The sequence below is a fragment of the Moritella sp. 5 genome (genome assembly GCF_018219455.1).
In the GTDB taxonomy this organism is placed as follows: domain Bacteria; phylum Pseudomonadota; class Gammaproteobacteria; order Enterobacterales; family Moritellaceae; genus Moritella.
In genome coordinates this window covers 749,729-1,672,474 of the sequence record NZ_CP056122.1, presented here as the reverse complement: position 1 = coordinate 1,672,474, position 922,746 = coordinate 749,729, and the positions used below count along the sequence as shown (strand labels likewise).

The 922,746-nt window shown below is 40.2% G+C and carries 765 protein-coding genes, 47 tRNA genes, 1 other RNA gene, 4 pseudogenes and 2 riboswitches (2 of these 819 only partly in view); of the genes and pseudogenes, 323 read left to right on the top strand and 494 right to left on the bottom strand.

Going from position 1 to position 922,746, the window contains the following annotated elements; genetic code table 11:
* The 5 genes from HWV01_RS07570 to uvrB form a co-directional block, all read right to left on the bottom strand.
* Positions 1-76, bottom strand: the start of a protein-coding gene (locus HWV01_RS07570; RefSeq protein ID WP_211674795.1) for a hypothetical protein. The gene continues 1,055 nt to the left of window position 1, outside the view; only the first 76 of its 1,131 coding nucleotides appear in the window; it begins with the start codon at positions 74-76; its stop codon lies beyond the left edge, outside the window.
* 540 nt (positions 77-616) lie between these two features.
* A complete protein-coding gene (locus HWV01_RS07565) occupies positions 617-1,750 on the bottom strand; it encodes a hypothetical protein (protein ID WP_211674794.1) in 1,134 nt (377 codons plus the stop codon).
* A gap of 57 nt (positions 1,751-1,807) precedes the next feature.
* On the bottom strand, positions 1,808-3,538 hold the full coding sequence (locus tag HWV01_RS07560) for a hypothetical protein (RefSeq protein ID WP_211674793.1): 1,731 nt from the start codon (positions 3,536-3,538) through the stop codon (positions 1,808-1,810).
* A 204-nt stretch (positions 3,539-3,742) separates the two neighbouring features.
* Positions 3,743-24,772, bottom strand: coding sequence for an Ig-like domain-containing protein (locus HWV01_RS07555; protein WP_211674792.1), 21,030 nt, complete (start codon positions 24,770-24,772; stop codon positions 3,743-3,745).
* 356 nt (positions 24,773-25,128) lie between these two features.
* Positions 25,129-27,123, bottom strand: a complete 1,995-nt coding sequence (gene uvrB / locus HWV01_RS07550; protein WP_211674791.1) for an excinuclease ABC subunit UvrB — start codon at positions 27,121-27,123, stop codon at positions 25,129-25,131.
* Between the two features lie 765 nt (positions 27,124-27,888).
* Between uvrB and HWV01_RS07545 the strand changes: the two genes are divergently transcribed.
* From HWV01_RS07545 to HWV01_RS07445, 21 genes are all read left to right on the top strand, one after another.
* A tRNA-Asn gene (locus HWV01_RS07545) sits at positions 27,889-27,964 on the top strand.
* A gap of 132 nt (positions 27,965-28,096) precedes the next feature.
* Positions 28,097-28,172: transfer RNA gene (locus tag HWV01_RS07540), tRNA-Asn, on the top strand.
* Between the two features lie 132 nt (positions 28,173-28,304).
* Positions 28,305-28,380, top strand: a tRNA-Asn gene (locus HWV01_RS07535).
* A 47-nt stretch (positions 28,381-28,427) separates the two neighbouring features.
* Positions 28,428-28,503 (top strand) — tRNA-Asn (locus tag HWV01_RS07530).
* 47 nt (positions 28,504-28,550) lie between these two features.
* Positions 28,551-28,626 (top strand) — tRNA-Asn (locus HWV01_RS07525).
* Between the two features lie 47 nt (positions 28,627-28,673).
* A tRNA-Asn gene (locus HWV01_RS07520) sits at positions 28,674-28,749 on the top strand.
* 47 nt (positions 28,750-28,796) lie between these two features.
* Positions 28,797-28,872 (top strand) — tRNA-Asn (locus HWV01_RS07515).
* Between the two features lie 47 nt (positions 28,873-28,919).
* Positions 28,920-28,995: transfer RNA gene (locus tag HWV01_RS07510), tRNA-Asn, on the top strand.
* Positions 28,996-29,042: 47 nt separating this feature from the next.
* Positions 29,043-29,118, top strand: a tRNA-Asn gene (locus HWV01_RS07505).
* 46 nt (positions 29,119-29,164) lie between these two features.
* Positions 29,165-29,240, top strand: a tRNA-Asn gene (locus HWV01_RS07500).
* An 85-nt stretch (positions 29,241-29,325) separates the two neighbouring features.
* Positions 29,326-29,401: transfer RNA gene (locus HWV01_RS07495), tRNA-Asn, on the top strand.
* Positions 29,402-29,632: 231 nt separating this feature from the next.
* Complete coding sequence (locus tag HWV01_RS07490) at positions 29,633-31,492, top strand: EAL domain-containing protein (RefSeq protein ID WP_211674790.1); 1,860 nt, start codon at positions 29,633-29,635, stop codon at positions 31,490-31,492.
* A gap of 137 nt (positions 31,493-31,629) precedes the next feature.
* The gene (gene rsxA / locus HWV01_RS07485; RefSeq protein ID WP_211674789.1) at positions 31,630-32,211 is read left to right on the top strand and encodes an electron transport complex subunit RsxA; all 582 of its coding nucleotides are present in this window, start codon (positions 31,630-31,632) and stop codon (positions 32,209-32,211) included.
* A gap of 12 nt (positions 32,212-32,223) precedes the next feature.
* Positions 32,224-32,772 carry an electron transport complex subunit RsxB gene (gene rsxB / locus HWV01_RS07480; RefSeq protein WP_211674788.1) on the top strand — a complete coding sequence of 183 codons (549 nt, stop codon included), beginning with the start codon at positions 32,224-32,226 and terminating at the stop codon, positions 32,770-32,772.
* 5 nt (positions 32,773-32,777) lie between these two features.
* Positions 32,778-35,237 carry an electron transport complex subunit RsxC gene (rsxC, locus tag HWV01_RS07475; protein ID WP_211674787.1) on the top strand — a complete coding sequence of 820 codons (2,460 nt, stop codon included), beginning with the start codon at positions 32,778-32,780 and terminating at the stop codon, positions 35,235-35,237.
* 1 nt (position 35,238) lies between these two features.
* Positions 35,239-36,288, top strand: a complete 1,050-nt coding sequence (gene rsxD / locus HWV01_RS07470; RefSeq protein ID WP_211674786.1) for an electron transport complex subunit RsxD — start codon at positions 35,239-35,241, stop codon at positions 36,286-36,288.
* A gap of 9 nt (positions 36,289-36,297) precedes the next feature.
* Positions 36,298-36,933 (top strand): electron transport complex subunit RsxG, encoded by a 636-nt coding sequence (gene rsxG / locus HWV01_RS07465; RefSeq protein ID WP_211674785.1) that lies wholly within the window; start codon positions 36,298-36,300, stop codon positions 36,931-36,933.
* Positions 36,930-37,637 carry an electron transport complex subunit E gene (locus HWV01_RS07460; RefSeq protein ID WP_211674784.1) on the top strand — a complete coding sequence of 236 codons (708 nt, stop codon included), beginning with the start codon at positions 36,930-36,932 and terminating at the stop codon, positions 37,635-37,637. The genes rsxG and HWV01_RS07460 overlap by 4 nt, the downstream gene beginning before the upstream one ends.
* Positions 37,638-37,716: 79 nt before the next feature.
* Positions 37,717-38,358 (top strand): endonuclease III, encoded by a 642-nt coding sequence (gene nth / locus HWV01_RS07455; RefSeq protein ID WP_211674783.1) that lies wholly within the window; start codon positions 37,717-37,719, stop codon positions 38,356-38,358.
* Between the two features lie 607 nt (positions 38,359-38,965).
* The gene (locus tag HWV01_RS07450; RefSeq protein WP_211674782.1) at positions 38,966-40,261 is read left to right on the top strand and encodes a magnesium transporter; all 1,296 of its coding nucleotides are present in this window, start codon (positions 38,966-38,968) and stop codon (positions 40,259-40,261) included.
* Positions 40,262-40,303: 42 nt separating this feature from the next.
* Complete coding sequence (locus tag HWV01_RS07445) at positions 40,304-41,371, top strand: FAD:protein FMN transferase (RefSeq protein WP_211674781.1); 1,068 nt, start codon at positions 40,304-40,306, stop codon at positions 41,369-41,371.
* 124 nt (positions 41,372-41,495) lie between these two features.
* Here HWV01_RS07445 and HWV01_RS07440 read toward each other — a convergent pair whose 3' ends face one another.
* The 4 genes from HWV01_RS07440 to HWV01_RS07425 form a co-directional block, all read right to left on the bottom strand.
* Positions 41,496-42,062, bottom strand: a complete 567-nt coding sequence (locus tag HWV01_RS07440; protein WP_211674780.1) for an acetate uptake transporter — start codon at positions 42,060-42,062, stop codon at positions 41,496-41,498.
* Between the two features lie 531 nt (positions 42,063-42,593).
* Complete coding sequence (gene gloA / locus HWV01_RS07435) at positions 42,594-43,034, bottom strand: lactoylglutathione lyase (RefSeq protein WP_211674779.1); 441 nt, start codon at positions 43,032-43,034, stop codon at positions 42,594-42,596.
* Positions 43,035-43,175: 141 nt separating this feature from the next.
* Positions 43,176-45,125 carry an LTA synthase family protein gene (locus tag HWV01_RS07430; RefSeq protein ID WP_211674778.1) on the bottom strand — a complete coding sequence of 650 codons (1,950 nt, stop codon included), beginning with the start codon at positions 45,123-45,125 and terminating at the stop codon, positions 43,176-43,178.
* A 264-nt stretch (positions 45,126-45,389) separates the two neighbouring features.
* Complete coding sequence (locus HWV01_RS07425) at positions 45,390-46,271, bottom strand: OmpA family protein (RefSeq protein ID WP_211674777.1); 882 nt, start codon at positions 46,269-46,271, stop codon at positions 45,390-45,392.
* 221 nt (positions 46,272-46,492) lie between these two features.
* Between HWV01_RS07425 and rnt the strand changes: the two genes are divergently transcribed.
* The gene (gene rnt, locus HWV01_RS07420; protein ID WP_211674776.1) at positions 46,493-47,185 is read left to right on the top strand and encodes a ribonuclease T; all 693 of its coding nucleotides are present in this window, start codon (positions 46,493-46,495) and stop codon (positions 47,183-47,185) included.
* 98 nt (positions 47,186-47,283) lie between these two features.
* Here rnt and HWV01_RS07415 read toward each other — a convergent pair whose 3' ends face one another.
* Positions 47,284-47,787, bottom strand: coding sequence for a hypothetical protein (locus HWV01_RS07415; protein ID WP_211674775.1), 504 nt, complete (start codon positions 47,785-47,787; stop codon positions 47,284-47,286).
* Between the two features lie 411 nt (positions 47,788-48,198).
* Here HWV01_RS07415 and HWV01_RS07410 point away from each other — a divergent pair, with 411 nt between their 5' ends.
* Positions 48,199-49,524: a Na+/H+ antiporter family protein gene (locus HWV01_RS07410; RefSeq protein WP_211674774.1), complete on the top strand. Its 1,326-nt coding sequence runs from the start codon at positions 48,199-48,201 to the stop codon at positions 49,522-49,524.
* Between the two features lie 192 nt (positions 49,525-49,716).
* Here the strand turns inward: HWV01_RS07410 and grxD are convergent, their stop codons facing one another.
* The gene (gene grxD / locus HWV01_RS07405) at positions 49,717-50,046 is read right to left on the bottom strand and encodes a Grx4 family monothiol glutaredoxin (protein ID WP_211674773.1); all 330 of its coding nucleotides are present in this window, start codon (positions 50,044-50,046) and stop codon (positions 49,717-49,719) included.
* Positions 50,047-50,384: 338 nt separating this feature from the next.
* Here grxD and HWV01_RS07400 point away from each other — a divergent pair, with 338 nt between their 5' ends.
* A complete protein-coding gene (locus HWV01_RS07400; RefSeq protein ID WP_211674772.1) occupies positions 50,385-50,969 on the top strand; it encodes a superoxide dismutase in 585 nt (194 codons plus the stop codon).
* A 292-nt stretch (positions 50,970-51,261) separates the two neighbouring features.
* On the opposite strand, the gene recR is transcribed toward HWV01_RS07400, so the two are convergent.
* A complete protein-coding gene (recR, locus tag HWV01_RS07395; RefSeq protein ID WP_211674771.1) occupies positions 51,262-51,864 on the bottom strand; it encodes a recombination mediator RecR in 603 nt (200 codons plus the stop codon).
* Positions 51,865-52,197: 333 nt separating this feature from the next.
* Between recR and HWV01_RS07390 the strand changes: the two genes are divergently transcribed.
* The 5 genes from HWV01_RS07390 (at position 52,198) to HWV01_RS07370 (ending at position 55,611) form a co-directional block, all read left to right on the top strand.
* The gene (locus tag HWV01_RS07390) at positions 52,198-52,488 is read left to right on the top strand and encodes a J domain-containing protein (RefSeq protein ID WP_211674770.1); all 291 of its coding nucleotides are present in this window, start codon (positions 52,198-52,200) and stop codon (positions 52,486-52,488) included.
* Positions 52,489-52,501: 13 nt separating this feature from the next.
* Positions 52,502-52,981 (top strand): hypothetical protein, encoded by a 480-nt coding sequence (locus HWV01_RS07385; RefSeq protein WP_211674769.1) that lies wholly within the window; start codon positions 52,502-52,504, stop codon positions 52,979-52,981.
* Positions 52,981-53,742: a hypothetical protein gene (locus tag HWV01_RS07380; RefSeq protein WP_211674768.1), complete on the top strand. Its 762-nt coding sequence runs from the start codon at positions 52,981-52,983 to the stop codon at positions 53,740-53,742. Before HWV01_RS07385 ends, HWV01_RS07380 begins: the two co-directional genes overlap by 1 nt.
* Before the next feature lie 9 nt (positions 53,743-53,751).
* Positions 53,752-54,645 carry a hypothetical protein gene (locus HWV01_RS07375; RefSeq protein ID WP_211674767.1) on the top strand — a complete coding sequence of 298 codons (894 nt, stop codon included), beginning with the start codon at positions 53,752-53,754 and terminating at the stop codon, positions 54,643-54,645.
* Between the two features lie 177 nt (positions 54,646-54,822).
* Positions 54,823-55,611, top strand: coding sequence for a trans-aconitate 2-methyltransferase (locus HWV01_RS07370; protein ID WP_211674766.1), 789 nt, complete (start codon positions 54,823-54,825; stop codon positions 55,609-55,611).
* Positions 55,612-55,741: 130 nt separating this feature from the next.
* Here HWV01_RS07370 and HWV01_RS07365 read toward each other — a convergent pair whose 3' ends face one another.
* From HWV01_RS07365 to apt, 3 genes are all read right to left on the bottom strand, one after another.
* On the bottom strand, positions 55,742-56,071 hold the full coding sequence (locus HWV01_RS07365; RefSeq protein ID WP_017220587.1) for a YbaB/EbfC family nucleoid-associated protein: 330 nt from the start codon (positions 56,069-56,071) through the stop codon (positions 55,742-55,744).
* A 117-nt stretch (positions 56,072-56,188) separates the two neighbouring features.
* Positions 56,189-58,642 carry a DNA polymerase III subunit gamma/tau gene (dnaX, locus tag HWV01_RS07360; RefSeq protein WP_211674765.1) on the bottom strand — a complete coding sequence of 818 codons (2,454 nt, stop codon included), beginning with the start codon at positions 58,640-58,642 and terminating at the stop codon, positions 56,189-56,191.
* A 123-nt stretch (positions 58,643-58,765) separates the two neighbouring features.
* The gene (gene apt / locus HWV01_RS07355) at positions 58,766-59,311 is read right to left on the bottom strand and encodes an adenine phosphoribosyltransferase (protein WP_045110962.1); all 546 of its coding nucleotides are present in this window, start codon (positions 59,309-59,311) and stop codon (positions 58,766-58,768) included.
* A 230-nt stretch (positions 59,312-59,541) separates the two neighbouring features.
* Here apt and dusC point away from each other — a divergent pair, with 230 nt between their 5' ends.
* Both dusC and HWV01_RS07345 read left to right on the top strand, forming a co-directional pair.
* On the top strand, positions 59,542-60,480 hold the full coding sequence (dusC, locus tag HWV01_RS07350; RefSeq protein ID WP_211674764.1) for a tRNA dihydrouridine(16) synthase DusC: 939 nt from the start codon (positions 59,542-59,544) through the stop codon (positions 60,478-60,480).
* Between the two features lie 90 nt (positions 60,481-60,570).
* Complete coding sequence (locus tag HWV01_RS07345) at positions 60,571-62,481, top strand: HD domain-containing phosphohydrolase (RefSeq protein ID WP_211674763.1); 1,911 nt, start codon at positions 60,571-60,573, stop codon at positions 62,479-62,481.
* A gap of 22 nt (positions 62,482-62,503) precedes the next feature.
* Here HWV01_RS07345 and HWV01_RS07340 read toward each other — a convergent pair whose 3' ends face one another.
* The 6 genes from HWV01_RS07340 to HWV01_RS07310 form a co-directional block, all read right to left on the bottom strand.
* Positions 62,504-63,247, bottom strand: a complete 744-nt coding sequence (locus HWV01_RS07340) for a DUF3726 domain-containing protein (protein ID WP_211674762.1) — start codon at positions 63,245-63,247, stop codon at positions 62,504-62,506.
* The gene (locus HWV01_RS07335) at positions 63,244-64,953 is read right to left on the bottom strand and encodes a hypothetical protein (protein WP_249185472.1); all 1,710 of its coding nucleotides are present in this window, start codon (positions 64,951-64,953) and stop codon (positions 63,244-63,246) included. The genes HWV01_RS07340 and HWV01_RS07335 overlap by 4 nt, the downstream gene beginning before the upstream one ends.
* An 86-nt stretch (positions 64,954-65,039) precedes the next feature.
* Positions 65,040-66,659, bottom strand: a complete 1,620-nt coding sequence (locus HWV01_RS07325) for a BCCT family transporter (protein WP_211674759.1) — start codon at positions 66,657-66,659, stop codon at positions 65,040-65,042.
* 97 nt (positions 66,660-66,756) lie between these two features.
* Entirely contained in the window at positions 66,757-67,746 is a 990-nt protein-coding gene (locus tag HWV01_RS07320) for a membrane dipeptidase (RefSeq protein ID WP_211674758.1), read from the bottom strand.
* Between the two features lie 57 nt (positions 67,747-67,803).
* On the bottom strand, positions 67,804-69,267 hold the full coding sequence (locus HWV01_RS07315; RefSeq protein WP_211674757.1) for an aldehyde dehydrogenase family protein: 1,464 nt from the start codon (positions 69,265-69,267) through the stop codon (positions 67,804-67,806).
* Positions 69,268-69,333: 66 nt separating this feature from the next.
* Positions 69,334-69,726 carry a RidA family protein gene (locus HWV01_RS07310; protein WP_370629420.1) on the bottom strand — a complete coding sequence of 131 codons (393 nt, stop codon included), beginning with the start codon at positions 69,724-69,726 and terminating at the stop codon, positions 69,334-69,336.
* A gap of 154 nt (positions 69,727-69,880) precedes the next feature.
* On the opposite strand from HWV01_RS07310, the gene HWV01_RS07305 reads away from it, so the two are divergent.
* Positions 69,881-70,774 (top strand): LysR family transcriptional regulator, encoded by an 894-nt coding sequence (locus tag HWV01_RS07305; RefSeq protein ID WP_211674756.1) that lies wholly within the window; start codon positions 69,881-69,883, stop codon positions 70,772-70,774.
* Between the two features lie 524 nt (positions 70,775-71,298).
* Here the strand turns inward: HWV01_RS07305 and HWV01_RS07300 are convergent.
* Together HWV01_RS07300 and HWV01_RS07295 are read right to left on the bottom strand one after the other, a co-directional pair.
* Positions 71,299-71,763 (bottom strand): NfeD family protein, encoded by a 465-nt coding sequence (locus tag HWV01_RS07300; RefSeq protein ID WP_211674755.1) that lies wholly within the window; start codon positions 71,761-71,763, stop codon positions 71,299-71,301.
* A 34-nt stretch (positions 71,764-71,797) separates the two neighbouring features.
* The gene (locus HWV01_RS07295) at positions 71,798-72,772 is read right to left on the bottom strand and encodes an SPFH domain-containing protein (protein WP_211674754.1); all 975 of its coding nucleotides are present in this window, start codon (positions 72,770-72,772) and stop codon (positions 71,798-71,800) included.
* A 418-nt stretch (positions 72,773-73,190) separates the two neighbouring features.
* Between HWV01_RS07295 and HWV01_RS07290 the strand changes: the two genes are divergently transcribed.
* The 4 genes from HWV01_RS07290 to HWV01_RS07275 all read left to right on the top strand — a co-directional run bounded on the left by HWV01_RS07290 (position 73,191) and on the right by HWV01_RS07275 (position 77,507).
* Positions 73,191-74,117 (top strand): acyltransferase, encoded by a 927-nt coding sequence (locus HWV01_RS07290; RefSeq protein WP_211674753.1) that lies wholly within the window; start codon positions 73,191-73,193, stop codon positions 74,115-74,117.
* Positions 74,118-74,401: 284 nt separating this feature from the next.
* Positions 74,402-75,382 carry a tripartite tricarboxylate transporter substrate binding protein gene (locus HWV01_RS07285; RefSeq protein ID WP_211674752.1) on the top strand — a complete coding sequence of 327 codons (981 nt, stop codon included), beginning with the start codon at positions 74,402-74,404 and terminating at the stop codon, positions 75,380-75,382.
* Positions 75,383-75,457: 75 nt separating this feature from the next.
* Positions 75,458-75,961: a tripartite tricarboxylate transporter TctB family protein gene (locus HWV01_RS07280; protein WP_211674751.1), complete on the top strand. Its 504-nt coding sequence runs from the start codon at positions 75,458-75,460 to the stop codon at positions 75,959-75,961.
* 10 nt (positions 75,962-75,971) lie between these two features.
* Positions 75,972-77,507 carry a tripartite tricarboxylate transporter permease gene (locus tag HWV01_RS07275; RefSeq protein WP_211675726.1) on the top strand — a complete coding sequence of 512 codons (1,536 nt, stop codon included), beginning with the start codon at positions 75,972-75,974 and terminating at the stop codon, positions 77,505-77,507.
* Between the two features lie 79 nt (positions 77,508-77,586).
* On the opposite strand, the gene HWV01_RS07270 is transcribed toward HWV01_RS07275, so the two are convergent.
* Positions 77,587-78,276 carry a response regulator gene (locus HWV01_RS07270; protein ID WP_045110978.1) on the bottom strand — a complete coding sequence of 230 codons (690 nt, stop codon included), beginning with the start codon at positions 78,274-78,276 and terminating at the stop codon, positions 77,587-77,589.
* Positions 78,263-79,921 (bottom strand): sensor histidine kinase, encoded by a 1,659-nt coding sequence (locus HWV01_RS07265; protein ID WP_249185471.1) that lies wholly within the window; start codon positions 79,919-79,921, stop codon positions 78,263-78,265. Before HWV01_RS07265 ends, HWV01_RS07270 begins: the two co-directional genes overlap by 14 nt.
* A 298-nt stretch (positions 79,922-80,219) precedes the next feature.
* Here HWV01_RS07265 and tpx point away from each other — a divergent pair, with 298 nt between their 5' ends.
* A complete protein-coding gene (tpx, locus tag HWV01_RS07260) occupies positions 80,220-80,717 on the top strand; it encodes a thiol peroxidase (protein ID WP_211674750.1) in 498 nt (165 codons plus the stop codon).
* 304 nt (positions 80,718-81,021) lie between these two features.
* Complete coding sequence (locus HWV01_RS07255; protein WP_211674749.1) at positions 81,022-82,551, top strand: methyl-accepting chemotaxis protein; 1,530 nt, start codon at positions 81,022-81,024, stop codon at positions 82,549-82,551.
* A gap of 17 nt (positions 82,552-82,568) precedes the next feature.
* On the opposite strand, the gene HWV01_RS07250 is transcribed toward HWV01_RS07255, so the two are convergent.
* Positions 82,569-83,768 carry a sodium:proton antiporter gene (locus HWV01_RS07250; protein WP_211674748.1) on the bottom strand — a complete coding sequence of 400 codons (1,200 nt, stop codon included), beginning with the start codon at positions 83,766-83,768 and terminating at the stop codon, positions 82,569-82,571.
* 15 nt (positions 83,769-83,783) lie between these two features.
* Complete coding sequence (locus tag HWV01_RS07245) at positions 83,784-84,125, bottom strand: DUF4144 family protein (protein WP_211674747.1); 342 nt, start codon at positions 84,123-84,125, stop codon at positions 83,784-83,786.
* Between the two features lie 148 nt (positions 84,126-84,273).
* Here HWV01_RS07245 and HWV01_RS07240 point away from each other — a divergent pair, with 148 nt between their 5' ends.
* Positions 84,274-84,954, top strand: coding sequence for a 2OG-Fe(II) oxygenase (locus tag HWV01_RS07240; protein WP_211674746.1), 681 nt, complete (start codon positions 84,274-84,276; stop codon positions 84,952-84,954).
* 73 nt (positions 84,955-85,027) lie between these two features.
* Here the strand turns inward: HWV01_RS07240 and HWV01_RS07235 are convergent, their stop codons facing one another.
* Positions 85,028-85,402: a nuclear transport factor 2 family protein gene (locus HWV01_RS07235; protein ID WP_211675722.1), complete on the bottom strand. Its 375-nt coding sequence runs from the start codon at positions 85,400-85,402 to the stop codon at positions 85,028-85,030.
* Positions 85,403-85,523: 121 nt separating this feature from the next.
* Here HWV01_RS07235 and HWV01_RS07230 point away from each other — a divergent pair, with 121 nt between their 5' ends.
* Positions 85,524-86,477, top strand: a complete 954-nt coding sequence (locus tag HWV01_RS07230) for a LysR family transcriptional regulator (protein WP_211674745.1) — start codon at positions 85,524-85,526, stop codon at positions 86,475-86,477.
* 191 nt (positions 86,478-86,668) lie between these two features.
* The gene (locus HWV01_RS07225; RefSeq protein ID WP_211674744.1) at positions 86,669-87,622 is read left to right on the top strand and encodes a LysR family transcriptional regulator; all 954 of its coding nucleotides are present in this window, start codon (positions 86,669-86,671) and stop codon (positions 87,620-87,622) included.
* Positions 87,623-87,631: 9 nt separating this feature from the next.
* On the opposite strand, the gene HWV01_RS07220 is transcribed toward HWV01_RS07225, so the two are convergent.
* Positions 87,632-87,838, bottom strand: a complete 207-nt coding sequence (locus HWV01_RS07220; protein WP_211674743.1) for a 2-hydroxymuconate tautomerase family protein — start codon at positions 87,836-87,838, stop codon at positions 87,632-87,634.
* A 481-nt stretch (positions 87,839-88,319) separates the two neighbouring features.
* Between HWV01_RS07220 and HWV01_RS07215 the strand changes: the two genes are divergently transcribed.
* The 3 genes from HWV01_RS07215 to HWV01_RS07205 all read left to right on the top strand — a co-directional run bounded on the left by HWV01_RS07215 (position 88,320) and on the right by HWV01_RS07205 (position 90,833).
* Entirely contained in the window at positions 88,320-88,490 is a 171-nt protein-coding gene (locus tag HWV01_RS07215) for a hypothetical protein (RefSeq protein ID WP_211674742.1), read from the top strand.
* A 470-nt stretch (positions 88,491-88,960) separates the two neighbouring features.
* On the top strand, positions 88,961-89,656 hold the full coding sequence (locus tag HWV01_RS07210; RefSeq protein WP_211674741.1) for a hypothetical protein: 696 nt from the start codon (positions 88,961-88,963) through the stop codon (positions 89,654-89,656).
* Between the two features lie 280 nt (positions 89,657-89,936).
* Positions 89,937-90,833 (top strand): hemolysin E, encoded by an 897-nt coding sequence (locus tag HWV01_RS07205; protein WP_211674740.1) that lies wholly within the window; start codon positions 89,937-89,939, stop codon positions 90,831-90,833.
* Positions 90,834-91,547: 714 nt separating this feature from the next.
* On the opposite strand, the gene HWV01_RS07200 is transcribed toward HWV01_RS07205, so the two are convergent.
* The gene (locus tag HWV01_RS07200) at positions 91,548-92,468 is read right to left on the bottom strand and encodes a DMT family transporter (RefSeq protein WP_211674739.1); all 921 of its coding nucleotides are present in this window, start codon (positions 92,466-92,468) and stop codon (positions 91,548-91,550) included.
* A 127-nt stretch (positions 92,469-92,595) separates the two neighbouring features.
* Between HWV01_RS07200 and HWV01_RS07195 the strand changes: the two genes are divergently transcribed.
* Together HWV01_RS07195 and HWV01_RS07190 are read left to right on the top strand one after the other, a co-directional pair.
* Positions 92,596-93,462: a LysR family transcriptional regulator gene (locus tag HWV01_RS07195; RefSeq protein ID WP_211674738.1), complete on the top strand. Its 867-nt coding sequence runs from the start codon at positions 92,596-92,598 to the stop codon at positions 93,460-93,462.
* A 122-nt stretch (positions 93,463-93,584) separates the two neighbouring features.
* The gene (locus tag HWV01_RS07190) at positions 93,585-94,340 is read left to right on the top strand and encodes a YdcF family protein (protein WP_211674737.1); all 756 of its coding nucleotides are present in this window, start codon (positions 93,585-93,587) and stop codon (positions 94,338-94,340) included.
* A gap of 76 nt (positions 94,341-94,416) precedes the next feature.
* Here the strand turns inward: HWV01_RS07190 and HWV01_RS07185 are convergent, their stop codons facing one another.
* Positions 94,417-96,024, bottom strand: a complete 1,608-nt coding sequence (locus tag HWV01_RS07185) for a cation:proton antiporter (RefSeq protein WP_211674736.1) — start codon at positions 96,022-96,024, stop codon at positions 94,417-94,419.
* Between the two features lie 302 nt (positions 96,025-96,326).
* Here HWV01_RS07185 and HWV01_RS07180 point away from each other — a divergent pair, with 302 nt between their 5' ends.
* From HWV01_RS07180 to arsJ, 4 genes are all read left to right on the top strand, one after another.
* Positions 96,327-96,674, top strand: coding sequence for a metalloregulator ArsR/SmtB family transcription factor (locus tag HWV01_RS07180; protein WP_211674735.1), 348 nt, complete (start codon positions 96,327-96,329; stop codon positions 96,672-96,674).
* An 8-nt stretch (positions 96,675-96,682) separates the two neighbouring features.
* Positions 96,683-97,711 carry an ACR3 family arsenite efflux transporter gene (gene arsB, locus HWV01_RS07175; protein WP_211674734.1) on the top strand — a complete coding sequence of 343 codons (1,029 nt, stop codon included), beginning with the start codon at positions 96,683-96,685 and terminating at the stop codon, positions 97,709-97,711.
* An 85-nt stretch (positions 97,712-97,796) separates the two neighbouring features.
* Positions 97,797-98,804, top strand: coding sequence for an ArsJ-associated glyceraldehyde-3-phosphate dehydrogenase (locus HWV01_RS07170; RefSeq protein WP_211674733.1), 1,008 nt, complete (start codon positions 97,797-97,799; stop codon positions 98,802-98,804).
* A complete protein-coding gene (arsJ, locus tag HWV01_RS07165) occupies positions 98,801-100,021 on the top strand; it encodes an organoarsenical effux MFS transporter ArsJ (RefSeq protein WP_211674732.1) in 1,221 nt (406 codons plus the stop codon). Before HWV01_RS07170 ends, arsJ begins: the two co-directional genes overlap by 4 nt.
* Positions 100,022-100,130: 109 nt before the next feature.
* Here arsJ and HWV01_RS07160 read toward each other — a convergent pair whose 3' ends face one another.
* The 7 genes from HWV01_RS07160 to HWV01_RS07130 form a co-directional block, all read right to left on the bottom strand.
* The gene (locus HWV01_RS07160; RefSeq protein WP_211675720.1) at positions 100,131-100,829 is read right to left on the bottom strand and encodes an ABC transporter ATP-binding protein; all 699 of its coding nucleotides are present in this window, start codon (positions 100,827-100,829) and stop codon (positions 100,131-100,133) included.
* 7 nt (positions 100,830-100,836) lie between these two features.
* On the bottom strand, positions 100,837-102,072 hold the full coding sequence (locus tag HWV01_RS07155) for an ABC transporter permease (protein WP_249185470.1): 1,236 nt from the start codon (positions 102,070-102,072) through the stop codon (positions 100,837-100,839).
* A 50-nt stretch (positions 102,073-102,122) separates the two neighbouring features.
* Positions 102,123-103,340 carry an ABC transporter permease gene (locus tag HWV01_RS07150; protein ID WP_211674731.1) on the bottom strand — a complete coding sequence of 406 codons (1,218 nt, stop codon included), beginning with the start codon at positions 103,338-103,340 and terminating at the stop codon, positions 102,123-102,125.
* A complete protein-coding gene (locus HWV01_RS07145; protein ID WP_249185469.1) occupies positions 103,337-104,563 on the bottom strand; it encodes a TolC family protein in 1,227 nt (408 codons plus the stop codon). Before HWV01_RS07145 ends, HWV01_RS07150 begins: the two co-directional genes overlap by 4 nt.
* Before the next feature lie 49 nt (positions 104,564-104,612).
* A complete protein-coding gene (locus HWV01_RS07140) occupies positions 104,613-105,749 on the bottom strand; it encodes an efflux RND transporter periplasmic adaptor subunit (RefSeq protein WP_211674729.1) in 1,137 nt (378 codons plus the stop codon).
* A gap of 162 nt (positions 105,750-105,911) precedes the next feature.
* Positions 105,912-106,862 carry an alpha/beta fold hydrolase gene (locus HWV01_RS07135; protein WP_249185468.1) on the bottom strand — a complete coding sequence of 317 codons (951 nt, stop codon included), beginning with the start codon at positions 106,860-106,862 and terminating at the stop codon, positions 105,912-105,914.
* Positions 106,863-106,941: 79 nt separating this feature from the next.
* Positions 106,942-107,415 (bottom strand): ASCH domain-containing protein, encoded by a 474-nt coding sequence (locus HWV01_RS07130; protein WP_211674728.1) that lies wholly within the window; start codon positions 107,413-107,415, stop codon positions 106,942-106,944.
* A 312-nt stretch (positions 107,416-107,727) separates the two neighbouring features.
* Here HWV01_RS07130 and HWV01_RS07125 point away from each other — a divergent pair, with 312 nt between their 5' ends.
* Positions 107,728-109,017, top strand: coding sequence for a serine hydrolase (locus tag HWV01_RS07125; RefSeq protein ID WP_211674727.1), 1,290 nt, complete (start codon positions 107,728-107,730; stop codon positions 109,015-109,017).
* Between the two features lie 56 nt (positions 109,018-109,073).
* Here the strand turns inward: HWV01_RS07125 and HWV01_RS07120 are convergent, their stop codons facing one another.
* On the bottom strand, positions 109,074-110,042 hold the full coding sequence (locus HWV01_RS07120; RefSeq protein ID WP_211674726.1) for a YheT family hydrolase: 969 nt from the start codon (positions 110,040-110,042) through the stop codon (positions 109,074-109,076).
* 191 nt (positions 110,043-110,233) lie between these two features.
* Between HWV01_RS07120 and HWV01_RS07115 the strand changes: the two genes are divergently transcribed.
* The 4 genes from HWV01_RS07115 to HWV01_RS07100 are packed head-to-tail and all read left to right on the top strand — an operon-like array spanning position 110,234 to position 114,366.
* Positions 110,234-111,379, top strand: a complete 1,146-nt coding sequence (locus HWV01_RS07115; protein ID WP_211674725.1) for an ABC transporter substrate-binding protein — start codon at positions 110,234-110,236, stop codon at positions 111,377-111,379.
* A complete protein-coding gene (locus HWV01_RS07110; protein WP_211674724.1) occupies positions 111,380-113,149 on the top strand; it encodes an ABC transporter permease in 1,770 nt (589 codons plus the stop codon).
* A complete protein-coding gene (locus HWV01_RS07105; RefSeq protein ID WP_211674723.1) occupies positions 113,115-113,768 on the top strand; it encodes an ATP-binding cassette domain-containing protein in 654 nt (217 codons plus the stop codon). The genes HWV01_RS07110 and HWV01_RS07105 overlap by 35 nt, the downstream gene beginning before the upstream one ends.
* A complete protein-coding gene (locus HWV01_RS07100; RefSeq protein WP_211674722.1) occupies positions 113,761-114,366 on the top strand; it encodes a CDP-alcohol phosphatidyltransferase family protein in 606 nt (201 codons plus the stop codon). The genes HWV01_RS07105 and HWV01_RS07100 overlap by 8 nt, the downstream gene beginning before the upstream one ends.
* A gap of 58 nt (positions 114,367-114,424) precedes the next feature.
* On the opposite strand, the gene HWV01_RS07095 is transcribed toward HWV01_RS07100, so the two are convergent.
* Entirely contained in the window at positions 114,425-114,853 is a 429-nt protein-coding gene (locus tag HWV01_RS07095; protein WP_211674721.1) for a MarR family winged helix-turn-helix transcriptional regulator, read from the bottom strand.
* A 16-nt stretch (positions 114,854-114,869) separates the two neighbouring features.
* Positions 114,870-115,490 carry a cytochrome b/b6 domain-containing protein gene (locus HWV01_RS07090; protein ID WP_211674720.1) on the bottom strand — a complete coding sequence of 207 codons (621 nt, stop codon included), beginning with the start codon at positions 115,488-115,490 and terminating at the stop codon, positions 114,870-114,872.
* A gap of 128 nt (positions 115,491-115,618) precedes the next feature.
* Between HWV01_RS07090 and HWV01_RS07085 the strand changes: the two genes are divergently transcribed.
* Positions 115,619-116,095, top strand: coding sequence for a cytochrome c (locus HWV01_RS07085; RefSeq protein WP_211674719.1), 477 nt, complete (start codon positions 115,619-115,621; stop codon positions 116,093-116,095).
* A 56-nt stretch (positions 116,096-116,151) separates the two neighbouring features.
* Positions 116,152-116,613 carry a hypothetical protein gene (locus HWV01_RS07080; RefSeq protein ID WP_211674718.1) on the top strand — a complete coding sequence of 154 codons (462 nt, stop codon included), beginning with the start codon at positions 116,152-116,154 and terminating at the stop codon, positions 116,611-116,613.
* A gap of 76 nt (positions 116,614-116,689) precedes the next feature.
* Here HWV01_RS07080 and HWV01_RS07075 read toward each other — a convergent pair whose 3' ends face one another.
* From HWV01_RS07075 to HWV01_RS07050, 6 genes are all read right to left on the bottom strand, one after another.
* A complete protein-coding gene (locus HWV01_RS07075; protein WP_211674717.1) occupies positions 116,690-116,866 on the bottom strand; it encodes a hypothetical protein in 177 nt (58 codons plus the stop codon).
* Positions 116,867-116,944: 78 nt separating this feature from the next.
* Complete coding sequence (locus HWV01_RS07070) at positions 116,945-117,379, bottom strand: bifunctional diaminohydroxyphosphoribosylaminopyrimidine deaminase/5-amino-6-(5-phosphoribosylamino)uracil reductase RibD (RefSeq protein WP_211674716.1); 435 nt, start codon at positions 117,377-117,379, stop codon at positions 116,945-116,947.
* A 223-nt stretch (positions 117,380-117,602) separates the two neighbouring features.
* Positions 117,603-118,526, bottom strand: coding sequence for a M14 family metallocarboxypeptidase (locus HWV01_RS07065; RefSeq protein ID WP_211674715.1), 924 nt, complete (start codon positions 118,524-118,526; stop codon positions 117,603-117,605).
* A gap of 172 nt (positions 118,527-118,698) precedes the next feature.
* Entirely contained in the window at positions 118,699-120,567 is a 1,869-nt protein-coding gene (locus tag HWV01_RS07060; protein ID WP_211674714.1) for a M4 family metallopeptidase, read from the bottom strand.
* Between the two features lie 279 nt (positions 120,568-120,846).
* Positions 120,847-122,727 (bottom strand): hypothetical protein, encoded by a 1,881-nt coding sequence (locus HWV01_RS07055; RefSeq protein WP_211674713.1) that lies wholly within the window; start codon positions 122,725-122,727, stop codon positions 120,847-120,849.
* A gap of 344 nt (positions 122,728-123,071) precedes the next feature.
* Positions 123,072-124,262, bottom strand: a complete 1,191-nt coding sequence (locus HWV01_RS07050) for an acetate/propionate family kinase (protein ID WP_211674712.1) — start codon at positions 124,260-124,262, stop codon at positions 123,072-123,074.
* A gap of 406 nt (positions 124,263-124,668) precedes the next feature.
* On the opposite strand from HWV01_RS07050, the gene HWV01_RS07045 reads away from it, so the two are divergent.
* Entirely contained in the window at positions 124,669-126,048 is a 1,380-nt protein-coding gene (locus HWV01_RS07045) for an L-cystine transporter (protein ID WP_211674711.1), read from the top strand.
* Positions 126,049-126,143: 95 nt separating this feature from the next.
* Here the strand turns inward: HWV01_RS07045 and HWV01_RS07040 are convergent, their stop codons facing one another.
* On the bottom strand, positions 126,144-128,018 hold the full coding sequence (locus HWV01_RS07040) for an EAL domain-containing protein (protein WP_249185467.1): 1,875 nt from the start codon (positions 128,016-128,018) through the stop codon (positions 126,144-126,146).
* 291 nt (positions 128,019-128,309) lie between these two features.
* Between HWV01_RS07040 and HWV01_RS07035 the strand changes: the two genes are divergently transcribed.
* Entirely contained in the window at positions 128,310-130,067 is a 1,758-nt protein-coding gene (locus tag HWV01_RS07035; RefSeq protein WP_211674710.1) for a hypothetical protein, read from the top strand.
* A 222-nt stretch (positions 130,068-130,289) separates the two neighbouring features.
* Positions 130,290-130,559 carry a hypothetical protein gene (locus HWV01_RS07030; RefSeq protein ID WP_211674709.1) on the top strand — a complete coding sequence of 90 codons (270 nt, stop codon included), beginning with the start codon at positions 130,290-130,292 and terminating at the stop codon, positions 130,557-130,559.
* A 30-nt stretch (positions 130,560-130,589) separates the two neighbouring features.
* Here the strand turns inward: HWV01_RS07030 and HWV01_RS07025 are convergent, their stop codons facing one another.
* Complete coding sequence (locus HWV01_RS07025) at positions 130,590-131,324, bottom strand: hypothetical protein (RefSeq protein WP_211674708.1); 735 nt, start codon at positions 131,322-131,324, stop codon at positions 130,590-130,592.
* Positions 131,325-131,613: 289 nt separating this feature from the next.
* Positions 131,614-132,444, bottom strand: coding sequence for a TOBE domain-containing protein (locus HWV01_RS07020; protein ID WP_211674707.1), 831 nt, complete (start codon positions 132,442-132,444; stop codon positions 131,614-131,616).
* A 367-nt stretch (positions 132,445-132,811) separates the two neighbouring features.
* Here HWV01_RS07020 and HWV01_RS07015 point away from each other — a divergent pair, with 367 nt between their 5' ends.
* The 8 genes from HWV01_RS07015 (at position 132,812) to HWV01_RS06980 (ending at position 141,303) form a co-directional block, all read left to right on the top strand.
* Positions 132,812-134,086: a serine dehydratase subunit alpha family protein gene (locus HWV01_RS07015; protein ID WP_211674706.1), complete on the top strand. Its 1,275-nt coding sequence runs from the start codon at positions 132,812-132,814 to the stop codon at positions 134,084-134,086.
* Positions 134,087-134,370: 284 nt separating this feature from the next.
* A complete protein-coding gene (locus tag HWV01_RS07010) occupies positions 134,371-135,468 on the top strand; it encodes a diguanylate cyclase (RefSeq protein WP_211675713.1) in 1,098 nt (365 codons plus the stop codon).
* A gap of 123 nt (positions 135,469-135,591) precedes the next feature.
* Positions 135,592-136,752 carry a diguanylate cyclase gene (locus HWV01_RS07005; protein WP_211674705.1) on the top strand — a complete coding sequence of 387 codons (1,161 nt, stop codon included), beginning with the start codon at positions 135,592-135,594 and terminating at the stop codon, positions 136,750-136,752.
* Between the two features lie 136 nt (positions 136,753-136,888).
* Positions 136,889-137,686, top strand: a complete 798-nt coding sequence (modA, locus tag HWV01_RS07000; protein ID WP_211674704.1) for a molybdate ABC transporter substrate-binding protein — start codon at positions 136,889-136,891, stop codon at positions 137,684-137,686.
* Between the two features lie 17 nt (positions 137,687-137,703).
* On the top strand, positions 137,704-138,390 hold the full coding sequence (gene modB / locus HWV01_RS06995; protein WP_211675709.1) for a molybdate ABC transporter permease subunit: 687 nt from the start codon (positions 137,704-137,706) through the stop codon (positions 138,388-138,390).
* Complete coding sequence (gene modC / locus HWV01_RS06990; protein WP_211675711.1) at positions 138,390-139,478, top strand: molybdenum ABC transporter ATP-binding protein ModC; 1,089 nt, start codon at positions 138,390-138,392, stop codon at positions 139,476-139,478. The genes modB and modC overlap by 1 nt, the downstream gene beginning before the upstream one ends.
* A gap of 108 nt (positions 139,479-139,586) precedes the next feature.
* Positions 139,587-140,294 (top strand): AraC family transcriptional regulator, encoded by a 708-nt coding sequence (locus HWV01_RS06985; protein WP_211674703.1) that lies wholly within the window; start codon positions 139,587-139,589, stop codon positions 140,292-140,294.
* Between the two features lie 145 nt (positions 140,295-140,439).
* Positions 140,440-141,303 (top strand): DMT family transporter, encoded by an 864-nt coding sequence (locus HWV01_RS06980; RefSeq protein WP_211674702.1) that lies wholly within the window; start codon positions 140,440-140,442, stop codon positions 141,301-141,303.
* Between the two features lie 130 nt (positions 141,304-141,433).
* Here HWV01_RS06980 and HWV01_RS06975 read toward each other — a convergent pair whose 3' ends face one another.
* Positions 141,434-143,833 carry a glycosyl hydrolase family 18 protein gene (locus HWV01_RS06975; protein ID WP_211674701.1) on the bottom strand — a complete coding sequence of 800 codons (2,400 nt, stop codon included), beginning with the start codon at positions 143,831-143,833 and terminating at the stop codon, positions 141,434-141,436.
* A 523-nt stretch (positions 143,834-144,356) separates the two neighbouring features.
* A riboswitch (purine riboswitch) is annotated at positions 144,357-144,456 on the top strand.
* Between the two features lie 29 nt (positions 144,457-144,485).
* Here HWV01_RS06975 and add point away from each other — a divergent pair.
* Entirely contained in the window at positions 144,486-145,481 is a 996-nt protein-coding gene (gene add, locus HWV01_RS06970) for an adenosine deaminase (protein WP_211674700.1), read from the top strand.
* 100 nt (positions 145,482-145,581) lie between these two features.
* Here the strand turns inward: add and HWV01_RS06965 are convergent.
* The 3 genes and pseudogenes from HWV01_RS06965 to HWV01_RS06955 all read right to left on the bottom strand — a co-directional run bounded on the left by HWV01_RS06965 (position 145,582) and on the right by HWV01_RS06955 (position 148,679).
* Positions 145,582-146,355 (bottom strand): annotated as a pseudogene (locus tag HWV01_RS06965) (carbon-nitrogen hydrolase family protein).
* A gap of 168 nt (positions 146,356-146,523) precedes the next feature.
* Entirely contained in the window at positions 146,524-147,468 is a 945-nt protein-coding gene (locus tag HWV01_RS06960) for an ornithine cyclodeaminase family protein (protein WP_211674699.1), read from the bottom strand.
* A gap of 32 nt (positions 147,469-147,500) precedes the next feature.
* Positions 147,501-148,679 carry a DSD1 family PLP-dependent enzyme gene (locus HWV01_RS06955; RefSeq protein WP_211675707.1) on the bottom strand — a complete coding sequence of 393 codons (1,179 nt, stop codon included), beginning with the start codon at positions 148,677-148,679 and terminating at the stop codon, positions 147,501-147,503.
* A gap of 137 nt (positions 148,680-148,816) precedes the next feature.
* Between HWV01_RS06955 and HWV01_RS06950 the strand changes: the two genes are divergently transcribed.
* Entirely contained in the window at positions 148,817-149,731 is a 915-nt protein-coding gene (locus HWV01_RS06950) for a LysR family transcriptional regulator (protein ID WP_211674698.1), read from the top strand.
* Positions 149,732-149,770: 39 nt separating this feature from the next.
* Positions 149,771-150,745: a ribonuclease Z gene (locus tag HWV01_RS06945; protein ID WP_211674697.1), complete on the top strand. Its 975-nt coding sequence runs from the start codon at positions 149,771-149,773 to the stop codon at positions 150,743-150,745.
* On the opposite strand, the gene HWV01_RS06940 is transcribed toward HWV01_RS06945, so the two are convergent.
* Complete coding sequence (locus tag HWV01_RS06940) at positions 150,742-152,142, bottom strand: MATE family efflux transporter (RefSeq protein WP_211674696.1); 1,401 nt, start codon at positions 152,140-152,142, stop codon at positions 150,742-150,744. The two genes, HWV01_RS06945 and HWV01_RS06940, sit on opposite strands and share 4 nt — an antisense overlap.
* 148 nt (positions 152,143-152,290) lie before the next feature.
* Between HWV01_RS06940 and HWV01_RS06935 the strand changes: the two genes are divergently transcribed.
* From HWV01_RS06935 to HWV01_RS06915, 5 genes are all read left to right on the top strand, one after another.
* Positions 152,291-153,169 carry a LysR family transcriptional regulator gene (locus tag HWV01_RS06935; RefSeq protein WP_211674695.1) on the top strand — a complete coding sequence of 293 codons (879 nt, stop codon included), beginning with the start codon at positions 152,291-152,293 and terminating at the stop codon, positions 153,167-153,169.
* A gap of 266 nt (positions 153,170-153,435) precedes the next feature.
* Entirely contained in the window at positions 153,436-155,148 is a 1,713-nt protein-coding gene (locus HWV01_RS06930; RefSeq protein ID WP_211674694.1) for an ABC transporter ATP-binding protein, read from the top strand.
* A gap of 95 nt (positions 155,149-155,243) precedes the next feature.
* A complete protein-coding gene (locus HWV01_RS06925) occupies positions 155,244-156,794 on the top strand; it encodes an ABC transporter substrate-binding protein (RefSeq protein WP_211674693.1) in 1,551 nt (516 codons plus the stop codon).
* A gap of 117 nt (positions 156,795-156,911) precedes the next feature.
* A complete protein-coding gene (locus HWV01_RS06920; protein ID WP_211674692.1) occupies positions 156,912-157,886 on the top strand; it encodes an ABC transporter permease in 975 nt (324 codons plus the stop codon).
* Between the two features lie 5 nt (positions 157,887-157,891).
* On the top strand, positions 157,892-158,836 hold the full coding sequence (locus HWV01_RS06915; protein ID WP_211674691.1) for an ABC transporter permease: 945 nt from the start codon (positions 157,892-157,894) through the stop codon (positions 158,834-158,836).
* Between the two features lie 306 nt (positions 158,837-159,142).
* On the opposite strand, the gene HWV01_RS06910 is transcribed toward HWV01_RS06915, so the two are convergent.
* Positions 159,143-159,616: an Hsp20 family protein gene (locus HWV01_RS06910; protein WP_211674690.1), complete on the bottom strand. Its 474-nt coding sequence runs from the start codon at positions 159,614-159,616 to the stop codon at positions 159,143-159,145.
* 627 nt (positions 159,617-160,243) lie between these two features.
* On the opposite strand from HWV01_RS06910, the gene HWV01_RS06905 reads away from it, so the two are divergent.
* Positions 160,244-160,975, top strand: a complete 732-nt coding sequence (locus HWV01_RS06905; RefSeq protein ID WP_211674689.1) for a hypothetical protein — start codon at positions 160,244-160,246, stop codon at positions 160,973-160,975.
* A 311-nt stretch (positions 160,976-161,286) separates the two neighbouring features.
* Here the strand turns inward: HWV01_RS06905 and HWV01_RS06900 are convergent, their stop codons facing one another.
* Positions 161,287-162,756, bottom strand: a complete 1,470-nt coding sequence (locus HWV01_RS06900; RefSeq protein WP_211674688.1) for a peptide MFS transporter — start codon at positions 162,754-162,756, stop codon at positions 161,287-161,289.
* 310 nt (positions 162,757-163,066) lie between these two features.
* Here HWV01_RS06900 and HWV01_RS06895 point away from each other — a divergent pair, with 310 nt between their 5' ends.
* Positions 163,067-163,648 (top strand): Tfp pilus assembly protein FimT/FimU, encoded by a 582-nt coding sequence (locus HWV01_RS06895; RefSeq protein ID WP_067050301.1) that lies wholly within the window; start codon positions 163,067-163,069, stop codon positions 163,646-163,648.
* Positions 163,649-164,059: 411 nt separating this feature from the next.
* The gene (locus HWV01_RS06890) at positions 164,060-166,375 is read left to right on the top strand and encodes a TonB-dependent siderophore receptor (RefSeq protein ID WP_211674687.1); all 2,316 of its coding nucleotides are present in this window, start codon (positions 164,060-164,062) and stop codon (positions 166,373-166,375) included.
* A gap of 77 nt (positions 166,376-166,452) precedes the next feature.
* Here the strand turns inward: HWV01_RS06890 and HWV01_RS06885 are convergent, their stop codons facing one another.
* Genes HWV01_RS06885 through HWV01_RS06860 form a run of 6 tightly spaced genes read right to left on the bottom strand, consistent with a single transcriptional unit; the run spans position 166,453 to position 174,148 of the window.
* Positions 166,453-167,049: a nitroreductase gene (locus tag HWV01_RS06885; protein WP_211674686.1), complete on the bottom strand. Its 597-nt coding sequence runs from the start codon at positions 167,047-167,049 to the stop codon at positions 166,453-166,455.
* Positions 167,024-168,592, bottom strand: coding sequence for an ABC transporter ATP-binding protein (locus HWV01_RS06880; RefSeq protein WP_211674685.1), 1,569 nt, complete (start codon positions 168,590-168,592; stop codon positions 167,024-167,026). The genes HWV01_RS06885 and HWV01_RS06880 overlap by 26 nt, the downstream gene beginning before the upstream one ends.
* Positions 168,579-169,634 carry an ABC transporter permease gene (locus HWV01_RS06875; protein ID WP_249185465.1) on the bottom strand — a complete coding sequence of 352 codons (1,056 nt, stop codon included), beginning with the start codon at positions 169,632-169,634 and terminating at the stop codon, positions 168,579-168,581. The genes HWV01_RS06880 and HWV01_RS06875 overlap by 14 nt, the downstream gene beginning before the upstream one ends.
* Entirely contained in the window at positions 169,631-170,683 is a 1,053-nt protein-coding gene (locus HWV01_RS06870) for an ABC transporter permease subunit (protein ID WP_249185464.1), read from the bottom strand. Before HWV01_RS06870 ends, HWV01_RS06875 begins: the two co-directional genes overlap by 4 nt.
* A 1-nt stretch (position 170,684) precedes the next feature.
* Positions 170,685-172,496: an extracellular solute-binding protein gene (locus tag HWV01_RS06865; protein WP_211674683.1), complete on the bottom strand. Its 1,812-nt coding sequence runs from the start codon at positions 172,494-172,496 to the stop codon at positions 170,685-170,687.
* Positions 172,496-174,148 carry a cyclic peptide export ABC transporter gene (locus HWV01_RS06860; protein WP_211674682.1) on the bottom strand — a complete coding sequence of 551 codons (1,653 nt, stop codon included), beginning with the start codon at positions 174,146-174,148 and terminating at the stop codon, positions 172,496-172,498. Before HWV01_RS06860 ends, HWV01_RS06865 begins: the two co-directional genes overlap by 1 nt.
* Positions 174,149-174,409: 261 nt before the next feature.
* Here HWV01_RS06860 and HWV01_RS06855 point away from each other — a divergent pair, with 261 nt between their 5' ends.
* Positions 174,410-174,589 carry a hypothetical protein gene (locus HWV01_RS06855; protein ID WP_211674681.1) on the top strand — a complete coding sequence of 60 codons (180 nt, stop codon included), beginning with the start codon at positions 174,410-174,412 and terminating at the stop codon, positions 174,587-174,589.
* 587 nt (positions 174,590-175,176) lie between these two features.
* Here the strand turns inward: HWV01_RS06855 and ribA are convergent.
* The 4 genes from ribA to HWV01_RS06835 form a co-directional block, all read right to left on the bottom strand.
* On the bottom strand, positions 175,177-175,770 hold the full coding sequence (ribA, locus tag HWV01_RS06850) for a GTP cyclohydrolase II (RefSeq protein WP_211674680.1): 594 nt from the start codon (positions 175,768-175,770) through the stop codon (positions 175,177-175,179).
* 117 nt (positions 175,771-175,887) lie between these two features.
* Complete coding sequence (locus tag HWV01_RS06845; protein ID WP_211674679.1) at positions 175,888-177,486, bottom strand: sulfite reductase flavoprotein subunit alpha; 1,599 nt, start codon at positions 177,484-177,486, stop codon at positions 175,888-175,890.
* Positions 177,486-177,908 carry a PAS domain S-box protein gene (locus HWV01_RS06840; RefSeq protein ID WP_157534178.1) on the bottom strand — a complete coding sequence of 141 codons (423 nt, stop codon included), beginning with the start codon at positions 177,906-177,908 and terminating at the stop codon, positions 177,486-177,488. Before HWV01_RS06840 ends, HWV01_RS06845 begins: the two co-directional genes overlap by 1 nt.
* 257 nt (positions 177,909-178,165) lie before the next feature.
* Complete coding sequence (locus tag HWV01_RS06835) at positions 178,166-178,420, bottom strand: hypothetical protein (RefSeq protein WP_211674678.1); 255 nt, start codon at positions 178,418-178,420, stop codon at positions 178,166-178,168.
* 277 nt (positions 178,421-178,697) lie between these two features.
* Between HWV01_RS06835 and HWV01_RS06830 the strand changes: the two genes are divergently transcribed.
* Both HWV01_RS06830 and HWV01_RS06825 read left to right on the top strand, forming a co-directional pair.
* Positions 178,698-178,964 (top strand): hypothetical protein, encoded by a 267-nt coding sequence (locus HWV01_RS06830; RefSeq protein WP_211674677.1) that lies wholly within the window; start codon positions 178,698-178,700, stop codon positions 178,962-178,964.
* A 366-nt stretch (positions 178,965-179,330) separates the two neighbouring features.
* Positions 179,331-179,987: a hypothetical protein gene (locus tag HWV01_RS06825; protein WP_211674676.1), complete on the top strand. Its 657-nt coding sequence runs from the start codon at positions 179,331-179,333 to the stop codon at positions 179,985-179,987.
* 94 nt (positions 179,988-180,081) lie between these two features.
* Here HWV01_RS06825 and HWV01_RS06820 read toward each other — a convergent pair whose 3' ends face one another.
* From HWV01_RS06820 to HWV01_RS06740, 17 genes are all read right to left on the bottom strand, one after another.
* Entirely contained in the window at positions 180,082-181,317 is a 1,236-nt protein-coding gene (locus HWV01_RS06820; protein ID WP_211674675.1) for a glycine betaine/L-proline ABC transporter ATP-binding protein, read from the bottom strand.
* 1 nt (position 181,318) lies between these two features.
* Positions 181,319-182,209, bottom strand: a complete 891-nt coding sequence (locus tag HWV01_RS06815; protein WP_211674674.1) for a proline/glycine betaine ABC transporter permease — start codon at positions 182,207-182,209, stop codon at positions 181,319-181,321.
* Between the two features lie 111 nt (positions 182,210-182,320).
* A complete protein-coding gene (locus tag HWV01_RS06810; protein ID WP_211674673.1) occupies positions 182,321-183,325 on the bottom strand; it encodes an ABC transporter substrate-binding protein in 1,005 nt (334 codons plus the stop codon).
* Positions 183,326-183,489: 164 nt separating this feature from the next.
* Positions 183,490-183,966 (bottom strand): MarR family winged helix-turn-helix transcriptional regulator, encoded by a 477-nt coding sequence (locus HWV01_RS06805; protein WP_211674672.1) that lies wholly within the window; start codon positions 183,964-183,966, stop codon positions 183,490-183,492.
* A gap of 171 nt (positions 183,967-184,137) precedes the next feature.
* Positions 184,138-185,355 carry a BCCT family transporter gene (locus HWV01_RS06800; protein ID WP_211675704.1) on the bottom strand — a complete coding sequence of 406 codons (1,218 nt, stop codon included), beginning with the start codon at positions 185,353-185,355 and terminating at the stop codon, positions 184,138-184,140.
* Positions 185,356-185,662: 307 nt separating this feature from the next.
* Positions 185,663-187,354 (bottom strand): choline dehydrogenase, encoded by a 1,692-nt coding sequence (betA, locus tag HWV01_RS06795; RefSeq protein ID WP_211674671.1) that lies wholly within the window; start codon positions 187,352-187,354, stop codon positions 185,663-185,665.
* Between the two features lie 9 nt (positions 187,355-187,363).
* Positions 187,364-188,827 carry a betaine-aldehyde dehydrogenase gene (gene betB / locus HWV01_RS06790; RefSeq protein ID WP_211674670.1) on the bottom strand — a complete coding sequence of 488 codons (1,464 nt, stop codon included), beginning with the start codon at positions 188,825-188,827 and terminating at the stop codon, positions 187,364-187,366.
* Positions 188,818-189,423: a transcriptional regulator BetI gene (betI, locus tag HWV01_RS06785; RefSeq protein ID WP_211674669.1), complete on the bottom strand. Its 606-nt coding sequence runs from the start codon at positions 189,421-189,423 to the stop codon at positions 188,818-188,820. The genes betB and betI overlap by 10 nt, the downstream gene beginning before the upstream one ends.
* A 483-nt stretch (positions 189,424-189,906) precedes the next feature.
* Positions 189,907-191,382, bottom strand: a complete 1,476-nt coding sequence (locus HWV01_RS06780; protein ID WP_211674668.1) for a PepSY domain-containing protein — start codon at positions 191,380-191,382, stop codon at positions 189,907-189,909.
* A gap of 166 nt (positions 191,383-191,548) precedes the next feature.
* On the bottom strand, positions 191,549-191,899 hold the full coding sequence (locus HWV01_RS06775; RefSeq protein WP_211674667.1) for a hypothetical protein: 351 nt from the start codon (positions 191,897-191,899) through the stop codon (positions 191,549-191,551).
* 157 nt (positions 191,900-192,056) lie between these two features.
* Positions 192,057-194,372: an FdhF/YdeP family oxidoreductase gene (locus HWV01_RS06770; RefSeq protein ID WP_211674666.1), complete on the bottom strand. Its 2,316-nt coding sequence runs from the start codon at positions 194,370-194,372 to the stop codon at positions 192,057-192,059.
* The gene (gene fdhD / locus HWV01_RS06765) at positions 194,362-195,366 is read right to left on the bottom strand and encodes a formate dehydrogenase accessory sulfurtransferase FdhD (RefSeq protein ID WP_211674665.1); all 1,005 of its coding nucleotides are present in this window, start codon (positions 195,364-195,366) and stop codon (positions 194,362-194,364) included. Before fdhD ends, HWV01_RS06770 begins: the two co-directional genes overlap by 11 nt.
* A 271-nt stretch (positions 195,367-195,637) precedes the next feature.
* Positions 195,638-196,399, bottom strand: a complete 762-nt coding sequence (locus HWV01_RS06760) for a carbohydrate deacetylase (protein WP_211674664.1) — start codon at positions 196,397-196,399, stop codon at positions 195,638-195,640.
* Between the two features lie 11 nt (positions 196,400-196,410).
* Positions 196,411-197,712, bottom strand: a complete 1,302-nt coding sequence (locus HWV01_RS06755) for a 6-phospho-beta-glucosidase (RefSeq protein WP_211674663.1) — start codon at positions 197,710-197,712, stop codon at positions 196,411-196,413.
* Between the two features lie 3 nt (positions 197,713-197,715).
* Positions 197,716-198,036 (bottom strand): PTS lactose/cellobiose transporter subunit IIA, encoded by a 321-nt coding sequence (locus HWV01_RS06750; RefSeq protein WP_228140377.1) that lies wholly within the window; start codon positions 198,034-198,036, stop codon positions 197,716-197,718.
* Between the two features lie 138 nt (positions 198,037-198,174).
* Positions 198,175-199,515 carry a PTS sugar transporter subunit IIC gene (locus HWV01_RS06745; protein WP_211674662.1) on the bottom strand — a complete coding sequence of 447 codons (1,341 nt, stop codon included), beginning with the start codon at positions 199,513-199,515 and terminating at the stop codon, positions 198,175-198,177.
* A gap of 133 nt (positions 199,516-199,648) precedes the next feature.
* On the bottom strand, positions 199,649-199,954 hold the full coding sequence (locus HWV01_RS06740; protein WP_211674661.1) for a PTS sugar transporter subunit IIB: 306 nt from the start codon (positions 199,952-199,954) through the stop codon (positions 199,649-199,651).
* A gap of 669 nt (positions 199,955-200,623) precedes the next feature.
* Here HWV01_RS06740 and HWV01_RS06735 point away from each other — a divergent pair.
* A pseudogene (locus tag HWV01_RS06735) lies at positions 200,624-200,747 on the top strand (transposase); the annotation flags it as partial.
* A gap of 240 nt (positions 200,748-200,987) precedes the next feature.
* On the opposite strand, the gene HWV01_RS06730 reads toward HWV01_RS06735, so the two are convergent.
* The 8 genes from HWV01_RS06730 to HWV01_RS06695 form a co-directional block, all read right to left on the bottom strand.
* Positions 200,988-201,323, bottom strand: a complete 336-nt coding sequence (locus HWV01_RS06730) for a hypothetical protein (protein ID WP_211674660.1) — start codon at positions 201,321-201,323, stop codon at positions 200,988-200,990.
* Between the two features lie 160 nt (positions 201,324-201,483).
* A tRNA-Pro gene (locus tag HWV01_RS06725) sits at positions 201,484-201,560 on the bottom strand.
* Positions 201,561-201,564: 4 nt separating this feature from the next.
* Positions 201,565-201,649, bottom strand: a tRNA-Leu gene (locus HWV01_RS06720).
* Between the two features lie 71 nt (positions 201,650-201,720).
* Positions 201,721-201,796 (bottom strand) — tRNA-His (locus tag HWV01_RS06715).
* A 63-nt stretch (positions 201,797-201,859) separates the two neighbouring features.
* Positions 201,860-201,936: transfer RNA gene (locus HWV01_RS06710), tRNA-Arg, on the bottom strand.
* A 1-nt stretch (position 201,937) separates the two neighbouring features.
* Positions 201,938-202,014: transfer RNA gene (locus HWV01_RS06705), tRNA-Pro, on the bottom strand.
* A 232-nt stretch (positions 202,015-202,246) separates the two neighbouring features.
* On the bottom strand, positions 202,247-202,840 hold the full coding sequence (locus tag HWV01_RS06700) for an NUDIX domain-containing protein (RefSeq protein ID WP_211674659.1): 594 nt from the start codon (positions 202,838-202,840) through the stop codon (positions 202,247-202,249).
* Between the two features lie 163 nt (positions 202,841-203,003).
* The gene (locus HWV01_RS06695; protein WP_211674658.1) at positions 203,004-204,131 is read right to left on the bottom strand and encodes an RNA-guided endonuclease TnpB family protein; all 1,128 of its coding nucleotides are present in this window, start codon (positions 204,129-204,131) and stop codon (positions 203,004-203,006) included.
* A 191-nt stretch (positions 204,132-204,322) separates the two neighbouring features.
* On the opposite strand from HWV01_RS06695, the gene folD reads away from it, so the two are divergent.
* Positions 204,323-205,180 carry a bifunctional methylenetetrahydrofolate dehydrogenase/methenyltetrahydrofolate cyclohydrolase FolD gene (folD, locus tag HWV01_RS06690; RefSeq protein ID WP_211674657.1) on the top strand — a complete coding sequence of 286 codons (858 nt, stop codon included), beginning with the start codon at positions 204,323-204,325 and terminating at the stop codon, positions 205,178-205,180.
* Between the two features lie 131 nt (positions 205,181-205,311).
* On the opposite strand, the gene HWV01_RS06685 is transcribed toward folD, so the two are convergent.
* Together HWV01_RS06685 and cysS are read right to left on the bottom strand one after the other, a co-directional pair.
* A complete protein-coding gene (locus tag HWV01_RS06685; RefSeq protein WP_370629429.1) occupies positions 205,312-205,734 on the bottom strand; it encodes an FKBP-type peptidyl-prolyl cis-trans isomerase in 423 nt (140 codons plus the stop codon).
* 144 nt (positions 205,735-205,878) lie between these two features.
* Positions 205,879-207,270, bottom strand: a complete 1,392-nt coding sequence (gene cysS / locus HWV01_RS06680; protein WP_211674655.1) for a cysteine--tRNA ligase — start codon at positions 207,268-207,270, stop codon at positions 205,879-205,881.
* A 247-nt stretch (positions 207,271-207,517) separates the two neighbouring features.
* On the opposite strand from cysS, the gene HWV01_RS06675 reads away from it, so the two are divergent.
* Complete coding sequence (locus HWV01_RS06675; RefSeq protein ID WP_211674654.1) at positions 207,518-208,015, top strand: peptidylprolyl isomerase; 498 nt, start codon at positions 207,518-207,520, stop codon at positions 208,013-208,015.
* Between the two features lie 79 nt (positions 208,016-208,094).
* Positions 208,095-208,832, top strand: a complete 738-nt coding sequence (gene lpxH / locus HWV01_RS06670) for a UDP-2,3-diacylglucosamine diphosphatase (protein ID WP_211674653.1) — start codon at positions 208,095-208,097, stop codon at positions 208,830-208,832.
* Positions 208,833-208,926: 94 nt separating this feature from the next.
* Here the strand turns inward: lpxH and purF are convergent, their stop codons facing one another.
* The 10 genes from purF to fabB form a co-directional block, all read right to left on the bottom strand.
* Positions 208,927-210,444 (bottom strand): amidophosphoribosyltransferase, encoded by a 1,518-nt coding sequence (purF, locus tag HWV01_RS06665; RefSeq protein ID WP_211674652.1) that lies wholly within the window; start codon positions 210,442-210,444, stop codon positions 208,927-208,929.
* Between the two features lie 59 nt (positions 210,445-210,503).
* Complete coding sequence (locus HWV01_RS06660) at positions 210,504-211,013, bottom strand: CvpA family protein (protein WP_211674651.1); 510 nt, start codon at positions 211,011-211,013, stop codon at positions 210,504-210,506.
* A 103-nt stretch (positions 211,014-211,116) separates the two neighbouring features.
* Complete coding sequence (locus HWV01_RS06655) at positions 211,117-211,707, bottom strand: SPOR domain-containing protein (RefSeq protein WP_211674650.1); 591 nt, start codon at positions 211,705-211,707, stop codon at positions 211,117-211,119.
* A gap of 6 nt (positions 211,708-211,713) precedes the next feature.
* The gene (folC, locus tag HWV01_RS06650; protein ID WP_211674649.1) at positions 211,714-213,039 is read right to left on the bottom strand and encodes a bifunctional tetrahydrofolate synthase/dihydrofolate synthase; all 1,326 of its coding nucleotides are present in this window, start codon (positions 213,037-213,039) and stop codon (positions 211,714-211,716) included.
* Positions 213,040-213,062: 23 nt separating this feature from the next.
* On the bottom strand, positions 213,063-214,019 hold the full coding sequence (gene accD / locus HWV01_RS06645; protein WP_211674648.1) for an acetyl-CoA carboxylase, carboxyltransferase subunit beta: 957 nt from the start codon (positions 214,017-214,019) through the stop codon (positions 213,063-213,065).
* Between the two features lie 347 nt (positions 214,020-214,366).
* Entirely contained in the window at positions 214,367-215,158 is a 792-nt protein-coding gene (gene truA, locus HWV01_RS06640) for a tRNA pseudouridine(38-40) synthase TruA (RefSeq protein ID WP_211674647.1), read from the bottom strand.
* 185 nt (positions 215,159-215,343) lie between these two features.
* On the bottom strand, positions 215,344-217,458 hold the full coding sequence (locus tag HWV01_RS06635; protein ID WP_211674646.1) for a FimV/HubP family polar landmark protein: 2,115 nt from the start codon (positions 217,456-217,458) through the stop codon (positions 215,344-215,346).
* Positions 217,459-217,711: 253 nt separating this feature from the next.
* A complete protein-coding gene (locus HWV01_RS06630) occupies positions 217,712-218,728 on the bottom strand; it encodes an aspartate-semialdehyde dehydrogenase (RefSeq protein ID WP_211674645.1) in 1,017 nt (338 codons plus the stop codon).
* A 17-nt stretch (positions 218,729-218,745) separates the two neighbouring features.
* Positions 218,746-219,864, bottom strand: coding sequence for a 4-phosphoerythronate dehydrogenase (locus tag HWV01_RS06625; RefSeq protein ID WP_211674644.1), 1,119 nt, complete (start codon positions 219,862-219,864; stop codon positions 218,746-218,748).
* Positions 219,865-220,025: 161 nt separating this feature from the next.
* Positions 220,026-221,243: a beta-ketoacyl-ACP synthase I gene (gene fabB / locus HWV01_RS06620; protein ID WP_211674643.1), complete on the bottom strand. Its 1,218-nt coding sequence runs from the start codon at positions 221,241-221,243 to the stop codon at positions 220,026-220,028.
* A gap of 454 nt (positions 221,244-221,697) precedes the next feature.
* On the opposite strand from fabB, the gene HWV01_RS06615 reads away from it, so the two are divergent.
* Positions 221,698-222,597, top strand: a complete 900-nt coding sequence (locus HWV01_RS06615; protein ID WP_211674642.1) for a PhnD/SsuA/transferrin family substrate-binding protein — start codon at positions 221,698-221,700, stop codon at positions 222,595-222,597.
* Complete coding sequence (locus tag HWV01_RS06610; protein ID WP_211674641.1) at positions 222,594-224,426, top strand: response regulator; 1,833 nt, start codon at positions 222,594-222,596, stop codon at positions 224,424-224,426. Before HWV01_RS06615 ends, HWV01_RS06610 begins: the two co-directional genes overlap by 4 nt.
* A gap of 31 nt (positions 224,427-224,457) precedes the next feature.
* Here HWV01_RS06610 and nagZ read toward each other — a convergent pair whose 3' ends face one another.
* The 10 genes from nagZ to seqA form a co-directional block, all read right to left on the bottom strand.
* Complete coding sequence (nagZ, locus tag HWV01_RS06605; protein WP_211674640.1) at positions 224,458-225,471, bottom strand: beta-N-acetylhexosaminidase; 1,014 nt, start codon at positions 225,469-225,471, stop codon at positions 224,458-224,460.
* Entirely contained in the window at positions 225,459-226,343 is an 885-nt protein-coding gene (locus HWV01_RS06600; RefSeq protein ID WP_211674639.1) for a phosphotransferase, read from the bottom strand. The genes nagZ and HWV01_RS06600 overlap by 13 nt, the downstream gene beginning before the upstream one ends.
* Positions 226,340-226,831: a penicillin-binding protein activator LpoB gene (locus HWV01_RS06595; RefSeq protein ID WP_211674638.1), complete on the bottom strand. Its 492-nt coding sequence runs from the start codon at positions 226,829-226,831 to the stop codon at positions 226,340-226,342. Before HWV01_RS06595 ends, HWV01_RS06600 begins: the two co-directional genes overlap by 4 nt.
* Positions 226,832-226,880: 49 nt before the next feature.
* Complete coding sequence (locus tag HWV01_RS06590) at positions 226,881-227,234, bottom strand: HIT domain-containing protein (protein WP_211674637.1); 354 nt, start codon at positions 227,232-227,234, stop codon at positions 226,881-226,883.
* Between the two features lie 228 nt (positions 227,235-227,462).
* Positions 227,463-228,335 (bottom strand): 6-carboxytetrahydropterin synthase, encoded by an 873-nt coding sequence (locus tag HWV01_RS06585; RefSeq protein ID WP_211674636.1) that lies wholly within the window; start codon positions 228,333-228,335, stop codon positions 227,463-227,465.
* Between the two features lie 53 nt (positions 228,336-228,388).
* Complete coding sequence (locus tag HWV01_RS06580) at positions 228,389-228,781, bottom strand: DUF2750 domain-containing protein (RefSeq protein WP_045111118.1); 393 nt, start codon at positions 228,779-228,781, stop codon at positions 228,389-228,391.
* A 132-nt stretch (positions 228,782-228,913) separates the two neighbouring features.
* Positions 228,914-229,858, bottom strand: coding sequence for a 1-aminocyclopropane-1-carboxylate deaminase/D-cysteine desulfhydrase (locus tag HWV01_RS06575; RefSeq protein ID WP_211674635.1), 945 nt, complete (start codon positions 229,856-229,858; stop codon positions 228,914-228,916).
* Positions 229,859-229,899: 41 nt separating this feature from the next.
* Positions 229,900-230,715, bottom strand: a complete 816-nt coding sequence (locus HWV01_RS06570) for an ABC transporter ATP-binding protein (protein ID WP_249185463.1) — start codon at positions 230,713-230,715, stop codon at positions 229,900-229,902.
* 12 nt (positions 230,716-230,727) lie between these two features.
* On the bottom strand, positions 230,728-231,747 hold the full coding sequence (btuC, locus tag HWV01_RS06565; protein WP_211674634.1) for a vitamin B12 ABC transporter permease BtuC: 1,020 nt from the start codon (positions 231,745-231,747) through the stop codon (positions 230,728-230,730).
* 102 nt (positions 231,748-231,849) lie between these two features.
* Positions 231,850-232,464, bottom strand: a complete 615-nt coding sequence (seqA, locus tag HWV01_RS06560; protein ID WP_211674633.1) for a replication initiation negative regulator SeqA — start codon at positions 232,462-232,464, stop codon at positions 231,850-231,852.
* Positions 232,465-232,634: 170 nt separating this feature from the next.
* Here seqA and HWV01_RS06555 point away from each other — a divergent pair, with 170 nt between their 5' ends.
* The 5 genes from HWV01_RS06555 to fur all read left to right on the top strand — a co-directional run bounded on the left by HWV01_RS06555 (position 232,635) and on the right by fur (position 235,351).
* On the top strand, positions 232,635-233,402 hold the full coding sequence (locus HWV01_RS06555) for an alpha/beta fold hydrolase (protein WP_211674632.1): 768 nt from the start codon (positions 232,635-232,637) through the stop codon (positions 233,400-233,402).
* Between the two features lie 70 nt (positions 233,403-233,472).
* On the top strand, positions 233,473-233,688 hold the full coding sequence (locus tag HWV01_RS06550; RefSeq protein ID WP_211674631.1) for a DUF2788 domain-containing protein: 216 nt from the start codon (positions 233,473-233,475) through the stop codon (positions 233,686-233,688).
* 36 nt (positions 233,689-233,724) lie between these two features.
* Positions 233,725-233,997, top strand: coding sequence for a LexA regulated protein (gene ybfE, locus HWV01_RS06545; RefSeq protein WP_211674630.1), 273 nt, complete (start codon positions 233,725-233,727; stop codon positions 233,995-233,997).
* A gap of 32 nt (positions 233,998-234,029) precedes the next feature.
* On the top strand, positions 234,030-234,557 hold the full coding sequence (gene fldA, locus HWV01_RS06540) for a flavodoxin FldA (RefSeq protein ID WP_211674629.1): 528 nt from the start codon (positions 234,030-234,032) through the stop codon (positions 234,555-234,557).
* 368 nt (positions 234,558-234,925) lie between these two features.
* Positions 234,926-235,351 carry a ferric iron uptake transcriptional regulator gene (gene fur / locus HWV01_RS06535; RefSeq protein ID WP_211674628.1) on the top strand — a complete coding sequence of 142 codons (426 nt, stop codon included), beginning with the start codon at positions 234,926-234,928 and terminating at the stop codon, positions 235,349-235,351.
* A 128-nt stretch (positions 235,352-235,479) separates the two neighbouring features.
* Here fur and glnS read toward each other — a convergent pair whose 3' ends face one another.
* Positions 235,480-237,126: a glutamine--tRNA ligase gene (glnS, locus tag HWV01_RS06530; RefSeq protein WP_211674627.1), complete on the bottom strand. Its 1,647-nt coding sequence runs from the start codon at positions 237,124-237,126 to the stop codon at positions 235,480-235,482.
* A gap of 220 nt (positions 237,127-237,346) precedes the next feature.
* Between glnS and HWV01_RS06525 the strand changes: the two genes are divergently transcribed.
* On the top strand, positions 237,347-237,727 hold the full coding sequence (locus HWV01_RS06525) for a type IV pilin protein (protein ID WP_211674626.1): 381 nt from the start codon (positions 237,347-237,349) through the stop codon (positions 237,725-237,727).
* Between the two features lie 100 nt (positions 237,728-237,827).
* Here the strand turns inward: HWV01_RS06525 and rfaH are convergent, their stop codons facing one another.
* On the bottom strand, positions 237,828-238,337 hold the full coding sequence (gene rfaH / locus HWV01_RS06520; protein WP_211674625.1) for a transcription/translation regulatory transformer protein RfaH: 510 nt from the start codon (positions 238,335-238,337) through the stop codon (positions 237,828-237,830).
* A 324-nt stretch (positions 238,338-238,661) separates the two neighbouring features.
* On the opposite strand from rfaH, the gene HWV01_RS06515 reads away from it, so the two are divergent.
* The 3 genes from HWV01_RS06515 (at position 238,662) to HWV01_RS06505 (ending at position 241,417) form a co-directional block, all read left to right on the top strand.
* Positions 238,662-240,110, top strand: coding sequence for a peptide MFS transporter (locus HWV01_RS06515; RefSeq protein WP_211674624.1), 1,449 nt, complete (start codon positions 238,662-238,664; stop codon positions 240,108-240,110).
* Positions 240,111-240,226: 116 nt separating this feature from the next.
* Positions 240,227-240,772, top strand: a complete 546-nt coding sequence (locus HWV01_RS06510) for a septation protein A (RefSeq protein ID WP_211674623.1) — start codon at positions 240,227-240,229, stop codon at positions 240,770-240,772.
* A gap of 258 nt (positions 240,773-241,030) precedes the next feature.
* Positions 241,031-241,417, top strand: a complete 387-nt coding sequence (locus HWV01_RS06505) for a helix-hairpin-helix domain-containing protein (protein WP_211674622.1) — start codon at positions 241,031-241,033, stop codon at positions 241,415-241,417.
* A gap of 85 nt (positions 241,418-241,502) precedes the next feature.
* Here HWV01_RS06505 and nadA read toward each other — a convergent pair whose 3' ends face one another.
* From nadA to ruvC, 28 genes are all read right to left on the bottom strand, one after another.
* Entirely contained in the window at positions 241,503-242,510 is a 1,008-nt protein-coding gene (nadA, locus tag HWV01_RS06500; RefSeq protein WP_211675700.1) for a quinolinate synthase NadA, read from the bottom strand.
* A 192-nt stretch (positions 242,511-242,702) separates the two neighbouring features.
* Positions 242,703-242,778: transfer RNA gene (locus tag HWV01_RS06495), tRNA-Lys, on the bottom strand.
* 81 nt (positions 242,779-242,859) lie between these two features.
* Positions 242,860-242,935: transfer RNA gene (locus tag HWV01_RS06490), tRNA-Val, on the bottom strand.
* A 40-nt stretch (positions 242,936-242,975) separates the two neighbouring features.
* Positions 242,976-243,052: transfer RNA gene (locus tag HWV01_RS06485), tRNA-Met, on the bottom strand.
* A gap of 36 nt (positions 243,053-243,088) precedes the next feature.
* A tRNA-Lys gene (locus tag HWV01_RS06480) sits at positions 243,089-243,164 on the bottom strand.
* Positions 243,165-243,186: 22 nt separating this feature from the next.
* Positions 243,187-243,262, bottom strand: a tRNA-Val gene (locus HWV01_RS06475).
* Positions 243,263-243,302: 40 nt separating this feature from the next.
* Positions 243,303-243,379 (bottom strand) — tRNA-Met (locus tag HWV01_RS06470).
* Positions 243,380-243,415: 36 nt separating this feature from the next.
* Positions 243,416-243,491 (bottom strand) — tRNA-Lys (locus HWV01_RS06465).
* Positions 243,492-243,513: 22 nt separating this feature from the next.
* Positions 243,514-243,589: transfer RNA gene (locus tag HWV01_RS06460), tRNA-Val, on the bottom strand.
* A 40-nt stretch (positions 243,590-243,629) separates the two neighbouring features.
* Positions 243,630-243,706: transfer RNA gene (locus HWV01_RS06455), tRNA-Met, on the bottom strand.
* A gap of 36 nt (positions 243,707-243,742) precedes the next feature.
* A tRNA-Lys gene (locus tag HWV01_RS06450) sits at positions 243,743-243,818 on the bottom strand.
* Positions 243,819-243,840: 22 nt separating this feature from the next.
* A tRNA-Val gene (locus tag HWV01_RS06445) sits at positions 243,841-243,916 on the bottom strand.
* Positions 243,917-243,956: 40 nt separating this feature from the next.
* A tRNA-Met gene (locus HWV01_RS06440) sits at positions 243,957-244,033 on the bottom strand.
* Positions 244,034-244,070: 37 nt separating this feature from the next.
* Positions 244,071-244,146 (bottom strand) — tRNA-Lys (locus HWV01_RS06435).
* A 65-nt stretch (positions 244,147-244,211) separates the two neighbouring features.
* Positions 244,212-244,287: transfer RNA gene (locus tag HWV01_RS06430), tRNA-Val, on the bottom strand.
* 31 nt (positions 244,288-244,318) lie between these two features.
* Positions 244,319-244,395 (bottom strand) — tRNA-Met (locus HWV01_RS06425).
* A 44-nt stretch (positions 244,396-244,439) separates the two neighbouring features.
* Positions 244,440-244,515 (bottom strand) — tRNA-Val (locus tag HWV01_RS06420).
* Positions 244,516-244,544: 29 nt separating this feature from the next.
* Positions 244,545-244,621 (bottom strand) — tRNA-Met (locus tag HWV01_RS06415).
* 223 nt (positions 244,622-244,844) lie between these two features.
* On the bottom strand, positions 244,845-245,630 hold the full coding sequence (gene ybgF, locus HWV01_RS06410) for a tol-pal system protein YbgF (RefSeq protein ID WP_249185462.1): 786 nt from the start codon (positions 245,628-245,630) through the stop codon (positions 244,845-244,847).
* A 12-nt stretch (positions 245,631-245,642) separates the two neighbouring features.
* Entirely contained in the window at positions 245,643-246,221 is a 579-nt protein-coding gene (gene pal / locus HWV01_RS06405) for a peptidoglycan-associated lipoprotein Pal (protein ID WP_211674621.1), read from the bottom strand.
* Between the two features lie 20 nt (positions 246,222-246,241).
* Positions 246,242-247,567: a Tol-Pal system beta propeller repeat protein TolB gene (tolB, locus tag HWV01_RS06400; RefSeq protein ID WP_249185461.1), complete on the bottom strand. Its 1,326-nt coding sequence runs from the start codon at positions 247,565-247,567 to the stop codon at positions 246,242-246,244.
* A gap of 46 nt (positions 247,568-247,613) precedes the next feature.
* Positions 247,614-248,711: a cell envelope integrity protein TolA gene (tolA, locus tag HWV01_RS06395; protein WP_211674619.1), complete on the bottom strand. Its 1,098-nt coding sequence runs from the start codon at positions 248,709-248,711 to the stop codon at positions 247,614-247,616.
* A gap of 49 nt (positions 248,712-248,760) precedes the next feature.
* A complete protein-coding gene (gene tolR / locus HWV01_RS06390; protein WP_045111140.1) occupies positions 248,761-249,186 on the bottom strand; it encodes a protein TolR in 426 nt (141 codons plus the stop codon).
* Between the two features lie 3 nt (positions 249,187-249,189).
* Complete coding sequence (gene tolQ / locus HWV01_RS06385) at positions 249,190-249,882, bottom strand: protein TolQ (RefSeq protein ID WP_211674618.1); 693 nt, start codon at positions 249,880-249,882, stop codon at positions 249,190-249,192.
* Positions 249,869-250,147 (bottom strand): hotdog domain-containing protein, encoded by a 279-nt coding sequence (locus HWV01_RS06380; RefSeq protein ID WP_249185541.1) that lies wholly within the window; start codon positions 250,145-250,147, stop codon positions 249,869-249,871. The genes tolQ and HWV01_RS06380 overlap by 14 nt, the downstream gene beginning before the upstream one ends.
* Positions 250,148-250,324: 177 nt before the next feature.
* On the bottom strand, positions 250,325-251,332 hold the full coding sequence (gene ruvB / locus HWV01_RS06375) for a Holliday junction branch migration DNA helicase RuvB (RefSeq protein WP_211674617.1): 1,008 nt from the start codon (positions 251,330-251,332) through the stop codon (positions 250,325-250,327).
* Positions 251,333-251,349: 17 nt separating this feature from the next.
* A complete protein-coding gene (gene ruvA / locus HWV01_RS06370) occupies positions 251,350-251,970 on the bottom strand; it encodes a Holliday junction branch migration protein RuvA (protein WP_211674616.1) in 621 nt (206 codons plus the stop codon).
* 100 nt (positions 251,971-252,070) lie between these two features.
* Positions 252,071-252,592: a crossover junction endodeoxyribonuclease RuvC gene (gene ruvC, locus HWV01_RS06365; RefSeq protein WP_211674615.1), complete on the bottom strand. Its 522-nt coding sequence runs from the start codon at positions 252,590-252,592 to the stop codon at positions 252,071-252,073.
* Between the two features lie 258 nt (positions 252,593-252,850).
* Here ruvC and HWV01_RS06360 point away from each other — a divergent pair, with 258 nt between their 5' ends.
* The 6 genes from HWV01_RS06360 (at position 252,851) to HWV01_RS06335 (ending at position 257,218) form a co-directional block, all read left to right on the top strand.
* The gene (locus HWV01_RS06360; protein ID WP_006032893.1) at positions 252,851-253,078 is read left to right on the top strand and encodes a glutaredoxin family protein; all 228 of its coding nucleotides are present in this window, start codon (positions 252,851-252,853) and stop codon (positions 253,076-253,078) included.
* A gap of 92 nt (positions 253,079-253,170) precedes the next feature.
* Positions 253,171-253,578 carry a cytochrome b562 gene (locus HWV01_RS06355; RefSeq protein ID WP_211674614.1) on the top strand — a complete coding sequence of 136 codons (408 nt, stop codon included), beginning with the start codon at positions 253,171-253,173 and terminating at the stop codon, positions 253,576-253,578.
* A 63-nt stretch (positions 253,579-253,641) separates the two neighbouring features.
* Positions 253,642-254,034 (top strand): DUF2750 domain-containing protein, encoded by a 393-nt coding sequence (locus HWV01_RS06350; protein ID WP_211674613.1) that lies wholly within the window; start codon positions 253,642-253,644, stop codon positions 254,032-254,034.
* A 337-nt stretch (positions 254,035-254,371) separates the two neighbouring features.
* A complete protein-coding gene (locus tag HWV01_RS06345; protein WP_249185460.1) occupies positions 254,372-255,178 on the top strand; it encodes an alpha/beta fold hydrolase in 807 nt (268 codons plus the stop codon).
* 112 nt (positions 255,179-255,290) lie between these two features.
* A complete protein-coding gene (locus tag HWV01_RS06340; RefSeq protein ID WP_211674611.1) occupies positions 255,291-256,085 on the top strand; it encodes a ribonuclease H family protein in 795 nt (264 codons plus the stop codon).
* Between the two features lie 215 nt (positions 256,086-256,300).
* A complete protein-coding gene (locus tag HWV01_RS06335) occupies positions 256,301-257,218 on the top strand; it encodes a M15 family metallopeptidase (protein ID WP_211674610.1) in 918 nt (305 codons plus the stop codon).
* A gap of 37 nt (positions 257,219-257,255) precedes the next feature.
* On the opposite strand, the gene HWV01_RS06330 is transcribed toward HWV01_RS06335, so the two are convergent.
* From HWV01_RS06330 to fruB, 4 genes are all read right to left on the bottom strand, one after another.
* Positions 257,256-257,669: a phosphate-starvation-inducible protein PsiE gene (locus HWV01_RS06330; protein ID WP_211674609.1), complete on the bottom strand. Its 414-nt coding sequence runs from the start codon at positions 257,667-257,669 to the stop codon at positions 257,256-257,258.
* 156 nt (positions 257,670-257,825) lie between these two features.
* Positions 257,826-259,559 (bottom strand): PTS fructose transporter subunit IIBC, encoded by a 1,734-nt coding sequence (fruA, locus tag HWV01_RS06325; protein WP_211674608.1) that lies wholly within the window; start codon positions 259,557-259,559, stop codon positions 257,826-257,828.
* A gap of 16 nt (positions 259,560-259,575) precedes the next feature.
* Positions 259,576-260,520, bottom strand: coding sequence for a 1-phosphofructokinase (pfkB, locus tag HWV01_RS06320; RefSeq protein ID WP_211674607.1), 945 nt, complete (start codon positions 260,518-260,520; stop codon positions 259,576-259,578).
* Positions 260,520-261,632 carry a fused PTS fructose transporter subunit IIA/HPr protein gene (gene fruB / locus HWV01_RS06315; protein WP_211674606.1) on the bottom strand — a complete coding sequence of 371 codons (1,113 nt, stop codon included), beginning with the start codon at positions 261,630-261,632 and terminating at the stop codon, positions 260,520-260,522. The genes pfkB and fruB overlap by 1 nt, the downstream gene beginning before the upstream one ends.
* A 236-nt stretch (positions 261,633-261,868) precedes the next feature.
* On the opposite strand from fruB, the gene cra reads away from it, so the two are divergent.
* Positions 261,869-262,852 (top strand): catabolite repressor/activator, encoded by a 984-nt coding sequence (gene cra / locus HWV01_RS06310; RefSeq protein WP_211674605.1) that lies wholly within the window; start codon positions 261,869-261,871, stop codon positions 262,850-262,852.
* Between the two features lie 26 nt (positions 262,853-262,878).
* On the opposite strand, the gene HWV01_RS06305 is transcribed toward cra, so the two are convergent.
* A complete protein-coding gene (locus tag HWV01_RS06305; protein WP_211674604.1) occupies positions 262,879-263,763 on the bottom strand; it encodes a LysR substrate-binding domain-containing protein in 885 nt (294 codons plus the stop codon).
* Between the two features lie 163 nt (positions 263,764-263,926).
* Here HWV01_RS06305 and HWV01_RS06300 point away from each other — a divergent pair, with 163 nt between their 5' ends.
* Entirely contained in the window at positions 263,927-264,682 is a 756-nt protein-coding gene (locus HWV01_RS06300) for a TSUP family transporter (protein ID WP_211674603.1), read from the top strand.
* A gap of 18 nt (positions 264,683-264,700) precedes the next feature.
* On the opposite strand, the gene HWV01_RS06295 is transcribed toward HWV01_RS06300, so the two are convergent.
* The 6 genes and pseudogenes from HWV01_RS06295 to HWV01_RS06270 form a co-directional block, all read right to left on the bottom strand.
* Entirely contained in the window at positions 264,701-265,012 is a 312-nt protein-coding gene (locus HWV01_RS06295) for an S-adenosylmethionine decarboxylase family protein (protein WP_211674602.1), read from the bottom strand.
* 69 nt (positions 265,013-265,081) lie between these two features.
* Positions 265,082-266,830 (bottom strand): polyamine aminopropyltransferase, encoded by a 1,749-nt coding sequence (locus HWV01_RS06290; protein WP_211674601.1) that lies wholly within the window; start codon positions 266,828-266,830, stop codon positions 265,082-265,084.
* Between the two features lie 169 nt (positions 266,831-266,999).
* Positions 267,000-267,890: a DUF350 domain-containing protein gene (locus HWV01_RS06285; RefSeq protein ID WP_211674600.1), complete on the bottom strand. Its 891-nt coding sequence runs from the start codon at positions 267,888-267,890 to the stop codon at positions 267,000-267,002.
* Between the two features lie 90 nt (positions 267,891-267,980).
* Positions 267,981-268,955 (bottom strand): CHAD domain-containing protein, encoded by a 975-nt coding sequence (locus HWV01_RS06280; RefSeq protein ID WP_211674599.1) that lies wholly within the window; start codon positions 268,953-268,955, stop codon positions 267,981-267,983.
* A gap of 148 nt (positions 268,956-269,103) precedes the next feature.
* Positions 269,104-271,485: a fatty acid cis/trans isomerase gene (locus tag HWV01_RS06275; RefSeq protein ID WP_211674598.1), complete on the bottom strand. Its 2,382-nt coding sequence runs from the start codon at positions 271,483-271,485 to the stop codon at positions 269,104-269,106.
* A 220-nt stretch (positions 271,486-271,705) separates the two neighbouring features.
* A pseudogene (locus tag HWV01_RS06270) lies at positions 271,706-271,834 on the bottom strand (AbgT family transporter); the annotation flags it as partial.
* Between the two features lie 553 nt (positions 271,835-272,387).
* Here HWV01_RS06270 and HWV01_RS06265 point away from each other — a divergent pair.
* On the top strand, positions 272,388-273,077 hold the full coding sequence (locus tag HWV01_RS06265; RefSeq protein WP_211674597.1) for a response regulator transcription factor: 690 nt from the start codon (positions 272,388-272,390) through the stop codon (positions 273,075-273,077).
* Between the two features lie 82 nt (positions 273,078-273,159).
* Entirely contained in the window at positions 273,160-274,413 is a 1,254-nt protein-coding gene (locus HWV01_RS06260) for an ATP-binding protein (RefSeq protein ID WP_211674596.1), read from the top strand.
* A 17-nt stretch (positions 274,414-274,430) separates the two neighbouring features.
* On the opposite strand, the gene HWV01_RS06255 is transcribed toward HWV01_RS06260, so the two are convergent.
* Positions 274,431-275,051 (bottom strand): PolC-type DNA polymerase III, encoded by a 621-nt coding sequence (locus HWV01_RS06255; RefSeq protein ID WP_211674595.1) that lies wholly within the window; start codon positions 275,049-275,051, stop codon positions 274,431-274,433.
* 117 nt (positions 275,052-275,168) lie between these two features.
* Here HWV01_RS06255 and HWV01_RS06250 point away from each other — a divergent pair, with 117 nt between their 5' ends.
* Entirely contained in the window at positions 275,169-277,586 is a 2,418-nt protein-coding gene (locus HWV01_RS06250; RefSeq protein ID WP_211674594.1) for a Lon protease family protein, read from the top strand.
* Between the two features lie 298 nt (positions 277,587-277,884).
* On the opposite strand, the gene aspS is transcribed toward HWV01_RS06250, so the two are convergent.
* Positions 277,885-279,669 (bottom strand): aspartate--tRNA ligase, encoded by a 1,785-nt coding sequence (gene aspS, locus HWV01_RS06245; protein ID WP_211674593.1) that lies wholly within the window; start codon positions 279,667-279,669, stop codon positions 277,885-277,887.
* Between the two features lie 374 nt (positions 279,670-280,043).
* Between aspS and cmoA the strand changes: the two genes are divergently transcribed.
* From cmoA to HWV01_RS06215, 6 genes are all read left to right on the top strand, one after another.
* Positions 280,044-280,772 (top strand): carboxy-S-adenosyl-L-methionine synthase CmoA, encoded by a 729-nt coding sequence (gene cmoA, locus HWV01_RS06240; protein WP_211674592.1) that lies wholly within the window; start codon positions 280,044-280,046, stop codon positions 280,770-280,772.
* An 81-nt stretch (positions 280,773-280,853) separates the two neighbouring features.
* Positions 280,854-281,846 carry a tRNA 5-methoxyuridine(34)/uridine 5-oxyacetic acid(34) synthase CmoB gene (gene cmoB / locus HWV01_RS06235; RefSeq protein ID WP_211674591.1) on the top strand — a complete coding sequence of 331 codons (993 nt, stop codon included), beginning with the start codon at positions 280,854-280,856 and terminating at the stop codon, positions 281,844-281,846.
* Positions 281,847-281,897: 51 nt separating this feature from the next.
* Positions 281,898-282,758 (top strand): ATP-dependent zinc protease, encoded by an 861-nt coding sequence (locus tag HWV01_RS06230; protein ID WP_249185459.1) that lies wholly within the window; start codon positions 281,898-281,900, stop codon positions 282,756-282,758.
* 425 nt (positions 282,759-283,183) lie between these two features.
* Positions 283,184-283,867 carry an ATP-dependent zinc protease gene (locus tag HWV01_RS06225; RefSeq protein ID WP_249185458.1) on the top strand — a complete coding sequence of 228 codons (684 nt, stop codon included), beginning with the start codon at positions 283,184-283,186 and terminating at the stop codon, positions 283,865-283,867.
* Positions 283,868-283,869: 2 nt separating this feature from the next.
* Positions 283,870-285,366 (top strand): inactive transglutaminase family protein, encoded by a 1,497-nt coding sequence (locus HWV01_RS06220; RefSeq protein WP_211674589.1) that lies wholly within the window; start codon positions 283,870-283,872, stop codon positions 285,364-285,366.
* Between the two features lie 2 nt (positions 285,367-285,368).
* Positions 285,369-286,328, top strand: a complete 960-nt coding sequence (locus HWV01_RS06215) for an alpha-L-glutamate ligase-like protein (RefSeq protein WP_211674588.1) — start codon at positions 285,369-285,371, stop codon at positions 286,326-286,328.
* 99 nt (positions 286,329-286,427) lie between these two features.
* Here HWV01_RS06215 and HWV01_RS06210 read toward each other — a convergent pair whose 3' ends face one another.
* Positions 286,428-286,721: a DUF406 family protein gene (locus HWV01_RS06210; RefSeq protein ID WP_211674587.1), complete on the bottom strand. Its 294-nt coding sequence runs from the start codon at positions 286,719-286,721 to the stop codon at positions 286,428-286,430.
* 160 nt (positions 286,722-286,881) lie between these two features.
* Positions 286,882-287,409, bottom strand: a complete 528-nt coding sequence (locus tag HWV01_RS06205; protein WP_211674586.1) for a ferritin — start codon at positions 287,407-287,409, stop codon at positions 286,882-286,884.
* A 340-nt stretch (positions 287,410-287,749) separates the two neighbouring features.
* On the opposite strand from HWV01_RS06205, the gene adhE reads away from it, so the two are divergent.
* Complete coding sequence (gene adhE / locus HWV01_RS06200) at positions 287,750-290,407, top strand: bifunctional acetaldehyde-CoA/alcohol dehydrogenase (RefSeq protein WP_211674585.1); 2,658 nt, start codon at positions 287,750-287,752, stop codon at positions 290,405-290,407.
* A gap of 51 nt (positions 290,408-290,458) precedes the next feature.
* Here the strand turns inward: adhE and HWV01_RS06195 are convergent, their stop codons facing one another.
* Both HWV01_RS06195 and HWV01_RS06190 read right to left on the bottom strand, forming a co-directional pair.
* Complete coding sequence (locus HWV01_RS06195; protein WP_157534166.1) at positions 290,459-290,629, bottom strand: DUF1315 family protein; 171 nt, start codon at positions 290,627-290,629, stop codon at positions 290,459-290,461.
* Position 290,630: 1 nt separating this feature from the next.
* Entirely contained in the window at positions 290,631-291,800 is a 1,170-nt protein-coding gene (locus HWV01_RS06190; protein ID WP_211674584.1) for a quinone-dependent dihydroorotate dehydrogenase, read from the bottom strand.
* 454 nt (positions 291,801-292,254) lie between these two features.
* Between HWV01_RS06190 and HWV01_RS06185 the strand changes: the two genes are divergently transcribed.
* The 4 genes from HWV01_RS06185 (at position 292,255) to ggt (ending at position 296,983) form a co-directional block, all read left to right on the top strand.
* Entirely contained in the window at positions 292,255-293,541 is a 1,287-nt protein-coding gene (locus HWV01_RS06185) for an HD-GYP domain-containing protein (protein ID WP_211674583.1), read from the top strand.
* Positions 293,542-293,621: 80 nt separating this feature from the next.
* Positions 293,622-294,389: a DeoR/GlpR family DNA-binding transcription regulator gene (locus HWV01_RS06180; RefSeq protein WP_211674582.1), complete on the top strand. Its 768-nt coding sequence runs from the start codon at positions 293,622-293,624 to the stop codon at positions 294,387-294,389.
* A 145-nt stretch (positions 294,390-294,534) separates the two neighbouring features.
* Positions 294,535-295,083 (top strand): thioesterase family protein, encoded by a 549-nt coding sequence (locus HWV01_RS06175; protein WP_211674581.1) that lies wholly within the window; start codon positions 294,535-294,537, stop codon positions 295,081-295,083.
* Between the two features lie 118 nt (positions 295,084-295,201).
* Entirely contained in the window at positions 295,202-296,983 is a 1,782-nt protein-coding gene (gene ggt, locus HWV01_RS06170; protein ID WP_211674580.1) for a gamma-glutamyltransferase, read from the top strand.
* 81 nt (positions 296,984-297,064) lie between these two features.
* Here the strand turns inward: ggt and HWV01_RS06165 are convergent, their stop codons facing one another.
* Complete coding sequence (locus tag HWV01_RS06165; RefSeq protein WP_211674579.1) at positions 297,065-298,063, bottom strand: DUF2860 family protein; 999 nt, start codon at positions 298,061-298,063, stop codon at positions 297,065-297,067.
* A gap of 337 nt (positions 298,064-298,400) precedes the next feature.
* Here HWV01_RS06165 and HWV01_RS06160 point away from each other — a divergent pair, with 337 nt between their 5' ends.
* Entirely contained in the window at positions 298,401-298,973 is a 573-nt protein-coding gene (locus HWV01_RS06160; RefSeq protein WP_211674578.1) for an NAD(P)H-dependent oxidoreductase, read from the top strand.
* A 2-nt stretch (positions 298,974-298,975) separates the two neighbouring features.
* Positions 298,976-300,898, top strand: coding sequence for a monovalent cation:proton antiporter-2 (CPA2) family protein (locus tag HWV01_RS06155; RefSeq protein WP_211674577.1), 1,923 nt, complete (start codon positions 298,976-298,978; stop codon positions 300,896-300,898).
* A 120-nt stretch (positions 300,899-301,018) separates the two neighbouring features.
* Here HWV01_RS06155 and HWV01_RS06150 read toward each other — a convergent pair whose 3' ends face one another.
* The 3 genes from HWV01_RS06150 to HWV01_RS06140 form a co-directional block, all read right to left on the bottom strand.
* On the bottom strand, positions 301,019-302,419 hold the full coding sequence (locus HWV01_RS06150) for a MipA/OmpV family protein (protein WP_211674576.1): 1,401 nt from the start codon (positions 302,417-302,419) through the stop codon (positions 301,019-301,021).
* Between the two features lie 113 nt (positions 302,420-302,532).
* Positions 302,533-303,111 (bottom strand): DUF1566 domain-containing protein, encoded by a 579-nt coding sequence (locus HWV01_RS06145; RefSeq protein WP_211674575.1) that lies wholly within the window; start codon positions 303,109-303,111, stop codon positions 302,533-302,535.
* A 55-nt stretch (positions 303,112-303,166) separates the two neighbouring features.
* Positions 303,167-303,886 (bottom strand): DUF1566 domain-containing protein, encoded by a 720-nt coding sequence (locus tag HWV01_RS06140; protein WP_211674574.1) that lies wholly within the window; start codon positions 303,884-303,886, stop codon positions 303,167-303,169.
* A gap of 212 nt (positions 303,887-304,098) precedes the next feature.
* Between HWV01_RS06140 and HWV01_RS06135 the strand changes: the two genes are divergently transcribed.
* Both HWV01_RS06135 and HWV01_RS06130 read left to right on the top strand, forming a co-directional pair.
* Complete coding sequence (locus tag HWV01_RS06135) at positions 304,099-305,130, top strand: NADP-dependent oxidoreductase (RefSeq protein ID WP_211674573.1); 1,032 nt, start codon at positions 304,099-304,101, stop codon at positions 305,128-305,130.
* 9 nt (positions 305,131-305,139) lie between these two features.
* On the top strand, positions 305,140-305,754 hold the full coding sequence (locus tag HWV01_RS06130) for a glutathione S-transferase family protein (RefSeq protein ID WP_211674572.1): 615 nt from the start codon (positions 305,140-305,142) through the stop codon (positions 305,752-305,754).
* A gap of 97 nt (positions 305,755-305,851) precedes the next feature.
* On the opposite strand, the gene HWV01_RS06125 is transcribed toward HWV01_RS06130, so the two are convergent.
* Positions 305,852-307,465 carry a nitrous oxide reductase family maturation protein NosD gene (locus HWV01_RS06125; protein WP_211674571.1) on the bottom strand — a complete coding sequence of 538 codons (1,614 nt, stop codon included), beginning with the start codon at positions 307,463-307,465 and terminating at the stop codon, positions 305,852-305,854.
* Between the two features lie 173 nt (positions 307,466-307,638).
* Complete coding sequence (locus HWV01_RS06120; protein ID WP_211674570.1) at positions 307,639-308,013, bottom strand: MmcQ/YjbR family DNA-binding protein; 375 nt, start codon at positions 308,011-308,013, stop codon at positions 307,639-307,641.
* A 367-nt stretch (positions 308,014-308,380) separates the two neighbouring features.
* On the opposite strand from HWV01_RS06120, the gene HWV01_RS06115 reads away from it, so the two are divergent.
* The 3 genes from HWV01_RS06115 to HWV01_RS06105 are packed head-to-tail and all read left to right on the top strand — an operon-like array spanning position 308,381 to position 311,183.
* Positions 308,381-309,199 (top strand): metal ABC transporter ATP-binding protein, encoded by an 819-nt coding sequence (locus HWV01_RS06115; RefSeq protein WP_211674569.1) that lies wholly within the window; start codon positions 308,381-308,383, stop codon positions 309,197-309,199.
* The gene (locus tag HWV01_RS06110) at positions 309,196-310,056 is read left to right on the top strand and encodes a metal ABC transporter permease (protein ID WP_211674568.1); all 861 of its coding nucleotides are present in this window, start codon (positions 309,196-309,198) and stop codon (positions 310,054-310,056) included. Before HWV01_RS06115 ends, HWV01_RS06110 begins: the two co-directional genes overlap by 4 nt.
* Before the next feature lie 44 nt (positions 310,057-310,100).
* Positions 310,101-311,183 (top strand): metal ABC transporter solute-binding protein, Zn/Mn family, encoded by a 1,083-nt coding sequence (locus tag HWV01_RS06105; RefSeq protein WP_249185457.1) that lies wholly within the window; start codon positions 310,101-310,103, stop codon positions 311,181-311,183.
* A 191-nt stretch (positions 311,184-311,374) separates the two neighbouring features.
* On the opposite strand, the gene HWV01_RS06100 is transcribed toward HWV01_RS06105, so the two are convergent.
* On the bottom strand, positions 311,375-312,232 hold the full coding sequence (locus HWV01_RS06100) for a GyrI-like domain-containing protein (protein ID WP_211674567.1): 858 nt from the start codon (positions 312,230-312,232) through the stop codon (positions 311,375-311,377).
* A 501-nt stretch (positions 312,233-312,733) separates the two neighbouring features.
* On the opposite strand from HWV01_RS06100, the gene HWV01_RS06095 reads away from it, so the two are divergent.
* From HWV01_RS06095 to HWV01_RS06080, 4 genes are all read left to right on the top strand, one after another.
* A complete protein-coding gene (locus tag HWV01_RS06095; protein WP_211674566.1) occupies positions 312,734-314,107 on the top strand; it encodes a DUF3404 domain-containing protein in 1,374 nt (457 codons plus the stop codon).
* Complete coding sequence (locus HWV01_RS06090; RefSeq protein WP_211674565.1) at positions 314,104-314,754, top strand: response regulator transcription factor; 651 nt, start codon at positions 314,104-314,106, stop codon at positions 314,752-314,754. Before HWV01_RS06095 ends, HWV01_RS06090 begins: the two co-directional genes overlap by 4 nt.
* The gene (locus tag HWV01_RS06085) at positions 314,751-315,614 is read left to right on the top strand and encodes a DUF2861 family protein (protein WP_211674564.1); all 864 of its coding nucleotides are present in this window, start codon (positions 314,751-314,753) and stop codon (positions 315,612-315,614) included. Before HWV01_RS06090 ends, HWV01_RS06085 begins: the two co-directional genes overlap by 4 nt.
* Positions 315,615-315,700: 86 nt before the next feature.
* Complete coding sequence (locus HWV01_RS06080) at positions 315,701-318,022, top strand: glycoside hydrolase (protein WP_211674563.1); 2,322 nt, start codon at positions 315,701-315,703, stop codon at positions 318,020-318,022.
* Between the two features lie 219 nt (positions 318,023-318,241).
* On the opposite strand, the gene HWV01_RS06075 is transcribed toward HWV01_RS06080, so the two are convergent.
* The 3 genes from HWV01_RS06075 to HWV01_RS06065 form a co-directional block, all read right to left on the bottom strand.
* The gene (locus tag HWV01_RS06075) at positions 318,242-319,345 is read right to left on the bottom strand and encodes a nickel/cobalt transporter (protein WP_211674562.1); all 1,104 of its coding nucleotides are present in this window, start codon (positions 319,343-319,345) and stop codon (positions 318,242-318,244) included.
* A 25-nt stretch (positions 319,346-319,370) separates the two neighbouring features.
* Positions 319,371-320,039 (bottom strand): DUF1007 family protein, encoded by a 669-nt coding sequence (locus tag HWV01_RS06070; protein WP_211674561.1) that lies wholly within the window; start codon positions 320,037-320,039, stop codon positions 319,371-319,373.
* 146 nt (positions 320,040-320,185) lie between these two features.
* Complete coding sequence (locus HWV01_RS06065) at positions 320,186-320,602, bottom strand: Lrp/AsnC family transcriptional regulator (protein WP_211674560.1); 417 nt, start codon at positions 320,600-320,602, stop codon at positions 320,186-320,188.
* A 188-nt stretch (positions 320,603-320,790) separates the two neighbouring features.
* On the opposite strand from HWV01_RS06065, the gene lysA reads away from it, so the two are divergent.
* Complete coding sequence (gene lysA, locus HWV01_RS06060; RefSeq protein WP_211674559.1) at positions 320,791-322,116, top strand: diaminopimelate decarboxylase; 1,326 nt, start codon at positions 320,791-320,793, stop codon at positions 322,114-322,116.
* Positions 322,117-322,261: 145 nt separating this feature from the next.
* The gene (locus tag HWV01_RS06055) at positions 322,262-322,891 is read left to right on the top strand and encodes an SHOCT domain-containing protein (protein WP_211674558.1); all 630 of its coding nucleotides are present in this window, start codon (positions 322,262-322,264) and stop codon (positions 322,889-322,891) included.
* A 92-nt stretch (positions 322,892-322,983) separates the two neighbouring features.
* On the opposite strand, the gene HWV01_RS06050 is transcribed toward HWV01_RS06055, so the two are convergent.
* From HWV01_RS06050 to HWV01_RS05995, 12 genes are all read right to left on the bottom strand, one after another.
* Positions 322,984-324,927, bottom strand: coding sequence for an EAL domain-containing protein (locus tag HWV01_RS06050; protein ID WP_211674557.1), 1,944 nt, complete (start codon positions 324,925-324,927; stop codon positions 322,984-322,986).
* Between the two features lie 5 nt (positions 324,928-324,932).
* Positions 324,933-325,589 carry a transglutaminase-like cysteine peptidase gene (locus HWV01_RS06045; RefSeq protein ID WP_249185539.1) on the bottom strand — a complete coding sequence of 219 codons (657 nt, stop codon included), beginning with the start codon at positions 325,587-325,589 and terminating at the stop codon, positions 324,933-324,935.
* A gap of 79 nt (positions 325,590-325,668) precedes the next feature.
* Positions 325,669-326,265, bottom strand: coding sequence for an OmpA family protein (locus HWV01_RS06040; RefSeq protein ID WP_211674556.1), 597 nt, complete (start codon positions 326,263-326,265; stop codon positions 325,669-325,671).
* Positions 326,265-327,677: a TolC family outer membrane protein gene (locus tag HWV01_RS06035; protein ID WP_211674555.1), complete on the bottom strand. Its 1,413-nt coding sequence runs from the start codon at positions 327,675-327,677 to the stop codon at positions 326,265-326,267. The genes HWV01_RS06040 and HWV01_RS06035 overlap by 1 nt, the downstream gene beginning before the upstream one ends.
* A 37-nt stretch (positions 327,678-327,714) precedes the next feature.
* Positions 327,715-329,082 (bottom strand): HlyD family type I secretion periplasmic adaptor subunit, encoded by a 1,368-nt coding sequence (locus HWV01_RS06030; protein WP_211674554.1) that lies wholly within the window; start codon positions 329,080-329,082, stop codon positions 327,715-327,717.
* On the bottom strand, positions 329,079-331,256 hold the full coding sequence (locus HWV01_RS06025; protein ID WP_211674553.1) for a type I secretion system permease/ATPase: 2,178 nt from the start codon (positions 331,254-331,256) through the stop codon (positions 329,079-329,081). Before HWV01_RS06025 ends, HWV01_RS06030 begins: the two co-directional genes overlap by 4 nt.
* A gap of 45 nt (positions 331,257-331,301) precedes the next feature.
* Complete coding sequence (locus HWV01_RS06020; RefSeq protein WP_211674552.1) at positions 331,302-355,223, bottom strand: hypothetical protein; 23,922 nt, start codon at positions 355,221-355,223, stop codon at positions 331,302-331,304.
* Between the two features lie 404 nt (positions 355,224-355,627).
* Positions 355,628-356,950 (bottom strand): TRAP transporter large permease subunit, encoded by a 1,323-nt coding sequence (locus HWV01_RS06015; RefSeq protein WP_211674551.1) that lies wholly within the window; start codon positions 356,948-356,950, stop codon positions 355,628-355,630.
* A 1-nt stretch (position 356,951) separates the two neighbouring features.
* Entirely contained in the window at positions 356,952-357,485 is a 534-nt protein-coding gene (locus tag HWV01_RS06010) for a TRAP transporter small permease subunit (RefSeq protein WP_249185456.1), read from the bottom strand.
* 67 nt (positions 357,486-357,552) lie between these two features.
* Positions 357,553-358,569, bottom strand: coding sequence for a TRAP transporter substrate-binding protein (locus tag HWV01_RS06005; protein ID WP_211674549.1), 1,017 nt, complete (start codon positions 358,567-358,569; stop codon positions 357,553-357,555).
* Between the two features lie 316 nt (positions 358,570-358,885).
* On the bottom strand, positions 358,886-359,398 hold the full coding sequence (locus HWV01_RS06000) for a gluconokinase (RefSeq protein WP_211674548.1): 513 nt from the start codon (positions 359,396-359,398) through the stop codon (positions 358,886-358,888).
* 84 nt (positions 359,399-359,482) lie between these two features.
* Entirely contained in the window at positions 359,483-360,496 is a 1,014-nt protein-coding gene (locus HWV01_RS05995) for a LacI family DNA-binding transcriptional regulator (protein WP_211674547.1), read from the bottom strand.
* 400 nt (positions 360,497-360,896) lie between these two features.
* Here HWV01_RS05995 and gndA point away from each other — a divergent pair, with 400 nt between their 5' ends.
* From gndA to HWV01_RS05950, 9 genes are all read left to right on the top strand, one after another.
* The gene (gndA, locus tag HWV01_RS05990) at positions 360,897-362,399 is read left to right on the top strand and encodes an NADP-dependent phosphogluconate dehydrogenase (RefSeq protein ID WP_211674546.1); all 1,503 of its coding nucleotides are present in this window, start codon (positions 360,897-360,899) and stop codon (positions 362,397-362,399) included.
* Positions 362,400-362,534: 135 nt separating this feature from the next.
* Positions 362,535-363,296, top strand: coding sequence for an AzlC family ABC transporter permease (locus HWV01_RS05985; protein WP_211674545.1), 762 nt, complete (start codon positions 362,535-362,537; stop codon positions 363,294-363,296).
* Positions 363,293-363,595, top strand: a complete 303-nt coding sequence (locus HWV01_RS05980) for an AzlD domain-containing protein (RefSeq protein WP_211674544.1) — start codon at positions 363,293-363,295, stop codon at positions 363,593-363,595. The genes HWV01_RS05985 and HWV01_RS05980 overlap by 4 nt, the downstream gene beginning before the upstream one ends.
* Before the next feature lie 351 nt (positions 363,596-363,946).
* Entirely contained in the window at positions 363,947-365,779 is a 1,833-nt protein-coding gene (gene glmS / locus HWV01_RS05975; protein ID WP_211674543.1) for a glutamine--fructose-6-phosphate transaminase (isomerizing), read from the top strand.
* Positions 365,780-366,220: 441 nt separating this feature from the next.
* Positions 366,221-367,444, top strand: a complete 1,224-nt coding sequence (locus HWV01_RS05970) for an MFS transporter (protein WP_211674542.1) — start codon at positions 366,221-366,223, stop codon at positions 367,442-367,444.
* Between the two features lie 357 nt (positions 367,445-367,801).
* Positions 367,802-368,536, top strand: a complete 735-nt coding sequence (locus tag HWV01_RS05965; protein ID WP_211674541.1) for a glutathione peroxidase — start codon at positions 367,802-367,804, stop codon at positions 368,534-368,536.
* A 261-nt stretch (positions 368,537-368,797) separates the two neighbouring features.
* On the top strand, positions 368,798-370,804 hold the full coding sequence (locus HWV01_RS05960) for a type VI secretion system Vgr family protein (protein ID WP_211674540.1): 2,007 nt from the start codon (positions 368,798-368,800) through the stop codon (positions 370,802-370,804).
* Positions 370,804-371,373 carry a Twin-arginine translocation pathway signal gene (locus HWV01_RS05955; protein ID WP_211674539.1) on the top strand — a complete coding sequence of 190 codons (570 nt, stop codon included), beginning with the start codon at positions 370,804-370,806 and terminating at the stop codon, positions 371,371-371,373. The genes HWV01_RS05960 and HWV01_RS05955 overlap by 1 nt, the downstream gene beginning before the upstream one ends.
* Position 371,374: 1 nt before the next feature.
* Positions 371,375-371,671 (top strand): PAAR domain-containing protein, encoded by a 297-nt coding sequence (locus tag HWV01_RS05950; protein ID WP_006030359.1) that lies wholly within the window; start codon positions 371,375-371,377, stop codon positions 371,669-371,671.
* A gap of 50 nt (positions 371,672-371,721) precedes the next feature.
* On the opposite strand, the gene HWV01_RS05945 is transcribed toward HWV01_RS05950, so the two are convergent.
* The 19 genes from HWV01_RS05945 to HWV01_RS05855 all read right to left on the bottom strand — a co-directional run bounded on the left by HWV01_RS05945 (position 371,722) and on the right by HWV01_RS05855 (position 396,293).
* On the bottom strand, positions 371,722-372,387 hold the full coding sequence (locus HWV01_RS05945) for an AarF/UbiB family protein (protein ID WP_211674538.1): 666 nt from the start codon (positions 372,385-372,387) through the stop codon (positions 371,722-371,724).
* Entirely contained in the window at positions 372,388-375,843 is a 3,456-nt protein-coding gene (tssM, locus tag HWV01_RS05940) for a type VI secretion system membrane subunit TssM (RefSeq protein ID WP_211674537.1), read from the bottom strand. It lies immediately after the preceding gene.
* A complete protein-coding gene (gene icmH / locus HWV01_RS05935; RefSeq protein ID WP_211674536.1) occupies positions 375,843-376,991 on the bottom strand; it encodes a type IVB secretion system protein IcmH/DotU in 1,149 nt (382 codons plus the stop codon). The genes tssM and icmH overlap by 1 nt, the downstream gene beginning before the upstream one ends.
* A gap of 8 nt (positions 376,992-376,999) precedes the next feature.
* On the bottom strand, positions 377,000-378,322 hold the full coding sequence (gene tssK, locus HWV01_RS05930; RefSeq protein WP_211674535.1) for a type VI secretion system baseplate subunit TssK: 1,323 nt from the start codon (positions 378,320-378,322) through the stop codon (positions 377,000-377,002).
* 2 nt (positions 378,323-378,324) lie between these two features.
* Positions 378,325-378,798: a type VI secretion system lipoprotein TssJ gene (tssJ, locus tag HWV01_RS05925; protein WP_211674534.1), complete on the bottom strand. Its 474-nt coding sequence runs from the start codon at positions 378,796-378,798 to the stop codon at positions 378,325-378,327.
* Position 378,799: 1 nt separating this feature from the next.
* The gene (locus tag HWV01_RS05920) at positions 378,800-379,822 is read right to left on the bottom strand and encodes a type VI secretion system-associated FHA domain protein (RefSeq protein WP_211674533.1); all 1,023 of its coding nucleotides are present in this window, start codon (positions 379,820-379,822) and stop codon (positions 378,800-378,802) included.
* Between the two features lies 1 nt (position 379,823).
* On the bottom strand, positions 379,824-380,477 hold the full coding sequence (locus HWV01_RS05915) for an ABC transporter substrate-binding protein (RefSeq protein WP_249185455.1): 654 nt from the start codon (positions 380,475-380,477) through the stop codon (positions 379,824-379,826).
* Positions 380,478-380,548: 71 nt separating this feature from the next.
* A complete protein-coding gene (locus tag HWV01_RS05910; RefSeq protein WP_211674532.1) occupies positions 380,549-381,685 on the bottom strand; it encodes an ABC transporter substrate binding protein in 1,137 nt (378 codons plus the stop codon).
* A complete protein-coding gene (locus tag HWV01_RS05905; RefSeq protein WP_249185454.1) occupies positions 381,682-383,904 on the bottom strand; it encodes an MFS transporter in 2,223 nt (740 codons plus the stop codon). Before HWV01_RS05905 ends, HWV01_RS05910 begins: the two co-directional genes overlap by 4 nt.
* 8 nt (positions 383,905-383,912) lie before the next feature.
* Complete coding sequence (locus HWV01_RS05900) at positions 383,913-385,067, bottom strand: D-alanine--D-alanine ligase (RefSeq protein WP_211674531.1); 1,155 nt, start codon at positions 385,065-385,067, stop codon at positions 383,913-383,915.
* A 61-nt stretch (positions 385,068-385,128) separates the two neighbouring features.
* On the bottom strand, positions 385,129-387,738 hold the full coding sequence (gene tssH, locus HWV01_RS05895; protein WP_211674530.1) for a type VI secretion system ATPase TssH: 2,610 nt from the start codon (positions 387,736-387,738) through the stop codon (positions 385,129-385,131).
* A gap of 8 nt (positions 387,739-387,746) precedes the next feature.
* Positions 387,747-388,727, bottom strand: a complete 981-nt coding sequence (locus HWV01_RS05890; RefSeq protein WP_211674529.1) for a type VI secretion system baseplate subunit TssG — start codon at positions 388,725-388,727, stop codon at positions 387,747-387,749.
* A complete protein-coding gene (gene tssF, locus HWV01_RS05885; protein WP_211674528.1) occupies positions 388,709-390,493 on the bottom strand; it encodes a type VI secretion system baseplate subunit TssF in 1,785 nt (594 codons plus the stop codon). Before tssF ends, HWV01_RS05890 begins: the two co-directional genes overlap by 19 nt.
* On the bottom strand, positions 390,486-390,908 hold the full coding sequence (tssE, locus tag HWV01_RS05880; RefSeq protein ID WP_211674527.1) for a type VI secretion system baseplate subunit TssE: 423 nt from the start codon (positions 390,906-390,908) through the stop codon (positions 390,486-390,488). The genes tssF and tssE overlap by 8 nt, the downstream gene beginning before the upstream one ends.
* A gap of 2 nt (positions 390,909-390,910) precedes the next feature.
* A complete protein-coding gene (locus HWV01_RS05875) occupies positions 390,911-392,281 on the bottom strand; it encodes a type VI secretion system contractile sheath domain-containing protein (RefSeq protein ID WP_249185453.1) in 1,371 nt (456 codons plus the stop codon).
* A 41-nt stretch (positions 392,282-392,322) separates the two neighbouring features.
* Positions 392,323-393,804, bottom strand: coding sequence for a type VI secretion system contractile sheath large subunit (gene tssC / locus HWV01_RS05870; protein ID WP_211674526.1), 1,482 nt, complete (start codon positions 393,802-393,804; stop codon positions 392,323-392,325).
* Positions 393,804-394,313 (bottom strand): type VI secretion system contractile sheath small subunit, encoded by a 510-nt coding sequence (gene tssB / locus HWV01_RS05865; protein ID WP_211674525.1) that lies wholly within the window; start codon positions 394,311-394,313, stop codon positions 393,804-393,806. Before tssB ends, tssC begins: the two co-directional genes overlap by 1 nt.
* A gap of 66 nt (positions 394,314-394,379) precedes the next feature.
* Positions 394,380-394,898, bottom strand: a complete 519-nt coding sequence (locus HWV01_RS05860; protein ID WP_249185452.1) for a type VI secretion system tube protein Hcp — start codon at positions 394,896-394,898, stop codon at positions 394,380-394,382.
* A gap of 39 nt (positions 394,899-394,937) precedes the next feature.
* Entirely contained in the window at positions 394,938-396,293 is a 1,356-nt protein-coding gene (locus HWV01_RS05855) for an ImpA family type VI secretion system protein (RefSeq protein WP_211674524.1), read from the bottom strand.
* An 820-nt stretch (positions 396,294-397,113) separates the two neighbouring features.
* Here HWV01_RS05855 and HWV01_RS05850 point away from each other — a divergent pair.
* Together HWV01_RS05850 and gfa are read left to right on the top strand one after the other, a co-directional pair.
* A complete protein-coding gene (locus tag HWV01_RS05850; protein ID WP_211674523.1) occupies positions 397,114-397,509 on the top strand; it encodes a hypothetical protein in 396 nt (131 codons plus the stop codon).
* A gap of 12 nt (positions 397,510-397,521) precedes the next feature.
* The gene (gfa, locus tag HWV01_RS05845) at positions 397,522-398,127 is read left to right on the top strand and encodes an S-(hydroxymethyl)glutathione synthase (protein ID WP_211674522.1); all 606 of its coding nucleotides are present in this window, start codon (positions 397,522-397,524) and stop codon (positions 398,125-398,127) included.
* A 115-nt stretch (positions 398,128-398,242) separates the two neighbouring features.
* Here the strand turns inward: gfa and HWV01_RS05840 are convergent, their stop codons facing one another.
* The 3 genes from HWV01_RS05840 to HWV01_RS05830 form a co-directional block, all read right to left on the bottom strand.
* On the bottom strand, positions 398,243-400,273 hold the full coding sequence (locus tag HWV01_RS05840; protein ID WP_211674521.1) for a M4 family metallopeptidase: 2,031 nt from the start codon (positions 400,271-400,273) through the stop codon (positions 398,243-398,245).
* Between the two features lie 318 nt (positions 400,274-400,591).
* Positions 400,592-401,809, bottom strand: a complete 1,218-nt coding sequence (locus HWV01_RS05835) for a Xaa-Pro peptidase family protein (protein ID WP_211674520.1) — start codon at positions 401,807-401,809, stop codon at positions 400,592-400,594.
* 88 nt (positions 401,810-401,897) lie between these two features.
* The gene (locus HWV01_RS05830) at positions 401,898-402,815 is read right to left on the bottom strand and encodes a LysR family transcriptional regulator (protein WP_211674519.1); all 918 of its coding nucleotides are present in this window, start codon (positions 402,813-402,815) and stop codon (positions 401,898-401,900) included.
* 113 nt (positions 402,816-402,928) lie between these two features.
* On the opposite strand from HWV01_RS05830, the gene HWV01_RS05825 reads away from it, so the two are divergent.
* Entirely contained in the window at positions 402,929-403,222 is a 294-nt protein-coding gene (locus HWV01_RS05825; RefSeq protein ID WP_211674518.1) for a putative quinol monooxygenase, read from the top strand.
* Between the two features lie 82 nt (positions 403,223-403,304).
* Positions 403,305-403,961: a nitroreductase family protein gene (locus tag HWV01_RS05820; RefSeq protein ID WP_211674517.1), complete on the top strand. Its 657-nt coding sequence runs from the start codon at positions 403,305-403,307 to the stop codon at positions 403,959-403,961.
* Positions 403,962-404,065: 104 nt separating this feature from the next.
* Here the strand turns inward: HWV01_RS05820 and HWV01_RS05815 are convergent.
* From HWV01_RS05815 to HWV01_RS05800, 4 genes are all read right to left on the bottom strand, one after another.
* Positions 404,066-404,142 (bottom strand) — tRNA-Arg (locus HWV01_RS05815).
* A gap of 103 nt (positions 404,143-404,245) precedes the next feature.
* A complete protein-coding gene (locus HWV01_RS05810) occupies positions 404,246-405,028 on the bottom strand; it encodes an ABC transporter ATP-binding protein (RefSeq protein ID WP_211674516.1) in 783 nt (260 codons plus the stop codon).
* Positions 405,025-406,065 (bottom strand): iron ABC transporter permease, encoded by a 1,041-nt coding sequence (locus tag HWV01_RS05805; RefSeq protein WP_211674515.1) that lies wholly within the window; start codon positions 406,063-406,065, stop codon positions 405,025-405,027. Before HWV01_RS05805 ends, HWV01_RS05810 begins: the two co-directional genes overlap by 4 nt.
* Before the next feature lie 2 nt (positions 406,066-406,067).
* On the bottom strand, positions 406,068-406,982 hold the full coding sequence (locus HWV01_RS05800) for an ABC transporter substrate-binding protein (protein WP_211674514.1): 915 nt from the start codon (positions 406,980-406,982) through the stop codon (positions 406,068-406,070).
* 61 nt (positions 406,983-407,043) lie between these two features.
* Positions 407,044-407,127, bottom strand: a riboswitch (cobalamin riboswitch).
* A gap of 75 nt (positions 407,128-407,202) precedes the next feature.
* Here HWV01_RS05800 and HWV01_RS05795 point away from each other — a divergent pair.
* Complete coding sequence (locus tag HWV01_RS05795; RefSeq protein WP_211674513.1) at positions 407,203-407,736, top strand: cobalamin adenosyltransferase; 534 nt, start codon at positions 407,203-407,205, stop codon at positions 407,734-407,736.
* Between the two features lie 210 nt (positions 407,737-407,946).
* Here the strand turns inward: HWV01_RS05795 and HWV01_RS05790 are convergent, their stop codons facing one another.
* Positions 407,947-408,582 (bottom strand): alternative oxidase, encoded by a 636-nt coding sequence (locus HWV01_RS05790; protein ID WP_211674512.1) that lies wholly within the window; start codon positions 408,580-408,582, stop codon positions 407,947-407,949.
* Between the two features lie 340 nt (positions 408,583-408,922).
* Here HWV01_RS05790 and HWV01_RS05785 point away from each other — a divergent pair, with 340 nt between their 5' ends.
* Entirely contained in the window at positions 408,923-409,327 is a 405-nt protein-coding gene (locus HWV01_RS05785; RefSeq protein ID WP_249185451.1) for an Rrf2 family transcriptional regulator, read from the top strand.
* 98 nt (positions 409,328-409,425) lie between these two features.
* Here the strand turns inward: HWV01_RS05785 and HWV01_RS05780 are convergent, their stop codons facing one another.
* The 5 genes from HWV01_RS05780 to HWV01_RS05760 form a co-directional block, all read right to left on the bottom strand.
* The gene (locus tag HWV01_RS05780; protein WP_249185450.1) at positions 409,426-411,075 is read right to left on the bottom strand and encodes a response regulator; all 1,650 of its coding nucleotides are present in this window, start codon (positions 411,073-411,075) and stop codon (positions 409,426-409,428) included.
* Positions 411,076-411,301: 226 nt separating this feature from the next.
* On the bottom strand, positions 411,302-412,393 hold the full coding sequence (locus HWV01_RS05775) for an OmpA family protein (protein WP_211674510.1): 1,092 nt from the start codon (positions 412,391-412,393) through the stop codon (positions 411,302-411,304).
* 682 nt (positions 412,394-413,075) lie between these two features.
* Positions 413,076-415,010 (bottom strand): 1,4-alpha-glucan branching protein GlgB, encoded by a 1,935-nt coding sequence (glgB, locus tag HWV01_RS05770; protein WP_211674509.1) that lies wholly within the window; start codon positions 415,008-415,010, stop codon positions 413,076-413,078.
* A gap of 22 nt (positions 415,011-415,032) precedes the next feature.
* Positions 415,033-417,240, bottom strand: coding sequence for a 4-alpha-glucanotransferase (gene malQ / locus HWV01_RS05765; RefSeq protein WP_211674508.1), 2,208 nt, complete (start codon positions 417,238-417,240; stop codon positions 415,033-415,035).
* 18 nt (positions 417,241-417,258) lie between these two features.
* Positions 417,259-419,715: a glycogen/starch/alpha-glucan phosphorylase gene (locus HWV01_RS05760; protein WP_211674507.1), complete on the bottom strand. Its 2,457-nt coding sequence runs from the start codon at positions 419,713-419,715 to the stop codon at positions 417,259-417,261.
* A 382-nt stretch (positions 419,716-420,097) separates the two neighbouring features.
* On the opposite strand from HWV01_RS05760, the gene malT reads away from it, so the two are divergent.
* On the top strand, positions 420,098-422,809 hold the full coding sequence (gene malT / locus HWV01_RS05755) for an HTH-type transcriptional regulator MalT (RefSeq protein WP_211674506.1): 2,712 nt from the start codon (positions 420,098-420,100) through the stop codon (positions 422,807-422,809).
* Between the two features lie 65 nt (positions 422,810-422,874).
* Here the strand turns inward: malT and HWV01_RS05750 are convergent, their stop codons facing one another.
* Complete coding sequence (locus HWV01_RS05750) at positions 422,875-423,198, bottom strand: hypothetical protein (protein ID WP_211674505.1); 324 nt, start codon at positions 423,196-423,198, stop codon at positions 422,875-422,877.
* Positions 423,199-423,424: 226 nt separating this feature from the next.
* On the opposite strand from HWV01_RS05750, the gene HWV01_RS22470 reads away from it, so the two are divergent.
* Entirely contained in the window at positions 423,425-423,640 is a 216-nt protein-coding gene (locus HWV01_RS22470) for a GNAT family N-acetyltransferase (RefSeq protein WP_211674504.1), read from the top strand.
* 8 nt (positions 423,641-423,648) lie between these two features.
* Here the strand turns inward: HWV01_RS22470 and HWV01_RS05740 are convergent, their stop codons facing one another.
* The 5 genes from HWV01_RS05740 to malE all read right to left on the bottom strand — a co-directional run bounded on the left by HWV01_RS05740 (position 423,649) and on the right by malE (position 428,945).
* Complete coding sequence (locus tag HWV01_RS05740) at positions 423,649-423,987, bottom strand: hypothetical protein (protein WP_211674503.1); 339 nt, start codon at positions 423,985-423,987, stop codon at positions 423,649-423,651.
* Between the two features lie 362 nt (positions 423,988-424,349).
* Complete coding sequence (locus tag HWV01_RS05735; protein WP_211674502.1) at positions 424,350-424,709, bottom strand: Imm51 family immunity protein; 360 nt, start codon at positions 424,707-424,709, stop codon at positions 424,350-424,352.
* Between the two features lie 390 nt (positions 424,710-425,099).
* Positions 425,100-425,990, bottom strand: coding sequence for a maltose ABC transporter permease MalG (malG, locus tag HWV01_RS05730; protein WP_211674501.1), 891 nt, complete (start codon positions 425,988-425,990; stop codon positions 425,100-425,102).
* Positions 425,991-426,028: 38 nt separating this feature from the next.
* Positions 426,029-427,627 (bottom strand): maltose ABC transporter permease MalF, encoded by a 1,599-nt coding sequence (gene malF / locus HWV01_RS05725; RefSeq protein WP_211674500.1) that lies wholly within the window; start codon positions 427,625-427,627, stop codon positions 426,029-426,031.
* A 142-nt stretch (positions 427,628-427,769) separates the two neighbouring features.
* Positions 427,770-428,945 carry a maltose/maltodextrin ABC transporter substrate-binding protein MalE gene (malE, locus tag HWV01_RS05720; RefSeq protein ID WP_211675680.1) on the bottom strand — a complete coding sequence of 392 codons (1,176 nt, stop codon included), beginning with the start codon at positions 428,943-428,945 and terminating at the stop codon, positions 427,770-427,772.
* 396 nt (positions 428,946-429,341) lie between these two features.
* Here malE and malK point away from each other — a divergent pair, with 396 nt between their 5' ends.
* Positions 429,342-430,451, top strand: coding sequence for a maltose/maltodextrin ABC transporter ATP-binding protein MalK (gene malK / locus HWV01_RS05715; RefSeq protein ID WP_211674499.1), 1,110 nt, complete (start codon positions 429,342-429,344; stop codon positions 430,449-430,451).
* Positions 430,452-430,838: 387 nt separating this feature from the next.
* A complete protein-coding gene (locus HWV01_RS05710) occupies positions 430,839-432,518 on the top strand; it encodes a methyl-accepting chemotaxis protein (RefSeq protein WP_211674498.1) in 1,680 nt (559 codons plus the stop codon).
* Positions 432,519-432,761: 243 nt separating this feature from the next.
* On the opposite strand, the gene lamB is transcribed toward HWV01_RS05710, so the two are convergent.
* On the bottom strand, positions 432,762-434,000 hold the full coding sequence (lamB, locus tag HWV01_RS05705; RefSeq protein WP_211674497.1) for a maltoporin LamB: 1,239 nt from the start codon (positions 433,998-434,000) through the stop codon (positions 432,762-432,764).
* A gap of 572 nt (positions 434,001-434,572) precedes the next feature.
* Between lamB and HWV01_RS05700 the strand changes: the two genes are divergently transcribed.
* The 6 genes from HWV01_RS05700 to glgX all read left to right on the top strand — a co-directional run bounded on the left by HWV01_RS05700 (position 434,573) and on the right by glgX (position 442,574).
* A complete protein-coding gene (locus tag HWV01_RS05700) occupies positions 434,573-436,699 on the top strand; it encodes an LruC domain-containing protein (RefSeq protein ID WP_211674496.1) in 2,127 nt (708 codons plus the stop codon).
* A 9-nt stretch (positions 436,700-436,708) separates the two neighbouring features.
* A complete protein-coding gene (locus HWV01_RS05695) occupies positions 436,709-437,227 on the top strand; it encodes a hypothetical protein (protein WP_211674495.1) in 519 nt (172 codons plus the stop codon).
* Between the two features lie 216 nt (positions 437,228-437,443).
* Positions 437,444-438,877 (top strand): ATP-binding protein, encoded by a 1,434-nt coding sequence (locus HWV01_RS05690; protein WP_211674494.1) that lies wholly within the window; start codon positions 437,444-437,446, stop codon positions 438,875-438,877.
* 3 nt (positions 438,878-438,880) lie between these two features.
* Positions 438,881-439,558 (top strand): response regulator, encoded by a 678-nt coding sequence (locus tag HWV01_RS05685; protein WP_211674493.1) that lies wholly within the window; start codon positions 438,881-438,883, stop codon positions 439,556-439,558.
* 144 nt (positions 439,559-439,702) lie between these two features.
* Entirely contained in the window at positions 439,703-440,392 is a 690-nt protein-coding gene (locus HWV01_RS05680; protein ID WP_211674492.1) for an EF-hand domain-containing protein, read from the top strand.
* Positions 440,393-440,606: 214 nt separating this feature from the next.
* A complete protein-coding gene (gene glgX / locus HWV01_RS05675) occupies positions 440,607-442,574 on the top strand; it encodes a glycogen debranching protein GlgX (RefSeq protein WP_211674491.1) in 1,968 nt (655 codons plus the stop codon).
* On the opposite strand, the gene HWV01_RS05670 is transcribed toward glgX, so the two are convergent.
* The 6 genes from HWV01_RS05670 to HWV01_RS05645 all read right to left on the bottom strand — a co-directional run bounded on the left by HWV01_RS05670 (position 442,545) and on the right by HWV01_RS05645 (position 448,445).
* On the bottom strand, positions 442,545-443,687 hold the full coding sequence (locus HWV01_RS05670) for a lipase secretion chaperone (RefSeq protein ID WP_211674490.1): 1,143 nt from the start codon (positions 443,685-443,687) through the stop codon (positions 442,545-442,547). The genes glgX and HWV01_RS05670 overlap by 30 nt on opposite strands.
* A gap of 69 nt (positions 443,688-443,756) precedes the next feature.
* The gene (locus tag HWV01_RS05665) at positions 443,757-444,746 is read right to left on the bottom strand and encodes a triacylglycerol lipase (protein ID WP_211674489.1); all 990 of its coding nucleotides are present in this window, start codon (positions 444,744-444,746) and stop codon (positions 443,757-443,759) included.
* 595 nt (positions 444,747-445,341) lie between these two features.
* Positions 445,342-445,611 carry a YfcL family protein gene (locus HWV01_RS05660; protein WP_198438012.1) on the bottom strand — a complete coding sequence of 90 codons (270 nt, stop codon included), beginning with the start codon at positions 445,609-445,611 and terminating at the stop codon, positions 445,342-445,344.
* Positions 445,612-445,614: 3 nt separating this feature from the next.
* Positions 445,615-446,748 (bottom strand): ATP-NAD kinase family protein, encoded by a 1,134-nt coding sequence (locus tag HWV01_RS05655; RefSeq protein WP_211674488.1) that lies wholly within the window; start codon positions 446,746-446,748, stop codon positions 445,615-445,617.
* Positions 446,738-447,352, bottom strand: a complete 615-nt coding sequence (locus tag HWV01_RS05650; protein WP_211674487.1) for an elongation factor P hydroxylase — start codon at positions 447,350-447,352, stop codon at positions 446,738-446,740. The genes HWV01_RS05655 and HWV01_RS05650 overlap by 11 nt, the downstream gene beginning before the upstream one ends.
* 136 nt (positions 447,353-447,488) lie before the next feature.
* Positions 447,489-448,445, bottom strand: coding sequence for a hypothetical protein (locus HWV01_RS05645; RefSeq protein WP_211674486.1), 957 nt, complete (start codon positions 448,443-448,445; stop codon positions 447,489-447,491).
* Positions 448,446-448,801: 356 nt separating this feature from the next.
* Between HWV01_RS05645 and HWV01_RS05640 the strand changes: the two genes are divergently transcribed.
* Positions 448,802-449,488, top strand: coding sequence for a hemolysin III family protein (locus HWV01_RS05640; RefSeq protein WP_211674485.1), 687 nt, complete (start codon positions 448,802-448,804; stop codon positions 449,486-449,488).
* Between the two features lie 9 nt (positions 449,489-449,497).
* On the opposite strand, the gene HWV01_RS05635 is transcribed toward HWV01_RS05640, so the two are convergent.
* The 8 genes from HWV01_RS05635 to HWV01_RS05600 all read right to left on the bottom strand — a co-directional run bounded on the left by HWV01_RS05635 (position 449,498) and on the right by HWV01_RS05600 (position 460,079).
* A complete protein-coding gene (locus HWV01_RS05635) occupies positions 449,498-452,170 on the bottom strand; it encodes a nitrate reductase (protein WP_211674484.1) in 2,673 nt (890 codons plus the stop codon).
* A 237-nt stretch (positions 452,171-452,407) separates the two neighbouring features.
* On the bottom strand, positions 452,408-454,129 hold the full coding sequence (locus tag HWV01_RS05630) for a phospho-sugar mutase (protein ID WP_211674483.1): 1,722 nt from the start codon (positions 454,127-454,129) through the stop codon (positions 452,408-452,410).
* Between the two features lie 200 nt (positions 454,130-454,329).
* Positions 454,330-454,920, bottom strand: coding sequence for a DJ-1/PfpI family protein (locus HWV01_RS05625; RefSeq protein ID WP_211674482.1), 591 nt, complete (start codon positions 454,918-454,920; stop codon positions 454,330-454,332).
* Positions 454,921-454,955: 35 nt separating this feature from the next.
* Positions 454,956-455,585, bottom strand: a complete 630-nt coding sequence (locus tag HWV01_RS05620) for a LysE family translocator (RefSeq protein ID WP_211674481.1) — start codon at positions 455,583-455,585, stop codon at positions 454,956-454,958.
* A gap of 116 nt (positions 455,586-455,701) precedes the next feature.
* Entirely contained in the window at positions 455,702-456,562 is an 861-nt protein-coding gene (locus tag HWV01_RS05615) for a PhzF family phenazine biosynthesis protein (RefSeq protein WP_211674480.1), read from the bottom strand.
* A gap of 50 nt (positions 456,563-456,612) precedes the next feature.
* Positions 456,613-456,888: a putative quinol monooxygenase gene (locus HWV01_RS05610; protein WP_211674479.1), complete on the bottom strand. Its 276-nt coding sequence runs from the start codon at positions 456,886-456,888 to the stop codon at positions 456,613-456,615.
* Between the two features lie 222 nt (positions 456,889-457,110).
* Positions 457,111-458,709 carry a BCCT family transporter gene (locus HWV01_RS05605; protein ID WP_211674478.1) on the bottom strand — a complete coding sequence of 533 codons (1,599 nt, stop codon included), beginning with the start codon at positions 458,707-458,709 and terminating at the stop codon, positions 457,111-457,113.
* A gap of 245 nt (positions 458,710-458,954) precedes the next feature.
* Positions 458,955-460,079, bottom strand: coding sequence for a DUF1800 family protein (locus tag HWV01_RS05600; RefSeq protein ID WP_249185449.1), 1,125 nt, complete (start codon positions 460,077-460,079; stop codon positions 458,955-458,957).
* Positions 460,080-460,255: 176 nt separating this feature from the next.
* Between HWV01_RS05600 and HWV01_RS05595 the strand changes: the two genes are divergently transcribed.
* A complete protein-coding gene (locus tag HWV01_RS05595) occupies positions 460,256-461,107 on the top strand; it encodes a tetratricopeptide repeat protein (RefSeq protein WP_211674477.1) in 852 nt (283 codons plus the stop codon).
* A gap of 58 nt (positions 461,108-461,165) precedes the next feature.
* Here HWV01_RS05595 and HWV01_RS05590 read toward each other — a convergent pair whose 3' ends face one another.
* The gene (locus HWV01_RS05590) at positions 461,166-462,050 is read right to left on the bottom strand and encodes a LysR family transcriptional regulator (protein WP_211674476.1); all 885 of its coding nucleotides are present in this window, start codon (positions 462,048-462,050) and stop codon (positions 461,166-461,168) included.
* Positions 462,051-462,166: 116 nt separating this feature from the next.
* Between HWV01_RS05590 and rhtB the strand changes: the two genes are divergently transcribed.
* The 10 genes from rhtB (at position 462,167) to HWV01_RS05540 (ending at position 475,213) form a co-directional block, all read left to right on the top strand.
* Entirely contained in the window at positions 462,167-462,790 is a 624-nt protein-coding gene (gene rhtB, locus HWV01_RS05585; RefSeq protein ID WP_211674475.1) for a homoserine/homoserine lactone efflux protein, read from the top strand.
* Positions 462,791-463,572: 782 nt separating this feature from the next.
* Positions 463,573-465,810: an NADP-dependent isocitrate dehydrogenase gene (locus HWV01_RS05580; RefSeq protein WP_211674474.1), complete on the top strand. Its 2,238-nt coding sequence runs from the start codon at positions 463,573-463,575 to the stop codon at positions 465,808-465,810.
* A 271-nt stretch (positions 465,811-466,081) separates the two neighbouring features.
* Positions 466,082-467,959, top strand: coding sequence for an acyltransferase family protein (locus HWV01_RS05575; RefSeq protein WP_211674473.1), 1,878 nt, complete (start codon positions 466,082-466,084; stop codon positions 467,957-467,959).
* A gap of 181 nt (positions 467,960-468,140) precedes the next feature.
* Entirely contained in the window at positions 468,141-468,848 is a 708-nt protein-coding gene (locus HWV01_RS05570) for a pseudouridine synthase (RefSeq protein ID WP_211674472.1), read from the top strand.
* Positions 468,849-469,024: 176 nt separating this feature from the next.
* Entirely contained in the window at positions 469,025-470,164 is a 1,140-nt protein-coding gene (gene mnmA, locus HWV01_RS05565; RefSeq protein ID WP_211674471.1) for a tRNA 2-thiouridine(34) synthase MnmA, read from the top strand.
* 2 nt (positions 470,165-470,166) lie between these two features.
* Complete coding sequence (hflD, locus tag HWV01_RS05560; RefSeq protein WP_211674470.1) at positions 470,167-470,790, top strand: high frequency lysogenization protein HflD; 624 nt, start codon at positions 470,167-470,169, stop codon at positions 470,788-470,790.
* Between the two features lie 24 nt (positions 470,791-470,814).
* Positions 470,815-472,182 carry an adenylosuccinate lyase gene (gene purB, locus HWV01_RS05555; RefSeq protein ID WP_211674469.1) on the top strand — a complete coding sequence of 456 codons (1,368 nt, stop codon included), beginning with the start codon at positions 470,815-470,817 and terminating at the stop codon, positions 472,180-472,182.
* 347 nt (positions 472,183-472,529) lie between these two features.
* Positions 472,530-473,162 (top strand): 2OG-Fe dioxygenase family protein, encoded by a 633-nt coding sequence (locus HWV01_RS05550; RefSeq protein WP_211674468.1) that lies wholly within the window; start codon positions 472,530-472,532, stop codon positions 473,160-473,162.
* A 106-nt stretch (positions 473,163-473,268) separates the two neighbouring features.
* Positions 473,269-474,507: a cysteine desulfurase-like protein gene (locus HWV01_RS05545; RefSeq protein ID WP_211674467.1), complete on the top strand. Its 1,239-nt coding sequence runs from the start codon at positions 473,269-473,271 to the stop codon at positions 474,505-474,507.
* 226 nt (positions 474,508-474,733) lie between these two features.
* Entirely contained in the window at positions 474,734-475,213 is a 480-nt protein-coding gene (locus tag HWV01_RS05540) for a DUF962 domain-containing protein (RefSeq protein ID WP_211674466.1), read from the top strand.
* A 62-nt stretch (positions 475,214-475,275) separates the two neighbouring features.
* Here the strand turns inward: HWV01_RS05540 and HWV01_RS05535 are convergent, their stop codons facing one another.
* The 3 genes from HWV01_RS05535 to HWV01_RS05525 form a co-directional block, all read right to left on the bottom strand.
* Positions 475,276-477,027, bottom strand: coding sequence for a flotillin family protein (locus HWV01_RS05535; protein ID WP_211674465.1), 1,752 nt, complete (start codon positions 477,025-477,027; stop codon positions 475,276-475,278).
* Between the two features lie 67 nt (positions 477,028-477,094).
* A complete protein-coding gene (locus tag HWV01_RS05530; RefSeq protein ID WP_211674464.1) occupies positions 477,095-477,727 on the bottom strand; it encodes a YqiJ family protein in 633 nt (210 codons plus the stop codon).
* Positions 477,728-478,065: 338 nt separating this feature from the next.
* Entirely contained in the window at positions 478,066-478,512 is a 447-nt protein-coding gene (locus HWV01_RS05525) for a GNAT family N-acetyltransferase (RefSeq protein ID WP_211674463.1), read from the bottom strand.
* Positions 478,513-478,742: 230 nt separating this feature from the next.
* Between HWV01_RS05525 and HWV01_RS05520 the strand changes: the two genes are divergently transcribed.
* Positions 478,743-479,372: an outer membrane beta-barrel protein gene (locus HWV01_RS05520; RefSeq protein WP_211674462.1), complete on the top strand. Its 630-nt coding sequence runs from the start codon at positions 478,743-478,745 to the stop codon at positions 479,370-479,372.
* Positions 479,373-479,445: 73 nt separating this feature from the next.
* On the opposite strand, the gene HWV01_RS05515 is transcribed toward HWV01_RS05520, so the two are convergent.
* Positions 479,446-479,940: a GNAT family N-acetyltransferase gene (locus HWV01_RS05515; protein ID WP_211674461.1), complete on the bottom strand. Its 495-nt coding sequence runs from the start codon at positions 479,938-479,940 to the stop codon at positions 479,446-479,448.
* A 235-nt stretch (positions 479,941-480,175) separates the two neighbouring features.
* On the opposite strand from HWV01_RS05515, the gene ahpC reads away from it, so the two are divergent.
* Both ahpC and ahpF read left to right on the top strand, forming a co-directional pair.
* Positions 480,176-480,733 (top strand): alkyl hydroperoxide reductase subunit C, encoded by a 558-nt coding sequence (ahpC, locus tag HWV01_RS05510; protein WP_211674460.1) that lies wholly within the window; start codon positions 480,176-480,178, stop codon positions 480,731-480,733.
* A 239-nt stretch (positions 480,734-480,972) separates the two neighbouring features.
* On the top strand, positions 480,973-482,562 hold the full coding sequence (ahpF, locus tag HWV01_RS05505; RefSeq protein ID WP_211674459.1) for an alkyl hydroperoxide reductase subunit F: 1,590 nt from the start codon (positions 480,973-480,975) through the stop codon (positions 482,560-482,562).
* Positions 482,563-482,766: 204 nt separating this feature from the next.
* On the opposite strand, the gene HWV01_RS05500 is transcribed toward ahpF, so the two are convergent.
* The 10 genes from HWV01_RS05500 to HWV01_RS05455 form a co-directional block, all read right to left on the bottom strand.
* The gene (locus HWV01_RS05500) at positions 482,767-483,144 is read right to left on the bottom strand and encodes a DUF4440 domain-containing protein (protein WP_211674458.1); all 378 of its coding nucleotides are present in this window, start codon (positions 483,142-483,144) and stop codon (positions 482,767-482,769) included.
* A 41-nt stretch (positions 483,145-483,185) separates the two neighbouring features.
* The gene (locus tag HWV01_RS05495; protein ID WP_211674457.1) at positions 483,186-483,590 is read right to left on the bottom strand and encodes a GFA family protein; all 405 of its coding nucleotides are present in this window, start codon (positions 483,588-483,590) and stop codon (positions 483,186-483,188) included.
* A 1-nt stretch (position 483,591) separates the two neighbouring features.
* A complete protein-coding gene (locus HWV01_RS05490) occupies positions 483,592-484,353 on the bottom strand; it encodes an AAA family ATPase (RefSeq protein WP_211674456.1) in 762 nt (253 codons plus the stop codon).
* Between the two features lie 21 nt (positions 484,354-484,374).
* Positions 484,375-484,848 carry a GNAT family N-acetyltransferase gene (locus HWV01_RS05485; protein WP_211674455.1) on the bottom strand — a complete coding sequence of 158 codons (474 nt, stop codon included), beginning with the start codon at positions 484,846-484,848 and terminating at the stop codon, positions 484,375-484,377.
* A gap of 77 nt (positions 484,849-484,925) precedes the next feature.
* Positions 484,926-485,483, bottom strand: coding sequence for a zf-TFIIB domain-containing protein (locus tag HWV01_RS05480; RefSeq protein WP_211674454.1), 558 nt, complete (start codon positions 485,481-485,483; stop codon positions 484,926-484,928).
* Positions 485,484-485,701: 218 nt separating this feature from the next.
* Entirely contained in the window at positions 485,702-486,448 is a 747-nt protein-coding gene (locus tag HWV01_RS05475) for an amino acid ABC transporter ATP-binding protein (protein WP_370629419.1), read from the bottom strand.
* 66 nt (positions 486,449-486,514) lie between these two features.
* Positions 486,515-487,594 carry an amino acid ABC transporter permease gene (locus tag HWV01_RS05470; protein WP_211674453.1) on the bottom strand — a complete coding sequence of 360 codons (1,080 nt, stop codon included), beginning with the start codon at positions 487,592-487,594 and terminating at the stop codon, positions 486,515-486,517.
* Position 487,595: 1 nt separating this feature from the next.
* The gene (locus HWV01_RS05465; RefSeq protein WP_211674452.1) at positions 487,596-488,780 is read right to left on the bottom strand and encodes an amino acid ABC transporter permease; all 1,185 of its coding nucleotides are present in this window, start codon (positions 488,778-488,780) and stop codon (positions 487,596-487,598) included.
* 101 nt (positions 488,781-488,881) lie between these two features.
* A complete protein-coding gene (locus tag HWV01_RS05460) occupies positions 488,882-489,895 on the bottom strand; it encodes an amino acid ABC transporter substrate-binding protein (protein WP_211674451.1) in 1,014 nt (337 codons plus the stop codon).
* Positions 489,896-490,762: 867 nt separating this feature from the next.
* The gene (locus tag HWV01_RS05455) at positions 490,763-491,482 is read right to left on the bottom strand and encodes an SDR family oxidoreductase (protein ID WP_067040724.1); all 720 of its coding nucleotides are present in this window, start codon (positions 491,480-491,482) and stop codon (positions 490,763-490,765) included.
* 199 nt (positions 491,483-491,681) lie between these two features.
* Here HWV01_RS05455 and HWV01_RS05450 point away from each other — a divergent pair, with 199 nt between their 5' ends.
* The 4 genes from HWV01_RS05450 to glpC all read left to right on the top strand — a co-directional run bounded on the left by HWV01_RS05450 (position 491,682) and on the right by glpC (position 496,977).
* A complete protein-coding gene (locus tag HWV01_RS05450) occupies positions 491,682-492,611 on the top strand; it encodes a LysR family transcriptional regulator (protein ID WP_211674450.1) in 930 nt (309 codons plus the stop codon).
* Positions 492,612-492,779: 168 nt separating this feature from the next.
* Positions 492,780-494,423, top strand: a complete 1,644-nt coding sequence (gene glpA / locus HWV01_RS05445) for an anaerobic glycerol-3-phosphate dehydrogenase subunit A (protein ID WP_211674449.1) — start codon at positions 492,780-492,782, stop codon at positions 494,421-494,423.
* Positions 494,413-495,756, top strand: a complete 1,344-nt coding sequence (gene glpB, locus HWV01_RS05440; protein ID WP_211674448.1) for a glycerol-3-phosphate dehydrogenase subunit GlpB — start codon at positions 494,413-494,415, stop codon at positions 495,754-495,756. Before glpA ends, glpB begins: the two co-directional genes overlap by 11 nt.
* A 12-nt stretch (positions 495,757-495,768) precedes the next feature.
* A complete protein-coding gene (gene glpC / locus HWV01_RS05435; protein ID WP_211674447.1) occupies positions 495,769-496,977 on the top strand; it encodes an anaerobic glycerol-3-phosphate dehydrogenase subunit GlpC in 1,209 nt (402 codons plus the stop codon).
* A 433-nt stretch (positions 496,978-497,410) separates the two neighbouring features.
* Here glpC and dbpA read toward each other — a convergent pair whose 3' ends face one another.
* Positions 497,411-498,805 (bottom strand): ATP-dependent RNA helicase DbpA, encoded by a 1,395-nt coding sequence (dbpA, locus tag HWV01_RS05430; protein ID WP_211674446.1) that lies wholly within the window; start codon positions 498,803-498,805, stop codon positions 497,411-497,413.
* A gap of 135 nt (positions 498,806-498,940) precedes the next feature.
* Positions 498,941-499,147: a cold-shock protein gene (locus tag HWV01_RS05425; protein WP_211674445.1), complete on the bottom strand. Its 207-nt coding sequence runs from the start codon at positions 499,145-499,147 to the stop codon at positions 498,941-498,943.
* Positions 499,148-499,464: 317 nt separating this feature from the next.
* Between HWV01_RS05425 and HWV01_RS05420 the strand changes: the two genes are divergently transcribed.
* The 3 genes from HWV01_RS05420 to fusA all read left to right on the top strand — a co-directional run bounded on the left by HWV01_RS05420 (position 499,465) and on the right by fusA (position 503,913).
* Positions 499,465-500,811, top strand: a complete 1,347-nt coding sequence (locus HWV01_RS05420) for a DEAD/DEAH box helicase (protein ID WP_211674444.1) — start codon at positions 499,465-499,467, stop codon at positions 500,809-500,811.
* Positions 500,812-501,072: 261 nt separating this feature from the next.
* Positions 501,073-501,588, top strand: coding sequence for a DUF3087 family protein (locus HWV01_RS05415; RefSeq protein WP_211674443.1), 516 nt, complete (start codon positions 501,073-501,075; stop codon positions 501,586-501,588).
* Between the two features lie 237 nt (positions 501,589-501,825).
* Complete coding sequence (gene fusA, locus HWV01_RS05410) at positions 501,826-503,913, top strand: elongation factor G (protein ID WP_211674442.1); 2,088 nt, start codon at positions 501,826-501,828, stop codon at positions 503,911-503,913.
* A gap of 268 nt (positions 503,914-504,181) precedes the next feature.
* Here the strand turns inward: fusA and HWV01_RS05405 are convergent, their stop codons facing one another.
* On the bottom strand, positions 504,182-505,321 hold the full coding sequence (locus HWV01_RS05405; RefSeq protein WP_211674441.1) for a cupin domain-containing protein: 1,140 nt from the start codon (positions 505,319-505,321) through the stop codon (positions 504,182-504,184).
* 309 nt (positions 505,322-505,630) lie between these two features.
* Between HWV01_RS05405 and HWV01_RS05400 the strand changes: the two genes are divergently transcribed.
* Together HWV01_RS05400 and HWV01_RS05395 are read left to right on the top strand one after the other, a co-directional pair.
* Positions 505,631-506,287, top strand: a complete 657-nt coding sequence (locus HWV01_RS05400; RefSeq protein WP_211674440.1) for a hypothetical protein — start codon at positions 505,631-505,633, stop codon at positions 506,285-506,287.
* Between the two features lie 425 nt (positions 506,288-506,712).
* Entirely contained in the window at positions 506,713-507,639 is a 927-nt protein-coding gene (locus tag HWV01_RS05395) for a patatin family protein (protein ID WP_211674439.1), read from the top strand.
* 102 nt (positions 507,640-507,741) lie between these two features.
* Here HWV01_RS05395 and HWV01_RS05390 read toward each other — a convergent pair whose 3' ends face one another.
* The 55 genes from HWV01_RS05390 to uvrY all read right to left on the bottom strand — a co-directional run bounded on the left by HWV01_RS05390 (position 507,742) and on the right by uvrY (position 555,074).
* Positions 507,742-508,491, bottom strand: a complete 750-nt coding sequence (locus HWV01_RS05390; protein WP_211674438.1) for a hypothetical protein — start codon at positions 508,489-508,491, stop codon at positions 507,742-507,744.
* A gap of 210 nt (positions 508,492-508,701) precedes the next feature.
* Positions 508,702-509,970, bottom strand: a complete 1,269-nt coding sequence (gene ccmI, locus HWV01_RS05385) for a c-type cytochrome biogenesis protein CcmI (RefSeq protein ID WP_211674437.1) — start codon at positions 509,968-509,970, stop codon at positions 508,702-508,704.
* A gap of 1 nt (position 509,971) precedes the next feature.
* Positions 509,972-510,439, bottom strand: coding sequence for a cytochrome c-type biogenesis protein (locus tag HWV01_RS05380; protein ID WP_211674436.1), 468 nt, complete (start codon positions 510,437-510,439; stop codon positions 509,972-509,974).
* A 9-nt stretch (positions 510,440-510,448) separates the two neighbouring features.
* On the bottom strand, positions 510,449-510,997 hold the full coding sequence (locus tag HWV01_RS05375; RefSeq protein WP_211674435.1) for a DsbE family thiol:disulfide interchange protein: 549 nt from the start codon (positions 510,995-510,997) through the stop codon (positions 510,449-510,451).
* Positions 510,998-511,011: 14 nt separating this feature from the next.
* Positions 511,012-512,976 carry a heme lyase CcmF/NrfE family subunit gene (locus tag HWV01_RS05370; RefSeq protein WP_211674434.1) on the bottom strand — a complete coding sequence of 655 codons (1,965 nt, stop codon included), beginning with the start codon at positions 512,974-512,976 and terminating at the stop codon, positions 511,012-511,014.
* 11 nt (positions 512,977-512,987) lie between these two features.
* Positions 512,988-513,467 carry a cytochrome c maturation protein CcmE gene (gene ccmE / locus HWV01_RS05365; RefSeq protein ID WP_211674433.1) on the bottom strand — a complete coding sequence of 160 codons (480 nt, stop codon included), beginning with the start codon at positions 513,465-513,467 and terminating at the stop codon, positions 512,988-512,990.
* Complete coding sequence (ccmD, locus tag HWV01_RS05360; protein WP_211674432.1) at positions 513,464-513,670, bottom strand: heme exporter protein CcmD; 207 nt, start codon at positions 513,668-513,670, stop codon at positions 513,464-513,466. The genes ccmE and ccmD overlap by 4 nt, the downstream gene beginning before the upstream one ends.
* A gap of 1 nt (position 513,671) precedes the next feature.
* Complete coding sequence (locus HWV01_RS05355; RefSeq protein ID WP_211674431.1) at positions 513,672-514,412, bottom strand: heme ABC transporter permease; 741 nt, start codon at positions 514,410-514,412, stop codon at positions 513,672-513,674.
* A gap of 85 nt (positions 514,413-514,497) precedes the next feature.
* A complete protein-coding gene (gene ccmB, locus HWV01_RS05350) occupies positions 514,498-515,166 on the bottom strand; it encodes a heme exporter protein CcmB (protein WP_211674430.1) in 669 nt (222 codons plus the stop codon).
* A 1-nt stretch (position 515,167) separates the two neighbouring features.
* Positions 515,168-515,800, bottom strand: a complete 633-nt coding sequence (ccmA, locus tag HWV01_RS05345) for a cytochrome c biogenesis heme-transporting ATPase CcmA (RefSeq protein ID WP_211674429.1) — start codon at positions 515,798-515,800, stop codon at positions 515,168-515,170.
* A gap of 103 nt (positions 515,801-515,903) precedes the next feature.
* A complete protein-coding gene (locus HWV01_RS05340; protein WP_211674428.1) occupies positions 515,904-516,317 on the bottom strand; it encodes a DUF2802 domain-containing protein in 414 nt (137 codons plus the stop codon).
* Between the two features lie 85 nt (positions 516,318-516,402).
* Positions 516,403-516,891 carry a chemotaxis protein CheW gene (locus tag HWV01_RS05335; RefSeq protein WP_211674427.1) on the bottom strand — a complete coding sequence of 163 codons (489 nt, stop codon included), beginning with the start codon at positions 516,889-516,891 and terminating at the stop codon, positions 516,403-516,405.
* A 16-nt stretch (positions 516,892-516,907) separates the two neighbouring features.
* On the bottom strand, positions 516,908-517,849 hold the full coding sequence (locus HWV01_RS05330) for a chemotaxis protein CheW (protein WP_211674426.1): 942 nt from the start codon (positions 517,847-517,849) through the stop codon (positions 516,908-516,910).
* A complete protein-coding gene (locus tag HWV01_RS05325) occupies positions 517,842-518,630 on the bottom strand; it encodes a ParA family protein (RefSeq protein ID WP_211674425.1) in 789 nt (262 codons plus the stop codon). The genes HWV01_RS05330 and HWV01_RS05325 overlap by 8 nt, the downstream gene beginning before the upstream one ends.
* Before the next feature lie 26 nt (positions 518,631-518,656).
* Positions 518,657-519,865: a chemotaxis response regulator protein-glutamate methylesterase gene (locus HWV01_RS05320; RefSeq protein WP_211674424.1), complete on the bottom strand. Its 1,209-nt coding sequence runs from the start codon at positions 519,863-519,865 to the stop codon at positions 518,657-518,659.
* A 70-nt stretch (positions 519,866-519,935) separates the two neighbouring features.
* Entirely contained in the window at positions 519,936-522,098 is a 2,163-nt protein-coding gene (locus tag HWV01_RS05315) for a chemotaxis protein CheA (protein WP_211674423.1), read from the bottom strand.
* Between the two features lie 11 nt (positions 522,099-522,109).
* A complete protein-coding gene (locus HWV01_RS05310; protein WP_211674422.1) occupies positions 522,110-522,862 on the bottom strand; it encodes a protein phosphatase CheZ in 753 nt (250 codons plus the stop codon).
* A gap of 12 nt (positions 522,863-522,874) precedes the next feature.
* Positions 522,875-523,258, bottom strand: a complete 384-nt coding sequence (cheY, locus tag HWV01_RS05305) for a chemotaxis response regulator CheY (RefSeq protein WP_017220961.1) — start codon at positions 523,256-523,258, stop codon at positions 522,875-522,877.
* Between the two features lie 99 nt (positions 523,259-523,357).
* On the bottom strand, positions 523,358-524,083 hold the full coding sequence (locus HWV01_RS05300; protein WP_211674421.1) for an RNA polymerase sigma factor FliA: 726 nt from the start codon (positions 524,081-524,083) through the stop codon (positions 523,358-523,360).
* Position 524,084: 1 nt separating this feature from the next.
* Positions 524,085-524,960, bottom strand: a complete 876-nt coding sequence (locus HWV01_RS05295) for a MinD/ParA family protein (RefSeq protein ID WP_211674420.1) — start codon at positions 524,958-524,960, stop codon at positions 524,085-524,087.
* A 2-nt stretch (positions 524,961-524,962) separates the two neighbouring features.
* Positions 524,963-526,459: a flagellar biosynthesis protein FlhF gene (gene flhF / locus HWV01_RS05290; RefSeq protein WP_211674419.1), complete on the bottom strand. Its 1,497-nt coding sequence runs from the start codon at positions 526,457-526,459 to the stop codon at positions 524,963-524,965.
* A 47-nt stretch (positions 526,460-526,506) separates the two neighbouring features.
* A complete protein-coding gene (gene flhA / locus HWV01_RS05285) occupies positions 526,507-528,606 on the bottom strand; it encodes a flagellar biosynthesis protein FlhA (RefSeq protein WP_211674418.1) in 2,100 nt (699 codons plus the stop codon).
* A gap of 89 nt (positions 528,607-528,695) precedes the next feature.
* Positions 528,696-529,826, bottom strand: a complete 1,131-nt coding sequence (gene flhB, locus HWV01_RS05280) for a flagellar biosynthesis protein FlhB (protein WP_211674417.1) — start codon at positions 529,824-529,826, stop codon at positions 528,696-528,698.
* A gap of 35 nt (positions 529,827-529,861) precedes the next feature.
* Positions 529,862-530,647, bottom strand: a complete 786-nt coding sequence (gene fliR, locus HWV01_RS05275) for a flagellar biosynthetic protein FliR (RefSeq protein WP_211674416.1) — start codon at positions 530,645-530,647, stop codon at positions 529,862-529,864.
* 3 nt (positions 530,648-530,650) lie between these two features.
* The gene (fliQ, locus tag HWV01_RS05270) at positions 530,651-530,920 is read right to left on the bottom strand and encodes a flagellar biosynthesis protein FliQ (RefSeq protein ID WP_075471620.1); all 270 of its coding nucleotides are present in this window, start codon (positions 530,918-530,920) and stop codon (positions 530,651-530,653) included.
* A gap of 78 nt (positions 530,921-530,998) precedes the next feature.
* Complete coding sequence (fliP, locus tag HWV01_RS05265; protein ID WP_211674415.1) at positions 530,999-531,745, bottom strand: flagellar type III secretion system pore protein FliP; 747 nt, start codon at positions 531,743-531,745, stop codon at positions 530,999-531,001.
* Positions 531,735-532,058 carry a flagellar biosynthetic protein FliO gene (gene fliO, locus HWV01_RS05260; protein ID WP_211674414.1) on the bottom strand — a complete coding sequence of 108 codons (324 nt, stop codon included), beginning with the start codon at positions 532,056-532,058 and terminating at the stop codon, positions 531,735-531,737. The genes fliP and fliO overlap by 11 nt, the downstream gene beginning before the upstream one ends.
* 1 nt (position 532,059) lies before the next feature.
* Complete coding sequence (gene fliN, locus HWV01_RS05255) at positions 532,060-532,443, bottom strand: flagellar motor switch protein FliN (RefSeq protein WP_211674413.1); 384 nt, start codon at positions 532,441-532,443, stop codon at positions 532,060-532,062.
* 9 nt (positions 532,444-532,452) lie between these two features.
* Entirely contained in the window at positions 532,453-533,499 is a 1,047-nt protein-coding gene (gene fliM, locus HWV01_RS05250; RefSeq protein ID WP_211674412.1) for a flagellar motor switch protein FliM, read from the bottom strand.
* 7 nt (positions 533,500-533,506) lie between these two features.
* On the bottom strand, positions 533,507-534,016 hold the full coding sequence (gene fliL, locus HWV01_RS05245; RefSeq protein WP_211674411.1) for a flagellar basal body-associated protein FliL: 510 nt from the start codon (positions 534,014-534,016) through the stop codon (positions 533,507-533,509).
* A gap of 54 nt (positions 534,017-534,070) precedes the next feature.
* On the bottom strand, positions 534,071-535,669 hold the full coding sequence (locus tag HWV01_RS05240; protein ID WP_211674410.1) for a flagellar hook-length control protein FliK: 1,599 nt from the start codon (positions 535,667-535,669) through the stop codon (positions 534,071-534,073).
* A 70-nt stretch (positions 535,670-535,739) separates the two neighbouring features.
* On the bottom strand, positions 535,740-536,186 hold the full coding sequence (gene fliJ, locus HWV01_RS05235) for a flagellar export protein FliJ (protein ID WP_211674409.1): 447 nt from the start codon (positions 536,184-536,186) through the stop codon (positions 535,740-535,742).
* A gap of 18 nt (positions 536,187-536,204) precedes the next feature.
* Positions 536,205-537,542 (bottom strand): flagellar protein export ATPase FliI, encoded by a 1,338-nt coding sequence (fliI, locus tag HWV01_RS05230; protein ID WP_211674408.1) that lies wholly within the window; start codon positions 537,540-537,542, stop codon positions 536,205-536,207.
* Positions 537,542-538,345: a flagellar assembly protein FliH gene (locus HWV01_RS05225; protein WP_211674407.1), complete on the bottom strand. Its 804-nt coding sequence runs from the start codon at positions 538,343-538,345 to the stop codon at positions 537,542-537,544. Before HWV01_RS05225 ends, fliI begins: the two co-directional genes overlap by 1 nt.
* Positions 538,346-538,372: 27 nt before the next feature.
* Positions 538,373-539,416: a flagellar motor switch protein FliG gene (gene fliG, locus HWV01_RS05220; RefSeq protein WP_211674406.1), complete on the bottom strand. Its 1,044-nt coding sequence runs from the start codon at positions 539,414-539,416 to the stop codon at positions 538,373-538,375.
* The gene (fliF, locus tag HWV01_RS05215) at positions 539,409-541,118 is read right to left on the bottom strand and encodes a flagellar basal-body MS-ring/collar protein FliF (protein WP_211674405.1); all 1,710 of its coding nucleotides are present in this window, start codon (positions 541,116-541,118) and stop codon (positions 539,409-539,411) included. Before fliF ends, fliG begins: the two co-directional genes overlap by 8 nt.
* Before the next feature lie 22 nt (positions 541,119-541,140).
* Entirely contained in the window at positions 541,141-541,470 is a 330-nt protein-coding gene (gene fliE / locus HWV01_RS05210; protein ID WP_211674404.1) for a flagellar hook-basal body complex protein FliE, read from the bottom strand.
* Positions 541,471-541,592: 122 nt separating this feature from the next.
* A complete protein-coding gene (locus tag HWV01_RS05205) occupies positions 541,593-542,984 on the bottom strand; it encodes a sigma-54 dependent transcriptional regulator (RefSeq protein ID WP_211674403.1) in 1,392 nt (463 codons plus the stop codon).
* A gap of 4 nt (positions 542,985-542,988) precedes the next feature.
* Complete coding sequence (locus tag HWV01_RS05200; protein WP_211674402.1) at positions 542,989-544,044, bottom strand: PAS domain-containing sensor histidine kinase; 1,056 nt, start codon at positions 544,042-544,044, stop codon at positions 542,989-542,991.
* Between the two features lie 166 nt (positions 544,045-544,210).
* Complete coding sequence (locus HWV01_RS05195) at positions 544,211-545,680, bottom strand: sigma-54 dependent transcriptional regulator (protein ID WP_211674401.1); 1,470 nt, start codon at positions 545,678-545,680, stop codon at positions 544,211-544,213.
* A 275-nt stretch (positions 545,681-545,955) separates the two neighbouring features.
* A complete protein-coding gene (gene secF, locus HWV01_RS05190) occupies positions 545,956-546,891 on the bottom strand; it encodes a protein translocase subunit SecF (protein WP_211674400.1) in 936 nt (311 codons plus the stop codon).
* A 2-nt stretch (positions 546,892-546,893) separates the two neighbouring features.
* The gene (secD, locus tag HWV01_RS05185) at positions 546,894-548,732 is read right to left on the bottom strand and encodes a protein translocase subunit SecD (protein ID WP_211674399.1); all 1,839 of its coding nucleotides are present in this window, start codon (positions 548,730-548,732) and stop codon (positions 546,894-546,896) included.
* A 273-nt stretch (positions 548,733-549,005) separates the two neighbouring features.
* Positions 549,006-549,458, bottom strand: a complete 453-nt coding sequence (locus HWV01_RS05180) for a hypothetical protein (protein ID WP_211674398.1) — start codon at positions 549,456-549,458, stop codon at positions 549,006-549,008.
* Positions 549,459-549,597: 139 nt separating this feature from the next.
* Positions 549,598-549,683, bottom strand: a tRNA-Leu gene (locus HWV01_RS05175).
* A 137-nt stretch (positions 549,684-549,820) separates the two neighbouring features.
* Positions 549,821-550,369, bottom strand: a complete 549-nt coding sequence (locus tag HWV01_RS05170; RefSeq protein WP_211674397.1) for a prepilin-type N-terminal cleavage/methylation domain-containing protein — start codon at positions 550,367-550,369, stop codon at positions 549,821-549,823.
* Between the two features lie 312 nt (positions 550,370-550,681).
* Positions 550,682-550,767, bottom strand: a tRNA-Leu gene (locus tag HWV01_RS05165).
* Positions 550,768-550,834: 67 nt separating this feature from the next.
* Positions 550,835-550,908 (bottom strand) — tRNA-Cys (locus tag HWV01_RS05160).
* 87 nt (positions 550,909-550,995) lie between these two features.
* Positions 550,996-551,081: transfer RNA gene (locus HWV01_RS05155), tRNA-Leu, on the bottom strand.
* Between the two features lie 68 nt (positions 551,082-551,149).
* A tRNA-Cys gene (locus HWV01_RS05150) sits at positions 551,150-551,223 on the bottom strand.
* Positions 551,224-551,311: 88 nt separating this feature from the next.
* Positions 551,312-551,397: transfer RNA gene (locus tag HWV01_RS05145), tRNA-Leu, on the bottom strand.
* Between the two features lie 67 nt (positions 551,398-551,464).
* Positions 551,465-551,538: transfer RNA gene (locus HWV01_RS05140), tRNA-Cys, on the bottom strand.
* Between the two features lie 38 nt (positions 551,539-551,576).
* Positions 551,577-551,662 (bottom strand) — tRNA-Leu (locus HWV01_RS05135).
* A 226-nt stretch (positions 551,663-551,888) separates the two neighbouring features.
* Positions 551,889-552,467, bottom strand: a complete 579-nt coding sequence (gene pgsA, locus HWV01_RS05130) for a CDP-diacylglycerol--glycerol-3-phosphate 3-phosphatidyltransferase (RefSeq protein ID WP_211674396.1) — start codon at positions 552,465-552,467, stop codon at positions 551,889-551,891.
* 49 nt (positions 552,468-552,516) lie between these two features.
* Entirely contained in the window at positions 552,517-554,394 is a 1,878-nt protein-coding gene (gene uvrC / locus HWV01_RS05125) for an excinuclease ABC subunit UvrC (protein ID WP_211674395.1), read from the bottom strand.
* A gap of 35 nt (positions 554,395-554,429) precedes the next feature.
* Complete coding sequence (gene uvrY, locus HWV01_RS05120) at positions 554,430-555,074, bottom strand: UvrY/SirA/GacA family response regulator transcription factor (protein WP_211674394.1); 645 nt, start codon at positions 555,072-555,074, stop codon at positions 554,430-554,432.
* Between the two features lie 374 nt (positions 555,075-555,448).
* Between uvrY and HWV01_RS05115 the strand changes: the two genes are divergently transcribed.
* A complete protein-coding gene (locus HWV01_RS05115; RefSeq protein ID WP_211674393.1) occupies positions 555,449-555,610 on the top strand; it encodes an oxidoreductase-like domain-containing protein in 162 nt (53 codons plus the stop codon).
* A gap of 93 nt (positions 555,611-555,703) precedes the next feature.
* Here the strand turns inward: HWV01_RS05115 and HWV01_RS05110 are convergent.
* The 3 genes from HWV01_RS05110 to HWV01_RS05100 form a co-directional block, all read right to left on the bottom strand.
* A tRNA-Ser gene (locus HWV01_RS05110) sits at positions 555,704-555,794 on the bottom strand.
* Positions 555,795-556,088: 294 nt separating this feature from the next.
* Positions 556,089-556,179: transfer RNA gene (locus HWV01_RS05105), tRNA-Ser, on the bottom strand.
* 317 nt (positions 556,180-556,496) lie between these two features.
* Positions 556,497-556,587: transfer RNA gene (locus tag HWV01_RS05100), tRNA-Ser, on the bottom strand.
* A 192-nt stretch (positions 556,588-556,779) separates the two neighbouring features.
* Here HWV01_RS05100 and HWV01_RS05095 point away from each other — a divergent pair.
* The gene (locus HWV01_RS05095) at positions 556,780-557,442 is read left to right on the top strand and encodes a Bax inhibitor-1 family protein (protein WP_211674392.1); all 663 of its coding nucleotides are present in this window, start codon (positions 556,780-556,782) and stop codon (positions 557,440-557,442) included.
* 185 nt (positions 557,443-557,627) lie between these two features.
* A complete protein-coding gene (locus tag HWV01_RS05090; RefSeq protein ID WP_045112642.1) occupies positions 557,628-557,957 on the top strand; it encodes a TusE/DsrC/DsvC family sulfur relay protein in 330 nt (109 codons plus the stop codon).
* 157 nt (positions 557,958-558,114) lie between these two features.
* On the opposite strand, the gene serS is transcribed toward HWV01_RS05090, so the two are convergent.
* The 6 genes from serS to lrp form a co-directional block, all read right to left on the bottom strand.
* Positions 558,115-559,401 (bottom strand): serine--tRNA ligase, encoded by a 1,287-nt coding sequence (gene serS, locus HWV01_RS05085; protein WP_211674391.1) that lies wholly within the window; start codon positions 559,399-559,401, stop codon positions 558,115-558,117.
* Positions 559,402-559,546: 145 nt separating this feature from the next.
* The gene (gene crcB, locus HWV01_RS05080; RefSeq protein WP_211674390.1) at positions 559,547-559,930 is read right to left on the bottom strand and encodes a fluoride efflux transporter CrcB; all 384 of its coding nucleotides are present in this window, start codon (positions 559,928-559,930) and stop codon (positions 559,547-559,549) included.
* Positions 559,931-559,989: 59 nt separating this feature from the next.
* A complete protein-coding gene (locus HWV01_RS05075) occupies positions 559,990-561,327 on the bottom strand; it encodes a replication-associated recombination protein A (protein ID WP_211674389.1) in 1,338 nt (445 codons plus the stop codon).
* Positions 561,327-561,947, bottom strand: a complete 621-nt coding sequence (lolA, locus tag HWV01_RS05070) for an outer membrane lipoprotein chaperone LolA (RefSeq protein WP_211674388.1) — start codon at positions 561,945-561,947, stop codon at positions 561,327-561,329. Before lolA ends, HWV01_RS05075 begins: the two co-directional genes overlap by 1 nt.
* 3 nt (positions 561,948-561,950) lie before the next feature.
* Complete coding sequence (locus HWV01_RS05065) at positions 561,951-564,587, bottom strand: DNA translocase FtsK (RefSeq protein ID WP_211674387.1); 2,637 nt, start codon at positions 564,585-564,587, stop codon at positions 561,951-561,953.
* 228 nt (positions 564,588-564,815) lie between these two features.
* Entirely contained in the window at positions 564,816-565,310 is a 495-nt protein-coding gene (gene lrp, locus HWV01_RS05060) for a leucine-responsive transcriptional regulator Lrp (RefSeq protein WP_019440948.1), read from the bottom strand.
* A gap of 447 nt (positions 565,311-565,757) precedes the next feature.
* Here lrp and trxB point away from each other — a divergent pair, with 447 nt between their 5' ends.
* The 4 genes from trxB (at position 565,758) to infA (ending at position 568,569) form a co-directional block, all read left to right on the top strand.
* Entirely contained in the window at positions 565,758-566,714 is a 957-nt protein-coding gene (gene trxB / locus HWV01_RS05055) for a thioredoxin-disulfide reductase (RefSeq protein ID WP_067040162.1), read from the top strand.
* A 74-nt stretch (positions 566,715-566,788) separates the two neighbouring features.
* Positions 566,789-567,517, top strand: coding sequence for a leucyl/phenylalanyl-tRNA--protein transferase (gene aat / locus HWV01_RS05050; protein WP_211674386.1), 729 nt, complete (start codon positions 566,789-566,791; stop codon positions 567,515-567,517).
* A 12-nt stretch (positions 567,518-567,529) separates the two neighbouring features.
* Positions 567,530-568,213 (top strand): arginyltransferase, encoded by a 684-nt coding sequence (locus tag HWV01_RS05045; protein ID WP_211674385.1) that lies wholly within the window; start codon positions 567,530-567,532, stop codon positions 568,211-568,213.
* Positions 568,214-568,350: 137 nt separating this feature from the next.
* Positions 568,351-568,569 carry a translation initiation factor IF-1 gene (gene infA / locus HWV01_RS05040; protein WP_006032603.1) on the top strand — a complete coding sequence of 73 codons (219 nt, stop codon included), beginning with the start codon at positions 568,351-568,353 and terminating at the stop codon, positions 568,567-568,569.
* A gap of 173 nt (positions 568,570-568,742) precedes the next feature.
* Here infA and HWV01_RS05035 read toward each other — a convergent pair whose 3' ends face one another.
* Both HWV01_RS05035 and HWV01_RS05030 read right to left on the bottom strand, forming a co-directional pair.
* Complete coding sequence (locus HWV01_RS05035) at positions 568,743-569,033, bottom strand: YeaC family protein (protein ID WP_211674383.1); 291 nt, start codon at positions 569,031-569,033, stop codon at positions 568,743-568,745.
* 215 nt (positions 569,034-569,248) lie between these two features.
* The gene (locus HWV01_RS05030) at positions 569,249-570,676 is read right to left on the bottom strand and encodes a glyceraldehyde-3-phosphate dehydrogenase (RefSeq protein WP_211674381.1); all 1,428 of its coding nucleotides are present in this window, start codon (positions 570,674-570,676) and stop codon (positions 569,249-569,251) included.
* A 363-nt stretch (positions 570,677-571,039) separates the two neighbouring features.
* Here HWV01_RS05030 and HWV01_RS05025 point away from each other — a divergent pair, with 363 nt between their 5' ends.
* Entirely contained in the window at positions 571,040-571,912 is an 873-nt protein-coding gene (locus HWV01_RS05025) for a DUF2989 domain-containing protein (RefSeq protein ID WP_211674379.1), read from the top strand.
* Between the two features lie 4 nt (positions 571,913-571,916).
* Here the strand turns inward: HWV01_RS05025 and HWV01_RS05020 are convergent, their stop codons facing one another.
* Positions 571,917-573,233 carry a hypothetical protein gene (locus HWV01_RS05020; RefSeq protein ID WP_211674378.1) on the bottom strand — a complete coding sequence of 439 codons (1,317 nt, stop codon included), beginning with the start codon at positions 573,231-573,233 and terminating at the stop codon, positions 571,917-571,919.
* A gap of 495 nt (positions 573,234-573,728) precedes the next feature.
* Between HWV01_RS05020 and gap the strand changes: the two genes are divergently transcribed.
* A complete protein-coding gene (gap, locus tag HWV01_RS05015; protein WP_211674376.1) occupies positions 573,729-574,742 on the top strand; it encodes a type I glyceraldehyde-3-phosphate dehydrogenase in 1,014 nt (337 codons plus the stop codon).
* 82 nt (positions 574,743-574,824) lie between these two features.
* Entirely contained in the window at positions 574,825-575,706 is an 882-nt protein-coding gene (locus HWV01_RS05010) for a D-hexose-6-phosphate mutarotase (protein WP_211674374.1), read from the top strand.
* Between the two features lie 73 nt (positions 575,707-575,779).
* On the opposite strand, the gene HWV01_RS05005 is transcribed toward HWV01_RS05010, so the two are convergent.
* Positions 575,780-576,949 carry a hypothetical protein gene (locus tag HWV01_RS05005; protein WP_249185447.1) on the bottom strand — a complete coding sequence of 390 codons (1,170 nt, stop codon included), beginning with the start codon at positions 576,947-576,949 and terminating at the stop codon, positions 575,780-575,782.
* A gap of 190 nt (positions 576,950-577,139) precedes the next feature.
* Positions 577,140-580,208, bottom strand: a complete 3,069-nt coding sequence (locus HWV01_RS05000) for an FAD-binding and (Fe-S)-binding domain-containing protein (protein ID WP_211675676.1) — start codon at positions 580,206-580,208, stop codon at positions 577,140-577,142.
* A gap of 351 nt (positions 580,209-580,559) precedes the next feature.
* Here HWV01_RS05000 and HWV01_RS04995 point away from each other — a divergent pair, with 351 nt between their 5' ends.
* From HWV01_RS04995 to HWV01_RS04985, 3 genes are all read left to right on the top strand, one after another.
* Complete coding sequence (locus tag HWV01_RS04995; RefSeq protein WP_249185446.1) at positions 580,560-582,419, top strand: formylglycine-generating enzyme family protein; 1,860 nt, start codon at positions 580,560-580,562, stop codon at positions 582,417-582,419.
* A gap of 481 nt (positions 582,420-582,900) precedes the next feature.
* Positions 582,901-584,748, top strand: coding sequence for an SUMF1/EgtB/PvdO family nonheme iron enzyme (locus HWV01_RS04990; protein WP_211674368.1), 1,848 nt, complete (start codon positions 582,901-582,903; stop codon positions 584,746-584,748).
* 272 nt (positions 584,749-585,020) lie between these two features.
* The gene (locus HWV01_RS04985) at positions 585,021-585,869 is read left to right on the top strand and encodes a hypothetical protein (RefSeq protein ID WP_211674364.1); all 849 of its coding nucleotides are present in this window, start codon (positions 585,021-585,023) and stop codon (positions 585,867-585,869) included.
* Positions 585,870-585,956: 87 nt separating this feature from the next.
* Here the strand turns inward: HWV01_RS04985 and ppsA are convergent, their stop codons facing one another.
* Positions 585,957-588,332 carry a phosphoenolpyruvate synthase gene (ppsA, locus tag HWV01_RS04980; RefSeq protein ID WP_211674363.1) on the bottom strand — a complete coding sequence of 792 codons (2,376 nt, stop codon included), beginning with the start codon at positions 588,330-588,332 and terminating at the stop codon, positions 585,957-585,959.
* A gap of 191 nt (positions 588,333-588,523) precedes the next feature.
* Here ppsA and HWV01_RS04975 point away from each other — a divergent pair, with 191 nt between their 5' ends.
* Positions 588,524-589,333 carry a pyruvate, water dikinase regulatory protein gene (locus HWV01_RS04975; protein ID WP_211674361.1) on the top strand — a complete coding sequence of 270 codons (810 nt, stop codon included), beginning with the start codon at positions 588,524-588,526 and terminating at the stop codon, positions 589,331-589,333.
* A gap of 65 nt (positions 589,334-589,398) precedes the next feature.
* Here the strand turns inward: HWV01_RS04975 and pabC are convergent, their stop codons facing one another.
* The 4 genes from pabC to HWV01_RS04955 are packed head-to-tail and all read right to left on the bottom strand — an operon-like array spanning position 589,399 to position 592,319.
* A complete protein-coding gene (gene pabC / locus HWV01_RS04970) occupies positions 589,399-590,238 on the bottom strand; it encodes an aminodeoxychorismate lyase (RefSeq protein WP_211674360.1) in 840 nt (279 codons plus the stop codon).
* A 15-nt stretch (positions 590,239-590,253) separates the two neighbouring features.
* Complete coding sequence (locus tag HWV01_RS04965) at positions 590,254-590,967, bottom strand: hypothetical protein (protein ID WP_211674359.1); 714 nt, start codon at positions 590,965-590,967, stop codon at positions 590,254-590,256.
* A gap of 57 nt (positions 590,968-591,024) precedes the next feature.
* On the bottom strand, positions 591,025-591,828 hold the full coding sequence (locus tag HWV01_RS04960; RefSeq protein ID WP_211674357.1) for a glycerophosphoryl diester phosphodiesterase: 804 nt from the start codon (positions 591,826-591,828) through the stop codon (positions 591,025-591,027).
* 38 nt (positions 591,829-591,866) lie between these two features.
* Positions 591,867-592,319 (bottom strand): PaaI family thioesterase, encoded by a 453-nt coding sequence (locus HWV01_RS04955; RefSeq protein WP_211674356.1) that lies wholly within the window; start codon positions 592,317-592,319, stop codon positions 591,867-591,869.
* A gap of 238 nt (positions 592,320-592,557) precedes the next feature.
* Between HWV01_RS04955 and HWV01_RS04950 the strand changes: the two genes are divergently transcribed.
* A complete protein-coding gene (locus tag HWV01_RS04950; RefSeq protein WP_211674355.1) occupies positions 592,558-593,775 on the top strand; it encodes a pyridoxal phosphate-dependent aminotransferase in 1,218 nt (405 codons plus the stop codon).
* 106 nt (positions 593,776-593,881) lie between these two features.
* Here the strand turns inward: HWV01_RS04950 and HWV01_RS04945 are convergent, their stop codons facing one another.
* The 4 genes from HWV01_RS04945 to HWV01_RS04930 form a co-directional block, all read right to left on the bottom strand.
* A complete protein-coding gene (locus HWV01_RS04945; protein WP_211674354.1) occupies positions 593,882-594,298 on the bottom strand; it encodes a GFA family protein in 417 nt (138 codons plus the stop codon).
* A 237-nt stretch (positions 594,299-594,535) separates the two neighbouring features.
* Positions 594,536-595,324, bottom strand: coding sequence for a metal ABC transporter permease (locus tag HWV01_RS04940; protein WP_211674353.1), 789 nt, complete (start codon positions 595,322-595,324; stop codon positions 594,536-594,538).
* Between the two features lie 3 nt (positions 595,325-595,327).
* On the bottom strand, positions 595,328-596,233 hold the full coding sequence (locus HWV01_RS04935) for a metal ABC transporter solute-binding protein, Zn/Mn family (RefSeq protein ID WP_211674352.1): 906 nt from the start codon (positions 596,231-596,233) through the stop codon (positions 595,328-595,330).
* Positions 596,223-597,371 (bottom strand): hypothetical protein, encoded by a 1,149-nt coding sequence (locus HWV01_RS04930; RefSeq protein WP_371816356.1) that lies wholly within the window; start codon positions 597,369-597,371, stop codon positions 596,223-596,225. Before HWV01_RS04930 ends, HWV01_RS04935 begins: the two co-directional genes overlap by 11 nt.
* 187 nt (positions 597,372-597,558) lie before the next feature.
* Here HWV01_RS04930 and yfbR point away from each other — a divergent pair, with 187 nt between their 5' ends.
* Complete coding sequence (gene yfbR / locus HWV01_RS04925) at positions 597,559-598,137, top strand: 5'-deoxynucleotidase (protein WP_211674350.1); 579 nt, start codon at positions 597,559-597,561, stop codon at positions 598,135-598,137.
* A gap of 25 nt (positions 598,138-598,162) precedes the next feature.
* Here the strand turns inward: yfbR and HWV01_RS04920 are convergent, their stop codons facing one another.
* From HWV01_RS04920 to HWV01_RS04910, 3 genes are read right to left on the bottom strand one after another with little or no spacing between them, the layout of a single operon-like run.
* Entirely contained in the window at positions 598,163-598,972 is an 810-nt protein-coding gene (locus HWV01_RS04920; RefSeq protein ID WP_211674349.1) for a DUF4344 domain-containing metallopeptidase, read from the bottom strand.
* A 34-nt stretch (positions 598,973-599,006) separates the two neighbouring features.
* Positions 599,007-599,645 carry a hypothetical protein gene (locus tag HWV01_RS04915; protein WP_211674347.1) on the bottom strand — a complete coding sequence of 213 codons (639 nt, stop codon included), beginning with the start codon at positions 599,643-599,645 and terminating at the stop codon, positions 599,007-599,009.
* A gap of 57 nt (positions 599,646-599,702) precedes the next feature.
* A complete protein-coding gene (locus HWV01_RS04910) occupies positions 599,703-601,049 on the bottom strand; it encodes a PLP-dependent aminotransferase family protein (RefSeq protein WP_211674346.1) in 1,347 nt (448 codons plus the stop codon).
* A gap of 215 nt (positions 601,050-601,264) precedes the next feature.
* On the opposite strand from HWV01_RS04910, the gene HWV01_RS04905 reads away from it, so the two are divergent.
* Positions 601,265-602,146: an NAD(P)-dependent oxidoreductase gene (locus tag HWV01_RS04905; protein ID WP_211674344.1), complete on the top strand. Its 882-nt coding sequence runs from the start codon at positions 601,265-601,267 to the stop codon at positions 602,144-602,146.
* Positions 602,147-602,220: 74 nt separating this feature from the next.
* On the opposite strand, the gene HWV01_RS04900 is transcribed toward HWV01_RS04905, so the two are convergent.
* From HWV01_RS04900 to HWV01_RS04885, 4 genes are all read right to left on the bottom strand, one after another.
* Positions 602,221-603,378, bottom strand: a complete 1,158-nt coding sequence (locus HWV01_RS04900) for a multidrug effflux MFS transporter (RefSeq protein WP_211674342.1) — start codon at positions 603,376-603,378, stop codon at positions 602,221-602,223.
* A 75-nt stretch (positions 603,379-603,453) separates the two neighbouring features.
* On the bottom strand, positions 603,454-604,209 hold the full coding sequence (locus tag HWV01_RS04895; protein ID WP_211674340.1) for an AraC family transcriptional regulator: 756 nt from the start codon (positions 604,207-604,209) through the stop codon (positions 603,454-603,456).
* Between the two features lie 159 nt (positions 604,210-604,368).
* Positions 604,369-606,096 carry an MOSC domain-containing protein gene (locus tag HWV01_RS04890; RefSeq protein ID WP_211674339.1) on the bottom strand — a complete coding sequence of 576 codons (1,728 nt, stop codon included), beginning with the start codon at positions 606,094-606,096 and terminating at the stop codon, positions 604,369-604,371.
* A gap of 140 nt (positions 606,097-606,236) precedes the next feature.
* On the bottom strand, positions 606,237-607,001 hold the full coding sequence (locus HWV01_RS04885) for an AraC family transcriptional regulator (protein ID WP_211674337.1): 765 nt from the start codon (positions 606,999-607,001) through the stop codon (positions 606,237-606,239).
* A 223-nt stretch (positions 607,002-607,224) separates the two neighbouring features.
* Between HWV01_RS04885 and HWV01_RS04880 the strand changes: the two genes are divergently transcribed.
* Positions 607,225-607,989 carry a 4'-phosphopantetheinyl transferase superfamily protein gene (locus HWV01_RS04880; RefSeq protein ID WP_211674330.1) on the top strand — a complete coding sequence of 255 codons (765 nt, stop codon included), beginning with the start codon at positions 607,225-607,227 and terminating at the stop codon, positions 607,987-607,989.
* Here HWV01_RS04880 and HWV01_RS04875 read toward each other — a convergent pair.
* The 4 genes from HWV01_RS04875 to pssA all read right to left on the bottom strand — a co-directional run bounded on the left by HWV01_RS04875 (position 607,965) and on the right by pssA (position 611,225).
* Positions 607,965-608,606, bottom strand: coding sequence for a M50 family metallopeptidase (locus HWV01_RS04875; RefSeq protein ID WP_211674329.1), 642 nt, complete (start codon positions 608,604-608,606; stop codon positions 607,965-607,967). The genes HWV01_RS04880 and HWV01_RS04875 overlap by 25 nt on opposite strands.
* Before the next feature lie 2 nt (positions 608,607-608,608).
* Positions 608,609-609,250, bottom strand: a complete 642-nt coding sequence (gene msrA / locus HWV01_RS04870; protein ID WP_211674328.1) for a peptide-methionine (S)-S-oxide reductase MsrA — start codon at positions 609,248-609,250, stop codon at positions 608,609-608,611.
* Positions 609,251-609,285: 35 nt separating this feature from the next.
* The gene (locus HWV01_RS04865) at positions 609,286-609,618 is read right to left on the bottom strand and encodes an HlyU family transcriptional regulator (protein ID WP_211674327.1); all 333 of its coding nucleotides are present in this window, start codon (positions 609,616-609,618) and stop codon (positions 609,286-609,288) included.
* 257 nt (positions 609,619-609,875) lie between these two features.
* Positions 609,876-611,225, bottom strand: a complete 1,350-nt coding sequence (pssA, locus tag HWV01_RS04860; protein WP_211674326.1) for a CDP-diacylglycerol--serine O-phosphatidyltransferase — start codon at positions 611,223-611,225, stop codon at positions 609,876-609,878.
* A gap of 312 nt (positions 611,226-611,537) precedes the next feature.
* Here pssA and HWV01_RS04855 point away from each other — a divergent pair, with 312 nt between their 5' ends.
* The gene (locus HWV01_RS04855) at positions 611,538-611,801 is read left to right on the top strand and encodes a GrxA family glutaredoxin (RefSeq protein WP_211674325.1); all 264 of its coding nucleotides are present in this window, start codon (positions 611,538-611,540) and stop codon (positions 611,799-611,801) included.
* A 9-nt stretch (positions 611,802-611,810) separates the two neighbouring features.
* A complete protein-coding gene (pdxH, locus tag HWV01_RS04850; RefSeq protein WP_211674324.1) occupies positions 611,811-612,464 on the top strand; it encodes a pyridoxamine 5'-phosphate oxidase in 654 nt (217 codons plus the stop codon).
* Between the two features lie 97 nt (positions 612,465-612,561).
* Here pdxH and HWV01_RS04845 read toward each other — a convergent pair whose 3' ends face one another.
* The 3 genes from HWV01_RS04845 to tyrR form a co-directional block, all read right to left on the bottom strand.
* On the bottom strand, positions 612,562-613,965 hold the full coding sequence (locus tag HWV01_RS04845) for a cobyric acid synthase (protein WP_211674323.1): 1,404 nt from the start codon (positions 613,963-613,965) through the stop codon (positions 612,562-612,564).
* Positions 613,966-613,987: 22 nt separating this feature from the next.
* Complete coding sequence (locus HWV01_RS04840) at positions 613,988-614,698, bottom strand: DUF3108 domain-containing protein (RefSeq protein ID WP_249185445.1); 711 nt, start codon at positions 614,696-614,698, stop codon at positions 613,988-613,990.
* A gap of 102 nt (positions 614,699-614,800) precedes the next feature.
* A complete protein-coding gene (tyrR, locus tag HWV01_RS04835; protein WP_211674322.1) occupies positions 614,801-616,363 on the bottom strand; it encodes a transcriptional regulator TyrR in 1,563 nt (520 codons plus the stop codon).
* A 293-nt stretch (positions 616,364-616,656) separates the two neighbouring features.
* Between tyrR and sapA the strand changes: the two genes are divergently transcribed.
* The 5 genes from sapA to HWV01_RS04810 are packed head-to-tail and all read left to right on the top strand — an operon-like array spanning position 616,657 to position 621,938.
* Entirely contained in the window at positions 616,657-618,270 is a 1,614-nt protein-coding gene (gene sapA, locus HWV01_RS04830) for an ABC transporter substrate-binding protein SapA (RefSeq protein WP_211674321.1), read from the top strand.
* 3 nt (positions 618,271-618,273) lie between these two features.
* Positions 618,274-619,239 carry an ABC transporter permease subunit gene (locus HWV01_RS04825; RefSeq protein WP_211674320.1) on the top strand — a complete coding sequence of 322 codons (966 nt, stop codon included), beginning with the start codon at positions 618,274-618,276 and terminating at the stop codon, positions 619,237-619,239.
* A complete protein-coding gene (locus tag HWV01_RS04820) occupies positions 619,226-620,116 on the top strand; it encodes an ABC transporter permease subunit (RefSeq protein ID WP_211674319.1) in 891 nt (296 codons plus the stop codon). Before HWV01_RS04825 ends, HWV01_RS04820 begins: the two co-directional genes overlap by 14 nt.
* The gene (locus HWV01_RS04815; protein ID WP_211674318.1) at positions 620,116-621,129 is read left to right on the top strand and encodes an oligopeptide/dipeptide ABC transporter ATP-binding protein; all 1,014 of its coding nucleotides are present in this window, start codon (positions 620,116-620,118) and stop codon (positions 621,127-621,129) included. The genes HWV01_RS04820 and HWV01_RS04815 overlap by 1 nt, the downstream gene beginning before the upstream one ends.
* The gene (locus tag HWV01_RS04810) at positions 621,114-621,938 is read left to right on the top strand and encodes an ATP-binding cassette domain-containing protein (RefSeq protein WP_211674317.1); all 825 of its coding nucleotides are present in this window, start codon (positions 621,114-621,116) and stop codon (positions 621,936-621,938) included. Before HWV01_RS04815 ends, HWV01_RS04810 begins: the two co-directional genes overlap by 16 nt.
* A 5-nt stretch (positions 621,939-621,943) precedes the next feature.
* On the opposite strand, the gene HWV01_RS04805 is transcribed toward HWV01_RS04810, so the two are convergent.
* From HWV01_RS04805 to tig, 7 genes are all read right to left on the bottom strand, one after another.
* Positions 621,944-622,324, bottom strand: coding sequence for a hypothetical protein (locus tag HWV01_RS04805; RefSeq protein WP_211674316.1), 381 nt, complete (start codon positions 622,322-622,324; stop codon positions 621,944-621,946).
* A gap of 171 nt (positions 622,325-622,495) precedes the next feature.
* Positions 622,496-624,400: a SurA N-terminal domain-containing protein gene (locus HWV01_RS04800; RefSeq protein WP_211674315.1), complete on the bottom strand. Its 1,905-nt coding sequence runs from the start codon at positions 624,398-624,400 to the stop codon at positions 622,496-622,498.
* Positions 624,401-624,487: 87 nt separating this feature from the next.
* Positions 624,488-624,763 (bottom strand): HU family DNA-binding protein, encoded by a 276-nt coding sequence (locus tag HWV01_RS04795; protein ID WP_211674314.1) that lies wholly within the window; start codon positions 624,761-624,763, stop codon positions 624,488-624,490.
* Positions 624,764-624,886: 123 nt separating this feature from the next.
* A complete protein-coding gene (lon, locus tag HWV01_RS04790) occupies positions 624,887-627,238 on the bottom strand; it encodes an endopeptidase La (RefSeq protein WP_211674313.1) in 2,352 nt (783 codons plus the stop codon).
* A 154-nt stretch (positions 627,239-627,392) separates the two neighbouring features.
* On the bottom strand, positions 627,393-628,667 hold the full coding sequence (gene clpX / locus HWV01_RS04785) for an ATP-dependent protease ATP-binding subunit ClpX (protein ID WP_211674312.1): 1,275 nt from the start codon (positions 628,665-628,667) through the stop codon (positions 627,393-627,395).
* Between the two features lie 81 nt (positions 628,668-628,748).
* A complete protein-coding gene (gene clpP, locus HWV01_RS04780) occupies positions 628,749-629,372 on the bottom strand; it encodes an ATP-dependent Clp endopeptidase proteolytic subunit ClpP (RefSeq protein WP_211674311.1) in 624 nt (207 codons plus the stop codon).
* A 95-nt stretch (positions 629,373-629,467) separates the two neighbouring features.
* Positions 629,468-630,778 (bottom strand): trigger factor, encoded by a 1,311-nt coding sequence (gene tig / locus HWV01_RS04775; protein ID WP_211674310.1) that lies wholly within the window; start codon positions 630,776-630,778, stop codon positions 629,468-629,470.
* A 438-nt stretch (positions 630,779-631,216) separates the two neighbouring features.
* Between tig and HWV01_RS04770 the strand changes: the two genes are divergently transcribed.
* The 13 genes from HWV01_RS04770 (at position 631,217) to HWV01_RS04710 (ending at position 645,866) form a co-directional block, all read left to right on the top strand.
* Positions 631,217-631,489, top strand: a complete 273-nt coding sequence (locus HWV01_RS04770) for a hypothetical protein (protein WP_211674309.1) — start codon at positions 631,217-631,219, stop codon at positions 631,487-631,489.
* A gap of 149 nt (positions 631,490-631,638) precedes the next feature.
* Positions 631,639-632,811, top strand: coding sequence for a cytochrome c oxidase subunit II (coxB, locus tag HWV01_RS04765; RefSeq protein WP_211674308.1), 1,173 nt, complete (start codon positions 631,639-631,641; stop codon positions 632,809-632,811).
* A gap of 16 nt (positions 632,812-632,827) precedes the next feature.
* On the top strand, positions 632,828-634,450 hold the full coding sequence (ctaD, locus tag HWV01_RS04760) for a cytochrome c oxidase subunit I (protein WP_249185444.1): 1,623 nt from the start codon (positions 632,828-632,830) through the stop codon (positions 634,448-634,450).
* Positions 634,450-634,989 (top strand): cytochrome c oxidase assembly protein, encoded by a 540-nt coding sequence (locus HWV01_RS04755; RefSeq protein WP_211674307.1) that lies wholly within the window; start codon positions 634,450-634,452, stop codon positions 634,987-634,989. The genes ctaD and HWV01_RS04755 overlap by 1 nt, the downstream gene beginning before the upstream one ends.
* A gap of 10 nt (positions 634,990-634,999) precedes the next feature.
* The gene (locus HWV01_RS04750; RefSeq protein ID WP_211674306.1) at positions 635,000-635,896 is read left to right on the top strand and encodes a cytochrome c oxidase subunit 3; all 897 of its coding nucleotides are present in this window, start codon (positions 635,000-635,002) and stop codon (positions 635,894-635,896) included.
* 417 nt (positions 635,897-636,313) lie between these two features.
* On the top strand, positions 636,314-637,564 hold the full coding sequence (locus HWV01_RS04745; protein ID WP_211674305.1) for a DUF819 domain-containing protein: 1,251 nt from the start codon (positions 636,314-636,316) through the stop codon (positions 637,562-637,564).
* A gap of 145 nt (positions 637,565-637,709) precedes the next feature.
* Positions 637,710-638,741, top strand: coding sequence for a dihydroorotase (gene pyrC / locus HWV01_RS04740; RefSeq protein WP_211674304.1), 1,032 nt, complete (start codon positions 637,710-637,712; stop codon positions 638,739-638,741).
* 218 nt (positions 638,742-638,959) lie between these two features.
* Complete coding sequence (locus HWV01_RS04735; RefSeq protein WP_211674303.1) at positions 638,960-639,700, top strand: SURF1 family protein; 741 nt, start codon at positions 638,960-638,962, stop codon at positions 639,698-639,700.
* Positions 639,701-639,702: 2 nt separating this feature from the next.
* Complete coding sequence (locus HWV01_RS04730) at positions 639,703-640,233, top strand: hypothetical protein (protein ID WP_211674302.1); 531 nt, start codon at positions 639,703-639,705, stop codon at positions 640,231-640,233.
* A gap of 25 nt (positions 640,234-640,258) precedes the next feature.
* Complete coding sequence (locus HWV01_RS04725; RefSeq protein WP_211674301.1) at positions 640,259-641,287, top strand: heme A synthase; 1,029 nt, start codon at positions 640,259-640,261, stop codon at positions 641,285-641,287.
* On the top strand, positions 641,284-642,180 hold the full coding sequence (cyoE, locus tag HWV01_RS04720; protein ID WP_211674300.1) for a heme o synthase: 897 nt from the start codon (positions 641,284-641,286) through the stop codon (positions 642,178-642,180). Before HWV01_RS04725 ends, cyoE begins: the two co-directional genes overlap by 4 nt.
* A 349-nt stretch (positions 642,181-642,529) precedes the next feature.
* On the top strand, positions 642,530-643,921 hold the full coding sequence (locus tag HWV01_RS04715; protein WP_211674299.1) for an L-serine ammonia-lyase: 1,392 nt from the start codon (positions 642,530-642,532) through the stop codon (positions 643,919-643,921).
* A 340-nt stretch (positions 643,922-644,261) separates the two neighbouring features.
* A complete protein-coding gene (locus HWV01_RS04710) occupies positions 644,262-645,866 on the top strand; it encodes a wax ester/triacylglycerol synthase family O-acyltransferase (RefSeq protein ID WP_211674298.1) in 1,605 nt (534 codons plus the stop codon).
* A 41-nt stretch (positions 645,867-645,907) separates the two neighbouring features.
* On the opposite strand, the gene cysB is transcribed toward HWV01_RS04710, so the two are convergent.
* On the bottom strand, positions 645,908-646,882 hold the full coding sequence (cysB, locus tag HWV01_RS04705) for an HTH-type transcriptional regulator CysB (RefSeq protein ID WP_211674297.1): 975 nt from the start codon (positions 646,880-646,882) through the stop codon (positions 645,908-645,910).
* 104 nt (positions 646,883-646,986) lie between these two features.
* Between cysB and HWV01_RS04700 the strand changes: the two genes are divergently transcribed.
* Positions 646,987-647,724 (top strand): sensor histidine kinase KdpD, encoded by a 738-nt coding sequence (locus tag HWV01_RS04700; RefSeq protein WP_211674296.1) that lies wholly within the window; start codon positions 646,987-646,989, stop codon positions 647,722-647,724.
* A 56-nt stretch (positions 647,725-647,780) separates the two neighbouring features.
* On the top strand, positions 647,781-648,554 hold the full coding sequence (locus tag HWV01_RS04695) for a DNA repair protein (RefSeq protein WP_211674295.1): 774 nt from the start codon (positions 647,781-647,783) through the stop codon (positions 648,552-648,554).
* An 81-nt stretch (positions 648,555-648,635) separates the two neighbouring features.
* On the opposite strand, the gene HWV01_RS04690 is transcribed toward HWV01_RS04695, so the two are convergent.
* The 23 genes from HWV01_RS04690 to HWV01_RS04580 form a co-directional block, all read right to left on the bottom strand.
* A complete protein-coding gene (locus HWV01_RS04690) occupies positions 648,636-649,919 on the bottom strand; it encodes a CinA family nicotinamide mononucleotide deamidase-related protein (RefSeq protein ID WP_211674294.1) in 1,284 nt (427 codons plus the stop codon).
* Entirely contained in the window at positions 649,919-651,109 is a 1,191-nt protein-coding gene (locus HWV01_RS04685) for a Bcr/CflA family multidrug efflux MFS transporter (protein WP_249185443.1), read from the bottom strand. The genes HWV01_RS04690 and HWV01_RS04685 overlap by 1 nt, the downstream gene beginning before the upstream one ends.
* 104 nt (positions 651,110-651,213) lie before the next feature.
* Positions 651,214-653,325: a 6-hydroxymethylpterin diphosphokinase MptE-like protein gene (locus HWV01_RS04680; protein WP_211674293.1), complete on the bottom strand. Its 2,112-nt coding sequence runs from the start codon at positions 653,323-653,325 to the stop codon at positions 651,214-651,216.
* A 9-nt stretch (positions 653,326-653,334) separates the two neighbouring features.
* Positions 653,335-653,655: a hypothetical protein gene (locus HWV01_RS04675; RefSeq protein ID WP_211674292.1), complete on the bottom strand. Its 321-nt coding sequence runs from the start codon at positions 653,653-653,655 to the stop codon at positions 653,335-653,337.
* The gene (fliS, locus tag HWV01_RS04670; RefSeq protein ID WP_211674291.1) at positions 653,655-654,077 is read right to left on the bottom strand and encodes a flagellar export chaperone FliS; all 423 of its coding nucleotides are present in this window, start codon (positions 654,075-654,077) and stop codon (positions 653,655-653,657) included. The genes HWV01_RS04675 and fliS overlap by 1 nt, the downstream gene beginning before the upstream one ends.
* 48 nt (positions 654,078-654,125) lie before the next feature.
* Complete coding sequence (gene fliD / locus HWV01_RS04665; RefSeq protein ID WP_211674290.1) at positions 654,126-655,520, bottom strand: flagellar filament capping protein FliD; 1,395 nt, start codon at positions 655,518-655,520, stop codon at positions 654,126-654,128.
* A gap of 90 nt (positions 655,521-655,610) precedes the next feature.
* Complete coding sequence (locus HWV01_RS04660; protein ID WP_211674289.1) at positions 655,611-656,024, bottom strand: flagellar protein FlaG; 414 nt, start codon at positions 656,022-656,024, stop codon at positions 655,611-655,613.
* A gap of 59 nt (positions 656,025-656,083) precedes the next feature.
* Complete coding sequence (locus HWV01_RS04655) at positions 656,084-656,905, bottom strand: flagellin (RefSeq protein WP_211674288.1); 822 nt, start codon at positions 656,903-656,905, stop codon at positions 656,084-656,086.
* Between the two features lie 371 nt (positions 656,906-657,276).
* Positions 657,277-658,104, bottom strand: a complete 828-nt coding sequence (locus tag HWV01_RS04650; protein ID WP_211674287.1) for a flagellin — start codon at positions 658,102-658,104, stop codon at positions 657,277-657,279.
* A gap of 470 nt (positions 658,105-658,574) precedes the next feature.
* A complete protein-coding gene (locus HWV01_RS04645; RefSeq protein WP_211674286.1) occupies positions 658,575-659,399 on the bottom strand; it encodes a flagellin in 825 nt (274 codons plus the stop codon).
* A 116-nt stretch (positions 659,400-659,515) separates the two neighbouring features.
* Positions 659,516-660,754, bottom strand: coding sequence for a flagellar hook-associated protein FlgL (gene flgL, locus HWV01_RS04640; protein ID WP_211674285.1), 1,239 nt, complete (start codon positions 660,752-660,754; stop codon positions 659,516-659,518).
* 5 nt (positions 660,755-660,759) lie between these two features.
* Positions 660,760-662,739 carry a flagellar basal body rod C-terminal domain-containing protein gene (locus HWV01_RS04635; RefSeq protein WP_211674284.1) on the bottom strand — a complete coding sequence of 660 codons (1,980 nt, stop codon included), beginning with the start codon at positions 662,737-662,739 and terminating at the stop codon, positions 660,760-660,762.
* A gap of 99 nt (positions 662,740-662,838) precedes the next feature.
* The gene (flgJ, locus tag HWV01_RS04630) at positions 662,839-663,822 is read right to left on the bottom strand and encodes a flagellar assembly peptidoglycan hydrolase FlgJ (RefSeq protein ID WP_211674283.1); all 984 of its coding nucleotides are present in this window, start codon (positions 663,820-663,822) and stop codon (positions 662,839-662,841) included.
* 295 nt (positions 663,823-664,117) lie between these two features.
* The gene (locus HWV01_RS04625; RefSeq protein WP_045111464.1) at positions 664,118-665,251 is read right to left on the bottom strand and encodes a flagellar basal body P-ring protein FlgI; all 1,134 of its coding nucleotides are present in this window, start codon (positions 665,249-665,251) and stop codon (positions 664,118-664,120) included.
* A 141-nt stretch (positions 665,252-665,392) separates the two neighbouring features.
* On the bottom strand, positions 665,393-666,148 hold the full coding sequence (locus HWV01_RS04620) for a flagellar basal body L-ring protein FlgH (RefSeq protein ID WP_211674282.1): 756 nt from the start codon (positions 666,146-666,148) through the stop codon (positions 665,393-665,395).
* 47 nt (positions 666,149-666,195) lie between these two features.
* On the bottom strand, positions 666,196-666,984 hold the full coding sequence (gene flgG, locus HWV01_RS04615) for a flagellar basal-body rod protein FlgG (protein ID WP_211674281.1): 789 nt from the start codon (positions 666,982-666,984) through the stop codon (positions 666,196-666,198).
* A 49-nt stretch (positions 666,985-667,033) separates the two neighbouring features.
* A complete protein-coding gene (flgF, locus tag HWV01_RS04610; RefSeq protein ID WP_211674280.1) occupies positions 667,034-667,777 on the bottom strand; it encodes a flagellar basal-body rod protein FlgF in 744 nt (247 codons plus the stop codon).
* Positions 667,778-667,961: 184 nt separating this feature from the next.
* Complete coding sequence (gene flgE / locus HWV01_RS04605) at positions 667,962-669,269, bottom strand: flagellar hook protein FlgE (RefSeq protein WP_211674279.1); 1,308 nt, start codon at positions 669,267-669,269, stop codon at positions 667,962-667,964.
* 21 nt (positions 669,270-669,290) lie between these two features.
* Positions 669,291-670,001, bottom strand: coding sequence for a flagellar hook assembly protein FlgD (locus HWV01_RS04600; RefSeq protein ID WP_211674278.1), 711 nt, complete (start codon positions 669,999-670,001; stop codon positions 669,291-669,293).
* A 16-nt stretch (positions 670,002-670,017) separates the two neighbouring features.
* Positions 670,018-670,437, bottom strand: coding sequence for a flagellar basal body rod protein FlgC (gene flgC, locus HWV01_RS04595; protein WP_045111470.1), 420 nt, complete (start codon positions 670,435-670,437; stop codon positions 670,018-670,020).
* A 2-nt stretch (positions 670,438-670,439) separates the two neighbouring features.
* On the bottom strand, positions 670,440-670,835 hold the full coding sequence (gene flgB / locus HWV01_RS04590) for a flagellar basal body rod protein FlgB (protein WP_211674277.1): 396 nt from the start codon (positions 670,833-670,835) through the stop codon (positions 670,440-670,442).
* Between the two features lie 326 nt (positions 670,836-671,161).
* Complete coding sequence (locus tag HWV01_RS04585; RefSeq protein WP_211674276.1) at positions 671,162-671,986, bottom strand: protein-glutamate O-methyltransferase CheR; 825 nt, start codon at positions 671,984-671,986, stop codon at positions 671,162-671,164.
* Between the two features lie 54 nt (positions 671,987-672,040).
* Positions 672,041-672,976, bottom strand: a complete 936-nt coding sequence (locus tag HWV01_RS04580; protein WP_211674275.1) for a chemotaxis protein CheV — start codon at positions 672,974-672,976, stop codon at positions 672,041-672,043.
* Positions 672,977-673,141: 165 nt separating this feature from the next.
* Here HWV01_RS04580 and flgA point away from each other — a divergent pair, with 165 nt between their 5' ends.
* The 3 genes from flgA to HWV01_RS04565 all read left to right on the top strand — a co-directional run bounded on the left by flgA (position 673,142) and on the right by HWV01_RS04565 (position 674,675).
* Entirely contained in the window at positions 673,142-673,840 is a 699-nt protein-coding gene (gene flgA / locus HWV01_RS04575; protein WP_211674274.1) for a flagellar basal body P-ring formation chaperone FlgA, read from the top strand.
* A gap of 73 nt (positions 673,841-673,913) precedes the next feature.
* The gene (flgM, locus tag HWV01_RS04570; RefSeq protein ID WP_211674273.1) at positions 673,914-674,228 is read left to right on the top strand and encodes a flagellar biosynthesis anti-sigma factor FlgM; all 315 of its coding nucleotides are present in this window, start codon (positions 673,914-673,916) and stop codon (positions 674,226-674,228) included.
* Between the two features lie 18 nt (positions 674,229-674,246).
* Positions 674,247-674,675, top strand: a complete 429-nt coding sequence (locus HWV01_RS04565) for a flagella synthesis protein FlgN (protein ID WP_211674272.1) — start codon at positions 674,247-674,249, stop codon at positions 674,673-674,675.
* A 52-nt stretch (positions 674,676-674,727) separates the two neighbouring features.
* Here HWV01_RS04565 and HWV01_RS04560 read toward each other — a convergent pair whose 3' ends face one another.
* Positions 674,728-676,095, bottom strand: coding sequence for an L-serine ammonia-lyase (locus HWV01_RS04560; protein WP_211674271.1), 1,368 nt, complete (start codon positions 676,093-676,095; stop codon positions 674,728-674,730).
* Between the two features lie 369 nt (positions 676,096-676,464).
* Here HWV01_RS04560 and HWV01_RS04555 point away from each other — a divergent pair, with 369 nt between their 5' ends.
* A complete protein-coding gene (locus tag HWV01_RS04555; protein WP_045111479.1) occupies positions 676,465-677,313 on the top strand; it encodes a MurR/RpiR family transcriptional regulator in 849 nt (282 codons plus the stop codon).
* Between the two features lie 179 nt (positions 677,314-677,492).
* Complete coding sequence (gene pyk / locus HWV01_RS04550) at positions 677,493-678,929, top strand: pyruvate kinase (protein WP_211674270.1); 1,437 nt, start codon at positions 677,493-677,495, stop codon at positions 678,927-678,929.
* 160 nt (positions 678,930-679,089) lie between these two features.
* Here pyk and HWV01_RS04545 read toward each other — a convergent pair whose 3' ends face one another.
* From HWV01_RS04545 to HWV01_RS04535, 3 genes are all read right to left on the bottom strand, one after another.
* A complete protein-coding gene (locus HWV01_RS04545; protein WP_211674269.1) occupies positions 679,090-681,378 on the bottom strand; it encodes an acyl-CoA dehydrogenase in 2,289 nt (762 codons plus the stop codon).
* 85 nt (positions 681,379-681,463) lie between these two features.
* Positions 681,464-682,111 (bottom strand): TetR/AcrR family transcriptional regulator, encoded by a 648-nt coding sequence (locus HWV01_RS04540; RefSeq protein ID WP_067039865.1) that lies wholly within the window; start codon positions 682,109-682,111, stop codon positions 681,464-681,466.
* 305 nt (positions 682,112-682,416) lie between these two features.
* On the bottom strand, positions 682,417-683,925 hold the full coding sequence (locus tag HWV01_RS04535; protein WP_211674268.1) for a fumarate hydratase: 1,509 nt from the start codon (positions 683,923-683,925) through the stop codon (positions 682,417-682,419).
* Positions 683,926-684,221: 296 nt separating this feature from the next.
* Between HWV01_RS04535 and pabB the strand changes: the two genes are divergently transcribed.
* Positions 684,222-685,616 (top strand): aminodeoxychorismate synthase component I, encoded by a 1,395-nt coding sequence (gene pabB / locus HWV01_RS04530; protein ID WP_211674267.1) that lies wholly within the window; start codon positions 684,222-684,224, stop codon positions 685,614-685,616.
* A 112-nt stretch (positions 685,617-685,728) separates the two neighbouring features.
* Positions 685,729-686,298 (top strand): CoA pyrophosphatase, encoded by a 570-nt coding sequence (locus HWV01_RS04525; protein WP_211674266.1) that lies wholly within the window; start codon positions 685,729-685,731, stop codon positions 686,296-686,298.
* Between the two features lie 40 nt (positions 686,299-686,338).
* On the opposite strand, the gene hemF is transcribed toward HWV01_RS04525, so the two are convergent.
* The 3 genes from hemF to HWV01_RS04510 all read right to left on the bottom strand — a co-directional run bounded on the left by hemF (position 686,339) and on the right by HWV01_RS04510 (position 688,972).
* Complete coding sequence (hemF, locus tag HWV01_RS04520; protein ID WP_211674265.1) at positions 686,339-687,241, bottom strand: oxygen-dependent coproporphyrinogen oxidase; 903 nt, start codon at positions 687,239-687,241, stop codon at positions 686,339-686,341.
* 152 nt (positions 687,242-687,393) lie between these two features.
* Entirely contained in the window at positions 687,394-688,158 is a 765-nt protein-coding gene (locus HWV01_RS04515) for a ParA family protein (protein ID WP_211674264.1), read from the bottom strand.
* Positions 688,159-688,192: 34 nt separating this feature from the next.
* Positions 688,193-688,972: a DeoR/GlpR family transcriptional regulator gene (locus HWV01_RS04510; protein WP_211674263.1), complete on the bottom strand. Its 780-nt coding sequence runs from the start codon at positions 688,970-688,972 to the stop codon at positions 688,193-688,195.
* A 234-nt stretch (positions 688,973-689,206) separates the two neighbouring features.
* On the opposite strand from HWV01_RS04510, the gene HWV01_RS04505 reads away from it, so the two are divergent.
* The 4 genes from HWV01_RS04505 (at position 689,207) to HWV01_RS04490 (ending at position 693,069) form a co-directional block, all read left to right on the top strand.
* Positions 689,207-689,482 (top strand): hypothetical protein, encoded by a 276-nt coding sequence (locus HWV01_RS04505; protein WP_211674262.1) that lies wholly within the window; start codon positions 689,207-689,209, stop codon positions 689,480-689,482.
* A 126-nt stretch (positions 689,483-689,608) separates the two neighbouring features.
* On the top strand, positions 689,609-690,586 hold the full coding sequence (locus tag HWV01_RS04500) for a DUF2333 family protein (protein WP_211674261.1): 978 nt from the start codon (positions 689,609-689,611) through the stop codon (positions 690,584-690,586).
* A gap of 131 nt (positions 690,587-690,717) precedes the next feature.
* Positions 690,718-691,542 (top strand): SDR family oxidoreductase, encoded by an 825-nt coding sequence (locus HWV01_RS04495; protein ID WP_211674260.1) that lies wholly within the window; start codon positions 690,718-690,720, stop codon positions 691,540-691,542.
* A 36-nt stretch (positions 691,543-691,578) separates the two neighbouring features.
* The gene (locus tag HWV01_RS04490) at positions 691,579-693,069 is read left to right on the top strand and encodes a carboxypeptidase M32 (RefSeq protein ID WP_211674259.1); all 1,491 of its coding nucleotides are present in this window, start codon (positions 691,579-691,581) and stop codon (positions 693,067-693,069) included.
* Positions 693,070-693,135: 66 nt separating this feature from the next.
* Here HWV01_RS04490 and HWV01_RS04485 read toward each other — a convergent pair whose 3' ends face one another.
* The 3 genes from HWV01_RS04485 to norV all read right to left on the bottom strand — a co-directional run bounded on the left by HWV01_RS04485 (position 693,136) and on the right by norV (position 697,080).
* Entirely contained in the window at positions 693,136-694,008 is an 873-nt protein-coding gene (locus HWV01_RS04485) for an AraC family transcriptional regulator (RefSeq protein ID WP_211674258.1), read from the bottom strand.
* 412 nt (positions 694,009-694,420) lie between these two features.
* Positions 694,421-695,584, bottom strand: coding sequence for an NADH:flavorubredoxin reductase NorW (norW, locus tag HWV01_RS04480; RefSeq protein WP_211674257.1), 1,164 nt, complete (start codon positions 695,582-695,584; stop codon positions 694,421-694,423).
* Positions 695,581-697,080: an anaerobic nitric oxide reductase flavorubredoxin gene (gene norV / locus HWV01_RS04475; protein ID WP_211674256.1), complete on the bottom strand. Its 1,500-nt coding sequence runs from the start codon at positions 697,078-697,080 to the stop codon at positions 695,581-695,583. The genes norW and norV overlap by 4 nt, the downstream gene beginning before the upstream one ends.
* Positions 697,081-697,262: 182 nt before the next feature.
* Between norV and norR the strand changes: the two genes are divergently transcribed.
* Positions 697,263-698,804, top strand: coding sequence for a nitric oxide reductase transcriptional regulator NorR (gene norR, locus HWV01_RS04470; RefSeq protein ID WP_211674255.1), 1,542 nt, complete (start codon positions 697,263-697,265; stop codon positions 698,802-698,804).
* Between the two features lie 1,453 nt (positions 698,805-700,257).
* Here the strand turns inward: norR and HWV01_RS22465 are convergent.
* Positions 700,258-701,919: pseudogene (locus HWV01_RS22465) on the bottom strand (Ig-like domain-containing protein); the annotation flags it as partial.
* 84 nt (positions 701,920-702,003) lie between these two features.
* Positions 702,004-703,308 (bottom strand): OmpP1/FadL family transporter, encoded by a 1,305-nt coding sequence (locus tag HWV01_RS04460; protein WP_249185442.1) that lies wholly within the window; start codon positions 703,306-703,308, stop codon positions 702,004-702,006.
* A gap of 1,081 nt (positions 703,309-704,389) precedes the next feature.
* Between HWV01_RS04460 and HWV01_RS22460 the strand changes: the two genes are divergently transcribed.
* Together HWV01_RS22460 and HWV01_RS04450 are read left to right on the top strand one after the other, a co-directional pair.
* Positions 704,390-704,740 (top strand): helix-turn-helix domain-containing protein, encoded by a 351-nt coding sequence (locus HWV01_RS22460; protein ID WP_211674252.1) that lies wholly within the window; start codon positions 704,390-704,392, stop codon positions 704,738-704,740.
* Positions 704,712-705,482, top strand: coding sequence for an EAL domain-containing protein (locus HWV01_RS04450; RefSeq protein ID WP_211674251.1), 771 nt, complete (start codon positions 704,712-704,714; stop codon positions 705,480-705,482). The genes HWV01_RS22460 and HWV01_RS04450 overlap by 29 nt, the downstream gene beginning before the upstream one ends.
* A 227-nt stretch (positions 705,483-705,709) precedes the next feature.
* Here HWV01_RS04450 and HWV01_RS04445 read toward each other — a convergent pair whose 3' ends face one another.
* The 4 genes from HWV01_RS04445 to HWV01_RS04430 form a co-directional block, all read right to left on the bottom strand.
* The gene (locus tag HWV01_RS04445; protein WP_211674250.1) at positions 705,710-706,495 is read right to left on the bottom strand and encodes an EAL domain-containing protein; all 786 of its coding nucleotides are present in this window, start codon (positions 706,493-706,495) and stop codon (positions 705,710-705,712) included.
* 434 nt (positions 706,496-706,929) lie between these two features.
* Complete coding sequence (locus HWV01_RS04440; RefSeq protein ID WP_211674249.1) at positions 706,930-707,286, bottom strand: winged helix-turn-helix domain-containing protein; 357 nt, start codon at positions 707,284-707,286, stop codon at positions 706,930-706,932.
* A gap of 267 nt (positions 707,287-707,553) precedes the next feature.
* Entirely contained in the window at positions 707,554-708,429 is an 876-nt protein-coding gene (locus tag HWV01_RS04435) for an XRE family transcriptional regulator (RefSeq protein WP_211674248.1), read from the bottom strand.
* Between the two features lie 182 nt (positions 708,430-708,611).
* Positions 708,612-708,887: a hypothetical protein gene (locus HWV01_RS04430; protein WP_249185441.1), complete on the bottom strand. Its 276-nt coding sequence runs from the start codon at positions 708,885-708,887 to the stop codon at positions 708,612-708,614.
* A gap of 325 nt (positions 708,888-709,212) precedes the next feature.
* Here HWV01_RS04430 and HWV01_RS04425 point away from each other — a divergent pair, with 325 nt between their 5' ends.
* Positions 709,213-709,977 (top strand): OmpA family protein, encoded by a 765-nt coding sequence (locus HWV01_RS04425; protein WP_211674247.1) that lies wholly within the window; start codon positions 709,213-709,215, stop codon positions 709,975-709,977.
* Positions 709,978-710,222: 245 nt separating this feature from the next.
* Positions 710,223-710,654: a universal stress protein gene (locus HWV01_RS04420; protein WP_211674246.1), complete on the top strand. Its 432-nt coding sequence runs from the start codon at positions 710,223-710,225 to the stop codon at positions 710,652-710,654.
* A gap of 406 nt (positions 710,655-711,060) precedes the next feature.
* On the opposite strand, the gene HWV01_RS04415 is transcribed toward HWV01_RS04420, so the two are convergent.
* Complete coding sequence (locus HWV01_RS04415; protein ID WP_211674245.1) at positions 711,061-712,083, bottom strand: hydrolase; 1,023 nt, start codon at positions 712,081-712,083, stop codon at positions 711,061-711,063.
* Positions 712,084-712,278: 195 nt separating this feature from the next.
* Here HWV01_RS04415 and HWV01_RS04410 point away from each other — a divergent pair, with 195 nt between their 5' ends.
* The 5 genes from HWV01_RS04410 to HWV01_RS04390 all read left to right on the top strand — a co-directional run bounded on the left by HWV01_RS04410 (position 712,279) and on the right by HWV01_RS04390 (position 715,771).
* A complete protein-coding gene (locus HWV01_RS04410) occupies positions 712,279-712,773 on the top strand; it encodes a DUF2947 domain-containing protein (protein ID WP_211674244.1) in 495 nt (164 codons plus the stop codon).
* Between the two features lie 9 nt (positions 712,774-712,782).
* The gene (locus HWV01_RS04405) at positions 712,783-713,250 is read left to right on the top strand and encodes a YchJ family protein (protein WP_211674243.1); all 468 of its coding nucleotides are present in this window, start codon (positions 712,783-712,785) and stop codon (positions 713,248-713,250) included.
* 232 nt (positions 713,251-713,482) lie between these two features.
* On the top strand, positions 713,483-714,316 hold the full coding sequence (gene purU, locus HWV01_RS04400) for a formyltetrahydrofolate deformylase (RefSeq protein ID WP_211674242.1): 834 nt from the start codon (positions 713,483-713,485) through the stop codon (positions 714,314-714,316).
* A gap of 136 nt (positions 714,317-714,452) precedes the next feature.
* Positions 714,453-714,893, top strand: coding sequence for a hypothetical protein (locus HWV01_RS04395; RefSeq protein WP_211674241.1), 441 nt, complete (start codon positions 714,453-714,455; stop codon positions 714,891-714,893).
* A 161-nt stretch (positions 714,894-715,054) separates the two neighbouring features.
* Positions 715,055-715,771 carry a DUF3581 family protein gene (locus HWV01_RS04390; protein ID WP_211674240.1) on the top strand — a complete coding sequence of 239 codons (717 nt, stop codon included), beginning with the start codon at positions 715,055-715,057 and terminating at the stop codon, positions 715,769-715,771.
* Between the two features lie 4 nt (positions 715,772-715,775).
* Here the strand turns inward: HWV01_RS04390 and HWV01_RS04385 are convergent, their stop codons facing one another.
* Complete coding sequence (locus tag HWV01_RS04385; protein WP_211674239.1) at positions 715,776-716,249, bottom strand: Lrp/AsnC family transcriptional regulator; 474 nt, start codon at positions 716,247-716,249, stop codon at positions 715,776-715,778.
* A 578-nt stretch (positions 716,250-716,827) separates the two neighbouring features.
* On the opposite strand from HWV01_RS04385, the gene HWV01_RS04380 reads away from it, so the two are divergent.
* Positions 716,828-717,928, top strand: coding sequence for a ketoacyl-ACP synthase III (locus HWV01_RS04380; protein WP_211674238.1), 1,101 nt, complete (start codon positions 716,828-716,830; stop codon positions 717,926-717,928).
* Positions 717,929-718,067: 139 nt separating this feature from the next.
* On the opposite strand, the gene HWV01_RS04375 is transcribed toward HWV01_RS04380, so the two are convergent.
* The 4 genes from HWV01_RS04375 to HWV01_RS04360 all read right to left on the bottom strand — a co-directional run bounded on the left by HWV01_RS04375 (position 718,068) and on the right by HWV01_RS04360 (position 724,134).
* Positions 718,068-718,334 carry a hypothetical protein gene (locus tag HWV01_RS04375; protein WP_211674237.1) on the bottom strand — a complete coding sequence of 89 codons (267 nt, stop codon included), beginning with the start codon at positions 718,332-718,334 and terminating at the stop codon, positions 718,068-718,070.
* Positions 718,335-718,388: 54 nt separating this feature from the next.
* Positions 718,389-719,861, bottom strand: coding sequence for a cardiolipin synthase (gene cls / locus HWV01_RS04370; protein WP_211674236.1), 1,473 nt, complete (start codon positions 719,859-719,861; stop codon positions 718,389-718,391).
* On the bottom strand, positions 719,854-722,202 hold the full coding sequence (gene arcB / locus HWV01_RS04365) for an aerobic respiration two-component sensor histidine kinase ArcB (protein ID WP_211674235.1): 2,349 nt from the start codon (positions 722,200-722,202) through the stop codon (positions 719,854-719,856). The genes cls and arcB overlap by 8 nt, the downstream gene beginning before the upstream one ends.
* A gap of 69 nt (positions 722,203-722,271) precedes the next feature.
* Positions 722,272-724,134: a sensor domain-containing diguanylate cyclase gene (locus HWV01_RS04360; RefSeq protein ID WP_211674234.1), complete on the bottom strand. Its 1,863-nt coding sequence runs from the start codon at positions 724,132-724,134 to the stop codon at positions 722,272-722,274.
* A gap of 520 nt (positions 724,135-724,654) precedes the next feature.
* Here HWV01_RS04360 and gltB point away from each other — a divergent pair.
* From gltB to HWV01_RS04325, 7 genes are all read left to right on the top strand, one after another.
* A complete protein-coding gene (gene gltB, locus HWV01_RS04355; protein ID WP_211674233.1) occupies positions 724,655-729,118 on the top strand; it encodes a glutamate synthase large subunit in 4,464 nt (1,487 codons plus the stop codon).
* 8 nt (positions 729,119-729,126) lie between these two features.
* Complete coding sequence (locus tag HWV01_RS04350) at positions 729,127-730,539, top strand: FAD-dependent oxidoreductase (RefSeq protein ID WP_211674232.1); 1,413 nt, start codon at positions 729,127-729,129, stop codon at positions 730,537-730,539.
* A 174-nt stretch (positions 730,540-730,713) separates the two neighbouring features.
* Positions 730,714-731,949, top strand: a complete 1,236-nt coding sequence (locus HWV01_RS04345; RefSeq protein ID WP_211674231.1) for a YdiY family protein — start codon at positions 730,714-730,716, stop codon at positions 731,947-731,949.
* Positions 731,950-732,023: 74 nt separating this feature from the next.
* Positions 732,024-732,716: a 5'-methylthioadenosine/S-adenosylhomocysteine nucleosidase gene (gene mtnN, locus HWV01_RS04340; protein WP_211674230.1), complete on the top strand. Its 693-nt coding sequence runs from the start codon at positions 732,024-732,026 to the stop codon at positions 732,714-732,716.
* A 28-nt stretch (positions 732,717-732,744) separates the two neighbouring features.
* On the top strand, positions 732,745-733,656 hold the full coding sequence (locus HWV01_RS04335) for a cobalamin biosynthesis protein (protein WP_249185440.1): 912 nt from the start codon (positions 732,745-732,747) through the stop codon (positions 733,654-733,656).
* A 42-nt stretch (positions 733,657-733,698) separates the two neighbouring features.
* Complete coding sequence (locus HWV01_RS04330; protein WP_211674228.1) at positions 733,699-734,550, top strand: cobalamin-binding protein; 852 nt, start codon at positions 733,699-733,701, stop codon at positions 734,548-734,550.
* A gap of 94 nt (positions 734,551-734,644) precedes the next feature.
* Positions 734,645-736,150: a polysaccharide export protein gene (locus HWV01_RS04325; protein WP_249185439.1), complete on the top strand. Its 1,506-nt coding sequence runs from the start codon at positions 734,645-734,647 to the stop codon at positions 736,148-736,150.
* A gap of 395 nt (positions 736,151-736,545) precedes the next feature.
* On the opposite strand, the gene HWV01_RS04320 is transcribed toward HWV01_RS04325, so the two are convergent.
* The 6 genes from HWV01_RS04320 to HWV01_RS04295 all read right to left on the bottom strand — a co-directional run bounded on the left by HWV01_RS04320 (position 736,546) and on the right by HWV01_RS04295 (position 745,665).
* Entirely contained in the window at positions 736,546-737,991 is a 1,446-nt protein-coding gene (locus HWV01_RS04320) for a methyl-accepting chemotaxis protein (protein WP_211674227.1), read from the bottom strand.
* A 100-nt stretch (positions 737,992-738,091) separates the two neighbouring features.
* On the bottom strand, positions 738,092-739,690 hold the full coding sequence (locus HWV01_RS04315) for an ABC transporter ATP-binding protein (RefSeq protein ID WP_211674226.1): 1,599 nt from the start codon (positions 739,688-739,690) through the stop codon (positions 738,092-738,094).
* Entirely contained in the window at positions 739,690-740,712 is a 1,023-nt protein-coding gene (locus HWV01_RS04310) for an ABC transporter permease (protein ID WP_305794000.1), read from the bottom strand. Before HWV01_RS04310 ends, HWV01_RS04315 begins: the two co-directional genes overlap by 1 nt.
* 26 nt (positions 740,713-740,738) lie before the next feature.
* The gene (locus HWV01_RS04305; RefSeq protein ID WP_045111527.1) at positions 740,739-741,830 is read right to left on the bottom strand and encodes a microcin C ABC transporter permease YejB; all 1,092 of its coding nucleotides are present in this window, start codon (positions 741,828-741,830) and stop codon (positions 740,739-740,741) included.
* Between the two features lie 4 nt (positions 741,831-741,834).
* Positions 741,835-743,649 (bottom strand): extracellular solute-binding protein, encoded by a 1,815-nt coding sequence (locus HWV01_RS04300; RefSeq protein WP_211674224.1) that lies wholly within the window; start codon positions 743,647-743,649, stop codon positions 741,835-741,837.
* A 168-nt stretch (positions 743,650-743,817) separates the two neighbouring features.
* Positions 743,818-745,665: a bifunctional diguanylate cyclase/phosphodiesterase gene (locus tag HWV01_RS04295; protein ID WP_249185438.1), complete on the bottom strand. Its 1,848-nt coding sequence runs from the start codon at positions 745,663-745,665 to the stop codon at positions 743,818-743,820.
* 252 nt (positions 745,666-745,917) lie between these two features.
* Here HWV01_RS04295 and hpf point away from each other — a divergent pair, with 252 nt between their 5' ends.
* Together hpf and HWV01_RS04285 are read left to right on the top strand one after the other, a co-directional pair.
* Entirely contained in the window at positions 745,918-746,304 is a 387-nt protein-coding gene (gene hpf / locus HWV01_RS04290; protein WP_067039704.1) for a ribosome hibernation-promoting factor, HPF/YfiA family, read from the top strand.
* Positions 746,305-746,516: 212 nt separating this feature from the next.
* Positions 746,517-747,683 (top strand): chorismate mutase, encoded by a 1,167-nt coding sequence (locus HWV01_RS04285; protein WP_211674222.1) that lies wholly within the window; start codon positions 746,517-746,519, stop codon positions 747,681-747,683.
* A gap of 137 nt (positions 747,684-747,820) precedes the next feature.
* On the opposite strand, the gene tyrA is transcribed toward HWV01_RS04285, so the two are convergent.
* Both tyrA and HWV01_RS04275 read right to left on the bottom strand, forming a co-directional pair.
* Positions 747,821-748,954, bottom strand: a complete 1,134-nt coding sequence (gene tyrA, locus HWV01_RS04280; protein WP_211674221.1) for a bifunctional chorismate mutase/prephenate dehydrogenase — start codon at positions 748,952-748,954, stop codon at positions 747,821-747,823.
* 61 nt (positions 748,955-749,015) lie between these two features.
* Entirely contained in the window at positions 749,016-750,083 is a 1,068-nt protein-coding gene (locus HWV01_RS04275; RefSeq protein ID WP_211674220.1) for a 3-deoxy-7-phosphoheptulonate synthase, read from the bottom strand.
* Positions 750,084-750,369: 286 nt separating this feature from the next.
* Between HWV01_RS04275 and tal the strand changes: the two genes are divergently transcribed.
* Positions 750,370-751,317: a transaldolase gene (gene tal / locus HWV01_RS04270; RefSeq protein WP_211674219.1), complete on the top strand. Its 948-nt coding sequence runs from the start codon at positions 750,370-750,372 to the stop codon at positions 751,315-751,317.
* A 100-nt stretch (positions 751,318-751,417) separates the two neighbouring features.
* Here the strand turns inward: tal and HWV01_RS04265 are convergent, their stop codons facing one another.
* Entirely contained in the window at positions 751,418-752,098 is a 681-nt protein-coding gene (locus HWV01_RS04265) for a TIGR01621 family pseudouridine synthase (RefSeq protein WP_211674218.1), read from the bottom strand.
* A gap of 269 nt (positions 752,099-752,367) precedes the next feature.
* On the opposite strand from HWV01_RS04265, the gene HWV01_RS04260 reads away from it, so the two are divergent.
* Genes HWV01_RS04260 through HWV01_RS04250 form a run of 3 tightly spaced genes read left to right on the top strand, consistent with a single transcriptional unit; the run spans position 752,368 to position 753,632 of the window.
* Positions 752,368-752,604: a SelT/SelW/SelH family protein gene (locus HWV01_RS04260; protein WP_249185537.1), complete on the top strand. Its 237-nt coding sequence runs from the start codon at positions 752,368-752,370 to the stop codon at positions 752,602-752,604.
* A 3-nt stretch (positions 752,605-752,607) separates the two neighbouring features.
* A complete protein-coding gene (locus tag HWV01_RS04255; protein ID WP_211674216.1) occupies positions 752,608-753,312 on the top strand; it encodes a M15 family metallopeptidase in 705 nt (234 codons plus the stop codon).
* A gap of 59 nt (positions 753,313-753,371) precedes the next feature.
* Entirely contained in the window at positions 753,372-753,632 is a 261-nt protein-coding gene (locus HWV01_RS04250; protein WP_211674215.1) for a DUF2897 family protein, read from the top strand.
* 119 nt (positions 753,633-753,751) lie between these two features.
* Here HWV01_RS04250 and bamC read toward each other — a convergent pair whose 3' ends face one another.
* Positions 753,752-754,876, bottom strand: coding sequence for an outer membrane protein assembly factor BamC (bamC, locus tag HWV01_RS04245; RefSeq protein ID WP_211674214.1), 1,125 nt, complete (start codon positions 754,874-754,876; stop codon positions 753,752-753,754).
* Positions 754,877-754,903: 27 nt separating this feature from the next.
* Positions 754,904-755,782 carry a 4-hydroxy-tetrahydrodipicolinate synthase gene (gene dapA, locus HWV01_RS04240; protein ID WP_211674213.1) on the bottom strand — a complete coding sequence of 293 codons (879 nt, stop codon included), beginning with the start codon at positions 755,780-755,782 and terminating at the stop codon, positions 754,904-754,906.
* A gap of 189 nt (positions 755,783-755,971) precedes the next feature.
* On the opposite strand from dapA, the gene HWV01_RS04235 reads away from it, so the two are divergent.
* A complete protein-coding gene (locus HWV01_RS04235; RefSeq protein ID WP_211674212.1) occupies positions 755,972-756,511 on the top strand; it encodes a glycine cleavage system protein R in 540 nt (179 codons plus the stop codon).
* A 69-nt stretch (positions 756,512-756,580) separates the two neighbouring features.
* Here HWV01_RS04235 and HWV01_RS04230 read toward each other — a convergent pair whose 3' ends face one another.
* From HWV01_RS04230 to HWV01_RS04220, 3 genes are all read right to left on the bottom strand, one after another.
* Positions 756,581-757,147 carry a PepSY domain-containing protein gene (locus HWV01_RS04230; protein WP_249185437.1) on the bottom strand — a complete coding sequence of 189 codons (567 nt, stop codon included), beginning with the start codon at positions 757,145-757,147 and terminating at the stop codon, positions 756,581-756,583.
* 371 nt (positions 757,148-757,518) lie between these two features.
* Positions 757,519-760,056: a M9 family metallopeptidase gene (locus HWV01_RS04225; RefSeq protein WP_211674211.1), complete on the bottom strand. Its 2,538-nt coding sequence runs from the start codon at positions 760,054-760,056 to the stop codon at positions 757,519-757,521.
* Positions 760,057-760,327: 271 nt separating this feature from the next.
* Complete coding sequence (locus HWV01_RS04220) at positions 760,328-760,810, bottom strand: DUF6314 family protein (RefSeq protein ID WP_211674210.1); 483 nt, start codon at positions 760,808-760,810, stop codon at positions 760,328-760,330.
* A 134-nt stretch (positions 760,811-760,944) separates the two neighbouring features.
* Between HWV01_RS04220 and bcp the strand changes: the two genes are divergently transcribed.
* The 3 genes from bcp (at position 760,945) to HWV01_RS04205 (ending at position 766,023) form a co-directional block, all read left to right on the top strand.
* Positions 760,945-761,454 (top strand): thioredoxin-dependent thiol peroxidase, encoded by a 510-nt coding sequence (bcp, locus tag HWV01_RS04215; protein ID WP_211674209.1) that lies wholly within the window; start codon positions 760,945-760,947, stop codon positions 761,452-761,454.
* A 310-nt stretch (positions 761,455-761,764) separates the two neighbouring features.
* Positions 761,765-762,928, top strand: a complete 1,164-nt coding sequence (locus HWV01_RS04210) for an efflux RND transporter periplasmic adaptor subunit (RefSeq protein WP_211674208.1) — start codon at positions 761,765-761,767, stop codon at positions 762,926-762,928.
* Entirely contained in the window at positions 762,928-766,023 is a 3,096-nt protein-coding gene (locus HWV01_RS04205) for an efflux RND transporter permease subunit (protein ID WP_211674207.1), read from the top strand. The genes HWV01_RS04210 and HWV01_RS04205 overlap by 1 nt, the downstream gene beginning before the upstream one ends.
* Positions 766,024-766,113: 90 nt before the next feature.
* Here HWV01_RS04205 and HWV01_RS04200 read toward each other — a convergent pair whose 3' ends face one another.
* Positions 766,114-767,523, bottom strand: a complete 1,410-nt coding sequence (locus tag HWV01_RS04200; RefSeq protein ID WP_211674206.1) for a hypothetical protein — start codon at positions 767,521-767,523, stop codon at positions 766,114-766,116.
* Positions 767,524-768,233: 710 nt separating this feature from the next.
* Here HWV01_RS04200 and HWV01_RS04195 point away from each other — a divergent pair.
* The gene (locus HWV01_RS04195) at positions 768,234-770,183 is read left to right on the top strand and encodes a discoidin domain-containing protein (protein ID WP_211674205.1); all 1,950 of its coding nucleotides are present in this window, start codon (positions 768,234-768,236) and stop codon (positions 770,181-770,183) included.
* 268 nt (positions 770,184-770,451) lie between these two features.
* The gene (locus HWV01_RS04190) at positions 770,452-770,850 is read left to right on the top strand and encodes a hypothetical protein (RefSeq protein WP_211674204.1); all 399 of its coding nucleotides are present in this window, start codon (positions 770,452-770,454) and stop codon (positions 770,848-770,850) included.
* Positions 770,851-770,860: 10 nt separating this feature from the next.
* On the opposite strand, the gene HWV01_RS04185 is transcribed toward HWV01_RS04190, so the two are convergent.
* From HWV01_RS04185 to HWV01_RS04170, 4 genes are all read right to left on the bottom strand, one after another.
* Entirely contained in the window at positions 770,861-771,133 is a 273-nt protein-coding gene (locus HWV01_RS04185; protein ID WP_211674203.1) for a hypothetical protein, read from the bottom strand.
* A 238-nt stretch (positions 771,134-771,371) separates the two neighbouring features.
* Positions 771,372-772,433 carry an AI-2E family transporter gene (locus tag HWV01_RS04180; protein ID WP_211674202.1) on the bottom strand — a complete coding sequence of 354 codons (1,062 nt, stop codon included), beginning with the start codon at positions 772,431-772,433 and terminating at the stop codon, positions 771,372-771,374.
* The gene (locus HWV01_RS04175; RefSeq protein WP_211674201.1) at positions 772,430-772,705 is read right to left on the bottom strand and encodes a sulfurtransferase TusA family protein; all 276 of its coding nucleotides are present in this window, start codon (positions 772,703-772,705) and stop codon (positions 772,430-772,432) included. Before HWV01_RS04175 ends, HWV01_RS04180 begins: the two co-directional genes overlap by 4 nt.
* Positions 772,706-772,898: 193 nt before the next feature.
* Positions 772,899-773,873, bottom strand: coding sequence for a porin (locus tag HWV01_RS04170; protein ID WP_211674200.1), 975 nt, complete (start codon positions 773,871-773,873; stop codon positions 772,899-772,901).
* A gap of 212 nt (positions 773,874-774,085) precedes the next feature.
* On the opposite strand from HWV01_RS04170, the gene HWV01_RS04165 reads away from it, so the two are divergent.
* From HWV01_RS04165 to HWV01_RS04155, 3 genes are all read left to right on the top strand, one after another.
* A complete protein-coding gene (locus HWV01_RS04165; protein WP_211674199.1) occupies positions 774,086-774,472 on the top strand; it encodes a DUF423 domain-containing protein in 387 nt (128 codons plus the stop codon).
* A 156-nt stretch (positions 774,473-774,628) separates the two neighbouring features.
* Positions 774,629-774,784 carry a DUF5993 family protein gene (locus HWV01_RS04160; RefSeq protein WP_198155361.1) on the top strand — a complete coding sequence of 52 codons (156 nt, stop codon included), beginning with the start codon at positions 774,629-774,631 and terminating at the stop codon, positions 774,782-774,784.
* Positions 774,785-774,792: 8 nt separating this feature from the next.
* On the top strand, positions 774,793-775,341 hold the full coding sequence (locus HWV01_RS04155) for a disulfide bond formation protein B (protein ID WP_211674198.1): 549 nt from the start codon (positions 774,793-774,795) through the stop codon (positions 775,339-775,341).
* A gap of 131 nt (positions 775,342-775,472) precedes the next feature.
* On the opposite strand, the gene erpA is transcribed toward HWV01_RS04155, so the two are convergent.
* Positions 775,473-775,805 (bottom strand): iron-sulfur cluster insertion protein ErpA, encoded by a 333-nt coding sequence (gene erpA, locus HWV01_RS04150; RefSeq protein ID WP_211675665.1) that lies wholly within the window; start codon positions 775,803-775,805, stop codon positions 775,473-775,475.
* 204 nt (positions 775,806-776,009) lie between these two features.
* A complete protein-coding gene (locus HWV01_RS04145) occupies positions 776,010-776,705 on the bottom strand; it encodes a DUF6776 family protein (protein WP_211674197.1) in 696 nt (231 codons plus the stop codon).
* 213 nt (positions 776,706-776,918) lie between these two features.
* Here HWV01_RS04145 and hemL point away from each other — a divergent pair, with 213 nt between their 5' ends.
* Complete coding sequence (gene hemL / locus HWV01_RS04140) at positions 776,919-778,202, top strand: glutamate-1-semialdehyde 2,1-aminomutase (RefSeq protein WP_211674196.1); 1,284 nt, start codon at positions 776,919-776,921, stop codon at positions 778,200-778,202.
* Between the two features lie 383 nt (positions 778,203-778,585).
* On the top strand, positions 778,586-779,260 hold the full coding sequence (locus HWV01_RS04135; RefSeq protein WP_211674195.1) for a TIGR04219 family outer membrane beta-barrel protein: 675 nt from the start codon (positions 778,586-778,588) through the stop codon (positions 779,258-779,260).
* A gap of 98 nt (positions 779,261-779,358) precedes the next feature.
* Here HWV01_RS04135 and HWV01_RS04130 read toward each other — a convergent pair whose 3' ends face one another.
* A complete protein-coding gene (locus HWV01_RS04130) occupies positions 779,359-780,267 on the bottom strand; it encodes a LysR family transcriptional regulator (RefSeq protein WP_211674194.1) in 909 nt (302 codons plus the stop codon).
* Between the two features lie 134 nt (positions 780,268-780,401).
* Here HWV01_RS04130 and HWV01_RS04125 point away from each other — a divergent pair, with 134 nt between their 5' ends.
* On the top strand, positions 780,402-780,827 hold the full coding sequence (locus HWV01_RS04125; protein WP_211674193.1) for a PACE efflux transporter: 426 nt from the start codon (positions 780,402-780,404) through the stop codon (positions 780,825-780,827).
* A gap of 72 nt (positions 780,828-780,899) precedes the next feature.
* Here HWV01_RS04125 and mrcB read toward each other — a convergent pair whose 3' ends face one another.
* From mrcB to HWV01_RS04110, 3 genes are all read right to left on the bottom strand, one after another.
* On the bottom strand, positions 780,900-783,131 hold the full coding sequence (gene mrcB, locus HWV01_RS04120; RefSeq protein ID WP_211674192.1) for a penicillin-binding protein 1B: 2,232 nt from the start codon (positions 783,129-783,131) through the stop codon (positions 780,900-780,902).
* A gap of 133 nt (positions 783,132-783,264) precedes the next feature.
* Complete coding sequence (locus tag HWV01_RS04115) at positions 783,265-783,903, bottom strand: LysE family translocator (RefSeq protein WP_211674191.1); 639 nt, start codon at positions 783,901-783,903, stop codon at positions 783,265-783,267.
* A gap of 16 nt (positions 783,904-783,919) precedes the next feature.
* Complete coding sequence (locus tag HWV01_RS04110) at positions 783,920-784,414, bottom strand: GNAT family N-acetyltransferase (RefSeq protein ID WP_211674190.1); 495 nt, start codon at positions 784,412-784,414, stop codon at positions 783,920-783,922.
* Positions 784,415-784,586: 172 nt separating this feature from the next.
* Between HWV01_RS04110 and arfB the strand changes: the two genes are divergently transcribed.
* Positions 784,587-785,000, top strand: a complete 414-nt coding sequence (gene arfB, locus HWV01_RS04105; RefSeq protein ID WP_045111564.1) for an alternative ribosome rescue aminoacyl-tRNA hydrolase ArfB — start codon at positions 784,587-784,589, stop codon at positions 784,998-785,000.
* Here the strand turns inward: arfB and HWV01_RS04100 are convergent.
* From HWV01_RS04100 to hrpB, 4 genes are all read right to left on the bottom strand, one after another.
* A complete protein-coding gene (locus tag HWV01_RS04100) occupies positions 784,990-786,414 on the bottom strand; it encodes a peptidoglycan DD-metalloendopeptidase family protein (RefSeq protein ID WP_211674189.1) in 1,425 nt (474 codons plus the stop codon). The genes arfB and HWV01_RS04100 overlap by 11 nt on opposite strands.
* A 137-nt stretch (positions 786,415-786,551) precedes the next feature.
* On the bottom strand, positions 786,552-786,842 hold the full coding sequence (locus tag HWV01_RS04095; protein ID WP_211674188.1) for a DUF1294 domain-containing protein: 291 nt from the start codon (positions 786,840-786,842) through the stop codon (positions 786,552-786,554).
* 85 nt (positions 786,843-786,927) lie between these two features.
* Positions 786,928-787,878 carry a 23S rRNA (adenine(1618)-N(6))-methyltransferase RlmF gene (gene rlmF / locus HWV01_RS04090; protein ID WP_211674187.1) on the bottom strand — a complete coding sequence of 317 codons (951 nt, stop codon included), beginning with the start codon at positions 787,876-787,878 and terminating at the stop codon, positions 786,928-786,930.
* A 75-nt stretch (positions 787,879-787,953) separates the two neighbouring features.
* A complete protein-coding gene (hrpB, locus tag HWV01_RS04085; RefSeq protein WP_211674186.1) occupies positions 787,954-790,449 on the bottom strand; it encodes an ATP-dependent helicase HrpB in 2,496 nt (831 codons plus the stop codon).
* A 113-nt stretch (positions 790,450-790,562) separates the two neighbouring features.
* Here hrpB and HWV01_RS04080 point away from each other — a divergent pair, with 113 nt between their 5' ends.
* The 9 genes from HWV01_RS04080 (at position 790,563) to panD (ending at position 798,703) form a co-directional block, all read left to right on the top strand.
* Positions 790,563-791,822, top strand: a complete 1,260-nt coding sequence (locus HWV01_RS04080; protein WP_211674185.1) for a sugar fermentation stimulation protein — start codon at positions 790,563-790,565, stop codon at positions 791,820-791,822.
* A 112-nt stretch (positions 791,823-791,934) separates the two neighbouring features.
* Positions 791,935-792,642, top strand: coding sequence for a DNA/RNA nuclease SfsA (gene sfsA, locus HWV01_RS04075; RefSeq protein ID WP_211674184.1), 708 nt, complete (start codon positions 791,935-791,937; stop codon positions 792,640-792,642).
* Between the two features lie 154 nt (positions 792,643-792,796).
* Positions 792,797-793,240, top strand: coding sequence for an RNA polymerase-binding protein DksA (gene dksA / locus HWV01_RS04070; protein ID WP_211674183.1), 444 nt, complete (start codon positions 792,797-792,799; stop codon positions 793,238-793,240).
* An 84-nt stretch (positions 793,241-793,324) separates the two neighbouring features.
* Positions 793,325-794,203 (top strand): tRNA glutamyl-Q(34) synthetase GluQRS, encoded by an 879-nt coding sequence (gene gluQRS / locus HWV01_RS04065; protein ID WP_211674182.1) that lies wholly within the window; start codon positions 793,325-793,327, stop codon positions 794,201-794,203.
* A 181-nt stretch (positions 794,204-794,384) separates the two neighbouring features.
* Positions 794,385-795,845, top strand: a complete 1,461-nt coding sequence (pcnB, locus tag HWV01_RS04060) for a polynucleotide adenylyltransferase PcnB (protein WP_211674181.1) — start codon at positions 794,385-794,387, stop codon at positions 795,843-795,845.
* A gap of 4 nt (positions 795,846-795,849) precedes the next feature.
* Positions 795,850-796,377, top strand: coding sequence for a 2-amino-4-hydroxy-6-hydroxymethyldihydropteridine diphosphokinase (gene folK, locus HWV01_RS04055; protein ID WP_371816349.1), 528 nt, complete (start codon positions 795,850-795,852; stop codon positions 796,375-796,377).
* An 18-nt stretch (positions 796,378-796,395) separates the two neighbouring features.
* Positions 796,396-797,190 (top strand): 3-methyl-2-oxobutanoate hydroxymethyltransferase, encoded by a 795-nt coding sequence (panB, locus tag HWV01_RS04050; protein ID WP_211674179.1) that lies wholly within the window; start codon positions 796,396-796,398, stop codon positions 797,188-797,190.
* A gap of 105 nt (positions 797,191-797,295) precedes the next feature.
* Positions 797,296-798,147 (top strand): pantoate--beta-alanine ligase, encoded by an 852-nt coding sequence (gene panC / locus HWV01_RS04045; protein WP_211674178.1) that lies wholly within the window; start codon positions 797,296-797,298, stop codon positions 798,145-798,147.
* Positions 798,148-798,322: 175 nt separating this feature from the next.
* A complete protein-coding gene (gene panD / locus HWV01_RS04040; protein WP_067039560.1) occupies positions 798,323-798,703 on the top strand; it encodes an aspartate 1-decarboxylase in 381 nt (126 codons plus the stop codon).
* A 165-nt stretch (positions 798,704-798,868) separates the two neighbouring features.
* On the opposite strand, the gene tkt is transcribed toward panD, so the two are convergent.
* Positions 798,869-800,857 carry a transketolase gene (tkt, locus tag HWV01_RS04035; protein ID WP_211674177.1) on the bottom strand — a complete coding sequence of 663 codons (1,989 nt, stop codon included), beginning with the start codon at positions 800,855-800,857 and terminating at the stop codon, positions 798,869-798,871.
* A 464-nt stretch (positions 800,858-801,321) separates the two neighbouring features.
* Here tkt and clcA point away from each other — a divergent pair, with 464 nt between their 5' ends.
* On the top strand, positions 801,322-802,731 hold the full coding sequence (gene clcA / locus HWV01_RS04030) for a H(+)/Cl(-) exchange transporter ClcA (RefSeq protein ID WP_211674176.1): 1,410 nt from the start codon (positions 801,322-801,324) through the stop codon (positions 802,729-802,731).
* A 76-nt stretch (positions 802,732-802,807) separates the two neighbouring features.
* Here clcA and HWV01_RS04025 read toward each other — a convergent pair whose 3' ends face one another.
* Positions 802,808-803,410: a YfaZ family outer membrane protein gene (locus tag HWV01_RS04025; protein WP_249185436.1), complete on the bottom strand. Its 603-nt coding sequence runs from the start codon at positions 803,408-803,410 to the stop codon at positions 802,808-802,810.
* 250 nt (positions 803,411-803,660) lie between these two features.
* On the opposite strand from HWV01_RS04025, the gene metK reads away from it, so the two are divergent.
* From metK to HWV01_RS04005, 4 genes are all read left to right on the top strand, one after another.
* The gene (metK, locus tag HWV01_RS04020) at positions 803,661-804,812 is read left to right on the top strand and encodes a methionine adenosyltransferase (protein ID WP_211674175.1); all 1,152 of its coding nucleotides are present in this window, start codon (positions 803,661-803,663) and stop codon (positions 804,810-804,812) included.
* A gap of 96 nt (positions 804,813-804,908) precedes the next feature.
* Positions 804,909-805,442 carry a SprT family zinc-dependent metalloprotease gene (locus HWV01_RS04015; RefSeq protein WP_211674174.1) on the top strand — a complete coding sequence of 178 codons (534 nt, stop codon included), beginning with the start codon at positions 804,909-804,911 and terminating at the stop codon, positions 805,440-805,442.
* A 125-nt stretch (positions 805,443-805,567) separates the two neighbouring features.
* A complete protein-coding gene (locus HWV01_RS04010; protein WP_211674173.1) occupies positions 805,568-805,798 on the top strand; it encodes a hypothetical protein in 231 nt (76 codons plus the stop codon).
* Between the two features lie 212 nt (positions 805,799-806,010).
* Positions 806,011-806,769, top strand: coding sequence for an endonuclease I family protein (locus HWV01_RS04005; RefSeq protein ID WP_211674172.1), 759 nt, complete (start codon positions 806,011-806,013; stop codon positions 806,767-806,769).
* A gap of 6 nt (positions 806,770-806,775) precedes the next feature.
* Here the strand turns inward: HWV01_RS04005 and HWV01_RS04000 are convergent, their stop codons facing one another.
* Positions 806,776-807,702: a LysR family transcriptional regulator gene (locus tag HWV01_RS04000; RefSeq protein WP_211674171.1), complete on the bottom strand. Its 927-nt coding sequence runs from the start codon at positions 807,700-807,702 to the stop codon at positions 806,776-806,778.
* Positions 807,703-807,810: 108 nt separating this feature from the next.
* Between HWV01_RS04000 and HWV01_RS03995 the strand changes: the two genes are divergently transcribed.
* A complete protein-coding gene (locus tag HWV01_RS03995) occupies positions 807,811-808,422 on the top strand; it encodes a LysE family translocator (RefSeq protein ID WP_211674170.1) in 612 nt (203 codons plus the stop codon).
* Between the two features lie 64 nt (positions 808,423-808,486).
* On the opposite strand, the gene HWV01_RS03990 is transcribed toward HWV01_RS03995, so the two are convergent.
* Positions 808,487-808,912, bottom strand: a complete 426-nt coding sequence (locus HWV01_RS03990) for a GNAT family N-acetyltransferase (protein WP_211674169.1) — start codon at positions 808,910-808,912, stop codon at positions 808,487-808,489.
* Between the two features lie 191 nt (positions 808,913-809,103).
* Here HWV01_RS03990 and HWV01_RS03985 point away from each other — a divergent pair, with 191 nt between their 5' ends.
* Both HWV01_RS03985 and HWV01_RS03980 read left to right on the top strand, forming a co-directional pair.
* Positions 809,104-810,033 carry a DMT family transporter gene (locus HWV01_RS03985; protein ID WP_211674168.1) on the top strand — a complete coding sequence of 310 codons (930 nt, stop codon included), beginning with the start codon at positions 809,104-809,106 and terminating at the stop codon, positions 810,031-810,033.
* 58 nt (positions 810,034-810,091) lie between these two features.
* Positions 810,092-811,381 carry an alpha/beta fold hydrolase gene (locus HWV01_RS03980; protein ID WP_211674167.1) on the top strand — a complete coding sequence of 430 codons (1,290 nt, stop codon included), beginning with the start codon at positions 810,092-810,094 and terminating at the stop codon, positions 811,379-811,381.
* An 89-nt stretch (positions 811,382-811,470) separates the two neighbouring features.
* Here HWV01_RS03980 and dsdC read toward each other — a convergent pair whose 3' ends face one another.
* Entirely contained in the window at positions 811,471-812,403 is a 933-nt protein-coding gene (gene dsdC, locus HWV01_RS03975) for a DNA-binding transcriptional regulator DsdC (protein WP_211674166.1), read from the bottom strand.
* A gap of 164 nt (positions 812,404-812,567) precedes the next feature.
* Positions 812,568-813,896: a D-serine ammonia-lyase gene (gene dsdA / locus HWV01_RS03970; protein WP_211675661.1), complete on the bottom strand. Its 1,329-nt coding sequence runs from the start codon at positions 813,894-813,896 to the stop codon at positions 812,568-812,570.
* Between the two features lie 314 nt (positions 813,897-814,210).
* Here dsdA and rsmE point away from each other — a divergent pair, with 314 nt between their 5' ends.
* The 6 genes from rsmE (at position 814,211) to HWV01_RS03940 (ending at position 818,368) form a co-directional block, all read left to right on the top strand.
* On the top strand, positions 814,211-814,942 hold the full coding sequence (gene rsmE / locus HWV01_RS03965) for a 16S rRNA (uracil(1498)-N(3))-methyltransferase (RefSeq protein ID WP_211674165.1): 732 nt from the start codon (positions 814,211-814,213) through the stop codon (positions 814,940-814,942).
* A 10-nt stretch (positions 814,943-814,952) separates the two neighbouring features.
* Positions 814,953-815,906 carry a glutathione synthase gene (gene gshB / locus HWV01_RS03960; protein WP_211674164.1) on the top strand — a complete coding sequence of 318 codons (954 nt, stop codon included), beginning with the start codon at positions 814,953-814,955 and terminating at the stop codon, positions 815,904-815,906.
* A gap of 119 nt (positions 815,907-816,025) precedes the next feature.
* Positions 816,026-816,607: a YqgE/AlgH family protein gene (locus tag HWV01_RS03955; RefSeq protein ID WP_045111614.1), complete on the top strand. Its 582-nt coding sequence runs from the start codon at positions 816,026-816,028 to the stop codon at positions 816,605-816,607.
* Between the two features lie 25 nt (positions 816,608-816,632).
* Positions 816,633-817,079: a Holliday junction resolvase RuvX gene (ruvX, locus tag HWV01_RS03950; RefSeq protein WP_211674163.1), complete on the top strand. Its 447-nt coding sequence runs from the start codon at positions 816,633-816,635 to the stop codon at positions 817,077-817,079.
* Between the two features lie 77 nt (positions 817,080-817,156).
* On the top strand, positions 817,157-817,681 hold the full coding sequence (locus HWV01_RS03945; RefSeq protein ID WP_211674162.1) for a DUF2937 family protein: 525 nt from the start codon (positions 817,157-817,159) through the stop codon (positions 817,679-817,681).
* 33 nt (positions 817,682-817,714) lie between these two features.
* A complete protein-coding gene (locus HWV01_RS03940) occupies positions 817,715-818,368 on the top strand; it encodes a short chain dehydrogenase (protein WP_211674161.1) in 654 nt (217 codons plus the stop codon).
* 9 nt (positions 818,369-818,377) lie between these two features.
* Here the strand turns inward: HWV01_RS03940 and HWV01_RS03935 are convergent, their stop codons facing one another.
* Complete coding sequence (locus tag HWV01_RS03935) at positions 818,378-819,325, bottom strand: LysR family transcriptional regulator (protein ID WP_045111618.1); 948 nt, start codon at positions 819,323-819,325, stop codon at positions 818,378-818,380.
* Positions 819,326-819,608: 283 nt separating this feature from the next.
* Here HWV01_RS03935 and HWV01_RS03930 point away from each other — a divergent pair, with 283 nt between their 5' ends.
* Positions 819,609-821,213 (top strand): isocitrate lyase, encoded by a 1,605-nt coding sequence (locus HWV01_RS03930; protein ID WP_211674160.1) that lies wholly within the window; start codon positions 819,609-819,611, stop codon positions 821,211-821,213.
* A gap of 128 nt (positions 821,214-821,341) precedes the next feature.
* Here HWV01_RS03930 and HWV01_RS03925 read toward each other — a convergent pair whose 3' ends face one another.
* Positions 821,342-822,466: a hypothetical protein gene (locus HWV01_RS03925; RefSeq protein ID WP_249185435.1), complete on the bottom strand. Its 1,125-nt coding sequence runs from the start codon at positions 822,464-822,466 to the stop codon at positions 821,342-821,344.
* A gap of 422 nt (positions 822,467-822,888) precedes the next feature.
* Here HWV01_RS03925 and HWV01_RS03920 point away from each other — a divergent pair, with 422 nt between their 5' ends.
* From HWV01_RS03920 to HWV01_RS03910, 3 genes are all read left to right on the top strand, one after another.
* The gene (locus tag HWV01_RS03920; RefSeq protein WP_211674158.1) at positions 822,889-823,773 is read left to right on the top strand and encodes an EamA family transporter; all 885 of its coding nucleotides are present in this window, start codon (positions 822,889-822,891) and stop codon (positions 823,771-823,773) included.
* A gap of 150 nt (positions 823,774-823,923) precedes the next feature.
* Complete coding sequence (locus tag HWV01_RS03915; RefSeq protein ID WP_211674157.1) at positions 823,924-824,817, top strand: DMT family transporter; 894 nt, start codon at positions 823,924-823,926, stop codon at positions 824,815-824,817.
* A gap of 293 nt (positions 824,818-825,110) precedes the next feature.
* Entirely contained in the window at positions 825,111-825,641 is a 531-nt protein-coding gene (locus tag HWV01_RS03910; RefSeq protein WP_211674156.1) for an outer membrane beta-barrel protein, read from the top strand.
* Between the two features lie 134 nt (positions 825,642-825,775).
* Here HWV01_RS03910 and HWV01_RS03905 read toward each other — a convergent pair whose 3' ends face one another.
* From HWV01_RS03905 to HWV01_RS03890, 4 genes are all read right to left on the bottom strand, one after another.
* Entirely contained in the window at positions 825,776-826,315 is a 540-nt protein-coding gene (locus HWV01_RS03905) for an outer membrane beta-barrel protein (RefSeq protein WP_211674155.1), read from the bottom strand.
* A 167-nt stretch (positions 826,316-826,482) separates the two neighbouring features.
* Positions 826,483-827,667, bottom strand: a complete 1,185-nt coding sequence (gene metC / locus HWV01_RS03900; protein WP_211674154.1) for a cystathionine beta-lyase — start codon at positions 827,665-827,667, stop codon at positions 826,483-826,485.
* A gap of 175 nt (positions 827,668-827,842) precedes the next feature.
* Positions 827,843-828,883, bottom strand: coding sequence for a hypothetical protein (locus HWV01_RS03895; RefSeq protein ID WP_211674153.1), 1,041 nt, complete (start codon positions 828,881-828,883; stop codon positions 827,843-827,845).
* A gap of 219 nt (positions 828,884-829,102) precedes the next feature.
* On the bottom strand, positions 829,103-830,470 hold the full coding sequence (locus tag HWV01_RS03890) for a sodium:alanine symporter family protein (protein ID WP_211674152.1): 1,368 nt from the start codon (positions 830,468-830,470) through the stop codon (positions 829,103-829,105).
* Positions 830,471-830,869: 399 nt separating this feature from the next.
* Between HWV01_RS03890 and HWV01_RS03885 the strand changes: the two genes are divergently transcribed.
* The 4 genes from HWV01_RS03885 to HWV01_RS03870 all read left to right on the top strand — a co-directional run bounded on the left by HWV01_RS03885 (position 830,870) and on the right by HWV01_RS03870 (position 836,025).
* Positions 830,870-832,570 (top strand): methyl-accepting chemotaxis protein, encoded by a 1,701-nt coding sequence (locus HWV01_RS03885; protein ID WP_211674151.1) that lies wholly within the window; start codon positions 830,870-830,872, stop codon positions 832,568-832,570.
* A gap of 104 nt (positions 832,571-832,674) precedes the next feature.
* Positions 832,675-834,198, top strand: coding sequence for a nodulation protein NfeD (locus tag HWV01_RS03880; protein ID WP_249185434.1), 1,524 nt, complete (start codon positions 832,675-832,677; stop codon positions 834,196-834,198).
* On the top strand, positions 834,179-834,976 hold the full coding sequence (locus HWV01_RS03875; protein WP_211674150.1) for a slipin family protein: 798 nt from the start codon (positions 834,179-834,181) through the stop codon (positions 834,974-834,976). The genes HWV01_RS03880 and HWV01_RS03875 overlap by 20 nt, the downstream gene beginning before the upstream one ends.
* 164 nt (positions 834,977-835,140) lie before the next feature.
* Positions 835,141-836,025 carry a LysR family transcriptional regulator gene (locus HWV01_RS03870; RefSeq protein ID WP_211674149.1) on the top strand — a complete coding sequence of 295 codons (885 nt, stop codon included), beginning with the start codon at positions 835,141-835,143 and terminating at the stop codon, positions 836,023-836,025.
* Positions 836,026-836,182: 157 nt separating this feature from the next.
* Here the strand turns inward: HWV01_RS03870 and HWV01_RS03865 are convergent, their stop codons facing one another.
* From HWV01_RS03865 to HWV01_RS03835, 7 genes are all read right to left on the bottom strand, one after another.
* Positions 836,183-837,787 carry an isocitrate lyase gene (locus HWV01_RS03865; protein ID WP_211674148.1) on the bottom strand — a complete coding sequence of 535 codons (1,605 nt, stop codon included), beginning with the start codon at positions 837,785-837,787 and terminating at the stop codon, positions 836,183-836,185.
* An 84-nt stretch (positions 837,788-837,871) separates the two neighbouring features.
* Complete coding sequence (aceB, locus tag HWV01_RS03860) at positions 837,872-839,488, bottom strand: malate synthase A (RefSeq protein ID WP_211674147.1); 1,617 nt, start codon at positions 839,486-839,488, stop codon at positions 837,872-837,874.
* 248 nt (positions 839,489-839,736) lie between these two features.
* Complete coding sequence (locus HWV01_RS03855) at positions 839,737-840,645, bottom strand: alpha/beta fold hydrolase (RefSeq protein WP_211674146.1); 909 nt, start codon at positions 840,643-840,645, stop codon at positions 839,737-839,739.
* A 193-nt stretch (positions 840,646-840,838) separates the two neighbouring features.
* The gene (gene phoU, locus HWV01_RS03850) at positions 840,839-841,546 is read right to left on the bottom strand and encodes a phosphate signaling complex protein PhoU (RefSeq protein ID WP_211674145.1); all 708 of its coding nucleotides are present in this window, start codon (positions 841,544-841,546) and stop codon (positions 840,839-840,841) included.
* Positions 841,547-841,601: 55 nt separating this feature from the next.
* Positions 841,602-842,420, bottom strand: coding sequence for a phosphate ABC transporter ATP-binding protein PstB (gene pstB / locus HWV01_RS03845; protein WP_211674144.1), 819 nt, complete (start codon positions 842,418-842,420; stop codon positions 841,602-841,604).
* Between the two features lie 121 nt (positions 842,421-842,541).
* Positions 842,542-844,188 (bottom strand): phosphate ABC transporter permease PstA, encoded by a 1,647-nt coding sequence (pstA, locus tag HWV01_RS03840; protein WP_211674143.1) that lies wholly within the window; start codon positions 844,186-844,188, stop codon positions 842,542-842,544.
* Positions 844,189-844,214: 26 nt separating this feature from the next.
* Positions 844,215-846,425, bottom strand: a complete 2,211-nt coding sequence (locus HWV01_RS03835; protein WP_211674142.1) for an ABC transporter permease subunit — start codon at positions 846,423-846,425, stop codon at positions 844,215-844,217.
* Between the two features lie 501 nt (positions 846,426-846,926).
* Here HWV01_RS03835 and HWV01_RS03830 point away from each other — a divergent pair.
* Complete coding sequence (locus HWV01_RS03830) at positions 846,927-847,430, top strand: glycine cleavage system protein R (RefSeq protein ID WP_211674141.1); 504 nt, start codon at positions 846,927-846,929, stop codon at positions 847,428-847,430.
* A 190-nt stretch (positions 847,431-847,620) separates the two neighbouring features.
* On the opposite strand, the gene HWV01_RS03825 is transcribed toward HWV01_RS03830, so the two are convergent.
* The 4 genes from HWV01_RS03825 to phoB all read right to left on the bottom strand — a co-directional run bounded on the left by HWV01_RS03825 (position 847,621) and on the right by phoB (position 852,692).
* A complete protein-coding gene (locus tag HWV01_RS03825) occupies positions 847,621-849,081 on the bottom strand; it encodes a NarK family nitrate/nitrite MFS transporter (protein WP_211674140.1) in 1,461 nt (486 codons plus the stop codon).
* Positions 849,082-849,405: 324 nt separating this feature from the next.
* Positions 849,406-850,383: a PstS family phosphate ABC transporter substrate-binding protein gene (locus HWV01_RS03820; RefSeq protein WP_211674139.1), complete on the bottom strand. Its 978-nt coding sequence runs from the start codon at positions 850,381-850,383 to the stop codon at positions 849,406-849,408.
* A 301-nt stretch (positions 850,384-850,684) separates the two neighbouring features.
* The gene (gene phoR, locus HWV01_RS03815; RefSeq protein ID WP_211674138.1) at positions 850,685-851,983 is read right to left on the bottom strand and encodes a phosphate regulon sensor histidine kinase PhoR; all 1,299 of its coding nucleotides are present in this window, start codon (positions 851,981-851,983) and stop codon (positions 850,685-850,687) included.
* 22 nt (positions 851,984-852,005) lie between these two features.
* Positions 852,006-852,692, bottom strand: coding sequence for a phosphate regulon transcriptional regulator PhoB (phoB, locus tag HWV01_RS03810; RefSeq protein WP_211674137.1), 687 nt, complete (start codon positions 852,690-852,692; stop codon positions 852,006-852,008).
* Positions 852,693-853,091: 399 nt separating this feature from the next.
* Between phoB and rdgC the strand changes: the two genes are divergently transcribed.
* The 4 genes from rdgC to HWV01_RS03790 all read left to right on the top strand — a co-directional run bounded on the left by rdgC (position 853,092) and on the right by HWV01_RS03790 (position 857,453).
* The gene (rdgC, locus tag HWV01_RS03805) at positions 853,092-854,009 is read left to right on the top strand and encodes a recombination-associated protein RdgC (RefSeq protein WP_211674136.1); all 918 of its coding nucleotides are present in this window, start codon (positions 853,092-853,094) and stop codon (positions 854,007-854,009) included.
* 345 nt (positions 854,010-854,354) lie between these two features.
* A complete protein-coding gene (locus HWV01_RS03800) occupies positions 854,355-855,512 on the top strand; it encodes a Na/Pi cotransporter family protein (protein ID WP_211674135.1) in 1,158 nt (385 codons plus the stop codon).
* 259 nt (positions 855,513-855,771) lie between these two features.
* Entirely contained in the window at positions 855,772-857,163 is a 1,392-nt protein-coding gene (gene yegQ, locus HWV01_RS03795; protein ID WP_211674134.1) for a tRNA 5-hydroxyuridine modification protein YegQ, read from the top strand.
* 26 nt (positions 857,164-857,189) lie between these two features.
* Positions 857,190-857,453: a YfhL family 4Fe-4S dicluster ferredoxin gene (locus tag HWV01_RS03790; protein ID WP_211674133.1), complete on the top strand. Its 264-nt coding sequence runs from the start codon at positions 857,190-857,192 to the stop codon at positions 857,451-857,453.
* Between the two features lie 79 nt (positions 857,454-857,532).
* Here the strand turns inward: HWV01_RS03790 and rimJ are convergent, their stop codons facing one another.
* From rimJ to HWV01_RS03775, 3 genes are all read right to left on the bottom strand, one after another.
* Positions 857,533-858,129: a ribosomal protein S5-alanine N-acetyltransferase gene (gene rimJ / locus HWV01_RS03785; protein WP_211674132.1), complete on the bottom strand. Its 597-nt coding sequence runs from the start codon at positions 858,127-858,129 to the stop codon at positions 857,533-857,535.
* Positions 858,130-858,141: 12 nt separating this feature from the next.
* Complete coding sequence (locus tag HWV01_RS03780) at positions 858,142-858,726, bottom strand: NAD(P)H-dependent oxidoreductase (RefSeq protein ID WP_211674131.1); 585 nt, start codon at positions 858,724-858,726, stop codon at positions 858,142-858,144.
* Positions 858,727-858,999: 273 nt separating this feature from the next.
* Complete coding sequence (locus tag HWV01_RS03775) at positions 859,000-859,527, bottom strand: SCP2 domain-containing protein (protein WP_211674130.1); 528 nt, start codon at positions 859,525-859,527, stop codon at positions 859,000-859,002.
* Positions 859,528-859,700: 173 nt separating this feature from the next.
* Here HWV01_RS03775 and HWV01_RS03770 point away from each other — a divergent pair, with 173 nt between their 5' ends.
* Positions 859,701-860,696: a peptidase U32 family protein gene (locus tag HWV01_RS03770; protein WP_211674129.1), complete on the top strand. Its 996-nt coding sequence runs from the start codon at positions 859,701-859,703 to the stop codon at positions 860,694-860,696.
* A gap of 20 nt (positions 860,697-860,716) precedes the next feature.
* Positions 860,717-861,598, top strand: a complete 882-nt coding sequence (locus HWV01_RS03765) for a U32 family peptidase (protein WP_211674128.1) — start codon at positions 860,717-860,719, stop codon at positions 861,596-861,598.
* Between the two features lie 62 nt (positions 861,599-861,660).
* Here HWV01_RS03765 and nlpI read toward each other — a convergent pair whose 3' ends face one another.
* The 15 genes from nlpI to rlmE form a co-directional block, all read right to left on the bottom strand.
* Positions 861,661-862,551 (bottom strand): lipoprotein NlpI, encoded by an 891-nt coding sequence (gene nlpI, locus HWV01_RS03760; RefSeq protein ID WP_211674127.1) that lies wholly within the window; start codon positions 862,549-862,551, stop codon positions 861,661-861,663.
* 82 nt (positions 862,552-862,633) lie between these two features.
* On the bottom strand, positions 862,634-864,751 hold the full coding sequence (gene pnp, locus HWV01_RS03755; protein ID WP_211674126.1) for a polyribonucleotide nucleotidyltransferase: 2,118 nt from the start codon (positions 864,749-864,751) through the stop codon (positions 862,634-862,636).
* A 211-nt stretch (positions 864,752-864,962) separates the two neighbouring features.
* Positions 864,963-865,232, bottom strand: coding sequence for a 30S ribosomal protein S15 (gene rpsO, locus HWV01_RS03750; RefSeq protein WP_045111670.1), 270 nt, complete (start codon positions 865,230-865,232; stop codon positions 864,963-864,965).
* A gap of 217 nt (positions 865,233-865,449) precedes the next feature.
* On the bottom strand, positions 865,450-866,415 hold the full coding sequence (gene truB / locus HWV01_RS03745) for a tRNA pseudouridine(55) synthase TruB (RefSeq protein WP_211674125.1): 966 nt from the start codon (positions 866,413-866,415) through the stop codon (positions 865,450-865,452).
* 2 nt (positions 866,416-866,417) lie between these two features.
* A complete protein-coding gene (gene rbfA, locus HWV01_RS03740) occupies positions 866,418-866,843 on the bottom strand; it encodes a 30S ribosome-binding factor RbfA (RefSeq protein ID WP_075477186.1) in 426 nt (141 codons plus the stop codon).
* A gap of 76 nt (positions 866,844-866,919) precedes the next feature.
* Positions 866,920-869,619, bottom strand: a complete 2,700-nt coding sequence (gene infB, locus HWV01_RS03735; protein WP_211674124.1) for a translation initiation factor IF-2 — start codon at positions 869,617-869,619, stop codon at positions 866,920-866,922.
* Positions 869,620-869,645: 26 nt separating this feature from the next.
* Positions 869,646-871,145 (bottom strand): transcription termination factor NusA, encoded by a 1,500-nt coding sequence (nusA, locus tag HWV01_RS03730; protein ID WP_211674123.1) that lies wholly within the window; start codon positions 871,143-871,145, stop codon positions 869,646-869,648.
* 14 nt (positions 871,146-871,159) lie between these two features.
* Entirely contained in the window at positions 871,160-871,618 is a 459-nt protein-coding gene (gene rimP / locus HWV01_RS03725; RefSeq protein WP_211674122.1) for a ribosome maturation factor RimP, read from the bottom strand.
* 239 nt (positions 871,619-871,857) lie between these two features.
* Positions 871,858-871,934 (bottom strand) — tRNA-Met (locus HWV01_RS03720).
* Between the two features lie 217 nt (positions 871,935-872,151).
* Positions 872,152-872,238 (bottom strand) — tRNA-Leu (locus tag HWV01_RS03715).
* 7 nt (positions 872,239-872,245) lie between these two features.
* Positions 872,246-872,566, bottom strand: a complete 321-nt coding sequence (gene secG / locus HWV01_RS03710; protein ID WP_211674121.1) for a preprotein translocase subunit SecG — start codon at positions 872,564-872,566, stop codon at positions 872,246-872,248.
* A gap of 249 nt (positions 872,567-872,815) precedes the next feature.
* A complete protein-coding gene (gene glmM, locus HWV01_RS03705; protein WP_211674120.1) occupies positions 872,816-874,150 on the bottom strand; it encodes a phosphoglucosamine mutase in 1,335 nt (444 codons plus the stop codon).
* A gap of 103 nt (positions 874,151-874,253) precedes the next feature.
* Positions 874,254-875,105 carry a dihydropteroate synthase gene (gene folP, locus HWV01_RS03700; RefSeq protein ID WP_211674119.1) on the bottom strand — a complete coding sequence of 284 codons (852 nt, stop codon included), beginning with the start codon at positions 875,103-875,105 and terminating at the stop codon, positions 874,254-874,256.
* A 94-nt stretch (positions 875,106-875,199) separates the two neighbouring features.
* Positions 875,200-877,113 (bottom strand): ATP-dependent zinc metalloprotease FtsH, encoded by a 1,914-nt coding sequence (gene ftsH / locus HWV01_RS03695; protein ID WP_211674118.1) that lies wholly within the window; start codon positions 877,111-877,113, stop codon positions 875,200-875,202.
* A 295-nt stretch (positions 877,114-877,408) separates the two neighbouring features.
* Positions 877,409-878,053 carry a 23S rRNA (uridine(2552)-2'-O)-methyltransferase RlmE gene (rlmE, locus tag HWV01_RS03690; RefSeq protein ID WP_211674117.1) on the bottom strand — a complete coding sequence of 215 codons (645 nt, stop codon included), beginning with the start codon at positions 878,051-878,053 and terminating at the stop codon, positions 877,409-877,411.
* A 114-nt stretch (positions 878,054-878,167) separates the two neighbouring features.
* On the opposite strand from rlmE, the gene yhbY reads away from it, so the two are divergent.
* On the top strand, positions 878,168-878,464 hold the full coding sequence (gene yhbY, locus HWV01_RS03685; protein ID WP_211674116.1) for a ribosome assembly RNA-binding protein YhbY: 297 nt from the start codon (positions 878,168-878,170) through the stop codon (positions 878,462-878,464).
* Between the two features lie 115 nt (positions 878,465-878,579).
* Here the strand turns inward: yhbY and greA are convergent, their stop codons facing one another.
* On the bottom strand, positions 878,580-879,059 hold the full coding sequence (greA, locus tag HWV01_RS03680) for a transcription elongation factor GreA (protein ID WP_211674115.1): 480 nt from the start codon (positions 879,057-879,059) through the stop codon (positions 878,580-878,582).
* 872 nt (positions 879,060-879,931) lie between these two features.
* On the opposite strand from greA, the gene HWV01_RS03675 reads away from it, so the two are divergent.
* On the top strand, positions 879,932-880,555 hold the full coding sequence (locus tag HWV01_RS03675; protein WP_211675658.1) for a trimeric intracellular cation channel family protein: 624 nt from the start codon (positions 879,932-879,934) through the stop codon (positions 880,553-880,555).
* Positions 880,556-880,633: 78 nt separating this feature from the next.
* Here the strand turns inward: HWV01_RS03675 and tyrS are convergent, their stop codons facing one another.
* Entirely contained in the window at positions 880,634-881,830 is a 1,197-nt protein-coding gene (gene tyrS / locus HWV01_RS03670) for a tyrosine--tRNA ligase (protein WP_211674114.1), read from the bottom strand.
* 181 nt (positions 881,831-882,011) lie between these two features.
* Between tyrS and HWV01_RS03665 the strand changes: the two genes are divergently transcribed.
* A complete protein-coding gene (locus HWV01_RS03665; RefSeq protein ID WP_211674113.1) occupies positions 882,012-883,310 on the top strand; it encodes a peptidoglycan DD-metalloendopeptidase family protein in 1,299 nt (432 codons plus the stop codon).
* Positions 883,311-883,338: 28 nt separating this feature from the next.
* On the top strand, positions 883,339-884,484 hold the full coding sequence (locus HWV01_RS03660; RefSeq protein WP_211674112.1) for an anhydro-N-acetylmuramic acid kinase: 1,146 nt from the start codon (positions 883,339-883,341) through the stop codon (positions 884,482-884,484).
* Between the two features lie 95 nt (positions 884,485-884,579).
* On the opposite strand, the gene grpE is transcribed toward HWV01_RS03660, so the two are convergent.
* Positions 884,580-885,236 (bottom strand): nucleotide exchange factor GrpE, encoded by a 657-nt coding sequence (gene grpE, locus HWV01_RS03655; RefSeq protein ID WP_211674111.1) that lies wholly within the window; start codon positions 885,234-885,236, stop codon positions 884,580-884,582.
* Between the two features lie 260 nt (positions 885,237-885,496).
* Between grpE and nadK the strand changes: the two genes are divergently transcribed.
* From nadK to bamE, 3 genes are all read left to right on the top strand, one after another.
* Positions 885,497-886,378, top strand: coding sequence for an NAD(+) kinase (gene nadK, locus HWV01_RS03650; protein WP_211674110.1), 882 nt, complete (start codon positions 885,497-885,499; stop codon positions 886,376-886,378).
* Positions 886,379-886,553: 175 nt separating this feature from the next.
* Positions 886,554-888,215: a DNA repair protein RecN gene (gene recN / locus HWV01_RS03645; RefSeq protein WP_211674109.1), complete on the top strand. Its 1,662-nt coding sequence runs from the start codon at positions 886,554-886,556 to the stop codon at positions 888,213-888,215.
* 153 nt (positions 888,216-888,368) lie between these two features.
* Positions 888,369-888,725, top strand: a complete 357-nt coding sequence (bamE, locus tag HWV01_RS03640; protein WP_211674108.1) for an outer membrane protein assembly factor BamE — start codon at positions 888,369-888,371, stop codon at positions 888,723-888,725.
* Positions 888,726-888,792: 67 nt separating this feature from the next.
* On the opposite strand, the gene HWV01_RS03635 is transcribed toward bamE, so the two are convergent.
* Positions 888,793-889,122: an RnfH family protein gene (locus tag HWV01_RS03635; protein ID WP_211674107.1), complete on the bottom strand. Its 330-nt coding sequence runs from the start codon at positions 889,120-889,122 to the stop codon at positions 888,793-888,795.
* A complete protein-coding gene (locus HWV01_RS03630; RefSeq protein ID WP_211674106.1) occupies positions 889,103-889,546 on the bottom strand; it encodes an SRPBCC family protein in 444 nt (147 codons plus the stop codon). Before HWV01_RS03630 ends, HWV01_RS03635 begins: the two co-directional genes overlap by 20 nt.
* 221 nt (positions 889,547-889,767) lie before the next feature.
* Here HWV01_RS03630 and smpB point away from each other — a divergent pair, with 221 nt between their 5' ends.
* The 5 genes from smpB to HWV01_RS03605 all read left to right on the top strand — a co-directional run bounded on the left by smpB (position 889,768) and on the right by HWV01_RS03605 (position 891,859).
* The gene (gene smpB, locus HWV01_RS03625) at positions 889,768-890,247 is read left to right on the top strand and encodes an SsrA-binding protein SmpB (protein WP_211674105.1); all 480 of its coding nucleotides are present in this window, start codon (positions 889,768-889,770) and stop codon (positions 890,245-890,247) included.
* 41 nt (positions 890,248-890,288) lie between these two features.
* Positions 890,289-890,647, top strand: a transfer-messenger RNA (tmRNA) gene (ssrA, locus tag HWV01_RS03620).
* A 136-nt stretch (positions 890,648-890,783) separates the two neighbouring features.
* Positions 890,784-890,972: a hypothetical protein gene (locus HWV01_RS03615; RefSeq protein ID WP_211674104.1), complete on the top strand. Its 189-nt coding sequence runs from the start codon at positions 890,784-890,786 to the stop codon at positions 890,970-890,972.
* Between the two features lie 62 nt (positions 890,973-891,034).
* A complete protein-coding gene (locus tag HWV01_RS03610) occupies positions 891,035-891,385 on the top strand; it encodes a hypothetical protein (protein ID WP_211674103.1) in 351 nt (116 codons plus the stop codon).
* Positions 891,386-891,388: 3 nt separating this feature from the next.
* A complete protein-coding gene (locus HWV01_RS03605) occupies positions 891,389-891,859 on the top strand; it encodes a type II secretion system protein (RefSeq protein ID WP_211674102.1) in 471 nt (156 codons plus the stop codon).
* A 306-nt stretch (positions 891,860-892,165) separates the two neighbouring features.
* Here HWV01_RS03605 and HWV01_RS03600 read toward each other — a convergent pair whose 3' ends face one another.
* The 11 genes from HWV01_RS03600 to HWV01_RS03550 all read right to left on the bottom strand — a co-directional run bounded on the left by HWV01_RS03600 (position 892,166) and on the right by HWV01_RS03550 (position 905,544).
* Positions 892,166-892,474: a hypothetical protein gene (locus HWV01_RS03600; RefSeq protein ID WP_211674101.1), complete on the bottom strand. Its 309-nt coding sequence runs from the start codon at positions 892,472-892,474 to the stop codon at positions 892,166-892,168.
* 233 nt (positions 892,475-892,707) lie between these two features.
* Positions 892,708-895,467, bottom strand: a complete 2,760-nt coding sequence (locus HWV01_RS03595; protein ID WP_211674100.1) for an immune inhibitor A domain-containing protein — start codon at positions 895,465-895,467, stop codon at positions 892,708-892,710.
* 112 nt (positions 895,468-895,579) lie between these two features.
* Complete coding sequence (locus HWV01_RS03590) at positions 895,580-895,918, bottom strand: hypothetical protein (protein WP_211674099.1); 339 nt, start codon at positions 895,916-895,918, stop codon at positions 895,580-895,582.
* 1,114 nt (positions 895,919-897,032) lie between these two features.
* A complete protein-coding gene (locus tag HWV01_RS03585; protein ID WP_211674098.1) occupies positions 897,033-898,040 on the bottom strand; it encodes a substrate-binding domain-containing protein in 1,008 nt (335 codons plus the stop codon).
* A gap of 51 nt (positions 898,041-898,091) precedes the next feature.
* Positions 898,092-899,012, bottom strand: coding sequence for a ribokinase (gene rbsK / locus HWV01_RS03580; protein WP_211674097.1), 921 nt, complete (start codon positions 899,010-899,012; stop codon positions 898,092-898,094).
* Positions 899,013-899,189: 177 nt separating this feature from the next.
* Positions 899,190-900,071, bottom strand: coding sequence for a ribose ABC transporter substrate-binding protein RbsB (gene rbsB / locus HWV01_RS03575; RefSeq protein ID WP_211674096.1), 882 nt, complete (start codon positions 900,069-900,071; stop codon positions 899,190-899,192).
* 122 nt (positions 900,072-900,193) lie between these two features.
* The gene (rbsC, locus tag HWV01_RS03570) at positions 900,194-901,153 is read right to left on the bottom strand and encodes a ribose ABC transporter permease (protein ID WP_211674095.1); all 960 of its coding nucleotides are present in this window, start codon (positions 901,151-901,153) and stop codon (positions 900,194-900,196) included.
* A 53-nt stretch (positions 901,154-901,206) separates the two neighbouring features.
* Positions 901,207-902,712 (bottom strand): ribose ABC transporter ATP-binding protein RbsA, encoded by a 1,506-nt coding sequence (gene rbsA, locus HWV01_RS03565; RefSeq protein WP_211674094.1) that lies wholly within the window; start codon positions 902,710-902,712, stop codon positions 901,207-901,209.
* A gap of 67 nt (positions 902,713-902,779) precedes the next feature.
* Positions 902,780-903,199, bottom strand: a complete 420-nt coding sequence (gene rbsD / locus HWV01_RS03560; RefSeq protein WP_211674093.1) for a D-ribose pyranase — start codon at positions 903,197-903,199, stop codon at positions 902,780-902,782.
* A 327-nt stretch (positions 903,200-903,526) separates the two neighbouring features.
* Positions 903,527-904,393 (bottom strand): outer membrane protein OmpK, encoded by an 867-nt coding sequence (locus HWV01_RS03555; RefSeq protein ID WP_211674092.1) that lies wholly within the window; start codon positions 904,391-904,393, stop codon positions 903,527-903,529.
* Positions 904,394-904,725: 332 nt separating this feature from the next.
* Positions 904,726-905,544: an outer membrane protein OmpK gene (locus tag HWV01_RS03550; protein WP_211675656.1), complete on the bottom strand. Its 819-nt coding sequence runs from the start codon at positions 905,542-905,544 to the stop codon at positions 904,726-904,728.
* A 767-nt stretch (positions 905,545-906,311) separates the two neighbouring features.
* On the opposite strand from HWV01_RS03550, the gene HWV01_RS03545 reads away from it, so the two are divergent.
* Positions 906,312-909,545, top strand: coding sequence for an ExeM/NucH family extracellular endonuclease (locus tag HWV01_RS03545; RefSeq protein WP_211674091.1), 3,234 nt, complete (start codon positions 906,312-906,314; stop codon positions 909,543-909,545).
* 154 nt (positions 909,546-909,699) lie between these two features.
* A complete protein-coding gene (locus tag HWV01_RS03540; RefSeq protein WP_211674090.1) occupies positions 909,700-910,593 on the top strand; it encodes an endonuclease I family protein in 894 nt (297 codons plus the stop codon).
* Positions 910,594-910,759: 166 nt separating this feature from the next.
* On the opposite strand, the gene ushA is transcribed toward HWV01_RS03540, so the two are convergent.
* The 9 genes from ushA to pomA form a co-directional block, all read right to left on the bottom strand.
* Positions 910,760-912,409 carry a bifunctional UDP-sugar hydrolase/5'-nucleotidase UshA gene (gene ushA / locus HWV01_RS03535; protein ID WP_211674089.1) on the bottom strand — a complete coding sequence of 550 codons (1,650 nt, stop codon included), beginning with the start codon at positions 912,407-912,409 and terminating at the stop codon, positions 910,760-910,762.
* A 98-nt stretch (positions 912,410-912,507) separates the two neighbouring features.
* Positions 912,508-913,524: a porin gene (locus HWV01_RS03530; protein WP_211674088.1), complete on the bottom strand. Its 1,017-nt coding sequence runs from the start codon at positions 913,522-913,524 to the stop codon at positions 912,508-912,510.
* A 348-nt stretch (positions 913,525-913,872) separates the two neighbouring features.
* Positions 913,873-914,895, bottom strand: coding sequence for a murein tripeptide/oligopeptide ABC transporter ATP binding protein OppF (oppF, locus tag HWV01_RS03525; RefSeq protein WP_211674087.1), 1,023 nt, complete (start codon positions 914,893-914,895; stop codon positions 913,873-913,875).
* Positions 914,889-915,854: an ABC transporter ATP-binding protein gene (locus HWV01_RS03520; RefSeq protein ID WP_211674086.1), complete on the bottom strand. Its 966-nt coding sequence runs from the start codon at positions 915,852-915,854 to the stop codon at positions 914,889-914,891. The genes oppF and HWV01_RS03520 overlap by 7 nt, the downstream gene beginning before the upstream one ends.
* 120 nt (positions 915,855-915,974) lie before the next feature.
* Positions 915,975-916,877: an oligopeptide ABC transporter permease OppC gene (gene oppC, locus HWV01_RS03515; protein WP_211674085.1), complete on the bottom strand. Its 903-nt coding sequence runs from the start codon at positions 916,875-916,877 to the stop codon at positions 915,975-915,977.
* A 10-nt stretch (positions 916,878-916,887) separates the two neighbouring features.
* Positions 916,888-917,808 carry an oligopeptide ABC transporter permease OppB gene (gene oppB, locus HWV01_RS03510; RefSeq protein WP_211675655.1) on the bottom strand — a complete coding sequence of 307 codons (921 nt, stop codon included), beginning with the start codon at positions 917,806-917,808 and terminating at the stop codon, positions 916,888-916,890.
* Positions 917,809-917,888: 80 nt separating this feature from the next.
* Positions 917,889-919,520 (bottom strand): ABC transporter substrate-binding protein, encoded by a 1,632-nt coding sequence (locus tag HWV01_RS03505; protein ID WP_211674084.1) that lies wholly within the window; start codon positions 919,518-919,520, stop codon positions 917,889-917,891.
* A gap of 410 nt (positions 919,521-919,930) precedes the next feature.
* Positions 919,931-920,848 (bottom strand): flagellar motor protein MotB, encoded by a 918-nt coding sequence (locus tag HWV01_RS03500; protein ID WP_211674083.1) that lies wholly within the window; start codon positions 920,846-920,848, stop codon positions 919,931-919,933.
* A 41-nt stretch (positions 920,849-920,889) separates the two neighbouring features.
* A complete protein-coding gene (pomA, locus tag HWV01_RS03495) occupies positions 920,890-921,654 on the bottom strand; it encodes a flagellar motor protein PomA (RefSeq protein WP_211674082.1) in 765 nt (254 codons plus the stop codon).
* 184 nt (positions 921,655-921,838) lie between these two features.
* Here pomA and xseB point away from each other — a divergent pair, with 184 nt between their 5' ends.
* Both xseB and ispA read left to right on the top strand, forming a co-directional pair.
* Positions 921,839-922,084: an exodeoxyribonuclease VII small subunit gene (gene xseB, locus HWV01_RS03490; protein WP_067041278.1), complete on the top strand. Its 246-nt coding sequence runs from the start codon at positions 921,839-921,841 to the stop codon at positions 922,082-922,084.
* Between the two features lie 3 nt (positions 922,085-922,087).
* Positions 922,088-922,746, top strand: partial view of a (2E,6E)-farnesyl diphosphate synthase gene (gene ispA / locus HWV01_RS03485; protein WP_211674081.1) — the 5' portion only. It continues 232 nt past the right edge of the window; only the first 659 of its 891 coding nucleotides appear in the window; it begins with the start codon at positions 922,088-922,090; its stop codon lies beyond the right edge, outside the window.

The following is a 922,746-nucleotide window of genomic DNA, read 5'->3' as shown; positions in this document are numbered from 1 at the left end:
GTGAAGGTTGACCGCAAGCTTGCAGTAACAACATTGACAACCCCAGGAGCAAAACAATACCTTGATGCTTTTTCATTTAAATAATTCCATTATTTAGTTTTTGACTTTTATTTTGATAAGTCACGTGATTAAACAGTACGTGCAGAAAAGCCGCCCGCGTTTTAATTGGGGATGGATTGCAGAGTATTGATATGTGGTGCATGTTCATGCAATCTCCATAACCTAGCCGTTAAATGAGTTGCAGTGATGTTAAGCTGATTAGACTTAATGAAGCGATTTGGTTTACAACAGAAATGATAAATAATTTTAGGGTTTAGTTCAAGCGTATTTTAGCGTTAAACACTAAATAAACAAATAGTTAAGACGTCATCCTACAAAGTTCATATAAAGGCGCAGCTTGGCGTAATGTGTTATGGCTATTCGCGTTTTGATGACAAGATGTGCCCACACCTAAACTATACAAACGCCCTTTGGCATTGGTTCCCCATAACATGGGTTTTTCATCACTATTAACCCTGCACTATCAACTTTGGACTATCAACCTTGCAATAACAAGATCGATAGTCCAAAGAACAAAACAATACCTTGATGCTTTTTCATTTAAATGGTTCAACAATCATGACTTAGCAGCCTCAATAAAGAAACGACCACCATTGGCAAATGCATTGTAAACATTAGAAAGTCGAGCACTACGCCCTGTGTTAATAACTGACCAATGGGTATAGGCTAGCTTATTTCCTTGTTTATCCTGAGAAGACATACTAATTCGCCCCGATCCTTCTTGATACTCATCTCCGTTCACACTAATATTGCCAGTATGATTAAACTGCCACTTATCCGTGCCCTGATTATCAACAGCAAGCCAAGTCTTATTCTCGACATCAATAAATACTTTATTATAACGATTTTTAACCCATACATATTTGCCGTTAGCACTGATAGCTTTGTCTTTATAGATAGCAGTTTGATTAGGGACTGACTTATCTTGCATAGTTGCAATGCCATAAAGTTTCTTATTGTCGGATTCTCTGTATACATTCACGCAACGATCTAATACAACAACACGCAGACCGTCATATATCACGGTCTGCGGTGATAAATCGATATCCACAGCCTCTTTCTTTTTCGTCGCCAGAGTATACTTAATATATCGACGCCCATTGGAGTAATACAGGTAACTGCTGTCTTCGGCCCAGACTAAAATGGGCAACCTCATTCCTTTTCCTAATATTATTGACTCTTGGGTTTTTAAATCAAATAACACTTTATAGAGACCATCGGCAGCATGATGAGCATAAGCTAAATAACGATTGTTTGGTGAACGGCGTAATGTTCCTATACTTGCTCCGATAAAATCGTCTGTGACTAAGCGTAAATCGGTCCCATCAAGCTTCATGCTCCAGATTTTTTCACGCTTTTCATAGGTATCATTTTTCATTTTTCGTGAATTGCCATTATCCCAGAAGAACTGCAAGCGAGGTTGGTCGTATGACGCTGCATTGTCCAAGTCTTCACGCGGCCATTCTCTAGCTTTATAAACATTGTACTGGGGCATACCCAACGGGTAACTTTCGTCATCATAGCTAATGTAGTTATGCTGGGTTACGTAATCTCGTTTTTCGGTAACAACTTCTGCGACAGGCTCAGGTTTAGCTTCTGCTTTATTTGCTACTGATGCAGGCTGACCACAACCTTGCAGTAACAATATTGACAACCCAAAGAGAAAAGCAAGGCCTTGGTGGTTTTTCATTTAAACAATTCCGTTGTTTGGTTTCTTATAAGCAATATGATCACCGTAATATTTAAATCACAACAAATCAGTAATTGCGATGTTTGCATGAATGGACATAGCTTCCTGTTTATCATGCAACTCAAAACCTGCGCAGTACCGTTTTAAATTAACGTTTTTGACTTCGGGTAACCAACCTGTAAAAACAATTTCTTTGCGATGTTTGTCAATAAACTCGGTTTCTCTTAAATAAACCTTTTGACTCCATTTATCATCAACACAACTTAATTCAAAATAGTCATCTGACTGGTCACAATGAAGGTCGATAATGTAGGTAAACCGAATAGACGGTGCAGGCGGGTTTAAATAAACACCAGCGGTATTAGTCCCCAACAACCCTTTCAATAACCCTACATTTTGGCCGTCGGGTAATGGGCTAGCAATTAGCTCTGAAACCAACGTATTGTCGGCGTCAAAATGTTGTGAGTCACTGTAAGCAGCTAACCCACTAAGATCGACTAAACGACTATCTCCTTCACTTTCTAATTTACTCAATTCAGATAAAGTTAATTGACGTTGGCTATACAGCATGTTGAGGTCAGTTTGCACTTCACCTTTAATTTTGTATGGCACCCAGATGTTTGATAACGGCACACCCGCTGGTTCACGTAATACTTTAAGTCCTCCTTTAAAGGGACTTTCAACTGTATCTAACTCGACAACTAAATGCTCTCCATCCTCTCGGTAACATTCAGCCGTTACTTTGTCTTCCGTTAAGCCAAAGATTCGAGCTGAACCAAATTCATCAAGAGCACCTTCAAACACCAGATCTCCGTTCTGATAGATAGCAAATTTGTCATCAGAACAAAGTCGACCATATCTATCTTCATCAAAAAAATTAATATTTACATGCCTTGTTTTTTTAACTGTTTCAGCCTGTCGATTTCGGTAATATTCTAATTCCACATCACAGAAATAGCCTTTTTGATCAACGCTTAACTCTCGCCACACTTTGTTTTTCCATAGGACATACATATATCCTGATTCGTATAGGCTTATTTTATTTTTGTCTTGATCATCACCTACATAATATTGCGGAAAAACAGGAACTAAAACATTATCCCACTCGGCCATTTCCATGCTTTTGTCAACAGGTTCTATATTGTCAACGAGCAGTAAAGTTAATGGCTCAGGACGGCCTTGAAGAGGTATCGCGAAATACAAGGTTTTGGGTTCTTTTTCCAATCCTTTAAAAACAGCTAAGCTACGATGTTCTGCTGTAATGTCTTGATGAGGTTTCGTTATTTTATAGTTTTGAAGATCTGTTTTACTTAATCGAAGAAAGGTTGGTTCACTACGCCCTTGCCCTGCTAACTCCACCACTATTTTATGTTCGGGCATAGGTTCGATTGGAACATATGTTGTCTGCGGAGCCAGGTATACATCGTCTTTTACTGCAGTGAAATTTGCTTTAACAACTTTGGGTTTGTCCGTGGCTTTAACTCTTTCGACATGCTGCTTTATCACTGGAAATGAGGCAAATTGGGATACTGTAATAGGTACAGTTCTTGGGTTCAATCCAAGGGCTATCCATTGACCACTTGACAATAGCCGCTGCATTATCGTTAGGATCTGTGGATCACTAGATTGCTCAAAGGAAGTACTTAATTGACTAGGCAATGGCCTGAGCACAGATTTAATATCGCGTACACGCGAGAGCTGGCTAATAACTTCACTAGGCAGCTGCAGGAACGCCAGCTCTTTATGGGTTAACTTGGAGCTGGGTATAAATTTATAGAGCGTTTGCATTGTATCTCCACAACCTAATGATTAAATAAGTTGCAGTGATTTAAGTTGATTAGACTTAGTAACGATTTGGTTTACAAGGAGTTTAAATAAATATAACGTGAAGAGCAATAGGTAAGGTAGAAATATTAACTATCGATGGTTAATATTTTTTGAAGGTTAGATGTGTTTTTGTTTTTAGTTCGTTAAAGCACTAACTTTCCCGTTTCAACTTCCCGTCGTCACCTTGAGATTATAAAGCGCTGCTTGTTCATCGTAGTTCGCCGTCGCGGCTTCAGTCGCCGTGATCACCGTATCACCAACACCAACCATCGTGACCAGTCCCTGACTATCAACCGTCGCCACACTTTCTAACGACGAGCTGTATGTGATAGTGCCACCATTACCCTCAGTCGCTTCGCGGGTTAAGCCCTCATCCATCGTTTTACTCACATCGCTGGTATCAAGTACTAAAGGTGTGCCTGTTCCCGTCGTCACCTTGAGGTTATAAAGCGCTGCTTGTTCATCGTAGTTCGCCGTCGCGGCTTCAGTCGCCGTGATCACCGTATCACCAACACCAACCATCGTGACCAGTCCCTGACTATCTACCGTCGCCACACTTTCTAACGACGAGCTGTATGTGATAGTGCCACCATTACCCTCAGTCGCTTCGCGGGTTAAGCCCTCATCCATCGTTTTACTCACATCGCTGGTATCAAGTACTAAAGGTGTGCCTGTTCCCGTCGTCACCTTGAGGTTATAAAGCGCTGCTTGTTCATCGTAGTTCGCCGTCGCGGCTTCAGTCGCCGTGATCACCGTATCACCAACACCAACCATCGTGACCAGTCCCTGACTATCTACCGTCGCCACACTTTCTAACGACGAGCTGTATGTGATAGTGCCACCATTACCCTCAGTCGCTTCGCGGGTTAAGCCCTCATCCATCGTTTTACTCACATCGCTGGTATCAAGTACTAAAGGTGTGCCTGTTCCCGTCGTCACCTTGAGGTTATAAAGCGCTGCTTGTTCATCGTAGTTCGCCGTCGCGGCTTCAGTCGCCGTGATCACCGTATCACCAACACCAACCATCGTGACCAGTCCCTGACTATCTACCGTCGCCACACTTTCTAACGACGAGCTGTATGTGATAGTGCCACCATTACCCTCAGTCGCTTCGCGGGTTAAGCCCTCATCCATCGTTTTACTCACATCGCTGGTATCAAGTACTAAAGGTGTGCCTGTTCCCGTCGTCACCTTGAGATTATAAAGCGCTGCTTGTTCATCGTAGTTCGCCGTCGCGGCTTCAGTCGCCGTGATCACCGTATCACCAACACCAACCATCGTGACCAGTCCCTGACTATCTACCGTCGCCACACTTTCTAACGACGAGCTGTATGTGATAGTGCCACCATTACCCTCAGTCGCTTCGCGGGTTAAGCCCTCATCCATCGTTTTACTCACATCGCTGGTATCAAGTACTAAAGGTGTGCCTGTTCCCGTCGTCACCTTGAGATTATAAAGCGCTGCTTGTTCATCGTAGTTCGCCGTCGCGGCTTCAGTCGCCGTGATCACCGTATCACCAACACCAACCATCGTGACCAGTCCCTGACTATCTACCGTCGCCACACTTTCTAACGACGAGCTGTATGTGATAGTGCCACCATTACCCTCAGTCGCTTCGCGGGTTAAGCCCTCATCCATCGTTTTACTCACATCGCTGGTATCAAGTACTAAAGGTGTGCCTGTTCCCGTCGTCACCTTGAGATTATAAAGCGCTGCTTGTTCATCGTAGTTCGCCGTCGCGGCTTCAGTCGCCGTGATCACCGTATCACCAACACCAACCATCGTGACCAGTCCCTGACTATCTACCGTCGCCACACTTTCTAACGACGAGCTGTATGTGATAGTGCCACCATTACCCTCAGTCGCTTCGCGGGTTAAGCCCTCATCCATCGTTTTACTCACATCGCTGGTATCAAGTACTAAAGGTGTGCCTGTTCCCGTCGTCACCTTGAGGTTATAAAGCGCTGCTTGTTCATCGTAGTTCGCCGTCGCGGCTTCAGTCGCCGTGATCACCGTATCACCAACACCAACCATCGTGACCAGTCCCTGACTATCTACCGTCGCCACACTTTCTAACGACGAGCTGTATGTGATAGTGCCACCATTACCCTCAGTCGCTTCGCGGGTTAAGCCCTCATCCATCGTTTTACTCACATCGCTGGTATCAAGTACTAAAGGTGTGCCTGTTCCCGTCGTCACCTTGAGATTATAAAGCGCTGCTTGTTCATCGTAGTTCGCCGTCGCGGCTTCAGTCGCCGTGATCACCGTATCACCAACACCAACCATCGTGACCAGTCCCTGACTATCTACCGTCGCCACACTTTCTAACGACGAGCTGTATGTGATAGTGCCACCATTACCCTCAGTCGCTTCGCGGGTTAAGCCCTCATCCATCGTTTTACTCACATCGCTGGTATCAAGTACTAAAGGTGTGCCTGTTCCCGTCGTCACCTTGAGGTTATAAAGCGCTGCTTGTTCATCGTAGTTCGCCGTCGCGGCTTCAGTCGCCGTGATCACCGTATCACCAACACCAACCATCGTGACCAGTCCCTGACTATCTACCGTCGCCACACTTTCTAACGACGAGCTGTATGTGATAGTGCCACCATTACCCTCAGTCGCTTCGCGGGTTAAGCCCTCATCCATCGTTTTACTCACATCGCTGGTATCAAGTACTAAAGGTGTGCCTGTTCCCGTCGTCACCTTGAGGTTATAAAGCGCTGCTTGTTGCTCGTAGTTCGCCGTCGCGGCTTCAGTCGCTATGATCACCGTATCACCAACACCAACCATCGTGACCAGTCCCTGACTATCTACCGTCGCCACACTTTCTAACGACGAGCTGTATGTGATAGTGCCACCATTACCCTCAGTCGCTTCGCGGGTTAAGCCCTCATCCATCGTTTTACTCACATCGCTGGTATCAAGTACTAAAGGTGTGCCTGTTCCCGTCGTCACCTTGAGATTATAAAGCGCTGCTTGTTCATCGTAGTTCGCCGTCGCGGCTTCAGTCGCCGTGATCACCGTATCACCAACACCAACCATCGTGACCAGTCCCTGACTATCAACCGTCGCCACACTTTCTAACGACGAGCTGTATGTGATAGTGCCACCATTACCCTCAGTCGCTTCGCGGGTTAAGCCCTCATCCATCGTTTTACTCACATCGCTGGTATCAAGTACTAAAGGTGTGCCTGTTCCCGTCGTCACCTTGAGATTATAAAGCGCTGCTTGTTCATCGTAGTTCGCCGTCGCGGCTTCAGTCGCCGTGATCACCGTATCACCAACACCAACCATCGTGACCAGTCCCTGACTATCTACCGTCGCCACACTTTCTAACGACGAGCTGTATGTGATAGTGCCACCATTACCCTCAGTCGCTTCGCGGGTTAAGCCCTCATCCATCGTTTTACTCACATCGCTGGTATCAAGTACTAAAGGTGTGCCTGTTCCCGTCGTCACCTTGAGATTATAAAGCGCTGCTTGTTCATCGTAGTTCGCCGTCGCGGCTTCAGTCGCCGTGATCACCGTATCACCAACACCAACCATCGTGACCAGTCCCTGACTATCTACCGTCGCCACACTTTCTAACGACGAGCTGTATGTGATAGTGCCACCATTACCCTCAGTCGCTTCGCGGGTTAAGCCCTCATCCATCGTTTTACTCACATCGCTGGTATCAAGTACTAAAGGTGTGCCTGTTCCCGTCGTCACCTTGAGATTATAAAGCGCTGCTTGTTCATCGTAGTTCGCCGTCGCGGCTTCAGTCGCCGTGATCACCGTATCACCAACACCAACCATCGTGACCAGTCCCTGACTATCTACCGTCGCCACACTTTCTAACGACGAGCTGTATGTGATAGTGCCACCATTACCCTCAGTCGCTTCGCGGGTTAAGCCCTCATCCATCGTTTTACTCACATCGCTGGTATCAAGTACTAAAGGTGTGCCTGTTCCCGTCGTCACCTTGAGGTTATAAAGCGCTGCTTGTTCATCGTAGTTCGCCGTCGCGGCTTCAGTCGCCGTGATCACCGTATCACCAACACCAACCATCGTGACCAGTCCCTGACTATCAACCGTCGCCACACTTTCTAACGACGAGCTGTATGTGATAGTGCCACCATTACCCTCAGTCGCTTCGCGGGTTAAGCCCTCATCCATCGTTTTACTCACATCGCTGGTATCAAGTACTAAAGGTGTGCCTGTTCCCGTCGTCACCTTGAGGTTATAAAGCGCTGCTTGTTCATCGTAGTTCGCCGTCGCGGCTTCAGTCGCCGTGATCACCGTATCACCAACACCAACCATCGTGACCAGTCCCTGACTATCTACCGTCGCCACACTTTCTAACGACGAGCTGTATGTGATAGTGCCACCATTACCCTCAGTCGCTTCGCGGGTTAAGCCCTCATCCATCGTTTTACTCACATCGCTGGTATCAAGTACTAAAGGTGTGCCTGTTCCCGTCGTCACCTTGAGGTTATAAAGCGCTGCTTGTTCATCGTAGTTCGCCGTCGCGGCTTCAGTCGCCGTGATCACCGTATCACCAACACCAACCATCGTGACCAGTCCCTGACTATCTACCGTCGCCACACTTTCTAACGACGAGCTGTATGTGATAGTGCCACCATTACCCTCAGTCGCTTCGCGGGTTAAGCCCTCATCCATCGTTTTACTCACATCGCTGGTATCAAGTACTAAAGGTGTGCCTGTTCCCGTCGTCACCTTGAGGTTATAAAGCGCTGCTTGTTCATCGTAGTTCGCCGTCGCGGCTTCAGTCGCCGTGATCACCGTATCACCAACACCAACCATCGTGACCAGTCCCTGACTATCTACCGTCGCCACACTTTCTAACGACGAGCTGTATGTGATAGTGCCACCATTACCCTCAGTCGCTTCGCGGGTTAAGCCCTCATCCATCGTTTTACTCACATCGCTGGTATCAAGTACTAAAGGTGTGCCTGTTCCCGTCGTCACCTTGAGGTTATAAAGCGCTGCTTGTTCATCGTAGTTCGCCGTCGCGGCTTCAGTCGCCGTGATCACCGTATCACCAACACCAACCATCGTGACCAGTCCCTGACTATCTACCGTCGCCACACTTTCTAACGACGAGCTGTATGTGATAGTGCCACCATTACCCTCAGTCGCTTCGCGGGTTAAGCCCTCATCCATCGTTTTACTCACATCGCTGGTATCAAGTACTAAAGGTGTGCCTGTTCCCGTCGTCACCTTGAGATTATAAAGCGCTGCTTGTTCATCGTAGTTCGCCGTCGCGGCTTCAGTCGCCATGATCACCGTATCACCAACACCAACCATCGTGACCAGTCCCTGACTATCTACCGTCGCCACACTTTCTAACGACGAGCTGTATGTGATAGTGCCACCATTACCCTCAGTCGCTTCGCGGGTTAAGCCCTCATCCATCGTTTTACTCACATCGCTGGTATCAAGTACTAAAGGTGTGCCTGTTCCCGTCGTCACCTTGAGATTATAAAGCGCTGCTTGTTCATCGTAGTTCGCCGTCGCGGCTTCAGTCGCCGTGATCACCGTATCACCAACACCAACCATCGTGACCAGTCCCTGACTATCTACCGTCGCCACACTTTCTAACGACGAGCTGTATGTGATAGTGCCACCATTACCCTCAGTCGCTTCGCGGGTTAAGCCCTCATCCATCGTTTTACTCACATCGCTGGTATCAAGTACTAAAGGTGTGCCTGTTCCCGTCGTCACCTTGAGGTTATAAAGCGCTGCTTGTTCATCGTAGTTCGCCGTCGCGGCTTCAGTCGCCGTGATCACCGTATCACCAACACCAACCATCGTGACCAGTCCCTGACTATCTACCGTCGCCACACTTTCTAACGACGAGCTGTATGTGATAGTGCCACCATTACCCTCAGTCGCTTCGCGGGTTAAGCCCTCATCCATCGTTTTACTCACATCGCTGGTATCAAGTACTAAAGGTGTGCCTGTTCCCGTCGTCACCTTGAGGTTATAAAGCGCTGCTTGTTCATCGTAGTTCGCCGTCGCGGCTTCAGTCGCCGTGATCACCGTATCACCAACACCAACCATCGTGACCAGTCCCTGACTATCTACCGTCGCCACACTTTCTAACGACGAGCTGTATGTGATAGTGCCACCATTACCCTCAGTCGCTTCGCGGGTTAAGCCCTCATCCATCGTTTTACTCACATCGCTGGTATCAAGTACTAAAGGTGTGCCTGTTCCCGTCGTCACCTTGAGATTATAAAGCGCTGCTTGTTCATCGTAGTTCGCCGTCGCGGCTTCAGTCGCCGTGATCACCGTATCACCAACACCAACCATCGTGACCAGTCCCTGACTATCTACCGTCGCCACACTTTCTAACGACGAGCTGTATGTGATAGTGCCACCATTACCCTCAGTCGCTTCGCGGGTTAAGCCCTCATCCATCGTTTTACTCACATCGCTGGTATCAAGTACTAAAGGTGTGCCTGTTCCCGTCGTCACCTTGAGATTATAAAGCGCTGCTTGTTCATCGTAGTTCGCCGTCGCGGCTTCAGTCGCCGTGATCACCGTATCACCAACACCAACCATCGTGACCAGTCCCTGACTATCTACCGTCGCCACACTTTCTAACGACGAGCTGTATGTGATAGTGCCACCATTACCCTCAGTCGCTTCGCGGGTTAAGCCCTCATCCATCGTTTTACTCACATCGCTGGTATCAAGTACTAAAGGTGTGCCTGTTCCCGTCGTCACCTTGAGGTTATAAAGCGCTGCTTGTTCATCGTAGTTCGCCGTCGCGGCTTCAGTCGCCGTGATCACCGTATCACCAACACCAACCATCGTGACCAGTCCCTGACTATCTACCGTCGCCACACTTTCTAACGACGAGCTGTATGTGATAGTGCCACCATTACCCTCAGTCGCTTCGCGGGTTAAGCCCTCATCCATCGTTTTACTCACATCGCTGGTATCAAGTACTAAAGGTGTGCCTGTTCCCGTCGTCACCTTGAGGTTATAAAGCGCTGCTTGTTCATCGTAGTTCGCCGTCGCGGCTTCAGTCGCCGTGATCACCGTATCACCAACACCAACCATCGTGACCAGTCCCTGACTATCTACCGTCGCCACACTTTCTAACGACGAGCTGTATGTGATAGTGCCACCATTACCCTCAGTCGCTTCGCGGGTTAAGCCCTCATCCATCGTTTTACTCACATCGCTGGTATCAAGTACTAAAGGTGTGCCTGTTCCCGTCGTCACCTTGAGGTTATAAAGCGCTGCTTGTTCATCGTAGTTCGCCGTCGCGGCTTCAGTCGCCGTGATCACCGTATCACCAACACCAACCATCGTGACCAGTCCCTGACTATCTACCGTCGCCACACTTTCTAACGACGAGCTGTATGTGATAGTGCCACCATTACCCTCAGTCGCTTCGCGGGTTAAGCCCTCATCCATCGTTTTACTCACATCGCTGGTATCAAGTACTAAAGGTGTGCCTGTTCCCGTCGTCACCTTGAGATTATAAAGCGCTGCTTGTTCATCGTAGTTCGCCGTCGCGGCTTCAGTCGCCATGATCACCGTATCACCAACACCAACCATCGTGACCAGTCCCTGACTATCTACCGTCGCCACACTTTCTAACGACGAGCTGTATGTGATAGTGCCACCATTACCCTCAGTCGCTTCGCGGGTTAAGCCCTCATCCATCGTTTTACTCACATCGCTGGTATCAAGTACTAAAGGTGTGCCTGTTCCCGTCGTCACCTTGAGATTATAAAGCGCTGCTTGTTCATCGTAGTTCGCCGTCGCGGCTTCAGTCGCCGTGATCACCGTATCACCAACACCAACCATCGTGACCAGTCCCTGACTATCTACCGTCGCCACACTTTCTAACGACGAGCTGTATGTGATAGTGCCACCATTACCCTCAGTCGCTTCGCGGGTTAAGCCCTCATCCATCGTTTTACTCACATCGCTGGTATCAAGTACTAAAGGTGTGCCTGTTCCCGTCGTCACCTTGAGGTTATAAAGCGCTGCTTGTTCATCGTAGTTCGCCGTCGCGGCTTCAGTCGCCGTGATCACCGTATCACCAACACCAACCATCGTGACCAGTCCCTGACTATCTACCGTCGCCACACTTTCTAACGACGAGCTGTATGTGATAGTGCCACCATTACCCTCAGTCGCTTCGCGGGTTAAGCCCTCATCCATCGTTTTACTCACATCGCTGGTATCAAGTACTAAAGGTGTGCCTGTTCCCGTCGTCACCTTGAGGTTATAAAGCGCTGCTTGTTCATCGTAGTTCGCCGTCGCGGCTTCAGTCGCCGTGATCACCGTATCACCAACACCAACCATCGTGACCAGTCCCTGACTATCTACCGTCGCCACACTTTCTAACGACGAGCTGTATGTGATAGTGCCACCATTACCCTCAGTCGCTTCGCGGGTTAAGCCCTCATCCATCGTTTTACTCACATCGCTGGTATCAAGTACTAAAGGTGTGCCTGTTCCCGTCGTCACCTTGAGATTATAAAGCGCTGCTTGTTCATCGTAGTTCGCCGTCGCGGCTTCAGTCGCCGTGATCACCGTATCACCAACACCAACCATCGTGACCAGTCCCTGACTATCTACCGTCGCCACACTTTCTAACGACGAGCTGTATGTGATAGTGCCACCATTACCCTCAGTCGCTTCGCGGGTTAAGCCCTCATCCATCGTTTTACTCACATCGCTGGTATCAAGTACTAAAGGTGTGCCTGTTCCCGTCGTCACCTTGAGATTATAAAGCGCTGCTTGTTCATCGTAGTTCGCCGTCGCGGCTTCAGTCGCCGTGATCACCGTATCACCAACACCAACCATCGTGACCAGTCCCTGACTATCTACCGTCGCCACACTTTCTAACGACGAGCTGTATGTGATAGTGCCACCATTACCCTCAGTCGCTTCGCGGGTTAAGCCCTCATCCATCGTTTTACTCACATCGCTGGTATCAAGTACTAAAGGTGTGCCTGTTCCCGTCGTCACCTTGAGGTTATAAAGCGCTGCTTGTTCATCGTAGTTCGCCGTCGCGGCTTCAGTCGCCGTGATCACCGTATCACCAACACCAACCATCGTGACCAGTCCCTGACTATCTACCGTCGCCACACTTTCTAACGACGAGCTGTATGTGATAGTGCCACCATTACCCTCAGTCGCTTCGCGGGTTAAGCCCTCATCCATCGTTTTACTCACATCGCTGGTATCAAGTACTAAAGGTGTGCCTGTTCCCGTCGTCACCTTGAGGTTATAAAGCGCTGCTTGTTCATCGTAGTTCGCCGTCGCGGCTTCAGTCGCCGTGATCACCGTATCACCAACACCAACCATCGTGACCAGTCCCTGACTATCTACCGTCGCCACACTTTCTAACGACGAGCTGTATGTGATAGTGCCACCATTACCCTCAGTCGCTTCGCGGGTTAAGCCCTCATCCATCGTTTTACTCACATCGCTGGTATCAAGTACTAAAGGTGTGCCTGTTCCCGTCGTCACCTTGAGGTTATAAAGCGCTGCTTGTTCATCGTAGTTCGCCGTCGCGGCTTCAGTCGCCGTGATCACCGTATCACCAACACCAACCATCGTGACCAGTCCCTGACTATCTACCGTCGCCACACTTTCTAACGACGAGCTGTATGTGATAGTGCCACCATTACCCTCAGTCGCTTCGCGGGTTAAGCCCTCATCCATCGTTTTACTCACATCGCTGGTATCAAGTACTAAAGGTGTGCCTGTTCCCGTCGTCACCTTGAGATTATAAAGCGCTGCTTGTTCATCGTAGTTCGCCGTCGCGGCTTCAGTCGCCATGATCACCGTATCACCAACACCAACCATCGTGACCAGTCCCTGACTATCTACCGTCGCCACACTTTCTAACGACGAGCTGTATGTGATAGTGCCACCATTACCCTCAGTCGCTTCGCGGGTTAAGCCCTCATCCATCGTTTTACTCACATCGCTGGTATCAAGTACTAAAGGTGTGCCTGTTCCCGTCGTCACCTTGAGATTATAAAGCGCTGCTTGTTCATCGTAGTTCGCCGTCGCGGCTTCAGTCGCCGTGATCACCGTATCACCAACACCAACCATCGTGACCAGTCCCTGACTATCTACCGTCGCCACACTTTCTAACGACGAGCTGTATGTGATAGTGCCACCATTACCCTCAGTCGCTTCGCGGGTTAAGCCCTCATCCATCGTTTTACTCACATCGCTGGTATCAAGTACTAAAGGTGTGCCTGTTCCCGTCGTCACCTTGAGATTATAAAGCGCTGCTTGTTCATCGTAGTTCGCCGTCGCGGCTTCAGTCGCCGTGATCACCGTATCACCAACACCAACCATCGTGACCAGTCCCTGACTATCTACCGTCGCCACACTTTCTAACGACGAGCTGTATGTGATAGTGCCACCATTACCCTCAGTCGCTTCGCGGGTTAAGCCCTCATCCATCGTTTTACTCACATCGCTGGTATCAAGTACTAAAGGTGTGCCTGTTCCCGTCGTCACCTTGAGGTTATAAAGCGCTGCTTGTTCATCGTAGTTCGCCGTCGCGGCTTCAGTCGCCGTGATCACCGTATCACCAACACCAACCATCGTGACCAGTCCCTGACTATCTACCGTCGCCACACTTTCTAACGACGAGCTGTATGTGATAGTGCCACCATTACCCTCAGTCGCTTCGCGGGTTAAGCCCTCATCCATCGTTTTACTCACATCGCTGGTATCAAGTACTAAAGGTGTGCCTGTTCCCGTCGTCACCTTGAGATTATAAAGCGCTGCTTGTTCATCGTAGTTCGCCGTCGCGGCTTCAGTCGCCGTGATCACCGTATCACCAACACCAACCATCGTGACCAGTCCCTGACTATCTACCGTCGCCACACTTTCTAACGACGAGCTGTATGTGATAGTGCCACCATTACCCTCAGTCGCTTCGCGGGTTAAGCCCTCATCCATCGTTTTACTCACATCGCTGGTATCAAGTACTAAAGGTGTGCCTGTTCCCGTCGTCACCTTGAGATTATAAAGCGCTGCTTGTTCATCGTAGTTCGCCGTCGCGGCTTCAGTCGCCGTGATCACCGTATCACCAACACCAACCATCGTGACCAGTCCCTGACTATCTACCGTCGCCACACTTTCTAACGACGAGCTGTATGTGATAGTGCCACCATTACCCTCAGTCGCTTCGCGGGTTAAGCCCTCATCCATCGTTTTACTCACATCGCTGGTATCAAGTACTAAAGGTGTGCCTGTTCCCGTCGTCACCTTGAGATTATAAAGCGCTGCTTGTTCATCGTAGTTCGCCGTCGCGGCTTCAGTCGCCGTGATCACCGTATCACCAACACCAACCATCGTGACCAGTCCCTGACTATCTACCGTCGCCACACTTTCTAACGACGAGCTGTATGTGATAGTGCCACCATTACCCTCAGTCGCTTCGCGGGTTAAGCCCTCATCCATCGTTTTACTCACATCGCTGGTATCAAGTACTAAAGGTGTGCCTGTTCCCGTCGTCACCTTGAGGTTATAAAGCGCTGCTTGTTCATCGTAGTTCGCCGTCGCGGCTTCAGTCGCCGTGATCACCGTATCACCAACACCAACCATCGTGACCAGTCCCTGACTATCTACCGTCGCCACACTTTCTAACGACGAGCTGTATGTGATAGTGCCACCATTACCCTCAGTCGCTTCGCGGGTTAAGCCCTCATCCATCGTTTTACTCACATCGCTGGTATCAAGTACTAAAGGTGTGCCTGTTCCCGTCGTCACCTTGAGATTATAAAGCGCTGCTTGTTCATCGTAGTTCGCCGTCGCGGCTTCAGTCGCCGTGATCACCGTATCACCAACACCAACCATCGTGACCAGTCCCTGACTATCTACCGTCGCCACACTTTCTAACGACGAGCTGTATGTGATAGTGCCACCATTACCCTCAGTCGCTTCGCGGGTTAAGCCCTCATCCATCGTTTTACTCACATCGCTGGTATCAAGTACTAAAGGTGTGCCTGTTCCCGTCGTCACCTTGAGATTATAAAGCGCTGCTTGTTCATCGTAGTTCGCCGTCGCGGCTTCAGTCGCCGTGATCACCGTATCACCAACACCAACCATCGTGACCAGTCCCTGACTATCTACCGTCGCCACACTTTCTAACGACGAGCTGTATGTGATAGTGCCACCATTACCCTCAGTCGCTTCGCGGGTTAAGCCCTCATCCATCGTTTTACTCACATCGCTGGTATCAAGTACTAAAGGTGTGCCTGTTCCCGTCGTCACCTTGAGGTTATAAAGCGCTGCTTGTTCATCGTAGTTCGCCGTCGCGGCTTCAGTCGCCGTGATCACCGTATCACCAACACCAACCATCGTGACCAGTCCCTGACTATCAACCGTCGCCACACTTTCTAACGACGAGCTGTATGTGATAGTGCCACCATTACCCTCAGTCGCTTCGCGGGTTAAGCCCTCATCCATCGTTTTACTCACATCGCTGGTATCAAGTACTAAAGGTGTGCCTGTTCCCGTCGTCACCTTGAGGTTATAAAGCGCTGCTTGTTCATCGTAGTTCGCCGTCGCGGCTTCAGTCGCCGTGATCACCGTATCACCAACACCAACCATCGTGACCAGTCCCTGACTATCAACCGTCGCCACACTTTCTAACGACGAGCTGTATGTGATAGTGCCACCATTACCCTCAGTCGCTTCGCGGGTTAAGCCCTCATCCATCGTTTTACTCACATCGCTGGTATCAAGTACTAAAGGTGTGCCTGTTCCCGTCGTCACCTTGAGATTATAAAGCGCTGCTTGTTCATCGTAGTTCGCCGTCGCGGCTTCAGTCGCCGTGATCACCGTATCACCAACACCAACCATCGTGACCAGTCCCTGACTATCTACCGTCGCCACACTTTCTAACGACGAGCTGTATGTGATAGTGCCACCATTACCCTCAGTCGCTTCGCGGGTTAAGCCCTCATCCATCGTTTTACTCACATCGCTGGTATCAAGTACTAAAGGTGTGCCTGTTCCCGTCGTCACCTTCAGTTTATAGGACGCTTTTTGAGCAAAAAAATCACCGCCTTGCTCTTCAGTCGCCGTGATCACCGTATCACCAACACCAACCATCGTGACCAGTCCCTGACTATCTACCGTCGCCACACTTTCTAACGACGAACTGTATGTGATAGTGCCGCCATTACCTCCCTCTACTGCTCGTGAAAAACTTTCATCCATAGTTATCTTTACATTACCACCAAAGACTAAAGGCTCACCGACTAATTCAAGTACTGCCTCAGTATCTTTAGAAAAGCTTTCTTTACCTTGCTTTTGCGTTCCCGTTAAGGCTACTGGAGTTACTGAAAATCTGATTTTTTTATCGTGATCTAATATTGTCAGCCTATAGGTTAAGTCCGTTGCTTTGTCTATTGCTTCACCATCGGCGTACCACTGATAGATAGATGCCGAGGTATCTTTCTTATCACCATCTACATCCGAATATTCATAAGCACCCGTCAGTTCATCACCCACTGTTGGTGATGTGGTTTCTTCTGCAAGCTTAATCTCGACATTGCTGGCAACTGGTGCGGACCCTTCAATATTAATGACAATCTGCTCTCCCAAGCCAGCTATACCAATGTCGTTAACAAAAGAACCATCATTAACTTTAATCGTAATAACATCATCAACACCCGATGTTATCGTATAATTAGCTGTCCATTTACGCCTGCTGTCAGAGTCCATAGTTAAGTCACTGACTAAGCCAACTTCACCAGAAATAGGTGAAGCGAGTTTGATATCTGAGATATCAAAATCGAAAATATCTTCCGAAAAGTCGAATGCTAATGTAGCTCTTTTAATAGCATCTTCACCTTCCACACCAACCAGTGTGATGTCAGTTTTTCCATCTGCGGTTAGCGTTAACTCAGGGACGTCAAATGCCTTAATATCGACGTTTAGATTCGGTGTTGTAGTCACCCTATCAGCAAAGTCTGTAGCCGTTATCGTCAAATCGTATTCGCCAGGTAAAACTCTAAATACAAAGGTATATTGGTCTGTGTCTGGTTCGACTATCTTCTCAACAGGAGTAAAACTAGTGCCATCTCGATTCAGTGTAGCGCCGACCAAGTCATGATCTAAATGCACATCACTGATATTCGCTTTAACAATAAATTTATATCGACCTTCTGAATCGAGTGCTACACGCTCTACATTAGTCTGTATTGAGCTAATCTCAGGAGGATATCTATCAATAATAACGCCAGCATATTCTAATTTTTGTTCATTATTTTCATTCAGATAAAAACTTGATATTTCTCTGCCCATACTATCAATAACACTAAGCGTTAATCTGTATAAGCCTTGTTCAGATGACGCCAAATTTAACAGGCTATTTACTGTCGTATCCGTTCCATTTATGCCCCCTGTTTTAGACGCTATAATATTTTCAAGGTCATCCTCAAGCGCTAATGATATCGTATAGCTAACAGCTTGAACTTTAGAGCCTGGGTTAGTCGCATTAAGCGTGAATGGTTGCGCATCTTTGTCTAACAACAATCTATCTCTTACCAATTTAGTTTTAGGTAAAGTTAGAGCTACCTGTGGTTTGGTTAATACAACCTTGACCTTTCCAGTCGCTTGTAATCCAACCTTATTTGTTGCCGTTATATTGACTAAAATATCTGACTTGTTATCTAATTTGTCAAAGGGAATTTCCATGACTAAATAACGGTCTGAATCTGATGTTTTCTCTACAACAACATTCTCATTGCCAATATTAGAACTATAACGAACCTTAGCTATTTGGCTTTTCTCATCTTGAATATCAAACCTAATGAGTACATCATTTCCGACTCTAGTGATAGACGTAGGCTCGGCAGCAATGACAGGTTTATCTTTATCAATGTTAAGGGTTATACCGTTTTCCCCATTACTACCAGCATTTTCCCAATAATCAAAAACAGTTACCTTTAGATTAAGTCTATTAGCGCTATCAAGTTCGGGGATTTTCGCTTTAAAAGAGCTGCATAGCCACTCGTCACCGTCATTACACTTGACAAATTTAGTAAACGTACCATTGCTTGTACCCTCTTTCTTTAATGAGAGTTCAGTATCATTTAGCGAGACGACTACATCATATAATCCAGATTCCTCTCCTAACTTAGTCCTATAGTTAAATTTTATGGTTCCTTCCGGTATCCACTGCTCATCGGCAAGGTCATCAATCTTAACCTGCGGATCAACACCTGGTACAATTAATGTTATATTACTGTTCTCACCAGCAATTATATTACCTACATTATCCTTGACCCCATCTAGTTTGACAGTTTGGGTGGGGCTAGCACTATTGATTATGTTTACATAATCTTGGGTAAAGAAATAAGTAACTTTATTATCTCCGTCGTAAGCAGGGTCTCCTGTAGGAACCAAGCCTCCATGGTTATTATAAGTCCTCAATGTTGGTGTTTTAGCTTTGTCGATACCAGACAGGCCATCTTCAACCTTAATACCAAGCGTTAGTTTTTTAACCTCAGCCGTAACGTCAAAGAAAACATTCTCAGTCAGTAATTTAATTTCTCTATCCAGAATAACTGGCGCAGTAACATCTATCATTTTAAACGAAAATTTCTGGGTAACCTTAGCCTCATTGTCGCCCTCTGTTCTAGTGATAAGAACTAAATTTTTGGATAAATCCTTAGGTAAATCCTCAGTAAAGTTGCTGAAATTACAAATAGGCGAGTTTATACCTTCATAACTCACATAAGGGGCTATAGTGTCTTCGGGGGCTTCGTCAGATTTCCAGTCTTCTCTAATCCAACACTCAAGTTTCTTTAAACCAGATGTGTCATCTGTTGAAAATTCTACCGTTAAACTCTTACCCGCCTTATGATTCGCGAAGTCTTCCGGTGCTACTAATGTAAGCTCGTGACCACCACGTTTTACACTGATATTGACTTGAATTGTCCCCGGTACATTGCCATCATCTTGGTCCGTTATTGCACTATTATACATTTTGATATCAATGCTATAATCGCCGTCAGTTGTTAAATCTAAAGTACTGGCCCAACTTGTTGAGCCAACATTCTGGTGAAATCGGAAGCTGCTACCCTCACTTTCACCTGAACGCTTAACTAGTGCTGTGATATCCGAGACGCCACTGGCAGAAGAAACGTCTTTCAAAGTAAGTGATAATGGACCAGCTTTACTAACGACCGTGCCAGGCTTTAATTCGTTTCCACCTTGATGAATGATAAGGTTTCCGGTTGGCGGCTGCGAATCGACCTTAATCTTGAAGTTTTCTGTGCTTAAATTACCTCGAATATCTTGCGCTTCAATTCTAAGGTTAAAGTTCTTATAAAACTGCGTTTTTATTGACTCTTCTATTCCGATAGAAACTCCATCTCCACTTATATCGCTTTCGGATGCCCAATATTTGATAGATTCTTTGTCAATAGAATCATCATTTAAATCTTTAATGTTAAAACCAAAAGAGTAGCCTGGTACGTAATACTTATCTTTTTGATAATTCTTTAAGGTAATCGTAGGGCCTTGTATATCATATATAAATACAGGAACAGCTGTATCACTACTAAAGCCATGCTCATCTTTAGCACGAACAACTAAATTAATACGATTATTACCTTCATTTATTTCAATCTTTGCCGAATCTGTATCGCTAACATAGAAAGTCTTATTATCAGCGCTTTTTTCCTCAATAATTTTTTTAAGATCACCATTATCTAATTTCTGCCACAAACTGATTTCACCGAGCTCTGAATCATCGGTGATCTTCAATATATGAACAGAAAAATTACGGCCAACAATAGGCATCACGTCAGGAGTGAGATCCTGTCCACCACTAGGCTCAGCAACAACAGCAGGATTTTCAAGCGTAACAACAGGGCCTTCTTTATCTACTTTAAAGAATCTTTTACCCTGTCCTTCATTTGCTGGAAATGCGCTATCCTTGGCTGAAATATCAAATTTCAGTATTTCTCCATGCGTTAATTTCTCAGGATTTAACTCAACTAGGGTGCTACCTTCTTTTACAATCAGACAAGCAATTTCATCTGGACTCTTGACATCACAAGTACCTAATTCATGACGGCCAAAATTCTGGCTAGACAATTTCATTGATATCGGACCGGGTTCTGAACGATGTGTTTCATTGCCATATGTAATAAAACTGGTAACATTCCAATTTTTATTAGCACCAATCACGTCTGGATTTTCAACTGTGTTTGATTCAACGTGAGGCGCTGTTGAATCAATATATACATAAAATTTTTGTACCGCTGGATCACCAAATGAAATAACATTACCAAGTTTATCTTCGCTTGCTATTTGTAACTCCCATTTCCCATCCTCTAAATAGTGCCTATTTGTTTCTCCGTCTGCACACGCCTTACCACACAATACTATTGAAAATTCATTACCATCAGTTATCATTTCAGAGTATTCAATTGTTTTAGAAACGCCCAAACTTTTAGGAAGTTGAGTGAATTTAACCTGACGTTTTCCCTCTTTCTCACCGACGATATCCAAAATAGCAAAACTTAATTTTTGTTGATCTTTACCGACAGCAAGGCTTATGTATGTTTTTTCATGATCTACATCTGCATCTTCACCTTCATCAGCGACATTCTGGTTTGTATGGGTATAAGAAGGCGGGCTGTTATCTACAATGAAGCTTGTGATATGTGGCGTTGAATCATCGTAAGAATTTCCGACTGTGTCTGATACACTAACTAACATATCCATTCGTTTAATTGTAGGATAATCTTCTGACACAGAGTTAAATTCAAATTCATACGATTTTTTATACGCGGTACTCTCAACATCTTTAAGAACGATCGATTCTAACGGATTAGTCGCCTCTGATGCATCATCACCCCATAAAAATTCAAATTTAGGTGCAGGTGAATCAGATATACCTGATGGATCAGAGATAGTAACAACAACTGAAATCTTATCTTTTATATACCAACTTTTTGGGTTAGGATTTTTTGAATCGGGATTATAAAAATTGTCTTCGTTGCCAATAACGACTGTAACTTCAGGCGGATTTTTATCAATAGATGCACCGTGATCATCGCCGAATAATGCTTTATCACCTAATAGAGGATTTGCCGTTGAAAGCGTATTTGCATAACGCATAACAACATAATCAGGAATGTTTTCGAAATTGTTACGCACAAAGTCATAATAAAATTGAGCTAACACAGTTCGATAGGTTTCTGGGGTCAGGTCCTTATTACCATATTTTATTTGCGCATCGGCACTGTCTTTACCATCAATAGTACCACTTGCAAAATCGGCATAAAATGCCTTAGCCAACACAGTACTATCAATTCCCTGATCTTTTGACATCTTACCTAAAGCTTCAACAATAAAGCGATGTTGGTATGAATTAGATAACGTATGAACAACCGCTGCCTTACCTAATTTATCTAAGTCTTCATTGGTTGCATAACTTGTAGTTATGGGATTAAAATTAAAAAATGATTTTCCCTTTAAAAAGATATCATTTACCTTATTTAATATATCGTTAGCACGTTCTTGTACATTTACTTTATCATCACCTGCCCACAAAGAATCAAAGAACCCAGATTGAAATACTGAAAGTTCTGACAGGTAAATATCTTTGGAGCCGTTTACATAGACATAGCCGGTAATCGGATAATTTGTATAATTTTTATCGGGATTCAAGTTAACAGTTGTTTCTTTATTTATACTCCACTGGTGAAATTCAACGCTATCACCAGACAATGATATTTTATGAACCTCACCTACATACGGCGTTGACATGGAACAACTGGCTAAATCTAGGGCCCGCTCATCCGCACCAGCCCTTAATTTTTCAGGCTTTAAATCACAACTCGCTACGTGTTCATACGTTCCTTTTTCGTTAAATCTAAATAGGCTTGCCTCCGCATCAAGAAAGGGAGCCATAACCTTAACAACAGGCAGTTCAAATGTACTTTTAAACGCATACTTATATACGTCAGAACTGTTACCAGATTTATTACTAACAGTGACCTCAATACTTTGCGTATCGCCTTTTGTTGCATCTTCAAACTTAGGACCAAATATATCCCTCGTAAATGGGATGTAATAAATAAGGTCGCGAACTTTCCCAAACTCAATGTTCTCCACATCTATTTGTTGATGTGGGATAACATGAGGATTATCTTTAGTGGAAATTGTGTTGGCTAGGTTACCCTTGATCTTATACTCAACTTTTAATGTCAATTTTTCAGCAGATGACCCCGTATTTTCAGTTAGCGTATCACCTACCTTAAATTGGATGTAAGGTATACCATTATCTTTCAATATCTTAACGTTAAAATTTTCAAAATTAACACTTTCACTATCCGGTATGGCACTTAAGCCATTCTTGGCATATTTAAAATCAATTTTAAGGGCTTTTTTTTCACCATCATGAGTAAAACTATCTTCAGCAAGATAGCCTTCTTCTTCCTGCGCAGTACCAGTTGAATAATTAATAAATTTTATCTTCGTATCAGAAAAACTGGGTAAATACGTAGGTATTCCGGTATCAGTATATACCACATGAATTGATGGTTTTTTATTATGATTCTCGTCTTCAGCCTCGACTTTCAATATCAATGATCCTTTATCTTTAAAGTCGACATCATCTATAGCTTGGCTGAAATTACAAACCCCTGGCTCTATAAGACTTTTATCGCACGGTAATGTTTTAGGATCATCCCCACCTATCGTTAATCTAAGGCTAGATAAAAGACTTATATTGTTTTTAACCGTGCCGACTAACTTATATAAACTATTATCAGCGTTCGGATTATAAACGAGCGGAGACTTTTCCTCATCGATATTGATGCTAGGCCCTACATTATCCCATTTAAACTCGATTGATTGATCACGGTCTTCCAAATCAAATACGTCTGAAACTTCGAATCTGACTCTCGCTTTTTTTGCATCGAAAAGGTCGAGTAACGCAGTGTCAACTTTAACAAAAGCAGCCCATGCTTGCTGACCAATAACAAATGATGAATCAAATTGGCAACGTTCTTCGTTATAATTACAATATGAAATTTCTTGCCATTGACCATCTGAATCTTCATATTCAAATATAGGATCTATTGTTTTTATGCCTATATAATCAGCCACATTGAAGTAAATATTATCTTTCAATGATAAAATATTATTCAGACAAGCTTCGCCTTCATCTCTACATGACTGCGTAACGACAGGCGCATCTTCATTAATAGGGTAATCACTAGCACCAGTAAATATATCGCTTTCGGGTTTGTTTAATCGCTCTGAAAAATCACTAAACTGATCAGCTGAAACACCCGATTTATTTATCTTAGGATCATTGACCACCCTTAGCATATGCTGGGCTAAATGATTGGTGTATATCCTCACACTAATTGGTTGAATACCAAATGATATTTTTTTTACAAAGCCGTTTTTATCAGTAATTTTACCATTTAACGTTCCATCAGCTCTGATATCCTGATACTGGATGTCAGATAAGTTATATGAGGTATAGACTGTTTCTTCTTTTAACTGAGATTCATTCAATTTTTCATAGGCATATGAAGAGTATGCAGTAAGCAATGCACCATATTCATGCCCTTCTGAAATTCCCCCACTTGACCCTTCAGAAGTAAGATCCAATGGCTTAGTAGTAAAAACATTAAAACCGTATATATTCAAAAGCTGAGTGTTTGTATTATCAATCGCGACACTGGGATCGACACCATTCGATCTAATCAAATATTCAGTCAATCCCGCACCAAAATTAGTCAGCGGGGTAATCATAGCGTCATGATTGTTACCTTCGGAATAATTGATGTATGTAATTAATGTGAGTAGTCCGCCTGTACTTGACTTCTCAACTATTTTCCCTGAATAAGGGTCTAAATACCCACCACCTTGAGACTCGATATACAATGGCATAGGCCCTGACTGTATTTCTAAACTGTATTGACCTTTCTGATTAGTTTTAGTTGAAGCTAATAATTTACCCACCCGACCGTTTTTAAACTCGTAAGCGCTTACTGTTGAATTTGATATTGCTGCATCAAATACAACGCCAGTAATATGGCCAACTTTACGCGTAGCAGGCTTCGATGAAGAATCCCCACCTCCACCACCACAACTAACCAGAAAAAAAAGCAATAAAACAATGGATAAAATACTTCGAGGTGTCATAAGATGGTGTCTTTTAAATGATTGAAAAATAAATATAAATCATTATATTCATTCATAAAATCAAACGCAAAAAGTCAAAATACCTACCTTATAACCCTAAATTTCACACCCTATCGGTATATCACCTACCACGATATAGATTAAACAGTCTATATCGTGGTGATAATGACGGTTCATTAGAATCAAAATACTGGATGGTGGGTAAATAAAATGGTATTTAAAGCAATAAATTTGTCTATTAGCTGATAATTACGTATTTAACAGCAAAACAGTGCAAAACGTAAAAAGGCCAACCCAATTGTAATTAGGTTGGCCTTTTCAGTACTATCATTACTATTTAAATAGTAAACGTTGTGTTATTGAATCAGTTGCTCGCGCAGTTTAGCCACTTTATCGCGAGTTTCACCAGCTTTTTCAAACTCTAAATCTTGTGCATATTTATACATTTGTTCTTCTAAACGCACTATCTCTTTACTTAGTTCTGCTGGGGTAAACACTGCATATGTCGCTTTCTGTTCGGCAATATGCATCATTTGTTGCTCTGGTGTTCTACCTATATTTAAACCATCACCGACCTTCTTCTTCAGTCCTTTTGGTATAATGCCATGCTTCACGTTATGTTCATGCTGCAAAGCACGGCGACGCTCAGTTTCGCTAATCGCTTTATCCATCGATTTGGTGATGCGATTAGCATATAAGATAGCTTTACCTTCGAGGTTACGAGCAGCACGGCCAATGGTCTGGATCAGCGAGCGTTCAGAGCGTAAGAAACCTTCTTTATCGGCATCTAAGATAGCAACCAAAGACACCTCTGGCATATCTAGACCTTCACGTAGCAAATTAATACCAACGAGTACATCAAATACACCTAAACGTAGATCACGGATGATCTCGACACGTTCAACAGTATCAATATCAGAATGTAAATAACGAACCTTCACGCCATGATCGGCAAGATATTCAGCTAAGTCTTCAGACATACGCTTAGTTAATGTCGTTGCGAGTACCCTCTCGCCCTTTTCTACACGTATATTAATTTCGCTGAGTAGATCATCAACCTGCGTATCAACCGGACGTACTTCAATGATTGGATCTAATAACCCTGTCGGTCGTACGAGCTGCTGAACAATTTCACCTTCGCAACGATCCAACTCATACTGACTCGGCGTTGCTGATACGTATAAGGTTTGCGGTGAGATAGATTCAAACTCTTCAAACTTAAGCGGTCTATTATCTAATGCCGATGGTAAACGGAAACCAAACTCAACCAATGTTTCTTTACGTGAGCGGTCACCTTTGTACATAGCACCAATTTGCGGTACGGTTACGTGGGATTCATCGATAACCAGCAAGCCGTCATCCGGTAAGTAGTCCAATAAGGTTGGAGGCGCATCACCTGGAGTACGACCTGATAAATAACGAGAGTAGTTTTCAATGCCCGAGCAATAACCAAGCTCTTGCATCATCTCAATATCAAATTGCACACGTTGGCTAACCCGCTGCTCTTCAATTAACTTGTTTGCTGATAATAACTGTTTCTTACGTTCTGACAATTCTACCTTGATGTGTTCAATTGCATCTAAGATCTTTTCTCTTGGCGTAACATAGTGCGTCTTAGGATAAATAGTCGCGCGCTCAGCCGTCTTTTCGATAGCACCTGTTAATGGATCGAAATAGCTAATACGTTCAATTTCATCATCAAACATTTCGATCCGAACCGCATGCTTATCTGACTCTGCTGGATAGACATCAATAACTTCGCCACGTACACGGAATGTCGAACGCTTAAAGTCCATATCGTTACGCGTATATTGCAATTCAGCTAAGCGACGAATGATACTGCGTTGGCTGATAATTTCACCCACGGACACATGTAACATCATTTTGAGGTAAGACTCTGGATCACCCAAACCATAAATGGCTGAAACAGACGCAATAAGGATCACATCACGACGCTCTAACAATGCTTTTGTTGCTGATAGACGCATTTGTTCAATGTGGGCATTTACAGCTGCATCTTTCTCAATAAAGGTATCAGTGCTTGGTACGTACGCTTCTGGCTGGTAATAATCGTAGTAAGAAACAAAATACTCTACCGCATTATTAGGAAAAAACTCTTTCATTTCGGCATAGAGCTGTGCGGCAAGCGTTTTGTTTGGTGCCATGAGCAATGTAGGACGATTTAATTGCGCAATCATATTCGCGACAGTGTAGGTTTTACCCGACCCTGTTACGCCTAATAAGGTTTGACTAGCAACGCCAGCATTAAAACTATCAACCAGCTTTTCAATCGCCTGCGGCTGGTCACCACTCGGGGTATATTCAGAACATAAATCGAATAAAATCGTCATTATTTAAGATCACAACTCGGTTTTTTAATTTATATATCACCATAATACCAATTTACACTTAGTGCGCCATAAGAATTCTCTATCCTCACAGATAGTTTGATGGATAACGCCAATTAAAAACAAAAATTCAATATAAAAACAAAAATGTCAAGTGGTTATCAACAGATTTTAAAAACATTGCATCTTCATGGTTATTTTTGATACAAGCATTTGAATCGATAAGTTATCAACAGACTAAAACACAAATTAAAAAACATAAACCATTGAACTACAACACATTGACCATCATCCAACTAACTAAGAAACCACTTTTCTAAATCCCTAAATTAGTTACTTTTTTACTTTTACAGATTTAATCAACAGAGTTACCCACAGATTTAGTGGATAACTCAATAAAAAATGTCATATTCACAATGCTCAATAACAAAGAGACATTTTGTTATGTATAAAATTTAAATTAAACTTGTTTGTGATGGCCCATATTTGTAAAATCCGTTTCGTATTATTAAAAATCTCTGCTATATAGAAAGAAACTAGCGATATAAGATAGGTTCGGTATTGTTCTTCTATAGTAAGACCCAAATATTTAAATGCTTGTCGTATAAATCAATTGTTTACTTAAACTACGCTATCAATATTTCTTAGGCATCATCGTTCAGTTATTCGACAAAAAAAAGGCAAATAACAGTTTTGGCCGTTTTATTATTGACAGTAGAATCATCTGACTTTAATATTCGCCCCGTCTTCAAAACAAAGACAAGTAATTCCCCTTTAGTTCAGTTGGTAGAACGGTGGACTGTTAATCCATATGTCGCTAGTTCAAGTCTAGCAAGGGGAGCCATATTTTCTTTCTCTACAGAGAAAGTAACGGTTAGTGATTTAGACACTGTATTAATCTACACTGCATGTATCATTAATTGGCTTCATTAGAAGCACACAACTTATTAGCTTCAAGAGAAGCAAAAAGAATAATTCCCCTTTAGTTCAGTTGGTAGAACGGTGGACTGTTAATCCATATGTCGCTAGTTCAAGTCTAGCAAGGGGAGCCACATTTTCTTTCTTTACAGAGAAAGTAACAGTTAGTGATTACTACACTGAATTAATATAAACGGTGTATAACATTAATTGGCTTCAATAGAAGCACACAACTTATTAGCTTAAAAAGAAGCAAAAAGAATAATTCCCCTTTAGTTCAGTTGGTAGAACGGTGGACTGTTAATCCATATGTCGCTAGTTCAAGTCTAGCAAGGGGAGCCATATTACCTAGATTGCTTATTACATAGCGGTTTATGAAAACGAATAATTCCCTTTTAGTTCAGTTGGTAGAACGGTGGACTGTTAATCCATATGTCGCTAGTTCAAGTCTAGCAAAGGGAGCCATATTACCTAAATTGCTTATTACATAGCGGTTTATGAAAACGAATAATTCCCCTTTAGTTCAGTTGGTAGAACGGTGGACTGTTAATCCATATGTCGCTAGTTCAAGTCTAGCAAGGGGAGCCATATTACCTAAATTGCTTATTACATAGCGGTTTATGAAAACGAATAATTCCCTTTTAGTTCAGTTGGTAGAACGGTGGACTGTTAATCCATATGTCGCTAGTTCAAGTCTAGCAAAGGGAGCCATATTACCTAAATTGCTTATTACATAGCGGTTTATGAAAACGAATAATTCCCCTTTAGTTCAGTTGGTAGAACGGTGGACTGTTAATCCATATGTCGCTAGTTCAAGTCTAGCAAGGGGAGCCATATTACCTAAATTGCTTATTACATAGCGGTTTATGAAAACGAATAATTCCCTTTTAGTTCAGTTGGTAGAACGGTGGACTGTTAATCCATATGTCGCTAGTTCAAGTCTAGCAAAGGGAGCCATATTACCTAAATTGCTTATTACATAGCGGTTTATGAAAACGAATAATTCCCCTTTAGTTCAGTTGGTAGAACGGTGGACTGTTAATCCATATGTCGCTAGTTCAAGTCTAGCAAGGGGAGCCATATTACCTAAATTGCTTATTACATAGCTGTTTATAAAACGAATAATTCCCCTTTAGTTCAGTTGGTAGAACGGTGGACTGTTAATCCATATGTCGCTAGTTCAAGTCTAGCAAGGGGAGCCATATTCTTTATTATCAATATAAAGAGTCATAGTATGTTGTATAAATAATCACAACATATTAGCTTTGTAAAAAGCACACAATTTGTTCCCCTTTAGTTCAGTTGGTAGAACGGTGGACTGTTAATCCATATGTCGCTAGTTCAAGTCTAGCAAGGGGAGCCACTTCTTTTAATATCTGTTCCCCCTCCTCGTAATAATATTTCTAATAATACTCTTAACGAATAAATTAATATTTATTACTAAAACATTTCTCCTACTAAAGTTTAATTCTTACTGAAATAGTGCCCGTTATCGCATAATCTATATCCAACTACCTCCTATACGTATTTTTATTGACCTAAACAGGTTAATCTAGTCTAACAAGGATGTAAAAATATTATAGGGATAATGAAAATGACGGATTATTTTCGCTGCAACCTTTCTATCACATTTGTTTTTTTATGTATGTTGATCAGTTCATTAGCGTTTGGTTACAATTCATTAAGTTCATCATTGTCGGTACAAGGCAGTATTGTTAATGATGCATTGAGTCAAAGAATAAGTCTTGATTCAATTACGGATGATAATGCTAAATTATTAACAGAACGCCTCGGACTAAGCCAATTATTCATTCAAACAGAATCTATATCTTCGAGTTGGAACTCCAATATCAACTACCCTATTCTGATCCAGTTGATCTTCCCTCAACTCGCTAAAAAGTTTTCAGGTGCCACCGATTTATTTAGTTATAAATTTAAGCTCAGATTTAATGACAAAGATAATGCACAAATTAAATTACTAAGCACTTTTATTATTTCACTCTTTATCGCCTATTTATTGTGCCTTGCATCCGTAAAACGATTATTAGTTAAGTTAGAAAGGAATATCCTGGAGGAAATTGGTAACACGACAAAACCAAAATACCACGCATTCCCAACTATCACCCGCCGTCTTGCCCAGCATAAAGCTGGCCACCATAAAGAATTACAAGATCAGCATAATAAAATTGAAGCCCTATCAAAACAAATTAACATGGATAATTTAACCGGTTTATACAATCGATTTTACTTTCGTGGTGAGCTTGTGGATATTTTGTCGGAACAAAATAAACCTCAATCAGCCATTCTCGCATTAATCCGCGCAACGGCGCTTGGACATATCAATAAACACAGAGGATTTCAGCGCGGCGATACTTATCTAAAAGATATATCTAATATTCTTAAGCAATGTACGAAACGTTACCCCGATAGTCGATTATACCGCGTTTCAGGCCCTGATTTCGCCATTATCATTCCTAATATGACTGCAGCCGTCGCACATAAATTGGCACGAGAAACCAAAGCGAATCTTGATGACTACCAATCACTTCATGATCTAGAAAATGTTGCGTATATAGGTATCACGACCGTTCATTCAGGTCAGCAGCCTGAGCAAGTATTAGCGCGTGCGGATACTGCACTAGCGAAAGCACAACTCGAAGGACCTAATCACTGGGCATTCCAACAACAAGATGCCCAGCAAGAAAATCAAGGACAATCTTATTGGAAAGATGTGATTGAAGATATTATCAATAAACGCAGCCTGATGTTACTCAGTCAACCAGTACAACCCATCCACCGTAACATGAAAAACTACCAAGAAATTTATACTCGTTTTATTGGCAGCAATAATGCCATACTGCCAACTCACACCTTGTTTGCAATGGCTCAACGCTTGGATTATACCGTTAAGCTTGACCAAATAATTATCGAAAACATCATCAGTAATAGCCGGACACAAATGGATGGTTCCTGTCGATGGGGGGTTAATCTAGCCTCACAGTCCGTGCAAAGTAGCGCATTTATTGTCTGGCTAGAACGATTATTATTACGCGAACCAAATATCGCGACCAATTTAGTTTTTGAAATTGATGAAATTATTCTAGAAAGAAATATCGTCTCAAGTAAGCGTATAGTCGATATGCTGCGCCGCGTTGGTAGCCGCTCAGCAATTAGTAAATTTGGGCATGGTATTAGTTCATTCAAACTCTTTAGAGAACTAAAGCCAGATTACATAAAAATAGACAGTGGTTTAATTCAATCAATTACAGATGATAATGCAAGTCAGCAGTTTTTACGTATGATTGTTGATGTGGCTCATCGCATGAGTTGCCAAGTAATTGCCGAGGGTGTTGAAGACTTAGCGCAAAAGCAATTACTCGAATCCATGTATGTAGACGGGATCCAAGGTTATCTCATCTCAAAACCTGCTCCATTAAGTAAAATAGCCTGTTAAACAACAAAAACCCAGGTAACGTAAGGATACTAATTAATTATTAGCCTTTTTACGTTATCAATTTACTTATTTTCTATTGTAACAATGATACAGATACCCGATAATATGGCCTCCCATAGTAACTGTACTACTTCATCATGACCGAATATCTTTTATTGCTAGTAAGCACTGTTCTTGTAAATAACTTTGTACTAGTTAAATTCCTTGGTTTGTGCCCGTTTATGGGTGTATCGAGCAAACTAGAAAGTGCGATTGGCATGTCGTTTGCGACAACATTCGTACTGACCATTGCCGCCATGTCTTCATACCTTGTTGAAACCTATATTTTAAGGCCGCTCGGCTTAGAGTATCTCCGAACGCTTAGTTTCATTCTTGTCATTGCCGTTGTCGTACAATTTACCGAAATGGTTGTGCATAAAACCAGCCCTACTCTTTATCGTTTGTTAGGTATTTTCTTACCACTCATCACGACTAACTGCGCGGTACTAGGTGTTGCACTACTCAATATTAATGAAAAACATAACTTTATAGAAAGTGCCGTGTATGGTTTTGGTGCTGCTGTTGGTTTCTCATTAGTGCTTATATTATTTGCGGCTATGCGTGAACGGATCGCAGCAGCAAACGTCCCGGCCCCTTTTAAGGGTACTTCAATCGCCATGATCACAGCAGGTCTTATGTCACTTGCGTTCATGGGTTTTACGGGCTTGGTTAAACTTTAACTATTGATAACTATGACTACTATTCTCATTGCAATTATTACCCTTGTTATTCTCGCCGCTTTATTTGGGCTCGGGCTCGGCTGGGCAGCTATTCGTTTTAAAATTGAAGGCAATCCTGTTGTTGAACAGATCGATGCCGAGTTACCACAAACACAATGTGGCCAATGTGGCTATCCAGGCTGCAAGCCTTATGCAACAGCCGTGGCTAACGGTGAAGAAGTAAACTTATGCGTTCCAGGTGGTGCTGATACTGTTGAAAAACTTGCTGATATTATGGGGGTTGAAGTCAAGCCCATTGCAGAGCAAGAACACGACGCCAGCATCAAAATGGTTGCGCGAATTATTGAAGAAGACTGTATTGGTTGTACTAAATGTATTCAGGCCTGCCCTGTTGATGCGATTGCAGGTGCAACACGCGCCATGCACACAGTGATCGTCGATGCTTGTACAGGCTGTAAATTATGTGTTGCACCCTGTCCTACCGATTGTATCGTGATGGAACCAGTACAAGCTGCATGGAAGTGGCAATTAGACTCTATCCCTGTAGTGAATATTAAGTAGGTCACATGATTTCATTAATCGAACAAATTAAAAAAGGTAAACTGTGGCGCTACTTTGGTGGTGTACATCCACAAGAGAATAAGACCCAGTCAACGCGTTTAGCAATTACGACGGCGAGTATTCCTAAACACCTGATAATTCCTGTTAAGCAACACATTGGCCAAGGTGGTCAGATAATTGTTGCGCCAGGTGACAAAGTTTTAAAAGGCCAACCGCTGACAGCATCCAACTCATTTATGTCTGTGCCGGTTCATGCCCCAACGTCAGGTACGATTGAGCATATTGCACAATATCCCAGTACTCACCCATCAGCAACGCCTGAAATTGCAATAAAACTAATTTGCGATCAAGAAGATCAAACACTCGAAAATCAGCCAGCACTCGATTATAAGCAGCTATCAACGGCTGAATTACAACAACATATAAGCCTAGCCGGTGTTGCTGGCATGGGTGGTGCAGGTTTCCCAACGGCTGTAAAATTAAGTGATAAGCAGCCAATAGAGTTCTTACTAATCAATGCTGCTGAATGTGAACCTTATATTACTTCTGATGATGTGCTCATGCGTGAACGATCTGATGATATAATTCAAGGTATTGAGATATTACGTCACATGATCAAACCTGTACTTTGTGTCATCGGAATTGAAGATAATAAACCTGATGCCGCAAATGCGTTAGAAACAGCGATTAAAACAGCCAACCTAAGTGCTGATATCATCGTACGAAAAGTGCCGACAAAATACCCGAACGGTGGTGAAAAGCAGTTAATTAAAGTATTAACGGGTAAAGAAATTAGTAAAGGTCAGATACCTGCACAATCAGGGGTCGTCATGCTAAACGTCGGTACTATTTATGCCGTCAAACAAGCAATCATAAATCGCCAGCCATTATTAAGCCGTATTGTTACCTTAACCGGCAAAGCATTCCCACAACCACGTAATGTAGAAGCGTTAATTGGTACGCCAATCAGTGCATTACTGGGTGAGTTCGAGTGCGATGAAGAAAAAGCCGCTGCGATTATTTATGGTGGCCCAATGATGGGCTTTACATTACCACACGGTCTGTTTTCACTGACTAAAACAGGTAACTGTATTTTAACGCCAATCAAAGATGAAATACCGCAAGTAAGAGAACCTGATGCGTGTATTCGTTGTGGTGAATGTTCTGAAGCTTGTCCAGTCGATTTATTACCACAGCAATTACATTGGTACAGCCTGGCAAAAGACGTTACTAAACTTGCCGATTATAATCTAATGGACTGTATCGAATGTGGTGCCTGTAGCTATGTTTGTCCTAGTCAAATCCCCCTTGTTCATCAATACCGTATTGCGAAAGTTGAAGTACGCGAAAGTGATGCAGAACTTGCTGCGGCAGCGATTGCTAAAGAACGTTTTGAGAAACGTAATGAACGCCTAGCATTAGAAAAAGCGCAGCGTGAACAGCGTCAAAAAGAAGCGGCAGAAAAACGCCGTGCAGCAGCAAAAGCGACTACGGGTGAAGATCCTGTTAAAGCCGCAATGGAACGTATCCAAAAAGCCAAAGCTGCAGAACAAGTTACAGCCGATGGTAACACAAATAAAGGATCTGCAGTTGCGGATGCAATTGCTCGCGCTAAAGCCAAGAAAGCCGCTGCCGCATCCACTGATACTAGGGTTCCAGATAATGCAGCTGTCATTGCAGAGCGTAAAGCGAGAAAAGCAGCTTCTAAAGCTAAACGAGAAGCCGAAGGTTCACAACCAGCAGAAATAACAACGAGTCCAGCGATTGAAGCGAAAAAAGCAGCGGTTGCCGATGCTATCGCTCGTGCCAAAGCCAAAAAAGCTGCCGCACAAGCAGGCGAAACCAAAACTGACACACCAGCACCTGCTGTTGATGCCAAAAAAGCGGCTGTTGCTGCTGCAATTGCTCGTGCTAAAGCCAAAAAAGCGGCTGCTCAGTCAGGCGAAACCGTAACTGATACACCAACGCCTGCAGCTGATCCTAAGAAAGCCGCCGTAGCTGCTGCAATTGCTCGTGCTAAAGCCAAAAAAGCGGCCGCACAAGCAGGCGAAAACACAACTGACACACCAGCATCTGCTGTTGATGCCAAAAAAGCCGCCGTAGCTGCTGCAATTGCTCGCGCTAAAGCCAAAAAAGCGGCTGCACAGTCAGACGAAACCGCAACTGACACACCAACGCCTGCAGCTGATCCTAAGAAAGCCGCCGTAGCTGCTGCAATTGCTCGTGCTAAAGCCAAAAAAGCGGCTGCACTGTCAGGCGAAACCGCAACTGACACACCAGCGCCTGCTGTTGATGCCAAGAAAGCCGCCGTTGCTGCTGCGGTTGCCCGCGCAAAAGCTAAAAAAGCCGCAGCCCAAACAAGCGACTCACCCGACGAGGCTCAACCAACCGAGCCTGTCGATAAGAAAAAAGCAGCTATTGCCGCGGCGAAAGCAAAGAAACTAGCCCAACTTGGTGACAAATAACATGGCATTTAGATTAGCAAGCTCTCCCCATAATCACAGTGGTAGTAGCACCAGTAACCTGATGCGTACCGTTATTCTGGCGACAATTCCAGGTATTGCCGCACAATGGTATTTTTTTGGTGCCGGTAACCTCATCCATATCGTTTTGGGCTGTATGACAGCCATTATTACTGAAGCCGTAATTTTGAAGTTACGTAAGCAACCAATACTAAGCCGAATACAAGATAACAGTGCTTTGTTAACCGGCTTATTAATCGGTATTTCAATACCCGGCTTTGCCCCTTGGTGGATCAGTGTCATGGGTGCAGTATTTGCCATTGGTATTGCAAAACATCTTTATGGTGGATTAGGTCAAAACATCTTTAACCCTGCAATGGTCGCTTATGTGATGTTGCTTGTTTCATTCCCGCTGCAAATGACAACTTGGCCCCCAGTGAGTGAAATAACAGGTTATGAATTATCATTATGGGATGTCTTTAACGTTATTTTTTCAGGCGTTACCTTAGACGGTCATACCGCGCATCAACTGATGCAAAATATTGACGGTATCACGATGGCAACCCCGCTTGATACCTTAAAAACGGGTCTGGCTATGGGCCATACGGTTAGCGAGATCCAAGCCAAAGAACAATTTAGCTGGTTATCAGGTTTAGGCTGGGAATGGATTAATTTAGCCTTCCTTGCAGGCGGTATTTATTTACTGAGTAAACGCGCGATCCTCTGGTATATCCCAGTAGGTTTGTTAGGTGGTTTATTTGTAATAAGCTTCATTGGTTACCTGTGGGAACCGGATGCTGTAGGTTCGCCAATATTTCACCTGTTCTCAGGTGCAACCATGTTAGGCGCATTCTTTATTGCCACCGATCCGGTATCAGCATCAACAACACCAAAAGGCCGACTCATATTCGGCGCATTAATTGGTGCATTAGTTTATATCATTCGAACTTGGGGCGGCTATCCTGATGCAATTGCGTTTGCAGTACTACTCGCGAACATGTGCGTACCGTTAATTGACTATTACACTCAACCCCGTGTTTACGGTCATAAATAGGAGATCACCATGTTAGTATCAATGAAAAAAAATGGTGCGATACTCGCCTTATTTGCTTTTGCTTGTACCTCTGTTGTTGCGATCACGCATACGGTGACAAAAGACCGTATTGCAGAACAAGAACAAACCCAATTACTGAAAATCATTAACCAGCTATTGCCAGAAAATGGTCATGACAATAATATTTTTCAAAGTTGTAAATTAATGACGAATGAAGCACTACTTGGCACATCAGAACCACAGCGTATTTTCACGGCAACAAAAAATAATGAACCAGTAGGCTACGCAATTGAAGGTATTGCACCAAAGGGTTATAGCGGTAATATTAAACTCGTTGTCGGTGTTGATACCGTCGGTAAAGTAACGGGTGTACGTATTCTTGGACACAATGAAACACCAGGATTAGGTGACAAAGTTGAATACCGTAAATCAAACTGGCTAGATGACTTTGTTGACCAAACGTTAACTAAAGAGAATGCACATACTTGGGCCGTGACTAAAGATGGCGGTGACTTTGATTCATTCACTGGCGCCACTATTACACCTAGAGCAGTTGTGAGTTCAGTGAAAGATATACTTACTTTTTATCAGTCAGATCAATTTTCTGAACTACAAAGCGCGCCTTCTTGTTGGAGTAAATCATGAGCCAATATCGCGATATTATCTATCAAGGGTTATGGAAAAATAATCCTGGTTTAGTACAAGTATTAGGGCTTTGTCCCCTACTTGCCGTAACGGCAACCGTCACCAATGCGATGGGACTAGGGTTTGCGACCTTATTAGTGCTTGTTGCTTCAAATACGACAATATCTCTGATACGTGAATACGTGCCAAAAGAGATCCGTATTCCTATTTTTGTCATGATTATTGCCTCATTTGTAACAACAGTACAATTACTTATGAATGCCTATGTTTATGAATTGTATCAATCTCTTGGTATTTTCATTCCGCTAATTGTAACCAACTGCATTATTATTGGTCGTGCTGAAGCATTTGCATCACGTAATAAAGTCTTACCTTCTGCGGCTGATGGCTTCTTTATGGGTCTTGGTTTTGCCAGCGTATTAATTGTATTAGGTGCAATTCGTGAAGTATTAGGTCAAGGTACTCTCTTTGACGGCATGGACCTACTATTAGGTGACTGGGCAAGTGTATTACGTATTGAAGTCTTTCATGCGGATACAAGCTTCTTGTTAGCAATTTTAGCGCCCGGTGCATTTATCGGTATGGGCTTTTTGATGGCTCTTAAGCATGCTATTGATGAACAACTAGATAAACGCCGTAAAGCACAGTCTGTTAGTGTATCTGAACCTGAGCCAGTTTCAGATACTGAATCAACAGCGAATTAATCAACATAAACAGTTATTAAAACAACTTAAGCCATACTGATTTATGATTATCAGTATGGCTTTTATATAGGGTCAAGATATGAACAAGGATAAACGCCGCATTATTTTAGAGCGTCTGCGTGATAATAATCCCCATCCTGAAACTGAGCTAAACTTCTCCTCAGCATTTGAGCTACTTGTTGCAGTAACGCTGTCAGCCCAAGCTACAGATGTGAGTGTAAATAAAGCGACTAATAAACTTTTTCCTGTTGCAAATACGCCACAAGCGATCTTTGATTTAGGTGTTGAAGGGCTAAAAGGCTATATTAAAACGATTGGTTTATACAACACCAAAGCTAATAACGTCATTAAAGCCTGTCAGATCTTATTAGAGAAACACAATGGGGTTGTACCCGAAGATCTGGATGCTTTAGTGGAACTACCTGGTGTTGGCAGAAAGACCGCGAATGTTGTATTAAACACTGCATTTGGTTGGCCGACAATCGCTGTTGATACACATATCTTCCGCGTCTCAAACCGCACTAAATTAGCCATGGGTAAAAACGTTGATCAAGTAGAAGCAAAACTACTAAAAGTGGTACCAGCTGAATTTAAAGTTGATGTGCATCATTGGTTAATTTTACACGGTCGTTATACCTGTATCGCCCGTAAACCGCGTTGTGGTTCTTGTTTAATTGAAGACCTTTGTGAGTTTAAAGACAAAATATACCCTGAAGAATAACGACTCGCTAGAATGATATTTAATGTAAAGTATACCGGTTCAACATTGACTTTAAATATCATTAAACTTACAATCCGCTCGAATTAATCAAACAAAGGAAAATAATATGGAAAGCGACCATTGTAGGAGAGCCTATATATAGAGATTTGGATTTAACATTATAAAACGACTCCCACCTCTATTTATACTCTCTCATTTTATAAAGCATAAATAATCTGAAATAATAATTATTATTCAGACGTATTTGCTATTCACTACAAAGACCCCTTACTTTCGATAATTAATCGGTTATGGTAAGTGAAAGTTTAATCAATATTAAATTGAATCAACTGTGTTTAAATATTAGCTATATGTCATAAGTAACGATTGTTAATCATTACGCTACAGCTGACCTTGGTTACATGCAAGCACTTGATTTAACAGGTGATAAAATGGAAATTGACATTCCCCCTAGTCCACTACCAATCCCAAAAGCGATATGTAGTGGTATGTGAATTTAGACTTTAATATAATTAATGCCTAAATAAAATCACGTAATTAACATACCTCCTTCGCTGCTATTAATATTATAAAATATATTTAATCCTATTATATTGGAGGACTTCTCATGTCCAATAATACAGCGCTAAAAAATAATGAAAACCAGCTAATATCAAATGACAACGTAAAATTAAATTTAAATGATATTAATAATTCGTTTGATTTATGGAATGATGAAACGAAGAATAAATTAATTATGTTTTTCAAAAATAATTCAATAGAAGATATACGTCATTGGTTTAGTAATAAAACATTAAATCAATACCATCAAATAAAAAAATTATCGTTAGAGGATATTGGTTTAGATTTAAAAAAATTATTACCTGCTTGGCTACTTGCCGATATTGAGATTTTAAGTTCGGTTAACAGTCCAGTATTTTCTGTTATGTCACCATCTACCCCCCAGCTGCTAAATTCTAATATGTCAGTTGCGGAGACTGTAAAGCGCGTTAAATTAATGGAAAAAGGTCTCCACTCTAAAGCTGCAATAATTGTTGACCAACATGGGCGTTATTATGGTTTATTGGAGTTACAGATGCTGCTCCAACATGATAATGATGTCTTATTAGCAGATATTGCATTGCAAGTTGAACCTTGCCATGTTGGGGAAGATCAAGAGTATGCAGTCAGCCAATTACAAATGAGCAATACAGAATATTTACCCATTGTTGATATACGCGGCCATCCAGTTGGCTTGTTTCAATGGCAGCAAGCCTCTCAAGTGATGCAGGTGGAGTTAACGGAAGATGTAAATCTACAAATGGGTATTCAGAGCAACCTAAACGAACCAAGTTACCTTGATATGTCAGTAATAGATCATGTGCGTAAACGCATTTTTTGGGTGTTGGGTCTAGCTGCTGTCGGGATCTTCTCTGGCATGATTATTCAGAGTTATGACGATGCGATAGCGACATTAACAATACTCGCTTTATATATGCCTATGATTGCAGACACTGGTGGCAATGCTGGAAGCCAATCTGCGACTGTAATTGTACGCTCCTTAGCATTAGGTGAACTGAAAATTAAGAACTGGCTTACAGTTGTTTGGAAAGAATTAAAAATCGCGAGTTTAATCGGATTAGTACTCGCAATCGCTTCATTTATAAAGGTTGAATTTTTATCCAGCAGCGCCGAATTACCCGGCAACATAACATTGACATTATTAGGGTCTGCGATCGCATTAGCATTGTTTTTACAAGTACTGACGGCGACCGTTATTGGTGCCGCTTTACCGTTAATAGCGAAGTCATTTCGATTAGATCCTGCCGTTGTAGCAAGTCCTGCTATTACTACCTTCGTTGATATTACGGGGTTATTGATTTATTTCTATATCACCACGACCTTACTTGGTATTACGGCTTAATCTTCTGTGTTGAAGCAGAAAAATTATAATTAAGGAATACAAATGTCAGATTTTAAAGCTATATATACAAGAGTGCAGTATTTACGAATTCTACGTTTAGGACTTCAACTGTTTATGGTTACTTCTATTAGTACTTCCATACTTGGCTGCTCAGAACCTAAGTTAACGAATAGCACTTTTAAAGGCCAGACAATGGGAACATTTTATGACATTAAAGTGGCCCACTTTCCATTAACTAAAAGCGAACAGTCCTCTATTCACACAGAGATAGAACGACGCTTAGAGCAAATAAATGATCAAATGTCGACTTATCGATCAAACTCCGAGTTATCGCGTTTTAACTTGAGTCAAGCGGTTAATGATTTTCCAGTATCGGAAGGTACCGCTAATGTGGTTGCAGAGTCGATACGAATACATAAGATAACATCAGGTGCATTCGATATCACACTTGGCCCTTTAGTTAATTTATGGGGGTTTGGTCCCGATAAGTTACCACAAGAAAAACCGACGACAGAGATGATCAAAGCAGCACAATCACGTGTTGCTATTGAGCACCTGAGTAATACGGAGAATACCTTAAGTAAGAATATAGATGCGCTTTACATTGATTTATCTGGCATAGCTAAAGGATATGGAGCAGATGTAATCTCGGAGTATTTGGAATCTTTAGGTATTGAAAATTATATTGTTGGTCTTGGTGGCGATTTACGGGCAAAAGGAATAAATGCAAGCAATATAAGCTGGCAAATTGCGATAGAAAAAGCGTCAACAACAGAGCATTCAGTACAGCATGTCGTTGCCGTTGGTAATAATGCCATAGTGACATCAGGTAGCTATCGTAATTACTATGATCTTAATGATGAACGTTTTTCTCATACTATAGACCCAATAACAGGTCAACCAACACAACATAACTTAGTTTCAGTGACTGTTATTCACCCTTCAGCTATGACTGCGGATGGTTTTGCCACTGCATTTATGGCGATGGGAAAAGAAAAAGGGATTAAATTAGCAAGTCAGAAACAGTTAGCTGTATACATGATTTATAAGTCGGGTGACCATTTTAAAGAAGTGTATACGGAGGCATTTTCACCATTCTTTCAGAAGTAATTAGGATTAATTAAAAACACGCGATATTGGCTATCAAAAAGGCGCGTTCAAATCATTGAACGCGCCTTTGTAATATTCATGTTTAATCGCTCTATTTACCTATTATATAAAACAGGCTTCGCGATTATTTAAAAACAGGTTTGCCAACAGGCATAACTTCACGGCCGAACTCGCCATTTAGTATTTGTGCCATGCTGAAGTACATCGCACTTAAACCGCAGAAAATGCCAACATACCCAGCTATTACACCAATTACAGCACTGCCACTGAAATCACGAATAGCTAGAAGGAAAAATAATGCTGTTAATGACGCAAATATGATTTGTTTTGCTCGTGGGTAGCGTAATGAACCAACGAATAGACCCGCAGTAAATAAGCCCCATAATAACAAGTACCACGCCATGAATGGTGCTGGAGTCGCCGCTACGCCCATTTTAGGCATTAAGATCAGACCAACTAATGTTAACCAGAAAAAGCCATAAGAGATGAAGGCAGTTGTGCCAAACGTATCATTACGTTTGTAGCATAAAATACCCGCGATAATTTGGCTAATACCACCGTAAAAAATACCCATTGCAAGTATCATTGAATCCATAGGGAAAAAACCCGCATTATGGATATTTAATAAAACGGTAGTCATACCGAAGCCCATAAGGCCCAGTGGTGCTGGATTAGCTAGTTGTGTAGACATTACATATAAAACCTGTCGAATTTAAAGAGGCCGCGATTGTAGATTAATAATTCTAACAGGGCAATTTTTAATAGTTTAAAATATCAACAAAGCTATAAATATAATTTAATTCTAACGTTACAAACGATAAAAACAAATTTAAATAAAAAGTTAACCTTTTTAACAAGTTGAATAAAAACAATAACACCAGAATCCAAATCATTGATATTAAAAGCTTAGCCACATGTTAATTGTTAAATAAAAATATAGATAAGAATGTTTACATTTTATTTTCATTGAAATAGAACAACTAAAATTAATTTAGCAAGAGTTATTCTCTTTATTCATAAAGAATCATATATATATGCCAATCTGTTATATAACGCAGTTTTTATACATTTAAAAACTAAAGGAAGTGTTTGATATAACTTTATAGTATATTAGATTTGTTAAAGTTAAATAGTAGAGAGATTAAATTAGTGTGACTTATTAACGATGTTAAATTTAATAAATCACGCTAATAGCGAGTGATTGCAACCCAGTAATGACTTGTTACCATTCACCAATATTTTGCATTGAAGTCCAAGGTTCTTGTGGTGCTAATTTAGCGCCTTTTTGTAATAACTCGATAGAAATGCCATCCGGTGAGCGGATAAATGCCATATAACCATCACGTGGAGGACGGTTGATAATGACACCAGCGGCCTGTAAATCTGCACATGTAGTATAAATATCTTCAACTTCGTAAGCTAAGTGACCAAAATTACGACCGCCTTCATACTCTTCTTCATCCCAATTATAGGTAAGTTCAAGTGTTGGGCTAGATGTTTTTTTCGCTTGTTCTGCATCGCCAGGAGCAGCTAAAAAGATGAGGGAAAAACGTGCAGCTTCATAATCATTACGTTTAACTTCGATTAAACCAAGTTTATTACAGTAAAAGTCTAAGGATGCTTTCAAATTTTTGACACGAACCATTGTATGTAAGAATTGCATAACACGTCCTATACAGCTGAGTGATATTAAAGAATTGCTTATGCTAATGATATCACAAATAAAAAGGCGCTAAGAGTATCGTTCTTAACGCCTTTATATCATAGCTATATTAACTCAAGCTTAAGCCTGAACAAATTAATACTAATTTACTGGTGTGTATAAGTTATTCTTATAAGCTAAACTACCCCATAGTGCATTAGCTTTAGCCTTAATGACCATATCTTTCGATACTGGCTTACTGGTCAAGTTCGTAGTGTTTGCATCGTAATGGTAGCTAGATTCGGGCTTTTCTGGTTGGAAAATAACGACATCATTATTATTATCCATCCACGCAAAGTTCTTGTAGAACTGCATCATCGCACGTAACTTCGATGGATCAATGTTTTGTGTCATATCGTGACCAATCATTGGCGTCACACTATCAATGCCAGCCAGTGACAATAATGTTGGTAGCAGATCGATTTGACTTGTTAAGCGATCATCCTCACGCGGCTTCACATCACCACCAAAGATCACTGCTGGAATACGGAAATGGTCAATCGGTACTAATTGGTTTCCGTAAGCACGTGAATCATGATCCGCAATCACCACAAAAATAGTGTCTTTCCAATACGACGATTTTTTCGCTTTATTAATAAAGGTACCTAATGCGTAGTCTGAATATTTAGCTGCATTTTCACGTGTTTGCTTCGGTGTGTTATACGCTGTAATTCGATTATCAGGATAATCAAACGGACTATGATTCGATGAGGTAAACACTAAACTGAAAAATGGCTTGTCTTGCTTAGACAGCATGGCGAATTGCTCATCCGCTTTATCGTACAGGTCTTCATCTGACGCCCCCCAAGATCCTACAAATTTAGGGTTAGTAAAGGTTGGGAAGTCTTGCATATCAACAAAGCCATTACCTAAGAAGAAGCTTTTCATGTTATCAAAATAGCTCTCTCCACCATAAATGAACTGAGTGTGGTAACCTTTTTCATTCAATAAATTTGCAGCCGTAAAGAAGTTAGTTTGGCTTTTACCTAGTTTAACAACAGAACGAGCAGGCGTTGGGGAGAATCCAGTTATTACAGCCTCAATTCCTCGCACTGAACGCGTACCAGTTGCATACATACGATTAAAACTCCAGCCTTCTTGTATGATAGCGTCAAGATTTGGTGTCAGTGGTAATCCACCTAAAGCCCCCACATATCGCGCACCTAGACTCTCTTGCAACAAAATCACAATGTTCTTTGGTTTACCTTGGTAAGTTGCTTTACGCATAGCAAGAGTGGGCTGTTCGTTTGATGTAAACTGCTCAGGAGAAAGACTCGTCGATTCACGGATCAACTTAATGATTTGTTGTGTATCCATCTTACCGTAATATTTAAACGCGTCATCTTCAGACTTCATTTGCTTCACAGCGAATAGCAATGAATAAGACGAGTTTAATGCAAAGTCATTCATCAGAGGGTCGGTTGAAAACGCAATCATTGCAGGATTCATCGGACGATGCCCCAAAGTAGAACGGGCCCCCATCACACAAACAGCGACCACACACAATGCTAATACAGGACGCCAGTACCAACGAGGGAATGTCAGCCCTTTAACAAGATGGCCACTTAATTTCCATCCTCCCAGCACGGTTATAATTGACGCAACCATACCAATAAATAACTCGAGTTTGTAACCACTCCAAAGCATACCAAACACTTCTTTCGGATAAATCAAGTACTCGACAAACAGACGATTCGGACGAACATCATACTCCATAATAAATGAAGGTGTCGCTAGCTCCATATACATCACGAACCACAAGCCTGTCACTATCCACAAACGAAGTATTACATGCCAAATTCGCCCAACCAGACCATCGTTAGAAAGAAAACACGTCAGCATTGCTGGTAATATCAACAAATAAGATAAAGTCGCGATATCGATACGTAAACCACTAAGAAAAATCGTCCCCCAACCGCTAACGTCAGTAACACGATCTGCCTGCCAGAGGCTTAATCCTAGTCGAGAAATGTTTAATATAATGAGGCAAATAAAGAATGTAGTAACAATGGGGTAAAATACACCCAATCGTCGTTTTGAAGAGTTAAGCATTAAATATCCTTTAGCTAAAAACGTCGTTCCATTTCTATGTGGAACAATTAATTCAGCTGATTATAAAGTACACAACTAAACCATAAAATGGTTTATTACAATGGCTTACAAATTAATACATTGTCTTACAGATAAAACATAGGTTAATTCATATAAATAATACCGATAGTTTAGCAGAAGACTCTGCGAAGTACTTTATTTATAATGATTTTGTACAGGCAATCTATATTGAGAATATCAATATAGATTGAGAAATGAATGCGATTAAAGAATGGGTTGCCCTAATGATATCACAACGCGTTGATTTTTTTGTCGTTCAATAATATTACTATTCGATGCTATTTGGCTTTTCTCGCCATAACCATTAGTTTCGATTTCTAGGTTTTTCAGGCCACTGTCTAAAAAATATTGCTTAATATTTTCGGCACGTAACGAAGATGTTTGTAAATTTTGTAACTCGTCGCCATAGCTACCAGTATAACTATCAACAACAACAACATTAATGTCTGGACTGTATTGTAAGAATTCACTGATCATCGCTAAACGTTGTTGACTTTTCTGTGTTAACTCATCACTTGCGGTATTGAAATCAAGCACTGAATAAGCAATATCATCCAAGCTATAGGGTAATAGGTTACTCACGCATTCTAGGAATTCTTGGTATTTATTTTGGAAGTTAACCGAAGACAGACCAACGCTAATAAACTCACCGCCGCGGTACCAGTCTCGAAAGTAGAATGTGGGATAGTCGCCAGAATCTAATGCATCAAGCATGCGCCAAGCAGGCTGCTCACTCACATACCCCGTAAATTGGCGGTACAGTTTAACATCAGCAAGATCTTGGGCTGCACTCCCCGGCTTCCAGCTTGGTGGAACAGAACGTAATGAAGCCATTTCAGCTTGCGCAGGTAGACGTTTCATATCTAATTCAAAATCAAGGTTGATTAATTTCGAGGCGCGACTAGTAAAAATGGCTTGCCCGTAACGAGGAATATCATGCTTCAAGCTACATTGTACAGGCGTAGAACGACTATTTTCCCATTGAGAAAATTCGTAATTAGCCGCATAGTTTTTTATGTTAGCAGAGGCACTTGTTGAACCAAAAGCAACAAGTGAAGCAATTATAAAATGTTGGCAGTTGATCATACGGTTCAAAATCCTGTTTATTCGAAGCCCATATTAACTTATCGGTATTAAGTGAAATAACTTGAGTTACTTTTCTATAAATATCTAAAAAAATAAAAAGTACCTAAAATTGATTCCTTGTTGATAATGCCGACAACTAACAACAAATTAGTAAAGTTGATTAGAGGACAAGCAATTATTATGGCATAATCCTATTCAAGTCAACATTAATTAATGATCACATGAGCACAACTGAAAAATCAGCTTTTAGCCAACGATTCCGTGGCTACTTCCCTGTTGTTATCGATATCGAAACTGCGGGATTTAATGCACAAACAGATGCGATGTTAGAGATCGCCGCTTCTATCCTGGAAATGGATGAAGATGGCTATCTTAAAATTTCGCATACCTTACACTTTAACGTTGAACCATTTGAAGGTGCTAATTTAGAACAAGCAGCCTTAGACTTTACCGGTATCGACCCAACTAATCCATTACGTGGTGCAGTACCTGAACGCGAAGCGATCACCGAGATCTATAAAGCTGTGCGCAAAGGCTTAAAAGATACAGGTTGCCATCGTGCAATCATGGTTGCGCACAATGCGGCATTTGATCACGGTTTTTTAAGTGCTGCATCGAATAGAGAAAAGATTAAACGTAATCCTTTTCATCCTTTCGCTACATTTGATACCACGACACTTGCTGGTCTAGCTGTTGGTCAAACAGTACTTGCTAAAGCATGTATGGCTGCCGGTATTCCTTTTGATCATAAACAAGCGCATTCTGCTAAATATGATACAGAACAAACTGCGCAATTATTTTGCTACATAGTGAATAAATGGAAAGATATGGGCGGTTGGCCACTACCTGTTCCTGAAGAAGAAGCAGAGCTAGAAACTGTAAGTGATAGCACGTTAAACGCTGACACCGAATAAATCATTATGCCCCTTTGTAACAACAAGTATCGCGAACCTTAGTGAGCCGTAATGTTGTAACTGTATAGGGGCAAAATATAGAATATGAGTATTGCTACTTAAAACTTCCCCTTAATACCGATGGTCGTAGTACCTGTATCACTTTCATAATGAAAATGTAACACTGTCGCGCCATAACTTGCTCCAGCCAGACACCCTAATATGTTTGCCACCATGTCGTTTTTACTAAACTCATTCCCTTCCTGGCCCGCATCATAGGTTTCCTTCAAAACTCCAATAGATAAACCAACGAGTATCGTCTGCCACCAACTTTCTGTATACATCATGGTTGTACCGCAAATTACCGTCTCCGCAATAAAGTGTTTCTGTTTATCATTTTCTATACTTCCGGCATTTACGGAAGTAGAAATCAACATGAGTGAGCCCCAAAATATACGTCGACACTGCGGCGTCACTAGCTCAACCAATTGATATATAATTCGGATAGATTTATTCACATAAGCCAAATAGGGAATCAACTTAAGGATGAAATACCTATGAAAGCGAGTGCTGATAACAATAGTATTGATTTTATTGTTATTTATTTTAGCTAAATTAATCATGAATTATTAAACACCATAAAAATCTAACAATGCAGCCTAAACACCGACTCTAATTCGAGAAACTCACCATGAAAACTTAATAAGTACATATTTATTTTACAACAAGCTTCTCTATGATTTAGGTGTCATCACTAGGTATAGTTAATCAAATCCATACGAAGGACCGGTTACAGCGGCAATTAAAGAATAAAACCCCAAGTGCATAAAGCAATGCTAGCACTCAAAATGCTCTTCGCAACAAATGATAAATATAAAAATAACTATCAAATAGTTAAGGTTTTTCATTTTTAACGGCAATAATTCACTACATCTGCATAATTACCCATAAATAGACTTAAAATTCACTTATCTTATGTAGTATAGTTTTATATACTACCTTCAATAGAATTATTAACATTGGAAAGTAGATAAATGAATCCTGTAGTTATCGCAGTGCTAGCTATGCTAATCCTCAGTTTTATGCGGATTAATGTGGTTGTAGCACTAACAATTAGTGCCTTTTTAGGTGGTTTAATTGGTGGTTTACCTTTAGAAGAAGTTATTTCGGCCTTTAACTCGGGTTTAGGTGGTGGTGCGTCAATTGCCTTAAACTATGCCATGTTAGGTGCATTTGCCGTTGCAATCTCAAAGTCAGGTATTACAGACCTACTCGCAGCTAAAATTGTTAGCCGTCTAGGTGATGGTAACTCACAACGTCAAATTAACGGTTTTAAGTACGGTTTACTCTTCACCTTACTACTCGTCGCGATCTCATCACAAAACGTTATCCCTGTTCATATTGCCTTTATTCCTTTACTTGTTCCCCCGCTACTTGGTGTGATGACTAAATTAAAATTAGACCGTCGTGCTGTCGCTTGCGTGATCACTTTTGGTCTAACTGCAACGTATATGTTCCTACCTATCGGTTTTGGTGGCATCTTCTTAAACAACATTCTACTTAAAAATCTAAATGATAACGGTGCGAATGTTGTTGCTGAGCAATTACCAACGGCAATGGCTTTACCTGTATTAGGTATGGTTATTGGTTTAATTACGGCCGTGGTATTTACCTATCGTAAACCTCGTGAATATTTGGTTGAAAGCGAATTAACCGCTAAAGAAAATAAACCGGTTGAATTTAACCCTCGTCACATCATTGTGGCTATGGTTGCGATTGTTTCAGCATTAAGCTTACAGTTAACTTATGATTCAATCATTCTTGGCGCACTCACTGGCTTCATTATCTTTACGCTTGGTGGTGTTATCAAATTCCACGAAACACAAGATATGTTCACTCGCGGTGTACACATGATGGCAATGATTGGTTTCATTATGATCGCAGCATCAGGTTTTGCTGAAGTAATGAAAGCAACAAGCGGTGTTGAATCATTAGTGAGTTCAATCGGTGGTGTCATTGGTGACAATAAAGGTCTGGCTGCATTGCTAATGCTAGTAACAGGTTTATTGGTAACGATGGGGATTGGTTCATCTTTCTCTACAATCCCAATTCTTGCTACTATCTATGTACCTCTTGCTTTGCAGTTTGGTTTCTCACCATTAGCAACAGCATCTCTTGTGGGTACTGCTGCCGCGCTTGGTGATGCAGGTTCACCAGCATCAGACTCAACATTAGGTCCAACATCGGGTCTAAATGTTGATGGCCAACACGATCATATTCGAGACTCGGTGATCCCAACGTTCATCCACTATAATATTCCGCTTATTATCTTTGGTTGGATTGCTGCAGTTACGCTGTAAAGGGTATGAGGCAGTACCGTAAGCTAAATATCGGTACTCTCGATTGCTAAATAATCTGTGATTTAAACAATCGATGATTAAATCACAGACCTTAAAAAGGGAAGCAATTGCTTCCCTTTTTAATATTCTGATTATGTTTACAAACGATTAAGAGCGCTTATAACACAACTAACGCTTAACAACTATTAACAGTTATTCAGCTTTTGCTTTTGCAGCAGCTGCAGCGATTAATGGCTGTAGCTCACCTTGTTGGAACATTTCCATGATGATGTCACAACCGCCAACAAGCTCGCCTTCAACCCATAGTTGTGGGAATGTAGGCCAGTTAGCGTATTTTGGTAATTCAGCGCGGATATCTGGGTTTTGTAGAATATCAACGTAAGCAAATTGCTCACCACAATTGATTACTGCTTGTGATGCTTGTGAAGAAAAACCACAGCTAGGTAGTTTTGGAGATCCTTTCATGTATAGGATGATTGAGTTCTCAGCAAGTTGCTGTTTGATTTTATCTAAAGTTTCCATTGTGTCCTCACAAATCTTAGCGTTTACATCTATTGTAGTTATTATTTGAATCTAGTTATTTAAACTCTAACCATAGAATGCATTATATAAATACAAATTTCGCAGCCATTTTATGCTAATTATAGCTTGGTTAACACCGTTATTTTGTAGGGTTATTTTGTTTTATATTTAGTCTAATTGTTAAGAAATGAATTCACTCGTAACAATTTATTAATTGAGCAATACAATTACAGTCAAATACTTGAATATATTTAGCGCTAGCGTTAGTATTCCTCCAATAATTAAATCAATAATGAGCAATGGATAGCTTTTAGCTATCAATAAATAAGGAAATACCTATGAGTATTACACTACCAGCTTTACCGTACGCACAAGATGCACTTGAACCACATATCTCTGCTGAGACTCTTTCTTTCCATTACGGCAAACACCACAACACTTACGTGGTTAAGCTTAACGGTCTAATCGAAAGCACACCTCTTGCTGAAAAATCATTAGAAGAAATTGTTAAATCTTCTGAAGGTCCTGTTTTCAATAACGCAGCACAAGTTTGGAACCACACATTCTACTGGAACAGCCTTACTCCAAATGCAAAAGGTCAACCAGAAGGCGCACTAGCTGACGCTATCAACGCTAAATTCGGTTCTTTCGAAGCATTCCAAACAGCATTCAACGACAAAGCAGTAAACAACTTCGGTTCAAGCTGGACTTGGTTAGTTAAAAACGCTGAAGGCGAATTAGAAATAGTTAACACTTCTAACGCAGGTACTCCTATCACTGAAGCTGGTGTTACACCACTAATCACTGTTGACCTGTGGGAACACGCTTACTACATTGATTACCGTAACCTACGCCCTAGCTACCTTAAAGGTTTCTGGGCACTAGCTAACTGGGATTTCGCTGCCGCTAACTTCGCAGCTTAATTAACCTGTTAGTCCTAGGTTCGTCTTACAGTAGACAATAATAAAAAACCGATAGTGAGAGCTATCGGTTTTTTTGTTCTTTGGCTAGTATTAGCAATACTAAATTGCTATGCTTTATCTCATTATATTAATGACAAGGATGTTATTACTTAACTCTTAAGACTGAGGTCTCTATGAATTTTAGTAATACATTCAAAGCAATGTTAACATTGTCTATTCCAACCACACTGATGTTTACTGTTCTCTACTTATCAATCAACTAACTGAATTTATTAACAATATCGACTTATAATTAGCAGATTAGCTGTCGACCAAGTAATGAATGGGACAAGGTCGTTCCATCTACATACTCTAATTCACCACCCACTGGAACGCCATGCGCAATACGGCTTGCTTTCACGCCATATTCTTGTGCTATTTCAGCAATATAATAGGCAGTAGCTTCGCCTTCAACGGTAGGATTCGTTGCTAAAATAAGCTCTTCATAGCGACCTGATGCTAATAACTCGGCTAGCTTATCTAAGCCTATTTCATCCGGTCCGATACCATCTAATGGTGATAAGTGACCCATGAGTACAAAATATTGACCACTAAATTGATTGGTTTGTTCAATCGCCGCAACATCAGCGGGACCTTCAACAACACAAAGTGTTTTTTCACTTTGACGTTTAGGGTTTGCGCAAATAGCACAAATATCTAATTCAGTCAGTGTATTACACTGCTGGCAATGACCAATCTCAATCATAGCCTTCTCTAAAGAATGCGCCAAAGATACAGCATTATCACGCTTGCGTTCTAAAATATGAAAAGCGATACGCTGTGCAGACTTAGGGCCTACACCCGGTAAAATTTGTAGATCATTAATCAGCTGATCTAGCAAGGGACTGAACTTCATTTATAACTCCAAAAAGAAAACCTGCTCAAGCCGGATTTCGCATCTATATTGAGCGCAATACTACATTAAATCGGATGTTTTAGCATATAATTTTGCCACCTACGTGACTTGCATTTTGGACTTGCCCACACTTGAAGTTCCGTTAAAATGACCATAAATACAAATGGGATAAGGAAAAAACAGAGGAGTGTAAACCTTATGACTGTTTATAAGCGACTAAGTAAGGCTATTAAGCCACAACAATATTCGATTTTGTGTTGTGCTCTGACCTTTCAGCCGTTAAACTTCTGCCTCCCAAATTATTGGTTGAGCTAATCTGCCACAGGTGACATTATGATTAACCACTTTAGTGTGCTTGGTATCAAGCCGAATGCAAATGAAGACGACGTTAAGAAAGCCTACAAACGTCTATCGAATCGGTTTCACCCTGATAAATTACTCGGCGCATCAGACGATGAGAGAGTGCATGCTGAAGCTCAGCTGCTACGAGTAAGAAATGCGTATGAAGTACTTTCAAATCCGAAGCTAAAACGCGAATTTGTAAAAAACTTCAGTAACGTAATCGTGACCGACCCTGCCGCCGCTATGCGCGAGCTGTGGGACCAATTTTACCCAATAAGTTAATTTCAGAGTATTCATGGCGACAGCAATAGATTTCGAACGTATTGAACAATTAAAAGAAGACGCATATAGCAATATCGAGTCGTATAACGATCCCGACACTCCTAATGCACTCGAGCAGTTTACTAGCCAAATGAAGGCTGTTTTACTAGCAGACCCTAAGTTACTCGCATCTGTGCCAGAGTATCTGCCGATTGCACTTTATGATAAAGTAAAATTTCCACCTGAAGCAAAGATCAAGTGGGCTCAATGGATAAAAGAAGGCATTCTACCTGAATGGAATGAGTTTAAAACAACCGTTGCTTTTAATAATGCTGATATACCGCTTGTTTTAGCTGCTCGTGGTCACTCGGAAACGTTATTAATAGAAAGCTGTATTGTTCTCTTCTTATTATCAAATGAGAACCTGTCTACTCCAGCTAGTCAAGATCATGATGACTACCTCGAAGACGAAGAAGAAGGCTATTACGATCAATTTGATGAGGAAGAGCAATAATGAATAGCTTAATTGAAACAGCCGTAATCGAAATCAAACAACTTGCAGATGTAGAGCCTCAACAAGCAAGTAAAAAATTTGAGTTAATGGCTAACACCATGACTGATGACGTTTTAGTTGAAGTGATCGAGCAGATGGACATCGTGACCTTAACGCAGATAAACAGTCACCATGATATTTCTTGTCCTTCTATCATGTCAGAATTGATGACACCTGAACAGATCCGCGATATCGTTTGCCAGCAACCGCTATATTGGGAAGAGAAAGTTAAAAACAATGCAGATGAACTAATTCAGCATACATTTGATTTTTTAACTTACCTTATCCGAATTCAAAATACAGAAGCAAAACAGACAGCTATTTTAGAATGTATTGCTGAAGACCAAGCAGGTCTTTTTTATCTATCGATTCCTTTCATTGAATATCTGTTAGCTCCAAAAATAGAATCTGAACGTCAAAGTCACATCACTGATAACTATGATGATGAAGATGATGGCGAAACTGTGGGTTATACAGGACGTAGTGCAGAAGAAGAAGCACACAGTTTAAGTATTGACGATCCACGTAGCCTACTAGCCTTAATTCGTGAACTTGCACCTGATGTTGAAAAATCAATTAAGAATTTACTACGTAGCGAAAATTCAAGCTGGGTAGCTATCATAGACAGTTTCGTCAATGAATTAGTGCTTCAAGCAAAAGAGAAGAATGAAGTTGATGATGAATACGCTGAAGTCGATGACATGTTTAGTTTTCTTGATTAAGGATCCCGAATGCAAATTGTAGTAAGAGACGGCAATCAAGGACCTTTTTTAAGTAAAGTTCTCGATTATGGTCAAGCAGAAGCGCTATTAGATGAAGCACAACTTGCAGAAATTAAAAGCAAAGCTGTGCTAATGAGCCTTAAACTAGCTGATAAATTTTATAATAAACACAAGATGCACCTGCTAGAAAATGCAGCTTTCGATGTAATCGGTGTAGCAAGCTTAGGATTAATGTCACTAAGTAATCACGACCTTGCTCATGCTCTTAAACTGCTCTTAGCACCAAACGGGGTTGTAAAATCCTTCCAAAAAGGTTGGAGTATGCTAAGCCGTGTCAGCAAATATAAGCTGAGCGGTAAATCTGTATATGGAGACATAGATCCTACTTTACTCGATAAAATATCAACGCCGAGCGATGCAGATGAATGGCAGGGCTGGCAGAGCTATCAAGACGCACTGTTAGAGTTTAACCGTGAAGAGTCTATTGCATGCTTATTAAAGCAATTCTATGCGCAATCAAGCTACGATCCTTTAGATTGTTTAAGCCTTGAATGCGTGTTTGCGGAAGTTGTACTGTACCGTCTATTTTTTGGTCCCGTTAAAGTAAGACCAGATCTTAAGCAACGCGTAGCGAAAATTGAACTTGAAGACGTCTGGTTCTCGATTGAACATCTTAATCAACAAATTAAGCTGACGTTGTCCGAGTTGCCATCGCCACTTGCCGAGACCATAAAGATTGAGCTAGGCCAGTACTTTACGCCAGGTCTACTACGCACATTAACGTTTGCTAAAAACTACCGGGATTTACGCTTAAAGGATGCGAGTCCAGAGCGATTAGAGCGATTTGAATATAAAGAAGGGCTAACAGGTTTGTTAGGTTGGCCAGTCTATATCGTGATGTGATATCTATAAAGATTCACAGGATTAACGAATAATAAAAAGCGGGAATATCCAATCGGGTATTCCTGCTTTTTTATACCCTCGATAATTTTTAGACTATCAAAGACCAACCTTAAATGTTGTTATAAAACACTGATATACAATGGTATGATATTATATTTTTAAGTCGAGGCGTCAATAATGGAATATGAAACAGAGTACTCAATTAATAATATTGTTCAGCAAGATGCTGCGAATTACCTGATTAATATGATTGATCATGTCCAACCAAAACGAATTCTAGATATCGGTTGCGGTAGTGGGAATGTAACTCATAAATTAAACTTAAAATATCCGAATGCAATAATTGATGCCATAGACCCATCATCAAAAATGATTAATATTGCTAAGAATAACTACCCAGCATCAAAATTAAATTTTATATGTCAAAAAATTGAAGATTTTACGCCTAGATATGACTATGATTTAATTTTTTCTAATTCATCTTTTCAGTGGTGGGAGCGACATGATATTGCATTAAGTCGAATTGCTAATTTGCTCGCTCCGAATGGCGTTGTAGCAATTCAAACACCATACAGAGACTTATGGTGCGAAGAAATAATAATACTTGTAGAGCAAGTTTTTAATACGCATTTCCCAGAGTTATACCAAAATTTCAAGTTTCCTTGCTTACATTTAGAAACAAGAGAACAATTTCAAGATCTCCTATTACATTCGGGGCTAACGCCTTCCACAATTAAAGCGCATAGTTTCACTTATAATGTGACTAATGAAGAGCTATTCAAAATTTTTAAATCTGGCGCGGTCAAAGTCTATACTTCTAGTGATAACTTTGACGTAGAAGTACCTAAATATTTTCAGACTGATTTTCTTAAAAAATTCAAAATATTAATCAGTAATAATAATGTTTGTTCAACCTTATCATTGCATCGGATGCTATTGCTATGTAAGCCGTCGCAGAAGGTTTAGAAAATGATCAAAGGTAGGTATCAAGGGGGTAGGTGATTACTGAAATTAACTAGAAATGGGGTAACTAAACCCCAGCTTAACCTGAAAGGAAAAGCCGAGGCTAATTGCTCGATATTAAATATCAATCAACTTAGAAAGGCATTTTCATACCTGGTGGTAATTTCATACCACCGGTAACGTCAGCCATTCTTGATTTGTTTTCTTCTTCAACACGACGAGCAGCATCGTTGATAGCAGCCGCGATAAGATCTTCTAGCATTTCTTTATCGTCTTCCATCAATTCAGGATCGATTTGTACACGACGTACGTTATGGCTACCAGTCATAGTGATTTTAACCATGCCAGCACCTGATTCCCCAACTACTTCCATATTAGCTAAGTCTTCTTGTACTTTAGCCATTTTGTCTTGCATTTGTTGAGCCTGCTTCATTAGCCCGCCCATTCCGCCTTTACCGAACATATTAAACTCTCTTTCTATCTGACTGTCGCGAACAACAATAAATAAATACCGATTGTTTCGCACTGAATACTCATACTATATGGGTATCATTAAAAAAAAATCAAGGTTACTAAATTTTTATAACGGTACAATTGAACTATCATCAACAACAGCACCGAGACGGTTCATAAAGAACTGAATATACTTATCATCATACAAGTTTTTCGTCGCATTCGCTAAGCGTTGTTGATAAATTATTTCTTCAAGTTGTGCTGGCGTTGATTTGTTTGGGTTTTCACCAAAGTTAATAACTAACTCCACCGGCTCTGATAACACTTGTTGCAACGCTTCACTTAACTGCTGGCGTGACTTGTCATTAGCAAAGTATCGTTGGTCTGGATTCATGGTCAAAGTAACACGACCAGGTTCCTGTTCCATCACACTGTGCAGCGCCAGTTGACGGACACGACCACCTAAACTCATCTGATTAATGTAGCAACACCACGGGTCTGTTTCATCACGCAGCTTATTATCTAGCGGTGCCGTTGCCGTCGATTTACCTGATTTTTGAGCCTGAAAAGCGGGTGACAAATCATTAATATCAACCTTAACCTGGCTAAAGCGATCAATTTGACGAACGACGGGTTCAGCAAAGCCCTGCGGTGGATAAGTATTCGGCTCTGGCATTTGGTTATGATAATCGCCCTGCCCTTGATCTGGGTAGCTGCCTTGATCTTGATACGAATCCAGCGGAGGTAGATCTTGCCATGCTGGTGCAGACTGTTGTTGTGGCTGTAATTGCTGCGCTTGCATATTTTGATTCACTGGCTGTTCGTTAAAACGATTCTGACCAGGTTGTGTATTCTGTCTAACAGGTGCTACCGCTTTTTTCGGCGGTACATACGACGATGGAGCCTGTTCACTCTTCGCCGCTGTCGACTTTTTTGCAGTTGTACCTAAACGACTACGTAAGAAGTTACGTGTTTTACGACCTTGATCAACACTGCTTTCTTCTACTGGCGCTTGCGCAGGAGTTTGACTCTGCGGTTGCTGCTGTTGAGTTGTATTTACTTGCTCATTCTGGATAGGTGTGGCTTGTGTCGGCGACATATCCATCGGTTGTGGCGCGTATCCTGCTGCTGCGTTATTTTCTTGTGCAACGCTATTCTGTTGTTCAAAACTGTTTTGCGGCGCAACATAGTTCTGTGGAGCGATACTTGGTGGCTCAACCTGCGCCGCTGTATAGCCCAGCGGTTCAAGAGCTTGCGCTTCAACATGGCCCATAGCTTGCGCTGCTTGTAATAGCTCGTCTTGCTCTAGATTTAAATTCGTAACCGCTTCATCAATCACTTCAACAAATGGAACTGCTGGTTGTTGCGTTGATTCTTGTATAGGTTGCTGTACTTGCTGCGTCGCTTGTTCAATCTGTGCTGCAACCACAGTTTCCGTCACCGCTGGTGCGATTACGACAGGTGCTGGCGTCACATCCCTTTCTGGCGCTTGTAAGCGACCTTGTGGCCGGAAAGCTAGCATACGTAATATCGTCATTTCTAACGCACTACGTGGGTCTGGTGCAAGTGGCAGTTCTTTACGACCAGTCAATGTGATTTGATAATATAACTGTACATCTTCTGGTGACATTTCATCAGACAATGCTTTCACTTTATCGGCATGTTCAGTATCAACCACTGATGACGGTAAAATTTGCGCCATTGCAATACGGTGTAACAAACTTGCTAATTCTACATGTAATTGGTCAAAGTCAGGTCCTAGCGAACTCACCTCGGCAATCTTCGCCATGCAGTTATTCGCATCACCACTGACAATTAAACGCAGTAGTTGCAACATATGGCTGTGATCTAACGTACCCAACATATCTAACACAGTTTGGTGTAATACTTCACCTGCACCGTGAGACAAGGCTTGATCAGTCAAACTCAATGCATCACGCATACTGCCATCGGCCGCTTTGGCGATTGAGTTCAATGCTGATAATTCATATTGGCAATGTTCGCGCGATAAAATATGCACCAACTGCTGAGATATCTGTTCAGTCGTTAGACTTTTTAAATGAAATTGCAAGCAACGCGATAAGATCGTAATAGGCAGTTTTTGTGGATCGGTTGTCGCTAGCAAGAACTTCACATATTCAGGTGGTTCTTCTAACGTTTTTAATAGCGCATTAAAACTGTGCTTAGAAAGCATGTGTACTTCATCGATTAAGTACACCTTAAAACGACCACGAGCAGGCTTATACTGCACGTTATCAAGTAACTCACGGGTATCTTCAACTTTGGTACGTGAGGCCGCATCGATTTCGAGTAGATCAACATAAGAACCTTGATCAATCTCGACACACGTTGAACATTCGCCACAAGGTTTACTGGTAATGCCTTTCTCACAGTTTAAGCTCTTCGCTAAAATGCGGGCGATCGTTGTTTTACCAACACCGCGAGTACCACTGAGCAAATAAGCATGGTGTAAACGGTCTTGCTCTAGCGCATTAACTAAAGCGGTCAGCACATGTTGTTGACCAACAACTTGCTGAAAATTATGCGGGCGCCATTTACGCGCTAAAACTTGATAACTCATAACAGTTCAATGATTACTTAATATTGATAAGCACTAATATGCTCGGGAATGAAAATAGCTGGCAGTTGACCACCAGCTAATCATGATAATTACAATTATTACTGTTATGACAATGACAGCGGATTATTCGCCGTCAAAATCAACTAATTTGGTAATATTAACATTAAGATTATTTAATACGGTTTCACCACCAAGATCGGGTAATGAGATAACAAATGCAGCATCTTCAACGATACCACCAAGCTGACGAATTAAAGAAACCGTCGCAGCAACAGTACCACCAGTTGCTAATAAATCATCAACAATAAGTACTTTGTCACCCGCATCGACAGCATCTACATGGATCTGTAACGTATCTGTACCGTATTCAAGCTCATAGCTTTGCTCGATAGTTTTACGCGGTAATTTGTTTGGTTTACGTACTAAAATAAAGCCTAAACCAAGTGCTTTAGCAAGCGGAGCACCGAAAATAAAACCGCGTGCTTCAGTACCGGCAATTTTTGTAAAACCAGCATCTTTAAAACGTTCAGCAAGTAAGTCGATTGTCGCTGCAAATGCAGGACCGTTTTCAACTAAGCTTGTGACATCACGGAAGATAATGCCTGCTTTCGGGTAGTCTGGAATTGATTTAATACTGTTTTTAATAAACCCGAGTGTATCTTGGTTCATGTTTCAACCTGTTAATTTGATGAGCGATATGTCATATCACCAAATAACTTGGGTATAAAACATGTGCTCATATAAAAATAATATTAGGGATAAATTTTATGTAACTGCTTGTTGATATGCAAGCGAGTATTAAGATTCCCCCCCCTTTTAAAGAAATTATTATACGATAAATTTGGCAATTATGGTTAATTCTGTTTTAATCGCTCATTTTGCCAACGCAGGACAATATCATGCGCGTAGTTTTAGCCCCTATGGAGGGCGTTGTTGACAATTTGATGCGCGAGTTACTGACAGCGCAAGGCGGTTACGATTTGTGCGTAACCGAGTTTATTCGAGTCGTCGAACAGTTATTACCAGAAAAGATCTTTTACCGTTATTGCGCCGAATTAAACAATGGTTGTCGTACACAGGCAGGTACCCCTGTCCGCATTCAATTATTAGGGCAACATCCAGAATGGATGGCAGAGAATGCAGTTCGTGCCATTGACCTTGGTTCTCACGGATTAGATATCAACTTTGGCTGTCCGGCGAAGCAAGTCAATAAGTCATCTGGTGGTGCGGCATGTTTACGTGAGCCTGAACTTGTATATCAAATAGTGAAACAAGTGCGAGAAGCGGTACCTTCTGAGCACATTGTTAGCGCTAAGATCCGTTTAGGCTGGGAAGACAGTAATCATAAGTTAGAAATCGCCGATGCAGTGCAACAAGCGGGTGCCAATGAACTGACAGTGCATGGTCGAACCAAAGCCGATGGTTATCGCGCAGCAGCTATTAACTGGGAAGCTATTGCCGAAATTAAACAACACGTTTCAATTCCGGTTATCGCTAATGGTGAGATTTGGAATCATGCCGATGGTCAACGTTGCTTAGAAGTGACTGGTTGTAACGACTTAATGGTCGGTCGCGGTGCATTAAATTTACCAAATTTAGGTGAAGTGGTTAAATACAACAAAGCGCCCATGCCTTGGGCTGATGTAGTCACTTTATTGAGGAACTACTGCCAATTAGAGATTCGTGGTGATAAAGAGAAGTATCTACCCAACAGAATAAAACAATGGTTTAGCTATCTACGTAAGCAGTATCCTGAAGCGGTCGACTTATTTACCCAATTAAGAGCCTTACGTCAGTCAGAGGAAGTGATTAATACACTAAACAATTACCGAGTGTGATCGCTTAAGCGAACTTGACTCGGTTAAATCTCGATGTTAATAATAGTGTTCGACTCAATATCTTATGCATAATTCAAGGATGAATTACCATTGCGTATTACCATAAAGAAAGCCCTTATTAGCGGTGTGATCCTACTGCAATTTGTTACGTTAACGACGCTATTAGTGTCGAGCTATATCTCGAATCAACGTTCATTCAATTCTCATGCCCACAAGTTAATGATTGATTATGCAGACAATGTTATTAACAACTCGAAACGTTTTCTTGATACTGCAGCAGCAACGACATTATTAAGCAGAGAATTACTCAGCTCAGATGTGTTATCAATTGACCGACCCGAAGATCTTGGTTTATATTTTTTTCAACAACTAAAACAATCACCACATATCTCAGGGATCTACTTTGCAAATACAAGTGGCACCTTTGTACATGTGCAACGTGAGCAAAGCTTCAATGAACCATTGTTCTCACGAAAATACATTACATTTGATACCAACAATATCTTAGAATCATCACACCTCTACACCCATGATAATAACTTTACACAGCTTTCCGTAAAAGAAATAACCAAAGAAGCTTACGATCCCCGAGACCGTATTTGGTTTAATAAAGCACTCGATAACGACGCCTTATCTTGGACTGACCCTTATGTATTTTTCTCTTCACGTAAACCCGGAATCACCAGTTCAATGCCTGTTTATGGCAAAGATAACCAATTAATTGGTGTTGTAGGTGTCGATCTATCCTTAGCCACTATTTCATCCTTTTTTGATAACCTTGATCTAGGAGGAAATAGCACCGCGTTTGTCACTAATCGACTTGGCGAAATCATTGCGTATCCAGACCAAAAAATCATTCAAGATACCGCAAATGAAAGTTTACGTTTTCCACGCATCAATGAAATTAAAAATCCAATCGCCTTAACGGCTTGGCAAGCACTGCAAGAAAAAATCCAGCTATTTTCGACTGGAAGCACAGCGACAACCGTTACATTTAATTTCGATAATAATAAATATCATGGCTTATTTAAAGAGTTTACACATCATAAATGGCCTTGGATAATCGCTATTTACATGCCAGAAAAATTTTTTCTCAATGAGTTAATTGATAATCAAAAACTGAATATTCTATTTGGCTTAGTGATCAGTATCATCGCCTGTTTAACCTCATTCTTTTTCATTAATCACATTACAGATTCACTCAGAAAAATAAAAATAATTGCTGAAAATATTCGTTGTGGCCAATTTATTAAGACAAATATATCGGAATCCACCTTTGTAGAATTACAGCAAACGCAATACGCGTTTAATAATATGATCGATAGTTTAATTACATCACGTAAAGAAAATGAACAACTGCATTTAATGCTAGAAAAAACCAATGCAGAAACCATCACTCGGCTTGGACTTGCAACAGAATATAAGAATGATTCATCATCTAATCACATTCAACGCGTTTCACGTTATTGTGAATTAATTGCGTTAAACATGGGCATGCCGAAAGATAAAGCGAAAGAATTACGCGCCGCCGCAAAACTACATGACTTAGGGAAGATTGGTATTCCGGAGCAAATATTATCAAAACCCGCGGCATTAACGATGCAAGAGTGGGTTGTGATGAAGACAGCGCCAATTATCGGTGCGAAAATTTTGCAGGATGCCGAATCAGCAACGCTTAAAGTAGCCCATGATATTGCGCTAACCTTACACGAACATTGGGATGGGCGTGGTTATCCTAACCAATTGCAATACCATGATATACCATTATCCGCGCGTATTGTGGCGGTTGTCGATACCTTTGATACCATGATACATCCCCGTTGCTATAAAAATGCAATCCCCATTGAAATCGCAATTAATAAGGTCCGAGAATTATCCGGTAGCAAGTTCGATCCAAGTGTGATAGCTGCATTTGATCATTGTTTAATGGATATATTGAACATTTATAAGCAATTATCACCGAGTATTGAAGTTCATCAACTTCCTCGGCGATGCCAATAGACGGTATTTTGTAAACTAAAAACTAGCGAAGTGAATGAGCGAGTTCTCCTGCGCCCTTAAGCGATTGTTTACTATTTTCAACCAAGAGTGCTGTGGCGGTTTGTTTCAACGTTTCCCATTCCGCATCATCAACCAGAATGCCGTCATGCCAAGTATCACGTAGTGCGCGATTTAGTTCTGAAGACTTAATATGTCTCGTGTAACCCGCCGAGTAACCCGTAATATCAAAACTTTTCACTGATAATTGAATGGTCATATCATGTAACGCACTCCCCGCTAAGTCCAGATGGTCAGATAAAAACAATTCCGGAGACACACAACCTTGATTCAAAATATACAGGGTATTTTGTGGTGACGAACCATTATTCCACTGTGCTTTACATGCTAAGCCCTTAGCCGCTAGCTTCACTAATTCGTTATACGCAAGCCAACGATTATGACAATTTTTCAACTCGATAGTCAGGTGTTTTTTATTCACCATTTTTTCAATCGCATAATCAATCACCACGGGCAAGTGACAAGCTAAACTACAGCCATGTAAATCAACCACTAAGCCACCATCATTCGTGGTAAAAATATCAACCGGGCAATCTTTTTCAGCCGTCAAGAATTGGGCGGCATTGTTAAAATGGCCGATACCGTTCAAGCCTACCATCTGCAAACCAGCAACCATATTAGCAATGATATCAGCTTCACCACAGGTTCGGCGCATACCAAGAAAAGCTTTGTTAACAACGGCCGTTAATTCATTATATGAAACAATCATGACGTTTCTCCTTCTGCTACTGCTTGATTTAATGAATGGGTCGGTAACAACGGGAACAACCACTCCCCATCATGAATTTCATTAAGCAAAGGTGCGCCTTGAAAAAAGGTAACCCGTACCCAACGTTCTGAACGAGGGTCGAACTTAGTTGCGCCAAATACCGCTAATTTACAACGCAACAAATGCATTGGTAGCGCAGTTTTGTGTAATACGTTCATCTGGATCTCGCCCATGTCTTTATTGCCGAGCGTCCAAACTCGACGTGAAATCGCACGATATTGAGGATGTAGCACTAAAAACTCAGCCAACTGCATGTTTGGTTTACAGATCAATAATTCATGATAAAGGCGATAGACTTGACGACCAATATCCAGCGGTAACTCACGATCTTCGCCAGGTTCTTCCCCCCGTACGCCTAAACGTGGTTCTTCCTTATCTTGTGAACGATACCAAAACCAATAATTGTTTTCTGGTTGCTTAAAATCAGTGTCGATTGCCCAACGATAACGACTTTCCAAGACAGCTAATAAATCTTCAATGCGTTTACCGCTCGGTAGATTTAAGCTTTCATCGCAATTCATCTTAGTTTCATAGCTGTCCACTAAATCAGGATTAATCTCCATCAAACATGACAGCAGGATTTCTTGGGTTTCTAAACTATATTGTTTACTGTAATCAACTAACTCCTGCCAGGTCGAGATCTGTAGTAGCACGCTTTCTAACTTATTCAATAAATCATCCAGCTCAACTATTGCGGTCGTATTAAGATCTTGTTGCTGTTCATTAATCGTGATGATTTGATCCAAGTGGCAAAGGGCTTTTTGTAATAAACGCTGCAATGGCTCGCGTTTATTACCAGTAACTAAACTGTTTAATACGGCTGTCAGCGCAGACTCTCGAGATGATAACCACTTATCAACGACACAAGGGTGATTGATTAAGTATGGCGCCATGCCGAGACCTGTTGCATTACCGATACCAAGGTAGCGTTGTAAATCGACATCTAAACTAACCGCCTTATCACCACCTTGCTGATTGGCTATGTAATGAATCCAATCGAGGCTGAATTCACGTAAAATATACACAGCGCACATCTGCGCACTGAATGACTGGTTGAAATCGTCATTACTCTCAAGCCAGCCAAAATCGGAAATACCAAACTTACCATTACCATAAACAGCAGTCGTACGCAGAATGTAACCAACTTCAGCGAGTTCTTTGACATTCGGTTGTAGGCCTTTTGCAAGGTGCGACACTAAATGTTCAAATACACGTACACTCTTATTTGCTCTTGCTAATACCAGCACCTTATTTGGATTCCGTCCTGCTTCTTGTAACGGCACATTTGCACGTAGACATCCCAGTAAATCAGCATCAACATCGCCATAAACAAGGGCGAACGTCACGTCCCATTTTTCGGCAATCACACGATCATTACGATCTTCATCCGCGATCTCATCACAAAAAATAACTAAGTGATAAACATGTTCCAACGTCGTTAGTTTGTAAATGACGTGGCCAAAACCTTGTGGTGATAACTGCCAGTCATGCTGAGTGACTTGCCAGTTTTGTTGCGCCATTTTACGAACTAGGCTACGTACAAAACTAATTCGATTCTGGTGCATTGCACCAAGTCTTGCTGGCGCCATAACGGTTTCAGGATCACGCATATAAGTGCCACCACAAATTGAAGGACGAGCATCCATATTATTAACTTCCATTTTAATTATAAGAGTTTTAATTAGGCGGCTTGCTCACCGCCTTGCTTCACATTATTTTCCACTGCGACAGGCTATAAACCTTGGTCTTTGGCCATCTGAATCGCGATTTGTGGTGCGTTCCAAAGTGATGGCAATAAAATGAGAGAAACAGGTACTGCTGTAATAACAATGAAAGATTGCAGTGCCGATATGCCTCCCGAACCCAGTGAAATAAGGACTAACGCAGTTATCCCCATAACCACCCCCCAAAATGTACGAATAAATGCATTTGGTTCCTCTTCACCACTAATCACCACACTAATTGTGTAAGTCATCGAGTCACCCGTCGTCACGATAAAGATCGTAGTCAGGATAAGAAAAAGGACCGAAGTAACCATAGGAAATGGTAACTGTGTTGTGACAGCAAGCAGTGCACCAGGTAGATTAAAACCTTCAAATGCTGAACTGACTGAACCCGGTTCTGCGATTTCAAATGCTAAGCCTGAACCACCCACGATGGTGAACCAGAAGCAGGTAGTGAGCGGCGCAATAATGCTAATGGTTGAGACTAGCTGGCGTATGGTTCTACCGCGCGAGATACGGGCGATAAAGATGGCCATCATCGGGCCATAGCCTAAGAACCACCCCCAAAAAAATACAGTCCACCAGCTCAACCAACCTTCATCCCCACGGTACGTCGCCATTGGAATGAAATTATCGACTAGGCTACCTACACCTTGGATATAGCCATTAAAAATAAAGTTAGTTGGACCAAAAACAAGGATATAAACCATCAATACACAAGCTAAAACAACGTTGTAACGACTGAGCATTTGCATGCCACGATTTAAGCCGCTCAATGCCGAGATTGTATATAACGCAATTGCAAATAAGATGATGATAAGCTGCGTAGTAAATCCGTCTGGGATCTCAAACAAAACGTTTAATGCGTAGCTCACCTGTAAACCAAGGAAACCAATAGGGCCGATAGTCCCTGCCGCAACAGCCACAATACAACAAGCATCAATCAAGGCACCTGTGTGACCAGTTAGCACGCGCTTACCGAAAAGAGGGTAAAGTAAAATACGCGGTTTAAGCGGTAAGCCTTTATCATAATGAAGATGCATCACCACGATAGATGTAAGGCTACCAACAATCGACCAAGCGAGAAAACCCCAGTGCATGAATGATTGTGACAATGCATTGATAGCGGTTTGCTGGACATTTTCTTGTGCACCATACAAGGGTGGTGGACTCACAAAATGTGCAATTGGCTCTGCTGCGGCCCAAAATACACCGCCACCAGCGAGTAAGGTACAGAAGATAATAGCCATCCAACGGAAGCCATCCATTTCAGGTTTAGGCAGTGCACCTAAAACGACATTACCAGTACGACCAGCAGCTAAACCTATGCCAATCAAAAAAGTTAATAACAACAATATTTGCCAATAAGGACCAAAGACTGTGACAGCCCACGAGAACCCTGTATTCACAAGACTGGATAATAATGCTCCATCGTATAAAGCTAATAGTACAAATAAGGCAAGAAAACTGCCACTGTACCAAAACGCGGGGTTACTAAAACCCAATTTATCCGCTGTAGAATTACTTTCACTTACTGCGCTTTTATTTGAAGAGCTTGAAGTGCTAGCGGTATTGCTACCTTCACTATCTAAGCTCGCCGCTTTCACGCTTTTGATTATATCTGACATGCTCTGACTCCAGAGGTTTTCTTTGCAATTGCAAAGGTGTATTTACGCCAGCCCAATAGCTTAATAGTGAGCTGGTGTTCTATATGTGGGTTATAACTTACGAAATAGGCTCTAATCCTTGCTTTAAAAAGTTAAACCAATTATCACCCAGTACTTGCCCCGCTTCAGACTCTGAGAATCCGTAGCGAATTAATCCGTTATAAATATTCTCCATGCCTGCGCTGCCGCAGAACCAGGGTAATGAGTTTGGCCAGCCTGCATTACTTGCAGAGCCTTCACCGTAATCCATCGCTTTAGACCAGCGACCATTACGCATCCATTCCAATACAGCTTGTGGTTGATTGAGACACAAATCGCTACCGATCCCCAAGTGTTCAACACCAACCATATCGGCCGTTTTCGCGATCATTTGGCAAAAATCATCTAAGGTACACTGGCTACCATTAGGTAGGTGAAATGGGTATAAACTGAACCCTAACAGCCCACCACGCGCGGCGAGTGACTTGATCACCGTATCTGATTTGTTACGCAGTGCTTCAAACGCAAACGTCGGGTTGGCATGACTGATACAAATAGGACGTGACGATAAATCAATCGCTTCAAGTGTAGATCTCTCTGCGCTATGTGACATATCGATGATCATACCAACGCGATTCATCTCCTCAATAGCTTGTTTACCAAAACGAGTAATACCATTATCATTCTTCTCATAACACCCTGTCGCCAGTAAGCTTTGGTTGTTATAAGTCAGCTGCATAATAAGCAGCCCTTGTTGACGCATCACTTCAATTAAACCGATTTCATCATCAATCGATGAGCAGTTTTGTGCGCCAAAGAAAATACCCACTTTGCCTAATATCTTCGCCTTTTCGATATCAGCAACAGAATGGACCGGCATGATCAAGTCCGCATTTTGTTCAAACCGTAAATTCCATTCCGCAAAACGGCTTAATGTTTCACGCGCTGTTTCGTGATAAACAATCGTGGCGTGAACAGCGGTAATACCACTGCTTTTTAATGTCTGGAAGTACTCTCGATCCCAATTGCAATATTGCAACCCGTCAATAACAATCCTTTGGTTATACATACCGACTCCTAATTATTCATCTGACTTTGATTCACTTAGTACTAACTTCAACGCAGCTTAATAAGCACGTTGATAAGCTGTTTTAACCACGGTATAGAACTCTTTCGCGTATTGACCTTGCTCACGAGGGCCAAAGCTAGACTCTTTACGGCCACCAAACGGTACATGGTAATCAGTACCCGCTGTTGGCAAGTTAACCATCACACAGCCTGTTTGCGCTTGTTGTTTAAACAAGGTGCTTGTACGTAGGCTTTGCGTGATGATGCCACTCGTTAAACCAAATCGTGTATCGTTGGTTGTTGCGATAGCTTCATCTAAGTCAGCAACACGGATAACACTCGCCATCGGCGCGAATACTTCTTCTTGATTCACAGACCAATCATTTTTAGTATTAACAAACAGTGTAGGCGACATATAGAAACCTTCATGCTCTAGACTTAAACGTTCGCCACCGAATGCCAGTTCACCACCACTCTTACGTGCGGTATCAATCCAGTCAAAGTTAGCATCTAATTGCTTACTATCAACAACAGGCCCCATGAACACACCTTCTTCTAAGGCATGACCCACTTTTAATTCACTCATGCGCTTAATGAGTGCTTCAACATATGCATCATGAATACCGTCCATCACCACAAGACGAGAAGAGGCTGTACACTTTTGACCCGCGCCAGAGAAAGAACCGGCAATCGTCGCTTCAACAGCAATATTGATATCTGCATCATCTGCAACAATAAGTGCATTCTTACTGCCCATCTCTAACTGGCAACGCACAAAATTAGGCGCTGTTGCAGCTGCAATTTTACGACCCGTATCAACAGAACCAGTAAAGCTGACACCATTCACTTCAGTTGAATTAATAAGGACATTACCCACTTCAGAACCGCTGCCAAGTACCAAGTTAAACGTACCAGCCGGTAAACCCTGACGGTGAATAATTTCAGTTAATGCAACGGCACTTGCAGGCGTTAAATTAGCCGGTTTCCAGATAACACTATTACCAAATGCTAATGCTGGCGCAATCTTCCAGGCGGCAGTGGCCGTAGGGAAATTCCACGGTGAAATAATGGCTACAACACCCACAGCTTCACGTGTTACCTCAACAGATACACCTGGTCTCACTGACGCAGCGCTATCACCTATTTGACGTAGCACTTCAGCGGCAAAATACTGAAAGAACTGACCCGCGCGATAAATCTCACCACGACCTTCTAAGAACGGCTTACCCTCTTCACTTGATAGTAAGCGACCAAGTTCATCGCAGCGGGCAATCAACTCATCACCGATACCTTGTAAGACCGCTTGTTTTTGCTCTAATGGTGTTTTTTCCCATGTTGGCTGTGCATGCTTTGCTGCCGAGATAGCGTGTTGAACTTGCGCTGCACTCGCTTGTGCAAAGTTACCCAGATTTTGACTAATATCAGACGGATTGATATTGGCGATAGTACTAACACCGGCTTGCCATTCGCCGCCAATATAAAGTGAGTGTTCTGGTTGAATGCGCTGTGTTTGAGTTGTCATACGACTTTCCTTGTTTCGGCTATGCGTTAGATTTGTTTGTATTCGATAAATAGGTTCATATCGTCATTATAGTTCGGCGTTGACCGCTGCGTAGACAACGAGTTCCACCAGCATTTCTTCACGGGCGAGTCCGGCTACTACGATTGCGGCACGATTTGGATAAGGGGCCTTAAAATATTCGGCATATACTTTATTCACGGTTGCAAGGTATTCGCGGTCAGTTACGTAGATTAAAACTTGCAGCACAGAATTAAGTGATTCACCTGCACACTCTAAAGTATGAACCAGGTTATCGAGCGTTCGACGTGTTTGAGCCTCAATACCGCCGTCAACTACAACGCCAGTTTGATCAATAGGGATTTGCGCAGTATATAAGGTGCCATTATTGACAATAGCCCATTCAAGGGGAGCCTTAGACGCAAATAATTCAGTTTGTACAGGGTAACTTTGAGTTTTCATGTTCACATCCACTTTGTAACAACTTTGTTTCAATGTTGTGAATACTGCCATTTGACTCTTGATAAATCTAACGGTAAATTCTGTTCGTTTGATAAGAAAAATTTATCACCCTGCAAAAGTGTGATCACTAATATGTTTATAGGGCATTAAAGATATGGATATTAAAATACAACAGTTGAGACATTTTGTTTTAGTCGTCGAAGAAGGTGGATTTCGCGCAGCATCAAATAGAGCAAACCGTTCTCAGGCTGCACTGTCGACCTCAATCAAAGAACTTGAACGTACTTTAGAACAACCACTTTTTGAATCAGGTAATAAATCAACTCTCACGCCTTTTGGTCAAATTTGCTTACCAAAAATCACGCAATTTCTGTATATTTACAAGACATTAAATAACGATCTACACGCTGCCGCAGCAGGCCAGCAGGGACGAGTTCGCATTGCCAGCGTACCATCAGTTGCAGCAAAATTAATCCCCAACGTGCTGGGCCGGTTTTGTAAGGAATACCCCAATGTCGAAGTCAGTTTAATTGATGATAACGCCGCAGGTGTCGAAGCAAGATTGCTTTCTGGTGAGGTTGATTTAGCGCTGGGAAACTGTGCCAACTTAGATTCTGAAGCTATTGATTTTACACCGCTGATTTCAGATCCAATCGGCGTAGTCTGCTTAAAGGATAATCCGATAGCGAGTAAAATTAATGGTGTTGAATGGCGAGCACTATTGGACCAAGCATTTATTCATAATGGCACCTGCAGGCTGCTAGAGCCAACTCCAGCAAGGGTTCTCATTGAGAAGGCGCTTTATTCAGTAGAAAATATAACTTCTTTATTTTCAGTATTAAAACTTGGCATTGGTATAACCACACTACCTAAATTGGCATTCCCAAACAATGAAACCGATTTAGTCTGGCTACCACTCATCGATCCGTCTTTAGAGCGAAAAATTGGTATTTTTAGACTTGCAGAGCATACAATTTCACCCCAAGCACAATCATTTTATAAATTATGTATTGAACACCTCATCTGCTCCGATGAGCATAACAGCTGATAAATCCATGGAGTATTTACCCTATTATTAAGACGCTCTCACTATCCCGATGTTACCAACGGTGAACTATCACAGTGTACTTTAGCCAATGCATCGTCCCACATGAGTCCGAAATCATAAAGAGCGTCTGAACGACTTCTAAAACGAGTATCAGCCATGAACATTATATTTTGGGTTACATAATCTCTGATACAAATTAAATAACCACAGTCCTCTTTTATACTAACAGCACCAAATATATATTCGTGATTACTGATTAATGTACAAATGATATGGACAAATTCTTTTCTGTGTATTCCTTTCATCACTATTACCACCTAAGTTCTATTACCGAATATTGCAACTCTGAGTATACATACTCAACTATAGGTAAAAAATAGTGTTAACACAGCATTTTTTCTATAAAAAAGCCCTCTCACATTGTTCATAAAAAACATGCGATAAGGGCTATATATCATATAGATTAGTTTACTTAACCTAGTAATTTAATGTCTAAATTATGTCTTGCTTAGTCTGCTTAATGACTACTCGATAATTAAAACAGTGCCATCCACTGCGACAATTTTAACTCGTTGACCTACCTCTCTGGTTTCAACAGTCGAAGACTCACTTAAACGTGCATTCCAGTTAATACCAGAATGGCGAACTTTGCCACCATTGATAGTGACAAGTTCACTTACAGGTACCATTTGACCGATCATATCGCTACTCGTATCTTGTACAAGCTTATCTCCCTGAAAATGCTTAAGCGGTTTCCATAAAAGCAGCGCACTAATCGCTGTTAATAACCCCACAGATAGAACTTCAAGTTCCCATCCTGCAATCACGCCCAAGTTAACCAATAAGCCAGTCGCAAGGCAACCAAGACTGAAGAACAACAGCGGACCACTTAAACCAATCACACCCAATTCAACGACTAACGCAATCGCACCAATAACATAAAGCAATTGATCATGATTATTTTGTAAGTAGTCGATTAATGTATCCATTTCTTAAACTCCATTCAATGGGTAATCAAGCATATTATTCAGACAGTTTTAATGCACTTGATACAGCAATCGCTTGCGCGACAGTATTACCTATATTCTCGCTGGTTTTACCGTCCGTTAATATGACAGAACCTTCGGCTGCAATGGCTTTGTGCGCCGCAATCGCGTCTTGGGCAAGCGTTAAACGTACAGCTTGCTGCCCTTCACTGGTTATTGCTGCAGCACCGACTACATTTAGCGCGGCAGAATCAGCATCCGCGACCAATCTAATAGCTTCTGCTTTACCTGTCGCTTCCAAAATTTGTGACTCTTTACTCGCTTGAGCTGCTAATACCAGCTCTGCTTTTGCGGCTTCAGCATCGAGAACCCTTGCTTGTTTCAAGCCTTCAGCTTTGGTAATCGCTGCGGTTTTAACACCTTCAGCAGTCAGGATCACGGAACGTTTTTCACGCTCTGCCGTCATTTGTTTTTCCATGTCTTCTTTGATCGAGGTTGGAGGCGTGATGTCTTTAATCTCATAACGCGTAACCTGAACACCCCAAGGTTGGGTCGCATCCGTCATTGCAGCCAAAATACTCGCATTAATATTATCGCGATTTTGGAAACATTGATCGAGTTCCATCGAACCAATTGCATTACGCATTGTAGTTGTCGCTAACTGAATAACCGCTAATTTATAGTCAGTAATATTATTCGTTGCAGCAGATGCATCAACCACTTTCATAAACAAGATGCCATCAATTTCTAATGAAATATTGTCTTTGGTGATCGCGAGTTGTGAAGATATATCTAATGATTGCTCTTTTAAGTTACGATCCGCAGCAACCCTTTGTACAAACGGAACGATAAAATTAAGACCCGCTTGTAACGTGCCACTATAGCGCCCAAACGTATAAATAACATAACCTCTATTTTGCGGAACAAAGAGTATGCCTCTTTGAATTGTGAATATGACCACAACTGAGATCCAGAGCCAGGGGGTTAATAGTATGCCAATTGCAGTTTCCATAAATGTGTATCCTTAGTATTTGATGTTGCTTTGCAACCATTAAATCATTGTTGGGCGAAACGAATTTGATATTGAAATTGAAATTGAAATTGAAATTCAGAATTAATAATACCTACGTCTCTGTATTGTTTATTTAAACAAACAATACCTTATTGTAACCATCTCAAATAGTAAAAATACCTATAAATGACAAGTAAAGTCTAATTTTATATCTATATTTAGATATTGAATCCATAAATACCATCAAAAATAAGAGCAAGAACACTCGAATTCCTTAATTTCAGCCTTAACTGCTCCGATGTTTAGTGAAACAAGGCTATTTTGAGCGTAAACGAACATTTATATATTGAGACCTGACGCTTCGGGCAGTAATATAAGCACTTATTTGAAAGTATGTATTTAGTGTGTAGGAAATATTATGTCATTTATACGAGGCTGTTTAGCTTTTACCTTTTGGGTTATAAATTTATTGTTTTGGGCCACTCCCATCATGATTTTAAGCCCAATCAAATTATTACCGATTAAAATAATACAAACTCTATGCTCTTCACTATTAGTGTGTTGTGCAAGCAGTTGGATTCGAGTCAATGTAATAATTGAGCGCCTTATTCATCCTGTGAATATTCATCTACACAGCAAAGACATCGAACTGTCTGAAAAAGAATGGTATATGGTATTGGCTAACCACCAATCTTGGGTTGATATCTTGATCCTACAGCGCGTATTAAATAAAAAAATTCCGTTCTTAAAATTCTTCTTAAAGAAAGAGCTTATATTTGTGCCTTTCTTAGGTATCGCTTGGTGGGCGTTAGACTTTCCTTTTATGCGCCGTTACAGCACTACACAACTAAAGAAAAATCCGAAGTTACGCGGTAAAGATATTGAAGTAACACGTAAGGCGTGCGCTAAATTCAAATCAAGCCCTGTGAGTGTGATGAATTTTGTTGAAGGTACCCGCTTGACCACAGAAAAACATAACAAACAAAATTCACCGTTTAAACATCTATTAAAACCAAAAGCAGGTGGATTGGCGTTTGCACTCTCTGCATTAGGCGATCATATTCACAAAATTGTTGATGTCGCTATTTATTATCCAGGTCAAACCCCCACCTTTTGGCAATACCTGTGTGGTGAAGTGAAAGATGTACATGTACATATTCGCGTCTCAGATATTGATGACAAGATGCGCGGCGATTACCAAAAAGACCGAGCATTTAAAATTGGTTTTCAACAGCACTTGAACCAAATTTGGATAGAAAAAGACGCCATTCTAGAAACAATGGCGCAAAGTGACTCTACAGTAACAGATAAAAATAAAGCCGTAGAAGTCAATACAACGAGTTAATTCTGTTCGCTATAGGTCATAAATCTGCCGTTTCATAAACGACACAAAGCCGCCTTTTTTATTCATCGAAATAAATTAGGCGGCTTTTTATTACCCTCTTTTAATTTAAAGTCCATCGTGAACTTTATGAACATAATAGCCACAACGCCGTTAATTGCCATTATTTACAGTTTCCATCCCGTCACAACGTTACCGATAACACTAGCGTAACATTGCACATTATTAACGTTAACCATTAAACCTATAACGTTAACTATTAACAATAAATAAAAGGAATGGAAACCATGCTAAAGCAATTTAGAAAGCGTGTCGCCTCATCACTTATCGTGGCAAGTATTGCAACACTCTCATCTGCCGCTTGGGCGGCTGATATAGAAAAACTACACTTTATTGTCCCTGGTGGTGCAGGCGGTGGCTGGGATATGACAGCTCGAGGTACAGGTGATGTATTAATGAAAGCGGACCTAGTTGAAAAAGTATCTTTCCAAAACCTATCTGGTGGCGGAGGTGGTAAAGCGATTGCTCATATGATTGAAACCGCAGATCGTCAGCAAGATACGTTGATGGTTAACTCAACACCGATTGTGATCCGTTCATTAACAGGGATCTTTCCGCAGTCATTTCGAGATTTAACACCTGTTGCAACGACCATTGCCGATTATGGTGCAATTGTTGTCGCCGCAGATTCGAAATACCAAAACTGGCAACAAGTTGTCGCTGACTTTAAAGAAAACCCACGAAAAGTAAAAATTGCTGGCGGCTCAGCTCGCGGTAGCATGGATCATCTTATTGTAGCAGCAGCCTTTAAAGGCGAAGGTTTTGATGCCCGTAAAGTACGTTATATTGCTTATGACGCAGGCGGTAAAGCCATGGCTGCCGTGCTATCTGGCGAAACACCATTATTATCAACCGGTTTAGGCGAAGTACTGGAAATGTCGAGAAGTGGTCAAGTACGTATTCTCGCTATTACTGCACCAGAACGTTTAGCCGCAGCGCCAAATGTACCGACTCTTACCGAGATGGGTAACAACACTGTGTTTGCTAACTGGCGTGGTTTCTTTGCTTCACCGGGTATCAGTGAAGAAAAGGTTGCTCTGTGGAACAAAGTACTAAGTAAAATGTACAAAACCGACGAATGGGCAACCGTTCGCGATCGTAATGGCTGGATTGATAACTATAAAGCAGATAAAGACTTCTATGCATTCTTAGAGCAACAAGAACAACAAATGGGTAATTTGATGCGTGAATTAGGCTTCCTAAAATAATCTAATTCATCCTCATCATACAGCCACAGCAATACATTATGTTTCGCTGTGGCTTTCTTTTTAATTGGAGCCCCTATGCAATCAACCCCTTTATCATTATTAAACCGAGATCGGGTGAGTGGATTAATATTTCTGCTTGTCTGTTTAATTTACGGTTACCAGACCACCCAAATTCAGCTTTTTCCTGGCGATGAATATGAAGCCTTTACTGCGCGTACTTTACCCTATTTATTAACAGCCGCCGGGATTATCATGTCGCTGCTACTAATCGTGATGTCACCAGTTACACCCAGTAATAAGAACGCTTGCGAGCAACAAACCGCAAACGAAAGTCGCTTAGATTGGCGCTTACTCACCTCATTTATTATTTTAATGACCGCGTATGGCGTAGGCTTAACTTGGCTCGGATTCGTATTAGCCACCAGCTTATTCTTACTAATTGGATTTTGGCTACTTGGCGAACGTCGAAAAGCGGTCTTGCTTGGTGCTTCATTTCCTTTTGTAACGCTATTTTGGTTACTTCTTACCAAAGTTCTGGATATTTATCTTGAACCTGGTTACCTTTTTTTAAGCTTGTAGGAAGATAATGATGTTAGATGGAATTTTAGCAGGCTTATCCACAGCAATCATGCCAACCAACTTAATGATGGTCATGGTCGGTTGTTTTGTTGGTACTTTTATTGGTATGTTGCCCGGTCTTGGTCCTATTTCAGCAATTGCCCTGATGATCCCGATTACCTATGGTTTAGACCCATCGTCAGGTATGATCTTAATGGCCGGTGTTTATTACGGTGCAATTTTTGGTGGTTCAACCTCATCAATTCTAATCAATGCTCCTGGTTGCTCTTCAACTGTGGTCACCGCATTTGATGGTTACCCAATGGCGAAAAAAGGCCAAGCGGGTAAAGCGCTAGCACTTGCTGCATATGCCTCATTTACTGGCGGTACCTTATCCGCAATTATGCTATTAATCGCGGCTCCCGCCTTAGCAAAAGTGTCATTAAGTTTTCAATCATCTGATTATTTTTCACTTATGCTCGTCGGTTTGTCTGCCGTAGCCGCCTTTGCCGGTAAAGGCCAGGTGCTAAAAGCCTGGATGATGACTATTTTAGGTTTAATGTTATCAACAGTCGGTATCGATAAAGGGATTGGCGTTGAGCGTTTCACCTTTGGTTTAACTGACCTAATGGATGGTTTTAGTTTCTTATTATTAGCTATGGCAACCTTTGCCCTCGGTGAGATTTTGTTCAGTATTTTAAAACCAGACCCTGATACGTCATCAGAAGAGAACAGTGCTTTAGCTGAAATCGGCAGCATGAAAGTGACAAAAGAAGAAATAAAAGAAGTTGCCCCAGTGGCAATTCGATCTTCGATTCTCGGATTTTTTGTCGGGGTATTACCAGGCGCAGGCGCGACGATTGCTGCTTTCTTAAGTTACGGTTTAGAGCGTAATCTAGCACCAAAAGATAAACGCGATGAATTTGGTAAAGGCAGTATTCGTGGTTTAGTGGCGCCAGAATCCGCTAACAATGCCGCATCAAGTGGTTCATTTGTACCGCTATTAACCTTAGGTATTCCAGGTTCTGGGACAACTGCCATTATGCTAGGTGCATTGATATCTTATGGTGTTCAACCTGGTCCACGCTTGTTTGTCGATAATCCTGAAATATTCTGGTCGGTGATCATCTCTATGTACTTCGGTAACGTTGTTTTGATGGTCTTGAATCTACCGCTAATCCCGTATATTTCAAAACTATTAGCCGTGCCAAGAACCGTATTACTGCCGATGATCATTTTCTTCTCAATCACGGGGGTGTATCTGGTTTCATTTAATACTGTTGATGTATTTGTTATGATCATAATAGCAGTAATCGCGATATTTTTAAGGTTAGCGACTTTCCCATTAGCCCCGTTATTACTCGGTTTCATTCTTGGTGGATTAATGGAAGAAAACCTACGCCGTTCATTGATGCTCAGCGATGGTGAGTTAAACTTCTTATGGGAACGGCCTATCACCTTAACGTTCACCGTCATATCAGCGTTAGTACTTGTGACTCCAATACTATTAACGGCATTTAATCGTTATCGTGTTAACAAGGTGAGGTCAGCAGAAGGTTGTCGTTAAATTCGTTTCTAATCGTTCGTTTTTTATAAAAGCAGCGCTTGATGCGCTGTTTTTTCATATAAAGAGTTTTGGATAAAAGCTATCGAGCTTGTTTCCGATAGGTTCTTTCTGGACGTCCTACCGTACCATAATTCAAATCAGCCACTAGCTCACCAGTACTAATCAGATGCTCTAAATAACGTCTTGCCGTTGTCCGACTTGCTCCAATAAATACCCCTGCATTATCCGCGGTGATATCTTTATGTTCAGTAAACAAACCACGTACTTTATCCAAAGTCACACTATCAATACCTTTCGGTAATCGGGATGAAACAGAGCTTTTCACACTCACCGAAATCATTGAATCAACGACCCGCTGATCTAAATCATCTAAAATACCAAATTGATTTTTCTGCTTTAAGTACTTATATAATGACTCTTCTAAGCGTGCAAATATAACGGGTTTTAAAATATAATCAACAACGCCACCACGCATAGCCGCTTGTAGCGTCTCAGCATCACGGTCTGCTGTAATTAGAATCACATCACATTCGTGTTGCTGTTGGCGCAAGTCACGAAGAATATCTAAGCCGTTACCATCCGGTAAATAAACATCCAGCAAAATTAAATCTGGAGTTAACACCTCAAGCAAGGTTTCAGCTTCAGTTTTCGTGGTTGCGATACCAATGACACTTAAGCCCTCTATTTTCATCAAATTTCGGCGGTGGATCTCAGCGATACCCACATCATCTTCAATGATTAACACTTTAATCGCATTAGTTGATGTCATTCGTAATATCCTTATTCGTATATTTTTTTGGTAAATACACCGTCATTCTTGTTCCTTCATTATCTATACTTTTCATCATTAGCTGCCCATAATATTGACTAATGATTTGATCAACAAGGTGCAGTCCCACGCCTCGGTTACTTTCCGATTTGCTTGATACGCCTTGTTTAATTAATTCTTTTTGTGCGATACCTTCTGGTAAACCACAACCGTTATCTTCCACTTCAATGATTATCTCATTGCCAAAATCAGAAATGCTCACTGATACTTTTCTCTCTGATTTTATCGTATTGCTACTGATACAAGCATCAAAGCCATTATCAATAAAGTTACCTAAAATTGTTACAATATCTTCGGCACGAATATGTTCAGGTAAGGTTAACAGCTGTGACCCTTCATCAATCTCTAATAATAACCCTAGCTCCCTAGCCCTTTCACTTTTACCTAACAATACGCCTGCGATCATAGGTTCGTGAATTGCTTCACGTAAGAATTGAATTAAATGTTGATAACGTGCAGTTTCTTGCCCTATCAAGTTTAATACGTCTTCATTTTTACCCAAATGAATAAGGCCGCTAATGGTGTTTAATTTATTACTATGTTCATGCGTTTGCGAGCGTAACAAATCGGAATATTCACGCACCTGTGATAGTTGTTTAGTAAGTTCTGTAATTTCATCTTTAAGACGGAAACTTGATACAGCTCCAACAACCCGTTCATCAACAACAAGCACCAACCTATTCGCCACAATCGCTTGGCCTTTAATCATCATCTCAACATTATATTCGCTGACTTTACTGGTTAAAATTTCCGTTAGATTGTTATCAGGTAATACTTCATCCATTTTGTGGTGCAATACATCCTTGGCCTTCACTTTAAAAATATCGCATGCACTGCGGTTGATTGAGCGTAAGTAACCATTCGCATCAATACTCACAACACCTTCTTTGATAGTACTAAGCGTTACTTCTAGCTCCATATATAAGCGGCCGAACTCTTCGGGCTCAAAGCCAAATATCGCATTCTGAAATTTCTTTGCCGTAAAATTAGAGATTAATGCATTAGTAAACACAACCAACACGACCATAAAAAGAAGGAATACGAGGAAGTGTTCGGCTTTATTTTCGATACTTGTGACTAAATAGCCAACAGATACCACACCGACAATGTTTCCATTGGTATCGATAATTGGGGTTTTACCACGCACGGAACGACCTAACGACCCTTCAGCAACTGACACATAAGATAAGCCTTCTTTTAATGCTTTATCATTATCTTCGCCCTGCATTTTATGGCCGAGGCGATTAGCGATAGGATGTGCATAACGTAAACTGTTTTTATCACCGATCACAATAAATGTAGCATTAATAGATGAGCGTAATAATTCAACTTTGTCTCTGATTAATTCAGGGTTCTTCGCCTCAATCGCCTCAATAACAGAAGGTGACGCGGCTAAAAACTTAGCAATACCGAGTGCTTTATCTCCACTTTCCTGCTCTTCCCAATGCTTCAAATAAGCAAAACCTGCAATCGACAAGATCAATAATTTAATCACACCAGACAAGGTCATAATGAGTAGTAGGCGATGCCTAAAACTCAACTTCTGCCAATTAAACAATACGTTACTTTTCGTTAATGCAATCATGCAAGAAAAACCGACGGTAAAGGAAACATAATGATAACATTAATCCATTTTTATAACTCAAAATTAGCATAAACCGCACTTAAGCCCCCCCGCTCACAGAAATATAATCAAGTTTACAATAACTTAATCGTTATCCCCCACCTCCCCCTCAATATAAATATTTATATTTAACAACACCTTCCGTTAACATATTTATAAAACATGATACTTTGGTACAACCAGTTAATTTATAGAATAAATTTTGTTTCAACTATGCTATAAATCTATAACTCTAACTCAAAAGTATTAAAGGAAAATTATGTCTACAGTTACATTTCAAGGTAATTCAGTTAGTCTTTCAGGTTCATTTGCTGAAAAAGGAACGCAAGCACCGAACTTCACATTATGTGGTGCAGATCTAGCAGACATTACGCTACAAGATTTTGCGGGTAAGAACGTTATCTTAAATATCTTCCCTAGTATCGATACGCCAGTATGTGCGACAAGTGTACGAACTTTTAATATTGAAGCTGCAAGTAAAGAAAATACCGTTGTACTATGTATTTCTGCAGATCTACCATTTGCGACAGGCCGTTTTTGCGAAGTAGAGGGTATTAAAGATGTTAAAACTGCATCTTTCTTCCGTGCTCCAACATTTACAGAAGATTATGGCGTTAATATCAACGAAGGCGCATTAGCTGGTTTAGCGAGTCGTGCAGTTGTTTGCCTAAACAAAGAAGGTCTTGTTGTACACAGTGAATTAGTCAGTGAAATTACTGATGAACCGGACTATGCAGCAGCGTTAGCAGCACTATAGTAAATAACACAAATTTAAACAGCATTGAGCCTGTGCTCAATGCTTATTCTCTTCACCTTTCATCAGCTCTGACTATACTCACGACTCAAATCTTCAATATTAAACCTCATTAGCAATGCTTCTAAACGCTAATTTCTAATAAGGAACAATTAAGTCAACTTAGTACATTTACACTAATTTAACGTTTTTATCCCCACAATTCAGCTATTTAAGGTATCATGACTACAAATAAAAAGACTAAATAAAAAGGCTAAATAAAATGCCTATTAATAAATTAAATATTAAAGTTAAGGAGAAATAAGTAATGAACAAAAGAAACACTCAAGTCATTAATGAAGAAGTTTCATTCGATGTTCAAGATGAATTAGTTTCTACCACAGATACCCGAGGTGTCATTACTTATGCCAATCCCACCTTCTGCCATATTGCGGGTTTTGAACTCGATGAATTAGTCGGTAAAAACCACAATGTCGTACGTCATCCTGATATGCCATCCGCCGCATTTAAAGATCTTTGGACAAATTTACAAGCGGGAAAACCGTGGCGTGGCGCAGTAAAAAACCGCTGTAAAGATGGTCGCTATTATTGGGTTGATGCCTTTGTAACACCAATTCACGAACAAGGTAAATTAGTAGGTTATCAGTCTGTACGTAGAAAATTAGCGCACAAAGATAAGCTTACCGCTGAACAGGCTTATAACAAAATTAATAACGGAAAAAGTTTATTTCAGTGGTATCAGCGTCCACTCTTAAAACCCTTGGCTTTCTTCATTATCAGTGCATTGATCGTGTACATCAGTCAAAATATGCCTTACCTCAGTATTTTATTACCACTACTGCCCTTTATTATTTTCCATAATGAACTGATTACAGTACCGCGTTATTTTGCTATCTTAAAGCAAAATTATGACAGTGTTTCTCGTTATGTATTCTCTGGATTAAAGCCACAAAGTATTGTCGATTTCCAATTAAAAATAGAAGAAGGTAAGATCAAAACTATTTTAGGTCGTGTTGTTGATAGTAGTCGCTCACTTGAAACAGGGGCTGATAACCTCACATCAGCTGCCCACAGAGCGAAAGAAGGTGTTGAACAAGAAACACTTGAGTTACATCAGGTCGCAACAGCTGTCACTGAAATGTCCTCTACAATTTCAGAAGTATCTCAGAATACCTTATTAACATCGCAAAAAGTGCAAATAGCTCATAATGATTGTGAAAGTGCAACGCAAGCGATGTCAGATACAATGATCCAAGTCGGTAAACTCGCCATTGATGTAGCAGAGTCAGCGACATCGGCCAGTATGCTGTCAGAAGAAGCTAAAAAGATTAGCACTATCATGTTAGAAATTCGAGGAATTGCCGACCAAACAAATCTGCTTGCATTAAATGCAGCAATTGAGGCTGCACGCGCGGGTGAACATGGGCGTGGTTTCTCTGTTGTTGCTGATGAGGTTAGAACACTATCGACACGGAGCCATAATGCCACTGAGCAGATCCAAACCTCAATTAACGAAATTCAACAAACGCTTGAACAGTGGTCAATAACGATGCAGCAAGGTAAAGAATCTGCCGAGCTGTGTGTCAATGAATCTAAACGTACACAGTCGATGATGCAAAATGTCTATGAGGCGATCACAGATATTTCAGACCTGGCAATACAAATATCCACAGCCTCAGAAGAACAAAATATGGTGTCGCAAGAAATCAGTCGCAATATCGTCAATATCAGTGATGCTTCACAACACAACCTACAACAAACAGAGTTAGTTGAACGTGAAGCAACCGATATTAACAATAACTCTAAATCACTGGCTGCGTTAGGAGCAACCTTTTAAGCTAATTAAGGTCTATTTCAATGGCTTTTACCGTATAGATTTGAAAAAGGCTGTGCGGTAAAACCGTGAGCAAAAATGCTCATGAGGATGGTAAGCGTCACAACGGCGTAAACAATATCAAAACCACCAATATCACCGACGTTATGCGCCACAATCAACACGTATAAAATAGAAGCAATTCCACGCGGTCCAAACCAAGCAATAAACACACGGCTTGCAAGGTCCAAATTTGTACCTACTAATGAAATAATCACAGGTAACATACGTAATACCGTCAGGCTCAATAATGCATAGATAACCACGTTCACGCTAATATCATGTAATGTTAATGGTACAAACGCTAAACCAAACAAAAAGAAGCTAATCAGAATAAATAACTCCCCTTCGCTTTCTGCAAACTCTTCAATATGTGCTCGCGCTTGTTTACTGGTATTGCCAATATATAAACCCGCAAAAAAAGCAGCAATAAAACCATTACCTAATAATGCTTCGGCAAGATAAAACCCGAGAATGGCAAGGGCTATGGGGATCAAGTTTTGATAGCTTTCTTCAATCCAGTTATGTTCGATTACTTTATTCAATAATTTAGCACCAAGATAACCAACTATACCGCCAACCAACATACCAAAGACGATTTGTTCGGCTACATACCAAATCCAGCTATAGTCATTAGCTTTGGTTAGCCCACTGGTTATCAATGCAACCACAGTTAATACAATGGGAAAAACAATGCCGTCATTTAAGCCACTTTCAACATTGATACTCGAACGGATCATGTTAGGTACTTTCGGATCTGACACCACCGCTTTACCTAAGGCGGCATCCGTAGGTGTAAGCAGTAACGCCAATAGGAGCATATAAATAATCGGTTGGTCTGGGAACAACCATACCGCTACAGCAGTGCCAGCAATAATTGTCAAAGGTAGGCCAATAAAGAGTAATCGTGCAGGTATATGCCATGAACGTCGCAGTAATTTCAGATCTAACAATGCTGCATCACTAAACAACACGAGTACTAACGCGATTTCCACCAGCACAGTGACAAACTCGGCATCCACTTCCACAGCAGTAATACCTAAACCAAACGGCGAGCAGATTAACCCCAATACAGTGAATACCATAGGGCCTGATATATCAAATTGGGCTAGTTTTTTGGATATAAAACCATAGAACAACACGATTAAGGCAATAATCAAAATAACGACATGTTCATCCATGACTAAAACTCCGAGCTAAAGTAAGTTGATTTCTTTCACCATTGCCATCACTTGCTGATACGTTTTGGCATTTAGCTTTGCAGAGCAGCAATAATTTTCAATCACCGCATGCTTACGAATCAATTCGACAAATTCAGGCACTAATATTCGAGAGTACAAAGAAACAAACATGTCTGTATCCGAAGGAGATGACGCGGCAGGAAGTGAAAATAAAGCACCACTCGCATCGATTAATCGATCTTCTGATTCATAATTAGGCAGGCATAAATCGGGGTCATTTTTCCACTCAGTTAACGACTCAACATAAATAAGTTCATCTTCACCGTGATATTTGATCACTGCAGGCCATTTTACCATTTGGGTACTCCTATAGTTTACTATTAGCCCACTGTAGCAGCTTGTTATTAATGTTTCAGTTATAAAATTCAAATGCTTAAGCTTAGTATTCACACTAGCAAAGCGAATATTATCTTTAATCATACTTATGTGCATTAAACTGAGTATAATGGCCTATCATTTACTTGTATATTATACAAATGTGGAAACAACCCAGTTACGAGCAAAGAATAATTTTCGCACCACCATCGATACTATTTTAGATAATATCCATAAGCATGGTTATGCTGTTATCGAAGATGCACTTCCAGAAGGCATTATTGAAAAGTTACTGACTGATTGCCTTGAAAACCAACCTGAATTTAAAGCCGCTGGTATTGGTCGTCAGCAAGACTCACAATTAAACACTCAGATCCGCAAAGATAAAACCTTGTGGTTAACGGGTGAAAGTCCTGCCCAAACTGATTTTATGGCGCTAATGAGCGACCTTAGATTGGAAGTTAATCGTAACTTTTTCTTAGGCTTATTTGATTATGAATGTCATTACGCGAAATATGAAATTGGTGATTTTTATAAAAAACACCTAGATGCGTTTAAAGGTAAATCAAACCGTGTCTTTACCACTGTCTGTTACCTGAACACCCCCGGTGTTGGTGGTGAATTACTCATCTATGCAAAAGATTCAAATGATGTGATCGCACGCGTTGCCCCCAAAACAGGTACCTTGGTGGTATTTGAAAGTGAACGTTTTCCGCATGAAGTACTTGCCGCTGAATCAACACGCTATTCAATTGCGGGTTGGTTTAGAATGAACAATTCAATTGCTGGCACGATAGATCCAACGTCATAAAAACAAAAAGACGAGTGATATTGCGATCTCTCGTCTTTTTATCTATTAGGCAGGTTGTTCATCAACCAGTCATTTAACGCTCACCTTGCACTTCAAAATCATCAGCCGCTAATTGCGCACTGCCATCAGCTTGAATACGCCATTGCTCGTGATGCACCGCACCAAACGCTTTATTCATCGTCCATTTAGCTGTTAACACATAGCTATCATCATTCATCGCTACCCATTCAACGTCTGTGTAATCAACGTCGCTAAAACCTTGATCGATGATACCTTGCCAAAATGTTTGGATCTCTTCACGCCCGGTAAAGGTACCAAACGGACGAGCATGCATAATCGTACCTTCTTCATATTGCGCTGCACAACCTGCTGCGTCTTGATTATTAAAGGCTTTCTGCCATGCTGCTATTCCTGATTTACAGGCTAATAAAATCTGTTCTTGTGTCATCATCTTGCTCCTATTAAGTGTATGAGTGTTACTTTACCGCTATAATTGAAGAATAAAAACAGCACAATCAGGAAACACTGTTAAGATAAATAGAACAATTAAACATAGGTAATAATACACAATGACTAAGCTTAGGAAAATGACGGTATTCATGCACATAGTAAAGCTAGGCTCTATAACCAAAGCTGCAGAAAAACTAGACGTATCTAAATCCGTTGTCAGCCAACATTTGAAACAGCTTGAAGCTGAGCTTGCGGTCACCTTGCTTAAGCGTACAACACGTAAACAAAGCCTCACGCCTGCAGGTGAACATTTCTATCAACAATGTTGCACCATGCATGAACTGGCAGAACAAGCGTGGCAAGACGCCCAGCAATTACAAGTCTCCCCGCAAGGATTAATCAAGATAACAGCACCGCATGCTTTAATGGACCATCTGGTCTTACCCGCATTACATGACGTATTTAATGCTTATCCAAATGTCGAGTTAGAATTAATTAGCCATGATGGCCAGTTAGATCTCATGCAAGAAGGCATCGACATTGCGATACGTGTGGGCGAATCAAAAATAAGCAACCTCAAACAAAAGCGGATTGGCGATTTTAGAGATGTACTCTGTGGTTCCGTGCAAACCATTAATGCTCATCAAACCGATATAGACGCATTAAAACTTGAAGATAACATTGAGTCTGAAACAACAACGCTCTCGCTCATTCGGATAAAGTACGTCGCGAATCACTGGCAAGAAAAATCGATTCTTCATCATTTTAGTCTTAAGAAAAGTAACCTTAAACACCGTAAATCTACAGAAGCTAATAAGCAGCGCTGCGAACTTACCTTTAAAGCCAATCATAAAGCCAACACCCTACCTACTTGCGTAACAATGTTAGAACAAGGATTTGGGGTTGGTATTATTCCAGATTTTATCTTTGCCAAACATACAGATGTGTTAGCTGAACTACTTCCCAACTATCAACTCGATAAAGTGAATGTGTATGCGCTACATTCTTATCAAGCGGCTGTTCCCATTGGCGTAACGATGGCAATAGAAGCTATCGCCAAAAGGCTAGCATAATGGACAACTAAAGCTATGATTTTCATGATGATTTTTTGATGTTTTTTTGATGCTATTTCTATTTACTAACACATTGAATTAAAGGATATTAACCTCTGTTTTTTTTGATGTAACAATTACCCTGCCAGGTTAAGTTCAGAACAACTATCAAGATAGAATAAGCATCATCTTACATATAGGCGATAACGACGATGAGTAAACTTAAGAAAATGACAGTATTTATGTACGTCGTAAAGCTCGGATCAATAACCAAAGCAGCAGAGAAACTCAATGTTTCGAAATCAGTTGTCAGCCAACATCTTAAGCACCTTGAAACCGAACTTGCAGTCACTTTACTTAAGCGTACAACACGTAAACAAAGCCTGACCTCGGCAGGTGAACACTTCTATCAACAATGTTGCACAATGCACGAACTTGCAGAGCAAGCATGGCAAGACGCTCAACAATTACAAATGTCTCCTCAAGGATTAATTAAGATAACAGCACCGCATGCTTTAATGGAACACCTAGTCTTACCCGCATTACACGATGTATTTAGTGCACATCCAGATGTGGAGTTAGAATTAATTAGCCATGATCGTCAGCTAGATTTAATGCAAGAAGGCATTGATATTGCGATACGTGTTGGAGAATCGAATATAAGTAACCTCAAGCAAAAACGGATTGGTGATTTTAGAGATGTACTTTGTGGCTCACTCCAAACCATTAATGCTCATCAAACCGATATAAACGTATTAAAAGTTGAAGATAACATTGAGCCTGAAACAACAATGCTCTCACTCACTCGGATAAAGTATGTCGCGAATCATTGGCAAGAAAAGTCGATTAATCACAACTTGAGTCTTAAGATAAATAACCTTAAACACCGTGAATCTACAGCAACCAATAAGCAGCGCTGTGAACTGAGTTTCAAAACCACCCATAAAGCCAACACCCTACCCACCTGCGTTAACATGTTAGAACAAGGATTTGGTGTTGGTATTATTCCAGACTTTATATTTGCGAAACATAATCATGCATTAGCTGAATTGTTACCTGATTACCAACTTGATAAAGTGAATGTCTATGCATTGCACTCTTATCAAGCTGCAGTACCGATTGGCGTTACTATGGCGATAGAAGCTATTGCTAAGCGGCTTGGGTAATGGTTAAAGCTAAGGTTGAGATTTTTGGCGCAGTGCCGTCACCACTTCGCCACCGATGCCCCAGTTATCGGTATTTACTTCGTCAATCACCACTACGGTCGTTTTCGGGTTTTTCCCCAATACGTCCACCAGCAATTGTGTCGCACCTGCGATTAACTGTGCTTTTTGCTCTTTCGTTACTTGCTCATCGGTGATTTTAATATTGATATACGGCATTTAACAGCTCCTTTGGTAATAACGGTCAGAATTCCATAATCTAACCTTGAAATAACAGACTTCGTTTAATCTCGAAAAAATTACTTATTAAAAATTATTTAAGAACAAAGATATTCGTGCTTGCCCAACTGGCTGTAGCTATGATTGAGGTGATCTCATCCCCGATACTCGCACCAGATAACGTTTTGTGGAACATCGCATTTATATATCCCTGACCACCAATTTTAATTCAGCCTCCATTAAATTATTATCCAATTGTGCGCCTAGCGTTGTGCAAAAGCACGTTAATCCTTCGTAATGCTTATCACAATAGCGGATCTCTGCCATGATTGGTAACGAATTTTCATTATGATAAGCTTGCCGCTGTGCACTGTTTCTCTGTCGCCAAATCATCAAGATGCCAGATCTCGCCATAACGATCTAAAATACCTTTCACCTCGTCTGAAAAATGGCTAAGCACATCCACAAATTGCCGTCGAGCATGACTGACAAGGATGAGATAAACTCGACATCAATTGAGGGTCGATTGCAGGCTCTACGCGGAAATACAAGATCGTTAATTGCTCCTGCTGTTTACCATGACCAAGTGAATCAAAAGTCAGGTGTTGATAAGAATCGTTTTAACGCAAGAGTCGATCATTTATTGGAGTAAAAGCAATATAAGATTGATGTCGATACATTTGAAATATCTTGTAAACCAACAGGAAGATAATCACACCTTGCTTTTGACTAAAGCACTGGCATCGTCAATGGCGGTGCCAGTATTGGTTATTTGTTTATTAAACCCCGTTTAAAATGTCACATCGGTTATTTATTTAGAAATGTCACATTGTTCATCTTCTTAATCCCGAGATGAACTTGCCTTAAACTCTACGTCAGTAAGGTAAATCGGGTTCATCAAACGCTTGGGTGCCTTGCGACTTGCCATTCTTGTACATTTTTTAGTATTGTTCTATTTATCTTAACTGTGTTTTTTTGTTTCTCTGTTTTTACTTTGTAATCATAAAGCTATAGTAAGGCTCATCCCCTTCTTCTTTTAGGTGATACATATGCAATCTTTTTTTACTGGGACTGATTACAACGAAAAAAGTCCTACTTTCCAAACATTAATAGAGGTGTGAAATGGCTTACGAAACGCTAGCAGATAATTTCCAAGACGGAGATGTAATTTACGGTTTAGATTCTCCTCGAAAAGCAGCATTAAAAACACTTGAGAAGCGAAATATAAAGCGAACTAAGCCAATAAAAATGGCCTATAGCTGTGGATTGCTTAACACAAAGAAAACTAAAGATAACATCTTAATTCAAAATGATATTACTAACGCAGTCTGGAATCCGCAATCGCCTAAGGAGTATTCTAGTGATGAAAGTATTAATACTACGTTAGTTGACGGTCAGCGAGGAATTACTTTTAAAGAATTCTTGAAAGAACACTCCAGTTATAATGTTGCCTCTCAATTTGATGTACTAAAAGAATATAAAGAAGCATGGAAACGTACAAGTAAAGCTGGGCTGGAATTCCAGGTTAAATCTAAGGGCATCGTGCATTTTATCCTAACGGATTTAGAGATCAGTGAAGCCATGTCAAAGAAACCGCCACATGGCGACGGTATAACTAGTGCAGAATTGCGTTGGTTATATAGGCATAAGGACGTGCAGGATGTGATTGCTCATGTAAAATTTTATATGGAAGATAAAGAAGTTCTTTTTCAAGAGGTGTTTACTAATCCCGATTTTGAGAGTTATACACCGAGTTCAACATACGGTAGTGACTGGGAACCGCAAATGTCAAGTTTGATTGATCTGGTGAAAAGTTAACGTTGTTGAATAAATAAGAAAACAATCAAACTTTATCCGCTTGTCGAAGTAATAAAAAAGCCAGCATCATTGCATTGATTGAAGAGACCCCATTAAATTGGACATTTTAGTTAAGCGGCTTGTAAGGCCTGATTTCGATATTCTATCGGAGTCAGGCCTTTTAATTTGACCTTGTTAAGTGCACCACTTTGCTTCATATATAACATTGACACTAAAACGACATTCTTGCTGCGAAAAGTAATTCGAGCAAAAATATTTTTACATAAAAAAGATATGAGGAATGACAAATATCATGACTTCTTTCACACTAACGCCTGCTAATATTGATGATGTAAAAAATATAATTGAGACGGCTGACAAGGCTTTAGATCTCTACAACCGAGTTGTAGATACGGTTATTCCATGGACTACATTTGAAAATACAATTAAAGAGATGACGAAATTTCAAACTGACTACAGCTATGAAGCTGCGAAGCTAGTTGGAAATGTAACTGAACTTTTGCTAGACAGTAAGGATAAATACCAAATATCAGTACAAAAAATATATGAATGGTGTGAGTTACTTAATCAAATATTACCAGCATATTTATCCCTATTAAAAGATAGTAATCGTAATGTTGAAGATACAAAAAATATTCTATTAAAAGTTATTGAAAATGGAATTAATAGCATTAATGAAAGCCAATCTTCTCTAGACCAAAGCTCAGCTAGCTTTAACTCTGCTCAGGGGAAACTAGTTGAGCTTAACAATCGACTTGGAATCGATTTTGATACTAATAGTGACTATTTCCAAGTTCAAGTAGACAAAATTAGAACAGAAGCTTACGCAGGTTCTGCAGTAGGCGTTATTGCAGGTCCTATTGGCCTTACGATTGCTTATGCTATAGCTGCGGGTGTTGTTGAAGGAAAATTGATTCCTGAGCTACACAAAAAATTGGGGAGAGTAAAAGAAACCTTTGAAAATTTAAAAGATCTAGTTTCATCAGCAAGTAAAGATATAACAAAAGCTAAAGCGTCACTACAAGAAGAAACCAGAGTTTTGGGAACTCTAAAAGTTAGCGCTGAAAGTGTCGACATGTATCTTAAACTAAATGTACAGCTAGTTACTCTAATAGAGAAAGCTATAAATAATTTGTTAGCGAAGTCAAATGACTATATAAAACGTCATTCAAGTTAATTTTGTTTTATCGGACCCTGTAAATAATTCTGTGTAATTACCATTCACATGGTGTTTCCAAATGGTCTTCAAATTCAATTATAAACCGATTCATCGCTGCTCTCCAACTATGCAACGATGGATTGGTCGTAAAATAATGGTTGAGAGACTGAAAATTGATAGGATAACCGACCATGTCCTGAAATCTTAAAAAATTCACTCGATTTTAGTCAAGTGTTAACTAAGATTACCGTTGAAGCGGTACTGTTAAATACTTTTCACGCTCTGTTTCAATGTAATTTATTAATAACTTGAAAATTTGAATGCTAATTCCAGTTGCATGAACTTTAGTTTTTAAGATGGCTTCTTTTGTCTTGTATCTAGGGCATCATTTGGTCTGCGAGTAATTAAAAGCTGATTACGAAGGCGTGAACCTTAAAAGGGTTTTCATTTGACCATGGCTGAATAATTTCGAGAATTCTGAAATATATGCCATCAGGAATCGATGACTTATATGGGTCATGAGCTTATTTTCATCAACAATACATATATCCGATATTCCGTTTACACTATAAATTTCAACTCTATCTTTCATGACAAAATATGTTATCAATTAAATAATAAATTAAATAGTTCGGTATATCCATACAGTCCAAAAAATCACCCTAAGTCATTATATTGTAAACTTTAATACTATAAACATTCTTTACATTATATATGTTCGAGATAATTAATTTATGCGCGTTCACTCGTGGAATGAATTAATTTTTTATTAGCAAAGTATTGAGTATTAGCAAACCAAACACCAATACTCACCATTGTCATAGCAATGATCAAACTTGCTTTAACAGGTTCATCAAATACAAATAACGCACTCACACCAGCAATAACCGGTACCATCGCCATCATAGTGCCCATGTTCGCCGCACCAATAATCTGCACAGCGCGAACATATAACAGCATCTGTACTATCGTCGCCATGAACCCCTGATAAAAGCTTTGTAATAAAATATCCCCCCACAATCCAGCACTGACTAATTCGAAACTGATATTCTTAGGTAACCAGAGTAAATAAATCGGCATGTAAATGGTGCAAGTGATCATAGCCAGACTTGCGGTAGCTTGCCATGGCGTGATCTGCCAACGACTCAGTAATACTGAAAATATCCCCCAACAAAACGCAGCACCCGCAAGACTTAAATGACCAATCGATAATGTGCCTTGTGCTAAAAATTCTTGTAAAAATAGCACCGCGATACCCGATGTGATCACCACAACACCAAACCACTTACTCCAAGCGTGCTTTTGCTTGTTAACCACAACCGACAAAACAATAATCATCACGGGAATCAAGCCCGGTAATAGCACCGCAGACTGTGAACCGGGTGTCGTTTCGAATCCTTGGAAGGCAAATAACGCATATCCTAGACCACCAAACAGGCTACAAACAATGAACTTAGGTTGCCATAATTTGAACCTAAATTTAAACCACCAAATTGGTAATACCAAAGCCGCACAGGTTGCATAACGAATGGCAATGACATCATACGAAAGCAAGGGACTGATCCCACCCATACGTGATACTAAAATAAACCCCGACCAAATGAGCACGGCCCCGAATGCAGCCAAATAGCCTTGGCGTGTTGAATTATCCATAATCTATTCCTAACTAAGCTTATGAATTAGAGTATAAAAGCAATATACTGTTATTAATAATGAATTATTGTGAATCTATCTTTCTCATTTTGAGAAAGTAATGCGGTTTAACGTGGAGATATAAAGAGTGGAATTGTCTGATCTTACTATTTTTTGTGCTGTAGTCGAAATGGGCGGGATAAGTCCTGCAGCACATGCATTAAATCGTGTACCTTCAAACATTACATCACGAGTCAAAAAATTAGAAGCCGAATTAAATACCGATCTATTCATTCGAGAAAAAAACCGGTTAAGGCCCTCGCCCACAGGTGAACAATTTTTTAATCACGCTAAAGAAATTCTCGCTATGGCTGAGTCTGCGATACTACAAATCAATAATACGACACCATCAGGTAGACTGCGCTTGGGTAGTATCGAAGCTGTCGCAGCATCACGGCTATCTAACGTATTAATGGATTTTCATCAAACCTACACTGAAGTCGAATTAGAAGTAACGACCAGCCCCACAGGCATACTCATCGAACAGATTATTGATGGCCAATTAGACTTAGCACTCGTATCTGATCCTCCTCAAGATCAACGGCTGCAAATAACGCCGGTATTTAGCGAAACCCTGGTACTGGTTTCTAGCTTGCGTAATGAGGATATTAACTCACCATTAGATTTAGGGCATAATCCCACGTTGCTGGGTTTCTCAACCCAATGTGTCTATCGCACACGTTTAGTTAACTGGATAAAACAAGCAGATCTGCACCCCAAAATTGTGGAAATAAACTCCTATACTGCGTTATTAAACTGCGTAACAGCGGGTATGGGGGTGGGTTTTGTGCCAGAAAAGTTATTGACGATATATCCATTTAAAGAAGGTATTAAAACACACCCTTTACCGACCGCGATCGGTACTACAACAACGAATTTAATTTGGCGCAAGGACTCGGTAAAATCAAGTATGGAAGCATTTAAGAACATATTAATGGCAACATCAAACATCTAGTTTAACAATAAGTTTCAGTTACTTATAAGCATCCGACCAGCCACTTAAACAATGATAAATTATTTTATTACTTTATACTGCAATGAAATACTGTGTTTTTCATACTTCAACAAGGACAATCAATGAGCCTGCTGCTTATATCTTTACTTATCATTATCAGCCTATTATTACGTTTATTTAACGTTCATCGCGCCAAGTCAGTCGTATTATGCTGCACAATTTTACTTACAGTGCTTATCAGCATCGGGGTCGTGCCTAAATATTTATTGGATAAATTACAACAAGATTATGTGGCTAAAACCTCGATTCATTGGCAGGAAAATAACGCTATTATCTTACTGGGGGCAGGCCTAGAAAAGGTTGGCGATAATATTGAGCCACCTTTCTATTCTTTTGCAAGAATCTACGAAGCTGCAAGAGTTTACAATGAATGTGTTGACAGTGATCAACAATGTAAAATCATTGTAAGCGGTGGTGATACAAAGAAACTTGGTGATACAGAAGCCGCAGTTTATAAGGAACGCTTAGTTTCTATTGGTATTAATGCCGTTGATATAATCACCGAACCAAACAGTCTTAACACATGGCAGAATGCACAATTCACCAGTGAAATACTCAGAAAAGGTAATTTCGACAACAATGTCTTAGTCTCATCAGGGTTACACATCAAACGTAGTCTATTGTACTTTGAACATTTCGGTGTACATGCGACCCCAATCAGAGCTGATTATATGTCAGCAAATATATCATTCATCCCACTTGGGTATAACTTTGCACTGACTGATTTTGCACTGCACGAATGGATTGGCTTTTGGCGATATGATATTTACAACATGATTGGCGCAAATCAAGAGCGCACGAACGCGGGAGACGCCTAGTTTAGCTTACAAAGTACTAACGAAGGTAACTTAGAACTGATTGAGCCATGCTAGTTACCTTCGTATATTGATTATATTAACTATCGACAGGAGGGCGTGTTGGAATTTTTAATTCAGTCCAAACATGGTGAGCGAAACCCGCTCCCGCTTCTTGATACATGTTATAAACAGGATTCACGCCAAGCGCTCTCAGCTCATCTTCATCACTCTTAAAATGTGCAAGCGCAGCAACTTGGAAACTACAACTGTCCATCTTTTGTAACTGCTCCGCAGCATAGTGATTACCATGATGGTCAGGCATGGCCAATAACACCAGTTTGATGTTGTCAGTCATTTCCAGCTTATTCCAAAAATCCGTGTCCAGTGCATCACCGGTGATAACTCGTCGACCTAATTCAAGATGATTCAAGGTCTTTTGGTTATTGTAATCAAGGCCTAATACCTTACCACCATATTGAGATTGCAATTCATCATACGCACCAGCACCAATTCGGCCCATACCCATCACCAAGATCTCGGCATCACCAAGGGAAACCGGACGATCATCAATATGTAAATCCGTAGTCTGAAAACGCGCTAACTTATCGGTAAAGCGACTATAGATGTCATCAGCATACTTATTAAGCAACGAGGCAATTACAAAACTAAGCGATACCGCAAGTGCTGTAATAATCAGCCAATCTTGTGATAACCAACCTTTATAAGTCGCTAACGCCGCCACAATCAAACCAAACTCACTGTAGTTTGCCAACGAAAATGCCGCAAATAATGATGTACGAGCGCGTAATTTAAATTTCGCCAACGTAAAGAAATATAAGGCTATTTTACCAAACAATAAGACCGCCAAAATACCTGCAACAAACAAGTGATCTACCGTCGGGAGTCCACCTAACCCTATGCTGAGGAAGAAACAAACAAGTAGCATCTCTTTCATATTAAACAAAGACTTTGCCATCTGTTTGGCACTGGGGTGACCCGCTAACAACATACCGGCAATCAACGCACCCAAATCAGCTTTCATACCTACCGATTCAAACAACCCAGCGCCAAGCACAAGCGAAAGGAAAATACCGTACAGAACCAACAATTCACCGTGGCCGACTCTGTCTAACAATTTAAACAACAGTGGTCTAATTAACGGTAATGCTAATAAAATAACAGCAAACAGCGACGGAATCTTACCGACTGAGACAGTTAAAAATACCACGGCAAAGATATCTTGCATGATCAAAATACCAATCGCGATACGACCATATAACGAGTTTGTTTCACTCTTTTCTTCTAGGATTTTCACTGCAAATACAGTACTTGAAAAACTTAATGTAAATGCGACAAGCACCAGTGAAAAGGTATCGAGGTTAGTAAAAAAAGTTAAACCAACTTGTTTTAAGATAAATAAAACGACTGCATAAAAAGCAATACTGGCAAAAATATGCACACTTGCCCCACCCCATACCTCGGCTTTAAACAAAGTACGTATATCTAACTTTAAGCCAATCGAAAACAAGAGCAAGGTAACACCGAGATCTGCAAATGTCTGCAAACCTTCAGTCGCTTCAAAACCATAAAAATTAAGCGCAAAACCCGCTAATAGGAAACCAACCATAGGTGGTAATCCGGTAAGATTAACAAGCATACCAAAACTGAATGCAGTGGCGATAAAGAGTAAAAGAGTAGTATCCATTAACGAGACCTATATAAGCTGGACTTAGCGCCTATACCCTCGACATGATAACCGTGAGCATGATTAGCGATAATATTTATTGGTTAAATTAAAGCAGTAAATTAGCTTGCTAATTTTAAGATAATTAATGACATAGAACAATCTCTTTATACCACTTAGGTATTAAATTTATATTACATATCACTCATATTTATATCTGAGCCATCAAACTAATATAACACAGATCGAATATAACATTTGACACATATAACAATTGACGCATACACTAATCACATAACAAAAAACATATATGAGTACACAATATGGAACCGACACAACTTTTTAAAATTCTTTCTGACGAAACTCGTCTAAGAATATTAATGTTAATTGATATTGAAAAAGAGCTTTGCGTATGTGAATTAATCTCAGCCGTGACAGCCAGTCAGCCCAGCATTTCTCGTAATTTATCTCAACTCCGTAAGTCTGGTTTATTAATTGATAGAAAGTATAAACAATGGGTGTTCTATGCAATTAACCCAGAATTACCTGAATGGCAAAAAACCATTATAGATCTTAGCACACAACAAAATGGCAGCTTAATAAGTACTGATATACAACGACTAAACGGTATGGGTAAACGCCCAGAAAGAACACAACAACACTGCGGGTAAGAACGAACATGGGTATATTTGAACGGTATTTATCAGTATGGGTAGCACTTGCTATCACCACAGGTGTGATTTTAGGCGCTTGGCAACCAGACGTTTTTCAGTTAATTGCAGATTTAGAAATGGCACATGTTAACTTAGTTGTCGCCGTCTTTATCTGGATAATGATTTATCCAATGATGGTACAAATCGATTTTTCTGCCATTAAAGATGTCGGCAAAAATCCAAAAGGATTATTCCTCACCGTATTCATTAATTGGATCATTAAACCCTTTACGATGGCTGCTTTTGCCTGGTTATTTTTTAAAGTGTTTTTCGCTGACATGGTCGACCCCAGCTCTGCACAAGAATATATCGCGGGGATGATCTTACTCGGTGTCGCGCCTTGTACTGCAATGGTATTTGTTTGGTCACAACTCACCAAAGGAGATGCAAATTATACTTTAGTGCAAGTGTCCGTAAACGATATTATTATGGTCTTTGCATTTGCCCCTATCGCTGCATTTTTACTGGAAGTCAGTGATATCAACGTACCTTGGGAAACCTTGCTGTTATCTGTTTTACTCTATGTTGTACTGCCCTTAATTGCAGGTATCCTGACACGTAAAACATTAAATAAATCAAGCGACAAAGAAGCAATTCAGCATGCGCTAGCAAAGCTAAAACCTTGGTCTATCTTAGGCCTACTCGCCACGGTTGCTTTACTGTTTGGTTTTCAGGCTAACACCTTACTTAACGATCCTAAGACCATTCTTCTCATCGCTATTCCGCTGGCATTACAGACATACATGATCTTTGCGATTACTTTTTTCGCCGCAAAACGCCTTAAACTACCGCATAACATCGCAGGTCCGGCCTGCTTAATTGGTACCTCCAATTTCTTTGAGCTCGCTGTCGCCGTTGCTATCTCGTTATTTGGGCTGCATTCTGGCGCAGCACTTGCCACGGTGGTGGGTGTACTCGTTGAAGTGCCTATTATGCTATCACTCGTAGCCATTATTAATCGTAGCCAAGGTTCTTTTAACTATTCAAGGTCTTAGACTAAACTTACGTTAATAAAAATAGTAATCTACGCAGTAATTAAATAGAAAACAAATTAAAATAATCTATATTTTGGAGAATAAAATGACTATTAAAATCGGTATAAATGGATTTGGCCGTATGGGTCGTCTGGCAATGCGCGCAGCCTTTAATTGGGATGATATTGAAATTGTGCAAATTAATGATCCTGCTGGTAATGCAGAAACACTGGCGCACTTACTTAATTTTGACTCTATTCATGGCCGTTGGGAGCATCAAGCTGAACATCTTGGCGATCAAATGATCATCGCAGACCGCTTTATTCCTTGTACACGTAATACCGCCATTACCGATACCGACTGGTCACAGTGTGACGTGGTACTGGAAGCATCGGGCAAAATGAAAACATCCGCTCTACTGCAAGGTTATTTAGACCAAGGTGTTAAGCGCGTAGTTGTAACAGCGCCAGTAAAAGAAGAAGGTGTGTTAAACGTGGTGATGGGTGTGAATGATGATCTTTATAACAAAGACCTCCACCCTATTGTTACCGCAGCGTCTTGTACCACCAACTGCCTCGCGCCAGTGGTTAAAGTGTTAAAAGAAAAATTGGGCATTAAACATGGTTCAATGACCACGATCCACAACATCACAAATACACAAACTATTCTGGATGCACCACATGCTGATTTACGTCGTGCCCGTGCTTGTGGTACATCATTGATACCGACAACGACGGGATCTGCAACGGCAATTACCAATATTTTCCCCGAATTAACTGGTAAGTTAAACGGTCATGCTATCCGAGTGCCACTAGCAAACGCATCACTCACCGATTGTGTTTTTGAAGTTGAACGTGAAACAACAGCAGAAGAAGTTAACAGTTACTTCAAGCAAGCGGCAGAAAACGAACTTAAAGACATCCTTGGTTATGAAGAACGCCCATTAGTATCGGTTGATTATAAAACCGATCCGCGCTCAAGCATCATTGATGCCTTATCAACGATGGTTGTTAATGGTACGCAAGTGAAAATTTATGCTTGGTATGACAATGAATGGGGTTATGCAAATCGCGCCGCAGAATTGGCTCGAATGGTAGGTCGCTTAGACAAATGATAAAAGCGTTAGCGGGTATTTCACCACAAATAAAACAATATCTCATAATTACCGGTAATTATTGGGCTTTCACCTTAACCGATGGCGCATTGCGCATGTTGGTTGTGCTGTATTTCCATCAACTTGGCTACAGCCCTTTTAATATCGCCATGTTATTTTTGTTTTATGAAGTATTTGGCGTTATCACTAATTTAATTGGTGGTTGGCTAGGTGCTCGGCTGGGATTAAATAAAACCATGAACATTGGTTTAGGGATGCAAATTGTCGCCTTAATGATGTTAACCGTACCCGCTGACATGCTGACTGTTGTTTATGTGATGATCGCACAAGCCTTATCTGGTATTGCTAAAGACCTAAATAAGATGAGCGCCAAAAGTGCCATTAAGTTACTGGTTCCAAAAGGTAATGATAGCGGCAGTAACAACAAGCTGTACCAATGGGTTGCGGTTCTTACCGGTTCTAAAAATGCGTTAAAAGGGGTTGGTTTTTTCTTGGGTGGTGTCCTATTAACCACGCTGGGATTCCAAGGTGCAATTCAGATCATGGCTGCAATGCTATCTGTGGTCTGGATGTGGAGTTTAATCAGTTTAAAAGCCGAACTAGGTAAAGCCAAAAATAAACCTAAATTTACGGAAATATTTTCTAAGAGTCGTTCGATAAACTTACTCTCTGCGGCACGGTTGTTTTTATTCGGTGCCCGTGACGTTTGGTTTGTCGTTGCACTCCCGGTATTTTTAGCAACAAGCTTTAACTGGGATCATTGGTGGGTTGGCGGCTTTATGGCAAGTTGGGTTATCGGTTATGGCATAGTGCAGTCAATCGCTCCACGCTTCACCGGTAAATCACCATCACCAAGTTCAGCAGCACGATGGGCAGGTTATTTAGCCATTATTCCAGTTTTAATTGCCATTGCACTGCATTATCAATTCTATGTGCAATTCTCGATTATCGTTGGCTTATTAACCTTTGGTGGCTTGTTTGCCATCAACTCATCATTACACAGTTACTTAATTGTGAGTTTAGCCAGCAGTGATGGCGTATCCATGGATGTAGGCTTTTACTACATGGCTAACGCAATGGGACGGCTGATAGGTACTGTATTATCGGGCTGGGTATTTCAACTGTACGGCTTGGAAATGTGCTTATGGATTTCCGCGCTATTCATCTCCCTCTCAGCCATTATTGCATTAAAGCTAAAAGACTCACCGACAAGCTAAACCGCAAAATAACTTGGTAATAGTTTACGCTATTACCAAGTATTATCACGTCACATAATAAGCGCCCTGAGATTGCGGTTTCATCATAACATTAAGCTGGAATCGTAAACTAAACCACACGTTCATCTGAAACAATTTTTCCATCTTTGATATTGATAATACGTTTGGTACGCTGAGCTAAAGCATTATCATGAGTGACGATAATGAAGGTTCGACCTTCTCTGTGCAATTCATTAAACAAGGCTTCAATTTCGGCACCTGATTTAGAATCTAACGCTCCCGTCGGTTCATCCGCCAAGATTATTTGAGGATCATTAACTAATGCGCGAGCAATCGCAACTCGCTGCTTTTGACCCCCTGAGAGTTGATTAGGCTTATGGTGCATACGATCCCCCAAACCAACTCGTTCAAGCAATGCAGCCGCTTTTTTCCTTCTTTCAGCTGCTTTTACGCCTCGATACACCAAAGGTAGAGCGACATTTTCCAATGCACTCGCATATTCCAATAAATTAAAACTTTGAAAAACGAATCCAATATTCAGATTACGAATTTTTGCTAACTGATTACCGCTTAATGCGGACACATCTTGGCTATTCAAATAGTACTCACCCAAGGTTGGTTTATCTAAACAGCCGAGCATATTCATTAATGTTGATTTACCAGAGCCCGAGGGGCCTAATATAGAAAGAAACTCACCTTTATTTATCGACAAAGAAACACGGTCCAAGGCACGTATTTCTTCATCACCACTTTTATAATGCTTACTGATCCCATTTAGAATAACGAGTGTTTCAGCCGTAGGTATCATATTATTATCATTCACTTTGTAACGCCTCTAAAGGTGTAATGCTGGCGGCCCTATTTGCAGGAAACCAAGCCGCCGCGACTCCGACTAGACTTAGGGCAAGAATAACCAAGCCGATGATAGAAAAAGAGAGTTCAGGTGTTGGTTTTCCGAGTTCTTCATACAAACGATTTCCCGAAATAGGTAACGCCTGAATCGAATTTATCAAGCCAAAAGTCAGCCCTAATCCGAGTCCCCCTCCAATTGCCATAGTAAAAAGAGACTGAGTCAAATAATGAAGTCTGATCGTTGCAGGACTTGCTCCTACAGCCATTCTTAAGCCAATGTCACGAGTAGCCCGCTTAACCGTTGCATACAGCACATTAGCGATCCCAATACCCGCAACACCTAAAGTAACAAACCCGATAATACCTAAAAAACTTTGTAAACCGATTAAGAAACGACGCATCGTTTTTTGCCTCAACAACATATCTTGGACCTGAACCAACTGCTTGTCCTCGACGCTTGCACCATACTTTCTCGCTATCACTTGTTTCACTGTGGCCGCAACTTGCTTTCGGTCCACTTCCTTAACAGGCTCAATATTGAGCGCAGAAATAGCGCTGTTTTGATGAAAACGCTGCCAAGTAGAGAACGGCACAAAGATCGACTCGTTCAATGGAATTCCTTGCTCTACATTTGCACTGCTACTTTTTATCAGCCCGATAACGATGAATTCTTCACTGCCTACCTTGACTTTTTTCCCCACGGGGTCAACATTTAAAGTAGGCGTGTTAATCCAGTCAAACCTATCCGATTGATTAAATAGAGAGATCGCGGCATTTTCACCCATGACAATGACCTTACGCTGTTCCTTCATATCCATAGGATTAAACCAGCGTCCTCCGGCTCTAATTTTCAAACCAGTCATCGTTTGGTATCCAGGATAAACACCAAGCGGCACTTGCCATGCTCGACGATTCTCAAACGTCACACGTTCATCCCATTTTGCACTTGGTTGGACATTTTTAACACTCGGCAGCACTTTAATAACATTAAGATCTTCACTCTTTAATTTAAGCTGTTTACCAATATAAAAATCTCCCACATTTTTAGTCGCGTAGCCGCCTGTCAAATAAATAAGTTTGCCATTACCACTTTCAGAACTTCGAATAAGTCCTTGCCGTAAGCCTTCACCAGAAGCTAACATAATAGCAATACATAGCGTTGCCCACACAACGGCTAAAATGGTTAAACTAAGGCGCAACTTTTCGGCAGCCATCTCCTGGAAAATTTGTCTTATTGGGAGTAACATTCTCAAGCCCTCGCATTCAAAGCAATAACAGGAACAAGGTTTGAAGCACGTCTAGCTGGAAAATAAGAAGCAAAAAGAGCAAGTACGGTAATTACACCTAACGACATCCAAACAGCCTCAAGCGTTATCGTTGGAAAACCAAGCCACTCAGGCATGCCAATATAATTCAATAACGCAACAATGCCATAAGAAGAAATAATGCCGATCGCCGTACCACAAGCCACTAAGATCACACCTTCAACTAAAAATTGTCCGAGTATATTATTTGGTGTCGCTCCAATCGCTAAACGAACGCCAATTTCGCGCGTGCGCTCAGTAACAGACAAAAACATAATATTGGCCACACCAAGAGCACCAACAGCTAAAGTCATTGCGCCACTTGCACCAAGAAATAACTGAATACCACGTAACAGCGTCTTAAAGAATGCAGCTCTTCGACCTAAATCTGGTATATATATTGAGTCTTTATCACGGGGATCAAAATGTTGTTGCTTGGCAAAAAATGATAACAAGCTCTTACGTAGTATCACGCCAGAAATAGCTTCAGCAGGCGACACTAATAACATCGCAGGTTTGATGTTCCATAAATCATTAAACGTTGAACTGGGGATCATAGCTTGGCTTTCTCCATTATTAAATGAAATACCACTTTCACTTTTTTCTGTTACCCCAATAACAACAAAAGGAATACCACTAATATTCAATGTTCCACCAACTTTTAGATTCCCAATATCAGCTAACCGCCAGCCAACCACAGCAACACGATTGTGGTTGTCTAAATCGCTACGATTAATTCTCCGCGATTTTTTTGCTAATGTCAGGCTTCGTAACTCGAAAAACTGATTATCAACCCCCCTCACATATCCAGGTAGCGAGCGCCCTTGCGTACTTGTAACTCTTACATTCGATTTCCCATAAACGACTGATATATTACGAACGGCTGATTGTTTAGATAGTTCACGCATGTCACTTTCGGAAGGAGACACATTTCTTCTAGCAGGTAGTCCGTACCAAGCCTTGCTCGTCTGACCCGGAAATGCCATTTGAGTATCACTCATTAATAGCGCAAAAGACTTGGTATTCGTTTGATAAAAACCTTCGCCTAACGCCACTAATACTAATACTGAGATAACACCCCATACAATAGCAATAACGGCTAAAAAGCTGCGTAGGCGATGAGCAAGTAAAGTTTGAATCGTTTGAGACAATAACCCGGTCATGATTGCAAAGCCCGCGAGATCATACTGATAGTATTGTCATCCAGCTTTCCTACAGACTTAAGCAAAGAAATACGGTGTTCCCAGTATTCGTAAAATAAAGATTGAAGCATATTCTTACTATCAAAAAGACGGTTATGTGCATCGATAACATCCGATACTTCAGCCATGCCCGCATCGTAAACAACTTGCTTGCTTTTTAATACGCGCAAGCGAGATTCTACTTGCTGCTGGGCAATTTCAACACGCTCCCAATCAACCGATAACTGAGTATATCGATTTGAAATAGTGCTGTTAATTCGTATTTCGATCGCTCGTACCTCTTCTTTGGCACGCAGTACCTGTAATTTAGCCCGGTCAACATTAGCACTGGTAGAGCCGTTTAAGTCCAAAGGCGCGCTAAGATTCAGGCTAGCATTAAACTCATCATTGGTTGTATTACTATTACTGTAACCTACAGACCCAGCTAACGTGGGGTAATAACCCGCTTTCGCCTGGTCCTTTCCAAACTCAACCACCCGGACATTCTGTTTTGCCGCAAGCAGTTCAGGACTGTTATCACTGGCAAGCTTTAACCAAGCAGTTTCGCTGTTTACAATCAACTTAGGCGGGGTCAAATTAGTCGTATCAATTTCATAAACGACATGCGGAGTAATATTAATTAAAGCGATTAATACCGCCTTCATATCAGCAACTTTAGATTGGCTTGCTAAGATATTAGCGCGTTCATCAACATTATTCGCCCGCATATCTTCAAGCTCTGTTGAATGAATTTTACCTGCTTTATAACGAAGGTCTGTAATGTGTAACATTTTAGTTCCTTCGTTGAATTTTTGCTGCGCTAAACGCAAATCACCTTGAGACTGAGCAAGCGCTAAATAAGCATTAATAAGACGTGCAGCCAGATCGTTATGGCTCTGTTTAAACTTTAATTTAGAAGCAAGAAAATCAGCCTGAGATTGGTCCAAGGCCGCCCACTTACTGCTATCCCAAATCGTTTGATTGACTCTTACACCATAACTACTCGAACTACTGCGACCATCATTCCAATTACTGCTTGCCGTTATTTCAGCGCTCGGGAGTAATGCACTTCGACTCGATCTTATTCCTGTTTCACTGATTTGCTCATCCAATTGAGATTGCTGATAAATGGGATCGTAATACTTTGCAGCATTCCATGCATCCTCAATTGTTAGCGCAAAACTTGATGGGCTAAAACTAGCCATAATAAGTCCGAAAAATGAGTTATAACAAAGAAATCGAACAGACCTTTTCTTATTCATTTGGCTCTCCCATCATCATACTAATATCGATAATGGCCTCCCCACTTTCTAAACCAGAAAGCACCTCAACTATAATGCCATCAGACAAACCTAATTTAACTTCACGTACTGAATACCCTGATTCTGATTCGTCTGGGATCCATACTTCTGGTATTTCACCATTAAAATTTAAAACCCGCTCAGGAATAGTAACAACATCAGAAACATGCTTAAGAATGATTTTCGCTGTCGCAGAAAAGCCCGAACGAATCGTTATATCTTGCGGAAACTGGATATTACCAACTTCAACTTGAAAGCCATTGTCAAAGCTTTTGTTACTATCCGTCGTCGTTGCGTTCAGCGTCTCAGACTGCACAGCTACTTTACTTAACGTCCCTTTCATGATCACTTCTGGGTAAGGTGCTAATATAACGTTAACTGGTGTGCCAACTTTCAACTGTGCGGCATCATGTTCACTAACGCTACCTTTAAAAATCATGTCTTTCATATCCGCAACTGACATCATTTCTGTTGCTGCTTGACTTGATTCCGTTGACGTAATCGGTTCACCAATCTCAACCTTCAAGTTTAAAATCGTCCCATCAATTGGCGCTATAATTGTAGAAGTCAGCTTTGAATCACCAACTGACGATTCACCGCTGCGGATCAGATCGAAATTTTGTTTCTTCTGCTGAACATCTGCCTGGCTTGACTTCACATCAGATCGAGCTTGAATGTACTCTCCATAATTCTTTGGAATAATATTTTGCGACACAAGTTGTTTTAAATTATCTAATTTTTGTAGTGCCGACTCTAGCACTGCTTCGCTTCGCATTAATTCGGTATTAGCCAACGTTAATGCTGCCGGTGTCGGATTTGGACGGACTTTAATCAGTGGCGTACCCACAGTGACGTAATCACCCACTTGATGGTAAATTTCACCTACAATACCGTCTATTTGAGATTTAATAGAGATTGAATGTGCAGGGACAATTTGACCGACTGCTACAGCTTGTTTTTCAATCGTTCCTAATGAAGCAGTAATTAAAGGCAACTCGTCATTTTTATTCAATGATTGAGTCGTATTGTAATACACGACTCCCATCACCGATGCTGTGAATAAAGCCATGAAGACCCAGCGTTTTTTCATAATATGTTCCATGTACAATAGAGATGAATGATGCGCAATGAACATATGACTACAAGTCGTTATTTATGTTCAATAAGCATGATACACAATTTAAAAAATACGCGTGTTGATTTGTTTCGTATAACATGGAAGATTGACTGACTTGAATAGGGGGATTACTGATTATTCAGATATACTTTCTTGAATATAACGACCAATATATTCAGCACCAGATAAAATGATAGAAAAGTGAGTGTCATTTTTTAGTATTTTTATTTCATTATCAACTTGAGTCGAGTTTGTATTAGCAAATCCAGTTACTTTTTGGGCATCAAATGCTTCATCGTTTTCACCAATCCATAAGCCAAAACGAGTGAGGTTAGCGATCTGTTTGGCGGGGTTACTAGGCGTTAGTGCATTCGACATATTCACAGTGTTAAACGTGACAATCTCAGGGTTATTCTTTAACACTTGGTCAGGAAAATTAAACATGACCGCTTTATCATGCCCCGCCAACAGTCCAAAGGATACTGAGTTTAGGACAAACTTCAGGGTATTTACGTCGGAGAATGCTACTCGATTATTTTCATCATCATGATTAGTTTCTGATTTATAACCAAAATAAGGCGCTAAGAAAACATAACCATCAATATCTTCACGCTGCGACCAATTAGAATAATTTAATGCTAAACCTGCGCCGCTAGAGTGCCCGCCAACATATATTGGCAATTGAGGATATCGACGTCGCGCTTGCTGAACAATCGTATTAATGTCAACCCAAACTTGTTCTTTGTTTGGCGCATCACCACGCGCGCCTTCAGAACTACCATGCCCCCTAATATCGGGCATATATACCGCAATATTAAAGTTATCACGTAGGCCAATAGCAAGATGGTTATAAGAAAGCCCACTGTGCGCGCCACCACCATGAAAAAATATTAATACCGCATTAACGTTAGTCGGAAAGTAAGGTCGATAAGCTAAAAAAATGTTATCTGTTGATTTGATATAATATAATGATGCAAGCGGTTTTTTATCTGCCGCTTTCAAGGCTGAAAGTGAAAAGAAATCACTGGCGATACTTGATGTGGGCCAGATCATCGTTATAGTGAGTAGACATACTTTGAGTAACACGGACTCCCCCTTCTAAATCAGCCATTGAGACTAAGTATAGTCCGCATAGGTTAATAACAAACCTAAATCAGTTAAACGTTCAAGCAGCTGTACCGTGTACCACTTGAAAATGCTCTAATACCAGCATCATGTCTTCATTTACTTCAATATCAGCAGCAACACACTCATTAGAAAAGAAATGCCAATGCGCAGCACGCCACCAATCGAGGGTACGATCACCTTCACCTTCCGAACAGGCAAACTCAGCGGTCACATCCGAATATTTACATTCACTCACCGCCGTAATCTCAACAATCGAGGTAGGTTCACCATCCCAATCCGTTACTACCAATAAGTGTCCAGCTTTTGGCATAGGTTCAATTCCCGACTCATACCAATATTTCATGCTACAGGTAGCAGTCTTTATACCTTTACTAATTAAGTCTGCGCATCGGTTCGCATTAATTTCATCATTACAAAAAGAATCAGCACTAAATGACGTGTAACGTTGACGTTCAATGCTAGTCAATGTCGCTAAATATTCTTCAAGATATATTTTTATTTTTTGTTCCATACAGCCCCTCTGAACTAGATTATTCTGTATACCATCAATAAATTAATCTGTCATTCATTCAACATAATACTCCAAACTACCTTAATGAGTCCATCGAAGTTTGTACCCATAAATAAGTACCAGCTTCACTGTTATTCAAATTGTATTTACCGATATAACTGACTTACTTTATTTTCGATTAACAGTAGATTTAGACTGTACGTGTGCTTATTAACACTTTACTGCTAAGGTTTAAATATTGGGGATCTAATTGTTTATTCTAAAATATAACTCTATCGTCATTATCTATTCACCAATACTTGAGCTGAGAATATGATTATTGATTTTGGATTAAAGAGTTTAGTACATATAAATAGATACCTCCGTCTTGGTAATACGATCCATCTACCAAAATCTCTAACGACAGTGACGACGGTTAATCGAGAGGAAGAAGTCGAACCCACAACAGTCGGAATGACACAAGATGGCGTAGACTCTATTTGGCAATCGGTCGAAGAGATTTATAAGACCGCGACACACCCGGCTATTTCACTGTGTTTTCGCCGCCAGGGAAAAATAATTTTAAACCGTTCCATTGGTTATGCAAATGGCCATAAACCAAATAAAAAAGCAGAAAAAAACGCACGGCTCATGCAGCCTGAAACACCCATTTGTTATTTTTCAGGGTCAAAAGCGGTTACTGCTTTTTTAATTCATTTATTAAACGAAGATAGACTTATCGATTTACATGATACCGTGAGCTCTCACTTACCTGAATTTGGTCTGCACGGTAAGCAAGATATCAGTATCCATCAAGTTTTATCGCATCGCAGTGGCATGTCGACGTTGCCCAGTTCACTTGGTGTTAATTCACTTTCAGATAATGACGAAGTTTGGCAACAGCTTTGTGCGAAAAAACTACCCGAAACGCAGGTTGATAAACTCGCCTACCATGCGCTGAGTGGTGGTTATATTTTAGAGCGTATCATTAACAAAGTAACGGGTATGAGCATACAAGAATTTCTTGACTTAAGAGTTCGTAAGCCGATGAATATGAAATACTTTAGTTATGGGCTAAGCAAATCAAAAGCGTTAGATTTAGCCGACAACTACGCCACTGGCATAAAAGCAATCTACCCGATCTCATATTTTATTAAACGTGCGTTGGGTGGTTCATTTGACCGCGTTGCTGAAGTAAGTAATACACCGATGTTTCAACAAGCTGTTATACCATCAGCCAACTTGATGGGGACAGCTGAAGAAATGGGGCGTTTCTATCAAATGCTGTTAAATAATGGTGTTTGGGGAGGAAAGCAGATCTGCAAACCAATGACAGTAAGGCGTCTCATACGTGAATACGGTTCATTAGAATTTGATAGAACCCTGATGGTGCCAATGCGTTACAGTGCAGGACTCATGCTGGGGGCAAACCCTGTCGGATTATGGGGGCTGCATAGTGCCCAAGCATTTGGGCATATCGGTTTAATTAACAAATTGTTATGGGCCGACCCAGAGCGTGATATTTCAGTGTCTTTAGTCAATACCGGCTTACCGCTAGTCGCCAACAATGTGCCTTCGTTAATCAACTTCATGACGAGCATTAATAAGCACTGTTCACGTTAAGCTGGTTACTCAAGATCCATTTACACTAGTGCACAAAATAATGACTGTAAGCCGAATTACTTCGCTAACTCGGCAATACGTTCACTTGCCCAACTTTCAAACTTCCAATTTTTAATAAACGCACAATGTCCGCCTTTCGCTTGTAAATCAATACTCAACCATTTCGATTGATGTAAATGACTGAGATGACCAGCAGGGATCATCGGGTCGTCTTCAGAGGTAATGATCGTAGTTGGTATTGCTAATTGACTTAAGCCATCATCAATAATCGAGTAAGCCTCAAAATAATCATTTCGACTAGAAAAATGCGTGTAACCGTCCACAAAAAACTGGTTCATTTCATCAAGTGTTTTTAATTTTTTCAATGCACGACCATATCCTAACTGCGGATGATGACGCAATTTTTTGGTGAGCGAACGTTTCCACTTGGCAACAAAATATTGTTCATATATTGGAAAACCAGTACTTAACTCCGCCATCGTGGTCCGTGGGTGTAACACAGGGCAAATAGCAATTGCTTGATGTAATTTAATATCTTCTGATTTAGCGATATTAGCAACACGTAAACAAAAGTTACCGCCGAGCGAATAACCACATAACACATTATGCTTACCACCAAATTCAGCACACAGATATTTAACCGCTTCAGCAACTTCTTCTAAGCGGGATGAATTAAATAACTCAGGGTTTAAATGATGCGTATCACCATGATCTCGGAAGTTAAGACGAAATACATCATAACCCGCATCGAGTAGCTTTTGCCCACTTGATAGAACATACAGCGAGTCAGCACAGCCTTCCCAACCATGGAGAATAATTGCGAGCCCTTTGGTTGATGCAGCCGTATGTAGCGTTATAAAACCTTCTAACGTCACCCCTTGTGGCGTAGTGATGATATGTCGCTTGGATAGACGGAGTAATTTCCTAGCGCGACGTTTTTCCAAAAATGTTCTAGGACCAGAACTCGATAAAATTGATTGTAGGTGGTTATTGCTCAGCCCTAACGCCGGTTTAAATTTAGTCATTGTTATTCACTTCTACGCCATTACCAAAAATGAAGCGTTCACTGTACACCATTATTCACTGTTCTAACATCTTAACGTGATTTGGCTATCGACGGCTAAGATGTGTATATGAATATGATTACAATGCGTTATAATTAATTTTTTAAACATTACAGATTGTGATGTTAGCTCAACGAAGAAAAGGAAATTTCATGCGTAAATTACTCATCGGTTTTGGCTTATTGTTAGTCAGTGCTTTTAGCCAAGCGGCAGACCTTAACTGGCAAACGGTTGAACAAAAAGCAAAAGGACAGACAGTCTATTTTTACGCATGGGGCGGCAGTCCAGAAATAAATAACTATTTACGTTGGGCTGATAAGCGCTTAAACAGTGAATACGGCGTACGGCTAAAACACGTAAAAGTTGGCGATATTGCAGAGGCTATAACCCGTTTAGCGGCAGAAAAAACAGCTAAAAAGAACAGTAATGGCAGTGTTGATATGGTTTGGGTTAACGGTGAAAACTTCAAATCAATGAAACGCTACGACCTCATTACCGATTCATTCGCAACGCAATTACCCAACTGGCACTATGTTGATAAAACCTTACCTGTTGATAGTGATTTTTCTGAACCAACGTTAGGCTTAGAAGCTCCTTGGGGCGTAGGTCAACTGGTGTTTATTTACGATACTGAAACCCTGAAAAGCCCACCGACAAGCTTTAACGAACTACTTGCTTACGCAATTAAACATCCAAATAAAGTGAGCTATCCCAAACCACCCTCTTTTCACGGCACCAGCTTCTTAAAAGCCGCATTATTAGAATTAGCGAGTGACAATACGCCCTTATACAAACAGGCAGATAGTAAGACGTTTACGGTAATATCAGCACCGTTATGGGATTATCTCGACAAACTTCATGCTGTAGCTTGGCATCAAGGTAAACAATTTCCAGCCAGTGCTGCCGAAACGATTCGACTGTTAGATGATGGTGAACTTGATATTGCCCTTTCATTTAACCCTAACGAAGCAACAACATCACAACAAAGCGGCAAGCTCAGTGAAACCACGGTTGCTTATGCGATGGAAGCAGGGGCATTATCTAACATTCACTTTTTATCTATCCCTTGGAATGCCAATGCAAAAGAAGGCGCATTAGTTGCGATTAACTTCTTGTTAAGCCCGGAAGCACAATCACGTAAAGGTGATTTAGCCATTTGGGGTGATCCGACTGTATTATCACCACAATACATCACAGGATCAGCGCAAAAAACTAAATTGTTTAAATCAATTCCAGAACCACACCCAAGTTGGCAAGCTGCGCTTGAAGCTGAATGGCAAAAACGCTACGGACATTAATTGAACACTTTATTAAAATATGAAAAAAAGCAGTCGGTAACATCTATCACTTTTAAAATTATGGTGTTACTGACTATAGTTATCATTTTTTCACCTTTGTTACCCGGGCTTATTGGATTAATTTTCGCCGCGTTTGGCTATATCCCCGCGATAGATCAATATACATTATCACTTGATGGTTTTAATGAGTTACTCGCTTGGCCGGGTTTGCATCAGTCTATAGTGCTAACTTTATTCGTGAGTATTTCGAGCACGTTATTAGCTGCTTTTTTTTGCTTTGCTATTTTACAATCCTGTTGGCATAGCCGATGGTGGAAACAAATAGAAACCCTACTAGCCCCTATCATGGCACTGCCACACGTCGCTTTTGCCGTTGGTTTTGCATTCCTATTTACACCGAGCGGGTTTATCGCGCGTCTTTTTGGCGAACAAATTAACTGGCAATTGATTCATGACCAATATGGTTTTGGCTTGATTGCCGCTCTGACGCTCAAAGAGATCCCATTTTTGCTGTTTATGAGTATTCCTTTACTCAAACAATTGAACATTAGCGCCACCCTTATCACGGCACAAAGTCTGGGCTATAACAATGCACAAGCATGGCAAAAGATTATCTTGCCACAATGGTTACCCAAGATCCGTTTCTCGCTATTTGCAGTGATGGCCTATAGTATTTCGGTCGTTGATGTGGCGCTAATTATCGGCCCGACTCAACCGCCCACATTATCCGTACTGGTGTGGCAATGGTTAAATGATGCCGATCTTGCGACACTACCAAAAGCCTCTGCTGGAGCCTTAGTATTACTGCTTATGTGTTTAGCCACCCTGCTTAGTATCCGTAGTGCAGAATGGTTCATCACCCTAAAATGCAGAACTTGGCTGTCAAATGGTCGATTTTCTCTGCCTATTGGTGGTAAAAGTATTATCACTATCACGTATTTAATCACCCTTGTAACCTTACCTATTTTACTGCTGTGGTCGTTTGCACAACGCTGGCGGTTCCCAGATATAACGCCATCGCGTTGGTCACTGCGATTTTGGCAACAAGAATGGGATTATTTGCTAGATGTCATCGCCAATAGCATCATGATCGCGTTAGTTAGTGCTACGATAGCCTTAGTTTTTGCGATTATCGTGCACGAACACAGCATTAAAGCAGAGGCGAACAAGAAATTTTTAAAAGTACCACGATTACTCATCGCTATTCCGATGCTGGCACCACAATTATCGCTGCTGTTTGGCATCCAAGTCGCCACCTTATACCTCGCGAATCAGTATTATTATTTATGGGTCACTTGGGCGCACATCTTCTTTGTTTTCCCTTATGTTTTTCTTGCACTTGATGGCCCTTGGCGCAGTTATGATCAACGCTTAGATAAAGTAGCATTAAGTTTGGGCATGTCCCCTTTCAAGGTCTGGTGGAAGATTAAACGGCCATTATTATTGCCTGCGATCTGGATAGCTTGGGCTGTCGGGATCAGTGTTAGCCTTACACAATATTTACCGACCTTAATGTTAGGTGCAGGGCGCATATCAACTTTAACCACAGAAGCGGTAGCATTATCTAGCGGACAAGATCGCCGCATCAGTGCCATTTATGCATTATTACAATCGCTTGCCCCTTTTATATTTTATATCATCGCTATTATTGCTAGCCGTAAAACGGGTTCGCTAGAACAGCAAACATCAACATCAACATCAACATCAACATCAACCAGTAGGATATCGACATCGAATGTCTCTGTCAGTCAACAATCTAACCATCCTTGATAACCATAATCATCCCTTATTCACACCGGTATCTTTTACTGTTGCGCAAGGAGAGGTTCTCACATTAATGGGTCCGAGTGGCTGTGGTAAGTCCAGCTTATTAAATGTGATTGCAGGGCATACATCAGCTGACTTTAGCTATCAGGGTGAGTGCTATTATCAGCAACAATTATTAAATAACTTGCCCGCAGAAAAACGAAACATCGGTATGTTATTTCAAGATGACTTGTTATTTCCGCATCTGAACATTTGGGAAAATCTCGCTATCGCATTACCAAATAAAGTGAAAAAGGCACAGCGAAAACTAAAAGCCCTTGAAACGCTAACGCAGCTAAACTTATTAACGCTAGCCGACAAAACACCTATGCAAATATCAGGTGGTCAACGCGCACGTATTAGTATGATGCGCATGTTACTTACTGAACCTGCCGTTGTATTACTCGACGAACCATTCAGTAAGTTAGATAAATCATTACGCAGTGAATTTAGAAACTGGGTATTTACCCAAACCATCGACAGACAACTGCCCGTATTAATGGTGACGCACGACGCTGACGATGTCCCTAGCGGAAGTAAATGCCTACACTGGCCATGGAACAAGGAAAACGAGAATGCTTGACCGTTACGCTATAAAGATTATCCGTTGGCCAATTAACACAACAGCTAAACTCGTACATAAGACAGGAATAAAGGCCGATCAGGTTACCCTATTTGGCTTTATGCTTGGGTTAATGAGTTTTCCAGCATTAGCGCTACAAGAATACAATATTGCCTTGGTGTTCATACTTTCAAATCGAATATTGGATGCTGTAGATGGGGCTGTTGCTCGGATACAAGGTATTACTGATAGTGGTGGTTTCTTAGATATCACCTTGGACTTTTTGTTTTATTCACTCGTACCGTTTGGATTTGTTGTTGCCGAACCAAACGCCAACGCTGTCGCAGGTGCATTTTTAATCTTCGCTTTTATTGGCACAGGTTCAAGTTTTTTAGCCTTTGCGATCATGGCCAGCAAACAGAAAATTGAGAACCCGGTTTATAAACACAAATCGCTGTATTACATGGGGGGGTTAACGGAAGGAACAGAAACCGTTCTTTGCTTCATATTGTTGTGCCTGTTCCCGTTTTACTTTGCCAACATAGCATACACTTTTGCGACATTATGTTGGCTCACAACAGTTTCACGTATTTGGGCTGGTTATCAAACTCTAAAGTAGATTCATAATAAGTATCATTAAGGTTGAACCCTAATTCAATTAATTACGGATAGACATCTTAAATATCAGCCACTATTTTTTGTAATAAACGTACGATCTCTTGCTGTTCTTCACCTTCTAACGAACGGACTAAGTCAGCATTGATCGCAACTGGTATTGGCACTAAGTCCGTTTTTAAAGCCTTACCAGCCTCAGTCAAGTAAATACGGAAAGAGCGGCGACTATTTGGATCATCTCGACGCTCAACAAGTCCTAAAGCGACTAATTTATCCAATGTACGTGTTGTCGTTGAACTCTCAACTTTTGATTTCAAAGCGATGTCACGTTGTGTTACCCCTTCCTCTTCCCATAAGCACATTAAAGTCGGCCATAGTGCTAATGATAATCCTCGTTTCTTTAATTCTGTATCAAAGTCTTTTGATGCTTTGTTAGCAACAACATTAAGCAACCAGCCAAAGCTTTTTTGACGATCAAATTTATGTTCCATTCTGTACCTATACTAATTAAGAAAGCGCAACTATTGCTATGGTAACTAATACCGCAACAATAAGCACCAACAAGGCTTTTAAATTTGATTCAAAGCGCACAGATAAAGCAACACATTTAGCTTGATATCCAGTAACCATCGCTAATACTAATGGCTTATCACATAATTTATAACCAATAATAGCACCGACATGAATAAATATTAATAGCGGTAAAATATAGAACAATAAGTTATGAATAAACGAAAAAACATCAAATAACCAATCCGTTAGCCACAATTCTGCCAATGGTAAGTTATCAGCAAACCCAGCGAGCACTAAACCTGAAATACATTGTAATAATAAACAAAGTAGCAGGCTTATCACCATCCAACCTCCAGCAGGATTATGGCCAACACTCTCCTTTTCCTGCCCACTGAAATAATGCAATATTGCTTTTGGTGATCGAACAAACTGTTTAAAACGGCTCGTCTCACTGCCAATCGCACCCCATATAACTCGCCACATAATTAACGTAAATAGCCCTAAACCTAACTGAATGTGTGGCCCTTCGCCATTATAGCCAGTAATAATAAGCGCCATAAATAATACAGCTTGTAGCCAATGATATAAACGTGTTGGCAAATCCCAAATCTTCATTTTTAAACCTCTCAATTAAATGCAACAACAATACTTTACACTAAAACAGTTGCGCGCGCAACAGTTGCAGTGTAATGTATATAGCAAGTCCACAGAGACAAACTTAAATATTTAATCAGGAGTAAGACATGCAGGTATCCCAACAAATAAACAAATTCATCGCAGCGCTATCTATTACATTAGGTTTGGCAAGTATGTCAGTGCAAGCATCTGAAAAGATGTCAGTAGAACAAGGTATACAAGACGTAGAGCAACGCCAAAATGCTTTCTCAGAAATTGATGAACAACAAGAACAAATAGAAGACCTGCTTGATGATAATAACAACAACTGGCAACAGCTCATCACACTAAGTACAGCGCTAAACGCCAATTCATCCTCACTACAACATCTGTTTGTTGCAGGCAGTCAACCTGGCAGTAAAGCTAAGGACAAAGTTTGGAATGATAATGATAAATTTAAAGCCGCATTAACAAAAATGGATAATAGCTTTATAAAAATGGATAGAGCAATCAAACAGCAAGATAAGTACGCAGCTAAAGATGCACTAAAAGAAGCAAACAAGACTTGCCGTAACTGTCACCGCCAATACCGTTCACGCTGGTAAATACAGATACAACAATTGTCATGTAATCACTTTTATCACTCATTTAGGATATAACCATGAATACTAAAACACTAAAAAATATACATAAAACAGCGGCGATACTTGCATTTGTACTCATCACATCATTTCTTACAAGTACCATCATTGCCGATCTGTTAGCAACACCACAGCAGATTGTACACGTTAAAAGTACCATACTCATGTTTATTCCTGGACTCATTTTCGCCATGATGGTCACCGGAATATCAGCAAAAAAACTATACCCTGGCGCGATAAAAGGCGTATTTAAGATCAAACAGACTAGGATGAAGGTTGCGGCCATCAATGGGGTGATCATTTTATTACCCGCGGCAATAATATTAGCAAGGTGGTCTGCATTAGGGCAATTCGATGGGTTATATTGGACAATTCAAATTTTAGAAATCATCGCTGGGATGACGAACTTGACCATGATCGGCTTAAATATTAGAGATGGCATTCGTTTAGGACATAAGGCAAAAAAACGTACGACTCGCTAATATTACAATAACGGATTCAATGCGTCTAAAAGTGCTTATCGATGATGTCCTGGCACTTTTATTCCTTTATTTTAATCTAGTTTTTAACTTCGTTACTTACATCTTTAGCAATATCACGAGATGCGTGGCCAATCGACTTAGTGACATCTCTTGTTGCATGACCGATATCACGACCAACGGTCTTTAGTTCTGCACAAGCAGTCAACCCGAGTGTAAATGTTAATGCAGTTATCGTTACGGCTAACTTTTTCATTAAGGTAGATCCATCTATCAATTAAATATTAAATTAAAATATCGAGTACATTCAGTTAATGAGAATAACGCAAGCTTACTACTTCAATAAATAAGGCGTGATAAACTCGCTCACTTCACGCTGGCAGACACCTACTTCAACCTCGGTTCCGGCATCACTTAACACTGTAATGCCCTTACCACTGTTACGCGGGTCAGGGTCAACAACGGCTACAACCACACGTTTTATATTACGACCAACAAGCGAATGAGCACAGGATGGTGTACGACCTACAAACGAACAAGGCTCTAAAGTAACATAAGCAGTTACCTCTTCCAGCGAATTTTCATATTGGGCGATAGCTTGTGCCTCGGCATGATGTTGACCAGGCGCTTGAGTAAAACCCTCGCTAACAATTCGATTATTTTTAACTAACACACAACCAACAGGTGGGTTAGGTCGACAATGTGGTAACGCTAATTTTGAAAGTTCTAATGCACGAAGCATAAACTTTTCATCATTCAATAAATCCAAAACTTATCCTTACAACGTGACTTTCGGTCAAACGACTCTGCTTCACGTCATATCATTACAATGCAATATTATACAGCGGCAGTGCGTAAACACTGATTAATCTTTGATGGTAATCGTTTTACCAGCAAAGATCGAATCGTGTACGAAATTACCGCAGTTTTTACTTACTTAATAATATTGCCCTATCCACTTTTAAAACGTAATAGAGACTTACCTCAATTGTCTATTTTTCCGTTTGAAGTAAATAATCAAGACCACTGGTAATAGCAATAACCTGTGCTTGAATACAGTTCTCATCATCGACTAATGGGCTATCTGGGTATACTTCCGTTGTTGTCCCATAAGTACAATCACTAAACCCTGAACATAAACCTAACGCCTTAGTGGCATAATTAATGACACCAAACTGAGCCAGTTTTTCACCAATAATACGACCGCTATCATCGGCAGGTGCAACATGGGTAACCTTACTAACGGCATTAATAATATGCGTTTGAAATTCAGTATTCGGGTTAAGCGTATCACCCACTAAATAAAATCCGTCGGGAATACTCCAATTATCATGAACAACAGCATCACGCGCAGCCAATGCAGGTCTAAACTCGCTGTTATCTGTATCCGTCGTTTCATGCAAATCGATATGTGCAGTGATCTGAACATCAAGAGTCGAAATACATTGCATTAATGCGGCAGACTCTTCGGCTGGACTATTTTCAACAAAAGAACGGTTTGGATCAATGGCGTTTGGATTCCAGCGATTAATGGTTTCATAACCCCAAGGACTAACACAAGGTGCAATCACAATATTAAACTGCGCGCTATAATTTAGCGCTTGTGTTTCAATGAAACGAATAGCACCTTGCACACCACTAGTTTCGTAACCATGGACACCACCCGTAACAAGAATGGTTGGTTTAGCATTATCCCAATGACGTGTTTTAACCACAAATAACGGAAAACGAGCCGGGTCATAAGACAGTGCACCATACTGTTCAACATCAAAATCTTTCTTTAGTGGTGCTAATTTAGCAAGTACCTCTTGCTGGTAAGTCCGTACCACGGTTTGTTTCGCCAACCATGCAGCTTTATCTTCAGCGGTCCATTTTTGACTAGGCGTACCGATTTTATATGCTTGTTCATGATCCATCTAATAACCTTCCTTAGGGTAATAATGTTTATGTTTACATTATTATAATGCGCTATTAAGGTGTAGATTAACAAGAGAAAGTTTTATATTGAACAAATTGAGTAGAACGATCACCTTTACCAACAACCTAAGGTGATCACTTATTTATAACTATAATAAAAGGCTTAGGCCATTATTTAGCCTGAATATTAAGGATCACATCCGACGTTGAACCATAACTGCGAATATCAATCTTCCAAATACCAGCTTTTGGATTATCAATTACGCAGGTTTCAATATTACTAGGTGTTTTGGAAATGCAATCCGATTTAGAAAACAATGACTTGTCTCCATGTTTTACATAAAGATCGGCATTACCCGTTCCACCAGCCAATGTCACGGTAAGACGCGTGTAGCCTTCATCTAATTCTTGTTTAAAATGAGCGGGCCTAAACAAGCTCGTCGATATATTTGATTCTACTCTATCAATTTCAATAGCAGGTGGTGGCGTAACACTACATTCGCTGTCATCTTTCACATCTGCAACGATACCTACGGCCGTTAACGAAGCCAGAACATCATCAACGCTATAGCCTAAGTCACAGGCTGCATCCATAACCCCGTTACCAGCATCATCCCAATTACTGTTTGGCGTCCAGTAAAGTTGATTAGCCGTTGCGTATAAGACAAATGCTTTCTCAGTATCCCAGCCAGACGTTGTCGCTAAGTTATAAAACGCTTTGTTATACACGCCCGAGCTATGATGAACATTCATAAGATAACGATAATCCGCTTGGTTATCGATCGATTTACCATCCATCGTCGGATCACTCATAGACCGTAACGCACCACTACCTTTCAGTATTTGAGCACCGACCAACCAATCATTACTGCCATGCATATAAAATTCAGCCGCTTCACCAGCCATATCTGAGAATGATTCATTTAAACCACCAGACTTACCTGAGTATACTAGCCCAGAGTTTTGCTCTGTAAAACCATGGCTCACCTCATGCGCTGATACATCTAAACTAACCAAAGGATAGAAGGTATCGGCACCATCACCAAAGGTCATCGATTCACCATTCCAAAACGCATTCTCATAATTGTTATCATAATGAACGCGCATCACTAACTGTGATGTTAACGGAGAAATATTTAGCCAATCGTTATACATATCAAAAATGACACCACCAAAAAAGTGTGCATCGTTAAGTGGTGAATAAGCGCCATTAATCTGCTTAACGGTATTCTCTGGGCAGGTAAAACTGAATGCAGTGGCCCCTTCCTTTTCATGATTTAAATTCACCGTTTTCAAGTGTTCATTGCTCATCGTACAGGTGTCACCAGACTGACTCACATTTAGCGCTTTAAAATCACTACCATAACGATACTTCGCTGTTTTATAATTACCGCCAGGGCCTGTTGCATCTGCTGTTTGTAAGTTCTCTAAATATCTAAGTACTTCACCCGACTGAGCATCAATAATATAATAAGGACGTGAGGGCTCATCTGCAATTTGAAAGAAACTCACTTCATATACTAACCTAGCAACGCCATCATCATCCTGCCAAACTGCAAGTCGCGACGTTTCATTTTCCGTTACAATCGATTGACTAATGACTAATGGACTTGCAGGTATACTTAAGCGTTTCGCTCTTAACAGTGCATCTACTTTTGTCATCAATGGTGTGATATCAAAAATATCATCAGCAATATTATTTAATACTGCACCGTGAGCACGTTTAAAAAAGCCATTCTTATTATGAGATATAACAGCCTGTTCACCAATAACAGGTAACCCAAAGTAGGTTTGCTGATAACGGGTGATCGTATCTCCATTATTATTTAGATATGTTTTAATCACTCTTAAACCGTCGTTCCGTGACAGCCCTAAGAGTTGTGCAGGTGCACTCGCTAATATGCCGGGGTCTATTAATGTAGCCGTTGCTAGCTTCTGCATACTATCACGTAAATTAACTCTTTCTGCCGCAATTGTATTTACAGAACTAAGGAGACTAAACGCAACTGCAGAAAGTATAAACTTCTTATTCGCCATCATATTGATACCTCAAATTAAGTATGTGAAGTATCAGTAAAACATGATTAACGGCTCACAAAGTACCAAAGTGAGTCACGCTAAAGTACCAAAGTCTTAATTTCAGGATCTGTAAAATGGTTGTGGCCTATTTCTCACCAATGAAAAAGACCATAACCTAACCTTATGTTCAATAGGTAATTAACTATCAATTACGCTAATCGAGTTCAGTCAAAAATACCCATCAGCAAGACTGATGGGTATTACATGGAAAATAGCGATACTTAAATTTGAAAACTTTAGTTATTCAACATCAGGAACTTTCAATACACGACTCCCTAACTCACCGAGATCTATATCATCAATACCTTGTAACGCAGTGCTTCGACTAAAGACTTTAACACTAAAATCAATGCCGTTAGTTTCAACTATTGCAAGGTAATCATGGGTAGTTTGAGCGACATCATTCCCATCTGTATACTCCATAACAACCTTAACGATACCCTCTTCGTAAATCATCCAAGTCATTGGAATACTGACATCACCAGTGCCGTTGTTATGAGTAAACACACCACTACCATCTTGGTTAAACTGATATATATCAATGTCATCCGCTTGATTTAATGCATCACCTGTCGTGAGCGTAATCCCTCGGTCAATCAAACCATCACTGAATGCCGCGAGTAATTTACCATCCTGACAAGATGTAACAACTTGTTTAAACTCATCGAGACTACGATACGTGAAAGGCACATCATTCACTTCGTCCCATCCTGAATCAAGGTCTTCACAAGCGAGTATATCAACAGATAGATCGACACTTTTATAAGTTGTACTCCATATCGATTGACGACCGTTATCATACACTGCAAACGTTAGGTTGCCGTTTGAGTCATCAACAAGTCGCATGACGTAATTAAGAGGTTGCTCTTCACCGTTATAAAGTTCTAAATTACCATCATCATTGATTGACCATATACGATTGTACTTAACACCGTTACGATAATAAAATGCGGTATTATCAACATTAAATACATAAGAACGAGTTTGAAGAGAACCTGTGACCCGTAAAATAGAGTTACCAGCTAAATCCATGTCAGGAATCCGTTCACACGCCTCTAATTGGGCATTAAAACTCTCAATTGAAGCATCCCCGGACGTATAACGCACTTCACAGTCAGCATACTCTCCGACTTCCGGATCAAGTGGGTCTTTATCGTCAATATCAGCAACATTATCATTATCATCATCAGGATCGGCATTATTACCGATATTATCACCATCACTGTCTAACCACTCATCCGCATTGTTTGGTAATGCATCTAACGCATTAGGTACACCATCGGCATCATTATCGCTGTCTAAATCAGCTGCGTTATCAAATACAGCAATTTCAATATCGAAAGTGTCTTCAGCCATTCTACTTTTAATCATTCCACTAACAGCCGTCGTCAGTTTATTAAACACGGCATCATCAGTGTCATCGGTAATCACAGCAATGAATTCATTTTCATCATCAGGCAGTATCTTAGAACTAACTATATTCTCGGCTACGTAAGCAATATTAGGGCGACTACCCGCGATAAAATCACTTAATACATAATCTTCAGGTATACCAAAATCATTAGCAACCTTAACAACTGCCTCTTGTTTTACCACAGCTAATTGCTCTTCACTTTCACTGCCATCTGTATTGTGCGCGATCTCAATATCGACTAGGGTTGATAGTGGGGTTATTTCCATTTCACCAGGTGGTGCTGACATGACATAATTATTGGCGGCTGAGCCAGTGTCTTCATCAACGGTTTGATCAAAAATTATTTTTGCAAAAGCGGAGTATTTCTCTGGGTTAACGGTATTAGTAACATCTAATTGAGCTACGCCCCCATCACCCGATAATATTGAAGGTTCATCATCACCACGTTGTTTATCACCGTCAATATCGAGCCAAACTTGCGCATTTTTTAAATACCTATTGATTACTTTTACGTTATAAAAAACGGATGTAGGAACTGTGACCACCGGAGGTATAACTACAGGTGCAGGAGCTGTGACAACTGGAACTGGAACTGTGGGTGTAGTTACCTTCCCCGTGTTTTTATCATCATCACCACCGCCACCACAGCCAACCAGCGTGATTGAACTGGATAAGGCTAACGCTACAAATAATAGTTTTTTCTTCATGTTTTTATCCTTAACACTTCAATAACAAGAGTCAAATGCAAACAAGAAGATGGTAAATACGTACAACATTAAAGGAACATACCATCAACACATAATTACTATACTAGACACGGATATAGCTCACCGCACAAGATATTAGCAATGAAAAGACATGGAAAACGGGATTTAAAGTTAACCAATAGTTAACAGACAGGTTAATACAATGTTACTGCTGTTGAATTTGTTATATTTAACAACATCAAACTTATTGGTGATTTTCTAAGATCTTTAATAATAAATAAGTTAAAAAAACATAAAAAAAACCCGCTAAAAAAGCGGGCTTAATAATTTAAATTAAAAATTATTTATGACAACAGTTCTACAGACTGCTGTGCGATAACGAATTCTTCATTCGTTGGTATTACCATTACAACTGCTGTATCCGTTTTAGTAATAATACCGCAATTACCAAATCGAGCGTCTTCATTCGCTTGTTTATCTTCTTGATAACCAAATATTTTAAGGTAATTTAGTACTTCACGACGGATCGGTAATGAGTTTTCACCAATGCCACCAGTAAAGATTATACCGTCAAGTGATTCAAGCGATACCATGTATGAAGCAATATATTTCGCCACACGGTAAGTAAATACTTGGAATGCCAATGTCGCGCCTTTATGGCCTTTCTCCATTGCTTCAACGATACCACGACAGTCACTTGTTAAACCAGATACACCCATAAAGCCTGAGTTAGTATTCAGCTCTTTATAAACTTCGTCTTGTGACCAGCCTTTTTTAAGTAAGAACTCAATGATACCTGGATCTAAGTCACCACAACGCGTTCCCATCATAAGGCCAGCTAGTGGTGTAAAGCCCATGCTTGTATCAACACTTTGACCATCACGGATGGCACATACAGACGCACCATTACCTAAGTGAACAGAAATAAAGCTGCTTTCTTCAACAGGCTTATTAATCATTTTAGCGGCTTCACGACTAACAAAATAATGACTTGTACCATGGAAACCATAACGACGAATACCGTAGTCTTTGTAAAGCTTGTTCGAGATAGCACCAGTAAATGCTTTTGCAGGCATAGTCTGGTGGAATGCAGTATCAAATACTGCAAACTGTGGCAATGATGGGAAAGCATGCATTGCAGCTTCAATGCCTTTTGCACCAGCAGGGTTATGCAATGGCGCAAGATCTGACAGGTTACGAATTTCGTTTAATACAGATTCATCAATTTGTACTGTGCTGGTAAACTTCTCTCCACCATGAACAATACGATGACCAACGGCAACAATTTGTGAAGTTAAACCTAAACTTTCGATTAAGACAACAATGCGGTTAATCGCAAGCTCATGGTGATCACCTTCAGCTGTAATTGCTTCTTCAAACTTCTGCCCTTCGTACTTCCAGCTAACAGCCGCTTCAGGAAGGCCAAAACACTCTCCTAATCCATTAAGAATAGCATCTCCAGTGTTTGAATCGATAAGAGCAAATTTTAACGATGAGCTACCAGAGTTGATCACGAGTACAAATGAGTTAGACATGTGAATATGATTCCTGTTTCAGACTATTGTTGTGACTTGAGTCACTTATATTGTGCCCCTATTATTCAACATTCTTTGAATAATTCAACTTAATTTTACATCAAGTTGATTAACAGCCAACATTTCGTTGATCTGAAACAGTTATGCAGCGGCTAAAGTTTCTCCCAATGAGGTAGTTATCCACAAAAACTAATCTTATAACCTCAGATTTATACTTCCACCTCCCCTCACAACTTTTTATATTACCAAATGTAATATCTAATGAATTTTTATTCTTTTAGGTAATAAGATCACTAGTGTAATCTGCTGATATAAATCCAACCAATTGTTATTAAATAGCTTAAAAAAACCGCACAAGGCAGTACTCTCTGGTTCCTTAAGCTAAAATCACCCACAGGAATTGATCATGTCATTAGTTGTTATCGCTAACTTAGCGGTATTTGGTATCCTCATTTATTTATTAAATGGTCAGCAACGAAAGGGCCACACTCTTTCACGTCTCGTTTTACTCGGTCTTGTTTCTGGTAGTGTATTCGGTTTACTGCTGCAACTTGGTTATGGCGAAGGTAGTCATGTCATTCAAGAGACCCTAGCTTGGGTTGATATTGTCGGTAAAGGCTACGTTGGCTTGCTAAAAATGGTGATCATGCCATTAGTATTAATATCAATGATCTCAGCGGTAGTTAAATTAGACCGCTCAGGGTCACTCGGTAAAATCAGTGGTTTAACCATTTGTGTATTACTCTTTACCACCATGATCTCTGCACTTATTGGTATTGGTATCGCGCAACTATTTGGCTTATCTGCTGAAGGTCTAACCGAAGGAGCTCGTGAAGTCGCGCGTGTAACCGTTATCGAATCACGTGCAGGACAAGTAAGCGATTTAAGCATTCCACAAATGTTAGTTAGCTTTATTCCAACGAACCCGTTTGCAGATTTAACAGGCGCACGTTCAACGTCAATTATTGCTGTCGTTATCTTTGGTATTCTAGTGGGTATTGCGGCTCTTAAAGTAAGTGCTGAAAATGCCGAATTAGCAAAACCAATCAATACCTTTGTTGATGTGGCACAAGCTATTGTCATGCGTTTAGTGAAAATGATCATGGCGATCACACCTTACGGTATCTTAGCGTTAATGATGAAAGTGGTGGCAACATCAAGTGCCGGTGATATTCTTAACTTGCTTGGTTTCATCATCGCATCTTACGTAGCGATCTTACTGATGTTTGTTGTACATGGTATCTTAGTTTCATTTGTTGGCGTTAAACCAACAGAATACTTCAAGAAAATCTGGCCAGTACTGACTTTTGCCTTTAGCTCACGCAGCAGTGCAGCAACAATACCATTAAACGTAGAAGCGCAAATCAACAAGCTAAACGTACCACCAGCAATTGCGAACCTGTCAGCATCATTTGGTGCAACGATTGGTCAAAACGGCTGTGCGGGTATCTACCCTGCGATGTTAGCTGTCATGGTAGCGCCAAGTGTCGGTATTGACCCAATGGACTTTAGCTTCATCTTATCGCTTGTCGCTATTATCATTGTGAGTTCATTTGGTATTGCCGGTGTAGGTGGTGGTGCTACGTTCGCCGCGCTTATCGTATTACCTGCAATGGGATTACCTGTGACTATCGCAGCATTACTTATTTCGATTGAACCATTAATCGATATGGCGCGTACCGCATTGAATGTAAGTGGCTCTATGGCAGCCGGCACAATCACCAGCCGACTGCTTAAATCAAAATCTGAAACAATAGACAGCCAAACAGAGCAAGCAACGGCTTAATTTACAAGACTAAAAATACAAAATGCCTATTAGTTATCGCTAATAGGCATTTTCATCTACATCTACATCTACATCTACATCTACAAAACCAGTATTCATGATTGAATATATTGACGTGAAAACGCTGTAACACTCACAGGTCGACCAAAATGGTAGCCTTGATAAATATGCCCACCAGCATCTCGTACAAAATTAGCTTGTTCTTTATCTTCAATACCTTCTGCGACAACTTTCAAATCAAAGGCCGTCGCCATTGAAATAATAGCCGTCACCAAATGCCGATTAACTGACGACGAGTTTAAGCTAGAGATAAAGCTACGATCAATCTTCACGGTACTAAACGGGAAACGATGAATATAACTTAACGATGAATATCCCGTTCCAAAATCATCCAATGCGATACGAATACCTAATGCATTAATACGCTTTAAGACTTTTAGTGTATCTTCTTGCTCGCCTAAAAACACATTCTCAGTAATTTCTATTTCAAGCGATTTGGCACTAACCTTATATGTCTTTAATAATTCTTCAATTTTGTCCACTAAGGCTAAATCTTCTAACTGTAAAGGCGATAGGTTTACGGCCACAAAAAAGTCATCATGATGGCTTTTTTGCCAACAAGCCAACTGCTTAATGGCTGAACGTAAAACAAAATAGCCGATTTCGATCATCATTCCCAACTCTTCAGCAATAGGAATAAACTTATCAGGCCCAACAACACCCAATAATGGATTATGCCAACGTAATAATGCTTCAGCACCGATTAATTTTTCATTTTCTACGTCAAATAGCGGTTGATAATGCAAACTAAGTTCATCGTTAACTAAAGCATGGGTTAATTGTGATTCCAATTGAAATCGGTCCATTAATTCTGCTTTTAACGTGTTATCAAAAATTTGATAATCTCGCTGATGTGTCTGGCACTCTGATGCAGCGACACTCGCACAGTGCATAAGATCTAAGAAGTTTTTACCATCTTGGGGATAAATAGAAATACCCATGCTACGCATTAAACTAATATAATTACCTTGAAAATGAATAGTTTCGCTTAACGCTATAAATAAACTATCGATAATCGCCGTCAATGTGATTGCTAAATCGTCATCACCTTGCTGATAAACAAGGGCAAAATCATCATCCGACAAGAGTGCAAAATAAACCCCTGGCAGAGATAACGCTTTTAGCCTATCGGCCACATAACAAGTTATATGCTGCGAGCATAATAAACCTACATTATCACGAATTTTCGTTAAATTAGTAATGCGTAAATGTATCAATGCTGCTTTATTTTCAGACGGCAAGATCTTTTCATGAAAGTATTTCTCTAACTCATGAATGTTTGGCAGGCCTGTTAATCCATTTCGGTATTTTTGATGATGAATAACTTGTGTTGCTGCAGCATGCTTATTCAATGCTTTCGCTAATCGCCTATTAACTTGCTCAAGTTCCGATGTACGTAGTGCAACTTTCTCTTCTAATACATGTTGTTGATATAAAATAGTGAGGCTATTCTCGACCATAGTTTTGAATAATGATAATGATCTAAGTTGTGAATCGGTATAACTATGCTCTTTAATATTGAGCATACAGATCGTACCAAACGATTTCCCTGTGGGCCAATTTACTGGTAAACCATAATAAGAAATTAAGCCGAGTTTAGCATCTGGATTATCACGCCAGATTCGAGACTTCAATACATTTTCAACAATAAGCGGTTGTTGCGTATGAATAACTTCTTTACACAGTAAGTTACCATTCAACGCTTCTTTACTACCAACACGGTAAGGGTTATCTTGATGTTTATTAGTAGCACAAACTTCTATATTATCTGACTGTAGTCGCATTATAAGCGATGTAGGAATCGATGATATTTCGGAAATATGCTCAATCAAACCCTGCCAATTATTCCGGATCTCAGCTGGTATTTCGAGCTTACTGTAACTTTCATTTTCCATGACTAAATTATTCATCCAATGTCAACTAAATTATATACCTTTCTACCGTTAGGCTATCGTTATAATATAATCGATTAGAAAAAAACAGTATTTAAAACAATATTTATCAAATAAGTCATCTGGATATACTGCAACGCTCATTAAGCGAACTAATCCATCATACGTATGCAGATCACAGCTCTGTGATCACTCATTCATAATAATCATGCGTTAATGATTAAGATTTTAGATTAAAACCACGTCCTTTAACTAACTAGAATAAATATACCATACTACAAATAACAAAGTATAAGATGGATGAGTACAATGAAACGGATTTTAATTGCAGGTATTTTAATTATAGCAGCCGCAGCTGGGGGTTATTTACTGACGCAAAACAACGTATCAAATAAAAAAACGATATTAGATAAACACGCAGTATTAAATTATATCCCAGAAAATACAGTCATCTTCTATGGTCAATTAACGCCATTTCCCGTAAAACGCTATATCAATTCAATGGCGAATACTTACAGTGACTCACCGACCGATATTATTACCACTATATATGAAGATGACGATTATGATCCGACAAATACCAAACTAAACTTTTTTCTAAATTTGGCACAACGTTATCTGGAAAATATGCAAGATGCAGATACTTTTATGACTACGTTTGGTATTGCAGAAGAAATACAAGGTTACTTCTATACACTCGGCATTATTCCAGTATTCAAAGTGGATGTAATCAATCCAGATGCAATATGGGCACTGTTAGATAAAGCAGAAGCTAAAAGTGGGTTTACCCATGCACAACGGCAAATAAAACAACGCGAGTATCGTGCTTACACGCTCACTGACGAAACAGACCCAGAACAGCTAGAATTAATTATTAGCCAACATGACAATCTATTGACCATTACCTTTAATATAGGGTTAAACGAATCATTACTATTAGAAAATGCATTAGGTATAACACCTTTCGAACAATCGATGGCTAACTCAAACATACTCGACGAGATCATCGAAAAACACAATTTTAAATCTCAATCAATTGGTTACATAAGCCACAAAGCAATTACCCAAGCAATTACCTCACCAAATGAAAATTTACTTGGTCAACATATTGCGAAATTTATGCAGACAAAAGATCAAAGCCAACTACAAATATATCAACAACCCCAATGTAAAATAGAACTCAATAGCATTGCCAACAGTTGGCCACGCACGGTATTTGGCTTTCACCAATTTGACATTAATAACGATAAAACAACGTTCGATATGTCGATAGTCATCGAAAGCAATAATCAAACAATATTATCCGCTTTAACACAACTAACAGGGTTCATTCCTGAATACGTAAACGACCTCAATAATACTGTTTTATCATTTGGTATTGGGTTGAATGTCGGTAGTTTATCTCCCGCAATCAATAATATTTGGAATGAACTACAGCAACCCGCTTATATCTGCCCACCTTTACGACAGATGCAATCCGCTATTCAACAAAACAACCCTGCGATGCTAAGTGTGATGACTGCAATGGCCAATAGTATTAAAGGAATTTCCGCGGCAATCATTGATTACAGCTTAGATGAAAATAAAAGTGAACTGACCATCAAAAGTTTAGACGCAATAATTAGCTTATCAGCCAACGATCCAAGAGCATTGTTTAATATTATTTCGACTTTCAGACCTGAATTAACCGATGTAAAATTACCTGCCAACGGTAATATTGTTGAATTATCATCGCTGGTGCCATTTTCACCCTTGCCAGGACTGAACCCTAAGTTAATCATGCATAAAGAACATATGGTTATTTTCAACGGGGCTAAAACCGAAAAAATTGCTAATGCACTTGGCGATAAACTCATAACTGCAACAGGGATATACAGTATCTCAATCGATTACAGTAAAGCATTTACACCATTGGTTACCGCAGCAGAGCTCAGTGGCCAAGCCGTTCCGCCCGAATTGGAAGCGCTAAAAAATTACAATCTACGTATTAACACTGGATTACAAATAAATGAACAAGGTATTGAATTATCCTCGTATATGGATTTAAAAACAAAGACCATACCATGAACCAACAAATAAACTTATTTAATAACCACTTAAGGAGACAAGGTGACTTAACAGGTTTGTTTTTTGTAAGGCTACGTAAAAAAATCCACCTTGATAATATAGGCCATGTTATTTTACGACATTGTATTGTTAATATAGGTCAATCCTAAATAAGTAGACGAATATACATCGAAATTTCAGTAATAATAAAAACCTGAGATAGCCACAAAGAATGGAAATAAAATGATTGTTTTCACAATAGACTCTGTCAGTCCGATCTGTACGCTATTAAAGAATGACGCTGTAATTCACCCAACAGCGTTGTTTTTTGATGATGGGATTAAGCAGCACAAAGTAACGGCATTTAAACCTGTAGAGCAATGTTTTGATGTCAATGGTATGTATCAGACCCACACCGTTGGGTACACTATTAATTTAATAAACGGCACATTGTTAAAGCTCGATATTAATGGCGCGCTGTTAAATATCCAGCCTTTCAAAAATACAGCTTAAACAGTTAATATTGAGGTTCATTTCGTATTTTTACTGAACCTCAATATCCACTTTATCTAAATTAATCATGCTTGTTTCATTCGCTTCTTTACTATAAAAATGAATAAATGATTCGCCCTCAAAACCGTTAAAATCAACCACGCCTATAATTGTGGTTAGGCAATCAGTGTAAGTTACACGTTCTTCTTTCAAGTTTTCACTCAAACAACGTTCTTCGATTCCATCACTTTTACATAACGTGATAGCACCAGATAAATTAACCGTTAACCGATAAGAAAGGTACAAGTCCGCTTGAGCATCCGTAGCAACCTGATAGGTAAAAGTATCATTCGTATACTGGTAAGATAAATCTTTCAACCATAACCCTGCAGCTTTAAAAACCGTATCATGCGTTGCATATAACGATTTACTGTTTTTAGTAGCTACTACAGCAAAGTGATACGGTTTCATATAACGTTGATGGTCACTTTCAACATATTCCATCAAATGATGAATTGCTTTTACTTGCTTTGGGTTTACTTTGTGTAACTCCACAAGTCCAGCGTCAATAACACGAATGATTTCTTTACCTAAAGCCATAATTTGCTCAGATTCAGGTCCCGTCGCCGTATAATTTACAAATTCTGCAATCGATGTTTCAATGGCTTTGAACTCAACCGTATTCAGCTCTATCGACTGTACCGTTAACGGCCTAGGCGTTTGAGACTGTTGCGCATTAACATTCACTGATAATAGTAACGTCAGTGTAATTAAAAATAGGTTCATAAAAATCTCGATAATAACAAGTGATTTATATCAATAATATGTACTAATGTTAGCGGTGTCATACAGTTCTAAAAATATAAACCATCATCAATGGTTTATATTATTTACAAACATATCATCAATAAAACCTCGTGATTTTCGCGCGCTACAAGCATAAACATACATCAAATATCTACTCATTATATAGGTGTAACCAACAGTTAATTGTAAGTAAATGTCAGCAAACCCCATAAACGCTCAGGAATGTAACAAATTGTAACTTAGACAATCAGTAGTAAAGGTAAGTAACTTAACTCATACAAGCCACAATTGTTTGGCTTGATGAAAATACCGCATAACACTGACCGCCAACAGTAAGGTTAAGTTGATTCGCCAACTGTGTATCAATCGACGCATAAATCATTTGTGGCGCAGTGCTTTTAGCCATGTCCTGCTCGTTAAGAATCACTAAGCTCACTTCAGTTGTCTGACTATTACTGTAGATCTCATGAACGATGCTTAAGACTTGATTACTGCTTTCACCCGCTGATTTTTCAAGCGAAATACTGACCGATGGGGCTTTGAATAACAATAAAATGGGCTTACCAACGTCTAATGACAAACGCGCGCAACTACTTTGTGTGACACAAGCATTGAGTAATAAGCCACTAGCGAGTTCGACTTGAAGGCGTGCATTTAAATTATCTTGGTGGGAGTCTGTTTGATTATCTAATGATAAAATAGTGCCCGATAATTGATTACGAGCACTGGTTTTTAAGGAAAAATGACCCATTACATCCAGTAAACTATTCATTGGGATAGCTTGATCTTGTAAGGCTTCTAATACCATATTTTGCATTTGACCAGTCAATGCATACATTTGCAGTAGGCGCTCACCAAAAGGCGTTAATTTAGCACCGCCCCCTCCTTTACCGCCTTTTTCACTATTTACAACAGGTTCTGATAAACGGGTATTCATATCTTTAACCGAATCCCACGCTGTTTTATAACTCATCCCTGCTAGTTTAGCACCCTGACTAATCGAACCACAGGCTTGTATCTGCTGTAACAACGCGATCCGTTTAGGGTTAGCAAACACTTTATCTGCAACGGAGATCGTCAGTAATGCTTTTAAATCCACGATATATTATCACCTTGAAAATTAAGTACATATTGTGCGTTATCAGTAACACAATAACAACTACCATCGAATACATCTCCGCCATTATCATCTCATAAAATCAATTTAAGCTTGCTATAAACCTAAATAAAAAATAAACGCCATCTACAAATATGCACAACTCCACAACTCGGGGTTCAGCTAATCAGTATGGGAAAAATTATTCTCTTTAATGATACTAATGCTCTTAAATAAGAAAAAATATTTCCCATTTATAGGCGTAGAGTAAGAATAGAAATGTAAGGGAGGGTAAGCAAGTGTAAGCACGTTAACGTCAGATAAATTGAATTACTGAAGATACTCTTCAGTAAATAAAGAAGGTATATTCATGAATAATCAATGGCAGCAATACAAACACCTACTAAACACCTTTGTTAAACCCGCATTAGGTTGTACCGAACCCATCTCTGCTGCATATGCCTCCGCAGTGGCGGCAAGTATGCTACCTGCAACGCCAGAACGCATTACAATTCAAGTATCAGATAACCTATACAAAAATTCCATGGGTGTATTTGTACCCGGTACTGGCAAAATTGGTTTAGCCATTGCAGCTGCCGTTGGGGGGATTGCTGGTGACCCTGAAGCAGGATTAGAAGTCCTCGCACAAATAACACCAACCCAAGTAACACAAGCACAAGCGTTAATCGATACGGGTAACATCATTGTTAAGCGTACCGATGCAAGCGAGTTTATTTACTGCCGTGTAGAAGCACAATCTCAAGGTAGCACTGCAGTAGTCGTAATCAGTGGCGGTCATACCCAAATAACAAAAAAAACACTCAATGGTAAAATCGTATTCAGTAATAACAGCTGCTCAGCTCAAAGCACGGGTAATATCTGTGATGACCTCGATATTACCATCCAAGGAATTTATGACTACGCAATGGGCACTGATTTGGCTGATATCGACTTTATTCTCGAAGCCGCTACATTAAACTCGAATTTAGCCGATGAAGGCTTAAACCATGCGTATGGGCTACAAGTAGGTCGAACCATGGACAAAAATATCAAAAGCGGTTTTATGACGGCCGATCTTAATAATACGATTATCATGCGAACGTCAGCCGCATCCGATGCAAGAATGGGAGGTGCGACATTACCCGCGATGAGTAATTACGGTAGTGGTAACCAAGGTATTGCGGCAACGGTTCCTGTCGCTATGATTGCCCAGCATTATCATGCAAGTGATGAACAACTTGCACGTGCGCTTGTGTTAAGTCACTTAGGCGCAATTTATATTAAGCAGCATTATCCACCATTATCAGCATTCTGTGGTAACACGGTAACCAGTGCATCAGCGGCGATGGCCATGGTCTACCTTGCGGGCGGTAGCTATGAACAATCATGTTACGCCATCCAAAATGTATTAAGTGATTGCTCAGGTATGGTATGTGATGGTGCAAAATCGACATGCGCAATGAAAGTCAAAACATCCACGAGTAGTGCCATCACCGCCTTTATGTTAGCGATGGATGATACACAAGCGTTTGACCAAGGCATTATTGCACATGATATTGAAACTAGTATCCGTAATATTGGTACGTTAGTGACAAATGGTATGAGTAATACCGACGCAACCATCATTAATATCATGTCAGCATGATCGACTAAGCACTGTAATATATACCATATTATAGTGCTTATGCCATTTTGAATAATCACACCTAGATTTACATTGATTGGGGGGGAATAAGTAGATTAATGACAAATGATAGCGCTAACTTGACCATTAACGTATATAATCACACGCTATGTCACATTCCGTATGTGCATAAAGATGCACGACCTCATTAATGGAATTTAACGTTATTAGGAGTAACAATGGACAACCTATCCTCAAAGTCGTATCGACTACCACTCCAAAATAAATTGGTTGGTCTGTCAATTATGATTATTATTGGGATAGTTGCCTTTGTATTATTCTTCTATTATTCTTTTTCAACTAGTTTAGAAGAAGAAAAAAAAGCCCAATCCAAAAACTTTATTGAATCAGCCCTCGGTATTATTCAACACTTTCATCAGCTCGAATTATCTGAAAAGCTAACCACTGTCGAAGCTCAACAAATGGCGATGCGGACACTAGAGTCGGCAACATATGGTGATGATGGCTATTTTTGGATCAACGACAGTAAAGGCAAGATCCTCATACAGCCTTACATGCCTAATTTAGTCGGCTTAAATATGACGAATTGGGCAGACAGTACTGGTAAATATATTTTCCAAGAATTTGATCGAGAAGCCAGAAAAGGCGGAGGTTGGGTTTCTTATACTTGGCCTAAATTAAACACATCTAAAGAATTCCCTAAAATATCTTATGTTGCACATTACCCAGCTTGGGATTGGCTTATTGGTACAGGGCTTTATCTTGACGATATGAAATCCAATATTTTCTGGGCGGTATTTCGAACATCCGGTGTCTTGCTACTTGGCTTTCTCATTTTCATTATCACTATCGTTGTCATTATTAACTATTTTGTACATCAATTAAGTGAGCTATCGGTACGTGATTCCCTGACTAATTTGTATACGAAACGTTTTTTAAAAGAGATTATACCGACATTACTGAATCATAATAAAATGACAAATCATCATCTTGCAGCCATATTTATGGACCTGGACCACTTCAAATCCGTCAACGACAAGCATGGCCATGATAACGGTGACAATGTCCTTAAACATGTCGCTAAAATAATGAATGACAACGCTAAACAGAATGATTACTGCATGCGTTACGGTGGTGAAGAATTCGTCCTTATCGGCTTCTTCGATAGTGAAATGTCTGCTGTTGATATGGCAGAAATGATCCGTCATCAAGTATCTGAATTACGCTTCACCAGTGACGAATCCACTTTTAATGTCACGTTAAGTGCAGGTATTGCACTACACCATTGTCATAGCAACCATAGCTTTGAGCACACGTTAAAGCGCGCGGATATGAAATTGTATGAAGCAAAAACCGCAGGGCGTAATCGTGTATCAATTTAATTTCATTAATAGCGTTATTTTATTAAAAATTTATTAATTCTCTGCTTTTCTTCTTAAAAAGGTATATTTACACATAATTTATATTCTACAATATCAACAGATTACATTATAAACTATGTCACTATGCCTAACTTTTCAGCCTATTCGCATCGATTACCGATTCAGAATAAATTAATTGCTTTATCCGTTCTTATATTTTCGGTACTGATTGCTTTCCTATTGTTTTTTTATAACTCTTTTTCGACGAGCTTAGAAAATGAAAAAAAGGCACAATCAAAGCACCTTACCGAATCAGCAGTCGGCGTGATCAGCTATTTTCATGGCCTTAGCTTGGCTGGTCAGTTATCTGATGAGGATGCAAAAAACTATGCCATGGATTCACTAAAAAATTCGAGCTACGGCGATCATGGCTACTTCTGGATAAGTTCTCTCGATGGTGAAATCTTATTACAGCCATATAAACCAGAACTGGTTGGTATGAGTTTATTAGATTGGCAATACACAGATGGAACCCACCCTTTTCGCGATGTTAACAGAGAAAGGCGTAAAGCAGGTGGCTGGATCACCTATCTTTGGTCTAAAAATAATTCACTAGAACAATACCCTAAGATAGCCTACGTGAGTTACTTCGCTCCTTGGGACTGGTTAATTGGCACCGGTATTTATCTTGATGATATGGAAGAAAATGTATTTTGGACTGTCTCAAAAGCGACAGGCATTCTACTTTTTGGCTTTCTACTATTCATTGGCGCATCAATCCTTACTATCAACTATTTTATAAATATACTCTCTAAACAGTCCGTCCGAGACTCGTTGACAAGGCTCTATTCCAAGCGTTTTCTAGAAGAAGTGATTCCAGGCATGTTAGAAAACGAAAAACGTCATAATCGAGCGCTAGCCGCCATATTTTTAGATATCGATCATTTTAAAAATATCAATGATACTTATGGTCATAATTGTGGCGATAAAGTACTGCAAAAAGTAGCTCGTGTTATGATGGAGTGTACACGTGCTGGCGATTACTGTATTCGTTATGGTGGTGAAGAGTTTGTTATTATCGGCCCCTGTGATAATAGTAAAAATGTCATTGCTGTCGCAGAACGTATAAGAAAACAAGTATCAAACTTAGTATTCACGCACGATGGTACAGCGTTTAGCATCACCTTAAGTGCAGGTATAGCCCTACATGATCACGCCAAATCCTCATTTGATGAAACGTTAAACGACGCGGATATGAAATTGTACGAGGCAAAAACAGCTGGGCGTAACTGCGTTGTTATCTAGCGCTAAATCAAACGAATAAAATTTTGCCTTGTTAATTTACGTTAACAGGGCTAAAATTTACCAATCGATATATAGATAGGTATATAACGGTTGCATATTTACCTCGCATTCAAGAAAATATACATAAGGATTGTTCATGGCACAGAGATATCGCAGCAGGTTAAAACAGCTCATTTCCATTCTTTTAGTTATTTTCAGCAGCCATGTTATGGCTAAAGAGCGTTTGACTATCTTTGCAGCGGCCTCATTAACTAACGCCTTAACAGAAATCGGTGATACGTTTAGAGCTGACTCAATAGCAAACCCAACAAAAATAAATCCGGTATTCTCTTTTGCTTCATCTTCAACTTTAGCAAGACAAATTGCCCAAGGGGCACCCGCTCAAATCTATTTATCCGCAAATCAAAAGTGGATGGATTACTTAGTGAAACAAAAAGCGGTTGCGGCAGACTCTCGTGTGACTTTGTTACGTAACTCACTGGTGCTCATCGCCCCTAGTACAAGTCCATTAAATAACGTCGTATTAAATAAACACTGGAATATCACGCATGCAGTGGGTGATAGTCGAATCGCAGTTGGCGATCCCGATCATGTACCAGCTGGTCGCTATGCTAAACAAGCATTAAAAAGTTTAGATTTATGGCAAAAAGCGATGCCGTTATTAGCCCGTACAAGTAATGTTCGCGGTGCATTAGCGCTAGTCGAGCGTGGTGAGTCACCACTTGGTATTGTGTATGCGACTGACGCACAGATATCCAAAAAAGTAAAAACGGTTGCGACCTTCCCTGAAAATAGCCACAAAGCCATTGAATATCCTCTGGTCATTGTCGGTCATGATACTAATTCCGCCACCAGAATATTCTACCGATACTTGCAAACAAAAACTGCACAAGCAATATTTGTTAAATACGGTTTTAAGGTACACTCTATTTAAGGTCAATAACGTTGAATTTGTTAAGTGATTATGAAATTGCAGCCTTGCTGCTGAGTTTAAAAGTATCGAGTGTGGCGGTGTTATTCAGCCTACCCTTTGGTATCGCTTGCGCGTGGATATTAGCCCGTTGTGAGTTTCCTGGTAAGTCGCTGTTTGACAGCCTAATTCACTTACCTTTGGTCTTACCGCCCGTGGTGATTGGTTATATTTTATTAATCTCTATGGGTCGTCAAGGCAGCATTGGTGCGATACTTTATGACTGGTTTGGCTGGAGCTTTAGCTTTAGTTGGCGTGGTGCAGCATTAGCGGCTGCGATCGTCTCGTTTCCGTTAATGGTACGTGCGATCCGTTTGTCATTTGAAAGTGTTGATATACGTTTAGAGCAAGCCGCGCGAACCCTAGGTAGTAATCGCTTACGCGTGTTTTTTACCATTACCCTGCCGTTAACCTTACCCGGTATTGTTTCTGGTATGGTACTGGCCTTTGCTCGCAGTTTAGGTGAGTTTGGTTCAACGATTACCTTTGTGTCTAATATCCCTGGTGAGACGCGTACTATTCCACTCGCCATGTACTCTTTTATTCAAACCCCAGGTGCTGAGCATGAAGCCGCACGCCTGTGTGTGATTGCTATTGTTATTGCCGTATTATCGTTAACGGCATCGCAATGGCTAGCCAAAAAAGCCCAACAGCGAGTCGCGTCATAATGTTAACTATTGATATAAAGAAAAAACTGGGTGATTTGGACTTACAGGTGAATGCACAAATTCCGATGCAAGGTATCTGTGCTGTGTTTGGTCGTTCTGGTGCAGGTAAATCATCGTTGGTGAATATTCTTGGCGGGTTATCAACACCAGATAAGGGTCAGCTAACTTTAGGCGATACGCATCTTTACCACCAGCAACTGCGAGTTAATTTACCGCCTGAACGTCGCCGTATTGGTTATGTCTTTCAAGAAGCGCGTTTATTCCCCCACTACAGTGTGCGCGGTAATCTCAATTATGGCAATAAAGATAAAGACCAAGTTCATTTTGATTCTGTGGTGAAGTTACTTGGTTTAGGTGAGTTATTAAAGCGTTATCCATCAACCCTGTCTGGCGGTGAAAAACAGCGCGTTGCGATTGGTCGCGCCTTGCTTACAAGACCTCAAATGTTATTAATGGATGAGCCATTAGCAGCGTTGGATTTACCCCGTAAGCGCGAGCTTATTCCTTATTTGTTACAGCTCGCGAAAACCCTTAATTTACCCATTATTTATGTAAGCCACAGCTTAGATGAGATCTTACAGCTGGCTGATACCATGCTAGTATTAGATAAGGGTAAAGTGTTAGTTAACGGTCACTTACAAGCTGTTTGGGACAGTGCAGAAATGCGCCCTTGGTTGCCTGCAAAAGAACAAAGCTCACTGTTAATGGCGACAGTAACAGCGCTTAATGAAGGCTATCGCATGAGTAAGTTATCACTCACTGATGGTACCTACCTGTGGATCAATGGTTTACCTTTACCTGTGAGCAGTAAACTACGTGTACGTATTCATGCTAACCACGTATCTCTGTGTAAAACACGTCCACAAGACAGTAGTATTCGTAATATTCTACCGACGACGATTACCGAGATTATACATTCAGAATCAAGTGATAATGTGCAGGTTAAATTGGCGTTTGGCGATGACCACATATGGGCGAACATCACCCCGTGGGCATGTGATGATTTAGCACTAACAGTTGGGCAAAGTGTATATGCTCAGATCAAAGGCGTAAGCATGACTGAGAGTGAATTAGCGCAGTCGTTTTGATCATTATTTTTTGATAGTTCAATACTAAAAATAGCTTTACCTATCAAAATAAACACTTACCCTTTAAGCTATTAAACATTGCTCATCGCTAAGGAAAAGCGGATTCACATGCCTAACAACCTTTCAATTCGCGCTTATACCAGCCAAATACGCAGTCATTATCATGAGTTCCACCAGCTGGTGTTGCCATTACATGGCGCGATTGATATTAAGGTTGGTGATTACACAGGTAAAGTTAGCATTGGTGATTGTGTGATAATTAAAGCTGGGCAACAACATGACTTTCGGGCAGATGATGCAGCCCGTTTTATTGTCGTTGATATGGAAAGTTATCCAGATAACATTACCGAATCAGGTATTGAAAAATTCTCGATAAATCCTCCCCTGCTTGCTTATATACAGTTCATCGATAAGCAGCTGGCACATCAAGTAAATAAACAGCTTGAATCGACTGCGTTTGAATTGTTCTATCAGCTCCTTGCTCAACAAACATGTCATGAACGTATCGACCCTCGAATTGCTGAGGTTATCCACTTCATAAAACAAGACATCAGTGTGCTATTTAGCATCGAGCAGTTAGCTAAAATTTCGTGTTTAAGCACAAGCCAATACAAAAAATTATTCAAGACAAATATGGGCATGACCACCCACAAATACATCACCCAACTGCGGATGGAAAAGGCTTCAGCACTGCTCGCTCATACCGACTTACCTATTCGTATTGTCGCAGAACAAGTTGGCTACCAAGACCTATCAGCATTTAGTCGGCGCTTTTCGAGATATTTTGGTCAATCGCCTAAAGCGTTTAGCTACTAACTCATCAGCGATGACAGTTTATCTATCCTATCCCATAGCAATACAACAGTAGCGTATTAGCCAATAAAAACGTCCTTTCAGCAAACACGCTAATTTATGAACACCTTATAATTCGGTCATTAAAATTACTTAAGGATCATAAATTATGGCTACATTATACGGGTTTATCGCAATCGGATTATGGGGGACTTTAGCGCTGTTAGGGACAATAACCGCGAATATTCCTGCATTTCAATTACTCTCACTTTGTTTTTCCATCTCCGCTATCATTATCATCATCAAGCGAATAGCGATAAAAAAAACCGTCTTTACCAAACCATCGTTAACCCTAACTCAGTGGCTGCTTGGCATAATCGGACTGTTTGGGTTCCACTTCTGTTATTTCATGGCGCTTAAATTCGCTCCCGTTATCGAAGTCAGTTTAATTGTGTATCTATGGCCATTATTACTAGCAACACTCGTCGCCAACAAACAAAGTCGGTTAAGAGCACTTATCGGGGGTAGCTTAGGCTTTATCGGCATCGCCTTCATTATTGTTGGTAATGGTGAGCTAACGATAAATAACGACTATCGGATTGGTTATTTGCTTGCTGCTATTTGCGCTGTTATTTGGGGCAGCTATTCATGGTTCTTATCCACATCAAACAACGACGTTGAAGATATCGCTTGGTTATCTGCTGCCGTTGCATTATTGGCATTAATCGCGCATTGGCAATTTGAAACCAGTAATTGGAGTTTTAGCCTATCGGAATGGGGCGGGATATTATTACTCGGATTAGGGCCTGTCGGGGGCGCTTTTTACTTATGGGACATAGCCCTAAAAAAAGGTAATCAGCAATTGCTAGCATCATTAAGTTTTAGTACACCACTCATTTCATCTGTCATTTTGGCCATTGCAGGTCTTAATGCTTGGTCTACTAACATTATCATTGCACTCGCGTTAATATTATCTGGTGCGATTATTGCTAATACGAAGAAAAAATTAGCGTTTGGTGATAACCCTATATAGGAAAACATCACCCTTCAAGTTGATAAACGCATTAATATTTCCTTTCAGCAAAATATTAATGCGTTATTTAGTATCAGTACAACTCATCGTTAACGAGTGAAGACTCTTCATCACTCGTTAACTGGTCAACTTAAGATCCAGAGCATGTCACAGCAGTCCAGAACCAAGATGTTGCGGTTGGTACTTCCCAAATACCAGGGCTATTTTTAGCTTGGTAACACAAGCCTTGATACGAGTATACTTCACCGTTAGATGCTTTAGTCGAACCAGCAACAAATGGTGTTTCACTAACAACCTCATCTGCAACACATTTACCGTCGACAAGCGAAGAGCCATCTTCACAAACGATTGGGTCTACAACACATTCACCGTTTACAACAGAAGAACCATCTTCACAAACTAAACCTTTAGCGTTACCTATGATGGTGATTGTTTTCTGAGATAAAACGCCTTCGTTATCTGTTGCTTTGAATATAACAGTGTTGCTACCAACCCTTACCACAAAGCTGCCAGAGTAAGTTGTAGCATCTTGTGTCACAGTTTTAGTGACACCATTAACAGTGACTTCAACAGCTGCAATTGATTTATCATCAGTAATTAATGCAGAGAATTGAGCTGTATCACCTTCAGTATGAACCACTGAACCAGATGGAGATACAATACTAATGCTCGGAGCTTCATTCGTGATGATGTTACCAGACCAATCTGTTTGACCTTGTGGGTTATTTACGGCTTGGTTCATTGCGTTCAAGATATCGCCGTTACCATCACCATCGATTTCCCATGAGAAGATACCACCAAGACCTAGACTCTTAAGGTATTCACCTTTAGCAAGTACTGAACGAGGCGTATCATATGTCAACAATGTACGACTCACTTCATCCCAAACAAATGATGCTTTAGCTATTTCATCCCAACCTATGATTGCATTTGGGTTTGACTCGAGGAATTTAAGGACACCACGATAATCCATAATGCCAGCTTCCCAAGCCCAAGCCGCTTCGTTTACGTCTGTACCATCGCCACCAAGACTACCGTTAAATGGACTACCGTCAGAAGAATCGATGTGTGAACCGATAGCGCCGATTGGGTTACCATTTTCAGCTACAACATCTTGCCACCCACGAGCATACATTGCAGCACCAACAACTAATTTCTTAGCTGGCACTCCTTGCGCGAGTAAAAGTTTAGTTGCGTTATCTAATGTATATTCAGGTTTCCCAGCAAACTCGCCAGTACCATTACATTTATCAGCTGAAATGTGAGCACCACAATAAATACCTGCTTGGTGACCCGTATTTGGACCCCATGCACCGTAGAAGTCGTAAGACATCATGAAGATATTATCCATGTACTGTGAAGCAACACCATAATCAACATCTTCGATCTTGTCGTAACCGGTACCGATTGCAGATGTAAGTTCATATTTACGACCATATTCCGCTTCAAGCTCATCCAACATTGCACGTAATTCTTGCATTAATGCGATGTAAGCCGGGCCGTCTTTTTCTGGATCTCCTAAGCTTGCATTTGCACCGTCACCACCTGGGAATTCCCAATCAATATCGATACCATCGTAGAATTTCCACGTTTTTAAGAATTCTTTTGTAGAGGCGACAAATACATCACGGTTTGCTTTTTCAGTGAAACCGAAGAATGGGTCAGATAATGTCCAACCACCAATAGATGGAAGAATTTTAATGTGTGGATTCGCTTTTTTAAGCGCCATTAAGCCACCGTAAGTACCTTTACCTATTTCTAATGAACCTACTTTTTTACCGTCTAAACGTGTTGCAGGTTGACCGTAAGAAGAGTTCAGTGCCGCCCATGTGTCATGAACAACAACAGAGTAATCAGGCAGGCCTGCGCACATTTTTTTTAATAACTGGTGACCCGATGGATTTGGATCTAATAAAGATTTGTTATCACCTGTGCCACCACAAATTGGAATGAAGCCGTAAATTATGTGCGTTAGGTTATTAACAGGAATATCGTTAACATTGTATTTACGACCGTACACCCCCCATTCAACAAAGTAAGTACCGACAATATTCTCTTTTTGTTGTGCGTAAGGAGTATTAGCGGGATCAGTCGTCATTGGTAGGTCAGTTTTTAAATGCGAACCGTCTGTATCCGAGATTAATAGTTCAGTTGTTGCGCTTTCGCTACAACCATCGGCGTTACATAAACGCACAACCATGTTTTTTAAACCACCTTCAGTGAAAGATAAAACAGTATTTTTCCCTGTACCTGAACCAGACATCATTATTTCACCGTTAACTTCTACCTCCCATTTTGTCGCTTGATCACCAGACCAAACATCCCAAGAAACAGGTACTTCAACAACGTCAACACGTGTATACATGTCTTTATAGCTAACGATTGCATCAGTATTAATTGTTACAAAACCTAGTTTTGAATAATCGGCCCACGCGATTGAGGGTGCTTGAGGTGCTGCCGCAAGTACAGGTGCACTAATTGCCGCTACCATCGCTAACTTAAGGGTACTTTTTAAAAATATTGATTTCACAAGAACTCCATGTAATAAATTAGAAAGTCGAAAATAGGCGTAATTACATACAACATGTATTGACGGATATTCAAACAGTAATCATGCCAGTCAAGATCAAACCTCTCCAGAGGCTTATATAAAAACTATTCTTAATTGTTAATTTGCGCAACGAAAAAAGAACATAAAAACAACAAAGTTAGAGTTCTATCAAACAATACGGTCAGACCAGTATATTTTTAATTATTGAAACAGTGAGATAATGGGTTATGTTAATCCCGAATACCCACCTCTACAAAAATGCAATTTTACACTTTAAAAACAGCAACTTAAAACACATACCGCCATCATCTATAGCAAGTAAACCAAAACAAGAAGCGATGAGACAACTTTTCTGTTATTTCATCGTACTCAAATTCACGCCTGTCATCGAGGTCAATCTAATTGTTTTTTCATGGCCATTATTAACTATACGCGTCGATAATAAGCAAAATTGATTAAGGCACGAGTCTAAGCGAATTGCAGAGTCGTTTTCAGACTGCTAAACTACGCGGTTAAATAACTTCGTATAATCCCAATAATATGGTTTGGGAGTTTCTACCAAGATCCTTAAACTCTTGATTATGAAGTCTGTAACTTTAAAACCTAAAAAAACATATAAAGGTAGAGACTCATGAATTACTTTGACTTACCGAAGATTGACCTACATTGCCACCTAGACGGCAGTGTTCGCCCAGAAACAATCATTGCGCTTGCAGCTGAACAAAGCATTACCCTACCAAGTAACGACATTGAAGAAATCAGAACTTTAATGATCGCACCTGAAACATGTACAGATCTTGGTGAATATCTACAGCGTTTTGACCTGCCATTATCAGTAATGCAAACAGCGGAAGGTATTGAGCGCATCTCTTTTGAAGTATTTGAAGACGCAGCACAAGAAAACGTAAAATACCTAGAAGTACGTTTTGGTCCAATGCTACACCTTGAGAAGGGTCTAACCCTTGAGCAAGTATTTGATAGTGTTGTTGCAGGTATGAAACGTGCCGAAGCAATGTATGACATCAAGGGTAACTACATTTTATCTATCTTACGTCATATGCCAAAAGACAGAATCAAAGAAGTACTGGATACGGCAGCTAAATACTTAAACGACGGTATTGTTGCATTCGATTTAGCAGGTGGTGAAGCACCAGGCTTCTGTGCTGAGTTTGTTCCTTATGCAGAATATGCCATTAAGAAAGGTTACCGTGTAACCATTCATGCTGGCGAGCAAGGTGTGGGTCAAAACGTATTTGATGCTGTGTCATTATTAGGTGCAGAACGTGTTGGTCATGGTATTCATATTACTGGCCATGAAGATGCATACGACCTTGTTAAAACACAAAACATTGCATTAGAAACCTGCCCAAGCAGTAATGTACAAACCAAAGCGGTTGACAACTTAGCAAGCCATCCAGTTAAAGCTTTCTACCAAGACGGTATTCAAATCACTATCAATACCGATAACCGTACTGTGTCAAATACCACAATGACAGATGAAGTACGTAAAGTAATGGAAGAGTTTAGCTTAAGCCGTGAAGACTACTTCAAGATTTACAAGATCAGCATTGAACATGCGTTCGCATCTGATTCTGTAAAACAGCATTTATCGACGTTTGTTGAATAACGACAGCAAATCAATAAACAGCTAAATAAAAGGCGGGGTTCACAACCCGCCTTACAATTCACTACCTCTACACTTTTCATATCAAACTCTTATACTCATATCATGAGCTGACGGTATTATTCATAATCTCGGTCATTTCGTCGAGCAAGTTAACACCAATAACCTTCTTATCTTGTTGCGCTTCAATCTCGACAGTCACCGTTTGCACTTCAGTATCAGTTCCACACATCATTAAGAGATCCCCCTGCGGTGAAATAGCCTGACTTTTACCACAGTAAGTTCCGTTTATCGTGTCTGTTTTTTCACTACCGATACGATTACAAGTGAAGACAAACATGCTGTTTTCAATCGCTCGAGCACGAGAAATATGCAAACTTTGTTCTCCACCAAAATTTGCAGGATGGAGCAGAACATCGACACCTTGTTCGGCATACTGCCGAATGATTTCGGGAAACCACAAATCAAAACAAATAGCTAAACCAAACTTCACCCCTAAATGCTCGAACGTGACTATGTCACTGCCACGTGAAAAATATTGTTTATCGATATTCGTTTGCGAAACTTTTCTGTATCTATCTTACAGGCCATTTTTATCCACCAAAACAACCATATTATAAAAACAGTCCCCCGCTATTTCTGCAATCCCAGCAACAATCAATACATCATATTGCGCAGCGGTAGCCTGTAATTCCCGTAATGTCTGGCTATCATCTAACGATTCAGATAATAGATGGATCTCAACTGCTTCATTAAACAAATACCCAGTGCTGAAAAGCTCAGGTAACAGGACGACATCCCCCAATGAATCAGCCCCATTAAGTAATGCCCTCACTGTTGCTATGTTCTCAGCTCTATTCTTATAACTCACATTCATTTGCACTGTCGTGATCTTCACGCTACTTCTCTTATTCATCATCCTAGTTATAACCCTATGTTAAAATACGACTTAGCAACATCATTAACGTTAAGTTAATAGACCACTAAGATGAGGATTAATTCTGCTTATGTACAGAGAAGTATAGAAATAATGACTATATTAAAATCAACACTCGATAGCATGCCCAGCATCTAACGCAGCATTCAATAAGTACTGACCTATAAACAAGTCCTGCACTGCAATACCCGAACTATCAAAAATAGTAATATCCGTATTATTGACACGCCCTTGTGCGCGTCCAGATAATACCTCACCAATCATGGTTAATTTGTTTGTAACCACCTCTTTAATACCGTGCTGAAATTCACCAATCACTACCGACTGTGACGTAAAATCACAATATAAATCAGCTTTATCAAACAAGCTTGGAGGTAATTCTTGCTTACCTTTGGTATCGACCCCCATTGCCGAGATATGCGTGCCCGCTTTCACCCATTCAGCAGAAAATAGTGCTTCACGCGCAGTCGTCGCAGTAATGATAATATCCGCTGCACGACATGCTTCTTCAGCCACTGAAACTTGAGCATCGATGCCGACACCCGCTAGTTTATCAACCATAGCCTGTGCTTTATCATGATTACGGCCAACCACCAGTACACTGTAGATATCACGTATTCGACAAACGGAAACGCATTCATAAAACGCCTGATGACCAGTGCCAAAAATAGCGACACAACTAGCGTCTTCACGTGCTAATACCGATACGGCAACCGCATCTGCTGCCGCCGTGCGGTAAGCATTAACTGTACTGCCTTCAATCACGGCATCCAAACGCCCAGAGTCTTGATCTAATAAAAAGATAGTCGATGCATGACAAGGTATATTCTTGGCGATATTACCCGGCCAATAACTCCCCGCTTTCCAACCCACTAGTTCTGCTGTGTTAGCCGATTTAAGTGAAAAAATAGTATTTTCAGCATACCCTTCTGCAATCACAACAGGAAATAATTTTGCTTGTTCACTTGCCGCAATAAATGCAGCAGAGACCGCGTTGAATGCCAGCTTATGGCTAATTAATTGACTCGACAATACTTCACTTATGTATTTCATATTCTTTTATCTTCCTTGTATGATTAGTATTACTACCAACCCTGAATTCGAGCCCAGTAATCAAGTTCAACCTGCTCAGGGTCTGCTACGTAATAACCCGCATGCATGGCTGCGGTGGCGCAAGCATGATTGGGCAAAATGCGTAACTGCGTGCCAACCACTATATCGGATAGCTTTTTGCCATCATTCGCGCCATCAATATCGCTACCAGCCGCAGCAATAATGCCATGTTCTTGATTGGCGCCGATGACTTGAAAACCGGGAATAATATTGCCATCGCTATCGCAAACTAATCCATAGCCACAATCCTGTCGTTGCGACTGCGTACCCCGGTCTTGTGACAATGACATCCAACCCGCATCGATAAATAGCCAGTTTTTCTCTTTGTTATGACCTATCACAGTGGTGACAACCGATAACGCGATATCACTTGGCTTACAAACGCCAATACCAGCCATGACTAAATCAAAAAAGGTATACACGCCCGCTCTTACTTCTGTCACACCATCCAAGTTCTCAGCAAAATGTGCAGTCGGTGTCGAACCAACACTCACCACAGGACAAGGCAATCCACTTTCAATTAGCTGAGTGGCAGCAATCACCGCAGCATGACGTTCACCTTCAGCAGCATCGACTAACGCCGCTTTACTGATACAATCATAAGATTCTCCCGCATGTGTCAGTACACCTAGTAGCTCTGCGCCACCTTGATAAAGGATCCTTGCGATCTCGACTAAACGACTATCGTCAGGCTGGATCCCCCCGCGATGACCATCGCAATCAATTTCCAATAGCGTCGGGATCTTGATATTTTGCGTCTGACAAAATTCAGCGACCGCTTTGGCTTGCACTGCGCTATCAAGTAAAATGCTAATATTGATTCCTTTATTAAGTAGCGCTTGAATACGCGGTAATTTTTGCGGAGCGATACCAACGGCATAGAGTAGATTGGTATAACCCGCATCTGCAAATGCTTCCGCTTCTTTAACAGTCGAGACAGTGGCTGGCGAATCAAAACCCTCTAGTACATGTTTGGCACCTGCAATGGATTTAACGGTTTTTAAATGCGGTCTTAATACCACATGATGCGGGGCTAACTTCGCTCTTAAGAAAGCCACGTTGGTATCAAATTTGACTTTATCGACCAACAAAAAAGGCGTGTCTATCTTTGCTAAGCTTGCTGTTATTAACGTAGACTTTCCAATTGACATCGTTTTTATAATTGACACAGTAATCGCTCCTTATACTCACTTTATTCAGTTACCTGCTTGGTAATGCACATATTGTGATATATCAAGAATTAGAATAATATTAACGATTACTAACTATCATATTAGGCTTTAACTTAATGCTAACCAGCGAAGACTTGCGTTTTTTTTATGCTATCTCAACTCAACCCTCTTTAACTGCGGCGGCACGTAAGCTTAATGTGACGCCACCGACAGTGACTCAACGCCTGCAAGCAATTGAAGCTAAAGTGAGCGTAAAACTGGTACAACGCCAAGCGCGTGGCATAAGCCTGACCGAAGAAGGTTATTTACTGCAAAATAAAGCCCGATTCATTCTCGCAGAAATGGACCAACTACAAACATTAATGGCCAGTAAAAAGAATCTAATCAATGGCACACTCAAAATATTAGCCCCTTTGGGATTTGGTAATGATTACATTGCCCCCTTGGTTGGTGAGTTTCAGCAGCAACATACAAACCTCACCGTCGAATTGGAACTCTCGGACAAGCCAAGTTGGGCAGAAAGCCATAAATGGGACATTATCATCTATATTGGTGAATTAAGGGATTCAACATTAAAGCTCGCGACACTTGCCCCTAACCAACGCTTTTTGTGTGCCTCTCCGGATTATTTAAAGCGCCATAGTTCACCAGAGTCACCGCGAGAGTTAAAAAACCATACCTGTATTGCGTTACGAGAAAACAGTGAGGATGTGACGTTATGGCGTTTCACCCATACTCACAGTGAAGAACAGGAATCGATTCGTATTACCCCAACCTTTACCAGCAATGAAGGCAACGTTGTTAAAAACTGGGCAATCGCAGGTCATGGAATCATCATGCGCTCAGAATGGGATGTGCAACCAGAATTAAACAGTGGTGTATTGGTGCGGTTACTACCAGACTACAGCTTACCGAGTGCTGATATTGTGGCCTTGCTAGGTACCGATTCCCGTGCCCGTTCTGCCAGAACATCACATTTTTTAAAATTACTAAAAGAACGTTTTGCACAGCAACCTTGGTTACAAAAATAATCATTTGAAATCTCGATAACAACATAAAAGAAGTACATCATGGAAATCGTATTTTTAGGTACATCGGCAGGTACACCAACCAAAACCCGTAATGTATCGGGCTTGGCTATTCATCGGGTTAATTCAAAACAATGGTGCTTAGTTGATTGTGGCGAAGGAACTCAACATCAATTACTGCATACCAAATTGTCTTTAACGCAATTACAGGCAATCTTTATAACTCACATCCATGGTGATCATTGCTATGGTCTACCTGGACTATTAGCCAGTGCAGCAATGCAAGGCAGGACTGACCCACTTTGGATTGTAGGGCCATCAGAAATTAAAACCTTCATCGAGTTGATGCAAACTGCTGTGCACCTCAATTTAAACTATGAATTAAAGTATAAGTGTATTGATGAGCCAAATAATACACTCGACGACCTAGCCATTGAATTTGATGTTGAGACGACTGAACTCTCTCACCGCTTGCCTTCTTGTGCCTATAGCTTCAGTGAAAATAGACTAAGTAATAAGCTCGATGTTAAGAAGTTAGAACAAGACAAAGTCACGCGCGGCAAGCTTTGGGGCGATTTGCAACAAGGGTTAGATGTGCAACTCGATGATGGTCGCATTATATGCGCACAAGACTATTTATTACCGATTCAAGAGCCTCGAAAAATTATCATCTCAGGTGATAATGATGACCCATCACTGCTCACTCAAGCAGCCAAGACCGCAAACGTATTAGTGCACGAAGCAACATATACTCAAGACATTGCCATCAAAGTAGGTAAAGGACCACAGCACAGTTACGCAAAACTCGTCGCGCAGTTTGCCAGTGATATGGAACTGGACAATTTAGTGTTAACCCACTTTAGTCCGCGCTATCAAGACGCAATAAACAGCAGCCCTTCTATCTTCGATATAGAAAACGAAGCACGTACTGTTTATAACAAAAAGCTATTCTTAGCCAAAGACCTTGATCGTTATACCCTAAACAACCAAGGCGTCCTAACAAAAAGCACTAGCTAAGATTGCTGGCAAAGAGTAACTTCAGGCTCTTGCTCTCTTTGTTTTATGTCGTGCCATACCAACGGCGCGACAATAACAAACAGCACAATATTAGATAAAGGCAAGGCTAACCAGATCCCATCAACCCCTAACCATTGTGGCAAGAAATACAGAAATGGTAATTGAATTAGCATATTACCTACCGATATCGCCAAAGCTTTACCGCCCTTACCGATCGCCATAAAATACACCGATGCCAACACAATAATGCCATCTAAAAACATCGCGAATAAATGTAAATGAATACCATTTTTTGCTTCTGCAATCAGTTCTGCACTCTCACTGGTGAATAAACTTATCATTAAGTTCGGCATAACATTTAAAATCACGATAAAGCCAATACCTGCAATAACCGTTACTTTTATCGACATTAGTAGCATTTTCTTGATATTTTCAAACTGCTGAGCACCAAAATAATAACTCACTGGTGGTTGCATGCCTTCCGCAATACCCTCTGCCACCAAGTAATAAAGTGTCATGATGTAACCGACAATAGCAAACGCTCCCACAGTCACAGGCGTACCATATTGCATGAATAAACGGTTATGCAGTGCAAACACAAAACTGGTATACAAATACATCACTAATGATGAAGCACCTAAGCTAATAATCGTACTCATCATTCGTGGGTTAACTTTAATCAAGCTACTATCTAATTTTAAACTTGAGTGCTTGGAAACAAAGTAAACAATGCCAATGATAGTCACTAAGAACTGAGCAATGATGGTCGCTAGTGCAGCACCTTCAAGTTGCCATTGCCACAAGCCAATAAACACATAATCGAGCACTATGTTTAACAGCGCGCCAAAGATCATTAATGCAGTCGCTACATTTGGACTTTCATCGTTACGCACTAACATAGGGATAGCCGCAGCCATAATAGTGGCAATAGTCCCGTAGGCAAAGATATTCACATAACCAAAACCTAGGGTAAAAATAACGCCTTCACCACCTTGCGCTCGCAGTAAATCAGCACCCCATAAGAACAAACCAGCCGCGGAAATAATCGCTAATACAACCATCAAGAAAAAGCTGGCATTAAACGCTTTCTGAGCTGACGTTTGATCTTGTTCACCACGATTCATCGAAATTAAAGTGCCACCGCCCATACCAATCATGATGCCTAGTCCAGACACCACAAAGGTGATCGGCCACGCCATATTAATCGCAGCAAGTCCTTCTACACCCACATAGTGGCCGACAAAAATACCATCGATAATTTGATAAAGTCCACTCACCAACATCGCGGCAATAGATGGGATCGCATAACGCCAAAAAGAACGTTTAATCTCTGCATCCGATGCTAGCTCAGTCTTGTTTTGATCTAATGATCTTGGTTGTAACGGCGATGCACTCACAAAAACCTCTATTTAATATTGAATACGTTTATTTTTATGCATTATGCTTGTTTTTGATATTGATGAAAGTTAGCATCCATCCGATTTTCGGATAGTTAGATCCATTTATGCCAGCCCCCCAGTCACTCAAATAAAGTGAGAAAACAAGATGAATTGGACAGTTGATCAATTAGAAGCATTTGTAACCGCTGTAAAACTCGGTTCATTTTCAGCCGCCGCTCGCCATTTAGGTAAAGCACAATCGAGAATCAGTACTGCGATAGCCAATTTAGAAACCGATCTTGATATAACCTTATTTGATCGCAGTGCTCGATTACCGATACTGACACTGGCAGGTGAAGATATGTATGCAGAAGCAGAAGCGGTTCTACAACAATGCCAACGCCTACAGTCTCGTGCATTAACCGTTTCGGGTGGTGAAGAAATTTGTTTAACGATAGCCATGGATGAAGCGGCTCCGATTATGATTTTTCAGCATTTATTTGAAGATATCGCCAAGCAATTCCCCCTATTAAAAATCAACATAATCAGTGGTTCTCAAGCTGACATTCCTAAATGGGTCGATGAGAAAAAAGCCGACCTTGGTATCTTATTCCACTTAAAGGCACTATTAGACTCACTCGAGTTCATGTCTATCGGTAAATTTACCCAAACTTTGATTGTGGCTCCCGAACACCCTTTAGCTAAAATCCCTGAGCCAAAAATAGAACAGTTGAATCAATTTAGGGAGTTAGTCATCCGTGACCGCATGGGGATTACGCAAGCCAAAGCCACCTCACCGAATCATTGGCATATCGACAGTTATTACTACATAACGGAATTAGTTATTCGTGGCATAGGTTGGGCATTAGTACCTGAACATGTCGCCAATATACACTGGTATAAAGGCGCATTAATTGAATTATCTACTAAGCATATTACCGATCCATTGCTCATTGAAATGGGCATTGTAAAACGTCGAGATCAAGCATGTGGTCCCGTTATAAACTGGATATATCAAGCGCTAGACAAAGGTGTTACAAAATAGTTAAAGTATTACTTTTTGGTTATTTTTACGTAAAAAGTCTATAATTATTCAATTAAATTTTTTTTAAAAATCTAAAAAAACTATAGAATACCTGCGTTTTAGTGCAAAAAAATAACATAATCTAGATTTTTATATCATTTTTATTGATTTATCGCAGTTTATTTGTCAGATTAATAAGCACGTAACATATCAGTGACATTTACTGATAGTGAATGGAATCAATTTTTCAGACTGGATGGGAATCATCGAGTTATAAGGGTCTGGTAATGTCTTTATTAGAAGTAAAAAATCTTCGCATCGAATATCCATCTCGACATGGTGTGCACGCAGCAGTGAAATCATTGTCTTTATCTATCGAACGCGGTGAAATCGTTGGTGTAGTAGGTGAATCTGGCGCAGGTAAGTCAACAGTGGGTAATGCCGTTATTGATTTACTAAGCCCACCGGGTGTTATTGCTAGCGGTGAAGTATATCTTGAAGGTGAAAAAATATCAGGTTTAACACCTGAAGAGATGCGTAAAGTACGTGGCTCAAAAATTGGTTTCATCTTCCAAGATCCAATGACATCACTAAATCCACTTTTTACTATCGAACGCCAAATTACAGAAACTATTCTAGCCAATCTTGATGTAAGCAAAGAAGAAGCTTTCTCTCGGGCACTGACCTTAATGGAACAGGTAGGTATTCCTGAACCTGAATTACGCATTAAACAATACCCGCATCAATTTTCAGGCGGTATGAGACAACGTGTGGTTATCGCTATCGCATTGTCTTGTGAACCCGATTTAATTATTGCGGATGAACCAACAACCGCACTTGATGTTTCAATTCAAGACCAAATTCTAACGTTGATCCGTGAATTGTGTATCAAGAAAAACGTAGGCTGTATGCTCGTTACGCATGACATGGGTGTGGTATCAAATGTAACAGATAAAATTGCCGTGATGTACCGTGGTGATCTTGTTGAATTCGGTCCAACCAAGCAAGTACTTAGCGATCCTTCGCATGAGTATACTCGTAGCCTTATTTCTGCGGTACCTCGCTCTGATATCAAGTTAGATCGTTTTCCGCTGGTAAGCTATATCGAAGAAGCCGAAGAAATGAAGCAAATCGATATTAAAAATCATTGGTTAGGTCAAAGTGAAGATCAACGTGAATACACGGGTCCACTGCTGACAGTGAATGATGTAAGTCTTCGCTTTGTGACTAAAGATTCATTTTTTGAAAGTAAACGGGAATACGTACAAGCATCGAACAAAGTAAGCTTCCATATTAACGAAGGTGAAACCTTTGGTCTTGTGGGTGAGTCAGGTTCGGGTAAATCAACGATTGCACGTGTAATTGCGGGTCTTTATGCACCTAATGAAGGTAACATCACATTTGAAGGCATTGATTTAACCGCCTTGAAATCTGAAAAAGAACGTCGCCCTATTCGTCGTCAAATGCAGATGGTGTTCCAAAATCCATATACGTCGATGAATCCGAGAATGAAGGTTTTTGATATCATTTCAGAACCAATTCGTTTCCACAAATTAGCATCATCTGAAGCTGAAATCCGTCAAATCGTACATGATCTACTGGATCACGTAGGGCTAGGCAGAATGGCAGGGGTTAAATACCCACACGAGTTCTCTGGTGGTCAACGTCAACGTATTTCAATTGCCCGTGCACTCGCTACACGTCCACGTTTATTAATTTGTGATGAACCTACATCAGCACTTGATGTATCAGTACAGGCTCAAATTCTTAACCTACTTAAAGATTTACAAGACGAACTTAATCTAACTATGTTGTTCATTAGTCATGATTTACCGGTTATTCGTCAAGTAAGTGACCGTGTTGGCGTAATGCAAAAAGGGGCACTGCTTGAAGTAGCACCGACGGAAGCGCTATTTACCAATCCACAACATGAATACAGTCAGCACCTTGTTTCGTTAATGCCTGAATTTAAAGGTTTACGTGACAAACTGGCAAGCTAAATCCTATGAATTAAACGAAAAAACAACCGTTACATAATAAAAAAAACAAACACAACACATCGGGAGTAACGTCCCTGCATGAAGGAGTTATGCAAATGAAAACCTTAAAGACCAAACTCGCCATTGCCTTAATGGCCGCAGGCCTAAGCTTTAGCGCTGCTGCAGCAGATATCACTGTTGCTTATGATGCAGATCCAGTATCGCTTGACCCGCATGAGCAACTATCTGGTGGTACACTACAGATGTCGCACATGTTGTTTGATCCCTTGGTTCGTTTTACCAAAGATTTCGATTTTGAAGGCCGTATCGCTGAAAAATGGGAACGTGTAAATGATACAACTTTCCGTTTTCACCTACGTAAAGGCGTAAAATTCCACTCTGGTAACCAACTAACTGCTGATGACGTTGTATGGACATTCGACCGTCTAAAATTATCAGTTGATTTCAAAAACGTTTTCTCTCCATACGAAAAAATGACGAAGATTGATGACTACACGGTAGAAATCGTCTCTTCAGAACCGTATCCACTTGTACTACAGACAGCAACTTATATCTTCCCAATGGATAAGAAGTTCTATTCTGGTAAAGAAAACGGTAAAGACAAATCTGAAATCGTTAAACACGGTAGCTCTTATGCGTCAACACACGTATCTGGTACAGGCCCTTTCACTGTCACTTCTCGTGAGCAAGGTGTAAAAGTTGTATTCGAACGTTTTGACGGTTACTGGGATAAGAAATCCCCCGGTAACGTAGACAAGTTAACGCTTGTACCAATTAAAGAAGATGCGACACGTGTTGCTGCACTTCTTTCTGGCGACGTTGACATGATCCACCCGGTGGCACCAAATGATCAACGCCGTGTGAAAAACGCGAAAGATATCGATCTAGTAACCGTATCTGGAACTCGAATCATTACGTTCCAAATGAACCAAAACAGCAACCCTGCGCTTAAAGATGTGCGCGTACGTCAAGCTATCGTACATGCAATCAATAACGAAGCGATTGTGAAGAAGATCATGAAAGGCTTCGGCACAACAGCAGGCCAACAGGGCCCTGCAGGTTATTCAGGCTATGACGCTGACCTAGTGCCACGTTATGACTTGAAAAAAGCCAAACAGTTAATGAAAGATGCGGGTTATGAAAATGGCTTTAAACTTTCAATGATGGCACCAAATAACCGCTATGTTAACGATGCTAAGATCGCACAAGCAACAGCGTCAATGCTATCTAAAATTGGTATTAAAGTTGATCTAAAAACAATGCCAAAAGCACAATACTGGCCTGAATTTGATCTTTGTTCAGCTGACATGATGATGGTTGGCTGGCATTCAGATACTGAAGATTCAGCGAACTTCTCTGAATTTTTAACAATGACGCGTGATAAAGAGACTGGTCGTGGTGCTTATAACTGTGGCTACTACTCAAACGCTGAAGTTGATAAGTTAGTAAACAGTGCAAACGCTGAAACTGACACAGCAAAACGTGGCGTGATGCTGCAACGTGTTGAAAAAATCTTATATGACGAAGCTGCTTTCGTGCCACTACATTGGCAAGATCTAGCTTGGGGCGCAAAATCGACTCTACAAATTGATCCGATTGTAAACGCACTAAACTTCCCGTACTTCGGTGACCTAGTCGTTAAATAACTAAGTACACTTCACTATGCGGTGTTTTTATCAAAACTCTGATAAAAACACCGATTATTTTTACAAAAAATATAGCAATAAACGCTATAGATTTAATAATACTTTGGGAGACAAGGAATGTTCACATTTCTGATCAAACGCCTGTTTCAAGCCTTGATAGTAATGTTCGTGATCAGTTTGGTAGCATTTTCTATTCAAGATAATCTAGGCGATCCATTACGTGAATTAGTTGGTCAATCTGTATCTGAAGCAGAGCGACAAGCACTTCGTGATGACCTAGGCCTTAATGATCCTTACATGACTAAATATAGCCGTTTTCTTGTTAATGCAGTGCAAGGCGACCTCGGGACTTCATATTTCTTTAAAAGACCTGCAGCAGAAGTTATCTTAGATAAACTTCAAGCGACACTTGAATTGGTGTTTGGCGCAGCATTAATAATCGTTTTTGTGTCAATTCCTTTAGGAGTTTACTCAGCTATTCATCCCAAGAGTACACTCACTAAAATAATTATGGCTGTAAGTAGCATTGGCATCTCTGTACCGGTATTCCTTACTGCGATCATACTGATGTATATTTTTTCCATCGAACTAGGTTGGTTCCCCTCTTATGGACGAGGTGAAACGGTCAATATCATGGGCTGGGAAACAGGTTTCCTGACTAAAGATGGTTTATTGCATTTAGTCTTACCAAGTATATCACTTGCTTCTATTATGCTGCCACTTTTCATCCGCTTGGTTCGTTCAGAAATGCTCGAAGCATTAAGCTCGGAATACATCAAGTTTGCAAAAGCAAAAGGCTTAGCATTAAACAAAATTTATTACGTACATGCCCTTAAAAATACCATGCTGCCAGTTATCACAGTTGGTGGTGTACAAATCGGTACTATGATTGCTTACACAATTTTGACCGAAACAGTATTTCAGTGGCCAGGGACAGGTTTCCTATTCTTAGAAGCGATTAACCGTGTAGATACACCTTTAATTACTGCTTATGTCATCTTCGTTGGTTTAATCTTTGTGGTAACAAATACCCTAGTTGACCTGTTATATGGGGTAATAAACCCTACCGTAAACATTACAGGTAAAGGATAATAGGTATGAACACAATAACTTCATCTCATGTTCCTACTCGCTGGGAACGCTTTAAAAACTCAGACCTTATCTATTATTTTTTAAGAGATAAGGTGGCAATGCTCAGTTTTGCGATCTTCTTGACGTTCTTGATCACAGCGTTAGCTGCGCCATTAATTTCACCAACAAACCCGTATGATATTACCAGTATCGATATCATGGATTCTGAGCTACCACCTTCTTGGTTAGAAGACGGTGACGAACGCTTCCTGTTAGGTACCGATGACCAAGGTCGTGATATTTTATCAACCATGCTTTATGGTTCACGTTTATCACTAACCATTGGTTTCTTAGCCGTTGCGGTCCAGTTAGTCTTAGGTATTGTGATTGGTCTGTCTGCAGGTTACTTCGGTGGCCGTGTTGATAGCTTCCTGATGCGCTTTGCTGACGTACAACTGTCATTCTCAACGATGATGGTGGCGATCATTGTCTCGGCTATCTTTAAAGCCAGCTTTGGTGCTGAGTTCTTTAGCCAATATGCCGTCGTCATGCTCGTGGTGATCATTGGTGTGGCTGAATGGCCTCAGTATGCACGTACTATTCGAGCATCGGTATTGGCCGAGAAGCAAAAAGAATACGTTGAAGCAGCGCAAGTGATGGGCTTAAAATCAATGCGCATTATGTTTAGACACATACTGCCAAACTGCTTGTCCCCTATCCTAGTGATTTCAACAGTGCAGATTGCCAATGCCATTATGTCAGAAGCAGCATTGTCTTTCTTAGGCTTAGGTTTACCGGTTGACCAACCTTCATTAGGTGCGTTAATCAGTACAGGCTTTAAGTATATCTTCTCTGGCGCTTGGTGGATAACAGCCTTCCCAGGTGTATTACTAGTAACACTTGTACTTGTAATCAACCTACTTGGTGACTGGTTACGTGATGCATTTAACCCGAAAATTTATAAAGGTTAAGTAAATAAGCGTCATTGTTTATATGTAAGTAATAGTAATAAAAAAGCACTGTTCGTGAATACGTTCAGTGCTTTTTTTATATAATGAAAACAACCTTCCACAGTATTATGATCTGTTACTCTTATCTTCCTGTCAGGGCAGATTCGCGTTAGATAACTTCCTAAAGAAAAAATTTGGCTAGTAGCGTCACGCTACTAGCCAATACATGTTTTTGATGGGTATATGTTCGCTAGATTTCACGTAGCGAACATATGCTTTACGAAACATCTTAGATAAACAGGGCTGCTTAGCTGCCCTTATACTAAATCAAACGACCTTTTTAGTTTTATCATTAATAAGTTCTACCTCCTGATTTATGGCTATTTTCTTAGGCTTAATCGCTTCTGGTATCTCTTTAACCAGATTTATCGTTAATAACCCATGATTAAGACTCGCACCGGTTACTTCTATATTTTCGGTAAGGTTAAACTTACGTTTAAACATCCGATTAGCAATGCCTTGATAAAGGAATTTGTGTTTATCTTTATCATTATCGTCTGTGTATCCTTTATCTCCAGAAACAGTAAGGACACCTTTTGCTACATTAATATCTAGTTCATGCTCAGAAAATCCTGCGACAGCTATAGTAATTGAATATTTATCTTCGCCATGAATTTCAATGTTATAAGGTGGATAATTTGGTACTTTGTTATCGTCACCTAATAGACTACTAAATAAAGGAACAAATCTGTCAAAGCCAATAGTGCTGCGATAAATAGGAGTTAAATCGATAGTATTCATAATATATCCTCCAAAGAAGTAATATAAAATAAACCAGGGTGTTGAAAGAGAGACTTTCAGTGAAACATTCTTCCTTTCAATGAAACGCTCTTCTTAGGAATTATTTTATATAATAAAGCGATCTTTTTTCAAATATTTATTTATAGAATTTTTTTATAAGTAAATAATCATATGGAATATCTCATTGGGATGTTTGATGGTCGGCAACTACGTGCCTGAAATAATGATTGAAGGGAGTTTTTCACGTAGCGAACTATTTTTCTGTGCTTAATCTTAAACGAGCGTTATGCGCAGTGGAACGGAAGTAGAGAATGACACTAAATGAGTAGATGCACTAACTCACTTTGGGGCAAATTTGGCTTAGCTCAATTGCACTAAGCCAAAACTGGACAGAAATAGGTTTCGGAAAATCGAATTTTAGCAATCAACGAATTACTTCAGGGGCTCTTCTCCGCTTAGCTTAGCTGAGTTGTTGGGAGATTATGAAGATAGTAAGGTTGCTCTCGATTATATTTCGATATGATTAGTTTCAAAGATATCAAATGTTGTACTTTTTGATAAGGAAAGTGCTATATTACCGTTTTTTTTTCACTTAGATATTCAAAAAATTTACAGGTAGGTACAAAAATGATTAAGACTGTTATTCCTCGTCTTGCTTTAATAGCTTCGGCACTGTTACTCTCCGCATGCAGTACACAACTACGTACTGTGCGATTGGGTGAACCAGTAGCTCCTAAAGCAATTTCCGGAAAGTTTTTCTTTATCAGTCACTCTACTGCTAATGTTGGTGATGTAATACTTACTGAAGGAGAATACTTAAAAGATGCTTCGGATCTCCAGTATGAAATGTTCCGTGTTAAAAAGAGTACGACAACAAGCGTAGAGCATAAAATGAGTACGTTTAAATTCTCTATTCCAGCAGGAGATTATCTTCTGCGCAGTAAAACCCTTGAAGGCAGCTATTATTCAGCACCAGTGCCTTTCGCTGGCTTAGAGGGAACTCCAGCAGGGTACGGAGGCTTGTTTGTACCAAACGAAACTTCAGAGGCCACAGAGCTTTATTGGCATTGGACTCCTAATAAAAGTAACGTATACCAGGCTAAATTGACATCACCGATAATAAATGGCCAAGAAATTTCAGGTCCGGGCGCAACATTGACGTATGTTGGAGTCGCTGCTGATCAAATCCGTTTCGCCTATAAAGAATTTTCTGAAAAAGGGATCGCGACACCAGCATTTACTCAAGAGGTCATTCTTGATTATAAGCCTGGTGGGACTTATACATATAAAGGTGCGCAATTTATTGTTGAAAAGGCTGATTCTACACACATTAACTTTACGATACTTCGACCTTTATAAATGCCATTCAGTAACTAACTACAAGCAATTAAGCTGTAGTCGTTTATTGAAATTAGCCTCCTAATTGGAGGCTTTTTAGATCTTGGGATAAAACCGTAATTCTGGATGGATAACTGCTCTAAGCTACTTTGGAGCAAATTCGGCTTAGCGTTATTGCACTGGCCAGATCTGGATCTGGCCAAATTAGCGGTGAAAAAATAAATAAGGCTTCCAATATCAATTTAGAAGCCTTATTTTCGTAAGTAAATGCGTAGGTCTATAACTTATATTTTAGGTCATAGCCTACTCGTATAATTTAAAACAATGTGTAATTACGCTTGAGCGGGTGTCATACCTTCAGCTTCTTTACTCTTCTCAAGCATCTTACGAATAACAAATGAGGCTAGGAATGCGACAAATACCATCACAACTGCTAAACCTGTTAATAGGCTAAAGTAGTCACCGTAAACTGTTTGCACCACTTCTTGCGTGATCTCTTGACCCTTCTCCATCGCAATTGAAGTAGAGAATACCGCACCAACGATACCACTCATTGCCATAGCGACTGAATATAAACTTACCGAGAAATTCTCAATGTGTTTCGGTGAAACAGACAAGATGAATGCCACAACCATACTACCAACAATCACTTCAGCAAATGCTTGGAAAAAATGAATCAACATAAATATTTCAGGACGAATCACAGCATCTTCACCGACATTCAACACTGCCATAGTAAGAATACCAAACGCGATTGCCGTTAAGATAAATGCGAAACCGATTTTCGTTGCTGTCGTAAAGTTAATATTTCGTTTTTCAAGTGATAAGAAGACATATACGATCACCGGACCACCAACGATACACCAAAGTGAATTCATTGCCATTGCCGCTTCAGGTGCAATTGGAATAAACCCGAACAGGTCACCGCGCATAGTATTAATTGTTACCATGGTCATTGAAGTCATCATTTGGCCGTAATAAACAAAGAAAGCCGTTGTTAATACAGTCATGATAAGGATAGTCCCCATCTTTAATGCATCTGCACGTTCTGATTTCAGCATTAATGAGATGAAGTAAAGGATCGCTGATGCACCAATTGCGTAGATAATATTCTGGCCAATATCCATATTTGAAAACATAAAGAATACTAAACCAATCATTGCAACAGACAACGCTGTGAATGCAATCCAGTTTTTGGGGCTTACCGGCGCTTGCTCAATTTCAGTACCAACTGTTAATAACGGTTTACGTGAAACGACGAGAATAGCAAAAGCAATGAAAGCCATCGCAGCAGATAACATGAAGCTGCCATTAAAACCAATTGCAAGTACGAACATTGGGAATAAATATTGACCTAAAAAGGCACCTATATTGTTAACTGAATAGTTAACAGGGTAACCGTTTTCAAAGTCTTCTTCACTTGCAAATGTACGCTTGTACAGACTTGGATATGAAGGCGACATAAGACCACGGCCGTAACTTGCTAGCGCAATACCAACCAGACACAATTGTACATTACCTGCCGATGCACCGAAAACAAGTAAGCCATAACCTATAGCAAAGGCAAGATAAGCAATCGTTAACGAGCGATAAGCACCTAAAAACTTATCAGCAATGAAACCACCAGCAATAGCAAACAACGGACCAATAGCTGAAAATGCACCAACAACCATCATGGTGTCAGCTTCGCTATACCCCAAATCTTCTAAAAAGAAGCGGGTTAAAATAATCATTACGCCGTAAAAAGATAAGCCAAAGAGCATTTGGCAACACATCATAGATTTATTCAGTCGATTCCACATAACTTAATCTCTTTTATTATGGATAAGTAAAGAAAGGTAAACTCGACGAGATATTAACACTTAAGGAGTATCCAGTTAGAGGTTAAGATCGCAAAAATAAACACAGAAGCATTACTTTTAACTGCCAGCGCGCAGATAGACAGGTCGTATATAACGAAATAATATAATTATGCAGTTTAATATATTCACGCAGATCGAATCAATACCATACAATACTATTGAATAACTAAACCTAGAACTGAAGATCAATAAATGAACAAAAAACCACTAATCAGTTATAATTAAGACTTGCGGTATAAATAGGCAAACTATGACTTCTCGATTAAAACCAGCACAGGGTTTTACCCTTATTGAACTTGCTATCACGATTATCATTTTGGCGACACTAGCTGTAATTGCGGTCCCAAAATTCTTAAATTTCCGTGAAGATGCAGAAATAAGCCGTGTTAAAGCCGTGGCAGCCGCTTACCAAGAAGCGGTTAGTTTTGTACAAATTCGCTACCAAATTTTAGGTTTAAGCTCGGATATGACAAATATACCAGGCTATGCCGATGGGACTATCGATGTAAACCCAAACGGTTTTCCATTGGGTATTAATAAAGGTAATCGCCAAGGTTTTATAAAAAATACTAAAAATATTGGGAAAGGTAATCAAGGTTGTGTTTCATTATGGAATATCTTGTTATTAGATCCACCTTCAGTATCCCTAAATAAAAATGATGATACTGATTTTACCGCCTATCGCCATCGTGCTGATAACGGTAGTGGAAAAAGCCAGTGCAGCTATATTTTGAGAACGCTCGGAGATACGACGAATAATCCTGCGGATGCTAAAATCTTGATTAATTATGACTCAGAAACCGGACGCGTCATTGCTATTTTTAGGGATTAATTATATTAATAACGGGTGATGGTGCACTACCATTTATATGTATTTAGTGTTATTCGTCAATTGTAATACAAATATTGCCAATACTGTACTCAACACATTAAAACAGGAATGTATTGCTCAAACACGTCTTAATACTGAAAGCTCACCTATCAGTTCGCAATCATTCTTCTTCGATAACTTCTCCACATCTTATAAATAATCATAAAATAAACTGAACTTTAAATGGTAATGATAACAATTATCAGTATCATATGCACATGCGTCACATCCTGAAACAAATATTAAACATTAAAGCGAGATATAGTCTAAGGATGAAACAACTAGGCGTGTTTTCTAACGTGGTAATTAACACTGAATAACCCACTAGCATAATTTTAATTATTATAAATCAGCATTAATATAGGATGTAGTATGCTCAAATCTAAACTAGCTAAAGCCATTAGCTTGTCATTAAAACCGCAATATCTAATGATGACTCTTCTCGCAACCTCAACGTCTGTCTTTTCATCAGAACAAGATGTAAATAAAGCCGTAACAGAAGACGAACAGGTTACGAGAGTAGTCGGAATTAAACAGACTTTAACCAGTAATATAGCCCAATCAACCATGCGTTCAGAAGCAGACTTGTCTACTGTCCCCCGCTCGGTACAAGTGATTAACGCCGAAGTAATCGAGCAACAAGATGCTTCAAGCTTGAGTGACGTCGTGCATAACGTAAGTAACGTGACAGAGCACAATAACTTTGGTGGTACACGCGATTTATTCAAAATCCGTGGTTTTGAAGCCAATGTTTATGAAGATGGGACTCGAGTTTATGGGCTAGCTCAAGACAAAGCTGTGATTGAAGACCTCCAATCTGTTGAAGTAGTAAAAGGCCCTGAATCCGTTCTATATGGAAATATGAGCCCTGGTGGCTTGATTAATTTAATCAGTAAACGTCCAATGCCAATCTCGAAAAATCAAGTTAAAGCAACAATGGATGAGCACGGTAAGCAACGACTTAGTGTTGATTTTACTGGTGCAGCCAATGACAGTGGAACCCTGCTTTATCGTCTTGTCGGTGTATTTGACGATTCTGAAAGCTGGCGTGATGCTTCTGACAGCAAACAAGTATTTATTGCACCAAGCCTTAGTTGGTTAGTCACTGACGATACGACACTCACGTTCTCTTATAAATACAACAATGAAGAACTTCCTTTCGATCGTGGTACGCTAGCTGTTCGTAACAGTACAAATACTGGTTGGGAGTTCCTAGATATTGATAATAAACGTCTGGGCACTGATTTCTCACGCCAGGAACGTGAAGTCCATAAGTTTGGTTTCGACGTTGATCATACCATCAACGACTACTGGTCTATACGCTTTAAAGCACGTAATTATGAGCGAAAAGCCTCAGCTGAACGTGTACATTTTTATGCATCTTCAAATGCAGCCATGACGCCTTATAAACCACGTGGTGCACCATTTGCCGTTCCACTTTACCAAGAAGATAAAAACAATTATGCTTTTGATGGTAATATCAACCGCTATATTAACGGTAGTCACCAGTCCAGTAATACTCAATTATACTCTTTGGAAAATAACATTGAATTTAACACGGGTGAAATCGAACATCGTGCAATCATAGGGGCTGATTACACTCACTATAAAGAAGAAGAACAACAGTCTGCTTCAGCGAGTTGGAGTAAAGTAGACCTTGCACCCTACGCGACATATGCACTCCGAACACCTAATGCACATAGTGGAAGATATAATTATTATACCGATGATCCTTCTCAAGCGGCTCATCCCGGCGATATGTATAACATTAAAGAAGTTAATCTGGAGCTAACTGAATATAGCGTCTTTGCTCAGGACTTAATTAAATACGACGACTGGAGTTTCGTACTTGGTGCACGCTATGACGTATTTGAAGCCGAGAATACGGAAACTTGGGATAAAACCTTCATGGCAAAAGCGAAGGCAATTGGTGTCCCACTGAAGAATTCTTCATCAGAAAGTCCTAAAGAAAAAAACATCAGTGTACAAGCGGGTGTTTTGTATAAATTAAACCGCCAAGTATCCTTGTTTGGTAACTTTACTGACTCTTACCTACCGAATCAAAAATTTGACAGCGTTGCAAAAGAATGGGTTAAAGCCCAAAACGGCAGACAATTTGAAGTCGGTAGTAAATTATCGTTATTAGGTCACAGACTCAACTTGACTACTTCAGTCTTCCGTACCGACCTTAAGAATGTTGCCTACGCTGGTGATATAAAAGGCAGCTACGACGTATACAAACAGAAAAGCCAAGGGTTCGAGATTGATGGTGATTATGCGATCACAGATGATCTAATCGCCCTATTCTCATATGGCTATACTGATGTTGAGTTCGTAGACGCTCCAGATAGCGTAAGTAAACCAGTAAACGTGCCTAAAAATAATGCAAGTCTTTGGTTAACATATCAAGCAAGCCATGAATGGGGTGTTGGCAGTGGCGTTCGTTATGTTGATGATCGTGCAGGTAACCGTCGTAAAGATTATGACTATACCCTAGATGCTTACACGCTAATCGATGCAGCTGTTTGGTATGCACCAGACTTTGCAGATAATGACCTTAAACTTCAATTAAATGTGAAAAACTTATTTGATAAGGACTATTACACAGCTGGCTCAGATTCGACGCAAAACGCAGTGTACTTAGGTTCACCAAGAACAATTTCATTGAGTGCAGCATATAACTTTTAATATTGTAGAATATGAATGATTAAGACAAAGGGATTCAATGAGTCCCTTTTTTAGCTTAACACGATTGATTTTTAAGGTTACTTAAAAAGTGGGGTTGGCGTCACGCCTAACCCCTGCCATTCAAAACAATACCGTTCTGGCGACTGCCGTTTAATCTTCTTCACAAAATGAGGTTTCGGAGTACCGACAGCGATAGCAGCCACGACCTGATCATCAGGTTTCATGCCAAACATAGGTTTAGTATTATCATTAGCCAAAAATGTATACCAAAGACCGCCATAACCCATTAAATGCAGACCATTCATGATATTCTGAGCAGCGGCTCCGACGCACAAGCGTTGGTCCCACAATGATACTTTATGCTCAGGATCAAGATCCGTTACCACCATAATCATCATAGGGACTTCTGCAATTTCTCTTGCAGAACGGTACGCTTTATCTTTAAGCTCACCATTATCACTTTGGCGTTTGTATAACTCCAACGTCAGATCACCTAGTTTTTGCATGTTATCACCACGGGCAACAATAAAACGCCAAGGCTTCACATTACCGTGATCTGGTGTTGTCATCACTAAGTCAAACAAATTCCGAAGCTCTTCTTCAGATGGCGCAGGATGGCCTAACTTAGATAAGCTATATGAACGGCGATCAAGCAACGATTCCAATGGATTCATTATTAAATTCCTTTTCTTGTTTATCATATATATTTTCAGCTGACAGCCAATGACCAACAGACTGACACTGTACCTGTCTACCCAGATCTAATATTAATACTTGATGGCATAGTGCTTGAAGTAAGGTTAAGTCATGGGTAATCAATACTAGGCTGATTTGACGTTTTTCCTGAATCGACTTAAGTAACGTTATCATTCGGTATCGATTTTCCTGATCTAACGCTGTAGTGGGTTCGTCTAAAATTAATAACTTAGGTGACAGAATTAAGGCTCTCGCGATCATAATACGCTGACGTTGTCCGCCTGATAATTGATGTGGATAACGGTTTAAAAACGCTGTAGGTAAACCCACATCAGCCATGATCGTATCGAGTCGAGATGATATATTTTCTGTTTGTAATTGAGCCAAACATCCTTCTGTGAGTGTTTGGGCAATCGTTAGCCTAGGATTTAAGCTAGAGGCGGTATCTTGAAATACGAATTGTATTTTATGCCGATGGAGTCGTAACATTCGACGCTTTTCATTAAGCCAATCATGACCATCAAAATGGATAGAGCCTGTCGCATGGACAAGTCTTAATAACGCTTTCGCTAACGTGGACTTTCCTGAACCACTCTGACCTATAATTCCAATACTTTCGCCTTCATTCAACGAAAAATTAATGTTATCCAATAACCTCTGCGGTGCACTCCACCAGCCTGTAGACTTAACATCAACAGTTAAGTTATTTACATTAAGCAAGGTTCGCTTACTCGGAGAAACAGGGGGATCAAAATGCATAGCTCTCAACAAGGCTTGCGTATATTCATGCTTAGGCGTGTTGAATAAAAGTAAGGCTTGGTTATGCTCGATAACCTTACCCTGTTGTAATACCATCACTTGATCTGCAACTTGTCTTACCATGTGTAAATCATGCGAGATGAGAACGATAGCCATGCCTGTTCGAGCTTGGATCTGCTTTAGCAACAGCAAAATTTGCTGACGCACCTCGGGATCAAGTGCCGTCGACGGCTCATCTGCAACAAGTAACGTAGGATTATTCACAATCGCCTGCGCAATAAGCAATCTTTGCCTCTGCCCTCCAGACAGTTGATGTGGGTAACGTGTTTTTAAGTCTGAAGATAAACCGACTTGTTCAAGCAACCCATCAATACGTTGATTTAATAACGCAGTATTACCCGCTCTAAATGGCGTACCCGATTTATAATGTAATGCAATTGCTCGTTTAAGCAGCCAATCGACACGTTTAACAGGGTTGAGTGCTGATAAGGGTTCTTGCGACACCATTCCAATCTGCTTTCCTCTCACCTTCTGCCACTGCAGTTCAGAAAAAGTGCGGCTATTATGCCCATTGATATTAACAGATCCACTCGCCACTCCCGCTGTAGGTTCAATACCAAGTAATAACTTGGCTAATAGGGTTTTTCCAGCACCACTTTCGCCAACCACAGCTAAAGTTTGTCCCCTATCAACTTGAAAACTAATGTTATCTAGCAGCTTAGCTTTTCCAATAGAATAACTTAGTCCTTCAACCTTCAGCATGATCTTTATCCTTATAAGGGCTCAACCATTCTTGTATTGCTTCACTCATCAGCACGACTAATGTCACAATGAGTAAAATAGCACCACAGCCCGTTAACCCTAACCAAGGGGCGTGCAAGTTGTTTTTACCTTGCGAAATCAACTCCCCCAAAGAAGGGTAACCGACAGGTAATCCGAACCCCAAAAAATCTAACGTAATTAGCGAACCTAAAGCCCCAGAAAATACAAACGGCAAACTACTTAATGTAGCAATAAGTGCATTTGGCATAATGTGTCGCCAAATTACTCGCCAATCAGGAACACCAACAATAAGCGCCGACTGGATATATTCCAACTGACGTGTTCTTAATACTTCGGCTCGAACTAACTGCGCTAAATAATGCCAACCAAACAAGGCCAGAATCATACTTAAGGTGAAGAAACTAGGCTGAATAAGACTCGATACAATCATCACAACAAACATCACGGGAACCGAGCCCCAAATTTCGCTAACACGCTGACCAAACAGATCAACTACCCCACCAAAATACCCTTGTAACGTACCTGCAACTAACGCTAACAAGGCAATATTGACAGTAATAAAGAAGGAGAATCCAAGGCTAATACGTATACCATAAAGAAGCCGAGCAAAAACATCTCGTCCCTGATCATCCAATCCTAACCAGTTTTCGGATGTTGGAGGTGACGGATAACTAAGCTCATAATTAATGGTACTGTAGCTGTAATGCACAAATGGCCATAACGCCCAGCCTTGCTTTGCAATCTGTTCACTCAAAAAAGGATCGGTATAGTCCGCTTCTGAATCAAAATCGCCACCAAACTGAGTTTCGGGATAACTGACTAAAATAGGAAAAAACAACTCTCCTTTATAGCTAATAAGTAGCGGTTTATCATTCGCGATTAATTCTGCAAACAGACTAACAAAGAACAATATTAAAAAGATAATCGCTGCGTATTTACCTCGTTTTAGTGTACTCAATCGACGGCTGTTCTTCTTTGAATTATCAGGTAAATTTACATCATCTTGGCTAATATCCATCATCCGTTCACCTCGGAAAAATCAACGCGAGGATCAACCCAACGATATATTAAATCACCAACCAAATTCAAAACAAGACCCAGTAACGAATAACAATATAGAATACCTAATACCACTGGGTAATCTCGTTCCAATAACGCCTCAAAACCTAACAATGCAACACCATCTAATGAAAATACGATTTCAACGAGCAAGGTGCCACCAATAAAAATAGACAGTAAATCTGAAGGTAAGCGAGCTACGATCACTAAGATACTATTAGGTAATACATGATTGAAAATTGCGCTTGTCCGACTTTCCCCCATGCAAATAGCCGTATCTAAATAAGGTTGAGCCATTTGGTCAATAATAGAATTACGTGTTAAGACAGTTAACGAAGCCAATCCACTGGCAACACAGGCTGCAACAGGTAAACATAAATGCCAAAAGTAATCGAGGATCTGCCCTGTAACGGATAAATCAGCATGATTTGCAGAAACCAGTCCCCGCAGCGGAAACCAGCTAAAAACACCACCAGCAAATAAAATCAATAACATAATAGCAATAATAAAAGTCGGCACTGCATAAGCGATAAACAGCAGTAAGCTTGATGTCGAATCAAACATACCACCTTGTTTATTCGCCTTCATCACCCCTAATGGTATTGCGATTAAATAGGTTAGGAACAAAGTCCAAAACCCCAAGGATAAAGAAACTGGAAGCTTAGAAAAAATTAATTCAGTAACAGGGCGCTTACTAAAATAACTGCTTCCTAATTCGAATGATAAATAACGACTGAGCGTTTCAGTATAGCGTTGCCATATAGGCTTATCAAAACCATATTCTCGCGCAATTTTGTCTCGCAACTGGTCATCAATAAGCTGACCATTCGTTATTTGGTCAGTCTCATCGAAAAGCGCGTTTGCCGAACTATCAATACCTTGCTGCTTGGCGAAGGCAGCCTCTACAGGCCCACCAGGCAACCACTGAAGCAAGAAAAAATTTAACGAGATAATAATAAACAGCGTCGGAAATACTAACAGCAAACGACGAATAAAATAAAAATTAAGCATATTACTTCGAGCGCTCATCCCACCAGAATTCAACTTCATAACCATATTTTGGTGCTTGTAACGGTTTTTCAATATAGTTCTGATAAGCAACTAACTGAAAGTTACGCGCCCACAATGGTAAATAGTAATAATTCCATTTCAATACCCGATCTAATGCGCGTCCGTATGCTTGCGTATCCACATAACGGTCTGACTGAACAAGTCCTTCAACAAGGTTATCAATAGCAGGATCTTTAATACCACTGATATTATAACTTGAAGCAACACCCGCAAATTCAGATTTAAGTGATGAACGTAACTCAGTATTTGGCGGAATTCGAACCTTATATTGACTTGGGGTCATATCAAACTGACGTTGCATTAATAATTTATAATATTCAGTACCTGTTTTGATTGTTATGTTTGAGCTAATACCCAATTTTTTCAATGTTTGAATATAAGCGCCGATTGCAGGTTTCATGGCTGGCGATGGTAATAAGAAGTTAATCGTCATCACCTCGCCCGTCACACTATGGACCAACTTATTATTTTTAACTTTCCAACCTGCCTCTTTTAATAAGGCTTGTGCTTTTAATAAATTCTTACGGTTACGACCTGAACCATCTGTGCTTGGTAGTGTAAATTCACTTGATAATACCTGTTCCGGCAATTGCGCAGACAATGGTATTAATATTGCTTTTTCCTGTGCAGAGGGTAATCCCTCTGCAGCCAAAAAGCTATTGTTAAACAGGCTTGTAGCGCGAGTGTATTGATTATTAAATGCTTTTTCATTTAACCACTCAAAATCAAATGCGGTGACCAAGGCTTCTCGCGTTCTGCGGTCATCAAATTTAGCCTGTCTTAAATTAAATACCATCGCCGTAACAAAAGAAGGTGCGTCATAATTAATCTTATCTTTAACAACCGTTCCAGCGCTAAAAACGTCACCTTGATATAACTTATTCCAGCGTAATAAATTCGTTTCAGCAATATAATTTACATCATTGGTTTTAAGCGCTTGCACTGCTGCATTACGATCGCGGAAATACTCTACTTTGATATTCTTAAAGTTATATTTACCCTTATTAACAGGTAAGTTTTTACCCCAGTAATCATCTCTTAGTTCATACACAATCCTGCGACCAGGATCCACCGAGGTTACTTTATAAGGGCCTGAACCAATAGGTATATCAAGCGATGGCTGCGTAAAGTCTTTATGTTGCCAGATATGCTTTGGCAATACAGGTAAGTTACCCGAGTTTAAGATTTGTAAACGGCTACCATCACCACCAAAATTAATCTTTACCGTCAAAGGATCAATAACTTCAACCGACTTAACCATTTTAAAACGTGATTTAATATTACTTAAACCACTTTCACGATACAGATTTAACGAGTACGCCACATCTTCAGCAGTAACAGGATAACCGTCACTAAACTTTGCTTCTTTTCTTAGAAAGTAAATAACCGAAGAATAATCATCAGCAATTGTCATCTTTTCAGCTAACCAACCATAACGTGTTTTAATCTCATCTTTATCGTGACCACGAACAGTTAGGCGATCATAAAGCCAGAATAATCCTCTCGGTTTTTTACCTAAATCGATAAATTGATGTAAAGAATCAAAGCTTCCCATTTCCGCCATCACCAACTCACCTTGTTTGGGCGCATTAGGATTCGCGTAATCAAAATTGCTAAAGTTCTCGGTATACTTTGGTTCACCATACAAGCTGATACCATGACTGGTATATTCGGCCAACACAGGGTGACTAAATGTTGCGATTAAAACTAACGCGCCCCCTAATAACCCACGAATAGATTGTTGTATGTCCATTAGCTAGCTTGCTCCATAGTTAGTTCATTCACATCATTTTTAACGAGGGATAGTTGCCCTGCATCAACACGGTATAATTGATCTGCAAGGTGGAAGTAATGATCGTCATGTGTAATGGCGATAATCGTTTTACCGCGCGCTTTAAGCTCTGGCAGTAACTCGGTATAAAAAATACGTCGGAAGGTAGGATCCTGATCGGCAGCCCATTCATCAAGTACAATGATGCTGCGATCTTCAAGGTATGCCAATAATAATGCCAAACGCTTGCGTTGCCCTTGAGATAACTCTGTTGTGCTAAGACGACCATCAACAACTTCAACTTTATTATTTAAAGCGAGTTTCGTTAGGTAATGTTCAACCAGTTCTGGATCGGGCTTAACCCCATTTTCATTAATAATTTTTTTAAATAAATAAAAATCAGCAAATACCACAGAAAAATGATTACGATACCAATCCATATTATGCTCATTAATCACAGTATCAGAAAATGTGATGGTTCCACGGTGTGCACTATATAAACCGGTAAGCAGGCGTGCGCAAGTTGACTTACCACAGCCATTCCCACCGACCCAGAAAATCAACTCGCCTTGATTAATAGTTAAATGAATTGGCCCAACGGAAAAACCTGATTCGCCATCTTCACTCGGGTAATTATATTCAACTTGGTCTAGCTTAAGTGTTTTCCATGACGTCTGAAGTGCAGGCAATGAATTCAGTTCATTTTTGTCTTCAGCTAAATCTAATGATGATACTTTGGCATAAGCGACAGAACCAATGATAAGCGCAGGTAATGAACCAACAAATCCCGCTAAAGGCGAACGCAAGAACAGAATTGCCAATGCATAACCAGTCACTTGTTCCGATGTCCCAATCTGGAATTGGGTATGCATAAGTAAAACAAGTGCAATCAAAAGTAATACCGATGTATTTATCCAACTGCCATTTAGAACATTAAGTCGGTCTGCTTTTGTATCTAAGATTCTCGCTTGTTCTACTGAAGGCTGTAATTGAGAATGATAAAAAGACGCACGGCGTTCTTGACTTAATTTAAGCTCATTACGGCCTTGTAGCATGGCATCATAACTGTCAAATAATACGTCATCATTTTCTCGTACTCGTTTTTTATAATCACGAGATGCGATCATTAGCCGGCGACCGAAAAGAATCGATACAGTACTCATCACAAGCGTTGCGATAAAAAATGTCGCAGACAACCAAAACAAATACGCGTACGTAAATAGTACAACCGACGCGCCAAAAACAACAAAAGGTAAACTATTAAACGCTTGGCTGATAGCGGTTATGTCTTTGGTTAAAGTCGCAAGAATAGTTGGCTGCCCTAACTGATCAATCCGCTCAACAGACATATTCATTAATCGGCGACTAATACTCAGCCTTAGCTCATATACAACACGATGACCTAACCGAGTAATCTGAGATTGAGAAATATAACTTAGTCCAAATAATAGGAATATGAGAACAAAAAATAAAGTGATTGGAAAATCAGCACCGACACTTAATCGACTAATCGCTTCATTAATAAATGCGATAACTGATACACCTGCTGCAGCACTTAAAGCACTGAGAAATATTGCGACTATAAATTTTGAATAGTCACCTTTTAATAAAGACAGAATTAACTTCGCGTTCATGATAAACAACACTGCTTGTTAGAGTTATGATAACAACACATTGAAATATTGGTGCTTTACAAAAGCATTAGGATGTTAACACTAATCATTCTTGTTTGCATGTTTGTTTTTTATAAATGAATCAAAGCTTTCTTAATTACGCATTAAGAATAAGCATTAATGTAAATGCCTGTGGATAAAACGGAGGATACTGGATTCTATTATGTGTAAAATGTTAAACTTAGATTATTTAAAAAAATAAATAAATCATGAGGAATAAAGATGGAAATTAGTATTGAAGATGTTATGAATATTGATCTAGATATCGAAAACTTACCTCCAATAGAAGTACAAAAGAATATAGTTGAAGACATCGAACGGTTAATGTCTGAAGGTAAAAGTCAGGCTGAAGCTCTTCACTTTGTATTTTCATATTATAAAATGGGTAACAAAGTTAACTAAGATCGGAATGTTTACATGGCCATATTCGTGTCAAAATTATCTCTACTGACACGAAGCTGTCCCTTTGTGAGTTAGATCTCACCCATGTTTTATTCTCATATAAGGCGTGGGAGCTACTTGTCATATCATAATTTCTCACTCGAGACCGGTTGCTAGTGAAATTTGGATCCGACCTTAACGAATCGTTGGGTGTTTATTGAAACCGCTGTATTGAAGCCAGCCCAACCTTTAGAACACCCGCTTCCACCTTTAGGAGCTGGTATTGGACAAGATGACGACATCGTTTTTCAGGCTATCATTCTAATGGTAGAGTATCTGGAACTAATGTGGTGGGCACATTTTCTTTGAGAGATAATGTAAATTTCACCTCAAATCCACAAATAAACTCTCTAAAGTTAGATGATTGTTTTATTTGGTATTCAGGCGTAAGGGAAGATCGTAGTTTCAAAATTGGCATAGTTCCTTGTAAGTAGCTTACAAGGATGTAATCGTTAAACCATAGGTCCCTGAAATACAGTTATGAAGGCTGCTGAACGATGTCTTTTGGGCGCTGAACAGCCTACCGTAATTGAACTGGATCCATAATCCTATGCGTTATTCAGCCAGTGCCCTAATTTCTCTGCCTTAGTGGTCAGATAACCTTCATTGTGGGGGTTCTTTCCCACTTGAATCGATACACGCTCAACAATTTCAATACCAAACTCACTTAAGGCTTCAATTTTTCTAGGATTGTTAGTCATTAGTTTTAACTTTGAGATATTTAGATGGCTTAATATTCCCTGACATATACCATAATCTCGAAGGTCAGCAGAAAAACCCAGTCGCTCATTGGCTTCAACGGTATCTGCACCCAGATCTTGTAGGCTATAAGCTCGGATTTTATTCAATAAGCCTATCCCACGCCCTTCCTGCCTAAGGTAAAGTAAAATACCGCGGCCCTCTTCAGCAATCATCCCCATGGCTTCATTCAGCTGATATCCACAGTCGCAACGCATACTAAATAGCGCATCCCCAGTAAGGCACTCTGAATGAACTCTCGCTAAAACAGGCTTGCAATCAGAAAAATCACCGAGTGTTAGGGCCACGTGCTCCTGTCCAGTTTCTAAATCTTCAAAGCCATGCATATCAAAAGTAACAAATGGGGTTGGTAAACGACAGGTTTCAATAAAACGAACAGGCATATATCCTCAATACGGTGTACTTATCATTAATTTTAGGGAGGACATTGTCATATACTCAATGTCCTTGTGTAATATGGTTTAGAAATAATTAAATATTAGTTTTTAATTGACATGTTCTTAATATAAATCCCGACGGTAATACCCGGTGTCAGTGAGTTGATTAATATAGCTCTGAGCTTGATCAAATGATAATTTACCGTGCTGCTGTACTACTTCAATAAGTGCATTATCTATGGCTTTTGCTAAATTATCTTTACTACCACAAAGGTATAATGTTGCATCACGTTGGAGTAGGGACCAAACCAAAGCACCTTGTTCTATTATCGCATGTTGCACATAGCGCTTTTGTTCTTGATCTCGTGAAAACACTGTAACCAGTTGACTTAAAACACCTTCGCTTAACCAATGTTCAAGTTCAGATTTATATAAAAAATCCTTCTTGGAATATCGTTCTCCAAATATGAGTAATGTTTCTGATTTTATTTGTAATTCAGTTTGAGCTTTCTGTTGTCGCTCTAATTGCTGTAAGAAACCAATATAAGGTGCTATCCCAGTACCTGCACCGATCATTATGACGGGTGTATCTATTTCATCAGCTAAGTGAAATTCTTTATTAGACCGAGTGAATATATCAACGATATCACCAGGTTCACAACGACTCAACCAGTTGCTCATCGTACCAAAATGCATTCTATTTTCATGTTCATAAGCGATATCTCTTACACATAAACTGACTTGCGAAGCACTTTTACCGTCACTATTTTGATCGCTGGATGCTATGGAATAAGCGCGTGCCGTTTGCTCTGATAATGCATCACATAATTCGCTTAATGTGATATACCCTACTTCTCCGCAATCCTGTAATACATCTAAAACATCACGACCGTAAAGGTAATCGGCAAGTGCTTTTTTGTTACGGATCTTTAGTTTTTCTTTTAAGTTAGCATTATTTGATTTATTGGCTAGCGTGCGTAGTAAGCTTTTGCTTAACAAACGTAATTCTTTGCCCTGTAATTGTTGTGACGCCTGTTCATCACCAAACCAGTCTGTAATATCTTGTAGTAACTCAGATTTATGGTTTGGTACTACATATAATAAATCACCGGCCCGATAATTCATTCCACTGCCATCAATATCGAGATCTATCTTATAGACACCGGCAGAACTGGAATTTAAGCGAGTGACATTAATTATTTTAGCTTGATGTGGCTTAGTTTCACTATAAGGCTCGACTCTGAGCATTAACTGATGACCAATCGTATCGTCACCTGCCACCACTGCATTGACTGTATCGACCCATTGTGTGAAAAAATTACGATAATCCAAGTCAGCGTCTACTCTATTAATAGCTCGGATAGCACCTTTATCGTGTAACTGCGCATCGAGTTGTTGGCCGAATTGACAAAAATTGGTATATGCTACATCACCTAAAGCAAAAATAGCATATTGAAAGGGAGCCAAAGTGTTAAGGCTTGCCAACTGTAACGCAAAGTCATCGGCATTGCCTGGAGGCTCCCCATCACCAAAGGTACTGGTGATCACCAGTAACAAATCTTTGGTGGATAAATCATTTATCACTAAATTGTTGAGAGTAACTAATTCCAATTTAACGGAAGATAGAAAGGGTAGCTCGCAAAACTGTCTGGCCAAGCGCTCTGCATTACCAGATTCAGAGCCATAGCTTATAATAATCCGTTCGAAATTAGTTTTCATCATTACTCTCCGTAGAAGTCGTCAAATACTTCTTTAGATAATTCAACGCTGTCAAAATCACTCATTAGATCATTAATAACTCGACGAATGCTGATATATTCTGTGATGTTACCTGCATCATCAAAGATAGGTTGTACTGTTGTATCTACAACATACAAGCTGCCACCTTTACCTACGTTTGGTATAATACCCGTCCAGATTTCACCATTTTTGATAGTATCCCACATATCTTTATAGACACTTTTTTCGATTGATTTATGGCGTACTAAATTATGTGGAGCACCGACTAACTCTTCTCTGCTATAACCAGTTAACTGACAAAATAAATCATTAACATAAGTAATGTTGCCTTGAAGATCTGTTTTAGATACGACTAAAACCTTATCGAGGGCTGTTAAAACTTGTTCTGAAATTGAAGTTTGCATCTATAAATACCTTTTTGTAATACGAATTTTGTGAATTCGTCATCACTATATTATTGATGCATTTTAAATGCAACAATAATATAGTTCGTTAATCAAAAATATTTTTATGTAAGCATTTAAGAGTTAAGTAGAATTAATAGTTGCGACTTCAAGATTCACAATCAGCAAACCGCATGAAGAGTATCTTCAAGGCTTCATAACGCCTTCGTCGGCTTGTCCTTCTCCTCTCTGATATCGCTTGGGTATAGACATCATTTTTATTTAGACGTACTTATGGATATAAATCCCTGTTCGTTCAACGGTTTAAGTTGAAAAAACATCAATACTTTGCTGATTTTTTTAACCCTGTATTTTTCAATTCCTTCTTTGCCTTGGCGAGTTGACCATTTAACTAAGTCATCGCGAACTTCATTATAATTGAAGTAAGGTACAGACTTGCCACAAGATGCTTGAACCATTTCTATATCTAAAATAAATATTTTTCGGGCAGCCACACTTTGTGGGAATAGCACGCAGTATTTATCCCATTCAGATCTTTTTGATGGATTACTTTTGCATTGCCATATCGCTTATTTCTACGCCTTGGAAATTGATAAACTCCATACCGTAATAGCCGTGTATTTAATTGCTTAAACCACCAGCATTTATTACCAATTGCATTAATAAATGGTCAATTGAACAAATCGGCTCGTTGCTAGGCCCAAGTAATTATGTTTAACACTCGAAAAGCTGTCATACTAGCGCCATAAAATTTAGTATTTTGATGACTAAGATTAAAGTGAGAACAAAATGATCAATATTTACCGTGTATCTTTTCCTGATGGTAGCGTTTATATCGCATCGAAAAAAACACCACCAGCAAACGCAGTAAAAAGCTATGAATGGGCTAAAGGTCACGCAGACCCGACACGTCCATTGGTTGCAGCTTACCTGAAAAGCAAAGGCCAAAGCACGTTAGAACTACTTCATTCAGACTTAACACCTGATATGGCTAAAAAATTAAAAAGAAGATATATCGTCGAAGCAAGACAAGCAAAGCAATTCGTTATTACCTAATTGATGCTGTAAACCTGCTTTCCCAAGCAGGTTTTTATCTACCCTCCTTTTGCTTTACCCCCTAAAACAACCCATTGTAAGTATTAGAAAAACCTAATCTAATTAAAAATAAACCTCGTTATAGCATTTTTATTATGCAATCTATTCCTACGCACGATAATCAAGCCAGACAAAAACATTACTTTAGTTTATTAAACCATAAATTATTTTACATACTTTATTCAGCATTGAGTTCTATAAAATCATGGGCTAAAGTAACTCACCAATTTCAAGGTAATGCATTGTTATTAAAGTGAAATTGCAATTAACAAATGGTACTTCCGTATGCTATTAACTAGATAAATACTAAAACAAGGATGTAATAAAATGAAAGCAAAATCTATCTATTCACTATTATTGTCAGGCGTTATCGCCCTCTCTGTTGCAGGCTGCAGCTCTTCATCAGTAAAACGTAATGCAGACCAAGAATTTCCCCTTGAAGTGACAGCGAGTGCACCTGCATTTATTTTCCCAATTAGCCTGCATGGCGTTCCTGGGGACAGTGCTGAAGTTGGTTTAGCAATCTCTTCAGGTGCAGTATCTGAATACGGTGCATCGGTGATCTCTGGTCAACAGCTTTACAGTGTTGTTGGTAATTTGTCATGGACACTTGGCGAAAACATGCGTCGTCAAGCAAGCCTAGATAAACTAGAAATGACAGGTTCTGCAGAGAAGTATGCGATTGAACTTGATAAGAAAATGAAAACACTGACCAATAAGTTAAAAGCGTCTGGCGTGTTGACGAACAAAGATTACAACTTCAAATATGTTGTTGTGCTACATGTGGATTCATCAGGCGGTATGAACATCCCAATGATGACTAACGTGACAGCTTTCGGTGGCGTCATGGATATGGAAACACGTAAAATCGTATCTTATATCGAAAAAGATCTGACATTATCTCAAGATGCTATTCTTGCGCAAATGCCGATCGAAATGAACAAGATCATTGCTGAGTTATTAGATAAACCCGAAGACGCTTAATCACGTTCTTTAAAAAATTCGTAATTAATGCCTATTACCTCTGACCTGCTGTAATAGGCATTCATCATTGCACAAGTTCACTTAAATACGATAATTAAGCGTGAGTGACTTTATCTTTATCCTTTTCCACACACGGCTGGTCACTTAACACTTCGGCAAGTGTAGAACGACACAAATGCCCCTCAACATCACCATCCACATTTAACACCGGCAATGGTAATTGATTATCCAGCATTTCAGGAATCACAGTTTCCAGTAACGCATCACTTTGCACGCCAGGCACCGCGTCCAATAAAGACGCATCAAGGGCATTACTGTAATCTCTTTTTTCAACATTATCCAAGGTATCTTGTGTAATCACCCCTTGATAGCCATCCTCGTTAACAACATAACCATAATCTTGTTTTGATTTGCGCATTTGCAATACCGCTTCACCGATGGTCTCGGCCGAAATACGGAAAATTTGCGGTTGCATTACCGTTTCCACCGTCAATGCGCGCGCGCGATTTACATCTTTGACAAAGGCTTCAACATAATCATCAACCGGGTTAAGTAAAATATCAACAGGTGTTCCTTGTTGTACCAATACCCCATCACGCAAAATAGCAATGCGATCACCCAGTCGTAATGCTTCATCAAGGTCATGGGTAATAAAGACAATGGTTTTATGTAACTTTTCCTGCAGCTCAATCAACTGGTCTTGCATTTCGCTACGGATCAAAGGATCCAATGCTGAAAATGCTTCATCCATTAACAGAATATCGGCATCGGTACACAAAGCACGTGCTAAACCGACGCGTTGCTGTTGACCTCCGGACAACTGTCTTGGGTATTGATTGGCATAACCATCCAAACCCACAGTTTCCAACCACTGCGTTGCACTTTTCTTTCGTTCAGCGTTCTTGACGCCCTGCACTTGCAAGCCATAACCAATATTGTCTAACACAGTGCGGTGTGGCATTAACCCAAAACGTTGAAATACCATCGACATTTTATTACGACGAAAATCTTGCAGGTCTTTGCTCTTCAATTGCATGACATCACTACCCGCGATTTCGATTTCACCGGCTGTAGGTTCAATTAAGCGGTTAAAATGGCGGATTAAGGTTGATTTACCCGAACCTGACAACCCCATGATAACGAATATTTCTCCCGGATAAATATCTAGGTTAATATCCGACAAACCAACGGTATGACCCGTTTCAGCTAAAATAGCATCTTTTGATTTACCCGCTTTGACTAGCTCGAGCACCTTTTTCTCATTTTTACCAAAAATTTTGTATAAATTCTTAATACGAATTAACGGGCTTTTCTTATCATTCGAACTCATCTTACTGCCCTCCAAAATTTTGTAACGTACGTTTTGCGTAACTTTGCGAAATCCGATCAAAAATAATCGCGAGAACAACAATTGCTAAGCCATTCAATAAACCAAGTGTGAAATATTGGTTGGTGATAGCCTTTAATACAGGTTGACCTAAACCTTTTACGCCAATCATAGAAGCAATCACAACCATAGCGAGCGCCATCATAATAGTCTGATTAATACCGGCCATGATATTAGGCATTGCCAGTGGTAACTGCACACCAAATAAACGTTGCATAGGACTAGCACCATAAGCAGTTGCCGCCTCTAGCACTTCTTTGTCTACAAGACGGATACCTAAGTTCGTTAAGCGAATAACAGGCGGCACAGCATAAATAATAACAGCGATAACACCAGGGATTTTACCGATGCCTAATAACATCACCACAGGGATCAAATACACAAAGGCTGGCATTGTTTGCATAATATCTAAGATAGGTGTAACGACGGACTGAACACGATCAGAGCGAGCCATCGAAATCCCGATAGGAATACCAATAAGCACTGCGAGTGAAGTAGAGACAAGAATAATACTCATGGTTCGCATGGTATTGTCCCACATTCCAAAGAATCCGATGAGGAAGAAGGCTAAGACGACACCTAAGGTTAATTTCCAAGAACGACTTGCCATATAAGCAAAAACAGCTAATACAGCAATTACCAGCCACCAAGGGCTGCCAAGTAATAATTTTTCGAACCAAATAAGAAAACTAAGTAAGGGATCAAAAAATGCTTCGATACTATCACCGTATTCACGCGAAAAACTGCGATAAGCGCCATCCAATGTCTTTCTAATATCAAGTAATTGGCGACGATCTAGCTGCGGTATTTCCGAAAGCCATGAACTGTCTGACATATTATTTATTTCCTAAAATGAAAAAGCCCGATTAAGTCGGGCTATATTTATACCCAAGCTACTTCAAGGAGTACAATCAGCCAACTGAAGTGGTTTGGGTATAGTGAAAGGCTATAGTTCTGAGACTGCTTTCTTAATTTTCTTCGCGGTAGCTGAATCAACCCACTGTGACCAAGTATCTTCATAGTTTGTTAAGAAGTGCTCAACACTGTATTCGCCATCAGCTTGCTCATCTTCCATCCAAGCAAGTAGTTCATTCATCTGATCATTCTTGAATGAGCGGGCTGTAAGGTAAGCCAATGCTTCAGGTGCTCTTGCCGCAAATGTTTCAGTCACGACAGTATCCACAGCAGAAGGTGGGAACATAGTTACTTTAGGTTCTAAACAATCGTCTTGAGTAATGCACTCTTTAAAATGTTTTTCATCTATGCCTGAACCAAAATCAACCTTAACCATATCGTATTTACCCAATACAGCTGTCGGCGCCCAATAATAGCCAAACCAAGCTTCTTTACGCTCATAGGCTTTAGCAATAGAGCCAGATAAGCCTGCACCAGAACCTGGATCAATTAAATCGAACCCGTCATCGGCAAGATCCAGTGCCTCGTATAGATTCGTTGTTGTAATTTGACAATTCCAACCTGATGGACAAATCATAAATGCTGATTTATCCGGGTCTTCAGGGTGCTTGAATAGTTTTGCGTTGGCTTTAATGCCTGCAATAGTTGCTAAACTCGGGTCTTTTTCAACCATATAGGCAGGAACCCAAAAACCTTCTTCACCACCATCTGTCAGTGTGGCTCCAGCATAACGAATTCGCCCTTCTTCAACACCTTTATCAAGGGCTGATTTCATGGAATTACTCCAAAATTCAGGTGCAATATCAGGCTGGCCTTTTTCGATCATAGCTGTTCCGGTTGCCATTGTATCGCCAGGTACGAGTTCGGCATCACACCCAAAACCATGCTCTAAAATAAAGCGATCAATATTAGCAATGATTGTTGCTGAATTCCAGCTCATGTCAGCAATGGTAACACTGCCACATTCACTTGCATTAGCGAAGGTAGAAAGAGATGAACAAGCAAGAAGTAGTGAGGTAGCGAAAGTCTTCCGCATATGAATAATATCCTTATTATTGTAATGAAGTACCACTAACACTACAGGAAATCGCCACTAAAAGCTTAAATAAGTACTAAAAACCGTAAACATGGTTAAAACATCTCACGGTAATTAATACTAGAAACAGGTAAAAACGTTATAAAATCAGTTAAGTAAAAGAGTTACTCTTCCGCCTGAATTTGACCAACAAATAATACTGGCGCAGCATCTAATTTTTCTGCATCCATCATTGAGGCAATCCGTTCGACAGCTGACAATAGCTGACTTTGTTCCCACTCTTCAAGATTTTGATAACGCTTGATGAAATGGTCTTGAAGCGGCTTGGGTGAACTACTCAGTAATAATTTACCTGATTCACTCAGCGACAGATGCACTTTACGTTTATCTGTTTCACTTCGCTTCCTAATCACCAACGCCCGACTCTCAAGTCTGTCAATAATCGTCGTGACTGTAGCTGCACTTAAGGCTATCTCTTTCGCAATGTCTTTCGCCAGTGGCGCATCAAGCATGGCAATATTTTGCATCACCATGAGCTGAGGTCCTGTTAAACCAGACTGTTTATTCAGCTGGCGAGAATGTATATCAATGGCTCTGATCACTTGACGCAGTGATACTAATAATTCTTCGTACTTTTCCATAACCCTTCCATAATTCGCCCCTCATTTTTCGAAACAATAACAGAAATTAGCACCAGACTCATACTGCAAATGTGAAAAAAGCAAAATAACGCCTATACGTTATTTTGCTTTTGTTGTATTCCTAACCACTATCGAACTAATTAACGTATTAAAACGAGCGTGGTGAGTATGCTAGTTCACTAACTCAATTTTATTAAAATCAATTTCATTTTCTTCAGGTGAACGTTCAATCGCTGCAACCGGCTTGGATTTCTTCGCCATAATATAACCAAAACAGCCGATAATCAGTGCGATGGCTAATGCGCCAACCCACTGAATTTGTAAGAAATCCAATTTGAATAATAACGTCAAAGCACTCATTAATACAAGATTACCAATAATGTATTTAGCCTTACCGAAACGTTCTACTGTTAAGTTTAAATTATCAGTATAAAGTCGTATTAATGAATCCAGCGAGTTAATCACAAAGGTGATGCCCACGAATATCATCGCAAGGTTATAAAAACCTGTTGTCGCAATCTCATTCACGCTGTAGTAGTAAAGTACCGAGAACCATACTGCGATTGGAATAGACGGGAAGACCATCATTGCAATCAGTACTTGATAAGTTTTCATACCACCAACAAAACGGGAAGTGAATTGACCAATCATGATGCTCCAAGAGAACCACCAGAATAAGTAAAATTCATGGTAATCATTCATCGGTAAAACAAATTGATGTATATTACCAAAGTAATCGCCAATCAACGCAAAGGTTGTTGTAAATTCACTCACGCTTGATTCTTCAGATAAGAACGCGCCAGCCCACATCATGACAATCAGACCTAAAAATAACCAGGTACTCGCTAAACTCAATATACGTACATAACGAATACTAGTACTTGAGTAAACAGCCGCAGCAATGACAACAAAAACAATCAGATAGAAACTACCAACTATCGTTTCGCCATCACCTAATTCAGGTAAATACCAAGGTAAATTGGTCAGTAATAAATAAGCAGTAAAGGCACAAGTACCTATAATGATGAGGTTATTGATGAATTTAATTAATGGGATCTCGAAGAATTTAACTCTTGGTTCAATGACACAAAAATAGAAACAAGTTAAAAAGTAAAATGCCCAGATCAGAAATGCCCAGAAACCAAATTCAATCGCTAAAGGATTACTAAAGCTGTATTCAGGGCTTGCCGCAAGATTTGCATAACCAGCAAACTCGGTCAGCGGAAACATGATAAGTCCCACGTCCAGACCAGAAGTAAATAGAATCGCGATAAAGGTAAATGTACGTACAGGCGTAACACCCACACACCGCACATTGCCCCAACGAAAAATCACAAATGCAATTGCAACAAAGGTAAATATAATACCTATGCTAAGCCAAGTAGTCATCATTTAAACTCCATGTAAATTTTGTATAAAACATAAATTTAATCCTTTTTTATGTTTTAAATAGCCTAGCTCAACGTTTGAGTCTGCAATCTAATTAAGTCTGTAATCGAGCATTAAGACTGTAATAAAAAACTAAGATTGCATGCACCCTCAAACCTTAAATATCGAATTTCCGATATTTAAACCCTGATGAATTGAGTTTGGCATTAAAGACCATTCAGCCAGAGTGGCTTAGGCTGGTCAGATACCTATGGTTAAGCACTGTCTTGTGGTAATCATAACAATGCAGTCCTTAACAATGTAGTCGTTAAACAGACTCGCGTTTTGGCGCCTGTAATCGTTGCGTATTCTGCCATTCAGGCGCCACAGTTACACAGCTCGCGTCAGCCTCAAGCGGTATATTGCCCAAAATTAGGTCTGCTGCACGCTCTGCCAACATGATAGTCGGAGAGTTAAGATTACCATTAGGGATTGTCGGGAAAATAGATGAATCAACAACCCTTAACCCTTCAACACCGTGTACCCTTGTTTCTGAATCAACAACGGCCATTGGATCTTCACCCATCTTGCACGTACAAGAAGGATGGTAAGCACTTTCTACCGAACTTCTCACAAAACGGTCGATCTCTTCATCCGTTTGAATATCGATTCCCGGTTGGATCTCTTCACCACGGAATTCATCCAACGCTGGTTGACCAATGATTTCACGTGTTAAGCGTACACAAGCCCGAAAACCTTCAATATCCTCGGCATGAGAAAGATAGTTAAACTGAATATGCGGCGCAACATGCGCATCATTAGACACGGCTTTTACAAAGCCACGGCTCTTCGGTTTGTTATGACCCACATGCACCTGAAAACCATGCCCAGCAAACGCTTCTTTACCGTCGTAACGCATTGCAGCAGGTAAGAAATGGTATTGTAAATCAGGCCATTCCAGTCCGGGTTTGGATCGAATAAAACCACAAGATTCAAAGTGATTCGTTGCCCCTAAACCTGACTTATCAAAGAACCAACGCGCACCAATATACAGCTTATTTAATGGGTCTAATTTGCCATTCAACGAAATCGGTTTAAGACACTTGAATTGGAAATAAAATTCGAGATGATCTTGTAAATTCTCGCCGACTCCCGCCAATTCATGTACTTGCTCAATACCGGCGTCTGCAAGTGTGCTTGCTTTACCGATACCGGATAATTGCAGGATATGCGGAGAACCAATCGAGCCAGCCGAAAGAATCACTTCTTTGTTACAATGCAGTCTGGTTAGCTTGCCTTTACGTTCAAACTCTAACCCTATTGCTTGTTTACCTTCAAACAATACCTTGTGTACCAAAGCATGGGTAATAACCGTTAAATTACTGCGTTGCATAGCAGGTCTTAAATACGCATTTGCTGTCGACCAACGCACACCCTTTTTGATAGTCATGTGCATAGGGCCAAAACCCTCTTGCTGCTTACCATTGTAGTCATTGGTTGCCATGTAACCGGCATCAATACCGGCATCAACAAAGGCTTTGTACAAAGGGTTTTTCATGTTGTTGCCGTTATTCACAGCAAGGGGACCAGTGTCACCACGATAGTCATCGCCGCCAAACGCCCAACTTTCAGCCTTTTTAAAGTAAGGTAAGCAATTGGCGTAATTCCAATTTTTTGCCCCACTTTGCTGCCATTCATCAAAATCGCGAGCATGGCCACGTACGTAGACCATACCGTTAATAGAAGATGATCCACCTAATACTTTGCCACGAGGGCAATGCATACGGCGATTATCCAAATACGGTTCAGCTTGAGTTTCAAACTGCCACGCATACTTCTCGCTATTCATCGGAATAGATAATGCAGTTGGCATTTGAATAAAAATACTCCTGTCACTGCCACCTGTTTCTAATAGCAGTACCTTGTTGGCTGGATCTGCTGATAATCGGTTGGCTAAAACACAACCAGCACTACCCGCGCCAACAATAATGTAATCATACAATCCCTGTGATTGAGTCATATAGGCTCCCTAAAATGGACTTTCAAGTCGTTGCATACCAACATACACAGCTTTAATCTGGGTATACGCTTTTAAAGTTTCGCTACCGTTTTCACGGCCAATACCAGACATCTTATAGCCGCCAACAGGCATTTCAGCAGGTGACGCGCCGTACGCATTGATCCAACAGATTCCGGCTTGCATTTGATGAATAACACGGTGAGCACGGGTAATGTCTTGAGTGAACACACCCGCGGCTAAACCTAAACGGGTATCATTAGCACGGCGAACAACTTCATCTTCATCTGCAAATGTGAACACTGACATAACAGGGCCAAAAATCTCTTCTTTGCTTAATGTCATTTCATCAGAGCACTGAGTGAAAACGGTTGGCGCAACAAAGTAACCATTCGGCGCATTCTCTGGTTGCAGAGCATGACCACCGGTAACAAGTTCAGCACCTTCTGATTTACCTATCTCAATAAAATTCAATACTTTGTCTTGATGCTCTTTCGAGATCAACGCACCAAAGTTAGTCTCTGGGTCCATCGGATCACCACAGATGATGTTGTTCTCGGTACGCTCACGTAGTTTTTCGATAAAGCGTGGGTAAATGGCGTCTTGCACAAATACACGTGTACCGTTGGTACACACTTCACCTTGAGTATAAAAGTTCGCTAGCATCGCCGCCGATACCGCATTATCAATGTCAGCGTCATCAAAGATGATTAGCGGTGATTTACCACCTAGTTCCATTGTGACTTCTTTCAGTGAACCCGCTGCGGCAGCCATCACTTTTTTGCCAGTACCTACTTCACCAGTAAACGATACTTTAGCAATCTCATCATGTGTTGTTAACCAAGCACCAACACGACCGTCGCCTTGAACAACGTTGAACACGCCATCGGGTACGCCCGCTTCGGTAAATATCTCAGCTAACTTGATTGCGCCGCGTGGTGTCTCTTCTGATGGTTTAAAGATCATGACATTACCGCAAGCAAGCGCAGGTGCTGATTTCCAACACGCGATCTGTAGCGGGTAATTCCACGCACCAATGCCTGCACAAATACCTAATGGTTCACGGCGGGTATAATAAAAGTCATCACCGACCTGTTGTTGATTACCTTCAATGCTTGGTGCAATACCAGCAAAAAATTCAATTGAATCGGCACCTGTGACAACATCAACTACAGAGGCTTCTTGCCAAGGTTTACCAGTATCTTGCACTTCGATAACAGCAAGTTCGTCATTACGTTCACGTAACAAGGCCACTGCTTTTAATAAAATACGGTTACGCTCCATCGGCGTCATTTTAGACCAAGTAGCGAAACCAATTTTTGCACTTTCAATTGTCGCTTGCTGAATACTCGCATCAGCAACTTGCACTAAATAACTTACTTCTCCGTTAGCCGGATTAATGACTTCAAAGGTTTCACCTGAGTCATTGGAGAGAGACTGTCCGTGGACATAATTTTTATAAGTAACTAACGACATTTATTTTCTCCGTGCTGTATGATCACAGCTTCGATAAAGGCTTTACATAAAATTTGGGCTTGTTCGAATTCTTTTTCAGGGCAATTACTCAAGGCACTGCGCAGCCAAAAACCATCAATCATCGCTGCAGTTTGTTTCGCAGAATTAATCGCGACATCCTCAGGCATTAATTGTTTAAATGAAAATGCGAGGTTGCTATACAAACGCTGGCTGTTGATGTGTTGCAGTCTGGCTAATCCAGGATCGTGGACAGCTTGAGACCAAAAACTTAACCAAGTTTTAGTGGCTGCGGTTGAACGTTGGAATTCAGTAAAATTAGACTCGACAATCATCGACAAGCGTTCTTCTGCGGGTAAGTTTTTACCTAAAATGCGGCTTAATAATGCTTGTTTTAGTTCATCGAGTAGATATTTGAGGGTTGCTTCTATGAGACCTTGCTTACCACCAAAATAATGGCTAATAAGGCCAGATGACAGTCCAGCTAAACCACTAATGGTATTAATTGTTGTGTGGTGTAAACCGTGGCGTTCAACAGAGATTAACGTCGCGTCAATCAGCTGCTGTTGCCTTACCGTTTTCATTACTGGTCTGGGCATAAAAAGTAACCATCCATGTTTGGCTGTTGATAATTCAATGCTTAACTGTTGTTAAAAGTTGTTAATTGAACGTTCAATTAACAACAACTATAATAGTTAGAGCTGTAACTATCAACCCCCAAGTTTGTCGTCAGCATGGTTAAAATAAAATAGAACATACATAAGTAAGCGGGGAAAACAACGCTAAGCAACTGTTTTAAAAGAGCATACCCCATACGTTAAACCACTGTTAACTAGCAGTAAAATAGTCGTAAATAAATTAATAGTTTCAACCGTAATCATTAGAAATGTAAGTATTAGACTTAATTCAACAAAGTACTAACACCTATATCGATAGGTCAATTTTATTTAGAAAGGATATATACTTTGTACGGCTTAGCGTTTAACTTTTGCCATATAGCGTTAAGGAATTAAAACAAGATAAGCCTGCTTTCAAGCAGGTCTATCTTTATTTTAAATCAGTATCACTCTAGCGTTAAAAAGCTAATTCAACGCCAGGTTTAATTTATTCATACGACTAAAAACAAGCCAATCAACAAACAATACGAAGGCGATAGTGCCACCAGCCATTGGTAACATAAACGATAATACAACGATAGTGATTAAGCCCACTTTCCAAACCCCCTCATGTTCAAATCGTGGTGGCGCACCAAGTACCTTCTTCCCTACAGGACGACGGATCCACCACATTACAACACCGGATATCGCAATAAAGATAAATGCTAAACAAAAGAACACATTAACGATTTTATTCACCACACTAACATCACCCTTATGTAGTGCGATACCTGCAGCCATAAACTTGCCCATTATGTTGTATTCGTTCCACGTTACATCCGCTAAGACCCGACCTGAATACTGATCGATATGTGTTGTTCTATCTAATCTAGGATCGGTAATATCCCCGCTCATGGTATTCGCTGCTAGCGTATAAACCCCCGTCTCACTGCGAGGAAGGTTAAGCTTAAACAGGGTAAATCCAAGCGTTTTAGCTTGCGCTAATATTTGATCGACACCAAGTTTAGCCTCAGAGTGCATGTTCGTGTCATGATCCATCTTTGTATCATGATGCATAGCACCCGACCCCGCTGCTAACATCGCAGCATGATCATGTGATTCAGGCATCAGTGTTTGTTCTAAATTCCACGGTATTTCTTCTTCACTGCCGTGATTCATTGACGCGTGATTTTGTGTAGACAATGGCACATTATCCCACTTTTCTGCTGGGAAACTACTCCACGCTTGCACGAATTTACCGCCCCAAATACTTGCCCACGCAAGACCTGAAACAAAGAAAAACAACAATATAAAAGACAATAAGCCACCAATATTTGCGTGTAGGTCACGCATTAAAATACGTGGTCCACTTGCCATTCTTATTTTAAGAAAACCAGCCTTACTGGCCTTATCTCGTGGTAACCACAGATAAACGCCCGTCACTAATAAGATCACGCCTAAACTTGCTGCAATTTCAATGAGATAATCCCCCCAATTCCCTAGTAATAGAGTACCGTGTATATCATTCGCCAACTCATACCAACTATCGCTACGATCTATCGTACCTAGAACCTCTCCGTTATAAGGGTTAACGGTAACAAACAGCGTCTGACCTGATTCAAGCATAATTGAGAAACGGTTCGCAAGATCACTACTTTTAGCTGGTATAAACTGAGTTACCATTGCATTCGGGTAAGCAGCTATTACGCTTGCCATTTGTTGTGAGGTTGCGACAATATCTTTCTCAGGTGTTACTTCTAGCGCTGATTGATAACGACTAAATTCAATTTCGTCATCAAACAACATCACTAAACCCGTTAGACTCAGCATCAACATAAACGGGATCACAAATAGCCCAGCATAAAAATGCCAGCGCCAAGTTAAGAAGTAACGTGATTTTGAGCGTGCAAGTGTCTCTCTGTTAGATAAAGTGTTATCTACAGGCGGATTAATTTTCGACATTCTTTGTATTTTCCTTTCTACAAAATCCCTATCGAGCTAACGACGGTCATCCATATTAACTAAATTTTTTCGTCATTAATCACCGTTTAAACGCAAAGGTTTAACGGTATATTGATAACGTGATTTCTGTGTACTATTACAGTGAGTAGTACAGTGATAATTTAAGTTACGAAAGGGCTGCAGGCGGTGCGCGAGGAATTTGCCATTGATAACGCACGTTATGCGCTAAAAACGAATAATGCTCTTGAATTGAAACACTAACACGAGCCAATACAGGTACAGTTAATAACGCAAGATCATGAAAAGAAGAAAAATGGCTGAATGGACAAGGTTTTCCCTTATGGATTTGGGGTTTACCTTCTTCGATCTGAACCAGTTCCAGTCCATTAACGGTACACAACGTCGCCCACACACCAACGCTATTATTGGCATTAATCACTGGCATAAGCGTGACTAAAACCCAACTAAGCAGGCTAGCAAGCAACATTGATTTTTTAAAATAAGAACTGTGTTTCATACGATACTCTATAGATTTGTACGGAGTGTACATAAATATGTAACATATCGCAAAATTAGTAACATGTGATTAACGTTTGAACACTGAGCACCCTAAGGTCAAAAAAAGCAACTATCGGATGGCTAATTAGTCAGCCGTTTACAGCAGTAAAATAGGATTAAGCAGTAACAGTATCTATTTTATCACTCTTCAATAGCGTCGCGGATAACACTACAGGGATCGCTTTAGAAATTGGCGTGTCACTCAAATCCCCTTTCCCATCGATAGACACCAATGGATTCGTTTCAGGGAAATAAGCCGCAATATTGCCCTCTGGAATATCATAAGCCACCAATTTAAAACCAAACACTTTACGTTCGATACCATCTGGCCACAGCGATTCGATATCGACTAATTGGTTATTCTCCATGCCTAATGCAGCGATGTCATTCTCGTTAACAAAAAGGACTTTACGTTCGCCTGAAATACCGCGGTAGCGATCATTAAAACCGTAAATGGTGGTATTGTATTGATCATGTGAACGCATGGTTTGTAATACGAAGACAGGATCGCTACTGAGTTCTCGTAAGTTTGCAGGCCGTAAATGAGCGGGCAGATCATGCTGCATGAATTGTGCTTTTTTCGACGCAGTTTGCCACTGTCGCTGCGCAGCACTGTTACCAAGATAGAAACCACCAGGTTGTTTTATCTTGCGATTAAAGTCGCTAAAACCAGGAATCGTTTTTTCAATCAAATCTCGGATCCGAGCATAGTCTTCAATGACCCAACCCCAATCAATAGGCTGCTTGCCCAGCGTTGCTTCCGCAATACCCGCAATAATAGCAGGCTCAGATCGCATTTCGCCAATATCACCTGCCACCACGCCCGCAGAAGCATGCACCATACTAAACGAGTCCTCAACGGTGATTCTTTGTGGCCCAAATGTTTGCATATCAATATCAGTGCGCCCTAAGCAAGGTAATATGAGCGAGTCTTTACCTGGCACAAGATGCGTACGGTTTAATTTTGTCGCGATATTAACCGTCAAGCTACAGTTGGATAGCGCTTGTTGTGTTAACGCAGTGTCTGGCGTTGCAGCCGCAAAGTTGCCCCCTAAGCCAATAAATATTTTACTCTCCCCTGCAAGCATCGCTTTAATCGCTTCAACCGTATTATGTCCAGGTTCTGAAGGGGCTTTAAAATCAAATTCATCCGATATGCTTTTGATGAACGCAACACTGGGCTTTTCATCAATACCCATAGTACGATCGCCCTGTACATTACTGTGCCCACGCACTGGACACAATCCCGCACCTTGTTGCCCCAACTGCCCAAACAGTAGCTGTAAGTTGGCAATTTCTTGGATGGTTTTCACCGAATGCTTATGCTGAGTGATCCCCATCGCCCACGTGATAATCACCCGTTTAGATTGACAATAAATGCGAGCAGCGTGCTCTATTTCAGATTGTAATAACCCAGCTTGCTCGGTAATTTCATGCCATGACGTCGCTTCAACGGCGGTTAAGTATTCATCGACGCCTTGGGTATGTTCAACAATAAATGCATGATCAAATATAGAGATTCGTCCGGCGGCTAATTCGGCTTTATCAATCACACCAAGCGCTTTAACCATACCACGTACAACCGCCATGTCTCCGCCAAGTTTAGGCGTAAAATAGCATTGACTAATTTGCGTCGAACCATCAGTCAGCATTTCTTTCACTGATTGTGGGTTAGTAAAACGTTCTAACCCTCTTTCTCTTAAGGTATTAAAAGTGACAATGGCCGCCCCGCGACGCGACGCCTGACGCAGTGTATCTAGCATACGCGGATGGTTTGTGCCTGGGTTTTGACCAAACACAAAAACAGCATCAGCATGTTCAAAGTCTTCCAGTGTTACTGTACCTTTACCGATACCAATCGCTTGTTTCAACCCGACACCACTTGCTTCATGGCACATATTGGAGCAATCAGGAAAGTTATTGGTACCAAATTTACGCACAAAAAGTTGATACAAAAAAGCGGCTTCATTACTCGCTCTACCCGATGTATAAAACTCTGCTTGATCAGGATGTTCAAGTGTATTTAAATGCTTCGCGATCAGCGTAAATGCCTGCTGCCAACTAACCGCTTCATAGCAACCCGTTTCACGATTGTACTGAACAGGATGACTAAGCCGCCCTTGAGACTCTAAAAAGTAATCACTTTGCTGGGTTAACCAACTTACCGGATGTTGTTCAAAAAATTCAGGTGTAACACGTCGACTTGTGGCTTCCCAATTAACGGCTTTAGCACCATTTTCACAAAATCTAAACCGAGTTTGTTCTTTGGATTCACCCCATGCACAACCCGGGCAATCGAACCCTTTATCTTGGTTTGTTTTGAGTAAGTTTCGGATATTACGTGAAACATTTTCGCTTTTCACCAGATGTTTGGTCGTACTTAATAAGGCCCCCCAACCACCAGCAGCCCCTTCATATTTTTTAATTGTCATGTTGATTCTCTATATCAGTCGCCAGGTTTAAACGAAAAGCACCATGGTAGACGTTAAACCCACCATTACGGCTAAAGCCAATCAGTGTTAGATTAAAGCGTTTCGCCATATTGATCGCAAGGTTGGATGGTGCGCCTACTGCTATCAGTACCGAAATACCAGAAACAAGTACTTTTTGAACCAACTCGAAACTAATACGGCCGCTTAGAAATACAATTTTTTCTTGTTGATCAAGTTCAGGACTTCTTGCTAATTTCCCCATCAATTTATCTAATGCATTGTGACGTCCTACATCTTCACAGCTCAGTAATAAAACCCCTTTAGCATCAAATAAGGCGCATCCATGCACCCCGCCTGTTTGGTTAAACATCGATTGATACTGACGTAATGCATCGCTGAAATGAGGAATAATAAGGCCCGACAACCACCCTTCTGTCGAATCTAAATCGGGGATATCGCGTAGTTCTAAAGACTGTATTGAAGATTTCCCACACACGCCACAACTGGAGAAGGATGTGGTATCTCGATTGATTAATGCCCAATCCACAACAACATCTGATGATAAACGTAGATGTATCTCATTTTGGCTCATTTCATCTAAATCAAAGTGCTCATTGATACCAACAATGTCGCTAGCGCTGTTGATAATACCTTCAGCCAACAACAGGCCCGTAACCAGATTAAGATCGTCACCCGGTGTGCGCATCGTCACTAAGTAAACACGCTCTTTCTGTTTGCCCGCGCAATCGCTATAAATGAGGTGTATCTCTAAAGGTTCTTCGACAATCACGGAGTCAATTGACAAGCTGACGTCTGTCCCATTTATCTGTCGGATAGAACATGCCGCAACACCAATCGTTAGCAAGCTTGATTGATGCGCTTGCTGACGATTAGTATGGTTATTTAGATGGCTATTTTGTTGATAAATAGCATTAAAAGTAGAGTATCTATCAACTAACGAATAATCTTTCGGACTTATTTTCTGTTCAGCCATGGGCATGTCTCACTCTAATAGATTGATGCTAAAAACGGGGATACTCCACAAGCATTTTCACGGAGAGCTTTAACATTCTCAAGATAAGCACTTTACAATACCTTCTACAGAGCAATAAACATAACGGGAAAATTCTTTCATTTGATAAGAAAAACTTATCAGCTAACTCAATATAAGGTACTTGAAGGGGTTATCAATTAATACCCATGACCTCTGACTGACGTAATGGGTATTATTTTAACTAGCTTCTTAAGTTAAAAGTTAAGTTAAGTTAAATTGAATCAAAGCCTATGCATTCGATTTTATGGACTTCTAACCAATCTTTGAGTGCTTGAGAGGTTAAGATATTGAACTCATCAACACGCTTATCTGCGTAGCGAGATAGTGTTGGTAATAACTTATCACCCTCTAATGTTGTGTGGCTCATTAGCTCCAGTGTCCCATTCGGGATCTTAGCGCTAAACTCAAGAATCAACGCTTGCAGTCGTTCCAATGTTACACCATCAGCGTAGAACCTTGCACTAAACCCTTCAGTTGTTGGTACCGTTAAACCTTCACAACCCGAAACGACATGATCGACACGGCGTACAGGGATCCCAGTATCATTCGCAAAAGCAATGAATGCTTTTTTGTATGGCGGGAATACAGCAGCAAAGTGGTGACTATCAATATGCGTTATTTTAATACCCGCATTGATCGCTTTATCATATTGCGCTTTGAACTCACTATAAGCTTGATCAAAACTTAAGACCTCAGACGCGAGCACTTTGTCTTGCTTTAAAAAATCCCCGTCACTATCAACTAAATCTGGCACTAAACGCGGCGCTAAAATTGGTTTACCACTGGTTAGCGTTAAATGTAATCCGACATTGGGGACTAAACCTTGTTTAATTAATTCAATCGCATGCTCGGTTGCAGGTTGGTTCATCATTAATGTTGTAGACTGAACAACGCCAACTTTAAAGCACGCGACCACTGATTCATTAACTTTTTCAGTTAAACCTAAATCATCTATGTTTACGATTAGCTTCATAATGAACTCTTCTACTTTTTGTTAAACTGAGGTACATATTTCGCATTCAATTCAATCATTTCATCTAAAATTTCTTTCGTTACCGTACCTTTACGCACTAATGGGTTGATTGTTAATGCTTGTAATGCCGCACCATAGTTACCAAAGACACCCGCTTCAACAGCCAGTTCTTCGAATGCTTTTTGTAATTGCAACGTACCGCGTATCGCCGGATTGGTAATTGGCGCAACGTTCAATGGCTGTGGACCGCATGATGTAATAACAGATGTAGCTTCAATAGCACAGTCATTTGGCAGTTCTGAGATTGTGCCATTATTACGTATGTTGACATGCATTAAAGTACGTTTGTCATTGTGAATCGCATTTATTAACTCACATGCTGCTTCGGAATAATGTGCGCCGCCACGCTCTTCTAATTGCTTAGGCTTCACGTTTAAGTTTACATCTTCGTACAGTTTGAATAATTCTCTTTCAATTTCTTGAACTTGCTCGCCACGTGTAACATAACCTTCTGACTTAACTTCTTTTTGCTCTAAGTCATCTTGCTTGTAATAATACTGGTGGTAACCACAAGGTAATACACCTAAGTGTTTTAATTGCTCAGGAACCCAAGTTACTTCACCTAAATTTTTAGGCAGCGCAAAGTCTTCACCAGAACACACTTTATCGATTAATTCGCCAATGCGATCTTTACCGTGATCCCAAATATGGAACGCATGGATGAAGTGATTTAGCCCTGCAAACTGAACTTGTAGATCTTTCGTTCCCATCAATTCTTCAATACCAAACTGGGTACAAACTGGCACGTTACATAGGCCGATTACTTTGATGTTTGTATGTTTAAGCACTGTTTCAGTAATAATACCCGACGGATTAGTGAAGTTAATTAACCATGCATCAGGGCAGATTTCTTCCATGTCTTTACATAAAGAAAGTGTCACTGGAATCGTACGCATTGCCTTAGCAAAACCTGCAATACCATTTGTTTCCTGACCGATCATACCGTACTTGTTGCCCAGTAATTCATCTTGAATACGCGCAGGGATCATACCAACACGCATTTGAGAACACACATAATTAGCGCCTGTTAACGCTTTACGGCGGTCAAACTCAATATTTAATTCAATATCAAGACCTGCATTTTTAATCATACGTTTAGCTAATGCGCCAACAGTCTCAACTTTGTAACGACCTTCTTCGATATCAAATAGATCAATGTGTGTCACTGGCAATTCATGATGACGATTAATGAAGCCTTCAATGATTTCAGGTGTATAGCTAGAGCCACCACCGATAATTGTAATTTTTAACATGCTTTAGTCCTCATTTTGGATTCGTCTTTGAAGTTCAATAATTTCGAATGCAAGGTCTTTACACAGCATTGCATTCATAATGTGATCTTGAATGTGCGTTAAGATCAGGGTCATTTTTACTTTGCCTTCACCTTCGTCAAAGCTAATGAGTTCTGTTTGTGATTTATGTACTTCAGCTAATGCTTCATCGGCGGCTTTAAGTGATGCTTTTGCTGATTCGAAATCACCTTGCCTTGCTTCTAACATTGCTTGCATCACTGCTGAACGCGCTGCACCAGCTTGGCATAAAAGTGTCATCAAAAATTCTTCTGTAATTTCCATCATCCATTCCTTAATTTTTTATTCTAAATTTTGATAAGCCATCTATTACCTTATGAATCATGTGTAAAAGATGACTATTTTCTATCTATGAAATACCGTTATTAATGAGATATAGCGATTTGTGATCCCATACAGTATTTATTAAGCCGCTTTAGCTGGTGATAACGCCCCTGCTTCATCAAGCTGTTCTGGTTCTTCTTGCGCTAATAATTCTTTTTCATACGCTTTGAAGAATGGGTAGAAGATTAAACCACTAACAACGAAACAGACTGCAACAACAACAGCCGCTAGCATTGAGTTCGTTGCCATTACAGCACCGATAGGCGCAGGCATTGTCCATGGTGGTAAGGCAACAACGTTAGACACTAAGTCGAGCTTGAATACACTCCAAACGATAGATGCGTTGACTAATGGTGCGAGAATCCAAGGGATAAAGAATGTTGGGTTCATTACGATTGGCGTACCAAAAATCACAGGTTCATTAATATTAAAACAACCAGGAATTAATGACATTTTACCAACAGTACGTAGGTGAGCGGATTTAGAACGAGCCATCATGCAAACTAGCGCTAATGTACCGCCTGAACCACCAACGAATACGAAGAAATCCATGGTTGGGTTGATGAAGATAGCTGGTAAGTCTTTACCTGCTTCAAGTGCTTCTTGGTTTGCACCTAAGTTGATTAGCAGTAGTGGACCAATAACACCTAAAACAACGGATGCGCCGTGAATACCTGCAAACCATAATAATTGGATTAATAAAATAGCCAACGCAAAAGCGAAGAATGTATCAGAAGCAGCTACAAGAGGGCTAAACAATGCCATGATGCCAGTTGCTATATTTAGGTCAAAGTTACCCAATACACCATTGATAACTTGCACAATTAAGATCATTGCTACAACAGGTATAAGCAAGTCAAATGACGCTGATATTTTTTCAGGCACCGCTTCTGGCATTTTGATACGAATGTTCTTTTCAACAAGAAACGTTTGTAGCGTAGGTACGAATAGACCACAAATGATGGCTGTAAATGCACCCGCACCACCTAAGTAAGCCATAGGGATTACACTACCTAACTCGCCACCAACCCAAACAGCAGGCGCAACTGCTAATAGGAAAGAGAACATAGATAGCATGCCTGAGTTCATTGGGTTAACACCTTTTGTGTTAAGCGTCTCAGCTAAGTTATATGCGATACCATAAGCAGAGTACATCGCAAAGATACCCATACTAACAAAGAATGGACCAACAATATTATCACGACCAATACCTTGAACGACTGAGTGCCAGCCATCTAAAAACCAGTTCCCCGTACCAGGAGGGTTAGCAAATACTAGCAATAAAGAACCAACAATCAGGAAAGGCATTGTTGAAATGAAACCGTCTTTAATCGCGCAGATATGCTTTTGACAAGCAACCTTGCCTGCAATGGGCGCAATGACGCGCTCGACAAAATCCATAGTTGCATTTATAAGAGACATAAAACTTCCTTTTTTTATAAAATATGTATTGAATCACAGCAAAAAAATGCGCCACGATAAAGCTACGCACTGATTAATTATTTAACTGGCCTTTAATCGAAAAGCCATTTAGCAACGCGAACAAACTGCCTAACTATCCCTTTAAATCAATAGCTTGCTGTAGAATTTCTTTACCCTTCATCATGCCGTATTGCATCATATCAATTTGTCCACAAGCCACATTTTCTTCTTCACAACGCTTACTGAATTCAGCAAATTTGTATTTCACTTGTGGTGCGACGAGACAAACATCATGTTTCTTAACTTCAGTCTCGAATGCAGAAATAGAATAAGCGTTAATTTCAGCTTTAACATCCGCGGATTCTGCAGCTTGTCGCATTTTTTTAACAACCATTGAAGTAGACATACCAGCTGCACAGCAAAGGAAAATCTTAATCATATATAATAACCTCTTGATTCATAAAATTAAAAATGTTAAATGGGTGAGTGTAATCGATATCAGCATCAGATTCATTCATCGCCCCTTTTGAGGTATATGTTGCGCCAGTGTATTTTTTTTTACAAATACCAAATACTTAATTTGTGATCTGAAATATGTTTCATTTTTAGTTTGTTAATTCATATTACAGACATAACGCCATGTACAATGAAAAAAACAATTAACATTAAAATCTTGATAAAAAATCAACATCTTTTACTTTTCACTTTAAAAACATGTCGTTATAAGTTACCACGTATTTTGGTCGTTCATTAAAAGTCAGTATTAAGTGAAGGGTTAAATCTTTAACTTGATAAATATAAATAAAAAAAACAACTTATTTCCCGCTGTGAACTATCTCTCATTTTGAGTTTGGATCACTTTCGAATTTAATTTTTTTATGTGAGCCAAGTCTCTTAACCAAAACATTTTAAAAGTACTTAGAAGACTTAAGCCTGACAAAAAGAGGTGTGAATAAATATTATTGAAGATATAGAGGTGAGGTATTTTAGGTTTATTGGGAGGTGGTTAGCATGTATGAAAATCAATATTTACTGAATAGTCATTATTAAAGCCGAGTTGGAAGCTCCATTTCCCCAGAAGACAGACAATATCATACAGACAGTGACTTACCTTGACCACCGTATAGGTAAAGCTGAAAGTTTAACGCTACCGCAGGCGTTTGGTCGAGCACATCCCTAATAAAGGATTCAAAATGATACGTTATTATGGATTCCTCTCTAATCGTCGTCGGTGGTAAAGTGTATGAAGCATTGGATATGGAAGAATGTTAATTATGTAGCTGACACGGGAGCCGTGTATCTAAATTCTGGGAAATAAGTCATAAATATCTGCCAACCTTGAAGATAAGGAACATTGAAATTCCTTACCTTCAAGATACACCCAAAAATAAAAAAAGCATTGATTAACGCTATGTTAATCAATGCTTTATTTTGTATTCAGTATAGATTTTTTCAATCTAGGTAACTAATAGTTACAGCGCAGCCGCTTCAACGTCAGCTACAAGCACGTTTAATTGCGCGATAGTGCCTTTGATTTCAGCACGGAAATCATCAGCAACTGTTGTAGCTGGAAGTGCAAGGTAAGCTTCAAGCTGTACAACTAACAACTTCAATAACGCAGAATAAGTCGCTGTGTTTTGCTCTTCTTCTAATGCTAATAATGCAATGTTAATCGCAAAGTGTTGTGTTTCTGGTTGATCAGCTTTAGCTAAATGTTTATTTACTTTTAACTCAGCGTAATCAACGAACTGTAATTTAGTGTCGATGTCATTGTTTAGCTTTTCTAAAAATTGTGTATTGTCAGTCATAATACTTTTATCCTATGTAAATAAGCTTTGTTTTTAAATGCTACCAAATTCAAGTCTGAAGTGTATAACCAATAAGCAGCAATTTTTGAAAAACGTTATAACGAAAAAAGCCTGCTCAATGAGCAGGCTTTTCCAAATTCCAATTACTTGGAAAAATAAGTGGTCGGTGATAGAGGATTCGAACCTCTGACCCCCTGGTCCCAAACCAGGTGCGCTACCAAGCTGCGCTAATCACCGAACATGGTGCGGAAGGAGAGACTTGAACTCTCACACCTTGCGATACTAGAACCTAAATCTAGCGCGTCTACCAATTCCGCCACTTCCGCACAAACTATCAACTTATCAGCAGGTAACTCTGACAAGGGTCGATAACTTCACCTTAGTGAGTTATCAAATATGGGGCGACTGAAGGGATTTGAACCCTCGACAACCGGAATCACAATCCGGGGCTCTACCAACTGAGCTACAACCGCCACTAACTTTTACATCAACCCGTTTTGGTAAACGAATTAATTTCTACTTTTACGTAGATAATATGGTGACCCCTATAGGATTCGAACCTATGGCCTACGGCTTAGAAGGCCGTTGCTCTATCCAACTGAGCTAAGGGGTCGTGGTCGGTGATAGAGGATTCGAACCTCTGACCCCCTGGTCCCAAACCAGGTGCGCTACCAAGCTGCGCTAATCACCGAAAGTGTTGAAGACTACGTCTGTCAACGAGGGTGGATATTACAGAGTTGCTCTGTTCTCGTCAAATAGTTTATCTAAGTGAAGAAGCAACTGCCTAATAGTTATACACCAAGCGAGATTATAACAACAATATGCATAGTTTCGATGCTAGTTGCAGGATTTTTATTAAATAGTAACGCAAATCAATAACAAAGCAGGTTTCAATTAACCTGCTTATCGACGTTCTAATCTGCTTATACTAGCTCTGCAACCACAGTTTCGGACCATGACTCTAAATTTAGCTTTGCTAATTCGTCCGCCGCTAAAAAGCCCGCTAAGTTCAACGCGTCTTCTTTGCTCGTTACAACAAGGTCTGCATGTACTTCAGCAACTAATACAATACCTAGATGTACTTCATCAACCGGTGTTACGTCTTTAGAAAGATAACCAATTGTTGTCATCCCTAAGAAGTCGCTTTCTGTTAAACCTAACTCTTCATGTAATTCACGATACATACCAGTGCGTAACGTATCTGCTAGTTGGAATACACCTTTTTCATCATAAACCGCATCAACAGCATCAACGTGACCACCAATACCAATACTGAATAAGTTATGTAAGCGAGATTCACCACCTGATACAGAACGTTCGTATGCTAAGTATTTGTCACCCTGCTTTACAACCACATAAGGAATAAGCTGGCGAAATTTAGGATTTGTTTCTAACAGTGCGCGCTGCATAATAACAACATCTTTACTTTCGATATTAACAGTTGAACTGTCAATTAAACGGGTTGAGGGTGCTGCTACGTCTGCAAAAACGGAAATAATATGCTCTTGATGTTTCACTGCTATCTACCTAAGTAATTTAAAGCATCTTTATAACCAAATAGACCTTCTTTGTCACTCTAATTAGATGATTATTTATCGTGATTGCTCACCGCCATAAATGGCGATGCTTCATAGGTCGTTAGCTACAGCCTGTAAATATTACAGGTCTAACACAGCTTCACTATGCAGAAACGGTCAATCCATCCGCTTTTAATTTAATTATGCCGTAATGACGAATATTCTTTGATGCGTTAATGTCGCGATCATGTTGAGTGTTACATGATGGACAAGACCAATGACGAATATTCAACGGCATATCTTTTACCTTATCACCACAGCATGAGCAAGTTTTAGAACTTGCGAACCACTGATTACACTTAACAAGGTGGACTCCGTACATTTCAGCTTTATAAGCTACTTTATCAACAAAGGCAGACCATGAAGCATCCGAAATATGACGGCTTAATTTTCTATTCTTTAGCATGTTTGATGATTTCAGAGTCTCAACTATTACCGCTTGGTTATCGTCAATAATTCGTTTTGATAATTTATGCTGAAAGTCATTTCTAGCATTGCTGACACGTTCATGTGCCAACGCTAGTTTTAAACGTGCTTTAGAGCGGTTACGAGAACCTTTTTTAGTTCTGCTTAATGCCTTTTGCTTTCTTCTTAAATTGCTACAAGCATTCACAAGAAAGCGAGGGTTAGCGGTCTTATTACCTCGATCGTCAATTAAGTAATGTGTCAATCCAAGGTCATAACCTGACACGCTTGTAATGTGCTTTGGTTTAACTGGGGTTGCTTCATCTGACTTAACCAATAGCGATGCAAAGTATTTTCCGCTTGCAGATCTTGAGATAGTAATGCTTTTAAGTGTACCGACTAGCTCACGGTGTATACGTGCTTTTATGGCGGATAATTTAGGTATTTTAATCGTGTTATCAGTGGCTTTTACGCTAGTGCAGTGGTAACTGGATTGTTTACCATGCTTACGTTTAAAAGTTGGGAACCCTGCTTTAAGTTTCTTATCAAAGAACCTCTTGTAAGCACCATCTAGGTTAATGACTGCTTGCTGCAGTGCAATAGAATCATATTGCTTTAACCAACTATACTTACGGGACTTCTTGCCTTTAGCGAGTAACGGTTTTAAGTCTTTTTGTACTGCAAGTGACATACCTTTTACACTATAAAAATGTTTCTTAATGTGCAGAGCTTTATTATACGCAAACCGAACAGCACCAAACTGAGCATTTAAAAACTCTGTTTGGTCGGCTGTAGGGTAAATACGTACTTTTGTTGCTCTTAACATAATAAACCTCTGTGCATTCGTACAGTATAATACCACAAAATAACAAAGATCAAAGCGCTACGCACTTTCGCCTTGTATCCCCGCCCTGATCGGACGAGGGTTTACGGTGTTAACTGCTAAGAATTGCTGACAAAGTCACATTTTAGTGCGAAAATGGCGCAACTTTCTAACCAAGAGATGAATATAACTCAATGACAGCTCAAATCATTAATGGAAAAAATATTTCTCAGCAAGTTCGCCAGAAAGTTGCTGAAGAAGTGGCTACGCGTACTGCACAAGGATTACGCGCCCCGGGTCTTGCTGTGATTTTAGTGGGTGCCGATCCGGCATCACAAGTATATGTTGGGAGTAAACGTCGTGCCTGTGAAGAAGTAGGCTTCGTTTCTAAATCTTACGATCTTGAAAGAGATAGCTCACAAGAAGCTTTATTAGCATTAATTGATGAGTTAAACGCAGATACCACGATTGATGGAATATTAGTGCAACTGCCTTTACCTGCGCATATTGATACAACCCTTGTGTTGGAACATATTCGCCCAGACAAAGATGTTGATGGTTTTCATCCATATAACGTAGGTCGTTTATCACAACGCATCCCTGCATTACGTCCTTGCACACCAAAAGGTATTATTACGCTACTTGAATCAACAGGTGTTGACCTACATGGTCTCGATGCTGTTGTTGTTGGCGCGTCGAATATTGTTGGTCGTCCAATGACGCTTGAATTATTACTTGCAGGTTGTACAACGACAACATGTCACCGCTTCACTAAAAACTTAGAAGAGCATGTACGCCGTGCCGATTTAATTGTAGTAGCAGTTGGTCGCCCTAACTTTATTCCAGGTGAATGGATCAAGAAAGGCGCAATGGTAGTCGATGTTGGTATTAACCGTTTAGAAAATGGCAAACTTGTTGGTGATGTTGGCTTTGAAGTAGCAAAAGAAAATGCTTCTTTCATTACCCCTGTACCAGGTGGTGTTGGTCCAATGACAGTTGCAAGCTTGATCGAGAATACTCTAATCTCTTGCCGTGATTACCATTCAAAGTAATCGATAAGCAATCAGTTACAAAATAGTACGTAATAAATCATCACGTATTATAAATAATAAAAGCCGCATCACCTTTTGGTCATGCGGCTTTTTTGTAAGCTAAGCTCTGCGCTTAAACCTTAATTAGGCATTTATTTGAAACTTAACAGTTCCACTTCAAAGATCAGTGTTGAACCAGGTTGGATACTACCAGCACCTCGGTTGCCATACGCTAGATTGCTGGGAATAAAGAAGCGACGTTTCTCACCCACTACCATCAACTGTACACCTTCGGTCCAACCCGGGATCACTTGATTTAAACCAAATGTAATCGGCTCACCGCGCTGTACTGAGCTATCAAACACAGTACCGTCTAATAATGTACCGTGATAATGAACTGTTACTTTAGAACGGCCGGTTGGATGTTCAGTGCCAGTACCTTCAGTAAGTACTTTCGATTGTAGGCCTGAAGCTGTTACTTCAACACCTTCTTTTTCTAAATTCGCGGCTAAGAACTCTTTACCTAATTCTATATTTTCAGCGGCTTGTTTTTTATTCCCCCCCATGCGCTGCATAAGGAAAAAAATCAACGCACAACCGATGATCACTGAAATAATTTTAAACATGATTAATCCCTATCTAGTAAAAAAACGCTGATGACGCCTTAAATTCAGTCATCAACATTTAAAGTTAATTCAATTTTATTTACAGCACCAACTTTACTTACGACGCCAAGTAGTACCGTTAGCACCATCTTCCAAAACAATACCCAACGCATTTAACTTGTCACGAGCATCATCCGCCATGCCCCAGTCTTTACTTGCACGTGCATCGTTACGTTGTTTAATAAGCGCTTCTATCTCAGCCACTTCATCATCTTCACCCGCATCACCTTGTAAGAAGGCTTCAGGTTCTTGTGACAGTAGACCAAGTACATTACCAAATGAAATTAACTGCGCAGCTAATTCACCTGCACGTTTCGCATCAGTATCTTTAATACGGTTAATTTCTTTTGCCAGTTCAAACAATACTGGAAATGCTTCTGGTGTATTAAAGTCATCATCCATTGCCGCTTTAAACGTTTCAACGTACGCTTCACAATCAGGAACAACACCATCAACGTCGGCAACTGTCACACCACGTAATGCCGTATATAAACGCTCTAAACTTGCACGCGCTTGTTTTAAATTATCTTCTGAATAATTTAGCTGACTACGATAATGACCAGAAATTAAGAAATAACGTACAGACTCGCCATCGTATTTTTCTAATACATCACGGATAGTGAAAAAGTTATTTAATGATTTAGACATTTTAACTTTGTCGATTTGTACCATCCCTGAATGCATCCAGGTATTCACGTATTCACCATTATGTGCGCAGCATGATTGTGCCACTTCATTTTCGTGATGTGGGAACATCAAATCAGAGCCGCCACCATGAATATCAAATACTTCACCCAGTAGTTTGTTATTCATTGCTGAACATTCAATATGCCAACCTGGACGCCCCTCACCCCAAGGTGAAACCCAGCTTGGTTCACCTGGTTTCGCCATTTTCCATAACACGAAGTCCATCGGGTTACGTTTATTTGATTCAACTTCAACGCGTGCGCCCGCTTGTAGCATATCTAAGTCTTGGCCACTTAATTTACCGTAGTCAGCAAACGTCTTCACTTCAAATAATACATCGCCACTATCAGCAACATAAGCGTGGCCTTTTGCTACTAATTTTTCGATAATCTCGATAATATCTGACATGTGGCCCGTTACCGTCGGTTCGATGTCAGGACGGATCATATGTAGTGCATCAAAATCGTCGTGCATGGCTTGGGTAAAACGCGTCGTTAACTGATCGCAAGTTTCGCCGTTTTCGTTGGCACGTTTAATGATCTTGTCATCAACATCTGTAATGTTACGGATAAATTTAACCGCATAACCGCGATGGCGAAGATAACGCACCACAGTATCAAACGCCACAAAAGTACGACCATGACCTATATGACAGTAATCATAGATAGTCACACCACATACGTACATACCGATTTCACCTTCGGTGATAGGTTTAAATTCTTCTTTTTGGCGAGTCAGTGTGTTGTAAATCTTCAGCATCGAATAGTGATCCTTGCGCAAACAGTAAAATGCAATTAATTGACTGATTTTACCATTAGCATTAATGATTACTAGCTTTGCAACAGCATAAAAGGTCGAAATTTAACTGAACAACGAAAAAAGTGTATAAATCAGCCAAATGAAAGCACAAAAATAAGCCCTTCCTACCCCTTCAGTATCGAAAAGCTTTGCCATTGCTAACCTTTAGGATAGAATTTACCCGTTAACTAACTAAAGGATCATTAAAATGATAACTCTACATACAGATTTCGGTGATATCAAAATCGCACTTAACTTTGAAAGTGCACCAAAAACAGCAGCTAACTTCCTAGAATATGCAAAAAGCGGCTTCTACGAAGGTACTATCTTTCACCGTGTAATCGATGGTTTCATGGTTCAAGGTGGCGGCATGCTTCCTGGTATGGAAGAGAAAAATTCAAATGCACCAATCGAAAATGAAGCAGACAATGGTCTGTCTAATAAACGTGGTGCATTAGCAATGGCTCGTACTATGGACCCGCATTCAGCAAGTTCACAGTTCTTCATCAACGTGAAAGACAACAACTTCCTAGACTTCACAAGCAAGACGTCTCAAGGTTGGGGTTACTGCGTATTTGCTGAAGTTGTTGAAGGTATGGACGTGATTGAAAAAATCAAAAAAGTAGCAACAGGCAACAAACTTGGCCACGGCGATGTGCCACTAGAAGACATAATCATTACTAAAGTAACTGTAGAAGAAGCTTAATTGCTCACTCAGTTCCTTAAAATAAATACACTGCCTAGGTAGTGTATTTTTTTATTCCAGACAAGGATGAAACCACCACATGACTACTTTGTTTATTTCAGATCTGCACCTTGATGAGCGCCGCCCGCAAGTTACCGAGTTATTTTTACACTTTCTTGTGACCGAAGCACGCGAAGCTGACGCTCTCTACATTTTAGGCGACCTATTTGAATTCTGGTCTGGTGATGACATTAGTAATCCACTTAACGACAGCATTCAAGATGGACTTAAAGCGTTAACCGATAGTGGAGTGAAATGTTTCTTAGTGAAAGGGAATCGTGATTTCTTGGTGAGTAAGCGTTTTGCTAAACGTACCGGCATAACAATCCTCGGGGATTACACAGTGATTAATCTTGACGGCCAAAAGGTACTCATTGCACATGGCGATACCTTCTGTACGCTAGATGAAAAATACCAAGCATTTCGTGCAGCTGTTAACATCCCATGGCGCCAAAAACTATTTACCTGCTTACCTATCTTTGTCCGCGAAGCGATTGCCGATAAAATACGCGGCCATAGCCAAGAAGGTAATCAGCAAAAAAGCATGCAAATCATGGATGTAACGGAATCTGAAGTTGTCGATAAAATGCAAGAATATAACTGCCAGATATTAGTTCATGGTCATACCCACAAACCAAATATTCACGACGTGCAATTATCGGGTGATCAAATTGGTAAACGCATTGTGTTAGGTGATTGGTTTGATCAAGGTAGCGTGCTTATTTGGCATGATGGCCAATATGATCTGCAACAGCGGGCATTTTTAAAAAAGGCATAAAAATAGCGCGGCTAGATAAATTGAAGATCTAAAAAAAGGAGCGTAACGCTCCTTTTTAAATCAATCAACTAAATTATTTAGCTCACATTAAAGATTACGCGCCTTCATTGTGGATCTCTAAATTAGCAATTTCTTCTTTTTGTTCTTTGACTGTTTTAGCATCATCGCTACGGACATCATTAAGACGCTGTAAGTAAGCCTCATCAATATCGCCAGTAACATATTCACCACTAAACACAGATGTTTCGAACTTTTTAATTTCAGGATTACATTTTGAAACTGCAGCGACCAAATCACCCAAGTCTTGGAAGATAAGCGCATCAGCACCAATAATAGTTGAAATTTCATCAACACTGCGGTTATGAGCAATCAATTCTTCTGAACTCGGCATATCAATACCGTATACGTTTGGATAACGTACTTCAGGGGCTGCGGAAGCTAAGTAAACTTTATTTGCGCCTGCTTCACGTGCCATTTCAATGATCTGTTCTGATGTTGTACCACGTACAATAGAATCATCAACTAATAGCACATTTTTACCAATAAACTCAGATGAAATTGCATTCAGTTTACGACGTACGGACTTACGACGCAAAGTTTGCCCTGGCATGATAAACGTACGACCAATATAACGGTTTTTAACAAAACCTTGGCGGTATGGTAACTCCAGTACTTTTGCAATTTCTAACGCACTATCACATGACGTTTCAGGAATTGGGATCACAACATCAATGTCAATATCAGCCCATTCACGCTTAATTTTATGACCGAGTTTCTCGCCCATTGCAAGACGTGATTCGTAAACCGATACCTTATCAATAGTTGAGTCTGGACGTGCAAAGTAAACAAATTCAAAGATACATGGGTTATGCTTTGCATTTTCAGCACAGTTCGCGCTAAATAGCTCACCTTCGTCAGTAATATAAACAGCTTCACCTGGTTCAATATCACGTACAAAGTTAAAACCTACTGCATCAAGTGCAACAGATTCAGAAGCTACCATATATTCTTTTCGTTCACCTTCAGTTCTCACACCTAATACTAACGGGCGAATACCGTTAGGATCACGGAAAGCAACAAGACCATGATTAATAATCAGTGATACCACAGCATAAGCACCCCGTGCTTGCTTGTGTACAGCTTTAATTGCAGTAAAAATATCTTCTGCAGTCAAATGTAAACTTGGGCATTTATCTAATTCATGCGCCATAACATTAAGTAATACTTCTGAATCAGACGTGGTATTAATGTGACGACGGGCTTTATGAAATTGATCTTCTTTTAATTCAGCGGCGTTGGTTAGATTTCCGTTATGAGCAAGGGAAATACCGAACGGAGAGTTAACATAGAAAGGTTGAGCCTCAGCGGCGCTCGAGCTTCCTGCTGTAGGGTATCGAACATGACCGATACCAATATTACCTTTCAAACGCTGCATATGTTTAGCTTCGAATACATCGCTCACTAAACCATTTGCTTTGCGCTGCCTAAAGTTTCCATCACTTAAGGTTACAATCCCAGCAGCATCCTGTCCACGATGCTGTAATACTGTTAATGCGTCATAGATAGACTGATTAACAGGGGTTGTAGAAACAATGCCAACAATTCCACACATAACCTAAATTCCTCGTTTACTGTGCTTTCGATAAAATGCTATTTATAACGTTTCGCTTGTCATAAACCCTGCATGTTGTCCCATGCAGAAGCTTGATGTTCAAAAAACCATTTAATGAGTGGTTTTAACTCAGCTATTAGTGGCGAATCCTGCCACCAAGCCGTTTCCGGGAAACTGGTGAATAACTGTAAAAATAACAGTAATACGCACACCACTAATACTCCTCGGGCAATACCAAAGCATACACCGAGCAATCTATCCGTACCTGATAAACCAGTTTTATCCACTAATTGACCAAGTATGTAATTTAGCAAAGCCCCTAACATAAGGGTCGAAATAAATAATAGCGCTATCGCAACGCCATTTTTAACTAACTGTTCGCTGAATGCAGCACTAAATGCATCGAAATTTTCTAAGTAGGCAGCAATATCTTGATAATAATAGCGAGATATAAAGAAGGCACAAAACCAAGTACAAAGAGAGAACGCTTCCTTGACAAAACCACGCACTAAACTTATCACTGAAGATAAACCAACAATACCTAAGATAAGGTAATCAATCCATGCCATTTTTTGTTCCACTCGTTTGAAATTCGCGTCATTGTAACAAGTTAAATACGAGATTGATAATAGTTATAAACAAAAAAAACCGACATAAATGTCGGCTTTTTAATTACTTGTCTCGAGGGTCAAATTTCTCAATCACACCTTTCAAACCTGTGATTTTTTGTAATTTTGGCAATAAACGTTTTAGCTCATTTTTATTTACGTTTGGCCCCACATATAATCGATTTAACTGGCCGGCCTGCTTATAGCGCGGCAATCGATAAGCATCAAAGCCTGCTTTTCTAATTTTTTCAACCAAATCATCAACTGCGACTGAATTCTTGAAGGTACCTAAACGAATATTCCAACTATTACCAACTGGCGGTATTAATTTTGTAGTTTCGACAGGTTTAGCTAATGGGATAAGTTTCGGTGCTTTAGTGATAGGTTTAGGTTTGTATACTGCCGGTTCCGCTTTTTTAGCCGCCGTTAAATTAATTGTGGGGGCGGGTTCAATGAGTAATTCGGCCACTTCATTATCAAATGAATCAAAGTTAACGGGCTCAGCAAGTTCAACTAACGCAGGGCGCAAGGGAATGCTCGCTGCATTCTCACGATACGTGACCTTCTGACCATCTAGTAAGTCAGGTAAAAATATGATACCAATCGCCACTAGAATAATAGTGCCGACTAAACGATGTTGAAATGTCGATGCCACGTTTATTTAACCACTTATATGTTGGATAATTTCCGCTACCGTGAAAAACGAGCCGAAACCAATAATAATGTCATTACAATCAGCACTTTGATTTGCTGATTGCCAAGCTTGCGCTATTGTATCATGACTCATAGGCTGCTGGCTAAGGCTATCACGGCTTTTCCCACTCTGTTGCATTGCATCCACTAATCCCTGCTCGATTTGCTGACAAGGTGCAGCGCGTTCGCCCTGTAATGTCGCTAAGTGCCAACAATCGATAACACCTGTTAAAGCTGCCAAACTTGCTGCGATATCTTTATCTTTGAGCATGCCAACAACAGCAATAATCTTAACTGGCAAATGAGCCTCTTGCTTTAAACGTGCGAGTTGTGTTGCGAGGTAACCCGCTGACTCAGGATTATGTGCAACATCCAAGAATTGTTGTGGCGAGGTACCTAATCGTTGCATACGACCTGGTAACCTAGCGTTCGCAACACCACTCCGAACGGCTGATTCAGGTACAGCTAACCCTAACGCTTGAATTGCGGCAATTGCCGTAGCAGCATTTTGCAAAGGTAACTGGGGAATAGTCAGGTCAGAAAACACAGATCCAATATTCGTTTGTTGTTCTGTTGAACTCACTTGCCAATCCCAACTTTCAGCATGCTGCGTGTAATAATAGTCACGATTAACAGCAACCAGTTCAGCACCGACTTCGTCAGCATACTCTGCAATGGTAGGTGGCGGATTAATCACACCACAAATGGCTTTTTTATTAGCGCGGAAAATACCCGATTTTTCACGTCCAATAACGGCTTTATCTGTACCAAGCCAATCAGCATGATCAATATCAATCGTAGTGACAACCGCAACATCAGCAGAAACAATATTTGAAGCATCTAAACGACCGCCTAATCCAACTTCAAGGATCACCACATCTAATGTTGCATCTTGAAATAATTTCAATGCGGATAATGTCGTAAATTCAAAATAAGTTAATGTGGTATCACCGCGCCCTGCTTCAATAAAGGCAAATGAATCAGCATGCGCTTGTGCGCAGAGCATTTCACCGTTAACGCGAACACGCTCTCGGTAATCTTGAATATGAGGAGAGCTGGTGACGCCAACATTGTACCCAGCATCAAGCAGAATTCGTTCTAAAAATGCGCAGGTAGAGCCCTTACCATTTGTACCTGCAACGGTAATGACTTTGGCATCAAATGTAGTTAATGCTAAATCAGCAGCAACGCGTCCTATGCGACCTAATCCCATTTCAATATTAACAGGATGAATACTTTCTAAATAGCAAAGCCAGTCTGCGAGAGACTGGCTTTTATTAATACTGTTCAACATCGGTAATAGTTACTCGTTAGTGTTTACTCGTTAATGCTTTGAGCGTCACTTGGAGTCTTAATTTCATCCGCTGCGGGTACAACTACTGGAGTTGCTTCTGTACTTGCTGGTGCAGTCGCGATGTTATCAGACGTTTCCAAGTTCATCATCTTCGCTAATAAGCCTGCAAGTTTATCACGCATTTGGCGACGATCAATAATCATATCGATCGCACCTTTCTCCAATAAGAACTCACTACGCTGGAAACCTTCAGGTAACTTCTCACGTACTGTTTGCTCAATAACACGTGGTCCAGCAAAACCAATCAACGCTTTTGGTTCAGCAACATTAATGTCACCTAGCATAGCCAAACTTGCAGACACACCACCCATTGTTGGGTCTGTCAGCACAGAAATGTAAGGTAAACCTTTTGCTGATAGCTTCGCTAACGCCGCACTCGTCTTCGCCATTTGCATTAATGAGAATAATGCTTCCTGCATACGCGCACCGCCACTTGCAGAAAAACAAATTAACGCACGATTTTCAGCCATACATTCATTAATTGCAGCAACAAAACGAGCACCAACAACGGTAGCCATTGAACCGCCCATAAATGAGAATTCAAATGCGCAAACAGCAACGGGAATACCTTTAATCGTCCCTTTTTCTACGATTAGTGCATCTTTTTCGCCTGTTTTCTTTTGCGCGCTGGATAAACGATCTTTATATTTTTTGGTATCGCGAAACTTTAATTTATCACTTGGTTCGAATTCTGCACCAATTTCAATGCGGCCATCTTTATCAAGTAATTTATTAAGACGTTCACGTGCATTCACACGCATGTGGTGATCACACTTAGGACAAACGCCTAAATTACGCTCAAGTTCTGCATGATATAAAACCTGGTCACAAGAGGTACACTTAGTCCACACACCTTCAGGAATATTACGACGCGCTGTTGCGCTCTTGCTTTTTGGTAGTATTTTTTCAATCCAGCTCATGAACCCTACTTATAATTTGTTCTAATTAATTGAAGTATAAGATGTTAAATGCGTTGTTAATACGATAATGATACAAAAATTCAAAACCAATTAACAAAAATTAATGCGTTAAGTCGATATCTGTCGAACTTAACAATACTCCACATTTATCGCGTAACACAATTAAATCACAGATTATCCAATAAGTTTATCTAAAACTGGTCATACCCTTGTGACTTACCGTCAGAAATCAATAAAAAATGATAAAGCGACATAAATAATAACAGCTTATAATCGCTTCCTCACGCTCTTAGCAATGATAAGTCACCTTTCACCAATTAGTGTTTTATTGTTATTAAATCAAACAATTAAAAGCTTTCAGGTAAAAACAATGGTCCGACTGCAGGTCTTGGGATATTAAATTCGCTTGGATAGTCCACTTCAATCATGTACAGACCTTCTGCTTTGCTTGTTGCCGCTGCGACAGAACGATCTCTACCGGCCAATAATTCACCAATCCACGAAACTGGTTTATTACCTTTACCTACTTCCATTAATGAACCCGCTAGATTTCTCACCATATGATGCAAGAATGCATTCGCTTTCACATCAATAATAATATACGCATTTCGACGGATTATTTTAATATGGTGCATAGTCTTAACGGGACTTTTGGCTTGGCAATGCTTAGCTCGGAAAGAGGTGAAATCATGTTCCCCCACTAATTGCTGTGCCGCTTCATGCATTAATTCAGCATCAATATCACCATGGTAATAACTCACACCAGAACCTAAAATTGCAGGACGTAGATTATTGTTATAAATAATATAGCGATAACGTCTTGCCGTTGCACTAAAACGAGCATGAAACTCTTCATCAACTTCCTGCGCCCAACGAACTGCTATATCATCAGGTAAATTAGCATTGACACCCAGCGTCCATGCCACATCTTTACGGATTGAGTCAGTATCAAAATGCACAACTTGACCGGTACCATGAACACCTGAATCGGTACGTCCAGCGCAATGAACTCTCACGGGGTGATTCGCAACGCGTGACAATGCATCTTCCAGTTTTTCTTGAACACTGATCACGTCCATTTGTCGCTGCCAGCCGTAATATTTACTACCGTCATATTCTATACCGAGTGCAATTCGCATTTATCTTCCAACTTTAGACTTTCATTAATTTTAAAAAAACAAAAAGCGGTGACTTTCGCCACCGCTTTACTAATTATTACACAATAATTATATCGCTCAATTATACCGCTTCAGCTTACAAGTTGAAAGTAGCTAAAGTTCGATAATCCCACTAATGTTTTACACTACTAACTGTTAGTAAAGAATCATAATCGACTCAAAAGCTTATTCACTTCAGCTTGCTGCACAGAATCACCGATACCTGCCAATGGTCCTAGAATAGATTTAGCACCATCTTTATCTTCAATTTCAAGATAAGCACGCGCAAGATCTAATTGCGCACCAAAGCGGTTATTATCATCATCAATATCAACCGCGTTACTATCAAGTAAGCTATTAGTGTATTCATCAAGACCTACATCTAATTTTACTTTATCATAAGGTTCGTCTTCGATATTAGCAGGCTGTTGCGATGATTCATTTAACAATTTATCGATATCAATAAACTCTTCTGCTTGTGCTGCTGCAACATCAATCGGAGGCTGTTCGCTTGGCGCAGCACTAAATGCATTAGGACTGAATTCTGCCAACATAGCTTCAATATCATCTAAAGGTTCATCAGCATTATCAGATTTGTTTATAGTTTCAGGGGCTTCACTCACAGTCCCATCAAGTTCAGCTAACATTTCATCAACAGTCTGACCTTGGGCTTGTGGTAAATTGACCTCAACGTCAGCTTGAGCAATATCATCTAAACCGGCTTCCGCTAAAAGCTTGTCAATATCCTCCATATCAACAACTTGGTTCACATCTGGAACATCCGATACAATACTTGGTACAACGTCATCCGCTTGCGCTATCGCTTCTAATTCAGCTTCAGCTAAGATACTGTCAATATCGTCCATATTCACAAATTCATCATTCACTACTGGTGATGATTCTGTAACAGGTTCAGAAATTGGAGCGCCAGTAGCCTGTGAGTTACTGAGTTTAAACTGTTCTAACATTGAATCTACTTCAGCTAAATCAGCATCCAATGTATTTTTATTATTTGTCGGATCGTCTGGGATCAAACTTGGTTCGTCTAACTCTTCACGCCAGCTTAGATCAGGTGCTACACTATCATTTTCAAAGCTTGTGCTTTCATCATCTAATGTTAAGTCAATATCACTAAAATCATTATCATTTAACGCTGGTATGACAGGCGCTTGATCTATAATTTCCGGCATAATAGGCGCTGCAGGTTTGGTAATAATAGGGTCCATCGGCAAATCATTAGGTTCATCTAAAAATACAGTATCTTCCGCGTCGAGCTGTAAATTAAAATCAGGCACTTCTAAGTTGCCCGCTGCAAATGTACTTTCCTTATCAGCAGGCTTTCCTGCGGGTGCTTTAACCTCTTCAGGCATAGACATCGCACTATCAGATGCAAAACTTTCAGTATTAAGATAATCACTGAGTTCATCAACGGTATTATCCGCATCAAACATCACGCTATCTTCAATATTATTCTTCTGATCATTTCTATTTTTTAGCCATAGCCCTAACCAAACTAAAAACAGTAATGAAAACACACCTGAAACACCACCAATTAACCACCAATTGTTATAGCTTTCAGCTTCCATCACCGCTTTATTTTTCGCATTATCAATTGTAACTTGCTGTTCAGAAATACGTGTATTTTGCTGTTCGATTAATGCTTTTAAATCCGCTTTCAATGCATTATCAATCGCCATTTGCTCTTTAAGTTCCGCTAATTCCATACGAATACTTTCTAGCTGTAATTTCAGGCGGCGATTAGTTTCACTTGATAATAAAAGATGTTCATTGCTTTCTGTTAGCTCACCTTGTAATAAAGCAAGTTTATCACGTTGAATTTTATTGCTGACAATCACCTTCGTGCTTGGTTTAGCAGAATTGCTCGGTGGGGTTGATTTCGTTTTAGCAACTGATTTTTTCGTGAGCGCATTTTTTAGGGCTGAACCGTCTGTTGCTTGTATCTCAGCGGCACTGGGGATCTTAAGAAAACTACCATCAATCATTTTATTGATGTCACCACCTAAAAATGCATGAGGGTTAAGCGTAAAAATGGCGGTCATCGTTTTGTATAAACTTAAGCGGCTATCTGGTCTCGTGGCGGTTGCAACTGACCATAACGTATCAGCCTTCACAATTGGTCCGTAACGATTAGGCGAAGAAGGAGTGTACACTTCAGGGCCTTTTAGTTGAAGAACAAATCCATTTGAATTCGCAGCAATACCTGCCATAGGAATCAGCAGAAATAAAACAATCCATTTTAACTTCGATAAACCCGATATCATTGTTAACCCTTACTATGAAACAACACCAACACACTTAAAATGAATATAACATATCCAAAATTTCAGTATACACATGAATTCACTGGTATCTTCTACTTAACTATTCTAATGGTTAATTTCAATAAAAAAAATTTGTGAATTGAAACTATGATATAAATCAGAAAAATAAAATACAAATAAAAAAATAGCACCCAATATTGGGTGCTAAATATGCAATTAAAATAAATTCATCGCCAAGGGCTAAAATTTACCCTTACAGGTAATCGCGAATTAATACTTCTGCAATTTGTACACTGTTTGTTGCAGCACCCTTACGGATGTTATCGCCTACAACCCACATATTAATACCACTTGCGTGTGAGATATCTTCACGAATACGGCCAACAAACACATCATCGTGACCAGCAGAGTCAGAAATTGGTGTTGGATAGTCTTCTTCATTTTCAATCAGTTTAACACCAGGCGCATGGCGCATGAGTGAACGTACTTCTTCAGCACTGATTGGTGTACGAGTTTCTAAATGGATCGCTTCAGAGTGACCATAAAATACAGGTACGCGTACTGCAGTTGGATTAACCATGATGTACTCATCACCAAAAATTTTCTGTGTTTCCCACACCATTTTCATTTCTTCTTTGGTGTAACCATTTTCAGTAAACACATCAATCTGTGGGATCACGTTAAATGCGATCTGCTTTGGGTATACTTTTGTTTCTACTTCACGTGCATTTAATAAACTTGCCGTTTGACCTGCTAGTTCATCAATTGCGCTTTTACCAGAGCCCGATACGGCTTGGTATGTTGCAACATTAATACGTGAAATACCCACAGCATCATGGATTGGTTTTAATGCAACTAGCATTTGAATTGTTGAGCAATTTGGATTCGCGATAATGCCACGGTTTGTATATTGCGCAATTGCTTCTGGGTTTACTTCTGGTACAACTAATGGAATATCTTCGTCATAACGGAAGTGTGATGTGTTATCAATAACAACGACACCCGCATCGGCTGCGATTGGCGCCCATTTTTCTGATACCGAACCACCAGCAGAGAACAAACCGATTTGAACTTGTGTCCAATCGAAATTATCAACATCTAATACTTCAACTTGTTTATTATTGAAGGTAATTTTACCACCCGCACTACGGCTACTTGCTAATGGATAAATATTACCGATTGGAAATTTACGTTCCTGTAAGATTTCCAACATCATTTGCCCTACGGCACCTGTTGCTCCTAGTACTGCAACATCATATAGTTGACTCATCAACGACTCCTAAAAAATTATTTGGCAAACCCAAGTTGATACAACGACTCTACCGCATAATGTGACTCATTTACTAGCCTCAATGAGGAAAATTCTCTTCTTTCTAGGTAATTTTTACGCATTTCATCAAAACTACCCGTTTTCATTATGTTTTTTCTAAAAATAGCGTCATCTCGGCGAACATCGTATACCAAATGAACCAGATTTTTAGCGAATGTTTGATCTGCACTTTGGTTAATATCAATGCGACTGACTGCAGGCATAGGCAAGATATCACTAATACTACGGTCTGCTTCCTGGCCTAAGAACTGTGCGTACGCCTGATAAATCATCTCCGTACCACGCGCTTTACCTTCTAAGCTGTACCCCGCAATATGTGGTGTAGCAATAGCAACATAAGGGATCAACTCAAGTAATGGCGTTGGTTCATTTTCCCATACATCCAGTACGAGCGTCATTGCATGCCCGGCTTGTTTTAACGTCAGCAGTGCCTGATTATCAATCACATCGCCACGACCGCTATTAATCAGAATCGCGTCTGGCGCTATACCCGCCAGTAATTCTGCCGTTAATAGATGCTTGGTCTGATTATGGCCAGTTTTCACTAATGGCACGTGTAAGCAAATGATATCCGCTTGTAATGCTTGTTCTAAGCTAACAAACCCTGTCAGTCCTTCTTTCTCTACGCGAGGAGGATCGCATAGCATCACTTGAGCACCGAGAGCCGTTAGTCGACTGACCGTTTGCGAACCTGTATTACCAACACCAATAACGGCGATTTTTTTATCCGCTAATACAAAACTTTGCTGTTCAGCTAACACTAATAATGCGCTGCAAACATAATCACCAACGGATACCGCATTACAACCTGGCGCATTAGTATATTCAATATTTCGTTGCTGTAAGCATGCTTGGTCTAAATGATCGATACCAATCGTTGCTGTACCTACAAACGCTAGTTTATTGGCTTTAGCAAGTAATTCGTTGTTCACTTGCGTGACAGAACGTACCATCAAGGCATCTACATCATGTAAATCCTCAGCTTGAATTGTACGGCCAGATAAAGGAACGACCTCACCAAACTGAGAAAACAATTCGGTTGCATAAGGCATATTTTCATCGACTACGATCTTCATTTAAGTATTCCCTTAATAATTCGACTAGGGTTATTTTGCGCGTTGTGAAGATAAAAAAAAAGCCCATTTATCAATAATCTGATAAATGGGCTTACATTGTCTTCATCAAGGAAGTATGAACCGTCACTTAAACGTTTTTATTTAAGCGCTTTAATACACTATTATTTAGTAAATTTACTAAATACTAGCGTCGCATTCGTACCACCGAAACCAAAGCTATTCGACATTACGTTAGTTAGCTCTGCATCAATAGCTTGACCAGAAACGATGTCCAGACCTTCTGCTTTTTCATCAAGGTCTTGAATGTTAGCACTTGCTGTAATAAAACTGTTTTCCATCATGATTAATGAATAAATGGCTTCATGTACACCCGCAGCGCCTAACGCGTGACCAGTCAATGCTTTCGTTGCACTGATTTTAGGTGACTTATGACCAAATACAGCTTGAATCGCTTCAAGTTCTTTTGTATCACCTACAGGTGTAGATGTACCGTGTGTATTTAGATAATCAATTTCGCCGTCTACTGTTTCTAGCGCTTGTTGCATACAACGTACTGCACCTTCACCCGACGGCGCTACCATGTCATAGCCATCTGATGTTGCACCGTAACCGGTAATTTCTGCATAGATAGTTGCGCCACGAGCAAGTGCATGCTCAAGTTCTTCAACAACAACCATACCGCCACCACCAGAGATAACGAAACCATCACGGTTTGCGTCATATGTACGTGATGCTTGTTGTGGAGTTTCGTTATACTTAGTTGATAATGCGCCCATTGCATCGAACTCTAATGCTAAAGTCCAATCAATTTCTTCACCACCACCAGCGAATACGACATCTTGTTTACCCAGTTGAATTTGCTCTACTGCATGGCCAATACAATGCGCACTTGTTGCGCATGCAGAAGTAATAGAATAGCTTGGGCCTTTAATTTTAAATGGTGTAGCAAGACAAGCAGAAATCGTGCTCGACATAGTACGAGTCACCATATATGGACCGACACGTTTCACACTTTTATTACGAGCGATATCAACAGAATCAACAACGTTCTTTGATGATGCACCACCTGAACCAGCAATAAGGCCAGTACGTACGTTAGATACTTGCTCTTCTGTTAAACCTGAATCATCAATCGCTTCTTGCATTGCAATATAACTGAAAGCGGCTGCATCACCCATGAAACGCATTGCTTTACGATCAATGATTTCCTTAGGATCAAGATTAACAGTTCCGCAGACTTGGCTACGTAAGTTTTGTTCAGCAAATTGTGGTGCAAATTCAATACCGCTGTTACCTGCTTTCAGTGACTCACATACTTCTGCTTTGTTGTTACCGATACTTGATACAATACCGATACCTGTTATAACCGCTCTTTTCATGATATTCCCTAATATAAAATTATTACGTCATTCTTACTTATTTTTTAACGTCATCTGGTCTGCTTTCCCTATAATCAGATAAAATTATGACCGTTTTATTAATTTTGAGCCTATAGACTCATTCTTTTTATATTTAAAAAAATCAGCCTTAATCTGCTAGACGCCCAGTTAGAGCCTCAGTCCTATCTACTTTCATTATAGTAAAGCGTTAACATCCAGTATCCCATTGCTATCTAAGATTGTCACCGCCTAAAAATTGCTTGGGATCAAATCATCTGCGATTGTTGTTACTTTTGCTGCTAAAACAACCATGACCGTCGCACTACTGTTCGGATTAAATACAAAGTTGGCAATTTAAGTCAGTGTAAACAATCATTGATAGTAATCATTTTTTCTCATCAATTTTGTGACATCTATAACATCAATTTAATAGATTATGTCTAAGGAATAGGATATGACAAAGCCACCATGTGTTAATTTACAAGGTGTTTCATCCATATTTGTTCACTCACTAGTATTCTTTCTTATCATTTTATTGAGTTTTTCCTGCCGAGCTGAAATCAATCTGATCTTTGGTCTATATACCTCGGATAAACCGACAACTATGGTCACTAAATTCCGCCCTTTTATTAATACTCTCGAAGCGCAAATGACACATAAGTTAAAACAACCAGTCCATATAAAAATGCACATTTCCAGTAACTATAATGATGGTGTACATGCACTTACCACTGGCAAAGTTGATTTTTCTCGCTTAGGTCCAGCGTCATATATAACCGCTAAAAATGCCAATGCCAATTTACAACTACTTGCCATCGAAGCCAAAAAAGGAAAAAAGCTATTCTATGGCATTATTGCCGTTCAAACAGATAGTCCAATAACAAAGCCGGAGCAGTTAGTCGGTAAACGATTTGCATTTGGGTCCGAGCAGTCCACAATTGGTCGTTATCTTTCACAAAGTTTCCTTGCAGACCATCATATATACGCGACAGACTTGGCCAAATTTGACTACTTAGATAGACATGATGCTGTTGGAGCGTCGGTTGCGGCTGGACGATATGATGCAGGCGCATTAAAAGAAGGCACATTTAAAAAACTGCGCAGTAAAGGCGTATTATTACGTGAAATAGCACGATTTCCGAATGTAACTAAGCCTTGGGTGGCAAAAGCAGGATTAAATGATGACATAGCACAAGCTTTATCGGCATTGTTAATCGCCAGTGATGAGTCAAACGCATTATATAAAAATTCATTTAGTCAAAATGGATTTTTACCCGGTGATGACAGTGACTATGACATTATTCGTCAATCGATGAAAGATACGCGTTTTTTTGATAAAAGTTCAGTTAAATGACCCGACTGATTAAGCATTTACCACTCTGGTTCAAGATCCTAATCGCTACCTTGTGCATAACCCTCATCACAAGTTTAGCGGCTGGAGAATTAGCCAGACGTTTTGAATATAACTATCTCACCAATAATTTAACCTCACAAATACAACAAACATTTAATATTTTATCCGCAACAACCATTGATAGTCTGATCACAGAAGATATCCCGCTACTTGAAACTATCATGCTACAGATATCATCAAACTACCCTGATGTGGAATTCTTTGCCATTTATAATGAGTTGCATACAGTATTGGTCACTTGGGGAACGTTACCACCAGAAGCAAGCTTACAACACCAAGTATTTCAGCAGCCAGTTTCTTTTGGCGGTGAAACGTTTGGCTATATGAAAATAGCTGTCAGTACCGCTAGTTTACAACAAGATATAACAGAGCACGTGAACTTAATACGTCTACTCATTGCGTTAATATTATTATGTTTAGCACTAACGATTTCGCTATTACTGCATTCTTCAGTATTAAAACCAATATCAAACATTAACAACCGATTATTACAATTATCTCAATTTCATCACACGGGTGAACAGATCACGCTAGTATCAACGAATGAGTTAGACCGTTTAAATGAGTCTGTCGACCTTATTCAGGAGTTTACTCATAAGCAAACACAACGTGAACAGCAGTTACAAATAGCAAAAGAACAAGCCATTAACGCTAACACGACAAAATCAACCTTTCTCGCCACCATGAGCCATGAAATAAGAAACCCAATGCACGCCATTTTAGGCGCATTGTCGTTATTAAATAAGAGTGAAATGAGTGCAGAACAACAACACTTTATCGATACTAGCCTAAAATCTGCCAATATATTACTTGGCTTATTAAACAACATCCTCGATATGTCAAAAATCGAAGCAGGAAAGCTACAGCTTGAGCATCGCGCTTTTAATCTTCAAGAGATATTACAAAATGTAACAAGTGTTCTTGAACCATTAGCACAAAAGAAAGAGATCACACTTAATCATACCTGTAATACGGAAACGCCGTTATGGGTACTCGGTGATGATAATAGGCTAGCCCAAGTACTCATTAACTTAACCAATAATGCGATTAAGTTCACGCAACAAGGCCAAGTCGATGTGATGATGGAAGCAATACAACAGGCTAACCACACACAGCTTTGTTTCACAGTCAAAGATAATGGAATTGGTATCTCAGAGCATCAACTAAAGCATATTTTTGATGATTTCGTACAATCTGATAGCTCTTTTTCACGTGAATATGGAGGTTCGGGCTTAGGGCTTGCTATCTCAAAACAACTCATTACGCTAATGAAAGGAAGCATTACAGTCACCAGCCAATTAAATCAAGGCAGTGAATTCATCATTAAATTAAAGCTAGAAAATACGGAGGCGCCAGTCACTGAACAACCTATGCCTCAAGCACCAGTCGTCACAAAAGACATCCCTGCTCACTTGCTTCTCGTTGAGGACAATAAGGCAAACCAATTCATTACCAAGACGATTTTACAACGTGCGGGTTATACTGTGGATGTCGCAAGTAATGGCCTAGTTGCAATTAAAGCCTGCGAGAAACAACGCTATGAGTTAATATTAATGGACTTACAAATGCCCGAAATGGATGGGTTTGACGCAACAAAAGGTATACGCCGAGCCTCTAATATAAATACAAACACACCGATTATAGCAATGACTGCAAACGCAACGACCGAGGACCGAGAAAATACCCTTGCAGTCGGTATGAATGATTTTTTGATGAAACCAGCGCGAGAAGACCAGTTAATAAAAAAAGTCCGACATTGGTTAAATTGAATATTAGCGGCAATCTAACCAATGACATTTATTAACTAAATTGCTGATTAAATTTGGCTACCGATGCTGCCGTATCTTGCCATAAGCGGCTATTTTTAAGTTCCGGTAATGTAAAATTACTCGTATGCTTAAGGTTAAAATCATCGGTTGTTAAATTATTATCCAAGCCATCTAATAACGCTTCCACACCTGTGCGATCATTACACGCAAGTAATAAGTTGCACCCTGCCCATATAGCCTGCTCTGCTCGTTCTAAATAATTACCCGCAACACTGGCACCATGCATCGATAAGTCATCAGAGAAAATAGCGCCTTTAAAGCCTAACTCTTTTCTTAATATAGTTTGTAGCCAGTATTGAGAGAAACCAGCCGCTTTAGAATCAACTTGCTGATAAATAACATGTGCAGGCATAATGGCATCAAGTTGCGCATTAGCAATAAGGGATTTAAATGGCAACAAATCCGTTGCGCTGATGTCGGCTAAGCTGCGTTCATCAATCGGTAATGCAATATGTGAATCAGCTAACACACTGCCATGTCCTGGAAAGTGTTTACCTGTCGTTTTCATACCAGCTTGGTGCATACCAACGCACAATTGCGTCGAAAGATCGGTTACCCAGCTTGGATCCGCATGGAATGAACGGTCACCAATAACTTGACTACCGCGCTCTAAATCCAGTACCGGAGCAAAGCTTAAATCTATATCAAATGCCAATAACTCTGCCGCTAACATCCAGCCACATTGTTGGGTGAACTGTTTCGCTGTTTCACGATCATCAGCATATAACGCCGCAATTTTACCCATTGCAGGTATACGTGTAAACTGCTCACGAAAACGTTGAACACGACCACCTTCATGATCAACCGCTATCACTATTTGTGAGTGAGCAGCTTTACGAATTGATTTAATTAATGCATTTAACTGAGCATGGTCACCATAATTACGGCTAAACAAGATCAAACCACCGGTTAATGGGTGCGCTAAGATCTCTTTATCTTCAGCCGTTAATTCATAACCGTCAACATCTACTACTACTGGTCCCACAACAATTCCTTATTCAATCTGTTAATTTTATCGGCTATAGCACGTTCAGATTGCTGCCATAGGGTTAAATAGGTGACATCTTTATCTTGCTGGTACATAACGATACACCACAATAAAGTCATCATTTCGACCACAACAGCCATTACCGCTAATTGATCTAATGTCACGTTCGCTGCTGGGTAATAATGATTGTAATACGTTAAAAACAACACCTGCTGTGAATGTTCCCAAGCGAATGTCTGAAATAATGTCGTGATATCAAAATCACAATGACCCGCGGCTGCAAATTCCCAATCCAATAAATACAACTTAGCTTGTTCATCCACCATAAAATTCAATGGATTCATATCGTGATGACAAAACCCCTGTCTATTTGAAGGTAACTGATGTTCAATTAAATCTATCACAAGTGCGAGTTGCTGATCGAGTCTCACGGTTTTAAATTCGGACTTTAGTGTTTGATAATAATGCTGAAGCCGCTCAACCATATTAAGGTGATGTGCAGGTAAGGGCTGTTGATGAAGCGTGGCCGTTAATTGTGCTATTTGATCAATATTTTCATCGCGAGCTTGTTCGTCGAGATCCCAGTGTTTACCCGTGATCCAATCACAAATGATGCCTTGCTCATATTGAGCAATAATATTTGGCGACAAACCAATAGCAGCGGCCTGTATTTGCGCGGCGCACTCGTGCTCGACATTATTATCCATGTCATTGTAAGTCGCTGAAAATTGTCTTACAAAATAACGATGACGCAAACCATATAGTTGAAAATCCAAACGGTAATTATGGTTACTTAAACCTCCCACAACAGGTTGTAAAGAAAATGACTCGGGGCTAAAACGAACAACAAACTCAGGGATGATAATCATAAAAAGACGGTGCTACTCACTTGGGCTTCAACCGTATTAAAACGGTTATTGATCAATTCAATACTTAATGTATGTTTATCGCTAGTATTCTCAGCCTGAGAAATATGAATGACTAACGAATAACCGGAATAAGTCTGGCCTGACTGATACTGTAATACTTGCTCTGTTAAAATTTGAATATCAAACCAATCAGATTTTGAGCATGTTTCGGCGCTAGCACGTTGCAACTCATTATGCGTAACAGGTAAAGTTACCGTCGTATTAGGAAGCGCAATATATAATAGCTGGCCATGCTTAAAACTACCTTGAACAAAATAAGGCTGCTGTAATAGTTGCCCGCTTAACGTTCGCACTTCCGTTATTAAGGGGTGTTCAATAATGACTTCAAGAGGAGCCGCCATAACTTGTCTGTCATGGTCCGCTTGTGAGGCACAACCACTGACAACTAATGCACTCAATATATAAACTAGTGTGAGTATCCATTTCATTTAACACTCCCCCCAAAGCTATTGATAATTTATGTGATGAGGATAACAACTAGTTTGTTGTTACCATCGCCCCCAATTGTTCACCTCCAACAAGATGCATATGTAAATGATACACTTCCTGTCTACCATGTTTATTACAGTTAATGATTAGACGGTAGCCATTTTCAGCAATACCCTCTTGTTCCGCAATTTTTCTAGCCACAATAAAGAGACGCCCTAATGCTAATTCATCTTCTTCACATACATCATTCGTCGTCGGGATCAGTTTATTGGGGATGATAAGCACATGTGTTGATGCTTTTGGACTAATATCACGAAATGCAGTCACTAATTCATCTTGATACAAAATGTCCGCAGGGATCTCTTTATCGATGATCTTACGAAAAATCGTTTCTTCCGCCATTTGTTGCGCTCCATTAAAAAAATTTAGTTATTCAATACTATGTGAAAAAAAAAGATAAATACACTCACTATCAGTAATAGTTCATGTTCTATACCCAAACTACTTAATAATCAATACCAAAACAGACCTAAACGCGAGATAGCAGCGATAAAAAAACCCATCACACCCTACACCTTAGTGTAGTTTGTAATGGGCTTTAATTTAGAAATTATAAATTGCTAATGCCGATTAAGCTGAAGCAATGGCACCTTTACCGACACCTTCATAAGCAAATACAGTGAGTGAATCACTGCAATCTTTTGCTAATGTATCCGCGATATATTGTGCAATGTTTTCTACTGTTGTTTCTGTTGGCATAATTTCAACAATTGATTTACTAATCGCAAGTTGGAATTCGCCTTGTGGCGCTTGATATTTAAAACAATAATGCTCAGGCGTTAATGCAGCCATACCCGCGCGAGAAAGTGAAACTTCAGATACCGACACCATATCGCAATGCTCCGCCAGATAGATATCTTTCCAACGTTCAGCCCAACTCGCTTCAAGCGCAGGATCACGCTCATCATTGCGCAAGATCTCAATTGTAGAGCGGTGACCATGTGCAATACGCTGACAGTTACCAAGGTGTTTACGTAAACCATGGCTGTAGCAGTATTCTGCACCATCAATTTTTTCTTCACGTAATTTAACGTCTAACTTTTTCACGTTATTTGGTAAACGTAGCATGAGCTGCTCAGTTAAGTACGCCTCTAAATTCGCTAGCGTAATTTGTTCTGCAGGAATTAATGCAAATGCTTGATCAGGGCATGCTAAATGAATTGACTCACTGTGTTCACGCCATGCATCAACGTACGTAAATGCACCATCGCTCATCACATCACAAAATTTAGCATGAGCAGGTACAATCAATTTATGATCAACCAGTTCATCAACAGTCGATTTAATCAGTTTTTTCACAATACCAAAATCGAGGATCATACTCTGTTCATTTAAGTCACCATGCAGAACGATATCCACTAGCCAGCTTTGGCCAATAATGCCACGTGAATAATCCAATACTGAAGAATCAATAACAGTAAGATCTTTGACGAATAGTTTCATCTAAATTTTGTCCTTTATGGTAACTAAATAGGTATTTATATTATTGATTAGCGCTATTTTTGTGCGTCGTATTCATCTTTAAATGAAGCAATCAGTTCTTCACTATCAACAACAACTACATCTTGACCTGCTTTTGGAAATACAGAGATAACCACGCCATCAGCAGCAAGACCTGGTAACCAGCTGTTACGCCAAGCACCCATCTCAATTTTAAGCGGCTGACACTCAGACCAATCGCCTTGGATCCATTCACTTGCAAACTCGGCATGTGGCCAAACAGGGATGCTTCGTTCGCCTTCCGCTTCGCTAACAACAAAACCGTTAGCATCTGCTAATGTCCATACTTCTTCAGACTTAACTGCACGAAAAACGAAATAGTTGAAACGCGCTTCAGGTGATTTCTCAACTGCTTCAGCAGTTTGCTTGTCATGAATTTTAAATGTCATAATCTTCTCTCAAGAAACGGCCATTGGCAGTTTCAAATAATGTTTGTAATAAAGCAGCAGCGGATTGTACGCTGCGCAATAATAAATACCAATAATAAATACCAATAATAGTAAAGTTAAACAGAGGTAATTTTATTTAGCGAATTCCAGCTTGCGCAAATAACGCGGTATCATGGTTTCATTGCCCTGCAATCCGCCTTGATGTATATAAAGAATGGGGCGTTTATCAGCACTTTCAAGTCGTGCCTCTGTATTCGTATTGTCTTCGATGAATTCACGCTGCAAACATAACCAAGCCAAGGGATCATAAAGTAAATCAAATTCAATATGAGTGGTTTGCTTTAGCTCGGACCAAATACGATAAAAAGGCAGATAAAGTTTGCCAAAATGATACTTTTTATCTGTAGAGATAATCGTTGGGTGTAATGATTCATCGGCACACAATTCAAAAAATTGCTGCTGTAAATAATCATCACCACCAACACAAGCGCAAGTTTGTACTTCAAAGGGCAAATGTTTTTGCAAAAATAACGCCGTAGTACCAGTACCAGAAGGCAGCACCACACGAATATCAGCATACGAATTTGATTTAGCCCACTCAATAATCTCATCGGCTAGTATTTTTAATCCTGTTTCCGCATATTGACAGCGACCACCTTCAGGAATAAAAACAACGCTCTGACCTTGTGTTTTTAAAGCCGGTAGTACTTGTTGCTGTATATGCTCAATAACAGACAGGCTATTCGAGTCAGCAACGATAACCTTAGCGCCCTGTGCTAACGCTGCACGATAATTACCTTGCGGATTATCAATCAAATACTGAGGCAAGTGATCAACATAATAGTGCAACTGACATTGCTTTAATTTGGCTAATACAGACAAAGAATATAACGAATTAGCTTGCGCAGAACCATGGCCAATTAAGATATCAACCTGTGATAAATCTTGTTGCAAGAAATGGTAAAACTTGCGTGCTTTATTACCACTAAAAGCCACATCTAATAAATCATCACGTTTAACGTAAACGTGATGATTTAAAAATTTGATGTCATCGACAGGTGTATTACGTAATTCCAAGGCAGTGTCCTCGTTTATAACTTAGATTCAAGGTGCAAGAGTTAAACAGACGCAGGCAGTGCTGCAGAAACAATAAATTGGCGACCATTAACAGCTAGCATCTCGGTATCAACATCATAGACTTGTTTAATCGAATCTACGGTTAACACTTTATTCGCAGCGCCCTGCCCAACAACGGTGCCAGCATTTAATAACAGTACTTCAGAAGCATGATTAAGAGCGAGATTAAGATCATGGATAGAGGCAATAATCGTAATACCTTGTTCTGACAATTCTTTTAACATCTGTAACACTTCAATTTGATGCTTTAAATCAAGCCCTGTTAATGGTTCATCCAATAAACATAAAATCGATTGCTGATTTAATAGCGGTGATACTTGTACTAATGTACGGGCAATAAGCACACGCTGCCATTCACCACCCGACAGTTGATCGCAATTACGCTCAACTAACTTAGCTATATCTAATCGGGATAATAATTGATTTATCACCCGACAAGCTTGTTCATCTTCAAGGCTAATACCCAGAGGATGTAAACCCAAAGCAATAAACTGATAAACCGGAATGGCAAAAGGTGGCGGAGATACTTGCGGTAACCAAGCGCGCTGGCGAGCCAACTCAGCAATAGGATAAGACGAAATAGGACGTTCAGCTAATAAGTAAGCGCCTTCGCATGCCTGTTCATGACCTGCTAAAATGGAAAGTAATGTACTTTTACCACTGCCATTGGGCCCTAATAAAAACAAACAACTCCCTTTATCTATCGATACATTCATATCATGTAACCGCTGCTGATAGTTAACATTGGTTAGCGTTAATATTGTAGATGTCCCCATCGTATTTTTTAATTTATCCATAGTGCTTTGTTGTTATGCTACTTGCTTGCGCAATAGTAAATAGATGAAAAAAGGAGCGCCTAAGCTTGCCGTGATCGCCCCTACAGGTAACTCAGCGGTTGCAAATACACTACGCGCAATTAAATCTGCAAGTAATAAAAAGATCGCGCCCAACAAGGCTGAAGCAGGTACAAGAAAGCGCAATTGGCTCGTCACTAATATCCGTAAAATATGCGGAATCACTAACCCAATAAAGCTAATTACGCCCGCCATCGATACCGACACGCCAGTGAGTACTGCCACACATAAAATAAGCTGAATACGTAATTTAGGGACATCAATACCCGATTGAAATGCCCCCTGTTCACCAAACTGTAAAAGGTTCAGCGCATCAATACGGCACATGATCCACAAAAAACTCAAACTCAAAGGAATAACGGCAATATAAATAAGTTCGGATCCATACGCTAAATTTCCCATCATCCAGTACAGCATTTGTCGCATACTGCCGTCATCAGAAAAATACAACAGCCAAGTCATAATCGCGCCAGAAAAGATACCGATCGCAACGCCAAGTAATAAGATCTTGGTGGTGGGTAAGTTATTCTTTGTCACTCGATAAAGTAAATACGTGACTAAGCTTGCCCCGATAAAAGCCGATAATGGTAAAATATAATGCTGTAATCCCGCCCACTGTGGAAACAAAGTCTCAAGAAAGACAATCGATAGCACAGCAAACAAACTGGCAAACGATGAAATGCCGATAACACCAGGCTCTGCTAACGAATTAGCGAGTAACACCTGCAAGATACAACCGGCAACAGCTAACGCAGCGCCAACTAAAATTGCAGTCACAATACGTGGCAAACGTAGGTCAAATAACACTTGTTGCTGTAAAGATGATAAACCATTAAAAATATCATCAACACCAATACTGAAACGGCCTGAGGCAAGCGAAATTAAAATAACGGCAACAAGAGAAATAGATAAAAATATCAGAGTGCTTCGACTTTTTAGTGTACTTGCACGCTGTAACTTAAGCAGGTCGATCATAATTTAAGAAAGGATATAGAAGGATAAAATAGACAAGGTATCTCAAATAATGTCAGCGTTAAGCTTAAGCACATTTTAGATACCCTGTCAGGAGGCTGCGAATTAGATTGATTGACTTACAGCATCAATCAGCGCATGGGTATAACCCATTTCAGCCATGAGTTGTGTAATGATATTACGTTTACGACCTGTATTAGTGTTAGTAATAACCCAATATGGCGTATTCTCAATATGACGAGGTTTGGTCGTACTACCAGCACTTAACAATTCACTTTCCGATTTTGCAAAGTAAATACGTTTACGGCCTTTAATATCAGTCGCACTATCAAACTCTTTCGGGTTTTCTGCATACAAGACAGATAATATCTGTATAAACTTAGTCACCGAAACAGTCGTTTCTTTAAATTTCTTATTTTTAATAAGCTTAGCGATACTGGCTGGCAGCGTAGAATGGCTGACAATCTCTGGCTCTACAACAATCGGGGCAGATACAGGTGTCGGCTCTACTACTGCCGGTGAATTAGTTACCGTTTGCTTAGTCTCACTGTTGATGTTCTCTACAGGCTGTGGCAATACTTCAACATTTGTTAAATCTGCACAGTCACTATCAGGTACACCAAGTAAGCGACGTAAAATATCTGATGCACTTTCGCCAATATCTTTCGTTTGACTAGCAATATAACGATATAGGTCGTCTTCAAGCTCAATCGTCTTCATATTTAACTAGTAAATCCTTGCTTATAAATTTGGTTTAATTATACCTTGTGAATAGATTTCTCTCTATGCTTATAGAAAAAATATTACCTCTGTGATGCATTTATCAACGATTCATACACGACAATGACGTAATTATTGCGGTAGAATCAGCCACAATTACGGAGAAATATATGTTACTTAATCACAAAATATACGGTCAGGGTGATCCTGTTATCGTTATCCATGGCTTATTTGGCAGTGCAACAAACTTGGGCATGCTAATTAAACAATTAAAAACGGATCATCAAGTGATCGCGGTTGATGTTCGAAACCATGGTTTATCTATGCGTCATAATAGTATGCATTATGATGATATGGCAAATGATATTATTCAGCTCATGGATCATTTGACGATCGAACAAGCACATCTAGTCGGTCATTCAATGGGTGGTAAGATCGCCATGCGAACAGCGCTTAATTTTTCTACCCGCGTAACCAGTTTAGCGGTAGCCGATATAGCTCCTGTGAATTATCCCCCTCGACATGATAATGTCTTTGCTGGATTAAAAAACATTCCACTTGGCGATATAACCACACGTAGTGAAGCACAATCAAAGCTTGCCGAATATGTAGAAGAAGTAGGTGTTCAACAGTTTTTATTGAAAGGATTGTATAAAAATGAGCAAGGTAAATTTGATTTTTACTACGCGCTAGATACAATTATATCTCAATACGATGCTATTTCGGACTGGCCAGAAGTAAATAAACAGTATGATAAACCAGTGCTATTTATTAAAGGCATGAATTCTGACTATATAACCAATGAGCATAAACCGGCTATTGCTAAATATTTTCCACAAGCGAAAGCAAAGTTAATACAAGGTACAGGTCACTGGTTACATGCCGAAAAACCGACAATATTTAACAAAATAATAGTCGATTTTTTATTTAGTCATTAGACACATTGTGATATATTTGCACGTTCGTACTCTAAGTAGATACTGTTACGTACTTTAGGTGAATATTGTTATGTTGTATGAATACATTGACTTAATTGAATCTGTCGGCACTAAATTGTTCTTTGTTGCGCTGTTTTTTTTAATCGGCATGGCAATTCACGACGTACTTAAAAAAGGTAATGTACCTCAATTTGGACGTGTAGCGGTTTGGTTTGTACTCTGCTTTGGTATGGCTGGCTTTGTTTTTAAAGAAGTATTGATCACTGTCTGGGAAACCCAGATTTAATAATCTCATAGTATTAACTGCAATGGCGAATATAACGTGGCAAAGGAAAGTTTCGATAGAACGACGATTGACCTTTTTGCTGAAGAAAAGCGTGCTGGTAGACCCAAAACCAATCCGTTATCACGTAAAGAGCAGTTGAAACAGAATAAACGTAACCAATTAAGCCGAGACAAGGCTAACGGATTCAAACGTATTGAATTAAAGGTCGAACAAGACTTGTTTGATATGTTAAATATAAAAGCAAAAAGTGCTAATATGACGCGCAGTGAATATATACAACAATTACTGCAAACACATGTAGCAAAATAAGTTTAAATTAAAACTATTAGGATAATTTAAGAATGGCTAGCGTAGGCTTATTTTTTGGTAGTGACACTGGTAACACTGAAGTAGTTGCTAAGATGATCCAGAAACAACTGGGTAAAAAACTTGTTGATGTTAAAGATATTGCAAAATCAACAACGACAGATATTAACGAGTTCAGCCTATTAATTTTAGGCATTCCGACTTGGTATTATGGCGAATCTCAATGTGATTGGGATGATTTCATGCCTTCACTAGAAGAAATTGATTTTTCTGACAAGCTAGTTGCAATCTTTGGTTGTGGTGACCAAGAAGATTACGCTGAGTACTTCCTTGATGCAATGGGCACACTACGTGACGTTGTTGAAGCAAAAGGCGGTACATTAATCGGTGAATGGCCAACTAAAGGTTATGATTTCGAAGCATCTAAAGCACTCACTGATGACAACCACTTTGTTGGTTTAGGTATTGATGAAGATCGTCAACCAGAACTAACAGCAGAACGTGTTGAAGCTTGGGTAAACCAAATCCACAGCGAAATGTGTCTTGCAGAACTAGAAGACTAATCTTTTAGTTATAAACTATATAAATAAAAGGTAAACGGCGTATACACGTTACTTTACCTTTTACTTTCATCGCCAGCTAAAACCCCATTACACAGCCATTCTAATTAAATAACATTCATTTATCTATCTACCCATTTAGGAATGCATAGCATACGCTATCTTTTTCTGCTTGCCATATACCACATATTAAGATCAGGCTTAATCACTTTGGGTCACACTCGACTAAACAAAAGCTCGGTTAATACGTAAATTTTTGTATTTAAATCCCGCTTTAACAAATATGAGGTTTATTGTTTTTGCGTCTCGTCATATAATAGTGAGGAATGTAAAGAAAATATACTTTTCTCTATTTTAAAAATGAGTACGTTATGACTGATAGAAAAACCGCATTAAAAAAAGCAGGATTAAAAATAACCCTGCCAAGAATCAAAATTTTAGAATTATTACAACTCCCTAGCAGTCAGCATACCAGTGCCGAAGATCTATACAAACAATTGCTCAGTAAAGGTGAAGAAATTGGGCTTGCGACAGTATATCGAGTGCTTAACCAATTTGATGATGCAGGTATTGTTACTCGTCATTATTTTGAAGGCGGTAAATCTGTTTTTGAACTGGCTACTCAAAACCACCATGACCACCTTGTATGTCTTGACTGTGGCCACGTAATTGAATTCCATGATGACTTGATCGAAGATCGTCAACGTGGAATTGCAGCAGAAAATGATATGTCATTACAAGCCCACAGTTTATACTTGTATGGCCGTTCATTAGATGGCAAGTGTAATCATAAATAATTACACACTAAAAATAAGATAAATAAAAAGGAGCTATAGCTCCTTTTTTTATGCGTATTTTTTACCTTTAAATAACACCAAGAAACAAATATCATCCCTTGATGCTACGTGAGTCCTATAAAACAGACTTAGCCACGTAAAGACACTGTACGGTTAAACACAAGCTTATCCGCTGTTGAATCTTTACTGTCTGCACAGAAGTAACCTTCACGTTCAAACTGGTATGCGCTTGCAGGTTGAGCAGCAACAAGGCCTGGTTCAACTTTAGCTGTTTTGATAACAACTAATGATTCTTCATTCAATGCTTCTTCTAATGTTTCAACACTTGCAGGATCTTCTATTTTAAATAGGCGATCATAAACACGTACTTCCGCATCAACAGCATCAGCAGCTGATACCCAATGAATAACACCTTTAGCTTTACGACCATCACTTGGGTTCTTACCAAGTGTTTCATCATCGTAAGTACAGTGAATTTCAATGATATTACCCGCGTCATCTTTTATAACGTCATCGGCTCTAACAATGTATGCATTACGTAAGCGAACTTCTTTGCCTAATACTAAACGTTTATATTTCTTGTTCGCTTCTTCACGGAAATCCGCACGATCAATAAATAGTTCACGACTAAATGGTAACGTACGAGTACCCATATCTAGTTTAGGATGTGCAGGTGCAATTAATTGCTCGGTTTGATTTTCTGAATAATTAGTAATGACTAATTTAACCGGATCAAGAACCGCCATTGCACGTGGTGCTGAATCTTCAAGATCTTCACGGATACATGCTTCTAGCATACCCATTTCGATCGTATTGATTTGTTTAGTCACACCAATACGTTTACAAAATTCACGAATTGACGCAGCGGTATAACCACGACGACGTAAGCCAGCAATTGTTGGCATACGTGGGTCATCCCAACCACTTACATGGTTTTCTGTCACTAATGCATTAAGCTTACGCTTAGACATCATCGTATATTCAATATTCAAACGTGAGAATTCATACTGACGCGGACGACAATCAATTGAGATATTGTCTAATACCCAATCATAAACACGACGGTTATCTTGGAATTCTAATGTACAGATAGAGTGAGAAATACCTTCTATCGCATCAGAAATACAATGCGTGAAATCGTACATTGGATAAATGCACCATTTATCACCTGTTTGGTGATGATGTGCACGTTTAATACGATAGATAACGGGATCACGCATACACATGAACGATGACGTCATGTCAATTTTTGCACGTAGACAACATTCGCCATCAGCAAAACCAGCGTCACGCATTTTATTAAATAACGCGAGGTTTTCGTCAATGCTCGTTTCACGGTATGGGCTATTTTTACCCGGCTTATTCAGCGTACCGCGGTACTCACGTGTTTCCTCTGCATTTAAGAAGCAAACATAAGCTTTACCCGCTTGAATCAATTCAACTGCATATTCGAATAATTTATCGAAGTAATTTGATGAATAGCGAACTTCACCATCCCAGTTAAAACCTAACCACTTTACGTCTTCTTGAATTGCATGAACGTAATCAATGTCTTCTTTTTCTGGGTTCGTATCATCAAAACGTAGATTACACTGTCCCTGGTAATCGTCAGCAATACCAAAGTTCAAACAAATCGATTTGGCATGACCAATATGCAAAAAGCCATTCGGCTCTGGCGGAAAACGCGTATGCACATTAGTATGTTTACCGGAATTTAAATCTTCATCAATAATCTGACGAATAAAGTTCGTTGGGCGTACTTCAGCCTGACTCATTCCTTACCTCAAACAGTAAATTTTTAATAAAATAGTGAACAATGATCTAACAAAATTGCCTCAGACACAACAACTAAATGCTAATGCGGGTCAGTTAGGCTTGCTCAGGGGGAATTAATCTTACTCTTAATACAATCACTATCACAACACTGTTTAAAACATCATCAGCTATAGATTTATTACCTAGACTCAGGATAACTTAATAATAGCGGAAAATAGTATGCATAAGTGGTCCATGTCACCCGGTTTTACATTAATCGAATTACTTATAACAGTGGCCATCGTGGCTATTTTAGCGAGTATAGGGATACCTAATTACCAGCACTACATGCTAGCAACACATCGTGATCAAGCCAAAATGAAATTAACAGCAATTAGCTTATTAGAAACCGATAATTATAGCCGGCATCAAGAATATATTGAATTGCGACATTTATCGATTGACCTTAGTAGTGAGACTTATAAATACAGCATAAAGATCACAGCGAATAATCAGTATCAAGTGATTGCAACAGCGATAGATAATCAACGCAGTGATAGCCATTGTCGGACATTGAGTTTAGACCATAATTTAACGCGATTACCGAAAGTATGTTGGTAATAAAAGAAGGGATATAGAAAGCAGCCTTATCTAAACAATAAGGCTGGGCTTATGCTGAATTACAGCTGGTTTTCTGATTTATTTTTCTTGTTTATTGTCCTTATTTATTTTTGATCTCAGCGTTAGCAACACTCATTGTCGTCGTGTTGTTGATTAAGTTAATCAACAGCATTGAACGTTCTAATCCATCTTTGCATTGATAAATAGCCTCAATACCTTTAAAAGCACCGTCCTGAATAATCACTTTTTCGCCTTCGGTAAATAAGGTGACTTCAATTTCAGGTTTATCTCGGCATTGTTGTTTTTCTTTTAGCTCCGCAACCAAGTTAGCAGGTACTTTGGTATAATGTTTACCGCACTTAACAAAATCAATAACCCCACGGGTAGAACGAATACTATTGAAATTAGCCGCCAGCGTGTCAATTTCAACAAATAAATAATTAGGAAAAATAACCACATCTTTATATACAAGTTTACTGCGTACTTTTTTTTCCATTTTCATCGTTGGATAAAAGCTTTCAATACCTTGATTTTTAAGATTAACCTGTGCTCTAACTTCTTCCTTTCCTTTGCAGTACAGTAAGTACCACTCTTTTTTGGTTTCCATCATTTAAACTTGATAATCCTAAACATGATAACGCCTCTAATATTACGTCAAAAAATATTAAATTAAAGTCTAAATTAAAATCTGAATTAAATGCATATATAACAACCATAAACAACAACAAGGGCAACATGCAGTTAACACCCGCGAAACAAGGATAGAACAAATACTCTGATTATGTTGACAGACCTCTTATAATTGGTTTTTACGCTTGTTAACAACTAGTAAAAGGGATATAAAAGAATGAATAACCTGATAATGGATAGTTTATCAGCATAAAATTATAAATATAAAAACAAATATAAAAACAAATACAAAACAGGCGATATTATGAATCCTAATAATTCAGATACATTTATGGGTCACCCAAAAGGTTTATTCCTTTTATTCAGTACAGAAATGATGGAACGCTTTAGTTATTATGGCATGCGTGCAATTCTCGTTATCTTCCTTGTTTCAATAACCCAAGACCAGCAAGCGGCTGCATTATTAACCGATCCTAATTATCAAACTGGTCTTCCAGGTTTAGGTTGGAGTCAAGCAGATGCGCTTTCTCTTTATGGTACATACACAGGTTTAGTTTACATCACTCCTCTCATTGGAGGCTGGTTAGCAGATAACTTCCTAGGACAACGTAAAAGTGTCTTAATTGGTGGCGTATTAATGGCATTAGGCCAATTCGCATTATTCGTACCAGTAGAAGCGTTATCACTCAGCCCTACTGCTGGGCTTTATTTAGGCCTTGCATTCATCATCGCTGGTAATGGCCTGTTCAAGCCAAACATCTCCACTATGGTTGGTGACCTGTATGAAGAAGGCGATAATCGTCGTGATGGTGCATTCACTATCTTCTACATGGGCATTAATATTGGTGCTTTCTTGTCTGGTATCCTTGTTGGTGCTGTCGTTGTTTACACCGGCAATTACAAATATGGCTTCTTAATGTCTGGTATCGCTATGGTACTTAGCGTTGTCTTACAAAAATTATTCGCTAATAAATACTTAGGTAATATTGGTATTGAAGCTGCAGCGAAGAAAGAATTGACTGCTAATAAAGGTAAAAAGCCAACACTAACGGCCATCGAAGTTGATCGTATAAAAGTTATCTTAATTTTAGGACTATTTGTTATCATTTTCTGGGCTGGTTTCGAACAAGCCGGTGGTCTAATGAACCTTTACGCAAATGATTATACAGACCGTATGATTGGTGGTTTTGAAGTCCCTGTTGCTTGGTTCCAATCATTAAATCCATTCTTTATTATTACCTTTGCACCGATCGTAAGTATGATCTGGATGAAAATGGGCCCGAAAGAGCCGACATCACCCGTTAAATTTGCAATGGCATTATTAATGTTAGCGATTGGTTTTATGTTCATGATCTTTGCAACATTAGAGCAAGGTGGCGACTTAACCGTTAAAACAAGCATGTACTGGTTAGTTGGAGCGTACTTCTTCCATACTATGGGTGAATTATGTCTTTCTCCAATCGGTCTATCTATGATCACTAAATTAGCACCATTACGCTTAGCATCACTGATGATGGGCGCATGGTTTGGCTTTAACGCCATTGCAAATAAAGTGGCTGGTATGATTGGCGCGCAAATTGGTGAAGCAGGTCCAATGGCTATCTTTGGCGGTATTGCAATAGCAGCTGTGATTTCATCTCTGATCCTATTTGCATCAGCACGCAAGCTAATTTACTGGATGCACGGCGCAGAAGGTCAAGTTATTACGCAAGAAGAAACGACGAATCAAAAACCAGTTGCAGCAACAGCTTAATACTGAAAATCTAATTTAAATAAATGTAAAAACAGCCTCATCATGAGGCTGTTTTTTTATATCTGTGATTTTCGTGATAAACTGGATTAAATCGTTAGCCGTGAGCCAAAAGTTTTATGAAACAATTTAATGAATTTATTCCTCTGATCGTCTTTTTCGTTATTTATAAAATGTACGATATTTATTCCGCAACTGCAGCATTAATCGCAGTAACTGCATGTACATTACTCTTTAGCTGGTATAAATACCGTAAAGTTGAAAAAATGCAATTAATCACGTTTGCTATGGTGACCGTGTTTGGTGGTATTACCTTATTTACGCAAGATTCGAGTTTTATTAAATGGAAAGTAACTATTATTTACTGCCTATTTTCAATTGTTTTATTGGTTAGCCAATATGGCTTCAAACAAAATTTACTTAAAAAGATGTTAGGTAAAGAAATGGTTTTACCTGAGTTTGTGTGGTCACGCGTGAACGCAGCATGGTCAATATTCTTCCTCTCGCTTGCTGGCTTAAATCACTACATTGCGTTTAACATGTCAGAAGAGTTATGGGTTGATTTTAAAGTCTTTGGCGTTCTGGGTATCATGTTAGCTTTTACGATATTAACCGTCATTTATCTCTACCGTTATATGCCTAAAGAAAACAGCGATAACAAATAAGCTTAAGTAAGAAAAATAGTTATATCTGGCACAGTATTTAATTAAAAAGGTATTAATTAAATACTGTGCTTCTTCTTAATATCCCCCTTTCAGATCCCTACTACTGTCCTAATACTGACAATTTGAGCACCCGTATAACTTCCTCTATAAGCATGTGATAGCTCGCACAACAAGCTACTTAGCGGGTAACAACAATGTAAAATCACACTACAATTTATTCTGAACATACAATATCATCATGACTATGAAGGAATATCAATGTTGAAAAAAATTACTCGCTTAGCGCTATATGTCGCAGTTACTGCACCTTTATTTATTTTACCGCAAGCAAATGCAGAACAAGTCAAAATGCTTTCTAATATGAATAATGAGCATGCAGTCATCACACCAACAGAAACGACCGCTTTTGATCTCAGTCACTCATCAATTTCACGTGACACATCATTAATGCCATTAAATATTAATACCGCGAATGAGCTAGAGCTTACTGCTTTACCTGGTATAGGAAAATATAAGGCAGTGCAAATAATCCAATGGCGTGAGCTTAACGGGGAATTTAGCGCAATAACAGACTTAGTGAGTGTGAATGGGATAGGAAAGATAACAGTGGCAAAGTTAGCGGGAAAAATTAGTGTAACAGACTAATAAACAAGTCTAAATACGATTTTTAGCGATAAAAAAAGCCTGAAGCAAAAGCATTCAGGCTTAATTCGTTAATGTTTATTAACGCTTAGTTTGATACGTTAAAGTTCAACATACGTTCTAATGGAATAAGCGCTTTAACACGAATTTCTTCATCAACAAAAATTTCATGCCCTTCATCATTAACCAATGAATCTTCAATCGTTTTTAGGCCATTCATGCCCATCCAAGGACACATTGCACAACTACGACAACTCGCGCCATTACCACCAGTTGGAGCAGCAATCATTTCTTTTTCAGGACACGCTTGTTGCATCTTAAAGAAAATACCTTTATCCGTAGCAACAATCAATTTTTGTTGTGGTAGTTCTTTTGCCGCTTTAATCAATTGGCTCGTTGAACCAACCGCATCTGCAAGTTCGATTACATCGGCAGGTGACTCAGGATGAACTAGGATCGCTGCGTCTGGGTTTTCTTCTTTCAAGCGTTTTAATGCTGATGCTTTAAATTCATCATGGACGATACAAGCACCCTGCCAGCGAACCATTTTTGCGCCAGTTTGTTTTTCAATCCAAGCACCCAAATGGCGATCGGGACCCCAAATTAATTTTTGGCCATCACTATCAAGGTGATCGACTACATCCAGCGCAATACTTGATGTGACAATCCAGTCAGCGCGCGCTTTAACGGCTGCTGATGTATTTGCATATACCACAACGGTATGATCAGGATGTGCATCACAGAATGCCGAGAACTCTTCAACAGGACAACCTAGGTCTAATGAACAAGTTGCCTCTAATGCAGGCATGATGATACGTTTGCTTGGAGCTAAGATCTTTGCCGTTTCCCCCATGAAACGAACACCGGCAATGATTAGCGTTTTAGCTGGGTGATTGTTCCCAAAGCGAGCCATTTCCAAAGAATCAGCAACACAACCGCCTGTCTCTTCTGCAAGCGCTTGAATTTCAGGATCTGTATAATAGTGTGCAATTAATACTGCATCTTTTTCTTTTAAAAGCTGTTTGATACGTGCTTTATAATCCAGTTTTTCTTGTGCCGATAACGGAACTGGTTTTTTTGGGAATGGATATTCCATTTCTACTACATTGGGAATCATAGCTAATTACTCAGAGCTCAAAAAATTTATCTTCGCGTATTATACATGGCATTGTCATGAAAACGTAATTTAGCGTGATTTTTTTTCGACACATACAAAAAAGCCTCGCTAATAGCGAGGCTTTTTTGTTTTATTCTTATTCTACTCTTTATCTTATAAAGATAAGTAAAGTGGTGGGCTGTGAAGGATTTGAACCTTCGACCAATTGATTAAAAGTCAACTGCTCTACCAACTGAGCTAACAGCCCTTTACTTTTACTGCTTCTATTAAGGATTCCTTAAATAGAAGTTTCGCTGTTTATGTTAGGACATATAACAACAATAATAAGTGGTGGGTCCTACTGGGCTTGAACCAGTGACCCTCGCCTTGTAAGGGCGATGCTCTCCCAACTGAGCTAAGGACCCACGATATTTATTTAGCGATAGTTGTATCTATCGTTATAACTGGTTGCGGGAGCAGGATTTGAACCTACGACCTTCGGGTTATGAGCCCGACGAGCTACCAAACTGCTCCATCCCGCGACAATGCTGTGTGTTCTTTATTAGAACTAAAGAAAGTGGTGGGCTGTGAAGGATTTGAACCTTCGACCAATTGATTAAAAGTCAACTGCTCTACCAACTGAGCTAACAGCCCCAAATTCTTTCTTTATAAATAGTGGTGGGTCCTACTGGGCTTGAACCAGTGACCCTCGCCTTGTAAGGGCGATGCTCTCCCAACTGAGCTAAGGACCCACGATATTTATTTAGCGATAGTTGTATCTATCGTTATAACTGGTTGCGGGAGCAGGATTTGAACCTACGACCTTCGGGTTATGAGCCCGACGAGCTACCAAACTGCTCCATCCCGCGACAATGCTGTGTGTTCTTTATTAGAACTAAAGAAAGTGGTGGGCTGTGAAGGATTTGAACCTTCGACCAATTGATTAAAAGTCAACTGCTCTACCAACTGAGCTAACAGCCCCAAATTCTTTCTTTATAAATAGTGGTGGGTCCTACTGGGCTTGAACCAGTGACCCTCGCCTTGTAAGGGCGATGCTCTCCCAACTGAGCTAAGGACCCACGATATTTATTTAGCGATAGTTGTATCTATCGTTATAACTGGTTGCGGGAGCAGGATTTGAACCTACGACCTTCGGGTTATGAGCCCGACGAGCTACCAAACTGCTCCATCCCGCGACAATGCTGTGTGTTCTTTATTAGAACTAAAGAAAGTGGTGGGCTGTGAAGGATTTGAACCTTCGACCAATTGATTAAAAGTCAACTGCTCTACCAACTGAGCTAACAGCCCCAAATTCTTTCTTTATAAATAGTGGTGGGTCCTACTGGGCTTGAACCAGTGACCCTCGCCTTGTAAGGGCGATGCTCTCCCAACTGAGCTAAGGACCCACGATATTTATTTAGCGATAGTTGTATCTATCGTTATAACTGGTTGCGGGAGCCGGATTTGAACCAACGACCTTCGGGTTATGAGCCCGACGAGCTACCAAACTGCTCCATCCCGCGACAATGCTGTGTGTTCTTTTATCAGAACTAAAGAAAGTGGTGGGCTGTGAAGGATTTGAACCTTCGACCAATTGATTAAAAGTCAACTGCTCTACCAACTGAGCTAACAGCCCCAAATACTTTCTTTATGAAGTCTCGTTATTTATTTTTAAAATATATAACCAAACTTAATAATTTGTGGTGGGTCCTACTGGGCTTGAACCAGTGACCCTCGCCTTGTAAGGGCGATGCTCTCCCAACTGAGCTAAGGACCCACAAATTTTGCTATTTATATAGCGAACAAATTGGTTGCGGGAGCCGGATTTGAACCAACGACCTTCGGGTTATGAGCCCGACGAGCTACCAAACTGCTCCATCCCGCGACAATATGTTTTCATTTAGCTTACGTAGGGTTCGTAATTAAATGTGGTGGGTCCTACTGGGCTTGAACCAGTGACCCTCGCCTTGTAAGGGCGATGCTCTCCCAACTGAGCTAAGGACCCACATATACCAAATTAATTGGTAATAGAAATGGTTGCGGGAGCCGGATTTGAACCAACGACCTTCGGGTTATGAGCCCGACGAGCTACCAAACTGCTCCATCCCGCGACAATTCTATAATCAAGATATCAATTAACTAAACGACTTACGTTGTTTTCGCTAACCCCTGTCTCGATGGCGGCTATAATACTTTTTTCAGAAAACTCTGCAAGTAAAATCTGCTCAGAATCACAATTCAATGATAAAACCCTGAATTCCGTTCAGTTTAACGCCAATAAGATGACAAATAGCACAAACCAATAGTTCGTTAATGTTGATCAATCTTAAAATATTACTTCAGTGCTGCTAGCTCTTTTTTTGCTAGCTTAGCAACAGCATCATTTGGATAATCTTTAATCACGAGTTCAAAATAACGCTTCGCTTCACTTTTAGAGCCAGATAGCTTAGCGAGTTGACCAAGTTTTTGTAAAGAGTCTGCTCGTTTATTTGACGTAGGATACTTAGTTACGATCGTCTCAAATTCAGCTTTAGCATCATCATTCTTATTATCTTTACGTAAAAGCAGACCTAACCAATAATGTGCATTAGCGGCTAACTCAGATTCTGGATACGTAGAAATGAAACTTTGTAACGCAGGAATTGCTTCATCGTATTTACGTTCATTTTTGATTAATTTGATCGCGTAGTTATAAGCATCTTTACCAGTCAAATTTACCGGCTGATTTGTTGCATTTAGAATATTTGCATCAATTGCAGCAGGAACGACAGGTTTTGCGACGAGAGTGGTACGAATACGCTCAATATCATTGAGAATATCACGTTGACGTTGCGTAATTTTGCCTTGTTCTAGTTCGCTTTCTTCGATAGCACCCTGTAAATTCATTAATTCAATTGATAATTGATCAAGTCTTTGCTGGGTTTCTAATTGTGCTCTCGTTCGAGCGTGGAGGATATTCTCTATACGGGTCAAGCGTTGCTCAACAGAACGAGTCTGTTTTTTAGTTACCATCGGTTCAGTACTTGCATTTACATCAAATACTGTTGCTGGTGCGGCATGCCCGAAACCACTATAAAGAACGGCCATGATCATGGCCGTTTTAGTATTAATTCGAATCAAGGTGACTAATCCTTAGTAAACTAGCACTGCACGTCGATTTTTAGAGAATGCAGCTTGAGTATGAGAAGTATCTACAGGCTTCTCTTCACCATAACTAACTGTCGAGATTTGGCTTGAAGCAACACCTAAGTTAGTTAGGTATTTAACCACAGCATCAGCACGGCGATCGCCTAGTGCAATGTTGTAACCTGGCGTACCACGCTCATCGGCATGACCTTCAACTAACACTTTAACTTCAGGGTTATCAATTAAGAAATTAGCATGATCTTGTAATAACTCACCGTACTCTGCAGTAACGGCTTGTTGATCAAAACCAAAGTAAACAACGTGGCGTTTACGTAGCTCGTCAATTACTTGTTTTTTAACTTCTTCAGGTGTTAAATTTTCAACTGGGTCAATACTGATGTCAGTATCACTACCACTAACAACAGTTGGATCTGATTCAGCATTAGTCGTTGAGTCATTTGTTGTTTGTTGTGCAGAACTTTCAACTGCATCATTTGCAGTTGTATCCGTTGTTGAGCTACATGCAGCCAATGTCAGCATTGGTAACGCAATTACTAAACTTTTTAAGATTTTATTTAGTTGCATTTTCATTTTCCTATCAATAATTAATTCTTCTTAGATGTCAAGAAAGGTGACCACGCTGGTGATTTTACTTCTCCATCACTTGCTGGTAAAACCGCTTTAAAGCGCCCATCCATTGAGACTAACGATAATACCTGTTTTCCCTTAACAACCGTGCTGTAAATAACCATGCTGCCATTAGGCGCAATGCTTGGCGACTTATCAAGACGACCGTTAGTCAGTTTTTGAACATATCCATCTGACAAATCCTGCTTCGTTACACTATACTTACCTTTTTGCAAACTAACCATCACTAAATTTTTACCATCTGGAGTAATTGAAGGATTTAAGTTTGCGTTGCCTTCAAAGGTAAGTCGTTTAATTTTCTTACTTGCTAAATTAACCTGATAAATTTGCGGACGCCCGCCACGTTCTGAGGTGAAAACAATCGACTTACCATCAGGCGTCCAGGTTGCTTCGGTATCAATACCACGATTTTTCGTCAACCTTTCCAAGTTTTTGGTTTTCAAATCGTAAGAATATACATCTGCTTGCCCAGATTTAGACAATATCATCGACAATTTCGAGCCATCAGGTGAAAAGACCGGGAAAATATTACTCCCTTTATACGGTTTGATTAGCTCACGTTTCTGTGTAACCAGATCATAAATCCAGATTTCATGTTTTTTGTCTTCCATACTCATATAAGCCAGTTTTTTACCCGTAGGGTCCCACGACGGTGACATAACAGGTTCTTTTGAGCGGAATAATATATGTTGATTCATGCCATCATAGTCAGAAATTAATAATTTAAATGGATATTTATCATCATAATTAATAGCGACATAAGCAATACGCGTTAAGAATGCGCCACGGGTACCAGTCAGACTTTCAAAAATATAATCGCTTAAACGATGTGAGATATGACGAGGACGACGAGTCGAGAAATTACCTTTCAAATTAAGCTTAATATGATCGGTATTTTTAACTAACTGATCATCAATTTTTTGTGGCGTTTGATTTTTAAAACCAGATAACACATTAATAAGTTGGAAATGGATCTGTAAACGGCCATCTTGTAGTGGTTTTATTGTACCTATTACTATTGCTTCGACACCTGTTTCTTTCCAGGCTGCATAATCAACGGCACTTTCTGTTGCTGGTGTTTGTGGCATTAAGCGGCGTTCCAGTGGAGAAAAACGACCACTATTACGTAAATCATCCGCGATAATACTAGCGAAATCAGTCATGCCTTTTGGTTTAGGCTGTGCACCTAACCACTTAAACGGAACGACGGCGACAGGTCTGGCACTGTTTGTGCCTTCTGTAATGACAATTTCTAATGCCGCATGCGCGATTTGTATCTGCATGAGACACACAATAAAGAAAGATAAAAATCGTTTGGTTATACTCATATTAAATCTCTGGTTTAAAAATCAAATTAATTTTTTTAAGTTCTTTCGCAACATCTGGATCCGGTGACATCGGCAGCGAACCAGCCTTATTCACGGCACTAACCCCAGCTCTACACACAGCAGAGTCTCCACCACCACTTGTAACACTTAATACCAAACCAGAATTAGATAAAATAATTTTCAATAAACAAGACTTACCTTTCATCGTATCACTGGTTAACATATTGCGTTGGATCGAATTTTTAATTCGCGCTGTATATTTATCAACTTCACTTAATACTTCTTGCTGACGTACTGCATCGAGTTGTTGTATTTCACTATCTAACTCAGATGCAAATTCAGCTTCGATCTGCTCTTGCATCAAGCGCTCTTGCCTGTCTCGTTCGATTTTAGCTAAACGCTGACGCTCTTTTTCTGCCGCTTTACGTTTTTGTTCTGCGACACGCTTACGTTCTTGTTCAGCTTTAAGCTTGGCTTCTTCTGCTTTTTTACGTTTCTTCTCGGCTACAACAGCAGCCTGACGTTTACGTTCTTTTTCTTCGGCTACTTTGCGTTTTTTATCCGCGGCGGCAGCGGCTTGTTCAGACTTTTTACGCTCTAACTCTTTCTTAGCACGTTGTTGCTCTGCTTTCTTCGTTGCAGCTTCGGCACGTTTACGTTCTTCAACTTTCTTCAAACGTTGTTTCTCAGCTTTAAGCGCAGCAACTTCAGCTCGTTTACGTTCAACTTCTTTTTCGGCGCGCTTGGTCTCTGCTTGTCTTGCTGCTTGTTCCGCTTTTCGCTGATCATTTTTTGCTTTTACAATTGCAGCTTCTTTTTGTCGACGTTCTTCATTAAGCTTTTTAATACGGTCTTCGGCTTGCTGCACACGTAGTTGTTCTTTTCTGCGTTTTTCTTGCTCGGCACGTTTAATCCGGTCAGCATGTTGCTTTATCGCTTGCTCACTTACAACGACAGCTTGAATAGCTTGCACTTTTGGCTTTGCCTGTTGTTTTAATGGTGTCGAGGTTGCATTTAGACCCAGTAACACGAGAAGTACAACATGCAGTGCGACCGAAATAATAATAGCCACAGAGTACTTAGACTGATTATCCTTCATCTTTATTTATACCCTACCCTTAACTCTTAACTACTCTTAATTACTTACGCTACTCGACTGGATCTGTCATTAATCCAACAGAAGGTGCGCCAGCCTGTTGTAACACCACCATTAAACGGATCACTTGTGCATACGCCACAGAGCCATCACCTTTAACGACAACAGGTGTGTCCGGCTGTAATTTTAAATGAGCGGCAACTAACGTCGCTAAATCATCGGGCGACATTGGTGACTTATCACCATCCCCCACATCAAGATAATATAAACCGTCTTTATCAACAGAAGCGACAATGGGTGGCTTACTGTCTTGTGATAACGCTTCGGCTTGTGCTTGTGGTAGATCCACAAGCACACCTTGAGTCACTAACGGGGCTGTCACCATAAAAATAATAAGTAGCACCAACATGACATCGATATACGGTACTACGTTAATTTCCGCTACAGGTCGTCTGCGCTTACGTTGATAAGGCTGCATCGCTTAATCCTGTGTTTTTTTAGCCAAAGTCTGGCGATGTAAAATACTCGAAAACTCTTCCATGAAATTAGCGTAATTATTTTCAATTTTCATCACTTGATCAGAAAATCGATTATAGGCAATAACAGCTGGAATCGCTGCGAACAGACCCATCGCAGTTGCAATCAACGCTTCGGCAATACCCGGTGCAACCATCGCCAATGTTGCTTGCTGCACAGCGCCTAATGCAATAAATGAACTCATAATCCCCCAAACCGTACCGAACAGACCGATATAAGGACTAATTGAGCCTATTGTAGCGAGATTATTTAAGTTAGTTTCAAGGTCGTCAATTTCACGGGATAAAGCAACCCGCATCGTACGATAACTGCCATCCATGATCGCATCGGTATTTTCTTGAACAGTATTATGAATGCGCACATATTCTTTAAAACCAGAGTGGAAAATTAACTCCATACCCTGAATATTATTCTTTCGCGATTCGCTTTCTTTATACAATTTAGATAAATCGATACCAGACCAAAATCTATCTTCAAATCGTTTCGACGCTTCATTGGCTTGCTTCAATGCTTTTGAGCGATGAAGAATCATTGCCCATGATGCTACGGACATGGAAAGCAGTAATAACATCACTGCTTTTACCAATAGGCTAGCTTCCCAAAAAAGTTCAAAAAATGAAATATCAGCAGCTTCCACTGGTTAGTTTCCTTATAATTTCTGTAGACATCGCACACGGTTTCTTATGTGATAATTGAATGCATGCCACTTTGACGGTTAATTCTGACAGTAACTTACCATTTTCATGATAGATACACAGAGAAAAGACCAACGATGCGCGTTTTAGTTCCTTAATTTGTGACTTTATAATTAATAAATCATCAAGAAATGCCGGATAACGGTAATCGATGTCTATTTTACGTACGACAAAGACTATCAGTATCTGTATTTTCAAAATAAACACACACGTTGAATGCACTTTCTACTATATCATTTTGCGCTATTCTAAAACCCACATCTTTAAACACTATTACTCTAACTTATAACGCTACAATCTAAGGCTTAGCGCTATAAGTTCAATAATATACCTGACAAAAATAAGATATGAAATTGATTTAATGTGAAGAATACATTTCAGCCGTTATTTTTCTGGATAATCAAAGCCTAAATGCAGATAAGCACGTGGTGTCGCAATACGTCCACGCGGAGTTCGCTGTAAAAATCCTTGCTGTATAAGATATGGTTCAAGTACGTCTTCAATGGTTTCGCGCTCTTCACCAATAGCCGCAGCAACGTTATCTAAGCCAACAGGACCGCCTGAGAAAGTATCGACAATGGCAATAAGTAACTTACGGTCCATGTAGTCGAATCCACAAGTATCAACATCTAACATGCTTAACGCCGCAGACGAGATTTCGGCATCAATATCACCATTGTGTTTTACTTCTGCATAATCACGTACACGGCGTAATAAGCGATTAGCAATACGAGGTGTACCACGTGAGCGTCTGGCTATTTCTAACGCACCCGCACTATCCATGTTCAACCCTAAGCAATTTGCCGAGCGTAATACGATATCTTGTAAATCTTCAACCTTATAAAATTCAAGGCGCTGAACAATACCAAAACGATCACGTAACGGTGATGTGAGTGAACCAGCTCGAGTCGTCGCACCGATAAGCGTAAACGGGGGTAAATCAAGCTTGATCGAGCGTGCTGACGGGCCTTCACCAATCATAATATCTAATTGGTAATCTTCCATTGCAGGATATAAAATTTCTTCAATTGACGGGTTTAAACGATGGATTTCGTCAATAAATAATACGTCATGGGGTTCTAAGTTAGTCAGTAATGCAGCAAGATCACCTGCTTTCTCGAGCACTGGTCCAGAGGTGGTTTTAATACTCACCCCCATTTCGTTTGCCACAATATTTGCTAACGTGGTTTTTCCGAGTCCAGGAGGACCGAAAATTAATAAATGGTCCAGCGCATCATCACGACGCTTACTGGCTTCAATAAAAATTTCCATTTGACTACGTACATGGTCCTGACCTTGGTAATCTGATAACATTTTTGGTCGGATAGCACGGTCTATCACTTCTTCTTCACGGACGGTACCGCTAGAAATTAATCGATCAGCTTCAATCACTAAAGTAACTTCCTAAATTAATTCTGTAAGGTGGCACGTAATGACAGACGAATGATATCTTCACAACTCATACTTGGCTGTGCAACTTGCTTGATCATCTTCGCTACTTGCGCAGGTTTATACCCTAAACCAACCAAGGCGTCTTCCGCTTCTTCAATCGCATTCGATGACGTATTACCATAACCTTGTAATTGTGCTTTATCTGCTTCAGGGGTAAATAAATCTTGAGTCACCCAATTTTTTAGACGGTCACGCATTTCGACCAATAAACGTTCCGCGGTCTTTTTACCCACACCCGGTAATTTAATTAAACTGTTAATATCATCATGTTCAACACAGTGTGCAAATTGATTTGCAGTCATACCCGATAAGATAGCCAACGCCAGCTTAGGGCCAACACCATTCACTTTAATTAACTCTCGGAACATCAAACGTTCCATTTTATTATTAAAACCGTAGAGTAATTGTGCATCTTCTCGAACCACAAAGTGAGTGTAAACGATCACTTCGTTATCAGCATCGCCAAGCTCATAAAAGCAGCTCATCGGCAGTTGAACTTCATAACCAACCCCATTCACTTCAAGTAAAATTTCTGGTGGTTGCTTTTCTAATAGAGTGCCACGTAAACGTCCAATCACAATTATTTTCCAACATTTTTTTTAAAATATAATGTTCACAAGGATAATAAAATACTGGTTAAATATCCAGATCATTTATTATTTCGGTTCACTTAATAGGTTAATTATAACGTCCGCGGGCTGTACCTTTGACTTTACCAGCCATATTAATCAAGGTGCGTAAACTCTGGGCATGACATAATGCGACAGCGAGCCCATCAGCAGCATCGGCTTGTGGCGTGCCTGGCAGTTTAAGTAGATTGACAACCATTTGCTGTACTTGTTCTTTATCAGCACCACCGTTACCCACTACCGCTTGTTTGATTTGACGGGCGGTATATTCCCCGACTTCTAAGTCATTCGACACCGCAGCGACAATAGCAGCGCCACGGGCTTGGCCCAACTTTAATGCTGAGGCCGCATTTTTGCCCATGAACACATCTTCAATAGCAAATTTATCTGGTTGAAATTGAATGATAATTTCACTGACTCCCGCATGGATCTGCTTTAAGCGCTCAGGTAATGTATCACCTGATGTACGAATACAACCACTGCCTAAATATTGGAACTTACCGTGTATATGTTGGATCACACCGTATCCAGTGATCCGGGAGCCCGGATCTATGCCAAGAATAATACTCATACTTTATTATCTTCAATTATCATGTTTATAATTACAGTATACCTGCACCTAAGCTTGAAACCTAAACCCACTACCTTATCTATATTCCATTAAAATAACGCTTATAAATTAAACAGTTAAAACCGCACATCGTTGCTTTATTATTTCCACCATGTTGTAAAGAAGTGTATTTCAAATCATTTGCTCATATTGATACATTGTGAATCAGTGTTAGCTTGGTATAATGTACCTTTTTATAATCAACCTTGTGGGGCTAAAATGAAAAGAGTCGTATTATATACGCAAAAGAAGTGTCCAAATTGCGATACGGCAAAGCGCTACCTAGATGAAAAGAAAATACCTTACCGTTTATGCAGCGTAAATGAACCACGTGGCAGTAAAGAATTAGCCGCTATTGGTGGTCGAGGCGTACCAACACTTAAAATTGGTGACCAAATACTGCGTGGTTTCTCAATTAAATCATTCGAAAATATGTATCGCGGTTAACCCCCCATACAAACCTGACTGTTATTACGCTCGTTATTATACTCTCGGTGTTATTAACAGCAGCATTTAATTATTACTTATGGATATAAATCATGAAGAATCGTTTTATTCAGCTAAGCCTTATCATCAGCTTATTGTTTTCTACATTGGTCAACAGTGCCGAAATAGACAGTATCGATCTTAAAGTTACCATGAAACAAATGAGATTAGCGTATACTCAAGCAATGAAAACAACATCTGCGAATGAGTTTTCTACTCGCATTGATGAAATGAGTAAAATGCTTGCCGTAGCACAGAGCTATAACTTTTCACCTGACCGTGCAGAGATGTCAAATCAAGGTTTAGATAAAGTAGAATCAATACTGAACAGCATTCAACAAGCCGATATAACAGACGAAAACCTCGCCGTTGCGAAAGCTAAATTAGAAGATGTTGATAGCTTAAGAAAAGAATACCACAAGAAAAGTAAGCCAAGTATTTGGCAGCTCATCTTTGGTTAATAAACAATTACATGTCGGTGATGATTATTACCGTCATATTAGTAAAAATTAGGAACAGATTACATGTCAAACACGCTCGACGAGAACCAAATAGCAACGATTCAAGCTTACGATGAAGAAAAGCGCCTTAGCTATTTATTAAAAGAAGTAACAAGCGAACGTAAAATCTGGATCTTAACGGATGAACACGGTTGTGTAATGCTAAATAACGATGACGAAGATTGTGTGCCAGTATGGCCTAACGCAGAGTTTGCACAATCTTGGGCGACTGGTGAATGGGAACACTGTAAAACAGAATCTATTTCATTAGCTAAATGGCAAAGCCGTTGGACATCGGGTTTAATGGATGATGACCTAGCTATCGTTGTCTTCCCAAACCTTGATGACGAAGGTCTTATTATGTTCCCTGACGAATTTGATATGGCATTACAGAAACAAGCGAAGAAAAAACGCTAATAACCGTTTATTAGAAAGCATGCCAACATCAAATCGTTGGTATGCGTTTTGATTTCTGCCATTCATTCTAAATCGCCGTTGACGTTTCCACACCCTCCACTTAAGTAATACTCTTTTTTGATAGCACTAAGTTAAATTAATGTTATGTTATTTATCTCCAATTTGAGGTATTGTTTTATATTCTCTCAGCAATCGGCCAAATAATATGATTTCCACCAAGCTAAAACTATTCATTATTTATATATGTTTTTCATTATTAACAGGCTGTTCGATTGTTCGCTGGAAAATAGACTCGGATGAGGATAGCTTAAGATCTGTAGGCTTTGAGCAGCACCTGATGAGTTTAGAAGAAGGTGGTTCGCTGAGTTATTGGCGTGGAGGAGAAGGACAGCCACTATTACTGCTGCATGGATTTGGTGGCAATGCCGTCACGACATGGCAAAAAGAAATGCTGGCACTAAGCAAAGATTATGATGTTATCGCACCAGACCTCGCTTGGTTTGGTGACTCTTTTAGCGCAGGTGAAGCTAACCTCACAACAGAAACACAAGCAATATGGCAGTTAGTCAATCAATTACAGCTTGATAATATCAATATTGCCAGTATCTCTTATGGCGGCTTTATCACCTTCAACATGCTCAATAACACTCAAGATAGCCGAATTAGCAAAGCCATCATCATCGCCAGCCCAGGTCCCTACTTCAGTGATGATGATCTTGCTGCGTTAAACAAACGCTTTGCAGTCGATAAACCAGAGGACTTCTTTATACCAAAGAACAGCTATGAGTTACGCCGTTTATTTAGTGGTATTTTTGTGGAACCTAAAATGATGCCCGACTTTATTGCAGACCAAATCTATCAAACTTACTTTGCAACTTGGCATAAACAGAAAATAGCCATGATCCAATCATTACCTGCCGATCGAGATGCTTTACTCGAGGCCCCAGTATCATCAACACCAGCATTGCTCATTTGGGGTGAAAAAGATCGTATCTTTCCTGTTGAACATGGCATCTACCTGAGTAAAAAGATACAAGCGCCCCTTATTGTTATACCCGACACGGGTCATGGGGTCACGAATGAACAACCCGACTTGGTCGTGCACCTAATTAAAACATTTATCGAAAATGAAAAAATACAATAAATAGCCCGCTTAATAACGCATAAATTGTGTACAAGGCTATGGTTATAGTTGGTAATTTGGCTTAAGGCATTTATTATTTAGGTATTAAACTTTAAGAGTATTAAATTAAGTTATGAGTAAAAAACATTACGTAGTATGGAAAGGTGTGAAGACTGGTGTATTTGATAATTGGTCCGAAACTAAAGCACAGATTGATGGCCGCAGTGATGCTCAATATATGGGTTTCCCGTCAAAAGAAGAAGCAGACCAAGCATTCGCCTCAACCTATACTCGCGCATTAATGAAACGCTCATTAGCAAAAGAAGGTGCGACAGGTTCAGGAGTTAAACCAAAAGCAGCACGCCCTGCAGGTGCATCTAAGTCAATTCTATCAACACCACCACAAGTTGCAGATCTCAACATTTACTGTGATGGAGCTTGCTCTCCTAACCCAGGTAAATCCGGTACAGGCATGGCGGTTTATGAAAAAGATAAGCTGGCACAATTATGGTACGGCTTATACGAAGCTAACGGGACGAACAACTCAGCAGAATTAAATGGCTTATTAATTGCCTTCCGCTTTGCAGCCTCACACATAGAACAAGGTAAAACAGTACAGGTATTATCTGACTCTAGATACTCAATTGATTGCATCACTAAGTGGGCAAAAGGTTGGAAAAATAAAGGCTGGAAACGTGGTAAGAATGAAGAAATTAAAAACCTAGCCATTATTCAACAATGCTTTAGTTTGTACGAACAATTAAAATCCAATTTAATTATTTCCCATGTTAAAGGCCATGCAAATATCGAAGGTAATGAACTATCAGACCGTATGGCGGTATTAGCACGTAGCCAACAAGAACCTAAGTTGGTGCAATATACGACCAGTATTAACATTGCCGAAATCCTTGCAATGCCATCAGGCTAGTAGCCCAACCAAGACTAAGTTATATCTACATCTTACCTAATGATAGAGAAACAAGCTGACGATATACCTCAGCTTATTTCTCTCATTCTTCCCTATTCTAATAAGCATTTGATATACCGAACAGACTAATTAATCATGAATAAAATCATAACGTATTTACATTTATACGATACACGTTAAGATGATAAAAAACATGACTAAATGGATGGAAACGTATGTCAACACATTGGTTTAAAACATTAATCCCAGCGCTAATCTGCAATTCTCTATTACCAGTCTCGGCTGCAAATATAACGGAAATCTCAGGCAAAGACTGCCGCGCAATGACAGATGCGGGCGTTATGTCCTCAGCTGCTCCTGTACAGTGCGATCGTTTAAGACAAGTACAATTCAAGTATATTGATTTTCAGGGTCAGCAGCATAATAACGGTTCAATTGTCGTCATGGATGCTGTATCGCCTTACGTCGCGGCTATTTTTGATCGTTTATATGAATTAGAATTTCCCATCAATAAAGCACAGCCAATACGTCATTACCAAGGTGATGATGACCTATCAATGGCGGATAATAATACATCTGCATTCAATTACCGACCTATCGCAGGTAAGCGTTCGCTATCAGTTCATGCTTATGGTTTAGCTATCGATATTAATCCAAAACAAAATCCGTTCGTTGAGTTTGGTGAAGAAGGTAGCGCCAGATTCAAGCCTGACGATGGTGCTAAATACGCGAACAGAATGAAATTTAGATACGGTAAAGATGAACGCCAAGGCTTTGCTGAAGATGTTATCTCTACCTTTGCTGATAATGGCTTTTTATATTGGGGTGGTTTTTGGAATACTCCGATTGATTACCAGCACTTTCAAGTCAGCCGTAATATGGCCAACTTAATGTCGGTAATGCCAACGGATAATGCCAGTCAGTTCTTTGATAATTATGTAACCTGGTATCAATCATGTAAAGCGAGTTACCCTAAAGCTTATGCGCAGCATAAAGTGAACGACTATGTTTATTATTTAGAGACTAAACTAAATAGTGAATCACTCAGTAAAACCTTTAATCAGTCGCCAGAGAAAGTAATAGCGGCAATAAAACTACCGCTACAAGTTTCACCTATTTGCGTAAAAGGTTAGAGCAGTAAGAAATTAAAGACCTCAACCAAGGCTGTTGTTATTCGTCACCTAATTCTTTATAAGGCCAATAGAAGTGGCCTGCACGGATAATAACTGTCGATAAAGCTAATACTAATGCAGCAACCGATAGCCACACGACATCCACACTCTGTAGCTCTTTCATTCCTAGCGTAATATAACGGGCAATTGCCATGATTGCGATATAGATAGGATAGCGAACGGGAATCTTACCATTAACAACAAATTGCTGGACCATGGCGAGTACTTCTAGGTAGATAAACATTAACAAAATATCCGTTAATTTTACCGTTTGTTCTTCATAAACATGATAAAAATCATTTGCCATCGCGTAAATTGTCGCCATAGTAATTAAAACAAGCAACACAGCTTCGATATAACTAAACATTTTTAAAAATACGTGACTAAACTTTTTTGGTAAATGTGATGGCATATTAACTCCGAGTTCAAATGCACTAATACTGGATGTAAACAGTCGCCACTAATATACTCGCTATTACAGATAAATCATATGCCTCTATCGTTTATGCAAAAAGCCAGCTTAAGCATTAACTTAAACTGGCTTTGAATTAGCATAAAGACAGATTAATTAAGCTATCTGAGTATCAGTGCTATCTGATTTTTTAAGTACCGCATAGCTAATGCCTGTCACAAGTGTACCCGCAACAATCGCGACTAAATACATAAATACAGGTGTAATCGCGTTTGGAATTAACAGAACAAACAGACCGCCATGTGGTGCCATTAACTCAGCACCAAACAGCATAGACAATGCCCCCGTTAATGCACCACCAGCAATACAGCTAGGGATAACACGCATTGGATCGCGCGCCGCAAATGGAATAGCACCTTCAGAAATAAAACATAAGCCTAAGACAAATGATGCTTTACCCGCTTCCTGCTCACTGTTATTGAATTTACGTTTTGCAAGGAAAGTTGCCAGACCCATACCTAACGCAGGCACCATACCCGCAGCCATCACAGCGGCCATCGGCGCATAGGTTTGCGATGCTAATAAACCTACACCAAAGGTATACGCGGTCTTGTTTACTGGACCACCAAGGTCGAAGCACATCATGCCACCAAGGATAATACCCAATAGCACGGCGTTAGCCGAACCCATATTATTCAAAAACTCCGTTAATGCGTTCATTGCAGCTGAAACCGGACCACCGACAACATAAATCATCACTAAACCAGTGATTAACGACGCTGCTAATGGAATGATTAAGATAGGTTTCAGTGCTTCCATTGATTGTGGCAACTGTACCTTTTCTGCGATTAACTTAGCCGTATAACCAGCAAGGAAACCTGCAACAATACCACCTAAGAAGCCAGCTCCCGTTGAACTTGCTAACATACCGCCAATCAAACCTGGCGCAAGGCCCGGGCGATCCGCAATAGAAAAAGCAATAAAGCCCGCAAGTACTGGGATCATAAGCGCAAAAGCCGAACCACCACCAATAGTCATTAACGCGGCCGCTAGTGTCCCCTCTTCTTTAAATGCTTCGATACCAAATACAAATGACAACGCGATAGCCAAACCACCCGCAACAACTAACGGTAGCATGTGTGAAACACCTGTCATTAAGTGTTTATAAACACCTGTTTTTTCGGTGCTGGCTTGTTCATTTACTGCCGACTTGCCGTGACGATATACTTGTACGTCATTAAACGCATTATCCATTGTTTGGGTGGTTTTCTTCAATGCCAAACCGGTACTGGTTTTATACACTTTTTTACCATCAAAACGGGCCAAGTCGATATCAATATCTGCAGCAATAATAACGATATCCGCAGCAGCAATCTCAGCACTGCTCAGTTGATTTTTAGCGCCAACAGAACCACGCGTTTCAACTTTAATCGTATGCCCTAGACGTTTGCCTTCTTGTTCTAACGCTTCAGCAGCCATAAAGGTATGTGCAACACCAGTTGGACAAGCCGTGACCGCCACAATTTTTTTACCTGCAATAACCGTTTCCGTGCTGATAGCAGCCACTTGATTACTACTTACAAGCTCAACGGCATTTTTAACGGCCTGATCTAAATATGTTTTAGTATCAGTAAATACTGCATCGACTTCAGAACGGTATACTTTTTTACCAATAAAACGTGCATCATCAATGTTCTGACTCGCTGCAACAATAATGCAATCAGCCTCAGCAATCTGCTTATCAGTTAAAAGCGTTACAGGGGCGACAGATGAATGACACTCGATATTCGCTTGCCACTTTAACTCTGTGACTGCTTTTTCTAATAAACCCGCAGCAATAAGGCTGCTTGCTATACCACTTGGGCAAGCCGTTACAATTGCAATTTTCATTATTAATGTCCTTTCATTAGCAAATCGCGATGCGTTCACTCATTGTCAGTACCGAATTTATGTCTTTCACGCCAACACCAACTTGCGTTACTGCTAACGCTGATAATGCCGTAGAAAAACGTAATGTTTGTTCTTTATTCCAGTTATTCAGATGCCCCCAGCACATACCTGCGACCAGGGTATCACCCGCCCCAACCGTACTAACAACATCCATTGTTGGTGGTTTTGCCTGTAACCATCCCTCTTTGTTTAACCACATAACCCCTTCAGCCCCAAGCGATACAACCACGTTAGCAATACCCGTGTTTGATAACTGCTGCGCGATTTCGGTTAACGATTGTTCTGCTTGAGACATGCTTTCCGCCCAATGGGCTAACTCTTCATCATTCGGTTTTATTAGCCAAGGTTGTACCTCAAGCCCAGCACTTAATGCAGCATTACTACTATCAAAAAACACCTTTTTACCTGCCTGTTGCAATTTTTCAATCCAGTTAGCACACACTTCTGGACTAACACCGATAGGTAAACTACCCGCAATAATGAATACATCATGGCTTAACGATAAATTAAACAGCATGGCTTCAAATTCTACGAGTGCCGCAGCAGTAACGCTTACGCCCGGAAAATTAATATCACTAACCTGGCAGTTCGCTTCGACTAACTTAACGTTGATACGTGTTGCACCTTGTACGCGGATAAATTTATCAGTGATCTTGGTACGCTCAAATAGCTGACAAAAAGGGGCTTCATTTTCAACACCTAAAAAACCTGTAGCAGTCACATCAGCCCCGAGTTCAGCCAGCACTTTAGCCACATTCACGCCTTTACCTGCAGGCTCTAATGCGCAGTGCTTAACTTGGTTTACCGTGCCCTTAGTCAATGTTTGCAAATGACCCGTTAAATCCAATGCTGGATTTAGCGTCACTGTTACTACTTTTAATGTTGTTAATTGCATGGTCATTATTTACCTTCACCTAATCCAGCATCGATACCTTCACCAATCGCTTTTAACGCCAATTCAGCGTCATCGCCTTGGGCTGTAAACGTAAGTACTTCGTCGCAACTTACGCCTAAAGACATTAATTTCATCAAGCTTTTCGCATTGGTTGATTTACCCGCCATATTTGTAACTTGAATATCAGCCTGATATTTCTTGGCGATATTCACTAACATGGCACTTGGTCTTGCATGTAGACCATGGCTGTTATGAATCGTAAATATGGCCGTTACGCCACTCGGTTTAACGTTCGTCAATAAACCGATAACAATGTCAGCATCTGTATTAAATAACTGATTAACTTGTTGCTGATAAATTAAATCAACCACGCATTGCATGTTATTGAAATGCAGATCGTTAGCACTTGCTAGCATGAGCACGCCTTGAACAGGTAAGCTATCTTGCTGCAAAGGTTCTGCAGGTGTTACAAAAGAGATAGCCGTTGTCACTACCGACTTCGTTGTTTTCGCTAACCATAAACCCTGACCCAGATAAGTCGCAGGTGTCGTGATAGCATCAGCAACCCCGGTATTATCAATACAGTGATGATGTTTAAGTAAACCCGCCGCAACAGCGGTGAGTTGTGATAGGTCTTTAGCAGGGAAAGCAAGTTGTACTAAATCAGCTGTTAATAGTGTTTCTGACTGCTGGCGACCTTCAAGCAAGATAATAATAGATTCCGTGCTATCACATTGCTGTAGCTGTTGCTCTATGCCATCAGCACTTAATACATGCGTCAGCTGTTTTAAAATGGCTAAATGCTCATCCGACTTAGCTGCAATCGCAATAGCTAAATAAACGACTTGCCCCTCACCCCAATCAACGCCTTGTGGATAATGATGTAATTGCACACCTGTTTTATTAACCAAGTCACGCGTATCAACCGTGCCATGTGGGATAGCAATGCCATTGCCTAAATACGTAGAGTGCTGCGCTTCACGGGCTAACATACCCTCGACATAATTTGCTTCCACATAATTTTTATTTACCAAATCTTGCGCAAGCGTTTTAATCGCGAGCTGTTTGTTCGGCGCCGATTGGTTTAACTTAATGTCATTAGAAGACAGTGACAACATAACTTTACTCCGTAATACCAAGGTAATAATGCAATGACTCTTTGCTTCAAAGTCGTGCTGAATCGTTTCAGCAAATGATCAATTAAAAAGGTTTCAGTCATGACAAAATGATAATACATGGCATTGCTGAAACCTTTCAGCTAATATACTGAAGTGTTTCTAGACTGATTACAATTTTCAACAACAAATCATGTAAAAAACTATGAGCGAGCGCACAGATTAGGGATGAAACAACCATGACATTAGATGAAATAGCCAAACTAGCGGGTGTATCACGTACCACTGCCAGTTATGTGATTAACGGGAAAGCCAGTAAATACCGCATTAGTGAAAAAACCCAAATAAAAGTAATGGCTGTCGTTAATGAACATAATTACCGCCCTGATCATGCCGCACAATCATTACGTGCAGGCAGTAATCGTTCGCTTGGTTTAATCATTCCTGATTTAGAAAACAGCAGTTATGCTAAATTAGCCAAATTACTCGAGCGTGATGCGCGTAAAGCGGGATACCAACTCATCATTTCTTGCTCTGATGATGATGCTGATACCGAGATAAAAGTCGCGGATACCTTATTAAGTCGTCGTATTGATGCTTTATTAGTGGCGAGTGCACTTCCTGCTGAACACAACTATTACCGCACTGTTCAAGCTAATGGCGTGCCAGTTATCGGGTTAGATCGTGCGATGGACGATGAAATTTTTTCTTGTGTTATCAGTGAAGATTTAGACGGGGCTTATGAGCTTACCCAAGCCTTATTAGAGCAAGATATTCGGTCTATCGGCTTAATTGGCGCAGTACCAGATCTTGGTATATCGAAAGAGCGTGAACAAGGGTTCCTGTCTGCAATTAAGCAGCATGGAATCCCGGTTAAAAAGTTAACCGCTTATGGTGATCATTTTAGTCAAGACCAAGGTCAAGCCCAAGTGCAGCTATGGATAGATAACGATACATTCCCTGATGCTATCTTAGCGACCTCGTATACGCTATTTGAAGGCGTGCTTGATTGCTTGATACTCAACCCAAGCTTAATGGCAACAACGAAACTGGCTACTTTTGGTGATAACCGATTGCTGGATTTCTTACCCAGCAAAATTCAATCATTACCGCAGCAATTTGAACTCATTGCAGAACACGCACTTAAAATGGCGTTAAATGCCGTGAATGGCTGCAATAAGCCTTGTGTTGAAGTCGTTTCTCGAAAAATAATCCGCCGCTAATACAAACTCATTAATAACAAATACTGTTATCTATAAGGTGCAAATAGAGGCAATAGCCAGTCAACAAAGGTTTGTACTTTTAGCGGTAATGGACTGGCGGTTGGTGTAAGCAAATAATAGCTATACGGACTGACAAAATCGGCTGGAAATGGCACGACTAAACTGCCATCCGCGAGTTGCTGACTCACAAAAAATCGCGGGATCAGTGCCACCCCCATACTGCTTACGGCTGCCTGACTGAGCATATAGAAATGCTCCATACCAAACTTGTCATCCATGGTTAACTCTATTCCTATATCAGCAGCCCAATAGCGCCATAAACCCGGTCTAGAAATATGCTCAAGCAAAGTCATATTGTTAATATCATGCAGTGATGTCATCTGCTGCGCTAATTGCGGCGAGCACACAAGGCATAAATCCTCATCCATCAGCTTAATCACATTACAACCTTGTGGTCGTGTCGTAGCACTGCGTATCGCAATATCATACTGATGTTGAGTAAAATCAATCGTAAAATCACCAATTGATAAATCAACGAATAAATTAGGATTACTGAGCTTGAAGCTTTCCAGACTCGGGATTAACCAATTAATCGTCAAACTAGGTAATACATTGATAGCGATACGTTGTGCTAATTGAGGCTGGAATATGAGTTCTTGAGTTGCACTATTAATTGTTTGCAACGCACTCTGCACCTTAAGCAAATAAGGCTTTGCCTCTTCAGTAAGCACTAACTTTCGATGTTGTCGAATAAACAGACTCACACCAAGGTATTGCTCCAATATCTTCACCTGTTTACTCACGGCTCCATGTGTAACAAACAACTCCTTTGCTGCTAGCGTAAAACTCACATTCCTTGCAGCTGATTCAAAAGCACGCATGGCATTCAATGGTGGTAAATTAGGATACATAGCAATACTCATTTTAAATGGCGAATACAAACTGCGTGAGTTTAACTCACACTACAAAGAAGATAACTCCTTTGCGTTAATCGTGCAAATAAGATTATATACCCAGATTATTTCCAGATATTGCAATTAAAATTACGTAGGAGTAAACATAATGGTTTTGGATATGTCTTTACAATTATCAGCACAAATTATTGGGCTATTATTTTTAGTGGCTGTCGTCGCTGGTTTTATTGATTCTATCGCAGGTGGCGGTGGTCTACTGACTATTCCAGCATTGTTATGGGTTGGTCTTCCTCCTGCAACAGCCCTTGCAACCAACAAACTACAAGCCTGTGGCGGTAGTTTATTTGCCAGTTTTTACTTTATTCGCAAAGGCATGGTCGATGTAAGAAAAATGAAACTAGCCATTGCCTGTACTTTCGTCGGCTCAGCCCTCGGCAGTATTGCGATCCAATCCATTGACCCAAGTATATTGGAAGTGATTTTACCTTTTCTCATTCTTGCCATCGGTGGTTATTTTTTATTTTCGAAACAAATTAGCGATGAAGATAAACATCAAGTACTGACTCCAACACTATTTGCAGTAACAGCGGCTTTCGGTGTTGGTTTGTATGATGGCTTTTTTGGTCCTGGCACTGGCAGCTTCTTTGCAATGGCGTTTGTCTCGCTGGCAGGGTTCGGATTGGCTAAAGCAACTGCACACGCCAAAGTACTAAACTTCGCAACTAATATCGCGTCGTTGATATTCTTTGCACTCGGCGGGAAGGTATTATGGGCGTTGGGTGGCATTATGTTAGTTGGCCAAGCGCTAGGGGCGACACTTGGCTCACGTTTAGTATTATCAAAAGGCGTTAAAATCATTAAACCATTAATGGTCACCATGTCTATCGCAATGAGCTTGAAACTGCTTTATTCGTAACGGTTTACACTCAAGCCACTACGACGTCGTTACTTGCCATTGCTGTTTAGCCGCCGACTCTTGCAAGTAACGGTCAAAATTATCTAATAAAGAGGCAGCACAACTGGATAACTCAACATACGACTTTCCCTCTTCAGGAAACGAATGTACCGCAGCATGGCTTTCAGCTAACAGCCACAACGCGGTATAACCCTGAGGTTGAAAATAATGCTCAACAAAGTTCAATACCGTAAACCCCCCACGGTTTAGATCAGCTGAAATTACACGTTTAAGAGATTCGCTATCACAGCTACTTAACCACCAGCGTTGATTATAGATTTTTGCTTCCATCGTTATTTTCACTTATCAATATTACAATAAAACAACACAGTTATAGGGTCTTAATTACTATGTCCTCAACTAATTCTTATACAATTCAGACTCAGTTTGCCACGCTTCACGGTTATAATCGTACAATACCCCTGAGCCGATTCGATTAATCTCAATCGTGTCCATTTTGTCATAAAAATTACTAGGGAACACAAACGACGCTAATAAAAACTCTTTGTTTAACCAGTTCGACGGTACAGGTAAAGTATCGACATCCTTTATACGTCTGCTTGCCGATTTGCCACGTGTTGTCGCAATCGTCCATCCCCACTGACCAAATGACGGGATATTACGCTGATACTGTTCGACGTGTAAGAAGCCCGCTTCTTTCACCGTTTTACCTATGCTTAAAAATGCATTTTGAGCATGATAAGGTGATGTTGATTGTATTGCTAATGCACCGTCAGCAGCGAGCAATTGACGCACCTGATTATAAAAATAATCACTATAGAGTTTATTTAAATCAGGATGATTAGGGTCGGGTAAGTCAATGATAATAGTATCAAACTTAGCGCCTTTATCGAGTAACGCCTCAACTTTTAAAAATGCGTCCGTCGCATATAACGTTAAACGAGGATCTTGTAATGAACCTTTATTTAATTTTAACATACGCTTTTTTATCGCTTCAGGCGCAGCATAGTCAACTGTATTGGCACCAAACAGAGCCAATAGTTCAGCATCTAGGTCCACTAAAGTCACCGCTTCAACTGGCCAACGTAATACATTACGCAGTGCTAATCCATCACCACCACCAATAATAAGTACCTTATCGTGACGATTAGATGCAAGCATTGCTGGATAGACTAATAAATCATGATATAGCTGCTCATCCGCACTAGAAAATTGTAAGTGGCCGTTAATGAACAAATCAGTCACTGGTTCAGCTTGGTTTTTCAAATAACGTTCAGTCACGACCACATGCTGATATTTCGTCGACTGAGAGTAAATCACTTTATCTTTATATAACACACTGCTTAATTGCGCTAACCAGCCTGTTCCCAAGGTTAGAATTACCGAGAACAATACAATTAATAACAAGTGACAAAGGAACAATAACTTAGCCCAACGGATCTTATCTTGATAACGCCATAAAAATGCCAGTCCCGCAATAACATTGAATAATGCTGTCCAGGCCGCCGCTTCCATAATAGGCAACGACAACATGATAGAAACCCAAATGGCAGCGCCAATACCTGCACCAATATAGTCTGCACCATAGATAGTACCGGCATTATTCTCTAAGAATCGGCCATATACTTGCTGACGAACCCTTGCGATCAGCGGGATCTCCATACCAATAAAAATACCGAGAAGTAAACCGAACACATACGGCATAAATTTAGCAATCTTTTCTAGCTGTTGAGGTAAATAACCATCAAGCACAACATTACTGGGTAAATTAAACGTCGCCGATAATAGATGAGGTAAGCTATAACTCATGGCTATCATCGCTGAAATAATCAAAATACAGCTCATACCGATTAATGCTATTAACGCTTCTAACCAGGCAAATGCAGTAAAGGCATCTTTAAACCAACGCGCCATGAACGCGCCAATACCCATTGCCACAATCATGGTACCTATCATGGCGTAAATAGCACTTTCAACCGAGCCTAATACCCTGCCCGCATAATGCGAAAGCAAGTATTCATATATCAAACCACAACCAGCAAGTATGATCATAACCGAGATTAATAACGCATCGTGAAACCATAATGTACGTTTACGCTGCTGTGCTTGTTTTACTTTATTACCACTATTTACAACTGAGTGTTCCACACGATGCCTTATTGTATTTTAATTGATGTTGAGAGAATTAAGTCATGATTTAAAACTTAAAAAGCTCAAACTCACCAACATGAACAGCATCATGATGACTGAATAGCGTTATTGAATTTGAGCCATATCGATTATTTAAATTAAGCAAACCTATTACTTAAATAAGCAATTAGCTACCGAGTAAAGTTGCCATCGTTAAACCAACCGAAAACGATACTGTTGCCGAGATAACCGCAACACCAATGTTCTTTTGGCGGATAACCTCATCGGCAATGCTTACGCCCGACAAGATAACTTTAATGGTAATTAATTGTAAAACCGAAAAGATAACGACACTAACAACAGCAAAAAATGCCCAATACATGAGACTTAAACCAATATTATCGGCAGCATATGGGGCAAGGCCTGTCGCCGCAGTGATCGCTAAGCCAGAGCCAATTAAAAACCCTGCATAACGAATACCAACAGCCAGATTATCATCTAAGATAAGCTGTTGCAGACAATCACCTGTGCGTTTAAATAAGTGCACACGATATTTACTCACTAATAGCATAATAATGTTAGCCACAACAAACGCGGCAATCACCACAGGTAAACCATGCCAGCCTTCTGTAAGCACCCAAATAAGCGCAGAACGCACCACAATTGCAACCGTGACAATATGACCAAACTCAACAAACGCGGCTGTCACATTACCTTTAACTATTTCATCGTGCAGACTGACTTTTTGTAATGCAACCTTATCTTGAAAAAAATGTCCTGCTTTAATTAACGCGATCGCTAATACGCCATACCCTGCCATTTGTGTTGCTTCTTCAAAGAGTGAATCAGCAAAATCACCACTGGTGACGCCTGTTAATACAATAGCTAATCCAGCTAGGCCAGCCGCAAAACTAATACCAAAAGCAAAGTTATCACGCTTTGCAATTTCATCATTGGCATGTAAATTTGATACCCAGCCTTTGATCATTTTTAAACTAACGAACAAAGCAATGATAATAATAAAATCAATCACCAATGCTTGTGTCGTCCACATCGTTAATCCATCAAACTTGTACATACTTAATCTCCATAACTTATTCTATCTATTTGCTCACGGCGTTCGATCTATTCGCTCATGACGGTTCTATCAATTCGTTATAATAGCAATCTATTTACCGCGTCTCACACCACGTGATGTACGGCTGCCACTATTACGAAATGACCCCGTATTACTTGTAGCTTTACTACTTGTGAACGACTTTTTCGGTTTAGAATAACTACTCACAGTTTTAGTTGGCGTGTAGCTAGAGCGGCTTAAACCTGCAGAGCCTGAACGTTTTTTCGCATAAGGAGAGCTAAATGATTGGCCTTTACGCTGAAAAGACTTGCGAGTCTTAGTTTCAACAGCGGCTTGCTTAGCACTTTGCTTGGGACTGGTATAACGTGAACGGCCATAATCACTGTAATAACTATAACGGCGGTTGTTACTCCAATTTGAATAATTAACACGTCCCGTTAAATCACCAAGCATGCGATACATACCGTACCACTGCCAGAAACTGGTACCGCCACTGCCGCTTTGCCAGTTACCGTAATTCGGGTTACCGACCATCTGACTGCCCGCACCATAGTCCGCACCATTGCCAGAACTTCTTTCTGCGATTTGACTAATCGCGCCAACACGTGCGAGTTGACCGTCAGACATATCTGCCAATACATTAATCGGATCTGTTAACGCATCATTAAATAAACTCAGCTTCGCCGCTTCTTCAATACGAGTGAGTTCATCAAGTAATGAGTTAGCATTATCTAACGTGACAGTTTCTGATTTCACCTCAGTTAAACGCATACCGAGATTCTGATACAAAGGCCCTTGTCGAGTCGCGTCTTCTGTAATCAGGTTTGCTATACGTGTTAGCTCTGGTTTTTGTTGTTTTAAAACTTGCCCATATTCAGTTAACAGTCTTGCATTTCGAACACTGCCATTGTCAATTGCCGAACCCAATCTATCAAGATCGCTTTCAACTATTGCAACTTGCTGGTTAATTGTCTTTTGTGTTTGTTCTAATTTTGATTCACAGCCAGCTAATAACTGTAAAATAAATAACAGACTTATTAACTTCCATGGTTTAATCATTGACATAAATGGTCACCTATCTTGCCTGCCGACTCTAATATAATCAGCCATGACGTTCTACGAATATCGATTTACACATCTCGTTCTGACTTTCTAATCCTTTGCTACTCTACGTTTTAAGCATCAAAAAATCAATTGGTTATAACCTAGTAAATTACCTATTTTGTAAACGATTATAATCTAATAAACCCGCGTTAATAGGCTGTAACTGTTGATTTAGTGTTTGGATCTCATCACTATGTTGCCAGAATCGAGTATCTGAGCGTCTAACACCATAATCATCTAACCAAGCGGTATAATCCTCAGCTGTTTTCATCGCAGTCAAATACGCGACGAATACTGGAAGTTTATCTACCTCTACTGTCAAATAAACACTCGGATAGTCACCAATAATACCACTCACAACCGTTAGCGTATCTTCTGCTGGTAACAAATTAGACTCTTCATCGAGTAAACTCGAAATATTGCTGTGCGCTACATTTTTCAATAAGGTATAAACCCGTTTGTTATCACCATCATTCACGAGTAATACTGATACTTCAGGTAACTGATTGACTGGCGAGCCCACTAATTCCATAATCACCTGCATTAATGCTACTTCTTTAACAGGTGTGCCTGGTTGTGCTAACGTATATTGGTTGGGTAATACCTTTTCTAAATGCGCCTTCAATAACGAAAAAAGCTCAGTTTTGTGCTTTTGTGTTTTGTAGTTAATATCAGTGTTTTTCGCAAAAAAGTGATCGTTATTTTCTAAATACTTTTTGACATTAATACCTTCATCACGATACCAATAATCATGTTCTTTTTGACGGCTTTCTTTTGGCAACAAATTTAAGAAATTAAACTCTGCTTCCATACGTAAAAAATCCATATATAAACGAGTATTTAGCTGATGACCAACATTGCCATAGACGTCAAATCCAGCCACTAGCAAATAATGAATACGCTCAAGTAATGGATAATCAATTAACCAGGCTGTTTTAGGTTCTTGGCCAACAAGCCCTTTAACCACTGTTGCACTATCAAAATGACGAAAGATCGTCAATGCCGCATTATCATTTCCTTTCGGTTCTTGACTGGTCGTAGTTAGGTTTTCACCACTCCAAACTAAGTGTAAATCCAATAATGAATCTTTATTAAGCAACTGATTAACCTTACGACTTTTAGCTTCTAAATATCCTTTTTGTGCTTGTGAATATTGAAACCAATTAACCACTACACCAGCATTACTTTCTGATTCAGCAGGTAACCGTAAATGTGCTTTTTGCTGAGAGAGAAAGTTATCGCTATTCAATCCAGCTTGTGCTTCTTGTGTAACAAAAAACACCCAGAAGTGATCATCGATAACATTTAAAGCAATTTGGCCTCGACAAACAGGACCTTTAATAAACCCCATGATGGTATTTTTGGCTTCTTGCAGCATAAAATTATAACGAGACTGTGGTGGTATCGCCTCAAACGTAACAAACGGATTAGATGCCACTTCTGGCTCATAGCTTGGTAAATGATCTACTTCATATTCTGGCTGATAAAATATTTCTTCAAATGTCGACATACGCGCAGCATTAAGCGCATATGGTAAGTGCGTCTTCGCTAAAATCGTCTCACGTTCACGCTGTAAACGATAATAAACACGCTCAATATTAGGGTCATCATACGGACGACGAGTCGCAATGATCTCAATGGGTTCCCCTGGCGGGGTTATCGAACGGACAAGCTTAAAATAAGTGTTATCTAGCTCATTAAAATACAGGTGCGACAAAAACAAATGTTCATAAATATAACGGCTCACCAACTGGTTTTTTAGTGGCGCTTGATTAAACCATTTTTCCCAATATGCTACTTGCCCGATATGCTCATCAGACAGCGCTGGTAATGACGACATTTTTGCGCCTTTCATTAACCAAGAGGCTAATATTTTGAACTCATCATTATTTAATGCCGGTAAACCGTAAGGCATGCCACCTTCAGGATGCTGTAATTCATAATCATCAAACTCCCCTATCGTACTACATTGCTGTTCTCGGTTAAGTGAAAAGTCATAACTGTCAGACAATACCGTTGTTGATGCGGTTTCTCCAGTTAACACATCTCGCTGCTTTAGCACCAAAGAGCGGTACAGCACACTGGCCATTAAGTTTGCTTCTTCAACTTGTTTACGCTCATTCAATACCGCTGAAAATCCTTGCTCACGCCACGCTTGTGTCGTCGTTGCGTCTTTATATAAACGACTTGGTGGTACAGCAAGTAATCGAGATCCACTGTGTAGCAAAGATTTACTTAATCCACGCTCAATACCCTCTGGAGATGTTAGTTTTAACTGACAAGGCGCATCATAGCAACCATGACAAACAACACATCGTTGATTTAACAATGGCTGAACATCATTAAGGTAAGTCGCGGCTTGCGAGCTTGATAGAGGCACCGAGCGATCTTGCACGTCTTCATCGCCATACATAACATCGTAATTAACCGCGACCACCGCAGCACAACCAGATAAAAGAATAAACAAAACAAAAAAGAAAAAGCGAGACATTAGCATCCTTTCACAACTGATATTTATATATAAAACGTAAACACAGTGGGCTTTATATTAAAAGAAGGTTGATCATGATATACCGAGCCAAGTTACAAATACAAATTGCCTCACTATTTGCTTATATTACCAACTCTGAATACATAAAAAACCAATTCAAGTATATGCTTAAATTGGCTTTATTTTATATTTTAACAAAATCATTTAAATATTACGTCTACTAGCCCATGCTATAATCATAAGGTGCTTGTATTCCAAGTGGGATACCAAGCGCCCAATAACCAAGCAAGAATATCGTCCAGCCAATTAACATTGCGATAGAGTAAGGCATCATTAACGCTAATAACGTCATCGCCCGATTTAAACGAACCAGAAGTACGGCCGTAAACAATACAGGAATAATAAACAACACAAAGATAAGCGGTACAATTGACTAAAAATCGAGTGAATACCAAGCAAACTGATTAAGAGTGGGCTTGGATTAGAGGTAGATAAGAATATATAACCAAAAAGTAGAATGTTAAAGCTGTGTAAATTAATTCAACAAATGATTTACCCTCCGCACTTATTAGCCAAACTTAGTTATATTTAGTCATGTATTATTTGCAACCAAATTCTATTTTAACGCGATAATAACCGATTTTTATTGTAAGCAAGTGTAAGAGGAAAAATCAATAATACAGGCTTAATAGGCACAAAATTGTCACTTAATCACTATAAATGCAAATAAAGCACTTAAATATGCCCAAAACGAACATTATAAATCACTGTTATTGTCACGCCTAGTTTCATACCAATTACGGATAGGTTACAGAACAAAAAATATGTTTATACTCCACGGCAACAATCGTGTGTAGCTAAACCTACACACTCAGTATCAATATCGTCTAAGGGAGAGGTCAATGCCTAGTACACGAATATTAATCGTCGAAGATGACCACGAAATTGCAAGATTAACCGCTATGTATTTAAACAGCGAAGGTTATGAAACGAAGGTTATTAATGATGGTGCTATAGCCTTGACAGCTATAAAGCAATATCAACCTGCCCTACTTATTTTAGATTTAATGCTGCCGGGTTTATCAGGCATGGAAATTTGCGCTCAAGCGAGAACCTTTTTTAAAGAACCCATTCTAGTATTAACCGCTTGTGATGATGAGTTAAGCGAAATTAGCTTATTCAAACTCGGTGCTGATGATTATCTCACCAAGCCAGTGCGCCCACATATTATGGCAGCACGGATCGCAGCATTACTACGCCGCACAAGCAGACAGCAAAAAAGTAGCCCTGATGAAATTGAACTTAAAAGACTCAAAATAGATCCGAGAAGACAGCGTGTTGAATTTAGAGGAAAAGCCTTAGATCTAACCGATTCCGAATATGATCTACTGTTATTATTGACCAAAAATGTAGGTAAAATTATTTCTCGCGAAGAGTGTTGCCAACAACTGCGTGGTATCGACCATGATTTCTCTGATCGATCTATTGATATGCGGATCTCAGGCTTACGTAAGAAACTTAATATTGATTGCTCGACTCAGCAGATCATAAAAACAGTCCGTAACAAAGGCTATATGCTGATCAATGAATAATCGTCTGACTTCACTCTTTTCGCATATTTATATCTGTATCGTAATTGCTATCTGCGCCTGTATTTTGTTAACGGTATGGTTAATGAACATATTCGCTCATCAAAAAGATACCGAGCATTTTTACAAAAATACGATGCAAGTTTATCGAGTGTTGGAGTCTCAACGTAATAGTATATCAATGAATGCAGATGATTTTTATCAACGCGCCGAAGTTGATTTATACAACTACAACATTGAAAAAATCAGCTTATTAAAAAGCTTATCTCCTTGCCAAGAATGCAAGTACATAAAGTCTATTAATAAAGTCGATATTTATATGCAAAAAAGTAACGAATATCTCGCCGTGTACCGACTCAGCAATGCCATAGCAGCGATCACCATCAGTGAAGATCTTTATGATGATCAAGTTGAAAACGGCGTTAAAGACGATCTGATCTTACTTGGCACATTTGCTTTTATGCTTTTTCTTATTGCCCTAAACTTATATCGCCCTATTCGTAAGTTACAACTTCAGATAAATCATTTAGTTGAAATAAATCATACCTTTGGTAAAGGCGATCTGAATGCACGCGTAGATCTTCGAACCACCCCGCTACTGCATGAACTCTCTACTAGTTTTAATGCGATGGCAAAAGCAATTACTGAGCGCGTTGATGAAGGTGAAATTTTCGCACAAGCCTTACCTCATGAAGTAAGAACACCGCTTAGCCGCATACAACTAGCCGTCGGTATCTTGAAACGAGATATCAGCGGAGATAAGCATACAGAATTACTGGATAGTATCGATGACTATGTCGATGACATGGTTGAATTGTCAGAGCAGATAACCACCTTTTCACGCGTCAGCGCTAAACACTCTCATTATAATGATAACGCGCAATCCATTATAATAACCGATTTCATTCAATCTCGAATCGCGCTATATCAGGTACCTAATAGTATAAAGGTAACTTATCGAGCAGATGATAAAATAACGATGACGACTAGCCAGATGTGCTTACGCTTAGCGTTTGATAACTTACTAAAAAATATGTTGAATCATGCTCAGTCAGCTGTTCAGGTAAGCATTATTCAACTTGCTAGCACCATAAAAATAACAGTCGAAGATGATGGTCCAGGTATTCCTCCCGAAAACTATCATCAAATTTTTATTCCTTTTGCTCGCTTAGATAAAAGCCGCAGCCGTAAAACAGGTGGTTTAGGGCTTGGTCTATCAATTGCGAAAAGTGCTTCAAAGCGCTTAGAAGGTCAAATAGTCGTATCAAAAAGTCAACTTGGCGGCGCTAAATTTGAGCTTATAATCCCTGTACACAAAAATGGACTGCCACCCTATTAAAGGTGACATAATAAGGGTTAATTGGCACAGCGAAGTAATAGTCTATCCACCGATTTCTTTGGTGTTTTTGCGATTTTCTGAACTAAATTAAAGGGAATATCAACTAGCTGAGTACGTGATTTTATTTCATTTAACATCACTAACCAAAGCTTCGTTGTCATTTCAGAGTCAAATAATGCACGGTGAAAACCACCGTCTGACGGTATATTTGTATACTTAATCAGTTCACCTAATTTATGGCTCGGTGCATCTTGAAAGATACGCCTTGCCACCAGCAATGAACAACTGAATTCACCATCATACTCGCGACTAATTCGCGCTAATTCCGCATCTAAGAAACGTTTATCAAATGATGCGTTATGCGCAACCAAATTATAACCCTGAATAAAATCAGCAAAACGATGCATCACCTCTTCACAAGGCGCAGCATCTTCTAACATACTATTAGTAATACCAGTGTAATTAGCAATAAATCCGCTCACTCGTCGACCTGGATACATCAATTCTTGAAAACGTTCAGTGATCTCGCCATTTTCGATTTTCACCGCACCGATCTCAATCGCACGGTCACCCATATCAGGTGATAATCCGGTAGTCTCGAAATCTAATATAATCAGGGTGTCAGCGTTCACTATCATTCTTATTTTCTCTCTCTTTGTAGCCTATAAGCTGGCAGTAAAGTATAAAACAGTATGCTAACACAAGCGATCTATGTCTACACTAGGGGTAATGACTGTTTTAAAAGAGGGAACTGTATGTCAATAACACCTCTACGTGGTGGTCAGTTATATCGACCTTCAACACTATCAAAGCTTGCAGCCAACTGTAAATCAACTAAGCACCTTCAACCATTAGATCAAATTATTGGTCAGGATCGTGCGCAACAAGCCGTCGAATTTGCCATGTCGATTAAAGAAAAAGGCTACAACATTTATGCGCTAGGGAACAATGGTCTAGGTAAACGTACCATGATATTACGGTACTTAAATCGTCATGAACCTAACGACAATAACAGTGCTCCAAATAATACAGCCGTATTTGATTGGTGTTATGTCATTAATTTTGATGATGCACGCCACCCTAAAGTACTAAAACTACCTGCAGGTGAAGGACATCAATTCAAAAAAGATGTTGAGAGTCTGATTCATCGCTTAGTAAAAGCATTACCGATGGCCTTTGATAATGAAATCTATTTCACCCGTTCCGATAAATTAAAGAACCAGTTGGAAGAAAAACAAGAGGCGGTACTGCAAGACTTAACCAAGTCAGCAAAACAACACAGCATCAGCCTATCACTCACTGCCCAAGGTGATTACCAACTCATTGCGATTGATCCCAAAGGTGAGGCCTATACGGAAGAAGATTTCGATCAATTAACAGACAAAGAAAGAAAGCATTTTGAGAGTAAGATCTCTGAACTTGAAAGTAAACTGCGTGACATAATCCGCCAGTTAACCATCTGGGAAGAAGAGTATACTGATAAAAGTCAGAAGATGGATGAACAAATCGCACTCGAAGTGTTAGTACATTGCACCACACCTTTAAAAGAAAAATATCATCATCTTTCAGAAGTTAAAACACACCTTAGTGCGATGAATAAAGACATTCTCACCAACCTCGAAATATTTGTAGAAGGCAGTGAGGATGATATTTCATTAGCTTATGCCGCGTTAGATAAAAAAATGCCTCGCCGCTATCAAGTCAACGTCTTGGTTTGTCAAGAAACAGGTTCCTTCCCTATCGTGGTAGAAGAAAGTCCTAACTACCATAGTATTTTTGGGTATATTGAAAATGCGACATTTAAAGGCACCGTATTTACCGATGCCTCATTGATCCGCAGTGGCAGTTTACACCGAGCCAACGGCGGCGTATTAATGATTGATGCGGTTAAAGTCCTTGAGCGCCCCTATGTTTGGGACGGATTAAAGCGAGCCTTACGCGCCAATAAATTAAATTTAAGCTCACTCGAAAGAGAAGTCAGTTTATCGGGTACTATCTCGTTAGACCCAGAACCGATACCACTATCAGTTAAAATTATCCTCTTTGGTGATTATGAAACTTACCAGCTTCTTCAGCAATATGACCCTGAATTTAAAGAACTATTTCGTGTAACGGCCGACTTTGAAGATGTGATGCCGAGAACCGATATTGCAGAAGCACACTATGCTCAGTTCATTTCGAGTATCGTGCATGATAACGCTATGTTGCATTGCGATCGTAAAGCCATTAGCAGGATCATTGAATACAGCTCTCGTCAGGCTGAAGATCAAGAAAAACTATCGCTACATTCGCTTGATATAGCCAACCTATTGCGCGAAACAAACTACTGCGCACGCTTAGCAAATGCGACGCTGATCAGGCAGCATCATGTCGAACAAGCGCTCTCAAACAAAAAGCAGCGTGTAGGTCGACTACAAGACTACCTATTACAAAGCTTTATCAATGGCTCTACGTTAATCGATATTAGTGGTAAAAAAATTGGCCAGGTCAACGCCTTGTCCGTCATTAGTACCTCCGAACATCAATTTGGGATCCCAGGACGAATAACCGCAACCGCCTCATTTGGTGAAGGGGAAATATTTGATATAGAACGTCAAGTGAAACTCGGTGGTAACATTCACTCTAAAGGAGTCATGATTTTATCTGCCTATCTCGCCTCTGTGTTTGGTCAAACCGCCAAGATCCCACTCACGACACGTTTAACCTTCGAACAATCTTACGGCCAAGTCGACGGAGATAGTGCATCACTAGCGGAATGTTGTGCGATCATATCCGCTTTTTCGAAATTGGCATTACGTCAAGATATCGCGATCACGGGTTCGATGGATCAGTTCGGCCATGCTCAGCCTATAGGCGGTGTTAATGAGAAAATAGAAGGCTTCTTTGACGTGTGTTCAGCAAAAGGGTCACTCGCCACTCAAGGTGTGATCATACCACAAGCCAATGTCCATAATTTAATGCTACGCCGTGATGTCGTCGAAGCCATTGAGAATGGGTTATTTCATATCTGGGCAATTGATCATGTAAAAGAGGCAATTAATCTACTAATCAATATCGTAGCAGGTTCCAGTGATGCTGATGGGAAATATCCTGATAGCTCAGTATTTGGTATTACTCAATTACGACTTAATAATTTGCGTGAAGATAATAATAGTTCAATCTCACGTAACTAAATGAAAATATTGATAAACATTAATAAACCTCTCATTTAGAGTTAAACAATCATCAAATAAGTTTACATACTTTAATGCCCAATAATTCATAACACTTACCGACAAGGCGCTTTACCAAGCAAAAAATAACAGTCGAAACTGTGTTGAAAAAGCCAACTAACAATCCTAAAGTTAAACATTTATCCCTGTAAATATGAACATAAAAAAACGGATATAACCGAGGGCCATATCCGTTTTCATTAACAACGTTTATTCATCATAATTATATTCAACCACCATTAATAATGGTGGTATATGATTACTCAGCGTCAGTCGCTTTCTCTTTTTCTTTCTTAACAACAGCAATGCTTAGCTCTTCAAGAGAAGCTGGGTTTGCTTCGCTTGGTGCTGATGTTAATAAACATGCAGCTGTTGTAGTTTTAGGGAATGCGATAACATCACGGATGTTATCTGTACCTGTTAGCAACATAGCTAGACGGTCTAGACCAAATGCTAAACCTGCATGTGGCGGCGTACCGTATTTAAGTGCTTCAAGTAGGAAACCAAACTTATCTTGCTGCTCTTGCGCTTCGATACCTAAGATTTCGAATACCGCTTTTTGCATTTCACCTCTGTGAATACGCACAGAACCACCACCAACTTCATAGCCATTAATAACCATGTCGTATGCGTCTGAAATTGCGTTAGCAGGATTAGCTAGAAGCTCTTCTGCGTTAACATCCATTGGAGCAGTGAATGGATGGTGAACCGCGTGTAGGTTACCTTCGCCATCTTCTTCAAACATAGGGAAGTCAACAACCCAAAGTGGTTTCCACTCGTTTGAAGTAAGCTCTAAATCAACACCTACTTTCAGACGTAATGCGCCAAGTGCTTCAGTTACAACTTTGTTTGTATCTGCACCAAAGAAGATGATGTCACCGTCTTTCGCGTTAGTACGCTCAAGTAATGCCGTAATAACATCAGCGCTTAAGAACTTAGCTACTGGTGATTGTACGCCTTCAGCGCCAGCTGCTACGTCTTTCACTTTCATCCATGCCATGCCTTTCGCGCCATAGATGCCAACAAATTTAGTGTATTCGTCAATTTGCTTACGAGAAAGTTTAGCGCCGCCAGTAACACATAATACTGCAACACGACCTTTCGGGTTGTTAGCAGGTTCTGCGAATACTTTAAATTCAACGTCTTTTAAAATGTCTGCAACGTCAACAAGTTCTAACGGGTTACGTAGATCTGGTTTATCTGAACCAAAACGACGCATTGCTTCAGCATAAGTCATGCTTGGGAACGCTGGTAATTCAACGTCCAAGATTTCTTTCCACATGCTAGTGATTAAACGTTCAGTCACTTCACGCACTTGTGGTGCAGTCATGAATGATGTTTCAATATCGATTTGCGTGAATTCTGGCTGACGGTCAGCACGTAAATCTTCATCACGGAAACATTTAACGATTTGGTAATAACGATCAAAACCAGACATCATCAACAGCTGCTTAAATAACTGTGGTGATTGTGGCAATGCGAAGAATTGACCTTTGTGTGTACGGCTTGGTACTAGGTAATCACGTGCGCCTTCTGGCGTCGCTTTTGTTAGTACTGGCGTTTCAATATCAAGGAAACCGTGGTCATCCATGAAACGACGTACAAAGTTACTTGCTTTAGCACGGATCTTAAGACGGTTGCTCATTTCTGGGCGACGTAGATCCAAGAAACGGTGCTTAAGACGTTGCTCTTCAGTATTTGTTTGGTTGAAATCAAGTGGTAAAACGTCTGCTTTATTGATAACTTCAAGCTCTAGACCTTGAACTTCAATGCCACCAGTAGCCATGTCTTTATTTACTTGGCGTTCATCACGAGCACGTACTTTACCTGTGATTTTTACACAGAATTCGTTACGTAATTGGCTAGCACGTTCAAATACAGCTTCTACATCTGGATCATAAACAACTTGCACAATACCTTCACGGTCACGTAAATCGATAAAAATAACACCGCCTAAATCACGACGACGATTAACCCAACCACACAACTCAACCTGTTGGCCGATATGTGCTTCATTTACCTGTCCGCAATACACTGTACGCATCTGTATAATCCTACTAAATCGATGAATCGGGTAGCCACGTTTAGCTATCCTCAAAAAATTACCGTTATTGTAATAGAAATTAGCACGGCAACCAATAGCTATACTAAAACAACTTCAAGTAATGCCGAAACTACTAACAGTTATAGCCAAACGACTTAAAAAGCCGCTGATTCGTTGCTGTTCCGATTGCGTCTTGCTGGTTAAATAACCGTTATTTATTTAACAAAAAAGTCTTTTTCACCGATGAAAAAACCAACACGATAGCGAAACAATGAAATTATTCACCCTATATACTGTTTAAGTAGAGACAAAGCCGGTCATTTTAACTAAAATACGCCGCCTTATTTTGATAATTTTTATTGCAGGTTATAACAATGCAACAACGCGATCAGATTTTCTCCGCCCCGTTAGATCAAATCGGTGATTTCACCTTTGACGAACGTGTTGCAGAAGTCTTTCCAGATATGATAAAACGTTCAGTACCTGGTTACTCTAATATCATTTCTGCGATAGGTATGATGACCGCGCGTTATGCCCAAGACAACACCCAACTTTACGATTTGGGTTGCTCACTTGGCGCTGCTACCATTTCAATGCGCCGTAACGTTCAAGCGCAGAACTGTAATATCGTTGCCATAGATAATTCACAAGCAATGGTTGAGCGTTGTGAACGCCATCTATCCGCTTATAAGAGCGATACACCAGTGCAAGTTCTGTGTGATGATATTTGTGCGGTAGAGATTCATAACGCCTCAATTGTCGTATTAAACTTTACCCTGCAATTTATTCCACCAGCAGAACGCCAAGCTCTACTGACCAAAATCTATGATGGTTTAGTACCTGGTGGTATTCTTATCTTGTCAGAAAAATTCTGCTTTAGTGATAACAAGGTCAATGACCTACTCATCAATTTACACGAAGATTTTAAACGAGCTAATGGCTATAGCGAGTTAGAAATCAGCCAGAAACGCAGCGCAATTGAAGATGTCATGCGCCCAGACAGTATTGAAACTCACTTAAACCGCTTTAAAAAGATTGGCTTTAGCAGCGCAAACTCTTGGTTCCAGTGTTTTAACTTTGGCTCAATGGTTGCTATCAAATAAGCTTAATCATTAGCACCATTATCAACATAACCATTTAGCACATACATCGAATTAATTTAAAGCAGTACATAAAGGTTACCCATGATCGACTTTTCAAATTTTTACCAGATAATTGCGAAAAACAAATTACACCATTGGCTTTACACGCTACCAGCACAAATGCACGAATGGGAGCGCGAACATAAACATGGTTTTTTACCGCGCTGGGAAAAAGTATTAAAAAAACTACCAAAAGTCGAAACCAAACACATCAATATCACTGACAAGTTTGAAGTTGGTGCGCCGGGTGAATTAAGCGAAAGCGACTTACGTAAAACTGAAAGTTTGTTACAAAAATTCCATCCGTGGCGTAAAGGCCCCTTCAATATTCATGGTATTCATATCGATACAGAATGGCGCAGCGATTGGAAATGGGAACGTCTACGTGAGTTTATCTCACCGCTAAAATACCGTTATGTACTCGACGTTGGTTGCGGTAGCGGCTACCACATGTGGCGTATGCTCGGTGACGATGCCGAATTTGTCGTGGGGATCGACCCAAGCCAATTATTTTTAGTACAATTTGAAGCGATACGTCATTTTGCTAACAATGACCAACGTGTACATTTATTACCACTTGGTATTCAAGAATTACCTAAATTACGTGCATTCGACACGGTTTTCTCTATGGGTGTCCTGTACCATCGCAAATCGCCGATTGATCACATTGAACAACTTAAAAACCAATTACGTGATGGTGGTGAACTTGTTTTAGAAACGCTGGTGATTGATGGTGATGAACAAGCAGTATTAGTACCCGGCGATCGTTATGCACAAATGCGTAATGTTTGGTTCTTACCAAGTTGTGCCGCATTAAAACTTTGGGTTGAAAAACTGGGCTTTGAAAATGTCCGTATCGTCGATGTATCCGATACCAGTATTGAAGAGCAACGCGCAACTGAATGGATGAGAAACGAATCACTGGTTGATTTTCTTAATCCAAACGATCACAGTAAAACGATTGAAGGCTACCCAGCACCTAAACGCGCCGTACTTATTGCCACTAAACCTTACGCCGAACAGCTAGACGAATAACACGATATCAGCATCGGAAACGGTGCTCGATAAAGAATAAGGGAATATGTTATGCGAATTGTCAATTATTTAGAATTAGGAATGGATACTTTGAAAACACGCCGTCAATTACTCACCGGAATTATCCTTAGCGCCTTACTCTCTGGATGCGTGAGTGTTGACCAGTTTCTAAATCAAGACGGTACATCGCCGCAAACACTACATTCACAAATAGTGCAACAGAACCAACAAATCGAGCTATTAGTTAAGCAGCAAAATACCATATTGGCTGAATTACAAAAGCAACCAGCGTTATTCGAACAGCAAAAACAGGATATTGCGCAGCTAAATCATAAACTCGAAAGTTATATTAAATTACGTCAACAAGTAACCTACAATAGCCAAGTTATCGCGAGTTACCAGGTTGATAAATCCGTTGAAGAAATTAACAATACTGAACATCCTCCCCTTGTACAGTCTTCAGAATCAATTACACCTATTGATAAATTAGTCATTGGCTCAGAAGAGCTGGTATTGCTCAATGATCTGCAAAGCAAATATAAAGCCCGCATTGATACTGGCGCAACAACTTCATCACTTAATGCAACCGATATTGTTGAATTTGAACGCGATGGTAAAAAATGGGTTCGTTTTAACTTCAGCCAAGAAATCGATGATAATGAAGCGCAGATTATCGAAGCAAAAATTGCGCGTACAATTCTGATCCGTCAAGCAAACAACAGTGAACCTACGCGTAGGCCGATTATCGAATTACCCGTGCAACTCGGTGATATAAAAATGCTGACAGAGTTTACACTTGCCGACCGCAGTCGCATGACATTTCCAGTATTACTGGGGCGTACATTTTTAAAAGATATCGTCATGGTCGATGTAGCACGCACTTATACACTGACAGAATCTGCGATACAGTAATTTAAATATGCTATTAAAATAAAATACGTATCTATACTTTAGATGCGTATTTTATATAGACCAACACGCTTCATACTTTCGTTTTATACCGTATATAATGCTATTTCTCCGCCTTTTTCCTCTCCTGTCATATAATAAAGCACAGCGATAAATTGCTATTTACAAATAACTGACGTATAAATATTTGATATATAAGAATTGTATTCGGTATGATTATTATCTCAATAGCGATTATACTTTATTAAATAATATGATTTATAATCAAATAACGGAACTATTTACCCACTTTAGCGAACTAACCCTCTTTTTCATCAGCTAACAGGGCCAAATACCTAATGAAAAATACAACAGCATTTTTCACATTAAAAACATCAAAGATAACTATTGCTAGTGTACTTAGTCTTGTATTTTTAAATGGCTGCTCCATGACACAAAATAAAGCTAATACAGCCATTGTGACAAAACAACAGGCACAAATTGAAACCATTTTGCAGCAGCAACAACAGATATTAACGACTTTGCAATCACAGCCTAATCAGTTCAAGGAACAAGATAAAGCGATTGCCAAATTAACAGATCAACTGGACGAACTGGGCGCTAAGCCTCCCGTGAAAAAAACAACACCAATCGTGGTACCTTTAGCTAAAAATAATACCGCAGGTAAGATGATTCTTGGTCAAGAAGAATGGGTATGGTTTGATGAATTGCAAACCAACTTTAAGTCACGTATCGATACTGGTGCAACAACATCATCATTAAATGCAACAGAGATAGTTAAATTTGAACGCGATGGTCAAGACTGGGTTAAATTCAATTTATCCCACAAAGACGATAAAGCAGTGTTCCCAATGGAAGTACCCGTTGTACGTACTATTAAGATCCGTCAAACCAACGCTGTCGAAGCATTACGACGCTATGTAGTCAGCTTACCCATCGAACTGGGCGATATTAAAACCGAAACAGAATTCACACTAGCCGACCGTAGTCGTATGATCTTCCCTATCCTCCTCGGTCGAACTTTCTTAAAAGATATTGCGATTGTCGATGTTGCACAAGAATACACTCAACCAAAAAAACAACCTAAACCTGCCAGCAAAGGGGCTAACTAACCATGCCGTCTAAGATCCCATTTCGCATTTTTGTTGCGATACTTTTCCTCCTTGGTGTAGGCTCTATCGCTCAACGCCATTACAGTGGTGAGATCCCTTGGTTTCCCGGAGAAACCTACTCAACGTGGATGATTGAAGCGAAAGTCGAATTTACAGCGCAAGGCGACGCCGTTAATGCGTCCTTCGCCACACCGTCTACCCAGTCTAACTTCACCGTATTAAGCCAAACAGCGGCATCGCCTGGTTATGGATTATCCTTTCTTGATAATCGCGCACAATGGACAATTCGTAACGCCGAAGGCAAACAGGATTTATACTATAAAGTTAACGTATTGACGAATGATATCCCACAAGATGTCATTAATGAGCAAGACGTGACAATTAATAAAACCACCTGGCTACCACCGTATGATATAGCCGCAGAGCAGCTCGTTAATAGTGCGATGGAAAAAAGTGCCGATGCTTTTTCATATAGCCGTGAATTACTCAAGCTACTGTCTGTCGATGATTTAGGTCAAAATGCGAAATTAATGCTACAAGAAAATAGCAAATCAACGTTATTTGTTGCCCTGCTAAATGAAGCAAATATCCCTGCCTTACTGGTTAAAGGCCTGTATCTTGAAGATGGCCGTCGCCAGCAGCAGTTACAACCATTTGTACTGGTATTTGGCGAAGATGATACGCGCTTAATCGATGTCAAATTAGGTAAAATAGCTGACGCGAAAAACTTGCTACTGTGGGAACAAAATGGCGAACCGACGTTAGATCTGATAGGTGGTACAAATTCTCGAGTTAGTTTCTCTGTTATTCAGCAAACTCAGCCTGTCATGCAAGTATTAAAAGAAAAATCAAACGATACGAACCTGTCAAACTTTAGTATCTATAGCCTGCCACTCGAAGAACAAGCACTATTCAAAGGGATTTTACTTATCCCATTAGGTGTAATGATCGTGGTAATGATGCGTATTCTTATCGGTTTACGCACGTCAGGTACTTTTATGCCCGTGTTAATCGCAATGGCATTCGTACAAACCAGTTTAGCAACCGGTTTGATTGGCTTTACGTTAATTGTCGGTGTAGGCCTTGTGATCCGCTCTTATCTGTCTCGGTTAAACCTCTTGCTCGTATCACGAATATCCGTGGTAATCATCACGGTTATCGCCATTATCTGTTTGTTCTCAGTGTTATCTTATAAAATAGGGTTAACAGAAGGACTTAAAATCACTTTCTTCCCGATGATTATTTTATCTTGGACCATCGAACGCATGTCTATTTTATGGGAAGAAGAAGGCCCGAAAGAGGTATTTGTACAAGGTGGTGGCAGCCTGTTTGTAGCAGTATTGGTCTACCTAACAATTAGCAACGAACTATTTCGTTACTGGGCATTCAACTTCCTTGGTCTGCAACTTATCATTATGGCAATCATCTTAATGTTAGGTACTTATACTGGCTATCGTCTGTTAGAACTACGCCGCTTTAAAGACATGCAAGGTGAGTAAAAATGACATTTTCGTTTTTTAAAGAATTCGCTAAGCCGAGTAAGTTAAAGCAACAAGGTATTCTGGGGATGAACCAGCGCAATAATATGTACATATCGCGCTACAATCCCAGAAAGCTATTTCCATTAGTCGATAACAAATTAAAAACCAAAGAGATAGCCGAAGAGGCCAATGTCAGCACCCCAGAACTTATTGGCGTCGTTGATAGTCAACACTCTGTTAAATCAGTTGATAAGCTTATCGCAGGTCTAAATGGCTTTGTAATCAAACCGGCAAAAGGCTCTGGTGGTAAAGGTATTCTAGTGATCACCAAAGTAGAAGATGGTCGCTATTACAAACCCAGCGGCAGTGAATGTTCGCTCGATGATATTGAACGTCATTGCTCAAATATTTTAGCCGGTCTATTTTCACTCGGTGGTGGCATTGATGTGGCCGTTGTTGAAGCGCTTATCGTATTTGATGACAGCTTTGAGGGTTATAGCTTTGAAGGTGTCCCTGATGTACGTGTGATTGTATTTAAAGGTATCCCGATGATGGCCATGATGCGGCTATCAACATCCATGTCGGATGGTAAAGCTAATTTACACCAAGGCGCTGTCGGTGTGGGTATTAACATCACCACAGGCGAAGCGCTCAACGCTGTGCAATATGATGAAGTTGTCACTCATCATCCTGATACACAAAAAGAATTAGCCCTATTAAAAGTGCCTCATTGGGAAGAAGTTATTCGTTTAGCTGCACAATGTTACGATATCTCAGGCTTAGGTTATTTAGGTGCAGATGTGGTGTTAGATCGTCATCACGGTCCTATGCTATTAGAACTCAATGCACGTCCAGGACTGGCCATTCAAATCGCTAATGGCATGGGGTTGCTACCAAGGTTACAACAAATTGAAACGGCGAATACCGAGAGTATGGATCTAGACCAGCGTCTTGCTTATTGTAAACAACACTTCGGCTAGATATTTTATAGAAACGAATAAATAAAGGCATAAATATAAAGGCATACAGTACATTTTGTATGCCTTTAATCATTGAGCTATTTAAAAAGACGAAACCTTTTAAGCCAATAAATGACGTAAATTCATTTCGAAAATCATTTTTTCTGCAGTACAAGTAAAGCTCAATGTTACTAAATAAGCATGTTCATCTTGCGCGGTAAAGGTAATCGTGACGTCTTCATCAAATTGCTCATTAACATAAGCCTCAAGCTCACTGCGTTTTTCATCAGCAGCCTGTTGCGAATCAAATGTAATAGGAAAAGAGAGCTCAGTATCATCAGGCTGAATGATACTGCCAATTTCAGCAAACGCACCACAGCAATCTTTAATATCAGTATTGTTATTATTCGACATAATTATTCTACCTATTGATTAAAATCCACGATTAACACCGCAAGAGTACCACTAAAGTGTAATTTGTAAAAATAAAAAACCGCTTACACCAAGGTATAAGCGGTCTTTATATTCAAATAATCCTATTTTTAGCGTATATAAATTTGTTAGCTAAAGTTGATTAAATAACAATTGACGGCGCTGCAGGCGCTTTGCTCATTGCTTTTAACTCTTGATCCATAATGAATAGACCGTGGCCATTATCAACACCAACACGGCGAATTTGACTCACGATACCATTAAATAATGCTTCTTCTTCTGTTTGCTCTTCCATCAAGGTATTCAGATGAGCTACAGATTGAAAATCGCGAAGCTCATGTGCCAAACCAAGAATTTCAGAAATAGATTCAGTGATCATCACTTCATGATCCAAGGCTTTGCAAAACACATCAAGTAGATCTGTAAATTCAGACTCTGCCGCAGGAATAGCTTCCATTAATGGCTGGATACCGCGATCAATCATGTAACGGAATAACAATTGTGCGTGTTGCTGTTCTTCAGCCGCATGCTTATAAAAGAAATCACCCGCGCCAATAAAATCAGAGGCATAGCAAAAAGATGCCATGCTGCGATAAAGGTGCGATGCAGTAAACTCTTTTGTCATTTGTTGGTTAAGTGCAGTTGCCATAACCTTAGATAATTTCGGCATTGTATAACGTCCTATAATAAGCGGTTCAGGCAATGCTACCTAATGGATCTGAAATTAACAATAACTTTGTTTATTTTACGTCTTTTTTTTTAAATTCAGCGTGTTACAACCCTATAAATGAGTCTTAATCGTATTGAAATAAAATTACAAATGAAAGTGTTCCCACATATTTACGACCGACTTAACACTATTTTGAAAATATAATACGTAATATTACTACAATTGATTCACATCAATTTTTAATCCTTAAGATTACCTATAATTAAAATCAAAGGTATTCACTAAGAGGTAGCCCTTAGTAAATAACTTTTAGATTTTAAATGAATTTTAAGGATAGATTATGACTGTCAAAAACATAGAAACACTCAATGCAATGGTTGCGAAAGTGAAGGTAGCCCAACAAAAATTCGCCACATTTAATCAAGAAAAAGTTGATAAGATCTTCCGTGCAGCAGCCCTTGCTGCATCAACATCTCGTATCCCGCTAGCACAGATGGCTGTTGAAGAATCTGGCATGGGGGTTATCGAAGATAAAGTAACTAAAAACCATTTCGCATCTGAATACATCTACAACAAATATAAAGATACTCTAACATGTGGCATCATTGAAGAAGATAACGAATTTGGTACTATTACAATCGCAGAGCCAACCGGTATCATTTGCGGTATCGTACCAACGACCAATCCTACTTCAACGGCTATTTTTAAAGCGTTAATTTCGCTTAAAACACGAAACGGTATCATATTTTCGCCACACCCTCGTGCAAAAAATGCCACCAATACAGCCGCTAAAATTGTACTCGATGCAGCAGTAGCAGCAGGTGCACCTGAACACATCATAGGTTGGATTGATGAACCATCAATTGAACTATCAAATGCATTAATGCATCACGATGATATCAACCTTATCCTTGCGACAGGTGGTCCAGGCATGGTTAAAGCAGCCTATTCTTCAGGTAAACCTGCGATTGGTGTTGGTGCGGGTAATACACCTATTGTTATCGATGAAACTGCAGACATTAAACGTGCAGTATCTTCAATCTTAATGTCAAAAACATTCGATAACGGTGTGGTATGTGCTTCGGAACAAGCTGTTATTGTCGTTGATGATGTTTATGACGCGGTAAAAGCACGTTTCATTACACATGGCGGTTACATCTTATCGAAGAAAGAAGCAGATAAAGTACGTTCTATTGTGTTAATCAACGGCAATATGAACCCTGATATTGTAGGTCAATCTGCAATTAAAATTGCAGCAATGGCAGGGGTTACTGTACCTCCTTTCACAAAAGTCCTGATTGGTGAAGGTCCAGAAGTACACGTTGATGATCCATTCGCACACGAAAAACTATCGCCGACCTTAGGTATGTTCCGTGCTCGTGACTATAACCATGCTGTTGAACAAGCGATAACTATGGTTGAGCTAGGCGGTATCGGTCATACATCTGGTATTTACACAGACCAAGATGCTAACGAAGATCGTATCAAAGACTTCGGCGATAAAATGAAAACCGCACGTATTCTGATTAACCAACCAAGTTCACAAGGTGGTATCGGTGATTTATATAACTTCGGTCTAGCACCATCATTAACACTAGGTTGTGGCTCTTGGGGTGGTAACTCTATCTCAGAAAACGTGGGTCCTAAGCACCTTATCAATAAAAAGACTGTTGCAAAGCGAGCTGAAAATATGTTGTGGCATAAACTACCTGAATCAATTTACTTCCGCCGTGGTTCATTACCCATTGCGATGGATGATCTTGTTGGCAAAAAACGTGCTTGTATCGTTACCGACAAGTTCTTATTCAACAATGGTTATGTTGATGACTTAGTAACGATTCTAAAAGAAAAAGGCATTGATACCGAAATATTTCATGATGTAGAAGCCGATCCGACACTGGCTATCGTAAAGAAAGGGGCTGCAGTGATGAACAGCTTCCAACCTGATGTGATCATTGCCTTTGGTGGTGGTTCACCAATGGATGCTGCGAAGATTATGTGGGTAATGTACGAACACCCAGATGTACACTTCGAAGATCTTGCAATGCGCTTTATGGATATCCGTAAACGTATCTACAAGTTTCCTAAAATGGGAATCAAAGCCAAAATGGTGGCGATCACAACAACCTCAGGTACGGGTTCAGAAGTCACGCCCTTTGCAGTAGTAACCGATGAAGTAACAGGACAAAAATACCCAATCGCTGATTACGAGCTCACACCAAATATGGCTGTTGTTGATGCTAACCTAGTCATGAATATGCCTAAGTCACTAACCGCATTTGGTGGCTATGATGCCGTAACACATGCTTTAGAAGCGTATGTATCTGTATTGCAAAATGAATATTCTGATGGCCAAGCGCTTCAGGCACTCAAATTATTAAAAGAGTACTTACCAAGTTCATACAAAAACGGTGCGAAAGACCCAATTGCGCGTGAAAAAGTACACAATGGTTCAACAATTGCTGGTATTGCCTTTGCCAATGCATTCTTGGGTGTTTGTCACTCAATGGCACACAAGATCGGTGCTGAGTTCCATATTCCACACGGGTTAGCAAACGCACTACTTATTACCAATGTGATTCGCTACAACGCAACGGATATGCCAACCAAACAAGCCGCATTCTCACAATACGATCGCCCGAAAGCACGCGCTCGTTACGCTGAAGTTGCAGAACATTTAGGCTTCCGTGAAGGTAAAACAGCTGACAAGATTAACGCATTATTAAATTGGTTAGACGAACTAAAAACTGATTTAGATATTCCTAAGTCAATTCAATCTGCGGGTGTAAACGAAGCCGACTTCCTTGCAAAAATTGACCAGCTAGCGATTGAAGCATTTGATGACCAATGTACTGGAGCTAACCCTCGCTACCCGTTAATCAGCGAATTAAAAGCACTATTACTTGCTTCTTATTACGGTAATGATTATCACGAAAGCTATGAAATGGAAATGGAAATGGAACCAGAAAAAACAAAAAATAAAGTCATTGAAAAATAATTTATAAATAAAATAGCCCAGTTAACATTAACTACTTAACTGGGCTATTTATTAATGATTACAGTTAGAATCATTACCTTCATGATAAAACAAAACCTGCTCACAGATCCGCCGTTGCTGCTCTGTTAACAGTAATCCACTCTTCCAACAGCCCTGTCTTAACGCTTGGCGAAACTCATAACAAATAGCCTGCGGTAAATTAACAGATACCTGTTCAAACATACTAAGCCACCTCTGCAACTTCCTCTATCGCCTCTTGAATTGCTAACTCTGGTAGAGGATTTCTAGAACCCACAGCTTGCTCAATTGAAGTAAAACCATCTGCTTTTAATAATTTAACTAAACCACGGTTTATTTCACTAATATTTTGCGGTCCATCAAAGATCATGGTGGTGATCATATGCAATAGGTTAGCCCCAGATGTAATTTTTTCATACGCATCTTTTGCCGTGAAAATGCCACCCACACCAATAATAGTAAGCTCACCCCGAGTACGACGATAAACATGACGAATAACATTAGTAGAAATACGCTGAAGCGGTAACCCACTCATCGCACCTTTTCCTTCGGGTAATAAACCAAGTTTAGATGGGTATTCAGCCGAGATATGTTCTTGGTTACAGCCTGGTTTAGCAAGATTTGTTAATACAAAACCATCCATCTTATACTCAATACAACCATCAACAATGACATCGATCTCGTCAAAAGTAAGATCAGCCGCTAACTTAACATAAATAGGTTTATCCGAAATTGGTCTAATATTTTCATTCACAGCGGCCAATAGAGCCCCTAAATTATCAGCATCAACAAAAGGTTCGCCATCTTGAGTATTTGGACAACTAATATTAATTGTATAGTAATCACCAATATCCTTAAATAGAGTCATCGTTTTAAGATAATCACGAATTGATTCTGCTAATACAAAGTCAGGAGAGACATTAGATTTAGCTGCATTAATACCAACACGTAAATCACCAAAATCAGCGTCAGCGAGTCGAGCTGATATTTTTTCTGCGCCAAGGTTATTTAGGCCATACCACACCACAATAGATTTAGATTTTACCATCCGGAATAGACGTTTACCTGGATTTCCCGGACAAATTTCGCCGGTAAAAGAGCCTAGTTCAGCTAATCCAAAACCCAGGTATGGGTAAATTTTTGTAAGTTCACCATCTTTGTCAAAACCAGCTGATAAACCGACCGGATTACGATATTTGACTCCGTCTACCTCTGTGTTCAAACTCTTATGCCTATAATTAAATAACAATCCTGTGATTAATCGTGTGATTACATTACTGCCTAAGAACACCCCTATTTTCTTAAGCGCGTAATGGGCTTGCTCTGGATCCATCAAAAATATTATCGGACGAAATATCCGATACAATATTTTCAAAATATAATTCCTTAACCCAACAATAGCACTCATAGAAATCCCTTATTTGTAAATGTCTGCAATCGTTATTGATCGCAAAGGAACGTAATGATAATCGATCTCATTCGCATTTACAACGTAGTAGGTATGAGTCTTTAAAATATCTATTATGTTAATCCGTTTCACGTACCACGATTTACTCAGTGATAGATAACATTGAAGCGTTAATATGCAGGTATAATAATTTAGAAAATAATGAACTAGAAAACGTCTAAAAATAAAGTTAATAAAATAAACAACAGCTAAAAATTTGGTCTATGTCTATCCCCTACATTTAATTTTTATCACAATAAATATATTCCCTATAATTATTAAAAGCTTATTAAAAATTCATTAATAATTATTAATAGTTATTTACAATGTCACAATAAACAATTAGGTTGTTATTATTAGGAAGGTTGTATAAGGAATAGAAATGGAAAATGTCTCATTAGCGATTAAAGACCTTAAAGTCGGTCATTATATTAATCTTCCCATCGGTTGGACATCCCATCCTTTTATCCTTAATTCATTTATAATTAAGGATACAAAGCAATTACAAATATTACAGCACCTTGGCTTCAAGACTATTGCCGTTGACCTATCTCGCAGTAAAATGGCACAATCAGTACAATCAGTACAATCAGTACAATCAGCAGCACAGCGAACACCGGCAGCTAATGATCTCGCTTTAGCGGAAAAAATAGCAGAACAACAAGCTATATTAAAGCAAGCTGAAGAACAAAAAACACAATCATTACAACAGCAGCTATGGTGGAAACAGATCCGCCAAACTCGCTCAAAATACCAAAATAAGGTTACTATACTAAAAGATATTTACAGCAAGTTTAGCCTTGAACCACAGCAAGCTATATCCCAATTAGAACAGCTCTCTGGTGAATTAACTATAGCAGCTGAACAACAGCATGATTATAGCTTTGTTTTATGCAATGAAGAATTATCTGGTGATACGCTTTATCAAAACGCCATGAATATTGCCGTATTAAGCACACGCTTGGCCCAGCAATTATCCTTTAGCTCACAGGATATTGCCATAGTGACGCAAACCGCACTGCTTAGCCAATTCGGTATGTTATGGGTACCCGCTTCAATTCGTAATAAAAAATCAGAACTGACAAAGCCCGAAATTAATTATCTTAAACAACACCCTGCCTACGCATCGCAAAAACTGCAAGGTATTGAAGCACTTACCGATATCGTGATTAACAGTGTATTACAGATCAATGAAAAATTTGATGGTAGCGGTTACCCACGTGGTATCAAGCAAGATAAAATATCTAAATACGCGCAATTAATTGCGGTCACTACCCGCTATAACGAGATGTGTAATGCTAATTTACCTCAGCACCGTTATTCACCTAATCTCGCCATTGGATTACTGTTTAAAGCCGCAGACAAGCATTACAACAAAACTTATCTTGAACAGTTTATTAAAATGATGGGTATATATCCGATTGGTACAATCGTCAATTATGATAGCAACCAAGCGCAAGTACTGATGGGTATTATTAATAGCCTTCGAAAGCCCCTCATTGTCGACTTTAATAAACTTGAACCATTAAAAAAACAGCCATTGTTACGCCACTGTGGTCAGGACAATATTACGATTGCTAAAGCGATTAGCTGCAATGATATCGCACCTGACAAGTTAAATAAATTTAACCTCATACAACGCAGTAATTTATACTTTCCGGTGAGTTAATTTAGATTACTACTGACGTTAATTCATTATATTGCTACACTCCTATTTTAAATAAAGAACTAACAAGAACTCATTAAATTATGTCAAAACGTAACACTCAACAACGTCGTCATACCATCATTAAATTACTTGAAAAACAAGGTAAACTCAGCGTTGATGAACTAGCCCAACGTTTTGAAACATCAGAAGTAACCATTCGTAAAGACCTAACAGCCTTAGAGCAAAATGGTCTATTATTGCGCCGTTATGGCGGTGCGGTTCCGCTCCCTAAAGAACTCTTACCTGAAATTGAAACAGATAAGGTTTCCCAGTGTAAAACAGAAATTGCAATTGCCGCCGCATTACGTATTCGCGATCATAATCGTATCATTATCGATAGCGGCACAACTACGGCCAGTTTAATTAAGCAGCTCGCAAATAAGAGAGGGTTAATAACCATGACAAACTCTCTACAAGTAGCGAATGCATTAAACGGCTTAGAAAATGAACCTACGTTATTAATGACAGGAGGTACATGGGATCCTCACTCAGAATCTTTTCAAGGCCAAATTGCAGAACAGGTACTGAGATCATATGACTTTGATCAGCTGTTTATCGGCGCAGACGGCATTGACTTAGAACGTGGCAGTACCACATTTAATGAACTAATTGGACTCAGTCGCGTGATGGCCGAAGTATCAAGAGAAGTCGTAGTCATGGTCGAATCAGATAAGATCAGCCGCAAAATGCCAAATTTAGAATTAGCATGGGACACGATTAATACGTTAATTACCGATGCTGATATTACTGATGAACAACGCACTGCAATTGAAGCAAAGAATATTACGGTCATCGTAGCATCGAGATAAGGTGTGACCTGCTGGTTACGTTTGGCGGGATTTACCACATAGGAATAAGTCGTAATTAACATTTTGATTACAATTGACGTGACAATAATAAAGAACGCAGTAGACTCTTTATTCTATTTCCTATAACAATCATTATTGAGGCTTTATGATCAGTGAGTTGATTCGCTGCTTTTTCCTACGTAATAAGCAAACAAACCCGAAAGGCTTTTTCGATACTATCACCCGCTCTTTTCGAGTAGGGTTTCGTCATATCGATCTGAATCTACATATTAACAATGCAAAATATCTCATGTTTCTTGAAAAAGCGCGTTGGGATCATTCTATTCAGACCAATACGTTCAACCCATTATTGAAGAATAAATTAAACTTCATCGTGGCAGGCGTCGAGGTCGGTTATATTCGTGAGATCCGTTTATTCAAAAGGTTCGATGTAGAAACCACTTATTTGGGCTGGGATGAGAAGTATTTTTACTTAGAGCAAAAATGTGTCGCCGATGGAAAGCTATGTAACTACAGCTTAGTAAAGGCTGTATTTACTCAACGAGGAAAAGTCGTGTCTCCGAATAAAGTCATGGACATTATTCCCATTGAACAACGCCCACAAGAGTTACCAGAACATATGCAAATATGGAAAAATCTCGGTATCTCAAAACGCAACTTTTCCACCAGCGAATCCGCAAATAAAGTAGCTTAAACCTATTTATGTGAGTTCATCTGCAATTACGACCACCTAAAAGTTGATATAAAAAACCATTTGCTATGCTTTTTTATATCAATACATAACACCATGGACAATCGAATAGGGAACATTCATGTCAACAACGCATCTCATTAAAGGTTTTACCTTTGGACTCATCAGCTGCATGAGCTTAACGTTACCAACCGCCATTGCAAAGACGAACACAACAAGCACAGAAACAGTTGCCAATGTTAAACCATCAACCAGTGCTATTTATAGTAAAATGGCGATCCATCATCCAGTATGGGCAGCAAACGGCATGGTAGCTAGCCAAGAAGCGCTTGCAACACAGGTAGGTGTCGATATTATGAAGCAAGGTGGTAACGCTATTGATGCGGCAGTTGCCGTTGGTTATGCGTTAGCTGTTACCCTGCCCCGCGCTGGTAATTTAGGTGGTGGTGGTTTCATGTTGATTTATTTAGCAGATGAACAGCGCGCGATTGCGATTGATTACCGAGAGGTAGCACCACAGGCTGCTTACCCAGATATGTTTTTAGACGGTGCTGGCAATGCAGACAGTCAACTGTCTCGCTTTCATGGTCTAGCCGTCGGAGTACCTGGCACAGTATTAGGCTTTGAACTCGCACTAAATAAATACGGCAGTATGTCATTAGCACAAGTAATGGCCCCCGCAATAAAATTAGCCCGTGACGGTATTGTTGTTACGCCTGACTTAGCAAATTCACTCCGCGCAACGAAAAAGCGCTTAAGCCGATGGCCAAGCACACAATCTATTTTCTACAAAGCAGACGGTAGCAGTTATCAGCCAGGAGAAATATTAAAACAGACCGATCTTGCCAATACGCTAACAGCCATTACTAAAAAAGGCAGTCCTGCATTTTATCAAGGTCCCATTGCCAAACAGATCAGTGATTCGGTACGTAATGCTGGCGGTATGATGACAATGCAAGATTTAACCACTTATAAAGCCATAGAGCGAAAACCAGTTACCGGTGACTATCGCGGTTACCAAATAATATCAATGCCACCTCCTTCTTCTGGCGGCGTACATATTATTCAAATGCTGAATATGCTTTCGCAGTTCCCGATTGATAGAATGGGCCATAACAGTGCTGCAACAATCCATGTGATGGCAGAGTCAATGCGTCGTGCCTACGCAGACCGTAGCTTATATTTAGGCGACCCTGATTTTGTTAACGTGCCCGTTGCACAATTAACCAATAAGCAATACGCGAAGCAGCTTGTGAGTCAGATTAATCCAAACAAAGCGACACCAAGCAGCGAAGTGTCCCCTGGTACATTATTGCCTTACGAAAGTAACCAAACCACCCATTACAGTGTGGTAGATAAATTTGGTAACGCGGTCAGTAATACCTACACCCTTAACTTTAGTTATGGGTCAGGACTGGTTGCAGATGGCACAGGGGTATTACTCAATAATGAAATGGATGATTTTTCAGCTAAACCTGGTACACCAAACGCCTACGGCCTAATTGGCGGAAAAGCAAATGCCATCGCAGCTAAAAAGCGTCCACTTAGCTCAATGACACCAACCATAGTTCTAAAAGATAATAAACCTTATTTGGTCACTGGTAGTCCAGGGGGCTCACGTATTATCACCACAACGCTACAAGTGATCATGAATGTGATTGACCATAATATGAATATTGCAGAAGCCAGTGCGGCAACACGTATTCATCATCAATGGTTACCGGACATGATCCGTATTGAGAAAGCGTTAAATGTCGATACGATTAACTTATTAGAAAGTAAAGGGCACAAGATTGAAGTGAAAGCGGCAATGGGCAGTACCCAAACCATTATGCTGACAGAAGAAGGCGTTTACGGCGCATCTGACCCACGCAGACCGAGTGCGCTTAGCTTGGGTTATTAACACAATCCGGAGCAATCGGTAAAAGAAAGGGACATGATACTCACTGTATCACGTCCCTTTTTGTTCTTTCTAATGCTAATTCTAATTAAAACTATAACTCATACCGACTGAAAATAATTTTGTCGAGCTATCATAAAATGCAATGTTGGCATCATTTTTTTTGTTTTGATAAATAATGTTAAGGTTAGTACCTTCGATATTAAACGGTTCAGAATAAGAATAAATAAATGAATAACGGGCAACATCGTCCTTTTGTACCTCTCCAAATATTGGATTTTTGGCATTGTATTCACGATCACTAAATGCAGCTTGTACGGAGACAAAATGTCTTTCATATTTAGTCATAATACTAAGGCTATAATGAAATTCATCAAAACTCTGACTTTCACCTTTAGCTTCTTGAGCACCATAAAACACATTCGCTTTACCGTATATCCGTTGCCATAACGGAAATAAGCTTTCTAAACTAAGTCTTTGATAATCACTGTCTCGATTTAACGAGGCTTGATCTTCTGCACTCATTTGACTACCACTTTGCTCATTTTCTATCGAATATGATGCATACGAATATTCAATCTGAACGGGGGAAAATTTATAAGCTAAACGTACTGCACTCGAATCAATGTCACTCTTTTCTCTTGGCGCGTTGATCAAAAATGGATCTGACCAAGTTTCTTTTAAAAACGGTACGTCCGGAATATAAGCAAAAGTCATACTCTGACGTTCGTCAAACTGGTGTTTCACACCTATTTCATATTGTATGGCACTGTTTAATATTTTGTCAGGACTTTGCCCAATAAAATACTGAGTTTGTAAGTCCGAAGTTGTATAGTCCAGACGAAAAAAAGGAAAAAATATCTCAGTTGACCCCGCTTTCCCAGCGTTACTCAAATCTTGGGTTTGCTCATTATCATCATCAATATGAAATTGACTTTGCGTATCACTTACACCCGTATTAATACCGACCGTACCAGAAAAACCAGCGCTTTTTGCAAATGGTTTTGCGACTGCAACACTACCAAGTAAACCACAGGTCAATAATAAAGTTAGTGGAAGTATGCGATGGTTTTTCAAAGTCATGTGTAAAAAGTGCCCCAACAGTTAAGTTATTACCAATTAATAATATCAAATATTGACCGAAATCAATTCAGTGACGAAAGCATAGCATAACAACTAAAACATAAGACGCTTAATAATAGTGAATATGATTAATAATATTAACGAGCAGTAACCATTCAATAATTGGAAAATAAGAGTGATATCATCCATATCAGTCAGAACAACTAAAAAAACACTGAAATAATTTGTTTTATATTATAAGCTTAGATTACAACAACTGATATAATTAACGTCTTAAACGCTAAACTATTGAATGCAGTTAAAAAGACCTATTTCAATAAAGGATGATTGAAAATATATGTACAAAATTCTCGTTTTATTCGCCCATCCTGCATTACAAAAATCTCTCGCACATAAATCACTATTCAATGAAATTCAAAATATTGAAGGCATCACTTGCCACGATCTTTACGATGCTTATCCCGACTCATTTATTGATATTAAGTATGAACAAGCCTTGTTACTAAATCACGATATCATCGTATTTCAATTTCCACTTTACTGGTATTCATGCCCCGCGATTTTAAAAGAATGGCAAGATCTGGTGCTCGAACATGGTTTTGCTTATGGTGAAAATGGAGACAAACTCGCAGGAAAAAAACTCATGCTAGCTATTTCTACTGGTGGGAGTACAAACTCATATTCCGATTCAGGTTACAATGAACACAATATTAGCGAGTTCTTATTACCTTTTAGCCAGATGAGCAAAATATGTAATTTAGAATACCTACCACCATTTGTACTCCATGATATTCATAAACGTCATGAATCACAGCGTATTGCACGTAAAGCAGCAGAATATCGCCAGCAATTATTAATGCTACAGCAAACAGATGATGGAACCGTCGCAAAAAAAATGGAAGGTAACTAACCATGGAACATGGCGTATTATTTAATACTTTCATCTATCTTGCAGCAGGTGTCGTGGCAGTACCAATCGCAAAACGTTTGGGACTTGGTTCGGTACTGGGATATTTGATTGCAGGCGTAATTGTCGGACCTTATGCATTAAGCTTAATTTCCAATCAAGAAGATGTCATGCATGTTGCCGAATTCGGTGTGGTTTTAATGCTGTTTTTGGTTGGCCTAGAATTAAGACCTGCTTTATTATGGCAATTAAAAATACCTATTTTGGGGACGGGTGGCTTACAACTTAGCGCCACGACTTTGTGCATTTTCTTGTTATTACTTGCTTGTGGACTTGCGTGGCAAACAGCACTCGCTATCGGTTTAATTGTTGCCTTGTCATCGACTGCGATTGTGCTGCAAAATTTACAAGAGCGGGAGTTGATGAAAACCGAAGCCGGTAAGAATGCCTTTGCGGTGTTATTATTTCAAGATATTGCCGTTATCCCGATTTTATCCATATTACCTCTGCTCGTTATACAAGACACAGCTATTGTTGAATCGACAATACCAAGTTGGCAAAGTGCATTAATGATTGCAGGCGTTATTGCTGGTATTATTATTGGCGGCCACTTTCTCGTTGTACCGCTACTGCGTATTATTGCAGGTTCTCGCTCTCGAGAGATTTTTATTGCAACCGCATTAGCACTGGTTGTCGGCATTGCCTTGGCCATGGAAGCCGTTGGTTTATCTGCCGCACTCGGGACTTTCTTAGCTGGTGTGGTATTAGCTGATAGTGAATACCGCCACGAACTTGAAAGTGATATTGAACCTTTCAAAAGTTTATTATTAGGTATCTTCTTTATCTCAGTTGGTGCCAGTATCGATTTTACCCTCCTACTTAATCAACCTATGTTAATCGCCTTACTAGTAGCTGCATTAATTGCAGTTAAGTTTATTGTACTGTTTATCACCGGGATCGTATTTAAGATCCAGCGCAGTCAAAACTGGTTATTTTCTTGTGCCCTTGCACAAGGTGGTGAATTTGCGTTTGTATTAACATCATTCTCTCTACAACGACAAGTACTAGATAATGAAACCGCTAGCCTGCTCGTATTAGTGGTTACTTTATCTATGGTATTTACCCCACTACTGCTAATTATTTACGATAAAATCATCGCACCAACATTCAAACGTAAAATACCGCTGGCTGAAAATACAAGTACTCCAGAACATCAGATTCCAAATAATACTCACGGCTCTGTTATTATCGCTGGCTTTGGTGGTTTCGGACAAGTTGTGGGTCGATTGCTACATGGTTACCATATCAATACCACTATTTTAGAAAACGATGTAGGCCAGATAGAATTATTGCAACAATTCAAATACAAGGTGTTTTATGGCGATGCTGAACAGCTAAATTTATTACATTCTGCAGGAGCCGATAACGCTAAACTATTTATTATTGCCGTCGAAAGTGCAAGCCGGACTAAACGCATTTTAATTCAAGTAAAAAAACATTTTCCACACTTAACGGTATTAGTCAGGGCAACAGATCGTAACCATGCCCAGCAATTAATCCGCCTTGGCGCTGATCATGTATTTCGGGAGTCGCTAGACTCTGGTATCAGTTTAGGTGTTGAAACATTAAAAGCATTAGGGATGCGTGCCAATCAGGCTCATCGTGCAGGTCAAGTATTCCGTCGTCATGACGAAGCGGTATTGCATGAAGAAGCAAAACGAATGCATGAACAAGAGCCTGAATTTGTAAATCGCAGTCTTACTGAACGACGAATATTGAAAAAATTATTAGGGTTAGATGCATTAACTTATTACGACAACCTCAATGATGCTTGGTCTACAGAAGCCCACAGTAATGAAGATAAGAATACAGTTGGTAACTTAGCAGCCGCCCATAAACACAATAAATCGACAAGCGAACAAAATTAATTATATAAATAAAACAACCAAGTTGTTGACGATAGTTATTTAGCGACTATCGTCAACTGCACCGTTTCTAATCATTGAGATAGCGTATTATTGTTAAAAAAGGAGTCAGCTTTAAGGTGGCTAAAAGTGCCACTGTAAATAAACCGTTTGATAGTTACTGCCACCTTTAATACGCCCGAACACCGAGCTACTTTCAAAAATACCCGAACGGTGATGAATGCTATAACCAAACCAAGTTTTAGCTAACGCCTTACTATCAAAAATATCCCCCACATTCACATCAAAGGAGAAGTCTAAATAATTAAGTAGTTTCGATGAGTTTTCATAACCACGTTTACTGTCTTCACCTGTCAATTCAAACCCTTCGATGTAGGTAACATCAAATACATAAGATAAGCCTTCAGCAATACCTAAGCGCCAACGAGGCCCAAATTGAAAAGTATAAAAACCTTTAATCGCAAGCGCAACTTCAGCAATATCTTTTTGTACATCAGAGCTATAATGCCAAACAACGCCAGGCGTGAAATAAAGATCAATAGGCATTGTTAATAAACTATCCGCAATTTGGGTACCATAAAATACAGAGCTCATTTGATTGTTTTCACTATCGCGTTCGGCTTGGAATTTTAAGATATCTCCAATATTCGACGGTGTTGCCCAACCATATGCTAAACGTAAGTATTCATCATTCTTATATTGCGTTGAAGTTGGGTTAAAAGGCTTATCATATTCAGGATAAAAAGCGAAACCGAAAAAAGATTCAACCTGATAGTTTTTATTAACAGAATCTAGATCGTATACATCATCTTCTAAGCGCGTTAGACCCAATTGACCAATCAGATAGAAATTGCTCGCTACATGGTATGACCCTTCCAGACCACCAGCCATTGAAACTCCAGCACCAGCGTCCTCTTTATCAAAGCCATAATAATGATTGTTAAAATCAGCACTTTTCCATTGTAACTCTACAAATGGTACTAATGACCAACTACCTTGCTGCCAATTATACTTAATCCGAGTATAACTATAGTTGCGCTGATAGTGATCGGATAAAACAGCAATATCAGATTCCCAAGGACCATCGATGTAGCGATATTGCAAACCAAAGTCAAATGACTGTCCCTTAATTGAATTTTGAAACGCTTTAGGCACATCATGGAAACGGAAACGACTATATACATTAACTTGATGGTCTGCATTTTTCCATAAATGAATACCACCTTCTAAACCATGTAAAAAGCCATGATCATTTTCAAACCGCATTAATGGTAAAATATCATAAACAGCAGTATCTTCATTGTCATCTTTGACTGCAAATGGAATATCTGCACGGCGCATTCCAATACCAAGACCCCATTTTTTGACATCTAATGCTGGTGCTTCCACAGTATCAACATCCAACGAATCTTCACGAACTTCAAGCACAATATTATCGACAGGTACATTTTCAGCATAACTAATACTTGAACATAAGCCTGAAATTAATGCTAAAAATATAATATTGTGGTGGTCTAATAGCATATACTTCTAATACTCAAAGGTTATAAATAATGGCGTATATTACTTATGAGAGCTAGAAACCACAATATAAATATAGTTATAGCGGTTAAAGTATACGTATACGTATACTTAGACTAATCATATGCTTGCTGACAAACTTCATCACAGGTTCGAACTAAACGTACTGTTAAGCGCTCGCCATTCGAAATGTCATATAATAATCCATTTTGAAAGTCGACTTGCCAAGCTTTACTTGGGTTACTACCGCTTGGTGTACTCGACCACGATTTAGATACCGCTGGAGATAATGGGTGATTGGAAAAGATCGATTTATTTAAACTTGGCTCTTCGCATGCTGTTTCTATAATACTATAAAGCTCTTTAATGTTAGGTAATCGCCAATCAGTATGACCATCATTTGTAGCATTAAATGCAGCTGGTTCTATCATCGCTTCCCACCACGTAAAATAACGAACCGTACCATTCTGACATCGATTTCCCACCAGGCCACGAACACAAGTTTGCCATTCTAAGCGGGTTGCTTTATCAAATAAAAATCCTTGCCTAGTATTAAAAAAACGTTGATTTGGTGTTGATATCTGAGCATTATCATTACAGCGTTGTTCGAGTCCTTTGGCAGTCATCGACATCACGACTAATAAAATAGTGCTCGTATTAAGTAATAGGTGCCGGGTTATATTAAAGCTCATCATTAACATCCTTTTATGACAACTAAATAGCTTATATCAACGTTTTAAATTACTGGTTTTATTGCGGACCTTGATTACGCACTAAACGTACAGCCCTTGGAATATTGGTTAAATTACCTTGGATATGGCCGTATAAAAAGTTAACCATCCAAGCGGATTCCAAATCGTCAATATCAATATCAGCAGTCCAGTAATTAAGACTTTGAGTATGAGGAAAAAACACAGTTTCAACGGCAGGTATTATTTGCGAATAATTGATAATACTTTGTAGTTCTAAACGAGTGGGTAAACGCCAATCATTGTAACCACACCAATCGAGTCCGTTCATAGCGATTTTGAATTTTTCAGTGTCACAGCTACTACTATCGACACAAATACCACCATTTTCGGTAACACCATGCCCATTAAAGTCAGCATCATTCGATTTAAACCACGAATAACTATAGTCAGCATCATTAACATCGCCACTACCAACCACCGATTTAACTTCCCACATCAATTTTGTTTTATTATCTAAAACACAAAACCACTCAGGTGAATCTTCTTCCACGCTCGCGCCCTCAGGTCCTATTTTGGTTAAATCGAGTAAGTCCTCTAGCCGATTCTGCTTATCATCAAGACGGAGTCCAGCGGGGTTTAAATTGAGCCGTACGGCATAATCAGGTAGCAAAGCATCGCCGCCCTCACCGGGGTAGCTATTCCGCTCAACGTTACCATCACTGCCAGTGGGACAACCTGTCAATAACAAACAACTTAAAAATATAACTAAATATTTCATAACAATACTCGAATAAAAACAATCAAAAACGTGATGCACATCGAAGTTTAGATTACAAATATTGATAAGTCCGCAAAAAAAACCGCGAGTTAATAGACGACCGGTCTACTAAGCTGTATCGTTAACGCGTTAGAAATTAATCAAAATTTGCACATCCAATAAAAAGACGAACGGTCATCCAGTATCGTAAACGACTTAAATAAGGGTCTTCTATGCCTCAATCGCATTCAATTAATCGCCATATTACACTTGCTTCACGTCCTGTTGGCGCACCTACATCGGCTAACTTTAGCCTTAAAGAAACTGCCATACCTTCTCCTGAAAAAGGCGAAATATTATTACGTACAAATTATTTATCACTTGACCCTTACATGCGTGGTCGTATGAATGCCGGTGCATCTTACGCTGAACCTGTCGATATTGATGGCACTATGGTTGGCGCGACCGTGTGTCAAGTTGTGACCTCTCTACACCCTGATTATCAAGCTGGGGAATGGGTTCTTGCTTATATCGGCTGGCAAGATTATGGCATTTCAGACGGTGAAGGCCTGATAAAATTAGGCGCTGAGCCAACTAACCCCTCTTATGCGCTTGGCATCTTAGGTATGCCTGGCTTTACTGCTTATATGGGACTGTTAGATATAGGTCAGCCTAAATCAGGTGATACGCTTGTTGTTGCAGCAGCAACTGGCCCAGTGGGTGCAACAGTCGGTCAGATTGGTAAATTAAAAGGCTGCTACGTAGTAGGTATCGCAGGCGGAGCTGAAAAATGTAAATACGCTGAAGACGTATTAGGTTTTGATAAATGTATTGACCATAAAGCTGACGACTTTGATACACAATTACAAGCTGCTTGCCCTAACGGCATTGATGTTTACTTTGAAAATGTTGGCGGTAAAGTATTTGATAGTGTCCTACCCCAGTTAAATACCGGGGCACGTGTTCCTGTTTGTGGTTTAGTGTCGCAGTACAATGCAACCGAATTACCATCAGGGCCCGATCGTTTATCTCTATTAATGGGCACCCTATTGGTTAAACGTATTAAGATGCAAGGCTTCATTATTTTTGATGATTATGCACATCGCTATAACGAGTTTTTTGAACAGATGATGATGTGGCTACAATCAGGTGAAATTAAATATCGTGAGCACATGATTGACGGTTTAGAAAATGCGCCATCAGCATTTACCGGTATGCTACAAGGTGAAAATTTCGGCAAACTTGTAGTTAACGTAGCTAAGTAAGAGGTTAAAATGATTAAATTACACCATCTAAATAAATCACGTTCTAAACGTATCATCTGGTTATTAGAAGAATTAGGTGTGGACTATGAAGTCATCGCCTACCAACGTGATAGCCAAACATTCTTAGCCCCTCCAGAACTAAAAACCATTCATCCCTTAGGTAAATCGCCGGTAATCGAAGATGATGGACTTGTGATTACCGAATCAGGTGCAATCACAGAGTACCTTATTAATAAGTATGCCGCAGATAGGCTCGCACCAAAGCAATCATCACAAGAGTATGTCGATTATTCACAATGGATCCACTTTGCAGAAAGCTCTGCTATTTTACCGCTTTTACTGAAAATGTTTGTTGAAAAAGATGGTTGCGAAACAAACTTCATGGCTGCTTATGCCGATATAGAAATAACAAAAGTGATCAGTTATTTCGATGAATCGTTAACAGATAAAACTTACCTTGTTGGTGAGAAATTAACGGGGGCCGATATCATGATGTCATTCATTGTTGAGATCTTAGCAAATAATAACGTACTTGATAATTTTGCTAACCTTTCCCGTTACAGCAAACGACTTCACTCTCACGCGAGTTTATTAAAAGCGATAGAGGTTGAAACTAAGTACTAAAATAGCTGATTAGATCCAATGATAGTAAATGGATAAAATGCCACAAAGCCCTAATAAATTATCTATCAGGGCTTTTTATTCTATGACAATAGGCTAATTAATCATACTGACGAGAAAACACTCCACTACAATCGTCGCCAATCAAATAGTTACCAGACGATTTTAACATCACCTGATAATTACCATCGGATAAATTCTCAGCCCCAATGTCAAATGTCCAACCATTACCACCTAACATTAATTTATTACCATAACTACTCGTACAGATCTGCATTAATTGGGAGTGTGAAGCAGATGCGTTTGAATCCAGATATTGATCATTATAAGTGACTTCAACTACAGGTGGCTTAACATCTGTTCTTTCATTACCGAAAGAATCAACAAGCGCAATGTCAAGATTAAGAGCCATATCATCGCCTAATAAAGGCTTACCAGTAATTAATGCGGGTTGACAGGATAAAGTATCTACCACACTCGAATCGACCCCCTGTGACCCCAATGGTTGGCCCAATGTATTCGCCGTTAGTGCCCAGCTTGTAGGGTTGAACAAAAACACGCTACTTAACTTAGGATCATTTTCAAACAGTTGTGTGAAAGTTAAGTTCTCATGTACTAATTTCTTGTAATTATGCACGGATATATGGGTTAACTGGTTTTGTGCGTAAGATTGGCTTTTCGCGTCAATACCAATAGAGTTCAACTTATCGTTACCATAGAATAATGAGTTAATAACACTATTATTGGTACTTGGACCACCCATTTCAGAAAACCAAACACCACGCGAGGCATTGACTGATGTATGCTGGGAAATAACATTGCCCGATGATCGATAAAGTAAAATAGAAATACCATAACCTTCAAAATCATCAGTAAAGTAATCTAGATTATTTTCCATGGTGTTGTTATTTGAATTAATACTAAAATATACATTCTCATGAGTATTATCCCACAAAGTATTATGTTCAATAATGTTATTCAAACCTTGTGATAAACTGATACCCCATGTATTTTTATAAGAGGTGTTATAGGCAACATAATTATCATTACCTTGAATATTGATACCGCCACGGTTTCGCATCAAATACTCATTACCATTACTATAAACCGTATTGTTTAGCACGTGCATATCCGAACTCCAATAACCAACAGTAATACCATTACCGTTATCAGAATTCGCAATATTATTACGGGCAATACCACCACTTACATTGTGTAACCATAAATCATTGCCATTATTATTAAATACATTATCTTCTATGATTAAATCTTCACGCTGATCCGCTTTTGTATGAAGCACAAATAAACCATAACTCGCATTTTTAAATTCACAGTTTCGGACAATAATAGAGGTTCTTGCCCCTGTAGACACGAGCTTGTTCGATACCCCTTCACCATCAAATGTTATCCCGTCGATGACAATACCATCTCGGCCGATATGTAATATGCCTTGATAGGCGGATCCAGTACCTGTTAACGTCGGTGACTGTCCGGGTTCTGCGCGAATCGTTAAATTTCCTTTATAAACATTTAACCCTTCTTCATATGTTCTACTATCTGTAAATACAAGTTCATCACCCGGACTTGCTGCTTGGTATGCACTGCTTAAACTATCAAAATCAGAATATTCACCAATTTCTAATATTTCAGCATATGTCCCCCCAATCGAAAACACCCATACAACGAATAAAAACAAATACTTACATAAATTCATGGTAATTTCCCTACATACAAGGCAATGAGTCATCAAATGAAATTAAGTGAAAGTGAAACATGCTATTTGAAGTTATACGTAAGTTTAGACTAGAATTATAAACGTGCTCCAGATCACACTTTTTAATCGATTAACAACAGAGTAAGTTATTTATAATCATCTGAAATTAGCCATTATTCTTTTTCAATATAGGCTAGTTCATCCAATTCCAGCTGTAATTTTTTAGTCAATTTACTCACAACTAAAGCATAAGATTGACTCGCTAAGTTTTCGATCATCCCTGCTGGTACATCCCCTTTAAGCTTTACGGTTATCCAATGTCTTTTGTTCATATGATAACCTGGGCTAATCGCCATAAATTCATCTACCAACACCTCAACATCACTCGGCTGAGCCTTAAAATTTACACTGCATCCAGCTTCATTTTTTGTCAGAAGAGCAAACATCTTACCCATCACTTTATAGACCAATACATCTGGTCCAAAGGGGTATCCTTGCTGGGCGGCTTTTAAATTATGGAGGTAATGTTCTAAATGCGCTTGTTCCATCTCGCTATCATCCTTAGCATATTATTTACTGACATGATGTCTTGGGATTAGTATAAGTTCAGTATCACACCCAGCTTGTTTAAACTCAAGTTAGGCATAAACATGCATAATTGTTTTGTTATAACATAACATTATTCTTGCACACCTATATTGTTATGTTATAACATTGCTGCAAATTCAATTGAAGTATTAGAAATCGATATAAAATGCCAGCATTATCATCTTATACACCAGAAAATAGTCATGCAATAAATCAAAGACAGCGATTATCTTTACTGCTATGCAGCCTATTCTCACGCCTTGCTATCTCTGCCATCATCACTGTTTTTCTGTGGTCTACTCTGTTTAAATTCATAGGGTAATGACCATGATCAAAATAAATGATTTAAGCGTTGCTTATCAGCAAAATCTCGCACTGAGCCATATAACAACCACCATTGACAATGGGGATTTAGTCGCGATTGTAGGGCCTAACGGTGCCGGAAAATCAACCTTATTAAAAAGTATCATGCAACAAATGACCGTAGAATCGGGCTCTATTGAGCTTGGTCACTTAAGTTTAAACAACATTGCCTACTTACCACAAACGAATCAGATTGATCGTAAATTCCCTATCACAGTGACTGAGTTTGTTTCTGCTGGCGCTTGGCAACGTTGTAGTTTTTGGCGGATATTTAGTCGTAAGGAACAGCATTTATTACAACAGGCATTAGCAAAAGTAGATCTAGAAAATATGGCTGAACGTCAAATAAGTCAGTTATCTGGTGGACAATTTCAGCGCATGTTATTTGCTCGCATGCTATTGCAAGACGCTGATATCCTGCTACTTGACGAACCATTTGGTGGCATTGATGCACAAACGACTGAATTATTAATGCGCGTGATTAAGGAATGTCAGCAACAAGGTAAAACTGTGATCGCTGTTATTCATGATCTGGCGCTGGTACAACGTTATTTCCCTTCAACACTCCTAGTTGCAACCACACTGATCGCAGCAGGAAAAACAAAAGATGTGCTTACCCAATCACATTTGATCCAAGCGGGTTATCAACATTTTGCCCATTGTGCTGTTCATAACACGTTTAATAATCCTTTTCATAGCCCTATACATAACATCCCAGACAGTAGCACTAACGAAAACACTGTGGCTTCTGTTTCAGCTGGTATCGAGAGTCAAGCATCATGAGTGCACAGTTATATGAATTATTTATCGCACCTTTTTCCGAGTTTGTATTTATGCAACGGGCATTATGGGGAATTCTCGTACTTAGTATTAGTGCCACACCGGTCGGCGTATTTTTAACACTTAGGCGCATGAGTCTAACAGGCGATGCAATGGCACATGCCATTTTACCTGGTGCTGCGATTGGTTTTCTTATCTCGGGTTTATCTGTCACAGCTATGACGATAGGTGGTATTGTCGCGGGCTGTGTTGTAGCTGTATTAGCTGGCATGGTGGCACGCCATTCCAATGCCGAAGAGGACTCAAGTTTAGCCGCCTTCTATCTACTTTCACTCGCGATCGGTGTGTTAATCATTTCGGCTAATGGCAGTAATGTGGACTTATTACATGTGCTGTTCGGTTCAACGTTAGCACTTAATGATGATGCTTTAATACTACTCACCATTATCGCTACAATCTCTATTTTAGCACTCGCGATACTGTATCGTCCTTTAGTCATGGAGTGTGTTGACCCTCACTTTTTTAAAACCATCAGCAAACTGAGTGCTGTTGCTCACTATGGTTTTTTACTACTTGTCGTGCTCAATTTGGTTGCTGGTTTTCATGCATTAGGTACATTAATGGCGGTTGGTTTAATGATCCTACCCGCAGCGATTGCCCGTTTTTGGTCTAATCGCTTAGGTGGCATGCTGTTCGTGGCTTTTATCACAGCAGTTATCAGTGGCTATTTCGGTCTATTTCTTTCTTACCATGCAAGTTTAGCAACCAGTCCCGCGATTGTACTGGTACTCGGCATACTTTATATCATTTCATTAATATTTGGCCGTCAAGGCGGATTAATCTTTAAAAATAACAGCTAGAAAAAACTCAACGCGTTAATATCTAGCCCTATAAGGACAATAACATGTTTAAATCAACCCTTACTTCCTCCATGATAATTCTTGGTTTAAGTACCAGTACCGCTGTAATGGCTGAACAAAAAATTGCTGTTATCAGTAGCTTCTCGATTCTTGGCGACCTTGTATCAGAGGTAGGTCAAGAGCATGTAAACGTGACAAATTTAGTTAAAATTGACGGCGATGCGCACGTATTTAATCCGACACCTCAAGATGCTAAAGCAATATCCAAAGCACAGCTAGTTGTCACGAATGGATTACAATTTGAAGGCTGGATGCCACGTTTAATTGAAGCGGCTAACTACCAAGGCGTGCAAGTTGTTGCAGCTAACGGTATCGAAGAGATCAGCACAAAAGAAGGCCATAGCTGCGGACATGCGCATCATGACGACGAGCATAAACATCACGACGAACATGAACACCATGACGACGAACATGCACATCACGACGGCGAGCATAAACACCATGACGACGAACATGCACATCACGACGGCGAGCATGAACATCACGACCATGCACATCACGACCATGCACATCACGACCATGCACATCACGACCATGGCGATATAGATCCTCATGCTTGGCATAGCATAAAAAATGTAAAAGTTTACGTACACAATATCGCAAAAGGCTTGATTCAAGTAGATCCTGAAAATAAAAATGACTATCAGCAAAATGCGAAAGACTATATTCAAAAACTAGATAAATTAGAATTAAAACTAAGTGCTCAACTTGCGACGGTACCAGAAGCGCAGCGTAAAGTGATCACCCCACACGCTGCATTTGGTTACTTCGCACGTGACTTTAATGTAACCTTCTTAGCGCCGCAAGGAACCAGTACCGGATCAGAAGCAAGCGCAGCGGATGTAGCCGCATTAATTAAACAAATTCGTCACGACAACGTAAATGCTGTATTTATGGAAAACATCGCCGATAATCGTCTAATTGAACAAATAAGTCGTGAAACAGGCGTTAAAGTTGGTGGTAAATTGTATTCAGATGCGTTATCTGCTGCAGATGAACCCGCAGCAACATACTTAAAAATGATGCAATATAATGTTGATACGATCGTGAATGCGTTGCATAAGTAAGCCTTAACAAAAAGCCCAGATAACAAAATATTGACAGTATTGTATGTGCCTAACGTTACTATTAGGCACATACCTCGCACCTAACGTAATAGAATAAAAAATTATGGCCACGACACTGAGCTAGAAATTAAATCCGTTATCAACATTGAAAATAACGTAAACAAACAATAAGATTCATTCTTGTCAATTATTTATTTTATTGGCAAGTAGATATCAGTAATTAATTCTCTCTCATCAGGATCCCATTTTACGTAGTGTAAAACGCAAGGCAGATCGCCTAGCTCTTCATCGCTATTTAGTAACCAATTAATCAAGGAACCACTAGTTTCCATCAAATTTTCGTGACTACCATAATGCCGAGCAACTGCACATCGACTCCCCTGAATAACACCGGATTTAACACCGTATTTATTATCAAGAACATCGCCATCATGAGTTACACAAAGATCAAACTGAAATTCAGAATGTGATGTATCTCTTGGGTCATTATAAGCTATACCAAAAGAAAGCTTATCCTTGTGAGGCTGTGATAAACTTATTTCTTTTCTCCAAGAGAGAAATTTTGCGGCTGTCTCAGGAAACAATGCTGGGTTACCTTTATGCTCGATCAGTGCAACTTTTTTTTCTTCAAAGTCTAAAATATTTATGTCCATAACGTTTTTTCTTATTATTGGTGCTCTAAATTGATATGTTGATCGCCACGAAAGCCACTCAGGGTTATCTCTAAATTGGGACGGTGATTGCTTAACTATTCTTCTAAACGCACGCGAGAACGCCTCAGGGCTTTCGAAATGTGCCTCGTAAGCAATATCAATAATGCTTAGCTCAGGTTCGGTTGCTAATCTCAAAGAGGCTCGCTTCATTCTGGCAAGCTGAACAAACTGAATACTGCTAACCCCCATGAATGACTTAAAGATACGATGAAAATGGTATTTAGAACATATTGCCATTTCACTCAATTTTTCAAGTGATATATCTTCATCTAGGTGGTTATTGATGTAATCACAAACTCTTTTTATCCGCTCTTCATTATATTCTACAGCTCTCACTTTCTACCTGCGTATCCAATTAAAAGATTGAAACCATGATAACTGCAGGCATAAACTAATGCCTGATTGAAATTGCTACATTTCAATTTACCACAGACCCCTCATCTTATATTAATAGCCTATTGAACATAAAAGTGATCTCTCTTGACCTAGTCAAAATAAATTAAATACAGAGTTGTTTGTACTAATAGCTCTCAAGTTAAAGGCCGCGTTGAACGTACTAACAAAACAGCATAGACCAGTTACAGAACAGCCTTATGAATTGATTTGTCGCCGTTTGTTACATACCTTTAATTAATACCAAAAGTGAAAATATGACATGTAGGTGACAAATGAGTTGTTAAAGCGTTTATAATATCAAATATAATTAATAAGCCAACCAAGAGATATTCCAAATTCATGATTCTTAATCTGTTTTATCTTCGATCTATTAGGCTGTTATTTAGTGTTTTTATCTTGTGTTTTTCTGTTATTACTCAAGCAGCTAGCGAGACCTCCAACTTGCAAACTCGCTGGCGGTCATTTTACCAGCAGGCCTCTGGCTTACCCTCTGAAACCAAGATTACGCTGGAACAGCTTAATAGCTATCCTGCGCCACTGTTGCTTAGTAATAATCAATACCCTAATTTCGAAAACTATACTTGGGACGACATTCAAACATTATGGCAATTACACCGATCCTGTAAGTTACCAACGAAATTTACTGATTTAGAGAGTAAAAAGCGTACTAAGCTAGCTCGTGCGATTGAATTTGAGAAAGCAATCTGTAGTAACAAAACGTTAGATGATGGTTGGTATAATCAAGGCGAAATGCTCCACCCTGCAGGTGGCAGTTATTCAGACCGATTTTTGGCGTCTTTAGATTCTAGCCAGCAAACCTCATTTATCGCAAATCATAATCGAGAGCTAACACTATCAAACCCACACCACCCCTTACATAAGTTGTTTGATACTATTTCAGCGAAAGGTAGTGATGTACTGCTATCAGGATATCGAGCCTACCTTGCCAAAGATGACAAGCTATGGCTTAACGATGAGTTCGGATTAGTGGGTATTAAGGGACAAGTCTGGCGACAACTCTTAGCACCGTTGAAAATCAATATTGAACTCAAAAATAGCGCGGAACAAATATGTGGCGTAAGCTACAGCAACTTGTGTATTCAGCCATTGCTACCAAGAAAGAATAATTTTAAATGGTTAATTTCAATACTAGCTTTGCTTGCTACAAGTTTCTTATTTATAGGCTTAGTTAGCCATAGAAACGAAGCCAAGGAGCGGCGATTTATATTGCAATTACTCACACACGAACTACGAACACCAATCACGAGTTTGGGCTTTACGGTTGAGCAATTTCGCCGTCACTTTGATCAATTTGACGAGAACGCTCAGCGGAGTTTTGGACGCTTACTCGCTGATCACCAACGATTGTCCCAACTAACAGAAACGAGCAAAGGATTTTTAAGTGTCGATCCTCACACTCAGTTCCAAAAGCAAACAGCTTATCTCTCGGATTGGCTCGATCACTGTTTGGATAAATACAGTCTGGATTATAGACTGGACAATGATCAAGAATTAACGTTGCCCTATTACTGGCTCGGAATCTGCCTAGATAACTTACTGAGGAACGCTCAGAACCATGGTAAGGGTGAAGTATCAATTTTTGTTACCACTAATAAATTGTTACGAATTGAAGTAATCGATCAGGGGTGCTTTCCAAATCGGTACCATCTACTGATGACACGATTTAAACCCAGAACTAACCACGAAAACATGGGAATGGGACTAACGATTGTTACTCGCTTAATGAAAAAGATGGGTGGCAGATTTGTCTACTATCACAATCCTACTCGCTGTATTTTGGAGTTACCATTATGACGCAGATTCTTCTTATTGAAGACGATAAATTACTCGGTGAAGGGTTTCGTCAATATCTCATCGACGAGGGGTTCGATTGCCAGTGGCTCAGTGACAGCAAAAAAGTCAAAAAGCACTGGATGCAAGCTGACTTAGTCATTTTAGATAGGCAGTTACCTGAAGGTGACAGCTTAACTTTGCTACCTCAATGGCTTATGATAAAAGCGATCCCTGTGATTGTATTAACTGCCAAAGTCGAAATTGACCAACGCATTGAAGGCTTGATGGCGGGCGCTAAAGACTATGTGGTAAAGCCTTTCTCACACCTAGAGCTACTCGCGCGTATTCATGCTCAGCTGCGCCCATTAGGTGAAAGTAAACTTTTCTACCAGAATGTCCAAATAAATATATCCAAACGAGTGGTCGTTAGCGACGGTAAAGAGCTAAGTTTGAAACCTAAAGAATTTCAGCTCCTGCTGCTATTAGTTCAAAATCAAGGGCGAGTGTTTCATCGTGATGAGTTACTCAATAAAATATGGGGCTTTCAAACATTCCCATCGACGCGAACAGTCGACAATCATATTCTCCAGTTGAGACAAAAATTACCAGTACTGAATATCAAAACGCTACGTGGTGTTGGCTATCGACTCATTGAGGCTGCATTATGAGAACAATAAAACGATTGCTTGTGCTAGTAACCACAACGCTCACCTTTAGCCAACAAGTCGTTGCTGATGATTGGTTTATGCCGACCCCCCTCGCATCGGTGTATTCTGCTTTGGCTATGAGCAATACCCAACTGGCTTGGCAAGAAATGCAACAAACCTTAGGTCAGAAAGCACTAGATGAAAGGTTCTGGGAAAAAACCAAACAAATAATTATTAGTCGATCTCAATGCGGTAAGCAGTTAATTGGCGATTTACCATTTAATCAGCATCGTCATATCACATTAATAATTCAGAAGAAGACTAATTTAGTTCATCAAAGTTACCAACTTAAGGTATCCCTTGACGGTGTAGAGGAGAGCACTACTATCTCTTTACGTGATCAGCAAGGACGAGTCTGGATCTCTGACAATACTGCTGAACCAGAGCAGGGCTACGTTGAATTAGAAAGTGATAGTCTTGTTTATCCACCAATGTCTGGTTTCTACCAATTAACCATTGGTCAGGCGATTTATCCTATTATTTTATCTTCCAGCTACGAGCAACCTTGGATAAAAGTAAATCGTAGTCATGTAGCTTCAGCAATTAGTATTCAAGTACCAAAAACACTAGTAAGTTGCCAACCAGCGAATATGCGTTGGCAATGGTTTAACGACAAGTTCTCTATGCTTGGTAATTCACAACCAATCCAGCTTAACACTGCGAATTTAAATTCCGATGGCTATAGAAATACCCATCTTCCAGCTCAGCCTCCGAATCATGCTAAATGGTTAAGTGCCGTGGTATCGCAGTCTGAATATCAAGGTGCAATCAAAATAGAATACGCTCAAAGATTCACTTTCCCTGCAACTATCCAACATTGAATCGATAAAAGACAAATGGATGACAAAAGGTAACCAAAGTTAGTTTGTAATGTACTTATCTTTACACCAACGGACATTCCTTTGTTATGAATAAACCGATTTATATTATATTTTTATTAGCGGGGATTACTCTGCCTTTTTCCGCAATTAATGCTGAGGCAAAAAGTAAACTATCGAACCTTATCACACTGAAAAATGACGATCAGTCTATTGCTATTGAGCCTAGCGCGTTGCTGATTAATTGGTATACCGAAGCGACGAGAGCACAGATTAGTGAATCAGCCCTTTTGGTTGAGGGCACCCGCCAACATGCCTCACAGGTTACCCAAACCTCAGGTAAGTCAGCATCTTGGCTACTAGAACCGAGTAATATTATGGTGAATGCTACTTTTGATAAAGGACTAAAAATCACGTTCGATCTAATGTCTAAAACCCCGCCACTCCGTAACAAGCCCTTAACACTTAAATGGTTTGATTTACCGAGCAAGCAAGCGAACACGTTAATAATACCATTCAATGAAGGGATGCGTATCCCTACGAACAACCAAGATTGGATTAGGTATATAGTCGAGGAGCACTCTAACTCTAATACAACCCAAGATCTTAAAATGCCATTTTGGAGTGTTGAAGTAACGGGTAAAACAAACCACTTTGTAAACTACCAGCTGCTTAATCCAACCAATAATCAGCTCGACTTCTCTATCACAGCTCAAAAACTAGATATGCAAGCCACACACCAATTCACTATGCTCAATCACGATGAGCCATTTGCAGTTTTAATTACTTTAGGCTGTGATCAACTCAGTGGTGCAAAGCTATATCGTCAATGGCGAAAACAACAAGGCTTTGCAACGTCACTATCGGAAAAGCTAGCTAGGCAACCTCTACTTAAACGTTTAATTGGTGCAAGTCATGTATATTTATTTGGTCGTGATGTTCTTGCAGTAGAAGATGTTAAAGACTGGTGGGGATTGAAAGAGTGGTACTTTACTCAATTAGACTTAATACCAAGCAAAGATGCAAAGAAAGAACTTCGCAATCTGAAAAAAGGGACACATTGGCTGAGCAAATACGACAAGAACTTGCTGATTAAAAGTATAAACTTGTCTTTAACACAACTAATTAAAGTAGAAAAAACGTCTCCAAATGAAAATGGCATAAAACAGCAATTTGAAGCAGCGCAAAAAAGAAAAGCATGGTTAGCCACCAATGCTCATATCTATTTAATCGACGCTGGACGCTGGGGACAAGCATTATCGAAAGATATGATCAATAACTTAATTTCTGCTGGGTTGACCAAGCTTTGGCTCGGCTTAGATAACTGGATGCCAGCATTTTACCAACCCCAAGTAGTCGTTCAAGCTAAACAAGCAGGTTACCTCATTGGTACTTACGATTCTTACAATACTGCGATTGCCAAAGGGACAAACGATGGTTGGCTAACAGCTCAACTGCCAGATACCATGCGCCAGCAGTGTGCAATAGAAAAGGCTAACGGGTACAAGAAAAAAGGATTCCGTAGTAATGGTTTTTATTTAAACCCTGCCTGTAATCGAGGCTATGTAGAGCAACGTATTAAAGATGTAATCCAATATGGTCGTTTCAACAGCCTATTTTTGGATGTAGATGCAACGGGTATGGTAAGAGAAGACTACGCTCAAAATAACAGAATGAGCGAGACTAAAATGCTTAATGCCTTTAACCAGCGCATGGAATGGATCGCATCAAATCAAGACGTAGTATTAGGTTCTGAAGATGGTAATTCACTCACAACACAAGGCATTGCTTTTGCACATGGCATGGAAACCGTTGGTTTTGGTTGGACAGATAAAGACATGAACAGTAATCGAAAATCCCCCTATTTTTTGGGTGCTTGGTATCCGGACTATAAACCAGGTTTCTTCTTCAAGCCAGCTCAGGTTAAACAGCCATACAAAACGCTGTTTTTCTCTCCTCAATACAAGGTCCCACTGTATCAAACTGTATTTCATGATGAACTGATCAACAGCCACCATTGGCATAGCGACAGTTTAAAATTCTCTGATGTACAAGTCGAACGTGACTTAACCTCTATGCTATATAACACGCCAGCTATGGTGCATTTGAGTCGAGATGAAGTAACAAATACTGATGCACCACGAATTAAAGCGCTGCAGCACTATCAACAAGGGTTTTTACCTATTCATCAAGTGCTTTGGGATAAAGCCATGACGGATTTTAAATGGCTGGATAAACGGGGCTTATTACAACAAACAACCTTTAGCGATGGAAGCATCATAGTTGCAAATTTTTATCAAAAAGATAAACGTTTATCAGACAATCGAGTCATTCCATCGACTTCCATTATGGCTATTTTAAGTAATGACACAGTAGTTGAATGGACACCAATACCACGAGACCTCCTGTAATTCCCTATTCACAACTCATTTATATTAATTAGACATATAAGACAGAACATTTAATGATAATTTTTATCAAGAAACCGTTTCTGTCCATTCGATTAAACATTGCAAACGAGTATCAATAAAAAAGAGCTACCTAAGTGAATTAGGAGGCTCTTTTTTGCAAGTTCACACGAATTACTGTGAATATTACATCGGGTCTTTTTTCAGTAATACGATGAACGACTAAAACATCGGAGACATACCTACAGGTCTCGATTCAAGTAATAACATTCCCAGTAATATTAATAACAAACCACCAATAATCGGCACAATAAACTTAGTTATATTAAGTCCATTTTTCGGCCCTCTATTACGCTTTCCTGTCGCTAAATAACGTCTTACAGCTTGCTTACCGGTAATGGTCATTATCGCAATAGTCGATGTGGTAAGCGCAGTACCTAACGCCATGACCACAGCACTGACAATACCAAGCCAATAAATATCAAGCATATTAGCAAACAACAACACCATAATTGCGCCCGTACAAGGACGAATACCAATACTCAAAATAATAGTTAAATACTCTTTGAATGAAGAGGCATCGTTAATTAGCTCTGGAGCCACGACATGTTGATGCCCACAGCCACAATTATCATGGTGCTCGTGGTCAACAAGCGATGAACTTGCTGGTGCGGCATATTTAGCAACAGATACCGATGGCGTCACTGGTGTTAACCGCTTAATAACCATATCAGCGCTATTCGATACGTTTTGATTTACTGTATCTTTGTGCTCTTTAATTACACGATACATCAAGACTAAGTTACTAAAAATAATAACAATACCTAATAAAATGACAGTATAAAAACTTAATGGAATGAGCAGTTCTGCTTTCTGATTAACTTCACGCATCGATGCATCAAATAGCATTAATAATACAGATACTAGCCCCACAGCAACGAAGGCCTGCACAAGCGAAGACAGAAGCGTGATAATAAGGCTTAACTTCACTTTAGCTTCTTGTGTCGCAATATAAGTTGTCACAATCAATTTGCCATGACCTGGACCAACTGAGTGCAAAACCCCATACATAAAACTAAGTCCGATCAGTGATACCCCTGCCATTAAACTTTCATTTTTAGCGGCGTGTAATAATTCACTCAACTCATTATTTATCTGTTTTTGCCACTGCATACCAGTGGTAATAAGTGTTGGCCAAACCTGCCAAAGTACATAACCTAAAGCAAAAAATAAAAAAATCATGCCAACGAAACCAAGCATAGGTAACAAAGGCGACTTATTTGTATTTTCCTTAGCCATTCGGCTATTCGAAACTAACGGTGTCATTATTTATCCTTGTATAAAAATAGCATTAAGGTTTGCAGTTGATAATGGCAGATTGAGTGAATAATTCGCCAATCGCATTATCTCTCTCAGCATCAACAGGTAATGACATAACATACGCAAGTTGTTCAGACGTAGGTGTCGCTTCAATAAGAGACAATTTACAATATTGACTCAGTTCCGGAGAGAGCCGAACTGCATTTTTTGCAGGCCAACTCATATCAACATAATAACTTGGATCATAAATAAGTAACTTGAGTGATTTATCAGATAGCACAAGGGGCTCAGCTAACGGTAGATAAAACTGTAGCGTCGCCTTTATTTTGTCTTGCACTAAAGTGCCCTGTTTCGCTAGTGCGTACTTAACTGGCTTCCCCCCTTCATAAAAATAGGTAAGGTAATGATTAGTTGTCATATTTGTCATAATCGAATCAGCGAGGTCCTGTAACGTCTGCGCTTTATTTTTAGCAGAGAGATCCTCGCCATCTAACATGTAAGCAGAAGTCATAGCATCAAACTCCCATGTCATTAAAAATCCAGTGATCTGTTTTCCATCTCCTTGGATCTCTGTTTTCATATCAATCCACGAGTGTGGATGAGCAGTACAATTCATACTCATCAATGCACCAATGAGCATCATAGTCACTTGCAATAAGCGCCCAATGTACTTTGGTTTTAATACATATAAAAACATCATTTCAACTCTCAAACAGTAAACGCCAAATAGTCGAAAACCTATATTTCCATACAAAAATAATGATTTCCAACACACTTCCGTATGTTATAACATAACAATGTGATTATAAAGAATGATTAGGCTTAATATCGTAAATTAGGGGGAAACTAAATTAACGTATCTAACACGCTAAATGTTTGGAGCTTATCCAGATCAGGTAATGCGGCAAGTAACTCTCTAATCTGCGAAACGCGTGTCATAGACTCCGCTTCGACATATACAATTAAATCGGTATCACCGCACAAAGTATGCGCGCGGGTTATTTCACCAATACCCTGTAAATACGGCGCAATTGACTTGGCATCAAATGGTCTAAATGTAAGTTGAAAATAGACCACCACTTTTGCCCCTTCAGCACTGCTCACATCGATGGTATAACGTAGGATAACGCCTGAATCTTTCAAGCGTTGGATTCGATCATTAACGGCGGTACGCGATAATCCAATGTCCTCACCAATGCTGGCAATTGAACGTCGTGAATTAGCAACGAGTGCATCAATAATTGCTTGATCGAACTTATCCATAAGTAGCTCTGTTTATATCTTATAAAACAGCTACTTTACACTTATTCATTGCTTTAACCAAGTTAAACACACGGCAGACAAAATCACCGTAATAACGATATTTTGTCATATCAAAACGTTATTTTTCACATTGTGCATAATACCTCACTTAATTATCCTATTAGTTCATCAGCAAAAGGATTTAAGCCATGACACAATTAACCCCTCAACTGCGTTATTTACCGAATGTACAACAACAAGCATTATGGCTAGAAAATGTATCAATTCAGCAGTTAGCATCTCAAGTTGCCACGCCTTTTTACTGCTATTCGAAAGCTGCACTACTTAATAATATCCATGCTTGCAAAGCCGCATTTGAACCAGAAAATATCCATATTCACTACGCCATGAAAGCGAACAGCAATCTGTCATTATTACGCATTGTCGCAAAACAAGGATTAGGTGTTGATATTGTCTCTATCGGCGAAATGCGACGGGCACTCAGCGCCGGATTCAAAGCTGAAGATATTGTCTTTTCAGGCGTAGGTAAAACAACCGCAGAACTCACCGAAGCCGTACTTGCAGGTGTCGGACAATTTAACCTTGAATCTAAAGAAGAATTAGCGGTTTTAATCACAATTGCAGATAAATACCAACAGCTGGTTTCTGCACTCATTCGCGTCAACCCAGAAGTCACTGTTGATACGCATAAGCACATCACTACTGGTGCTAAAGGCAATAAATTTGGTGTTAACTTTAGCGATGTATTACCTATGTTAGAAACAGCTGAATATTCGCCGTTCTTGAAAATAAATGGGCTGGCAATGCATATCGGTTCACAAATACGCACAACACAACCTTACTTAGATGCGATAGCTAAAATACAGATATTGATAAACGACCTTAAAACACAAGGTTACTCCCTAACTCAGCTTGATCTCGGTGGCGGCTTTGGAGTTCAATATAAAGACTACCAACGACTTATTCGTAATACAGTACAACAAGGACAAGATTATTTAGCGTTTAGTGATTTTGCTAACGCGATAAAGTCTGCCCTAGCTCATTGGCAAGGACGCATTAGTATTGAACCCGGGCGCTCATTGATGGCCGATATCGGCGTGATGGCATGCGAAATAACGTATATAAAAGAAAGCCGACCAACATCATTTGTCGTATTGGACGCGGCAATGAATGATTTAATGCGTCCAGCGCTGTATCAAACAACCCATGCATTAATACCCGTACAGTCACCTTCTAGCTCATTGCTAACCAAATACGACGTAGTCGGCCCTATTTGTGAAAGTACAGATACATTTTCCAAATCAGCGTCGCTACCAACTGATTTAGCCGCTGGAGATTTAATGTGTTTCTTATACACAGGTGCATATTGCGCGGTAATGAGTAACAGTTATAACAGCCGCCCTATCGCCGCCGAAATTTTAGTCGATGATGCTCAAGCGTATGTGATCAGACAAGCTATTACCCAAGATGATTTAATGGCATTTGAACAACCTTCAGCATTAAAACTGTTTTAAATTGTAATGGTATGTCATCTAGTCATAGATTTAAATTTGAAAACTAATCACATTCCTGTATGGTGAAACACAATAAACTACCTGCTTACATTGCATTAAGTAGACAATGTAAACAACACAATTTGTACGACATCAGGGAATAATTATGAAAATTATCAGCCAAAAAATGCGTAAATTATTATTGGTTATCGCGTTACCAGTATTAGCCTCGGGCTGTGCAGGCAATATCGAAAAACTTAATGCAGATACTGAGTTTGGCCCTGCCCCACAAGCATATCAACAAACCATTAAGGATTACTTTGCAGAAGAGTTAAATAACCCTGAAGTCGCTGAGTACGTGATTAGCGAACCGATGAAATTTTATCGTTCAAAACCATCACTTGCTGGTATTGGTGGCGGTATAAAGTGGCACGCTTGGGTAGCTGAAGTCGGTATTCCAGGTAAAGCAATATACAAATTCCTATCGGGAAGCGACAACGAGCTTGTTCATTACTATGTTCGTTTCAACGGTAATGATATTGACACTGTATATGAAGGCAATGGTTATACTTCATTAAAAAATGAAACTGGTTTCACTGTTGGTGAATACGCAACAATTGACAACATCACTATTACTGCAGAAACAGCAAAAGTAATTGAAGATGAAAAAGTAAGAGAAGATGCAGAACTAATCAAAAGCTTCGAATCGATTCGAGAGTTAAACAAGCTGTATAAAGAAGGTATTATTACCGAAGAAGAATATAGCTTAAAGAAAAAAGCAATATTAAAAATATAGTTATTAGTTTAACTGCTGTAAATCCAAAATAAAAACCGGAGTATCATCCTTGATATACCGGTTTTTATTTATCATTAATTTATCGAGTATGGTTAACTTAAGTGATCACCTGAATTATTAATGACATCTTCCGGTGAAGAAATATAGCCCTGATAACCTTGAGCACGTAATGGTTTTATTCTATCTAGTTGCTGCTGATTTTCTATCGCAGTGATGATCACATCAATACTTAACCCCTTACCAATATTAATCAAAGCACGACATAATTCATTGTTTTGTTGATTATTACTGTAGACAGACAAGGATTGGTCTAATTTCACATAATCAGGTTTCAATTGTTGTAGATAACTTAATGACCCCATTTGGCGACCGCAGTGATCAATACCGAAATGAGCTCCGTATCGACGAACAATACTCGCTAATTGCGAACTCTCATGAGGATTATTACTTGCAGAAGACTCGGTTATTTCAATATATATTTGTTCTGCTGAGATCGTATTTTGTAAAAAGTGCGCTAACCACGAATGAAACGTCGGATCGAGCAAACTATCCTGAGTTAAATTAACTGCTACAGGCTCTTTATTTAGATCAAGTATATTTTGCGAAATTAAGCTTTCTAATAAACATCGGTCCAGTTGACTGCCTAACGATAATAGCTCAACGTACGGCATAAATTGGCCAGCTTTAACCTGCTGGCCATCAATATTCAGACGACAGTAAAGTTCTCGCTGCAACACTTCACCACTATCCATCTGTAAGATAGGCTGCCATTGAAATACAAACTGATTATGATTAATCGCCGTTAATAAACGTTTACGCCACTCTTCTCGGTTAAATTCATGCTGGCAATGACTATTAAACCAGCTACTAGTCTTATTATCGATAAGCGCTTGTTGCAATGCGTTATCCGCTTGAGCGAGCAATTCAGAAGGTGTCATCTCATCATTACGCTCCGTTATGCCAATCGCAAAATCACTATTAGGCATACAACCAGCTTTAAACATTTCTTGATTAATTAAACGAATAAGCGCCTGTAAATAAGACGCCATTTTCTGATGATCACCTTTGGTTATTAAAAACGCAAACTCCGTATTTGAAATACGAGCAATAACACATTCAGCAACATCCGGTAATTGCTCTGTCATGCGGAATGCGAGAACTCGGATACTTTCATCACGAACCTGATAGCCATATTTACTGTGTACTTCATTCAGCCAATCTAATTTAGCTAGCAATAAGCCACCATAACCAGGATCTGTTAGCCAACTTGTGACTTGCCCTGTTAAATATTGTCTATTTGGTAAATTCGATACACGATCAACAAGGTTATCATGCTTTAAACTATCGACTTCATCGTCCAAGGTTTGAAATACTTGTTTGAGCTGTCCCGACATCGAATTTATTGCTTTTACTACTACACGCAACTCTGCAGTAGCAGGTAAGTCCATATCAGGGTTAAATACTCGTTGCGATATATTGCTGGCATGGCTAGCAATATCATGTAACGGTTTAAGTAAATGTTTAAGATGAAAATGTAATACAAAAATAGAGAGTAAAAATAAAAAAGAGATAATCAATAACGTATCATTCATTACCCGCCACAATTCACGATAACCTAATCCTGGATGCGCTTCTATTTTTAACTTTGCGAGTTGTAACCAACCCGATTGAATTAAACTTTCTTTGGTTTTAACCTCAAATAGCCCAAGATCAATAAACCACTGTGGCACTCCTTCAACGACAATTGGATTTTCCCATGATTGCTGCTTTTGGTCGGCAAGCCAAGTTAAATTAACCTTACGATAAAAACCGCCCTCAAAAATGACATTTACCAAGGTTTCAACCGCAGCGATATCACCCGTTTGTAAATGTGGTTTTAACATCAAACTTAATGATGTAGTGGTGTTATTAAGTTCAGATTCCATCTGATGAGCCATGAAATCACGTGTTTCTGTAAATTGAAAATACACCAGACTCGACATTACTAAGACAAATAAACCAAATAATAATGAATAGATCTGTTTAAACAAGGTCATTAATTTTACTCCAAACTCAGCTTCGGTTGCATCATACTCGACACGCCCATTCGCTGATTTAAATTACTCCAACGCTTTAATCGTTGTGATTTACCAGCCAAAATTCCTTGACCCTTTTCTTTGTTCAACCATAATTGCTTACCGTTAAAACTGTATACAGGTAATAAATCATTGCGTTGATCTGCAGGCTTTATTTCGCCATCAATGTTATCCAAAATTAATGGGATCGCGCCTGGTGTCGGATAATAAGCGACAACCATATGGTATTGATTTAGAGTCAATGACTTCACCATAGTAATTCGCATTTTTTCATCTTCAATACCTATCTCTAATAAACTGAAATATTTCGCAATAGCAAAATCCTCACAATCCCCACCATTTGCACCGATAAACTCCAGTGGCGTCGCCCAATAATTCTCTTTTCCCCAGAGCTTAATATCATCGATAAATACCAACTGGTTAAAAAAACCATTAACCTTATTCAACTTTTCGTTCAATGGAAGTACTTTGCTTGATGCCATAATCTGTAACCAAGTACGCCCTCTGAGAGCAGCCCTTTCACCATAACTTTTATCTAATGCAATAATAATTTCTTGATCGTTTAAGCGTGATACTGGATTTGCAGATAACTCCAATAACCAACTAGAGAAAAACAAAAATATAACGACTGCACACCCATGGTTCACTTTATTTGGCACTACAACTAACCTGCTACAATATGACTATGAATAAATGTAAACATTATTTATCTACACTGTAAATATTCCATTTCATATCTTTACTGGTGTTTTCACCCGTTAACTCAGCCACAATACGTCTATTTTTGGCATGTGCGCTTTTCGTATTACCATCATCGAGTATCCGCTCAAAGCCATAGCCAACCGCAGACACTCTGGATGTCGCAATACCAAAATTATTCACCAAAATGTTCATCACAGCTTGTGCACGCTCTTGAGATAAACGCATATTTAATGATTTACTGCCTAATTTACTCGTGTGCCCTTCAATAACAACTTCAGTATCAAGGTGTTTTTTCATAAAATTGGCTAACGCTTCAATATCACCAAAATATCGTTTACTCACGACTGCCGAATTACTGGCAAAGTTAACTTTTAGCTCTTGCCTCACTTTATTAATAATATCAGCACCACAACCATAATTATCAACTTTAGAACCAGCAAAAGAAGCAGGGCATTTTTCTCTACTTGTGATAACACCATCGTTATCAGCGTCACTCAAATCCTGCAGTTGAATCTGTGTATTATCTGCCATATCAACAATAGGTGTAGTACATGCCATTAATAACAATGACAAAATCAAAACAATAATATATTTCATTACTTCACGCCTCCGGCATATTCATCTTCACCCATCCAAATATCAGGTCTGGTTACCCGCAATGAATCTAATAATTTCCCTGTCGCATTTAATAAACGATAACGCGCAATAATTTCACTAAATTCTGCATCAACAAATTCTTTACGAGCTTGAAATAATTCATTTTCAGTATCAAGTAAGTCCAATAGGCTACGCTGGCCTAACTTGAATTGATGCTCATAAGCGGCTTGTGAATCTTTCGATGCCACAACATGTGCTTGTATATAATATTTTTGTTCGTTCAATAGTTCATATGCATTCCAGGCCAAGTAATACCCCTCTGTCACCTGACGATATGCACTTTTATTTAGCTCATTTGCTTCTGTAATTTTATAAGCCATTTCCCGGGCGTACGCTTTATCACTGCCGCCAGAATATAAATTGTAAGAAAAGCGAACCATAGCAACTACGTCATTGTTATGACCACCAACCCCCGATATACCACTGTGGCCATCTTCACCATCAAGATCGTTGTTAAAGTTAGCATCAACCTCGAACGTCACTTTCGGATAGTAATTTGAATTTGCAGCATCATACTGATAATGAGCAGCTGTTATGTCATTAGTCGATGATTTAATAATTGGATGGTTCGCTAATGCTTGGTCTAAGCCTATTAGCCTATCTGTAGGTAATAAATCTGCGTCAGGCACAGGGACAACAAGGTTATCAGCGCGTTGCTCTGTAACACGATAAAACTGCGCTTCTGTATCGAGGTAATTGTTCTTTGCTGAAATAACATTAGATTGTGCTCGAGCCAAACGACCTGTAATTTGAGAAAGATCAGCAATACTCCCTAGCCCAGAATCTGTCCGTTGTTTTATCTGACTATAAATGGTCTTATGCGTCGTCAAATTCTTTTCAGACAAAACTAATATCTGTTTATTTTTCAAAAGATTAGCGTACACCTTCGTTACTTCTAACGCCACATCTTCCGCGGTACTAAATAACCGCCATTGCTCAGCACTCGTTTCATGAATTGTACGATTAACATCGCTGGATGTTTGAAAACCACTAAATAAACTTTGTTTTAAGCTAATCCCAAATTCACCACGACGTAACTCTTCAGTATTATCATGATTATTGAGCTCACTCTTTCTCGTTCCCGGGCTATCGGTATATTCATAACCATAACCCCCAGTGAGATCAATACTCGGTAAATACCCAGATGATGCTTGCTTAACCTGCTCTTCACGTACTTTAAATTTACTAAAGGCAATGCGGATTTCAGGATGACTGCTTAATGTCAGCGCAACAGTTTGCTCTAACGACTGGGCATTGCCCATTGCCGGAACAACCATAGCTGAGCACATTATCGCGGAATAAAGAAAACCCTTATAGCCTCTTTGTTTCGAGTGAAAATTAGTCGGGTTCATGTTATCTCCATTTTTATTATATGTTTTCAATAGCAATTTATAACTCCCTAAGCGCCATTGCTTTAGCCCTTAAAACAGGATTCAATATATATTCTAATACCGTACGTTTACCTATCATCACATCAACAGATGTCATCATACCGGGGATTATTGGCATATCCTGATTACCCTGAATATCAGAAATTTGAGTGCGGACACGGATAATATAAAAACTATTACCGTCTTCATCCTGAGTTGTATCCGCACTTATGTGCTCAACAACCCCTTTTAAACCACCATAACGGGTAAAATCATATGCAGTAATCTTCACCACTGCTGGTAAGCCCAGATGAATAAAGGCAATATCTTTCGGTTTTATTTTGGCTTCAATCAGTAATTTATCTTCGGTTGGTACAATCTCTAGTAACACCTGGCCCGGTTGCACAACCCCGCCCATAGTGGTGATATGTAACGTTTTGATAGTCCCGACTACAGGTGAAATGATTAATGCTTTCTCTACCTTATCCTTAACACCAACTTGCGCTTCAGTAATTCGTGAGAACTTACCTTGCAATTCATTTAACTGCGCTCGTGCATCTGCACGATAATTAAGTACCGCTTCACGACGCTTTAACACCGCTTCAGCCATCACCGATTTTAATTTTGGTACTAATAAACGAAGAGAATCAAGCTCACCTTTAATACTGTTAACACTCCGCTCTAACTTGAGTAACTCCACCTCTGGTACGATGTTCTTTTTCGCTAAAGGTCGCGTCAATTCAATTTCCCGCGAAGCCAATTTATAACTTATTTCCAAGGTTTTTATTTTTGACTTTAATTCCCTGCTTTCTTCATAACGCTGTTGAATTTGCTGAGCCTGAATAGCAACCTGATTGCTAAGACTATCTAACCGAGCCTGATATTCATCTTGTTGACGCACGACTAAATACGGTAAGTTCTGCTTTAAATCATCAGGAAATATCAAGGTTTTTTTGGCTATCTTAATTTGTAATTGCCAGTCTGGAACATCGGCAACCAAGATACTAGTTAACTCACTGCGCAAACGAATAATATCCGCCCGCAAGCTATCAACTTCTTGACGTTGTTGTGCTAAATCTGCTCGAAAACGTGTATCATCGATTCTCGCCAGTGGCTGATCTTTACTGACTATCATGCCTTCAGTCACATATAACTGTTGTAAAATACCGCCATCTAAACTCTGAATGATCTGGATCTGCGAAGAAGGTACTACCTTACCCATTCCCGTTGCCACTCGGTCTAATTTGGCAAAGTAAGCCCAAATAATAAAACTAAGTACAAATGCAGCCAACGCCCAAATAGTTAATCTGTGAACCTGCGGCGTTTGCGCTAACATAGCACCGTACACATCATCTGCCATCTCTAAGTCTTGCTTACTAACCTTCATTGCACTGCTCCCGGAGTCAGCAATCCATTTTTCAACTTATTTAAAATAACCTCTTTACTGCCATCAGCAACCAAATGACCTTTATCTAATACTATGATCCGATCCACTAACTGTAATAGGTGCATTTTGTGCGTGATCAATACTAACGTGCGATCTTGCGCGGTAACTTTCATGGACTGTATAAACTGCTTTTCTGCTCGCGCATCCAAACTTGCAGTGGGTTCATCAAGTAATAATATTTGTGGTTCGTTTAAGATAGCGCGCGCTAAAGCGATAGATTGACGTTGACCGCGAGATAACGCTTTACCGCCTTCACCGACTTGCTGATCTAACCCCTGCGAATCAAGATCTGTAAATATATTTACCCCGGATAACTGTACCGCGCGAATAAGCTGATATTCCGTAATTTTTTTCGCACCAAACAAAATATTTTCGCGAATAGTGCCGTGAAACAAGGTTATATCCTGTGGTAAATACCCAAAATTACGGCGTAAATCACTTGGGTGGATCTGCTTATGATTCATGCCATCATAGTGCAAGCTACCCGTGGTAGGCTGATATAAACCTAACAAGAGTTTAGCGAGAGTGCTTTTCCCTGAACCATTACGCCCAATCACAGCAACTTTTTCACCTGGTTTTATCGCTAAAGACAGTGGATATAAACTCGGTTTATCAATATCAGGATAATTAAAACCAAGTTGCTCTAAAGTGATATTTCCTTCAAGTTTACGACGACTAACTAAATGCGCTTTGTCTTCAAATTCATCTTTCTGCGCCATGATTGCGTCAAGCTGACGCATAGCGCTCATGGTTTGATTAGACCGAGTCATTAATGAGGCTATTTTTGCCATCGGTGCTATCGCACGACTCGATAACATAACCGCAGCAATAATAGCCCCCATCGAAATAGCATTATCCGCCACTCTATAAACCCCTAAGACCACAACACCAATTACCGACGCTTGCACGATAAAACTTGCAACATTAGACACGGAATTGGTTAATACTTTAGATTTAAGCTGCCAGCTAGAGATATGGCCAAGCATCTGCTGCCAGCTGTTTTGCACCACACCTTCTGCACCGTTGGCTTTAATCAACTCTAATACCGATAAACTTTCAATTAAGTGACCGTGTCGCAGGCTAGAAAATTTATTACTTTCTTCAATAGCATGACGTAAACGCGGCTGGACAAGTAAGGTATAACCTAGGATAAGTAAGGTCGCAATAACGGAAAAAACCACGAGATCGCCAGCCACAAGCCAGATAATAAACATGAATAACAGTGCAAAAGGCAGGTCAACTAAGGCTGTTATCGTCGCCGAAGATAAAAACTCCCGCACACTGTCAAATTCACTGAGCTGCTTTGCCATGCCTCCGACACTAGCTGCGCGTTTTTCTAACGGCATACCAATCACTTTAGCAAACAATTTAGCTGAGGTTTGTAAATCAATTTTCTTACCTGCTACATCAATAAGGTAACCTCGTAATTGCTTCATGATAAAATCAAATATATAAGCAATGGTCGCACCAATCGCTAATACCCAGAGTGACTCAAAAGCTAAATTTGGCACCACTTTGTCATACACATTCATCACAAATAACGGGGATACTAAGGCAAACAAGTTAACTAAAATAGACGCGATAATAACATCACGATAGATCGGCGCAGCAGACTTAATTGTTTCCCATAACCAATGCTTTTTAGTTTCATGTAGGTGTACATCAAAATCACGGTCACCATGATATTGCTGCTTGATCAAAAACAGATAACCAACATAGATAGCTTCAAGTTCAGCGATCGTTAATGATATTTCACCGCCAGTTTCAGGCATTGAGATAATGGCTTTGTCTTGACTAAAATCCAGCTCCTGCAATACGCAGGCTTTTTGATCTTTTAATAACAAAATACACGGTAATAGCATACCCGGTAATTCATTCAGACCTTTTTGACTGAGTTTAGCACTCAGGCCCGCACGCCCAGCCGCTTGTGGCATTAACTCGGGGGTAAGATTCGCTCCCGATATAGACAGGCCAGCTGTGATCGCATCTGCGGAGCAGGGATTACCAAAGTGCTCAGTGAGTAAAATTAAGCAATCCAGTAGTGCATCCTCAGTAATATGCTGAGAAGCTTTGATCGTCCACTGTGTCTTATTTGCAGTTTTATTCGAGTCCACGTGTAATATTTCCCTCAAATTCCTTTAATAAACAAACCAGTTGATTTAGAAGATCAATGGATCTGCAACATCATCTAGTATGCTATTAATACCGCTAGGGCTGGTAATATCCACATTTGTATAAGCGTCTCTGAGATCTACACTATCCAAAATAATCACTTGGCTAACTGCAGAACCAGCACCTTCTGTATGAATATTTATAGTTGTAGTAACGGTACCCCCCGTTGCAGTGGCAAAACTAAAGTCAAGGTAATCATCAAGCTCTCCGCTATTTACACTTTGTAATAAATCACTAAGATCGAGCTTATCTTCATTTATATTAAAATCGGTAATATGGTCAACGGCTGGCGCTTGCTCGGTACCCTGATCACCATCCAACCAAACTGCAGTATCAATACCTGCTCCACCCGTTAATATGTCATTACCCACACCACCAATTAATATATCATCATCAGCTCCGCCGCTTAACGTATCACCGCCATCTTGGCCCATTAATAAATCATCGCCAATACCGCCACTGAGGTCATCGTCACCAGCACCAGCAACTAAGGAGTCATCACCCGCATTACCAATAAGCGTATCCGCATTATTACCACCAAGCAGGATTTCATCGAATTCACCACCAGTAATAGTTCCACCACTGACTTCTTCAAATGTGACTTCAGCTTGATCATTTGCACCGCTATTATTTAATGTATAGTCGAAACTTACGTCATCGATGTTACTACCTGAAGCAACAGTGACCTGAATAGTATCAAGCGGCGTACCATTACCAATAACGGTTGCATTTGTCTCATCACTAATAGATGAGATTTCAGCTGATGCTCCTTTGGTGTCGTTGTGCATTAATGCCAACGTAGGGATCTCTAATGTTGTAATACCATTTTGGTTAGTGAGGATTAGATCTCGGTTAGCGTCAAGATTTGCTTGATATTCCAAATTGATCGTCATATTAAGCTGTGTACTATCGCCATCATTATCAACAATAGTGATTTGAAAAACATCTTGTTCACCAGTAATACTTTTGTCTAACTCAATGTTATAGCTGTAATTTAAGGTAGCTAGATCTAAGGTCAGAGTCCCCCCTTTCACTGTTTCAACTGATATTACCGAGTTTGCATCACCAGGTTGATAGGTATAAGTCACACCATCGATAGTAATTGTTGATATGTAGCCACCATCAGCACCTAAAGCAGCACCTGCATTTCCACTTGCAGCTAATAATGAAACGTTACCGCTAAGAATACCGCTATCAATCGTACTCAATAAAGTATCAGATAGCTCAGCAGCTGATGAGATTTTGATAGTATTTGGTTCGAGTTCACCACTATCATTCGTATTCGGATAACCAATAGGATTTAATTCATTTAATGAAGTGCTAGCACCAATACCAATCGAAAATGAGGTATCGATATTATTATTATCAAGGAAAGCTTCCCAAGTTGCTTGGTCTGTGCCATCAATGCCATGACCTGAGGTTGGTGCACCATCAGAAATAAAGTAAACAAGTGATTTATCAGCCGCATTACCTGTAGGAGCTTGGTAATTGTCCATCACTGAATTTAGGGCTGCATCATAGTACGTCACACTTCCCGGGATAATTTGAGTTTCTAAATAATCCATAGCTGTAAATAAATCATCTTCAAACCACGGTGACTTAGTCGCTGCATAATTGAAGGCAACAAATTGGACATTAACATTACCCACTTTGTCATACTCTGCAAGCATACTCGTGATCGCTTCTTTGGCGACTTCCATACGAGTACGCCCTGTACCATCGCCTGCTGACCATCCCATTGAACCAGACTTGTCTAATACAACGGTTAAATTGACGGTATATGCTTCTGATGCGGCTTCCAGTGTCAACTCAACATTGTTGGCTACAGGTGCATCATCGACAATATTGACATTGAATTGTGCAGTAGTTTGATGCCCGCTATTTTGATCCGTTAACTGATAATTAATAGTATCTACAGTACCATTACCGGCAACTTGAACTGCATTAGTTAAGGTATAAGTATAATCGCCCGCTCTATGACTACCGTCATCTTCGACATAAACAGTTAATGAACCTTGGTCCATATTAACTGTGACACTTGAGCTAGAACCAGGTACAAGCCCGTCCACAGAAGTTATTACTGTTGACGCACCAATACCCGCATCATTATCTAATAAATTACCCGTGAGAACCGTTGTTGAAACGCCCTCAGCAGTGCCATCTGTTAGACCTGATTCAAATACAGTTCCGCTATCATCAAATGCGGTTGAATCGCCAGAATGTTCAATCGTTAAGGTTGCATCACTGCTGTCACCATCCGAATCAACAATATTGTAATCAAATGTTTCATCTGGAATTACGCCGTGATCCGCTGGGATAACAGCGCCTGTTAATACAACGCTAGAATTATTATGCTGGTATACGGAGATGTAGGACACTTCTGTGCTAAAAATAAACTCTTCAGATACTGTATTGTCAGGCTCTCCACTTACCCATTTGATACTATCAACGACATTACCACTGGCATCATAACCATAAACACTGATGTACTCATTATTACTTAATTCAGCAAAGCTTAAACTCACTTTTTTAGTTGCAACACCTAAATCAAGTACGATTGATTCACCGAAACCAACCGTAGAAGAGTCCCCAGTACCAACACCAATACCATTATTTGAAATATTTGAATGTGCAGTATTTATCGCATTATTAAGATTACTTGGGTTTAGTCCTAACTGAGGTGAATCACTCTGATAAACATTAGAAGAATCTGCATTAGAATCATTAAATCCGTAAAGAGTTATACCCGAATCATTCCAACTAGATGATTCTAAGTTTCCATTAGCAATCGCAGTATCTGCCAAGTCAGAAGTGTACTGGTAACTGCCATCACCATGAAAAATTATTAAACCATTAGCAGTATCCAGTGTTAATTCACCGTTAACTAAATTTTGGCCGTTCACACTCGTTAAAGTAACAGTATCAGCACCTAATGTATCAGTACCGTCATCTTGACCACCTGCCCCAGTGATCACGTTACCATAAATCGTACCACCGTAGCCGACACTATCAAGGTCATCCATAGATACTGGAGCACTATCAATTACAACCACATTAAGGTCAACACTCGTCGATGCAGTTTCATTTGCTCCTGTACCATTTATCTCAGTTGAAGTAGCTGTAAAACTTAATGTGTGCGTTGTACTATCACCCGTAGCCAGCCCATTAAATGTTAATGCATCTAAATCCCAATCACTGATATCAATGACAGAACCATCACTGGTGACAGAATTCGTACCATCGCTAATAACAGCACCGACTGGCACACCAGCCACCGTTATAGCAAGACTCTCTGAACCATCTAGGTCAACAAGAGCCGCATTAATACTTGAAAGTGAAATATCAGTATCTTCGATACCTTCATTCAAGCGTGCAGGATAGAAACCGCCATCATTATTACTATTTTCAGCATATCCACTATGTTGACCATCTAACGAATTAACTTCGTTAATATCTGCATACGTTGGTAATACTGATAACTCTTGCTCTGTGCCACCATTAATTTTAACACTTACATCATAAGAACCGACACCAGAAGCGTTATAAGCATACATCTCAAAGCTGTAATAACCAGATTCAGATGGTACAAATGCCGTCGATGTGTAATTACCCCAACTGTCAAATCCTTGAGAAAATACTTGATCGCCGCCGATCTCCATATGGAAAGTATCATCACGATAACCGGTAAACTCATAACTACTGCCAGCTTCAAGGTAAATTAAACCAGTAGCTTTAACTGCACTATCCGTGGCTAGGTTAATTGTTCCGCCTGCGTCAGTAAGTGATAGTAAATTCTCGGTACTGTCTGGTGTTTCATTCGCCAGAGCCTGTTCCATGTAACCAGCGTTACTGCCAGATACATCAGATATATTAAACGCCGTTACATTATTAAATGTTTCAACTAACAAACCTGCACCTTGAGGGGCTACATAATTTGCAGAACTCACCACACCGCTTGATACCGTTAATGTCGGTACATCGGCGACCGCTTCAACATTCACTGTTGCAGTTACCGAATTACTCCACTCTGCACCATCTGATACACTAAAATCAAAATCACTATAACCTTGCCCCGATTCATGTTCATCATTCACAAAACGTAGATTATCGGCATTAATATCTGTAATAGATACCGTTTGACCATTTGTGACACTATTCCAACTCGAACCATCATATAATTGCAGTTCACCATCACTGGGCAAGCTATCAATACGAATACTCACTAATGCATCACTAGCATCGCTATCAGCGAAATTAAAGTCACTTACACTCAGTATGTAAGGCACATCCTCGGTAGCATCGATAGTCGCAGCTGTCGTTGTAGGCGCTATATTTATTTCGACAGTTTGCTCAGCTGTTGCACCTTGATTACCTGCAATATCAACGATACGCATTTCGTAATCGAAATCCGCTGTATGCGTATTAGCTGTATCATCATGGCTCCAAGTAGTGCCAGAAACGCTGCTCACATCAACCCAAGTTGTACCGTTATCTGTGCTTATTTGTAGAGTTTCATCTGACTGTAGTGTATTAGCTAGGCTACCATTAACAATTAGGTTGGTATCCGTTGTTTTAAAGTCATTGCTATCAAGGCCAGTGTCATCAGTTATCGCCGCAATTGTAATTGTGTTTGCTGATACAGACGTATCAATTTGTACTGTTTGCTCAGCTGTCGCGCCAACATTATCCGCGTTATCAACAATACGCATATCGTAATCGAAATCTGCGTTATGCGTATTAGCGGTATCGTCATGGCTCCAAGTAGTGCCAGAAACACTGCTCACATCAACCCAGGTTGTGCCATTATCAGTACTAATCTGCAGCGTTTCGTCTGCTTGTAGCGCATTGTCTAAGCTACCGTTTACGCTGAGGTTAGTATCAGACGTTTTGAAATCACCTGCTACGCCAGTATCGTCAGTGATAGCCGCGATCGTAATTGTGTTTGCTGATACTGACGTATCAATTTGTACTGTTTGCTCAGCTGTCGCGCCAACATTATCCGCGTTATCAACAATACGCATATCGTAATCGAAATCTGCGTTATGCGTATTAGCGGTATCGTCATGGCTCCAAGTAGTGCCAGAAACACTGCTCACATCAGCCCAGGTTGTGCCATTATCAGTACTAATCTGCAGCGTTTCGTCTGCTTGTAGCGCATTGTCTAAGCTACCGTTTACGCTGAGGTTAGTATCAGACGTTTTGAAATCACCCGCTACGCCAGTATCGTCAGTGATAGCCGCAATCGTAATTGTGTTTGCTGATACAGACGTATCAATTTGCACTGTTTGTGCTGTCGTTGCGCCAACATTATCCGCGTTATCAACGATGCGCATGTCGTAATCGAAATCTGCGTTATGCGTTGTCGCAGTATCGTCATGGCTCCAAGTAGTGCCAGCAACACTGCTCACATCAACCCAGGTTGTGCCATTATCAGTACTGATCTGCAGCGTTTCGTCTGCTTGTAGCGCGTTGTCTAAGCTACCGTTTACGCTGAGGTTAGTATCAGACGTTTTGAAATCACCCGCCACACCCGTATCGTCAGTGATAGCCGCGATCGTAATTGTGTTTGCTGATACAGACGTATCAATTTGCACTGTTTGCTCAGCTGTCGCGCCAACATTATCCGCGTTATCAACGATGCGCATGTCGTAATCGAAATCTGCATTATGCGTTGTCGCAGTATCGTCATGGTTCCAAGTAGTGCCAGCAACACTGCTCACATCAACCCAAGTTGTGCCATTATCAGTGCTGATCTGCAGTGTTTCGTCTGCTTGTAGCGCGTTGTCTAGACTACCGTTCACACTCAAATTAGTGTCTGACGTTTTGAAATCACCCGCTACGCCAGTATCGTCAGTGATAGCCGCGATCGTAATTGTGTTTGCTGATACAGACGTATCAATTTGCACGGTTTGTGCTGTCGTTGCACCAACATTATCCGCGTTATCAACGATACGCATGTCGTAATCGAAATCTGCTGCATGCGTATTAGCGGTATCGTCATGGCTCCAAGTGGTGCCAGAGACACTGCTCACATCAACCCAGGTTGCGCCGTTATCAGTGCTGATCTGCAGCGTTTCGTCTGCTTGTAGCGCGTTGTCTAGACTACCGTTCACACTCAAATTAGTATCAGACGTTTTGAAATCACCCGCTACGCCAGTATCGTCAGTGATCGCTGAGATAGTGATCGCATTGGTAGCCACTGTTGTATCAATTTGCACAGCTTGTGCTGTCGTGGCGCCAACATTATCCGCGTTATCAACGATGCGCATGTCGTAATCGAAATCTGCGTTATGCGTTGTCGCAGTATCGTCATGGCTCCAAGTAGTGCCAGCAACACTGCTCACATCAACCCAGGTTGTGCCATTATCAGTACTGATCTGCAGCGTTTCATCCGCTTGTAATGCTGTATTTAGTGAACCGTTCACGCTGAGATTAGTATCAGACGTTTTGAAATCACCCGCCACACCAGTATCGTCAGTGATAGCCACGATCGTAATTGTGTTTGCTGATACAGACGTATCAATTTGCACTGTTTGTTCAGCCGTCGCACCAACATTATCCGCGTTATCAACGATGCGCATATCATAATCGAAATCTGCTGCATGCGTTGTCGCAGTATCGTCATGGCTCCAAGTAGTGCCAGATACACTGCTCACGTCAACCCAGGTTGCGCCATTATCAGTGCTGATCTGCAGCGTTTCGTCTGCTTGTAGCGCATTAGCTAGGCTACCGTTTACGCTCAAATTAGTGTCTGACGTTTTGAAATCACCCGCTACGCCAGTATCGTCAGTGATAGCCGCGATCGTAATTGTGTTTGCTGATACAGACGTATCAATTTGCACTGTTTGTGCTGTCGTTGCGCCAACATTATCCGCGTTATCAACGATGCGCATGTCGTAATCGAAATCTGCTGCATGCGTATTAGCGGTATCGTCATGGCTCCAAGTAGTGCCAGCAACACTGCTCACATCAACCCAGGTTGCGCCATTATCTGTGCTGATCTGCAGCGTTTCATCCGCTTGTAATGCTGTATTTAGTGAACCGTTCACGCTGAGATTGGTATCAGACGTTTTGAAATCACCCGCCACACCAGTATCGTCAGTGATAGCCACGATCGTAATTGTGTTTGCTGATACAGACGTATCAATTTGCACGGTTTGTGCTGTCGTTGCGCCAACATTATCGGCGTTATCAACGATGCGCATATCATAATCGAAATCTGCTGCATGCGTTGTCGCAGTATCGTCATGGCTCCAAGTAGTGCCAGATACACTGCTCACATCAACCCAGGTTGCGCCGTTGTCGGTACTGATTTGTAAGGTTTCATCAGCCTGTAGTGCGTTGTCTAGACTACCGTTCACACTCAAATTAGTATCAGACGTTTTGAAATCACCCGCCACACCCGTATCGTCAGTGATAGCCACGATCGTAATTGTGTTTGCTGATACAGACGTATCAATTTGTACTGTTTGCTCAGCTGTCGCGCCAACATTATCCGCGTTATCAACAATACGCATATCGTAATCGAAATCTGCGTTATGCGTATTAACCGTATCGTCATGGCTCCAAGTAGTGCCAGAAACACTGCTCACATCAACCCAGGTTGTGCCATTATCAGTACTGATTTGTAAGATTTCATCGGCCTGTAGCGCGTTGTCTAGACTACCGTTCACACTCAAATTAGTATCAGACGTTTTGAAATCACCCGCCACACCCGTATCGTCAGTGATGGCTGAGATAGTGATCGCATTGGTAGCCACTGTTGTATCAATTTGCACAGCTTGTGCTGTCGTGGCGCCAACATTATCGGCGTTATCAACAATACGCATGTCGTAATCGAAATCTGCTGCATGCGTTGTCGCAGTATCGTCATGGCTCCAAGTAGTGCCACTAACACTGCTCACGTCAACCCAGGTTGCGCCATTATCAGTGCTGATCTGTAGAGTTTCATCAGCCTGTAGCGCATTGTCTAGGCTACCGTTTACGCTGAGGTTAGTATCAGACGTTTTGAAATCACCCGCCACACCAGTATCGTCAGTGATCGCTGAGATGGTGATCGTATTAGTTGCCACCGAGGTATCGATAACCACAGTTTGTTCAGCTGTCGCGCCAACATTATCCGCGTTATCAACGATGCGCATGTCGTAATCGAAATCTGCGTTATGCGTATTAGCGGTATCGTCATGGCTCCAAGTAGTGCCAGCAACACTGCTCACATCAACCCAGGTTGCGCCATTATCTGTGCTGATCTGCAGTGTTTCGTCTGCTTGTAGCGCATTGTCTAGGCTACCGTTTACGCTGAGGTTAGTATCAGACGTTTTGAAATCACCCGCCACACCCGTATCGTCAGTGATCGCTGAGATGGTGATCGTATTAGTTGCCACCGAGGTATCGATAACCACAGTTTGTTCAGCCGTCGCACCAACATTATCGGCGTTATCAACGATGCGCATGTCGTAATCGAAATCTGCGTTATGCGTATTAGCGGTATCGTCATGGCTCCAAGTAGTGCCAGATACACTGCTCACATCAACCCAGGTTGCGCCATTATCTGTGCTGATCTGCAGTGTTTCGTCTGCTTGTAGCGCATTGTCTAGGCTACCGTTTACGCTGAGGTTAGTATCAGACGTTTTGAAATCACCCGCCACACCAGTATCGTCAGTGATCGCTGAGATGGTGATCGTATTAGTTGCCACCGAGGTATCGATAACCACAGTTTGTTCAGCTGTCGCGCCAACATTATCCGCGTTATCAACGATGCGCATGTCGTAATCGAAATCTGCGTTATGCGTATTAGCGGTATCGTCATGGCTCCAAGTAGTGCCAGCAACACTGCTCACATCAACCCAGGTTGCGCCATTATCTGTGCTGATCTGCAGTGTTTCGTCTGCTTGTAGCGCATTGTCTAGGCTACCGTTTACGCTGAGGTTAGTATCAGACGTTTTGAAATCACCCGCCACACCCGTATCGTCAGTGATCGCTGAGATGGTGATCGTATTAGTTGCCACCGAGGTATCGATAACCACAGTTTGTTCAGCCGTCGCACCAACATTATCGGCGTTATCAACGATGCGCATGTCGTAATCGAAATCTGCGTTATGCGTATTAGCGGTATCGTCATGGCTCCAAGTAGTGCCAGATACACTGCTCACATCAACCCAGGTTGCGCCATTATCTGTGCTGATCTGCAGTGTTTCGTCTGCTTGTAGCGCATTGTCTAAGCTACCGTTTACGCTCAAATTAGTGTCTGACGTTTTGAAATCACCCGCTACGCCAGTATCGTCAGTGATAGCCGCGATCGTAATTGTGTTTGCTGATACAGACGTATCAATTTGCACTGTTTGCTCAGCCGTCGCACCAACATTATCGGCGTTATCAACAATACGCATGTCGTAATCGAAATCTGCTGCATGCGTTGTCGCAGTATCATCATGACTCCAGGTGGTGCCAGAGACACTGCTCACATCAACCCAGGTTGTGCCATTATCTGTGCTGATCTGCAGTGTTTCGTCTGCTTGTAGCGCGTTGTCTAAGCTACCGTTTACGCTGAGGTTAGTATCAGACGTTTTGAAATCACCCGCCACACCCGTATCGTCAGTGATAGCCGCGATCGTAATTGTGTTTGCTGATACTGATGTGTCAATTTGCACGGTTTGTTCAGCCGTCGCACCAACATTATCGGCATTATCAACGATGCGCATGTCGTAATCGAAATCTGCTGCATGCGTATTAGCGGTATCGTCATGGCTCCAAGTGGTGCCAGCAACACTGCTCACATCAACCCAAGTTGTGCCATTATCAGTACTGATCTGCAGCGTTTCGTCTGCTTGTAGCGCGTTGTCTAAGCTACCGTTTACGCTGAGGTTAGTATCAGAGGTTTTGAAATCACCCGCTACACCAGTATCGTCAGTGATAGCCGCGATCGTAATTGTGTTTGCTGATACAGACGTATCAATTTGCACTGTTTGTGCTGTCGTTGCACCAACATTATCGGCGTTATCAACGATGCGCATGTCGTAATCGAAATCTGCGTTATGCGTATTAGCGGTATCGTCATGGCTCCAAGTAGTGCCAGATACACTGCTCACATCAACCCAAGTTGTGCCATTATCAGTACTGATCTGCAGCGTTTCGTCTGCTTGTAGTGCATTGTCTAGGCTACCGTTTACGCTGAGGTTAGTATCAGACGTTTTGAAATCACCCGCCACACCCGTATCGTCAGTGATAGCCACGATCGTAATTGTGTTTGCTGATACAGACGTATCAATTTGCACGGTTTGTTCAGCCGTCGCACCAACATTATCTGCGTTATCAACGATGCGCATGTCGTAATCGAAATCTGCTGCATGCGTATTAGCGGTATCGTCATGGCTCCAAGTAGTGCCAGCAACACTGCTCACATCAACCCAGGTTGCGCCATTATCTGTGCTGATCTGCAGCGTTTCATCCGCTTGTAATGCTGTATTTAGTGAACCGTTCACGCTGAGATTGGTATCAGACGTTTTGAAATCACCCGCCACACCAGTATCGTCAGTGATAGCCACGATCGTAATTGTGTTTGCTGATACAGACGTATCAATTTGCACGGTTTGTGCTGTCGTTGCGCCAACATTATCGGCGTTATCAACGATGCGCATATCATAATCGAAATCTGCTGCATGCGTTGTCGCAGTATCGTCATGGCTCCAAGTAGTGCCAGATACACTGCTCACATCAACCCAGGTTGCGCCGTTGTCGGTACTGATTTGTAAGGTTTCATCAGCCTGTAGTGCGTTGTCTAGACTACCGTTCACACTCAAATTAGTATCAGACGTTTTGAAATCACCCGCCACACCCGTATCGTCAGTGATGGCTGAGATGGTGATCGTATTAGTTGCCACCGAGGTATCGATAACCACAGTTTGTTCAGCCGTCGCACCAACATTATCTGCGTTATCAACGATGCGCATGTCGTAATCGAAATCTGCTGTATGCGTATTAGCGGTATCGTCATGGCTCCAAGTAGTGCCAGATACACTGCTCACATCAACCCAGGTTGCGCCGTTGTCGGTACTGATTTGTAAGGTTTCATCAGCCTGTAGTGCGTTGTCTAGGCTACCGTTCACACTCAAATTAGTATCAGACGTTTTGAAATCACCCGCCACACCAGTATCGTCAGTGATAGCCACGATCGTAATTGTGTTTGCTGATACAGACGTATCAATTTGCACGGTTTGTGCTGTCGTTGCGCCAACATTATCGGCGTTATCAACAATACGCATGTCGTAATCGAAATCTGCTGCATGCGTTGTCGCAGTATCATCATGACTCCAGGTGGTGCCAGAGACACTGCTCACATCAACCCAGGTTGTGCCATTATCTGTGCTGATCTGCAGTGTTTCGTCTGCTTGTAGCGCGTTGTCTAAGCTACCGTTTACGCTGAGGTTAGTATCAGAGGTTTTGAAATCACCCGCTACACCAGTATCGTCAGTGATAGCCGCGATCGTAATTGTGTTTGCTGATACAGACGTATCAATTTGCACTGTTTGTGCTGTCGTTGCACCAACATTATCGGCGTTATCAACGATGCGCATGTCGTAATCGAAATCTGCGTTATGCGTATTAGCGGTATCGTCATGGCTCCAAGTAGTGCCAGCAACACTGCTCACATCAACCCAGGTTGCGCCATTATCTGTGCTGATCTGCAGCGTTTCATCCGCTTGTAATGCTGTATTTAGTGAACCGTTCACGCTGAGATTGGTATCAGACGTTTTGAAATCACCCGCCACACCAGTATCGTCAGTGATAGCCACGATCGTAATTGTGTTTGCTGATACAGACGTATCAATTTGCACGGTTTGTGCTGTCGTTGCGCCAACATTATCGGCGTTATCAACGATGCGCATATCATAATCGAAATCTGCTGCATGCGTTGTCGCAGTATCGTCATGGCTCCAAGTAGTGCCAGATACACTGCTCACATCAACCCAGGTTGCGCCGTTGTCGGTACTGATTTGTAAGGTTTCATCAGCCTGTAGTGCGTTGTCTAGACTACCGTTCACACTCAAATTAGTATCAGACGTTTTGAAATCACCCGCCACACCCGTATCGTCAGTGATGGCTGAGATGGTGATCGTATTAGTTGCCACCGAGGTATCGATAACCACAGTTTGTTCAGCCGTCGCACCAACATTATCTGCGTTATCAACGATGCGCATGTCGTAATCGAAATCTGCTGTATGCGTATTAGCGGTATCGTCATGGCTCCAAGTAGTGCCAGATACACTGCTCACATCAACCCAGGTTGCGCCATTATCTGTGCTGATCTGCAGTGTTTCGTCTGCTTGTAGCGCATTGTCTAAGCTACCGTTTACGCTCAAATTAGTGTCTGACGTTTTGAAATCACCCGCTACGCCAGTATCGTCAGTGATAGCCGCGATCGTAATTGTGTTTGCTGATACAGACGTATCAATTTGCACTGTTTGCTCAGCCGTCGCACCAACATTATCGGCGTTATCAACAATACGCATGTCGTAATCGAAATCTGCTGCATGCGTTGTCGCAGTATCATCATGACTCCAGGTGGTGCCAGAGACACTGCTCACATCAACCCAGGTTGTGCCATTATCTGTGCTGATCTGCAGTGTTTCGTCTGCTTGTAGCGCGTTGTCTAAGCTACCGTTTACGCTGAGGTTAGTATCAGACGTTTTGAAATCACCCGCCACACCCGTATCGTCAGTGATAGCCGCGATCGTAATTGTGTTTGCTGATACTGATGTGTCAATTTGCACGGTTTGTTCAGCCGTCGCACCAACATTATCGGCATTATCAACGATGCGCATGTCGTAATCGAAATCTGCTGCATGCGTATTAGCGGTATCGTCATGGCTCCAAGTGGTGCCAGCAACACTGCTCACATCAACCCAGGTTGTGCCATTATCAGTACTGATCTGCAGCGTTTCGTCTGCTTGTAGCGCGTTGTCTAAGCTACCGTTTACGCTGAGGTTAGTATCAGAGGTTTTGAAATCACCCGCTACACCAGTATCGTCAGTGATAGCCGCGATCGTAATTGTGTTTGCTGATACAGACGTATCAATTTGCACTGTTTGTGCTGTCGTTGCACCAACATTATCGGCGTTATCAACGATGCGCATGTCGTAATCGAAATCTGCGTTATGCGTATTAGCGGTATCGTCATGGCTCCAAGTAGTGCCAGATACACTGCTCACATCAACCCAGGTTGTGCCATTATCAGTACTGATCTGCAGCGTTTCGTCTGCTTGTAGTGCATTGTCTAGGCTACCGTTTACGCTGAGGTTAGTATCAGACGTTTTGAAATCACCCGCCACACCCGTATCGTCAGTGATAGCCACGATCGTAATTGTGTTTGCTGATACAGACGTATCAATTTGCACGGTTTGTTCAGCCGTCGCACCAACATTATCTGCGTTATCAACGATGCGCATGTCGTAATCGAAATCTGCTGCATGCGTATTAGCGGTATCGTCATGGCTCCAAGTAGTGCCAGCAACACTGCTCACATCAACCCAGGTTGCGCCATTATCTGTGCTGATCTGCAGCGTTTCATCCGCTTGTAATGCTGTATTTAGTGAACCGTTCACGCTGAGATTGGTATCAGACGTTTTGAAATCACCCGCCACACCAGTATCGTCAGTGATAGCCACGATCGTAATTGTGTTTGCTGATACAGACGTATCAATTTGCACGGTTTGTGCTGTCGTTGCGCCAACATTATCGGCGTTATCAACGATGCGCATATCATAATCGAAATCTGCTGCATGCGTTGTCGCAGTATCGTCATGGCTCCAAGTAGTGCCAGATACACTGCTCACATCAACCCAGGTTGCGCCGTTGTCGGTACTGATTTGTAAGGTTTCATCAGCCTGTAGTGCGTTGTCTAGACTACCGTTCACACTCAAATTAGTATCAGACGTTTTGAAATCACCCGCCACACCCGTATCGTCAGTGATGGCTGAGATGGTGATCGTATTAGTTGCCACCGAGGTATCGATAACCACAGTTTGTTCAGCCGTCGCACCAACATTATCTGCGTTATCAACGATGCGCATGTCGTAATCGAAATCTGCTGTATGCGTATTAGCGGTATCGTCATGGCTCCAAGTGGTGCCAGCAACACTGCTCACATCAACCCAGGTTGCGCCGTTGTCGGTACTGATTTGTAAGGTTTCATCAGCCTGTAGTGCGTTGTCTAGGCTACCGTTCACACTCAAATTAGTATCAGACGTTTTGAAATCACCCGCCACACCAGTATCGTCAGTGATAGCCACGATCGTAATTGTGTTTGCTGATACAGACGTATCAATTTGCACGGTTTGTGCTGTCGTTGCGCCAACATTATCGGCGTTATCAACGATGCGCATATCATAATCGAAATCTGCTGCATGCGTTGTCGCAGTATCGTCATGGCTCCACGTGGTGCCAGAAACACTGCTCACATCAACCCAGGTTGTGCCATTATCAGTACTGATTTGTAAGATTTCATCGGCCTGTAGCGCGTTGTCTAGACTACCGTTCACACTCAAATTAGTATCAGACGTTTTGAAATCACCCGCTACGCCAGTATCGTCAGTGATGGCTGAGATGGTGATCGTATTAGTTGCCACCGAGGTATCGATAACCACAGTTTGTTCAGCCGTCGCACCAACATTATCTGCGTTATCAACGATGCGCATGTCGTAATCGAAATCTGCTGTATGCGTATTAGCGGTATCGTCATGGCTCCAAGTGGTGCCACTAACACTGCTCACGTCAACCCAGGTTGTGCCATTATCAGTACTGATCTGCAGCGTTTCGTCTGTCTGTAGCGCATTAGCTAGGCTACCGTTTACGCTGAGGTTAGTATCAGACGTTTTGAAATCACCCGCCACACCAGTATCGTCTGTGATAGCCACGATCGTAATTGTGTTTGCTGATACAGACGTATCAATTTGCACTGTTTGCTCAGCCGTCGCACCAACATTATCCGCGTTATCAACGATGCGCATATCGTAATCGAAATCTGCTGCATGCGTTGTCGCAGTATCATCATGGCTCCAAGTAGTGCCAGATACACTGTTCACGTCAACCCAGGTTGTGCCATTATCAGTACTGATTTGTAAGATTTCATCGGCCTGTAGCGCGTTGTCTAGACTACCGTTCACACTCAAATTAGTATCAGACGTTTTGAAATCACCCGCTACGCCAGTATCGTCAGTGATCGCTGAGATAGTGATCGCATTGGTAGCCACTGTTGTATCAATTTGCACAGCTTGTGCTGTCGTGGCGCCAACATTATCTGCGTTATCAACGATGCGCATGTCGTAATCGAAATCTGCTGCATGCGTATTAGCGGTATCGTCATGGCTCCAAGTGGTGCCACTAACACTGTTCACGTCAACCCAGGTTGTGCCATTATCAGTACTGATTTGTAAGATTTCATCGGCCTGTAGCGCGTTGTCTAGACTACCGTTCACACTCAAATTAGTATCAGACGTTTTGAAATCACCCGCTACGCCAGTATCGTCAGTGATCGCTGAGATAGTGATCGCATTGGTAGCCACTGTTGTATCAATTTGCACAGCTTGTGCTGTCGTGGCGCCAACATTATCTGCGTTATCAACGATGCGCATGTCGTAATCGAAATCTGCTGCATGCGTATTAGCGGTATCGTCATGGCTCCAAGTGGTGCCACTAACACTGCTCACATCAACCCAGGTTGCGCCATTATCTGTGCTGATCTGCAGTGTTTCGTCTGCTTGTAGCGCGTTGTCTAGACTACCGTTCACACTCAAATTAGTGTCTGACGTTTTGAAATCACCTGCTACGCCAGTATCGTCTGTGATAGCCGCGATCGTAATTGTGTTTGCTGATACTGATGTATCAATTTGCACTGTTTGCTCAGCCGTCGCACCAACATTATCCGCGTTATCAACGATGCGCATATCGTAATCGAAATCTGCTGCATGCGTTGTCGCAGTATCGTCATGGCTCCAAGTAGTGCCACTAACACTGCTCACGTCAACCCAGGTTGCACCATTATCTGTACTGATTTGTAAGATTTCATCGGCCTGTAGTGCGTTGTCTAGACTACCGTTCACACTCAAATTAGTATCAGACGTTTTGAAATCACCCGCTACACCCGTATCGTCAGTGATGGCTGAGATGGTGATCGTATTAGTTGCCACCGAGGTATCGATAACCACAGTTTGTTCAGCTGTCGCGCCAACATTATCCGCGTTATCAACAATACGCATATCGTAATCGAAATCTGCGTTATGCGTATTAGCGGTATCGTCATGGCTCCAAGTAGTGCCAGATACACTGCTCACATCAACCCAGGTTGCGCCGTTGTCGGTACTGATTTGTAAGGTTTCATCTACCTGTAGCGCATTAGCTAGACTACCGTTTACGCTCAAATTAGTGTCTGACGTTCTGAAATCACCCGCTACGCCAGTATCGTCAGTGATAGCCGTAATCGTAATTGTGTTTGCTGATACAGATGTATCAATTTGCACGGTTTGTTCAGCCGTCGCACCAACATTATCGGCATTATCAACGATGCGCATGTCGTAATCGAAATCTGCATTATGCGTATTCGCAGTATCGTCATGGCTCCAAGTGGTGCCAGATACACTGCTCACATCAACCCAAGTTGTGCCATTATCAGTACTGATCTGCAGCGTTTCGTCTGCTTGTAGCGCGTTGTCTAAGCTACCGTTTACGCTGAGGTTAGTATCAGACGTTTTGAAATCACCCGCCACACCCGTATCGTCAGTGATGGCTGAGATGGTGATCGTATTAGTTGCCACCGAGGTATCGATAACCACAGTTTGTGCTGTCGTTGCGCCAACATTATCCGCGTTATCAACGATGCGCATGTCATAATCGAAATCTGCGTTATGCGTAGTCGCAGTATCGTCATGGCTCCAAGTAGTGCCAGATACACTGCTCACATCAACCCAGGTTGCGCCGTTGTCGGTGCTGATTTGTAAGGTTTCATCAGCCTGTAGTGCGTTGTCTAGACTACCGTTCACACTCAAATTAGTATCAGACGTTTTGAAATCACCCGCCACACCAGTATCGTCAGTGATAGCCGCGATCGTAATTGTGTTTGCTGATACAGACGTATCAATTTGCACTGTTTGTTCAGCCGTCGCACCAACATTATCGGCGTTATCAACGATGCGCATATCATAATCGAAATCTGCTGCATGCGTTGTCGCAGTATCGTCATGGCTCCAAGTAGTGCCAGCAACACTGCTCACGTCAACCCAGGTTGCGCCATTATCTGTGCTGATCTGCAGCTTTTCGTCTGCTTGTAGCGCATTGTCTAAGCTACCGTTTACGCTCAAATTAGTGTCTGACGTTTTGAAATCACCCGCTACGCCAGTATCGTCAGTGATAGCCGCGATCGTAATTGTGTTTGCTGATACAGACGTATCAATTTGCACGGTTTGTGCTGTCGTTGCGCCAACATTATCCGCGTTATCAACGATGCGCATGTCGTAATCGAAATCTGCTGCATGCGTTGTCGCACTGTCGTCATGGCTCCAAGTGGTGCCACTAACATTGCTCACGTCAACCCAGGTTGCGCCATTATCTGTGCTGATCTGCAGCGTTTCATCCGCTTGTAATGCTGTATTTAGTGAACCGTTCACGCTGAGATTGGTATCAGACGTTTTGAAATCACCCGCTACACCAGTATCGTCAGTGATAGCCGCGATCGTAATTGTGTTTGCTGATACAGACGTATCAATTTGCACGGTTTGTTCAGCCGTCGCACCAACATTATCGGCATTATCAACGATGCGCATGTCGTAATCGAAATCTGCATTATGCGTATTCGCGGTATCGTCATGGCTCCACGTGGTGCCAGAGACACTGCTCACATCAACCCAGGTTGTGCCATTATCTGTGCTGATCTGCAGTGTTTCGTCTGCTTGTAGTGCATTGTCTAGGCTACCGTTTACGCTGAGGTTAGTATCAGACGTTTTGAAATCACCCGCCACACCCGTATCGTCAGTGATAGCCACGATCGTAATTGTATTTGCTGATACAGACGTATCAATTTGCACGGTTTGTTCAGCTGTCGCGCCAACATTATCGGCGTTATCAACGATGCGCATGTCGTAATCGAAATCTGCTGCATGCGTTGTCGCACTGTCGTCATGGCTCCAAGTGGTGCCACTAACATTGCTCACGTCAACCCAGGTTGTGCCATTATCTGTGCTGATCTGCAGCGTTTCATCCGCTTGTAATGCTGTATTTAGTGAACCGTTCACGCTGAGATTGGTATCAGACGTTTTGAAATCACCCGCCACACCAGTATCGTCAGTGATAGCCGCGATCGTAATTGTGTTTGCTGATACAGACGTATCAATTTGCACAGTTTGCGCTGTCGTTGCACCAACATTATCCGCGTTATCAACGATGCGCATGTCGTAATCGAAATCTGCGTTATGCGTATTAACCGTATCGTCATGGCTCCAAGTAGTGCCAGCAACACTACTCACATCAACCCAGGTTGCGCCATTATCTGTGCTGATCTGCAGCGTTTCGTCTGCTTGTAGCGCGTTGTCTAGACTACCGTTCACACTCAAATTAGTATCAGACGTTTTGAAATCACCCGCCACACCAGTATCGTCAGTGATAGCCATGATCGTAATTGTATTTGCTGATACAGACGTATCAATTTGCACGGTTTGTTCAGCTGTCGCGCCAACATTATCCGCGTTATCAAGAATACGCATATCGTAATCGAAATCTGCTGCATGCGTTGTCGCAGTATCATCATGGCTCCAAGTAGTGCCAGATACACTGCTCACGTCAACCCAGGTTGTGCCATTATCAGTACTGATTTGTAAGATTTCATCGGCCTGTAGCGCGTTGTCTAGACTACCGTTCACACTCAAATTAGTATCAGACGTTTTGAAATCACCCGCTACGCCAGTATCGTCAGTGATCGCTGAGATAGTGATCGCATTGGTAGCCACTGTTGTATCAATTTGCACAGCTTGTGCTGTCGTGGCGCCAACATTATCTGCGTTATCAACGATGCGCATGTCGTAATCGAAATCTGCTGCATGCGTATTAGCGGTATCGTCATGGCTCCAAGTGGTGCCACTAACACTGCTCACGTCAACCCAGGTTGTGCCATTATCAGTACTGATCTGCAGCGTTTCGCCTGCTTGTAGCGCGTTGTCTAGACTACCGTTCACGCTCAAATTAATGTCTGACGTTTTGAAATCACCCGCCACACCAGTATCGTCAGTGATAGCCATGATCGTAATTGTATTTGCTGATACAGACGTATCAATTTGCACGGTTTGTTCAGCTGTCGCGCCAACATTATCCGCGTTATCAACGATGCGCATGTCGTAATCGAAATCTGCGTTATGCGTTGTCGCAGTATCGTCATGGCTCCAAGTAGTGCCAGATACACTGCTCACATCAACCCAGGTTGCGCCATTATCTGTGCTGATCTGCAGTGTTTCGTCTGCTTGTAGCGCGTTGTCTAGACTACCGTTCACACTCAAATTAGTGTCTGACGTTTTGAAATCACCCGCTACGCCAGTATCGTCAGTGATAGCCGCGATCGTAATTGTGTTTGCTGATACAGACGTATCAATTTGCACGATTTGTGCTGTCGTTGCGCCAACATTATCGGCATTATCAACGATACGCATGTCGTAATTGAAATCTGCGTTATGCGTATTAGCGGTATCATCATGGCTCCAAGTAGTGCCAGAAACACTGCTCACATCAACCCAGGTTGCGCCATTATCTGTGCTGATCTGCAGCGTTTCATCCGCTTGTAATGCTGTATTTAGTGAACCGTTCACGCTGAGATTGGTATCAGACGTTTTGAAATCACCCGCCACACCCGTATCGTCAGTGATAGCCACGATCGTAATTGTGTTTGCTGATACAGACGTATCAATTTGCACGGTTTGTTCAGCCGTCGCACCAACATTATCGGCGTTATCAACGATGCGCATGTCGTAATCGAAATCTGCGTTATGCGTTGTCGCAGTATCATCATGACTCCAGGTGGTGGCAGAGACACTGCTCACATCAACCCAGGTTGTGCCATTATCAGTGCTGATTTGTAAGGTTTCATCAGCCTGTAGTGCGTTGTCTAGACTACCGTTCACACTCAAATTAGTATCAGACGTTTTGAAATCACCCGCCACACCCGTATCGTCAGTGATGGCTGAGATGGTGATCGTATTAGTTGCCACCGAGGTATCGATAACCACAGTTTGTTCAGCCGTCGCACCAACATTATCCGCGTTATCAACGATGCGCATATCATAATCGAAATCTGCTGCATGCGTTGTCGCAGTATCATCATGACTCCAGGTGGTGGCAGAGACACTGCTCACGTCAACCCAGGTTGCGCCATTATCAGTGCTGATCTGCAGCGTTTCGTCTGCTTGTAGCGCATTAGCTAGGCTACCGTTTACGCTCAAATTAGTGTCTGACGTTTTGAAATCACCCGCTACGCCAGTATCGTCAGTGATAGCCGCGATCGTAATTGTGTTTGCTGATACAGACGTATCAATTTGCACTGTTTGTGCTGTCGTTGCGCCAACATTATCCGCGTTATCAACGATGCGCATGTCGTAATCGAAATCTGCATTATGCGTTGTCGCAGTATCGTCATGGCTCCAAGTAGTGCCAGCAACACTGCTCACATCAACCCAGGTTGCGCCATTATCTGTGCTGATCTGCAGTGTTTCGTCTGCTTGTAGCGCGTTGTCTAGACTACCGTTCACACTCAAATTAGTATCAGACGTTTTGAAATCACCCGCCACACCAGTATCGTCAGTGATAGCCATGATCGTAATTGTATTTGCTGATACAGACGTATCAATTTGCACGGTTTGTTCAGCTGTCGCGCCAACATTATCCGCGTTATCAACGATGCGCATGTCGTAATCGAAATCTGCGTTATGCGTTGTCGCAGTATCGTCATGGCTCCAAGTAGTGCCAGCAACACTGCTCACATCAACCCAAGTTGTGCCATTATCAGTACTGATCTGCAGCGTTTCATCCGCTTGTAATGCTGTATTTAGTGAACCGTTCACGCTGAGATTAGTATCAGACGTTTTGAAATCACCCGCCACACCAGTATCGTCAGTGATAGCCACGATCGTAATTGTGTTTGCTGATACAGACGTATCAATTTGCACTGTTTGTTCAGCCGTCGCACCAACATTATCGGCATTATCAACGATGCGCATGTCGTAATCGAAATCTGCGTTATGCGTATTAGCGGTATCGTCATGGCTCCAAGTAGTGCCAGATACACTGCTCACATCAACCCAAGTTGTGCCATTATCAGTACTGATCTGCAGCGTTTCGTCTGCTTGTAGCGCGTTGTCTAAGCTACCGTTTACGCTGAGGTTAGTATCAGACGTTTTGAAATCACCCGCCACACCCGTATCGTCAGTGATGGCTGAGATGGTGATCGTATTAGTTGCCACCGAGGTATCGATAACCACAGTTTGTTCAGCCGTCGCACCAACATTATCCGCGTTATCAACGATGCGCATATCATAATCGAAATCTGCGTTATGCGTATTCGCGGTATCGTCATGGCTCCACGTGGTGCCAGAGACACTGCTCACGTCAACCCAGGTTGTGCCATTATCAGTGCTGATCTGTAAGATTTCATCGGCTTGTAGCGCATTGTCTAAGCTACCGTTTACGCTCAAATTAGTGTCTGACGTTTTGAAATCACCCGCTACGCCAGTATCGTCAGTGATAGCCGCGATCGTAATTGTGTTTGCTGATACAGACGTATCAATTTGCACTGTTTGCTCAGCCGTCGCACCAACATTATCCGCGTTATCAACGATGCGCATATCGTAATCGAAATCTGCTGCATGCGTTGTCGCAGTATCATCATGGCTCCAAGTAGTGCCAGAGACACTGCTCACATCAACCCAGGTTGTGCCATTATCTGTGCTGATCTGCAGCGTTTCGTCTGCTTGTAGCGCGTTGTCTAAGCTACCGTTTACGCTGAGGTTAGTATCAGACGTTTTGAAATCACCCGCTACACCAGTATCGTCAGTGATAGCCGCAATCGTAATTGTGTTTGCTGCGATACTTGTATCAATGATCACTTCACCTGACGTAATATCAGCCGTATTATTACCCGCTTGATCCGTAGTTATCGCCGTCACATCGTAACTTTGACCATCAACGAATGAACCTAATACGCCTGTATCAACAACTGCTGACCCCGTATCAACGCTCCAGTTTCCACTACTATCAACCGTCACATTATTGTATGTCGCACCATTGACGGTAATATTTAACGATTCACCAGCAATAATAGTCGCAGAACCTGTTATTATAGGTGTTGCATCATTTGTAATTTGAGTTATAACGGTAGGAATATCAGGCGAGATGGTGTCTAACGTGAAGGTTAAGTCACTGCTATTAGAGACATTACCCGCCACGTCAGTTTGACGAACTGAAACTGTATTAACACCTTCAACCGGGCTAAAACTGTTCGTCCAAGCCGAACCGCCGTCAACGCTGTATTCAACCGTTGCATTGGTTTCAATTCCGGTCACATTTAACGTGCCATCACTTGAGATTAAATCACTGCCGTTCGCAGTGTCATTGTTTAGTGCAACTGTCGGTGCTGCGATTTGAGTATCGAGGACAAACGATAATGTTGTGCTTGCTGACTCATTACCCGCCACATCAGTCTGACGTACTGCAACTGTATTGCTGCCTTCAGCTGGACTAAAGCTGTTCGTCCAAGTAGAACCTCCATCAACGCTGTATTCAACCGTTGCACCACTTTCAATGCCTGACACATCTAATATGCCATCACTTGAAATTAAATCACTACCGTTAGCGGTATCGTTAGTTAATCTAACTATAGGCGGGCTGATCTGAGTGTCTAACGTAAAGGTTAACTCGCTGCTATTAGAGACATTACCCGCGACATCAGTCTGACGAACTGCAACTGTATTAACACCTTCAACTGGGCTAAAGCTGTTGGTCCAAGTTGTACCACCGTCAACGCTATATTCAACTACTGCTCCAGCTTCAATACTAGAAACATTAAGAGTGCCGTCACTTGAAATTAAGTCACTACCGTTAGCCGTATCGTTTGCTAATTCGACTATTGGCGCTGCTATTTGTGTATCGAGTTCAAATGATAAGGACGTCGTTAGAGAGACTCCTCCAAACCCATCAACCTGTCGAACATAAACCGTATTATCGCCTTCAATTGGAACAAAGGTATTACTCCAATCTATACCATTAATACTATATTCAATCGTAGCACCATCTAGCTTACCACCAATAACGAGATCTCCATCACTGGTGATTAGATCATTCACCGCGGTATCGTTACCTAATGTTACCGTTAATGCAGGAAGTTGATTAGCTGAAACCCCTTCATCACTGGAATCATCGCTTTCAAAGTCACTCCCATTCACACTAAAAAATGCCGTGGTATTAAATTCCACATCAGCTAATGTTTCCGACGCACTCCGCTCTAAAGATACCGCAGAAGAACGGCCTCCATCACTTACATTACCTGCAGCAGTACTAACAGGGTCAATGAATTCAGCATCCGATTTAATGAGTGCTTGAATTGCCTCAATTTCTTCTAATGTTTCATCATCTATTTGTTTGTTTGCCAAGTCATCCAAGTCATCAGATGCAAAAACCTTAGCCTCTGAATAATGTTCATTAATAATAGCAGTCGAACCATCTGCATATTGCAAAACAATCTCGGCTCCAGGAGTTATGTCAATTGCACCTCCCGCTGGTATAGTACGCCCATCAGCTAACAACTCCTCATTTAGTTCCAACCTAAAAGTTGCCTTACCGGTAACACTAATTACCTGCGCATGCTGTGGGGTGACAAATGTAATCATAGCTAAAGCCTTCCGTTATTTTCCATTATTCAGGAGCAGTTCTACATAGCACGATTATTTCATGCGTTATTGTCAGGCGATTAATATAATTAGACTGGGAAATCTTGGCGCTTTGTTACAGTAAGTTACAATGCGTTACACAATGAAGGTTTAAGCCCCAAAACAGCTTACATTTTATACACTGCAATTACATTTGCTTACATTACCTGACATATGGATACATATTGCACATTTAAATAACATATTTAAATACGACTTAATGGATAAATATTGAACATTCTACGTTAAGGCTAGATAGAGAAATAAAGAAAGGGTACAAGAAACAAGTAATTTATTTGTAAAAAAGCCCGATGTTATTGCTAACATCGGGCTTTTTTACTTATTTTATGCTTTATACAGAGAGGCTACCTCCACCATAAAGCCAAATCAGGGAAAATGATTAATAGTGCTAGTGCAACAACTTGTAAACAGATAAACGGTACAAGTGCACTGAAGATTTCACCTAAGCTGATGTCTTTGGGTGCTACCGATTTAAGGTAGAAAGCAGCAGGACCAAATGGTGGTGACAAAAATGATACCTGCATATTCATACAGAACACTACACCAAACCAAATAGGATCAAAACCTAGCCCAACCACTATCGGAACAAAAATTGGCATAGTTAATAATGCAACACCAACCCAGTCAAGGAACATGCCTAATACAAACAACACTGCCATCATGATAAGAATAGTACCCATTGGGCTACCACCACTCATCGCCAGAATACCGTCACTTACAAAATCAATACCGCCCATTAAATTGTAAACACCAACTAATGCACTCGCACCAATACCGATCCAGATGATCATGCCGCAAGTTCGTAAAGTCGCAATCGAGCTCTCTTTTAACATGTTCCAGTTAAGTTCACCTCGGATAGCCGCACTGATTGCAATACCGACAACACCTAATGCTGATGCTTCAGTGATTGACGCGATACCACTGTAGATACTACCCAGAACAACACCAACAGATAGCATTGGAAATAATAATGCTTTTTTAAAGTTAATATCTTTCGCTGCATCTTCTGCTAATTCTTCGGCCGTCGGTAATGGTGCTAATGACGGGTTTAAGTGACAACGAATTAATACATACAAAATATACAGTAACGCTAATATCGCGGCGGGTAAGAATGACGCTTTAAACAGATCGCCAATTGATACACTGGCCGTTAGACCATAAATAATCAATACGATACTTGGTGGTAACATAGTACCCAGCGCACCACCGGCACAGGTTGTACCGATCGCTAATTTACGATCATAACCAAGGCGTAGCATTTGTGGTAATGCAAGAATACCAAGTAGTACTGTTTCACCACCAATCACACCCGACATTGACGCCAGTAATACCGCTACTAATAGCGTTTGAACCGCAACACCACCACGGACGTTACGACCCACTTTTTTCATTGCATCGAACAAATCACGCGCAATACCAGAACGATCAAGCAAGGCGGCCATCAATACAAACATAGGCACGGCTAAAAATACGTACCCACTAACAAAACTATAAATTCGACTGGTGATTAGCGGTAAGACCTCAGGCCCAAACCAACCGAATGTAAATATAACCGCAACTAAACCAGTAACAAATGCTAACTGCATACCAGTTAACAACAGGCCAATCATAAGCACCAGCATTAATAAACTGCCGTAACCAATACCAATAGATGAAAGATCAAACATATTATTTTTTCTTCTTAATTAAACCGTGGACTTCTTGAATGAGGTGCAACACAAATTGAACTGACATTAAGCACAAAGTACCAAAAATTAGCGCTTTAAGTAGCGCAGGAAATACAGGATTCCAAGCTGAACCAGATGTCTCTAAACGCATCTCACCCCAAGGTGCATACCAGGCGCCTTCCACCATGGTATAAGCGGCATAAGAAAGTAATACCGTAAACAACAAACCCATAATATGGTGGAATACATTCAAGTACTGCTTTACACGCTCCGATACATGATCATAAATAAGCACAACGCGTACGTGTTTATCTGCTGCTAATCCATAAGCACCACCGATCACAAATAATGACCCACCAACGAAGGAAGCGGTTTCATGAACCCAAATTGTTGGCGCATTGAATACGTAGCGCATAAGTACTTCATAAAACGATATTAATACCGTAAACAGAAACAAGATACTTAATACATTACCTGTCCATATAATGCCTGAGTCGAGGCGATTTTTTGGTTGGAGTTCTTCTGGATTACTCATCGATTTTTTCATCTTCTAAGTGGAAAAAAGGCTGCGAAGCAGCCTTCATATATATCGCTTACTTGAATTACAGTAAGTTTTTCGCTTTTAAGTATGTCGTTATAGAGTCATATACTTTTTGTGCGTTTGGAGAACGTTTTGCGTAAATTTCCCATTGGCTGCGCGCAATAGTTCGGAATTTTTTACGTTCTTCTGCAGGCCAGTCATGTATGGTGATGTTTGGATTTTTCATTGCGTCTGCAACCGCTTCCGCATCTGCTTTTTTCAGTGTATCAACCATAGTGTAAGCAAATGTTTTAACTGAATCTTGCATTACTTTTTGTAGATCAGCTGGTAGTTTGTTCCACGATTTTGCACTGATTGAAACTTCAATTGCAGGTAGAGAATGGAAACCAGGATATACCGGATGTGGTGCGATATCATTTAGACCCGCTTTATGATTCGTTGAGAATACAGTGTAATCAGCGGCATCAATAACGCCCTTACTTAGACCTGTAAATACTTCTGAACCCGGTAAATTAACTGGTGAAGCGCCTGCTGCTGCGAATACTTGTTGTACTAGACCTTCTGGTGCACGTAATTTAAGCCCTTTAAGATCTGCAACACCGTTAAGTGGTACTTTAGAAACAAACGCTTCAAGACCTGTTGCTGATGCGCCAATATAGTAAATACCATAAGGTTTGTAGATTTCACGCATTAGCTCGTTACCGCCGCCGTTATACATGTAATCTAACAGTTGTATTGGATCAGACCAAGCACCAACGGTGTTACCCATTAAACCAAATGCAGGATCCTTACCAGAAAAGAAGCTTGTTGCTGTTATGTGACCTTGTAAAACACCAAACTTAATACCATCAAGTGTTTCTGTATGCTTAATTACAGCACCTACTGGTAACATAGTCACATCGATACGACCGTTAGAATCTTTTTCTAATTGGTCAGCCCATGCTTGTTGCACTTGGAAGTTTTTCTCACCCGATGGATCAGATGATTGAAATTTGAAGTTAAATTCAGCAGCGAATGCAGATGCACTCATCATAGTTGCAACTGATGCTGCAATAATTGTTTTAGAAATGGTTTTCATTAGTAGCGGTATCCTTGTTTCTGACAAACCCGATAATGATGTTACCCAACCGTGTTACCGGTAACTGTTGGGGTAATCTTACTATTACAAACAGCTAAACTCTAGGGTTAACATCACATTTTTATATAAAATCACCGGATAATTTCAACTTTTAAGTCACTATTGTTACATATAATCAACTTTTAATTTCCATTTGAAATATAAAGTCGAGATAAAAAAAACGGTCATATTTTGATTAAAATATGACCATTATTATGGTTTATGGATATGCTGATATTTTATAAATCCTGTAGAATATCAATCCAACATCGTAATACTAGTTGCGCGTTAAAGCAGTAATACTGAGGCTTACGATGTCGTCAATTGTACCATCAATAGGAACAGAAAGTACGTCTTTTTCATCCTTAAGTGGTAACTCCAAAGTATTAAACTGACTTTTTAACATGTCATCGCCACTAAAGAAGTGCCCTGCTCGCTCTTTCATACGTGCTAAAATTAAATCAAAACTACCATCTAAGTAGATAAAAATTACGGATTTATTACCATCTCGAATTTGATCTCTATAATCTTTACGTAATGCAGAACAAACGATAACGCCTGTTTCATTCTTTTTTTCAATGCTAAAACATGCATCACGAACACGTTCTAACCAAGGCGTACGGTCTGCATCATTTAACGGTTGGCCTGCAGCCATTTTTAGAATATTCGCTTTCGGATGTAGGTCATCACCATCAATAAATTTAGCACCGAGCTGCTGTGCAATTTTTAATCCTATCGTAGATTTTCCGCTACCAGAAACGCCCATGATTATAATACTTCTGCCTATCATATTCTTTACTTCTTAACATCACTCTAAATCAACTAACGCAATGTTACCGTTAACACAATAAAACACAAGCATTATCAGTGTGACTTAGGTGCTAGCACGCTCAGAAATAATAAAACCGAGATCTAAATGCTTATTTTCAATCGGTTCATCATTGATTTTTTTAAGTAACAATTTAGCCGCTTGCTCACCTATATCAAAACGAGGGATAGATACCGACGTTAACTTTGGATTTGTCGCAGAGCAAATATCAAGATCGTTAAAACCAACTAAAGCAATATCTTTCGGTACTTTTAGATTACGACGTTGACACTCAAATAGTGCCCCAGCAGCCAAATCGTCATTACAGAAGAAGATGCAGTCAGTATCAGGCCATTCACCTAATAACTCAGTCAACATATCAGCACCCATTTGGTAAGTCGAAGCATAGGTACTAGTCACTACACGCTCATCGCTCAATTCTGTTTCCCAAATTGCTTTACGCCAACCATCTAAACGTAACTGTGCACGTAAATCCATTCGCGCACCGGCAAAGCCGATATTTTTATAACCTTTATCGATTAGATGTTCGGTGATCTTGTAACCCGCTAGAGCATGATCTAAACCCACTGACATATCGATCGCGTTATCATTGCATTCCATGATCTCAACAACCGGTAAGTTTGATTTACGTAATAAACGATTACTTCGTTCAGTGTGATGCGTACCAGAAATAATGATGCCATCGATACCAAACTGTAAATAGGTTTCGATTAAACGCTCTTCTTCTAATAGAGAATAGCCAGAGTGACCCAGTAAGATCTGAAAGCCTTCATTTAGCATCACATCATTAATACCGCGTACTACATCAGAAAATACACCGTTAGATAAGGAAGGGACAATCAATACAATGGTTTTACTTTGCTTAGTGCTTAACATGCTAGCTGCACGATTTGGCACATACCCCATTTGTTCAATGGCTTTGTGAATAGTCAAGCGTAATGATTCAGACACTTTCTCGGGTGTACGGATCGCTCTTGAAACAGTAATTTTTGTAACACCAACTTTATTAGCAACATCTTGTAAGGTCACGCGACCAGACTTACGACTGTTGGAACTCATACACCTAATATCCTTATTTATAAAATACTTACCTATATTACACCTATATATAATTAGGGGTAAGTAAAGTTTCCTATTAACTTTAAACCAGAAAATCTGTATAACTTTTAACATAACTGTAAATAATTTTAGCTAAATTGTATAACTGAACAGGAAAGGCACAGGCTTAAATTCAAACTAACAATGATTATGTGAGGTAGATCTCATCTCAATAATCAGATCAACCATATAGATTTTAATGATTTAAAATTAGCTTATCAAAAAATCGCGATTTAAATGAAAAAGGTAAATAACAGTAGTGTTCATATTGTATCTTTTTCTACTTTCTATATCATGCCTTAAACGACAAGGCATTAGCCCAATTCTCACCTTCATGACTTGCTAAGGCACAGAGGACCAGATGAATAAAAATATTGATATTGCAGTAATAGGTTTAGGCGTAATGGGTGCCAACATGGCATTAAACTTAGCTGAACGTGGATTTTCCGTTGCAGCTTTTGACATTAACGAAAGCCGTCGTACTGACATCGTTAAGCGTCATCAACCTCTAACAGCAGCAAAATTAATTGCGGTTGCCGATCTTGCAGAGCTAATTAACCAGCTTGAAACACCACGTCGAATAGTGCTTTCTGTTCCAGCTGGTCCTGTTGTTGATATTATTTGTAATGACTTAATTGCAGCAGGCTTAGAAGCAAGCGACATTGTTGTTGATACAGGTAACAGCCAATGGCGTGATTCTATCGCACGTGCAGATACTTACGCAGGTAAGTTCAGCTTCTTCACTTGTGCTATTTCTGGCGGTGAAGTGGGTGCTCGTTTTGGTCCATCGTTAATGCCTAGTGGCGACAAAGCAGCTTGGGAATGGCTAAAACCTATGTGGCAAGCAATGTCTGCGAAAGTAGATCCTATCACTGGTATTGAAATTGCACGTACACACGTAGATCAGCCTCTACCAGAAGGTGAACCTTGTGCCGAATATATCGGTCCAATCGGTTCTGGCCATTTTGTTAAAATGGTACATAACGGTATCGAATACGCAGATATGCAAATGATTGCTGAAGTTGTACAGTTCATGCGTCAAATCTTAGGTATGTCAGCAGTTGAAGTTGGCGAAGTATTCAGCGAATGGAACAAAGGTAAATTACAAAGCTACCTAATCGAAATCACAGGTAACATCCTAAAAGTTGTTGATGAAACAACAGGTAAACCTATGGTTGACGTGATCATGGATCAGGCAGGCCAAAAAGGGACTGGTAACTGGACTGCACGTGAAGCACTCGAGCTAGGCGTGCCAGCAAACGCAATTGCAGAATCTGTATTTGCCCGTTGCCTAAGTACACAAAAATCTATCCGTCAGGTTGGCGCGACTAAACTTGCAGGTCCAGCGGTAACAACCGAAGACCGAAATCTATGGCTAGAAAAACTGGCTGACGCACTCTATTGTTCAAAGATCTGTAGCTACGCACAAGGCTTTGAATTAATGTCTGCAGCACAAAAAGAACATAACTGGACGCTTGATTACGTTGCAATTGCAAAAATCTGGCGTGCAGGCTGTGTGATCCGCGCTCACTTCTTAGATGATATCTCGAAAGCTTATCAAGCTGAACCAGAGTTATTAAACCTCATGTTAGCGGACCGTTTCACGACTACATTAGCTGAAAGCCAAATGGCATGGCGTGAAGTATTAGCGAAAGCGATAATGCAAGGTATGCCAATGCCATCGATTAGCGCAGCAATGAGTTATTACGATTGTTACCGTGAAGCAGATTCTTCAGCAAGCCTTATTCAAGCGATGCGTGACTACTTTGGTGGCCACACTTACCGTCGTAAAGATCAAGATGCAAGTCAAAGCTTCCACTATGATTGGCACTTTGGCAGTGGCGAGCACAAAGCTCAACACTAATTGATTGATGATAAATCATAAGTAATATATCTTCATAGGTATGACGATAAAAAACCCAGTTCGCTGGGTTTTTTATTACCCCCAGTTTTTATATTCTCGAATATAGTACACCACAGCCATCACAAGGATAATGCGATGCAGGATCAACAATCCGACTCAGAACAAGCGTCACCATCTAAACTAAAATCAGCATTAAAAGGCGCGGCTGCAGCAATGCCGTTAAGTATTGCGGTGATCCCTTGGGGTATTTTGGCAGGCTCTTATGCCATTGAAGCAGGGTTAGATGTCATTCAAAGCCAAGCAATGTCGGCGATTGTGTTTGCTGGCGCAGCACAACTTGTTGCAGTTGGAATGATCAAATCAGGAGTTGGACTGGCTAGTATTCTATTAACTACACTACTCATTACCTCTCGCCATTTTTTATATGGTATGGCCATGCGTCATCAAATGAGTCCCCTACCTTTACGCTGGCGACTAACATTAGGCTTCTTGCTCACCGATGAATTGTTTGCCATATGCAGCGAAACCAAACAGCACAAGTTTGATCGCTGGTTTGCATTTGGGGGTGGCTTTAGTTTTTATCTTATTTGGAATATTGCTTCTGCGGTCGGTATTTTTGCTGGTCAACAGATCCCCAATTTAGATGAACTCGGTTTAGACTTCGCCATTGCTGCAACCTTCATTGCTTTAGTCGTCCCTTCCATTAAAACGCCCTCAATTTTAGTCAGTGTATTAGTTTCTTTAGTAACAGCGGTACTTTGCGAACTGTTCCATATACCCGGCGGGTTATTAATTGCGGCCTTATCTGGTATGAGCGCAGGTATGTTAACAGCCAAACTAACCCATGAAACGCATCCTAATAAAACCATATTAACCAGACCAGGAGACGGCTTATGATCTGGCTTACCATTATACTGATGACAGTAATTATCTTCATTAGTCGCTATATTTTCATTGAACCTAAGCTGCCATTGCGTCTTAACCCCAGTGTAGTGAAGTTTTTAAGTTATTCAGCCCCGGCCGTACTCACCGCTATTTTAGCGCCGATTGTATTTATCCAAGAGAATACCTTGCACCTAAATTTGGATAACAGTTACCTGATTGGTGCTATTTTTGCGGTACTACTTATTCTGATTACGCGTAATACCTTACTGACAGCTATCCTTAGCATGCTACTTTTTTTCTTAATTCATTAGCTTTGTTTCATTACTTTGTTTCAAACCACTTATTATTTACAATTTTATATGGACAAACGAAACAAACGAAACTAATATATCGAAACTACGAAACTTAGTTGGTATTCATAGCTAGATCAAGCTGTCTAGTGAGTAAGTGAAACTAGATAAATCACTATTACACACTATATTTAAATGAAACGTAACCAATACATTCAATGTTAAGTTACGATTGAATATTTTAATGATAAAAGTTTCGCTTTCAAAATCATTAAAACAAGTTGTATAAGGACGAACGTCGTCACGGATCGATAGACAGCACTATCACGTGGTATTACTTGTTTAAAAAGTTTATATATTTAGGAGAAGACCATGTGTGGCATTGTTGGTGCAGTAGCGCAAAGAGATATCGCTGAAATTTTAGTTGAAGGTTTACGTCGTTTAGAATACCGCGGTTATGACTCTGCAGGTGTTGCGATTGTTGATCAAGACAATAATCTGCAGCGGGTACGTAGCCTAGGTAAAGTGCAAGAACTAGCAAATGCAGTTGACACTGAACAGCCTGTTGGCGGTACCGGTATCGCCCATACGCGTTGGGCAACACATGGTGAACCCTCACAAGCAAATGCACATCCACACGTATCAGGTAATATTGCAGTAGTACATAATGGTATTATTGAGAATCATGAGATGTTGCGTGAGTTATTACAACAACGTGGTTATATTTTCCAATCTCAAACAGACACTGAAGTCATTGCGCATCTTGTTGAATGGGAGTTACGTTCAACAGATAGCCTACTTGATGCAGTTCAAAAAACAGCAGTTCAATTAGAAGGTGCATACGGTACTGTAGTACTAAACCGTCTCGAACCAGGTAAATTAATTGTGGCACGTTCAGGCAGCCCTATTGTGATAGGTTTAGGTGTAGGCGAAAACTTCTTAGCATCCGATCAACTTGCACTGCTTAATGTTACTCGCCGCTTCATGTACCTTGAAGAAGGTGATGTGGCTGAAGTTACGCGTCGAGATGTGTCAGTATTTGATATTGATGGTAATCCAGTAACACGTGAAGTAACGGAATCGAATGCAGAGCATGACGCTGCTGATAAAGGTCAATTCCGCCATTTCATGCAAAAAGAGATCTTCGAACAACCTGTAGCACTAACCAATACAATGGAAGGCCGCCTGACAGCTAACAGTGTTATTACAGAAAGTATCGGCGTTAACGCTGCTGAGATTTTAGCGAAAGTTGAACACATTCAGATCATCGCCTGTGGTACGTCTTACAACGCAGGTATGACAGCCCGATATTGGTTTGAATCGTTAGCAGGCGTAAGTTGTGATGTCGAAATCGCATCTGAATTCCGCTACCGTAAATTTGTAACACGTCCGAATAGCCTGTTGATCACGTTATCCCAATCAGGTGAAACCGCAGATACGTTAGCAGCAATGCGTTTGGCGAAAGAAAAAGGTTACATGGCTGTAATGACCATTTGTAACGTGGCCGGTTCTTCATTAGTGCGTGAATCAGACTTTGCATTTATGACCCGTGCAGGAACTGAAATTGGTGTAGCTTCAACTAAAGCATTCACGACACAATTATCAGCATTATTAATGCTTGTAACCGCATTAGGTAAACAAAAACACGTTATCGATGCAACTAAAGAAGCTGAAATAGTAACGGCATTACATGCATTACCAACACAAATTGAAAATGCATTATCATTTGATAAAGACATTGAAGCACTGGCTGAAGATTTCGCTGACAAGCACCATACCTTATTTCTTGGTCGCGGTGAATTCTACCCTATCGCCATGGAAGCGGCGCTTAAGCTTAAAGAGATCTCTTACATTCACGCCGAAGCATATGCTGCGGGTGAATTAAAACACGGTCCTTTAGCACTCATTGACGCTGACATGCCTGTTGTGGTTATCGCACCAACCAATGAATTATTAGAAAAACTAAAATCAAATATTGAAGAAGTTCGTGCACGTGGCGGCCTACTTTATGTATTCGCAGATGCTGACGCTGGTTTTGTTGAATCAGAAGGCATGAAGATCATCACTATGCCGCATGTAAGTGAAATTACAGCACCGATCTTCTATACCTTACCAATGCAGTTGCTTTCATATCATGTTGCACTGATTAAAGGGACAGACGTGGATCAACCACGTAACCTCGCTAAAGCTGTAACTGTAGAATAATTACGACTTTAGACTACATATCAAACTGAGCCCCAATATTTATTGGGGCTTTTTTATAACCGGAAATAACCTCAATTAACCTTCTTTTTGTCACACATTAAAGTTTGAAACTAACACATTAATGATTTTTAGTAGTTTGGTGAAAGTAATCACGATTTAACAAAAGACCCTTACGTTTGCCTTGTACCTAAAAATAAATAGAATATACTCAGTCAAACAGCTAGGCTTGTATATAACTTACAAGACTAAAAAATAATTTACAGAACTGTACGATTTCCAAGAAATAGATAATAAGAAAATTTTTAATATAGTCTTATTTTTCAATTGATTAATTATCATTTGTCGCGATTAATTAATTTGGCGAATCGGACTTCCTACCATACAAGACGTTATATGCTATACCGACTTCTCATCAAATTTTAGTCAAGGAATGAGCTATTTATGATAGGTAAAAACGACAGGTTACAGATGCATTTTGTCATGATCATTGTCTTTCTTGGTTGTGCAGGTGTTTCGTTCCCATATCCTGTTATTGCACCGTTATTTTTAAGTGATCAGCCAACTGGTATGACTCAGTGGCTAGGTTTCTCTCCAGAGTTGCTGCTGGGCTTCGTTATTGCTGCATATCCGCTAGGGATGGTCATTGGCAGTACATTACTCGGTTCGATTTCTGACAAAATTGGTCGTAAAAAAATACTCAGTGTTTCTTTGGTCTTTACCGTAATTGGATATTTGTTGTGTGCGTATGCTGTGGTGCTTGAGGAGTATTTATTATTTCTTATCGCTAGGTTTGCAATCGGTCTCTGCGAAGGCAATGTTTCAGTTGCACGAGCTATTGCAACTGATCTTAGCCTTGAAAAAGATAAGACAATAGCTTTATCTAAAATAAATTCAGCGGTGTACAGTGGTCTACTGGCAGGGCCGATAATAGGCGGTTTTGCTGGCTCTCAGTCAATAGAGTTTGTTTTCTTGTTAGCTGCAATGGTCTATGTGCTGTGCTGGTTAATTGTTTTAGTTCTAGTGCAAGAAAGTAAGACTGAACATAAAATGAAATCAGCTTTACCAAATTTAGGCTTATTCAAAAATAAATTGTACTTTCAGTTGCTTGTAATTCAGTTATTAATGGCGATTGGCACTAGCGGAGCCTATCATTTTATACCTGTATGGTTAACAAGCATTCAAGGTTTCGAGCCAACAGAAATAGGATTTTCTGCTGCTGTAATGAGCGCCTTAATGGTCATGAGTAGTCTTTTTGCGGTACCAGCAATTTCAAAAAAGCTTAATAAGAAACAGATATATGTGGTTTTTGGTATGTCACTGTCGGTTCTTTATTTCGCAATGATTACATTATCACCTAGTTACTCACTCCTTGCTTTTTTAGTTACAGGAATACCAATTTCAATACTTAGTGGCGTTTTTCCTGCTTATGTTGTGCAGAGGCTAGGCGGTGAGCGTTCAGGTCTACTTTTAGGTAGTTTGTCATCTATGACAAGTATTGCGTCAGTATTCGTGGCTCTTGGTGGTTCGTTGCTATTAACATTTAATCATGCTGCCCCCATTGCTGTTTCTGCGGCTTTTTGTTTTATTAGCGTGGTTTTATTTATGTTTGTTGTAAGAAATAATGAAGAAAGTGTGGACTCAGGTCAGCACGTGGAGCGCATATAATGCGGCGTTAATCTCAACTTTCTGTCATGCGAACCGTGACATTTAACAAAAGTTTCGAACTATATTGTTTGGTTGAAGTTATCTTATAACACAGGGAGCAGTTATTTAGGCCCGAGAAGTTCCAGACATTAATGTATGTCGACACTTCTCAAACAACAAACAATCGATACCAAAAAGCTATCAAAGCGAAAGATTTAATCGATTATACCTATGGTAAGTATTTCGACATAATAGCTACATCAAGACGACACAGACACAACGTCTTCACCCTATTTATTTTTATAGAACAATTTATATCAAACCTCTTTATAACAAACATAAGTTAGCTTAATTAATAGCTACGTTAAGGAATATATTATGACGACATTAATATCGAAAGAAGGCCAAGCGGTTCCACAAGTTACATTCCCTATTCGCCAAGGTGACGCATGGGTTAACCGCACAACAGAAGAACTTTTTGCTAACAAAACAGTAATCGTATTTAGCTTACCGGGTGCATTCACACCAACGTGTTCTTCAAGCCATTTACCACGTTACAACGAACTAGCTAACGTATTTTCAGCACATGGCGTTGATGACATATTATGTGTATCAGTAAACGATACCTTTGTAATGAACGCATGGAAAGATGACCAAGAAGCAGAAAACATCACTTTCATTCCAGATGGTAATGGTGAGTTCTCTGCAGGCATGGGCATGTTGGTCGACAAATCTGACATCGGTTTTGGAAAACGTTCATGGCGTTACAGCATGCTGGTTAAAAACGGCGTGGTAGAAAAAATGTTTATCGAAGCTGACGAACCAGGCGACCCGTTCAAGGTTTCTGATGCAGATACTATGCTAGGTTATGTGGCTCCTAAGTACAAAGTACAAGAGTCAATCACCGTATTTACTAAACCAGGTTGCCCGTTCTGTGCAAAAGCAAAACAAACGTTAATTGACCAAGGTCTAAACTACGAAGAAGTGGTATTAGGTAAAGACGCAACAACAGTCAGTCTACGAGCAGTCACAGGTCGCAGCACAGTACCACAAATATTTATCGGTGGTAAACATATCGGTGGTAGCGAAGAATTAGATAAGCACTTCGCTTAATCATTCGATTTAATATTATCGGATAAGACACTAACGAATAGCCATACTCACATGCAATGATTCGTCATCAAAGGAAGCAGAAATGCTTCCTTTTTTCGTATCAAAAATACAGCACTGCTCCCTTTACCCACAAGGTACAACGCTCACAAACGCTTACATAAAAGCAATCCTGCATTATTTTTTCTTATGTTAGGATTTAGTGCGAATTGATATAACAAATAGTAAGCATCGCATGGTAAAAAATAGTAACGAAGGTCTATTATGACAGCTTCAGCATATACTCAAAAACACAGGCCAACACTGGCTAAGTTAGACGGTAAAGGCCCTTATATTGTCACCAACTTAACCGTTACAGAGCAGATATTTTCACGTTCCGATTATGCCGCAGTATTAATATCCAAAGACAAGATATCAGAATCCTTATTAGGCAAAGCGATTGATCTCAGCTACTCACCGGGTCTCGAAGGAAACAGAAAAGAAGCGCGCCGTTTTCATGCATTAGTCTCATCGATAGAAAGTCTCAGTTTTGATCCTGCAAAAGCACTTTACACCTACCGTATCGAAGCGATAGATCCATTGTCCGTATTTAACTATCGCGTATCGAGTCGTACTTTCCAAGACATGACCAGTAAACAAATCATTGAAAAAGTCTTGTCCGACTCCGGTTTAAAAAGCTATTTCAAACTATCAATGCGTAGTGCAGGCAGTAAGCACACCTATTGTATCCAATTTAACGAAAACGATTACGATTTCTTAAGACGAATGATGGCAAGTGAAGGCTGGCATTATCACAGTGATCATAACGGGAATCAGCCGTGTATTATCATCGGAGATAACAATCAAGACTTTGCAAATCTAGATAACAGCAAAATTCCGTTTATTACAGGTGCGAAAGATAAAACACACGCCATCATACATTGGCACGTACGTAGTATCCTTGGCGTGAGCAAATTATCACTTGGCGATCACAATGCCGAACTCGCCGAATGCCTGTCGAGTGGTAATAGGACAACGACCAATAGCGTTAAAAATAATGCCTTAACACAATACTTTTTTGGTCAGGGACATAGCGATAAAAATACCATCAGAGATTCAGCTAAGCGCCAAATGGAAAGCATCGATACACAAAAAATAAATATTACGGCACAATCATCCATCCCGGCATTAGGGGCTGGATTGCGTTTTACACTAACTGACCACAGTGACAGTGAGCACAATCAAGAATACGTGGTAACACAAGCACAACATCACTTCTCAGCAACAGAAAGTGGTCATAAAACCGAATACACTAATACATTTCAATGTATGCCTGCATCCATTTTATGGCGTCCACCCTTCTTGCCAAAACCACAAATCCACAGTGTACAAAGTGCAGAAGTCACCGGGCCAAGTGGAGAAGAAACCAATCAAGACAAACAAGGACGAATTAAAATCCACTTTCATTGGGACCTACAAGGTAAAAAAGACGAAAAAAGCTCGTGCTGGGTACCCGTTTCGCAAGCCACAGCCAGTAACGGATTTGGCGTGCAATTTATTCCTCGTGTTGGTGACGAAGTATTAATTAACTTTATTGATGGCGATCCTGACCGCCCTGTTGTTTGTGGTTCTATCTACACAGGGAAGAACAAACCGCCCTACAGTACAGCAACACAATCAGGGATCAAAACCAGAAGCACGCCGAAAGGTAATGCCAGTACTGCGAATGAACTCAGATTCGAAGACAAAAAAGACAAAGAAGAAATCTTTTTACAAGCCGAAAAAGATCTGACAATCAATGTAAAGCAAAATAACAAAAAGACCGTCACTGGCACGTCGTTATTAACCGTCGAAAAAACAATAAATATCAGTAGTAAAGAAGCGACAAACCTGGAAAGTAAAGATGCCTTATCAACTAAATCTGTAAAAGATACTAATATAGCGTCAGATGCGAACATCAGTTTAGATGCAGGTAAAAATTCCAACATGAGTGCAACTTCTGCGATCAAGATTGATGGTCAGACAATTGAATTAAAAGGTAAAACAAAAATAAAGTTATCCGTTGGGGGCAGCAGTATCGAAATAAGTCCAAGCGGTATAAAAATAGCCGGCCCACAGGTCGCCATCGAAGGACAAGGCAGTGCGACCCTCAAAGCCACTATCGTCACCGTCGAAAGTAAAGCAAAAACAGATATTAAAGGTGCACTTGTCGGCATAAATGGCAGTGCAATGACACAAGTTAAAGCAGGTGCCATGGTTCAAATACAGGGCGCGATCACAAAGGTAAACTAATGCATTATTTAAAGATCCCACACCAGCATGCACAAGACATTTTATCTTTGTATGAAGCAAGTGATGAAATAACCGCTCTCGCAGCGCAACATCTCACACCCGCAGCAGTCATAGATATGGCCATTGCAGCTGAACTCTTTGCCGATACCGCCTTATTCCTTGCGCATGCATTACCCGTCCGAGAAGCAATCTGGTGGGCATGTTGCTGCGCAAGTCAACGTAGCGACTGGAATGAAAACGAAGCCAATGCAATTCGTTCTGCCAAGGCATGGGTTCATGAACCCGATGAAACAGCACGTCGATTTGCCGAAGAGATGGCAAAAAAGGCAGACTTACAAACCGGTGCTGGTTGGGTTGCTCAGGCTGCATTCTGGAGTGGTGGTAGCATGACAGCTCCGAGCGAGCCCATTGTTCAGCCGCCTGAGTACTTATATTCACAAGCTGTAGCAGGCGCAGTTAACTTAATCGCAGCCCTGCCCGATGGCGAACATGCCACAGAACGATATGAACACTATTTTAAACTTGGATTGCATATTGCCCAGGGTGGCAATGGTCAATTAGGAGAATAATATGTTACCAGCAGCACGCGCGACCGACATGCATGTATGCCCTATGCAAACTCCCGCATTAGTCCCGATCCCACATGTTGGCGGGCCGCTGCTACCTCTGCCTACAACCGTATTAATCGGTAATTTACCCGCGGCGACCGTAGGACAAATATGTATGTGTGTTGGCCCACCAGACAGTGTAGTAAAAGGCAGTGCAACGGTTTTAATCAACAGTAAACCTGCGGCAAGAATGGGGGATACCACCGCCCATGGAGGGACCATTATCATGGGGATGCCAACAGTGTTAATTGGTGGGTAATTTTAAAATAGCAATGAAGAATAGAATAATTTTTTACTTGCTCTTAACTGCTAATCGGCATTCGGCTTATCTTTCATTTTGATAAGCCAATTAAGCCAGCGTGTTAATAACAGCTGTTCTGGCAAGGTTAAATCCGAATTATACAACTGCAATAACCACTGATAAAAAGCATACCAATCATCCTGAGGCACCACGATGTGCGACTGTTCATAACGATCTGCGGAACAAAAACCAGGGGTCACTTGCCATGATGACAAGTTCGATAATGTCGTACCAGACTGTAATGCAGAGCCACAATCAATTAACGATATTTCACCTTTATTCACATTATAAATAACATTTGATGGCTTAATATCGCCATGCACCCAACCTTGCGCATGCATCGCCATAATCGCACGCACTATCTGTGGTACAAGTAGCAGAAATTCACTTGTTTGATGCACACTAAAAGAGAGTAATGACTCCCCTTCAATGAATGGCATCAATAATAAATTTTCCGACTTTAAATACTCCCTTACAGGACGAATGTAATACGAATGGCAGTCAGCTAAACAGAGCAACTCTCGTTTCATTGCAATGGGATCTGCTCGCTTCAGCACCATATACTCTGATGCTGAAGCAGATTCGCGATCTCGAACCAACCATGTCGTCGATGACAGTAATTTGATCACTGTAAAACGAGAAGCAAGTCGACCGTTTATCGCGTCCGTCATCATTTATAAACGCGCAGGTAAACCAAAGCGGGTAAACAAAGACTTATCAAATATTTGGTTACTACCTCTCAGACTATATTGTAAGACGATATTCTCATTATTAAGCTTATAGGTTAATTTCTTAATGCGTCGATCACCCGTTGCACTGGTACGCCCATCAAACAAGGCTCTGAACAGTGCCCATTGCCCTGAATATGACTTACTCGCGACACGGTTATCACCACTAAAGAAGTTCACCGACATGTAATCATCTTCACCGATTGATGGCCATGCAATGCTTTGCCATAATCGAGGGCCATGGCGATACGAGAATATGTTTTCTGTTTCCATGATATTAAATTGCGTCACAGAGGTACTCATCGAACTCGCTTTTAATTTCAACGTCATCGCTAGCTCTTGCCCTGATGCACCGAAGAACAACTCTCGAATCGTTTTTGCCTGTTTAAGTTGCTGTAAGCTTTTCGCATTAATTGGCAGCTTTTCACCATCAAATTCAGCCAATTTTAAAGTGCCATTATCCCAATACGTAAAGGGATGAAGCACTTCACTGACGAACTTATCTATACGTCCTTCAGGCTTGAACATCAATGCAAAATCATCAATGGCAACTTCGCCGCGCCCTGTTAACAAGAATGGGAAACGTCCTTCAACCGCTTGACGATAAAACCCATGTACTTGCTCTTTCCATTGCTGATTAACATGTTCTGCACTGCCGTTGATCACACTCTTCCATGACTGCGCGTACAAGGATTTAATCCAGCTTGCCACCTGGTTCGGCGAGCTACTTGATTGGCGACGGAAATTAACCAATATATCTTGGCTGCCTGACGCATGATCTTGTGCATACTGATATAACGCACGGCTTGGATCGCCACTTGATAACGCAGTATCAAAATACGTATTCAATTGATCTAATTCAGCCATCAATTCATCTACGGGTGTTGTTTTACCTTTGCTCGCCATGAATATTGAATAAGGGCTAAACGCCTCATTAACAACATACGAAGGCTGTAAACGTAATAACTTATCACCCCCAAAGCGATTAACTTTTTCAACTTTTTTCAATACCGATGCCGTTTTTTTCAAGCCTAATTTACCGACAGCCTTTGCGTTAGGTGCACCCTCAGCATTTTTAGCCAGGGTAGTATTAACAATTAATGCATCAAGCACATCAATAATCGGGCTACTGGCGGGTGAACGCGCAGTTTTAACCGCATAAGCAAGATCATCGATCGTATTAAATGGTTTCACTTCGATGTGGTTAATAAGTTCTTTCCACTGATATATGTAATCCGCATAATACAGACGCTGTACCTTCTTACTCAGATCTACAAGCTCAGAAATAGACGCACCCGACATATCACCTTGAATACTTTTAAATTCATTTAGCTGCTTTTTAAGTAACCTTGATTTCGCACTCAGATCGATATTTGCTTGTCCCTGACGAGTAAATAACTCAGGCAATAAATAACCATTAAATCCGGCTTTAAATTGAAATAGCACATCAAACTTATCCCCTAATTGACGACGCGTATCAACGCGATTACGGTATTCAGGAAGTGATTTTATACGGGTGTAAATCAGCCGTTCTGGTGATAAACCTTCTAAATTTTGCGTTGCCACCGAAATCAAATCATCACTTGGAACAAGTACCTGCTCATAATCACTACTGAATAAATCTTCCATTAACATGGTCAACGTTTCTATATTATCCAGCGAAATATCACCTTGTTCATTTAGCGTTTCAACCAAATAAGCTAATAATTCAGTCATGTCTAAACGTTGCTTATCAAACAACATTTGATAATAACGCAGCACTTCAAATATCTTGCTAGAATTACCTAAATTAACATATACATACAGTTCACTGCTTAATACTTCAACCAACTGAGGCAGCAAGAACATCTGTAATTGTGCTTCATAGCTCAAGTAGATTTGCTCCGTCGTTTTAGGCTGATTAACACTGATACGTTGATACAAAGGCGTAGGTTTACGCCCTTCTTCAACCACCAGGCGCAATTCATTTAACACTGGAATAATATCTTCAAAACCAACGTTAGTATTACGTAATCGTTCCATGTCTTGCTGGTACAATGCTAATTGAGTAACCGCATGGTTTCGATAATCCTCATCTTTATTCCAGTTATCGCGCAACAGTAAGCCAAGTACAACAATCATCCCGATAAAACCTAACATCATCGATATTCGCGATGCAAGGTAACTATAATGACGCACCTGGTTAACACCAACAATACTCGATTCAGGTAATACAGTCTGCTGTAATATATTCGTTGAGAACAACTGCTTACGACCAGATAATTGTTCTCTTGTCGTATTGGCATTAAACGCACTGCTGCTAGCAACAAGTTGTGTCAGTAAATCGTGACAGTTGCCACCTTGCTGTGTCGAACATAAATACATGCCTCTTAACCACACAACATCTCGAACCCGGTTTTCCCGACTTATTCCCTCTAAGAACTCGGTAACTTGCTCAAAGAAAAGACGTAACTGATAAGGGAGTGCAACTACAGAATGCGCATCCTCTTGACGTGTTTCTCGTAATGATTGGAATTGCTGCTGAGCTAACACATCGAGTAATTTCTGACATTCCAGCTCAAACATGCTGACTTCAAATCGATGGTCATCCGTGTTTGGAAACGTAATCCCCAAAGGTCGATCGATATCGCATCCCGAGTTACTCGAGAAAAACTCAACAAAATCAGAAATCGTATCTGACTTCGTGAATAATGTATAAACAGGCAGCGCTAACCCACAATGTTCGCCGAGTGTTAAAATAGCATCTTGTAAATTTGAGCTAAGGGATAAACGTTCTTTTTTATCCCCCGTTAATAATCGCTCACAGCTAATCGCGACTAACACGCCATTGACTGCTTGACGAGGGCGGTATTTCATTAATTGCTGAGCAAACACACGCCACAACGCGTCATCAATACCGTCTCGATCGAATAATCTGTGGTCGACTTCAATAACCACCATGTTTTCATTACTCCAAAACCGCATATATTGTGACTTTTCACTTTTATCACGATCACGATAGTTAACCGGTTCTAGGTTATTTTGATGTAGTAAGCTACTTTTAGCATCATCTTCACCTCCAATCAAAACATACCAAGGCAATTCATACAAACTACTAAGCTTACTACCCTTATGCCCTTTCAACTTTATAACTGCTGACTTAAACAGTGAATTAATGACTTTCACATCTTGTTTAAATAAAATAACTTGCTCGTGAACAGCCGATTTTTCTTCACGCAGGTGTTGCCAAACCGCAATCACGAGAGCTATCGTAATCAAAGACCCACCAGAAATAGTAACCACCAGCCTTAATAATTTATCCCCTTCATCTAAGGTTGGGAGGTATATCCAGCTAAGTCCAGTACAAATCAATAACGCTAGCGCAATGAGTAAACACGCTATTTTTAATGTTATTTTTTTCATTATTTATCATCTACCTTATTACTACGGCGTATAACTGCATTTAATCCAAAGCGAGCATTAATTTCATTTTTTAAAAGTTTCGCCTTTGCTAAATCGCGATTGTTCGGAATAAATAATTCCACACCGGTAGGCACTTCGTTTAATACCACTTTATACCCAATAGCTTGTATGTCTTTTTCTAACCGCACAGCGCTGGCTTTCGTCGCAAAATTCGCAACGACGATATTCCATGAGATCGTATCAATAAGCGCAGCTGGTTTCACGCTCACAGCTTCTTGCACTTCAATGCCTAAGTCTTCAGGCGTACTCATGTAAATCAAATCATCGTTATTCGTGCTATTGGTAAAACCAGCCATATCCAACGAGCTAAATGCGATTAAGGTTGATTGACTACGCTGGTCATACCAAAATTCTGAAAAACAATACGTACTGATGATTAATAATACGCCAATCCAAGATAATTTAACCGCACTGATAAATCGCCAAGGCGAGGTTGTTTCCGGCATCGAAATCGGCGTTGGCGGTTCCAGTATAGATTCGCTACGGTAGTGTCGGATCATACTGTAAAGTTCAGACTGTAACTCATTCATTTTCTGGCGATTATCATGACGATACTTGCCTAAAAAACCGAGCATGATCAACACATATTGAAGCTCTAAGAAGTCCACCAGCTTTGCAGGTTGACGGCTTGCTTGTTCAAGCAGTTGGAAGAAAACCTCACCACCATTACGCTGGCTAAAGACCTTACTGAGTAATGAATGATTTTCCCAACGAGCCACTTCGCCCCACGAGGTATACAAGATCAATTCATCAAACGCCGCGCATAATATAAAGCAAACCTTTTCAATCACACTAGGGTGATAATCTAAAAACAGCCCTTTGCGTTTAAAGTCTGCGATACCATCCAGCAATTGTTGACGAAAGGCATTAATATCTAAAGGTGAGGTTTGCCTTTCGACACTTGCCAAAATACCCAATAATTCACTGCATTCTTTTAAGATTGGATTGTTATAATTCGCTAATTGAGCGATTAACTTTTCAGAGCCTCTTAAATCAAGCTGTACCTCACTACTGGTTTTCACTGCTTTACGCGGGCTGTTACTGCGACGAATTGAAATCGTCGGTTGTTCATTAAATAATGATGTCATAGCGCCCCCTACCGAATTACGTACAATTCAATATCAACATCGCCAATGCGATTATCGACATGTAATGCTATCGGTTCGTCTTTCTTCACGAGCTGCTGCCACAAATCAGATTGCGTATCTAGCTCGAAATAGGCCACATCAGTACGTGATTTTAATTCCGATGGCGCAATAGGTAACGCGCGTACTGGCACACCAGATAACGCATTACGCACGAGATCAGCAACCATGCTGTTACCTGCTAGCTTAACCGCGAGTGGGAATTGTTTACTTAACTGCACTGCACCTAACGGTGACGATACTACCAAAATAAATCGCCCCGCATTATAAAGGCTTGAGTCCTGCACTAACGTACGTAATAAACGACGCTTATCAAACAAGCTCTTATCCCAAACTAACGTAGTCACACTATCGAGTTGAACTTCACGTAATAGCACGCGAATATCAGAAAACAAGATCGAGAAGAGGCTATACAAACGGCCATTGTTCCAGCTGTCATATTCTTTTGGCATCTTGGTGTCTAAGCCCTGCATTTCACCTGCCATTGACATACATTCTTGGTAAATTTCTTGCGGTGATGTGGTCCCATTATCAAGCCAATACTTAATATTTGGTAACCAACGACCTAAAGCCTGTAGCCATAAATAATCACGAATTAACGCTTGATAGCTTTTGTTAGCAGAATCTACCTGTAAGCGTTGTGAGATGGTGCTCGCGCGGTATTTCATCTGTGCATATAGATCATTCACGTTATCTTTTAAGTATTCAGACACCGTGAAATAAAGTGACATTGGGATAAACGCACGGTTTAGCTCAATCCCGCCATCTGACTTATGTTCAGTGATATGCGCAATCGGGATCTGGGTATAATCCTGTAACTCTTCGCCTTCAAGCTTGAGTACGATATTTAATTCCGCTAACTCCAATTGCAACGCTTCGGTATTGTCTCGGGTCGTATCAAACACGTCGTAATCAGTGCGGTGGTAACGGCGGTGAACGTCATCTTTACAACCTACATTCATCACACCAGATCGATAAATTGGCATCGCTAAATACACTAACTTATCCATGGCACCAGCAGGAATATCAAGCGCTAATCCATTACGAATATCAAAAGGAGTGCCATCAGGAAAAATACCTTTTGCACGCTTGATCCCAACTTTGCCAATATTAACTAATGAATAATCAAGTTCTAACTCAGCCAAACCGTGGCGCATTGGATTCATCAGGCTGCAATATTGTTTGGTAAACTCTTCAAAATAACGTTCTTGTTGTTGAAAATGTTGCGGGCTTAAAAACATCCCCTCAGACCAAACTACTTTTTTCTTATCCATTATTAATCCTCTTCACCTGTCACGGTAATGTTTACGCCGTCAATACTGATGTTTACAACAATCGAAAATCCAGATTGCACACTCAAAATTGCGGTACTTTTGGCTTCTCTGTAATTAGAAAAAGCCGCTACCACACCGACATATTTAATTTCGCTGTTTTGTGGCAGCGCGACCTTGTGTGTTTCGCTCGGTAAGATACTGTCGAGCTGGCGTTTAGATAATAATCCCGCCTTTAACACACCTTGATCATCACGATACAAATCAATAAAGTTCGCCTGCGTAAATGCTTCACTGTCAGCCAGCTGATAGATTCGAATCTCAAGGGGTGACGCTAAGCCATTTATATTAGGGTTGATGTTGTTTTCAGCCTCAATATTAACGACCACTTGTAATGCCTGTGCGTCTCGCCAAAACATCCAGCTGCTACAGCCACTTAAAAATAAAGTACACATCAAAAAGACAAGCACACGTTGCATATTACTTGTCTCCCATTGACTGCTTAATGCGTAAACTTTCACTAAAATACGCTTTAAATTTCATCTGCCATTCTTTGTTCTCTTTTTGACGAGTAAAGTAGCGTTTGTACACTGTCCAATAGTCCACTTTCTTTTGCCAAAAACGTCGCGGCGCAAAGTCATCAAAGAAACTTTCGAGCTCCGTCGGTGAAATATCTGACAGTAATCGTTCTAACGCCATTTCTGCTGATTGAACCATCAGGTCATGCTGTTTAAGTTGTAACAACATCAGTTGCTGTGACTCCAACGCAGAATAATTAGATCGTGAACTCGTATCAGCAAACTGTTGACCTTCATCAATCACTACAGACGCGGTATTAAGCATCTCATCACCAAAAGGGTCATCAGAAAAACTATCATCATCCGACCAGGTATTTTGAGGCATGCCTTGCCCCCGTTTTTTTACAGGTTCATTAGCAATAAATGGGTCTGCAAATATACCGTCCAACTCTTCTTTTGGATCAGTTAACACCCATTCTGGTACTTCAAGGTCATCTGACGACTCTGATACTGAATCTGCTTTACCATTAACTGAATGAGCGTTAACGCGGGCAGTAGATAAAGCATCACCAAACGGATCGTCATCCCAGGCACTCAGTAGTGACGACTTATCAGTACCTTGCATTCCAGTTTGTTCCGCCGCCTTTACAACCGCTTTATCGGGAGTGAAACAAGACACCATTAGGCGATATTTACCCACATTAACCACATCGCCATCGTTCAACGTCGATTGATTATTTGAACCTAACGGTTTACTCGCGCCATTTAAAAACACACCATTCGTGCTCACGTCCATAATTTGATAACCACGGCTTCCGCGGTTAATTAACGCATGCGTACCCGAAATTTCCCTAGAGGCATCCGATAATTGCATCGTCATACCATAAGCACGACCAATGCTTCCTCCTTCATCGGGAAAGTTGATTGTCCATTCTGGAATGGGTTCTCCATCAGGAGAGCTGATAATTCGTAATGATAACGGCATATTACTGACCCTCGCACGCCACAATGGCTTGATTGAATTCATTGATAAATAACGGATATTTCCCCGTGAACTTCTTCGAGAAGTACACACCTAGTGGTTTCTCATTTACCATTGTTTTGGTTATTGCTCGATGGCTAATACCCAATTGATTAATCGCATTTTCCATCACCACATCATTTGCCAATACTGCACCTACTTCGCCTGACAGTAGTAATTCAATAAGCACGGTTGCACTACGCGGTTTTTTCTCGACTCGGTAACCTTGTTTTTGTAACCATAACCACTTGTTCGAACCAAATAATGCGGTCACTGGTACTTCTTTTTTAAACTGGGGACTCTTGGTATCAATCGCGTCAGACAAACTAAACCAACTCCATGTTTGGTTCATTAAAGGCGCGGAATACTCTGCATATTTATCGCGGGTATCATTCTTAGACGCGAGGAAAAGGCCATGTAGTTCCCCTACTTCCGTTAGAATCTGAGAACGGTCCCAGTCTGTCATCGTTATTTGATAAGGCTGTTTCATTACCTTTAAAATACATTTCAACTTCACTATCCCAAGCCCTTTCATTTCACCGTTTTCTTGGTATTGATAAGGACTCCACACTTGTGTCGCTAACAGTAATCGTTCCGGACGGATTTCACTTTTTGCCATAAATGCCCCTCCGAGAAACAAACTTAACACCAGTGTTAAAGGCATTATTCTGTTTACGTTATGTATTACGTTCATTGACCGTCCTCCACAGACATTCCGTTAGAGCGGATCATTCTGCCTTCGATGCCATACACATCGCTGGCCATTTCCATTAATTCAAATGGGATTGCTTGGTTAATACGGGCCGCTTGCCTAAAGCTAATTGAAATGTCAGGTGGCGAGATAACACCGACAGGAAGGTCTCCCACAACGGCCTCTTTTTTTAAAATTTGGATGCCATACAACGCCGCTTGCGTCGCATTATTCACAAAGCTAACGCCAAACGACATTAATGCACTGGCTTTCGTCCCATTCACCACATCAGGAACCGCAGAAATCAACGCAAGCTGCTGTGAAAATTGATTAATTTCATCCACACGCGCGAGTAACGACGAGCTACCCGTTAACCAAAGCAAGGTATTATTCAGTTCTGGATCCGTTTGTTTAAGCCTCGTCATCGCAGTGTCCATCACTAACTTCAAACTCATAGCCGATTTCGATTCATCAACCACAATTGGCACAACAGTTAATCCCACTTTTTCAGCAAATTTTTTCATTGGTAAAAATTGCGTGAGATATGCACTCTGATTGGTACGTGAATACAAAATACCGATTTGCTTTAGCTGTGGATTAAAGCGTTGCATAATGCGAAGAGTTACATCTGTTAGTAGGTTCAATGACGTGAATGCAAAATTGTTCCCCGTACCAGCATAGTTATCTGTGAGACCTAATAACACCGGATCTTTTGAATTAACAGAAACAACCGGCAATAAACCACCTTGATATACCTTGTGCACAGACATGGTCGCTTTAGAGCCTAAGGTATACACCAAGTCAACCTCATTCTCTGCACGATGAAGCAAATTCACTAACATGGCATTATCTACAGGTAAGCGTTTAACGACCCACTGCACTTGAGGTAATTGGGTACTGTATACATTTAACAGCGTTTTTAATGCCACATCATAAGACGATGCCTTGCGTGACACGATCACCAATATTTTAGACAATGAACGCGCAGGCACAAACGACACCCCTTCAGCGGCAGACTCCGCACGCCAATGACTAGCTGTTTTAGGTTGTAGTTCTTCGCCTAACCATGTCGGCCATTCCGTTGCAGCATATGTTGGTAAACAGCATGCTACCCAGATGAATAAAACTCGGATCATATGTTTACCACCTTAGGTGTTTGTCTATCGAATAGAGAAAACAGCACAGCTATAACAACAAAGAAAATTGCCAGTATTATCAGGGTATAATCCACGCCGAACCGGTATAATAATGGCCCGACAATAAGCGGCCCAGACACATGACCTAGTCGTTCAAGGAAACGATACGTCGCAGCAATGACAGAGTCCACCTCTTGCCTATCAGCCATGGCGTCTACAACATGCGTCACCACAGGCGCATTAATAAGACCGTGTGATAACCCCATGCACATCATTGAAATAGTGGTAAAAACAACAATCATCAAACTGTCTTCCATTTCAAATGCCGCACCTAGAATAATAAGCGCGACTCCGGCAATCAGGTTACCAACACTCAATGCAAGCTTACTACTGCCTAACTTATCGACCCAAGGCCCAGCTTTATGGCTCACCAACAACACCATAGCAGCATAAGTCATCAACACTTGGCCGATGCTTTCCTTACTGATACCACGCTCAGCAAGCATTAACGGCACCGCAAAAGAAACGATACCAGTTAACGCCGCTTTAGTCGGAATGCCCACCAATAACATGGTTCGAATAAACGCGGGGATTTTCATTAATCGCCAAGAATCTCGCATCATCATCGAGATATTATTTAACAACGATCCCGAGGCTTTCGTAGACGCTTTCATGCTCGGTAATACAAGGCTAAATAACGTCATCACACAGCCAATGGCGGTCGCGATCATAAAGATAGCACGGTCGCCAAAGTAGTTAGCTAAGAGTGCGCCAATCGCAGCGCCGGCAATAAATCCAGCATTAAAACAAAATACGATAATACCTGCGGCTTGGGTTTTATTTTTCTTATCACTGAAGCGTAAAATATAACCTTGTACCGAAATGAATACGAAGGCTTGGCCCACACCCGACACAACACGCGCAATCAATACACTCACAATACTACCTTCAGCACTGACACTAAGGATGCCACCGCCTAACGTCGACAAAAGCACGCCACATATAAGCACAGTGCGAATATCATAAGTTTCAATTAAACGTGCGGCAGGTAGTAAGGTTAAGGCAAAACCTAAAAAGTAGAGTGTGAAGAAAATAGCAGAAGTGCTTGCATCAAGCCCTGACGATTCTGCCAATGAGGTTAAGAACTGCGGCATGATTGGTGCCATTAAAGACTCCATCAGCACAGCACCTAAAAACAACGGCTTTAAACGTTCAAGCACTTGTTCTGATGAAGATTGATTTGCGTCGCCACCAAGCAAACGGATAAAGGCAAAACAGACCAAGCCACAAGCAAAAAATAAGATTGCGAAATTTTTTAATATTTTGGTTAACTGCCCCAGTACCACGCTTGATTGATAAGTAAGGTGCACCTCTGCAAATTTAGAGGTCGCTAAACTATAATCTAACCACCCTGTACGCCCCAGCATCGGTAGCATAATGCTTTGGTTGTATTGAGAATCCGCAACTAACTCGGTATTTTTATACACTGCAATAGTAGCCACTTCAGGATTAGCTTTGCGGAAGTTATCCAACATCCTATCAATCCCCGTCACCATGCTCTGGTCAATATTATATTCCAACACAGGGGCTAAACGGTGACTCACAATATCGGCTAACGATACGGCCTTATTGCGTAAACCATCATGATATAAGCTGCCAACAAGTAGCACGACACTGATTGCCATACTAAAAAACACCACGATAAAACTCGTTAAATACACTTTCCGACGCTGGCTTCGAAGCACTGAAACAATAAATAACACCAGTAAAAATGCAATCAACCACACCATAGGTTGAAAAACATTGGTCACGACTTCTTCTACTTTTTCAGGACTAAATGCAATTTTTAAATTGCCCACCTGCGTGAATTTATTGTTGAGTGGGATCGTAATGTAGTTATCATCGAGGATGGTTTCTCCCGCATTATACAGTTCATCGTGACCAGCGAATAACGCTAACCCAGTAACCGATGAATTCGAGTTTACAATCGGCTGTAATACCAGATTTAGCCCTGCGATTTCAGGTAACGGCACACCCGAGTTGAGTATCTGTTCGATACCTAATTTAGCCGCTTGAGTTTGCGCTAAAATGGTGTCAGTTGATAATTCGCGATGACTTTTTAGCGCTTGTGCATAACCTACAACCAGTATAAGCAATAATGACATTGTCACTACTGCTACACCAAACGTAAGCCGAAGATTATCGTTAACGGTTCTCACTGTCGCTCCTAAGCGCTTTTCAAGCTGAAGAAGTCGTCATTAAAACAATGCGCTAACGATTCAGGGCGTTGTGCTTGTAAATACACCAAACGATTGAAAACCAAAGATTGGATCAAGTCTTGATAGCTCATGCCTTCATTGTGAATATCGTGACAAACAATACTGAGTTTATCGCCTTCAGGACGTTTCAAATCTGGCTTTGGATTCGCTTCAAGGACATATAATTTCCCCTTGCAGTCCATGCGTAAATCAACACGCACAAGCGTACCGAGTCCCAATTGCTGATAAATCTTATTACCCAAATCAATTAATGACTGGCGTAATTCAGGCTCATCTACTTTTAATAAACGATCACTGGTAATCGGTTTTACATCCATCGACGTAAAAATGGGTTCATCGCCTGCAAGTACACGCTCCGTTACCGAAAAGGCAAAAGGTGAAGCTAACTGATTCAACTTGTCGTTTTTAAATATCACAGAGCCTGCAACCGCGACCACAAATTCACGGCCAGACAGATAAGGTTCAATCATGACGATGTTATTCGTCGCGGCCTGCACTATTTTTACTTTACCAGCGAGGTCTGCACGATCAAACACCGGATAAACATGTACCGAGGCACGGCCAGAAACAGGTTTTACAATAAATCGACCACCGAAATCAGCGTCCATTTGATCTAACGCCTCCTTATTCACCGCATCGGTAATGCACTCCCCCAAACCAACGGTAATAAAGGGCGCAGTTGGAATCCCAGCTGCTTTTATTTCATGTTTGAACAAATGTTTGTTATCAAGTAAGCCAGCCGTCATTGGCGCATGACCAACATAAGGCACACCCAACATTTCCAACATTGACGGTAAATGGCACATCGAATCAAAGCCTTGAAGGCCACCACTATTGGTGATCACCAGATCAATATTTAGCGCTTTCAAGCGTTGTGGTAAGTCCATGTTTTCAGGTAATACATCAATATGTTGAAATCCAGACTCACGTAAAGCATCTGCAATATCATAAGCAACGGGCTGATATGTTTTTGTTGAACGCGGACTTAAGTTCTTATAAATAAAGCTATCCGGCTGTGTTTTTTCGCCACCATGCACAACGGCAATTTTAAGTGAGCGTCGGATCCATTCGATTTGTTCAATGGTGAATGTGCTTTTTTCCACAATATTCTCTTCTTACAAAAATTTAAACGAATGCGTGATTAATATTAATCACGCCTCTGAGTTATTCAATGGCTATTGCCACTGCACCATCTACAACACTGATATTGATACAGGTGATGCTTTGTCCTTCACTCATTCTGGTGATACATTGCGTCGCTAGATCTGGTACTAATCGACGATTAATGATTTGTTCAATGGCTCTCGCACCTGTTTCTGGCGAGTTATTTTGGCTTACTAAATAATCCACCAAGTCACTGTCATAACTGAACTCAGCGTTATAATAGCCACTTACTCGTTTCTCAATTCGGCGTAAAGAAAGACGCGCAATTTCAGCCATTTCAGTATCATTGAGAGGGAAATATGGCACCACGGTCGTACGACCAATGAAGGCAGGTTTAAAATACTGCTGTAAAACAGGCGAGATCGTTTGAGTCAAAGACGATACATCTGGACGTTCGACCAGGCAGGCATCAACAACTGCACTATCTGCCGCATTAGATGTCATGATGATAAGTGTATTTCTAAAGTCGATGTCACGACCTTCACTGTCTGAAATCGTCCCCTTATCAAAAATCTGATAAAATAGATCGTGAACGCCTGGATGCGCTTTTTCCATTTCATCAAGTAACAATACCGAGTAAGGGTTTTTACGTACCGCTTCGGTTAACACACCACCTTTACCGTAACCAACATAACCAGCAGGTGAGCCAAGTAGCATTGATACTTTGTGCTCTTCTTTAAATTCAGTCATATTGATAGTCGTGATATTTTTCTCACCACCGTAAAGTAGATCAGTTAATGCCAATGCTGTTTCTGTTTTACCCACACCGCTTGGGCCACACATTAAAAACACACCAACCGGTTTGCGTGGGTCAGTTAATCCAGCGCGAGACATACGGATCGCTTTGGCAATTTCATGAATCGGAGCATGCTGACCAATAACACGCTGTCCGAGTTCTGCTTCAAGGTTAAGTAAACGTTTCACGTCATCTTTAACCATGTTACCAACGGGAATCCCAGTCCATAACGCAATCACTTCAGCAATAGTCTGCTTATCAACCTGTGCCATCACCAAAGGTGATTCACCTTGAATGCTGCGCAGTTCCGTCATTTTTTTACTTAACAGTGCCTGCATTGGCGTATCTGCAACCTGTTTACCCGCAAGAAAACGCTCTGCAATAACATTCTGTAATCTTAAAATTTCAGTCACACATTCTTTTTCTAGATTCCAACGCGAGTTTAACTCCTCGTATTCAGACTCCAGCTGATTACATTTCTGTGCAATAGCCACCAACTTTTCAGTGCCGTTCGCATACATCGCATCTTCATATGCAAACGAGGTGCGCTCATTGTGCGCATAACGGATTTGTTCAGCTAACCCGTCTAATTTTTGCGGTAATGCGCTCTGGCTCAAGCCAATACGTGAACACGCCGTATCTAATAAACTAATCGCTTTATCAGGTAATTGACGTTCTGGTAAAAAGCGTACTGACAACTGAACCGCAGCTTCAATTGCTTCTTCCAATACCGTCACGTTATGGTGTTTTTGCAAACAGCCCGCAACACCTCGTAGCATTTGAATCGCATCGCCTTCACTCGGTTCACCCACAGCAACAAGCTGAAAACGACGAGTCAATGCGGCATCCGTTTCAAAATACTGCTTATACTCAGCCCACGTTGTTGCAGCAATCGTTCTGAACTCCCCACGTGCTAACGCTGGTTTTAATAAGTTGGCCGCATCATTTTGTCCTGCAGCACCACCTGCGCCAATTAACGTATGCGCTTCATCAATGAACACAATAATTGGGCGTTCAGATTGCTTCACTTCCGTTAACACATCTTTCAAACGGTTTTCAAATTCACCTTTGATGCTTGCACCCGCTTGTAATAAAGACAGGTCCAGCGTACGTAATTCCACATTCAACAATGACGGTGGCACATTACCATCAACAATTTGCTGTGCTAACCCTTCAACAATCGCGGTTTTACCCACACCTGGATCACCGACAAGGATCGGGCTGTTTTGACGACGACGACACAGAATATCAATCGATTTACGGATTTCAGGATTACGCCCTGAGATTGGGTCTAATTTACCTTTACGTGCCGCGTCAGTTAAATTGTGCGTATATTTATCAAGTGCAACAGTGCCTACAGACTCACTCGGAGCCATGTCATTATGTTGCACTTCACCTGCGTTTATTTGAGTGCCTTGCTTCGCGGCACCGCTCTTTAATGATTCAATCGATACCGTGTTCAACCATGTGGTCAATTCACCGTTGTATCCACCTTGTTCAATACGCTGCTTGAGTACGAGCAGTACGTGATAACCATTAATTGACGCGTTACTGTGGTTAAGCGAAGCTAATAACCAGCAATCTTTAAGCAGTTCAATCAACGAAGGTGAAAGCGATGGCGAACAGTCGTTACCACGTGCGACACAATTTAAGTTACGGTTAAGTAAATCAATAATTTGTTCACGCTCAATACCGCTTTGCGATAACACGCCTTGCCAACCAGATTTTGACTCATTTAATAATTGATAAAACCAGTGTTCAACATCGACACTAAAATGTGTTCTAGCCATACAATCTGCAGCGGCCAGTTCGAGTGCGCTCTTTAATGTTGGCGTTAATCGTGTCACTAGTTTTTGTAATTCAACGTTAATCATGCAATGTCCTACTTTAGTTTTAGTGGCATAACCACGTACTGTTGTGTTATTTCAGTCGATGCCAACCTCGCTGATTGGCTTAATCGCACACCATTACTCGCATCTCGTGTTAACTGACAAATCGGTAATTGTTGTCCAGCCACTTTCATTGCTAAGTTTATTTTGATATTCGACCCCATGTAATGGCGAATAAATGCGTCGATGGCATCGTTCAAAATTTTGTTTTGATTGAGTTGTTCAAAGTCGTAATGATTGGGTTTCACTTTTACGTCAAGTTGTTGAAATGCGGTAACCGCGCTCTTTCCAAGCAATGCGTCAAAACCCAACTGGTTGTTTTTCCCTGCTGCCCCTAAGCGTGTCAAGCAGCACTCTAGTAGCGGCTGATATTCAATATCGCCATGATCTACTTCAAACTCATACCCAAAGTAATCCTCTAATAAGTGCTTGAGTGTTGTTAGACATGTCACCTTCAATCCCATTAACCCGGTGTATTGAATAAGGTGCCCTTGTGGTAATGCAGTATTAATACTCGTGTCACCCGCAAGGCTAGACAGCATCGTAGTGAGTGATTGGTGATGATGATTCCAGCTGAAACGCTCTTCTTCCGCTTGGATAACGATGTTGTTCTTGATTGCGGTCTGACAATAAAGGCGAAAATAACGATTATTAAAGCCATCCAAAAAATCAACTAATGCGCTATTACCTTGCTCAAATGACTCACGTAACGCTTCACTGTAGTAATAACGAGGCATAAGCCCTTGACTGCCAGACAGCGCAGGCAAGTCACACGTAAAATGCCATGAATTGTCAGTGTATTGCTGAACTTCAACAATGTCTGATTGATGGTATGACGGCAGTAAATGCGTAATAAAATTAAGCTCAGGACGCACACCTAACTTAGCCGCATGGTGCTTCACTAACTGCATAGCCTGCGGTAATTCAAACTGATAAGGCGCGCAACGTAGCGAGCCTAATATAGATTTTTGCATCCGAGCCTCCGCGGGAAAACACGGTATTCGCCTTCTCGGCCATCAAGTAATATCACGACTTGTGTAAAACTATTAAAACCAGAGAAATACGCAAAAAAGCGATCCAATAATTGGGCGAGTAGCTCCACGCCACCAGCAAGACCCATCGGGTTTATTGTCACGCTCAGTCGTGTGCCATTAGCAAAACAACTTTTCCCCGAAATACGCACAGGCGCAACAACATGCGCTTGCGACAAACCTTGAATGGATTCGATATAAGCACTATTTTTAGCACTATTGTTATGATTATAAAGTTGCAGCATGGTTTTTAATGCCGACACCGGATCATCGCTACCAAACAGGGCTTGGTAGTTAAAATGTAAGTGCGCCAATAACGGCCATGCGCCTTGCTCACCAGTATTGATGTTAATTTGTTTTGTCGGGCGACGTAATAAGGTCAAATCCGCAGGTAAAGAAATAGAGTCGTGACAATGTAACTCACAAGACGTAGACAATTGACTCGCCGCGTTACCATTTGTGCAGGTCGTCGAGATTAACCAAGTGTGTGCTGATTTATCAACATGACTATGGTCTAAATTTGCAACACGCAATGCACTCGATACTGACTTATCACTCATATTTTCAGACTGCGATAACTGCCAGCGTAATCCAATTTCAGCACTGTTAAATTTTTCACCGTATAGCGGCGGTACATTTCGGTTTTTTTGTTCTGTCACGTCCGTCACATCATCAACCGAAAATAACTGCAACTGTGCCTGACCGCCAACATCCAGCATTATTGGATACTGCGATTGGCTAAAATCGATACGTAATGGTTCTGCGGTGATTGGCTGCAAGTTAATGATAGGCGAACAGAATAAATTAAAATTATTTACACTTAAGCTACGCGCTAACTCCACGGGCATGTCGTCTAAAAAAAATTGGATTTTAAGTGTGTTGGTATTGGCATGTTGCAATGCAGACGATAGCACTAACTTAATCGCATGGAATCGCTCTGCGAACATAAAAAATTCGGTTAATAACTTAAAGCCACCGAAACTGCGTACACTATAAGGTAAGACGAATTCTTGATCTTCAAAACCAACCGGTAAAAGGGCGTCCGCCCCTAATAAAACAACGCTGTCATCATATTGAATGGCGATCTGTTGGATCCCCGAAAACAAATGATCGTAAAGGCGCAATATTGTTGGTGTTTCACCACGCAAAAATAACGATAATTCCGTCAATTCCAAATCAGAAAACAGGATCGTTGGATCTGTTGTTGTTAATGTGAGTTCAAGCATAGCTTTCGCATGCTCAGCCCCTTTTGGTTTCTGAATATCAAAGGGAGCAATAGACGCTGAACAATCTGTTAAGCTGATCGGGTATAAATCAACATCTTGCGTTGTGCGGAACACCAAGGTATCGGTATCGACATCATCAAGTCCTAAATGCGTACCGCGAGGCAGAGTGTACTTTGCAGTGACTTCTTCGTGAGGCTGCATTTTCACCATGCTATAAGCAGGAACAGGGCGTAGATAATGTGGAAATAAAAGTTGTAACAAGCTATCCGTTAACTGCGGATAATCCTCATCTAGACGCTGCTGTAAACGTGCATTCAACAAGGCCACGCTATCAATAAGACGTGTCACTTGCGGGTCATCAATACTATCGCGACTGATCCCAAGTGACTTAGCTGCACCAGGATGACGTTGAGCAAAGTTACCTGCGTCTTGGCGAATAAATGCTAACTCTTGTTCAAAATAACTTAGTAATGATTCAGACAAAGTTAGTTTTCCTTACATCGACACTGCTTGTGGTGAAGTCTAAGCTTGAATCAAAAACAACAAGCTCTTCACCAAACTCACTGACGATCACGCCTTCGATTCTAAATTTCAGTTTATTGGTAACGACAGATTCTTCTTCCAACTCAACATTAAGATCCTTGAGACGGGGTTCGAATGTCGTAATTAACTGCTTAACATTTTGTAAAATATGTTCACTATTAGCTCTGTTCTGCCCCCTCACCGCATGGCTCATGCCCAGTAAAACGATAGATTCAGCAGTATATTTGGCAATATCATCGCCACCCCAAATGGGCGCTTTAGCGGAAAGCAATGACGCGATATTTTCAATAATGGCATCGCGAAGATCATCAATATTCGCCGTCCAATCACCTTTCATTTTTGCAAATAAGCTCATGATTATTGGTCCCCTAATTTTGTTGCGGGCACGTCGGTAAGCAGAACAATGTGTGTGTCTAACATTTCATATTGATATTGCGGCTGTAGGTTTATTTGGCAACTGTATTTTGTTGGGTCAAGCAGGTCTTGCGTAAAATTAACATCAGCGCGTTTAAGGGGATAACGGGCCATGATTGACTCATCACCAAAATCAACGCCACTAATATATTGGTTTAACCACTTTTCTAACGAACGCTGACATGTAGACGGGCTATCAAAGCTGCCGATTTGATCGCGGATCTGCGCTTTAATGTAATGACCAAAACGACAGGCCATAAGATTTGTCTGTAACATACCACTCATTTTTTCAGTTTCAGTCGTTGCCTTCCACACGGACTGATTACTGAAAATGCCTTTTTGACCGCTAAGATAGACACTTGATAAAGGAACAAACCCTTGTGCAGACCAAAAATCATCATCTTCACTAAACAGATCAATCCGTGATAACAGTGGATCTTGCTGGCCATTACCCACTTGCACTATTGCGCCGTAACGCCCGCTTTCATCATAGGCACGTAAAAAACCAAACCAACTGATACGGTCAAATTCACGGATCACGTTTGCAGCCAATAAATAGGCGGAATTTCCCCACAGTACATGTTCTGTTAGCGCTCGTTCGTTAAATACAAACCCGGCTTGGTAATGCTGATAAGGGCTTCTTAAATGGTATTCTGGTAACACCAGATTTAAGAAACGGCTCGCACTATGAGAACGTAATAACTGCCAACTTTGTAAATCTGAACTGCTTAAAATACGCTGTATACGCTTATGGTCAGGCATTAATCGAGCGGGTTCATCACCAAAGAAATACGGATCAACGCCAAGACTTACAGGGCACAGCGCGCGTTCACCTAATTCACCTAATAACTGCAGTGTGTACAGATCATCAAAATCAGCATCATCGTCTAAGTCAGAGTGAATAAGATGGTCAACAACCAAGAGTCCAAATGGGTGGCCGCCTGCGGTATCGAGTTCATTCGCGTATATTTTTTGATATAACGCACTGCGGGTGACATTGAAAGATTGATTAAGATCGGCAGACACCATGTCCCAGCTAAGGTCTAACAACTTAACCTGCACGCGGCGTTGCGAAACAGGCAGCAAAACTAAGCTATGTAGTCCTAACCAGCGCGCTTCCAATTCTTTGAAATCAGTGGCTTGCATTACAGCAGAAAGTTGCTCGCTCATGACATCATCAAGTTGCATGATCAGTTTGCTTAACTGTGATTTGAATTCTGAACGATTATCGTTCTGAGCATGGTTTAACAGCATCCGCCACAGCCCTGCATCCGTCAGGACGTTGGCGGATGATGTTAGATTTGATGTACTCATAACAACCTCAACAACCCGGGGGATCCCCCGGGCATCAACTATTAACCTGGAATATTAGCAACCATGCGTAATGACGATGATAACTCTTCCATTTGTAACCAAGGGCGTAAATAAGCCACAGCAGAATAACAACCAGGGCGACCCACTTGTTCTTCAACTGTTACTTTTGCTTCAACCAATGGATGTGTTGATTTTGCTTCATTGCCAATCGCACTTGGATTAACATACTGGTGGAGCCAGTTACTTAATTCTTTTTCAATGTTATCCGGATCTAGGTTAGAACCAATACGATCACGACCCATTACTTTTAGGTACTGTGCAATTCGGCTACTTGCCATTGTATAAGGCAAGCGCGCTGAAATGGCTGCATTTGCAGTCGCATCAGGGTCGGTATACGTTTTTGGCTTATGCGCCGTTTGAGCGCCCATAAATACGGCATAGCTCGTATTTTTATAATGCACTAACGGTAAGAAACCTAAGTCACTCAGTTCTTTTTCACGTTCATCTGTAAGGTTTACTTCAGATGGACATTGTTGAACTAAATCACCCGATGGTGTGTAGTAAGTAAAGTTCGGTAAGTTTTCAACTTTACCGCCATTATCATTACCACGGATAGCAGTACACCAACCAAACTGTGTATATGCTTGCGTTAATAATAAACCGTATTCAAACGCAGCATTACTCCACACAAGATCATCTTGTGTCTCTGGGTAAGCATTACCATTAGCGTCATGTTTCAATTCTTCAAAATCGAATGACTTAACAGATACTGTTTGTTTACCGTATGGTAGACGTGCAATTGTTTTTGGTAGTGTTAATGCAACATAACGCGAATCATCACTTTCACGGAATGCATTCCAACTTGCATAAGCGGGTGAATCAAAACCCGCAGCAACAGGCTTGCCTTCGTTAAAGTTAACGAATGAATTAAAGTCAAACATGCTCGCATTTGCAGCAGCAACGAATGGTGCGTGAGATGCAGCAGCAACTTCGCCCATGTAACGCATTAACGCTACATCTTCATCGCCATAACTGAATTCGTAGTCACCAAGTAACGCACCGTAAGGTTGACCACCAGCTGTACCAAATTCTTCTTGATAAATCATCGTAAAGAAGCGGCTACGATCAATCGCTGGCGCATCTTCAAATTGTTCTAATAGTTCGTCTTTTGTGTAGTCCGCAAGCTTGATTTTTAAATCTGGGCCTAGCTCACTGTTTTTAACTAATTTTTGCAGACCTAACCAAGTGCCTTCCAGTTTTTGGAACGCCTTGTTTTGCATTACTGTTGAAAGCTGGTCTGAGATTTTTACATCTAATGCAGAAATCGCTTTTTCGATTGTTAACGTTAGGTTTTTATCCCAAGTAACAGTACCGTCTAGCGCTTGTGAAGTCAGAACAGATAACAATTCTTTTGTTGTATCTGCTGGTGTCTGTGTTGTTGCTGAAATCGCGCGGTCTAGAAAGTTTAATTCACCTTCTGCGGCACCGGCTTGTTCTGTTGCAGCTTGTTGTTCTGTGCTCATTATTCAGTTTCCCCAGTTTTTACGCCTAGCTCTTCAGCTAAATGTTTAATTGAATCGGTACTTTGTAGTACTTCTTTCAATAAGCGTTCTAGATCACGAGAGCGATCCGCTTTGCTTAATAACTCTTTTAACTGGTTACGTGTTTCAACCAATTGTTTTAGGGGATCAATTTGTTGAACTAAGCGCTCAGGGTGAAAGTCGTTCATTGAATTTAACTTCAGGTTAACTTCAAATTGGCTATCATCATTTGCTAATTTGTTGTCAACTTTATATGACAATGACGGGCTAATTTGTCCCATCACTGCATCAAAATTATCTTTATCAACACCAGTGAACTCACGCTCTTCTAGGTCAATTTTATCACTTTCAGCTTTATGACCAGAGAAGTCACCAATAACACCAACGACAAAGGGCAATTCTTTGGTTTCTGTTGCGCCATTAGTTTCAACATCATAGGTGATACTGACTCGGTTTTTGCTTATACGTTTATGTTGTGAGTTGAGAGCCATGCTTCCCTACCTTTTATTTTAACAAAAATAAAACGGTGCGCAGCCTAAGCAACACACCGGTCAAAATTATTTAGTTCCAGAAATTAACTTACCTTGTGGAACGTTATAAGAAACAAGACCGCCGTCTTCTAGCTTACCGCCATCAAGTTCATGACGATGTTTCTTATCAACTTGGATGTAAGAAAGTGAAATGCTTTCGAACGGTTGAGAACCGTCACTGCCACTTAGGTTGTATGAAACAAGGCGTGCTTTTTTCAGGCCTACTTGGTAATAAATTTCAGCACCAGAACCATCACGTGCAGCTTTAGTAAATACGATATCAATATCTTTACCTTCAACACCTGGACTGAATAGGAACGACAGAAGATCTTCAGAAGCACCACAAAGTTCTTTTGTAATACTTACTTCGCTCATAGCAACCATGCCTGAGTCAGCATTGTTACCGCTACCAATGTCCATTGCTACTTGGCGCACAGCGCCCCAGCTATATGAATTCAAAGCAAACCAACCATCTTGTGGTAAACCTTCAACTGTTGCGCCACCATTAACTTTAACGCCATCAATTCTCATATATATACTAGCCATGATATTCCTCACTTATTTTTACTTAGGGTTGAAAACCAATTACCAGAGAGAATTACTGCTCGAGGTAGATACTGGTTTTTCTTGAGTTTTTTCTACAGAGACAGCAGTTACATTGTTCAAAACAGAGTGACTCGTTGTTGTACTAACCGCTCTTGTGTTGTTGTGCTGCACAGACATAGATTCACCCACATCTGATAGCGGTAACATTTTTTTGTGCGTTGGCTGAATAACATTCGTATCCCCATTCTCATCAAGAGCTGACAGATGAAATACTTGTTTAATCGTATCCTCTTGATTTAATAACAGCTCCGACATCAACTCAGGAAGCGATAAGTAGCCCCAGCGAATTGCTTTTTCTAACAAATAAGATACCGGGCTATGTGGTTCTACTTTCCTAAAAAATTCAGCTAACGTTCGTAGTTGATGAAATGCATCATCGCGATTGAACTCTTGATTATTAACAGGTAAACCATCTAACAAAGCGTGATCAGTAATACTATCTTCTTTAACTTGCATATTTTTTTCGCCGCCATCAACATGACTCGACTCATTCGTTGCTGGCTGACCTTCAGCCTTAGTTACCTGTGTATCTTTACTCTTTAAGCCTGATACATACTCCATCGCGTTCAATATTTTAGTGATCAGCCCGACTACAAATTTAAATCCAGGTTGGGGTAATAAATGCTGCTTACATACGTTAGCAACATGTGCTTCGACTGCACGCATGGCATCACGTATCAATACTAAATTTTGCATTAAGCTAGTCACTTTAGCCCGTTCACCCATCGCCACATTTTGGTACTGTTGGCGTAACTCAGGTAAACCGCCTTTACGTTCTTCACTTAAATAACGCGAATAATTTAAGTCTCCAATTAGCGGTAGCATTAAGAAAGGTGAATACACTAAGCTGCTGTCTTCACTTTCACCGACTAGTTGTACAAAGCCCTTCACTTTAAATGCATTAATTTCTTTTAATTTGTCACTTTCTGACTTTATTTTATTGTCAGGGAGTATCGGATGAACCTCGTCCCAATGCCCCTCAACAAGTGCTTGTAACCATTGACTTACTTCACGCAACCCATTTAATGCAGGGTCAATGACTATCTGAGCCGCTAGCATCCAACCCGCTAGCTCAATGTCTTTAGATGTCGTTTTAAATATTTCAATCAAACTGCTTGATAACGAATGCCAGTGTTCAATGCTGGCATCTTGTAAACTATCCATTTCTGCTGGGTCTGGTGTCTGCATTAATTGACGCAGAGATGTTTGTGCAACATTAAATTCATTTCTAAGCGGTCTGAATTTTTGTTTGTCGGATTTTAAATAAACCCCACAAAATTGGTCGCCATCAATTGGTAATAAAAGTGACTCATGTAATGTTTGATTGAATAACATATATGTTCTTACACATTTAATTTACATCCATTGTTCCAACAGGATGATTCGTTGTAAATAAACTTATAGTAAGGGCGTGTAAGGGATGTAAGGGGGGTAAGTTAAATATCTACAATGGGATAGGGAATATAAATTAAAACAGATTAAAAAGATGAGTGCTAATTAAAATCGCACTTGAAAAAAATAAAAAAACAAAACAACATAAAAACAATACCAATTAAAATCAACAACTTACACAAATGCAACTCACTAGGATATCACATTTAACCACGTTGACATATTATTTGAAATCATGGGGGTTAATAAATTAAAATAAGGTTACATGCATTACACTTTAACCAAATTGTTTTAAAAACAACAAAAACAAAATGATTAACTATAAGAGACAAAAATATAGAGCAGTAACACTAGTCATTTTATTTACTTTAAAATAAAAATATTGAAATAATATTTAATCACGGTGCGGTTATTAAATTACAATATTTTAACATCACATTGAAATATAAACTTTAAATTACGATGTAATATATTAAAAACAAAAAATACAATTATTAACAATATTTACACTTTGTATTTCACTGTGATTTTTCTGTGATGATATTTCTAAATCTAAAGGGGTATTACGTTTTAAAATAAACAACAATAAAAAAAATAACAGCGACTTAAACTTCAATTGTTACCTTTAAGGTAACAATCTTTTACCGTTTTAGTATATTGTTTTGTTCTATTCCAAATGTAGAATGCTCGTCATCGCAAACATAAACCACATTAAAAATTAAATAATCAACACAATGTGATTTGATTAAATAAAGGATATTAGATGTCGACATTAACAACTCAACCGGGTATTTTCCTTTTTAAATCAGGCTCATTCAAATTGAATGATCTAAGTAAACTACTTGAAGTAGAAGGCCTAAAAAGCCAAATGGCCGAAGTTGCCGTAACCAACAATAGCAATGCATTAACCATTGGTCATTTTGCTATGCAACCAGGTGTTGAGTTCGAGTACGTTTACGACTCAGTTGAATACAAAGTGATCACCAAAGGTAAGATAGTCGTACGTGACAAGCAAGATAATAAATACGTTGCAGAAGTTGGCGATGTGATCCTTTTCTCTCCCAATGTAACCGTTATTTTTGATGCCGAAAGTGATGGCGAAGCAATCTATACCGCACACAGACACGCTGATTCATCTTTCGCACCTGCATCAAACTAATTGGAATTGAATATGATAAATAAAATTGTAAATACTTATAAAAACGCATTTTGCCCAACAAGTAACACCAAGATCCACCCAGCAATGGATAAGGGCATTACGCCAACAGCGAATAACTTTAATGGGGGCACATTACAGTGTCACTGTAGCAGTAACCCTGTTACGGTAAAAATCGACAGCCAAACAGCGCATAACCATGCTTGTGGCTGCTCAAAATGTTGGAAACCCAAAGGCGCACTGTTCTCACAAGTTGCCGTTGTGTCAAAAGATAAGTTAAGCGTAACAAACAACCGTTCAAAACTAAAAGTTGTTGATAATACTGCAACAATCCAACGTTTTGCGTGTAATGCCTGTGGTGTACACATGTATGGTCGTATTGAAGATAGAACACATCCATTCTTTGGTCTCGACTTTGTTCACACAGAACTATCTGCCGATAAAGGTTGGTCTGCACCTGAATTTGCCGCCTTTGTTTCATCTATCATTGAAACAGGTACAGATCCAAAAGACATGACAGCAATCAGATCGCGTTTGAATGCATTAGGTCTTGAATCTTATGATTGCCTATCACCAACACTGATGGATGTGATTGCAACACATGTTGCTAACAGCAAATAATTCATACCGTTGAAAACAAAAAAGCCCGCTAAGACTAATCTTAGCGGGCTTTTTTCATATTATCTTAATGACATTCATTACCGTGTTTTTAGCTATCACTCAACCAAACGTGCTTCTACTGGCAAGGTTGAAGATACTGCCATACGCTAGGGTAATAGAAAGGGTCCATGGTAGTTGATGCTTGAATAGCGGTGAACATATAACCATTAGACTGTACAATCTCACCGTAATAATAAGTATAATACGGGCTCCATTCAGGTACATAAGCACAGTGGTCTTCTGGTTGCGGCGTTGGAGGTTGCTGCTGGTAATCCCCTGAAATCATCAAGCCGACATCAGAAAAATCCGACTTACTCACGATCAACACATGATAGCGACTTGCTGGGAAATCCAAGAACAGGCAGCTTTCAAAGTTACCCTCATTTTGAGAGGCACAATCGTAGTCGTTCTGCGTAGGTTGGCGATCAATGGCAATAAAAACATCGATATCACCTTGCCCACCCATCGTCTCAATATTGACATAGCCCTGTGATGGCGCATTGTTCAATACGTATCGTAAATTTTCACCGTAACGTCCTTGAATCCTGATCTGCTGATTTAGTACCAAGGCAGTTTCATCACTTGGTGTCGGTGGGTTTGGTGTTGGATCCGGTGTTGGTAAAGACCCTCCACACTCTTGTACCGTGATACCAACTTGTTGGAATGCATTCATAACAGATTGGGTTTCATAACCTAGTTGCGCTGCAGCCTGGCAAACACCGTCAGCACCTTGTTGAAAGGTAGAGCGCGGCTGCCAAAACAATTTATTGGCTGTTGCATAGACTAAGAAAGCTTTCTTGATATCCCACTCTTGGCTGGTAGCTAGATGGTAAAATGCTTTGTTAAAGATGCCCGAGCTGTTGTGAACATCAATGCTATTATAATACTGGCTGATGTGTCCAATAGACGCACCATCATCTGAAGGATTAATGAAGAAGCGCATCGCTTCTGAATGCTTCATTACGTGCTCGCCCATTTTCCAGTTGAAAGAACCGTGGATGAAATAGCTCAAAGCTGCAGCTGCGACATCAGAAAAGGATTCGTTCATCCCACCAGACATGCCACGATACTCTAAATTAGAGTTTTGTTCGGTATAGCCATGACTGACTTCGTGGGCGATCACATCCCATGTCGCTAGTGGGTACATATACGAACCACCATCACCAAAGGTCATTTGCTGACCGTCCCAAAAAGCGTTGCCATAATTATTACCATAGTGAACACGCATAGTGAGCTTTTGACGAATCGGACGGCTATTTAGCCACTCGCGGTACATGTCAAACACACGTTGACCAAAGTATTGTGCATCATTCATTGGCGCATAGGCACCATTGGCTGAACGAGTGGTGTTTACCGGACAGGTAAATTGGTGAATACGCCCACCCCATTGACTACTATTCATGTCGTACGTGACAACATTAGGGCTGTCCATCTGGCAGGAGTCATTGACTTCAAAGCTGCCAAATTTAGTGTTATTACCAAAATAATAACGGCCACTTTTTTGGTTACCTCCAGGCCCCTCTGCTCGCCTAAACGCAATACCGTCCCAACGGTCTAGAATTCGACCATCTTTAGCGTCTACAAAGGTAATTGGCCTTGACGGCTTGATGTCTTCCACTGTCACATAAGACACGCGATAGACCAATTTTGCAGTATTTTGATCATCCATGACAATCATTAGGTCCGCAGACTCTGCATCTGTACGTGCTGGCATAGTTGCGCTTTGAACAGCTTGCTGTGATGCTTTGGCAAGAGTAATCGCTTGTTCTTTGTTGATGAACGGTAACATTGAAGATATGTCTTGACCAATACCTTGCACCACTTTACCCGCAATAGGTTGAATCACACCATTTTGATCTTTCAATGATACGACGGATTGTCCATATACAGGAATACCACGGTAACGTTGTTGATGGCGAACCCATTCTTTTCCTTGTAGTTGGGCGTGGTTTTGTTCGGTAAAGCTGTACTCGGGGATTGCTCCTCTAGCAGTAGAGGGATTTAATAGTGAAGTAATGTTAACGTCGTTAACGTTGACCAACGTGGCACTCTGCACTGAGAATACGAGTGGTGTTAATCCTAACAAGATAAAATGTTGTTTTTTCATGATTGTATTTTTCCCAATTCATTGTTTTATTTATTATTTTATTATTTTTATGAATTGGCATTATCACCCACCTTACCGATACCTCAAACTGAGTACTCGTGTTTTTATGATACTGCTCATTAAAACTTCTTTCTCAAAATTATTTTAATGACAGTGTGTCACGATAGGTTTAAAATGAAGATAAGGAGAGAAGATAACCTAACGATCCCGTACTATCTTTAGAAAAATAGAGCGAGGTTCATTAGCATTGATGTGGCTTAAAAAACATACTAGACTCACTCATCAATGAGCAAGTCTATGAATCATAGGTATAACAAATTACACTTCATAACCAAATGGGTCATCAATCGAGTGTGATGGTTGTGTAAACCATTCAGGTCCCGCATTAGTCATATAAAAATGATCTTCCAAACGAATACCAAACTTACCCGGGATCACTAACATAGGTTCATTGCTGAAACACATACCTTTCGCCAATGGCGTGGTGTCGTTACCCACTAAATATGGCCATTCATGAATATCTAAACCAATACCGTGACCAGTACGGTGCGGTAGCCCCGGTAAATCATAACCCGGTCCAAAGCCATCTGCTTCCAGCGAAACACGAGCGGCGGCATCGACATCCTGACAAGCAACATTAATCTGCGCTGCATCAAACGCGGCTTGTTGTGCATTCTTTTCACTCAACCAAGCTGCGCGTACTTCGTCACTTGCTTCACCAAATACATAAGTACGGGTGATGTCAGAATTATAACCGTGTAACTGGCAACCAGTATCAATCAATACCACATCATCTTGTTTCAAGAATTGTGCATCTTTAACACCATGCGGGAACGAACTGGCTTTACCAAATAATACGATACAGAAATAAGAACCTTTTGGCGCACCAACCACTTTATGTGCTTGATGAATGAATTCTTCCACTTCCGTCGTACAAATATCTAAACGTAAAATACGGGCCGCCGCTTTATGTACTTCTAACGTCATGTCTTTAGCACGTTGTAATAAAGCAATCTCGGTATCTGATTTTTGCTGACGGCAACCAGCTGTCACAACCTTCGCATCAATATATTCAAACTGCGGGTGCGCATGACGAATATTGTTAAACATAAAGAAAGCGGTAGCTTCATCAATACCAACAGTGCCGTCGGTAATATCAAGTTTAGCTAGGATCTCGCCAAATAATTGTGCAGGACTTTCATGTTCATGCCAGCAATGCAGTGGGCCTTGTACCTGCATAAATTCATTAATGGTATCTTGCTCAAAGCGTGGCGCGATAAACTGTAACTCACCTTGTGCCGGTAAAATAGCACCAACCATACGCTCACCAACGCCCCAACGCATACCAGTGAAGTAATATAAGTTTGTACCCGCATTCAGATATACAGCTTTTATGCCTTCACGCTGCATGATTGCTTGTGCGCTTTCAATACGTTCATTAAATTCTTGTAACGAGATCGCTTTAACGTCTGCAGTCATATCAGCCAGTTTAGCTAATTCTAATTCCGCAGTTGAACCACCAACACCAATAGTCATAAAAGTCCTTGTTATACAGCTTGATTAACAAAATATAGATGAAATCACTTTAGCATACCTGACTAGCGAGATGTAGCACCAAACAGAGCTAACTTAATTCAGCCTCACACTTATTGCGTAACAGATCGCGCAACATCAACATAGCAGGGGTGACTTGTGTACGGTTAGGACAAATTAGCCATAAATTAATGGGTGGCGAATTAAAATCACTCAATAGTTCAACAACATGACCCGAGCGTAAGTCGGCCGCCATATCTAACCGCGACTTCATCGTAATCCCCTTGCCCGCGACAACCCAACGATGGACGACATCAGCATCGTTACTTAATCGGTTACCGGTCACTTTCACCTTGTATTTACCGCTGTTTTTTCCAGTACTGTTTCCAGTACTATCAACAAATGGCCAAGTATCATAAACACGCTCACCAAAACGATAGAGCAAGCAGTTATGTTGTGATAGTTCGTTAGGATGATTAGGTTCACAATATTGCGCTAAATAGGCAGGTGATGCACAGACGACGCGATCTATTTTCGCAATCAGAAAGGCCACCAACGAGGAATCTTCGGGCTCGCCATAACGCAGTGCCATATCAACTTTGTCATGATAAAAGTCAGCCAAGTTATCGCCAACATTGAACTGAATAGATAGTTCGGGATAAGCGTCCATAACTTCATCGATCCAAGGTAAAACAATATTACGCCCTAGATCAGATGACGCGGATAAACGTATTTCACCGGCAATTTTACCCTGCATTTCATTTAATGAGGCTTTACCTTTCTCTAATGCCCCTAAAGCCTCAGTGCAATGTACTAAATAGCGTTCACCTTCGGCGGTGATACGTAACTTACGTGTCGAGCGAATAAAAAGTTGAACGCCAAGTTGCTTCTCTAAGCGTTTTAACGCAGCACTCGCCGCTGCAGGTGTCATCTCTAACTGCAGTGCTGATGCGGTGATATTGCATGTTTGCGCTGTTCGCACAAAAAGAGTGAGATCTTGAACATTCATTATCAAATAGCTTTTGAAACTGTTAGTTTAATTACCATGTTTTTAGAATAGCAATAATCAAGGATAATGTCCCCATTCACTAATGTGTATCGTCAATAAAAGGGAACGATAATATGCCAACCCCACTAACAATTATTGCAAACATCGAAGCTAAAGCAGATCAAATTGAGTTAGTAAAAACAGAATTATTAAAGTTGATTGAACCGACACGACTTGAAGAAGGCTGCATCCAATACGACTTGCATCAAGACAATAACAACCCAGCGCTATTTACTTTCGTTGAGAATTGGGCGAGTCATGAATTATTGCAAAAACACCTCAATAGCCCACATTTAAAAATGTATGTGCAAACAACCGAAGGGGCTGTCGCAAGTTTCACATTAAATGAAATAACGAAAATCGCATAAGCAACATACATTCATCAATGTTCAGACTTACGCTATTAGTAAGTACAAATCAACAGTGCCCATTTATCAATAAGGTTTATCCATGACTCACCAAATTATCAAAGATCTTAGCAATCGTTACACAACCAAAAAATTTGATTCATCAAAAAAAATATCGCAAGACCAACTCGCCGTGATTATGGAAGCAATGCGTTTATCTGCATCATCAATTAACTCTCAACCTTGGAAGTTTATTGTGATAGAAAGCGATGAAGCAAAACAACGCATGCATAATACCTTTGCCAATAAATTTCAGTTTAACCAACCACATGTTTTTAGTGCATCGCACATTATAGTTTTTGCCCATAACCCAGCGTATACCCGTGCAAACTATGAAGCCGTGATCGATAAAGGCATTGCAGATAAACGCACTAAACCAGAAGACAAAGAAAGTGCATTTGGCGCATTTGCTTTTGTTGAGCTAAATACAGATGAAAGTGGCGACACAGCAGCATGGACTAAAGCACAAACCTATCTTGCGTTAGGTAATACAATGCATACGCTAGCACGCCTGAATATTGATTCAACGCCAATGGAAGGAATTGATAGCGAATTAATCAGTAAAGAGTTTGCTGTAGAACTAGATGGTTACGTTAGTGATGTGGCACTGGCGATTGGTTATCGAGATGCTGAAAATGATTACAATATTGCCCCACCAAAATCACGTTTAGCGATGGAAGATGTGATCGTTAAAATATAATAATTAAGTTGTCACCGCTGATAATGACGATTAAGAACTGAAGCGACCCATACGTGCATTTTTGCGTATGGGTGCTATATGCATAAGTGCTATTCGTTTGAAATTGGTGTCCCAGAGAAGATTCGAACTTCCGACCTAGCGCTTAGGAGGCGCTTGCTCTATCCAGCTGAGCTACAAGGACATTTTCAGTTATTATATATAAAACAAACAAGAATAAAAGCCTTGCCTCACATATTCAAAGCAATAAAATCAAATATTCTTATCAATTTGACTCTAAGATCACATTACTTTTTATACGGTGAGACGATGGTGTTCCCTGTTTCGGTATGCTGAGATACCATAACGAGATCGTGATACAAACGATGGATGTTATCTTTTGTCAAAACATCATTCGGTTTCCCTTCCGCAATTATCTGTCCTTGGTCCACTAAAATGAGGCGGTCACAAAACTCTGCCGCGGTATTTAAGTTATGGATCGCAACCAATGCCGATTTACCTTGCTGACATGCTTGATACAGCACATTCATTAGCTGTGATTCATGACCAATATCTAGACTGGCGGTTGGTTCATCAAGTAACATTAATGGCGCGCCTTGCACTAATAAACGCGAGAAGTGTACTAACTGTTTTTCTCCCCCAGATAATGCCGTGATAGTACGGTCTTTTAAATGCGAAATGCCAACTAAGGTTAACGCGTCAATAGTTTGCTCAGTAATTGTGTTAGCAGAGATGACTTGTGTTTGTTGCTTGACATGAAAGCCAAATCCCACTGTTTCCATCACACTAAAAGGAAATGCGGCATCACTGTATTGTGGCAAATAACTTAAATCACGTGCGCGGTCTATATCAGATAACGTGGTTAATGACTGGCCTTTTATTAACACCTCACCACTGCTATAACCTTGGAAGCCACTTAAACATTTCATCAAGGTACTTTTACCTGCGCCATTGGGACCGATAATCCCCACCAGCTCTCCCGGTTGTATAGACAATGAAATATCAGTTAATAAATGTTTTGATCCCGCCTTATAACTCAGTTGCGAAACTGTCAATAATGCCACGCTCATACAAAACTTCCTTTACGCTGAAAGCGAATGATTAAACCAATGAAATAACAACCACCAATAAAAGAAGTAATGATCCCGACTTTCAATTCGTTAGGGGCAATGATCCACCGCCCAATAAGATCGCAAACGAGCAAAAAAATAACACCGAACACCGCAGAGAAAGGTAATAATGTTTCATGCCTAGGCCCGACAATCAAACGTACTAAATGTGGCACCATCAAACCAATAAAACCAATAGGTCCAGCGACGGCAATCGACATAGCCGTTAATAAGGTGGCAAACATCAATAATTTAAAGCGTGTCTGCTTAATGTTTAATCCCATACCATGGGCGCTTTCTTCGCCTAATGCGAGTAGATTTAATGCCCGACTTTCCCTTAACAACAAAATCGATACAATCACGATAATCGGCGCGGGCCAAATTAACTGCGACCAAGAACTACCATCTAACCCCCCCATCGCCCAAAATACAAATTGGCTCATTTCATATTGTTGCGCCATAAGAAGTAACCCCATTCTGGCACCGCCCAATAAACTTGATAATGCCAAACCGGTTAAAATCAAAAACAAGATCTGTGTTGAAGCATGACGCGATGCTAACGTATAAATTACTGCTGCTGCTGCCAATGCGCCCACAGTCGTAAAAATAGGTAACCATATAGGCCCCATAAATGAATAGCCCGTCACAATAGCCACCACAGCACCAAAACTACTACCGGCACTAACTCCCAATACATCTGGACTGGCTAATGGATTTTTGAATAGGCCTTGTGTACACGCCCCAGCCAGCGCCAACGCGCCACCCGCTAAAATAGCTGCGCAAGCACGTGGTAGACGGATATGTATAACCACAGCAGAGGCTAAAGGTTGTTCTTTCAGCGCGAGTTCACTGCCACCCACAAGATACGCTTTAAACAACGCCAAAATATCGACAATAGGAATATGAATAGCGCCGAAGCTGATATACAACAAAAACAAGCCACAGAATAACAACACAGAAAACAGTATTTGCACTGACGTAAGTCGATAAAATGGCATGGTTACTTCTTATATACGGAATGATTAATAAAACGGATCGCATCCACAAAGTACTGACTGTATACACCTCGCAACGCATGCGGCACTTGATAAACACGATTATATTTAATCGCATTCACGGATTGTAATGAAGGATCAGATAACACCTGTTGTTTAAATTGCTCTGCGGTATTTTCATTGCCATATACCCATTCAGGTATAAACAATACATCTGGGTTTAGCAAGATAATCATTTCTTTAGAAACAGGAACTTGGCCATATTTATCCGTCGCGTAATTTTTAATAATATTCTCCACATGCGCTTGTTCTAACAAACCATTCCATGAAGAGTTTTGGCCACTGGACGTTCCCCATGGGTTGTAATCCATACCAGTGAGTTTATGCTCTACAGGGATAATGTCTGCTTTTAAGCGTAAACGCATAGTGGCAACAATCTGCTTCGCGGCTTTATTACGATTAACTATCTGCCCAACCCGTAAAATTTCTTTCTCAATCTCTTGGATATTTTTAGGTGCTTGTAGACGGAAAACAGTAATTCCTGCTCTTTCTAACATACTGAGCTTAGACGCATCACTCCAATTAGCAGCGAATACAATATCGGGACGATTAGCGATAATCATTTCAATATTCAATCCCATTAACGGCACATTCTTAGGTAAACGGTCGATGATTAACGAGTAGTTTGGGTTGTTCGCCAGATCGGTCAAGCTCGACAATGCCGATTCATCAATTAGGTCTAATAACACCGCGTCGGTAAATAATGTTTTTGATGAAATCCGTTGTGGTGGTTTCTCGATGACAATGGGATTACCCAATCCATCCATCACTGTTAATGGATAGGTAGTATCAGCTAAAGAAGGAAAGGTAACGAGCAAAACGAACATATAAAAAATAGGCTTGAATCGAGGCCAAGGCATGGTAACTCCTGTAAATCGCGTACAAATTTAAACGGTTCACCTCATGTAAATCGTGCTCTTCGTATCTGACTCTGTGTACTTGCACGTCTATAATGCTAGTGACACAACACAGTGGCGCGCCCGTTACGGATTTTCACCGTATTCCGAAGATGGCGCGTATTGTACTTGGCTATTACATGATATGGTAGCGTATTCTAAATTTTGATTAAGCGATAACGGCATGACATTAAAAGCATCTGGCAATGTAGGTGAACTTTGCTACCCATTCATTTTTGAAGACAGTCCGTTATGTGACTTTGAGATCTTAACCGATGAGTTATGCACTTATACCGGATTAGCATTATCGCAAGTCACCAACACAGAAGTACGCGAATCACAGGAACGCTTACAGCCCAAAATTTTCAATCTAAATGGCTCTATACGAGGTAAATGTGGGATATTTGAAGAAGACATACAAGCGCTTTTAACCGATCTTTATCACTTTAAAGCCCAAGTCACTGATGATGCCAAACGCTTCGTATTACCAAGAGGCACAGGCCCTGTGATCCAATTGCACCAATGCCGAAGCTTAAGTAAAAAGGTGGTTCGCCAGCTAGTCTTAGTAGACAAAACAGGCAAGAAAATTCCAGATACCCTGCCTCGATTTGCCAATGCTTTAGCTAATTATTACTTTGCTCTGACCCGTGTACTTAATCAAGAAGCTGGCATCGAAGAACCAGAGTACGTGAGTGTTAATTACCCAAAACCAAGATGATGTATAAATATACTGAAGTCTAATGTAAAAAGTTTAAAGGCTACTTTTCTTGGCGTGATTTACCTGAATGTTGTGATCGATAGAATACATTTACTGTCTATTTTTGGATAGGTCGCCATATTACTGACGACCGATTATCACGAAGGAAAGTAACGCAAAGTCTATTCGCTTAATTACCCTTCACTATTTTTCACGTTTTACTCAGAAAGATCATTGCTGGTGCGCTGGTAAATCATTATTTTCATACGAATCAGCAAATAAATGATTACGATCACGATGCTTAGCTTCATCATTGCGTATTTTCACAATAACATCTCGTAGCATGGCATCTGAAGGTAATTGATAATAGTTAATGCCAATTTGTGGTGCAGCTACGTTTTCGACTTCACCAGCATCAATTTTATTAAGGTATTCGGTGTAACTTTTACATGCTTCTTCTTCGAAATAACCCACAACTCGATGCGCGACCTTAGAAGACAACACATAAATCAAGCTATACACCACAATAAATACAGCTTGGCCAATTAACACTAATGCTCGCTCAATCCAGCTTGGTTTGGCAATATCAATAAATATCATTAGGTGCATTCTCTCATTCTCAGCTTCATTTAGTAGTTCCTGGATCCACCCCTCATCATCTTTCATCCGGCGTAAAGCTTTTAGATGATTAAACATACCAGCGACCATACCGGGAACAGCTGCAATAGTTTCCAAAATTACAGCTCGTTTTGCGTATTTTTTTCCATAAAAAATATTTAAAAGAAACTTAAGGACCTGCGTAATTTTATACGCAATATGCTCATAGAATTTGGAGGCAGTTTTATGCTTTATTTCAAAATCAGACATGGCTAGAACTCTCTTTAATTTTATTTATGCATTTTAAATGCACCTTTATTGTTGCATTTAAAATACACCTTTTATTTGTGATGTTCAACTCTATTTTATAAATAAAATACAAGCATGTTTATTTTAGGAATCGCTTAAACTACAGAAGGGGAACAGCTAAGTAATAGGCCACTAATTTAGTATGAAAAAGGAGTAGAGAAAGAAGCTACATCACTTACTATAGAGATGAAATATTGTATTATGAATACATCTTTATTATCATTATAGGGTCATAATAAATAAATAAACTGGTATGAGCATGCAGCTAACAAATTTCACAGACTTTGGTCTTAGAATCCTAATGTATTTAGCTAAAGGGGACAGGAAGAAACCTATAAAAATAATTGAAATTGCCGAGCAGTTCAATGTACCACGCAATCACCTTATCAAAGTGGCAAACAAGCTCAGCCATCTTGGTTGGGTCGAAACCCTACGAGGCCCTCACGGCGGTCTGAGATTGTCAATTAAACCAGCCGATCTCAGCATCGGAGAAGCCCTTCGCGAACTAGAGAACTGCACAATGCTAATCGATTGCGAAGCTAATGTCTGTGCCCTGCGCAACGGTTGTCAACTGAAAAATATACTAGGCCTCGGACTCAACGCGTTCTATTGCGAGATGAACAAATACACTCTAGCCGATATAATAGCGGCGCCAACTGGCGGCAAAATCATCGAAATGCATAATAACTACATACGAGCAAGTTAAAGGATGACAACCCCTTAATGTTGTAGATAATGCTGCTTGATGAATTAACCCATTATTTAAGTACATTAACGTAAATCCTCCCGACATTATCGATAACGTTACACGTTAAGGCTTAGCTTATCGATGGCTAAATGAAACAGTTCATGTGTACGACGTTTTTCTTCTGCTGTGGGGCGGTTATCATTTTCGTAGATCCAGTCGCAAGATTTAAGAATACTTTCACGTTCATGAATACTGGTTTCTGATTGAGATTCTGAGGGTGTTGCCAATGCCGTTAATTCAATAATCAAACGACAATTTTTATAATTAAACGGGACGCGGTGAAAAGCTTTATAAGCATAGCTTATCGCTTGATTAGCCGCATTTTTTTGACGTTGTGCTTGTGCTTTTTCGGTCAGTATTTTACCTTCTTGTAGACGTTGCTGGATTTCGTGTTTGGCACCATCGAGCATCTTAATTTGACTTAACATTAATACATCTTCATTGGTGTTTTTACACAATGCTTGCGCACGTAACATCGAGGCATCATACAAGTCCGGAATACCACACAAGCCATATAACCTTGTAATGTTCAATTCAGTATAAAAATCCACAGTAGGTTTATCAGCAACACTTAATTTATGTACCACAATCAAAGCGTTTTTAATATCCCCATTGATATAAGCAAAGATACCAAGCCCAATTAACAAATTAAACTCAGCGATACTGTCACCTTCAGATTTCGCACTATACTCATGGATTTTATGCTGTGCTTGACTCAATAATTCATCGTGTTCTTGGGTCGATTCAGTATATAAACTTGCGAGTAAAAGTGACACATAAGTATTCATCGCAACGCCGTAGCTATAACGACTAGTACCTTTAACCTTAGTTATGAAGCGTTGAAAACCAGCTGCCGCTTTATCATGTTGCTGCAGTGCCGTATACAAATTAGCAAGTATCAGCTCACGATGTGGATTGGCAGGATTCACTTTATGCGCAATATTAAATTCACGAATGGCATCCGGTAATTTATCCCTAACCATCATGCAATTAGCAAGGCTTTGACGGGCAACAGGTTGACAGGGATGCTTGGTTAATATTGCCTTGAACACATTCTCAGCTTTATCCAAATCACCTAGCGATTGGTAAGTTTGACCTAAACCGATTTCAGACCAGATAGCGTCCGTTTCTTCACAGGACTTTTGATAAAATGCTAAGGCTTCATCATGCCGTTTTAAACGTAATAAACAATCACCATAGATACGATCTATATAATTAACATATTGTATGTTATTGGTGCGATAGTTATCACATAACTCCAGCGCTAATTGATAATCTTGATTATCCATGGCCGATAATAACGGGGCTATCACGGCTTTACGTACTAATACGCTTTCAATACGATGAATAAACTCTTGTGAGCATAAAGGCTTAAGCAAATAATCATCGGGTTCTAATTCAATAAAATGTGTAACGACAGAAAGTGAACTATCACCAGTAATACAAATAAACACTGTATTGGATGAAATTAATTTTCGCTGTTTAACCTCATCGAAAATAAGCGCGCCATCGATATGATGATTCATATTGTAATCACAGAGAACTACATCATACTGATGTTGAGATAACAAACGAATAGCTTTTAAACTGTCCGTAGTACTATCAATAAAGTCATTCGAAACACCAGCACTATTGAGCATCCAACGCATTAAAGAGATAATAGTGATAGAGTCATCAATGATTAAAAATCTTTTTTTATTTATCACCTTACACCCCCCAAATCCATTTGAAACATAGTTCTTATTAAGAATAGATCAGTGAGTATTTTACAGCAGAAATTATCATTAAAATGTTATGGTTACAGTGTTTTAAACATAAAAAACACTAGAATTAATTGATAATACGATATTAAAAAGCCAGCTTTCGCTGGCTTCTAATTTTAGCTCTGTATCTTTAGATCGAACGAAGCATCGTCTCTATCATTAATGCGCTTTATTTATAGCTAATTTCAGCCATTACACGTCGATTTTCTAAGCGCCCTTCTTTCGTACTATTACTGGCAACCGGTTGTTCTTGCCCATAACCTACCGCAGATACTCGTGAAGTATCAATTCCATACTCACTAATCAGGATATCACGCACTGCATCGGCACGACGTTGTGACAAAGCTTTATTATAAGCTGCTTCCCCACTACTATCAGAATGCCCTTCAATCACCACATCAGCATTTAAAAACTGCGTCATCAAGTCGGCAACGTCTTTAATTTCATTTTGTGAAGCCTCTGGAATGACTGCCGAGTTATTGGCAAAATGAACTTCAAGTTTCATCGATGCGGGTTGTTCCATTACAATTACACAACCATTTTCGTCAATAGAATCAGTCGACACACTATCAGGACAGTGATCTAGGTAATCAGGGATCCCATCGCCATCACGATCGAGAGCACAACCGCTATCATCAACATAAACACCACTTGGCGTATTTAAACATTGATCATTCTTATCAAGGATTGCATCACCATCGCCATCCAGCAATACCACAGCAGCAGGTGCTTTACTCTTACGACCAAATGCATAACTCACACCTACAGTAATTAATGAATCCCAACGTTCATCGTCCAAACTGTTAATCATTTTAGCTTGTAATCGTGCAGACCATTTATCATTAAAATGATAACGACTACCAACACCGACATTAAGTTGTGTTTCTTTGGTGTCATAGGCTCCTAAATCAAATGTGCCATGGCCAACACCTGCATTGATAAATGGTTGCCAATTCCCTATTTCAGGAGTGTAGTAAAGCCCATCAAGCGTATATTGTGCGTTATCTACATCACCAGAAGATCCGTCAATATCAGAGTTACCATAGAGGTAACTGACTTCTGCACCAAACTTCGGGCTAATGACGTATTCTCCACCAATAACCAATGCAGCGCCGTCTTCAACGCCTAGTTTTGAACCAAACATATGATAACCGACTGCGGGATTTAGATAAGTCGTACCCGCCTTTTCAGCAAGAGCAGGTTGCACAGATGCGACCATAGCGCACATAATCAAACTTAATTTTCCATTTATATTTTTCATTAACCTCTCCTTGTGTTTAAACAATATTAACTAATAGGTATTGAAAGTACATGGTTTTATTTAAAAATATTTTAAATATAGATAAGTATAAATCAAGTTAGATAAACGTGGCGCTCTGTGTCACAAAACAGTGAATACTAGAGGATATAAATACCAATATTGAATAGAATAATGAGGATTAACGTTCACACACAATGTTACTAAGTCGCCATACTCATAGAATGAGTGAATTGCTACTCCAAAATACATATTTTAATGTCCGAAGGTAAAATGTGTTTAAGCATATAAAATTATATGTATAATAATCGCCATACGAACGTATTAAATAGCACAAGATGGACATTATGATTAGAAAATACTGTAAATTTTCGATAAGTAACCCAAAACTCCATAAGGTGCATATTGCCCTACTAGCGTGTGTTGTTTTTTATTCAGCATATGAGTTATTAGAAAATCAAAATTTGATATTTACTTTAGGTTTTGTGATCATCGTTCCATCATTATTTATACTTGCGAAGTCAGCTGAGTACGCTAGAAAATATTTTCCTTAACCGTTTTGTAGGGCATCATTTAACACTACAACCTTCAACGACATTTTCATTAGTGATGAAGACGAGCAAGGCAAGAAGATTGCTCCCCTTGCCTTTCAATTACATCGATTACTATTCAATTTTCTGCTATTTTAGCTAGCAGGTACCCAACGATAAAATACCGTTGACAGTGGTGGTAATGTTAACCGCACTGACTCGCGAAGTCCCTGACTCTGTACTTTTTCACTCTCAGCACTGCTTACCAGCGGATAATTACTGCCAGCGTAGCATTCAGCATCCGTATTTAATAACAGTTCATAACGACCTGTATTCGGTACACCGAGACGGAAATTATCTCTTGGTATTGGCCTAAAGTTACTGATCACCAAGATACGTTCGCCACTCTCACTAATACGTTCATGTGCTAACACACTTTCGCCTTTATTATCTTGTAAACGCCATTCAAAACCCGCAGGGTCGCAATCAAGTTGATACAGTGCAACTTCCGCCTGATACAACAAGTTCAAATCTGCAGTCAATTGTTGCACCCCCGCATTGTTGGCATGTTGTAGCAACCCCCAATCCAGTTGTCCATCATGGTTCCACTCTCGTGATTGCGCTATTTCAGCTCCCATGAAGTTAAGTTTTTTACCCGGTTGACCATACATATAACCCGTATAAGCACGTAAATTAGCGAATTTTTGCCATTCATCACCGGGCATTTTACCCAATAAAGAACCTTTACCGTAAACAACTTCATCGTGGGATAAGGCTAATACATAATTTTCACTAAATGCATAAACTAACGGGAACGTGATAGTATCGTGATGGTATTTACGGTTAATTGACTCTTCCTGCATGTAGTTTAAGCTATCGTGCATCCAGCCCATGTTCCATTTAAAACCAAACCCTAAACCACCTAAAAAAGTCGGTTTCGATACCCCAGGGTATGCCGTCGACTCTTCTGCAATCGTCATGGCATTAGGAAAATGGTTATAAATCTCTTCATTCATCCACTTTAATACCTTGATGGTATCGTAGTTATGATTGCCGCCATCGCAGTTAGGGATCCACTCGCCATCATTACGCGAATAATCCAGATACAGCATCGACGCGACAGCATCAACGCGGATACCATCCACATGGAATTGCTCTAACCAATACAAGCTATTCGACACTAAAAATCGCCGTACATGATCTTTACCACAGTCATAAATATAGCTGTGCCAATCTTGGTGCCAACCACGTTTCGGATCAGGATCATTAAATAATGCCGTGCCATCAAACTGCGCTAAACCGTGATCATCTTCAGGAAAATGCGCAGGCACCCAATCGATGATAACGCCAAGTCCCGCTTGATGGCACTGATCAACGAAAAACTTAAAATCATCAGGGTGACCAAAACGACTAGTCGGGGCGAATAGTCCAATCGGCTGATAACCCCAAGAACCATAGAACGGATGCTCAGAGATTGGCATCAATTCAACATGGGTATAATGCATTTGTTGCAGATACGGAATCAGTTTTTCCGCTAATTGGCGATAATTTAAAAATTCATCGTTTGTATCTCGCAGCCAAGAGCCTACATGGAGTTCATAAAATGATAATGCTTGTTTGTGCTTTTCGGTGACTGCACGTTGTTGCCATGTATCATCCTGCCATTGATAACTATCTTGCTGATACACCAAGGATGCAAATGAAGGGTACTGCTCTGCATGTGCCCCCCATGGATCGGCTTTATATGGCAAGCTCTTACCATTACTATCCACAATGGCAAACTTATAGCGCTCACCAATGTTTAAGTTAGCAATGAATACACCCCATAGCCCTGCGTCCAATTGACGCAAGGCATGGTCGTTAGTATTCCAATCATTAAAATCACCAATTACACTGACTTTACTGGCATGCGGCGCAAACACTAAAAAACGCACACCCGATACGCGCTGACCGTCGAGCATAAAACTGACACACTGCGCCCCCATCTCTTTGTGCATTAGTTTTGGGGTATGTAATGTTTCCATACTTGGCATCAAGCCAGAATATGCTTCAAGGTTGTGGATCACTGCCACATTTGCAACCAACTGCATTAAAACTTCCTTTCTACTACGATTAGCTGTTCACTGCTTCGCGATGTTCAGCTTCATCACTGGCTTTTGCACGTGCAGCAGTCAACTCTGTAGCTAAATAATTAACATTAGGGCAGCTAAACATGTCATCCAATGTTACTGATAGTTTACGACGCCAGTTCGGGTATTCATCTACCGTTCCCGGTACGTTAACAGGCTTATCCATGGCTAGCCAATCTTCAAGCTGTAAACTTAACAAACTGCTTGAACCTGCTGCTAAATGTAATTGTAAGCTGTTACTCAGTGCTTGGTCCATAGGAACATAATTTGCATTGCGTCCCACAGACTCCGCCAGATTACCGTGCCACGACACACTATTGAGTATTTCTTGTTTCGATTTGCAGCGATCATCAAACAAACCGTCCAGCTGTGCTTGATCTGGATACAGCCCTATGGTTTGACCTAATTTAAGATCTTCACAATGCCAGAAGCCACGTAGTGTCGGCATGTCATGGGTACACAGTGTTGCCATTGATTGCGGTTGGTAATGGGCCGGTGAAAAATAGCCACCATCTTCTGCGGTTTCAAAAAAGAAGACTTTATAAGAATGAATTCCCGCGTCACTTAACAAGCTCACGATCTCATCAGGCACAGTGCCAAGATCTTCACCAATCACAGCACACTGATGACGATGGCTTTCTAACGCCAAAATAGACAGCATATCCTGAACCGGATAATACATGTAAGCGCCAGATGTGGAACTTTCACCTTTGGGGATCCACCACAGACGTAGCAGCCCTAATACATGATCTATCCGCAAAGCACCACAATGCTGCATGTTGGCACGTAATAATTGAATAAAGGCATCATAACCCGTGGCTTTTAATTGCGCTGGATTGAGCGGCGGCAAGCCCCAGTTCTGCCCTAAAGGCCCTAATACGTCAGGTGGCGCGCCAATGCTAACATCTTGACACAAAGTACCTTCATCAGCCCAAACTTCAGCACCACTATCAGCGACCCCAACCGCAAGATCACGGTAAAGACCCATGTTCATGCCTTGTTCTAATGCGAATTTTTGTACATCAGCTATCTGCTCATCCGCAACCCATTGCAAGTACATATAACCTTGGATAGCGGACTGGTTTTGCTTAATAAATATTTGTACTGCATCGCTATTAATATCACGCAATTCAGCAGGGAATACTTGCCAGCCCCACACACTTTCATCTTTATCATGTAGCTGTTGATGTAGGGCATCGAAGCTTGCTTGATGTAATAAGCTATTCCCACCTTTCGCCACGAATGCTAAGAAATTTTGTGCTCGAGTGCTATTCGTCGCCAAATGACGTTGTTGGAACTCGCTAAATAACAGCGGTAACACGCTCATTTTTAAACGTGAAACTTCACTATAGTCAACCCACTCAGTGGCACGAACAGCATGTAAATCTTGCTGGAACTCACTACTACCAACACGTTGTTGGGCAGCTGAACACAATGCAAATTCAGGCACTGCAGTCACATCTATGTATAACAGGTTTAACCAGCGACGTGATGACGGGCTGTATGGACTCGCGCCTTCGGGATTAGCTGGGAATAAAGAATGAATAGGATTTAAACCAACAAAATCACCACCACGCGCGGCAATATCAGCCACCAACTGTTTCAGGTCACCAAAATCACCGATACCCCAGTTATGATCGGTTTTCAAAGTATACAGCTGCACACTTGGGCCCCAAGACTTACTGCCTTGTTCAATCGAGGGTTGTTTGTAACACGCTTTGGGCGCAATAATCAGCGTCATTTCGTAAGCCGATTTACGACGACGGCGTAATACCTGTAATTTGTGATAACCCAAAGCAAGATCATTGGGTAACGAAAAGGTAAGTACCCCGCCTTCGTCACGGGTATCGGCAACAATTTGCGATTGCAGATAACCTTCAACAACCTCACCTTGTTCCGTTTCGAGCTGCCAGCTAAAATCACTAACTCGCGCGCTTTGACCCAAATTCAAATCAATATGAATAGGGTCACCATCTTTAACTACTTTTACAGCCGCTAAAATTGGCGTTTGGTGCTTTTTATCAGCTGACGCGAGTAGTGTTTGTTCCGATTGCGTATCGTAGCCTAGCGCAGCTAATAAACGTGTTAGCGTGTCATCGGAGACGACTTCATTGTTACCCCAAGCATTGGTATAGCTATCTGCGATACCTGCTTGTTCGGCAACTTTTTTCAGCACATTACTTTGTTCCATTTTATCCTCCATGAATACTTAACGACTAACCGCGTTTAATTGCCAAATGTTGTTAGCATAATCACGAATACTACGATCAGAGCTAAACTTACCATTACGTGCTGTATTTAAAATTGCCATTTTAGCCCAGCCCTGTGGATCACAATATTGCTTATCAATACGTGCTTGAGCCTGCTCATAATCAGCGAAGTCCGCCAATACGAGATACGGGTCACCGCCTTCTAACAGGCTATGACGTGTGGCATTCAGTAACCCAGACTGACCTGGCGTAAATTCATCGCCCGCCAGGAGATCCAGCGAAGCACGTAATAAGTGATCAGTGTCATAATAATCGTAAGGGTTATAACCTTTAGACTGTAGTATTTTCACTTCATCAACGTTAAGACCAAAGATAAAGATGTTGTCATCGCCCACTTCTTCACGGATCTCAACATTGGCACCATCCATCGTCCCGATCGTCAACGCACCATTCAGTGCCATCTTCATATTGCCGGTACCCGAGGCTTCTTTACCCGCCGTTGAGATCTGCTCAGATACATCCGCTGCCGGGATAATAATTTCAGCTAAACTGACGCGATAGTCAGGCAAAAATACTACTTTTAAGGTATCACCAATTCGCGGGTCATTGTTAATCTTTTCTGCGACCTTATTAATCGCAAAGATAATTTCTTTAGCTAACTCATATCCTGGTGCCGCTTTTGAAGCAAAAATGAACACTCTTGGTTGCATAGTGAAAGTGGCATCGTTAATTAAACGATGATACAAAGATAAGATATGCAGTAAATTAAGGTGCTGGCGTTTATATTCATGCAGACGTTTTATCTGTACATCAAAGATGGCATCAGGATTAAGGGTTATATCCATATGTTCAGCAACCCAATCTGCTAGACGTTGTTTATTGGCTTTTTTAACGCGCATAAAATCAATTTGGAATTCACGATCATCCGCAAATGATTCTAGCTGTTTTAGCTGATCTAGATTTTTGATCCAACCCGAACCAATTTTGCTGCTAATTAGATCGGACAGTAGTGGATTACAGAACTTCAACCAACGACGTGGCGTTACACCGTTAGTCACGTTATGTAATCGTCCCGGGAACAACTCATTAAACTCGGGGAATAAATCACGCTTCACTAACTCTGAGTGCATAGCTGCGACACCGTTAACGGCATACGTACTGGCTACACATAAATTAGCCATACGAACACGACGTTCACCACCTTCTTGAATAATTGAAAGCTTACGTAACTTATCCACATCACCCGGCCATTTATCTGCAACAGCCCCCATTAGACGTAAGTTAATATCAAAAATAATCTCCATATGACGTGGTAACAACGTCATCATCAAGTTCTCACCCCAGGTTTCCAGTGCTTCAGGTAACAAAGTATGGTTGGTATAAGCAAATGTTTTTGAGCTAATCGCCCATGCGTCATCCCAACTTAGTTTATGTTCATCAAGTAAGATGCGTAATAACTCAGGAATGGCAATCGTTGGGTGGGTATCATTAAGTTGAATAGACTCTAGCTTAGCTAAATCCATAATCGAATGACCCGCGGCTTTATGACGACGTAAAATATCAGCCACAGAACAAGCACAGTGGAAGTACTGCTGCATCAAACGTAGTTCTTTACCTTTGTCATGATTATCATTTGGGTATAGCACTTTGGTGAGATTACCGGCCTGAATATGGCTTGCTTGTGCTGCAACATAATTGCCTTCATCGAAGCGGTTCAAATTAAACGGCGCTGGTGCACGACATTCCCATAAACGCAGTGGATAAACAGAATTATTATTGTAACCAACAATCGGTAAATCCCACGCCATGCCTTCTACTTGTAAACCCAGAACCCAACGACGTTGACTGATACCATCACGATCTAAATACTCTTCTACATGACCATAAAACCCGACGTTTTGCGCCAGTTCAGGGCGAATCACTTCCCAAGGGTAACCAGTTTCATCACGCCATTCATCCGGTGCTTCTTGTTGACGACCATCATTAAAACTTTGCTTAAATAAGCCATATTCATAATGTAAGCCATAACCTACCGCAGGATATTCTTCCGCTGCCAGTGAATCCATAAAACAAGCGGCCAGACGACCTAAACCACCATTACCTAATGCTGGATCACGCTCTTCTTCTAATAAATCAGTGAGATTTTGACCAAACTCAGCCATTGCTACTGTGACTTGTTCATACAAGCCCATGCTAATAAGGTTATTACCAGTAAGGCGGCCAATAAGGAACTCTAATGAGAGGTAATTAACGCTGCGGGCATTTTTTATCTTGGTATCTTGTTCTGTCGCAAGCAAATTCATCGTCGTTGTTTCAGCTAGCGCATACTCCATCGCTAAGCGCCACGTATGTGCACTCGCTTGCACTGGTAATGTCACTAATTTTGTCGTTAAGTATTTATTAACGGCGGCTTGGAATGCTGTTTTATCAAAGCTTTTGTTTACTGTCGATTTCATCTTACATCCTAATGCTAATGCTACAGGTTCAAAGTTAAAACTAAATAAATTTTCAATGAGATGAATCTTGCCTTAATGCGTAAACAGCAACATCCTCCTGCATCGATAAATTAAAGGAGGAGTGGTTTAGGCGTAGACGCGTCTATTTCTAGGCTGGCGTGCGGGTCGCCGTGATAGAGTTCGCAGTTTATGGGGGAGGATGAACGAATTTAAGTGATTTTAGTCGCATTATCACCACATCTAAATGTAACAAAATGAAACAAGTTATAGCCCTATCACCGTTTTTAGCATCTGATTTAGTTATTATATAAGTATTGATAATAAAAATAAAAATCAGCAAGACCCGACCTTGCCTTTATACTCTGACAAATAAGAACAGCTTATGTGGATAACATCAAAATTAAATCGCCCAACTCGCTTACACAATTCAATCTCTCGCACCCGTATTTTAGGTCATCTTCAAGACGCAGCATTTAATAAATTAGTCTTATTTCGTTCACCTGCAGGTTATGGTAAAACCACCATGGCAGCACAATGGCTCAAAGACAACAACCAAGTAGGTTGGTTTAATATCGATGAAACCGATAACGATACATTTCGTTTTGTGAACTATTTTATTCAAGCCATTAATAAAGTCACTGAGCAAGCCTGCATCAATTCTCAAGCATTGGCCGAACGTCGCCAATATAGCTCGCTGCCGAATTTATTTAGTGAACTGTTTGCCGAACTAACAAACTATAAAAGTGAGTTTTATCTGGTCTTAGATGACTATCACTGTATTAACAATGATGAAATCCATGAAGGCTTACGTTTCTTCCTTAAATACATGCCTGCGAACTGCACGCTAGTCGTCACTAGTCGTACTTTACCACCCCTGAATACCGCAAACTTGCGTATTCGCGATCTGCTTATCGAACTCGACAGTGAGTTATTAGCGTTTGATGACCAAGAAATTGTACAATTTTTTGAACAACGTATTGGCTTTAACATGAGCGATACTGAGATCCAAAAATTACAACAGAAAATCGAAGGCTGGCCATCGGCATTACAATTAATCGCCCTGCAAGTAAAACAAAAGCAACACAGTGTGGCCGAATCGACGGAGTGGATCTCACAAATCAAGCAATCCCACCTGTGGGACTATTTGGCTGAAGAAGTATTTGATTTATTAGATAAACCCTTACAAGTATTTTTAATGCAATGCTCAGTCTTTACCATTTTCAATACCAGTTTAATCACTGAGTTCTTTGATAATGAAGCGGCAAACAACTTATTAGAATCATTAGATAAACACGGGCTATTTTTACACTCCCTCGAAGGCGAACAGAATTGGTATCGGTTTCACAACTTATTTTCTGATTTTCTTAAACACCAACGCCATACCAAGCTTGCACAGAGTAGCAAGCAATTACATAAAGACGCAGCGCGCGCTTGGTTAAAACACGATAACCCCCAACAAGCACTGTTTCATGCCCAACGTGCTAAAGACAGCACGTTAACCGCCGAGATCTTATTAGCACACGGTTGGCACATGTTTAATCAGGGTGAGTTAGCCAATTTAGAAACCACCATTGGCCAACTGCAACCGGATACCTTATACCAAAGTCCCCACCTGCCGTTATTACGTGCTTGGTTAGCCCAAAGCCAACACAGTTATGATCAAGTTGGTGATTTACTCGCGCAAGCATTAATCGAATTAAAACAGCGTAATATCGAGTTAACCTTAACCCAACAAGGCGAGTTTAATGCCCTGCGTGCACAAGTAGCAATTAACCAAAACACCCCAGAACTGGCATTACAACTGGCTGAAAATGCCCTGGAACAGTTAGATCCCCGTAATTATCGCAGCCGAATTGTCGCGACCTCGGTGATTGGTGAAGTCAACCATGTACTCGGCCACTTAGACCGTGCATTGGCCATGATGCAACAAGCAGAGCGCATGGCGCGCCAGTACCATGTTTACCCGCAAGCATTATGGTCGCTGTTACAACAAAGTGAGATTTTAATTGCCCAAGGCCATATTCAATCCGCGTTTGAATTACTCGACAGTGCAGACCAATTGGCTGACAAACAACATCTTCAGCAACTGCCCTTGTATGAATTTTTACAACGTATTCGTAGTCAGATCTATTGGCGTTGGAATCATTTAGATCTAGCAGAAGAGTTCGCCCATAAAGGGTTAAATGTGTTACCTAAATATTGTCAGTCTAAATATTTACAATCGTATGCCATCTTAGCGCGTGTACACATATCCCGTGGAGAACTGGATAAAGCAGGTCGTTATATCGACTTGTGTGGCGAGCTTATCGAACAGTCCGATTACCATGCAGACTGGATAGCCAATGCTAACTTTTCGCAATTGTTATACTGGCAAGCTAAGGGACTGAACAGTCCAGTTGAGCAATGGCTGCAACAAAGCCAACCCGTCGCAGACAATGCCTGTAATCACTTTACGCAGAGTCACGGTCGTAATCTGGCACGCGCTTATATGTTAACGGAGAACTATAGCCAAGCACTCCAGATCCTCGATCATTTACAACAGGCGGCAACGCGTCATCAACTGGTTTTCGAACAGCAAAAAAATGCTACCTTGGAAGCTGTGTTCTACAGTCAATCCGGTGACCAAACACAAGCGTTAGACAAATTACAAACCGCACTGACATTGGCAAATACCACCAGCTCAATTTGCGATTTCTTGATTGATGCCAAAGTGATTGCAGAATTACTTAACGGCTTATTGAAACAAGGTAATATGGCCGAGTTAGAACGTTATCGCGCTGAAAAGCTACTTGCTGAAATGTCGATAAAACGTCACAACCGCGCGATTTATTTTGATAAAGACTTTGTGCATAAGCTATTGAACAATCACAACCTGCCAGAACTGATCCGCACCAGCCCACTGACACATCGTGAATGGCAAGTGCTTGGCTTGATTTATTCCCGTTACAGCAATGAGCAGATCTCGATAGAGTTAGATGTGGCTTCTACGACCATCAAAACCCATATTCGTAATCTGTATCAGAAGTTAAATATTGCCAATCGTAGAGAGGCGATTGAAACTGCTGATAATTTATTGAAGATGATTGGCTATTAGTACTAGCGAGAGATGACTTACATGCTAGCAGTCGATGTCAATATCGTACTGTTAGCATCGAACTATTAGCAGAGCAGCGTTAGCATTTTTTCTATGGTTGTTAAACTAATCCCCCCCATCAGCTCAGGATCTGCTAGCGCATAAATATAGCCGTCAATCTCACTGTAATCCAGTTCATCCCGACACTCTATAAAATTAGCCCAAAGCTCTAAATCATCTGCCGAGATCACGCCCGACATATACTTGGTTAATACTACAATCAGCGCGTGACTATCGACGCTAATCACTTCAAAACTCGGATCCCAACCAAACTTAGCCAGAGCCATAACCGCAGCGTCTCGCTGTTCACCAAAGGCTATAATCTGTTGCAGTGCTTGTTGTCTATTCATTATTACAACCATTCTCTGTGCTGATGACATGTTAAATACATGCTTTCTGATGGGCGTTAATGTAAACAATCTAGCGGGATAAATAAAGGCGAATATTAATAGTCTCTAGCGCGGTCGAATTAGCCATGAGTCGGCAACGTTACGTTTTATTTTTCTAAAGTTGACTTCAAGTTTTGGTACATATTTGACCACCTAACGGTAATAATAATCAATATCACATAGACTTGTGCAACTATTTAGTTCATTAGAGTGGGGTGATGGGGATACTGTTGTTGGCTCACGCAGAGTTATCTCTGATGGACTTGTTTGCTCCTATATAGCTGATATTGGAGTGATGGAGGAGTACAGAGGAAAAGGTGTAGGAAGCGCGCTGATGCGGGAAACGTTGAAGCATACTACACTTTATACCAATTCCTTCAAAGGGTGTAATTCGCATTACTGAAATATGGTTTAATTGAGATTAAGGCGATCTTTAATTTCCATTCCGAAATCAATAGCACGACCACTCTCATCTATAATCTCAACATCAACCGCGCCTCCAGTACTATGCGGAGGTATATTAATTGAGCCATCATGATTTCTGACAGACGATACCAATTTTTCAGTTTCTATGTGAATATCGGAATCACTAAATGACGGAAACTTTTGCCTAACTCTATTAAGTTCCTCATCAAAAAGTTGCGACTGTACAGATAAACTTCGTAAACCCTCATACAAACGCAGAAACAGACCTGTTGGTAGCAAGGACTGGACTTGAAGCAACCGCTGATAAACTCCGATGCGGATCAAACAATAATCCTGCTCAGTTTCAGGACATTCAGGTGGTGGTCCATAATGAATCCCGCCGCTATAACTTGCTGGGTCTGGTTTATAGCATTGCTAGGCTTTAAATTTAAACGCGACCTTAAATAACTTTAAAATCAAGATATTACACACTCCACCTAGCCAAGCTGACCACTTTATTCCGCAATAATTGAGACATCTTAATGTAAAAATAGAGTGCAAAAAAAACCAGCGGACAGTACGTCTTTATCAAATAAAGAGTACATCATCTGCTGGCTTTCGTTATATAAAAACTATTACAATGATACTGTTACATAGCGACTGCTAAGGTATAGTTATTAACGTTTAAATCAGGTTCGCCTTAGGAATCAGTTAGATTTATTTATTAATTCAGGTTCAAATTCGTACTGAGCATAACGGGCAATACAAGCATCTAATAAATCTTCATCATCATAAAATGCAGATACCATGTCAACAATTGTATGTAATGCATCTTTATCTTCACTATGAATAGTAAACATCATCGTTTCATCACCAAAAGTCAGTTTTTCTAATAAGCTTGGGTCCTTCTCTGATAGCATATTTTCTAACAGCAACGCCCAATCTTCACCATCTCCTAAAAAGTCATGAGTTTCAAAAGCTTTCCATTTTAAATCACTTAGCATCAAGCTATGGTCGCGTTTGAAAGTTGAAAACAAAAATGGATAGTAAACATTTGCTTGCTTCATAATATCTCTCTAATATGATGGGAATTGTCACTGAATAACTTCTCCGAAGAGATCAAGAAGTTAAAGTATCTTCAGCCTACTCTTTGTATTTAAATTAAATGATAGGTGCATCATGTTTTGCCTTATTACCGTTAAAAACAGCATAGTGAAACACAGCTATTTATGATATTTGTGAGCACAGAGATGACATTAACGAAAGTGACGAAGTAAGAAGAATTTGCTGAAGCACATTAATGTAATTCCTTGTACTGACAAAAACTTAACGCAAAAAATAAAACCAGTGGACAACGATTTCTTTATAACAAAGAATTAATCATCCGCTGGCTTCAATGCTCTCGATTTCATTACATAACTTTCGTTATATAAGAAGCATTACAAAATGAGTTAACCCTACCCTTTCACACCACCTGATGTTAAGCCACCAACTAACCAGCGTTGCGCCATTAAGAATACCGCCGTGATAGGTAATGCAGATAACACTGCCGCCGCGGCAAAGTCACCCCACAGGTAATTTTGTGGATATAAATACTGTTGCATGCCAACAGCTAAGGTGTAGTTATTCACATCAGACAATAATAACGAAGCTACTGGTACTTCTGTTACCGCTGCGATAAACGCAAGGATAAATACTACAGCCAGAATGGGTACTGACAATGGTAACAATACCAAACGGAATGCTTGCCAAGGCGTTGCACCATCCAATGCAGCCGCTTCTTCTAATGAACCATCAATCGACTCGAAGTAACCTTTAATTGTCCATACATGCAGTGCAATCCCCCCCAGATAAGCAAAGATGAGACCGCCGTGGGTATTCAACCCTAAGAAAGGTACATACTGGCCTAACTTATCAAACAAAGCATATAACGCCACTAGCGCTAATACTGCTGGGAACATCTGGAAGATCATCATCGCTTTTAAAATAGTGTCTTTACCTCCAAAACGTAAACGTGCAAATGCATACGCAGAGGTGGTCGACAACGCCACAATCATCACCGACGATATCGCAGCTACTTTTACCGAGTTCCACAACCATAACAACACTGGGAATGGTGGCGGTGTAATACTGCCATCCGCATTCGTTACCGAGAAACCTAACGCTAAACGCCAGTGATCTAATGTCGGTGATGTCGGAATAATGCCCCCCGTCGCAAAGTTACCTTCACGCAACGAAATTGCCACTACCATAACCAAAGGGAAAATAATCACCACCAGCAGCGCACATAGAGCCAAGTGGGCAGCCCACACGCGATATTTTAATGATTTACCTTGTACCATAGCCATACTGTTACTCCTCATATTTTGTAGGTTATTGCTGTCGATTACTTTTCTGACAGCTTGGTGAAACGTAAATTAAAGAGCGCTAAACCACCCACTAACAAGAAAATAAGCGTTGTAATTGCACTGGCTAAACCAAAGTCTTGACCACCAGCACCTTCAAAGGCAATACGATAGGTATAATTGACTAACAAATCGGTATAACCCGCCGGTTCACTGGTCCCAATCATGTTTGGTCCGCCCTGTGTTAACAGCTGAATCAATACAAAGTTATTAAAGTTAAACGAGAAGCTGGCAATCATTAACGGCAATAATGGTTTCATCATCATCGGGAACGTAATGTTCTTAAAGTTTTGTAACGGTCCTGCACCATCAAGCGCCGATGCTTCGTATAAATCATCCGGTATTGATTTCAACATGCCCATACTTAAGATCATCATGTACGGGAAACCGAGCCAAATATTAACCATTAATACCATGGCTTTCGCTGAAATAGGATCCGAGAACCAACTTGGCGACAGACCGAACATGGCTTCTAACACCATATTAATTTCACCAAAGCTTTGGTTGAATAAGCCTTTAAAGATCAGGATAGAAATAAATGACGGTACGGCATAAGGTAAAATTAACAGCATGCGGTAAATAGCACGACCACGTAACGCTTCCCACTGCACGATACTGGCAAGTACTAATCCGATGATCACCGTGGCAACCACAGATAACCCAGAAAAAATTATCGTCCAAAAGAAAATACTAATGAAGGGTTCTTTAATACCGTCATCTTGCCAAATACGTTCAAAATTGGCAGTACCGATAACAACCGTAAAGCCAGGTGATAATGGGTCGCCAATATAGTTACCTTCGGCATCAATCGTTTGATAAAAACCAATGTCCATATTCGGGATCAATACCGTTTTATCTTTATTATTGATTAACGTAGTCCCGTCGCTTTCTACACTGTAAAGCGGTTGTACTGCGGCAAATTTACGTAATCCGCTCATGCGAATTTCATTACCATTAGGTAGTACTAAATCCACCGAGTTTAACGTTGCACGGTTTTTGATAATTTCTTTTATTTTCGCTTTGCTGCCAACAACGTCATCCACCGCTGTAAGCACTAAACGCCGGGTTGCTGGCTGCGTAAAATTTATCTCATCAGTCACTAATAATTGCGCACCGTCTTTAATCGCAAGACGATAACCATTTTCACTGCGATACAAATCGAATTTATAATTGCCACCGCTTTGATAAGTACTATCAAGTAACACTGACTGCGCGCGTTCAAAAGACAATTGGTTTTTAGCGCTGTAATTGGTAAATGCGATACCCACCGTATACACCAGCGGAAAAACAATAAACAAGAGCATGCCTGCAACACCTGGATAAATATAGCGGTGCGCGTACGTCTTTTTACTACCAAAAATATACAAAGCTAACGAGGTCAAAATAAGCGTTAATACCGCAAACGAAGTTTCACCACGTGAGTACATCAATACCGATGCATAACCGTTCATTAACCCAATAAGTGTGAGAGTGCACCATTTAATAAAATGCGGAGAAAAAAATCTAGAATTGACTTGGTCGCAAGTCTGTTGAGAGTCTGGTGTATCACCCAGAATTTCAGCTACTTTAACAGTCTGCATGGAAAAACCTACCTCATAATACCAATCACACTAAACAGATGATCATTTATTTAATGCAACGGATATAAACAGCAAGAGGAGAGATAATCTATCCTCTTATTTTATAACTTCCTATCACTACAACAGGAAGTACTTAAAAACACTATTTAGTCATCTGTTTCTCTGCATCACTTAATGCATCAGTAATAGATTGACGACCATCGACAATGTTAATAATCGCGTTTTTAGTCGCGCCCCAAAATGCATTCATTTGTGGAATATTCGGCATGATCTCACCGTTCATCGCATTATCCATCGTAGCAGCAATACGGCTATCACTCGCTAACTGTGCTTGGTATGACGTCAATGCCACCGCCCCTAATGGTTTGTCGCTATTCACTGTAGCCAGACCTTCATTGGTCAATAAATAATTTTCAATAAACTCAACCGCTAAATCTTTGTTTGGTGACGCAGTGCTAATACCCGCCGTTAATACGCCAACAAACGGTTTAGAGTGATTACCATTAAATCTCGGCAACTGAGCAACGCCATAATTAATCTCAGACTTGTCTATATTGCCCCATGCCCAGGGGCCATTAATCGTCAGTGCTACATTACCTTTGATAAACTCAGACTCTGATACCGAGTAATCCATATCCGGTGAAATAACCTTATCGGCTAATAGTTTTTGTACTAACTGCATGCTGTTTTTAACGCCCGCATTATTCACACCAGCATCTTTTACATCATACCCGCTGGCATTCACTTTAAAGGCATAACCACCGTCTGCCGCCATTAGCGGCCAAGTGAAGTATGGTTCTTTTAGATTCCACATAATCGCAGATTTACCTTCGGCTTTAAGCTGCTTGTCTAATGCTGCGACGTCTTCCCAATTTTTGGGTGGGGTTTTAACTAAATCTTTATTGTAGATAAGTGATAACGATTCAACCGCCACTGGATAGCCGATATATTTACCCTTGTATTTAACCGCATCCCAAGTAAAGTCAATCATGCTATCTTTTAACTCTTTTGATGGCTTAATTTCAGCTAATAAACCCGCCTGAGCATAACCACCAAAACGATCATGTGCCCAAAATACGATATCTGGACCATCACCTGTAGCAGCAACTTGAGGGAACTTGTCTTGTAAGCTATCTGGATGCGAAACCGTCACCTTAATGCCAGTATCAGCTTCAAACTGCTTACCCACTTCAGCAAGACCGTTGTAACCTTTATCACCGTTAATCCAAATCGTTAACTGGCCTTCTTCAATAGCAGCAAAAGCAGAAAAAGAGTTCATTGCAGTTAGTAGTGCTACCGCGGTTAAGGTTTTTCTCATCACTTATATCCTTATTAAATTAGCTTTCAAACTTACCAGACAAGTTGTCTGCGTTGGAGGATATAGTCATCCAAAAGCCCTCGGCTCACATCATCCTTTATCCTACGCCTAACCCCTGCAAAGCCAAAAGCGTGAACTTGAACGATTAATTTTACTTAGTTGGTTAATAAAGGCGATAAAAATGCGATGGTTCGCACACTAAAACGCGATCAAGTACCTATTTGGAGTAGTAATTAGACAGCTATTGTTAAAATGTGATCCATGCACTCCTCCTATCTTCTACACCCTAAAAGTTTTTGCCAAGGATGATGCAGTATAAGGACATATAAAACACACTATCAACATCGAATAATGCTGTGTAAGATATTATAATTAATCATAAAAAGGACTCACGAGATGGCAAATGTCACGTTAAAAAATGTATGTAAAGCATATGACGATGTACTTATCTCTAAAAACGTAGATCTCGAAATAAACGATGGTGAATTTGTGGTTTTCGTTGGTCCATCAGGTTGTGGCAAGTCAACCTTACTCCGCTGTATTGCTGGCCTTGAAGATATCACCTCTGGTGACTTATTTATTGGCGGCAAACGTATGAATGATATCGAACCCTCAAAACGTGGTGTAGGCATGGTATTCCAATCTTATGCCCTTTACCCCCACTTAGATTTAACCGATAACATGTCATTTGGCTTAAAATTAGCGAAAGCAGATAAACAGCTAATCAAAGATCGCGTTAAACATGCCGCTGACATTCTGCAACTAACACCATTATTAGATCGTAAACCGAAGTCCTTATCCGGAGGTCAACGCCAACGCGTGGCGATTGGTCGTACTTTAGTATCACAACCAAAAGTATTTTTATTAGATGAACCGCTGTCGAATTTAGATGCGGCGTTACGTGTAAAAATGCGCATTGAATTAGCCAAACTACACAAGCAACTGGGCTGCACGATGATCTACGTGACCCATGATCAAGTTGAAGCAATGACTATGGCCGATAAGATCGTGGTACTCGACGGTGGTGATGTGGCCCAGGTCGGAGCACCATTGGAGATTTATCATTACCCTAAAAATATTTTTGTTGCAGGTTTTATTGGTTCACCAAAAATGAACTTCATTAACGTGCATATCCAAGCTGTCGAAGCCGAACGTGTCGAAGTACTGTTACCGAATTGCCAGAGTATTTGGATCCCGGTTGACGGAAAAACGGTGAATGCCGGTGATGAAATGATCCTCGGTATTCGCCCTGAACACTTAGTACCAGTTGAAGACGCTGATATCGTCATTACGGGTGAAACTATCGTGGTAGAAAAACTGGGTAATGAAACACAAGTCTATTTGCACATTGAAGGCTGTGACGAAGATGTAATTTATCGCGTCGCTGATACTCTTTCGATTGATGCAGATGAGAAGCTAGATATTGGTATTCCAGCACACCGCTGCCACTTGTTCCATAAAAATGGTTTAGCTTGCCAGCGTTTGTATAAAGAAACGACGCGTTAGCCGATACTCCCCCTATCAACGAACGAGTTAGCTAGCCTCGCTAACTCGAAATATCCCTTCTGTATTAGCACTTCAACACCCTCAAAATATGCTTATGTCCATTTTCCATATATTCTCTCATACAAAAAGTGTGAGTGACGTTCAGATAAACCAGCGAACAAAAACAGATACTTCCAAAGGGTAATAACAAATGTTTGCAAAATGTTATATAAATGTGAAATGGATGAGGGAAAGTATTAATCGACCAAGCAATTATGGTGAAAGCACTTCTATTTACCTCATCCGTGACATATGGTTTACAAAGTTTCTTCAAACTGAGACGTTTGTCAAAAAACTTATTTCTCAATCGCCTTTTCAACAGAATTTATTAGACAGCAGGTACTTAGCTTGAATTTATTTAAAAACTTAACGCTATCATTTAAAATATCAAGCCTTGTCATTGTGTTACTGTGTTCATTGCTGTTTATTTCTGTCAATCTCATCGTCAATAGTCGAGCCGTGGTTGAAAACATCGTCTTAGATTCTGAAATTAGACAATTTTATTCAAACATTAACAATAAATGGAAAGACATTCTCAAAGCCTATAAATTTTCAGAAGATATGGGCATGAAGTTCTCAGCAAGAGCAGTGGAACAAGCACAGCTAGAAGAAGCCACCACTAAAGTTGAAACGCTGATTAACGATTACGTAGCCAGTTTATTGACTGCGAACACAACGCTTGAAAATGAATGGAATTCGGTACTGAAACTCACTCAAGAGGACGGCGTATTTTATACTCGGGACCAACTTGTAAAGCGAGCTGAACACCTTAATTCATCACTAGCAACATTAACCAATGTTTGGCTAACCAAGGCAACGTTTGTCGTCCGAAAAAAAGCAGAAAAGGCGGCTAACCTCGCTTTTCCACCAGTTGTTGAAACCATTGAAGCTATCAATCTGATGCATGACGAATTAGTCAGCATACGGTCAGAAAAAATTATTACAGCTCAAAATAAAATTGTTATTCAATCGACGACTCTAGCAATCAGCATCTTCTTTATCGTTATTATTATGTCCTTCTTAATGCTTCGAAAACTGAAGAGAGATTTACAATCCATTGTGTCAGTGACACATTGCCTAGCCAAGGGTGACCTTAGTCGAACGCTCGAAGCTGGAGACGATTTGGACGAAATTAGTGAAATAAAAAGATCGGTATTCAGCATGACTGACAACCTGAATAATGTTTTTAAGTCTGTCACGTTACTCGCTAACAATTTAAACAAGTCGACCGATGGCCTGCTCAGTGACAACAAGCAAAGGATTAATGAAGCAGAATTCCAGCATTCACAAATGACCAAGCTTTCTAGTTCCGTCGACGCGCTTTATTCCGTTTCAACACAAGTGTCTGAACATGCAGACGACGCACTGACTAAATCAGATAATGCGATTGAATCGGCCAAAAAAGGGAAAACAATCGTCAATGAAACCATTACGTCTATTAAAAATTTAGCAGACGAAATTGAAAATTCAGTCTCTGCCATTCAGCAACTGGATACCGAAGCCGACAGCATTACCAGTATCCTTGAGGTCATCAAAAGCATTGCCGAACAAACCAACCTCCTGGCGTTAAATGCAGCCATTGAAGCGGCTCGTGCTGGTGAACAAGGTCGTGGTTTTGCAGTAGTTGCTGATGAAGTCAGAAATTTAGCGAAACGGACTCAAGATGCGACAGCTGAAATCCAATTAACACTGGAAACGCTTAAGAAGAGTACCCTTGTCGCCGTATCAACCATCAATAACAGTCATACCAAATCACTAGAAAGTGTGGAGCATGTATCGAATGCTGGTAACGTGATAGATGAAATTAATATGTCCGTTAAGCAAATTAAAGACATTGCCAAAGAGACATCGGCCGCGTCATTACTGCAAACTAACACACTTGATGAGATCCAGACCAATGTTAACGATGTCAATCAAGTCACCGAGGAAAACACGACTCGCGCCCAAGTATCCATGACTTCAGCATCTTCACTATCAGGTCTTAGCAAGGAGCTAATCAGTTCGATCTGTTACTTCAAATTAAAGTAACTCGCCAGCAGCGGAAAAATATTAAAACTGAGTACTTACCGTAAACGGCAAAACGCTTTAGAAGGACGACTCGGCTCGTTTTACAACAAGTTGTTCTTCATATCATGACATCAATATGACAAAAAAATGCCTAACAGCTTTCACTGTCAGGCATTCTTATAATTCGGGGTTTTTGCTGCAAACAAAAATTCGTCCCCTTTTTAACTATCTTGCTTTCTACTTATGCCAGCTATACGCGAGGTATTAGAACCAAGCTTCAACTTGCATACCTATAGTATAGTCGCTATCGCCTTTACTTGATCCCAAAGTCGTCCCTTCATCATCTGTGATGTATGACGCGAATACGCGCAATTCAGGTCGAGCCCAGAAACCTTCCCCCATTGACCATGCTTGTGCAATGGTTGCTTTACTACCACCTTTATCTGTAGAACCTTGTGATTCAGAGAACACACCTAATTCCAAAATAGTTTTCATGTTCTGATTCCATTTGTACATCGGACGTACCACAGCACTGAGCAGCTCATGCTCTTCTTTGACCAAGCCTACATCAGTAGAATTTGCATACATTAATTGGTGACCCACTTCGATCTTATCGCCAAAACTAACCACACCCCAGTTAATCACGCGGTAACCCGTCGCATCGTTTTGTTTTCCTGAACGGTCAAACCAAGCACCACTGCCTAAGTCAGACATTTGAGCACCATAAGAGCTGGTACCATATTGCAATACGGTTTGGTTAAAACCGTTGCTTAAGCCCTGCTGTAAAATAGCCGTTAACATCACGCCATCATCAGCCTCTAGAGTTTGTTCTGCTTTTTTATTGGCAAAATTATAAATCGCTGCGACTTCTAAATTTGCACCACTCCATAATTCAAGGCCAGAATAACGAACATCAAAAATATTACCATTTACCTTAGAATCATTAGACCATGAGTGGTCTTGAGATAAGCCATTCGAACTTTTTTGGCTACCTTCATCGAGCATCCAAGCTGCAGACAATTTACCAGGACCTACTGTTAAGTTTTCAATACCACCACCAGCACCCGCAGAGGTATTTAAGTAGTAAAAATCAGTAATATGAATATCTTTACGTTGGTAATAGCGTTTACCCGCCCACATAGTTGCTTCTTTATCGCTCGCAATCAGTCCCGTCGCTTGTACGTTAAATTGAGCCACGTTGAAGTCACCGTCTTCCCAACCATTATTACCAAAATTGCCCTGCGCGATCATTGCGTCAACAATCCAAGTTTGCTCTTCCATTCCGGTTATTTCTGGTAATTCTTGACGGAAACCAAACTCAGCATAAAGATCATTTTCATTACCTAAACGACCAATTTTGTTTTTTTCAAAACTAATGTTTTCGCCATTATTACCACTAATACCAGTACCAGCTCGCATGTAGCCATTAAAATCAACAGCGCCAGCTGCAGAAGAAAGTAAGGCTGCTGATACAGCAATCGCAACACGATTTAAGTTTTTCATATAATCTAAATCCTTGAATGAGTTTGGTTTCATTTTTCGAGCCGTGACCAGGATAGGATTGGCTCAGAAGACAAATTCATACTAAAGAATTTTCAAATAACTGACCTCCTCCACCCCTCGTTTAATTAAGGAGGATGAAAAAGGCTGAGAAAAAAATAAGTGGCCTATTTTTATGAGGAAGATCACCAAAGCAGGGCGTATTTACATGATTTTAAAAGCATCACATAAAAGACACTGTTAACTGGATCATGTTTAATCGTCTAAATCGCTATATTAGCGCTCTGAATTACATAAAATTCAACTCATTTAATAAATGTGATCTAAGCTGCAAACTGAATAATTAATAAATTAATAAATTAACAAATTAACAAAGCAACTGTGTTCTTTGCAAACTGCGAATTAAAATTGCATTTTGCGAAAATTAATTCTTAAAATGCGATTAATTTAACAAATAAAAAAACAACAAAAAAATAAATCTATGTTTTTAAAGTACAAAAAAGATGGCACAAGATATGCGATAACAACAGTACCAATGATATTTACTATAATACTTCGCAATCAAGGGACTGCTTATGAAAACATGTCAGTACAAGACACTATTATTAATGTCTACCTGCCTTTATAGCTTAAATGCTATCTCGGCGCCTTTTGCTAGTTGCCCGACTGAAGCATTTTTATCCCAATACAAACATGGAAAAACACATTATAAATCTGTAGACCTGAGTTCAGGTTTAATCACAACGCTACAAACCGATGATGGCTTGGGCTCTGATTCGATTAATGCGATTGCCTTCAATAACACAGATAAATATATCTATGGTTTTGACCGTCATCAACTAGCAATAGTCAAATTTGATAGCGATTTTAAAGCAACCGTTTTAAACTTTACTAACCCACCAAACAATAACTTTTTTGTCGGTGATATAAAAGATAACAAGTTCTATTTCTATCGCCGCTACCTTGGCCTTTATTACACGAATCTAGACAGTAGTGCACCTGACTACCTCACATTGACAAAAGTAGTGGGATCGAATAAAAGTATTCGAATTGCTGACTTTGCATTCCACCCTATCGATGGAAACATATACGGAGTAGAAGGTAGAACGGGTAACTTATACCGTATTGACCCAGCAACAGGTGTTGCAACCAATGTAGCCTACACAGGATTTAAATCCCCGCGTAGCGCATTTGGTGCAGCTTATTTCGACTCTGCTGGTTATCTTTATTTCCTTCGTAATAATGACGGTAATATTTACCGGACTGACATTACAGATCCAAACAATATTACTGGCGCATCCGTGTATTTTGCTAAAGCCTCAGCAAGTAACAGTAATGACGGCGCTCGTTGTTCAGAAGCAGCCGTTGTATCAACGAGTACAGATTATGGTGATGCCCCCGAATCATATGGAACAAGCTTAGCGGTAAATGGTGCAAGGCATCTCATTGACTACAGCAATTATATACTTGGAGACCTTGTTGATGCAGAAGGTGATGCTAACGTAGCACCCAGTACAGATGATGCAGATAACCTTGCAGATGAAGATGGTATTCTATTTCAAACCTCACTTATTACAGGTCTAGATGCTCAAATCAATGCAACGATCAATGGTAGTCAAGCAAGTGCCTATTTCAATGGTTGGTTTGATTGGAATCAAGATGGCGACTTTGATGATGCCGACGAGCATGTATTTAATAGTTTGCAGTTAGATTCAGATTCACATAATCTCGCTTTCACCGTACCAGCAACCGCAGTAATCGGTAATACGTGGGCGCGATTCCGTGTCGGAGATCAAGATAATATAACCAGTGGTGGTGGTTACACAAATGGTGAAGTCGAAGATTATCCGGTTGCCATTGCAGATGGTAATACCACCAGTATTTATTACCCAGGTGAAGATGAGTATGTAACTCTGGCTTACGAAGATCGCTGGCCAGAACAAGGTGACTATGATTTTAACGATGTCGTTATTTTTTATCGAGTAGTGCAGACCGTTAAAAACGGTGAAGTATCTCGTATCGATATAGAAGGTGAACTTGTCAATTATGGTGCCTCATATTCCAACGGTTTTGCAGTCCACTTACCCGGAATACTACGTAGTAATGTTGATCAAGACTTATTACGCGTCAGTTTTAACTCTGTATCAGCGTCTACCGATGGTGTTTTAGAAGCGGGCCAGACTGATGCTGTCGTTGTTATTTCTGATAACTTAAAAACAGAATTCACTTCCACTTGTGGAGAGTTCTACTTTAATACCGAACCTGCTTGTATGGGCAACACGAGTATCTTTACATTCGAAATCAATATCCCATTAAATAGTCCAATTGATGTTGCTAGCATGCCAGACATGCCACTGAACCCCTTTATATTTGGGGCCGAAAATAGTTCCAGAAATGATTTCTTTAGTGGGCAAATTGGACGTGATTTAGAGATTCATTTACCAGATAAACCTCTCACGGATTTAGGTAACAGTGATTACTTCGGACTTGGTGATGATGACTCAAATCCACCGACTACCACATTCAGAACCTCAACCAATTTACCTTGGGCTACTGAGATTGGTAACACAGAATGGAAAGCACCACTCGAAGAAACAGATATTTCTTGCGCCTATCCTGAGTTCAATAACTACATCATCAGTGATGGCGTCAATAACGAGTTTTGGTTTGATAACCCCGATTTTCATAAAATCGTAGATTAGGAACAGATCATGAAATTTATTAAAACACTGATTATTTGTAATATTGCCTTTATTTCTGCTTGTAGTGATAGTGGAAGCGACACTCCAACGGGAAATATAAGTAGCCCCACAGGGAATGTTGCCACTCCTGCAGTCGATGGTCCTAAACTAGAGTTACTCTCTGACGATGATGGCTTCATTTCCACCGAGAATGATGACCTCAAATTACAGGATATAGTGGCACCAATAACACAAAAATTCACTGCAGCTAAATCGCAGCAATTAACAATAACATCACAGGGCGGTAGCGCTTGTCATATCAATATATACACACAATATAATAAAGTCTCAGGGCATAAATTCGCCCCTAAAGTCGGCAGCAGAGTCCTGCAAGTGTATTCAGAAAACTGTGCATATTCAGGCTCAATCTACCTGCTAAGTCATCAACATAAATTATTAATCGAGGTGATTAACTTAACCCAGGAAGACACAACCAGCTATTATGAGGAAACAATACAAGAGACGCCTATTGAAGTTGCAATACTATAGCGGTGCTATCAGCACGTTAATTGAATTCCAAAAGTAATGTTCCAGCAAAAACCACCACACAATATTAATTGGTGGTGGTTTTTATTTATCGCCAAAATTCATTTCAGTTTATATAACGAAAAACAGTCTCCTCTGTCCCAACCTACTATTTAATTTTCCATAATCAGTCACAACCACATATAATGAAATAGATTTACTCATTCAAAGGTCACTTAAATGCGTTTAACCATTTTTCATAAATTGTTTATCTCTTTAATGCTCATTAGCTCAATTATGATGATTGGCATGGCATTGTTGATTAACAATAGCTTTCAAAATGGTTTTCAAAGTTATCTGAATCAGAGCGAAATTGAACGCATTGAAAATATGGCTGAAAATATATCTGAGAATATCAATGATTATTATTCAGAGGACCAAGGCTGGCGCAGGCTACAGCAGCAGCCCCAATTATGGAGAAGACTATTAAGGAGCATTGGTGAGCATCCCAGCAGACCAAAAGACGTCTCTAAAATGACATCCAGAAAAACCAGAACAAATTACAACCAACTTGAAGTTCGCCTTCATTTGCTCGATGTAAATGGCAACACGATTATCGGCGACCCTAAGAATTTTCATCGTTTACATTCAAATATACAAATTACTAAGGTTGCGGTCACCAAAGATAAGCAAACCATTGGTTGGTTATCTATTCAACAAAGAGAACACATTAAAGGTCATTTAGCCGAACGTTTTTTAAGGCAACAACTGGACAACTTTTATTGGATTGCCGCTTGGGCCGCTTTATTTTCCTTTATCGTTGCTGCGTTATTAGTTCGTCATTTTTTAAAACCGTTAAAAAATTTACACTCGGCAGCTAAATCACTGTCTAATGGTAATTTTGATTATCAAATTGACGTGCGCGGTAAAGATGAACTCGCCGAACTATCACTCGCATTTAATTTATTGACCACCACCTTAAAGACTCAGAAATTATCGCGAGAACAATGGCTCGCCGATATTTCTCATGAACTGCGAACACCGATTGCCGTCTTACTCAGTGAAATAGAAGCCATTGAAGACGGGCTCCGTAAACCGGAACCTAAATATATTAAGTCATTACATAATCAAGTCATTGCCCTAACCCGTCTAGTGGATGATTTATATTCACTATCACAGTCTGACACTGGCGTCCTTATCGATAAATCACACAATGTCGATATCACCAATATCATTAACAATATAGCCAATCAAAACGAAGTACGTTTAGCTGACAAGCATATTGCAATACAAAGTTTATACGATCACCATCAACCGATGTTATTACATGCCGATGCCAAATCATTGGCTCAGCTTATCGGAAACCTACTCGAAAACAGCTATCGCTACACAGATCAAAATGGGCACATACAAATCAACTTACAACAAATCAACGACAACATATTATTAACCATTGAAGATAGTGCACCCGCTGTACCTGACGCAGCATTACCAAAGCTATTTGAACGCTTGTACCGCGTTGATAAATCCCGCAGTCGTGCCAATGGCGGTTCCGGCTTAGGTTTATCCATTTGTGAAAACATCGTCAAAAGGCATAACGGTCATATCAGTGCACAGCATTCCGAACTTGGCGGCTTAAAAATAGCGATATCACTTCCGATTAAGGACAATTAACCCATGACCAACTTAGCAAAAAAAATACTTATGGTTGAAGATGAACCTTCCCTTGCTATCGTATTATGTGAATACCTCGCCCAGGCAGGCTTTCAAACCCACATCATTGATAACGGCCTCGAGGTTATTGACTGGGTGAAACAAGAAAGTCCTGACCTACTGATCCTTGATTTGATGCTGCCTAATCGTGACGGTTTAGATATTTATCGTGAATTACGTACTTTTAGTCAAGTCCCAGTCGTCATGGCAACTGCTCGTGTGGATGAAATAGACAGATTATTGGGGCTTGAACTCGGCGCTGACGATTACATTTGTAAACCATATAGTCCACGTGAAGTAGTCGCGCGTATCAAAAATGTATTACGTCGCACTGTAGAGGCAGCTACACCACAACAGAATGGCTTGGTTATTAATGATCAACAAATGAAAGTCGCATTTAATGAGCAAGAGTTAACATTAACGCCCGCGGAATTTCGCTTACTGAGTTTCTTTAATCAGCACCCAGGGCAAGTATTTAACCGTGACCAACTCATGCAAAAAATTTATGCTGATAATCGCTTAGTCACCGATCGGACCATTGACAGCCACATTAAAAATTTACGTAAAAAGCTACAAGATGCAAATCCAGACGGTGAATACATCAAATCAATTTATGGGGTTGGTTATAAGTTTACCTTGTGATTATCCCTACTTTTTAAATTACGATTAATCTCCATATTTTCTCCATAATTCCTGCGCATTTGTTGCTTATAGTTACCCCATCAACAGATTAACTCACACAGAGTTAATCTGCTTAATACTAACAACAAGCAACAAAGTGAGATTATGATGAAAAAAACATTCTTTATTACCGCCGCCTTATTAACAGCGATGACAACCACAACGTTTGCTTATGCAAATTCAAATAGCGATAACAATCAGCGTCATCACGTGTCTTTTGAACAAATGGACACCAACAACGATGGTAAAATTTCCCGTGAAGAAGCAACCGGCCGCCTAGCCGAGAACTTTGATAAATTAGATAAAAATGGCGACGGCTTCATTACCAAAGATGACCTACCAAAACGTGGTAAACATCATAAAGGCATGATGTTCAAGAAAATGGACACCAATAATGACGGTAAAATTTCAAAAGAAGAAATGAATCAATACTTTGATAAATTAGACAAAAATGGCGACGGCTTCATTACCAAAGATGAACTACCAAAACGTGGTAAGCATCATAAAGGCATGATGTTCAAAAAAATAGACACCAACAATGACGGTAAAATATCAAAAGAGGAAATGAATCAATACTTTGATAAAGTAGATAAAAATGGCGACGGCTTCATTACCAAAGATGAACTACCAAAACGTGGTAAACATCATAAAGGCATGATGTTCAAAAAAATAGACACCAACAATGATGGTAAAATATCAAAAGAGGAAATGAATCAATACTTTGATAAATTAGACACTAATAGCGATGGCTTCATCACGAAAAAAGACATCGCTACGCAACATAACAAGCGCTAATGAGTCAAAAATAATTCATCCCTACATACTAAAATGCCTGTAAGTTTTAACTCACAGGCATTTTTATTGGTCGTTGACATCTTTTTAACCGGAAAGTTAAAATATAATGTTAACTCGATCATGTTTATTCGTGTAGAAGCTCCTTTTAACAGCCTGAATTACATAAGATAAAGCTAATCTATAAATGTGACCTAGCTAACAAACTGAGTGATTTATGTCAAAACCTTATCCCCTTGGTGCGCACTTACAACCAGCCAACACTTTAACAAAGCAAGGCTGTAACTTCGCAATATACGCACCAGACTGCCGCAATTTGCAATTGGTATTGTTTAATGACAAAACACAACGTAGTTTCACTATCGAAAAAAAATATGCGGATATTCACCATATATTTATCCCTGGTGTCACCGCGGGACAAGAGTATGGATTCTCAGCTAATATTGACGGGAAAGACTGGCTATTACTCGACCCTTATGCAAAAGCAGTCAGCAACGCGCCTTATTATCAGCCTCCTTATGATGCTGAAAAAAGTTGGCTTCTAACCAAAGCGATTGTCATCGACAACGCGTTTGATTGGCAAGGTGTCCCCCAGCCAGATGTGCCCCTGGCAGAGACATTATTGCTAGAAACGCATATCAAAGGATTCACTCAATTAAACCCCGCTATTACCTCGGCAGATCCTGGAACTTACCAAGCGCTCGCCGATCCGGCCAATATCACATTATTAAAACAACAAGGTATCACTAGCGTACAACTATTACCTGTTGCAGTTTGTATGCATGAACCGCACTTATTAAACCAGCAAGGTGTAAATTATTGGGGTTATAGCACCCTAGCCTTTATGGCGCCAGACCCTCGCTTTGCTAGCAAAGATGCTGTAATCGAATTAAAAACGGTGATCAGAGAGTTACATAAACACGGCATCGAGGTTATCTTGGACGTGGTATTCAACCACACCGCAGAAGGTGGCAAAGATGGGCCAATATTCAATCTTAAAGCCTTGGATCACCGTTATTATTTACGTGATGAAAACGGCCTGAGAAACTACACGGGTTGTGGTAATAGCTTGGATCTAACCCACCAAGCCAGCCTTAATTTAGTCATGGATAGTCTACGTTATTGGGTAACTGAATATCATATTGATGGCTTCCGTTTTGATTTAGCCGCGACACTTGGCCGTAATGGCGACCGTTTCAATCAACAAGCACCATTTTTCCACGCTGTTGCGCAAGATCCTATTTTACAACCAAAAAAACTTATCGCCGAGCCGTGGGACATTGGTCCTGACGGTTATCAGCTAGGGTATTTCCCAGATGGCTGGAATGAATGCAATGATAAGTTCCGTGATACAGTGCGAAGTTTTTGGCGAGGTGATAACGGTTATCTAAAAGATTTCGCGACGCGAATCATGGGCTCTCGCCACTTCTTTAGTGGTGGACGTTGGCCACACAAACTCCCAGTAAATTATATCGCTTATCATGATGGATTTACTCTGCAAGATTTAGTGTCTTATAACGATAAGCATAATAACGCCAACGGTGAAAACAACCGCGATGGTCATGGTGACAATCGCTCATACAATTGCGGTATTGAAGGTAAAACAAATGATTTAGCTGTTATCGCTTTTCGTGAAAAACAAAAGCGCAATCTGATCACCACGTTAATGTTTAGTTTTGGAATTCCACATATATTAGCAGCCGATACAGTTTCTCATACACAAGACGGGAACAATAATTCCTACTGCCAAGATAATGAGATCAGCTGGCTAAACTGGGACATGGACGAGGTAAAACAAGATTTCCAAGATTGGTTAAGCAAGATGATCAAAGTACGCAAGCAATACATGCTACCGTTCATTAATGCGTTTACGGGTGATGGCCGTAATGGCCACCGTATTCATTGGTACTGCAGTGATGGTAGTACCATGCAACAACATGACTGGGAGCACCAAAGCTGCATGGGGTTACATCTAGGTCTAGGCACTGATGGCGATGAATTATTATTATTATTCAATCAAGTCGATACTCCAGTCGACTTTAAACTGCCTAATGTACCGCCAATTTGGCATCGTGTTTGTGATACCAGTTCGATTCAATTAGCCGCTCTGAATGTAAATGATCACTATCAATTATCAGGCCGTTCTATGGTGGTATTACAACGCAGTGGACTTGATTCCATCTAATGCACTAACGCGTTTAATTTCTTGGGGGGTAAAGTAAACCTCCCGCAATTGTGTAATTTCCCGCTGTTGTTGCTCACTAGCGCTATCATTGTCGTTATTATGAGTAGCGCTAATAATTACAGCAAGTTGCTCTCTGTATTCGTCTAGCTTGACTTGCCACTGCTGACGCTTTTCATCAAGCTTCGCTAATCGGTCAGCCACTTCGGGTGAAAATGACTGTTGAGTGAAGTCTTGCAATTCAGTCTGACTCGCCCCTTGTTCTTGCAGCGTCTTATATTGATCTCGATATGTGTTTAGTTGATTTGCATTACGCTGTTGCGCCAATAACCACTCAGGTGCCGCAGCATCGAGTTCTGCTTTTGCCGATTGCTTTTCGGCAGTATCTAATTCATTATTTTTATTAATCATAGCCAGACTTAACATGTAATCTTCGTACTCATCAGCTTGACCAAAAAATGCATCAATCACATCACTATCAAGATAACTAGCCCTGGCATCAAGTACCATTTCACGGGCTTGAACAACATTTTCTAATGCATACTCACCCGTATTATTTGGATCAATATTCTGTTCAAACTGCTGCTTAATTGCCGAAACTTCATTAAGATACTGTAAATAACCCGTTAATATCTCCACGCCTTGTGTCAGTGCAGGATCAACGAGTTGCGATGTAAGGCTGTGTTTAATGCGTGTAACTATAATGTCTAAACTTTCCTCACCCATAGCTGATAGGTAAAAGTCGAATAAATGCTGAATTTTTTTATTAATGATCAGTTCCCCACTTTCACTAACATCAAGCGTTAATGGTAGCGTTGAACCTAATAATGAGCTTGGTAGTAACAAAGGTATTGTCTTTGAATTAGATGTCAGTTCCTGAGTATCAGGTTCGTCAGTTGCATTAACCAATGCATTAATTTTTTCAGGTTTTAATGGGTAGATATTCTTATGTGGCACGACAATTTCTTTCTCTACGACTTGCAACTCTATTATAGATTCATGTTTTGAAGCAACAGATTTAGCATCGCCTTGTAATAAGTAGACTGCACCACCTGCAATAGCAATACCACACGATAACGCAGTGACTACAATAAGTGAGTTTGGTTTTACTGACATAATAAAGCCCTACTTGGTTAAGCACTATGCTCTATTCACAGCGCTTAACCCCATGTTAAAAATAACTATTTATAGACCAGCGCTGGTTAGGCGTTTAGCATGTGCAGCATATAAAGGTAATGGACTTGTACTACCTAAACCACGTAGACCAAACATACCATTGATCTCATCAGCATGATTCATAGTATAATCATCACGGATTACTTTACCTAAATGTGTCGAACAACGACCCACAACACCATCATTTTCTTCATCAATCGTTAAATAGGTAACAGCAAGTAAACCATCAGCAAGGTCAATTACATTTGAGTTGAATAGTGGATTGTATGTGCCACCCCATGAATAATACGACACACCATTCACATTATGGTCACCATCATTAACTGAATAGTCATACACCCAATTTGGCCACCACCACGAACCTGCGTTATAACTTGGCGTTACTTTACACTCACCTTGTCTTAAACCTTCAGGATATTTGGCATTGAAAATAGCCGCATCTTTAGAATTCAAGGCTTCGAGTGAACCCATCGCATTGGCTTGCTGAGCATTATTACCAGTTACAATAGATAACAAGCTTGCGACAGCATTACCAATGGCCATCGCTGGACCTTCTAATGGTGAGTCTTTAATTAAATCGGCAGTACCAGAACCACGATGTGGAGAACCAACAGAGGTAACCGAAGCCACAAGTCCAGGTCGAACAGAGGCAACATAACGTGAATCAATCCCACCTTGAGAATGACCGATTAAGTTAAATTTATCCGCGCCAGTAATTGCTCTCAGTTCCTCCAAATAACTGAGTAACTGTTCGCCACGTACTTCGCTGGTATCATAACCACTGACTTGTGGTGTATATACTTCAGTCGCGCCAACATCAGCTAATGCCCCCTTCACACCATAAAAATAATCTGCTAACACACTATCAAATCCCGCCAGTCCATGTACTAATACCACCGGATATTTGGTTTTACCCGAGGTATCAGCTTGAACAGGTGCGACGATGAAACACAAGGCTCCAACTAAGATAGGGAGTAAAGTCCGAGTTTTTTTTAACATATCTAATCCTTTATTTTTGAGTTATCGCAAAACAACGCACCCGATGGTGACAACCTGTCTCGATTTGAGTGCAGGAAAGTTATAACGCAAAAAAATAACAGGTACAACCAGATTGAATCTGATAGTGTTATTCATCAAACTAACAGGCGTAATGGAATTAAATGGGAAGTTTAAATTGAAAATTTAGCATTAATAATCACAATAAGAAGAAAATGAAACATAAGACGCCAAGTTAAAGGGATTCACTGCCATTCAGAATTTCGTATCATTAATTTTATGGTCTTGAATAAGTCATTGTTAATAAATAACATTGTTGTGAAAAACTAATATTTAAATTAAGTTTCATTTTTATAAAAATATTTATATTTATCAGACCTAGATCATACTAAGGTATGGCTTGAACGTTAAGCAGAGCAAATAAATTAAATTTACATGGATATCAAGTTGGCACTTTATTAAAAGATGTAATCTTAATTACAGCAAATAATCGACGAAAAAAAACCAGCAATATAATCGCTGGTTTTAACTGACAAACAACATTAATTTATAGTACAAAATTAACGAGGGTAGCTATTAATAATCATGTTATCGAATATCAATGTTTATTGATCGCATCCCACATGCTAAGTACCAGCTCTTGTTTCTGAGGGGTTAACTCATTAGCAACAAGTGCATCTCGCAAACTGTTCACGACCTGAAATTTAATGTCGTGGGGATAGATTTTACCTATATTTTCGCACTTCGCTGTTGCGAAAGTGACGTGGCCATGCAAATATTCAGCCGCAAATAGTTGATCCGACGTTCCTTGTTCTACAAATCCATCAAGCTTTTCCATTAGCTTGCTTTGATAAGTAGCTTTAGACAATGATTATTCCTCATACTCTGGGTTGGCGACACGATACATGATGTAATCACGATAACCTGTAGTTACACGAATAAAACCTGATAATGCTTGGTCTAATTCAGCATCCCCTGTGTCTACAATTAAGGGACGCCCTGCTAATGCCGACAGCTTCGTTTTGGTTGCCAGCACAATAATATTTTCTTTGCCGATTTGTTTAATCAACTGCGGCGACAGTTGTTGATTACCACGTCCAAAAATATGGCCCTGACCACCAATTAAGGTCATCACTAATTTGCAGGGTTTGTCTTCCGTCAACGCGATTAACTGCGCAGCCGTTTGGTCCGAAGCGATCAATTTATGCTGATGCACAACATCAACACCTAATAAGGTATTATCCAATCCCAGTTCAGCCATGGTGAATGCCACCGTAGATCCGGAACCCATAATATAATATTCATCTTCCATATCTGCCATCACATCAGCAGCTATGTCTGTTAGCACTAATTCATCCGACTCAATACCACCCATTTTCACGCTTTGTACATACCGTAAATCAGACGGCACCATCATCTCGCCATAACGTTTCGCTTTTACTGTACCTTGACGAAATGCGACTTCGTCAATATCCATGACATCAGCGTCAGCCAAGGTAACAAGTTCGCCTAAGATCAGTCGACGTACAACACAACCTGCAGCTTTAGGGGTTACACCATAAACACCAGAATGGATTTTACAGCCCGCTGGCACGCCTAATACGGGGACGGTATCGTTAATGGTGGCGCAAATATCACGCGCGGTACCATCTCCACCAGCAAACAATAACAAATCAATACCTTGCGTTAATAATGCATCAACTGCCGCATAGGTATCTTGCTCGGTTGTGACATCATTTTTAGGTCTATAAGCAACTTCAACATTAAGCCCTAGTTCTAAACTGCAGCGCTCGCCCATTTCGCCACCCGCAGTCACAACTGTAAAACGCTGAGCAAGCTCAGAAAACTGGCCTAATGCTTGTAACATACGATTATTCGCTTGCGGAATAGCACCTAAACTAAGCGCTTGCAAGGCAACATTATCACTACCTTTTAGTGCAACACTACCACCAACACCAGCAGCTGGATTAACAATAATACCCAGTTTAAATGGCTTAGCATTCATACATACCTCGATAATCAAAATCTGCTAATGTTAGCGGTTTGGTTTTGTAAAACGCTTGTAGTGCAGCGACCAAAGCTTGCGTGCGCGTTGATAAGCCTTTTTCGAAATAGATTTGTACTTGCTTGTGGATCTTGTGCTGAAAAGCCAATCGGTCAATAACAATATCAGATAAGTTATCTACACTGACACGATACTTAGCACCTGCAGCAACACAAATAATCCATTCAATCGCCTGTGGCACAATTTCTACTTTTTCAAATTCAGCTTGCTGCTGCGCATTACGACCATCAGCAATATACCAGTAACCAAAATCCACCAATTGATGACGTGCTAATCCCGCCACTAACCAATGCGAAATTTCGTGCATGCCACTGGAAAAAAAGCCATGGGCAAAAATAATACGGTGATGGCCACAACTTACATATTGTTCAAAATTAGTATTCATCGGCATGTATATGGGCTCATCATCACCTTTGACTAATTGAGTATTAAATTCGCTTGAAAATGTGTGGTTAAAAATACGAATCAAATCTTGATACTGATGCTTATTGTGTAAATCGTCTGGTAAACAATCTTGTAAGTTATTTTTTAAATCGTCTTGCATACTGCGCCTAGCTAATCATTAAATCGCTGAGCACGCTATCAACAGCAGGATTATACCTCTATAGTAGTGGTATGTCCGCTAATATATCGCACTCAAATTGGTAATTTTCGCTAGTAGAATACTCTTTTACGCGATATTAATCTAATACTGTTAACGAACTTAATGTCACAATACCAACACGTCCAGCACTCCCCCAACTGGCTTCAGCCGTCAGTAATAATTGCTGGTCGCCTTGCCAAAGAATACTTTCCCATTGTCCGTAAGGCGTTAGGTTAAAGCGCTTTGCAACATCCCAATTCAAGTCTTTATTTTCAACAGGAATAATCCAAATGAAGGGATGTTTGTAAATCATATTGCTATCATAACCAAGTAAAACCAGCTGGCCTGTGTCAGCATTATAATCTGCCGCAGTTATCAACCCGTCCACATTCAGTGTCTGGTCTGGAATCACTGGGATTACCTTATCACTTGCTGTACCGCTAGTAATCTCAATTAAATCTAGACGATACAAGCGACTTTGAAAGTTCGTCCAATTTTTGCTTAAAACCCACAGTTCTTCATCAACCACAGCCGACGCCTCACAATCATAATCATGCATATACATGGTTAACGCTTCTTCAGGTTTATCCGCCATTGAAAAACGAGTGGTGTTAATCGCAGCAATACTTGAACCGTCCTCCGCTGTCATAAGTACATCAGTATCTATGTTAATAATGGTGCGACTGTCACGGGTTCCTTGGTTGTTACCGCAATCCATAACAAATAGATTACCGGAATCTTGCGCTAACGATTCCCAGTCATAGCTGATGACGTCATTGACATAGACCTGTTTAATAACCTGCCCTGTTTTCTCATCTATTTGATATAAATTAGCACCGTCCCCACTATCATTAGCCGTCCACGTTTGCCCGCTAAATTGAGCCAGCGAAGAGCTTTCCTTCACACTATTTTGTAGTGATGTTTGAATTTGGATCTCAAGTACAGGATAGTTTTGCAGAGGTTTTGACCAATAAAAATGGCCTACGACAGCAACAACGCCTGCAATCAATAAGCCCCACACGACTATTTTCAATGTCAATTTCAATGCTGTCATAATTATTCTCTGCTATTTCCTGTGATATCAATGATCGAACTATCTAAAACCTTCATTTTAAAATAAAAGTACAATTATATATACCCAAGCTACTTCAAAATACACAATCAGCAAATCGAATGGAGAAAATATTCAAGGCATGAAGTCGAGGATACCTTAGTTCGGCTTGCCCTGCTCGTCTCTGGTATAGCATCAGAGAAGTAACTTGGGTATAGCATTGATAATAGTCCTTAATATTATAAAAAATCATTTTATAATATTAAAAAAAAATAGAATGCATTTATTGCCTTTAAATTAAAATACTTTAAGCGTACACTTGTAAGCCTAAGTGATAGGACAACTAACGAGGATGATGTATGCCACACAGTGCTACACCAACAATAACGAATATAGGCACGGTAGCCGCCCCTTATAGTGTAAAAGAAGAAGCCGCGAACACTTGGTCTCATATCATAGGTGCATTACTGAGTATCGTCGCGCTTATCGCACTATTAGTACCCTCAATACAACAAGCTGATCCTTGGCGTATTACCAGTTTTAGTATTTATGGCATCTCGATGTTTTTATTATTTTTTGCATCAAGTGCTTACCATTATGCAACGGATCCAGCGACTAAAGCAAAATTAAAAACTCTCGACCATTGCGCTATTTTCTTGCTAATAGCTGGGACTTACACCCCACTATTGCTCATTGAGTTGCGTGGTGTATTAGGCTGGAGTATCTTTGCTGTGGTCTGGTCAATGGCGATATTTGGTATCATAGCTAAAATCTATTGGGCTGAACGATTTAAGAAGGTATCGCTGTTTTTCTATCTTATTATGGGTTGGTTAATTGTTTTTTCTGGCGATGAATTATTAGGTAAACTCGCCACCGGCGCACTGTATTGGCTGATTGCCGGTGGACTTGCTTATTCAATTGGCGCGATCTTCTATGCCAATAAACGTATTCCGTATAACCACGCTATTTGGCACATATTCGTGTTACTCGGTAGCGCTTGCCACTTTGTGACAATTTACCTTTATATACTGCCAGTAAGCCACTAACCCGATGAGTTAACTAACCAGGGTAATAGCAATTTCACAACTTGCCATTACCCGTTTAATTTCGGGAATACAAGAACCACACCCGGTCCCCGCTTTGCTGCAACCGCCAACAGCTTCAACAGTATCAGCGCCTGATTCGACGGCTTTAATAATGTCATTCTCCGTCACTTGATGACATGCACATATCATACGACTTGACGAGGATTCCGCTTCTCCTTTTAGCGTTGCACGTAAACCGACATCCGGCGTTAACATGGTTAAGCTGGTTAACCAAGAATCATCATCAACATCATTAGCAGGGGTTACCATTAAGCTGGCATCCAAATTGTCCTGAAAGCTCATAGCAAAACGGTATTTCTGTTCGGCTGCATTGTTATAATCAACTTGCTTGGTCATATAGCCATTATACAAGGCTAATTTTAATTGCTGAAAGAAAGTCGCAGGCTCAGCAACACTCGCAAGATAATATAAGAAACCTTGCTCTAAACGACGCTCAACCCAATAATCCACCATAGGTAATATCTTAGCGACTTGTAAACGACGTTGGCTCCATAACGCAGCGCGAGATGAATGTGACCACGCACTGACGCTCACCGGGGTATATTTGTTTTCCGGCTGTCCAGATAACGGATCGGTATGTCCTGCCACTAAACTAGAAATGACACCTGCACTGGCATTTTGGCGACTCCAGTGAATAGGTAAAAACAACTCACCCGGGTTTTGACTCACCGTGGCATGTGTACGTACCAGTAACTTACCTTGTAAACTTTCGACCGCGACTAAGCTGCCATCCGCGATCCCACGTTCAGTGAGATCTTGTGGGTTAATCGACAATAACGGTTCAGGCATATGACCGTTAAGTTTTGTTGCTAACCCTGTTCGGCTCATGCTGTGCCATTGGTCACGGTTACGACCCGTATTTAAGATCATGGGGTAATCTTTACAGACTTCACTTGCCGCTGATTTATAATAAAGCGAAATAAAATTAGCTTTACCTGACGGTGTTGAAAACTGGCCATCAGTAAATAATCGTGCTTGTGACTTATCACCATGTATTGGCCACTGCATAGGCTGGTGCTCTTGATAATCTTGTTCTGCTAATACCGCGATATCTAAACCTCGCGATAAAGTGTCTTGTTTAAATCCGGTCATCTGCGCATATTCAGAAAATACGTCTGCTTCGCTGTCAAAACTAAATGCTTTACCAAACCCCATGCGTTTGGCTACCTCTGCTAATAACCACCAATCGGCTTTTGCTTCACCCACACTCGGTAAGAAACCACGTTGACGCGATATACAGCGCTCTGAGTTAGTCACGGTACCGGTTTTTTCACCCCACCCCTGCGCAGGTAACAATACATCGGCACAGGCGATGGTATCTGATTTAGCAATACAATCAGAGACAACCACCAGCGGGCAATTTAATAACGCCTGCTGAATTTTGTCAGAATCTGGTAAGCTTACAACAGGATTGGTACCCATAATCCAAATTGCTTTAATCTTGCCTTCGTGCACTTGGTCAAACATATCAATGGCTTTGGCACCAGTATTTGTCGCCAATTTATCGGTATGCCAGAATTCACTCACCAGTGCATGACTTTCAGGGGTAAAATCCATGTGCGCGGCTAGCATACTGGCAAGGCCACCCACTTCACGGCCCCCCATGGCATTAGGCTGACCGGTCACAGAAAATGGACTAGCGCCCGGTTTACCAACGCGGCCTGTCGCTAAGTGACAGTTAATAATTGCATTTACTTTGTTCGTACCACTGGTCGACTGATTCACACCTTGACTAAATAGCGTCAAGGTTTTATCAATATCAGTAAAGCGACGGAAGAAAGCCATCATGGTATCGAGTTCAAGATTACAGAATTCAGCCAGTTCAGCCCAACTTGGTGTTGATTGATAAGCAGACGCGAGTGCTTCTTCAAAACCTTCGGTATGTTGAGCGATATAATTGAGGTCACATGCATTTTCTTGATCAAGAAATTCTAACAAACCATTGTAAAGTGCGACATCCGTACCCGGTCGAATGGCTAAATGCAAACTCGCTATATCACAGGTGTCCGTGCGACGCGGGTCGATGACAGTTATTTTCAAATTCGGATTTGCCATTTTAGCCTGTTTAATACGGCGGAATAAAATGGGATGACACCAAGCGAGATTCGAGCCCACTAAACAAATATGTTCAGCTTCTTCAATATCGGCATAACAGGCAGGTACTGCATCTTCACCAAAAGCTCGTTTATGAGCGACAACAGCAGAAGACATGCACAGACGTGAATTAGAATCAATATTACTGCTGCCGATGAAACCTTTCATCAATTTGTTGGCAATATAGTAATCTTCGGTAAGTAACTGACCCGATACATAAAAGGCTACAGCATCAGGGCCGTGCTCGGCAATCACTTTGTTAAACGATGATGCAACATAGCTTAATGTGGTTTCCATACTCTGCGCTTGGCCACGAATATAACATTCGGTAAGACGTCCTTCTGGGACTAGGGTATCGGCTAGCGTTAATCCTTTAGAGCAAAGATTACCTAAATTGGTTGGGTGTGATTCATCACCACGAATAGTAACGGAATTATCTTGATTTACTTGCGCTTCGACACCACAACCGGTACCGCAATAAGGACATGTCGTTTTAACCCACTTGGGTATTTGTTTTAGCTTCTGCATATGTTCATCCTTGTTTACGCATATTCATTTATATATAGATAAAGCAAAAATTCAGCCAAGTCTATAGTTTTGGGGGAAGTAGGCGTAGATCACAAGGAAAATGTATTTAAAATACGTGAAAATAAGGGTTACAGTAAATTTTAGTACTTTGAAATAAGGTTTTAAAGGACGATAGTAGTGCTTGAAATAGCTAAGCGCACCAAATTAGTGCGCTAAATCATAATAATAAAAGTCGACTTACTGAGGCAATGATGCCTGATGAACCAAAATAAAGGCATCCATCTCGGCCTGAGCTCGAGCCTGAACACTATCTAAACTATCTTCAGCGGTCATGGTTTCGACCACTTCATAATAACATTTGATTTTAGGTTCAGTGCCTGACGGCCTAACAATAACGCGCGAGCCACCTGCTAACTTGAAGATAAGCACATCACTAGCAGGTAAATCAATTAACTCTGTAGAGCCATCTTTAAAGATTCGTAGACCGCTGCTAATATCATCCGTACTCAAAACCTGCTTATTAGCAATCTCTGTCGGTAGATTTTTACGCAGACAATCCCCAATGTTCGGCGTCGTCGGTTGAAGGGCTATACTCACCTGAGTGTTTAAGTGAAACCCATGCTCACGATAAATCTCTTCTAACCGATCCCAAACAGTCTGTCCTTGGCTAGCCAATTCTGCCGTTAACTGGGCAAATGCCACGAGTGCAGATAAACCATCTTTATCCCATACCATAGAGCCAACCATATAGCCTAAGGCTTCTTCATAGGCAAACAGACACTGGTTATCATCACTTTGCTCCGCCATAGCCACATTCGTTAACCACTTAAAACCAGTCAGAGTTGTCAAACAAGTCGCACCTAAGCTCGCTGCTACTTTCGATAATAAACTAGAGGAAACAATCGTTGTGCAAGTTAAACGATTATGTTCACTTGCATGATTCATGAGGTAATGACCCAATAATACGCCGACCTGATCGCCAGTGAGCATCTGGTACTTGCCTGTCTCTGTACGCACTGCCACAGCAAACCTATCCGCATCAGGATCGTTAGCACAAGCCAGCGTTGCATCATACTTCTGCGCCTCGGCAATAACGAGGTCCATTGCTCCTTTCTCTTCAGGATTAGGAAAATTTACTGTCGGAAAATCGCCATCAGGTTCTCGCTGCAACGCCACCGAATAAACCTGAGATATACCAGCATCGTTAAGCACTGTTTCGGCCATTTCGGCGCCAACACCATGCATGGCGGTATAGGATAGGCTCACTAACTCTGGCCGGGTATGATTCTGCAGCACAGCCGCATCCTTTATCCCTTGGCGGTAGCTTTGATAGTAATCATCCTCCAGCATAATGAGTCGACCTTCAGCACACGCGGCTTCAAGTGTCAGTAAACGAATACTTTCTGTTGCTGCCTTATCTATACATGCTGCGATTCCTGAATCATGAGGCGGAATGATCTGTGTACCGTTCCCCCAATATACCTTATACCCATTATACTGAGGCGGATTATGGCTAGCAGTTACGACAATACCCGCAGCGGCATTAAGGTGAGTTACCCCAAATGCAACTAACGGTGTCGGCGCTACCTTACTGGTCAAATAAACTTTAATTCCCATTGCAGCGAGTACACCTGCAGCATCGTGGGCAAACTGCTTTGAATCATGGCGGCCATCGTATCCAATGACAACACCTCGAATCTCAATATCTTTTACCTGTTGTTTAAGGTATGCACCTAAACCCGCAGAAGTTTGTTGCACTACTAAGCGATTCATTCTCATAGGACCAGCGGCAACAATACCACGCAGCCCAGCAGTACCAAATGCGAGTCTACCCGAAAATCGTTGCTGTAACTCAGCTTCATTATTGATATCAAGAAGCGCCTGTAATTCCTGTCGAGTACGGGGATCGGGATCGTTTTTAATCCAATGATTAACTTTAAACTTTAAATTTGTATCCATAATTCACTTCACCTGATATCAATAGTACTGCCCAGCCAAAAAACCGACCAGCAAATGAAAATAATTATCATTACACTAATCCTCGCATCCATAGAGAACAAGGAAATTTTCACTTTAGAAGAAAAGGTAGATAAAAAAATATGATATTAATCATCATAGGTGGATTACTGCTCAAACAAAACAGACAAGATTAAATAATTTCAGATCATAACGGCATAAGGGTCATTATTCGCATCGTCATTCCACTGATACTCAGTCAAATGTTCAATACGTTTAGCCTCAGACTTACCTTTGAGGTGCTGTATATAAAAAAGTGCGGCATCAGTACCCGCAGAGACACCTGAAGAAGTCAAAAACTTACCATCATCAACCCAGCGAGCACTAGGCTGCCAATGCACTTTATTTGATAAGCTCGTCACCCAATTATAAGCCATCTTGTTTGTCGTCGCTTGGATCCCGTCCAATATGCCCGCTTGAGCCAATAAAGCAGAACCAGTACAAATAGAAAACACCTTTGCGGACACTTTTTCCTGTTTTTGTAACCAGATCATCAATGTTTGATCTTCGATCAACTTTCGAGTTCCTAAACCACCAGGAATAATAAGCAGATCACATGGAGTCACAGCATCTAAATTAGCATCTGTAACGACTCTCGGTCCTTGGTAGCTTCTCGTTATATATTTAGAACCAACGAGTTTTATTTCTACATTTTCCATATGGCCAAACATCTCAATTGGCCCATGTAAATCCAACGTTTCATAATCATCAAATACCAAAGCTAAAATTTTCATCGTGTTTTCTTTTATTGTTGTAGATAAACTTAATATTACTTACTTATGGCCAAGTACGCACCTGCTGCGATCATAATGCTACCAGCGCCTCGGTTTAATCGCTGATGTGCCACTGGTGTCTTTAGCATTCCAGCCATTCGACTCGCACCTAAAGCGATCAACATCAACCCAGACATCAAGGCAATCGATGACAAAACGGATACTAACGCAATATCTTGCGCCGTTAGTACGGTCAGATCGATAAACGTTGGCAAAAATGAAATATAAAACAAGATCACTTTCGGGTTTGAGGCTGAAATTAAAAAGCCTTGGGTAAAACTCGCTAACATTGCTTTTTCTTTCTGCGCTGTTGTTTCAGCTTGAATGTCACTTTTAATCTGAGGTAAGGCTTTCAGCATTTTATAACCAAGATAAATCAGATAACTGGCACCTAAATAACGAATAGCGGTGAATACTTCGGACCAGTTCTCAGCAATGGTAGCAAGACCCAAACAGGCCAATATTAGATAAAGCACATCACTACCAATCATCCCCATTGCGAGCATGATACATTTTTTGGGGCCATCGACCATGGCTCGCGCCAAGATCGCGAATACACCCGGTCCAGGTGTGATACCAAAAATAAATATCGCGATAAAAAATGTAATTGCAGACTCAAGTGACATTTACAGTTCCTTATAAATAGATTTTTTTATAAATGATTCAGCACAATAAAAATGACTATATCATAGCCATTCAATCTACCTCAAACATACATTTAAGGCCTGCACATTTTTATACGTTATACCGAGACATTCATCGAACCGATTTTATTCGCGACGCCACCCACTTTAACACTGGTTATCTTAGCGTCCTTAAAACCAACAGATGCTGTGATAATCGACGCACAATTCATCGCCCTGCCTTGTTCAAAAATATAGTTATTGGCTAAAGGAAGGTGTTCAGCTAAATAACAGGCTAATGCGCCACTCGCACTGCCGGTAGCCGATTCTTCTGGAATGCCGAACAACGGGGAGAAATTACGGCAACTTGCTGTAAATGGACTTTCTGATGAACAAAGTTCAAAAACATGAAAACCGACTATATCGTGTTTCTGACAAAAACCAGTAATCGCTAAATCATTAGGTTTTATTAAGTCTAACTGCCCAGCAGGAACGGGAAGAATAAGATCGGCTAGTCCTGTTGATATCACTTCAATAGGTAATTTAGTACTTGCTAATACTTCGCTATCAACGCCAATGACAAGTGAAATCTCTTGATAAGAAAACTCTCCTGACTTTACAGGTAGCTGTAAGTTCATCGTGACCAAGCCTTCACTATCGATGATGACAGGCAAGATTCCTGCTTTGGTCCGCTGCACATAATCACCCGCCGCCAGTATTCCCATCTGATACATAATAGAAAATGTCGCTAAGGTTGCATGCCCACAAAAATCGACCTCATTGGTGGTGGTAAAAAAAGACACCTCAAAATCGACTTCATCATCATTCGATACAAAGGCCGTTTCAGAATAGCCAACCGCTTGCGCTACCTTTAGCTTTTGCGCATCTGATAGCTTATCGGCATTAAGCACCACGCCAGCAGGGTTGCCACCTTCACCATTCGCGGTAAACGAATTAACCAATAAAACCTCTATATCCATCAGAGTCTCCTTTCTCTGTATTCACTGACATATTTTAAACTGATTATAACTTACTCAAGTATCTCATAATGTCTTTCTACATTAGCGGCAGCCTTGCCCCACGCTGAGTTTTTAACCCTGGCTTGGTGCTGATCAAACGCAGCCTTATTAATGAATTCTTCATACACATCGAAACGGTTAAGGTTAATTTCAGATTGAGTGACGTTAAACATCAAGCATCCTGGTTCATTACGCGTTAACTCTTTATGACTTATTAGCGCTTTCTTAACCGCAGACAAATCAGCCGTCGGGACTATGATAAATCCTTTTAGAATTACTTTATTCATCCATATCTCCGTGTGTATTTAAAATAACCCATACCCTAAAATATAACGTAAAACACACGGTTGAAATTATAATGCGTGAAATTTGCGATCTGACTAGAACAAAAAACGGCCTCAAGCATACATTTGAGGCCGTTGGCGTTCACCAAATGACATTTAAAAAAATGACATTTTCAAACTTAGATTTAATACTTAAGCTTTAACACTTAACTTTAAACTCAGTTTTTACTTGTATAAATGACGCTCTGAGTTCAGACCTTTAATTAGGCTGACACACATGATTAGCAATACAAACGTAAATGGTAATGCAGTTGTTACAACACCGGCTTGCAGCGCTTGTAGAACTTCCGTACCACCCACCCATAGCATAACACCCGCAATTGTACCTTCTACAGTTGCCCAGAAAATACGTTGTGGCACTGGCGCGTCAATCTTACCGCCCGATGTGATGCTGTCGATCACAAGTGAGCCAGAGTCAGATGACGTAATGAAGAATATTAATACTAATATTATTGATAATACTGATAACACATCACCAAAAGGCAGTGCATCGTATACGTGAAATAAAGACAGTGAAATATCTGTTAAACCATTGGTACCCAATTCACCGACTTTATTAACAACTTGATCGATAGCAATACCACCGAACGTCGCCATCCACACAAGTGTTATTAGCGTTGGAATAAAGATCACCGCACAAAGGAATTCACGTACTGTACGGCCTTTAGAAATACGTGCAATGAACATACCTACGAATGGTGACCACGAGATCCACCATGCCCAGTAGAATACAGTCCAACCATGCATCCACGCTGTATCATCACGACCATGAGGATTACTTAAACTAACAAAATTTTGTGCATAAGCAATAAGGGTTTCAGGAATTGATACCGTTATCACATCAAAGCCAATGATCATGACAAAAATAAGTAATGCGAACGCAAACAGCATATTGATATTGCTCAATACTTTAACGCCACCGTCAATACCACGTATAACCGAGAAGATCGCAATTAAAGTCACAAAGGCAATCACAATCAATTGTAAGCCAATACCGCCATCAATACCAAACACGTGATTGATACCACTTGCCGCTTGTTGCGCGCCTAGACCAAGCGATGTCGCAAGACCAAATAACGTCGCAAGCACAGCCATGATATCAACAATGTGTCCAGCCCAGCCCCACGCTCTGTCACCAATTATCGGATAGAATACCGAACGAATTGATAGCGGAAGTCCTTTGTTATAAGCAAAGAAAGCCAATGATAAGGCAACGATACCGTAGATAGCCCAGCCATGGATACCCCAGTTATAAATCGTTGCGGCAAGTGCTAACGATTTTGCTTCAGGCGTTAGTGGCTCAACATTAAATGGTGTTCCCCACCAGTTAGTGAAGTAAGCCGTCGGCTCTGCAACCCCCCAGAACAACAGACCAATCCCCATACCTGCCGCAAATAACATCGCCATCCAAGAAATGGTTGAATGCTCTGATTTTGCTCCTACACCACCAATGCGGATCTTACCAAGCGGCGATAAGATCAATACCATAGTGAAAAAGACAAAGAAATTAGTCGACCACATAAAGAACACATCAAAGTCTGCCATGATGCTATTTCTAACACTGTTTAATGTTTCTTTAGCGGTAGTTGGGTCAACGAGGAGGAGTGCAGAAAGGAAGAAGAAAATGAGGCCGGCGCTAATGCCGAATACGGGGTTATGTATATCGAAACCCCACTTTTGAACGTTATCTTGACCGACTTGGTAGTCAGTGGTTTCAATACTATATTTGTTGAACGTACTATTTTTGTTTAACGAGCTATCCATAAATTATGCTTGAGCATATATCCTGCAATACTTTTTAATCGAAAAGTAAAAACGAAAAGTTCACCAGTTATAACCATGATGATACCAATGATAAAACGCTTAACAGGGTAACAAAAACGCCATTGAAACTCAAATAAGCTCTATTAATAGCGTTTTCAACAATATAACGGAATGAAACACATAAAACCTGCATATATACATCTATAATCACTTATAGCATGCGTAATATCATACTAGTGAAGTGGTTACACCTTGACGTCATCATCGAGTAAGATAGCTTGTACAACGGCAGCTAAATCACCACGTATACCTTCGCCATTGTCATTAAATACCGTTGCAATACGTTTAATATAATCGGATGATGGATTTGATGACACCAAACGCTGGATCAGCTGGCGGCTAATAAAAGGCCCGACATTGGGATGATTAAATAATATATCGAGACTGACAAACAATTCCTTATCTGCTTTCATTCCCGCAGTGATACTCTGACCAAATAATACTTTTTCGTTGTAGTCATGCTGTTTAGGCGACAACGCCATAAAGGTGTCATAACGCCCACTACGACGATGACCATAGCGTTTATTTTCGACTAATTCCCAACCTGTAAATACCCGAGCTAAGTTTTCAACATCAGCCTGTTGATAGCTCGGAACTTTATTCCCCTGTTTATCCAAAATAACTTGTCCACTGATGTCTAATTGATATAGCCCAATACTGAATGACTGCATCACTTTACGGGCATAGTTTTCGTCTGGGAAAGTATTTTCATTCAGATTAGCTTTACGATTACCTTGCATCGATAGGTAAACCCCCATCGCGGGCGACAAGGTGATATCTTGCAATAAATCACGGTAATTACCAAAGCTATGCTTCACGAACAGATCGTAATACCAAGCTAAACCATCACCGTATTTAGCCAATGTAGATTCTTGGCTCGACACAACAAAGATCTGCGACAAAGCAAATGCCACACGCTGACGTAATTGATCTTTCGCCGTTAACGCATGTTCTAGCCAAACTGACTCTTGTGCTTTTAAACAAACACGATCTTTTTCCTGTTTAGTATTACTCACGCTATTAACGTTTAAATTGCACTTATTGTCAGCTGAATTAAATTGTGCCGTTAACGGATAATGCCAACTGGGTGCCAATTGCATCTGCGCAGTAATCCATTGCTGGCGCGTGATTTTCTGAACACTTAGCAATATTTCAGCTGTTGGCCCAAAACTAACTTGATACGATAATTTTTCCGCCTCATTACCATTTTCCGTAGTCACTTCCGTATTAGTGCTGGCAAACGCAGAGGTTGAATTTAAACAAGCAAGCAGAGCACAACTGATACCATTTATAAATAAAGATTTACTCATCCTAGAACACATCCTTGATACCGGTAACCATCAATATATGTTGTTTTTGTTTTGACGACAGTGATCAAGATCTCACTCATGGATAGATACACTAGACTTGATTATAGTAACTTGATCCCCCATATGTCTTTCATATACCGAATTTATATCTATACGCAATTTGACGGAGTTAATCAGTGCAGAATTATATCCTTGACCTTACCAGTGACAATTTTCAAGAGATTTTACTACAAGGTAAATACTCGCAGCCAATCGTCATTGATTTCTGGTCTGAACGTGCGCCAGAAAACCAAGTAAGTGCCCGCCTATTAAATATCACCCAAAGCTTAAATGGCCAAATAATCCTTGCCCGATTAAATTGTGACCGTCATCCTGAATTAGCTCAGCAATTTGGCATCAAAAGCCTACCGACGACAGCCATCTTTAAGGATGGTAAACCCGTTGATAGTTTTGTCGGAGAGCAAGAAGAAGCTGCGATTCGTGAAATTATTAGTCGTCATTTACCAAAGCAAGAAGAAGTATTATTGCAACAGGCACAGATGTTGTTAATGGACAGTAAATTTGCAGAAGCAGTGCCACTAATGGGTCAAGCTTACGAACTGGCACCAGATAATACCGATATCAAAATAGCTTATGCGCAAGCATTACTCGGTTCACATCAAGTTGAAGCCACTGAAGCATTACTTGATACATTTGCTGAAGATGAACAACAAAGTAACCAATATAAAACGCTACGTTCACATTTAGAGACCGCTAAAAAATCAGCTGAAACACCAGAAATCATCGCGTTAACTGCTGCGTATGAAGCAAACCCAGATGATTTACAAGTTGCTTATGATCTGGCACTGCAACTTCAAATTGCCAACAAACATAACGATGCCATGGTATTGTTATTTAAGATCTTAAGCACGGAATATGATTTCTTAGAGGGTGGAGCAAGAAAGGTTTATTTAGAATTATTATCGGTAATGACTGATGCTGCACTCGTGGCTGACTACCGCCGTAAACTCTATAGCTTGATGTATTAATAACTTAACCCAAAGCCCTGATATAACTAGATCTGGGCTTTATTGTACTTTACAGCCCCTATGGTGCAACAACATCAATCGACTCCAGCTCACTTAAGTGTTTCATAAATAGTTCCTGTAGCCTTGGCTGCCGGGGATGATAAGCATGCATTAATATCAATTTTCTATCATACTTTCTATCAGGAATAATAACGCTAGTAATGGTCTCGCTGTACTGCTCTAATCCTGCCCAGATTGGCACCATTGACACACCAACCTCTTCTGAAACAAGTTGAGCAATCGCTTCAAGTGAATCCAGATCGAAGATCGTATTTTTAGTCATCCCTTTTTCAATCATATATAGTTCAGACATCTGCCCTCCCCAACAAGTAGGGTCATATCGTATATAAGGGTTATTATCCAGAATTTCAGTAAGAGATCCCTCGATACTTTTATGATGAATTAGAGCCAAGGGTTCATCTCTCAAAACCCAGTACCTCAACGATTTAGGTATCACAGCGGTAGGCATGACCATGATTGCTGCATCAATATCACCATTGATTAGACTGCGGTATAAATCAATCGAATTACCCGGTGTAATATGAAACTTTGCTTCAGGCACCGATGTACGAATTGACTTAAGTGTCGCCGGAATAAAAGCAGCTAACGAGGTAGAATTAGCCCCAATCCTTAACGTGCCACTAAACCCTGATCCCTGAACGACTTCAAGTAGATCTCTAGCCTCCCTGACAAGGGATTTAGCTTTTGGAAGAATGGTTAAACAAGCATCGGTTGGCTGTACCGTATTGCCAGCTCGGCTGAATAACTTACACTTAAATTCACGCTCGAGTGACAGAATTCTCTGGCTGACTGCGGCAGCGGTTATCATTTGTGACCTTGCAGCCCCAGCAATTGATCCTTCCTCTGCAACAGCAATCAGACTATCAATAAATTTAGTATCCATCACTTTTCCTTACGAAGAAAGAAACATAAACATGCTATGCCTAACGAACAACGCTAATTAAACTAGCTCCAATTGCAGCTCAAGTCCAGAGCTGTCACGATTAACCGGAGTAATCTATGAATTTTGATTTATGGCTAGCATTTTTAATTGCCTGCATCGTACTGGCTATATCCCCTGGTGCAGGGGCGGTAAATAGCATGTCTATCACTATGAAACATGGCTTTAAACGTAGTTTAATCTCTAACTTTGGATTACAAGTTGGTAATATCATTAATATTACGATTGTAGGGGCAGGGCTAGGTGCATTACTTGCCCAGTCTGAAGTCATGTTTTTTACGATCAAATGGGCAGGGATTGTTTATCTGATTTATCTGGGGATCCAGAAATTCAGAGAAAGTACCACCGACTGCAATGGATTAGAACGTCGTCAAGATGAAAGCGCATGGAAAGTGTTTACTCAAGCAATATTTATCAACATAACCAATCCTAAAAGCATTGTTTTTCTAGTTGCCTTATTGCCTCAGTTTATCGAACCATTAGGCTCACACTTACAGCAAATGCAGATTCTTGGTATTACTATGGTCGTTGTTGATATGATTGTAATGATGGGTTATTCAATATTAGCGACTAGCGTCACTCATCTAATACAGAGCAAACGCCATCTTATGATTCAGAACCGAATTTTCGGATGTATGTTTATTGGCGCAGGCACATTACTGGCAGCGATCAGTAGAAATTAATGTTAGCTTTTAATCAATCCAAAACTGTCGTCTTAAATATTAATTGGAAGGCTGCTTAGTTTGTCGGATAAGAGGTGTTACACCAAAATACCTCTTATCCGCATTCCGAAAAATATACATGTGCTTCACATCTCAATATTGACCATTAACTAAAGCTATTTGACAAAATATCTCTCTTCAGGACAAACCTCTTAGCGCTTTCTTCGAATTTTCAACAACAAAACATTGCGCTGCATTATCGTGAATATATCGATTACAGAATGCTTCAATTTCACCAAATAATACTTATGGCTATTCAAACCAATGCAGCATTTTATTCCACCAAAGTTCAATATTTAATTACATGAGTCTACGTAAGCAAATTAGTTAAGAATAAAAATCGTTAACTTCCTGTTTATCCAAAAAAATCATTATAGAGAGAGCTTACCGAAGATCCTAGGAATGTAGATCTTTAGTTAATAAATAGTTACTAACAACCCACTATTTAGTTTGCCGAACACGAAAACATAGCGATTTCATGACAAGCACTAACGTTATAATTAATTACAAAGTGGTATGATTTCAAGTATTTTGAAGTTAAACAAGATGGATAATACGATTTTTATGATACTATGAAAAAAGTAGATACGGAACATCTGCTAGGATAACAGCTGTTGCGATTTCTGCAACCTAGCTATAACAATTTTCAATCCCTCTAGAATCTGCTCTTATTTAAAAGACGCTAGCAGATGATGTTCCGAACAATAACAGGGGGACAATACGCTAGTAATCCAGGGAATAATATGTCTGACAAAAATTCAACGATTATCTATACATTAACGGACGAAGCGCCGTTATTAGCAACCTACTCACTTCTACCTATTATCGAAACATTCACGTCAACAGCGGGAATTGATATAGTTAAAAGTGATATATCTGTTGCAGCCAGAATTCTGGCCGAATTTCCAGATTATTTAACTGAAGAACAAAAACTACCTGATAATCTCAGTGAACTAGGTCGTCTGACACAAGATTCAAACACTAACATTATTAAACTGCCGAACATCAGTGCATCAGTGCCACAGTTACAAGCAGCGATTAGTGAATTACAATCTCAAGGTTTCAACATTCCAAACCTGCCAGAAAACCCACAAACTGACGAAGAAGAATCACTTCTACAACGCTACTCGAAAGCACTTGGTAGTGCGGTAAACCCTGTACTTCGTGAAGGTAATTCAGATCGTCGCGCACCAAAAGCAGTTAAAAACTTCGCCCGTAAACACCCGCACTCAATGGCGAAATGGAGCCAAGCATCACAAACTCACGTTGCACATATGCGTGAAGGTGACTTCTACCACGGCGAGAAATCAATAACGCTAGATCGTGCACGCGATGTAAGAATGGAACTGCTTACAGATACTGGCGAAAGTATCGTACTGAAAGAAAAAATAGCATTACTTGATGGCGAAATTATAGATAGCATGTACATGAGTAAAACAGCGCTATGTGATTTCTACGAACAAGAAATGCAAGATGCTTACGAAACCGGCATGATGTTTTCTCTACACGTAAAAGCAACAATGATGAAAGTATCTCACCCGATTGTGTTTGGTCACGCGGTAAGAATTTTCTACAAAGACGCGTTTGCAAAACACGATGAGTTATTTAAAAAACTTGGCGTAAATGTAAATAATGGTTTATCTAACCTTTATGATAAAATTGCTAACTTACCAAGTTCACAACGTGAAGAAATTCGTCGTGATTTACACGCATGTCACGCCAATCGTCCAGAGTTAGCGATGGTTGATTCCGATAAAGGTATCTCTAATCTACACGCGCCAAACGATGTTATCGTGGATGCGTCGATGCCAGCTATGATCCGTAGTGGCGGTAAGATGTGGGGTGCAGATGGTCGTCCAAAAGACACTAAAGCCGTGATCCCAGAATCAACGTTCGCCCGTATTTACCAAGAAATAATTGCATTCTGTAAAACCAACGGCGCATTTGATCCAGTCACTATGGGTAGCGTACCAAATGTTGGTTTGATGGCACAAAAAGCCGAAGAGTACGGTTCACACGACAAAACGTTTGAAGCACCAGCAACAGGCGAAGCACGTATCGTGGATATCGACACTGGTGAAGTACTGATGACTCAAAACGTTGAAAAAGACGATATCTGGCGTATGTGCCAAGTTAAAGATGCACCAATCCGCGACTGGGTAAAGCTCGCAGTGGCACGTGCACGTGATTCCGATACTCCCGTCGTATTCTGGCTTGATCGCTACCGTCCGCATGAAAATGAACTGATCACTAAGGTAAATGAATACCTTAAAGATCACGACACTGAAGGTTTAGACATTCAGATCATGTCACAAGTACGTGCGATGCGTTACACACTTGAACGTGTTGTACGTGGCCTAGATACAATTTCAGCGACAGGTAACATTTTACGTGATTACCTAACCGATCTATTCCCAATTATGGAACTCGGTACAAGTGCTAAAATGCTGTCTATTGTTCCGTTAATGGCGGGCGGTGGCTTGTTTGAAACAGGTGCAGGTGGTTCAGCACCTAAACACGTACAGCAACTTGTTGAAGAAAACCATTTACGTTGGGACTCACTCGGTGAATTTCTGGCGTTAGCCGTTTCTCTAGAAGCCGTAGCGAAGAAAACAGACAGCATTAAAGCTAAAGTACTTGCTTCAACGCTAGATCAAGCAACTGAAATGCTACTTGATAACGGTAAGTCACCATCACGCCGTACTGGTGAGCTAGATAACCGTGGCAGTCATTTCTATCTGTCTCTGTTCTGGGCTAAGTGCCTATCGAAGCAAACTGAAGACACAGAACTCGCTGCACAATTTACGCCTTTAGCTGCAAGTCTTGCTGAAAATGAACAAAAAATTGTCGAAGAACTAAACTCAGTTCAAGGCAAAGCGGTCAATATTGGTGGCTACTTCAACGCTGACCCAACTAAATTAGAAACAATTATGCGCCCAAGTAAAACATTCAATAATTTACTGAGTACTGCGCTTAGCTAAATAATAACAGCTACGTATATTCAGCCCGTAATAGATTAATCTGTTGCGGGCTTTTTAATTTTTATATTCTAAAGACACTCGCCACATTCAATTAATATATCGCGTATCTCTTACTCCTATCTCTCATCATAATTTTGATGTCTCTTGTAGCTAAAGCTTTCTTTTTGGAAACCGTGATTTAAAATAGTATATGAAAGGTGACAATGACGTAGAATCGAATGTTGCGATACATTGGAAGCAAAGATCACGACAATTACGTCTGAAGGTATACATGGTAAAATTTAGAAACGATATAAATGGGTTAAGAGCAATCGCACTTATTGCTGTCGTATTGTTCCATTTTAATCCGAGCATCGCGCCCGGTGGTTTTGCTGGTGTCGATATTTTCTTTGTCATTTCTGGTTTTTTAATGACTGGTATTATCTTTAAAGGATTAAACACGGATTCATTAAATTTAGCTGACTTTTATTTATGCAGAGCAAATAGAATAATTCCCCCGCTCGCTGCTCTTTGCTTCATATTATTATTTGTTACTTGGTTTATATTACCGCCATTCGACTATCTAACCTTAGGTAAGCATGTCGCTAGCAGCATCACTTTTCTATCAAACATTACTTATTTTTATGAATCTGGTTACTTTGATGCGAGCGCCTATGAAAAATGGTTGCTACATACCTGGTCATTATCCGTAGAATGGCAGTTCTATATTATATATCCCATTATACTGCTGTTTTTAAAACGCTATTTATCTCTCGAAAATTTAAAACGCCTGTTAATCGTAGCCACTATCCTAGGGTACATCTTTTGCGTTGTAGCAACAGAGAGATGGCCTACATTCGCTTATTATTCTCTCCCAACCCGTGCTTGGGAAATGTTGTTAGGCGGTGTCGCTTATTTCTACCCGATAAAACTACACAAGAATCAAAAAAGATTACTCGAAATCATTGGTATTACCTTAATAATATTATCATTTACGCTCACGTCTAAAATGACGCCTTGGCCGGGCTACGTGGCTTGTGTGCCTGTATTTGGTACCTATCTCATTCTACTGAGTAACCGAGAGACCAGTATATTTACTAATAACAGATTATTTCAAACACTCGGGACATGGTCATACTCAATCTATCTCTGGCATTGGCCTATTGCGGTCTATGGCGTGTATTACCAATTAGATAACTGGGTGCCAATTGGCATCGTATTGTCTGTGGTTTTTGGTGCACTTAGCTATTATCTTATTGAACAAAATCAGTTTGAAAACCGAAAAAAAACACTTGTTTTTACACTAATTACAACCTTGGCTTTTGTCGTTTTTTATAAATCGACCCCCTTTCTGTTATATCAAATATCCGGTATGCCGAAACAAATTATTGCAGCCAATTTAGACCAATCAGATAAAGGTGAGCTTTATACTTGGCAAATGATGAACACATTAAAAAATAACAAAATTGATAACAATAAATTAAATGTTATGTTTATCGGTGATTCTCAATCAGCAGATTTTGTTAATGTCATCAATGAGAAAGTAAGTGTCATTAATAATGACCGAATTAATTTTATGGCTCAAAAAATATCAGCCAAATGTGGCGTTTTTTACCACCTTCCAGAGCCATTAAATGCGCTCTACGATAAGATTAACCTTTCTGAAAATATCGGCGAAAAAAAGTTACTTAAATGTGCTGCAAAAATCAGAGAAATAACAGCTGACTCTCGCTTAATCAATACTGACTTTATTTTTCTTGCGATGAATTGGCGTAATTGGTCTTTAGACTATAATCTCGACGCAATTAAACAGATAAAACAAAAAAATCCACAAGTAAAAATATACATTATCGGTAATAAAGGTATGCACAAACCACTGCCTATTATAATGGTTAACGCCTTTAAAGATGATCAAGATGTAAGCGAAGTCGTGTTCAAATCACTGCCTGAAACGAATATTAAAAATAATGATTTCTTCCGTAAAAATCAGAATTCAGGTTATCAATTTATTAATATGACTTACGCATTCTGCCCAGTTAAAAAATGTAATGTCGTCGATAAAACTGGCCTGCCATTTTACTATGATGAAGTACATATAACAAAACAAGGAGCTATGTATCTCTCTGACAGGCTAAAACCACTATTACCCCCAGAGTTTTATGCACCCTAAACTGATTTACTGTAAGCTGTACCTAACAAAAACACCTAACAATAGTCGCTTTCATACCAATGTATTTTAGCAGCTAATTAAATTACCCTTTATTAAATTTATCTAAATTAAATTACCTTATAAATAGCTCTTCAAAATTTGCTACAATTGCCTCATAAGCATTTTAATTATTAGCGATACCATGTCAAAACCAGCACCAGCAAAACCAAAACTAACTCTAGGTAGAAAGAAAGGCCCATCTGAACAGGCTAAAAAGAGCCAAATCAGCTACTCTAATACGGTAAAACCACGTGGTAAAAGCAATCGCCCACAACATACTAAACCAAAAGAAGCTGGTCCAACCCAAGTCTATGTATTCAATAAACCTTACATGGTATTGACCCAGTTTACTGATGCTGATAACCGTGAAACCTTAAAAGACTATATCAAGGTGCCGGATATTTATGCAGCTGGTCGCCTAGATCGCGACAGCGAAGGGTTACTATTGTTAACCAACAATGGTCGCCTCCAAGCAAAGCTAACTCAACCTGGAGAAAAAACAGAAAAGACCTATTGGGTCCAAGTTGAAGGTGAACCAAGTCCAGAAAAACTGAACGATTTACGTTACGGCGTGGTATTAAAAGATGGATCAACACTGCCAGCTAAAGTTGAAATAATGACAGAGCCTAATATATGGCCACGTGTACCGCCAATTCGTGAACGCCAAAATATTCCAACCACTTGGTTATCTATTACAATTATCGAAGGACGTAACCGTCAAGTTCGTCGTATGACTGCACACATTGGGCACCCTACCCTGCGTTTGATCCGCTATAGCATTGGTCCTTGGACGTTGGATAACATCCAACCAGGTGAACTAGTTGAAAGCAGTATTAACATGATGAATTAGTACCAAAGTCTGTTTTTGCGCTAGCCTTCATGGTAAAATTCGCGCGATTGGATCTTAGGATCCTAAGAACAGTAACTAACTGTGGCCAGAACACCTATTTCAGTTATATATTTAATACATTAGCAAAAAAGCCTTTAACTTTATTTGCATTACTACAAGAGTAATTAAAAGGTCCTATGACAAATAATACAATCGACGCCAGTACTAAAGCGTTAAACAGTACTAAAAAAGTAATCGTTGGCATGTCCGGCGGTGTTGACTCATCTGTTTCTGCTTACCTGTTACAACAGCAAGGTTATCAAGTAGAAGGCCTGTTCATGAAGAACTGGGAAGATGACGATAATGATGAATATTGTGCCGCTGCTGAGGACCTAGCAGACGCACAAGCAGTATGTGATAAATTAGGTATCGAGTTACACGCTATTAATTTCTCTGCTGAATACTGGGATAACGTATTTGAATACTTCTTAGCTGAATACAAAGCTGGTCGTACACCAAACCCAGATATTCTTTGTAACAAAGAAATCAAATTTAAAGCATTCCTGCAGTTTGCATCAGAAGTACTTTCTGCTGACTATATTGCCATGGGTCACTACGTTAGCCGTCGTCAAAAAGCCGATGGCACCTTTGAAATGTTACGTGGCTTGGACAGCAATAAAGACCAAAGCTATTTCTTATACACGTTAGATCATATACAGGTTTCACGTTCATTGTTCCCTGTGGGTGAATTAGAAAAACCAGAAGTACGTCGAATAGCTGAAGAACAAGACCTGATAACAGCAAACAAAAAAGACAGTACTGGTATCTGCTTTATTGGTGAGCGTAAATTCACTGAATTTTTAAGCAAATATCTACCTGCACAGCCAGGTAAAATTGAAAGTGTTGATGGCGAAGAAATTGGTGAACACCAAGGTCTGATGTATCACACACTGGGTCAACGTAAAGGCCTGCATATCGGCGGTATGAAAAACAACAACAGCCAAGAACCTTGGTATGTCGTTGATAAAGATATGGAGCGTAACGTATTGCTTGTGGCACAAGGTCACAACCACCCACGTTTATTCTCGACAGGTTTAATGGCATCGCAACTCCATTGGGTTAGTCGTGAACCATTAACACAGCCATTACGTTGCACTGTAAAAACGCGCTATCGCCAGACGGATGTACCTTGCTTAGTTACTCCAATCGGCGAAGATCAAATTGAAGTAACTTTTGATAAACCTGAACTTGCGGTTACCCCAGGTCAATCAGCGGTATTTTACCTTGATGACGTTTGCCTAGGTGGCGCAATTATTGATGTTCAAATTAGGGGCTAACAGTGTCAACTAACTTCCAAGAATCAAATATAGCCTTTGCTGGCGTTTGTCAGGCTGCTGCACTTGTACACCAACTTGCAACAACTGGCAATTGTGATGATACACAATTAAGTAATACTTTACGCTGTGTGATCGTAACGGATCCAAGCCAAACTATCGAGGTTTATGGCGAATACGCAAACCTAGAACTCGGTTATAAGACCCTCGTGGCACAGTTAAGTAATACATCTACAGGGCCAGATAGCGCATTAACACGCTACATGATTGGTCTTGTTGCGTTAGAGCGTAAACTTGCTAAACGCAATGACATTCTTGGTATGTTAGGTGAGCGTATCTCACAAGTGAAACGTCAAACTCATCACTATGAGCTAACGGATGCACAAATTTTAAGTAACATGGCGTCAATTTATGTGGACTTAATCAGTCCACTTGGCACCAAAATCCAAATTGCAGGAACCTCAAGTTTCCTACAACAAACATTGGTGAGAGATAAGATCCGTGCAGTATTATTCGCCGGTATTCGCTCAGCAGTGTTATGGCGACAAACAGGCGGTAAACGTCGCCAAGTAGTTTTCAATCGTAAACACATGGTAGAGCAAGCTAAGCAACAATTAGCTCGAATTTAACCTAAACACACCCAGGAGTAAGTAATGGAATTATCAGCGTTAACAGCTGTTTCCCCGGTCGATGGTCGCTACGGTAGCAAAACAGTAGCCCTGCGTTCAATTTTTAGTGAATTTGGTCTAATCAAATACCGTGTACAAGTAGAAGTTCGCTGGTTACAAAAACTAGCTGAATGTGACGCGATTGCAGAAGTACCAGCGCTAAGCGTTGATGCTAACGCTGCATTAAACAGCATCACAGATAACTTCTCTGAAGCTGACGCTGCGCGTATTAAAGCAATTGAAAGCACAACAAACCACGATGTGAAAGCAGTTGAATACTTCCTGAAAGAGAAAGTGGCTGATAATGCAGAACTACATGCAGTTTCTGAATTTATCCACTTCGCTTGTACTTCAGAAGATATCAACAACTTGTCTCACGCGTTAATGTTAACGGAAGCACGTGAAACAATTCTTTTACCTTACTGTGAAAAGCTTATCGATAGCCTAACAGTATTAGCAAAAGAATATGCTACAGCGCCATTATTATCACGTACTCACGGCCAACCTGCATCGCCAAGTACTATGGGTAAAGAATTTGCTAACGTTGTTATGCGTTTACGCCGTCAAATGCTACAAATTGCTAACGTTGAAATCTTAGGTAAAATCAACGGTGCTGTAGGTAACTACAACGCACATATCTCAGCTTACCCTGCTGTAGATTGGAACGAGTTCTCTGAAGAATTTGTTACTAGCCTAGGTGTTGTATGGAACCCGTACACAACGCAAATCGAACCGCATGATTACATTGCTGAACTGTATGACGCAATTGCACGTTTCAACACAATCATTCTTGATTTTGACCGTGACATCTGGGGTTACATTTGCCTAGGTCACTTCAAGCAAAAAACGATTGCTGGTGAAATTGGCTCTTCAACAATGCCACACAAAGTTAACCCGATTGATTTTGAAAATTCAGAAGGTAACATTGGTATTGCTAACGCACTATTCAATCACCTTTCTGCAAAATTACCGGTTTCTCGCTGGCAGCGTGACTTAACAGATTCAACTGTATTACGTAACCTAGGTGTTGCTATCGGTTATTCTGTTATTGCATACGAGTCAACGTTAAAAGGTGTAAGTAAATTACAACTTAACGAAGAAGCGCTACGTGCCGATCTTGATCGTAACTGGGAAGTTCTGGCTGAGCCAATCCAAACAGTTATGCGTCGTTACGGTATCGAAAAACCATACGAAAAGCTAAAAGAGCTTACACGTGGTCGTCGTGTTGATGGTCCTGCTATGCAAGAATTCATCGATACACTAGAGCTAACTGATGCAGTTAAAGCGGAATTAAAATTAATGACGCCAGCTAACTACATCGGTCGTGCTGTTGAGTTCGTTAACGAACTATAGTTTACAGCTGTTGATAGTTAATAATACCGTCAATAGTTAAGCACGCTGTAGATAATAAGAAGCCCAAGTAACATGTTAACTAGAAATAGTAACAAATTGCTTGGGCTTTTTTGTGCGCTTGTTATCATTTTAGTTTTGATATCAATAAACTGAATATCGCAAAACCCACAAAATGCAAAATATAAATTCAAAACGAAATGCAAAAACAACACTATAGTTTCAATGCGAAGCACCCAGGTAGCCTTTTATAAAACATCCTTTTGAAGTTAGTCCGCCATCTTGTAACTATTCCATTTACACGGATAATCAGCATTACTTTTACATTTGGTTAACCAAGGATTTACACGATGAACGGATCATTTCTTATTGAAGCATTTCAAGCACCCTCAACTTGCGCTCAAAACTTAGGTCATTTCTTTAATGATTTAGGTGCAGATCCTTACCTCGAAAGTAACTGTCGATTCCGTGCATTCTCTCAATACCAGAAGACTGATACACAATTCGAAAAGTTAAACTCAAGTACCTTCATGCAGTCGTCAGATGTAAACCGTCTTATCGGTAATGTTGAGCGCAAGTTCGAAAACATCTCACCAGCGCTTGATCAGCATCCTGATTTTCAAAATTTATTAAATGCATTTCTTGAACGAACAAACGTCGATACCACAAAACAACCGATTGGCGTTCACCAGATCCGTGTCGTTTGTTCACAAGATAAGTCAGGGTCACCAGCACCCGAAGGTATCCATCAAGACGGTTTTGATTTTGTTGGTATTTTCTGTGTAAAAAGAGACAACATCGCTGGTGCATTCACGCAGATATTTTCATCGCCAGTTGACCAACATCCACATATGAGCACCACGTTAGAAGAAAACCAATTTATCATTTTTAATGATCGTCGCTATTACCACTACGTAACAGAAACACTGCCAGATCAACAAGATGAAACCGGACTACGCGACGTATTTGTTTTCACTGCTTGATCTATAAACCAGCAACCAAAACATCACTCACACTCAGAAAACAAGATTACTCTTTGCATAAATTGAAGATGCAGAAGTAACAAAAAATTTATTAAAGGAATAACCTATGAACTTATGTATTGAGTCAATCCGCCAAGCTTTCCCAGCTTTACAACAGCAAGTAAATGGCGAGTCAGTGTACTTTTTTGACGGTCCTGGTGGCTCACAAGTTCCACAATCAGTGCTTGATGCAATGACGGCTTATTTAGGTAAATATAACTCGAACCTTGGCGGTCGTTTTTTCTCAAGTGAAAAAACCGTTGATGTAATGCGTAACGCACGCCTAAGCGGCCAAGCATTACTTAATACCGAATCACCAGATAATATCGTATTCGGTGCTAACATGACGTCACTTACGTTCCAATTAAGCCGTGCGATTAGCCGTGATTGGCAAGCTGGTGATGAAGTGATTGTGACTGCTCTAGATCATTATTCAAATGTATCAACGTGGCAGCAAGCTGCCGATGACAAAGGTGCAGTAGTGCATCAAGCTCGCGTTAATGAAGTCGATTGCACGTTAGATAGCGAACATTTAATCTCATTAATTTCTAACAAAACTAAATTAGTGGCTTTAACGTTTGCATCGAACACCACAGGCTCATCGGTAGACGTGAAGCCAATTATTGACGCGGCGCATGCAGTAGGCGCTAAAGTGTATATTGATGCGGTCCATTACGCGCCACACAAGCTTGTTGATGTGCAAGCATTGGGTTGTGATTTCCTAGCTTGTTCAGCTTATAAGTTCTTTGGTCCTCACGTAGGTATCGCATATATTGCGCCACAGTGGTTACATACCTTATCGCCATACAAAGTAGAGCCCGCGACAAATCAAGGACCAGGTCGATTTGAAACCGGCACGCAAAGTTTCGAAGCGCTAGCTGGATTTAGCGCTGCAGTTGAATATCTTGCGCATGCTGGTGATGAAGCGCTACCACTACGAGAAAGGCTTGTACAAAGCTTTGAGCTATACCAAATCCATGAACAAAAACTAAGCCAACACTTTCTTACTAAGCTAGCACAATACAGCAACGTGACGCTGTATGGTATTAATGATATGGAGCGATTAGCAGAACGTACCCCAACCTTCTCTATCCGTATTAACCATACATCACCAGAGGATGTATCAGGCCTGCTTGGTCAACATAATATGTGTGTTTGGAACGGTCATTTCTATGCGATCGGCTTATGTAAACAGCTAGACATCTTAGATAAAGGTGGTGTGATCCGCATTGGCTTTATGCATTACAATACCACCAGCGAAATTGATGCTCTATTTGATGTGTTAGCAACAGTATTGATTAAATAGCCATTAACACAGCCTCAAATTAATATCAGTAAACCCAAGTGCCTTACCTCACTTGGGCTCTGCTTAAAATACGTTCCATCTCAATATAAACACATCATAAATAACATTAAATATCCAAAATAATATCTCTATAACACTTTCATTTTATGAGTCATGCTAGCCTATTAACATCTCATCGATACACATTATCACTCGTGTAATTTATAGCATAGCCAGGAAGTAAGATATGTCACGTCAGTCGAGAACAGTACAACAATGGTTTGATGAATATGGGGTCAGCCATCAGAACAAAACCAATAAGCGTATTCATTGGGTTATGGTACCAGTCATATTCTTTACCATTGTTGGTTTATTATGGTCGATTCCGAAAGCAGATTGGATGGGAACATCTACTTTAATCAATTGGGCAACACTGGTCATGCTACCTGCGCTGTATTTCTATTACACCTTGTCAGTACGTATCATGTTGGGTATGTTAGCGTTCACCTGTGCGTGCTTAGCTACGTGTTATGTTCTCACCCTGACCTTATCTATACCGTTATGGATATTTAGCGCTGTACTATTTGCAATTGCTTGGATATTTCAATTTGTAGGGCACAAGATTGAAGGCGCGAAACCCTCATTCTTTGAAGATCTGCAATTCTTGTTAATCGGTCCTGCTTGGTTACTGGGATTTATCTACCGACGCGCGGGTATTAGCTATTAAAAATCCCCTTTATCGTGAAATAAAGGGGATATAGAAACTCAATAATTAAGTTCGGTATTCCATTATCCGATATCACTGTCCGACTTGTTTATCGGATCATTGGTTGGTGCTTTAGTCACCGACTGTTTGATTAGATTATGATTACCCGTCAGTAAATCTTCCAACGAACCATTTTCTTTATCAACGAGTCCAATCTCTTTAAGCATATTATCCACCAGCGGTGCATTAGCACGATAATTTAATGCCGCCATAGTGACTTGCTCAGATAGACTTTTTGGCGCAGATGAACGCTCATCATTTGAACCTACACCAGTAACGCTGTGACCGTTATTACCACCATACCCTTGCAGGATCTTGATGCCTTCAATATTCTCTAATGGCTTAACCGCATTGGCAATTAACTCTGGTAGTACTTGTAAAATAGCCAATGATTTTTGTAGGTCTATCTGCTCAGTACTCAAAAGATTATCCGCTTCATAACGCGAACGTTTACCTGCCGCTTCAACGGCATACACTTTCTCGTTTGCTTCAGCGTTCAGTTTTAACGCATCAGCTGATGCTTTTGCTTCAATTAAAATTGATTCGGCATTATCTTCCGCCGCTTGCTTTCCTGCATGTGCTTGAACGGTAATACCAACAGCCTCACGCTCGGCTTCTTTCGTTGCCGCGATAACTTCAATTTGCTTATCACGGTTTGCTTGCGCAACTTCACGTGCAGTAATAACCGCTTCTTCTTTTTCTACTTTGTTCTTCTCTGCTTCCGCCGCTTTAGCACGTGCTGCTGATTCTTCTTCAGACTTAACCGCGACTGCAATTTGCTTTTCTTGCATCGCAACTTCAATGTCACGCTGCTGTTGAATTCTTGACTGCTCTAATACTTTTATTTTTTCAATTTCCGCTGTTTCAATGAATTTGGCTTTTTCAATTTCAGCAGCTTCAATCGCTCTTTGCTTTGCGATTTCAGCTTCGCGTTCTTCTTGTGCTCTTTGCTCTCGCTGCTTAACAATCGTCGCTTGTTGCTCTGCTTTACGCATTTCAAGGACTTGCTCTTGGTTTAATTGTGCATTCTGTTTTTCTTGTTCAATTTCTAATGATTGTTTCTCTGCAAGTACATTACGTTGCTCAATCAGAATTCTATTCTCTTGCTCAATATCATTGGTTTCTTTACGTTTACGCTCAATAATCTGAGCAAGTAACGCACGACCTTCAGCATCGAAGGCATTATTTTTGTTGAAGTATTGTAGGTCTGTTTGATCAAACCCTGTTAACGATACCGACTCAAGTTCCAGTCCATTTTTTTCTAAATCATTCATCACACTCTGCTGCACTTTTTGCACAAAATCAGAACGCTTTTCATGCATTTCTGTCATCGTCATTTCAGCCGCAACAGCACGTAAAACATCGACAAATTTAGATTCCATTAATTTTTTCAATTCTTCCACGCGCATGGTTCTAAGACCAAGTGTTTGCGCCGCCATTGAAATACCTTCTTTAGTCGGTGCAACACGTAAATAGAAGTCGGCTTTTACGTCCACACGCATACGGTCTTTGGTGATCAAAGCATCTTTTTGAATTTTTTCTACTTCAATACGTAGAGTATTCATACTGACAGGAATGGTTTCATGCAATACCGGTAATACCAACATTCCGCCATCTTTAGCAATCTTTTCGCCACCCATTCCCGTTCTCACAAAAGCCACTTCTTTGGTTGAACGCACATACAATTTAGCAATAATGAGACCGATTGTCAGTAATGCCACAACGGCAATGCCCGCTATGGTTAAGGTAAACGTGAGATTTTCTGATAATTCCATATGATAATATTCCTAAAGTGAATGGTAGTTTTATTGATTAATTATTTATAGCTTAGTTATTTTAAACTCAGTTAAATGGGATCGCGAGCCAGCTCGTTGTCAGCTTTTCAACCACAACGACTTCTGAACCTTGCGTAAAAATTTCATGTTCGTAAGCAGGCTCGACCATCAAGTAATGCTTTTGATTAACGTCATCAATGAGTACTGCTTCTGCGGGGTTACCTTTCGTTGCGGTCCCTATCGTAATGCGGGCTAATTTACCATTGAACTCTGCAGTTGATGTTACTGACGCGTCACGTTGTGGTAATAGTTTGGCCAACTTAGCCCCAATGAAATGCAGGAAAACCAAGGTGATAAATACACTAAATGGTCCCGTCATTAAGAATGAAGGCTGCCACTGAAAAGTCGATATGGCGGTAAAGTTGAGTACAAAGCCTGAAATAGCAAATAAGGTAAATGACAAAATTAACCAAATGAATAAGGGTAATTTACTCAGGCATAACCAGTCTAACGCCGTGGTTAAGCCACCCATTTGCACAGTTGCCGAACCATCAAGATTAAAAGGCGAGATATTATCGAATATGTCTAATAGGCTGAGCCCTATGAGTAACCCTAAAATTTCAATTACGGTAAATATAAATACGATACTAATCGCTATGGTATAAGCTAAATTAATATCAGATAAAAAGAACGCCAGCATATTAACTCCATAAAATCACAAGCCAAAAGTCTATAACTACTTGAATTTTATAGAATACACTAACTAACACTTACCTTTGTGTGGCTGAGGTCACATAAAATATTTTATAACACTAATATCAACCATAAGAATGAGTATATAAAACTTTTAAATCAAAGTATTAGGACAAAACTATAGGTCTTTGATTAGTACCATGAGTAAACCGTAATAGATTAATACTAGGTTTGTGAAATCAGCATTGATGAAATGTTTATAGAAGAAGAAAGGCTAATCGTTAACCTTTCGATATCAACTCAAATACGGTATATGGATGCGTGGTGGATTGTGAGCTGCAGTACTTATTTGACGGCTAAATGGTAACTAAAATATTCCGTATTTTTTAAAAATCCTAGTTTTTCGTACAGTGCTTGCGCTGAGAAATTATCTTGTGCAGTATTTAAATCTACTCGAATTGCACCGATGTTTTTTGCTTCTCGCACCACCCGATGAATCAACTCATTTGCGACGCCCTGTTTCCGATACGCAGGTACAATAAACAAATCGTTTAAGACCATGATTTTACCTAATGATACCGACGAGAACGAATGATAATTAAGGACAAATCCCATCGCTTCCCCCGCTTTGTTATAAGCGATAAACACGGTCGCATCATTATTCATTAAACGCTCACCTAAATACGGACGGTATTTTTGAGGGGCAGATGGTTGCTTATAAAACACCATATATTGATCAAATAAACTAACGAGATCGTTTAATTCTTCCAGAGAGGCTTGCTTGATGTTCATAAAATCCCTTTTAAATATGAATCGACAGATTACAACGACTAATACAGCCCATAATATGTCTTCATTTTAACGAGTGTTCATCCAGAATATCAATATTTCATTAAATTACAATAACCAGAAACTCCTTATTTATTCATACTTTAGCCGGATTATTTATCGATATACTACGATACACTATAACCAATGAAAATTAATTCTCGACTTTTAGCTCATTTAACAAGGAACGTAAAATGAAACTAATATATCTGTACTTCACATTAGCCACGCTATTTTCTAGTGCGGCTTTTGCTAATAATAACTATACTCCGGTTAGCTATCGATATTACCAACTAAACTATACGGAAGTTGTAGCTGAAAATGCTAATGACCCGTTAAAAACCTACCAGATCAATATATCCAACTTAATTAGCCCTTATATCTTTAGCAGGACAAGTTTCAACTATTTAAGTAAAGAAACGATTATTGACGCACAAAATTCAATGACAACAACGTCGATGCAAGCCGTATTCAACATGGGTACAAGGTTGGCGCTATTACCCAAAATTGATCTCACAATTGAAAGTGGTGCTATTTATGAATTTGGTAAAGAAATCGAATTTAAATCGAATTCGGTTTCCGCTACTAATGATGATTTTGACCGTGAATTCGGATTTAATGCAGCTGTAGGTCTCGCCATGCAATTCAGTCACCAACTAGAGTTTATTATTGATGCGGCTTATATCGATATCGGTGACGAATCAGAAATGGAATACAGTGCGGAACTCGTTGCCCACCTACTGCCAAATCTAGCGCTAGTCGCAAGTGGCGTGATGTATGAAGAAAGCTCAGGGTTTGGTTTTGGCTTGCAATTTGACTTTTAATTGCTAGTGATACCAAACAATTACAGCGGCTAATACAATTTAACCGCTGTAATATTGATATCTAAAAAATAGCTTATATCGAGGATAATTGATATCTCAGCACGTGTTGGTTTTCTTCTTCACAATAGAATTGATTAATAAATTCGCCGTCACAACTTTCGATAACTTTACGTGACGCAATATTGACAGGATCACAAGTGATAATAACATTATCGGTTAATACTGTTTTTTGAATACTCGCTAACATGAATTTAGCGACGCCTTTACCTCTAGCAGATGACCTAGTTTCGTATCCAACATGACCGATCACGTCCTCGATATAAGCATTAGTCCCCAGCCTCACTCGTATTGATCCAAGAATAACCCCATTCTCGATACAGAAATAAGTAATGATCGGTGTCCAACCTTTCGGGAGTTGCTCACCACGAGCATAAGCAATCCGCTTGTTAAGATAGCCAGCGTAATTATTGAAGATAAACTCATAGAGGCTAATACCATCATCTACGCATTCATCGACATAAGATTTGAAGGCGGTTAAATGCGTCATGTGTGCAATCTCTATTTTCATATCACTATCCACTCTAGAGTATCCCTATTTCCAATACGCTCACAATCACTGCGCATCATACCAATCACAAACTATATCACGGCGCTTAATCACGTTCAAAACAAGCGATAGGTTTAAACTATCATTTTCATAGATTCAATCAGATGTACCTATCCGTATAATTACCCCATAATCCTTCTCATGGATTCGCAACAAGAATCCAATCGAGTAATCAACTAATTAATAGGATGACAACATGATCAACACTGAAATTAAACCGTTTAACGCAACCGCTTTCAAACAAGGCGAATTCGTAGAAATATCAGAAAAAGACGTGAAAGGTAAATGGGCTGTATTCTTCTTCTACCCAGCTGACTTCACTTTTGTTTGTCCTACTGAACTAGGTGATGTTGCAGACCATTACGAAGAACTACAAAAACGTGGCGTAGAAGTTTTCTCTGTATCAACTGACACCCACTTCACTCACAAAGCATGGCACGACAGTTCAGACACTATCGGCAAAATCAACTACTACATGGTAGGCGACCAAGCTGGCAACATTACAAACAACTTCGGTGTAATGCGTGAAGGTCAAGGTCTTGCAGACCGTGCAACGTTCCTCGTTGACCCACAAGGTGTTATCCAAGCAATGGAAATCACTGCAGAAGGTATTGGCCGTGACGCTGAAGACTTAATGCGTAAAGTTAAAGCTGCACAATATGTAGCAGCTAACCCAGGTGAAGTATGTCCAGCTAAATGGAAAGAAGGCGAAGCAACACTTGCTCCTTCACTAGACCTAGTAGGTAAAATCTAATTTAAAGGCCACTTTAAAGATTGATTAACTGATAAATAAAAATAAGACGACCTCAGTATCGCTTAGCAGTCGCTGAGGTCATTTAAAAATACATTTTCGATGAACATCTCTGTACCAATACCACAGCCGCTGTTAATGAAGTGAGTAAGAAAGTAGATTTTTAAATTAACCAAATTGCTAATAGCGTTTCCAATAAACGTATCTCATCTAGCCATAAGCAAAATTGAAAAGGTGTCACTATGTTAGACCAAAATATGAAAACCCAGTTAAAGGCGTATTTAGAAAACTTAAAAACGGAAGTACAACTTGTGCTGAGTCTTGATGACAGTGATACTGCGCAAAAATTACATACGTTAGCAAATGACATTGCTTCACTAAGCGAAAGAGTAATCGTTATTGAAGATCAAAGTGCGAGCACGCGTAAGCCGATTATGCAGGTAATCAATCCAATCAAACAAACCGCGATTGGTTTTGCTGGTTTACCGATGGGGCACGAATTTACGTCACTGATATTGGCACTCCTGCACAGTGGTGGCCACCCTATGAAGCTAGATGCTGAGGTGATTAAACAAATTGCCAACCTTGAAGGTGAGATGAACTTTGAAATATTCATTTCATTAAGCTGTCAGAATTGCCCAGACGTTGTGCAAGCATTAAATATGATGGCGGCAACTAACCCAAATATCAAAACAACCATGATTGACGGTGCAGCATTCCAAGATGAAGTCGCTGAACGTAATATCATGGCAGTGCCAAGTGTTTACTTAAACGGAGAAGTCTTCACCCAAGGTCGTATTTCATTAACGGAAATATTATCAAAAGTAGATACTGGCGCAGCAAAAAAACAAGCCACCGCATTAAATGAAAAAGAACCGTACGAAGTACTTGTTGTGGGCGGTGGTCCAGCGGGTGCATCAGCTGCAATTTATGCCGCACGGAAAGGTATCCGCACAGGTGTCGTGGCAGAACGTTTTGGTGGCCAAGTCATGGATACAATGGCTATCGAGAACTTTATTTCGGTAAAAGAAACCCAAGGACCTAAACTCGCTGCAGCACTTGAAGAACACGTAAAAGAATATGACGTGGATATCATGAACGAACAAAGAGCGAGTCGTTTAGTCAGTGCAGAAAAAACAGCCGATGGCTATATTCATGTTGAACTCGACAGTGGCGCGACATTAAAAAGCCGCAGTGTGATCTTATCAACAGGCGCTCGTTGGAGAGAAATGAACGTCCCCGGCGAACAAAAATACCGTAACAAAGGCGTGGCTTACTGCCCACACTGTGATGGCCCGTTATTCAAAGGTAAGAAAGTTGCCGTGATCGGTGGCGGCAACTCTGGTATCGAAGCAGCTATCGACTTAGCGGGTATTGTTGAACATGTCACAGTACTTGAATTTGCAGATACCTTACGTGCCGATCAAGTACTCGTCAATAAAGCCAACAGCATGGCTAATATTGAGATAATTAAACAAGCACAAACCACAGAAGTTATCGGTAACGGTACGCGTGTAACTGCACTTAATTATGTAGACCGTGCGACTGGTGATGCAAAACAGATCGAACTTGCTGGTATCTTTGTACAAATTGGTTTGATGCCAAACAGTGACTTCTTAAAAGACAGTGGTGTTGCTTTATCACCGCGTGGTGAAATTGAAGTGAATGCTAAAGGTGAAACCTCTGTTGCAGGTATATTTGCAGCCGGTGACGTAACCACTGTGCCTTATAAGCAAATCATTATTGCCATGGGTGAAGGTTCAAAAGCCAGTTTAAGTGCATTTGATCATTTGATTCGTACTCCAGCGCCAACTGCAGCAAACAAGACGTAAATATAAAACATAGCAAAAGATAAACGTCACACTAGTCCCCACGTGTAAGGCTTATCATCCCTGCCAAAATCTGTGTTTTATCCCAGCAATTGCTTATTATTGCTGGGTTTTTACTATATGATAACCAGCAAATCTCGCACCTCAGTAATACCAGTTGGTCTGATAAGCGTGCGGCCGAGCTTTTTACCCTTACCATCTGCAACTTTAATATGTGGTAATTGAGAATGAATCGCACCGAGTGCCTTGATGATATTTCAACTGCCATTGAACACCATTTAATACCCAGATGGAAACACGTTTCGCAAAGAGGCTTTTGATACCAAGTTCATTAACCCACGCTGATTTGTATAATAGCATTTGAACGCATGACTCTAGGTTAATACACTCGAAGTTTTGAGAATGGATATAGCCGTTTGACGCTTGCTCTTCTTCCATCATGGCATTAATACTTTGGAAATCGTAACTCGTTCCCGACTCTCCGACCTCCTGAAATTCAACATGCAGTAAACGCGTAATTTCAGCTTTATTCTGTCTAATCTCATATTGATGAAGTGCAATCTCTTGTTCAATTAAAATATTCATCTAGACCTCGATAGATACCATAGTTAACATTTATATCAGCGCTACTTTACAGGCTCTTTTTCAAACTGTTTTAACTTGTCATTAATATCAAGCCATGGCGCTTTTGAAGCGACAAAGATATGAAAGTTAGGTTTATGTGTAGGGGTGCAGTCTAAAATTCCCAAGCGGATATTGTGCTTACCACCCGTGATTTTTTTTGAAAATAAGCTCGAACCACAACACTGACAAAATGCTAATTCAGTCTCTTCACTTTTTGGATATATCGAAACAAATTCTTCACCTTTTGAAAAAATAAATTTTGAAGATGCAATGCCCCCCACAGACGAATAATCTGAGCCCGTGAATTTACGACACTCTGTACAATGACAATTACCCATATAGTCAAAATCATCAGGAACTTCAATGCCAACTTTTCCACATAAACATGATCCGCTTAATATTCTCATTTTATTCCTCTAAAAGTATGTCTAGCATTGACCTATAATTGTTCAAGTAATGCTTGGTGACTGAATATGTATCTGTATCTTCATAATCGACTTGTACTAATCCATTTTCACGTATTTCATAAACCATTGAATTTGGATAAGAAAGTAATATCGGCGAATGAGTGGCAATAATAAACTGGCAGCCTTGATTAACAAGTTGATGTAACAAAGTAATCATAGCCATCTGTCGGTTAGGTGATAATGCTGCCTCTGGTTCGTCTAGAATGTATAAGCCATTTGCACCAAATCGATTTTGCATTAGGGCGAAAAAAGATTCCCCATGTGATTGTTCGTGTAACGACACACCACCATAGGAGTCAATGACTGGCGGACCGAATGACGGTTCATTATCAAGCTGCTCTATTTCAGTGGCTACATTATAGAAACTCTCAGCCCGAAGAAAATAACCTGTTTTTGGTCTTTTAATCGCTTTAGCAATACGGAGGTAATCGCTAAGATTGGAGTGAGAACTTCTCGTCGAAAAGTTGAAATTTTTAGTTCCCCCTTCTGGATTAAACCCTTGAGATACCGCGATTGCTTCAAGTAAAGTCGATTTACCCGTGCCATTTTCGCCAACAATAAATGTTACCGCGTCATGAAACATTAACTTATCAGTTAGCCCTCTGATTGCCGGTAAACATAAAGGGTAGGCATCATATCCATCAACTTTATCTTCTTTCAACGTTGCAGAAAGTAAGTAGTGTTTTGAATCGAGTAAGTTCATATTATCCAGGCTGTTTAATTCTCAGAACGATACACTTATATATCTTTCCATTGTAAAGTTAACCAAAGTAACACCATTTCGTTGGAAGGTATTTCTCTTTATTACAGAAAATCCCCGATGCTCGAAGAACGGCTTAGCGATAAATGATGCTTCAACATATAAACACTCGATATTTCTGAGTTTTGCTTCCGCAAGCAAATGCGCATAAAGTGCAGACGCGACGCCCATCCCCTGAAAGTTTGGGTGTGTGTAAGTACAATCAATATGACCATCGGCATCTAGCTCGATAAAACCAGCGATAAGACCATTGATGATAGCCACAAATGGTCTTTTTTCGTCTAATCGCAGGGACCATTTAGCATAATCAGGAGGCGTAGAAGCCCAAGCTTCTTTCTGTTCTGGGGTATATACCGAAGGATCTATTGTGTGAACAGATTGATGAAACAAGTCAGCAACCTCAATCGCCCATTCGGCAGAGTATGATTTAATTTCCAAAATATTTTATCCCCATCCATAACGCTATCTTTGTGCCTGAACTAAAAACCATTGGGATACCTAGCGCCTTGTTATATTTATTTTTCTGCTGAGTAAGGGTCTTCAGCTAAAAGATATGCCCTTAGATCTGACTTTTGGTCTTGAACTAATAACCATTCACGCATTTGCTTTATTTTGGAATAAACTTCATGACCAAATTTAGCATCGTAAATATCGGAAAAATTATCTTTAGCACTTTTTTCTCTTATCTTTTTTTGCCAGTGTTGAGTCACTACGGCATTTAAACAGCCAGCTAACCCTTCACTTTTTAGCCATTCCCACTCCCCTTTATCTAGCCATATGCCGCCAACGACTGCACTGTAATCCAGCTTATGCTCATTGGTTGAAGATATTCTAAATTTCCGCATTATGCTCCCCGAAGCAGGACAAAGAAGCGCTTGTTTGGAATCTGGGATTTCTGATTCTTCAATAGAGATATCATCAGAAAACTGATAATCAATATTTCTTTCTTTCCATGAAACATAATCTTCGATGAGGATCCAGTTACCGCCACACGATGAACAGGTATGGGCCCTAAATAGCCCTTCGATAAAGCTTGGAAATAAAGCACCGTTTTTACAGCTTGTACAATTCATAATTTTCCTTAATGTAGAATATTGAATAAATTATATTATACATTAATAGGTACTCTTTGTGACTTGAATTCCAATAGTGCCGAATGATTAATGATCGTCAGTAGTGGGTTGATAGATCAAAAAACCTTACCCCGACCCCATTATGACAACGGATTCAGAGTAAGGCTTCTTAATAGTACCGACTGTTAGTAATCGGTACTGTTGTAGTAGCTACTAGCTTAGTGCGATAAAATCTGATCTAAGAACATTTTTAAACGATCTGATTGTGGATTATCGAAGAACTCATGCGGTTCATTTTCTTCAATAATTTGCCCTGCATCCATAAAGATAACGCGGTCTGCCACTTTCTTAGCAAAACCCATTTCGTGGGTTACACAAATCATGGTAATACCTTCATCCGCTAGCTCGACCATTACATCTAACACTTCAGATACCATTTCTGGATCCAGTGCCGATGTTGGTTCGTCAAACAACATGATCTCAGGGTTGATACACAGACAGCGGGCGATCGCTACACGTTGTTGCTGGCCACCAGAAAGCTGATTTGGAAACTTATGCGCTTGGTCGGCAATTTTCACACGTTCAAGGTAGTTCATCGCGGTTTTAATCGCTTCATGCCTTGGTTTCTTATGCACCCAAGTTGGTGCTAATAACAAGTTTTCCAATACTGAAAGATGTGGGAACAAATTAAAGTGCTGGAATACCATGCCGACTTGCGAGCGGATATGACGTACGACCTTTACATCATCAATCAAGTCAGTACCGTTAATATTAATTTTACCTTCCTGAAACTTCTCAAGGTGGTTCAGGCAACGAATAGTGGTGGATTTACCTGAGCCTGACGGGCCACAGATAACCACTTTCTCACCTTTTTTAATATTTAAGTTAATGTCTTTAAGTACGTGAAAATCACCATACCATTTGTTAACGCCTTGCATGCTGATCATATTTTCTTGTTCTGACATGATACTTCCTTATACCAATTACCTTACGTAAATGGTCAGTTTAAACTGTAAAATTTACGGTGATTGTTAATGCTCGGTATTATATTTACGCTCTATCACGCGCGAGTATTGCGACATGCTGAAACAAAACACCCAATAAATAATAGTAACAAATACGTACCCTTCGATTTCAAAACCAAGCCAACTGGTATCACTATTAGTCAGAGTGACCATTGCAAGAATATCGAATAAGCCAATAATAAGTACCAGCGTTGTATCTTTAAACAGTGAGATGAAAGAGCCCACTAGGTTCGGGATCGAGATCTTTAACGCCTGTGGCAGAATAATCAAAATCATCCCTTGCCAATAGGTTAACCCTAATGACTCACTGGCTTCGTATTGACCTTTTGGAATAGCTTGTAAACCACCACGAATAACTTCGGCAATATAAGCAGCTTGGAACAGTGTGATACCAATTAACGCACGTAATAACTTATCAAACTCGATACCATCGCTAAAGAACAATGGCAGTACTACCGACGCCATAAACAAAATAGTAATGAGCGGCACACCACGAATAAATTCGATAAAACCAATACATAAGGTTTTAACAATCGGCATGTTGTCTGACTGACGCCCTAGCGCCAATAAAATACCAATTGGGAATGATGCAATGATACCGACAGCAGCAACCAAAATTGTCAACATTAAGCCGCCCCACTTTTCAGTACTGACCACTTCAAGTCCTAGTCCACCACGGATCAAGATAAAGCATACAATTGGGTACAATAGCATTGCCGTAAGTTTAATCTTAATATTACCAATGCGTGGCACACCAAATATAAGCGCTAAACTCAACACCGCAACCAGATTTGGACGCCAATGTAAGGCTTCAGGGTAGAACCCATACATAAATTGATCGAATTTTTCAATGATAAATATCCAGCGAGCGCCTTCTTTTACCACTTCCTCTTTAGTGCCACTCCAAGTCGCATCAAAGATCATCCAATCTAATAATGGTGGTATCGTCGAATAGATAAAGTAGATGCCAAGCAGTGTTAACAGTGTATTAGGAATAGTAGAAAATAAATTCTCTCGTAACCAGAATACAACACCCTTACTGGTTGAAGGTGCAGGTTTGGCCTCTTTCATCGTATAAACAGCCATATTATCTTCCTTTAATTTCCATTCTTGCATTAACCCAATTCAACAGCAGTGATATAACAATACTGAAAACAAGATACACGGCCATCGTCATTAAAATGATCTCAATAGCCTGCCCAACTTGGTTAAGCGTCGTCCCCGAGAACAAGGTAACAATTTCCGGATAACCAATTGCAGTTGCCAGTGATGAGTTTTTCACTAGGTTAAGATATTGATTAATAACAGGGGGAATGATCACGCGTAATGCTTGCGGTAAAATAACTTTACGTAAGATCACATACTCTTTTAAACCCAACGATTTGGCTGCTTCTTTTTGCCCTTGGGGTACAGATTCAATCCCCGCACGCACTGCTTCTGCAATATAAGTAGCAGTATAGATACTTAACGCAAAAATCAGCGCCAGTAACTCCGGAATAATCGTGACACCACCTTTAAAGTTAAAGCCTTTCAATGCCGGATATTCAGCGCTGATTGGTTGTCCAGCAAGGAAAAACATTAACAATGGCGCACCGATCAACATGCTAATGCTGACCTTAATAACAGGAAATTCTTCACCCGTTAAATCATGTCGCTTATTCGCCCATTTAGACAAAAATACGACACTGATACAAGCAAGTACAAACGCCACTAATATAGAGAAACTACCAGATTCGAAAATAGGGTCTGGAATAATCAAACCACGATTATTGATAAAAATAGAGTCGAAATAAGAAATACTTTGACGCGGACTTGGTAGCGTAGCAAGTACCACGTTATACCAAAACAATATCTGTAATAAGATAGGAATATTACGGAATGTTTCAATGTAAACCAACGACAGTTTAGCAATTAAATAGTTTGATGATAGACGACCAATACCAACCATTAAGCCAATAATTGAAGCTAAAACAATACCAATAACACCCACTAGGATTGTATTTAATAAACCAACAATAAATACATCTAAAAAAGTCGAGGTTGTATCATCATAGTGAATAAGCGATTGACTGATACCAAAACCAGCTGTTTCACTTAAGAACGAAAAACCTGTGGTAATACCCCTTTTTGCTACATTATCAAACATGTTGTTAACGAAGTAAAAAATGCATAAAATCACAACAGCCAAAGAAATAACTTGGAAAATAATCGCGCGATTTTTGGGGCTGTTAAATAAACCATTGGAGGTCGGGGCGAGCTTTGAATTATTCATAACAAAATAAACCTTTTAAAAAGGGGGCCAGGCCCCCGATATACCAAGGTCACTTCAGCATATGCGTGCTGATAAGATGATGAAGTGACTAAGGTATTAATTTATCGAATTGGCATTGCGTACATTAAACCGCCTTTATTCCATAAATTATTGATGCCGCGATCAATGTTAAGAGGTGAATTTTTACCTACATTATTCTCGAACATTTCTTCATAGTTACCAACTTGCTTAACAATTTGATAAGCCCAATCTGCTTTAAGCCCTAAGTTTTCACCCGCTTTACCTGATACACCTAATAGGCGTTTCACAGATGGATTAGCTGATTTTAATTGCTTATCAACATTGCTTGCTGTTACACCTAGTTCTTCTGCTTCTAGTGTTGCAAACATGGTCCAGCGCACGACGTTAAACCATTCATCATCACCCTGGCGAACAACAGGGCCTAAAGGTTCTTTAGAAATGATCTCTGGTAATACGACTGCTGATTTAGGATTGTCTAATTTGATTTTTAAACCGTATAACTGAGAGGCGTCAGATGTAACTGCGTCACAACGGCCTTTTTTGAATGCATCAATTGTTTGACCTGATGTATCAAATGTAACGGCTTTATATTCCATGTTGTTTGATTTGAAATAATCGGTTAGGTTAAGTTCAGTTGTTGTACCGGCTTGGATACAAAAAGATGCTCCGTCGAGTTGTTTCGCAGATGTTACACCAAGTTCTTTTTTAACTAAGAAACCTTGACCATCATAATAGTTAACCCCCGCAAAGTTTAAGCCAAGTGAAGTATCACGCGTTGCAGTCCAAGTCGATGAACGTGCTAACACATCAATTTCACCACTTTGTAATGCAGTGAAACGCTCTTTCGCAGTCAGTGGAATAAATTTCACTTTCGATGCATCACCTAATACGGCGGCGGCAACTGAACGACAAAAGTCAACATCGATACCTTTCCAAACACCTTTTGAATCAGTCGCTGAAAAGCCTGGAATCCCTGTCGATACACCACAGTTCAATACGCCTTTTTTCATCACCTTATCTAATGTAGCAGCATTAACTAAATTCGGTAATGTTGATGCTAGACCTAGTATTAAAGCTATTTTTGTAACCTTCATATTAATTTCCTTGTCTATTTTTATTATTGTAAATATCAGTCTGAAGAAGCTAATCGCCACTTGAAAGTGTTATTTTCTTTGATTCGGGAACACAAAATAATCATAAGGGAATTTTTATACAACATCTACGAGGTAACAATCGATTAACAAAAGCATTAACAACTATTTGACCGCGATCACAGATTTAACACTTAATTAACACGATAGTGGTTATTTAAGGTGAATAATACTTTATGGATATTCACATTAAGGCTTTTATCCATATTTAATTCAATAATGGCAAGTAATATGCTTTAAAGGTTAACAACAATTTAACATGATGGTTTTATATCGGCACCGTAGGTAATCACCCTGTTCATAAGCCCTCTCAAGTATTAAAGTCACTTTTAACGTCGTTCGTATATAGAATTAATTTAAACATGTATAAATGTAACAATACTGACAAGCCAAGCCTTATCTAGCCCTCTCGATTACAATGACAATCTTATCGTCCGTGTTAAATGGTTGATAAGATCTGTGACTCTCCTCCGATGAGCATCAGCAATATTCTGTTGCATAGCTCACACAATAGAACAATGGTAATGACTAACACAGCCGATACGTCAGTTAAGTCAGTATTAACTATAGGTCTTAAACACGAAAAGTGAGCGGGAAGCGTATGATGAGATTGCAGAGTATCGATTTAATGTTGATCGGTCAGGATAATGTAAAGTTTATACCAATTGTACTGTTCCTTTCATCTTAGCTAAACAAGGTCATCACCAAGCATGAAATAAGTGCGAATAATCCATTTATTCGTTGTGAAACGGGTTATTCGCACTTTTAAAATCTAGCACCACTCAAACAAATAGCGATAATAGGTGTTTATTAAGGTTCTTGACGTGTGCTTGCTAATACGATTTCACGGATACATACGTCTTGTGGTTGTGCATAAGCAAATTCAATTGAACGTGCAACATCATCAGGGGCAAGAATATTACCCATTGTTGATTTCCACTCTTCGTAGCCTGCTTTAATGTCTTCTGAAGTTGTATGTGATAACAATTCAGTTTCAACAGCACCTGGAGCGATAGTAATTACACGCACATCAGATGTTGCCACTTCTTCACGAACATTTTCAGTAATAGCGTGTACCGCAAATTTAGTACCACAATAAGCGGCATGCGCACCGAATGTTTTACGACCAGCAACTGAACTAATGTTAATAATAGTACCAGTGTTACGGGCTTTCATTGGCGCAAGTACTGCTTGCATGCCGTTTAATAATGCAATCACATTAATATCGAACATGGTTTTGAATTCTTCAGCTGGTTGGGTATCGATTTGACCTAATAACATCATGCCAGCATTGTTAATCAATAGATCTGTTGGACCGTATAACGCTTCTGCTTTAGCAAGTGCAGCGTGGAATTCGGCGTGAACAGTTAAGTCTACTTTTTCACATAAACAGTTTGGTAAATCTAGCGCTTCTAGTTTTTCAACACGACGAGCAACTAATAATAACGGGTGACCAGCGGCGCTTAAACGCTTCGCTGTAGCTTCACCAATACCTGAACTTGCACCTGTGATCACGACTAACTTTTTCATCATATACTCTCTATTTTTGATTATATTCATACCCAAAAACGTATCTCTCAATGTTAGATCTAAGCGCTTCTAAGTGGATGAAAGAGAGTATATAGATATGATTATTGTTGATATATACACAATAAAGAACATAACTGTTACGTATTAAGCTACAATAATAAAAGTTTACTTTTATTCACTTAATCAATACAGGCATAGCATGCAAAGTAATTCTTCTCTTGCCGACATCCGCGCTTTTGTAACTATTGCTGAACAAGGAAGCTTTACCAAAGCCGCTGAAGTTCTACAGTCATCTCGCGCCCATGTATCCCGTCAACTCGCACAGCTAGAGCAACAGTTAGGTGTGCAATTGATTATTCGCACAACTCGAGCACAGCGCCTTACTCCTGTTGGCGAACAATTCTTCCAGCAATGCCTTAACTCGCTGCAAACGATTAACCAAGCCGTGATCGCAGCCAAAGATGATACAGAACAATTAAAAGGCAGCATTTGTATTAACTGTGTTGGCGGAGTGATTGGCGAGGATATCTTAACGAACATTATCAGCGAGTTTAATTTACAGTACCCCGATATTGAAGTTGAGCTCGACTTTAGTAGCCCTCGTGTAGATTTGATTGCAGAAGCTTTTGATTTGGTCGTGCGCATGGGGGAGTTAGAAGATTCAGGCTTGGTCGCTAGAAAGCTCACAGACATTAAAGTGCAGGTATTAGCCAGTCCTGATTACCTTGCCAAGCACACAGTTATAACTCATCCAAAAAATTTAGAACAACATAACTGCTTAACCGGTAGTATCAAGCGCTGGCGCTTCCATCAAAAATCACGTCAACACAATAATGCGCCAATACACGAAGTAGAGATACACGCGAAGGGTAACTTTAGTTGTAAGAGTGGTCGTGCATTAATTAACGCCGCTAAGAATGGTAATGGTATTGTGCGATTACCCAAGCTGTATTGCGACACTGAAATTAAGGAAAATACCTTAGCCCCTGCTTTAATATCAGCATCGCATGAAGAACAATGGCACTCACCGAATGTACCGCTGTTTCTGCTGTATCATCGCAATCGTTATCAACCCGCTAGATTAAAAGTATTAATTGATTTTATTTGCCAACACTTTAATCAATTTTAAAACCTGACAATAACAGGGCATTAGTCGTAATAGAACAGCTTTACGTATAAATGTTCGAATAAGAACCTTAAACCATTCATTCGAACATTGATGATTAAGATCAATTCATCAACAATTATATTAGTCATACTTATAAATAGTTAATTGACATGAATATATGGATGAATCATGGGAAAGATAACCCGTTTCAATACCGAAGTATTGATCATTGGTGGTGGCGCGACTGGCACCAGTATTATGCGCGATTGCGCATTACGTGGCATAACATGCATATTGCTTGATAAAGGTGATATCGCCTCAGGTACAACAGGCCGTAATCATGGTTTATTACATTCCGGCGCGCGTTATGCAGTCACAGACAGCGAGTCAGCACGAGAATGTATTCAAGAAAACAAGATCCTCAAAGCTATCGCTAGTCACTGTATCGAAGACTCTAGCGGGTTATTTATTACCTTACCAGAAGATGATCTAGATTTTCAACTTACCTTCATTGACGCATGCAGTAGCGCTGGTATCGACACACAAAGACTCACCCCACAACAAGCTATCGACCTTGAACCGAATGTAAACCGAAGTCTACTCGGCGCAGTCAAAGTCCCTGATGGCACCCTTGACCCATTCCGTTTATGTGCATCGAATGTATTAGATGCAAAAATCCATGGTGCAAAACTGCTTACCTATTCGATGGTAAAATCCTTAATCCGTATTGGCGATCGGATCATTGGCGCAAAATGTATTAATACTCGTACCAATGAACGGTTTGAAGTATACGCCCAAGAAGTTGTCAATGCTGCGGGAATTTGGGGTAAAAACATTTGCCACTACGCAGAACTAAACGTGCAAATGTTACCGGCTAAAGGATCGTTATTAGTATTCGAACACCGTATTAATGATCTAGTTATCAACCGTTGCCGTAAACCTGCCGATGCCGATATTTTAGTGCCCGGTGATTCAATTTCGTTAATTGGCACCACTTCCGAAGAAATTGATTACAAAGATATCGACGCCCTCAAAACCAGTGAGAGAGAAGTTAATATCTTAATTGAAGAAGGAGCAAAACTGGCACCAATACTCGCACAAACCCGAGTTTTACGGGCTTATGCTGGTGTTCGTCCTCTCGTTGATGTGGGGGGGGGTGATGGCCGAAGCATCAGTCGCGGTATCGTATTATTAGATCATGAACAACGCGATGGTTTAGCCGGATTTAACAGTATTCTTGGTGGTAAGTTAATGACCAGTCGCTTAATGGCTGAAATGACCACCGATCTTATTGCCAGCAAACTAGGAAATACCAGCGGTTGTACAACCCATTTACAGTCACTACCCGGTTCTGTTGTTAATAAAAAGAGTAAACCTCAAAAAACAGTCTTCACAACCAAAGCAGCCACTCACCGTCACGGTGAAAATGCAGTTGCCACATTTGACCAAAGCACCAAAGGTAAATCCATTGTCTGTGAGTGTGAAATGGTGTCTGTTGGTGAGATTGAATACGCCATCAAACAACTCGATGTCACCAACTTAGTCGATTTAAGAAGACGTACCCGCCTCGGGATGGGGTCGTGTCAGGGTGAACTGTGTACCTATCGTGCTTCCAGCCTATTTTGTGATTTTGCCAACTGTAGCGGTCATGAATCAAGTAAATTATTAATGCAGTTTTTTGAAGAACGCTGGAAAGGCATTAAGCCGGTTTTATTTGGTGATGCACTACGAGAAGCCGAGTTTACCTATTGGCTGTATGAAGGACTTTTCGGCGCAACAGACATTAACAAGCTAGGCGAAAAACAAGAAGATAAGGAATATTATGAAGTTTGATAGCATCATTATTGGCGGTGGTATTGCGGGCTATACCGCGGGGTTACGCAGCCTCGAAGCTGGATTAAAAACAGCTATCATTTCAAATGGTCAAAGCGCCCTGCACTTTTCATCAGGCTCTATCGACCTACTTTCGCATACGCCAACGGGCAAGGCCATTCGTAATCCGGCAGCGATATTTGACAAGTTTACCGATGAATTTCCTAGCCATCCTTATAGTAAGGTAGGTAAAAACACCGTATTTGAATCGCTTGAATGGTATAAAAACTTGCTCACCAACGCTGGAATTTCATTACTGCAGCAAGACAATGGTGACAATCATCTGCGTATCACCCCACTAGGCACCTTAAAATCGACCTGGTTATCGCAACCTTATGTGCAGCAGCTACCAATGCGCCTAACGGAACATACCATCACGCGAATTGTAGTCGTGCAAATTAATGATTTCCGCGATTTCAATGCCAAAATGATGACGGATAATTTGATCCAAACACCTGAATTTAAAGACGTGGAAATAAGTAATACCAGCATTTCGATTGATGGATTCTCAGGACTGAAACGTAATGCTTGTGAACTGCGTTCGATTGATATTGCCCGAATCTTAAGTAACGAAAGTGAGATTGAAGCGTTAGCAACTAAGCTAAAGGCTATCGCAACATCTAATGACTTGGTGATCATCCCCGCAATTACAGGTAATGGTATGGGGCTGTCTGTCCTTAACAAATTACACGCATTAACCAATCTGACGTTTCATGAAGTACCGACTATGCCACCTTCAATGTTGGGGATCCGCCTTGAAGAAACCATGATTGATTTATTCATCAAGCGTGGCGGCATGCTGTTAAAAGGCGATCAAGTCACCCATGGTGATATGGCAGAAGATAACGACATGTTAACCCTTAAGCGCATTTACACCCGTAACTTAGAAACTATGCCATTAACCGCAGACAACTATATTTTCGCATCTGGTAGCTTTTTTAATAAAGGGTTAATTGCTCACCATGACAAATTGCAGGAGCCTGTATTTAACTTAGACATGAATAGCATTGAAGCACGCAGTACCTGGTACAACCCACAATTTTTTGCGGCCAATTCACAGCCATTTTTATCCCTCGGCATTAAAACAAACCAAGCATTTAACCCCATGCTAAAAGGCAAAATAATCAATAATCTATTTTGTGCAGGTTCGAATTTAGGTGGCTACGATCCTATCGCCGAAGGCTGTGGCAGCGGTGTCGCGATCAGTACTGCTTATCACGCCGTAAATCAGTTATTACAACAACGTAGCGTAAATGCTCATTCACAACAACCAATCAGCAACAGCTTGGCATAAGGGGATAACACAATGAATTTAGCATCAACACGTTTTGAAAAATGCATCAAGTGTACTATTTGCACCGTATATTGCCCTGTTGCCAAAGCCAATCCAAATTATCCAGGGCCAAAAGAATCGGGCCCAGATGGTGAGCGATTAAGAATAAAAAGCCCAGAATATTATGATGAAGCATTAAAGCTTTGCACTAACTGTAAGCGCTGTGAAACGGCTTGTCCGTCCAACGTCAATGTCGGTGATATTATTGCGGTGGCACGCGGCAAGTTTGAGAAGAAAAAACTTAATCCAAAATTAATGCGTGATTACATTTTAAGTCACACAGATTTATTCGGTACATTATCGACACCTGTCGCACCCTTGGTAAACAAGATCACAGATTCGAAAATTATCAAAACCATCATGGATAAAACAGTGGCGATTGATAAGCACAAATCCTTACCTAAATATTCATTTGGTTCGTTTAGGCATTGGTATAAAAAACAAGCCAATACACAAATCCAGTTTGAACGCCAGATCAGCTATTTCCACGGCTGTTATGTTAACTACAACAATCCGCAGCTTGGCAAAGATTTAGTTAAAGTATTAAATGCCATGAATATCGGCGTCAAATTATTGAAGAAAGAAAAATGCTGTGGTGTGCCGCTGATCGCCAATGGCTTTCATGACAAAGCTCGTAAAAATGCAGAATTTAATGTTAAACACATGACCGAAGCTGTCGAGCAGTTTAATACCCCTATTCTATCAACATCATCAACTTGCTCGTTGACCTTAAAACAAGAATTCCCGCATGTATTAAAAGTCGATAACAGCAAGATTTCCAATAAACTTGAATTCATCACGCCATTTTTATTACGCGAATTTATGAATGGCAATATGCCAGAATTAAAACCCGTAAATAAAACTATTGTCTACCATACACCCTGTCATTTAGAGCGCAGTGGTTTGGCTATATTCACTATCGAACTGTTACGCACTATTCCCGGCTTAAATGTCATTGTACTGAACAGTGAATGTTGTGGGTCTGCCGGTACTTATGGTTTTAAGAAAGAAAACTATGAGGTGTCGATGAAGATAGGTAAAGGTTTGTTTGAACAGATTAAACAGGCGAATGCTGACTTTGCGATTACCGATTGTGAGACCTGTAAATGGCAAATTGAAGAGAACAGTAATTTAGAAACTATCCACCCTGTCAGTTTATTAGCACAGTGCTTACCTGAATAGTCATTAAAAGGGCGTCTTTGTTAAATAGGCGTCCAATAATTATCGTATAAAATACTTTCCCAAACCGTCAGCGTCACTCTCAAAACCCCAAGAAATGATTATATAACCTTCTAACTTAGCACGTAAAACCCATTATATTTTCTAATCCAAACAATGAAAAATCTTTGCTATAAATATAATTACACAGCGTTATAATACACTTGAAACAGAGGGTGGAAAGCTAATTAGATATGATATCTCCCCACCTTATACTCTTAGATAAACTAATCAGAAAGGTGATTATCATGGCAACACAAACTATCAGAAAAGTAATAGCAAAAATTTTGGCTGCTTATCGGCGTTCATTTGTAGAATTGTACAATCTCGATAATAAATTATGATGATAATATCTGTCAATAACGAAGCAAAGCGTTATTGACAGATACATTAACGATTAATCGTTAAATGAACGTACAATCCAAGCGCGGAACGTACGGCCTTTCAGTTTACCTTTACCAATTTTCTGTACCGCAGCTTTAGCCACTTTAGTGTCAACAGCAACATACGCACAGTGATCAAACAGTTGAATTTTACCAACTAGCTTACCATCAATACCGTCTTTACCTGTTAACGCACCTAAAATATCACCCGCACGTACTTTCTGCTTTTTACCACCATCAATACGGATACATTCCATCGGAGGTGTCATTGGTGATTCATTTAAGACACTTTCTGGTGGTAGGGCTTCTGCCGTAATCATACCAAAACGATCTTCTAATAACGCAACTTGATATGCTTCTTTATCATCAAATATAGTACAAGCAATACCTTTACTACCCGCACGACCAGTACGGCCAATACGGTGAACGTGTACTTCACTGTCATGCGCAACTTGGAAGTTAATCACAGCATCTAGAGAGTCAATATCCAGACCACGTGATGCAACGTCAGTCGCTACCATGATAGAAATACTCTTATTAGAAAAACGCACTAACGCTTGGTCGCGATCACGTTGTTCTAAATCACCGTGCAGTGCAATGATACTAAAGCCAAAATGGCCTAATTCATCAGCAACATCTTGCACATCTTTCTTGGTATTACAGAAAATAACCGTTGATTCAGGTTTGTGCTGTAGTAATAATCCGCGAACCGTATCTAAACGTTCACCAAAGTTTTTCACTTTGTAGAAATGCTGTTTGATTGAGCTATCGTCATGCGTCGCTGCAACTTCAACCATTTCAGGGTTGTTCATTATTTTCGATGCAATCGCTTGGATTTTTTTCGGGAAAGTAGCACTGAATAATAATGTTTGACGATCACTTGGTGCTTTTTCGACAATTGCGTCAAGTGCATCTTGGAAACCCATTTCTAGCATTCGATCCGCTTCATCCAGCACAAATGTTGTTAGATTATCTAATCGTAACGTGCCTTTGTTTAAGTGATCTAATACACGACCTGGTGTACCAACAATAATATGTGCTCCATGTTCTAATGAACCGATTTGTGGGCCAAATGGCATACCACCACACAGCGTTAATACTTTAATGTTGTGAATAGCACGTGCCAGTTTACGAATTTCTTTCGCAACTTGGTCTGCTAACTCACGTGTAGGACAAAGCACTAACGTTTGAATACGGAAACGTTCAACGTCTAAACGCTGAAGTAAACCTAAACCAAAAGCAGCTGTTTTACCTGAACCAGTTTTACCTTGGCCAATTACATCTTTACCTTCAAGAATACTCGGTAAGCTTTGTGCTTGGATAGGTGTCATTTCGGCATAACCGAGAGTATCCAGATTAGAGACAAGCTCTGGACGTAAATTTAGAGAAGAGAAATTAGTTTGGCTCACAGTACATACCTTAAATGAATAGGAGATAAAACAAAAAGGGCAAGCTCCGAAGAACATGCCCTTTATACTTAAACTTTTTGATTTATCATCAATCCATTTAAGTTAACAATCTTAGTGACTATTAATTCAAAAGAATTAAAGTACTACGATGTTTTCTGCTTGAGGACCTTTTTGGCCGTCAACAACAGTGAATTCAACTTTTTGGTTTTCAAGAAGAGTACGGAAACCGTCGCTCTTGATAGCGCTGAAATGTGCGAACACATCAGGGCCGTTTTCTTGTTGAATGAAACCGAAACCTTTAGTTTCGTTGAACCATTTTACTGTACCAGTAATTGTAGACATAATAGAATCCTATTTATCAGAGTAATTTAATTGGCATAAAGCCGGTGTTGCTGGAAGTGTTACTACTTACTTATGATCAAACAGGACGAGGTACTAAAAAAAACTTCGAAATGGAATTCATTCATAAAACTAACCTTAAAGCTGCTGCGAATTATATAGACTTAAAATTTGCTGTCAACAAAGTTATTTACCATTGCGCTATAGATAGCAATAATTATCTAGTTTGCACTTAGACAGTCTATCATGTACCCTGCAGCACCGCTGTTATACTAAGCACAATCCATTAAATAGCAACCATCTAGATAAAGAGACACTATATGAGTTTTACCGACCTCGGTTTATCCGCACCAATCCTAAAGGCTGTAGCAGAAAAAGGCTACGACACACCATCGGCAATTCAGGCGCAAGCAATACCAGCTGTACTGTCAGGTAGGGATGTAATGGCTGCGGCACAAACAGGGACAGGTAAAACAGCTGGTTTTACTCTACCTATTTTAGAAAAGTTAAGCCAAGGCCCACGTCCACGTGCCAATCAAGCACGTACATTAATCTTAACGCCGACACGTGAACTCGCAGCACAGATTGCAGAAAACGTTGAAGTATATAGCAAGCATTTACGTTTAACTTCGACAGTGGTATTTGGTGGCGTTAAAATTAACCCACAAATGGCGCGTTTACGTCGTGGTGTAGATATCTTAGTAGCAACGCCTGGCCGTTTATTAGATTTATATAATCAAAACGCTATTCGCTTTCACCAATTAGAAATTTTGGTATTAGATGAAGCCGATCGCATGCTTGATATGGGTTTCTTACGTGATATCCGTAAAGTCCTTGCGGTGCTACCACAAAAACGTCAAAACTTATTATTCTCAGCAACCTTTTCAGATGACATCCGCCAACTTGCTAAAGGCTTAATCAACGATCCAGTTGAAATTTCAGTGACGCCGCGTAATGCAGCTGCTAAATCGGTTGAACAATGGATGCACCCAGTTGATAAGAAGAAAAAACCACTTCTTCTAACACACCTAATTAAAGAAAACGACTGGAAGCAAGTGTTGGTATTTACTAAAACTAAGCACGGCGCGAACAAGTTAACCAAACACCTAGAAGAGCAAGGTATTAATGCTGCAGCTATTCACGGTAACAAGAGCCAGAGTGCACGAACTAAAGCACTAGCGAACTTCAAATCAGGTGAAGTAAGAGCACTTATTGCGACTGATATTGCCGCTCGTGGTATCGATATCGAGCAACTACCACAAGTAGTTAACTTCGATTTACCAAACGTACCAGAAGATTATGTTCACCGTATCGGTCGTACTGGTCGTGCTGGCGCTGAAGGTACTGCAATCTCATTAGTTTGTCATGACGAAATTAAAGAGCTTGTAGCGATTGAACAATTAACGCAGAAGCACCTTGAGCGTGTTGTTGTAGACGGTTTTGCACCAATGGATTCATTCCCGACTACACCGGGTATTCGTCCACCAAAAGCGAAAAAGCCAAAGAGAGATCATCAAGATGGTCAACGTTCAGGTGAAAATTCACGTGGTCACAAGCCGGCAAGTAAGAACCGTCGTCACACCGGCCCACGCAGTGAAGTAAATCCATCAGCAAATAAAGGCAACCGTCGTCGTCCTGCTGGCTCTGCAAACGATAGCGCGAAATAATTGCAGCTAACATGATTTATTTATAGTGACTTAGCTATTATTTTACAGTGGCTTATCAATAAATAATCGTATTGCACATTGTCTTTAATCACAAGGCAATGTGCTTCTTTAAGAATCCTTTAACACGCCAAGTTTGACACCCCCCAATTCAATCGACTCGCAATTTTTTTACATTTATTTAATCATTTGTCCTTAGTTAATATTATTATTTACGCCCGTATTTGCTAGAATATTCACTCTTCATTAAAGAGCGAAAAGTAAATGAAATTACAACAAATAGACAAAATTCGTTACCGTAAACACTTAAACATGGCGAGTATTGTCGCGACAGCGGTGTTAATCGTGTTTGCATTATTTTATGGCCAAGTGTTAATCCATTTTTTTGGCGGCGCTGACGAGAACAATTTTAAACTAAATTTAGCTGGCGTAATTCTGGGGGTGATTAGCTTGTTGGTAGCATTCAGGTTTATCCGCCTTCATCCCTATTTAATTGAAGTCATGTATGTCTGGGATCTAAAACAAGCAAACAATAAAATTTACCGCAAACTTCACCATATAAAAACGGCATTAAGGGACAGTAACAACACCAATATCGATGCTATCACCATCCTAAATTACTATTACACGGCATCGAAGCAACAATACCATTTAGACAACAATACATTAACGATGGAAAGTTTAATCGCCGACATAGCAATATTAGATAACCTCATAGCAGAAAATAATTTAACTATTACCCTTGATGACTACAATTCAAGCTTATTAAAACAGTTTTAAATCATATATAGGCAGTATATAAAAAACAGGCTCGGCTAAAATTGCGCCTTTTTTTAGAATATAAACCCAACTATTTTGCCTGAAATCCGATTTTTATAGCCTTAATGTAAATTAATTATATCGAAATGGAAAAAAACACCGTAAATGCATCTTATAGCCCCCTATCTCTTTTTTGTTCTCAAAAAAACGTGATATACTCCGCGCGAATCTTTAAATAAATAAATTATAGAGAACATAATGGCAGATTTATCTAAATACAGAAATATCGGTATCTTCGCTCACGTTGATGCTGGTAAAACAACAACAACTGAACGTATCCTAAAACTTACTGGTCAGATCCACAAAACTGGTGAAGTTCATGACGGTGAATCAACTACAGATTTCATGGAACAGGAAGCTGAGCGCGGTATTACTATTCAGTCAGCAGCTGTAACTTGCTTCTGGGATAATCACCGTTTTAACGTTATCGATACTCCTGGACACGTTGACTTCACAGTAGAAGTTTACCGTTCACTTAAAGTACTTGATGGCGGTATCGGTGTTTTCTGTGGTTCTGGTGGTGTTGAACCGCAATCAGAAACTAACTGGCGTTATGCGAATGACTCAGAAGTTGCTCGTATCATCTTCGTAAACAAATTAGACCGTATGGGTGCTGATTTTTACCGTGTTGTTAAGCAAACTCAAGACGTACTAGATGCTAACCCACTAGTTATGGTTCTACCAATCGGTATCGAAGATGATTTCGTTGGTGTTGTTGACCTTCTTACTCGTCAAGCATATGTTTGGGATGAAACTGGTCTTCCAGAAAACTACGAAATTCAAGATGTTCCTGCGGACATGGCTGACAAAGTAGAAGAATACCGTGAAATGCTAATCGAAACTGCTGTAGAGCAAGACGATGACCTAATGGAAGCTTACATGGAAGGTACTGAACCTTCTATCGAAGAAATCAAACGTTGTATCCGTAAAGGTACACGTACAATGGACTTCTTCCCAACTTACTGTGGTTCAGCATTCAAGAACAAAGGTATGCAACTAATTCTTGATGCTGTTGTTGATTACCTACCTAGCCCAACTGATGTTGATCCTCAACCGCTTACGGATGAAGAAGGCGAAGCAACAGGTAAATTTGCACTTGTTTCAACTGATGAAACTTTTAAAGCGTTAGCATTTAAAATTTCAGATGACCGTTTTGGTGCACTTACTTTCGTTCGTATCTACTCAGGTACATTGAAAAAAGGTGATACGATCCTTAACGCTGCAACAGGTAAAACTGAGCGTGTTGGTCGTATGTGTGAAATGCAAGCTGACGATCGTAACGAATTAACTAGCGCTCAAGCTGGTGACATCATTGCAATCGTAGGTATGAAAGGTAACGTTCAAACTGGTCACACTTTATGTGATCCGAAAGATCCTATCATTCTAGAAGCAATGGTATTCCCTGAACCAGTAATCTCTATCTCTGTAACACCTAAAGATAAAGGTTCTACTGAGAAAATGGGTATTGCGATCGGTAAAATGGTTGCTGAAGATCCAACATTCAAAGTTGAAACTGACCAAGATTCAGGTGAAACAATCCTTTCAGGTATGGGTGAACTTCACCTAGACATTAAGGTTGATATCCTTAAGCGTACATACGGCGTTGATCTAGTTGTTGGTGCTCCTCAGGTTGCTTACCGTGAAACTATTACGCAAGCGATTGAAGATAGCTACACGCATAAGAAACAATCTGGTGGTAGTGGTCAATTCGGTAAAATCGATTACCGTATCAAGCCAGGTGAACCAGGTTCAGGTTTCGTTTTCACAGCATCAGTTGTTGGTGGTAACGTTCCTAAAGAATTCTTCCCAGCTGTTGAGAAAGGCTTCAAGAGCTTGATGGACACTGGTGTTCTAGCTGGCTTCCCAGTACTAGACGTTGAAATCGAACTATTCGATGGTGGCTTCCACGCAGTGGATTCATCAGCAGTAGCATTCGAACTTGCTGCACGTGGTGCATTCCGTCAGTCTATCCCTAAAGCGGGTGCTCAGCTGATTGAACCTATCATGAAAGTTGACGTATTCACGCCAGACGATCATGTTGGTGACGTAATTGGTGATCTTAACCGTCGTCGTGGTATGATCGCAGGTCAAGAAGCTGGTAATACTGGTGTTCGTATTAAAGCTGACGTACCTCTTTCAGAAATGTTTGGTTACATCGGTTCACTACGTACTATGACATCTGGTCGTGGTCAGTTCTCTATGGAGTTCTCACACTACAACCCTTGTCCAGCTAACGTAGCTGAAGGCGTTATCGCTAAAGTTAAAGAAGAGAACGCTAAAAAATAAGTAATTATTTTTAGTTAATCTTCCTAACCCCAGTTATGCAAATAACTGGGGTTATTTTTTTCCTGAAAAACAGTGAACGCCCTGCTACCCGATTCCAGCTTAGCCGATAATATTTAACCTCTTTTTTTTCTTATCTTATCTTTTCTTATCCTCTACTCTGCTAGCTTTACTATTACTGCCAAATTACAGACAAAAAAAAGCACCAAGACCATCAAGCCTTAGTGCTATTTATTGTGCTTATTAACTTAACCTAACAGAGTATTAACCGTTACTCGAAGTGCCAGTAACCTAAGTTAACCCATTCAATCAACAGTTGACCAAATACTTTATCTTCCATTAATACTTCAAGTTCTTTTGCTGACTGCTCAGTAGTGTTACATAACGTCTGTACACTTGCAGCAATGCTTGCGTCAAAGTCATAACGCTCACCATCAATAAAGCAACTCGTTGGCATTTCAGGGAAGTATAATGTCTTCAATCCATTCACTTTACGTAAGTAAGATTCCATGCCAATTTCATCTACTACAATCGCGTAATCTGCAATGTAACCACCTTCAGGTGCTACTAAATCTAATTCGTGCGCAGATTCACTGTAATGACGGCCAAGGAAATCATGCATAACGCTTTTATCAGCCATTAACGATGTCATGATATCTGTTAAACCTTGCACTTCACCAGATTCGATAGAACCATGCTGTGCACGTGGTTGTAACTTAGGATCGCTATAACGAACAAACTCTTTGTCCTGTTGTAATAGGTAATCACCAAAGTCATTTAACAGTTCTTTCTGGTCTTGTGCACGGAAACCAACAGAGTAGTTAATCGCTTCGCCAACAGCATAACCTTCATGCGGTGCATAAGGTGGGATATATAAAATATCACCTGGTTCTAATACCGTATCAATAACGGCATCAAACGCTTCACAATGCTTCAACGCGCCGTTTGCAGCAAACTCTTGAGGATTCATATCCTGAGCGCCAACACGCCAGTGACGCTTTCCTAGACCTTGAATGATGAATACACAGTAACGATCGATATGCGGACCTACACCACCTGTATCTGTGCTATAAGAAACCATCAGATCATCAAAGCGCCAGCTAGGAATAAAATTAAAGGTATTTGCTAATTCAGCGGAAGGATCATGCCAGTGATTAATCGCTTGTACTAAGATAGCGGCGCCCGGTGCTTCCATACGCTCAAAGTCAGTAAACGGACCGCATTTAGCTTCCCACTTACCATCTTCACGTGAAACCATACGTGACGTAATCTCTTCTTCCATCGCTAAACCAGCAATTTCATCCGGGCTGATTGGATCGATAAAATCCTTGAATCCCGCTTTAATTAACAGTGGTTTTTTCTGCCAATAATTTTCCATGAAATCAGCAATATCAAGATTTAATTTATACATAGTCAACCCGCATTCAATAATCGAAGTAATAGAGCGCGTATCATAGGTATTTTATCGATAATAGCAAGTCCCCGTTCATCTACAGTCGCCATTTTAATTTTATTACTGGCTTATTTGAGGCGCGAATTTTACAACAAGATCCTGATCGCTTAACACTAAAAGCATATGAGCCCAGCATTATCATTTAGCAAAGCATAGCCTTACTTTTACTTACACACCCATTTCTTGTTAAATTTAATTATATGGTATATTACATACATCTCCGTCACACGAGATAACATTGAATAATCAAAAATATCAGAAGGATATATGTCAGGAAATAAATTCTACAATAGCTTAAACAATTACTCATCAAAACTATCTAAGTCACAACAGCGTCACACGATTGACAAATTAGACATTACAGATACAAACGGATTTTGTTCCGACTTAGCCATCATTTGGTTGAAGGAGCAATTAACTCATCGTTTTTATCAAAGAACGCAATTTCCCCGGCTAGCGCATAAAAATGTCGTGAACAGTAAAAGAGCTGCTCGGGTTACGGGGATAGCTAATTTATTGCAGAAGACATCACGCCAACAACCTGACTACACAGGCCCTCAACAAATGGCAATACTGGCTCGACTCGTGAACTTACAGTCTAAGCCTCTCTTTGCCTGGAGGGGCGCTACATTTTCGTCGCTGGCTGGCTACTTACAGCGTTCATCGAATATGGAATTAAGAAAATTTGGTATTCTTGTATCTTTCCCGGTCGGTGACTCCGCCCATTGCATAGCCTTTTATTATGATCAGGGGACATTAACATTTTACGATGCCAATGCTGGCTCCTACTTAATAACTGGTAAGCTAAATGAAACAAACAATATCTCGAATTTCATTTCAAATTATAAGTCGGTATGTCTGCCTAAAAAGTGGCCAAGTGCAAAAATTGGCGATAGACTAACCACAACCTTAATACATACCTAACAGGTTATATTTTAATAACAGCGTTATAACCTCTATCGCGCGTTGCTCCAAAGCCTGAACCACCAATTTTGTATATCTGAGTTCACATTCATTCTAATCTCCGTTAATAAGTCAGGATTTACCGGTCTCACTTTCAAACTGAATAATCTCCTGCTGACCAGAAGAGTTACTGGTCACACTCCAATTCAGAACTTATTATCTACACTCACAAATTATCGGTAGCTAACCTTGTCCTTTTTTAGATATATAATGTCTCTAACTCGAAAGTCACATAAGAAAACATTCTGTAGTATTAGCTTATTGAAGGTCATTTATTGTGGCTGAAATAGCATAACGCCCTCGATGTAATTACTTATCTAAACAAATAATTCGTGTATTGTCGCGTGTTTTTACGAGCCTTGAACAGGATGACTTTAGGAGTTTTAATGCCAGGTAAGCACCACTACTATTCAGCAATTCGTTCCCAAGAAAACCGAGATTACAGTATTAATAAATCCAATTCCATTGCGCTTGTTGTCGAAGGTGGCGGTCAAAAAGGTATTTTCACTGCGGGGGTGCTAGATGCTTTTCTTAAAGAAAAATTTAATCCGTTTTCATTATTAATTGGTACATCGGCAGGCGCATTAAATCTTGCCTCCTATATTTGTGGACAATATCGACACGCCTATCGTGTGATTACAGAAGCCACAATGCATAAAGACTTCTTTAACATGCGCTCTTTTTTATTCGATCATAAAGGTATGGATCTTGATTGGTTGATTGAACAAACAAAAACAAAGATACCGCTTGATTGGAACCGTGGTGATGAAAACATGAAAAACCGTGAAGTGTTAGTAGCGGCGACTCAAGCAGATAATAACCAGGTGGATTATTTTGACTTATTTGGGGCTGGCTGGGAGCTGGCATTAAAAGCAAGTTGTTCTATTCCAGGCATTTATAATACGCCTGCCACACTCAATAAATATCACTGGTTAGATGGTGGTGTGCAGGCGCCAATACCTTTAGAAGAGGTACATAGACGAGGCTATAAGCATATTGTTGTGATTAGAACTGCTCCGCCAGAGGTCAAAAGTGAACATAAATTTTTAGCTAAGTTAACACCGTATATTAAAAATTCAAAAACCAAAGAGATAGTGAATAACTTAATCGATCATGAAGAATCGTATATCAGAGCTCAGATGTTTTTAGAGAGTCCACCAGAAGATGTTTCCATATACGAACTGCATCCAACTCAGTTATTAAAATCAAAATTGATTGGTAGCAAAAAGACATCGCTTGATTATGATTATCAACAAGGACTTGATTGTGGTCGGCAATTTTTACAATCTTACCAAGGGATTGATATGTACTAATTATGTAGAAGGCTGAGGGCTAAATACAGCGAAGCGAACGGCTCGGTATACCCAAGCTACTTCAAGATGCTTGGGTATATATTTAAGTCCTACAGGATTGGCTTAGTACTCGGATACATAGACATCGGGAAAATAGACAGCCCTGACCAACTGAGATTTAATTTCATCATTCAACAATACATGGAGCTCATACATTATATTGATAATACCACCTCGCAAGTCATTCACTTTTTCAGCAAGTTCTACACATGATAAATCTTGAACTGAGCATTTAGGATTGATAGCGTCCTCATTATACTGAGCCAATTGTGCTTGGAACAGCTCCCAAGATTTCTTACTACTATCTAGTTCTTTGCCGCCAGATAATATTGGAACCCACAATTTCATTTTGTCTTCTAAAGAAACAGGGCTTCCTTGAGCGTCTTCTAACTTGTTTTCATTCTCAGCATTGTAGCATTCAGCTTTAAGCAATAAATATGATGCTAAAGATGCGAATAGTTTCGCAATACATGCGTAGTACGCTTCAGTATCGGCGTTGTTAATAGATGCATCACGGTATTCCAGTGCTGATTCAAACTCACCTTGATAATCACTTACATTGATAATGCCAGCACCGCTGATGTAGACCTTGCTATCCATCGTATTTTCGACAAATGGTACCGTATATCCCCAATCTCGCGTATCTGAAACTAAACGCTTAAACGGATATTTATTCTGCTCGAACCACTGCTCGATGATTTTATTTTTCAGGCCATCAGTCAACTCTCGATTTGAATGGTCACTGTACTTCACCAGATCGAAAATGAGCTTTTTCGCTTGTTTCTCTGCAATGTTCGCTCTTACTTTTAACACTAACAACTCCTTCAATGCTGTTTAACGCCTTATTGCTGACGTGCACCGTGGTATTTTTGGGTATTTAATCATAAACATTGTTGTCTTTGTTTAATTTAAAAACCAGATAACAGATACTAAAAAGCCCCGCGGATATTATATAAATAATTTCTGCGGGGCTGATTAACAAACGTTAATAAGGTGTTGCTACATCAGTAACACTTTATTAAATTAACGACTAAAATTAAGCGTCACTGAACGTGAATCGCCTTCATTAACAATCACAATATTACTATTGATGTCATCATCTTTCGTCATCACATTCTCATCTTGAGAAAGCTTCGCGCTCACTTTAATCGATGGGAATTGTGACATCTTCATTTGCGCCATCATCGCATCACTATCTGATAATGAGATAGTTAATGGGAATGTTGGGTTCGTGATACGTTTAACAGCCAGTGGCGCTTTAGGACCAGCTGCCGCTTGCACGTAAATATACAAGTAACCTTTAAGCTTCGCTTGGTCAGAAGTGATAGTGATCGTCACTTGCTCATTACCCGCCGCGGCTTCATTTGCGGGTGCTGCAGGTCGGCTATCAGTTGCAGTATCAGCAATAGCTGGAGCTGTACCACCTTTCGCTTCAATCTGTTTTCTTGCGTATTCAATACTACCTTTAATCATCTCGATACGATCTGGTTGACCAGCAAGTAACGGTAACATACGTTGCCATTGCTCGATTGCGCCAAGGTAATCTTGGTTTTCTAACGCCATGAACGCAGACGTAGATAATACTTCGATATCACCAGGCTTTTCTTTTTTCAGACCCATCAATATTTTACGTGCTAAGTTATTTTTATCTGGATCATCACTCAGCATTAATGCTTGCGCATAACCTGTCACAATAGATGTGTTCATCGGTGCGAGTTTATACGCACGGTCCATCGCAATGAATGCCGCGTTTGGATCACCTAAAGCAACGTTTAAGCGCCCCAATAATAACCAACCAAATTCATTGTCCGGCTCTTCTATCATCTTAGTAGTCAATGCTAGCTTAAAGTCTGAGATCTCTTGATCAGTAACTATATCACCTTCATTCATTACGCGATTTGTTAGCTCAGGTAAACGTGAATATACATCTTCCCAGTTAGCTACCTTGTCACGTGCACCTAATGTCAGATACATCGACACAGAGAAAACAACTAAAAACACAACACCAGCAAGCCAGATGAATGGTGAGTTAGCTGCATTTACTTTTGCCACTTTCTCATCAAGAACGTCGTCCAATAGACCACGTTGCATTTCATCAATAAACTCTTCGCTTTTGTCTAACAAACCTTGATCTTCATCGTCGACCAATTCACTAATTCGACTTTTATAAAGGTCTTTGTTTAATTGGTCTCGTGTCGCGCCAGTTAATTTGCTCTTACCCGTAACAGGGATAACAAATGCCAGCGCGGCAACGATCACCAATACAATACTTACTATCCAAAATAACAACATGCTATTTCTCGCTATCCTTTAAAATTTTGGCCAAACGGTCTTTCTCCGCACTCGATAACTCTTCGTCGCGGTCATCCGTTTTAACGCTGACTTTACGACGGCTGTTACGAACAATAATCAGACCACCAAATAGTATAAACAAACCTGGACCAACCCATAAAATGGCAGTACCTAAAGTTACTGGCGGCTTATAGAGAACAAAGTTGCCAAATCGGTCAATCCAATAAGTAACAATCTCATCTTCTTCCTTACCATCAACAACCATGTTGTAAGTTTTTTGACGCATGTCTTGAGCAATCGAGGCATTCGAGTCCGCAAGGTTATTATTTTGACATTTAGGACAGCGTAACTCTGCCGTTAATGTTCTAAACAAGGCTTCTTGCTCTTCAGTCTCAAAGTCATAGACATCAATAACCGCAGCAACACTGAAACTGAGCATTAAAGTCATTAATACGAATAATTTTTTCATCTTAAGTCCTTATTTCAATTGCTCATAAACAGCTTTCAATTCACCATTCCAATTACGCGGGTTAATGTCACCTACGTGCTTATATTGGATAATGCCTTTGCTGTCGATGAAAAAGGTTTCAGGCGCGCCATAAACACCCAGATCAAGGCCAAGCATGCCATCAGGATCATAAAGACTGATCTTGTATGGATTATCTAACTCGTCTAACCATTTCAACGCTTTTTTACGCTCGTCTTTATAATTCATTCCAACAATATAAACACCGTCTTCAGCCAGTTCATTTAAGTACTTATGCTCTGAGTAACACGTTGGACACCACGTTGCCCATACGTTTAACAGCATAGGTTTACCTGACAGCACGCTTTTATCATGCTGTAACTCAGGTTCAACTAAATCGTTTAATGCAAACTCAGGAACAGGTCGACCAATAAAGGTCGACTCTAAAACGGTAGCGTCACGAAATAAGCCAATGTAAAGGAATATAGACACACATAAAAATACGATTAAGGGTATTAGTCGTGTCATTAACTGTTTCTTTTTTTTCACATCATTAGTCATTATTCTTGTCCTAATTATTGCGCTTTCGCTACACGTTTATTCACAAAACGGTAACGTCGATCAGATACAGCTAATAAACCACCGATAGCCATGACTAAGCCACCCCACCAGATGAAACGAATGAAGGGTTCGTAATAGATACGAATTGCCCATGAGTCATCTTTTAACTGTTCACCCAATGCGATATAAAGGTCACGAGTTATACCCCAATCAATCGCGGCTTCAGTCATTGGCATACCACGCTGAGCTAAGTAGTTACGTTTCTCTGCGCGTAATACCGTTTCAAACTTACCGTTTTTACTGACCTTAAATACCGCTTCATAGCCTTCGTAGTTCGCGCCATTTGATTCAGCAATACGCTCGAACTCGAATAAGTAATCCGCAAAGACAACTTCATCGCCCGGTAGCATACGTAAGTCTTTTTCGATTTTGTAATTCTGAGTTGCAGAAATACCAATCAGCATCATCGCTAGACCAACGTGGCCAAGTACCATCGCCCAATGGCTACGACCTAGTTTGACCACACCAGACGCAAAACTATGGCGATGCGTTGCACGGATATACACTTCTAGCGCACTGGTGATAATCACCCAAAAAGCTAATGCAAAACCAATAACAGCAACAATCTTAATTTTGTCCGCAAAGATTGCCGGTAACGCAACGGCTAACACGATACTCGCTACCGCAATTACCGCTAACTGTTTAAACAGTGGACGTAAATCTGCTTCTTGTTTCTTCCAACGTAATAACGGAGCAACACCCAAGGCAATTGCAAACGGAATTATCATGTAGAAGAAAATATTATTAAAGAATGGTACACCGATTGAAATCGAACCCATACCCAGCTCTTTATGTACCAGTGGTAACAAAGTACCAATCAGTACAACTAATAGCGCTGCAATTAATAATACGTTATTCACCAACAAGAAAGTTTCACGAGAAAACAGACCGTATTTACCACGACTCTTAATCTCTGAACCTTTTACTGCGAAAAGCAGTAATGAACCACCAACAACCGCAATTAAGAAGGCTAAAATAAACAAACCACGCGCAGGATCTGACGCAAATGCATGCACAGATACCAATACACCAGAGCGTACTAAGAAAGTACCTAATAGACTCAAGCTAAAGGCCGCAATTGATAATAGTACAGTCCATGATTTAAACACACCACGCTTTTCACTTACAGCAAGTGAGTGAATCAACGCAGTACCTGCAAGCCAAGGCATAAATGATGAATTTTCTACTGGATCCCAGAACCACCAACCGCCCCAGCCGAGTTCATAATAAGCCCACCAACTACCCAATGCGATACCAGCAGTTAGAAATACCCAAGCAACTAATGTCCAAGGACGAGACCAACGCGCCCATGCCGAATCAAGACGACCAGCCATCAATGCCGCAATCGCAAAAGAAAAAGCAACAGAGAAGCCAACATAACCCATGTATAACATCGGTGGATGGAAAATCAGGCCAACATCTTGGAGCAATGGATTTAAGTCATTACCATCGAGCGGTAAGTAAGGCAAAGTTCGATCAAATGGATTTGACGTTAACAAAATAAACAAGTTAAAACCAATCGCAATCATACCCATCACAGAAAGCACGCGAGCGAGTGCAACCTTCGGAATACCACGGCTAAACACGGCCACAGCAGCAGTCCAAATAGCTAACGTTAAAGACCAAAGTAATAATGACCCTTCATGACCGCCCCACACAGCAGATATTTTATACTGTATCGGTAATAATGAATTTGAGTTAGTTGCAACATAACCGACTGAAAAATCATCAGTCGCGAATGAGTAAGCTAAAACAGCAAATGAAAGACTCATTAGCAAAAATTGCATAATGGCTAATGGTTTAGCACTATTAATCATACCAGGATGATTAATCTTTGCGCCTATAAGTGGATAAATTGCCAGCAAGAACGACAACGCCGTCGCTACAATTAAACTAAAATGTCCTATCTCAGGAATCATTACAAACTACCTTATTTAGTTTCGTTACCGTATTCAGGTTTCATATGCTTAATGCCTTTAATTGCTTCAGCAACTTCGGGTGGCATATATTCTTCGTCATGTTTAGCAAGTACTTCAGACGCGCTAATCACATTCGCGGACTTTAGTACACCTTGTGCAACAATCCCTTGCCCTTCACGGAATAAATCGGGCAAAATACCTTCGTATTCCAGTGTAACCAAGCCACCTCTGTCATCACTTAAGACAAAGCTAACTTTAAGATCTTCCATATTACGTTTAACAGTGCCAGGCATTACTAAGCCACCAATACGTAAACGCTGACCGATTTCAGGCTTGACCTTATCTTCACCTAAGCCTTCAACAAGTTGAGTCGGCGTGTAAAATAAATCAATGTTCTGTTTTAATGCGTATAGAACAAGGCCTGTCATACTACCTAAACCAATGATAATCACCAGAGCAATAGATAAGCGTTTTTTACGTCTTGGATTCATAGAGTATTCTCCATTTTTTCAGCTGCACGCATTCGCTGAATACGTTGATGCTTATTTTTAATTTCGTTAATAATTTGGCGACGTTTGACAATAGTACTTACCGTTAATGCGCCTAAGGTCAATACGCTAAAAGCTACAGCTAGCCAGACATAAAAGCCGTAACCACCCATCGCTAAAAAAGCAGAAAAGCTATCAAATTGCATGTTACTTGTCCTCGATAAATAATTTTTTCACCCAAGGTCTATGCGACTCACGGGTAATTAACTCATTTCTAAAGCGCATCAAGGTCAAGGTACCAAACAGTAAACCGAAGCCTAATAAGTTAATCAGTAATGGCCACAGCATATCGGTATCCATCGACGGTTTATCGAATTTACTGATAGTGGCTTTTTGATGTAGGGTGTTCCACCATTCAACAGAATAATGAATGATAGGCAGATTAATTACCCCCACTAAGGCAAGAATGCCCGCAGCACGACCTGCTAATATTTTGTCGCTAAACGCACCATAAATTGCGATTACGCCAAGGTATAAAAATAATAGAATAAGTTCAGATGTTAAACGTGCATCCCATACCCACCAAGCGCCCCACATAGGTTTACCCCATACAGCGCCAGTGAATAATGCGATTGCAGTAAATACCGCACCAATTGGTGCAATCGCAGCCACAGCCATGTCTGCCATTTTTAATTGCCAGACCAGACCAATAAAAGCAGCGATTGCCATACTTAAGTATGCACCCATGGATAGTGATGCGGCAGGTACATGTAGATAGATAATACGGAAACTATCGCCTTGTTGATAATCAGCGGGCGCGAATGCAAAACCCCAAATCATTCCGATTGTCAGTGATACAGCACTGAATAATGCAAACCAAGGCAGCATTTTACCGGCTAAGTTATAACTTTTTTCTGGTTTCGCATAAGGATGGAGCCATTTCCACATATTAAACTCTCTACATTAATTACGGCCCAATTATATGAACCTAAACAGTGATTGAAACTAACTTTACTTATCTTTAACTAACAATTTAACTCAAACTAACCCGTAATGACGCGGCAATTGCAAACGGTGATAAAGTAACTGATGCAGCAAGCATCGCCCCTAAAATCGCCACAGGTCCAGAATAGGAAACACCAAAACTCGCCGCATCAATGGCACTGGTTGCAAAAATCAATACCGGAATAAATAACGGTAAAATGAGCAAGCTCAGTAATACCCCTCCCTTACGTAAACCAACAGTCAATGCGACGCCTATCGCACCTACAAAGCTCAACACCGGCGTACCGAGTAACAGGGTAATAAAAGTGGCCATGAAAGTATTCGCATCTAATGACAAAAATACTGCCAACAAAGGCGATACAAATAATATAGGTAAGCCAGTCAGTAACCAATGTGCAACCACTTTTGCCGTCACAATGACTCCTAACGGGGTCTCCGTTAGCATCAACTGCTCTAATGAACCATCGAGGAAGTCATCTCGAAATAAACGTTCCATCGACAATAGCGCCGATAATAATGCCGCGACCCAGATAACGCCAGGAGCAATACGTAATAATAAGTTTGGCTCAGGGCCTATTCCTAGCGGAAAAAGGGTGATCACAATAATAAAGAACCAGAGTGGATTTAAAATATCTGATTTACGACGAAAAGCCGTGATTAATTCACGCTTTATCACCTGTATAAAAACAGCAAACATATTAATACTCAGTTAAGTTGTGACGGGTTAAGGTGATCTTACGTAAACGTCCCGCAGAAAATTGTAAATCTTGGTGTGTTGTTAGAATAACGCAGCCACCTTTATCGGCATGGGCTAAAAATAAACGCTCTAATACTTTCACGCCATTTTTATCAATAGCAGTAAAAGGCTCATCAAGGATCCATAACTTTTTATCCGACAGCCATAGGCGTGCTAAAGCAATACGACGTTGCTGTCCTGCTGAAAGGTGACACGCTAATTGATCTTCATAACCAGCAAGGCCGACTTGTGCAAGCGCTTCCCAAATTTTATCTTTGGCGACAGCTTTATGCATGGCATGGTAAAAGAATAGATTTTCGAATGCGGTCAGCTCTGCTTTTACACCGGGTAAATGACCAAGGTAGAGTAAGTCTTGATGATAGCTCTCACGATCTTCTAAGGTATTGCTTTTCTGCCAAAGAATATGGCCATCTGCTGGCGATGAAAGTCCGGCTAATAAACGCAGTAAACTGGTTTTACCTACGCCATTAGGGCCTTCTATTTGAATTATTTCACCACTAGAAACGGTGAAACTAAGATCAGAAAACAACACATTATCTTCACGTATACAGCTTAACTTAACAACTTCCAACATACTTTTTTATTCTTTCAGCATCAATCTGAGCGAATATTAACATATTCCTGCTTTAAGCATAATTAAGCTATATCAATAACCGGTCAAATATAATCAATTAAAGCTACTTTTTATGGAAACTTAATAATAATTCGGCTTCAGCGCGTGGAAGTTCGCACTCACGCATGATTTCTTCAAGAGTCGCGCCAAGTTCAACAAGCTTCACAGCGCGCGTATAAAAACGGCTATCAGGGTCTTGTTGTTCGTGTGTAGTCATCTCTTCTTTCATTTCATCTTGCTGGTATTTAGTTTGCTGTAATTCCGAAGCCATGCCTTGAATTGCACCACCAAGATTAATATTTGAAGTACTTAACTCAATGATACGCTTTTGAAGAGAGTCTCTTGATTTAGATAAATCTTTGAGCAATAAATTATGCGTTGCCTGTAGTTTGGTTAACTTACGAAGCAATAAAACGTAGCCAATAACCGCAGCAACAGCTGCTGTAAGCGCAACGCCAGACAAAATCAAAGCAAGCATATTGAGTCCTTCAATAAAATAGCAATTAAAAAAGCACTGTAACAATCATTACAGTGCTTTTCTAGATAGGAATAAGGAATTAAGCTTACATACCGCTTAATTCCTCCCATTCGTCATCACTTAAAAATTTATTCAAATCAACAAGGATGAGTAACTCACCGTCACGGTTCGATACACCTTGGATGAATTTAGCACTTTCATCAGTACCCACATTAGGTGCCATATCGATTTCTGAAGAACGTAGATATACTACTTCAGCAACACCGTCAACGAGTATACCAATCACTTGTTTTTCAGCTTCGATGATAACAATACGTGAGTTTTCACTCACTTCTGATGGCATCAAACCAAAACGTACACGTGTATCAATCACAGTGACAACATTACCACGTAAATTAATAATACCAATCACATAGTTTGGCGCACCAGGCACTGGGGCAATTTCTGTATAACGTAATACTTCTTGTACTTGCATTACATTAATACCGTAGATTTCATTCTCTAACTTGAATGTAACCCATTGTAGTACTTCATCTTCAGCTACATTTTCCACTAGGTTTCGAGACTGACTCATGTTTTATTTCCTTCTACTATTGCCCATGAATATTGATGCCATTATCCAGCAATTTAATCATTTCGGTTACGTGTAATAATACGCACATGCGGGATTTAACCATGCCAGCTAACCAAGGTCGACTACCAGGTGTACTTCGCCATTTAATATCATTACTGTTTAAAGTTTCAGTACCATGCAGGCTTTCGCAGCCTAGTACCCAATTCGACTGACTTAATTGGATCTGATATTTATAATCTATCTCGCCCATATTTTGCTCTGGCATAACCCATTGTGCAGTATCGACAACACTCAATTTCTGCTCTCGGTGCTGCATAAGACCTAAATACCAATCCGGTTTACCAAATAAGCTGTTTATTGTTTCGGTTTGATGAATACCACCAAGCTCGGTCAATGGCACCGCAAAAATAACACCTGCGACTTCAAAGAACAGCGCTTGAAAGTGCTCTTCTAACTCAATATTTTTCCATTGTTCAACAGGTTCAGATTCCTGTACTCGCTCAACATCCGATACTGACACATTTTCTGCAGGCTCAATGGCTAGCGCTGTTTCACTAACGATAATATCTGTAGGTGTGATCGTTATCATAGTATCAGTAGCTTCAACTTCAGAAGTCGACTGCGTTGTTGTCACGTCAATATTATCTAATACCGATAAATCAATATCCGCCAAGTCAATATCAATGACAGAGCCTAACAACTGATCTAAATCGCTTAATGACCCCGAACCATCTGGTTCAGGTATTTTAAAGTCACTTTTTATCGTTGGCTCTATTTCAGAAAATAAGGGTGTTAATACTTTCTGCGACTCTTTTGTTAACTCTTTTTTTAATGCGGGTTTGAGCACTACCGTTTGTTCTACAGCAGCCTTAGCATCCTGTGTATTTTCAACAACAGGCTCAGATAGCATGGATGTAAAATAATCATCCAACGCAGAATGCTTTGTGTGCTTATCCATACATTCGGTCCTGTTCTGCCTCAATCAGTAAATCTTGTAGTAATGCGGCATAAGCTGCGACACCTCGGCTACTTCGAGTATACATAGATGGTGGCATATGTTTTAAGCTAGCATTTCTAAATTGTGTATCTACAGGGATCACAGCTCGCCAAACATTGCTGCTATAATTTTTCTGCAAGGTTTGTAACGATATCAACGATGCTTTAGTACGCCGATCAAACATGGTGGGAATGACCGTATACTGAAATTTATTAGCACAACTACGCTGCATAATTTCAAAGGTTTTCACCATGCGATCTAAGCCCTTTAATGCTAAAAATTCGGTCTGTACTGGCACTAAAATACGATCACAACTGGCGAGTGCATTGACCATCATCACGCCCAATACAGGCGGGCAATCGATAAGTACAAAATCATAATCATCGGTAACTAAAGTAACAATATTCTTAAGAATAAGTCCCATACCATCACGATGCCCTAATGTTCTATCTAACGTGGCCAGTGACATTGTGGCAGGTAATAAATTAATGCCGCTATAAGGCGTTTCTATTATCGCATTATGAACCAGCTCTGCATCCAGTTTGGCTGCGACAAAAAGGTCAAACAATCCGACAGTTAAATCATCACTATCATAATTTAGATAACTGGTTAATGATGCATGCGGATCCGTATCAATCAATAATACTCGCTGCCCCTGTTCTGCCAGTAAGCCTGCTAAAGAGATTGCAGTTGTCGTTTTACCAACACCACCTTTTTGATTAGCAACAGTCCAAACTTTCAACTTTACCCTACCTTGTCTGCTTGTCGTTATCGACAGCCAACTTCAATATTAATACGCTCTGCAATTTGTTGCAGGTTCACCTGATCATCAGCTAAACCAGCGTTCACAATTGCTTGTGGCATACCATAAACAACACAAGACTGTGCATCTTGCGCCCATATCGTACTGCCTTTTTGTTTTAGTAATTTAGCACCATCACGTCCATCTGCGCCCATACCCGTGAGTACAATCGCTAATACTTTATCGTGATATGACTGAGCTGCAGAACCAAATGAAATATCAACACTCGGTTTATAATTAATCCCCGCAGGACTTTCCATTACCTTTAAAGTAAAACCACCCGATTTGCTTTCAATCAGCACCTGCTTACCACCAGGCGCTAAATAGGCAACCCCAGGCTGTAAACGATCACCATGCTCAGCTTCTTTTACTTTAATTTGGCATAAGGTGTTCAGTCGTGCAGCAAATGCAGCAGTAAAGGTAGCGGGCATATGTTGAATTAACAAAATAGGCAGAGGAAAATCGCTGCGCAAAGGCGTTAATACATTTTGTAATGCCACAGGACCGCCGGTCGAAGCACCGATAGCCATTAAACTGTATTTTTTACCTGATGCACGTTTTCTTACACGGCTTGCAATAACTGGCGTTCGAGCTTCAACAGCCGCGTTATCGACATGAGCAACATGCCTCACATTCACCGAATTCGCCGTATGTAATCGACTTGCATCTGTATTTTTACGCTGCAACGTTGCTGTATTTATGCGGCTGTCAGCTGCGACAGTCGCGCTGCGAACTGGTGCCGTTGCTGGTGAAATACGCGGTGTTCTCAATAAACTTCTGCGTTTACTGATTTCTTTAATGTTTTGTTGTAGTAATCGAACCGCTTCCGCTTTGTCTTTGGCTATATCTTCAAATTTTTTCGGTAAGAAGTTAGCCGCTCCCGCTTCTAATGCAGCAATCGTTGACTTCGCACCTTGATGCGTCAATGACGAAAACATTAAAATTGGTGTAGGTGTGTCTTTCATGATCGCTTTAACAGCGGAAATACCATCAAGAACCGGCATTTCAATATCCATGGTTATGACGTCAGGACGTAAAGACTTCGCTTTAGTAATAGCCTCTTCACCATTTTTAGCAGTATCAATCACTTCCATTTCAGGATCTGCATTAATGATTTCACTTACTCTACGTCTGAAAAAACTGGAATCATCAACGACTAAAACTTTTATTTTCATCTAATCTATCTACTTCAATGTGTTTACTTCAATGTAAAAGCACACAGGGGTTTCCCCCTGCATCAACAAATTAGCGTTTTGCGTAATGATTTAAGAGACTTGGAATATCTAAAATCAGTGCAATACCACCGTCACTGGTGATTGTAGCTCCCGCCATACCCGGCGTGCCTTGCAATAAGTTATCTAACGCTTTAATAACAACTTCTTCTTGCCCAATAAGGCTATCGACAACAAAGCCAACTTGCTTAATACCAAGCTGAACAATAACCACATGCCCTAATCCACGATTATTACGCGTAGTGGCTTGTGGATCCATTTTAGTTAACCAATCCTGCAGATAAAATAATGGGATCGCTTTTTCTCTGACAATAATGGTCAATTGGTTATCAACGACATGGGTTTTATTTAAATCCAAGTGGAAGATTTCATTCACACTCGTCAATGGTAAAGCAAAGATTTGCTTACCTACCTCAACCATCAAGGTTGGTAAAATAGCCAGTGTTAACGGCACTTTAATTTCAATCGTTGTACCAGTACCCAGTTTTGAGTCGATCGAAATTGTACCATTAAGTTTACTGATACCCGTCTTAACCACATCCATACCAACACCACGACCAGAAATGTCTGATATCTGATCTTTGGTTGAGAAACCAGGCGCAAAAATAAGGTTGTATGCTTCGTTATCTGAGATCCTTGCTGCTGCATCAGCATCAAGTACCCCACGCTTAACCGCAATGTCTTTTAATCGTTCAGGGTCCATACCCGCACCATCATCTAGAATTTTGAGACGAATATGATCGCCTTCTTGCGATGCTGATAAGGTAATCTTCCCTTGTCGTGATTTGCCATTTTTCTCACGTAAATCTGGCATTTCAATACCATGATCTACCGAGTTTCTCACTAAGTGAACCAGTGGATCAGCAAGTGCTTCCACTAAGTTCTTATCTAAATCGGTTTCTTCACCAATCATTTCAAGATTAATGTCTTTTGATAAACTACGCGCTAAATCACGTACAACACGCGGGAAACGACCAAACACTTTTTTGATTGGCTGCATACGTGTTTTCATTACCGCACCTTGTAAGTCGGCAGTAACAACATCAAGATTAGACACAGCTTTAGTCATGTCTTCATCATTACTTGAAATACCTAAACTCACCAAACGATTACGAACAAGTACTAACTCACCTACCATATTCATTATTTCATCAAGGGTGCGAGTATCTACACGCACTGTTGAATCAACTTGTGGTTTCGCTTTTTTCTCTGCTTTTACAGCCACCGTTTCAGTCGATGTTTTTGCGGCTGGAGCCACTTTTGCAACAGGTGTAGCAACCGCAGTTGCAGCTTGTTCAACTGGTTCGGGCTTGATAGCAGCAACAGAGTCTGCAGCATTAACCACATTCTTGATTGTTGCAGCTGCACTCGGTGCATTACCCTTACCGTATAATTCATCCAGTAAGTTTTCAAAATCATCGTCATTGAGTTCACCGCTACTAGCAGCCGGCGTAGCAACAACAGGCGCTGACGTTGCTTTTATATTCGTCGCGCTAGCATGCTGACCAACACCATGCAGATCATCAAGTAGTTTTTCAAATTCATCATCTGTAAAATCTGAATTGGAACTGGTCGCGACAGTTGCAGTCGTAGGCTTCGAATCAGCAGTATTTATTGCTGTAGGAGCTGTACCTTTACCGTGTAGTTCATCAAGCAATTGTTCAAATTCAAGTTCTGACATACCATCGATATCAGAACTATTTGCTGATACGGCAGGTGCTGCGACCTTCGGAGCTTCAACCTTCGGGGCTTCAACAACAGTTTCTATCACTGCTGCTGGAGTCGCTTCAGGTTGGGTAAGCAAATGAAGTTGATGAATTAATTCCGCATCTGCAGCAATTAATGGTTCACGCTCTTGAATCGCTACAAACATCACATTGACACAATCCAATGATTTAAGAATGACATCCATGAGCTCTGGTGTTACTGTTCTTAAGCCATTACGCAGGCTATCGAACACATTTTCTGCACCATGGCAAATATCAACCAATTCTGATAATGCTAAAAATCCTGCGCCACCTTTAACGGTATGAAAGCCCCTAAAAATTGCATTAAGTAACTCAGCGTCTTCTGGGCTTTTTTCTAAATCAACGAGTTGTTCAGAGAGTAGCTCCAGAATTTCAGATGCTTCAATCAGGAAGTCCTGTAGAATATCTTCATCAACATCAAAGCTCATCAATATCTCCCTTAAAATCCTAAACTTGATAATAAATCATCAACATCATTTTGGCCGTCTAGTACATCAACGCGTTCACTCGCATTCATGATTGGACCTTCCGCCTCAATGCCACTTATTTCACTTTTAACTGATTCTGTCATTACATTTAGTGGTTTTGAAGCCTCACCAAACATAGTCAACATTTCAACTAATTTGACTTCAACTTCTTGTACTAAATTAATCACGCGACGGATCATTTGACCAGTCAAATCTTGAAAATCTTGCGCCATGAGAATTTCAGTTAAATACTGTCTTAAACTATCGGCATCAGATACTGAAACTTGAAGAAAATCGTCTAATAATTTACAAAGTTCTTTAAATTGACCCAATTGTAAATCACGACTCATCAAGTTCTTCCAATTTGGCATCACTTGTTGAATGCGGTCGTTAAAACTATCAGCAATTGGTAAGCAGGATTCAACTGCATCCATCGTTCTGTTTGCCGCTTTATCCGTCATCTCAATAACATAATTCAAACGCTCTCGAGCATCAGGAAACTCATCGTTAGCTAAGCTTTCAATACGTGTATCTAACTGGAAATCTTCTAATGAATCATGTAATTGACGTGTTAACACACCCACTTTTTCAAATAGTGCATCTGAATTTGTATTCTGAATTTTAGTAATTATTTCATTTGCCATTTCTACCTGACCACACTCTAGCAGTGTCACCAGTTCTTTAGCGTCTTCTAATGAAATCAACGATTCTTGTTGTTCACTCATGCGCATCCTTGCTTATTGAATTCGTTCGAAGATCTTCTCTAATTTTTCTTTTAGTGTCGCCGCTGTAAATGGTTTAATAATGTAACCATTCACACCTGATTGAGCAGCTTCAATAATCTGTTCACGCTTCGCTTCAGCCGTAACCATTAGTACTGGGATATGACATAGCGCTTGGTCTTTACGGATCTCTTTAAGTAGATCAATACCTTGCATACCAGGCATATTCCAATCAGTGACAACAAAATCATAATCGCCATTTTTTAGCATAGGTAATGCCGTGTTGCCGTCGTCCGCCTCATAGGTATTGCTAAAACCAAGATCACGAAGTAAGTTTTTAATGATGCGTCTCATCGTAGAAAAATCATCGACAATAAGAATTTTAATTTGCTTTTTCAAGTTGTTCTCCAAAATAAGTAATTACAATATTCACAGTCCCTGATCCCATAAATATCTTACTTCAATATTCAAGTACTAGATAAATAGTACCAATTAAACTTAGTCATCTAACCAAGCATGCATACGCGCTTTCACTCGATGCATCGCTTGGCTGTGTATTTGACTCACACGAGACTCGCTGACACTGAGTACTTCCCCGATCTCTCTTAGATTTAACTCTTCATCGTAATAAAGCGATAAGACTAAGCTTTCTCTTTCGGGTAGTGTTTTAATGCAGCTTGCTAATGCTTGCTGAAAACGTAGCTCAGAAAAATCAGCACAAGGAGTGCTTGATTTTCCTTCGTAAATTGAATAGGCATCTTCATTACTCGCGGTCAAATCTTCGACCGCCAATATATGCCCACTATTAACATCCATCAACATACTATGGTAGTCAGTCAGGTTTACGCCTAATTCTTCAGCAACATCCGTATCTTTTGCATCCGTACCCGTTTGTTTTTCGATACGGTCAATGGCAGCAGCAATATCACGGCCATTTTTATGCACCGATCTTGGGACCCAATCCCCACGTCTCATTTCATCAATCATTGAGCCGCGGATACGAATACCAGCATAAGTTTCAAAGCTAGCGCCTTTAGAGCCATCAAAATTGCGCGCAGCATCCAGCAATCCAATCATACCCGACTGGATTAAATCATCTAACTGAACACTCGGCGGCAAACGTAGAAGCAAGTGATGGGCAATTCGTTTTACTAAAAAACCAAATTGCTCAACAGCATGACTCTGTTGCGACTGGATGTTACTGTAAGCGGATGCCTTATTCACTTCAATCTTCTACCCTAGCTTTGTTTTCAAACAGGTTCTCAATGAAGAACTCCAAATGGCCGCCGACTTTATTCGGTACTGGCCAAGTTGCAGCTCGACTTGCTAACGCTCTAAACGCCAATGAAGCGGGCGCTTTTGGAAATGCTTCTACAACCACTTTCTGTTTACGAACGGCTTGACGAACACTGTTATCAAACGGAATACAAGCAACAAGCTCTAATGTTGCATCTAAAAATCGGTCCGTTACACGTGTCAATTTAGTAAATAATTCTTGGCCTTCACGTAAACTACGCACCATATTAGCCACAATTTTAAAACGATGTACACCGTGTTCTTTTGATAATAACTTAATTAATGCGTAAGCATCCGTGATTGATGTCGGTTCATCACACACCACCATTAATATATCTTGTGAAGCACGGCAAAAACTTAACACCATCTCCGAAATACCCGCAGCAGTATCAACCAGTAGCACATCAATAGGTGTTTTCAATTCTGCAAACGCACGGATTAAGCCTGCATGTTCTTGTATTGATAACTCAACCATCGAACGCGTACCAGATGTTGCCGGTGCGATTAAGATCCCATTCGGACCTTCAATCAAAATATCATCTAATGTACATTCACCCGAAATAACGTGAGAAATATTTTTATGTACGCGTAAACCGAGTAAAACATCCACATTTGCCAACCCAAGATCGGCATCTAAAACCATGACTCGCTTACCTTGGGCCGCGAGTGATACTGCCATGTTCAGTGTTACGTTAGTTTTACCTACGCCACCTTTACCACCTGAAACGGCAATGACTTTAACTTTTTTGTTATTACTCATTTGTCTTAGACCACTTGCTTGATCGAAAAAAATATTTTTATTCATTACTATTTATCATCGCCTAACCAAAAATGCGTATCGTTTTGTTCTTCTAGCGTATCTCTGTTAAATACAGTACGAACTAATTGCTGCGCATTGGCTGAATCTATATCTTCAGGAACCCTTTGCCCATTTGTTATATATGCAATCGGTAGTTCATTTTGTATTAGTACACTTAAAATCTCACCTAAGCTTAAACTTTCATCCACTTTACTTAAAATACAGCCCGCTAACGGAATATGATGAAAATGCTCTAATGTTTCTTGTACAACCCTACGCTGTGCAGTTGCAGGGACAACCAAATAGTTACGAATCACGACTTTTTCATTATTAACTAATGTATCTAACTGTTCGGATAAACGCTTGTCACGCTGTCCCATCCCGGCAGTATCAATCAAGACTAAACGTTTACTTCTTAACTGATACAAGTATTGTGCCAATTCTGCTTCATCACGGGCAACCTTAACAACACACCCCATAATACGGCCGTAAGTCGCTAATTGTTCGTGAGCACCAATACGATATGTATCAGTAGTAATCAACGCAACATTCTCTGAGCCATGCAACATGGCAAATTTTGCCGCTAATTTGGCGATAGTTGTCGTTTTACCCACGCCGGTTGGGCCAACTAATGCAACAGCACCACCTTTACCCAAAATATCATCTTGCGCAATGAGAACGCTGTCCGTCAGTAACGCTTCGATCTGATCCCAAGCCGACTCAATCGAACAGTTTTCAGCCACACAGTTAGCTAGTTGGTCAGCAACTTCTTCGGTAAAGCCAATCTTAACCAGATGTTTGATCAACATAGCACGAATAGGTTCATTACGTTCAACTTCCTGCCACTGTAATCCTGAGACTTGGTGCTCAAGCAACTTTCGGATTGAGGCAAGCTCAGCCTTCATCGCACTCATGTCTTGTTGGTTGTCACTTTTCGGCGTAGTCGACTCAAACTGCTTATAACCACTTTGTTGAGAAGAGCGCGCCATACCATCACGCATTTCATTTTGCTCTGCGAGTGTCGCCGGAGCAGTATTTGGACGTTCAGCAAAGCGACGAGCGACCGGTTTCTTTAAAAAACTGGTATCCCAATTATTTTGTTCACGCGTATTATCATCGTTATTGATTGCTTGTGACATTTGCTGTTTATGTTCTTGCTGACGTGCCAATAAGCTCGCTAATGAGTCATTTGGCGCTACAGGGCGCTCTGGTTCTGCTTGCTGTGACAGTTCATTATTCATTAATTTTTTGAAGTTGAATTTAGATGCCGATAAATTGACGGAGTCTTCAGAAAGTTGACGTTCTGATTTATTTGCTACAGTTTTTGGTTCGCTTACTTTTTCAGGTGCGACAGGCTTACTTTCAGAGAAATCCACAGCAGCAACTATTTCAATGCCGCCGGTGACCTTTTTGTTAGACATAATAACAGCGTCGGGGCCAAGAACCTCTTTGACCTCAGCCAATGCCGCTCGCATATCTTTGGCAAAAAAGCGCTTTATTTTCAACTTAACATCCTTAGTTCTGTTCGCTACTTAAATTATTTATTTACGTATTATTGACCAACAACACTGACAATTCGAATCTGTTTATCATCAGGTACTTCTTGATATGATAATACGCGTAATGAGGGTATTGAGTATTTCACAAATTTCGCCAATGTTGACCTTAATACCCCAGAGGTAAGTAAGATCGCCGGTTGTCCCGCTAATTCTTGATTTTGTGCAACCTCTGTTAATGAGGTTTGCATCCGTTCAGCTAAACCAGGTTCAATACCCGCACCTTCACTGCCTGCAGCCTGTAAAGACTGGTGTAATATCTGTTCTAATTCGGGGGCAAGTGTCACGACAGGTAATTCACTATCGATACCATTTATATCCTGAACGATCATGCGGCGTAAGCTTACACGGCAAGCAGAAATCAACACTTCTGGATCTTGCGTTTTAGTACCATATTCAGCCATTGTTTCAACAATCGTGCGAATATCTCGAATTGGCACGTTATCATGTAATAACCCTTTCAACACTTTCACAACAACCCCTAACGGTAAAATTTCAGGGACTAAACTTTCGACCAATTTAGGATGTGTTTTCGCTAATACATCTAATAAATTCTGCACTTCTTCATAACCGAGTAATTGCGCAGCATTGTTCAGTAGTAACTGACTCAAGTGTGTCGCAACAACTGTAGCTGAGTCAACAGCTGTATAACCCAAGGTTTGCGCTTGATCACGCTGTTGAGGATTGATCCATAAAGCAGGTAGGCCAAAAGCGGGATCTATGGTTGAAATACCATCAATCTTGCCATATACCTGACCCGGATTAATGGCTAACTCTTTATCATGGAAAATTTCAATTTCGCCATTTGAAACTCCCATAATATTAATACTATAACAATTTGGTGGTAATTCGAGGTTGTCACGAATATGCACTGCGGGCACCAAAAAACCTAATTCTTGAGAAAGCTTCTTACGAACACCTTTAATACGGTTTAATAACTCACCACCTTGGCTCTTATCAACCATGGGAATAAGTCGGTAGCCAACTTCCAGACCGATCGTATCTACGGGTTTAACATCGTCCCAATCGAGATCTTTTTGATCATTCAAATTCGCTTTAATGTCTGCATCTTCTGAAATGTTGTCTTTTTCTTCTTCACGTTTGGCTTCTGTTTTCATTAACCACCACGCCCAACCACCAGTAATAACACCAAAGCCGATAAAAGCAAGGTGTGGCATACCTGGTACTAACCCCATCACGGTCATAATGACAGCAACAACGGCCAATGCTTTTGGATTGGCCACCATTTGGCTCGTAACTTGAGTGCCGAGTTTTTCGTCTTTATTTTGACGGGTAACAATAATAGCTGCAGAAATCGATAAAAGTAGTGACGGTATCTGCGCAACCAGACCATCACCAATGGTCAATAATGTGTAAATTTCACCAGCTTCCGCAAAACTTAAATCATGCTGTGAAATACCAATGATAAGGCCACCGATAATATTAATAAATAAAATCAATAAGCCGGCAACTGCATCACCTTTTACAAATTTACTGGCACCGTCCATCGAACCATAAAAATCAGCTTCTTGAGTGACTTCTTCTCGGCGCAATTTAGCTTTTTCTTGATCAATAATACCGGCGTTCAAATCGGCATCAATGGCCATCTGTTTACCCGGCATAGCATCGAGCGTAAAACGCGCACTTACTTCCGAAATACGTCCCGCACCTTTGGTCACCACGGCAAAGTTAATAATCATTAAAATCATAAACACGATGAGACCCACCGCCAAATTCCCGCCGATCACAACAGAACCAAAGGCATCGATAACTTGTCCCGCAGCATCACCGCCATTATGCCCTTCTAACAACACCACACGTGTTGATGCGACATTCAGGGCTAAGCGTAGTAATGTTGCAATTAACAAAACAGTCGGAAATGCAGCAAAATCAAGTGGTTTATTGACGTATACCGAAACAAGCAGAATTAATAACGATAAAGCGATATTAAAAGAAAAGAATACATCTAATAGGAATGCAGGTATCGGTAATACAACCATGCCGAGTGTAGCTAACACAACTATCGGGGTGCCGATATTTTCTAGCGCAATCGCTCTTTTACCCCAGATTTTTGACAGATTTGTTGCTACTTGCATTACGAGACCTCAAAATTTCATGCTTGATAGTATAAAGCAATAATCATACCGAAGGCAAAATCATTCAGTGTTGAAGTCCACAAATGACACTAATATTTTAGGTCATCAGGAATATCGATGGTTTTTGGTAACGGTTTAGGCCGATTACCTTTACGTTGTTTAAATTGTTCGAGCTGATAAACATAGGCAAGTATCTGTGCTACCGCGATAAATAACCCTTCAGGTATTGGATCATCAATCTCAGTCGTATGATAAATAGCACGTGTTAAAGCCGCTGACTCTAAGATTGGCACTTTGTTTTCTTTCGCCATTTCACGAATACGGAATGCCACTTGATCAACACCTTTAGCCACAACTTTAGGGGCGGAGTTACCGGTTTTTTCATATTTTAACGCCACAGAATAATGTGTTGGGTTGGTAATAATCACATCAGCGTCAGGAACATCACCCATCATACGACGTTGCGATACCTCCATCTGCATTTGTCGGATCTTGCCTTTTAACTGTGGATTACCATTCACATCTTTCATTTCATCTTTAACTTCTTGCTTGGTCATCCGTAATTCTTTGGCATGTTTCCAGTATTGGTAAGGCACATCAATCGCGACAATAATAATCAAAGACGCACACAACCAAATAAAAATATCAGTCAAAAGACTCAGCGATTGGATAATCGAAATATGCAATGGCTGGAGACTAAACTCCATAATCTGTAAAAATTGCACTTTTAGCACCAACAAGGCAATCGTCACGACAACCGTAACCTTGGCAATTGATTTAATCAATTCAACCATGGCTTGCGGTCCCATCATTCTTTTAAGACCCGCTTTAGGTGACATTTTTGATGCTTTCGGACGAATAGATTCTCCACTAAAAACCATGCCCCCCATCATAATATTACCAATAATTCCGGCAGAAAATCCCGCAATCATAATACCGAACAGCGGCCAAAATAACGGTTTAACACTCGCGCTAACAATTTCGAGCAAGGCATAAGGATTGAATACATCTTCACGGTCAAGTTGAAATAAACGCGTCATGTTAGCCTCAAGCGCGCGGGCGAGAGCATCACCAAAAGCAAGGAAAGCGGCACCACTTGCCGTTAATACTAAGGTCGTCGCAAGTTCTTTCGAACGTACTACCTGACCTTTCTCTCTGGCTTGGGTGAGCTTTTTCTCGGTGGCGTCTTCGGTTTGTTCTTGTCCGTCTTTTTCAGCCATGAGGAAATACCTTTATCCTAATATGGTGAGCGGCGTTAATACGCACAAGCATTATTGAGCAGCGAACAAATCAATTCACCCGCTCTCTGCCATTGGGCATTAAAATGAAACATAAAACTTTTCAATGATAAGTAAATAATAAATAAGCCTGCGACCATACCAACCGCGAAACCTAAGCTAAATACGTTTAGTTGCGGTGCTGCTTTGGTCATCACACCAAATGAAAAGTTAATCACGAGCATAGCAACAACCGCAGACAATGACATACTCAATGCAGCAGCAATCATTACCGACATCCAGCCCGCTATTTCATAGTACTGAACTGCCATTAAACCAGACGCGGACACGGGGAGTGTCTCAAAAGATTTAACGACTGTTTCGATCATAAATAAATGACCATTCACAGATAGATAAACCAGAGTGCCTAATAAAATATAGATTTGACCAATAACAGGTGAAGTTTGACCTGATGCAGGATCGGCCATCGCAGCGAAACCTAAACTGGTTTGCATCGCAATAATTTGCCCCGCAATAACAAATGTCTGAATCAGCATGACGGTGACAAAGCCAATCGCAATACCAATCAAACTCTGTTGCAGGATAATCATAAAACTGCCCAAAGAGAACAGTTCGACATTAGGCATAGGTGGTAATACAGGCGCGACCATCGCGGTAAGCGCAAGACAGTAAAATAACCGGATCATGGGTGGCGTTGTTTTCGCACCACTGACTATCATGACCATAACCATGCCAGAGAGGCGTGCAAACGGCCAAATATAACTGGCCATAAACGTCATAATATCAGCCGATAGAATCTCCACTAATTAACCTACAACTTGTGGGACTTGGAGCATCATGTTGGTAAAAAATTCCATCAAACGAGCAAAGCCCCAATGCGCACCATAAATGAGAGCCAACAAGGTCGCGATTAAACGTGGTAAAAAACTTAATGTTTGCTCATTAATTGAGGTCGCGGCCTGAAAGACTGATACCACTAAACCGACTAATAACCCAGGAACAACAACCGCACATACCAGCAGTAATACTGTCCATAATGCTTGCCGAAATATATCTACAAAGACTTCAGGTGCCATGATGATCCCTATTGCTTACTAACAGGCTTATAAGCCGATTGATGAACTTGTATAAGGTCTTGTATATAAAGAGCGTCGTCATAAACCAAAACTAGCCGCAAGCGTGCCCATAATTAAGCTCCAACCATCGACTAACACGAACAGCATAAGCTTAAAAGGTAATGAAATAATCATCGGAGATAACATCATCATACCCATCGCCATCAAAATACTCGCCACTACCAAGTCAATAATCAAAAATGGAATGAACACCATAAATCCAATTTGAAAGGCTGTTTTTAATTCGCTTGTAACAAATGCGGGGATCAATACGCGGAAAGGGACTTCTTCTGGAGAATTAGCTTCGACTTTCGCTATCCGCATGAAGGTATCAATATCGGTCACCCGGGTTTGTGCCAACATGAATTGTTGCATTGGTAGCTTAGCCTGTTCAAAAGCTTGCATCGAGGTCAGTTCTTCGCTCAAATAAGGCTGTAGCGCATTGTCATTAATACGCTCAAATACTGGCGTCATAATGAAAAAGGACAGGAATAAAGTGATACCGACTAATACCTGATTAGAGGGGCTTTGTTGTAACCCTAATGCTTGGCGTAAAATAGACAGTACAATGATGATGCGGGTAAAAGAGGTCATCATGATAAGCGCAGCGGGTATAAAACTCAGCGCCGTCATCATGGCTAAAATTTGCAATGACACCGAATATTCCTGTGAGCCATCACTGTTTGTGATCACTTTCACCGCCGACATCACGGAGTTATCAGCCCACGCTACAGACGTGAAGAAGAGCAGGAACAACGACAGTAATACCGTAAACTTATTTTTCATTATGCTGTTTCATCATCTGGGCTAATTTAGTAGCAAATGGATTGAGTTCTGGTTGGCTATTTTCCAGTGGTTTTTCAAGTTCTTTAAGCAGATTGATTTGTTGCCCTGTCACGCCGAGTAGTACTTGTTCTGTACCAATTTGTACCACGATGATACGTTCTTTAGGCCCTAACGGTAATGTTGCTACAACGTTTAGTTGTTGATGATTACTGCCAAATACACGCGCCTTTTTAGCCAAGAAAGCGAGCATTACGATAACCGCAATAACCACAAACAATGATAATAGCCATTGCAGCATATCGATATCGTTCATATTATTTAAGCTTTTTAATTCGTTCGGTTTGACTGATAACGTCAGTTAAACGAATACCAAATTTATCATTGACGACAACGACTTCACCGTGGGCAATCAATGTACCGTTAACCATGACATCGAGCGGTTCACCCGCAATGCGATCGAGTTCAACAACAGAGCCTTGGTTTAACTGTAATAAATTACGAATACTAATTTTACTACGACCAACTTCCATTGAAATCACAACCGGAATATCAAGAATACTATCTAGCTTTTGTTGTTGTTCCGCCGAGAATGGAACCTCATCATTGTTAAAGTCTTCTAATTCAGCGGCCTCAACAGTACTTTGTTCAGCCATCGCTGCAGCCCAATCATTCGCCATCTGATCTTGATCTGTACTCATTTCAATACCTTATTTATCGTCATTTTTATCACCTAAATTCAATAGCCCACCACGTAATGCAACGTGGTCAATCTCTGATTTAGTTAAATTACTTACTTTTAACTTTTTACTAATCTTAACCGCAACGTTATCTCTATTTCGGCCAAGTTTGGCTTTATAACTCGGTAAATCTTCAATAAAAACGGTAAGGTCTTCTGGCATATCAACCGGGATGATATCCCCCGCTTTCAATTCCATTATCTGCCTTAATGAAAGCTCAGTTTCAAGCAATCTTGTACTTAACTCTACCGGAACATCTAAAATTTCTTCTTGTAATGCCGAGCTCCAACGTTCATCAGTATCCTCTTTATCACTTTGCACACCCGCATCGAGCAACTCACGAATCGGTTCGAGCATTGAATATGGCATGGTAATATGGAAATCACCGCCGCCGCCATCAAGCTCGATATGGAATGAACTCACCACCACTACTTCGGTTGGGCTTACAATATTTGCCATTGCCGGGTTGACTTCAGAATCAAGATATTCAAATTCCGCATCCATGACCGGAGCCCATGCTTCGTGATAATCTTCAAAGACAATCTTTAATAGCATTTGAATAATACGGCGTTCGGTTGGGGTAAATTCACGGCCTTCAATTTTGGCATGATAACGGCCATCACCACCAAAAAAGTTTTCAACCAAAATAAACACTAACCGTGCTTCCATGGTGACTAACGCAGTTCCTTTTAATGGACGAAAACGTACCATGTTTAAACTAGTTGGTACGAATAATGTGTGAACATACTCACCAAACTTCAGCATCTGTACGCCATTAATGGACACTTCGGCTGTACGACGCATCATATTAAATAGGCTGATCCGCATGTGCCGTGCGAAACGTTCATTAACCAACTCCAGCGTAGGCATTCGTCCACGCACAATACGGTCTTGCGATGAAAAGTCAAAATCGACAATATTGCCACTCTCTTCTACGGTGTCAAATTCATCTTCTTCAACATCATCAACACCGTGTAATAGCGCATCAATCTCGTCTTGGCTTAATAAATCACTCACACATAACCTACTGCATTACAAAACCAGAAAACAGGATCTTTTCAACAACCCCTTTTCCAGTATATTTAATCAAAATTTCATTCACACTCGCCAATGAATCTGAACGCAATAATTCTTTGCCTTCATATGTAGCGAGCTGCTGCTCTGTTGTTGCGCTAAAAACTTGCAACAAGGTACTTTCAATTAAAGGAACATTGGTTTTCGCTAATTTTTGATTGTCACTACCGCGGACCATTAATTGAACTTTAATCTGCACTAAGCGTTCGCGCTTTAACCCTATAATATTAAAAACAAAAGGGCGTGGCATGGCAACATAATATGCCGTTTCAGTTACACTTCTATCAACACTTTCAGTCACAGATTCTACGTTATCGGTGGGGGTACTATCATCACCACTTAAAAATAAAAACGCCGCGCCAGCCCCTACAAGCATTAATATTAAAATCACCGCAATAATAATGATTTTTTTATTACCTTTACTTTTATCGTCTATTTTCAAATCGTTGTCGTCGGCCATTATCGTCCTTAAATCGAATTTTATATTACGCTAAATAAATGCTAATCAAACTGTTTAGGCGTAAAAGTCTACCCCTTTAGCCGAGTCTTGCCAATACTGAGTAGTAACAGGGACTTCAGTCTGTGAATCTATCGTATAATTCGCTTCGTTATTGCTATTTTTTTGTCCATTTTCTTGTCTTGACTGTTGAAATGCAGATTGCTGCTGCCCACCGTCTGCTTGCACTTGCGTCTCACCTAATGTCATGCCCTGTTGCTGTAACATTTCTCGTAATCGCGGCATTTGCTGTTCAAGTAAATCACGGCTTTGGTTATTCTGCGCTTGAATTGTCACATTTATTTGATCGTTTTGCACAACCAATTTAACATTCATACTGCCTAATTCTGCTGGGTCTAATCGGATTGTCGCTGTTTGTAATTCTTTACCTGCCATGATAGCGATTTTTTCATTTAATTCCGAAGTCGCTAGATTGTTATTAAGATTAACCCGTTTCTCTAATACTTGTTGTTCAGCGTCCGTTAATACCGGTGTCTTTACCAAGATTCGTGTGGTTTGGTCTAACGGCTCTTGCTTACGTGCTGATTCCATAATTTGCGCAAAATCTAATTGCTCAATGGGTTCAGGTGATGTCATATCCAGCTGTTCGAGTGCTGAACTATTACTCTCTGTAACTGCACTGCTGCTCCCTGCGACTATGCCATTAGCTTGACCAAAAGGTGTATTTTTCGCCAACCCTATTTCGCTAACACCCGTGGCTAAGTTTGCTTTTCCAGCGCCACCTAAGAGTTCACGGTCAAGTGTCCCATCACCATTAGCTAAATCACCCGTAGCGAATAAATCGCCTTTCGTAAATCGAGGGTTATTGTCAGTAAGGCCTGCGACTGTCGACATACCGACTAACGTTGACGCTGTGATAGTATCTGTTGAGATTATTGAATCTGTTGAACCTGTTAAATCTATTGAGCCTGTTAGCTCTGTAGATAGTTCGCTCGTTTGCAATACTGGTGTCACTTCATTATTACTAATATCGATCGTACCAGCCACGCGATTATCGGGCGTGGAGAAGTCAGTCATACTAACGGGGGCTGGTGAGGCAATATTCCCCTCCTTTGCTTGTAAAGGCAATATATTACCGTTAGCTTTACCTTGAACATATGTCCCAGCGTCACTCGCAGCATTACTTTGCAACAGCATAGATGATTGATCGAGACGCGACAAAAAGTCATCACTACTTTCATTTTTCAGCAAGCTGTCATCTTGGCTTATTACATTTAAGTCATCGCCAGCTATTGCTTCAACTTTATCAGCGTTATCCATTTGCCCTGCGACAAAGCCATCATCGATATTAGCGGCAGAACTAGGCTCAGCACTCGGCACAGAACTATCTGTCGCACTATCTGCCGCACTATCTGCCGCACTCTTCAGCGTTATATTCTCAGCGCTACCAATGGCTGTTTTCCCGACGATAACATCTGTTTGATTATCGCTACTAAAGAGAGAAAATAGTTTAGAAAAGCTACTTTCAGACGTATTCAACTCTCCATCACTCGCCATATCGTCAGCTGTATCGCCTTTGACATTAAGCGCTTGCGATTTATTATTAGCCGCCTGTATATCAGTCATCGCAGTTGATTTATGTAGAGAGAAAGTCATCGTTCAAGCCTAAATGTCATCAATTGAAGTTATAGCGAAACAATGCAAAATTCACGCCAGATTAATCGTATTATCGATTATTCTTACGCTTGAAATATTGAAAGTTAGAAAATTCATCAAGATCTTTTTGCTCTCGTCGCTGTTCGACAAGCTGTGCAGCGACTTTGCGTTTATCTAATAATAAACCCAAAGCATCACGCTTCTTACGAATTTCCATCCAATCCGAGTGCTTGCTCTTAACTGTCTGTTGGATATTATCAAGTGCTTGTTTCTGCTCAAATTCAGCTAATTCTAGTTTTTTCATAAAGTTATGATAATGCGCATAACTACTACCTGAGATACCTTCTTCCCCACGTTCAGTGAATTGCTGTAAATATTGTTTACGGTAATCACTTAATTGCTGCATTTGACTATGGTAACGCTCAGCATCTTGTTGGATCAGCGCATAAGCTCTCGCGGCGTGTTTTTCTTGCTCTTCAAGTTGCTGATAGACCCGTTGTAGCGCTGTATTAGACATTATATTGACACTGTTTCATTATGAGGTTGCCACGCCGAGATGCGGCGCGATAGCAGCAAGCATTTCTTCACATTGCGAGAACGGAATAACTTCTTTCATACCTTGCTGTAAGAATTGGTCCATTGCTGGTTTTAAACGAATAGCGCGATCAATTTTTGCATCCGCACCTTGGCTATAAGCACCAATCGAAACCAAGTCTTTGTTCTGTTGATATAGCGAGTAAGCTTGCTTGAATCCGCGAGCGGCGGCTTGATGAAAATCAGTCGTCACCATCGGCATAACACGGCTAATAGACTTTTCAATATCAATCGCAGGATAGTGTCCCGCATCTGTTAACTCTCGAGACAATACGATATGGCCATCAAGAATGGCGCGTGACGCATCTGCAATAGGGTCTTGTAAATCATCACCTTCGGTTAATACGGTAAAGAATGCGGTAATCGAACCTTGCTCGTCACTACCGTTACCAGCACGCTCTACCAGCTGTGGCAATTTTGCAAATACTGACGGTGGATAACCCTTCGTTGCCGGTGGCTCACCGACCGCTAAAGCAATTTCACGCTGTGCTTGCGCAAAACGAGTCAATGAATCCATTAACAGTAATACGTTCAACCCCTGATCACGGAAGTATTCCGCTAACGCCAATGAAGTTTCACAGCCTTTTAGACGCATCAACGGCGAGGCATCTGCTGGAGCAGCAACGACAACAGAGCGTGCAAGCCCTTCTTCACCGAGGATCTCTTCAATAAATTCTTTTACTTCTCGGCCACGCTCACCGATCAAGCCAACGATTACAACATCCGCAGTTGAACCGCGAGTCATCATACCTAACAGCACACTCTTACCCACACCGGAACCAGCGAAAAGCCCCATACGCTGACCTTGACCAACGGTAAGCATCGCATTGATGGCTTTAACACCCACATCAAGTGGTTGTGAGATTTTTTTACGCGCCAGCGGATTAATACGCTTGGCAGTAAAAGACGTAGTTTGTCCGGTAATGATCTCGCCTTTACCGTCAATCGGCTTACCAACACCATCTAATACACGCCCAAGTAGTTCCATACCAACTGGAATACCTTGCGTCTCATTGAGTGGCGTCACTTTTGCGCCAGGAATAATACCTATCACTTGCTCACTGGGCATTAAAAATAATTTATCGCCATCAAAGCCGACAACCTCAGCATCCATCAGGCCATTGTCAGTTTCAACAGAGCACAAACTGCCAATCGCAGCCCGGCAACCAATCGCTTCCAGTGTTAAACCAACCACGCGAGTAAGCTTACCTGCAACGGTTGGTTTATTCGCCAAAGAGTCAGTTTTCAATTGTTGTAATCGAGTCAGTATTTCCGTCATTATGTACCCGGTTTATTGGCAATAAGGAACTGACGCATCATCTGTTTTATACGTTGTTCCATTAACAATTCAACCGAAGATACGTCGTTATTAATAACCAAGTCACCTTGTTTCATCATAGGTTCTGAAATTAATACCCAATCACGCTTTACGCACTCTTCAATAGAATAGTATTCATTGATCACCGCTAAATCATCAGGATGTAATGTAATGGTAATTTTTTGTTCAAGCACAGGTAAAGCATCCAACGCGAGCTTTAATGTCTGCAATAATATATCATGATTAAACGTCACTTCGGTCTTAATTAACTCTTCTGCTAGACCTGTTGCCACGCGAATTAATTCGTTTTCAACTTCACTATTTACCGAGGCAAGAGGTGTATGCATTTGCGTTTGCAATTGTTCCCAAGCCGACGCCTTATCAACAATTTGTTGCTGGCCATCAGCTAAGCCTTGCGCTAAACCTTGCGCCAAACCGTCGGTTTCGCCTTTGCTAAGACCGTCAGCTGTACCACTCGTCAGTCCATCTTGATAACCCTGTTCTTTACCTTCATTGTAACCGTCGTCATACGCAGCTTGGCGTATTGCATCAAGTTCTTCTGCCGTCATAGGCTGAGGTTCAACGTCTTCAACCTGTTCATCTGTAGCAAACTTACCTTCATACCAATCAGATTTCATACCAAGCGCATTGGTATTTAATGCGGCAGCTTGAGTCTTTTCAAAATCCGGTAAATACCAATCTTCAATTTGATGGTCACCACTACTATCAAGTGGTGAAAACGTTGGTTTTAAAGACTCTGTCATTCTACTTGCCCATTAACAATCATGTGATTATAAGAAGTCATCACCACCGCCTCCGCCCAGCATAATTTCACCACTATCCGCTAAGCGACGCGCGATTGATAAGATCTCTTTCTGCGCAGATTCCACTTCGCTAACTCGAATTGGTCCCATAGCTTCCAGATCATCTTCCAGAATTTCAACTTGGCGTTTCGACATATTCTTAAAGATCTTATCTTTAAGCTGATCGTCGGCACCTTTAAGTGCTTTTTGTAATTGCTCTTGTGCCACTTCACGCAGTAATGCTTGAATACCACGGTCATCAACATCAATCAGATTTTCAAACACAAACATGAGGTCTTGGATCTGCTGACTGATCTCTTCGTCAGACTCACGAATAGCATCCATTAATTGGCCTTCGATATTGGTATCGAGGTAATTCATAATATTTGCGGCCGCTTTCAGACCACCCATCTTCGCGGCTTGAGCGCCAGATTGACCAGCAAACTGTTTCTCCATGATCTCGTTTAGTTCATGCAGAGCTGCGGGCTGAACTTCTTCTAGATTAGCAATACGCATCATTAAATCAATACGCACCTTATCTGGGAATTGCGATAAAATTTCAGCTGACTGTTCAGGTTCTAAATAAGATAATACAATAGTTTGGATCTGCGGATGCTCATTATGAATGATACTAGCTACCTGACGTGCATCCATCCATTTCAATGAATCGAGACCTTTAGCGCCACTCCCCATAATAATTTGGTCAACCAGATTACCAGCTTTGTCAGCACCCAACGCGGCTGTTAATGCATTTCGAACGAAGTCTTCGCTGCCCACACCAATATTAGTGAACTTTTGAATATCATCAATAAACGCACGGTGCACACCCGCTACTTTCACCTGAGAAAAATCTTTCATAGATGCCATTGCCATACCCAAGCGCTGCACTTGTTTCGGCTCTAACTGGCGGAAAATAATGGCAGCATCTTGTTCATTTAAACTCAACATTAAGATCGCAGAACGCTCGATACCAGTTAAGGTTGTTGCATCGAACTTTGGCGTTGTGGCTACTTGTTTATTAGAATCAGGCATCTTCTATCATCCATTCTTTAATTACTAATGCAGTTAAGTCAGGTTCGTTAGCAACCAGTGCGCGAACCGCTTCTAACAAATCTTCATCTTTGTGTAAGTTCGGTAATTGTAAATGACCTCTGCGCATTGCAAAGTCGGTATCCACATCGGTATCGGCAGTAAGCAATTGCATATCTTCGTCATTTTCAATCGCACTGATACCTAAGTCTAAATCTTCTAGTTTTTCTTCCGGTTCGTTGTTAATTAAGCGTTTAATCATAGGACGAATAATGGCCATGATTAATATCAAAATCACGATTAGACTAGCTGCAATACGTACGGCACGCCAGAACCATTCTTCTTCCCAAATTGGAAGTTCAGCCATTGCAGCCAATTCAGGGCGATTAAATGGGATAGCAACCACCTCAAGAGCATCACCTCGGTTAACATTAAAGCCCACACCACCTTGTAAAACACGACGAATATTGGCGAGTTCAGCTTGACTACGAGGTTCCCTCACCAGTGTTCCATCGGCACCTGTACTATTAATATAATCTATTGCAACAGAAACACTTAAGCGCCGAATAACACCCGTTTGTGATTTAGTGTGACTGATTGTTGTATCAAGTTCATAATTTCGCGTTGATTCTTTTTGAGATTGACCAATAGGACGAGCTGCGACATCCTCTCCAGCTGCCTCTTCAGGTATATCCGCGTCTAGTGGTGGTTGATTGGTTAATGCCCCCGGAATACCTTGACTAGAATTACCAATAGATTGACGCTCCAATAGCATTTCACTGCGTATTGCAGGTAAATCGGGATTAAAACGTTTTTGTGTTTGCTCTGTCACACTAAAGTCCATTGATACATCAACTTCAGCGGTATAATTACTGACACCTAAGATAGGGATAAGTATAGAATCTATTTTATCTCGGTACTCACGTTCATGATTTTGTACCATTTCAAATTCACGTCGACCTTTTGCTGCCATCATGTCTTGACTGCCCGAGTTCAATAAACGGCCATTTTGATCAGTCAAGGTCACGCGGGTCGGCTCTAAGCCTTGAACAGCAGAAGCAACCAATTGCACCATAGCATCAATATTTTCTTGTGAGATTGCGTTACTGTTACGTACCGTCAATACAACGGTTGCGCTGGGCTTCTTCTCGCGCTTAGCAAACACATTTTCTTTTGGGATGGCTAATAATACTTGTGCCTTTGATACATGTTTAAATTCTGTTAATGCCCGTGATATTTGACGTTCACGACCCAGTTTTAAACGTTCTCGTTCGACACGCTGACTGACACCAAAGCCCATATCGTTCATCAAAATATCGTCACCTTCTAATTCAGCAGTGATGAGTCCTGAGCGACGTAATCTTAATTTAATGTCTTGATACTGCTCAGCAGGAACAGAGATCGTATCACCATTAATTTTATATTCTATTTTCTGTTGGTCTAAAAATTCGAGGGTTTCAATGAGTTCAACCGTTTGATACGTGCCTAAAGGACGCATTTCAGGCTCTTTACCCCAGAGTAGAATAAATACCACTAAGGTTAGCGAGATCGCTAATGCTAATATTAGAATAATTTGACGTAAGATATCGGCATTAGTGAAAAAACCAAATGCTGAACTTTTTTGCTCATTTTCATCTAATTGCGCTAAATCATTACCCATATCGTCATTACTTACGATACCTGTATTTGAAGCTATATCAGCCACAGAGTTACTCCTTTACCCAAGATTAAACAGGCATACTCATTATTTCTTTATAAGATTCGATCAATTTGTTACGAACCTGTACCGTAGCATCGAACGCTATCCCCGATTTTTGCGATGCTATCATAACATCACTTAGGGACACACTGCGATCACCTTGATCGAAACGGGTGCGTAAATCACCCGTATTTTGCTGTAATCCACTAACATTATCCATTGCTTGCTGCAACATATCGCCAAAATTGGCAGATGTAGTGGCTGGCGCTTTTACCGCGGTAGGATCGGCTTCAAATTTAGTCGCTTGTAACGACATGCTTTGCATTTCGGAGTAGAGATTATTGGCTGCGATATTCATTGATTATCCTAAATTGTCATATTTTTGACCTACTATGAAGATAGCAATTAACATGCCAACAAAAAAAGACCGTAATTTCAATTAATTACGGTCTTTATTATAACGGTTATTTTTATAAATAGTTATGCAGGTATTTCGATGCCTTGCTCTCGCATTTTCGCTAATTTATAGCGCAATGTACGTGGACTGATACCCAATTTCTCTGAAACGTTTTTACGCACGCCATTACAACCAATCAAGGTTTCCAAAATAATTTGATATTCTTGCTGACGTAATTCATTACCTAATGGCTCGTTGGGTTGATTAATACTACGCACAGGGATTTCCGATTTAATATGCAGCGGCGGCGCTTGAGCAATCGGTGCTATGACTTGAAAATCTGCAGCGGTAAAATCTTCTAAAATAAGATCTGCATCTTTTATTTTTCCATCAACAGCTAAAATCATCGCGCGTTGGATCACGTTGTCCAATTCACGTACATTACCCGGCCAATGATAAATCTGTAACTTCGCCTTCGCGCAGTTAAGTAACTCTAACGTTGGAATATTATTTTGTTTGCAGTGTAATTTTAATAAATGTTCCGCGATCGGTAAGATATCACCTTTACGCTCAGTTAACGGTAGCCAAGCTAATGGGAATACATTTAAGCGATAATATAAATCTTCTCTGAAATCACCATTCGAGACAGCTTGTTTCATATTACGGTTACTGGTAGCAATGACTCGTATATTAAGTTTAATGGTTTTACGGCTCCCTAAGCGCTCGACTTCACGCTCTTGCAATACCCGTAATAATTTAACTTGCAACGATAAATCCATTTCCGAGATTTCATCCAGTAAAATGGTACCGTTTTGTGCTTGTTCAAATTTCCCTGGACATGCTTGTATCGCGCCAGTAAATGCACCTTTTTCATAACCAAACAGAGTTGCTTCTAACATATTATCTGGGATCGCCGCACAGTTAATAGCCACAAATGGCCCGTCATAACGCAGTGAATTATCATGAATATAACGTGATAGCACTTCTTTACCCGTTCCACTTGGACCTGTCACCATGACCGTTGCATCTGATTTAGCCACTTTACGCGCCAAACTTAATAGTTGCTCTGTTTTCTCATCACCGTAACAAGGTGTGCGTTTAGCTATTTTTTGTGGTGGTACATAACGACCAACCTGATTAATCAATACTTCTGGAGAGAAAGGTTTACCAATGTAGTCAACAGCACCATTACGCATTGCCGTTACCGCATCATCTACTTTGGCATAAGCCGTCATTAACAATACCGGTAAATCGGGGTGTTTTTGTTTAATATTATGCAGTAAAGTTAATCCCGTCATGCCACCCATTTGAATATCACTCACGACCATATCATAGGTTTTTTTACCTAATGCAATCAGTGCGCTTTCACCGCTATCAACTTCATCGCACTCATAACCAGCCATTAATAAGGTATCAACCAAGGCTTCACGAAGACCTAAATCATCTTCAACTACAAGAATTTGAGAATGGGACATACTATTATCCACCTATTACCATTGGTTGAGGTTCTGCTACGCGATGTAGCGGTACGATTATACTAAAACGACTTCCTTCACCGACAGTTGAGTTTAACTCTAAACTGCCATGGTGCGCTTTCACCACACTTTGTACAACGGCAAGGCCAAGACCCGTGCCCTGTAATTTGGTGGTAAAGAAAGGCTCTAAGATTTTTGCTTGCATGAGTTTCGAGATCCCGGGACCATCATCAGATACCACAATTGCGACTTTTTCATCACCGGATCGGACCGCAGAAATAGCGAGGTTAGCCCCTTGACCACAAGCGTGTAATGCATTTTGTATCAAGTTGCCAATCGCACTAGAAAGTGCATTACGATTAGCTAAAATTAATAAATCGGGTTCGGGTAGTGTCACTTGCATGTTGCTACCAGTCTGCAACATCATAGCTTCGCTGCCCGCTTGCACTTGAATTAATAAGTTCTGCAGTGAAATCTCTTCAACCACTAAATCTTTGCCGGTACGTGCAAATAGCAGCATGTCATTAACTTGGTTTTCCAAATCATTAAGCCGTTCAATAAGTTTACTTTGAAAACGTTTCTTTGATGCAGGCGGGAGATTCGGGTTGGCGAGATTAGAGCCATATAATAATGCCGCTGATAATGGCGTGCGGATCTGGTGTGCTAATGACGCTACCATTCGCCCCAATGACGACAACTGTTTCATATGACTGACACGCTCTTGTAAATGACGTGTATACGTTAAGTCTGTCAACATTATTAACTGACCAGGCTGCGTGCCAAGTGTCGTGATCGAAAGTTGAACTTTACAGCCATTCTTTAATGAAATTTCATGTCCGTCATCTTCTTTAGGTGTAAACGCACGTTGAATGACATCCATCCAACGTGAATCGATCAATGGCTCGCCAAGTAATTGCACTGCAACTTTATTGACTTCAATGACCATACCGTTGCCATCAAGAATAACCAACCCTGACGGCAATGCTTCTACTAACTTTTCACTACGATCTTTGTGTGCTCGTAGTTCTGCTAATTCGCCGGGATAAGATTCTTGTACCATGGTAGCACTCCGCTAAAAAATTGACTCGCACCTAATAATGCATTTAGTGTGCCAACAATTTAAGCAGTGTAAGCTATTGTATATAAATGAAAAAAGCCCAATTTCACGTTGAGCTTTCTCGTTTATTTTATCAACGATAAGTAAATCTATACTTGGTTACATTTATTTAGGCTTCTTTCTGTAATCCATACTTACGCATTTTTTCAACCAATGTCGTTCTACGCATGCCAAGTTGATCTGCTGCTCGGGCGACAACGTGCGCTTGTTGATCAAGGGCTTGTTTGATCATATCGATTTCGAATTCGGCCAGCATCTCTTTCAGATTAACGCCGCGTTCAGGCAAACTATTTGGCATCGAGAAGAAACCATCTTCTTGTGACTCTTCTTCTATATCGGCAAAAATATCATCATTAAACATTGCAGATATTGCATCGCGCTCAGCTAATTCACTCGGTAACTCTGAACTAATGATCTGACTTTCACCATCATCGTTATAACGGTATTTAGCAGGTAACTCACCAATATCAACAATATTACCAGCCGTCATGATCAGTAAACGTTCGATCAAATTCGATAATTCACGAACATTACCGGGCCATGAATGTTGCATTAACGATTCCATTGCCCGTTGAGTAAACAAGATTGTCGCATCATGCTCTGCTTCGTGTCGGCGTAATAACTCTTGGATCAATAATGGAATATCGTCAGGACGAGCACGTAATGCCGGACTTTCAATTGGGAATACATTTAATCGGTAATAAAGATCTTCACGGAATTCGCCATCAAGGATCATTTGTTCTAAATTACGGTGTGTTGCCGCAATAATTCTGACATCAGCTTTAATTGCTTTACTGCCACCCACGCGTTCAAAAACACGTTCTTGTAAAACACGTAATAATTTCACTTGCATTGGCTGTGGCATATCACCAATTTCATCAAGAAATAAAGTACCACCACTTGCGAGTTCAAAACGACCTTTACGCGCTGAAAACGCACCGGTAAATGCACCTTTTTCATGACCGAATAACTCACTTTCTAATAATTCAGCCGGAATAGCACCACAATTAACGGGGACAAAAGGACCTTTACTGCGTGATGAAGCATCGTGAATTGAACGAGCAATCACTTCTTTACCTGTTCCTGACTCACCGAGAACTAAAACATTAGCACTCTTAGTCGCAACTTGAGTAATCAAATGGCGAACACTTTGAATCGCATCACCACGCCCTATTAACTGTTTAATTAATGCTTTTGAGGCCGAGGTTGATTGACCTAACTTACTCGTAACACATTGGCGATAAGATTGACAACGTCCAAGTAAAAGTGTCAGCTGGTGATAGGAAAAAGGATGCTCGATATGACCAATTAAATTACCTTGCTTTGATGCAGTTTCCTCTGTACCAAACGTCAAAAATGGATTCATTGGGTTAGCATCAAGTAACGCAAATAATTCCTTTTCTGAATACCTATCTGAAGAAACGATAACACTATTTGCAGCAAGATCGATCTTTGCACTAATGTCGATGTGAGAGTCATAACTCTGCCAGCCTTCTCCAAGAAAGGACAATATCGTTTCTAAATTTTGTCTCCGTTCAATATTTTCATCAATTACAAAAACTGACTTAGTAGTATCCATATTACTGCCTACGCTAAACTTTACTCAAACTTAAATAAATAAACCACAGTTAACCTACTGTTAAATAGTGTCAAAAACTAACCAACGCCAATTTATTGACATAGCTATAGTACACATTCCTAAATCAAGATGAAACAACGGTAGGGGTTAATTAGAAGTTAGAGTAAAAATAGTCTGTGCTATATCACATTATCTACATATTGATCTGTTTATCATAGATAAACGCGCGGAATTAACAAACCCACGCGCTCAAATTACCTACAATAATAAATGTATTAGTCTTCGTAACCCCCCTCTTTCAACTCAACGACCTGATAATGTCGGGCATTTAACCCCCAGAATTCAGGTAATGTAGTCGAAACAGCAATCGATGACCATGTACCGACAATTAAACCAATGAACATCGCAACAGAGAATCCATTCAAAGGTTCGCCCCCAAGTAACCACAATGCCGAGACCGTCATTAAGGTTGTTCCAGATGTCACCATTGTGCGCGATAGAGTTGACCCAATCGCATCATTATTCACATCAGCAATGGCTAAATTAGGCTTAAGAATAAGTAACTCGCGGATACGATCCCCAATAATAATAGAATCATTTAATGAATAACCGATAATCGCCAATATCGCCGCAAATACCGTCAAGTTAAACTCGAGTTGTAATGCAGCAAACACCCCAAGTACAAATAAGACATCATGCAACAAGGCAAATAATGCACCCGACGCTAGGCGCCACTCAAAGCGATAACTTAAATACGCCATGATACACAACATCGAGACTAAGATCGCTAGGCCACCTTGTTCCGCTAACTCTTGTCCAACTTGAGATCCGACAATACTGGTGTTTAGTACTTGAATATTTGTTGATAATGGCGCGAGTACCTCTGTGATATTCGGAATACCCATACCATTCGCTGGTTCCGCGTAGCGTAAGATCCACCGCCCCATCTCACCCCCTTCAATAACATTAACATTTTGGTTCAATGCCGATTGTAATAAAGGCGAAATCTCACTCATTGTGATCGTTGGATCCATCTGCACTTCAGTAATAACACCACCAGTGAAGTCTACCCCCCAATTCAGTCCATTAATACTAAGAAATGCGATCGCAACAAGCATAAAAACCACTGATATCGCACTGCTGATATAACGTAATTGACTGTAGTTATTACTATTGTTTTTGTTACTATTGTTTATATTGATAGTCATCATTATTATACCTTCAAGTCATGACGAGTATCACGACCCCATAATTTATTAATTAATGCACGTGATACTAAGATGCCTGTAAACATACTGGTTAAAATACCTAAGCCCAGCGTTAAAGCGAATCCTTGCACGGGTCCCCTGCCGATCGAATACAGTACAACCGCAATAATTAAGGTGGTGATATTGGCATCAACAATCGTAGCAAATGCACTATCAAAACCACGGTCAATGGCTTGTGCAAAACTACGTCCTTCTCGTAATTTATCTCGAATACGCTCAAACACTAGTACATTTGTATCGACGGCCATACCAACAGTCAGTACTAACCCTGCAATACCAGGTAGCGTTAATACAGCACCTGGAATCAGGGCTAATAGGCCAAATAAAATAATAATATTAGCAATGAGTGCTATATTCGCAACCCAGCCTAGACGGCGATACCACAGCGCCATAAATACCAAGGTTAAACCCAGCCCGAGCGCTAATGCTGAGAAGCCATTTTGAATATTATCGGCCCCCAGTGAAGGACCTATCGTTCTTTCTTCAACAATCGTCACAGGTGCAGTTAACGACCCTGCACGTAGCAACAATGCAAGCTCTTGTGCATCAGCCATATTCCCTGCACCCGTGATTCTAAATTGACTGCCTAGCTGGGCTTGAATAGTAGCAACACTAATAATATTGTTGGTCTTTTTAGTGGAACCATCCGCGTTACGACTGTACTCGCTGTAGAGCGTTGCCATCGGCTTACCAATATTATGCTTGGTAAAGCTCGACATTTTTTTCCCCCCCGCATTATCTAACGTAATATTAACCTCTGCCGCCCCTATTTCACCAACACTGGCTCGAGCATCAATAATGTGTTCACCACCCAAAATAGCATCACGCGCAATGCGGATTGGCATACCATCGTTATTGTTAACCAGCATGCTGCCATTGCGCACGGTTTCAAGTTCGTGGAATGCTAGGCTCGCGGTTGCACCTATTACATTTTTTGCCGTCGCCGGATCTTGCACACCGGGTAATTCAATACGGATACGATGCTCACCTTGACGCTGAACCATCGCTTCAGTAATACCTAACTCTGCGATACGACTGCGCATAGTTTGCAAGTTTTGCTGCACTGTCAGGTTAATGATGTCTGTCTTTTCAGTTTTCGGAATACTCACCTCAACCAATAACCCCGAACTCTGAGTTACTTTCCATTGCGGATAACTGTTGTGCATTAATTTCAATAATGTGACTTTTGCTTCATCGGTGGGCAAGTTCAGTTGCAAACTATTATTATGATTAATGCTAATTCGAACACCTCGAAACCCTTCCTCACGAAAATCAGAACGTAAACTATCTACCAATTGCTGTGATCTGATATTGAATACAGGTTCCATATCAACATCTAGCAAGAACTGCACACCACCACGTAGATCTAAGCCTAATTTGATTGGCTTCAATCCCATACTCTGTAACCAAAACGGTGCGGCAGAAACGAGTGCTAAAGTAATATCATCATCTGCTGGCAATGTGGCTTCGAGTATCGCCTTAGCACGTGTTTGAGAGCTTGAGCCTGTTAACACTATCGTGGTTTTATCCATATCTTGATCGATACGTGTTACCGCAATATTACTTTCTTCTAGTGCCTGCTTAAGCACGTGAATAGCGGGTTGTTGACCTTGTTTATGGTTAATTTGCAGTGCAGGATCTTCACCATATATAGTAGGGATCGCACTTAATAGCATAATTAAGACAGTACAGATTAAAACCACATACTTCCAACCTGCATAATGGTTAAGCCGTTTACGTTGAACTTTTGAATTTGTTATTTTTGTCATTTGATAGCAGTCCATCAATGCCAAGCTTTACATAAAGACCATTTATATACTGTTTTCTGTATATAAATAGTGCGTTATATAAGTACCGTTTATAAAATTAAAGCGGTGGCATATAGGTGATTAACTCGCTTATAACTCGCTGACAATAGGACCATTAAAAACGCTATTTACAGTACGTTTGCACTATTTGCAATACCATATACGGCGCTATTTATAGAACTCTTTAGGGAATATAAGCAGATAATAAAGGCAACAAAAAAGCAGTGTGTTTAATACTTACATTTTTGTCTAAACAAATGTAATAACAGCAGGATACTGACGGTGGGAATATAAAAGATTACTGTCTTTCCAGCCCGATAGTCGAGACTTAGAACACGATATCTGAGTCAACCAATGTTGATAAAAATTAATATTAACCGCATAGCCAATCACAAAAGACGGCGATGGTGGAATAGATAATTCAATCTCTATCTGATAGTCCGGTTCAGGATTATTTAACAGTAAGCGACCAGCACTGGTATAACGAGAGGTTTCCGTTAAAGCAAATTCATAAGCATGAATTGGTAATGATACAGAAGGTTGTTCTGATTCACCGAGATCTTGGTAAGCAATACCCGCTTCATTTGCATTTACAAGTAAAGAGACTGGCGCTAATAACGGTTTTGATGATATCGCTAATTCTGTGTCAGCCTGAGCATTAAAGCCCATAACCATAACAAACAACAGAGTAAAATAGCGCATCAACCGAAGTAGCATAGAAGATAAATAACCGTAAAGGATAATTAGATATCATAATCACTCGAGTTTAAAGATACAAGGATTATTTTAAATGCCAGAAAGCAAAAAAGGCTTACCGTTAAGGTAAGCCTTTTTCTAAATTTGGTGCCCGAGGCCGGAATTGAACCGGCACGCCTATTAAGCGAGGGATTTTAAATCCCTTGTGTCTACCGATTTCACCACTCGGGCTGAGTGATAAACTGTTAAGCTGCTGCCTAACCGGATATGCGCTTACTTTACCGTATTCTAAATATGAGTCAATGAAAACCTTTACATAGATATCAGATGGTTGAAAATAAATTCAATATGCTCATAATCACAACGATTTAACAATCAACACTGTGTACTGTTATTATATTCTTACGTGTTTCAGCCGCGTTTTCATATTCGACATAACATTTAACATTATGATTTGTTATCTCAGAACGTTCATTTTTCCAACTCCTAGGAATAATTTTCAACGTGGCTCCTTCAACAAAAACAAACTGACTATCACTTAAACCCATTGCAGGTTTAAAATGAATATCTTCTTCACCTTGATAAAATGGATAGCTATCGCGGATAAACAGCTTTGAACCATCAGCCATGAAAATATAATAATATCCCTTAGTGACACTCCAATTATCATGCTCATCACAACCAAAAGTACACTCACCTGCGGCTGGGATATTATCAACCAGCGCCTTAAGATGCGCAATCTGACTTTTCTCTTCCAATTGCGCAGCAATACTAGATAATGCAACTATCTTAGCATCGCGGTGAACGTGCATGAACCTAGATAACGCTACCGCGGCTAAAGCAGCCAATATGATCACGGCAACGACCAATTCTATTAATGTAAGACCGCTACTACCTTTATATCTTTTGGCTTTCACTTTTACCACCCAAGTTGACTAAACGGCAACCTAAATAACCATAAAATATTTCATAGTTTCATATAAACGATAATAGACGGTAATAGACGGTAAGCTTGAAATAAACCAGAGTTCAGAAACAATATCAATCATCTTTCTTTTAACCACAGCTGTAAAATCGACTGTCAGAGATACTATTTACAATATAAGATGTTACCCGATAAAGTCGGCTTTGATGAATTCAGATAATCCGAAAAATAAATAACCAGTTTTATACAAAGGTAAATTTTAGACATAAAAAAACCAGCTATAAGCTGGTTTTTTTATAAAAGTTGGTGCCCGAGGCCGGAATTGAACCGGCACGCCTATTAAGCGAGGGATTTTAAATCCCTTGTGTCTACCGATTTCACCACTCGGGCACTGAATTTTGATAATTTATTGGTTCCAGTGCAGAACCAATAAACTTGCTCTTTACAAGCTAAATCATGGAGGCGGGTCCCGAAGTCGAATCGAGGTCCACGGATTTGCAATCCGCTGCATAGCCACTCTGCCAACCCGCCATATACTGCGATGACAAATTAATTGTTAACACAGAGTGCTAATTTTACATCTTAGCGAGATATACTATTTCTAGTATTAGTATTAATTGGTGCCCGAGGCCGGAATTGAACCGGCACGCCTATTAAGCGAGGGATTTTAAATCCCTTGTGTCTACCGATTTCACCACTCGGGCACTGAATTTTTTATAGTTTATTCGTTCCAGTGCAGAACCAAAAAACTTGCTCTTTCAAGCTTAAATCATGGAGGCGGGTCCCGAAGTCGAATCGAGGTCCACGGATTTGCAATCCGCTGCATAGCCACTCTGCCAACCCGCCATATCCTGCCATCACAACGTTCGTTGCTAATACAGGGTGCTAGTTTTACATCTTAGCGAGATATACTATTTCTAGTATTAGTATTAATTGGTGCCCGAGGCCGGAATTGAACCGGCACGCCTATTAAGCGAGGGATTTTAAATCCCTTGTGTCTACCGATTTCACCACTCGGGCACTGAATTTTTATAGTTTATCCGTTCCAGTGCAGAACCAATAAACTTGCTCTTTACAAGCTAAATCATGGAGGCGGGTCCCGAAGTCGAATCGAGGTCCACGGATTTGCAATCCGCTGCATAGCCACTCTGCCAACCCGCCAAATTATATGTTTAATGTTATATCTAACAAAAAGAAATTGGTGCCCGAGGCCAGAATTGAACTGGCACGCCTATTAAGCGAGGGATTTTAAATCCCTTGTGTCTACCGATTTCACCACTCGGGCAATTTCTTTAACATTTCATCTAAGCTGCTTTATATAAACCGCTGTAGACCCTATGTGCTGACGCATTCTACAGACCTAAAAGATAGAGTCAACACCCTTTTATCTTCCGCGATCAAAACGATTACGTTTCAACCTAAACAGTCTGTTTTTTAACTAAAAGGGGTTAAATATCACCGGAATAACGGGATAACCAAAAAATATTCTACCTGACCCGTAGCTGTTACGTCTAATCTTCGCTTGTTAACTCACCCCATGCTGCAGAAAAGTACTGCACCATAGAAACAACCGTTAACACCATTGCGGCATAAAACACGATATAAGCAAGGTAAACCATCCAAGGGCCTTGTTGCCAAACAAAACCGCCTAACGCCATCATTTGAAAGCTTGTTTTCCATTTACCTGCATTACCGACAGCAACATTAGCACGTTTGCCCAAGTCAGCCATCCATTCACGTAAGCCAGAAATAGCCAACTCTCGGCCAATCATGATAAGTGTTGGGATCATGATCCACAATGCACTGTGTTCGCCGACACTCGCCGCGATACGGTCGTGATCACCTGCAACCATCACCAATGCAGTGATAACCATTATTTTATCTGCGACAGGATCAAGGAAAGCACCCAGTTTACTTGATACATTCCAACGTCGAGCTAAATAACCATCAAGGTAGTCAGTTGCACCTGCTACAAAAAAGATCCATGCAGCAATATAAAACGAATTTTCAATTGGTAAATAAAACGCGAGAACAAAAAAAGGAATTAAAATCACGCGAAACAAAGTTAAAATATTTGGTATGTTTTTCATTATTCTCATGCTTTTGAAATTGAAACATCCCTATAGTCCTATATCTTGCTTATTGATGCAATGAATCATAAATTTTTTCTGCTAAATCAATACTTATACCTGGTACTTTTGCTATTTCTTCCCTACTCGCACTACGTAACTGCTGTAATCCCCCCATAAATTTAAGTAATACTTGGCGGCGCTTCGGTCCAACACCAGCAATATTTTCTAAAGAGCTGCTACGTTTAATTTTATTACGACGAGCGCGATGGCCAGTAATCGCAAAACGATGAGATTCATCACGAATATGTTGAACAAGATGTAAAGCTGCTGAATCACTTGGTAAGTAGAATTCTATATCAGGTACATTATCCAACGCACCCGACAAGATTAGCGTCTCCAAACCTGCTTTACGTGTCACACCTTTAGCAATACCAATGATTTTGGGCCGTTTAACAGTAAAATTATCAGCGTATTGAGTTAGCACTCGCTCCGCCTGTGTCATTTGCCCTTTACCACCATCGATAAATAGAATATCAGGTATTTTGTCTATTTCTGTAACCTTCTTAAAGCGGCGATCCAATACTTGCGCCATCGCGGCATAATCATCCCCGCCCGTGATCCCAGTGATATTAAAGTGTCGATAATCTGCTTTATTGGGTCCATCTCGATTAAATACAACACATGAAGCAACCGTCTGTTCGCCGCCAGTATGACTAATGTCAAAACATTCCATACGTTGGATTTTACTATCAAATTTTAATACTTTTTCTAATTCTTTAAAACGATTAAGTACCGTGCTTTTCGTTGCTAGCTTCGTTGTTAATGCCGTTTCAGCGTTAGTAAGCGCCAACCTTAAAAACTTAGACTTGTCTCCTCGCTTAGGGCTAGTTAGCTTTATTTTACGACCCGCAAGTTGACTTAAACTTGATTCAATCAAGTCATTATCTTCAGCAAATTCCGTTAACAATATTTCCTTAGGGATCGCCTGTTCAGTCTCTTTATTCAGGTAGTACTGTAATAAAAACGCCTGAATCACTTCACTCATTTCTGTATTTGCAGGCACTTTAGGAAAATAACTACGACTACCAAACACCTTACCCGAGCGTACGAATAACAAATGTACACAGGCTATACCATTTTTAAAGGCAAATCCGATAACGTCCATCTCACCTAAATCAGATGTCACATACTGCTGCTCTTGAATCGTTCTTAATGCTTGTATCTGATCGCGATAGCGTGCAGCCTCTTCAAATGCTAACAGTTGGCTGGCTTTCTCCATCTTAATCACTAATTCATTAATCACGTCAATATTTTTACCCTTCAAAAATAGCGCAGCAAGATCAACCTGTTGTTGATATTCCTCTGGATTATCCATTTTCACACAAGGACCTAAACACCGCTTAAGTTGGAATTGTAAACACGGACGTGAACGATTTTGATAATAGCTATCTTCACACTGACGCACAGGAAATAGCTTTTGCATTAAATGCAAACTTTCTCGTACAGCACTACCACTTGGATAGGGACCAAAATATTGGCCTTTACGCTTATTCTTATTACGAATAGACGTTAATTGCGGATGTTTATGATCGGTTATCAAAATATAAGGGTAAGACTTATCATCACGCAATGAAACATTATAACGTGGCTGATAGCGTTTAATATAAGTATGCTCAAGCACTAACGCTTCGGTTTCAGAATGCGTAACTGTTACATCAATACCCGTTATATGGGTGACTAATACACGCGTTTTTTCACGATCGACGGTTTTTCGAAAGTAACTGCTTAGGCGTTTATGTAGATCTTTCGCTTTACCGACATAAATAACCACATCTTTATGGTCATACATACGGTAAACACCGGGTTGGTGTGAAACGGTTTTCAAGAAATCTTGATAATTGAATTGTTCTTTTGAAGGCATAAAATAAAAGACGCCCGAAGGCATCTTTCTCAATTGAAATTAAGTAAGGTCATGCTTAATTATAGTGTATCTGCATCTAAGATACCGTGTCTGATCGCAAGGTGAGTCAGTTCTACGTCACCATTAATATTAAGCTTACTGAATAGGCGATAGCGATAAGCATTAACCGTCTTAGAGTTAAGGTGTAATTGTTCGGCAATATCGACCACTCTCTGCCCTTTCGTGATCATCATCATGATTTGTAATTCACGCTCTGACAGAGTTTGGAAAGGGTTTTCATCTGCAGACGAAAATTGACTTAATGCCATCTGTTGTGCAATTTCAGGCGCAATATAACGCTGCCCACTATGTACTTTACGAATTGCACTTAACACTTCGTCAGGTGCTGCACTTTTAGTTAAATAGCCTGCACCGCCTGCTTGCATTACTTTGCTTGGAAATGGTTCTTCCGTGTGTATCGTTAATACGATAATTTTAATATCAGCATTGTTCCGTAAAATTTTGCGAGTCGCTTCTAATCCGCCAATACCTGGCATGTTCATATCCATCAAGATCACATCTGGCTGATTTTCTCGACAAAACTGAACGGCATCCTCTCCGCATGAAACTTCACCCACGACTTTAATACCACGTACATCTTCAAGAATTCGGCGAATCCCGGTACGGACTAATTCGTGATCATCGACAAGGAATACATTAATCAAAAGAATATCTCCGCATACACATAATTTCTAAAGAACATAATACATTAGATGGCCAAAAATAGGTTGTTATTTTTACGCTTAAGTTAACCATAGAAGATAATATATTTATGCCAAATAATAATATGCCATTATATATCAATAATTTAATAACTATATTACTTTAAAGCTAAAATGCGGTTCAGTTAGCAAAATAAATATAGTTACTAAAAAAATGTGAAATATAAAGCTATATACAAGGCCTTTATATAGATATATAAAGGCCTTATACGTTTTTATTATTGATAATACAGCTTATTAATTAACCACCACTGATTTGATCAATGCCATTCAAAATATGTTACATTTTGCCTAACGCTAGCGAAAAGGATAAATCAATGGAAAAACCGCAACCACAGTTAATAGAAAAACCCTACCCACCCGCAGATGACGATTGTTGTGGTGGCGGCGCTTGCTGCCCTTGTGTTTGGGATTATTACTACGAACAACGAAAACGATGGAATGCACAACGTGCCGCATTACTTGAAGAAACTGAATAAAACTGACTAGATGAATAAATTAGAGAGATTAAATAATACCAGATAGCAAAAAGCCGGTACTTAAATAAATAAGTACCGGCTTCTCTATATAGATGGCGGAGGAGGAGAGATTTGAACTCTCGAGGAGCTATTAACCCCTGCTGGTTTTCAAGACCAGTGCATTCGGCCACTCTGCCACCCCTCCGCAGCAATGGAGCGTATAATAGAGATACAGCGTCCAGTTGTAAAGTAAAAAGACCAAACCTTCAAACTTCGCACAAAATAAAACCAACTCGATCAACTTTCTAGCGACAGTCTAAAGCAAGTGTTTAAAAAACATCAGATTCGATATATTTATCAACAAAATAACGGGAATGATAAACTACGCTGAAGAGTAATCGCTAAGATGGCAAAGAAGCAGTGGCGTGAGGAAAGAAAAATAAGGCTTAAGATGCAAAAAAGGCGCTACCTTTTCAGATAGCGCCTTTCTCTATATAGATGGCGGAGGAGGAGAGATTTGAACTCTCGAGGAGCTATTAACCCCTGCTGGTTTTCAAGACCAGTGCATTCGGCCACTCTGCCACCCCTCCGCAGCAATGAGGCGTATAATAGAGATATGATTGAGCGTTGTAAATATCTAGAAGCTAAAAAAACACGTTCAACGAGCTAACCGTTTACTTTTCACTCGCTTCGCACTGTAATTCAACAAAGAGAGGATGCGAGTGGATATGAATAGATATACGTTGTGCTAGTAAAACGGAACAATATGCGAGTAAAGCAATAAGTTCGACTAATACCAAGCTCGTGAGGATACTCACAGCCAAAATGAGATGAATGAGATAAATGAGAGGATGCTAAAATGCAAAAAAGGCGCTACCTTTTCAGATAGCGCCTTTCTCTATATAGATGGCGGAGGAGGAGAGATTTGAACTCTCGAGGAGCTATTAACCCCTGCTGGTTTTCAAGACCAGTGCATTCGGCCACTCTGCCACCCCTCCGCAGCAATGGAGCGTATAATACAGCGTTTGACCTAAAGATAAAGTGTTTTTAAAATTTAATCACATTTTTAAGCAGAAAGGCTTGTTTTTAGCTTATTTGGCTATAAATTAACTATATTGTCATATTATGTCGGAACTTTAGGGTATACTGACAATCTAACTAGCTGTGTTAATAATTAAGGAAAAGACACCATGCAACAACGTACGATTCAGACTCAGTCGCAGACAAGCGTACTCGCGACGAATAAGGTGCTTAAAAACACCTATATGCTATTAGCGATGACACTAGCGTTTTCAGCGTTAGTTGCTAGCGCAGTGGTTACATTAAACTTACCTTCTCCAGGTATCATAATTACCCTAGTTGGTGTGTACGGATTAATGTACCTAACAGAAAAAAACCGCAACAACTCAATGGGTATTTTATTTGTATTCTTATTCACAGGTTTCTTAGGTTATACCGTTGGCCCATTAATTAACATGTACTTAGGCGCGGGTATGGGTGATGTTGTCGTATTAGCACTTGCTGGTACTGCATTTACTTTCTTTGCTCTGTCTGCATATGTGCTAACAACCAAAAAGGATATGTCTTTTCTTAGTGGCATGATGATGGCAGGTTTTGTCGTACTTATAGTAGCTATGATTGGTAACATATTTTTACAAATTCCAGCGCTTAGTCTAGCAATCAGTGCTATGTTTATTCTGTTTTCATCTGGAGCTATCTTGATGCAAACAAGTTCTATCATTCACGGTGGTGAAACAAGCTACATCTCAGCGACTGTCACTATCTTTGTTTCACTATATAATATCTTTGTTAGCTTATTACAAATCTTAGGTATTATGAGTAGCGACGACTAATCTCGTTGTTAGTTAATAAAGTAAATATAACGCCTTATTAGTTAAGTCACGTTAATTTAAATGCTACTCATGCAGAATTGATTTAAGTTATACTGCGGCATAAGAAGTTAAGTTATATTTATACATAGTGAAAAGCCTCGTTTGACGAGGCTTTTTTGTTTTCCCTCTACGATTAGTTTATGCCTATGTTAATTATCAATGAACAAGAAATCGCAACCGACAAACTGGGTTATTTACTTAACTCTAGCGATTGGAGTGAAGCACTTGCACCAATTATTGCTGAGCAAGAAGGTATCAGCCTTAGCCCAGCTCATTGGGAAGTTGTTCATTTCGTGCGTAATTTTTACCTTGAATACAATACCTCACCTGCTATCCGCGCATTAGTAAAAGCAATGGCGAAGAAACTGGGGGCAGATAAAGGTAATAGCATCTATTTATATAAGCTGTTTCCTAAAGGCCCTGCGAAACAAGCAACCAAAATAGCGGGATTGCCTAAACCAGCGAAATGCCTTTAATCGACGCTCTAATTAGCGTTCCTGTTAACACGAGCCCCATTATATTGAATAATTAATGAAGGGATTTTGTTAAACCAGAAACCAAAAAGCCCCGCTGAGTTATTCGTATAACTCAGCGGGGCTTTTATTTAACTGACTCTTTATTAGAGCAGTCAGATTAACCCATGTGCGTTAGGCCGCCCATGTAGCCTTGTAATACTTCAGGTACTTCAACACGGCCATCAGCAAGCTGATAGTTCTCTAGAATCGCAACAAGTGTACGACCTACCGCTAAACCTGAACCGTTTAGTGTGTGTAGTAGTACTGGCTTTTTATTATCTTTAAGACGCGTACGCGCTTGTAGACGACGAGCTTGAAAATCTTCACAGTTAGAAATTGAAGAAATTTCACGGTACGTTTTCTGTGCAGGAACCCATACTTCTAGGTCATATGTTTTCGCTGCGCCAAAGCCCATATCACCCGTACACAATGTCACTACACGGTATGGCAAGTTAAGCTTGATTAAGATGTTTTCAGCGTGCTGACGCATCTCTTCAAGTGCTTCGTATGATTTTTCAGGGTGTGCTAATTGCACCATCTCAACTTTATCAAACTGATGCTGACGAATCAGGCCACGTGTATCACGACCATAAGAACCCGCTTCACTACGGAAACAAGGTGTATGAGCAGTCAAACGTACAGGTAGATCAGCTTCGTCAGTAATAGTATCACGTGCAGTATTCGTCACAGGTACTTCAGCAGTTGGGATCAGGCTTAGACCTTGACCTTCTTCTGTTGCAGGTTTTGTGTGGAATAGGTCTTCACCGAATTTAGGTAATTGACCAGTGCCGTATAGCGAATCAGCGTTAACAAGGTAAGGTACATATAATTCTGTATAACCGTGTTCTTCTGTGTGTGTATCAAGCATAAATTGCGCGATAGCACGGTGCATACGTGCAATTTGGCCACGCATAACAATGAAACGTGAACCGGTAATTTTAACTGCATTTTTAAAATCAAGACCGTTAAGCGCTTCGCCTACATCAACATGATCTTTAATTTCAAAATCAAATTCTTTTGGTTGACCCCAACGCTTTAACTCCACATTGTCATCTTCATCTTTACCTAGTGGCGCAGATGGATGTGGCAGGTTTGGTAGCGATAGTGCAATATCTTCAATTTTAGTGAGTAACTCAGCCAGTTCAGCTTTAGCCGCATCAAGTTCTTCGCCTAATTTGCCCACTTCAGCTAATAGTGGTTGAATATCTTCACCACTTGCTTTTGCTTTACCAATGGATTTAGAACGTACGTTACGATCATTCTGTAGTTGCTCTGTACGGATCTGTAATGCTTTACGCTGTTCTTCTAATGATTTGATTGTATCAACGTCTAGTTCAAAACCACGGCTCGCTAAACGCTGTTTAGCTTCTTCTAAGTCTGCTCGAAGAAATTTAGGATCTAACATTCTTTACCTACTCTGCTTGTTTTATTTCGACCAGAGTGCGATTTCCTTGCTCTGGGCCCAAAATATCTGTTGGTATTATTAACACGTATTATTTTAACGTGTATTTACTCTTTCATCACGGTATTTATACTTAAAATACGGGTCTTTATGCTCGAAATACTAAGCGCATACCTAAATATGCAACAAAAATACACACGAATACGTTTAAAGATACATTTAGCCCTGCTTTTAACCACTCACCTTGCTGTAATAACAACAAAGAATCCATCGAAAATGTCGAAAATGTCGTCAACGCACCTAAGAAACCTAAACCTATAAGTTGGCGCCAAGGTGTTTCTGCAATGATGTTGTCATCAAGTAGGGCGAACAATACGCCCATCAATAACGAACCTAAAATATTTACAATTAGTGTACCGAAAGGAAAACCCTTGCCTAGTACCGCCGTTGCAGTCTGGGCAATAACAGTCCGTAATACCGCACCTGTTGCACCGCCCAGTGCAACAAAACCGTATAATGCTAAATTATTCATTGATAGTGCCCTGCTTTATTCATTGATAGTTCTCTGTTCATTAATTAATAGTACCGTGTTTATTTATAACGTTGTCTTGGACTATTGATATCGAGCTGATGCAAGTAATCAAGTTTTTGCTTGATTTGCTTTTCAACGCCGCGATCAACAGGATGGTATAACTTAGTACCTTGCAATGCTTCTGGCATATAACATTCACCCGGTGCATACGCGCCTACTTCATCATGAGCATAACGATAGTCATCACCATAACCAAGATCGGACATTAGCTTGGTTGGTGCATTACGTAAGTGCATAGGTACATCAAAATCAGGTTGTTCTTGTACTAACATTTTCGCTTGTGAGAATGCAGTATAAACCGAGTTACTTTTGGCCGCGGATGCGAGATACACGATCGCTTGGGCAATCGCTCTTTCACCTTCATAAGCGCCAACACGGCTAAAACAATCCCATGCCGATACAGCAACTTGCATCGCCCTTGGATCCGCATTACCGATATCTTCTGACGCAATAGCAAGCAGACGTCGTGCTATATGCAATGGATCACAACCACCAGCCAGCATACGTGCAAACCAATATAAAGCGGCATCGGGAGATGAACCACGAATTGACTTATGCAGGGCAGACATCAGATCGTAATAAAGCTCACCTTTGTTATCAAAGCCATTCACTTTACGACCGACGACAGACATCAGCCTTTCAAGGGTGATAAACTTACCTTGCCCTTCGTCTTCAGCCATATCATTTAATAGCTCGAGATAATTAAGGCTCTTTCTGGCATCGCCATCAGCTAACTCACAGAGCTTTTCTTTTACACCTGGCGCAAAGTTAAATTTAACATTAGCAAGACCTCGCGTATCAGTCAGCGCTTGATCAACAACTTGTTGGATCTCGTCAACGGTTAATTTTTTCAGTACATACACACGCGCACGTGATAATAATGCGTTGTTTAATTCAAATGACGGGTTTTCGGTCGTTGCACCGATAAAGATAATCGTGCCATCTTCGATATGTGGTAAAAATGCATCTTGCTGGCTTTTATTAAAGCGATGAACTTCATCCACAAATAAAATAGTGCGATAGCCTTGGATGGCATTATCTTTGGCTTTTTCTATCGCTAAACGAATATCTTTAATACCCGATGTAACGGCATGTACCCGCTCGACTCTCGCATCACAGTAATGGGCAATCATCTCTGCGATCGTGGTTTTACCTGTTCCAGGTGGCCCCCATAAAATCATCGAATGAGCATGACCAGCCAGCAGTGCACGATGTAAAGGCTTACCCTCACCAAGAATATGGGTTTGACCAATATATTGCGACATTTTTTCTGGTCGCATTCTGGCTGCTAAAGGTTGGAAATCAGGACTAAAATCAAGTGACATCGTATTATTCATTAGCGTTGATCATCTATATCTGTATCTTCCGGGATAATAAAGTTAAACAACGCAGGATCCATCTTATTCATTGTCTTATGATTTGTTAACGCAAACTGGCTATGTTGACCTTGTTGCTCTTGTACCGAGAATTGTGACATTTCACCTTGCTTAAATTGTAAAGTAAATACAGCCGCAGCAGGATCATTAGGCGTGATAACAGTATAAACACCCGCCTTTTTAGTAACGCGATAATTTCCCCATGCAGCTTGCTCTGAGCCTGCAATTAACATAAAGGGTGTATTTGCAATCGCATCTTTAAGTGAGTAGATACTAACTTGTTCAACAAACGGATTGTAAAACCACAAACTTTCACCGTTCGATACGATCAATTGCTCATCAGGTGACACAGTCTCCCAACGAAACTGATTCGGGCGCTGCAATTGCATAGAGCCTTGCGCTGTCGATAAGTTATCCCCCTCAGCAGACGTAACGGTTTGTGTAAAGTCAGCACTGAATGGTTTTAATTGAGCAAGTTGACCTTGTAGCTCTTCTTTAACACTTTGTGCGTGCGTTAGCATTGATGCAGTCATGAGTACTGCAGTTGCTACGATTTTTTTTAGTGATATTTTCTGTTTCATAAATTAATCCTTCGGAGGCGGTGGCGCCAATACTTCTCGATTACCGTTATGTCCAGGTGAACTCACAATGCCCTGCACTTCCATCTCTTCGACGATACGTGCGGCACGGTTATAACCGATTTTAAATTTACGTTGTACGCCCGATACTGAACCCCGGCGTGTTTCTGTTACATGGTATACCGCTTGGTCAAATAACTCATCAACATCGGATGAACCTTCAGCGACTTCACCGGGTAGTAAGGTATCAGCCGTCGCTTCACCATTTAAAATTTCATCGATATAATTCGGTTCGCCACGTAATTTCCAATCCGCAACAACACGATGCACTTCATGGTCGTCAACAAATGCACCATGAACACGAGTTGGTACACTGGTACCGGCTGGCTGATACAACATATCACCCATACCTAATAGTGTCTCAGCACCAGCTTGATCAAGAATGGTACGCGAGTCAATCTTACTTGATACTTGGAATGCAATACGCGTTGGAATATTCGCTTTAATTAGTCCTGTGATCACATCAACAGAAGGACGCTGGGTTGCTAAGATTAAATGGATACCCGCAGCACGCGCTTTTTGGGCAATACGTGCGATTAACTCTTCAACTTTTTTACCGACAATCATCATCATATCGGCAAATTCATCCACGATAACCACAATCGCAGGCAGTTTAATCAACGCTGGAGCGGTCTCGTCCATACTATCGCCCGGCTTCCATAATGGGTCGAGTATTGGCTGACCAGCATCAATAGCTTGTTGTATTTTACTATTAAAACCAGCGAGGTTACGAACGCCTACGGCTGATAATAATTTATAACGACGTTCCATCTCACCCACACACCAGCGCAATGAGTTAGCCGCATCTTTCATGTCGGTAACAACTTCAGTTAATAAATGTGGGATACCTTCATACACAGAAAGTTCCAACATTTTTGGATCGATCATGATCATACGTACTTCTTCTGGCGAGGCCTTATAAAGTAAACTCATGATCATCACGTTAACACCAACCGATTTACCCGAGCCCGTGGTACCCGCAACCAATAGATGTGGCATTTTAGCCAGATCAACTACCACAGCATCACCGGCAATATCATGCCCCAATACCATTGAGGTTTTTGATTTAGCTTCCGTAAATGATGGGCTCGACATCACATCAGAAAGAAATACGGTTTCTCTATACTTGTTCGGCAATTCAAGACCAATAACCGATTTACCCGGAATAACTTCGACAATACGTACACTCATTGCAGATAATGAGCGGGCTAAATCTTTCGATAATGCCGAGATCTTACTGACTTTAATACCCGGTGCTAAATTTAGCTCAAAACGCGTAATAACGGGCCCAGGGTGTACATCGACAACTTGTGCTTTAATATTAAATTCGAGTAATTTCTCTTCGACTAAGCGCGCAACATGGTCCAGTTCCGCTTGAGATATCGGATTGGTTTTCTTGTTTGGCTTATCTAATAACTCTAAACCCGGCAGTAAGGTTAATGGCTTTTCTTTAAATTGCAGTGGGCTCGTTGATACGACTTGGTCTCCAACAATTTCAAAAGCATTATCAGTGCCGTTATTATTAATATGGAAAACAGGAGCCAGTACTGGTTCGTCCCGTTGTAGGTCAGTGCCTTGCTCTACGACAATAGATTCTTCAGCGCTCTGGTTATTAAAGCTTTGCGTATGTAAGCTGTTAGATTCGATAACACCATTATTGTCAGTTTGAATATCATTATCAGCAGGATAATCGTCCTGTATATGCTCAAACTCAGCAACATCGAATGCTGAGTTTGACGGTTCTTGGCATGGTGTAAGCTCATCAACGGCTGTGAATGATATATTAACTCCATCATTATATTCATCGGTCAGTGGTTTATCCGCTTGTTCAGGTATCACTTTTTCGCTTTCAACCTGAGCATTTACAGAGGGAGTACGTGTTTTCGGTACAGAAGCTTGATATTCATCCTCAGATACCAACGCGTCTTCATTTACTTCCGTTTTCACAGGTCGATTACTGAACTCTTTCACTTTATCGACAACAAATTGGCAGGCATTAATCACGCTCGCACCAAGCATATCAACAATTGTTAACCAGGATATCCCTGTTAACAGCGTAAAACCAATCGCAACAAAGCTCAGTAAAATAAGTGTTGAACCCAATATACCAAATAACTCACTGATCGCTTGTTCAACAACATCTCCAATTAAACCACCTGATGAAAAGTAATAAAGATCATCAAAATTAACAGATGCCAGTCCACAAACACCGATTAACAGCAATAATGCGCCAATCATACGTAAACCAACAGTAAAAAAGTCTATTTCATCAAGTTGTCTCGGACGCCAAAAGATAAACCAAGCCAATGAGACAAATGCGAGTGGTATTACATAAGCGTAAATACCAAAAGTGAAGAATAAAACATCGCCCATCCACGCACCGAGTGAGCCAGCGGCATTCTTTACAGGCCCTTCCCAGCTAGTTTGGGACCACGAGGGGTCTGCAGGATCAAAAGTCACTAATGCGACCATTGCATAACAAGCGATAAAGGTAGAAAAAATGAATCCAACTTCAAAAACGCGCTGGATACCTGATAATGGGGCAAGATATTTAGATGGAATAGCTAAATTAAATTTGTTCATCTTGATTTATGACTCTTGAAGGCGACGGTTTTACGTTATCTACTATACCTAAGTTACTGCAAGATGCACAATCAGCAAACCGAATGAAGGTAACTTGGGTATATGAGCTATCAACTTTAAATAAATGCTAGAAACAAAACAAGCGGCAATATGCCGCTTGTTGATTATTTATCATTTTATTTGCGCTAATCTAGGATTACGCTAAAAAATTATGTGCTATAAGTTAAATTAACGCGTTTTAATAACTAAACGGTTACTTTGTTTTACTTCTTCCATAACAACATAAGTACGTGTGTCATTAACACCCGGTAAACGTAATAGCGTTTCACCAAGTAAACGACGGTAAGCTGACATATCAGATACACGTGTTTTTAATAAATAATCGAAGTCGCCAGATACTAAATGACATTCTTGGATTTCTTCAAGCTCTTGAACCGCTTTATTGAATTGCTCAAATACATCAGCAGCACCACGATTTAGGGTAATTTCAACAAAAACAAGCAATGAAGCATCCAGAAATTGTGGATTTAGAATTGCGGTATAACCTGTAATATATCCTTGGCGTTCTAAGCGTCGAACACGCTCTAAACACGGTGTAGGACTTAAACCTACACGTTTCGACAACTCTACATTGGAAATTCGGCCGTCTTTTTGCAATTCATTAAGAATATTACGGTCGATTCGATCTAGTTCCTTCATTGGTCGAGTTTTTACTTCCATCATCATTTCCACCCTTTTACATCCCAGTAAAACTTTGTTTTTCAAATAATCCATTCATTTGAATACGCAATAGTCAGAACTAACTTAAAGTACTAGCTAAATCCTAACCAAGATTATAATAGCCTACAATAATTCAATTTACGAGGCTTATGTTATGTGTTCCCGTCTCTAGAGAAACATAATATTTACAAAGACGTTGCTTACATAACAATAGGCTAACATCGATGTTTTATGTCTCAACCATCAAAATAGACGTTTCGTTGGTTTAAATAGACATTAACAGAACATTAATTCCATTGAAAGGGGGGATATGCAAAATATATAGCTGAATCGCGGTTTTCACTATTTTTGCATTATTATGCATTTTAAAATTATATTTTTACTCTACTATTTACCCCGCGCCACAAAGTTTTTACAATTGACCTCAATTATTGGTATTAAGGAATCGTAATGAGTAATACAAAACACTGCCGTCTACTTATATTAGGCTCAGGTCCAGCAGGATATACCGCAGCGGTTTATGCTGCTCGTGCAAATCTAAACCCTGTAGTAATCACCGGTATGCAGCAAGGTGGTCAGCTAACCACTACGACTGAAGTTGAAAACTGGCCGGGTGATGCTGAAGGGCTAACGGGTCCTGCATTGATGGAGCGTATGAAAGCACACGCTGAGCGTTTTGAAGCTGAGATCATTTTTGATCATATCAACGATGTTGATTTATCAGTGCGCCCATTTAAATTAAAAGGCAATGATGTTGAGTACACATGTGATGCGCTCATCATTTGTACTGGCGCATCAGCGAAATACCTTGGTTTACCTTCAGAAGAAGCATTTAAAGGCCGTGGCGTATCAGCTTGTGCGACCTGTGATGGTTTCTTCTACCGCAATCAAAAAGTGGCAGTTGTTGGTGGTGGTAACACCGCGGTTGAAGAAGCGCTTTATCTATCAAATATCGCTTCTGAAGTGCATTTAATTCACCGTCGTGAAGAATTCCGCAGTGAAAAAATCTTAACCAAGCGCTTACAAGAAAAAGTAGCCAACGGTAATATTACATTGCACCTGAACAAAACACTTGATGAAGTATTAGGTGATGAGATGGGTGTAACCGGTGTCCGTATGCGTGATACACGTACTGACGAAACCAACGACCTTGATGTAATGGGTGCCTTTATCGCTATCGGTCATCAGCCAAACACGGATTTATTCACTGATCAATTAACCATGAAAGATGGCTACTTGAAAGTAAATTCAGGCACAGAAGGCTTCGCTACGCAAACAACTATCCCTGGTGTGTTTGCTGCTGGTGATGTTTCTGACCACATTTACCGTCAAGCAATTACGTCAGCTGGAACAGGCTGCATGGCAGCATTAGATGCCGAACGTTTTCTTGATGGATTAGGCGATTAATCCGTTTATTCTGCTAAGGTGATACCCAAGGTATCACCTTTTTCAAGCCTCCTCCTTTTTCAAGATCCCCCTATATGCCAATCTATTTACCTGAACTTACTCACGACTTAGCTTACTTTCCACCAGTCAACACCGCGTTAAGCGAACCCGATGGTTTACTTGCTATGGGTGGCGATCTCAGCCCTGAGCGGCTTATAAATGCGTATCAACAAGGTATCTTTCCTTGGTTTGAAGAAGATCAACCTATTCTTTGGTGGTCACCGAGTCAACGCATGGTATTAACCCCAGGTGCAATGCATATATCACGTAGCTTACGTAAATCTTATCGTCGCCAAAATTTTAGCCTGTCTATCAACCATGCATTTGCAGAGGTAATTGAATCTTGCGCAGAACCTCGTGGCGATTCAGGTGAGACTTGGATAACAGATTCGATGCAGAACGCATATTTACAACTGCATGAAATGGGTTTTGCACACTCTATTGAAGTCTGGCAAGACGAACGATTAGTTGGTGGTTTATATGGCTTATATATTGGCGATATTTTCTGTGGGGAGTCGATGTTTCATACTACGACCAATGCCTCTAAGATCGCCTTCATCGGTCTACAGCAACATCTGGCGGGTATGGGCTGTAAGCTGATAGACTGCCAATTACATAATGAACACTTGGCCTCATTAGGGGCAACAGAAATTAGTCGTGACACATTTATCAAGCAACTCAATAACCGAGATGTGACCCCGAACCTGCATCTATGGCAGCCTCAAGCACTTGTATTAGACTTAATAGATAAGGCCAGTACATAGGAACACACTAATATGATTAAAGTAGCCTTAACGCCGCCAATGCCTTGCAGTTACCTTAGCGAGCAGCAAGAACAAATTCTTGTTGTCCAAGATGACCTATTACACAGCCAAGCAGGTTATGAAGTCTTATTACTCAATGGCTTTCGTCGCAGTGGTAATGACGTATACCGACCACACTGTCAAACATGTCAGGCTTGCCAATCAATACGTATTGATAGCCAATTATTTAAGGTAAGCAAAAGCCAAAAACGCTTACTCAACAAAAATAAGCACATTGAAATGCGGGTTAGCCATCAACCACAACCGGATTATTATCCATTGTACGAACGTTACATTAATACCTTACACAGTGATGGCGCCATGTTCCCCGCCAGCCAATCCCAATATGATGGTTTTATAACCAGTGCTTGGTTAACCCCCACCTTTCTCGAGTTTTATCTTAATGGCACCCTTATCGCGGTAGCCGTCACCGATGTGATGGCTGATAGTATGAGCGCCATGTATTGCTTTTATGACCCCGATTTTCTACACAATTCCTTAGGTACCTATGCTATTTTACAGCAGCTTTTATTAGCAAAGGCGACAGGTAAGCAATGGCTATATTTAGGCTATCAAATTGATCAGTGCAGCAAGATGAATTACAAGGTTAACTTTAACCCACATGAGCGCTTGGTGGCAGGAAAGTGGCAGGACTAATCCAGCCTAAGAGTCAATAATAAAGCGTTTTAAAAATAAAACGTAAATATCTTACCTATAATATATACAGGCCAGCGTAAATCTGGCATCATCTTGCGGTCAAATATAGCTATTATAATTAAATTTTAAGAGGACTCATGGCAAAAGAAGACAGCATTGAACTACAAGGTACAGTTCTAGATACACTTCCTAACACAATGTTTCGTGTTGAATTAGAAAACGGCCACGTTGTTACTGCGCATATCTCAGGTAAAATGCGTAAAAACTACATCCGAATTCTTACTGGTGATAAAGTTACTGTTGCACTAACACCTTACGATTTATCTAAAGGTCGTATCGTCTTCCGTGCCCGTTAATCACGAGCCTCTAAAAAAACCAGCGTAAGGCTGGTTTTTTTAGGTCTACGATTTACTGTATTTCCCACAACTTCATCTATCTAATAAAGTCTTAATAACCCTTCAATTTCAGACTGCCTACGACTCAATTTCGATCGTCTACAGTTGACCCCTTAATTACCCGATTTTATAGATTATTCAACATCTACACGTAAGATCTCTTCTTCCTGCGCTGCTTTTTTATCTCTGAATTGTTGCTTTAATACTGCTTTTTTAAGCATTGCGATTTCGCCATCAGTACCAATTGTAAAATGCTCAGGTTCAGTATTGAAACGTGACTGATACAGCATCACCGCTTGCAGTGAACTATCTTTTTGTGCCTGCGTCAATGCAGCACCATTTTCCCACTTACCGAGCTCTACCGCCGTTTTAAGCTTTTCATATACTTCCGGTGTCATGCTTTCAAGTAACTTATCAACTGACATATTTACATCCTTGGTTAATGCTTAGGGGGCGTCCCCTGCTAAATAATAAAATATACAGCAACCCTACTATAAATACGCGCCAATTTAAACTATAACAGCGCTCGCGTATTACTCGATTTACATATTCGAACAGAGTTTGCTATAAACAAAAAAGGAAGCCAATTGGCTTCCTTCATACAACTATCTTATATAGATAACTCTAATACACTGTTTGCTTATGCAAATTCGTGCATATCGATACCAGCCATTTTTTGCATTACGCGTAAAACCTGGCAGCTATAACCAAACTCATTATCATACCAAACGTATAATACTGCGCGGTTACCTTCGGCAATAGTAGCTAATGAATCAACGATACCAGAGAAACGGCTACCAACCATATCTGTTGATACTAATTCTTTAGACGTACTGAAATCAATTTGATTGTGTAATGGCGAACTTAAAGACATTTCTTGTAAGTAGCTGTTCAAAGATTCTCTTTCAACTTCTTTATCAAGGTTTAAGTTAATGATTGCCATTGATACATTCGGCGTTGGTACACGAATAGCGTTACCAGTCAGCTTACCTTTTAACTCAGGTAGTGCTTTTGCTACTGCAGATGCAGCTCCCGTTGACGTTAATACCATGTTCATTGCAGCGCCACGGCCACGACGATCGCCTTTGTGGAAGTTATCAATCAAGTTTTGATCATTAGTATATGAATGCACAGTTTCAACGTGACCGTTAGCAATACCGTATGCATCTTGAATCGTTTTCAGTACTGGTGTGATTGCATTCGTTGTACAACTTGCTGCTGATACAATGTTATCTTCAGGTAAGATATCAGTATGGTTAACACCATAAACGATATTTTTAATCTCACCTTTACCAGGAGCAGTTAGCAGGACTTTTTCTGTACCCGGCGCTTTTAAGTGCAGACCTAAACCATCTGTATCACGCCAGATACCCGTATTATCTACTACAAGTGCATTCTTAATACCGTGCGCAGCGTAATCGATTTGATCAGGACCATTTGAATAAAGGATCTTGATGTAAGTACCGTTAGCAATGATTGCATTGTTTTCTTCATCAATATCAATCGTACCATTGAACGGACCATGTACTGAATCACGACGTAATAAAGAAGCACGCTTCTCAATATCGCCAGGACCACCACGTACAACTATTGCACGTAAACGTAATAGATTGCTCTCACCTGTTTTATCAACAAGTAAACGCGCAAGTAAACGACCAATACGGCCAAAACCATATAGAACAACATCACGAGGTTCAGGCTGAGTATCGTTATTTAATGCAGGTGCTAATTCAGCACGTAAGAATGCGTCGATACCAGTAGAATCTTCATTATCAGTCCAATAGCGAACAGCCAAACGACCGATATCAATTTGAGAATTGCTAATTGGTAATTCACTGATCATTTGCAGTAATGGGAAAGTTTCAGTGAAGCGTAATATACGTCCTTCATGACGTTTAACTACACGGTGTGCTTTTTGGAGATCAATTGCTGTGGCATTTTGTAATGGACGACCGTAAATTAATACTTCAACGCCTTTATTACGGTACAGCTTTCCTAACAACGGTAGCATAGATTCTGCGAGTTCTTGGCTCTCTTGCCAGTTCAACAAATGACTTTCAGATGGCATCTTTTTTCCCTTTTAATCACAACTACATGTAAGAAACATTAAAACAACAGCCAGTTAACCAACGGCTGGTTTTTAATCAATTAGATAAGGTAATCATACAAAAATAACCACTAATTTACCAATTAATCATGTGAATTAGGTCTTTTTTTACTTTCTTACTTTCATTCAAAACACAAAAATTTAACAATGAAATAGTAACGGCTTTACTTTTTCCGCTTGCTCACTTTATGACCGAGGTGATAACTCAGTAATTCAGCACAAACATCGATAGCTTTAATCCCTTCAGTAATTTAAAAACGGAGTTAGACACAATTACTCAATCTGTGGTAGTGTTCCAAAATCACTCGTTTTAATCTTATTTTTATGTATCGTTTATTCTCTATTGGTCGTTTAATTCCAGTTATTGCTATTGCTAGTTTATTGGCAGCCTGTGGCGAGCCGAGCGATGTAGTGACTATATGCGAAAATGATAATGCGCTCTGCCAAGATCTAAATTCAGACCAATGGTGTCAAAGAGAAAGAGATAGTCTTATCACTGCCCGTTTTCACCTAAAGCAGAGTGAGACAGAACAAACACAGTATTCATTATTAACATCCCTCAATACTTATCAAGAGTGTATAAAAATTGCGGCACTAATCGAGCCAAGAACGCACCCAGAATTAAAAACCCTACGTGTTTCGGCGATGTTAAGTACTTATGATGAATTACTGGCATTAGAAAAAAAGACACTTAAGAGTAATAACCCGTATATCCTCAATTACCACTGGGTCACTCATAATAATGAAGCGGCAAAACGACGCTTTATCGCTTTATCTAAAAAACAAAGCTTTGATGATCCAGTATTGTATTTCGCCATTGCTAATATTTATGACAACAATACCGACAAAGCAACTGTTAATTTATTGAAAGGTATCCGTCTACTCGGCGATGATCACGAGATGACAACAAAGCTTATATATGGGTTAATCACCGCTTATATGCATCAAAGAAATTATGACCTCGCATATTTATGGTCACATGTGGCTATTATTTTAGAGGTTGAAAATATAAATCTAACGCTATTCACACATAACAAAATATCGCAAATTAAAAAGACACGTTTAGAAGTATTGGCAACAAGGATTGCAGAACAAATAGAAGATCAAGAGTTTACTGACGAGAGCTATCAATACATACTCTCATCAGTCAGTTTAATACCGCGATTAAAACCCGTTACGTACAGTAATAAAGGTTAACCTATTATAGCGATACAGGTTGAATTCCACGTCCTTCTAAATAAGCAGTTAATTCGTCAGGTAACTCATTATCCACTTGATAATAACAAGCACAAGCATGACGTTCGCAGCTTAATAAGATAATACTCAGTAATTCATTAAACTCATGATTCTGCCATATGCCAGCGTCACCAATCGTTAACCATTGCTGCATAATCGATAATGGCTGATTAATAACTAATCCTGTTGACTGGACCGTCGTGAAATCAATAAGCGCACGAAACGCCGCATAGTTATCTTGGCGAAGTTGATAACTGTTAATACCTTTTACAACACCACTGACCAATGCATTGTCTAATTGGCAATGCGCTAGTTCATAATCCGCCAATAACCAAGCCGTAAATGTACCTGAGTTCGCGCTATCATTCGCAAAATCAACATCGCGTAATAGCGAGACGCTGTTCTTCTCGTCATTTGCAGATACTAATAACCATAGGTAAAAATCATAGCTATCACGATTAGCATCTTGCCATTCAACCGTTTGTGTTTCTTGTCGAGAAGCAGTCACACCATCATTAACATAGGCAGCTAAATATTGTGCTAAATGTGTTTGATATAGCGCAGCTGTTTCCCTCACGTTTGTTAGCGTAATTGCAAATTCTTCTTGCTCTTTCTCTGCATTAAAATGACGTTGCAATTGCGCTTGTAAAGACTGTTCAGCGTCAGCGTTATCAGTAATGGCTGACACAGTAGACAGTGCGCGTGCGTACAATTGATTCAGTAATGTATCAGTTGCCGGTAATGCCGTCACAGTTGTGGCTTTCGCTGCAGTGACATTAACAGATGCTAACCTCGCAGGTGGATTAAACACCCAAGTCTCACCTAACGGCTCTTCACTGCCTTGGTCAAGAATAACCAATTGATAAACACCGACAGCAAGTGGCTGATCGAGACTAATTTGGTAGCTCTGCATTTCCATATCATGCAAATGATAAATACCATTTAATGACCATTCAATTGGTGTAAATTCACCGGTCTCAATGACAGCTCGATTTGCTCTTATTTCCCAGATCAAATCCTCGGTAACAAACTCAATAGGCAGATGCAGATCAAATTGAATCATCGCCGATTCATCCGCAATTATCACCGGTGGTAATGCATGTAGCCAAAACTGCTTAATTTCTTCTTCTAGCTTTACGTCTAATTCGTCTGTAAAACCAAAATCAGCCAATACTTGAGTAATTAACGTTGCAGGTAACGCTTGTTCTTCGCCATTGGCGTTTAATTCGGTACAGCTAAGACCAATCATTTGGCCTAATTGCAGAATGTGTTGTGCTGTCATTTGACACCTTAAATAGTAAACCTAGCACCATTATACGCTATCACTATTAAGATGCGAGAATACTCCGTATAACAATAATGCGGTTAATTGGTTTTTATCTACACTTGTCTATACTCCGCTAAAGTGAATATTTGTATTATTCAAACAAATGCATCTTAATTTTATCTATCGATTTAAAAATGATACAAATAAGACACTTAGTCAGGATGTTGACGGTTACAAATGAAATCAAAAAACATTTCAGGGAAATACCCATGCCAATATAGCGGTCTATGATCTCAATTTGTGATCTAGGTTATTTATTTTTTGTAATAAATAGTACAAAAACATATACACAATTGACATAAATCAGATAATTTTCGTAAATTTGCAACATTTTGTGATTCAACGCATACATTTTGGTATTTATTCTTGTCTTTCTATCAAAATCTTGTAAATTTACAACCAAGCAAGATTATTAATTCAAACTTACATTTAATTTAATGGATACAAGTTATGACAATTAAAGTAGCAATCAATGGTTATGGTCGAATCGGCAGAAACGTACTTCGTGCATTCTACGAAGGTGGTAAAGAGCAAGATCTAGAAATCGTTGCAATCAACGATCTAGGTGATTCAAAAATCAATGCTCACCTAACTAAATATGATACTGCACATGGTCGTTTCCCTGGTACTGTTGATTTTGATGCTGAAGCACTAATCATCAACGGCGATCGCATCCAAACGTTCTCAGAGCGTAATCCAAAAGATCTACCTTGGGGTGAATTAGGTGTTGATGTAGTACTTGAATGTACTGGTATCTTCACGAGTAAAGAAGCTTGTCAAGCTCACTTAGATGGTGGCGCTAAAAAAGTACTAATCTCTGCTCCTGGTAAAAACGTTGACGCAACAATCGTTTATGGTGTTAACCAAGACGTATTAACAGCTGACATGACAGTTGTTTCAAACGCTTCATGTACAACTAACTGCCTAGCGCCAATTGCTAAAATCTTAAATGATAACGTTGGTATCGTTAGCGGTATGATGACGACTATTCATGCTTACACAAATGATCAACGTCTATCTGATGTATATCACACAGATCTATACCGTGCTCGTGCTGCTGCACAAAACATGATCCCAACTGGTACTGGCGCTGCTGCAGCTGTTGGCCTAGTAGTTCCTGAACTACAAGGCAAATTCCAAGGTATGGCTGTACGTGTACCAACAATCAACGTTTCTCTAGTTGACCTTACATTTGAAGCTGGCCGTGATACTACACCAGAAGAAATCAACCAACTTATCACAGATGCAGTAGCTGCGGATCCAATCCTAGCGCGCGCACTAGCTGTTAACTTAGAGCCTCTAGTTTCTAGTGACTTCAACCACGATGCACACACATCTAACTTTGATGCGACTCAAACTAAAGTTCAAGGTAAACTTGTTAAAGTTATGTCTTGGTACGACAATGAGTGGGGCTTCTCTAACCGTATGCTAGATAACGCTGTTCTACTTATGAACGCTAAATAATCAAACTTGATTAATAATTCAAAGTTAATTGAATTATAATGTAAAGGCGGCCAATAGGTCGCCTTTTCTATTTTGGGGACTTATGTCATATCGCAATACAATCACGGATCAAATTAAGTTAACTGAGCATATTCAGTTAGTCACAAGTAACGGTCTTAAATATCTTCATGTTGCACATCCAAAAGCGGCTGCACATATCAGTTTGTTTGGTGCGCATCTACTTAGCTTCACACCAACCAATTCTGCCCCTGTAATTTGGATGAGTGATAATGCTATTTTTAATGGTGTAAAAGCCATTCGAGGTGGTGTGCCTATTTGCTGGCCTTGGTTTGGTCCAGCAAAGGACAGCCCGACAGTACAGCCTCTTGCACAAACACAAGATTTCCCCTCCCACGGTTTTGCTCGAAATCATCATTGGCAATTACTTGAGAGCCAAAGCAATGATGATGCCTGCCATATCCGTTTACAACTAACAGAAAATCCTGAAAGCAAACGATTATGGCCACATAGCTTTAAGCTTATTGCTGAGTTTATTATCAGCGATACATTAACGATAAACCTCACCACCCATAATACGGGTAATGACAGTTTTGATTATGGTGGTGCATTACACAGTTACTTTCAGATATCACAACCTGATGCAGTATCCGTTGATGGGCTAGATAATGATGCTAAAACGACTCGCACATTGGATGGCCATATTGATATCGTTTGTAAAAACCCAAGCGCAATCATTAAACTAAATGATAAACAACATCAGATCAAGATCAAGAACGAAGGTAACAATGCAATGGTTGTTTGGAACCCTTGGGAAGCGGGTGCAAAAGCATTTGTGGATATGCCTGACGACGGTTATCAAACTATGTTTTGTTTAGAACCCGCAATTATAGGTGAGAATGCGGTGACCATGGCGCCAGGAGCCAGCCACACACTAACAACTATTTTAAGTGTAACACCAGTATAAATACAATCTCAAGATGAGCTGATAATACATACTCTCGTGCCCATCTTGAAATAACATGGGTATAACGACACGATTAACGCTGTGCTAACGGTGTATCAACACTCCCATCAACCAATGTGCGAGCAGCAAAAATAAGGTTATCCACTTGCTGTGAGATACTGTATTTACTCATATCCTGTCCCGTTAACAAACGACCTAACTCTGCAAGTTGATTGCGTAAATGTCGGTCATTACGTACTTTTTCTTTGTCTCGTTGTGATAGTTTCGATGCAACCGCATCTTTTATACCACTCACCTGTGATTGAAAATCCAATGAGGTTAAGTTTTCCGTACCTAAATAGCTATTTAACGAGCTTAAGTGGTCACGGTAATTTATCACAACCCGTTCAGCCGATGTTTCAATTCTCGACTTAACCCAAATCACTTCTTTCGCAATACTGTCTGCTTGCTTTATTTTATTGTGACTCGCCGTTAATTGTTGTTGAATCGCGGTATTATCACGTGGATCGGTTTCAATTAACCGCTCTAAACTATATAAGCTATTCAGTGCTCGATTATAGCTTTCTGGAATTATTTCCTGATCGAGTAAATTAAATTCAGACGTTGGTAAACGTAATATTTTACGTTTTATTATATCAATTTCGAGCGCCTTATAATCACGCTCTAATTTAGTTTTTTGATGCTCTAAACCTAATCCAGAACCTCGATTTTCAATGAGGCTCGCAAACTGAATAGTCAAGTCTCGTAATTTTCTAAGGCGTGCACCAAAGCCATTCATATCAACATTATGAATAAATTCATCATGGTCACGGATCGTTGATAGCAATGGTGCAGTGATAAGTTTAGCCTGAAATGCTTTATTCATACTCAGCACAAATAGCGCCGATTCAGTTTCAATATCTTCACTGCCCGAATTAGAAAACCAACCACCGTTATTAGGCGTATAGTTCTCATACATTTTCAATAACTTTTCACGTTTTTTAACCGCGATTTCAAAATTAATTGGTGAGTAATAAGCAAGATCTTGTTTATCACCACGTTGATATAAAACCTCTACCGCATTCATCGCAGCATTTACCGTATTCATTTCTTCGAGCGCCGCTTCTGACATAACAAAACTATTGGCATTATTGGTAAAATCGGCCATAGATGCACAGCCAGAAAACATACTTGTCGCCAATAAAACACCAGAGAGTTTTAGCGATAATTTAAATTGTCGTTTGATTGGTAATGTAATAGGCATGAACATCTTCCTTTTGTTCTAGACAGACTTGAATTGCAACAACAGCATACGCTGCCAATATCAAGAAATGTGTCAAAAAAAAGAGAAATGCGACAATGCGTTATAAAATGGCACTTAGCTAAACACTAAAGGTGGAGAAGGTATGAGTAGCATATTATTAACAACTAATACCACTCATACTTAGTAATGACTAATTTAAAGCACCTAATAACGCTTTAACAGGATGGTTCAGCCGTACTTCATCAATCCGTTTAACCTGGCTTCGACAAGAGTACCCCGTTGCTAAGCAACGCGAAGGATCTCGTTGTGCCAAGGCATGTTTCCAACTTTGGGTGTAAATGGATTTTGATGCGGCTACATTCTTAGCATCATGCCCATAACTTCCAGCCATGCCACAGCAACCAGTCGCAACCGTCTCTAATGCTAAACCAAAACCATTAAATACACGTTGCCACTCTTGTTCAGCCGTTGGCTTATTGGTTTTTTCAGTACAGTGGGCGAATAGATAATAAGGTTGAGCGTCATCACGCTTAGCTAACTTACTCAAATTAGTTTGCACCTTATCGTTTAATAACCACTCTTGAATAAGCTGAACAGAGAAGTCTCCGCGTTTATCAGCGAGTGCTTGTTTGTATTCATCACGATAACAAAGCACCAATGCAGGCTCTACACCGACCATTGGGATACCTAAGGCGTGTAGCGAATTTAAAAAGTCAGCGGCCGTTTGTGCTGTTTTAGCAAATTTAGCCAAGAAGCCTTTCACATGTTGCGGTTTACCATTTGGTTTGAACGGTAATATTACTGGTTTCAAGCCCAGTTTTTCAACCAGGTTCACCAGTGATGCCACTAATTCAGCTTCATAAAAACTGGTAAACGGGTCTTGTACAATTAAGACATGCTGCGCTTTATCTTCCGCGCTTAATCGCTGTAAAAATGCCAAGTCAAAACTTTGCGCATAATGTCCACGTAATGACTCCGATAAGGTTGGTGTACTTAATAACGGAATATCAACCATGCCGATTGTATGTTTTACTGCGCTTTGCAACCAATCTTGCCCTAACCAAAAATTAAAGAAGTTCGGCATCTTAGCCATCATTGGGGTGTAGCTTTCTGAATATCCAACTGCAAAATCTTTAACGGGACGCATATAGCGGCTGTGGTATTGATCTATAAATCGCGATCTAAACTCAGGTACATCCACTTTTACAGGACATTGAACTGTACATGCTTTACATGCCAAGCAACCTTGCATCGCGTCCATGACTTCATGTGAAAAATCATAACTACCACGCGCTTTGTTCCAACTGTTTTTTAAACGCATAGTAAACGTCGAAACACCATTTTTCTGTACCGCTAATTGCTGACCTAGTTCTTGCTCATTCATCTCATGGCAAGACAATTGACGTAACCATTCGCGCATTAAACCAGCACGGCCTTTTGGCGAATGACGACGATCGCCAGTATGCTTAAAGGAAGGGCACATAGGACTTTTGGTATCATAGTTAAAACATAAGCCATTACCGTTACAATCAATGGACTTTGTGAAACTTTCACGGATTGAAATGGGTATTTGACGATCAAAAGCACCGCGCTTTTTCGCATCAACAGAAACAAGCTTTGCATCGCTATTAATTGGCGTACATATTTTACCTGGATTTAAACGATTATCAGGGTCGAACGCGGCTTTAATCTTACGTAATTCAGTAAACAATTCATCACCGAAGAATTCTGGGCCGTACTCAGAACGGAAACCTCTGCCATGTTCACCCCACATCAGCCCTCTATATTTCGCCGTTAGAGCCACTACTTTATCTGATATTTCACGTAGGGTAACTTCTTGCTGAGGATCAAGCATATCGAGTGCTGGACGTACATGTAGAACGCCCGCATCAACATGCCCAAACATGCCGTAATGAAGGTTATAGCTATCTAGTAAGGCTCTGAACTCAACAATATAGTCTGCAAGATTTTCAGGCGGCACGGCGGTATCTTCAGCAAACGCGAGTGGTTTAGCTTGACCTTTTGTTGCCCCGAGCAAACCAACCGCTTTTTTACGCATGCCGTATATTTTCAATACATCGCTTAACTGATCACAGACTTGATAACCAATAACACCCGCTTCGCCCGCAGCCATCAGACGGTCAAGTTCAGCCGTTAAATAGTCTATTTTTTGTTGCTGAATATCACCATCATCTTCGGCAAACTCTACAAAGTTAATACCTTGCATTTCTTTATTGGGTATATCAGTGATCAGTGATTTGACTGAATGCCAAACGATGTCTTGTTTAGCTAAATTTAATACCACCGAATCAACAGTTTCTACCGACAGTGCATTGGCTTTAATTAAAAATGGTGCATTACGTAGGGCAGAGTCAAAGCTGTCATATTTTACATTGACCAAACAGCGATATTTTGGAATGGGTGTTAAATTAAGTTTCGCTTCGCTAATAAATGCAAGTGATCCTTCAGAGCCACACAAGATCCGCCCTAAATCAAATTCATCCGTGCTTTTATCATAAAGGTGGACTAAATCATAGCCAGTAAGAAAACGGTTTAATGGTGGAAAGGTGTCTGCAATTTTTTGCTGCTTATGCGTAATCGTATCAATAACTTGATGGCAAACCTTACCAAAATAATTATTATTCTGAGCTTGGTCCTGCACTTGTTCAGCAGACAGGCTTGTCGTCACCAATTCGGTGCCATCCATTAATACAGCCGAAACAGACAGTACATGGTCACTGGTTTTTCCGTATTTTAATGACCCTTGGCCAGAAGCATCCGTATTAATCATGCCACCAATAGTCGCGCGATTACTGGTTGATAAATCAGGAGAGAAAAAGAAACCATAGGGCTTAAGAAATTCGTTCAGTTGATCTTTAACAACACCAGTTTGAACTTGTACCCAGCCCTCTTCAATATTGATATCTATAATGTTATTCATATGTCGTGACATATCAACAATGATACCATCTGTTAATGACTGGCCATTAGTACCTGTACCACCACCACGTGGAGAGAAGGTAATCGTTTTGAATTCGGCCTGTAATGACAGCGTCGTCATGATAACTAAATCTTGATGATTACGAGGTAATATTACGGCTTGTGGTAACAACTGATAAATACTGTTATCTGTCGCAACTGCTAATCGACTTGCATACGACTTTTCGATATCCCCACTAAATTTACTTTGCGCTAACGCAGCCAAAAAAGCGAGATATTCTGATTTTACAGCATCCTGATAACTTAATACGGGGATCATCATCCATTCCCTTGTGACAATTTTCAACTAAATACAGTGTAACATGGGTGAATTAATTACTCCCCCATAGATAAAGGCTAAATTTATCTCTCTTATAACGACTCTCCATGTAGGCAAGATATTCACCTAAAATTAACGATTTTAATGCCAACATACGTTTTGTATAACATAATAGTAACATCAACTATTGTTTAGCTTGTGGTTTAAACCTTGAAAAATTCCATAAACGACATTTACTACATAACTTATACGTTGATCAGATCTGAGCGTAAATGAGGGTTATTTCATTGTCATTTCAGACAACATTATTAGGAAGTATTCAAAATGTGTGTTGCTTTAAGAGTCCTTGCAGTGAGTTGTGTTCTAATTATTAATACAGCCCAAGCCACTGAAATAGAACAACAAAAAAATACAGTGGTTAATATACAGATAGCACTTAAAAGTATTCAATCTGAATATGACGTATTCAACGAATTACTTGCTGTAATAAATGACGATATAGCTATCGAGAAAAGCAAATTAACAAATATAAGAATGCAAAAAAAAATGCTCACCCAGAAGACGGAGAAAGCTTTGGCCCAAATGAATGCCCAATATCAATTAATGATTGATAACCCAATGCAAGATATCACGACATCACAAAATAACTATCGTGCTGCAATTCAACTGCAGGAACAAAATAATCTACTTATTAGAGGTTCTGTTACAGTCCTCGCGCAGCTGAGCAAACAATTATCCGAAAAGAACATTGAACGCATTAGACTACTAAATCAACGTGAAACAATCAGTGAAGAGATAAACATTGCACGTATTAGTCGTTTGAAAAATGAGATAGAAGAAACTCAATCACAAAATATTAGCCAAAGCATTAATTGTGATCTACAAACTTCATTCATAAAATGTATTGATCGTAGTAACCGGTTGAGTAAGCAAGAGGTTTCGAAGTCATATTTGAATACAGTATTTAACTCAGTAACAGAATCTAAACTAGTCAGTAAATTTAAAGCCAACTCCAGCGCGCATGTAAAGCTGATAAGTCACAAAATATTAACAGGCGAATTCAGTGGGCAAGGTACTTATAGCTCAACCATACGAGTAACAATGCAAGGAGTACTACCAAAAAATGAAGCGTGTAAGCTATTAAATATTGCAATTCGTTATTGCGCTGCTCAAGCATCACAAATGGTACTACCCGCCATCAAAAATAATTTTAAAAATTTTAAAAATTTTAAAAATAATAAAAGCAATAAAGACAATAAAGACAATAAAGATGCGTTATATCAACTCACCATTCGCTCTAACAAATACGATGATGAAGTATTCATTGATGGCGTGAGCTATGGTTCTAGCAAGCTTTCGGTAATGCTGCCTCCAGGTCCCCACCATGTAATAATAAAAAAATCGAACTACATAGATTTTGAACAAAATGTTAAATTAAAAAACAACATGATGGTAAGAGCTAAATTAGTGAAAGCCACCGTTTTACTACAAGATGGCCAAGCAGTACAAGACTTATTAGCTTCTGGTGAACGCGGTCCAGAATTAATTTCGGTGCCAGGTGGCCAATTAACAACATCGGTTGATAAAACGAATAATCAAACTATCAAAGCTTTCTCTGTCGGTAAGAATCCGATCACTGTCGCAGATTTTAAACGTTTTGTTAACGCCAGCAATTATATTACAACCGCAGAATCAGGTAGTGGTTGTGTGGAGTATGTTTACGGCAAAGAAACATATAATGTCAATTTAAACTGGCGCCGACCAGGTTTTGCTCAGACCGACGAGCATCCAGTTGTCTGTATCAGCTCTGCCGATACCAGTGCATACTTAGCTTGGTTATCAAAAGCAACAGGTCAAAAATACCGTTTACCGAATAACGGCGAATGGGAATATATAGCGCGAGCAGGCAGTAGCGACAACTACTGGTGGGGTAACGATGCCGGTAACTCAAAAGCTAATTGCGCTTACTGTGGTAGCCAATGGTCGAATAAAAGCACCGCGCCAGTACAATCATTTAAAGCCAATAAATTTGGCCTATATGATACAGTAGGTAACGTTTGGGAACTAACGAGTGGAAATGATTTAGTCGCAAGAGGCGGCGCTTGGAACTTTACCCCAAGACTTTCACAAATTGATGTCCGCTTAGCATTAGAACCCGATTTCCAAGCTAATTATGTTGGCTTTAGAGCGCTACGTGAAAACGAACATTAGCAGTACGACAAGCCTCGAAAGATATTGACTCAGATATCACTCAAAACGTCCGGTGTAGTACATCGGGCGTTTTGTATTCTAAAACCCCAGCAGATAAGAATTAATTTAATTTCACTGATAACGTCTCACTATTAACCGACTGCATCTGATAACTTAATACAGGCTTCATAATCCATATCCTTGTGACAATTTCAACTAAATACATTGTAACATTAGTGAATTAGCTCCCTCCCATAGATAAAGGCTCAATTTATCTCTCTAATAACGTATAAGCATTAACCTAAAACCCACTATTTTAATCGTAATATATGATTTACGTAACATAATATTAAAATCAAACTATTGTTTAACTTGCGGTTTAACGCCTTAAGAAATAATATACGTAACATTTACTACATAACTTATACGTTAGTCAGTTCTGGGCGTAGATGAGGGTTCTTTTCATTGTCATCTCAGACAACATCAATAGGAAATATTAAAAATGCGTGTTGCTTTAAGAGCCCTTGCAGCGAGTTGTATCCTGATTATGAATACAGCTCAATCCACTGAAACAAGCCAACAAAATAACACTGTAGGCAATTTACAAACAGAGCTTAAAAGTATTCAATCTGAATATGACACATTTATCACATCACTCGCTGTGATCAATGACAGTATAGCTATCGAGAATACCAAATTAGCACAAGCAAGAACGCAAAGAAAAGCACTTGTTGGACAAACAGCAAAAGCCTTGACGCAAATGAATGCTCAGTATGCATTGATGATTGATAATCCAATGCAAGACATCACCACGTCACAGAATGACTACCGCTATGCAATTCAGCAGCAGCAAAAAAATAAGCAATTCATTAAAGATTCTGTTGCTACCCTAGCGCAACTCAATAAACAAGTTTCAGAGAAAAATATTGAGCGTGTTAGACTACTAAATCAACGTGAAACAATCAGTGAAGAGATAAAAATTTCACGTATAAACCGCCTGAAAAATGAGATGCAACAAGCTCACTCACTCGATATTAACCAAAGCGTTAGTTGTGATCTGCAAACTTCATTCTCAAAATGTATCACTCGTAGTAATCTATTGAGTAAGCAAAAAGCCTCAAAAACGTATTTAAATACGCTATTTAACTCAGTAACAGAAGCTAAACTAGTCAGTAAACATAAGACGAACTCTAAGGCGCATGTTAAATTATTAGGTCACAAAGTTTTAACCAGTGAATTCAGTGGTCAAGGTACTTATAGCTCAACCATACAGGTGAAAATGCAAGGCGTTTTACCAAAGAATGAGGCGTGTAAGCTGTTAAATATCTCGACTCGTTACTGCGCAGAACGATCACCGCAAATAGAACAAGTAAGCGCAAAAGCGGATAACAACGATAATAAAGGTGCGTTATATGAACTCACCATCCGTTCTAACCAATATGATGATGAAGTATTCATTGATGGCGTTAGCTATGGTTCGACCAAACTTTCAGTTATGTTATCACCAGGCCCCCACCATATCGTCGTAAAAAAACCGAACTACATGGATTTTGAACAAAATGTTAAACTAAAAAACAACCTGATGGTAAGAGCAGAACTAATTAAAGCCTCCGTGTCATTGAAAAATGGTCAGGCTGTACAAGACTTTTTGGCCTCAGGTGAACGCGGTCCAGAATTAATCTCTGTGCCAGCAGGCCAATTAACAGCATCAGCAGATAGCGGCATTGAACAAGTCAAAAAGCAAATTATCAAGGCTTTCTCAGTAGGTCAAAACCCTATCACTGTCGCTGATTTCAAGCGTTTTGTTAATGCCAGTAACTATACGACCGCGGCAGAATCAGGTAATGGTTGCATGGAGTACCTTGACGGTAAAGAAACATATAATGCCGACTTAAACTGGCGTCAACCTGGTTTCAAACAGACCGATGAGCATCCTGTTGTCTGTATCAATTCAGCCGATACTAACGCTTACTTAACTTGGTTATCAAAAGCAACAGGCCAAAAATACCGTTTACCTAATAATAGCGAATGGGAATATGTGGCACGTGCAGGCAGTAGCTACAACTACTGGTGGGGTAACGATGTGGGCAACTCAAAAGCCAATTGTGCTTATTGTGGCAGCCAATGGTCAAATATAGGTACCGCGCCAGTACAATCATTTAAAGCCAACAAATTTGGCCTATATGATACCGTAGGTAACGTTTGGGAACTAACCGGTGGAAATAATTTAGTGGCAAGAGGCGGCGCTTGGAACTTCACTCCAAAACTTGCTCTGGTTGATACTCGCTTAGAACTAAAACCCAATTTTCGTGCTAATTATGTTGGTTTTAGAGTACTACGCGAAAACTAAAATCAACAGTACGACAAGCCTCAAAAGATATTGACTCAAATATCACTTAAAACGCCCAGTGTAGCACATCGGGCGTTTTGCATTTTAAGCCCCCCATAGACAAAACCTAAATTAATCACCCTTATAAACTCTCACCATTTTAGGGAATTAAAGTCATATTTTCACAATTTCGGTGCATGATTACCGCTATATAGGCCGATTTCCCTACTTATACGCTGGTACTATACTTGCTTAAGTATATACGACCCTAGATGGATATAAAGGTATGTAATATGAACTCACTATTAACCGTCCTGCTCACCGGAGCACTCATTCTTTGCACCTTGATTAGCTTATACTTCCTCTTACTGCAAATGCAGCAAAAACAGCATAACCGCCGGCAGTTACAACTCGATGGTTTAATTAAACTCAATATCATACGTAAATTATTAACACGTATGCAGCAACATCGTGGGCTATCAAATGGGATCTTACACGGCGAAGTAGATCTAAAGGCACGTTTAGATCCGGTAACAGAACAGATAAGTCAATTAAATATAGAAATCATCGATATGTACCCTGATTTATTAGAAAATGAACGCTGGCAAGCCATGACTGACCATTGGCAACGTTTATCCATCGATTACTTCAACTTAAATATTAGGCATAATCTCGAGCAACACAACAAGTTAGTATTAAATTTACTCTATCTTATCAACGATATTGCGTTTGATAATAAGCTACATCAACTCAATAATGAGAATAGCGAATCAATCCAATTCTTATGGCAAGAGTTACTGTTTACTGCAGAAAGCATTGCACAAATACGCGCGCTAGGCACAGGAATTGCGGCAGCCAAAGTCTGTACACGCGCAGAGCGTATTCGACTTAACTATCTTTGCCAGTCGTTAGAACAAAGTATCAATATTCAAAACAATCCAGACTACTTATTAAAAATATCTCATTTGCTCAAAGTTATTGATAGTGAAATAATGATTAGTCGACCAACAATAAAAGCGGACCGGTTTTTTAATATTGCGACAGAGTCCATCGATATGATTTTAGTCCATTTTGACAATCAACTTAACAATGTCGAATATCAACTGCACACATCGACAGGCATAAATAAGTACGCGGCATAACCAATAAAAAAGCCCCAAACCAGTGCTAATTAACACTAATTTGGAGCTTTATCTATATTAAACTAAACAGGTATAAACACGCTTAATTTATTTAGCGTGTTTATCCGCTAGGTATAACCAAGTACTTAATACTGTATCAGGGTTTAACGATACGCTGTCAATACCTTGTTCAACTAACCAAGCAGCGAAGTCGTCATGATCCGATGGACCTTGACCACAAATACCAACGTATTTACCAGCTTTCTTAGCCGCTTTAATTGCCATTGATAGCAGTACTTTCACCGCTTCATTACGTTCATCAAACAAATGAGAGATAATACCTGAATCACGATCCAGACCCAGTGTTAGCTGTGTTAAATCGTTTGAACCAATCGAGAAACCATCGAAGTACTGTAGGAACTTATCAGCCAGTAATGCATTTGAAGGCAGCTCGCACATCATGATAACGCGTAAACCGTTCTCACCACGTTTCAGACCGTGTTCAGCTAATAAATCGATAACTGATGCAGCTTCGCTTAATGTACGCACGAATGGGATCATGATTTCAACATTGGTTAGGCCCATGTCATTACGAACGCGTTTAATCGCTTCAGTTTCTAGTGCGAAACAATCACGGAAATCTTCAGAGATATAACGTGATGCACCACGGAAACCTAACATTGGGTTTTCTTCTTCAGGCTCGTAACTCTCACCACCGACCAAGTTAGCGTATTCGTTTGACTTAAAGTCAGACATACGCACAATTACTTTTTTCGGGTAGAAAGCCGCAGCCAAGGTTGAAATACCTTCTTGTAGCTTAGCAATATAGAATTCAACTGGTGATGCATAACCCGCGATCATTTCATTGATTTCAGCTTGCAGCTCTGGCGATTGCTTATCAAAGTTAAGCAGCGCTTTCGGGTGAATACCGATCATACGGTTAATGATGAACTCAAGACGTGCTAGACCAACACCTTCGTTTGGTAATGCAGCAAAATCAAATGCACGATCAGGGTTACCCACATTCATCATTACTTTTACTGGAATTTCCGGTAAGTTAGCAATTTCTGAAGCCGTTTCACGGAAAGGTAAGATACCTTCGTAGATAAAACCTGTGTCACCTTCAGCACAAGATACTGTTAGCTCTTGCCCATTGACGATAAGGTCTGTCGCGTTACCACAACCAACAACAGCAGGGATACCCATTTCACGTGCAATAATTGCAGCGTGACAAGTACGCCCACCACGGTTTGTTACGATTGCAGAAGCACGTTTCATGATAGGTTCCCAATCTGGGTCTGTCATGTCTGTTACTAATACGTCACCTTCTTGTACTTCATCCATTTGATCAATTGATGAAATAACTTTAGCAGGACCCGCGCCAATCTTACCGCCAATCGCACGGCCTTCTGTAACCACCGCTGATTTAGCGTCTAAGTGGAAACGTACCATAATTTGCTTATCTTCACGGCTACGTACGGTTTCTGGACGTGCTTGAACGATATAAATTTTTCCATCAATCGCATCTTTAGCCCATTCGATATCCATCGCATGCCCGTAATGTTTTTCGATGATCACAGCTTGTTTCGCCAGTTCCATTACTTCTTCATCAGTAATAGAGAATTGACGTGACTTGCTTGCTTCGACATCCACAATTTGAACTTGTTTGCCATGCCCTTCGTCAGCAGAATAGATCATTTGGATCTGTTTGCTACCGATGTTACGACGTACAACCGCAGGGTTGCCTTTAGCAAGTGTTGGTTTATGAACATAAAATTCATCAGGGTTAACAGCCCCCTGTACAACCATTTCACCAAGACCGTATGAAGAAGTAATAAATACTACATCTTCAAAACCAGACTCAGTATCAATAGAGAACATCACACCAGATGATGCTTCATCACTACGCACCATGCGTTGAATACCCGCAGATAATGCCACGCCACGGTGGTCATAACCAGAATGTACGCGATAAGAGATAGCACGGTCATTAAAGAGTGATGCAAATACGTGTTTAATTGCAACAATGATGTTGTCATAACCCCGTACGTTTAAGAATGTTTCTTGCTGACCAGCAAATGATGCATCAGGCATATCTTCAGCTGTTGCCGAAGAACGTACTGCAAATGATGCTTGCTCGCCTGCTTCACCAGCTAGTACTTCATAGCTTTCAGCAATAGCGGTTTCTAATTCAGGTTGGAAAGGTGTGTCAATGATCCACTGACGAATGGTAGCACCCGCTTTAGTTAGCGCTGCAATGTCATCAACGTTGAGATCGTCAAGTAGTGCATAAATTTTATCGTTTACACCACTTTGCTCTAAAAACTGATTAAACGCATCAGCGGTAGTCGCGTAACCACCAGGAACTTGCACGCCTGCGCCAGCTAAGTTACTGATCATCTCACCTAGAGATGCGTTTTTGCCGCCAACTCGTTCTACGTCGTTCATTCCAAGTTTTTCGTACCCAATTACGTACTCTATCACGGCAGTTCTCCAGTATTAAATCTATCTCAAAAATGATTTTAATTGTGAACGATATTCGATATTGCTCACATATTATCAATGCAAAATAATCATCTTGCTTTCCTTAGTGTTTTTAATCATACACAGCTATTAATTTCAATGTAAGATACTAACTTAGAAAATTTCATCTGTTTATGAAAAGGATAAAGTTAATGCAAACTGTTTTTTATGTCTCTGATGGCACGGCGATCACCGCTGAAGTCTTTGGTCACGCGCTTCTAAGCCAATTTCCGATCGAATTTGATCAGCATACTTATCCCTTTATCGAAACCGAAGAAAAAGCAAAATATGTTACTCAAAAAATTAATGAACATGTTGCTAAAACAGGACAGAAGCCACTCGTGTTTCATTCGATAGTTTCATCTGAAATAAGGACAATTATCGAATCAAATGAAGGCCATTCTCACGACTTTCTAAGTACATTTGTGGCGCCGCTTTCTGAGCAATTAAATATCAAGGCAGAACCAAAATCACACCGTACACATAGCCTTAAAAATGACACTTATGATGCCCGTATTGAAGCGGTCAATTATGCCCTCGCCAACGATGATGGCATTACCTGTAAAGATTACGATGATGCAGATTTAATCTTAGTCGGTGTATCACGTAGTGGCAAAACACCAACCAGTTTATATCTGGCATTACAGTTTGGTATCAAGACTGCCAACTACCCATTTATTGCCGATGATATGGATCATTTGAAGCTGCCACCAGCATTAAAACGCAATAAACATAAAATATTTGGCTTAACCATCGATGTGAAGCGTCTGCAAGATATTCGTAGTGAACGTATTGCTAACAGTACTTATGCGTCACTACGTCAATGCAAATTAGAAATTTCGGAAGTGGAATACTTATACCGTAGCGAAAAAATTCCATACATTAACAGTACGTCATTTTCGGTTGAAGAGATCGCCACCAAGATCTTGGATAAGAAAGGGCTTAAACGTCGTATTTATTAATACCTCATTTATGTTAGTCATAATGGATAACGCGAGTGAGCTAACGTTATCCATTACATTGCATCTTAAGCGTGTAATTCTTGTTGTAGTAAACGCCATACCGATGGATCATTCACTGCCAGATCATAACGAACAACATGAATATCGTCTTGAGTTCCCTGCTTTAAAATACGGTTGACAGGCACCACTTCCATCACTGAGTTGGTAATAAAAACTTCATCGGCACCCAGTACATCAGTAATAGTGTAATCTCCGGTTTTCAGTGTCAAACCCAGTTTATTCAATAAGTTTAAAATGTGCGTTTTCATCACACCTTCAATACCACTGCGCTTAGTACTCGGTGTATAGATTTTATCCCCAATAGCCCAAAACACATTGGCTACAGATGTCTCGATAACATAACCGTCTGTCGAGCAAACCAGTCCATCAGCCATGCCATTGGCATCGAGTTCTTGTTTAATCATCACCTGATCAAGTCTGTTTAACGTCTTCAATCCTGCTAATACTGGGTTCACGGTTTGTTGATATTGACAAAGCATTAATTCAATACCTACACTCGCCCATTCACTGTATTGCGCAGGAATCGAACGATGTTGTAAGAACCAATTTGCGCTACTGCAACCTAGCGGACTATAACCACGGCCCCCCTCGCCTCGGGTAATGGTGACTTTTAATACCCCGCCTTGTAATGCCAGTGCTTGCTGAGTGATAGCTGCGACCAGCTCATCCCATTCGGTAAACTCGATTGCGAGCACTGCACACGCCTGTTGTAAACGTGCCAAGTGTAAATCGAGTAGTAAGGCTTGCCCTGCAGCTATCTTAATGGTGGTAAAGTGCCCGTCTCCAAAGTTAAAACCACGGTCGGCAATTGCAACATCTTGACTGACAGAGCCATTAATAATCATGATTTATGTATTCCATTAGGAGCTAAGTACTGATTGTATGTTCACTCTGGCTTGCTGTTCAAATTTTTCTTTAAAATAACCCGAATAATAAATGATTGGCTGGCGTAAAAAACGTTTTAGCAAACATTTCCGAGCACGTATATATAACCACAATGGTACATGTTGGTACTCGCTGCGAATGGCCTTTTCATAATGTTCATAAATAGCGTTATTCTGACCTAATATAGTTAAATCAATGTCTAAAAATAACGCCTGATCATTAAGACTTGTTCGCGCTGTATCGGTTTCTTTCGACAAGAATTTTCCTGATTGCCTTTTGATTGTACGACTTGGCTCACTTGGGTGCTGGGTTAACAACACTAGCTCATACACTTTTTTTACTAACTGTGTTGATACCGCAAAGTTGGTGAGTGCAGTCACCGCATACTGTGCACTTTTGAGCTCGTTGTCAGCACGTCTCACATCATAAATAATATCGTGGAACCAAATGGCGAGTGCTACCGCTAATGGATCATCAAGCTGATCTTGCACTTGATCAAACCAAGTAAAACAGGCCTCAATATGCGAGAGGTCATGATAATACCGATGCGCTTCTTGGTAATGGAGTAACAAACGCGACCAAGCTTGCTGTATTTGTGCCATCGTCAAATGCGTAAAGTTATCTTGCAGTAATAATTGCCAACGCAGGGCTAAGCGTTCATTGACTGCATCGATATTGTTATCCGTCATGCACTGCTGTCCTTTCCGTATGATATTGTCACCGATATACTTGAAGTTATCTCGCTATTAATTCCGGTAACAAGGCGGAAACTGTTGAGGAATATCAGTGCAAATCCCCGTTACCCCCCAATTATAAAGCTGGTTCGCACGCGCCAAACAGTTAACCGTCCATACATTCACACTGTAACCTGCGACAGTCATAGCGTTGACTTGTTGTTCGGTCAAACCACTATCCTTAGGATGAATAAACTCAGCGCCTACATATTGCATTGAGGTTAGCCAATCATCCGGTAATGGCGCGTCGAACAAACACGCTAAACTTATTTCGGGCGCTCGACGTTTTATTTCGGCTAATAATAGATGATTAAAGCTGGAGATAAGTAACTGCTGCCCCCCTTGCCAGTGATGGTTAATGTCACGAATAACACCGTCTATCAATCGGTCTGTCGTGGCTTTATCAGCTCCTGACATCAATTCTAAATTCAGATTCATACCAGTTTCATTAGTGAATAAGATTAGATCCACCAGCGTCGGAATGCGTTCTCCAACAAAATCCAGCCCAAACCATGCACCCGCGTCAATATCATCCAGGTCGGTGACGATTTTATCGCATAACAACCCCCTGTGATCACTACAGCGGTCGAGGGCTTTGTCATGACAAATAACCACACTACCATCAGCGAGCATATTGGCATCGACTTCAATCCAAGGAACGTTATTGTCCTCTGCTAATTGAAAAGCGGCCAAGGTGTTTTCTGGGGCTATAGATGACGCACCACGATGCCCCATCACCATCTTTCCCGCGTTTTCACTGGCCGATGGATTAAATTGAAATGTATGCGGTGCTATTTCAGAAATACTATTTATCATAAACAAATCTCAGATGTAGTGTTTATCATAAAGAAAACCTATTTAGCTAGGCGAGTAATGACACACGTTGCGGTACAGTGCGCATAAAGCTTACCATCGGCATCACAAATATCACCTTCCGAGATAATCACGGTTTTTGATATGTTTAGTACCTTGCCTCTTGCCTTTAATGCTGTATTTTTCGGAATTGGACGTACCATTTTTACATTCAGATCAACCGTGCCATAACTCTCACCAGCAACCAATGTCGAGTGTGTCGCGCAGCCCGTTACCGAATCAAGTATCGTTGCCGCAAAACCACCGTGTACACCGCCCATTGGATTTAAATGGCGATCATCGGCTTGCACACTAAAATGAATCTGCCCTTCACTTACATCAACACATTGCATTGGCATTGTTTGGCAAATTGAAGGATGTGGGAATATTCCTTCCGCCATTGCTTGTAGTATCTCTAATCCACTCATTTTTGCTGGGTTTAACTGCTGACTCATGCGCTTTCCTTGCTTCTATTAACATTGAATTTAACTGCTGTATTATAACAACATTCTCACAAAATCACCGTAACTTGGTAACTATTACTGACAATGTTACACCCGAACCGAGTTAATTAACAATGACGCAACAATAAATCGACCTGAACGTCAAATATCACTTCCAACAATGCCTTATATACGTTACTTTTATTGCAGAAAGAAAAATAATTTACATATTTACAGCGTTGGAGCCGGGATGTACTCAATAGAAAAATCTCATAAGTTAGATAACGTGTGTTACGACATACGTGGACCAGTATTAAAAGAAGCGAATCGCTTAGAAGAAGAAGGTCATCGAGTAATCAAATTAAACATCGGGAATCCCGCCCCATTTGGTTTTGAAGCCCCAGAGGAAATCGTAAAAGACGTTATTCATAACCTGCCATCGAGCCAAGGTTATTGTGACTCAAAAGGGCTATACTCTGCGCGTAAAGCAGTGATGCAACATTATCAACAGAAAGGTCTACTGAATGTGTCTATTGACAACATTTATCTGGGTAATGGCGTTTCAGAATTAATCATGATGTCGATGCAGGCATTGCTAAACAACGGCGATGAAGTGTTAGTACCGTCACCGGATTATCCATTGTGGACAGCGGCAATTACCCTTTCGGGTGGTAAAGCAACGCACTATATTTGTGATGAAGAATCTGATTGGTACCCTGATCTGGATGATATTAAAGCCAAGATCACACCAAATACCAAAGGTATTGTGTTAATCAATCCGAACAACCCAACGGGTGCTGTATACAGCAAAGAATTCTTGCTCGAAGTGATTGAAGTGGCGCGTCAGAATAAGCTGATTATTTTTGCAGATGAAATCTATGACAAGATCTTATATGACGGTGTTGAGCATGTGCCTATGTGTACGCTGGCACAAGATATTCTGATTGTTACCTTCAATGGCTTGTCTAAAGCGTACCGTATTGCCGGTTTCCGCTCTGGTTGGTTAGTATTAAGTGGTGCGACGCATCTTGCTAAAGACTATATTGCCGGATTAGAAATGTTGGCGTCTATGCGTCTGTGTTCAAACGTACCGATGCAGCATGCGATACAAACAGCGCTAGGTGGTTATCAAAGTATTAATGAATTGATTCTACCAGGCGGTCGTTTATTGGAACAACGAGATTTAGCCTGGAAGATGTTAAATGATATTCCGGGTATCACGTGTGTAAAACCAAAAGGTGCAATGTATCTGTTCCCGAAAATTGATATGGAAATGTACAATATCAAAGACGATCAGAAATTTGCATTAGATCTGTTACAACAAGAAAAGCTATTGATTGTACAAGGCACTGGTTTTAACTGGGCTCGCCCTGATCACTTCCGCGTAGTATTTTTACCGCGTGTTGAAGAGTTAACGGTTGCGATCAACAAGCTGGCTAACTTCTTATCAACTTACCGTCAGGATTAGTTTGTAGGTAATACCATTGTAGATATTAGAAAGGCGTTGTAATGACGCCTTTTTTAATAAAAAATCTAATCTCGATGCTTTTTATTGGTCATTTTAAACATGCTTGTTATATCTGTTTTGCAAAATAAGCCATAATTTCAGCTTTGGTCATTTCTTTCGTTTCGTTTGAAAAGCAATAATAGTCAGGTCGCTGATCACTAAAGTATTGCATATCCATTTCTAATCCATTCAAATCTTTAAATATACCCACTGGCATATTGTAATCACCACTGTCATTAAATTTAAAAAATAAATGGGTTCCACAATCAGTGCAAAAACCACGAGATGCCCAAGATGATGAATTATACGTCTTCACTTTATCCAACCCTGTAATGCTTACATTCGTTCCACATTGAACAGCAAAAAATGGAGCACCACCCCATCCTCTGCATGAGTCACAGTGGCAGACAGTAAATCTAGGGTTAATTTCGTTTGCGGTAATTTCAACAGCACCACAAAGGCAGCTTGCTTTTGAATGTAACATTTATATATTCCCCTTAGTTTATAACCATAGATGTGTTTCATTTAGTAAATCAACAAAACACTGTATATAATAACAGTACCCTAAGACGGTATTAATGTCGATTAAATCTATTCCTAACAACTGTAAAATCAATGATTGATCTCTAAATCGAAAGGTAAACTATATTGATGTGAAACGAAAAAAGCCCGACTCCAGTAGCATTCTGAAATCAGGCTTTATTTTACGTGCGACTTTATCTTATGAAGCGCGAACCTCAGTCTTCATCACTAAAGGTTGCAGCAATAAATGAAACAGTACGCCAGATACAAACAAGGTAATGACGATACTTGCACCACTGGGTAAATCATAGTGAGCTGACATTGCGATACCAGACAAAATACCTGTAACGCCAATTCCCATGCTCGCGATAAAAAAGCGTATACCTTTTAACGCCGATGCACAAAGAGCTGGGATCACCAATAACGCAAATTCAAGATAGATCCCCGTCAACTTGACCGTTATCGGCATTAATATCGCGAAGATAATGTAAAAACCACTGCCACGCATAAACTCAGGTTTCATCGTGACCAAAGTCACCATCGCAGCGGTGATAATCGCCAACGGCCAAACATCATCCCATGTAGCCCATAACAACTGACCATTTAAGATACCTTGGATAAAGTCGGCACCGTGCGGGTCTTTACTCGCCAGTAAAATAGCCAATGAAGCAGACACCACAAATAAGCTACCTATCATAGGTTCAAGGTGTTGTTGATAGTGCCTTTCCATCAAGGCAATTAAGCCACACAGCATCAGCGACAATACCCAGGGGCCTAGCATTTGTCCTAGCCAAGTCTCGGGTAATAAATCAAAACTACTTAGCCAGTACTGACTGAACGCGGCACCTAATGCAGCAACTTGAGCCACGGCTAAATCAATAAAAATGATTTTACGCTGTAGCACTTGCTGCCCCAAAATAACATTACCCACCAGCGCAATCAGACCACACAGCACTGCCGGGGCTAGCCAAAGATAATCCGTTAACATGGCTTAACGATTCGCTGGCTGCGCAAGCACATCGAGCAAAGTATCCAGTATGCCATCATACAATTCATCAAGGCTTTGCCCTTCCGATACCGTAAGTGGTAATTGGATCACTGGCTTTTGTGTTTGCTGATGCAGCCAATTAGCCGCGCGTTTATTCTGATGAGAAGAGTAAATAATCGCATCAAACGACGCTGGGTCTAACTTCGTCAACGATTGCAAATGTGCAGTCGTCGGTGAAATACCCGGCTTAGGCTCAAGGTCTGCAACCTGCTCCATCCCCAACCAATCAAACAGATAACGGTAGGTTTCGTGATAACTCACCACTTGCATACCTCGCAGCGGTTCAGCGCGCTGTTCCCATTCAACTAATTTTTTTCGCCAATGCTCACGGAACTTCACACCATTGACTAGGTAACTAAATGCATTAGCAGGATCTATACTTTCCAAGCGTTGGCTCACCACGCGAGAAATTCGGATCATATCGTTGGCAGCAAACTGCACGTGCGGATTACCATAAGCGTGAATATCCCCCATACTGCGGTCAACATGATGATGCGTATCCAGCATGCTGACAATCTCTGACGCATACAGCATACTTTGCTTGTTGTTTTGCACCGCCGGATTACTGCTTCGCGCTTGCAACATCGGCAACCAACCAATTTCCAATTCAGCACCTGAACACATGGCCATATCGGCTTGGCGCATCTTTGCAATTAAAGACGGCCTCGCTTGCACATAATGTGGGTCTTGCAGTGCCGTTGTCGCAGAATAGATGGTCGCTTTTGGTGCGTGTACAGCCAATAGTGCTTTCCATTCAGGCTCGCAGACAAAGATATTCAACGCGAGAGCAGGTGCAGACAGCATTACCGCACTTACCGCCAGCATTAATGTTCTCTTCTTAAAACGCATGTGCACCGTGGGCTCCAAACGTCATTACATATTGCAGTGTGAATACGTTATCCGTTTCTTTAGATTGATTTTCAACACGTGAGTATTGGGCACGAACAGTACCAAAATGAGAAGAGTTCCACGCCAGCATCGCATCAAACTCACGGTCTTTCAGAGAAGTCAAATGTACACGTTCGCCATGTGCATGCCCGTCATAGCTTTCAGCTTCACCGTAGCGCAGACCTGTCGACCAACTAGGAGTAAAACGGTATACACCCGATACGTAATACGCGGCTAGATTATCAGGTGCATTCTTTTCACCTTGGTATTTACTATCCAGAATATCGTCTAACAACATGTATTCAGCTGATAACGTTAAATTACGATATTTATAGTTGCCATTGGGCGCCCATTTCCACACAAAGTCAGCGCCGTATAGATTTGACCCTGTCACCGCCGATGCGTGGCTGTGATCATGGCCGTGATCGGCATGTCCACCATGCTTATGCTCTTCAAAAATTTTGGTTTTACCGTTGTCATTACGTAGGTAACTTAAACCAAACTGCCAGCTAGACGACGTAGAAAAATCATCTCCTAATTTTAATGTCGTGGTATAAACACCCACTGCAGATCCATCTTTCACAGCAGACATCTTACTGCCACTTAATGCCTCGATCCCCAGTTTCACATACATATCCGTTGGTAGTACTAGGTTTGCACGCAAACCATCATCATAATAATGGGAACCCAAGAAAGTACGGTAAGCGATTGGGCGTTCAACAAAACTGTCCGTGTGTACATGCTGGTTGTTCAAATAACCAAAGTCTGACAAGAATCGTCCTGCTCGGATATTAAGACCATAAGGCATTGCCAATGTTTCAACAAACGCCTCTTCTAAAAGAAGCTCAGTTTCATCGCCATGCACCTCTAGCACTGTCGTTAATACGCCATGAAACTTGTCATCAATATTAGCGGACATACTGATTTCAGTGTGCCCGAGTCCAAAACCCTCTCCACGTTCTGAATTATTACGCTCACCATTTTGGTAATAACCATCAAGTACAACGCCAATTTGTGGGTTTGACAACGTATTAGCAAAAGCAGGTGATACCAAGATGCTACCAATCGCGAGGGAGACCAATTTCTTTTTCACAACTATTTTCCTTAATTGTTATAATATAACACTCATAACTGTTATGCTATAACATAACAGTTTAAATACAAAGCGAGAAATCTAACTATTTGAAATTTTGAGAGTATGCAAAGAGGTGCTACAGTAATGAAACCGATGACTTACGTGGTTTTAACCTGTATCGTCATTAGATACTTTTTATTTGGAGAAGAGCATGAGCCATTTTTTTGCCCACCTTGCCCGCATGAAGTTAATTTATCGTTGGCCGCTGATGCGTAATGTCACCAATGAGAATATTGCCGAACACAGTTTACAGGTTGCAATGGTTGCCCATGCACTTGCGCTGATCGGGAATACTTATTACGACAAAAACTATGATCCTGACAAAGCAGCCTCAATGGCATTGTTCCACGACACCACCGAAGTGCTTACCGGGGATTTACCCACCCCAGTGAAATATTACAATAAAGCCATTATTCGTGAATATAACAAGATTGAATTGGCCGCTGAAAAAACCTTACTCGATATGTTGCCAGCAGAATTACGTGATGCGTATAAGCCACTATTATCAAGCCCTGATCTTGATCCTATTTATAAAAAATTAGTCAAAGATGCGGATATTCTCTGTGCTTATATGAAGTGTATTGAAGAGGAAAGCTGTGGTAACCATGAATTTGCGAAAGCCAAATTACGCTGTAAAAATGCATTAGACGAACGTATGACAGATGAAATTCGGTATTTCCTTGATGTGTTCTTACCGAGTATTGGTCAACCTTTTGATGACATGGACTAAACGGGTACGCAAAAAACGCCCTTGCTTAATTACCTGGCGTACTAGCATCAACCTCAGGCGACATATAAACGTCTAATAGTGTTAGCCAGTTATTTGTCATGCGTTCATAATTACCAATACACAGCTCTGCGCGTTCATCAGAAAAACCAGTATCTTCTAACAAGTAGGCGTATTGAGTATCATCACTGCCATAAACATGGCAAAGGGTGGCATAGTAACGCTGTAAATCAAGGCTGTGTTCATCCCAAAAATCAGCCTCTTCAAATTCGGTTATCTCATCACCTTCAAGATAAAATAGATCGGCTGCGCTAATTGCTATTTCAGCCCCATTTTCAAAATATTCAATCGACAATACCGCGGCTAAATTATCTGCCGCATCTTCTTCTTTACCCACAATTGGTAATTCATACGTCGTAATCAAAGCGTGGGCAAGTTCGTGGAATAATGTATGTATAAGCACATCCATAACCACCTGAACCAGATTTTCTGGATTAGCGTTGCCTTGATTATCACCCACGTAATTAACGGCCTTGAAGCGCTGCTCGACTTCGTCTAGAAAAGTATAAGGAATTAGAATGTAATTACGAGTAGGATCATATAACGGACCATCATTAGCACCAAAGACGATAGTTAACGGCTGAAGAAAAATAAATGCTTCATTCATCAAGGTAATTGCATCTTGAATACTGCTGTCTGACTGCAATTTTTTAGCCATAGGCTGTAACTTAATATCATTCGTCGGCAGATAACGCACAATGACATTATCAGCAGCGATACTCATACTAGAGAAAAGGAAAATCACGGTGAATAACCACCTGCGTTGATCATATCTCATGCTTTTTCTACCTATCGTTTATGACTAAGGCACATTAATTATTAATAATAGGCGTCCAATTGAATTCGGCGTTGTAGCTAGTGCAATCAACGAGATCCACGTCTGCATTAGCTAGATATACCTGCTTCTTCTCTGAAGTCGGATATTCAAGATAACCTGAGCAAGTCGCACTTTGGCCAGTGCCAATCACTACTTTCGATCCTGCTTTTAAACTGCACAAGGTGAGTTTATCTAACGGCGACCATTGATAACATATTTGATAATCACTGCGGTATTGCGATATTTGTCCACGTGGACTCTTTAATGCCCACCACTCACCGAATTTACTCTTTGGATTAGCGCCATTCCAAGCTCGAAACAATAAAATTTTGGTGTTCTGTTTAGCTACATAGACTTGCCCCTGACAGAGTCTGCCTTCTTCTGGTTCACCAATAGATTGCGCTAATAATTCAGGGTCAGATACAGCGGTGAACTTACGACTAAACTCTACAGGTAATTCCATATCACCTGCACATTCCGCTGCCGAGGCCGGCGTTGCAGTTGGCGGTAATAGTAATACCGGAACTTCTGCATCCGCTGGTTCTATCTCTAGTGGTGTCGGATCTTTTTTAGCTAACAAGGCACAGCCTGAACAACTTAAAATAAGTATACCCGTAATCGTATTTTTCAACATAAACTCTCCTTAGTCTAATGCCCTATTATGGGTCTACATCATGAACAGTTAAAATAATTAAAACAGGAAGTGTGAACCCTGCCCATCTTTGAGTAAATTAGCTAGAGATACAACACCTTGCTGAAAACGTTGTTCGTCATCTATCGCCATTAAAGATAAGCGAATATGGTTGCTTTTATCACTCTGTTGCGAGAAGTAACCACCACTACTCACCAGTAATTTTTGATTTTTAGCTTCCATCACAAAATGCTCTTGTCGCCAATGTTCCGGTAATTCCACCCAAATATGATAACTTGTCGGCTGGCTAGAGCAAGATAAAAACCCCAATTTATCTGTCACAAACTGTTGTCGCTGCGCGGCCAATAATTTTTGTTGATGCGCCATAATAAAAGCCTCACCAGAGTTAATTAATTGTGCTGCCACAGCAAAATTAAGTGGTGACGCCAGCCAGATAGAAGTACGGATACAGGCGCCAATTCGACGTATTTCGCTTTTAGGCGCTTTAATAAATGCACAACGTAACGCAGGGCTAATCGCTTTCGACAGACTGGTAATATGAAAACTTTTTTCGGGTATATAGTTTGTGATTGCCGGGATCGTCATTGGGTTTAAGAAGCCATAAATATCATCTTCTAATAACCAGATATTCCCTTCTTCAATCACTTTAGCAATAGTTTCTCTACGCGCTTGCGGCATAGTCACACCCGTTGGGTTTTGGTGTGACGGTACAATGACAACCAATTTCGGCTTATCGTTAAGAATAGCGTTTTTAAGTGCAGTCGGGCACATCCCTTCATTATCCATTGCAACGTCAACAACGCGACGACCCAATAAATTAGCGATAGAGAGAATACCAGGATAAGTAAATGCTTCAACCGCAATGCAATCACCTGGATTAGTATAGGTCTGGATCAGTATTTCCAGTGCATTCTGCGCGCCACTGGCAAGTAGTATTTCGTCAGGACCAGAAACGGATAAACCAAATTCCACCGCCCATTTAACACCCGCTTCTCGGTGAGATAAGTGCCCTGAGTGTTCGATATAACCCAATAGCTCACTCGGCAATGCCGCATACGTTTGTTGAAATGCAGCCTGTAACGGTAAAACATTATATTTAAGGCAGGGTTGTAAAATTGAGAAGTTATAATCTGCATCATCGTCAGAAGCTTGGATCACTGTTTCCAATTCAGAATTACCGCAAACAAACGTGCCACGGCCAACAAAGGATTCAACCTTGTTTTTTTCAACTAATAATTTATACGCCTTGGACACAGTTGTCGGCGTAGTCTCAAGCTCATCGGCTAACACCCGGTGCGGCGGTAGTTTAGTATTAGGTTGATATACACCAGTATTAATTCTAGTTTCAATTGTTTCGGCTATTTGTCGAAACTTAATATCACTCATTAACTTACCTCTAATGAACACAGCAAAAACATAACATTGATAAACCCTAGTTTACCTTGCTGAAATAAAACATACAGCGCTAGAACCATTACATTTACCTATTAATACCATTATATTTGTTAATTAATTGTACAAAACAATTGACTTACCACAAGGTAATGCAATAAATTATAAATGAAAATTGACATATGTCATTATAAGTTGGAGTGTAAAATATGAATTATTTAAACGTTGCGTTTGTAGGCCTTGGTGTCATGGGCTACCCAATGGCTGGTTATTTAAAACGAGCCGGATACCAAACCAAGGTATTTAATCGTACCACAGAAAAATCCATACAGTGGGTAAAAGACTACCAAGGAGAGTTGGCCTCGTCCCCTAAAGAAGCCGCAGAAAACGCAGATATCGTGTTCATTTGTGTTGGTAACGATGACGATGTACGCAGCGTGGTATACGGTGAGTCAGGCGTATTGGCCAGCCTCAAACCGGGCGCGATCTTAGTGGATCACACCACGACATCTGCGCAACTTGCCATCGAGTTAGCCGCAGCATGTACAAACCATGATATTGAATTTATGGATGCGCCCGTTTCAGGTGGACAAGCAGGTGCCGAAAATGGCGCATTAACCGTCATGTGTGGTGGTAACGCAGATACCTTCACGACAGTTCAACCTGTACTTAACGCTTATGCAAAACAGGCCACACTACTCGGCGGTCACGGTCAAGGCCAACGTTGTAAAATGGTAAACCAAATATGCATTGCAGGGGTTTTACAAGGTTTAAGTGAAGCTTTAACGTTAGCAGAAAAAGCATCATTAGATGTTGCACTCGTAGTAGAGACACTTAAGCATGGCGCAGCGGGATCATGGCAGATGGAGAACCGAGCAGAAACGATGGCAAACGATCAGTTTGATTTTGGCTTTGCGATCGATCTAATGAGAAAAGATCTTGGGATCTGTTTGGAAGAAGCTGAACGCTATCAACTGCAATTACCTTTAACTAGTCAAGTCGATAGTGATTACGAGCTATTACAGCAGCACGGACTGGGGAGTATGGACACATCAGCGCTCATCAAAGCTAGCGCGATAAAGTCAGTCTAAGGATCATAACCAGTTCCAGGCAACCGCTATGTGCGGTATGCCTTGTTCAAAAGTCTCAACAAATCCCTCTAGCACTAGCCTTTCCGCCACTGGGCAGTAAGACTAAGCGTGGCCATCATAACGAACACAACCGCCATGACAAACTCGGTATTAGCGATGTGACTGACTAATAGCGTTAACAAGAACATTCCAGCCATTTGCAGCGAGCCGAAAATAGCGCCTGTTTGCCCCTTATGTTGAGGGAATAAATACAGGGCATTGACCGCTGCGATACTGGTGGTAAGACCGGCACCAAAACAATAAACAGCGACGCTAAGTATCATTAGGCTAAAGCTAGCATAAGTAATGTTAGCCAATAAACCACAACTACCAATAACCATGATGATGCTAGCTGAAAGCAGCAATTGCTTTTCGCTAAAGCGCTGTTTGAGTAAGCTGTTAAACACGAGTCGTGCCGAGATTGTGCTACCTATCAATAGTAGTGAGGTTAAACCAAACGCGTGCGGGGCAATCGAATAGTTTTCTTGTGAGATAAAGGCGCCCATCAGATAGAAAACAATAACGCCACCGTTTGAGACAATCATCAGCAACAAATAACGTAAGAACTTACTGTTTGATGCGATCATCCAGTAGTCTTGCGCAATATTAGACAATCTTACTGCGTGCACATTCTTTTGCTGATGCGTTTCACCAAGACACAGCGTAATAACCAAAAATATTGTTATCGCTAAGGCGAACATAAACCAAAAGCTAGCTTGCCAACCAAAATGCGTTTGTAATATGCCACCGAGCGCTGGCGTTAGTCCTGGCAAGGTTAAAAATAAAATACCGAACCAAGACATTATGCCGATAAGCTGCGTCTTAGAAAAAGAGTCCTGCAAAATTGTTCGACACAATAGGTACAGAGCGCCAACACCAATACCCTGCACTAAACGGCCTAAAATAAGTACATTAATATCCTGACTACTGGTACAAATGAGTGAGCCGAGTGCGAATACCAGGCTACCGATTATTGCAATAGGACGGCGTCCAAAACGTTCCGATAAGGGACCGCAACACAGCTGGCTTATCGCCACGAAAATAAAGAAAATGCTGACAGTCTGCTGCACCGTGCCACTTGAGGCGTTTAGCGCGTTAGCCATGTACGGTAGACTTGGCGCATACATGTCAGCAGAAAAGAAATAACTGCTTGCCATTAATAGGCTAATTGCGAGTAGTTTAACTAAAGGCATAATAACTCTTCCTAGATTGAATATGCCTTTATTTTACTCACTCATAGACTCAGCCGCTTTAGTCTAAACGCCAGTCTATTGCGCGTAGCCGCCAAGTTGGCTCAGTATTTTTTTCTCGCGAAGGTATTTATTGAACACCGTGGAGAAAGCAGAGAGACTATTATAACCAAGTTCTAGGGCAACCTCAGTGTGTGGTATGCCTTGGCGGTTGAGTTGCAAAGCTTTCTCCATCACAATCTGCAACCTCAGGCTGCGGAACGGTTGCTCAAAGCATTTTTGAAACATCCGATTAAGCGTTCTGGTCGAGGCGCCACAACTCTCGGTAAAGTCCTCTAGCGATAATTTGATATCAGGCTTAAGGGTAAGGCTCTGGATTACAGGCAACAAGCGTCGGTCAATCTCACCAGTGGCTTTGTAGCCTTGTTCTTTGATGCTCTGCTGACTAATTTGATCTTTTAGTACCGCTAAATAGTGTGCGGGAATATCACAGACCTCGGTCAATTCGACCTCATCAATATACTCCATAAGCGGTACCACCAGCCCATTAACGGTGAGCCACCCCATATCGTGGCTAAACATCGGCAGTTCATTAGGTTCACAAAATAATACACTAAAAATAGTACTTTTTAGCACTTCTAAGCGATGTTCGACACCAGCTGGTATCCAAAGCAGCTGGCCGTTGACCGCAAGGGTGCTATCGTTGCGGGTAGCGATAATGCAGCAACCGGAGTGTATGTAGACAAGCTGTACTTTATCGTCGTGTTGATGAAAGCTCTTCTCGGCAGATTTAGCATAAGTTCTTAAATGATGACATAACGGCATTAGCAACATAGCTCTCAATCGATAGGCATTTTATTATATGACAGAACCCTTGATTGTTGTACTCTTTACTGAAGCAAACCCACATCAAAATAAACACCTAAAGCACTGATTATTATAAACTCACTACCAAGCTGTATTCCCTGACATTTCAGCATTTAGCAGCATTGTCTAAACATCGATAATAAGTTGTGAGCTATCTGGAACACCGCAACATAAAAGCACTTCATTTTCCCCTACTCCCTCGACGCTTAATGTGTGCCTTACTTTACCCTTTAGCACTTTCACCTTACAGCGGTGACATTGCCCACTTCGACATTGATACTGTGGTTTTAAATCGTAAAACTCAGCCAATTCCAAGAGTGATACGTCATCCTCTAAATGCCAACTTAATTGCTTTTTCGCATTTTTATAAGTAACCGTTGCAACATCTAACGTATTATCCGCATTATTCATTGCTAGAGCGGAAACGAACTCTTCAAAAAAGACTTTCTCGACTCCTTTCTCTTTTAAGCCTGAATACAGAGCTTGCTGCATTGGTTTAGGTCCACATAGATAGAAACTAAAAAATGCAGGAGGGATAGCAATTGTTTTACCGTTAAACTTAATATTTTCTGTTTTTAATATAGACATAAGTTTATCAACAGACAGCAGGCCGCATGAATGATAATCATGCCCAATCGTCTCATTTTCGGTGGGCCCTGAATAAACAAAGTGAATATGTACTCCTAGCTCTTCAACTTTTGCTAGTACATCATCTCTAAACGGATGATTATCTTTGTTTAACACACACTGAATCCAATAAATCGGTGCTCGCGTGTTTTTGTCTTTTAGAAGATGAGCCTGCAACATCGCAAGCATCGGCGTCACGCCTATCCCACCTGATATCAACACGATAGGCATAATATCAGTGTTATCTAAATAAAAATCACCAGAGGGTGCTTTGATCTCAACTTGTACTCCTTCTTTTGCAGCATGCATCCATGAAGAGCCTAAGCCATTGTCTACTTTTTTAATTGATATACGATATTGCATTTTGTCTGGGCAATATTCAGAAAGGCTCCACCGTCTCTCGATTACTTCATTTTCAACCTGTAAGCGTACAGCTAAATGTTGACCAGGGCGAAAAGCTGGAACAGCTTGTATATCTGATGGTGACAAATAAAAAGAATAAATATCATGGGTTTCTGCAACGATATTATTAATCGTAAACGACCGCCATCCTAACCAACGATATTCTTTTAACAGTGACAGCTCTTCAATAGTATGTATTTTTTTGTTAATCCAGGTTAACCCCCAAGGTGTAAGGTCTGGCAAACTTTTTACCTCAAGCATCTGCCCTATACTCGTATCTGAACTTTGCAGCATACGAGATATACCAGCGACGGTAGGATGCTGTGGATTACTCTTTATAACGGTGAATGCATCATTGGGCTCTATTATTCCCGGTTCAATAACATTCATGTAGAAACCAATTCGTCCTGAATCAATAATATCTGATAATACGCTGACCGCTTGCCCTAAGCGCCAAGACAGCTTAAAGCACGGAATTCTAGGAAACGTCACCTGTAACACCGCTTCATTTCCAATACGTACGATATCACCAATACGTAATGTCTCCTCACAGGCATGGTTTAAGGTAATGTTTTCTCCCCAATGCGCATGCTTCCATGACGAACGTTCTATATTAAACACTTCACACCAATAGTCATAATGATTCTCTGAATATACAAAGACATCTTCAATATGGTCTGCAGGCTTATTTCCAACGGGGCCCGTTTGATCAAAATAAACGGGATGATAGAGGGGCTCTCTAACAATTGATGTTTTTAAATCTTTTCCATTAATGTTCTCAAGTTTAGGCTTTGAGACACTTAAAGCGACGACATAATTTTCCATTAGCATTTCTTCACTATCAACTTAATTGAATCAAATATGCTAACAGGATAATAATTATCAACTATCAAACTGGGGACATTGAGTAACGATAATCAGACAATTTAATATCTCTTTATAAGTAGAAAGGTAAATCCTAACCGCTATTCAAAATACTTTCTATATTGACTTGGAGTTGTATGCATTGCCTGCTTAAAAAAGTATATAAAAGCACTAGTAGTTGAAAAATCTAACGTTAACGCACAACCTGTCACTGATTCGCCTTCTGACAACAGCTCAATGGCTTTTAATAACAGCCACCTTTTTCTCCATTCTTGATAGTGCATACCCGTTTCTTTAAAGAAAATACGGCTGATGGTTTTTTCACTTGCACCAATTTTCTTTGCCATCACGCCGAGTTTCTGGGGAGCATATTCTTCTAAAGAGTTTAACCAAGCCAACAAACGACTATCAGTTGGTAATGGCAGTGATAAGTCAGTCAGTGGCGCTTGATAACTTTCATAACACAGTAACTCAATCAATGAGGGATGGAATTGGCGATTATTAGAGGCGTAAGATACTCGCTGTATTAATGCAATTAACAAAGAGTTTAATCTTAGTACACGCAGATCATTGGGGACCGTATAACCAATGCTTGATTTAAAGAATAATGTAACCAAACTCTCCCCACCGCGACGCTCAATACTATGTTGTATTTTTGGCGGTAGCCAAATTGCACAATTTGGTGGTATCACCAGTTTTTGAGATTGAAGATTTACAGTGATACAACCTGAAGGAGACAGTATTAACTGACTTTCTTGATGGGAATGCATGCCCCAGTCAAATTGGTTATCATTAGAAACAAAGCCATAAACATCATCAAATTCTTCATCACAAATATAATCATGATTACCTTTAACTATAGACATACGTAACCTATCTTTATCACTTCAATCATGACGCTGGAAAATATAATCGAAAAACTATTCACCCAAACGACCTAAAATGAAACCTTAAGCGACAATGTCGCATTAGCTATTCCACAAAACCACCAAGTAATTGACTTATTAAAGTGGTCTAACTTTTGAGAATCTACACTGTATCTTATTATGTTATACTCCCATTAATAGTGATATAACGGTTCCATTTCTAATGCCACACACTGAATCATTCTTTAGCCCACAGTTAACGTTTACCTCTAATACCGACTTAACGACCAATATCAATTCAACAATTGAGGCTTACCTATTTAACAGTAACACCATCAGTAACGAACAGATAACATCATTTTCTGAGCATTATTTGCATCCTCATGAATATCAAGTATTTGCGAAACGTAAACAGCAACAAGCCCAGAAAGAATACCTTGCGACTCGCATTATCATTAAGGCTTATGCTAGCCAATGCTTAGGTTATAATTTTACTGAGCTTTATGTGTTATTCGACACTGAAAAAAAAGACTTAAATATATACCATAATGAGGACATCATTCCGTTAAAATGTTGTATTTCTCATTCTCATGGCCAAGTTCTTATTGCCCTAGCACCAACAACACAACCAATTAAACTCGGTGTCGATTTAGAATGGATTTCAACCAAACGTTCTCTCGAAAGAATCGCAAACCACTATTATCATTCCGAAGAATTAGCGGCTTGTACTGCACAATCCTTAATGTTAAAAGCGCAGGCTTTTTATCGTATTTGGACATTAAAAGAAGCATTATCAAAAGCAATTAAGCAACCGATAGCAGCACTACTCCGCGATAATGTATTTAACCACTGCGAACAATTGCATGTGCGTTCAGGCTGTTATGAAGAGTTTGATTTAAGTATTATCAGTGACCTTGAATTCACCGATAATACTTATATAAAAATACTAACAGGAGTATTAGATCAGGATTTTCGTAACGTTAAATAAATAAAATATAAGCTGGCAAGAAACCACAGCCCCCCCCACATAAAGGTCGCGCCACCAATTTCATTTGCTAACATACGCGCATCAGATAATGAACCACTATGAATAATGGTATCCTGCCAAATATCTAAGGGCACATAGATCATGCTGGCACTAGCAAACACCAATAAAACTGTTTGCTTAATACCTGTGCTCGCGTACTTGAGTAACCCCAGAATCACAATAGCAATGACAGCAGCAAAGCCGATAGTATATAAAGTGCCACCAAAGAATACCGCAACCAATAACATGGTTATTGCCAATAAGGCTAAACTTATATCGGTTGTTTGACGGCGACTACTGGCAGCATAAAATAACAAACCAAAAAGTAACGAACCTAAATAACCTGCACTAAGAATAATAAAACGCGAGCCCCCCGCAGAGCGAACATGCCCACTCTGATAGGCAGATACGACAAACTCCACGACTTTACCGCCAGTTAACCAAGTCGCAAGCGCATGGCTTAGCTCATGTAAAAAAACAACCAGTATCTTAAGTGGAGCAATTAATGCGCTTTGCCACATAAAAGCGAGAACGGTAAACACAAGTATAAATAAGATTCGTCTATTTCTCGCTTTCATTTTTAATTCCCTGGGTAGCAGATACCAGAACCACCTAGCCCACAATAACCTTGAGGATTCTTAGCAAGATATTGCTGATGATCTTGTTCTGCATAATAAAATGGCGCAGCTAGGTCTATCTCAGTGGTGATTAACTCAGTACTTCCCCCGCCTGTAAGCGCTTGTTGATAGTGGTCAGCAGAAGCTTTAGCCTGAACTAATTGCTGCTGTGAAGTGCAGTAAATGGCAGAACGATATTGCGTACCTTGGTCAGCACCTTGGCGCATGCCTTGCGTTGGTTGATGGTTTTCCCAAAACAAGATCAAAAGCTCCGCATAACTAATGACTTCGGGGTCAAATACGACTAACACAGATTCCGTGTGCCCAGTTTGACCTGAGCATACTTGTTGATAACGCGGATGTACAGTATAGCCACCTTGGTAACCAACTGCCGTCGTTACAACACCTGGTACAGACCAAAATAATCGCTCAGCGCCCCAAAAACAGCCCATCGCAAAATAGCAGACTTGATGTTGAGCTATAAAAGGCGGAGCCATATTCGTTGCCGATACATAATGTAACGCATCAACAGTTATTGCAGTTGGATTATCAGGTAGTGCATCTGCTTCACTAACCATGGTCAACTTATTTTTTGCAAAAAACATAGTGAACTCCAGCGTTAATTAATCGAATAAGTAAATTACTTAAACATGTTATCGCCGACTTGGTCGATAAATAATTTACATTTTTGTAAAGTGATTTGCTCAGCTTGCGGCTTACTCATGCAAAGATCGGAACGAATAAACGAATGTCTTAAATTTTCCACTTCGTTTTCTTTTCCATCCGCATCTCGCTCTGCCGTGTCTTTTACAATCGGCTTTTCAATTAAACCCGCAACACGATATTGCCCCCCTTCTTCCTTCGGCATCACAAAGATAAGATAGCCATTGTAATGTACAGGTTCAACACTCGGCATATTGTCGACAGATTTAGCATCTGAGTCAGAAAAAAATCGTTTTAAAAATCCGAACATGAAAATAACAGCCAATTTAGTTGTTTAATAGTTAATCAGAGTATAATCAGCAAGCTAGAACAGAGCAATAGCATTTACGTAGAATGAAACGAATTTACTTCATCCGCTGGCGGTAAAGATAACGAGACATCATTGTGAAAGTGACACGAATACCAAAATATTAGTAAATAAAAATAGTCAAAAAATAAAAAAGCTTGTTACCGAGACAGTAACAAGCTTTTTCTATCCTATTAATTTAGTTTTTTAGAACAGCTAAATTATAGAATACGTTTAAGTAACATATCCAAGCGCGTTGTTTTAATACGGCGCATAAATTTCTGTACTGGTGCAGGATAGTCCGCCAAGCTGTCTAAATCAGAAAGGTGCTTAATACGACGAGTATTTTTCAACACATGTTCTTGCTCAGCTTGTAGAGTATCTTTTAATAACTGTTTAGGATCATGAATTAAAATACCATTCTCTAAGTCTAAGCCCCATGCACGTGGATTCAAGTTATTACCTGTTAATAAGTGGTACTTATAATCACAGCACAGACCTTTAAGGTGGAAACTGTTACCTTCATCTTTCCATAATCTAACATTAAGCAGACCTTGATCGATAAATGACTGACAGCTTTTCACAAACTTATACAGGTAACTTTCGTAAATATAAGGCAATGCAGAAATAACTTTAAACGGTTCTGACGGTGGTATGTAGAAATCGTTGGCCGTTTTGTCACCAATAACTAAGGTTACTTTCACATTACGTTTTAGCAGGCGTTTAATGTCTTTTGATATGGACAATGGCAAGTTAAAATACGGTGTAAAAATAGTAATTTCGCTTTCTACCGCACGTAATAAATTGGTAATCGTTTGGTTTAGTTTATTACCGTGACGACCAAAACCTGAAATCGGAGTGATGCCCACTTCTGTACTGTCTGGCGTAGTATTAATGTAATGATACTGCGCACTGCGTAACGTTTGTTTGAACTGACGAATATCTTGCTTCAAGGTTTTGCTTGACGGGATAGTATCGTCATCAAGTCGCGTCACCGCATTTTGACTTACAAAATAGTCTTCTAAATAAGAGACCATCGAGTCAGCTAGCGCAGGATTATAAAGCACATGATAGCGATCGCAGCGGTATTTATCCCCTTGATGTAAGTAGATATCATTAATACTCGCACCACTGTAAAGCACGGTTTCATCAAAGATAAAGCCTTTCAGATGCAATACACCTAATACTTCTTTACCTTTCACTGGCACGCCTAAGATCGTGACTTTGTCACCGAGTCTTTTACGCATTTCTTTATAGAGGTCGGCATTACCACCATGATCTTTTTGGCCAATAAGACCGCGTTGTGCTCGATGAAAATCAACGAACACTTTAATCACTAATCTAGGATTATTTACACGAGCTTGATAAAGCGCATCAAGAATTTCTCTGCCGGCTTCATCATCTTGGATATAAAGAGCCGAAATATAAATGCGTCTCGAAGATGAAGCAATTAAATCTAATATTTTTGCTTTAAAATCACGCGCTGAAAATAAAACATCAATATGCCCTGCCGACATTGGCAGTTGCTTTAAGTTGGTAATCGTAGACTGATAAAACTCTAATGATTTCATATGTCGTTTCAAGCTGATTTATAAAAGTTAATCGATAATTATCACTGATTCCCACTGTGATTGCTATGTATCTCTGCAATTATTAGAACTCGGTGCTCAAAATTTACATTTATTAACAGAAGTTATACGTATGTTACATTTATAATTAATAGCTACTGCCTATCAATTATTATTAAATAAACAATTTCATTTTATTTCAGAAAAACATATTATGTACACATTAAGAGTGAATTCACTCACTAGCAACTGGTACTTGATCATAGAGTACACATAGCGTGCTAACCAATTTTATTTACGTGGAGTATTTATATTATGTATACAGTTATCTTTGGTCGTCCAGGTTGTCCTTTCTGCGTACGTGCAAAACAAATTGCAGAAACATTAAAAGCTGAGCATGAAGATTTTGATTTCGACTACATCGATATGCTTGCTGAAGGCATCAGCAAAGCAGACCTAGAAAAATCAGCAGGTGTACCAGTGAATACAGTTCCACAAATCTTCATAGATGAAAAGCACCTTGGTGGTTGTAGTGAGTTTGAACAGTACGCTAAAGAAAACTTGGGTTTATATGCATAAGGTTTAACAATGTCTTTATTAAATAAAATTCGTTGTGCATTTACCTTAGGGCAAGGCGTATTAGTCGACTTGCCCGACCTTGATCCTAGCGTAGATCCATTTGATCAGTTCCAGAACTGGTTCAAAGCGGCGCAAGACTGCGGCATTGTCTTGCCTGAATCCATGACAGTGTCTACGGTTGATGCGAATGGTTACCCTTCTTGCCGTGTTGTATTACTCAAAGAATTGAACAAAGAAGGCTTTGTTTTCTTTACCAATTACGACAGTAGAAAAGGCCGGGAACTCGCTCAAAATCCACATATCGCGTTAACATTCCATTGGAATATTTTACAGCGTCAAGTGCGTATTCAAGGTGTGGTCGAAAAGATCTCAGCTGAAGATTCTAATACCTACTTCCAGTCTCGTGGACGTGGTAGCCGAATCGGCGCATGGGCATCAGAGCAAAGTGCAGTGATAACTTCACGCAAAATCCTTGAACAACAAGTGAAACAGTTCACCGATAAATTTGCAGATAAAGAAGTGCCACTTCCTGAGTTTTGGGGTGGCTACGTGGTGAAACCGACAAGTATCGAGTTTTGGCAAGGTAAAGCCGATCGCTTACATGACCGCTTTAGTTATGTGAAAGATGGAAATGACTGGCGTGTTGATCGCCTAGCGCCTTAATAGGCATTAAATATTTACTGACTTAGCACTCACATATTCAAGCAGGTAATTCCGTTTACCTGCTTTCTATGTCTAAATAGTCGATCTCATCTATAGTCTACAACCAACCCAACTTCTCGAACATATCACCAACACGGTTTAACTCTGCATCCAAACTCACGGCATGATCGTCCGCTTCACCTATCCAGCCTAAATTCGCTAAAAACTGATTGATAAAACCTTTATTATCAAACAATCCATGTAAATAACAGCCATAAACATTCCCTTTCTGCCAGCCTAAATCGGTTTCGATAAAGCTTTTACAACGCATAGTTTGGCTCACATCGCTGATCGTTGTTTTACCATGGTGAATTTCATAACCCGACAATTTAAAACCTTGCCAATCGATATTACGCTGTCGTGTGGTTTTAGTCTCGGCATGTGCAGTGATGATAGGTAACAGTCCCAAGCCTTGTTCATCACCACCTTCAATGTGGTGTGGGTCTAGAATATGTTCACCAAGTAATTGCATGCCACCACAAATACCGAGAATAGGTTGCCCACGCTGCGCCGCTTTGTAGATTTCATTGGCTAAGCCGGATTCACGTAAATGTAATAAACTCGCCGCTGTATTTTTACTACCGGGTAAGATAATGGCATCAAAGTCAGCCAATGATTGACCATCTCGTAGTGGGACTACGCTAACATTATCTTGGTGGATCAAGTTATCAAACTCGTCCATATTCGCCGCATAAGGGTAAGCAATCAACGCGATATTGATATGTCCACTTTGATAAACGGCACGATGATGTAAGGTATCCTCTTCGGGTAAACGATGCGGAAAGTAGTGAATATTAGCAAGGGTCGGCACACCCGTTTTTTCTTCTAACCAAGCCATGGCATTACCCAGTAATAACGGATCACCACGAAATTTATTTAATACAAAGCCTTTAATCAGTTTTTGCTCTTCTTCTGCAAGGCACATAAAAGTACCGAGTAGATGCGCAAACGCACCGCCTTTATCAATATCAGCAACTAAATAGACATCTGCATTACAAGCCAGCGCAACGCTCATGTTCACAATATCACTGGCACGTAAGTTAACTTCGGCCGGACTGCCCGCACCTTCAATAATGATTTGCTGGTAGTCTTGTTGTAAATCGTTAAGTGCTTTTTCAACATGTTCAAAAAGGTGAGACTTACGTTCCATCCACGGAATGTTACTTAATTCTGGAGCGGGTTTACCGTTTAAAATAAGCTGGCTTTGGGTGTCCGCACTGGGTTTTAGTAATACAGGGTTCATGCGTACATCGGGGAGGACTTTGGCTGCAATGGCTTGTAGATACTGCGCGCGGCCGATCTCTTCTCCTTGCGCTGTGACAGCGGCGTTATTACTCATATTTTGCGCTTTAAATGGCGCGACATTAATACCACGATTGGCAAACATGCGGCATAAACCCGCGACAACGAAACTTTTACCGGCGTCGCTCGTGCACCCCATGATCATGATTGGTTTTGTCATTTTATCTTCTAATTATGGTAGGTTACTGAAAAGTAAGATCGGTGAGCTTTAAGTACGATTTGCGTACGCCATGTTTATATACTTCAACTTGCCCAAGCTGGTAATCTAGTTTGGGAATAAACCAGTAATAAGTCGCGCGGTTTTTCTTCTTTTTAACTTCTTTGACTTTAACCGCTGTCATGTCGCCAAATATAGTATTGATAGTTTCTTTCTGTACAACTTCAAATTGAATGGTTTCTAATTTTTTTTCAAATACCCATTCGTAGCTGAATGCTGTTTTACCTAACTTAAGATCATTTTGAACAACAATAGTCATGGCACCAACATCCATCACACCCGGCTTTGATTTAATTTCTACATGGCCATCTTCAAAATCCATTAAAATGTCACCATTATCTTCAAAGGAAGCTGATGATATGTTTCCAAAGCCCATTACCGATGTTTCATGCTCGTAACGGTCAGTGGTTAAGATGTTGTCTTTAAAGCTAAACCATGAATTATTTTTATAGCCGCCGGTACCAAATAATACACTCGCTTGTGTCGTGAGCTTATAGCTATCACCACTTAAACGACGTAATGTACGCTCACCACTACCAAATTTTACGTCTTTGTAATACACCGCATACTTAGCTTGAAAAGGATAGACTTCAGCTTGGGCTACAGATACGGTCATAGAGAAAGTCCCTATACTCAAAGCAATCGAATAAAAAAATTTAGCAAATGTATCCATCATATGGACTCCCTTCACAGTAGCTCGCATACGGATGCAAGCCGTCACTGTTTTGGCCTATAAGCCTTAATAATTTTAGCTTATAACGACATTTGCGGCGTAATACTATTTTTTAGTAATTTTATAATCTCGTAGTTTATTGGCAATGGCTGTATGAGATACACCCAAGCGCTTTGCCAATTGACGTGTGCTTGGGTAAGACGGATATAGGCGCTGCAGTAACAGCTTTTCAAAACGTTTACACGCTTCATCTAATGAACCATCAAACAAGCCTTCATCATAACTTTCATTTTTCGCTTTCGGTAAATTTAAATCACACGGGTTTAGTGTATCCCCCTCTAACAAGGTCAATGCGTGATATAACACGTTACGTAATTCACGCACATTACCTGGCCAAGAGTAAGATTGTAATAGATCTAATACATTACGGCTTAACAGCGGTTTAGTTCGCTGTAGTTCATGACTGAACACAGTGCAGAAAGAATGACATAACGGGATGATATCTTCTTTACGTTCACGCAGTGCTGGCACCGTCATCGATAATACATTTAAACGATAATATAAATCTTGGCGGAATTTACCTTCACTGATTAATTTAGCCAGATCGTTTTGTGTGGTGCAGAAAATACGCACATCAACACATACCTCTTGCTCGTCACCAACCCGTCGGAAACAACCTGTTTCTAACAAGCGTAAAAACTTAGTTTGCAAGTAAGGTGACATATCACCAATTTCATCAAGTAATACCGAGCCTTCATTCGCAAGTTCAAAAATACCTCGTTTGGTTTCACCATCATGAGTGACCACACCAAACAATTCAGACTCTGCAACCGCATCAGGCACCGCTGCACAGTTTAATGCTAAAAATTGATTTTGTGAGCGTCCACTTGCTTGGTGACAGGCTTTAGCAATAAGTTCTTTACCTGCCCCAGTCTCACCTAAAATCATTAACGGCGCATCTAGCATCGCTAACTTTTTCGCCGTATTGATTAGCGTGTGCATTTTGTCGCTTTTGGCGAGAATGTCATCAAATGCAGCAAACTGGAAAGTACGTAAGAAATTAAACTGCTTGCCAATGCGAACAACCGATTTAAGAATAATCACCGCACCAACGAGCTCGTCTGGTGTTGCCATTGCTTTTGAACGTGCTACTTGATTAATATCACTGCTAATAGTCAAGGGTAATATATCACCCAGAAAATCTTCATCCAATAACGTTAGCTTTTGCGTTTGCGCACAAACTTCATCTGATTCCAGCCATTTTAAAATAGAGAAGCCCTTCACGAAATGGCTAATACAATGACCTTTCACCTGCGACTCAGATAGCCCAAGAGCAGTCAATGCGGGAGTGTTAACCAAAGACACGGTACCTTTGACATCAACGGAAAATACGATATCAGGTAAGTTAGTCATCAAGGTTTGAATTTCTTGATGCTCGAGTTCAGAAGGCAAATAACCGACTGTTTTCACATCGCATACACCACTGATACGACGAAGACTCGTCATCAATGCCTGTAAATCAGAAAATTCTAAATTAGGTGATTTAATAAATATCCGGTCGGGTTGCTGGATCTCAATCGCGGATAAATTAATATCTCGAGCTAAAAAACAGTCAAGTATCTCACGACTAATACCGACTCTATCTTCACAAACTAATTCCAAACGCATTACTGTAACCACCATAAAGTTCTATGCGCATATAATAGCATGTAAACAAGAGACCTATCGTCAATAAAAATAGAGCCACTAAGATTAATATTGTCCGAATACCTGATTTGAATAGATCGCTTAATAATACTGCTAAATATTACTCGTTCACGGTAAAAACTAGCTGATATAATTAAAATTTTTACATCATATTGCAATAAACTTAACTATTATGATGTAAAAGACACAGATTAACTTGGTTGAACATTACCTTAGTGATAAATTAGCGAGGTAAGTAATAGTGATAAAAAAATATGCATATTCCAAACTTGATTAAATATATACTGCCATTGACCGTTATGCTTTCCATAACGGCATGTGATAAGCAAACTAAAATTAAACAACACGGTCTGTCTTATTGCACAGAGGGAAGTCCGTCCTCATTTAACCCTCAAACGGCTACATCAAATGTAACGCTGGATGCAACGACTAGCCAACTTTACAATCGCTTGATATATATTGATCCGAATACCCAGCAATTTAAAGCGGGATTAGCCATTGACTGGGAAATATCTGAAGACCGTCTCTCTTATCGTTTTTTCTTGCGGAAAAATGTACGTTTTCATCACACCGATTACTTTACACCAACACGACCATTTGATGCCGATGATGTCATCTTTAGTTTCTCGCGCATTTTAGATAAAACGAATCCTTATCATGACGTTTCTGCAACAGGCTACCCTTTCTTTGAAGGTATTGAATTAGACCAACAAGTCCAAGCCCTCGTAAAAATTGATGATTACACGATTGAGTTTAAACTCGTGCGACCTGACTCTTCGTTTATTGCTAATTTAGCCAGTGATTTTAGCGTGATTTTATCCGCTGAATATGCCGATACTTTGACTGCGTTAAATAAACAGGCCGATATAGACAATCTACCTATTGGTACTGGCCCATTTAAATTTAAAGAATACCGCACTGATAATTTCATTCGCTATCAAAGGCATGATGATTATTGGGGGGACAACGCCAAGATAAAACAATTGATTTTTGATATCACCCCAAATGCATCATCTCGATTAGCGAAATTACTGACTCAAGAATGCGATATCATGGCTTATCCAGCGGCCAGTCAGGTTGAAATGATCAGTGAGCATGACCGAGTCAGTATATCAGTAGAAACAGGCTTAAACGTCGCTTATTGGGCATTCAATACCGAAAAAGCACCGTTTGACAATCCAAAAATTCGCCGAGCATTAGCGCATACGATCAACCAAGAAACCCTATTACAAGCGGTGTATTACAATACCGGTGTCAATGCTAAATCTATTTTACCTCCAGTGTCTTGGGCCTATAACCCTTACCTTAAAAACTATAAATATAACCTTGCATATGCGCGTCAACTATTGACCGAAGCTGGCTATCCAAATGGTTTTAGCATGGATATTATGGCGCTGAAATCATCACAAGTTTATAATCCAGATGCTGTTAAAATGGCCGAGCTTATTCAATCTGAATTAGCACAAATCGGAGTTGAGGTAAGAATTATTAAATATGAGTGGCAGCTCATGGAAAAGAAATTACAACAGAGTGAATATGATAGTTACCTATTAGGTTGGGTTGCTGATAATAATGACCCAGATAATTTCTTCCGCTTTCAATTGAGTTGTAATGCAATTAACACGGGGTCGAATTATACCCGTTGGTGTAACTCAGAATTCGATGATTTAATTAATCAAGCGGTCACTGAAACAGAATACATTGAACGCGTAACACTCTATTATCGCGCTCAAGAGATTATTCAACAAGAACTACCACTCATTCCACTGGCACATTCGTTACGTTTACATGCCTATACAAGTGGACTAAAAGGCGTTGAAACAACCGCTTTCGGTGGCATCAATTTCATTAATACAGTACGGCAGTAACTCATGTTTTTTTATATAATAAGACGTATTAACCTGTTGGTCATTACGATCGCAGCATTAACCGTCATTGGTTTCTATCTCCGAACCCGTGTAGCTGGTGATTTAGCTTTAGATGGGAATGTATTCAGTAATTATTTAGATTATTTGATGGCAATTTCACAAGGTGACTTGGGAGTTACCACAGGTACGGCTCAACCCGTTTTCGATGAAATATTAACAGTATTTCCCGCGACATTAGAGCTTTGTTTTAGTGCCTTCATATTATCTATTTTAATTGGGGTACCCATTGGCACAGTGGCGGGGATGCAACGTGGTAGCTCACTCGACAGTACCATCATGGGTATTTCTCTGTTTATCTTTTCCATTCCGGTATTTTGGTTAGCATCGTTAGTCATGATGTACTTTGCTCTTAACTGGAATTGGCTACCTGTTACAGGTCGACTGAACTTACTTTATGAGATTGACTCAGTAACTGGCTTTATGCTTATTGATACACTTATTTCCGATAGCCCGTATAACCAAGATGCATTTTACGATGCGCTTAAGCACTTACTGTTACCGACAATTGTATTAGCAACGGTACCGACAACGGAAGTTATTCGCCAAATGCGTAACCACGTCAGTGATGTCATGAAGCAAAAATACATTAAAGCCGCAGCCAGTAAGGGGTTAAGTAAAACCCAAATTATCCTGCGCCATGTACTGCGTAATGCAATCCCAAATATGATCCCACACCTTGGTCTTCAATTTAGCACTGTATTAACGACAGCAATGGTCACTGAGGCCGTATTTTCATGGCCAGGTATCGGCCGTTGGCTAATTAACAGTATTTATCAGCAAGACCATGCAGCTATCCAAGGCGGAATGTTAACAGTGGCCATCTTTGTCGTCACCGCAAATGTATTAACCGAAATAGTAACTGTCGTCATTCATCCAATTCGCAGGAAAGAACTTTATGCCCAACATTAATGTCTTTGCGGATGAACATATTCTTTCTCCTACGGAACAAACCTGGAAGCACTATTCATCCCAACAAGTTGCGATGGCCGCGCTATGGGCTCTTGCTTTTTTATGTTTCTTAATGGTTTTTGCACCTTTGATTGCACCCCATGAACCAGACTTACGACAAGCCCATTTACTCTTACAGCCACCCTCATGGGATGAGCAAGGTACCGTTGACTATTTTTTTGGCACCGACGATTTAGGCAGAGATGTGCTTTCACGGTTATTATATGGTTTACGTTTAACCTTTGGTAACGCCCTGCTAGTTAGCTTTATCGCCTTAATCATCGGCACAACAATTGGAATTACCGCTGCAATCAGCCGTGGCCTGCTATCTAGTACCTTGCATCATATAATGGATACAGCGTTATCGATTCCGTCGTTGTTATTAGCGATTATCTTTATTTCAATACTTGGACCAGGCTTGGATCACAGCTTATTAGCAATTTTACTGGCTTCTATCCCACAATTTATTCGCGGCGTCTATTTATCGGTTTATCAAGAACTGCAAAAAGAATACATCATTGCACTCAAACTTGACGGTGCAAATAACTACCGCATTATTCGTTATGGCGTGTTTCCAAATATTATTGAAACACTGGTTAACTTACTTACTCGAGCGATCTCGTCAGCTATAATTGATATAAGTGCATTAGGATTTTTAGGCTTAGGCGCACAACGTCCCCTTTCTGAATGGGGCACGATGTTATCGGGTGCAACCGACCTTGTATTTATCGCACCTTGGACCGTTGTATTACCTGGTCTAGCGATTTTAGTGACGATTTTCATTGTTAATGTCGTTGGCGAAAGTTTAAGACAATCTGTTATTGCGGGAATTGACTAATGGCACTACTCGACATTCGAAATCTCACCATTGAAATTGAAACACCACAGGGTACCTTAAAAGCAGTAGACCGATTTAACCTGACCCTGAGTGATGGTGAAGTGCGTGGACTAGTAGGTGAATCGGGTTCAGGAAAGAGCCTTGTTGCAAAAGCAATTATGGGGATCACTAAAGATAACTGGCGTATTCGTGCAGACCGCTTACGATTAGGTGATATCGATTTACTTAACTTAACCCCGGTACAACGTCGCCGAGTGATGGGCAAAGAAATTGGTATGATCTTTCAAGATGCAGCCGCGCATTTGGATCCATCAGAAAAAGCCGGCGATCAGCTTGCAGAGGCCATCCCGTGCGATCAGTTTACCGGCCATTTTTGGCATCGTTTTAACTGGCGTAAAAAACAAGCCATTGCCCTATTGCATAAAGTCGGTGTAAAAGATCATAAAAAGGTGATGAATAGCTACCCTTTTGAGCTCTCTGAAGGTCTTTGCCAAAAAGTGATGATAGCAATGGCAATTGCGAAAAAACCCCGCCTGTTGATTGCTGATGAGCCGACAACGGCAATGGAGCCTAAAACGCAAAATCAAATTTTACGTTTACTCGATAAGCTAAATAAGTTGTCACACACCACCATTCTTCTTATTAGCCACGATTTAGAAACAGTGAGTTTGTTAGCAGATAATATGACGGTGATGTACTGTGGGCAGATGGTTGAAAGTGGCACGATAGATCAAGTGTTTAATCATACCCACCACCCCTATACTGCGGCATTATTACGTGCCAATCCAGATTTTAGCCAGGTGCCACATAAAGGACGGTTAAATACCTTAGCTGGGCAGGTTCCGCTCTTACACCATTTGCCAATTGGTTGCCGACTTGGGCCTCGCTGCCCTAATGCCCAAAAAAATTGTGTGATAACACCACCAATGCAAAAGGTAAAAGGCCATATGTTTAGTTGTCACTTCCCGTTAAATGCAGACGAATTAAAAGGTAAAAAATGTCAGAAAAAATAATCGACATCGCAACGGAAAAGCGTGTGCAACCTTTACTGCGTGTAGAAAATTTAGGGAAAACCTATATAAACCCAACGGGTTTTTTTAAACGCGAAGAAGTTGTTGCAGTCAATAATATTTCATTTAATTTAAACCGTTCAGAGACACTTGCGATTATTGGTGAAACAGGTTCAGGGAAATCAACACTAGCCCGTTTACTCGCTGGCATAATACCACCGACTAAAGGCAATATTTATATTGATGGTTGCAAGCTAGATGACAGCAATACGGACTTACGTTGTCGTTCGATAAGAATGGTATTTCAAGATCCTGAAACATCACTTAATCCCCGCACCAGTGTCGGTCAGATTCTAGATGCGCCATTGCAATTAAATACGGATATGTCAGTAAATAAGCGCACAGAAAAAATCACCGAAACGCTACGTTTGGTCGGTCTACTACCAGAATATGCAACATTCTACCCTCCGATGTTATCGAGCGGCCAAAAACAACGTATTGCTCTGGCCAGGGCACTTATTTTAAACCCGAAGATTATTATTGCTGATGATACATTATCAACGCTGGATATATCCTTGCGTTCACAAATGATCAATTTGATGCTAGAACTACAAAAAACAATTGGCATCTCTTATATTGTGGTTACCCATAATATGGGCCTCGTTAAGCATATAAGTGACAAAATGATTGTTATGCATCAAGGGGAATGTATCGAACAAGGTAATACAGAGCAGCTATTCTCTCGGCCTACAGCCGCATTATGTGGACAGATATTATCTAATCAATATAACATGAAGAAACACAGCTGCTAATGCCCTTATTCTTGAGTATAACGCCTAATCTCATTCTGATTTAACTTTGCTTCCATCCCCTCAAATGCCTCGGCACGTAAGAAAAACCGCCACGTCTGACGTGGCACACGCTGCTTAATCATATTCTCACTCACAATTAAATATTCGGTGCTTGCTATATTAGTTGTGACTGTCACCTTCTGACGACCAATGACAAAATCAGCGGGTACATGCCGACCATCTTTCAACATGCCAAATTCTGTAAACACTAATAACTCAGGTTTGCCATAAAAGTCATCAGTCGAAACCCAATGCCCTAGGATCGGGTTGTCCTTTGGCGAATAAAACCATGCGCCAGCGAGTAACAAAAGAATAATAGTAATAAATGTAATAATGTATTTAGCCATAACTTCTTATTATAGTTAATAAATCGCTGTTATTACAGCCCATAAATATTAATAATTTATGAATTGCTCACAAAAAATACAGTGCAAAAAAATCCCAATGCAATATAAAATTACATTGGGATTAATTAAACGACTAAGTAATATTTTATATAGTATTACTTAGTTTTTATATCACTCTGCAGCAACAGGGTAAGATACGTCTGCGGCTTTAATCAATGTTTGTATTAACATTTCATAGTCAGCTTGCGCATTAATATTTTTTAATGTGTCACCTAAACGAGCGGCTTCTTCAGCTTTCATTTCAACATCACGCACAGATGTGAATTTAAGCAATGTTACGTCACCATTTAGTGATGCTTCAGTCGCAACACTTACTTGATCTGCAGCAGGTTTTGGCATTGAAAATAATTTGCTCAACACTTTAAAGTCCGCTTTTGTATAATCAAAACGGCTTAACCATTCAGGTGCTGTAAAGTTTGCATCAACCTTTGCCAGTTCAGCATCAACACTTTCACCCGCATCAATCTTAGCGGAGACAGTAGCCATAAAGCTTCGCGCTTTTTGTTCTGCTTTCGTTGCTTTTAAACGTTCTACAATTTCATCATTTACATCCACTAATGATTTCGTTGTTTGTGGTTTATATTCGTTAATACGAACCACAATACTTTGCTCATCAGAAATGTTAATGATTTCAGAGTTTAGCCCTTCGGCAATAAAGTCTTGATCGAATAACGTTGCTGCAACTTTTGGATCATTCAGGGGTGCAGGAATCGCATTCTCAGAAAATAGCTCTGTTGATACAATTGTTAAACCCGTTTCTTCAGATGCAACATCCAGTGAATCAGGTACTTCAAATGCTTGTTCTGCTAATTTTTCAGCTAACTCATCAAAATGGGTCACGGCTTGCTCATTCTTCAAACGTGTTTCAATTGTTGCTTTAACGTCTGCGAATGCTTTTACTTTACCCGGCTCAACCGCTAATAGTTTAATGATATGGAAACCAAAATCACTGCGCACTAGCTCAGTCGTTACGTCACCGTCATTCTTCAGTGCAAATGCAGCCGTTTCAAATGCCGGATCCATGATATCTTTTTCTAACCAATCCAGTTCACCGCCATTTTCACCGCTAAACGTATCATCTGATGATGATTTAGCTAATTCAGCAAAATCTGCGCCTGATTGAATTTGAGCCAGTAAGCCTTTAGCTTTTACTTCAGCAGCAGCTTCATCATCCTTGAATGCAACAAGGATATGTGCAACTTTACGTTTATCTTCTTGAGCATAAGATGATAAGTGTTCGTTATAGTAATTTTCAGCCGCATCCGCATCTAATTCAATACCTGCACTGATCTTCTTCATATCAACTAAGATATAATCAACAGACGCTTGCTGTGGGGTTTGAAAGAACGCTTTGCTGTCTTCGTAATAACTATTCACTTCAGCGTCGGTGACGACTACATCATTAGCAAATTTATTTACTGGCACGATTAGTTGACTTAATTCACGCTGTTGATTTTGTAATGCAGCTAATAGTTTAACTTCACTTGGTAAACTAAATTCTGAGTTTACTAATGCATCAGTTAATTGTTGTTGTGCAAAATCAGCACGTAAACGCTCAACAAATTGTGCTGGCGTCATGCCGCTTTGACGTAATAAACTGATGTAACGTTCGTCATTAAATACGCCATCCGTTTGAAATTGTTCCATAGCAAAAATATAACTACGGATCTTTTCATCACCAATACGTAACGCTAAGTCATCTGTCATTTGCTGTAATAAATTTTGAGCAACTAACGTATTTAATGATTGTTGACGTACTTGATTTTGGAATTCTGGTTGTTCCCAACGCGCGGCGAATGATTCACCCTGTTGAGACTCTAAGCGAGAGCGGTCAGTTCTAACTTGATTTTCAAGTGCTTGCGTTGAAATATCGACGCCATTCACTGTAGCAGCAGACTGAGCGCTACCACTACCTAGATAACTACTTACACCAGCAAGGGCAAACGTAACGATCACTGCGCCTAAAATAATCTTAGCACCCGGTCCTTGTGAACCTTCGCGAAACTTCTCTAACATAATTGTATTCTCTAAACTGCAATACAGTAAATAACAATAAAAACGCACCTCACGGAACGCCTTTACTCAAAAATTAAAATCAATAGCTTAAGATTTCAACGCGTCTTTTAATAACTTCCCAGCTTTGAATACGGGTAGTTTAGATGCTGCGATTTGAATCTCTGCGCCGGTTTGTGGATTACGACCAATTCGTGCAGCACGATCTCGTACACTAAAAGTACCAAAACCCACTAAAGTAACAGATTCATCTTTTTCTAGTGTTTCTGTTACAGATTCGATCATTGCATCAATAGCACGGCCAGCAGCAGCTTTAGAAATATCAGCTTTAGCGGCAACATAATCTATCAGTTGAGCTTTATTCACTTTCTTCCCCTAATCTTAGTTATTTATATAATCGAACATAAATATGCCTAACGTTAATTGCTTTTATAACAAGGTTAGAGTGACTATTCAAGTCTGGATAAACACTCTAACCTAAAGCAATCACTATTTTGATACAACTTCAAAACCAGCGGGACTATTCTCTAGCGCAAGCTCTAGTACTTCCTCAATCCAACGAACAGGATGAATCTCAAGATCGCCAATTACATTGGCAGGGATCTCTTCTAAATCACGTTCATTTTCTTTTGGAATCAAGACACGCTTAATACCACCACGATGTGCTGCGAGTAGCTTCTCTTTCAAGCCACCAATGGGTAATACTTCACCTCTTAACGTGATCTCACCAGTCATTGCAACGTTTGCACGGACAGGGTTACCCGTTAAGCTAGACACAAGCGCAGTGCACATAGCAATACCCGCACTTGGACCGTCTTTTGGTGTTGCACCTTCAGGAACATGCACATGAATATCACGTTTTTCATAAAAGTCGCCATTGATGCGTAACTTATCCGCTCGAGAGCGAACAACCGTCATCGCAGCTTGGATAGACTCTTGCATCACTTCACCCAGTGAGCCAGTATAGTTCAACTTACCTTTACCTGGAACAGATGTGGTTTCGATAGTCAATAAATCACCACCGACTTCTGTCCATGCTAGACCAGTTACTTGACCAATACGACTTTCACCTTCAGATTTGCCAAAATCAAAGCGTTGTACGCCTAAATATTCAGACAAATTATCTTGATTGATCGTCACTGATTTAAGTGATTTGTTCAGCAATATTTGCTTCACTGCTTTACGGCATAGTTTTGAAATTTCACGCTCAAGTGAACGTACGCCCGCTTCGCGAGTGTAATAACGGATAATACCCATTATCGCACTATCTTCAATGGTAATTTCTTTTGATTTTAAACCATTTCGCTCTATTTGCTTGTCCAGTAAATGCTGTTTAGCAATATTCAGCTTTTCATCTTCGGTATAACCCGATAAACGAATCACTTCCATACGGTCAAGTAGCGGACCTGGAATGTTCATCGAATTAGATGTCGCAACAAACATTACATCAGACAGATCGTAATCAACTTCTAGGTAGTGATCATTAAACGTTGTATTTTGTTCAGGGTCGAGTACTTCCAACAATGCCGACGCTGGGTCACCACGCATATCCGATGCCATCTTATCAATTTCATCTAATAAGAATAATGGATTGCGCACTTCAACTTTCGCCATTTTCTGGATAAGTTTACCCGGCATAGAGCCAATATAAGTACGACGATGCCCACGAATTTCCGCTTCATCACGTACGCCACCCAGTGCCATACGAACATACTTACGTCCTGTTGCTTTCGCAATCGATTGACCTAACGAAGTTTTACCTACGCCTGGAGGACCGACAAGACAAAGAATTGGACCTTTGAGTTTATTAACTCGGCTTTGTACTGCTAGATATTCTAAAATACGTTCTTTTACTTTATCCAAACCATAATGGTCTGCATCGAGAACTTCTAACGCTTTGCCAATGTCTTTTTTAACTTTTGAACGTTTCTTCCAAGGAACTGAAATCATCCAATCGATATAACTACGTACTACAGTTGCTTCTGCAGACATAGGTGACATCATTTTTAATTTATTTAATTCAGCGATGGTTTTAGCTTTAGGTTCAGCAGGCATCTGCGCTTGCTCAATTTTATCAGCCAATTGTTCAAATTCATCAGTACCATCTTCAGACTCACCAAGCTCTTTTTGAATAGCTTTCATTTGCTCATTCAAATAATATTCGCGTTGGCTTTTTTCCATCTGCTTTTTAACACGTGTACGAATTTTCTTTTCAACGTGTAATAGGTCGATTTCAGATTCCATCTGTGCCATTAAGAACTCAAGACGTTCTGCAACGTTACTTAACTCTAATACCACTTGCTTGTCTTCTAATTTTAATGGCATGTGAGCAGCCATTGTATCAGCAAGACGCGCAGCTTCATCGATCGCCGTCACTGAAGTTAAAACTTCAGCAGGGATCTTTTTGTTTAATTTGATATAACCTTCAAACTGGCCAATTGCAGATCGAATAAGTACATCTTCTTCTTCATCAGATACTGATTCAGAGATAATATATTCAATCTCGGCTTGGAAGTAATCATCGCTATCACTCAAGCTATTTAATTTTGCTCTTTGTGTGCCTTCAACCAATACTTTAACCGTACCATCAGGCAATTTTAACATTTGTAAAATATTAGCGACTGTACCCACGCTATTCAGATCATCAACTTGGGGATCATCTTGAGCTGCATCTTTTTGTGCAACTAAGAATATTTGCTTATCTGTATCCATTGCGGCTTCAAGACAACGAATTGACTTTTCTCGGCCAATAAACAAAGGGATTACCATGTGGGGATAAACCACAACATCACGCAATGGCAATACAGGTATATCTACGCGTTCCGTACGCTCAAAACTCATCTTGTCCTCACTTATAAAACTGGACTAAGGGCTAATATTGAATATATAGGGGTTATTACTCAACAATCAATGCTAGGGGCTAAAAATATGAAAAATAATATAAAAAAAGGGGCATTGAGCCCCTTTTTAATATTAAGTGTTTAAAAATCTAACACTAATCTGCTGACACAGCCTTGTTCTCTGTATTTTCATAAATCAAAATTGGTGCTGATTCTGCATTAATTACAGATTCATCAATCACAACTTTGCTAACATCTTCAACAGAAGGTAGATCATACATAGTATCCAGTAAAATGGCTTCTACGATTGAACGTAAGCCACGAGCACCCGTATTTCGAGACATCGCTTTTTTTGCAATTGCAATCAGCGCATCTTCACGGAACTCTAGATCAACACCTTCTAAATCGAATAGTGCAGCATACTGTTTAGTCAGTGCATTTTTCGGTTCTGTTAAGATCTGAATTAATGCACTTTCATCAAGTTCTGTTAATGTCGCAGTCACAGGTAAACGACCGATAAACTCAGGGATAAGACCGAATTTAACCAAATCTTGTGGTTCAACTTTAGCGAAGACTTCAGATAAAGTTGCTTTCTCAGCTTCACCTTTCACTTCAGCTGTAAAACCAATACCACTATTAGTGTTAGTACGCATTTCAATAACTTTATCTAAACCAGCAAATGCACCACCACAGATGAATAAGATCTTAGATGTATCTACTTGTAAAAACTCTTGTTGAGGATGCTTACGACCACCTTGTGGCGGTACTGAAGCAACAGTCCCTTCAATCAGTTTTAATAATGCTTGCTGAACACCTTCACCCGATACGTCACGAGTGATAGATGGATTATCAGATTTACGCGAAATTTTATCAATTTCATCGATATAGACAATACCACGTTGGGCTTTTTCTACATCATAATCGCATTTTTGCAATAATTTCTGAATAATATTTTCAACATCTTCACCAACATAACCTGCTTCAGTTAATGTTGTTGCATCAGCCATAGTAAAAGGTACATCAAGAATACGTGCTAGTGTTTCAGCCAATAATGTTTTACCACTACCAGTTGGACCAATTAACAGGATATTACTTTTACCTAGTTCTACACCATTTGATGTATCGCCATTGCGTAAACGCTTATAGTGATTGTATACCGCAACAGCTAACACTTTCTTAGCATGCTCTTGACCAATGACATAATCATCGAGCTTGCCACGAATTTGATGCGGTGTAGGTAATTCATCACCTTCACGTTTTGGTGCAATTTCTTTAATCTCTTCACGAATAATATCGTTACAAAGATCAACACATTCATCACAAATGTAGACAGATGGGCCGGCAATTAACTTACGTACTTCATGTTGGCTTTTGCCACAAAAAGAACAATAGAGTAATTTGCCGTTATCCCCACTTTTTGTTTCTGTCATTCGATAACCTCATATTACAGGTAAAAGCCCAATGCCTAATCTTCATTATGGCTAAAAGACAATCGACCTGTCAAAAATTACTTAATCACGTTTTGTTATTACTGAATCAATCAGGCCATAATCCAACGCTTCAGCTGACGTCATGAAATTATCACGATCCGTATCTGTAGCAAGGCGATCATACTCTTGACCAGTATGTTCAGCTAATATTTCATTTAATTTACGCTTAGTTTTAATAATTTCATTCGCGTGAATTTCAATATCAGATGCTTGGCCTTGATAACCACCTAAAGGTTGGTGGATCATGATTTTAGCATTCGGTAATGCGTGACGCTTACCTTTTTCACCACCTGCAAGTAGGAAAGCTCCCATACTCGCAGCCATGCCCATACAAATCGTAGACACGTTTGGCTTAATAAATTGCATGGTGTCATAAATTGACATGCCAGCACTAACAGAACCACCTGGAGAATTAATATAAAGGAAAATATCTTTATCTGGGTTTTCTGATTCTAAGAAAAGTAACTGTGCAACAACAAGGTTCGCCATATGATCTTCGACCTGGCCAGTCAAAAATATTACACGGTCTTTTAAAAGTCGAGAATAAATGTCATAAGAACGCTCACCTTTAGCTGTTTGTTCAACAACCATAGGTACTAATGCGTTTGACGGCGACTCTGTGATATTATTAAAGAATTGTGACATATTATCATCCCTAAATAAAAATGGCCCAAGTGAAATACCCCCCACTCGAGCCATTATAGCGCTTAATTACGTATTTTGTTCAATCTAATAAACAATTATGCGTTTTGAGTCGCTTTATTCATTAGCTCTTCAAACGCAACTTCTTTTTCTGTTACATTTGCTTTTTCTAAAACTAAATCAATAGCTTGGTCTTCAACAGCTACATTACGAACGTTTTCTAAAGCTTGGTCGTTGTCTTTGTAGTGTGCGATAACTTCAGCTGGATCTTCGTATGCAGAAGCCATAGATGCGATCATGTCTTGAACACGTGCGTCATCAGCTGTGATTTCGTTTACTTTGATGAATTCACCAAGAACTAGACCGATTTTAACACGACGGCTAGCTTGCTCTGTGAATAGTTCATCAGGAAGTTCTGGTGCGTTTTGTGGTGCCATTTGGCCAAAACGTTGCATAGCTTGTTGACGTAATGTAACGATTTCTTGCTTAATTAATGCAGCAGGAATTTCGATGTCATTTGTTTCAACTAGTGCGTCAAGAACTTTAGTTTTTGTATCAGCTTTGATAGCTTGCTCAAGTTCACGGCTCATGTTTTTGCTGATCTCAGTTTTTAGAGACTCAAGCGTACCGTCTTCAACACCGAATTTACCAACAAATTCAGCGTTAATTTCTGGTAACTCTTGTGCTTCAACAGCGTTTAGTGTGATAGCGAAGCTTGCAGTTTTACCTTTTAGGTTTTCTGCATGGTATTCTTCAGGGAAAGTTACTTCAACAGTGAACTCTTCGCCTGCAGATTTACCTACGATGCCTTCTTCGAAACCAGGGATCATACGACCTTGGCCCATAGCTAGTGTGAAGTCTTCAGCTTTGCCGCCTTCGAATTCTTCACCGTCGATGCTACCGTTGAAGTTAACTTTAACTTGGTCGTTAGCTTCAGCAGCGCGATCAGCAGTAACCCACTCAGCGTGTTGCTTACGTAAAGTTTCGATCATGCCATCAACATCAGCGTCTGTTACTGAAGATACTGATTTTTCGATTTCGATTGCTTCGATACCAGAAACTTCAAACTCAGGGTAAACTTCAAGCGTTGCAGTGAAAGAGAAGTCTTCGCCTTCTTTAACTTGTGCAGGCTCTAGTGTTGGTGCGCCAGCTAAGTTTAATTTTTCAGCTACGATTGCTTCGTAGAAGTTACGTTGCATAATTTCACCAGCAACTTCTTCAGCTACAGCAGCACCAAAACGTTTTTTGATTACTTTAGCTGGTACTTTACCTGGACGGAAACCGTCGATACGTTGAGTTTTTGCTAAACCACGTAAACGGTTTTCGATTTCTTTGCTAACTGTTGCAGCTGGAACTGTGATAGTTAAACGGCGCTCTAGGCCTTGAGTCGTTTCTACAGAAACTTGCATTTAGATACCTCTAATGAATTTATTAACATTTCCAACTGGAAATTTATGACGCGATATTATAACTAGCAGCAAGAATAAAATCGAGCATTGCGACTCTAAATAACGCTTTAATATTTTTATTTGCTTATAATGTATGGATGAAAAGTCAGAATTCAAGAATAAAAATGATTTTTATGGATAAATAAGATGAAAAACAGGAAATTTATTGTTTTCAATCTTGAGTTTGGTTAATTACTCGCCATCCCTTTATCGCGTTAATCAATTCCATCACCAAGTACTCACCTCTCTCCTTACCTTAAATTAAAGCAATCGCCGCAAGGTATCAAACAGCTCGTATTTAGGTCTCAACGTTAAAGATTGGAATTTACACTATAATAACTTTTAAGCTGTTCACATTAATTTTCTTTGAATCATCAACAATAATATTTAGGGGTTGCTATGACTATTATCGAAATTGAACGTATCTTTTTAGACTTTTCGAATCAGCTAGAATTACTCAAAGAGAAATACCCTAATCCAGAAATGATTCAGCATATTGATAATCTCATGACCGATACACAAATCATCAAGCTAAAAGTGATGCGCTTAGACAGCGTTAAAGAACAAGACAAGCTGGACCTATCGTGCTCAGTCTCTAATCACATTGCTAAATTGCAGAAACAAATTACAGCGCTAAAACAATCATTTGAAGTAATCACCTTTGAGGCATAAAAAAAGATAGAAACAACATTATCTGAGAAACAAAGTCACACATTTAACATTTCCGTAACTATACTTTGGCAAATAACAGTGGATTGTTAGATGCTTAGGGCTGTAGCAGCGAATTAACACAATTCACTCATTATCTAATCTATATCGTTATGGATAATTTTGAGGGAGGTTATGTGCGCTTATTCAAACCAAAAAAAATAATAAACACATTTATGCTAGGGATAGTTTCAACACCATTATTTGCTCAGCAGTCAAATATAAATATGACTGAGGGGGTCACAGGGATAAGTAATACCGTATACAGTTTACATATGACAATTTTGTACATTTGCATAGCCATCGCCTTCATTGTGTTTGGCGTCATGTTTTGGTCCTTATATAGTCATCGAAAATCCAAAGGCGCAGTGTCGGCCTCATTCCATGAAAGTACAACAGTTGAAATAATTTGGACTGCGATCCCCATCGTTATCTTAATTGGTATGGCGATCCCATCAACACAAGCGCTAATCTTAATGGAAGATACCACTAAAGCTGATATCACCATTCAAATCACCGGTTCACAATGGAAGTGGCACTATCGTTATTTTGACCATGACCTTGAGTACTATAGCCGTTCAACCACCAGCCAAGCTGAAATCAACAACGAAATAGAGAAACAACCTCACTACCTAAATGAGGTGGATAATCCACTCGTATTACCAATCAATAAAAAGGTCCGTTTTCTAATCACGGCTGATGATGTCATTCACTCATGGTGGGTGCCTGCATTTGCAGTGAAAAAAGACGCGAACCCCGGCTTTATTAATGAGGCTTGGACCAAAATAGACACACCCGGAACTTACCGAGGCCAATGTGCCGAATTATGCGGTAAAGACCATGGCTTTATGCCAATTGTGGTCACGGCATTAGAACCTGCAGCATTTGATGATTGGTTAGCCCAAGCGCAGGTCACGGCAAAGCAGCAGTTACAAGCGGAACAACAAAGTTTAACGAAAACCATGGATATGCCGACCATGATGAAGATCGGAGAAGAGGTATATAATCGGACCTGTGCCGCTTGTCACCAAGTTGCTGGACAAGGTATTCCAGGTGCATTCCCAGCATTACAGAATAGTCCTATCGCACTGGGTGATATAGATAAACATATCAATGTTGTTCTTCAAGGCGCTTCCGGTACTGCAATGGCATCATTCGCAAAACAACTAACCAAAAAAGAACTCGCGGCAGTGATCACTTACGAACGCAATGCATGGGGTAATAATACCGGTGATATTATACAACCCTCACAAATAGATGCGGCATTAAATAGTATCAATCAGTAATTCAAGGGATAGAAAAATGAGTGAGATACAATTAAAAGATAATGCTGATCAAACCATCTTGGATGTGCCAGCAATAAAAATACAAACAGATCACCATGGCGCCCCCCATGGGTATAAACGGTGGTTATTTTCAACCAATCATAAAGATATCGGTACATTATATCTGTGGTTTAGTTTGACCATGTTTTTCATCGGGGGAGCGATGGCAATGGTCATTAGGGCTGAGTTATTCCAACCCGGTTTACAATTAATTGAACCCAATTTTTTCAATCAAATGACCACGTCGCACGGTTTAATTATGGTCTTTGGGGCGGTAATGCCTGCTTTTGTAGGACTTGCTAACTGGATGCTACCGCTTATGATTGGTGCGCCAGATATGGCATTGCCACGGATGAATAACTGGAGTTTTTGGATCCTACCTTTCGCATTCTCTTTATTACTATTGTCATTATTTACCGAAGGCGGCGGGCCTAATTTTGGTTGGACCTTCTATCCTCCACTATCGACTCAATACAGTCCTGACAGTACCGCCATGTTTGTATTCTCAGTCCACTTAATGGGGATCAGCTCAATTATGGGCGCGATTAACGTCATCGTGACCATCTTAAATATGCGCGCACCAGGAATGACACTGATGAAAATGCCAATGTTCGTATGGACTTGGCTCATTACTGCATTTTTATTAATCGCCGTCATGCCAGTCCTTGCAGGCGCTGTCACCATGATCCTCACCGATAAATACTTTGGTACCAGCTTCTTTGATGCTGCAGGTGGTGGTGATCCAGTGTTATTCCAGCATGTGTTTTGGTTCTTTGGTCATCCCGAAGTATATATCATGATTTTACCATCATTTGGTATCATCTCGGCGATTGTTCCCGCATTTGCACGTAAGCAATTATTCGGTTACCACTCTATGGTCTATGCAACCGTATCCATTGCTATTCTTAGCTTTACCGTATGGGCTCACCATATGTTTACCGTTGGTTTACCGCTGGCCGCTGAATTGTTCTTTATGTATTGTACCATGCTCATTTCTGTCCCAACTGGGGTGAAAATATTTAACTGGATAGCTACCCTCTGGCGTGGTTCCATTACCTTCGAAGTACCCATGTTATTTTCACTCGCATTTATCGTATTATTTACTATCGGTGGGTTTTCGGGATTGATGCTGGCCATTACCCCAGCGGATTTTCAATACCATGATACTTACTTTGTTGTGGCGCATTTTCATTATGTGCTCGTGACTGGTGCCGTATTCTCTATCATGGCTGCCGCATATTACTGGTTACCTAAATGGACGGGCTACATGTTTAATGAAAGCCTCGGTAAGTGGCATTTTTGGTGCTCACTCATATCCGTCAATATCCTATTTTTCCCGATGCATTTCTTAGGTCTTGCTGGTATGCCACGTAGGATCCCAGATTACGCACTTCAATTTGCCGATATTAATAAGATAGTCAGTATTGGTGGTTTTCTTTTCGGTCTTTCTCAAATCATCTTTGTCGCTGTCGTGATAATGGCTATTCGCGGTGGTAAAAAAGCCCCAGCAAAACCGTGGGAAGGTGCCGAAGGATTAGAATGGACCGTACCATCTCCAGCACCATATCACACTTTTGATACACCACCCGAGGTGAAATAATGACAACACCTAAAATGAAAAAGCAATTACGGCTATTAATATTCAGCGTCGTTGGTATGTTCGGTTTTGGTTTTGCACTCGTGCCTTTATATGATGTGTTTTGTGATATTACGGGACTAAATGGTAAAGATTATAGCCGAGCATCAGCAATACCAATAACGAGCGTTGATGAATCACGCACGGTTAAAGTTGAGTTTGTCACTTATTTAAATAAACAATTACCTTGGACATTTAAACCGGAAATCAGGAGCGTGGACCTACATCCAGGTGAACGCTATCAGGTTAGTTTTGTTGCCATGAATCAAAGTGATCAAGATACATTCGGCCGTGCAGTACCTTCCATCTCCCCTGGTTATGGTGCGCAATATTTGGTAAAAACAGAATGTTTTTGTTTTCAAGAACAGATGTTAACTGCAAACGAAGAAGCAATGATGCCGCTGATCTTTTATATTGACCCTAATATACCATCCGATATATCAACGTTAACCCTCGCCTACACCCTATTTAAAAATGAACCGACAGAAGTAGCTATGCGCTAGGAGCCCTGTAATGCAAGATAATAATGAATATGCCAAAGCCCCAAAAAACTACTATGTTCCAGCAAGTAGTATTTGGCCTTTCGTCGGTGCTATCGCGCTCTTTATTATTGCCATAGGTGCGGCAACGACAGTTCAGCAAGTAGATAAAAACGGCAGTAACAGCGGGATACCTATTTTATTAATCGGCATTGGCATACTGCTGTTTATGCTCATTAGTTGGTTTAGAAATGTGATCACCGAATCGATGAACGGGCTGTACAATCAGCAGCTTGATCGTTCTTTCAGAATGGGCATGTTATGGTTTATTTTTTCAGAAGTGATGTTTTTTATCGCGCTCTTCGGGGTATTATTTTACCTGCGTAATCTATCTATTCCTTGGTTAGGCGGTGAAGGTAATAATGCCATGACTCATGCTGTTATTTGGGCTGATTTCATACCTCACTGGCCATTAACAATCACACCAGATGGACGAGAAACACAAGCCATGCCTTGGTATGGTTTACCGCTAATCAACACCATTATCCTAATTAGCTCATCGGTAACGTTACATTTTGCCCACCACAGCCTGATAGCAACACAACGTACAAAGTTAGTCATCTGGCTAGCTATTACCGTTGCTTTGGGGGTGACTTTCTTATTTTTTCAAGCTGAAGAATATGTACATGCTTACCACGCATTGTCATTAAAATTTGATTCTGGTGTGTATGGCAATACTTTTTATTTACTCACTGGCTTCCATGGCATGCACGTAACGCTAGGTGTCATCATGCTTACCGTCATGTTATTTCGTATTATCAACGGGCATTTTACTCCGGGTAAACATTTTGCTTTTGAAGCGTCTGCTTGGTATTGGCATTTTGTCGATGTTGTGTGGATAATTCTGTTCATTTTTGTCTATATTGTTTAATCATAAACAAGCCTGACTATCACGAATATCTAACCCTCATCACTATACTTAAATAAGTATAGTGATGAGGGTTAGATCACAGTTAAACACTGTTTCTATTTATCTCTGCTTATTTTAGGACGCTCATACCTACCTCTTTAGGCTACTAATTCCTGTTTTGTGATCTCACTTCAATCCACGTAACCACAGCGCCGACGCGTACCATTTTCATGCAAACAAGGCTATTTTCATACGAATAACACTTAATATGCATACAATTAGATTGTATGCACTAGGCGAAATATAATTCCAGTTAAATTAATTTAGATAACTACAAATTCTTCCAGTTGCTCAATAAGCAGTGAATAATGTATATTTCAATTCGTAATTTAGTTATTCATTACGCTTTTTATATACGTTAAACTGACAAGGAAGAAGATGGAAAATTCAATCAATCTTATTACCAACGATGCTGTAGTTATGGGTTTACTCGCAGTAATTTTGGGCGCGGTGTTCGTTACTGAAAAAAGTGAACATCCTTTTTGGAAGAAGTTTTACAAATTCGTTCCAGGCCTCTTGTTATGCTATTTCCTCCCGTCACTACTTAATACGTTTGGAATTATCGATGCAAGCTCATCGAATCTTTACTTTGTCGCTAGCCGCTATTTATTACCGGCAGCGTTAGTGCTACTGATAATATCCGCTGATTTAAAGAAGATCATGGGCCTAGGGTCTAAAGCGATTATCATGTTCTTAACGGGCACTTTCGGTATCATGATTGGTGGTCCAATCGCGATAATTATTATTGACCAAATAAACCCTGACCTTGTGAGTGGCGATGTATGGCGTGGCCTAACGACAGTTGCCGGCTCATGGATTGGCGGTGGTGCAAATCAAGCTGCGATGAAAGAAGTATTCACTGTTGATGATAATTTATTCTCAGCAATGATCACTGTCGATGTTATCTGTGCCAACATTTGGATGGCCATTTTATTAGTCATGGCAGGTAACCAAAAACGCATGGATAAATGGCTTAAAGCTGATACGAGTGCGATTGATGAACTAAAAGCAACAGTTACAAAATATGAAAAAGAAAATGCACGTCCAATAACAACCACAGATATAATGTCAATTGTTGCAGTTGGTTTTGGTTTAACAGGTCTTGCACATTATTTCAGTGATAAAATTGCACCTTGGATTCAGATTAACGCACCAGAACTTGCAAAATACAGCTTAACATCAGGTTTCTTTTGGTTAATCGTATTGGTAACAACATTTGCACTAATTGCATCTTGCCTGCCTATGTCACGTAAGCTGGAACATGCTGGTGCCTCAAAAGTGGGTTCTGGCTTTATTTATATCCTGGTGGCAACCATTGGTATGAATATGGATATCACAGCTATTTTTGAAAACCCTGGTTACTTCTTCATTGGTATTATCTGGTTATCAATCCATGCAATTCTAATGATTGTTGTCGCTAAAATGATCCGTGCCCCTTTGTTCTTTATGGCCGTAGGTAGCCAAGCTAACGTCGGTGGCGCCGCATCAGCACCTGTTGTTGCTGCTGCATTTCATCCATCATTAGCACCAGTGGGGATCTTACTTGCTGTAATGGGTTACGCATTAGGAACGTACGGGGCTTATATTAGTGGTTTGATGATGCAATGGGCTGCTAGCTTCGGCATGTAATTACATATATATAATAGAGGCCAAGTAAGCTAAAATTAACTATAGGCTTACTTGGTTTCGTCTTTTATCATCAATTAAGACTACGTCTTTGACTTCCCCTACATTACTCTTTAGAATCTGCGGAAATTAGCGATGGAGAAATCAAATGGAAACTTTAACAATCACCCGCCCAGATGACTGGCACCTGCACCTTCGAGATGGTGATGTTTTAAAACATACGGTTGCTGACATTAGCCGTTACATGGGTCGCGCAATCATTATGCCTAACCTTGTACCGCCAGTAACAAATGCTGAGATTGCACAAGACTATCGTCAACGTATCTTAGCTAACGTACCAGAGAATTCTTCATTTAGTCCATTAATGACTATCTATCTTACCGATCAAACAACTGCTGAAGATATCCGCGCAGCCAAAGCAACCGGTATTGTTTATGCGGCAAAGCTTTACCCAGCTGGCGCAACGACAAATTCATCATCGGGTGTAACATCAATTAAGAATGTTTACCCTGCACTACAAGCATTACAAGATGCAGGCATGCCATTATTATTACATGGTGAAGTAACAGATGCTGACATTGATATCTTTGACCGTGAAAAGGTTTACCTAGATACAGTATTAAAACCCGTTGTTGCTGATTTTCCAAATTTAAAGATTGTACTTGAGCATATTACCACTGCTGATGCCGTGGAATTTGTAAATAATGCCAGTGACAATATTGCTGCGACCATCACAGCACACCATTTATTATTCAACCGTAACCATATGTTAGTGGGTGGTATTAAACCTCACTACTATTGCTTACCAATCTTGAAGCGTAATACGCATCAAGCGGCACTTGTTAAAGCTGCAACAAGTGGTAGCAACAAATTTTTCCTTGGTACGGACTCTGCACCGCATGCCGATGATAAAAAAGAATCTGCTTGTGGTTGTGCTGGCGCTTATACATCACATGCTGCAATTGAGCTTTATGCTGAAGTATTTGAGCAAGAAAATGCACTTGATAAATTAGAAGCATTCGCAAGCTTCAATGGTCCTGATTTTTATAACTTACCACGTAACGCTGACACTATCACGTTAGAAAAATCTGCATGGAAAGTACCTGAAACGCTACCTTTTGGTGACGCTAAAATGGTGCCAATCAGAACAGGTGAAACTATCGCTTGGCAAGTAAAATAACACACGATTGAGTTAACCTTAATATCACGTTAATCATTACAATTTTGATAACACATCTATCCCAGCGTCACTCGCTGGGATATTCATCTGCAAGCTGTTAATTAAATTCAACTTTCGTCTGTTTTCCTACCATTTTTTAAAAATATCTCTATCCTTAATTATATGCTCAAGATGGGCATTTATAACATTATCCAAGCTGTTATTTTTTAAGGTTAAATATGCAGATTTTATTTAGCACTATGCAATGCTATAAATTCTCCAAACGCTTAATCAGTTTTTTTCTGTTTAGCCTACTCGCGATTGTCATTTGTATAAAATTAGGGTTATGGCAAGTCTCCCGTGCACAAGAAAAACAAGCGCTATTAGATATCAACCAACCAGCACTCACATCTCTCACTCAAATAACCGCAAGTAGTTTACATAGAGAGGTATCTTTATACGGTTATTTTGATAATGAAGCACCGATATTATTAGATAATCAAACTTACAATAAACAGTTTGGCTATCACTTGTATCTTCCCTTTCACAGCGATAAACAAATTATTCTCGTTAACCTTGGTTGGCTACCTGGTTCAACGTCACGTTCATTACTACCTGATATTCCGCAACTGACAGGACATTACCAGTTAGACGGGACTTTAAGTGCACAGCAAGGCTCACCTTTACTTCTCGGTGAGAATATCGCACCTACAACACAAGGGCCTTTGGTTATACAGCGTACCGATATACCTCAACTACGGACCACGCTAAACATACCTCTCAACCCACTACTATTACAGCTAAATCCAGATACGCACATCGGCTTTATCAAAACATGGACGATAACGGTCATGCCTCCCGCTAAACATACGGCTTATGCAGTCCAATGGTTTACTTTAGCATTCGCGTTAAGCCTATCTAGCGGCTATTGGTTAAAAAGATATCAAACTCAATATAAGAAAATGCAAGATAAGGATTAGTCATGCAGAAAAAACCATTATTCATCATCATGGGTTTATTTATAGCGCCCATTTTAATCGCTAAATTAGTGCTAGTTAATGACTGGTACCAAGGGGCTAAAACCAATACAGGAAAACTCTTATCACCACCACTAACCATGTCACAGCCACCACAAGCATGGTTACTGCTCTATAATCCAAGTGATAGATGCGCACAACAATGCCAACAGAGTTTATGGCAAATACAGCAAGTACATACATTACTGGCCGCCGAAGGAACGAGAGTACAGCGCTACCTAACGAAATACCCAGTAACCGTCATACCACCAGCAAACTTATCTCGCGAACACGTTGAAATATCAGCCCTAGAAAAATTGCAATTAAGTGAGATAAACCAAAACCAATTATCCACGGATATACTATATTTAGTTGATCCGCATGGAAATATCTTTATGCGCTATCAATACCCCGCAGATAGAGCGGCGGCAATAAAAGTATCAGCGGGCTTATTAAAGGATTTAAAACGCTTACTTAAAATATCTAAAATTGGATAAGTCAGCGAATATACAAGGATTGTCTATGTCAAAACTGCTCAACCTGACGATACTACTTGCCTTTCTAGTGATCGCGCTAGGGGCTTATACGCGCTTAACCGACGCTGGGCTTGGTTGCCCTGATTGGCCGGGCTGTTATGGTTTTAACTCTGTCCCTGCCAACGCACAAGATATCGCATCAGCTCAATTAGCTTATCCTGATAAACCACTGCATATCGAGAAAGCATGGAACGAAATGATCCACCGCTATATTGCAGGACTATTAGGCATACTTATCCTGCTTATTTTCATCACTTGTGGCAAGCGTAAACAACACGTTCCATTAGCGACTTTGCTAATCTTGTTAGTGCTATTTCAAGCTGCTTTAGGTATGTGGACAGTGACTATGAACTTGCAACCCATTATTGTCATGGGGCACCTATTAGGCGGGTTTAGTATTTTAGCACTACTTGTATTACTTCGATTACGGCTATCCAATATAAAAGGGACACTCATCCAAGCTACGCAAACACTAAATAACAAGGTTATATTACCAACACAGCGGCAACGGTTGATCCGGATCCAATTATATTGCGGCATTGCCCTGCCGATATTAATCATTCAAATTGCACTCGGTGGCTGGACAAGCTCAAATTACGCCGCCATTGTCTGCACTGACTTCCCAATATGCAACGGTGACTGGCTCAGCCGTTTTAACTTTAGCGATGTATTTAGCCTGAGTCCTTTGGCCGAAACTTATCAATACGGTGTGCGCGATACGATCGCCAGAATGAATATTCATGTTACTCATCGGATTTGGGCTGGTGTGACCTTCATTTTTTTACTATTAACCGCCTATCAATTATTTAAATCACAACCTGAAAAAAAAATCCGCCTTACGGCCAAAGTACTCGTTATCGTTTTATGTTTACAAGTCAGTCTGGGGATAGCAAACGTGTTTTTTCAATTACCACTGAGCATTGCTGTGGCACATAATTTAGTCGCTGCGATCCTACTCATCACCTTAGTAACCCTACTTTGGTTAAACCAACAGCAACTGCAAGAGGTGTTATGAATACGCAATCAATCAAATTAACGCTCACACCAAACTGGCGCGCATATTATCAACTAACGAAGCCCAAAGTCGTTGCCTTATTGTTATTGACCGCTTTAGTCGGGATGGTACTCGCCTTACCCGATTTACCTTCACTCAGTTTATTAGCTCCTGCATTAATCGGCATAGGGTTACTTTCTGCCGCCGCCGCAGCATACAATCATATTCTTGACCAGCGTATTGACGCCATCATGACCAGAACCCACCACCGGCCATTAGTACAAAATACCATTAGCACACCAAAAGCATTATTTTTTGCTACAAGTATGGCAATAATCGGTATGGCAACACTCTTTGTATTTGTAAATGCGTTAACCGCTTGGTTGACCTTTGCCAGCCTGATTGGTTATGCCGTCATTTATACTATGTACTTGAAGCGAGCTACACCACAAAATATCGCGATTGGCGGGCTAGCTGGTGCAACACCACCGCTGCTTGGCTGGACCGCAATGACGGGAGAAGTGACTGGGCAGGCATTATTATTGGTGATGATTATTTTCATTTGGACACCGCCACACTTTTGGGCACTGGCCATCCATAAAGAGAAAGAATACGCCAAGGCCAAGATACCTATGTTGCCCGTTACTCACGGCGCTGAGTACACTAAGACTCTGATATTGCTTTATACACTGCTATTACTCCCTGTAACCTGGCTACCTTGGCTCACCCAGTTAAGTGGTCTACTCTATTTAACTGGTTCTACTATCCTAGGGATAAGTTTTATTTATTACGCTTATCGCTTAAAATTCAGCCCTACGCGTAAAACTGCATTCCAAACATTTAAATTCTCAATCATACATTTAATGATGTTATTTATATTATTATTAGTTGATCACTGGATTATTAATTATTAACAGAAAAACACCCCAACCTCACTAAGCCATTAATTATTAAAGGTAATAATGACCCCATAAATTAACGTCATTATTACCTTGGCACTCGAAATATCTTCACTAAATAAATAAAGCAAAACTTTACACTGCAATTATGAAACATAATGAATTGTTATATGGGATCAATCTCTAAATAACAGTACGGACCGCTATATTGACAGTTGTGTTTTCCAATTAAAGCGCTATGATAACGACCTAAAAATTTGAGAGATTAAAAAAAAGTTTAGTCTCTATTTTCTGCCTAACAAGAGTCTGTTAGCGCGCTATTTATTTAAGCTTATATAACTTAAGCATCTGCTGAGGAATTACTATGATCAGTGTATTCGATATCTACAAAATTGGTATTGGTCCATCTAGTTCTCATACTGTTGGTCCAATGAAAGCTGCCAAACAATTTATCGACGACCTACGAGCGACAGGGAAGATCCGCGAAGTCACTCAAATCACAGTGGATGTGCATGGTTCATTATCGTTGACTGGTAAAGGTCACCACACTGATATTGCTATCATCATGGGTTTAGCAGGTAATTCACCTGAAACTGTTGATATTGATGCAATTCCAGAGTTTATCCACCGTGTTGAACAAACACGTCGTTTAACGATCGGTCTACAATGCCATACTGTTGATTTTCCCGCTTCAGCTATGAACTTTATCGATGAACCACTTGCACTACATGAAAACGGTTTGAAAATTCACGCATATATCGATGGTGAAGTTGCATTCGAAAAAACCTACTACTCTACCGGTGGTGGTTTCATCGTTGACGAAGAAAACTTCGGTTTAACACAAGGTGAAACTGCAGACGTTAAATATCCATTTAACAGTGCGGCAAAATTGGTTCAACACTGTCAAGATAATGCATTGTCGATCAGCGCACTAATGGCTGAAAATGAAAAATCATTCCGTACAGAACAAGAAACTCATCACTTGTTCTCTGGTATTTGGACTGCAATGGCTGAAGCTATTGAGCGCGGTTGTAAAACAGAAGGTTTACTCGCGGGTCCTTTACGTGTACCACGTCGTGCTGCAGCCCTTAAACGTCAGCTAGAAGCAAGTGATGGCTTTAACACTGATCCAATGACTATCATTGATTGGGTTAACATGTTTGCACTTGCAGTGAGTGAAGAAAATGCTGCTGGCGGCCGCGTCGTAACAGCACCAACAAACGGCGCTGCAGGTATCATCCCAGCAGTACTAGCATACTATGACAAGTTCATCCGTCCGTTAACACGTGATGAATACACTAAATTCTACCTAGCATCAGGTGCTATCGGTATCCTATACAAAACTAACGCATCTATCTCGGGCGCGGAAGTAGGTTGCCAAGGTGAAGTGGGTGTGTCTTGCTCAATGGCAGCGGCAGGTCTTGCTGAATTAATGGGTGCAAGTGCAGCTCAAGTTTGTGAAGCAGCTGAAATCGGCATGGAACATAACTTAGGTCTAACTTGTGATCCTGTTGGTGGCCAAGTACAAGTACCTTGTATCGAACGTAACGCGATTGCAGCAGTAAAAGCAATCAACGCTTCACGTATGGCTATGCGCCGTACGAGTGAGCCTTGTGTATCGTTAGACAAAGTTATCGAAACTATGTACGAAACAGGTAAAGACATGAATGCTAAATACCGTGAAACTTCACAAGGTGGTTTAGCAATTAAAGTATTAAATGTAGGCGACATCAAAAAAGCCCACACTTGTACTTAATCTGACTCTAACCTAAATAAGCATAAATTATTTGGGTCTAGATAAAGTAAAAGCCAGAATGTGCTCGTCACTATTCTGGCTTTTTTATACCACAAAGAAAGTAACCACAGACCACTCCATAACAGGCATTACGCTTCCCTCACCCCTTTGATTACGCATTTCTTTTAATACTCAGCAGCCTATGAGATAAACACTCATGCTTTTAGGTGTAAATAGCAGTGATTAACACCTAGGCTAATGACTTTACAACTTAATTATTCTCTACTCATTAGGTCACTTATTCTATTCAAATCGCACGACGTAGCTAGCTGTCCGCTCTGCAAAAATTAGGGAAATATTAATGAAAGCGCTCACTCTACCCGATATGGGGTTCCTATATTGCGAAACGGTATCACGGCCAAACCATGTAGCTGCAATGCAAATTTTTGATATTCCGGATGACTATCAAGCCGATTATGGTACAGACCTATATCAACAACTGATGCAATTCACACAAATAGAAAAACCTTTTAATTACAAACTATATACAGCTTACTCGGGCATGATGTACTGGCAAGAAGATGATAATGTAGACCTTGATTATCACGTCCGCCGCGTTCGTTTACCCCAACCTGGAACTCGAGAGCAACTCATCGAGTATATAGAACACGCTCACTCCAACCTGCTCGACCGTAACCGTCCATTATGGGAAATACATTTAATTTCAGGTCTCGCTAACAATCAATTTGCTGTTTATCTAAAAATGCATCACGCTTTCACCGACGGTGCTAAAGGTAACCAAATCATGCTTAGCTATTTATCACAACAAGCCGAAGGCCCATTACAAGCATTTTGGAGCTTAAAAGGTTTTGAGGGTAAACAACCGGATCCTGAAATAAAATCGAGTTTAGTGCATAAATTAAAACAAAACAGCACTTTATTAACAAAACAAGTTCGTGCAATACCTTCGATTATTGGACTTGGTTCTCGGCTATTATTACAAGCAGTCAACGTTTATAAAACCAATATACCAACGCCATTTACAGCACCAAAAACCCCTTTTTCAGTGAGTCCTAAACGTGCCCGTCGAGCCGCAACCAGCGTACTCCCACTATCGCGTGTAAAGAACATAGGAAAAATAGCGGGAACAACGATCAATGATGTAGTGGTGTGTATTTGTGATATCGCATTACATCGTTATTTATCCGGCCTTAATTATAAACTTAAGCAGCCGCTAACAGCACAAATCCCGGTGAACCTTAGGGCACTGAACGACACCATATCAAACAACCGCATTGCAATTACTATGGTGGAATTAGGTCACAGCAATACAACTCCTCTCTCTCGATTGATGGCCATTAAAGAGTCTTGTGATAAATTAAAAAAAGAAGCAAGGTCATTATCAGATGAAGCGCTAACGAGTTACACATTAGCAAGCCAGGGGTTAGCAATAATCAGTGAGTTATTGAAACTCGATGATGTGTTACCACCGGTCGGTAATGTACTCATCTCTAATGTGCCTGGACCGCGTAAGCCCGTTTATATGATGGGCGCGGAAATGCAGGAATGCTTCCCGTTATCAGCATTGCCACCTGGCATGTCACTGAATATAACACTGTATAGTTACATGAATAATCTCAATGTTGGTTTAATCGCATGTCGAACAAATCTGCCTGACCTGACGAAATTATCCGGTTACATCGAAGATGCATTTACAGAGTTAGAACAAGTCGTAATGAGTAGTGCTATCGATATTGTTAGCGAACAAATCACACGGCTTACCCATGATGATAGCCTGTCACAAAGTATGCATGCGTTAATTAGTGTGATTAACGATAATGCTTGCTCTACCGTCGTGCAGGGGTCTGCGAAGAAAGAAGTGAGGAAAATAAAAAGTAATCATAAAAGTACAGTCAAAAAGAAGCCAAAAAAAGTAACTAAACAGGCTGAAAATACCCTCGGCTAAGTACAAGGTGTTAGCCGAGTGAATACTATCTAGTTATCTAGTTACCTCGTTGATAGCTGGATATCTTTAAACATCTCATCAATCTCTTCTGCTGTTTTTAACATAATCGCTTTATCAACAATATCTCGCGTTAAATGCGGTGCAAATCGTTCCATAAAATCATACATGTAAGTACGTAAGAACGTCCCTTTACGGAAACCAATTTTAGTCGTACTCGAGGTAAATAAATGACTTGCATCGATGCGTACTAAATCATCATCAATTTCGTCATCAAATGCCATTGTCGCTAAAACACCGACACCAATGCCTAATTTCACGTATGTTTTAATCACGTCAGCATCGGTTGCGGTAAAGACAATTTTAGGCTCTAAGCCCGCTTCATCAAACGCACAATCTAATTCTGAACGACCAGTAAAACCAAATACATAAGTCACCAATGAATATTTTGCTATATCTTCAACCGTGATCTTACCAACTTTCGTTAATGGGTGACCCGGTTTAACAATAATTGAACGGTTCCAGTGATAGCAAGGCAGCATTACCAAGTCGCTGTATAAATGCAATGCTTCAGTGGCGATAGCAAAATCAGCAGTACCTTTAGAAACTGAATCACTGATTTGTGCAGGTGTACCTTGATGCATATTTAGTGATACATCAGGATAACGTTCAATAAAGCCTTTAATTACTTTTGGTAATGCATAACGCGCTTGGGTATGCGTAGTCGAGATATTTAACGTACCTTTAGAGGGGTGCGTATGTTGACTGGCAACAGCTTTAATACTCTCAACTTTGCCTAGAATATCAGCAGCAATACGAATAATATCTTTACCAGCAGGTGTCACTTTAGTGAGGTGCTTACCGCTACGCTCGAAGATCTGTACACCGAGTTCATCTTCTAACATACGAACTTGTTTACTAATGCCAGGTTGCGAAGTATAAAGACTTTCTGCTGTCGCAGACACATTCAAATTGTGATTTAGGACTTCAACTATGTATCTAAATTGCTGTAACTTCATTTGTGATGTGCTCTATATACCAAATAATTAATTGTATTCTAACAAAACAATAGCAGAATACTGTTATTTCTTCTTAATAATATATCCTAGGGGTAATTACTTTTATGCCGAACAACAATATGATGACCCCTTTAAACGATAACATTAAACCAAGTAAAGACACAGTTGATTATGCGTTGATCCTAACATCTGCGGTACATGATATGAAAAATTCATTGTGCCTCTTATTACAATCAATTGAATCTATGTCTGCAGATATCCCCCCCTCGCAAGATGACCGTAAACATGGCGCTAAACTCGCTGATTTACACTATGAAGTATTACGTCTTAATAGCGGCTTAATCCAAGTACTTTCTTTATACCGTGATGAACATGATCAGCTACCATTAAACATTACTGAATGCTTTATTTCAGATTATTTCAATGAGTTTTGCATTAAAAATCAGATGTATAGTGACACTCATAACATTGAAATTAATATCGATATCGATATCGATCTCGCTTGGTATTGTGATCACAATTTAATTAGTTACTTATTATCAGATGTATTCATCAATGCATTACGCTACAGCAAAGGACAAATCCTCGTAACGGCGAATGTCGTCAATAAACAGCTTGTGATCGAAATTGCCGATAATGGCGATGGCTACCCTGACAGCATGTTACAAGCACAACACTGTGCAATGGGCGAGTTAAGTTGTAAGCAAGGGCGTACTGGGTTAGGCTTGTATTTTGCTCGATTAATTGCTAGCGCGCATATAATTAAAGGGGAAATAGGACATATCGCGCTAAAAAATGGTGGTAGTCTTGGTGGGGGTATCTTCACGTTAACACTACCTTAACTAAAGTATTTATAGTAACATCTTATATATCGCAGCAAAATTAGGTCTATTATACAATGAAGTTCACTCTTATGATTATCGCGATTGCTGTCCTACTATTTTTGGTGATCGGTTATAACATCATCTTACAATACAAGCGTAAAGCTGAAACCGAAAAACGCCAGATAATCATAAAACACAGACAAGTAATTGAAGAAGCTGAAGAACTGCTGCTAAACTCAACATCACTACCTTACAGTAAAGTACTTACGTTAGTGCTACATAGCCGTATGCATGACTCACTTACAGCGACATTACAAATGGACCCTTCCCTACCACAAGTCCGTCAACGCTTAGTTAATGTTAAAGCGCAAATGGCCCAATTAAAAGATGCACCAGCACAGACTGAAAACAAAATGTTTCGCTCTCCGAATTCAGATCGAGAAGCGATTATATTATTACAACAAATTAAAAAAATTCGCGCAGTATTACGTGTCGAGCATGCAAAAAGCAAACTTAATACCCAAACATTTGTGATTGAAGATCGTAAACTTGAACTGATGCAACTTAACGTCAACATTGATAATTTATTGAAGCGGGCTTATGAAGCACGGGCAACGAGTCAATTCGGCTCTTGTAAGCAATTACTCCGTAAAGGTATAGATACCTTAAATAATATTAATGATAAAAATGAATCACTTATTAACAAACACCAAACACTCACCTCTTTACTTAATGAGGTGAACGAACAACTTACTCAAGCTTCATCAGATGATTTAAAAGATCGCCAAGAAAAAGAAAACGAAAAGAATGAATTAGATCTGCTGTTTCAACCTAAACAGAAATGGTAACGAATTGCGCAGTGATTATTTGATAACTTAAATCATCACTGCGCAGCTAGAATAATATAATCTACAAATTGTAATACCGCACTAACAGCTCACAGTATCACAACAGCCTCGGCGCTCTATCGAACCAAATTCTGCCGCTAAACTTAATCCCAACAACTCTCTTCTCAACATATCTAAAGCTACGTATAACGCCACCGTTCTGATCCCTTGACGACTCCATCGCGGGATAAATAGCAACTGACTGTAAGTATGTGCCTTACTCGCCAGAGCAAACGCAACCGTGCCGACTGGTTTTGCTTCGCTACCGCCACCTGGACCAGCAATACCGGACACAGCAATACCAAAGTCAACCCCTGCATTCAGCATCGCGCCTTCAGCCATCTCGGCAGCAACCTCTATTGAAACAGCTCCGTGGTTAGCTATCGTCGTTTCATCGACATTGACTAAACGACTCTTAGATTCATTACTATAAGTAACATGACTCGAATCGAGGTAACCAGAGCTACCCGCGACAGCAATTAATTCACTCGCGATAAGTCCACCAGTACAAGATTCCGCAAGCGATAATGTTTGCCCTTTTTCGAGTATTATATTTTGCAAGTATTGTGCAAACGAATAATCCCCTTCGTACAGCACAAACTCACCAAGCTCTGCAAGTACTCGCTCTCTAGCCTTCGCTAAATCAGCTTGGACTATCGATAATAATTTCACTTCAACAGTCGGAAAATCAACCCGGAAACCCAACGTAATTGACTGGGGAAGTGACAATGCGGCTAAGCGCTCATTCAACACAGATTCCGAGATACCAAATGTTTTAATCTTAATTAAAGTAGGTATTTTTACTGGCGTAAAACGTTGTTGGATATCGGGTAGTATTTGCTCGGTAACCATGTGTTTGAATTCACTTGGCACCCCAGGAGTAAAGTAAAAGCGAGCACGATTAAATTGAAAACTAAAACCACATGCAGTGCCAACAGGATTATCAACCACTTCGCTACCTTGTGGCAACCAAGCTTGTTTTTCATCACTCACAGACAAAGTACGATTAGATTTGGCATATTTAGCCACTAAATGAGCGAACCACTCTTGAGAGAATGTTAATGGTACGCCCATCGCTTTCGCCGCGGCTTCAGCACTTAAATCATCTGATGTTGGACCTAAGCCGCCATTCATGATCACCACATCAGCACGAAGGCTTGTTTCCGTAATAATATCAATGAGAGATTCAAGATCATCCGCAACCGTATGACGGCGCGTAAACTCACGACCTTGATGAAAAAAAGATTGTGATATCCATGCCGCATTGGTATCGACAATTTGACCTGATAATACTTCGTCGCCAGTACTAATAAATTCAATCCGCATTAACTGTCCTTATTATTTGCTCTACCCGTCAGTATAAAATAACTGAGGAAAGATAATATACCACAACCACTAATCACCATGATCATAGGCAATGGTGTTCCATCATGTAAGATGCTGATAATTAAACCTGCTATAGCACCAAACCCAAATCGGATCGTCGCAGACAACGCTGAAGCGGTCCCCGATATATGAGGGAATTCGGCTAATACTCCCGTCATCACATTCGAACCGATTAAACTAATCAATGATATATAAGCCACGGTCGAAATTACCAGACCAACTAAGCCAAACGTTAGGTTTACATTTATCACCCAAAATAATACCGAAATCACCGCACTAATTATAATACCCGCGCGTAATATTTGTTGATAACCATAACGCATCACAATCTTGGCATTCATCCATGTCACGACCATCATGCCGAGAATATTACAGGCAAAAAGGTAACCATAACTTTGTGCATCAATACCAAAATAATCGATATAAACAAATGGTGAAGCAGTTAAAAAGGCAAACATACCAGACACATTAAACGCGCCACACAGCATTAAACCAAGCACTTTTCGATTACATAAAATCAGCCAATAATTACGAAATACCTGCGGTAAATTAAACGCGACCCGACGTTCTTTCGGTAATGTTTCTTTAATACCGATAGCACTCACCACAATACATAACACAGTAATAATCCCGAGCAGCACAAATATGCTGTGCCAGCTAAACCACACTAATAGCTGCGCACCAATTAACGGAGCAACTAACGGCGCTAATGTCATTGATAATACAACATAAGACATCATTTTAGAAAACAATGAACCAGAGAATAGATCACGCAGCAGTGAGCTAACCACCACTGATGCAGCACCGCCACCTATCGCTTGCAATAACCGTAACCACTTAAATTGTTCGATTGAATCACCGTAAACAATGCCAATACTGGCAATTAAATAAGTAATTAGTCCACAGATAAGCACAGGTTTACGGCCATAACTATCAGCCAGTGGGCCATAAAAAAGCTGACCAATTGCAAAACCTAGTAGATAGGTACTAAGGGTTGTTTGAATAATCTCAATAGAGACATTAAAATCGCTCGCAATACTTGGCATCGCGGGCAGGTACATATCAACAGCAAGGGGCGTTAATGCGGATAATAGTGCAAGGAAAGGGATTAAAAAATATGTTTTCATCATAAGCCAAACTGTTTGAATGGCTTATGATTATACCTAAGTAATAGTAATATGCAGTTTTATCCTTCGACTTTCACCTTACTTAACTAAAATAAAACTAACGTCTGCTATTTCCAAATATCTGAAATATCCGTTTGATCGACTTCAAACAGTTCTCGCTTATATTTCACCTTCGCTTCTTCAAGGTAGTTAATATAAATATCGATGCCCTGCTGATAATAAACCAGGCCTTGCTCAGCGTCTGCTGGTAACAATAACATTTTAATGAGTGCAGCATGACAATGCTGTAACGTACCGTTTAATAACTCAACTAAGAACGCATGCTTCGTCTTAAGCTGGCTATTTAATAACATAAATTGTTGTTGTAGTTGCCCTAATGCATCATAACGGCTGGTAACGGGTGAATTAACCATCGCAATCATTTTATCGACAAAATGGACAAATATATCCTGCTCTAAGACCGCACTGTACTGCTTCGCTAACACCGTCGTATCTGCAGAATAATGCGCCAATATACGATCAACCAATTCAGTTTTATCAAACACTTCATCTGTCAATACAACATCGGCCTGATGAGTTGGTATGGCATTTTCAATCTTGATACCATTGCCAAGGTTGTAGCATTTGACATCTGGATAAAAGTCTAATAACTCGCCCATACCTTTGGCAGACATTTGGAAAATCATTGTCGTTTCAACTTCTTCAACATGATTACCAGGAGAGACGAAACCAGATAGTTTTTTCTTATCGAATAATAACTTATCTTCTCCAGATTCATGGTAATAAATACTTTTTTTACTGTGATGCGCATCACCAGAAAAGCCAAGATCAATGCCAAACAAATAAATGTTTTTAAAACCCATTCGCGTGAAATAAGATAAGGCTAAATTAGACACCGTAGGATTAGCAAAGACCAATTGCGTTAAATTATCACTGTCACAGCCTAACTCTGAATTCAGAATTATTTCAGTTGAGGGTTCTTGTAATTTTAACCCCATCAAGCTGCGATCAAATAAATTGAGCACATCTGGTGTCACAGTGTTTAGCGTTAAGAGTGGAATTGATCTTAAATAGGCATCATCAGCAACCGATTTCAAAACCGTATAGGTCACCTTAGTACGCTCCATCTCTAGATGGAAGTCAGGGGTAATACCATATTGCTGCAAAGCACGAATGGTCGTCCCCCCACTAACAAGTAATACCTTGTCTCGATTTTCTCGAATATAATCAATGTGCTCATCAAGTGAGGGACCATTCCCTAATATAAACACAGATCGTGTTGCACATTCCGGTAATGGCTCTACGTTCGCTAACAAAGGTACATGACTATTTAAGGTATGATACTGATGTGCCAGCGCCATTAAGCTATCATCAAAAAAGCCTAAACCGAACGCGACATGGAAATTTTTCTGATTGAACTTTTCTAACGCGCTATTTGTTTGCTCTGTTTGGTAATGCTGATAACAAAAACTAAATGTCGAATCATAACGACCTTTAGTCATTAATTGATACGAAATGTCATTAAAAAAGACATCTTCATCTGCCCCGAGGCATAAATGTAAACTGCTGCCACTATCATCCAAACGTTGCAGAATATCAGCCCAATCTAGCGTAAATAAACTCGCATAGAAAAAATCATTCTCAGGTTCATAAATATATAACCGTTTCACACTGTGCTTGCTGAGCATTTCAGGTAAGAAATAGCCCAAACCTAAGCCGAAACACACCATCATATTAACCGCTTCAGGCAAGACAAATTCTTCTTTATGTTTGCTATTAATCCCCTTTAATGCCCTAATAAATTGATTAAGATATTTCACATGAATGAAATCAGCAGCACTCTCGATCTCTTCCGAAAAATCAATACGAGCCAATTGAGGATTAACTCGAAACTGCTCAAAATCAATCAAACTATCATGAAAATAATCTTCACCTAATACCACGTTATTATCCACATCAACCAAATGTAATGCGTCATCAACCCTCGTTAATTCAAATTTAGTTGGTTGATAATTGACAAAAGATTGGTAAATATCGGGAATGTACTGCTCAAACGCACGCATATTCGTCTGGTATAAAGCGATAGGGTCTGCGCTAGGTTGTTCTTTAGCATTAATCGCATCGATGGCATGAGCCAGGCTCACCTGCTTTTTACGCTGTTGCTGTTGTACTTCTAGCGCAGCAATGTGTGCGGCAATATCGTGATTTAAATGGTCCATAATAACAACCTAAAATTGTTTAATAGTAAGATAGCGATTAATTGATTTAGCACTACGCTTAGTGATAACTTGCTGTGATTCAAGGGCTAATTTCGATTTTTTTAATGATGCGATTTGCGTTTGGTCATCCGCCATTAACTGAGTAAGAAAAGCATGGGTATTAAGAGATTGAGCAGGGTTTGAACGCGTGACTAACTGCTCAATTAAAACCTGACGTTGGATTAATAGTTGATCACATTCAGCCAACAGCTCTTCTATAATTGCTTGCTTTGCTTGCGCGGAGATAGCCGATATTTTCGCCATTAATTCAACGTCAGTGGCATTCATCATTAAGCACCGCTAGCTTGCTTGCGAATCGATTCCGCTTTTTCTTTTTCCGCTTGAGGAATGTTTAACCATGCATCTTTAATCGGTGTGACTAATTCTGTGATTTCATCTAGCGGTTCAACTGAACGCTCTAATGACGCATCATTTAAACGCACTTGTATATAACGATAAAGCGCATCAAAGTTTTCACCAATCTCGGGATGAATCTTATGGTTAATACCATCGATCAGACCAGATGTAATATTAATTGATTTATTAATAGATTTGGCTTTACCTTCAATATCTTTACGTAAAATACAGCCTTTTGTTACCGCTACAGAATCTAATAACCCCTGTAACAACATAAAAATCACTTGGTGGTTATCAGCAGTAGAAATACCACTTTCTCGGCTGACTTGCTGATAACGTCTTATATTAGCTCTCATGTTTTTTACCTAACTATTGATTTATTTAAATACCAAAAAATAATATGATTAACCTAATACACTACGAATATAATCACCGGTGGCATTATAACGTGACACCGTATTATCTAAAGCGGTATATTTCTTCCGTAATGTATCTTCAAATGATGTAATGTGGCGATCCAATTTATCGCGATCATCCCCAATACCACGTAAATTATCATTCAGCATATTTTCCTGCTGAGAAATCATCCCCCGATTTCCCAAATTGTTTGCCAACACGCGATTCACTTGTGCCGCAATACCATTATTCCCTGCAAAAAGTTTGCCAAGATCATCTAATGAGTTATTTACTGCATCATTTAAGCGTTGAGTACCAGACTTAGACCCATGCATACCAAACGGATTAACCGCTAACAACCCACCTTCTTCTAACGAAATACCTGCGCCGTATAAGGTGTTTAGTTTCTTATTGGCATCATTAACCACGCCGCCGGTAATACTCTGCAGTTGCTGTTTGATACTTCGTGCGCTTGAGTCATACTTCAAGACACCCGTCTCAGGGTGGGTCAATACATTGATACTCTCCATCAAGGTATTATAACCATCTACAAAGCCGTAAATGAGTTCTTGCACCGCAGCGTGGTCTGTCGACGTTGAAAAATTGGCAGGCTCGTTCAGTTTAGTCAAACTATTGGCAGTAATAGTGACGCCTGATACTGCATGATTAAAGACATTAGTATCTTTGGTTATAGTATTTCCATCCACCGTAATAATCGCATCGGTAGCAGGGTGGCCACCCATACTGGATGAAATAATACTCAAGCTCGAATCTGAGGTGAAAACGGCTAAATCATTTTCTTTACCGCTTTTTTCTGAGGTATAGACAATTTTAGCCCCCAGATCAGAGCTAATTACATTGGCACTAATACCGTAGTTGTCAGGCGCATCGTTAATTTTTTTCTGAATATCTTGTAAAGTATCAGTGACATTAACATTCACTTGGAAAGTATCTTTACCTGCATCAAAGTACAGCATGCCCTGCCCAGGTTTGGTTTCTCGATCAGGTAAAAAATCAGACTCCAATCGCGCACCCTGTGCAAGTTGTTTCACTTCAACATCAAATGCACCTTTTGGTACCACACCTTTCGTTTTAATAGTAATAGGCAACGCAGCGCTATCTACACCGTTACCGGCAGTGGTTTGCTCGACATTTCGGCCTTGATAATTAATATTAGTTTTACTTTGATAAAAAGAGTCCAGATTACCCAATTGGCCAGTAATGGCCTTAAAGTCGGCCAAGCCCGCTTTCAAAGTGCCAATACCAGATAATTCCGTTGTAAGGTCGGTTTCTTTCTTGTTTAAGCGTGTTTCTTTTGGCGTTTTTTCAGCAGTTACAAATGTTGAAATGATCGTTTCCAGATCTAAACCTGAACCTGAACCTGCCATCGTAATACCGGCCATGTGTATCCTTAATTTTCATCAATAGTAATGCGATAGGCAAACAATTGCCTATCGCATTAAACATCAGACTATTTTATCTCGCTGTATTAATCAAACCATCTCATCGAATAAGAGACCTGAACTAGCTGATATATTGTCTTGAAATTGTTCAATGTTAGCGACCATCTTTAAAACCGCTTCTGATGGTAGTTCTTTCAGTGTTTCACCACTTTCAGGATCAACAATTTTAACGACCATACGGCCAGTATCACCATGAACACTAAAGTTTAGCTTCTTATTATTAACATCAAAATTAGCTTGTAGCGTATCCTTTGCTTCAAGCAATTTTTGTTCCAAATTTATATCATTCGCTATTTTTGGTTCAGATAATGAATTTTCGATCGGTAAAACTTGTTCGATTGGTGAAATTAAAACGGCAGGATTCGTTATGACAGGTTCTTTTGTCACAACAGGGTCAGGATTAAAACGAATGCTCTTATGATCCATATTATTATCAATGGACATGGTAACCCCCAAAGACCAAAATGCCCTGCAAAGTGCAGGGCAAATATAAACCTAAACGATTAAAGCAGTGATAGCGCTACTTGTGAGGTTTGATTGGCTTGGCTTAACATCGAACTTGCCGCCTGTTGCTGTACTTGAGTTTGTGCCAGTTTAGCTGACTCGGCAGCAAAATCAGTATCAACAATACGTGATTTAGACGCTGATACATTTTCAGAGATATTGCTGATGTTACGAATCGTTGATGAAAAACGGTTTTGTTTCGCACCTAGATCAGCACGTGTACCCGTTACAGTTTCAAGCGCTGCATCGAGAGCCGTAATTGCTGATTGTGCGCCACCAGCAGATGAAACATTCGTTGTAGTACTACCCACAGCCAACGCTGTCGCATCCATACTTGTTGTCATTTTTAATGTAATGGTTTGGTTCGCATCAGCACCGACTTGAATCTCACGATTGAAATTACCATCAAGTAACTTTTCACCACCAAACGTTGTATCCGTTGATACACGCGTAATTTCAGTTTGTAATTCATTGAATTCTGATTGCAATGCATTACGATCAGCTTGAGAGTTTGAACCATTCGAAGATTGAATTGAAATTACACGCATACGTTGTAACATGTTCGTTGTTTCGTCTAGCGCACCTTCCGCGGTTTGCGCCATTGAAATACCGTCATTTGCATTTCGAGATGCTTGGTTTAAACCATTGACTTGTGACTCTAAACGAGAACCGATTTGTAAACCAGCAGCATCATCCGCAGCGCTATTGATACGCTTACCAGATGATAAACGTTGGAAAGAAGTCTGTAATTCGTTGGTAGCATTACCTAAATGACGTTGTGAATTTAAAGATGCTACATTGGTATTTACATAAACAGCCATATTCGTCTCCTAAAAGAAATCCTGTAAAGGACTGCTGTGTATATAAAATACAGCCCTTATTAATAATCAGTTATTTGTATCGTCATGAAAGTTATCGACAATAAAAATACATCCTTTAGAGTTATTTTTAATTTTTATTTAATTTATTTCCAATTCACTTCGAAACTTGAACTGGCATCCACATTTAACTGTTTAATTTCAACAAATTACAACAAGCACTCAAAAGTGTTGAATAATTGTTAATCAACTCGGCCTAATGTTATAAAAAAGGGAAGGGATAATTTAAAAATTGAAAAGGACATTTCCAAGAATAGAAATGTATTATTTTGGCCCTTTCGAGCCAAAATAATAGGCGATTAGCCTTGCAACTATTAACCTTGTAATAATGACATGGCTACTTGCGATTGCTGGTTCGCTTGGCTCAGCATGGTACTTGCAGCTTGTTGCGATACTTGATTCTGAGCCAGTTTTGCTGATTCAGCGGCAAAATCGGCATCCATAATACGTGACTTAGACGCAGACACATTTTCCGAAATATTAGTTAAATTACGGATCGTTGATGAGAAACGGTTTTGCTTGGCACCCAGATCACCACGGATGTCCGTCACCGTTGCAATTGCGGTATCTAGATTATCAATAGCCTTTTGCGCATTTAAAGGGTTTAAAATATCAGATGTCGCAGTACCAACACCTAAGCCGAGCGCATTCATGTTCGTCGATATTTTTACAGTAATGATTTGATTCGCATCGGGACCGATTTGGAAATCTTGATTAAACGTCGAATTTAATAAATTCATACCACCAAACGTTGTATCCGCAGCCACGCGATTAATTTCTTCTTGCAACTGACCATATTCATTATCCAGTGCAACACGATCTGCGGCACTATTTGAGCCATTCGCAGACTGAATTGATAATACTCGCATACGTTGTAGCATATTGGTGGTTTCGTCTAGTGCACCTTCCGCTGTTTGCGCAAGAGATATGCCATCATTGGCATTACGTGCAGCTTGATTTAAGCCATTAACTTGAGACTCTAAGCGAGAACCAATCTGTAGTCCTGCCGCATCATCTGCAGCGGAGTTAATACGCTTACCAGAAGATAGGCGCTCAAATGATGTTTGTAACGCATTTGTAGAGTTCGTCAAATTACGTTGTGAATTTAAAGATGCTACATTTGTATTTACATATAAGGCCACGGTATCTTCCTTTTTGCTTGTTTCAAATTAAATAAATGTTATGTATCTTAGATAAAGCAATCGGCATGCCAAATACATTTAAAATGAAAACAAAGTTATAACACACTGTTTTTACTTGCAATTAAACTTAACTCTCATTTTTTATCGCGTGGTATATTAATCATTAATAAACCCTAATAACCATCAAGACAAAATTTTGCCGTCATATTGCCAGTTGCGAATGTTCAACAACAAATAATTGTCAGTTGTATTTTTGATGACAAAAAATGACACTACCAGTACAAGTAAACAATGATTTTAAAGATAAGATTTAATATCGAAATGATTAAAATTCGGTGTAATAAAAGAGAGTAGAGAGTAGGAAGGTAAAATACTTTTACCTATACGCTTACATAGGGCAATAATGATAAGGATATAGGTAAAAGCAATATATTAGGCGGCCCCAAAGGGGCCAGAGGGAGCCCCCCCTCTTAGCCTAATAACGACATAGCAACTTGAGATTGTTGATTAGCTTGACTTAGCATTGTGCTTGCAGCTTGCTGAGAAACTTGATTTTGCGCTAATTTCGCAGATTCAGCAGCAAAGTCTGCATCCATAATACGAGATTTAGATGACGATACATTCTCAGAGATATTTGATAAATTACGAATTGTTGATGAGAAACGGTTTTGTTTCGCACCCAGGTCACCTCGTATATCTGTTACCGACGCAATCGCCGTGTCCAAACTTTCGATAGCCGTTTGAGCAGCTGTCGCAGTAAGTACATTAGACGCAGCAGTACCAACGCCTAAACCGAGTGAGTTCATGTTTGTGGTAATCTTAACATTAATGACTTGGTTAGCATCAGCACCCACTTGAAAGTCATTATTAAATGATGCATCAAGTAACGTCTCGCCACCAAACGTTGTATCTTTTGCTACACGATCAATTTCATTTTGTAACTGACCAAACTCTTTATTTAGCGCTTCGCGATCGGCAGTACTGTTTGAGCCATTGGCAGATTGGATTGAAAGCACACGCATACGTTGTAACATATTGGTTGTTTCATCTAACGCACCTTCAGCAGTTTGTGCCATTGAGATACCATCATTGGCATTTCGCGCACCTTGGTTCAAACCGTTTACTTGTGCTTCTAAACGAGAACCAATTTGTAAGCCCGCAGCATCATCAGCAGCCGAATTAACTCGTTTACCAGATGATAAACGTTCAAACGATGTTTGTAGTGCATTCGTCGAATTAGTTAAATTACGTTGTGAGTTTAAAGACGCAACGTTAGTGTTTACATATATAGCCATTCGTTTTCCCTCTGTGTTTAACGTGATTAAGCAGCGACATAATTTGTATGTAAGTCGTGCTTAAGTTCCAGTCTATAAATTATTTATGTATTTAAAATAGCAAGTTGTGTGCCAAACTATGACACGGAGTTAAATAAACTTAAGTTATTGATTTTATTAAATGACTTATAGCTCATCTCAAGAATATTTTGCTCTTTCGTTAAGTCAGTCATTGCCGCGGCAAGATCTGCCTCGGTAAGAATTGCCATCGCTTCCTGATTAATAACCTTAAACGATTCATTTGACTCTGTTACACGTGTAATCGTGTTATTACGACCACCAAGCGTAGACATAGTAGACATCACTGAATTTTTAGCATTTTCAATACCAATTTGTGCATCCGCCATCTGCTCTCGAAATTCGGTATTTGATAATGAAGTATCCGTTAGTGCCGTTTTTAATGACTCGAGTGTGTTCAAAATATTGACATTATTCGGTGGTTCTAAAGATATATCGGCACTACCCGGTGAAGTCCCTTGCGCCGTAATGTTGACACCATTAAAACGAATTCCCTTTTCTGAAGTGAAATTACCACTTTGAAGCACACTATTATTACTATCTAAGATCTCAAAAGTATCACTATTACCGGGAAGTAACGGCGCTATAACATTAAGCTTAAAGGTATTGTTTGCTGGGTTACTATGATCATAATTCTTGCCGTGGAAATTATCATATTCCCCTTGGTCTACGACTTCAGTCGTCACGGTCATGATATTACCGGTAAGATTACTGCTATTCGTGGTTAACCGAGCTGGGGCAGATTCAAACACTCGCTTGCCATTATCGCTCCCCTTAATATAGACATTGGTCGCGATTTGAATATCATTGTCTTGTTCATTACCACGATAGGTATATTCTCCCGTTTGATCATCTTTGACATACGCTTGTAAATGCGACGCGGTACCAGAAAAAATAAAATCGCCACTGGCATTTTTACTATTTACTAAACTGAATACTTCTTTTTGTACTTGGTCTATTTCTAACGAAATGGCATATCTATCTTGCGAATCAACGGAACCATTAAGCGCACGAACCGAAAGCACCCGTCCACGTTCCATCGCAATATGTAAGTTATTGAGTGTTGTTTCTTCTAAGCCTAATGTACTTTTCAACATCAACCCATTAGTTTGGTATTGGGTATTTTTTTTGATTTCATCATTCAGGTAACTCGATTTCGCTATTTCAGCTGGTGCATCACCCGAAGTACGAAACTTTTCTTGAGAGGTGACTTGCGAATGTGCCGTATTCAAGCGCTTTTGTGTTTGCGACATGTCTTGCATCGAGCGAGAAAATATTTGGTTATTGGTTAATCGCATCTTAATTACCTCGCTGCATTCAGAATGGTATCGAATATTTTTTGGGAAATACTCACCACTTGTGCGGATGCATTGTAAGCCTGTTCATAACGCACCATATTTGCAGCCTCTTCATCAAGATTAACTCCAGACACACTTTCAATCCAATTACGGCTTTGCACTAATTTCGCTTCATTTGCAGCTGAATCAACGCGTGCGGCACGGGTTTTATTACCAACCGTTGAGATCATGGTTGAAATGCCCTCAGCAAACGTCATCTGGTTTTCACCATTGTTTTTATGATTTTTACGTAATTTGGCGTCATTTTCTAAGCCAGCTAGTTTTAAACCATTACTGTTATCTGCAATGGCGTCACGGTTGTAAGCTAATGTAAAAATTTCACCTGGATTTGGTTTACCATCCATTTTAATTTCATAGCCCACGCCCGGATTTAAAGGTGGAATAGCATTAGCAAATAAATCCTGTCCATTCAATGCGCCAGAACTGGTGGCCATATAACTGCCATTACCATCATAAATATCAAAATCACCGCTGTTATTCACCGAGATCTGTTGTGGTGCCGTGATATTTAAATCGTTATTTGTAAAAGAGAGAGTTGAATCCGATATCTCCGTAACGGAAATTCGGCTCATTGTCGTATTAGTCGGCCCTGTCTTTGCTCGCAAGATCGAGGCTAACGCAATATCTTCTGGTTGCGAGCGGGTGACATCATAATCATTAAGATTAAACAACGTCGGACTCATTAAAAATTTATCTCCACTTTGAAAACCACCCGTTGCAGCAGAAAAATCAATTTCAAAACCATGGTCAGTGACTTCGACTGGACCTGGATAAGCACCATTAATCGCCAGCGGATTCGCACTGCGCTCACCATTTTTAATTTCATAAACATCGAAACTCATCGAGCTGGTCATCGATACTTGATATTGACTGGTTGTTAACGAACTCCCCTCGCCTGCGATTAGTTGAGTTGTGATCACATGCGCAGGATTAGAGTTACCTGAATAATGTTTTGCTTGTGTTGACGGAATTGTGTATATCTCTTTACCCATTTCGCCATTCAAGTCTAAGCCCATTCTGTTTTGAGTGTTCACTGCATCAGCAATACCAAGGCTTAATTGGCCTATCTCTCGTAACGATGAATTAATGGTTTTATCGCGGAATTCTATCAATGCGCCAATACGTCCACCAAGCTCAATATCTTGTAGCGGCATGGTATTTTTATCAATTTTTAAGACCAGTTCCATATTGCTGGGATCGGGATCACCACCAACCGCTTGGAACTGACTGACACTGTTTTGCATCACTAACGGTTGCCCGTTCAGCAAATTAATTGAAATGCTTTTGTTGTCATTCACAATCGTTGATATGTCGAGTTCTTTTGCCAGCGCTTCGATCGTAACATCACGCTGATCAAGTAACGTGCCAGAAGCACCTCGTGAGGTATTTTCCGCAATCATCACCTGCTTATTAAACCCTTCAACTTCTTTAATCAAAGAGTTAAGTAACGCTGGTTTCTCTATAAGTTCACTGTTTACTGTTCTTGCTTGATTATTTAACTGCTCACCAACATTACGGAAACCGGCAGCCAACGTTTGCGCATCGGCAATCACTAATTGACGATTTGAAATCGACGTTGGATCATCATTGGCAGTATGAAAAGATTCAAATAATTGCGAAACACCTGAGCTCATATTATTAGATTCATCAGAAAGGACTTGGTCTGTACGCGTGATTTCAGCAAGCAACTTTTCTTTATTACTAAAAGCACTGCTATCAATTAATAATTCAGCTTGCGCAAATTTATTAACTTCACGACCAGTAACAGAACGAGCAAGGCCCATGTTATCTGTTTGTGAGTTATGCTGGGTGCGCTGACGGCTATATCCATCCGTATTAACATTCGAAATGTTATTACCTGTGGTATTAAGCATTTGCTGGTGACCTAAAACACCAGACGTGCCTATTTGTAATAAATTTGCCATCAGATTACTGCTCCAACCATCAGATCATCACTCCAAAATAGATTATCTGTAATTCTTTATATTCAGTTATAACTTATTCAGTTACTCAACTAAGCAAGGCTATTTAAATGCATCATGTTTCATGACATTTTGTATTTTCGCTGCATAGTTAGGATCTGTTGCATAACCCGCATTCTGTAAACCATTCAAGAACTGTGCCGAGTCTGCAGAATTACGTAATGCCTCACTGTAACGATCGCCTGATTGCAAGAAATCAGCAAAATCATTAAAGCTCGACTGAAAGTTTTGGTAACTTCTAAATTGATGTTTTTCACGTTTAGCCACACCGTCGGTAAACTCTAGGGTATCCACATTTGCTGTCGGACCTTCCCAACGTTTATCTGCTTTAATATTGAATAAGTTGTGTGAGCTATCACCTTTATTATCAGTCGATACCTTCTTACCCCAGCCCGTTTCTAACGCTGCTTGAGCAAGTAATACATCCGGAGAGACATTTAAGCGTTTAGCCACCGAGTCCGCAAAAGGCGCTAATGCAACAACGAACTCTTCAGGGCTGTTGAATTGTACCTGGCTAGGTTTTTCTGCCGTGGGTAATGTGGTATTCGCTTGCTTCCCATCAACAATAAGACTCCCCTCTTTGTCAATCGTCGGGACTGTAGCAGCGTCTTTATCTTCTATTAACCCTGTATCTACAGCCTTAGTGGCTTGTAAGTTTTGCAATGGGTTACTATCCCCTTGCAATGACGAAGCTGGCATATAATTGCCGCCATTATTCGACAACTGCTTAACGATAACATCCGCTAAACCCATACTGCCTGATTGGCTCATATCCGCTGCCATTTGTTTATCTTGCATATCACGATAAAACTGGGTGTAGTTGTTATTCATTGGACTTTCGGTTTCAAATGCAGTATTCGCGTCACGCATGCTTTTCATCAGCATATTGGTAAACAAAGACTCAAACTGCTTTGCGACTTCTTTCAATGCAGTTTCATCATTATTCAGCGCACTTTTACGCAAAGAATCCAGATTATGTGTATCTAAGACGTTACTGCTTACATTTGTTTTAAATGAATTATCCATACCCAGCCCGTTACTATTTTCGATTATTATTATTTTCGATAGTTATTATTTGTCAGCTATTCGTATTACTGACTTAATGATTGAAAGCTACTGCCATTTATCCGACGCTGTTCAAAGCAATATAATCAACAACTTAAAGTTAAAAATGTATTAACTTTAACCTTTATACATAACACTGCAATTCTTAAACCAACTCTGACAATAGAATGAAATAGATACAAAAAAGCGCTATAGCCAATCACTGGTTATAGCGCTCATAAAATAAATCATAGCGTGCTGAATTAGCTTCACGCCATTAAATGATAATTAGCTGCCCATCTAATGCACCCGCATCTTTAAGCGCTTCTAAAATTGACATTAAATCACCCGGCGCGATACCAACCTGATTGACCGCGCGGATCAAATCATCGAGTGTCGCACCCGCATCAAGTTTAAACATACGTGCATCTTCTTGAGTCACATTAATCGTCGATTTATTAGTAACTACAGTTTCACCATTAGCGAAAGCATTAGGTTGTGAGACTTCTTGGGTTTCATTAATGGTCACCGTTAATCCACCATGAGTAATTGCAGCTGGTTTTAGCCTGACATTTTGACCAATAACAATGGTACCAGTACGTGAATTAACAATAATTTTTGCTGATTCATCTGCCATTTTTAATTCAAGATTTTCTAATGTCGCTAAATAAGCAACACGTTGGGAAATATCACGAGGAGCAAGTACGCGTACTGACGTCGCGTCCATTGGATAAGCAGTATTAGGACCGACAAGATTATTAATTGAGTCAGCAAGACGTTTCGCGTTAGAAAAATCGCCACGGTGTAAATTAAATGTGAGAAAATCACCATCGCCAAATGGATTCGCGACTTCCTTTTCAACAATAGCACCACTGCTGATACGCCCGACGGTAGGCGTATTAATTATCACCTTTGAACCATCTTTCCCCTCGACGCCAAGACCACCTACAACAAGACTACCTTGCGCTAACGCGTACACTTGTCCATCAGCACCTTTCAGGAAGGTCTGCAATAATAAACCACCGCGTAAACTTTTCGCTTCACCGATAGCAGCAACTGTTACATCAATCGTTTGACCAGGTTTCGTGAATGCGGGTAATACCGCGCTCACCGCAACGGCCGCGACATTTTTAATTTTAACTTTCGCGCCTTCAGGCATGGTGATACCAAAATTATTCAACATAGTTTTAAAACTTTGCGCTGAAAACGCATTACTTTTTTCACCTGTACCTGGTAAACCGACCACTAAACCATAACCGATTAATTGGTTATCACGAACCCCTTGCACAGAACTTATATCTTTAATTCGCGCTGCATGTGCAGTATTGATCGTAACAACAAAAAAGCTTAACAAGACAATGCTCATGCCGAATAAGAAATGTTGTCGTTTAATCCGAGTTGATAGTTTCATCTAAATAACCTGTGCTATAAGAATTGTCATTATTTTGGTTTATACAGCTTACTGCCAAAATTATGACAACCGCGAAATAATGGGCGTTATAGAGCTAATAGCAATTGTCATACCAAGATGTTATTTAAAGATTGGCTCAGATTAAAAAGGCCATTTATTACCATTCAGGAATTTAGTTGCCCAGCCTTGTACTTGCGCTTCCCCCAAATCATCAATTGCGCCATATTGAATACGCGCATTCGCGATCAAAGAAGAATTCACTTTATTATCAGCGTCGACATCTTGTGGGCGTAATAAGCCAGTAAGACGAATATACTCACTCCCATTATTCAGCATGAGCCACTTCTCACCACGAATAACTAAGTTATTATTAGGTAACACACGCACGACGGTAACAGAGATATTACCTTCTAAACTGTTGCTCTGATCGGCAGAACCATTTCCAGAAAAAGAACTCGTTTGATTTAAACTACCTTCAATCGTATAACCGCTAATAGTCACCTCGTCACCGCCAAGCTTGATAGGGTCTAATTCAAACGAGTTATCTTTACCTAGGTTTGAGCTGGCTTTCTTTTTAGCACTGGTTGACTCTGTCAATGTAACAGTAATGATGTCACCGACACGACGTGCTTTAATATCCGAGAAAATATTATTATTGTATTGTGGATTAAATAACGATCCCGTTACTTTCGCTTGTACTGGATTATCATCGGGTACAATCGGTGCATAATCAGGTGAGTCTTGCTGTGGGGTTTCGTTCACATCAGCTGGTTCTTCCACATCTTCGGTTTTGGTCGTGTCTGTATTTTTAGCGACCATGTCATCTTTTACTTTAACCAAAGACGAGCAACCAGCTAGCTGGATAAAAACAAACAAAGCAAGGATAAGATTACGCATTATATTTCTCGATGTTATGAATTAATGTTTAACGATTAACCGTTAAATTATAACTGTTGATTGGTATAACTTAACATTTCATCAACCGCTGAGATTACTTTTGAATTCATCTCATATACACGTTGGCTTTCAATCAGATTTACTAATTCTTCCGTCACGTTTACATTCGATGTTTCAATCGCACCTTGCACTAATTTACCCAGGCCTTCATTACTTGGAAGACCTTGTACCGGATCACCACTGGCACCCGTTTGAATATACATATTTTGTCCAATTGGCTGTAGACCACCTGGATTAACAAAGTCTGAAATATTAATCTGACCAACGGTTTGATTGTTTGTCTGACCCGGTAAACTTACCGAGACTTCACCATCTTCCGAAACGGTAACAGTTTGTGCATCTGCAGGTATTTGGATCTGCGGCTGTAATGGATAACCCGTGCCAGGTGTCACGATAATCCCTTCATCATTTAAAGTGAATTGACCGTTACGGGTATATGACGTAGTGCCATCCGGCATTTCAATTTCGAAAAAACCACGGCCACTGACCATTAAATCCAGCGAGTTATCAGTCGTTAACATATTACCTTGAGAATGATCTTTTTGGGTCGCAACAACCCGAGCACCCGAACCAACCATTAAGCCAGACGGTAGTTTGGTATTTTGCGATGATTGACCACCCGGTTGATTTACCGCTTGGTACAATAAATCTTCAAAGATAGCGCGCTCTTTCTTAAAACCAACCGTGCTGGCATTGGCTAAGTTATTTGAAATGGTTGAGATATTCGTTTGCTGTGCTTCTAAACCGGTTTTACTTATCCATAATGCAGGATTCATAACATTTCCTCGTCTAATTTATACTTTGTGTGGACTCATCAACGAACAATTAATTCACTCGTAATAGCGAATCTGATGCTTTGTCATTTTCTTCTGCTGTTTTCATCATTTTTATCTGCATTTCAAATTGACGTTGCAAATTAATCATTCCGGTGAGTTCACCAACAGCACTAACATTACTGGTTTCTAACGCGCCACCTGCTACTTGGACATTTAAATCAACGGCGGCTGGCATACCATCCGCTTGTCGAAACATGCCATCATAGCCTTTAACTAAATTTCGAACATCGGGATTAACCAGCTTTAATTGGTCAACTTCTTCCAAGGCATTTGCCGGAGCCCCCTGAGGACGAACCTCAATACGGCCATCGGCATGAATTTTTATTTGTTCAACGGGGACAGGGATCACGATAGGACCATTTTCACCAAGTACAGAACGACCTGACGATGTCAACAACTCGCCAGTCGGACTCATGTGCAGACTGCCGCTACGGGTATAACTTTCCTTATTCTTATCATCCAGCACACTTAACCAACCATCACCTTGGATCGCAACATCGAGTGCATTACCCGTTTGTTGTAGTCCTCCAGCAGTAAAATCCTGCCCCGGACTTTCGGTAATAGCAAATACACGGGTTGGTAGGCCTTCACCAAACGCTTGCATTGAACGCGCTTGTTCAAAATCAGCCTTAAAACCATGTGTATTCACATTGGCAATATTATTGGCACGAACAGCCAATGCATTCATATTTTCTTTGGCACCCGACATAGAGATATAAAGCATATTGTCCATTCGTCAATCCTCTGTCACTTTTTGTTGAAATCGTTAATTACCCGTCTAATCTCAGTAATAAAGCAATTAAAGTGCCAAAATTAAAAAGCCACCCTAAATAGGATGGCTTTTATCAAAAATTTATCTCTCGATAAATTATATGTCGAATAATTCCACTTGCTATATGGCTTACTCGTCCGTTACATTAACGGATCTGTAATACTGTATCTTGTAGTTTCGAGTTAACCTCTAATGTTCTTGAATTGGCTTGGTAGTTACGTTGTGCCGTAATTAAGTTAACAAGCTCACTGGTCAAGTTTACATTAGACTGTTCTAGTGCCGATGAATTAATCTTACCAAAGGTACCTGAGTTGGCTTCGCCAGCAATCGCAGCGCCCGAAAGTTGTGATGCACGCCAGCCCGTATCACCCGTCTGACTCAAGCCTTGTTCATTGGCAAACTTAGCCATCGCAATCATACCCAACTTGTCATTACGACCATTACTGTAGCTCGCCGCAACCATACCATCCGGGCCAATATCAATCCCCGTTAATCGACCCACAGTAGCCCCATCTTGCTCAAGCTTAGAAACTTCAAATGCAGACGCAAACTGAGTCGGGTTATTGATATTAAGTTTAATCGTCTGAGTGGTATCCGCACCGTTAGTTAAAATAGCGCCTAGTGGCAAGGTCTCTGCGATCGCAGGGAGTTGCTGTTGCAATAGTCCTGATGAATCAAATGTCATTCGCATCGCGGTCGGTTTTACTGGAGTTCCCGGAGCCGATGCAACAGCCTGACCACCAACAATATTAAGAGGTTGATCATCCACATAGTTAAACTCTAACCAAGAGTTTGCTGGTGCACCCGCAGAGCCATCTTTTACGTAATAAGTTGATAAGGTATGTGACTCACCTAACGAATCATAAATAGAAACAGACGTCGCAGAAGTATAGGTGCCACTGTCTGCGGGATCAAATTTCAATGGGTCTAATCCTGGTGATGTAGCCGGTAAATTCATCGTCATATCAACATTGCGCGTTGACTCTGGCACACCTGCTGTATCGGGGATTTGTAGCGGTTTGGTTGACGCCATACTCACCGCTTTTGGTGATCCATCGTCATTAACATCATAAACTTGCAGATAATTACCCGCTGAATTAGTCACAAAACTATTTGCATCAAGCTTAAAGGCACCTGCACGCGTATAATTACGGTCCATAGACTCAAGTCCATCAGACATAACGAAGAAACCATTACCGTTAATCGCCAAATCAAGTGAGTTATCGGTAAAGTTCAAACTACCTTGTTGGAACTGTTGTGCAACATGAGCCGTTGCCACACCGTTACCAACAGAGGTTTTTGCATTTGAGAAAATCGATGTTGCATAAACATCACCAAACTCGGCGCGAGACTCTTTAAAACCCGTGGTGTTAACGTTAGCAATATTATTTGCCGTTGTATTAAGGTCTTTCTGAGCAGCGTTAATCCCACTCAAGGCGATGTTAAATGACATAAGATGTCCTTATTCAATAAATTAGTAAGTTTTAGCTGCAACTTCTGTTGCTTCGCTCAGAGGAAGACTACCCATACCTTTCAAGTTCAGCATAATACCGTTACCTGTATTACCAATATTCACACTTTCGACATGCTGAAAACTTGATATTTTAAGGTCTTGTGCATTGCCGTCTATCGATGCAGATGCTTTTAAGCGGTAACTTCCTTCCGCCACTTTCTTGCCGTTCATGTCTGTACCATCCCAATTAAAGGCAATAGCACCACTTTTTTGTTCACCCATATCGAGCACTTTAACAACTTCACCAACTTGATTGGCAATTTGTAAACGCAAATTTGGTGCGCTCTGTGGTAATTCAATACGACCAGATACATCCTCACCTTCAGACAAAAATGCTGACGATGCTGGGGCCAATACTTTAGTACCGACCAGACTCGATGCCTGCAGCGCTTGGTTTGAGCTCATGATCGTATTTAGCTGCTCAAACTTGCTATCCATATTAGAAATACCATCAGCAGTAGTAAATGACGCCATTTGCGCCACCATGTCTGAGTTTTCTACCGGTTTGAACGGATCTTGATAAGCTAATTCTTGTGTAAGTAACGAGAAAAAGTCTTCTTGACCTAGCTCTTTGCGGGTAGTTTCTGCCGCTTGCTCTGCCGCATCTTTTTTTTCTGCTTTAAACTGACTGCTGAAGTCAGCTATATTATTACTGTTATTAATTGTCGTCACAGCCAAATACCCTCTATTAACCTTGACCTAACGTTAATGTCTTATTCAACATTTGTTTAGCAGAATCAGCTATTTGCACGTTAGTTTGGTATGAACGAGATGCACTAATCATGTTTGCCATCTCTTCCATTACGTTTACATTCGGACGATATACATAGCCATTTTCGTCAGCTAATGGATGATTTGGATTAAATTCATTAACTAATGGCGCATCACTTTCTACAATCCCTGCAACATTCACGCCAACTGCTTCATTTTGCGCAGCATTAGCTTGATCAAATTGAGCTTGGAAAATAGGATAACGCGCTTTATAGGTCTCACCGGCGCTACTACTCACACTATTCGCGTTAGCAAGATTACTCGCGGTTGTATTTAAACGAACCGATTGTGCACTCATTGCCGAACCGGCAACGTCAAAGACTCGAAATAAGCTCATAATTATTGTCCTTTAATTGCCTTGCGCATAGTTTGAATTTTACTGCTTAAAAATGACAGTGATGCCTGATATTCCATGCTATTTTGCATAAAACTCGCACGCTCAGTTTGTACATCAACTGTATTACCGTCACCAGTATCGGGTTGATTCGGAATTCTATATTGAACATCAGACGCCATACCTCTGCCGCCTGATATATGACGCTCACTAGTTTTTGATAAATTAAAACTACTGCCTTGGGTCGCACTAGCAAGTGCATCCTTAAAGCTTAAGTCTTTCGCTTTAAACCCTGGCGTGTCTGCATTAGCAATATTACTGGCTAATACCTCTGCACGACGCTCTCTTACGCCAACAGAATATTGGTGTATACCCAATGCATTATCAAAATTAATAGCCATGAACGCCTCCTATCACATTTATATCGTAATCAATCGCAGGATAATTACGATGATACAAATGATGAAAGCAACATATGTGCCAAAATAGGTAATTATAGAACTGCTTTATTTACTCTATAAATTAAAAATAAATAATAACTTTAAAATCAGCACCTTAATCTTATCTAAAGGTGGTTTTTATTAACATTGTAATTTAAAGGCATGAGAGGAAATACAGGAGGCTATCTAAAGATAAACTGTTAAATCAATTTTTTGACGGTTTATGGCGATCAATTATAGCCAATAAACGAACATCCATGTTCAAACAGTAACCGTCATAAAATAAGCTATTTTAATCTATATACGATCCCTGGATTACAACGGACCATTTCAAACTTATCCGTTAACCCAGTCAAGGATTCTGATGCGCCTAAGAATAGGTACCCACCCGGCTTTAATGATCCTGCAAATTGATTAAGGATCTGACTTTTAATCTTTGGGGAAAAGTAAATCAGTACATTACGACAAAAAATAATATCGAACTTACCGAGCAAAGCATAGCTTTCCAATAAATTTATTTCACGAAATGTCGTTAACTGCTGCACGTCACGATTCACCTGCATTTTATCATCAGGTAGTGTCGTAAAAAACTGACGCTTACGTTCAGGAGACAAACCACGACCAAGCGCTAAGCGGTCATATACCCCCTCCTTACAGTGCTGAATCATTGTCGGTGATATATCCGTACCAATAATTTGCACATTAGGTTTAACTAAACGTTTGAGCTTTTCTTGTGTTTCAATCGCTGACATGGCAATCGAAAATGGTTCTTGTCCAGATGAAGAGGCGGCAGACCAGATCTTAATTGGCTGACCTTTATTAATAAATTCAGGTAAGATCTGAGCCTGTAAATACTCAAACGGGTAAACATCACGAAACCACAACGTTTCATTAGTGGTCATCGCATCAATAACATCATTACGTAAATCACGCGCTAACATAGTCATCGATTTTTGTACTAGCTCAGTTAAACTGGTCATTTTATGCTTTGCCAATAGTGGCAATAAGCGACTTTTAACTAAATATTGTTTATTTTGCCCTAATACAATACCGCACTGAATTTCAAGAAATTCACTAAAACGGGTATAAACTTCATTTGACAATGTTTGCACTATTTTTTACTCAACTTTCTATATGAAAATACATTTATTCAATACAACTATTCCCTAGCTAGGGTCTGCTGCTTTTAATGCTTTTAAAACCGCACCCGCAAGTTCATCTGGATTAAATTTTGCGATAAAATCGTTTGCGCCAACTTTAGTTACCATCGCCTGATTAAACACACCACTTAACGACGTATGTAAAATAATATATAAACCATTCAATGACTGATCATTTCTCACTTCTGCAGTAAGTGTATAACCATCCATTTCTGGCATCTCAATATCTGAGATCATCAACGCGATTTGGTCGGTAATTGGGCCATTGGCAGCCATTTCACGAAGTTTATTTAACCCGTCTCGACCATCTTTAGCTAATACAATCTTAAAGCCAAGGTCAGAGACTGCCTTCTTAATCTGATTACGTGCAACACTTGAATCATCTACAACAAGAATCACTTTCTCTATTTCTTTCGTATCAATTTCTGTTGCCGTTTCAAGTATTCCTTCACTAACTTCCATTTTCACTGGCGCCACTTCATGCAGGATTTTCTCCACATCTAAGACTTCAACGAGTTCTTTATCAACTTCTGTCACAGCCGTTAAATAGCTAAATCGACCTGTACCTTTTGGCGGTGGTAAAATAGCTTCCCAGTTAATGTTGATAATACGTTCAACACTCGAGACTAAAAAGCCCTGTACTGAACGATTATATTCAGAAATAATGATGAATGCCTTACTTAGATCCTCAATTGGACGACCACCCGTGGCTAAGCTTAAATCAATCACAGAGATCGTTTTTCCACGTATATGGGCAACGCCACGCACTACACGATGAAGCTTAGGCAGAGTCGTTAATGGCGGACATTGTAATACTTCTTTTACTTTAAATACATTGATACCAAAACGCTGTCGCCCGTTTAAACGGAACATAAGTAATTCTAGACGGTTTTGTCCGACCAACTGTGTCCGTTGATTGACCGTATCGAGTAATCCTGCCATTATTCATCCTTAGGTAAATGTTGCTTATTTTCAACATGGCTTAAATATTGCTTACCACTGTATTATTCATTTATATTTGTTGTTTACAGTATAAAACAGTCAAAAGTTTGGCTCTTAAATCACTTTATACGTAACCGTTAATCTTATATCGGCTTAGAAACCTAAATGCTTAAATATATTTTTTCATTGTTGTTTTTCTATTGTTTCAGTTTGGTGAGTTATTTACCACTTGCGAACGCAACAGATCAACATCATGTTATTGAAGAGTTTGCAGAATCTTTTATCAAAGCGCAACTACCTAGCTCTCAGAATGAACGAGTAAGTATAGAAGTAACAAAAATTGACCGCAGAATAACAGTAACTCAGTGTGAAGGTAATATGTCTGCAGAGTTAGTTGGTAATAAAAGCTTACAACGCTCCGCGACAGTAAGAATACGTTGCAAGAGTGCTGATAGCTGGCAACTCTACGTACCAATAAAGATTATTCGACTAGTACCCGTGGTGGTTAGCAGTCGACCTTTATCAAAAGGTAGCCGATTAACGAAAAACAATACTAAAATAGAATATATGAACCGTTTATTATTACGCTCAGGTTATATTTCGGATTTGACTTTTGTTAATAGAGCACGCTTAAAGAGACCACTCTCGGCTGAACAAATGATCTCAACACGAGATATATGTCTTGTGTGTAAAGGTGAAAGCGTTACAATTACCAGTTCAGTGGGCAATCTAACCGTGAAAACTGATGGTGTAGCATTGGCTAACGGTATTTTGGGTGAAAAAATCAAGGTGCGTAATAGTAAATCGAAACGAACTGTTTCGGGTATTGTCCAAGCAGCAGGTATTATCCAAATAAACTATTAAATTTTGCTAAAGTTTTATTGTCATAAGTCGATAATCTTTTAGTACACCTGTTTACAATTCAATAGGTAGGAAAATGGCCATAAATTTAACCAATTTAAATAACCGTAGTCTCCAGCTAGATCAAGCAAGAAGTGCGCAGCAGAAAACCAGTGTTCAAAATGGTAATCCGGCTCAAACTTCACCGCAACGTATAGCACAAGGCGACTCTGTTAACATTACATCACAAGCCAAAAGTTTGACCGCTATGGAACATGATTTAGCTCAAGGTACACCTGTTAACACATCGAAAGTCGAAAGTTTGAAAAAGGCCATTGCTGATGGTAGCTATCAAGTTGATGCGAATAAATTAGCAAAGAATATGTCTAACTTCGAATCTTTACTTGCATAACCGAGTACCGTAACAGAGATGACAATAAAAGCATTGCCCGAATTACTCGTTTTACAGGTATCTTATGTGGAACAATTACTGGCTCTACTGACAGCTGAAAAATCAGCGTTAGAGTCACGCGACGTCACGGCACTAGAAAAGCTCAGTCAAGATAAGCAACAAAAAATAACCCAAATTGCCGAACTCGATGTCAAAATCAACCAGCACCCTGATGTTGCAGAATTACTCTCTACCTACCTATCTCAAAAACAACAAATTGAAACCGAACTCACTCAATGCCAAGAATTGAATGACGTTAACGGTAAGTTGATTGAACTCAATCTGCGTAATAGTAAACGACTCACCGATACCATCGTCCGTAGTCGCTCACGTAATAATATTACCTATGATAAGTTAGGCCGTACTCGCGGATCATCTTCGAGCCTAGGTTTAACATTCAAATCCTGAACCAGCGCCTTACTGATAGAATTGCTCTAACACCCTTACTGTTATATTTGAGTTAACAAACCGTCACATTAATCGCTAAACCGCCTTTCGATGTCTCTTTATATTTATTTTTCATATCATCCCCTGTGGCTTTCATTGTTTTAATCACCTGATCAAGCGATACCTTATGGTCTCCAGCTCCCATACGCGCCATACGTGACGCATTAATCGCTTTCACCGCACCAATGGCATTACGTTCAATACAAGGAATCTGAACCAAACCAGCAATCGGATCACAAGTCAGCCCCAAGTTATGCTCCATGCCGATTTCGGCGGCGTGCTCGACTTGCTCTAATGTCCCGCCTCTTATTGCCGTCAAGCCTGCAGCGGCCATAGAGCAAGCAACACCGACCTCGCCCTGACACCCTACTTCAGCGCCAGAAATAGAGGCATTTTTCTTATATAAAGTCCCAATTGCTGCACAGGTTAATAGGTAAATTTTTATTTTATCTTCTGTTAACGGGCTAACGAACTGATCATAAAAATACATCACCGCAGGAATAATACCGGCAGCACCATTGGTCGGCGCCGTAACAACACGTCCACCAGCCGCATTTTCTTCATTCACGGCCATCGCATACATATTAACAAAGTCCATGCCGTGAAACGTATCATCTTTGGCATCTGGCGCCTGTAATCGCTGGTATAACCCAGGTGCACGACGGCGAACCTTTAAACCACCGGGTAAAATTCCTTCATTACGACAACCTCTATGGATACAATCAACCATGATGCTATGCAACTGTAATAGCTTTTTGTTGATGACATCATCGGGATTTAATTGACGCTCATTTTCATACATCAGCTTGGCAATAGATAACCCGTGTAATCGACAAATAGTGAGGAGTTCATCAGCACTATCAAATTTATATTTTGGCGGTATCTTGGCATTCACTTCCAATGGCTGTTCGATGTGATCATGGTCAAGAATAAAACCACCACCAATTGAATAATACGTCTTACTCAATACAATATTATCTTGGCTTAAAGCTGTTATCGTCATCCCATTACTGTGATAAGACAAGGTTTTACGCTGGTGCAGTATGATGTTTTCAGCACGCGTAAAAGGCACAAATCCAATCTCGTTCAAGTCAATGCCTTGCTGTGCCTCTATTTTCGTTAATATTGCGGGCACCAGCTCAGAGTCGATCTTGTCTGGTTCATAACCTGCTAACCCCAAAATAACCGCGACATCACTGCCATGACCAACACCCGTCTGTCCTAACGAACCAAAGAGTGCAGCGTTAATACCTAAAATAGGTTCACTATTATCGAGTACTTTAAGCTGTTGTAAGAAATCAAATGCTGCGCGCATAGGACCTACAGTGTGTGAGCTCGATGGCCCAATACCAATACTAAACATATCAAAGGTACTGATCATAAAATACTCCCTGATTAATGAATATTACTTACTGTAGGTATAGCACATGATTGTTTGTGCAATTTTATTACTATTTTGAAAACATATTACGACTATAACTAGTTATAAACCTACATAGATCTTGCTTGTAAATTCGTCATTATCACGATGTTTATGCTGTTTAAGCTACTTTAACCATAATAAAGTCACAAAAATCTGTGGAACGATGCTAAACATAAGTAAAAAATGTAATAATAGTTCGACTTACTTCATATTTTTTACATAATTCACGTAATAAATATCCATCAAGGCTTATAATGCTGCTATAGATTCGCATTTACCTTCATTACTTTATCATGCGCCCATTGCGGAGCTTGCCAGGGAAATATCATGAGTATGCTCGAAAAAATAATCCAAAATTTAGAAATATTCAGTAAGTCTGAAAAAAAGGTTGCTGATGTTATTCTAGAATCTCCGCAATCAGCTATTCATTCAAGTATTGCGACACTTGCCAAAGTTGCAGATGTAAGTGAACCGACAGTTAACCGTTTTTGCCGTCGTCTAGATACCAAAGGTTACCCTGATTTTAAATTACATTTAGCACAAAGTTTGGCTAACGGTACCCCGTACGTAAACAGAAACGTAGAAGCAAACGATGGTCCTGAGGTTTACACGCAAAAGATCTTTGAAACGACTATCGCTCACTTAGACTCAGCAAAAAACAGCTTAGATCCAGAAGTGATTAATAAAGCGGTTGATCTACTTATTCAATCGAAACAAATTTCATTCTTTGGCTTAGGTGCTTCTGCATCGGTTGCCCGTGACGCTGAAAATAAATTCTTCCGTTTCAACGTACCCGTCATTTGTTTTGATGACATTATGATGCAACGCATGAGTGTAATTAACAGTACTGAAGACTCGGTAGTGGTATTGTTCTCACATACAGGCCGTACTAAAAGTATGGTTGATGTGGCGAAACTCGCACGTGAAAATGATGCAATCGTGATTGGTATCACTGCTCAGGACTCACCGCTAGCAGAATACTCTAATCTGGTTATTTCACTTGATGTAATGGAAGATACGGACGTATATATGCCAATGGCATCACGTGTCGCGCAATTGGTACTGGTTGATGTACTGGCGACAGGTTTCACATTACGTCGCGGTGAAAAGTTCAGAGAGAACTTGAAGAAAGTAAAATCCGCAATCAAGGATTCACGCTTTAACAAAATAGATTAATCTCAAAATGGCCGCTGATATGTGGCCATTTTTATTTCCCCTATCACTTTTTTACTTATTTTTGTCACCAAACGGTAATCAAGCCTTTGCATACTAATACGATTTAAGATCACCTTTTGTCTGACAGTATTTAAATAACATACTTTAAAATATCATCTCATTATTCATATGGAGTCATTATGTTACGTCGTACTAAAATTGTAACCACCTTAGGTCCAGCAACAGATCGCGATAATAATCTAGAAAAAATTATTCTTGCTGGTGCCAATATGGTACGTATGAACTTTTCTCACGGTAACGCCGAAGACCATATCAAGCGTGCCGAAGACGTTCGTGAAATTGCTAAAAAACACAATAAACACGTGGCTATTTTAGGTGACTTACAAGGTCCTAAGATCCGCGTATCTAAATTTACAGATGGAAAAATCCAATTAAACCTAGGTGATAAATTCTGCTTAGATGCCACATTTGATAAAACGGCAGGTAATAACGAATGCGTTAGTATCGATTATCCAGAGCTAGCAAATGATGTTTTCGCGGGTGATGTTCTGCTACTTGACGATGGCCGTGTGCAATTAAAAGTAACCGACATTAAAGGTCAGCAGATCCACACAGAAGTAACTGTAGCGGGCCCATTATCAAATAACAAAGGTATCAACAAGCAAGGTGGTGGTTTGTCTGCTGAGGCGCTTACTGACAAAGATAAAGCAGATATTCTTACCGCAGCTAAAATTGACGTCGACTTTATTGCGGTTTCTTTCCCGCGTAACGGCAATGATATCAATTATGCGCGTGAACTTGTTCGTGCTGCTGGCTCTAATGCTAAAATCTGCGCCAAAGTTGAGCGTGCAGAGACTGTAGCAACAAAAGAAAGCATGATAGATATCATTCTAGCATCTGACGCAATTATGGTTGCACGTGGCGATCTAGGCGTTGAAATTGGTGATGCTGCACTTGTGGGTGTACAAAAATCACTGATCCACTTATCACGTAAATATAACCGTGTCGTGATCACCGCAACACAAATGATGGAATCAATGATCAATAGCCCAATGCCAACACGTGCAGAAGTGATGGACGTGGCAAATGCGGTTCTTGATGGTACGGATGCGGTCATGCTATCTGCAGAAACAGCAGCCGGTGACTTCCCTGTAGAAACAGTGAAAGCAATGGCAGAAGTATGTTTAGGTGCAGAAACACACCCAAGCATGAATGTCTCAAACCACCGTATCGAGTATACATTCGATTCAATTGAAGAAACCATTGCGATGTCGACGATGTATGCGGCGAATCACTTAAAAGGTGTAAAGGCTATTGTTGCATTGAGTGAGTCAGGTACTACGCCATTATTGATGTCACGTATTAGCTCAGGCTTACCGATCTTCTGCTTGTCTCCACATCAAAAAACATTGAATGCAACAGCCCTTTACCGTGGTGTAACCCCACTACTATTTAACACGGAAGGCTTATCTCAGGAACAAATCATAGAAGGTACTTACGCGGTACTTAAAGAAACAGGTCAAGTGCAACCTGGTGATATTATCTTGTTCACATTAGGCGATAAAATGGATACTGTTGGTTCAACCAACACCAGTAAAATCCTAAAAATAAAATAACGGTATTCCTGTACTCAATGAGTCCAGCACTAATAAAAGGTTAAGCGTCGTTTTATAATAATGCTTAACCTTGTAGAAAATAATACAGACATAAAAAAACCGAGACTACTATATAAGATAGCAGTCTCGGTTTTTTTTTCATGAGTGGCGCAGTTAAAACTTAAGCTACTTTATCGTCTTTTATTACTTTTGAAATACCCGCAAACTCTTCTGGAGTGAATGAGTCAACGTTAATCGCAGCAAAACGTAGTTTATCAGCAGCAAGTAGTTCGTCTGCTTCAACTTGTGTAATGATACCTTTTTCAACAGCAAGTGGCGCTGCAACGTTTGCAGCTAACTTACGCGGTATTGTACCTTTAGATGCAGCAATTGCGATTTTCTTCTCGATAGGCTGAACTTTGTACATCGCTTGGAACGCAGCTTCCATATCGAACATTGCCGTGTTTGCATCTTTCTCGTCACCAACATAACAAAGGTGTGTTAGACGGTCACGCGCTTCGCTTGGTTTAAGCAGTACTTCACAAATTTCTTTTGCAATATCATCAGCAGGCATTTTGTAGCTGATGCCGAATGGGAATACCACAACTTTAAGTGTATTAGCAATCGCTTTGTTACCGAAGTTTTGGAAGAAACCAGAAAATGCTTTACCAATTTCAAACAAGTTACGTTCGATAGCCCAAGACAGCATAGGTAAATCTTCAGCTTGACGACCTTGCTCTTCAAAATGTTTCAAGGTTGCAGATGCAAGGTACAAGTTACTTAGTACATCACCCAAACGTGCAGAAATCATTTCACGACGTTTCAAGTCACCACCAAGCACAAGCATAGATACGTCAGCACACAATGCTAATGCTTTACTCATACGCGTAAGTTGCTTGTAGTATTTCTTCGTTGGACCCGATACAGGCGCAGAATTTAACATGCCGCCAGTCAGACCTTGGCCTAATGCACCAAAGAAGTTTTTCGTACCAAAGGCAATATGCTTAAACAATAATTCATCAAATTGCGCTAATGCTTCTTTTTCATTTGGATTTGCAGCCGCTTGTAATTCACCGAGTACATATGGATGACAACGTGTTGCACCTTGACCGAAGATCATTAGGTTACGCGTAAGGATATTTGCACCCTCAACCGTAATCGCTACCGGAATACCCCAATAAGCGCTGGCTAAATAGTTCTTAGGACCACACTGAATACCGCTACCAGCTTGTATATCAAGTGCATCATCAATAACAGTACGCGCCATTTCAGTCATGTGGTATTTAGAGATTGCCGTAACAATCGCAGGACTTTGACCGAGATCTAGTGCACCAGTTGTAAATTTACGCGCTGCTTCAAGTTGGTAAGTTAGTCCACCAATACGAGCAAGCGACTCTTGCACACCTTCAAATTTACCAATTGATAAACCAAACTGTTTACGTACATATGAGTAAGCACCCGTCATACGCGCAGTTAAATGGCCACAAGCACTGCCTAGAGCGGGTAAAGAAATACCACGACCAGCAGATAGACATTCAACCAACATACGCCAGCCTTTACCAACCATTGGTGCGCCACCAATAACCCAATCCATAGGAATGAATACATCGTCACCATAAGTGGTACCATTCATGAATGCCAGACCCATTGGGAAGTGACGGTCGCCAATTTCAACACCTTCGTGTGACGTTGGGATTAATGCACATGTAATACCGATATCAACGTTGTCACCCAGTAGACCATCAGGATCTTGCAGTTTAAATGCCAGACCAAGTACAGTTGCAACAGGTGCTAACGTAATATAACGCTTACTCCACGATACGCGGATACCAAGCGTTTCTTTACCTTCAAATTCTTCTTTAACTACGCGACCCATATCTGGAATACCACCAGCATCAGAGCCAGCTTCAGGACCAGTCAGTGCGAAACATGGTACTTCAGTACCGTTTGCTAGACCTGGTAACCAACGATCTTTTTCTGCTTGTGTACCGTAATGTGCAAGTAATTCGCCCGGACCTAATGAGTTAGGAACCATTACTGTTACAGCCGTAGATAAACTACGTGTAGCAATCGTTGTTACAATCGTTGAGTTAGCGTAAGACGAGAATGCTTTACCGCCGTATTCTGTTGGAATGATAAGCGCAAAGAAGCCGTTTGATTTAATGAAATCCCAAACTGGTTTTGGTAAATCACGATCTTCATGAACGATTTTATAATCATCCAGCATCGACATTAGTGTTTTAAGTTCGTTATCAATGAAGCTTTGCTCATCTTTAGTTAACTTAGGCGTTGGGTAGCTAAGCATTTTATTCCAATCAGGATTACCTGCGAATAAATCACCATCCCACCACACACTACCAGATTCCATTGCTTCCTGCTCTGTTTGTGAAAGCGGAGGCAAGATGCTCTTAAACACTTTAAATAATGGTGCTGTGATATTATTCTTTCTAAACTCACTCATTGCGCTCATAACGATTTCCTTTTGTTTCACTATTTTGATGCTGTATTTACAACTTTGGATTTGAATTCACAACATCCAAATAGCTAAATTGCATCTACATGCTTGTAGTTTCTGTTGAGGTATTCATTCCAGATGCCAAATAAGGGATCACTTTACGAATTAGTCCCTCGACATCAATATCTTGATTAAAATCTGCTTTCGCAATATCCATCAATGCGCCACTTGAGCCCATCGTAAATACTGCTGTACCCAAGGTAAAATGTAATCGCCAAAAGAGTTCTTGCGATGACAACGCTGGGTTCGCTTTCAATAAAGCCTTAGTTATGTTGGCTAAGACTTCACCGTAATGCGTTGTGGTGTACCAACGTAAATGCCCTTGCTCATCAGTATAACTTCGACCAAGCAACTGCATAAAAATCACGGTACCATTTTTACTTTGTTGTTCTAACGCTAATAGCGGATCAACAAAACTGTTAAACACATCTAACAACGATGGTTTTTCAGCTTGTGCACATAAGGCCGTTAACTTCTCATTTAGCAGGGGCATGAAGAGTTCGAGATGTCGGGCGATAACCGCCTGAATCAATTCTTTCTTAGAACCAAAATGATAATTAACCGATGCCAAATTCACACTTGCTCGTGTAGTTATCAAGCGTAAAGAAGTATCTGAAAACCCATGTTCAGCGAACAAACTTTCGGCTGCATCGAGAATGCGAGTTTTTGTATCCAACTTACTAACCATAATTAACCCTTTTTAAACGAACGTTTTAAAATTACGTTCTGACGGACTAAATGTCAATACAATGTAAACAAATGTTTGAAACAAATGTATTGAACTTGTCCTAGTTCGCATTTTTCTACGTATACAAAATTAAAAATACTCACTAGTGGGTAGCTACAGTGAGGGTTTTAAAGATAAACACGAGCGCCGATATTTATCTTCTATCCCCTAAAAATAGCACACTTAAAATGAATAAAGCGCCAACCTAAGTTGCCGCTTTATGCATATTCAAACAATTTTTAAAACACTAATGCGTTATTTTCGTGTTATTCATTAAGTTTTATTTTCCAGATAGCTGGACCTTCGACATGTGCAGATACACCATTGGTATCCACTGCAACTGTCATCGGCATATCAACAACATCAAATTCGTAAATCGCTTCCATACCTAAGTCTTCAAACGCGACAACACGTGACTTCTTAATCGCTTTTGATACTAGGTACGCAGCGCCACCAACAGCCATCAGATAAACGGCTTTATGCTTCTTGATACTTTCAACAGTTGCAGGACCACGTTCTGATTTACCGATCATGCCTAATAAACCCGTCTGTTCTAACATAGTATCGGTAAACTTATCCATACGTGTTGCAGTTGTTGGACCAGCAGGACCGACGACTTCATCACCCACAGCGTCAACTGGACCAACGTAATAGATAAATCGGTTAGTAAAGTCTACCCCTTCTGGCAAGCCTTCACCTTTATCTAACATGTCTTTAATACGTTTATGCGCCGCATCACGACCTGTTAAGATCTTACCTGATAATAGAACCGTTTCGCCGGTTTTCCATTCGAGTACTGACTCAGGTTTGATATCATTAACATTAACACGACGAACGCTATCGCTTACTTCCCAAGTCACTTCAGGCCAATCTTCTAATTTAGGTACATGCAATTCTGCAGGACCAGAACCATCAAGGATAAAGTGAGTATGGCGTGTCGCTGCACAGTTCGGGATCATAACGACAGGTTTTGATGCTGCATGAGTTGGGCAAGATTTAATTTTAATATCCAATACCGTCGCCATTCCGCCTAAACCTTGCGCGCCGATACCGAGTTTATTTACACGGTCAAAAATGTCTAAACGCATTTTTTCATCCGTTGTTTCCGCACCTCGCGCCATCAACTCGTGGATATCAACCGGTTCCATTAATGATTCTTTAGCCATGACTGCCGCTTTTTCAGCAGTACCACCAATGCCTATACCTAACATACCCGGTGGACACCAACCAGCGCCCATCGTAGGTACAGTTTTTTCAACCCAAGCTGCAACGTCATCAGACGGGTTTAACATCACCATCTTACTTTTGTTTTCAGAACCGCCGCCTTTCGCTGCGATCATCACTTCAACTTTCGCGCCAGGTACCATTTCGACATGCACTACGCCTGGTGTATTATCTTTGGTATTTTTACGTGCGCCAGCAGGATCAGCGACAATTGAAGCGCGGAGTGGGTTACCTTCAAATCCATAACCACGACGAATCCCTTCATCAACCATTTCTTGCACTGTTTGATCCGTTTCCCACTGCACATTCATGCCGATTTTAACGAAACAGGTCACAATGCCAGTATCTTGACAAATTGGACGCTTACCTTCCGCTGACATACGTGAATTAATGAGGATTTGTGCAATCGCATCTTTAGCGGCTTGGCTTTCTTCTGCGTTGTAGGCTTTTTCCATTGCTTGGATAAAATCAAGCGGATGGTAATATGAAATGTATTGTAGCGAATCTGCAATACTGTCGATAAAGTCCGCTTTACGGATAACTGTACTCATGGTCAACTCCCTTTTGCTTACTCACTGTGCTAACTAATTATTATATTTATCATATTCAAAGCCATGGATCGGCCTCAAAATAGCTAGCAATAAGATATCTAGTTCTAATTTTGCCTCTATCATACCTTTGCTGATCACTTCTCTCCACTAAAAACTATGCTTAATCTATACGAAATAACAACAGCCGCACAACTTTATAGCAACACAGAATTCAGTTTATATCACCTTAGAGCCAAGATTAATCAGGCGATTTATGATAATCTGCGCGCATCAAAATTGAGGGATATGCTGTACCGATGAAAACACTTGTAATAAAACCAATCGCCTTTCCTAGCAATGGCATTCACTCACTTTTTTCCCCGCTAAGTACCGCCCCTTGGTCAATTTTACTCGAGTCAGGTTCTGTAGATCACATTGATAGTCGTTTCCACATTATTGTGGCGGATCCGATTGCCACCCTAGTCACAGAAGGTACCCAAACAACCATTACTCAGGCCAGTGGTAAAACCGTCACCACCGACGATTCATTTTCAGTATTACAAACCCTAAACCAGCAACTTATTGGCGACATAGCCCCGCATAAACTGGATGTTGATTTACCTTTCATTGCCGGTGCGCTGGGTTATTTTGGTTATGACTTAGGCCGAAATATTGAGAAAATTGACAACCTTGCTAATGACGATCTGAACTTCCCAGATATGGCGGTTGGTTTATATGATTGGGCGATTGTCGTTGATATAAAGCAGCAACAGGCATGGCAAATACAATTTAGTGACAATGCTGAGCAGGCTTGGCAAGATCGTTATGATTGGTTAGTGCAACAAGGTGTAGGTAAACAATTATCAGCCAAAACAACTGCAACAACGTTTGAATTAAAAAACAGCTGGTCCTCTAATATGTCAGAGCAGGCTTACCATCAAAAATTTGATCAAATCCAGCAATATCTACGATCGGGTGATTGTTATCAAATTAATTTAGCCCAACGCTTTAACAATCAATATCAAGGCGATGAATGGCAAGCATACTGCACCTTAAGTCAGCATAATAAAGCCCCCTTCTCGGCATTTATGCGCCTCGAAGATAAAGCGATATTGTCTATTTCGCCAGAGCGTTTTATTCAAGTTAAAGATACGCAGATTGAGACAAAACCAATTAAAGGCACCCGCCCACGCAGCCAAGACCCGAGCATTGATCATGCAAACGCACTGGCATTGCAAAGTGCAGAGAAAGACCGTGCTGAAAATTTAATGATTGTCGACTTATTACGTAATGATATTGGTAAAATTGCGGTACCAGGTTCGGTCCGAGTTCCTAAATTATTTGATGTCGAGAGTTTTCCCGCAGTCCATCATTTAGTAAGCACGGTCATCGGTCAGATGCCCGCAGACAAACAACCAAGTGAATTATTACGTGCGTGTTTCCCTGGTGGCTCAATCACTGGCGCGCCAAAAATAAGAGCAATGCAAATTATTGAAGAGTTAGAACCCCATCGCCGTTCATTGTATTGCGGTAGCATCGGTTATTTATCGGCACATGGGCATATGGATACCAGTATTACTATCCGCACTCTATTGTGTGATAGCGGTGAGATATATTGTTGGGCTGGCGGTGGTATTGTCGCAGACTCGGTAGGCGAAGAGGAATATCAAGAAACATTCGATAAATTAGCGAAAATATTACCTATACTTTAAATGAGGTATCCAGTATTTTAGTTAATGAACATAATAAATCAGTGAATAAACTAAAATACTTATTTCAAGATTATAGTACTTCATTTCAACTTAATGAGTTGCAAGGACGCGTATGGATATTAATTCTTTAACTTCACGCTTTGTACTGTCGCCTAGCAGTAAATCGGTGAGTAAATTATCCAAAATGTTTACGCCTGCGGCCGTGCTATTTCCTATTGTCGAACGAGAGCAAGAACTAAATCTAATTCTAACTCGTCGTGCGTCACATCTGCGCCACCACAGTGGTCAAATAGCGCTGCCAGGCGGTAAAACAGAAAAAACAGATAGTTCATCCATCGCCACCGCATTACGTGAAACCCATGAAGAAATTGGTATTCCAGCCAATAAAATTACTGTTTTGGGAACACTGCCTAGTCGACCAACGATTAGTCTCTATTATGTCACCCCTGTCGTTGCCTTGATCGACAGTGATTACCAATCCAGGATTGACCCCAATGAAGTCGATGAAATTTTTGAAGTGCCGTTATCTTTCCTGCTCGATGATGACAATCACATTATCGAAAAGAGTTTATTTAAAGGTAAGTACCGTGAAGTGACTTTTATGCCTTGGGGTAAATATCCGATATGGGGAACAACAGCGGCGATAATTAAAGATTTTTCGAAACACATTCGTTCGAATTAAACGTTAAAACCACGCCGTTAAGCGTGATCCTAATTAAAAACTATAGCCAAGTCCGAGGTTCTGAAACAACATCAACTAACGCTTGTTGCGCTTCATTCTGCGGCTCTAGATCATCATAGTGCCAACTGGCAAGCGGAGGCATAGACATCAAAATAGACTTCGTTCTCCCCTTGCTTTGCAGACCAAAAATAGTGCCACGGTCAACAATCAAATTAAATTCCGCATAACGGGTGCGACGGAACAATTGGAACTCGCGTTCTTGCTCTGTATACGGCTGATTTTTGCGTTTAGCAATAATTGGCGCATAAGCTTGTGTATAACCCTTAGCAACAGATTCAATAAAGCTTAAACTTTTCTCAATGTCCCACTGATTCAGGTCATCATAAATAATACCACCAATACCACGATATTCTTCACGGTGTGGCATATAGAAATATTCATCTGCATCTTGTTTGAACTGTGGGTACAGCTCATCACCAAATGGAGCAACAGCATCACGCGCCACGGTATGAAAATGACGAGCGTCATCTGCGTACAAATGAATTGGCGTTAGATCAAAACCACCTCCCAACCACCAGTGCTGTTGACCGTCATTATCTGTCACCATAAACATGCGTACATTGGCGTGACTTGTCGGTGCATGCGGGTTACGTGGATGAACCACTACCGACACGCCCATCGCTTGATATGACATACCGGTAAATTGTGGACGTTTAGCCGATGCAGCCGCCGGTAATTTATCACCGCTTACCATCGAAAAGTTTACACCCGCGCTTTCATATACTTCACCGTCGCGTAATACACAACTAGTGCCCAGACCAAGATGACTAGTCCAATGATCAGCGATAAACTCGCCGTTGGTTTCTTCAGCCTGAAAAGCCGTGATAATTGATTGTTGGATATTACGAAAAAATGATTCTAGGTCATTAATACTAACTGACATAACTACCTTGCTTATCACTTAAACAGCAAACATTGAGGCCGAATGCTATCTAAAAAGATGATTAATAAAAATACACTCACACAGATGAGTATGAAAAGAAATCAAACTGCTTTAGCTTAAGGTTCACCCCTCAGCCAAAGCAATTGGAAATATTATGCAGAGATCTCAGCGTAGAGATCGCAAAATTGCAGTGTCACTTTATGCTTAGGCGCACAATTGATCAAGGGCTGAGAAATATTATGTGATTCTTTTACTTTCACGGAGCTGTGAATCAGGGTATTTAAAATCGGTAAATTTTCCGATCTTAATTCTGCAACCAGTTTTTTTGGTAAACTAGCTTGCCCTTGGTACTGGTTAACCACAATCCCTTCTACCCGTAATTTATCATTATGATCTTGTCGTGTTTCTTCTATATTGGCTAATAAACTATATAAACCACGACGTGAGAAATCATCACAATCGAAGGGAATTAAACAAGTATCCGCGGCAATCAAGGCCGACAAACTATAAAAGTTAAATGCTGGCGGAGTATCGATATAAATTTCATCGTAATCACGCCTTAATTTCACCATAGCATCACGCAATTTATAGATTTTATGGCGTTGTTCTAATTTAACAATCAATTCACCAAGCAATTCTGACGCTGGCATAATGGCAAGATTAGGAAATGCCGTCTGCACGATAAAGTCATGATAAGGTCGCCCTTTCATAATAATATTTAATGTCTGCTCAAAAAACTCAGCAGCACTAAAATCAACCTTATAATCATTTCCTAATAAATAGGCACTGGTATTACATTGACTATCTAAATCAATAATAAGCGTACGCTTACCTTCTGATGCTGCGATAGCAGCCAAATTACTACAGATCGTAGATTTACCTACGCCACCTTTTTGATTAAAAACAACACGGATCACGAGACACTCCCTTCTCTAATAATTATTTAATAGTTTAACTCTCTAACGTTGATTTACAGACTATCGACTCGACCTGATGTAACAGCAATAACTTCGCAAGTTCTTCTGGTGGTTCGATATCAGTAAATAGTTTATTAACTTGATTCACATTACCAATGTTAACCATAGCATTACGACCGAATTTTGTGTGATCAACAGGTAAAAATACCTCTTGTGAACATTCGATGATAGCTTGTGTCACGCGCACTTCTTGATAATCGAAGTCGAGTAATGAACCATCCATATCTAAACCACTGATAGTCACAATACCGAAATCCATTCTAAATTGCTTAATAAAGTCGACAGTTGCTTCACCAACAACACCTGCGTCTTTGTTACGCACTTCACCACCAGCCACAATCACTCTAAAATCAGGTTTCTGCATCAAAATCGTCGCAACATTCAGGTTGTTGGTAACAATTCGTAAATTAGTATGGGTAAGTAATGCGTGCGCTAAGGCTTCCGATGTGGTACCGATATCAATAAATAACGATGAACCATCAGGAATTCGCTCCGCCATCGCTTGTGCTATTTTCATTTTACCTTTAGCTGTTTTTTGTTTACGGTTAACGTATGAATCATTAACCACACTGCTTTCTAATAATGAAGCACCACCATGATGACGGCGAACCAAGTTTCTTTCAGCTAATTCATTTAAATCTCGGCGGATTGTTTGAGGGCTGACTGAAAAATGTTCAACTAAGACTTCAGTACTGACAAACCCTTCTTCTTTAACCAGCGAAATTATTTTTTGATGACGTGTATTTTGTCTCACATCTTTCTCCCTGCTACCCCTAATGTAATTATCGAAAGGGAGTTAAAATTTACACTTAGTTTATATCATATTTACACCCGTAAACCTGAAAAATAGCGTCAATAAACAAAGTTTAACCTCATTTTGAGATATACTAATGGCAGAACATCAATAATTGCAAGTTGCCATCAACAAGTTCAACATTGCAAGCAACCTCTATATTCAAGTAACTAAAATACAATGAGACTATAATAAATGGCTTCAGATCCCGATAAATTACTTAACAAGCATCCCGGATTAACCCATTCAGAACTCCAAAAAGTCACTTCTCATGTACAAAGAGAAAAAGACGAATGGTATCTCAATACTGTCATGATAGAAGGCCACAGCGTACCTTTCAAATTTAAACGCAAAAAGCCTTATAGATCATTAACCGGCGTATACGTCAATCTGACTTACTACCCTGAGGTCGAAGACGTCGCAGGATTCAAAATAGAAATTATGCATGTGGTCAGAATAAAAAAAACATAAGGTGTTTTTATGTAAGTATTGGTATGTATTTTTTTATATTGTGATTAGGCTTGTTGCAGGCATTTCAGCGAGTTACACTAGAGTAAATATTACTAAACTTAATGTATGATTCGAGGGAACGACCAGATGAGTAAATCTAAAATCATTGCAGGTATTGCAGCTGTCGGTATTATCTTTTATGCAACTTCAGTTTATTGGAGTATTGAACCAGATAATTTCAGTCCAACACAAGTCACGGAAGAGTTAACTAAAAACAATACTGATATTGCGGTAGGTTCTTACACCACCGCCACGCTGATTAAAACACTCCAAACATTAGATGACAAAAATGGCGGTTACCTCAGTAATTCAATATTACCACCTGCAGTTTTGATGGATAACATGCCATCATGGGAATATGGATTATTAGAGCAATCGCGTGATCTGATGTTAGTATTACGTCGTGACTTAAGCCGTTCACAAACGCAGTCAACTGAAAATAAAGACCTACAAAAAGCACACGGTTCGTTAAACGTTGGACACACACGTTTGTTCCCAACTAATGCCAATTCTGAATACAAAAAGACAATTGTTGAACTTCAAAAATACCTAGATAAATTAAATGATTCGCAATCACAAAATGCACAATTTTATGCGCGTGCAGATAACCTTGCTGAATGGTTTAAACAAGTAGAAAAACGTCTTGGTTCATTATCACAACGTTTAAGTGCGTCAGTTGGTCAATACCGTATCAATACTGATTTATCGGGTGATCTTGGCGCTGAGCAATCCACACTCACAGAGTCAGGTTCTACCGTTAAAACACCATGGTTAGAAATCGATAATGTATTCTGGGAAGCACGTGGCTCTTCTTGGGCACTATATCACTATTTAAAAGCAGCACGTATTGACTTTAAAGGTGTACTCGAAAAGAAAAATGCCTTAGCAAGTGTTGATCAAATCATCCTTGAATTAGAAGCATCACTTCAGCCTGTAAGCAGCCCTATGATTCTAAACGGCGCTGGTTTTGGGATGTTTGCTAACCACTCTCTGGTAATGGCAAACTACCTGTCTCGTGCTAATGCAGCCGTAATTGACCTACGTAGATTACTAGAACAAGGTTAATAACGAACTTTGAGTATCATTAAGCCTGTAACAGTGTTATGGGCTTTTTTGTGTCTGAAATTCATGACAAACTACAAATTCATAAACCATTTATTATGCGTTAAGCACAACGCAACGTGGAGATATCAGCAATGCAAACAGTATTAATTACCGGCGCTTCAACAGGGATCGGTTATCACGCTGCTGTCACCCTGAAAGCGGCAGGTTATCGTGTTTTTGCAACAGCGAGAAAGACGCAAGACGTGACGAGGTTAATTGATCAAGGTTTTGAAAGTGTGCAACTGGACTTAAGTTCTACAGCCTCTATTACTGCTGCGGTCGCACATATAACCCAACTCACTGCTGGCAAGATTGATGTGCTGTTTAATAACGGCGCTTACGGTCAACCTGGCGCTGTCGAAGATTTACCAACAGATGCGTTGCGTGTTCAATTTGAAACCAATGTCTTTGGCTGGCACGAGCTAACCACACAAATTATCCCATTAATGCGCGCCAATGGCCGCGGCCGCATTATTCAAAATAGCTCAGTTCTAGGTTTAGTGACGATGAAATATCGCGGGGCATACAACGCAAGTAAATTTGCGCTAGAAGGACTAACAGACACGTTAAGACTGGAGTTATTAGATACCCCAATCAAGGTATCACTTATTGAACCCGGCCCTATTGTAAGCCAATTTAGAGCCAATGCATTGTCAGCCTTTCAAGCCAATATTGATATCGAAAATAGTATCCACAGTGCTGATTACCAACAGCAAATTAGTCGGTTGGGTAAAAAAGACGTCAGCAACCAGTTTACTCTAGGCCCAGAGGCAGTAACTAAAGCACTTATTCATGCGATCGAAAGCAAAAATCCGAAAATCCGTTATTACGTAACCTTTCCAACCTATTTATTTGCCTTGTTAAAACGTATTTTACCCTTTAGAGTATTAGATAAAATATTAGCTAAATCAGGCTAACATTCCCCTATTTATAGACTCAACCTTGGAGTTAACATGACAACTAGTTCAGCATATGAAGAGTTATCTAAGCACTTTAAAAAGATACATAACCTAAGCCACTTATCTTCTATTTGTGGTTGGGATCAAGCTGCTATGATGCCAGCAGGCGGTAATGAAGCACGCTCTGAAGCAATGGCCGAACTAGCCGTCATGATCCACCAGCAAAGTACCGCACCACAACTTGCCGGCTTAATTAACCAAGCGCAAACTGAAAACCTGTCAAGTGAGCAACAAGCCAGCTTGGCAGAGATCGACCGTAGCTGGCAGCAAGCTAACGTTGTACCGGAAGAACTTGTCTCGGCAAAATCGTTAGCAGGTTCTAAATGTGAACACGCTTGGCGTACCCAGCGTAAAGAAAATGATTGGGCAGGTTTTGCTAAAAATTTAAAAACAGTCGTTGAGCTGTCACGTGAAGAAGCCAGTATTCGCGGCCAAGCAAACAACTGTAGTAACTACGATGCCTTGATGGATTTGTACGAACCGGGCATGACTAGCGCCCAACTGGATCCTATTTTTAATGACGTTAAATCATGGTTACCAGAATTAACCCTCGCTGCACAAGATAAGCAAGCCTCTAATAACGTCATCATGCCAACAGGTCACTTCCCGATTGCCGCACAACAGCAACTGGGCTTAAAAACGATGCAGATCCTCGGCTTTGATTTTAACCATGGTCGTCTTGATGTATCAACTCATCCATTCTGCGGTGGTGTATCTTCAGATGTACGCATAACAACGCGATACGAAGAAGATGACTTTACCCAGAGTTTGATGGGCGTTGTCCATGAAACGGGCCACGCACGTTATGAGCAAGGTCTACCAAAAGCATTGAACCATCTACCAGTAGGCCAAGCGCGTTCGATGGGCATTCATGAAAGCCAAAGCCTGTTATTTGAAATGCAATTAGGTCGTAGTAAAGAGTTTTTAACCTTACTGACACCAGAAATACAGAAGGCTTTTTCAGGTACAGATAAGGCTATTTATAACCCGCTTAATCTAAGTCAGTGCTACACACGAGTGAAGCCAGATTTTATCCGTGTTGATGCAGATGAAGTCACTTACCCTGCACATGTGATGTTACGTTATGAAATCGAACAAGCACTGATGAATGGCGATATTGAAGTGGATGATATTCCAGAATTATGGGCCCTTAAAATGCAGCAATATCTTGGTGTAGATACCAAGGGTAATTACCGTAATGGCTGTATGCAAGACGTGCATTGGACAGATGGCAGCTTTGGTTACTTCCCATCTTATACATTGGGCGCAATGTATGCTGCGCAATTCATGGCGACAATTAAGCAAGAAATGGATGTGCCTGCAATCATTACTAGCGGTGATTTATCACCTATCTTTAATTGGCTTAAAACTAACATCTGGCAAAATGCATCACTGTTAAGTACCAATGATTTAGTGAAAAAAGCGACAGGTGAAACATTAAACCCTGCGCACTTTAAAACGCATCTACAGGCGCGTTATTTGTAATGCCCATTTAGTTTAAATTAATAAACTATAAAAAGGCCGCGACTTCAAGTTCGCGGCCTTTTAGTTTTATTTACCATCATCTAACAGTTTCAATGCTTTTCGGTAGCTATTTGGGGTCACGTGCTTATAGGCTTTAAACTGACGATTAAAGTTGGCTTGATTAAAATAACCTACTTTTTCCATGATTATATTTATTGGTAATTGAGTGTTAACGAGCAGCTCACAGGCAACATTTAACCTAATTTTCATCAAGTGTTGTGAAAAACTTTCTTTATAATGTTTGAAGAAAAACCGTCTAATAGTACTCTCGCTAACATATAAATGACGCGCTAAGTCCGCTTGATAAATAGGACGCTGAAAATTTTTAAGAAGAAACGTTTCTGCCTTTCTAAGCTTATTTTCAACGTGATTATCCGAATCACCTTGAGCGGTCTTTCTCAATAACAATGGCGTTTGCTGTTCATCATCAATTAAAAGCGAAAAAACACGCATTAAAGTTGCTAATTGCTCAACGGGATTGAGTAATAACACGTCATCTAGCAACAAGAAAACTTGCTCTGCAGTCGTCTGTGAAAACTGTATGCCTTTTTGCGCTTCGCTTAAAACAGAACGTAATGGTTTTAGTTCGCTGCAGCAATAGATTAACTGTTCGATCCATTCTTTTTTAAACCATAACACGTGCGTTTCACAACGCTGCGATATCGGCAGTTTATCAGAGCAAAATGCATGTGGGATACTTGGCGCTAATAATACCATGTGATTATGATCGATATCGCTGCAATAGTTTCCAATAAGACTTAGCCCATTAAAATTGCGGTGTATGGCAATTTCATATTCTTCATGTTGGTGCCAATCAAATTTTTTTACCTCTTCCAATACTTTCTTATACCGCCAAGACACTCCAATACGTTGCGGCACCTTCTCAATATATTCTTTCATATGCTTGTCCTATAGAACAATAATACTGATTAGTACTAATAAGTAATAATAACGTAACTAATGAGCGAATAGTATTGCTATGTGGATGGGTAACACTCATGTGCTGTCGCCAACAGAGTAAACTTGAAAGTAAGTGAACGACTCAACTGGAGATAATAATATGAATGCTTTAATAAACAGAATTAATCAACTAATTATCGAAAACCGTAGTGAATGGATTGGACTAATCACCTATGGATACGGTATTGACAGTAACGATGCTCTCAAGTACTACGGATACACATCAATAGAAGATTATAGCCAAGACTTGATAAAATACTTTTCTAATAAACCGCACTGATTTAATCGAACAAGCAACAGGGTGATGACTTACCGCCTGTTGCTTTCAATCTTAAATTTTTTAAGAATCGTCTTACACTATTTTAGCCACCTGGGGTACGTTAGGTAACAAGCGTAATAACTTAAACGCTTCAGGCATGTTTGCCTGCGTCACCACAAAACCCATTAACACCTCATCGCGATCAAAAGCCTTTGCTGTCATTCCCGAGGTAGTCAATTCTACTTGCCAACGCGCATCCTCCGCAGTGGTATTCCCACCTAATTGAATAGGATATAGCGGCGTTTTAACTTTGACTAACATCGCTGGAAAAATCACATTCGTCGCGGCATTCGTTAGCGTTTTTGCTAACGCATTAGCACTGAGTATTATTGGCTGTAAGAAAGCCAAATGTTTACCGTCAATCTCAGCGCAATCGCCAATTGCAAAAATATGTGGATCGTTTGTTCTTAATTGCTTATCAACAACAATACCACGATTGACCGCGAGTCCAACCAGACTCGCTAATGTAGTATTAGGTTTCAAACCAGCAGCACACACCACACTATCAACCTTGGCGCTATATCCGCTCTTAAAACGAACCTCGATACCAGTATCCGTTTTTGTCATCTTGCTGAGTTCATTACCCAGCTGCAGCTTAACTCCCTGCCTTCTCATTGCTTGATACAGCTGAGATGATATAAATTCAGGTAGTAAATTAGGCAGTAATGAATCTGACCGGTCGCTTAATATCACATCATAATGAGCGATAGCCAAATCCATCGCAATTTCAGTTCCAACTAAACCAGCGCCAACAACTAATACAGATTTAGCATTCGCTAATTGTTCCTGTGACTGCTGATATTCATCCAGACTGTTCAGCGTAATAATCTCTTTGGCAGCATCCCCATCAACAAATGGCACAAACGACTGTGCCCCCGTAGCAAGTATTAAGTTATCGTATGCTATCTCGATGCCGTGACAACTCACTGTTTTTTCCGTGCGATTGATTTCATCAACATAGGTATTTTTCATCAGGGTGATATTATATTCAGCCGAAAAATCTATCCCGCTTTGCTTAACCATATCTTGCGCAGTCAGTTTTTTGCTAAATACATGGCTCAGTTCCGGTTTTACATAATCATCACCACTGCCAGCGGTGATCACAATAATTTCTTGTTCCTTGCTTAACCGACGAATTGATTTAACTAATTGATAAGCAGCAAACCCACTGCCTATGATAACGACGGATGAACTCATGCTGCATCCTCAGTTTTTATCTCTTCAAACACATCTTTACCTAAACCGCACTCGGGACAAAGGAAATAATCAGGTACGTCTGACCACGCTGTACCCGGTGCAATATCTTGATTTGGTTCTCCTTGCGCAGGATCGTATACCCACTGACATACCGTACATAACATCGAACTCTCAGCATCAAACTGTGCCACTGCACTTTCTGGTATTGACTTTTCAACTGCAACGGTCTGCGAGGATTGTTCTAGTACAGCTTGATTTTTTACGGGTGCGGGTACGACTACATCTGCAACCGTATGATTTGTTAGCGCCCATTCTTTCGCTAGCGTGCGTCCATATTCACGGCATGCTAATATCGCTTTACCATCTGGTTTCCATTTTGTTTTAAGGCTTGGGTAAGCTGCAAAGCCCGCTTCATGCAGTCGGTTTTCAATACGATCAATCGCCCCACCAGTCCAACCATAACTACCAAATGCCGCCGCTTTTTTATTTTTAAAACGCAGACCAGTAATCTCTTCAAGCATGGCGGCAACTTTAGGCATCATCACATTATTCATCGTTGATGAACCCACTAAGATGCCTTTGGAAATAAAGGCATTCGATAGAATTTCATTTTTATCATGACGTGCCACATTGAATACTTTCACCGCAACATTACTATCCACCTCATGAATGCCCTGTGCAATAGCATCCGCCATCGTACGAGTATTATTCGACATAGAATCATAAAAAATAGTGATGCGATCTTCTTGATATTTACCTGCCCACGCCAGATATTGTTCAATAATCTGAATAGGATTATCACGCCACACAACACCGTGTGCAGTCGCGATCATATCGACGGGTAAATTAAAGCCTAATATTTCTTTAATCTTAGCGGTAACGAGAGGGCTAAATGGAGTAAGAATATTGGCATAATAACGTAAACATTGATCCATTAACTCTTTCGTATCTACTTCATCATTGAATAAACGCTCATCACAATAATGCTGACCGAATGCATCATTACTAAACAACACCGCATCACCGGTCATATACGTCATCATACTGTCAGGCCAATGCAACATGGGGGTTTCAATAAAGACCAACTGCTTACCATTACCTAAATCTAAACTATCACCCGTCTTAACCACGTTAAAATTCCACTCGGGGTGGTGGTGGTGACCGGTAATTGAATCAATCGCATTTTCTGTACAATAAATAGGGGTGTTCGGTATTTTATTTAATAACGCAGCTAATGCACCTGCATGATCTTCTTCAGCATGATTAATCACAATGTAATCAATTTTGTTAAGGTCAATTTCCAGTTCTAATTGTTGAATAAATTCGGAGCAGAATTTGTGGTCAACCGTATCAATCAGTACCGTCTTTTCCTCTTGAATAAGATAACTATTATAACTCGTGCCTTTTTCTGTTTTAAATTCAGTACCGTGAAAATCACGCACTTCCCAATCACGCTGTCCAACCCAAGAAATATTATTTTTTACATGAATAGCCATATTGTATTCCAATTAAAGAGTTAACGAATTTATATCGCCTCTAAATTGCAGGTACCATGCCAAAAGTTAACGAGTTGATTTTAAAGGAAACAGCCAGATATCACTGTCATGATGACTATCTTTACATATTGTCATTATGACTATAGACTGTCGATAAGACAGTATTTAATATGGCTGACATTATGCAAACTAGTACTAAAGACCTTATCCATATCGCCTTAGATTTAACAACCAATATCTCCAGTCAGGATCGTTTCGAACGCCTACTTACAACAATGCGTAGGCTATTCAACTGTGATGCATCTGCGCTATTAGAGTTTAAGGGACTGCATTTCAAACCCTTAGCAATTAATGGCCTTAATCCTGACGTATTGGGCAGGCAATTTAATATCAGTGAACACCCTAGATTAGAAGCCATTGCCAGAGCAGGTGATGTGGTTAGGTTTCCCGCAGACAGTTCTCTGCCCGATCCTTATGACGCCCTGATTACCTCACATGAAGGTAATTTGCATGTACATGCCTGTGTCGGATTACCTTTAATGGCAAATCAACGCCTAATTGGTGCTCTTACCCTCGATAGTTTTGACCCCCACCAGTTTGATAACTTCAGTAATGATGAACTACGTACAGTGAGTGCGCTTGCAGCTGCAACACTTAATATTGCATTATTGATGGATGAACTGGAAAAAGCGGCAGGCGATATGACAGAATCAGATCCCGCCAAACATCAACCCCAAAGTAACACTGAAATTATTGGTCAATCCGCGCAGATCCAAGCCTTAAAAAAAGAGATAAGCGTGGTTGCCAGCACCGATATGACCGCATTAATCTTAGGGGAAACAGGGGTTGGTAAAGAATTAGTTGCCACCGCAATCCACCAGCAATCTTCTCGAGCCGACAAACCTCTGATATACCTTAACTGCGCAGCTTTACCAGAATCTATTGCAGAAAGTGAACTATTTGGACATGTAAAAGGCGCATTTACCGGTGCGATAAGTAACCGCAGTGGTAAGTTTGAATTAGCAGATAAAGGCACCCTATTTCTTGATGAAATTGGTGAGTTAACCCTGACTTTACAAGCAAAGCTATTACGGGTATTACAATATGGTGACTTACAACGTATTGGTGATGACCGTAATTTAAAAGTCGATACGCGCATCATCGCAGCAACCAACAAAGACTTGAAAGAAGAAGTACTGGCTGGTCGCTTTAGAGCAGATCTTTATCATCGCCTTAGCGTATTTCCCATTACAGTATCACCGCTGCGCGAACGTGGCGAAGACATTATATTATTGGCTGGTTTTTTCATTGAACGCTGTCGCAGCAAACTGCAATTAAGCCACCTGAGTTTAAGTTCCACCTGCCAAGCTATACTGATGAATTATCCATGGCCAGGTAATATCAGAGAATTGGAGCACAGTATTAACCGCGCTGCGATTCTGGCCAGAGCAGAAGCTAAAGATGAATACGTGGTGCTTCAACCTGCACATTTTAAGCTTGAGCATACACTAGTTGAAGTAACTGATATGATTGAGCAGCCGACAATGTCTGCCACCAACATCCCCGTCGATAATTTACGTGACGCGACCGAGCAATTTCAACGACAGTTAATCAATAACGCGCTTAAACAAAATAACAATAACTGGGCAGCGACAGCACGCCAGCTTTCAGTCGATGTAGGGAATTTGCATCGATTAGCTAAGCGGATTGAATTGAAACAATAACAATTGAAAGAGTAAAATTGCAAAAGTAAAAAGGCCGCACATTTATATTAATAAACATGTGCGGCCTGTTTTTCAGTATAAAAAACTCAATCAACAACTACTTCATTGGTAGAGATATCTGTCTTAGTGATACCGTACCAGGAACTAATTCCAGCGTCATTTCAGCAGCTCCGTCACCATCATTATCAATATCTAGAATAATGACATCGATCTCTATGTGATTTTTGTTTAATAAGATAATTTCCATACGACCATCATCTAAAAATTCAATAGGACCTTGCAGATCCATCGTGATTGGATAACTGTGTAAGTTATGCGGAAGATCTAATGTCACATGCATGTTAGGCGAATCCATATAGACATCAAGCTCGATAGCAAAATTAAGCTGCTGAGTTTCCTCATTCCAAATAATATAACCCGTTGGTACAACTGTTTTACCATCAACAACAGGGTAACGCGGGCGCATGATCATGGTCCCAGTAGGTACATCACTATCACCAATCAGTTTCAAGTCAACCTGAACATAGACTTCTGATGAGATCATCTGCTGTGCATGCACCTTTACTGGTATACGATTATTAACCGGATCATATTCACCCACTTCCGTTGGCATAAATGCACTAATGAGGGTCTTAGATTTATCTTCTGAACATGTAGTGCCAATTGCGCAACCTGTTTGTGCATCTTTAATTAATCCATCAAAACTATTCTCTTTCACTCTTAATTTTGCAAAGTTACTGGTTAGCGTTTCCCGTCCTTCATTCCAGCGGTAATCACGGTTACTATCCGTCGTCGGCATCATCAGTGGATTAAACACAAAGTTATCCGCAGGGGCAGATCTAAATGGTATTTTAATATCAGGTCCACCTTGATCTTCGACACTACTTTCTTTCAATAATGTCGTTTGTAACGGATAGCCAGCTTCACTGCAAATAACCGAGCCACTATTACAATCAACTTGATCTTTCGTCGCATCTTCTTGTGAAATTAACGAATATTGATAAACATTAGACCCTTGATCTTGCCAGTTTTCCGTTGGCGAGAAAGTTAATATTTTATTATCATACTTCATCACCCCCGGAACAGTTGACAGGCAAACACCTGCGCTATTCACTATTTCAACACGAAATGAACCCGTATCACAGTTATTACCAAGTACTAAGCTTGCTTTGTCAATTGGCTGACTAAAAACAATAAAGATATCTCTATTAGCCTGTAAACTAAAAATATTAAACCTATCATCCTTAGCAACAGTCCCACTACCATCAGAGCCTCCATCACAACGACCCGCAATGTCATTTGCATAGTTAGATTCGACCAATGCACAAGAGTAGCCAGGAACAGTACCTTCAACCATAGGTGATGTTTGTCTTAATTCCTGCGTTTTATAAGGAGTTGTAAAGGTTTGTTGCAAAAACGCTGAATTACCCGCTAAGTCTTTAATGCTCCCCGTGATCGTATAGTTGGTTGCAGAAGCTAAACTAGCAGCAGGATCAATAACGATAGATGAGCCATCTTGACGGATATAAGCATCAATCACAGTATCGTTTTCATCCTTAAGCACAATACTCTGCAACGATGTTAATTCTAACGGTTCATTGTAAGTAACCGTGACATTATCACCCACACTAAAGTGAGTAATATTTTCGCCTGGGTAAGCTGATTGGAAGACGGGTGAAGTAACATCAACAGCAGGTGCAGGTGTTTCATCAGCAGTATACGACTCCATATGGAATGAGACTTGCGCATGTGCATTATCAACACCTAAGATTTTCAAATCAATTTCACTGATAGCATCAATGATCATCGTTGGGCCTTCCGTTCTGACGGTCCCCATTAATTCAAGGTGCATAATGTTCTGACTTAAGCCACCGTTAGCTTTACCATTTATTTTTCCATTTTCAAGATAACCATCGGTGGTCATCGCTACATCCATGAACAGGTGCAATTGCTTCGGTGCATATTTATGATCTGAACTGGTATTATTAATTAAATAACCTGTCGCATCAGAAATATTAGTCATGCGAATATTACCGGTATCGAAACCCGTTGGTAATTCCCCCCCCACTTTAACCGTCAGGTTAGAACTATTTAAAATAGAACCTTTGCGGATAACAAGTGGAGCCGAACTATCAAAATTACCCAAGTTAGCGAGTTCAGTAATCAGATCAGAATCAACATAAGTGGTGTCATTAGCACCAATCAATACTGATTTAATGGTTACCGCATTAATGAGTTCTCCAGAATAAGGTGACTCCTGATAACCATTATTCAAGGTCACATTCATTGGTTTAAATGCATGGTCGCCCGAATCTAATACCGTAAATGTTTTTCCTAGACCCGCAAAGCTATTCCCCACCTTATCTTTAACATCACTACTGACGATTAATTCATACGTCGCATCAACATCAAGGTCAACCGTTGGATCGAATGTGATATAACGGCCTTTGGCAATTAAATCACCGGGAACTTGCTCTGTCGATCCGATTTTTTGGAATTTAAATGAGTCACCAGTGATCAAGGTTTTAATATCAATTTCGTTGGTCATGCGGAGACGTAATGATGTAAACGTCGTAAAGGGCAAGTCATCCGTTGGATAAAAACCGTTAGTATCCAATGCAAAATTAGCTGAATCTTTACCTAATCGAGTCGTGAACGTCAGTGGATGTTGCGCCGTTCTTTCTGCAGTTAATTCTTTATTACCCTCAGCTTCATTAATCAAGCCTATTTCATAAATAACGGTATACTGTTCACCCGTTTTAAGTGCGTGTTTTGGTTTAAATGCCAAACCATTCGCTTTTGGGTTTTCAGGATCTGTCGCAAAACTACCTTCAGTCACTTCGACCGACGTCACTTCAACCACATTACCATTACTGTCTATTAAGCTAAAATCTTGTGTCGAAAAGCTATCTAATGGATGAGAAAATGATAACAGTACAGAGGTATTAACCGCGACATCACCTTGACCATTCGATGGGTATGAATAGAATTCATGTGCATCAAATAAACTTTTAGCGCGACGTTTTGCTAATTCATCCCGGCTTTCTTCTGCCGTTAAAATTGGTTCTTTCACTTTTTCATTATCTTGTGGTTCAAGTCCACAACCAGCAAGCATGACGGCCGAGGCAACGAGGCTCCCCTTCACAAAAGAGCTAAAAAAAGAATTTAAACGAAAGTTAACTGTTTTCATAAAGCCCCCCTAAAACTTAGTCGCGAATGAAAGTGAAATAGTTGACACAGTGCCTTCTAACTCAACTGAAGAAGTGTTTGCACTATCATGATGTGAGATAGTGTGGGCTGTTGGATCAAGTACCTGTAGTTGATACGCAAAATCAATCTGCCAAGGATAAGCCGTTAAACTAGTACCTTTATGGAAATAAGAGAAACCAGCACCAACCACTAATTTATCGGCACTCAAATAATTCACATCCAACGTTGCTTCACCAGTGTCTAATGGCGATTTTTCATAACTTGCACCCGCCATTAATCTAATTGTATCGTTGAAGTTCAGCTCAATACCTGCGCGTGGAATAATGATGTCTTCAAAACCAACACTCGCTTGATCTTTCACTGTGTCGCCTAACATCAAGCCATTCAAATCTGACCATTTTTGTTGTTCAGCACTGAATGCTAAACTCACCATTCCCGCTTTAATACGTACACCTGCAGAAATAATATCTGGCTGGTATGCATCATATGTTAGTAGGTTGATGGGTAAATCGGATACCGTTTGGGTAATTGTTGCGGCCGCTTTAATATTTGCTTGACCGTAACTTTCACCACGAAAAGCGGCAGCAAACGCAATACCATTACCCGCACAACTCTTATCACTGCCACATGCCATGCGTCCTAAATCCAAGGTAATTCCTGCAATAGGGGTAATAGCAGGCTTAGCTGCAACCGCGACACGTTCATTACCTGACGCAGTACCGTCTAATTCACTTTCTAGACTCATATCAGCATCAGCATGTAATGATACTTGTGCACCACCACCAATGGTTAAGCCAGGCATAATTTGAATTGAACCCGATGCAGCAACAAATAATGGCTTCTCACCATAATTGACTAACTGACCAGTCTCTGATGTTGCCGAACTAAACGCCATCATTTCAGTACCATAATTTTCGATACCAGCAATCAGACCAAAATAAATGGGGTAAGAAAAATTAAAAAGGTTGGTTATATTAACATTCATACCCGAGAGTATCGGCTGCGTTGCTTCATCAAATATTTGATCGCCAGCAGTAATGTCCGGAGTGGCTGATAATAAACCAACATACATCTCGCCTTGATCCGTCACAGCGAGTGCTGATGGATTGTAATATGCCGCTGATGACTGTGAATTAAATAAAGAAAAAGACTGTGCAGAAGCAATATCAACAGGTGATAAGCCAAACGTTGTACCTAAGTTACCTAAACTCGCTTGAGCGGTACCTGCTGTCAGTGCTAATACCACGGATACAGAAAGTAGAGAGATATTGTTAGAAATTGTCTTCTTAGTCATTGTTGCTAACTCCATTTAGCGAAACTAAAATAAGTATCCTCTAGTGGCTCCAGCCACAACAACGGAATACAGTCAAATGGTTGAACATGCCCGAATGGACACGTTGTCATTTTTCTAACTGCAAATGTACATTGATTAGCCTATAAAATGTCAGTGCCTAACTCGTGTTATTTAGTTATTCAGCGTGTAATCAGGAATAAGTACTAATTCAGTTCCCATGCTCACTGTTTTATACACTGGTACTCATATACTCCCTCCTGCATATGAATCTAATATTCTTAATTATAATTTTTAAATAACTAGCGACTAACGACATTAATTTTTTTTTAATAAAATAATCATTACATTCTTTTAAAATTGGTATTTAATTAATCAAATATAACTCTAGTTTATAGCGGGTATAAGCTATGTTTCAAAAACATTGCAATAAATGCAGCAGCAAGGTTAACTAAGGCGAGTAAAAAGAATATAAATTAAAATGCAGTAACTGTAATTTCGGCACCTTCATACCGTTAGGGTGTGCACGTTAACGCTTAGTGCACTACGGATAATCGACTCCTTACAATAAAGATCATAACTATCTTTATGTTTACAATAATAAGCTCTCACTACTAAATCCTATCTATACAACTTAATTAATTAATTATTTATATATTTATATATTTATATATTTATATATTAAACAAAACCACTTAATAAATAAAAAGTAAACAAAACATTAATTTTCATTACAACTGCAATCTTTTAAATCAATAAATACTAGCATTTACACACATATGATCATGTGAATATATAAATAATCACAGGCGGACATGTAAACAACCATGTGTAAACATGCAAGCATGTAAATAGACATGCGTGAATATGTAAACAACCATGCAAAAGCACGTGAACAAACGTATTTAAGTATGTGACTATGTGAATGTTCAAACATTTATATGTACGCATGTGCACTATTATTTATCAATAAACATCGTTATTTAATAAAAATATAATTATTTAGTAATGATTATTATTTTATTTTATATAAAATGGTCCTAAATAACATGACAGGGTGTCTTGAGCATCTATAAGGATAATTATGAACTATTGTGAAACGGTGACTACAAGGTGTATGCAGATTGGTAATGTCGAACTAAACCTACGTTCAGGTTTGTATTGTAACGTCGGTAATAAGTTAGATATATCAACATATAAAAAACTTGGTAAAAGAGAATTATTACTACTCGATTTTTTACTTAAAAGCCCTGCCAATATAATAGAAAAAGAGTTAATCGTAAAAGTAGTCTGGTCTAACCGAATAGTGACCGACAGTTCATTAAATGTAACTGTTCATAATTTAAGACAATTTATAAAATCTGTATCAAGTAATATTATAATAAAAAATTTTTCAGGAGTCGGTTATGTCTTATATAACAATACAGAATCATAGCTCTGTTACCATAAAAAACATTAATAACAATTCCTCTGCAGATTTTACTTTACTTGCTCAATCAATTATTAACCCCAAAAACAAGCAGGTATTTGCACTAGAAGTAACAACCAGTTTCAATCACAACTCTAAACAAAATATCAACACAGAAGAATTTTTTAAAACTATATCAGATGATTTTGTAAAAGAGTTAATTATAATACAAATTGAAGAATTAAATATGTGTGAATACAAATTAAATTCGGAACGAATTATAGCATCTATAAATTGTCCATTCAGTTTATTATCTGACAGTGTATTTGTTAAAGAAGTAGTTTCTTTAAGCAAAGTTCGATTTGCATTTGAAATCTGTAACTTTAAAAGTAACACAATAACCGATAGTGCAAAGAGATCTATTCGTATACTAAAATCACAAGGTCATGAGCTATGGTTGGATAATTTTATGTCTGAAGAAACACCTATTGATGCATTAAATATATTACTTTGGGATAGAGTTAAAATTGATAGAACATTTATTTATAAACATATGAATAATTACTCTATCGTTTCAGCTTTATATCACTTTGTATCTAAAAATTCATTTAAGAATTTAATCTTTGAAGGAATCGAATCTGATTACCAGCACGATCAAATTGCAAAGCTGGATTGTCTTTGCCAAGGGTTTCTCTATTGTAAACCTTTCAGCTTAGAAAGCATCCAGGGCCAACAATTTGAAGCACACCTCGCTTACCAATATGGGTAAGAGCAAATTCTAACGTGATGAAAACCTATATGACTATAAAACCCAGCCAAAACCACTATCCTCAATTTACTTAACTACCACTCTAATCTGCACTTCATACTCATTGTTTTACATATTAGTACTCATCAGATTAACCAGTATATGAGTACAACGTCCTCATCATCATTTACGACTAATGGAATTAATCTTTTGAATAAAGTAATAATGACATTCTTTTACGATATGTATCAAAGAAATACAGTTCCCTTTACTAAAGCACAAGGAGAAACACATTCTGGCTTATGAAAGAAAAAACCTTGAAAATAATCAACACCCAATGATAACAATACTTTGTGATCATCTTGTAATTCAACCCCCTCAACTAACACTTTTGAGCCATATCCTTTAAATGCATCAATAAGAGCTTTAAAGTTTATATAAGAGCCACTTGCCTTATGAGATAGAAAGAAATCTCGACTAATTTTTACGATTTCAGGGTGACACATCTTATAGCGTTCAAAATCAGACGCTTCATCACCGTAGTCATCAAGTGCTAGAATGTAACCATATTCCGATATCAACTTTACACCACGAGCCAACTTACCTTCACAAACAGCACTGCTCTCTGTCACTTCAGCGACGACATTAGTTAAAGGAATATCAAACTCTTTAAGCATCTTATTTACATCCACAATAATTCGAGGGAAGTCAGATAAGCGTTCAAAAAAATCTGGCGTCAAATTGAGAAATATTTTATGATATTTTTTAAAAAATTTAGATGAGCGATAACTGCATAAATGTAAACGATTAATTAAAAATAATAAATCTTGTGATTCATCATTATTTTTCAAAATCGAAAAAAATACATCAGGTCGAATTACTAGCCCACTATCTCTTAAACATATTCGAGCTAAAGCTTCATACCCAATAATATTCCCATCAACATCTACAATCGCTTGAAAAGCACTTCTAATAATATAATTATGAAATATCAGGCAGTATGCTTCCTTTACATCACAAAAATAAATTTTCATCACAACCTCTTCGAGATATATAGTCGGCGCTATCAATACGATTAATTACCATCATAAAATACAACATCAACATTAATATTAAATAAAGTTAATTATAACCTTATTTATTATCCACAATCATAATAAACCTACATTTAACAAACTTATAATTATTTAATAATAAAACAATAAATAGCCACATTATTTAACGTAAAGCAAATCTGCAATTCACAAATTAACATACGCATAAGTGCATAAGAAATCACTCTATAATTACTAACTTACTTAATTAATTAGATTTCAGACCTTGAATCTAAAATTGATAATATTTTAAATTATTAATTAATAATATTAAGTAATGTACGTTACAGATTAATAACCTCCATGAAATGATACTTATCAATCTAGTTTTAACTGAATATTGAAGGTATATTGAAGGTATATTGAAGATATATTTAGCTAAGAGTATTACTGTATAAACCATAGCCATAACCACTTACATTGACTAAACTGTAGTGATTATTTTCATCATATTTATCAAGTAGTTTCCTTAAGTTGAATATTGCAACATTTAAAGAACTTTCTGTTACAACACGATCTTTCCAGACTGAATCAATCAAGGTCATTTTACTCACAACATCGTTCTCATTATGAAGTAGAATATTTAAGGTATTTAGTTCTCTTTTCCCCACTCGTTCAATTTTAAAATTTGGTTTTTGGTGCTTTATCAACCCACTATTGAGGTTGATGTTAATATAACCAATATTAACTTCATTCTTTGCAATATTAACTTCATTCTTTGATATATACATTATTCGAACAACCTCCACTTTTAATTTAACTACTTTAGGGTTAGCGACAAGCTAGTAAAGACATTACCTTATAAATTAGATAAGTAAAATTTAAATTACCATTTCGGGCGTCTGTTTCCGCCATTTTTCATTTTATATTGAAATCCTATTCCATTCGAATAGTCTATATGAAGAGACATTCCTTCATATAATAAATCTATTATAAACATACACCTAAGTGTTTACGTTACTATTTCCATGACTATACAAAACAGTTATATCATATAACTAATTAATAGTATCAAGCTCATGAACAATTACGGATACAGATAGATATATTTGATTGACTGTTCGGCTCGGTAAGCGATTTAAATTATCCAGCATTACCTTTAATTCCGTAGGAGTCATACCTAGCCACTGTGGAAGATCACAGCAGCCTGTGACCAACCAACTCATATCAGCATCTAAAATGGAACATAATGCAGGAAATTGCATAATTGTTGGTAAGGACTTTCCTTTTCCCCAGTTGTAGACTGTTTTTTCAGAAACGCCACAAAATAATGAGATGCCTTTATTTGATAACCCTAATTCCAATTTTCGTATATTAAAGCGACCACTAAAAGTTAGATTTTCTTGCACCCCATGTTTAACTTCTTCCACATGATGAAATGGACTATTTGTCGTTACTCTATTCATAAAACACTTAAATTTATGTACTTTATGTGTTGGCTCTTTATCCACAAAGCAATTAAAATTGTGCTTTTTATGGGCGCTATTATTGATACTAAAATGTAATGTCATCGCCATTTCAAACACACTACGGAGAACGTCGCCACGGTTTTCAATAGCTAAATTGACATTACGAATAGAAACAAGAAAATCAAAAAAACCAATAGGAAACTCATCAACCCATTGGTATTTATCCATACGTCCTGTAACCAACCAAGAGATCTGTGAGTGAAGGATAAAACAAAGGGATGGAATATATCTTAACTCTGGTATGCTCTTGCTTTTACACCAGTTATAAACTGTGCGCTCCGTCACATTACAGCATTTAGCAATGTCATAATGACTACAGCCCACATCCCGGCATCTTAATGCAATCCTTGCTCCTATTGTTAAATGCTCAGCCAGAGTATGAAGTACTTTATTATTTTTTTTCATGAGGAGATAAATGACCAAAATATATGGATTAAACTAACTTCACATGATAATAGTGTAATTAAACTAAAAGTATTGTAAGCAAACTTAAGCTCGAACAATAAAGTGTAAGCAAGTGTAAGACGGCGCAAGCACCTCTATCGAGGTAAATCAATAACCAATACTTTTATTAAAAAATACTGTTATTAAAAAAAAGAAAAGGGTGTTGGTAATATAGCTCTAGCTCCTACCTTATTTACCGCATCAACCCGCTGAATAAAATCATCGATATTGGTCATCCGCACACCTTTAACCGGTTTATTCTGATTATCAAAACTGTTGTTATCAAAGAAGTCTTCCCAGTGCCCTAGCACAATTGTGTTTGGCTGTGTCTGTTGCAGAATAGCGTCGGGATAATCATCAACTTGATGAAATGCAGCAACACATAAAATCGCCATAACGCTGCTGAAAAAAACTTTCAATGTATAACCCTCCATAGCACCATCCAATAATGACCTGACCCCTTAAATATAACTTCATTAAAATAACAAATAACGCGATATCGAAAACAGTTAATGCGCGTTTAATCTCACACTGATATCAAAATAGTACTTTATATTGACGTTAATCTAATTCTTCTCGCACATGTATAGTTAAAGTAACTTGGGTATCGCTCTTTTCGAACATTGTCATTTTTCGTCATTATTGATACCTAACTTGTCATTTTGTTGGCAGTAAAAAGCCTTTATTGGTTGCTTTAATAGAGTCATAGCTTGTTAAGCAGTCTTAATCAAAAGGAAACTGACCATGAAAAAATCTAACTTCGCAAAAACATTACTTATTACGTCAATGGCATTCACGAGCATCTCAGCCAATGCAGCAGAACAAGAACCACTAACAACATGGGAAAAAGCAGGTGTATTTTCATCAACCATTATCGTCGGCACAATTGCAGGTGGTCCAATTGGCTTAATACTCGGTGTTGCCGCCGGAGATTGGATTAATAATACCTGGGACAAATCAATTGAATCTGATCAGCTTATTTCAGAAAACCAGCAGATAGCAGAGAATCTATTGGCAAGTGAATTGCAAAATAATCAGCTGCAACAAGATGTATTAATTTTGGACCAACAGATCCAGCAAATAGCAGAAACAGACGAGTTAAACCAACAATTGGTATTGGATGCATTACAGTTAGACCTACTCTTTGCCGTCAATCAAAGCGTGATTGATATAACGAATCAAGCACGGTTAACACAAATAGCAGATTACTTAATAGAAAACCCAACAATAAGCATCGTTCTATCTGGTCACGCGGATCCAAGCGGACAAGAAGAACTGAACATTAATTTAGCACAGCAAAGAGCAGTAGCAGTTCATGATCAGCTTATCACGTTAGGGGTGAACGAGAGCAATATCCAAGTACACTCTTTTGGTGCAGAATTAGCCAGTTCTGAGCTAGGAGATCTTATTCAATATCCACGAGATCGCAAAGTGAGTATCGAATTTATCGATGACCTAAAAAACAATTTACATGATAGTGCTGCAGATGAAATGGCCATGCAACTCTAACAGCCCAATAATAGTCAGCTCCTTACAATGAAGGCTCGCGATGATTCGCTAGCCTATTACTCTTTTCAAACTTAAATGCACTTGTTTTATATTGAAATATTCTTGTCCTATACTGAAATGGTCATCATAAAATATTTAAGTTATATTTTATGATCTATGTAACAGTTTACTAGCCCCAAGTGAGTATATTTAATAGTGTATTTCACGACTATTTCGTTAGTCCCATCTTAACTAGGAGCCTCATCATGACCATTAACAATATCCTTTGCCCAACCGACTTTTCAAATACAGGGAATAAAGCGATAAGCTATGCGGCAGAAATGGCATTAAAATATGATGCTACCTTGCATTTAGTCAGTGTGATTAATGAGATCCATGGCTTTGATAGCTTTCAAGTACTTGCAATCACCCCCGATGACATTCACGAACACATGCTAAAAATAACGCAAGAAAAGCTCGATGAATTAACCACTGATATTAAACCAAGCATACCATTACATACAGCCGTATTAGAGGGACACCCATCAACGGAAATTACGCAAGCAGCTGTTAATTTTGATTGTGATATGATCGTCATAGCAAGTCATGGTCGTACTGGATTAGAGCATATCCTAATTGGCAGTGTCGCAGAATCAGTGACTCGCCATTCTCACTGCCCTGTCTTAATCGTGAAATAAAATAAATATGAGCCCCATTAATTCAGATAATTTAATGGGGATTTTGATTAACTCAAATAACAGCCTTACCTTCGATGATAGCTAAACGCCCTGCTGAAATAAGCGGTGAGTGCCCGTTGCTATTTTTGTCGATAGTCGTTTGTAAATTGATGGATAATTATTTGAGGTCAGGAACAAAGTTTGCCAATGTGTTGTAAGAAAATGCAGGCATAATCAATCGTCGCTGCCGTTTCCATTTATCACAGTTACTGGAAAATACACCATGAAGCCCCAAATCTTCAAGCAGCCACGCTAAGCGCTCTAATAGTGCTACAAAAAGTCGCTACCATTAAAAATAGAACACTTTTTAAGATTCATTGCCAATGCAATTGCGATCACAAAAAATAGGTGAATTAAATAGGGTTAACTATTTGGTATTGCTCTTTTTATCTTTAATACTATTTTTATCTTTAGTAAATTCACTAAACCAATTGGGTATTCGTTCTTCCAGCCAATATTTTGGATTTAAAATTGAGCCATATACAAAACCGACGTGCCCGCCATAGCGACTTAATTCGAATAATATATTTTCCGACATATCTTTTAGCTCAGGGACCACTTTTTTAGTTAAAAATGGATCATCTTCGGCATGAATAAATAATGTAGGCGTTTGGATCTTGTGTAAGAACTGCAAACTACTGCATTGTCGATAATAATCCAGAGCATCTTTAAAACCATGTAGCGGCGCTGTCACACGATCATCAAATTCAACAAACGTATTTAATTTTTTGACTTGCTTGGTCGTCAAATTCAACGCCGTGCGCATATCCAAATGTTCGAATTTACGTACTACACTGGCCTGCAGACGTTTAATCAATCGTCGTTGGTACGCTTTAGAAAAGCCTTTTTTAATCCGCTCTGCACTTTCAGCTAACAATAATGGTGCAGATACAACAGATGCTGCTAATAATTGAGATTGCTTGCCTGTTTGCGCCAAATAATGCGTTAACACACTACCTCCGAGCGAATACCCGACAGCAAATAACGGAGCATGAGGGTAGCGCTTAGCAATCAAACCAATGACATAACTTGCATCGCTTGTATCACCAGAATGATAAGCCCGTAATAAACGATTTGATTCTTCACTACAACCACGAAAGTGCATGACTAAACCAATCCAGCCAGCCGCACTGACCGCATGCATGATCCCTTTGACATAAGGCGACTCCACAGAGCCTTCAAGACCATGAAAAATAATAACAATCGGTTTATTACTTTCTACTGTCGGCAGAGCAGTCCAAGCAAGATCAAGAAAATCACCATCTTCAAGTTCTAATCTTTCATTAATTGTCGGAAACGTCAGATTTCGGCGGCTAATCGTCGGCAGCATTGTTTGTAAATGCGCATTACGAATCCACCACTGCGGCTGAAATTGGCTCGGTTGAAACATCTTTAAATACCTTAAGTTAACCAATCGGTTGTTTAAACAACGCCTTGCATTTTATTGGATATTTTATAATAACACCACTAGGATATTTTATAATAACACTACACTAGTTTAATTGGGGTCCGCTTAGTAATTGATACCACCAAGGTTAATAATGTTGTAAACTGAAAATAATTTTACTTATAACCAGTGTCATTAATGAATTATATAGAACTTGAATCTTATTCTCGAAAATGGATATTTAATCATTCGTCGTTACCAGTTAATGCGGATGATCTAGCTAATATCAAGCCCTTTAGCAAAGCAAGAGCCGGTCAATTATGGAGCCAACTTATTAGCTCGCAATGTAACTTTACCGATCAATTCAGTAAAGGCGACTGGCCACATGACCAAAATACTTGGTTGCAAGAAGTCGACTGGCAGCAAGCTTGGGACAATGATGATAGTAATGAATTACCTGAAGAAGTGCTCGCGCATTTAACTTGGGATGATAACAGTAAAGTTTATTTTTGTTATGAACGCTTTAATATGATTGAAACAAATTGGGGCACATTTAAACGTAACTGGAAAAACTTTTTGTTCTATGATGACGGTGCATTATTAATCTCGGCGAAACGTAAAGAAGCCCTTTCATTTAAAGAGAGCGGTACCGTATTAATTGGTACTCGATCTCCTATCCAGCAAGCGAAATAAAGCGCCATTATGCATACTTCTTGTAGCTGTGGTTTAGCAATGCCCTTTAAAGATTGCTGCGGTAAATACATTTATGGTTCCGCGATACCAGTAACCGCAGAGCAACTGATGCGTTCACGCTACAGTGCTTATGTAAACAATATCCCCGTTTATTTAATGGCAACACATCACCCTGACTTTATTGCCGATTTAAATGAAGACTTGATTGCAGAAACAGCCGAACATACCCAGTGGCTACGGTTAGAAATAATGATGAGCCAAGGTGATGAAGAAAGCGAGACAGGCATTGTCGAGTTCAAAGCGTGGTTTCAAGAAGGTGAAGAAGAGGCGTGTTTGCATGAACGCTCCAACTTCGTATTTCAAGACCAGCAGTGGTTTTATACCAATGGCGAATTAAACCCAGCGCCCCTAAAACAAGGCCGTAACGATCCTTGCTTATGTGGCAGTGGTAAAAAATATAAGAAGTGCTGTGGCTAACCGTCATTGCTAAATACAGTAAACATGGCTAACGGCATACTAGAAATAAGTATTTCATTTAGTCATATATCCAGGCTACTTCAAAATGCACAATCAGCAAACCGAAAGGAAAGGATTTTCAAGGCATTAAGTCGAGAATTCATTCTTTTGGCTTGCCCTGCTAGTCTCTGATATAGCATCTTGAAGTAACTTGGATATATCATATTAAACATCAAATAAAGTAGTAGATATTATGGAAAAGAAAATATTACTGGCCGACTGTCCCGATCAAAAAGGACTTATCTCGAAGATCACCAACATATGTTATAAACATCAACTCAATATTGTCAATAACACCGAGTTTGTCGATAACACCCACAATCGATTTTTTATGCGAACCGAGCTCGAAGGAATATTCAACGATGAAACCTTACTTGCCGACCTCGATAGCGCGCTACCTGAAGAGTCACATCGTAAGCTCGTTTCTGCGGGTCGTAAACGCATCGTTATTTTAGTCACCAAAGAAGCGCATTGCCTTGGCGACATTTTAATGAAGAATTATTACGGCGGTTTGGATGTTGAGATCGCTGCTGTGGTAGGTAATTACGATAACCTTGCTGAATTAACAGAAAAATTTGATGTGCCTTATCACACAGTTTCTCATCTCGATATCAGCCGAGAGGAACATGAACAGCGTATCATTGACACAGTATCAAAATACCAGCCTGATTATGTTATTTTAGCTAAATACATGCGTATTCTAACGCCTAATTTTGTGGCTGCATTTGAAAACAAAATCATCAATATCCATCATTCATTTTTACCGGCTTTTATTGGCGCTCAGCCATACAAACAAGCGTTCGAACGTGGTGTTAAAATTATTGGTGCAACAGCGCATTATGTAACAAACAACTTAGATGAAGGGCCGATTATTTTACAAGACGTGATTCATGTAGATCATAAATACAGCGCCGAAGACATGGCGCGTTCAGGTAAAGATGTAGAAAAATCAGTACTCAGTAAAGCATTACGTCTGGTGCTTGAAGAGCGCGTATTTATTTATGAAAACCGAACGGTCGTATTCTAGCTCACTTTCGATTTCATAAACTAGGGATGGATCTATAAATTATTTTGGGTCTATCCCAGCCTCCTTTCAGATATCCCTTTACAGAAATCACTAAATTGTTAATATTAATAGCTTATTCATCATTTAATGGCTTATTATGTTAACAATTATCTTTACGGCCTTACTCAGTAGCATCTTTACTTCACTTGCTTTTTTATATGTATTCAATAACGTAATTAAGCCCTATTTAGCCACACAAATCACCTTAATAAAAACAGAAGCAGAAGCTACGATCAGTCAAGCATCCCCCCAAATAAGTAAAGACATTGCGGACGCTATTGAAGCCAAAATTGCAGAAATACAACCTGAATTAGAAGCGCATGTAAAACAAGAGTTAGATCAAATTATTGATGAGTTCTTGCCCCAACTCAGTAAAGAAGTTGAAGATGGTGTCGATAATGCCTTTAAAAAGTTTATTCCGACCATGATGGGATCTGCAGCATCAATGCCGGCAGAAACGATTCTCAAAACCAGCTCAACGTTACTCAGTACCGGTATTGGCATCTTACGAAGTGTCACTCCAGATATTAAAAAGTAGTCATTTCCAGTCATAATTAAGTGATGTGGTCATTCATTTAGTAAGAGACCCATCACGTGATCCAACTTACATTTAAAAACATCATATTTGCAACTGGATCGACCTGCCTATAAACAAAAGTAATGTAAACTGGATTTTTCATTACCGTAGTTTAATTAAATATGTTTCTAAACGAATTCTATTCTCAAAAAGACAGCTCTTTTCGCTTTACTCAACAACAAGCCAGTCGATTTGCTAAAACCGTAGCTAACGATTATAACAAGATCCATGATGTGGATAATAAACGCTTTTGTGTACCAGGTGATTTACTTTTTGCTGTTTCTTTGGCTAAATTCGGTTTATCAGAAACGATGAAGATTAATTTTACCGGTATGGTGAAAAATGACGTTGATCTGCAATTTTCACCACTATTAAACAATAAAACAGCGATAGTGAATGCTGATGAACAGGCATTTATGGAATTAGAGCTCGGCGGAAGCGCATCTTATGATGAAGAAATTATCAGTAAGATCATTAAAGAATATGTGCAATTTTCAGGAAAGAATTTTCCTGAAATAATGGTGCCGCTCATGCGCAGCGAAAATCTCATGTTTAACCCTGCTCGAGCATTAATTATGTATAAATGCATGCAAATAAACCTAACACGTGTCGACGTTAAAAGTATTGCGCTGAAGTTTGATGAAGCGATCATCAACGTACAGGGTAAACGTGCAACCGTCACCTTTAAATTTGATTTCTACGAAGGTGATGAAAAAGTCGGTACCGGCCAAAAAGAAATGCTATTAAGCGGCTTAATCCCATATGAAGAATCAGTAATGAATGGTGTCATTGCCGATTATCAAGCTGCAAAAACCAAGTACCTTTCTGCAGCAAGCTAGTCACCTATTTAATGTGGTCGAGCGGTAATACCGTTCGACTTAAAACATTACGTAACATAAAGCTCGATCTCACGCCCGTGACTCCTTTAATCCCCGTTAGTTTTCCTAACAGTAGCTCTTGGTAATGTTCCATATCTGGCACAATAACCTTTAATTGAAAATCAGCATCACTACCGGTAATAATACAGCACTCCATCACATCTGGAATAGCGGCGATCTCAGTTTCAAAATTCTCAAAACGTTCAGGTGTATGTCGATCCATACTAATATGGATATAAGCCGTTAACTTTAAACCAAGTTTAGCTTGGTTAAGCAAGGTGACATGTTTATCAATTAAGCCTAACTCTTCTAAATGCTTCACACGTCGGGAACAAGGCGACGCTGACAAGCCAATTTTATCCGCTAATTCTAAATTACTGATCCGGCCATTTTCTTGTATTAAATTAAGAATTAACTTATCTGTTCTGTCTAATTTCATGTTCATCACCCCTATTTCATCTTTTTACTTGTTTCGTATTGCCTCTAAATTGAAAATAGAGACTACAAATAGCGCTCGATAATACACCTAGGGTTAATTATTGCCAATTATAATTATTACTGCAAATGTAATTGCTAAAAAACTCACTATTAGTGCAAACATCGCAACCACACTCCCCATCAACCTCGCTATACTAAACCCAGTTAAAGATAACGCCACAGCTGATTAGCAGACACCTTAACCCAGGTCGATGCGGTGATAGAAGTACCCTTCTTGCGACCAATCAGGCACAACTCCTTATCTAGGATAATCGTCACCACAAGTGACCGGCAATATTAACGCAAAGATAGGCATCCTAAACGATGCCTTTTTTGTGCCTAATTTTTACCACCACCGCCCTTCAATGACAATTTAGCTACCACTTTCAAAGGCGAGCCTCTATAATTGACAAAATAATTTCAATTTCAATCACTGTCATTTCGCTATACAGCGTATAATAAAGTGCTTAATCACTTCGTATTGCGTACATTTCGCGACTCCGTCTGTATTAGCCAGTCACAAAACACAGGTAAATTTCAATGCATTATGCAAACATCACTGGTTGGGGTAAATGCCTGCCACCCGCGACATTAACAAACGATGACCTAAGTACTTTTCTTGATACTAATGACGAGTGGATCCAATCTCGAACAGGTATGCAAGAACGTCGTATCTCCCATGTCAGTACATCAGAGTTAGCCTATGTTGCGGCATGCCAAGCTATTGCAGCAGCAGGCATTGAAGCATCAGAACTTGACGGTATTTTCTTTGCTACTTGTACTGCCGATTGCACACTGCCAAGTGCGGCATCAAAAGTACAAGCAAAATTAGGCGCAACCAACGCGGCAGTATTTGATATGAACGCAGCATGTACGGGTTTTATTTATGGCCTAAGTACGGCAAATGCGTTCATCCAAAGTGGTCAAATGAACAAGGTTTTAGTGATTGGTGCTGAACGTATCAGTTATTTCCTTGACTGGACAGAACGTAGCACCGCAGTACTGTTCGGTGATGGTGCTGGAGCCGTGATTCTGGAATCAAGTACTGAAAAACAGGGTATTTTAAGTAATAAAATTGGCTGTGATGGCGATGCTGGCCATATCCTTTCAGTCCCTAATTTTGGTACTGACAGAGCCCGCTTCAAGAATGTTGATGGTCTATTTGACTTCAATTTCGAGGGTAAAGAAATCTTTAAACGCGCCGTAACACGCATGGGTGAAGCATCTGCAATTGCGCTTGAAAAAGCACAAATGACACCAGAGGACGTTGATTTTATTATTCCTCACCAAGCTAACTTACGTATCATTGATTTCTTAGCGAAACGCATGGGCGCAAGTAAAGAAAAAGTCATGGTTAACGTGCATAAATACGGAAATACTTCATCTGCGACTGTACCGATTGCGCTTTGTGAAGCATTAGAAGAAGGCCGTATTAAGGCAGGTGATAATGTGCTACTTGCTGCATTTGGTGGTGGTCTAACTTGGGGTGCTACGATGATAAAATGGGGTGAACGAGTCACGCCTGTCGCAACATCAGAAGCGGCTCTACCTGAGTACAATGGTACTGCTTTGGATCTAATCCAAGATGCAATTAAAGGCTGCCAGGATGCTAAATTAGCCCGTGAATCACAAACCGATTAATATATAGCTAACGCGTTGATGAATTAACTTATTAACTTGTTAAAAGAACAAAAAGCCAAGTGGATGAAAATCATACGCTTGGCTTTTTATATTGATGATATATAGTCAAACGACTTACATTCATATCACTAGATTCGAGCTACTTACACTCACCTTCTGAATAACCACTAATGCTAGTATCTGCACATGCACCACACGCGTTACCGAATGTTTTCAATTCACCCGACGCAGTTGTACCACACACAGGGCGGTAATCCATCGTACACATTTGTGGACGTTCATCAGGGCAACTATGACTGTAATTTGGTAATATAGGTAATGGTTTTGCTGTTTCAGCCGTGATCTCAGTGTTACTACACGCTGCGAGGCCAAATGCCGTTAACGACAATAAAATAATTTTTTTCATTTTAATACCTGCTAATCGTTTATTATTGCTGCTTATTTATATCTACATTTATATCTACAATAGTGGATTAAATAAATAAAATAGGCTTTCCAAAAACCGTTGAACTCGACTTCGTTGTCGCCATTCTGTTAAACAAATTTTATGTGAGTGTGCTATATAGGATAGCTGTAATTGATAAAGCTCGGCAATAAAAGGGGATTGGTCTATAAGTAATGTGACCTCAAAATTAAGCCAAAAACTACGCTTATCCAAGTTAACCGTCCCCACCAAACATAATTCATTATCCACAAGAATACTTTTGGTATGCAGTAGGCCATCCTGATATTGGTATATTTCAACACCGCAAGCTAACAATTCATCAAAAAAACCTTTACATGCATAATCTACCATACGAGAGTCATTTTTTTCTGGCAGAATAATTTGTACCTTAACACCACGCGCACTGGCCGTTTTAAGGGCCGCCTGTAACGCTTCATCAGGCACAAAGTAAGGCGTAGTTAGAATTAATGATTTTTGTGCTAAATAAATTGCTGAAACCAACACTTGATGAATATTATCATCATCAAAATAAGGACCTGATGGAATCACTTGTACTTGGCTGTTTTCTTCAAAGACCGAGCTTTTCTTGTACTTAGAAATAGTTGTATTAACTAAACTTTCTCCAGTTTCCATTTCCCAGTCCCATTCAAGTAATGAACCAGTAATAGGAATAATCGGCCCTTGCATACGGATCATAATATCAACCCACTCACCCACGCCGGCATTTTGTTTAAATACTTGAGGATCGATCAAGTTCATGCTCCCGGTGTAGCCGACATGACTATCAATAGCAATGAGCTTGCGGTGCATACGTAAATCTTGACGATGGAAGAATATCCGCATTGGCCCTACAGGTAACACCTCGACAAGGTGGATACCTGCTTGCTTAAAGCATTTAGGCCAATGGCTTTTGAAGAACGCAGAGCTACCAACAGAGTCGAGCATGACCCGACAATCAACACCTCGTTTTGCGGCATTAATCAAAGCTAACGCCACCAGATCAGCTTTACCACCAACCGCCCATATATAAAACTCTAAATACACGACGTTAATGGCACTATTAATGTCTGCCGTTATCTGCTCAAGAATACAGTGAGGACTGGTTAATAGCGTCAACTGATTGCCTGTTACACTAGGCATTTGAAAACGACTATAAATCAGTTCACGTAACGGAGTAACCAAGGCACTGGTATTACCGCCGTTTTTAACTCTATAGGGTGCTGCGCGCTGGTTAATTCGTTGCGTAAAAGGCCCTAACATCGCCTCTGCCCTTTGTACTCTTTTTTTACCTAAATACAATTCACCAAAAATAACATACACAATAACGCCAGCAAACGGTAACGTGTAAATCACAGCTAACCACGCCAACGAGATACTCGCAGAACGCCGTTTAGTAATAACCCGAAATGACACTAATATAATGATGACTGCATGCAAAAAAACCAGCAACAAGGTAATAAAATTAGTGAACGAATCCCAGCTATACATTTTGATTTTCAATCCAGTTTTTCAAACGTTTCACATCATGCAGGTATTCGGTATTGATTTGTTCAACCCAATCATCGATATTCTCCCACCATGTAGGCTGCTCTGGTGATTGTGCTAATTGTGATACCTGCTGTATACGTACTAATCCAATCGAACCTGCCGCGCCTTTGATCTTATGTGCTTCATCAACAATCGCATCTTGGTCTCTGGCGGTTAAATTAGAGTTCAATATTGCTAAATAATGAGGCATTGTTTGTTCAAATAAACAAACACTTTGTAATAAAAGCTCCTTACCTAATGTATCAAGATATTGTTGTAATAAATCAATATCAAGATATTCTTCGAGCATTTCTCGCTCATCAGCGAGGGCGGCAGGTGTATAGTTGACCTTCGGCTTTTCACCTTGTTCGACACTGTGCAGTAAACGCGTGATCACGCCAGTCACAGCGTTAATAGACAGCGGTTTACTTATTGCGTCGTCCATACCTTTCTCAATGTATTCTTGACGATTATTGATCACATTTGCAGTGAGCGCGATAACTGGAGGTAACTCCAACGCGGTATTTTCCCGTAATATTTTAATAATTTCAAATCCAGAAATATCAGGTAAATTAATATCAAGAAAAATTAAATCATAGGTGTTTTCTTCCGCCATTTGGATCGCACTGCGACCATCGACAGCAACTTCAACAGTATGGCCTAATTTATTTAATATCGCCGTACATACAGTAACATTCAGCTCGATATCTTCGACAAGTAATATCAACAGTTTAGTTTGCTCACTTTCAACAACCGAACTACTTTGTAAACTGTCCACCCCATCCACATCAAATTCAATCGTAAAACAAGCACCTTGACCTAGCTCACTGCTCACCCAAATATCGCCGCCCATCGCCGTCATGAGGCTTTTTGCGACAGACAATCCAATACCCGTTCCGGTTGCCCGTTTACTTCCCTGTTCCTGATAATACATCGCAAATATTTTATCTTGGCCTTCTGCCGAAATACCAATACCGGTATCCTCAACTTCGAAGGTCAAACCAATTTTATTACCTGCTTCCTCACTGGTAAACACTCGAATACTCACTTCACCCGAATCGGTAAATTTCACCGCATTAGACACCAAGTTCCACAATACTTGACGCAATCGAGTGCCGTCAGCATTAATAAAGTCTGGGATATCACCAAATACATCAAACTCTAAAACCAAGCCTTTTTGCTCGGCTTGAAGCAGGGCTAGCGTTTTTATATCATTCAGAAAACTTCTAAATTCAATCGGTTGATTTACAATTTCAAACTTACGACGATCAAATTTGTCCAAATCAATAATATCATTAAAGATATTACCCATAGTTTGGGCACTCACATAGATCGTATTTAAATGCTGACGTTGCTCATAGTTAAGCGAACCATCAAGTAAAATCCGGCTTAAACCAACAACACCATTTAAAGGGGTACGTAATTCATGGCTAATGGTCGAAATAAATGTGGTTTTGTCGCGGCTGGCTTTCTCTAGCGCATCTTGGTATTTCTTACGTTCGGTAATGTCACGGCCATAACCAAGTACGCCGATATATTCATTTCGTTGCCCAAAAAAGGGCACTTTCCGCAATTCAAAGCAGGCCTTGTGACCATCAGGATATGTTAACCATTGTTCATAGGTTTCTGGTAATTGAGTGCTCAATACGGCTTTATCTGTTGCCGCGAACTTAGCCGCAATCTCAGTATCAAAAGCATCAAATGGCGTCAAACCAATAAGCTCTTTTTCAACTTTACCCGTTAACGCTTCCATCGATAAATTACAGCCAGAAAACTGCCCACGCTCATTACTGTAATAAACGAGATCGGGAGAACTATCAATGAATGACCGCACTAATGCCGAGCGTTCTTCGACAACTAATTGTGCTTGTTCACGCTGAAAGACTTCATTCTCTAAGTCTTTGAAGGCTTGGTTTCTATCTGCTTCTGCTTTTTTACGTTCTTCAAATTCATCATTAAGTTCAATTAGATTAACTTGTAATTCTTGCTGAAGCTGCAAGTCTCGAGCGCGCACTTCTTGCAGTTTGTACACCATTTTACTCAGGCGTTTGCGCGAGTCCTCAAGTTGTTGTACTACAATCGAAAGGAAAAATACCACCCAAGGCGTCACGACACTCGCAAATAAAATTGCGGCATATAAATCGTCAAGTTTAACTTCTCCACGTAGGATATAATTAATACTTGCTTGTATCGTAATAGAAAAGAAAATAACCGTGGCGGCAGAAAAAATACTAAACCGAATAACACCTAACTTGGTAAGCATATCAACATAGTATTGAGCCCAAGCTCTGATTTTCATCATGATCGATCCATATAAAATTATCTAGACCATCCATAATATACGATAGGTTATACGCAAACCATAGAAAAATTAAGGTTTTAATAAATCAAAATCTAATTCCTGTATGTCATTATCATGACTTAACTCTTGATACACCGAATACTGATTTCGTCCATTTTCCTTCGCTATATATAATGCTTTATCCGCATTTTCAAGTAATTGTACTTCCGAATTTTCAGATACTGGGCGCATAGTTGCAATACCGATACTCAGTGTGACATGTTTTGCCGCTTTAGAATGAGCATGCTCAATACCTAAACCTTCAACAGCAGTAATGATCTTTCTGGCAAGGCGAGCAGCCCCCTCTTCATCGGTATTAGGCAAAATAACAGCAAACTCTTCACCACCATAACGCGCGACTAAATCAGCGCCACGGTGTACTTGGTCATTCATCACTTGGGCTAATTCAGTCAATACAATATCACCCATTGGATGACCGTAATTATCATTATATAACTTGAAACAATCGACATCGCAGAACAATAAAGACATCTGTTTCACTTCTCGATGATGAGTTGACCAATAATGCTGTAGTTTATTATCAAAGGTGCGTCGATTCGCCACTTTTGTCAGAGCATCCGTTGAGCTCAATTCATCAAATTTCTCAATGGCTTGCTCAAGATCATGCTCAATGCGCTTACGTTCAGTTAAATCTCGATAGATAATTAAAATACCACTTTCACCATTAGTATTATTTACATAGCGCTGCTTACATATTTCATACCAACGTGGGTTTTGCTCTGATAGATGCAACAACTCTTCATAGCGAACAGATTTACCATCCAGTAATAATTGGTTTTCTTGCTCAAACAACCATGATCTTTTATCAATACTAATCAAGCTTTCTCTATCCATACCAATCAAATCGGCATGTTTAACACCAACGACTTCACAATACCCTTCGTTCGCACCCACAAATTTTCCATTGCAATTCATAAACGCAACGGGATCTGGTGTCGCATTAATGACTGAGTTTAATAAGCTATTATTACGGCTAAGCTCAGCTTCTATACGTAAGTGTTCACTATTCTCATTAAGTAATCGCTCATTCAGTTCCATTACTTCCGTTCGGTCATTAGATACAGTTAAGATAGCGACCACTTTTTTGTGTTCATCATACAAGGGATATTTAATGGTTTGTAATAACATATTATTATCATCGACTGTGCTCCATTCTTCATATTTTTCAACTTTACCTGTGAGGACCGTTTTCTCATAAGAATGAATTTGTGCCAGCTTGGAGGCGCTATAAAAATCGTGTTCAAAATGGCCATTCACTTGCTCTATCGATTGGTCGAATTGAGCTGCCCATGATGGTGAACAATTAAGAATTAATCCATCTAAGGTTTTAATATGAATAAAAGCCGAATTGGAGAGAAATAAGCTATTAATGATTTGACCATCTATATCCCAAGGCGAAATAGCGGAAGAGTTTGTACCAATATGATCGATCTGACACAACCAAACCCAGCGACGTTGATATTTGATTTGTACCGCGCTAAAGCGTAACGTCTTTTTTAGCTGCTTAATATGGAAAACATCATTAGTGACCGTAGTCTCATCAACTCGATGGGATAAACGCTCGAAGCAACATTGTGCAATAATATTACTGGTATTATTCTCTTGTTCGAAGATAGTCGCGATTGCAGAATTAGAATAAAGTATCGTGCCTTTTTTAATATCAAGAACAAGTGTCGGCGTTGCCGAAAAAGTCAATAATGATTGGCAAGTCGTGAGTTTTCGCAATAGCGTTAAAATAACAAGGATGCTTATCAATAAGGCAGTGACAACCAACCAAAACGTCATACCGACCGACGTACTTGTTGAAAGTCCAGTAATATCCTGCCACCAACTGAATATTTCAGTTATAAAAAATCGATAATTTAAATCCATATTTTACCTAAGATCCATCTCACGCTGATGAACTATACAACACCAAAATGAGATCACTGTAAAGCAGTTATAATTAAAACTACCACTATCGCCCACTTTTGTTTTAATACTTTAGTACCAACTAGCATAAACTAAATAAATCAGTACATTACAATTAAACAGGAGGTAAACACTCCGCAATAACATGGACAACCATGAAAACAGAGGTAAAAAATCACACAATGTCATATTGTCAAAATAAAAAACCATTTTTTAAATAATCATCAGTATTTTGGCCAGTTTATTATCCAATATCAAAACAAATGGACCATTTACATGAAAAGGTGATAAGTAGCTCAGAATACATTTTTAGATTGACCTAAGTATTAATTCTGGTAAATTTGGCAGGTTAGCCAATTTTCGGCTTTTGGAAACTTTAACGATTTATCTATTTTTTTATGTATTTTGTACTCGTGAGTAGAAGCTCAATTGGGTGTACATAGTTTAGAACTTAGTGAATTGAATGCAAGGGAGAAGTGCAATGTCAGTCTATGACCCGTCGCTGGAAAAAGACAACTGTGGTTTTGGTTTAATTGCCCATCAAGAAGGTGAAGCTAGTCACAAGTTAGTTCGCGTCGCTATATCATCATTAGACCGTATGCAACATAGGGGCGGTATCGCGGCAGATGGAAAAACAGGAGATGGCTGTGGTTTGCTAATGCAAAAACCTGACGGGTTTTTCCGTGCTATCGCGGTAGAAAATGATTGGAATCTCGGAAGTAACTACGCCGTAGGAATGATGTTCTTAAATCAAGATACGGATAAATCAGCAGTAGCAAAGCAAATCATTAAAGAAGAGCTCGAACGCGAAACACTGAATGTTGTTGGCTGGCGTGAAGTCCCTCTTGATACGAGCGTACTCGGTGAAATTGCAATGTCATCATTGCCACAAATTCAACAAATCTTTATCAATGCACCCGCTGGCTGGGCGCCTAAAGATATCGAACGTCGTTTATATTTAACTAAACGTCGTATCGAAAAACGCATTACAGATGATAGTGATTTCTATATTGCCAGCTTGTCAAACCTAGTCACGATTTACAAAGGTTTGTGTATGGCGGGTGATCTGCCGAGGTTCTTCTTAGACCTTGCCGATCTTCGTATGCAATCTGCAATTTGTTTATTCCACCAACGATTCTCAACAAATACATCGCCAAAATGGCCGTTAGCACAACCATTCCGCTTTATGGCGCACAATGGTGAAATTAACACGATCGAAGGTAACCGAGAATGGGCTCGCGCACGTAGTTATAAATTTAGTTCCCCATTACTCCCTGATATGCACGACGCAGCGCCGTTTGTTAATACCAAAGGCTCAGATTCATCGTCAATGGATAACATGCTAGAGCTCTTCTTAGCCGGTGGTATGGATATTTTCCGCGCTTTCCGTCTATTAGTGCCGCCAGCATGGCAGAATCATCCCAATATGGATGATGATCTACGCGCATTCTATGATTTTAACTCAATGCATATGGAACCTTGGGATGGCCCAGCGGGTATCGTACTGAGTGATGGTCGTTATGCGGCTTGTGGTCTCGATCGGAATGGTTTACGCCCAGCACGTTATGTACGCACCACAGATGGCTTCATTACCGTTGCCTCTGAAGTCGGTATTTGGGATTACACTGCTGATGAAGTTATCGAAAAAGGCCGTGTAGGCCCAGGCGAATTATTAGTTATCGATACTGAAACAGGGAAATTATGGACCTCTTGGGACATTGACCAAGAATTAAAAGGCCGTAATCCTTACCGTGAATGGTTAACTAATAATTCAACGAGACTGACACCATTTGAAGTATTACCAAAAGAAGCCATTGGTATGCGGACTTTTAATGACGAGCAATTAGCTACATATCAAAAACAATTTGATTATAGTAGAGAAGAGCTCGATCAGATTATTCGTGTTCTAGGTGAAAATGCGCAAGAAGCGACAGGCTCTATGGGTGATGACACTCCGATGGCTGTACTTTCAACTAAAACACGTTCGCTGTATGACTACTTCCGCCAAAAGTTCGCGCAAGTAACCAACCCCCCAATCGATCCATTACGTGAAAACCATGTCATGTCATTGGCAACTTGCATCGGTCGTGAGCACAATGTATTTAATGAAACAGATGGTCATGCGCACCGCGTACTATTTGATTCACCAATACTACTATTCTCAGACTTCAAGCAAGTCACTGAATTAAGCGGCGAGTACTATAAAACAGCAAAAATTAACCTTTGCTTTAACGGTCAAAATGAGACATTAGCACGCGCGGTAGCACGTATTACTGCAGAAGCAGTTGAACTTGCTACTTCAGGGGCGGTGCTATTAGTGCTAACAGATCGTACGTTAGCAAAAAGTCAGCTACCTATCCCAGCAGCAATGGCCGTTGGTGCAGTACAAACAGCCTTGGTTGAAGCGAACTTACGCTGTGATACCAATATTGTTGTAGAAACAGCAAGTGCCCGTGATCCGCATCATTTCGCCGTATTACTTGGTTTTGGTGCAACGGCTGTTTACCCATATCTTGCTTATGAATCACTGCGTAAACTAGTTGAAATAGAGACCATCCCACAAGATATTGCGAAGACATTATTAAACTACCGTAATGGTATTAATAAAGGCCTGTACAAGATCATGTCGAAAATGGGTATTTCTACCATTGCCAGTTACCGTTGCTCACAACTGTTTGAAGCCGTAGGTTTAGCCGATGAAGTTATCGAGTTATGCTTTAAAGGCACAAGCAGCCGTATCAAAGGCGCTGACTTTAGCGATTTCCATATCGACCAACAGAAACTCAGTAAATTAGCATGGACAAAACGTAAACCGACCTCACAAGGCGGTCTACTGAAATATGTTCACGGTGGTGAATACCATGCTTATAATCCCGATGTTGTCAGTACATTACAAACAGCAGTACAAAGCGGTAAATATGAAGACTACAAGCAGTATTCAACAGAAGTAAATGAGCGCCCTATTGCAACCTTGCGTGATATGTTGCAGCTGAAAAAATCAGAAAATCCAATTGCGATTGATGATGTTGAACATGAAGATAATCTGTATAAACGTTTTGATACCGCAGCAATGTCAATCGGTGCATTAAGCCCTGAAGCACATGAAGCACTGGCGATTGCGATGAACACCTTAGGTGGTAACTCTAACTCGGGTGAAGGCGGTGAAGATCCACGTCGTTTTGGTACTTTAAAAGTCTCTAAAATTAAACAAATCGCGTCTGGCCGCTTTGGTGTAACACCGCATTACTTAATGAATGCAGAAATCATTCAAATTAAAGTCGCACAAGGTGCAAAACCAGGTGAAGGTGGCCAATTACCGGGACATAAAGTAACAACTGAAATTGCTAAACTACGTAATTCAGTACCCGGAGTCACTCTTATTTCACCACCACCGCATCATGATATTTATTCAATTGAAGATTTATCACAGCTGATTTTTGATATTAAACAGATCAACCCATCTGCATTAGTATCCGTTAAATTAGTATCTGAACCAGGTGTTGGTACGATTGCGACAGGTGTTGCAAAAGCGTATGCCGATTTAATTACCATTTCAGGTTATGACGGCGGTACAGCTGCAAGTCCGATTACCTCTGTTAAATATGCAGGTAGCCCTTGGGAGCTTGGCTTAGCAGAAACACAACAAGCATTAGTTGAAAATGGCTTACGTCATCGTATCCGCTTACAAGTCGATGGTGGCCTAAAAACCGGTCTCGATGTTGTTAAAGGTGCTATTCTTGGTGCCGAAAGCTTTGGTTTTGGTACTGGACCAATGGTGGCCTTAGGTTGTAAATTCCTGAGAATTTGTCACTTAAACAACTGCGCGACAGGTGTTGCAACACAAGACGACAAATTACGTCAAGATCACTTCCATGGTCTACCGGAGATGGTCATGAACTACTTCAAGTTTATTGCTCAAGAAACCCGTGAAATAATGGCATCACTTGGCGTAACTCAGTTAACCGATTTAATTGGTCGTACTGATTTATTAGTACAACTAGACGGTCTCACTGATAAGCAACGTAAAATTGATTTATCTGGTATTACCTATAAGCCAAAGCCAAAAGAAGGCTTAGGTATATATTGCCAAGCAACCAACGAACCGTATGATAAAGCAGAACTTAACGAAGCTTTAATTGCGCATTACTTAGAATCAATCACTGAAAAATCAGGGTTATCAAGTAGCTTCCCAATTAAAAACACCGATCGTTCAGTTGGTGCCCGTCTGTCTGGTGAAATTGCGAAACAGCATGGTAACCAAGGTATGGCATCGGATCCTATCACAGTAAACTTTACAGGTACTGCCGGTCAAAGTTTTGGTGTATGGAATGCTGGCGGCTTAAATCTTAATCTGACTGGCGATGCCAACGATTACGTAGGCAAAGGCATGACAGGTGGGCGTATTGTTATCCGCCCAGAACCTGGTTCAGCGTTTAAAACACACGAAGCGGTTATAGCTGGTAATACTTGTCTATATGGCGCATCAGGTGGCGAATTATACGCAGCTGGCTTAGCTGGTGAACGTTTCGCTGTACGTAACTCTGGTGCAAATGCTGTAATCGAAGGTATTGGTGACAACGGTTGTGAATACATGACGGGTGGTATTGTGACAGTCCTAGGTGATACGGGCGTTAACTTTGGTGCCGGTATGACAGGTGGTTTTGCTTATATTTATGACCTAAATGGTCAATTATCAAGTAAACTTAACAATGAACTAGTGGAACAACATGCAGTAACGGATTACCCAATGCACGTTGAACACCTTCGCGGTATTATCATTGAACACCTTGCACAAACATGTAGTCAGCATGCGCAAGACCTACTTAATGAATTTGATACTGTGATAAGAAAATTCTTTATTATCAAGCCTAAGTCAGCTGATATGAACGCATTACTTGGCCATAAATCACGCTCTGCTGCAGAGCTACGTGTCCAGGCTCAATAGGAGGGATCATGAGTAATAATGTATTTCAATTTGTCGATGTACAACGCATTGATCCAGATAAAAAAGCGTTAAAGATCCGTAAAGTGGACTTTATCGAAATTTATAAACCGTTTACGGCGAACCAAGCAAAAATGCAAGCGGGTCGTTGTTTAGAATGTGGTAACCCTTACTGTGAGTGGAAATGCCCAGTACATAACTACATTCCAAACTGGCTAAAATTGGTTGAAGAAGGTCGCATTATTGAAGCTGCAGAGCTTTGTCATGAAACCAACAGTTTACCTGAAGTTTGTGGTCGAGTTTGCCCACAAGATCGTTTGTGCGAAGGTTCTTGTACGCTAAATACAGATTTCGGTGCGGTTACTATTGGTAATGTTGAAAAATACATTACCGACGAAGCCTTTAAGATGGGCTGGCGCCCAGACATGTCTAAGGTTGTTCGCAATGATAAAAAAGTGGCGATTATCGGTGCGGGTCCAGCTGGTCTTGCCACTGCAGATATCTTAGTGCGTAATGGTGTAACACCCGTCGTTTATGACCGTAACCCAGAAATCGGTGGTTTATTAACGTTTGGTATTCCAGCATTTAAGCTTGATAAAAGTGTAATGACTCATCGCCGTGAAGTATTCACAGAAATGGGGATCGAATTTTGCCTTAACACTGAAATTGGTAAAGATATTCAATTCAGTGAATTAGTGGCAGAGTACGATGCTGTATTTGTTGGTGTTGGTACGTATAAATACATCAATGGTGGTTTTGACAACGGGGCTGCACAAGGTGTTTATGACGCCCTACCTTACCTGATTGCAAATACGAATAATGAACTCGGCTTTGAAAAAAGTGCTGATGAATTTATCAATTTAAAAGGTAAAACGGTCGTTGTCCTTGGTGGTGGTGATACGGCGATGGACTGTGTTCGAACTGCGGTTCGTCAAGGTGCTAAAAACGTTTATTGTGCTTATCGCCGAGACGAAATAAGCATGCCAGGTTCTAAGCGCGAAGTTAAAAATGCCAAAGAAGAAGGCGTTAAATTCTTATGGAATTTACAACCACTTGATATTGAAGTTGTTGGCGATAAAACCACAGGCGTTAAAATGGTGAAAACCCGTTTAGGTAAGCCAAATGAAAAAGGTCGTCGTCGTGCCGAGCAAGTGATTGGTTCTGAGCACGTGCTAAAAGCCGATGCGGTTATTCAAGCATTTGGTTTCCAACCAAATCCGGCACAATGGTTATTGGATGAAGGTGTAACAACAAATAGCTGGAATGGCATTATTGCACCAGAACAAAGCGACTTCCCATTCCAAACCGAAAATCCAAAAATCTTTGCTGGCGGAGATGCTGTTCGAGGGTCAGATTTAGTCGTAACAGCGATTGATGAAGGCCGCCGTGCTGCCGAGGCAATACTCGACTATTTAGACGTTTAAAGAGTTAAACATTTTAAATTACATATCTAATTAAAAACGCTAGCATTAATAATGCTGGCGTTTTTTTATTCTTTATTTTAAGCTATAAAAATCGATAATATATTTAATTATAGACTTATTTTTTATATTATATCCGTCAATTTAAAGGCATCAATGGCTTAATACTTGGTAATAATGAATTCGCTTAACGCCCTCACAACAACAAAATTAAAGTTGATTAAACTCAGAATCGCTTTCACTTTTTTAAGTATGCTAGTTAGCGTACCGAGTTTTGCTGCGCAAGAAATAATTCTAGGCGATTATATTAAAACAGAATCCCCCCTCCCTGTTACCGAGCCGACAAGCATTGAGACCAATATCGCCGTGAATACAGATGCGGTTACCACCACTGAAAATAGTCAAGAAATCATCCTCGCAGATAGCTTAGGTATAGATGAAGACTGGGTCTGGTTAAAATCGGGAGAATTCTTAATTGGGAAAATTGAAGATCTCTATAATGACAAACTTGCTTTTGATAGCGATGACCTCGGCGATTTAAAAATTAAATGGAAAGACATTAGCCGTATTAATAGCCGCCAATTATTTACCATTTTAACCGTTAACGGGAGGGTTATCACAGGTACGATTGCACTTGAAAATGGTGTAATGACGATCAGTAACAATCGTCAACATAAAGTTAATCAAAAAGACCTTATGACCCTGATCGCTGGCCCCGAAACCGGTACCAATATCTGGAAAGGTAAGGTAGCCTTAGGGGCAAACCTAAGCTCGGGTAATACCAATAAACTCGAATATAATACCAATGTTGAGTTTTCTCGTCACACCACAACATCACGAATTAAAACCTCATATACCGCGATCATTGGCGAGACCAATAATGTGCAAACCGATGAGAGCCATCGTTTTCTAATGACCTACGATGTTTATAATGATAAAGATCTTTTTTTCCGACCAATTGATTTAAACTTATATCGCGATCCGCTACAAAATGTAAACAGCCAGATCGATCTCGGTATGGGTATCGGTTATCAATTTATTGACGACGGCGAGCAAGAGTTGGAAATGAACTTAGGTCCCTCTTATTTATATACGAAATATGAATATACTGATGCAGAACTCAATAAAAGTGATGCCAGTCTCGCTGTATCCTTCGGTCTCGATTATGAACGTGAAATACATGACAAGATTGATTTGGAATTAAGTTATAAATTGACGGCAACAGAATCTGACCTTGGTGGACTCCGACAAAATACGAAATTAAACTTTGATATTGAGCTCACTGATGTACTTGATTTCGAAATTACATTTTTCTGGGTCCGAATCAATAATCCCCCACCCGATATTGATGGCTCTCCATTAGAAAAAAATGACTTTAAACTTACGTTTGGCTTAGGTGTTTCTTTTAATTAATACCTTGGCGACCAATTCATACCGCAACAAAACTGTGCTAGCATTACACTTTTCGAGATAGATTAGAGACAACGATGAAAATTGGTATTATTGGTGCAATGGAGCAGGAAGTTGAGATCCTGCGCGAACAACTAGAGAACGTAACAACATTTACTCAAGCTGGCTGTGAATACTATAGCGGCTCACTTGCAGGTCATGATGTAATTTTAAGTAAATCAGGTATTGGTAAAGTTGCTGCAGCCGTAGCGACAACATTACTGCTTGAACATTACAAACCTGATTACATTATCAATACCGGTTCCGCAGGCGGTTACGATAAAACGCTTAAAATTGGTGATGTAGTGATCTCAAGTGAAGTGCGTCACCACGACGTTGACTTAACTGTGTTTGGTTACGAAATAGGTCAATGTGCACAAAAACCTGCTGCTTATATCCCTGACCCACGTCTTGTTGAAGCCGCTAAAAAAGCGATCTCAGCAGACGACATTAAAACTATCGAAGGTTTAATTTGCACTGGTGATAGCTTCATGGCTGATCCGAAAAAAGTAGAAGAAGCACGTACTAACTTCCCTACAATGGCAGCAGTAGAAATGGAAGCAGCAGCAATTGCGCAAACATGTCACCAGTTTGACGTACCTTTTGTTGTGATCCGTTCATTATCAGATATTGCAGGTAAAGAATCTCCGACATCATTTGAAGAATACCTGGTTGTTGCCGCGAAGAACTCATCAGCAATGGTAGTAAACATGTTACACGAGTTAAAATAACATGAACTTGGTCATGGATTGGACCAGTATGCAGTCAGTGTTTATATTGCTGACTGCAGTCGTCATCGCACGCTTACCACTCTGCCCACCTCACTTTCACCCTACGCAACTTTTAAACCAATTATTTAGCGCCATTGCGGATAAAGTAAATAATGCACAACGCAGCCACCAGCAACAATATATTGCAGGTAACCTTGCGCTCATCACCATGCTTGGGTTTATCTTAATTATCGCTGCCGTCATTCAATTTATTGTAATTGAACCCATCTTATTTGAGTTCGTACTATTACTGTGTTTATTGAAATGGGAAAAAATAAATTTACCTGAAATTGATTTAGGTAACCTCGAAAAACAAACCATCATAAGCCAAATACAACCTCGGACATTACGCGATTTAGACCAGTTATCCTTACTCGGTTTGCATAAAGCCAGTATTGAAAACCTGTGTCTACGTAATAGCTATCAGTGGTTTGCCGTTATATTTTGGTATATCAGCGTTGGTATCTGGGCCGCGATTATTTATCGTGTAATTCAACTAATGGCACATAACTGGAATAGTAAATTAACCGTTAATCGTCATTTTGGCCGCCCTGCAGCATTCTTACTGCACTTACTTTCAGCACCGAATCATATCATTCTCGGATGCACATTACGCAGCTTACAACGCGCGACAAGTCCGTTAGAAAATTTAAACAAACAGGCAAAGAAATGGCATCACTTTAGCAGCGGCTTTTTATTATCAAGTTTTGCCTATAGTCTCGCGATTCAACTAGGCGGACCACGAAAATACCAAGGCACAATGAACCGATTTAGTCAGCTTGGTCATACCGAACCCGCACAGCGCGATGATATCAACCGAGCACAACAAAAACTGACGTGGGCATTACTCGTCTGGTTAATTTTTATCAGCGCGATCTATCTGCTTATTTCAATTAGATAGTCTAACGATAATCAATTTTACTTTCTAACATCATGAGAATTTATGTCTTTTTACGCACGGTTCATTACGCTAGTTATCATCCCACTTGTCGTATTATCATTGCCGGTTCAAGCATTACCTTTACCAGAGCAAGAAAAGTACCCACAGCGTATCGTATCGCTCTCACCACATACTACAGAGCTGGTTTTTGCCGCCGGTGCTGGTGATAGACTGATCGGTGTCAGTGCTTACTCTGATTATCCTGAAGAGGCCAAAGCATTGCCCATTGTCGCTAGCTCGCAACAAATAAATATCGAAACGATACTCGCGCTTGAGCCCGATATGATTATTTACTGGCAACAAGGCAATTCAGCAGCCGATATCAACCAACTCAAAAAATTTGGGATCCCCGTCTATGCATCAAAAACGGGGGGATTAGCCGATGTTGCCACACAAATACAAAAGCTTGGTGAAGTCTTTGGTACACAAGCGATTGCTAACCCAGTCAGTAATAGATACCTTAAAGCCTTAGATCAACTACGTGAAGATTATAAGAATAATCCCAAACAAGATCTGTTTTATCAAGTGTGGGCAACGCCATTAATGACAGTAGCCAGTGATCCTTGGTTACAAGAACAATTCGCCCTGTGTGGGTTTAATAATGTATTCAGTGACAGTCCTGTTCCCTATCCAGTGATCAACATTGAGCAAGTGCTCGTGAAACAACCCGCGGTGATCATTGCTGGTACCGTCAACAATAGTGAATTACAACAGTGGCAAACTTGGAAAAGTATCCCTGCGGTTAAAAATGGTAATATATTTAGAATTAATCCTGATGTATCTCACCGTTTTTCTCCCCGTGTACTGACAGGAATAAAAACACTCTGTGATATAGCGCTTCAAGCGCAAAAATAATCCAAAATAAGCATGAATATTGCCATAATTCAAACAGCTAACTAAAATAGTAACAATACCAACTTTAGTATTGTTACTATTTTAGTTCTTATCGATGGCAATCACTTATGGCACTGTTTACAACATTATTAATTGCACCATATCAACTAATGGCAAGCAACAGATGAGTGCGTGGGCATGGTTATATCGATTTTATGATATTTTCTGGCGTAAACGTATTTACTTGCTGATCCCAATATTAACTATGCCCCTAATTGGCTATCAAGTTGGCCGTAGTATTCCAGACAGCTATCACTCTCATACCACCATTTTACTGCAAGAACGCAACCTGCTAAATCCGTTCTTAGCCGAATTATCACTGCCCCTTAATATTCAGTCTCGATTTAAAACCATTAATATTCTCGCTAAACGTAAGTCAGTATTATTAGAGGTAGCAAGACAAGTAGGGTTAATTAATTCAACTGATTCAACAGAACAGCAGCAAATAATCGTTGAGCAAATAAAAGCGTCATTAACGCTATTTCTCACGGGGACAGACTTAGTCACTATTGAAATGGTATGGCCGGATCCACAACAATTAAGCGTGATACTCGACGTGGTCAGTAATCAATTTATTTTACGATTAACTAAGCCCAACCAAGATGTCGCATTAAACAGTAAAATTTTTCTTGCTGAGCAACTAAAGCAACAACATGAAATATTATTACGAGCTGAAAAATCCCTGTTTGACTATAAATTTAAACATGCCGACATCATTCCTGAGTTATATGCTGCCAGAGAGTCGGAACAGATTTACATCACAAGTACGATGAAAGATAAAGAGCAAACATTAGCCTTACTACAATCTAAGTTAACGCTATTAACAAAGAAACTAATCCTAACTAATCCCGCCGCTCAATTTATTGATAATAAAATGAGGCATCTCGAAACATTAAAAATCCAACAATTAGCACATTACACAAAACAACACTCGCAAGTTAAGTCAACAAACCGACAGATATCTCGTCTAAAAGAGCAAAGACAAGAACTCCAATCTAAAATACAAAACCAGCAAGCGCTAGATTTACTGTTAAACCGTATTACGCGACTTACACACCAAGCTTTAACAACCCAAATAACACCGTTATTACTGAATGAACTCGATGATTATGAGCACTATAGAAACTCCATCATGAAAGTAAAATTAGAATTGAAAACATTAGAAAAACAACATGCATATTTCCAAAAAAATCAAAATAAGTATTCAATTATTGAACAAGAGTTACTAGAATTACAACGTAATTTCACGACAGCAAACACGTTTTATCAGAATCTACTCACGCGCTATGAAATGGTATCAATTAGTTATGATCTCAGTGAGTTTGAGTCGACAAATACAGTTAAAATAATTACACCGCCTTTCATTCCCGAACAAACGATAAATTTATCCCTGCCAACTTATATTTTGTTGGGATTATTACTCGGAATAATACAGGGGATGACGATTAGCTTAACCCTGTCGATAACGCAAGATACCTTATGGCATGAAAGTCGAATTGCTCACGTAACGGGTTTAAAAATCATTACACGTCTCCCTTTAATTTCATCATCAGGTCGATAAGTGATCTGTAAAATCGTTTTACCTTTTCCTAACGGGTCTTCAGATATAACAATGTGTGGTATCGCCATATATTTAGGGGTAGACTCATTAAATCTTAACGATCAAGGTCACTATATTAACATTCACTAAAAATAAACGCCTTAAAATACATTATCAATAGTTGCATATTAAGATTAATACGCTATATTAAAATTAGAAAATCGAAACAGCCGACCACTTTATTGGTCAAGCAGGTGTGATACATCGTATTTGGCTTTTCAATGCCGGCGTGCTTGGTTATCTCACTCTAACTTAGGGTTAGCGCTTTAGAAAAACAGCATTCAGAATTACAAAAAAGCTCACTACTAGCAGTGAGCTTTTTTGTATTTGTAGAATAATATCAATAACGAATATCGCTAATGGCTATTTACCATAGCAACAAGCCGTATAGACATGCCGCTTAATTCATCACTGACTTGCAGCAACTCACCAATACTCTTATTCATCGCTTTTACGCTCAACTCATTCGTCTTAGTGACCAAGGTTACTTTTTCACTTGCAGACAATACACCCGTAATATTTTCATTAGTATTCACAGCATTGCTTGTCACACATGCAATTTGACCACTCATATTCGTTACCGCATCAATAATTTCAGCGAATGTTTCAGCATTCGTTTCAACGGCTTCATAACCATTGTTTACATCGGATGAACTTTTTTCAATTAGTAGCTTAATTTCATTGGCTGATTCCGTACTACGTTTTGATAGATTACGCACTTCATCTGCCACAACCGCAAATCCACGGCCGAGTTCGCCCGCTCTCGCGGCTTCAATCGCGGCATTGAGCGCAAGTAGATTAGTTTGATTTGCAATGTCGGTGATCACCATGATTGCCTTTTCAATCGCGTCATTACTCTCTTTAATATCAGACATAGAAGTAATCGTAGCAGTCATCGCCACCGAACTATTATCAGCTTGACCTTCAACACGTTGCGAATCATTACTTACTGTTTGAATTATGTCACTGGCATCACCAACGAGTAATGCTGTATGTTGCAGTAATTCATTAATATGCCCAGTTGCTGATACCTGCTCTCCAACACCATCATCAATGTCTTTTGCGTATTTAGACATCTCTGTTAAATGGCTGGTTAAGTCATTTGATGTCTGCACCAATTGAGTAACAGTCTCACTCACTTGATCAAATAATTGCTGTAGTTCTTCACGACTTTGCTCCGCAGCATGAGAGGCTGACTCAGCCGCTTTAAGCGCCGCGTCATTACTACTAATGGCTTTGTCACGTAACTTATTGTTGTAATGATTAGCAAACCAAATAGCCAAAGGTGGTAAAAGCAAAGCAGAATAATGCTCAACCTTGGCATCTTTGGCCGATAAAACCAATTGTGGTAGTTCATAACCCGTATAATCCATCACCACCATCACCACATAAACGGAGACCATGATCACCGACCAGAAAAAACCTGATTTAGCATTAATTAATAAATAAGCAAAAATCGTTATAGCAGCAACCCACATAATTGAATGAGAAGCAGCCCCGCCAGTTTGAAACATCAGGTTGGATAAATGAATCATGCCACCAAACAGCATGACGTTACCCGCAACAATAGGATTAACCGCCAGTTTAATTAAGCTAATACTACCTAAGAAGCCGATCAGCATAATAACCGACGTCGTCACGAGCGCTGCTACCTCTAAATTATTCCATTTTATCGCGCTATAGCCACCAACAATGATCCCGACTAATGCAAAGGTGATCACCCCCATGCTTTTAATTTTATCATCGTCAGTTTGTTGTTCGCGCAGCAGAAACTGGTAAAAGTGGCTTGAAAATGATGACATCTATAATCCTTTAGTTAAATAACGTCGAGTGTTAAGCATTTAAGAAGCTAGCATGCTTCATGCTATAAGACTATCACTAAAGTATTGCATTTAAGGCAGTTTAATTAAAACACATCGCAGCCGACAATAATGCTTGCGTATAAGCTTGTTTCGGCTCATTGAACACAGCTTCTGTTTCACCTTCCTCCACAACTTTACCAGCTTGCAATACTACTATACGATGACTCACAGCCCGTACAACACTTAAGTCATGGGTGATAAATATATAACTTAATTGATGCTGCCGCTGTAATTGACACAATAAATCTAAGATCTGTTTTTGCACCGTCCGATCTAATGCGGATGTAGGTTCATCTAGAATTAATATTTTTGGCTTTAGTACTAAGGCACGTGCTATTGCAATGCGTTGACGTTGCCCACCCGAAAATTGATGCGGATAACGCGCTAAGGCATCCGCAGGTAGCGCAACATCAATTAAAGCTTGCTTAACCGCTATTTCGATTTCAGCATCGCTGTGCTTACCCTGCACCTCTAAACCCTCGCTAATAATCTGGCGAACCGACATACGCGGGCTTAAGCTACCAAACGGATCTTGAAAGACGATTTGTAACGACTGACGATAATCACGCATGGCCGTCAGGTTTAGTCTTTGCAGATTAGTACCATTAAAATAAATATCCCCTTCACTCTCAATCAGCCTCAATAAGCCGCGTACCAAGGTGCTTTTACCAGAACCACTTTCCCCAACAATACCAAGTGTTTCACCTTCATTTAATTGCAACGAGACACCGTCAACCGCTTTAACATGATCGTAAGTACGCTGCCAAAGCCCTTTTTTTAGTGGAAACCAAACTTTGAAATCTTTGATCTGTAATAATGGTTTTGTCGATGCCAACGCGGGTATGTTTCGCTGTGGTTCTGCATCCAGCAAGGTTTTGGTATAAGTGTGCCGAGGGTCTGAAAAAATACGCTCTACAGCACCAATTTCTACAATTTTCCCCTTCCTCATCACTGCCACATCATCGGCCAAATGTTGGACAATATTAAGATCATGGGTGATCATTAATATCGCCATTCCCAATTTAGCTTGTAATGATTTTAACAATTCCAAAATTTGTAATTGCACAGTAACATCAAGCGCGGTTGTCGGCTCATCTGCAATCAATAGATCTGGTTCATTCGCTAACGCCATGGCAATCATCACACGTTGACGCTGACCGCCCGATAATTCATGCGGATAAGCGTCTAATCGTTTTTTGGGTTCAGGTATCGCGACTAAATCGAGTAATTCAAGACAACGTAACTGGGCTGCTTTTTTATTGAGTCCTTGATGTAAGAAGAGTATTTCTGATATCTGTTTTTCAATGGTATGCAAAGGATTAAGCGAGGTCATAGGTTCTTGGAAGATCATACTGGCCATATTACCACGTAGCGATTGCATCACAGCCCGGTCTTTACCTATGACTTCTTTACCCATCAACTTAATACTGCCCGCGGGATAGCTCACCGCAGGAAACGGTAATAACTGCAGAATAGATAATGCAGTCACAGATTTACCTGAACCACTTTCACCCACCAGCGCAAATGTTTTACCTTTCTCAATATCAAACGAGACGTGCTCAACGACTTGTTGTTGACCAAAACTAATCGATAAATCGTTGACTTCAAGTACCAGCGGTTTCGCTTTAGCGTTATTCATCACGCCCCCTTACGAGGATCAAACGCATCACGCGCCGCCTCTCCAATAAAGACTAATAACACCAAAATTACCGACATAGACACAAATGCAGTGATCCCCAACCAAGGCGCTTGTAAATTATTTTTACCTTGCTTAATTAACTCACCTAACGAAGGAGATCCTACTTCTAAACCAAAACCAAGAAAATCTAACGAGGTTAATGTGGTTAATGCACCTGTGAAGATAAACGGCATAAAAGTCATCGTGGCCACCATGGCATTAGGCAGAATATGTTTAAACATAATCGCACGATGAGATTGCCCCAGCGCTTTAGCTGCAATAACATATTCGAGATGACGACCACGTAAAAATTCGGCACGAACCACATCCACCAATGCCATCCAGCTAAATAACAGCATAATACCCAACAACCACCAAAAATTAGGTTGCACTAAACTGGCTAAAATAATTAACAAGAACAGCATAGGCAAGCCTGACCAGATCTCGATAAAACGCTGGCCATAAAGATCGATACGACCACCAAAGTACCCTTGTGTCGCGCCCACGGCTACACCTATAATAGTGCTAAATATGGTCAGAGTAATCGCAAACAACACTGATATACGGAAGCCATAAATAAGGCGCGCTAATACATCGCGACTTTGATCATCGGTGCCTAATAAATTTTGACTATCCGGCGCAGATGGTGCGGGTACCGTTAAATTGTAATTAAACGTATCATAGCTAAACCGGATCAAAGGCCACCACATTTCCCCTTGTTCTAAAATTATCTCTTGAATATATTCATCACGATAATCTGCGGGAATATCGAGTTCACCACCAAATTCCAACTCGCTATAATTATATAAAATAGGTAAGTAATAACTTTCGTTATAGCGTACTAATAACGGCTTATCATTCGCAATAATATCGGCACATAAGCTCAATAAGAATAACCCACTGAACAACCATAGCGACCAATAACCGCGTTTATTATGTTTAAAGGTTTGCCAACGATTTAGATTCATCGGATTTTGTTTAATGCGATGCCACGTTGCGATCCAGCCCATTATGATTGCGCCTCAAAATTAATTCGTGGGTCAATCAACATATAAGTAACATCACTGATTAACTTAATAATCAGTCCCATTAGCGTAAAAATATACAAGGTACCAAACACCACCGGATAATCGCGATTAATCACCGACTCAAAACCCAATAACCCAAGCCCATCTAACGAGAAAATAATTTCAATCATCAAAGAACCCGTAAAGAAAATACTGATAAGCGCAGCCGGTAATCCCGCGATCACTAACAGCATGGCATTACGAAATACATGTCCGTATAACACCTGATTTTCGGTCAATCCTTTGGCTCTCGCCGTGACCACATATTGCTTATTAATTTCATCTAAAAATGTATTTTTGGTCAGCAAGGTTAAAGTAGCAAAACTGCTGATCACTGAGGCCACAATAGGTAAGGTTAAATGCCAGAAATAATCTTTAATTTGCTCGAAGGTCGTTAATTCATCGAAGTTAGCAGAAGTGAGCCCACGTAAGGGGAACCAATCAAAATAGCTGCCGCCCGCAAATACCACAATGAGTAATAACGCAAACAAAAAATTAGGTATCGCAAAACCAATCACCACAGCACTCGAACTCCACACGTCAAATGATGAACCGTGTGAGATGGCTTTCTTTATCCCCAAAGGTATCGAAATAAGATACACCAAGATCGTGGTCCACAAGCCTAATGAAATAGATACAGGTAACTTATCCAATACCAGATCAATAACAGAGCTATCGCGAAAAAAACTATCGCCAAAATCAAATCGTAAATAACTTTTAAGCATCAACCAATAGCGTTCATACAAAGGCTTATCAAATCCATATAACCGTTCTAACTCTTTTATATATTCAGGATCAATACCTTGTGCACCACGATACTGGTTACCACTGTCATGATTTAAATTAACTTTCACTTCACCCTGACTATTACCGTCAACACGACTGGTTGCTGACGATTCTATTCCTTGTAATTTAGCTAACGACTGCTCAACAGGCCCACCCGGCGCTGCTTGGATGATAATAAAATTAAGAGTGATAATACCCAACAGTGTCGGGATCATTAACAAACAACGACGCAATATATAGCTCCACATTTACCTAGTACCCTTTACTGCTAGCGCTGTCTTTTTGCCACCAGCTATCAATGGCTAAACCATACTTAGGTAACTGTGTCGGACGCTGTATTTGCTGCCAATATGCTACGCGGTAACTGCTAATGTGCCATTGCGGGATCACCAAATTTTTCCACAATAAAACCCGATCAAGCGCTTTCGTCGCAGTAATCAAACTGTCACGGTCTGCGGCATTAATCACCTTAGCCACCAACGCATCGACAACCGGATCTTGTAAGCCAATACGATTGAGCGTACCAGGTACATTGGCAAACTCGCTGCCCCACATACTTAGCTGTTCATTACCTGGAGAGAGGCTTTGTGCTTGTATCAAGGTATAGATATCAAAATCAAAATTATTTAACCGATTCACATACTGCGACACATCAACAATACGGATCTCAGAGGCGACACCGATACGTTGTAAATTTTTACGAAATGGCTGAATAATACGTTCAAATGATGGGCTATAAACCAAAAACTCCAAACTTAATTGTTTACCGTTAGTATCCACCATTTTACCCGCTTTTAATGCCCAACCCGCTTTCTTCAACAAGCTAATCGCTTGGCGTTGTTGCTTACGAATTCGGCCATCGCCTTTGGTTTTATCGAGTGTATAAACTTGGGTGAATAACTCTGCAGGTAATTGTGCTTTAAAAGGCGTAAGCAGAGCTAATTCGTCCGCTTCAGGGATACCGCCTGCTGCGAGTTCTGAATTACTAAAGAAACTATCCGAGCGCTTATACGCACCATAAAATAACGTTCTATTCGTCCATTCAAAATCAAACATTAAGCCTAATGCTTTACGTACATTTGGGTCTTTAAATTTGTCTTTACGTAAATTAAACCAAAATGCCTGCATACCTTGTGGGTTCTGATGTTGAATCTCTTCTTTGATAATGTGACCAGAAGTAAATTGCTTACCTTGATAACCCGTCGCCCATTGTTTAGAGATATTCTCAGCTCTAAAATCAACGTCACCGGCTTTAAATGCTTCAAAAGCAATACTGCCATCTTTGTAATAATCAAAAATAATATGTTTAAAGTTATAACGGCCGCGATTGACGGGTAAGTCTTTCGCCCAATAATTATCATTACGCAGGTATTCAATACTACGACCCGCATCAAATGCCTTCACCGTATAAGGCCCGGAACCGAGTGGTACATTAAATGTCGCTTTCGCAAAATCTTTACCTTGCCAGTCTTTCTCAGAAAACACAGGTAATTTGGCCAATATTAAGGCTAACCCTTTATTCTTGTTGTCTTTTAAATTAAATTTAATAACGGATTTACTTTCGATTTCAACACTGGTGACGTCTTTGTATTGCGCGCGTAATTGCGGAACACCTTTCTCTATCAATATATCAAAGGTAAATTTCACATCCGCTGCGGTTAACTCAGACCCATCAGAAAATCGAGCCTTGGGATTTAAATGAAAACGAACCCAACTACGATCCTCTGGCACTTCTATGTATTCAGCCACCAGACCATATAAAGTAAATGCTTCATCGCTACTTTGCTGCATCAAGGTATCAAATAAGTATCCGGTACCACTCCCCGAGACGCCTTTAACGATATAACCATTAAAGTTATCAAAACTGCCCATAGCAGCACGTCGTAACGTACCTTCGCGCGGCGCCGTTAAGTTAACATAATCGAAATGGGTAAAGTCTTTACCGTAAGCAGGCTCGCCATGCATTGCAATTGAAGAGCGTAGAGCCGCGATCGTAACAGCGGTAGCGGCTTGAGTCGATAATGAAAAGATAAGAAATAATAATGCAGCACTAAACGATTTATTCATGGCTAGATCCCTTTGCCCGATAAAAGTAGTCATTCAATTTACTTACTAAAATAATAGCATTTAACTGTAACTAACAAGGATATAGATGCGAAAGAGACAAAAATGTTCACCTTATATCCATATTTATTACATTAGGGTTATAACCTACACGTTGTAAATGACACCAAGCTATCCTTGCAGGCGTCGAACATAAAGCGCGAGGTTTTCGCCTGTGAGTGGCTTACTCGCATAAAAACCTTGGTAAAAACTGCATTGCTGGCCTTGTAAAAATTCAAGCTGCTGGCGGCTTTCAACCCCTTCAGCTGTCACATTAAAACCCATGTGTTTTGCCATTGCCAATACTGCTTCCACAATCGCCATGTCGGACACGTTATAAGGTATACCTTGAATAAATGAGCGATCAATTTTCAGCTCATTCGCTGGCAAACGTTTTAAGTAACTTAACGACGAATAACCCACACCAAAATCATCCACAGCAAAGCTCACGCCAATATTTTTCAAGTCGGTCATTTTACGGATAGCGTCTTCTGCATGCTCAATAACCACAGACTCGGTGATCTCTAAGTTGAGTTGCATCGGATCCATACCAGTCTCATCCAATACCATCAATACTGAATCAACAAAGTTATTATCATGAAATTGTCGGGTGCTCACGTTCACAGATAATTGCGGTACATTAACGCCTTGTAATTGCCATTCAACAAATTGACCGCACGCGGCCTGTAGTACCCATATACCGATATCAATAATAAGATCGGTTTCCTCGGCAATCGGAATAAATTCGGCAGGAGATATTTGTTGTTTGCCGCCTAAATGCCAACGCACTAACGCTTCAACACCAATAATCTCGCCACTTTGCACCATATGTTGCGGTTGGTAATGCAAAAACAATTCATTCTTAGCAATTGCACTTTTCAGGCAATTGTAAATATACAAACGCTTATCTGCTTTACGTTGCATTTTCACATCAAAGAAAGTGACTTTTTTTCGGCCATTTGATTTAGCTTGATACATGGCCGTATCCGCTTGCTTTAACAAATCAGCCGTTTCTTGGTCTTTACTTGGAAATAACGTTACACCAATACTGGCTCCGATATACAAAGCTTGCCCCTTATATAAATAAGGCTGGGAAATGCGCTCGATTAATTGTTCAGCGAATAGATTGGCGTGTTGTTCGGCATGCATTGGATTTTCAGACAAATCAGGTAACAAGATGACAAACTCATCCCCTCCTAAGCGAGAAATTAAATCTTGATCTCGTTGTATTTCTCTTAATCGCTGAGCAACTTCGACTAATATTTCATCTCCGACGGCATGACCTAGCGAATCATTAATAGCTTTGAAATAATCCAAATCAATAAATAATAATGCACCAATGACCTGATTATTGATTGCTGCTTCATAATGCGTATCAATTTTTTGATTAAGTAAGCGACGATTAGCTAATCCTGTTAGCGCATCAAAAAAGGCTAGACTGTGGAATTGTAGTTGCGATTGACTCGCTGTTTCTACCGATAATGCACACTGTAATTCGTTATCCATTAACCGTAGATTACGCTGTACTAAAATAGCAACAGATTGACAAAAAGAGGTGATTAAGGTTGACGTACTATCGCGTACTTGCAAGCCTTTAAAATTAATTGTACCAATTAATTTATCGCCTTTAAACAAGGGGGAAACCAAATTAATAAAACTAAACTCATTACTTTTATTATCAATTGGTTGGGTAACTATTAAACCGTTATTAAGTTGTAAAGCCTCAGCGATACTGAATCCTGTATCAAGATCTAGTATTGATATATGGCGTGGTAATAATAGCATCACGCCAGTAAAAACGTCCGTAAATAAATGGATGTTTACATCGACAATATTTAATGTTTTTTGAGTTTCATTAACAAGCTTATCGACAAATAAAATAAACTCATCGTGACCACACCAATCTATGACACTTAACTGTAATAACACATGGTCAAGGTGTGTAGCATCTGCAACAAGCTCATCACTTAAAGTCGTCATATTACATTTATTAATCATAATATTGATATCAGTAATTATTTAATTTTATTGTCAATAGGACTAGGCATAATGCCTAAGCATGAAGTAGAAGACAACGAATTTAACATAAATGCTTATAAATGCTTAATACGTCACATTTTTAAGGGCTTTCAAAAACTAAATTATTAAATGTGATCCAGATCACTTTATTTAAACCTGAAAGTCGTATTCTGAAGTTGAACCAATTTAAGGGTATTACACAAGGAGATGTCTATGACATTTGAAATAACCAGTAAAGAAATTAAAGTTACGGCTCCTATGCAAGAAAAACTTGCGATGAAATATGCGAAGTTAGAACGCTTCAATATTCCAATGATTAATCCGCACGTAACGATTACGAAAGACAAGAATAACGTTAAAAAAATTGAGGCTAGCATTCATCTTCCTCAAGGCCAATTACTCGCAGTTTCTGAAGGAGAAGATCTTTACGCTGCTATTACGATTTTAGGCCAAAAGCTAGAGCGTCAATTAAATAAATACAGCGAGAAACACTCCGCGCATAAAAGCGGTAAAGAGCAGTGTCGCGCAGGTGTAATTAGTGGTGAAGAACTCCCTGTTGAAAAAATTTCTGACGATGAATTAGAGCTCGCAGAATATTAACACGAAGACTAAAATTTCCTGATTCTCTCTTTATTAGAGGAACAACAAAAAAGCGCAGCATAAGACTGCGCTTTTTTATTTCTGTAGTTTGCTCCAGACACCTTGACTTTGCCCCGCTAGATAAATAAATTAAGCAATCAATTATAAATAAATGTGCACTATTAGACATATATCCAAATAACCTTATAGAGTACGCACAAGGATCCTATTTCATGGCAGACCTCAACGATATTAGAACTCGCATTACCACGCTTGATAATAATTTATTAAAACTATTATCCGAACGCAGAGAATTAGCCATTGAAGTGGCAAAAAGCAAGCAATCGACGAGCAAACCAGTACGCGATCAAGATCGTGAGCAACAACTACTAGTGCGTTTAATTAATCAAGGTCGTGAACTTGGTCTAGATAGCAATTACATCATGAACATTTACCATACAGTTCTTGAAGATTCAGTACTATTACAGCAAGCTTTTTTACAAGAAATTAAAAATCCAAATGCCGCGGTATCAGTCGCACGCGTTGCTTTTCTAGGTGACAAAGGCTCTTATTCAAACCTCGCGTGTAAAAAATACTTTGCGCGTCAAGATGACCGCTTAGTAGAATTAGGCTTCCCGACATTCCAACAAATCATCACAGCTGTAGAAAAAGGTCAAGCTGACTACGGCATGCTACCGATTGAAAATACCTCTTCAGGCAGCATTAATGATGTTTACGATCTATTGCAACACACAACGCTATCGATTGTTGGTGAACTAACACAGCCAATTGAACACAGTTTAATCACTACTTGTGATACTGATTTGTCAAAAATTGAAACCATCTATGCCCATCCACAACCGTTTGCGCAGTGTTCATTGTTTTTAAGTGCACACCCACACATTAAAATTGAATTTGTGGACAGCTCATCAGCAGCAATGGCAAAAGTAAAAGAGCTTAACAGCGAAAATATCGCTGCAATTGGCAGTATTACCGGTGGTGAGCTGTACGGTTTACAACCTATTCGCACCGGTTTAGCAAATCAAACTGAAAACTACAGCCGCTTTATTGTTGTGGCACGCAAGCCCGTTGATGTGGCGGTACAAATACCAGCAAAAACCACCTTCACAATGTCTACAGGCCAACAAGCGGGTTGCTTAGTAGAAGCCTTGTTAGTATTACGCGAACAAAACGTCAATATGACGAAATTAGAATCACGCCCTATCCAAGGTAACCCTTGGGAGGAAATGTTCTATATTGATGTCGTAGCTAATTTACAATCCGAAAAAATGCAAAATGTAATTAAACAACTTACCCGTATTACCAACCAACTAAAAGTATTAGGTTGTTATCCGAGTGAAGATGTTACCGCTACAGATGTACCTGAAGAACTACTATAATTATATCAGTTCATTAATGTCATTTATAAGTGCACGATTGTAGTTTAAATACATTAAATGACACATAAAAAAGAGCATCATCGAGATGCTCTTTTTATTTGCCTTCAAAAATATTAATTAGACTATTGCGTCATTATCTACCCAAAGAACTGGCGATTATCATTTGCTTGTAACAATAGGTTGCGGCTTTCTTGCAAGAATTGCGTTGAATAATCACCAAACCAATCTGATACCATTTCGAACGAACGGATGAAGCCCTCTTTATCGTTACGCTCTAACATCTCGGCAGCTTGCATGAAACGCTCTGCATAACGGCGGATCATCGCCACATTATTCTCTGACGCTAAAATAATGTCTGCATATAACGTTGGGTCCTGTGCAAACAGACGCCCCACCATAGCTAATTCTAAACGATAAATTGGCGAACTCAGGTCCAGTAATTGCTGTAAATCTGGATTTTCTTCTGCCAAATGTGCGCCATATACAAACGTTGTAAAGTGACGTAAGGCTTGGATCAAAGTCATCGCTTCATCATGTTGCTTAGAATCAACATCATAAATACGCGCACCCCAGATCTGCATTTGCTCTAACAGCCACTGGTATTGCTCTTTACCACGGCCATCACAACACACAATAACTTGCTTCGCCAAATTACCAACATCAGGGCCAAACATCGGATGTAAACCGACAACAGGGCCTTCGTGCGCATTCAGCATCGATTGCAACGGCTTATTCTTAATACTGGTGAGATCAGCCAATACACAATTTGGGGGTAAACGGCCTAACTTCGCAATAATAGTTTCAGTTAGATTAATGGGTACCGAGACAACCACAAGCCCTGCATTGGCAAATAAAGTGTCAGCATTATCCCAATCACCTTGCTCAAGAATATCAACCTGATAACCAGACAGGCGGAACATACGCACAAACAGCATACCCAACTTACCCGCACCACCGATAACCACAATACGACCCAAATCTGGTTTTACGGTTTTGAAACCTGAGTCTTTTTCAGATGCATACGACTCACGCATAACACGACGCAGTACATCTTCAATCAGATCTCCAGGCACACCTTTTTCTTCCGCTTCTTCACGTCGTTTTCCCAACATCGCGGTTTCACGTTCAGGTACATAAATAGGTAAGCCATGCTCACTTTTTATTTCACCGACCTCAGCCACTAACGCTAATCGTTGCGCTAATAAGTCGACCAACTGCTGGTCAACATCATCTATTTTATCTCTTAACTTACCTAACGGATCTAGTTCCACTGACCATGCACCTCATGACGTCCTTGTCGTACTATTTACTTAGATATGTACGACCTACAGACTATGTTCTTTTAGCTAAACAGCCACTTAATTCAATTGCTGTTTCACGTAATAATGTATCTGTCGTATCCCAGTCTATACATGCATCCGTCACCGAGACACCGTATACCATATCTTCAATCGGTTGTTCTGACGATTGGTTACCACCCTTTAAGTGACTTTCAATCATGACACCGATAATCGACTTATTGCCTTCTTGGATCTGGTGAATCACATTTTTAGCCACTAATGGCTGTAATTCGTGGTTTTTATTTGAGTTAGCATGACTGCAATCAACCATCAAGCTTGGGCGTAAACCCGCTTTGACCATGTCTTGCTCTGCTAATGCAACAGCAACTGAGTCATAATTTGGTTGCTTACCACCACGTAAGATCACGTGACCATCAGGATTCCCCTGAGTTTGGAGTAATGCAACTTGACCGTCTTGATTAATACCCATAAAACGATGTGAATGTGACGCCGACTTCATCGCATTGATTGCGGTTGATAAGCTGCCATCAGTACCATTTTTAAAACCAACAGGCATTGAAAGGCCTGAAGCCATTTCACGGTGAGTTTGTGACTCAGTAGTACGTGCACCAATCGCAGACCAAGAAAATAGCTCAGCAAGGTATTGTGGACTAATCGGATCAAGTGCTTCTGTTGCTGTTGGGATCTCCATTTCAGCAAGCGTAATTAATAATTTACGCGCATTGATTAAACCCGTTTCAACATCAAATGAACCATCCATGTGTGGGTCATTAATTGCGCCTTTCCAGCCAACTGTTGTACGTGGTTTTTCAAAGTACACCCGCATCACGATATACAGCTGATCGCCTAATTCGTCATGCAGAGCTTTTAATTTGTGAGCATATTCTAACGCGGCTTTATCATCATGAATTGAGCAAGGACCACACACCACGAGTAAACGTTTATCTTTACCAGCGATAATATTAACAATCGTTTCACGGGCCGTTTGTATATAGCCAAGGGCATGATTCGAAATAGGTAATTTAACTTTTAACTCGGAAGGTGTCATCAATACTTGTTCAGAACAAATATGCACATTATTTAAAGTGTCTTTTTCCATTACGTTGCTCATATATCCTATTTATTATATACAAATAACATACCGTAGCAGAATGTGATTGCAAGTAATATTTTTGTATAAAAAACGTGATGAAAGCCTACATACTTTCGAATGAAAGTTATGCTAAGATACAACTCAGAAATTACCGCTATTTCATTAAAGCTAAGATTCGCAAGCAGTCAGGTTTGCAGCAGTCTAGTTTTATAGTATTGACATTATAATCAATATTAATGATAGTGACGTAAGCCCTTACACCGATCAATAATATAATTGTGGAAATAAAATAATGAGTAACCAGTTAGAACAGCTAAGTAAATTAACCACTATTGTTGCAGATACAGGCGATGTGGACGCAATTAAATTATACCAGCCTCAAGATGCGACGACAAATCCATCACTTATCTTAAAAGCAGCTGCATTACCGGCTTATCAACCATTAGTAGCACAAGCAATTGCTTACGCTAAAGAAAATGCAACGCCAGAAACACAAGTAGCGCTTGCATGTGACAAACTTGCTGTATTAATTGGTAAAGAGATCTTAACGACAATTCCAGGTCGTATCTCGACAGAAGTTGACGCGCGCCTTTCTTATGACACTGAAGCAAGTGTGAAACAAGCGTTATTACTGATCGAATTATATAAAGCAGTCGGTATTGAAAAAGAAAACATCCTGATCAAATTAGCGTCGACTTGGGAAGGTATCCGCGCAGCAGAACAACTTGAAGCAATGGGCATCAACTGTAACTTAACATTACTATTCTCTTTCGCACAAGCGCAAGCATGTGCTGAAGCAGGCGTATTCCTAATCTCTCCTTTCGTTGGCCGTATCATGGATTGGCACAAAGCGAAAACGGGCGAAACATATGAAGGCGCTAACGATCCAGGTGTTATCTCGGTAAGCACTATTTACAACTACTACAAAGCATCGGGTTATAACACGGTTGTTATGGGCGCAAGCTTCCGTAACACAGGTGAGATCCTAGCCCTTGCTGGTTGTGATCGTCTAACAATTGCACCACAGCTATTAGAAGAACTACAAAACTCTTCAGAGCCTGTAACACAAGCTCTATTCTCAGAAGTTGAACAAGTCGCACCAAAAGCGAAGCTAACTGAAGCAGCATTCCGTTGGGATCACAGCCAAGACCCAATGGCAGTTGAAAAACTAGCTGAAGGTATCCGTAACTTCGCTATTGACCAAAACAAACTAGAAGCGATGATTGCTGACTTATTCTAATTTGAATACAGCTTTTTAGTTGCTAACAAAAACGGCCAACGCATTACTCGATAAAGAGTACTACGTTGGCCGTTTTTTATTTAGTCAGTCTAAAAAGTGATTATACTTTTGGCCAAGCTAAAGTCTCAGGCTGTGCATAAGCAACTAATGCTTCTTTACATGCAGCAGTATCAAACTCTTTACCACTGAATTCGTCAGCAACAAAACTAAAGTCTTCACCATCAAGGGTAAACTGTAAGCAATAAGCGTGTAAGTAAGCACGATCGTATTTCCAAGCATCAGCACTTTGATACAGCGGATCACCGCAAATAGGGCTACCTAGGCTGTTTAATGCAACGCGTAACTGGTGCGTCTTACCTGTGTGTGGTTTTAATACCACTAAACGCTTGCCATCACCGATGCTTTGCGTAAAGAACTGCGTAACAGCAGGGCTAGTTAGCGTTTTAGTTAAGCGCCACATGCTGCGACGTGAACGTTCCATATCGCCTTTCACTAAACCTTGTTTTTTCTTTGGTTTGCTATCGATAACACCCAAGTAATACTTTTGGATTTCGTGCAATTCAAATAACTTCGCTAATTTAGCAGCCGCTTCTGATGATTTAGCCAGTAACAACAATCCTGATGTCACTTTGTCTAGACGGTGTACTGGAAAAACTAATCTGCCAATATCCTTTCTGACAATAGAACAAATACCATCAACGCCGTCTTCATCATGAAAACCAATGCCCGCTGCTTTGTTGATAACCAAGAAATCGTTATTCTGAAATAAAATGCTATACATTAAAAAAACCGATGCTGAAAATGAGGCCGAAGTGTACCCTAAATAAGCAATATACCCAAGCGACTTCAAGATGCACGACCAGAAAATCGAATGAAGAGTATCTTTAAGACATGAAGTCACTTGGGTATAAAAATCATATCCACCAGCAACTATTGACGTTAAGATAAGTAATAGTACGCTAGGATAAGTAATATTAATAAAAGAGGACCTTACTTGTGTCAGAGATCAAAGCTGAAATTGATATTTACTATTGCCGACAGTGTAACTGGATGTTGCGCTCTACCTGGCTAACACAAGAACTCCTGCATACCTTTGGTGAAGAGATAAGTAAAATAAGCTTACACCCAGACACAGGCGGTCGCTTTGAGATCCATTGCAATCAGCAACTGATTTGGGAACGTAAACAAGACGGCGGTTTCCCCGAAGCCAAAGTATTAAAACAACGAGTTCGTGACATTATCGCCCCAGAACGCGACCTCGGCCACAATGACCGAACGGTAATATAGTCAATGACAACATCAATAGTCCACCCCCCATTGACTGAACTTGAATTAACAGGACAAGTGCAAAGTCATGTGATTGAACTACCGTCACAGCCTAAGCTTATCCACCAGCAAGTATTAGCGGCATTTCAACAGTTACAAGTGCGGGCAAAACACGCAGGATTCAATCTCGATGTAGTATCGAGTTTTCGCTCTTTTGAACAACAACTGCATATTTGGAATAATAAATTTAGTGGCCTAAGACCCATTCTGGATCATGACAGTCAGCCATTAAATCCAGCTATACTTAGTGAAGAAGAAAAAGTATTCGCTATATTACGTTGGTCGATGCTACCCGGCGCAAGCCGCCATCATTGGGGGACTGAAATAGATGTCTGTGACTACAGCGCGTTACCTCAGGGTTATCAATTACAACTGGTTCCACAAGAATATGACGAAGGGGGCTATTTAGCATCTTTTTCTGCTTGGCTAGATGACAATATTGCCGACTGTGGTTTCTATCGCCCCTATCAACAAGATCTCGGCGGCGTATCACGCGAGCCTTGGCATTTAAGTTACTTACCCATCGCAGTAGATGCACAAAAAGAATACACATTAGCGCTAGTCATCGACACTATCCGCAATGCGGACATTCATGGTAAAACAGCTGTTTTAACGAATATAGAACGTATTTATACCCAGTACATAAGTAACGTTTCAGCACCCAATTGATATCGAGCAACAACGCTCAATTACGATTAGATAACGCTCGCATAACAACAGGAGGATTTATGGTTTGGCTCATTATTCTAGTGGCCTTAGGTTTTATTATAGGGTCGATCATGGCGTTAAAATATACCGCAAACATGAAAATGAAGATACCAGAAGAAATTGAACACCAATTTAACAAAAGCTTACATCTTGATGCTGGTGAAAATGCCAAAGCATTGGCGGATGATGAAGACGAGCTGCAAGAATATAACAATGAATACCGTAACGAATACGATAAAAAACCAATGCCAGATAACGACAAGAAAGACACAGACAAATAACATTCAGTAACTGCTATGTCACGATTACCTATAACAACATCGTAATAAAAAGGGCCTATGTACTGATACAATAGGCCCTTTTTTATTCAATGACTAACACGCAAGGTGTGTAAGTGCGATTATTCAGCCGCTTTCTCGGCACGTAATACATCTGCCGCATCTTTCAAACTAATAAATAATTGGCTCATCACTTCAGCTGACAAAGGTTGCTTATCGTCACCAAAGAAAGCAATTGAAGTATGCCCATTAATTTCACCGACTTGAATGCGGTAATCATCTTCCGCTAATGTCACGCGTGTGATCTTATTGTCAATCCAATAATCATCAGTTTGTTCGTCAAAGCTTATTAACATCGTGGCTGCAAGTTTATCTTCATCTTCAACCGTCATTCCTACTTTGTTTAATACCATTGGTAATAATTTCCAAGCATCATCAAACGGAATATTCAATGTAATAACAGGGTGTTTCTGATCAACAAAATCAATTTTAAGTTTCGATGCTTTTTGCTGTTCAGTTTCTTTGTTTTTACCCTCAATACGATCAATTTCGTAATAGATATTAAGTAGGTTTAACATTTGAACAGCAAAACGACGGCTATCGCCTTTACTTAATACGTTATCAACCTTAGTACCATCTAAACGTTCTTCATGGTCAATCAAGTCCACTTGCAGACCCACAGTACGTTTATTTACCCCCGTTAATAGCGTGAACTTATAACGTTGCTTTAATTCGTATTCAGATACTTCTCTAAATTCATCAAACGTTTCTTGGTTAATTAACCAATCAGTTTCTAGTGTATGATTCACGTCATCGAGTTTAGCAATAGCGACTTTTTTATCGGCTAAGAAATTCGCTAACAATGTCCAGACCTGCGCAGAAATATCATCTTGTGAACTACGGCTATTAAACCAAACCGTGACATTTTCACTGCCTTCTTGAACACGTACTAATGGTGATAACGCCAATATTTGTACCGGAGAACGTACATCAACAGCCTTACCCATAGGGTAATCTTCAGTCCCTTCGGCTAATTCAGGCACATCAAAACGCTGTGTATACAAAGGCGCATCAAGTCCGTCTGCAATCACCAACTCTGGTTTGACTGTTTGATTTAAATATTCAAATTCTTGATTTGCTTGACGTCTTGTATCTGTTCCTGAACAAGCACTGACTAAAATAGCACACGCGATAACGCTATAACGCTTCGCGATAGTCAAGCGGTGACCTGTTGATGACATAGTCATAGTATTAATATTCCCTAATTCAAAAATTTATGCGTCCACTGCAAGCGCGAGTGCCGCACTCACTTGAGCATGATATTGCTGATCTAATTCAATTAATGGTAACCGTAAATTAGCCGTTGTCGTCAAAGATAACTGTTTGCACGCCCATTTTACCGGGATTGGGTTAGCTTCGACAAATAAATCTTGGTGTAAACGCATTAATTTATTGTTAATTTCAGTCGCTTCTTCGCGCAGTCCCGCTAATGCAAACCCGCACATACGGCTCATGGCATCCGCAGCCACATTACTGGTAACAGAAATAACCCCGTTACCACCTTGCAACATAAACTCACAGCCCGTTGCATCATCCCCACTATATAGTAAAAAATCATCCGGTAGGCAAGGCTTAAGCTGAGTCAAACGCATTAAATCACCGGTAGCATCTTTGATACCTATAATAGCATTAAGTTCCGCTAATCTAATCACGATCTCATCACTAATGTCACAACCTGTACGACTCGGTACATTATACAAAATCTGAGGTAAATCACAGGCTTCTGTTATCGCTTTGTAATGCTGGTATAAGCCTTCTTGGGTTGGCTTATTATAATAAGGCGTGACACAAAGTCCGGCAGTTACGCCTAGTTTGTGTAATTCTTGACTTAATGTAATGGCGTTTCGGGTACTGTTTGACCCTGAACCAGCAATAATAGCGATACGACCTTGCGCCATGTCCAGAACTTCTTTAACCACGGAAAGGTGCTCATCTTGGGTAAATGTGCACGACTCGCCAGTGGTACCTAACACTACAAGCGCTGAAGTATTGCTCTGGATATGATATTCAACTAAACCTTGTAAAGAGCAAAGATCGACGTCTCCGTTGTCGAGCATAGGAGTAATAAGTGCGACGATATTACCTGTTAACATATTGGCCTTGTGATAACTAACTATAAAACACGTGGCATAGTAATAGTACCAGTCGGTTGCCGCAAGCATATTTTGGCTATATGCATGACAACATCAATATGCTGGTTGATAAGCTTACGGATTGTTGCATCTTGAAGTTGCTTGGGTATATCATGCTCTACTTGTTTACCTTAATTTATCAGGAAGAAAATGACGCAAAATTTAGTTATCACCGCCCTTGGCAGCAACAGTCCCGGTATCGTACATAAACTGATTGGACACGTAAGTAATTGCGGCTGTAATATCGTTGATAGCAAATTGGCTATTTTTGGTAATGAATTTACCTTGATGATGCTTCTGTCTGGCGAATGGAATGCCATGATCCAACTTGAATCAAGCTTGCCATTAAAGAGCCAAGAACTCGATTTAATCACCATGATGAAACGCACCGAGCATCACGAACCGATTAGTTACGCTCATACTATTGAAGTAGAAGTGACAATCCCTGATTCAACAGGTCTTATCGAACAGTTCACCTTATTCTTTACCAAGAATAATCTTAATTTAGCGGGATTACGCTCAGAAGTATTAAGCAGTGATAAAAGTTCGGACGTGTTAAAAGCTAATTTCACTTTAAATACTACACATGGCTGCGATCTTGTGCAATTAGAAGCCGAACTTGCAAGTCTGTGCCTGTATTTAGATGCCGATTATCAATTCATTGTTGAAAGTAAAACAACAACATCTTAAACAAAAAACGCGGTTAATCGCAAATATACTAACCGCGCCTAATCTTATTATCTCAGACGGTACAACATATTAATTCATCGATGATGACAAGTTTAGATTCACGTCCCTTACTTCCAACTTCTTACGATTTTTACGTCTCAATATATACGGCATTAAGAACATATATATCCCGGTTATCCACAGTATCAGTAAAATCACGGCAGCAGGTAAAAATAGCCATAATTTAGCATGTTCATGAAAAAATGAACCATCGTGTAACGATTCAATTAGGTCTGAACGTCGATACTCAACTTGCAAGATCTTACCGCTGATATTATCAATTTGAATTTCAATTTTATTTTTAGCCTTTACTTTCACAATCCCTTTAGAAGGCCTAACATCCATACGACTTACGTTTTTCCAACCATGAATCTCTGCTTCAGGTACTGTGCTAGCGATATCTAATATTTGTTGAAAAGATAATTGCGGCACTTTGCCTTCCCCTTTCATGCTCGCGGGTTGAACCCAAGTGAATTCTTTTTTTACTTGCAGTAATAATCCACTAATCAGCACAACCAATATAGGCAGCGCGATAATTGCCGCTCCCCAATAGTGCGTTTTACGGTTGACCCGCTTCCAATTTACTTTTTTCATCATACTTCCTTGTCATCGAATCTAGGCCAAAAATGCCAAACAACAAGAAGTGTAGTGATAATCATTGCTATTTACAACTATAGGATAGGTATTATGAAAGACTAGTAGACACCACCACTTAAATAGATAAATCTACACAATTCGAACCTACCAAAATAAACAACTACCAAGTCCAGTTTAAATGTAAATATCAACTAATACATACTCTCAATACGAAATTTAGGCCTGCTTATTTTATCCGCCAAAAAACTATTTCTTAAACCAGCCTAACCTTTAACTCCCAATTTATTATTCGTACGGCTAAAAATATTTAAAATATATGCAAGCTCCTCTTCATTAAGCGAGGAATCATAAACATAAAAATTCAGACTATGCTAATAGGTTGAAACCTTTACTCTCACATTTCTGTATGCTTCCGCGGCATCTAAAGTGAGATATGCCCAGCCTTTACTGGCATGCACTGTAATTTCTTCACGATTACCACTATTGGTTGAGGATTGTTGATAGCTATCTTTTGATGCCCAAGTAACGCCACTATAATAAAGATTTACATCACCTTCACCACCTTCAGTACTAAAAAACAGCGTCGAATCATCTTCGACATAGTAAGCAAAGTATTCGGGGTGTTCAGAGGTAACACAAACCGCTTGGCCTGCCGTTAACGTACCATCAGTGTCTTCGCTAGCGGTGCAAGTGTTAACTGGTAACTGAGGGTTAATATTACTAACCATTAATTTTATATGGGAAAAATCGGGTTCTCCTTTGACCGTCAAGTATACCCAACCTGCAGAAGCATCCACTCTGATCAGCTCATTATTCCCTTGTTGTACCGACGATAAAGTATAATTAGTATCAGTTGCCCATGAGCTGTCACTAAAATAAAGATCAGCATTACCGCTGCCACCCTGTGTAGAAAAATACAAAGTGCCAGCTTCTTCTACATAATAGTAATAATAAGCTAAATCAGTACCAGACAGACCACAGATAGGTGTATTAAGACTTAAAGTACCATTCGCTTGTTCAGGAGTAATACACGCGCCTATGCTATTACCACCATTATTGTTATTACCACCGCTATTACTATTGCCAACTTCCGTCAACCAATAACTAAAATCTGAATTATAAATGTCACCAATAGATAACATATAACTGGCGTAGTTACTGAAGTTACCTTGCCGTAATTCATTCAAAATATTGTTAACTTCCGCAGCATGTTTTTCAAACATATAACGAACGGCTAGATAACCACCACGGTAAACTCTTTCCTGACCACTGTTGTAATCATTCATAAATAATTCATTTAATTGATAATTATTGTTCTTACCAACTTCAACTGCATCACTATTATCATCCCCGTGCGATATATACTCAGCAAGGCCTTCAATCCACCAGATAGTCGATTCTTTTGTTGAATCGTTAAAGTTACCTTTAATATTGTATCGCCCATCAAGATAATGAACATACTCGTGCTTAAGGTTCCAGACCTCAAAGCGATCTGTGATCCAATCCGCTTCATAGGCGATAAAACGCGCTTGATTATTAGGAGTAGAAGGTTCGCCTTCTAGATACATGCCACCGTTATCAGTGCCAATACCAAAAAAAGTGCCTGCGTACTGTTTATAATTAGCAGAATCATTGAAGATCACCACTTCCAGTGCCGAATTATGATCATCCGTCACTGGCTGATAACCCGTATTAAGTTTTGCGTGGAAATAAATCTCTTCCTTCGCCATTTGTTCACATGACTGCTTTAGCTCATCCTGATTCATAGACTGAGCACGGATCTGAATTGTCGGACTACATGTATAACTTATAGAAAGGACTTGTTGCTCCAATTGTTTTTTATAACCACAGATATTGTATTCTTCACAATTACCGTAATAGTCCACCATTTCTGCAGCGGCTAACCAGATACCGCTTCCGCGACCACTCATACTATTATGACGGAGTAATTCAAGTAAGTAAGGTTTTACCTTATTTTGTACTGAAGGTGCATACTTAAGCATCCGCCCTAGCTCTTTAGTCGCATTATTGACTAAATACTCATGATCGGTGCCGATAAGATAGTCCTGTTTATCAATAAACACTTTGAGGGTATCGACAATACTACTATCTCTTGCAAGGTGTTCAGCAAAATCATCTGTCCATTGGCCCCGCCATAGGACAGTAAATACCGAGTTAATCGACGCACTCATATTACGTGAATCATTCCAGCTATTATCAAAACGTACCAATATATCTTTCACAATATCAATAAAATCGGCATTGTGACCGGAACTGTCCACCAGTGTTAATACTTCAGAAAGCACTTTACCATGTTCATCTGTTACATCAGTAAAATGTTCATTTTTGAAAAATTCATCTAATGCGCTCAAAGACGACTGTTTAATAGCATCAGAGTACTCACCTACAGCATCACGTTGATAATATTGAACGTAGTAACCTGCCCTTAAGAACATCACTAAATTAAGAATGTTATTATCGTTATTGCCCTTGTAACAGCTACTCGCTGAACGGAAAGAATTCATAATTGTGAGCATATTATTTTCATTAAAAATATTGGCTGCATCGGAGTCAGTTACAGAAAATTGTTTATTAATACAGTCGCTGGAAATCCCAGTCACGTAATCGCTCAAACTCCTGCCTGTTCGGCTGCTAAATTCAGTTACGGAACAACTTTCATTAATATTTGGTATTGCTGCATCCGACAACATAGTAAACCGCTTTAGGCGAGGATAGGTTGTCAGCTCAGGTAATGTCATTGGGGGACGTTCGGTTACATCCTGCATCTGTGATAACTGTGGATGCTGAGTATTGACTATAGATAATTGGCTTTTTGATGCTATACCGTCTGCCTGAGCAAATCCGATAGCCATCAAACCTACAACAATTAACAAGAAATATTTTTTCATTATAAACTCCATTTACAATGCTGTTAATTAAAAATAAAAAACCGTATAAATACAAAACCTTATTATTAATACATTGTTATTTAGTGATGCGGTAGCGGTAAAATTCATCTCATAAAGAGCTCGTACCACTTTGGAGGTGCGATTGTAATTGGATTGGATTTTATAATTTTTTAGTTCATGAAACCTAACAAGTAGTTACATTATAAATAGAGTATGTTTTAAACACATGATTATAGATCTAAACAATAAAAAGCTAACGCGAGAATGAACATTATACCGAATAAATATAATCTAAAACTTCACGCTTCTTAGGCCCCTGAATACGCCACTGCATCACAAGACTGTCTGGGGATAATGCAAACGAGGCATCGTAATTATCTGCCGCGCATTGATGTGACTGACGCGTGACTAATTCACCTTGGCCATTTTCAATAATATCAAACAAAAATACCGGTTTATCCCAGCCAAATCGTAAATGGGTTAACCGAATATAGTCGCCCTCGAATTGCCACAAATATTGATTGTGCATGGGTACTTTACGATCGGCTGATACGTAGTAATCGCCACGCTCGATAGTTTCAACAATGGCACCCGATTCAGGCTTGCTCGGTTCTGTTTCACCACTACTGCGGCGTTTAATTAAGCCCTGCCCTTCACCTTGCCAACCCGTAACGGATTCATTGTCAGCGTTAACTTTAAAACTAAACCGGTTCAAACGATTAAGCAGAGTCCACAATTGCGTCAATGTTTGCACTGTTACCTCATTAAATAATATTTATCACTGTTTTATTAATACGCTAATGTCGATTGCCAATAGCCCCTTGTCGAGATGCAAAAACTCCCGCACAATAGCCACATACGATTTATTAATAGTTAGGACTCATATTCATGCAAACTTTAAAGTCTGGTGATAAAGCACCATCGTTTACTCTGATCAACCAACATAATGAAAGCATTTCTCTTGATTCATTCGCAGGCAAAAAAGTCCTAGCTTATTTCTATCCAAAAGCAATGACACCGGGTTGCACAACACAAGCGCAAAAGATACGTGATCATATCACAGCATTAACGGCGTTAAATGTAGAAGTCGTTGGCATTAGTCCAGATGAAGTGGTTCGCCTAACTAAATTCAGTGTTCGTGATGAATTAAACTTTAGTCTACTTTCAGATCCAGACCATGCAGTCGCAGACGAGTTCGGCATCTGGGGCCTGAAAAAATTCATGGGTAAAGAATTTGATGGTATTCACCGTCTGTCTTTCTTAATCGATGAACAAGGTGTTATTGAACATGTATTCACTTCTGCATCGCTAAAAGCTGTGCCATTAGAAGGTGACTACAGCAAATTTAAGACTAAAGACCATCACCAAGTAGTATTGGATTATTTAGCCGCTAAATAATCGGTTAATCTAATCTACGATTAGTTTACAAAACAATACAAAACCAATACAAAGCCAATACAAAGCCAATAGATATTGAGGATATAATGACTCCTGTTTATTGGCTTTTTATCATTTAGGTATACTTAACCTTAAACCTTACGTTATTACCTAACTAAGGTACTAAATTCTATCCGCTCCTGAACTAATTGCCTTTAATACTATCCAACCAGCCTTGAAGGTATGGATACCGCTGTAGCAGGTTTAATCGTTTACCGCTCATTTTCAACCTCGTAATTTAATACATAATAAAAAATAACTGGAGTACATAGTGACTAAAACGCGTAACCTATTAGCAGCGTTAGTGCTTAGCATTTTTGTTTTAGGCTGCGATGATAAGACACGATCTCCGGATCAGTCTGCACCGCCACCTATCGCGGTCGATATCATTACAATTAAGCCGACAGAGCAAGCTATTCTAGTTCAATTACCGGGTCGTAGCCAAGCGAATAAAATTTCTGAAGTTCGTCCTCAAATTGGCGGTATTATTGAATCTGTGAACTTTAAAGAAGGTGGTAAGGTCACAGCAGGTGATTCTTTATATACTATTCGCTCCGATATTTATCAAGCTGAATTAACCAGTGCAAATGCTAATTTAGAAAGTGCGACCGCATCGATGAACACTGCGTTCAATGAATACAAGCGGCAAAAGTTGTTGCTAACGAAAAGCGTCACAAGTAAAAAAGATTACGATTCAGCATTACTTAATTATAAAAAATCGCAGGCAAATGTTGATGTACAAAAAGCCAATGTGAATAGATCACAAATACAGCTTGCTTATACGCACGTTAAAGCGCCAATATCAGGCATTATTGGGGAATCTTATTTTACTGAAGGGGCACTAGTTCAGCTTAATCAGGCACAACCCTTAGCTATTATTCAACAAATCGATCCAATTAAAGTAACAATGAGTCAATCGAGTGATGAATTTTTAAAGTTTAAGCGCGAGATTGCGAGTGGTAAATTAAAATTAAATAAAAATGCCACAGTTGACATTGTGCTCAGTGATGGTACCCCTTATATGGAAAAAGGAGTGCTACTTTTTTCTGATATATTCGTCGATCAAAATACAGGTACTGTGCACTTAAAAGCGAAGTTTGATAACGCCGATAAAAATATTCTTCCAGGCATGTTTGTCCATACATTATTAAATGTTGGTACAGATCCCAAAGCGATTTTAGTGCCACAGAAAGCAGTATTTTTTGATTCTCAGAGCCGACCAGCAGTGTATATTGTTAACGATGCATCCGAAGCTGAACAGCGAGTAATTAGTGTCGCGCAATCGTTCAATAATCATTGGCGGGTAACATCGGGATTGAAAGAAAATGATAAAGTGATTGTGAATGGCCTTGTCAAAATTAGGCCCGGCTCAAAAGTGATTATTAGTGAACTACCCAAAAATACAGCCACAATAGAAAAAGAAGAGGCTAAATAATGGCACGTTTTTTCTTAGACAGACCGGTATTTGCTTGGGTTATTTCCATACTTATAATGTTACTTGGCCTATTAGCCTTTAATAAGCTGGCGGTTACTCTTTATCCGTCACTAAACCCGCCAGTTATCACTATATCAACCCAATATCGCGGTGCTTCTGCGGATGCGGTTAAAAATAGTGTCACGTCAAAAATAGAGCAGAACTTAACGGGTATTGAGGGAATGCGATATTTTAGTTCCTCCTCTACTAACGATGGTAATGTAAACATTGCAGTTTATTTTAACGTTGGCGTTGAGCCTGAAAAAGCCTATATGGACATACAGAATAAAGTCCAGGGTATTACCTATCAGCTACCTGATAGTGTCAGAAGTGAAGGGATTAATGTTAGTCAAACGGGTAAATCTTTTTCTACTCTATTAGCATTAACATCAACCACAGAAAATAGCTATGGTGATATTGGTAAGTACATCAATACAGTGCTCATCGACGATATTAGTCGGGTACCGGGTGTTGCCCGTGTACATGGAGTATCTCCTAAGCATGCAATGCGCATTTGGTTAGACCCTTTAAAACTTGCTCGTTTCAAATTATCTCCATCTGATATTGTGTCCCATATACAAACACAGAATAGCCAAGTTGCATCGGGTTATTTTGGTGAGTCACCAACAAAGAAAGATCAACAGTTACTCATAAAAGTGAATGTTCGGAATTTATTAAAAACGCCTGCTGAATTCGGTAATATCGTCGTTAAAAATGATAAGAAAGGTGGGCAAGTAAAACTTAAAGATGTGGCCCGTATCGAAGTTGGTTATGATAATTATATTAACCAGCTCCGTTTATTTAGAAAAGCAACACCTAAGGGTAAACCTATGGGTGTCGTGATGGTTTATCCTGAAAATGGGACCAATATTATAGATATGGAGGCTAAACTTAAGGCCTTAGTCGAACGGTTACAACCTCAATTGCCCCAAGGAATGGAGCTTACATTCCTTAAACAGAACTCGCCTAAAATTAAAGCGCAATTAGGTAATGTATTAAGTACCTTAGTTGAAGCCGTCGTTTTAGTTTTTCTAGTAATGTACCTCTTCTTACAAAGTGTAAGAGCAACGTTAATTCCATCGATTGCCGTACCAATCGTATTACTTGGTACTTTATCAATTATTTATTTATTGGGCTTCTCAATAAACACTTTTACCATGTATGCATTAATACTTGCGATTGGTTTGTTAGTTGATGATGCTATTGTCGTTGTTGAAAACGTAGAACGTTTGATGCATGAACAACAGCTAACACCATATCAAGCAACGAAACAATCAATGGACGAGATATCCTCAGCATTAATCGGTATTGGTTTATCTATTTCTGCCGTATTTATGCCGATGGCCTTTATGCCCGGTAGTGTCGGGGTTATTTTTCAGCAATTTTCAATCACGTTGATAACAGCGATGCTTTTATCCGTGGTTGTTGCGATGACATTGACCCCCGTATTGTGTGCAACTTTACTAAAACCATCAACAGGTGATCATAGCAAAGGGTTTTTCGGTTGGTTTAATAAAGGATTTAATACGTTAAGCAAAAAATATGAAGCAATGACTATTACAATTATTAAACGTAGTGCTGTTTTTTCATTATTATTTTTATTGTGTATCGGACTCAGTGCTTATTTTGCTAATACGATACCAAGTACGCTCATCGAAAATGAAGAATCGGATACCATTATTACTATTGGTAATATGAAACCGAACACCACGATAGCACAAGCGCGAGAAGTATCAGCAAAACTGGGACAATTCATTTCTCAAGATCCAGCGGTAGCCGACTTCGGGGATTTAACGGGATTTAATGGAACTTCTGCATTAGCCTATATCAAGCTCAAAGATATTAAGCAGCGAAACTCTGATGATCTAAAAGCGGAGTCTGTAGTACAACGGATTATGACATTTGGTGCATCGATTAAAAATGCCAATGTTTTTGCATTTACCCTCCCAGAACTTGACCTTGGTGGATCATCTGATGGTGTTGAGTTCGCATTAGTTGATTCTAGTGGGCAAGGGCCAGACAGATTGCTGGATGCTAAACAGCAATTTTTTGACCTGGCTGCTAATTATCCTGCGCTTCAGGAACTACGAGTGAGTAGTGGTGGAGACCAAAAAGATAATATTTATCAAATAACTCTAGATCAAGATAAGTTGAACGCATTAAATATTCCGATAAGTCGTATTGATTCAACGATTAATATTGTACAAGCTAGCTTGAGAGTGAATGACTATCTAGATCATAATCAAATACGTCCTGTTATTGTAATGGGTGAAAATGATTATAGAATGGACCCCGATGGACTCATGCAGTGGTACGTTAAAAACACCCTTGGTGAAATGGTTTCCTTTAAAGAGTTTACGTCAGGTAAGTTTACCAGTGCACTATCAACCTATGTTAATTTTAATGGTAAATTAGCACTTGAAATATCAACTCAGGTTGGTAATGGATATAGTTCCGGAGAGGCAATTAATGCGGTTGAAGATATACTTGCTCAATTACCACCTGGCTATGATGTCCAATGGACAGGGAGTGCTTTAGAAGAAAAAGAGTCTGGTTCTTTAACTATATGGCTTTATGCACTCTCTGGATTATTTGTATTTCTTGTATTAGCAGCGCTATATGAAAGTTGGACTATTCCTTTTTCAGTTATATTAGCGGTGCCTTTTGGTGTATTAGGTGCTTTTGTTGCAATATGGCTAAGGGGAATTAATGATGACTTATTCTTCAAAGTTGCCATTATAACGACAATGGCATTAACGGCAAAAAATGCGATTTTGATTGTTGAATTTGCGAAACAACAGTATGAAGAAAATGGCGATCTGATTGCGTCAGTTGCGCAAGCGGTTAAATTAAGATTAAGACCGATTATTATGACGTCAATGGCATTTGGTTTAGGGGTTGTACCACTGGTTATTGCTTCTGGAGTTGGTTCTGTTGCTCAGCACTCAATTGGTACTGCTGTACTTGGTGGTATGCTGGTTTCAACATTCATAGGGACACTATTTGTACCTATGTTTTTTGTACTAGTCGTCAGGCTTTTTGGTGGTAAAAAATAGTTAAAATAAAAGAAGTCATTTAATATAAAAGACCTCCTGTAAGGAGGTCTTTTATTTACAGTTTCAATACAAATAAAACCAAATACTATATTAAGACTTAGAATTTAGCGCTTCTATAACACCGCTAGAATCACCGCCGAAATCCTGATCACCCCAAGTAACCACTGAGCCATCATTTTTTAACGCTGCAAAGGCACCCTGAGTAGAGAAAATCGATTTCACATTCGTTAAAGGTGCATCAGAACAACCTCCACGCTCATCATCACCCCAAGCCACGACTGAGCCATCTTCTTTTATTGCCGCAAAGGCTCTACCAGTAGAGAAAATAGATTTCACATTCGTTAAATCTACAGAAGAAGAATTACCTCCACGCTCATCATTACCCCAAGTTACCACGGTTCCATCTTCTTTTATTGCCGCAAAAGCCCAATCATTAGAGAAAATAGATTTCACATTCGTTAACTCATCGGCATCAAGATCACCTCCACTCTCTTTATCACCCCAAGTAACCACTGAGCCGTCTTTTCTTAACGCTGCAAAGGCACTCTCGTTAGAGAAAATAAATTGCACATCTTTTAACTTATTAGCGACAGAGGTTGAATTACCACCTTGACTTCGCTCGCCCCAAGTCACCACAGAGCCATCTTTTCTTAACGCTGCAAAGGCTCTATCAGTAGAAGAAATAGATTTCACATTTGTTAGCTTAGCTTTTACCTCTTCTGAATTACTACCGAAGTCTTTATGACCCCAAGTCACCACAGAACCATCATCTTTTAATGCGGCAAAAGCGGCTCCGTTAAAGAAAATAGATTTCACACCTGCACTTAACTCATCAGCAACAGAGGAAGAATTACTGCCGGCATTATCATCTCCCCAAGTAACGACAGAGCCATTATTTTTTAATGCTGCAAAAGCAAGTCCAGTCGAAAAAATAGATTTCACATTTGTTAAATCTACATAGGATGAATCACCACCAGCCATATCGTGCCCCCAAGTAACAACACTGCCATCATTCTTTAACGCGGCAAAAGCCCAATAATTAGAGAAAATAGATTTCACATTCGTTAACTCATCAGCATCTACAGAAGATGAATCACCACCAGCCCTATCGTGCCCCCAAGTAACAACTCTGCCATCATTCTTTAACGCGGCAAAAACCCCGCCTTGGCTAGAGAAAATAGATTTAACATTTGTTAGCTCAGAGGCATCTACAGAGGATGAATCTCCGCCAGATTCACTACTCCCCCAAGTCACTACAGACCCATCACTTCTTAATGCAGCAAAGGCTGAACCCGTAGAAGAAATATCAATTACTTGAGTTAGAGTCACAACCTCAGCACCACTGCTGCTACTGCTATCACTGGTACCACTGCTGCTGCTACTGCTACTGCTACTATCACTGGTACCACTGCTACCACTGCTACCACTGCTACCACTGCTACCACAACCAAATAAAGATGATACCAATACACCTGCCACTAATACTCGTTTTAAAGTCATAAAATAAACCAATAAGATTTTATAAAAAAAGGGCACCATACAGTAAAATCACAAAATCGTCTTTTTGGTACTAACCCCTGTTTAACCCATCCGAGGTGGAACTAATTCATGGAAAATCTAAGTCATTGATATACATGAAATATAAAGCATCGTAAAGCAGTGTAATACTCTGTAAACGTTCTGTAAACGCGAACTTACAATCTGCAAAACCAGTAAGCCATACTTTAAAGTAATACTAGATTAGACAATCATTGAGTAAGTGATGAGTAATGCCATAATCGCGTCCTTTATTCAGTTCGATTACAGTAAAACTAACAATAAAATAAGCTTACGCTTGCCTTTCAATATCCTGAAAATGTAAAATACCTTGCCATTATAAAAATTGAAATGTGATTTATATCGATTTATAAAAATAGCTAAAACATCAACACTGCTACGTAAACCCTTGTAGTTTAATACTTTTACATGCCACCTGGTTATAATTTAACACGAATTAAATTTCTAATTTTTATGTCTACGACTTATATAAGTAAAGAGATATTTCACGCTGTTAGGTACTACTAAAGTGACACAAATCACAAACCAACGGGAAGGCATCTCTATTTTAGTGAATTAGAAGTAATACACAACCACATCCAATAATAGGTACTACCATATGAATACATGACGATATAAACGTCACTAATTTGTATCATAAAAAAGGGAATTTAATGATGAGAAAATTTGAAGTAGGAACTCTGTTACTGACCTTACCACTCTTCTGTTTTGATGCCTTAGCTAACTCAGCCAATAAGCTTGATGTTGCAGGAGAAATAAACACCCAAGTTATTGACTCAGTAAGCTTTAAGACATTATCTAATCGTGAAATTTTCACTGCCCGAAACGGATATAAATTTTCAGACATTACAGTCGATATTATTACCGACACTACAATTCATCCGACTCCATTTTTGCGTATTAACAACTCAACGCCGCGTAGTTTAACGCAATTAGCTGTACTTATTAATGATACGCCTAGATCCATTTCACAAACTATTTTACCGTTTCATTCGATCGATGTTGCACTCGACGAACTAAGCCAAACTGATGTAGTGGTTTTTCTAGACCCTGTGACTTTGTATCAACCAAATGTGTCTAGATATACGGATGATGCTACCGATGAAGATATTTACAGCTATACCTTGATGCAAACGGGTTTAAGAAAAATTTACAGTAAAAAACAAACTAAACACGATTATTTTGGTTACTTCAAATATATTCGTGGTGAGGCACCTGAATCCGCTTATGATAAATGGCGTAGAGTCGTGACAACCGAGGAACAATTAGAATATAGGGTTAACCAATCAGGGTCCGCTGGGGTTGCGAGTAATACCTGGCTATCAATCAACTGGCCTTTACCTAGGTTTAATGCCGATAGAAGTCAAATTGGCGTATACCGTATTCTTTCTCACGAGCGCGCACACTCCAATGGTTTTAGCCATAGCAGTGGTATGGCTTATGGCTGGGATGACTATGTACAGAACTATGTGATTGACTTAAGAGCCAATAACGAAATAGTTGATGATGTTATGCCACTCGAAGATGCCAAAGTGTATTGGTATTATAATGAAGGGAAATTTAAAGCTTACTCACATGACATTATCTACACCCTTGAAAATATTGATCTAATTTATACAAATAGCATAGTAAGAAGTGCCACAATAAGTAATGACGAAATTAATATAGATTTGCTGCCACACATCGATTTTAATAAAAAAGTACTGCTCAGTGCGGATATACAGGATGAGGACCAGTTGATTAGCTATATTTTACCTACTGGTTTAACTAACTTAGCATTGCACAAGCCAGTAACCGCTTCATCTCAAGCTGAAACTAACAGACCCGCCAGCTATTTAACCGACGGTAAGATGTCAGAACATACGGCAACAAGTAAGGGGCGAGATCAATGGCTAGAAGTCGATTTAGAAACCGCCACCAATATCGGGTCTGTTGTTCTATATAATAGATCATATAAAAGTAGCAGGGCGAAGGGCGTTACTTTATCATTACTCGATGAAAATAAAATAGAAGTGTGGAAATCATTACCGTTAGTAAACCAATCCCAATGGGTGTTTAATTCCACGATTAGTGGTTTCAATGGCAATGATGTTAGATATATAAAAATAAATAATACTAACAAGCATTTAACTTTTATGGAGTTAGCGGTTTATAAAGAAGACACCCTGCCAGGCACACTTCCTGAACAGCCTCCTTTACCAGCGGCACCTATCAATGTAGCATTGAATAAAACCGTTACAGCTTCATCTATTTATAGTGAAGGCAGGCCAACCAGTAACTTAGTCGATGGTAAAACGAATACGATGGCTGTCACTCAAAATCAAGGTCTGCAATGGCTCGAAATTGATTTAGAAACAGAACAAAACCTAGGCGCGATCGTGTTAGAAAATCGACATAATGGGTATCAATACAGAACTATCGGCGCTTCACTGTCTGTATTAGATCAAGATAGAAATGAAATATGGTCAACCATATTAGATGATAGTCCAAGGTGGTTTTTTGATTCAGATACAGGCTTTAGTGCAGTTAACGCGAGATATATACGTCTAGAGCAGACAGATCAATATATTAATGTTGGTGAAATTAGAGCCTATTCGCAATAACAATATTATGAGTATCCACCTGCTAGCGATAACTTACAGTGATGAGACCGTAAACTTAGCCTTAGATTAAAAGGTTAAGTTTACTCATCAACCAGCCCACTTAGAAAAATAATCTTTATTCCTTGCCCTAAATTAAAATCCCCATAGAATCAGCTGTATATTTTTAATTAACAATTAAAAATACATCACAGGAATGCACTCGTTTTCAAATCTATCTTGATAAATAGGGCTTCCTTAATACAAATACTATATTTCAGGAGAAGTCTGCGTGTTTAAATTTCTACTTCCAGTTTTAATATTGATATCTTGGTTCGCTCAAGCTGAAGACAACGAAGCTCTAACAGTTGACCGTGCAATATCACAAAATATCCAACTCGCTTTCCCAAACGATTATAATGTTGACCCCAAAAGAGGTGACTTCGAAATCGTTAACTATGTACTCATGAGTAATGACGTTGGCGAACGCTGGGCTGTAATTACACTCACTAATTTATCATCCGGTAATCGAGAGTTTAATAATGAACACTTAATCGCTTTATTTGCTGACGGTAGCCGCATGAGCCCACTTCAATATAAATTAAACTTTAGAGGTCGAGAAACACAGTCAATAACAGTCTCATTTGGAGAACATAAATTTCCAATATTGAGTATTTTATCAAGCAATTAAATATAAGAACCTAATCAACCAATCCATTACGCTTCAAGCCACGCCTGACATTTTTGCACAATTTACCAACACGGTTTAATTCATCAAATGTCGGGGCTGTGCCCTGCCTGACTTGGTCTTCCCAATAGCAAAGTTCACTATCGACTAATTCTAATAATTTTTTCGGACAGCCTTCGCAAGAGTCACCACAAATACTGGCCTCTGGTGCATAGAAAGGAAAAACGCCACGCACTTCTTCAATAAGATTTATCATTGCTATAGAGAGATTAGGTTTTTGACTCATAATTTTTACTCATAAAGAGACCAACTCAGAACAATAAGGGAAGTTTAAACTGAGAATATCGTGATTTTGAAGGCGTGATTATAGCGCCTCACCTCACGAGACAATTTGATGTTAGTCATTTCTAGATGGGAAATTCAGTGACCATGCTCAACCACGATTAACCGCATATCAACCGAAAACTTCAAGAAAAGAGTAAGCCAGTCAATAGCCCTTTAAGCGCTATTGACTGGGTATAATATTAAACTTCTTCAGCGATTCGTTTAGGCCACGCGTTAAACACAGCTTTCACTAAGGTCGCTAATGGGATCGCAAAAAACACGCCCCAGAACCCCCACAAACCACCAAATAATAATACCGACATAATGATTGCGATAGGGTGTAGATTCACCGCTTCAGAGAACAAAATTGGCACCAACAAATTACCATCAAGTGCCTGAACAACCCCATAAGCAATCATCATATAAGTGAACTCTGGCGTTAATCCCCACTGGAATAAACCCACGACTATCACAGGAACGGTCACAGCGGCAGCACCAATGTAAGGAATTAATACCGAGAAACCAACCAATACAGCGAGCAGCGCCGCATATTGTAAATCGGTAAAGAAGAACACCAACCAAGTGCTAAAACCAACAATGATAATTTCAAATACCTTACCACGAATATAATTCGTAATTTGACCATTCATTTCGGTCCAAACTTCCATCGCCAGCCGACGATTTTGTGGTAATATTTTAACTAAACTGTTCACCAAAATACGCTTATCTTTAAGCATAAAGAACACTAATAGCGGTACTAAAATTGAGTAGATCAAGATCGCGGCAAGATCAAATAACGACGCAAAAGAAGCGCTAACAATCGCTTCACCAGACCCGACGATATGTTCCTGCAAAGTCAGTAACGCCGCTTTGATTAATTCTTCGTTAAATACATCTGGATTTTCTTTCGGCAACATCAGTAAGAATTCCTGACCTTCCTTAAGCATCGTTGGCATCGCTTTAACCAGGTTCACACCTTGATGCCATACGGTTGGTACCAAGCCCAATGTGAGCATCACCATCATGGTGACAAATAACATTAGAATGATCACCGTGGCCCAAGTTCTGGATAACCCTAAACGCATTAACTGTATTAATGGCCAATCCAGTAAATAAGCTAACACAACAGCGACTAAGAAAGGTGTAATTAATCCGCCAATAAAATAAATAACCGAAAAGCCAAATACTAACAGGAGAAATAAAGTGACGGCATGCGGGTCAGAAAAACGTTCCTGATACCAGCGAGATACGACAGAGATCATAAATTATTATTGCCTTTAAATTGAGTGTTGTGCTGTGTTAGGGATAAATGCGGCGTTAGCTTCGTCACCTTAATACGTAGCATTAATGGCGAGTTTTCTAACTCAGCGACGTCTTGACCAGTACTGATTAAAAATTTAGGTATATCTTGACGAGAACCAGGATCGGTCAGTAATACGATGATTTCGGTGCCAAGCTCAGCTTGCTTTAACCATAGCTTCACTTTAATAAGTGGTAAAGGGCAAGCGTAGCGACTTAAGTCCAATTGCTGCATTATCTTTACCTACCTTACTAAAAGGCCAAACTAGAAATTTGCAGCCATTATCAACTGTTTTCAAGCTATACACAACCAGCTTACGCTTTGAATATGAACTAGATAGAGAACTGAATACAAAAAAGCGGTTAACCCGAAGGTTAGCCGCTTTTGCGCATTCAAAAATCTTAATTTAGCGAGGCTAATTTAGCAATTAGAAGCTGTAACGTGCAGCGAGGTGGAAATCGTCATCCATACCTTTAATGCCATTAATCCGGTATTCTGCAACAGTACGGAAGCTTTTGTTGAAGTCATAACGGACACCGAATACGAGGTCATCAACAGAGTCTGCTTTAGCCGATGATTTTGTGTCTTCAGTTTCTTGTGCGTTATACAAAATTTGCGCACGTAATTGTTTATTTATCTTGTATTCAGCCGTTAATTCGTAACCAGTATGATCTTCACCTTCAGCTAAGAATTCAGAACCTTGAGAGTACGTAGCAGCGAATTTAACAGGACCCGTTTCATAGCTAGCACCCACTAAGAAGATTGATGCATCATAATCATCAGTTGGAGAACTTGCGTTATAACCTGCAGCAAGTGTTAAGCCGAAATCAAGTGTATATGCAGCGCCTAAACCATAAGCGGCATCACTTTTTGAATCATCTTGGTTATCATCAAAACGATATGACGAATCTAATTGTAGTCCGCCAAATTTATTACTGTATTTTAATAAGCTATTATCACGACCTGTACCATCGTGGTCTGTACCGACACCCAGATTACCACCATATGCATTGGTATAAGCCGTATCAGTAATATCTGATACTAATGAAACCGCACCATATTGACGACCGAAGCTGAATGCACCAACTTCACTCTTAAGACCAATATACGCTAAGCGGGTTTTCGTTTTTTCTTGTTTCTCGCCATCCGCGAGATCCCACTGTAGTTCATAACGACCAAATGCCGATAGTGAGTCAGAGATGTCTGATTTTAATTTAGCGCCAATACGTATGTAAGAATCATTACCATAATTAGCATTTTTGTCTTCACCGCTAAAGTCATGACCTGCATAAGCACGACCGTAGACGTTAACTGATTGACCCTTATCGCTATAAACTTCAGCTGCGCCAACAGTTGATGCGAATAAGCTTGGTAATACAAGTGCAAGTAATGTTTTTTTCATTTTGAATTCCATCCCATTAAAAAATATAAAAGATTTTGTTGAGTAGTTACTTTAAATTCAGGTTAATTCTAAGGATGAAATATGACAAAGATGTGTGATAAACATGAACAAAAAATGTAAGATAAATGACAACTTTATTACGCATTACAACAACGTAAGTATTACGCATTACAACAAATTATGTTTTTCGACTTATCAAAGGTAACCACACCATGCAGAACAACAGACTCAAGTATTTCCTTATCATCGGCTCATTATTAATGTTTACCAATATTCTTGTCGGTACACTAGGAGCGCATCTATGGCACTCTCAACTGGTACTGAATAACGGTGTTGCCAATTTTGCGACGGCACGAGACTATTTATTTATTCATACTTTAAGCCTGTTATTTTTGGCTTTATTGGATAATAAGTTTATCGCAGGACGATTTAATTGGATCGCGGGACTACAATTGATGAGTATTATTACGTTCAGTGGTAGCTTAATCTTGTATGCCTTAACGGGTGAGAAATGGCTAAGTAGCATCACGCCTTTTGGTGGCAGCGGCCTGATGTTGTCTTGGTTATTATTGGTTTGGCGCGCATTCAAGATAAAATAATTAATACTGTCGCTTTCGTCGACACGTAGATTCTTCACAAATATGATAATTGATACACACAACCCAACCATTTAACATACTTTAATGTTGAAAACTTTGACTTGAACGAGTATATTCACGAAAGTTATTCAAAAATACATTTTAAGGTAATTAATTATGATGGCATTAATCTTTGCCCTATACCTAGTGAGCATGGTGTTCGCATTAAAAGGGAAGCGGGTATGGTCATTCTATGGATTTATATTTTCATTGCTCGTGAGCGCATTTTGGTTTTCACATCATGCAACTGACACGCTACAAATTTTACTTTAGGATAAATAATGACTAATAATCTATCTCGCCAGTTAAATGCCCTTGGTGCTATTGCATTGTCATTAGTACTTGGATTTGCATTTTATTCACAAATTGCAGAAAACATACTAGCTTGCCCTCTTTGTTTATTGCAACGTGTTGGCTTTATCGCTGTGTTGTTCGGCTTATTATGTAATATAATTTTTGGCCCTCGAATGATACATTATAGCGCTATGCTTGCAGGTGCACTTTTAGGTGCAGCAGTCGCATTACGTCAAGTATCTCTACACGTAATTCCAGGAACGCCACACTATGGTGCTCCTTTCTTAGGCATACATTTTTATACTTGGGCATTTATTACTTTTGCTGTAATCATAGCTGGAACAGCTATAATGATGGCTTTCTCTGCTCAATATGAAAAAGTTAAATACGTACCTTTTTCAATGCAGACTGGTATAGCTAAAATAGCTATTATCGCAGTAATCCTCATAACAGCATCAAACATGCTGAATGCATTCGCCGAATGTGGACCATACGAATGCCCAGGTGACCCTGTAAGTTACTGGCTATTCAGATAATAAAAAAGGGACCTCGGTCCCTTTTTTATTATCTGAATTTTAATGCTAACTTGACTATGAAATTGTATTTCATCCTAATCAAGCTGGCTGACAATGACAGAGCTTCGGTTATCAGAAGAATAAACTAAAACTTAGATTGAGAAGCTTGAACCACAACCACATGTTGTTGTTGCGTTCGGGTTGTTTACGAGGAAACGTGAACCTTCTAAGCCATCAATATAATCAACTGTTCCATCAACCAAATATTGTAGACTCATTGAGTCTACAACCATAGTCACACTGTTCTTTTCAATGACAGTGTCACCAAAGTTAATTTTTTCATCAAATGTAAAACCATAAGAGAAACCAGAACAACCACCACCTGTAACGTACACACGTAATTTAAGCGCTAAGTTTTCTTCTTCAGTGATCAATTCTTTTACTCTTGCTGCCGCTGCATCACTAAAGTGAATTGGTAATGCCATATCATCTGCACTTGCTTCCACAGCGACAGGTGTAACAGCTTGTTCAACAACATTATTATCAGCCTGAGTTGCACCAACGTCTGTAAATAATTCCATATCTGCTCTCACTTAAACTCGATTTATACATTCAATTATCTAATACCTGACTAATTCCGTCAACTATCGTTTCTTAATGCATTTACCTAGCACTGCAATGGTAGGTGATTACCCAGAGATAGAGTCACTGGTTTGTAATACTGCACTCCAATCAAAACTTTGTTTTAAGTTAACGCCAGAATTCCAACGATTCCCCTTTACCTTCCCCACAAATGCAACGCGCTCGGGTACAAACCCCAACGGAAACTTAATTGATCCTTCCACCACTTGGAAATAACGAAATGAGAAACTTAATTTTTGTTGTTTTTTATCCACTAATTCATTCCAACGGTACTCCACTGGTTCTCCATCTAGGCTACCGTAAAAAAATAAATCAGCAGAGGCTTTAATGTGGCGCTTTTTCTTTTGTACCTGCATTAATACAAGTTGCATAAAGTAATAATCCTCGCTGACTTCGGGAATAAATGTCAGGCTTTCTAATTTCACGCCATTAATGACGTCTTCCGGCGCCATGATTCGTCGATAAAAAACTAACTCACGCTTTAACTCAGCATTTTCATTAAATAGAATACGTTGCTGCTCGGTTAGTTGGTCCACTAATATTTGCGAGGTCTGTAGTTCAACTTCAACTTGTGCTTTGATCTTACTCGTTTCCGCTAAGTCACTACTGAGCCGTAAAATTTCATCATCTTTCATGATTATGTTTGCTGCTGACTCCATGCCTTTTAAATAAGAAAAGCCATAACCTAATAATATAGCGAGCGCTAATAATACGATGTAACGTGGTTTAATAATCTTAAACATGTCAGCCTTTTTCGTGATAAAGCATAAAAATAAAACGCTATTTTAACGATTATACTGACGAAAACAAAGGCAACTTAAGTGCAAGTCGCTAAAAATGTAAAAAAGCTACGTTTAACCCCCTGAACAGGTATAATAACGGCCTAAAATATTTCTACTATTTTTCTTACTATTTCTTACTATATTGTCTCTGACTGTAGATAAAAAGGATTGCAAATGTCTAAATCAAGCCAACTTTTCACGCAAGCTCAAGCTATTATTCCTGGTGGTGTTAACTCACCAGTGCGCGCATTCAATGGCGTTGGTGGTAGCCCACTCTTTATTCAACGTGCCGAAGGCGCGCGTATCTATGATGTAGACGGCAATGCCTATATTGATTATGTTGGTTCGTGGGGGCCGATGATTTTGGGTCATAACCATCCAGCAATCAAATCTGCTGTATTAGCGGCGGTTGAAAACGGATTAAGTTTTGGTGCACCAACCGAAATCGAAGTGATCATGGCACAGAAAGTACAAGCGATGGTGCCTTCTATGGCACAAATACGCATGGTTAGTTCAGGTACAGAAGCAACAATGAGTGCAATCCGCCTAGCGCGTGGTTACACAAATCGTGACAAGATCTTAAAATTTGAAGGTTGCTACCACGGCCATGCTGACTCACTACTGGTTAAAGCAGGTTCTGGCGCATTAACCTTAGGTCAACCAAGCTCACCAGGTATTCCAGCTGATTTTGCTAAGCATACACTGACAGCAACGTTCAATGATTTAGCATCGGTTGAATCGCTATTCTCTGAATACCCAGAAGACATCTCTTGTATCATTGTAGAACCTGTTGCGGGCAACATGAACTGCATTCCACCACAAGCAGGTTTCCTACAAGGACTGCGTAGCATTTGTGATAAATACAATGCAGTGCTTATCTTTGATGAAGTAATGACAGGTTTCCGTGTTGCAACGGGCTGTGCACAAGCACACTACCAAGTAGAACCAGACCTAACGACATTAGGTAAAGTAATCGGCGGCGGCATGCCAGTTGGCGCGTTTGGCGGTAAACTTGAAATCATGCAACATATTGCTCCAACGGGTCCGGTATACCAAGCGGGTACATTGTCGGGTAACCCAATTGCAATGGCGGCAGGTCTTGCTGCATTAACCGAAATTGATAAGCCAGAAGTGGCTGCGCAATTAAGCGCAAGCACCAAACAATTAGCAGAAGGCCTAAAAGCGGCAGCTGCACGTCAAAACATCGCATTGGCTGTAAACTACGTTGGCGGTATGTTTGGTTTCTTCTTTACCGACCAAGCTGAAGTCACTGGTTTTGAAGCTGTATGTAAGTGTGATACTGAACGCTTCAAGCAATTCTTCCACTTAATGTTAGCTGAAGGTGTTTACCTTGCACCGTCTGCATTTGAAGCCGGTTTCTTATCAACTGCGCATACCAGTGCCGATATTGAAACAACAATTGAAGCGGCTGAACGTTGTTTTGCTAAACTAGCGTAACAATTTCGCACCTAAAAGTATGATAAGAGTACCATTTTCATCATTTTGTTAAGCCCTATTTTTAGGGCTTTTTTGTGTCTTTTTTTTACCGAGTAAAAGTACCAGCCAAAAACAAGTTAAGCTACTTTGGTTTAAATAACATAAATAGGTCATTAAACATGATAATTTAACTGTAAAATGTATAATAGCCTCCAAAAACAACTGCATGCAAACGGCTTTGTAAAGATTAATATTAGCGCTAAACTTTTTCCCCCACAGGCCGAAAGTATTAACTGCCAGTTAATAGTGTTAGGAAATAACTAGGTTTTGACTAATACTTATTGACTAGGGACGCTTGCTGTTACTGTTGCGCGACAAATTACACAGATGAACATGGACTCATTATGAAAAAACAACTACTTGCACTAACTCTTCTTACCGGTTTTTCGAACGGCGCAGCTGCTGATATGCTTGGTACCTATTTTGGTGCTGACGTATGGCAATCAGGCGTTGATGGAACGATTACATATAAAAATGAATCTGCAGTTACTAGTTATGAAGATACTTACAACTACCGTATGTATGTGAAATTTGAACATCCAATTCCACTCATTCCAAATGCTGCAGTTAGTTTCTCAAATGTAGATGTTGAAGGTTCTTCAGCGGGTGAAAACATTAACCTTAAAACGATTGATTTCACTCTGTACTATGAATTCTTAGACAATGACATTGTGTCGCTAGATGCAGGTCTAACATGGCGTCAACTGGACGGTTCTTTCGAAAGTGGTTCGACGGATGTGTCATTCTCAGGTCCATTACCTATGGGTTATGCTTACGCTGAAGTTGGCTTACCTATGTTCCCACTGAAAGCCTTTGCAATGGTAAATGCGATTGGTATCACGGGTGATGTATACGGCGATGCTGAAATTGGTCTTGCTTTCAAATTAAACCCGGGTTACGTACTTGATTGGTCTATCCGTGCTGGTTACCGTATCCAACAACTTGATTTTAAGGTTGATGACGTGAAAGCTGATGCAACCATTGACGGTGTATTTGTTGGTTTTGAAGGTCACTTCTAAGTCGATTTAATACGACTGACAAACCCAGATAGATAACAAGGCGAAGTCTTTCTCTCTTACTCATCATAGTAATAGAAAGAGGCCTCGCTTTTTATTATCTATGACGCCCTTAATTCCCAATGTTCATCAACAAAACAATAGCGCTGTAATAAGTCAGTTACACTTGCTAATACAGGTCCAGAAGAACGACTTCGAGAGACTAAACATCCAATAGGTGTTAGCCAACCGTTGTACTCATGCGCAACAGGTAAAGAGACTATTTTCCCTTGTTGGATATTTTTCTTTACGAGTAACTCAGGTACATTTGCCCATCCAATACCATTATGCACTAGCTCTACAAGGGTTTGATGCGTATTTGCATACCAAATCATAGCGCTGATACCGTAACTAAACCAAAGCTCTTTTTGTTTAGCACTTCGATGTACGCATTGGCGATACCTTTTTAAATCAGAATCTTGCACTATAGGTAGCCTTGTCAATTCGTGATTTGGTGATGCGATCGTCAAAAATCGAGCTTGACCAAGCAGAAAAAAATCCATATCTACCTTCAATTCACTATCAGCATAAACGATACCCACTTGTGCTTTACCTTTTTGAACCAATTCTTCGACATCAAAGGTAGACGTCGTTATTATATCGAAATTAGTGATGGGAAATTGATCTGCAAGAGGAGCCAGTATTTGTAACAACTCATTATTCATTAAACTTTCATCTACCGCAATCACCAGCTCATGCTCATATTCTTTCGTTAAAGACTCAACTTTTTGGTCAAAATATTTCTGTTGGTGCAGTATTGATTTCGCAATCGGCAGTAATGCCTTTCCGTTTTCAGTTAACACAGGTATATTCTTTTCACGATTGAACAATTCTTGATTAATTGTTATTTCTAAATTAGCAATCGCTTGGCTTACGCCTGACTGAGCACGTTTCAGTTTACGTGCCGCAGCCGAAAAAGACCCCTGTTCACATACTGTGACAAAAACGTTTAGTTGTTCAAAGCTGTACATAGTTACTCAAAACTGAAAGTATTTGATTTAAGCTATCACTATTCGTGATGGCTGTTAACTTTTTTTATCCGTCCATCCTGTCATAATCGCCACTTCTGTATATGTTAATAAATATTTTATAAGAGAGGTAATTCATGGGAACGATAGAAAGAGTCATTCAAGCGGTGTTATTTGAAGTACTGGCTGTCACATTATCGATCATAGGTTTAGTCTTGTTCACAGATCATGATATTGACTCATTATCAGAGACAATGATAGTTATCGCCAGCATCGCCATGGTCTGGAACTATTTATTCAATCGGTCTTTTGACCGTTTTGCAAAGGGAAGCAAAGCCAAACGCTCATTCTCGTTGCGTATTGTTCACGTCATTTTATTTGAAGCAGGTTTATTATTTTTCACTATTCCCGTTATGGCTTATATTTTAGACGTCAGCTTGTGGCAAGCCTTCGTCATGGATTTAGGCGTGACTATTTTTATTACTATCTATGCGTTTATGTTTAACTTGATTTACGATCACGCCAGAGTTTTTGTATTACAAAATAGAGTCGTAAATGCTTAAGCTTGGTTGCTGAATATGCAATTGGGCTGCCTAATATTGCCTCTAAATCATTGAGACTAGAGGCTCCGAACGCTAATCCACCACTAAGCTATCTGCACTACGTAGTTTCATATAATCACCAAATACAGTTAACGCTCCACTCGAGCCAGTCAAGGTTGAGGTTTTATTATCATCACGTCCCACCCAAACAGTGACCACATCACGATTATCTAAACCGACAAACCAGCTGTCACGTAACTTATCGGTCGAACCGGTTTTACCAGCAAAGTTAATACCTGGAAATTGCCAGCTTAACCGTCGAGCAGTGCCTTTTTTTGCCACCAGCGTCATATTATAAATAGTCAGGTCTGTATCTTTACGATCAAAACGGCGCTGGCCTTTTAGGCTTTGCTGATAGACTAAATCACCGTCTTCATCGACCACCGCAACCAGACTTGTTAATTTATGATATTCCCCCGCTGTAGCAATCGTTTGATACATTTGTGATACTTGGAATGGTGACATATTTAATGCCCCCAATAACATCGATGGATAGTGATTATCAACTTTCTCAACGCCTAGACGTTTTAAACTTTTAATCACATTATCCACACCCAGAGCCATGCCTAAATTAACCGTAGGTACGTTAAGCGATTGCATTAAGGCTTGGTATAACGGGACTTCTCCACGGTATTTACGATCATAATTTTTTGGCTGCCAGTTATTACCGTACTGGTTATTTAATCGCAGCGGTTTATCTTCTAGCGGTGAGTTAAGGTCATAACCCTTTTCAAATGCAGTTAAATAAATAGCGGGTTTCACCACAGAACCAATCGAACGAGAAGCATCCAGCGCACGGTTAAAACCGGCATATTGCGTGTTGCGGCCACCAACAATTGCGGTAACCCGACCATATTGGCGGTCGGTCACTACCATGGCGGTTTCTAATCCAGAAATATGACGTGCCTTTTCCAATCGAGGCAGACTTGTCGTGATCGCTGTTTCTGCCGCACGTTGTGCAAGCGGGTCCAAACTGGTAAATATTTTTAACCCAGATTGATCATAAAGCGCATCACCAAACGTGCTTTTTAACTCACGGCGTAATAACGATAAAAACGCAGGTGCTTTCGTGGTACTCATGTGCCCACGTGGAATAATACCCAGCGGTCTAGTAATCGCGGCACGATATTCAGCGGTACTGATCTTACCATTCTTGGATAATAAACGAATGATCATATCACGACGCTCAAGTGCACGTTCAGGGTAGCGCCACGGATCATAAAACGACGGTCCTTTAACAACGGCAACCAAAAACGCCATTTGGTCTATGCTCAGTTCCGGTACTGGTCTGCCAAAATAAAAGTAGCTAGCTAAACCAAAACCATATACACCATCACTGTAGTTTTGGCCTAAATAAACCTCGTTAAGGTAGCCGCTTAATACCACATCCTTACTTAAACGATAGTTAATCAATATTGCCATATACGCTTCGTTGAATTTACGCCAATAACTGCGCTGACGGGTTAAGAAAAAGTTTTTAACTAACTGCTGAGTCAGCGTACTTCCTCCCTGTACAGTTCGTCCTGCATTCATATTAGCAAACGCAGCACGGATAATAGCAAGAGGCGATACGCCGTTATGATGGTAAAAGTTTCGATCTTCCACCAATAATAAGGTATCAATTAATAATTGTGGATAATCTTGTAACTCAACCAAGATACGATCTTCTTGGTTCGGTGCTTGCAGTGTATCAAGCAGCATAGGATCAAGATTAACTGAATTAAGATATTTACCGGTATTTTGATCACGGATACTGACTAATCGGTTATCAGCAAAGGTAAGAAACAAGGCTTTATTAGGTTCTGTTCCATCAAGATAAGTAAAACTTCGACGCAGTAATTCGACTTTAGTCGCCGATATTGAGAATTGCCCTGCAGTACGTGGTTTTGCTACTTTTAAATAATTGAGTAAAACCAGTTCCTCGACCAATTTATCATGTGGTAAAAACATCCCTGGTTTTAGTTCTAAACTGCGTGCGTATATCTGCGCAGGGGTCTTCCAGATAGGGCCAGAAAATCGCGTTTGGATCTTACTGTCTAAATACATACCATAGAGAACAAAAAGAGCCGAAAAAGCCAAACTAAATTTAAACAGGAAAATGGCAATACTGCGAGTCCAAGTACGACTTGTTGCCTTTTTCGTTTTTCGTTTCGTGGTTTTTTTAGCGGTAGATTTCTTAGTTGTTTTTTTTGCCGCAGGTTTTGCTGGTGTTTTTCGTTTGTTGACAGTTTTTTTTGTGTCATCACTTACGGGACGTTTAGCCAATGGAAAGGGTCCTAGAAATTGCATTAATACAGTCTAATACGATTAGATAAAATAGCGTAAAAAAAGAATCGTTAGTTTACCCTGTTCGCTCCCCCGAACTCAACTCTTGCAGAAGGGTATTTTAACTACCTGATTATGTAGCAGCGAGTTTGATCCCAAGCCCCACAAAAACAGCGCCAACCGTCCGATTAAGCCACAGCGTAAAACTTTGGTTACCTTTTACTTTTTTGGTTAAGCGATGGGCAACAAAGATATAACCGAGTTCCACCACAAATGCACCAATCACCACAATCAAACCCAATAACAATAATTGCGTTGAGATCGAACCATGCCCTTCACGCACAAACTGTGGTAAAAAAGCCATGAAAAAGATCGCAGCCTTGGGGTTGAGGACATCGATTAATACCCCTTGTTTGAATATTTTCCAATGCGACATTTGCGATGATGAGTCACCATCAGTATGGCCAGTGGCTGTTAATTCAATACCACCAGATGCAGTGAATGCCTGCCAAGCCAAATAAATAAGATAACCCACTCCAATGATTTTAATGAGCATAAAAGCATAAGCGGAAGACACGATGATCGCAGATAAACCTAATGCTGCGGCAGCTACGTGCACCAAAGCACCAGAGCAAACCCCTACAGCGGCAACAACGCCCGTTTTACGACCATGGCTAACCGTCTTAGTTAGTACAAATATCAGATCCGGACCCGGCGTCATATTTAATGCCAGTGATGCGGTAAGAAACATTACCCAGTAACCAATATCCATCTGCGCTTCCTTAAATCTAAATTAACGGCTTTACCATATATAATTCATTTTCAGTAAGGTCGTCAATCATAGCTTGCTGCTTTGATACTAATTGCTTAAAGCCATTGTTTTTATAAAATACTATCGCGTTTTCATTGGCTATCATGACGGTTAATTCTAGTTGTTTTAATTTAGACAGGCGTGCCCACTCTTCTACGTGTGCCAATAATTTTCTGCCGAGCCCCAAACCGATACTCGCTTGCTGAATACCAATAACCAAAGATGCGGTCTGACTATCACCACTAATATAACCTGTTATGCCTATCGCAAAACCGATCAGTTTATAATTATCTCGTTCTATGACATAGAGTACTTGGGTTGCTGAATTGATAAATAACGCCAGGTGCTCGCTGAGTTCAGTCGCACTATTTTTCTCACCCATGGCCATAAACGGCGTTTCGTTATTCAGTTGCGAAAATAACGCTGATAACGCGTGAGCATCCGTCACTTTGACTGGTCGAATGATGTCCATAAATATTCTCTAACCGAGTTGCAAATAATAGCGTGTGGTAATTGAAAATTAACAATAGCCACAAACTCGCGTATCATAGGTGTATCTAAAACCAGACGCTAGCAGTTACTCATCAATAACACAGCATCTGTCTGCCCAATATCGTACTGTAATATAACACCAAGGTTTATCAATGGTTTTCATCTCTAGCAATGTATCAATTCCCGATTCAGAAATTGATATTCAAGCCATCCGCGCACAAGGCGCCGGTGGTCAAAACGTCAATAAAGTATCAACGGCGATCCATTTACGTTTTGATATTAAGGCGTCTTCACTACCCGAATTTTATAAAGAGAGGTTATTAGCGTTAAGTGATCATCGCATTACCAAAGATGGTGTGATCATCATTAAATCGCAAGAATCACGTAGTCAGGATTATAACAAACAGGTGGCATTTGAACGTTTAGTTGAATTGATTAAGCAGGCGACCGTGATCCAAAAGGCACGTCGTGCTACCAAGCCGAGTCGCAATGCCAAAAAGAAACGTATGGACACTAAAACTCAGCGTGGTAAAACCAAAAATATGCGCGGTAAAGTTAGCTTTTAGCTTGCTCCCAAGCTGCATGATAGCCATTTAACGCCAGTTTAAATGCCGCTTGTTGACGTTTATCAATTGCCGACGCAATAGGTATGTCCGCAGTCATCGCATTAACGGCACGGCCACGTATGTGTAGCTCGTAATGTAAATGAGGTCCAGTAACACGGCCACTATTACCCGATAACGCAATTTTTTGTCCACGTTTTATTCGTTGACCTTTTCTCACCAGCGCCTTACTTAAGTGTAAAAAACGAGTACGGAATGTTTGACCATTTGAGATTTCAATATACAGTCCTGCATACTTATGATTAACCACTCGCGACACAATACCATCACCCGTTGCATACACAGGGGTACCAATTGGCGTCGCAAAATCGGTACCGTTATGCGGACGTAATAAACCTGTCACTGGGTGTACACGCCTTGGATTAAAGCTTGATGATATACGATATTTACTGCTAACAGGACGACGCACAAAAGCGCGTTCAATACTCAGACCTGCTTCGTCATAATAACTACCTTCATACAAATAGGCACTAATGTCACGATTACGATTATTAATACTTACCGCATCAATACGATTTTCACCTGTGAGTTTATCTCCAATATATTGACGAGACACTAAGACTTTAAAGGTATCTCCGCTGCGTAAATCTCGACTAAAATTAATTTTATCTTTTAATAACGTCGCAATGAATTGTGCTTCAAATAACGATAGTCCTGCTTGCTTTGCCGAACCAGAAAAGCTATTTTCAACGGTACCTATGTAACTATGGTCTCGCCATTCACCTTCAACATTTATCTCTTCAAACTCGAAACCGCTCTCACCTAAACGCTTATAAACGACTTGATGACCAAGACTTACTTGTAATTCCAAACGCGTTAATTCGCCTTCAAACTCGGTGAATACTAAGGTTTGTCCGGGTTTAATGCTATCTAACGCCAGAACGTTTAAATCTACTTCCAGTATTTGATATAAACTCGTTTGACTTAAATCTAATTGCTCAAAAATAGCCCCTAAGGTGTCACCCTTTTTAATCACGTAGTTAATGGTTTTTGGATAAGACTTTGCAAGATCCTCAGCGATTTCTGCAACGGCCAATTCAGTAATCGTCGCGTTAGCAGCGCTTGCTTCGTAAAGTGGTGAACGAGGATCATCAGTAAGTAACGTCCCCGCAGGCATCGCGGTCGCAGCGGGATCAGGTAATACTGCTTGTGGCGATGATTCAGATGGTAACGTGGCTATTTTGTCTTTCGATACATCCGTAATTTCAGCGGTAACAGAATTAGCACTGACGCTGATATCATTACTGTCATCGACTTTATCTGTCACTGGTAATAACGCGACAATGAAAAGTAATACACTTGTTAATAGCACCCACGTTAGCACTAACTGTAATTTATTTTTTTTAATTGACGACATTTAATGAATACCTAGTCTTCGTTCAAAATAGCAGTAATTAGCATAATAAGGCCGAAATGGTATAACACAACAAAACAAAGGCATAGTATAGATAACGTAAATATGTGTAAATCAGGCAAAAAATTTAGTATCTAAAACTAACCAACAATCACATAACTCGGATCAATTTGAAAAATTCCGAATACAATTAATACATTACCAGCAACCGTTAACCAAAAAATACGTTTGAAACTGATTTTACTTTTTTTATGAAAAAATAGTTTTTGCCCGACGAGCGCACCAGGCCAGCCACCGAACAGCGCCAACAAGTGTAATGTACGCTCTGGTGTACGCCATCCCTGCCGTTTAGCCGCCCATTTATCTTTACCATATACTAATAGGGTAATGATACTCAATACTAAATAACTGTAACCTAACCATACCAACATATATTTACCTTAAGCAAAGTACCCTCAGATATAAAAACGGCAAGCGCGATGCTTGCCGTATTAATCTACCTAAATATAACGTCGACTACCAGTTATCGGTAGCCCATTGCAGTTGCTCATCAGTATCCATAAAGCTCCACGCTAATATACGACTGATTTTTTGACCTTGCGACATAGGGATCACGCGGATTTGTTTTGCACCTAACGTGTATAAATGTTGTTCAAGCTCTTCGATATGCTCACCCTTTGAAATAAGACTTGTGAACCAACATACTTGTTCAGCGAAATCTTTACTTTCTTTCGCCATGTCTTTAACAAAGCGTAATTCGCCACCTTCACACCAAAGCTCAGTGTTCTGACCACCGAAATTCAACTTCGTGGTATTGGCTGGCGCAGCCTTACCTTTGTGCAGGTTGTTAATCTTACGCTCAGTACCTGCTGCGGCATCTTCCATTGATGCATGGAACGGCGGATTACAAACTGTCACCGCATATTTGTCGTTATATTTAATGACGCCTTTAAAGGTACTACCTGGCGTTTTTTTCAATACAATCTTAATCGCTTTATTTAAGCTTGGGTTTGCTTGCACGATCACATTCGCTGTTTTTGCTGCTACCGTATCAATATCAGTACCCACAAAACCCCAGCCATAGCTGCGATGACCAAGAATAGGATAAATACAGTTAGCGCCAGTACCAATGTCTAACGCTTTAACACGCTTACCTGTTGGTACGTCACCATTATTCATTTCTGCCAGTAGATCGGCAATATAGTGAATGTAATCCGCACGTCCAGGGATTGGCGGACATAAATAACCTGTTGGAATCTGCCAATTTGGTACTTGGTAAAAATGGGCCAATAATGCACTGTTCAAGCAAACGACGGCTTTATCATCACTAAAATCGACCGTTTCTTCTCCACGAGGATTTAGCGTTATGTACGCTTTTAACGCTGGGTATGTTTTAACTAAGGCTGTTAAATCATAACGTCCCTGATGTGGATTACGGGGATGCAATGTAGCGATTTTTTTAGTCATGATAAATCTTCTTTTATTTGTCTGAAACGAACTCTGCGAGATAATAGCAGATTACGAATAACTATTGCTGCTTTCCTACATATGTTTTTTAACACGTCGTGTCGGCATCGCTTCCAAAGGATTATCTGGCCAATAATGTTTCGGATATCGGCCTTTCATTTCTTTTTTAACCTCGACATAACTGCCACTCCAAAAGCCCAATAAATCTTGGGTAATTTGTAGCGGACGCATCGCTGGTGACAGTAATTCAATGACAATAGGCACCCGACCATTGGCAACGGCAGGTTTATTGGCTTGACCAAACATCTCTTGAATACGCACAGGTAAACTCGGTGCACTGTTATCGTTATAACGCAATTTTATTTTCGATCCAGTCGGCACGGTGAAATGAGTGGGTAACTCTTTATCCAAGCGCTGCTGTAGCGACCACTCCAAACGTGATAACAACGCATCTGTTAACGGTATTTTTTTCATCTGCGCAGGCCCAGTTACGCCTGTTAAGTACGGCAGTAACCAGTTTTCTAGATCGTCAATTAAGGCTTCATCACTGTAATCAACAAAACCCACTTCCGCTAACCATAAATGCGCACAACGTAATCGGGTGAGCAATGCTTTACTTTGATCATTCCAAGGTAATACCGATAACCCGGCTTTGCGGATACCGGTCAGTACTGCCGTTTGTTTTTGTGCTGGCGTTATATCAGTTAATACCTGGCGAGATAATACCAACTTACCTAAACATTGACGCTGCTCGGCAATCAATTTTTGGGCTTTTAAATCCCATTGTACAAATGCTTGTGGCTTAAATAATTGCGGTAACCAAGTTTGTAACTCCGCTAAATCAACTTCACAAGCGTTATACACCATGGCATCGGCACCTTGTTCGGTTAATGACAGATCTGCGACAATGCATAATTCGGCACTGGCTAAACTGGCATCCGTCATCAATTTAACCCCGAGTCCGTTGCTTAACATATAACGCACGTCTTGCCCTCGTCCTGTATTATCACGACGCTGTGCGATACGGTCTGGATACGCTAACGCTAACAACAAACCGGTATAAGCATTGGTGTTTCGGCACTGACTGCTGCTTTTCACAAAGCTAAAGCGTTGTGCCCACTGCAGTGCTTGACGTTGTGCTTGTTTAAATTGCCCCGATGTCATTTGTTGCAATGCAAAATCCAAATCAAGTGGTAAGCGTTCACTGCCTTCAAGTAATGCGATTAACCGACAGGCTAACCAACTAATACCCGACAGTTCACTTTCCCACTCTTTTGCCGTTAGCAGCATATGTGCTAATCGTGGTGACATACCAAATTCAGCCAATGCTTGGCCATGTTGACTGCAACTCCCCGCGTCTAGAGCGCCAAGTTCGGTTAATAACGATTCAGCATATTGCACATTTGCCAATGAAGGTTGATCGAGTAATGACAGTTCCGTAAAACTATTGACCCCCCATACCTTAAGCTCTAAACAGGTTGAAGTTAAATCAGCGGCAATAATTTCTGGTTCTATTTGTGCATCTAAGCGGCTGTGATCTTCTTCACGCCATAAACGATAACAATGCCCTGCTTGTAAACGCCCCGCACGCCCTGCTCGCTGAGTTGCTGATGCTTGGCTTATGCGTCTGGTTTGCAATCTGCTGACCCCCGAGCGTGGGGAGAAGCTAACTCGGCGCTCAAGGCCAGAATCAATCACCACCGAAATACCTTCAATGGTTAATGAGGTTTCGGCTATATTGGTCGCCAATACAATCTTGCGGTGCCCTGCGGCGATAGGATTAATTGCTGCCTGTTGTTGTTGTTGCGTTAATTGACCATATAAGGGCAGTATTTGTAGATGCGCATTAACTAATTCTTGTAGCTGTTGCTGGCAACGTTTAATTTCACTCACCCCAGGTAAAAATACCAGAATATTACCACCCTGCTGCTGTAGCGCTAATTTAACCGTTGCGGTTATCGCGCTCGGCAACGCTTGCTTAATCGTACTACGCTGTAAGTTCATCGGGTGATAACTATAAGAAACAGGGAAACAACGCCCTTCTGCCGTCAATAGTTTCGCCTCTGGCAACATTTTCTGTAGCCCTTCGCTGTCGAGCGTTGCCGACATCACTAATAAATTTAAATCATCGCGTAAACCTTGCTGCACTTCGAGCGCAAATGCTAAACCGATATCAGCATTGAGTGAGCGTTCGTGAAATTCATCAAATATAATGAGATCATAATCGCTGAGTTCCGGGTCTTGCTGGATCATCCTAGTTAAGATCCCTTCAGTTACCACTTCCAACCGTGTTGATTTCGACACTTTAGTATCACCACGCATACGATAACCAACATCTTCTCCGACTTTTTGTTGTAACTGAGAGGCCATAAATATAGCAATATTTCGCGCAGCAAGACGCCTTGGTTCTAACATTAAAATTCGACCACTAAAGATATTTTCTTGCAGTAATTTAAGTGGTAATAAGGTTGATTTACCGGCACCAGGTGGCGCTTGTAAGATCACTTGATTGGATGATTTTAAGGCCGTAAATAAATCAGGTAATACGGCGGTGATCGGTAACGCTGCCACAAAGGCCTCTCAGAATAAAATAAATTAATCAGTAATAATTCAATTTTACCCTAAAAACACCATTCATTAAATTTAAGTCTATTATTTATAAGCAATAGCAAAAGGAATTTACTATGCGCCTATCTACGTCACTTTTTTTATCCTTATTATTCACACTCAGTTATAACCATACCGTAATGGCTCACATTGGATTTTGGTCAGAAACATATACCATCACCCATCAACTCACCAATGGCGAAAGTATTGCCAGTGCCAAACAAATTATGCAAGAAAAAGCCCGTATCAAAGCCAGCTTTAATGTACGTAATTATCAATTAATGAACAAGCCCGTCAACCTGACTAACTACAAACAATATGTACCTATTATTCAAGCCACTTATATTAAAATTACGCCACAAAACAAACCGCAGATAGTCAAAGATAAAGACGTATATAAAGGTCAGATATTTGTAGTACAGCAAATACGGGCAACATTCGATGAGCATTACATTGGTCAAAGCATCGCCATATTACGTAACAGTCCCACGATAGAAAAAAGTCTGATCACCCTAGATAACGAATTCGATAATAATTTAAAAAATTTAGGTGAGATCAAATTAGCCATTGCTGAACAACAAATATCAACGCAGCAAAGCGCACGATTAATACGTCAACAGGACCATCAAATCATGCAGCTTACATCGGTACTTGATGATGTAAAGCGCCTGTTTTCAGCTCACGGTCATAGCCCGCAATTCAATCTAACCCAGTTATTAAAAGTACGAGACAGTATTGACGCAGAAGTCATTGACCCTATTCTCAATACCAAAGTACGAACACGCATCACCAATGTTGAAGAACTGAATAATGGCAATGTTAAAGTCCAAGTGCAAGTTGGCTGGACCCTCCCTATACACCATATGCGTATATTACATAAATACGTGCGCTCTGCCGATGCAACAGCCCCCGGTGGCAGCTCTACGTATTTAAAACTGTCCCGGTTTTATAACGAAAAAGAGCGTGCACCGTCGATACTGTCGGCTAACATCTATAATTACCTTGCCAGTCAAAAAATCTATTTTGATATTTCAATTGGTAGCCAGCATCAAATGTTAGGAGTGCTCTATCCTAATGGGGGGGATCTGATGAACAACTGTAATAACCCACTCGCTCGTGATGCTGACAGCCCAGATAAAACCTCGATATGTATTGTCGAACAAGTATTTAACGACCAACAGATTTTATCACAGCCCAATATCGCTAACCCGCTTACATTCACCCTCAATGCCAATGAGATTAATGGCCAACTGACCGTCAATGTAAAACAAATATGGCAAAAACCTGCGAGTGAAGAAGACAAACAGTGGCGACGAGATCTGTCTAAGTTCAACTAATTAACTTTCGACTGCGATAGGCAGCCATGATGTTGTAACCCTCTGGTTGCCTATGGCTTTCTTTTCCAAAAATTATTATGCTCTAGGCTGTTTTCCAACTAATGAGCTGATTATGCATTATCCGACGCCCTTACAGTCCGCCACGTTAATTAAACGCTACAAGCGATTTTTAGCCGATGTCATTCTTGAAAATGGAGAAGAAGTTACTATTCACTGTGCTAATACCGGAGCAATGACGGGCTGTGGTGACCCAGGCGATACCATCTGGTACTCAACCTCAGATAATCCAAAACGTAAATATTCACGCTCTTGGGAGCTTACCGAAAAAGCCAATGGCGATTTGATTTGTATCAATACAGCCAGAGCCAACCAATTAGCCAAAGAAGCAATTCAATCGGCTGCTATATCACAGCTAACGGGCTACGAAAATCTGACCACCGAAGTGAAATACGGTAATGAAAATAGCCGGATTGATATTTTACTCGATGATACTAAACGCGGTAAATGCTATATCGAAGTGAAGAGTGCCAGCTTATTAGAGAATGGCTGTGGTTATTTTCCCGATACTGTCAGTGTCCGAGGACAAAAACACCTAAGAGAGCTGATGACTGTAAAGAAAAACGGACACCGAGCGGTATTATTATTTGTTATTCAGCACACCGGAATTAAGGCGCTAAAACCTGCTAAACACTTAGATAAAGACTATAGTAATCTTGTTAAGCAGGCAATTGACCAAGGAGTTGAAGTATTTGCATACGCGAGTACAATAGAAAAACACGAAATTACGTTGATAGAACAAATTTCATTCAACTGTGACTAATGTCACAGCAAAACTAACCCAAAAGAGGGTGATGGTGAACAATTTGCCAGTTTAGTTTGCGCAGTTTGTGTGTTTCTGGTATTTATACCGCCCATAAATATTGCTTAGCAGTGCTCTGTAATATTATGGCGTAATGCGGACTAGGAGAGATAGCATGCCTGAAGCGAAAAAATTACTCGGTGTTTTAGCCATCGCAGGTGTTGAAGCTTACCAAGAACAGCCTGGTGAAGAATACATGGGCGAGAAGCAACGCGAACACTTTAAAAACATTTTAAGTGCTTGGCGAAATGAACTACGTGAAGAAGTTGATCGCACAGTGGTTCATATGAAGGATGAAGCGTCAAACTTCCCAGATCCTGTAGATCGAGCAGCCCAGGAAGAAGAATTTAGCTTAGAACTTCGAGCACGTGATCGTGAACGTAAACTAATCAAAAAAATCGAAAAAACCCTTCAATTAATTGAAAATGATGAATTCGGTTTTTGCGGCACTTGTGGTATCGAAATTGGTATCCGTCGTTTAGAAGCACGACCAACTGCAGACCAATGTATTGACTGCAAAACGCTTGCTGAAATTAAAGAAAAGCAAATGGTTGGCTAATCAGTTTTCAACTGACATTATTTTATTGAGGGCTTATTAGCCCTCTTTCTATTTGTAGCCTTTTTTATTTAAAGAACCCTATTTATGTCCAATAGCTATGTAGGACGCTTTGCGCCCTCACCTTCAGGACCATTACATTTTGGTTCCCTGATCGCTGCTGTTGGCAGCTATTTACAAGCAAAATCTAACCAAGGTACTTGGTTAGTGCGCATTGAAGATCTCGATCCCCCTAGAGAAATTACAGGGGCTGCAGCGAATATCTTAACAACACTCGATGCCTTTGGTTTACATTGGGATGGTGATGTTATCTATCAAAGCCAGCGCAGTTCTGCTTATCAAGAAGCCATTGCCCAGCTTAACCAGCAAGGTTTAACCTACTACTGTCATTGCACCCGCAAACAGATCCAAGCACAAGGGGTCTTTTATCAAGGACACTGTAAGCACAAAAAGCTTACTGCAGATAATGCCGCCTTGCGGGTAACGACAACAGTGCCAGTTAATCATTTTATGGATGAGTTACATGGTAAAATAGATATCGAGAAAGCACTCGCTGCAGAAGACTTTATTATTCATCGTAAAGATGGCCTTTTTGCTTATAATCTTGCCGTTGTCGTGGATGATATTTACCAAGGTATCACCCAAGTGGTTCGCGGCGCTGATTTAATTGAACCAACAGGGCGACAATTATACCTGTTTGAACAATTTTCACAGCCAGCACCATCATATTTACATTTGCCTTTGGTCAGTAATGCCGATGGCTCTAAATTGAGTAAACAGAATCATGCGCCCGGCTTAGATATCAGTCAGGCTAAAGCCCTCTTAATTGATGCATTCCGATTCTTAGGGTTACCCGTGTGTAACGAGCTTCAAGATCTATCTATCCCCCACCTATTACAATGGGGTACAGAACATTGGTCCGTCAAAAACCTACCCAGACAGAAATCAATCGTATTAAGCCAATAAGGCAATATTAATACTAAATTTCGTCAACAATCTTTGTCATTTTATCAATGCAGCGCTATTATATGGCGGCATAAATAATTCAACCTATTTTACTATTAATTCGAGGTGTACCATTTTCACTCAAATCACTAAATTCTGTAAAAATATACTAAGCAGAAAACAGATAGATCAAACATCAGATGTGAAAGAAACGGCCTCTGAAACAGCGTCAAAGACACGCAAAGATCGTGATGCACAGAGTAAAAAAACACCTGAAGATACGCATTCTAATACTGCAGTTGGGCCAGTAGTACAACAAGATGTACAGAATTTGGGATTAAATGAACTGAAATTGGAGAAGGGTCAACACCCTATAAACCATAACTTAATTAGTGAAAACGCCCTAAAAGTGCTCTATCGTTTACACAAGTCAGGCTATCAAGCTTACCTTGTCGGGGGTGGTGTGCGTGATATTTTTATTGGTCAAGAGCCAAAAGATTTTGATATCGCGACCAATGCCGAGCCAGAACAAATCAAAAAATTATTCCATAACTGCCGTTTAGTTGGCCGTCGCTTTCGTCTTGCCCACATCTTATTTGGCCGTGACATGATCGAAGTTGCAACCTTCCGTGGTCATCACGTAGAAGAAAAAGAAAAAGAACAAAATCAACAAACATCAAAGCAGTCCGATGGCGGCATGTTGTTACGTGATAACGTCTATGGCACCATCAGTGAAGATGCTGAACGTCGTGACTTTACCGTTAATGCACTTTACTACAACATTGCCGATCGTGCTGTTTATGACTTTGCTGGCGGCCTTGCCGATTTACAAAGTAAACAACTACGTTTAATTGGTGATCCAGAGACTCGTTACCGTGAAGATCCAGTACGTATGTTACGTGCAGTACGTTTTTCCGCAAAACTAGATATGCAGATCAGTCCAGATGCAGCGGAACCAATTAAACGCATGGCGAACTTACTACAAAGTATTCCCGCAGCCCGTTTATTTGAAGAAACATTAAAACTATTCTTAAATGGTCACGGTTTAGCCACTTACAAACTAATGAAAGAACATGGTTTATTCCAACCATTGTTCCCACTTGTTAGCAAGTATCAAAATGAAGACGGTTCAAGTAACTGTGATAAATTCATCCAAATTGCGTTAGACAATACTGATCGTCGTATTAATGCTGGCAAACGTGTAACGCCCGCTTATTTATATGCCGCAATGTTATGGTATCCACTGGAAGCTATGGCTGAAGAACGCGTTATTGACAGTGGTCTTAACTACAGCGATGCTTTGTTATTAGCAATGAATGACGCGCTGGATTCCCAAATTAAGAGTATTGCAATTCCACGTCGCTTTACTTCAACAATCCGTGATATTTGGCATTTACAAGGCCGTTTACCACGCCGCCAAGGCAAACGCGCAGAAAAAGCCTTCGAACACTTAAAATTCCGTGCAGGTTTTGATTTCTTAGAAATGCGAGCAGAAATCCAAGGTGGCGACTTAGTCGAAGTAACTCAATGGTGGCGCGATTACCAAACTGCGAATGCCACTGGCCGTCAGAACTTAATTAAAGAATTAAATGCACCTGTTGGTAAAAAAACACGTCCTCGTCGCGCTAAAAAGAAAAAGCCTGTGGACGAAAGTGATGCTTAATAGTATGTCAACTCTAAAAAAACATGATATTAACAAGCAAGACTATACCCGCTGTTATATCGCGATCGGCAGTAATCTTGCCGATCCAGTAGCGCAAGCCAAAGAAGCGATAACAACGCTAGAGGCACTAACGGAAAGTCGTTTTATTTCGGTATCATCCCTGTATGCAAGTAAGCCAATGGGACCACAAGAACAACCTGATTATATTAATGCGGTTGCCTGTGTCGACACCCGTTTAGCGCCAATTGAATTACTTGATGCGCTACAGCAGATTGAAAATGAGCAAGGCCGTGTACGTAAAGAACATTGGGGAGCAAGAACCCTCGATTTAGATATCTTACTATACGGTGATTACATCATGAGTACACCCCGTTTAACTGTGCCGCATTACGGCATGAAAGAGCGTGAATTTGTACTCTACCCATTAGCAGAGATAGCACCACAATTACAATTACCCTGTGGTCAGGTATTGTCAGACTTACTTAAGGCCTGTCCGCGTAATGACTTAGCTATTTATCAAAACATAGAGTAATGTGAAGAAGGATTTATAATGAGTAAAGTTACCGTATCTAAACTGCTTAAAATGAAACAAGCAGGACAAAAGTTTGCCAGTATTACCGCTTATGATGCGAGTTTTTCTGCATTATTTGACGAAGCCGGAGTGCCAGTATTATTAGTTGGCGATTCGATGGGCATGGTACTGCAAGGCCACAATGATACGCTACCTGTTACTGTTACAGATATTGCTTATCATACCCGCTGTGTACGTGCAGGCGCGACCAACTCACTGGTTATCGCAGATATGCCATTTATGAGTTATTCCACCAAAGAACAGACCTTGACCAATGCAACAGCCCTCATGCAAGCGGGTGCAAACATGGTTAAAGTTGAAGGTGGTGAATGGTTAGTTGAGAGTGTTTCGGCACTGACAGAACGCGGTATCCCTGTGTGCGGTCATCTTGGCTTAACACCACAATCAGTCCACGTTTTTGGCGGTTTTAAAGTACAAGGCCGAGCACAAGATAAAGCGGATGAAATGGTCGAACATGCACTTTCATTACAAGCTGCAGGCATCCAACTATTAGTTGTAGAGTGTATCCCTGCACCGTTAGCAAAACGTATTTCTGAAGCCTTAACTATCCCTGTCATTGGTATTGGCGCGGGTCGCGATACAGATGGTCAAATCTTAGTAATGCATGATGCATTCGGTATTTCGAAAGGCTTTGTACCTAAATTTTCAAAGAACTTTTTAGCTGAAACAGGCGATATGCGTAACGCGATCATCGCTTATATCGATGAAGTTGCCGCACAGACTTTTCCTGCCGATGAGCACATGTTCTCATAGTTCACATGCACTCTTAAATTGATAAAGGGGCTATAAGCAAATAGTTAAGATTTGCACGCCCCCCTTTTTCAACATTCCCTACCAATTTTATTAGGTAATTAATATATGGATATTATTGCAAATATTGATGTTCTTAAAGAGCAGGTTATCGCTTGGCGTCGTCTTGGTCTATCCACCGCATTTGTGCCAACTATGGGTAACTTACATAATGGTCATTTAGCCCTTGTTAAAGAAGCGCAAAAATACGCAGACCGTGTTGTAGTCAGTATATTTGTTAATCCAATGCAGTTTAACCAAGCTGCCGATTTAGCCGCTTATCCTCGTACATTAGACCAAGATTGCCGCGCATTACAAAGTGTTGATACCGATTTAGTATTTACGCCAACACCTGAACTCATATACCCAAACGGCTTAGCATCACAAACGTTCATTCAAGTACCAGGTATTTCTGAAGTACTTGAGGGCGCGCATCGTCCGGGTCATTTCAACGGTGTATCGACGATAGTGGCTAAACTATTTAATTTAGTACAACCTGATGTGGCTTTATTTGGTGAAAAAGATTTCCAACAATTAGCGTTAATTCGTCATATGGTCGACGATCTTGCAATGCCGATTCAAATTGTTGGCGTACCGACTGTACGTGAAGAGTCAGGCTTGGCGATGAGCTCTCGTAATGGTCTGTTAACTGCTGAAGAACGTATTGTTGCACCACTCTTAGCCGATGTAATGCAGACAATTGCAGATCAAGTTTCTGTTGATGAACAAGCAAACAAAGCATTAGTCACGCAAGCCACCGCACAGCTTAATGCAGCTGGTTTTAAGACCGACGCGATTGATATAGTTGATGCCGATACTTTAGCTAGTCTCACTACAAACAGTCAGCAAGCCGTTGTTTTAATGGCTGCATTCTTAGGAAAGGCACGTTTAATCGATAATAAAGTGATTAAATTACGCTAACGATTAGCGCAATTCTACCTAACAACTAGTACAATTGCGCTAATTAAACAAATACGCTACTATGGACGCCGGTACATATTTTGTACGGTATATATGTATACCTAAGTGACTCCAAGATGAACAATCAACACCTTGGGTATATTCATAAACTATTAATGGAATGGGTTTTAGAACAATGCAAACCACAATGCTAAAAGGTAAATTACACCAAGCGCGTGTAACACATGCAGAATTAAACTACGAAGGTTCATGCGCAATCGATCAAGATATGCTTGATGCGTCAGGGATCCTAGAGTATGAAGCAATCGATATCTATAACATTGATAATGGTGAGCGCTTTTCGACTTACGCTATCGCTGGTGAACGCGGTTCGAAAATCATTTCAGTGAACGGTGCTGCTGCACGTAAAGCAGCAGTTGGCGATCGCATCATTATCTGTGCATACGTACGTATGGACAATGAAGAAGCGAAACAACACAAACCTTCGCTTGTTTATCTTGATCAAGTTAATGACATCGTTCGTACAAGTAACGATATTCCAGTACAAGTTGCCTAGTTAGCAAATCGATACGGAATAATGAAAAACCAGCGTAATGCTGGTTTTTTTGTATCTATAATTTAGTCTCAATCACAAAAAATAAAAAAGAGCACCTAGGTGCTCTTTTTTCGTTACTCTAATTAAAAGCAGTGTGCCCCGGTCTGTCAGCACACGGTATTTAAATTAAAGAGCTTCGGCAGCCGCAACAACGTTTGCAACAGTGAAACCGAACATTTCAAACAGTTGCTCAGCTGGTGCTGATTCGCCGAATGTAGTCATGCCGATGATAGCGCCGTTAAAGCCAGTGTATTTGTGCCAGAAGTCAGCAATACCCGCTTCAACCGCAACACGTTTAACAACGTCAGACGGTAGAACAGATTCACGGTATGCAGCATCTTGCTTATCAAATACGTCTGTAGCAGGCATAGATACAACACGTACCTTACGGCCTTTTGCAGTAAGTTCTGCAGCAGCTTTAGTACAAAGTTCAACTTCAGAACCAGTAGAGATAAGGATAAGCTCTGGTTTGCCATCACAATCTACTAGCGTGTAACCACCTTTAGCAACATTTGCTAATTGTGCTTCATCACGTGGCATAGGTGCTAGACCTTGGCGGCTGAAGATTAATGCCGTTGGACCGTCTTTGCGTTCAATTGCATATTTCCAAGCAACTGCTGATTCTACAGAATCACATGGACGCCATGCGCTCATGTTTGGTGTCATACGCAAGCTTGCAATTTGCTCTACTGGTTGGTGAGTTGGGCCATCTTCACCTAGACCGATTGAGTCATGCGTATAAACTTGGATGTTTTGCACTTTCATTAATGCAGCCATACGCATTGCGTTACGCGCATATTCCATGAACATCAGGAATGTAGCACCGTAAGCTGTGAAGCCACCGTGTAAAGACATACCGTTGATGATTGCAGTCATACCAAACTCACGCACACCGTAGTGTAGGTAGTTACCAGATGCGTCATCCGCAGTGATTGCTTTAGTACCAGACCACATTGTTAAGTTAGATGGTGCTAAATCAGCTGAACCACCTAGTAGCTCAGGTAACATTGCACCGAACTCTTCAATACAGTTTTGTGATGCTTTACGTGTTGCTACTTTTGCAGAATCAGCTTGCAGCTGTTTGATGTAGTCAGACGTTTTAGTTTCCCAATCAGCTGGTAATTCACCAGAAGTACGACGTGCGTATTCTGCAGCTAGTTCAGGGAATGCCGCTTGGTAAGCCGCAAATTTTTCATTCCATGCAGCTTCTGCTTGTGCGCCAGCTTCATTGGCATCCCACTCAGAGTAAATATCTGCAGGGATTTCGAATGCCGCGTGTTTCCAACCTAGTTTTTCACGTGTAGCTATAATTTCAGCGTCACCAAGAGGAGCACCATGACAGCCATGAGTACCTTCTTTGTTTGGTGAACCAAAACCGATCACTGTTTTACAACAGATAAGGCTTGGACGTGATGTTTCAGCTTTAGATGCTTCAATTGCCGCTTGGATTTCTGCAGGGTTATGACCATCTACAGATACAACATGCCAACCGTAAGCTTCAAAACGTTTTACAGTATCGTCTGTGAACCAGCCGTCTACTTCGCCGTCAATTGAAATACCGTTGTCATCCCAGAATGCAACCAGTTTGCCTAGGCCTAATGTGCCAGCAAGTGAACATGCTTCATGTGAGATGCCTTCCATTAGGCAACCATCACCTAGGAAAGAATAAGTGTAGTGATCAACAATTTCATGTTCTGGTTTGTTGAACTGTGCTGCTAATGTTTTTTCAGCAATCGCCATACCAACAGCATTAGTGATACCTTGGCCTAGTGGACCCGTTGTAGTTTCAATACCAGGTGCGTAGCCGTATTCAGGGTGACCAGGTGTTTTTGAATGCAATTGACGGAAGTTTTTCAACTCTTCAATTGGCAATGCATAGCCTGTAAGGTGTAGCAGTGAGTAAATAAGCATTGAGCCATGACCATTTGAAAGAATAAAGCGATCACGGTCAACCCAGTTTGGATTTGCTGGGTTGTGGTTAAGGTTCTTACGCCATAATACTTCGGCAATATCTGCCATGCCCATTGGTGCGCCTGGATGGCCTGAATTTGCTTGTTGAACTGCGTCCATACTTAGGGCACGAATCGCGTTCGCTAGCTCTTGACGAGATGGCATAGTTTGCTCCTGCTGAGATTAATTTAAAATACTTTTAAGCTGTTATATTGTCATAAAATTATCTTATGTATAACAAGTTTTTTTAGTTTATTTAGATTTATCGAATTTTAGGTTCACGTCAGGGTATTAACATTCTAGACAAACCCAAACCACTTTCGAGTGAAGGCATGTTAACACTCAAACGAATCTTGCGTTGTGATTTTATTAACAAGAATGTGACCCTTGTGCATAAATAATAATTTTTAATCGGAATTTTTTTTTACGACATCTAACTAAAAAGAAATACTATCGAAGCTGTTTATTCGTTATACTGTTTTCGCATTCATTCTCCACAACGAACTTCGCAGAAAACGATCATACAATGATCGTAGATAACGCGAACGATGCTGTTATACGTCAGTAATTGCGATTACTCGATATGAGGTTATTTGCACTCTTTTCACAGTATCAAACGGCACATGAAAATGGCTAAATCGCCCAATTTAAAATTTTTCAAAACTGCACTGCGTAAGCATCGTACAAGTCCAAAATTACTTTCTGCCAAACACGACTACATTGTGCTGCCTATTATTTCTGCGCTTGTTGGCGGGATGACAGGCTTAATCATCGCCCTATTTGAAGCTGCGGTACTATGGACTGACGCCCAACGATTACAAATGTTCAATCCTTTAGCACTGCCACCAAGCCTGAATATACTGTTAATCATGATACTCAGTGGTGCTATAGTTGGTTTTTCATTTTGGCTAACATTACGCTTCGCCCCCGAAGCATCTGGCAGTGGCATTACCCATATCGAAGGTGCGCTTGATGGTATGTATGACATTCGCTGGCGTCGCTTATTGCCGGTTAAATTTATCGCAGGTACATTAGCCATTAGCTCAGGTATGATCTTTGGTCGGGCGGGCCCGTCGATTCAAATCGGCGGCACAATTGGGCGCATGTTTGCAGACACAGCAAAGCGTTATACCAATGCCACTCATATCCTTGTTGCTGCAGGTGCGGCGGCGGGACTGGCAGCCGCATTTAATGCGCCACTTGCCGGGATTTTATTTGTTATTGAAGAAATGCGTCCCCATTTTCGATACAACATGACATCGATAAAATGTGTGACTCTCGCAGCGGCAGTTGCCACCATTGTGATGCGCGCTTTTCATGGCCAAGAAGCCGTTATGCCTGTCATGCATTTTGACGTTCCAGCGCTAACCTCGCTTTGGCTATTTCTTTTATTAGGGTCCATTTTTGGTGTCATTGGCGTGTATTTTAATCGCTGGATAATAAACAGTACAAAATTATTAAAACGTAAACAAAATAATAAAATGCACCGTATTATTCTTACCGGTGTATTCTTTGGTTGCCTGTTTTCCTTATTACAGTCATTTGTCCCTGACACCGCTGGTAACGGTAGAGATTTAATGGTCAGGATGATTCAAGAGCCAAGTACTTGGGCTATTTTAGTCGCCTTATTTGTGATCCGCCTATTCGGTACTATCGCTTGTTTTGCTTCGGGCGCACCTGGCGGTGTGTTTACCCCAATGTTAACGCTAGGTACTTTATTTGGCCTTGCTTATGGCGTTATTGCAGCCGAGCTATTTCCTAGCTTCGTAGCCGAGCCAACGGTATATGCGATAGCTGGGATGGGGGCATTATTTGCCGCGACAGTGAGAGCGCCCGTGACAGGTATTGTGTTAGTGGTTGAAATGACGGATAGCTATGAATTGATTCTGCCTTTACTCATCACTTGTCTTGGCGCTACGCTTGTCGCACAAGCTCTTGGTGGTAAGCCTCTTTATGCCGAATTATTAAAACTATCGTTACCTAAAGAACCCACTGTAGAAGATAACGAGATAACAACAACACGCCCTACTACAACTTAATGCCACATTTTAGCTAGAAACAAAAAAGCACCCTACTAGGTGCTTTTTTCGTGATATTTACAAAGCCTCTAACGGCTTAGAATATCCATTTCAAACCAAATAGAAAGTCACTTGTTAGACGTTCTTCCGGCATATTTTTATACTCAACCGTTGTATGATTATACTCAGCAAAGAGACTTGCTGTTGGCATTAACTCGTAGTTAGCACGAAAGACCCACTGCGTGTAATTTTCAGTGTCACCAAATGCAAGGATTTCAGGGCTGAAATGGAATTTAGCTTCTACACTAAACTCTTGAGTTAAACGTAAGCCACCTAAACCGCCAAATGCTAATGCATAACCATCACCATTATCGTTATCCATTCTTACAGCTTTCGCGCCAAGTTCAAAGAATGTTGAACCAACATCTTGAAATGCATAAAGGCCCGTATCTGCGGTATAACCATTGTCGATAGTCTGTAGGAAGTCACCTTTTAGCTTTAGCGCTTCTTTCATTTCAAGATCATAGCCCAAAATAATATTATCGTTATTGAAGGCAAGTGAGATGTTTGATGCTGAACTGCTAAAGCTAGCCAGTAACCCGGCAGTGATAACTAATGATTTTTTCAATGACACTTTATTATTCCCAATGGCAAGAGTGGTAGTTACATTTAATGATAGTGATCGAATAATTTCTCTCATTGAAAAAATCCCGTCACTTCATACTTTTAATACTTTCGTCCTATGCTACTTCATATTGACTATTTATTACATATATATACAAAAATTCTCTTTAAATAGTACTTTTAAACATATTTGCAAAATTAATATGATCCAAGGACTATCTTAATACAGGCAAACTAGTTTAGAATAGCCGTCTAGATGTTAAAACTTCTACACATATGAACGTACATTACGTCGGTTGTGTTTAAATTAAGAGAGAATTAAAACTATGGCTAAACACTTGTTTACCTCTGAGTCAGTATCAGAAGGTCATCCTGATAAAATTGCAGACCAAATCTCCGATGCTGTACTTGATGCAATCATCGCTCAAGACCCAAAAGCACGCGTAGCCTGCGAGACTTATGTTAAAACAGGTATGGTTATGGTTGGTGGTGAAGTAACGACTGACGCTTGGGTTGATATCGAAGAAATCACCCGTAAAACAGTACGTGAAATCGGTTACATCAACTCAGAAATGGGTTTTGACGCCGACTCTTGTGCCGTATTAAACACAATTGGTAAACAATCTCCAGACATCAACCAAGGTGTTGACCGTGATGATCCACTAGAGCAAGGCGCTGGTGACCAAGGTTTAATGTTTGGTTATGCAAACAATGAAACTGAAGAATTAATGCCAGCTCCGATTACGTATTCACACAAGCTGGTTAAACGCCAAGCTGAAGTACGTAAAAGTGGTACGCTTCCTTGGTTACGCCCAGATGCAAAAAGCCAAATCACATTTGCTTATGATGATGGCAAAATTGTTGGTATCGATGCAGTTGTGCTTTCAACTCAACACTCTGAAGATATCAAACAAGCAGATTTAGTAGAAGCTGTGATGGAAACAATCATCAAGCCAGTACTACCCGAGCAATGGTTAACTAAAGAAACTAAATTCTTCATTAACCCAACTGGTCGTTTCGTTATCGGTGGTCCAGTAGGTGACTGTGGTTTAACTGGTCGTAAAATTATCGTTGATACATACGGCGGTATGGCGCGTCACGGTGGTGGTGCATTCTCTGGTAAAGATCCATCAAAAGTTGACCGTAGTGCAGCATACGCAGCACGTTATGTAGCGAAAAATATCGTAGCTGCTGGCCTAGCTGACCGTTGTGAAATACAAGTTTCTTACGCGATCGGTGTTGCAGAACCAACGTCAATCTCTGTTGAAACATTCGGTACAGGTAAAGTAAGCGAAGAACTACTTGTTAAACTTGTTCGTGAACATTTCGAATTACGTCCACACGGTTTAATCGAAATGTTAGATCTTAAGCGCCCTATTTATCAAAATACAGCTGCTTATGGTCACTTCGGTCGTAAAGAATTCTCTTGGGAAGCAACAGACAAAGCTGAAATCCTACGTGATGCAGCAGGTCTTTAGTCAACATTAGTTTTTAGCTAACGGTTGATTATAAAGAGGCGCTTTTGGTAACATAACCAGAGCGCCTTTTTTATAAATGATTTTGTAGATAATACTATGCTTAATGATTTACTCCTGCAACAAAATGTCAGCTCACATACCGTAGAACAATTAGTTTTAGATAAAATAGAAACCTGCTATCAACAAGCTGAGTTAAAGTTAAATAAAACATTCCCCCGACCAAACATTAATTTCAAACAACGTGGTAAAGCAGCAGGTAGCGCTCGATTACAAATTAATGAATTACGTTTTAACTCTATCTTGTTACAAGAAAACCAACAGCATTTCATCGCACATACAGTACCACATGAAGTTGCACACCTATTGGTTTATCAAATTTATGGGCGCACTAAACCCCACGGTAAAGAATGGCAACAAATCATGAATCAAATATTTGATCTCGCAGCCAAAACTACACACCAATATGATGTTTCCACTGTGAAAGGCAAAACTTTTACCTATGCTTGTCACTGTACAGAACACTTATTAACAATTCGTCGCCATAATAAGATAATCCGTGATAACGTCAAATATATTTGTCGTTCTTGCAAACAAAGTTTAATCATAAAACATTTAATAACAATGGATTAACTTAAAACTGTGGATGTGACAACTTGTTTGATAATTATCTAAAAAATTAACGTATATAGGTGTATTTATCTAAATTCATAAGATAAAATAACTCAATACATACCATTGTGATAGGGAACTAGGTTATGACTCAAACGTTAGATACTGCAAGATCTACCGATTATGAAATGGAAAAACTGATAGCTGCAGTTTTAAAGCGTAACAAAGAGCAAGCGGAGCAAATCGCCAGAACTCTTGATCTGAGTGCTTTATCTATCTCTCAACGTATTTTCATGGCAAAGTCCGGTGTGTTAAAAGAAAAAATGCTTACGGATTCAGATATCGCAGTACGTTACGCTGCTTCTCGCGCAAACTAGCCACTTCGATGTCTAGAGAGCAGTTGCTATCTTCTGCTCTTTTTTATATCTAAACCCCCTCTCTAGTTCAACAGTCAAACTTCTTTATATTACTCTCACTTCTAACAATCTTATTCATAGTCAACACTCCGTTAATTAAGGTTATTTTACAATTATATCGTCTATTCTAAGCTGTGCTACAATGCTGAATTATTACATTGGAGCAGTCTGTAATGTTAAAACAATTCGGTACTATAGTTATATCAACCACCTTATTCTTCCCTTCCTTTTCTAATGCTTCGAACGATGGCAATCAAATAAATCAATCCTTTAGTAAAGCCAAAAAAATGCTTGAACGGCAGGTATATACCGATGTACCTAGACTGACGATCTATTGCCAGGCTGATTTCAATAGCAAAAAGAAGATCACCGACCATAATGGTTTTACATCACAAAAACATGTGAAACGCCAGGCAAAAATTGAATGGGAACACGTCGTCCCAGCGGAGAACTTTGGCCGTAATTTCAGTGAATGGCGAGAAGGTAATAGTGCGTGTGTGAATAGTAAAGGTAAGAGCTTTAAGGGCCGTCGCTGCGCCGAAAAAGTAAATATAGCTTACCGTTATATGCAGGCGGATATGTACAACCTGTATCCCGCGATTGGCGCTGTTAATGCACTACGCAGTAATTACAATTTTACTTCACAAGTAACAACGGAAAAGAATCAATTCGGCAGCTGCCCAATCAAAATAAAAAATAAAACGGTACAGCCGCCTGATTATGCCAAAGGCCAGATTGCCCGCGCTTACTTATATATGGAAGCCGCTTATCCAGCCTACAACATAGGTAGACAAAAACGTGAGCTGCAAGCATGGAATAAGCAATACCCTGTGACACCCACTGAATGTCAACGCACGCAACTTATTGAAAGCTTGCAAGGCAATGAAAATCGCGTTGTTAAATCAGCCTGTTTAGATCGTGGGATTTGGTAACCTGATTTATTGATTTGGCACACAGACAGCAAGATTCAGTTGTAACCAATCAATGAAGTTTCGCTGTAAAACATCAGACTGGCCATCTTTCCCTAACAAAGTATTGCCTTGTTCTGATAAAGTGTCACCTTGGCTTAATAACATATAGTGATGACCTGAACGTTTAAAGCCAAACGGCGCGACTAAATTACCACGTTGCAAATCATCCATGACTAAGGGGTATGAGCCTATTGCCGCCCCTAAGTTATCAACCACCGCTTGTAAACAGAAATAGAAATGTGCGAATGTTTGTTCGCTTTTCACCTTCAGACTTTGTACTTTAAGACATGATACAGCGCTACCTTGTAACCAATTATCCCAAGCCTGCGGCCGAGTCTGGCTATGTAATAATTTAATCTTACCAGCGTCATTCTGTACCTGTTGCCAATATTCAGGAGAAAAGATAGGGCCAACCCACTCTTCAACTAAGGGGGTCTGTTGGTAGTCATGCAATAGTGGAAAGTCATCTCGTCGTATCGCCAACGACAAACCATTACTGCCGAGTATCACAGGACCACCAGCTGTTGATAATCGTACATCGGCATCGACATTCTCTTGATAAAAATCACTCAAGCGAGGCATTAACCAACGCATTGTTAATGTTGGCTCACACGATACCTCTAAGTATGTATGCGTAACTTGAGTAACATGCTGAACACCCGCTTCCAAGGCATTAAATGCTTGCTCTGTATATCCAGATAATAGTTTACCAGCAGGCGTTAATTTCACATTTCGCCCTTCACGATAAAACAGATTTACCGCTAAGTGCGTTTCTAATGTTTTAATCTGCTTACTCACCGCACCATGGGTAATACACAGCTTGTTAGCAGCTTTGCTATAACTTTCGAGCGCTGCTGCCACATGAAAAACATGGAATGCTTTTAAATGCCTCATTGGTGATTTTTTCTCACATATCAATTGAAATCTATTCGATTATAGCGAAGCTGTAATTCACCTACAATGAACACCTATCAATAATTATGAATCATAAATGGAATCGTTATGGAAATATTGAGCCTGGCTATATTAGGCATATTAATCGTTATCAGTCCGGGGGCTGACTTTGTTTTAGTGTTAAAAACCAGTATTAATGATGGGCGTAAAGCCGGTATTTTTACCGCGCTAGGTCTTAGCCTCGCAATCTGCGTGCACATCAGTTATTCAATGTTTGGTATTAGCTATTTAATCTCACAGAATGAATTTTTATATAACATGATCCGCTACGCTGGTGCAGGCTATTTGATCTACCTTGGTATCAAAGGTATTTACTCGGCAAACAGTCCATTAAATACCACGTCGGCAGAACAACGTAAAATTAAAAATTGGCAATATCTAGCTCAAGGTTTTCTGTGTAATGTATTAAACCCTAAAACAATGTTGTTTTTCTTAAGTGTATTTAGCCAAGTGATTTCACCTGACTCAAATGACAATACCTACGCCTTCATCTACGGTGTTTATATGATTGCCCTACATGGAATATGGTTTGCGATTGTCGCGATATTATTTACGTCAGTGGCATTACAAACGCGATTATTACGTGTTAGAAAACGCTTGAATCAAGTATGTGGGATTGGGCTTGTGAGTTTTGGCGCATTACTCGCGTTGAAGTCATAGCAAATGAATAATAAATAGCCTCGAGTACAGGGTTGAGGCTATTTTATTTCAGAGCTAACAATTTTTATTCATACAAATACGGCGCATGCAGTTCCATATAAACCTCTGGCGCAGCCAGCGTTGTGAAACCAAATTGTTGATACAATCCATGGGCATCACGGGTGGCTAACATCATACGTCTAAGCCCCTGTAAATCAGGATGATCTAATATAGCAGCCATGAGTAATTTACTTAATCCTTTGCCTTGATGGGCTTCAAGTACAAACACGTCAGATAAATAGGCAAAAGTTGCCTTATCCGTGATCATACGGGAAAACCCCACTTGCTCACCTGCTTGAGTGAATACACCAAAACATAACGAGTTTTCAAGCGACCGCTTTAAAGTACTCATCGAAATTCCTTTTGCCCAATATGTACCCGAAATAAATTCGTGTATTACTGCTAAATCCATATCTGCAAAATTAGCACTTATTTTATAATCTTCATCCATGGTTCTTACTCCCCTTCATTTTATCAATAAATAACTGCTCGCATACTTAAATCATATTTCACCAGTGTTATCCACTTGATAGTAATGAATTTAACATCATTAACTCTCTATTTTTTAATATAAGATGAAGGCTAGGTCAATAAGTATCAATTAAGTGGTATTAAGCTGTCAAACTTTATTGGAGAAGGGATATGTTCCAACATTTTGAGAAGTATAATTTAAGTAAACACGCTTTATTTAAATATAAAGAAATAATAATATTTTGTATTATCTCATCTGTGTCATCTATTTTAATGGCCGAAGCAGTTAAAACTGTCAACCCTATAACCTCGACATTTATTACCTTTAGCCTCACTGCATTGATATTCATCCTGTTAAATATCAATAATTTCCGCCCAATTATAGTGGCAAGTTTTCAACAACGACTAACCCTGTTACAGATAAACCTCACTACATTGGCAAATACCTTACTCGCATTTGTTGGGATGACTTATGTTTCTCCTTTAGTTTATGGCATTATCTTTTTTGGCTGTCTGCCATTTTTTAATAACGCATTGCAGTGGCGATTATTTGCAAATAATAAATCCAGTTATACCTTTAATTTAGTATCCTGCTTAAGTGCCATTTTTATCGCTGGCTACATATCAGATCAAACAATGATAGCGAACACTCAAGGTATTAGTTATGCGTTAATATCATGCTTTTCTGCAGCACTATACATGCTCCGTTCAGAATACTTTCATCGAAAAACAGGATTAACACCCTCGCAAATTTTATCGGTGCGATTTTACCTCGTGATCTTAATTTGTGGGGGCTATGCTTTACTGCAACCCAATACATTAATACTTAACAGCAACGAATGGTTAATGCTATCCGGAGCAGCTATCACAGGTAGTGTTATTCCATTATTTCTAATGCAAGTCGCTATAAAAAAATTAGGAGCGGCTGTCACAGCGCAATTTATGCCATCTATTCCTGTACTTTGTATGACATTTTTAACGGCATTAGGCATCGCACAATTTTCAGGATTAGAAATCCTTGCGATTGTTTCGTTTTCAATGCTACTCATCGCCCAAATACGCTACAAAGTACATAAACGACATGTCGCTGCTAATGCATAACGCTAATTTAAGGTTACAATACCCTATATCATTACCTTATTGCTAACAAAGGATTGCCATGAAAATTGATCTCACATTAAGCGGCTTAGTTGCACAAAAGCATACATTCACCTTGCCACTTGATTACAACAAACCTGACGGTGACACGATTGACGTATTTGTACGTGAACTTGTTGCTCCAGATAAACAAGATCAAGACCTGCCATATTTGGTCTATTTTCAAGGTGGTCCAGGGTTTGGTGCGGTACGTCCTATGGCGAATGGCGGCTGGATCAAGCGCGCATTACAAGAATACCGCGTATTATTACTCGACCAGCGTGGCACTGGGCTATCTTCACCAATCAGTTCGGTAAGTCTTAATCACTTAACTGCCAGTGAACAAGCGGACTACCTAAGTCATTTACGTGCGGATAATATTGTCCGTGATGCCGAAGCGATCCGAGCACAATTATCACCGTTTAATACCTGGAGCATCATCGGCCAAAGTTTTGGTGGCTTCTGTGTATTACGTTATTTAACCGCTGCGCCAGAAGGATTAACACAAGCTTTCATCACTGGTGGATTACCATCACTGACACGCCCTGCCGATGAGGTGTATCAAGCCACCTATAAACGCGTACAGGCGAAAAATAACGACTTCTTTACACGTTTTAGCGATGCGCAAGACCTTGTAGCTGCATTAGCAACACACATTACCGAGCACGATACTTACCTTGCGACAGGTGAAAAGCTAACAGTTGAAATGCTACAACTACTTGGCGTTAACCTAGGTATGGAAGAAGGCCCTGAAGCGGTTTATTACCTACTTGAACAAGCGCTTATCACTACGCAAAAAGGCACCCAAGTTAATCCTTTATTTTTAGCACAGTTCTGTCAGTTCCTTGATTACAATACCAACCCAATTTTTGCCTTACTGCATGAGTCTATCTATTGCCAGCAACAAGCATCAAACTGGGCTGCCCATCGTGTTCGTGCAGACTATGCTGAATTTAATTATCAAGCAGGCCAGTCCTTCTTATTCACTGGTGAAATGATTTATCCGTGGATGTTCGAGCAATTTAGTAACTTGAAACCATTGCAAGAAGCGGCGCAACAGTTAGCTGAAAAAGAGGATTGGTCAGATCTTTACGATCTAGAGGTACTTAAAAACAACCAAGTACCGGTTGCGGCTGCAATTTATAGCGAAGATATGTATGTCGACATGCAATACAGTCTGGAAACGGTCGCCCGCGTGAACCACCTTAAATACTGGTTAACCTCAGAGTTCGAGCACAATGGTATTCGTATGGATGGTGACAAGGTGTTGAGTAAACTTATCGACTTAAATAAAGGGGTTATTCTGCGCTAATAACCGCATTAATACGGCGACTCTGAACTGGTATCACCCGTTAATAAAATGCAGGTGATACCACTTCTTTTGCATATTTAAGAACACGGCTATTGTTCAGCTTGCTGCTGTAACCAGTCTAATAACACCTTCACTCTCGGGTTAGGCGTAATATCTGCGCTATATACGGCATGGTATTGATATGTTGCAGGACTAATGAGTGCCGGAAAGGGCGCAATTAATTCACCACTACGTAAATGTTTATCTACCAGTCGTTTACGTCCAATTGCCAAGCCTGCATGATTAATCGCGGCGACCATCGCCAAATCAGAACGGTCAAAACTCAAACCCCGATTATAATTCACTTCATTTATCTGATGGCGCTCAGTCCATTCTAGCCATTCCGCATTATAAGTGGCTTGTGGCCACGCCTTACAATCATGTAATAAACTACAGTTGCGAATATTTTCAGGGTTATCAACAAGGTCGTGTAACTCGGCATAAGCAGGAGAACAGACGGGCGTAACCTCCTCTGACATCAATTCGATATTCGATAATCCAGGAAAGGGACCTGATGTATAATACAGTGCCACATCGATAAATTGAGTATGAAAATTAATATCGTCATTACCGGTAAGAATATCCAACTGAATAGCCGGATATTGACGATGAAAATCATGTATCCGAGGCACCAGCCAACACAGTGAAATAGAAGGACGGGCGTAAATTGTCAGACGACCTGATAACTCATTGCTGCGAATATCATTTAACTCTTCATCCAGTGAATTAAACAACCGCTCACAACTACGGCATAACCTCGCGCCCTCCCCCGTCAATTTCAGCTGTTTATGCAGACGATGAAACAACTTAAAACCGAGTTCTTGCTCCAGCTTGGCAATACGATGACTGACCGCGCTGGGAGTGAGAAAAAGGACCTCTGCCGCTTGCGTAAATGAACCATACTGCGCTGCTTTGACAAAGGTATCTAGATTAGCTAATTGGCTACCGCTAAATTGTTTATGATTGCCGAATGTTAATTCCATAACTTAATACCCAAACTCCTTCAAGATGCTATATCGAGACTCGCTGGGATATCAGAACAAGGCACAATATGCAGATAATGGTATTCCATTTTTAAAATCTCACTTTCAAATATTGTAACGCAGTACCGTTATTCGAGCGAGCCTCCCGTAGGGTAAGCGAAGGATCAATGTTTAGCTTGCTGTAAGTAGGCTGTCATTTCCTGCTCTGGCACCATACCGCCGCCAGTTGCCCACACCAAATGCGTTGCATTCGCCAAACTATCACTAAGTTTCATCCGCTCAAGATAATCTGAATTGGTGACCACATGCATAATACCCGGCATACCAGCCAACGCAGAAGGTTCGAGCTTAAGTTGCTCAGTATCATGGATCATCTCTAATAACTGATACATGTCAGCATCTGTTAATGTAATATAGCCATCTAACATCCGCTCCATTGCTTTACCAATAAAACCCGAAGCACGTCCAACAGCAAGGCCGTCAGCTGCAGTGATATTATCAATACCGAGATCTTGAACCGAGATCTGGTCATGCAGTCCAGTATAAACACCGAGTAGCATACACGGCGAATGCGTCGGTTCGGCAAATATACAATGTACACTGTCGCCAAAAGCCAGCTTAAGACCAAAAGCAACGCCGCCTGGGCCACCACCCACACCACAAGGCAGATAAACAAAGAGCGGATGCTCAGCATCAACAATAATTTTTTGCTCAATAAACTGTTGCTTTAACCGCTCTCCGGCAACCGCATAACCCAAGAACAACGACGTAGAGTTTTCATCATCAACAAAATGACAGAACGGATCTTGTAACGCTTCTTCACGTCCGCGTTCGACCGCTACACTGTAGTCAGATTCATATTCAATAACATTGACGCCATGACTTCGCAGGCGGTCCTTTTTCCACTGCCGCGCATCCGCAGACATATGCACACTGACCTGAAACCCGAAGCTGGCACCTATAATACCAATAGATAAACCTAAGTTTCCGGTTGAGCCAACAGCAATTTTATACTGGCTGAAAAATGCCTTAAATTGTGCTGAATTAATTTTACTATAATCATCTTCTAAACGAAGTAGACCAGCTGAAATTGCCAGTTTTTCGGCATGCTGCAGAATCTCATAAATACCACCCCTTGCTTTAATTGACCCCGATATCGGTAATTGAGAGTCTAACTTGATCATCATCCGACCTGGTAATGATGTCTGATAGTAATTACTCAGCGCCGCTTGCATCGCCGGAATCGTCTGCACCGGTGATTCAATAATACCGTTACTCAACTGTGTTTCAGGAAATGCCTGACAAAAGAAAGGAGCAAAACGCAGCAAACGTTCACTCGCCTCCTGCACATCTACAGCAGTTAAACCAACATAAGGTAAGGCTTCAGCATAGCTTGTCACTTTAGAATTAAACCAGCTCAGTGGTTTAAGATCTATCAGCGATTCCAACAATGGAAATTCATTTATTAATTGTATGTTCCGGGTCTTATTCATCATATGCCTTAACTAAACAGTAAAATACCGTCTATAGCAGTGCTGCTATAGGACGCTTAAGCTTGTCACTTGCACGCTTAAATAACTTATTCGTTTCAAGATAATGAGTATGCATCGACCGTGCTTAAACGAACAAAGGATCAATTTTTAACCTTAGGATGAATCTGACAATGCCAGTAATGAGACTAAGATCACCTTGGCTTATTACCGCACCAAACAACTTTTTTATTTCTTAACAGATAAATTTCATCAGCAAATTAAAAAAGTGGGTATAATCATTTTATTAACTACATATTTAAATAAAGGTACACAGCATGCGTCATCCTCGCATCTTCGAATCCGGCGAACTAATCGTGGGTTCTAGCTTTGAATTATCACCAGACGGCGCAGGCCACGTTGGTCGTGTGTTACGTATGACTACAGGTGATACGCTAACTTTATTTAACGGTAAAGGTGGCCAATACCAAGCCACAATTGAACAAACAACTAAAAAATCAGTGACAGTTCAGATTGACGAATTCCAAGATATTAACAGTGAATCACCACTTAAGATCCACCTTGGTCAAGCGATCTCACGCGGTGATAAAATGGATTTCACTATCCAAAAATCTGTCGAATTGGGTGTAACAACTATTACGCCACTCTTTAGTGAACGTTGTGGTGTGAAACTCTCTGGTGAACGTTTAGAGAAAAAAATACAGCAATGGCAAAAAATTGTCATTTCTGCGTGCGAACAAAGTGGCCGTAATTACGTGCCGCAAGTACTAGCACCAAAACAGTTAAAAGACTGGGCGGCAGAAGAAACAACAGAACTCAAATTGAACCTGCACCCACGCGCAAAATACAGCATTAATACCTTACCCGAGCCTAAAAATGGCGTGCGTTTGTTAATTGGTCCTGAAGGCGGTTTATCTGCGGATGAAATTAGCATGACAGAACAATTTAACTTTGAAGAAACGTTATTAGGTCCTCGAGTATTACGAACAGAAACAGCAGCATTAACGGCGATCACCGCATTACAATGCCGCTTTGGCGATTTAGGATAGGATAAAGAATATGACAATTAAACTTGGCATCGTGATGGATCCAATTGCAGACATCAACATTAAAAAAGATTCTAGCTTTGCAATGTTAATGGAAGCGCAAAACCGTGGTTACGAACTTTTCTACATGGAAATGCAAGATCTGTTTATGCTTGAAGGCCGTGCATATGCTGCGTCCCGTTCATTGAAAGTACAACAAGATCCAGCTAATTGGTACGAGTTAGGTGAAGAAACAAATCACCTATTATCCGATCTTGATGTGGTATTAATGCGTAAAGATCCTCCGTTCGATACTGAATTCGTTTACGCAACTTACATGCTTGAGCGTGCTGAAGACGAAGGCACATTAATCGTTAACAAACCGCAAAGTCTACGTGATGCCAATGAAAAACTATACACAGCATGGTTTAGCGAATTCACGCCAACAACATTAGTAACACGTCGTAAAGACAAATTACGTGCATTCCATAAAGAACACAAAGATGTGATCTTAAAACCGCTTGATGGTATGGGTGGCGCATCAATCTTCCGTCTTAACGAACAAGATAAAAACGTAAGCGTGATCATCGAAACACTGACTGAACATGAAACACGTTACTGCATGGCACAAAAATTTATTCCTGATATTAAAGATGGCGACAAACGTATCTTAGTTATTGATGGCGAACCGGTACCATATTGCCTAGCCCGTATCCCAGCAAGTGGTGAAACGCGCGGTAATATCGCCGCTGGCGGTCGTGGTGTTGCACGCCCATTATCAGAAAGTGATTGGAAGATTGCCAAAGCATTAGGGCCTAAATTAAAAGAAAAAGGCTTAATTTTTGTTGGTCTAGACGTGATTGGTGACAAGCTTACTGAAATCAATGTAACAAGCCCAACGTGTATCCGCGAAATTGAAGCAGCCTATGACGTAAGCATCACAGGTATGTTGATGGATGCGATTGAAGCGCGTTTAAAGAAAGATTAATTTACCTTCCCACGCGTAAATGAAGAATAAAATAAATCATAGCTTATAATCAATTTAACCAATTAAGCTATGATTTTCTGCCATAATAACATTCACAGCTAACAATAAAAGATAGGCCTATGGACTCTTTGCAAGATCACTTCCTTATCGCGATGCCGAGCATGAAAGATGGTATTTTCGAACGCTCTGTTATCTATATTTGTGAACATAACAACGAAGGTGCGATGGGGATCATCATCAACCTTCCCGTCAATATTTCTGTCGACGAGTTATTATCACAAACAGTCGAAGCTGATCTAGACGATGAGACAGCCTCCCCTGCCGAGCCGAAAACAGTCATCGATGATCTGGTATTTAAAGGTGGTCCTGTATCTGAAGACCGTGGTTTTGTATTGCATACAGCCTATCCCGGTTTTAGCTCGAGCTTACAAATCAATGATGAATTGATGATCACCTCATCATTAGATGTATTAGCAACACTTGGCACTAAAAAACAACCCGAAAATTATATTGTTGCGTTAGGTTATTCAGGCTGGACGAAAGGGCAGTTAGAACAAGAAATTGCCGACAACAGTTGGTTAACTATTAACGCTGACGAAAATATTTTATTTAAAGTGCCTGTGCACCAACGTTGGGAACAGGCCGTGCAAAAAATAGGTATCGACGTCAGCCAATTATCGAGTCAGGTAGGCCACTCTTAATATTAAGAGCCCTACGGAGAAAAATATGAGTAATGCAGAAAACGGACAAAGAACCCTGCTTGGTTTTGATTTCGGAACAAAAAGTATTGGTATCGCCGTTGGTCAAGAAATCACAGGTACAGCGCGGCCGCTTGTGGCTTTTAAAGCCAATGATGGCATACCAGACTGGGATTTAATTGAACAACAGATTAAAGAGTGGCAACCCGATCTTGTGATCGTAGGTAAACCATTAAATATGGATGGTACAGAGCAAGAGATCACTAAGCGTGCAATTAAATTTGCCAATCGTTTAACAGGCCGTTTTAATGTTAAAACAGAAATGCATGACGAACGTCTAACGACAAAAGATGCCAAAGCACGTTTGTTTGAAGAAGGTGGTTTTAAAGCCCTGCAAAAAGGCGCCATTGACAGTGCGTCAGCGATGGTGATCTTAGAAGGCTGGATGGAATCGCAATATGGCGCAGAATTATAACGGTAAATAGCTATAATTTGTAAGCACGACTCTGTAGAGATTAACAGAGTCTACTCATCGCAAAGGACGCGCGCAATATGACATTTATTCATGGTTTACTACAACGCTTATTATTTACCATTGGCGTCATGTTATTTATGCAGTTTCCGCAATTTATTGATCATTACAGCCAGCAACTTTCCGGTTATTACCTTGCCCAACAAAACCAACTACAACAATTTCAATTAATTGCCGATACCAACTTTAATGGTCAGCTCGATACACTCATTGCCGATTTTAAATCCAGCCCTTCACCAGCTGTTCAGCAAGTTGGTAAGCAAGTGCTCACATTACAGCAATCATTACCTGAATTAGCGACCGATTTGGTGACCCTCACAGAAGGTAGTTATATAAATAAGCTCACTTATTTTGTTACTCGCATCGACAGTAAATTAGCTGAAAATACCTTATCGCTTTTCACACCAGGCATACCATTAAGCCAAGCGGCAATAGTAACGGGGTTAGTTGGCGGGATAACGCTAAACTTATTTTGGCTATTCAGTTTAAAACTATTAACGCTAATGTTTACCCGCTTTTATATTCTCGGTAATAAAGCTACTTAGCAGTGTTGTAGAACTATAGATTAAGGAATTATCATGAAAAATGTCATTATCGTCGGCGCGACAGGGGCAACAGGCAGCCAATTAATGCAGCAGTTACTCAATGATGTGACGGTTGAGAATATCTATGTCGTGCATTATCGACCGACACCGTTCGTGCATCAAAATAAAGTAACGGAAATCATTATCGATTTAGCCAATTTTAATGACTTGAATATTGAAGCAGAGATTGATTTCGCCTATTGTTGCTTAGGTACAACACGTAAAAAAGCGGGTTCATTAGCCGCATTTAGACAAGTAGATAAAGACTATATTGTAAACTTTGGTTCTTGGGTAGCAAATAATACGAAAGCACAATTACATGTCATCAGTGCTGTTGGTGCCAATACTAAATCGGTAAGTAGTTACTTACAAACTAAAGGCGAAACAGAGCAATTATTACGTCAGTTGCCCCTCACAGCTTTATACCTTTACCAACCGACATTATTACATGGTAAACGTGATGAGTTTAGATTAATGGAAGCCTTCGCTTATTACCCACTTGCCATACTATCCCTCTTTCCAGTGCCTCTGTTAAAGCAACAGAAGCCGATAGGCATCGACCAGCTTGCAAATTCGATGTATCAGCTAAGCCAGCAAGTAACAAGTGGCTATCATGTGATCAGTAGCTTAGAGATCCAGCAATATTAATTGTCGCACCTATTCATTATCAGCACGCAGTTCCGTTGCCGCTTCAAGTACCAGCTGGCGAAACCAAATGTGGCTAGCGTCATGATGCAGTAACGGGCTCCAGATCATTTTCAATTCAATATTAGGGATCGGGAATGGTGGTTCAAGTAAAGTATAGTTACTGTTACTTTTATGAATGAGCGCAGCCTGAGTCGGTAATGTCGCGATGAGTTCATCTTGCAACGCTAATTGCATCGCGACATTATAATTACGCGTAAATACCGTAATATCACGTTTCTTACCTAAACGATTAAGTGCTTCATCTACCCAGCCTAACTTTTGTACATCATGTGGATTCATCCCGACACCGACGCCAAAACCAGTCTTAGATACCCATACATGTTTTGATGCTAAATAGTGATTCAAATTAAATTTATTTACGATCGGATTATCCGCATTCATCATGCAAGTAAATGAATCATGCCATAAGGTTTTTTGATAAAACGATTGCGGTAATTCATCAAACCGATTGATAGCCATATCAATCTTGCCTTCCTCGACATCATGGAAGGTCACGTCTGAGGGGGTCATAATATCCACGGTCATATTGGGTGCCACTTTACTTAGCTTACTCAGTAAACGTGGGATCAAAGTTGATTCGGCATAATCACTAGCCATAATACGAAAAACCCGCTGACTATGTTGATCAAACTCTTTTTCTTCTTGTAAGGCTTCTTCTAGTTCCAGCAATAATTTTCTGATCACAGGGGCTAATTTACGTGCTTTTTCAGTCGGAGTCATACCACCAGAGGTACGCACTAAAACAGGATCGTCAAGCAGAGTACGTAATCGACGCAAGCCATTACTCATTGCTGGCTGGGTAATATTAAGCATACTTGCAGCACGAGTTACGTTTTTTTCACGCAACAAAACATCGAAGTAAATCAATAAATTAAGATCGATACCTGATATATTCATAAAATAAATACCCACAATAATAAAAGTAATAAAACAATGCTAACTCAATGATATAGCAACTTACATTAAAGAAAATTAAATCATATCTAACGACTATAACCAGAATACACCATAAATAAGATAAATTAACAGCTATATATATTCACGGTGTGAATGCTGACTATAGAAAATATAAACTAACTAAATATTAATTGAGCGTTTAATATTAACTCATCAAAACGCAAACGAATAAAAGGCTTTAATCGCTGCGTTTCAATTTATTGATCACTGTAAAGGATTTGCTATGTCAACATACAACAATGATATCGATTCAGTTTCTACGTTAAAAGCTGAACAAGGTTCTAAATGGGCTGCTATTAACCCTGAATATGCAGCGCGTATGCGTGCTCAAAACCGTTTCAAAACGGGTCTTGATGTTGCACAGTTCACTGCTGATATTATGCGTGCAGATATGGCTGAATACGACCAAGATTCTTCACAATACACGCAGTCTTTAGGTTGCTGGCATGGTTTTACAGCCCAACAAATGATGATGGCTGTTAAACGTCACGAAAAAACAACCAAGAAAAGCTATGTTTACCTTTCTGGTTGGATGGTTGCGGCACTGCGCTCTGACTTCGGTCCTTTACCAGACCAATCAATGCACGAAAAAACATCTGTACCTGCATTAATCGAAGAAATCTACACGTTCCTACGTCAAGCTGATGCACGTGAACTGGATATCTTATTCAACGAATTAGATGACGCTCGTAACAACGGCGGTGACGTAGTAGCAGCACAAGCAGCTATCGACAACCACGAAACACACGTAGTGCCAATCATTGCCGATATTGATGCTGGTTTTGGTAACGAAGAAGCAACGTACCTTCTTGCTAAGAAAATGATTGAAGCTGGTGCATGTTGTATCCAAATTGAAAACCAAGTATCTGACGCGAAACAATGTGGTCACCAAGCAGGTAAAGTAACGGTTCCACACGAAGATTTCCTAGCGAAAATCAACGCGGTACGTTATGCATTCCTTGAATTAGGCATCGACAACGGTGTTATCGTTGCACGTACTGACTCATTAGGTGCTGGCCTAACGCAAAAAGTACCTGTATCGCAAACGCCAGGTGATTTAGCGTCTCAATACAATGCATTCCTAGAAACAACGCCAGTTGAATCAGCAGCAGATGTTGCCGAAGGCGACATGGTTATCAAGCAAAACGGTAAATTAGTTAAACCAACACGTTTAGCGTCTGGTCTGTATGCATTCCGTGAAGGCACAGAGATTGACCGTGTAGTACTTGATTGTGTCGTTAGCTTGCAAAACGGCGCTGATTTATTGTGGATTGAAACTGAAAAACCACACGTAGGTCAAATCGCACACATGGTTAACGAAGTACGTAAGACAGTCCCTGATGCGAAGCTTGTTTATAATAACTCGCCATCATTTAACTGGACGCTTAACTTCCGTCAACAAGAATACGCAGGATGGGTTGAAGCAGGTAAAGATGTATCAGCATACCCTGACCCAGCAACAGACCCACGCGGCCTGATGGATGAGAAATTCGATACGTCTGAGCTAGCAATCGCAGCAGATAAGAAAGTACAAACGTTCCAAGCTGATTCAGCACGTGAAGCAGGTATCTTCCATCACCTAATCACATTGCCGACTTACCATGAAACAGCACTTGGTACAGATATTCTTTCTGAAGGTTACTTCGGTGAACTTGGTATGCTTGCTTATGTACGTGATATTCAACGTCAAGAAATCCGTCGTGAACAAGCATCAGTTAAGCACCAAAACTTAGCGGGTTCAGATATCGGTGACGCACATAAAGGTTACTTCTCTGGCGATAACGCGCTTAAAGCTGGCGGCGAAGACAACACGATGAACCAGTTCTAATTTAGAACCTCATTGTTAGCTTATTATCAGTTAAATAATAAGAGTCAGTTAATATGAAAAAACCAGCTTCGGCTGGTTTTTTGTGTTTGAGCAATAAGCTAACAACCTTTAAGTTGAAGCGACTTAATTTATTTATCTTTCAGCAATAATATTCGCGCTTCAAAGTAATCAGGGAAAGTGCGATAAGTATTAATATAATCATCCCAGTTTTTAAAATAGCCACCGAGATAATCCAGCTGATATTGATTGTTTTCAAATGCTCCGCCCGTATCCGCTAATACCGTTAATCGACTTTCTCCATTGTGAGTGAGCATGATCAGCTTACCTAATCCTAGGTGTGCTAAATCACCTGCAACAGTCACCAAAGGATACACCGGGATCTTATAACTGGCATCTTTACCATAACCCATCACCGAATCGGTTTTCTTAAAATACCAGTAACGTCCCTGCTGCTCCTTCTTCAAATTACGTTGATAGCCGATGCCATTATTACGATGGACATTAAAAAACTGACTAGTAATGCCATTATCATGGTCGGCGGCAATATCGACTTTTACTGTACCCTGCATTAATGAATCTTCTAGGTCATAACGCGACAACCACACCATAGGCTCTGCTAAATTATCTTTATCTAAAATACCCGTTAACACATCTTGTTTAGTCAGTTTATGGCGAGTTAAATTCTGGTCTGCATTACCCTGCTCTAGTGTTAAGCCTTTTTCATCATTTGGTAGCGCATATAACGCATAAGGGGTTTCAGCTGTTTTTTTGGCACTGCCTTTCGCGAGTTTAATATAATATTTGGTCAGTAAAATTTGATCATCTGGGATATTTTTCAACAGCGGTTTATTTTTGGAAAAGCCCTGCGCTTGTTTTTTATCTGGCATCCAGCGGATCACATCAAAGTGCTGAGCTATAAATTCAGCATCCATCAGACGGCTCGGGGATCCAGCTAGTTCATCCGCTTGCTGCACTTGGCAAATAAAATTAAGGGTGCGCTTTACTCTTTCTAAATCGCCACCAAATTGCGCAGTCATGCCTGCGGTAATAATACCAGGGTCGTAATCTTCACCTAAGGTAAGATAATCAGCCGTGCCTTTAGCCACACTGCAGAGTTCGGCAGTAGATGGCGTCACCATTTTACCAATAGCAGGCTCGACTTCTAACTGATAAATAGGATTTGTAGCCACATTCGCAACCGTGTTAAACGCCACCAGCAGGGTAAAAGGTAATAAAGTACTCAATTTCATCATTTTAACGATCTCGATATTCGAAGATAAACAGCTAATATTAATCATAACAACGACAAATATACCAGTACTCTCGAGTTATATACCCAAGTTAGTTCAAGATGCTATATCAGAGACATTGCAACGCTGTGCTGTTATTCCTGCTCGCCTCCCGTAGGCAAGCCGAAAGAATGAATCTTCGGCGTTATGAAGTCTTGATTTAGAATAACTAAATCCTCAACTTCATGCCTTGAAAATCCTCTCCTTTCGGTTTGCTGATTGTGCATCTTGAAGTAACTTGGGTATGAGTGCTCATTTATTACTCTGACGTAAAGCAAACAGGCAAGTTTTAAACACAAGTCTGTCATGTAAATACAGCAAAATATAAACTCTAGTTACTCTGTTCGGCAATAATTCTGCTTACATCTATTAATTAAGGTAAAGGAATGCATTTTTTAATCATTACAAATTTAGTATGGGCTTTTTCGTTTAGTCTTATCGGGGTTTATCTAGCGGGTCAGGTTGATGCTTGGTTCTCGGTATTATTCCGTATTGGTTTAGCCATGTTGGTATTCATCCCATTCTTAAAGCTAGGTAATTTATCGCGTAGTACGATTGTAAAAGTCATGGCTATTGGTGCTTGCCAACTGGGTATAATGTACGGATTTTATTATCAATCATTCCTACTCTTATCAGTGCCAGAGGTATTACTGTTTACCGTATTTACCCCGATTTACGTGACCTTAATTGATGACCTATTACATTCTCGTTTCAACCCTTGGTATTTAGGTACTGCGATCATTGCAGTATTGGGGGCGGTGGTAATTAAATACGCAGGTATTAACGAAGGTTTCGTGGTTGGATTCCTTGTTGTACAAGGGGCAAATATTGCCATGGCGATTGGCCAAGTAGCTTATAAAAAACTATCTGAAAATGAATTAAAAGATGTTAAACATAGCGAAGTGTTTGGCCTGTTCTATATTGGAGCCTTCCTTGTTGCCTGCATCGCATTTATGTTACTGGGCAGCACAGAGAAAATGCCAACGACGACAACGCAATGGGGTGTATTAACTTACCTCGGTATTATCGCGTCGGGCTTAGGTTACTTCATGTGGAATAAAGGCGCATGTTTGGTGAATGCAGGGACATTAGCCGCCATGAATAACGTGCTTGTACCGCTAGGCTTGTTAGTTAATCTGGTGATTTGGAACCGTGATGCGGACTTAGTCAAATTGGCGTTAGGCGGCGGTATTATTTTGCTATCACTCATATTTAATGAAACCATCGTAAAGCAGAAAGTAAAAGTAAAACAAAAAGCATTAGCGCAGTAAGACTAACCGCTAAAAATCCCCTAGGTGATACCACTATCTACATTAAATCACCTAGGTTGCCTCTACCATCATATAACCCTACAAATAAGTACTTCCCAATAACACGGTATTCTCTGCTACAATCGCCTTTTTATACGCAAGCAGATCACCATGTATTTTTTACTCCCGCTATTCACGGTTATCATTTGGTCAGGTAATTCCATTGTCAATGTTTTGTCGGCCAACGTTATCTCGCCCGAAACCATCTCCTTCTATCGTTGGTTTATAGCCTTAATGACACTTACGCCTTTTTTAATCAAACCGGTATGGAAAAAACGCCAAGCGATTAAACCCTATTTAACTAAATTAGCATTCTTGGCATTATTGGGCATGGCGATTAACCAATCTCTCGCCTACTTTGCAGCGGCAACAACGACAGCAACACATATGACGCTTATTTTTGCCTTAGTACCGTTATTAAGCTTAATGTTTAGTGTGCCACTACTCGGGATCTCATTGACTAAAAAAGCATTGCTCGGCGCGGCTATTTCGATGACGGGCTTGGTGTATATGTTAAGCCATGGTCAAATTAGTAGCTTACTGTCTGAGGGGATTAATATCGGCGATACTTACATGCTAATTGCAGCCTGTAGCTACGCTCTATACGGAGTGCTACTCAAACGCTGGCGTTTACCGTTTAACAACTGGATTGCGCTGTATGTACAAATGGTATTTGCGGTCATTATCTTACTGCCTATACTCGCATATAACGGCCAAGTCGGCCTGAGCAGTGAATCGTTACCACTGGTATTATATGCTGCGATCCCAACATCGATATTAGCCACTTGGTTATGGATGCAAAGTATTCATTATCTCGGTGCCGATAAAAGCGCAATGTTCATGAATTTATTGCCGGTATTTACTGCGATTATGGCGACCCTCATTCTCAATGAACAGCTATCAAGTGAGCAGTTCATCGGTGGTACGTTGGTATTAGCAGGGGTCAGTATGACGCAGTTTAAATCAAGAAATACTGTAAAAAAGGACGTAACAGTTCAGTCTTAATGCTGAATTGAACGGACTGATATTTTAAATCGCATGGAAGCGATTAATTTCATAGTAATCATTTAACCTCACTCAAAATTCCTAATTGGCACCTCCAATATAACTGTTAGTGCCTGCCTGCTTACTTCATCAATAACAAAGGCATTTAACAACCCCTTCAGATGATAATGGCAATCATTATCACTACCGTTAATATATTTACTATGCGATAATAATTTTTGGTTGGTATGATTGTAACTCTTACCTACGCCATCAAAAATAAAATACAAACTTTTCATATACAACGGACTAATATGAACAAATCAATAAAAATAGTATGCATTTTTTTATTTTCATCTCCAACACTGGCTTCAGAATACGTATATTCATCGCTACAATTAGGCAAAGCGACTCATAAAGTCGACTCTAATAAAATGGATAATAAACCCCTAGCAGTTGGCATCAACACAGCGGTTCTATATGGTGAGGAAGATCTTAAATTTGGCTACAATGCCAATATTAACTATCTTACTTTAGATAAAAATAACGGCTCATTCAATTCTTTATCATCAGATATATCTCCTATTATTTCTTATCATTTAACAAATAATTTAAACCTATATTCAAAGATAGGACTTTCTTATACGTCAACCAAATATGACTTACAAGGTGTAGGTAAAACCAAAGATAATTCGATAGGAATAACGTATGGAGCAGGATTCAACTATGTATTTAAGGGCAACTTTTTCATCGGTGCCGAAATTAAAATGAATCAAACTACATTTGAATATTATGACGTGGAAAATATGTCGTACTTAATAAATATAGGCATCACGAATATATAGCGCCTATATCTTTATGCTGAATTGAGCGGACTGACATTTTAAATCGTTTGGAAGCGAACGGTATTATCGATAATAGTATTCTCAAGATAAAACGCCTCTCTATTGGAGGCTAGATATACCATGTCACCCGTTATTTAGAACTTGTATCCTGCGAACAGAGTAATATTTTGTTCTCTTAACTTATCACGAACATCGTCATTACCTAATTCAGCTTGAGTCCAACGAACTCCAACCATAAAATTAGAGAATGATACATCAGTACCCAAGCCCCATTTTAAACCGCGTACAGTGATTTTTTCAGGCATAAAATTCAATTCGGTCATCGAATATCCAACCAATCCATAAATATCAATTGAACTATCACCGACAAAAGAAAAATGCTTCCCTATCGGTACATTTGCCGCAAGACCATAAGATTCATTAAGGCTAAGTTCTTTATATTTAAGATATGATACTTCTAACTCACCACCGACAAACCAGTTATTTTGGTAATAATTTCTAGCACCAAGCAATGCTGATATTTTGTCACCTCTTAGTTTGCCTAATTTATGGTCACTGATTCCGGCAGCAACATACATTTCTTGAGAGCGCTCTCCGATATCTTGATAATCATCACCTGCTGCCATAGTGGATAACGACAAAAAACTTAACACTGCAAAAATACATAATTTCATCAAAAAACCTTTAAATCAATAAATTACAAAGTAAGGCCTAGAAAATCTAGAGCATGCAGTAGCATAGCAAGATAATAGCCTTAACATCTTTAAGCCTCTTTAAGCCTCTTTAAGAGTCTTTAAGCGCCTTGATTTAAATATCATTGATTATTGAAACGTAACGCGATTTAAAGTCGAGTAAAACCAGCCTCTAAATCAGCAATCAAATCTTCAACATCTTCCAAACCGATATGTAAACGTACCAATGTACCCGTGAAATCGACATCGCCAGCAGGACGGATGCGGTTAAGTTCAGACGCTTGGTTCGCTAAGATTAATGACTCATAACCGCCCCACGAATACGCCATACTGAAATGCACAAAGTTATCTAAATAATTCGCCAGCTGTTCTTTGCTCAGTTGCTCTTTAAGAATGAATGAAAATAAGCCATTACAACCCTTAAAATCACGTTTGTAGAACTCGTGCCCTTTACAGCTTGGTAATGCAGGATGATTAACACGTTCGACTTCTGGACGGGTACTTAACCAATTCGCTACTTTGATACTTGCCGCTTCATGCTGCTTTAAACGAATACCCATAGTACGTAAGCCACGGCTCGCCATGTATGCAGTATCAGCATCAACCATTTGGCCCATTAAGTATGACTGCTCACGTAGTTGTGCCCAGCAACGTTCATTGGCAACAGCTGTACCTAACATATAATCAGAATGACCAATGATATATTTTGTACCAGCTTGAATTGAAATATCAATATCGTGTTCAAAGGCTTTAAATAACACACCCGCAGCCCAGGTATTATCTATCATGATAATCACCTCTGGATTTTCCGCACGAACCGCTTTTACGATCGCAGGAATGTCTTGTACTTCCATGGTAATTGAACTTGGTGACTCTAGAAATACTACGCTGGTATTCGCCTGCATTAAGCCTGCAATACTTTCGCCTAGCATAGGATCATAATATGTTGTCGCTACGTTCATTTTAGCTAACATGACATTACAAAAATCTTGCGTGGGCTCATAGGCAGCACTGGTCATTAAAATATGATCACCTGCGTTCACAAATGACAGAATAGAATTAGTGACAGCGGCTGCGCCACAAGGGTAAAGCGCACAACCTTCGCCACCTTCAAGTTCGGTCATCGCTTGCTGTAATGAGAAGTGAGTTTGGGTACCACGGCGACCGTAAAACAATTCACCATCAGCACGTTTTGCGGTTGCTGCTTTTTTGGCTTTAACTGAATCAAATACAATTGATGATGCGCGCTGAACAACGGGGTTCACTGCACCGTGTGAAAATTTTTTATCGCGTCCTGCCGAGACAAGCTGTGTCGCTAATTTATTTGAACTCATATTAATGTCTTTCCCTGCTCATTCTTATTTTTATAAAACGACTATCTATAAAAACACATTAGCGAAAGATAGAGTGACAGGCAATGAATAACGTGATTTGAAACTAAAAGAGTCGATTAATAATATTTTAACGCTATATAGGGAGAGAAATTTCCCTCCCTAGTATACGACTATTTTATTTCTTATTGACGAAGAAGTAAGTATCTAAATATTGTTTAAATGGTAAGAATGATCTATTTGCCCAACTAACAAATAGCTTAGAGTGATCGGTAAGACCGTTCACAACATTAGACCCAATGTAACCCTCGTTAACAAACGCGCTGCTATCAGAAGCTGATAACTCACCAGCAGGTGTATTTTTAACTTCAACTAGATATTCGTACACGGTACCTAACAATGCACCAGGGTTTAAATTTGTAGCTAACGAATGCACCATATCCGGCTTCCCCTTTGAGATATCATTACCATCATCATCTGTTGGTCTACCATCTTCCATGCATGGATTTGGTGTACCTAGCGCACGATTATTTGTTAACTGTTGATTACCGTAGTTACATTCATCATACTGTAAATACGCAATACCTAACCTATCTGCAGTCACTTTAGTTTGTACTAATGCAGTCTTAAATGCTTCGTAAGAAACACTCAGAGCCGCACCAGCCGCACTATTTGCATTTCCATCTACATAGTAATCATAAAGCTGCATCATTTTTTGATAAGTCGTCGGAGAAAGCGTCTCGTCTTTCCCCCCAATATTGGTATAAATTAACTCAATACCATCGATAATTGTGCCTTTATTATTATTTAACTCAATAACAAATTCGCCAGCAGCAGTCTTTAAAGCATCTTGATCTTCGATAAGCCCCAAAACAATACGTTTCGCGGCAAACTGCTCACGAACATCTTGATGAGCCCATTGCATCATATTTGTCACGCGTTTAATAACGCGTTGTTGCTGCTCATCCGTTACTTTATTACTTAATTTGATAACATAAACACCATTATCAAAATGACAGCTCGGTACATCGCTTTTAGTTTTACAATTAGCAACGGCATCAAATATCTTTACAGTTGTCTGTGTTGTCGGTGTTGTCGGTGTTGTCGGCGTTGTCGTAGTCGTAGTCGTAGTCTTACTCCCGCTATCAGAACCACAACCTGCAAGCATTACAATACCCGCGGTCAGTAAACATATTTTTACTTTATTCGATATTGTCATCTTTGAATTATCCTTAGTGTTAATTTACATCTTGTATATACACGATAATAAAGTAACTGCAGGTCATTCTATGTAAGCAGATGTAACGGCAGGACAGTGAATAGATACGGAAGGAATATTTGAATATTAAAAACAAAACCCCCGCCTATTTAGCAAAAAAATAGGCGGGGGTTTAAATATTGACTAACAATTATTTACTCATCGTTACTCGCTAATATTTTATTCTTTAGCAGCTTCGCCTTGCTTGGCAAAATACTCTTTCGTTAGCTTAAATACAACAGGGCTAAGTAGCGCAAGTGCAACCAGATTAGGCAGTGCCATCATGGCATTCAACGTATCAGCAAGTAACCAAACAAAGCTCAGTGAACTTGTTGCACCAATTGGCACTGCAATGATCCACAAGATACGGAATGGTACAATTGCTTTCACACCAAATAGATATTGCACACATTTCTCGCTGTAGAAACTCCAGCCAAGGATAGTCGTGAAGGCAAATACTGACAGCGCAATCGCTACAATGTAGTTACCCACACCAGGTAATGCACTTGCAAACGCAGCAGATGTTAATGCTGCGCCCGTATCGCCCGATGTCCACGCGCCAGTAACGACAATCGCAAGACCCGTAATAGTACAAACGATAAGGGTATCGATAAACGTACCTAACATAGCGATAAGACCCTGTTTAACCGGATCATTGGTTTGTGCAGCAGCATGCGCAATTGGCGCACTACCTAAACCCGCTTCGTTAGAGAACACACCACGTGCGACACCAAAACGAATCGCAGCCCAAACAGCAGCACCAGCAAAACCACCTTGTGCAGCGACTGGTGTAAATGCACTTTCAATGATTAAGGCAAATGCAGCAGGAATTTCACTCACGTTCATGATCAGTACTACACAACCAGCACCAATATAGAAAATCGCCATTAACGGTACTAATTTACCCGCCACATCAGCGATACGCTTAACACCGCCCATCAGTACTAAACCAACCAGTACCATCATCACTAAACCAGAGGCCATTGGTGGGATACCAAAACTACTTGATAAAGCATCAGCAACTGAATTTGATTGCACTGTATTACCAATACCAAAACCAGCAATTGAACCAAAGATAGCAAACGCAGTACCGAGCCAAGCCCATTTACTGCTTAAACCATTTTTGATGTAATACATTGGTCCACCAACGTGGTTACCATTATCATCCGTTTCACGATATTTAACTGCACATACAGCTTCTGCATATTTGGTTGCCATGCCTACTAACGCAGTACACCACATCCAAAATAACGCACCCGGTCCACCTAAAAAGATAGCCGTTGCCACACCCGCAATATTACCTGTGCCAATAGTGGCAGAGAGTGATGTCATTAACGCATTAAATGGCGTGATTTCACCTTTGCTTTTGTCACCTGACGTAGCTGAACGTCCAGCCCAAAGTAACTTAAAACCAGTCCCTAACTTTAAAATAGGCATCAATTTCAACCCTAAAGATAGGAATAGTCCTATCCCAAGGATCATGACTAGCATAGGTACACCCCATACCACACTATTTACCGCAGAAATAAACTCTGTTAAAGCTTCCATCAACATCCCTTCCTTAAGACTAACGATAATGTAAAACACACATTATCAGGTTATATACCCAACAAACAGATAACCATAATACCCACAACTGGTTAACATGCAACCAAATATCGTACAGTAAAATAACAATGAATTATATTTAAAATGAAATAAGTACAACTGGAAGGCCATGAATTAATTCGCAATATTCATAAAAATCAGTCTTAACACCCTCCAGCACAGGCTTTAACAAAAACAACACCCTGATATATACATTGCCATCAGTAGTCTAGAGATAAAACACTTAAAAACAAAAATAAACACTCACTTAACAATTTGAACATGTAAATATATAAAAATAGATAAAAAGCTGACTTAATGAGATAGACAGTCATCTTTAATGGATTATAAGGTTAGGTCATGGATAATTTGAAAATGCAGAATAAATTACTACTTATTGCGATAGTTCCTATGGTTATTTCCTTACTCGCTACATTAGCAATAATTTCTAATTTACAGACTAGCGCAGTAACAACCATGATCCATGATCATGAATTGCTGCTACGAACAGAACGTCAAAAACAGATCAGTGATGCAGTAAAAATAACGCAAAAAATAATACTACGAGAAATCACTAACGCCACAACACAAAATAAAACCCAACAACAAACACTAGCAAACGTACGAGATATCCTTAAACACGCGCGTTATGGTGACAACAACCTTGGCTACTTTTTCATTTACGACAGTAAAGGGATCAATATCGCTGATGCAAGTAACGAAAAAAATCAAGGTGAAAATCGCTTTGCACTCCAAGACAAAAATGGCGTTATGCTAATTCAAGAACTTATCAAAGCCAGTCAGTCTGGTGGTGGATTTGTTGAGTACGTATATCCTAAGCCAGGTACTGATACATTACAGCCTAAGTTAAGTTATGCCGCACCTATTACAGGCACAGATTGGTTTATTGGCACTGGTGTATATGTAGATGATATTGTTAATGATTTAACTATTTTTAGCCATTCAGCATGGCAACAATTTTATGCACAAATAAAATTAGCAATTACGAGCGCTATCATACTCGTCATACTAACCAGTTTATTCATGCTGTGGATTGCTAAACGTCTGGCAAAACCAATTAATGACATGCTCAATACGCTCAATGATATTGCAGATGGTGAAGGTGATTTAACCCGTCGATTAGATATCAAAGGAAGTGACGAAATAGCCTTACTTGGTGGTGCATTTAATCGTTTCACCGCTAAATTACAAAATATCATCAGCGCCATGGCAGATGTCACCCATCAAGTATCAGACTCTGCCAATAACCTCAGCCAACAAACTCAAAAGACCACGGAACAACTGACTATCCATAATAATGAAACAGATCAGGTGGTCACCGCGGTTACCGAAATGAATGCAACAGCAAATGATGTGGCAGAAAACGTGATTCAAGTCGCCGATGCAACACAAATGGCGACGCAAGATTCTTTATTAGCACAAGAAAATGTCAGAACGTCTAGTACGGCCATCACGACTTTGGTTGATAACGTTGAGCAAGCTAGCGGGTACATGAGTTCCCTACATGAACAATCGCAAAAAATTGATCACGTATTACAAGTTATCGGTGCGATAGCCGATCAAACCAATTTACTCGCTCTCAATGCTGCGATTGAAGCAGCCAGAGCCGGGGAACAAGGGCGAGGTTTTGCAGTTGTCGCAGATGAAGTTCGCAGCTTAGCAAGTCGGACTCAAGAAAGCACATTAGAAATCAAGGTAATGCTCGATGGTTTACACCAATTTGTTGCCCAAGCCGTGAGCGCAATGAAAACCAGTCAAGAGACCAGTGTCCACGCGATGCAATCATCAACCCAAATCAGCGGTAGTTTATCCGCTGTCACCGATGCTGTTGATGCCATTAATCAAATGACAAACCATATTGCTACAGCCGCCACAGAACAAAGTTCGGTAACCGATGAAATTAATCGTAACATGGTTAATATCCGTGATGTGGTCGCGCAACTACTGTCATCAAGCCATGAAACAACACAAGTATCTACCGACTTATCTTCCGCAGGAGAACAATTAGAAACATTACTCAGCCAATTCAAACTCACATAAAGTGAATACAGTAAGAATATGTGTATTGCTATTAATTAAGGTAAAGACGCAGGCATGGTATTCATGAGCTAAAATAGAGTTAGTATGATTGCGGGATATTATCTATGTATTACTGGCTCATAAGCATATTACTGCTCTACAGTAATATGCTAAATGCTAACTTAGCCGAACCTTCAGGTGCTGCCACTAATGAAAGTGGCGTTCCTGTGCCGGTATTAACAATCAAAGGCGCAATTGGTCCCGCAATTAGCCATTACCTTACCAGCGAAATTAGCCGCGCAAATAACCAGACAAATGCTGAAACGAGTGATAACGGTCATTCGACGCCACCGTTAATCATCATTACCATCGATACCCCAGGGGGCTTAGTCTCGAGCTTGCGGGATATTAACCAGGCGATCTTAAACTCAAATGTTCCCATCGCCTGCTTAGTACATCCACCAGGGGCTAGAGCCGCCAGTGCTGGGACTTATATTCTCTATGCCTGCCATATAGCAGCAATGGCGACCACGACTACATTAGGAGCTGCAACTCCAGTCAGTATAGGTAACCCTTTACCTACAGGAGATAAGAAACCAGCAAAACCTTACCAACCAGCAACCGAGCCAACACCTAATACAAAACCTGACTCCAAATCAGATTCACCGAACGCCGACACCAAAGAACAACAGCCCTCCCCCACGCTATCTGATTCACCACAAGTGACAGAAAAAAGTGCCATGGAAAAGAAAGTGCTCAATGATGCAGTTGCCTATATTCGTTCATTAGCACAACTGCGTAAGCGTAATATCGAATGGGCTGAATTAGCCGTGACAGAAGCGGCAACCTTAACGGCGGTCGAAGCTCTGGATAAAAACGTGATTAATTTGTTAGCGCAATCACCACAGCATCTCTTGCAAAAACTTGACGGCCAATACGTCACCATCAAACAACAGCAAAGACTGCTAACATTAACTAACAGTCCACTGGAACTACGCCAACCCAATTGGCGCAGTAACTTTATTGGTACTATCACCGACCCTAATATCGCTTATATTCTGATGCTAATTGGGGTGTATGGCATCTTACTCGAATTTTACAGTCCCGGCGTTGGGATCGCTGGCGTGACAGGTTCAATTTCCTTGTTTATAGCACTGTACGCCTTCCAGATGCTACCCATTGATTATGTCGGATTAGGTCTCTTATTACTGGGGATTACCTTACTCGTTGCAGAATCTATGTCACCCAGTTTTGGTATTTTGGGGCTCGGCGGTATTATTGCTTTTACACTCGGGTCGATATTTTTATTTGATAGCGACCTACCGCAATTTCAAGTGTCGCTACAACTTATAGCTGCCGTCACCGTGCTTTCATTACTCTTTTTTATCTTCATATTTAGCTATCTTTGGGATATGCGGAAAAACAAAGTGGTCAGTGGTAAAGAAGCATTAATAGGCTCGGAAGTGACCATAGAAATGGGGTTTATTGGCCAAGGACATATTAATGTAAACGGTGAACGTTGGTCGGCTTATTGCCCACATCAATTAAGCGCTGGACAAGTAGTACAAATAGATGGCATTGATGGTTTAACGCTAATCCTATTGCCAATCTCTGAATCGGAGGTTAACGATGCAAGCAATCCTCAATAGCGGTATGTTATTTACTGGCGCAATTATATTTTTATTGCTCCTGTTAATCATCAGCATGTTTCGGATCTTACGTGAATACGAACGTGGGGTTATCTTTTTCCTTGGCCGTTTTGAAAAAGTAAAAGGGCCTGGCTTGATCATTGTCATCCCAATAGTGCAACAAATGGTACGTGTCGATTTACGTACCGTGGTCATGGATGTGCCTAGTCAAGATGTAATCAGTAGAGATAATGTGTCAGTACGGGTTAATGCCGTTATTTATTTTCGGGTGATTGATTCACAAAAAGCTATCATCAATGTCGAAAATTTTCTGCAAGCCACTTCTCAATTGGCACAAACCACGTTACGTTCGGTATTGGGTCAACATGAGCTAGATGAAATGTTAGCCAACAGAGAAATGCTCAATGTCGATATTCAAGCGATCTTAGATTCACGTACCGATGGTTGGGGGATCAAGGTATCTAATGTGGAAATAAAGCACATTGATTTAAACGAAAGCATGATCAGAGCAATCGCACGTCAAGCGGAAGCAGAAAGAACACGACGGGCAAAAGTTATTCATGCTTCGGGGGAAATGGAAGCCTCTGACAAATTGGTCCAAGCCGCAGCTAAACTAGCCCAAGAACCAAATGCAATCCTACTTCGTTACCTGCAAACGTTAACCGAGATCGCGAGTGAGAAAAATTCGACGATCTTATTTCCGATGCCAACGGAATTACTTGCTAATTTAATGCCCAGTAAAACAGAAAATAAAACGACGACTGATAATGACGAGTAAATAGAATATGAAATTAGACCTTAGAATAAAGGCATCCTTGTCACCGATAGCAAATATAAGTCTATAAGCAAACCGCCTTTGCTTTTTATGCAACAATCTATTAAGTTGACCAAGCTGTAAAATAAAAAATCCAATCAATTACAGTTCGTTTTAATAGGTACTATATGCTTACTCGTTTACATTATTTTAATTGCGTTGTGGAAACTGGCAGTATTTCCGCAGCCAGCCGTGTATTTGATGTGCAACCGTCCTCAATTTCACGCCAATTAGCAGCCTTAGAAAAAGAGCTCGGCATTCGATTACTGAACAGAACCACCCGTAATATCGGCTTAACAGAAGCTGGCTCGACTTATTATGAATATTCCCAACGTATAATTGCAGAACTGGACGAAGCTAACCGTGTTGTAAATGATTTACAGAAAGAACCCCAAGGAACGCTAAAACTCAGTATGACAGTCGGCTTTGGTGAAAGCTGTATTTTACCACTTATTCCTAAGTTCAAAAAAAAATACCCTAAAATAAAAGTACAACTTGAGTTATCCGAACGTGTCATTGATTTAGTCGAAGACAATGTAGATATAGCGATCCGTAGTGGGCGTTTACCCGACTCAAATCTAATTGCGCGTAAGCTGCTCGATAATGACTTTATATTATGTGCGAGTCCTGAATATATTACCGAGCATGGCACACCAAGTTCACCCGATACCTTGACTAAATTTGATTGTATCACTTATGGCTATTCTGGCTGGCGAGACTGGTTTTTAATGGAAGATAAACCAATTAAGTTAACGATTGTAGATCATTTAACGGTGAACTCAGTTAACGGTCAAAAACAATTATTATTAAACCATGCTGGATTTGCACTTATGCCTCGCTGGGCCATCAATAACGAACTAAAAAATAATAAACTAGTGCATATATTACCCGAGTTTGTATTAAGCCCTTATGACAGCATTAGCTCGACTTATGCTCTCTATTTAAAGCGTGATCTTATCTCGCCGAAGATTTCAGTGTTTCTTGATTTTATTAAAAAAAACTTAAGTTTGTAACGCACTACACATAATCCCTCCCCTGACTTTTATATCAAATAAGAGGATGGGTATTTTTTATTAGTCTACAAACACAAAAAACCAGCCGAGGCTGGTTTTTTCATATTAACTGACTCTTATTATTTAACTGATAATAAGCTAACAATGAGGCTCTAAATTAGAACTGGTTCATCGTGTTGTCTTCGCCGCCAGCTTTAAGCGCGTTATCGCCAGAGAAGTAACCTTTATGTGCGTCACCGATATCTGAACCCGCTAAGTTTTGGTGCTTAACTGATGCTTGTTCACGACGGATTTCTTGACGTTGAATATCACGTACATAAGCAAGCATACCAAGTTCACCGAAGTAACCTTCAGAAAGAATATCTGTACCAAGTGCTGTTTCATGGTAAGTCGGCAATGTGATTAGGTGATGGAAGATACCTGCTTCACGTGCTGAATCAGCTTGGAACGTTTGTACTTTCTTATCTGCTGCGATTGCTAGCTCAGACGTATCGAATTTCTCATCCATCAGGCCGCGTGGGTCTGTTGCTGGGTCAGGGTATGCTGATACATCTTTACCTGCTTCAACCCATCCTGCGTATTCTTGTTGACGGAAGTTAAGCGTCCAGTTAAATGATGGCGAGTTATTATAAACAAGCTTCGCATCAGGGACTGTCTTACGTACTTCGTTAACCATGTGTGCGATTTGACCTACGTGTGGTTTTTCAGTTTCAATCCACAATAAATCAGCGCCGTTTTGCAAGCTAACGACACAATCAAGTACTACACGGTCAATCTCTGTGCCTTCACGGAATGCATACAGACCAGACGCTAAACGTGTTGGTTTAACTAATTTACCGTTTTGCTTGATAACCATGTCGCCTTCGGCAACATCTGCTGCTGATTCAACTGGCGTTGTTTCTAGGAATGCATTGTATTGAGACGCTAAATCACCTGGCGTTTGCGATACAGGTACTTTTTGCGTTAGGCCAGCACCTAATGAGTCAGTACGTGCAACGATAACACCGTTGTCGATGCCTAATTCAAGGAATGCATAACGTACCGCGTTGATTTTCGCTAGGAAATCTTCGTGTGGAACCGTTACTTTACCTGCTTGGTGACCACATTGTTTCGCGTCAGATACTTGGTTTTCAATTTGGATACAACATGCACCAGCTTCAATCATTTTCTTAGCAAGAAGGTACGTTGCTTCTTCGTTACCAAAACCAGCATCAATATCGGCAATGATTGGCACTACGTGTGTTTCGTGGTTGTCGATAGCTGCTTGTGCTGCTACTACGTCACCGCCGTTGTTACGAGCGTCATCTAATTCGTTGAATAAGATATCCAGTTCACGTGCATCAGCTTGACGTAGGAACGTGTAGATTTCTTCGATTAATGCAGGTACAGATGTTTTTTCGTGCATTGATTGGTCTGGTAAAGGACCGAAGTCAGAGCGCAGTGCCGCAACCATCCAACCAGAAAGGTAAACATAGCTTTTCTTGGTTGTTTTTTCGTGACGTTTAACAGCCATCATCATTTGTTGGGCTGTAAAACCATGCCAGCAACCTAAAGACTGCGTGTATTGTGAAGAATCTTGGTCGTATTCAGCCATATCTGCACGCATAATATCAGCAGTGAACTGTGCAACATCAAGACCCGTTTTGAAACGGTTTTGAGCACGCATACGCGCTGCATATTCAGGGTTAATAGCGGCCCATTTAGAACCTTGTTCAGCTTTTAATGTAGTAACTGCATCGATATCATTTTTGTATATAGACATTTTTATTCCTTTAATAATTATTTTAATACTTGATACAACAAGAACATGGCGAGATAGCCTAACCTCGCCCGATTCCAAAAATTTCTAATCTAAGAAATCATAACCAGGTAGCGTTAAAAACTCAGCAAGGTGATCGCTGACTGTTAATTCTTCAAACAATTTAGACGCTTCAACAAAACGGCCTTGCTCGTAAGCTTCAACGCCAATTTCTTCATCACGAATGACCAGAAGCTCTTCTTGTAGTAATTGGCAGAATAACTCTTTTGTTACAACTTTACCGTTGCTCAATGTTTTGCCGTGCTGGATCCACTGCCAAATTGACGCACGAGAGATTTCTGCGGTTGCTGCATCTTCCATTAAGCCGTAGATAGGCACACAACCATTACCCGAAATCCATGCTTCCATGTAACGAACACCAATACGAATATTTAAACGCATGCCAGTTTCAGTTCGTTCACCAGAACAAGGTTCAAGTAACTCAGCAGCCGTTACCGGTGCATCGTCTTCACGTAAAACGTTAATTTGGTTAGCATTACCTGCACCGATATATTCGTTCATCACACCCATTGCTGTATCTGCTAAACCAGGGTGAGCAACCCAAGTACCGTCATGACCATTTTTTGCTTCTAGGGTCTTATCTGCGGTTACTTTAGCTAATACTTTATCGTTTTCTTCGGCTGTTTTGGCTGGAATAAATGCAGCCATACCGCCCATCGCAAGAGCCCCACGTTTATGACATGTTTTGATTAATAAACGTGAATAAGCACTAAGGAAAGATTTGTCCATCGTTACAGAATGACGATCTGGTAATACACGGTCTGCATGTTTACGCAGTGTTTTAATATAGCTAAAGATATAATCCCAACGACCACAGTTAAGCGCAACAATGTGCTCTTTCATGCTATATAGAATTTCTTCCATTTCAAATACTGCTGGGATAGTTTCAATGAGCAGTGTTGCTTTGATCGTACCGCGGTCTAGATTTACTTTGTCTTCTGCATAGCTAAATACTTCACTCCACCATTTTGATTCATGGTGGCTTTGTAGCTTAGGTACGTAGAAGTAAGGGCCTGCGCCTTTTGCTAATAACGTTTCATAGTTATTAGAAAAATACAGTGCAAAATCGACTAAACAACCCGGTACAATTTTACCGTTAAAAGTAATATGTTTTTCTGGTAAATGCAGACCACGAACACGACAGATAAGTGTTGCTGGATCATCATCTAAAGAGTAGTGTTTACCGTTCGCAGGGTTAGTATATTCAATCGTACCATTTACTGCATCACGTAAGTTAACCTGACCGTCTAACACACCGCCCCATGTTGGCGCGAATGAATCTTCAAAGTCTGCCATAAATACTTTAACGCGTGCGTTTAGTGCATTAATCACCATTTTACGGTCAACTGGACCAGTAATTTCTACACGACGATCTTGAAGTTTTTCAGGGATACCTTGAATCTTCCAATCGCCTTTGCGAATATGTGCCGTTTCAGGTAAAAAATCAGGGAGTTCACCAGCATCCATACGCGCTTGTTTTTTTACACGTTGATTAAGTAGCTCATCAACTTGAGGAGCGAATTTTTCGACTAACTCAGTCAACAAAGCAACTGCTTCAGGATTTAGGATCTGTTGTTGTTCTTGATTGATTTCCCCATGGAAAACCAGAGAACCTGTTTCATTAGACTGGGTATTGGCAGTCATAGCTTCACTCCGTTGAAATATATGTATTGGCCACAATTCCTCATCTGCCAGCAACGGAAGAATAATCTTCTATTGTTTTAAACATCTGTACGAATTGCTTTATCAACCTACACATTGCAACAAGTTTGTAATAAATGCAACATATTTCACACTAATGACAAGGTGTCAAACTAAAGCGTTTCGCTTTAGCAAAAATCAACTAAAACTGAAGCGGAACACACTTTCAACTGAAGCTTGAAAGCCTCCTTCTATACGATTCTTTTTGATATAACCCAAGTTATTACGTCATTAAATACTTCATTCGCATTAGACTCATTTAACATCTCATGGCGACCACCTGAATAAAGTTTACACTGCACTTCACTACAACCATTGTTAGTAATATGTTGCTCTAATGCTAATATCCCCTTACCCTGTAAACCAACGGGATCGTTATCACCACTAAAAATATATATTGGTAATTTATTTGGGATTTTTGCTATTTCTGATTTTTGGCTAATGCTAATTAATCCTGACATGAAATCTAGCCAGAATTGTGGAGTACACGGAAAGCCACAATAGCTATCATTAATATATTTATCCACTTGCACAGGATCACGGCTTAGCCAATCTGATGTTGTTCGCACAGGCTTAAGCTTACGATTGAAAGAGCCAAATGATAGAAAATCTAAGAAACTACTTGGTGATCTAGCACCGATACGCATTTTTTCTATTTTACTCGCTATGCTTACCAGCTTATACATGATTGGGCTTTGGTAATTAGAACCACTTAGTATTAAACCCTTCAGCTTATTACCGTGTAAAATAGCATATTGCTGAGCTATGAAAGAGCCCATACTGTGACCAAATAATACTAAGGGTACTGCATGACGCTTAGCAACATCATCGATGATAAGATCTAAATCATTGATCACTTTATGCCACCCCCCCTCATCTGCATAATGGCCTAATACTGGCGCATCGTTACCATGACCACGATGATTCGCACCATAAACCGCAATACCAGCAGCGTTACAAGCCAAAGCAAACATTTCATACCTTTGTATATGCTCAGCCATACCGTGACTTAATACCATCACGTATCGGACTTCTTGCACTGGTAGCCAAGCAAACAATTTAATTTCTCGGCCATCGGCAGCCGTCAGCACAGAATGCATTACTATATCCTTATTGATGAAACACAAGCTCATGGCTAATATAGTCGCATGCTGGTGAGACTTGTAAAGTAAAATGGATCTGAGATGTTATGCATTAGCTGATCTATATTCAATCACTAAAAACAAAAAAGCCTTGTTTATCAATTGATAAACAAGGCTTTTAACATTAACTATAATTCGGAGTTTAACGCGATTATTTTTCCAATAAGTCTCTTACTTCGTCGTGATTAATATGACGAATATCTTTACCCTTAACAAAGTAAATGATGTATTCAGAGATATTCTGGCAACGGTCTCCTACACGCTCTAGTGCACGCGCACACCACAATACGTTCAATACTTGTGGGATTGAGCGTGGATCTTCCATCATATACGTCATTAACTCACGGATGATACTTTCGTATTCACGGTCAACTTTAACGTCTTCTTGGTATACTTTAAATGCCGCATCAACATCCATACGCGCAAATGCGTCAAGGACATCATGTAACATTTTTATTGTATGACGCCCCATATTTTCCATACTAACGAGCGGTGGTGATTTTTTGTTACGGTTTTCAATCACTGTACGTGCAATACGATCTGCAACATCACCAATGCGTTCTAAATCGGTAATGGTTTTAATAATCGCCATGACGAGACGTAAATCACTTGCCGCAGGTTGACGCTTAGCAATAATACGTGTGCAAGATTCATCAATGGCCACTTCCATTGAATTGACACTTTTATCGGTATCGATGATCTTATTTGCAGAATCAATATCCTGTGATGATAAAACTTCAATTGCTGAGTTTAATTGTTCTTCAACCAGTCCACCCATCACCATCACTTGGTTACGGATGCTTTCTAATTCTGCATTAAATTGACCGGAAATATGACGGCCTAATGTTAAATTATCCATGTATTGTCCTTTGCGTGTCATGACGCTAATTCTTTATTAAATTTAAAAGTCTTAATTAACCGTATTTACCCGTAATATAATCTTCTGTCTGCTTTTTAGCGGGAGTAGTAAATAAGGTATTTGTGTCAGAGTACTCAATAAGCTTACCCATATACATAAATGCAGTATGGTCTGATACACGTGCCGCTTGTTGCATGTTGTGCGTTACAATCACAACAGTGAATTTTTTCTTCAGTTCAGTGATGAGTTCTTCAATCACTAATGTCGAGATAGGATCCAATGCTGATGTTGGTTCATCCAGTAATAAGATTTCTGGTTCAATCGCAATGGCACGGGCAATCACCAAACGTTGTTGTTGACCACCGGATAAACCAAACGCATTATCATGTAGACGATCTTTTACTTCATCCCAGATAGCTGCGCCACGTAATGAAGATTCAGCTGCTTCGTCTAAACGACGTTTGTCGTTGATGCCTTGTAAACGTAAACCATAAACTACATTTTCATAGATCGATTTAGGGAATGGATTTGGACGCTGGAACACCATACCGACGTTACGACGTAGTGTTGCTACATCTACATCACGGTCATAAATATTTTTGTCATGTAAATTGATATCACCTTTAATGTGGCAGATATCAACTAAATCATTCATGCGATTAATACAACGTAATAGTGTTGATTTACCACAACCCGATGGGCCAATGAAAGCGGTGACTTGTTTTTTCGGTATTTTCATACTTACATCAAACAGTGCCTGTTTGTCGCCATAAAATAAGTCTAAATTTTTAATTTCTAATGCTGTATCTGCTGGTGATAAATTATTAACATCGAGGTTTACAACATCAGTAACATTTGAACTCATATCAATCATTTTTTTTCCTATTGAAGCAGCCACTTGAGCAACTGCTTTCCATATCTGTGTCTATAACCTGACAGGTCTTGTCTTTAACCTGGCAGGTCTAAATCTATAAGCTAACGTAACAGCTAGAGGTCTATAGTTCTAGATTTTTAAATTTTTCACGTAAATGGTTACGCACACCAATTGCTGTTAAATTTAACCCGATAATGACGGTTACTAACAAGAACGACGTGGCATAAACTAATGGTCTTGCCGCTTCTACGTTTGGACTTTGGAAACCAACATCATAAATGTGGAAGCCTAAGTGCATGAACTTACGTTCAACGTGAATATACGGGAAGTTCATATCAACCGGTAATGTCGGAGCAAGTTTAACTACACCCACCAGCATCAATGGTGCTACTTCACCCGCAGCACGGGCAACTGCCAGAATAAGACCCGTCATAATTGCAGGACTTGCCATTGGCACGATAATACGCCATAGCGTTTCAAACTTCGTTGCACCCAGTGCTAGCGACCCCTGACGTAATGATGTTGGAATACGCGATAAGCCTTCTTCCGTTGATACAATCACAACAGGTAACGTTAAAATAGCGAGTGTTAATGCCGACCATAATACACCTGGTGAACCAAATACCGGAGACGGTGATGATTCAGGGTAGAACAATTCATCAATTGAACCACCTAACATGTAAACAAAGAAACCCAGACCAAATACACCGTATACGATTGACGGTACACCTGCGAGGTTAATCACCGCAATACGAATCATTTTCGTCAACCCGTTTTTCGGGGCATATTCATGTAGGTAAATCGCTGCAACTACACCTAATGGTGTCACAATAACAGCCATCAACATCACCATAAAGATAGTACCAAAGATAGCAGGGAATACGCCACCTTCCGTATTTGCTTCACGTGGGTCACTTGTTACGAAGCTACCCATGTTACCAAACCAATGCATGATTTTACTCACAATACCCATGTCGTTCGGGTATGTAACTTCAAGTACATTAGATAATGGAATGCGAACTTCTTCACCACGCATGTCTTTGACAATAACAGCATCACGGTTTGCTTGGTCACGATAACTGAATAATTGCGCTTCATAAATTTGATATTCAGCACGCAATCCCTCAGAGATCTTGCTATATTTAGTTTCAATCTCGCTAGTCAGCTCATCTTTTAATTCATAACTGCGTAACTTTAAGCGAATACGCTCTAATTCATAGTTAACCGAACTAATCTCACCCTTCTGTAAACTTTGCGCTTTATCGTTTAGTTCAACAGCACGCTCAATCAGAACTTCTAATTGCGCCGCAGAGGTTAAGGCTTTCTTCACCCCATCTTCTTCGATAGCAACTGGGTAACCATAAAAGTTACCATTCGTAAAACGTTCAACCACAGCCAAGGCAGCGGGTGTTGATTGTTCCGTAATTGCCGGACCAAGTAACCAGCTGAAATCAAGATCTACATATTCACGGTTACCGGTTTTCACCAAGATACGCTCTACCGTCTCTAACGTTGGGTCAATTTTCACACCAGCTTCAAGCAAGCGTTGAATTGGCACAAATTCACGATCATAGATCTCACCAATAACAACGCGGTTAGAACCATCTTCAAGCTGTACATTAAATTCATGTATCGCACTTGGCCAGAAGTAAGTGAGACCACGCCACGCGATCAACATCAACAAACCAAGAACTGCAATCAAACTTATACTTACAGCACCACCTGTCATCCATATCCAAGGCGATCCTGAGCGAAACCAATTTTTCATTTTAATATCCTATTACAAGCCTTAGATTAAATCGCGCTGTATTTTTCACGTAAACGCTGTCTCACGTATTCCGCAATCGTATTAAATACAAACGTCAGAATAAAGAGTACAAATGCCGCTAAGAACAGTACACGGTAATGCGAGCTACCCACTTCTGACTCTGGCATTTCGACTGCAATATTGGCTGCCAATGTTCTCATTCCAGAGAAGATATTGAAATCCATTACAGGCGTATTACCAGTTGCCATTAATACAATCATTGTCTCGCCGACCGCACGGCCTAAACCCATCATAACAGCCGAGAAAATACCAGGACTTGCAGTAAGCAATACAACTTTTACGAGCGTTTGCCAGCTTGTCGCCCCCAATGCTAGTGAACCTTGCGTTAAGTGCTTTGGCACACTGAAAATCGCATCTTCAGCAATAGAGAAGATAGTTGGAATAACCGCAAAGCCCATCGCAATACCAACAATCAAAGAGTTACGTTGGTCGAAACCAAAGATATCATTGATATAAGCACGTGCATCACCATCAAAGATCAAGTCTTCTACAAGCGGACTAGCTAAGACGGATAAGTAACCAACAAGCAATAACACAGGTAATAAAATAATTACGTGCGCGCCTTGCGGGATACGATTAATGAGTTTTTGTGGTAAGAAATGCCAAATGGCAGCAACTAACACGGTTGAAAATGGCAGGAGCACGGCGATCATCATGACGCCAGGCAAATTCATTTCAACAAACGGTGCTAGCCATAGACCAGCAAGGAAACCAAGAATTACCGTTGGTAATGCTTCCATGATTTCAACCGTTGGTTTAATTACTTTACGTAAACCAGAGTTCATGAAGTAAGCAGTATAAATAGCACCTGCTACCGCGATTGGCACCGCAAATAACATCGCATAAAATGCGGCTTTAATGGTACCAAATGTGATTGGCACTAAGCTTAGTTTCGGTTCAAAGTCATCAGATGCCGAGGTCGACTGCCAAATATAGTCTGGTTCTGAATAGCCTTCATACCAAACTTCTTGCCACAATGCACTCCATGTCACTTCTGGATGCTCATTGGTTAGCTTATAAAAGCCGATACCCTGTTCTGATTCAACTAAGAAAGCATTAGCACGAGGAGAAATTGCAATATGCTGAAGTGAACCCATACCAAGATCTTGGTGTAATAGTTTAGTTTCACCTGTGGCGTGAAAAATGGTAAGGCTATTATCCACCCCAACCGTCATGAAACCTTTACGAGAATATTCAGTGGTAATATCAATGACACTTGATTGCGCATCAAACTGACGAATTTTAGTGAATTTACGCTCGCCATCTTTAGCCACTTCAAACCATTGACTCACCACACCGTTATCATTCGCGACCAGTAATGAACTTGCGCCAGTTAATAATGCAACGTGGGTCACGTTTTGTTGTTTTTCATTAATATCTAACACTTCAACAATCGAAATATCATCGGTATCACGAATATCATAGATAGACAGTTTGTTACCACTGCGCATGAAGATAAAGCGGAAGTTTGGTGTTAACAATACCTGTTCAACATCCATCGGCATTGAAGGCAGCTCAATTGTCTCGCTGCTCCATTCCAATTCTTCCGTCATGAAGTCTTCTTCTGCAGTATAACGTAGCAATATACCGCGGTTATCCGCCGTCACCGCAACGATAGCCGCATCTTCACCTTCAACTTCAACTGCAATATGTTTTAATGCTTGCCCTTGGCTGTCGACTTCAATTTGTTGCTCACCAAATGGGAAATTAACTTCTGGTGTGATAAGACGCTTATCACCAGGGTAGGTGACATCGAAATCAGCTTCCGCAATTAACGCCTTACCATCATTAAAACCAAATACAACGATAGGTGATGTTGGTCCTGTTTGACCAAATGACGTCGCCGGCTGTGGTAATGCATATTGCATCAACTCAACGTTGGGATCTAAAGTGTTAAAGAAGTTAATGCCTAAATCACTATAACGATAGGCAATTTCATTTTGCTCCTCCATCGCTAATGCATAAGTATTACCAGCAAAAGATTGACTGTATTGTGCTTTAGATTCTATTTTCGCCGATTCAAAAACCGGATAAACCACATACAGCAGGTAGCAAAATATTAGCAGCAGTGTCATCAGTACAACACCTCCGCCCATTTTAATACCATATTCTGCGAGTTTATCTTTAATTAGACGCTTACGGGAGCCCGCAATCGTTAAAGAAAACTGTTCAGCCATCTCTTCCTCGTATTTAGCCTTAATTAATCACTGTGCGATTATATGTAATATTTATGACAGTTATATGACATCACTCAACAACGTTAAATAAATTCTATACCCAAGCTACCTCGAGATGCACAATCAGCAAACCGAAAGGAGAGGATATTCAAGGCATGAAGTCGAGGATTTAGTTATTCTAAATCAAGACTTCATAACGCCAAAGATTCCTTCATTCGGTTTGCCCTACGGGAGGCGAGTAGGAATAACAGCACAGCGTTACAATATTTGAAAATGGAATAACCATTACCTACATATTGTGCCTTGTTCTGATATACCTGCTCGCCTCTGATATAGCATCTTGAAGTAACTTGGGTATATTAGCTGGACTAAGTTCTGATATTTATATACCAGTGCTATATTTATGCACATTATTTGCATATAGTATGGCGCATCATATTAAGAGATGAAAGTAGCTAAAACAAAACGTTTTACACTGGATTTTTTACATAGGGCTTAGTAATGCTTAAACAACTTATCGTAACGCTTATTGGTGATGATAAATCAGGTCTCATAAACAACTTATCACGTGTCGTCGCCGAGCATAAGGGAAACTGGTTAGCAAGTAACATGAGTGAGCTAGCAGGACAATTTGCAGGTATCTTACAAATTTCAGTAGAAGATGAATATTACCGCGATTTATGTGAAGCATTAAGCCTGGTCCCAGGCCTAACCATAAGTTTCGCCGAAGGTAAAAACCAAAGTATTTGGCAAAAATCACCCTGCCTTATCATCCAAGATAACGACCGTCCGGGAATTATCAACGAAGTATCTAAGATATTAACGCAGCACGGTATTGAATTAAAAGCGATAACAACACACAGCAAAGATCTGTGGCAGTCTGATAACAATCGTTTTTATGCCAAACTTAAGCTAGTACTGCCTGATACCCTAGACCATGATATGCTTAGTGGTGACTTAGCAAAAATATCGCCAACCTTGATTGCTGAAATGACCGAAGCTTAGGTATATAAGTCGGTTAATAGATAAGTAGACAAATCATTATATAAAAATGGCGCCATTACCAACTATGATAATGACGCCACATTTACAATGACCAACTGTCACGAACCAGTAATAAATCCTTTCTCGAACATGAACCAGTCATTCTTTATTCATAACACATATCCAATGACATTCTTGTCATTAAGACTATTTATGACACATTAATTAACGTCACTTTACCGTCTTCATCTACCTCTGTGATATGCCCTTTTGGCTCTTCCATTAATAATAAAGCAATAAAGCCGACTATCGCCGTGATTGCAATCGCATAAAAGAATACTTGCGTTGATACGATCGAATACAGCGTTAAATAGAATACCGCCCCCACATTACCATAGGCACCAGTCATACCTGCAATTTGACCCGTTAAACGACGTTTAATTAACGGTACTGCAGCAAATACAGCCCCCTCACCTGCTTGCACGAAGAATGAACATGCCATTGCGGTTGCGATAGCAAGGGGTAATGACCACGCTGCCGTAATTTGTGACATCGCATAGTAACCAACGGCTAAACCAGCAGTTAAAATCAATAACGTTTTTTTACGACCAAAGCGATCACTAATCCAACCGCCACCTGGACGTGACATCAGATTCATAAAGGCGTAAGACGCCGCAACCATACCCGCTTCCGCCATACCGAGCCCGAATGTTTCCGCAAAAAATAATGGCAACATAGAAACAACGGCTAACTCAGAACCAAATGTAGAAAAGTACAAGACGTTAAGTACAGCCACCTGTTTAAATTTATAACGTTCCATTTCAGGCACATCTTTAACAAAAATATCGCTGTTTACCTGATATGTTTTCCAGCAATCCAAAACATACAATACAGCTAAGCCAATATAAATCGCATTAGTGGTCGTTTCGGTGAACATACCAATTTGTAATAGTTTCCACGCGAGTAGATCCAGCGTGAGATACATAGGTAACTTCATAAATAGCAGTAAATAGAAATCACCTTTACTGGTCACTTCCATTGCTCCGCCTTTTTTAGGACGGAAATAAGTCGCACCTTTTGGTGTATCAGTGACATTAAGGTAATACACCACACTGAACGCTAAACTCATCACACCGGTAATAGCGATAGCATAGCGCCAGCCATCAGGACCACCAAACAATAACGCAACCGTTGGTAATGTGAATGCTGCGGCCGCGGAACCAAAGTTACCCCAACCACCATAGATGCCTTCAGCAGTACCTAACTCATTGGCGGGAAACCATTCACTGACAATACGAATACCAACTACAAAGCCCGCGCCAATCAGACCCATCATGAAACGCGCTATCGCTAATTGTTCGAATGTCGTCGCCAACGCAAACATAAAGCATGGAATTGAGCAGACGGCTAATAATGTAGAATAAACAATTCGAGGGCCGTATTTATCGGTTAACATGCCAATAATAACGCGCGCAGGAATCGTTAATGCCACATTGAGGATTAGTAGCGTTTTAACTTCTTCCGTAGTGAGCCCTAAGCTATCTTTAATTGCTAACATTAACGGCGCGGCATTAAACCAAACCAAAAACGTAATAAAAAATGCCATCCACGATAAGTGTAAGGTTTTCATCTTCCCTGAAAAAGACAATATATTAAATTTTTCTTGTCCCATAAAAATTCCCTCTAAGATATAAAAACAAAGTTTAAAAAATTTTATCTTATCTAGAACAAAGCAATACTAAGGCCAACTTAATAAAACCCAATTTAAACACTAAATATCAACAACTTATAACCAAGATACATCAAAACCATAGACCTGGGGTTGAATGTTTGCACCAACATGGTGACTAAATGTGAGCAATGTATCATTTTGAGAGCAATTTCCCCAAGGTTGCACATACAACAAACAAGGCTACGGCCTCATTTTATTTTATACCAGAAAGCAAAAAGCCCGCTAAATAGCGAGCTTTTAATCATTTAACCTAAGTAAGTCGTATTACAGTGTAATTCCTGCTTTCTTAAGGTCTTTTGATGTAACTGAATTAGGTAATGGGATATAGCCATCTTTAGCTACGATCTTCTGACCTTGTTTCGATAATATCAGTTTTAAGAACTCCGTTTGCATTGGAGATAATGCTTTGTTCGGGCTCTTATTGATGTAAACGTATAGGTAACGAGACAATGGGTATTTACCTGATGCAGCGTTATCTAACGATGCTTCGATGTAGTTAGTCCCTTTTTTCGCTAGTGGTACTGCACGAACACCTGATGTTTTATAACCGATACCTGAGTAACCGATTGCATTAAGTGATGATGATACAGACTGTACAACAGATGCTGAACCCGGTTGCTCATTCACGTTATTTTTGAAGTCACCTTTACACAATGCTTTCTTCTTAAAATAACCGTAAGTACCCGATACTGAGTTACGACCAAATAATTGGATATCACGCTCAGCCCAAGAACCTTCGAGTCCTAGTTCACCCCAACGTTCAACACGCTTCGCTTCACCACATTTTAGTGTGCTTGAGAAAATTGCATCTACATCGGCAATGTTTAAACCTTTAATTGGGTTATCTTTGTGTACAAATACCGCAAGTGCATCGATAGCAACACGAATTACTGTAGGTTTATAACCGTAACGTTCTTCAAACGCTTCGATTTCTTTAGACTTCATTTTACGGCTCATTGGACCGAATTGTGAAGTACCTTCTGTTAGTGCCGGTGGCGCAGTAGAAGAACCAGCCGCTTGAATTTGTACGTTAACACTTGGGTAAATATGTTTGAATTCTTCAGCCCACAACGTCATCATGTTTGCTAATGTATCAGAACCAACTGTAGATAGGTTACCTGAGATACCACTTACTTTTTGATACTCTGGTAATTTAGGGTCTAGTCCTGCTGCAAATGCGCTTTGTGAAGCGATTGCTGTCATTGATATCCCTAATGCTACAACAATTTGTTTAATATTCATTTTACTTCTCCAAGTATAATTTTTTATTTTGTGTCTATGACTACAGGGTATATAAGCTTTGTATTTAGTGTCCACGACTACAAGTAATATAATCTTGTACCTCGTTTCTGTGAATACAAGTATTCAATAAACTGATGACAATAATATGAATGAAACATGACGGTTTGATGACAGCGCACGATTTATTACAAATAAACCTCTGCTAATTTCCCATACAGTATAAATTAATCGCTAAAAAAAAGCCCATCGCATAGTGGATGGGCTTAGTTCTTTAATAATACTAGTCACAATCGCGGTAAAATTAGTGACGCTTTACATACGTAACTAACGGTAGTGTGAAACTAAAGCAACTACCTTTATTCACTTTACTATTAATCTCTAACACACTGTCATGGTTGCTTAAAACATGCTTCACAATTGATAAACCAATACCAGAACCACCAGAATCACGTGAACGCGCATCATCAACACGATAAAAACGCTCAGTTAAATGATGTACATGCTCGGCAGAAATACCATCGCCATTATCGGTCACACTTAATGAACCACCAGCGGGTGTATGCTTCCATTCAACCACCACTTTGCCGTCCGTAGGCGTATAGCGAACCGCATTGTAGATCAAATTAGATACCGCACTGCGTAATTGTGATTCATCACCCAATGCAAACAGGCCGTTTTCAATGTGGAACTCTACCTTTAAGGCTTTATCCGCACCTAAGATCAATACCTCTTGTTCTAACATCGACAGCATAAACGGAATATCAACTTGCTTTTCAAAGTCGACAGCCTGTGCAGCTTCAATACGAGACAAGGCTAATAACTGGTTCACCAACGAATCCATACGCGCCGTTTGTTCAGACATGACTTTATGCGCACGAGCAAACATTTTATCCGATTCATCAGGCTCAAGCATTTCCAGATAGCCCTTTAATACGGTTAACGGTGTACGTAACTCATGAGAAACATTACCCATAAAATTACGTCTGACTTGTTCTAGTTGACGCAGTTCAGTGACATCACGAGCCACCAGCATCGATTGATCATCGGTATACGTCATTACGCGAATTTCTAACGTCTTGGCATTATGCACTGGCGAAGTGATCTCTAACGGTTCTCGGTAATCTTTCGAATTTAAATATTGAATGAAATCTGGAGTACGGATCAAATTACCAATATGTTGATGCGCATCATCTGGCCATTTCAGGCCAATCATTTGTTGCGCTAATTTATTACACCACATAATGGAATAATCAGTATCTAACGCAACAACGGCATCCGGTAAGGCTTCAGCACCTTCACGAAAACGCCGAATAACCATACGCAATTCTTTACGCTTACGTTTATGTCGACGCTGCAAACGATAGATGCCATTAAAAATGGATTCCCAGCTACCTTTACCTTCAGGCGGCGTCGCCGTGCGCGCAACCCATAACCACTGATGTAATATGTATTGGCTACGATATAACCAAGCAACATGTACGGCAGTGGCGATGAGTAAACTCAATGTAATATTATCAATAACTAAACCAACAAGAAAAAACGGGATATACCAATAAAGCAGTCGCCATAAGCCACCGACAAAAACGTTCGTCTTATTCATATTGAAACTTCAACTCTCATGATTAACGTATCGAGAAGCGATAACCTGCACCACGCACTGTTTGTACATATTTATCATGTTCACTCGGTGTTAATGCTTTTCGCAGACGACGGATATGTACATCAACCGTGCGGTCTTCAACGTATACATTCATGCCCCAAACATTATCTAACAACTGCTCTCGGCTATACACTCGTTCTGGGTGTGTCATAAAAAAGTGCAATAATTTGAATTCAGTCGGACCGATCTCAATCACAGAATCACCAGCAGAAACGCGGTGAGCAACAGGATCAAGCTGTAACCCACTAATATCAATAACTGCATCTTGAGTCATTGGCGCAACACGACGCATTACCGCATTTAGCCGTGCAATCAATTCTTTTGGTGAGAATGGTTTCGTGATGTAATCATCCGCCCCCACTTCTAAACCTTTAACCTTATCTTCCTCTTCACCACGTGCCGTTAACATCACGACCGGAATAGCGGATAAATGCGGTTGAGACTTTAAGTGCTTAATATATTTAATGCCGCTACCACCAGGTAACATCCAATCTAATAAGATTAAATTAGGATAAGGTTCAACAAGCCGCTCTACCGCCTCGTTATAATCCCCAGCTTCAACAACATCAAATCCTTTTTGTTCTAATGCAAAACACAGCATTTCACGGATCGCAAGTTCATCTTCAACTACTAAAATTCGCTTAGACACTTTAAATATCCTTTACTATTCTTCCCTTAATAACCGTCTCCGGTCAGTAAAAGATTTATATTTTAATGATGAAAGAACCACTTATCTTTCGACTTTAACTGAAATTTATTATCAGCTCAATATGTTTCAGTATTATTACATTGATGAATTCTTTATTAAAAAGTCGAATTTCACACCTAACAAATGTAATGAATATCACATAAATATAGCATTTAATTAAAACACTGATTTTAATAATTAAAAGTGACAATTCAATTGAATACTTTATACACCAGATGACAATAAAAGTGTGGAATTAAGATCTTGATTGATGCATCTTTAGCCACTAGGCAAACTTGTATTTCCAACATCCTTGAGTATACTGGTTATCCAAACAGTTGATACCAAGGTCCTGCTATAATGTGGTTTAAAAACTTACTAATTTATCGTTTCACTCGTCCATTTGAACTAGATATTGAACAACTTGAAACCAAGTTAGCTGATTTCCCTTTTACCCCTTGTGGTAGCCAAGATTTATCTAAGTTCGGTTGGATAAAACCACTGGGTAAGTCAGGTCAAGCTTTAACGCATGGTATTTCAGATAACATTCTGATTTGTGCAAAGAAAGAAGACAGAGTATTACCAGCATCTGTTGTTAAAGACATGCTACAAGAAAAAGTAGATACGATTGAAGCAGAACAAGGCCGAGGCCTAAAGAAAAAAGAAAAAGATGCGCTAAAAGAAGATATCGTCCATCAACTACTTCCACGTGCATTCCCACGTAGCAGCCAAACATTTGCTTGGATTTGTCCTTCACAAGATTTATTAGTGGTTGATGCATCAAGCGCTAAAAAAGCCGAAGACCTCATCGCTTTATTACGTAAGTGTGTCGGTAGCCTACCTGTTGTACCAGTTGCTTTAACGACACCAGCAGATGTAACGATGACAGAATGGTTAAATAACGGCAGTGCTGCACCAGGTTTTGAACTGGGCGATGAAGCTGAATTACGTTCTGCACTTGAACATGGCGGTATCATCCGTTGTAAAGAACAAGACTTAACCAGTGACGAGATCCAACACCACCTTAACGCAGATAAGTTAGTGACTAAATTAGCCTTAGATTGGAGTGAATCACTGTCTTTCTTACTTGGCGAAGACATGTCAGTAAAACGTCTTAAATTCAGTGACCTCATCAGAGAACAAAATGATGATGTGGAAACCGATGATTACGCAGCAAAATTTGATGCAGACTTTGCCTTGATGACCGGTGAGTTAATGCGTTTCATTCCAGACCTAATCACTGCCCTTGGTGGTGAAGAAGCAACTACAGCTAAATAAAGCCTCATTAACGCAGCATGTACATCTTTATATGCTGCGTATTTCCAATTATCGCCTTTAATACCTCCAATTTCACATGACAGTTTTGTCACAAACCCACATTTTTGTACATAAAAACAGCGGAAAAACGCCTTATTTACCGAACACTCGTCTCTTAAGAAATACATAACCAAAATAAACGCCACAAATTTAACAATTAAAAACAATAACTTAACCTTGCAACCAAGGGTTTTGTGACATTTTAAACTCACTGTAATATTACTGTCATACAAGTTTGTTTTAATCCTTCTCGTCAACTAACTGAAACAAATCTGTCATTCGATACAGATAAAACGGTACCTAGAGATGAAAAACAACAACGAAGCAATTGAATTGAACCCAAGCACAATGCAAAAAGTATTCAGCTGGGTAAGTGTAGCCGCATTGGTATACTTCGTATTGGTAGCAGTATCTACAGTAAGTGGAGGCTTTAAAATGTTCTCTGGCGGTAGCGCTGGTGCAGAACAAATATTCGCTTTCGCAACTAACCCATTCGTCGCTTTATTATTAGGTATCCTAGTAACAGCGTTAGTACAATCTTCAAGTACAGTAACATCAGTAATCGTTGGCCTAGTAGCAGGTGGCTTACCAATCTCAATAGCAATCCCGATGGTGATGGGTGCGAACATGGGTACGACAATCACGAACACTTTCGTGAGCATGGGTCATATCCGCGACAAACAAGAGTTCCAGCGTGCATTTAGTGCTGCAACCGTACATGACTTCTTTAACCTACTTGCAGTAGCTATCTTCCTACCACTAGAAATTGCATTTGGTATCCTTGAGAAAATGGCTACCTTCCTAGCAGATTTCTTTGTTGGCGGCAGCAGCTTAAGCATTAAAGAATTCAACTTCATTAAACCGTTAACAAAACCTGCGGTAAACCAAATTAAAGAACTTGCTGGTTCATTACCTGTAGAAAGCAACACTGCTGGTCTAGTCATGGTATTCATCGGTATCTTCATGATTGGTTTCTCGGTAACTTTCCTAGGTAAAGTATTAAAATCAGTAATGGTTGGTCGTGCTAAAGCAGTACTACACGGTGCAATCGGTCGTGGCCCAGTAAGCGGTATCTTATCTGGTACAGCGGTTACAGTAATGGTGCAGTCTTCATCTACAACGACAAGCCTAATGATTCCACTAGCGGGTAGCGGTGTATTTACTACACGTCAAATCTTCCCATTCACACTAGGTGCGAACATAGGTACAACAATTACCGCATTACTTGCAGCAACATCAATCAGTGGTGATGCTGCGCAAGTAGCAATGACAATTGCATTGGTACACGTAATGTTCAATCTGTTTGCTGTGGCACTTATCTACGGTATCCCGGTACTACGTGAGATTCCAATTAAGTGTGCAGAAGCATTAGCACGCCAAGGTACTGAAAACAAATTCATCGCCTTTGGTTACGTAATTGGTGCTTTCTTCGCACTACCTGGCCTGATGATTGTGTTTAACTAATATGACGAACAATTGATGGCTATAAACAATTAGCCATCGGTATAAAAAGCTCAGACTTGTTCTGAGCTTTTTTTGTTTCCAACTTTGACATCACTATTTTACCAACCTTCCCTTGCAAATATCCTCGACGCCTCTCAAACACGATTAAATAAAACATGATCCAGATCAACGTTAAAATATTACTCAACGCGTAGAATCGCGAACCTTGATGCCCTTAGGGTATTTCCTGACTTGAACTCAGACAAAAATTGAGGTTGAAATGTTTACTCCAGAATTACTTTCCCCTGCAGGTTCACTAAAGAACATGCGCTATGCTTTCGCTTACGGTGCTGACGCTGTTTACGCTGGCCAACCACGCTATAGCTTACGTGTTCGTAACAACGAATTTAGCTTAGAGAACTTAGAAATTGGTATCAATGAAGCTCACGCACTTGGTAAGCAATTCTACGTGGTTTGTAATATCCAACCTCATAACTCAAAACTCAAAACCTTCATCCGAGATTTAACACCGATCATCGCCATGAAACCCGATGCGATCATCATGTCTGATCCAGGTCTAATCATGATGGTACGTGAAGCTTTCCCTGATATGGTTATTCACCTATCAGTACAAGCAAATGCTGTAAACTGGGCTACCGTTAAGTTCTGGTATACCCAAGGTATTAAGCGTGTAATTTTATCTCGTGAACTATCACTAGATGAAATTGAAGATATTCGTTTCCACTGCCCTGATATGGAAATCGAAGTATTTGTACACGGCGCACTGTGTATGGCTTACTCAGGCCGCTGTTTATTGTCTGGTTATATTAACAAACGCGATCCAAACCAAGGATCATGCACGAACTCATGCCGCTGGAAGTACGATGCACATGATGCAACCGAAAATGAAACCGGTGATATTGTTGCAACCAATCCTGAAATTTACACACCAGAAACTGAAATCTATACTCCAGAAACAGGTTCGCTAGAGCCGACATTAGGCAAAGGTAAACCGACAGACCAAATTTTCTTATTACAAGAACAAGGTCGTCCAAATGAATATATGCCTGCATTTGAAGATGAGCATGGTACTTACATCATGAACTCAAAAGACCTACGTGCTATTCAACACGTCGAGCGTCTCACTAAAATGGGCGTACATTCATTAAAAATTGAAGGTCGTACCAAATCGTTCTATTACTGTGCGCGTACAGCACAAGTATATAAGCAAGCGATTAACGATGCTGTTGCAGGCCGTGACTTTGATCCGTCTTTACTGCGTTCACTAGAGCACCTTGCGCACCGCGGTTACACTGAAGGTTTCTTAAGTCGTCATACTCACGACGCATACCAAAACTACGATTACGGTTATTCAATCAGTGAAACACAACAGTTTGTGGGTGAATTCAATGGTCGTAACGATAAAGGCCTTGCTGAAGTGATTGTGAAAAATAAATTCTTAGTGGGTGATTCTCTTGAGTTAATGACGCCACAAGGTAACCTGACCTTCAAACTAGAAGAATTAGAAAACCGTAAAGGCGAAGCAATGGAATACGCGCCAGGTTCTGGTCACATTGTTTATTTACCAGTTCCAGAAGAAGTCACACTGGATCACGCACTATTAATGCGTAATTTTAATAACAGTGAAGATACACGTAACCCGCATAAATAATCCATCAGGATAGAAGTAAAAACCTTATGGCATTATTAATTAATGATAAGTGTATTAACTGTGATATGTGCGATCCGGAATGTCCGAATGGCGCAATTACATTTGGCGCGAAGATTTATGAAATCGACCCACTATTATGCACAGAATGCGTAGGTCATTATGATAAACCTACCTGTAAAACAGTTTGCCCGATTAACTGCATTGTTACCGATCCGGATTATGTAGAAAAAGAGGAAGTATTATGGGAAAAATTTGTCATGATCCAAGAAGCGACAAAAGCAGCACGTTAACCATCGTATGCGATACCCAATAAGATAGAGAGGAAAACGGCGAATGAATAACTCGCCGTTTTTATTTGTCAGTATCGACTTAGAATTTATTACCACTTCGTTCTGTTGTTTCTCGCGCTAACCAGTCTTCTTTAAGCAGCGCGGTTAATATATGGTCTTGCCAACTTCCAGCAATTTTAAGATATTTTCGAGCATACCCTTCACGTTCAAAACCAAGCCGCTGTAATAACGCGCCACTGCGCTCATTTTCTGGTATGTAATTAGCCATCACGCGATTAAGTCCCACATTTTCAAACATGAACTCCAAACAACGCTGTAAAAATTCAACCATCAAGCCCTGCCCCTCATAACACTTTGCGATTGAATAACCGAGGTAACAGGATTTAAACACGCCTTGAATAATATTACTGAAGTTAGCAACCGCAACAATTTCGGATTTATCAGGCGTCATGGCAATAAAGTTTACTGCGCTCGCATCATCAAACTCTGCATGTATTTGCTTGATACGAAGCTGCCACCAACGTAACGTATAATAAGCGTCACTCCGAATCGGCTCCCAAGGTGTTAAATGCATCTGATTACGCACATAATATTGACGTAGCATTTCGCTATCGCTCGCCACCGCAACGCGGATGACTAAACGCTTAGTTACAAATTTGGGAAATTTTGATGACATCCAACACCTCAGCTAACACTTAGCAAGATGTAACCTTGTTGAAGATAATAAACCACCATTATCAACCAGCTGTTTCATCAAGCCTAAATTAGCCAGTATACGTTCTACTAAAGGAGTTTCAAATGGATAATAGGCTTCTTTACAATTATTAACCGACTCAATCGTCGCCACAATAAAATGTTCCAAAATCAAACAAGTACGATTTTTACGGAAATTGGCCATCCACAGTTCAGTGGACGAATACGCACCACGGCAATTACTACCAACACGCAATACCGTTCCCGGTAATAAAGGCAAATTATCGTGTTCACAAAAAGCATAAAAATTATCTAGGCTTTCTTCTTCCCATTCTGGACTGACAATGATAATTGCGTCTGCAGCCCGCATTAATTGTGCTGAAACCTGCCACTCTTCTTGCCAATCCGCAATTTCATTTTTTATCGCCTTATCCCAAATAGGCAAGGTTACTTTTACAAAATCCAATAAACTTACTTTACTGAATAATTGCGACTGTTCGGCTAATTGCAATACTGATTGTGCAACCTTAATGGTTGTCGACCTGTTTCGGGTGCTGCCACTTATAACAACTAGTCTCACTTTATGCTCCTTGCATCAAAGATATTCACTACTAAATCACTTCCATATCCATATGGAATTAATATTAATCTATTGATGATATGGGGGAAGAGTAAGCGGGGTCTATAGTGATAGCTCAAAGCAATACTATAACCATACTAAGGCATGACCACAGAAGATCATAAATGACGAATATAAAGCGAATACCCACTTCGCTGCTATTAGACTTATAAATATATGATGGGTATTCTCGATGCAGTGTTAGTTAAAATCGGCAAGCCGGATTTCCAAGGTTCAAGTGGTCACGTTGGCTTTTACTGTACTGCTGAATTCAGGCTCAACCAAGCCTTGCTGAATAAAATCAGCTAAATAAGTCAACAATGTTGTTACTGGTTTTGGTAACTCATCAAGGTCAAAACTATCGAGCATATTTTTGACTTCAAGACCCAATTCTGTATCACCTTCTATTTTTAGACGGCGTTGGAAAAACAGTGTGTCAGGATCTTCTTTACGTGCGGTAATTAATACTAACTCATTTAAATTACCTTTAAAGCTAACGTCAACTGATTCTGCTTTTGGTGCAATAACAAGTTTATTATCTTTACAACTGATAAACCAATTAATGCCTAAATCAGTGATCTCAACCTGCAGCCATTTTTGTTCAAGAAACTCGAATTCATCATCCTCTAGCCCTTCAGAAAATACCCGATTGAACACTTGTGAGAGTACTTTCTCTTGCAGTGAAAAAGGTAATATTTTAGCTGGTATCGCTAATAGCCCAGGTACAGTATGCACCAATTTACGATGTAGAGTATGTAGCATCAGAATATGCTCCTTGAATAAAAATAGTATTTTAGCGTGCCATCAGTGACCATATCCTAAGCAAAGTCAATTTAAAGTAGATTAATTCAGATAATCCTGCCCTAAATCAAATCCAATAAAACATCGATGCCTTACAATTTTTCTCAAGATTCATCGTTCAAGATACTATAACAATGGAATTACTCTGCCCTGCTGGTAATTTACCGGCATTAAAAACAGCGGTTGATAATGGCGCTGACGCTGTTTATATCGGTTTTAAAGACGATACCAATGCCCGTCATTTCGCTGGTTTGAACTTTACTGATAAAAAACTAGATAAAGCTGTCGATTATATTCGCAGTCATGATCGTCATTTACACGTGGCCATCAATACCTTTGCTCACCCAGGAAAATTAGAACGTTGGGAACGCGCCGTTGATCGTTGCGCTGACATGGGGGTAGATGCCGCTATTATCTCTGATGTAGCAGTACTTGACTACGCAACCAAAAAATACCCCGATTTAGAGTTACATCTATCCGTGCAAGCATCGGCAACAAATGTGGAAGCCATTAATTTTTATACCAATAATTTTAATGTCAGTCGGGTAGTATTACCCCGCGTATTATCCATTCATCAAGTAAAACAATTGGCCCGTAATACCGATGTTGAACTCGAAGTATTTGCCTTTGGTAGTTTATGCATCATGGCCGAAGGTCGTTGCTACCTATCATCTTATTTAACCGGGGAATCACCAAATACAGTCGGCGCTTGTTCGCCAGCAAAATATGTACGCTGGCAAGAAACCGAAAAAGGCCTAGAGTCACGCTTAAATGGCGTACTTATTGACCGCTACCAGCCGGATGAAAAAACCGGCTATCCGACACTTTGTAAGGGCCGTTTTAATGTCGACGGCAAAGTTTTTCATGCACTAGAAGAGCCAACCAGCTTGAATACCCTTGCGTTAATACCAGAACTTGCACAAGCAAATATTTCAGCTGTGAAAATTGAAGGACGCCAACGCAGCCCCGCTTATACAGAGCAAGTAACCCGCGTATGGCGTGCCGCTATCGATCGTTACAAACAAAACCCAGATAAGTATCAGGTTGAAGCCGCTTGGAATAAACAGCTCGATCAACTATCTGAAGGTACCAGCACCACCCTTGGCGCTTATCACAGAGATTGGCAATAATAGGCATTAGTGAGAATTATATGAAATACGCATTAGGACCAATTTTATATTATTGGCCAAAACAACAAGTCGAAGATTTTTATGCTGCCGCTGTGAATTCACAGGCTGATATTATTTATCTTGGTGAAACGGTTTGCAGTAAACGCCGCGAATTAAAACCAAAAGACTGGTTAGGATTAGCCAAAGAAATTGCCGATTCAGGTAAGCAAGTGGTGATCTCAACCATGGCGCTATTAGAAGCACCATCAGAAGTTAATATTCTCCGTAAGTACTGTGAAAATGGTGATTTTATTGTTGAAGCTAATGACTTCGGCGCAATCAATTTATTAGCTGAAGCAAAAACACCCTTTGTCTGTGGTCATGCGCTTAATGTCTATAACGCGCAAGTATTGCAGCTACTCGTTAATAAAGGCATGCAACGTTGGGTCATGCCCGTTGAGTTATCACGGGACTGGCTAGTACAATTACAAGAAGACAGCAGAATACTCAACATCCGTGATCAATTTGAAATCGAAGTATTCGCGCATGGGCATTTACCGTTGGCCTACTCTGCACGCTGTTTTACTGCTCGCTCAGAAAACAGGGCAAAAGATGATTGCGAACTTTGCTGTATCAACCACGCCAATGGCAAACCCGTCTATAGCCAGGACAATAAGGAACTATTCACCATTAATGGCATTCAAACCATGTCAGGTTACAAATATAATCTGTTAAATGATGTGGCAAGCATGCACGATTTGGTCGATATTGTACGCGTGAGCCCGTTAGGTGAATCAGCATTTCAAACACTCGGTCAGTTTAAAAATGCGGCGGAACAAGATATTAAGTTCGACTTGCAGTTAGATCGTGAATGTAATGGTTATTGGCACCAAATAGCGGGATTGGAAACAGTGAGTTCATAACCCCACCCTAGCCCCCTCCCCTTTTATTTCAAGGGGGGATGCAGGGAAGATGTTAGATCTTGTTAACGGTTACTTGCTAATCTTGCCAGTTCTAAACGTGCATAACCATGCTCGATAAATTCATACACATTATTACTTAATGCTAATTTGAAATAGCTTTCTGCTGCACTCTTGTCATTCATTAACAACTTGTATTTACCCAGATAAAAGTAAGCTTCCGTTAAACGATGTGCCAATGTTTGGTTATAAGTTCGTTCGTGCTTATCCAGTCCATCAAGTAATTTATCCAACAATTGAGTTTCATTTATCGCTTGCGTATAGAGCGCGACGATATTCCATGACCAGCTATCATCAATGTGCTGGTCATAACGTGATTTAACTGATTTTAACGCTTGTTCTGCATTAATTTGATATTCAGGGTAATACAACCACAACGTTCTAAATGGGTCGTTAGGTGCTTCATCATAAGCACTGACAAGGTCATCAACAGCTAATGTATAACGTTCGCCATAATACAACGCGATGCCACGATTAAGTAATACGTAATTATTTTCAGGGTCTAATTCCGCGATTGAATCATAGGCATCAAATGCTTCATCAAATTGCTCGGTCTGCGTCATATACAAACCAATAAAATTATAAGCAGGCACAAAGTTTGGCTGTAATGTTAATGCACGCTGAAAGTCAGCATGAGCCAGTGAACGTAATCCCATGCTATCAGCAAGTAAACCACGCTCATAAAAATAACGAGCTTGACGAACCCGATCATCTTTCGCATCAAGGATAAGTTGGCTATAACGCATTAACATAATTTCGGTTTGATAGTTAACTTGTAGTGGTTCAGCGAGAATTAATTCAGAAGGCGTGCGGTCATCAGCCGAAAAAGACCCCGATAATGAACTACAACCAGAAAGTAAGGCTGCAGTAATAAATAAACTAAGACATCGTTTCATAATTAAACCACTTATTTTTGCAGATATAAAAAAGGAGCGTATCAACGCCCCTTAAAATAATCAATCTAAATATAACAACAAGTTATTCGCTAACTGGTTGCTCAGCAGGCGCTGCAGGAGCGTCCATTGCTTCTTTAATACTTAAACGGATACGACCTTGACGGTCTACTTCTAGAACTTTTACTTTAACTACTTGTTCTACAGACAGGTGATCTGCAACTTTGTTCACACGTTCTTGCGTAATTTGCGAGATATGAACTAAGCCATCTTTACCAGGTAAGATGTTAACAAATGCGCCGAAGTCAGCTAGACGTACAACTTTACCTTCGTAGATTTGACCAACTTCAACTTCAGCTGTTAGTTGGTGAATACGTTCGATTGCTGCTTGTGCTTGTTCGCCACTTGTCGCTGCAATTTTCACTGTACCATCATCTTCGATTTCGATCGTAGTACCAGTTTCTTCAGTAAGAGCACGGATTGTTGCGCCGCCTTTACCGATGATGTCTTTGATCTTGTCCGTGCTGATTTTGATTGTATGAATACGCGGTGCGAATTCAGATACGTCATCACGGTTAGTTGCGATAGCTTGATCCATAACACTTAAGATATGTAGACGTGCAGCTTTTGCTTGTACAAGCGCTTTCTGCATAATATCTTTAGTGATACCTTCGATTTTGATATCCATCTGTAGTGCAGTGATACCAGCACTTGAACCAGCAACTTTAAAGTCCATGTCACCTAAGTGATCTTCATCACCAAGAATGTCTGAAAGAACTACGCTACGGTCACCGTCAAGTACTAGACCCATTGCGATACCCGCAACAGAAGCCTTGATTGGCACACCCGCATCCATAAGTGCTAACGAAGTACCACATACAGAAGCCATTGAGCTTGAACCATTAGATTCAGTAATTTCAGATACAACACGTACTGTGTACGGGAATTCATCTGCGTTTGGCATAACAGCTAAAACACCACGTTTCGCTAGACGACCGTGACCAATCTCACGACGTTTAGGCGAACCAACCATACCAGTTTCACCGACACAGTAAGGAGGGAAGTTGTAGTGCATTAGGAAACGATCAATCGTTTCGCCAGTTAGACTGTCGATACGTTGTGCATCACGTTCGGTACCTAGTGTTGCAGTTACTAACGCTTGCGTTTCACCACGTGTGAATAGTGAGCTACCGTGTGTACGAGGTAGAACGCCAGTCATTACGCTTAGTGCACGGATCATTTCTGGATCACGACCATCAATACGAGGTTCGCCATCAAGAATACGGTTACGTACGATGTTCTTTTCTAAAGAACTCAGTAAATCACCAGCTTCACGCGTGTTTAGTTCTTCGTTTTCTTCTTGAAGTTTAGCGATTGCTGCTGACTTGATGCCACCAACTTTAGCGTAACGTTCAGTTTTTTCTTGGATTTGGTATGCTTCAGCAAGGTCGCCTGATGCTAGTTCTGCGATTTTCGCTTTAAGCTCAGTGTTTACTACTGGTGCAGTCCATTCCCATTTTGGTGTATTAACTTCTGCTGCAAATTCTTTAATTGCTTCAACAACAACTTGCATTTGCTCGTGGCCGTACATTACCGCGCCAAGCATTTGTTCTTCGCTAAGAATTTCAGCTTCAGACTCAACCATAAGTACTGCATTTTCAGTACCTGCAACAACAAGGTCTAGTTGGCTTTCTGCTAACTCAGATGTTGATGGGTTAAGAATGTATTCGTCATTTTGGAAACCGATACGTGCAGCACCAATTGGGCCATTGAACGGCATACCAGAGATACTTAATGCAGCTGAAACACCGATTAATGCAACCAAATCAGGTTGAATTTCAGGGTTAACAGATACAACAGTAGCAACTACTTGTACTTCATTTTTGAAGCCAGCAGGAAATAGTGGACGGATTGGACGGTCGATAAGGCGACAGGTTAAAGTCTCGCCTTCACTTGGACGGCCTTCACGTTTGAAGAAGCCACCAGGGATCTTACCTGCAGCGTAAGTACGTTCTTGGTAGTTCACTGTTAGCGGGAAGAAATCACGACCAGCTTCAGCTTGTTTTTTACCAACAACACTTACTAAAACAGAAGTATCACCGATGCTTGCCATTACAGCTGCTGTTGCTTGACGTGCAATAACACCTGTCTCTAATGTAACTGTATGTTCACCATACTTAAACGATTTTACGATAGGATTCACTCTTTGTCCTTAATCTTTAATGTCTCTTTAATTTCGTCGCTAAGTATACTGCATAAAAAAATTAAAGGGCAATGTAAGTATTGGAAATAGTGAAATAAGTTGAAAAATAATTCTAAGTGGGAACAATTTGAAGGGAAATTTAAAAACAAAAAGGAGCCAATTGGCTCCTTTTTTATAATTTGTTGTCCGTAGACGTCAAATTAATTGTCGATTAACGACGTAGACCTAGACGTGCGATAAGATCTGCATAACGTGCATTCTCAGTACGTTTTAGGTAGTCAAGAAGTTTACGACGGCTAGCAACCATACGTAATAGACCACGACGGCTGTGGTGATCGTGGATGTGCTTCTTGAAGTGACCTTGAAGGTGATTAATTTGTGCAGTTAGTAGTGCAACTTGAACTTCAGTTGAACCAGTGTCGCCTTCTTGGCGTGCGAAATCTGCAACGATAGCTGCTTTAGCTTCAGCGTTTAGTGACATAGTGGAGTCTCCAATATAGATAAATAGCTTATAGCCGACCACTCGTTCAGCTATAAGAAGAACCGCGGAGTATACAGAGGTCAGTGTATTCCTGCAATCATTTTCACTGATCAATGTACAAACGAATATGACGCATAAAAAGTCGTATAAAAAAGGCACTATTACTCACGTAACAATGCCTTTTATCTCACCCATGAGTCATATCTGAATAATGGGTTTATTTTGGTTCGCGAGCCTGTGTTTCGTAATTAACGATACGTTTCGGAGCGACTCTACCTTGGTCATCGATACTACCAACGCCAATGAAAGTACGCTCATCACCAACCGTCATACGCACTAAGCCTGATTCAGGAGTATTAGGTACAACAACGGGTTGACCGTGTAATACAAAATCACCTGTCTCTGTACTCATGTTCGCTTCCGGTAAATGACTTACCGCTGAATCAAGTGGTAGCAATAATGGATCAAGCACATCTTTCGGCTCAACACCGTCTGCATTAGCTTGCTCTACCATCTCTTCCAGCTTTTCAAACGTAATCATTCGATCTGCTGGGTAAGCGCTAACACCGATTCGACGTAGCATACTCACGTGTGCACCGCAGCCCAATAGCTCACCCAAGTCATCAACGATAGTACGGATATAAGTACCCTTACTCACGTGAATCTCTAGATTAACCTCATCATTTTCATAACTTAATAATTTAAGTTCAAAAACGGTAATAGGACGTGCAGGACGATCGATAAAGATGCCTTGACGCGCATACCAGTACAAAGGTTTACCTTCGTGCTTTAATGCCGAAAACATTGACGGTACTTGCTCTGTGTCACCACGGAAAGTATCAAGTGCAATCAATAATTCAGCATCGCTTACGCTAACAGCTCGTGTTTGCACGACTTCACCATCAGAATCTGATGTATCCGTACGTTCACCCAGCTTTGCAGTTACTACGTAACGCTTATCTGAATCAAGTAAGAATTGTGAAAACTTCGTTGCTTCACCAAAGCATAACGGTAGCATACCAGTAGCCAATGGGTCTAAGGCACCAGTGTGACCCGCTTTCGCAGCAAAGAAAATCTTCTTTACACGCTGTAATGCATCGTTTGAGCTTATGCCTGTCGGTTTATCCAACAAGAATACACCGTGTACATCACGGCCGTTCCATCGACGACGACGTCCAGACATGACTAAGACTCTCCTTCAGGAGCGTCTTTTTCATCTGCCGTAGTGCCATAATCATCTTGTAGTTTTTTATCTTTAGCACGTACTTCAGTTACAAGACTTGAAAGACGCATACCTTCAACAAGTGTATTGTCATAAATAAAACGCAGTTCAGGCACAATACGTAACTTCATTGCACTACCGACTAACGAGCGGATATAACCACTTGCTGTTTCTAGTGCTGCAACGCCTTCTTTAATACGTTCTTCATCGTTATCGATATTGAAGAAAGTAACGTAAACTTTTGCATAAGAAAGATCACGAGATAGGTCGATACTTGATACCGTAACCATACCTACACGTGGATCTTTAACTTCACGTTGTAAAATACGCGCAATTTCTTGTTGTAGTTGCTGTGCAACACGACGAGAACGACTGAATTCTTTTGCCATTTTTAAATTCCTCTAAAGGAAAATGGGGACCTAAGGCCCCCATAAAGTTATTTTAATCGAACCGAGCTATTAACCGTTACAGAGTACGTTTAATTTCAACAGTTTCGAATACTTCGATTTGGTCACCAACACGTACGTCATTATAGTTCTTAACGCCGATACCACACTCAATACCCATACGAACGTCTTGTACGTCATCTTTAAAGCGACGTAACGATTCAAGTTCACCTTCGTAGATAACGATGTTTTCACGTAGTACACGGATTGGAGCGCTACGTTTGATAACACCTTCAGTAACCATACAACCAGCAATAGAGCCGATTTTAGGTGATTTGAATACATCACGTACTTGTGCAAGACCAATGATTTCTTGACGGAACTCAGGCGCAAGCAGACCGCTCATCGCTTGTTTAACTTCATCAATCAAGTCATAGATAACGCTGTAGTAACGTAAATCAACACTTTCGTTGCTTACAACTTCACGTGCTTTTGCGTCAGCACGTACGTTGAAACCAAGTACGATAGCGTTAGATGCTGCAGCAAGTGTTACGTCAGTTTCAGTAATACCACCAACACCACGTGTGATGATTGCAACTTTAACTTCGTCAGTTGAAAGTTTAACCAACGAATCACAAAGTGCTTCAAGTGAACCTTGAACATCAGCTTTAAGAACGATATTCAATTCAGAAACTTCACCCGCTTCCATGTTAGCAAACATGTTATCAAGTTTAGATTTCTGTTGACGAGCCAGTTTAACATCACGGAATTTACCTTGACGGTAAAGCGCAACTTCACGAGCTTTCTTATCATCACGTACTACAGTCGCTTCATCACCCGCTTTAGGTACACCAGAAAGACCTAAGATCTCAACTGGAATAGAAGGACCTGCACTTTCGATTGGCTGACCATTTTCATCACGCATTGCACGAACACGGCCATATTCAAGACCACAAAGTACGATATCGCCACGCTTCAGTTGACCTTGTTGTACAAGTACTGTAGCAACAGGACCACGACCTTTATCAAGACGTGATTCGATTACAACACCCGCAGCAGGACCAGTCGCAACGGCTTCTAGTTCTAAGATGTCAGCTTGTAGTAAGATACCTTCAAGTAGCTCATCAATACCCGTGCCTGCTTTAGCAGATACGTGTACAAACATGTTTTCGCCGCCCCAGTCTTCTGGAATTACGTCATGTTGTGCAAGTTCGTTTTTAACACGATCCGGATCAGCACCTTCTTTATCCATTTTGTTCACTGCAATGATCAGTGGAACACCCGCTGCTTTCGCATGGTGGATAGCTTCAACAGTCTGTGGCATAACACCATCATCAGCCGCAACAACAAGTACAACAATATCTGTCGCTTGAGCACCACGAGCACGCATAGACGTAAACGCCGCGTGTCCTGGAGTATCAAGGAAAGAAACCATGCCATTTTCAGTTTCAACGTGGTAAGCACCAATATGCTGAGTAATACCACCGGCTTCACCGTCTGCAACTTTAGCGCGACGAATGTAATCTAGAAGAGATGTTTTACCGTGGTCAACGTGACCCATGATAGTAACAACTGGTGCACGCGTTACTTTAACTTGAACGCCTTCATCTTGTGCTTCAGCTAATACCGCTTCTTCAAGGGCATTTTCTTTAACCAAGATAACTTTATGGCCCATTTCTTCTGCGATAAGTTGTGCAGTTTCTTGGTCAAGTACTTGGTTAATAGTAACCATAGAGCCCTGCTTCATCATGTACTTGATGATTTCAGTTGCTTTGATTGCCATTTTTTGTGCTAGTTCACTAACACTAACCGTTTCACCGATGCGAACATCACGTTCAACTTTAGCAACTGGTTTATTAAAACCTTGTTGCATCGCTTCTGGTGCATTAACTGATTTACCTTGATGACGACTATAACGGTTATCAGGTTTACGACCTTTAGCTTTACGTGCTTTACCTTTACCTTTAGGTGCCGGTTTTGCCGCTTCAACTGGTGCAGCAGGTTTTTTCTTACGAACACCTTTTTGCGCCTGTGCATCAGCATCATCTTCAGCTGCTTGAGCATGAGTTGATGTTGTTACATGGTAATCAGCTGATTTCTCTGTTTTTTCACGTTGAGCTTCTTCTTCAGCCCAACGGCCTGAGTTGTCTTCTGCTAATTTACGTGCTTCTTCAGTTTTTTGTTGAGCTTCCAGCTCAGCTTTACGAGTGGCTTCCTGCTCCTGCTTCTGCTTCAACGCTTCCGCTTCGCGCTTCGCCATATCATCTGCCTCTTTTGATTTAGTATTTTTCTGTTGCGTTTCACGTTTTGCTGTTTCTGCAGCATCACGTTTTACTTTTGCTTCTGCGTCAGCTTTTACTTTTGCTTCAGCATCAGCGATTGCTTTTGCCTCTGCTTGTGCTTTCGCTTCTGCCTGTGCTTTCAGTTCAGCCGCTTCTTGCGCCGCTTTTTCTTCTGCTAATTTCGCTTCATCTTCAGCTGTAGTACGTTTAACGTAAGTACGTTTTTTACGTACTTCTACTGCAACTGATTTTTGCTTACCGCCACCGCTTGCGACGCTAAGCGTGCTTTTGGTTTTGCGCTGTAATGTTAAGCGACTAGGTTCAGCCGTATCACTACCATGTTGCTCACTTAAGTGCACCAGTAGTGTCTGCTTTTCACCTTCCGTTACCGTACTGTCGTTCGCTTTTGCTATGCCAGCATCAGAGAATTGTTGTACTAGGCGATCAACAGTAGTACCGATATCTTCGGCCAATTTTGTAATTGATACATCTGCCATGTAGTTCGATCCCTCTCTTCGCGTTATTATTCGCTATCACTGAACCAACAAATATTACGTGCAGCCATAATTAATTCACCCGCACGTTCATCCGTTAACTCTTCAACTTCACTTAAATCATCGATGCCTTGTTCTGCTAGTTCTTCCAGAGTTGTTACTCCGATACTTGCAAATACGTAAGCAAGGTGCTTTTCTAAGCCTTCAAGCGCTAATAAGTCTGCACTTGGTTCAGCACCTTCTAGTGATTCTTCTGCAGCGAGTGCAGATATCGTTAGTGCATTTTTAGCACGAGAACGTAATTCATCAACTAGATCTTCATCAAAACCCTCGATTTGTAAGAATTCGTTTACAGGAACGTAAGCGATTTCTTCTAATGACGAGAAGCCTTCTCCGATCAGTAGTTCAGCCATATCTTCATCGATATCTAATTTATCAGTGAAGATTGTCATCAGACGATCGTTTTCTTTTTGATGTTTTTCATTCGCGTCAGCAACTGTCATTACATTTAGTTCCCAACCAGTCAGTTGTGATGCTAAACGAACGTTTTGACCGTTACGGCCAATTGCTTGCGCTAGGTTATCTTGTTCAACAGCAATATCCATTGAATGCTGATCTTCATCAACAATAATAGAAGCAACTTCAGCAGGAGCCATTGCGTTGATAACAAACTGAGCAGGGTTATCATCCCAAAGGATAATATCAACACGCTCGCCGTTTAATTCACTTGATACAGCTTGTACACGTGCGCCACGCATACCAACACAAGCACCAACAGGATCGATACGTTTGTCGTTCGATTTAACCGCAATTTTAGCACGAGAGCCTGGATCACGAGCAGCTGCTTTTAGTTCAAGCATCTCTTCGTTGAATTCTGGCACTTCTACGCGGAATAATTCGATTAGCATTTCGTTACAAGCACGGCTAATAAATAACTGTGTGCCACGCGCTTCAGGTTTTACTTCTTTCAGTAAACCTTTAATACGGTCGCCAGTACGGAATGATTCACGTGGTAACATCTCATCACGGAACATTACTGCTTCAGCATTGTTACCTAGATCTAATACGACTGTTTCACGGTTAGCACGTTTTACTAAACCAGTGATTAGCTCACCTTCATGTTTAGCGTATTGCTGAACGATTAAATCACGTTCTGCTTCACGTACTTTTTGAATGATAACTTGTTTAGCTGTTTGCGTTGTTACACGGTCAAACACAACTGAATCAATTGTATCTTCAATGTAACCACCAACCTCGATTGTTTCATCGTCATATTTAGCTGCATCCAGAGTAATTTCTGCGAAAGGATTCTCTAGAGGTTCACCTTTGTCATCAATTACAAGCCAGCGACGAAACGTCTCAAAATTACCAGTTTTACGGTCAATTTCAACACGAACTTCGATTTCGCCTTCATATCTTTTTTTAGTTGCTGTTGCTAGTGCAATTTCCAGTGCTTCGAAAATTTTCTCACGAGGTAGTGCTTTCTCGTTAGAAACTGCATCAACAACTAACAGAATTTCTTTATTCATTCCCGGACGCCTCGTTAGTCAAATTTTGGAACAATATTTGCTTTTTGAATATTTGCGTGCGCAAAGACTTCGTCTTTGCCATCAATTGTCACAGTGATCATCTCACCATCAACACTTTTGATTACGCCTTTAAATTTACGACGACCATTCACAGCCATACGTAATAATGCTTTAATTTCAGAACCACAGTACTCTTGGTAGTGTGACACTTTAAATAATGGACGTTCCATACCAGGTGAAGATACTTCTAAGAAGTACTCTGTACTGATTGGATCTTCAACATCCATGATAGCGCTAACTTGGTGACTTACTTTCGAGCAATCATCAACAAAAATACCGTTTTCATGATCGATATAAACAAGTAATGTTGAGTGTTTACCCGCTCGTGTAAACTCAATACCAATAAGTTCAAAACCTAACATTTCAACTGTTGGTTCTAACAATTCAGTTAGTGTTTGTTCTAAACTCGCCAAAACAACCCCCTAAAAACAAAAAAAGGGCATATGCCCGTAATTTAAAAAATAAAAAGCCCCGACTATAAGGCGGGGCTTCTTACTACTAGACCTTGTATGCCACTTTCGCAGCGCTTATTAAATAAATAATAAGCAAGAAGCCAATAGTATTACGTAAATTACATTTACCAGAGATAAAATTAAATTTAAGTAATGCTATTTGCACACTGTTGACTAGCCTTATCAACAGGTATAAGAAATGGTTGCGGGAGCCGGATTTGAACCAACGACCTTCGGGTTATGAGCCCGACGAGCTACCAAACTGCTCCATCCCGCGACAACAAACTTACTGCGCTGATTATAGGCTATTGCTACTATAATAAGCAAGGCCAAATTCACTTAAATGGTGAAACAGCTTAACTGTAGTAATCAATAGACCTAAATTATTTTTAAATAAAGCGTATATACGAATAAAAATAACCGCTTAGCTCTATCTTTTATTAAAATTTAGGCAAAAAAAAACCTTAGTATCAGCTACTAAGGTTTTTCTTATTTGGTGCCGTGGGCGGGACTTGAACCCGCACGTCCTTTCGGACACCAGCCCCTCAAGCTGGCGTGTCTACCAATTTCACCACCACGGCTTATTCTTTATTGAGGTATGTCGCTATTACTTACTGGTGCTACTGGCACATCACTTGTGATTGCAGGTTTCTCTGCATCTAAAATCACATCAGTGTCAGATTGTGTAGATAAGTTACCTAACGTTAGGCTTAACGCAAAAAACACAATTGCAAGCACAGCTGTTGCGCGAGTTAAAAAGTTACCTGAACCGCTAGCACCAAATACTGTATTTGAGCCACCTGAACCAAAGCTAGCACCCATATCAGCGCCTTTGCCCTGCTGCATTAGAACGAATCCAATGATTGCAAGTGCAACAATTAAGTAAATAACAATAATAACTTCGTACATTTTAATACCTAAATCTCAAAAGGTTTAATATAGCTTTATCGAACATCCTTACCCTAGGTAAGGGACACTTAAATCATATATAGTCACTTTCAACTAAATAATGTTAAGTGGTAAAGCGGAGGAGATATTATCTAACCTCCACCTTAGTTGCAAGCTGATTATTAAAAAAACAATGAATAAAAGGCTTTAGCGCAAAACAACACCAGTTGCCGTATACTAATACACCTTAAACGCCCCTGTTACGCGAGTTTAAAACGTGGCTTTTACGGCATCTGCAATTTTATTGGCAAGTGCTAATACATGCGTTTCATCTTCACCTTCGACCATCACACGGATAAGTGGCTCAGTACCTGATTTTCGTAACAGTACACGACCACGATCAGCAAGTTCTTGTTCAACATCTGCTACCGACTGTTGTACTGACTCCGCTAATAGTGGATCTGAGTCACCACTAAAACGAACATTCACTAATACTTGTGGGAATTTACTCATACCAGAGCGTAATTCTTTCAGCGTTAGTCCACTATTAACCTGTGCAGCTAATACTAATAGGCTTGATACAATACCGTCACCTGTAGTAGTGTGATCCAGAGAAATAATATGGCCTGAATTTTCACCACCTATACGCCAACCTTTTTCAAGCATCATTTCAACCACATAGCGATCGCCAACCGCACTACGTGCAAATGGAATACCCAGAGACTTAAGCGCTAGCTCTAAGCCCATATTCGCCATTAATGTACCAACGACACCGCCTTTTAATACGCCGTTACGTAGTGCATCACGTGCGATAATGTAAAGAACTTCATCACCATCAATCACATAACCAGTATGATCAACCATCATCAGACGATCGCCATCACCATCATAAGCGACACCTAAATCAGCTTTTTCAGCAAGTACACGTGCAGCTAATGCTTCAGGCGCCGTTGCCCCACAACCATCATTAATGTTCAAACCATTTGGCTCGACACCGATTGTAATGATCTCTGCGCCTAACTCTCTAAATACGCTTGGTGCAATATGGTAAGTTGCACCATGGGCACAATCCAACACAATTTTCAGTCCCTTTAAACTTGCGCGAGGCGGGAATGTACCTTTACAATATTCAATATAACGACCAGCTGCGTCATCAATACGTACTGCTTTACCTAATTCAGCTGATTCAACGCAGGTTAATTCTTTGTCTAATTGCGCTTCAATCGCTAGTTCAACATCATCCGGTAGCTTAGTACCGCTTGCAGAGAAGAACTTAATACCGTTATCGTGGTATGGATTGTGTGATGCGCTGATCACAATACCCGCTTCAGCACGGAATGTACGCGTTAAATAAGCAACCGCCGGCGTCGGCATTGGTCCCATAAACGCAACGTCAAGCCCTGCAGCAGATAAACCAGCCTCTAAAGCACATTCCAACATATAACCAGAAATACGGGTATCTTTACCGATTAGGACTTTTCTTGTCCCTTGCTTTGCAAGTACCTTACCTGCAGCCCAGCCCAATTTAAGTGCAAACTCAGGTGTGATTGGTGCTACACCTACAAGACCACGAATACCATCGGTACCAAAATACTTTCTTGACATACTTAACCCCTAATATTTTTTATTTTTGGTCCAGCTATACACTTAACCATATTCTATTTTAAAAATGAAAAGCTATATGCTGTATATAGCGTTCGTTATTTTATTAGCGCACACGATGTTTTTTGAGCTGAGCGACAATCGCTAAAGTATCAGCAGTCTCTCGTACATCATGCACACGAAATATATGTGCGCCATCTGTAGCGGCACTGTTTGCACATGCAAGACTGCCAGCTAAACGCTGAGACTCATCATATTGCAATAAATTACCTATCATCGACTTTCGTGAAACACCAATCAAAATAGGTAAATCAAATTGATGAAATAGCGGTGTATCAGCGAGTAATTGATAATTCTGCTCTAGCGTTTTACCAAAACCAAAGCCAGGGTCGAGAATAATATTTTCACGCTTAATGCCTGCATTAATACAGTCACCGATTCGCTGTTGTAAAAACGCGATCACTTCTGCCGTTACATCTTGATAAGATGGTGCATCTTGCATGGTACTTGGTTGCCCCTGCATATGCATAAGACAAACTGGCACAGCAAGTTCTGCCGCAGCTTGTAGTGCACCTTCTTGCTGCAGCGCTCTCACATCATTAATAATATGCGCACCCGCAGCAATGGCTTCACGCATCACTTCTGCCTTACTGGTATCGATAGAAATGACCACATCTAGATTTGTTGATATGTGTCTAATAATAGGAATAACACGGGCAAGCTCTTCTTCTAAACTAACAGCAGTGGCACCAGGCCGCGTAGATTCACCGCCAATATCAATGATCTTAGCGCCATCGGCGACCATTTGTTGTGCTTGTTTAAAGGCAGCATCTAAAGTGTGATACTGACCGCCATCAGAAAATGAGTCTGGTGTGACATTTAAAATGCCCATGACTACTGGTTGACTTAGATCGAGTATTTTAACACGACTGCTATTGGTCACTAAGTTTAACTGCATTATCGTTCTATCCCTAAAAAAAAACCCCGAGTTACGCTCGAGGTTTATTCTATCATGAATTAATAGCTATAAAGTAATACTGAGTAAGCAAGGCTTATTCTGTATCTTTTTTATCGCTATCTTCTTCATTATCTATTTTACTTTCTTTTTTAGCATCTTTAGTACTGTCGCTATCAATAGTACCGTAGCTTTCGCCCCAGTCCGCTGGAGCGCGAACTTCAACACGTGCCATTAGATCATCAATTTGCTTGGCATCAATAGTTTCATACTTCATCAATGCATCTTTCATTGAATGAAGAATATCCATATTGTCCGTTAACAGCTGATGCGAACGTTTATAGTTACTTTCGACCAAATAACGAATTTCATCATCAATCAGTTTAGCGGTCTCATCTGACATACTCGCAGCTTGTGTACCACCACCACCAAGGAAGATTTCACCTTGCTCATCAGCAAACTTCATCGGACCTAATTTTTCAGATAGACCCCATTGCGTTACCATTTTACGAGAAATATCTGTAGCACGTTCAATATCATTTGACGCGCCCGTTGATACACTGTCTTTACCAAAGATGATTTCTTCAGCAATACGGCCACCGTAAAGGCTTGAGATCATGCTTTCTAAATGACGTTTTGAATGACTAACACGATCTTGCTCAGGTAAGTACATAGTTACACCCAGTGCGCGACCACGTGGAATGATACTTACTTTATAAACTGGATCATGATCCGGTACTAAGCGACCAACGATTGCGTGACCAGCTTCATGGTACGCTGTCATCGTTTTCTCTTCTTCGCTCATGAGCATGCTCTTACGTTCAGCACCCATTAAGATCTTATCTTTAGCTTTTTCAAACTCAGCCATTGATACTGTACGTTTATTACTACGAGCTGCAAATAGTGCTGCTTCGTTAACAAGGTTAGCAAGTTCAGCACCTGAGAAACCTGGGGTACCACGTGCAATAAGTACAGTTTCAACATCATCACTAATTGGCACTTTACGCATATGCACTTTTAAGATCTGTTCACGACCACGGATATCAGGAAGACCAACCGTTACCTGACGATCAAAACGGCCTGGACGTAATAGCGCAGGATCAAGTACGTCTGGACGGTTCGTCGCAGCAATAACAATGATACCTTCATTACCTTCAAAGCCATCCATTTCAACTAGCATTTGGTTAAGCGTTTGCTCACGTTCATCGTGACCGCCACCCATGCCAGAGCCACGTTTACGACCTACAGCATCGATTTCATCAATAAAGATGATACAAGGTGATGATTTTTTCGCTTGTTCAAACATGTCACGCACACGAGATGCACCCACACCCACAAACATTTCAACGAAATCAGAACCTGAAATAGTGAAAAATGGTACTTTTGCTTCGCCAGCAATAGCTTTAGCAAGTAATGTTTTACCTGTACCAGGTGAACCAACTAATAAGATACCGGTTGGGATTTTACCACCCAGTTTCTGGAAGCGGCTTGGATCTTTTAAGTAATCAACCAATTCAGCAACTTCTTCTTTTGCTTCATCACAACCTGCAACATCAGCAAACGTCGTTTTGATTTGGTCTTCACTCATTAAGCGTGCTTTACTTTTACCAAATGACATAGCGCCTTTACCGCCGCCACCTTGCATTTGACGCATGAAGAATACCCAAACACCGATCAATAATAGCATTGGGAACCAAGAGATGAAGATAGAAGTCAATAAACTTGCTTCTTCTTCAGGCTCACCAAATACTTTAACGTTATTGTTTAGCAGATCATTTAATAGCTGTGGATCTTCCGCTGGTAAGAAAGTAACGAATTTCTGTCCACCTTGGCTAACACCACGGATAGTACGTCCGTTGATCTTAACTTCGTTAACTTGTTTATTTCTAACTTGTTGTACAAATGAACTGTAATCTAACTGATTACTTGAACTCTCATTTGGTCCGAAACTCTGAAATACTGACATTAATACGACTGCAATAACCAGCCATAAAATCAGATTTTTTGCCATATCACTCAAAATCTAGCCTCTCCGGGTCTTAAGTTCCCTGAAAAAAAACAGTTGATATACTCAATATATTCTAAATATAGACAGTTTAACAACAACTTACATTTTAAATTTCAATCCTGTGGTCCTTACAATTAAAATGCAAGGCTGCAGAACCCTTTAGATATTCTCTACTGTCTACTCAAATATATCAAGACTTGGCTATTTATTAACATAATTAAATGTTAATTGATGACAAATCTTGATTTAATTCTTCAATAGCAGCAGTGATATTACTTTTGTCACAGGTCACAATAATTTAGCCTTTATAACCTGTCGCAACAATGAAAACTTCGCGTGAACGAGCACGTGATGAATCCGGCTTTCTGGTTTTAACTACAGTAAACATACTACGTACATCTTTCATGAATTGCTCAAAACCTTCACCTTGGAATACTTTGACCGCAAAACTGCCATTTGGTTTAAGCACTTCACGACACATTTCGAGAGCAAGTTCAACCAAGTACATTGAAGCGGGCTGATCGACACCGATATTGCCACTCATATTTGGTGCCATATCAGAAATCACTACGTCAATCTGACCATCACCGACTTTAGCCAGTAATGCTGATAATACTTTTTCATCTCGGAAATCACCTTGCAAGAAATCGACTCCAGCAATTGGATCCATAGCTAAAATATCACAAGCAATAACACGACCTCTATCACCTAATTGTTTAACCGCATATTGTGACCAACCACCAGGAGCTGCACCAAGGTCAACAATATTCATACCCGGTTTTAATAATTTATCTTTTGCTTGAATTTCTTCAAGTTTAAAAGTCGCACGTGAACGCAACCCTTGCTTCTTCGCATCTTTCACATATTTATCGTTGTGATGCTCTTGCAGCCAATTCTTTGAACTGCCCTTTTGGGTACTTTTTTTCTTCGGTGTCGGGGTCATCTGAAAGCCTGTTAATAATATTTTTTTAAACCATTACCATAATGGCATGGTATTAAGATGAAGATGAAGCTAAAATTACTCTTTTTCAACCCTAAGTAATAAGAAATTTAAAATATGGCATTAAGCAACAAACAAAAGCAACACCTAAAAGGTTTAGCACATTCATTAAAACCTGTCATCTTACTAGGCCAACACGGCTTAACAGAAGGTGTAATGGCTGAAATTGAAGTAGCGCTAGCACATCATGAATTAATCAAAATTAAAGTTGCGTCAGAAGACCGTGACCAAAAAGCATTAGTAATGGATACCATTGTAAAAGAAGCTAACGCAGAAAAAGTACAAAGTATTGGCCACACACTGGTCATTTATCGTACAAGTGATGAAAAGAAAATCATACTGCCAAAAAAATAATAGCTTTATGAGTATCCAGCTGGGCAAGGAATCCCAGCTCGACTATACCCAGTGTTAAAACTGGGTCACAGTACACCATAATTCGTGTCTGTATTTTCATGCAGTGTGTCGATAGTTAGATATATTCTACCGATACAATTTCAAATTCAATCGCGCCGCCCGGTGTCGTCACAACCGCAACATCATCGACACTTTTGCCTACTAAACCACGCGCAATTGGTGAATTAATTGAAATGCGGTTTTGTTTAATATTCGCTTCATCATCACCCACTAGGTTGTAAGTGATCTCCTCTTCCGTTTCAGTGTTATAAATTGTCACTGTGCAACCAAAAATAACACGACCATTGTTTGCCATTTTTGTTACATCAATAATTTGGCAATTTGATAACTTGCCTTCAATATCTTGAATACGGCCTTCACAAAACCCTTGCTCTTCACGTGCCGCATGGTATTCCGCATTTTCTTTTAAATCGCCGTGCTCACGCGCTTCAGCAATTGAATTCACAATTTCAGGACGGCGAACAGTTTTAAGACGTTCGAGCTCTTCACGTAAATTATCTGCACCACGTGCAGTCATTGGGATAATATTACTCATAATACTTTTATAACCTTTTAATCAATTCATTATCATGACATTACTGAATTTTACAGCGCCGACAATGTTTACAATCATAATGCCCCTATTGTAATACGAATATGACGATACTTCACCTTATTCAAACCATTAAACACATTAAATCTGATTATTGAGACCTTTGATTGCTCATTAATAACCAGCTTTAAAATTCGACTTAACGCGCTATTTTACGTACATTTCAGCCAACACAAGTGAAGTCATGATCGTAACAACTAAAACTAAACTTTTGCATACAAATTAAAATGCTCAACAACAAAAATATCATGAATCACAACAGCCAGCACGGATAAAAAGATTAAGACTTACACTAATCAGCACTTCAACACCATCGAGAGCCCAAAGTACCAAAAGTTACACTTTTCTCATAAATAGCTAGCCAAACGAATAAAATGTGTGCATAATGTACTCAATCCATTAACACCAAGGACATTATCATGAAAGAATTTATAGCCGTCTTTACTGTTTTAACTACTTTAGCAATCACAAGTGGTGCTTTACCATCAATCGCTAGCCTATAGTTTAAAATACCAAAAACAGCATGGAAAAGTTTATTGTTTTATAACGCTTGATTATAAATAGACAAAAACTTCTCTATGCTGTTTTTTTATGCCTACATATAACCCTCTTTTACCCACTTCCCTCTCAATTTCATCTGAAAGATAATATTCAGAATCGCATCATTAATAATTCAAATTTTATTTATATTAGCAACTTTATTTGTTAGAACTTCGATATAGCTAAAAGAAATCGTTTTCTCTATCCGTATACTCTGCTCTTCTTAATTATGGACAAATATATAGAAAGGATTAATAAGTTTACTGATGATGAACATGGATATGATTTATTTACTCGATTTAGCGGGTACCGCCGTTTTTGCAATATCAGGCGTACAAGTTGCTGGGCAGATGCGCATGGACCCATTTGGCGCTACAGTATTGGCTGCCGTAACCGCGATTGGAGGAGGCACAATACGTGATGCTATTTTAGATGTAGGCCCTGCATTCTGGGTGCACGACCCCGTTTACCTCACCGTTATTATTCTGACGTCTATGTTAACCATTTTGTTTGCTAACCGTAATCATCGCATGCCGCCAATATTATTACCCCTTGCGGATGCAGCAGGCTTAGCCTTATTCACCGTACTGGGTACGCAGAAAGCCTTAGCTTATGGCGCGCCGGGGATGACCGCGGTAGTTATGGGCGTGATCACCGGTGTTGCAGGGGGTATTATTAGAGACTTGTTAGCCAGTCGCGTGCCGATGGTATTACAAAAAGATATTTATGCGACGGCATCTGTCTTGGGTGGCCTGGTTTATACCGGCGCACTACTCATTGGCATAACTGAAGGTTTAGCGATGTTACTTGCTATGACAGGGGTATTTACACTTCGAATGGCCGCAGTACATTGGCATTTAAGATTACCTATCTTTGTTTTAAAACACCACCGCTCGTAAATTACATTCGCTAGCAGCCTAAAACTAAAAAGCCCGTTATGACAATCATCATAACGGGCTTAAATAATTTATCAGCAGTTAGCCAAGTGTAATACGTGCAAACTTACGTTTACCGACTTGGTATACGGCTGTACCCGCAGTCGGCACAAGACGTGTATCTTCTACTTTTTCGCCATCAATCTTAACAGCACCCTGCTTGATCATACGCATCGCTTCCGATGTCCCTGATACTAAGCCAGCACCTTTTAATAAGTTAGCAATTGCGATTGCATCACTTACTGCAAAATCAAACTCTGGCATTTCATCTGGGATCGCATTTTTTGAAAAACGCTGCGTGAAGTCATTATGTGCGCTTTCTGCTGCCGCTTCATCGTGAAAACGGGCAATGATTTCTTTTGCTAATGAAATTTTAACATCACGTGGATTAACAGCATCTGCCGCGATATCAGCTTTGAACTTTTCAATTTCAGCTAATGGACGGAATGATAATAATTCGAAGTAGTTCCACATCAACTCATCAGTGATCGACATGATCTTACCGAACATCTCATTCGGTGCATCTGTTACACCAATATAGTTGTTCGCTGATTTAGACATTTTTTTCACGCCATCAAGACCAACAAGCAGTGGCATCATGATGACCGTTTGTGGCTTTTGACCTTCTGCTTTTTGTAATTCACGACCCATTAATAGGTTGAATTTTTGATCTGTACCGCCAAGCTCAACATCCGATTGCAGCGCAACTGAATCATAACCTTGTAATAATGGGTACATAAATTCGTGGATCGCGATACCTTGATTTGACGCATAGCGTTTTTTGAAGTCATCACGCTCTAGCATACGTGCAACTGTTTGTTGCGACGCCAAACGGATCATGCCCGCAGCACCTAATTCGTTTAACCACGTAGAGTTAAATTCAATGCGTGTTTTTGATTCATCTAAAATTTTGAATACTTGATCTGTATACGTTTTCGCATTAACAAGTACATCTTCACGTGTTAGTGGTGGACGTGTCGAGTTTTTACCTGACGGGTCTCCCACGGTTGCAGTGAAGTCACCAATCAAGAAGATAACTTCATGACCAAGATCTTGAAATTGACGTAACTTGTTTAAGATAACAGTATGGCCTAAATGTAGATCAGCACCTGTTGGATCAGCACCTAATTTAATTCTTAGCGGACGACCTTCTTTCAGTTTTGCTACTAATTCTTCTTCAACTAGGATTTCTTCTGTACCACGTTTGATTTCACGTAACGCATCATTGATTTGCGTCATAATATTAAGCTCCACACTTATTACCTAAATATAATAACTCTATACTACTGGATAGCATCACAATTGAAAACCATTGCACTGAGGCAATACCATTAATTTGGTGATAATTTTTTTGCACAGACCTTAGTATTTGTTAGAATATGTACCTTCTTTTTAAATTGCCACAAGGTTGTGCTTTCTTATGTCATTCGGTAACCGTTTTAAGCAATTACCAAAACAGCACCGAACCTTCATTCTGATTATCTTTGGTTTGATCATTACACTGCTGTTACTCCCAGTCTCCACCAGCGCTCCACTATCATCAGATGCAGACTCTTTTTATATATACCAAGTTGGTGATCGTTACAGTTTAAAATTACCTCGCATCACCTCGGCAGAAAATAAACCGGTTAAATCACGATTAACCAGTGAGGAAATTATTGTTCGCGCGGGTGATAACCTATCGTTAATTGGTCAACGTAGCCATTTATCGACAAAAACCATCTATGAAATAGACAAATTGTCATCGGCTAAACGCTTACGCAGTATCTATCCAGGACAAAAACTAACCATCACAACGAATAACGATGGCCAATTTGTTGAGCTTATTTACCCTTACAGCGCCACCGAATCGTTACACATTAATAAAACAGCTGATGGTTACACAACTAACACCCTTAAAAATAAAATAGAGGTAAGAGAAACATTCACGCGTGCAGTGATCACCAGTAACTTCTGGAATGCAGGAGTTAAAGGTAAGATGCCTGCAAAACAAATCATGAACTTAGCCACAATATTTGGTTGGGATATCGATTTCGCCCTCGATATTCGAGCGGGCGACAGTTTTGCCGTGATTTATGAAGAACAATATATTGATGGTGATTTTGTTTCTACAGGTAATATCCTTGCCGCAGAGTTCATCAACCAAGGAGATAAATTTCAAGCGGTACGCCATAAAGATGGCAGCTACTATACCCCGTCAGGACGCTCTATGCGTAAAGCCTTCTTGCGCGCTCCGGTAAACTTTAAATATATCAGTTCTAGTTTTAACCGTAATCGCCGTCATCCAGTAACAGGCAGAGTACGTGCGCATAATGGTATTGATTACGCAGCTAGAACAGGTACCCCGATTGTATCTGCGGGTGACGGTAAAGTTATCGCATCTGCTTATAACCGCTTTAACGGTAATTACGTCTTTATTAAACATAACGCTAATATTGTCACTAAATATCTGCACATGAATAAGCGCAGTGTCAAACAAGGACAGCGGGTTAAACAGAATCAAAAAATTGGCACGGTTGGTGCGACGGGTCGCGTAACGGGCCCCCATTTACATTATGAATTCTTAGTCAATGGTAAGCACAAAAATCCAAAAACAGTGTCACTACCAAAAGCAGAGTCATTACGCGGTAGTGAAAAGGCCAAGTTTGTTTCCGAAGCGAAAGGCATCATAGAGCAATTGGAAAATAATGCGAAATTATACAGTTTAATCGCACGATAAAGATGAACGGCTGATTTAAGGAGCGACAATGCCAAACAAACGTGAGTTATATATCGGACTGATGTCTGGAACCAGTATTGATGGTATTGATGCTGCCTTAGTCGCATTTGAGCATGGCAAGTGCCAACTTATTACCCAGCACTTACAAGCTATGCCTGCGAAGTTAACGGCTCAACTGCATCAATTGTGTCGTCCTAACGACAATGAAATAAGCACACTTGCCACCATCGAGCAACCGCTTGCAGAAACCTTTGCGCTTGCTTGTGAGCAATTGCTGGCTAAAACACAGTATACAGCCAAAGACATCACAGCTATTGGTTCTCATGGTCAAACGGTACGTCACCACCCCGAGCATGGCTTCACCTTACAAATCGGTGATGCTAATGTTCTTGCTGCCTTGACCAATATTGATACCGTCGCTGACTTTAGACGCAAAGATATGGCCCTTGGTGGTCAAGGTGCGCCCTTAGTCCCTGCTTTCCATCAGGCTGTATTTCAACACCAGAGTATCAATCGCGCCATTATTAATGTTGGCGGTTTAGCCAATATTACCTATTTACCTAGTTTGCAGCAGAATAAATCCATTATTGGCTATGATACTGGTCCGGGGAATACCCTACTCGACGCCTGGTTTACTGCTAAAAATAACAGCCTAAAAAGCTACGATGAAGATGGCCAATGGGCAAAATCAGGGGTTGTTATTGAGTCTTTACTAACTTCATTGCTAAAGCATGAATTTTTTGCGCTAATCCCCCCCAAAAGTACGGGTCGAGAATTATTTAATTTAGCTTGGCTACAAGGCTATTTAGACATTTTAGCGGTCCCTTATTCAAATGCTGATGTCCAACGAACATTAACTCGCTTTACTGCAGTCTCGGTTGCGAATGAAGTCAATAAATTAATGCTTAGCAATAATGATGGGGATATAAATGGTGAGGTGTATATTTGTGGTGGTGGTGCGGCCAACCCATTATTAATGGCCGACTTGGCACTATTATTACCAGTTACACCAGTAATGACGACCACAGAGATAGGTATTGACCCCGATTGGGTTGAAGCAATTGCGTTTGCTTGGTTAGCAAAACAACATATTCATAAACAACCAGGTAATTTGCCCGCTGTAACTGGCGCAAGCCGTTTGGCTATTTTAGGTGCTTTTTATCCAGCTGGTTAATACCATGATATAACCATACTCACGAACATAAAAATCAGATAAAAAAATAGAGCCAAATGGCTCTATTTTTATTCGATTCTTATTTATATCGACAATTAAGCTTGCGTATCAATTGTTGGAGTTGGTGTTGCTACCGCTTTTGAGATCATCACCATTGCAGGTCGGATTAGACGACCATTTAGTTCATAACCTTTTTGCATCACAGTAATCACTGTATTTGGTTCAACATCAGCACTTTCAATCATGCTCATTGCCTGATGTAACTCAGGGTTGAATTTTTCACCTTCAGGGTTAACAGATTTAACCCCAAATTTTTCTAATGCAGATTCCAGTGATTTAGCTGTTAGCTCAATACCTTCAATCAATGGTAGTAATGCTTCATTTGCTTTATCAACATGTAACAAACCACGTTCCATGTTATCAATAACAGGCAGTAATTCATTAGCAAACTTTTCTAGCGCGAATTTTTTTGCTTTATCAACATCAATCGCAGCACGGCGACGAATGTTATCAGCATCAGCTTTCGCACGTAATGCAGTATCTTTAAATTCAGCTGCTGATGCAGTTGCTTTCGCTAGTTCAGCTTCTAATGCAGCGATGCGTGCTACAGACTCATCAACTTCCACAGTCGCTTCTTCAACTGTAACATCTTCAACTGTAACATCTTCAACTACAGGCTGTGCTTCAGTTTCTGTTACTAATTGCTCTTCAACTTTATTTTCAGCCTGTACTTTTTGCTTTTCGCTGCTCATTACTTTCTCCGACATTCGATTCAGCATACTCTATAATTAGTACGCTATATTACAATTAATGGTTTATACCGAAATATAATGGGGATCCTAACACGAGATTCAAGTCAAATTCATCCCTAGTTACACCCTACAGTAAAAATAGTTCTAAATAACACACTATAAATTATTAATTAAGCGACATTTAGATCGCGTTTATACTTTGAATCTTGAAGTGGCTTAAGTATATACTGACCTCATACTTACTTAGTGGAATCAAGGCAATGAAGAGAGAATTCAAAACCATCGGGTTAATCGGAAAACCCAAACACCCAGAAACAACCAAAACCCTTATTGCCCTACACAATTTTTTAACCGAACACCAATACAAGGTTATTGTTGACAGTCGTGTATCTCAAGACCTATGCATGGATAATATCGCATCACGGCCACTGATGGACCTAGGTGAAGAAGCGGATCTTGCCATTGTGGTGGGTGGTGACGGCAACATGCTTGGTGCTGGTCGCGTATTATCCCGTTTTGATATTGCCGTTATCGGGGTTAACCGGGGTAATTTAGGTTTCCTTACCGATCTTGATCCAGAAGCTTTTGATGACCATTTATTGGGCGTACTTAAAGGCGAGTACATCTCGGAAAAGCGTATTTTATTAAACACATCTATTTATCGCTACGGGATGTTAAAAGCCACCAACTTGGCCTTTAATGAAACTATCTTACACCCAGGTAAGATCCCCGCGATGATTGAATTTGAAGTCTACATTGATGATAGCTTTATGCTGAGCCAACGTGCCGATGGCCTATTAGTCTCAACACCTACAGGTTCAACAGCTTATTCGTTATCTGCCGGTGGTCCAATCCTATCTCCAAGTCTAGAAGCAATCACCTTAATGGCGATGTTCCCTCATACACTGTCAAGCCGCCCTATTGTCATCAACGCCAATAGCACGATTAAATTAGTTGTTTCGCCAAATAATGAAGAAAATATGATGGTCAGTTGTGATGGCCACGTCCACATTGGCGTGCTTCCTGGTGATGAAATTATCATCAAACGAGATAAAAACCATCTCAATTTGATCCATCCGAAAAGCTATGATTACTTTAATGTTTTACGTGAAAAATTAGGCTGGGGAAGCAAATTATTTTAGTCTGAACGCAGCGCTATAAAGGCTTAGCCCATGTTAAGCCTATCCTTTCACTTCTCTGTATCTTGATCACAAATTGAAAATAAACCCCTCAACTATAAGCAAAGTATTTACACTTATGGGTCAGTGTATATATACTGTATATAAAACCAGCCTGATAAAATAAACAGGGTACAGTATGCTAACGCAACTCACTATTCATAATTTTGCTATCGTTAAATTTTTAGAACTTGAACTAAAGTCAGGCATGACAACCGTAACTGGTGAAACAGGTGCAGGCAAATCCATAGCCATTGATGCGCTTGGTCTTGCTTTAGGTTCTCGTGCCGATGCCAGTACAGTTAGGCCCGGCGAGAAAAAAGCTGAAATCAGCGCCATTTTTACCGTAGAAGCAAGTTCCCTCGCCTACAAATGGCTAGCCGAGCACGAATTAAATAATGAAGATGAATGTATCCTGCGCCGTGTTATCACTGCAGAAGGCCGATCTAAAGGCTATATCAATGGTGTCCCCGTCCCATTACAACAACTAAAAGCACTGTCTCAATATTTGGTTCAGGTACATGGACAACATGCACATCAAACTTTATTAAAACCAGAAATCCAATTAGCGATCCTCGATGGTTATGCCAGCCATACAAAATTACAGACGAGCGTCCGTGATAGTTACCGAGATTGGCATAATTTAGCGGATGAAGAAAAGAAACTAATACAAAACCAGCAACAACGGGCAGCCAGACAACAGCTATTACAATATCAAGTATCAGAGCTTGACGAGTTTGCCTTAGCCGATGGTGAATATAGCCAGATTGAAGCTGAACATAAACTTTTAGCCAACAGCACTGAATTAGTCCAAGAGTGTATGACGAGTTTAGACACACTGTATGAGAATGAAGACAATACCATCTGCAGCATGTTGCAAATAGTAACTCAGCGTTTAGAAAACTTGCTAGACATGGACCCAAAATTAAAGTCAATCACAGATACCTTGCAAGAAGCTGTTGTACTAGCCGAAGAAGCCGGTAATGAACTTCGCAGTTACACAGATAATCTTGACCGCGACCCTGAACAATTTGAATACCTTGATGAACGTTTAGGTAAGGCCTTAGAGCTCGCACGTAAACACCAAGTACCCGCAGATCAGCTCGCGACACATCACCAAATGCTAAAATCTGAATTAGACAATATTGCCGGTGACGATGAACGAATTGAGAGTATCAAGCTAGAGCTACAAGAATCTGAAGCTAAGTATCATCAACAAGCAACAAAACTATCATCAAGTCGTCAAAAATACGCAAAGCAGTTAAACAAACTGATCACGGCAAGCATGCATGAACTGAGTATGGAAAATGGTTGTTTTGAAATAACCCTTGAAAGCAGTGAACATAAAACACCAAATCCACAAGGTTTGGATAATATTAATTTCTTAGTTTCAACGAACCCAGGGCAACCATTACAAGCACTAGGTAAAGTGGCATCAGGTGGTGAGTTATCACGTATAAGCTTAGCAATCCAAGTAATCACAGCGCAGAAAATATCAACACCAACGTTAATCTTTGATGAAGTAGATGTGGGAATCTCAGGGCAAACCGCCTCTATTGTTGGCAATCTATTACGCCAATTAGGCAATAAAACCCAAGTTATGTGCGTGACTCATTTACCGCAAGTCGCCTCCAAAGGTCATCAACAAATGTTTGTGAGTAAAACCACCGATGGTAAAACTACCGAAACCTGCATGAAGCCCTTAAGCCAAGAAAAACGTATTGAAGAGTTAGCGCGTTTACTTGGAGGAGACAAGATCACCACATCGACGTTAAGTAATGCTGCAGAAATGTTAGTTTAACCCCTCACAGTAAAGACAATGCGGGAACTAATTCCTGCTTTTGTCTTCTAATTAGCTTACCTCTAAGTAAACCGACTAAATACATCGATTTACTTCACTCGCCAGCCGAGTTACTATTTACCTATCTATATGGACTTAATTAGCAAAATACTTATGCGCTTAAAACACTTACTCATTGCAGGCTTGGCCATCTTCAGTTTATCGGGCTGTTCAATTCTTGAAAAACTAGTTTATAAAATTGATATTCCACAAGGTAATTATGTCGAAGATGATCAAGTAGACAAATTACGTGTTGATATGACGAAAGAACAAGTTACTTTTGTACTTGGTAGTCCAATGTTGGTTGATTCATTTGACCGTGATGTGTGGAATTACTTATATCGCTTCAAAACAGGACGTGGCGAAGTAACAAGTAAGCAACTGGTATTAACCTTTGAAAGTGAGAAGCTGAAAACAGTGGTTGGTGATTATCCGCTAAACCCTAATTTTTCAACGCCACTTGATCAATAGATTAAGAACAAACAATTATTGATAATAAAAATCACAACCTAAATTGAGTTGTGATTTTTATTATTCTCTATCTTATTTTTTGGCCTGTTTTTTCGTGAATCCGCCCATCTTCTTTGGCTTTTTCAGCACGGCGTTTACGCATTTCTTTAGGATCGGCAGTTAACGGCCTATATATCTCAACACGTTCACCATCTTGAACCACAGTATCCAGTTTGATTAAGCGACTATAGATACCTAATTTATTTTTATTTAGCTCAATCTCAGGATATTTGACTAATATACCTGACGCTTCAATCGCTTGCTGAGCTGTCGCACCTTGATCTAAACTTACCGTAAAGGTAATTTGTTCTTTCGGTAATGCATAAATAACGTCTACATTAATTTTGGTCGACACCATAAACCTCTTTTGCACGCTCTGTAAAAGATTGCACCATATTATTCACTAAGTCAGAAAAAATACGCCCAAACGCTACTTCCACTAATTTACTGCTAAATACAAAATCTAAATCCAGAGTTACTTTACATGCAGTTTCATCTAACGCTTTAAACGTCCAACCACCTGTAAGTTTTTTAAACGGCCCATCAACGAGATCCATTTTTACTTCTTGCCCAGGTATTAGCGTATTCTTAGTGGTAAATGTTTTGCTAATACCGGCTCTGGCAACATCAACTGCTGCTGTCATTTGATTATCATGTTCATCTAAAATGCGTGTACCAGTACAACCTGGTAAAAAATCTGGGTATGCATTAACATCGTTTACTAAATTAAACATTTGGTCAGCGCTATACATTAACAGTGCGCTGCGCGTTATCCGTGGCATACGTGTCCCTATATTGAAAACAACAATCAAAAAATTAAATCGCTTACTAATGGCTCAATCTCTCTCTGCCAGTAGTAATAAGTAGCCAACTTTAGCATTTTTCTGCATAAAATTCATTTGTTATTCCGTGCAAAGTAAGACTAGTACTAGGATAAAATTCGATTTTGTTATAAGATTTATAACATTAAATTCCGTCAATGATGGGTGCATAAAGATAAATTATGGCTAAGAAAAAACCAAAAAAAAGCGAAAACACCATCGCGAGAAATAAAACGGCTAGTTTCGAATATAAAATCGAAGATCGCTTGGAAGCAGGATTAGAACTCCAAGGTTGGGAAGTTAAATCATTACGCGCCGGTAAAGTAAACATTACCGAAAGTTATGTGTTTATTAAAAACGGTGAAGCATTTATGTCTGGAGCGCAGATCATGCCACTCGACGCCGCGTCGACACACGTAGTTTGCAACCCGACACGTATTCGTAAGTTATTATTAAACAAGCGTGAATTAGAAGTACTAGCAAGTAAAGTAGACCGTCAGGGTTATACTATTGTTGCAACGTCAATGTACTGGAAGCAAGCTTGGGTCAAAATCAACATAGGTCTTGCGAAAGGTAAGAAAGAGCACGATAAACGTTCAGATGTGAAAGATCGTGAATGGAAAATAGACAAAGAACGAATGATGAAGCACAAAGTTCGTTAATGTGTTGCAATTCTACACTATTGGCGTAGAATTTTAGTTCTGGGGTCGATTTAGGATTCGACGAGATTCACGAAACCCTAGGTGCATGTCGAGGGGCGGTTGGCCTCGTAAAAAGCCGCACTGTTATAGTTGCAAACGACTCTAACTACTCTCTAGCAGCTTAGGCTAGCTAGCCATCATTTAGAACCCTGCCTGAGGGTCTCTAATATTGTATGGTCATTAAATATCAGGATCGCATGGACTCTTCGCTCGTAGAGAAAGTGCTAAACTCAATCGAGCACGCTTTTGTTCGGCCTGTCACTCGGCTTAATAAAAAGTTAAATTAATAGAGATGACTAAACATGTAGTACCGCGGATGTAGGTTTTTCGGACGGGGGTTCAACTCCCCCCGACTCCACCAAACGCAAGTTAGAACGGCACCCTCCTAAGTGTCGCAGCCCATTGAATGGTTTGATTCAATGGGCTTTTCTTTATCTAAAATTCAGAAAAAGCTTATAAAAAACAGTTTTTTTAGTAAGTAAATCAATGGAGTGGTTATGAATAAGATAGTTTTAATGATTTGTCTGTGCGTGTCACTTCAAGGTTGCAGCAGTTTCGGTGGTGGTTCATCATCTGAAGCTCCATCGATATTAGGTGGGAAATCTAAAGAAAAAGAGAAAAGTCCTCTTCTTGGCATTACAGAATTCATGGCAGTAATGTCACTGCTAAAAACCCAAGTAGAATAAGTTTAGCGGATACAGTAATTCATAACACGTTGCTGTTTATAGCAATGGTGCATGAGGTAATAATGAAACATTTAAAATTAATCATCTTTCTTTGTCTATTAAATCAAGGTTGTAGCTTCCATTCTAACCTGCCAATGAACCAGCCAGTAAACCTACCAATGAACCAATCAATGAGTCAGATTCAAACGTTAGCACCTGCAACAGTTGAAGATGCCATTGAAGATCAACCAATTAGCGTTGACGGGTTAGGCTCACAGCAAATAAATCCAAGTGATATCGTTTATGACGACGGTAAGAAATTAGAAGAACCTAAAAAAGAAGCAGAGCCAGTGCAAAAAGATGCTAATGGCGACATTAAAAATATGTCTGATACCAGCGACTTTATGCCAAAGCCAAAGTCTTATTGGATGTAATCAATGAATAAAGTGAGAAACCAAGGTTTTACGCTACTCGAATTAGTGATCGCCATTATTGTATTAGGCATATTAGCCGCAGCTGCTGTGCCTAAATTTATAAATATACAAGACGATGCTAAAGATGCATCACTACGTGCAGCAAGCGCGGCATTAAATAGCGCGGCTAATCTAGTTCACTACAGAGCTCAGTTAGACGGTGTCAATAAATTAGAACGAAGTACTATTAAGATTAATGGCGAAGTCGTTAATCTTTTTTATGCATATCCTTATGGCACGCCTGAAGATATAAATAAAATCGTAAGCCTAGAAGGGTTTAAAGTTCGTCTTGGTAAAAGCATTGGGGCAACTATCATCAGCCTTGAAGACTCAAGTGATACTGGTGATGCCTGTATTAAATATTGGCAGGCAAGTTCCAATAGTGCTTTTAAGATTGACGAAGGAACATTGAAACCAAGTGGCGAATGTTTATAAATAATATAGGCGCGTAAAATGAGTCCATGCCTCACAAAGCATGGACGCATACTCTTAACCCCATTTCAATCCAACAATTGTCGACTTTATACTTTCAGCACCATAGTTAACCTTTTCTTCTCTGGAAAAACTAAATTCATTTTCATCACTTCACAGCTATTATTACCACTGGGTGTAATCAACCGTCATAACTCTAAGCTTAAGGAAGATAAAACATATCGCCTCGAAGTCAGTCTGGGGAATACTTTTATCAACAACACCACTGAACGATGAATTAAGCCCTTTGGGTGAATCCTTTGCCCTAAGTTAGCGGTTGCCCATACGTCCTAATTGTTTAGAAACAATATCAATTAGATAACCACCTCTGAACCTTAAATAAACATCAAACTCACCACCAATGGAGGCGTTCAAAATATAATGATTACGTCCAATTCGTTTCCATGACTTTTCATTATTGATTATTTCCATGACTTTTGAATATGACATGCCATTATCACTAATCAGTAAATCGCCACCGCTAACACGAAAGAAATCTTTCGCATAAGATAGTGATGAGAATGAGAATGAGAATGAAATTGATAAGATAAAAAATATCCATATAAGTTTTGACTGCATAAACTCGTCCTTAAGTTAGCTAAATTGAGTTAATACATTAACACGGAAAAACATAGGTAATAAATTAGTATTGTATTGATGCGGCCTAACCTAGCGATAATATCCTGTGATGTCATTCGTTATTCATCGGGTGAATGTGAGGACGTCTGTCAGGATGTTACATTCCATAAACTACAAACATCACTGCAGCTAAAAAGCGCCCACAAGGGGCACTTGACTCATTTATATGACATTTATATTTTAACGTTAATAACCTTGCTGACAACAGCACCATCATTATCAATTACCTTCAATGTCACAACATGGTGACCGTATGAAGGAAACATTGCCGTAATAAGGCGACCACGCTTAGTCTTACCGTTCGGTAATTGCCATTCGGTATCAACAATACGGCCATCACTGTCAGTGCTCGTTGACCATAATGTTACTAGACGACCTAAGTGAATATATTTCGCACCAACTTCAGGTTCAACATTTGGAGCAACAACATTAATAGTTTCCGATACAGTAGCTGTTTCGCCATCATTATCAGTTACCATCAGGGTTACCGTGTAGCTTCCGCTTTCAGTATACTTCCATACCGGAGAAATTTCATTGCTGATCTGACCGTTGCCAAAATTCCATAGATAACTATCAATTTTACCATCGCTATCAGTACTTCTATTTGTAGCAGTTACTTCAAGTCCATCAACAACAAAGTCAAATATAGCTTGAGGTGCAATATTAGAAACCTCAGAATAAGAAACTTTGAGTACACCGTATTCGTTGTTATCTGCCTGATTGAGTACATCGATAACGAGACCATATTCTGTCACAATACGTCCTGAATCTGGCGCTTCTGGTAAGCTGTAGTCTTGACTATCAGCAAAATGACCATTAGCAGCAAGATTACTATCTTCCAATACATTGCCATCACGAGCAGTCAAACTAAATTCAGTTTGATCATGTAACGAAAAAGCGGCATCACGAACTTGAAAACGAGTTTGTGCCGGAAGACCAGTATCCGCCCATAATAACGCGTTCTGATCAGCATCTAAAATACCAAGCCAACCTTGACCAGGATGTTTACCTACCGCGTTATCCTTAAATGAATCATCAACGTACCAAATAATCAGTCCAGGTTCGAAAGTCACTAGCTGACCCATACGTTTAATATTGTTTAAGCCTTCATCAACGTCGTTATGACTACGCCATTGCAGTAAGTAATAGTGGTTAGACTCGTAGAAACCTGTGTTGCTCTTAAAGCCATCAAGAGTAAATGTCGACGTTGATTCTGCATCATCAATCAGCGTACGTTCACCATCACTAATCAGAGCAATGTTATCAAGGAATAGTCCTTTCATTGCCAGGCCACCATCCGTGATGTAATCAAAACCAAGCGTAACAGTTTGCCCTGCGTAAGCCGACAGATCAAATTCAGCATCGATCCAACCATCAGATTCACCACCAATCGCCGGTGCTAAACCAGTATTAAGCGGATCATCCAGCGTCGTAATATTACCAGAGATTGGTTTACCGTTAATCAGCACACGGGCAAAGTCATAATCCTTTTCTATTTGATACCAAGCTTTAAATACCAGTTTAACGTCATTTCCAGCTGGAATATCTAAGCTTCTGCTCATCGAATTGTTCAGACCATCACCCTGTTCGGAATGGAACTGAGCAGTCCCTTCGAACGGTTTTAATCCTTCGCTTTTCTTCATCGGCAAGTCAATACGTACCATGTTAGGGCGATCGTTATCTGTAGTTTGGAACAAGGTAAAGAATAAATCTTTCTCTTTTAGCTCTTCAATAGACAACCGTTCGTCATTGATCCAGCGGCCACCAATTGCGTTTTGCAAGAAGGTTTTAGCCCATGAACTGAATGCTGTTGGTTGAGTGCCACCAATTTTACCAGCCCAACTACCAGAAGACATGATTGACCAGTAAGAAACAGGTTCGCCAGCGCCAGTATACTGAGTATCATACTCATCAGGCAGGCCTAAATCGTGACCATATTCGTGCGCACAAACCCCTGCTGCAGCGTCTATTGGCTGCATCGTATAATCAAACGCTGCATAATTACCATTGAATTGTTCCGGTACAGAACTCGTCGTTCCTTCAAGCACATATGGCTGACCCAGATTAAAGCGGTGTGACCAAATCGCATCAGGCCCCAGTACACCACCACCCGCTTCTTCGCCAACAGAGGCATGGAATACCATGAGATGATCGATAACACCATCAGGTTCACGGAAGTTACCGTCACCGTCAAAGTCATAACGATCTTCGATATCATAGTCGGCCAGATTCACACTCGGATCTTTAGCGAGATGTGCCAGGGCCTCGCGCACTAACGCTTGTGCATTTTTGTCATTGTCGGTCGTTTCAGAGTTACCACCGTAATACGCAGCATTCTTTTCTGCTCGATACCAGCCTGTGGCTTGGCCAGAAACACTATAACTATCTCCAGACTCTTGCTCATAATATTGACGCATAGAGATTAAGTTATTGCCTTTCGGGCCAGTGTATCCAGTATCTGAGAATAATAGGGTTTGATAATGTTCAGGTGGATAGCTAGGGTAAAGCATCGAAGTATGCTCTTCAGTCAGCTTGTTATCATCCCATTGAAGGTCGGGGAAGTCGACTAAAAGAGCCAACACTTTATCGGTACGCTTATTCGTAACTTCCAGTGCAAAGACACTCGATTTTTTCAATCCCTGTTGTTTCTCGATAACATTAATAATGCGACTTTGGTGAAGTTTGGCTTGTTTACCAAATTGAGCATCACCACTAAATCCATGTTTTATCTTATTATCTAAATAATGTTTTACTGCATCTGACCTTTCCTGTAATGACGCTGAATCATCAAGTAATCCCCTGCGAACCAGCATTTCGGCCAACTTATCCTCATTAACGACCCCCAAGTCTACTGGTGTTTTTGCATGCACAGCATTGACACCAAGTAAGCTGATGATCGCGGTTGCAACCAGTGTATGTTTGAGTTTTTTCATTATATTTCCTTGTTATTATTTTCCATTTTAATATCACTACACTCCGCAGAACCTATTCATGAGGATTCAGCAAACATGTTGATTGATTCCTTATGAGCATTCTCAATCGGGATTATTCAGGCGGTAGAATGCAGGCATTTGCTTTATTAGAATTTTCAGGTTCCGAATTAGGCATTACTGCATGTAAGTCGTTAGCAGTATTGACGTTAGGAGCATCGCTGTCGGGATACACCAAATGCTTTCGATTACTCGGTTTATTCATGCTGCTACGCCGCTGTTTACGCTGTAAATATATTGCCAAAGCCTTTTGTTGCTGTTCGCGATTAAGGCCTTCGCAAATGACACCTCTGTCTATCAAGGCACCGAGTAACCTTTCATTTTCATCCGCAGGAACAGAAGCAAACACCAAGTGACTAATAAGCGACATCGCCAAACAAAAGACTATTTTCATTTAATCACCCTTTATTTGTAAATTATTTGTAAAGACACTGTTAAGTTATTACCCATGGTTTTTTTTGCAAAATAAATAAACTAAACTTGAGAGGTATTCCATAAGTAATAGAAATAATTCGTGTATACGTCACACTTTAAGTGTTTTAATAGCTAATATTCATAACGTTGCAATCATAAAGACACCCTAAAACGATTGATTATTAACCACTTGATATATATTAATAGGCGATATCATGTATCGAAAATATAAATCCTCAGCTTGGTTATCATCAGTTCGATAATGGGATATTTAGAATAAGAGGGAGGAGAAGTAATAATGGTGGATATAACTAGATTTTAACTCTTCAGCAAGATAATAAACGAGTTAATGATAGGTTGGGTTACACTAAATTAAAGTCTTCTAATGATATTTATTCCTGTATTGACATATACTCTAATGCCTTTGAATAAGGATGATCAAATTTAAATGGGGTGCAAGAAAGGGTGGAGCAGTCATTGATAAAATTAAGTCTGAGCTTCTATATAAATACAGTTGAGTTTAAAAAAACAAAAATCCATTCAGCTCAAAACATGGACTTATTTATGTCAATATGACCTTCATAAACGGCCTATAAGTTCGTTGTTATTATCGAACTTATATTCGATAATTATAATTAACCCGCTTTAAGCTTAAACACATTACCGCAGTGATTACATTTATAAATACTGCTATAAAATAATTTTTCAAACCAATTTCGATTCACTCTCTTCACTATCGCGTTTTCACAACACTTCATCTTTAATCCTTTCCCTCAAATACACCCAGTCCACACACTATAAAACCATATCTTTGACCCTTTAATTTTAAACATAATTAACTAGAATAATAATTCAAAGATCAATAACTTATTTTGTTATTTACGCATGCTTACAACAGTGCTATTAAACAGCAGGTTAATATTCCCATTTATGTGTGCAGACGCGATATTATGTGACATTGGAAGACTCTGACAGTCAGTCATATCCAATGTAACAAAGTGCACTTGAGAACAACGGAGAAGTTAATGGACAAAAAAGATCAGAATGTAGCGATGTAGCGATGTAGCGTCAGGATTAAATAGTCTTACGCGGTATCAACAATTTAATGCTTTAACACTATCACGTTCGACTAAAGTCGGTTCTAATTCAATAATCTGGTTACTTTCAGTCTTTGACTTAATTTGTTCCAGCAACATATCGACCGCTTTTTGTCCTAAGCGATGTTTCGGCTGGTGAATCGTCGTTAGTGAGGGGGTAATGTATTTAGCGAGTTTAATATCATCGTAACCGATAATAGACAAATCTTCCGGTACTGAAATACCCTTTTTACTGGCGCTATTGATCACACTCATCGCCATCATATCGTTACAAACAAATAATGCAGAGGGTAATGGGCCGTTGGCAACCATTTCGGCAAACGCTTTTTCACCGCCTTCGCATTCAAAGTCACCCGCTGTAATCCATTCCGGATTAATGGCTAAGCCCGCTTCTTCCATGGCTTGAGTAAACCCAGCAAAACGCTGCTGTGCGGTTAATTTATCTAATACACCAGTAATACAACCGATCTCGGTATGACCTTTAGCAATAAGATGTTGTGTAGCCATATAACCACCGCGATGAGAGTTATCTTGGATCTTATCGCAAGGAAAATTGGTTGGGCCCCAATCCATCACGACAGTCGGTACTGGTTTGTGACGTTCAAATAGATTAAAACCTTGGCTTTCAACTTCACTACACATCAACATTAAACCATCGACACGCTTTTGTAATAAGATATCAAGATTAGCATGCATACGTGTAACATCACCTTCGGTATTACACAGAATTAAATTATAACCATGCTCATAGCAACGACGTTCAACACCTTTCAATACTTCACCAAAAAACGGATTGGTCGAGGTCGTTACTAGCATGCCAAATGTTTTGGTACTTTGGACTTTAAGACTACGCGCCAATGCCGACGGTGCATAACGTAACTCTTCAACAGCCGTTCGCACTCGCGCAGACACATCGTCACTGACATAGCGTGTATTATTTAATACATGACTCACTGTTGACGTTGATACACCTGCATGTCTTGCTACGTCTTTAATTGTTGCCATTAGCTAATTTTGTCCATCATCTTGTATTGTGAAAGTAAAGTATTGTTCGCGTTAACCTTGTAACGCTAAAAAAGCATCAACATCCGACTTAGTTGGTATCGATGTTTGTGCACCGACACGCGTCACTGAAATTGCAGCCGCAGCATGAGCAAAACGAATCGCATCATCCAATACTAAGCCCGCTTGCAGTCCTGCTAACAAACCGCCATTAAAAGTATCACCTGCAGCCGTGGTATCTACAGCATCAACACGGAAACCTTTAACTTGTTTACTCTTGCCTTCTCGACTGATCCACACACCTTGGCTACCTAAAGTGATCATTACCTCAGCAATGCCTTTATTATGTAATACATCCGCAGCCACTTGCGCCGATACCATATCGATCACTTTAATGCCCGTTAATAATTCAGCTTCGGTTTCATTTGGGGTGATCAAATCAATAACCGATAATAACTCATCGTTTAATGGCTGTGCAGGAGCCGGGTTTAATACGACACGTGTTCCCGCTTTTTTTGCTATTTTAGCGGCTTGAGTAATAGTTGCAATCGGCGTTTCTAATTGCATCAATAATGTATCAGCTTGCGCAATTAACTCGCGATGTGGGTTAAGTCGTTCTGGAGTTAAGCAAGCATTCGCTTCTGCCGAAATACAAATACTGTTTTCACCGGTTGCCGCTACTTGGATCATCGCGATCCCAGTCGGTGTATCTTGTTCCACCATCACAGCTTGGGTATTGATACCATCACGATCAAACTCGTTAATCATATTACGGCCAAAGCTATCATCACCAACACAGGCAATAAATGCAATATCGGCACCTAAACGCGCGGCGGCAACGGCTTGATTCGCCCCTTTACCACCTGGGATAACGGCATAACTATGGCCAAGTAAAGTTTCGCCTGGACGCGGAAAAGAAGCCACTTGTAAAACATGATCAGCGTTAACGCTACCTAACACAACTAATTTATTCATAAAGAAGCCTTAATACTTTGTAACTGATGAGAATAAAACATGACTTAATTGCACTATCTTAATAAGACGCACTTAATAAAACTAAACTATCCACAGATGCGATTAAGTCATATTTTTCAATACTGAATTGATAGGAGTAAAGGGAATAACAGTTAACGTTATTCCCTTTTGGTCATTTTATGACTTAGTGATCACTTTTAATGGTACAGCGATGCTCTTCTCTACAGACTGACCTTTAAGTATTTTATCAACAGTTACAACACCAAGAGCACCAATTAACGCAGGTTGTTGTGCAATTGTCGCACCTAAGATACCGCGATTAACGGCAGCAATACCGTCTTTAGTGCCATCAAAACCAACGATTAATACGTCTTTACCTGATGCTTGAACGGCACGTAATGCACCTAATGCCATTTCATCATTTTGCGCGAATACAGCTTGTACGTCTGAGTTAGCAGCAAGCATGTTTTCCATTACGTTAAGGCCTTTAGTACGATCAAAATCAGCGGGTTGGCTACCTAGCAAATTCATTTTGTTTTTATCAACTGCTTGCATGAAGCCTTGACCACGTTCACGTGCCGCAGATGTACCTGCGATGCCTTCTAGTTGGATAACTTTTGCATTAGCGCCAATCGTATCATTTATATATTGACCGGCCATTTCGCCACCAGCAACGTTATCAGAAGCAATGTGGCTCACCACTTTACCACGACTCGCACCACGGTCTAATGTGATAACTGGAATATTAGAACGGTTAGCCATACGGATCGCATTCGATACTGCGTCTGAATCAGTTGGGTTAATTAAGATCGCTTTTACGCCACGTACAGTCAGGTCTTCAACGTTCGATAATTCTTTACTTGGATCGTTCTGTGAATCCAGCACAATTAACTTATAACCTAATGTTTTTGCTTTCGCTTCCGCACCTTCTTTCATTGTTACAAAGAAAGGGTTGTTTAACGTCGACACCACCATTGCAATCGTATCTTGCGCCATTACCGTTGCACTGAAAGATGCTGAAACTACAGCAGCAGAGATCAAGGTTGCTAATTTTTTCATTACATATACCTTCTTTTACGTTAATTCTGCTGCCTCAGATAGGGTATTGAGGTTCACAGGTCATGTATTACGACTCTTTTATCGTACTTTTATTGTTGTTATTATTGTTATTCTTCTGTTTCTTATTTCTTTTTCGTTTCAACTAATACTGCAAGTAAGATCACTACAGCTTTAGCAATCATCTGGAAGTATGAAGATACATCCAATAGATTTAATGCGTTATTTAGGAAGCCGATAATTAATGCTCCGATCAGCGTACCCATAATACGACCTTTACCACCAGCAAGACTGGTGCCGCCGACGACTACAGCTGCAATCGCATCTAATTCATAACCCATACCAGCGGTAGGTTGTGCAGATGATAAACGTGATGTCACAATCAAACCAGCTAATGCAGCCAGTGCACCACAGATGGCATAAACACCAATCTTCACTTTATCTACGTTAATACCTGATAGACGTGTCGCTGCTTCGTTGCCACCAAGGGCATAAACATAACGACCAAAACGCGTATGATTAAGTAAGTACCATACCGAAGCAAATACCATCACCATTAACCAGATTGGTACAGGCACACCTAATAAATAACCCGTACCGATCCATGAAAAACTATCCGCAACATCAGTAAAACCGGTTGAGATTGGACGACCGTCGGTATATACCATGGTTACACCACGCAATAATGTCATGGTCACCAGCGTCGCAATAAAGGCTTGCACCTTACCGATGGCAATAATCATACCGCTCATCGCACCTAATGCTGCACCTGCAAATAATGCCACAGGAACGGCTATCATCACTGATACTTCCATTGCTATTAATGACGCTGCAAAGGCACCACACAGGGCTAATACCGAGCCAACACCTAAGTCAATACCGCCGGTTAAGATCACTAAGGTCATACCCACAGCGATGATCGCGCTCACCGATGTTTGACGTAATATGTTTAAAATATTCCCCACAGTGAAAAAGTGAGGGTTTAAGAAAGACACCACCACAATCAACAAAATTAAAGCGATTAATGATTTTTGTTCAAACAACCATTCTTTAGTAAAAAATTTTCTGGTTAAAGTTTTCGTCATAACATCACCGTTCACATGGTTACTGGAATTTTTATTAACTGCTTGGTTCTGGCTCATAGCCCTGCCTCATTCATTTTTTTTCCAACAGCACACGCCATTAGTTTTTCTTGGTTAGCATGTTCAGCCATAAACTCACCGCTGATACGGCCTTCGTGCATCACTAAAATTCGGTCACTCATGCCCAATACTTCTGGCATTTCTGACGACACGAGAATGATACTCATGCCTTCTACTTTAAATTGGTTGATTAACTCGTAGATCTCTTTTTTAGCGCCGACATCAACACCACGGGTAGGCTCATCTAAAATAAGTACTTTAGGGCGGGTAATTAAACCTTTGGCTATCGCCACTTTCTGCTGGTTACCACCAGATAAGTTACCAATAATCTGATCGCGGCTTGGTGTTTTAACATTAAACTGACGCATAAAGTCTTCTACTGCAGTCGCTTCTTTCGCGTGATCTAATTGCAAGCCTTGTGACAGTTGGTCTAATGCGCACAAGGTCATATTTTCTTTTACCGACAAACCAAGGACTAGCCCATCACCTTTACGATCTTCAGAAATATAGGCAATACCATTAGCCAAGCCGTCGCGTGGGGTTACTGGACTAACAACCTTACCGTCTAAAATCACATCACCCGAATCACGTGGTAATGCCCCGTAAATAGCTTTCATTAATTCAGTACGGCCAGCGCCCATTAAACCCGAGATACCTAATATTTCACCATGGTCTAATTTGAAACTGACGTCACGCACACCTGGTGCCACAATATTTTCAACTTCCATGCATGTTGTGCCATGTGTTGCGTCGATACGTGGATAGATCTCGTCTAAACGACGACCCACCATTTTCTCAATCAGACTATCTTCGTCAATATCACTCACCGCTATTTCGTCAATAAATTTACCATCACGCAATACAGTAATATCATCACAGATCTCGAAAATTTCTTTTAAACGATGAGAAATATAAACAATGCCGCAGCCTTCATTACGCAGTTCATTAATCACTTTGAATAATGATTTAGTTTCGCTCTCCGTCAAGGCATCGGTCGGTTCATCCATCACGATAACTTGGGATTGAAATGACAGCGCTTTGGCAATTTCGACCATTTGCTGCTCACCTAAACTTAGCTCACCCAATAATTGACGCGAACTGTGTTTGACGTTTAAGCGTAGTAATAAGGCATCGGCATCGCGATACATCTCTGCCCATTTAATACCGCCAAACGCATTGGTTTTTTCGCGGCCTAAATAGATATTTTCAGCAATCGTTAACTCAGGGATCAAGTTTAATTCTTGGTGAATTATACTAATGCCCACTTCTTGAGAATGACGCGGGCCATTAAAGCTAACATCACGACCTTGGTAGTTAATACTACCTTTATCCATGTGATAGATACCGGTTAATACCTTCATCAACGTCGACTTACCGGCACCATTTTCGCCCAATAATGCCATTACCTTACCTGGGTATACATTCAAACAAGCATTATCTAGCGCTTTCACACCAGGAAATGATTTTTCGATACCACTGAGTTTTAAAATTGCTTGCGTCATGTCAGTTCCTACTTTATTCCGCATAAATCGCTATTCTTACGTGTCGTACAATCACTGCTGAGCGAGATTAAAACACCACGCCAGATTGGAAGATCACATTAGCATAAGGTGTACATTCACCCGTGCGTACAACGGCTTTGCTATGGTGTGTTCGTTGCTTAAATGCTTCGTGGTCAATATAAGTGATTGTAATTATTTTATTGGTGAGCTGTTCTTCATTGGCTATCACATCAAGTAAGGCCGTGTGTAACTCAGGGCTAACCGTAGCAAACTCTTCTGCAAGTATGATGCCTTCAATTTGCATTTCGCCGAGTATCGCTTTAACGGTCGCGATGAATGTTGGTACACCCGGAATCAACGCAAGATCGATACGCAGTGTTGAGTCTGGAACAGGTAAACCAGCATCACAAATGGTGATCTCGTTAGTATGGCCAAGCGTCGCAACTAAATAAGATAAGTCTGCGTTGATAAGTGCATTTTTCTTCATGGATCACGCCTTACAAGGTGAAAATAGCTAAATATAAGTCTTCGATTAAATGGATATTAACGCTATCGAAACGTTTGCGCAAACGTTTCGATAGCGTTGAATATAGTTAAAAATGAGGATAATTCTAGTATTTAAGTATAAAAATGCGAGTTAGATCGAAGAACGAGTTGAATTTCTTTCATCTGAAATGGAGAGGTTATTTTTACGAAGAAAATCGATTATATCGAAAGTAATAGAGCAGATAAAATGGAGTGAAAAATAAAATAGATCCGATAAAATAAGGACACTACTTTAATAAAATAAACGCTTAAATTTTAACCATCAACATTAAAATTTATAAATAGCAGCAAAATAATGGGCAAAACCAGACGAGTCTAAAGCAGTTAGACCCCCACCATCTTCAATGGTGTAGACGTCATTGTATATTTTCACCCCATAACCTAATGCGTAGCGTTCAGAGTGCCAGTAAATACCATTAAACATCACGCCGCCATGGGTAGTCTTAGGCACGTCAAGATCCTTTACAGCATCCGCACCAAATTGATAATCAACATAACCCTGATAAGCAATAAAACTGCCATTGCCAAAAGTCACAAATGGCTTAAACCAATTCATTGAAAACTGATAACCGTTCCAATCTTTCGTATTTAGATCATACAAACCATATAGGTTTATGCCCACCGTACCAAACCAAGCTACCGAGACATCAATACCTAAGCCCCAAAATGAATTATTAACATCACCAATTATCGTCTTACCATCGTTATCAACGCCTGTAATTCCACCACCAGCCCAATTAAATAACGTGGCAACATAAACCTCTTGCACAGGTCCAAACGATAAGTCTTTGCCCGTCATAGCATCGAGTGAAAAACGTGGAGATAATTTCATGAATATCTTACTTTTATTATTGGTTTTGTCCGAATGTCTAGAGTCTGTATTAGCTAAATTAAACACGTCTACGTAACCGTATAAATCAACAATGCCAGAACGACCGCCAAATTCCACTTCAAGGTAATCATGGTCTAAATGGTCTTCAACACTCGGCTTTTCGCTAATGGCATACATCATATTAAACTGTATCCATCTATAGTCTTTCTTATGTAGCCCATCACTATAATCTGCAGCAACAGTGCTATTCGAAAAAATCATTAACGCTGCAATCAATGATAATAATTTATAGATATTGTTCATCAGTCAAATCCATGATTATGGTATATAAACGTTGAGCATCAATAAATTCAGTGCAGCTAAATCTAAGTTTATTGAACTAAATACAATAGACACATAATTATAGACCAAGCGCTATAAACAGCCTTTATTAGCTTATTAATCAGCAATCATGAATTATATTATTACTGTAAAACAATAAAATAAAGTTGAAAATAAATTATACAGAAGAGGTCATTACAGAGGGGTTTATAAGCAGTCAGTAAATCATAGAACATTAATGGCGTAACATGTGGAGGCACGCTAATCGTGACTCCACAAACTTATTCTAAAATTAGGTTTTTAGAATAAGAGTCTTAGAATTTGTAAGATGCAGCTAAGTAATGTGCAACGCCTGTAGATGCAAAAGAATTGCTATCTTTAATACCGTAAACGTCGCTGTACGCTTTTAGGCCGTAACCAACTGAGTAACGATCTGAATGCCAATAGATACCATTAAACATAACACCGCCATTGCTTACAGCACCAACTTTATTTGTATCCATACCAAATTGGTAATCAACGTAACCTTGGTAAGAAATGAAGCTACCATTATCAAAGTTAACGAAAGGCTTGAACCAGTTCATCGAGAATTGGTAACCATTCCAATCTTTAGCGTTAACATCGTATAAACCATAAACATTCATACCTACTTTACCTAACCAAGGCACCATCACATCAGAACCTAGACCAAAGAATGCATTGTTAACATCACTACCAATCGCACCACCACCCCAGTTAAATAAAGTAGCAACATATACTTCTTGTACAGGGCCGAAAGACAAATCTTGACCAGTTATAGCATCAAGTGAAAAACGTGGAGCAAGTTTCATAAACATCTTGCTCGCGCCATCATTTTTATCTGAGCCACTAGAATTTTTATTCGTTAGATTAAATACGTCAACATAACCATATAGATCAACAACTCCTGAACGGCCGCCAAATTCCATTTCTAGATAGTCATGCTTTAGATTATCTTTACTACTTGGTTTTTCACCAACTGCATACATTAAGTTGAATTGTGACCATTGGTAATCATTCTTGTGAATATCATCAGAATAATCAGCCGCGAACGCGTTGCAAGAGATAGCAGCAAGCGTAGTTGCAGCTAATGCTATATTTTTAACATTTTTCATCATTACTTCCATTTTATGGTGCACAACTCTGTATGAGTCAGCGCTATTTTTATGGCGCGAGTGTATCGAGATTTATAAAAAGTTCAATAAATCTATAACAAACACAGTAGTGAATGTGAAAAAATGTGATCAGTAGCATAATTAACTAAATTAGCCGCAACCGATAAACGTTTAGACTACGTAAAAATTGGTATTAAGTAAGTTATTGTTGATAAAAGGATTTTTAAACATCTGTTTTATTAACAGAAATAGGAATTAGCTAAGTGATTGATTTTAAAAATGTCTCAATTTGAATCCAAACTAACTGTCTATTTTTATCATGTACGAGAAACAACCAACTAAAGAATAAAATAAACAAGTCTAAACATACTCCAATCTAAGCATTAAAAATAAAGTCACACATCAGATTATCATGCATTAAAAATGTTTGACATATGTTTCATTTTCGTTATTAAAAATGATAAAGCAATAGCTCTAAATCACATTTTAAGGATTTTACTTGTCACGAACCTATCTATTTTAAACATTGATGTATAGTTTATTTCCCTACATTAAGCATTGATAACAATAAGATTGTTGGAATATAGGTAATAATAAAGATTTCCGTATTCGTAGCATGATGAGTTCAGCTACCCACATAATCCATTACCTAAATAACGGTTTTACTCTGCAGTTTCACCACCAGCACGATTGTGTTCAGTCCCTAACGAGGCATACAAATGTCCATGCATTTAAGCCTTAACATAATAATGTCTAACTTAGGATAAATGATGAAAAAGAAAATATTAACCTTTGCCATTGGTAGTGTTCTCTCAGGCGGTGTACAAGCCGCATTAACAGATATTTTAATTACTGAGTATGTAGAAGGTGGTGGCTACAATAAAGCGCTTGAGCTGACTAATCTCGGTGATACCGACTATGAGTTTCCTGCCAACATAGGTATTAGTAAGCAAGGGGATGGCAAGACTGATGGTTGGGGGACTTTATTTGATCTTGAAGGAACCATTATTACAGCTGGTAACACATTTGTTTTAGTTGAAAAAAACAGTCGTTCTCAAGTTATAAGAGATGCGATTACGGCGAATGATGGTACCCCAGTCCTTGCAACGGCAAGTTTTGCTAATGGTAACGATGCCCTGGCTCTTGCTGATATTACAGATCCTAAAAATCCAGTATTAATTGATGTAGCTGGCGTTGTTGATAGCAGTCAAAACTGGGGGAAAGATCTCACACTACGCCGTCGTTTGTTAGAGGACGATAATACGCCAGTACAAAAAGTAGCTTACGACCCTAAAGAATGGTTAGAACTAAATAAAGATGACTACACAGGTCTTGCTATCGCGGATCTCGCACCTGCTCCGATTAAATTCACCTGTACAGAAGATAATATAAGAACGACCATTGAAGACATTCAAGGCGATAGTTGGAAATCACCACTTATTGCTAAAGGTAAATACGAATCAGCAGACAGTATTTATGTTGAAGCAATTGTCACTGCAGTCACTAGCCTACCGAGAGTCGGTTTATACCTTCAGCAAACAGGCTCTGACCCACTAAGCTCAGAAGGTATTTTTGTCGAAACGAATGTGGCGACAACTGATCTTATCGGCAAGACCGTTTGTTTAAGTAGTAAAGTTTATGAAGATTATGGCTTTACTAAACTGAAAACAAGTAACTTTGACATTATTGATGCAGGCACAGCGGTACCGGAAGCAATTGAAATTAAAATTCTAGATACTGACGTTAATGATAAAGGTGATTTTGATTTCCAAAAAACACTTGAGCGTTATGAAGGCATGTTAGTTCGCTTACCAGCCGACATGGATGCAAACGTAGATGGCGAGCAAACCATGCGCGTATCAAGAACGTTCTCTCGTGATTATGGAGCAAGAAGAGACAACATCTCTCTTGCTTATAAACGCCCTAACATGCAGCCTAACCAAGAACATGTCGCAGGCAGTGATGAAGCAAAAGCTCAGATAGCAGAAAATAAAAACTACCGAATGATACTGGAAAGTAACGAAAAAGTAGAGAATGACGGAAGTATTCCTTATTACCCTACATTCCTCGATAACCCCAATGTTAATTACATTCGCGTTAATGACAGTGTCGTAGGTATTGAAGGTATATTAAGCCATAGCTATGGTAACTTTAGTCTTACCGTGACCAATGAAGCAACGGTGGATACCTTCAAGCACACGACTCCAAGAACAGACAAGCCATCATTAAACACAGACACTGTTGATCGCGAATTCCCTATTACTATTGCAACTCAAAATGTACTTAATTTATTTAACTCGCCTGTCGGTGGGGATAAAAACCCAACAGGGCAAAACCGTGGCGCCCTATCACAAGCTGAATATGATCGACAATTAGCTAAAATCACGACAGCCATACTTGCATTAGATACCGATATCGTCGGTTTAATGGAAATTGAAAATAATGGTTTTGGTGATAATGGTGCGCTGAAAGCCTTAGTAAAAAGTATTAATAGTGATATTGCCGATACTAAAAATCATTATGTTTTCGTTGGTATAGACAGCAATAACGATGGGAAGCTAAATAACGAAGATACCATTGGTACTGATGCGATCACAACAGGACTGCTGTACCGCCCAAGTAAAGTCACTTTGGATAGCTCTGGTATCATCCAAATGCCACAGCAACATGCTCCAGCAGTCGTTAATGAAGACGGCAAAGAAATTGAAAGTGGCGATAATTATCAACGTGACACTCTCGCTGCAACATTTATTGTTAATCAAACAGGTAAAAAACTAAATATTGCTGTTAATCACTTTAAATCAAAAGGCTCAACTTGTTGGGAAGATGTTGAAAGTGGCGAAAAAGTCGATAATGATCTACAAGGTTCCTGTGAAAACTTCCGCGTCGCTGCCGCTTATCAACTTGGCACTGAATTCGGTAAACTTAAAGGTGACAGTGTCATTCTAGGTGACTTAAACGCTTACGGTTCTGAAGACCCACTATTAGTATTAACTCAAAACCTTACAAAAAAAGTACTTACAACAGCACGCAATACCTATATCGGCGGCGATAAAGACACCCTAGGTACACCACAATTCAATCCTGAAGGAATACCGTTTACAGTTGATAAATCATTTAACTACGTAAATATTGTAGAAAAAATGGATAAAGTTAAGGGTAAAACAGGTTGGAGCTATTCATACAATGATGAAATTGGTTCACTGGATCATATGCTCGTTAATGCGTCACTTGAAGCGCGTGTAATTGATGCGGGTGATTGGCACATCAACAGTACCGAGTCTACTTATTTCCAATATAATAAAGAGGGTAAATACGGTCCTGTAATCAGTGATACTGCATATGATGCATATAATGGTGGAGAAGCAACACCATTCCGTTCATCAGATCACGATCCTGCGTTCATGTCACTTAGCTATAAGTATGGTGAAGCCGATATAGGTCAAGCGGTGGTATTACCTATTATTGATAATACAATTAACCTAACATACGCGGTTCCTGAAGGTATAGAAACGAAAAAAGGTGATATTACGACAGTTACACTAACACCTAAAGCGAGTGTTAAAACTCTCGTAGGGATAGCCGTACAAGAAGATACTCTACGCTTTGTACTAGAGAGTGACAATCAAACTACTGTGCCAATGGAGCTCAAGGGCATTCAGTCTGGCGATTACACCATAAAAATACAACTACACCGAGTTAAAGGTGTACATGAAGTTGCGCTACCAAATTCAGATGTCAGCATGGATGTCACAGTAGCACAGCCTGCTTTACTTGAAGTAGGCATTGCTCCACCTACAGCACCAACTCCACCTACAACTACACCTACAACTACACCTACAACTACACCTACAACACCAACTACACCAACTACACCAACTACACCGACTACATCTACGACACCAACTATGCCAGAGAATCAAAAATCAGGTGGTTCATTTGGTATCTTCGGTATCGTTTCATTACTCGGTTTTAGTCTCTTACGTCGTAAAGCTAAATAACGACAGCTTGCTTATGCGTTATCTATTAACGCATAAGCAAAAATGAGAGCTAATCGACATATATTATTCACATTCCGCAGTTATCATAAACAACCTGATTATTAGTATTTTTCAATGACTTAAATTCATTAACAACGAAGGTATAAGGCTAACTATGAATAAATCTTTACTCCTCTTTGCAGTATTCGCGACGATAAGCTCAGGTTCCGTGCTTGCCAGTCCCAATATCTGTACTAATTGTCCAGTATTAAACAAAGTTAAAGACATCACAAACTATGCCCCTGGTACTTATTATGCCGACTCTCAAGCGGCATACGGTGGTGATCTAGCAACATTCAGAAAAGCGATCATTTCTGATATATCCAAAGGCCAAAAACAACTAAGTTATGGTGAAGTTTGGACTGCATTAACGCATACCGATGAAGACCCCCAAAATTCTGATAATGTTATTTTACTTTATAAAGGTAATTCAATTCCTAAAAACCACAATGGCTCAGGTGCCGCGAGCGCGAATCAGGATTATTGGAATCGGGAGCATACTTGGCCTAAAAGTCACGGTTTCCCAAAGAAATCTCAGCAAGGTTATACCGATATCCACCACCTCCGCCCTGCCGATATTTCGATGAATAGTGCTCGCGGTAACAAAGACTTTCATAACGGCGGAACGCCAGTACCTGAAGACAATAGAAACCTAAGCACTAAGTATACTTGGGAGCCTAGAGACGAAGTGAAAGGAGATATTGCTCGGATGATGTTTTATATGGATGTCCGTTATGATGAAAATACAGGCATAAATATGCCTAATTTAGTTTTAGTTGACGCAATAAACACGAATCCGACCAGCGGTAAAAATTTACCTAAACTGGGCAAGTTATGTACCCTCATAGAGTGGCACTTTCAAGATCCCGTCAATGATTTTGAACGAGCACGCAACAATACTATTTATGAATACCAAGGTAACCGTAATCCATTCATTGATAATCCAGAATGGGTTGATACGATCTATAAAGGAAGATGTAATGAAAGTAAGGTGCCAGATCAAACTTAAACCGAAGAAAGAAATGGTAATTCAATCAGTCAGATAGAGATATTTAACTTCATGATTCACGCTTACTAATAGCTGCATAATTAAAAAGCCATGACGGTTTATCGCCATGGCTTTTATTTTACATCTTTGTATAAATCTTGCTATTTAGCAATGCTACATACTTATATCAATTATAAACCATGTCATTTTTTGGTTCAAAATCAGCGACGTTGATCGGTGAGTTTGCTTCTATGTACTCTTTCAGTACTTCTGCATCTACATAACCAGTGTTTACAAACGATGCATGCTCCATGATTTTCGGGTAACCGTCACCGCCGGCTGCGTTGAACGATGGGATCGTGAAGCGGTATGACTTGCTCATGTCCATTGCTTTACCGCCAATCTTCACATCTGAAACTTGACCGTTTTCAACTGTCATCGAAATACCAGCGAACTGTGCAAATGCACCAGAGTCTTTCATCTTAGTGGCGACTACATTTAAGTAATCCATCACTTCAGCGCCTGACATTTCTACATAAGTAAGTATATTGCCAAATGGCTGTACGGTTAATACGTCTTTATATGTGATTACACCGGCCTCAATTGACGCACGTACACCACCTGAATTCATGATACCAAAATCTGCTTTTGCACGTTGCATATGCGCTGTTGCAATCAAACGGCCAAGGTTTGTTTGGTTGTTACGCACAACGTCACGATCACCTTGTAATAAGCCATCAGAGTAACCAATCTTAATGCCTAATGCTACTTGACCTTTTTCTTGGAACGGTTTTAGTTTTGCGAAAACAGCTGGATCTTGCGCAATCTCATCTTGGATTAAGACTCGCTTTTTCTTACCATCAACTTTGATTTTTTTCTTTAAATTAACGGGAATAAGATTGTATGACTGTAATGTAAACTCACCATTTTTAAAGGTATAATCCGCACGACCTACATATTTTCCCCATTCATATGCTTGAACGATATCAGTCCCATTCTGCACGTCAGGTGTACAATCTTGCCCTGGTTTGAATTTCGCGTATTCAGCGCCTTCCATACATAAAGGTTCTTGTGAGTGGCCACCCACGATCATATCTAAATCACCTTCGTTCAGGTAGCGAGCCAGCTGCACATCACCCGGTGCATTGGAACCGTTGTCACCGTTAAGGTAATGGCCCATGTGCGTTGCAGCTATGATTACATCTGGGTTTTCAGTTGCTTTTAATTCAGCGATGATGGCTTTGGCTTCCACTTTTGGATCACGGAATTCCAATTCGCTGATATATTCAGGATTACCAATCTTTGCTGTATCTTCGGTCGTTAGGCCAATAACGGCAATTTTGATACCCTCTTTATTAAAGATCTTGTAAGCGTCAAACATGCGCTCACCATCTTTATAGATGTTGGCAGAGATGAATGGGAAGTTTGCCCAACCTTCTTGTTTCGCGAGTACGTCAAGCGGGTTATCAAATTCATGATTACCTAATGTCATCGCATCGTAACCAATCATGTTCATCCCAATGAAATCTGGTTCTGCATCTTGCAGATCTGATTCAGGTACGCCGGTATTAATATCACCGCCAGATAACAATAGTACAGAACCGCCTTCGGCTTTAACCTCTGCACGGATGTTATTGACCAGTGTGGCACGTGCAGCCATACCGCGTTCACCGTACTTATTCTGCCAGAAATTACCGTGGTTATCATTGGTGTGTAAGATGGTGATATTGTATTCTTTATCTTGCTTCCATTCATGCTTAGGCTGCTGGTCAGTTGTCGCGCAACCCGCTGCAATAGCCATTGTTAAAGCAGAGAGCGCTATATTTTTAAGTTTCATAGAGTTGTCCGATTAGTCAGGGATGTTAGAAAAATAAAGCCTCTATTGAAAATAAGAGACCTTATATTAAATAAGACTATTGAATTAGATAAATAGGCTTAGAACCAGTAGTAAGCTTTAACGTAACCTAGCGCACCACTTTCACCATTCTTAAGAACATCACCAATTGAAACTTCAGCTGCAAGTTTAACGTTTTTAGCATATTTATATTCGCCACCTACAACAACCCATTCTGATTTGTAATCTTCCTTAGATACTTTAACATTATCTAAATCTTCGTAGTTTACACTACCTAAAAGACTTAGTTTTTCAGTCAATTTATATTTAGCACCTATGTTAGCACCTACGATGTTTTTTTCTGAGTTTTTATCTTTATTGAAATTTTTGGTTTGATCCCAAACTAAACCAGAAATGGTTAAATCGCCTAGTTTAACTTGAGAGTGTAAAGAATAAATTTCAGTTTCATCACCCGACTCTGCACCAGCAAGAATAGTAAAGTCATCGCCAAAATAACCAATATAGCCGTTGGTGACCTGACCATATAATGAATCAGTTTCGTATGAATATTTTTGAGGCTTGTTATTGTTATCAACTTTACCATCCCAACCCTCTAACGAGTGAGAAATTCCGACTTTAATATTACCAAATTGACCTTGGTACTTGAGCGTATTATCTTGATCGCCAGCTTCAGAAATACCAGCACCTAATTCATTTGTTACATCACCAAATGCATCATAGTGATCATACGCAGTGTCAGTACGACCAAATTCAATAGATTGTTTAGAGGCAAGTTTGTAACCAACATACGCTTTATCAACGACAAGGCGAATATTATTATCCTTGGTCCAGTCTTGACGTTCTGCATCAAGTTCAAATTTTGCGTAGAAGTCGCCAGTTGTTCCTTTAGCGCCTAGGGTCATAAATGAATCATCGACGTAGGTAGAGTCAGGACCGAATGGAGTCTTATCGGTATCAGAGACTAAAGTACCACCGATTTCCATTCCCCCATAAACTTTAAGATTGTCGCCATTTTCACTTTTATAAATAGTTGCCGCGCTTGCAGCGCCTACAGATAAGATTGAGGCCAGAGTTAGAGCTAGAGTTGAATATTTCATTATTAATTTCCTAATATTTATTTTTATTATTTATTTTTATTATTTTTCTATGCAAAACTATATAAATAACGCTCTTGATACAAGCTGTAACTTTTTGATTTTTGATGGTGGCGTCATATTTCTATATCATATATTTAAATAAACCTATCAAATGCAATACTGTGATATCTATGGAGTTTTCCTCTGTTAGTTAAGATATAATCTGTGCTTTTATTTTTCGATAAAAACGAGACGCATGGTCACGTACCAACAGGTTTTAACTCAAAAAAATACCAGTCAGTTATTCACTGGCTGGTATTAAATATTATGACTATTTTATTTTGTACTTAGACCTTTATAACAAAGAAATTAAGCAACCATTAAACAAGACACTGAGTGTTCTTCATCACCTGTTAATTGAGGTTTAGCCTCGGCACAACTTGCTTTCGCTACAGGGCAGCGAGTACGGAATACACAGCCTGAAGGCGGATTTAACGGTGAAGGTAAATCACCTTCCAGCATTTCAATTTTTTTATTCCGCTCAAGTACCGGATCGGGAATTGGTACGGCCGACATCAGCGCTTTGGTGTACGGATGCTTCGGCTCTGCAAACAAGGCTTTTGACTCACCCAGTTCTACTGCATTACCAAGATACATCACCAATACGCGATCAGAGATATGTTTTACAATCGATAAATCATGGGCAATGAAGATCAAACTTAAACCCAGTTCTTTCTGTAATGATTGTAATAAATTCACTACCTGCGCTTGAATTGATACATCCAACGCTGATACTGGTTCATCACAAATGATCATCTTGGGTTTTAAAATAAGCGCACGGGCAATACCAATACGCTGACACTGACCACCCGAGAACTCATGTGGATAACGATTGATTACATTTGGCAGTAAACCTACCTTGGTCATCATGTCCTTCACCTGCTCTTTCACTTCCACTTTAGATAACTGTGGAAAGAAAGTTCGTAGCGGCTCAGCAATAATATCACCCACCGTCATACGCGGATTTAGCGAGGCTAATGGGTCTTGGAAGATCATTTGAATTTCTTTACGCTTTTCACGCATTTCTTCGTGTGGTAACCGGGTAAGATCCTGACCTAACCAAACTACGTTACCGGCAGCCGCTGGCACGAGTCCAATTAAGGCGCGGGCAAACGTCGATTTACCACAACCTGACTCACCAACTACACCCAGTGTTTCGCCTTCATATAACTTGATACTGACACCGTCAACGGCTTTAAGCTTGCTTGGTGGTGCCCAAGGCCATAACGACTTCGACGGAATATCAAATTGCACCTTCAGGTCATTCACTTCTAATAATAACTTTTTCTCTACGGCTACTAAATCTTTCTGGGCTATATCAGTCATTACCATGTCCCCTGGTCTGAGAAGCAGGCACGTAAACGGTCGCCAGCAAACGGGATTAATTGTGGTTGTTCTTGTTGACAGTTTTCTTGTGCTCGATGGCAACGATCTTGGTATGCACAGCCTTTTGGCAATGATAACAAGTTAGGCGGATTGCCCGGAATAGTCGGTAAAATATCACCTTCGGTATCTAAACGCGGGATCGACTTAAGTAAACCTTCAGTGTAAGGGTGACTTGGCGTATAGAAGATATCGTTCACCTTGCCATACTCCATGGTACGGCCAGCATACATCACCAATACCTTGTCACAACTGCCGGCAACGACCCCTAAATCATGAGTGATCATAATAATCGCAGTATTAAACTTATCTTTTAATTCATTCAACAGCTGCATGATCTGCGCTTGAATGGTTACATCCAATGCGGTTGTTGGTTCATCTGCAATAAGCAGTTTAGGACGACATAGCAATGCCATTGCGATCATCACACGCTGACGCATACCACCCGAGAATTCATGTGGGTACATATTAATACGAACACGAGCTTCAGGGATCTTCACCGCTTCTAACATAAATACCGATTCTTCAAAGGCTTCTTTTTTACTCATGCCTTTATGTAAGATCAGCACTTCCATCATTTGCTGACTCACCTTCATATAAGGGTTGAGTGAAGTCATCGGGTCTTGAAAGATCATCGCGATTTGTTCTGCTCGAACATGGTTAAGTTCTTTCTCTGGTAAATTTAAGATTTCTTTACCTTCAAACTTAGCACTACCAGAAATAATACCGTTTTTCGCTAACAATCCCATGATCGCAAATACGGTTTGTGATTTACCTGAACCTGACTCGCCTACAATGCCCAGTGTTTCACCAGGGTTGAGGGAAAAATTTAAATCATTAACTGCGGTTACAGCCCCATCTTGGGTCGTAAATTCAACGCGCAGATCAGTAACATCTAATAAACTCATGTGACATCCTTAATCTTGTTCTAGCTCTACATCTAACTGTGTAATAAGCAAACTATCCTCACGTTAGAATGACTTAAATTAATTCAGCGCTTGCTCGCTTTAAGTCATTCTATTTAATAACTATCTGTCTTTTGGATCCAGCGCATCACGCAGACCATCACCAACATAGTTAAAGCAAAATAACGTTAACACCATAAATGCAGCTGGGAATGCTAATTGCCAAATCGCAATTTCCATTGTTTGTGCACCTTCTTGTAATAAGGCCCCCCAACTGGTCATTGGTTCTTGCACACCAAGACCAAGGAAACTTAAGAATGATTCCGTTAAAATCATGCTTGGGATCAACAGCGTTGAGTACACGGCCACAATACCCAATACATTAGGCACAATATGACGGGTAATAATGCCCCATTGACTCACGCCACATACACGCGCGGCTTCGATAAACTCTTTATTGCGTAAACTTAAGGTTTGACCACGGACAATACGCGCCATGTCTAGCCAAGCAATCGCACCAATCGCTACAAAAATTAAGATAATATCGCGACCAAAGAAGGTGACTAATACAATAACCAAGAACATGAATGGAATTGCATAAAGGATCTCAAGGATACGCATCATCACACGGTCGGTTGTACCACCGATAAAGCCAGATGCAGCACCGTATAATGTGCCGATAAGCACAGCAACAAATGCCCCCATCACACCTACCATCATCGAAATACGACCACCGATAAAGGTACGTACAAGCAGGTCACGCCCTAAACTATCCGTACCAAACCAATGCTCTGCCGAAGGCGCCTGATGCAGTGCATACCAATCAGTATCGTCAAATGCATATTGACTAAGCATAGGTACAAAAATAACCGACAAGGTGATCAGAAATAAAATACATAAGCTGATCATTGCCGCTTTGTTACGCATAAAACGAATGCGGGCGTCTTGCCACAAACTACGGCCTTCAATTTCTAAATTTGTCGAGAAGTTGGTTAACGCTTCTACTTTGTCTGTTTTAGATAACATATCTAGTCCCTTAGTAGCGAATTTTCGGATCGATATAAGCAAGCAAAATATCAACAACTGCATTAAATAAGATGAATAAGAAACCAATCAAAATGGTCACACCCATCACTAGGGAATAATCACGGTTAAACGCGGCGTTAACAAACAACTTACCAATACCCGGTAAACCAAAAATGGTTTCAATCACTACCGAGCCAGTAATAATGCCCACGAATGCAGGACCCATGTAGGAAACAACCGGTAACATCGCCGGTTTTAAGGCATGTTTGATAACGATATGTGGCTTACTTAATCCTTTCGAACGCGCCGTTCGAATAAAGTTACTATTCATCACTTCAATCATACTGCCACGGGTAATACGGGCAAAAGTGGCAACATATAACATCGACATACCCAATACAGGTAATATCATGTATTTCAGCGAGCCATCTAACCAACCACCCGCTGGAAACCAGCCAAGATCAATAGAAAAAAGATAAATAAGACCCGGTGCGAGTACAAAGGAAGGCATAACAACCCCGATCATCGCCGTTGACATAATACTGTAATCTAACCACGTATTTTGTCGTAATGCTGCAATCGTACCGACAAAAACACCAAATATAAGTGCAAATACAAAAGCGAAGGCACCGATTTTAGCTGATACAGGTAATGCCGAAGCAACCAGTTCATTAACGGTAAAATCTTTGTATTTAAAAGAAGGGCCAAGGTCACCTTGAATCACATTCGTTAAATAAGTGGTGTATTGCTCCAACACAGGTTTATCAAGGCCGTACTTAGCGTTAATATTTGCCATTACTTGTGGCGGAAGCGTTCTTTCACTTGAAAATGGGCTGCCAGGTGCGAAACGCATAAGGAAAAAAGAGACTGTGATCAATACCAGCATAGTCGGTATTGCTTCTAGAATTCGCTTTAAGATGAATTTAAGCATAATCAACTCAACTTTTGATAATATAAATATGAGAAAAGACTGCATGCGTTATTCCGCATGCAGCTTAGTATGGAAAACTATTACTCTGCGATGATGTACATATCTTTAGAATAAAGTTGATCTTGTGCGTTGTTTTCTGCGTAACCGCCCACATGAGGATTAACAAGACGAGCTGTAACATACTGATAGATAGGAGCAATTGGCATATCTTTAGTCAGTAGTGCTTCTTGAGCATAATATAACTCTTGACGTTTTTCTTCAGAAGTTGCTTGTACAGCTAATTTAGTTAGCTTATCGTATTCAGCACTCTGATAGTGAATACCGCCAGTCGTATTGCTGCCTTCCATTAATGAAGTAAATGTAGATGCTTCGTTATAATCGCCACACCAACCAGCACGAGACGCTTCAAAGTCACCCTGCTTCTTGGTTTCTAGGTACGTTTTCCACTCTTGATTTTCAAGCATTACAGATACACCTAAGTTTTTCTTCCACATTGACGCGATTGCTACCGCAATTTTTTTGTGGTTTTCTGAAGTGTTATACAGCAAGCTGAATTTTAGTGGGTTTGACTTGTTGTAACCCGCTTCAGCAAGTAACGATTTGGCTTTTTCATTACGTTCTTTCTGAGACAGTTTACCGTAAGCAGGCATCTCTGGGTTGAAGTCAGCAACGATTTCAGGGGTTAAGAAATAAGCAGGTTTTTGACCTTGACCCAGAATAGCGTTAGCGATGATGTTACGATCAATAGAGTAAGAAATCGCTTTACGTACACGAACATCGTTGAATGGTGGTTTATGTGTATTGAAATTGTAGTAATAAGTACACAAGTTACCTTTGATCGCTACCGATTCTGCATGCTCTTTCTTCAATCGACGGAAATGTTCGTTTGGTAGCTCATAGGTGAAATCGATTTCACCTGATAGGAAACGATTCATTTCAGAAACTTGGTTTTCAATCGGTAAGTAAGTTACTTTATTTAATACTGTGTTCGCGTTATCCCAGTAATTTTCATTACGAACAAGTACTAGACGTTCATTTACAACCCAATCTTTAACGACAAATGCACCGTTACCAACGAAATTTTCAGGTTTAGTCCATTTATCACCGAACTTTTCAACTGTTGCTTTATGCACAGGTTTCATCGTCGTGTGAGCCATCATTTTCACGAAATAAGGGACTGGACTTGCGAGTGTTACTTCAAATGTGTAATCATCGATTGCTTTAACACCTAAAGTAGACTTGTCTTTTTTACCTGCAATAATATCAGAAGCATTTATCATGGTTGTCATATCTAGATACCATGAGTAAGGTGACGCCGTTAAAGGATCAACTGCGCGTTGGAAGCTATATACAAAATCATCAGCCGTTACAGCATCGCCATTCGACCATTTAGCATCCTTACGTAGGTAGAAAGTAAACACTTTATTATCTTTAGTCTCCCAGCGTTCAGCCACACCCGGAACGGTAATACCATCTGCATCTTGGTTTACAAGACCTTCAAGTAAATCACGAAGTACGTGCGCTTCAGGGACACCTTCGACTTTTTGTGGATCTAAAGAGGCAACTTCCGTGCCGTTACCACGAACTAACTCTTGTTTCGCTGCTAGTTTTACGCCAGCAGGTACTTCCGCGGCCGTTGCTGTAAGCGAAGTAGCAGCAAATGCTAGACCCGCGGTTAATAAAAGTGATTGAGTGATTTTATTTTTTAACATGTACAAACTCCAGTACGACAATTACATCCATGACCTTTATAACTTGTTTAATATTTCAATTTTTGTTTAATTAAAATATCAAACATCTCTAAAGGAGTAATCTTCACAGTAGCAATTAATTCAGTTAATTGCTATTAATTCCAAACTATCATCAATCGACAAGCGTTAATACCTGTAATTCGATAATTATTCAGATTAAGTATCTAAATGTGACATTAATATACTTAATTACTTCTTATTCGAACATATACTCCACAATCCATCAGTATTAATACTTATGACTGACAAATAATCAGCTGGATCGACAGCTAAACGACCGCTCAAATAAAAAGGCTCATCACATAACGTTATGTGATGAGCCTTTTTCTTATGAGCCGCTTACCAGCCAGCTAACAAATAAAGTACGAAGACTACTTGTTAGTAATCACACTGAGTGGCTCTGAGAGTTTCGCTTTACCTTGCATAATACTAATTTCTACACGGCGGTTACGACGTAATTCACTTTCTTTATCCGTCAATGGTTGGGTATCAGCCATGCCCTGCACGATTAAGCGGTTCTCATTGAACTCTTTAACCTTTAACATTTCATGTGCCACAGAAACGGCACGCTGGCTCGACAAATCCCATTTAGAGCGATAAAGCTCTGAATGTAACTTTTCTTTACCTGTATGTCCGGCAACCGTAATCATCCCTGGTATCGTTGCTAATAGCTGCGCGACCTTTTGGATCACGGGACGAAAGCGTGGCTGTAAAAAGGCAGAACCAGCTGGAAATGAACCCTTTTCATTAATACGAATGATGATTTGCTGCCCCAAATTTTCAACCTCAACACCACCACTATCGACTTCTTCTTTTAAGGCTTCTGCGAGAGCCTTGACTAGCTCACTGGTATCTTCCGTTACTTCGACATTTTCTGTTGGCGTATTATCACGGGTCGACGTTTCTGGTGATTTACCACCATTACTTTCTTCTTCGCGTTTGTTCTTACCACCCGCGTTTTGATCTTCGCCATCTTTGAAGTCTAACTCTGCTTCACTATTATCAATGGTGTGCTGCATAATGGTTTCAATCGGCGTCGGGTCCGGTCGACCAGGACGAAATTCCTGTGCGATCACAGTTGTACCCTTAGGGATATTTTTGACATCAATTTGATTTTGTACACCAAAAGCAAATTGCATCGAGCCAGCAATCTGCTTAAATTTAACCACGTCCATTTCTGAAAATGACAACAGTAATACAAAGAAGCACATTAACAGGCTCATTAAATCGGCAAATGTACCCATCCACGCGGGGAGACCTGGGGGTGGGCAATCGCATTCATCAGACATACTTTATCTCTCTACTTATTTAGCTGTCATCATGGTGTAAACTAAACGTCTGTATCCGCCAATTCGCGTTTTGATGAATGGAGGTAATTCTTTAATAAACTTTCGATAACCCGCGGATTACGTCCTTCTTGAATACCTAAAATTGCATCCATAATCAGGGTATTGTTCAGCATTTCTTCTTCTGAACGTAATTTCAATTTCCCCGCTATCGGGATGGCAACCATATTCGCAAAAACCGCGCCGTATAGCGTTGTTAGTAAAGCAACTGCCATTGCAGGACCAATCGATTTAGGATCATCCATGTTTGATAACATCGCCACCAGACCGATCAGGGTACCAATCATTCCCATCGCAGGAGCAACTTCACCGATCATACTAAATACATGAATTCCGGCTTTATGACGAGCAGTGGTCAGTTTAATGTCTTTTTGCAATGTCTGACTAACAACTGTTGCATCGTGACCATCCACTAATAAGTCGATGCCTTTTTGCATAAATTTATTTTTTACTTCAGCTTCCTCAAGCGCTAAGAACCCACCTTTACGCGCTGCGTCCGCCATTTCAACCGCTTGTTCAATTAACTCTTCGGGTTTATCGATTTTAAACATGAATGCTTTTACGGCAATTTTTGCTGCGGCTAAAAACTGGCCAAAATTAAAATGCATTAATACGACAAAGAGTGAACCAACAAATACAATCAATATCGATTGCGTATCAACAAACGTACTTATATCGCCACCCAGCACCATTGCCATCACTACAAACGCAAACGAGCCGACTAATCCTACTAAAGTTGCTAAATCCACAACATTCCCCATCCCAAGCAAATTATCATCATATTTATAGCGAGTGTATTCTTGATCTATATCGGCAAGCAAACAAAATTCTTAAGTAATCTTATCCTGCTTATTACTGGCATCGTACAGTTAAGCTGTCTATACCTTATTAACTTGGGTATAATACCCGAGTATATTATCAGAGGGACACCCGATGGCGGTAAAAAAACCAGAAAATATGACGTTCGAGGCGTCTATCACAGAGCTAGAGACAATTGTGAACAGTCTAGAGCAAGGTGATTGTGAGCTTGATAATGCGTTAAAGCAATTTGAACGTGGTATTAGTTTAACACGCGCGAGTTCACAGAAACTTCAGCATGCTGAACAGCAAGTAGCCATATTACTCGCCGACGGTGACCAGCAAACGCTTTCTCCCTTCAATTCTGACAGTAGTAATTAAATAGTGCAGCTTTCAAATTCTATTACCCAATATCAGGGTCGTATCAATAACTATTTGCAACAGCAAATAAACTTGCTACCACCCCATGAAACCCAACTTGCCGCTGCAATGGAATATGGTCTGTTACAAGGCGGTAAACGTGTTCGCCCTGTGATCGTATATGCCGTCGGCGAAATGCTAGGCGTAAACCTTACCAACCTTGATGGTCCAGCAGCCGCAATCGAGTCAATTCATGCATACTCATTAATTCATGATGATTTACCCGCGATGGACGATGATGATTTGCGCCGTGGTCAACCGACTTGCCATATTAAATTCGACCATGCTACCGCTATCTTAGCCGGTGATGCACTGCAACCTTTTGCTTTTGAATTATTACTTGATTGCGCACTGGCACCTGCAGCCGAAAAAAATCGTTTGGCCATGTTGAAATCGCTAACCCAAGCAAGTGGCTATAGCGGTATGTGTGGTGGTCAAGCAATGGACTTAGCTGCGACAGATAAACAGATCTCACTGGCACAACTAGAAGCTATCCACAATAATAAAACGGGTGCACTCATTAATTGTGCAGCAAAACTGGGTTGCCTTGCATCACCACATTGCTCGGTTGAATTATTAGCAGCGCTGGATAAATGGTCTAATGCTATTGGTTTAGCATTCCA

What these genes read in the sequence shown, in the direction of transcription:
- HWV01_RS05995 (WP_211674547.1), bottom strand. Translation starts at nt 360,496, where the DNA reads ATGAGTTCCAACAGTCGTAAGTCTGGTCGCGTGACCTTACAAGATGTT.
- arfB (WP_045111564.1), top strand. Translation starts at nt 784,587, where the DNA reads ATGGTTTTCATCTCTAGCAATGTATCAATTCCCGATTCAGAAATTGAT.
- gloA (WP_211674779.1), bottom strand. Translation starts at nt 43,034, where the DNA reads ATGCAATTCTTACATACAATGGTTCGTGTCAAAAATTTGAAAGCATCC.
- HWV01_RS05960 (WP_211674540.1), top strand. Translation starts at nt 368,798, where the DNA reads ATGACAGCTTCAGCATATACTCAAAAACACAGGCCAACACTGGCTAAG.
- norW (WP_211674257.1), bottom strand. Translation starts at nt 695,584, where the DNA reads ATGAGTTCATCCGTCGTTATCATAGGCAGTGGGTTTGCTGCTTATCAA.
- HWV01_RS05985 (WP_211674545.1), top strand. Translation starts at nt 362,535, where the DNA reads ATGCAGGATCAACAATCCGACTCAGAACAAGCGTCACCATCTAAACTA.
- HWV01_RS06800 (WP_211675704.1), bottom strand. Translation starts at nt 185,355, where the DNA reads ATGACTACTTGGCTTAGCATAGGTATTATATTTACCTTTGTTGCAATT.
- HWV01_RS03930 (WP_211674160.1), top strand. Translation starts at nt 819,609, where the DNA reads ATGTCAACATACAACAATGATATCGATTCAGTTTCTACGTTAAAAGCT.
- HWV01_RS04990 (WP_211674368.1), top strand. Translation starts at nt 582,901, where the DNA reads ATGCGTGTTGCTTTAAGAGCCCTTGCAGCGAGTTGTATCCTGATTATG.
- HWV01_RS04100 (WP_211674189.1), bottom strand. Translation starts at nt 786,414, where the DNA reads ATGTCGTCAATTAAAAAAAATAAATTACAGTTAGTGCTAACGTGGGTG.
- oppF (WP_211674087.1), bottom strand. Translation starts at nt 914,895, where the DNA reads ATGGTAATGACTGATATAGCCCAGAAAGATTTAGTAGCCGTAGAGAAA.
- HWV01_RS06960 (WP_211674699.1), bottom strand. Translation starts at nt 147,468, where the DNA reads ATGAAATACATAAGTGAAGTATTGTCGAGTCAATTAATTAGCCATAAG.
- HWV01_RS04845 (WP_211674323.1), bottom strand. Translation starts at nt 613,965, where the DNA reads ATGACAAAACCAATCATGATCATGGGGTGCACGAGCGACGCCGGTAAA.
- HWV01_RS06150 (WP_211674576.1), bottom strand. Translation starts at nt 302,419, where the DNA reads ATGCTATTAGACCACCACAATATTATATTTTTAGCATTAATTTCAGGC.
- HWV01_RS04755 (WP_211674307.1), top strand. Translation starts at nt 634,450, where the DNA reads ATGACAACACCTAAAATGAAAAAGCAATTACGGCTATTAATATTCAGC.
- dsdC (WP_211674166.1), bottom strand. Translation starts at nt 812,403, where the DNA reads ATGGAATTAACATTCGGCAATCATAAACAATTTAGCGGTAGCCAATTA.
- HWV01_RS05695 (WP_211674495.1), top strand. Translation starts at nt 436,709, where the DNA reads ATGAAATTTATTAAAACACTGATTATTTGTAATATTGCCTTTATTTCT.
- HWV01_RS07410 (WP_211674774.1), top strand. Translation starts at nt 48,199, where the DNA reads ATGAATCCTGTAGTTATCGCAGTGCTAGCTATGCTAATCCTCAGTTTT.
- HWV01_RS06140 (WP_211674574.1), bottom strand. Translation starts at nt 303,886, where the DNA reads ATGAAATATTTAGTTATATTTTTAAGTTGTTTGTTATTGACAGGTTGT.
- ushA (WP_211674089.1), bottom strand. Translation starts at nt 912,409, where the DNA reads ATGAAACTTAAAAATATAGCGCTCTCTGCTTTAACAATGGCTATTGCA.
- HWV01_RS07555 (WP_211674792.1), bottom strand. Translation starts at nt 24,772, where the DNA reads ATGACACCTCGAAGTATTTTATCCATTGTTTTATTGCTTTTTTTTCTG.
- HWV01_RS04825 (WP_211674320.1), top strand. Translation starts at nt 618,274, where the DNA reads ATGTTTTTTTATATAATAAGACGTATTAACCTGTTGGTCATTACGATC.
- HWV01_RS04890 (WP_211674339.1), bottom strand. Translation starts at nt 606,096, where the DNA reads ATGGAAAATTATGTCGTCGCTTTAAGTGTCTCAAAGCCTAAACTTGAG.
- HWV01_RS04325 (WP_249185439.1), top strand. Translation starts at nt 734,645, where the DNA reads ATGGCAATCACTTATGGCACTGTTTACAACATTATTAATTGCACCATA.
- HWV01_RS06825 (WP_211674676.1), top strand. Translation starts at nt 179,331, where the DNA reads ATGAAAGCAAAATCTATCTATTCACTATTATTGTCAGGCGTTATCGCC.
- HWV01_RS06815 (WP_211674674.1), bottom strand. Translation starts at nt 182,209, where the DNA reads ATGTCAGACAGTTCATGGCTTTCGGAAATACCGCAGCTAGATCGTCGC.
- HWV01_RS05650 (WP_211674487.1), bottom strand. Translation starts at nt 447,352, where the DNA reads ATGCAAGACGATTTAAAAAATAACTTACAAGATTGTTTACCAGACGAT.
- HWV01_RS05775 (WP_211674510.1), bottom strand. Translation starts at nt 412,393, where the DNA reads ATGAAAAATATAAATGGAAAATTAAGTTTGATTATGTGCGCTATGGTC.
- HWV01_RS05205 (WP_211674403.1), bottom strand. Translation starts at nt 542,984, where the DNA reads ATGTCCCATTCTCAAATTCTTGTAGTTGAAGATGATTTAGGTCTTCGT.
- fliS (WP_211674291.1), bottom strand. Translation starts at nt 654,077, where the DNA reads ATGAGAGCTAATATAAGACGTTATCAGCAAGTCAGCCGAGAAAGTGGT.
- HWV01_RS06780 (WP_211674668.1), bottom strand. Translation starts at nt 191,382, where the DNA reads ATGTCGAAAATTAATCCGCCTGTAGATAACACTTTATCTAACAGAGAG.
- HWV01_RS06195 (WP_157534166.1), bottom strand. Translation starts at nt 290,629, where the DNA reads ATGTTTGAACAGGTATCTGTTAATTTACCGCAGGCTATTTGTTATGAG.
- HWV01_RS04490 (WP_211674259.1), top strand. Translation starts at nt 691,579, where the DNA reads ATGACAACTAGTTCAGCATATGAAGAGTTATCTAAGCACTTTAAAAAG.
- gluQRS (WP_211674182.1), top strand. Translation starts at nt 793,325, where the DNA reads ATGTCCAATAGCTATGTAGGACGCTTTGCGCCCTCACCTTCAGGACCA.
- HWV01_RS06900 (WP_211674688.1), bottom strand. Translation starts at nt 162,756, where the DNA reads ATGTGGAATCGACTGAATAAATCTATGATGTGTTGCCAAATGCTCTTT.
- HWV01_RS06020 (WP_211674552.1), bottom strand. Translation starts at nt 355,223, where the DNA reads ATGATTACATTTGTCACCCCACAGCATGCGCAGGTAATTAGTGTTACC.
- HWV01_RS07335 (WP_249185472.1), bottom strand. Translation starts at nt 64,953, where the DNA reads ATGGATGCTCGTCCTTCAATTTGTGGTGGCACTTATATGCGTGATCCT.
- rfaH (WP_211674625.1), bottom strand. Translation starts at nt 238,337, where the DNA reads ATGATGGAAACCAAAAAAGAGTGGTACTTACTGTACTGCAAAGGAAAG.
- HWV01_RS05065 (WP_211674387.1), bottom strand. Translation starts at nt 564,587, where the DNA reads ATGAACAAATTTAATTTAGCTATTCCATCTAAATATCTTGCCCCATTA.
- ribA (WP_211674680.1), bottom strand. Translation starts at nt 175,770, where the DNA reads ATGCCTGTTCGTTTTATTGAAACCTGTCGTTTACCAACCCCATTTGTT.
- grpE (WP_211674111.1), bottom strand. Translation starts at nt 885,236, where the DNA reads ATGAGCAGCGAAAAGCAAAAAGTACAGGCTGAAAATAAAGTTGAAGAG.
- HWV01_RS03895 (WP_211674153.1), bottom strand. Translation starts at nt 828,883, where the DNA reads ATGACAATATCGAATAAAGTAAAAATATGTTTACTGACCGCGGGTATT.
- HWV01_RS07090 (WP_211674720.1), bottom strand. Translation starts at nt 115,490, where the DNA reads ATGAAGATTTGGGATTTGCCAACACGTTTATATCATTGGCTACAAGCT.
- HWV01_RS05475 (WP_370629419.1), bottom strand. Translation starts at nt 486,448, where the DNA reads ATGTCAGAACAAGAAAATATGATCAGCATGCAAGGCGTTAACAAATGG.
- HWV01_RS04450 (WP_211674251.1), top strand. Translation starts at nt 704,712, where the DNA reads ATGTCTTATATAACAATACAGAATCATAGCTCTGTTACCATAAAAAAC.
- tal (WP_211674219.1), top strand. Translation starts at nt 750,370, where the DNA reads ATGAGTAACCAGTTAGAACAGCTAAGTAAATTAACCACTATTGTTGCA.
- nadA (WP_211675700.1), bottom strand. Translation starts at nt 242,510, where the DNA reads ATGGAATATCCATTCCCAAAAAAACCAGTTCCGTTATCGGCACAAGAA.
- HWV01_RS06745 (WP_211674662.1), bottom strand. Translation starts at nt 199,515, where the DNA reads ATGTCTCTTATAAATGCAACTATGGATTTTGTCGAGCGCGTCATTGCG.
- HWV01_RS06185 (WP_211674583.1), top strand. Translation starts at nt 292,255, where the DNA reads ATGGAAAATGTCTCATTAGCGATTAAAGACCTTAAAGTCGGTCATTAT.
- HWV01_RS04485 (WP_211674258.1), bottom strand. Translation starts at nt 694,008, where the DNA reads ATGAAAGAATATATTGAGAAGGTGCCGCAACGTATTGGAGTGTCTTGG.
- HWV01_RS06080 (WP_211674563.1), top strand. Translation starts at nt 315,701, where the DNA reads ATGAATAAACCGATTTATATTATATTTTTATTAGCGGGGATTACTCTG.
- HWV01_RS05405 (WP_211674441.1), bottom strand. Translation starts at nt 505,321, where the DNA reads ATGTATAAATTAAATCTTGATATTGCTGATTTCATGGAAAATTATTGG.
- HWV01_RS06035 (WP_211674555.1), bottom strand. Translation starts at nt 327,677, where the DNA reads ATGAACCCGACTAATTTTCACTCGAAACAAAGAGGCTATAAGGGTTTT.
- HWV01_RS04275 (WP_211674220.1), bottom strand. Translation starts at nt 750,083, where the DNA reads ATGGAAAAAGACACTTTAAATAATGTGCATATTTGTTCTGAACAAGTA.
- HWV01_RS04875 (WP_211674329.1), bottom strand. Translation starts at nt 608,606, where the DNA reads ATGAAAGCGAGAAATAGACGAATCTTATTTATACTTGTGTTTACCGTT.
- betI (WP_211674669.1), bottom strand. Translation starts at nt 189,423, where the DNA reads ATGCCCAGACCAGTAATGAAAACGGTAAGGCAACAGCAGCTGATTGAC.
- HWV01_RS05030 (WP_211674381.1), bottom strand. Translation starts at nt 570,676, where the DNA reads ATGCCATCTGAAAGTCATTTGTTGAACTGGCAAGAGAGCCAAGAACTC.
- HWV01_RS05035 (WP_211674383.1), bottom strand. Translation starts at nt 569,033, where the DNA reads ATGTCAGTTGATAAGTTACTTGAAAGCATGACACCGGAAGTATATGAA.
- HWV01_RS05615 (WP_211674480.1), bottom strand. Translation starts at nt 456,562, where the DNA reads ATGGATATAGAGGTTTTATTGGTTAATTCGTTTACCGCGAATGGTGAA.
- HWV01_RS03635 (WP_211674107.1), bottom strand. Translation starts at nt 889,122, where the DNA reads ATGGTGTCGACCAAAATTAATGTAGACGTTATTTATGCATTACCGAAA.
- HWV01_RS06675 (WP_211674654.1), top strand. Translation starts at nt 207,518, where the DNA reads ATGATAACTCTACATACAGATTTCGGTGATATCAAAATCGCACTTAAC.
- HWV01_RS06775 (WP_211674667.1), bottom strand. Translation starts at nt 191,899, where the DNA reads ATGAAACACAGTTCTTATTTTAAAAAATCAATGTTGCTTGCTAGCCTG.
- HWV01_RS04560 (WP_211674271.1), bottom strand. Translation starts at nt 676,095, where the DNA reads ATGATCAGTACCTTTGATATGTTTAGTATTGGTATTGGGCCATCGAGC.
- HWV01_RS04880 (WP_211674330.1), top strand. Translation starts at nt 607,225, where the DNA reads ATGCCACACACTGAATCATTCTTTAGCCCACAGTTAACGTTTACCTCT.
- HWV01_RS07240 (WP_211674746.1), top strand. Translation starts at nt 84,274, where the DNA reads ATGGCCTATCATTTACTTGTATATTATACAAATGTGGAAACAACCCAG.
- HWV01_RS07015 (WP_211674706.1), top strand. Translation starts at nt 132,812, where the DNA reads ATGAATAATCAATGGCAGCAATACAAACACCTACTAAACACCTTTGTT.
- HWV01_RS05810 (WP_211674516.1), bottom strand. Translation starts at nt 405,028, where the DNA reads ATGAGCGTGGCATTATTGACAGTTTCGCAACTGAGTTATAAGGCGGGA.
- cysS (WP_211674655.1), bottom strand. Translation starts at nt 207,270, where the DNA reads ATGCTGAAGATTTACAACACACTGACTCGCCAAAAAGAAGAATTTAAA.
- flhA (WP_211674418.1), bottom strand. Translation starts at nt 528,606, where the DNA reads ATGCAAGTAGCAACAAATCTGTCAAAAATCTGGGGTAAAAGAGCGATT.
- HWV01_RS05820 (WP_211674517.1), top strand. Translation starts at nt 403,305, where the DNA reads ATGACTCACCAAATTATCAAAGATCTTAGCAATCGTTACACAACCAAA.
- ruvC (WP_211674615.1), bottom strand. Translation starts at nt 252,592, where the DNA reads ATGAGTATTATTCTTGGCATAGATCCGGGCTCCCGGATCACTGGATAC.
- HWV01_RS06055 (WP_211674558.1), top strand. Translation starts at nt 322,262, where the DNA reads ATGAAAATTATCAGCCAAAAAATGCGTAAATTATTATTGGTTATCGCG.
- ccmE (WP_211674433.1), bottom strand. Translation starts at nt 513,467, where the DNA reads ATGAATCCAAGACGTAAAAAACGCTTATCTATTGCTCTGGTGATTATC.
- HWV01_RS07400 (WP_211674772.1), top strand. Translation starts at nt 50,385, where the DNA reads ATGAGTATTACACTACCAGCTTTACCGTACGCACAAGATGCACTTGAA.
- HWV01_RS05830 (WP_211674519.1), bottom strand. Translation starts at nt 402,815, where the DNA reads ATGAATGTTCAAGATCTCACTCTTTTTGTGCGAACAGCGCAAACATGC.
- HWV01_RS04540 (WP_067039865.1), bottom strand. Translation starts at nt 682,111, where the DNA reads ATGGTTAGTAAGTTGGATACAAAAACTCGCATTCTCGATGCAGCCGAA.
- betA (WP_211674671.1), bottom strand. Translation starts at nt 187,354, where the DNA reads ATGACTCAATCACAGGGATTGTATGATTACATTATTGTTGGCGCGGGT.
- HWV01_RS04145 (WP_211674197.1), bottom strand. Translation starts at nt 776,705, where the DNA reads ATGTTTAAGATTATTAAACCACGTTACATCGTATTATTAGCGCTCGCT.
- HWV01_RS05825 (WP_211674518.1), top strand. Translation starts at nt 402,929, where the DNA reads ATGCCAACCCCACTAACAATTATTGCAAACATCGAAGCTAAAGCAGAT.
- HWV01_RS07445 (WP_211674781.1), top strand. Translation starts at nt 40,304, where the DNA reads ATGTCAGATTTTAAAGCTATATATACAAGAGTGCAGTATTTACGAATT.
- HWV01_RS05620 (WP_211674481.1), bottom strand. Translation starts at nt 455,585, where the DNA reads ATGTCACTTGAGTCTGCAATTACATTTTTTATCGCGATATTTATTTTT.
- cmoB (WP_211674591.1), top strand. Translation starts at nt 280,854, where the DNA reads ATGATCGACTTTTCAAATTTTTACCAGATAATTGCGAAAAACAAATTA.
- ahpC (WP_211674460.1), top strand. Translation starts at nt 480,176, where the DNA reads ATGATCAACACTGAAATTAAACCGTTTAACGCAACCGCTTTCAAACAA.
- HWV01_RS03955 (WP_045111614.1), top strand. Translation starts at nt 816,026, where the DNA reads ATGGACTCTTTGCAAGATCACTTCCTTATCGCGATGCCGAGCATGAAA.
- HWV01_RS05420 (WP_211674444.1), top strand. Translation starts at nt 499,465, where the DNA reads ATGAGTTTTACCGACCTCGGTTTATCCGCACCAATCCTAAAGGCTGTA.
- rdgC (WP_211674136.1), top strand. Translation starts at nt 853,092, where the DNA reads ATGTGGTTTAAAAACTTACTAATTTATCGTTTCACTCGTCCATTTGAA.
- glpB (WP_211674448.1), top strand. Translation starts at nt 494,413, where the DNA reads ATGAAGTTTGATAGCATCATTATTGGCGGTGGTATTGCGGGCTATACC.
- HWV01_RS06225 (WP_249185458.1), top strand. Translation starts at nt 283,184, where the DNA reads ATGACACAAAATAAAGCTAATACAGCCATTGTGACAAAACAACAGGCA.
- HWV01_RS07050 (WP_211674712.1), bottom strand. Translation starts at nt 124,262, where the DNA reads ATGTCTAACTCATTTGTACTCGTGATCAACTCTGGTAGCTCATCGTTA.
- HWV01_RS04255 (WP_211674216.1), top strand. Translation starts at nt 752,608, where the DNA reads ATGACAACATCAATAGTCCACCCCCCATTGACTGAACTTGAATTAACA.
- infA (WP_006032603.1), top strand. Translation starts at nt 568,351, where the DNA reads ATGGCAAAAGAAGACAGCATTGAACTACAAGGTACAGTTCTAGATACA.
- HWV01_RS06915 (WP_211674691.1), top strand. Translation starts at nt 157,892, where the DNA reads ATGAACACAATAACTTCATCTCATGTTCCTACTCGCTGGGAACGCTTT.
- HWV01_RS06750 (WP_228140377.1), bottom strand. Translation starts at nt 198,036, where the DNA reads ATGATGGAAATTACAGAAGAATTTTTGATGACACTTTTATGCCAAGCT.
- HWV01_RS07130 (WP_211674728.1), bottom strand. Translation starts at nt 107,415, where the DNA reads ATGGAACAAAAAATAAAAATATATCTTGAAGAATATTTAGCGACATTG.
- HWV01_RS03825 (WP_211674140.1), bottom strand. Translation starts at nt 849,081, where the DNA reads ATGGGACAAGAAAAATTTAATATATTGTCTTTTTCAGGGAAGATGAAA.
- HWV01_RS03585 (WP_211674098.1), bottom strand. Translation starts at nt 898,040, where the DNA reads ATGGCAACAATTAAAGACGTAGCAAGACATGCAGGTGTATCAACGTCA.
- accD (WP_211674648.1), bottom strand. Translation starts at nt 214,019, where the DNA reads ATGAGCTGGATTGAAAAAATACTACCAAAAAGCAAGAGCGCAACAGCG.
- HWV01_RS06910 (WP_211674690.1), bottom strand. Translation starts at nt 159,616, where the DNA reads ATGAATACTATCGATTTAACTCCTATTTATCGCAGCACTATTGGCTTT.
- smpB (WP_211674105.1), top strand. Translation starts at nt 889,768, where the DNA reads ATGGCTAAGAAAAAACCAAAAAAAAGCGAAAACACCATCGCGAGAAAT.
- HWV01_RS05340 (WP_211674428.1), bottom strand. Translation starts at nt 516,317, where the DNA reads ATGCTTGCTTTGATTTTGTCTGGCGTTGCGCTTACAGCAGCTGTTGCT.
- adhE (WP_211674585.1), top strand. Translation starts at nt 287,750, where the DNA reads ATGACTGTCAAAAACATAGAAACACTCAATGCAATGGTTGCGAAAGTG.
- fliD (WP_211674290.1), bottom strand. Translation starts at nt 655,520, where the DNA reads ATGGCCGGTATTACGATGGCAGGTTCAGGTTCAGGTTTAGATCTGGAA.
- HWV01_RS06265 (WP_211674597.1), top strand. Translation starts at nt 272,388, where the DNA reads ATGCCTAGTACACGAATATTAATCGTCGAAGATGACCACGAAATTGCA.
- HWV01_RS06135 (WP_211674573.1), top strand. Translation starts at nt 304,099, where the DNA reads ATGCCTCAATCGCATTCAATTAATCGCCATATTACACTTGCTTCACGT.
- HWV01_RS05315 (WP_211674423.1), bottom strand. Translation starts at nt 522,098, where the DNA reads ATGAGCTTTGATGTTGATGAAGATATTCTACAGGACTTCCTGATTGAA.
- HWV01_RS05965 (WP_211674541.1), top strand. Translation starts at nt 367,802, where the DNA reads ATGACGACATTAATATCGAAAGAAGGCCAAGCGGTTCCACAAGTTACA.
- HWV01_RS03800 (WP_211674135.1), top strand. Translation starts at nt 854,355, where the DNA reads ATGAAAAACAACAACGAAGCAATTGAATTGAACCCAAGCACAATGCAA.
- glgX (WP_211674491.1), top strand. Translation starts at nt 440,607, where the DNA reads ATGTCAAAACCTTATCCCCTTGGTGCGCACTTACAACCAGCCAACACT.
- HWV01_RS06740 (WP_211674661.1), bottom strand. Translation starts at nt 199,954, where the DNA reads ATGATTAAGATTTTCCTTTGCTGTGCAGCTGGTATGTCTACTTCAATG.
- HWV01_RS07105 (WP_211674723.1), top strand. Translation starts at nt 113,115, where the DNA reads ATGTCTCTGTCAGTCAACAATCTAACCATCCTTGATAACCATAATCAT.
- HWV01_RS07370 (WP_211674766.1), top strand. Translation starts at nt 54,823, where the DNA reads ATGGAATATGAAACAGAGTACTCAATTAATAATATTGTTCAGCAAGAT.
- HWV01_RS05045 (WP_211674385.1), top strand. Translation starts at nt 567,530, where the DNA reads ATGATTAAAGTAGCCTTAACGCCGCCAATGCCTTGCAGTTACCTTAGC.
- HWV01_RS06105 (WP_249185457.1), top strand. Translation starts at nt 310,101, where the DNA reads ATGTTTAAATCAACCCTTACTTCCTCCATGATAATTCTTGGTTTAAGT.
- fldA (WP_211674629.1), top strand. Translation starts at nt 234,030, where the DNA reads ATGGCTAGCGTAGGCTTATTTTTTGGTAGTGACACTGGTAACACTGAA.
- phoR (WP_211674138.1), bottom strand. Translation starts at nt 851,983, where the DNA reads ATGAATAAGACGAACGTTTTTGTCGGTGGCTTATGGCGACTGCTTTAT.
- yfbR (WP_211674350.1), top strand. Translation starts at nt 597,559, where the DNA reads ATGAGCCATTTTTTTGCCCACCTTGCCCGCATGAAGTTAATTTATCGT.
- HWV01_RS07285 (WP_211674752.1), top strand. Translation starts at nt 74,402, where the DNA reads ATGCTAAAGCAATTTAGAAAGCGTGTCGCCTCATCACTTATCGTGGCA.
- HWV01_RS05970 (WP_211674542.1), top strand. Translation starts at nt 366,221, where the DNA reads ATGATAGGTAAAAACGACAGGTTACAGATGCATTTTGTCATGATCATT.
- HWV01_RS03630 (WP_211674106.1), bottom strand. Translation starts at nt 889,546, where the DNA reads ATGCCACGGATAACGCGCAGCGCACTGTTAATGTATAGCGCTGACCAA.
- HWV01_RS04225 (WP_211674211.1), bottom strand. Translation starts at nt 760,056, where the DNA reads ATGAAAAAATATTTCTTGTTAATTGTTGTAGGTTTGATGGCTATCGGA.
- HWV01_RS04885 (WP_211674337.1), bottom strand. Translation starts at nt 607,001, where the DNA reads ATGTCTATAGTTAAAGGTAATCATGATTATATTTGTGATGAAGAATTT.
- HWV01_RS05090 (WP_045112642.1), top strand. Translation starts at nt 557,628, where the DNA reads ATGTTAATTATCAATGAACAAGAAATCGCAACCGACAAACTGGGTTAT.
- pgsA (WP_211674396.1), bottom strand. Translation starts at nt 552,467, where the DNA reads ATGAAAAACATACCAAATATTTTAACTTTGTTTCGCGTGATTTTAATT.
- HWV01_RS06165 (WP_211674579.1), bottom strand. Translation starts at nt 298,063, where the DNA reads ATGACTTTGAAAAACCATCGCATACTTCCACTAACTTTATTATTGACC.
- HWV01_RS06335 (WP_211674610.1), top strand. Translation starts at nt 256,301, where the DNA reads ATGTCAACACATTGGTTTAAAACATTAATCCCAGCGCTAATCTGCAAT.
- HWV01_RS04135 (WP_211674195.1), top strand. Translation starts at nt 778,586, where the DNA reads ATGAAAAAACAACTACTTGCACTAACTCTTCTTACCGGTTTTTCGAAC.
- HWV01_RS03665 (WP_211674113.1), top strand. Translation starts at nt 882,012, where the DNA reads ATGTCATTCGGTAACCGTTTTAAGCAATTACCAAAACAGCACCGAACC.
- HWV01_RS06210 (WP_211674587.1), bottom strand. Translation starts at nt 286,721, where the DNA reads ATGTCGAATAATAACAATACTGATATTAAAGATTGCTGTGGTGCGTTT.
- ggt (WP_211674580.1), top strand. Translation starts at nt 295,202, where the DNA reads ATGTCAACAACGCATCTCATTAAAGGTTTTACCTTTGGACTCATCAGC.
- HWV01_RS05805 (WP_211674515.1), bottom strand. Translation starts at nt 406,065, where the DNA reads ATGCCATTTTATCGACTTACGTCAGTGCAAATACTGTTTTCTGTGTTG.
- add (WP_211674700.1), top strand. Translation starts at nt 144,486, where the DNA reads ATGAATTACTTTGACTTACCGAAGATTGACCTACATTGCCACCTAGAC.
- HWV01_RS05750 (WP_211674505.1), bottom strand. Translation starts at nt 423,198, where the DNA reads ATGAATAGACAACAAGCACTGCAACAGATTATAGCCTTTGGTGAACAG.
- HWV01_RS07450 (WP_211674782.1), top strand. Translation starts at nt 38,966, where the DNA reads ATGTCCAATAATACAGCGCTAAAAAATAATGAAAACCAGCTAATATCA.
- HWV01_RS06935 (WP_211674695.1), top strand. Translation starts at nt 152,291, where the DNA reads ATGAATTGGACAGTTGATCAATTAGAAGCATTTGTAACCGCTGTAAAA.
- folK (WP_371816349.1), top strand. Translation starts at nt 795,850, where the DNA reads ATGTCAACTCTAAAAAAACATGATATTAACAAGCAAGACTATACCCGC.
- HWV01_RS06845 (WP_211674679.1), bottom strand. Translation starts at nt 177,486, where the DNA reads ATGATGAAAACTAATTTCGAACGGATTATTATAAGCTATGGCTCTGAA.
- HWV01_RS03995 (WP_211674170.1), top strand. Translation starts at nt 807,811, where the DNA reads ATGGAAATATTGAGCCTGGCTATATTAGGCATATTAATCGTTATCAGT.
- HWV01_RS07305 (WP_211674756.1), top strand. Translation starts at nt 69,881, where the DNA reads ATGGATATTAAAATACAACAGTTGAGACATTTTGTTTTAGTCGTCGAA.
- lpxH (WP_211674653.1), top strand. Translation starts at nt 208,095, where the DNA reads ATGACTACTTTGTTTATTTCAGATCTGCACCTTGATGAGCGCCGCCCG.
- HWV01_RS04010 (WP_211674173.1), top strand. Translation starts at nt 805,568, where the DNA reads ATGACTCAAACGTTAGATACTGCAAGATCTACCGATTATGAAATGGAA.
- HWV01_RS07365 (WP_017220587.1), bottom strand. Translation starts at nt 56,071, where the DNA reads ATGTTCGGTAAAGGCGGAATGGGCGGGCTAATGAAGCAGGCTCAACAA.
- HWV01_RS05890 (WP_211674529.1), bottom strand. Translation starts at nt 388,727, where the DNA reads ATGCAAAAATCTATATTAGGCTCGCTACGTTGCGCGCCTTATCAGTTT.
- HWV01_RS07265 (WP_249185471.1), bottom strand. Translation starts at nt 79,921, where the DNA reads ATGATTGCATTAACGAAAAGTAACGTATTGTTTAATTGGCAGAAGTTG.
- rsxA (WP_211674789.1), top strand. Translation starts at nt 31,630, where the DNA reads ATGACCGAATATCTTTTATTGCTAGTAAGCACTGTTCTTGTAAATAAC.
- HWV01_RS07210 (WP_211674741.1), top strand. Translation starts at nt 88,961, where the DNA reads ATGGCTTACGAAACGCTAGCAGATAATTTCCAAGACGGAGATGTAATT.
- HWV01_RS05850 (WP_211674523.1), top strand. Translation starts at nt 397,114, where the DNA reads ATGTCGACATTAACAACTCAACCGGGTATTTTCCTTTTTAAATCAGGC.
- lolA (WP_211674388.1), bottom strand. Translation starts at nt 561,947, where the DNA reads ATGAAACAGAAAATATCACTAAAAAAAATCGTAGCAACTGCAGTACTC.
- HWV01_RS04635 (WP_211674284.1), bottom strand. Translation starts at nt 662,739, where the DNA reads ATGGCAAATTTATTACAAATAGGCACGTCTGGTGTTTTAGGTCACCAG.
- folC (WP_211674649.1), bottom strand. Translation starts at nt 213,039, where the DNA reads ATGTTGAACAGTATTAATAAAAGCCAGTCTCTCGCAGACTGGCTTTGC.
- HWV01_RS06805 (WP_211674672.1), bottom strand. Translation starts at nt 183,966, where the DNA reads ATGGAAAAGTACGAAGAATTATTAGTATCACTGCGTCAAGTGATCAGA.
- HWV01_RS05635 (WP_211674484.1), bottom strand. Translation starts at nt 452,170, where the DNA reads ATGCAGAAGCTAAAACAAATACCCAAGTGGGTTAAAACGACATGTCCT.
- cls (WP_211674236.1), bottom strand. Translation starts at nt 719,861, where the DNA reads ATGTATAGCTGGGATTCGTTCACTAATTTTATTACCTTGTTGCTGGTT.
- HWV01_RS05800 (WP_211674514.1), bottom strand. Translation starts at nt 406,982, where the DNA reads ATGCCTTGGCCTCGATTCAAGCCTATTTTTTATATGTTCGTTTTGCTC.
- rbsK (WP_211674097.1), bottom strand. Translation starts at nt 899,012, where the DNA reads ATGAATAAATTAGTTGTGTTAGGTAGCGTTAACGCTGATCATGTTTTA.
- HWV01_RS03875 (WP_211674150.1), top strand. Translation starts at nt 834,179, where the DNA reads ATGCAAGCAATCCTCAATAGCGGTATGTTATTTACTGGCGCAATTATA.
- HWV01_RS07380 (WP_211674768.1), top strand. Translation starts at nt 52,981, where the DNA reads ATGAATAGCTTAATTGAAACAGCCGTAATCGAAATCAAACAACTTGCA.
- panD (WP_067039560.1), top strand. Translation starts at nt 798,323, where the DNA reads ATGCAAACCACAATGCTAAAAGGTAAATTACACCAAGCGCGTGTAACA.
- mtnN (WP_211674230.1), top strand. Translation starts at nt 732,024, where the DNA reads ATGAAAATTGGTATTATTGGTGCAATGGAGCAGGAAGTTGAGATCCTG.
- HWV01_RS05530 (WP_211674464.1), bottom strand. Translation starts at nt 477,727, where the DNA reads ATGCTGGCGTTCTTTTTATCTGATATTAATTTAGCTTATACCATAGCG.
- HWV01_RS04525 (WP_211674266.1), top strand. Translation starts at nt 685,729, where the DNA reads ATGGATATTAATTCTTTAACTTCACGCTTTGTACTGTCGCCTAGCAGT.
- HWV01_RS03595 (WP_211674100.1), bottom strand. Translation starts at nt 895,467, where the DNA reads ATGAAAAAACTCAAACATACACTGGTTGCAACCGCGATCATCAGCTTA.
- erpA (WP_211675665.1), bottom strand. Translation starts at nt 775,805, where the DNA reads ATGGCATTACCAATTCACTTTAGTGATGCAGCGGCAGCAAGAGTAAAA.
- HWV01_RS05195 (WP_211674401.1), bottom strand. Translation starts at nt 545,680, where the DNA reads ATGGATACTACTAAGTCAGTTTTTGTAATTGATGAAAATATTGAACGG.
- HWV01_RS05380 (WP_211674436.1), bottom strand. Translation starts at nt 510,439, where the DNA reads ATGAAAAAATTATTCGTATTAATGACTTTAATGCTCAGTTTCAGTGTT.
- HWV01_RS04200 (WP_211674206.1), bottom strand. Translation starts at nt 767,523, where the DNA reads ATGACTTTAAAACGAGTATTAGTGGCAGGTGTATTGGTATCATCTTTA.
- HWV01_RS06070 (WP_211674561.1), bottom strand. Translation starts at nt 320,039, where the DNA reads ATGATGTTTTTATATGTATTAAAACCAAAGTACATTGGGCGCTTATTG.
- HWV01_RS06875 (WP_249185465.1), bottom strand. Translation starts at nt 169,634, where the DNA reads ATGATGGATATTAGCCAAGATGATGTAAATTTACCTGATAATTCAAAG.
- HWV01_RS04565 (WP_211674272.1), top strand. Translation starts at nt 674,247, where the DNA reads ATGACAATAAAAGCATTGCCCGAATTACTCGTTTTACAGGTATCTTAT.
- gltB (WP_211674233.1), top strand. Translation starts at nt 724,655, where the DNA reads ATGTCAGTCTATGACCCGTCGCTGGAAAAAGACAACTGTGGTTTTGGT.
- HWV01_RS04265 (WP_211674218.1), bottom strand. Translation starts at nt 752,098, where the DNA reads ATGTATAGCATTTTATTTCAGAATAACGATTTCTTGGTTATCAACAAA.
- HWV01_RS04960 (WP_211674357.1), bottom strand. Translation starts at nt 591,828, where the DNA reads ATGATAAATAGTATTTCTGAAATAGCACCGCATACATTTCAATTTAAT.
- HWV01_RS03770 (WP_211674129.1), top strand. Translation starts at nt 859,701, where the DNA reads ATGGAATTACTCTGCCCTGCTGGTAATTTACCGGCATTAAAAACAGCG.
- rsxG (WP_211674785.1), top strand. Translation starts at nt 36,298, where the DNA reads ATGTTAGTATCAATGAAAAAAAATGGTGCGATACTCGCCTTATTTGCT.
- HWV01_RS03550 (WP_211675656.1), bottom strand. Translation starts at nt 905,544, where the DNA reads ATGAAAAATGTTAAAAATATAGCATTAGCTGCAACTACGCTTGCTGCT.
- flgJ (WP_211674283.1), bottom strand. Translation starts at nt 663,822, where the DNA reads ATGGATAATTCATTTAAAACAAATGTAAGCAGTAACGTCTTAGATACA.
- rsxD (WP_211674786.1), top strand. Translation starts at nt 35,239, where the DNA reads ATGGCATTTAGATTAGCAAGCTCTCCCCATAATCACAGTGGTAGTAGC.
- HWV01_RS04000 (WP_211674171.1), bottom strand. Translation starts at nt 807,702, where the DNA reads ATGAGGCATTTAAAAGCATTCCATGTTTTTCATGTGGCAGCAGCGCTC.
- HWV01_RS06155 (WP_211674577.1), top strand. Translation starts at nt 298,976, where the DNA reads ATGGAACATGGCGTATTATTTAATACTTTCATCTATCTTGCAGCAGGT.
- HWV01_RS06115 (WP_211674569.1), top strand. Translation starts at nt 308,381, where the DNA reads ATGATCAAAATAAATGATTTAAGCGTTGCTTATCAGCAAAATCTCGCA.
- HWV01_RS04395 (WP_211674241.1), top strand. Translation starts at nt 714,453, where the DNA reads ATGTTAACAATTATCTTTACGGCCTTACTCAGTAGCATCTTTACTTCA.
- HWV01_RS06660 (WP_211674651.1), bottom strand. Translation starts at nt 211,013, where the DNA reads ATGGCATGGATTGATTACCTTATCTTAGGTATTGTTGGTTTATCTTCA.
- HWV01_RS06160 (WP_211674578.1), top strand. Translation starts at nt 298,401, where the DNA reads ATGTACAAAATTCTCGTTTTATTCGCCCATCCTGCATTACAAAAATCT.
- HWV01_RS05525 (WP_211674463.1), bottom strand. Translation starts at nt 478,512, where the DNA reads ATGAACATCAAGCAAGCCTCTCTGGAAGAATTAAACGATCTCGTTAGT.
- HWV01_RS03865 (WP_211674148.1), bottom strand. Translation starts at nt 837,787, where the DNA reads ATGTCTATATACAAAAATGATATCGATGCAGTTACTACATTAAAAGCT.
- HWV01_RS05610 (WP_211674479.1), bottom strand. Translation starts at nt 456,888, where the DNA reads ATGAATAAAGTAATTCTAAAAGGATTTATCATAGTCCCGACGGCTGAT.
- HWV01_RS07215 (WP_211674742.1), top strand. Translation starts at nt 88,320, where the DNA reads ATGACTGACAAGGATGAGATAAACTCGACATCAATTGAGGGTCGATTG.
- HWV01_RS06085 (WP_211674564.1), top strand. Translation starts at nt 314,751, where the DNA reads ATGAGAACAATAAAACGATTGCTTGTGCTAGTAACCACAACGCTCACC.
- HWV01_RS06920 (WP_211674692.1), top strand. Translation starts at nt 156,912, where the DNA reads ATGTTCACATTTCTGATCAAACGCCTGTTTCAAGCCTTGATAGTAATG.
- HWV01_RS05005 (WP_249185447.1), bottom strand. Translation starts at nt 576,949, where the DNA reads ATGCCTATTACATTACCAATCAAACGACAATTTAAATTATCGCTAAAA.
- HWV01_RS04410 (WP_211674244.1), top strand. Translation starts at nt 712,279, where the DNA reads ATGAATTATATAGAACTTGAATCTTATTCTCGAAAATGGATATTTAAT.
- HWV01_RS04855 (WP_211674325.1), top strand. Translation starts at nt 611,538, where the DNA reads ATGTATACAGTTATCTTTGGTCGTCCAGGTTGTCCTTTCTGCGTACGT.
- HWV01_RS03830 (WP_211674141.1), top strand. Translation starts at nt 846,927, where the DNA reads ATGCTTAAACAACTTATCGTAACGCTTATTGGTGATGATAAATCAGGT.
- gndA (WP_211674546.1), top strand. Translation starts at nt 360,897, where the DNA reads ATGAATAAAAATATTGATATTGCAGTAATAGGTTTAGGCGTAATGGGT.
- rsxB (WP_211674788.1), top strand. Translation starts at nt 32,224, where the DNA reads ATGACTACTATTCTCATTGCAATTATTACCCTTGTTATTCTCGCCGCT.
- fruB (WP_211674606.1), bottom strand. Translation starts at nt 261,632, where the DNA reads ATGTTGTCACTGTCTTCTAATGACATTAAGTTAAACCAATCGGCGCCG.
- HWV01_RS03820 (WP_211674139.1), bottom strand. Translation starts at nt 850,383, where the DNA reads ATGAATATTAAACAAATTGTTGTAGCATTAGGGATATCAATGACAGCA.
- nusA (WP_211674123.1), bottom strand. Translation starts at nt 871,145, where the DNA reads ATGAATAAAGAAATTCTGTTAGTTGTTGATGCAGTTTCTAACGAGAAA.
- HWV01_RS07125 (WP_211674727.1), top strand. Translation starts at nt 107,728, where the DNA reads ATGATTATTGATTTTGGATTAAAGAGTTTAGTACATATAAATAGATAC.
- HWV01_RS04915 (WP_211674347.1), bottom strand. Translation starts at nt 599,645, where the DNA reads ATGTTGAAAAATACGATTACGGGTATACTTATTTTAAGTTGTTCAGGC.
- flgG (WP_211674281.1), bottom strand. Translation starts at nt 666,984, where the DNA reads ATGAATCCTGCATTATGGATAAGTAAAACCGGTTTAGAAGCACAGCAA.
- HWV01_RS04155 (WP_211674198.1), top strand. Translation starts at nt 774,793, where the DNA reads ATGACTAATAATCTATCTCGCCAGTTAAATGCCCTTGGTGCTATTGCA.
- arsJ (WP_211674732.1), top strand. Translation starts at nt 98,801, where the DNA reads ATGATAAAAGCGTTAGCGGGTATTTCACCACAAATAAAACAATATCTC.
- truB (WP_211674125.1), bottom strand. Translation starts at nt 866,415, where the DNA reads ATGTCTGGACGTCGTCGTCGATGGAACGGCCGTGATGTACACGGTGTA.
- HWV01_RS06260 (WP_211674596.1), top strand. Translation starts at nt 273,160, where the DNA reads ATGAACATATTCGCTCATCAAAAAGATACCGAGCATTTTTACAAAAAT.
- HWV01_RS04675 (WP_211674292.1), bottom strand. Translation starts at nt 653,655, where the DNA reads ATGATGAATGCCACTGACGTTGAATTAATGGCGAAAATATCGGCTATC.
- HWV01_RS03905 (WP_211674155.1), bottom strand. Translation starts at nt 826,315, where the DNA reads ATGAAATTATGTATTTTTGCAGTGTTAAGTTTTTTGTCGTTATCCACT.
- HWV01_RS07060 (WP_211674714.1), bottom strand. Translation starts at nt 120,567, where the DNA reads ATGATGGCGAATAAGAAGTTTATACTTTCTGCAGTTGCGTTTAGTCTC.
- HWV01_RS04545 (WP_211674269.1), bottom strand. Translation starts at nt 681,378, where the DNA reads ATGAGCGCAATGAGTGAGTTTAGAAAGAATAATATCACAGCACCATTA.
- HWV01_RS06360 (WP_006032893.1), top strand. Translation starts at nt 252,851, where the DNA reads ATGAAAAGAGTCGTATTATATACGCAAAAGAAGTGTCCAAATTGCGAT.
- HWV01_RS06905 (WP_211674689.1), top strand. Translation starts at nt 160,244, where the DNA reads ATGATTAAGACTGTTATTCCTCGTCTTGCTTTAATAGCTTCGGCACTG.
- HWV01_RS06630 (WP_211674645.1), bottom strand. Translation starts at nt 218,728, where the DNA reads ATGAGTCAACTATATGATGTTGCAGTACTAGGAGCAACAGGTGCCGTA.
- HWV01_RS06330 (WP_211674609.1), bottom strand. Translation starts at nt 257,669, where the DNA reads ATGCCATCACATTTACCAAAAAAGTTTAGTCACGTATTTTTAAAAATG.
- HWV01_RS03540 (WP_211674090.1), top strand. Translation starts at nt 909,700, where the DNA reads ATGAATAAATCTTTACTCCTCTTTGCAGTATTCGCGACGATAAGCTCA.
- HWV01_RS03925 (WP_249185435.1), bottom strand. Translation starts at nt 822,466, where the DNA reads ATGATGAAATTGAGTACTTTATTACCTTTTACCCTGCTGGTGGCGTTT.
- HWV01_RS05640 (WP_211674485.1), top strand. Translation starts at nt 448,802, where the DNA reads ATGCCACACAGTGCTACACCAACAATAACGAATATAGGCACGGTAGCC.
- malT (WP_211674506.1), top strand. Translation starts at nt 420,098, where the DNA reads ATGTGGATAACATCAAAATTAAATCGCCCAACTCGCTTACACAATTCA.
- HWV01_RS04460 (WP_249185442.1), bottom strand. Translation starts at nt 703,308, where the DNA reads ATGACTAAGAAGACAATTTCTAACAATATCTCTCTACTTTCTGTATCC.
- HWV01_RS07040 (WP_249185467.1), bottom strand. Translation starts at nt 128,018, where the DNA reads ATGAATAATTTAGTCATGGAAAATGAAAGTTACAGTAAGCTCGAAATA.
- HWV01_RS06090 (WP_211674565.1), top strand. Translation starts at nt 314,104, where the DNA reads ATGACGCAGATTCTTCTTATTGAAGACGATAAATTACTCGGTGAAGGG.
- HWV01_RS05860 (WP_249185452.1), bottom strand. Translation starts at nt 394,898, where the DNA reads ATGGCTAGTATATATATGAGAATTGATGGCGTTAAAGTTAATGGTGGC.
- rnt (WP_211674776.1), top strand. Translation starts at nt 46,493, where the DNA reads ATGAGCACAACTGAAAAATCAGCTTTTAGCCAACGATTCCGTGGCTAC.
- pdxH (WP_211674324.1), top strand. Translation starts at nt 611,811, where the DNA reads ATGTCTTTATTAAATAAAATTCGTTGTGCATTTACCTTAGGGCAAGGC.
- HWV01_RS04170 (WP_211674200.1), bottom strand. Translation starts at nt 773,873, where the DNA reads ATGAAAAAAACATTACTTGCACTTGTATTACCAAGCTTATTCGCATCA.
- truA (WP_211674647.1), bottom strand. Translation starts at nt 215,158, where the DNA reads ATGCGAATTGCACTCGGTATAGAATATGACGGTAGTAAATATTACGGC.
- HWV01_RS06580 (WP_045111118.1), bottom strand. Translation starts at nt 228,781, where the DNA reads ATGACATTTAAAATTCATGACAAGCAAACTGCTGAAGCAGTTGAGAAA.
- HWV01_RS04750 (WP_211674306.1), top strand. Translation starts at nt 635,000, where the DNA reads ATGCAAGATAATAATGAATATGCCAAAGCCCCAAAAAACTACTATGTT.
- HWV01_RS07375 (WP_211674767.1), top strand. Translation starts at nt 53,752, where the DNA reads ATGCAAATTGTAGTAAGAGACGGCAATCAAGGACCTTTTTTAAGTAAA.
- HWV01_RS05690 (WP_211674494.1), top strand. Translation starts at nt 437,444, where the DNA reads ATGCGTTTAACCATTTTTCATAAATTGTTTATCTCTTTAATGCTCATT.
- HWV01_RS04655 (WP_211674288.1), bottom strand. Translation starts at nt 656,905, where the DNA reads ATGGCTGTTTATGTAAATACCAATGTAGCATCTTTAAATTCACAACGT.
- HWV01_RS06040 (WP_211674556.1), bottom strand. Translation starts at nt 326,265, where the DNA reads ATGAAATATATTATTGTTTTGATTTTGTCATTGTTATTAATGGCATGT.
- HWV01_RS07075 (WP_211674717.1), bottom strand. Translation starts at nt 116,866, where the DNA reads ATGAAAAAGTTAGCCGTAACGATAACTGCATTAACATTTACACTCGGG.
- HWV01_RS07030 (WP_211674709.1), top strand. Translation starts at nt 130,290, where the DNA reads ATGATTGTTTTCACAATAGACTCTGTCAGTCCGATCTGTACGCTATTA.
- HWV01_RS07430 (WP_211674778.1), bottom strand. Translation starts at nt 45,125, where the DNA reads ATGCTTAACTCTTCAAAACGACGATTGGGTGTATTTTACCCCATTGTT.
- tssH (WP_211674530.1), bottom strand. Translation starts at nt 387,738, where the DNA reads ATGATTAACGTTGAATTACAAAAACTAGTGACACGATTAACGCCAACA.
- HWV01_RS04345 (WP_211674231.1), top strand. Translation starts at nt 730,714, where the DNA reads ATGAATTCGCTTAACGCCCTCACAACAACAAAATTAAAGTTGATTAAA.
- HWV01_RS07180 (WP_211674735.1), top strand. Translation starts at nt 96,327, where the DNA reads ATGGAACCGACACAACTTTTTAAAATTCTTTCTGACGAAACTCGTCTA.
- HWV01_RS04360 (WP_211674234.1), bottom strand. Translation starts at nt 724,134, where the DNA reads ATGGATTTAAATTATCGATTTTTTATAACTGAAATATTCAGTTGGTGG.
- HWV01_RS06350 (WP_211674613.1), top strand. Translation starts at nt 253,642, where the DNA reads ATGTCAAACACGCTCGACGAGAACCAAATAGCAACGATTCAAGCTTAC.
- HWV01_RS05605 (WP_211674478.1), bottom strand. Translation starts at nt 458,709, where the DNA reads ATGGATAGCTCGTTAAACAAAAATAGTACGTTCAACAAATATAGTATT.
- HWV01_RS07025 (WP_211674708.1), bottom strand. Translation starts at nt 131,324, where the DNA reads ATGAACCTATTTTTAATTACACTGACGTTACTATTATCAGTGAATGTT.
- HWV01_RS04900 (WP_211674342.1), bottom strand. Translation starts at nt 603,378, where the DNA reads ATGCCTTTAGTTAAACTACTCGCAATTAGCCTATTAATGGCAAGCAGT.
- HWV01_RS05470 (WP_211674453.1), bottom strand. Translation starts at nt 487,594, where the DNA reads ATGGCTGTTTATACGATGAAAGAGGCCAAACCTGCACCTTCAACCAGT.
- HWV01_RS03935 (WP_045111618.1), bottom strand. Translation starts at nt 819,325, where the DNA reads ATGAATATATCAGGTATCGATCTTAATTTATTGATTTACTTCGATGTT.
- HWV01_RS04955 (WP_211674356.1), bottom strand. Translation starts at nt 592,319, where the DNA reads ATGAGTCAGCAGTTAAACCCAGCAAAAATGAGTGGATTAGAGATACTA.
- HWV01_RS07325 (WP_211674759.1), bottom strand. Translation starts at nt 66,659, where the DNA reads ATGTCAGATATAATCAAAAGCGTGAAAGCGGCGAGCTTAGATAGTGAA.
- HWV01_RS06010 (WP_249185456.1), bottom strand. Translation starts at nt 357,485, where the DNA reads ATGAGTAATCCAGAAGAACTCCAACCAAAAAATCGCCTCGACTCAGGC.
- HWV01_RS07270 (WP_045110978.1), bottom strand. Translation starts at nt 78,276, where the DNA reads ATGACATCAACTAATGCGATTAAAGTGTTAATCATTGAAGATGATGTG.
- HWV01_RS04660 (WP_211674289.1), bottom strand. Translation starts at nt 656,024, where the DNA reads ATGTCCATTGATAATAATATGGATCATAAGAGCATTCGTTTTAATCCT.
- HWV01_RS03660 (WP_211674112.1), top strand. Translation starts at nt 883,339, where the DNA reads ATGCCAAACAAACGTGAGTTATATATCGGACTGATGTCTGGAACCAGT.
- HWV01_RS05375 (WP_211674435.1), bottom strand. Translation starts at nt 510,997, where the DNA reads ATGACTAATGATGTGAAAAAAAAGAAACAGTTAATGACACGACTAATA.
- HWV01_RS06050 (WP_211674557.1), bottom strand. Translation starts at nt 324,927, where the DNA reads ATGACCTTGTTTAAACAGATCTATTCATTATTATTTGGTTTATTTGTC.
- hemL (WP_211674196.1), top strand. Translation starts at nt 776,919, where the DNA reads ATGTCTAAATCAAGCCAACTTTTCACGCAAGCTCAAGCTATTATTCCT.
- HWV01_RS05330 (WP_211674426.1), bottom strand. Translation starts at nt 517,849, where the DNA reads ATGGATAAGCACACAAAGCATTCTGCGTTGGATGATTATTTTACATCC.
- glmM (WP_211674120.1), bottom strand. Translation starts at nt 874,150, where the DNA reads ATGTCAAGAAAGTATTTTGGTACCGATGGTATTCGTGGTCTTGTAGGT.
- uvrC (WP_211674395.1), bottom strand. Translation starts at nt 554,394, where the DNA reads ATGCCTTCGGGCGTCTTTTATTTTATGCCTTCAAAAGAACAATTCAAT.
- fruA (WP_211674608.1), bottom strand. Translation starts at nt 259,559, where the DNA reads ATGAAAATTGCAATTGTAACGGCTTGCCCAAGTGGTATAGCAAGCAGC.
- HWV01_RS04260 (WP_249185537.1), top strand. Translation starts at nt 752,368, where the DNA reads ATGTTGCGCTCTACCTGGCTAACACAAGAACTCCTGCATACCTTTGGT.
- HWV01_RS04945 (WP_211674354.1), bottom strand. Translation starts at nt 594,298, where the DNA reads ATGTTACATTCAAAAGCAAGCTGCCTTTGTGGTGCTGTTGAAATTACC.
- HWV01_RS04865 (WP_211674327.1), bottom strand. Translation starts at nt 609,618, where the DNA reads ATGTTCGGATTTTTAAAACGATTTTTTTCTGACTCAGATGCTAAATCT.
- fdhD (WP_211674665.1), bottom strand. Translation starts at nt 195,366, where the DNA reads ATGGCTGAACAGAAAATAAGTCCGAAAGATTATTCGTTAGTTGATAGA.
- HWV01_RS06860 (WP_211674682.1), bottom strand. Translation starts at nt 174,148, where the DNA reads ATGAACGCGAAGTTAATTCTGTCTTTATTAAAAGGTGACTATTCAAAA.
- HWV01_RS07145 (WP_249185469.1), bottom strand. Translation starts at nt 104,563, where the DNA reads ATGGCTAGTTTTAGCCCATCAAGTTTTGCGCTAACAATTGAGGATGCA.
- HWV01_RS06340 (WP_211674611.1), top strand. Translation starts at nt 255,291, where the DNA reads ATGAGTAAAAAACATTACGTAGTATGGAAAGGTGTGAAGACTGGTGTA.
- gfa (WP_211674522.1), top strand. Translation starts at nt 397,522, where the DNA reads ATGATAAATAAAATTGTAAATACTTATAAAAACGCATTTTGCCCAACA.
- HWV01_RS03555 (WP_211674092.1), bottom strand. Translation starts at nt 904,393, where the DNA reads ATGAACAATATCTATAAATTATTATCATTGATTGCAGCGTTAATGATT.
- HWV01_RS07045 (WP_211674711.1), top strand. Translation starts at nt 124,669, where the DNA reads ATGTCATTAGTTGTTATCGCTAACTTAGCGGTATTTGGTATCCTCATT.
- HWV01_RS07235 (WP_211675722.1), bottom strand. Translation starts at nt 85,402, where the DNA reads ATGACACAAGAACAGATTTTATTAGCCTGTAAATCAGGAATAGCAGCA.
- HWV01_RS04625 (WP_045111464.1), bottom strand. Translation starts at nt 665,251, where the DNA reads ATGAAACTATCAACTCGGATTAAACGACAACATTTCTTATTCGGCATG.
- HWV01_RS05875 (WP_249185453.1), bottom strand. Translation starts at nt 392,281, where the DNA reads ATGAGTACATCAAATCTAACATCATCCGCCAACGTCCTGACGGATGCA.
- cyoE (WP_211674300.1), top strand. Translation starts at nt 641,284, where the DNA reads ATGAATACGCAATCAATCAAATTAACGCTCACACCAAACTGGCGCGCA.
- purU (WP_211674242.1), top strand. Translation starts at nt 713,483, where the DNA reads ATGGAAAAGAAAATATTACTGGCCGACTGTCCCGATCAAAAAGGACTT.
- HWV01_RS06065 (WP_211674560.1), bottom strand. Translation starts at nt 320,602, where the DNA reads ATGGATAAGTTCGATCAAGCAATTATTGATGCACTCGTTGCTAATTCA.
- HWV01_RS05490 (WP_211674456.1), bottom strand. Translation starts at nt 484,353, where the DNA reads ATGAACTTACTCGATTCAAAACACTACTTACTTTCTGCAACGTTGAAA.
- HWV01_RS03545 (WP_211674091.1), top strand. Translation starts at nt 906,312, where the DNA reads ATGATGAAAAAGAAAATATTAACCTTTGCCATTGGTAGTGTTCTCTCA.
- mnmA (WP_211674471.1), top strand. Translation starts at nt 469,025, where the DNA reads ATGACAAATAATACAATCGACGCCAGTACTAAAGCGTTAAACAGTACT.
- HWV01_RS06355 (WP_211674614.1), top strand. Translation starts at nt 253,171, where the DNA reads ATGAAGAATCGTTTTATTCAGCTAAGCCTTATCATCAGCTTATTGTTT.
- HWV01_RS04950 (WP_211674355.1), top strand. Translation starts at nt 592,558, where the DNA reads ATGTACTCAATAGAAAAATCTCATAAGTTAGATAACGTGTGTTACGAC.
- tssK (WP_211674535.1), bottom strand. Translation starts at nt 378,322, where the DNA reads ATGGATAAGAAAAAAGTAGTTTGGTCTGAGGGGATGTTTTTAAGCCCG.
- HWV01_RS05355 (WP_211674431.1), bottom strand. Translation starts at nt 514,412, where the DNA reads ATGTGGAAATGGCTCCATCCTTATGCGAAACCAGAAAAAAGTTATAAC.
- HWV01_RS03505 (WP_211674084.1), bottom strand. Translation starts at nt 919,520, where the DNA reads ATGTTAAAAAATAAAATCACTCAATCACTTTTATTAACCGCGGGTCTA.
- fur (WP_211674628.1), top strand. Translation starts at nt 234,926, where the DNA reads ATGACTGATAGAAAAACCGCATTAAAAAAAGCAGGATTAAAAATAACC.
- HWV01_RS04435 (WP_211674248.1), bottom strand. Translation starts at nt 708,429, where the DNA reads ATGAAAAAAAATAATAAAGTACTTCATACTCTGGCTGAGCATTTAACA.
- gshB (WP_211674164.1), top strand. Translation starts at nt 814,953, where the DNA reads ATGACAATTAAACTTGGCATCGTGATGGATCCAATTGCAGACATCAAC.
- HWV01_RS06015 (WP_211674551.1), bottom strand. Translation starts at nt 356,950, where the DNA reads ATGTTTGATCTTTCATCTATTGGTATTGGTTACGGCAGTTTATTAATG.
- HWV01_RS06955 (WP_211675707.1), bottom strand. Translation starts at nt 148,679, where the DNA reads ATGTCAATTGGAAAGTCTACGTTAATAACAGCAAGCTTAGCAAAGATA.
- HWV01_RS04180 (WP_211674202.1), bottom strand. Translation starts at nt 772,433, where the DNA reads ATGATCTCTGTCGTATCTCGCTGGTATCAGGAACGTTTTTCTGACCCG.
- sapA (WP_211674321.1), top strand. Translation starts at nt 616,657, where the DNA reads ATGCATATTCCAAACTTGATTAAATATATACTGCCATTGACCGTTATG.
- HWV01_RS05625 (WP_211674482.1), bottom strand. Translation starts at nt 454,920, where the DNA reads ATGAAAATTTTAGCTTTGGTATTTGATGATTATGAAACGTTGGATTTA.
- modC (WP_211675711.1), top strand. Translation starts at nt 138,390, where the DNA reads ATGTTAACTATTGATATAAAGAAAAAACTGGGTGATTTGGACTTACAG.
- HWV01_RS07115 (WP_211674725.1), top strand. Translation starts at nt 110,234, where the DNA reads ATGCGTAAATTACTCATCGGTTTTGGCTTATTGTTAGTCAGTGCTTTT.
- HWV01_RS06075 (WP_211674562.1), bottom strand. Translation starts at nt 319,345, where the DNA reads ATGACACCGTTAGTTTCGAATAGCCGAATGGCTAAGGAAAATACAAAT.
- HWV01_RS06890 (WP_211674687.1), top strand. Translation starts at nt 164,060, where the DNA reads ATGCTCAAATCTAAACTAGCTAAAGCCATTAGCTTGTCATTAAAACCG.
- HWV01_RS04300 (WP_211674224.1), bottom strand. Translation starts at nt 743,649, where the DNA reads ATGAATAAATCGTTTAGTGCTGCATTATTATTTCTTATCTTTTCATTA.
- HWV01_RS06810 (WP_211674673.1), bottom strand. Translation starts at nt 183,325, where the DNA reads ATGCGGAAGACTTTCGCTACCTCACTACTTCTTGCTTGTTCATCTCTT.
- HWV01_RS07415 (WP_211674775.1), bottom strand. Translation starts at nt 47,787, where the DNA reads ATGATTAATTTAGCTAAAATAAATAACAATAAAATCAATACTATTGTT.
- HWV01_RS04815 (WP_211674318.1), top strand. Translation starts at nt 620,116, where the DNA reads ATGGCACTACTCGACATTCGAAATCTCACCATTGAAATTGAAACACCA.
- malK (WP_211674499.1), top strand. Translation starts at nt 429,342, where the DNA reads ATGGCAAATGTCACGTTAAAAAATGTATGTAAAGCATATGACGATGTA.
- HWV01_RS05630 (WP_211674483.1), bottom strand. Translation starts at nt 454,129, where the DNA reads ATGGATACAAATTTAAAGTTTAAAGTTAATCATTGGATTAAAAACGAT.
- HWV01_RS07080 (WP_211674718.1), top strand. Translation starts at nt 116,152, where the DNA reads ATGAATACTAAAACACTAAAAAATATACATAAAACAGCGGCGATACTT.
- crcB (WP_211674390.1), bottom strand. Translation starts at nt 559,930, where the DNA reads ATGAATAATTTAGCATTATACGGTTTTGTTGCACTGGGCGGTGCAACA.
- HWV01_RS06505 (WP_211674622.1), top strand. Translation starts at nt 241,031, where the DNA reads ATGTTGAAAAAAATTACTCGCTTAGCGCTATATGTCGCAGTTACTGCA.
- pstB (WP_211674144.1), bottom strand. Translation starts at nt 842,420, where the DNA reads ATGATTGATATGAGTTCAAATGTTACTGATGTTGTAAACCTCGATGTT.
- HWV01_RS07315 (WP_211674757.1), bottom strand. Translation starts at nt 69,267, where the DNA reads ATGACAACTCAAACACAGCGCATTCAACCAGAACACTCACTTTATATT.
- pabB (WP_211674267.1), top strand. Translation starts at nt 684,222, where the DNA reads ATGAAAACACTTGTAATAAAACCAATCGCCTTTCCTAGCAATGGCATT.
- HWV01_RS05025 (WP_211674379.1), top strand. Translation starts at nt 571,040, where the DNA reads ATGTATCGTTTATTCTCTATTGGTCGTTTAATTCCAGTTATTGCTATT.
- HWV01_RS07120 (WP_211674726.1), bottom strand. Translation starts at nt 110,042, where the DNA reads ATGACTAAATTTAAACCGGCGTTAGGGCTGAGCAATAACCACCTACAA.
- HWV01_RS06230 (WP_249185459.1), top strand. Translation starts at nt 281,898, where the DNA reads ATGCGAATTGTCAATTATTTAGAATTAGGAATGGATACTTTGAAAACA.
- HWV01_RS05180 (WP_211674398.1), bottom strand. Translation starts at nt 549,458, where the DNA reads ATGCGCTATTTTACTCTGTTGTTTGTTATGGTTATGGGCTTTAATGCT.
- HWV01_RS07055 (WP_211674713.1), bottom strand. Translation starts at nt 122,727, where the DNA reads ATGAAGAAAAAACTATTATTTGTAGCGTTAGCCTTATCCAGTTCAATC.
- HWV01_RS07295 (WP_211674754.1), bottom strand. Translation starts at nt 72,772, where the DNA reads ATGGAAACTGCAATTGGCATACTATTAACCCCCTGGCTCTGGATCTCA.
- HWV01_RS04500 (WP_211674261.1), top strand. Translation starts at nt 689,609, where the DNA reads ATGAGTAAATCTAAAATCATTGCAGGTATTGCAGCTGTCGGTATTATC.
- HWV01_RS06625 (WP_211674644.1), bottom strand. Translation starts at nt 219,864, where the DNA reads ATGAAGATCGTAGTCGATGAAAATATGCCTTATGCAACCGAATTGTTT.
- rbfA (WP_075477186.1), bottom strand. Translation starts at nt 866,843, where the DNA reads ATGGCAAAAGAATTCAGTCGTTCTCGTCGTGTTGCACAGCAACTACAA.
- rbsB (WP_211674096.1), bottom strand. Translation starts at nt 900,071, where the DNA reads ATGAAAAAATTAGCAACCTTGATCTCTGCTGCTGTAGTTTCAGCATCT.
- HWV01_RS07280 (WP_211674751.1), top strand. Translation starts at nt 75,458, where the DNA reads ATGCAATCAACCCCTTTATCATTATTAAACCGAGATCGGGTGAGTGGA.
- yegQ (WP_211674134.1), top strand. Translation starts at nt 855,772, where the DNA reads ATGTTTACTCCAGAATTACTTTCCCCTGCAGGTTCACTAAAGAACATG.
- HWV01_RS05415 (WP_211674443.1), top strand. Translation starts at nt 501,073, where the DNA reads ATGAAATTACAACAAATAGACAAAATTCGTTACCGTAAACACTTAAAC.
- HWV01_RS07095 (WP_211674721.1), bottom strand. Translation starts at nt 114,853, where the DNA reads ATGGAACATAAATTTGATCGTCAAAAAAGCTTTGGCTGGTTGCTTAAT.
- glgB (WP_211674509.1), bottom strand. Translation starts at nt 415,010, where the DNA reads ATGCAGTTGGTTGCAAATGTGGCAGTGATCCACAACCTTGAAGCATAT.
- HWV01_RS06950 (WP_211674698.1), top strand. Translation starts at nt 148,817, where the DNA reads ATGCTAACCAGCGAAGACTTGCGTTTTTTTTATGCTATCTCAACTCAA.
- ccmI (WP_211674437.1), bottom strand. Translation starts at nt 509,970, where the DNA reads ATGTTGTTATTTTGGATAGTAAGTATTGTATTGGTGATCGTTGCCGCG.
- HWV01_RS05075 (WP_211674389.1), bottom strand. Translation starts at nt 561,327, where the DNA reads ATGAATAATACGATGTCACTTGATTTTAGTCCTGATTTCCAACCTTTA.
- btuC (WP_211674634.1), bottom strand. Translation starts at nt 231,747, where the DNA reads ATGATCGACCTGCTTAAGTTACAGCGTGCAAGTACACTAAAAAGTCGA.
- HWV01_RS05570 (WP_211674472.1), top strand. Translation starts at nt 468,141, where the DNA reads ATGTCAAAACCAGCACCAGCAAAACCAAAACTAACTCTAGGTAGAAAG.
- HWV01_RS04185 (WP_211674203.1), bottom strand. Translation starts at nt 771,133, where the DNA reads ATGAGTCAAAAACCTAATCTCTCTATAGCAATGATAAATCTTATTGAA.
- HWV01_RS07250 (WP_211674748.1), bottom strand. Translation starts at nt 83,768, where the DNA reads ATGGATGAACATGTCGTTATTTTGATTATTGCCTTAATCGTGTTGTTC.
- fliE (WP_211674404.1), bottom strand. Translation starts at nt 541,470, where the DNA reads ATGAATATCGCAGCCAATAATCTCTACTCCGAAATGCAAAGCATGTCG.
- HWV01_RS05370 (WP_211674434.1), bottom strand. Translation starts at nt 512,976, where the DNA reads ATGATTCCTGAGATAGGACATTTTAGTTTAATTGTAGCGACGGCGTTG.
- HWV01_RS07185 (WP_211674736.1), bottom strand. Translation starts at nt 96,024, where the DNA reads ATGGATACTACTCTTTTACTCTTTATCGCCACTGCATTCAGTTTTGGT.
- arsB (WP_211674734.1), top strand. Translation starts at nt 96,683, where the DNA reads ATGGGTATATTTGAACGGTATTTATCAGTATGGGTAGCACTTGCTATC.
- HWV01_RS04810 (WP_211674317.1), top strand. Translation starts at nt 621,114, where the DNA reads ATGTCAGAAAAAATAATCGACATCGCAACGGAAAAGCGTGTGCAACCT.
- pssA (WP_211674326.1), bottom strand. Translation starts at nt 611,225, where the DNA reads ATGAAATCATTAGAGTTTTATCAGTCTACGATTACCAACTTAAAGCAA.
- flgF (WP_211674280.1), bottom strand. Translation starts at nt 667,777, where the DNA reads ATGGACAATATGCTTTATATCTCTATGTCGGGTGCCAAAGAAAATATG.
- HWV01_RS07170 (WP_211674733.1), top strand. Translation starts at nt 97,797, where the DNA reads ATGACTATTAAAATCGGTATAAATGGATTTGGCCGTATGGGTCGTCTG.
- HWV01_RS05520 (WP_211674462.1), top strand. Translation starts at nt 478,743, where the DNA reads ATGAAACTAATATATCTGTACTTCACATTAGCCACGCTATTTTCTAGT.
- HWV01_RS05910 (WP_211674532.1), bottom strand. Translation starts at nt 381,685, where the DNA reads ATGATCCGAGTTTTATTCATCTGGGTAGCATGCTGTTTACCAACATAT.
- aspS (WP_211674593.1), bottom strand. Translation starts at nt 279,669, where the DNA reads ATGCGTACAGTGTATTGCGGACAGGTAAATGAAGCACATATCGGCCAA.
- fliJ (WP_211674409.1), bottom strand. Translation starts at nt 536,186, where the DNA reads ATGTCTAATACAGCGCTACAACGGGTCTATCAGCAACTTGAAGAGCAA.
- HWV01_RS03775 (WP_211674130.1), bottom strand. Translation starts at nt 859,527, where the DNA reads ATGCTACATACTCTACATCGTAAATTGGTGCATACTGTACCTGGGCTA.
- HWV01_RS05550 (WP_211674468.1), top strand. Translation starts at nt 472,530, where the DNA reads ATGAACGGATCATTTCTTATTGAAGCATTTCAAGCACCCTCAACTTGC.
- HWV01_RS06275 (WP_211674598.1), bottom strand. Translation starts at nt 271,485, where the DNA reads ATGTCTCGCTTTTTCTTTTTTGTTTTGTTTATTCTTTTATCTGGTTGT.
- HWV01_RS07290 (WP_211674753.1), top strand. Translation starts at nt 73,191, where the DNA reads ATGTCATTTATACGAGGCTGTTTAGCTTTTACCTTTTGGGTTATAAAT.
- fabB (WP_211674643.1), bottom strand. Translation starts at nt 221,243, where the DNA reads ATGAAAAGAGCGGTTATAACAGGTATCGGTATTGTATCAAGTATCGGT.
- HWV01_RS04315 (WP_211674226.1), bottom strand. Translation starts at nt 739,690, where the DNA reads ATGAATAACGCTAAAGCGAAACCGCTGGTACTTGAAGTCAACGATTTA.
- HWV01_RS05455 (WP_067040724.1), bottom strand. Translation starts at nt 491,482, where the DNA reads ATGAAAAAGTTAGTCGTGATCACAGGTGCAAGTTCAGGTATTGGTGAA.
- grxD (WP_211674773.1), bottom strand. Translation starts at nt 50,046, where the DNA reads ATGGAAACTTTAGATAAAATCAAACAGCAACTTGCTGAGAACTCAATC.
- lon (WP_211674313.1), bottom strand. Translation starts at nt 627,238, where the DNA reads ATGAGTTTTGAGCGTACGGAACGCGTAGATATACCTGTATTGCCATTG.
- HWV01_RS07150 (WP_211674731.1), bottom strand. Translation starts at nt 103,340, where the DNA reads ATGACCGGGTTATTGTCTCAAACGATTCAAACTTTACTTGCTCATCGC.
- HWV01_RS06510 (WP_211674623.1), top strand. Translation starts at nt 240,227, where the DNA reads ATGAAACAATTTAATGAATTTATTCCTCTGATCGTCTTTTTCGTTATT.
- rhtB (WP_211674475.1), top strand. Translation starts at nt 462,167, where the DNA reads ATGAATTTTGATTTATGGCTAGCATTTTTAATTGCCTGCATCGTACTG.
- serS (WP_211674391.1), bottom strand. Translation starts at nt 559,401, where the DNA reads ATGTTAGATCCTAAATTTCTTCGAGCAGACTTAGAAGAAGCTAAACAG.
- HWV01_RS05495 (WP_211674457.1), bottom strand. Translation starts at nt 483,590, where the DNA reads ATGAGAATATTAAGCGGATCATGTTTATGTGGAAAAGTTGGCATTGAA.
- HWV01_RS04820 (WP_211674319.1), top strand. Translation starts at nt 619,226, where the DNA reads ATGCCCAACATTAATGTCTTTGCGGATGAACATATTCTTTCTCCTACG.
- HWV01_RS05320 (WP_211674424.1), bottom strand. Translation starts at nt 519,865, where the DNA reads ATGAAAATAAAAGTTTTAGTCGTTGATGATTCCAGTTTTTTCAGACGT.
- HWV01_RS05950 (WP_006030359.1), top strand. Translation starts at nt 371,375, where the DNA reads ATGTTACCAGCAGCACGCGCGACCGACATGCATGTATGCCCTATGCAA.
- dksA (WP_211674183.1), top strand. Translation starts at nt 792,797, where the DNA reads ATGCCTGAAGCGAAAAAATTACTCGGTGTTTTAGCCATCGCAGGTGTT.
- HWV01_RS03605 (WP_211674102.1), top strand. Translation starts at nt 891,389, where the DNA reads ATGAATAAAGTGAGAAACCAAGGTTTTACGCTACTCGAATTAGTGATC.
- tpx (WP_211674750.1), top strand. Translation starts at nt 80,220, where the DNA reads ATGTCTACAGTTACATTTCAAGGTAATTCAGTTAGTCTTTCAGGTTCA.
- HWV01_RS04695 (WP_211674295.1), top strand. Translation starts at nt 647,781, where the DNA reads ATGAAGTTCACTCTTATGATTATCGCGATTGCTGTCCTACTATTTTTG.
- HWV01_RS04250 (WP_211674215.1), top strand. Translation starts at nt 753,372, where the DNA reads ATGGTTTGGCTCATTATTCTAGTGGCCTTAGGTTTTATTATAGGGTCG.
- HWV01_RS04895 (WP_211674340.1), bottom strand. Translation starts at nt 604,209, where the DNA reads ATGTTGCTAATGCCGTTATGTCATCATTTAAGAACTTATGCTAAATCT.
- HWV01_RS04320 (WP_211674227.1), bottom strand. Translation starts at nt 737,991, where the DNA reads ATGTCATCATTTTCAAGCCACTTTTACCAGTTTCTGCTGCGCGAACAA.
- HWV01_RS04165 (WP_211674199.1), top strand. Translation starts at nt 774,086, where the DNA reads ATGCAGAACAACAGACTCAAGTATTTCCTTATCATCGGCTCATTATTA.
- HWV01_RS04420 (WP_211674246.1), top strand. Translation starts at nt 710,223, where the DNA reads ATGACCATTAACAATATCCTTTGCCCAACCGACTTTTCAAATACAGGG.
- HWV01_RS04690 (WP_211674294.1), bottom strand. Translation starts at nt 649,919, where the DNA reads ATGCGGATTGAATTTATTAGTACTGGCGACGAAGTATTATCAGGTCAA.
- pyrC (WP_211674304.1), top strand. Translation starts at nt 637,710, where the DNA reads ATGGAAACTTTAACAATCACCCGCCCAGATGACTGGCACCTGCACCTT.
- HWV01_RS06830 (WP_211674677.1), top strand. Translation starts at nt 178,698, where the DNA reads ATGATCAATATTTACCGTGTATCTTTTCCTGATGGTAGCGTTTATATC.
- HWV01_RS03890 (WP_211674152.1), bottom strand. Translation starts at nt 830,470, where the DNA reads ATGGAAGCTTTAACAGAGTTTATTTCTGCGGTAAATAGTGTGGTATGG.
- HWV01_RS04715 (WP_211674299.1), top strand. Translation starts at nt 642,530, where the DNA reads ATGATCAGTGTATTCGATATCTACAAAATTGGTATTGGTCCATCTAGT.
- HWV01_RS04425 (WP_211674247.1), top strand. Translation starts at nt 709,213, where the DNA reads ATGAAAAAATCTAACTTCGCAAAAACATTACTTATTACGTCAATGGCA.
- HWV01_RS03990 (WP_211674169.1), bottom strand. Translation starts at nt 808,912, where the DNA reads ATGGATGAAGATTATAAAATAAGTGCTAATTTTGCAGATATGGATTTA.
- HWV01_RS03500 (WP_211674083.1), bottom strand. Translation starts at nt 920,848, where the DNA reads ATGTCTGATGAATGCGATTGCCCACCCCCAGGTCTCCCCGCGTGGATG.
- cmoA (WP_211674592.1), top strand. Translation starts at nt 280,044, where the DNA reads ATGCAACAACGCGATCAGATTTTCTCCGCCCCGTTAGATCAAATCGGT.
- HWV01_RS06760 (WP_211674664.1), bottom strand. Translation starts at nt 196,399, where the DNA reads ATGAAGCTAATCGTAAACATAGATGATTTAGGTTTAACTGAAAAAGTT.
- apt (WP_045110962.1), bottom strand. Translation starts at nt 59,311, where the DNA reads ATGAACCAAGATACACTCGGGTTTATTAAAAACAGTATTAAATCAATT.
- HWV01_RS06215 (WP_211674588.1), top strand. Translation starts at nt 285,369, where the DNA reads ATGACATTTTCGTTTTTTAAAGAATTCGCTAAGCCGAGTAAGTTAAAG.
- pabC (WP_211674360.1), bottom strand. Translation starts at nt 590,238, where the DNA reads ATGATTATTAATGGCTCTGTCAGTCAAGATGTTGCAATTGCCGACCGT.
- trxB (WP_067040162.1), top strand. Translation starts at nt 565,758, where the DNA reads ATGAGTAATACAAAACACTGCCGTCTACTTATATTAGGCTCAGGTCCA.
- folP (WP_211674119.1), bottom strand. Translation starts at nt 875,105, where the DNA reads ATGCAGTTAAACTTAGTGACCAATAGCAGTCGTGTTAAAATACTCGAT.
- HWV01_RS06755 (WP_211674663.1), bottom strand. Translation starts at nt 197,712, where the DNA reads ATGTTAAAAATTACAATTATCGGTGGTGGCTCTAGCTATACACCTGAA.
- HWV01_RS05955 (WP_211674539.1), top strand. Translation starts at nt 370,804, where the DNA reads ATGCATTATTTAAAGATCCCACACCAGCATGCACAAGACATTTTATCT.
- glpC (WP_211674447.1), top strand. Translation starts at nt 495,769, where the DNA reads ATGAATTTAGCATCAACACGTTTTGAAAAATGCATCAAGTGTACTATT.
- msrA (WP_211674328.1), bottom strand. Translation starts at nt 609,250, where the DNA reads ATGTTTTTTGCAAAAAATAAGTTGACCATGGTTAGTGAAGCAGATGCA.
- HWV01_RS07230 (WP_211674745.1), top strand. Translation starts at nt 85,524, where the DNA reads ATGACTAAGCTTAGGAAAATGACGGTATTCATGCACATAGTAAAGCTA.
- HWV01_RS07220 (WP_211674743.1), bottom strand. Translation starts at nt 87,838, where the DNA reads ATGCCGTATATCAATATTAAAATCACCGATGAGCAAGTAACGAAAGAG.
- HWV01_RS06030 (WP_211674554.1), bottom strand. Translation starts at nt 329,082, where the DNA reads ATGAAGGTTAGTAAGCAAGACTTAGAGATGGCAGATGATGTGTACGGT.
- HWV01_RS06570 (WP_249185463.1), bottom strand. Translation starts at nt 230,715, where the DNA reads ATGGATAAATTAAAAAATACGATGGGGACATCTACAATATTAACGCTA.
- HWV01_RS04645 (WP_211674286.1), bottom strand. Translation starts at nt 659,399, where the DNA reads ATGGCTATATATGTAAACACTAACGTTGCGTCTTTAAACTCACAACGT.
- bamE (WP_211674108.1), top strand. Translation starts at nt 888,369, where the DNA reads ATGCGCTTAAAACACTTACTCATTGCAGGCTTGGCCATCTTCAGTTTA.
- HWV01_RS06125 (WP_211674571.1), bottom strand. Translation starts at nt 307,465, where the DNA reads ATGAATTTATGTAAGTATTTGTTTTTATTCGTTGTATGGGTGTTTTCG.
- HWV01_RS07245 (WP_211674747.1), bottom strand. Translation starts at nt 84,125, where the DNA reads ATGGTAAAATGGCCTGCAGTGATCAAATATCACGGTGAAGATGAACTT.
- HWV01_RS03980 (WP_211674167.1), top strand. Translation starts at nt 810,092, where the DNA reads ATGAAAATTGATCTCACATTAAGCGGCTTAGTTGCACAAAAGCATACA.
- flgA (WP_211674274.1), top strand. Translation starts at nt 673,142, where the DNA reads ATGCTTAAATATATTTTTTCATTGTTGTTTTTCTATTGTTTCAGTTTG.
- flgE (WP_211674279.1), bottom strand. Translation starts at nt 669,269, where the DNA reads ATGTCATTTAACATCGCCTTGAGTGGGATTAACGCTGCTCAGAAAGAC.
- recN (WP_211674109.1), top strand. Translation starts at nt 886,554, where the DNA reads ATGCTAACGCAACTCACTATTCATAATTTTGCTATCGTTAAATTTTTA.
- flgC (WP_045111470.1), bottom strand. Translation starts at nt 670,437, where the DNA reads ATGAGCTTATTTCGAGTCTTTGACGTTGCCGGTTCGGCAATGAGTGCA.
- HWV01_RS06595 (WP_211674638.1), bottom strand. Translation starts at nt 226,831, where the DNA reads ATGAAATGGATACTCACACTAGTTTATATATTGAGTGCATTAGTTGTC.
- HWV01_RS03600 (WP_211674101.1), bottom strand. Translation starts at nt 892,474, where the DNA reads ATGCAGTCAAAACTTATATGGATATTTTTTATCTTATCAATTTCATTC.
- HWV01_RS04680 (WP_211674293.1), bottom strand. Translation starts at nt 653,325, where the DNA reads ATGGACCATTTAAATCACGATATTGCCGCACACATTGCTGCGCTAGAA.
- HWV01_RS06945 (WP_211674697.1), top strand. Translation starts at nt 149,771, where the DNA reads ATGGAAATCGTATTTTTAGGTACATCGGCAGGTACACCAACCAAAACC.
- clcA (WP_211674176.1), top strand. Translation starts at nt 801,322, where the DNA reads ATGGCTAAATCGCCCAATTTAAAATTTTTCAAAACTGCACTGCGTAAG.
- HWV01_RS05670 (WP_211674490.1), bottom strand. Translation starts at nt 443,687, where the DNA reads ATGTCAGTAAAACCAAACTCACTTATTGTAGTCACTGCGTTATCGTGT.
- HWV01_RS04725 (WP_211674301.1), top strand. Translation starts at nt 640,259, where the DNA reads ATGTCAAAACTGCTCAACCTGACGATACTACTTGCCTTTCTAGTGATC.
- oppC (WP_211674085.1), bottom strand. Translation starts at nt 916,877, where the DNA reads ATGTTATCTAAAACAGACAAAGTAGAAGCGTTAACCAACTTCTCGACA.
- fliG (WP_211674406.1), bottom strand. Translation starts at nt 539,416, where the DNA reads ATGCCTGATTCTAATAAACAAGTAGCCACAACGCCAAAGTTCGATGCA.
- pal (WP_211674621.1), bottom strand. Translation starts at nt 246,221, where the DNA reads ATGCAACTAAATAAAATCTTAAAAAGTTTAGTAATTGCGTTACCAATG.
- HWV01_RS04805 (WP_211674316.1), bottom strand. Translation starts at nt 622,324, where the DNA reads ATGGCTAAATACATTATTACATTTATTACTATTATTCTTTTGTTACTC.
- HWV01_RS05655 (WP_211674488.1), bottom strand. Translation starts at nt 446,748, where the DNA reads ATGAATGCTAAGCCATTTAAACTGGGTATTATTGTTAATCCAGCTGCT.
- modA (WP_211674704.1), top strand. Translation starts at nt 136,889, where the DNA reads ATGGCACAGAGATATCGCAGCAGGTTAAAACAGCTCATTTCCATTCTT.
- HWV01_RS06205 (WP_211674586.1), bottom strand. Translation starts at nt 287,409, where the DNA reads ATGCCGAAATTATCTAAGGTTATGGCAACTGCACTTAACCAACAAATG.
- HWV01_RS07225 (WP_211674744.1), top strand. Translation starts at nt 86,669, where the DNA reads ATGAGTAAACTTAAGAAAATGACAGTATTTATGTACGTCGTAAAGCTC.
- HWV01_RS05500 (WP_211674458.1), bottom strand. Translation starts at nt 483,144, where the DNA reads ATGAATATTTTAATTGAACAAGAGATTGCACTTCATCAATATGAGATT.
- HWV01_RS06600 (WP_211674639.1), bottom strand. Translation starts at nt 226,343, where the DNA reads ATGATTATCATCCCTGAGTTTGTTGTTCGTTTTAGCCCCGAGTCATTT.
- oppB (WP_211675655.1), bottom strand. Translation starts at nt 917,808, where the DNA reads ATGCTTAAATTCATCTTAAAGCGAATTCTAGAAGCAATACCGACTATG.
- recR (WP_211674771.1), bottom strand. Translation starts at nt 51,864, where the DNA reads ATGAAGTTCAGTCCCTTGCTAGATCAGCTGATTAATGATCTACAAATT.
- metK (WP_211674175.1), top strand. Translation starts at nt 803,661, where the DNA reads ATGGCTAAACACTTGTTTACCTCTGAGTCAGTATCAGAAGGTCATCCT.
- HWV01_RS04920 (WP_211674349.1), bottom strand. Translation starts at nt 598,972, where the DNA reads ATGAGATATGATCAACGCAGGTGGTTATTCACCGTGATTTTCCTTTTC.
- fliP (WP_211674415.1), bottom strand. Translation starts at nt 531,745, where the DNA reads ATGAAAAATAAGTTTACGGTATTACTGTCGTTGTTCCTGCTCTTCTTC.
- ccmD (WP_211674432.1), bottom strand. Translation starts at nt 513,670, where the DNA reads ATGCAATTTGATAGCTTTTCTGCTTTTTTAGCGATGGGTGGTTACGGC.
- yhbY (WP_211674116.1), top strand. Translation starts at nt 878,168, where the DNA reads ATGGCATTAAGCAACAAACAAAAGCAACACCTAAAAGGTTTAGCACAT.
- HWV01_RS05590 (WP_211674476.1), bottom strand. Translation starts at nt 462,050, where the DNA reads ATGGATACTAAATTTATTGATAGTCTGATTGCTGTTGCAGAGGAAGGA.
- HWV01_RS05980 (WP_211674544.1), top strand. Translation starts at nt 363,293, where the DNA reads ATGATCTGGCTTACCATTATACTGATGACAGTAATTATCTTCATTAGT.
- HWV01_RS03530 (WP_211674088.1), bottom strand. Translation starts at nt 913,524, where the DNA reads ATGAAATATTCAACTCTAGCTCTAACTCTGGCCTCAATCTTATCTGTA.
- HWV01_RS04445 (WP_211674250.1), bottom strand. Translation starts at nt 706,495, where the DNA reads ATGAAAATTTATTTTTGTGATGTAAAGGAAGCATACTGCCTGATATTT.
- HWV01_RS05915 (WP_249185455.1), bottom strand. Translation starts at nt 380,477, where the DNA reads ATGGCAAAAAGTGAAATCCGTCCGGAACGATTACTGTTAGCGACACAA.
- HWV01_RS06930 (WP_211674694.1), top strand. Translation starts at nt 153,436, where the DNA reads ATGTCTTTATTAGAAGTAAAAAATCTTCGCATCGAATATCCATCTCGA.
- HWV01_RS04080 (WP_211674185.1), top strand. Translation starts at nt 790,563, where the DNA reads ATGCGCCTATCTACGTCACTTTTTTTATCCTTATTATTCACACTCAGT.
- ftsH (WP_211674118.1), bottom strand. Translation starts at nt 877,113, where the DNA reads ATGGCAAAAAATCTGATTTTATGGCTGGTTATTGCAGTCGTATTAATG.
- HWV01_RS06880 (WP_211674685.1), bottom strand. Translation starts at nt 168,592, where the DNA reads ATGCTGAAGGTTGAAGGACTAAGTTATTCTATTGGAAAAGCTAAGCTG.
- HWV01_RS04205 (WP_211674207.1), top strand. Translation starts at nt 762,928, where the DNA reads ATGGCACGTTTTTTCTTAGACAGACCGGTATTTGCTTGGGTTATTTCC.
- HWV01_RS06175 (WP_211674581.1), top strand. Translation starts at nt 294,535, where the DNA reads ATGATCAGTGAGTTGATTCGCTGCTTTTTCCTACGTAATAAGCAAACA.
- HWV01_RS04295 (WP_249185438.1), bottom strand. Translation starts at nt 745,665, where the DNA reads ATGACGACTTTAAGTGATGAGCTTGTTGCAGATGCTACACACCTTGAC.
- HWV01_RS03870 (WP_211674149.1), top strand. Translation starts at nt 835,141, where the DNA reads ATGCTTACTCGTTTACATTATTTTAATTGCGTTGTGGAAACTGGCAGT.
- HWV01_RS04025 (WP_249185436.1), bottom strand. Translation starts at nt 803,410, where the DNA reads ATGAGAGAAATTATTCGATCACTATCATTAAATGTAACTACCACTCTT.
- hemF (WP_211674265.1), bottom strand. Translation starts at nt 687,241, where the DNA reads ATGTCAGTTAGTATTAATGACCTAGAATCATTTTTTCGTAATATCCAA.
- HWV01_RS03610 (WP_211674103.1), top strand. Translation starts at nt 891,035, where the DNA reads ATGAAACATTTAAAATTAATCATCTTTCTTTGTCTATTAAATCAAGGT.
- HWV01_RS03885 (WP_211674151.1), top strand. Translation starts at nt 830,870, where the DNA reads ATGGATAATTTGAAAATGCAGAATAAATTACTACTTATTGCGATAGTT.
- HWV01_RS06555 (WP_211674632.1), top strand. Translation starts at nt 232,635, where the DNA reads ATGTTACTTAATCACAAAATATACGGTCAGGGTGATCCTGTTATCGTT.
- HWV01_RS07100 (WP_211674722.1), top strand. Translation starts at nt 113,761, where the DNA reads ATGCTTGACCGTTACGCTATAAAGATTATCCGTTGGCCAATTAACACA.
- HWV01_RS06220 (WP_211674589.1), top strand. Translation starts at nt 283,870, where the DNA reads ATGCCGTCTAAGATCCCATTTCGCATTTTTGTTGCGATACTTTTCCTC.
- HWV01_RS06865 (WP_211674683.1), bottom strand. Translation starts at nt 172,496, where the DNA reads ATGGACATACAACAATCTATTCGTGGGTTATTAGGGGGCGCGTTAGTT.
- flgB (WP_211674277.1), bottom strand. Translation starts at nt 670,835, where the DNA reads ATGGCTATTAATTTTGATAATGCATTGGGTATACACCAATATTCTGTT.
- HWV01_RS06590 (WP_211674637.1), bottom strand. Translation starts at nt 227,234, where the DNA reads ATGGCGGAAGAAACGATTTTTCGTAAGATCATCGATAAAGAGATCCCT.
- HWV01_RS06925 (WP_211674693.1), top strand. Translation starts at nt 155,244, where the DNA reads ATGAAAACCTTAAAGACCAAACTCGCCATTGCCTTAATGGCCGCAGGC.
- HWV01_RS04230 (WP_249185437.1), bottom strand. Translation starts at nt 757,147, where the DNA reads ATGATGAAAAAAGTAAATTGGAAGCGGGTCAACCGTAAAACGCACTAT.
- HWV01_RS05575 (WP_211674473.1), top strand. Translation starts at nt 466,082, where the DNA reads ATGGTAAAATTTAGAAACGATATAAATGGGTTAAGAGCAATCGCACTT.
- HWV01_RS04235 (WP_211674212.1), top strand. Translation starts at nt 755,972, where the DNA reads ATGACGCAAAATTTAGTTATCACCGCCCTTGGCAGCAACAGTCCCGGT.
- glmS (WP_211674543.1), top strand. Translation starts at nt 363,947, where the DNA reads ATGTGTGGCATTGTTGGTGCAGTAGCGCAAAGAGATATCGCTGAAATT.
- HWV01_RS07490 (WP_211674790.1), top strand. Translation starts at nt 29,633, where the DNA reads ATGACGGATTATTTTCGCTGCAACCTTTCTATCACATTTGTTTTTTTA.
- HWV01_RS06280 (WP_211674599.1), bottom strand. Translation starts at nt 268,955, where the DNA reads ATGTCAATGATTAAACCATGGAAGTTAATAAGTCTGTTATTTATTTTA.
- HWV01_RS04095 (WP_211674188.1), bottom strand. Translation starts at nt 786,842, where the DNA reads ATGTTGGTATGGTTAGGTTACAGTTATTTAGTATTGAGTATCATTACC.
- HWV01_RS06255 (WP_211674595.1), bottom strand. Translation starts at nt 275,051, where the DNA reads ATGATAGTGAACGCTGACACCCTGATTATATTAGATTTCGAGACTACC.
- flhB (WP_211674417.1), bottom strand. Translation starts at nt 529,826, where the DNA reads ATGGCTGAAAAAGACGGACAAGAACAAACCGAAGACGCCACCGAGAAA.
- HWV01_RS04005 (WP_211674172.1), top strand. Translation starts at nt 806,011, where the DNA reads ATGTTAAAACAATTCGGTACTATAGTTATATCAACCACCTTATTCTTC.
- HWV01_RS04965 (WP_211674359.1), bottom strand. Translation starts at nt 590,967, where the DNA reads ATGACGGATAACAATATCGATGCAGTCAATGAACGCTTAGCCCTGCGT.
- betB (WP_211674670.1), bottom strand. Translation starts at nt 188,827, where the DNA reads ATGTCGTTAGTTACTTATAAAAATTATGTCCACGGACAGTCTCTCTCC.
- HWV01_RS05685 (WP_211674493.1), top strand. Translation starts at nt 438,881, where the DNA reads ATGACCAACTTAGCAAAAAAAATACTTATGGTTGAAGATGAACCTTCC.
- HWV01_RS07560 (WP_211674793.1), bottom strand. Translation starts at nt 3,538, where the DNA reads ATGCAAACGCTCTATAAATTTATACCCAGCTCCAAGTTAACCCATAAA.
- purB (WP_211674469.1), top strand. Translation starts at nt 470,815, where the DNA reads ATGGAATTATCAGCGTTAACAGCTGTTTCCCCGGTCGATGGTCGCTAC.
- HWV01_RS04440 (WP_211674249.1), bottom strand. Translation starts at nt 707,286, where the DNA reads ATGTATATATCAAAGAATGAAGTTAATATTGCAAAGAATGAAGTTAAT.
- dapA (WP_211674213.1), bottom strand. Translation starts at nt 755,782, where the DNA reads ATGTTAACAGGTAATATCGTCGCACTTATTACTCCTATGCTCGACAAC.
- HWV01_RS05115 (WP_211674393.1), top strand. Translation starts at nt 555,449, where the DNA reads ATGGAAAAACCGCAACCACAGTTAATAGAAAAACCCTACCCACCCGCA.
- panB (WP_211674179.1), top strand. Translation starts at nt 796,396, where the DNA reads ATGAGTAAAGTTACCGTATCTAAACTGCTTAAAATGAAACAAGCAGGA.
- HWV01_RS06695 (WP_211674658.1), bottom strand. Translation starts at nt 204,131, where the DNA reads ATGTTAAGAGCAACAAAAGTACGTATTTACCCTACAGCCGACCAAACA.
- coxB (WP_211674308.1), top strand. Translation starts at nt 631,639, where the DNA reads ATGGATAATTTTGAGGGAGGTTATGTGCGCTTATTCAAACCAAAAAAA.
- HWV01_RS07010 (WP_211675713.1), top strand. Translation starts at nt 134,371, where the DNA reads ATGATTATTATTGGGATAGTTGCCTTTGTATTATTCTTCTATTATTCT.
- tkt (WP_211674177.1), bottom strand. Translation starts at nt 800,857, where the DNA reads ATGCCATCTCGTCAAGAGCTAGCGAACGCGATTCGTGCCCTAAGTATG.
- HWV01_RS06895 (WP_067050301.1), top strand. Translation starts at nt 163,067, where the DNA reads ATGACTTCTCGATTAAAACCAGCACAGGGTTTTACCCTTATTGAACTT.
- flgL (WP_211674285.1), bottom strand. Translation starts at nt 660,754, where the DNA reads ATGCGATTAACCAATAACCAAATATTTTCTCGCTCGATGCAAGACATG.
- panC (WP_211674178.1), top strand. Translation starts at nt 797,296, where the DNA reads ATGGATATTATTGCAAATATTGATGTTCTTAAAGAGCAGGTTATCGCT.
- HWV01_RS06300 (WP_211674603.1), top strand. Translation starts at nt 263,927, where the DNA reads ATGTCTTTACAATTATCAGCACAAATTATTGGGCTATTATTTTTAGTG.
- ruvX (WP_211674163.1), top strand. Translation starts at nt 816,633, where the DNA reads ATGAGTAATGCAGAAAACGGACAAAGAACCCTGCTTGGTTTTGATTTC.
- HWV01_RS05240 (WP_211674410.1), bottom strand. Translation starts at nt 535,669, where the DNA reads ATGACTTTCTCTCTACATAAATCAACTGCGATGACTGATATACAGGCG.
- HWV01_RS05535 (WP_211674465.1), bottom strand. Translation starts at nt 477,027, where the DNA reads ATGGAATTATCAGAAAATCTCACGTTTACCTTAACCATAGCGGGCATT.
- HWV01_RS05785 (WP_249185451.1), top strand. Translation starts at nt 408,923, where the DNA reads ATGTATTTAGCTAAAGGGGACAGGAAGAAACCTATAAAAATAATTGAA.
- HWV01_RS06985 (WP_211674703.1), top strand. Translation starts at nt 139,587, where the DNA reads ATGCCTAACAACCTTTCAATTCGCGCTTATACCAGCCAAATACGCAGT.
- HWV01_RS04700 (WP_211674296.1), top strand. Translation starts at nt 646,987, where the DNA reads ATGCCGAACAACAATATGATGACCCCTTTAAACGATAACATTAAACCA.
- HWV01_RS06840 (WP_157534178.1), bottom strand. Translation starts at nt 177,908, where the DNA reads ATGCAAACTTCAATTTCAGAACAAGTTTTAACAGCCCTCGATAAGGTT.
- aat (WP_211674386.1), top strand. Translation starts at nt 566,789, where the DNA reads ATGCCAATCTATTTACCTGAACTTACTCACGACTTAGCTTACTTTCCA.
- gap (WP_211674376.1), top strand. Translation starts at nt 573,729, where the DNA reads ATGACAATTAAAGTAGCAATCAATGGTTATGGTCGAATCGGCAGAAAC.
- HWV01_RS05665 (WP_211674489.1), bottom strand. Translation starts at nt 444,746, where the DNA reads ATGTTAAAAAAAACTCGGACTTTACTCCCTATCTTAGTTGGAGCCTTG.
- fusA (WP_211674442.1), top strand. Translation starts at nt 501,826, where the DNA reads ATGGCAGATTTATCTAAATACAGAAATATCGGTATCTTCGCTCACGTT.
- pfkB (WP_211674607.1), bottom strand. Translation starts at nt 260,520, where the DNA reads ATGACCATGCAATTAACAACATTAAAAGTAGTAACAGTGACGCTAAAT.
- HWV01_RS04415 (WP_211674245.1), bottom strand. Translation starts at nt 712,083, where the DNA reads ATGTTTCAACCGAGCCAATTTCAGCCGCAGTGGTGGATTCGTAATGCG.
- fliO (WP_211674414.1), bottom strand. Translation starts at nt 532,058, where the DNA reads ATGAACGATATCGATATGCTGCAATGGCTATTATCATTGTTTGTGGTT.
- HWV01_RS06145 (WP_211674575.1), bottom strand. Translation starts at nt 303,111, where the DNA reads ATGATGAGCTTTAATATAACCCGGCACCTATTACTTAATACGAGCACT.
- HWV01_RS04350 (WP_211674232.1), top strand. Translation starts at nt 729,127, where the DNA reads ATGAGTAATAATGTATTTCAATTTGTCGATGTACAACGCATTGATCCA.
- HWV01_RS04195 (WP_211674205.1), top strand. Translation starts at nt 768,234, where the DNA reads ATGATGAGAAAATTTGAAGTAGGAACTCTGTTACTGACCTTACCACTC.
- HWV01_RS05400 (WP_211674440.1), top strand. Translation starts at nt 505,631, where the DNA reads ATGTCAGGAAATAAATTCTACAATAGCTTAAACAATTACTCATCAAAA.
- norR (WP_211674255.1), top strand. Translation starts at nt 697,263, where the DNA reads ATGCAAACTAGTACTAAAGACCTTATCCATATCGCCTTAGATTTAACA.
- HWV01_RS07085 (WP_211674719.1), top strand. Translation starts at nt 115,619, where the DNA reads ATGCAGGTATCCCAACAAATAAACAAATTCATCGCAGCGCTATCTATT.
- sfsA (WP_211674184.1), top strand. Translation starts at nt 791,935, where the DNA reads ATGCATTATCCGACGCCCTTACAGTCCGCCACGTTAATTAAACGCTAC.
- HWV01_RS06515 (WP_211674624.1), top strand. Translation starts at nt 238,662, where the DNA reads ATGAATCCTAATAATTCAGATACATTTATGGGTCACCCAAAAGGTTTA.
- HWV01_RS03835 (WP_211674142.1), bottom strand. Translation starts at nt 846,425, where the DNA reads ATGGCTGAACAGTTTTCTTTAACGATTGCGGGCTCCCGTAAGCGTCTA.
- HWV01_RS05480 (WP_211674454.1), bottom strand. Translation starts at nt 485,483, where the DNA reads ATGAATTGTACAAGCTGTAAAAACGGTGCTTTATTTCCAAGCTTTATC.
- HWV01_RS04495 (WP_211674260.1), top strand. Translation starts at nt 690,718, where the DNA reads ATGCAAACAGTATTAATTACCGGCGCTTCAACAGGGATCGGTTATCAC.
- HWV01_RS06525 (WP_211674626.1), top strand. Translation starts at nt 237,347, where the DNA reads ATGCATAAGTGGTCCATGTCACCCGGTTTTACATTAATCGAATTACTT.
- HWV01_RS07565 (WP_211674794.1), bottom strand. Translation starts at nt 1,750, where the DNA reads ATGAAAAACCACCAAGGCCTTGCTTTTCTCTTTGGGTTGTCAATATTG.
- lrp (WP_019440948.1), bottom strand. Translation starts at nt 565,310, where the DNA reads ATGATGGAAGTAAAAACTCGACCAATGAAGGAACTAGATCGAATCGAC.
- HWV01_RS07310 (WP_370629420.1), bottom strand. Translation starts at nt 69,726, where the DNA reads ATGAAAACTCAAAGTTACCCTGTACAAACTGAATTATTTGCGTCTAAG.
- HWV01_RS07440 (WP_211674780.1), bottom strand. Translation starts at nt 42,062, where the DNA reads ATGTCTACACAACTAGCTAATCCAGCACCACTGGGCCTTATGGGCTTC.
- tolB (WP_249185461.1), bottom strand. Translation starts at nt 247,567, where the DNA reads ATGCAGATACAAATCGCGCATGCGGCATTAGAAATTGTCATTACAGAA.
- lysA (WP_211674559.1), top strand. Translation starts at nt 320,791, where the DNA reads ATGACACAATTAACCCCTCAACTGCGTTATTTACCGAATGTACAACAA.
- HWV01_RS04620 (WP_211674282.1), bottom strand. Translation starts at nt 666,148, where the DNA reads ATGCGTAATCTTATCCTTGCTTTGTTTGTTTTTATCCAGCTAGCTGGT.
- rlmE (WP_211674117.1), bottom strand. Translation starts at nt 878,053, where the DNA reads ATGACCCCGACACCGAAGAAAAAAAGTACCCAAAAGGGCAGTTCAAAG.
- HWV01_RS05680 (WP_211674492.1), top strand. Translation starts at nt 439,703, where the DNA reads ATGATGAAAAAAACATTCTTTATTACCGCCGCCTTATTAACAGCGATG.
- rpsO (WP_045111670.1), bottom strand. Translation starts at nt 865,232, where the DNA reads ATGTCACTAAACGCTGAAGCTAAAGCAGCTATCGTTGCAGATTTCGCA.
- HWV01_RS05735 (WP_211674502.1), bottom strand. Translation starts at nt 424,709, where the DNA reads ATGAAGCAAGCAAATGTTTACTATCCATTTTTGTTTTCAACTTTCAAA.
- bcp (WP_211674209.1), top strand. Translation starts at nt 760,945, where the DNA reads ATGCAAACTTTAAAGTCTGGTGATAAAGCACCATCGTTTACTCTGATC.
- HWV01_RS05000 (WP_211675676.1), bottom strand. Translation starts at nt 580,208, where the DNA reads ATGATCCCCGTATTAAGTTATCAGGATGCTGTAAAATCAGAATATCTC.
- norV (WP_211674256.1), bottom strand. Translation starts at nt 697,080, where the DNA reads ATGGCTATTCATGTAAAAAATAATATTTCTTGGGTTGGACAGCGTGAT.
- rbsC (WP_211674095.1), bottom strand. Translation starts at nt 901,153, where the DNA reads ATGACGAAAACTTTAACCAGAAAATTTTTTACTAAAGAATGGTTGTTT.
- glnS (WP_211674627.1), bottom strand. Translation starts at nt 237,126, where the DNA reads ATGAGTCAGGCTGAAGTACGCCCAACGAACTTTATTCGTCAGATTATT.
- HWV01_RS06635 (WP_211674646.1), bottom strand. Translation starts at nt 217,458, where the DNA reads ATGATATCGGGTTTATCGAAGTTAAAATGGATTGTTTTATTTCTGCTG.
- HWV01_RS03790 (WP_211674133.1), top strand. Translation starts at nt 857,190, where the DNA reads ATGGCATTATTAATTAATGATAAGTGTATTAACTGTGATATGTGCGAT.
- HWV01_RS05760 (WP_211674507.1), bottom strand. Translation starts at nt 419,715, where the DNA reads ATGAAATCGACAGTAAACAAAAGCTTTGATAAAACAGCATTCCAAGCC.
- HWV01_RS03615 (WP_211674104.1), top strand. Translation starts at nt 890,784, where the DNA reads ATGAATAAGATAGTTTTAATGATTTGTCTGTGCGTGTCACTTCAAGGT.
- rbsD (WP_211674093.1), bottom strand. Translation starts at nt 903,199, where the DNA reads ATGAAGAAAAATGCACTTATCAACGCAGACTTATCTTATTTAGTTGCG.
- HWV01_RS04985 (WP_211674364.1), top strand. Translation starts at nt 585,021, where the DNA reads ATGAACTCACTATTAACCGTCCTGCTCACCGGAGCACTCATTCTTTGC.
- fliN (WP_211674413.1), bottom strand. Translation starts at nt 532,443, where the DNA reads ATGAGTACAGATCAAGATCAGATGGCGAATGATTGGGCTGCAGCGATG.
- HWV01_RS04015 (WP_211674174.1), top strand. Translation starts at nt 804,909, where the DNA reads ATGCTTAATGATTTACTCCTGCAACAAAATGTCAGCTCACATACCGTA.
- nth (WP_211674783.1), top strand. Translation starts at nt 37,717, where the DNA reads ATGAACAAGGATAAACGCCGCATTATTTTAGAGCGTCTGCGTGATAAT.
- HWV01_RS04175 (WP_211674201.1), bottom strand. Translation starts at nt 772,705, where the DNA reads ATGCAGCAATTGGACTTAAGTCGCTACGCTTGCCCTTTACCACTTATT.
- secG (WP_211674121.1), bottom strand. Translation starts at nt 872,566, where the DNA reads ATGTACGAAGTTATTATTGTTATTTACTTAATTGTTGCACTTGCAATC.
- tssB (WP_211674525.1), bottom strand. Translation starts at nt 394,313, where the DNA reads ATGGCTCTCAACTCACAACATAAACGTATAAGCAAAAACCGAGTCAGT.
- HWV01_RS05600 (WP_249185449.1), bottom strand. Translation starts at nt 460,079, where the DNA reads ATGAGTAAATCTTTATTTATAAATGGTATCAGTTGTGCTCTGCTTGCT.
- HWV01_RS03855 (WP_211674146.1), bottom strand. Translation starts at nt 840,645, where the DNA reads ATGCATTCTGTGCTGACGGCTGCCGATGGCCGAGAAATTAAATTGTTT.
- HWV01_RS03520 (WP_211674086.1), bottom strand. Translation starts at nt 915,854, where the DNA reads ATGAGTTTATTAGATGTTACTGATCTGCGCGTTGAATTTACGACCCAA.
- HWV01_RS04975 (WP_211674361.1), top strand. Translation starts at nt 588,524, where the DNA reads ATGCAAACTGTTTTTTATGTCTCTGATGGCACGGCGATCACCGCTGAA.
- HWV01_RS06870 (WP_249185464.1), bottom strand. Translation starts at nt 170,683, where the DNA reads ATGCTTAATTTTTATTTTATTCGTCGTTTGCTGTTAGTATTTCCGACG.
- HWV01_RS04910 (WP_211674346.1), bottom strand. Translation starts at nt 601,049, where the DNA reads ATGAGTGATATTAAGTTTCGACAAATAGCCGAAACAATTGAAACTAGA.
- rbsA (WP_211674094.1), bottom strand. Translation starts at nt 902,712, where the DNA reads ATGACGCAAGCAATTTTAAAACTCAGTGGTATCGAAAAATCATTTCCT.
- HWV01_RS03985 (WP_211674168.1), top strand. Translation starts at nt 809,104, where the DNA reads ATGTTCCAACATTTTGAGAAGTATAATTTAAGTAAACACGCTTTATTT.
- HWV01_RS05840 (WP_211674521.1), bottom strand. Translation starts at nt 400,273, where the DNA reads ATGAAAAAACAACATTTTATCTTGTTAGGATTAACACCACTCGTATTC.
- HWV01_RS05310 (WP_211674422.1), bottom strand. Translation starts at nt 522,862, where the DNA reads ATGAGTGAACAACAAGAATCGTTGATTTCATTAGAAGACGCTAAAGAA.
- HWV01_RS04160 (WP_198155361.1), top strand. Translation starts at nt 774,629, where the DNA reads ATGATGGCATTAATCTTTGCCCTATACCTAGTGAGCATGGTGTTCGCA.
- HWV01_RS05460 (WP_211674451.1), bottom strand. Translation starts at nt 489,895, where the DNA reads ATGAAGGTTACAAAAATAGCTTTAATACTAGGTCTAGCATCAACATTA.
- tssJ (WP_211674534.1), bottom strand. Translation starts at nt 378,798, where the DNA reads ATGCAACGTGTGCTTGTCTTTTTGATGTGTACTTTATTTTTAAGTGGC.
- HWV01_RS04115 (WP_211674191.1), bottom strand. Translation starts at nt 783,903, where the DNA reads ATGGATATTGGTTACTGGGTAATGTTTCTTACCGCATCACTGGCATTA.
- HWV01_RS03915 (WP_211674157.1), top strand. Translation starts at nt 823,924, where the DNA reads ATGTATTTTTTACTCCCGCTATTCACGGTTATCATTTGGTCAGGTAAT.
- HWV01_RS06585 (WP_211674636.1), bottom strand. Translation starts at nt 228,335, where the DNA reads ATGAAACTATTCGTCAAAGATCTTACTGTTATTGATTCTTCAGTATTG.
- icmH (WP_211674536.1), bottom strand. Translation starts at nt 376,991, where the DNA reads ATGACATCATTATTTAATGAACAACCGACGATTTCAATTCGTCGCAGT.
- HWV01_RS07160 (WP_211675720.1), bottom strand. Translation starts at nt 100,829, where the DNA reads ATGATACCTACGGCTGAAACACTCGTTATTCTAAATGGGATCAGTAAG.
- tolA (WP_211674619.1), bottom strand. Translation starts at nt 248,711, where the DNA reads ATGAAGGATAATCAGTCTAAGTACTCTGTGGCTATTATTATTTCGGTC.
- clpX (WP_211674312.1), bottom strand. Translation starts at nt 628,667, where the DNA reads ATGACAGAAACAAAAAGTGGGGATAACGGCAAATTACTCTATTGTTCT.
- dsdA (WP_211675661.1), bottom strand. Translation starts at nt 813,896, where the DNA reads ATGAATAAGACCCGGAACATACAATTAATAAATGAATTTCCATTGTTG.
- xseB (WP_067041278.1), top strand. Translation starts at nt 921,839, where the DNA reads ATGGCGGTAAAAAAACCAGAAAATATGACGTTCGAGGCGTCTATCACA.
- rsxC (WP_211674787.1), top strand. Translation starts at nt 32,778, where the DNA reads ATGATTTCATTAATCGAACAAATTAAAAAAGGTAAACTGTGGCGCTAC.
- HWV01_RS04390 (WP_211674240.1), top strand. Translation starts at nt 715,055, where the DNA reads ATGTTTCTAAACGAATTCTATTCTCAAAAAGACAGCTCTTTTCGCTTT.
- HWV01_RS04905 (WP_211674344.1), top strand. Translation starts at nt 601,265, where the DNA reads ATGAATTATTTAAACGTTGCGTTTGTAGGCCTTGGTGTCATGGGCTAC.
- HWV01_RS05450 (WP_211674450.1), top strand. Translation starts at nt 491,682, where the DNA reads ATGCAAAGTAATTCTTCTCTTGCCGACATCCGCGCTTTTGTAACTATT.
- HWV01_RS03920 (WP_211674158.1), top strand. Translation starts at nt 822,889, where the DNA reads ATGCATTTTTTAATCATTACAAATTTAGTATGGGCTTTTTCGTTTAGT.
- purF (WP_211674652.1), bottom strand. Translation starts at nt 210,444, where the DNA reads ATGTGTGGAATTGTTGGCATTGTTTCTACAACCCCTGTTAATCAGTCT.
- HWV01_RS06120 (WP_211674570.1), bottom strand. Translation starts at nt 308,013, where the DNA reads ATGGAACAAGCGCATTTAGAACATTACCTCCATAATTTAAAAGCCGCC.
- malF (WP_211674500.1), bottom strand. Translation starts at nt 427,627, where the DNA reads ATGCAGACTGTTAAAGTAGCTGAAATTCTGGGTGATACACCAGACTCT.
- HWV01_RS04305 (WP_045111527.1), bottom strand. Translation starts at nt 741,830, where the DNA reads ATGTGGAGCTATATATTGCGTCGTTGTTTGTTAATGATCCCGACACTG.
- clpP (WP_211674311.1), bottom strand. Translation starts at nt 629,372, where the DNA reads ATGTCACAATTCTTTAATAATATCACAGAGTCGCCGTCAAACGCATTA.
- HWV01_RS06250 (WP_211674594.1), top strand. Translation starts at nt 275,169, where the DNA reads ATGTCAATAACACCTCTACGTGGTGGTCAGTTATATCGACCTTCAACA.
- HWV01_RS05395 (WP_211674439.1), top strand. Translation starts at nt 506,713, where the DNA reads ATGCCAGGTAAGCACCACTACTATTCAGCAATTCGTTCCCAAGAAAAC.
- phoU (WP_211674145.1), bottom strand. Translation starts at nt 841,546, where the DNA reads ATGGATAATTTAACATTAGGCCGTCATATTTCCGGTCAATTTAATGCA.
- cysB (WP_211674297.1), bottom strand. Translation starts at nt 646,882, where the DNA reads ATGAAGTTACAGCAATTTAGATACATAGTTGAAGTCCTAAATCACAAT.
- HWV01_RS04685 (WP_249185443.1), bottom strand. Translation starts at nt 651,109, where the DNA reads ATGATGAAAACATATTTTTTAATCCCTTTCCTTGCACTATTATCCGCA.
- HWV01_RS06820 (WP_211674675.1), bottom strand. Translation starts at nt 181,317, where the DNA reads ATGAGTTCGAATGATAAGAAAAGCCCGTTAATTCGTATTAAGAATTTA.
- HWV01_RS05835 (WP_211674520.1), bottom strand. Translation starts at nt 401,809, where the DNA reads ATGACTATTGGTGTTGGTGGTTCAACTGCGGAATTAGAATTAGCTAAA.
- HWV01_RS05795 (WP_211674513.1), top strand. Translation starts at nt 407,203, where the DNA reads ATGACATTAAAAGCATCTGGCAATGTAGGTGAACTTTGCTACCCATTC.
- malQ (WP_211674508.1), bottom strand. Translation starts at nt 417,240, where the DNA reads ATGGAACAAAGTAATGTGCTGAAAAAAGTTGCCGAACAAGCAGGTATC.
- fliI (WP_211674408.1), bottom strand. Translation starts at nt 537,542, where the DNA reads ATGACGGAAATACTGACTCGATTACAACAATTGAAAACTGACTCTTTG.
- HWV01_RS04110 (WP_211674190.1), bottom strand. Translation starts at nt 784,414, where the DNA reads ATGGACATCATTCGACCAGTCAAAGTGACGGATGCTCACGCGTTATCA.
- tssE (WP_211674527.1), bottom strand. Translation starts at nt 390,908, where the DNA reads ATGAGCTTATTTGCAAAAATGAAAGGTGATTGGACGGCGAATATTGAT.
- HWV01_RS04405 (WP_211674243.1), top strand. Translation starts at nt 712,783, where the DNA reads ATGCATACTTCTTGTAGCTGTGGTTTAGCAATGCCCTTTAAAGATTGC.
- HWV01_RS07065 (WP_211674715.1), bottom strand. Translation starts at nt 118,526, where the DNA reads ATGGATCATGAACAAGCATATAAAATCGGTACGCCTAGTCAAAAATGG.
- fliQ (WP_075471620.1), bottom strand. Translation starts at nt 530,920, where the DNA reads ATGGCACCTGAAGTCTTTGTAGATATATTTCGGCAAGCATTATGGACA.
- HWV01_RS04735 (WP_211674303.1), top strand. Translation starts at nt 638,960, where the DNA reads ATGCAGATTTTATTTAGCACTATGCAATGCTATAAATTCTCCAAACGC.
- dusC (WP_211674764.1), top strand. Translation starts at nt 59,542, where the DNA reads ATGCGCGTAGTTTTAGCCCCTATGGAGGGCGTTGTTGACAATTTGATG.
- HWV01_RS05545 (WP_211674467.1), top strand. Translation starts at nt 473,269, where the DNA reads ATGAACTTATGTATTGAGTCAATCCGCCAAGCTTTCCCAGCTTTACAA.
- HWV01_RS04330 (WP_211674228.1), top strand. Translation starts at nt 733,699, where the DNA reads ATGTCTTTTTACGCACGGTTCATTACGCTAGTTATCATCCCACTTGTC.
- HWV01_RS03590 (WP_211674099.1), bottom strand. Translation starts at nt 895,918, where the DNA reads ATGAAAATAGTCTTTTGTTTGGCGATGTCGCTTATTAGTCACTTGGTG.
- HWV01_RS06770 (WP_211674666.1), bottom strand. Translation starts at nt 194,372, where the DNA reads ATGACAATTAAAAAATATGAAGGGGCTGCTGGTGGTTGGGGGGCCTTA.
- cra (WP_211674605.1), top strand. Translation starts at nt 261,869, where the DNA reads ATGACATTAGATGAAATAGCCAAACTAGCGGGTGTATCACGTACCACT.
- HWV01_RS04285 (WP_211674222.1), top strand. Translation starts at nt 746,517, where the DNA reads ATGGCAGACCTCAACGATATTAGAACTCGCATTACCACGCTTGATAAT.
- HWV01_RS06180 (WP_211674582.1), top strand. Translation starts at nt 293,622, where the DNA reads ATGTCAAAACGTAACACTCAACAACGTCGTCATACCATCATTAAATTA.
- malE (WP_211675680.1), bottom strand. Translation starts at nt 428,945, where the DNA reads ATGAGAAAAACCTTAACCGCGGTAGCACTACTAACTGCAATGAACTCT.
- tssC (WP_211674526.1), bottom strand. Translation starts at nt 393,804, where the DNA reads ATGAGCACAGAACAACAAGCTGCAACAGAACAAGCCGGTGCCGCAGAA.
- folD (WP_211674657.1), top strand. Translation starts at nt 204,323, where the DNA reads ATGACAGCTCAAATCATTAATGGAAAAAATATTTCTCAGCAAGTTCGC.
- nadK (WP_211674110.1), top strand. Translation starts at nt 885,497, where the DNA reads ATGAAGAGAGAATTCAAAACCATCGGGTTAATCGGAAAACCCAAACAC.
- pyk (WP_211674270.1), top strand. Translation starts at nt 677,493, where the DNA reads ATGTTACGTCGTACTAAAATTGTAACCACCTTAGGTCCAGCAACAGAT.
- HWV01_RS05645 (WP_211674486.1), bottom strand. Translation starts at nt 448,445, where the DNA reads ATGACAGCATTGAAATTGACATTGAAAATAGTCGTGTGGGGCTTATTG.
- HWV01_RS04935 (WP_211674352.1), bottom strand. Translation starts at nt 596,233, where the DNA reads ATGCGTTTTAAGAAGAGAACATTAATGCTGGCGGTAAGTGCGGTAATG.
- HWV01_RS05920 (WP_211674533.1), bottom strand. Translation starts at nt 379,822, where the DNA reads ATGCCGTTATCATTACGAATTATCAGCTCTCCTGATGGAGAACCCATT.
- HWV01_RS05945 (WP_211674538.1), bottom strand. Translation starts at nt 372,387, where the DNA reads ATGATGACGGACGCGATAAACGGTCGACTTGCTTCTCGTTTTACAGTG.
- HWV01_RS04580 (WP_211674275.1), bottom strand. Translation starts at nt 672,976, where the DNA reads ATGGCAGGATTACTCGATACGGTCAATCAACGGACACAGTTGGTCGGA.
- HWV01_RS06000 (WP_211674548.1), bottom strand. Translation starts at nt 359,398, where the DNA reads ATGATAGGCAGAAGTATTATAATCATGGGCGTTTCTGGTAGCGGAAAA.
- HWV01_RS22460 (WP_211674252.1), top strand. Translation starts at nt 704,390, where the DNA reads ATGAACTATTGTGAAACGGTGACTACAAGGTGTATGCAGATTGGTAAT.
- HWV01_RS04505 (WP_211674262.1), top strand. Translation starts at nt 689,207, where the DNA reads ATGGCTTCAGATCCCGATAAATTACTTAACAAGCATCCCGGATTAACC.
- HWV01_RS05425 (WP_211674445.1), bottom strand. Translation starts at nt 499,147, where the DNA reads ATGTCTACAATTACTGGTACAGTAAAATGGTTCAACGAAACTAAAGGT.
- HWV01_RS05540 (WP_211674466.1), top strand. Translation starts at nt 474,734, where the DNA reads ATGTCACGTCAGTCGAGAACAGTACAACAATGGTTTGATGAATATGGG.
- seqA (WP_211674633.1), bottom strand. Translation starts at nt 232,464, where the DNA reads ATGAAGACGATTGAGCTTGAAGACGACCTATATCGTTATATTGCTAGT.
- HWV01_RS06110 (WP_211674568.1), top strand. Translation starts at nt 309,196, where the DNA reads ATGAGTGCACAGTTATATGAATTATTTATCGCACCTTTTTCCGAGTTT.
- HWV01_RS04335 (WP_249185440.1), top strand. Translation starts at nt 732,745, where the DNA reads ATGCAGTCAGTGTTTATATTGCTGACTGCAGTCGTCATCGCACGCTTA.
- arcB (WP_211674235.1), bottom strand. Translation starts at nt 722,202, where the DNA reads ATGATGAAAATCAGAGCTTGGGCTCAATACTATGTTGATATGCTTACC.
- HWV01_RS05200 (WP_211674402.1), bottom strand. Translation starts at nt 544,044, where the DNA reads ATGGTACAAGAATCTTATCCCGGCGAATTAGCAGAACTACGAGCACAC.
- HWV01_RS05010 (WP_211674374.1), top strand. Translation starts at nt 574,825, where the DNA reads ATGTCATATCGCAATACAATCACGGATCAAATTAAGTTAACTGAGCAT.
- HWV01_RS07460 (WP_211674784.1), top strand. Translation starts at nt 36,930, where the DNA reads ATGAGCCAATATCGCGATATTATCTATCAAGGGTTATGGAAAAATAAT.
- HWV01_RS05295 (WP_211674420.1), bottom strand. Translation starts at nt 524,960, where the DNA reads ATGAATAAAAATATTTTTTTCGATCAAGCAAGTGGTCTAAGACAAATG.
- HWV01_RS04380 (WP_211674238.1), top strand. Translation starts at nt 716,828, where the DNA reads ATGCATTATGCAAACATCACTGGTTGGGGTAAATGCCTGCCACCCGCG.
- HWV01_RS05580 (WP_211674474.1), top strand. Translation starts at nt 463,573, where the DNA reads ATGTCTGACAAAAATTCAACGATTATCTATACATTAACGGACGAAGCG.
- HWV01_RS04840 (WP_249185445.1), bottom strand. Translation starts at nt 614,698, where the DNA reads ATGATGGATACATTTGCTAAATTTTTTTATTCGATTGCTTTGAGTATA.
- tssM (WP_211674537.1), bottom strand. Translation starts at nt 375,843, where the DNA reads ATGAAAAAAATAACATTAAAAATAGCGTGTTTACTCATTGCGCTAGCG.
- HWV01_RS05020 (WP_211674378.1), bottom strand. Translation starts at nt 573,233, where the DNA reads ATGACAGCACAACACATTCTGCAATTAGGCCAAATGATTGGTCTTAGC.
- HWV01_RS04770 (WP_211674309.1), top strand. Translation starts at nt 631,217, where the DNA reads ATGACTATTATCGAAATTGAACGTATCTTTTTAGACTTTTCGAATCAG.
- ahpF (WP_211674459.1), top strand. Translation starts at nt 480,973, where the DNA reads ATGTTAGACCAAAATATGAAAACCCAGTTAAAGGCGTATTTAGAAAAC.
- HWV01_RS05465 (WP_211674452.1), bottom strand. Translation starts at nt 488,780, where the DNA reads ATGAATAATTCAAAGCTCGCCCCGACCTCCAATGGTTTATTTAACAGC.
- tyrS (WP_211674114.1), bottom strand. Translation starts at nt 881,830, where the DNA reads ATGACGCAAATCAATGATGCGTTACGTGAAATCAAACGTGGTACAGAA.
- HWV01_RS05515 (WP_211674461.1), bottom strand. Translation starts at nt 479,940, where the DNA reads ATGAAAATAGAGATTGCACACATGACGCATTTAACCGCCTTCAAATCT.
- HWV01_RS04745 (WP_211674305.1), top strand. Translation starts at nt 636,314, where the DNA reads ATGGAAAATTCAATCAATCTTATTACCAACGATGCTGTAGTTATGGGT.
- secF (WP_211674400.1), bottom strand. Translation starts at nt 546,891, where the DNA reads ATGATGACTATCAATATAAACAATAGTAACAAAAACAATAGTAATAAC.
- rsmE (WP_211674165.1), top strand. Translation starts at nt 814,211, where the DNA reads ATGCGTCATCCTCGCATCTTCGAATCCGGCGAACTAATCGTGGGTTCT.
- HWV01_RS05095 (WP_211674392.1), top strand. Translation starts at nt 556,780, where the DNA reads ATGCAACAACGTACGATTCAGACTCAGTCGCAGACAAGCGTACTCGCG.
- hpf (WP_067039704.1), top strand. Translation starts at nt 745,918, where the DNA reads ATGACATTTGAAATAACCAGTAAAGAAATTAAAGTTACGGCTCCTATG.
- HWV01_RS07005 (WP_211674705.1), top strand. Translation starts at nt 135,592, where the DNA reads ATGCCTAACTTTTCAGCCTATTCGCATCGATTACCGATTCAGAATAAA.
- nlpI (WP_211674127.1), bottom strand. Translation starts at nt 862,551, where the DNA reads ATGAAACGATGTCTTAGTTTATTTATTACTGCAGCCTTACTTTCTGGT.
- lamB (WP_211674497.1), bottom strand. Translation starts at nt 434,000, where the DNA reads ATGAAAAACTTAAATCGTGTTGCGATTGCTGTATCAGCAGCCTTACTT.
- HWV01_RS07300 (WP_211674755.1), bottom strand. Translation starts at nt 71,763, where the DNA reads ATGGATACATTAATCGACTACTTACAAAATAATCATGATCAATTGCTT.
- HWV01_RS04555 (WP_045111479.1), top strand. Translation starts at nt 676,465, where the DNA reads ATGAGTATGCTCGAAAAAATAATCCAAAATTTAGAAATATTCAGTAAG.
- HWV01_RS06685 (WP_370629429.1), bottom strand. Translation starts at nt 205,734, where the DNA reads ATGCAGCGCATGGGGGGGAATAAAAAACAAGCCGCTGAAAATATAGAA.
- HWV01_RS07320 (WP_211674758.1), bottom strand. Translation starts at nt 67,746, where the DNA reads ATGTATAACCAAAGGATTGTTATTGACGGGTTGCAATATTGCAATTGG.
- greA (WP_211674115.1), bottom strand. Translation starts at nt 879,059, where the DNA reads ATGAGTAATATTATCCCAATGACTGCACGTGGTGCAGATAATTTACGT.
- HWV01_RS05335 (WP_211674427.1), bottom strand. Translation starts at nt 516,891, where the DNA reads ATGAGTCAGTCTCGAAACCTAGTGGAAAATGTAGCTGAAGATGAAGTA.
- HWV01_RS04125 (WP_211674193.1), top strand. Translation starts at nt 780,402, where the DNA reads ATGGGAACGATAGAAAGAGTCATTCAAGCGGTGTTATTTGAAGTACTG.
- rimJ (WP_211674132.1), bottom strand. Translation starts at nt 858,129, where the DNA reads ATGTCATCAAAATTTCCCAAATTTGTAACTAAGCGTTTAGTCATCCGC.
- HWV01_RS05225 (WP_211674407.1), bottom strand. Translation starts at nt 538,345, where the DNA reads ATGACAGAGTCTTTAAAACCAACGTTTTCACCACTTGATAGTAGTGGT.
- ccmA (WP_211674429.1), bottom strand. Translation starts at nt 515,800, where the DNA reads ATGTTGGAAGTTGTTAAGTTAAGCTGTATACGTGAAGATAATGTGTTG.
- tyrR (WP_211674322.1), bottom strand. Translation starts at nt 616,363, where the DNA reads ATGCGTTTGGAATTAGTTTGTGAAGATAGAGTCGGTATTAGTCGTGAG.
- HWV01_RS07200 (WP_211674739.1), bottom strand. Translation starts at nt 92,468, where the DNA reads ATGGATAATTCAACACGCCAAGGCTATTTGGCTGCATTCGGGGCCGTG.
- HWV01_RS06730 (WP_211674660.1), bottom strand. Translation starts at nt 201,323, where the DNA reads ATGACTGACAATACACAATTTTTAGAAAAGCTAAACAATGACATCGAC.
- HWV01_RS06130 (WP_211674572.1), top strand. Translation starts at nt 305,140, where the DNA reads ATGATTAAATTACACCATCTAAATAAATCACGTTCTAAACGTATCATC.
- flgM (WP_211674273.1), top strand. Translation starts at nt 673,914, where the DNA reads ATGGCCATAAATTTAACCAATTTAAATAACCGTAGTCTCCAGCTAGAT.
- HWV01_RS03910 (WP_211674156.1), top strand. Translation starts at nt 825,111, where the DNA reads ATGAACAAATCAATAAAAATAGTATGCATTTTTTTATTTTCATCTCCA.
- pstA (WP_211674143.1), bottom strand. Translation starts at nt 844,188, where the DNA reads ATGAAAAATTGGTTTCGCTCAGGATCGCCTTGGATATGGATGACAGGT.
- HWV01_RS05790 (WP_211674512.1), bottom strand. Translation starts at nt 408,582, where the DNA reads ATGTCTGATTTTGAAATAAAGCATAAAACTGCCTCCAAATTCTATGAG.
- HWV01_RS03940 (WP_211674161.1), top strand. Translation starts at nt 817,715, where the DNA reads ATGAAAAATGTCATTATCGTCGGCGCGACAGGGGCAACAGGCAGCCAA.
- ccmB (WP_211674430.1), bottom strand. Translation starts at nt 515,166, where the DNA reads ATGTTTGCTGTTTTTATACAGGTGATAAAGCGTGAATTAATCACGGCT.
- HWV01_RS07425 (WP_211674777.1), bottom strand. Translation starts at nt 46,271, where the DNA reads ATGATCAACTGCCAACATTTTATAATTGCTTCACTTGTTGCTTTTGGT.
- aceB (WP_211674147.1), bottom strand. Translation starts at nt 839,488, where the DNA reads ATGACTGCCAATACCCAGTCTAATGAAACAGGTTCTCTGGTTTTCCAT.
- HWV01_RS07035 (WP_211674710.1), top strand. Translation starts at nt 128,310, where the DNA reads ATGAAACGGATTTTAATTGCAGGTATTTTAATTATAGCAGCCGCAGCT.
- HWV01_RS04130 (WP_211674194.1), bottom strand. Translation starts at nt 780,267, where the DNA reads ATGTACAGCTTTGAACAACTAAACGTTTTTGTCACAGTATGTGAACAG.
- HWV01_RS04375 (WP_211674237.1), bottom strand. Translation starts at nt 718,334, where the DNA reads ATGAAAAAAATTATTTTATTGTCGTTAACGGCATTTGGCCTCGCAGCG.
- HWV01_RS06855 (WP_211674681.1), top strand. Translation starts at nt 174,410, where the DNA reads ATGGAAATTAGTATTGAAGATGTTATGAATATTGATCTAGATATCGAA.
- HWV01_RS03675 (WP_211675658.1), top strand. Translation starts at nt 879,932, where the DNA reads ATGGATATGATTTATTTACTCGATTTAGCGGGTACCGCCGTTTTTGCA.
- HWV01_RS06295 (WP_211674602.1), bottom strand. Translation starts at nt 265,012, where the DNA reads ATGGAAGCAAAAATCTATAATCAACGCTGGTGGTTAAGTAGCTGTGAT.
- HWV01_RS07275 (WP_211675726.1), top strand. Translation starts at nt 75,972, where the DNA reads ATGTTAGATGGAATTTTAGCAGGCTTATCCACAGCAATCATGCCAACC.
- HWV01_RS07390 (WP_211674770.1), top strand. Translation starts at nt 52,198, where the DNA reads ATGATTAACCACTTTAGTGTGCTTGGTATCAAGCCGAATGCAAATGAA.
- metC (WP_211674154.1), bottom strand. Translation starts at nt 827,667, where the DNA reads ATGAGTTCAAATAAATTAGCGACACAGCTTGTCTCGGCAGGACGCGAT.
- HWV01_RS06980 (WP_211674702.1), top strand. Translation starts at nt 140,440, where the DNA reads ATGGCTACATTATACGGGTTTATCGCAATCGGATTATGGGGGACTTTA.
- HWV01_RS06615 (WP_211674642.1), top strand. Translation starts at nt 221,698, where the DNA reads ATGACAAAGCCACCATGTGTTAATTTACAAGGTGTTTCATCCATATTT.
- HWV01_RS05700 (WP_211674496.1), top strand. Translation starts at nt 434,573, where the DNA reads ATGAAAACATGTCAGTACAAGACACTATTATTAATGTCTACCTGCCTT.
- fliL (WP_211674411.1), bottom strand. Translation starts at nt 534,016, where the DNA reads ATGGCCGACGACAACGATTTGAAAATAGACGATAAAAGTAAAGGTAAT.
- HWV01_RS06345 (WP_249185460.1), top strand. Translation starts at nt 254,372, where the DNA reads ATGAGTTTAGAAGAAGGTGGTTCGCTGAGTTATTGGCGTGGAGGAGAA.
- uvrB (WP_211674791.1), bottom strand. Translation starts at nt 27,123, where the DNA reads ATGACGATTTTATTCGATTTATGTTCTGAATATACCCCGAGTGGTGAC.
- HWV01_RS06550 (WP_211674631.1), top strand. Translation starts at nt 233,473, where the DNA reads ATGTTGTATGAATACATTGACTTAATTGAATCTGTCGGCACTAAATTG.
- HWV01_RS04710 (WP_211674298.1), top strand. Translation starts at nt 644,262, where the DNA reads ATGAAAGCGCTCACTCTACCCGATATGGGGTTCCTATATTGCGAAACG.
- infB (WP_211674124.1), bottom strand. Translation starts at nt 869,619, where the DNA reads ATGGCAGATGTATCAATTACAAAATTGGCCGAAGATATCGGTACTACT.
- HWV01_RS07255 (WP_211674749.1), top strand. Translation starts at nt 81,022, where the DNA reads ATGAACAAAAGAAACACTCAAGTCATTAATGAAGAAGTTTCATTCGAT.
- HWV01_RS05855 (WP_211674524.1), bottom strand. Translation starts at nt 396,293, where the DNA reads ATGTTATTCAATCAAACATTACATGAGTCACTTTTATTACCAATTGAT.
- HWV01_RS04385 (WP_211674239.1), bottom strand. Translation starts at nt 716,249, where the DNA reads ATGAAATTAGACAGAACAGATAAGTTAATTCTTAATTTAATACAAGAA.
- HWV01_RS03880 (WP_249185434.1), top strand. Translation starts at nt 832,675, where the DNA reads ATGTATTACTGGCTCATAAGCATATTACTGCTCTACAGTAATATGCTA.
- HWV01_RS07190 (WP_211674737.1), top strand. Translation starts at nt 93,585, where the DNA reads ATGAGCCTGCTGCTTATATCTTTACTTATCATTATCAGCCTATTATTA.
- rlmF (WP_211674187.1), bottom strand. Translation starts at nt 787,878, where the DNA reads ATGACTAAAAAAATCGCTACATTGCATCCCCGTAATCCACATCAGGGA.
- HWV01_RS04535 (WP_211674268.1), bottom strand. Translation starts at nt 683,925, where the DNA reads ATGAGTACAGTTATCCGTAAAGCGGACTTTATCGACAGTATTGCAGAT.
- HWV01_RS03945 (WP_211674162.1), top strand. Translation starts at nt 817,157, where the DNA reads ATGACATTTATTCATGGTTTACTACAACGCTTATTATTTACCATTGGC.
- malG (WP_211674501.1), bottom strand. Translation starts at nt 425,990, where the DNA reads ATGGCTATGGTACAAGGTAAATCATTAAAATATCGCGTGTGGGCTGCC.
- secD (WP_211674399.1), bottom strand. Translation starts at nt 548,732, where the DNA reads ATGGACTGCTATCAAATGACAAAAATAACAAATTCAAAAGTTCAACGT.
- ctaD (WP_249185444.1), top strand. Translation starts at nt 632,828, where the DNA reads ATGAGTGAGATACAATTAAAAGATAATGCTGATCAAACCATCTTGGAT.
- HWV01_RS03765 (WP_211674128.1), top strand. Translation starts at nt 860,717, where the DNA reads ATGAAATACGCATTAGGACCAATTTTATATTATTGGCCAAAACAACAA.
- HWV01_RS04940 (WP_211674353.1), bottom strand. Translation starts at nt 595,324, where the DNA reads ATGTTAACGGATTATCTTTGGCTAGCCCCGGCAGTGCTGTGTGGTCTG.
- HWV01_RS06285 (WP_211674600.1), bottom strand. Translation starts at nt 267,890, where the DNA reads ATGTACAAGTTTGATGGATTAACGATGTGGACGACACAAGCATTGGTG.
- HWV01_RS06885 (WP_211674686.1), bottom strand. Translation starts at nt 167,049, where the DNA reads ATGAATCCATTGGAATCGTTGCTTGATCGCCGTTCATATAGCTTATCT.
- HWV01_RS07385 (WP_211674769.1), top strand. Translation starts at nt 52,502, where the DNA reads ATGGCGACAGCAATAGATTTCGAACGTATTGAACAATTAAAAGAAGAC.
- HWV01_RS06305 (WP_211674604.1), bottom strand. Translation starts at nt 263,763, where the DNA reads ATGTATCCTAATTTACCACCATTGAATGCCATGCGTGCTTTTGAATCA.
- HWV01_RS07340 (WP_211674762.1), bottom strand. Translation starts at nt 63,247, where the DNA reads ATGATTGTTTCATATAATGAATTAACGGCCGTTGTTAACAAAGCTTTT.
- HWV01_RS06610 (WP_211674641.1), top strand. Translation starts at nt 222,594, where the DNA reads ATGACCCGACTGATTAAGCATTTACCACTCTGGTTCAAGATCCTAATC.
- HWV01_RS06005 (WP_211674549.1), bottom strand. Translation starts at nt 358,569, where the DNA reads ATGAAAACCATTTCTAAAACAATTATTGCAGCATCAGTTGCAACTATG.
- tolR (WP_045111140.1), bottom strand. Translation starts at nt 249,186, where the DNA reads ATGCAGCCTTATCAACGTAAGCGCAGACGACCTGTAGCGGAAATTAAC.
- bamC (WP_211674214.1), bottom strand. Translation starts at nt 754,876, where the DNA reads ATGACTATGTCATCAACAGGTCACCGCTTGACTATCGCGAAGCGTTAT.
- HWV01_RS07205 (WP_211674740.1), top strand. Translation starts at nt 89,937, where the DNA reads ATGACAAATATCATGACTTCTTTCACACTAACGCCTGCTAATATTGAT.
- HWV01_RS04730 (WP_211674302.1), top strand. Translation starts at nt 639,703, where the DNA reads ATGCAGAAAAAACCATTATTCATCATCATGGGTTTATTTATAGCGCCC.
- dnaX (WP_211674765.1), bottom strand. Translation starts at nt 58,642, where the DNA reads ATGAGTTATCAAGTTTTAGCGCGTAAATGGCGCCCGCATAATTTTCAG.
- glpA (WP_211674449.1), top strand. Translation starts at nt 492,780, where the DNA reads ATGGGAAAGATAACCCGTTTCAATACCGAAGTATTGATCATTGGTGGT.
- HWV01_RS04800 (WP_211674315.1), bottom strand. Translation starts at nt 624,400, where the DNA reads ATGTTAGAGAAGTTTCGCGAAGGTTCACAAGGACCGGGTGCTAAGATT.
- HWV01_RS07140 (WP_211674729.1), bottom strand. Translation starts at nt 105,749, where the DNA reads ATGAAAAAACGCTGGGTCTTCATGGCTTTATTCACAGCATCGGTGATG.
- tig (WP_211674310.1), bottom strand. Translation starts at nt 630,778, where the DNA reads ATGCAAGTTTCTGTAGAAACGACTCAAGGCCTAGAGCGCCGTTTAACT.